This is a genomic window from Algimonas ampicilliniresistens (assembly GCF_030159955.1).
Lineage (GTDB): Bacteria > Pseudomonadota > Alphaproteobacteria > Caulobacterales > Maricaulaceae > Litorimonas > Litorimonas ampicilliniresistens.
In genome coordinates, this window is sequence record NZ_BSNK01000001.1 from 922747 (window position 1) to 1688363 (window position 765617).

At 55.2% G+C, this 765617-nt stretch carries 733 protein-coding genes, 13 tRNA genes and 2 other RNA genes (1 of these 748 running past the window's edge); 345 read left to right on the forward strand and 403 right to left on the reverse strand.

Annotated elements, in window-relative coordinates:
* The 25 genes from QQL54_RS04345 to QQL54_RS04465 all read left to right on the forward strand — a co-directional run.
* Window positions 1-898 carry the 3' portion of a flavin-containing monooxygenase gene (locus QQL54_RS04345; protein WP_284387970.1) on the forward strand. 587 nt of this gene lie to the left of the window's left edge, so only the last 898 of its 1485 coding nucleotides appear in the window; its start codon lies off the left edge, out of view; its stop codon occupies window positions 896-898.
* Window positions 895-1725 (forward strand): SDR family NAD(P)-dependent oxidoreductase, encoded by an 831-nt coding sequence (locus QQL54_RS04350; RefSeq protein ID WP_284387972.1) that lies wholly within the window; start codon window positions 895-897, stop codon window positions 1723-1725. Before QQL54_RS04345 ends, QQL54_RS04350 begins: the two co-directional genes overlap by 4 nt.
* A gap of 58 nt (window positions 1726-1783) precedes the next feature.
* Window positions 1784-3148 (forward strand): glutamate--cysteine ligase, encoded by a 1365-nt coding sequence (locus QQL54_RS04355; protein WP_284387975.1) that lies wholly within the window; start codon window positions 1784-1786, stop codon window positions 3146-3148.
* Window positions 3149-3535: 387 nt separating this feature from the next.
* Window positions 3536-3874 carry a hypothetical protein gene (locus QQL54_RS04360; RefSeq protein WP_284387977.1) on the forward strand — a complete coding sequence of 113 codons (339 nt, stop codon included), beginning with the start codon at window positions 3536-3538 and terminating at the stop codon, window positions 3872-3874.
* Between the two features lie 47 nt (window positions 3875-3921).
* Entirely contained in the window at window positions 3922-5514 is a 1593-nt protein-coding gene (locus QQL54_RS04365) for a serine hydrolase (RefSeq protein WP_284387978.1), read from the forward strand.
* Between the two features lie 179 nt (window positions 5515-5693).
* Entirely contained in the window at window positions 5694-6398 is a 705-nt protein-coding gene (locus QQL54_RS04370) for a response regulator transcription factor (RefSeq protein WP_284387980.1), read from the forward strand.
* Complete coding sequence (locus QQL54_RS04375; RefSeq protein WP_284387982.1) at window positions 6367-8115, forward strand: ATP-binding protein; 1749 nt, start codon at window positions 6367-6369, stop codon at window positions 8113-8115. The genes QQL54_RS04370 and QQL54_RS04375 overlap by 32 nt, the downstream gene beginning before the upstream one ends.
* 94 nt (window positions 8116-8209) lie before the next feature.
* A complete protein-coding gene (locus tag QQL54_RS04380) occupies window positions 8210-8614 on the forward strand; it encodes a PTS sugar transporter subunit IIA (RefSeq protein WP_284387984.1) in 405 nt (134 codons plus the stop codon).
* Window positions 8611-8937 (forward strand): HPr family phosphocarrier protein, encoded by a 327-nt coding sequence (locus QQL54_RS04385; RefSeq protein WP_284387986.1) that lies wholly within the window; start codon window positions 8611-8613, stop codon window positions 8935-8937. Before QQL54_RS04380 ends, QQL54_RS04385 begins: the two co-directional genes overlap by 4 nt.
* Entirely contained in the window at window positions 8934-9344 is a 411-nt protein-coding gene (locus QQL54_RS04390) for an energy transducer TonB (RefSeq protein ID WP_284387989.1), read from the forward strand. The genes QQL54_RS04385 and QQL54_RS04390 overlap by 4 nt, the downstream gene beginning before the upstream one ends.
* Before the next feature lie 10 nt (window positions 9345-9354).
* A complete protein-coding gene (locus tag QQL54_RS04395; RefSeq protein ID WP_284387991.1) occupies window positions 9355-10419 on the forward strand; it encodes a mannose-1-phosphate guanylyltransferase in 1065 nt (354 codons plus the stop codon).
* A 1-nt stretch (window position 10420) separates the two neighbouring features.
* Complete coding sequence (gene glmM, locus QQL54_RS04400; RefSeq protein WP_284387993.1) at window positions 10421-11761, forward strand: phosphoglucosamine mutase; 1341 nt, start codon at window positions 10421-10423, stop codon at window positions 11759-11761.
* A 172-nt stretch (window positions 11762-11933) separates the two neighbouring features.
* Complete coding sequence (locus QQL54_RS04405) at window positions 11934-14315, forward strand: sensor histidine kinase (RefSeq protein ID WP_284387995.1); 2382 nt, start codon at window positions 11934-11936, stop codon at window positions 14313-14315.
* A gap of 104 nt (window positions 14316-14419) precedes the next feature.
* Entirely contained in the window at window positions 14420-14797 is a 378-nt protein-coding gene (rpoZ, locus tag QQL54_RS04410) for a DNA-directed RNA polymerase subunit omega (protein ID WP_284387998.1), read from the forward strand.
* Between the two features lie 82 nt (window positions 14798-14879).
* Window positions 14880-17135 carry a RelA/SpoT family protein gene (locus tag QQL54_RS04415; protein ID WP_284388000.1) on the forward strand — a complete coding sequence of 752 codons (2256 nt, stop codon included), beginning with the start codon at window positions 14880-14882 and terminating at the stop codon, window positions 17133-17135.
* Window positions 17125-17709, forward strand: a complete 585-nt coding sequence (gene pyrE, locus QQL54_RS04420; protein WP_348520698.1) for an orotate phosphoribosyltransferase — start codon at window positions 17125-17127, stop codon at window positions 17707-17709. Before QQL54_RS04415 ends, pyrE begins: the two co-directional genes overlap by 11 nt.
* Window positions 17709-18470 carry a pyridoxine 5'-phosphate synthase gene (locus tag QQL54_RS04425; RefSeq protein WP_284388005.1) on the forward strand — a complete coding sequence of 254 codons (762 nt, stop codon included), beginning with the start codon at window positions 17709-17711 and terminating at the stop codon, window positions 18468-18470. Before pyrE ends, QQL54_RS04425 begins: the two co-directional genes overlap by 1 nt.
* Complete coding sequence (gene acpS / locus QQL54_RS04430; RefSeq protein WP_284388007.1) at window positions 18467-18868, forward strand: holo-ACP synthase; 402 nt, start codon at window positions 18467-18469, stop codon at window positions 18866-18868. The genes QQL54_RS04425 and acpS overlap by 4 nt, the downstream gene beginning before the upstream one ends.
* A gap of 9 nt (window positions 18869-18877) precedes the next feature.
* Window positions 18878-19684, forward strand: a complete 807-nt coding sequence (gene lepB / locus QQL54_RS04435; RefSeq protein ID WP_284388010.1) for a signal peptidase I — start codon at window positions 18878-18880, stop codon at window positions 19682-19684.
* The gene (rnc, locus tag QQL54_RS04440; protein WP_284388012.1) at window positions 19681-20379 is read left to right on the forward strand and encodes a ribonuclease III; all 699 of its coding nucleotides are present in this window, start codon (window positions 19681-19683) and stop codon (window positions 20377-20379) included. Before lepB ends, rnc begins: the two co-directional genes overlap by 4 nt.
* Window positions 20376-21347 (forward strand): GTPase Era, encoded by a 972-nt coding sequence (gene era, locus QQL54_RS04445; protein WP_284388014.1) that lies wholly within the window; start codon window positions 20376-20378, stop codon window positions 21345-21347. Before rnc ends, era begins: the two co-directional genes overlap by 4 nt.
* Window positions 21348-21371: 24 nt before the next feature.
* Complete coding sequence (recO, locus tag QQL54_RS04450) at window positions 21372-22109, forward strand: DNA repair protein RecO (RefSeq protein WP_284388016.1); 738 nt, start codon at window positions 21372-21374, stop codon at window positions 22107-22109.
* An 86-nt stretch (window positions 22110-22195) separates the two neighbouring features.
* Entirely contained in the window at window positions 22196-24466 is a 2271-nt protein-coding gene (gene parC, locus QQL54_RS04455; RefSeq protein WP_284388018.1) for a DNA topoisomerase IV subunit A, read from the forward strand.
* A gap of 74 nt (window positions 24467-24540) precedes the next feature.
* Window positions 24541-25296, forward strand: coding sequence for a 5'/3'-nucleotidase SurE (surE, locus tag QQL54_RS04460; protein ID WP_284388020.1), 756 nt, complete (start codon window positions 24541-24543; stop codon window positions 25294-25296).
* Window positions 25293-25919, forward strand: a complete 627-nt coding sequence (locus QQL54_RS04465; RefSeq protein WP_284388022.1) for a protein-L-isoaspartate(D-aspartate) O-methyltransferase — start codon at window positions 25293-25295, stop codon at window positions 25917-25919. The genes surE and QQL54_RS04465 overlap by 4 nt, the downstream gene beginning before the upstream one ends.
* Window positions 25920-25921: 2 nt before the next feature.
* Here the strand turns inward: QQL54_RS04465 and QQL54_RS04470 are convergent, their stop codons facing one another.
* The 3 genes from QQL54_RS04470 to tsaD are packed head-to-tail and all read right to left on the reverse strand — an operon-like array spanning window position 25922 to window position 28565.
* A complete protein-coding gene (locus QQL54_RS04470) occupies window positions 25922-26920 on the reverse strand; it encodes an NAD(P)H-dependent glycerol-3-phosphate dehydrogenase (RefSeq protein WP_284388024.1) in 999 nt (332 codons plus the stop codon).
* A complete protein-coding gene (locus QQL54_RS04475) occupies window positions 26917-27489 on the reverse strand; it encodes a glutathione S-transferase family protein (protein ID WP_284388026.1) in 573 nt (190 codons plus the stop codon). The genes QQL54_RS04470 and QQL54_RS04475 overlap by 4 nt, the downstream gene beginning before the upstream one ends.
* Window positions 27486-28565, reverse strand: a complete 1080-nt coding sequence (gene tsaD, locus QQL54_RS04480; protein WP_284388028.1) for a tRNA (adenosine(37)-N6)-threonylcarbamoyltransferase complex transferase subunit TsaD — start codon at window positions 28563-28565, stop codon at window positions 27486-27488. The genes QQL54_RS04475 and tsaD overlap by 4 nt, the downstream gene beginning before the upstream one ends.
* Window positions 28566-28645: 80 nt before the next feature.
* Between tsaD and hemC the strand changes: the two genes are divergently transcribed.
* The 6 genes from hemC to QQL54_RS04510 all read left to right on the forward strand — a co-directional run bounded on the left by hemC (window position 28646) and on the right by QQL54_RS04510 (window position 34068).
* On the forward strand, window positions 28646-29569 hold the full coding sequence (gene hemC, locus QQL54_RS04485; RefSeq protein WP_284388031.1) for a hydroxymethylbilane synthase: 924 nt from the start codon (window positions 28646-28648) through the stop codon (window positions 29567-29569).
* Entirely contained in the window at window positions 29559-30215 is a 657-nt protein-coding gene (locus tag QQL54_RS04490; protein WP_284388033.1) for a uroporphyrinogen-III synthase, read from the forward strand. The genes hemC and QQL54_RS04490 overlap by 11 nt, the downstream gene beginning before the upstream one ends.
* A gap of 9 nt (window positions 30216-30224) precedes the next feature.
* A complete protein-coding gene (locus tag QQL54_RS04495) occupies window positions 30225-31046 on the forward strand; it encodes a GumC domain-containing protein (RefSeq protein WP_284388035.1) in 822 nt (273 codons plus the stop codon).
* Window positions 31043-32506 (forward strand): heme biosynthesis HemY N-terminal domain-containing protein, encoded by a 1464-nt coding sequence (locus QQL54_RS04500; RefSeq protein ID WP_284388037.1) that lies wholly within the window; start codon window positions 31043-31045, stop codon window positions 32504-32506. Before QQL54_RS04495 ends, QQL54_RS04500 begins: the two co-directional genes overlap by 4 nt.
* 61 nt (window positions 32507-32567) lie before the next feature.
* Window positions 32568-32643 (forward strand) — tRNA-Thr (locus QQL54_RS04505).
* 147 nt (window positions 32644-32790) lie between these two features.
* Window positions 32791-34068, forward strand: a complete 1278-nt coding sequence (locus QQL54_RS04510) for a class I SAM-dependent methyltransferase (RefSeq protein WP_284388039.1) — start codon at window positions 32791-32793, stop codon at window positions 34066-34068.
* A 36-nt stretch (window positions 34069-34104) separates the two neighbouring features.
* Here QQL54_RS04510 and QQL54_RS04515 read toward each other — a convergent pair whose 3' ends face one another.
* On the reverse strand, window positions 34105-34419 hold the full coding sequence (locus QQL54_RS04515; RefSeq protein WP_284388041.1) for a YggT family protein: 315 nt from the start codon (window positions 34417-34419) through the stop codon (window positions 34105-34107).
* 60 nt (window positions 34420-34479) lie between these two features.
* Entirely contained in the window at window positions 34480-35880 is a 1401-nt protein-coding gene (gene rimK, locus QQL54_RS04520; RefSeq protein WP_284388043.1) for a 30S ribosomal protein S6--L-glutamate ligase, read from the reverse strand.
* Window positions 35881-36012: 132 nt separating this feature from the next.
* On the opposite strand from rimK, the gene QQL54_RS04525 reads away from it, so the two are divergent.
* The 4 genes from QQL54_RS04525 to QQL54_RS04540 all read left to right on the forward strand — a co-directional run bounded on the left by QQL54_RS04525 (window position 36013) and on the right by QQL54_RS04540 (window position 41338).
* Window positions 36013-37671 (forward strand): electron transfer flavoprotein-ubiquinone oxidoreductase, encoded by a 1659-nt coding sequence (locus tag QQL54_RS04525; RefSeq protein WP_431355924.1) that lies wholly within the window; start codon window positions 36013-36015, stop codon window positions 37669-37671.
* Window positions 37672-37754: 83 nt separating this feature from the next.
* Entirely contained in the window at window positions 37755-39461 is a 1707-nt protein-coding gene (locus QQL54_RS04530) for a tetratricopeptide repeat protein (protein WP_284388047.1), read from the forward strand.
* Window positions 39462-39473: 12 nt separating this feature from the next.
* Entirely contained in the window at window positions 39474-40283 is an 810-nt protein-coding gene (locus QQL54_RS04535) for a 4-(cytidine 5'-diphospho)-2-C-methyl-D-erythritol kinase (protein ID WP_284388050.1), read from the forward strand.
* A complete protein-coding gene (locus tag QQL54_RS04540; protein ID WP_284388052.1) occupies window positions 40280-41338 on the forward strand; it encodes a glycosyltransferase family 4 protein in 1059 nt (352 codons plus the stop codon). The genes QQL54_RS04535 and QQL54_RS04540 overlap by 4 nt, the downstream gene beginning before the upstream one ends.
* On the opposite strand, the gene QQL54_RS04545 is transcribed toward QQL54_RS04540, so the two are convergent.
* Entirely contained in the window at window positions 41335-42348 is a 1014-nt protein-coding gene (locus QQL54_RS04545) for a polyprenyl synthetase family protein (protein ID WP_284388054.1), read from the reverse strand. The two genes, QQL54_RS04540 and QQL54_RS04545, sit on opposite strands and share 4 nt — an antisense overlap.
* A gap of 117 nt (window positions 42349-42465) precedes the next feature.
* Between QQL54_RS04545 and QQL54_RS04550 the strand changes: the two genes are divergently transcribed.
* From QQL54_RS04550 to QQL54_RS04575, 6 genes are all read left to right on the forward strand, one after another.
* On the forward strand, window positions 42466-42681 hold the full coding sequence (locus QQL54_RS04550) for a putative signal transducing protein (RefSeq protein ID WP_284388056.1): 216 nt from the start codon (window positions 42466-42468) through the stop codon (window positions 42679-42681).
* Window positions 42682-42763: 82 nt separating this feature from the next.
* Entirely contained in the window at window positions 42764-43675 is a 912-nt protein-coding gene (locus tag QQL54_RS04555; RefSeq protein WP_284388058.1) for a glycine--tRNA ligase subunit alpha, read from the forward strand.
* Complete coding sequence (locus QQL54_RS04560) at window positions 43672-44085, forward strand: hypothetical protein (protein ID WP_284388060.1); 414 nt, start codon at window positions 43672-43674, stop codon at window positions 44083-44085. The genes QQL54_RS04555 and QQL54_RS04560 overlap by 4 nt, the downstream gene beginning before the upstream one ends.
* The gene (gene glyS, locus QQL54_RS04565) at window positions 44085-46145 is read left to right on the forward strand and encodes a glycine--tRNA ligase subunit beta (RefSeq protein ID WP_284388062.1); all 2061 of its coding nucleotides are present in this window, start codon (window positions 44085-44087) and stop codon (window positions 46143-46145) included. The genes QQL54_RS04560 and glyS overlap by 1 nt, the downstream gene beginning before the upstream one ends.
* Window positions 46146-46283: 138 nt before the next feature.
* Window positions 46284-48935, forward strand: a complete 2652-nt coding sequence (gene ppdK / locus QQL54_RS04570) for a pyruvate, phosphate dikinase (RefSeq protein ID WP_284388063.1) — start codon at window positions 46284-46286, stop codon at window positions 48933-48935.
* A gap of 275 nt (window positions 48936-49210) precedes the next feature.
* Entirely contained in the window at window positions 49211-49957 is a 747-nt protein-coding gene (locus QQL54_RS04575) for a cell wall hydrolase (protein WP_284388065.1), read from the forward strand.
* 69 nt (window positions 49958-50026) lie between these two features.
* Here QQL54_RS04575 and QQL54_RS04580 read toward each other — a convergent pair whose 3' ends face one another.
* The 3 genes from QQL54_RS04580 to QQL54_RS04590 form a co-directional block, all read right to left on the reverse strand.
* The gene (locus QQL54_RS04580) at window positions 50027-50512 is read right to left on the reverse strand and encodes a hypothetical protein (protein ID WP_284388067.1); all 486 of its coding nucleotides are present in this window, start codon (window positions 50510-50512) and stop codon (window positions 50027-50029) included.
* 72 nt (window positions 50513-50584) lie between these two features.
* Window positions 50585-51304, reverse strand: coding sequence for a Crp/Fnr family transcriptional regulator (locus QQL54_RS04585; RefSeq protein WP_284388070.1), 720 nt, complete (start codon window positions 51302-51304; stop codon window positions 50585-50587).
* Between the two features lie 2 nt (window positions 51305-51306).
* Window positions 51307-52695 carry a flavin monoamine oxidase family protein gene (locus QQL54_RS04590; RefSeq protein ID WP_284388073.1) on the reverse strand — a complete coding sequence of 463 codons (1389 nt, stop codon included), beginning with the start codon at window positions 52693-52695 and terminating at the stop codon, window positions 51307-51309.
* 69 nt (window positions 52696-52764) lie between these two features.
* Here QQL54_RS04590 and QQL54_RS04595 point away from each other — a divergent pair, with 69 nt between their 5' ends.
* The 4 genes from QQL54_RS04595 to QQL54_RS04610 are packed head-to-tail and all read left to right on the forward strand — an operon-like array spanning window position 52765 to window position 57344.
* Window positions 52765-54204, forward strand: a complete 1440-nt coding sequence (locus QQL54_RS04595) for an MFS transporter (protein WP_284388075.1) — start codon at window positions 52765-52767, stop codon at window positions 54202-54204.
* Window positions 54182-54997, forward strand: a complete 816-nt coding sequence (locus QQL54_RS04600; protein ID WP_284388077.1) for a hypothetical protein — start codon at window positions 54182-54184, stop codon at window positions 54995-54997. Before QQL54_RS04595 ends, QQL54_RS04600 begins: the two co-directional genes overlap by 23 nt.
* 41 nt (window positions 54998-55038) lie before the next feature.
* Window positions 55039-56481, forward strand: coding sequence for a flavin-containing monooxygenase (locus QQL54_RS04605; protein WP_284388079.1), 1443 nt, complete (start codon window positions 55039-55041; stop codon window positions 56479-56481).
* Complete coding sequence (locus QQL54_RS04610) at window positions 56481-57344, forward strand: alpha/beta hydrolase fold domain-containing protein (RefSeq protein ID WP_284388081.1); 864 nt, start codon at window positions 56481-56483, stop codon at window positions 57342-57344. Before QQL54_RS04605 ends, QQL54_RS04610 begins: the two co-directional genes overlap by 1 nt.
* A gap of 54 nt (window positions 57345-57398) precedes the next feature.
* On the opposite strand, the gene QQL54_RS04615 is transcribed toward QQL54_RS04610, so the two are convergent.
* Window positions 57399-59750 carry a 3-hydroxyacyl-CoA dehydrogenase NAD-binding domain-containing protein gene (locus QQL54_RS04615; RefSeq protein WP_284388083.1) on the reverse strand — a complete coding sequence of 784 codons (2352 nt, stop codon included), beginning with the start codon at window positions 59748-59750 and terminating at the stop codon, window positions 57399-57401.
* A gap of 25 nt (window positions 59751-59775) precedes the next feature.
* Entirely contained in the window at window positions 59776-60984 is a 1209-nt protein-coding gene (locus QQL54_RS04620) for an acetyl-CoA C-acetyltransferase (protein WP_284388085.1), read from the reverse strand.
* Window positions 60985-61287: 303 nt separating this feature from the next.
* On the opposite strand from QQL54_RS04620, the gene QQL54_RS04625 reads away from it, so the two are divergent.
* The 3 genes from QQL54_RS04625 (at window position 61288) to QQL54_RS04635 (ending at window position 66869) form a co-directional block, all read left to right on the forward strand.
* Complete coding sequence (locus tag QQL54_RS04625) at window positions 61288-63948, forward strand: TonB-dependent receptor (protein ID WP_284388087.1); 2661 nt, start codon at window positions 61288-61290, stop codon at window positions 63946-63948.
* Window positions 63949-64164: 216 nt separating this feature from the next.
* Complete coding sequence (locus QQL54_RS04630; protein ID WP_348520699.1) at window positions 64165-65307, forward strand: acyl-CoA dehydrogenase family protein; 1143 nt, start codon at window positions 64165-64167, stop codon at window positions 65305-65307.
* Between the two features lie 2 nt (window positions 65308-65309).
* On the forward strand, window positions 65310-66869 hold the full coding sequence (locus QQL54_RS04635) for an acyl-CoA synthetase (RefSeq protein WP_284388092.1): 1560 nt from the start codon (window positions 65310-65312) through the stop codon (window positions 66867-66869).
* A 22-nt stretch (window positions 66870-66891) separates the two neighbouring features.
* Here QQL54_RS04635 and QQL54_RS04640 read toward each other — a convergent pair whose 3' ends face one another.
* A complete protein-coding gene (locus tag QQL54_RS04640; RefSeq protein WP_284388094.1) occupies window positions 66892-67233 on the reverse strand; it encodes a hypothetical protein in 342 nt (113 codons plus the stop codon).
* A 291-nt stretch (window positions 67234-67524) separates the two neighbouring features.
* Here QQL54_RS04640 and tolQ point away from each other — a divergent pair, with 291 nt between their 5' ends.
* From tolQ to thiD, 10 genes are all read left to right on the forward strand, one after another.
* Window positions 67525-68220, forward strand: coding sequence for a protein TolQ (gene tolQ, locus QQL54_RS04645; RefSeq protein WP_284388096.1), 696 nt, complete (start codon window positions 67525-67527; stop codon window positions 68218-68220).
* Window position 68221: 1 nt separating this feature from the next.
* Window positions 68222-68668, forward strand: coding sequence for an ExbD/TolR family protein (locus tag QQL54_RS04650; protein ID WP_284388098.1), 447 nt, complete (start codon window positions 68222-68224; stop codon window positions 68666-68668).
* A complete protein-coding gene (locus tag QQL54_RS04655) occupies window positions 68668-69489 on the forward strand; it encodes a hypothetical protein (protein ID WP_284388100.1) in 822 nt (273 codons plus the stop codon). Before QQL54_RS04650 ends, QQL54_RS04655 begins: the two co-directional genes overlap by 1 nt.
* A gap of 12 nt (window positions 69490-69501) precedes the next feature.
* Window positions 69502-70824: a Tol-Pal system beta propeller repeat protein TolB gene (gene tolB / locus QQL54_RS04660; RefSeq protein ID WP_284388102.1), complete on the forward strand. Its 1323-nt coding sequence runs from the start codon at window positions 69502-69504 to the stop codon at window positions 70822-70824.
* 115 nt (window positions 70825-70939) lie between these two features.
* The gene (gene pal / locus QQL54_RS04665) at window positions 70940-71515 is read left to right on the forward strand and encodes a peptidoglycan-associated lipoprotein Pal (RefSeq protein WP_284388104.1); all 576 of its coding nucleotides are present in this window, start codon (window positions 70940-70942) and stop codon (window positions 71513-71515) included.
* Window positions 71516-71598: 83 nt separating this feature from the next.
* The gene (locus tag QQL54_RS04670; RefSeq protein ID WP_284388106.1) at window positions 71599-72459 is read left to right on the forward strand and encodes a tetratricopeptide repeat protein; all 861 of its coding nucleotides are present in this window, start codon (window positions 71599-71601) and stop codon (window positions 72457-72459) included.
* A complete protein-coding gene (gene tilS, locus QQL54_RS04675; RefSeq protein WP_284388108.1) occupies window positions 72456-73625 on the forward strand; it encodes a tRNA lysidine(34) synthetase TilS in 1170 nt (389 codons plus the stop codon). Before QQL54_RS04670 ends, tilS begins: the two co-directional genes overlap by 4 nt.
* Window positions 73626-73740: 115 nt before the next feature.
* Window positions 73741-75687: an ATP-dependent zinc metalloprotease FtsH gene (ftsH, locus tag QQL54_RS04680; protein ID WP_284388110.1), complete on the forward strand. Its 1947-nt coding sequence runs from the start codon at window positions 73741-73743 to the stop codon at window positions 75685-75687.
* 61 nt (window positions 75688-75748) lie between these two features.
* Window positions 75749-76561, forward strand: coding sequence for a dihydropteroate synthase (gene folP, locus QQL54_RS04685; protein ID WP_284388111.1), 813 nt, complete (start codon window positions 75749-75751; stop codon window positions 76559-76561).
* Window positions 76554-77441, forward strand: a complete 888-nt coding sequence (gene thiD / locus QQL54_RS04690; protein ID WP_284388113.1) for a bifunctional hydroxymethylpyrimidine kinase/phosphomethylpyrimidine kinase — start codon at window positions 76554-76556, stop codon at window positions 77439-77441. Before folP ends, thiD begins: the two co-directional genes overlap by 8 nt.
* On the opposite strand, the gene QQL54_RS04695 is transcribed toward thiD, so the two are convergent.
* Complete coding sequence (locus tag QQL54_RS04695; RefSeq protein WP_284388115.1) at window positions 77338-78309, reverse strand: DMT family transporter; 972 nt, start codon at window positions 78307-78309, stop codon at window positions 77338-77340. The genes thiD and QQL54_RS04695 overlap by 104 nt on opposite strands.
* A 134-nt stretch (window positions 78310-78443) precedes the next feature.
* On the opposite strand from QQL54_RS04695, the gene QQL54_RS04700 reads away from it, so the two are divergent.
* From QQL54_RS04700 to QQL54_RS04715, 4 genes are all read left to right on the forward strand, one after another.
* Window positions 78444-79916 (forward strand): L,D-transpeptidase family protein, encoded by a 1473-nt coding sequence (locus tag QQL54_RS04700; RefSeq protein ID WP_284388117.1) that lies wholly within the window; start codon window positions 78444-78446, stop codon window positions 79914-79916.
* Window positions 79913-80644 carry a competence/damage-inducible protein A gene (locus QQL54_RS04705; protein ID WP_284388119.1) on the forward strand — a complete coding sequence of 244 codons (732 nt, stop codon included), beginning with the start codon at window positions 79913-79915 and terminating at the stop codon, window positions 80642-80644. Before QQL54_RS04700 ends, QQL54_RS04705 begins: the two co-directional genes overlap by 4 nt.
* Window positions 80645-80656: 12 nt before the next feature.
* Window positions 80657-80743 (forward strand) — tRNA-Leu (locus tag QQL54_RS04710).
* Between the two features lie 357 nt (window positions 80744-81100).
* Window positions 81101-81766, forward strand: coding sequence for a hypothetical protein (locus QQL54_RS04715; protein WP_284388121.1), 666 nt, complete (start codon window positions 81101-81103; stop codon window positions 81764-81766).
* 70 nt (window positions 81767-81836) lie between these two features.
* Here the strand turns inward: QQL54_RS04715 and QQL54_RS04720 are convergent, their stop codons facing one another.
* The gene (locus tag QQL54_RS04720; RefSeq protein WP_284388122.1) at window positions 81837-82586 is read right to left on the reverse strand and encodes a hypothetical protein; all 750 of its coding nucleotides are present in this window, start codon (window positions 82584-82586) and stop codon (window positions 81837-81839) included.
* 584 nt (window positions 82587-83170) lie between these two features.
* On the opposite strand from QQL54_RS04720, the gene QQL54_RS04725 reads away from it, so the two are divergent.
* A complete protein-coding gene (locus QQL54_RS04725) occupies window positions 83171-83959 on the forward strand; it encodes an alpha/beta hydrolase (protein WP_284388124.1) in 789 nt (262 codons plus the stop codon).
* An 11-nt stretch (window positions 83960-83970) separates the two neighbouring features.
* On the opposite strand, the gene QQL54_RS04730 is transcribed toward QQL54_RS04725, so the two are convergent.
* From QQL54_RS04730 to QQL54_RS04740, 3 genes are all read right to left on the reverse strand, one after another.
* Window positions 83971-85020, reverse strand: coding sequence for an RluA family pseudouridine synthase (locus tag QQL54_RS04730; protein WP_284388126.1), 1050 nt, complete (start codon window positions 85018-85020; stop codon window positions 83971-83973).
* On the reverse strand, window positions 85017-87272 hold the full coding sequence (locus QQL54_RS04735) for a coiled-coil domain-containing protein (RefSeq protein ID WP_284388128.1): 2256 nt from the start codon (window positions 87270-87272) through the stop codon (window positions 85017-85019). Before QQL54_RS04735 ends, QQL54_RS04730 begins: the two co-directional genes overlap by 4 nt.
* 104 nt (window positions 87273-87376) lie before the next feature.
* Window positions 87377-88537, reverse strand: a complete 1161-nt coding sequence (locus QQL54_RS04740; RefSeq protein WP_284388131.1) for a CPBP family intramembrane glutamic endopeptidase — start codon at window positions 88535-88537, stop codon at window positions 87377-87379.
* A 70-nt stretch (window positions 88538-88607) separates the two neighbouring features.
* On the opposite strand from QQL54_RS04740, the gene QQL54_RS04745 reads away from it, so the two are divergent.
* The 3 genes from QQL54_RS04745 (at window position 88608) to pbpC (ending at window position 96148) form a co-directional block, all read left to right on the forward strand.
* A complete protein-coding gene (locus QQL54_RS04745) occupies window positions 88608-88970 on the forward strand; it encodes an Hpt domain-containing protein (protein WP_284388133.1) in 363 nt (120 codons plus the stop codon).
* A gap of 306 nt (window positions 88971-89276) precedes the next feature.
* Entirely contained in the window at window positions 89277-94163 is a 4887-nt protein-coding gene (locus tag QQL54_RS04750) for an alpha-2-macroglobulin family protein (protein ID WP_284388135.1), read from the forward strand.
* Entirely contained in the window at window positions 94160-96148 is a 1989-nt protein-coding gene (pbpC, locus tag QQL54_RS04755; protein WP_284388138.1) for a penicillin-binding protein 1C, read from the forward strand. The genes QQL54_RS04750 and pbpC overlap by 4 nt, the downstream gene beginning before the upstream one ends.
* On the opposite strand, the gene QQL54_RS04760 is transcribed toward pbpC, so the two are convergent.
* Window positions 96080-96697 (reverse strand): uracil-DNA glycosylase family protein, encoded by a 618-nt coding sequence (locus QQL54_RS04760; RefSeq protein WP_284388140.1) that lies wholly within the window; start codon window positions 96695-96697, stop codon window positions 96080-96082. The two genes, pbpC and QQL54_RS04760, sit on opposite strands and share 69 nt — an antisense overlap.
* A gap of 71 nt (window positions 96698-96768) precedes the next feature.
* On the opposite strand from QQL54_RS04760, the gene kbl reads away from it, so the two are divergent.
* Genes kbl through QQL54_RS04775 form a run of 3 tightly spaced genes read left to right on the forward strand, consistent with a single transcriptional unit; the run spans window position 96769 to window position 99670 of the window.
* Complete coding sequence (kbl, locus tag QQL54_RS04765) at window positions 96769-97971, forward strand: glycine C-acetyltransferase (protein WP_284388142.1); 1203 nt, start codon at window positions 96769-96771, stop codon at window positions 97969-97971.
* 8 nt (window positions 97972-97979) lie between these two features.
* On the forward strand, window positions 97980-99014 hold the full coding sequence (gene tdh / locus QQL54_RS04770) for an L-threonine 3-dehydrogenase (protein WP_348520700.1): 1035 nt from the start codon (window positions 97980-97982) through the stop codon (window positions 99012-99014).
* Window positions 99011-99670, forward strand: coding sequence for a nitroreductase family protein (locus tag QQL54_RS04775; RefSeq protein ID WP_284388146.1), 660 nt, complete (start codon window positions 99011-99013; stop codon window positions 99668-99670). Before tdh ends, QQL54_RS04775 begins: the two co-directional genes overlap by 4 nt.
* A gap of 53 nt (window positions 99671-99723) precedes the next feature.
* On the opposite strand, the gene QQL54_RS04780 is transcribed toward QQL54_RS04775, so the two are convergent.
* Window positions 99724-100686: a threonine ammonia-lyase gene (locus QQL54_RS04780; RefSeq protein WP_284388148.1), complete on the reverse strand. Its 963-nt coding sequence runs from the start codon at window positions 100684-100686 to the stop codon at window positions 99724-99726.
* Window positions 100687-100768: 82 nt separating this feature from the next.
* Here QQL54_RS04780 and QQL54_RS04785 point away from each other — a divergent pair, with 82 nt between their 5' ends.
* The gene (locus tag QQL54_RS04785; protein ID WP_348520701.1) at window positions 100769-102397 is read left to right on the forward strand and encodes a long-chain fatty acid--CoA ligase; all 1629 of its coding nucleotides are present in this window, start codon (window positions 100769-100771) and stop codon (window positions 102395-102397) included.
* 81 nt (window positions 102398-102478) lie between these two features.
* On the opposite strand, the gene QQL54_RS04790 is transcribed toward QQL54_RS04785, so the two are convergent.
* Both QQL54_RS04790 and QQL54_RS04795 read right to left on the reverse strand, forming a co-directional pair.
* Window positions 102479-103024, reverse strand: a complete 546-nt coding sequence (locus QQL54_RS04790) for a CBS domain-containing protein (RefSeq protein WP_284388154.1) — start codon at window positions 103022-103024, stop codon at window positions 102479-102481.
* Window positions 103025-103142: 118 nt separating this feature from the next.
* Complete coding sequence (locus tag QQL54_RS04795; protein ID WP_284388155.1) at window positions 103143-104384, reverse strand: multidrug effflux MFS transporter; 1242 nt, start codon at window positions 104382-104384, stop codon at window positions 103143-103145.
* 188 nt (window positions 104385-104572) lie between these two features.
* On the opposite strand from QQL54_RS04795, the gene ftsZ reads away from it, so the two are divergent.
* The 5 genes from ftsZ to ligA all read left to right on the forward strand — a co-directional run bounded on the left by ftsZ (window position 104573) and on the right by ligA (window position 111797).
* Window positions 104573-106039 carry a cell division protein FtsZ gene (gene ftsZ, locus QQL54_RS04800; protein ID WP_284388157.1) on the forward strand — a complete coding sequence of 489 codons (1467 nt, stop codon included), beginning with the start codon at window positions 104573-104575 and terminating at the stop codon, window positions 106037-106039.
* A 135-nt stretch (window positions 106040-106174) separates the two neighbouring features.
* The gene (gene lpxC, locus QQL54_RS04805; protein ID WP_284388159.1) at window positions 106175-107125 is read left to right on the forward strand and encodes a UDP-3-O-acyl-N-acetylglucosamine deacetylase; all 951 of its coding nucleotides are present in this window, start codon (window positions 106175-106177) and stop codon (window positions 107123-107125) included.
* A gap of 73 nt (window positions 107126-107198) precedes the next feature.
* Complete coding sequence (locus QQL54_RS04810; RefSeq protein ID WP_284388161.1) at window positions 107199-108047, forward strand: outer membrane protein assembly factor BamD; 849 nt, start codon at window positions 107199-107201, stop codon at window positions 108045-108047.
* A gap of 37 nt (window positions 108048-108084) precedes the next feature.
* Window positions 108085-109761 (forward strand): DNA repair protein RecN, encoded by a 1677-nt coding sequence (gene recN / locus QQL54_RS04815; protein ID WP_284388163.1) that lies wholly within the window; start codon window positions 108085-108087, stop codon window positions 109759-109761.
* The gene (gene ligA / locus QQL54_RS04820) at window positions 109758-111797 is read left to right on the forward strand and encodes an NAD-dependent DNA ligase LigA (RefSeq protein WP_431355917.1); all 2040 of its coding nucleotides are present in this window, start codon (window positions 109758-109760) and stop codon (window positions 111795-111797) included. The genes recN and ligA overlap by 4 nt, the downstream gene beginning before the upstream one ends.
* On the opposite strand, the gene QQL54_RS04825 is transcribed toward ligA, so the two are convergent.
* Window positions 111794-112408, reverse strand: coding sequence for a carbonic anhydrase (locus QQL54_RS04825; RefSeq protein WP_284388167.1), 615 nt, complete (start codon window positions 112406-112408; stop codon window positions 111794-111796). The two genes, ligA and QQL54_RS04825, sit on opposite strands and share 4 nt — an antisense overlap.
* A gap of 115 nt (window positions 112409-112523) precedes the next feature.
* Here QQL54_RS04825 and QQL54_RS04830 point away from each other — a divergent pair, with 115 nt between their 5' ends.
* Complete coding sequence (locus QQL54_RS04830) at window positions 112524-113417, forward strand: fatty acid desaturase family protein (protein WP_284388168.1); 894 nt, start codon at window positions 112524-112526, stop codon at window positions 113415-113417.
* A gap of 17 nt (window positions 113418-113434) precedes the next feature.
* Window positions 113435-114799: a M28 family peptidase gene (locus QQL54_RS04835; protein WP_284388169.1), complete on the forward strand. Its 1365-nt coding sequence runs from the start codon at window positions 113435-113437 to the stop codon at window positions 114797-114799.
* On the opposite strand, the gene erpA is transcribed toward QQL54_RS04835, so the two are convergent.
* A complete protein-coding gene (gene erpA, locus QQL54_RS04840; protein WP_284388170.1) occupies window positions 114800-115150 on the reverse strand; it encodes an iron-sulfur cluster insertion protein ErpA in 351 nt (116 codons plus the stop codon).
* Window positions 115151-115233: 83 nt separating this feature from the next.
* Between erpA and QQL54_RS04845 the strand changes: the two genes are divergently transcribed.
* The 12 genes from QQL54_RS04845 (at window position 115234) to secF (ending at window position 125265) form a co-directional block, all read left to right on the forward strand.
* Window positions 115234-116433: a deoxyguanosinetriphosphate triphosphohydrolase gene (locus QQL54_RS04845; RefSeq protein WP_284388172.1), complete on the forward strand. Its 1200-nt coding sequence runs from the start codon at window positions 115234-115236 to the stop codon at window positions 116431-116433.
* Between the two features lie 148 nt (window positions 116434-116581).
* Window positions 116582-117331, forward strand: a complete 750-nt coding sequence (locus QQL54_RS04850) for an SPOR domain-containing protein (protein ID WP_284388173.1) — start codon at window positions 116582-116584, stop codon at window positions 117329-117331.
* Window position 117332: 1 nt separating this feature from the next.
* The gene (nagZ, locus tag QQL54_RS04855; RefSeq protein WP_284388175.1) at window positions 117333-118343 is read left to right on the forward strand and encodes a beta-N-acetylhexosaminidase; all 1011 of its coding nucleotides are present in this window, start codon (window positions 117333-117335) and stop codon (window positions 118341-118343) included.
* On the forward strand, window positions 118340-119164 hold the full coding sequence (locus QQL54_RS04860; protein ID WP_284388177.1) for a segregation and condensation protein A: 825 nt from the start codon (window positions 118340-118342) through the stop codon (window positions 119162-119164). The genes nagZ and QQL54_RS04860 overlap by 4 nt, the downstream gene beginning before the upstream one ends.
* Window positions 119161-119916: an SMC-Scp complex subunit ScpB gene (scpB, locus tag QQL54_RS04865; RefSeq protein WP_284388179.1), complete on the forward strand. Its 756-nt coding sequence runs from the start codon at window positions 119161-119163 to the stop codon at window positions 119914-119916. The genes QQL54_RS04860 and scpB overlap by 4 nt, the downstream gene beginning before the upstream one ends.
* Window positions 119917-119987: 71 nt before the next feature.
* Window positions 119988-120203, forward strand: coding sequence for a twin-arginine translocase TatA/TatE family subunit (locus tag QQL54_RS04870; RefSeq protein ID WP_284388181.1), 216 nt, complete (start codon window positions 119988-119990; stop codon window positions 120201-120203).
* Window positions 120204-120212: 9 nt separating this feature from the next.
* Window positions 120213-120521 (forward strand): Sec-independent protein translocase protein TatB, encoded by a 309-nt coding sequence (gene tatB / locus QQL54_RS04875; RefSeq protein ID WP_284388183.1) that lies wholly within the window; start codon window positions 120213-120215, stop codon window positions 120519-120521.
* Window positions 120518-121351 (forward strand): twin-arginine translocase subunit TatC, encoded by an 834-nt coding sequence (tatC, locus tag QQL54_RS04880; protein ID WP_284388184.1) that lies wholly within the window; start codon window positions 120518-120520, stop codon window positions 121349-121351. The genes tatB and tatC overlap by 4 nt, the downstream gene beginning before the upstream one ends.
* 57 nt (window positions 121352-121408) lie before the next feature.
* Window positions 121409-122158, forward strand: coding sequence for a lytic transglycosylase (locus QQL54_RS04885; protein ID WP_284388186.1), 750 nt, complete (start codon window positions 121409-121411; stop codon window positions 122156-122158).
* Between the two features lie 117 nt (window positions 122159-122275).
* Window positions 122276-122602 (forward strand): preprotein translocase subunit YajC, encoded by a 327-nt coding sequence (gene yajC / locus QQL54_RS04890; RefSeq protein ID WP_284388187.1) that lies wholly within the window; start codon window positions 122276-122278, stop codon window positions 122600-122602.
* Window positions 122602-124236 carry a protein translocase subunit SecD gene (gene secD / locus QQL54_RS04895; RefSeq protein ID WP_284388189.1) on the forward strand — a complete coding sequence of 545 codons (1635 nt, stop codon included), beginning with the start codon at window positions 122602-122604 and terminating at the stop codon, window positions 124234-124236. Before yajC ends, secD begins: the two co-directional genes overlap by 1 nt.
* Window positions 124237-124254: 18 nt before the next feature.
* Window positions 124255-125265 (forward strand): protein translocase subunit SecF, encoded by a 1011-nt coding sequence (gene secF, locus QQL54_RS04900; RefSeq protein WP_284388191.1) that lies wholly within the window; start codon window positions 124255-124257, stop codon window positions 125263-125265.
* Here the strand turns inward: secF and QQL54_RS15465 are convergent.
* The 3 genes from QQL54_RS15465 to QQL54_RS04910 all read right to left on the reverse strand — a co-directional run bounded on the left by QQL54_RS15465 (window position 125210) and on the right by QQL54_RS04910 (window position 126274).
* A complete protein-coding gene (locus QQL54_RS15465; protein ID WP_348520673.1) occupies window positions 125210-125515 on the reverse strand; it encodes a S24 family peptidase in 306 nt (101 codons plus the stop codon). The two genes, secF and QQL54_RS15465, sit on opposite strands and share 56 nt — an antisense overlap.
* An 82-nt stretch (window positions 125516-125597) precedes the next feature.
* Window positions 125598-126083 carry a superoxide dismutase, Ni gene (sodN, locus tag QQL54_RS04905; protein ID WP_284388194.1) on the reverse strand — a complete coding sequence of 162 codons (486 nt, stop codon included), beginning with the start codon at window positions 126081-126083 and terminating at the stop codon, window positions 125598-125600.
* 5 nt (window positions 126084-126088) lie between these two features.
* Window positions 126089-126274 carry a hypothetical protein gene (locus QQL54_RS04910; protein WP_284388195.1) on the reverse strand — a complete coding sequence of 62 codons (186 nt, stop codon included), beginning with the start codon at window positions 126272-126274 and terminating at the stop codon, window positions 126089-126091.
* Window positions 126275-126375: 101 nt separating this feature from the next.
* Between QQL54_RS04910 and QQL54_RS04915 the strand changes: the two genes are divergently transcribed.
* Complete coding sequence (locus QQL54_RS04915; protein ID WP_284388197.1) at window positions 126376-127119, forward strand: squalene/phytoene synthase family protein; 744 nt, start codon at window positions 126376-126378, stop codon at window positions 127117-127119.
* On the opposite strand, the gene trmFO is transcribed toward QQL54_RS04915, so the two are convergent.
* A complete protein-coding gene (gene trmFO / locus QQL54_RS04920; protein WP_284388199.1) occupies window positions 127116-128495 on the reverse strand; it encodes a methylenetetrahydrofolate--tRNA-(uracil(54)-C(5))-methyltransferase (FADH(2)-oxidizing) TrmFO in 1380 nt (459 codons plus the stop codon). The two genes, QQL54_RS04915 and trmFO, sit on opposite strands and share 4 nt — an antisense overlap.
* Window positions 128496-128616: 121 nt before the next feature.
* Between trmFO and QQL54_RS04925 the strand changes: the two genes are divergently transcribed.
* Both QQL54_RS04925 and QQL54_RS04930 read left to right on the forward strand, forming a co-directional pair.
* A complete protein-coding gene (locus QQL54_RS04925; RefSeq protein WP_284388202.1) occupies window positions 128617-129600 on the forward strand; it encodes a hypothetical protein in 984 nt (327 codons plus the stop codon).
* Between the two features lie 2 nt (window positions 129601-129602).
* Window positions 129603-130721, forward strand: coding sequence for an energy transducer TonB (locus tag QQL54_RS04930; protein ID WP_284388204.1), 1119 nt, complete (start codon window positions 129603-129605; stop codon window positions 130719-130721).
* Window positions 130722-130737: 16 nt separating this feature from the next.
* On the opposite strand, the gene uvrA is transcribed toward QQL54_RS04930, so the two are convergent.
* Window positions 130738-133602, reverse strand: a complete 2865-nt coding sequence (gene uvrA, locus QQL54_RS04935) for an excinuclease ABC subunit UvrA (protein WP_284388206.1) — start codon at window positions 133600-133602, stop codon at window positions 130738-130740.
* A gap of 314 nt (window positions 133603-133916) precedes the next feature.
* Here uvrA and ssb point away from each other — a divergent pair, with 314 nt between their 5' ends.
* Together ssb and QQL54_RS04945 are read left to right on the forward strand one after the other, a co-directional pair.
* Window positions 133917-134432 carry a single-stranded DNA-binding protein gene (gene ssb / locus QQL54_RS04940; RefSeq protein ID WP_284388209.1) on the forward strand — a complete coding sequence of 172 codons (516 nt, stop codon included), beginning with the start codon at window positions 133917-133919 and terminating at the stop codon, window positions 134430-134432.
* 96 nt (window positions 134433-134528) lie between these two features.
* Complete coding sequence (locus tag QQL54_RS04945) at window positions 134529-134882, forward strand: DUF1428 domain-containing protein (protein WP_284388213.1); 354 nt, start codon at window positions 134529-134531, stop codon at window positions 134880-134882.
* Here QQL54_RS04945 and QQL54_RS04950 read toward each other — a convergent pair.
* Window positions 134879-135889: a DUF7282 domain-containing protein gene (locus QQL54_RS04950; RefSeq protein ID WP_284388214.1), complete on the reverse strand. Its 1011-nt coding sequence runs from the start codon at window positions 135887-135889 to the stop codon at window positions 134879-134881. The two genes, QQL54_RS04945 and QQL54_RS04950, sit on opposite strands and share 4 nt — an antisense overlap.
* A gap of 163 nt (window positions 135890-136052) precedes the next feature.
* Between QQL54_RS04950 and QQL54_RS04955 the strand changes: the two genes are divergently transcribed.
* Window positions 136053-136922 (forward strand): RnfABCDGE type electron transport complex subunit D, encoded by an 870-nt coding sequence (locus QQL54_RS04955; RefSeq protein ID WP_284388216.1) that lies wholly within the window; start codon window positions 136053-136055, stop codon window positions 136920-136922.
* Window positions 136900-138273, forward strand: a complete 1374-nt coding sequence (locus QQL54_RS04960; RefSeq protein ID WP_284388218.1) for a DUF2330 domain-containing protein — start codon at window positions 136900-136902, stop codon at window positions 138271-138273. Before QQL54_RS04955 ends, QQL54_RS04960 begins: the two co-directional genes overlap by 23 nt.
* Window positions 138274-138311: 38 nt before the next feature.
* On the opposite strand, the gene QQL54_RS04965 is transcribed toward QQL54_RS04960, so the two are convergent.
* Window positions 138312-138890: a superoxide dismutase family protein gene (locus QQL54_RS04965; protein WP_284388220.1), complete on the reverse strand. Its 579-nt coding sequence runs from the start codon at window positions 138888-138890 to the stop codon at window positions 138312-138314.
* 196 nt (window positions 138891-139086) lie between these two features.
* On the opposite strand from QQL54_RS04965, the gene gyrA reads away from it, so the two are divergent.
* Window positions 139087-141867, forward strand: coding sequence for a DNA gyrase subunit A (gyrA, locus tag QQL54_RS04970; protein ID WP_284388222.1), 2781 nt, complete (start codon window positions 139087-139089; stop codon window positions 141865-141867).
* Between the two features lie 65 nt (window positions 141868-141932).
* Here gyrA and QQL54_RS04975 read toward each other — a convergent pair whose 3' ends face one another.
* The 7 genes from QQL54_RS04975 to QQL54_RS05005 form a co-directional block, all read right to left on the reverse strand.
* On the reverse strand, window positions 141933-142412 hold the full coding sequence (locus QQL54_RS04975; protein WP_284388224.1) for a thioredoxin family protein: 480 nt from the start codon (window positions 142410-142412) through the stop codon (window positions 141933-141935).
* Window positions 142413-142564: 152 nt separating this feature from the next.
* Window positions 142565-143044: a hypothetical protein gene (locus QQL54_RS04980; protein WP_284388225.1), complete on the reverse strand. Its 480-nt coding sequence runs from the start codon at window positions 143042-143044 to the stop codon at window positions 142565-142567.
* A 286-nt stretch (window positions 143045-143330) separates the two neighbouring features.
* A complete protein-coding gene (gene purB / locus QQL54_RS04985) occupies window positions 143331-144656 on the reverse strand; it encodes an adenylosuccinate lyase (RefSeq protein ID WP_284388227.1) in 1326 nt (441 codons plus the stop codon).
* A gap of 44 nt (window positions 144657-144700) precedes the next feature.
* Entirely contained in the window at window positions 144701-146026 is a 1326-nt protein-coding gene (locus QQL54_RS04990) for a spinster family MFS transporter (protein WP_284388228.1), read from the reverse strand.
* 124 nt (window positions 146027-146150) lie between these two features.
* Window positions 146151-146978, reverse strand: a complete 828-nt coding sequence (gene radC, locus QQL54_RS04995) for a RadC family protein (RefSeq protein ID WP_284388231.1) — start codon at window positions 146976-146978, stop codon at window positions 146151-146153.
* The gene (gene map / locus QQL54_RS05000) at window positions 146968-147789 is read right to left on the reverse strand and encodes a type I methionyl aminopeptidase (protein WP_284388232.1); all 822 of its coding nucleotides are present in this window, start codon (window positions 147787-147789) and stop codon (window positions 146968-146970) included. Before map ends, radC begins: the two co-directional genes overlap by 11 nt.
* Window positions 147790-147831: 42 nt before the next feature.
* Window positions 147832-148230 (reverse strand): hypothetical protein, encoded by a 399-nt coding sequence (locus tag QQL54_RS05005; protein WP_284388233.1) that lies wholly within the window; start codon window positions 148228-148230, stop codon window positions 147832-147834.
* Between the two features lie 211 nt (window positions 148231-148441).
* On the opposite strand from QQL54_RS05005, the gene QQL54_RS05010 reads away from it, so the two are divergent.
* The 6 genes from QQL54_RS05010 to QQL54_RS05035 all read left to right on the forward strand — a co-directional run bounded on the left by QQL54_RS05010 (window position 148442) and on the right by QQL54_RS05035 (window position 154296).
* The gene (locus QQL54_RS05010; RefSeq protein ID WP_284388235.1) at window positions 148442-148999 is read left to right on the forward strand and encodes a F0F1 ATP synthase subunit delta; all 558 of its coding nucleotides are present in this window, start codon (window positions 148442-148444) and stop codon (window positions 148997-148999) included.
* A 63-nt stretch (window positions 149000-149062) separates the two neighbouring features.
* Entirely contained in the window at window positions 149063-150604 is a 1542-nt protein-coding gene (gene atpA / locus QQL54_RS05015; protein ID WP_284388237.1) for a F0F1 ATP synthase subunit alpha, read from the forward strand.
* A gap of 9 nt (window positions 150605-150613) precedes the next feature.
* Window positions 150614-151510 carry a F0F1 ATP synthase subunit gamma gene (locus tag QQL54_RS05020; RefSeq protein ID WP_284388240.1) on the forward strand — a complete coding sequence of 299 codons (897 nt, stop codon included), beginning with the start codon at window positions 150614-150616 and terminating at the stop codon, window positions 151508-151510.
* A 25-nt stretch (window positions 151511-151535) separates the two neighbouring features.
* Window positions 151536-153074, forward strand: a complete 1539-nt coding sequence (gene atpD, locus QQL54_RS05025) for a F0F1 ATP synthase subunit beta (protein WP_284388242.1) — start codon at window positions 151536-151538, stop codon at window positions 153072-153074.
* A gap of 20 nt (window positions 153075-153094) precedes the next feature.
* Window positions 153095-153487: a F0F1 ATP synthase subunit epsilon gene (locus tag QQL54_RS05030; RefSeq protein ID WP_284388243.1), complete on the forward strand. Its 393-nt coding sequence runs from the start codon at window positions 153095-153097 to the stop codon at window positions 153485-153487.
* A gap of 41 nt (window positions 153488-153528) precedes the next feature.
* Complete coding sequence (locus tag QQL54_RS05035) at window positions 153529-154296, forward strand: metallophosphoesterase (RefSeq protein WP_284388245.1); 768 nt, start codon at window positions 153529-153531, stop codon at window positions 154294-154296.
* Between the two features lie 26 nt (window positions 154297-154322).
* Here QQL54_RS05035 and QQL54_RS05040 read toward each other — a convergent pair whose 3' ends face one another.
* The 17 genes from QQL54_RS05040 to QQL54_RS05120 form a co-directional block, all read right to left on the reverse strand.
* Window positions 154323-155237: a DUF2785 domain-containing protein gene (locus QQL54_RS05040; protein WP_284388247.1), complete on the reverse strand. Its 915-nt coding sequence runs from the start codon at window positions 155235-155237 to the stop codon at window positions 154323-154325.
* A gap of 31 nt (window positions 155238-155268) precedes the next feature.
* Window positions 155269-156564 (reverse strand): TCR/Tet family MFS transporter, encoded by a 1296-nt coding sequence (locus QQL54_RS05045; RefSeq protein WP_284388250.1) that lies wholly within the window; start codon window positions 156562-156564, stop codon window positions 155269-155271.
* Window positions 156565-156578: 14 nt separating this feature from the next.
* On the reverse strand, window positions 156579-157067 hold the full coding sequence (locus QQL54_RS05050) for an RNA pyrophosphohydrolase (RefSeq protein WP_284388252.1): 489 nt from the start codon (window positions 157065-157067) through the stop codon (window positions 156579-156581).
* On the reverse strand, window positions 157064-158254 hold the full coding sequence (locus QQL54_RS05055; protein WP_284388254.1) for a divergent polysaccharide deacetylase family protein: 1191 nt from the start codon (window positions 158252-158254) through the stop codon (window positions 157064-157066). Before QQL54_RS05055 ends, QQL54_RS05050 begins: the two co-directional genes overlap by 4 nt.
* A gap of 28 nt (window positions 158255-158282) precedes the next feature.
* Entirely contained in the window at window positions 158283-159527 is a 1245-nt protein-coding gene (locus QQL54_RS05060) for a S41 family peptidase (RefSeq protein ID WP_284388256.1), read from the reverse strand.
* 65 nt (window positions 159528-159592) lie between these two features.
* Window positions 159593-160915 carry a S41 family peptidase gene (locus QQL54_RS05065; protein WP_284388258.1) on the reverse strand — a complete coding sequence of 441 codons (1323 nt, stop codon included), beginning with the start codon at window positions 160913-160915 and terminating at the stop codon, window positions 159593-159595.
* A gap of 90 nt (window positions 160916-161005) precedes the next feature.
* Window positions 161006-162169, reverse strand: a complete 1164-nt coding sequence (locus QQL54_RS05070) for a murein hydrolase activator EnvC family protein (RefSeq protein WP_284388260.1) — start codon at window positions 162167-162169, stop codon at window positions 161006-161008.
* Window positions 162170-162225: 56 nt separating this feature from the next.
* Window positions 162226-162696, reverse strand: coding sequence for a 23S rRNA (pseudouridine(1915)-N(3))-methyltransferase RlmH (locus tag QQL54_RS05075; protein WP_284388262.1), 471 nt, complete (start codon window positions 162694-162696; stop codon window positions 162226-162228).
* Window positions 162693-163139: a ribosome silencing factor gene (gene rsfS / locus QQL54_RS05080; protein WP_431355925.1), complete on the reverse strand. Its 447-nt coding sequence runs from the start codon at window positions 163137-163139 to the stop codon at window positions 162693-162695. The genes QQL54_RS05075 and rsfS overlap by 4 nt, the downstream gene beginning before the upstream one ends.
* Before the next feature lie 53 nt (window positions 163140-163192).
* A complete protein-coding gene (nadD, locus tag QQL54_RS05085) occupies window positions 163193-163780 on the reverse strand; it encodes a nicotinate (nicotinamide) nucleotide adenylyltransferase (RefSeq protein WP_284388264.1) in 588 nt (195 codons plus the stop codon).
* On the reverse strand, window positions 163777-165063 hold the full coding sequence (locus tag QQL54_RS05090) for a glutamate-5-semialdehyde dehydrogenase (protein ID WP_284388265.1): 1287 nt from the start codon (window positions 165061-165063) through the stop codon (window positions 163777-163779). Before QQL54_RS05090 ends, nadD begins: the two co-directional genes overlap by 4 nt.
* Complete coding sequence (gene proB / locus QQL54_RS05095; RefSeq protein ID WP_284388267.1) at window positions 165060-166160, reverse strand: glutamate 5-kinase; 1101 nt, start codon at window positions 166158-166160, stop codon at window positions 165060-165062. The genes QQL54_RS05090 and proB overlap by 4 nt, the downstream gene beginning before the upstream one ends.
* Window positions 166157-167203, reverse strand: a complete 1047-nt coding sequence (gene obgE / locus QQL54_RS05100; RefSeq protein ID WP_284388269.1) for a GTPase ObgE — start codon at window positions 167201-167203, stop codon at window positions 166157-166159. Before obgE ends, proB begins: the two co-directional genes overlap by 4 nt.
* A 9-nt stretch (window positions 167204-167212) precedes the next feature.
* A complete protein-coding gene (locus QQL54_RS05105; RefSeq protein ID WP_284388271.1) occupies window positions 167213-167794 on the reverse strand; it encodes a GNAT family N-acetyltransferase in 582 nt (193 codons plus the stop codon).
* Between the two features lie 126 nt (window positions 167795-167920).
* Window positions 167921-168190, reverse strand: coding sequence for a 50S ribosomal protein L27 (gene rpmA / locus QQL54_RS05110; RefSeq protein ID WP_284388273.1), 270 nt, complete (start codon window positions 168188-168190; stop codon window positions 167921-167923).
* A gap of 38 nt (window positions 168191-168228) precedes the next feature.
* On the reverse strand, window positions 168229-168540 hold the full coding sequence (gene rplU, locus QQL54_RS05115; RefSeq protein ID WP_284388274.1) for a 50S ribosomal protein L21: 312 nt from the start codon (window positions 168538-168540) through the stop codon (window positions 168229-168231).
* Window positions 168541-168761: 221 nt separating this feature from the next.
* The gene (locus tag QQL54_RS05120) at window positions 168762-177314 is read right to left on the reverse strand and encodes a peptidoglycan-binding protein (RefSeq protein WP_284388276.1); all 8553 of its coding nucleotides are present in this window, start codon (window positions 177312-177314) and stop codon (window positions 168762-168764) included.
* A 662-nt stretch (window positions 177315-177976) separates the two neighbouring features.
* Between QQL54_RS05120 and QQL54_RS05125 the strand changes: the two genes are divergently transcribed.
* A complete protein-coding gene (locus tag QQL54_RS05125; RefSeq protein ID WP_284388278.1) occupies window positions 177977-180859 on the forward strand; it encodes a M16 family metallopeptidase in 2883 nt (960 codons plus the stop codon).
* A 61-nt stretch (window positions 180860-180920) separates the two neighbouring features.
* Here the strand turns inward: QQL54_RS05125 and QQL54_RS05130 are convergent, their stop codons facing one another.
* From QQL54_RS05130 to QQL54_RS05150, 5 genes are read right to left on the reverse strand one after another with little or no spacing between them, the layout of a single operon-like run.
* Window positions 180921-181526 carry an FKBP-type peptidyl-prolyl cis-trans isomerase gene (locus QQL54_RS05130; RefSeq protein ID WP_284388280.1) on the reverse strand — a complete coding sequence of 202 codons (606 nt, stop codon included), beginning with the start codon at window positions 181524-181526 and terminating at the stop codon, window positions 180921-180923.
* A gap of 48 nt (window positions 181527-181574) precedes the next feature.
* Window positions 181575-182762 (reverse strand): vWA domain-containing protein, encoded by a 1188-nt coding sequence (locus QQL54_RS05135; protein ID WP_284388282.1) that lies wholly within the window; start codon window positions 182760-182762, stop codon window positions 181575-181577.
* 2 nt (window positions 182763-182764) lie between these two features.
* Window positions 182765-183244 carry a cupin domain-containing protein gene (locus QQL54_RS05140; RefSeq protein ID WP_284388284.1) on the reverse strand — a complete coding sequence of 160 codons (480 nt, stop codon included), beginning with the start codon at window positions 183242-183244 and terminating at the stop codon, window positions 182765-182767.
* Window positions 183241-183654: a Kazal-type serine protease inhibitor family protein gene (locus QQL54_RS05145; RefSeq protein WP_284388287.1), complete on the reverse strand. Its 414-nt coding sequence runs from the start codon at window positions 183652-183654 to the stop codon at window positions 183241-183243. The genes QQL54_RS05140 and QQL54_RS05145 overlap by 4 nt, the downstream gene beginning before the upstream one ends.
* Entirely contained in the window at window positions 183654-184370 is a 717-nt protein-coding gene (locus QQL54_RS05150; protein ID WP_284388289.1) for a tellurite resistance TerB family protein, read from the reverse strand. Before QQL54_RS05150 ends, QQL54_RS05145 begins: the two co-directional genes overlap by 1 nt.
* 91 nt (window positions 184371-184461) lie before the next feature.
* Between QQL54_RS05150 and QQL54_RS05155 the strand changes: the two genes are divergently transcribed.
* Window positions 184462-186603, forward strand: a complete 2142-nt coding sequence (locus QQL54_RS05155; RefSeq protein ID WP_284388291.1) for a penicillin acylase family protein — start codon at window positions 184462-184464, stop codon at window positions 186601-186603.
* Here QQL54_RS05155 and alr read toward each other — a convergent pair.
* Entirely contained in the window at window positions 186582-187871 is a 1290-nt protein-coding gene (gene alr, locus QQL54_RS05160; RefSeq protein ID WP_284388292.1) for an alanine racemase, read from the reverse strand. The two genes, QQL54_RS05155 and alr, sit on opposite strands and share 22 nt — an antisense overlap.
* A 42-nt stretch (window positions 187872-187913) precedes the next feature.
* Window positions 187914-188522 carry a bifunctional 4-hydroxy-2-oxoglutarate aldolase/2-dehydro-3-deoxy-phosphogluconate aldolase gene (eda, locus tag QQL54_RS05165; protein ID WP_284388295.1) on the reverse strand — a complete coding sequence of 203 codons (609 nt, stop codon included), beginning with the start codon at window positions 188520-188522 and terminating at the stop codon, window positions 187914-187916.
* Between the two features lie 175 nt (window positions 188523-188697).
* On the opposite strand from eda, the gene QQL54_RS05170 reads away from it, so the two are divergent.
* The 6 genes from QQL54_RS05170 to QQL54_RS05195 all read left to right on the forward strand — a co-directional run bounded on the left by QQL54_RS05170 (window position 188698) and on the right by QQL54_RS05195 (window position 195908).
* A complete protein-coding gene (locus tag QQL54_RS05170) occupies window positions 188698-189708 on the forward strand; it encodes a LacI family DNA-binding transcriptional regulator (protein WP_284388297.1) in 1011 nt (336 codons plus the stop codon).
* A 110-nt stretch (window positions 189709-189818) separates the two neighbouring features.
* On the forward strand, window positions 189819-191345 hold the full coding sequence (zwf, locus tag QQL54_RS05175; RefSeq protein WP_284388299.1) for a glucose-6-phosphate dehydrogenase: 1527 nt from the start codon (window positions 189819-189821) through the stop codon (window positions 191343-191345).
* Window positions 191345-192058 carry a 6-phosphogluconolactonase gene (gene pgl, locus QQL54_RS05180; protein WP_284388301.1) on the forward strand — a complete coding sequence of 238 codons (714 nt, stop codon included), beginning with the start codon at window positions 191345-191347 and terminating at the stop codon, window positions 192056-192058. The genes zwf and pgl overlap by 1 nt, the downstream gene beginning before the upstream one ends.
* A 1-nt stretch (window position 192059) precedes the next feature.
* Window positions 192060-193907, forward strand: a complete 1848-nt coding sequence (gene edd, locus QQL54_RS05185; RefSeq protein WP_284388302.1) for a phosphogluconate dehydratase — start codon at window positions 192060-192062, stop codon at window positions 193905-193907.
* Between the two features lie 52 nt (window positions 193908-193959).
* Complete coding sequence (locus QQL54_RS05190) at window positions 193960-194910, forward strand: glucokinase (RefSeq protein ID WP_284388304.1); 951 nt, start codon at window positions 193960-193962, stop codon at window positions 194908-194910.
* Entirely contained in the window at window positions 194910-195908 is a 999-nt protein-coding gene (locus QQL54_RS05195) for an SMP-30/gluconolactonase/LRE family protein (protein ID WP_431355926.1), read from the forward strand. The genes QQL54_RS05190 and QQL54_RS05195 overlap by 1 nt, the downstream gene beginning before the upstream one ends.
* A 7-nt stretch (window positions 195909-195915) precedes the next feature.
* On the opposite strand, the gene QQL54_RS05200 is transcribed toward QQL54_RS05195, so the two are convergent.
* The 3 genes from QQL54_RS05200 to QQL54_RS05210 all read right to left on the reverse strand — a co-directional run bounded on the left by QQL54_RS05200 (window position 195916) and on the right by QQL54_RS05210 (window position 201218).
* On the reverse strand, window positions 195916-196656 hold the full coding sequence (locus QQL54_RS05200; protein WP_284388308.1) for a DsbA family protein: 741 nt from the start codon (window positions 196654-196656) through the stop codon (window positions 195916-195918).
* A gap of 57 nt (window positions 196657-196713) precedes the next feature.
* On the reverse strand, window positions 196714-198165 hold the full coding sequence (locus QQL54_RS05205) for a M48 family metalloprotease (protein ID WP_284388310.1): 1452 nt from the start codon (window positions 198163-198165) through the stop codon (window positions 196714-196716).
* Window positions 198166-198260: 95 nt separating this feature from the next.
* Window positions 198261-201218, reverse strand: coding sequence for an Rne/Rng family ribonuclease (locus tag QQL54_RS05210; RefSeq protein ID WP_284388313.1), 2958 nt, complete (start codon window positions 201216-201218; stop codon window positions 198261-198263).
* A gap of 387 nt (window positions 201219-201605) precedes the next feature.
* Here QQL54_RS05210 and QQL54_RS05215 point away from each other — a divergent pair, with 387 nt between their 5' ends.
* From QQL54_RS05215 to prfB, 3 genes are all read left to right on the forward strand, one after another.
* Window positions 201606-202415 carry an N-acetylmuramoyl-L-alanine amidase family protein gene (locus tag QQL54_RS05215; protein WP_284388315.1) on the forward strand — a complete coding sequence of 270 codons (810 nt, stop codon included), beginning with the start codon at window positions 201606-201608 and terminating at the stop codon, window positions 202413-202415.
* A gap of 111 nt (window positions 202416-202526) precedes the next feature.
* Window positions 202527-205328: a penicillin-binding protein 1A gene (locus tag QQL54_RS05220; RefSeq protein WP_284388318.1), complete on the forward strand. Its 2802-nt coding sequence runs from the start codon at window positions 202527-202529 to the stop codon at window positions 205326-205328.
* 23 nt (window positions 205329-205351) lie between these two features.
* Window positions 205352-206465 (forward strand): peptide chain release factor 2 gene (gene prfB / locus QQL54_RS05225; RefSeq protein ID WP_284388320.1). Its coding sequence is split into 2 segments (ribosomal slippage): window positions 205352-205420 and window positions 205422-206465, totalling 1113 coding nucleotides; the frame shifts between segments, so codons are not numbered across the junction.
* A 52-nt stretch (window positions 206466-206517) separates the two neighbouring features.
* Here the strand turns inward: prfB and QQL54_RS05230 are convergent.
* The 4 genes from QQL54_RS05230 to bcp form a co-directional block, all read right to left on the reverse strand.
* Window positions 206518-206961 carry a bactofilin family protein gene (locus QQL54_RS05230; protein ID WP_284388322.1) on the reverse strand — a complete coding sequence of 148 codons (444 nt, stop codon included), beginning with the start codon at window positions 206959-206961 and terminating at the stop codon, window positions 206518-206520.
* A complete protein-coding gene (locus tag QQL54_RS05235) occupies window positions 206951-208165 on the reverse strand; it encodes a M23 family metallopeptidase (protein ID WP_284388324.1) in 1215 nt (404 codons plus the stop codon). Before QQL54_RS05235 ends, QQL54_RS05230 begins: the two co-directional genes overlap by 11 nt.
* Window positions 208166-208271: 106 nt before the next feature.
* The gene (locus tag QQL54_RS05240; protein ID WP_284388326.1) at window positions 208272-209078 is read right to left on the reverse strand and encodes a ferritin-like domain-containing protein; all 807 of its coding nucleotides are present in this window, start codon (window positions 209076-209078) and stop codon (window positions 208272-208274) included.
* Entirely contained in the window at window positions 209068-209541 is a 474-nt protein-coding gene (bcp, locus tag QQL54_RS05245; protein ID WP_284388331.1) for a thioredoxin-dependent thiol peroxidase, read from the reverse strand. Before bcp ends, QQL54_RS05240 begins: the two co-directional genes overlap by 11 nt.
* 61 nt (window positions 209542-209602) lie before the next feature.
* Here bcp and QQL54_RS05250 point away from each other — a divergent pair, with 61 nt between their 5' ends.
* Window positions 209603-213136: a YhdP family protein gene (locus QQL54_RS05250; protein WP_284388333.1), complete on the forward strand. Its 3534-nt coding sequence runs from the start codon at window positions 209603-209605 to the stop codon at window positions 213134-213136.
* On the opposite strand, the gene tyrS is transcribed toward QQL54_RS05250, so the two are convergent.
* On the reverse strand, window positions 213133-214398 hold the full coding sequence (tyrS, locus tag QQL54_RS05255; RefSeq protein WP_348520674.1) for a tyrosine--tRNA ligase: 1266 nt from the start codon (window positions 214396-214398) through the stop codon (window positions 213133-213135). The two genes, QQL54_RS05250 and tyrS, sit on opposite strands and share 4 nt — an antisense overlap.
* A 45-nt stretch (window positions 214399-214443) precedes the next feature.
* Between tyrS and QQL54_RS05260 the strand changes: the two genes are divergently transcribed.
* Window positions 214444-215559, forward strand: coding sequence for an anhydro-N-acetylmuramic acid kinase (locus QQL54_RS05260; RefSeq protein ID WP_284388337.1), 1116 nt, complete (start codon window positions 214444-214446; stop codon window positions 215557-215559).
* Here the strand turns inward: QQL54_RS05260 and QQL54_RS05265 are convergent.
* On the reverse strand, window positions 215520-216200 hold the full coding sequence (locus tag QQL54_RS05265) for an alpha/beta hydrolase (protein WP_284388339.1): 681 nt from the start codon (window positions 216198-216200) through the stop codon (window positions 215520-215522). The two genes, QQL54_RS05260 and QQL54_RS05265, sit on opposite strands and share 40 nt — an antisense overlap.
* On the opposite strand from QQL54_RS05265, the gene QQL54_RS05270 reads away from it, so the two are divergent.
* The 13 genes from QQL54_RS05270 (at window position 216187) to QQL54_RS05330 (ending at window position 225232) form a co-directional block, all read left to right on the forward strand.
* The gene (locus QQL54_RS05270) at window positions 216187-216801 is read left to right on the forward strand and encodes an Rrf2 family transcriptional regulator (protein ID WP_284388341.1); all 615 of its coding nucleotides are present in this window, start codon (window positions 216187-216189) and stop codon (window positions 216799-216801) included. The genes QQL54_RS05265 and QQL54_RS05270 overlap by 14 nt on opposite strands.
* Complete coding sequence (locus QQL54_RS05275; RefSeq protein ID WP_284388344.1) at window positions 216798-217910, forward strand: cysteine desulfurase family protein; 1113 nt, start codon at window positions 216798-216800, stop codon at window positions 217908-217910. Before QQL54_RS05270 ends, QQL54_RS05275 begins: the two co-directional genes overlap by 4 nt.
* Entirely contained in the window at window positions 217911-219404 is a 1494-nt protein-coding gene (gene sufB, locus QQL54_RS05280) for a Fe-S cluster assembly protein SufB (RefSeq protein ID WP_284388346.1), read from the forward strand.
* Window positions 219404-219958 carry a hypothetical protein gene (locus QQL54_RS05285; RefSeq protein WP_284388348.1) on the forward strand — a complete coding sequence of 185 codons (555 nt, stop codon included), beginning with the start codon at window positions 219404-219406 and terminating at the stop codon, window positions 219956-219958. The genes sufB and QQL54_RS05285 overlap by 1 nt, the downstream gene beginning before the upstream one ends.
* A 10-nt stretch (window positions 219959-219968) precedes the next feature.
* Window positions 219969-220367 carry a RidA family protein gene (locus tag QQL54_RS05290; protein WP_284388349.1) on the forward strand — a complete coding sequence of 133 codons (399 nt, stop codon included), beginning with the start codon at window positions 219969-219971 and terminating at the stop codon, window positions 220365-220367.
* On the forward strand, window positions 220367-220738 hold the full coding sequence (locus QQL54_RS05295; RefSeq protein WP_284388351.1) for a cupin domain-containing protein: 372 nt from the start codon (window positions 220367-220369) through the stop codon (window positions 220736-220738). Before QQL54_RS05290 ends, QQL54_RS05295 begins: the two co-directional genes overlap by 1 nt.
* Window positions 220739-220740: 2 nt before the next feature.
* A complete protein-coding gene (locus QQL54_RS05300) occupies window positions 220741-221175 on the forward strand; it encodes a hypothetical protein (RefSeq protein WP_284388352.1) in 435 nt (144 codons plus the stop codon).
* Between the two features lie 5 nt (window positions 221176-221180).
* Window positions 221181-221924: a Fe-S cluster assembly ATPase SufC gene (gene sufC / locus QQL54_RS05305; RefSeq protein WP_284388354.1), complete on the forward strand. Its 744-nt coding sequence runs from the start codon at window positions 221181-221183 to the stop codon at window positions 221922-221924.
* A complete protein-coding gene (locus QQL54_RS05310; RefSeq protein ID WP_284388356.1) occupies window positions 221908-222933 on the forward strand; it encodes a SufB/SufD family protein in 1026 nt (341 codons plus the stop codon). The genes sufC and QQL54_RS05310 overlap by 17 nt, the downstream gene beginning before the upstream one ends.
* Window positions 222930-223100, forward strand: a complete 171-nt coding sequence (locus QQL54_RS05315; protein WP_284388358.1) for a hypothetical protein — start codon at window positions 222930-222932, stop codon at window positions 223098-223100. Before QQL54_RS05310 ends, QQL54_RS05315 begins: the two co-directional genes overlap by 4 nt.
* Window positions 223097-224317, forward strand: coding sequence for a cysteine desulfurase (locus tag QQL54_RS05320; RefSeq protein WP_284388360.1), 1221 nt, complete (start codon window positions 223097-223099; stop codon window positions 224315-224317). Before QQL54_RS05315 ends, QQL54_RS05320 begins: the two co-directional genes overlap by 4 nt.
* A 142-nt stretch (window positions 224318-224459) precedes the next feature.
* Entirely contained in the window at window positions 224460-224858 is a 399-nt protein-coding gene (locus QQL54_RS05325; RefSeq protein ID WP_431355927.1) for an SUF system Fe-S cluster assembly protein, read from the forward strand.
* On the forward strand, window positions 224855-225232 hold the full coding sequence (locus QQL54_RS05330; protein ID WP_284388364.1) for a HesB/IscA family protein: 378 nt from the start codon (window positions 224855-224857) through the stop codon (window positions 225230-225232). Before QQL54_RS05325 ends, QQL54_RS05330 begins: the two co-directional genes overlap by 4 nt.
* Here QQL54_RS05330 and QQL54_RS05335 read toward each other — a convergent pair.
* A complete protein-coding gene (locus QQL54_RS05335; RefSeq protein ID WP_284388366.1) occupies window positions 225229-226395 on the reverse strand; it encodes an FAD-dependent oxidoreductase in 1167 nt (388 codons plus the stop codon). The two genes, QQL54_RS05330 and QQL54_RS05335, sit on opposite strands and share 4 nt — an antisense overlap.
* 94 nt (window positions 226396-226489) lie before the next feature.
* On the opposite strand from QQL54_RS05335, the gene typA reads away from it, so the two are divergent.
* Entirely contained in the window at window positions 226490-228349 is a 1860-nt protein-coding gene (gene typA, locus QQL54_RS05340; RefSeq protein ID WP_284388368.1) for a translational GTPase TypA, read from the forward strand.
* A gap of 8 nt (window positions 228350-228357) precedes the next feature.
* Here the strand turns inward: typA and QQL54_RS05345 are convergent, their stop codons facing one another.
* Together QQL54_RS05345 and QQL54_RS05350 are read right to left on the reverse strand one after the other, a co-directional pair.
* Window positions 228358-228765, reverse strand: a complete 408-nt coding sequence (locus QQL54_RS05345) for a hypothetical protein (RefSeq protein ID WP_284388369.1) — start codon at window positions 228763-228765, stop codon at window positions 228358-228360.
* 1 nt (window position 228766) lies between these two features.
* Window positions 228767-229420, reverse strand: coding sequence for a fumarylacetoacetate hydrolase family protein (locus tag QQL54_RS05350; protein WP_284388370.1), 654 nt, complete (start codon window positions 229418-229420; stop codon window positions 228767-228769).
* Between the two features lie 50 nt (window positions 229421-229470).
* On the opposite strand from QQL54_RS05350, the gene QQL54_RS05355 reads away from it, so the two are divergent.
* Complete coding sequence (locus QQL54_RS05355; protein WP_284388372.1) at window positions 229471-230364, forward strand: haloalkane dehalogenase; 894 nt, start codon at window positions 229471-229473, stop codon at window positions 230362-230364.
* On the opposite strand, the gene QQL54_RS05360 is transcribed toward QQL54_RS05355, so the two are convergent.
* Complete coding sequence (locus tag QQL54_RS05360; protein WP_284388374.1) at window positions 230361-231083, reverse strand: SIMPL domain-containing protein; 723 nt, start codon at window positions 231081-231083, stop codon at window positions 230361-230363. The genes QQL54_RS05355 and QQL54_RS05360 overlap by 4 nt on opposite strands.
* Before the next feature lie 60 nt (window positions 231084-231143).
* On the opposite strand from QQL54_RS05360, the gene QQL54_RS05365 reads away from it, so the two are divergent.
* Window positions 231144-231941 carry an SDR family NAD(P)-dependent oxidoreductase gene (locus QQL54_RS05365; protein WP_284388375.1) on the forward strand — a complete coding sequence of 266 codons (798 nt, stop codon included), beginning with the start codon at window positions 231144-231146 and terminating at the stop codon, window positions 231939-231941.
* On the forward strand, window positions 231934-233463 hold the full coding sequence (locus QQL54_RS05370) for an acyl-CoA carboxylase subunit beta (protein WP_284388377.1): 1530 nt from the start codon (window positions 231934-231936) through the stop codon (window positions 233461-233463). The genes QQL54_RS05365 and QQL54_RS05370 overlap by 8 nt, the downstream gene beginning before the upstream one ends.
* On the opposite strand, the gene QQL54_RS05375 is transcribed toward QQL54_RS05370, so the two are convergent.
* From QQL54_RS05375 to QQL54_RS05395, 5 genes are all read right to left on the reverse strand, one after another.
* Complete coding sequence (locus QQL54_RS05375; RefSeq protein WP_284388379.1) at window positions 233460-234551, reverse strand: NADH:flavin oxidoreductase; 1092 nt, start codon at window positions 234549-234551, stop codon at window positions 233460-233462. The two genes, QQL54_RS05370 and QQL54_RS05375, sit on opposite strands and share 4 nt — an antisense overlap.
* Window positions 234552-234618: 67 nt before the next feature.
* Window positions 234619-235401, reverse strand: a complete 783-nt coding sequence (gene trpA / locus QQL54_RS05380; RefSeq protein ID WP_284388381.1) for a tryptophan synthase subunit alpha — start codon at window positions 235399-235401, stop codon at window positions 234619-234621.
* Window positions 235398-236639, reverse strand: a complete 1242-nt coding sequence (gene trpB, locus QQL54_RS05385; protein WP_284388383.1) for a tryptophan synthase subunit beta — start codon at window positions 236637-236639, stop codon at window positions 235398-235400. Before trpB ends, trpA begins: the two co-directional genes overlap by 4 nt.
* Complete coding sequence (locus QQL54_RS05390) at window positions 236632-237282, reverse strand: phosphoribosylanthranilate isomerase (RefSeq protein WP_284388386.1); 651 nt, start codon at window positions 237280-237282, stop codon at window positions 236632-236634. Before QQL54_RS05390 ends, trpB begins: the two co-directional genes overlap by 8 nt.
* A gap of 33 nt (window positions 237283-237315) precedes the next feature.
* Entirely contained in the window at window positions 237316-238356 is a 1041-nt protein-coding gene (locus QQL54_RS05395; protein WP_348520705.1) for a PLP-dependent cysteine synthase family protein, read from the reverse strand.
* Between the two features lie 100 nt (window positions 238357-238456).
* Here QQL54_RS05395 and QQL54_RS05400 point away from each other — a divergent pair, with 100 nt between their 5' ends.
* Window positions 238457-238918: an Lrp/AsnC family transcriptional regulator gene (locus QQL54_RS05400; protein WP_284388391.1), complete on the forward strand. Its 462-nt coding sequence runs from the start codon at window positions 238457-238459 to the stop codon at window positions 238916-238918.
* Here QQL54_RS05400 and QQL54_RS05405 read toward each other — a convergent pair.
* The 7 genes from QQL54_RS05405 to QQL54_RS05435 all read right to left on the reverse strand — a co-directional run bounded on the left by QQL54_RS05405 (window position 238896) and on the right by QQL54_RS05435 (window position 245035).
* Complete coding sequence (locus QQL54_RS05405; protein WP_284388393.1) at window positions 238896-239732, reverse strand: alpha/beta fold hydrolase; 837 nt, start codon at window positions 239730-239732, stop codon at window positions 238896-238898. The two genes, QQL54_RS05400 and QQL54_RS05405, sit on opposite strands and share 23 nt — an antisense overlap.
* Window positions 239733-239741: 9 nt before the next feature.
* Window positions 239742-240104: a hypothetical protein gene (locus QQL54_RS05410; protein WP_284388395.1), complete on the reverse strand. Its 363-nt coding sequence runs from the start codon at window positions 240102-240104 to the stop codon at window positions 239742-239744.
* Between the two features lie 783 nt (window positions 240105-240887).
* Window positions 240888-241739, reverse strand: a complete 852-nt coding sequence (locus tag QQL54_RS05415; protein ID WP_284388396.1) for a hypothetical protein — start codon at window positions 241737-241739, stop codon at window positions 240888-240890.
* 212 nt (window positions 241740-241951) lie between these two features.
* Entirely contained in the window at window positions 241952-243592 is a 1641-nt protein-coding gene (gene groL, locus QQL54_RS05420; RefSeq protein WP_284388400.1) for a chaperonin GroEL, read from the reverse strand.
* A 51-nt stretch (window positions 243593-243643) separates the two neighbouring features.
* Window positions 243644-243931, reverse strand: coding sequence for a co-chaperone GroES (locus tag QQL54_RS05425; RefSeq protein WP_284388402.1), 288 nt, complete (start codon window positions 243929-243931; stop codon window positions 243644-243646).
* Window positions 243932-244142: 211 nt separating this feature from the next.
* Window positions 244143-244505 (reverse strand): cupin domain-containing protein, encoded by a 363-nt coding sequence (locus QQL54_RS05430; RefSeq protein ID WP_348520706.1) that lies wholly within the window; start codon window positions 244503-244505, stop codon window positions 244143-244145.
* An 8-nt stretch (window positions 244506-244513) separates the two neighbouring features.
* Window positions 244514-245035, reverse strand: a complete 522-nt coding sequence (locus QQL54_RS05435; protein WP_284388406.1) for a pyridoxamine 5'-phosphate oxidase family protein — start codon at window positions 245033-245035, stop codon at window positions 244514-244516.
* Window positions 245036-245297: 262 nt separating this feature from the next.
* Between QQL54_RS05435 and QQL54_RS05440 the strand changes: the two genes are divergently transcribed.
* Together QQL54_RS05440 and QQL54_RS05445 are read left to right on the forward strand one after the other, a co-directional pair.
* On the forward strand, window positions 245298-245915 hold the full coding sequence (locus QQL54_RS05440) for a GntR family transcriptional regulator (RefSeq protein ID WP_284388408.1): 618 nt from the start codon (window positions 245298-245300) through the stop codon (window positions 245913-245915).
* Between the two features lie 100 nt (window positions 245916-246015).
* A complete protein-coding gene (locus QQL54_RS05445) occupies window positions 246016-248904 on the forward strand; it encodes a M16 family metallopeptidase (protein ID WP_284388412.1) in 2889 nt (962 codons plus the stop codon).
* Between the two features lie 27 nt (window positions 248905-248931).
* Here QQL54_RS05445 and QQL54_RS05450 read toward each other — a convergent pair whose 3' ends face one another.
* The 4 genes from QQL54_RS05450 to QQL54_RS05465 form a co-directional block, all read right to left on the reverse strand.
* Complete coding sequence (locus QQL54_RS05450) at window positions 248932-249384, reverse strand: DUF983 domain-containing protein (protein ID WP_284388417.1); 453 nt, start codon at window positions 249382-249384, stop codon at window positions 248932-248934.
* Window positions 249385-249502: 118 nt separating this feature from the next.
* A complete protein-coding gene (locus QQL54_RS05455) occupies window positions 249503-249970 on the reverse strand; it encodes a DUF2177 family protein (RefSeq protein WP_284388419.1) in 468 nt (155 codons plus the stop codon).
* 10 nt (window positions 249971-249980) lie between these two features.
* Window positions 249981-251186, reverse strand: coding sequence for a serine hydrolase domain-containing protein (locus QQL54_RS05460; protein ID WP_284388421.1), 1206 nt, complete (start codon window positions 251184-251186; stop codon window positions 249981-249983).
* Between the two features lie 7 nt (window positions 251187-251193).
* Window positions 251194-251907 carry a helix-turn-helix domain-containing protein gene (locus tag QQL54_RS05465; RefSeq protein WP_284388423.1) on the reverse strand — a complete coding sequence of 238 codons (714 nt, stop codon included), beginning with the start codon at window positions 251905-251907 and terminating at the stop codon, window positions 251194-251196.
* A gap of 289 nt (window positions 251908-252196) precedes the next feature.
* On the opposite strand from QQL54_RS05465, the gene QQL54_RS05470 reads away from it, so the two are divergent.
* The 3 genes from QQL54_RS05470 (at window position 252197) to QQL54_RS05480 (ending at window position 256215) form a co-directional block, all read left to right on the forward strand.
* Complete coding sequence (locus tag QQL54_RS05470) at window positions 252197-253573, forward strand: MBOAT family O-acyltransferase (protein WP_284388425.1); 1377 nt, start codon at window positions 252197-252199, stop codon at window positions 253571-253573.
* A 1-nt stretch (window position 253574) separates the two neighbouring features.
* A complete protein-coding gene (locus QQL54_RS05475) occupies window positions 253575-254714 on the forward strand; it encodes an alginate O-acetyltransferase AlgX-related protein (RefSeq protein ID WP_284388428.1) in 1140 nt (379 codons plus the stop codon).
* Window positions 254715-254832: 118 nt separating this feature from the next.
* The gene (locus QQL54_RS05480) at window positions 254833-256215 is read left to right on the forward strand and encodes a class II 3-deoxy-7-phosphoheptulonate synthase (protein WP_348520707.1); all 1383 of its coding nucleotides are present in this window, start codon (window positions 254833-254835) and stop codon (window positions 256213-256215) included.
* Here QQL54_RS05480 and QQL54_RS05485 read toward each other — a convergent pair.
* From QQL54_RS05485 to QQL54_RS05495, 3 genes are all read right to left on the reverse strand, one after another.
* A complete protein-coding gene (locus QQL54_RS05485) occupies window positions 256212-257024 on the reverse strand; it encodes a hypothetical protein (RefSeq protein WP_284388432.1) in 813 nt (270 codons plus the stop codon). The genes QQL54_RS05480 and QQL54_RS05485 overlap by 4 nt on opposite strands.
* An 84-nt stretch (window positions 257025-257108) precedes the next feature.
* Entirely contained in the window at window positions 257109-257891 is a 783-nt protein-coding gene (locus tag QQL54_RS05490) for a hypothetical protein (protein WP_284388435.1), read from the reverse strand.
* 69 nt (window positions 257892-257960) lie between these two features.
* The gene (locus tag QQL54_RS05495) at window positions 257961-258227 is read right to left on the reverse strand and encodes an HU family DNA-binding protein (RefSeq protein WP_284388437.1); all 267 of its coding nucleotides are present in this window, start codon (window positions 258225-258227) and stop codon (window positions 257961-257963) included.
* Between the two features lie 248 nt (window positions 258228-258475).
* Here QQL54_RS05495 and QQL54_RS05500 point away from each other — a divergent pair, with 248 nt between their 5' ends.
* Together QQL54_RS05500 and QQL54_RS05505 are read left to right on the forward strand one after the other, a co-directional pair.
* Window positions 258476-259378, forward strand: a complete 903-nt coding sequence (locus tag QQL54_RS05500; protein ID WP_284388439.1) for a Gfo/Idh/MocA family protein — start codon at window positions 258476-258478, stop codon at window positions 259376-259378.
* Window positions 259375-260574 carry a serine hydrolase domain-containing protein gene (locus tag QQL54_RS05505; protein WP_284388441.1) on the forward strand — a complete coding sequence of 400 codons (1200 nt, stop codon included), beginning with the start codon at window positions 259375-259377 and terminating at the stop codon, window positions 260572-260574. The genes QQL54_RS05500 and QQL54_RS05505 overlap by 4 nt, the downstream gene beginning before the upstream one ends.
* Window positions 260575-260630: 56 nt before the next feature.
* Here the strand turns inward: QQL54_RS05505 and QQL54_RS05510 are convergent, their stop codons facing one another.
* Entirely contained in the window at window positions 260631-262643 is a 2013-nt protein-coding gene (locus QQL54_RS05510; protein WP_284388442.1) for a peroxidase family protein, read from the reverse strand.
* 207 nt (window positions 262644-262850) lie between these two features.
* On the opposite strand from QQL54_RS05510, the gene QQL54_RS05515 reads away from it, so the two are divergent.
* Genes QQL54_RS05515 through QQL54_RS05525 form a run of 3 tightly spaced genes read left to right on the forward strand, consistent with a single transcriptional unit; the run spans window position 262851 to window position 266835 of the window.
* Window positions 262851-264512, forward strand: coding sequence for an NAD+ synthase (locus tag QQL54_RS05515; RefSeq protein ID WP_284388444.1), 1662 nt, complete (start codon window positions 262851-262853; stop codon window positions 264510-264512).
* Window positions 264513-264561: 49 nt separating this feature from the next.
* Window positions 264562-265908 (forward strand): glutamate--tRNA ligase, encoded by a 1347-nt coding sequence (gltX, locus tag QQL54_RS05520; RefSeq protein ID WP_284388446.1) that lies wholly within the window; start codon window positions 264562-264564, stop codon window positions 265906-265908.
* Window positions 265909-266835, forward strand: a complete 927-nt coding sequence (locus QQL54_RS05525; protein WP_284388448.1) for a phytoene/squalene synthase family protein — start codon at window positions 265909-265911, stop codon at window positions 266833-266835. It abuts the gene before it with no gap.
* Between the two features lie 6 nt (window positions 266836-266841).
* Here the strand turns inward: QQL54_RS05525 and trpE are convergent, their stop codons facing one another.
* Together trpE and QQL54_RS05535 are read right to left on the reverse strand one after the other, a co-directional pair.
* Window positions 266842-268308, reverse strand: coding sequence for an anthranilate synthase component I (trpE, locus tag QQL54_RS05530; protein ID WP_284388450.1), 1467 nt, complete (start codon window positions 268306-268308; stop codon window positions 266842-266844).
* Window positions 268309-268332: 24 nt separating this feature from the next.
* Window positions 268333-270330 carry a peptidylprolyl isomerase gene (locus QQL54_RS05535; RefSeq protein WP_284388452.1) on the reverse strand — a complete coding sequence of 666 codons (1998 nt, stop codon included), beginning with the start codon at window positions 270328-270330 and terminating at the stop codon, window positions 268333-268335.
* Between the two features lie 21 nt (window positions 270331-270351).
* On the opposite strand from QQL54_RS05535, the gene tpiA reads away from it, so the two are divergent.
* Both tpiA and QQL54_RS05545 read left to right on the forward strand, forming a co-directional pair.
* Complete coding sequence (tpiA, locus tag QQL54_RS05540; protein ID WP_284388454.1) at window positions 270352-271065, forward strand: triose-phosphate isomerase; 714 nt, start codon at window positions 270352-270354, stop codon at window positions 271063-271065.
* A 73-nt stretch (window positions 271066-271138) separates the two neighbouring features.
* Complete coding sequence (locus QQL54_RS05545) at window positions 271139-272110, forward strand: PAN domain-containing protein (protein ID WP_284388455.1); 972 nt, start codon at window positions 271139-271141, stop codon at window positions 272108-272110.
* On the opposite strand, the gene QQL54_RS05550 is transcribed toward QQL54_RS05545, so the two are convergent.
* Complete coding sequence (locus QQL54_RS05550; protein WP_284388458.1) at window positions 272107-272430, reverse strand: hypothetical protein; 324 nt, start codon at window positions 272428-272430, stop codon at window positions 272107-272109. The genes QQL54_RS05545 and QQL54_RS05550 overlap by 4 nt on opposite strands.
* 72 nt (window positions 272431-272502) lie before the next feature.
* The gene (locus QQL54_RS05555; RefSeq protein WP_284388459.1) at window positions 272503-274092 is read right to left on the reverse strand and encodes a peptide chain release factor 3; all 1590 of its coding nucleotides are present in this window, start codon (window positions 274090-274092) and stop codon (window positions 272503-272505) included.
* An 86-nt stretch (window positions 274093-274178) separates the two neighbouring features.
* On the opposite strand from QQL54_RS05555, the gene QQL54_RS05560 reads away from it, so the two are divergent.
* A complete protein-coding gene (locus tag QQL54_RS05560) occupies window positions 274179-275504 on the forward strand; it encodes a peptidase MATCAP family protein (RefSeq protein ID WP_284388461.1) in 1326 nt (441 codons plus the stop codon).
* Here the strand turns inward: QQL54_RS05560 and QQL54_RS05565 are convergent.
* Window positions 275451-275978 (reverse strand): helix-turn-helix domain-containing protein, encoded by a 528-nt coding sequence (locus QQL54_RS05565; protein WP_284388462.1) that lies wholly within the window; start codon window positions 275976-275978, stop codon window positions 275451-275453. The two genes, QQL54_RS05560 and QQL54_RS05565, sit on opposite strands and share 54 nt — an antisense overlap.
* Before the next feature lie 271 nt (window positions 275979-276249).
* Here QQL54_RS05565 and QQL54_RS05570 point away from each other — a divergent pair, with 271 nt between their 5' ends.
* Entirely contained in the window at window positions 276250-276450 is a 201-nt protein-coding gene (locus QQL54_RS05570) for a phosphoglycolate phosphatase (protein WP_284388464.1), read from the forward strand.
* Window positions 276451-276453: 3 nt separating this feature from the next.
* On the opposite strand, the gene QQL54_RS05575 is transcribed toward QQL54_RS05570, so the two are convergent.
* Window positions 276454-277173 carry an HAD-IA family hydrolase gene (locus QQL54_RS05575; protein WP_284388466.1) on the reverse strand — a complete coding sequence of 240 codons (720 nt, stop codon included), beginning with the start codon at window positions 277171-277173 and terminating at the stop codon, window positions 276454-276456.
* A 29-nt stretch (window positions 277174-277202) separates the two neighbouring features.
* Here QQL54_RS05575 and glmU point away from each other — a divergent pair, with 29 nt between their 5' ends.
* The 3 genes from glmU to gor are packed head-to-tail and all read left to right on the forward strand — an operon-like array spanning window position 277203 to window position 280655.
* The gene (gene glmU / locus QQL54_RS05580; RefSeq protein WP_284388468.1) at window positions 277203-278561 is read left to right on the forward strand and encodes a bifunctional UDP-N-acetylglucosamine diphosphorylase/glucosamine-1-phosphate N-acetyltransferase GlmU; all 1359 of its coding nucleotides are present in this window, start codon (window positions 277203-277205) and stop codon (window positions 278559-278561) included.
* Entirely contained in the window at window positions 278558-279265 is a 708-nt protein-coding gene (gene rpiA / locus QQL54_RS05585; RefSeq protein ID WP_284388470.1) for a ribose-5-phosphate isomerase RpiA, read from the forward strand. Before glmU ends, rpiA begins: the two co-directional genes overlap by 4 nt.
* A 1-nt stretch (window position 279266) precedes the next feature.
* Entirely contained in the window at window positions 279267-280655 is a 1389-nt protein-coding gene (gene gor / locus QQL54_RS05590; protein WP_284388471.1) for a glutathione-disulfide reductase, read from the forward strand.
* Window positions 280656-280708: 53 nt separating this feature from the next.
* On the opposite strand, the gene QQL54_RS05595 is transcribed toward gor, so the two are convergent.
* Together QQL54_RS05595 and rpoH are read right to left on the reverse strand one after the other, a co-directional pair.
* Window positions 280709-281167, reverse strand: coding sequence for a hemerythrin domain-containing protein (locus QQL54_RS05595; RefSeq protein ID WP_284388472.1), 459 nt, complete (start codon window positions 281165-281167; stop codon window positions 280709-280711).
* Between the two features lie 71 nt (window positions 281168-281238).
* Window positions 281239-282108, reverse strand: coding sequence for an RNA polymerase sigma factor RpoH (gene rpoH / locus QQL54_RS05600; protein WP_348520708.1), 870 nt, complete (start codon window positions 282106-282108; stop codon window positions 281239-281241).
* 360 nt (window positions 282109-282468) lie between these two features.
* Here rpoH and queF point away from each other — a divergent pair, with 360 nt between their 5' ends.
* From queF to QQL54_RS05620, 4 genes are all read left to right on the forward strand, one after another.
* Window positions 282469-282924, forward strand: coding sequence for a preQ(1) synthase (gene queF, locus QQL54_RS05605; protein WP_284388475.1), 456 nt, complete (start codon window positions 282469-282471; stop codon window positions 282922-282924).
* Window positions 282925-282998: 74 nt separating this feature from the next.
* Window positions 282999-283799 (forward strand): serine O-acetyltransferase, encoded by an 801-nt coding sequence (gene cysE / locus QQL54_RS05610; RefSeq protein WP_284388476.1) that lies wholly within the window; start codon window positions 282999-283001, stop codon window positions 283797-283799.
* 3 nt (window positions 283800-283802) lie between these two features.
* A complete protein-coding gene (locus QQL54_RS05615) occupies window positions 283803-284015 on the forward strand; it encodes a DUF3126 family protein (RefSeq protein ID WP_284388477.1) in 213 nt (70 codons plus the stop codon).
* Window positions 284015-284539: a gamma carbonic anhydrase family protein gene (locus tag QQL54_RS05620; RefSeq protein ID WP_284388479.1), complete on the forward strand. Its 525-nt coding sequence runs from the start codon at window positions 284015-284017 to the stop codon at window positions 284537-284539. The genes QQL54_RS05615 and QQL54_RS05620 overlap by 1 nt, the downstream gene beginning before the upstream one ends.
* Before the next feature lie 16 nt (window positions 284540-284555).
* Here the strand turns inward: QQL54_RS05620 and QQL54_RS05625 are convergent, their stop codons facing one another.
* The 3 genes from QQL54_RS05625 to QQL54_RS05635 form a co-directional block, all read right to left on the reverse strand.
* The gene (locus QQL54_RS05625; protein WP_284388481.1) at window positions 284556-285095 is read right to left on the reverse strand and encodes a hypothetical protein; all 540 of its coding nucleotides are present in this window, start codon (window positions 285093-285095) and stop codon (window positions 284556-284558) included.
* Window positions 285096-285131: 36 nt separating this feature from the next.
* Window positions 285132-286484: a hypothetical protein gene (locus QQL54_RS05630; RefSeq protein ID WP_284388483.1), complete on the reverse strand. Its 1353-nt coding sequence runs from the start codon at window positions 286482-286484 to the stop codon at window positions 285132-285134.
* 77 nt (window positions 286485-286561) lie between these two features.
* Window positions 286562-287581, reverse strand: a complete 1020-nt coding sequence (locus QQL54_RS05635) for a patatin-like phospholipase family protein (RefSeq protein ID WP_284388489.1) — start codon at window positions 287579-287581, stop codon at window positions 286562-286564.
* A gap of 129 nt (window positions 287582-287710) precedes the next feature.
* On the opposite strand from QQL54_RS05635, the gene QQL54_RS05640 reads away from it, so the two are divergent.
* Window positions 287711-288298, forward strand: a complete 588-nt coding sequence (locus QQL54_RS05640) for a DUF2799 domain-containing protein (protein WP_284388491.1) — start codon at window positions 287711-287713, stop codon at window positions 288296-288298.
* Between the two features lie 7 nt (window positions 288299-288305).
* On the opposite strand, the gene QQL54_RS05645 is transcribed toward QQL54_RS05640, so the two are convergent.
* Window positions 288306-288764 (reverse strand): hypothetical protein, encoded by a 459-nt coding sequence (locus QQL54_RS05645; protein ID WP_284388493.1) that lies wholly within the window; start codon window positions 288762-288764, stop codon window positions 288306-288308.
* 28 nt (window positions 288765-288792) lie between these two features.
* On the reverse strand, window positions 288793-289242 hold the full coding sequence (locus QQL54_RS05650) for a hypothetical protein (protein ID WP_284388495.1): 450 nt from the start codon (window positions 289240-289242) through the stop codon (window positions 288793-288795).
* 48 nt (window positions 289243-289290) lie between these two features.
* Between QQL54_RS05650 and QQL54_RS05655 the strand changes: the two genes are divergently transcribed.
* Window positions 289291-289599 (forward strand): hypothetical protein, encoded by a 309-nt coding sequence (locus tag QQL54_RS05655; RefSeq protein WP_284388497.1) that lies wholly within the window; start codon window positions 289291-289293, stop codon window positions 289597-289599.
* A gap of 73 nt (window positions 289600-289672) precedes the next feature.
* On the forward strand, window positions 289673-290716 hold the full coding sequence (locus QQL54_RS05660; protein WP_284388499.1) for an aspartate-semialdehyde dehydrogenase: 1044 nt from the start codon (window positions 289673-289675) through the stop codon (window positions 290714-290716).
* 75 nt (window positions 290717-290791) lie between these two features.
* Here QQL54_RS05660 and QQL54_RS05665 read toward each other — a convergent pair whose 3' ends face one another.
* From QQL54_RS05665 to QQL54_RS05700, 8 genes are all read right to left on the reverse strand, one after another.
* Window positions 290792-293653 carry a M16 family metallopeptidase gene (locus tag QQL54_RS05665; RefSeq protein WP_284388502.1) on the reverse strand — a complete coding sequence of 954 codons (2862 nt, stop codon included), beginning with the start codon at window positions 293651-293653 and terminating at the stop codon, window positions 290792-290794.
* Window positions 293654-293855: 202 nt separating this feature from the next.
* Window positions 293856-294929 carry a M48 family metallopeptidase gene (locus QQL54_RS05670; RefSeq protein ID WP_284388506.1) on the reverse strand — a complete coding sequence of 358 codons (1074 nt, stop codon included), beginning with the start codon at window positions 294927-294929 and terminating at the stop codon, window positions 293856-293858.
* Between the two features lie 15 nt (window positions 294930-294944).
* A complete protein-coding gene (locus tag QQL54_RS05675; protein WP_284388507.1) occupies window positions 294945-295514 on the reverse strand; it encodes a LemA family protein in 570 nt (189 codons plus the stop codon).
* A gap of 37 nt (window positions 295515-295551) precedes the next feature.
* The gene (locus QQL54_RS05680) at window positions 295552-297114 is read right to left on the reverse strand and encodes a TRAP transporter large permease (RefSeq protein WP_284388509.1); all 1563 of its coding nucleotides are present in this window, start codon (window positions 297112-297114) and stop codon (window positions 295552-295554) included.
* Entirely contained in the window at window positions 297111-297791 is a 681-nt protein-coding gene (locus QQL54_RS05685) for a TRAP transporter small permease subunit (protein ID WP_284388511.1), read from the reverse strand. Before QQL54_RS05685 ends, QQL54_RS05680 begins: the two co-directional genes overlap by 4 nt.
* A 6-nt stretch (window positions 297792-297797) precedes the next feature.
* Window positions 297798-298940 carry a TRAP transporter substrate-binding protein gene (locus QQL54_RS05690; protein ID WP_284388513.1) on the reverse strand — a complete coding sequence of 381 codons (1143 nt, stop codon included), beginning with the start codon at window positions 298938-298940 and terminating at the stop codon, window positions 297798-297800.
* The gene (locus tag QQL54_RS05695) at window positions 298937-299662 is read right to left on the reverse strand and encodes an arginyltransferase (protein WP_284388516.1); all 726 of its coding nucleotides are present in this window, start codon (window positions 299660-299662) and stop codon (window positions 298937-298939) included. Before QQL54_RS05695 ends, QQL54_RS05690 begins: the two co-directional genes overlap by 4 nt.
* A 9-nt stretch (window positions 299663-299671) precedes the next feature.
* Entirely contained in the window at window positions 299672-301498 is a 1827-nt protein-coding gene (locus QQL54_RS05700; RefSeq protein WP_284388522.1) for an SLC13 family permease, read from the reverse strand.
* Between the two features lie 102 nt (window positions 301499-301600).
* On the opposite strand from QQL54_RS05700, the gene QQL54_RS05705 reads away from it, so the two are divergent.
* On the forward strand, window positions 301601-302467 hold the full coding sequence (locus QQL54_RS05705) for an NAD(P)-dependent oxidoreductase (protein WP_284388525.1): 867 nt from the start codon (window positions 301601-301603) through the stop codon (window positions 302465-302467).
* Here QQL54_RS05705 and hemB read toward each other — a convergent pair.
* The gene (hemB, locus tag QQL54_RS05710; RefSeq protein ID WP_284388527.1) at window positions 302464-303450 is read right to left on the reverse strand and encodes a porphobilinogen synthase; all 987 of its coding nucleotides are present in this window, start codon (window positions 303448-303450) and stop codon (window positions 302464-302466) included. The genes QQL54_RS05705 and hemB overlap by 4 nt on opposite strands.
* A gap of 133 nt (window positions 303451-303583) precedes the next feature.
* On the opposite strand from hemB, the gene hemA reads away from it, so the two are divergent.
* The 8 genes from hemA (at window position 303584) to thiL (ending at window position 310367) form a co-directional block, all read left to right on the forward strand.
* A complete protein-coding gene (hemA, locus tag QQL54_RS05715; RefSeq protein ID WP_284388529.1) occupies window positions 303584-304846 on the forward strand; it encodes a 5-aminolevulinate synthase in 1263 nt (420 codons plus the stop codon).
* 75 nt (window positions 304847-304921) lie between these two features.
* Window positions 304922-306235, forward strand: a complete 1314-nt coding sequence (gene glyA / locus QQL54_RS05720) for a serine hydroxymethyltransferase (RefSeq protein ID WP_284388531.1) — start codon at window positions 304922-304924, stop codon at window positions 306233-306235.
* A 46-nt stretch (window positions 306236-306281) separates the two neighbouring features.
* On the forward strand, window positions 306282-306743 hold the full coding sequence (nrdR, locus tag QQL54_RS05725) for a transcriptional regulator NrdR (RefSeq protein WP_284388533.1): 462 nt from the start codon (window positions 306282-306284) through the stop codon (window positions 306741-306743).
* A 5-nt stretch (window positions 306744-306748) separates the two neighbouring features.
* The gene (locus QQL54_RS05730; RefSeq protein ID WP_284388535.1) at window positions 306749-307378 is read left to right on the forward strand and encodes a riboflavin synthase; all 630 of its coding nucleotides are present in this window, start codon (window positions 306749-306751) and stop codon (window positions 307376-307378) included.
* An 8-nt stretch (window positions 307379-307386) separates the two neighbouring features.
* On the forward strand, window positions 307387-308529 hold the full coding sequence (gene ribB / locus QQL54_RS05735; protein ID WP_284388537.1) for a 3,4-dihydroxy-2-butanone-4-phosphate synthase: 1143 nt from the start codon (window positions 307387-307389) through the stop codon (window positions 308527-308529).
* A 4-nt stretch (window positions 308530-308533) separates the two neighbouring features.
* The gene (ribH, locus tag QQL54_RS05740; protein WP_284388541.1) at window positions 308534-308974 is read left to right on the forward strand and encodes a 6,7-dimethyl-8-ribityllumazine synthase; all 441 of its coding nucleotides are present in this window, start codon (window positions 308534-308536) and stop codon (window positions 308972-308974) included.
* Window positions 308971-309474: a transcription antitermination factor NusB gene (gene nusB / locus QQL54_RS05745; protein WP_284388543.1), complete on the forward strand. Its 504-nt coding sequence runs from the start codon at window positions 308971-308973 to the stop codon at window positions 309472-309474. The genes ribH and nusB overlap by 4 nt, the downstream gene beginning before the upstream one ends.
* On the forward strand, window positions 309471-310367 hold the full coding sequence (gene thiL, locus QQL54_RS05750; RefSeq protein WP_284388545.1) for a thiamine-phosphate kinase: 897 nt from the start codon (window positions 309471-309473) through the stop codon (window positions 310365-310367). The genes nusB and thiL overlap by 4 nt, the downstream gene beginning before the upstream one ends.
* Here thiL and QQL54_RS05755 read toward each other — a convergent pair.
* Window positions 310364-310858, reverse strand: a complete 495-nt coding sequence (locus QQL54_RS05755) for an outer membrane protein assembly factor BamE (RefSeq protein WP_284388546.1) — start codon at window positions 310856-310858, stop codon at window positions 310364-310366. The two genes, thiL and QQL54_RS05755, sit on opposite strands and share 4 nt — an antisense overlap.
* Window positions 310859-310959: 101 nt before the next feature.
* Here QQL54_RS05755 and QQL54_RS05760 point away from each other — a divergent pair, with 101 nt between their 5' ends.
* The 21 genes from QQL54_RS05760 to QQL54_RS05860 all read left to right on the forward strand — a co-directional run bounded on the left by QQL54_RS05760 (window position 310960) and on the right by QQL54_RS05860 (window position 326475).
* Window positions 310960-311496 carry a ubiquinol-cytochrome C chaperone family protein gene (locus tag QQL54_RS05760; protein ID WP_284388548.1) on the forward strand — a complete coding sequence of 179 codons (537 nt, stop codon included), beginning with the start codon at window positions 310960-310962 and terminating at the stop codon, window positions 311494-311496.
* Between the two features lie 37 nt (window positions 311497-311533).
* Window positions 311534-312586, forward strand: coding sequence for a phosphate acyltransferase PlsX (plsX, locus tag QQL54_RS05765; protein ID WP_284388550.1), 1053 nt, complete (start codon window positions 311534-311536; stop codon window positions 312584-312586).
* Window positions 312583-313551 (forward strand): beta-ketoacyl-ACP synthase III, encoded by a 969-nt coding sequence (locus QQL54_RS05770; protein WP_284388552.1) that lies wholly within the window; start codon window positions 312583-312585, stop codon window positions 313549-313551. Before plsX ends, QQL54_RS05770 begins: the two co-directional genes overlap by 4 nt.
* A gap of 91 nt (window positions 313552-313642) precedes the next feature.
* Window positions 313643-313951, forward strand: coding sequence for an integration host factor subunit alpha (locus QQL54_RS05775; RefSeq protein WP_348520709.1), 309 nt, complete (start codon window positions 313643-313645; stop codon window positions 313949-313951).
* Between the two features lie 29 nt (window positions 313952-313980).
* On the forward strand, window positions 313981-314520 hold the full coding sequence (locus QQL54_RS05780) for a MerR family transcriptional regulator (RefSeq protein WP_284388557.1): 540 nt from the start codon (window positions 313981-313983) through the stop codon (window positions 314518-314520).
* Between the two features lie 99 nt (window positions 314521-314619).
* Window positions 314620-314696, forward strand: a tRNA-Pro gene (locus QQL54_RS05785).
* A 63-nt stretch (window positions 314697-314759) separates the two neighbouring features.
* Entirely contained in the window at window positions 314760-315800 is a 1041-nt protein-coding gene (locus tag QQL54_RS05790; RefSeq protein WP_284388559.1) for a COX15/CtaA family protein, read from the forward strand.
* Window positions 315801-315944: 144 nt separating this feature from the next.
* Complete coding sequence (gene rplM / locus QQL54_RS05795; protein ID WP_284388561.1) at window positions 315945-316415, forward strand: 50S ribosomal protein L13; 471 nt, start codon at window positions 315945-315947, stop codon at window positions 316413-316415.
* A gap of 4 nt (window positions 316416-316419) precedes the next feature.
* Window positions 316420-316923, forward strand: coding sequence for a 30S ribosomal protein S9 (gene rpsI, locus QQL54_RS05800; protein ID WP_348520675.1), 504 nt, complete (start codon window positions 316420-316422; stop codon window positions 316921-316923).
* 69 nt (window positions 316924-316992) lie between these two features.
* Window positions 316993-318027, forward strand: a complete 1035-nt coding sequence (gene argC / locus QQL54_RS05805; protein ID WP_284388563.1) for an N-acetyl-gamma-glutamyl-phosphate reductase — start codon at window positions 316993-316995, stop codon at window positions 318025-318027.
* A 73-nt stretch (window positions 318028-318100) separates the two neighbouring features.
* Window positions 318101-318442 carry a hypothetical protein gene (locus QQL54_RS05810; RefSeq protein WP_284388566.1) on the forward strand — a complete coding sequence of 114 codons (342 nt, stop codon included), beginning with the start codon at window positions 318101-318103 and terminating at the stop codon, window positions 318440-318442.
* On the forward strand, window positions 318439-319677 hold the full coding sequence (locus QQL54_RS05815) for an LL-diaminopimelate aminotransferase (RefSeq protein WP_284388568.1): 1239 nt from the start codon (window positions 318439-318441) through the stop codon (window positions 319675-319677). The genes QQL54_RS05810 and QQL54_RS05815 overlap by 4 nt, the downstream gene beginning before the upstream one ends.
* Before the next feature lie 53 nt (window positions 319678-319730).
* On the forward strand, window positions 319731-320702 hold the full coding sequence (gene glpX / locus QQL54_RS05820) for a class II fructose-bisphosphatase (protein ID WP_284388570.1): 972 nt from the start codon (window positions 319731-319733) through the stop codon (window positions 320700-320702).
* Window positions 320699-322456: a single-stranded-DNA-specific exonuclease RecJ gene (gene recJ, locus QQL54_RS05825; protein ID WP_284388572.1), complete on the forward strand. Its 1758-nt coding sequence runs from the start codon at window positions 320699-320701 to the stop codon at window positions 322454-322456. Before glpX ends, recJ begins: the two co-directional genes overlap by 4 nt.
* Window positions 322457-322550: 94 nt before the next feature.
* Window positions 322551-322625, forward strand: a tRNA-Glu gene (locus QQL54_RS05830).
* A gap of 158 nt (window positions 322626-322783) precedes the next feature.
* Complete coding sequence (locus tag QQL54_RS05835; protein ID WP_284388574.1) at window positions 322784-323287, forward strand: hypothetical protein; 504 nt, start codon at window positions 322784-322786, stop codon at window positions 323285-323287.
* Between the two features lie 120 nt (window positions 323288-323407).
* The gene (locus tag QQL54_RS05840; RefSeq protein WP_284388576.1) at window positions 323408-323890 is read left to right on the forward strand and encodes a DUF192 domain-containing protein; all 483 of its coding nucleotides are present in this window, start codon (window positions 323408-323410) and stop codon (window positions 323888-323890) included.
* 47 nt (window positions 323891-323937) lie between these two features.
* Window positions 323938-324014, forward strand: a tRNA-Pro gene (locus QQL54_RS05845).
* 75 nt (window positions 324015-324089) lie between these two features.
* Window positions 324090-326018, forward strand: a complete 1929-nt coding sequence (locus QQL54_RS05850; protein ID WP_284388578.1) for an ATP-binding protein — start codon at window positions 324090-324092, stop codon at window positions 326016-326018.
* Window positions 326019-326072: 54 nt separating this feature from the next.
* The gene (locus QQL54_RS05855) at window positions 326073-326378 is read left to right on the forward strand and encodes an NADH dehydrogenase ubiquinone Fe-S protein 4 (RefSeq protein WP_284388580.1); all 306 of its coding nucleotides are present in this window, start codon (window positions 326073-326075) and stop codon (window positions 326376-326378) included.
* Between the two features lie 20 nt (window positions 326379-326398).
* Window positions 326399-326475 (forward strand) — tRNA-Arg (locus QQL54_RS05860).
* Window positions 326476-326482: 7 nt separating this feature from the next.
* Here the strand turns inward: QQL54_RS05860 and QQL54_RS05865 are convergent.
* From QQL54_RS05865 to QQL54_RS05885, 5 genes are read right to left on the reverse strand one after another with little or no spacing between them, the layout of a single operon-like run.
* Window positions 326483-327691 (reverse strand): glucuronyl esterase domain-containing protein, encoded by a 1209-nt coding sequence (locus QQL54_RS05865; protein WP_284388582.1) that lies wholly within the window; start codon window positions 327689-327691, stop codon window positions 326483-326485.
* Window positions 327675-328820, reverse strand: a complete 1146-nt coding sequence (metC, locus tag QQL54_RS05870; protein ID WP_284388584.1) for a cystathionine beta-lyase — start codon at window positions 328818-328820, stop codon at window positions 327675-327677. Before metC ends, QQL54_RS05865 begins: the two co-directional genes overlap by 17 nt.
* Window positions 328817-329587, reverse strand: coding sequence for a sulfurtransferase (locus tag QQL54_RS05875; protein ID WP_284388586.1), 771 nt, complete (start codon window positions 329585-329587; stop codon window positions 328817-328819). The genes metC and QQL54_RS05875 overlap by 4 nt, the downstream gene beginning before the upstream one ends.
* Window positions 329584-330579: a cysteine synthase A gene (locus QQL54_RS05880; RefSeq protein WP_284388588.1), complete on the reverse strand. Its 996-nt coding sequence runs from the start codon at window positions 330577-330579 to the stop codon at window positions 329584-329586. The genes QQL54_RS05875 and QQL54_RS05880 overlap by 4 nt, the downstream gene beginning before the upstream one ends.
* A gap of 41 nt (window positions 330580-330620) precedes the next feature.
* Window positions 330621-331808, reverse strand: coding sequence for a DUF3089 domain-containing protein (locus tag QQL54_RS05885; protein WP_284388589.1), 1188 nt, complete (start codon window positions 331806-331808; stop codon window positions 330621-330623).
* A 148-nt stretch (window positions 331809-331956) separates the two neighbouring features.
* Here QQL54_RS05885 and QQL54_RS05890 point away from each other — a divergent pair, with 148 nt between their 5' ends.
* Window positions 331957-332688 carry a DUF502 domain-containing protein gene (locus tag QQL54_RS05890; RefSeq protein ID WP_284388591.1) on the forward strand — a complete coding sequence of 244 codons (732 nt, stop codon included), beginning with the start codon at window positions 331957-331959 and terminating at the stop codon, window positions 332686-332688.
* Here QQL54_RS05890 and recG read toward each other — a convergent pair.
* Window positions 332685-334787, reverse strand: a complete 2103-nt coding sequence (recG, locus tag QQL54_RS05895; RefSeq protein ID WP_284388592.1) for an ATP-dependent DNA helicase RecG — start codon at window positions 334785-334787, stop codon at window positions 332685-332687. The two genes, QQL54_RS05890 and recG, sit on opposite strands and share 4 nt — an antisense overlap.
* A gap of 82 nt (window positions 334788-334869) precedes the next feature.
* On the opposite strand from recG, the gene QQL54_RS05900 reads away from it, so the two are divergent.
* Both QQL54_RS05900 and mfd read left to right on the forward strand, forming a co-directional pair.
* Window positions 334870-335148, forward strand: coding sequence for an FAD assembly factor SdhE (locus QQL54_RS05900; protein ID WP_284388593.1), 279 nt, complete (start codon window positions 334870-334872; stop codon window positions 335146-335148).
* A gap of 1 nt (window position 335149) precedes the next feature.
* Window positions 335150-338659: a transcription-repair coupling factor gene (gene mfd / locus QQL54_RS05905; RefSeq protein ID WP_284388595.1), complete on the forward strand. Its 3510-nt coding sequence runs from the start codon at window positions 335150-335152 to the stop codon at window positions 338657-338659.
* On the opposite strand, the gene QQL54_RS05910 is transcribed toward mfd, so the two are convergent.
* Together QQL54_RS05910 and QQL54_RS05915 are read right to left on the reverse strand one after the other, a co-directional pair.
* Window positions 338656-340032: a PleD family two-component system response regulator gene (locus QQL54_RS05910; protein ID WP_284388597.1), complete on the reverse strand. Its 1377-nt coding sequence runs from the start codon at window positions 340030-340032 to the stop codon at window positions 338656-338658. The two genes, mfd and QQL54_RS05910, sit on opposite strands and share 4 nt — an antisense overlap.
* Before the next feature lie 42 nt (window positions 340033-340074).
* Window positions 340075-341997 (reverse strand): M2 family metallopeptidase, encoded by a 1923-nt coding sequence (locus tag QQL54_RS05915; protein WP_284388599.1) that lies wholly within the window; start codon window positions 341995-341997, stop codon window positions 340075-340077.
* 130 nt (window positions 341998-342127) lie between these two features.
* Between QQL54_RS05915 and hemH the strand changes: the two genes are divergently transcribed.
* Entirely contained in the window at window positions 342128-343117 is a 990-nt protein-coding gene (gene hemH / locus QQL54_RS05920) for a ferrochelatase (RefSeq protein ID WP_284388601.1), read from the forward strand.
* Here hemH and QQL54_RS05925 read toward each other — a convergent pair.
* From QQL54_RS05925 to QQL54_RS05935, 3 genes are read right to left on the reverse strand one after another with little or no spacing between them, the layout of a single operon-like run.
* A complete protein-coding gene (locus QQL54_RS05925; RefSeq protein ID WP_284388604.1) occupies window positions 343088-343726 on the reverse strand; it encodes a shikimate kinase in 639 nt (212 codons plus the stop codon). The two genes, hemH and QQL54_RS05925, sit on opposite strands and share 30 nt — an antisense overlap.
* Entirely contained in the window at window positions 343723-345078 is a 1356-nt protein-coding gene (gene thrC, locus QQL54_RS05930) for a threonine synthase (protein WP_284388606.1), read from the reverse strand. The genes QQL54_RS05925 and thrC overlap by 4 nt, the downstream gene beginning before the upstream one ends.
* A gap of 52 nt (window positions 345079-345130) precedes the next feature.
* Window positions 345131-345769, reverse strand: a complete 639-nt coding sequence (locus tag QQL54_RS05935) for a helix-turn-helix domain-containing protein (protein ID WP_284388608.1) — start codon at window positions 345767-345769, stop codon at window positions 345131-345133.
* A 100-nt stretch (window positions 345770-345869) separates the two neighbouring features.
* Here QQL54_RS05935 and cysG point away from each other — a divergent pair, with 100 nt between their 5' ends.
* The 4 genes from cysG to QQL54_RS05955 are packed head-to-tail and all read left to right on the forward strand — an operon-like array spanning window position 345870 to window position 350378.
* Window positions 345870-347240, forward strand: coding sequence for a siroheme synthase CysG (gene cysG, locus QQL54_RS05940; protein ID WP_284388610.1), 1371 nt, complete (start codon window positions 345870-345872; stop codon window positions 347238-347240).
* A complete protein-coding gene (locus tag QQL54_RS05945; protein WP_284388612.1) occupies window positions 347237-347542 on the forward strand; it encodes a DUF2849 domain-containing protein in 306 nt (101 codons plus the stop codon). Before cysG ends, QQL54_RS05945 begins: the two co-directional genes overlap by 4 nt.
* A gap of 3 nt (window positions 347543-347545) precedes the next feature.
* Window positions 347546-349189, forward strand: a complete 1644-nt coding sequence (locus QQL54_RS05950) for a nitrite/sulfite reductase (protein WP_284388614.1) — start codon at window positions 347546-347548, stop codon at window positions 349187-349189.
* The gene (locus QQL54_RS05955) at window positions 349176-350378 is read left to right on the forward strand and encodes a phosphoadenylyl-sulfate reductase (protein ID WP_284388616.1); all 1203 of its coding nucleotides are present in this window, start codon (window positions 349176-349178) and stop codon (window positions 350376-350378) included. Before QQL54_RS05950 ends, QQL54_RS05955 begins: the two co-directional genes overlap by 14 nt.
* A gap of 6 nt (window positions 350379-350384) precedes the next feature.
* Here the strand turns inward: QQL54_RS05955 and QQL54_RS05960 are convergent, their stop codons facing one another.
* From QQL54_RS05960 to QQL54_RS06010, 11 genes are all read right to left on the reverse strand, one after another.
* Entirely contained in the window at window positions 350385-351026 is a 642-nt protein-coding gene (locus QQL54_RS05960; protein ID WP_284388618.1) for a hypothetical protein, read from the reverse strand.
* 68 nt (window positions 351027-351094) lie between these two features.
* Window positions 351095-351700: a bifunctional phosphoribosyl-AMP cyclohydrolase/phosphoribosyl-ATP diphosphatase HisIE gene (gene hisIE / locus QQL54_RS05965; RefSeq protein WP_284388620.1), complete on the reverse strand. Its 606-nt coding sequence runs from the start codon at window positions 351698-351700 to the stop codon at window positions 351095-351097.
* Window positions 351697-352464: an imidazole glycerol phosphate synthase subunit HisF gene (gene hisF, locus QQL54_RS05970; RefSeq protein WP_284388622.1), complete on the reverse strand. Its 768-nt coding sequence runs from the start codon at window positions 352462-352464 to the stop codon at window positions 351697-351699. Before hisF ends, hisIE begins: the two co-directional genes overlap by 4 nt.
* 10 nt (window positions 352465-352474) lie before the next feature.
* A complete protein-coding gene (gene hisA, locus QQL54_RS05975; protein ID WP_284388624.1) occupies window positions 352475-353200 on the reverse strand; it encodes a 1-(5-phosphoribosyl)-5-[(5-phosphoribosylamino)methylideneamino]imidazole-4-carboxamide isomerase in 726 nt (241 codons plus the stop codon).
* A complete protein-coding gene (hisH, locus tag QQL54_RS05980; RefSeq protein ID WP_284388627.1) occupies window positions 353197-353790 on the reverse strand; it encodes an imidazole glycerol phosphate synthase subunit HisH in 594 nt (197 codons plus the stop codon). The genes hisA and hisH overlap by 4 nt, the downstream gene beginning before the upstream one ends.
* Window positions 353791-353815: 25 nt before the next feature.
* Window positions 353816-355462 (reverse strand): histidinol-phosphate transaminase, encoded by a 1647-nt coding sequence (gene hisC, locus QQL54_RS05985; RefSeq protein WP_284388629.1) that lies wholly within the window; start codon window positions 355460-355462, stop codon window positions 353816-353818.
* Window positions 355459-356757, reverse strand: coding sequence for a histidinol dehydrogenase (gene hisD / locus QQL54_RS05990; protein WP_284388631.1), 1299 nt, complete (start codon window positions 356755-356757; stop codon window positions 355459-355461). The genes hisC and hisD overlap by 4 nt, the downstream gene beginning before the upstream one ends.
* On the reverse strand, window positions 356757-357635 hold the full coding sequence (gene hisG / locus QQL54_RS05995) for an ATP phosphoribosyltransferase (RefSeq protein WP_284388634.1): 879 nt from the start codon (window positions 357633-357635) through the stop codon (window positions 356757-356759). Before hisG ends, hisD begins: the two co-directional genes overlap by 1 nt.
* The gene (locus QQL54_RS06000) at window positions 357632-357910 is read right to left on the reverse strand and encodes a YerC/YecD family TrpR-related protein (RefSeq protein ID WP_284388636.1); all 279 of its coding nucleotides are present in this window, start codon (window positions 357908-357910) and stop codon (window positions 357632-357634) included. Before QQL54_RS06000 ends, hisG begins: the two co-directional genes overlap by 4 nt.
* A gap of 203 nt (window positions 357911-358113) precedes the next feature.
* Window positions 358114-358545 (reverse strand): DoxX family protein, encoded by a 432-nt coding sequence (locus QQL54_RS06005; RefSeq protein WP_284388638.1) that lies wholly within the window; start codon window positions 358543-358545, stop codon window positions 358114-358116.
* A 73-nt stretch (window positions 358546-358618) separates the two neighbouring features.
* A complete protein-coding gene (locus QQL54_RS06010) occupies window positions 358619-359005 on the reverse strand; it encodes an SRPBCC domain-containing protein (RefSeq protein WP_284388640.1) in 387 nt (128 codons plus the stop codon).
* 70 nt (window positions 359006-359075) lie between these two features.
* Between QQL54_RS06010 and QQL54_RS06015 the strand changes: the two genes are divergently transcribed.
* Both QQL54_RS06015 and QQL54_RS06020 read left to right on the forward strand, forming a co-directional pair.
* Entirely contained in the window at window positions 359076-359429 is a 354-nt protein-coding gene (locus QQL54_RS06015) for an ArsR/SmtB family transcription factor (protein WP_284388642.1), read from the forward strand.
* Window positions 359386-359871, forward strand: coding sequence for an SRPBCC family protein (locus tag QQL54_RS06020; protein ID WP_284388644.1), 486 nt, complete (start codon window positions 359386-359388; stop codon window positions 359869-359871). The genes QQL54_RS06015 and QQL54_RS06020 overlap by 44 nt, the downstream gene beginning before the upstream one ends.
* Before the next feature lie 4 nt (window positions 359872-359875).
* On the opposite strand, the gene QQL54_RS06025 is transcribed toward QQL54_RS06020, so the two are convergent.
* The 3 genes from QQL54_RS06025 to QQL54_RS06035 form a co-directional block, all read right to left on the reverse strand.
* Complete coding sequence (locus QQL54_RS06025; protein WP_284388647.1) at window positions 359876-360856, reverse strand: S41 family peptidase; 981 nt, start codon at window positions 360854-360856, stop codon at window positions 359876-359878.
* A complete protein-coding gene (locus QQL54_RS06030; protein ID WP_284388649.1) occupies window positions 360853-361353 on the reverse strand; it encodes a MarR family winged helix-turn-helix transcriptional regulator in 501 nt (166 codons plus the stop codon). Before QQL54_RS06030 ends, QQL54_RS06025 begins: the two co-directional genes overlap by 4 nt.
* A gap of 98 nt (window positions 361354-361451) precedes the next feature.
* Window positions 361452-361541: transfer RNA gene (locus QQL54_RS06035), tRNA-Ser, on the reverse strand.
* 272 nt (window positions 361542-361813) lie between these two features.
* Between QQL54_RS06035 and QQL54_RS06040 the strand changes: the two genes are divergently transcribed.
* The 6 genes from QQL54_RS06040 (at window position 361814) to QQL54_RS06065 (ending at window position 367280) form a co-directional block, all read left to right on the forward strand.
* Complete coding sequence (locus QQL54_RS06040; protein ID WP_284388651.1) at window positions 361814-362749, forward strand: septal ring lytic transglycosylase RlpA family protein; 936 nt, start codon at window positions 361814-361816, stop codon at window positions 362747-362749.
* Window positions 362750-362853: 104 nt separating this feature from the next.
* Window positions 362854-363996: a D-alanyl-D-alanine carboxypeptidase family protein gene (locus tag QQL54_RS06045; protein ID WP_284388653.1), complete on the forward strand. Its 1143-nt coding sequence runs from the start codon at window positions 362854-362856 to the stop codon at window positions 363994-363996.
* Between the two features lie 9 nt (window positions 363997-364005).
* The gene (gene tmk, locus QQL54_RS06050) at window positions 364006-364668 is read left to right on the forward strand and encodes a dTMP kinase (RefSeq protein WP_284388654.1); all 663 of its coding nucleotides are present in this window, start codon (window positions 364006-364008) and stop codon (window positions 364666-364668) included.
* Window positions 364658-365710 (forward strand): DNA polymerase III subunit delta', encoded by a 1053-nt coding sequence (locus QQL54_RS06055; protein ID WP_284388656.1) that lies wholly within the window; start codon window positions 364658-364660, stop codon window positions 365708-365710. The genes tmk and QQL54_RS06055 overlap by 11 nt, the downstream gene beginning before the upstream one ends.
* Entirely contained in the window at window positions 365707-366483 is a 777-nt protein-coding gene (locus QQL54_RS06060; RefSeq protein ID WP_284388658.1) for a TatD family hydrolase, read from the forward strand. Before QQL54_RS06055 ends, QQL54_RS06060 begins: the two co-directional genes overlap by 4 nt.
* Entirely contained in the window at window positions 366480-367280 is an 801-nt protein-coding gene (locus QQL54_RS06065; protein WP_284388660.1) for an MBL fold metallo-hydrolase, read from the forward strand. Before QQL54_RS06060 ends, QQL54_RS06065 begins: the two co-directional genes overlap by 4 nt.
* Window positions 367281-367416: 136 nt before the next feature.
* Here the strand turns inward: QQL54_RS06065 and QQL54_RS06070 are convergent, their stop codons facing one another.
* The gene (locus QQL54_RS06070; protein WP_284388662.1) at window positions 367417-368433 is read right to left on the reverse strand and encodes a serine hydrolase domain-containing protein; all 1017 of its coding nucleotides are present in this window, start codon (window positions 368431-368433) and stop codon (window positions 367417-367419) included.
* A gap of 388 nt (window positions 368434-368821) precedes the next feature.
* Here QQL54_RS06070 and QQL54_RS06075 point away from each other — a divergent pair, with 388 nt between their 5' ends.
* Window positions 368822-369490, forward strand: a complete 669-nt coding sequence (locus tag QQL54_RS06075; protein WP_284388664.1) for a pentapeptide repeat-containing protein — start codon at window positions 368822-368824, stop codon at window positions 369488-369490.
* An 85-nt stretch (window positions 369491-369575) separates the two neighbouring features.
* Here the strand turns inward: QQL54_RS06075 and QQL54_RS06080 are convergent, their stop codons facing one another.
* Window positions 369576-370556: a hypothetical protein gene (locus QQL54_RS06080; protein ID WP_284388666.1), complete on the reverse strand. Its 981-nt coding sequence runs from the start codon at window positions 370554-370556 to the stop codon at window positions 369576-369578.
* 302 nt (window positions 370557-370858) lie between these two features.
* Here QQL54_RS06080 and QQL54_RS06085 point away from each other — a divergent pair, with 302 nt between their 5' ends.
* From QQL54_RS06085 to QQL54_RS06125, 9 genes are all read left to right on the forward strand, one after another.
* Complete coding sequence (locus QQL54_RS06085; protein ID WP_284388668.1) at window positions 370859-371836, forward strand: universal stress protein; 978 nt, start codon at window positions 370859-370861, stop codon at window positions 371834-371836.
* Window positions 371837-372028: 192 nt separating this feature from the next.
* Window positions 372029-374239 carry an exonuclease domain-containing protein gene (locus QQL54_RS06090; RefSeq protein ID WP_284388670.1) on the forward strand — a complete coding sequence of 737 codons (2211 nt, stop codon included), beginning with the start codon at window positions 372029-372031 and terminating at the stop codon, window positions 374237-374239.
* Window positions 374240-374271: 32 nt separating this feature from the next.
* Window positions 374272-375189, forward strand: a complete 918-nt coding sequence (locus QQL54_RS06095; RefSeq protein WP_284388672.1) for a polyprenyl synthetase family protein — start codon at window positions 374272-374274, stop codon at window positions 375187-375189.
* 117 nt (window positions 375190-375306) lie between these two features.
* On the forward strand, window positions 375307-376065 hold the full coding sequence (locus QQL54_RS06100) for a fatty acid desaturase (protein WP_284388674.1): 759 nt from the start codon (window positions 375307-375309) through the stop codon (window positions 376063-376065).
* Complete coding sequence (locus QQL54_RS06105; protein ID WP_284388677.1) at window positions 376062-376538, forward strand: sterol desaturase family protein; 477 nt, start codon at window positions 376062-376064, stop codon at window positions 376536-376538. The genes QQL54_RS06100 and QQL54_RS06105 overlap by 4 nt, the downstream gene beginning before the upstream one ends.
* Complete coding sequence (gene aat, locus QQL54_RS06110; protein ID WP_284388679.1) at window positions 376535-377119, forward strand: leucyl/phenylalanyl-tRNA--protein transferase; 585 nt, start codon at window positions 376535-376537, stop codon at window positions 377117-377119. The genes QQL54_RS06105 and aat overlap by 4 nt, the downstream gene beginning before the upstream one ends.
* A 41-nt stretch (window positions 377120-377160) precedes the next feature.
* Window positions 377161-378510 (forward strand): amidohydrolase, encoded by a 1350-nt coding sequence (locus tag QQL54_RS06115; protein WP_348520710.1) that lies wholly within the window; start codon window positions 377161-377163, stop codon window positions 378508-378510.
* Complete coding sequence (locus QQL54_RS06120; protein ID WP_284388686.1) at window positions 378507-379754, forward strand: amidohydrolase family protein; 1248 nt, start codon at window positions 378507-378509, stop codon at window positions 379752-379754. The genes QQL54_RS06115 and QQL54_RS06120 overlap by 4 nt, the downstream gene beginning before the upstream one ends.
* A 162-nt stretch (window positions 379755-379916) precedes the next feature.
* Window positions 379917-381680, forward strand: coding sequence for a DEAD/DEAH box helicase (locus QQL54_RS06125; RefSeq protein ID WP_284388688.1), 1764 nt, complete (start codon window positions 379917-379919; stop codon window positions 381678-381680).
* A gap of 25 nt (window positions 381681-381705) precedes the next feature.
* On the opposite strand, the gene guaA is transcribed toward QQL54_RS06125, so the two are convergent.
* The 10 genes from guaA to QQL54_RS06175 form a co-directional block, all read right to left on the reverse strand.
* The gene (gene guaA / locus QQL54_RS06130; protein WP_284388690.1) at window positions 381706-383277 is read right to left on the reverse strand and encodes a glutamine-hydrolyzing GMP synthase; all 1572 of its coding nucleotides are present in this window, start codon (window positions 383275-383277) and stop codon (window positions 381706-381708) included.
* Window positions 383274-384551: an RsmB/NOP family class I SAM-dependent RNA methyltransferase gene (locus tag QQL54_RS06135; protein ID WP_284388692.1), complete on the reverse strand. Its 1278-nt coding sequence runs from the start codon at window positions 384549-384551 to the stop codon at window positions 383274-383276. Before QQL54_RS06135 ends, guaA begins: the two co-directional genes overlap by 4 nt.
* Window positions 384552-384564: 13 nt before the next feature.
* A complete protein-coding gene (gene guaB / locus QQL54_RS06140) occupies window positions 384565-386022 on the reverse strand; it encodes an IMP dehydrogenase (RefSeq protein WP_284388694.1) in 1458 nt (485 codons plus the stop codon).
* 60 nt (window positions 386023-386082) lie between these two features.
* Complete coding sequence (locus tag QQL54_RS06145) at window positions 386083-386817, reverse strand: RlmE family RNA methyltransferase (protein WP_284388696.1); 735 nt, start codon at window positions 386815-386817, stop codon at window positions 386083-386085.
* Window positions 386814-387980 (reverse strand): Ppx/GppA phosphatase family protein, encoded by a 1167-nt coding sequence (locus QQL54_RS06150; protein ID WP_284388697.1) that lies wholly within the window; start codon window positions 387978-387980, stop codon window positions 386814-386816. The genes QQL54_RS06145 and QQL54_RS06150 overlap by 4 nt, the downstream gene beginning before the upstream one ends.
* Window positions 387981-388115: 135 nt before the next feature.
* Window positions 388116-389864: a SulP family inorganic anion transporter gene (locus QQL54_RS06155; protein WP_284388699.1), complete on the reverse strand. Its 1749-nt coding sequence runs from the start codon at window positions 389862-389864 to the stop codon at window positions 388116-388118.
* 34 nt (window positions 389865-389898) lie between these two features.
* A complete protein-coding gene (locus QQL54_RS06160; protein WP_284388702.1) occupies window positions 389899-390327 on the reverse strand; it encodes a protein tyrosine phosphatase family protein in 429 nt (142 codons plus the stop codon).
* A complete protein-coding gene (gene tkt, locus QQL54_RS06165; RefSeq protein WP_284388705.1) occupies window positions 390324-392318 on the reverse strand; it encodes a transketolase in 1995 nt (664 codons plus the stop codon). Before tkt ends, QQL54_RS06160 begins: the two co-directional genes overlap by 4 nt.
* A gap of 108 nt (window positions 392319-392426) precedes the next feature.
* On the reverse strand, window positions 392427-394283 hold the full coding sequence (feoB, locus tag QQL54_RS06170) for a ferrous iron transporter B (RefSeq protein WP_284388707.1): 1857 nt from the start codon (window positions 394281-394283) through the stop codon (window positions 392427-392429).
* A gap of 10 nt (window positions 394284-394293) precedes the next feature.
* Complete coding sequence (locus QQL54_RS06175; RefSeq protein ID WP_284388709.1) at window positions 394294-394545, reverse strand: FeoA family protein; 252 nt, start codon at window positions 394543-394545, stop codon at window positions 394294-394296.
* 200 nt (window positions 394546-394745) lie between these two features.
* Here QQL54_RS06175 and QQL54_RS06180 point away from each other — a divergent pair.
* A tRNA-Phe gene (locus QQL54_RS06180) sits at window positions 394746-394821 on the forward strand.
* 35 nt (window positions 394822-394856) lie between these two features.
* On the forward strand, window positions 394857-395663 hold the full coding sequence (locus QQL54_RS06185) for a glycerophosphodiester phosphodiesterase (protein WP_284388711.1): 807 nt from the start codon (window positions 394857-394859) through the stop codon (window positions 395661-395663).
* Here the strand turns inward: QQL54_RS06185 and QQL54_RS06190 are convergent.
* The 9 genes from QQL54_RS06190 to QQL54_RS06230 all read right to left on the reverse strand — a co-directional run bounded on the left by QQL54_RS06190 (window position 395660) and on the right by QQL54_RS06230 (window position 400547).
* The gene (locus tag QQL54_RS06190) at window positions 395660-395845 is read right to left on the reverse strand and encodes a DNA gyrase inhibitor YacG (protein ID WP_284388713.1); all 186 of its coding nucleotides are present in this window, start codon (window positions 395843-395845) and stop codon (window positions 395660-395662) included. The two genes, QQL54_RS06185 and QQL54_RS06190, sit on opposite strands and share 4 nt — an antisense overlap.
* Entirely contained in the window at window positions 395842-396858 is a 1017-nt protein-coding gene (locus QQL54_RS06195; protein WP_284388715.1) for a ribonuclease E/G, read from the reverse strand. Before QQL54_RS06195 ends, QQL54_RS06190 begins: the two co-directional genes overlap by 4 nt.
* Complete coding sequence (locus tag QQL54_RS06200; protein WP_284388717.1) at window positions 396855-397448, reverse strand: Maf family protein; 594 nt, start codon at window positions 397446-397448, stop codon at window positions 396855-396857. The genes QQL54_RS06195 and QQL54_RS06200 overlap by 4 nt, the downstream gene beginning before the upstream one ends.
* Before the next feature lie 15 nt (window positions 397449-397463).
* Window positions 397464-397682, reverse strand: coding sequence for a translation initiation factor IF-1 (gene infA, locus QQL54_RS06205; protein ID WP_189499413.1), 219 nt, complete (start codon window positions 397680-397682; stop codon window positions 397464-397466).
* Between the two features lie 89 nt (window positions 397683-397771).
* The gene (locus QQL54_RS06210; RefSeq protein ID WP_284388724.1) at window positions 397772-398170 is read right to left on the reverse strand and encodes an arsenate-mycothiol transferase ArsC; all 399 of its coding nucleotides are present in this window, start codon (window positions 398168-398170) and stop codon (window positions 397772-397774) included.
* Entirely contained in the window at window positions 398167-398667 is a 501-nt protein-coding gene (locus tag QQL54_RS06215; protein ID WP_284388725.1) for a UPF0262 family protein, read from the reverse strand. Before QQL54_RS06215 ends, QQL54_RS06210 begins: the two co-directional genes overlap by 4 nt.
* On the reverse strand, window positions 398664-399080 hold the full coding sequence (locus QQL54_RS06220; protein WP_284388726.1) for a DUF2948 family protein: 417 nt from the start codon (window positions 399078-399080) through the stop codon (window positions 398664-398666). The genes QQL54_RS06215 and QQL54_RS06220 overlap by 4 nt, the downstream gene beginning before the upstream one ends.
* A 24-nt stretch (window positions 399081-399104) precedes the next feature.
* A complete protein-coding gene (gene murA, locus QQL54_RS06225) occupies window positions 399105-400370 on the reverse strand; it encodes a UDP-N-acetylglucosamine 1-carboxyvinyltransferase (RefSeq protein ID WP_284388727.1) in 1266 nt (421 codons plus the stop codon).
* A 33-nt stretch (window positions 400371-400403) separates the two neighbouring features.
* The gene (locus tag QQL54_RS06230; protein ID WP_284388729.1) at window positions 400404-400547 is read right to left on the reverse strand and encodes a hypothetical protein; all 144 of its coding nucleotides are present in this window, start codon (window positions 400545-400547) and stop codon (window positions 400404-400406) included.
* A 105-nt stretch (window positions 400548-400652) separates the two neighbouring features.
* On the opposite strand from QQL54_RS06230, the gene QQL54_RS06235 reads away from it, so the two are divergent.
* Window positions 400653-400727: transfer RNA gene (locus QQL54_RS06235), tRNA-Thr, on the forward strand.
* 181 nt (window positions 400728-400908) lie between these two features.
* Here QQL54_RS06235 and QQL54_RS06240 read toward each other — a convergent pair.
* Together QQL54_RS06240 and QQL54_RS06245 are read right to left on the reverse strand one after the other, a co-directional pair.
* Complete coding sequence (locus QQL54_RS06240; protein ID WP_284388732.1) at window positions 400909-401670, reverse strand: class I SAM-dependent methyltransferase; 762 nt, start codon at window positions 401668-401670, stop codon at window positions 400909-400911.
* A gap of 68 nt (window positions 401671-401738) precedes the next feature.
* Window positions 401739-402857 carry a hypothetical protein gene (locus QQL54_RS06245; RefSeq protein ID WP_284388739.1) on the reverse strand — a complete coding sequence of 373 codons (1119 nt, stop codon included), beginning with the start codon at window positions 402855-402857 and terminating at the stop codon, window positions 401739-401741.
* Between the two features lie 130 nt (window positions 402858-402987).
* Here QQL54_RS06245 and QQL54_RS06250 point away from each other — a divergent pair, with 130 nt between their 5' ends.
* The 3 genes from QQL54_RS06250 to QQL54_RS06260 all read left to right on the forward strand — a co-directional run bounded on the left by QQL54_RS06250 (window position 402988) and on the right by QQL54_RS06260 (window position 407701).
* Window positions 402988-403779 (forward strand): winged helix-turn-helix domain-containing protein, encoded by a 792-nt coding sequence (locus QQL54_RS06250; RefSeq protein WP_284388740.1) that lies wholly within the window; start codon window positions 402988-402990, stop codon window positions 403777-403779.
* A 138-nt stretch (window positions 403780-403917) separates the two neighbouring features.
* Window positions 403918-405948, forward strand: a complete 2031-nt coding sequence (locus tag QQL54_RS06255) for a PAS domain-containing hybrid sensor histidine kinase/response regulator (protein ID WP_284388742.1) — start codon at window positions 403918-403920, stop codon at window positions 405946-405948.
* A gap of 58 nt (window positions 405949-406006) precedes the next feature.
* Entirely contained in the window at window positions 406007-407701 is a 1695-nt protein-coding gene (locus tag QQL54_RS06260) for an amidohydrolase (protein ID WP_284388744.1), read from the forward strand.
* Here the strand turns inward: QQL54_RS06260 and QQL54_RS06265 are convergent.
* From QQL54_RS06265 to QQL54_RS06285, 5 genes are all read right to left on the reverse strand, one after another.
* Window positions 407698-408183 (reverse strand): YajQ family cyclic di-GMP-binding protein, encoded by a 486-nt coding sequence (locus QQL54_RS06265; protein WP_284388745.1) that lies wholly within the window; start codon window positions 408181-408183, stop codon window positions 407698-407700. The genes QQL54_RS06260 and QQL54_RS06265 overlap by 4 nt on opposite strands.
* Before the next feature lie 131 nt (window positions 408184-408314).
* Window positions 408315-409583 carry an acyl-CoA dehydrogenase family protein gene (locus tag QQL54_RS06270; protein ID WP_284388747.1) on the reverse strand — a complete coding sequence of 423 codons (1269 nt, stop codon included), beginning with the start codon at window positions 409581-409583 and terminating at the stop codon, window positions 408315-408317.
* A gap of 9 nt (window positions 409584-409592) precedes the next feature.
* On the reverse strand, window positions 409593-410693 hold the full coding sequence (locus QQL54_RS06275) for a phosphotransferase family protein (protein WP_284388749.1): 1101 nt from the start codon (window positions 410691-410693) through the stop codon (window positions 409593-409595).
* Complete coding sequence (locus QQL54_RS06280) at window positions 410660-411430, reverse strand: glucose 1-dehydrogenase (protein WP_284388751.1); 771 nt, start codon at window positions 411428-411430, stop codon at window positions 410660-410662. The genes QQL54_RS06275 and QQL54_RS06280 overlap by 34 nt, the downstream gene beginning before the upstream one ends.
* 2 nt (window positions 411431-411432) lie before the next feature.
* Window positions 411433-412218 carry an SDR family NAD(P)-dependent oxidoreductase gene (locus tag QQL54_RS06285; protein ID WP_284388754.1) on the reverse strand — a complete coding sequence of 262 codons (786 nt, stop codon included), beginning with the start codon at window positions 412216-412218 and terminating at the stop codon, window positions 411433-411435.
* An 84-nt stretch (window positions 412219-412302) separates the two neighbouring features.
* On the opposite strand from QQL54_RS06285, the gene QQL54_RS06290 reads away from it, so the two are divergent.
* Window positions 412303-413724, forward strand: a complete 1422-nt coding sequence (locus tag QQL54_RS06290) for a DUF3667 domain-containing protein (protein ID WP_284388756.1) — start codon at window positions 412303-412305, stop codon at window positions 413722-413724.
* Here QQL54_RS06290 and QQL54_RS06295 read toward each other — a convergent pair.
* The 5 genes from QQL54_RS06295 to QQL54_RS06315 form a co-directional block, all read right to left on the reverse strand.
* Window positions 413702-414175: a hypothetical protein gene (locus QQL54_RS06295; RefSeq protein WP_284388758.1), complete on the reverse strand. Its 474-nt coding sequence runs from the start codon at window positions 414173-414175 to the stop codon at window positions 413702-413704. The two genes, QQL54_RS06290 and QQL54_RS06295, sit on opposite strands and share 23 nt — an antisense overlap.
* Complete coding sequence (locus tag QQL54_RS15530) at window positions 414163-414726, reverse strand: D-Ala-D-Ala carboxypeptidase family metallohydrolase (RefSeq protein ID WP_431355918.1); 564 nt, start codon at window positions 414724-414726, stop codon at window positions 414163-414165. The genes QQL54_RS06295 and QQL54_RS15530 overlap by 13 nt, the downstream gene beginning before the upstream one ends.
* Before the next feature lie 91 nt (window positions 414727-414817).
* On the reverse strand, window positions 414818-415879 hold the full coding sequence (locus QQL54_RS06305) for a DUF2853 family protein (RefSeq protein ID WP_284388761.1): 1062 nt from the start codon (window positions 415877-415879) through the stop codon (window positions 414818-414820).
* Between the two features lie 178 nt (window positions 415880-416057).
* The gene (locus QQL54_RS06310; RefSeq protein WP_284388763.1) at window positions 416058-417023 is read right to left on the reverse strand and encodes an NAD(P)H-dependent flavin oxidoreductase; all 966 of its coding nucleotides are present in this window, start codon (window positions 417021-417023) and stop codon (window positions 416058-416060) included.
* Between the two features lie 3 nt (window positions 417024-417026).
* On the reverse strand, window positions 417027-418427 hold the full coding sequence (locus tag QQL54_RS06315) for a M20/M25/M40 family metallo-hydrolase (protein ID WP_284388765.1): 1401 nt from the start codon (window positions 418425-418427) through the stop codon (window positions 417027-417029).
* An 86-nt stretch (window positions 418428-418513) separates the two neighbouring features.
* Between QQL54_RS06315 and QQL54_RS06320 the strand changes: the two genes are divergently transcribed.
* The 7 genes from QQL54_RS06320 (at window position 418514) to QQL54_RS06350 (ending at window position 426273) form a co-directional block, all read left to right on the forward strand.
* Window positions 418514-420190 carry a M28 family metallopeptidase gene (locus tag QQL54_RS06320; protein ID WP_284388767.1) on the forward strand — a complete coding sequence of 559 codons (1677 nt, stop codon included), beginning with the start codon at window positions 418514-418516 and terminating at the stop codon, window positions 420188-420190.
* A gap of 8 nt (window positions 420191-420198) precedes the next feature.
* Window positions 420199-420927 carry a hypothetical protein gene (locus QQL54_RS06325; RefSeq protein WP_284388770.1) on the forward strand — a complete coding sequence of 243 codons (729 nt, stop codon included), beginning with the start codon at window positions 420199-420201 and terminating at the stop codon, window positions 420925-420927.
* A 23-nt stretch (window positions 420928-420950) separates the two neighbouring features.
* A complete protein-coding gene (locus QQL54_RS06330) occupies window positions 420951-421985 on the forward strand; it encodes a glycosyltransferase family 10 domain-containing protein (RefSeq protein ID WP_284388773.1) in 1035 nt (344 codons plus the stop codon).
* Between the two features lie 90 nt (window positions 421986-422075).
* On the forward strand, window positions 422076-424706 hold the full coding sequence (locus QQL54_RS06335; protein ID WP_284388779.1) for a M1 family metallopeptidase: 2631 nt from the start codon (window positions 422076-422078) through the stop codon (window positions 424704-424706).
* Entirely contained in the window at window positions 424696-425187 is a 492-nt protein-coding gene (locus QQL54_RS06340; RefSeq protein ID WP_284388781.1) for a DUF6702 family protein, read from the forward strand. Before QQL54_RS06335 ends, QQL54_RS06340 begins: the two co-directional genes overlap by 11 nt.
* Before the next feature lie 28 nt (window positions 425188-425215).
* Window positions 425216-425863 (forward strand): glutathione S-transferase family protein, encoded by a 648-nt coding sequence (locus tag QQL54_RS06345; protein ID WP_284388783.1) that lies wholly within the window; start codon window positions 425216-425218, stop codon window positions 425861-425863.
* Window positions 425860-426273, forward strand: a complete 414-nt coding sequence (locus QQL54_RS06350; RefSeq protein ID WP_284388785.1) for a VOC family protein — start codon at window positions 425860-425862, stop codon at window positions 426271-426273. Before QQL54_RS06345 ends, QQL54_RS06350 begins: the two co-directional genes overlap by 4 nt.
* On the opposite strand, the gene QQL54_RS06355 is transcribed toward QQL54_RS06350, so the two are convergent.
* Together QQL54_RS06355 and QQL54_RS06360 are read right to left on the reverse strand one after the other, a co-directional pair.
* Window positions 426270-426974 (reverse strand): hypothetical protein, encoded by a 705-nt coding sequence (locus tag QQL54_RS06355; RefSeq protein ID WP_284388787.1) that lies wholly within the window; start codon window positions 426972-426974, stop codon window positions 426270-426272. The two genes, QQL54_RS06350 and QQL54_RS06355, sit on opposite strands and share 4 nt — an antisense overlap.
* Window positions 426974-427867 carry a pirin family protein gene (locus QQL54_RS06360; RefSeq protein ID WP_284388789.1) on the reverse strand — a complete coding sequence of 298 codons (894 nt, stop codon included), beginning with the start codon at window positions 427865-427867 and terminating at the stop codon, window positions 426974-426976. The genes QQL54_RS06355 and QQL54_RS06360 overlap by 1 nt, the downstream gene beginning before the upstream one ends.
* A 21-nt stretch (window positions 427868-427888) precedes the next feature.
* Here QQL54_RS06360 and QQL54_RS06365 point away from each other — a divergent pair, with 21 nt between their 5' ends.
* Both QQL54_RS06365 and QQL54_RS06370 read left to right on the forward strand, forming a co-directional pair.
* On the forward strand, window positions 427889-428527 hold the full coding sequence (locus tag QQL54_RS06365) for a glutathione S-transferase family protein (RefSeq protein WP_284388791.1): 639 nt from the start codon (window positions 427889-427891) through the stop codon (window positions 428525-428527).
* A gap of 38 nt (window positions 428528-428565) precedes the next feature.
* Window positions 428566-429366: a Coq4 family protein gene (locus QQL54_RS06370; RefSeq protein WP_284388794.1), complete on the forward strand. Its 801-nt coding sequence runs from the start codon at window positions 428566-428568 to the stop codon at window positions 429364-429366.
* Between the two features lie 10 nt (window positions 429367-429376).
* Here QQL54_RS06370 and QQL54_RS06375 read toward each other — a convergent pair whose 3' ends face one another.
* Window positions 429377-429844 (reverse strand): cupin domain-containing protein, encoded by a 468-nt coding sequence (locus tag QQL54_RS06375; RefSeq protein WP_284388796.1) that lies wholly within the window; start codon window positions 429842-429844, stop codon window positions 429377-429379.
* Between the two features lie 63 nt (window positions 429845-429907).
* A complete protein-coding gene (gene rpsU, locus QQL54_RS06380) occupies window positions 429908-430153 on the reverse strand; it encodes a 30S ribosomal protein S21 (protein ID WP_284388798.1) in 246 nt (81 codons plus the stop codon).
* A gap of 149 nt (window positions 430154-430302) precedes the next feature.
* On the opposite strand from rpsU, the gene QQL54_RS06385 reads away from it, so the two are divergent.
* On the forward strand, window positions 430303-431259 hold the full coding sequence (locus tag QQL54_RS06385; protein WP_284388800.1) for an alpha/beta fold hydrolase: 957 nt from the start codon (window positions 430303-430305) through the stop codon (window positions 431257-431259).
* A gap of 36 nt (window positions 431260-431295) precedes the next feature.
* Here the strand turns inward: QQL54_RS06385 and QQL54_RS06390 are convergent, their stop codons facing one another.
* The 7 genes from QQL54_RS06390 to thiS all read right to left on the reverse strand — a co-directional run bounded on the left by QQL54_RS06390 (window position 431296) and on the right by thiS (window position 440758).
* The gene (locus QQL54_RS06390) at window positions 431296-434487 is read right to left on the reverse strand and encodes an amidohydrolase family protein (RefSeq protein ID WP_284388802.1); all 3192 of its coding nucleotides are present in this window, start codon (window positions 434485-434487) and stop codon (window positions 431296-431298) included.
* A 144-nt stretch (window positions 434488-434631) separates the two neighbouring features.
* A complete protein-coding gene (locus QQL54_RS06395) occupies window positions 434632-436848 on the reverse strand; it encodes a TonB-dependent receptor (protein ID WP_284388805.1) in 2217 nt (738 codons plus the stop codon).
* Between the two features lie 118 nt (window positions 436849-436966).
* Window positions 436967-438604 carry a CTP synthase gene (gene pyrG / locus QQL54_RS06400; RefSeq protein WP_284388807.1) on the reverse strand — a complete coding sequence of 546 codons (1638 nt, stop codon included), beginning with the start codon at window positions 438602-438604 and terminating at the stop codon, window positions 436967-436969.
* Window positions 438605-438662: 58 nt separating this feature from the next.
* Window positions 438663-439037 (reverse strand): preprotein translocase subunit SecG, encoded by a 375-nt coding sequence (gene secG / locus QQL54_RS06405; protein WP_284388809.1) that lies wholly within the window; start codon window positions 439035-439037, stop codon window positions 438663-438665.
* An 89-nt stretch (window positions 439038-439126) separates the two neighbouring features.
* Window positions 439127-439714 (reverse strand): hypothetical protein, encoded by a 588-nt coding sequence (locus QQL54_RS06410; RefSeq protein WP_284388811.1) that lies wholly within the window; start codon window positions 439712-439714, stop codon window positions 439127-439129.
* A gap of 57 nt (window positions 439715-439771) precedes the next feature.
* A complete protein-coding gene (locus tag QQL54_RS06415) occupies window positions 439772-440554 on the reverse strand; it encodes a thiazole synthase (protein WP_284388813.1) in 783 nt (260 codons plus the stop codon).
* Window positions 440555-440758, reverse strand: a complete 204-nt coding sequence (thiS, locus tag QQL54_RS06420) for a sulfur carrier protein ThiS (protein ID WP_284388815.1) — start codon at window positions 440756-440758, stop codon at window positions 440555-440557.
* Window positions 440759-440846: 88 nt separating this feature from the next.
* Between thiS and aroQ the strand changes: the two genes are divergently transcribed.
* From aroQ to lexA, 7 genes are all read left to right on the forward strand, one after another.
* Entirely contained in the window at window positions 440847-441287 is a 441-nt protein-coding gene (aroQ, locus tag QQL54_RS06425) for a type II 3-dehydroquinate dehydratase (protein WP_284388817.1), read from the forward strand.
* A gap of 18 nt (window positions 441288-441305) precedes the next feature.
* Window positions 441306-441791 carry an acetyl-CoA carboxylase biotin carboxyl carrier protein gene (gene accB, locus QQL54_RS06430; protein WP_284388819.1) on the forward strand — a complete coding sequence of 162 codons (486 nt, stop codon included), beginning with the start codon at window positions 441306-441308 and terminating at the stop codon, window positions 441789-441791.
* Between the two features lie 13 nt (window positions 441792-441804).
* Window positions 441805-443154, forward strand: a complete 1350-nt coding sequence (gene accC / locus QQL54_RS06435) for an acetyl-CoA carboxylase biotin carboxylase subunit (RefSeq protein WP_284388821.1) — start codon at window positions 441805-441807, stop codon at window positions 443152-443154.
* Window positions 443154-443729 carry an anthranilate synthase component II gene (locus QQL54_RS06440; protein ID WP_284388823.1) on the forward strand — a complete coding sequence of 192 codons (576 nt, stop codon included), beginning with the start codon at window positions 443154-443156 and terminating at the stop codon, window positions 443727-443729. The genes accC and QQL54_RS06440 overlap by 1 nt, the downstream gene beginning before the upstream one ends.
* Window positions 443726-444739, forward strand: a complete 1014-nt coding sequence (gene trpD / locus QQL54_RS06445) for an anthranilate phosphoribosyltransferase (protein ID WP_284388825.1) — start codon at window positions 443726-443728, stop codon at window positions 444737-444739. The genes QQL54_RS06440 and trpD overlap by 4 nt, the downstream gene beginning before the upstream one ends.
* A 5-nt stretch (window positions 444740-444744) precedes the next feature.
* On the forward strand, window positions 444745-445515 hold the full coding sequence (gene trpC, locus QQL54_RS06450) for an indole-3-glycerol phosphate synthase TrpC (RefSeq protein ID WP_348520711.1): 771 nt from the start codon (window positions 444745-444747) through the stop codon (window positions 445513-445515).
* A 72-nt stretch (window positions 445516-445587) separates the two neighbouring features.
* The gene (gene lexA / locus QQL54_RS06455; RefSeq protein WP_284388829.1) at window positions 445588-446229 is read left to right on the forward strand and encodes a transcriptional repressor LexA; all 642 of its coding nucleotides are present in this window, start codon (window positions 445588-445590) and stop codon (window positions 446227-446229) included.
* A 1-nt stretch (window position 446230) separates the two neighbouring features.
* Here the strand turns inward: lexA and QQL54_RS06460 are convergent, their stop codons facing one another.
* Window positions 446231-448312: a ComEC/Rec2 family competence protein gene (locus tag QQL54_RS06460; protein WP_284388831.1), complete on the reverse strand. Its 2082-nt coding sequence runs from the start codon at window positions 448310-448312 to the stop codon at window positions 446231-446233.
* A 59-nt stretch (window positions 448313-448371) separates the two neighbouring features.
* Here QQL54_RS06460 and gltX (QQL54_RS06465) point away from each other — a divergent pair, with 59 nt between their 5' ends.
* Complete coding sequence (gltX, locus tag QQL54_RS06465; protein WP_284388833.1) at window positions 448372-449778, forward strand: glutamate--tRNA ligase; 1407 nt, start codon at window positions 448372-448374, stop codon at window positions 449776-449778.
* Between the two features lie 13 nt (window positions 449779-449791).
* Window positions 449792-451096 carry a citrate synthase gene (locus QQL54_RS06470; RefSeq protein ID WP_284388835.1) on the forward strand — a complete coding sequence of 435 codons (1305 nt, stop codon included), beginning with the start codon at window positions 449792-449794 and terminating at the stop codon, window positions 451094-451096.
* Here QQL54_RS06470 and QQL54_RS06475 read toward each other — a convergent pair.
* The 15 genes from QQL54_RS06475 to rpsB all read right to left on the reverse strand — a co-directional run bounded on the left by QQL54_RS06475 (window position 451093) and on the right by rpsB (window position 465990).
* Window positions 451093-452256, reverse strand: coding sequence for a lipid-A-disaccharide synthase (locus tag QQL54_RS06475; protein WP_284388839.1), 1164 nt, complete (start codon window positions 452254-452256; stop codon window positions 451093-451095). The genes QQL54_RS06470 and QQL54_RS06475 overlap by 4 nt on opposite strands.
* Window positions 452243-453100 carry an LpxI family protein gene (locus QQL54_RS06480; protein ID WP_284388841.1) on the reverse strand — a complete coding sequence of 286 codons (858 nt, stop codon included), beginning with the start codon at window positions 453098-453100 and terminating at the stop codon, window positions 452243-452245. The genes QQL54_RS06475 and QQL54_RS06480 overlap by 14 nt, the downstream gene beginning before the upstream one ends.
* 2 nt (window positions 453101-453102) lie before the next feature.
* Window positions 453103-453906 (reverse strand): acyl-ACP--UDP-N-acetylglucosamine O-acyltransferase, encoded by an 804-nt coding sequence (lpxA, locus tag QQL54_RS06485; RefSeq protein WP_284388842.1) that lies wholly within the window; start codon window positions 453904-453906, stop codon window positions 453103-453105.
* Between the two features lie 3 nt (window positions 453907-453909).
* Window positions 453910-454359, reverse strand: a complete 450-nt coding sequence (gene fabZ / locus QQL54_RS06490; protein ID WP_284388843.1) for a 3-hydroxyacyl-ACP dehydratase FabZ — start codon at window positions 454357-454359, stop codon at window positions 453910-453912.
* Complete coding sequence (locus QQL54_RS06495; protein ID WP_284388846.1) at window positions 454356-455288, reverse strand: UDP-3-O-(3-hydroxymyristoyl)glucosamine N-acyltransferase; 933 nt, start codon at window positions 455286-455288, stop codon at window positions 454356-454358. The genes fabZ and QQL54_RS06495 overlap by 4 nt, the downstream gene beginning before the upstream one ends.
* An 82-nt stretch (window positions 455289-455370) precedes the next feature.
* Complete coding sequence (locus QQL54_RS06500) at window positions 455371-455955, reverse strand: OmpH/Skp family outer membrane protein (RefSeq protein ID WP_284388848.1); 585 nt, start codon at window positions 455953-455955, stop codon at window positions 455371-455373.
* Between the two features lies 1 nt (window position 455956).
* Entirely contained in the window at window positions 455957-458506 is a 2550-nt protein-coding gene (bamA, locus tag QQL54_RS06505) for an outer membrane protein assembly factor BamA (RefSeq protein ID WP_284388850.1), read from the reverse strand.
* Between the two features lie 14 nt (window positions 458507-458520).
* Complete coding sequence (locus QQL54_RS06510; protein ID WP_284388852.1) at window positions 458521-459693, reverse strand: M50 family metallopeptidase; 1173 nt, start codon at window positions 459691-459693, stop codon at window positions 458521-458523.
* A 63-nt stretch (window positions 459694-459756) separates the two neighbouring features.
* Window positions 459757-460929, reverse strand: a complete 1173-nt coding sequence (locus tag QQL54_RS06515) for a 1-deoxy-D-xylulose-5-phosphate reductoisomerase (RefSeq protein WP_284388854.1) — start codon at window positions 460927-460929, stop codon at window positions 459757-459759.
* Window positions 460926-461705 (reverse strand): phosphatidate cytidylyltransferase, encoded by a 780-nt coding sequence (locus QQL54_RS06520; protein ID WP_284388856.1) that lies wholly within the window; start codon window positions 461703-461705, stop codon window positions 460926-460928. The genes QQL54_RS06515 and QQL54_RS06520 overlap by 4 nt, the downstream gene beginning before the upstream one ends.
* Before the next feature lie 50 nt (window positions 461706-461755).
* Window positions 461756-462511, reverse strand: a complete 756-nt coding sequence (gene uppS, locus QQL54_RS06525) for an undecaprenyl pyrophosphate synthase (RefSeq protein WP_348520712.1) — start codon at window positions 462509-462511, stop codon at window positions 461756-461758.
* Window positions 462487-463044 carry a ribosome recycling factor gene (gene frr, locus QQL54_RS06530; RefSeq protein ID WP_284388858.1) on the reverse strand — a complete coding sequence of 186 codons (558 nt, stop codon included), beginning with the start codon at window positions 463042-463044 and terminating at the stop codon, window positions 462487-462489. Before frr ends, uppS begins: the two co-directional genes overlap by 25 nt.
* 42 nt (window positions 463045-463086) lie before the next feature.
* Window positions 463087-463803 carry a UMP kinase gene (pyrH, locus tag QQL54_RS06535; RefSeq protein WP_284388860.1) on the reverse strand — a complete coding sequence of 239 codons (717 nt, stop codon included), beginning with the start codon at window positions 463801-463803 and terminating at the stop codon, window positions 463087-463089.
* A gap of 135 nt (window positions 463804-463938) precedes the next feature.
* Window positions 463939-464853, reverse strand: a complete 915-nt coding sequence (tsf, locus tag QQL54_RS06540; RefSeq protein ID WP_284388867.1) for a translation elongation factor Ts — start codon at window positions 464851-464853, stop codon at window positions 463939-463941.
* A gap of 75 nt (window positions 464854-464928) precedes the next feature.
* A complete protein-coding gene (gene rpsB / locus QQL54_RS06545; protein ID WP_348520677.1) occupies window positions 464929-465990 on the reverse strand; it encodes a 30S ribosomal protein S2 in 1062 nt (353 codons plus the stop codon).
* Between the two features lie 184 nt (window positions 465991-466174).
* Between rpsB and QQL54_RS06550 the strand changes: the two genes are divergently transcribed.
* Window positions 466175-466510: a low molecular weight protein tyrosine phosphatase family protein gene (locus tag QQL54_RS06550; RefSeq protein ID WP_284388869.1), complete on the forward strand. Its 336-nt coding sequence runs from the start codon at window positions 466175-466177 to the stop codon at window positions 466508-466510.
* Here QQL54_RS06550 and dnaE read toward each other — a convergent pair.
* Window positions 466507-469962, reverse strand: a complete 3456-nt coding sequence (gene dnaE / locus QQL54_RS06555) for a DNA polymerase III subunit alpha (RefSeq protein ID WP_284388871.1) — start codon at window positions 469960-469962, stop codon at window positions 466507-466509. The genes QQL54_RS06550 and dnaE overlap by 4 nt on opposite strands.
* A gap of 263 nt (window positions 469963-470225) precedes the next feature.
* Between dnaE and QQL54_RS06560 the strand changes: the two genes are divergently transcribed.
* Window positions 470226-471533 carry an APC family permease gene (locus tag QQL54_RS06560; RefSeq protein WP_284388874.1) on the forward strand — a complete coding sequence of 436 codons (1308 nt, stop codon included), beginning with the start codon at window positions 470226-470228 and terminating at the stop codon, window positions 471531-471533.
* On the opposite strand, the gene QQL54_RS06565 is transcribed toward QQL54_RS06560, so the two are convergent.
* From QQL54_RS06565 to QQL54_RS06680, 24 genes are all read right to left on the reverse strand, one after another.
* Complete coding sequence (locus QQL54_RS06565) at window positions 471508-472209, reverse strand: ABC transporter ATP-binding protein (protein ID WP_284388876.1); 702 nt, start codon at window positions 472207-472209, stop codon at window positions 471508-471510. The two genes, QQL54_RS06560 and QQL54_RS06565, sit on opposite strands and share 26 nt — an antisense overlap.
* Entirely contained in the window at window positions 472202-473491 is a 1290-nt protein-coding gene (locus tag QQL54_RS06570; RefSeq protein ID WP_284388877.1) for an ABC transporter permease, read from the reverse strand. Before QQL54_RS06570 ends, QQL54_RS06565 begins: the two co-directional genes overlap by 8 nt.
* Window positions 473492-473494: 3 nt before the next feature.
* A complete protein-coding gene (proS, locus tag QQL54_RS06575) occupies window positions 473495-474811 on the reverse strand; it encodes a proline--tRNA ligase (protein ID WP_284388879.1) in 1317 nt (438 codons plus the stop codon).
* A 57-nt stretch (window positions 474812-474868) separates the two neighbouring features.
* Entirely contained in the window at window positions 474869-475138 is a 270-nt protein-coding gene (locus QQL54_RS06580; RefSeq protein ID WP_284388881.1) for a DUF1467 family protein, read from the reverse strand.
* Window positions 475139-475147: 9 nt separating this feature from the next.
* Window positions 475148-475567, reverse strand: coding sequence for a methylmalonyl-CoA epimerase (gene mce / locus QQL54_RS06585; protein ID WP_284388882.1), 420 nt, complete (start codon window positions 475565-475567; stop codon window positions 475148-475150).
* The gene (locus QQL54_RS06590; protein WP_284388884.1) at window positions 475568-477259 is read right to left on the reverse strand and encodes a ribonuclease J; all 1692 of its coding nucleotides are present in this window, start codon (window positions 477257-477259) and stop codon (window positions 475568-475570) included.
* Window positions 477246-478028: a type III pantothenate kinase gene (locus QQL54_RS06595; RefSeq protein WP_284388886.1), complete on the reverse strand. Its 783-nt coding sequence runs from the start codon at window positions 478026-478028 to the stop codon at window positions 477246-477248. Before QQL54_RS06595 ends, QQL54_RS06590 begins: the two co-directional genes overlap by 14 nt.
* A 5-nt stretch (window positions 478029-478033) precedes the next feature.
* Window positions 478034-478753 (reverse strand): biotin--[acetyl-CoA-carboxylase] ligase, encoded by a 720-nt coding sequence (locus tag QQL54_RS06600; RefSeq protein WP_284388888.1) that lies wholly within the window; start codon window positions 478751-478753, stop codon window positions 478034-478036.
* Window position 478754: 1 nt separating this feature from the next.
* Window positions 478755-480191, reverse strand: a complete 1437-nt coding sequence (nuoN, locus tag QQL54_RS06605; RefSeq protein ID WP_284388890.1) for an NADH-quinone oxidoreductase subunit NuoN — start codon at window positions 480189-480191, stop codon at window positions 478755-478757.
* Window position 480192: 1 nt separating this feature from the next.
* Window positions 480193-481758, reverse strand: a complete 1566-nt coding sequence (locus QQL54_RS06610; protein WP_284388892.1) for an NADH-quinone oxidoreductase subunit M — start codon at window positions 481756-481758, stop codon at window positions 480193-480195.
* 4 nt (window positions 481759-481762) lie between these two features.
* A complete protein-coding gene (nuoL, locus tag QQL54_RS06615; protein ID WP_284388894.1) occupies window positions 481763-483811 on the reverse strand; it encodes an NADH-quinone oxidoreductase subunit L in 2049 nt (682 codons plus the stop codon).
* A gap of 4 nt (window positions 483812-483815) precedes the next feature.
* Complete coding sequence (gene nuoK, locus QQL54_RS06620; RefSeq protein ID WP_348520713.1) at window positions 483816-484142, reverse strand: NADH-quinone oxidoreductase subunit NuoK; 327 nt, start codon at window positions 484140-484142, stop codon at window positions 483816-483818.
* Window positions 484143-484165: 23 nt separating this feature from the next.
* Window positions 484166-484765, reverse strand: coding sequence for an NADH-quinone oxidoreductase subunit J (locus QQL54_RS06625; RefSeq protein WP_284388898.1), 600 nt, complete (start codon window positions 484763-484765; stop codon window positions 484166-484168).
* Window positions 484766-484822: 57 nt separating this feature from the next.
* A complete protein-coding gene (gene nuoI, locus QQL54_RS06630) occupies window positions 484823-485311 on the reverse strand; it encodes an NADH-quinone oxidoreductase subunit NuoI (protein ID WP_284388900.1) in 489 nt (162 codons plus the stop codon).
* Window positions 485311-486399, reverse strand: coding sequence for an NADH-quinone oxidoreductase subunit NuoH (gene nuoH / locus QQL54_RS06635; protein ID WP_348520715.1), 1089 nt, complete (start codon window positions 486397-486399; stop codon window positions 485311-485313). Before nuoH ends, nuoI begins: the two co-directional genes overlap by 1 nt.
* Before the next feature lie 14 nt (window positions 486400-486413).
* Window positions 486414-488522, reverse strand: coding sequence for an NADH-quinone oxidoreductase subunit NuoG (nuoG, locus tag QQL54_RS06640; protein WP_284388904.1), 2109 nt, complete (start codon window positions 488520-488522; stop codon window positions 486414-486416).
* Window positions 488523-488524: 2 nt separating this feature from the next.
* Complete coding sequence (nuoF, locus tag QQL54_RS06645) at window positions 488525-489832, reverse strand: NADH-quinone oxidoreductase subunit NuoF (RefSeq protein WP_284388906.1); 1308 nt, start codon at window positions 489830-489832, stop codon at window positions 488525-488527.
* Window positions 489833-489834: 2 nt separating this feature from the next.
* Window positions 489835-491007: an NADH-quinone oxidoreductase subunit NuoE gene (nuoE, locus tag QQL54_RS06650; RefSeq protein ID WP_284388908.1), complete on the reverse strand. Its 1173-nt coding sequence runs from the start codon at window positions 491005-491007 to the stop codon at window positions 489835-489837.
* A complete protein-coding gene (locus QQL54_RS06655) occupies window positions 491004-492203 on the reverse strand; it encodes an NADH-quinone oxidoreductase subunit D (RefSeq protein ID WP_284388910.1) in 1200 nt (399 codons plus the stop codon). Before QQL54_RS06655 ends, nuoE begins: the two co-directional genes overlap by 4 nt.
* The gene (locus tag QQL54_RS06660) at window positions 492203-492625 is read right to left on the reverse strand and encodes a GFA family protein (RefSeq protein WP_284388912.1); all 423 of its coding nucleotides are present in this window, start codon (window positions 492623-492625) and stop codon (window positions 492203-492205) included. Before QQL54_RS06660 ends, QQL54_RS06655 begins: the two co-directional genes overlap by 1 nt.
* Window positions 492625-493245: an NADH-quinone oxidoreductase subunit C gene (locus QQL54_RS06665; protein WP_284388914.1), complete on the reverse strand. Its 621-nt coding sequence runs from the start codon at window positions 493243-493245 to the stop codon at window positions 492625-492627. Before QQL54_RS06665 ends, QQL54_RS06660 begins: the two co-directional genes overlap by 1 nt.
* A complete protein-coding gene (locus tag QQL54_RS06670; RefSeq protein ID WP_284388915.1) occupies window positions 493242-493808 on the reverse strand; it encodes a NuoB/complex I 20 kDa subunit family protein in 567 nt (188 codons plus the stop codon). Before QQL54_RS06670 ends, QQL54_RS06665 begins: the two co-directional genes overlap by 4 nt.
* 18 nt (window positions 493809-493826) lie before the next feature.
* On the reverse strand, window positions 493827-494192 hold the full coding sequence (ndhC, locus tag QQL54_RS06675; protein WP_284388917.1) for an NADH-quinone oxidoreductase subunit A: 366 nt from the start codon (window positions 494190-494192) through the stop codon (window positions 493827-493829).
* 231 nt (window positions 494193-494423) lie between these two features.
* On the reverse strand, window positions 494424-494897 hold the full coding sequence (locus QQL54_RS06680) for a YcgN family cysteine cluster protein (protein WP_284388919.1): 474 nt from the start codon (window positions 494895-494897) through the stop codon (window positions 494424-494426).
* A 45-nt stretch (window positions 494898-494942) separates the two neighbouring features.
* On the opposite strand from QQL54_RS06680, the gene QQL54_RS06685 reads away from it, so the two are divergent.
* Both QQL54_RS06685 and QQL54_RS06690 read left to right on the forward strand, forming a co-directional pair.
* The gene (locus QQL54_RS06685; protein ID WP_284388921.1) at window positions 494943-496925 is read left to right on the forward strand and encodes a transglycosylase domain-containing protein; all 1983 of its coding nucleotides are present in this window, start codon (window positions 494943-494945) and stop codon (window positions 496923-496925) included.
* Window positions 496926-497060: 135 nt separating this feature from the next.
* Entirely contained in the window at window positions 497061-497783 is a 723-nt protein-coding gene (locus QQL54_RS06690; protein WP_284388923.1) for a CAP domain-containing protein, read from the forward strand.
* Between the two features lie 9 nt (window positions 497784-497792).
* On the opposite strand, the gene QQL54_RS06695 is transcribed toward QQL54_RS06690, so the two are convergent.
* Entirely contained in the window at window positions 497793-499442 is a 1650-nt protein-coding gene (locus tag QQL54_RS06695; protein ID WP_284388924.1) for a tetratricopeptide repeat protein, read from the reverse strand.
* 112 nt (window positions 499443-499554) lie between these two features.
* Here QQL54_RS06695 and QQL54_RS06700 point away from each other — a divergent pair, with 112 nt between their 5' ends.
* The 5 genes from QQL54_RS06700 (at window position 499555) to proC (ending at window position 503051) form a co-directional block, all read left to right on the forward strand.
* Window positions 499555-500007: a hypothetical protein gene (locus QQL54_RS06700; RefSeq protein WP_284388928.1), complete on the forward strand. Its 453-nt coding sequence runs from the start codon at window positions 499555-499557 to the stop codon at window positions 500005-500007.
* A gap of 31 nt (window positions 500008-500038) precedes the next feature.
* Window positions 500039-500944 (forward strand): oxygen-dependent tRNA uridine(34) hydroxylase TrhO, encoded by a 906-nt coding sequence (gene trhO, locus QQL54_RS06705; RefSeq protein ID WP_284388931.1) that lies wholly within the window; start codon window positions 500039-500041, stop codon window positions 500942-500944.
* A gap of 9 nt (window positions 500945-500953) precedes the next feature.
* On the forward strand, window positions 500954-501595 hold the full coding sequence (locus QQL54_RS06710; protein ID WP_284388933.1) for a glutathione S-transferase N-terminal domain-containing protein: 642 nt from the start codon (window positions 500954-500956) through the stop codon (window positions 501593-501595).
* 136 nt (window positions 501596-501731) lie between these two features.
* Window positions 501732-502232 (forward strand): type III secretion system chaperone family protein, encoded by a 501-nt coding sequence (locus QQL54_RS06715; RefSeq protein ID WP_284388935.1) that lies wholly within the window; start codon window positions 501732-501734, stop codon window positions 502230-502232.
* Window positions 502233-502241: 9 nt separating this feature from the next.
* The gene (gene proC / locus QQL54_RS06720; RefSeq protein WP_284388938.1) at window positions 502242-503051 is read left to right on the forward strand and encodes a pyrroline-5-carboxylate reductase; all 810 of its coding nucleotides are present in this window, start codon (window positions 502242-502244) and stop codon (window positions 503049-503051) included.
* 10 nt (window positions 503052-503061) lie between these two features.
* Here the strand turns inward: proC and QQL54_RS06725 are convergent, their stop codons facing one another.
* Together QQL54_RS06725 and QQL54_RS06730 are read right to left on the reverse strand one after the other, a co-directional pair.
* Entirely contained in the window at window positions 503062-504363 is a 1302-nt protein-coding gene (locus tag QQL54_RS06725; protein ID WP_284388939.1) for an ATP-binding protein, read from the reverse strand.
* Between the two features lies 1 nt (window position 504364).
* Window positions 504365-505078, reverse strand: a complete 714-nt coding sequence (locus tag QQL54_RS06730; protein ID WP_284388941.1) for a response regulator transcription factor — start codon at window positions 505076-505078, stop codon at window positions 504365-504367.
* Window positions 505079-505159: 81 nt separating this feature from the next.
* On the opposite strand from QQL54_RS06730, the gene QQL54_RS06735 reads away from it, so the two are divergent.
* Window positions 505160-506038 (forward strand): branched-chain amino acid aminotransferase, encoded by an 879-nt coding sequence (locus tag QQL54_RS06735; protein ID WP_284388942.1) that lies wholly within the window; start codon window positions 505160-505162, stop codon window positions 506036-506038.
* On the opposite strand, the gene pgsA is transcribed toward QQL54_RS06735, so the two are convergent.
* Genes pgsA through QQL54_RS06780 form a run of 9 tightly spaced genes read right to left on the reverse strand, consistent with a single transcriptional unit; the run spans window position 506028 to window position 512190 of the window.
* A complete protein-coding gene (gene pgsA / locus QQL54_RS06740) occupies window positions 506028-506654 on the reverse strand; it encodes a CDP-diacylglycerol--glycerol-3-phosphate 3-phosphatidyltransferase (RefSeq protein ID WP_284388944.1) in 627 nt (208 codons plus the stop codon). The two genes, QQL54_RS06735 and pgsA, sit on opposite strands and share 11 nt — an antisense overlap.
* The gene (locus tag QQL54_RS06745) at window positions 506651-507319 is read right to left on the reverse strand and encodes a CDP-alcohol phosphatidyltransferase family protein (RefSeq protein ID WP_284388946.1); all 669 of its coding nucleotides are present in this window, start codon (window positions 507317-507319) and stop codon (window positions 506651-506653) included. Before QQL54_RS06745 ends, pgsA begins: the two co-directional genes overlap by 4 nt.
* On the reverse strand, window positions 507300-509162 hold the full coding sequence (gene uvrC / locus QQL54_RS06750) for an excinuclease ABC subunit UvrC (protein ID WP_431355928.1): 1863 nt from the start codon (window positions 509160-509162) through the stop codon (window positions 507300-507302). The genes QQL54_RS06745 and uvrC overlap by 20 nt, the downstream gene beginning before the upstream one ends.
* 46 nt (window positions 509163-509208) lie before the next feature.
* Window positions 509209-509592 (reverse strand): DUF2237 family protein, encoded by a 384-nt coding sequence (locus tag QQL54_RS06755; protein WP_284388949.1) that lies wholly within the window; start codon window positions 509590-509592, stop codon window positions 509209-509211.
* Window positions 509589-509990, reverse strand: coding sequence for a dihydroneopterin aldolase (gene folB / locus QQL54_RS06760; protein ID WP_284388951.1), 402 nt, complete (start codon window positions 509988-509990; stop codon window positions 509589-509591). Before folB ends, QQL54_RS06755 begins: the two co-directional genes overlap by 4 nt.
* Window position 509991: 1 nt before the next feature.
* A complete protein-coding gene (locus QQL54_RS06765) occupies window positions 509992-510702 on the reverse strand; it encodes an SDR family oxidoreductase (protein ID WP_284388953.1) in 711 nt (236 codons plus the stop codon).
* On the reverse strand, window positions 510699-511064 hold the full coding sequence (locus tag QQL54_RS06770) for a 6-pyruvoyl trahydropterin synthase family protein (RefSeq protein ID WP_284388955.1): 366 nt from the start codon (window positions 511062-511064) through the stop codon (window positions 510699-510701). Before QQL54_RS06770 ends, QQL54_RS06765 begins: the two co-directional genes overlap by 4 nt.
* A 7-nt stretch (window positions 511065-511071) precedes the next feature.
* Window positions 511072-512046, reverse strand: a complete 975-nt coding sequence (locus tag QQL54_RS06775; RefSeq protein WP_284388957.1) for a calcium/sodium antiporter — start codon at window positions 512044-512046, stop codon at window positions 511072-511074.
* Window positions 512047-512058: 12 nt separating this feature from the next.
* Window positions 512059-512190, reverse strand: coding sequence for a hypothetical protein (locus QQL54_RS06780; protein WP_284388958.1), 132 nt, complete (start codon window positions 512188-512190; stop codon window positions 512059-512061).
* Window positions 512191-512405: 215 nt separating this feature from the next.
* Here QQL54_RS06780 and lysM point away from each other — a divergent pair, with 215 nt between their 5' ends.
* Complete coding sequence (gene lysM, locus QQL54_RS06785) at window positions 512406-512861, forward strand: peptidoglycan-binding protein LysM (protein ID WP_284388960.1); 456 nt, start codon at window positions 512406-512408, stop codon at window positions 512859-512861.
* Window positions 512862-512914: 53 nt separating this feature from the next.
* Here lysM and QQL54_RS06790 read toward each other — a convergent pair whose 3' ends face one another.
* Both QQL54_RS06790 and QQL54_RS06795 read right to left on the reverse strand, forming a co-directional pair.
* Entirely contained in the window at window positions 512915-513376 is a 462-nt protein-coding gene (locus QQL54_RS06790) for a DUF6491 family protein (protein ID WP_284388962.1), read from the reverse strand.
* Between the two features lie 38 nt (window positions 513377-513414).
* Complete coding sequence (locus tag QQL54_RS06795) at window positions 513415-513693, reverse strand: accessory factor UbiK family protein (protein WP_284388964.1); 279 nt, start codon at window positions 513691-513693, stop codon at window positions 513415-513417.
* Between the two features lie 99 nt (window positions 513694-513792).
* On the opposite strand from QQL54_RS06795, the gene lgt reads away from it, so the two are divergent.
* The 7 genes from lgt (at window position 513793) to ychF (ending at window position 520132) form a co-directional block, all read left to right on the forward strand.
* Complete coding sequence (gene lgt, locus QQL54_RS06800) at window positions 513793-514713, forward strand: prolipoprotein diacylglyceryl transferase (protein WP_284388967.1); 921 nt, start codon at window positions 513793-513795, stop codon at window positions 514711-514713.
* A complete protein-coding gene (locus QQL54_RS06805) occupies window positions 514697-515833 on the forward strand; it encodes a class I SAM-dependent methyltransferase (RefSeq protein ID WP_284388969.1) in 1137 nt (378 codons plus the stop codon). The genes lgt and QQL54_RS06805 overlap by 17 nt, the downstream gene beginning before the upstream one ends.
* 14 nt (window positions 515834-515847) lie before the next feature.
* A complete protein-coding gene (pgeF, locus tag QQL54_RS06810; RefSeq protein ID WP_284388971.1) occupies window positions 515848-516600 on the forward strand; it encodes a peptidoglycan editing factor PgeF in 753 nt (250 codons plus the stop codon).
* A 57-nt stretch (window positions 516601-516657) separates the two neighbouring features.
* Window positions 516658-517599, forward strand: coding sequence for a ribose-phosphate pyrophosphokinase (locus tag QQL54_RS06815; protein ID WP_284388972.1), 942 nt, complete (start codon window positions 516658-516660; stop codon window positions 517597-517599).
* 137 nt (window positions 517600-517736) lie between these two features.
* Complete coding sequence (locus tag QQL54_RS06820) at window positions 517737-518390, forward strand: 50S ribosomal protein L25/general stress protein Ctc (protein WP_284388974.1); 654 nt, start codon at window positions 517737-517739, stop codon at window positions 518388-518390.
* Window positions 518390-519028 (forward strand): aminoacyl-tRNA hydrolase, encoded by a 639-nt coding sequence (gene pth / locus QQL54_RS06825; protein ID WP_284388976.1) that lies wholly within the window; start codon window positions 518390-518392, stop codon window positions 519026-519028. The genes QQL54_RS06820 and pth overlap by 1 nt, the downstream gene beginning before the upstream one ends.
* A gap of 6 nt (window positions 519029-519034) precedes the next feature.
* Window positions 519035-520132: a redox-regulated ATPase YchF gene (ychF, locus tag QQL54_RS06830; protein ID WP_284388978.1), complete on the forward strand. Its 1098-nt coding sequence runs from the start codon at window positions 519035-519037 to the stop codon at window positions 520130-520132.
* A 14-nt stretch (window positions 520133-520146) separates the two neighbouring features.
* Here the strand turns inward: ychF and QQL54_RS06835 are convergent, their stop codons facing one another.
* The 5 genes from QQL54_RS06835 to QQL54_RS06855 form a co-directional block, all read right to left on the reverse strand.
* Window positions 520147-520686: an adenine phosphoribosyltransferase gene (locus QQL54_RS06835; protein WP_348520678.1), complete on the reverse strand. Its 540-nt coding sequence runs from the start codon at window positions 520684-520686 to the stop codon at window positions 520147-520149.
* The gene (locus QQL54_RS06840; protein ID WP_284388982.1) at window positions 520670-521314 is read right to left on the reverse strand and encodes a glutathione S-transferase family protein; all 645 of its coding nucleotides are present in this window, start codon (window positions 521312-521314) and stop codon (window positions 520670-520672) included. Before QQL54_RS06840 ends, QQL54_RS06835 begins: the two co-directional genes overlap by 17 nt.
* 1 nt (window position 521315) lies before the next feature.
* Window positions 521316-522545: a CCA tRNA nucleotidyltransferase gene (locus QQL54_RS06845; protein WP_284388983.1), complete on the reverse strand. Its 1230-nt coding sequence runs from the start codon at window positions 522543-522545 to the stop codon at window positions 521316-521318.
* A 72-nt stretch (window positions 522546-522617) separates the two neighbouring features.
* On the reverse strand, window positions 522618-523211 hold the full coding sequence (locus QQL54_RS06850) for an NUDIX hydrolase (protein ID WP_284388984.1): 594 nt from the start codon (window positions 523209-523211) through the stop codon (window positions 522618-522620).
* Entirely contained in the window at window positions 523208-523828 is a 621-nt protein-coding gene (locus QQL54_RS06855; protein ID WP_284388985.1) for a DUF1285 domain-containing protein, read from the reverse strand. Before QQL54_RS06855 ends, QQL54_RS06850 begins: the two co-directional genes overlap by 4 nt.
* Before the next feature lie 75 nt (window positions 523829-523903).
* Here QQL54_RS06855 and QQL54_RS06860 point away from each other — a divergent pair, with 75 nt between their 5' ends.
* The 6 genes from QQL54_RS06860 (at window position 523904) to QQL54_RS06885 (ending at window position 531707) form a co-directional block, all read left to right on the forward strand.
* A complete protein-coding gene (locus tag QQL54_RS06860; protein WP_348520717.1) occupies window positions 523904-524899 on the forward strand; it encodes an AAA family ATPase in 996 nt (331 codons plus the stop codon).
* 5 nt (window positions 524900-524904) lie between these two features.
* Window positions 524905-525783 carry a DUF58 domain-containing protein gene (locus QQL54_RS06865; RefSeq protein WP_284388988.1) on the forward strand — a complete coding sequence of 293 codons (879 nt, stop codon included), beginning with the start codon at window positions 524905-524907 and terminating at the stop codon, window positions 525781-525783.
* On the forward strand, window positions 525783-528419 hold the full coding sequence (locus tag QQL54_RS06870; RefSeq protein ID WP_284388990.1) for a DUF4159 domain-containing protein: 2637 nt from the start codon (window positions 525783-525785) through the stop codon (window positions 528417-528419). The genes QQL54_RS06865 and QQL54_RS06870 overlap by 1 nt, the downstream gene beginning before the upstream one ends.
* Window positions 528416-530512: a hypothetical protein gene (locus tag QQL54_RS06875; protein ID WP_284388993.1), complete on the forward strand. Its 2097-nt coding sequence runs from the start codon at window positions 528416-528418 to the stop codon at window positions 530510-530512. The genes QQL54_RS06870 and QQL54_RS06875 overlap by 4 nt, the downstream gene beginning before the upstream one ends.
* Before the next feature lie 89 nt (window positions 530513-530601).
* Window positions 530602-531003 (forward strand): hypothetical protein, encoded by a 402-nt coding sequence (locus QQL54_RS06880; RefSeq protein WP_284388994.1) that lies wholly within the window; start codon window positions 530602-530604, stop codon window positions 531001-531003.
* Between the two features lie 86 nt (window positions 531004-531089).
* Window positions 531090-531707, forward strand: a complete 618-nt coding sequence (locus QQL54_RS06885) for a hypothetical protein (protein ID WP_284388995.1) — start codon at window positions 531090-531092, stop codon at window positions 531705-531707.
* Between the two features lie 23 nt (window positions 531708-531730).
* On the opposite strand, the gene queE is transcribed toward QQL54_RS06885, so the two are convergent.
* Both queE and queC read right to left on the reverse strand, forming a co-directional pair.
* A complete protein-coding gene (gene queE, locus QQL54_RS06890) occupies window positions 531731-532360 on the reverse strand; it encodes a 7-carboxy-7-deazaguanine synthase (protein WP_284388996.1) in 630 nt (209 codons plus the stop codon).
* A complete protein-coding gene (gene queC / locus QQL54_RS06895; RefSeq protein WP_284388998.1) occupies window positions 532357-533061 on the reverse strand; it encodes a 7-cyano-7-deazaguanine synthase QueC in 705 nt (234 codons plus the stop codon). Before queC ends, queE begins: the two co-directional genes overlap by 4 nt.
* Before the next feature lie 68 nt (window positions 533062-533129).
* Between queC and QQL54_RS06900 the strand changes: the two genes are divergently transcribed.
* Window positions 533130-533588: a hypothetical protein gene (locus QQL54_RS06900; protein WP_284389000.1), complete on the forward strand. Its 459-nt coding sequence runs from the start codon at window positions 533130-533132 to the stop codon at window positions 533586-533588.
* A gap of 9 nt (window positions 533589-533597) precedes the next feature.
* On the opposite strand, the gene recQ is transcribed toward QQL54_RS06900, so the two are convergent.
* Window positions 533598-535394, reverse strand: coding sequence for a DNA helicase RecQ (recQ, locus tag QQL54_RS06905; protein WP_284389002.1), 1797 nt, complete (start codon window positions 535392-535394; stop codon window positions 533598-533600).
* Window positions 535395-535494: 100 nt separating this feature from the next.
* Between recQ and QQL54_RS06910 the strand changes: the two genes are divergently transcribed.
* From QQL54_RS06910 to QQL54_RS06935, 6 genes are read left to right on the forward strand one after another with little or no spacing between them, the layout of a single operon-like run.
* On the forward strand, window positions 535495-537354 hold the full coding sequence (locus QQL54_RS06910) for an ABC transporter transmembrane domain-containing protein (protein ID WP_284389004.1): 1860 nt from the start codon (window positions 535495-535497) through the stop codon (window positions 537352-537354).
* Window positions 537355-537408: 54 nt separating this feature from the next.
* Window positions 537409-538815 (forward strand): DNA repair protein RadA, encoded by a 1407-nt coding sequence (gene radA / locus QQL54_RS06915; protein WP_284389005.1) that lies wholly within the window; start codon window positions 537409-537411, stop codon window positions 538813-538815.
* Between the two features lie 12 nt (window positions 538816-538827).
* Entirely contained in the window at window positions 538828-539532 is a 705-nt protein-coding gene (locus QQL54_RS06920; RefSeq protein ID WP_284389006.1) for a CvpA family protein, read from the forward strand.
* Window positions 539529-541001, forward strand: coding sequence for an amidophosphoribosyltransferase (gene purF / locus QQL54_RS06925; RefSeq protein ID WP_284389007.1), 1473 nt, complete (start codon window positions 539529-539531; stop codon window positions 540999-541001). The genes QQL54_RS06920 and purF overlap by 4 nt, the downstream gene beginning before the upstream one ends.
* 6 nt (window positions 541002-541007) lie before the next feature.
* Complete coding sequence (locus tag QQL54_RS06930) at window positions 541008-541733, forward strand: SDR family NAD(P)-dependent oxidoreductase (RefSeq protein WP_284389008.1); 726 nt, start codon at window positions 541008-541010, stop codon at window positions 541731-541733.
* 48 nt (window positions 541734-541781) lie between these two features.
* On the forward strand, window positions 541782-543716 hold the full coding sequence (locus tag QQL54_RS06935; protein WP_284389009.1) for a S9 family peptidase: 1935 nt from the start codon (window positions 541782-541784) through the stop codon (window positions 543714-543716).
* A gap of 7 nt (window positions 543717-543723) precedes the next feature.
* Here the strand turns inward: QQL54_RS06935 and QQL54_RS06940 are convergent, their stop codons facing one another.
* The 8 genes from QQL54_RS06940 to QQL54_RS06975 all read right to left on the reverse strand — a co-directional run bounded on the left by QQL54_RS06940 (window position 543724) and on the right by QQL54_RS06975 (window position 551805).
* Window positions 543724-543951, reverse strand: coding sequence for a helix-turn-helix transcriptional regulator (locus QQL54_RS06940; protein WP_284389010.1), 228 nt, complete (start codon window positions 543949-543951; stop codon window positions 543724-543726).
* Window positions 543951-544430 carry a hypothetical protein gene (locus QQL54_RS06945; protein ID WP_284389011.1) on the reverse strand — a complete coding sequence of 160 codons (480 nt, stop codon included), beginning with the start codon at window positions 544428-544430 and terminating at the stop codon, window positions 543951-543953. The genes QQL54_RS06940 and QQL54_RS06945 overlap by 1 nt, the downstream gene beginning before the upstream one ends.
* An 88-nt stretch (window positions 544431-544518) precedes the next feature.
* On the reverse strand, window positions 544519-545526 hold the full coding sequence (ahr, locus tag QQL54_RS06950) for an NADPH-dependent aldehyde reductase Ahr (RefSeq protein WP_284389012.1): 1008 nt from the start codon (window positions 545524-545526) through the stop codon (window positions 544519-544521).
* A 3-nt stretch (window positions 545527-545529) separates the two neighbouring features.
* Entirely contained in the window at window positions 545530-546960 is a 1431-nt protein-coding gene (der, locus tag QQL54_RS06955) for a ribosome biogenesis GTPase Der (RefSeq protein ID WP_284389013.1), read from the reverse strand.
* Complete coding sequence (locus QQL54_RS06960) at window positions 546957-548393, reverse strand: outer membrane protein assembly factor BamB family protein (protein ID WP_284389015.1); 1437 nt, start codon at window positions 548391-548393, stop codon at window positions 546957-546959. Before QQL54_RS06960 ends, der begins: the two co-directional genes overlap by 4 nt.
* Entirely contained in the window at window positions 548377-549084 is a 708-nt protein-coding gene (locus QQL54_RS06965; protein ID WP_284389017.1) for a tetratricopeptide repeat protein, read from the reverse strand. Before QQL54_RS06965 ends, QQL54_RS06960 begins: the two co-directional genes overlap by 17 nt.
* A gap of 124 nt (window positions 549085-549208) precedes the next feature.
* Window positions 549209-550069: a 3-methyl-2-oxobutanoate hydroxymethyltransferase gene (gene panB / locus QQL54_RS06970; protein ID WP_431355919.1), complete on the reverse strand. Its 861-nt coding sequence runs from the start codon at window positions 550067-550069 to the stop codon at window positions 549209-549211.
* Complete coding sequence (locus QQL54_RS06975; RefSeq protein WP_284389020.1) at window positions 550069-551805, reverse strand: acyl-CoA dehydrogenase family protein; 1737 nt, start codon at window positions 551803-551805, stop codon at window positions 550069-550071. The genes panB and QQL54_RS06975 overlap by 1 nt, the downstream gene beginning before the upstream one ends.
* A gap of 112 nt (window positions 551806-551917) precedes the next feature.
* Here QQL54_RS06975 and QQL54_RS06980 point away from each other — a divergent pair, with 112 nt between their 5' ends.
* Window positions 551918-552364: a c-type cytochrome gene (locus QQL54_RS06980; protein ID WP_284389021.1), complete on the forward strand. Its 447-nt coding sequence runs from the start codon at window positions 551918-551920 to the stop codon at window positions 552362-552364.
* On the opposite strand, the gene QQL54_RS06985 is transcribed toward QQL54_RS06980, so the two are convergent.
* Window positions 552361-553122 carry a hypothetical protein gene (locus QQL54_RS06985; protein ID WP_284389023.1) on the reverse strand — a complete coding sequence of 254 codons (762 nt, stop codon included), beginning with the start codon at window positions 553120-553122 and terminating at the stop codon, window positions 552361-552363. The genes QQL54_RS06980 and QQL54_RS06985 overlap by 4 nt on opposite strands.
* A 138-nt stretch (window positions 553123-553260) precedes the next feature.
* On the opposite strand from QQL54_RS06985, the gene QQL54_RS06990 reads away from it, so the two are divergent.
* Complete coding sequence (locus QQL54_RS06990; RefSeq protein WP_284389025.1) at window positions 553261-554025, forward strand: NAD kinase; 765 nt, start codon at window positions 553261-553263, stop codon at window positions 554023-554025.
* Window positions 554026-554046: 21 nt separating this feature from the next.
* Here the strand turns inward: QQL54_RS06990 and QQL54_RS06995 are convergent, their stop codons facing one another.
* From QQL54_RS06995 to QQL54_RS07005, 3 genes are all read right to left on the reverse strand, one after another.
* Entirely contained in the window at window positions 554047-555147 is a 1101-nt protein-coding gene (locus QQL54_RS06995; protein WP_284389026.1) for a DUF2336 domain-containing protein, read from the reverse strand.
* An 83-nt stretch (window positions 555148-555230) separates the two neighbouring features.
* Window positions 555231-555307: transfer RNA gene (locus tag QQL54_RS07000), tRNA-His, on the reverse strand.
* 88 nt (window positions 555308-555395) lie between these two features.
* On the reverse strand, window positions 555396-556310 hold the full coding sequence (locus tag QQL54_RS07005; RefSeq protein WP_284389027.1) for a M48 family metallopeptidase: 915 nt from the start codon (window positions 556308-556310) through the stop codon (window positions 555396-555398).
* Between the two features lie 386 nt (window positions 556311-556696).
* Between QQL54_RS07005 and phhA the strand changes: the two genes are divergently transcribed.
* A complete protein-coding gene (phhA, locus tag QQL54_RS07010; protein ID WP_284389028.1) occupies window positions 556697-557554 on the forward strand; it encodes a phenylalanine 4-monooxygenase in 858 nt (285 codons plus the stop codon).
* Window positions 557555-557748: 194 nt separating this feature from the next.
* Here phhA and QQL54_RS07015 read toward each other — a convergent pair whose 3' ends face one another.
* The 8 genes from QQL54_RS07015 to QQL54_RS07050 form a co-directional block, all read right to left on the reverse strand.
* On the reverse strand, window positions 557749-559119 hold the full coding sequence (locus tag QQL54_RS07015; RefSeq protein ID WP_284389029.1) for an OmpA family protein: 1371 nt from the start codon (window positions 559117-559119) through the stop codon (window positions 557749-557751).
* Window positions 559120-559338: 219 nt separating this feature from the next.
* Window positions 559339-559414 (reverse strand) — tRNA-Lys (locus QQL54_RS07020).
* Between the two features lie 76 nt (window positions 559415-559490).
* Window positions 559491-560627 carry a tRNA guanosine(34) transglycosylase Tgt gene (gene tgt, locus QQL54_RS07025; protein ID WP_284389030.1) on the reverse strand — a complete coding sequence of 379 codons (1137 nt, stop codon included), beginning with the start codon at window positions 560625-560627 and terminating at the stop codon, window positions 559491-559493.
* On the reverse strand, window positions 560627-561664 hold the full coding sequence (gene queA, locus QQL54_RS07030) for a tRNA preQ1(34) S-adenosylmethionine ribosyltransferase-isomerase QueA (RefSeq protein ID WP_284389031.1): 1038 nt from the start codon (window positions 561662-561664) through the stop codon (window positions 560627-560629). The genes tgt and queA overlap by 1 nt, the downstream gene beginning before the upstream one ends.
* Window positions 561665-561682: 18 nt before the next feature.
* On the reverse strand, window positions 561683-562141 hold the full coding sequence (locus QQL54_RS07035) for a peptidylprolyl isomerase (RefSeq protein ID WP_284389033.1): 459 nt from the start codon (window positions 562139-562141) through the stop codon (window positions 561683-561685).
* A 15-nt stretch (window positions 562142-562156) separates the two neighbouring features.
* Window positions 562157-563047 carry a peptidylprolyl isomerase gene (locus QQL54_RS07040; RefSeq protein ID WP_284389035.1) on the reverse strand — a complete coding sequence of 297 codons (891 nt, stop codon included), beginning with the start codon at window positions 563045-563047 and terminating at the stop codon, window positions 562157-562159.
* Window positions 563044-563547: a pantetheine-phosphate adenylyltransferase gene (gene coaD / locus QQL54_RS07045; RefSeq protein ID WP_284389038.1), complete on the reverse strand. Its 504-nt coding sequence runs from the start codon at window positions 563545-563547 to the stop codon at window positions 563044-563046. Before coaD ends, QQL54_RS07040 begins: the two co-directional genes overlap by 4 nt.
* Before the next feature lie 51 nt (window positions 563548-563598).
* On the reverse strand, window positions 563599-563922 hold the full coding sequence (locus tag QQL54_RS07050; RefSeq protein WP_284389040.1) for a DUF1476 domain-containing protein: 324 nt from the start codon (window positions 563920-563922) through the stop codon (window positions 563599-563601).
* A gap of 211 nt (window positions 563923-564133) precedes the next feature.
* Here QQL54_RS07050 and purC point away from each other — a divergent pair, with 211 nt between their 5' ends.
* The 6 genes from purC (at window position 564134) to grxD (ending at window position 568703) form a co-directional block, all read left to right on the forward strand.
* A complete protein-coding gene (gene purC, locus QQL54_RS07055) occupies window positions 564134-564910 on the forward strand; it encodes a phosphoribosylaminoimidazolesuccinocarboxamide synthase (RefSeq protein ID WP_284389041.1) in 777 nt (258 codons plus the stop codon).
* 12 nt (window positions 564911-564922) lie between these two features.
* The gene (gene purS, locus QQL54_RS07060; RefSeq protein WP_284389042.1) at window positions 564923-565174 is read left to right on the forward strand and encodes a phosphoribosylformylglycinamidine synthase subunit PurS; all 252 of its coding nucleotides are present in this window, start codon (window positions 564923-564925) and stop codon (window positions 565172-565174) included.
* 4 nt (window positions 565175-565178) lie between these two features.
* The gene (gene purQ / locus QQL54_RS07065) at window positions 565179-565841 is read left to right on the forward strand and encodes a phosphoribosylformylglycinamidine synthase subunit PurQ (protein ID WP_284389043.1); all 663 of its coding nucleotides are present in this window, start codon (window positions 565179-565181) and stop codon (window positions 565839-565841) included.
* The gene (gene purL / locus QQL54_RS07070) at window positions 565841-568069 is read left to right on the forward strand and encodes a phosphoribosylformylglycinamidine synthase subunit PurL (RefSeq protein WP_284389044.1); all 2229 of its coding nucleotides are present in this window, start codon (window positions 565841-565843) and stop codon (window positions 568067-568069) included. The genes purQ and purL overlap by 1 nt, the downstream gene beginning before the upstream one ends.
* Window positions 568069-568299: a BolA family protein gene (locus QQL54_RS07075; protein ID WP_284389045.1), complete on the forward strand. Its 231-nt coding sequence runs from the start codon at window positions 568069-568071 to the stop codon at window positions 568297-568299. Before purL ends, QQL54_RS07075 begins: the two co-directional genes overlap by 1 nt.
* Before the next feature lie 68 nt (window positions 568300-568367).
* Window positions 568368-568703, forward strand: coding sequence for a Grx4 family monothiol glutaredoxin (gene grxD, locus QQL54_RS07080; RefSeq protein WP_284389046.1), 336 nt, complete (start codon window positions 568368-568370; stop codon window positions 568701-568703).
* 77 nt (window positions 568704-568780) lie between these two features.
* Here the strand turns inward: grxD and rpsD are convergent, their stop codons facing one another.
* Entirely contained in the window at window positions 568781-569398 is a 618-nt protein-coding gene (rpsD, locus tag QQL54_RS07085; RefSeq protein ID WP_284389047.1) for a 30S ribosomal protein S4, read from the reverse strand.
* 160 nt (window positions 569399-569558) lie between these two features.
* On the opposite strand from rpsD, the gene rarD reads away from it, so the two are divergent.
* Window positions 569559-570455, forward strand: coding sequence for an EamA family transporter RarD (rarD, locus tag QQL54_RS07090; RefSeq protein WP_284389049.1), 897 nt, complete (start codon window positions 569559-569561; stop codon window positions 570453-570455).
* Here the strand turns inward: rarD and QQL54_RS07095 are convergent.
* Together QQL54_RS07095 and QQL54_RS07100 are read right to left on the reverse strand one after the other, a co-directional pair.
* On the reverse strand, window positions 570430-570690 hold the full coding sequence (locus QQL54_RS07095; protein WP_284389051.1) for a hypothetical protein: 261 nt from the start codon (window positions 570688-570690) through the stop codon (window positions 570430-570432). The genes rarD and QQL54_RS07095 overlap by 26 nt on opposite strands.
* Entirely contained in the window at window positions 570687-571541 is an 855-nt protein-coding gene (locus QQL54_RS07100) for an RNA methyltransferase (protein WP_284389053.1), read from the reverse strand. Before QQL54_RS07100 ends, QQL54_RS07095 begins: the two co-directional genes overlap by 4 nt.
* A gap of 104 nt (window positions 571542-571645) precedes the next feature.
* Between QQL54_RS07100 and QQL54_RS07105 the strand changes: the two genes are divergently transcribed.
* From QQL54_RS07105 to QQL54_RS07120, 4 genes are all read left to right on the forward strand, one after another.
* Window positions 571646-572857, forward strand: a complete 1212-nt coding sequence (locus QQL54_RS07105; RefSeq protein WP_284389055.1) for an NADP-dependent isocitrate dehydrogenase — start codon at window positions 571646-571648, stop codon at window positions 572855-572857.
* 71 nt (window positions 572858-572928) lie between these two features.
* Complete coding sequence (locus tag QQL54_RS07110; protein WP_284389057.1) at window positions 572929-573198, forward strand: hypothetical protein; 270 nt, start codon at window positions 572929-572931, stop codon at window positions 573196-573198.
* Window positions 573199-573243: 45 nt separating this feature from the next.
* Complete coding sequence (locus QQL54_RS07115) at window positions 573244-574047, forward strand: MipA/OmpV family protein (RefSeq protein ID WP_284389059.1); 804 nt, start codon at window positions 573244-573246, stop codon at window positions 574045-574047.
* A complete protein-coding gene (locus tag QQL54_RS07120; protein ID WP_284389061.1) occupies window positions 574047-574505 on the forward strand; it encodes a hypothetical protein in 459 nt (152 codons plus the stop codon). Before QQL54_RS07115 ends, QQL54_RS07120 begins: the two co-directional genes overlap by 1 nt.
* A 34-nt stretch (window positions 574506-574539) precedes the next feature.
* Here the strand turns inward: QQL54_RS07120 and ftsA are convergent, their stop codons facing one another.
* The 16 genes from ftsA to rnpB all read right to left on the reverse strand — a co-directional run bounded on the left by ftsA (window position 574540) and on the right by rnpB (window position 591422).
* Entirely contained in the window at window positions 574540-575799 is a 1260-nt protein-coding gene (ftsA, locus tag QQL54_RS07125) for a cell division protein FtsA (RefSeq protein WP_284389063.1), read from the reverse strand.
* Window positions 575796-576671 carry a cell division protein FtsQ/DivIB gene (locus QQL54_RS07130; RefSeq protein ID WP_284389065.1) on the reverse strand — a complete coding sequence of 292 codons (876 nt, stop codon included), beginning with the start codon at window positions 576669-576671 and terminating at the stop codon, window positions 575796-575798. Before QQL54_RS07130 ends, ftsA begins: the two co-directional genes overlap by 4 nt.
* Window positions 576638-577597 carry a D-alanine--D-alanine ligase gene (locus QQL54_RS07135; RefSeq protein ID WP_284389067.1) on the reverse strand — a complete coding sequence of 320 codons (960 nt, stop codon included), beginning with the start codon at window positions 577595-577597 and terminating at the stop codon, window positions 576638-576640. Before QQL54_RS07135 ends, QQL54_RS07130 begins: the two co-directional genes overlap by 34 nt.
* Window positions 577594-578490 carry a UDP-N-acetylmuramate dehydrogenase gene (murB, locus tag QQL54_RS07140; RefSeq protein WP_284389069.1) on the reverse strand — a complete coding sequence of 299 codons (897 nt, stop codon included), beginning with the start codon at window positions 578488-578490 and terminating at the stop codon, window positions 577594-577596. Before murB ends, QQL54_RS07135 begins: the two co-directional genes overlap by 4 nt.
* The gene (gene murC / locus QQL54_RS07145; RefSeq protein WP_348520718.1) at window positions 578487-579860 is read right to left on the reverse strand and encodes a UDP-N-acetylmuramate--L-alanine ligase; all 1374 of its coding nucleotides are present in this window, start codon (window positions 579858-579860) and stop codon (window positions 578487-578489) included. Before murC ends, murB begins: the two co-directional genes overlap by 4 nt.
* Before the next feature lie 52 nt (window positions 579861-579912).
* Entirely contained in the window at window positions 579913-580974 is a 1062-nt protein-coding gene (gene murG / locus QQL54_RS07150; RefSeq protein ID WP_284389073.1) for an undecaprenyldiphospho-muramoylpentapeptide beta-N-acetylglucosaminyltransferase, read from the reverse strand.
* Window positions 580975-580976: 2 nt separating this feature from the next.
* Window positions 580977-582125 (reverse strand): FtsW/RodA/SpoVE family cell cycle protein, encoded by a 1149-nt coding sequence (locus QQL54_RS07155; RefSeq protein ID WP_284389075.1) that lies wholly within the window; start codon window positions 582123-582125, stop codon window positions 580977-580979.
* Window positions 582122-583561 (reverse strand): UDP-N-acetylmuramoyl-L-alanine--D-glutamate ligase, encoded by a 1440-nt coding sequence (murD, locus tag QQL54_RS07160; protein WP_284389077.1) that lies wholly within the window; start codon window positions 583559-583561, stop codon window positions 582122-582124. Before murD ends, QQL54_RS07155 begins: the two co-directional genes overlap by 4 nt.
* Window positions 583558-584652, reverse strand: coding sequence for a phospho-N-acetylmuramoyl-pentapeptide-transferase (gene mraY, locus QQL54_RS07165; protein ID WP_284389079.1), 1095 nt, complete (start codon window positions 584650-584652; stop codon window positions 583558-583560). The genes murD and mraY overlap by 4 nt, the downstream gene beginning before the upstream one ends.
* Complete coding sequence (locus QQL54_RS07170) at window positions 584652-586004, reverse strand: UDP-N-acetylmuramoyl-tripeptide--D-alanyl-D-alanine ligase (protein ID WP_284389081.1); 1353 nt, start codon at window positions 586002-586004, stop codon at window positions 584652-584654. The genes mraY and QQL54_RS07170 overlap by 1 nt, the downstream gene beginning before the upstream one ends.
* A gap of 2 nt (window positions 586005-586006) precedes the next feature.
* Window positions 586007-587428, reverse strand: coding sequence for a UDP-N-acetylmuramoyl-L-alanyl-D-glutamate--2,6-diaminopimelate ligase (locus QQL54_RS07175; RefSeq protein WP_284389083.1), 1422 nt, complete (start codon window positions 587426-587428; stop codon window positions 586007-586009).
* Window positions 587425-589089: a peptidoglycan D,D-transpeptidase FtsI family protein gene (locus QQL54_RS07180; protein WP_284389086.1), complete on the reverse strand. Its 1665-nt coding sequence runs from the start codon at window positions 589087-589089 to the stop codon at window positions 587425-587427. Before QQL54_RS07180 ends, QQL54_RS07175 begins: the two co-directional genes overlap by 4 nt.
* Entirely contained in the window at window positions 589086-589403 is a 318-nt protein-coding gene (gene ftsL, locus QQL54_RS07185) for a cell division protein FtsL (RefSeq protein WP_284389087.1), read from the reverse strand. The genes QQL54_RS07180 and ftsL overlap by 4 nt, the downstream gene beginning before the upstream one ends.
* The gene (rsmH, locus tag QQL54_RS07190; RefSeq protein WP_284389089.1) at window positions 589400-590392 is read right to left on the reverse strand and encodes a 16S rRNA (cytosine(1402)-N(4))-methyltransferase RsmH; all 993 of its coding nucleotides are present in this window, start codon (window positions 590390-590392) and stop codon (window positions 589400-589402) included. The genes ftsL and rsmH overlap by 4 nt, the downstream gene beginning before the upstream one ends.
* Window positions 590389-590841 carry a division/cell wall cluster transcriptional repressor MraZ gene (locus QQL54_RS07195; RefSeq protein WP_284389091.1) on the reverse strand — a complete coding sequence of 151 codons (453 nt, stop codon included), beginning with the start codon at window positions 590839-590841 and terminating at the stop codon, window positions 590389-590391. The genes rsmH and QQL54_RS07195 overlap by 4 nt, the downstream gene beginning before the upstream one ends.
* Window positions 590842-591046: 205 nt before the next feature.
* Window positions 591047-591422, reverse strand: an RNA gene (rnpB, locus tag QQL54_RS07200) — RNase P RNA component class A.
* A 48-nt stretch (window positions 591423-591470) separates the two neighbouring features.
* On the opposite strand from rnpB, the gene QQL54_RS07205 reads away from it, so the two are divergent.
* Window positions 591471-593153 (forward strand): amidohydrolase, encoded by a 1683-nt coding sequence (locus QQL54_RS07205; RefSeq protein ID WP_284389093.1) that lies wholly within the window; start codon window positions 591471-591473, stop codon window positions 593151-593153.
* Here QQL54_RS07205 and QQL54_RS07210 read toward each other — a convergent pair.
* The 5 genes from QQL54_RS07210 to tig form a co-directional block, all read right to left on the reverse strand.
* Entirely contained in the window at window positions 593150-594487 is a 1338-nt protein-coding gene (locus tag QQL54_RS07210; RefSeq protein ID WP_284389095.1) for a CoA transferase, read from the reverse strand. The genes QQL54_RS07205 and QQL54_RS07210 overlap by 4 nt on opposite strands.
* A complete protein-coding gene (gene lon, locus QQL54_RS07215) occupies window positions 594488-596878 on the reverse strand; it encodes an endopeptidase La (protein ID WP_284389097.1) in 2391 nt (796 codons plus the stop codon).
* A gap of 157 nt (window positions 596879-597035) precedes the next feature.
* The gene (gene clpX, locus QQL54_RS07220) at window positions 597036-598301 is read right to left on the reverse strand and encodes an ATP-dependent Clp protease ATP-binding subunit ClpX (RefSeq protein ID WP_284389099.1); all 1266 of its coding nucleotides are present in this window, start codon (window positions 598299-598301) and stop codon (window positions 597036-597038) included.
* A gap of 207 nt (window positions 598302-598508) precedes the next feature.
* Window positions 598509-599138 carry an ATP-dependent Clp protease proteolytic subunit gene (locus QQL54_RS07225; RefSeq protein WP_284389102.1) on the reverse strand — a complete coding sequence of 210 codons (630 nt, stop codon included), beginning with the start codon at window positions 599136-599138 and terminating at the stop codon, window positions 598509-598511.
* 195 nt (window positions 599139-599333) lie between these two features.
* Window positions 599334-600674 (reverse strand): trigger factor, encoded by a 1341-nt coding sequence (tig, locus tag QQL54_RS07230; protein WP_284389104.1) that lies wholly within the window; start codon window positions 600672-600674, stop codon window positions 599334-599336.
* A 235-nt stretch (window positions 600675-600909) separates the two neighbouring features.
* Between tig and QQL54_RS07235 the strand changes: the two genes are divergently transcribed.
* A complete protein-coding gene (locus QQL54_RS07235; protein WP_284389106.1) occupies window positions 600910-601446 on the forward strand; it encodes a DedA family protein in 537 nt (178 codons plus the stop codon).
* Here QQL54_RS07235 and QQL54_RS07240 read toward each other — a convergent pair.
* From QQL54_RS07240 to QQL54_RS07265, 6 genes are all read right to left on the reverse strand, one after another.
* Complete coding sequence (locus QQL54_RS07240; protein WP_284389108.1) at window positions 601443-602093, reverse strand: ABC-type transport auxiliary lipoprotein family protein; 651 nt, start codon at window positions 602091-602093, stop codon at window positions 601443-601445. The genes QQL54_RS07235 and QQL54_RS07240 overlap by 4 nt on opposite strands.
* Window positions 602090-603070 carry an MlaD family protein gene (locus tag QQL54_RS07245; protein WP_284389111.1) on the reverse strand — a complete coding sequence of 327 codons (981 nt, stop codon included), beginning with the start codon at window positions 603068-603070 and terminating at the stop codon, window positions 602090-602092. Before QQL54_RS07245 ends, QQL54_RS07240 begins: the two co-directional genes overlap by 4 nt.
* A gap of 3 nt (window positions 603071-603073) precedes the next feature.
* Window positions 603074-603916 carry an ABC transporter ATP-binding protein gene (locus tag QQL54_RS07250; RefSeq protein WP_284389114.1) on the reverse strand — a complete coding sequence of 281 codons (843 nt, stop codon included), beginning with the start codon at window positions 603914-603916 and terminating at the stop codon, window positions 603074-603076.
* Window positions 603917-603918: 2 nt separating this feature from the next.
* Window positions 603919-605049: an MlaE family ABC transporter permease gene (locus tag QQL54_RS07255; protein WP_284389116.1), complete on the reverse strand. Its 1131-nt coding sequence runs from the start codon at window positions 605047-605049 to the stop codon at window positions 603919-603921.
* Window positions 605050-605153: 104 nt separating this feature from the next.
* The gene (locus QQL54_RS07260) at window positions 605154-605771 is read right to left on the reverse strand and encodes a hypothetical protein (protein ID WP_284389118.1); all 618 of its coding nucleotides are present in this window, start codon (window positions 605769-605771) and stop codon (window positions 605154-605156) included.
* A gap of 136 nt (window positions 605772-605907) precedes the next feature.
* Window positions 605908-607272 (reverse strand): sodium-dependent transporter, encoded by a 1365-nt coding sequence (locus tag QQL54_RS07265; RefSeq protein WP_284389120.1) that lies wholly within the window; start codon window positions 607270-607272, stop codon window positions 605908-605910.
* Between the two features lie 123 nt (window positions 607273-607395).
* On the opposite strand from QQL54_RS07265, the gene QQL54_RS07270 reads away from it, so the two are divergent.
* Window positions 607396-608205 (forward strand): response regulator, encoded by an 810-nt coding sequence (locus tag QQL54_RS07270; protein ID WP_284389122.1) that lies wholly within the window; start codon window positions 607396-607398, stop codon window positions 608203-608205.
* Here the strand turns inward: QQL54_RS07270 and rodA are convergent.
* The 7 genes from rodA to miaA all read right to left on the reverse strand — a co-directional run bounded on the left by rodA (window position 608188) and on the right by miaA (window position 615398).
* A complete protein-coding gene (rodA, locus tag QQL54_RS07275; protein WP_284389124.1) occupies window positions 608188-609318 on the reverse strand; it encodes a rod shape-determining protein RodA in 1131 nt (376 codons plus the stop codon). The genes QQL54_RS07270 and rodA overlap by 18 nt on opposite strands.
* Window positions 609315-611195 carry a penicillin-binding protein 2 gene (gene mrdA / locus QQL54_RS07280; RefSeq protein ID WP_284389125.1) on the reverse strand — a complete coding sequence of 627 codons (1881 nt, stop codon included), beginning with the start codon at window positions 611193-611195 and terminating at the stop codon, window positions 609315-609317. Before mrdA ends, rodA begins: the two co-directional genes overlap by 4 nt.
* Before the next feature lie 2 nt (window positions 611196-611197).
* A complete protein-coding gene (locus QQL54_RS07285) occupies window positions 611198-611710 on the reverse strand; it encodes a hypothetical protein (protein ID WP_284389127.1) in 513 nt (170 codons plus the stop codon).
* Complete coding sequence (gene mreC / locus QQL54_RS07290) at window positions 611710-612576, reverse strand: rod shape-determining protein MreC (RefSeq protein WP_284389129.1); 867 nt, start codon at window positions 612574-612576, stop codon at window positions 611710-611712. Before mreC ends, QQL54_RS07285 begins: the two co-directional genes overlap by 1 nt.
* A gap of 30 nt (window positions 612577-612606) precedes the next feature.
* Window positions 612607-613656: a rod shape-determining protein gene (locus tag QQL54_RS07295; protein WP_284389131.1), complete on the reverse strand. Its 1050-nt coding sequence runs from the start codon at window positions 613654-613656 to the stop codon at window positions 612607-612609.
* Window positions 613657-613821: 165 nt separating this feature from the next.
* Window positions 613822-614481 (reverse strand): TVP38/TMEM64 family protein, encoded by a 660-nt coding sequence (locus QQL54_RS07300; RefSeq protein WP_284389133.1) that lies wholly within the window; start codon window positions 614479-614481, stop codon window positions 613822-613824.
* Window positions 614478-615398 (reverse strand): tRNA (adenosine(37)-N6)-dimethylallyltransferase MiaA, encoded by a 921-nt coding sequence (gene miaA, locus QQL54_RS07305; protein WP_284389135.1) that lies wholly within the window; start codon window positions 615396-615398, stop codon window positions 614478-614480. Before miaA ends, QQL54_RS07300 begins: the two co-directional genes overlap by 4 nt.
* Here miaA and serB point away from each other — a divergent pair.
* Window positions 615397-616269 carry a phosphoserine phosphatase SerB gene (gene serB, locus QQL54_RS07310; protein ID WP_284389137.1) on the forward strand — a complete coding sequence of 291 codons (873 nt, stop codon included), beginning with the start codon at window positions 615397-615399 and terminating at the stop codon, window positions 616267-616269. The two genes, miaA and serB, sit on opposite strands and share 2 nt — an antisense overlap.
* Here serB and QQL54_RS07315 read toward each other — a convergent pair.
* The 5 genes from QQL54_RS07315 to QQL54_RS07335 all read right to left on the reverse strand — a co-directional run bounded on the left by QQL54_RS07315 (window position 616266) and on the right by QQL54_RS07335 (window position 620656).
* Window positions 616266-617669 (reverse strand): Do family serine endopeptidase, encoded by a 1404-nt coding sequence (locus QQL54_RS07315; RefSeq protein ID WP_284389138.1) that lies wholly within the window; start codon window positions 617667-617669, stop codon window positions 616266-616268. The two genes, serB and QQL54_RS07315, sit on opposite strands and share 4 nt — an antisense overlap.
* 77 nt (window positions 617670-617746) lie before the next feature.
* Window positions 617747-617953 (reverse strand): DUF2065 family protein, encoded by a 207-nt coding sequence (locus QQL54_RS07320; RefSeq protein ID WP_284389140.1) that lies wholly within the window; start codon window positions 617951-617953, stop codon window positions 617747-617749.
* A 9-nt stretch (window positions 617954-617962) separates the two neighbouring features.
* Window positions 617963-618859 carry a protease modulator HflC gene (gene hflC / locus QQL54_RS07325; RefSeq protein ID WP_284389142.1) on the reverse strand — a complete coding sequence of 299 codons (897 nt, stop codon included), beginning with the start codon at window positions 618857-618859 and terminating at the stop codon, window positions 617963-617965.
* The gene (hflK, locus tag QQL54_RS07330) at window positions 618859-619980 is read right to left on the reverse strand and encodes an FtsH protease activity modulator HflK (RefSeq protein ID WP_284389144.1); all 1122 of its coding nucleotides are present in this window, start codon (window positions 619978-619980) and stop codon (window positions 618859-618861) included. Before hflK ends, hflC begins: the two co-directional genes overlap by 1 nt.
* A gap of 49 nt (window positions 619981-620029) precedes the next feature.
* Entirely contained in the window at window positions 620030-620656 is a 627-nt protein-coding gene (locus QQL54_RS07335) for a dihydrofolate reductase (protein ID WP_284389146.1), read from the reverse strand.
* Between QQL54_RS07335 and QQL54_RS07340 the strand changes: the two genes are divergently transcribed.
* From QQL54_RS07340 to QQL54_RS07350, 3 genes are read left to right on the forward strand one after another with little or no spacing between them, the layout of a single operon-like run.
* Complete coding sequence (locus QQL54_RS07340) at window positions 620629-621189, forward strand: hypothetical protein (RefSeq protein ID WP_284389148.1); 561 nt, start codon at window positions 620629-620631, stop codon at window positions 621187-621189. The genes QQL54_RS07335 and QQL54_RS07340 overlap by 28 nt on opposite strands.
* Window positions 621186-622193, forward strand: coding sequence for a haloacid dehalogenase-like hydrolase (locus QQL54_RS07345; protein WP_284389151.1), 1008 nt, complete (start codon window positions 621186-621188; stop codon window positions 622191-622193). Before QQL54_RS07340 ends, QQL54_RS07345 begins: the two co-directional genes overlap by 4 nt.
* Window positions 622193-622519 (forward strand): zinc ribbon domain-containing protein YjdM, encoded by a 327-nt coding sequence (locus tag QQL54_RS07350; RefSeq protein ID WP_284389153.1) that lies wholly within the window; start codon window positions 622193-622195, stop codon window positions 622517-622519. Before QQL54_RS07345 ends, QQL54_RS07350 begins: the two co-directional genes overlap by 1 nt.
* A gap of 80 nt (window positions 622520-622599) precedes the next feature.
* Here the strand turns inward: QQL54_RS07350 and QQL54_RS07355 are convergent, their stop codons facing one another.
* Both QQL54_RS07355 and QQL54_RS07360 read right to left on the reverse strand, forming a co-directional pair.
* Entirely contained in the window at window positions 622600-623394 is a 795-nt protein-coding gene (locus tag QQL54_RS07355) for a thymidylate synthase (RefSeq protein ID WP_284389154.1), read from the reverse strand.
* An 84-nt stretch (window positions 623395-623478) separates the two neighbouring features.
* A complete protein-coding gene (locus QQL54_RS07360) occupies window positions 623479-624786 on the reverse strand; it encodes a M20 metallopeptidase family protein (protein WP_284389155.1) in 1308 nt (435 codons plus the stop codon).
* A 188-nt stretch (window positions 624787-624974) separates the two neighbouring features.
* Here QQL54_RS07360 and QQL54_RS07365 point away from each other — a divergent pair, with 188 nt between their 5' ends.
* Window positions 624975-626135 (forward strand): site-specific DNA-methyltransferase, encoded by a 1161-nt coding sequence (locus QQL54_RS07365; protein ID WP_284389157.1) that lies wholly within the window; start codon window positions 624975-624977, stop codon window positions 626133-626135.
* 7 nt (window positions 626136-626142) lie between these two features.
* Here the strand turns inward: QQL54_RS07365 and mutY are convergent, their stop codons facing one another.
* The gene (gene mutY, locus QQL54_RS07370; protein ID WP_284389159.1) at window positions 626143-627204 is read right to left on the reverse strand and encodes an A/G-specific adenine glycosylase; all 1062 of its coding nucleotides are present in this window, start codon (window positions 627202-627204) and stop codon (window positions 626143-626145) included.
* Window positions 627205-627260: 56 nt separating this feature from the next.
* Here mutY and QQL54_RS07375 point away from each other — a divergent pair, with 56 nt between their 5' ends.
* The 10 genes from QQL54_RS07375 (at window position 627261) to QQL54_RS07420 (ending at window position 636647) form a co-directional block, all read left to right on the forward strand.
* A complete protein-coding gene (locus QQL54_RS07375) occupies window positions 627261-627803 on the forward strand; it encodes a DciA family protein (protein ID WP_284389161.1) in 543 nt (180 codons plus the stop codon).
* Complete coding sequence (locus tag QQL54_RS07380; protein ID WP_284389163.1) at window positions 627800-628432, forward strand: thioredoxin domain-containing protein; 633 nt, start codon at window positions 627800-627802, stop codon at window positions 628430-628432. The genes QQL54_RS07375 and QQL54_RS07380 overlap by 4 nt, the downstream gene beginning before the upstream one ends.
* A gap of 95 nt (window positions 628433-628527) precedes the next feature.
* On the forward strand, window positions 628528-629253 hold the full coding sequence (locus QQL54_RS07385) for a thioredoxin domain-containing protein (protein ID WP_284389165.1): 726 nt from the start codon (window positions 628528-628530) through the stop codon (window positions 629251-629253).
* Between the two features lie 3 nt (window positions 629254-629256).
* Entirely contained in the window at window positions 629257-632700 is a 3444-nt protein-coding gene (gene smc / locus QQL54_RS07390; RefSeq protein ID WP_284389167.1) for a chromosome segregation protein SMC, read from the forward strand.
* A 195-nt stretch (window positions 632701-632895) separates the two neighbouring features.
* Window positions 632896-633264 (forward strand): AtpZ/AtpI family protein, encoded by a 369-nt coding sequence (locus QQL54_RS07395; RefSeq protein WP_284389169.1) that lies wholly within the window; start codon window positions 632896-632898, stop codon window positions 633262-633264.
* An 11-nt stretch (window positions 633265-633275) separates the two neighbouring features.
* Window positions 633276-634025 (forward strand): F0F1 ATP synthase subunit A, encoded by a 750-nt coding sequence (locus QQL54_RS07400; protein ID WP_284389171.1) that lies wholly within the window; start codon window positions 633276-633278, stop codon window positions 634023-634025.
* A 46-nt stretch (window positions 634026-634071) separates the two neighbouring features.
* On the forward strand, window positions 634072-634296 hold the full coding sequence (locus tag QQL54_RS07405; protein WP_284389173.1) for a F0F1 ATP synthase subunit C: 225 nt from the start codon (window positions 634072-634074) through the stop codon (window positions 634294-634296).
* A gap of 37 nt (window positions 634297-634333) precedes the next feature.
* The gene (locus tag QQL54_RS07410) at window positions 634334-634867 is read left to right on the forward strand and encodes a F0F1 ATP synthase subunit B family protein (protein WP_284389175.1); all 534 of its coding nucleotides are present in this window, start codon (window positions 634334-634336) and stop codon (window positions 634865-634867) included.
* A gap of 5 nt (window positions 634868-634872) precedes the next feature.
* Window positions 634873-635394, forward strand: a complete 522-nt coding sequence (locus QQL54_RS07415; protein WP_284389177.1) for a F0F1 ATP synthase subunit B family protein — start codon at window positions 634873-634875, stop codon at window positions 635392-635394.
* Window positions 635395-635606: 212 nt separating this feature from the next.
* On the forward strand, window positions 635607-636647 hold the full coding sequence (locus QQL54_RS07420) for a DUF547 domain-containing protein (protein WP_284389179.1): 1041 nt from the start codon (window positions 635607-635609) through the stop codon (window positions 636645-636647).
* Window positions 636648-636710: 63 nt separating this feature from the next.
* On the opposite strand, the gene QQL54_RS07425 is transcribed toward QQL54_RS07420, so the two are convergent.
* Window positions 636711-636875 (reverse strand): DUF1328 domain-containing protein, encoded by a 165-nt coding sequence (locus QQL54_RS07425; RefSeq protein WP_284389182.1) that lies wholly within the window; start codon window positions 636873-636875, stop codon window positions 636711-636713.
* Between the two features lie 119 nt (window positions 636876-636994).
* Window positions 636995-637384 (reverse strand): hypothetical protein, encoded by a 390-nt coding sequence (locus tag QQL54_RS07430; RefSeq protein ID WP_284389185.1) that lies wholly within the window; start codon window positions 637382-637384, stop codon window positions 636995-636997.
* A 236-nt stretch (window positions 637385-637620) separates the two neighbouring features.
* Here QQL54_RS07430 and QQL54_RS07435 point away from each other — a divergent pair, with 236 nt between their 5' ends.
* On the forward strand, window positions 637621-638139 hold the full coding sequence (locus QQL54_RS07435) for an SRPBCC family protein (RefSeq protein ID WP_284389187.1): 519 nt from the start codon (window positions 637621-637623) through the stop codon (window positions 638137-638139).
* Here the strand turns inward: QQL54_RS07435 and QQL54_RS07440 are convergent.
* The 3 genes from QQL54_RS07440 to QQL54_RS07450 are packed head-to-tail and all read right to left on the reverse strand — an operon-like array spanning window position 638123 to window position 640685.
* The gene (locus QQL54_RS07440; protein WP_284389189.1) at window positions 638123-638521 is read right to left on the reverse strand and encodes an ExbD/TolR family protein; all 399 of its coding nucleotides are present in this window, start codon (window positions 638519-638521) and stop codon (window positions 638123-638125) included. The genes QQL54_RS07435 and QQL54_RS07440 overlap by 17 nt on opposite strands.
* Before the next feature lie 53 nt (window positions 638522-638574).
* Window positions 638575-640260 carry a hypothetical protein gene (locus QQL54_RS07445; RefSeq protein WP_284389191.1) on the reverse strand — a complete coding sequence of 562 codons (1686 nt, stop codon included), beginning with the start codon at window positions 640258-640260 and terminating at the stop codon, window positions 638575-638577.
* Window positions 640257-640685 carry an iron-sulfur cluster assembly scaffold protein gene (locus QQL54_RS07450; protein ID WP_284389192.1) on the reverse strand — a complete coding sequence of 143 codons (429 nt, stop codon included), beginning with the start codon at window positions 640683-640685 and terminating at the stop codon, window positions 640257-640259. The genes QQL54_RS07445 and QQL54_RS07450 overlap by 4 nt, the downstream gene beginning before the upstream one ends.
* Before the next feature lie 86 nt (window positions 640686-640771).
* On the opposite strand from QQL54_RS07450, the gene QQL54_RS07455 reads away from it, so the two are divergent.
* Window positions 640772-643132, forward strand: coding sequence for an ATP-dependent helicase (locus QQL54_RS07455; protein ID WP_284389194.1), 2361 nt, complete (start codon window positions 640772-640774; stop codon window positions 643130-643132).
* 4 nt (window positions 643133-643136) lie between these two features.
* Complete coding sequence (locus QQL54_RS07460) at window positions 643137-643988, forward strand: 50S ribosomal protein L11 methyltransferase (RefSeq protein WP_284389196.1); 852 nt, start codon at window positions 643137-643139, stop codon at window positions 643986-643988.
* Here QQL54_RS07460 and QQL54_RS07465 read toward each other — a convergent pair.
* Complete coding sequence (locus QQL54_RS07465; RefSeq protein ID WP_284389199.1) at window positions 643985-644113, reverse strand: hypothetical protein; 129 nt, start codon at window positions 644111-644113, stop codon at window positions 643985-643987. The two genes, QQL54_RS07460 and QQL54_RS07465, sit on opposite strands and share 4 nt — an antisense overlap.
* A 624-nt stretch (window positions 644114-644737) precedes the next feature.
* Here QQL54_RS07465 and QQL54_RS07470 point away from each other — a divergent pair.
* Entirely contained in the window at window positions 644738-646567 is a 1830-nt protein-coding gene (locus QQL54_RS07470; RefSeq protein WP_284389201.1) for an aminopeptidase P family protein, read from the forward strand.
* 15 nt (window positions 646568-646582) lie between these two features.
* Here QQL54_RS07470 and serS read toward each other — a convergent pair whose 3' ends face one another.
* A complete protein-coding gene (serS, locus tag QQL54_RS07475; protein ID WP_284389204.1) occupies window positions 646583-647851 on the reverse strand; it encodes a serine--tRNA ligase in 1269 nt (422 codons plus the stop codon).
* Between the two features lie 148 nt (window positions 647852-647999).
* Here serS and QQL54_RS07480 point away from each other — a divergent pair, with 148 nt between their 5' ends.
* Genes QQL54_RS07480 through QQL54_RS07490 form a run of 3 tightly spaced genes read left to right on the forward strand, consistent with a single transcriptional unit; the run spans window position 648000 to window position 649449 of the window.
* On the forward strand, window positions 648000-648725 hold the full coding sequence (locus tag QQL54_RS07480; protein WP_284389207.1) for a DUF481 domain-containing protein: 726 nt from the start codon (window positions 648000-648002) through the stop codon (window positions 648723-648725).
* 14 nt (window positions 648726-648739) lie between these two features.
* Window positions 648740-649234 carry a SixA phosphatase family protein gene (locus tag QQL54_RS07485; RefSeq protein WP_284389208.1) on the forward strand — a complete coding sequence of 165 codons (495 nt, stop codon included), beginning with the start codon at window positions 648740-648742 and terminating at the stop codon, window positions 649232-649234.
* On the forward strand, window positions 649231-649449 hold the full coding sequence (locus QQL54_RS07490; protein WP_284389209.1) for a hypothetical protein: 219 nt from the start codon (window positions 649231-649233) through the stop codon (window positions 649447-649449). Before QQL54_RS07485 ends, QQL54_RS07490 begins: the two co-directional genes overlap by 4 nt.
* 141 nt (window positions 649450-649590) lie before the next feature.
* Here QQL54_RS07490 and QQL54_RS07495 read toward each other — a convergent pair whose 3' ends face one another.
* The 3 genes from QQL54_RS07495 to crtY all read right to left on the reverse strand — a co-directional run bounded on the left by QQL54_RS07495 (window position 649591) and on the right by crtY (window position 652772).
* Window positions 649591-649983 carry a hypothetical protein gene (locus tag QQL54_RS07495; protein ID WP_284389211.1) on the reverse strand — a complete coding sequence of 131 codons (393 nt, stop codon included), beginning with the start codon at window positions 649981-649983 and terminating at the stop codon, window positions 649591-649593.
* Between the two features lie 93 nt (window positions 649984-650076).
* Window positions 650077-651624: a phytoene desaturase gene (locus QQL54_RS07500; RefSeq protein ID WP_284389215.1), complete on the reverse strand. Its 1548-nt coding sequence runs from the start codon at window positions 651622-651624 to the stop codon at window positions 650077-650079.
* Window positions 651621-652772: a lycopene beta-cyclase CrtY gene (gene crtY, locus QQL54_RS07505; RefSeq protein ID WP_284389216.1), complete on the reverse strand. Its 1152-nt coding sequence runs from the start codon at window positions 652770-652772 to the stop codon at window positions 651621-651623. The genes QQL54_RS07500 and crtY overlap by 4 nt, the downstream gene beginning before the upstream one ends.
* Window positions 652773-652839: 67 nt before the next feature.
* On the opposite strand from crtY, the gene QQL54_RS07510 reads away from it, so the two are divergent.
* Window positions 652840-654138: a Xaa-Pro dipeptidase gene (locus QQL54_RS07510; protein ID WP_284389217.1), complete on the forward strand. Its 1299-nt coding sequence runs from the start codon at window positions 652840-652842 to the stop codon at window positions 654136-654138.
* Window positions 654139-654310: 172 nt separating this feature from the next.
* Here the strand turns inward: QQL54_RS07510 and QQL54_RS07515 are convergent, their stop codons facing one another.
* Entirely contained in the window at window positions 654311-654745 is a 435-nt protein-coding gene (locus QQL54_RS07515) for a cytochrome c maturation protein CcmE (protein WP_284389218.1), read from the reverse strand.
* 74 nt (window positions 654746-654819) lie between these two features.
* Between QQL54_RS07515 and ccmA the strand changes: the two genes are divergently transcribed.
* The 5 genes from ccmA to mazG are packed head-to-tail and all read left to right on the forward strand — an operon-like array spanning window position 654820 to window position 657672.
* Window positions 654820-655446, forward strand: coding sequence for a heme ABC exporter ATP-binding protein CcmA (ccmA, locus tag QQL54_RS07520; protein ID WP_284389220.1), 627 nt, complete (start codon window positions 654820-654822; stop codon window positions 655444-655446).
* Window positions 655443-656099 (forward strand): heme exporter protein CcmB, encoded by a 657-nt coding sequence (locus QQL54_RS07525; protein ID WP_284389221.1) that lies wholly within the window; start codon window positions 655443-655445, stop codon window positions 656097-656099. Before ccmA ends, QQL54_RS07525 begins: the two co-directional genes overlap by 4 nt.
* Complete coding sequence (gene ccmC, locus QQL54_RS07530; RefSeq protein WP_284389224.1) at window positions 656100-656837, forward strand: heme ABC transporter permease CcmC; 738 nt, start codon at window positions 656100-656102, stop codon at window positions 656835-656837. It begins immediately after the preceding gene.
* Window positions 656834-656941, forward strand: a complete 108-nt coding sequence (ccmD, locus tag QQL54_RS07535; RefSeq protein WP_284389226.1) for a heme exporter protein CcmD — start codon at window positions 656834-656836, stop codon at window positions 656939-656941. Before ccmC ends, ccmD begins: the two co-directional genes overlap by 4 nt.
* Window positions 656938-657672, forward strand: a complete 735-nt coding sequence (gene mazG / locus QQL54_RS07540; RefSeq protein ID WP_284389228.1) for a nucleoside triphosphate pyrophosphohydrolase — start codon at window positions 656938-656940, stop codon at window positions 657670-657672. The genes ccmD and mazG overlap by 4 nt, the downstream gene beginning before the upstream one ends.
* A gap of 4 nt (window positions 657673-657676) precedes the next feature.
* Here mazG and hflX read toward each other — a convergent pair whose 3' ends face one another.
* The 9 genes from hflX to dusB form a co-directional block, all read right to left on the reverse strand.
* Window positions 657677-658990, reverse strand: a complete 1314-nt coding sequence (hflX, locus tag QQL54_RS07545; protein ID WP_284389230.1) for a GTPase HflX — start codon at window positions 658988-658990, stop codon at window positions 657677-657679.
* Between the two features lie 40 nt (window positions 658991-659030).
* Window positions 659031-659285: an RNA chaperone Hfq gene (hfq, locus tag QQL54_RS07550; protein WP_284389232.1), complete on the reverse strand. Its 255-nt coding sequence runs from the start codon at window positions 659283-659285 to the stop codon at window positions 659031-659033.
* 137 nt (window positions 659286-659422) lie between these two features.
* On the reverse strand, window positions 659423-660862 hold the full coding sequence (locus QQL54_RS07555) for a potassium transporter TrkG (RefSeq protein ID WP_284389234.1): 1440 nt from the start codon (window positions 660860-660862) through the stop codon (window positions 659423-659425).
* 36 nt (window positions 660863-660898) lie between these two features.
* Window positions 660899-662272 (reverse strand): Trk system potassium transporter TrkA, encoded by a 1374-nt coding sequence (gene trkA, locus QQL54_RS07560; RefSeq protein ID WP_284389237.1) that lies wholly within the window; start codon window positions 662270-662272, stop codon window positions 660899-660901.
* Between the two features lie 49 nt (window positions 662273-662321).
* The gene (gene ntrX, locus QQL54_RS07565) at window positions 662322-663746 is read right to left on the reverse strand and encodes a nitrogen assimilation response regulator NtrX (protein ID WP_284389239.1); all 1425 of its coding nucleotides are present in this window, start codon (window positions 663744-663746) and stop codon (window positions 662322-662324) included.
* Complete coding sequence (locus QQL54_RS07570) at window positions 663743-666016, reverse strand: ATP-binding protein (RefSeq protein WP_284389241.1); 2274 nt, start codon at window positions 666014-666016, stop codon at window positions 663743-663745. The genes ntrX and QQL54_RS07570 overlap by 4 nt, the downstream gene beginning before the upstream one ends.
* Window positions 666017-666112: 96 nt before the next feature.
* Window positions 666113-667426 carry a sigma 54-interacting transcriptional regulator gene (locus tag QQL54_RS07575; RefSeq protein WP_284389242.1) on the reverse strand — a complete coding sequence of 438 codons (1314 nt, stop codon included), beginning with the start codon at window positions 667424-667426 and terminating at the stop codon, window positions 666113-666115.
* A complete protein-coding gene (locus tag QQL54_RS07580) occupies window positions 667416-668465 on the reverse strand; it encodes a two-component system sensor histidine kinase NtrB (protein ID WP_284389246.1) in 1050 nt (349 codons plus the stop codon). The genes QQL54_RS07575 and QQL54_RS07580 overlap by 11 nt, the downstream gene beginning before the upstream one ends.
* Complete coding sequence (gene dusB, locus QQL54_RS07585; RefSeq protein ID WP_284389433.1) at window positions 668462-669457, reverse strand: tRNA dihydrouridine synthase DusB; 996 nt, start codon at window positions 669455-669457, stop codon at window positions 668462-668464. The genes QQL54_RS07580 and dusB overlap by 4 nt, the downstream gene beginning before the upstream one ends.
* A 64-nt stretch (window positions 669458-669521) precedes the next feature.
* Here dusB and QQL54_RS07590 point away from each other — a divergent pair, with 64 nt between their 5' ends.
* Together QQL54_RS07590 and QQL54_RS07595 are read left to right on the forward strand one after the other, a co-directional pair.
* The gene (locus QQL54_RS07590) at window positions 669522-670655 is read left to right on the forward strand and encodes a bifunctional 2-C-methyl-D-erythritol 4-phosphate cytidylyltransferase/2-C-methyl-D-erythritol 2,4-cyclodiphosphate synthase (RefSeq protein WP_284389248.1); all 1134 of its coding nucleotides are present in this window, start codon (window positions 669522-669524) and stop codon (window positions 670653-670655) included.
* Window positions 670655-671149 carry a CinA family protein gene (locus tag QQL54_RS07595; RefSeq protein ID WP_284389250.1) on the forward strand — a complete coding sequence of 165 codons (495 nt, stop codon included), beginning with the start codon at window positions 670655-670657 and terminating at the stop codon, window positions 671147-671149. Before QQL54_RS07590 ends, QQL54_RS07595 begins: the two co-directional genes overlap by 1 nt.
* On the opposite strand, the gene QQL54_RS07600 is transcribed toward QQL54_RS07595, so the two are convergent.
* From QQL54_RS07600 to QQL54_RS07610, 3 genes are read right to left on the reverse strand one after another with little or no spacing between them, the layout of a single operon-like run.
* On the reverse strand, window positions 671129-671638 hold the full coding sequence (locus QQL54_RS07600) for an SRPBCC family protein (protein WP_284389252.1): 510 nt from the start codon (window positions 671636-671638) through the stop codon (window positions 671129-671131). The two genes, QQL54_RS07595 and QQL54_RS07600, sit on opposite strands and share 21 nt — an antisense overlap.
* Window positions 671638-672609, reverse strand: a complete 972-nt coding sequence (lipA, locus tag QQL54_RS07605; protein WP_284389254.1) for a lipoyl synthase — start codon at window positions 672607-672609, stop codon at window positions 671638-671640. The genes QQL54_RS07600 and lipA overlap by 1 nt, the downstream gene beginning before the upstream one ends.
* 55 nt (window positions 672610-672664) lie before the next feature.
* A complete protein-coding gene (locus QQL54_RS07610; RefSeq protein WP_284389257.1) occupies window positions 672665-673627 on the reverse strand; it encodes an oxidoreductase in 963 nt (320 codons plus the stop codon).
* A 95-nt stretch (window positions 673628-673722) separates the two neighbouring features.
* On the opposite strand from QQL54_RS07610, the gene QQL54_RS07615 reads away from it, so the two are divergent.
* Window positions 673723-674841 carry an acyltransferase family protein gene (locus QQL54_RS07615; protein ID WP_284389259.1) on the forward strand — a complete coding sequence of 373 codons (1119 nt, stop codon included), beginning with the start codon at window positions 673723-673725 and terminating at the stop codon, window positions 674839-674841.
* Here the strand turns inward: QQL54_RS07615 and lpdA are convergent.
* The 13 genes from lpdA to arfB form a co-directional block, all read right to left on the reverse strand.
* On the reverse strand, window positions 674838-676223 hold the full coding sequence (lpdA, locus tag QQL54_RS07620) for a dihydrolipoyl dehydrogenase (protein ID WP_284389261.1): 1386 nt from the start codon (window positions 676221-676223) through the stop codon (window positions 674838-674840). The genes QQL54_RS07615 and lpdA overlap by 4 nt on opposite strands.
* A gap of 84 nt (window positions 676224-676307) precedes the next feature.
* On the reverse strand, window positions 676308-677021 hold the full coding sequence (locus tag QQL54_RS07625; RefSeq protein ID WP_284389263.1) for a hypothetical protein: 714 nt from the start codon (window positions 677019-677021) through the stop codon (window positions 676308-676310).
* 84 nt (window positions 677022-677105) lie between these two features.
* Window positions 677106-678452 (reverse strand): pyruvate dehydrogenase complex dihydrolipoamide acetyltransferase, encoded by a 1347-nt coding sequence (locus QQL54_RS07630; RefSeq protein WP_348520679.1) that lies wholly within the window; start codon window positions 678450-678452, stop codon window positions 677106-677108.
* Entirely contained in the window at window positions 678442-678783 is a 342-nt protein-coding gene (locus tag QQL54_RS07635) for a DUF2834 domain-containing protein (protein ID WP_284389267.1), read from the reverse strand. Before QQL54_RS07635 ends, QQL54_RS07630 begins: the two co-directional genes overlap by 11 nt.
* A gap of 1 nt (window position 678784) precedes the next feature.
* The gene (locus QQL54_RS07640; protein WP_284389268.1) at window positions 678785-679264 is read right to left on the reverse strand and encodes a nuclear transport factor 2 family protein; all 480 of its coding nucleotides are present in this window, start codon (window positions 679262-679264) and stop codon (window positions 678785-678787) included.
* Window positions 679265-679319: 55 nt separating this feature from the next.
* Window positions 679320-680729 (reverse strand): pyruvate dehydrogenase complex E1 component subunit beta, encoded by a 1410-nt coding sequence (locus tag QQL54_RS07645; protein ID WP_284389270.1) that lies wholly within the window; start codon window positions 680727-680729, stop codon window positions 679320-679322.
* A complete protein-coding gene (locus QQL54_RS07650; protein WP_284389272.1) occupies window positions 680729-681130 on the reverse strand; it encodes an MAPEG family protein in 402 nt (133 codons plus the stop codon). Before QQL54_RS07650 ends, QQL54_RS07645 begins: the two co-directional genes overlap by 1 nt.
* A 3-nt stretch (window positions 681131-681133) precedes the next feature.
* Window positions 681134-682147, reverse strand: a complete 1014-nt coding sequence (pdhA, locus tag QQL54_RS07655; protein ID WP_284389273.1) for a pyruvate dehydrogenase (acetyl-transferring) E1 component subunit alpha — start codon at window positions 682145-682147, stop codon at window positions 681134-681136.
* 67 nt (window positions 682148-682214) lie between these two features.
* Window positions 682215-682529, reverse strand: a complete 315-nt coding sequence (locus QQL54_RS07660; RefSeq protein ID WP_284389275.1) for an FtsB family cell division protein — start codon at window positions 682527-682529, stop codon at window positions 682215-682217.
* 69 nt (window positions 682530-682598) lie between these two features.
* Window positions 682599-683876, reverse strand: coding sequence for a phosphopyruvate hydratase (gene eno, locus QQL54_RS07665; protein WP_284389277.1), 1278 nt, complete (start codon window positions 683874-683876; stop codon window positions 682599-682601).
* Between the two features lie 34 nt (window positions 683877-683910).
* On the reverse strand, window positions 683911-684090 hold the full coding sequence (rpmF, locus tag QQL54_RS07670) for a 50S ribosomal protein L32 (RefSeq protein ID WP_284389279.1): 180 nt from the start codon (window positions 684088-684090) through the stop codon (window positions 683911-683913).
* A gap of 131 nt (window positions 684091-684221) precedes the next feature.
* On the reverse strand, window positions 684222-685208 hold the full coding sequence (locus tag QQL54_RS07675) for an NAD-dependent epimerase/dehydratase family protein (protein WP_284389281.1): 987 nt from the start codon (window positions 685206-685208) through the stop codon (window positions 684222-684224).
* Window positions 685205-685633: an alternative ribosome rescue aminoacyl-tRNA hydrolase ArfB gene (gene arfB / locus QQL54_RS07680; protein WP_284389284.1), complete on the reverse strand. Its 429-nt coding sequence runs from the start codon at window positions 685631-685633 to the stop codon at window positions 685205-685207. Before arfB ends, QQL54_RS07675 begins: the two co-directional genes overlap by 4 nt.
* A gap of 76 nt (window positions 685634-685709) precedes the next feature.
* Here arfB and QQL54_RS07685 point away from each other — a divergent pair, with 76 nt between their 5' ends.
* Window positions 685710-688520, forward strand: coding sequence for a M16 family metallopeptidase (locus QQL54_RS07685; protein WP_284389286.1), 2811 nt, complete (start codon window positions 685710-685712; stop codon window positions 688518-688520).
* Between the two features lie 59 nt (window positions 688521-688579).
* On the forward strand, window positions 688580-689662 hold the full coding sequence (locus QQL54_RS07690) for a serine hydrolase domain-containing protein (RefSeq protein ID WP_284389292.1): 1083 nt from the start codon (window positions 688580-688582) through the stop codon (window positions 689660-689662).
* Window positions 689663-689668: 6 nt separating this feature from the next.
* On the opposite strand, the gene QQL54_RS07695 is transcribed toward QQL54_RS07690, so the two are convergent.
* The 8 genes from QQL54_RS07695 to QQL54_RS07730 all read right to left on the reverse strand — a co-directional run bounded on the left by QQL54_RS07695 (window position 689669) and on the right by QQL54_RS07730 (window position 697589).
* The gene (locus QQL54_RS07695) at window positions 689669-690478 is read right to left on the reverse strand and encodes an aspartyl/asparaginyl beta-hydroxylase domain-containing protein (protein ID WP_284389294.1); all 810 of its coding nucleotides are present in this window, start codon (window positions 690476-690478) and stop codon (window positions 689669-689671) included.
* 11 nt (window positions 690479-690489) lie between these two features.
* On the reverse strand, window positions 690490-691698 hold the full coding sequence (locus tag QQL54_RS07700) for an SAM-dependent methyltransferase (protein WP_284389297.1): 1209 nt from the start codon (window positions 691696-691698) through the stop codon (window positions 690490-690492).
* A gap of 54 nt (window positions 691699-691752) precedes the next feature.
* Window positions 691753-692976 (reverse strand): CDP-glycerol glycerophosphotransferase family protein, encoded by a 1224-nt coding sequence (locus QQL54_RS07705; protein ID WP_284389298.1) that lies wholly within the window; start codon window positions 692974-692976, stop codon window positions 691753-691755.
* Between the two features lie 71 nt (window positions 692977-693047).
* The gene (locus QQL54_RS07710) at window positions 693048-693731 is read right to left on the reverse strand and encodes an HAD family hydrolase (protein WP_284389300.1); all 684 of its coding nucleotides are present in this window, start codon (window positions 693729-693731) and stop codon (window positions 693048-693050) included.
* Window positions 693728-695095, reverse strand: a complete 1368-nt coding sequence (locus QQL54_RS07715; RefSeq protein ID WP_284389302.1) for a lipopolysaccharide biosynthesis protein — start codon at window positions 695093-695095, stop codon at window positions 693728-693730. Before QQL54_RS07715 ends, QQL54_RS07710 begins: the two co-directional genes overlap by 4 nt.
* The gene (locus tag QQL54_RS07720; RefSeq protein ID WP_284389304.1) at window positions 695095-695835 is read right to left on the reverse strand and encodes a nucleotidyltransferase family protein; all 741 of its coding nucleotides are present in this window, start codon (window positions 695833-695835) and stop codon (window positions 695095-695097) included. The genes QQL54_RS07715 and QQL54_RS07720 overlap by 1 nt, the downstream gene beginning before the upstream one ends.
* Complete coding sequence (locus QQL54_RS07725; protein ID WP_284389305.1) at window positions 695832-696971, reverse strand: hypothetical protein; 1140 nt, start codon at window positions 696969-696971, stop codon at window positions 695832-695834. The genes QQL54_RS07720 and QQL54_RS07725 overlap by 4 nt, the downstream gene beginning before the upstream one ends.
* Window positions 696972-697019: 48 nt before the next feature.
* Window positions 697020-697589, reverse strand: a complete 570-nt coding sequence (locus tag QQL54_RS07730; RefSeq protein WP_284389306.1) for a DUF2141 domain-containing protein — start codon at window positions 697587-697589, stop codon at window positions 697020-697022.
* A 111-nt stretch (window positions 697590-697700) separates the two neighbouring features.
* Between QQL54_RS07730 and QQL54_RS07735 the strand changes: the two genes are divergently transcribed.
* From QQL54_RS07735 to QQL54_RS07750, 4 genes are read left to right on the forward strand one after another with little or no spacing between them, the layout of a single operon-like run.
* Window positions 697701-698921, forward strand: coding sequence for an LptF/LptG family permease (locus tag QQL54_RS07735; RefSeq protein ID WP_284389307.1), 1221 nt, complete (start codon window positions 697701-697703; stop codon window positions 698919-698921).
* The gene (locus QQL54_RS07740) at window positions 698914-699993 is read left to right on the forward strand and encodes an LptF/LptG family permease (protein ID WP_284389308.1); all 1080 of its coding nucleotides are present in this window, start codon (window positions 698914-698916) and stop codon (window positions 699991-699993) included. The genes QQL54_RS07735 and QQL54_RS07740 overlap by 8 nt, the downstream gene beginning before the upstream one ends.
* Window positions 699994-700000: 7 nt before the next feature.
* The gene (locus QQL54_RS07745; RefSeq protein ID WP_284389309.1) at window positions 700001-700906 is read left to right on the forward strand and encodes a diacylglycerol kinase family protein; all 906 of its coding nucleotides are present in this window, start codon (window positions 700001-700003) and stop codon (window positions 700904-700906) included.
* On the forward strand, window positions 700903-701835 hold the full coding sequence (locus QQL54_RS07750) for a hypothetical protein (protein WP_284389310.1): 933 nt from the start codon (window positions 700903-700905) through the stop codon (window positions 701833-701835). The genes QQL54_RS07745 and QQL54_RS07750 overlap by 4 nt, the downstream gene beginning before the upstream one ends.
* A gap of 3 nt (window positions 701836-701838) precedes the next feature.
* Here QQL54_RS07750 and spt read toward each other — a convergent pair whose 3' ends face one another.
* The 3 genes from spt to QQL54_RS07765 form a co-directional block, all read right to left on the reverse strand.
* The gene (spt, locus tag QQL54_RS07755; protein WP_284389311.1) at window positions 701839-703107 is read right to left on the reverse strand and encodes a serine palmitoyltransferase; all 1269 of its coding nucleotides are present in this window, start codon (window positions 703105-703107) and stop codon (window positions 701839-701841) included.
* The gene (locus QQL54_RS07760) at window positions 703104-703349 is read right to left on the reverse strand and encodes an acyl carrier protein (protein WP_284389312.1); all 246 of its coding nucleotides are present in this window, start codon (window positions 703347-703349) and stop codon (window positions 703104-703106) included. The genes spt and QQL54_RS07760 overlap by 4 nt, the downstream gene beginning before the upstream one ends.
* 101 nt (window positions 703350-703450) lie before the next feature.
* Window positions 703451-705193 carry a fatty acyl-AMP ligase gene (locus QQL54_RS07765; RefSeq protein ID WP_284389313.1) on the reverse strand — a complete coding sequence of 581 codons (1743 nt, stop codon included), beginning with the start codon at window positions 705191-705193 and terminating at the stop codon, window positions 703451-703453.
* 301 nt (window positions 705194-705494) lie between these two features.
* Here QQL54_RS07765 and QQL54_RS07770 point away from each other — a divergent pair.
* Window positions 705495-705569 (forward strand) — tRNA-Val (locus QQL54_RS07770).
* A 68-nt stretch (window positions 705570-705637) separates the two neighbouring features.
* On the opposite strand, the gene QQL54_RS07775 is transcribed toward QQL54_RS07770, so the two are convergent.
* From QQL54_RS07775 to ruvA, 7 genes are all read right to left on the reverse strand, one after another.
* Entirely contained in the window at window positions 705638-707236 is a 1599-nt protein-coding gene (locus QQL54_RS07775) for a hypothetical protein (protein WP_284389314.1), read from the reverse strand.
* A 117-nt stretch (window positions 707237-707353) separates the two neighbouring features.
* Window positions 707354-707689 carry a DUF3088 family protein gene (locus tag QQL54_RS07780; protein WP_284389315.1) on the reverse strand — a complete coding sequence of 112 codons (336 nt, stop codon included), beginning with the start codon at window positions 707687-707689 and terminating at the stop codon, window positions 707354-707356.
* Window positions 707686-708333: a hypothetical protein gene (locus QQL54_RS07785; RefSeq protein ID WP_284389316.1), complete on the reverse strand. Its 648-nt coding sequence runs from the start codon at window positions 708331-708333 to the stop codon at window positions 707686-707688. The genes QQL54_RS07780 and QQL54_RS07785 overlap by 4 nt, the downstream gene beginning before the upstream one ends.
* Window positions 708334-708345: 12 nt before the next feature.
* Window positions 708346-708819 carry a YbgC/FadM family acyl-CoA thioesterase gene (locus QQL54_RS07790; protein ID WP_284389317.1) on the reverse strand — a complete coding sequence of 158 codons (474 nt, stop codon included), beginning with the start codon at window positions 708817-708819 and terminating at the stop codon, window positions 708346-708348.
* Window positions 708816-709055, reverse strand: coding sequence for a hypothetical protein (locus tag QQL54_RS07795; protein WP_284389318.1), 240 nt, complete (start codon window positions 709053-709055; stop codon window positions 708816-708818). Before QQL54_RS07795 ends, QQL54_RS07790 begins: the two co-directional genes overlap by 4 nt.
* On the reverse strand, window positions 709048-710100 hold the full coding sequence (gene ruvB / locus QQL54_RS07800) for a Holliday junction branch migration DNA helicase RuvB (protein ID WP_284389319.1): 1053 nt from the start codon (window positions 710098-710100) through the stop codon (window positions 709048-709050). Before ruvB ends, QQL54_RS07795 begins: the two co-directional genes overlap by 8 nt.
* Complete coding sequence (gene ruvA, locus QQL54_RS07805) at window positions 710100-710738, reverse strand: Holliday junction branch migration protein RuvA (RefSeq protein ID WP_284389320.1); 639 nt, start codon at window positions 710736-710738, stop codon at window positions 710100-710102. The genes ruvB and ruvA overlap by 1 nt, the downstream gene beginning before the upstream one ends.
* 154 nt (window positions 710739-710892) lie before the next feature.
* On the opposite strand from ruvA, the gene QQL54_RS07810 reads away from it, so the two are divergent.
* A complete protein-coding gene (locus tag QQL54_RS07810) occupies window positions 710893-711300 on the forward strand; it encodes a hypothetical protein (protein ID WP_284389321.1) in 408 nt (135 codons plus the stop codon).
* A gap of 9 nt (window positions 711301-711309) precedes the next feature.
* Here QQL54_RS07810 and ruvC read toward each other — a convergent pair whose 3' ends face one another.
* Window positions 711310-711789, reverse strand: a complete 480-nt coding sequence (gene ruvC, locus QQL54_RS07815) for a crossover junction endodeoxyribonuclease RuvC (protein ID WP_284389324.1) — start codon at window positions 711787-711789, stop codon at window positions 711310-711312.
* A 344-nt stretch (window positions 711790-712133) separates the two neighbouring features.
* On the opposite strand from ruvC, the gene QQL54_RS07820 reads away from it, so the two are divergent.
* Window positions 712134-713654, forward strand: a complete 1521-nt coding sequence (locus QQL54_RS07820) for a replicative DNA helicase (protein WP_284389326.1) — start codon at window positions 712134-712136, stop codon at window positions 713652-713654.
* Between the two features lie 79 nt (window positions 713655-713733).
* Here the strand turns inward: QQL54_RS07820 and QQL54_RS07825 are convergent, their stop codons facing one another.
* The gene (locus QQL54_RS07825) at window positions 713734-714636 is read right to left on the reverse strand and encodes a hypothetical protein (protein ID WP_284389328.1); all 903 of its coding nucleotides are present in this window, start codon (window positions 714634-714636) and stop codon (window positions 713734-713736) included.
* A 185-nt stretch (window positions 714637-714821) separates the two neighbouring features.
* On the opposite strand from QQL54_RS07825, the gene QQL54_RS07830 reads away from it, so the two are divergent.
* The 3 genes from QQL54_RS07830 to QQL54_RS07840 all read left to right on the forward strand — a co-directional run bounded on the left by QQL54_RS07830 (window position 714822) and on the right by QQL54_RS07840 (window position 718111).
* Window positions 714822-715985 carry a phosphoserine transaminase gene (locus QQL54_RS07830; protein WP_284389330.1) on the forward strand — a complete coding sequence of 388 codons (1164 nt, stop codon included), beginning with the start codon at window positions 714822-714824 and terminating at the stop codon, window positions 715983-715985.
* 1 nt (window position 715986) lies between these two features.
* Window positions 715987-717561 (forward strand): phosphoglycerate dehydrogenase, encoded by a 1575-nt coding sequence (gene serA / locus QQL54_RS07835; protein WP_284389332.1) that lies wholly within the window; start codon window positions 715987-715989, stop codon window positions 717559-717561.
* A 76-nt stretch (window positions 717562-717637) separates the two neighbouring features.
* On the forward strand, window positions 717638-718111 hold the full coding sequence (locus tag QQL54_RS07840; RefSeq protein WP_284389336.1) for a nuclear transport factor 2 family protein: 474 nt from the start codon (window positions 717638-717640) through the stop codon (window positions 718109-718111).
* 7 nt (window positions 718112-718118) lie between these two features.
* Here the strand turns inward: QQL54_RS07840 and QQL54_RS07845 are convergent, their stop codons facing one another.
* Genes QQL54_RS07845 through QQL54_RS07855 form a run of 3 tightly spaced genes read right to left on the reverse strand, consistent with a single transcriptional unit; the run spans window position 718119 to window position 721464 of the window.
* The gene (locus QQL54_RS07845; protein ID WP_284389338.1) at window positions 718119-719240 is read right to left on the reverse strand and encodes a M14 family metallopeptidase; all 1122 of its coding nucleotides are present in this window, start codon (window positions 719238-719240) and stop codon (window positions 718119-718121) included.
* Window positions 719237-720382 (reverse strand): hypothetical protein, encoded by a 1146-nt coding sequence (locus QQL54_RS07850; RefSeq protein ID WP_284389340.1) that lies wholly within the window; start codon window positions 720380-720382, stop codon window positions 719237-719239. Before QQL54_RS07850 ends, QQL54_RS07845 begins: the two co-directional genes overlap by 4 nt.
* Window positions 720379-721464, reverse strand: a complete 1086-nt coding sequence (locus tag QQL54_RS07855; RefSeq protein ID WP_284389342.1) for a M20/M25/M40 family metallo-hydrolase — start codon at window positions 721462-721464, stop codon at window positions 720379-720381. Before QQL54_RS07855 ends, QQL54_RS07850 begins: the two co-directional genes overlap by 4 nt.
* Before the next feature lie 117 nt (window positions 721465-721581).
* On the opposite strand from QQL54_RS07855, the gene QQL54_RS07860 reads away from it, so the two are divergent.
* From QQL54_RS07860 to QQL54_RS07870, 3 genes are all read left to right on the forward strand, one after another.
* Window positions 721582-721908: a YegP family protein gene (locus tag QQL54_RS07860; RefSeq protein ID WP_284389343.1), complete on the forward strand. Its 327-nt coding sequence runs from the start codon at window positions 721582-721584 to the stop codon at window positions 721906-721908.
* Window positions 721909-721961: 53 nt separating this feature from the next.
* Window positions 721962-722335, forward strand: a transfer-messenger RNA (tmRNA) gene (gene ssrA / locus QQL54_RS07865).
* A 101-nt stretch (window positions 722336-722436) separates the two neighbouring features.
* Window positions 722437-723432, forward strand: coding sequence for a phosphatase domain-containing protein (locus QQL54_RS07870; RefSeq protein ID WP_284389344.1), 996 nt, complete (start codon window positions 722437-722439; stop codon window positions 723430-723432).
* Here the strand turns inward: QQL54_RS07870 and QQL54_RS07875 are convergent.
* A complete protein-coding gene (locus QQL54_RS07875; protein ID WP_284389346.1) occupies window positions 723412-724773 on the reverse strand; it encodes a cytochrome P450 in 1362 nt (453 codons plus the stop codon). The genes QQL54_RS07870 and QQL54_RS07875 overlap by 21 nt on opposite strands.
* Window positions 724774-724877: 104 nt before the next feature.
* Here QQL54_RS07875 and QQL54_RS07880 point away from each other — a divergent pair, with 104 nt between their 5' ends.
* The 4 genes from QQL54_RS07880 to QQL54_RS07895 are packed head-to-tail and all read left to right on the forward strand — an operon-like array spanning window position 724878 to window position 727333.
* A complete protein-coding gene (locus tag QQL54_RS07880) occupies window positions 724878-725447 on the forward strand; it encodes an SspB family protein (RefSeq protein WP_284389348.1) in 570 nt (189 codons plus the stop codon).
* Window positions 725448-725495: 48 nt separating this feature from the next.
* Window positions 725496-726887: a class II fumarate hydratase gene (gene fumC / locus QQL54_RS07885; protein WP_284389350.1), complete on the forward strand. Its 1392-nt coding sequence runs from the start codon at window positions 725496-725498 to the stop codon at window positions 726885-726887.
* A complete protein-coding gene (locus tag QQL54_RS07890) occupies window positions 726884-727063 on the forward strand; it encodes a DUF4169 family protein (RefSeq protein WP_284389351.1) in 180 nt (59 codons plus the stop codon). Before fumC ends, QQL54_RS07890 begins: the two co-directional genes overlap by 4 nt.
* A 24-nt stretch (window positions 727064-727087) precedes the next feature.
* The gene (locus tag QQL54_RS07895; protein ID WP_284389352.1) at window positions 727088-727333 is read left to right on the forward strand and encodes a ribbon-helix-helix domain-containing protein; all 246 of its coding nucleotides are present in this window, start codon (window positions 727088-727090) and stop codon (window positions 727331-727333) included.
* A 6-nt stretch (window positions 727334-727339) separates the two neighbouring features.
* On the opposite strand, the gene QQL54_RS07900 is transcribed toward QQL54_RS07895, so the two are convergent.
* The 9 genes from QQL54_RS07900 to ettA form a co-directional block, all read right to left on the reverse strand.
* Window positions 727340-728062, reverse strand: coding sequence for a peptidoglycan recognition protein family protein (locus QQL54_RS07900; protein ID WP_284389354.1), 723 nt, complete (start codon window positions 728060-728062; stop codon window positions 727340-727342).
* Window positions 728059-728493: a DUF1801 domain-containing protein gene (locus tag QQL54_RS07905; RefSeq protein ID WP_284389356.1), complete on the reverse strand. Its 435-nt coding sequence runs from the start codon at window positions 728491-728493 to the stop codon at window positions 728059-728061. Before QQL54_RS07905 ends, QQL54_RS07900 begins: the two co-directional genes overlap by 4 nt.
* Window positions 728493-729368 carry a DMT family transporter gene (locus tag QQL54_RS07910; protein WP_284389358.1) on the reverse strand — a complete coding sequence of 292 codons (876 nt, stop codon included), beginning with the start codon at window positions 729366-729368 and terminating at the stop codon, window positions 728493-728495. Before QQL54_RS07910 ends, QQL54_RS07905 begins: the two co-directional genes overlap by 1 nt.
* Before the next feature lie 18 nt (window positions 729369-729386).
* Window positions 729387-729743 carry a hypothetical protein gene (locus tag QQL54_RS07915; protein ID WP_284389360.1) on the reverse strand — a complete coding sequence of 119 codons (357 nt, stop codon included), beginning with the start codon at window positions 729741-729743 and terminating at the stop codon, window positions 729387-729389.
* A gap of 108 nt (window positions 729744-729851) precedes the next feature.
* Window positions 729852-730544 (reverse strand): tellurite resistance TerB family protein, encoded by a 693-nt coding sequence (locus QQL54_RS07920; RefSeq protein ID WP_284389362.1) that lies wholly within the window; start codon window positions 730542-730544, stop codon window positions 729852-729854.
* 9 nt (window positions 730545-730553) lie between these two features.
* A complete protein-coding gene (gene metF / locus QQL54_RS07925) occupies window positions 730554-731507 on the reverse strand; it encodes a methylenetetrahydrofolate reductase [NAD(P)H] (RefSeq protein ID WP_284389363.1) in 954 nt (317 codons plus the stop codon).
* On the reverse strand, window positions 731504-732469 hold the full coding sequence (locus tag QQL54_RS07930) for an ArsR family transcriptional regulator (RefSeq protein WP_284389364.1): 966 nt from the start codon (window positions 732467-732469) through the stop codon (window positions 731504-731506). The genes metF and QQL54_RS07930 overlap by 4 nt, the downstream gene beginning before the upstream one ends.
* A 58-nt stretch (window positions 732470-732527) precedes the next feature.
* Complete coding sequence (locus QQL54_RS07935) at window positions 732528-734429, reverse strand: glycoside hydrolase family 9 protein (RefSeq protein ID WP_284389366.1); 1902 nt, start codon at window positions 734427-734429, stop codon at window positions 732528-732530.
* A gap of 34 nt (window positions 734430-734463) precedes the next feature.
* Window positions 734464-736122 (reverse strand): energy-dependent translational throttle protein EttA, encoded by a 1659-nt coding sequence (ettA, locus tag QQL54_RS07940; RefSeq protein ID WP_348520723.1) that lies wholly within the window; start codon window positions 736120-736122, stop codon window positions 734464-734466.
* A gap of 225 nt (window positions 736123-736347) precedes the next feature.
* Between ettA and xth the strand changes: the two genes are divergently transcribed.
* Complete coding sequence (gene xth, locus QQL54_RS07945; RefSeq protein ID WP_284389370.1) at window positions 736348-737142, forward strand: exodeoxyribonuclease III; 795 nt, start codon at window positions 736348-736350, stop codon at window positions 737140-737142.
* Window positions 737143-737154: 12 nt separating this feature from the next.
* On the opposite strand, the gene QQL54_RS07950 is transcribed toward xth, so the two are convergent.
* The 6 genes from QQL54_RS07950 to QQL54_RS07975 form a co-directional block, all read right to left on the reverse strand.
* Window positions 737155-737961 carry a hypothetical protein gene (locus QQL54_RS07950; RefSeq protein WP_284389372.1) on the reverse strand — a complete coding sequence of 269 codons (807 nt, stop codon included), beginning with the start codon at window positions 737959-737961 and terminating at the stop codon, window positions 737155-737157.
* A gap of 887 nt (window positions 737962-738848) precedes the next feature.
* Window positions 738849-739550 (reverse strand): potassium channel family protein, encoded by a 702-nt coding sequence (locus QQL54_RS07955; protein ID WP_284389374.1) that lies wholly within the window; start codon window positions 739548-739550, stop codon window positions 738849-738851.
* A gap of 136 nt (window positions 739551-739686) precedes the next feature.
* Window positions 739687-739854 carry a hypothetical protein gene (locus tag QQL54_RS07960; protein ID WP_284389376.1) on the reverse strand — a complete coding sequence of 56 codons (168 nt, stop codon included), beginning with the start codon at window positions 739852-739854 and terminating at the stop codon, window positions 739687-739689.
* Between the two features lie 32 nt (window positions 739855-739886).
* On the reverse strand, window positions 739887-741899 hold the full coding sequence (gene rpoD / locus QQL54_RS07965) for an RNA polymerase sigma factor RpoD (protein ID WP_284389378.1): 2013 nt from the start codon (window positions 741897-741899) through the stop codon (window positions 739887-739889).
* A gap of 104 nt (window positions 741900-742003) precedes the next feature.
* Window positions 742004-743815 (reverse strand): DNA primase, encoded by a 1812-nt coding sequence (dnaG, locus tag QQL54_RS07970; protein ID WP_284389380.1) that lies wholly within the window; start codon window positions 743813-743815, stop codon window positions 742004-742006.
* A gap of 36 nt (window positions 743816-743851) precedes the next feature.
* Window positions 743852-744775, reverse strand: coding sequence for a hydroxymethylglutaryl-CoA lyase (locus QQL54_RS07975; RefSeq protein ID WP_284389382.1), 924 nt, complete (start codon window positions 744773-744775; stop codon window positions 743852-743854).
* Window positions 744776-744885: 110 nt separating this feature from the next.
* Between QQL54_RS07975 and QQL54_RS07980 the strand changes: the two genes are divergently transcribed.
* Genes QQL54_RS07980 through QQL54_RS08005 form a run of 6 tightly spaced genes read left to right on the forward strand, consistent with a single transcriptional unit; the run spans window position 744886 to window position 749803 of the window.
* A complete protein-coding gene (locus tag QQL54_RS07980; protein ID WP_348520724.1) occupies window positions 744886-745554 on the forward strand; it encodes an isochorismatase family protein in 669 nt (222 codons plus the stop codon).
* Window positions 745551-746282 carry a hypothetical protein gene (locus QQL54_RS07985; protein WP_284389386.1) on the forward strand — a complete coding sequence of 244 codons (732 nt, stop codon included), beginning with the start codon at window positions 745551-745553 and terminating at the stop codon, window positions 746280-746282. Before QQL54_RS07980 ends, QQL54_RS07985 begins: the two co-directional genes overlap by 4 nt.
* Window positions 746279-747217 carry a polysaccharide deacetylase family protein gene (locus tag QQL54_RS07990; protein ID WP_284389388.1) on the forward strand — a complete coding sequence of 313 codons (939 nt, stop codon included), beginning with the start codon at window positions 746279-746281 and terminating at the stop codon, window positions 747215-747217. Before QQL54_RS07985 ends, QQL54_RS07990 begins: the two co-directional genes overlap by 4 nt.
* A complete protein-coding gene (locus QQL54_RS07995) occupies window positions 747214-747744 on the forward strand; it encodes a cysteine hydrolase family protein (RefSeq protein WP_284389389.1) in 531 nt (176 codons plus the stop codon). The genes QQL54_RS07990 and QQL54_RS07995 overlap by 4 nt, the downstream gene beginning before the upstream one ends.
* Complete coding sequence (locus tag QQL54_RS08000) at window positions 747741-748622, forward strand: polysaccharide deacetylase family protein (protein ID WP_284389390.1); 882 nt, start codon at window positions 747741-747743, stop codon at window positions 748620-748622. The genes QQL54_RS07995 and QQL54_RS08000 overlap by 4 nt, the downstream gene beginning before the upstream one ends.
* Window positions 748619-749803, forward strand: a complete 1185-nt coding sequence (locus QQL54_RS08005; protein WP_284389391.1) for a CaiB/BaiF CoA transferase family protein — start codon at window positions 748619-748621, stop codon at window positions 749801-749803. Before QQL54_RS08000 ends, QQL54_RS08005 begins: the two co-directional genes overlap by 4 nt.
* Here QQL54_RS08005 and QQL54_RS08010 read toward each other — a convergent pair.
* The 14 genes from QQL54_RS08010 to QQL54_RS08075 form a co-directional block, all read right to left on the reverse strand.
* Window positions 749800-750705 (reverse strand): hydroxymethylglutaryl-CoA lyase, encoded by a 906-nt coding sequence (locus QQL54_RS08010; protein WP_284389393.1) that lies wholly within the window; start codon window positions 750703-750705, stop codon window positions 749800-749802. The genes QQL54_RS08005 and QQL54_RS08010 overlap by 4 nt on opposite strands.
* 12 nt (window positions 750706-750717) lie before the next feature.
* Window positions 750718-751458, reverse strand: coding sequence for an SDR family NAD(P)-dependent oxidoreductase (locus QQL54_RS08015; protein WP_284389395.1), 741 nt, complete (start codon window positions 751456-751458; stop codon window positions 750718-750720).
* A gap of 92 nt (window positions 751459-751550) precedes the next feature.
* Complete coding sequence (locus tag QQL54_RS08020; RefSeq protein ID WP_284389397.1) at window positions 751551-752444, reverse strand: mechanosensitive ion channel family protein; 894 nt, start codon at window positions 752442-752444, stop codon at window positions 751551-751553.
* An 11-nt stretch (window positions 752445-752455) separates the two neighbouring features.
* Window positions 752456-753343 (reverse strand): mechanosensitive ion channel family protein, encoded by an 888-nt coding sequence (locus QQL54_RS08025; protein WP_284389399.1) that lies wholly within the window; start codon window positions 753341-753343, stop codon window positions 752456-752458.
* Between the two features lie 151 nt (window positions 753344-753494).
* Window positions 753495-757667, reverse strand: a complete 4173-nt coding sequence (rpoC, locus tag QQL54_RS08030) for a DNA-directed RNA polymerase subunit beta' (RefSeq protein WP_284389401.1) — start codon at window positions 757665-757667, stop codon at window positions 753495-753497.
* A gap of 135 nt (window positions 757668-757802) precedes the next feature.
* Window positions 757803-761885: a DNA-directed RNA polymerase subunit beta gene (gene rpoB, locus QQL54_RS08035; RefSeq protein ID WP_284389403.1), complete on the reverse strand. Its 4083-nt coding sequence runs from the start codon at window positions 761883-761885 to the stop codon at window positions 757803-757805.
* A gap of 184 nt (window positions 761886-762069) precedes the next feature.
* The gene (rplL, locus tag QQL54_RS08040) at window positions 762070-762441 is read right to left on the reverse strand and encodes a 50S ribosomal protein L7/L12 (protein ID WP_284389405.1); all 372 of its coding nucleotides are present in this window, start codon (window positions 762439-762441) and stop codon (window positions 762070-762072) included.
* Window positions 762442-762528: 87 nt separating this feature from the next.
* Entirely contained in the window at window positions 762529-763044 is a 516-nt protein-coding gene (rplJ, locus tag QQL54_RS08045; protein WP_284389407.1) for a 50S ribosomal protein L10, read from the reverse strand.
* A gap of 263 nt (window positions 763045-763307) precedes the next feature.
* On the reverse strand, window positions 763308-764000 hold the full coding sequence (gene rplA, locus QQL54_RS08050; RefSeq protein ID WP_284389409.1) for a 50S ribosomal protein L1: 693 nt from the start codon (window positions 763998-764000) through the stop codon (window positions 763308-763310).
* Window positions 764001-764004: 4 nt separating this feature from the next.
* The gene (gene rplK, locus QQL54_RS08055; protein WP_284389411.1) at window positions 764005-764433 is read right to left on the reverse strand and encodes a 50S ribosomal protein L11; all 429 of its coding nucleotides are present in this window, start codon (window positions 764431-764433) and stop codon (window positions 764005-764007) included.
* Window positions 764434-764551: 118 nt separating this feature from the next.
* On the reverse strand, window positions 764552-765085 hold the full coding sequence (nusG, locus tag QQL54_RS08060; protein ID WP_284389414.1) for a transcription termination/antitermination protein NusG: 534 nt from the start codon (window positions 765083-765085) through the stop codon (window positions 764552-764554).
* A complete protein-coding gene (gene secE / locus QQL54_RS08065) occupies window positions 765085-765327 on the reverse strand; it encodes a preprotein translocase subunit SecE (RefSeq protein WP_284389415.1) in 243 nt (80 codons plus the stop codon). Before secE ends, nusG begins: the two co-directional genes overlap by 1 nt.
* 102 nt (window positions 765328-765429) lie before the next feature.
* Window positions 765430-765505: transfer RNA gene (locus tag QQL54_RS08070), tRNA-Trp, on the reverse strand.
* Window positions 765506-765513: 8 nt separating this feature from the next.
* A partial coding sequence (locus QQL54_RS08075) for an EF-Tu C-terminal domain-related protein (RefSeq protein ID WP_284389417.1) occupies window positions 765514-765617 on the reverse strand: 104 nt, incomplete at its 5' end.

The window sequence follows — 765617 nt, forward strand, 5'->3', positions numbered from 1 at the left end:
GGCCAAGACGGCGACCCATGTCACCCAGGTTCAGCGAACGCCCACTTATGTCGCGAGTGTTCCGTCGGAAGACATGATCCTCAAGCTAACGTCGAAAATATTGCCAAGTCGATTGAGTTTCCGGATCAACCGCTGGAAGAACATCGCCATATCCCAATATTTTTACCGCAAAGCTCAAAAAAACCCAGACAAAGCGAAGCACAATATTCGCAAGCGGACGTTAAAAGCGCTGGGTCAAGACTATGACGTCGATACTCATTTCAACCCGCCCTATAATCCGTGGGACCAGCGGTTCTGCATGGTGCCAGATGGTGACATGTTTGAAGCGATTAAGCGCGGCGATGCATCCATCGTCACGGGCCATATTGACCGCTTCGTTGAAGATGGGATCTTGATGCAAGATGGCTCAAAGGTCGATGCTGATCTGATCATCACTGCCACAGGGCTCGAGATCAAATTTGGCGGCGGCATGGACCTTCTGATTGACGGTGAGGCTCAAGATATTTCGACGAGTTATGGTTTTAAGGGGCTAATGTTCTCAGGTTTGCCGAATCTCGTCTCCGTGTTTGGCTATACAAATGCAAGCTGGACACTCCGGGCTGATTTGATGAGCCGCTATGCGGTGCGCATGCTGCGATACTTGCAGGACAATGATCTCACCCGGGTTGTCGCAGTGGCGCCAGAGGGGATGCCCCGTCAGCCTTGGACTGATTTTCAGGCCGGATATCTGACGCGTGTTATGGACGAACTGCCTAGTCAGGGCGACCGCATGCCGTGGCTCAATATCCAAGACTATAAACACGATCAGAAAATTTTGATAGAAGACCCCATACCCGGCGACGGCTTGGAGTTCTCGCGTGCAACTGATGCAACGATCGTTTCAGAGGCTGCCGAATGAAGACCTTTCAAATTTTCAACGACAAGGTTTGCGTTGTCACGGGCGCGGCGTCCGGCATTGGTCGCGCCATGGCCCTGAATTTGGCAGCGTCGGGTGCTCGGCTGGCCTTGTCTGACATTAATGAGGACGGCCTACGCGAAACATTAGAGATGATCGGCCCCTCTAATCGACATATGGCCGACCGGATTGATATGGCGGATGCGGACGCCATCGCGGCCTATGCGCCCAAAGTCGACGCCCAGCTCGGAGCCGCAGATTATGTCTTCAATATAGCGGGGCTGACGCGTGTCGGAGATTTCCGCAGTACGTCGGCTGAGAGCTATGAAAAGGTCATGGACGTCAATTTCTATGGCGTTGTGCGCATGTCGAAAGCATTTCTCGAACAACTGATCCAGACTAAGGGGGGGCTGGTCAACATTAGCTCAATCTTCGGTATCGTCGGTTGGCCGGGCCAGAGCCATTACTGCGCGTCCAAATTTGGTGTGCGGGGTTTCACGGAGACGCTGTCCATGGAGATGGCAGAACATGGTGTCAGTGTCTCCTGCGTTCATCCGGGGGGCATCCAGACCAATGTCCTGCGCAATGCCGAAGTGGATCACATTGCTGCGCCAGGTCTGACCAAAGCGATGATGGACGAAAATTTCGATGAGAATACGCCGACCACGGCGGAGCGCGCCGCTGAGATTATTTTGGACGGCACGGCGAAGCGTGACCAGCGGATCATTGTTGGCTCTGATGCGAAATTTATGCAGTTTTGGAACCGTCTGTTCCCAACCCGTTATCGCAAGATGGTGATGAAACGCGCGCAGCGAATTGCGACGGATTAACCAAACACATGATTGTTACTCGCTTGCGATGTACGAAACTCCCGCCTAGGTCGCCCTCGTGAGCGGTCCATCTTCCCCAAATTCTGTCCCCATTGAAAACATGGGGCAGCTCGTCGAGCATTTGGCTCAGGGCTGTAAGCCTAAGGCCGATTGGCGCATCGGCACTGAACATGAGAAGATCGCCTTCGCGACAGCAGACAATCTGCCGCTGCCCTATGAAGGTGAAACATCGATCCGCGCTTTGCTGGAAGGCTTGCAGCGTTTCGACTGGCAACCTGTCGAAGAAAATGGCTTTCTCATCGCACTGAAACGCGACGGTGCGTCCGTGAGCCTAGAGCCCGGTGGGCAGTTCGAATTATCCGGTGCACCTGTCGAGCATGTGCATCAGACTTGCGCCGAAGTGACTCGCCATCTGCGTGAGGTGAGGGAGGTCGCTGATGAGATCGGCGCAGGCTTCCTCTCGCTGGGCTTCCGACCTGACACCCGTCTCGAAGATGTGCCGATCATGCCCAAAGGGCGCTACAAGATCATGCGCGACTATATGAAGAAAGTCGGCACACTGGGACGCGAAATGATGTTCCGGACCTGTACGGTGCAGACCAATCTCGATTTCAGTTCAGAAGCCGACATGGTTCGGAAGTTTCGGGTCAGTCTAGCGCTCCAGCCGATTGCAACGGCACTATTTGCCAATTCACCGTTCACCAATGGCGACCTTAACGGGTTCAAATCTTACCGCTCACGCGTGTGGATGGACACCGATGCGGACCGGACGGGTATGTTGCCCTTCGTATTCGAAGATGGCTTCGGATTTGAGCAATATATTGATTATGCCTTGGATGTGCCGATGTATTTCGTCCATCGGAACGGAAAATATCTCGACGCATCAGGCAAGAATTTTCGCGACTTTATGAACGGCACGCTGGATGTCGTTCCGGGCGAAATTCCCACACTCTCCGATTTTGATGATCATCTCTCGACCATTTTCCCAGAAGTGCGTCTGAAACAATTTCTTGAAATGCGTGGCGCGGACACGGGTCCGTGGGATGAGCTTTGCGCGCTTCCCGCATATTGGGTTGGCTTGCTTTATGAGGACGACGCGCTGGATGCGGCTTGGGAGATCGTCAAGGACTGGACCGCTGAGGATCGTCAGCAGCTTCGCGAAGCGGTGCCTGCGCAAGGCTTTGATGCGATGATCCGGGGCGTATCCGTACGAGATATCGCGATTCGGACCTTGGCCATTGCGCGCAAGACACTGAACACGCGCGGCTACATGAACGGACATGGCGAGAATGAAACCGTCTTTCTACAAGCGTTGGACACGATGGCCCGGGCTGGACAGTCCAATGCGGATCTTCTGATCGAGGCCTTCAAGAACGAATGGAATGGCGATATCTCGCGCGCTTATTCGGAATGTATCTATTAGCGTGACGCCGTAGCTCTTGGAGAGCCTTTTTCACGTCTAACCCGAGTGCAATTCGGGATTGATGTGCCCTCGACTTAAGCCTGCAAAAATGGGTGCCTGTCTTGCATTTTTGATCAATCGGGTCTGACGGCGCTCATGACATGTCTATGTTGCAATCCGTTTTCGACAAACGAAACTTTAAGCCACTGAATTTACTTGAAAATTTTGGGATGCGGGCGAAGTCGCGACGAATTTCCTATACAATCGCGTAGGCTTAGGGCTCGCCGCATTCATTTTTGAATGTATTCCTGCGACACACGTTGCGCTTTTTTTCCGCTAGCGGCTGCATGTGGCTCCCCCGGGCCACAGCCAACCCCGGATGTCCCCCATCCCCAAAGGAGAAGACCCATGAAACTCGCAACAGCTATCCTCGGTGTAACTGCTCTTATCGTTCTTCCGCAGGCCGCCTTCGCAAACAGCGCGAAGACATCAGAGAAGATTTCCGCCTGTACAGATGAAATACAAACCCAACTCGGTGCGTCTGATACCCAGCTTGAATTCAAAACAGTCAAAGGCAATTCGCGCGTCAAGACTCTGAACTTCCGTATCGAAGCTGATGGCGAACGTGACAAAGTTACCTGTAAGGTCCGCCGCGACAACACAGTTGAAGTCGTTTGGGGCAAAACCGTCAAACCTAAGATGGACAAAGCCGTCCAAGCCGAAGTCAAGACCAACGCAGGCGAATAATACGCTGCAGCATTGGCATCTGCCGCTGCCTGATCTCGCGTCATAAAATGACGCGTCGTAATGAAGAAACCGCCTCTGCTGCGACGCAGGGGCGGTTTTTTGTTGCGCTTGACCTGTTCCCGACTTCTGGCAGGGTCTTGGCAGAGCCATTTGCTAAGACGGAGTATCTTGTGACACGTTCAACCCTTCTACTGTCGACCACGCTCGGACTGTGCTTTTTTGCTGCGTTGAGCGCAAATGCGGCCTCTCCTCAAGAGGTTCTCGATTCCAAGCTGCGAGCGGTTGGCACTATCATCGACGCCAACCTCTCCATGGAATCTGTGCCGGGTGCCGCGATTGGTATCGTGCATGATCAGGATTTGGTCTGGAGCCACCAATATGGCGTGCAGGATTTGCAAACCCGAAAGCCGGTTACAAATGACACGGCCTTTAGCATTTGCTCGGTCTCCAAACTTTTTACCGGCATCGCCATTATGGATCTGGAAGAGGCCGGAAAAATTGATCTGGATATGCCAATTTCGACGTATTTAGACGGGCGCGACGGCCCGGAAACGGGTGTGACCGTTGGTAATGTTCTTTCGCATGTGTCCGGCGTGGCGCGCGAAAGCGGTACGGATTTCTGGCTAGAAAATGATTTTCCAGATGACGTCACCTTGATGACGGACTTTGCCGACCGCGATAATTGGTATGGTCCTTATGAGCATTGGCAATATTCGAATCTCGGAATGGCAGCTTTAGGCCAAGTCATAGCCACGACCAGTGGGAAGAGCTTTCATGATTATGTCGCGGACAATATTTTAGAGCCACTCGGGATGGAGAATACCAGCACGGACATGCCGTTTAATCGGGTCGGGCAGGGGTTTGCCCGCGGTTACTATGTCCGGAACGCGAAAGGGGTTCGCGCCCCGGTTCAGCCGCATAGTTTTAAGGCCTTCGCTCCGGCCGCAGGACTCGCATCTAGCGTCAGTGATCTGGCGCGTTTTATGTCCTGGCATTTCCGTCTGCGCGACGCTGACGAGGCCGAGGTTCTGGAACCCAACACCCTCAAGCGTATGCAGCGGGTCCATTGGACGGGCGAAGATTTTGATGAACCCGCTTGGGGTCTTGCTTACGCGACACGGCGATATGGGAAGAAGACCATGTGGGGGCATGGGGGCTATTGTCCCGGGACTGTGACGGAAGTCGTCATGCGAAACTCGGAGAAAACCGGTGTTGCGGTCATGCTCTCGGCCAATGATGTCAGTGCGGGGAAGATGGCTAAAATGGTCTATTCGATGGCTGGCGACGATATCAAAGCCGTCTACGGATCTGAGACGTCAGATAAGACTGAGGTGTCCGAATCCGCTGAGACGGAGTCCAGCGATGATAAACATGACTTTGGCGCTTATGAGGGTCACTATGTCAGACCCAATTATGATTGGGCGTTTTATGTTGGCCTGACGTCAGACGGGCTCTTCGCGGTCCCGGTTCATTCTGATGAGCCGCAGGACGGTTTAGACAATCTGAAACACGTTGAAGGCGACCAATTTAAATTTAAGCGCGATGATGGGTCTCTCGGTGCACCCGTAACTTTCCTTCGCAATGATGGCGGTGAGGTGATCGAGGTCATCAGCGCAGGCTACAAATTTTATCGGAAGTAGCGCCTGCCTTAATCGCGCCACATTGTCGCAAAACTAAGGCAGCTTCCTGCCTCACTCCGGTCAAACCCCAGCTTTAGGTCTCTCTTCATCAAGAGAGCAGAGTTGGGGTTTTACACATGCAGACGATGAGCCTAGTCAGAGATCGGAACTATACATCCCGTAGGGTTGGAGCCCGGTCCATGGCCACTATTTTCCTTGTTGATGACGACGAGAACATACTGACATCCGTATCCATGTATTTGGAAGGCGAGGGCTATGACGTCCGCAAATTCCACGATGGTGCGACAGCTCTGGACGCTCTCAAGGTTAGCCCGCCTGATTTGGCCGTCTTCGATGTGAAGATGCCGCGTATGGACGGAATCGAATTGCTGCGCCGCTTGCGCCAGACCTCTAACCTTCCGGTGATCTTCCTGACGTCCAAAGATGATGAGTTGGATGAAGCGATTGGCTTCTCAATGGGCGCCGATGATTACATCACCAAGCCGTTCTCTCAGCGCTTGCTCGGAGAGCGGATTAAAGCGGTCTTACGCCGTGCCCAATTGACATCTACTGTCGCGCCTATGCCCGAAGAGGGGGACGATAAGGTCATTCGTCGCGGCAAACTCGTTCTCGATAATAATCGCCATGCCTGTTCTTGGGAAGGTGAGGCGGTACGTTTGACTGTGACCGAGTTTCTAATCCTAGAGGCGCTGGCCAAGCGTCCTGGCTACGTCAAATCCCGCGATCAACTGATGGACGCGGCCTATGACGACCAAATTTACGTCGATGACCGTACGATCGATAGCCACATCAAACGGTTGCGAAAGAAGTTCCGCAAGACGGACAAGTCATTCGACGCTATCGAGACGCTCTATGGTGTCGGATACAAATATAAGGAAGGCTGACACAGCGACTGTGTCTGCTCCCAATCCGCGTCCCGATAATGTGTCGGGACGCAGGCTGTTCTCGCTGAAACGGCGCGAGCGTCGTCGCTTTACGCCTCGGCGCTTTCTGCTGTCGTCCAGACTGACTCAACTGATCATCGCCTCCAACCTGGTCGGCCTAATCATATTAGTCGTCGGCGCGCTGGCAATGAACCGGTTCGAAGAGGGGCTGATCCAAGGCAAGGTGGATAATATCGCCTCGCTGGCGGCAACCATCACCACCGTCATGGGTGAACGTGCGACCGGAATTGGGCAAGCATCAGAACTTGATGTGGAAGGCGCGAAGAAAGTGCTGCGCGGGGTCAATGTGCCGCCCTCTTGGCGTGTCCGCTTGCATGATCGATCCGGGCAAGTTGTTGCCGATACGGAACGTCTGGATAACAAGATCGAAGTCAGCCCGCTCGATCCGATTCAAACGGAGGATGATCCGCCGAAGCCGCGCGTCGATGTCTGGCGCGACGGCCTGACCAGCTGGGCGCGTAAGACGTTGCATGAGTTACCGTGGCGTCAAAACCGGCGCGATCGATTTCGTTGGGATTTGAAGGCCGATATCAGAGCCGGCTTGTCTGGTGAAACCGTGAGTGGCGCGCGCTATGGCGCTGACGACTCGCTCGTCGTGACAGCCACGCTGCCCGTTATGCGGGTCCAGCAAGTCTTGGGCACAATTACGGTTGAAAGCCATGATGTCGATGGCATCGTCAATGCTGAACGGCGCGCGCTTGCGCCGATTATTGGGCTCGCCTTTTTCGCAACGTTGCTCTCTTCGCTGGCGCTGATTTTGTTCATTACCCTGCCCATGCGTCGATTGGCGAAAGCAGCAGAGCAGGTCGCCCGTAACCCGCGGAAATATGATGCCATTCCAGATTTGTCACGCCGCCGTGACGAAATTGGCGACCTTTCGCTTGTCCTGCGGGATATGACGAAAGGCTTGTATAATCGGGTTGATGACATCGCGAACTTCGCTGCGGATGTGGCGCACGAAATTAAAAACCCGCTTACTTCGCTCCGCTCTGCCTCTGATACATTGAGGGTGGCTCGAACGGATGCTGACCGCGATAAGCTGATCGATATTATCTCTCAGGATGTGACCCGGATGAACCGGCTGATTACTGACATTAGCAATGCTTCAAAGGTCGACGCCAATCTGGCCAAAGATACAGCGCAAACTTTAGATGTGGGTGAGATTGTCGCCAATATCGTCGCTTTCTATACGCAAACGAAGTCAGGCTCTGGCCCCGACGTTGTCGATATGAGCGATCTGCCGGATCCCACATTCATTCGGGCGTTTGAGGCCCCTTTTGCCCAGGTTCTTCGCAATTTGATCGACAATGCGCTGACTTTTTCGCCTGAAAATGGAACCGTCGATGTGGCGGCGTCAGCCTCGGACAATAAGGTCACGATCACGGTTTCAGATCAGGGGCCGGGCATCCCGGACGGCAATTTAGAGGCCGTGTTCGACCGCTTCTATACGGAACGACCAGAGGGTGCGAAGTTCGGATCACATTCTGGTCTGGGATTGGCGATTTGTCGTCAGATCATGACGGCGCATCGGGGTCGAATTTGGTCCGAAAACAAGACCGAAGCGGACGGTGCGATCAGTGGTGCGCGCTTTTTTGTCGAACTGCCTCGCCAAACAACGGGGGGTGGTCCAGACGCGCCGCGTCGAAAGCGGGGCTGATAGACAGCTGAATACACGCAGTTCTAAGACAAAAATCTCTTTACGCCGCGCGTGATTCCGGTTTTACCGATCCGATGCATTGTCGGAATACTCTATGATCGGTCTGGTCATCGTCACACATGGCGAACTCGCCATTGAGCTGAAGCGCGCGACTGAACACGTAGTCGGGCCGCAGGACGCGATTAAAACTATTTGCATTGGTCCGGACGACGATATGGAACGTCGTCGCGATGATATTCGCAAAGCCGTGGACGAGGTCGATGCGGGCCGTGGGGTTATCCTGCTGACCGACATGTTCGGCGGTACCCCATCTAATTTGGCCATATCCATGCTGCGCGAAGACAAGGTTGAGGTTTTGGCGGGTGTGAACCTACCGATGTTGATTAAGCTGGCCGAGGCCCGACGCGACGCGACGCTGGCAGAAGCGTCCCAAAAAGCCAAAGATGCGGGTCAACGCTACATTGCTATCGCCTCACGGATACTTGCTGGCGAGGAATGATGAATCTCAATTGCGGGATACCCGATGCGGACGGAATGCCGTCTGCGCAGACAACGTTGAAACTCCGCAACAAGCGCGGCCTCCACGCACGCGCATCCAACAAATTCATGGAAACCGTTGGGCAATTTGACGCCCGGGTCTGGGTTCGCAGCCACAATGATGTGTGTGCCGACACTGTTGAAGCGGACAGTGTGATGGAATTGCTGCTGCTCGGCGCCGCCTGTGGTGAGCAGATAACCGTCACCGCGCAGGGCGTTCAGGCCTCCAAAGTCATCGATGCGCTCACGGCGTTGGTGGGCAGCCGTTTCGGTGAAGGCGAATGAGGGTCCTACTTCTCGCATTTGCAACCCTTCTGACAAGTTGTGGGTCGACCAGCACTTTTCATCCGCAAAGCCAATATCCGCCAGATCCCTATGTGAAGGGCTATGCAGACTCTGACGATTGTATCGGCGGAGAGAGCCTGGCGGCGATAGACCTGCCCATGCCAGAATATCCGTCACGGGCGTTCCGGACGGGTCGGCAGGGCTGGGCGATCCTTCGACTCGATGTGGGGGCCGATGGGTCCGTTGTAAACGCAGTCGCACAACGATCCTTGCCGGACGGTCTATTTGAAAAATCAGCAGAGCGCGCCGCTCGGCAGTGGCGCTTCGAGCCGCCTGCGGACGGCGGCCTCACCAATTGCCGCGTTCTGGTTCGCTACCGACTAGGCGAGGTGAGCTTGGGCGGGTAAGGGCGCTCTCATGGGCGATTATACAAAGATTCTACCCGTGATTCTTAGCGGCGGAGCGGGCAGCCGACTTTGGCCCCTGTCACGACAATCTGCCGCGAAGCAGTTTTTGCCGCTGGCTGGGTCTAAGACCATGATTCAGGACACGGCGGACCGAACGCGCGGACCGGACTTCTTGCCGCCTGTCTTCATTTGCAATGCATCGCACATTGATCTGATCGACGAACAAATTGATGATTACGGCGCGATCATTGTTGAGCCAGAGGGGCGCAATACGGGCCCTTGCGCGGTCGTGGCAGCCTTGCACGCTTTGTCACTGGATCCTGATGCGCTGATCCTTCTGGCCCCGGCTGACCATGTGATCGAGCGTCCCGACGTTTTCTTGGATGCGCTCCGCCGGGCCGCTCCGATTGCGGCGGACGGCCATCACGTCACCTTCGGGATGACGCCGGATCATCCAGCCACAGGCTTCGGATATATTCAGCAAGGCAAGACCATCGCAGACGGAGTTTTTGAGATTGAAAGCTTCCGAGAAAAACCAGATGAGGTCACCGCCAAATCCTACCTTGCGAGTGGGAATTACCATTGGAACAGCGGTATCTTCCTATTCAAGCCTTCGCTGCTGATTGAGGAAATGGCAGCCCTGGCCAGTGAGTGTGCCGAGCCTGCACGGCAATCTTACGCTCAGGCCAAGCATCAAGACCGAGTGATCCACCTCGACGCGCAGAGCTTCGCGCAATGTAAGCCGGAGCCAATTGATATTGCTTTAATGGAACGGACCTCAAAAGGCGCGGTTCTGCCTTGTGATCTAGGGTGGCGCGATGTGGGTAGCTTTCGAGCGTATCGCGACCTTCACGCCGCTGGCGAAGAGGCTGTGATTATTGGCGATGGCTATGCGCATGACAGCGCAGGCAGTTTAATCGACACAGATGGGCCGCTGGTGGCTCTGATTGGCCTCGAGAATGTCGGTGTGATCGTGCGAGACGGTCGTGTACTTGTGGTCGAGCTGGACGCGTCACAGGACGTCAAAGAAATCGTCAATTGGCTCAAAGCCGACAATCGTACGGATAAGCTGTAACATGGCTGGATATTTTGGAACGGACGGCATTCGCGGCCGTGCGGGTGAAGATAAGCTCTCAGAGGCCTCTTTAGAAAAGCTTGCCGACGCGATCGGTGCCCATTTTGGGGCCGGATCGACGGCTGTCATCGGCCGTGACACGCGGGAGTCTGGCGATGCTGTCCAAGCCGCTTTGATAAAGGGGCTGCTGCGTCAAGGAATCAATGTGTTGCCTGTCGGTGTTTTACCGACCCCGGCGACGGCTTCAATGGTGCCGCACCTTATGGCGGATTTTGGGTTGATGATCACCGCGTCCCACAATCCCTTTCACGATAATGGGGTGAAACTATTTGGCTCGGATGGTCGAAAAGTTTCTGATGCGGTCCAAGACTCCGTCGAAGCTCTCATCAAAACAGCAATGGGACCTGGCTTAGACCCGGCTGCCACACCGGGTGAGGTCAAAGCGGGCCGGATTTTGGATGCGCTCTATGTCGACAATCTCGTCTCTGCCTTCCGGTCTACGGGGACACATTCGCTGAGCGGTCTGAAGATTGTTGCGGATTGCGCCAATGGCGCCGCATACCAAGTCTTTCCCGCTGCGCTTCGGGCGCTCGGTGTAGAGCCTATTTTGCTGGGAATATCACCCGATGGTCGCAACATTAATGAAGATTGCGGCTCAACCCATCCAGAGGGATTGGCCAAAGCCGTGCTTGATCACCAAGCAGACATTGGTGTCGCGCTGGACGGTGATGCTGACCGACTGATCATGGTTGATAATAAGGGAGAGGTTGTCGACGGAGATCAACTGATCGCCCGGCTGGCCACAGACTGGCATCAACAAGACCGCCTAAGCAGTACGTCAATTGTTTCGACGGTGATGACGAACCTTGGGTTAGAGCGCTACTTTGATACTCTGGGTCTGAGGTTGGAACGGACACCTGTTGGTGACCGGCATGTCGCCGTCCGTATGACCGATCTTGGGGCAAATCTTGGTGGTGAACCGTCCGGACACGTACTGATGACCGACTATGCCGTGACAGGGGACGGTAGCCTTGCCGCGCTCATGGTGTTGGCTGGATTATTAAAGTCCGGGGACACAAGCGCCCAGTATTTGAGCGTGTTCAAACCCTTTCCGCAGCTTTTGCAAAATGTCCGTTACAATGGTGCCTCACCGCTGCTGAACGAACCCGTTCAGACAGCGATAAAAGCCGTAGATGCTCGGATGGGTGATACTGGTCGAATCCTCGTCCGCGCTTCGGGGACAGAACCACTGATCCGCGTAATGGCGGAAGGCGAAGACGAGGGGGTCGTTACGGCTGCAGTCGAAGAACTCTGCGCTGTGATCGAATCTCTCGCGGATTAGGCGAGCTTCGCGCTTTTCACTCGGCGAATAGGCGTCTATCCCACTGTGATGAGGACGTCGCGACGGCCATAAGGTCTGCGATAATCGGGGAGTCATTGCGCAGATCGTGCTGGATCAAACCATAGATATAACGTTCGCAGTTACAACAATCGCTGTACTGCTTGCTGTCATCATGGGCGGCATTGTCCTTGCGTTGCTCGGACGTGTGAACCGATCTGAGCAACGCTGGAAGCTACGCGCCCGAGATCTCGATCACCAGATCGGCCATTATGATGCGGTTTTCGGGTCGTATTCGGGACTGGTGCTGGTTTGGGATGAGGGTGAGGTTACAGCTGAGGCTGACTTTGGTGAGCCGCGTGTCTTCGGGAGCCCCGCCGCATTGGCCTCTATGCTGCGGTTCTCAGAACCAGGAGGCTCGCACAATGTTGCGATGCGCGTTCTGTCGGGCCTAGCTGATCTTGATACTGTATCTGACAAAGCCAAGCGGCCAACGCTTCGCACATTACTCTCCTCGCTGCGTCAAAGCGGAGAGTCTTTTTCTGCGTCTATCATATTGCCAGAAGGTCAAATCATCGAAGCAGACGGTCGCGTTGCTGGGCATCAAATTGTGCTTTGGCTCCAAGACGCGTCTCTACGCGGCGAGGATGAACGCAAGGCGATTTCGCGATTTGAGACCTCTCGCCTGACAGCAGAAGTTGACCCTGTCGCCTTTGTCGAAATGATGAGCCGTGCTCCGCACCCAGTCTGGCGCTTATCAAGCACGCGTCAGATCAATTGGGCTAACCCTGTCTATATTCGCGCCGTTGGTGGAAACGATCTCGACGACGTCATCAGTCGACAACTTCATCTGGACGCGAAGGCGCAAAGCGAGGCCATGGCCGTGCTTGAAACCGGGTCACCCAGCCAATCCGTTCGTCCGATCGTCACGGGTGGCGGGCAGCGCATGGCCATGCGGATTGATCTATTTCCGGTCAGTGGCGGCGTCGGCGGGATGGCTATGGACGCGTCTGAAGCCGAGACTTTGAAACGTATGCTTGACCGTCATCTGGCCGCGCATGATGCATGGCTTGGCAAGACGGGCGAAGCTGTCATTTCCTTTGCGCCGGATCAGACGTTGCGCAGCTTCAATCAGGCGTTCACGACGATGTTCAGTCTGGACGTGGCGTGGCTCCAAAGCGGACCGAGCCATGCAGCACTGCTCGACCGTCTCCGCGAAACAGAGCAGCTTCCACCAAAATCCGACTATCGTCAGTGGAAATCGCAAGAGCTGGGGCTTTATACGGATTGGCCAAATGAGGTTCCGGAAGAGACTTGGGATATGCCCAATGGCAATCTCTATCGGGTGGTGCGACTGCGCGATGCGGAAGGCGGGATTACGATCCTGTTCTCCGATATTACTGACAAAATGACCCTCAAGAGCCAGCTCGGCACGCTCATCAATGTGCAACGGGCGACGCTTGATAAGTTGACCGAAGGCATCGCTGTTTACGGCACGGATGGCCGACTGCGCCTGCATAATTCGGCCTTCACGAAGCTCTGGGGGTTAAGTGAAGATGATCTGAGGGATAGTCCGCGCTTCGCAGACATTATCGAAATGTGCTTTCCGCTCTATCACGATGCCGAATTCTGGTCGGACCTGAAGGCACGTGCCACGGACCCGAACCCGGATGTGCGTCGTCACGTTGATGGCGAAATCACCTGTTCCGACAACAGGGTTATGCGGTGGCTGTCCCGTCCCTTGCCGGATGGAGCGACCCTCATCGCCTGGGACGATGTGACCTCATCGCGGCGGACGGAACGGGCATTGCGGGAGCGGGCCGAAGCGTTGGAAGAGGCGGATCGCATGAAAAGCGAGTTTGTCGGCCATGTCTCATATCAACTGCGAACGCCGCTAACGACGATTGCTGGTTACTCAGACTTCTTACAGAATGGCGGCGCGGGTGAGTTGTCGGATAAGCAGAGCGAGTTTGTGTTCGCGATACAGAGTGCGTCCGAGGATCTGGCAAAGGCTATCGACGACATTCTCGATATCGCCGCCATTGAAGCTGACAAGCTGGATCTCGAACTGGGTGATGTGGATATTTTCCAGTTGCTCGATCATTCGATCGATTATGTGGCGACCAAAGCGGATGATACTCGGATCTCCCTCGATATTGTCTGCGATCCAGAGATTGGGGTCGTGCGCGCTGACGAAACCCGAATGAAACAAGTGGTTTACAATCTGCTCGCGAACGCTCTGCGGTTCACGAAGCCGGGCGGGCTTATCGAACTGGGTGCGGAGCGGTCTGCGGGCGGCGGCGTGCGGTTGTGGGTGCGGGACACGGGGGTTGGTATTCCGCTCAACCGGCAGGCGGCTGTGTTTGAAAGCTTTGAGAGCTCACGCGGTGGCGTTGGCCTTGGTCTGACCTTAGTCCAGCGCATCATCGACCGTCACGGCGGTTGGGTTGAGCTCGATAGTGTCGAGGGGCAGGGGACTCATGTTTCTTGTTATCTCCCGCGTGAAGCCGACCCGGCGGGCGCGCACCCCGAACTCTTTGAGGTCGTGGACGATTAAACCCAAGATTATGGCCCCACTCGCTCTGTCGTCTGTGCTTGCGTCTAAGCCCATCCGGGATTAAAGGCCCGCTTTCCGTATTTCTGTGTCCCAGCGAGATTCCTATGGCCCGCGTTACCGTTGAAGACTGCGTCGAGAAGATCCCAAACCGGTTCGACCTCGTTCTGCTTGCCTCACACCGTTCCCGCAATATTTCCGCAGGCGCAGCCCTGACGGTCGACCGCGACAATGATAAGACACCGGTCGTATCCTTGCGCGAACTGGCTGATGGCAACCTCGAATTGGACGAGCTTCGTGAAAGCCTCGTGACCAATTTGCAGCGTGTTATCACTGATGACGACATGCCGGACGAAGCGCAGGAAGAAGCGGCACCCGTGCTCGCGCTTGAGCATGGTGAAACCAAGGCTCAAGAAATGTCCGAAGCTGATCTTCTTCGCGCGCTGCAAGGCGACCGTGATAATGATAGCTCGACACGCTTCTAGAAGCCCCGGCATTGCCACGCATTTATCAAGCCACCGACCAATGTCGGTGGCTTTTGCGTAAGCGCCTCTCTATATCGATCCGGTGAACGACCACACGCCGATCATGCCCGCGCCGCAAGCCGGCAAAAACAGCTACCTGCGCCAATTTGAATTGGTCGAGCGGGTTAAAGCCTATGACCCGTCAGCCGATGCAGCTCTGCTGAACAAGGCCTATATCTATACGGTCAAGGCACATGGCGAACAGATGCGCCATTCCGGCGATCCCTATTTTGCGCACCCTATTGAAGTTGCTGGGATATTAGCGGGGCTGCATTTGGATGTCGCGTCGATCTGCACCGCCCTGTTGCATGACGTTATTGAGGATACGGATGTCACGCGTGACGATCTGGCGGAGGAGTTCACGCCAGAAATTGCCGATCTCGTCGATGGGGTAACAAAGCTGTCTCAGCTTGAATTGAGCCCGTCGGCCAGCCGGGAACGGGCGCAGGCCGAGAATTTCCAGAAGTTTGTTCTCGCCATGAGTCGCGATGTGCGGGTGTTGTTGGTCAAGCTCTGCGATCGCCTGCATAATATGCGAACGCTGCAATATCATCCGCGTCAGTCGTCAAGGGAACGGATTGCCCGTGAAACCTTGGATATTTACGCCCCACTTGCCCGACGGATCGGTGTCGATCGTATTTGCTCAGAGCTTGAGGACCTGTCGTTCCAGCACCTTAATGCCAGTGCGTTTGAAAGCATCATGCGCCGCTTGGATGAATGGCGGAGTGATCAGGGCGAGGCGATCAGCGAGGTCTCCACGGCGCTGCGGGATCTGTTCGACGAACATGATGTCGATGTGAAAATTTATGGACGGGAAAAACGTCCCTTCGCCATCTGGCGAAAGCTGCAGCGGCAGAATATCGGCTTTGATGACGTTGCTGACCTTTATGCCTTTAGAATCCTGACCCAGACCGACGCGGACTGTTATCGTGTGCTGGGTATATTGCATCGGACCTACCGTGCTGTTCCGGCCCGCTTCCGCGATTTCATCAGCGTACCAAAGTCCAACGGCTACCAGTCTCTTCACACCACAATCCGGACTGCCGACAATCGCCGTGTTGAAATTCAGATTCGAACCGAACGAATGGAAGACGTGGCGGAGCGCGGTGTGGCGGCGCACTGGGCCTATAAAGACCAAGCCTACGCTTATGATCCTGAACGCGCCAAAGCCTCCGGTGGGGACCCCCTGCGGCGTATTCGGCCACTTGTGGAGATGATGGAACAGTCGGGTGATGCAGATGAGTTCCTAGAACATGCCAAGCTGGAGATGTTTGCCGATCAGGTTTTTACTTTCACGCCGAAAGGCGATCTGATTTCTCTGCCGCGCGGCGCAACGCCGATCGATTTTGCTTATGCCGTTCACACGAAAGTGGGTCACACATGCATTGGTGCCGTGGTCAATGGCCGCGACGTGCCTCTGCGGACTCGCTTAGAGAATGGCGATGTGGTCAAGATTATCCGCGGCGGGACGGCGGAGCCGCTGGAAGGCTGGGAAAATATGGTCGTCACCGGCAAGGCGCGATCCGCTCTGCGCCGCCTGACCCGGGACGGCGAGACGGAAGAATTTCGTCGGATCGGCGCCATGTTGGCAGAACATGCTTTTACCCGTGAGCACCAGACCTTTGCGGAGTCAGCGCTCGATGATGTCGTCAAACGGATGGGCCATACTGAGGTCGGGGAAGTCTATGAGCGCCTCGGTCGTGGCGATTTGTCCATGAATGAGTTTATCACGGCGGTGTTCCCAGCCCTGAAAGACCGTGATCCAGATGCGGAGATGGCCAATCGTGATTTGATCGAAGACCGTTCAGCCCGCCTTTATGTCAAAGGTGACGGGCTTCGGTCTGGCGTCGGTCTGCATTTGAAGCGCTGCTGCTCACCCATCCCTGGTGACCGAATTATTGGCGTGCAATCGCCCAAAGGCGGCATCGATATTCATACGATTGATTGTGAAGAGCTAGCCAAGCACGAGTCGCAACAAGACCATTGGATTGATCTGGGTTGGCGCCGCGCTGCAGAGAAGGCCGCTTCGGCAGCGCGTGTCACGGCGACTGTGGAACATGTTCCGGGTGCACTGGCAGACGTCACGCGCATCATTGGTGAGAACTCAGGAAACCTTATCAATATCAAGACTTTACAGCGCAGTCCTGCCTTTTTCGATATGCTGCTGGACCTAGAGGTGCGGGATAACCGTCACCTCATCGCCATCATTGCCGCGCTGCGGACATCGACCTATGTGGTCGCCGCTGACCGTAGCCGATCTCAAATTGAAAGTGACTTGCCGCATGACGATGACGACTGAAGACGTTCTGGATGTCTTCCGCGAAGCGGGAGCTTTGCTGGAGGGCCATTTCATACTGTCTTCAGGGCGGCGCAGCGCGCTGTTTATGCAAAAAGCGCTGATCTTCAAGAATCCTGTTTTGACCGCGAAACTCTGCGCTGCATTGGCCGATAAGGTGCGCGCCCGTCTTGGTGACTTGCCGGACGTCATCATCGCCCCGGCCATGGGCGGCGTTATTCCGGGCTATGAAATGGCACGACAACTTGGTCTAGAATCTATGTTTATGGAGCGTGAGAACGGCACCTTTGTGTTGCGCCGTGGCTTTGAGTTGAAACAGGGTCAGACGGTATTGATGGTCGAGGATATTGTCACGACGGGCCTGTCTTCCCGCGAGACGATCAAGGCCATCACAGAAGCCGGCGGTAATGTAGTCGCAGGATGCTGTATCTTTGACCGGTCTGGGGGAGAGGCCGACATAGGCGTCCCGCTCATTAGCCTCGCTGCGAAACGCTTCCCCGATTTTGATCCGAACGATCTACCGCCAGAATTGGCAGGCACGCCTGCCTATAAGCCGGGCAGTCGAGGTCTGAAGTGATGAGACGGCGCGGCGCGGTTCGTCTGGGCATCAATATCGACCACGTCGCAACCCTCAGAAACGCACGTGGTGGAACGCACCCCGATCCCGTTGAGGCGGCCCGCACGGCGATAAAAGCGGGCGCGGACGGTATTACCGCGCACCTACGCGAAGATCGTCGTCATATTACCGATGATGATATGGAGCGTCTGTCTGCCTTGTGTGCAGAGCAGAAAGTTCCTCTGAATATGGAGCTGGCCGCGACGGAGGAGATGGTGGCCATTGCAACGCGTCTAAAACCGCATGCGGCCTGTCTTGTGCCAGAACGCCGAGAGGAACGCACTACAGAAGGCGGTCTGGATGTTGCGGGTCAACATAACCGACTTGTGCCGATAATTGCACAATTGGCCGACGCTGGATGCCGGGTCTCGCTCTTCATCGAAGCACAGCCCCATCAAATTGATGCAGCAGCGCGTACGGCCGCGAAAGTCGTTGAATTTCACACCGGGGCCTATGCCCATGCGCTCGACGACGGTGATACGGACCGTGCCGATGAAATTTTGGCCCAACTCCAAGCGGGCGGACAGATTGCGCAAGAGGCGGGCCTAGAAGTCCATTATGGTCATGGGCTGACCTTCGACAATGTCGTCCCCGTCGCTGCGATCCCGCAAGCGAAAGAACTCAATATCGGACACTTCATCATCGGTGAGGCCGTATTTTTGGGGCTCGCCCCTGCTATTCACCGCATGGCCTCCATCATTCGGGACGCGCGCGTCGCATGATTTTAGGCATCGGCACTGATATTTGCGACATTCGTCGTATCCGAGACCTTTACGAGCGGCACCCGGAGCGTTTCGCGGCAAAAGCCTTCACCGAAGGTGAGCGAGAAAAATGCTTGGCTCGCCCGGACCCTGTGCCTTGTCTGGCCAAACGATTTGCGGCCAAGGAGGCCGTTGCCAAGGCCCTTGCCACGGAAACAAGTGGCCAGCTGTCATGGCACGATGTTGAAGTTGTCAATTCGCTGTCCGGGCGGCCAGACGTCTTGCTGCACCGGGGTGCGGCTGAACGGCTACACGAGCTCGTGCCTGAGGGTTATACGGGTCATGTGCGTCTCAGCCTGTCTGACGAACGTGATTTCGCTGTGGCCTTTGCAGTGGTCGAAGCCAAACCTGCCTGCTAGGGCGCGCCCATGTTGACCCGTAAGTCCAAGACAAAAAAGACGTCACAAAGCACTGAGACTAAAAAGTCTGAGGGCGGTGTGCGCGAGACCATCTCCACAGTGATTTGGGCGCTTGGTATCGCGCTGATCCTGCGGACCTTTATTTTCCAGCCTTTTACCATCCCGACCGGGTCTATGTATCCGGGTCTGATGGAAGGCGATTACGTCATTACATCAAAATATTCTGTTGGGTACGGACGCTATGCGGCTTTGCCATTTCCGTTTCTGGATGTGGACGGGCGCTTGCTGGGTCGAGGGCCTGACCGCGGTGACGTCATTGTCTTCCGTCCCGACGGGATCGCGCAAAATTATATCAAACGTGTCGTAGGGTTGCCGGGGGACCGTATTCAGATGGTCGGCGGTATCTTGCACATCAATAATTCGCCAGTCGATATGAAGCTGGTTCGGAATGAAACCTACACACACCTCTCAAACGGTCAGGTCCAGGGCAGTTTCAATGCCGAACTGATCCAAGAAAAACTGCCGGGCGAGGCTAAACCGCATCTGATCTATGACGGCATCAAGAATAATGGCGCAGACGATACAACTGTTTTCACCGTGCCGTCCGGGCACTATTTCATGATGGGCGATAATCGCGACTTTTCCGGCGATAGCCGTGTGCCAGTTCGCCAGATGGGTGCGGGATACGTTCCCGCCGAAAACATTATCGGTCGTGCGGAATTTGTGCTGGCCTCGGTCAATGCAGACTTTGTGATCTACAAGCCTTGGACTTGGGCTAATTTTCGCGGCAATCGCTTCTTCAAGGGTATTGAATGAGCAACCTCGAGGCGCAGCGTTATAAACGCGTCGAGAAACTCGAACGCAGTCTCGACTACCGGTTCGATAATCGAAAACTGGCTATGCGGGCGCTTACCCATAGCTCTTATGGAGATGGCCATAGTTCCGCTCCCAATAATGAACGGCTCGAATTTTTAGGGGATCGCGTCTTGGGTCTGCTGACGGCGCGGGCCTTGTTTGACTATTCCTCAGAAACAGAAGGTACGCTGGCCCGCCGATTAAACGCGCTCGTCCGTAAGGAAATGTGCGCCACGGTCGCCCGTAAAATTGATCTCGGCCATTATGTTTTGATCTCTCCATCGGAAGAAAAACAGGGCGGGCGGGAGAAGACATCCATTCTCGGCGATACGTGTGAAGCGCTGATTGCGGCGCTTTATCTCGATGGTGGCATGGACGCCGTACAAGCTTTCTATGATCGTTTTTGGATGCCTGAGTTTAAGGCTGTGGTGTCCAAATCCGCTAAAGACCCGAAAACAGAGCTGCAAGAACGCGCGATGGCAGGTGGGCACGGATTGCCAGAATATAACGTCACTGAGCGGTCAGGGCCGGATCACGACCCGCTTTTCGTCATAGATGTTACTGTCTCCGGCATTGGAACCGCATCCGGCCGCGGCAAAAGTAAGCGCATTGCCCAACGACACGCCGCTCAAGAATTGATCGATATATGGACATGACACCCTCTAAGCCCTCAACTCGCAGCGGTTTTGCCGCCATTGTTGGTGCGCCCAATGCAGGCAAGTCGACGCTGACGAACCAGCTAGTCGGTGAGAAAGTCTCGATCGTTACGCATAAGGTTCAGACGACGCGGTTTCAGATCCGGGCGATTGCGATGCTCACCACAAGCGAAGGCGCGCGCGCGCAGGTTGTTCTGGTCGACACGCCCGGCATCTTTGAACCTCGGAAACAAGATCGCCTCTCCAAATCCATGGTGCATGCAGCTTGGCGCGGTGCAGATGATTCCAACGCGATTGCGCATATTGTCGATGCGGGCGCTTGGTATCGCAACGCAAAAGGCGAAGGCTCATCGCAGGATCGGCTCGCGAGCGAAGATACAGATCGAGTGATGGCAGGGCTGGCTAAACGCCAGAGGAAAGCCGTGCTCGTCCTGAATAAGATCGACACGGTTCCGACCGACGAACTTCTGCCCTTGATTGCTCATTTCGATGAGGTGGGCGGGTATGAGCGCATATTTGTCTTATCCGCGACGAAGGGGACGGGCGTCGAAGATTTGGCGACTTATCTTGCCGACGCCATGCCGGAAGGGCCTTTGCTTTATCCCGAAGATCAAGCAGCGGACATTCCGGTGCGCCTGATGGCGGCAGAGATCACGCGGGAGAAATTGTTTCTACGTCTGCATGATGAGCTGCCTTACGCCTCGATGGTCGAAACCGAAAAATGGACCGATCGTAAGGACGGCTCGGTTCGTGTTGATCAGATCATCTATGTCCGCCGGGGTACACAAAAGGGGATCGTGTTGGGGAAGGGCGGCGAGACCGTCAAAGCTATCGGCGCAGCGGCGCGCAAAGAGATGGAAGACTGGCTCGGCCGCCGCGTCCACCTCTTCCTTTTCGTGAAAGTCCGTGAAAACTGGATGGAAGACCGCGCCAGATATGCTGAAGCTGGCTTGGAGTTCGATGTTTAAACGCGTCTCCGGTATCCAAGTCTGATGGACTTTACCTCCGAAGCGATTGTGCTTCAGGCCCGTAAGCACGGCGAAACCTCTGCCATTATGGAGACGTTCACGCGAGACCATGGCCGCCATAAGGGCTTGGTGCGCGGTGGTGCCGGGCGGCGAATGCGCCCGCTCTTGCAGCCCGGCAACATTGTTGAAGTCGAATGGCGCGGACGGCTCGAAGAGCATTTAGGTTATTACACGGTCGAGATTGTTGAGGCGTTGGCTGGCGTCTTTATGGAAGACCGGCTGAGCCTTGCAGCGCTGAACAGCATTGCAGCTCTATCGCGAGAGATGTTGCCAGAAAAACAGCCGCTGCCCGATCTGTATGATGTGACCAAAATTGTGCTCGAACGGCTGAACGACCCTGAAATCTGGCCCGCGCTCTATGTCCGGTGGGAAAGTTTGCTCTTGCAGGGGCTTGGCTACGGTCTGGACCTGACGCGCTGCGCGGCAACGGAGACAACCGACAATCTGACCCACGTTTCACCGCGCTCTGGCCGCGCGGTGAGCGCCGAAGCTGCCGAGCCCTATCTGGATAAGCTGTTTCGCCTGCCGCCATTCTTGCGCGGGGAGCCTATCGCCTCACCAGAGGATGTCGGCGATGGGTTGAGATTGACAGGGCATTTTCTAGAGACGCGGGTTCAGTGGGAACGCAATCGGACGCTTCCAGAGGCCCGGCGTGTCATGGTCGAACGTTTGGTCGCCGATGGATTGGCTATCTTTCCCTAAGGCGGGACTTTTCAACGCTATTGGCGGGGATTTTCAAGGAATCGCCTGCTAGGCTGGACTTCTGATTCGACGCGGGAAACAGGACGATGGCGAAAACGAAAAAACCCAAGAATTCCGGCGGAGGTGCAACGCCGCATAATCCTGTGATCGAGGAACATATCGATAATGCGCTTTCTGCGCGGTATATGGCCTACGCTCTGTCGACGATTACACAGCGCGCCTTGCCGGATGTGCGCGACGGTTTGAAACCCGTCCATCGCCGCATTCTTTTCGCCATGCGCCAGTTAAAGCTGAATCCGGAAGGCGCTTACAAGAAATCAGCCCGGATCGTTGGCGATGTGATGGGTCAATTCCACCCACATGGTGACCAATCGATCTATGACGCGCTGGTCAAGCTCAGCCAGGAGTTTGCAACGCGCTATCCGCTGGTCGAAGGGCAGGGCAACTTCGGCAATATTGACGGCGATAGCCCCGCTGCCATGCGCTACACCGAAGCCAAGATGACGGCGGCAGGTATGTTGTTGCTCGAAGGCCTCGATGAAAACGCGGTCGATTTCAAAGCAACCTATAATGAGGAAGATGATGAACCCGTCGTCCTGCCAGCGGGCTTTCCAAACCTGCTAGCCAATGGTGCGCAGGGCATCGCGGTTGGCATGGCGACGTCGATCCCGCCGCATAATGTGGCTGAGATCTGCAATGCGGCTCTGCACCTTATCAAGACACCGAACGCGCGCGTTGAGACCTTGATGAACCATATTCTTGGACCGGATCTACCAACGGGGGGGATCATGGTCGAGCCTAAGGATAACATCTTGGAGGCATACCAAACTGGGCGCGGAAGTTTCCGGATCCGGTCGCGTTGGGCCGTCGAAGACACCGGACGGGGGACATACCAGATCGTCGTCACCGAAATTCCTTATCAGGTGCAGAAGTCCCGTCTGATTGAGAAGTTGGCCGAAGTCATTGAGAGTAAGAAGGCGTCAGGTCTGGCCGATGTGCGCGACGAGTCCGCCGAAGATGTTCGTATCGTCCTAGAGCCAAAATCTAAGAATATTGATCCCGCGATACTGATGGAAAGCCTGTTTAAAATCAGTGAGCTGGAGAGTCGTGTTAGTCTAAATATGAATGTGTTGGACGCCAACGGCGTGCCGCGTGTGATGGATCTGCGTGAGGTTATTCAGAGCTGGCTTGACCATCGTCGTGAGGTTTTGCTGCGCCGCACGAACCAGCGTCTCGGCAAAATTGCTGATCGATTAGAAGTACTTGACGGCTATCTTATCGCCTTCCTTAATCTCGACGAAGTGATCCGCATTGTTCGCTATGAGGACAAACCGAAAGAGGAGCTGATTGCAGCGTTTAACCTGACGGAACGGCAGGCCGACGCAATCCTCAATATGCGGTTGCGCGCGCTGAACAAGCTGCAAGAAATTGAGATTAAGACAGAGAGTGAAAGTCTGCGTGCGGAGCAAATCAAGCTCGAAGCGTTGGTTAGCTCGGACGCTCAGCAATGGGACACAATCTCGGGTCAAATTCGCGAGTTGCGTGACCTTTACGGGCCGAAGACTGATGCCGGCCGTCGCCGGACGACATTCGACTTAGCACCTGACCTCGATATTGATCTGTCGACGGCCTTCATCACCAAGGAGCCGATTACGGTCATCCTATCTGAAAAAGGCTGGATCCGGGCGTTGAAGGGCAAAGTCGACGATCTCGATACGCTGAAATTTAAAGAAGGCGACAAGCTCGCTTTTGCCGTTCACGCGGAGACGACCGATAAGATTATCCTCTTCGCCTCGAACGGAAAATTCTACACGCTGGGCGGTGACAAGCTGCCAGGCGGACGCGGTAATGGTGAACCAATCCGCCTCATGGTTGATCTGGAGAATGACCACATTCCCGTCGGTCTGTTTGTGCACGATCCAGAACGAACTCTCTTGGTCGCCTCATCAGAAGGCTATGGCTTCCGGGTTAAGGAAGCGGACATTGTCGCCTCAACCCGTGGCGGCAAGCAGGTCTTGAACGTAAAAGGTGATGCAGAGGCTGTTCGTGTGATTGAGGCCAAAGGCGACCGGATCGCAACAATTGGCGAAAACCGAAAGCTACTCGTGTTCAATCTAGACGAGGTGTCTGAACTGACTCGGGGGAAAGGGGTTCGTTTGCAACGCTACAAGGATGGCGGCCTCAGCGATATGACGACCTTCTCCTCCGAAGAAGGCTTGGCGTTCATCGATAGCGCTGGACGCCGTCAGGAAGTGCCGGATTGGCCGCAACATGAGGGATCCCGCGCTCAAGCGGGCCGAATGGCTCCCCGCGGCTTCTCTCGTCAAGGTCTGTTCGCGCCGGATAAGCGATTATAACCCTACAAACTTGTCGCTCAGTCCTGTCAGGCTCTGGTGATGACAGATAGCGACTGATCTGCGATCAGCGCCGCATGCGAATCCTACTGACGAATGATGATGGTGTCCGGGCGACGGGGCTTCAGGTGTTGCGACGGATCGCGGCAGACTTATCGGATGATGTCTGGGTCTGTGCGCCAGACAATGAACAGTCGGCTGCATCGCGCGGTGTTAGCCTGCATAATCCTGTTCGTTTGCGTCATCTTGATGAGCGGGTTTATTCCGTGACTGGCACACCGACGGATTCCGTCATTGTCGCCATGCGCGACCTGCTCGTTGATCATCCGCCGGATTTGGTTCTGTCCGGCGTCAATCGGGGGCAAAATTTGGCGGAAGATGTGACGTTCTCCGGCACCGTTGCCGGGGCGCTTCAAGGCATGCAGATGGGGGTCCCATCGATTGCCTTGTCGTTGGCGCGCGGCTTTCAGGGCGCGACGTCATTGCCGTGGGAAACGGCCGAAGCGCATGGCGCCGATATCGTACGGACATTGCTTGAAAAAGGCTGGCCCGAGCGAGTCGTGATGAATGTGAATTTCCCCGACAAAGCGCCCGATGAAGTCCGGGGTGTGCAGTACACAAGGCAAGGCCATCGTGACTTCCAAATGAGTCATATCGACAAGCGCGATCATCCTCGTGGCGGTGATTATTATTGGCTGACTTACGGTGCGAAGAAGTCGAACCCGGACAAAGGGACAGATCTCCGCGCAATTTATGACGGCTTTATCTCGGTTACGCCGCTCCACACCGACCTCACCCATGAGGGGACGCTGGCGCGCCTGCCAGAGACGTGAATTTCGATCCACGGCTCGTGGATATGGTCATGCGGCTGCGGTCGCGTGGGATCAGTGATTCCGGGACGCTACGTGCGATGGAGCAAGTGCCGCGAAAAGCGTTTCTAACGCCGGAGCTATCAGAGCGTGCCTATGAAGAGATCGCTTTGCCTATCGCCTGTGGACAGCAAGTGAGTGCGCCTCTGACGACAGCGCTGTTGGTGCAGATGCTGGCCCCGACGGATCGTTCCAAAGTGCTGGAAATTGGCGGTGGATCAGGCTGGATGTCAGCTGTTCTATCACGACTGGCGCGCCGGGTTTATTCGGTTGAACGTTATGTCGGCCTCGTCTCGAACGCGGAAACACGGTTCAGAACACTCGGGATCCATAATGTTGAAATTCGTCATGGCGATGGTCGTTATGGCTGGCCGGGCCAAGCCCCCTTTGACCGGATCGTGCTCGGATGCGCCGTACGGGCCATTCCGGAAAAAGTTATGGATCAGCTGAGCCCGAATGGTCGCCTCGTTGCTGTCGTTGACGGGACGCTGACGCTGGTCGAAAAGGCCCGCAAACATGTGACGGAAACGGAGCTAATGCCGCTCGACCTCCCTATGATCGAAGCGGGCAAGTCGAAAACGCTTTAGGGCTATTCGGTTTCCGGGCGGTGATCCCGCGACAAAAGGTCGACCACGGCTTCATCCACGCTGATAGACCCGTCTAAAATACCCGCCAGTGCGAAACTGATCGGCATGTCGACGCCGTGCTGTTGGGCCAAAAGCTTGAGCGCTGGGGCGGTCGCAACCCCTTCCGTCACGGCCAAGCGGCCCTGCAGGATGTCTTCCAATTTTTCACCACGACCGAGCGCGAGGCCGCAGCTCATATTGCGGCTCATTTCGGAACTACAGGTTAGGACTAAATCTCCGAGTCCGCAAAGTCCGGTCAGCGTCTCGGGGCGCGCGCCAAGGGCTTTACCAAGTCGCGTCATTTCGGCAAAACCACGCGTCATGATGGCGGCATGCGCGGATCGTCCGAGCTCCTTGCCAAGCACAATGCCGCAGACGATGGCGAGGACATTCTTGACCGCGCCGCCAATTTCCGCGCCCATCACATCATCGGTCAGATAGGGTCGGAAGGTGGGCGCTGCACAGGCTTCCACCAAAGCCGCGCCGACCGTTTCATCGGCGCAGGCCAGAGTGACGGCTGTGGGTAGGCCGCGTGCCACATCGGCAGCGAAGGATGGTCCTGACAGGACCGCCGGAATCGCGTCTGGCATGACGTCTCGCAACACATCCGCCATGAAGGCTCGAGTGCTGATTTCAATGCCTTTTGAACATAGGAGGACCGGCGTACTTGCGGCGATATACGGAACAAAAGCGGCCAAAGTCGCGCGGGTGTGCTGCGCCGGGGCGACTGACAGAATGGCGTCAGAACCTGCAAGGTCGGCGGGGTCAGAGGTCGCCCGCAATTTTGGATCAAGCGGAACACCATCCAGATAGCACTCATTGACGTGCCGCTCATTGATCGCCTCGGCGCAATCCGGCTCAAAACTCCAAATCGTGACGTCACGCCCAGTCTTGGATAATGTTTGCGCCAGTGCCGTGCCCCATGCGCCCGCACCAATGACACCGATTTTCTGATAGCTCATGCTGGAGGCTCCGTTGCGATGACGCTCGGTCGCTGAGACATTTGTTCGTACCAGCCGGCTAGAGTATCGTTCCCATTCCGCCAGTCGATACTGCCGTGACGAAGGTCAAGATAAGCGAGAGCGCAGACCAGCGCGATGGCGCCGGGAGTAAATGCCTGCGGTAAGCGGCGTGCAAGTTCAGGCAAGGTTTGCCTGATCGATGTCTCGCAATGCGTCACCCAGCCAGGAGACTGCTCCGATTTAGGTCGTCTGCGTTCCAGTGTTATGGAAACTGCGCGATCGGTCATACCGTCAGCGAGGGCGAGCAAGATCGAGTCGGACCATCCTTCTGGAGTAGAAAGATGAGACCCTGCACTCGCGAGAAATTCGCAGATAACCCGGCTGTCCACAATTATTTCACCAGCGTCGGTTTCAAACGCTGGAACCATTCTGAGAGGGTTAGGGTGGCTGGTTTCGCCTGCTAGAACGTTGATAGTCACGAAATCGAGCCGATCAGCAAGTTGGGTTTCTATCGCCGTTATCCGGCATTTGCGGACGAAGGGTGAGGTGAGGGAGCCATAGAGTTTCATGATTTGGGTCCTTTGCGTCCCGAGCCCGATGCTGGCGCTGTTCGAGCCGAATCCCCATCAAGGGGCCAACGGGGCCGTGCTGGGGCGTCTAGAGTATCAATGCGCCCCGCTGAGAGTCGTTCCAGTCCCGCTAAGGCGATCATCGCGGCATTGTCGCCGCAAAATTCTAGCGGTGGGAAGAATGTTTGAAAATCATGATGTTGAGCCGTGTTGTTGAGGCTATCTCTTAGAGTCTGGTTCGCCGCAACGCCGCCTGCGACAACGAATCGGTAGGGTCCAGTGCGATGTTGTTTGAATGCCTTCATGGCGCGCTCTGTTCGGTCCACGAGGCAATCTGAGACCGCTCGTTGAAAGGAGGCTGCAAGATCGGCTTTGGCCGCATCGGACTGATCCGATGCTTCAAAAGCGCGCGCGACGGCCGTCTTCAAACCAGCAAAGGAGAAGTCGCAACTGTCCCGATCCAGTAGAGGGCGCGGTAGTCTGATCGCTCGGTCGTCGCCTTTGGCAGCCCATCGTTCAACATTGGGACCGCCGGGGAAACCCAGACTCATGACTTTCGCTGTCTTGTCAAAAGCTTCACCAGCCGCATCGTCGATAGTCGATCCGAGGCGCGTATAGTCCCCCAAACCTTGCACGCTCAGTAATTGCGAATGACCGCCGGATACCAGCAACAGCAAATAAGGGAAGGCGCAGTCCTCTGTAAGACGTGGCGAAAGGGCGTGGCCCTCGAGATGGTTGACCGCGATCAGCGGGATGTTCAGGCTGACGGATAGACCTTTCGCCGCCATCAAGCCGGTAATGACGCCGCCGATCAGGCCCGGCCCAGACGTGGCTGCAATCGCCGATAAGTCGATATAGTCAACATCAGCTTCGGTGATAGCTTGGTCGATAATCGATTCGATCTTACTCATATGCGCGCGTGCGGCGATCTCAGGCACGACACCACCAAACGGCGAATGAGCCTCATCTTGGGAGGCGACAATGTTGGATAATAGTCCGCGTTCCTCACAAATGACAGCCGCAGCCGTCTCATCGCAGCTGCTTTCGATACCGAGTATGATGGCAGGGGACTTCATGGATTGCGTCTTGATGGATTGCGTCGGAGCTTGTGTCGCGGTTAAAGGCACGCCGCTCACCTAAGGGAGGCTCGGACCGCTTGCAACAGACCCGCCACATCGGCACGCGCGGCAGCCCGCTCGCACTTTATCAAGCCCGTTGGGTTCAAAGCCTGCTGGTTGAGCGTGATCCGGACACGGATTGGCAGATTCGAATCCTCAAAACATCCGGTGATCAGATCAAAGGTGAACTCAAGGATTTCGGCGGGAAGGGTCTTTTTACACGGGAGTTGGAAGAGGCGTTGCTGGATGGCCGCATCGATTTAGCGGTCCATTCGATGAAGGATGTCCCAACGGTCGGTCATGAACGATTGATCATTCCGGCGCTCTTGCCGCGCGAAGACCCACGTGACGCCTTCATCTCGGTCAAACACGCGTCGATTGATGACTTGCCCGCCGGGGCGATGATTGGGTCTGCTAGTCTGCGCCGTCGGGCACAGCTGGCTACTCTGCGTCCGGATGTCCAATTCTGCCTGCTGCGCGGCAATGTGCAAACGCGCCTCAAAAAGCTCGAAGCCGGTGTCTGTGATGCCACCTTTTTGGCTGTGGCAGGGCTCAACCGTCTGGGCGCGGGCGACCGGATTACTCAGGCTGTGCCAACGGAACTCATGTTGCCGGCGCCCGCACAGGGCGTTGTCGGGGTTGAGACGCGTCGGGACGAGGTGCAGCTGCGCGAAACACTCTCGGGGTTGAATGATAAGGCCGCTGAGATGTCGATCACCGCGGAACGCGCTTTTCTCAGAGCTTTGGATGGTTCTTGCAGAACGCCGATTGCTGCGCTCGCTGAATTCACTGGAAGCAAATTAGGGTTTCGCGGGGAGGTGTTGGCTAAGGATGGGAGTCTGCGCTTTGCCTGTGTCGACGCCAAGGACGTCATATCGGTGGGTGACGCCTATGATTTTGGTTTCGCAATGGGTGAAACGTTAAGAATCGAAATCGACGGACGGATTACTTTTGACGACTAGGATATGGATTACGCGAACGGAGCCTGCGGCCCAGCGCAGCGCAGACGCGTGGCGCGAGGCAGGGTTCGAGCCAGTGATTGCGCCGCTACTGACGGTTCATCCCATCCCTCAAACAGAAGCGATTTCTGATCAGGCGACTCTCATATTTACGTCAGCTCACGGTGTGCGGCATTGCGGGATCAAAGGGCACGGGCGTCTTATTTATACGGTGGGCGATGCGACTGCATGTGTCGCGCGGGAGTACGGGTTCAGCCATATCGTTTCCGCAGGTGGAGACTGGAAGTCATTGGTTCAAGCTATTGAAATAACAGAAAACCCTATTGTCCACATGTCAGGAGAGACAATTAGAGGTGCCGTTGTCGAGACTCTCACAGAGCGTGGTATGCGAGCGCGTCGCCAGATCGTTTACACCACGAACTCGGTAACAAATTGGCCAGTAGATTTGGAACAAATCGAAGCGGTGGCACTTTACTCTCCTATGGCTTCTAGCACGCTGATGACGCTCCCTAAGCGTGACCTGTCGAACCTAACGGCTTACTGTTTGAGCCCGAACGTGGCTGCGCCATTAGGGCGCCTGAAAACCCGGATTGCTGAACGTCCAACCGAGGCCGCGCTGATCGCTTGCAGCCGACCCGCAGAGGTTTAGGATAGGGACGTGACCGACTCTGATGAAATCTTGATCCTTGAGCCTGACGTGTTGGATTCTGATGATCCGGCGATGAACGACGTCTATGTAACTGACCGTCGACCGCGCTGGCCTTTCGCCCTCTTAGGCGGAGCTTTGCTGGGATTCGCGACCGCGTTTGCAGCGAGCTGGTTCATCCGGCCCACTCCATTTGACCCGGCGCCCGTACAGGCAGAAATGGCTGCGTTGAAAAGCGAACTGGTAGAATTGCGAAATCGTCCGGCCCCTGTCATTCCGAAAGTTGATCTATCTCCGCTCAATCGACGAATTCTCGCGCTTGAAGCCCGACCCACGGTCGAACCCTTGAGCCAAGAGATCGTTGAGCGCATGGAGGCTTTGCAGGCGAGGGGGTTCGAATTACCTGAAATTCCAGCAGAAATGCAGGACTTGTCGGCGCTTGAGGACAGAGTCACAGTCTTGGAAACGCAGCTACAAGACCAGGCGGAACAAGTCTCTCTATTGGCAGACACATCGTTGTCAGTAACGAGCGTCGTTGAAGCTGAAGCGCCGTCCGAACCTTATGTCGATCCTAGCTCTTTGCCGCGCTTTCCTGCGAATGTGTTGCGCGATGGTGCAACGCAATTGTCAGGTGGCGGCCTGATCCGACGCGTTTTCTCTCAGCATGTCAAAGTTCGGGGTAGTGAAGATCCAGAGCTGTTGATCGCTTCGATAGAACGCGATCTTGCCGACGGTCGCCCCCGCGCGGCGTTGAAAACATTCGACCAATTGCCATCACAACTGCGCACGCTCGCGCGCGGTTGGCGCGCTGACATGGAGGACGCGGTCCAATGAGCAAATATCTAATTGCGCTTTTGGTCTTCATTGCTCTGCTGGCGGGCGCGCTTCTTTTCGTTGGAGATAATGCAGCACTGATCATAACCTCATCGGCCCAAGATGGCCTGTTGGCGTTTCCTCCCATTGAAATGACATTCCAAGCCGTGATCCTATTTGGTACGGCGCTTATGGTCGGCACGATCGCGCTCTGGTCGATTTTGCTGTGGATCTGGCGTTTACCGCGACGGCTTAAGTCTGGCGTGGGCATGCGCAAGCGCAATCGCGCCATTGACGCGATGGAAGAGGCGCTGATTGCCGGGGCCGAGGGCGATATAGACCGGGCTCGTAAAGCATCAGCGCGCGTGCGTGACTTGGCGGGCTCAACTGATCTCGGCCATATCATCAGCGCTACGGCGGCTGAAGCTTGTGGTGATAGCGATGCGGCCGTCGAACATTACTCTGCCATGCTGGATAGTCCAAAGACACGACCAACCGCGCAACGAGGCTTGGCACAGGCAAAACTCGCGACGGGCGACCTACCGGGCGCAGTCGAGGCGGCGCGGGAAGCGTTTGACCAGAATGTGCAAGCGCGATGGGCCTTTGACACTCTGTTTAAGGCGCTCGTCGCTGATTATCGCTGGACCGAAGCTCGTGATGTGCTGGAAAAAGGTCGCGCCGCGAAACATATTACGGGAGATGTCTTCAGCCGACGCCGCGCTGTCCTGCTTTCAGCGGAAGCGGATTACTGGATGGACCACGGTCAGCACGATAAATCACTCGAATTGGCACAGTCTGCCTTGAAGGACGCTCCAGACTTCGCACCGGCCGCTGCAATTGCTGCGTATGAACTGACGGCGACTGGCGGCCAGAAGAAAGCGGCTTCGCTGCTGGAGCGAGCGTGGAAAAGCGCGCCGCATCCCGCGATCGCGATTGCTTATCTCGATCTTTATCCCGGTGAAAGTGTCGACACCCAGGGCAGCCGTCTAAAACGGTTTATCGCCTCTGATCCTGAGCATCGCGAAGCCGAACTGCTGATGATTGATCATCACTTGCGCGCAAAACGTCCCGTCGACGCACTCTCGCTTCTGTCTCCGCTGTTAAGCGAGGATGAGCCGACGGCACGGTTATGTTTGCTTGCGGCACAGGCAGAACGTGATTTGGACAATGAAGCGGATGCCCGTCTCTGGACGGAACGGGCTGCGACCGCCCCGCATGAACTAGATTGGTCAGACCTTGACCCTGAAGGCCCCGGATTCGCCTATGAGCCACAAGATTGGCGGCGATTGGTGTTCTCCTATGGGGACACGGGCGCGTTGGTCCACCCGCGCGCAGAGCGACAAGAGTCTGTGCGTCGCCCGACACCAGAACCCAATACCGAACCCCTTCGTCTCGTCGCACCAGAAATCGACGCCGACCCTGACCTCGCGCAGCGCTTTGACGATCTTTTGGACGGTGAGGATGAGCCCTCAAAAGACTGATGAATCCTAGTTGATACGGGCCAGAGCCGTCGCTATATCACCGCCTCGCCAGAGCGCGCGTGCCGCATTAGCTCAGCTGGTAGAGCATCACATTCGTAATGTGGGGGTCGGGTGTTCAAGTCACCCATGCGGCACCAGTCTGGCTCATCGATATTTCATTTCGAACTAATCGTGCCGGTTTCTGGGCTCATAATTTCGATAAAATGTTGCAAAGCTGTTGCGCTGCATTAGGCCTATCGCGCGCTTTAGATCTATCACTTCAAAGACTTGGCAACGCTAGACTTATGACCGACAAATCGATCTTCAAGCGAGCTTCCAAGAAATTGTTTGGACGAACATCTCGGGAAAATCCGGTTGAGATTATCCGTGAAGACTATGATCTCGACGCTCTGCTGACCCTCATTTTGGGTGTCTCACCAGAACAAGAGGTGAGCGAGTATTACCAGAACCAAAAGGATTCAGATCGACCTCTAGAGTCTTTGATGAATGAATTGCTGGAGTCTGGGAGAGTGCAAAGTCGACTGTCGGACATCCGACAGAAAAAAGACGCGGGTAAGACCGATCTACACCGTCTATCGCAATTGCTGGAATTGATGCTGGGACATGGTGTGACCGACGAGGATGTTCAGTATCGCGTCCGAAAAATGAATGAGAGTAGGAGCCCTCTTGGGGCCTTTGATGACATCTTCAAATCTGAAAGATTTGAAGAACGGGTCAACTCAATGAAGAACTTGTTCGTTAATCCTGGCCACTTTTACAGTCCGGTCGTTGATGTGAAGAGTTTGCCGTTTGAAGATCTCAAAACGATGGCCACGCCGTCGGTCAATGATATTGAAATCGATAAAGCCGCAATGATTGAGATGTGGAACGCGCTGGTTCCCTTCATGAAAACTCTACCGTTTCCGAAAGATAAAACGGATGACTTCCGGTACTATTTCAACAACCCCGCTTTCAACTTTGGCGATGCCGCCGTTTACTTTGGGCTCCTGCAGAAACTTAAGCCGAAAAAGGTCATCGAAGTTGGATCGGGTTACTCATCGGCTCTACTGCTAGACACCGTCGATAGATTTTTCGAGCACCATCCCGACATTACCTTCATCGACCCATATCCGGAGCTGGTGAGAACCCTCGTCGATGAGGATCAGGATAATGTCTCGATCATTGCGAAAAATGTTCAGGACGTTGACCTGGATGTGTTCGAACAGCTCGGGGCGGGCGATATCCTCTTCATCGACTCAACTCACATTCTTAAAACACACTCGGATGTGCTGTGGGAACTGACAGAAATTTTGCCTCGTTTAGCGCCGGGTGTGATCATTCACTTTCACGATATTTTCTGGCCATTCGAATATCGAGAGCTATGGATCAAAAACCCACCCAGATCTTGGAACGAGGTCTATGCGCTACAGCTCTTCCTCATGAATCAAACCGATTATGAGATCATGTTCTTCAATGACTATTTCGCGATGCAATGCACCGAGCAGGCGAATAAGGATATTCCGGGATACGCGACGTCAGACAGCGCGGGGTTATGGCTACGAAAGACAGAGAGTCGATCGTAGGGCCGTCGCCCCTCTGATATCTGCAGACGGAGTCTCTTAGGCGAACGCTTGCATCAGTAGTGAGTTGATCAAATAGTTCTGAACCCACCAAATCGCGATCAGGGCTAAGATCGGCGACAGATCAAACGTACCTAGATTGGGTAGAAGTTTGTTCTGCAAATCTCGGAAAGGTTGAAGAATTGGGCCGGTGATCGTCCGAATACCGTGATAAATCTGCGGCGCGATTTGTCCGCGCATATTCAAAATACCGAACATGAACAGCCAAGACATGACGACTTCGATGAAAATCACGAAGGTCATGAAGCTCAGGATCATCGAAATGATCATAAGAATGGATTGTGCGAAGGTCATAAGGTCGAACTAGCCACCATGGGTCGGTCTCGCAAGCGTGCAATCACGCTCCGCTGAAGATCAACCCTTCTGCCCGACCCGGTAGATCGTCGGGACATTCGCTTCGATACATTCGATGACGGCGCCAGCAATGTCCTTGCCCGTCGCTTTTTCGATGCCCTCTAGGCCGGGTGAGGAATTGACCTCTAGGATTTTCGGACCAGAATCAGATCGTAAAATATCAACGCCTGAGACATCAAGGCGAAGTATCTTCGCAGCCCGTATCGCGGCGCGGCGTTCCTCCTTTGAGAGTTTGACCGTCTTGACCGATCCGCCTTGGTGGACATTGGATCGGAAATCACCCTCTGCGGCTGTGCGCATCATGGATCCGACAACCTTTCCATTGACCACAAAGGCCCGAATATCGCTGCCTGCAGCTTCTTTGACAAATTCCTGAACCAGAAAATGTGCGTTCAGCCCGCGAAACGCGTCGATGAGTGCGGACGCGGATTTTCGCGTTTCAGCAAGGACAACGCCGCGCCCTTGTGTCGATTCAAGGAGTTTCACGACAGCGGGACTGCCACCGACTAGGTCGAGAATATCTTTAGTATCGCGTGCGCTCTTTGCAAAAGCTGTCGTTGGCATGCCAAGACCGTGTTGAGCCAAAAGCTGGTGTGCCAACAATTTGTCGCGCGATTTTCCGATACTGTCTGCCGTATTCAGAACGTAAACGCCCATCGCCTCAAACTGCCGCACTACGGCCATGCCGTAAAAGGTCAGAGAGGCGCCAATCCGGGGAATAATAGCATCATACCGGTCGAGCGGTTTGCCTCTGTAATGGACCTCAGGTTTGTGCCCGTTGATCGCCATATAGCATCGCGAAGTGTAGATCGTCTCGATTGTGTGGCCCCGGGATTCGGCGGCTTCGATCATCCGAGTGTTGGAGTAATTGGAAGGGCTTTGTGTCAGAATGCCGATGCGTAAAGGACGCTGCTGAACAGCAGATTTCCGACGTTTCTTATAGACAGAATAAGAAAGTTGCTCCTGCAAAAAGCTTTCTGTCGGTCGGACACTCATGTCGTCTTGGATCGCAGACCGACCGAGTAGCATCCGGTAGCCCATTGTCTCGCGATTGGTCAGGCTGATTTCAATGAGTTGGGTTTTTTCACCGATCTTAGCCATGGCTTCGATCACATAACGAAGTTCAGTGTGCCCGTTGGAAGAGGTCACCGCGCGCTTGTCCTTAACGCGCGCGGAACACACGACCTCAATCGATGGATCACTGGGGTCCGGGTGCATGATGAAGCGGACTTGTGGTTTGGCTTCAGACCCAAACGGCTCGACTCGAACGGCATGGAGCGCTGACGTTTTTGCGCCCGTATCGACCTTTGCCTTGATGGCGGGCAGCCCCAAGTCCGGCAACGCCACCCATTCTTCCCACCCCAATGGAAATTTTGGCGGTAGGATGGTTTCATTCGTCATGAAGGTTCTTCCTGATGCGGCATCGCGATACTTGTAGCGCGCCCTATTACGCAGTAGTCCCTGTGGCGAGTGTCGAAACAAAAATTACACGGGAAATACCTGTTCATGGATAGTAACGAACCAAACGACGAAATCGATCCAATTGTGCGCGAAAGCATGGACTATGATGTTGTGATCGTTGGCGCGGGACCCGCAGGTTTGTCAGCGGCCATTCGGTTAAAGCAACTGAACCCAGACACATCAGTCGTTTTGTTGGAAAAAGGGTCGGAAGTCGGGGCGCATATTCTCTCGGGCGCAGTGCTCGACCCGATTGGGCTCGAAAAGCTGTTCCCGGATTTCCGCAATGATGCCTCTTGCCCCGTCAAACAGGAAGTAACGTCGGATCATCTTGCCGTTCTCGGTAAGGCAGGTTCACTGCGCTTGCCTAATTTCATCATGCCGCCGCTCATGAGTAATCACGGCAAATATGTCGTATCGATGGGCGCAGTGGCGCGCTGGATGGGCGAACAAGCTGAAGCGCTCGGGGTTGAAATCTTCCCGGGCATGTCATGCTCGCAACTCATCTACCGCGAAGATGGCAGCCTAAAGGGCGTCGTTGCTGGTGAATTCGGCTATGAAAAAGACGGGTCCAAAGGGCCGAACTATGAACCGGGCATGGAATTGCACGGCAAATATGTTTTCCTCGCGGAAGGTGCTCGCGGATCGCTCTCTCAAATCGCCATGAAAACCTACAACCTCAGAGACGGGGCCAACCCACAAAAGTTCGGTCTTGGCATGAAAGAAATCTGGGAAGTTAAACCAGAGCACCACCAAGCCGGTAAAGTCTACCACTCGACTGGCTGGCCGTTAGGTATGAAGCGAGGCGGCGGATCTTTCTTGTACCATGCCGAAAACAATCAAGTTTTCCTCGGCATGATCGTCGACCTCAACTACGAAAACCCCAACGTCTATCCCTATATGGAATTCCAACGGTGGAAGCATCATCCGGACGTGGCTGCCGTACTCGAAGGCGGCAAACGCATCTCCTATGGCGCGCGCGTTGTGACTAAGGGTGGGTATCAATCCATCCCTCAAGCGGCATTCCCAGGCGGCGCGCTGCTCGGCTGTTCGGTCGGCCTCGTGAACTTGCCGCGCATTAAGGGCAATCATAATGCGATGCTTTCAGGTGTCGCGGCGGCGGAAGCGGCCAACCGGGCTTTGAAAGCCGGGCGCTCTGCGGACACATTATCTGATTATGATCAAGAAATTCATGACGGCGAAATCGGTGCGGATCTTCGCCCGGTTCGCAACGTCGCGGCTCTGAACGGTCGGTTCGGACCTTTCTTGGGTGGGATGTTAATGGGCGGCCTTGATATGTGGCTGCAAACCCTGTTCAAGTTCAGCCCGTTCGGGACTCTGCCTCATAAGAAAAATGACGCCAAGTCGACCGACAAGGCGGCCAATCACAAGCTGATTGACTATCCGAAGCCTGACGGGGTTCTGTCCTTTGATCGCCTAACAAATGTTAGCTTCACCAACACCTATCATGGCGAAAATCAACCGAGCCATTTGAAGCTAATTGACCAGAGCATTCCGATCGACGTCAATCTGCCGATTTATAACGAGCCGGCGCAGCGTTACTGTCCGGCAGGCGTTTATGAGGTCGTGGTTGAAGATGGCAAACAGCCCGCGTTCGTCATCAATGCCCAGAATTGCATTCACTGCAAAACTTGCGACATCAAGGATCCGTCTGAGAATATTCTCTGGACGGTTCCAGAGGGCGGCGGCGGGCCGAATTATGCGGGCATGTAAACCGCCCGTTGTCGGTGCAATCTGACCGAATTGTTAAGGCGTTGGGTCTGTCCGGGCCCAAGCCATCCTGTTAGAGGCCGTGCATGATGTTTCGTTCTTTCTGCCTTTCGGCTGCTTTCGCTCTGATCCCTATCGGTTCATCCTTTGCCGCTGAAACTGCCTTCGAGGGCGAACGCGCGCGGATGCTGGGCGATTATTTGTCCGGGAGCTATGCGCGCTATCTGAATGATCCCAAGGCCCAGTCGCAATTCTTTCAAGATGCATTCAGCCTCGCACCGACGGATAATCGTTTGGGTCGCTTGGCTGTCTATTCGGCTCTTTTTTCCGGGGATCGAAAGCTAGCACGTGACACGGCTGAGCGTCTTTACCGCCAAGACAAATCGGAGAGCATGTCTCGCGCTGTTTTAAGTGTCGATGCCTTTGCCAAAGGTCGTACCGCCCGAGTCCGTAAATATGCGACAGAGCCGACCGCAGATATTACCATGGGCATCGCGATGAACATCGTTCTGGGTTGGACCTTGGTCGATGAAGGTAAGCATGAGGCGGCGCGTAAGGTTTTTTCTGAAATGGGCGGTGCGACCTATTTCACTCATCTGGGGCAACTCCAATTGGCAAAGTTAGAAGGACGATTGGGCAATATTGAAGCCGCTCAAGCGGCTTTTGATGCGGTCGAAGATAGCGGCCTCGCACCCTTGGAATATGGATTAGCGCGGGCCCGGTTTGAGGCGGCCAATAAAATGCCGGCCGAAGCCCAAGCGCGTCTGCAGGCGATGATCGATGATAACCCTGCCGCCGATATTGGTCCGGTGGGGTCTTATCTTGATCGTTTAAAGACGGGCAAGCGACTGCCCAAATTGTCTGTTCGGGCTGAAGCGGCAAGGGCTTTGACGGAGCCATCTTTCGCCTTCTTCGTGCGTAATAATTCTACAGAAGGCGGGGAAACATTTCTACGCTTTGCGCGCTGGGTGGATCCAGATTTCGATCGCGCGGCGGTCTGGCTCGCAGGCTTATTGGAGGAGACGCATCCGGTGATGGACGATGTCACCCGTGCAGAAGTGGTCGCCTTGTATCAGTCAGTGGATGAAGACAGCCCTTATTTTGTGAATGCGCGCTTGGGGGAAGCGAACCAGCTTTTTGATCAGAAAATTGATGAGCCTGCGCTGCAAATTCTTCAATCGCTCGCGATGAGCCATCCGTCCTATTTCACCCGCGAGGCCTTAGGTCGTGCGCGGTTCTTCCGGGAGAATTGGAAAGAGGCGCTGCCATTCTACACGCAGCTTGTTGAGAGCCTGTCTGACGATGACCTGAAGGCGAACCCAGAGCCGCTGCGCCTACGTGGTATTATTTATGAACGGCTGGGTATGTGGCCTGACGCGGAGGCGGACTTTCTACGAGTGCTCGATTATCAACCCGATGACGCCGATACGCTCAACTACCTTGGCTATACGTGGGTTGATCGCGGTGAGAACCTCACACGAGGATTTGAACTGATCGAACGGGCGGTCGAACTCGAACCGGATTCCGGGGCGATCATCGATAGTCTTGGCTGGGCTCATTACAAACTCGGCCAGTATGATGATGCCAAAAAATATCTCGAACAAGCGGTCGTGCTAACCCCATATTCGGCGACGATTATTGATCATTTAGGCGATGCCTATTGGAAATTGGGCCGCAAGCGCGAAGCAACCTATCAGTGGCAACGTGCGCTAGAATATGACGCGACAGAGGAAGAAGCGATCGCGATCCAATTGAAGCTTGATAGCGGGCCTGACGCCATTCCTGCGCAATAAGGGGCTAGCGCTATGCTGTGCCGCGCCAAGATCAATCTGACGCTGCATGTTGGCGCCCCAATGGCGGTAGGGGCATGGGCGGGATATCATCCTATTGAAAGCCTTGTTGTCTTCGCGGATTATGGTGACCAGATTCAATTCGAACCCTCGGACCATCCGTCTCTAACCATAGATGGCCCGTTCGGGCATGACCTAACGCCGGGATCAGATAACTTAATCGTGAGGGCGCTAGACCTTTGTGACGCCCGATCTCAGGCGGTCCGGTTGACCAAAAACCTTCCCTTATCCTCGGGTCTTGGTGGCGGGTCAGCCAATGCTGCCGCCGTTCTGCGCACCTTTGACCCTGCAGGTTTGGTGGATGCCAGCGCGATTGGTGCTGATGTTCCAGTCTGTCGTCTGTCGCAAACGGCGATGATGGAGGGCGTCGGGGATGTGGTCACAGCGTTGTCAGGTCTAGGCCGATTGCCTGCGGTGCTGGTCAATCCTGGAGTGGCTATGTCGACGGCGCGAATATTTGCGCATTATGACGCGCTTTCGCCGCCTGCGGTTCCGGCAAAAACAGCGTTAAACGGATCTCTGCTAGATCGAGCTCGGTCGGGTATGAATGATCTTCAGGCAGCCTCGATTCTTGAAGCCCCGATCATCGGCGACGTGTTGGACGCAATATCCCAACAGCCCGGCTGTCAGTTGGCGCGGATGAGTGGCTCTGGAGCTACCTGCTTTGGACTGTTTGAGACGATGCAGGCTGCGGAAGTCAGCGCGAAGACACTCAGCGCGAACGGCTGGTGGAGTGTTGCGACGTGGTTGGGGGAGGCAGCATGATTGGGCCGATCAGCATCAATGCGTTAGTCGCCTTGCAGATTTTCGGATTGGCATTTTTCGTGTCCTTAGCTGTGACAGGTTTTGCGCGTCTCGGTGGTCTCGGCGACATACCGGACCATCGGTCGAGCCATTCGCGCGTAACACCAACCGGCGGCGGTCTTGGTGTCATTGCAGGGATCGGCGCCGCCATTTTATTGGCGGCAACCCTGCATCAGGATTGGATCATCACTCAGCCCGGTAGCGCGGAGAAGTTGGCTACGCTGTTGTCGCTGACCTTTGCCATATCCTTTCTTGGCTTTGTCGATGACCGATACGGCCTTCCGACGAAGTTTAAAATGGGTCTGATTTTGGTCATTTCGACATTAGCGGCCAATGCAATTGGGTCCGTGACCATGCTGCCGTTTAGTGGAGATCACATCTATCTCCTCTGGTGGTCCGGTTTGGCGGGAACGATCCTATGGCTGTTCACGGTCAGCAATGCTGTCAACTTCATGGACGGTATTAACGGCATGTTTGGGACGTGTTTGGCCATCGCCAGTACCGCTCTCTGCGCCTTGGCGGTCAAAGCTGGCGCGCCCGTGACAGCGTTGATTTCCGGGTCCTTAGCGGCGGCGCTATTCGGCTTTTTGCCCTATAATTTGCGCGGCAAGGCAACCGTGTTTTCTGGCGATTGTGGGGCGTTAGGTGCGGCGTTTCTTTATGCAGGGGCAGTTTTGTTTTTAGTTCATGAGCAACCAGAGTTACGTCTACTCTACGCCGGCCCGCTGTTGATCTTGCCGCTGCTGACTGATGTCCTCATCACTTTAATTAGAAAGCCGATGAAGGGCATCGCAATGATGGCCCCGCACAATACGCATCTTTATCAGCGCTGGGCACGAAAACGCGGCGGGCATGTGGAGGTTACGCTCATCTATGCGGGCGTGGTCACGCTGATGGGGGTTCTCGTCCATGACGCTTATGGCCGTGGGACGTTGGGGTCGATGTCGGGTTTGGCGCTTCTGTCCGGCCTGTTCGTCTGTCTCTATGCCGTCAGGTCGGCAACGCTCCCGGATTAGGACGCGCGCGACACCACATAGGCGGCCAAGTTTTGCAGGCAGTCCCGTAGGGGCGACTCTTCGAATATATCCAGTGCCTCAATCGCTTCGACAGAGAAGCGCCGCGCCATTTGAATGGTCTCATCCAGCGCGCCAGATTTACGCAGGATTGATACGGCCCGTTGCAGATCCAGATCATCTTGATCGCGATCCACCACGACTTTACGCCAGAAATCGCGTTCTGTTGCGTCGGCCTTGGCCAATGCGCGGATTACGGGCAGCGTCATCTTGCCTTCGCGGAAATCGTCACCAACAGACTTGCCAAGGGCGGCCTGTTGTCCGCCATAATCTAGGGCATCGTCGATCAGTTGGAAGGCGAGGCCAAGCTTCAGACCATAGTCCCGCAGAGCCGCACGTCGCGTGTCGTCTAAGCCAGCGATTACAGGCGAGACTTCGGTCGCCGCTGCAAACAAAGCCGCCGTTTTCGCCTTAATGACGTCCATATAGTCGGCTTCGCTCATGGCGAGATTGCGCAGGCTGGCGAGCTGTTGGACTTCGCCTTCAGCGATGACGGAGGCCGCATTGGACAGAATTCCGAGAGCCTCCATCGATCCGGTTTCAACCATCAGATTGAACGCGCGGGCAAATAGGAAATCACCAACTAAGATTGATGCGCTATTGCCCCAAATTAGGTTGGCGGGCTTTTTGCCGCGCCGTAGGTCAGACTCGTCGACCACATCATCATGCAGCAGCGTCGCGGAGTGGATAAACTCAACAGCCGCGGCCAGCTTGTGATGGGCTTCACCTTTATATCCGCAAAGACGCGCCGTCGCGACGGTCAGAAGGGGACGCAACCGTTTGCCGCCCGCCCCAACCAAATGCTGGGCGAGATCAGGGATCATGCCGACAGGCGAATGCATCCGTTCAAGGATGATCGCATCAACGGCGCCCATATCGTCCGCGCTGATCGTCCAGAGTTGCTGCGCTGGCGAAAGCGCATCATCTTGCTGTATCTGAGCCGGAGCGGTCAAATCGTAACACCCTTCAATTGTGCCCGTTAGTTAAGTGCGTGGTCGCTCTCGCACAAGTGACAAAGAGGTGTGGGATGACAGCTTGCAATTATGCCGCGGCAGTTCGACCTATAGGCCATGATCGCGCTTATTATCACAACGAACCCTGCCACGATTTCTTTTGCTGAAGCAGTGCTTCGCGATGCTGAGATCGAATGTTTCGTCATGGACCAGAATATGAGCGTGCTTGAGCCCGGAATTATGATCCCGAAGCGGGTCATGGTGCTGGCCGATGATTTGGACGATGCGCGCCAAGTCCTGACTGATGCTGGGATTGGCGCAGAACTGGCTTGATAGTCGTAAAACACGACTGAAAGACACGTTCAAACCGCGAGTCGCGCTTGAACTTCCTACCCAACGGCGTAAAGCCGCCGCCATGACGGACCATACCGCCAAATCGCATTCCAAACCGGGGTCTTTTCAGGATCTGATTCTGACCTTGCAGAGCTATTGGGCGTCGAAAGGCTGCGCAATCCTGCAGCCCTTCGATACAGAAGTCGGTGCCGGGACGTTGCATCCGGCGACGGTGCTGCGTTCCCTCGGGCCGAAACCATGGAATGTGGCCTATGTGCAGCCGTCGCGCCGTCCAGCAGACGGCCGCTACGGCGAAAACCCAAACCGTTTGCAGCATTACTACCAGTTCCAAGTCATTATGAAGCCGAATCCGGTTGATCTGCAGGAGCTTTATCTCGGCAGTCTCGACGCGATTGGCATTGACCGGACAATCCACGATATTCGCTTTGTCGAAGATGACTGGGAAAACCCAACGGTCGGCGCGTGGGGCTTAGGCTGGGAAGTCTGGTGCGACGGGATGGAAGTCAGCCAATATACCTATTTCCAACAAGTCGGCGGGCTCGATGTCGATTTGGTGTCTGGCGAGCTCACCTATGGGCTAGAGCGTTTGGCCATGTATGTGTTCGGCGTCGATAATGTGTTCGACCTGCCGTTCAACACGCCCGGCACGCCGCAAAGCCTGTCTTACGGCGACGTGTTCCACCAGAATGAGGTCGAACAGAGCACCTATAATTTCGAACATGCGAATACGGATAATATCCTGACACGATTCGAGATGGCGGAAGCCGAATGTAAGGCGCTTTTGGCGCTCGATACACCCTTGCCACTGCCAGCCTATGAACACGCGCTCAAAGCCTCGCATCTGTTCAATCTGCTGGATGCGCGCGGCGTGGTGTCGCCGACCCAAAGACAAGAATATATCAAACGCGTGCGGGATCTTGCGCGCGGTTGCGCCGAAAGCTGGGTCGATGGCGAGAAGGGCCGCGCAGCATGAAACGTGGTCTTACCCTAACCGCAGCCATTGCTCTCTGCGCGTGCCAACCGCCTGTTGATGAAACAAGGGGCGCGTTTGAAGCCTTCCCGGTGGCTCGTGTGCAGCCGACTGAATGTGTGTTCACGGCAGTGGACGCGGTTAACTCCGAGGTGGCCTTATTCGTGACCCGCAAAGACGATCTCGATCATATGGGCTATGCGCGGTTTAAAGGCGAAACGCTGAAGCTGGTCCCGCGGGAAGTGCCGGATTTATCCGGCGAAACGATCGACGTGACCTATGAAGTGGTCGATTATCTGAAATGGAAAGTGCGCGTAGAGGCGACGCAGCAGACTGACGCGAGCTATACGGGCTCGATCTCTTTGTTGGGGTCTGATGTGAGCGCACAAGTTACGGGACGGTGTGACGGCTAATGGCCGAACTTCTCTTTGAAATTTTCTGCGAAGAAATCCCGGCGCGGATGCAAAAACGTGCGGGCGATGATCTCGTGAAGCTGATGGATGCTGGGCTTAAGGCTGCTGGCTTAACGCCAAACGGTAGCCGGGCACTCACGGGGCCGCGGCGTCTGACATATATTACTGACGTTGAGACCCGGTCGCCGGATGTATCCGAAGAACGCAAAGGGCCGCGTGTCGGCTCGCCGGAACAAGCGCTCGCCGGGTTTATGCGCGGCGCGGGACTGACCGATATTTCGCAAGCTGAAACGCGGGAAGATAAGAAGGGCGAGTATTACGTCGCCGTTCTGCAATCCGAAGGTCGCGACACGGCGGATGTTCTGACTGACTTAATCCCGTCCGTTATGGGTGATTTCCCGTGGCCGAAGTCGATGAAGTCCGGCGATACGGATTTTCGCTGGGTGCGCCCACTCCGCGGGCTGACGGTCCTGTTGGATGGCACGAGCCTGAACGGCATTACCGTCGGCGGAATTGCCTCTGATAATATCGTGCATGGTCATCGTCAGATGGGACCGGGTCCGTTTGAGGTCTCGAACTTTGCTGACTACCAAGCCAAGCTGACAGGTGAGGGGCATGTCATGCTCGACCGTGATGCGCGGCGCGAACGCGTGTTGGATCAGGCCAAAGCGGTGTGCGCAGAGGCCGGGCTCGACTTGGTCGAAGATGCAGGGCTGTTGGATGAAGTCACTGGGTTGGTCGAATGGCCGGTCGCCTTGCTCGGCGATATGGACCCGTCCTTCCTTGAACTGCCTGATGAGGTCATTCGCCTGACGCTAAAGTCACACCAGAAGACGTTCACCGTCAAAGGCGCGGACGGCAAACTGACACCGAATTTTGTCATCATGGCCAATCTGGAAACGCCAGACGGCGGCGCGACGATCAAGGCGGGCAACGCCAAGGTCATTTCCGCGCGGCTTTCAGACGCGAAATTCTTCCAAGATCAAGACCGTCAGAAAAATCTGATCGACTATTATGATCAACTGGATGAGGTCGTGTTCCACAAGAAGCTCGGCTCCGTCCGCGACAAAGCTGCCCGCGTCGCCGCCCTCGCGCGCGAGATCGCCCCGCATGTCGGCGCTGATCCTGACAAGGCGGAACTCGCTGCCAAACTCGCCAAATGTGACCTCGTCACGCAGACGGTGATCGAAGCGACCAGCCTACAGGGGCAGGTCGGACGCTGGATGTATGAGGCGGAAGCGGGCTTTGATGCGGACGTCGCGGTCGCGATCGAAGATCATTACAAGCCGCAAGGCCCCAGCGATGCCGTGCCGACCAACCCAGTCTCCATGGCCGTGGCGCTAGCCGATAAGATCGACACGTTGGTCGGGTTCTGGGCGATTGATGAGAAACCGACTGGGAGCAAGGACCCATTTGCCTTGAGGCGGGCGGCGTTGGGCGTCGTAAGAATTATTATAAGCAATTCTGTCAGAGTGAGCACGCTAGAACTCTATCTTGAGCATGCGCAAAACCACTATCGAAACACACTTTTTGCAAGTGGTGATCTGCAGGATTTCCTCCTTGACCGACTTCGCGTTTATCTCCGTGACCAAGGCCAACGCCATGACGTGATCGACGCGGTGATTGCACATGGCGGCGATGACCTCCTCGCTATCTCTCAACGGGTGGAAGCGCTCGGCGTGTTCCTCTCCAATACTGACGGCGAAAACCTTGTTCAGGGTTACAAACGCGCGGCGAATATTCTCAAGGCCGAGCAGAAGAAGGGCGAGCTAGAGCTGGCCGACTTCGACACGCTGTCTGGCTTTACGGCTAAGCCGGCTGATACGCTCGCAAAAGCGCTCACCAACACCCGCCCAGCCATCGATACTGCGCTCGAATCTGGCGACTATCCCGCCGCTTTGTCGGCGCTCGCCGACTTGCGCACACCGATTGATGCGTTCTTTGAGGATGTCGTCGTGAACTCTGATGATGCCGACGAACGCGGGCGGCGTTTGGCGCTGCTGTCTGCCGTGGTCGAGACGTTCCACCGGATCGCTGATTTCTCGCGGCTCGATGGATAATCCATCGCCTCGAAAAGTTTGCGCAGAAGACAGCGCTGTCAGACTTGCAGTGCAACCGTGCAGGCCTATTGGGCGATATGAAGGCCTCTCGCCCCAGTTTATGCTGGGGAAAGAGGCGGTGAGTCAGGGACAAAGTTCATGAGCCAGTGGGTTTATAAATTCGGCGGCGGTTCGGCCGAAGGCGACACCACAATGAAAAACCTGCTGGGTGGCAAGGGCGCCAACCTCGCCGAAATGGCGAGCCTCGGCTTGCCCGTCCCTCCGGGCTTCACTCTGACGACTGGCGTTTGCACCTATTATTACGATCACGGCGAAGTTTACCCGCCGGAAATGAACGACCAACTGGAGCAGGGGCTCGCCTATATCGAGACTTTGACGGGCAAGGTCTTCGGCGCAACGGATAATCCTTTGCTTGTCTCTGTTCGGTCCGGCGCGCGCGCCTCTATGCCGGGTATGATGGATACGGTGCTGAACCTCGGTCTGAATGACGAAACGGTCGAAGGCCTGGCGAAACTCTCCGGTGATCGTCGTTTCGCGCTGGATAGCTACCGCCGTTTCATCACCATGTATTCCGACGTCGTGATGGGCATGCACCACCACACATTCGAAGACATTTTGGAAGATGCCAAGCTCGATGCGGGCTATCTGCATGATACGCAACTGACGTCTGCCGACTGGGAAGGCGTCATTGCGAAATATAAGGCCGCCGTGCGGGACACGCTGGGTCGCGACTTCCCGCAAGACCCACGTGAGCAGCTCCAAGGTGCGATTGATGCCGTCTTCGGCTCGTGGATGAATGAACGCGCAGTGGTTTACCGCAATCTCAATGATATTCCGGCTGCGTGGGGCACAGCCGTGAATGTGCAGGCGATGGTGTTCGGCAATATGGGCGAAACTTCCGCAACGGGCGTGGCCTTTACCCGCGATCCGAGCACGGGTGAGAACCGCTATTACGGCGAATTCCTGATCAATGCGCAGGGCGAGGACGTGGTGGCGGGTATCCGCACGCCGCAAACGCTGACCAAAGAAGCGCGTCTGAATATGGGCGAAGACGCGCCGTCGATGGAAGAGGCGCTGCCCGACGTTTATACTCAGCTCGCGGCTGTCTTCGCGCAACTGGAAGCGCATTACCGCGACATGCAGGATATTGAGTTCACCGTGGAACGCGGCAAGCTCTGGATGTTGCAGACCCGGACCGGCAAACGTACGGCACGCGCGGCGCTTAAAATCGCGGTCGATATGGCCAATGACGGCTCAATCACGACCGAAGAAGCCTTAATGCGGATCGAACCGCTGGCGTTGGATCAATTGCTGCACCCAACACTCGATCCGGATGCGGCCCGCGATATTGTCGCGACAGGACTTCCGGCGTCACCGGGCGCCGCCATCGGCGAAGTGGTGTTCACATCCGACGAAGCGGAAGCTCTATCCAAAGCCGGGCATAAGGTCATTCTGGTCCGAGTCGAAACCTCGCCTGAGGATATTCACGGCATGCATGCGGCGGAGGCCATTGTGACGGCTCGCGGCGGAATGACGTCGCACGCCGCCGTTGTGGCCCGCGGCATGGGGCGGCCTTGCGTGTCCGGCGCAGGCCAAATCCGCATCGACTATGAGGCGGGTGAGTTCACCTGCATGGGTCGCACCATCAAACGCGGTGACACTGTCACGGTCGACGGCGCGACAGGCCAAGTTTTTGCTGGTGAAGTGTCGATGATTCAACCTGAACTCTCGGGCGATTTCGCTCTGGTTATGGGTTGGGCGGACGCCGCGCGGACGCTCAAAGTACGCGCGAATGCCGAAACGCCGCTCGATGTTGAAACCGCTAAAGGGTTCGGGGCTGAAGGCATTGGTTTATGCCGGACAGAACATATGTTCTTCGAAGCCGACCGTCTGGCGCATTTCCGCGAAATGATCCTGGCCAATAGCGAAGATTCTCGCCGCGATGCGCTCGCAAAGATACTCCCGACACAGCGCGATGACTTTGCCGCTATTTTCCGGATTATGGAAGATCGCCCCTGCACGATCCGTCTGCTTGATCCGCCTTTGCATGAATTCCTGCCGCACACGGAAGCGGACATTGAAACCGTTGCCGCGTCCATCGGCGTTCCCGCGCGTGAATTGATGGCCCGTGCGCGTGAACTAGCCGAGACTAACCCGATGTTGGGTCACCGGGGGTGTCGTTTGGGCATCAGTTACCCGGAAATCTACGAAATGCAGGCTCGTGCTATTCTGGAAGCGCAAGCGATTGTCGCAAAGGAAACCGGGACCAACCCGATCGCGGAAATCATGATCCCGCTGGTCAGCAGCGAAAAAGAGCTGGAAATCCTGAAAGCCCTGATTGATGCGGTCGCGGCAGATATTGGCGTGTCTGATTATACGGTCGGTACCATGATCGAACTGCCACGCGCGGCTTTACGCGCAGGCCGGATCGCCGACCATGCAGCATTCTTCAGCTTTGGCACCAATGATCTGACCCAGACCACATTCGGACTGTCCCGTGATGATGCAGGTAAATTCCTCCCAGATTACGTTCGGGCTGGGATCATGGACAAAGACCCGTTTGTGACGCTGGACCAAGACGGCGTAGGCGACCTGATCCTGATTGCCGCCGAACGGGGCCGCGCGACTCAGTCTGATCTAAAATTGGGTATTTGTGGTGAACATGGCGGCGATCCGGCCTCAATCGACTTCTGTCAGCGTGCTGGGCTTAATTATGTGTCCTGCTCGCCTTACCGGGTCCCTATTGCGCGTTTAGCGGCAGCTCAGGCTGCGATTCGCGCTAAAGGCTGATCCAGACACAACAATTAGTCATGCGTTTCTAATGATTTAGCCCCGGCTTGTATTCGGGGAACGGCACAGCTATATGCTATCCAACAAACAAGTTCACTGCCGACACCCCCAATCATCGGCACTTTCCCAGAAATGGGCGTAACTTTCCTTTAACCTTATATCGCAATGCGGCGTGGCAGATCAGTCACACTCTACGTTTATGAATGTGACTATGCCTAATCTAATTGGGCGCGTCACTTGCAAGGCCGCGACGACAAAGTCAGGGAGCAACGGTAATGAGACCGAAGCGACAGATTATAGCAGGATGGGCCGTAGGTCTGGTGGCAGTTGCCGCCGGTGCCATGGCTATGCCTGCGGTGGCCGATAAGGCCTCCAACCAGCGTGTCGAGGTCGTTTTGACCCAGACCGCGACTGATTTCCGCCGGATGCCTGAGCCGCAGACGGATAGCGCCTCTGTGCGTCGTCTGGTCGAGCTATACGGACCAGACTCCGTTGTTGAGACCCCCCTCCAACGCGTACAGTTTGATTTAGGTTCCATTGACCAAGACACATCAGTCCTGCGTCGTCAGAGCCACGCCGAAATGCGTGAAGCTAACTGCCTAGCAGAAGCTATTTATTACGAAGCGCGCTCTGAAACACGCGCTGGCCAAATTTCTGTGGCCCAAGTGATCCAGAACCGTGTTTATTCCAAACACTTCCCAGATTCGATCTGTGGTGTTGTGTATCAGGGTTCGGAACGCCGTACTGGTTGTCAGTTCAGCTTTACCTGTGACGGTTCCATGGATCGTGCACCAAAAGGCAAAGCTTGGAAACGCTCCAAAGATATGGCTGATTTTGTGCTGATGCAGTCGCCGCGCAGCCTAGTTGGCCGGTCGACCCATTACCATACGACGGCAATCAATCCGCATTGGTCAGATTCGCTGGAAATGACCCGTCAGGTGGGGAGCCATGTATTTTACCGCTTCCCGTTCCGCGAACGCCCCACAGCGACGGTTGCGCTCAGAGTTGCGCCCCCGTCCTAAATCTCGACGGATTTGAATTAAAAAAGGCGCGCCAATTGGCGCGCCTTTTTCTTTGGGACTGTGTGGAAGCTACTGACCGGTCCAATCATCAGAGACTTTACGCTCATCGACGAGCGTCCGCGAAATCAACGCGTCATTTTTGAACCACTGCCATGTGCGGGCGCGTTTCTGCCCGCAATCGCTGATTTGGATCATCTCATATAGATAGAGGTCTGGCTCGCCGGTTCTGACCCAATAAAGCATAGTCGTGCGACCAAGATCGTCCAAGTTGACATCAGCGGCCCAACCTTGGATTAACTCATTGTCCCACCGTAGCCGTCCGTCCGCGACAGTCGCCGGGAAGTCGCGCACTTCGGTCCGGCCGTCGTCCCACAGATAGTGATTGGTCTGGTGGTAGGGGTGGCTGCCGTCCTCTGGAAAACGACAAATTAGGCGTGACTTATGTTCGTCTGTCTTATTTCCGTCAGCGTCATAATAGCGATACATGCCTTCCCAAACGCCTTCGTGGCGCGCGAGCGTCGGCATCTGCAGCTTTAGCGGGTTGGTCGTGGGCATGAATATCTCCTAGCTTTGCGGTAAGGGCTGTAGCCCGTCGCAAAATCAGACCTTTGACCTATTCCAAGCTGACTAGGCCCGTCCGCGATGTTCTGTGAAATCTTCGCGCCCACCCAGTTCACGGATCTTCTCAAGATTGATTATCTCGCAGGAATGGCTGTCCTTGAAAGTGATGACCTCGGACCGTTTGAGTGACGAGAACGCCCGACTGACCGTTTCAATCGTCAGACCAAGGAAGTCGGCTATGTCCAACCGCGTCATTGGCAATTCAATATGGGTCGACTTATCGCGCGGTCCAACGGGATCGAATCGGGCCTGATTGGACCGCAAGTAGAGGAGGAACGAGGCGACGCGTTCGACGGCGCTTCGCTGGCCAATCGTGTAAACATGGTCGTGCGAGCTTTCGAGAATACGCGTTAGGACAACACGAAACTTCGAACCAAAACTGGGCGTCGTCTCTAACACGCGCTCTAATGCAGCCCGAGGGTAGCAGATGGCTGTAACGGGTGTCAGAGCGGTTGCGAGATTGGGATAACGCTCAGTTGAGCTGGCCCCGAGAAATTGCCTCGCCCCGAGGAATGATAGGATTTGGCGACGGCCATCACGACCGTTGCGCGCGAGAGCAACGGTTCCGTCGAGCACATCGTAGAAATAGTCTGTTCGCTCACCTTCGGTAATCAGATGCTCGCCTTGCACAAAATGCCGTTCACGACCTTCTGAGAACAGAAAGTCCAGCTCAGCGCTTTCAGCGCCCTCGGCCATTTCAGCCAAATGTCCCTTGCGAACGATCACGCCTATCCCTCAATAATGGCGAGCGCAGCGCGCTCCCCCGACTCCATGGCTGCTTCCATGCCGGTGTGCAATATACCGAGATGTTCGCCAGCGAAATGAAGTTTTCCAATTGGATCACTCATTCTGCGCGCTAAGCGACCAGCCTGGCCCGGTTTCCAGTGATAATAGGCTCCGCCAGCATAGGGATTCGTCTCCGTCCAATCGACATAAGCGAGTGGCGTGAGCGCGCCCTGTGTCGATGGACGCAGTTCGGCTAGTTGCTTAAGATATCTTCGCGGCGCGGCCTGCTGACCCAAGGCCACCCATGGCTCAACGCCTAAGCCATTAATCCAGCCCCGGTGAAATCCAGTAAGACTGCCGTCACGGCCCGTATCGGCGAAAATTCTCTCAAGCTCTGTGTCCGTCCACATGCTCGGACCGAGATTGTCCGCGTCCCAGAATGCCGCTTGGCTCTGCATATGGATCTGCAAAATCTGAGTGTAGGGAATGTCTGAAATGGCTTCAGTTAGAGCCGAATTTGCAAGGGACCTAAGTCCCTCAATGCGACGCAGGGCGGGCAGGGGTAAGGCACAGACTGCATGGGTAGAGCGGAGGGTTTCCCTGCCGACTTTGAGCTCGCAATAGGTTGAATTCACATCGACGCTTGCGACCGGACTATTAGTTCTTACAGGTCTGGCGAGGCTCGCCGCCATAGCCTCTGGCAATCTCTGGCTTCCGCCCTCGACATATTGAGACACGCCCATGCCGCCACTTTGTTGGTAGAGCTGCCACGTTCGGTGCAGGTTCAACATGGAATAGGTTTCAAGACTATTGGCGTTGAGCGTGCGTTCAACCAGCGCCTGCGCGTCAGGCGAAAAGCCCCGTTGGGTCAAAAACTGTTGCGCGGAAATATCGAGCTCAGGAGCCGCATCAAGCCAGCCTTCTGCTGATTCAAAGCCGGGTTCGCTGGCAAGGAGTCGGAACAGGACGGAAGAGGGCGGTGTTGATTGAAAAGCGGTTGGAAATTGCGGCACCGTAAATGCTCCTGCCTCCCACTGATCGTTGAGGAAATGCGCCGTGCTCGGTCCTCGACCTGCTTCTGCATAAAGCGGCACGCCGAGTGACGCAGCGACATCAAGTATGCGCGCATAGCTAGCGCCGATCTGTTGTCCGCCGCCTTCTGTATATCCACCGTCATGATCCAGTGTGAACATCCGACCACCGACGCGGGGCAGAGCTTCGACGACTTGAACGTCAAACCCTTCGTCTTCGAGCAACATCGCCGTATAGAGACCTGACAAACCAGCCCCCATAACGATCACGTCTGCATCTAGGCTTCGCTCACTCGAACGACAGGCTGGCGTTAATAAAGTGGTTGCCGCCAATCCAGTCAGCGCGGAACGCCTTGTCATGTCGCAATTCATAGGGAACAATCTCGGGCAGAAGCGGCAAAGTCGCAAATGGAAATTTCGGGGAACAAGATGGCTGAGACCGCCGTAAAAGAAACGACCGGGGAATGGGCAAGGGGCTGGCCGATCGTGCTCGCCAGCCTTGTTGGAATTGCGCTTTGCTTATCGCCGCTGCCATATTGGGCTTTGATAATTATCGGCCCTGAACTGGCGAAAGAATTTGGCTGGTCGCGTGAAGTGATCACGGCCGGGTTCTTGTTCATGACATCTGGCGTGCTGATTGGAGCGCCCGTAGCCGGACAATTGGTTGATCGATATGGGGCAAGGCGGGTTTTACTGCCCTCAATCGTCGCGCTTGGCCTTGGTACAATTGGTTTCTCGATGATGACGGCGGACCCGCGGGTCTTCTATCTCATCTTCTTCGTCACAGCTGTCCTAGGATCCGCGACGCTTCCCATCACATGGACAAAGGCGATCGTAAATAATTTCGACCGCCATCGAGGCCTAGCTCTTGGCATCGCCCTAACGGGAACAGGCTTATATGGTTTCGTAGCGTCTCCCTCGATCCAAGCGATGATCAACGCATTTGGCTGGCGCTGGGCCTATATTGGTGTGGGGATGCTGCCGCTTGTGCTCTCACTGCCGCTAGCCTTCATCCTGTTCAAAGATGAGAAGGAAAACCGCCAACTCGCAGATGTCGATACGACCGCAGAACGCTCTCTGATGAGTTGGATTTGGATTCCAATCCTGATTGCTATCGCCCTGTGCGCCGTCGTGATCACAGTTCTGGGTCAGGAAAATGGCGCGGTAAAAGCCATTTTGATGATGGCGGCTTTTTTCATCACCTATCTTGGCTACGTCTTCATGAAGTCGGGTGGACCTGATGTCAGCCCTATGCCCGGTTTGACGGTTCGAGAAATCTACTCGAATTATCGGTTCTGGATCATCCTGTTTTGCTTCATGTTGCTGGGCGCAGTTGTTTCCGGGATCATCGCCAATTCCAAATTCATCCTTCTCGATAAGGGTTACACGGCCAATCAGTCTGCCAGTCTCCTGATTGGGGCCGGCGTGATTGGTCTGTCGACCATGGTTGGACGACTGGTTGGGGGTTATCTGGTTGATCGTATCTGGGCGCCGCTGATCGGGTTCGTCTTTCTCACCGTTCCAGCCTTAGGCTGTTGGATATTGATGGGCGATTTCCCACTTGGACTGAACGTTGTCGCACTCATTCTCGTTGGTCTGGCGGCGGGGGTCGAATTCGACTTGATGGCCTATTTCGTCAGCCGTTATTTCGGTATGAAGTCTTATGGTCGTATTTACGGTCTGATCTACGCAGCCTTTGGATTGGGATCAGGCACATCGCCGATCATCTTCAATCTTATTCGTGGCACTGACCCGGACTATTCGACTGTGCTCCTCATGGCGTCGTTCGGTTTCCTGATCGGCGGCGCGCTTCTTCTCACGCTCGGCAAATACAAGGATTTCGGTCTTGATCCGCACGCTCATCCTTAGCGGCTTCGCGCTCAGCGCTTGCGCAACGGCGACCGGGGCAGACACCTATCTGACCCTGTTTCCAGATACGCCGGACCGGTCGGCCGAGGACATCATGCAGGCTGCTCACGCAGCAGCGGGTGGCGAGAGCTGGGTGCGTCCTGAAACTTTATCGATGGATGGCTACGCCGTGTTCTATCGGGGCGGCGACGCGACCCGGCACGAGCGACATACGATGTATCGTGTCTATGACGCCGGGAAGGCAGACGCTCACCGCGCAGATGGCAAGGTGCGGATTACGTCTGTGCGTGATGGCCAAGCGATCATCGACGTCGCGTTTGACGGTGAAATCACATCGACTGCGCAGGGGGCGCAACCCAAGTCAGAAGCCGATAAACGTTGGGCCTCAAACTTTGGATTTGGTGTGATCCGACATGCTTTGAGTGAAGGTTATAGCCTGTCACGGCTGCCGGATGATCTGATCGACGGGAAGACGGCCTATCTGATCCGCATCACCGATCCGGCTGGCGGCGAAACGCAATTCGCGATTGCGCAAGCCGATCATGCGATCCTGAGCGTTGCGTTTGATACAGACCGTGGCTGGCACGAACGTATCTATTCGGACTTTTATTCCAATCCCGGCATCAGCTGGGTGCAGCCCCGTCGCGTCCGGCTTTATTATGACGGAGTGAAGGCGAATGAAGTGATCTGGACGCGTCACCAAATCGATGCGCCGTTGGACAACTGCCTGTTTGTTCTTCCTCAGCGTGATGGTTGCATGGGACCGTTTGACAGTCTGGAGCCGGAACCCTAGCCAAATTCAGCCCATCTGGGCGGAATTGAGGGCAGGGATCTATGGAGCCAGAACGGTTCGAAACCGTCATTATTGGAACTGGGTTTGCCGGGTTAGGTCTGGCTGCAAAAATGCGCGAGTCCGGCCAAGATGATTTTTTGCTGCTTGAGAAATCTGACGACATTGGCGGGACTTGGCGGGATAACCACTATCCCGGCGCAGAATGTGACGTCGCGAGCGCGCTCTATTCCTATTCTTTCGCGCCCAATCCAACGTGGGATTTCAAATGGGCGAAGCAAAAACAGATCCTGCAATATGTAAACAAATTCGCTGATAGTTTCGGACTGCGTCCACATATTCGTTGCGGGTCTCAGGTAGTTCGGGCGGAGTATCAAAATGGCGAATGGCGGGTAACGCTTAAGGGTGGCGATCAATTGCAGGCGCGTTATCTCGTGTCAGCGGTTGGCCAATTGCACCATCCCCGTATTCCAAACTTTGACGGCTTGAATGACTATTCTGGTCCCGTCTTTCACACTGCAAATTGGGACCATTCGGTCGAACTGGAAGGGCGCAGTATTGCCTGCGTCGGCAATGCCGCATCTGCGATCCAGCTTATTCCTGAGGTGGCGAAGGTTGCGAAAAAACTCACCGTCTATCACCGCAGCCCAAACTGGATCATCGACAAGGGCGACCGTCCTTATAGCCGTTTAGAAAAGTGGATCGGCAAGACCTTCCCCAGTTTTGCCAAGCTCTACCGAGCCTCCATCTGGTGTCAGGGCGAATATGGTCTGTGGCCAGCGATCCAAGGCAAGAAATTGCAAGGTGCCATGCTGCGCTGGCAGCATGAAAAAAAGCTCAAAAAGAGCTTCCCGGATGACCCTGAGATGCGCGCTAAGCTGACACCTGATTATCCAATTGGGGCGCGGAGGATACTTCTATCAGATACTTATATTGAGGCACTGGCGCGCGATAATGTCGAAATTGTATTCGACCCAATTGAGACGTTTACCCGATCTGGCATTGTCGCTGGCGGCGTTGAACGTGCGCATGATGCCGTCACCTTCGCGACAGGGTTTTTTAGTAATCCATTTTTGAAGGAAATTGACGTAATTGGTGAGTCTGGTCTTACGCTCAAAGACCGGTGGTCGGATGGGGCCGAAGCCTATCTGGGCGTGATGACGTCAGGCTTTCCAAATCTGTTCATTCTCTACGGCCCGAACACCAATACGGGACACACCAGCATCATTTACAAGCTGGAGCAACAATTCGAGATGGTCCGGCAGTTGATGTCGCAAGCCGACGGTCAAATTGTGACAGTTAAGCCGGATGCGGAAGCCCATTATAATGACGAAATTCAGCGCCGCCTGCGAGAGACGGCGTGGGATAAAATCGACGCATCTTGGTATAAAGACGGAGAGAAAGTGACAAATAATTGGCCCGGGAGCTCGCGTGAATTCAAGCGGCGACTGACTCATCCCAATTTCGATCACTTTAAGTTCGGCTGATGGGAACGTCTTTCGGGTATAAAGTAATGACGGGCGTGCTGCGCCTGACAAAACACCGCAATAAAATGATCGCCGATGCCGCGCGGGGTGAACAACGCAATACGCTGCCTCCGAAAAAATATGCGGCCCGCTGGCGACGGGAAGAATTTGAGGGACGGGCAATCTGGATATGTGTTCCTAAAAGCGGAACTACAGACAACGTCTATGTCCACCAACATGGTGGCGGCTTTGTTTACGGCCTTATGGCGCTACATTATATGTCGCTGTCTGAACTCGCTGATCACGCCGGATTGACGGTCATTATGCCGGATTATCCACTGCCACCTGATGCCCACGCACGTGATATTATTGGCTGGGCGGATCGTCATTTTGAAAGCTGCATTGACTGTTATGGGCTGCAGAACGTGTCGCTCGGCGGGGACAGTGCCGGGGCTAATCTAAGTCTCGCCATTCTACAAACGCGTGCCGGGCGAGGCGATCCAAATCCGGAGACCGTCATCCTTTGGAGCCCGTGGCTTGATTTGACGGGTCCGAAAGATTTCACCAAGGCCGATGATTATGGTGTGGTTATTACGCCTTTCGGATTAGAGCCCGCCGTGAGCGGCTACCTGGGGGATATGGACCGCGACGATCCGTTGATCAGTCCCTTATTCGCGGATGTTTCGAAGCTACCCGCCTTACACATTGTGGCCGGGGCGAAGGACGTTCTCTATCCACCAGCGCAGGACTTCGCGGAGAAGGCAGACGCAGCAGGTAAGCTCGCCAGCCTGACGGTTGAGCCAAATTATGGTCATTACTGGATGTTCTATCCGATGAGCGACCGTCATCGAACTCTCAAGCAGATCGCCGGGATGTTGAGGTAGATATAAAAAAGGCCGCCCGAGGGCGGCCTTGATGTTTGGTTTATTGAGTGCGGCTTAGGCGGCTTTCTTGCCGGACTGGGCGCCCAGGATTTTGGCGATCGTATCGGCCTTCAGATCGTCGACGCTGGCGGCAATACCCATACCGTTCGCAATCTTGACCACGTCCGCTTCCAGCATCCGCTCTAGCGCGGATTTGCTGTAGGCTTTCGGTGCTCCGCCATAAAGAGTCTCGCCCTTTTCAGCCATATCGCGGAACAAGGTTGGCACTTTGAAGCGCTCGCCATGTTTCTGTGCCAGCATATCGGCTGTCGCGACGAATGTGTCGATACCGATTGTGTCGATGTAGCTCATTGGGCCGCCAGTCCAGGGTGGGAAACCCCAGCCGAAGATCGCGCCCAGATCAGCCGATTGTGGGTCAGGGACGACGCCTTCAGAGAAGGTACGCGCTGTCGGAATAAGCTGCGCATACATGAGGCGCTGCTGCACTTCAGCCTGAGACGGTTGCTCTGCGGCGAGCGGGTAGTGATCGGTCACACCCTTCCAAAGGTCGAGGCGTTTGCCGGATTCATCGTAATTGTAGAGGCCCTTGCCAAAACGACGACCGGATCGGCCAAGATCATTGACCATCAGGTCATAAAACTCTTCCGTGCCAGTTGATTGATAGGCGTCGCCCAGTTCCTTCTTAGTGGACTGGATGACGTCATAGCCCAATTTGAGCGTAGTTTCATCCTGCACGCCAAGCGGGCCGATAGGCAGGCCCATATTCAGAGCGCTGTTTTCGATCAGCGCCGTCGATGTTCCTTCCATGATCATGGAAATGGCCTCGGCAATGTAAGGCGGGAAGACTTGGTTGGTGAAGAAACCGCGTACATCTTTCACGACGATCGGCGTCTTTTTAATCTTACGATTATAATCGAACGCCGCTGCGAGTGCTCGGTCGCCTGTGCCCTCATGCGGGATGATCTCCAGCAGTGGCATCCGCTCGACGGGCGAGAAGAAGTGCAGCCCGATGAAGTTCTCTGGACGGACGGAGTTCTCTGCCAGACCGCCAATTGGCAGCGTTGATGTGTTGGAGGCAAAGATCACATCTTTGCGGATCACCGCTTCTGTCTTCTTGATCACATCGGCTTTGACGTCAGGACGCTCGAATACGGCTTCGATAATCAGGTCGACATCTTTGAGCATATTATAGTCTGAGGTCGGTGTGATGCGCGCAAGGAAGGCGTCGGCTTTCTCCTGCGTCATCCGACCGCGTTTGACGCGTTTGTCGAGAATCTTCTTGGTATAGGTGACAGACTTCTGCGCTTCCTCATCCGTGCGGTCGAGCGAGATGACCTGCATCCCGGCTTTGGCCGTCACATGCGCAATGCCCGAACCCATTAGGCCCGCGCCGAGAACGCCGACTTTTTTGATCTCAATACGATCAATGCCTTCGGGGCGGCCTGCGCCTTTTTCAGCCGCTTGCTTGTTCACAAACAAGGTGCGGATCATGTTTTGCGCGACTGGGTCGGCAAAGAGGGAGAGGAAATATTTTGTCTCAACCTGAATGGCCTTGCTCATTGGTAGCTGTGTGCCTTCATAGAGGCAGGACATGATCGCTTTGATGGCCGGGAAGTTATCTTTGGACTTCGCCAGCGCCATCGCGTTGGCCGCAGAGAAGAATTGAACCGCTTTCGGGTTCATTGCGCCCGCACCGCCGGGGACGCGGAAGCCTTTGACATCCCACGGCTGCAAGGTGCCGCCGAGATTGTCTTTGACCCAAGCTTTCGCCGCATCGATGGTCGTGCCGGGCTCGACGATCTCATGAATCAGGTTCTGAGCTTTGGCTTTCTGAGCGTTCAGCGACGCACCGGACGTGATCAGCTGGGCTGCGTTTTGTAGACCCGCCAGACGCGGAACACGCTGTGTGCCGCCACCACCGGGGAGTAAGCCAACAAGGACTTCGGGAAGGCCAAGCTTCACTTTCGGGGAGTCTGCGGCGACGCGGTAATGACCGGCCAGCGCCAGCTCAAAGCCACCGCCAAGCGCCAAACCTTCGAGCGCGATAGCGACAGGTTTTGCTTTTTTGCCTTCGCGCTGGATTTCGCGGTCCGTATGGCCACCTGTTTCCAGTTTGCGGAGCGCACCGTTCAGGATCATCGCATCATTAAAAGTTTCGCGTGAAAGCTCGCCTGTCTGCTTTTCCAGCATCCGCAGGTCCGCGCCAGCCATGAAGCCATTATCGCGGCCCGAAGCAATAACGAGGCCCTTCATGGCATCGTCAGAGACAAAGCTGTCTACAAATTTCGGGAACTCCGCCATCAAGGCTTCATCCCAGACATTCATGCCTTGGTTCGGCACATCGATTTTCAAAACGGCGATGCCGTCTGCGTCCACCTCGACAGAGAACGTTGTATAATTACTCATGGGGTTCGTCCTATATCCGTGTGTCTTAAACGCGCTCAATGATGGTCGCGATGCCCATCCCGCCGCCGATGCAGAGCGTGACAAGAGCCGTTTCTTTATCGGCCCGTTCCAGCTCATCGACCATTGTGCCGAGGATCATCGCGCCTGTCGCACCCAAGGGGTGGCCCATTGCAATGGCACCCCCATTGACGTTCATGATCGAGTGATCGACGTCGAGGGCCTGCATGAAACGCAGAACAACCGCCGCAAAGGCTTCGTTCAGCTCGTAAAGGTCGATGTCCTTAGCGTTCATACCCGCCGTGCGGAGCGCTTTTTGCGCCGCAACTTCTGGACCTGTCAGCATGATCGTTGGTTCTGAGCCGATGGACGCCATGGAGACGATGCGCGCGCGGGGCTTAATATCAAGACGTTCGCCAGCAGATTGGCTGCCGAAGAGAAGAGCTGATGCGCCGTCGACGATGCCGGAGCTATTGCCCGCATGGTGGACGTGATTGATTTTTTCGACTTCTGGGTAACGCATTTGTGCGACGTCATTGAAGCCGAAGTTCTGACCCAACATCGCGAATGATGGGTTGAGCGCACCGAGCGCCTGCATATCTGTTTTGGGACGGATGGTCTCGTCTTTGGAAAGGATGTTGACGCCCATAACGTCCTTCACTGGAAGGATCGATTTGTCGAACCGACCTTCATCCCAGGCCTTGGTCGCGCGTTTGTGGCTCTCGACCGCATAGGCATCGACATCATCGCGTGAAAATCCATATTTTGTCGCGATGAGATCGGCAGAGATGCCCTGCGGAACGAAATAGGCTTGGAAGCTGGCCTGTGGATCTGTGACCATTGCGCCGCCATCGCTGCCCATGGGGACGCGGGACATGCTCTCAACGCCACCACCCATAGCAATTTCGCATTCGCCGGACATGACCTTGGCGGCCGCAATGTTAGACGCTTCAAGACCAGATCCGCAAAAACGATTGACCTGAATGCCGGAGGTTTGATTTGGGAAACCCGCTTCTAGCACGGCTGTCCGTGTAATGACCGCGCCCTGTTCGCCGACAGGGGAGACGCAGCCGAACGCCACATCTTCAACTTCGCCTTTATCAATGTTGAGGCGCTCAGGAATTGCCTTCATGACCTGCGCCGCGAGTTGCAGCGGGGTGATCTCGTGCAGGCTACCGTCTGTCTTGCCTTTACCGCGCGGTGTGCGCACCGCGTCATAAATGAATGCTTCGGCCATTGTCGAAACTCCTTCGATGAGTCTGAAACTGATTTGTGCTGCCTCTAATACGGTGCGCGCGGGCATGGGAAGGGTACCATACTGCGATTTCTGTCTTCATCCGTGATGTGCTGACCCGCAAAAACGCATAATGAGTGATCACTCAGCTAACATTTGTGGCGAAATTTGGTGCTGTGACCTGAAAACAACAATTCCAAATAGAATTCTGTTGCCATTCAAAGATTGCTTGCGACTCCTCAAACGCCCGACTATTCGCGACTAAAGCTACAAGAAGTGGCTACCAATCAAGATACCGGGAACCTCATGATCAAGACACGCTCGCTCCTCGCGACATCTACGGCCACTTTGGCACTGCTCGCAGCACCCGCCGCTTACGCGCAAGACAACTTCGAAGACGAAGTGATCGTCACCGCCACGAAACGCCAAACCACGCTTCAGGACACACCTGTTGCTGTCAGCGTCACGTCAGCGGACGTAATCGAAAAAGCCCAAATTCTCGACATTAAAGACCTACAATCGGTTGTTCCGACATTCCGAGTCTCTCAGCTACAAAACTCTGCAAACTCAACACTGGTTATTCGCGGCTTCGGCAATGGCGGTAACAATATTGGTATTGAGCCATCGGTTGGTCTATTCATTGATGGTGTATACCGCTCACGCGCAGCGGCTCAGATCGTTGATCTGCCGAACCTACAGCGCGTCGAAGTCTTGTCCGGACCGCAATCGACACTGTTTGGTAAAAACGCATCGGCCGGTGTTGTTAGTGTTATCACCAACGAACCTAGCTTCGACACAGAGGGTTATATCGAGGGCGGTTACGGCAATTATAATCTGATGTATGCCAAGGGCTACATCACTGGCGCCATCGGCGAAGATGTCGCTGTCAGCCTCGGCGGCGGACTTCAGAAACGCGATGGCTATTTCGAAGAAGCACCGGGAACAACGGGTGGAAACTTCAACGATCTCAATCGTTTCAATATCCGCGCACAAGCGCTCTGGACACCGACCGACGATTTCTCGGCTCGCCTGATTCTGGATCGTTCAACAATCGATGAAAACTGCTGTGGTACGACAACCGCCGTTGCTGGCCCAACCGTTCCAATTATTCAAGCGCTGGGTGGAACACTCCCAGGTCTTGGAGGGACGTTTAATTATGTGACAGCCGCAAACCGGGCGACACAGAATGAGATTGATGACCAAGGTGTCTCGCTCCAGCTTGAAAAAGATCTAGAGTGGATGGGTGGTGTAAACTTCACTTCCATTACATCGTATCGTCAGAACGATTCAGCCTACAGCAGTGATAATGACTTCACGTCACTTCGCCTTCTGGATGATGTGTTTCAGGATGTTGAAATCGATACCTTCACCCAGGAATTCCGCATCGCTTCGACGGGGTCCGGCCCACTGAGCTGGCTTGTTGGTGGCTTCTATTTTGATGAGTCGATCGATCAAAACTCTGGTTTGCAGTATGGCCCAGATCTGCGTGGCTATATTGACGCGTTGGGTTCTCAGGGAGCGTCTCTTGTTCTAGGCCCACAAGCTTCGCCTCTATTCGGTATTGAGCAGGTTCTGGGCTTTGCTCAAGGAACTTTCTTTAACGAGAATGTTACGACTGACGAAAACTTCGCTCAGGAAAACGAATCTTTCTCACTCTTTGCAAACTTCGATTATGAGGTGACAGATCGTCTGACCCTAACGGTTGGCGGGGCTTACGTAGAAGATGAGAAGAACGTTAGTGCGTCTACGACCAACAATGATGTGTTTAGTAATCTGACACTGACGGGTGCGCAGGGTACGACGGTTATCGCAACGGGCTTGTTCTTGGATGGTAATGCAGCGGCGGGTGTTCCATCATTCTCGCAAGCGCTGGGTGGTCTTCCATTCAATGCAACCAATCTTGGCTTAGCCGCTTCCGGTGCCTTCGGTCCGGCTGCAGCAGGCTACGTTGCCTTGGTTCAGGGTGCCTCAGCCGGCCTAGCCGCCGATCCGAACGGGCCACTCTCTGGATTGCTAGATCTTCAGTTCCAGCCGCAGTTTTTGGCATTCCCAAATTCGGTTGAAGATGGCCGCACGAAGGATGACGATTTCACATACACTTTGAAGGCAGCTTACGAAGTTAGCGATAATCTGAACGTATATGCGTCGACATCGACAGGCTTTAAATCCTCATCTTGGAACCTGACACGTGACTCTCGTCCATTCGCTACAAGTGGAGCAGCTTTGCAGACAGCGGGGCTTCTACCTAACAATTATAACGTCACGACGGGCCGCAACTTCGGCACTCGTTTTGCGGGTCCTGAAGAAGCGACAGTCTATGAACTCGGTCTAAAAGCGCGTTTCGAATGGGGTGCGATCAACATCGCCGCCTTCGATCAGACGATCACGGGCTTCCAGTCTACGATCTTCCAAGGCACGGGCTTCGTTCTTGCTAATGCGGGTTCACAATCCACACAGGGTATTGAATTCGACACGACCATCAAACCAGTCGATGGTTTGACACTCGGATTTTCTGGTATCCTTCAAGATCCTGTTTATGACGATTATCAGAATGCTCCAGTCGTTGAGGGCGGCGCACTCGATCTCGCGGACGGTGTCGAAGATGGCAGTGGTGATCTCTCAGGCGCTCAGCCTGGCGGTATCAACGAAGTGTCTCTGTCTTTCTCTGGTCAGTATGACTTTGACCTGACTGACTCGATCGAAGCCTTTGTTCGCGCTGACTATCAGTATGAAGATGAAGTCCAAGTCGTTGACAATATCCCAGGTGTTACTCGCGACACGAGTTTCGTGAATGCTGCCATGGGTATCAGCCTTGAAAATGGATTGGACGTCCGTTTCTGGGGTCGGAACATCTTCAACCATGAAACACTGACAAGCGGCTTCCCAGGCGTTGTTCAGTCTGGAACGGTTAGTTCCTACCCGAACCAGCCACGCACCTATGGTGTGAGCCTGCGTAAAAACTTCTAAGCGTACACACGGGGGGAGGCGGATCGACAGCGGGCAGAAGCCAGCGCGATTCGTTTCAAAGGGGAGGAGGGCCGTCCGGAGGGGGCGGCCCTTTTTCTATGGGTGATTGTCAATCGTTCGGCGCGCTATCGCCGCTCTACGCCCTTATGATGGGTTGCGCGCTTTATTGCTGTCGGCGGACCCCCTCGCTACGCCAATGGCATAGGAGGACCGATGCTGAATAACCCGTTCGACACTGATGAAAGACGCGCCTTTCGTGAAACGCTGCGTAATTTCATGACGAAGGAAATCGTGCCGCACGCTTTTGAGTGGGATGAGGCCGGCCATGTGCCATGGGCGGTCCATGAGAAGTTCGGCGCGCTCGGCCTATGGGGCTTCGGGATCGACGAAAAATATGGCGGTCACGGTTTTGACGACCCATTTATGCGTATGGACGCATCGGTAGAAATCGCTCGGTGCGGCGTTGGCGGCATCGGCGCGGCCATTGGCGGTCGTGGAATCTCGCTGGACCCTATCCAACGCTTAGCGGCTGAGGATATTCGAACACGCGTGCTGCCCGAAATTATTGCTGGGCGAAAAGGATCGTCGCTCGCCATTACGGAGCCGAGCGGGGGGTCCGATGTGGCGCGCATTAAGACAACCGCGCGTCAAGATGGCGATGATTGGATTTTAAACGGGTCTAAGACCTTCATCACGGGCGGTATGGAGAGCGACTATTTTGTCGTCGCGGCCCGCACCGGTGGCGAGGGCCTGACGGGCATATCGCTCTTCTTTGTCGAACCCAACATGCCCGGCTTTTCCCGAACCGAATTGGGCAAAAAAATGGGATGGTGGGCCTCCAACCAAGCGGCGCTCTATTTCGATGATATGCGCGTGCCCGGTAAAAATTTGATGGGGCAGAAGGACTATGGCTTCATCGAGATTATGCAGAACTTCAATTACGAACGTCTCAGCCTTGCCGCTATCGCGTTGGGCATGATGGACGCCGCGTTAGAGGACAGTATCGCTTGGGCGCAACAGCGCGAGACCTTCGGGAAACCGCTAATCCGGCATCAGGTTATCCGCCATAAAATTGCAGATATGAGCGCCAAAATCGATGCGTTGCGCAGCCATCTATGGATCCTCTGTGCGGCAATCGAAGGGGGCTCGATGCCCGTGGCGGAGCTGACGAAGGTGAAATTTCTCGCGACCAAATCGCTCGAATTTGTGGCGTCTGAGGCTATGCAAATCCTGGGCGGGGCTGGCTATCTGCGCGGCAATCGGGTGGAGTCGATCTATCGGGACGTGAAAGTCATCGCGATTGGTGGTGGATCAGAAGAAATCATGCGAGACCTCGCCGTCCGCCAAATGGGACTTTAGTTATGGAACAAAAAGCACATAGTCACTCGACTCAAGTCATTGACTGGATTGAGTATCATGCCTCCACTAAGCCCGATGCGCGCGCCATGGTCGATCTCGCCAGTGGGCGGATTTATAGTTATGGTCAGATGCATGAGCGGGTCGCCCGCGCAGCCGGGATGCTCAAGGCTCATGGGATCAAGCCTGGGGACCGCGTCGCGTTTCTCTGTCTAAATACCACGGACATTATGGAGTTAATCTTCGGATGCTGGCGGATCGGCGCGATCTGTCTGGCACTTAATTTCCGGCTTACGCCGCCCGAGCTTGCTTATATCCTCAATGATAGCGATGCGTCTCTGGTTCTCGTGGATGATCCGTTCAAGGCGGTCGCTGAGGCCACGAAACCGCATTGCGAATCCGTTGAACACTGGATCAGCACAGACGGGGTCGGCGGTGATAGCGATTATGAGCAAGGCTTGGCTAAGGCCAATCCGGTCTACGACTTTTATCCGCAGAGCTATGATGAGCAATGTCTGCTGATGTATTCGTCCGGCACGACGGGTCATCCAAAGGGCGTCATCATCACCCACGGCATGATTGAGTTTACCAATGCCGGCGCCATGCGGGTCGGCGATGCGCGTCCGGATCGGGTCAGTCTGAATAATATGCCGCTCTTCCACATTGGCGGTCTTCAGGTCACGGGCCTACCATCGCTCTGGATCGGGGGGTGTTGCGTGATCATGCGCTTGTTCGACGTCGATGCGACTCTGAAAGCGATCGACAGTGCAGATCTCAACATCGCGGTCCTGTTCATGGTGCCTGCCGCGTATAATGCGATGCGGATGCACCCCAAAATCGATGAGATTGATTTCTCGCGCATCGAAATTGCGCTGGGCGGCGGTGAAACCGTCCCAGAGCCTCTGACGCATTTCTGGCTTACCAAAGGGCTCGTCATTCAAGAGGGTTATGGGATGACCGAAACCTGTGCCGCTGGAACGACGCTGCGCAAGGAAGATATTCCGCATATGATCGGAAGCGCGGGGCGGCCCTTGTCGCATTCACGCATCAAGATCGTTGACGAGAGCGACAATGAAGTCGCGCGCGGAGAGGCGGGCGAGATCTTGTTCAAGGGCGCGTCGGTCACACCGGGTTATTGGCGCAAGCCTGAAGCCAATGAACGGGCTTTCACCGAAGATGGCTGGTTCCGTTCAGGCGATATCGGTCGCATGGACGATAAAGGTTATGTGTTCATCGAAGACCGGGTGAAGGACATGTATATTTCGGGCGGGGAAAACGTGTATCCGGCTGAAATTGAAGGGATTCTCTATGAGATGCCACATTTCGCCGAACTATCAGTTATTGGCATTCCACATGAAAAATGGGGTGAAACGGGCTGTGTTGTCGCTGTCTTCAAAGAGGGGCACGCTTGCGCAATCGAAGACATCTTAGCGCACCTTGAAGGGCGGTTAGCGCGCTACAAGATGCCAAGCTGTATCCACATCATCGAAGCCCTCCCACGCGGGGGGTCAGGCAAGGTGCTCAAATATCAATTGCGGAAGACTGTCCCCGGAGAGCTGGCCTAGGGCGCGGGTTTAGACACTCCGCCTAGCGATTCTGAGTGGTCATTCCGTTTGGATTGATATCCATATTGCAAATATCCGTGATTTCTCGGCCCTCGCTATTGACGAAGATCGTCCGAGCTTCCTCGATCACGCGTGTCATAGTTTGCTTGTTCTGAATTGGCTCGTAGGGCGGATTGTCGATTTCGGTGATCGCAATGTACGTTTCGGTTTTTTCCGGAATCGTTACTCGCGTCAGTGCACTCATTGGTGTGCATGTTTGCATTTGCGGTACATTAACAACCACAGGCTGAGGGCCCGGTTCCGGCACAGTATTACAGGCAGTTAGAGCCGCGACGCTGAGGATGGCGAGAGTTAGAGTACGCATGGTGTCTCCAGAACACGAGTAGGGAGCAAAATCATTACCGCGCCCAGGGGTCAAAATTGTGACATGATCGCGACCCATTAAAGACGGGCGCTGCATATGCTCATTTCGCAACAGGTTAACGCTTTCTTTCTTAAAACGTGGTGAACGCCGAATGATAACCGTGTCATCCTCGCCTTACCGCCCTTTAAGTTGGCGTGGCGGATTTGACGCATAAAGACGGCGCTATAAGCGTCTTTGACGCAACTCTATCACAAGGACCCGATGATTGTGAGCCTCATACAGCTAAGCGTCATGCAACTTGAGCCGATTTCGGTCGGCGATTACTCCTTCTGGTCGCTATTTTTGCGTTCAGATTGGGTCATCAAAGGGGTCATGGCCATCTTGGTCCTGGCGTCGATCTGGAGCTGGGTCGTCGCCATCGACAAGTTCATCATGATCCGCATGCTGCGCCGCCGGGCGACAGATTTTGAAGATACGTTCTGGTCAGGCCGAACTCTGGACGAATTAGCTGTCGCGCTAGGCGGCGATACGCGCGATCCAATGGCCCGCGTTTTTGCTGCGGCGATGCGCGAATACAATGAAAGCGGCACGGTTCAGCGCGTTGGTAGTCAGTCCGCTACGCATGAACGGATCGACTCCGTTATGAACCTTGTCATCAATCGCGAGCTCGCCAAGACTGAGAAAGGCTTGCCCGTGCTCGGAACAGTGGCCTCGATCTCTGTATTTATCGGTCTATTCGGGACGGTCTGGGGTATTATGAACTCCTTCCGTGCGATTGCTGCCTCAGAAAACACGAATTTGGCTGTCGTTGCCCCCGGTATTGCGGAAGCGCTATTTGCGACGGCACTGGGCCTCATTGCGGCGATCCCGGCCAAAATCTTCTACGACATGTATCTGACCGACATAGATAAATATGGCGGACGCTTGGAAGGATATGCGGATGAGCTGTCCGCTATTCTGGGTCGCAAGCTGACCAAGGGCGGCTAAGATGGCCATGACCGCAAAACGCGGCGTGGGGCGCAATGGTAGCCGCCGACGCCATCGGCGCTCGCGTGTTAGCTCCGAAATCAACGTGACGCCGCTTGTCGACGTAATGTTAGTGTTGCTAATCGTCTTTATGGTCGCGGCCCCGCTTCTGTCGGTTGGTGTGCCGATCGACCTGCCGAAAACGGACGCGAAAGCTCTACCGTCGCAGCAGGAACCGCTGACAATCACGGTCGATGCTTCGGGCAAGGTTTTCCTGCAGGAAGAAGAAGTGCTGATCGAAGACCTGATCGCAAAACTCGTTGCTGTCTCGGATACAGGATATGATGAGCGCATCTATCTGCGTGGCGATGAGAATTCAGACTATGGGGCCGTCATGAAAGTCATGGCTCGCATCAATGCCGCCGGATTTTCGAACCTTAATCTCGTGACGGACCCGATCAGCCAGTAATGCGGGCCGGTCTGCCCATATCGCTGATGCTGCATGGCAGCGTCGTATTCGGGGCCAGTCTGGCCTTTTCGACTATTGAGCCCTTAGAGCAGGGGCGCGTTGTCCCGGTTGAGCTTATTACGGTTGCGGAATTTACGGATATTCGCGCCTCGTTGAAGCGAGAACGACCTGTGCCGGAGCCAGAACCGGACCTCTCCATGCAGGTCGAGACGTCTGTTATAAATGCACCTGAAAAAGCTGACGAGATCAATGTTGCGCCTGACGAAGTCGTTACGGCAGAACCTGTCACGCCGCCTGAGACCAAGCCCGAACCGAGTGACGAACCCGCCCCTGAGCCTGAAAAAGTGGCCGAAGCGAAACCCGCTTTTGATTTGGACCGCATTTCCTCATTGATTGACAAATCCAAAGACACATCGACAGCCGAGAATAGTCAGATTGCCAACGAAGGGTCGGAAGACCGGCTTGTCTATTCCGATCGCGCTCGGGAAGGCATTGGTTCTGGCACGCAGATGACCCTGTCAGAACTCGATGCGCTTAATAGCGCCATGTACCGATGCTGGCGCAAACCTGTTGATGCCACCGATCTGGAGATGCTGGTGGTTCGACTGCAAGTGGATATGCTCCCCGGCGGGTTCATCAAAGACGTGCGGGTGATTGATCGCGCCAGTTCTCGCCGTGCATCCCCCGGAAATCCGTTTTGGGATGTGGCCGAAATGCGCGCGGTTCAAGCGGTGACGAAATGCGCCCCCTATGACTTCCTACCCGCTGAGAAATTCGAACAGTGGGAATCACTGATCTTGAACTTCCGACCCAAATTGTGACTTAAGGCCATTATGACACGAATTTTGACAGTTTTACTGATGCTCATCGGGTTGTTGGGAGCGATTGCGGTGCCGTCTTCAGCCATCGCCCAGATTGAGGTCGATATTACGGAAGGGAATATTGACCCCGTTCCAATCGCGGTGCCGGATTTCTTGGGGCAGGATCCAGAAACCCGGCAACTCGGCGCGCAAATTGCTGAAGTAATCAGGTCTGATCTGGAAAGCAGTGCCCTGTTTCGCTCGCTTGATCCCGCCAGTTTTCTAGAAACGCAGACCGACATTGATTATGAACCGACCTTCGCCGACTGGCGCGTGATCCGGGCTGACGCATTGGCGTCGGGACGCATTGTTCGGGATGGACCCGATAAGGTCCGTGTCGAATTTCGGCTGTGGGATGTCTTTGCTGGTCGGCAGTTGCAGGGGATCCGCTTTTCAACTGCAACAGAAAATTGGCGCCGCACGGCACACAAAGCGTCGGATGCGATCTTTAAAGCCCTAACGGGTGAAGAGGGCTATTTCGACTCGCGGATCGTATTTGTTGATCAACGCGGACCAAAAACCGATCGCCAGAAGCGCCTCGCCATCATGGATCAGGACGGGTTCAACCCGCAATATTTGCTCGGTGGATCGGATCTGGTGATCAGTCCGCAATTTGATCCGAGCAGCCAGACGATCACTTTCATGAGCTATGAGACTCTGCCGCCTCAAGTTTATATTCTTGATATTGAGACAGGCCGCCGCGAGCTGTTGGGGAGTTTCCCCGGGATGACGTTCGCGCCGCGTTTTTCGCCGGATGGCGACAATCTTATCATGTCGATGGAACAGCGCGGTAACATCGACATCTACATCATGGATTTACTGACCCGCTCGACCCAGAGACTCACAACGGATGCCGGGATCGATGTGTCTGCCAGCTTTTCCCCTGATGGTCGTCGGATCGTGTTCCAGAGTGATCGCGGGGGCTCTCCGCAACTCTACACAATGAATGCTGACGGCTCATCGACCAAACGGATCAGTTTTGGTGATGGCCGGTATAATCAACCTGTTTGGAGTCCGCGCGGTGATAAGATCGCCTTTGTGCGCCAGAATCGCGGCAAATTTGCGATAGGCGTGATGGACCCGGACGGTAGTCGTGAGCGGATTCTAACGGACGATTATCTGGTCGATATGCCGAGCTGGTCACCCAATGGACGGGTCATCCTGTTTACTAAGGAAACGCGCGGGCGGAATTCACGCGCAGAACTTTGGTCGGTTGATCTGACAGGGCGTAATCTCAAACGCGTTGACACGCCAGGGCAGGCGACTGACCCGGCTTGGTCGCCTATTTTGGATTAATAGATGGTCAGCTGCCTTAATTTGGCCGCGAGCCTATTCAAAATTTCACTAATCAGACTTTGACGCAGCGCGTTAGACTATGTTGAAAGCAACAAACTAAAAAAGTGGACGGATCATGACTCTTAAGCCTCGCTCCCTTGCTGTTATCGCCATGACGGCCCTTCTTGTGTCCGGCTGTGCGACGAAACCCGATCCTGTGCCTGAACCGGTCGCCGACCCTACGCCGGCGCCTATCGTGGAAACGCAACCGCAGCAGCCTGAAGTCCTTCGACCCATTCCGCAGACACCGATGGTGGATCCTAATCAGCCTGCACCAGGTTCAATCGCAGATTTCGCTTATTCGACTGGCGGCGATGCACGGGTCTATTTCGCGTATAATCAGTACACGCTTTCTCCGCAGGCACGCGATACGCTGCGCCAACAAGCGGACTGGCTGAAAACCTATCGCGATTATACAGCGGTTGTTGAAGGCCATGCCGACGAACGCGGGACACGCCAGTACAACATCGCGCTGGGCGCGCGGCGGGCCAACAGCGTTAAATCCTTTTTGGTTGGTCAGGGTATCGCGCCGTCGCGTTTGACGACTGTGTCCTACGGTAAGGAACGTCCGATTGACGGCCGCAGTAATGAAGAGGGCTGGGCCCGTAACCGGAACGGCTACACCAACTTACGCGCGATTGGGCGTAGCTAACCCCGCACTGTGTTCAGGGCTAGCCCGCAAGTCCAGTTACGACCTAACACGTGATGAAGCTTTGCTCGTCTTAGGATGACCCCATGACTCATTTCGTTCGACTATTGCTCATCTCTGTCTTGGCAATGTCCGTCGCCGCTCCAGCCTTCGCGCAGAGCCGTGCGGAATTGGCCGCGCAGAACGAAGCATTGCGTCAACGTGTAGACCGACTTGAGGCGCGTCTTTTGACGGGAGACCCTGCGGCCGAGCGTTTGATGGCGCGCGTTGACACGCTTGAGACCTCGATCCGAACATTATTAGGTGAAGTTGAGCGTCTTTCCTATGAGCGTGAGCTGGCAGACGCAGAAGTGAATGCACTCGAATCCGATATCCGCATTTTGCAGGACCTCTCGACCCGGATGAAAATCCATCTGGATGCTGTCGACCTCGTGGCGGCCCAATCTGCCCCGACGGTGGATGAGACTTATGTTGGCGGCCCTGCCACATTGGAACAGATCCAAGGGCCACCGAGCCGACGCACGGAGGACTTTGTTCTGCCCCCGGCGGATGAGAATGCCGCCAACGATGCAGCCCAACTGGGCGCAGTCGGCATGACGCGACTGGCTGAAGGGGATTATGCAGGGGCTGAAACCGCCTTTGTGCAATATCTCCAATTTTACTCGAATGCCGATGATGCGGGCGAGATCAATTATTGGTTGGGCGAAAGTCATTTTGTGCGCGGTCAATATAATGCAGCCGCTGAAGCTTATGTGGCCTCAATAAAACACACTGGAAATCGGGTGAAGGCGCCGGATGCGCTGGTGAAACTTGCGGCCAGTTTGCGCGAAATGGGACAAGGCTCTGAAGCCTGTCTGGCCTTGTCATCATTTGATGCTCAGTTTCCTGATGCATCTCAGGGTGCGCGCGATAAGGCCACGCGCGAAGCATCCAGAACGGGCTGTTGAGCCGAGACCTTCATCTGAGCCGAGATGTTCAGGCTGAACTCGACGCGCATCTGCCGATGGATGGGCGGTCCTTCGCGCTCGCATTCTCTGGCGGCGGTGACAGCCTAGCTCTGCTGAGCCGCCTCAAAGACCATCCCGGCCTTAAGGCTGTTCTGCATGTGGATCACGGCCTCCGTGAGGTGTCTGAACTTGAAGCCCAGATAGCGACTACGCTCGCCCAGTCGCTTGGACATGAATTAGTCGTGCTTCGCTGGACACCCGATGGACCGGCGTCAGGATTGCAGGAAAAGGCGCGACGCGCGCGCTATGGTTTGATGGGCCATTATTGCCGTGACCACGCAATCGAGACGCTCGTGACGGCTCACCACGCGGATGATCAGGCGGAAACGGTCCTGATGCGCGTGAAGCGCGTCTCTGGATGGCGTGGTGCGGCGGGGATGCGGGTCAGTCGATATGCGCCTGTCTGGCCGGAGTTGGCGGATGTCACCTTATGCCGCCCCATGCTTGGTGTGTCGCGGGGTCGTTTGCGTGAGAGCTTGGGTACGTTGGACCCGATTGAGGATGTTTCCAATGTGGATACGCGCTTTACACGGGTTCAGGTCCGCCAAGAACTGGCTCGTAACTCCACGCTCAAAACTGACATGCTGAGCTTGGCGACCGCCATGGCGCAGGGTCTTGCCGCCGAAACTGACAGAATTAAAGCGGAGCTTGATGGCTATCATCTCACGCATGAGGGATTACTGAGCATTCCTCGATTGCTAAGCGCGCCAGCGCTCGCTCTTGTCGCGCCTATTGTTGGTGGACAAAGTGGCCCCGCAGACCGAAGACGCATAGTCGAGAAGCTAGCGCTACTTGAAGCTGGGGATCATATCGCCATAGGGCAGGGCTGTATGGGGCAATGGGACGGAGAAATTCTTACCCTCTCGCGCGATCTCGTGGCCCTAACTGGACGTCGCGACCGTCGATTGGCTGCGACGGCAGTACCAATTGTGATCAGCGAAAAGCCAACAATATGGGATGGTCGCTTCTTGGTCAGTGGTTCGGCAGGACAATTGCATCCGGAAAGACGTGGAAATCATGTTGGTTTCCGCATTCATTATGGCCGTAATGTCCAGGTGAAAAACTTGGTTCAAGACCGTCTGCAAGCGGCTCTAACGGGATCGTGACCAGTTTAGGCACTCCCAAAGCGTAAAAAGATGGCAGACGTGACACAGCGTCGGCTTTTATTGTGGTCGAGCGCTCTTATGTATAGGCTCAGATTTACCCAAACTTGGAATTTTCATGGCCGAGAAAAAGACACCTCCCCCGAGTAAAAATCCACGGCAGTTTGCCGTATGGGGGCTCATCATCATGCTGCTCATGATTGTCTTCGCTGTTTCGCAGAGCGGGACCAATAGCGCGGCGACAGGCGACGCTTTCACCTTCTCGGAATTCCGTGATCGGGTTGAGCAGGGGGATGTTCAATCTGCGAAGATCGACATTCCAGGCGGGGTCGTCACAGGCACGCTTAGCGGCGGCGAAACCTTCTCTGTCAATGTTCCCCCTGTTTCTGAAGATCCAGCTGGCGAAGTTCTCGCTGGGGCAGACATTCCTTACGAATATGCGGAGCGTAAAAGCGAAAACCCTTGGTTGACCTTTCTGTTCTCTATGCTGCCTCTGCTGATCATCATTGGCCTGTTCTTCCTAGTCTTCCGCAATATGCAAGGCGCAGGTCGGGGCGGCGCGATGAGCTTCGGTAAATCCAAAGCCAAACTGCTGACTGAAAACACCAAGCGCGTGACGTTTGAAGATGTCGCGGGCGTCGAGTCCGCCAAAGAAGATCTGAAAGAAGTCGTCGAATTTCTAAAAGACCCGTCTAAGTTTACACGTTTGGGAGCGCGTATTCCGACCGGCGCGTTGCTTGTCGGCCCTCCGGGGACGGGTAAGACTCTGTTGGCCCGCGCCGTTGCGGGTGAGGCGGGTGTGCCATTCTTCACGATTTCCGGTTCTGACTTTGTCGAAATGTTTGTCGGTGTCGGTGCCAGCCGCGTACGCGAAATGTTCTCGGAAGCGCGCAAACACGCGCCCTGCATCATCTTTATTGATGAGATTGATGCTGTCGGTCGCCACCGCGGCGTCGGCACATCCGGCGGTCATGAGGAACGCGAACAGACGCTTAATCAGTTGCTTGTCGAAATGGACGGGTTTGAAGGTCAGGAAGGCGTGATCATCATTGCCGCGACTAACCGCCCTGACGTGCTGGACAAAGCGCTTCTACGTCCGGGCCGTTTCGATCGTCAGATCGAAGTGCCTTATCCCGACATTCAAGGCCGTGAGAAAATTCTCGAAGTGCATATGCGCGGCAAGCCAATGGCGGCGGATGTCGACGTCAAATATATTGCTCGCGGTACACCGGGCTTCTCTGGTGCTGACCTTGCTAACCTTGTCAATGAAGCCGCCCTTTTGGCGGCGCGTCGAAACAAGCTTAAAATCACCATGCGCGAGTTTGAAGATGCGCGTGACAAGGTCATGATGGGCGCGGAGCGCCGCACCTTGGCCATGAGCGACGAAGAGAAAGCCATGACGGCCTATCACGAAGCGGGTCATGCCATTGTTGGCCTCAATATGAAGGGCAGCCTGCCGATCCATAAAGCGACCATCATTCCGCGTGGCCGTGCGCTGGGTATGGTCCAATATATGCCGGAACGTGATCAGATCAGCCAATCGCGCGAAGAAATGATTGCGCGCATGGCGATGGCGATGGGCGGTCGTGCCGCTGAAGAACTGCATTTCGGCTACGAAAAAGTAACGTCCGGCGCGAGCTCCGATATTGAACAAGTCACCCGTATCGCCACCGCTATGGTGACGGAATGGGGTCTGTCAGACGAGATCGGGCCGATCGCCTATAAGGACACGGATCAACAGAGTTTCATGCCTGGCATTGGTCGTGGATCATCGATCTCGCCAGAGACGGCCCGTAAAATCGAAAGCGAAATCAAGCGTTTCGTAACCGAAGCTCATGAAAAGGCTCTCGAAATTCTGAAAAAGAAAAAGAAGGATTGGATTGCCTTGGCGGAAGCTCTGCTCGAATATGAGACGCTGTCCGGCGATGAAATCAAAGTCTTGCTGGAAGATGGGACGCCACCGAAACGGCCCGACACTAAGCCCGGTGCCCGCCCGGCGGTCAGCGCGGTGCCGACCACGAAGAAACCCAAGCCAAAACCGCTGGGCGGCGCGGCGGAAGCGTAGAATTTGGACCCGGCCTCAGGGCCGGGTTTTTCTTTGCGCTAACATCGCTTAAGGCGCGCACATGTTCACCCGTCCTAAAATCATGGGCATCCTCAATGTTACGCCGGATAGTTTTTCTGACGGCGGCCAAATTGGCGATCTCGACAGCGCCGTACGGCAAGCGCGGCGGATGATCGGTGAGGGTGCGGATATTCTCGACATTGGTGGCGAAAGCACACGTCCCGGCGCAGCCACTGTCTCCGTGTCTGAGGAGATAAGCCGTGTCGTTCCTGTCATTCAGGCCATCCGTTCGGCGACGCTCGACGACGACCCCGGACCTATCATCAGCATTGATACGCGCAAACCAGCCGTCGCCGAAGCGGCTATCCTTGCGGGCGCGGATATTTGGAATGATGTGTCCGCGCTGACTTACTCAGAAGATAGCGTGTCGCTTGCGGCTGATCTTGGCTGTCCGGTCATCCTGATGCACGCTCAGGGGACGCCAGAGACGATGCAGGATCGCCCGCATTATGATGATCCAGTCGACGAGGTGCTGAACTATCTACGCGCTCGGATTGAGGCCTGCGAAGCGGCGGGCATCGAGCGCGACCAGATCACAATCGATCCGGGCATCGGTTTCGGAAAACGCTTATCCGATAATCTCACCATCCTGCGTCACACAGACCGCTTTGCTGCGCTCGCACCGACCTTGATCGGCACGTCGCGCAAGAGCTTTATCCAGAAGATTGATGGCAGCCCCGTCGACAGACGATTGCCAGGCTCGCTCTCCAGCGCGATTTATGCGGCAAGCAACGGGGTGGCGGTCTTGCGCGTTCACGATGTAGCGGAGACGCTGCAAGCTATTCGAGTTTGGGAATCCATTGAGCATGACTGAAACATCCCCCGAAACCCCTGCTGGCCGGGTTCTCATCATTGCGGGCTCTGACTCCTCTGGCGGAGCGGGCATTCAAGCCGACATCAAGGCGTGCGCGGCGTTTGGCGCGTATTCGATGACGGCGATCACGGCTCTAACGGCACAGAACACACTCGGCGTACACCGGGTCGAGTTGGTGTCACCAGATATGGTCAAAGCGCAGATCGACGCATGCGTCGAGGATATCGGTGTGGATGTTATCAAGATCGGCATGCTGGGGTCTGAGGCGATCATTCGCGCCGTTCACGCAGCGATTGAGCCGCTGGACGCGCTGGTAGTGCTTGATCCTGTGATGGTATCGACCAGCGGCGACGCTTTGCTGGAAGAGGGCGCTGTTACGTTGATGAAGGAATTACTGGTCCCCATCGCCGACTTGGTCACGCCCAACGTGCCGGAAGCAGAAATCCTGACGGGGCTGACGGTGACGGATACGGACGATTTATCCAAGGCGGGTGACGCCATTCTTAAGATGGGGGCTTATGCGGCCCTGATGAAAGGCGGGCATTTGGACACGAAATCTGTTGTGGATGTTCTGGTCTCTGAAGACGGAGCCAGCGTTATGACCGGACCGCGTCTTCACACGCGACATACGCACGGGACGGGCTGCACGCTGGCCAGCGCGATTGCCGCGGCTCTGTCTCTAGGCGCCAACCTTGATGAAGCTGTCGCCTCCGCGCGGGACTATGTGTTTGAAGCGATCCGCACGGCCCCAAAACTGGGGCAGGGCAATGGCCCGCTTAATCACGGTCTGGCCTTACCGGCGGGATCGGAGGACGGGGACGGCCCCGCTCCGGAGTCGGCAAATCCGTTTGCGGCCCTGAAGTCGCTGAAAAGCGAGTAGACGACAACCGGCTGACCATTACGCCGATGATGATGACGATGAAGGCAACCACCAGCTTCCATGTGAACGGTTCGGACAGAAACCACACCCCAAAAATAACGCTGACGACAGGCGGGAAATAGTTCAGCCGCGCCATAGCGCTCGGTCCGACCCGGTCGATAAAAACAAGATAGAGGATCGTTGCGCCGAAGCCCAACAGCACGATCATCGTCAAGGCCGTTGCGTTCGGGACATAACCGCTAGGGTCGGCAATCATCGCGGCGATTAAAGCCGCGAGACAGGCGGCCCCCATCATAATGGCAGCCCCGATCGTCGCAGGCGTTTTCGGAGCTCGCTTGGCCGCCACCGTTGTGCCCGCATAACAGAAAGCAGCGCCCAGAATAGTGAGTTGGGCGACCCAATCGCCTGTTACACCGAGACCGAATTCGTCTGGCATGAACAAGACAGCCACACCCAAAAAACCGATAAAGAAACCGAGGATTTTGAAGCCTGTCAGTTTCTCCTCGGTGAAAAAGTGAGCCAGAACGATGGTGATGAGCGGCATTGCGCCGACGATCACAGCCGTAAGCCCGCTATCGACCGTCAACTGACCCTTCGCCATCAGAAGGAAAGGGGTCACAGCGCCCGTTAAGCCGAGGACAGCATACCAGAGCCAACGCGTATCGCGGAGCGGCGGAAAACGGTCACCCTTGATGAGGGCATAGGCTGTGAGAAACAGGGCACCGACGACTAGTCGCCAAGCCGTCAGCCAGAACGGGCTAATATGATCAACCGCGACGCCGACAAAGTTGAACGCACTGCCCCATATCAGCACCAAGGCGAGGCATAGGGCGATCAGGGCTGGACGGCTTAAAGGGTGTGTCTCCATAGGCTCGCGTGGCAGTCCGTCACAATCCGGTCAACGCTCTGCATTAATTAGAACAAAAGTTATTCGCAGTCGATGTTCAAGCTGATTGCAACTCTTGGTTAGCCCCGCAAAAAGGGCACATGTTGAAACCAATAATGTCCGCACTCGTAGCGTCTCTGATCCTGTCCTCAGGCGCGGCCGCGACCGCGCCGGGTCCGATCAACCCGCTCGCGCCGAAAGCTATGCTGGCCTATACAGGCGGATCGGACATTGTGCCGGGTCCGACCATTCCAAAAGCTGAACTGATTGCCGCGCTCAATAGCGTTGCGGCGCATGGCTTGAACCCGGCTGACTATCATCTTGCAACCCTTGAAACTTATGGAACAGAAGGCGAGATGGAGCTTTACGCAATCGATGCTTGGATGAGTGCGGCTTCGCATATTGCCTTTGGCAAATTGTCGCCTAGTTCGGTCGAACCCAATTGGACGGCTAAGGGTCGTCAGGCAGACCTCATTGCTCACTTCAATACAGCGCTGAGAGATGGAACACTGGCTAGCAGCCTTGATACGCTCGCGCCACAACATGCCGCCTATCAGTCTCTCAGAGCGGGGCTTGCCACGCGCCTGTCCGCGTCACCCAAAACTGATATTTTGATACCGGCGGGCGAAACATTGAAACTCGGCCTGACAACAGCTCGCGTAGGGACACTGCAAACGCGTCTTGGCATAGAGGTGACAGGATCATTTGATGCGGCCACAGAAGAGGCTGTGAAAGCCTTTCAGACTGAAAACGGCTTGGACGTTGACGGAGCCGTCGGGCCGGCGACGATCCGCGCGCTTAACCGGACGGGTTCACAAGAGATGGATCAGTTGAAGGTCAATCTGGAACGCTGGCGTTGGTTACCAGATGAGCTCGGGCGGCGTCATGTTCGCGTGAATATTGCTGATTTTTCGGTTCAGGCTTGGAAAGATGGACAGATAGACCGGGTGCACGCCGCGATTATCGGCAAAACATTCCGCAAGACCCCAGTCTTCTCTGACGAAATATCGCATGTTGTGCTCAATCCGTGGTGGGAAACACCAGTCAGTTTAGCGCGTCAGGATAAGCTGCCGCTGTTCAAACGTGATCCAGCGGCGGTGCAACGTCTCGGCTTTCAAGTTCTTGACCGAGAAGGGAAGGTCGTTGATGCCTCAACGATCGATTGGGCCGCCATTCCCGCAGGCAGCATGCCCTACCGTATCCGCCAAGCTCCAGGCGCTAAGAATGCGTTGGGGCAAGTGAAGATCATGTTTCCCAATATCCATAATGTCTATTTGCATGACACTCCGGATCGCGGTCTGTTTGCCCAGCGACAGCGGGCGTTTTCGTCTGGATGTATTCGGACACAAGACCCGATTGATCTGACTGAATGGCTGCTGTCAGACACGCCTGGTTGGGACCGGACCAAAATTGACGCAACGCTGCTGACCAATCGCGAAACACGGGTCAATCTGACCTCTAAAGTCCCTGTCCATGTGCTCTATTTGACAGCAGTCAGTGACGCGGCAGGCGTACGTTTCGTTGACGATGTTTATGACCGGGACGCGGCGGTTCTGTCAGGTTTGACTAAACGGGCGAGCGCGCGATGAAGATTGTCACTGCAGGGGTTTTACTGATTGGCGATGAGCTGCTCTCAGGCCGAACGCAGGATACAAACCTCGCCACTATAGCCAAATTTTTGGCGCCACTCGGTGTCGGCGTCGGTGAAGCCCGAATCCTACCCGATGACGCAACTCTTATCTCGCAGACGGTTCGTGATTTTAGTGAACGTTTTGATTATGTCTTCACGACGGGCGGAATCGGCCCAACCCATGATGACATCACTGCCGATTCTATCGCGGCTGCGTTTAATCTTTCGATTAGCGAGCGTGAGGACGCGCTGGAGGCGCTGCGGGAACGCTACGGTGAAGACGACCTCAATACCGCTCGACGCCGCATGGCCCGCATCCCCGACGGTGCCTCGCTGATCGCAAATCCGGTTAGTCAGGCCCCCGGGTTTCAAACGCACAACGTCTTTACTCTCGCGGGCGTACCGCAGATCATGCGCGGCATGCTGGCCGATATTGGGCATCGGATCGAAGGCGGGGCGAAGACACACCAGATTTCAGTGATTGCTGAAGGGATCGGTGAAGGCGACGCGGCGGCGGGCTTGGCTGAAATCGAAGCGGAATATGATGGCGTTGCCATTGGCAGTTACCCATTCTTCAACAACGAACTTCGCGGTGTATCCTTCGTTGCGCGCGGACGCGATCTGGCGCAGCTCAAACGTGTTGAAACAGACCTCAACGCACTTGTCGCGACGCTGACACACGGTTAGGAGGCCCTGTCGGCGGGCGTGGTGGAATCGGTAGACACGACAGACTTAAAATCTGTTTTCCGCAAGGAAGTGCCGGTTCAAGTCCGGCCGCCCGCACCATCGCAGTAAAGCATTGAAATCATTTAGTTTTCGAAGTTCACTCAAGTGGGGTGTTTTCAACAACCCTTGCAAACTACTGTATTTATTACATATTTCTGTTCGATCAACGCGTAGGTATAGCTCTACAAAGCATTGGTCTTTTGTGGTGCTAAGTTCAAAACTGAAGAGTCGCCCAAATAGACCTTCGAAGCGACCTAAAACGCCCAAACTAAGCCGCTTACCCTTTAATGGACAGAATACAGTAAAGCGCTATGGTTCTGTCTAACGGATCAGGGGCGCATCATCTTACTTCGCAGCATAACAAAACATGTCAAAGACCAAAACTGGTTCGCTGTTGCACTTGATTTCTGGATCGTCGTGATCGGCGTATTTTTTGGTATCCAAATCGGAAATTGGAACGAAACGCGACTAGATCAGAATGCCTATGAACAAGCCCATGACCGTATGGTGATTGAGGCCAGAAACAATATTGAAGCTCTTGAAGAATCAATAACACTACATGCGCCAATGATACAAAACTTCAGATCTGCCATTGAAGACATCCGAGCATGCCGCGATGATGAAGAGAGCAAAGACAGAATAGAATCCGCAGTTGAGTCAATAGGCTCAACGATGTCGCCCAATTATCACAACACCGCGATCTCTCAACTCACAACCTCTGAACGCTTGCTTGAAAGACAGACAGTGGAACGTCGCGAACATTACTTGAAATACGCTAGATCACTGAGCTCACGAATGCAGTATAGCCAAACTATGTTCGAGAATATGGAAAGCAGAGCCTATGATCTACATTCATTTCTCGACTATGGTCCATACTATTCGACGGCAGGAAAGAAGAGTTTAGCAGACATTTGGGGGGACCAACGCTCTATAGTTTTAGTCGTCGAGCCAACGATTGCTTGTCAAGACGATGCATTTCGCAAACTATTATATCGATGGGAAAGTGGACACACTTATCAGATGGACTTGATGGCATGGGTGGTCGCAGATACGAAAACATATCTGGAAGAGTTGGGCGAATAAGGGTGTTTCACCACGCATTCGAGAGACCTTTAACCACCAAAGTAGGACACTCGCTTATTTCCGAGTAAAGTTATGCAGGCGGAACGGCTCCGTATTTTCCTGCAATGACTAAGATGCCAATGATTTGCGTAATTATACTGATGCTGACATTAATGCCCACAATGATGAGCGCCAAGAGGGCCGCTCTCCATGTTTTCGAAAACCCTGTTACGTTACAAAAACCTCCGCGATAACCCGCTTGAAAGTCGATAGTAAAAGTAATGAGGGCTAGAAAAACCCCGTATAGTGTTAGCATGTGGCTAGGAACAAATACCATTATCGTAAGGAATAAAGGCATTAAGCTCGTGCTGGGTACTAAAACCGCAAAGAGGTAACGCTGCCTAAGAGCAATTGTCGTTTTTTCTCCCCAAGCACGGTAAAGCAGAGCCAAAAAAACCATACTGACAATTTGCGTTATAGGCGTCAGTCCGAATATCCACAGAACAGCCTCGCGCCCAACGTCGTCATAAGACAGGCCTTCTGGCAGTGGTAACCCAGCGTTAGAAAAACCACCTGAAAATGCGTCAATCATACCTTGATTGCCGCCTAACCACCAAAATTTGAGGGCGGAGAAAATCGCAAAGAAGGCCAACCATAGCCTGATAGAGGGTGTATATTTGTTATCCCAATCGGGTATTCTGGCCGTTGCGAAATAGCGCTTGGGATGAGTCCATAGAGTTGCGATCGACCTTAGGCCGCGAATGTTCAGGCCAAAAAGATCTTCAATAATTGTATCCGCTGATAGCTTGGTAAGGTGGTTTTCCGGCTCTGCATTTGCCATTTAAACTCCGTGTCCTTGTTCAGTTTTCTTATCGTGAACCGCCCTAAAAGTCTAAGCACCGTCTAGTGGTTGCAGAGTTAAAAGATAGAAGTTTTCCAATATCCGCTTTTCGAGGACGCCTACTTATCATGCAAAAGTTTTAATGTCCGTTTTGCCCACGTAGTTGACATTAAACGAGAGTCTTAATTCGCCTCATTTAAACCGTTAACAAGCAGAAGCAGGGACGATCTTTCCCGAACGAAATCTCTTGTTCGGGACTGCTAAGCTCAGAATAACGAGGGGAGGGAGGCTGGCTGCAGATGTTTGGAACTGTAATTGAATTCACAACTTCATCCGAATTGCGCGTCAGCAACCTATTATAACGCTCTACCTCATCCCAAAGCCCGTCTACCAAAGCCTCATCAGCTGCGTGAAAAGTGTTCGATGTAATATTGTCGGACTGCGCCAATTCAAATTCTTTAAAACTACGCTTCGGCTCATTACCCTCACTGGCAGATCACGTCCGAGCGAGCGTTATGTGACTTGTGTTGCATGAGTCATTGTCTGAAGACTGGCGTGACCATGACGCGATTTAAGGTGTGGCTATGAAGACCGATAGAATTGAATTCCCTGGAGCCCTCGGACACGCGCTCTCCGCCAAGATCGACTATCCGGATAGTGGCGAAGTCACGTCTTGGTGTGTCTTTGCACACGGCTTTTCTATCGGGAAAGATCTGAAACCGGTCCGGACGATCAGTCAGTCCTTAGTCGAAGAAGGCTACGGCATGCTGCGTTTCGATTTTACCGGGTTGGGGCAGAGTGGCGGCAATTTTTCCGACACGAATTTTTCGACCAATGTGCAAGAAATCAAGAATGCTTGCGATTTTCTGCGTGAGAATTACGCGGCGCCGCGCATCCTGATTGGACATAGTTTTGGCGGCACGGCTGCATTGAAGGCGGCGGAGCAAGTGCCGGAATGTAAGGCGGTCTCGACCATTGGTAGCCCCTGTTCGACCACACATATCATTCACCAGTTTGCGGATCAGCTGTCCGAAATTGTCAAAGACGGCGAAGCAGAAGTCTTGTTGGGTGGTCGCCCGTTCACGATTAAAGAGCAATTCATCAAAGACGCGGAAATGCACGATGTTGCCGCGGATCTGGGAGATCTGGGCCGAGCTTTACTCATTTTCCATAGCCCGCAAGATACGGTCGTATCGATCAGTAATGCGGGTCATATCTTTGGCGCGGCGCGGCATCCCAAGAGCTTCGTCACATTGGACGGCGCCGATCACTTACTTCTGAAAGACGATAAGGATGCGGATTATGTGGGTCGCGTGTTAGCGGCTTGGGCGCACCGCTATGTCTGCGAACATGGTGAAGACGGGCACGCTTAGGACGGCCTCATTTAGGAAGGTAAGGATTCCAACGCCGCAACCAGCGCCTGATAATCGGCGGGCGGCGGTGTCTCAAACAACAGCTCTTCTTTCGTCACTGGATGAATAAAACCGAGCGAGCGAGCATGAAGCGCTTGGCGTTTAAAGGTCGCTACTGCGTCCCGAACGCGCGATTCAATCTCTGACTTGTCGGACAGAAATGATTTGTGATTGCCGTAGAGCGGATCGCCGAGCAGCGGGCAGCCAATATGCGCCATGTGAACACGGATTTGGTGCGTCCGCCCTGTCTCTAACCGACATTCGACTTCGGCAACGACGGGCGTGCCGACACTCGCGTTCTTTTTTTGCCCGAAACCGCGCAAGCCCGCGTAATGGGTGATGGCATGACGGCCGTGATCAGACGCGTCCAGATCATTGTTCGTGCCCCGCACGACGGCTTGTTTTTTCCGATCATGTGGCGCGCGTGCCAGCCGGGTCGCGATGGTTCCGCTTCGTGGATTAGGCCGACCGCGAACGAGGCAAATATAGGCCCGCTCCATCGTGTGTTTGGCGAATTGTTTAGCGAGGCCGCGATGTGCCGCGTCTGTTTTGGCGACGACCATCACGCCCGATGTGTCCTTGTCGAGACGGTGCACAATACCGGGGCGCATCACACCGCCGATACCTGATAGGCTGTCGGCGCAGTGGAATAGCAGGGCATTGACCAGAGTCCCAGACCGCGAGCCGGGGGCCGGATGAACCGTCAGGCCAGAGGGCTTATCAATCACAATGAGATACTCGTCTTCATACAAAATGGAGAGCGGAATATCCTCCGGCGTCGGCGTATCATCCACGGGCGGTGGAACATGCACGGCATATTCAACACCGGGCTTCACCTTACCGGTCAGCTTACGAATGAGGGTTCCGTCGGCCCGAACACAATCGGATTCAACGAGGGCTTTTATCCGGGCGCGGGAGAGTTCTGTCCAACTGGAAAGCCACTTGTCCACGCGCTGGCCGGCGTCACCGTCCTCTGCCGTGCGCGCTTCCCAACTTCCTGATGCAAGCTCTGTATCGCTCACGAGGTCATCAGCGCAGCGGCGCAAAGAAGGTAGGCGCGTCCGCTCGCCGTGCCGAGCTCAGCCCGAATTTTCGTTTGGTCGCGTTGGGTCTGGAGGTGCGTATCGAAATTACGCCGGAATCCTTCTGCCCTAAGACGAAATTCCAAATCCGCTGATAAGACGCCGCGCAAATGGATCACGGGGGCGTTTAGGCGAGAGAAGACAGCTTCGGACTGCGCGGTTTCTCCACCCTCACGGCGCGCTTCCGTGGCGTCAATGATCGTGCCTTGATCGACGACGGCACTAGGGGCGAGTTTGACTTCGCAAAGCCGAGCGACGACGTCAGATCCGTCCGGTAATTTCGGCGTAGGTGGCGGTGGGCTTAGCGGTACACCGGGCGGCGGGCGATCAATTCTTGAATTACCTCTACTGGGCGTGTCCCTTGTGATTGGATCCATCGAGCCCAGCATGTCACGCCAACGCCAATCTTCTTTATCCTGTTCGTCTTTCTTAGACCGTCCGAACATGCGTCCAGACGGCGCCTCTTCACCCGGCCGCCGGACGAGATCGAGATCAGAAAGAGTCGGTGCCGACGGTTGCGGCTGTATCGTATCCATCGGTAGATCGAGGGGTTCAATGAGATCGAGGGTCTGATCTTCGGGCAACTCAGGGATGGCTAGATCTTCAGGTTCGACTGGTGGGAAGTCCGAATCCAAAGGTTTCAAATGGAGTCGACCTGACGGGGAGGGCTGTTTGGTGTCTGGGACCTCAAGGCCGAGATCCAGTGCCTTGGCCCCGTCCATGCGGGATTGCAGCGCTCGTAACTCACCTTCCATTATGGACAACTCACGCCGGGTCTGGGCAACACTATCGCTGACACGGTCGGCAATGTCTGCGGTGAAAGCCTTGGACCGCGTGTCGGATTCCGACATCGTCGAGTCGATGTCGGACAAGCGCGCCGTCAATTGAGCCTGAATTCCGCGCGCATGGTCGAGTAGCGCCGTCAGGCGACCTTCTGTGATCTCGATTTGGGCATCGATAGCGCTGAGCTGATCGGTTTGCTTGGCTAGGGCTGTTTCGACGGCTGTCGTCTCGCCTGACAACTGGCCATCAAGGCTGGCGAGATGCTCGGCCTGACGCTCATAGACGCGGTCGAGTTCCGCCGCGCGTTCCGAAATTTTGTCGGACATGATGGATAAGCGGCCTTCAGCATCGGTGAAAATTTGCTCAGCTGTTTTTGCAATATCTGATAGGGAGGAGCTGCGCTCAGACGTCTGTTGTGTCGCGCGGTCTAATCCATCCATCGCGGCACCGACCTGTTCGACGGCGGCATCGCTGACACTCGCGAGCTGTCCGCGATGTCGGTCGACTGTGTCGGCCAATGTACTCATCTGGGTCTCGAAGGTGGATGACAGATCAGAAAAGGCGTCGCGATGATCCGTCATGGCGCGTGCGATCGATTCCGTACGGTCCACCATGAGGCGGGTTTTGCCGTCCATATCCGCAGATTGGCGCGTGATCTGCGCAACGAGTGTGTCGAGTTCCGCTCTCGACTGCGCCATGCGACTGTCAACCTGAGCCAGCTCGCGGCGAATGGCGCTCGACATATTTGTAATGTCCTCGGTGACGGACTGGTCAGCTCGCGTCAGGCGATCCGCAATCTCGGCCAATTGCATGGATCGTGTCTGAGTTTGCCCCAAGGTCCGCAAACTCGCCCACAACGCAAGAACAGTCGCGGTTGAGACGAATGCTGCCATAATCAACCCTGCCAGACCAATAGGCGAAACTGTCTGCGCGTCTTGGATATAAGCATAGGCCAGGGCACCTACGCCGATGACGGTTAATACGGCCAAAAGGGGTCCGATCCAGCCAAGACGTGTAGGCGCGTCATAGGACGGCGCAACGACGACGGGACGAACCGGGGCAATCATATCGGCTGCGACCGTGTTTGACGCGACCTCTTCCTTGGACGGGATAATTTGGTCTAGCCGCATCACTGTGATGGGCGGTTCGTTCAGTTCAGCGTCGGCAGGTGCGTGATCTTCAATGTCGTCATCTGCGGGTTCGACGAGTTCGATAATCGGACGAAACAGCGTGGTCGGAATATCGACGACGGTTCGCAGGCCAAGTTTACCATTCGTTTGAGGACTGTCAGTGCCCACGTCAGCCGCCTCAGATGAGAGTTCATCTTCGACCGGTTCGGGGACGAGGGCGATGGGCTCTTCATCGGGTTCAGGGTCGATGGAGAATATCTTTTTGCTGATGTCTGACACAATTCTCCCTCTTACCCGCTCATTGGATTCGTCTACTCCGCTAACATAGGCATTCGTTTGACGAAAGTCGGTTCGGCTACGGATCAATCTATCAATTTAGAGCCCTAAATAATGGATTTCTCTCTCTTTGGCCGCCGTGTCGCATAGAGTATGACGAGGACAATCATGAGGATGACTATCACACTGACCGCGTCGCTGGTTGGTTCTGATTTAACCTGCCAAATTGATGGCGTCGGCAGGGCAGAATTTTCGTAATTCACGAAAATGGCCGCAAACGTGTTGTTGCCCGCATGGACGCCAATCGCTGATTCCAGCCCATCATCAATCAGAACCATCAGACAGCAGGCGAACCCAAAGAAGAAATAGCCGCTCATCACGATAGGCAGATTGCCCGCTTCTGCGCCAGCTTGCGCTTCTGGATTGGCAAGGTGCAACGCCATGAACAGACCGCTGGTAAGGATAAAAGCGACCCACTTACTACGCAGTATATGGGTCAAACCCTTATTCATATATCCGCGCACAACGATCTCTTCCGTCGCGCTTTGAATGGGCAAAAGCAGAAGTGAGAGGATGGCGTAAGGCAGGAAGCGCGCGGCGTCGAAAACGAATTCCGGCGACTTTTCACTGAATTGGCTGGTGAACAGGCCATAGGCAGCCAGCACGACCCACATGATCAGGAAGGATTCGAAAACGCGACGCCAGCGAAAGCTCACCCACGCCGTGTGAAGGTCTTTCAAAGGCAATTTATGGACGAGCTTCCAGCCGAGATAAAGTCCGCCCAGAGCGGCCGGAAACGTTAGAAGCATCAACATATAAGCGACCGGAGAGAGACCAACCACTGAGAGTATGAGGCCATTGGCCTCACCCATCTCGCCATTGGCAAGCAAGAATATCCCGCCTCCGGCGAACGTCATGAACGCGCCGATCAAGCCCGTCACCAGAGACCCTCGGCCTTTCGTGCCAAGATAGTGAACTCCGAAACCAATCGCAGCCATCAATCCACCGATGATGAAAAGCAGGCTTGCAAACCCGATTTGGGCGATGACGTCTGTGGTCATGCCCGCGTTCATTAACTCGTTGAGCTGGTCGGCCGCTTCCGGATTGAGATCGCGCAACATATCCAGAAAAGGCGAGGTGAAGGCGAGTTGCCCGAAAATCCACGCGACGATGGTCAGCCAAAAGACGGCAATCCAGTCATACCAGCGAACATTGCCGTTCATATTGCGATCATAATAATTCATCGAAGTCGCGGTCCAATCTTGCATCCGAGCGTCGCTTAGGCCTAACCTCGTCACGGCAGAGCGCAAGAGCGTCCTACTGATTCCAGGAGGTAGCATGGCCGACCCGCAAATCGATTTCGATCATCTCAATCGATACGTCGCGGGTGACGTTGCTCTGACGCGTGAGATTTTCTCTCTCTTCATCCACCAAACCGAAATGTGGGGCAAAGGCCTGTTGGCTGACTCAGACGATGAGGTTTGGGCTTCTGTTACCCATTCTCTTAAAGGGTCGGCGAGGGCTGTCGGGGCAATGCATCTCGCAAAAATGTGCGAAGATGCAGAAGAACTTGTCGGTGATGGGCGACGTATGGGAGCCAGAGATGTCGCTGTTCAGAATATCGAATTCGCGGTCGATCAAGTCCGTACCGAGATCCAGCGCTGGGAATATGCTCAGGGACTGAAAGATCTGCGAAGCTGAAACGCAAACGCCGCCACCCGGGGAGGGGCGACGGCGTCACAGAGAGGTTGCGTGAACTCTGTGTTTGATTCGGCCCAACAAGGGTGAGCCCGAACGCAATCGCGTCCGTTGTTGATCTTGTGATAGGCGGCACTGCTTTCGCCGGGCTTTAGAAACAGCCTTAAAGCGCGGTAAATTCATTCTTATAGCGTCGTTTTCTCCGTCTTGGCGCAAGAGCGTCGTCATCCTGCCGCAAACCCGACAAACTTGCCGAATAATGCTAAGCTGCGCAGGAAGCGCCATTCGGGCAAACGGGGTGAACATAATATGAGCGGCAATAAGGGTTTGGGTCTGGGGCTGTTAATTGCCCTTATTTTGGGATTATCAGGCGTGTTGGGCTATTGGCTCGGTCTAGACGGGTCAGACGCTGTTTCAGACCGTGTGAGTTCGCCGACTGACGCTGTTGATGTCATCCGCCCGGATCGATCTGGCTCCACGCCACCCGACACAGATATCGAAATTTCGGGCTCTATATTTGGCTCTGACAGTGATGGCTCCACCGCGCTTCGCTATCTCGGCATGACAACCCAGTTTGACGACGGAACGCCCAAAGCCTGTTTGCGTTTTTCCGCCGATTTGGATGGTGACCGCGTTGTCGACGATAAGGCCTTTGTGCGCATTACGCCGGAGGCTCCGTTTTCCTTACAAGTGGAAGGTCGGTCGCTCTGCGTTCTCGGTCTGGGTGAAGCCGCCAATCAAACCGTAACCGTCTTACCCGGTTTTGAGGCGGCCAATGGTGCCGCCCTTCAATCTCAACTTGTCGAGGTAATCGCGTTTGATCCCAAACCTGCCATGGTCGGTTTTGTTGGCGACGGCATCATCCTGCCGCGCGCCAATGATGCAGTGCTCGGTATTAAAGCGATGAATGCGGATGCGGTGCAGCTGACCCTCTACCGCGTCAATCACCGGGCTTTGTTCGACCAGACCCCCGATGTGGGTGAGACAACCGTCGAGGGCGATTGGTCTTGGAACTCCGCCGCGTGGAGCACGCGCGTTGAAATACATCAGGATCGGATCGAGACGCTCGGTGAGGTCAATGAAGTCGTCCAAGTCGGCTATCCGCTCGACCCGGTTGTGTCCGAACATGGACCCGGCGCTTATGTTGTGGAAATCAGCCGTGCGGTTGACGGCGATGAAAACCGCGTCGCGACATCTTGGCGTTGGCTCTATGTCACGGATTTGGCGCTCGCCTCATACCGCACAACGGACGCGCTTGATGTGACGGTGCGGTCCATTGCCAGCGCGCGGACGGTCGGGGATGTTAAGCTGACCCTGATTGCGCGTAACAATGATGTGCTGGCTGAGGCACAATCCGATGCAAACGGTCGTGTGAGCTTCTCCGGTGCACTCCTGCGAGGAACAGGCAATATGGCTCCGAAAATGTTGCTGGCCTACGCGGGTGACGATGATTTTGCCGCGCTTGATCTGGCTCGCAGTCCACTTGATTTGACCGCCTATGACGTAACGGGCCGTGAAGCCTCCGGTCCTGTGGACGGCTTCCTCTACACAGAGCGCGGCGTTTATCGACCTGGCGAAACTGTGCATCTGACGGCCCTGATCCGGGATGCGAAAGCCAATGCAGCCTTCAAGCGTGACGGCACGCTGCGGGTCCGTCAGCCAGACGGCACTGAATTTTCCGAAGCGCGCATATCGCCGAGCACAATGGCAGGCGCGCTAAGCCGTGAGATTTCTATTCCGTCTGATGCGCCGCGCGGGCGTTGGTCGGTTGAGTTGGAACTGGACGGGCTCGATACAGTTGGCACGGTCCGGTTTGCGGTTGAAGATTTCATACCGGAGCAACTTCGGTTGGATGTGCGCGCCGGTGACGCGCCGCTCGTTCTCGGGACACCGCGTGATCTAACGGTCGCTGCCGATTTCCTATATGGTGCAGCGGGCCGCGATTTGGAGGCAGAGACCGAGGCCAGGGTCACCGTCGATCCCGACCCGTTTCCGCAATGGTCCGGCTATTCGTTCGGCCATTCGGTTGAAAGCTATCGCGAGCAATTTGTAACACTGGGGCAGGGCCGCACCGATGCAGACGGATTGTTCCGAACCAGTATTGATCTTGCCGGAAACGAATTCCGATCTAGCTCGCCTTTGCGTCTGTTTGTGACGGCAGGTGTCGCCGAACCAAGCGGTCGCTTTGTGCGCGACAGTCTCTTTCTGCCGCTCCGCTCTGAGCCTACCTATATTGGCTTCGATCCCGTTTTCGATGGTGGTTATGCCAAGCGTAATACACCCGCTGAAATAGATCTGGTCGCTGTTGATGCGATGGGCGACCGAACCTCAGTAGCGGGCACAATCTCGCTGATCCGCGAAGACTATGACTATCACTGGTACCGCGAAAATGGCCGCTGGCGTTATCGTCGCGACCGCCGTGATATTGTTGTGGACGAAGCCACGATCAACCTCGGACCGGACGCGCCCTATCGTTTCTCGCAAGCTTTGCCATATGGGCAATATCGCGTTCAATTTGAGACGGAAGACGGCACGATGTTCTCGTATCAGTTCGGGTCTGGGTGGAGACGTGCCGGGGGCGACTCTGACACGCCTGACCGTATCGAACTCGGTCTCAGCCAAGCCAAGGTTTCGGCCGGGGACACGGTCGTGATCAGCGTGAACTCGCCATTCGCTGGGACGGGAGAGTTGGTCATCGCAGACCGCGCCGTTCGTACGGTTCAAACGGTTCGCATCAATGAAGGCCAATCAGAAATCCGCCTGCCGATTGCGCGGGATTGGACGACCGATCTCTACGCGATGCTGACCGTTTATACGCCGGGCGCGGATGCTCAGCCGAAGCGCGCTGTTGGACTTGTTCACGTGCCGATGGATCGTAGCGCGCAAGAATTGGACGTCACGCTCGACCTACCCGCCAAGATCACACCGCGCACCGAGCAAGATGTGGTTGTGAAGGTTGCGGGACTGGATGGGGAGCAAGCCTTTCTGACGCTTGCCGCTATTGATACCGGTATTCTTCAGATTACGGATTACAGCCCGCCCGAGCCGGAATCGCATTATTTCGGCAAGCTGGCATTCCCAATCGACGTGTATGATGATTACGCGCGGATGCTTGCGCCGTTCTCATCGGTTGACCGGGTTGGTGGAGATACTTTGGGCGGCGCAGGACTTTCTGTCGTCCCCACAAAAATCGTCAGCCTGTTCCAAGGTCCCGTCGAAATCCGCAATGGCGAAGCGACGGTGGCGTTAAATGTGCCAGATTTCCAAGGTGAGCTGACCGTGATGACGGTCGCTTGGTCCGAAACGAAATTGGGCAGCGCCTCGACCCGCATGGTCGTCCGCGATCCCGTGACTGTACAACTATCCCTGCCGCGCTTTCTCGCACCGGGAGACCGAGCTGTGGCGACGGTTGCAATGGACAATGTCGATGGTTTGGACGGGACCTACACAGCCTTGATCAGCCGCGACGGCTCAGAAGTCGGCGTTGCTGAACGATTGCTCGCCAATGGGGCGCGGAGTGAAGACGGAATTGATGTCATCGCAGACGACATTGGTATTTCGACCTATAGTCTCGCGGCGCAGGGGCCTGAATTTGAAGTCTCACGAGATTACCGGATCGAGACGCGGGCTGCGGCGATGCCAGAGACACGCACACGTTTCGTCAAGGTTGATCCCGACGAAAGTCTCACACTCGCTTTTGCTGATGATCGACGTGGGCTTGTCGCAGGAAGCGAAGAGACGCTGGTCTCTGCGTCCTTCTCGCCGGGACTTGATCCACGGCCATTGCTCGTCTCGCTGCAACGCTATCCATATGGCTGCACGGAACAGACGACGAGTGTGGCGATGCCGCTGCTCTTGTCTGAAAGCCTCGGGGGCATTCCTGGCTTTGATGATGCTCAACGCCGCGCGTCGATCCAATCGGCGGTCGAGACGCTTCTCGGTCGCCAGAGCGCTGATGGTGCCTTTGGTCTGTGGCGACGCGGGGACGGCAATGCGAGCCCCTATCTGCAACTCTATGCCAGTGACTTCGTGCTGCAGGCAGCCGCAGCAGGTCTGAATGTTCCCGACAGTGCTAAAAAGCGCACGCTGGACGCAGTTCGGTCATTGAGCCGTCTCGACAGCAATTCGAGCCTGCCGCTCGATTATAATTTCGGGCTCGATGACGATGCACCGGATTATGAGTTGCGCGCCGCGGAGCGAGCTGCTTATGCGCTCGCTTTATTGGCCCGTCATGACCGGGTTAAGAAGACCGATCTGCTCTATCTCGATCGTCGTTTCGGCGAGCGGATGCGTAGCTCGATTTCGCAGTCACAGCTCGGCTATGCACTCGCTGCTATGGGCGAAATAGATCGCGGGACGGCGGCTTTCCGCCGCGCGTCGAACCGCATGAACGGCGACGGTATCACCTATTACGATAGCGATATCCGCAACGCGGCCGCTTTGATGGCCCTTTCGGTAAACCTACCCGAAGATGTGCTGACAGCGGCGATGCTGACCTTGCAAGTGGATCAACCAGAGACGTTGAATACGCATGAGAAAGCGTGGGTGCTGCGCGCCTTAGCGGGTCGCCGCACGGGCGATGCGCCGTTCAAGGCCGACTCGGCTTGGACTAAATCAGGATCGTCCGCGAGCCAGATTGTTGGTGCCGATACGCTCACCGTGAACAATGTGGAAAATGCCCCCGTCTGGCTGCAAGTCTCTGTCACCGGCTTGCCGGATGGCCCGATGGCAGCCCGCGCCCAAGGGGCGAGCTTGACCAAGCGTCTGTTTGACATGGATGGCCGGTCGGTCACCGCAAATACGGTCGCGCGCGGTGAACGGCTTGTGGTTCTGCTCGAAGCGGATGCGCGTAGCAGCACATCCTCTATGTGGGTCGTGGCCGATCTACTGCCCGCAGGCTTTGAGATTGAGACTATTCTCGGCTCGGACGATGCGGGCGATACCGGTCCATTCCCGTGGCTCGGGTCGCTGTCAGATATGGATATGGCTGAAGCGCGCGATGACCGGTTTGTGACCTCTTGGAGGACAAGCTCTCGCTACGACGATAGCACGCGACGCGTCGCCTATGTGGTCCGCGCCATCACGCAGGGCGACTTCGCGTTGCCGGGCGCACATCTGGAAGACATGTACCGTCCGAGCCGTATGGCGACGACGGCGGGCAGCCGTATCCAAGTGACACCTGCGCCGACCCTGTGACACGTCTCCGCCTCATCATGGTGGCAGTCGTGGCTCTCACGCTCGGTTGGCTGTGCGTCCCTGTTCTGCCAAGCGATGCGGATACAGTCTCGTCAGTCCTGCGCGACCGTGACGGTGAGGTGATGCATATCGCCAGTGTCGAGGATGGCCGCATTCGTTTGCCTGCCAATCTGGATCGCATTGACCCGGCCTTCATCGAGGCTTTGGTCGCGATGGAAGATAAGCGGTTTTACAGCCATGTCGGGTTTGATCCGATGGCCATTGGTCGTGCGATAAAGAGTAATCTGAGCGCAGGTGAGGTGGTGTCTGGCGCGTCGACGATCACACAACAGCTTGGCCGCCAATATCGCCCGCGACCGCGCACGATGCCGACAAAGATAGTCGAAGCGTTAGAGGCGGTCCGCCTCGATCTGCGGATGAGCAAAACGGAGCAGCTTGAACGCTATCTGACGCGGATTTCCTACGGGTCCAATATTGAAGGGATCGAAGCTGCCTCGCGTCTCTGGCTTGGCAAATCGCCACGCTACCTAACCACTGACGAGATCGCGTTGCTGTTGGCACTGCCGCAATCGCCAGAAGCTCGCCGCCCGGACCGTAATCCGATAGCGGCCAAAGCCGGACGCGACCGAATTCTTGACCGTATGGCCCAAGAAGGCCTGATCGATCCACAGGTGGCGGAGGCATCGAAGACTCAACCGGTCCCGACAAGGCGGGAGTCTTTGCCCAACCGCGATCTCCTCGCTTACCAGACGTTTGGTGACGGGATTAGCACGTTGGACGCGGCAGAGCAGGCGCGTGTGGCGCGGGTTTTGTCCGACTGGACTCGCAAACGGCCCGTCCCGGTCAATGCGGCGGCGATGATTGTGCATCTACCGACACGCGAAGTCCGCACTCTGGTCGGGACGGGGGCGCGTGATCACGCGGGTGGTTGGATCGACATGACGGACCGAGTTCGCTCACCCGGCTCAACCCTCAAACCCTTCATCTATGCGATGGCGCAGGATGACGGCGCGCTGGATCTGGAAAGCGCAGTGCGTGACGCGCCGACCCGGTTCGGCGCATACCGACCGGAGAATTTCACGCGCCGCTATCATGGCACAGTCACCGTACGCGAAGCCTTGCAACATTCTCTCAATGTTCCCGCTGTGACGGCATTGCACGCGGTTGGAGCCGACCGGTTTCGCGCGGCTTTGGCGGCCGCTGGACCGCAGGCCAGAGGCCGAATTGGAGATACGAAAGGCGAAGGTTTAGCGCTGGCGTTGGGCGGGACAGGCCTGTCGGCGCGCGACCTGGCCTTGCTGTATACGGCATTAGGCAATGGCGGCGAAGCCGGACCGTTACGCTTCAAGCCGGACGCGCCAGACGACGGCTCCTATCAACTTGTTTCACGTGAAACAGCGGACGCTGTCGTGGACGCATTGCGCGGCGCGCCTGTGCCTAAGGGGTTCGCCAACATGTCAGGCGTAGGACGGATCGCCTATAAGACGGGGACGTCTTACGGCTTTCGCGACAGTTGGGCGGCAGGGTTGGCGGGTGAGTATGCAATCATTGTTTGGACAGGTCGCCCGGACGGCGCACCGCGTCCGGGCAGTACGGGCCGAGGGTCTGCTGCGCCACTTCTGTTTGATATTGCCGCGCCGCTAATAATGCCAGAACGCGACCACCGCCTGTCCGAAGCCCCGACCGCCTTGAAGACCGTGGCCGCTCAAACAGATCGCGGCCCGGTTATTCTATTCCCGGCGGACGGAACCGATGTGCTTGAGAGTGATCGGGGCCTGTCGATCTCTGTCGATAGTGATGAGGCTGTACAGCTATTCGTGTCGGGCGAACCCGTTCGGCGTGAAGCGGGGCTGGCGGTCTGGAAACCAAAGTCACCCGGCTTTTACCAAGTCAGCGCCGTTGATGCGCTGGGCCGCTCAACGAACGCCAATATCCGCGTCGTCTCGCGTGACCAACTCGTCGACGCGCCGCCTCAGCTCCGTTAGTTCTTCCGCGAACCAGTCATGTTTTTTGATCCAGCCATTATTGCGCCAGGATGGATGCGGTAGCGGCATGATGGTGGGTCCGTAGGACCGCCAATCTTTGACGGTCTCGGTGAGAGTCCGCTTCGCCGCAGGGCCAAGATAATGTTTCACCGCATACATGCCGACCAGCAGTGTCAACTCTACCCCGACCATGTGTTCATCCAATTTGGCCTGCCAGAGCGGCGCGCATTCCGGGCGCGGGGGTAGATCGCCTCCCTTGGTATCTTGTCCCGGAAAGCAGAAACCCATCGGGGTGATCGCGAAATTGTCCGTGTCATAAAAGGTCGCCGGATTGACGCCGAGCCAATCGCGGAGTCTAACGCCGGATGGATCGGTGAAGGGGCGAGAGCTAGCATGGGCAAGCGTTCCGGGGGCTTGGCCGATGATGCGGATCTTCGAACGAGCTGTCGCTTGCAAGATTGGGTTGGGTTCAACGGGCAGCGGCGGTGTTGAGTGCTTACAGACCTCACAGGCGCGGATGGTCTCGAGGAGGGAGGGCAGTTGCGACAAGAGGTAAACCTTTCCAACAACGCCGCGAGATAATGCGTGAGTTGTGCGCTCGTTTCTTTATTCAGGGTCCTATGTCAGACACATTTTTCGACCATATCGCAACCGAGCTTAAGCAGATTGAGGCTGACGGCCTCTACAAGCGCGAACGGATCATCACCAGCGCGCAAGATGCGGAGATTGAGATCAACGATGGCGGTACGAAGGATGTCCTTAATTTCTGCGCCAATAATTACCTCGGCCTGGCCGACGCGCCAGAGCTGATTGAAGCTAGTAAAACAGCGCTCGACGCGCACGGTTTTGGTATGGCGAGCGTGCGCTTCATCTGCGGCACACAGGATCAACACCGGGAGCTGGAACGCGGGCTAGCTGAGTGGCTCGGCTATGAGGATAGCATCCTCTACGCCGCATGTTTCGATGCCAATGGCGGCGTGTTTGAGCCGCTGCTCGGGCCGGAAGATGCGATTATCTCAGACAGTCTCAACCACGCCTCGATCATTGATGGCATCCGTCTCTGCAAAGCGAAACGCTATCGCTACGCCAATAACGATATGTACGATCTTGAGAGCAAGCTAAAACAGGCGCGAGACGAGGGTGCGCGGCACATTATGATCGCGACAGATGGCGTGTTTTCTATGGATGGCACAATCTGCAACCTCGAAGGCGTCGTCGCGCTCAAAAAGAAATATGATGCGCTGTTGATGGTCGATGATTGCCATTCGTCCGGCTTCCTTGGCCAGCAGGGACGCGGCACAGCCAGCCATTGCGGGGTTCAGGGCGGCGTTGATATTTTGACGGGAACGCTCGGCAAAGCGCTCGGCGGCGCAATGGGCGGCTTTACTTGTGCCCGTCGGGAAGTAGTCGATATGTTGCGCCAGCGCTCACGGCCTTATTTGTTCTCCAACAGTTTGGCGCCCAGTCTTGTCGGGGCATCGCTAAAAGCCATTGAGATGACCAAGACCGGCGACGATCTCCGCACGCGTCTGTTCGATAATGCCAAACGCTTCCGCGCGGGCATGACCGAAGCGGGCTTCGACCTCTTACCTGGCGAACATCCGATCATTCCGGTCATGTTGCATGATGCAAAACTGGCACAGGAGATGAGCGCGAAACTGCTTGACGAAGGCATCTATGTGATTGGGTTCTTCTTTCCAGTCGTGCCGAAGGGCCTTGCGCGCATCCGTACGCAAATGAGCGCGGCCCATACACCCGAGCAGATCGACCGCGCGGTCGCCGCCTTCACTAAGGTGGGTAAGGAACTCGGGGTCGTGTCATGAGCCAAACGATGAAAGCCCTGGTCAAAGCGAAATCCGAGAAGGGCTTGTGGATGCAGGACGTTCCAGTGCCGGAAATCGCGCCGAATGAAGTGCTGATCCGGATCGAACGCACCGCCATTTGCGGCACCGATATGCATATCTATAAATGGGATGAGTGGGCGCAGAACAACGTCCCGGTGCCAATGGTAGTCGGGCATGAATATGGCGGCACGGTTGAAGCGATTGGTAGCACGGTGACCCGGGTCAAAGTCGGCGAACGGGTTAGCGGCGAGGGTCATGTTGTTGGAAATCGGTCACGCAATGCGCGGGCCGGACGTTTCCATCTTGATCCCGACACGAAAGGCATCGGGGTTAATCTACCGGGTGCGTTTGCCGAATATCTGGCTCTGCCAGAATTTAACGTCATCCCGCTTGGGGACGATTTCGACATTGAGATTGCTGCCATTCTCGATCCGCTCGGCAATGCGGTCCATACAGCACTGGCGCATGATTTGGTCGGCGAAGATGTATTGATCACGGGTGCGGGTCCAATCGGGATTATGGCCGCCCGAGTTTGTGAACGGGCGGGGGCCCGACGCATTGTCCTCACGGACATCAATGACTGGCGGCTAGACTTCGCCAAAACCGTCACGCGCCGAACGACAATGGTCAATACGATGGACCAGGATTTGAAAGCCGTTATGTCGGACATCGGCATGACTGAAGGCTTTGATGTCGGTCTAGAGATGAGCGGCGCGAAGCCCGCTTTTGATCAAATGCTCGACACTATGTTGATGGGTGGTCAGATGGCGATGCTCGGCATTCCGGCCTCGCCCTATCCTGTCGACCTTGGAAAAATTGTCGGCAAAGCCCTGACCCTCAAAGGTATCTACGGCCGTCAAATGTATGAGACGTGGCACAAAATGCTCGCCATGATTGATAGTGGTTTGGATATGAAAGCGATGATTACGCACCGTTTCGCGGCACGCGATTTTCAGGATGCGTTCGATCTGATGGAAACCGGGAAAACCGGAAAGGTAATCCTCGACTGGACGCAAGTATGAGCGCGGAAACAGTTCTGCTGACGGGATATGAGCGCCTGTCCGAAGCTGAAATGGGGGATCGGCTGGAGCAATTTCGGACGCTTATGGCGAACCGTCGTACTATCCGGGATTTCGCTGACACGCCCGTCCCGCAAGAGCTGATAGAATCAGCGATCCGTGTTGCAGGAACGGCACCGAGCGGGGCCAACTTTCAGCCTTGGCACTTTGTTGCGATTTCTGATCCTGAGACAAAGCGCGCAATCCGCGAAGCGGCGGAAGAAGAAGAGCGTGCCTTTTACAGCGGTCGAGCATCTAATGAATGGCTCGACGCGCTCGCACCGCTTGGCACTGACGATCAAAAGCCTTTTCTCGAAACGGCGCCCTGGTTGATCGCTGTCTTCGCCCAGAAGCGGGGCGATCATGGGAAGAACTATTACGTCACCGAATCTGTCGGTCTGGCGACCGGGATGTTGATCACGGCCTTGCATTCCGTCGGGCTAGGGACATTAACTCATACACCTGCGCCGATGACGTTTTTGCGCAAGATATGTGGGCGACCAGAGACAGAAAAGCCGTTTGTGTTGCTCGTTGTTGGTTATCCGTCAGAGGGTTGCACAGTGCCAGTTCATGCGCTCGAAAAGAAGTCACTGGGCGAGATTTCGACCTTCAAGACCTGAATGCCTGAATGCCTGAATGCCTGAATGCCTGAAGTCTATAGCGGCATTGCTCTCTAAAGGTCTAAGGCTCTGGCCATAATCTCTGGGTCAACATTGCCACCAGACAAAATGACGGCGATGCGCTCATAGCCTTTGGGTAAGCGCCCTGTTACGACGGCGGCCATCGCTGCTGCACCGCCCGGTTCCAGTGTTACGTCCAGATATTGTTTGGCGAGCTTCATCGCGTAGAGGCAGTCTGCGTCGCTGACGTCAAAAACATCGGTCAGAGACTTTGAATTGATCGGCCACGTTATCTTACCCGGAATGGGCGTCATAATGGCGTCGCAGAGTGTTGGCGGTGGGTTTTTGAGCCCGATCCGCTCACCCGCATGAAGACTCAGTTGGTGATCATTGTAATCGACAGGTTCAGCGCCGAAAATATGCGTGTCTGGACTTTCCGCCCCCATAGCGAGGCTGATGCCCGCGCAAAGACCGCCGCCGCCAATACAGGTAATGAGGGCATCAAAGTCGAGTCCAGACCGAGCGATCTCTAAACCGACCGTGCCTTGTCCCGCGATAATATAAGGGTCGTCATAGGACGGGACTACGGTGCGTCCGTCGCGCCGCGCGATTTGCGCAGCGATCTCTTCCCGGCTTTCGGTCATCCGGTCATAGCTGATGATGGTTGCTCCGTCGCGCTCAACGCCCGCAACTTTAATAGCTGGGGCATCGGACGGCATGACGATAATCGCATCAATGCCGAGTTCCTTGGCCGCGCGCGCAACACCTTGCGCGTGATTACCGGACGAAAAGGCGACCACACCGCGCGCGCGTTCGGCCTCATTCATGGCTGCAAGCCGATTGCGCGCGCCGCGATATTTGAACGCGCCGACATGTTGTAAGCACTCCGCTTTGAAGTGAATTTCAGCGCCGGCAATCGCATCGATTTCCGCTGCATGAAGCAGCGGCGTCTTCACAGCATAGCCCTCCAGCCGGTTTGCGGCTGTCAGAACGTCCTCATAGATCGGTGCGTCCATTTGGCTCTCCTTATTGACCGCTTTGCCCATGTCTGAAACAGACCTGCTTAATCAAGAGAAACAATTTTCCGGGGAACTGCCAATGCTAGGCCTAATGATGAGCCGAGAGCTCATGATTTCTGATCTGATCGAACATGCCGCTACGGTGCATACGAAGCGCGAAATCATGTCGGTGAATAGCGACATGTCGCAGCATCGCTATGGTTGGGGTGATTGTGCTGTGCGCGTGCGCAAGCTGGCCAATGCGCTAATCGCAGCCGGCGTCAAAACGGGTGACCGGGTCGCAACGATTGCATGGAATAATTATCGCCACATCGAAATCTATTACGCTGTTAGCTCAATCGGCGCTGTTGTTCATACCATAAACCCCCGCCTCAAACCCGAGCAGATTGCTTGGATGGTCAACCATGCCGAAGACAAATTCGTCATGTTTGATACGACGTTCGGTCCGATCATTGATGGGGTGCACAGTGTTTGCCCAACAGTCGAACGCTGGATCTGCCTGACCGACAAAGCGGGTATGCCGGACTATAAAGCGCCAGTTGAAGATTATGAGAGCTTCATTGCAGACGCGTCTGAGACCATCGATTGGCCGCGCTTTGATGAGAATACCGCCTGCACCCTTTGCTATACGTCCGGAACGACAGGCGATCCGAAGGGTGTACTCTACAGCCATCGTTCGACAATCCTTCACGCCATGGCGGGCTGCGCGACTGATGTTATCGGCGGCGGTGGCGGTGACACGATTTTGGGTGTTGTCCCGATGTTCCACGTCTCGGCGTGGGGGCTTGTTTATTCTGCGGCTATGGTCGGCGCGAAATTGGTCATGCCGGGGCCGGGTTTAGACGGGCCGAGCCTGACGGAACTTATCCTTCAAGAAGGCGTCACCTTAATGGCGGGCGTGCCGACCGTTTGGCTCGGCATTTATAACCATTGCAAAGCTGAAGGCATCAAATTGCCGAAGGTGAAGAAGGCCTTGGTCGGTGGGTCAGCCCTGCCGGAAAGCCTACTGCGGGCCTATGAACAAGACCTGGGTATTCCGATGCAACAGGGTTGGGGCATGACGGAAACATCGCCGCTTGGTTCAACCTATGCGCCGCATCCAGACACAGATTTGGATGATTACGAGTCAACCGTTCCGCACAAGCTGTTGGCGGGTCGCCGTATCTACGGTGTCGAAATGCGGATTGTGGATGATGAAGGCAATGAATTGCCCGCAGACGGTCAAGCGTCCGGACATTTGCATGTCCGTGGCCCTTGGGTCGCGTCAGGCTATTTCAAAGGCGCTGGTACGGACGCGTTCACAGACGATGGTTGGTTTGCGACAGGCGATGTCTCAGCGCTCCATCCTGAAGGCTATATGGAAATCACGGATCGCTCCAAAGACGTTATCAAGTCTGGCGGTGAGTGGGTGTCGTCCATCGAGATCGAGAATGCGGCGTGCGACCATCCGGACGTGTCGATGGCGGCCTGTATCGGTGTACGGCATGAGAAATGGCAGGAGCGTCCGATGCTGATCGTTCAACCAGTGCCGGGCAAAACGCCTAATAAGGATGAAATCAAAGCCTGTATCGCCAATAAATGTGCGAAATGGTGGATGCCCGACGCCATCGTCTTCCAAGACGAGCTTCCACTCGGTGCAACCGGTAAGATCCTTAAACGTGAGCTGAAGATTACCTATAAGGACTTCGACTTGGAGGGCGGGGCTTAATCTCAGCGTCTCTCACTCGAAATTTTTGGGCCGCCTTATCGGGCGTCTCCGAATACTATGACGCCGTTGAATATGACGGTTCTATTGAGTGATCATGGTCATGATCAAGACCATCAAAAGTGAATAGAGTGCGATCCCACCACCAATCATAAAAATGTACCAGTTTTTGAAAACTGTAGCCTTGGCGATTGATTTCATTTGATAAAGAAGATCTGGCCAGGTGTAGGAAACAAAGTCGCCTTGTGTGAAAACGGCCATAATCTTGCCGCCTTCATCGACAACTGGCAGGCGCCTAAATCGCTCGTTCGACATGATCCGAAGCCAGTCGATCATGTCGTCCGTTTCACGGGCCAAGCGCGGGTTTTCTGTCATGATATCGGACAAGCTTGTTTTCTTCGCGTCCAATCCCTGACCCACCAGCTTTTTCATAATGTCGCGCTCTGTGACGACCCCGATGACCTTTTCTGAATCGTTAACGATAATGACAGATCCATAGTTTTTATCTGACATCGCAGACACGGCCTCAAAAACAGTCGCGTCGGCTTTCCGGGTAAGAGGCGCAGGCTTCGATTTATACTCGGGGCGATCCATAAGCCGATTTCCGGCTCGAACTGTTTCTTTCGACATACGCAAAGTCCTTTTCTCGTTTCTGATCTCGAGATAAAGTTTGTTACGTGTGTTGCACTTGGTCCGATTGACGGAAGTGTCGAAAAAATTCTCCCGCTGTCTTGAGAAGTATAAATTCTCAGGTTTTACCCGCACCGAGCTCGAAGAGCTTTCCGCGCTCGGTGATCAGAATGATGCCGAGCGAGACAATGCCGAGGCTTACATAACCCACCAGAATTGGGATCACGGTCCCGTTGAACTGCTGGGCGATAAACAAGCCGATTAGGCTGGCGCCGGTCGATGTAAAGAAGCCGTAGACCGCATTGGCGGTCCCGGCGATGTCTCCCATCGGTTCCAGCGCGAGCGAGGCGAAATTCGCTCCCATCATCCCAAAACAAGCGAAGCTGATGACGAACAGCCCGTAGAAAATCCAGAAATTCTCGCCAATGAAATACATATAGCTGAGGTTAATAGCCGCCGAGAGAATGAAGATCAGGACCATCGTGTGGCTAATGCGCCGCATGCCGAGTTGTTCGACGACCTTGGAGTTGAGATAGTTCATCACGGCGAGACCACCTGCGATCCCGGCAAAGTAAGCCCAGAACATGTCGCCCCGCTCGAAGACTTCATCAAAAACCTGCTCGCTGGCTGCGATAAAGGCGAAGAGCGATCCGAAAATCACGCCTGATGCACACATATAGCCGAAGCTGGTACGGTGGCCGAGCACACGGCGAAAGCCGTCTATGACTGAGGCGAGATTAATCGGTCGGGCTTCCTTCATGGTCGCGGGCAGGCGGGTTCCCGTCCAGACAAAGACAACGGCGGCGAGGATGCCGAGCGCTCCAAAGGTCCATGGCCATCCCAGCGTATTGATGATGACGGTCCCGAAGGCTGGGGCGAGAATCGGAACGATCATGAAGACAGTGAAGACCAAGCTCATAATACGAGCCATAGACCGTCCTGACGAGACATCCCGAATGATCGCGCCTGCGCTGACGCGTGTGCCGGAGCAGGCAATGCCTTGTAGCAAACGGAAGATGAGCAGCATCTCGAAGGTCGGCGCAAACATGCATGCAATGCCAAAGATGGCGTAACCCACGAGTGAGCATTGCAGAAGTATCTTGCGCCCGTACCGATCTGCGATGGGGCCCCATATGAGTTGGGGGAAGCCGAAGCCGAGAACAAAGCTGACCACGATCCACTGTTGGTCATTGGCATCTGCAATATTGTAAGCGGAACCGATCTGTTCCAGCGCAGGTAGCATAATGTCGATGCCAAGCGCTTGCAGTCCGAAAATTGCCGCCATCATGGTGACGAATTCTCGCTTACCGATTGTCAGAACCGAGTCGGAAGAGTTCGGGTTTTGTGCCTGGCCGGTCATCCGGCGCGCCTAGGCCTGTCTCTCGATGGAAGCAATCCGAATTCCCTCACATCACAGGGATGTCGTGGTCAGTGGCTGCTTATACAATCGAAGCAAAACGGGGAAATCCTGAGTGTCTAAACCACGCGTTAACTATTTGAAGCGACACGAGGGCTTAACCAGTCATTGACCATATTAGGTACCGTTCGATGTCAATTACATTCAAAATGCCCCAGTCCGTCGAACTCAAGCCACGCATCGTCGTCATAGGCGTTGGTGGGGCAGGCGGGAACGCCGTCAATAATATGATTGATGCCGGTCTTGATGGTGTCGAGTTCATCGTTGCCAACACGGACGCTCAAGCGCTCGCCCTCTCAAAGGCCGAGCGCCGCGTGCAAATGGGCGGCGGTATCACACAAGGTCTTGGCGCTGGCATGCGCCCCGAAGTCGGCGAACAGTCGGCGGAAGAGAGCCTCGACGAAATTCTTCAACACTTGGACGGCGCGCACATGCTCTTCGTCGCTGCTGGTATGGGCGGCGGCACGGGTACAGGCGCTGCCCCTGTTATTGCGCGCGCAGCTCGCGATCGCGGCATCCTGACAGTCGGTATTGTGACCAAGCCTTTCATGTTTGAAGGCTCTCGCCGCATGAAGCTGGCGGAGCAAGGGATCGAGAATCTCTACGCATGTGTCGATACGATGATTACGATTCCGAATCAGAACCTGTTCCGGGTCGCGACTGAACGCACGACCATGGCGGATGCCTTCCAACTCGCTGATGAAGTGCTCTACTCCGGTGTTCGCGGCGTCACCGACTTGATGGTCGTGCCGGGTCTGATCAATCTCGATTTCAACGATGTTCGCACCGTTATGGATGAGATGGGCAAGGCCATGATGGGCACGGGCGAAGCGACCGGTGAAAGCCGCGCTGTCGAAGCCGCTCAAAAAGCCATTAATAACCCGCTGCTCGACGATGTTTCGCTGAAAGGCGCAAAAGGCGTGCTGATCAACATCACCGGCGGCGACGATCTGACCTTGTTTGAGGTCGATGAAGCCGCGCAGATGATTCGCAATGAAGTTGATGAAGACGCCAATATCATTGTTGGGTCGGCACTCGACGCCGCGCTGGACGGGGTTGTCCGGGTCTCCGTCGTGGCAACAGGCGTTGACGCTGCGACGCGCTCAGACATGCCGGGTCGCTTTACGCCAAAACCAAAGACGCAACCGGTTGCTGAAGTTGCCCCCATTGTTGAATTAGGAGTTCATGAAAAAGCTGAAGCGGAAGCCCGCGCGGCCTATTCTGATTACGGGTTCGAAGAGGAAGAAGAGGCCGAGCCGATGGCTGTAAACGGTCCACCGCCATTCCAAAGCCGGAATGACACGGCCTATCCACCACGCGTTCAGGGCGGTTCCGCCCAACCGATAGCGTCGGCGCCAATTGCATCTGCGGTTGAGGTTATGCCCGCCGCGCCTATTGCTTCGACCACTGTTCCAGAAGCCCCGGCGGCGCCTGCGGCTCGTCGTCCATTTGGTCTTTGGGGTCGGAAACCACGCCGCCCTGTCGCCACACCGGAGCCAACGCTCGCTCAAACGACAACGCAGTCTGGTGATCTTTTTGCGGACGATATGGATGATGAGTTGGAGATTCCGAGCTTTCTCCGACGTCAAAATCGTTAGAGACGAAGATTGCCGAGAGTTTCGCGTTAAAGGCGAAAAACCCATACATTTCAAAGGACAAGGTTCGTAACATTGCGTCACGGACCGTTGTTTGTTGTCGCGCATTTCGATCTCTAGCAGAGTATCAGAATCTTTATGCCGAACGTTAGACGACAATCCACACTTCGCGCCTCCGCCGTATGCGCCGGGATTTCGTTGCATGGTGGGCGACAAACCCGTTTGGTGATGAACCCGGCCCCACCCGACACGGGTTTGATTTTTCGACGCTCAGATATCACAGATCGTCATAATCTTATTCATGTGACACCAGAATCGGTGACGGGTGTTCGCAACTGCACCACGATTTCCAATGCCGGTGGTGTGGATGTCTCGACGATTGAACATTTGCTCGCAGCGCTCTGCGCCGCAGGCGTCGATAATCTGGTCGTTGATTTAGATGGTCCTGAGCTTCCAGCACTCGATGGATCGGCAGAACCTTTTTTAAAACTAATCGAACAAGTTGGTTTGAAGCGGCAGGCGGCTGCTCGCCGTTATGTTCGTGTTTTAAAGCCCGTCAAAGTCTCTTCCGGTGATGCCTGGGCTCGTATTGAGCCTGCAGAGGGGTTTGAGTTGGACGTGACCATCGACTTTGATGACTCTGCCATCGGCTATCAGCGCTTGAAAATGGCTCCAAATGTGCAGGCTTTCCGCGACCGTCTCGCCTCAGCCCGAACATTTGCGCGCATGCATGAGGTCGCCGCGTTGCAAGAAGCGGGTCTTTCTAAAGGTGGATCGCTAGAAAATGCCGTCGTTGTTGATGGCGATGAGGTGCTGAATCCTGACGGTTTGCGATTCGATGATGAATTCGTCCGGCATAAAGCGCTCGATTTGATGGGGGATATGTATCTTGGCGGTCCGATCCTGGGGCGAGTGACAACGATGAAGTCTGGACATGGATTGAACCATGACCTGCTGGCTAAACTCTTCGCCACAGCCGACGCTTGGGACTATATTACTCTCCCGGGCGCGCAGGCCTTAATTGCCATGATGGCGCTGAAATCGCGGGATAGATCAGACGATGATTCTGCGATTGCTGTTCCGGCTTAAGATATTCTCACTTTCACGTGTCACTCGGTGACGCTAAGAGCCGTTCGACACGACTAGTGCGCACGGGATATTCATGACCTCAACCTTAGCCAAATGCGTCCTTGCGCTGTCGGCCGTTCTTTACCTCACAGCGTGCTCGACGCTTGGTATTGGTGGCGACCGTAAGGAAAAACTCGCTTACATCGAACGCCCTGCCGAATTGATCTATAATGAGGCGTTAGAGCGACTTGAAAAGAACCGCTGGGACGAAGCCAAGCTCTTCTTCGAAGAAGTCGAACGTCAACACCCCTTCTCAGAATGGGCGCGTCGCTCTTTATTGATGAGTGCCTATGCGTCGTACCGCGCCGCCGATTATGATGACAGCGTCGCAACAGCGCAGCGCTATATTGGTTTGCATCCGGGCTCTGAGTCGGCAACCTACGCCTATTATCTGGTAGCGATCAGTTTTTATGACCAGATCTATGATGTGGGTCGGGATCAGGAAACCACGGTCAATGCGGAATCGGCATTGCAGCAAGTTGTCCGCCGCTATCCAGAATCAGATTATGCGCGCGACGCACGTCTCAAGCTTGAACTGACGCAAGATCACCTTGCCGGGAAAGAAATGACGATTGGTCGGTTCTATCTGAAACAGAATCAACCTCTGGCCGCGATTATCCGGTTTAAGAATGTTGTCCGCGAATATGACACGACGTCACAAGTTGAAGAAGCCATGCACCGTATGGTCGAAGCCTATGTCACGCTCGGTGTTATCGGCGAGGCCAAAAAGGTCGGTTCAGTCCTCGGTTACAATTACCCTTCTAGCGAATGGTATGCGGACTCCTATCAGCTTCTCGCTGATTACGGCGTCGATCTTGATGCGGAGATCAGTAAACCTCGCAAGCGTGGTTATTTCGACAGGCTCCGCGAACGGCTCTTCTAGGCGAGGGTCGCGACAGGAGTCCTGAAGGAGTGAGATCATGCTGAGCGGACTATCTGTCCGAAACGTCGTCTTGATCGAGTCGCTCGATCTGACGTTTTCGCGCGGGCTCAGCGCGCTCACAGGTGAAACAGGCGCCGGTAAATCCATTCTCCTTGATGCGCTCGGCATGGCAGCTGGCGCGCGGTCTGATCGCGGCTTGGTTCGCGCCGGGACGGAGAAGGCGTCGACGACAGCCAGCTTTTCTCTCCATTCAGGGCATCCCGTCTGGATGATGCTCGCAGAGCAAGATCTCGACAGCGATGCCACCGAAGATCTCCGTTTGCGCCGCGTTATATCGGCTGACGGACGATCCAAGGCTTACGTCAATGATCAACCAATTGGCGTAAAAGTCCTGTCCGCTATTGGTTCGATCCTGTTGGAAGTTCACGGGCAGCATGATGGGCGCGGTCTGCTTGATCCGAACACACATATTGGCATGCTCGACAATTTCGGAGGCTATGACGCGGAGCTAGCCGCTGTCCGAGATGCATATCGCGACCGTCGAGAGACTCAGAAAGCCTTAGATGCCCTGCTTGATCGTCAAGCCAAGGCTGGTGAGGATCGAGAATTTCTTGAACTGGCGATTGCCGAACTCGACCGTCTCGACCCGCGGGCAGGGGAAGACGAGACACTCGCCCAAGAACGTCGGTTCCTGCAGGGTGCTGAGGGTGCGCTGAGTGAGCTAACAGCCGCGCAAGACACGCTTGGTGAAGGCGGTGAGTTTGAGGAACGGCTCACCCGCGCGCTGACCGGGATTGAACGTATCAGAGATAAATTTAGCGATGGGGACAGCAAGGCGACGCGAGCCTTACAAGCCGCCGCCGAGAGCCTGGAGCGGGCACTGCTAGAGACCAACGATGCGCGCGAAGCCGTCAGCCATGCCGCCGATGCATTTGATGTTGAACCGGGTAAGTTGGAACGCGTTGAAGAGCGACTCTTTTCCCTACGTGCCGCCGCGCGCAAATATGGCGTTGGTATTGACGACCTTTTGGCGAAACGCGCGGAGTTCGCCGGAGAACTGGATGCAATTGAGACAGTTGAAGCCGACATTGGCGCTACGGTGAAGCGTCGCGATGCGGCAAAGGTTGCTTATGACGCGGCCGCACAGAGTTTGAAGAAGGCTCGAAAACGCGCGGCCCAACAGCTAGATCAAGCCGTTATGACTGAGCTGCCACCGCTCAAAATGGAACGGGCGCGGTTTGTTACGGATGTATTGGACGCCCCTGAATCGGTGTTTGGGGTGGACCAAGTCCGTTTTACTGTATCGACCAATCCGGGCACACCTTTAGGTCCGCTCGACAAGATTGCGTCCGGCGGCGAAATGGCGCGCTTTGCCTTAGCCATCAAAGTCGCCTTGGCCGCTAAGACAGAGAGCGTGATGGTGTTTGATGAGGTCGACCAAGGCGTTGGTGGGGCTGTGGCGACGGCGGTTGGGCGGCGTTTGGCCAAACTGTCGGAAACCGCGCAAGTGTTTGTCGTCACACATAGCCCGCAAGTCGCAGCCTCAGCTGATCGACAATTCCGGATTGAGAAAACTTCGACGGGGACGACGACGACGACCCATGTCCATGCCGTATCCGAGACCGAGCGCGAAGAAGAGATCGCGCGCATGTTGGCTGGGGACAGGATTACAGACGAAGCCCGCGCCGCAGCCCGTCAGCTCATGGCGCGATGACTGTGTCAGGGCCTAAGGAAAAATATGATGATCTGATCGCGCAGATCAAGAAGGCGGATGACGCCTATTATCAAGACGACGCACCGGATCTGACTGACGCACAATATGACGCGCTGCGCATGGAATTGCGAGCGATAGAAGACCTCTATCCAGAGCTAATCCGCCCAGATAGCCCGACACAGTCCGTGGGAGCGAAGCCGTCCGGTCGGTTCGGTAAGATTACGCACGCCGTCCCGATGCTCAGCTTGGATAATGCGTTTAGCGATGAGGATGTACGGGATTGGACGGCCCGCGCCCGGCGTTTTCTCGGTCTCGAAACCACAGAACCGATGGCCTTCACGGCAGAGCCCAAGATTGATGGCCTGTCCGCGGCCATTCGCTATGAAAATGGCAGGCTTGTGCAAGGCGCGACCCGAGGTGATGGTGCTGTCGGCGAAGATGTCACGCGTAATCTGCGTACGCTCGACGATGTTCCAAAGGTGCTGTCGGGTACGGGTTGGCCTGATATTCTTGAAGTTCGCGGCGAAGTTTATATCGAGCATGACGCTTTTGCGGCGATGAATGCCCGACAGGTTGAGCGCGGCGACAAAGAATATATGAACCCGCGCAATGCCGCGGCGGGCAGCTTACGTCAGATCGATTCGTCCATAACCGCTGAGCGGCCCTTGCGATTCTTCGCTTATGCGTGGGGTGAGGTGAGTGAAGCCATCAGTGACACACAGTTCGAAGCGATTGAAAACCTCTCAAAGTGGGGTTTTCAGACCAATCCAAAGACGCAACGGTTTACTAATGCGGAGGGGCTGATTGCCCATTATCGGTTCATCGAGTCAGCCCGTGCCGACCTCGGCTATGATATAGATGGCGTCGTCTACAAAGTTGATCGGTTGGACTGGCAAGGCCGGCTCGGTTTTGCCGGACGCGCGCCGCGTTGGGCCATCGCGCATAAATTTCCCGCCGAGAAGGCAATCACCAAACTGCTCGACATTGAAATTAATGTTGGGCGCACAGGGGCGCTCGCGCCGCTCGCTCATCTTGCTCCAATCAATGTGGGTGGCGTCCTCGTCTCCCGCGCGACCCTGCATAATGAGGATGAAATCGAGCGTCTGGGAGTAAAACCGGGCGACACGGTGCAGATCCAGCGGGCCGGGGATGTCATTCCGCAAATATTGAAAGTTGAGACGGATGGCGGCGGTGAACCATTCATCTATCCGACACTCTGCCCATCATGCGGATCTGATGCGATCCGTGCGGTCGATGAGAAAGGCAAACAGGATGTAGTTCGACGCTGCGTGAACACACTGTCTTGCCCGGCACAGGCTAAAGAATATCTCAAATATTTCGTTTCACGACCTGCCTTGGATATCGATGGGCTAGGCGAGCGACAGATTGAGGATTTCTACGAACGTGGGGACGTCACAGAACCGGCCGATATTTTCACGCTTGAGAACCGTAATAGCGATCTGAAGCTCGAGAACCGTGAAGGCTTTGGTGCAAAGAGTACGGAGGCACTCTTCCGAGCAATTGAATCCCGCCGCACAGTTAAGTTGCCACGTTTCTTACGCTCACTTGGTGTTCGTCATGTCGGGCAGGGGAATTCAAATCTGTTGGCGAGGCATTTCGGGGATTGGCATTCTCTGTATGAGAGTGCCAAAGCCGGAACAGCTGAAATGCTAACCATTGACGGGATTGGTGAGGCGGCTGCGACAGCATTACACGAGTTTTTCCATGCCGATCAAACGCGCGACGCTTTGGATAGATTACTAGCTGAAGTGACTGTGGAAGATGCGGAGGTTGTTGATACCGGATCGCCGGTCGCTGGAAAAACCGTCGTGTTCACAGGGAAGCTGGAACGATTCACACGTGACGAAGCGAAGGTCCGGGCGCAATCACTCGGCGCCAAGGTCGCGGGCTCGGTATCGGCAAAGACGGATTATCTGGTGGCCGGCCCAGGCGCGGGAAGTAAGCTCAAGAAAGCGGAAGCTCTCGGCGTTTCAGTTTTGACGGAAGATGAGTGGTTGGCGCTGATTGCGCCCTAATCCGGATTGACCTCGCCAAATTCACCGGAATTATTCATCATTAACAGTCGCGCAGAGATGATCGAAAAATAGGCACCTTGCAATTTGAGTTCGCCAGCTTCGACCGCCGAGCGGATGAAATCATAGCTCATTAGATTGCCAAGGCTCTGCCTTACACCTTCCAGTTCCAGCTCGGATTGCGAGGCTTCTGGCGACAATCCGCGTGCTAGAATACGCTCGCGAGCGGAGGTGAGGTGGCTGATCCACGCGCCGACATAGCCTTCGGTAATATTGTCCAGACAGCCCCGTATGCCGCCGCAGCTCTCATGGCCCATCACAACAATCATTTTAACTTTCAATATCTTGACGGCATATTCTAACGCGGCAGCAGTGCTTGGCGTGCCGATTTCAGTGGATTTGGGCGGCACGATATTGGCGACATTGCGCAGCACGAACATTTCGCCCGGATAAGCATGGAAAATGTCAGTTGGATCGACGCGTGAATCCGCGCAGGAAATCAGCATGACGCGCGGCGACTGGCCCGACTTGCCGAGCCGCTCGTACAAATCCTTCTGCATGGCAAAATCCGACAGGCGAAATTCGCGATAACCTTCGATCAGTTTTTCGGGCATATTCTATCATATTCCATGCGCGCCCTTTGCGCGTGATTGTTAATAGAACGCATCGCATACGGGTCAAGCGCGCCGTTTCGTTGACTTGATCTGAGCGAGCGCGCAGATTGGATTCATGGGTGCTTCTGCCAAATATCTCCCGCGTGACACGGTTCGGACACTGTCGCGTCGCTCTGATGTATGGGGCGCATGGCTGACATTGCATGTTTGGGGTGTGATCTTCGCTGCTTGGGTGATGGCGATTCTTTGGACCAACCCGTTTACGATCATACTCGCTATCATGCTGGTTGGATCACGCCAGCATGGGATGGCGATCCTGATGCACGACGCAGCGCATGGCGTGTTGTTCAAAACCCGGTGGGTCAATGAGTTTGTCGGACAATGGTTGCTCGGTGCGCCCTATGGTGGGGACATGCAGTCCTATCGACATTATCATCTGAAACATCACCGTTACACTCAATCTGAAGATGACCCCGATTTACCGCTGTCGGCCAAATTCCCCGTATCGAAAGCCAGTTTACGGCGAAAGTTCTGGCGCGATTTAACGGGTCAAACCTTTTTTCGCCTCCGTATGGCCAGCCGCAAAGACACAACGGAGCCCGGCATGGAGGCTTTCCAGAAAAGCTCACCCGTACCCACGCTCATCACGAACGCGGTAATCTTTGGCGTTTTGGCGGCCCTTGGCCACTGGTGGGTCTATCCGGTATTGTGGCTCTTGCCGCTGATGACGTGGTTCATGGCCGTGCTACGCAATCGTAATATTGCCGAACATGCGCTGACGACGACAGACGGTAATGTGCTGACTCAAGCGCGAACGACGCACGCAAACTGGCTAGCCCGCGTGTTTCTGGCCCCTTATTGGGTCAATTATCACGTTGAACATCATGCCTACATGTATGTCCCGTGCTGGCAGTATCGCGGGTTGCATAAGGCTATGGCGGAGCATCATGGCGACATGGAAATTCAACCGAGTTATCGCCGGGTTTTGCAACTCGCGTCTGCTGGATAGACAATAGGATCAAACTTATGCGCACACTCCTTCTGATGGGCGCGACGCTCGCCCTATCCACAACGGCTATGGCGCAGAACGCAAACTATGGTCCGCCGTCCGAAGCCGCGCATCTCTACGATATTGCTGTCGCACCGAGCGCTGATCGCATTCGCGCCGATATCCAGACGCTAGTCGATTTCGGTACACGGCATACATTGTCGGAAACCGAATCCGACACACGCGGAATTGGCGCCGCGCGACGCTGGATCCATGCAGAGTTTGAAAAGATCAGTGCTGAGTGCGGTGGCTGTCTCGAGGTAATCTACGTGTCTGACACGATTAGCGGCGAACGGCGTATCCCCGAGCCAACTGACGTTGTGTCTGTCCTCGCGATCCAACGTGGAACCATGGACCCAAACCGCTACGTCATGATGAGCGGTGACATTGATAGCCGCGTCACCGACCCGCTGAACGGGGCCAGCGATTCGCCGGGCGCGAATGATAATGCTTCAGGCATGGCGGGCGCGATCGAAGCGGCGCGGGTTCTGTCGAAATATAAGTTCCCAGGTTCCATCATTTATGCGGGCCTGTCGGGTGAAGAGCAGGGACTGTTTGGCGGCGAAATTGTCGCGGCCCATGCGCTAGAGCAGGGATGGGAAATCAAAGGCGTGCTGAATAACGACATGATTTCTAACATTTCTGGCGTGGATGGCGTGATCGACAACAGCACAGCACGCGTGTTCTCAGAAGGCACGCGCTTTGTCGAAACTGAGGTCGAAGCGCGCAGCCGTCGCTTCACCGGCGGTGAAGTCGATAGCCCGTCTCGAAATCTAGCGCGCTACGTCAAAGCGCAGGCCGATCAGTATATGACCAATCTGAACGTCATGATGATTTACCGGCTCGATCGCTTTGGTCGTGGCGGGCACCATCGCCCCTTCAACCAAGTCGGTATCCCCGGTGTACGGATCATGGAAACGCATGAACATTATGATCGGCAGCATCAGGATCTACGGACTGAAGACGGTATAGTTTATGGAGATACGATGGAGGGCGTGGACGAGCACTATGCCGCTAAGCTGACAGCGCTCAACGCGGTCACGCTTGCGGGCATGGCGGGCGCTCCGCCGTTTCCGTCAGATGTTAAAATCGAAGGGGCCGTCCGACCATCTGCGAAGATGACGTGGCAAGCCCCTGAAAAATCAGAAAACCTTGCGGGATACCGCGTGCATTGGCGCTATACGACTGAGCCAGAATGGACGCATTCGCGCTATATCGGCAACGTCAACGAATGGACGTTCGATAACCTCGTGATCGACAATTATTTCTTCGGTGTTAGCGCCGTCGCCAAAGACGGCAGCGAAACGCCTGTAGTGTTCCCGGGCGCGGCAGGACGCTTCTAGCTAGATTGAGAAACTTGTCCCGCAGCCGCAGTTGGCCGTGGCGTTAGGGTTGTTGATCTTAAAGGCCGCTCCGATGATCTCGCGCGAGTAGTCGATTTCCGATCCATCCAAGAATTCGAGACTCATTTCATCGATCACAACACGGGCGCCGTCGCGCTCAATCAGCAAATCATCAGCATTTGGCGCGTCGGCAAACTCGAACCGATAGGAAAAGCCGGAACAGCCGCCGCCGTCCACGGCGACGCGTAAAAGCTGGTCGATGCCCTGTTTTGTCATGATGGCATTGATCTGCTTGGCGGCAGACGCGCTCATGGTAACGGGCGTGGTTGTTTCAGTAGCAGTTGCGGTCATACTCTCTATATAGCGCTTGAACGTGTTTTCCGAAAGGTTGCCCTGACGAAAGCCCTGCTGAAAGCTCTGGCGAAAGGTAGACTGTGACAGTCTTCAAACCCACTCGCGCTAAACGCGCACCCTATGCGTCGGACCCCGATAATGCGCGTGGGCGAGTCATTCCGCAACCGAGCGCATCAGAGCGCAGCCCGTTCCAGCGCGATAAGGACCGGATCATCCATTCTTCTGCGTTTCGCCGGCTCAAAGGCAAGACGCAGGTCTTCGTGGCTCATGAGGGGGATTACTACCGGACCCGGCTGACACACTCGATTGAGGTTAGCCAGATCGCTCGCTCAATTGCCCGTGTCTTGGGGCTGGATGAGGATCTCGCTGAATGTCTCGCTCTGGCCCATGATATGGGGCATCCGCCTTTTGGACACTCGGGCGAAGACGCGCTTTCCAAAGCGATGGCGCCCTATGGCGGGTTTGATCACAATGCGCAGACTCTTCGGATCGTGACACATCTGGAAAGTCGTTACGCCGAGTTTGACGGGTTGAACCTGACTTGGGAGACGCTGGAAGGTATCGCCAAGCATAATGGCCCGGTCGTCACCCGGGAGGAGGATCTGAAAACCCTACCTTGGGCATTACGCGCCATCCCTGACTATCAGTCGTTAGAATTGCACACTTATGCGGGCCCCGAGGCCCAGGTCGCAGCTATTTCTGACGATATTGCCTACATCAATCACGATATTGACGACGGCCTACGGGCGGGATTGTTCACAGTTGAAGATATTATGGATGTGCCGTTTGTCGGCGATGCGTTCGCGGATGTTCGTCGTCGTTATCCTGATATTTCCAAAGATCGCATGATCCATGAAGCCGTCCGCGATATGATTGGGATCATGGTTGCGGATGTTCTGGCGGAAACGCGACGACGTTTGGAAAAATACGATCCGCAAAGCCCTGACGATGTGCGCCATTTACCAGAAGCAATTTGCGATTTCAGCTCAGGATTCCGTGAGAAAGAGCGTCCGTTGCGCCATTTTCTTATGACTCGCATGTATCGGCACTATCTAGTCAATCGGATGATGGGGCAGGCGTCTCGTGTTGTTAGCGAGTTGTTTGAACTGTTCATCGCTGATCCGACAATTCTACCGACCGAGTTACAGCTGAATTGTGCTGGCCCTCATGCGCCCGAAACGGCGCGAGTCGTGATGGATTATATTGCGTCAATGACCGATAATTTTGCGATTGCAGAGCACCGGAAACTGTTCACAGTGACGGGATATCTAGGCGGATAAGTCCGATACGGGCTATGAGGCTGCAATAAGTCTTTAACCCGGACCTGAAATTCCATTATTTCGTCAACAAGACGCCGCAAGCGCGCTGCGTTACACATGGACGAAGACTAGCGATTCGCTATGCGGGCGTTGGTGAGGGGACAGATCGATGAGTTCAGACGGCCCAGAATTCAATCCGGTGATGCGACCGGATGAACCCGTAACACCATTCGACATTACACGGTCGTCGGAGCGTGCCATATTGCTCAAACTTGTCATCGGTTTCGGTGTCCTGTTGATCCTCGCCTTCATCGTTATCAAAGTTTATCAGCCCGGCGTCCGTGATCGAGGCGACCCGCCGCTGATTACGGCGGACAATACGCCGTTTAAGATTGTCCCAGAAGACCCTGGCGGGATGCAGACACCCGACCAAGATAAAGAAGTCTTTGATGTCATGTCTGGTCAAGACCCACGCACAGATGTGACGGTGTTGCCGCCGCCTGAAAACCCGGTTGATCTACCCACACAAGCTGAGCGCGATCCTGTCCCTTCAGACCGCGGTGAATTGCGTCCAACTCAACCGACTGTACAGGACCCGACCCCTGACTCTGTCATCGAAACGCCTACGAATCGTCCTGTTGTAACCGCAACGCCGCCTGCGACGGGAACATCGGACTGGATTGTACAGGTCGCATCCTTGCGCACCCAAGCAGAGGCTGAAAATACCTATGCAGCAATCCGGGCGAAACATGCGGACGTCTTGCGGTCCTATCGATCCGATATTGCCCGCGTCGATCTGGCTGAGAAGGGCATTTACTACCGCGCCCGCATTGCCGGATTTGCCTCCAAGGCTGATGCTGATGCGACTTGTGTCAGATTGAAGGCGGCGGGGCAGGCTTGCTACGTCACGCGTCGTTAGGATGAGCCAGCTCGCCGCAATTTTGGGTCTGAGTGGCCCGCGTCTGACCGTTAGCGAACGGACCTTCTTTCGCGATGCCAATCCGTGGGCTTTCATCCTTTTTGGACGCAATGTTGAAAGCCCCGACCAATTACGCCGTCTCTGCGACGATCTTCGAGGTGCCGTGGGACGCGATGCGCTCATTTTCGTTGATCAAGAAGGCGGGCGCGTCCAGCGCCTGAAAGAGCCGCACTGGCGTGCCTATCCAACGGGTGCGGCCTATGCGGCTGTTCACAATGATGACGACGAAAAAGGCAAGCGCGCTATATTCCTAGGGCATCGGTTGATCGCAGATGATTTACGCGCCGTTGGTATTACGGCTAATTGCGCGCCTGTGCTGGATTTGCCGCAATCTGGGGCTGATCCCATCATCTCCGACCGTGCGCTGGGCGATTGGACGGATCAGATCGTCGTGCTGGCAAAGTCGGCTATGTCGGGCTTGATGGACGGCGGCGTTGCCCCAGTCATCAAACATATCCCGGGCCACGGCCGTGCAACGGTGGATAGCCATAAGGCTCTGCCACGGATTACGACCAGCAGAATGTTGCTGGAACGGACCGATTTCAGGCCGTTCCGGATGCTGGCTGATGCGCCCATGGCGATGACAGCACACGCTGTCTATTCGATCGTGGATGAGGACCCTGTGACCACGTCACCCAAGGCGTTGCGTGATCTTATCCGCACGACCATTGGATTTGACGGCTTATTGATGTCGGATGATCTCGACATGAAAGCGCTCACGGGTAGCTTGCAATTCAAGACGACGGCGGCTCTCGATGCAGGCTGTGATATCGCCCTACAATGTTCCGGTGATTTGCTCGACATGATTGAAGTGGCCAAGGGGGGGCGGTCTTTAGACGGACGTTCACTAGAGAGGGCTCAGGTGGCAGAAGCGACAACGAAATCCGTCGCCGAGTTCGACAGAGAGGCCGCAGAAGCCGAGTTCGATAAGTTGATGGCTCGGTCCCTATGATGTCAGCCGAAGAGGGATTTGAAGAGGATCTGTTTTTCGAAGCGTCAGAGGCCGCCGAAGAGAGCGATGCGGCGCTTTTATTAGATATTGATGGATTTGAAGGCCCGCTTCATCTTTTGCTCGACCTTGCCAGGAAGCAAAAGGTCGATCTGGCCCGTGTGTCGATCCTTGATCTTGCCGAGCAATATTTGAACTTCATCAAGACGGCTCATAATCTGCGGATTGAGCTCGCGGCTGATTATCTCGTGATGGCGGCATGGTTGGCCTATCTAAAATCACGACTCATCCTGCCGTCAGAGAAGGCCGAAACAGAAACCCCGGAAGCACAGGAACTCGCAGCTATGCTAGCATTCCGGCTGGAGCGGCTAGATGCCATGCGCCGAGCGGTTGGCGGGTTGCAACGATTGCCGAAGACGGGTCAAGAAATCCTGACTCGCGGCGCGCCGGAAGGGCTGCGGTCACGGACTACACCGCTGTTCGAAGCTGAATTGTTCGATCTTCTCAAAGCTTACGGGACATCCCGATCGCGCTCTGCATTCAAGCATCATCGTTTGGAAAAACCGAAAGTGCTGAGCATGGATGAGGCGCGTAATCGGCTCAAGCGCGCTATGGCGAGTGCGGGCTATGACCTGTCCGAATGGACGGCGATGGACAGCTTGATCGACAGAACCGATCTGGCCGACGATGTTCCACAAAACTCAGTCCGGGCCTCGTCCTTGCTGGCCGGCTTGGAGTTGGCGAAAGAAGGGGATATCCAACTTCGTCAGACGTCGGCATTCCAACCGATCTATTTGCGAACCACAGAAAGGGACGCGCCATGACTCGACCCACCTCGCAACGACTGGATAATGCGACAGCCGGAATAGAAGGGGATGTGGTTCGGTTGACGGAACGGCTGAACCAGCGCGCCGATGACTCCGCGACGATGGCCGGGGAACTTCGTCTTCTCGAAGCCCTATTATTCGCTGCTTCAGAGCCGATTGATGTTGTCACGCTGCGAGACCGCCTGCCGAAAGAGACGGATGTCGGGGCGCTTTTAGCCCGATTGCAGCGCGACTATGCCAATCGTGGCGTGAATTTAGTGTCCATCGCGAACCGCTGGCGGTTTCAAACAGCACCAGATTTGGCTGAGACCTTAGTCGATGTACGGGAAGCACCGCGAAAACTGTCTAAGGCGGCATTAGAAACGCTGGCCATCATCGCTTATCACCAGCCTGTTACGCGCGCTGAAATCGAAGATGTTCGCGGGGTCGCTGTCTCAAAAGGGACAATAGACGTTTTGATGGATCTGAGTTGGGTTCGCCTACGCGGACGTCGCCGGACACCGGGCCGTCCGGTGACTTACGGCACAACCGACGGGTTTCTCGCACATTTCAATTTAGAGCAAATTTCCGATCTGCCGGGTCGCGATGACCTCAAAGCCGCAGGCCTGTTGGATCCGCGTTTGCCCAAGGACTTCGAAATGCCGGAGCCGTCCTTGCTGGATGATATTAATACGGAAGACGATCAACTCGATTTCGAGCCCGAAGATGCAGAATTCTTTGAGGATTTCTTGGCCGATGATGACGACTGAGCCCAATAATGACGGGTGCATGACAGTCTCTCACGATTGACCGTTGGGCTTGAGCGGCCTACATCAACCTCATGTTAACAGCTCATCCCATTGGCATCATCGCCATTCTGGTCATCGCCGTTCTGGTTTTTGGTGGTCGTGGCAAGATCAGTGCGATCATGGGTGATCTCGGCAAAGGGATCACCTCTTTCAAAAAAGGTCTGAAGGACGAAGTTGCGGACGCCAAAGAGGCTGCAACCGATCCGGCTGACGACGCGCTGGACGTTACGCCCCGCAAGAAAGACTAGGCCCGATCCATGCTCCCGTCCTTTGGATTCGGGGAAATGGTGGTCATCGTCCTGCTGGCGATTATCGTTGTGGGTCCAAAAGACCTCCCGAAAGTTATGCGAACGCTGGGTCAATTTGTGGCCCGTTTGCGCGCCATGGGGCAGGAATTTCGCGATGCCTTCGACGAAATGGACGCGGATGACGAGATCAAAGAACTCCGCGCCGAGATCGCGCAGATGAAGAGCCTCGGCTATCTTGATGATGAGCTCGAGGGCGATATTCGAGAGCTGAATACAGAAATCCGCGACGCAACCGACCTGTCTTCCGATAAAACATGACTGAACAGGCTAAACTTGAAGCGGATGAGGTTGAATCCTCGCGTGCTCCACTGCTCGATCACCTTAACGAGTTGCGCTCCCGGCTGATCAAGAGTGTCCTCGGTGTGGTTGCGGGGATGATCATTTGCGCGCCTTTCCTGCGCCATATTGTTGATCTTCTGCTGTGGCCCTTCGAAGTGGCTATTATTCGCTACAATGCCCGCATGGTCGAGGCGGGCCGTCCGCCCATTGATATGGAAATCATTGCGACCCAGCCGCTTGAGACGTTCTTCGTGAAGTTGAAAATCGCCATGTTTGGCGGCATCGTCATTGGCTTTCCTATCCTAGCCTATCAGCTCTACCGGTTCGTCGCGCCGGGGCTGTATCGGAATGAGCGCGGCGCTTTTCTTCCCTATCTCATCATGAGCCCGATCCTGTTCATTGCGGGCGCGAGCCTCGTCTTTTTCTTCGTCTTTCCGTTCGTGATGGAATTCGCTCTTGGCCAGCAGGCTCTTGGCGGCGGACAGGAAGTGAAGTTGTTGCCACGTATTGCGGATTATCTGAAACTCTCAACAACGCTATTTCTGGCTTTTGGTATGTCGTTTCAGCTTCCTGTGATCCTCTCGCTGCTGGGGCGTGCCGGGATCGTCACCTCCGTACAGCTGCGCGGCTGGCGGAAATATGCCGTGCTCGGCATTGCGGTGTTCGCAGCATTCGCCACGCCGCCGGACCCGATTACGCAGTTCATCTTGGGCGGAGCCATCTATTTGCTTTATGAATTGTCGATTGTTGCGGTGCGGCTTGTCGAACGCAAAGCCGATGAAGTCTCTGTGTCTGAGACCCAAGCTTAGCGCTTCTTTAACCATGTCAGGTTAAATTGCGGGCGTGAACCTAGGAGAGGTACGCTCATGCGCCGGATCATTCTGACCGCCATTCTGTTGTCCGCCGCCACGCCGGTATTGGCTCAAACAGACCTACAGGCCGATAAAGCCGCAGACCCGAAGTCCGTGGTCAGCGAAGCCAGTCATTCTCAATCCAGTCTATCCTCAGATAAGAAGATGACGCCCGTTCAAGAAGAGGCCGCTCGAATTCTTCGTTTCCAGAAGGCTATGGGCGCAACCAGCCAAGTTGCGCCAAACGGCATTAAACCTATTGAGCTTTACCAGACACCCACACAGCCCATCGCCAAAGCGGCGCCTGTGCCCGTCTCGGAAACCGTCCACACGGTAGTCAAAGGCGACACGCTCTATAATCTTTCGAAACGATATAATTTGACTGTGACCGATTTAAAGCGCGCGAACGCCATCGATGGCAATAGTATTCAGCTTGGCCAGTCGTTGAAAATACCAGCCATTGCAGTGCAGTCGACCACACCGGCGCAAGTCGCCTCTGTTTCCACATCGACCGTCAAAGGCCCTGCTAAGCTAAAGGTTGTTGAGCCGATTCCGAGTGATGCCGAGGCGCAAATAGCCACGGATCTTTCGATCCCGACCATCCAGTATTATGCAGTTCTGCCGAGTGATACGCTTTCAGCCATCTCACGCCGGACCTGTATCGACACGTCTAAGTTGGTTTCGACGAACGAACTAACCGACCCGAATGCCCTTGTGCCGGGTCAAAGGCTGAAATTACCTGAGGGCCACTGCCTGACGAAGTAGAGATTAGGCGGATCAGTCTGCCGCCTTTGCTTGCGAATAAGAGCCGCAGGCTTATATAGCCGCAAAACGATATGACCGGGGCAGGTTGCTCCGGCGCTTTTGCTGGCGGAGCCTCCTATGTTCATGACGCTGATCCAACAAGCTGCACCGGCCGGTGGAGCGGGCACAGCCGTAGGTGGGCAGTTCCTGATGCTCGCCGTCATCGGTTTGATTTTTTACTTCCTGTTGATACGCCCTCAAAGCCAACGAATGAAGAAGCATCGCGCTATGCTAGACGCGATTGCCCGAGGTGACGAAGTTGTCACGAGCGGCGGTTTGATCGGTAAGGTCAAAAAAGTCACGGATGATGAACTGACTTTGACAATTGGCACGAACCAAGACGTCAAGATCGTCCGCACGATGATTGCCGAAGTGCGCAATCGTAAATCTGCGGCGAACGACTAATGTTATTCTTCTCCCGCTGGAAGACACTCTTTATCGTTGGCTTCGTTGTCCTAGGCCTTTTGTTTGCCGCGCCTAACGCGATGAAGCCAGAGACGCGAGCCAGTCTGCCAGGCTGGATGCAAAATACGATCAATCTCGGTCTCGATTTGCAAGGCGGCGCGCACATGCTGCTCGAAGTCGATCTGTCGAGCGTATTGCAGCAAGCGCTAGTCAATGAACGCACCGGTATTCTGACCGAACTGCGCGATCAGGGTCTTCGGGCGGACACAGTTCGGATCGCCAATGGTATGGTCGTTGGCAAAATGCGTCGTGCAGAAGATCAGGCCGCAGCGCTTGATGTCGTTCGCACGATGAGCGTGCCAGTTGACCCGACCCAAATTGGCTCGCCAAAATCCACCAATGTAAGTGTCGTCGGTAATGACGGCTTTTCAGTTGAAATCACGGATGCACAGATCGAAGCGATCCGCAAACGTACCATCGATCAGTCGATTGAAGTTCTGCGTGACCGGATTGACCCGTCGGGTACGACGGAAATGACACTGGTTCGTGAAGGCGAAGACCGTATTCTTCTGCAGGTCCCGGGTGCAAAGAACATTGATGAGATCAAGTCTGCGATCAACAAGACCGCGAACTTGTCCTTCCACCTTGTCCACCAAGACAGCAATAATGAGCGCGCCTTACGTCAGGCGATGAGCACTTTTGATCCGGAAACGGGTGAGGCGCGTTTGGCGAGTATCGGCACGCGCTATTATCCTGAGCAACAAGGCGGCGGCCTGATCGTCGAAGAAAGCACACGGATTACCGGTGAGTGTCTCGAAAATTCGTCTCCAGGTGTGGACCCCGATCAGGGTAATCCGATTGTGAACTTCAAGTTTAACTTCCGCTGTTCACGCTTGTTCGGCGAAATGACGGCGAAGAATATTGGTCGTCCCTTTGCCGTCGTGCTGGATGGCGAAATTATCACTGCTCCGAATATTCGCTCGGCCATCACGGGCGGTCGCGGTTATATTGAAGGCAACTTCACGCCGGATTCAGCGTCCGAACTGTCGCGTTTGCTGAATGCGGGTGCGCTTCCAGCCAAGCTCCTCATCGTCGAAGAGCGCACAGTCTCCGCCGAATTGGGCGAAGCGTCGATCCGCGCCGGGCAGGTGGCCTCTGTTATTGGCCTCATCGGTGTCGCCATTTTTATGTGGCTGTCCTACGGGCTTCGGTTCGGAACCATTGCCAATATGGCGCTGGCGACAAACATTGCGTTGATTGCGGCTGCCTTGACCATTCTAGGCGCAACTTTGACGCTGCCAGGCATTGCCGGGATCATCCTGACCATCGGTATGGCCGTGGATGCGAACGTCTTGATTTTCGAACGGATTCGCGAAGAAACGCATAATGGGCGACCGCCCGTCAATGCGATCGAGACCGGCTACCGTCGTTCACTGGCGCCGATTTTGGATGCCAATATTACGACGATGATCGCGGCGATCACGCTTTACTTTGTTGGCTCTGGCCCAGTTCGAGGTTTTGCCGTGACGCTAGCCATCGGTATCGTGATGTCTGTTTTCACAGCCGTCGTCTTCGCTCGTCTGCTGACCGCCACATGGTTGCGCGGAACGCGGCCTAAAACGCTGCCAATTTAGGCTAAGGACTCCCTATCCATGCGTGATATTTCCCTAGTCAGAATCTTACCGATTGAACCGCGTGTGCCGTTCATATCGCTTCGCTTTGTTGCCGGAATTCTGTCCGTCATCGCCGTCATCGCCTCCATGTCGCTGTTTCTGACCAAGGGACTGAATTACGGCATCGATTTTACCGGCGGTGTTGTGACGGTCGTTGATTTTGGCGACGCACCACCGGACGATGTACAAGATTTCGTTCAGAGCCGTTTCAACGGCGCCGTTGTGCAGAATATCTCTCAGCCTGCCGGGTCGCTAATTGATCATGACTATCTTCGTATTGGTCTGCCGTTGCAGCCTGAAGAGGTGGTTGAAGGCGCGTCAGCAGAAGAAAGCCGCGAAGCGCAAACGGATGCGCAGCAAGTTGCTCAACGCGCGCTGGTCGAAGCACTACAGTCTGAATATGGCGATGTCCGTATTGATGCGACTGAAACTGTTTCTGGCAAAGTGTCAGGCGAACTCCGCCGCAAAGGGCTGATAGCGGTTGTTCTCGCGCTCGGCCTTGTGTTGGCCTATATCTGGTTCCGCTTTGAGTGGCAGTTCGGCATGGGTGCGGTCGTCGCCCTTTTGCACGATGTGATCCTGACCTTGGGTGTGTTCGAGCTGTTTCAGATCGAATTCAACCTCGCCATTATCGCCGCTATTCTGACCATTGTTGGCTATTCGCTCAACGATACGGTGATTGTGTATGACCGTATTCGCGAGAATTTGCGGAAATATAAGAAAATGCCACTGGCCGAAGTCATCAATATTTCGATCAATGACACGCTGTCACGGACGATTTTGACGTCTGTGACAACGCTTCTGGCCCTGTTGGCGCTTTATATTCTGGGTGGACCCGGACTACGTGGCTTCTCGTTCGCAATGATCTGGGGTGTGATCGTCGGGACATATTCGTCTATCTTCGTTGCCAGCCCGCTGTTGCTCGTTCTGAAACTTAAGCGCGGATCCCGGATCGACGCGCCGAAAGACGGCGAATCCCTCGAGGCGTAATCGCGAGTATGGCGGTGCCTATAAGTGTGCTGGGCTTGTAAGGCCCGAGTTCATCTGAAGGCGTCGACGCCGGCCCATCGCCGATAAGTTGTCGGTTTGCGTCAATCCGTTTGAGGATGATGCCAAACCTAACGTGATCGACGACAACCACGTCGCCAATATATGCAGGGCGTTTGCGCAGTAGGACGATGTCGCCTGGCTGTAATGTCGGCTTCATCGACTCGCCGCGAACTTTGTACAGGCTGAACACGAACCAACTCTAAGCGACGGACATAAAAAAAGCGCCCCTCCCGTTTGGGAGAGGCGCATAATTTTGATCGGAGCGTTTCAGGCTAGAGATCAGGTTCGACGACTTCAACATTCGGCGCGTAAGGAGTCGTGACGCGCTTCGTTTTCACGCCTTTCATGTCCCAGAATATTTCAGCGAACTCATTGCAAAGCGCGACTAATTTCTCGCCATCCTCGCGGTGTAGGTCCTGCTTCACAGCAGAGCCAGCGAGCATGATCTTGTGTGCCAGCTCATGCGCGCCCGGATGTTTCTTCAGATGGTCACCCTTCATGAAGTCACCCCAGATGATGCGGGTTTGATGCTTACAATTTTCGGCCATTTCTTCTTTTTTGGCCGTATTCCGCGCAGCCTGCATGGCGAACGCAGTGTGGCTGAGACCTTTATCTTCAAGGCTCAGAAGAATATCCATCTGCCGCAGAGCAGAGACAGCATAATAGGTCACGATACGGGCGTCATAGATGCCGCATGGAATATCGCAGTGAGCGTCCGCAGTCGGCAGATCGAATTTCGACAGAAGTGAATGCAACATGGTGATTACCCTTTCCGACGAATGAGATAAACAGAGACTGCAAGTACGCTCAGCGCGACAAGTCCTGCGGCCACGCCATGATCGGCGAGAAAGTGGAGTACATTTTTGTTTCCGTGGTCGCCAACATGAGCGAATGCGGGGGTGGCGAGCAGCGCGGCCCCCAGTCCCAAAAGAGTTGATGTCCGGCGCATAACTATTCCTTTCACAGGGTTGAACTTGCTTCGTAACCTTTGGATAGGCATTCGGCTTCGGCTCTGCAAGACGAAGTCGGTAAGATGAGAAAAGGCCGCACGTGGCAATCGCAATCGATAGCTCAATTATTGACCGTTTAACCGAGGTTGACCCGGATCGGGCGCGGGCCGCGCGTTTGGCCGATCCGGATGTTCGAGATCAATTATTTGCGCTCTATGCGTTTCACATGGAGCTAGCGAAAGTACCAGAATTGGTCAGCGAGCCGATGATGGGCAAAATCCGTTATCAATGGTGGCGGGATTGTCTGGACGAGATTTATGGCGACCGGCTTGTGCGCTCGCATGAGGTCACCACGCCGCTGTCTGAGATGATCGCACAAACGGGAATTAGTCGGTTTCTACTGGACCGGATTATCGATGGCCGAGAGCGGGATCTCGATCCGCGCCCCTTTTCATCGCTAGAGGACGCCGTCGACTATGCGGACGCGACGTCTGGGGGCTTGGCGGTGGCAGCTGTTGCCATCTGTGGCGGTGAGGGCGGTGAGGCAGCCGGACGCGCTTGGGGACTGACAGGGTTGGCGCGGAGTTACCGCTACTATGCCGACGCTATGCTTCAAGAGATCAAATTCGCTGACATCATTGAGGCCGCCGATACTGCGTTCATAGAGGCTGGTAAGTCTAAGCTTGGTGATGCACTGCCCGCGCTGGCCTATGTCGCCACAGTGCCGGGGTTTTTGAAACGGATGGGCCAGTCGAATTATGATCCGAGCCAGCATGTTCCGAGTTATGCGCCGTTCCTGAAACAGCTACGGATGCTTCGCAGTGTGGTGAGCGGTCGGCTCTAGCGCGGCCAGTCTTTAATGTCTGCCAAGGCGCGTTCGGCCATAGCGCGACGCTTTACGCGAGTCTTATCCTTACCGCGCGCCCGAGTGCCATCAGGTTTCTTCATGACCAAATTTTCGACGGGTGGGAACAGACCGAAATTCACATTCATCGGCTGGAACTTGGCTTTGGGTCCATCCATGAATCCGCCAGTCACATGTTCGACTAAAGCCCCTAGCGCGGTCGTGACGGGTGGCGCGGAGAGTGTGTTGCCCTTGGCTTGCGCCGCGGCCATGCGTCCTGCGATCAACCCGAGCGCGGCGGACTCCACATACCCTTCGACCCCCATAATTTGCCCGGCGAAGCGAAGGTCAGGCCGCGACTTGAGGCGTAGCTGAGCGTCGAGTAATTTTGGACTGTTGATGAAGGTGTTGCGATGTATGCCGCCCAGTCGCGCGAAGACCGCTTTTTCAAGCCCCGGAATCATCCGGATCACGTCGGCTTGCGAGCCATATTTCATCTTCGTCTGAAACCCGACCATATTGTAGAGCGTACCGAGCCCATTATCTTGCCGTAGCTGGGCGATGGCGTAGGCTTTAACGGTGGGGTTATGTGGATTGGTGAGGCCAACGGGTTTCATCGGACCAAAGCGGAGTGTTTCGGGTCCGCGTGAGGCCATGACTTCAATCGGTAGGCAGCTCTCAAAATAAGGCGTGTCTTTCTCGAAATCCTTGAATTCGGTTTGCTCAGCCGAGGTCAGAGCCTCGATGAAAGCGTAATATTGATCCTTATCGAGCGGACAGTTGATGTAATCAGCTCCGTCGCCGCCGGGCCCTTTTTTGTCATAGCGTGACTGCATCCAAGCTTTGTCGAAATCGATACTGTCTTTGTAGACGATCGGCGCGATGGCGTCGAAGAAGGCAAGGGAGTCCACATCCGTTTCTGCCAGAATAGATTTGGCAAGGGCGTCTGATGTGAGCGGGCCTGTCGCAATGATCGTATTGCCCCAGTCCGCAGGGGGAAGGCCGGAGACTTCGCCATACTGAATCGTGATGTTTGGATGCTGGGTCAGCATCGTCGTTACAGCCTCTGAAAAGGCGTCACGGTCCACGGCGAGCGCACCACCTGCAGGTAGTTGAAATAGATCGCCCATCCCCATGATCAGTGAGCCATTGCGCCGCATTTCTTCATGTAACAGTCCGACCGCATTGCCAAGATGGTCGTCAGATCGGAATGAATTGGAACAGACCAATTCAGCGAAGCCACCAGACTGGTGCGCGGCCGTCATGCGGCTTGGCCGCATTTCATGCAGAATGACGGGAATGCCAGCTTCAGCGACCTGCCAAGCGGCTTCAGATCCAGCCAGGCCGGCACCGATAATATGGACAGGTTTGCTCATGCGCGCGGGTTACGGTGAGGGCAGGGGTGACGCAACTGCATAGGGCAGATTTGGTGGCGATTGAGCCAGGATTGCCAGTTTCAGTTGTATGGCGTATCTAGTTTGAGAGAGTGGAGATTACATGAGCCCGATTGAACCAACGCCATATTCGAAAGATTATGAAATAACGGACGCCATGTTCGGTGCATTCCGAACTTCCGGTGGCATGGTGTTTTTCTGGAAGCTGACAGTCTGGGCGGCTCTCTTCTATACCGCCTTATTTATCGCCTTAGTCCCACCCCTTGTTCGGGCTTATGGCGATATGATTATGGTTGTGAGCCTTGATTCAGAGGCGGAAGCGACGGCCCAAATAATCGGAACCGTATTCAACGTGCTGATCATGGCGCTTCTATTCGCAATTGGGGCATTCCTGGTTCAAGCTGTTGTTAGAGCGGCGTTCTACCGGGGCTATTTTGACGGCGATGTCGGCGGTATCTTCCCATTTCAATTTGGAGCGGATGAAGTCCGTCAAGCGCTCGCCATCATGGGATATTATGCGATCGTGACGATTTTCATTTCTCTGGCAACGGTTGCTCTCGCCTTAATCGTCGCGTTGATTGCTGCATTGGGCGGAGACTCAGGCGGACCCATCGCAGCCATATTGTTCATTATTGGATATGTCGCGATAATGGTCGGCTATATCTGGATTATGACGATATATGCGCCCGCAGGGGCTTTAACGGCTTGGCGTGGGAAAACCCATGTTCTGGCCGCGCGTTATGTAACTCACGGACGGTTCTGGGCCATATTCGGATCCGTGTTGGTCGCCGGTTTGGTCGGCTATGTAGCTTATACAGTTTTAGCGTCCATCGGCATGATGGTTGGGCTAGCGGGTCTATTCAACGCCGAAATTTTGGGGGCATTTATCGGCGACACACCGGAAGATGTGATCCCTGCTTTGATTGAGCAAACGAAGGCTCCTGGATTCATGGTCGGCGTTATTTTCGCGGCCCTTCTAACGGCTCTTGGCAGCGCGATTTACATGGTGATGATTGCCGGGCCTCAAGCCTTCTTCACTTACCAATGGGCGGAGGCGGCTGACGATCTAGCGAATGGTGAGACTTGACGATGTTGAACAAGTCTTTCCTTACGGCTCTTCTCGCAGGATTATTCCTTAGTCTCGTAGCCGACGTTAATGCGCAGGCGAAGACTCCTGTTGAGATACTTAAACCTTACAAAAAATATCAGGCCGCCTTGCAGGCTGACAATTTTGAGGTTGCCCGGGCCGCAGCTGAACAGGCGTGGCAGATATCAGAAAAATTGTTGGGCGACGTCAAGCTGACGGGCGATTTGGCCTTCAATTACGGATCGATCATCAAAGGCGAAATAAAAAAAGACCAAGTCAAAGCCGTCGCGCGGAGCATGGAGTTGGTCGAGGGTTATGGCCCTGATTCGAGTCTCATCTATCTCGAACGCGGCATCATGCATCTGACTGTCTTAGGACATCTGGACCAAAGCGGTCGCCAAATGAGAGCGGGCGAGAAACTAATAGCCTTCGCCGAAGCGAATGGTCTCGAAACCAGCACGTTCACAGCAGAAGCGCTGACGATGGTGGCCGGTCTCTATGCGAATAGGGGCAGGAACGAAAAAGCATCAGCCTATGCCGAACGAGCTATGGCCGTGTTTGAAGCCGCCGGCGACGGTGTTGTATCGGTCTATCCTCTACAAGCGAATCTCTATCGCGGGTATGCGTATGAGGGGGAGGATGATCACATGGCCGCAGCCCTGAGCTATCAAGCGGTGATGGAAGCGACCGATGGTTTGGATCCAGAAGTCTATCCGCTTGTTGGCACAACGCTCGGCCGCTGGATCTATATGCGCAGTGCGCTACGAGCGCAGGGCAAGCTCGAAGAAGCGGAAATGCAAGGCGTTTGTAAGTGCTGGCCTTATGACAAGGAACGCAATGAGGATGTGCTGCCGATCAAGCGAGTGCCGCCCGTGATGCCAAGTTTCGCTCAGCAATCGGGCTATGTCGTGGTCGAATTTGATCTAACTGACGATGGAAAACCTACCAATAAGCGGGTGATTGCGGCCTGGCCGGATTATTTTGAAAAGCCCGCTCTCCAGTCGGTGAAGCGTTGGGAATATTCACCAAGGACGTCAGAGCAAACAGACGAAGATCGCACAGATATTGTCACAACGATCACTTTCCGTCTGGCTGATTCAAAAGGCAATGTGATCTGGTAGTGAGACTTCAGGGCAGTTATTCCGCCGCTTCTGCCCGGGCTTTGCGTTTCGCTAGCATCGGTTTGAGGTAACGACCTGTCCAGCTGGCTTTGACGGCGGCAATATCTTCTGGCGTACCTGTCGCAACGATTTCGCCGCCACCATCACCGCCTTCGGGACCAATGTCGATTACCCAGTCCGCAGTCTTCACCACGTCGAGATTATGTTCAATAATGACCATCGTATTCCCAGTCCCGACCAATTCCTGCAGGACGCTGAGCAGTTTGTTGACGTCTTCGAAATGAAGTCCCGTTGTTGGCTCATCAAGAATATAGAGCGTTCGGCCTGTGGCGCGTTTGGATAATTCTTTGGCAAGTTTGACGCGTTGTGCCTCACCGCCAGACAGGGTCGTCGCCTGTTGCCCGACCTTGATGTAACCGAGGCCGACCCGTTGTAACGTCACCATCTTGTCGCGGATGGAGGGTACGGCTTTGAAGAAATCAGCCGCTTCCTCAATGCTCATATTAAGCACGTCGGCGATGGATTGACCCTTGAACTTAATTTCCAGTGTTTCACGATTATAGCGTTGTCCGTTGCAGACATCGCAGGTGACGTAGACGTCCGGCAGGAAGTGCATTTCGATCTTGATGACGCCGCCGCCTTGACACGCTTCGCAGCGACCGCCCTTCACGTTGAAAGAGAACCGACCCGGTTTGTAACCGCGTGTTTTGGCTTCCGGAAGTCCAGCGAACCAATCGCGGATGGGGGTAAACGCGCCCGTATAGGTCGCGGGGTTGGACCGCGGCGTCCTGCCGATGGCCGATTGGTTGATATCGATGACCTTATCGAGCTGGTCGAGCCCATGAACAGCGGAATGCGGCATGGGCGGCTTGGTCGCTTTGTTCAGTTTGCGCGCTGCCGCTTTGTATAGTGTCTCAATCGTTAGCGTCGACTTGCCGCCGCCCGATACGCCGGTGACACAGGTCAACACGCCGAGCGGGAAGTCCACATCGACATTTTTGAGATTATTGCCGCTAGCCCCTTCAACCCGGATCACTTTATCCGGGTCAATGGCGCGCCGCTGCGCGGGCATCTCGATTTCCTTCTCACCCGTCAAATATTGACCTGTCAGCGATTTACGGGATCGTTTGATCTGATTGGGCGTACCGCTGGCAATGACTTCACCGCCATGAATGCCGGCCTTCGGACCCATATCGATAACATAGTCCGCCGTTAGAATAGCCTCTTCATCATGTTCGACGACAAGTACCGTATTACCGAGATCGCGGAGTTCCTGCAGCGTTTCCAGCAGGCGGGCATTGTCGCGCTGGTGTAGTCCGATGGACGGTTCATCGAGCACATAAAGAACCCCAGTCAGGCCAGACCCGATCTGTGACGCTAGTCGGATCCGTTGACTTTCACCCCCGGACAGCGATCCGGAGCCACGGCCGATGGTCAGATAATCTAGGCCGACGGCATTAAGAAATTTCAGCCGATCGGTGATTTCCTTCAAAATACGTTCGGCAATCTCCATATCTTTCGCGGACAGGGCTGTTTTCAATCCTTCAAAATGCTCCAGAGAATGCGCGATACTCATCTCGCCGGGGCCGGAAATATCCATGCCCGCAATCTTGACCGATAGAGCTTCGGGCTTGAGCCGCTTGCCGTCACAAGTCTCGCACGGGCTATCGGACATATATTTGCCGAGCTCTTCACGCACCCATGTGCTCTCTGTCTCGCGGTAACGCCGTTCTAAATTGGGAAGCACACCTTCAAACGGTTTCTTGGTTTCATATCTACGTCGACCGTCCTTGTAGCTGAATTGGATCCGCTTACCCTTGGTTCCGTAGAGGACGACATCCTGAGATTTGCTGTTCAATTTATGGAACGGTGTGCTGGTTGAAAAGCCGTAATGGTCGGCCAAGGCCGTGAGCGTTTGTCCGTAGAGTGAGGAAGGTGTCTTGCTCCAGGGAGCGATCGCGCCGCCCGCAAGGCTACGACTATCGTCCGGAATGATCAGATTGACGTCGAATTTCAGTTCTTTGCCAAGCCCGTCACAAACAGGGCAGGCGCCTTGCGGCGAGTTGAAGGAAAACAAGCGCGGTTCAATCTCGGCCAGCGTGAACCCTGAGACCGGACAAGCGAACTTGGCCGAAAACAACATGCGAGTTTCCGGATCGTCAGCATTTTCGGCCATCGCCAAACCATCGGCCAGCTTCAGGGCCTGCTCCAAACTATCGGCCAGCCGCGTTTCGACACCTTCGCGCACCACGACGCGGTCAACGACGACGTCGATGTCTTGTTTGAATTTCTTATCAAGGTCTGGAGCTTCTTCCAGCCGAACCAATTCGCCATTGATCTTGGCGCGCTGATAGCCGGCCTTCATCCATTCGGCGATTTCCTTGCGGAACTCGCCCTTACGATTGCGGACAACAGGGGCGAGCAGATAGAGCTTCGTGCCATCCCCCATCGCCATGATCAGATCGACCATTTGGCTAACGGTCTGGCTTTCGATTGGTAGCCCGGTGGCGGGTGAGTAGGGGACACCAACGCGCGCCCAGAGGAGGCGCATATAATCGTAAATCTCTGTGACCGTACCAACTGTCGAGCGCGGATTTTTCGAGGTCGTCTTCTGTTCAATCGAAATGGCGGGAGAGAGGCCCTCAATCGAATCGACGTCTGGTTTGCCCTGCAGCTCTAGAAACTGACGGGCATAGGCGGAGAGCGATTCGACATAGCGGCGCTGACCCTCTGCATAGATTGTATCAAAGGCGAGGGACGACTTACCTGAACCCGAAAGGCCCGTAATGACCACAAGCTTATCGCGCGGCAGATCGACATCCACATCTTTTAGATTGTGCTCGCGCGCGCCGCGGACTTGGATGTGTTTACTCATAGCCATGTCATAATCCTTGCCGTCCGGCGCTTCCCGCTTGCGGCACTCTTGATACGGCTGAGACGGATAAGCGTTTCAAGAACATTTGCAGAACATTACTGCGCTAGTCAATTTCTTGAAGACAGGCAAGCCTCGGCCTGAGACCTCATTTAGGGATTGCCCACATAGATTTGAAGCCCGTCGACTCGACTCTTCCTCTATCCCTTTGCAGAAGGCGATGCCGGACGCTCTTGCATTGAGAACGAAACCGGAACATATTAAGTGTCCCACGCACGCCGGTCAAAGCGAACCGGCGACTCAGTTAGCTATAGGAGCGTATAATGGCGGGATCAGTGAATAAGGTAATCTTGATCGGGAATGTCGGTAACGACCCCGAAATTCGGACCTTCGGCAATGGCGGCAAGGTCGCAAACCTGTCTATCGCGACGTCGGAGACTTGGCGCGATAAGCAAAGCGGCGAACGCAAGGAAAAGACTGAATGGCACCGGGTCGCTGTATTTGGCGAAGGCTTGGTCGGCGTCATCGAACGTTATGTCAAAAAGGGCTCAAAGCTCTATATTGAAGGCAAGTTGCAGACCCGCAAATGGCAGGATCGCGACGGTAATGACAAATATACGACGGAGATCGTTCTCCAAGGCCCCGGCACGACGCTCACTATGCTCGATAGCCGCAATTCCGGCGGCGGCGGTGGCTCTGGCGGTGGCGGCTACAACCAAGACAGCGGCGGCTACGGCAATATGGACCAAGGCGGCAGCTCTGGTGGTGGATCCCGATCTGCCAGCGCAATGGAAGGCCCAAAGCAAGACTTTGATCTAGATGACGATATTCCGTTCTAGGGTAGAGGTCATTCAAGATTTAAGTGAAGGGCGCGTCAGCGCCCTTTTTCTTTGCCGGACGGAGTGTGTTATGTTGGTCCAAGCGAGGAGTTTTACATGACATATATCGATGTTTTCATGGTGGCTGTGCAGAAAGCGAATAAGGCCGTTTATATTGAACATGCCCAACGGTTTGCGGAGATGTTCAAACGTCTCGGTGCTCTTGAATGTGTGGAGGCATGGGGGAGTGACGTGCCGGACGGTGAGGTCACGTCCATGGTCAAAGCCGTCGCCAAGAAAGATGACGAAGATGTTGTCACCGGGTGGATGATTTGGCCTGACAAAGCAGTGCGTGATGCGGCGTGGGAAGCCTGTGAATCCGATCCTGTTATGGTCGAATTTGGCAGCGCTATGCCGTTTGACGGCAAGCGGCTAATCTTCGGTGCGTTCGAACCAATCGTGAAACTTTAGGGCTGGTTCCAACTGGCTGGAGCAAAGGGCTCCAGAATTTCCACATCGACCTGTTCGATCAGGGGAAGGTCGCCTCCACCGTCTACGATAGTCCAGCGATGCTGTGTTTTGGCGTGCATCCGGTCCCCCGTGTGGGAGAGGCCATCCCAATTCATCACCATCTCGACGGTGGAGCGTCCCGGTTCGATTTCTTGATGCTGAACAGTGCTGAGGACATGGCGCGTGGCCGCGAAGGCTGCGGCCGGACCCTCTAGCCAAGCTTGTAACGCGTTGCTCGTATCGATCGGGCCGGAGGGGAAGTTCATAACGAACTCTGGAGCAAAGAGCGGTCGAGCCGTCTCAATGGACCGTGTCGGGGCTTCAACCTCAACCAGCCAACGATGGATCAGTGCTCGTGCCCGTGAAGCAGCGGGGGCGTCCCGATAGTCTGCGCGTTCCCGAAAAGACTCATATTTGCTTAGATGTTCCGCAGCACTGGACCGGATCAGTGCGGGCGTCACGGGCGTGGAGGATGGAACCTGCATTGGCATTGCAATTAGGGTCGATCCTTCAAAAACGGGCGCATCTGCGACGGTGACTCCATCACCAAATTGGAAAGCCCCATCCCGATTCACGTCCCTATGTAACATGATGATGAAGGGCGCGCCGTCATCCGGCGTGTTGTCCAAGCGAATAGCGACGTTAGTTTGCGTTCCAGCTGGAACGAAAGTCGCCCCGACATAATCGGTTTGAACCGGCGCCCCGTCTGCGAAGGGGTGAAGCACAAGGAAGCTATCGGCTTCGGCCATAATTTCCGGGACAATCAGGCTGGGTCCATTGCGGGTTATTCCGTTCAGCTGGATTCGGTTTTCCTCACCATTGCCAAGGCTGACATCACTGGGGGAAGGCGTCTGGGTATGCTGCGGATGCGGTGTTGCGGTGTCATCGGCTGCGCCTGTCGTTATCGGTTCAGCCGCCATACATGCCGCTAATGTGAAGAGAGGGATGAACAGGGCGCAGTGTTTCATGGCGCACTGTCCCACTTTAAGTTGGCTCGTGTCAAAACGGGAGACATTCGCTGAATAACGCCGTGTGACGTGACGGAAGTTTCATTCTGGATAGGGGGTCTTGCCCTTGCTTCGCCACAATTGAGAGATTTAGTTACTTAATAACACGATAGGGGCTGAGATAATGAAAGTGATGGACTGGGCGAGGGCGCTGTCACGCGATCCACGCCACTATCAAATTGCTATCCTGTCTTCACTGATCCTGATCGGCTTGTTCGCCTACAGCTTCCGCCTGCCTTGGTGGCATGTCGTCGGATGTGTCGGGGCGACTCTCGGCACACAAGCGCTGGCTGACCGTTTTATCGGGCATCGTCCGTTTGATCCGCGTAGTCCGCTCATTTCAGCCTTGTCGCTGACTCTGCTGTTGAGAACGGGCAGCGTGAGCCTGTCGATTCTCGCAGGCGTTCTGGCCGTTGGATCAAAATATGTCCTGCGCTGGGATGGCAAACATATTTTCAACCCCGCCAATTTTGGCCTTGTGATTGTTAGTCTGTTGTTTGCCTCGGCTTGGATTTCGCCGGGCCAATGGGGCTCAGCGCCGATTTTCGCGATTTTGTTGCTCGGTCTTGGCGGTATCGTCACCGGCAAGGCGAAACGTTGGGACGTTAGTCTAGCCTTGCTGTTTAGCTATGCCGCGCTCTTATTTGGTCGTGCGGTCTGGCTTGGTGATCCGCTCGCCATTCCCTTGCATCAGTTGCAAAGTGGTGCGCTTCTGATCTTCGCTTTCTTTATGATTTCTGATCCTAAAACGACGCCGAATACGCGGTTGGGCCGCGTTCTGTTTGCGGCTTTGGTTGCCACGGTGGGTTTCTCAATCCAGTTCGGTCTCTACAATAGTGCAGGCATCATTCTCGCCTTGATACTGTGCGCGCCGCTCGTCCCCGTCATCGATCATTTTTCCCGTGGTCAACGCTATGCGTGGCCTCGCTTTTCATCCCCTTTCTCTGCCCCTCATTCTGAAGGAGACACTCATGTCCTCACGCCTGCTGAGTAGCGCCCTTGCGCTCACTGTAACGGCTATCGCCACAAATGCCTCGGCCTTTTGCGGCTTCTACGTCGCCAAAGCGGACACGGAGCTGTTTAATGAGAGTTCCAAAGTCGCGATGGTACGAGACGGTAACCGCACCGTCATTACTATGGCCAATGATTATCAGGGTGAACCGGAAGAATTCGCCATGGTGATCCCGGTGCCGACGGTCATTACCAAGGATCAAGTCCATATTAGCGACCCAGCTTTGCTGACCCATTTGGACGCCTACACGGCGCCACGTTTGGTTGAGTATTTCGACGATAATCCCTGTGATCGACGTCAATATATGCGGATGGAAACCACATCGGCCCCCATGATGGATGGTGCCGCTGCCGAATTTGAAGAGCGCACAAAGTCACTCGGCGTTACGATCGAAGAAGAATTCACGGTCGGTGAATATGATATCCTGATCCTGTCCGCAAAAGAGAGCGATGGCCTTCAGACTTGGCTTGAAGAGAACGGCTACAAAGTGCCGGCCAAGGCGAAACGCACCCTCGGCAGTTACATCAAACAGGACATGAAATTCTTCGTCGCCAAAGTGAACCTTGAAGAGCGCGCGGAGAACGGCTCAGAATATTTGCGCCCTATCGCGGTCGCCTTTGAGACGCCGAAATTCATGCTCCCCATCCGGTTGGGTACCGTCAACGCTAAGGATGACCAAGACATGTTCGTCTACATGTTGACCCGGAACGGGCAGGTTGAAACGACCAATTATCGGACGCAAAAAATCCCCACTGGTGAGGAGATCCCGCCTTACGTGAAGGATGAATTCGGCGATTTCTATAAAGCCATGTTCCAGACCGCGACCGACCGCGACGGCGGCCACGGCGTTTTCATGGAATATGCGTGGGATATGAATTGGTGCGACCCGTGCGCCGCCGATCCGCTATCCGATGAGCAACTCCAAGAACTTGGCGTGTTCTGGCTAGAGGACGGTCCTGTGATGGAAGAGAAACGCATGCGCCCGATACGGCCTCAGGCCAAGGACGTGTTCGTGACGCGCCTGCATGTTCGATATGATGCCGAGAGCTTCCCGGAAGACCTGAAGTTCAAGACGACCGGATCACGGGATAATTTCCAAGGCCGTTACGTACTGCGACATGCCTATGACGGTGAAATGAAATGCGAAGCGGCGGCCGAGTATAAGGCTATGGTCAACAAACGCCGCGAAACTGAGATCAAAACCCTGGCCAACCTCACTAACTGGGACCGAAAAGCCATCCGCGAAAAAGTAGAAGCCGATACGGGCTTCTTCAATACACGCAAAACGACCCCCGATCACAAATGGTGGAGTCGGATATGGAGCGGCAATTAAGCTGACAAGCTTCTGAGTTAGACTCGTCGTTAAGGGGTCTAACGTGTGATCACCGCACAAGCGATACGCCCGCCGGCGGCACCTGTGGGCTGGGTCTCATAATCATCGGCTGCGGCGTGGATGATCAACGCCGTGCCGTTCGCATCGAAGAGCGGCGCGAGTCCGTCGCGCGGCGACAGGGTGACGCGTTCATTACGAATGTCCGTTTGAACGACACCTGACATAGGCGCGTCGAAGTTGCGCATATCCCCCGCATGTGGGTTGGGCGCCGTTGATTGGAAGCCGTGGTTCGCGGAGCTTGGATTATAGTGGCCGCCTGCGCTCATAAAATCTGGCGTGTCGCACGTGCCTGTTTCGTGGAAATGGATCGCGTGTGACCCCTCCGGAATTGATGTGACTTCGAGCCGGATCATGACGCCGCCCTCTGCCTCATCTGTAATCGTCGCCGTCCCGATTTCGCTACCCGCACTGTTCATGACTGAAACGCTCTGGCTCATCAGGCTGGCGACGGTTTGAGTGTCTGTCGCAGCCTCGCTGGTGCTCAGGCCAGACGTTTCTTCCGTACCGTTGCAAGCCACAAGTGCGACGGCTGTCGTTGCGAGAATTAGGTTTTTCATGGCGGAATCCTTCCAGGGCTTTTTATGACTGTAACAGAGCTTTGCGACGAAAAAACGTCCATATTTGATCTGTGTTCCAACGCCGGGTTTGTTTGTGAAACGAGCCGCCAAATGATAGGGTTTTGATAACCAGAGCGGCCGAATCGCGCACGGCGTAATCCGTGACTTTTCAAGGCACTCGGCTAGAGGATTTCATGTGAGCGACGATACTGAAAATCAGACTGGAACGCCGCCCGAGAAAGAACCGGGAGTCTCTCCAGTAACCATCGAGGAGGAGATGAAACGCTCCTATCTCGACTATGCGATGAGCGTGATTGTCAGCCGCGCGATCCCGGATGTTCGGGATGGTCTGAAACCTGTACACCGCCGTATCCTCTACTCGATGCATGAAAACGGCTTCACGCGCGAAAAGGCTTACAAAAAATCAGCGCGTGTTGTTGGTGACGTTATCGGTAAATACCACCCGCATGGTGATAGCGCCGTTTATGACGCGTTGGTCCGTATGGCGCAGGATTTCTCCATGCGTCTGCCGCTCCTCGACGGACAGGGGAACTTTGGTTCTGTTGACGGCGACCCGCCCGCCGCGATGCGCTATACTGAGGTCCGAATGGACCACCCGGCCGCGCAACTGCTCGCCGATATTGAGAAAAATACGGTCAATTTTCAGGACAATTACGACTCGTCCGAAAGTGAACCTGTTGTTCTGCCCGCGCGATTCCCGAATATTCTCGTCAATGGCGCGGGCGGTATCGCCGTCGGTATGGCCACCAATATCGCTCCGCATAATCTCGGTGAAGTAATCGACGCCACGATTGCCTTGCTGGATGGGGAACTGACCGATGAGGAATTGCTAGAAATCATTCCGGGGCCTGACTTCCCGACAGGCGGCCTGATCATGGGTCGCAGCGGCGCAAAACAGGGCGTTTTGACCGGTCGCGGTAGTGTAACCGTGCGCGCCGTCGCCGAAGTCGAGGAAATCCGTAAGGATCGCTACGCCATCGTTGTGACGGAAATCCCGTTCCAGGTGAATAAGGCCTCGATGATCGGAAAGATCGCGGCGCTGGTGAATGAGAAGCGGATCGAAGGTATTTCCGCGGTTCGCGATGAGTCCGATCGTGACGGCATGCGGGTCGTGGTCGAGTTGAAACGCGACGCGGTTGCCGAAGTCGTTCTGAATCAGCTCTATCGTTATACGCCGTTGCAGCAGAATTTCAGCTCCAACATGCTGGCGCTGAATGGCGGTAAGCCAGAACAGATGAACGTCCGACAGATGATCGAGGCGTTCCTCTCATTCCGCGAAGACGTGATCGCGCGGCGAACCAAGTTCGACCTCAGCAAGGCACGGGACCGCGCTCACATCTTGGTTGGTCTGGCGACAGCCGTCGCCAATATTGATGAGATTATCCGCCTTATCCGCACGTCCGCAAACCCCGCCGCAGCTCGTGAGGCGCTGACCTCTCGAAGCTGGTCGGCAGAAACGATGGGCGCCTTGATCCGGTTGATCGCTGACCCTCGGTCTCGCCTTCAAGATGACGGCACCATCAAGCTGACGGATGAGCAGGCGCGCGCCATTCTCGACCTCCGTCTGCAGAAGCTTACCGCGCTCGGAATGGAGGAAATTACAGAGGAAGCTGAGAAGCTGGCGGCTCTAATTACCGACTTACTGGCTATTCTCCGGTCCAGAGATCGAGTCCGCACGCTGATCCGGGATGAGTTGACTGAAGTTCGTGAGAAATTCGCGACACCACGCCGATCCGCATTCATGGATGGCGGCTTCGACTTTGACGATGAGGATCTGATTGCGGTCGAAGATATGGTCGTGACCGTGACCAATGGTGGCTATGTCAAACGGACCCCACTTGACACCTACCGATCGCAACATCGTGGCGGCAAGGGTCGCTCAGGCATGCAGACCAAGGACGAAGATTTCGTCACCACGGTCTTTGTCGCGACGACCCACACGCCGATCTTGCTCTTTTCCTCTAGCGGCATGGCTTACAAACTGAAGGTCTGGAAAGTCCCGCAGGGTGGCGCAGCAACGCGTGGCCGGAGCTTTAATCAACTCCTTCCTTTGGATGGCGATGAGAAAATCACCTCCATTATGGCTCTGCCGGAGAATGAAGAGGATTGGGCAGGTCTCGATATTATGTTCGCGTCCAAGTCCGGCGGTGTGCGCCGCAATAGCTTGGCTGATTTCACGCGCATCAACCGCAATGGTAAGATCGCGATGAAACCTGACGAGGGCGATGGTATTGTTGATGTGCGTCTCTGCTCTGAGCAGGACGATATCGTTCTGACGACCCTTTTGGGTCGGGCGATCCGCTTCCCTGTTACCGATGCACGCCGTTTTGTCGGTCGGACCTCATCCGGGGTTAGGGGGATTAAGCTTGGGTTGGGCGATGAGGTTATCTCGATGGCCGTGTTGCGGCATTTCGATGCTACCAGCGAAGATCGGACAGCCTATCTCAAACACGCCAACGCTATGCGTAAGGCGCTGGGCGATGACGTCGACGATAGTTCAGATGATGAGGATGAGGTCGAAAACGAAACAGCCTTGTCTGATGAGCGATTAGGCGAAATGGGCGCGGCTGAACAATTCCTGCTGACCATTGCCGATGACGGTCTTGGTAAGCGCGCAAGCTCTTACTCCTATCCAGTGCGCGGTCGCGGCGGGAAGGGCGTGATTGCTCAGAATTTGGATCGTGGCAAAAAAGCGGATGATGCCGAGCTGGTTCGTAGCTTCGTGGTCGAAGATGGTGATCAGATCATGCTGGTCACTGATGGTGGGCAGCTTCTACGCACCGGTGTCGACAATATCTCAATCGTCTCACGCAGCTCTAAAGGTGTTTGGGTCATCCGAACGCGCGAAGATGAGCATGTCGTCAGCGTCGAGCGCATCGCGGAAACCGAAGACGAGGAAGTGGTTTCTGACGGATCAGATGAAGGTGAAGCACCAGAGGGTGATACAGACGCTTAAGAGCTGAGCGCTTTACGCTCTGCCGCTGAAATTAGATGGGCTGCCCCTTAAACGGGGTGGCCCACCTAAACAGGATGGTTCGGGGCCGGGCAGGTGACGTCAAACGTGCGGGCGTTGCGCTTGGCTTGACCCTGTAGATTACGAATATGGCTGGCCATCGCGTTGGTGTCGTAAGTGATGTTCAAACAACCCAGCGTCCGTTTCGTGTCACCGTCGATGATAGCGGCAAAACCGGTCACACCCATCCACTCATTATACTGTTGAACGATGCCGCGATCAAAAACGGCATGTGCGTTCCAGTCTCCGCGTCCGCCTGAAATGTCGATATTGACGTATTCAATGCGTGGATCATGCAGGTTTCGCAGTGCATCGTTGAGGCGCGGTTCAACAACTTTGCACGGCGCGCACCAATCTGCCCGGAACATGACGACATAAACATCCGGTGTGGCCGCTGCGACGCGGTAAGTCTGCGCGCTTGTTGCGCTGCTTAGGCCCGTCGCCAGGGCGAGGGCAGCTAGTGCGCTTTTGATTACAGTCTTCATCATCTGTCCTTGTTGGACCATTATCCATTGAACCGGATTTTAGTCCTATCCCAAATATTCTGGCCTGCGGGTCACAGTTTCGTCAACGCAAAACGCTCGAACGGTGAACCGTCCGAGCGTCTCTCCCCCCAGAATGGGCAATTTAACTGTGTCTCTTAATCAACAAGCGGTTTGTTGTATGCGTCTGGGCATTGAGTGGCCGTCGTGCGGCTGGAGACTTTGCTGATATAGGCGTCACCTTTGGCAACAGAGACCATCTGTTGGATTTCGCGCGCCATCTGTGTCGGATGTACGGAGGCCTTGACGCATCCGATGACTGTTTTGCTATTCGCATCCACAACAGCGGCGAAGCCGGGTAGGCCAACCCATTTGTTGAAGACCGGAACAATATCGCGGTTGAAAGCGTCATGCGCCGCTTTTTCCCACTTCGCGGCTGTAGTGGTATCAATCACCACCTCTTCGGCATTGACGCGCGCCATTTCGAGCGCTGACGATAACTGGCTATCAAGTTTCTGGGATGTTGCGTCTTCAGCGTGACGGAAATTCACGACATAAACGTCGGGGGCGGCAAAGGCGGGGGCAGCGATGAGCAAAGTAAGTAGAGCGGAAACTGCAGCGGCGGAACGAAGTCTCATGATGAAGTCCTGTGTTAGAATGTCGAATTGGCACGGTTGTTCTTAAGTTGAGCCAATGTGTGACGCAGGACGGTGAAGAAAATGGGAATCGCGCGGTAAGGCTCGATTCAGATTAGTTTCCAGATCAGTTAATTTCTGATCTAAGTCACTCAAATATATGCAAGAATTATTTTTGACTTTTTTCAGCCAGAACGAAAATCCCGACCTCAAGGGTCGGAATCTTTAAACTCAGCTAACCATAGCGCTATCGATTATAAACGTCGTGGTAACAACCATGACGCCGAGGTTACGAGAAAACCCGGCTGAAAATCGTATCGACATGTTTTAAATGATAGGCATCGTCGAACATGTCGTTGATTTGCTCGGTCGAGAGTAGCGCGGTCACGTCCGCGTCTTTGTGCAACAGGTCGCGGAATGTTCCGTCCCCCGCATTGCCCTCAGTTCGGAACAGCTCCCAAACCTTCATCGCATTACGTTGCACGAGGCGATAAGCGCTTTCGCGCTGCTCTCCAGCTTGGGTCAGAGCTAATAGAACACGCTGGCTATTATGGAGGCCACCGAGGCGGTCCATATTAGACTTCATCTTATCCGGGTAGATAACGAGTTTCTCGATAACGCCTGCAAGGCGGTGCAAAGCAAAGTCGAGATGTATGGTCGTATCGGGCGCGATGCCTCGTTCGACGGAGGAGTGGCTGATATCGCGCTCATGCCACAGGGCGACATTTTCCATCGCGGGCATGACCGCCATGCGCACCAAGCGAGCGAGACCAGTCAGGTTCTCGGTCAGGACCGGGTTGCGCTTATGCGGCATGGCCGAGCTGCCTTTTTGACCCTTGGAGAAAAACTCTTCGGCTTCCAGCACCTCAGTGCGTTGAAGGTGGCGGATTTCGACGGCGATGTTCTCAATGGAGGAGGCAATTACGCCCAAGGCTGCGAAATAGGCAGCGTGGCGATCGCGCGGAATGATCTGTGAGGAGACGGGTTCAATCGCGAGCCCCATTTTTTCAGCCACATGTTCTTCAACCGTTGGGTCGATATTCGCGAAGGTGCCAATCGCGCCAGAGATCGCGCAAACGGCTATCTCTTCTCTTGCTCTGACCAGTCGGTCACGGCCACGGGCGAACTCGGCATAGAAGCGGGCGAGCTTGATGCCCATTGTCGTCGGTTCAGCATGAATGCCGTGGCTACGTCCAATCGTAATCGTGTGCTTATGCTCTTCAGCGCGGGTTTTTAGAGCGGTCAGAACGCGGTCCATACCGACTAGCAATAGGTCGGTCGCGCGGGCCAGCTGAACAGATAGTGTCGTATCGAGAATGTCAGAACTCGTGAAGCCCTGATGGACGAAGCGCGCATCATCCCCGATAAATTCGGCTAAATGGGTCAGGAAGGCGATGACATCATGTTTGACCTCGCGTTCGATTTCATCGATCCGCGCCACATCAAACTCTGCAGCACCCCCCTTGTCCCAGATCGTCTTGGCGGATGATTTAGGGATCACGCCCAACTCTGCGAGCGCGTCGCAGCCATGCGCTTCAATCTCAAACCAAATGCGGTATTTAGAGGCCTGCGACCAGATCGCAGACATTTCGGGACGGGAGTAGCGGTCTATCATGCCCGCGTTCTAACGAAAGCGCGGGCAGAAGAAAGGGATGAGCTCTAGGTTTTCCCCGAATTCCTCGCATTGGCGGCAGTCCAGTCATTGGGCAAGGTCTTTGCCGTAATGAAGAAGAACAAGATGCTGATCGCATAGGGCACGGCCAGCCATGTCATTGCTAAGCGTAGCGCCTGCTCAGGCCCATGTTCAGGTGTCAGATGTTGACTGATCAACCCAATGATCGTCGGGCCACCGCCGAGGGCAATCATGTTCAGAATAAAGAAGAACAGGGCCGTGCTCATTGCGCGCATGCGGATTGGGGCCAGCGTTTGAGCCAAAGCGAAGGATGGTCCAAGATAAAAGCCGGCGGTGAGCGTGTAGAGCGCGATTAAGAGAATATGGATCGTCAGAGAGTCGACCCAAAAGGACAAAATGAGAGCCGGTGCGCCGATTAGAAGCGCCGCTCCGGGTAGCCAACCATAGGCACGAACGCTTTTCTTGCCGAGGCTATCCGCCCATTTCGCGCCAAAATAGGTGCCGGGTCCGTAAGCCAGTGCGTTCAAAACACCAAAGGCATACATAAGATTGCGGAAGGACTCGGGTGCCATGACTTCCGGCTTCCACCGCGCGATATAATCAATGCCCCAGTTAGAGACGGCGTAACCGCCAAAACTAACGAATGAGACGGCGAGGCACATGTTCCACCAACTCGGGATAGAAAGCAGTGTCTTTAGATTCTCACTAAACTTAACAGGATCCGCATCCGGATCGACGTCAACTGCGACGTCTTTGGCGCCGCGTTTGGGTTCCGGTACGATCAACATCAGTACGACAGCGAGTAGAATTCCGGGGACGCCGAGCGCGATAAGGACCCAGCGCCAGTTGGCGCCTTCCATGCTCAATAATGTTCCGGTCGCGAAATAGGCCGCCATGACACCGAGCGGGATACCGAGCGAATAGATGCCCAAGGCTGAGGCGCGCTCTTCCTTGGCGTAAAGATCGGAAATGATAGAGTGGGATGGCGGGCTGCCACCGGCCTCGCCAATGCCGACACCAATGCGAGCGAAGAGCATTTGGGCGAAGGTTTGAGCCATGCCGGTCAGAACTGTAAAGGCAGACCAAACCGCGAGTGAGATGGACACGATGCGGACGCGATTGAACCGATCAGCCAACAAAGCGATCGGAATGGCGACTGTGCAATAGAGAGCTGCGAAGGCTAGGCCTTTGAGCCAACCGAGCTGAGCGTCTGTGAATCCAAGATCAGCCTGGATAAAGGGGGAAACAATCCCGATGATCTGTCGGTCTAGGAAATTGAAGACATAGACCAGCGTTAGCAAGATGAGGACCGTTGATCGGCTCATCGTTTTTTTGCTTTTTTTTGCGCTCATCCCATTCCCCTTTTGATGGGTTCATGGGGGTAGTTGACGCAATGGGTCAAGGCGAGAAGTTCAATGTAAGACACTGATCTGTGCGAGAATGTTTTGAGCCAGAAAACCCAAAGTTCGTCGCGGCCTACATTAAGCCTAGCATCTTAAAGCTGGCCACATCTTCACGTCCGATCACAAGATGATCGTGAACGACAATGTCGATGGCTTTGGCGGTCTCTATAATGGACAGCGTCAATTCGATGTCTTGGCGGGACGGGGTTGGGTCGCCGGAGGGGTGATTATGCGCAAGGATGATCGCGGTTGCTTCGTGAACCAAGGCGCGCCGCACGATTTCCCGTGGGTAGACAGGCGCGCGATCAACCGTGCCGCGGCCCATAACTTCATCGGCAAGTAGGCGGTTCTTACGATCAAGGAACAAAACACGGAACTGCTCGCGTCCTTCAAATTGCATAGCGGCGCGGCAGTAATCGAGCAGGGCGTTCCAGCTGGATAGAACTGGGCGGTTTAACACTGAGCTTTGGCTGATGCGGATGCTGACTTGCTGGAGCAGCTTTAAATGCTGGGCCGTGTTGGGGCCGATCCCTTTTACCTGCGTCAGTTTTTCAACAGGGGCGGCAACGACTTCAGCGAGATTGCCAAAATTCGCGATGAGGTCTTTGGCAATCGGTTTGGTGTCGATGCGCGGCAAGACTTGAAACAGAATCAGCTCGAGCAGCTCATAATCGTCGAAGGCCTCAGCCCCACGCCGTACGAATTTATCGCGTAATCGGTCGCGGTGATCGTAATAATGCGGCTTGGGTACTTTGGCCGACTTAGTTTTCGGTTCGGCGGTTTCGTTCGCTTGGCCTTCGGGATTTACGGCAGTGTCAGTGCTTTCCGTTGCGCGTTTGAACAGGGCTTCGAACCCGTCCGTCGCCCGTTCATTTGAGTGCGGGCCTGTCTCAGGCGGCATAAGGCTTATGTAATCCGGTGGGGGAGAGCGTGAATATCTCGCAGCCATCCTTCGTCACACCAATCGAATGTTCGAATTGTGCCGTCAGCTTTCGGTCGCGCGTCACAGCCGTCCAACCGTCCGACAAGATTTTGACGCCCGCCCGACCCAGATTGACCATCGGTTCGATGGTGAAGAACATACCTTCGCGGATTTCTTCGCCTTCGCCGGGTCGACCATAATGGAGAATGTTCGGACTATCGTGGAACAATTGCCCTAGGCCGTGCCCACAGAAGTCTTCGACCACTGAATAACGTTCGCCTTCGACGAAGCTCTGAATGGCGTGGCCAATGTCGCCTGTCGTATTACCCGGTTTCACTGCGGCGATTCCAAGCATCAGCGCATCATAAGTAATGCCCATGAGCCGTTCCGCGCGTCGGTTGGGTTCGCCTGCCGCATACATACGCGACGTGTCGCCGTGCCAGCCATCCACGATAACGGTCACATCAATATTGAGTATGTCGCCATCTTTGAGCGGTTTAGGACCGGGAATACCATGGCAGACGACATGGTTGATCGAGGTGCAGAGCGAATGTTTATAACCGCGATAGCCCATCGTTGCGGGCAGTGCGCCGTGGTCTAGAATGAACGTGCGCGCTGCATCATCGAGATCGCCTGTCGTTACGCCGGGCTGAACCAGGGGCGCGAGGTGGTCGAGACATTCCGCCGCCAGTCGCCCAGCTTTGCGCATGCCTTCGAATCCGGAGGGTCCGTGGAGTTTGATAGCCCCATCGCGCAGGGCGGGGGCGTCAGCGGCGTCTATATAGTTCATCGAGCGGGTCATAGCAGCGAGGCGAAGGTGAGGCTAGTCTTGCTATCCTTCCCTGAGCGGGGGCGAAGATGTTGGGTCGTCACCTGTCTTTGGGTTTGGGATGAGGCGATCCATCCCACGATCGGTCAGCTGGCCCGCTATATTGCGGACTCGCGCCATACCTCGGCGCAGTCCACGTTCTAGAACAATGGCAACCCCACCGATCGCAAAGGGAATCAGAGCGGGTAGAGCTAATGTCCAATGCAAGCTCAAGGCGGCCACAGCCAAACCTATTATAAAGAGCGCGCAAAGTCCGATGATAGTCCAAAGAACGATATGGGCTATGAATAGCGGTGCCGTTACGCGCTCGATCGCCTGATCCTGGGCGAAACGTGCAGCCAGCCGAGCCGCAAGGCGTGGATCGCGACGCGCGCGAAAAATGGCAACGAGGTCCAATATCATCGCGACTCTATATAAGATCGAGGTCTTATTCGCCACGGGAAGGCTTATCTGACAACTTGTTTGTAAATGGCTGCCATTGCGTGGCAATCCATGGTTGGCAAAGCCGCAGGCCTTTGCTAGGCCGCGCGCGACCAACGGGCAGGGGTATATCTGCCAGTTTAGAGACACGCGCCGGAACGATTTCGGCCCTTTGATAACGGACACTCCAGACGTGACTTCAGATGATGTCATTACGGGCGAAGCCCCGCATCGCTATGCCGAAGCGCTGATTGACCTGGCAGGTGATGCCAAGTCATTGAAACGCGTGGAAAAAGACCTGAAATCCATCGCTCAAGCGTTTCAGGATAGTGACGACCTACGCCGCATGGCAGATAGTCCTGTCTTTGCGACGGACGATAAGGTTGCGGCGCTGACAGCGATTGCGAAGGCTGCAAAAGCCAGCCAGCTGACCCAACAATTTCTCGGTGTCGTCGCTGCGAATCGCCGCGCTGGCGATCTTCCCGCCATTATTGCTGCGTTTAACGACAAAGTTGCACTGCTTCGCGGTAGTCAAATTGCTAAAGTGACGTCGGCAACCAAATTGACACAGGCGCAACTGACCCAGCTTAAGAGCAAGCTCAAAGCTGAGACGGGACAACCTGTCGAAATCGAAACGGACATCGATCCTGAATTGTTAGGCGGCTTTGTCGTCAAACTAGGATCGCGCCTGTTCGATGCCTCACTTAAGACTAAGCTCGAGGACATGCGCCTCGTTCTCAAATCCGCCTAATCCCATTCGCTTAATCCAAGACGCCTGACGCGCATACGTTAAGACCGCAGAGGACTTCAATTCATGGACATTCGCGCCGCTGAAATTTCCACAATCCTGAAGCAGCAGATCAAGACTTTTGGCAAAGAAGCCAAAGTTTCTGATGTGGGCCAGGTTCTATCCGTCGGTGACGGGATCGCCCGTGTTTACGGCTTGGACAATGTCCGCGCCGGCGAAATGGTCGAATTCCCCGGTGGGATTAAGGGCATGGCTCTGAACCTCGAAACTGACAATGTCGGTGTCGTGATCTTCGGTGATGACCGCTCCATTAAAGAGGGCGACCAAGTTCGTCGTCTCGGTGAGATCGTTGACGTACCTGTCGGCAAAGGCTTGCTTGGCCGCGTTGTTGACCCGCTTGGTAACCCAATCGACGGCAAAGGCCCGATTGAAGCCACTGAACGCCGCCGTGTTGACGTCAAAGCGCCAGGCATCATTCCTCGTAAATCTGTGCATGAGCCGGTTCAGACTGGTATCAAAGCCATCGATGCGTTGATTCCGATTGGCCGTGGCCAGCGCGAGCTGATCATTGGTGACCGCCAGACGGGTAAGACGGCTGTTGCGATCGATGCGATTCTAAACCAGAAATCGGCATTCGACGACGACCGTGAGAACGACAAACTCTACTGTATCTATGTCGTTATCGGCCAAAAGCGCTCCACCGTGGCGCAGCTCGTCAAGACACTCGAAGAAAATGGCGCGATGGATTACTCCATTGTTGTTGCTGCCACGGCCTCTGAGCCTGCACCGCTGCTTTACCTCGCACCATTCTCTGGTTGTGCGATGGGCGAATATTTCCGCGATAATGGCATGCATGCCCTGATCGTTTATGATGATCTGTCCAAACAGGCTGTGGCTTACCGTCAGATGTCTCTACTGCTGCGTCGTCCTCCGGGCCGCGAAGCCTATCCTGGCGACGTCTTCTATCTGCACTCCCGTCTGTTGGAACGTGCGGCCAAGATGAACGAAGATAATGGCGCGGGTTCGTTGACGGCTCTGCCGATCATTGAGACGCAGGGTAACGACGTGTCGGCCTTTATTCCGACCAATGTGATCTCGATTACAGATGGCCAAATCTTCCTTGAGACTGATCTGTTCTTCCAAGGTATCCGCCCAGCGCTTAACGTCGGTCTGTCCGTGTCCCGTGTGGGATCATCCGCTCAGATCAAAGCGATGAAACAGGTTGCGGGTCCGATTAAAGGCGAGTTGGCTCAGTACCGCGAAATGGCGGCCTTCGCCCAGTTCGGTTCCGATCTCGACGCGTCCACTCAGGCCCTTTTGGCTCGGGGTGACCGCCTCACAGAACTGCTCAAACAGCCGCAATTCTCGCCACTCGAAGTCGAAGAGCAAGTTGTTGTTCTTTACGCCGGTACGCGTGGGTATCTCGCCAAGGTCGCCGTTGGCGACGTGCAAGATTACGAAGCTAAATTGTTGGCCCACCTTCGCAATGATCAGACGGCGTTGCTAAGCGATATCGCGAAGCAGAAAAAGCTGACGGATGAGATCGAAGGCAAGATGAAGGACGTTCTTGAAGCGTTTACGTCGGGCTATACGGCGGCCAAGGCTTAAGGACCTCCCATGGCCTCTCTCAAAGAGCTCAAAAACCGGATCTCCAGCGTTAAAAACACGCAGAAGATCACGCGGGCCATGCAAATGGTTGCGGCGGCTAAATTGCGTAAGGCGCAGGAAGCCGCTGAAAGCGCGCGCCCCTATGCCGAGCGTATTCGCGGCGTGATTTCCAATCTGGCCAGTTCGATGGGTGAGGGCGGAGACGCTCCGAAACTCCTCGTCGGCAACGGAAAGCAGGACACGGTCCTTCTAGTCGTGGCCACGGCGGATCGTGGTCTTTGCGGCGGCTTCAATACCAACATTGTGCGCAAGGCGCGCGAAGAGATTGTGGCGTTGGAGCGGGCTGGTAAAACTGTGAAGCTCTACCTCATCGGTAAAAAGGGCTATGATCAGCTTAACCGCCTCTATCACGATCATATCGTCAAATATATTTCGCTGAAAGAAGAGCGCACGCTCCATGCGGGCATTGCGCGCAATATTGGCGAGGACGTGACGTCCATGTTCGAAGCGGGCGAGTTCGATGTTGCGAAGCTAGTCTTTGCCAACTTCAAAAATGTCATGGAACAAGATCCGGTCGCACAGACTATCATTCCGGCCAATGCGTCTATCGAAGTCACAGAGGACGAAACGTCTGGTCTGGATTTGAACGGCGCGATCTACACATACGAACCTGACGAAGCGGGTATCTTACGCGTGCTCTTGCCGCGCTCCATCAATACGCAAATTTTCTCAGCTTTGCTGGAAAACCAAGCGGGCGAGATGGGCTCTAAGATGGCGGCGATGGATAATGCGACCCGCAACGCTGGCGAGATGATCGATAATCTAACGATGACCTTTAACCGGACGCGTCAGGCTAAGATTACCTCAGAACTCATTGAAATCATTTCAGGCGCGGAAGCGCTTTAACCGCATAGCTGACAGGAAAGACCCGATGGCGATTGCTCCTAAGAAAACGACGGCGAAAAAACCCGCTGCCAAAAAAGCCCCGGCCAAAAAGGCTCCGGCTAAGAAAGCGCCTGCAAAGCGCACACCGAAGAAAGCGGCTAACGCAAACCGCGTCGCGACTGGCAAAATTAGCCAAGTCATTGGCGCTGTTGTCGACGTAGTGTTTGAAGGCGATTTGCCGCAAATTCAGAACGCGCTGGAAACCGATAATAACGGCTCGCGCTTGGTCCTCGAAGTGGCACAGCACCTCGGCCAAAGCACAGTTCGTACCATCGCTATGGATGCAACTGAAGGTCTTGTTCGCGGTCAAGCTGTAACAGATTTGGGCTCTCCGATTACCGTCCCTGTTGGACCGGAAACGCTCGGTCGCATCATGAACGTCATTGGCGAGCCGATCGACGAACGCGGTCCGATCACATCGAAAGTGGTGGCCCCAATCCACAAAGCGGCTCCACCTTTCGTGGACCAAGCGACCGACACTGAAGTCCTCGCGACGGGTATCAAAGTCATCGACTTGCTTTGCCCTTACGCCAAAGGCGGTAAGATCGGCCTGTTCGGCGGTGCTGGTGTTGGTAAGACGGTTTTGATCATGGAATTGATCAACAATATCGCCAAACTGTTCGGTGGTTACTCTGTGTTTGCCGGAGTGGGTGAGCGGACCCGTGAAGGGAACGACCTTTATCACGAGATGATCGAATCCAAAGTGATCAACTTGGACGGCGAAAGCCGCGCGACGCTGGTCTATGGCCAGATGAACGAGCCTCCCGGAGCCCGCGCTCGTGTTGCTCTGACAGGTCTGTCGCAAGCTGAGTATTTCCGCGATGAAGAAGGCAAAGACGTTCTGTTCTTCGTCGATAACATTTTCCGCTTTACGCAAGCTGGTTCCGAAGTGTCCGCTTTGTTGGGCCGCATTCCATCCGCTGTGGGCTATCAGCCAACATTGGCGACCGAAATGGGCGTCATGCAGGAACGGATTACGTCCACGCATAAAGGCTCGATTACGTCTGTTCAGGCGATTTACGTGCCAGCCGATGACTTGACTGACCCAGCGCCAGCCACATCATTTGCTCACTTGGATGCGACGACAGTTCTGAACCGGGCTATTTCGGAAAAGGGTATCTACCCGGCCGTTGACCCGCTCGACTCCACATCACGTATTCTAGAGCCTCGGACAGTTGGCCAAGAACATTACGAAGTTGCCCGTCAGGTTCAGGAAATTCTTCAGCGCTACAAAGCTCTGCAAGACATCATTGCCATTCTCGGCATGGATGAGCTGTCGGAAGAAGATAAACTTGTCGTTGCGCGCGCCCGGAAGATCGAGAAGTTCCTGTCACAACCGTTCGACGTGGCCGAAATCTTCACCGGTTCCCCAGGTATCCAAGTGCCGCTTGAAGAAACAGTCCGTTCCTTCAAAGGCGTGGTCGAAGGTGAATATGATCACCTGCCTGAGCAAGCGTTCTACATGGTCGGTGGTATCGATGATGTGATTGAAAAAGCGGCCAAAATGGCAGCGGACGCGGCGTAAGGCCCCAAGGGTTTCTGGTTATGTCCGATACGCTCACATTCTCTCTCGTCTCACCTGAGCGCGAGCTGTTCTCTGGACAGGTTGATCAAGTCGACTTGCCAGGGACCGAAGGCAATCTCGGTATTCTGCCGGATCATGCACCGCTGATGGCGGCGATCCGTACGGGCGCAATCACGGTCTATGCTGACGGCAAAGAAGAACAGTTCTTCGTTCAGGGCGGCTTCGCCGATGTGACTCCAGCCGGGCTAACCGTGCTGGCGGAACGGGCAACACCGATGGCTGACGTCAATCGCGATGATTTGCAGTCAGAGATCGATAGAGCCCGTGCCAATCTCGAAACCCTTGAGGATGAGGGCGCTCTGGCGGCTCAACAGAATATTGACGGCCTAGAAGCTCTCTTCAACATGGTCTGATGCGCACTCTGCGTTTTGTATTTGTATTTGGAGCGGCCCTTGTGGCCGCTCTTTTCATTTATGCATGGCAAGTTGAGCCAAAGCGTCTCGAAGTTCGCCGTATGACGATTGGACAGGGAGATGCCGTTTTACGCGTCGCTCTGGTTGCGGATCTTCATTTCGGAGGGATCCATTTGTCGCCGGGCCGAGTGCGCGAAATTGTCAAGCGCATCAATCGCGAGCAAGTGGATGTTACTCTGATACCGGGTGATTTCATCAATGGTCACACAGCTCGCGCAGAGATGATTACTGAAGATTTAGCAGAAATTTCCGATAGTTTTTCGGCCTTGCAAGCAATCAATTCTAGACTTGTGGCGACCCTCGGAAATCATGACACTTGGCACGGGGTAGAAGCTGTTAGAGTCTCGCTTGAGCGCGTTGGTTTCGTGGTTCTCGACAACCAGTCTCTTCGAATTGATGGATTTTGCTATGTTGGATTAGCGGATAGCGACACAGCCAGTCCATCACGCGACGCCTTTAATGGTTGTGAGACGGGTGATACTATAATTGCCTTGATGCATTCGCCAGATGCGCGGCACCTCTTACCTGGAAACACGGCGTTGGCTGTCGCGGGTCACACACATGGCGGGCAGGTTAATCTCCCGATCCTTGGACGCGCTGTAACCAGTACTCAGTGCGGAAAACCGTGCGCTTACGGCCTGATTCAAAATCGGCCTCCGCTTATCGTCAGTAGCGGAATTGGTACGTCTATCCTGCCAATCCGCTTTCGAGCTGCACCTGAAATCGTGATTATCGATTTGCGAGAATGACGTTCTGTCGACGGACTATGTTGGTCCTAAGGCAAAGCCCGCATCGCATCCGTGACGGGATCAAGCATGAGTTTGAGATTCTCGTTTGAGCTGACCGATGCATTGATGAAGAGCTCCTGCAAGAACGCTTTCACATTATGCAGGCGAGCGAGTTCGGCCTCTGACGAAAATGCGTCTCCCCAACTCTCCAGTGGTGCGGGATCAATGAGCGGAGCGAGCCATGCGGTCCAATCTTCTGCTGTCAGTTCGCCAGCCATCGCCACAAAAAGTGCCGGTCTCGCTAATCGTCCCGGTTCGCCGTGAATATAGGCATGACCATTAGCGGCTGCGACTTGAGACTGAACAGCGCTGAGGATCTCGCCACGTTGTCCCTGTGTTAGCGCGGGGTTGAGGGATAGTTGCATGAGCCAGTCCGCGCTGTGCGCCACACCGTGACGCCAGCCTTCAGTGTCAGAATAGCCACGATAGTCATCGACTGAACGAAGATATTGCCCCGCGCTCGAGACGAGATCAGTGCGCTCAGCGTCTGACATCCATGCGTCCACTCGGTCCGTTCGAGACACTTCAGCCAGAACGAGGGCTGCAAATGGACGCGTAAATCCGTTGGGGTCATCAGAACCAATGCCTTCAAGGAGTTGGTCACGGAGCTGTCTGATGTGCTCGGCATCCAGATCGCCGCCTCTAAACAGCTGGGTCAGCCCCTCATAAGCCAATCCGTCACGGATCACCGGGTCAGGATCACCCAGACAACCAATAAGCGCGCTGGCCATTTGTGTTCTAGCGGCCGGCGTGAGCGTGTCGAATTCGGTCGACTTGGCATCTTGCATGGCTTCGATGGTCATGCCGGCTGGCGCGCAACTTTTCGCCTCGGCGGTTGAACAGGATGCAAAGGCGAGGGCTGACAGCGCCGTCGCTGCCCATAAAAATTTAGAATGTGTCATGGCGTTGTGATGAGCCGCTTTTTAGGGAAACTCAAGTTTCGGCCGGACTGGCTTGGGGAGAAGCACCATCGACCTCAGCCGTCTTCACGTCGCTCAAACGCGCCGAGCGGTCTTCTTTGGTAGTCACGACCATCATGGCGATAAAGGCTAGGAATGCGAGCGCTGCCGCCACTAAAAAAGGCGCGCCCGGCATGTAAATGGGCGCGGTTTCTGGATCAGCAAAGACGTAAAAGACCCATGTCAGGAGGAGCGGGCCGATCATCATGGCAAGCCCCTGAGCTGCGCCAATGGCGCCCTGCAGCTCCCCTTGTTCGGTATCGTTGACGCGAATACTCATCATATTGGTGAGAGACGGACCATATAGACCAGCGAGCGCTGCAAAAGGCCCCGCAGCGTAGACAATCCAGCCTTGGCTAGCATTGCCCAAAATCGCGTAACCAAGCACAGCCCCGCCAATACCGATTAGCCCAGACCAGAACAGGCCGATCTTTGGAATGATAATGCGGATCAGATAGCCTTGAACAAACAGGCTGGCCAAACCGAAAGCACCGAGCGAATTCCCGACATCCTTGGGCGTCCAGCCCAGTGCCTCCTGAGTTGATAGTGTGTAGGTACTGGGGTAGACTGTGTGAGCGAGAGCCAACAAAAAGAAGACGAAGAGTAACCCCCGAACACCGGAGATGCGGCTTAAGCTTTTTAACGTGCCGGCTGCATTGGATCGACGAACATTAAACGCCCGTCTTTTCTCGGGCTTATGCGTTTCGGGAAGAACCAAGACGCCATAGACAAAGTTCAAGGCACAAATCACGCCGGCAGCGAAGAACGGAACCCGGGGCCCGAACTCGCCGAGCCAGCCGCCAAGAACGGGGCCCAAGATAAAGCCCGCGCCAAACACAGCCCCAACTAAGCCAAAGTTCTGCGCTCTTAATTCTGGTGGGCTGACGTCGGCGATATAGGCATTGGCGGTAGAGAAGGTTGCGCCGAACGCGCCAGAAATCGCGCGGCCTAGATAAAGTATGGCGACGGTTGGCGCGATAGCCATCAAAAAGTAATCGATGGCAAGGGCACCGACGGAGAAGAGCATGACCGGTCTGCGACCATAGGCGTCGGACAGTCCGCCTACGATTGGCATTGATATGAACTGCATCACCGCAAAAATGAAGGTCATGCCGCCCAGATGCAGCGCAACCTGATTATTCTCCAAACCGGTGAGGGATTTGATTAATTCGGGCAGAACCGGGATCATGATCCCGAACCCGACCGCATTGATGGCGACCGTGATCAGAACGAAGACTAGGGCATTACGGTCTTTGAAGCTGGTCGACATTGACGCGGCTTAGCTCATGATTTGGGGGTCGCATACTGCGTAAACTCAATCACTAGCCGCTCATAAACGTCGCGTTTAAAGGGGATCACCTTAGCGGGCGTTTTATGCATCTTGGCCCACTTCCACTCGGAAAATTCTTGACTGCCGTGGGTGGTCAGATTGAAATGGCTCGCATCGCCGTGGAATCGATAAGCAAACCAGCGCTGCTTCTGCCCTGCATATAGACGACCCTTTTTCGGGGCCATGCCTTCCGGAAAGTCATAATATAGCCAATCCTCGACGACGCCTAAGGGCGACAGATGCGCGATTGTGATTCCCGTTTCTTCCCATAATTCTCTCAAGGCCCCGAATTCGGCACTTTCGCCTGCGTCCAAACCGCCTTGCGGAAACTGCCAACTATGGGTCCCGGTTTCGCCAAAGCGGCGTCCCAACCAGACCCGACCTTTCGCGTTAAACAAGCAGACACCCACGCAAGGTCGATATCGGGAGGGGTCTCGGTTCATTTTAAAGTCGCCGTTGCGGGAACAAGGATCAATCCATTATCAGATAGAGTTGCGGCCCAACCTTTCACTGCATCAAGTGTCTGAGGGTAGACGAAACCCACACCGACAGCGCCGGACCCGCTTTTGGCCTCAGCGATCAACGTGTCGAGCTGTTGGTTGATCAAGGCTCGGTCCGGTGCTGGGTCAATGATTCCAAATGCGGTGTTGTAGGGCAGGGACAGGGATTGCGATAAGGCGGGGAGTGACGGCGCATCAAATGCCCCGTCAATAAACAGGCCCAGACCGGAGGCCTTCAACTCTGTCAGGATAGGGCTAACTGCATCGCTTCGGCGCAGGAAGGCCTCGCCATTATAATTGATGACGCCCGCATAACCCTGCGCCCTCGATAAAAGGTAATGCAGGTTTCGCCGATTGTCAGGGACGCTGGCCGCCGTCCGGAGCGTCCTATCCGAGCCGGATTCCTGCGCGTCAAACGCCTCGCTTTCCATGGGGAGTTCTAGAAGGACTTCGTGGCCGGCAAGACGAGCTTTGTTGATCCAGCCTTGCAAACCGGGGGCGTGGGCCGCGAAAGACAAGGTGATTTCGGGTGGCAACTCATCAATCGCCCGCAATGTCAGGGGCGCATTGATGCCGAGACCGCCGATGATGACTGAAACGGGTTTGCTATCAAGGTCCGTTTTGTCTGCGCCGCGATAGGTTTCCAAGGGTGTGACCCCGGCTCCGTTTGGCGCGGGTATCGGCCCAAATTCGCTTGAGCGCGTCAGGGATGGATCAAGGGGTGTCGGGGCCGGGCGCGGATCAGGGAGGCGGATCGTCTTTGATTTTGGGGATGCGGGTTTAGATGCGGCGGGACTGGATGGTGTTGGATTACCGAGTGCATCTGTCGTGACAATCGAGTCCGTCGGATTGTCTCCCATCGGAACTGTGGCCGCTAACAGGTCGGGCAAGTCACTATTGTTACGATCAAGCGGTGACGGGATCTGGTCTTCCGGCAAGGTCGCAACGGACACAGTGCCTTTCGGAACGGCATCATCGTCATTGCCAAACAGCTGGGCCCAAACCAAGGGCAGGCCGATCAGTAGAATCAGAAAAATGAGCGCGAGGCTGAGGTGATGACGACGTTTCGGTAGAACGATTGACTGCCGTCGTCGCGGCACATTTCGCCTCAGATGATCATTCCGATTCATGGATCGCTCTTAAGGCGAGCCGGGGGCGCTAGTCGAGGTCGGACTGGGCGTCGAGCAGCGTTTGATATTGGGAAGATTTCAACACATCGACGGCCGTCTTGAGTTGGAAATCTTCCGTTTCGGGGAATGTTTCCGGTGGGAATGTAACCGCGTCATAATCTTCTTCATATTCTGACGCATCTATGTTGATCAGCGCATTGGGTAGGCTGTCTTCTCTGAAACGGCGACGCAGCTCTCCTGTGTCGTCAAAGGCTGAGACGAGGAAATCAGGCATGATCCCGCGTCCTTGAATGCTTTTGCCCGACGGAGTGTAGTATTTTTGAGTCGTCAGCCGTAACGCCCCTCTTTTGCCTGGCATGGGAATGACGGACTGCACGGATCCTTTGCCGAAAGACCGGCGGCCAACCACAACGGCACGACCTCGGTCCTGTAACGCCCCAGCTAGAATTTCGGCTGCACTGGCTGAACCCGGCGACACAAGAACGACAATCGGTGTTCCGGGAAGTAACTCACCATCCTCGGCGTGATAGCGTTCCGTATCGACGTCTTGACGCCCCCGAACCGACAAAACTTCACCGCCATCCAAGAATAAACCCGACACAGATACGGATTGGGTCAACAATCCGCCGCGATTACCTCTTAGGTCGATGATCAAGCCGGGAAGTGGATCACCTAACTCAGCCTTGAGTTCATTGATGGCTTTGGTCAGGTCATCGGTCAGTTTGGTGTTATTGAAACTCTCAATCAGGACATAGCCAAGTCCATCTTCTACCCGGTGTCGGATCGCCCGGCCTCGCACTTTTTGACGCACAACGGTCAGGTCACGCGTACCTGTTTCGGGGCTCATCACGGTGACAATGACTGGATCGCCCGCGAGTCCCCGAATTCCTTCGACAGCCTCATCGAGGTTTTTGCCAACAATGGACTCGCCTTCGACGGCTGTAATGAAGTCGCCGGACCGGATACCGGCTTGGAAAGCAGGACCATCTTCCAGCGCGTAGTTAATCTTGATCATCCCCTCTTCCATCGTCACTTCGATGCCGAGGCCGCCATATTCGCGCCGAGCGGCCTTAACCTGTTCGGTGAACGCGACAGGTGGAACATAGCCGGAATGTGGGTCGAGCTTGGCCAATGCACCTTGCAAGGCCCCTTCGATAAGCGCCTGCGTTTCTACAGGCTCGACATAATCGGATTCCACAATCGCCAGCACATCCGCCAAAATTTGCATTCTGTCATAAGATGGTGGATCGATCTTGTCGCGTTCATTGGCCATAGACCAGCTAGCGCCCAGAAAGACGGCCGCGCAAAGCCCAGCAGCAAAACCGTGCTTAAGTGACACTAGTTCTGCAGCTCGGCCAAGCGTTGCGTATAGCGACCGGACTTGATCAGCTCGACGGCTCGTTGAAGTTGGTAATCATCCTGCACGTCGAAATCTTCCGGTGGAAAGTCGATCACAGTCTCTTCTGTATCGAGGTCTTCCGCCGCCTCACTATCCTCATTCTCGATTGAGTTGGGGAGATCTGACTCGCTCAGTCGATCATGATCTTCGCCATCGTCGGGAATAGACGAGACGTAAAGATCAGGGTCGATACCTGTTCCCTGAATGGACCGCCCAGCTGGCGTATAATAACGCTGGGTTGTGAGGCGTAGCGCGCCGTCGCGACCGCCCCGCAGTGGGATAAGAGATTGCACGGAGCCCTTACCGAAACTTGTCATGCCGAGCACGAGACCCCGGCCGCGATCTTGGATAGCGCCGGCCACGATCTCAGATGCTGAAGCGGATGCTTCGTCAATCAAGACAATCACTGGCACGTCGCGAAGCAACTGGCCGGGCGCCGCATCATAACTCTCCAGATTGGCTCCATCGCGTCCTCGCGTGGAGACGACTTCGCCGCCATCAAGAAAGGCGGAGGAAACTTTAATCGACTGATCCAGAAGGCCGCCTGGATTAGTGCGAACGTCCAAAACAAGGCCCGGAAGCTCACCGCCGATTTGACGACGAAGCTCAGTGATCGCGCCTTCTAATCCGGGGGCGGCTTTCTCATTGAACTGGCTGATCCGGATATAGGGGACACCATCCTTAATTTCGTAAGTGACGACTTCGCGATTCACCTCGCGCCGGATCAGCGTTATCTCACTGGGCTCTTCATCCGCTCGAGCGATTGTTATGGTAACGGACTCGCCGGCTTTTCCTCGGATCTTGTTGACGGCTTCAGTTAGCGACAGACCCAGAACTGTTTCACCGTTGATTTCTGTGATGTAATCGCCCGATTCAATCCCGGCCTCCTTGGCGGGTGTTCCGTCGATCGGAGAGACGACTTTAACGTAGCCTTCTTCCTGCGTGACCTCCATGCCGACACCAACATAGCGTCCGGATGTTTGCTCTTGCAGTCGTAGCCAATCTTCAGGGTTGACGTATGAGCTATGCGGATCGAGCGATTGCAACATACCGTTGATTGCATCTTCAATGAGCTGACCGTCTTCAACCTCGACGACATAGTCACTACGAACCCGCGCCATGACATCGGCGAAAAGATCTAATTGTTCAAATGTGTCAGAGTAGGAGGGCTTCTCGACAGCCATTGCGGCTTGGTTTGCTGTGGAAAAGGCAAAAAGCCCCAAAGCGGCCACAGTTCCAACAACCGGCAATACATATTTCATCGCGCGTCTCCTTAACGACATCATACCTATAACTGGTTTCAAGCCGTTTCCAGTCAATTTGCTGCGATTGCCATGCCAACTTACCAGGGTTTAACCCCGTCGGCCCATCCAGGGCTCTGGATCGATGGAACGGCCATTGCGGCGCAGTTCAATATAGAGCGGTGTCCGTCCGCTCGTGCCAGGCATCAATCCAACCGGTTCACCGCGCCTCACGATCTCATTCGTGTTCACATAGGTCTGACCAAGGCCTGTCAGTAAAAGATAATAACCATCGTTCATGTTCAAAATGACAACGCGGCCATAGGTTTTGAACGGACCTGCAAATTCAACCCGACCCGCATAGGGGGCGATAACCTGCCCACCGCTCCGCGCTGAGTAGGTCTGACCTTTTTCGCCCCGACCAAATCCCAATGTCATCGTGCCAGAGACGGGCCGCACCATGCCGCCTTTCGATTCCGCAAAACGCGTTGTTCCGGGCGGTAGTCTGATCGGCCCTGAACTTGGTCTCTCACTAGGTTTCTGGCCCGGTTTCAAACGCGGAGTCACATCGTCCGGAATGGCGCTGATCCGTTCGAGTAATTCGCGCAACGTATCGGCTTCTGCAGCCAAGCGCGCCGCATTCGACCGAGCTTTGTCTTCTTCTGTCTCAATCGATTTGCGGAGTTTCTCTTTACTCGCGACGAGGACTTCCGTCTCGTTACGGCGGCGGGACAGCTCCGCTGCATTGGCCTTCAACTCGGATTGTCGGAGAGCCGCTTCGTCGCGCGTTCTGACAAGATCATCGGTCAATCTTATGGTTACGTTTGCGCGGTCTTGTAATTGCGATGAGAGCAGCTCGATCATCGTCGCGGCCTGCGCGGTGCGAACGGCATCATCCGGATCCATGAGGGTGATCGCACTGGGCGCGAGTTGAAGGCGTTGCAAAGAGGCGAGTAAATTCAGAGTTTGAAGTCGGTTCGCTTCCAACTCTGTTTCCAACTGTGTGATCCGAGACGTAACTTCAATCACGCGATTAGCCAGTCTTCCGCGCTCGCGTTCATAGGCCTGAGTTTGCCGCGTATGTCGGGCCAGCTCTGCTTTGAGCGCCTCAATTTCTTGCGTCACTTTGGTTCGTTCAGCCTTGAGACGAACTTCGGTTTTCCGGGCTTCGGCTTCGGCTTGAGTCAGCGTGTCGAGCTCGCCCGCTTGCTGGGCGTAACATGGCTCAGCAAATGCAAAAACGAACAGGGCCAAAGCTGATATGGCGGTGCGCATGCTACGCTCATCTGTGTCCCGACGAGTCGCGTCAATCCCGCTTTTCAGTCTGGTTATTAGTCGCGATGATATGGCGAACCCGCCAAGATCGTCAAAGCCCGGTAGATTTGTTCGGCCAGCATGACTCTGACAAGTTTGTGGGGCCAAGTCTGAGACCCAAAGGAGATTTTTCTGACGCCGCTGGGAAGGGCGGAGGGGTCAAATCCGTCAGCGCCGCCGATCAGGAAAATGGCGGACGGTGTGCCGTCATCTCTTAGGCGCGCCAGCGTGGAGGAGAGCTGCCGTGAGGTGAGCGGTTTCCCTCGCTCATCGAGGATAAAGATTGTGGCGCCGTCTGGAAGACTGGCCATGAGTTTTGCGGTTTCCTCTGATCGGTCACGACACTTTCCAAGGTCGACCGATTGCTCTTCTACATCGAGAAAGCCTAAACCCCGGGCGAGAGAGCGGGCGCGGTTCCGATAGTCATCAACAAGATTACGCTCTGGCCCGGACCGCATGGCCCCACCGGCACGCAGGATCAGTTTCACTCTGACGGATCGGCCGGTGCCTGTTCAGACATCTCGCGTAAACCATCCGGCAGAGGCACGGACCAAATCTTCTCCAGATTATAGAAGACCCGGACTTCGGGACGGAAAATATGCAGGATGACATCGCCGCCATCGATCAAAACCCAGTCCTGACCCTCTTGGCCTTCCGTACCAATATCTTTGAATCCAGCCTGTTTCATGCCGCGGATTACATAGTCGGCCAAGGCGCCGACATGGCGATTGGAACGACCGGATGCGACGACCATATAGTCAGCAATCGATGATTTTCCACGAATGTCGATCTCGAGGATGTCCTGAGCGGAGTTTTCATCGAGAATATCCCGGACATAGGTCGACAGCGCATCTGAATCAGTATGCAGTTTTAGCGCTTCTGGCGTGCCAGCGTCGAAGTAGGTCTTATGGGCGGCGGGGGTGCTGGACAGGGTCTGTCTCCTTTTGAATCGACGGGCGCATTAGCACATCAAACGCGCGGGGACTATGTCGGGTCTGCAGCTCTGTGTTTGCGGATTGCAGACGATGAAATCGGGTTGAGTGGTAGGGTCAGATAGGTCCAAGCGGGTGCCTGACGGTTCTTGAGCGTGTGCGCTTGGTTTTCAGGAATACGCGCGCTCGCCATCTGGCTTGCAACGCGGCCCAACCGGGCGCGAAGCGGCTCACCGGGACGGGCGATGACGGCAATGGGGATTTGCGAGAAAAGGGCCTGCCAATCCTTCCACAGCGGCATCTGCGCAAGATTGTCAGAGCCAATTATATAGACGAAGCGTGTCCGAGGTTGCCGTCTTCGTAACTGGCGTAGCAAATCGATCGTGTATTGGGTTTCTAATTGGCTCTCAATGTGGCTGATTTTCATCGCATAGGGGAGGTTGAGCGCCTCAATGGTTTGCGCTCGGCTCTGAACTGCGGGCTGACTAGGCTTAAGCGGGTTTTGCGGGCTAACCATCCACCAGACTTGGTCCAGACCAAGTTCGCGCAAACCAGCGTCCGCCACATGGCGATGCCCGGCGTGAGCAGGATTGAACGACCCGCCAAACAGGCCAATAGCAGGGCCTGATAGACGGTTCACGGACGCAAGGTTCCTTGTCCAGTTACTTGATATTTATAACTTGTCAGATGTTTAGCGCCAACGGGTCCACGCGCATGGAGACGGCCCGTTGCGATACCGATTTCGGCACCAAAGCCGAACTCGCCGCCATCGGCAAATTGGGTCGAGGCATTATGCAGGACAATGGCGCTATCAACTTCCGCGAGGAAATGCGCTGCAGCGACTTCATCACGGGTAACGATCGCGTCGGTATGCCCAGACCCATGTTTCGCAATGTGGGCGAGGGCGCTTTTGAGGTCATCAACGATGGCCAAGTTCAGTATAGCGGCAAGATGCTCTGTGTCGAAGTCCTCAGATGAGGCAGGCTTGATATTACCGTCAATGACGCATGCTCTGGCGTCACCCCGAACCTCACATCCAAGCCCGGTCAGGGCCGGTATCAAATCGGCGATAACGTCTGTGGCGATAGCTTCATCAATCAGAACTGTTTCAGTCGCCCCGCAAATGCCGGTTCGGCGCATTTTTGCGTTCAGCACAATGTCTTTGGCCATATTCAGATCTGCGCCTGTGTGGACGTAGGTGTGGTTGAGACCGTCCAAGTGAGCGAGTACGGGCACGCGCGCATCTGTCTGAACCCGCGACACCAGCCCCTTGCCGCCGCGCGGAATGATGAGGTCGACGGTGCCCGACAGACCGCCCAGCAGGTGACCGACCGCGCCCCTGTCCTGTGTACCCAGCAAGTGCACGCAGGCGGCGGGCAGTTTGGCCGCGTTCAAACCCTCTTGGACGGCGCCGAAAATGGCGCGGTTAGACCGCACAGCCTCTGATCCGCCGCGCAGGATCACGGCATTGCCGGACTTCAGGCATAGGGCGGCTGCGTCTGCGGTCACATTTGGCCGACTTTCATAGATCATCCCGATTACCCCAATCGGGACGGCAACTTTGCGGAAGTTAAGCCCATTAGACTGTGTCCAGCTTTCGAGGACCTGTCCAAGCGGGTCCGGCTGTTCTGAAATTGAGATGACGCTCGCAGCGATCGCTTTAACGCGGTCCTCATTGAGCGTGAGGCGGTCGATCATCGCATCAGATAGACCGCGCGCTTTGGCGTGCTCCACGTCACTTGCATTGGCCGACAAGATGGCGTCGGATTGGTCTGTCAGCGCCTTGGCCATCGCCAATAGCGCTGTCGTTTTCATCTCTGACGACGCCGTGGCAAGTTCACGCGAGGCGGCGCGGGATGCGTGACCGACGGTCTGCATATAATCAGACAGAGACGAAAAATTATCAGGATTAAAGTCTGTCATAACATGACCAGATTGTCTCTATGGACCACGACGGGGCCAGCCGGATGGGTGATGTTTTCAGATCGAAGACCACAGATGGGCGCAAGATCTTGGCTGTCATAGGATGACAGCCCCCGCGCAATTTCCCGCCCGTCCGACATCCTTATTCCGACCGTGTCGCCTTTGCTGAAATGGCCTGAAATAGAGGACAGCCCAGCGGCGAGTAGACTTCGCCCGGACCGTAATGCGGTTTCTGCGCCTGTGTCGATCAGCAGCGTCCCGGATGGGGCCAAACTGCCTGCGATCCACTGCGCTCTGGCCCCTTTGGGGTCACTGGCAGCACGGAAAATCGTGTGTCTTGCGCCCGTCCCCAATAGGCCGAGCGCGCCATCTTTTGTACCATCGCAAATAATCATGTCGCAGCCAGCGCTCATACAGATTTTTGCGGCCAAGAGTTTGGTTGCCATGCCGCCGGATCCGACGCCGCTATCAGCGTTCGCGTCGCCGCCCATCGCCAGAATAGTCTCATCAATCACACTCACGTCGTCGATATGTTCGGCTGTGTCTGACTGGCGTGGATCGGACGTGTAAAGCCCGTCGACATCAGACAGCAGGATCAAAAGATCGGCCCCGATCATCTGGGCAGTCCGTGCTGCGAGCCGGTCATTGTCCCCATAGCGGATTTCCTGCGTCGCGACCGTGTCGTTTTCATTGACGACCGGGACGACATTAAGATTCAAAAGCGTGCTCAGCGTCGCTCGAGCATTGAGCCAGCGTCGGCGATCTTCTGTGTCGTCTAAAGTCAGCAGGGCTTGCGCTGATCGGTGTCCAAAGGCCGCGAGGGCATCATCATAGGCGCGGGTCAGAATCGATTGCCCGACAGCGGCACAGGCTTGCTTTTGCGCCAGAGACAATTCGGATCGGTTCATTTTCAAGGCTTCACACCCCAGCGCAATGGCACCGGATGACACGATGATGACTTCCGTGCCGTTTGATTGCAGAACTGAGATGTCGCCACAAAGCCGTGTCAGCCATGATCGACGCAAAGCCCCATCTTGAACGAGGAGGGCAGAGCCGACTTTTACGACAATCCGTTTATAGGGCGTCAGTTGGGTCACACGGGCGACCAACCTGCACTTTCATCAACGACGGGGGCGCGTTCGGCGACACGGCGTTTGTCGACATATTGATAGACCGAAGAGAGCAGGGGTTTCAGGCCCTGCCGTGCCACTGACGAGATCAGAAAAACCGTCTGACCACACGCTGCCTCTAGCTCATCCTTTGCAACGGCTAATTCCTCGTCGTCGAGTGTCTCGCACTTGGTGAGAGCAACGATTTCGGGCTTATCCGTCAGCCCTTCGCCATAGGCGTCCAGTTCGCCGCGAATGACGCGGTAACTCTCGGCAGGGTCCGGTGCCGTGGCATCAACAAGGTGCAAAATAGCCGCGCAGCGCTCGACATGGCCGAGAAAACGGTGACCTAGGCCGGCCCCCTCTGCGGCGCCTTCTATCAAGCCGGGCAGATCCGCGAGAACGAACCGCTCTGCAGGTCCAAGGTCGACGACGCCGAGATGTGGATGCAGGGTCGTAAAGGGATAGTCGGCCTGCTTTGGCTTCGCCGCTGATACCGCCGCGAGGAACGTCGATTTCCCGGCATTGGGAAGACCTACGAGGCCCGCATCGGCGATCACTTTCAATCGGAACCACACCCAACGTTCTTCGCCGGGTTCGCCGGGATTGGCTGTTCGAGGAGATTGATTGGTCGCAGATTTGAACCGCGTATTGCCCCAACCGCCATTACCGCCCTTGGCCAACATCACACGCTGCCCATCTTCGGTTAGGTCCGTCAGAACTTCGTCAGTTTCAGCGTCAATCACTTGCGTGCCAATGGGTACGCGAAGAACTTCGTCCTGTCCGGCTGCGCCGGTACGGTCGCGGCCCATACCGTGTGTGCCCGTTCCGCCTTTGACATGTTGGCGAAAGCGATAATCGATCAACGTGTTGAGATCTTGAGTGGCCTCAACATAGACATGGCCACCCCGGCCCCCATCACCGCCATTGGGTCCCCCAAAGGCGATGTATTTTTCACGGCGGAACGAAATGCTACCCGCCCCGCCATTGCCGGAACGGACATAGATTTTGGCTTGGTCAAGGAACTTCATAGCGTGCTCTTAAGGGGTCTCGCGGGAGGCGGCTAGGGCCGTGACGGCCCCACGGCTAGATTGCAAATCGACAGGGCTGTCCGGTAGGATGAAATTCCAGAGACTACGACGCTCCATACGCCCTAGTGAGTAGCCGCTTGTAACAGCTTCATCCTGTTTGAAGCCGCATTTTAGCAATACATGGCGACTGCCCGGATTATCGGTGAAGACACTCGCATGGAGTGGCTGCTTTGGGTGATTTCGTCGGAAAGCCTCGGCAATTTTGGTAACGGCCTCAGTCGCCAATCCGCGGCCCCAAGCCGTACGAGCGAGGGCGTAGCCAATTTCCCAATGACCGCCGATGCGGAACAAACCCATACTGCCAATCAAAACGTCCTTTTCGGTGATGGCCCAATCATAGGCGTGACCGAGAGCCGTCCGAATTCGAGCTATCTCAATGAAGCCCTGAGCTGAAAGGCGGTCATACTGGGTTGGAAAGCTGGACGTCATGCGTGTCACGGCCGGATCGGCTACGATTGAACGAAACGCAGGGGCATCCGATATTTCGAACGGTCGAAGGACCAAACGCTGTGTTTTCAGAACTGCATCCATTTCAGCCTCCAAAGGCAAGTGGAGCAGGGAAGAGGGCAATAAAAAAGGGAAACCGGGTGACCCCGGTTTCCCTGCTTATTCGCAACGGGGTCGTCCTATCGGGCGACCCTTGAAAAAGAGCGGTCGCTACTCTGCGGCTAGGGCTACCGGCTCAATATTGACGTAGGTACGGTTGTTGCGTTTTTTCGTAAACGCCACTTTGCCACCTTCGAGCGCGTAGAGCGTGTGGTCCTTGCCCATACCGACATTGATGCCAGGATAGTATTTGGTGCCACGCTGGCGGATGATGATGTTGCCCGGAATGACGGCTTCGCCACCGAATTTTTTGACGCCAAGGCGGCGGCCTGCGGAGTCGCGGCCGTTATTGGACGAGCCGCCTGCTTTTTTATGTGCCATGTCGGTCTCCTGTCGTTCTTGATAGGGTAGGCGAGAGCCTAGCCCTTGATACCTGTGATACGCACAACTGTTTCCAGTTGACGATGACCGCGCTTACGACGGTAATTTTGACGGCGCTTTTTCTTAAAGACAAGAACCTTGTTGCCTTTGCGCTGTTCGATGACTTCACCGGTGACGGATGCGCCGTCGACCAAAGGAGCGCCGACCTTAACGTCGCCGCTTGAGCCATGCATTAGAACGTCCCCAAAGGTGACTTTCTTGCCTTCTTCGGCTTCGAGTTTCTCGACAACGATGACGTCGTCCTTGGCAACTTTATATTGTTTGCCGCCTGTCTTGATGACTGCGAACATGATGTTCCGTCCTTACTATCTGCTCTGTCTGGCCTAAGCCAACGAGCCCAAAAATCACGAAAGCCGCGCGTGCGAGAGACTCACCGGGCGGCAACAGCGGGCGAATTAGCCCTGTGCCCCAACACTGTCAAGCCAGACCGTCAGCCTATTGCCGAGTGTGAGGGTAGTAAAAAGCCCCGCCAAACATATTGGCGGGGCTATTCTTGAGGTTGCGGTCGGGCCTAGTTGCTGACCTGACCGAGAACCGTGCCGTCTTGGGCAATGATACGGCCTTGTTCGTCAACGCGGCCAATGACAGCGCCACCAGCGTCAATCACGAACCCATCAGCACGTACCGAGAAGGAGCTTGATGAGCTTGATGTGACGACTGAGCGGCCTGTTGAGGACAACACACTGCCGGAGCTTTCAGTCCCAACACGTGCCCGTGGCAGAACCGTTGTCGGCGATTGACGCGTCACAGTGGTGGACCCACTGGTCACAACGGTCGGAAGGATCGTCGTTGTGGTTTGAGACTGAGAGCCTGTGACCACTGTTGGTCCGCTTGTTGTGACGGTCGTTTCACGGCGCGAGCCAGCGACAATTTGCAGGCCGCGAACAACGATCTCACCAGCGCTATTGATCACATTGCCAGTGGACGCTTCGTAGCGGCCCACGATGGCGCCGTTACCGTCGATCACCACACCGTCATCACGAACTGTGTAAGAGCGGGTGCGTGTCAGCGTTTCCGTGACAGTCCCGGTCTGTAGGCCGGTTGTGACAGTGTTTGACGTGGCACCGGTGGTGAAGCCGCTTGTGGTCGTTGTGACAGAGCCACCAACCATGGAGCGCCAATCAACCCGAAGCTCATCAACCGTCCGGAGTGTCAGACCACCCGTAGACAGGCTGCGCGACACTTGGAACGCCTCAACAGCGGCATAAGTCTCTTGGGTCAGACGACCGTTTAGTGCGCCCTGATAGAAGCCCAGCTCCTGCAGACGACGTTGGATTGCAGAGATAACGACTGAGTTGGCGTTCGCTTCACAAAGAACCTGACGCCACTCTGAGCGCTGAGCACTCGTTTGCGTGCGTTTCTCGACAGTACCGTATTCAGCCGGGATCTGGATGACCTCGGTCCGAGCTTGCGACGTGACACGCTGAACCTGAACAGTCTGATAGACAGCCGGGATGGCGCGTCGAGCGACACGAGCCGGGACGTCGACCACGCGGCGGGTAACCTGGCGGGTGACAGCCGGGATGACACGCTCTTCTGTCCGAGCCTGCGAGACTAGGACACGACGCTCAACGGTACGCGTGACAGCCGGAATGGTCCGCTGTTCACTGCGGGCAGGTGTCACAATGCGGCGACGTGTTTCAGTGTTGGTGACCGCTGGGATCACGCGCTCTTCAACACGAGCCGGTGTCCGTAGAACACGGCGCGTCACAGCTTCCGTAACAGCCGGGATAGTCCGTTCGGTAACTTGCGCCGGGGCGCGAACAACGCGGCGAGTCACGGCACGCGTGACCGCTGGAATTGTCCGTTCAACAGTACGGGCTGGCGTACGAATAACGCGGCGTGTTTCCTGTGCTGTGACCGCTGGGATGACGCGTTCAGTGGCTTGTGCCGGTTGGCGAAGGACTTGACGTTCGACAACTTTCGTTACCGCTGGGATAGTCCGTTCCGTGACCTGAGCCGGGGTCCGAACAACGCGGCGGGTCACTTGTTTCGTAACAGCCGGGATGGTCCGTTCCGTAACCTGAGCCGGTGTGCGGACGACGCGGCGGGTCACGGCCTTCGTAACAGCCGGGATAGCCCGTTCAACGGTGCGGGCCGGGGTCCGAATGACACGGCGCGTTTCGGCGCGTGTCACAGCCGGGATAACCCGTTCTGTCACCTGAGCTGGTGTTCGAAGCACACGACGTGTCTCTTGACGCGTGACCGCTGGGATCGCGCGCTCGACGACACGAGCTGGCGTTTGGACAACGCGGCGTGTGATGGTGTTGGTCACCGCTGGGATTGTCTGTTCCGTAATCTGAGCTGGGGTCCGAACAACACGACGCTCAAGCTGCTTCGTCACAGCCGGGATGGTGCGTTCAACAGTCCGAGCAGGCGTCACGATGCGGCGCAATGTCTCCTGGCGAGTAACCGCAGGAACAGCACGCTCAACAATCTGAGCCGGTGTGCGAACCACACGTCGTTGCAGCTGCTTCGTCACGGCTGGGATAACACGCTCAACCGTACGAGCCGGGGCCGTGATAACACGACGTGTTTCCTGACGTGTGACAGCGGGGATCGGCCGTTCAACAATGCGAGCTGGTGTTTGGACAACGCGGCGTGTCAACTGTTTGGTGACAGCCGGGACCGTCCGTTCAACCGTCGCGGCTGGCGTCCGAAGAACACGGCGTGTTTCAAGACGCGTAACAGCAGGGATGAGTTGTTCAGTTACTTGAGCCGGGGTGCGGACCACGCGACGTTGCAGCTGCTTGGTCACAGCAGGAACAGCGACTTCGACGGTGCGCGCAGGTGTTACCAAGCGACGGATCGTTTCTTCGCGTGTGACAGCTGGGATCGCGCGTTCAACGGTGCGTGCAGGCGTTCTGACGACACGGCGGCTCAGTTGTTTCGTAACAGCTGGAACAGTCCGCTCAGTCGTCGCGGCGGGTGTAACGACAACACGACGGGTCTCAACCCGTGTGACTGCTGGGATCAACCGTTCGGTGACCTGAGCTGGCGTGCGAACAACACGACGCTGGAACTGTTTGGTCACAGCCGGGATGGTGCGTTCAACAGTCCGGGCTGGTGCAGTCAGGACGCGGCGTGTTTCCTGACGGGTAACCGCCGGAATGAGGCGCTCTGTAATCGCAGCCGGTGTGCGAACGACGCGACGTTGCAGCGGCTTAGTCACGGCCGGAACCGTAACTTCGACCGTGCGGGCAGGTTGCGCAACAATGCGACGTGTTTCGACCTTGGTGACCGCTGGGATCAGACGTTCGACCGTTTGAGCCGGTGTTCTGACAACGCGGCGTGTGATCTCTTTCGTAACAGCCGGAACAAGAACTTCGACAGTTCGCGCTGGCGTGACGAGGCAACGATACTCTTCCGTGCGTGTGATCGCTGGAATGGCCCGTTCAACAGTTTGCGCTGGGGTTCTAACGATACGACGGCTGATTTCTTTCGTCACAGCTGGGATGACACGTTCAGTGATCTGAGCCGGAGCTTGCACAACGCGGCGTGTTTCAACCTTGGTGACCGCTGGGATCAAACGTTCCGTGACTTGAGCCGGAGTGCGAACAACACGGCGTGTCACTTCTTTCGTGACAGCCGGGATGGTCCGTTCGACGGTCTGTGCCGGGGTGCGTACCACGCGGCGTTGTTCCAGACGCGTGACAGCCGGGATGGCCCGTTCAACAGTGCGAGCAGGTTGCGAGACAACACGACGTGTCAGCTGTTTGGTCACGGCTGGGATTAGGCGTTCGACAGTCGTCGCAGGCTGCGCAACGACGCGGTAGGTCTCAAGCTTCGTCACGGCTGGGATCAGCCGTTCAGTCACTTGAGCCGGCGTACGAACGACGCGGCGGGTGATTTCCTTAGTCACAGCTGGAACAGCGACTTCCACGGTCCGAGCTGGCGCCCGAACGATGCGGCGGGTCTCAAGGCGTGTGACAGCCGGGATAACCCGTTCTGTTGCTTGAGCCGGTGTCCGCAGGACGCGACGCTGAATCTGTTTCGTGACGGCAGGAACTGCAACTTCCACAGTGCGAGCAGGGGCCCGAACAACGCGGCGAGTTTCCAGACGGGTAACCGCTGGGATGGTCCGTTCAATCGCTTGAGCCGGAGCATCAACAACACGACGTGTGATTTGACGTGTTACAGCCGGTATTGCGCGTTCAGTCACCGCAGCCGGTGTTCTGACAACGCGGCGTGTGATTTCTTTGGTCACAGCCGGAATTGCGCGCTCAACAGTTTGAGCTGGGGTTCTGACAACGCGGCGTGTGATCTGTTTTGTGACAGCCGGGATAGCCACTTCAACCGTGCCTGCTGGGCGCGTGATGCGGCGAAGTTCCTCAACGCGGGTGACCGCAGGGATCGCCCGTTCGACGACGCGGGCCGGAGTTCTGACGACACGGCGTGTTTCTTGACGTGTGATAGCCGGGATAGCGCGTTCAACGGTGCGGGCAGGTTGCGAGACGACGCGACGCGTTTCTTGGCGCGTGACGGCAGGGATGGCCCGTTCGACTGCGGTCGCAGGACGATCCACGACGCGGCGTGTGATCGCTTTGGTCACGGCTGGAATAGCGCGTTCGACCGTGCGAGCTGGCGTGACGATCCGTCGACGTGTCTCGGCGCGTGTCACGGCAGGAATGACCCGCTCGACCGTGCGAGCTGGTGTATCGATAACGCGGCGTGTCACGTTCTGAGTAACGGCCGGAATGGCCCGTTCGACTGTGCGAGCCGGTGTTGTAACGACGCGAGTGGTAATCGCGCGTGTTACCGCTGGAATGCGGCGCTCAACAACCCGGGCTTGTTCGATCAGACGTTGGATCTGAACTGTACCCACTTGCTGTGAATAATCGCCATCAGGTCCGGCATCCACTTCAACCACACGGGCCGGAGTTCTGACGCGGCGCACTTCAAGTGTTTCATAGACCGCAGGGATCGTGACTTCGCGGGTCGTCGCTGGGGCGTCAACAACGCGAGTTGTGATGTTGCGCGTGACGGCTGGAATTGTGCGTTCGATTGCACGAGCCGGGGTAACCACAACTTGCTTTGTAATCGTTTTATACTTGGCAGGAACCAATACCAGGCAAAGGATTTCGCCCGTCTGGGTTACGATTGTTTGGGTCGACTCGACGACTTGCTGAGACACACCGTTAAAGACGGTGAACTGTCCGCGCGTATTCGTATTAACGCGACCGGTTGATCCAAGTTGTGCGGAGTTGAGGGCCTGTGTGCCAGGCTTCCACTCTTCGCGAGCCGGTTCGATCAGAACACGCTCGGACCGCGTTTCATAAACGGCCGGAATGACTTCAATGTCGGTGCGCGCTGGCGACACGACGATAGTTTCTGTCACGTCACGATAAGATGGTGGCACAACTTCAAAGACAGTCGACGCCTCTTGAACCAGGACACGATCTGTGACGGTTTCATATTCAGCAGGAATAACCTGCAGCAGCGTGGCGCCGTCACGACGGATATATGTCTCGTTGACGGTTTCATATTCTGCCTCGACCACGTCGTAGGCGACGGTTTCAGGCTGAACGATGACGGTTTCAGTTACAGTCTCATACTGAGCCGGAACGGTTACCAATTCGACGGTCGCGTCTTGAATAACGACAGTTTCTTGGACCGTTGTGAAGGTCGCAGGCTGGACAACCAACTCTGTTGAAGCTTCTTGAACGACGATCGTTTCTGTGAAGTCTTCATAGACGGCGGGTACGTTGACGAACTCGACGGTCGCGTCTTGGACAACAACTGTCTCCGTAACTTCGCGGAAGGACGCGGGTGTAGAGACGAGTTCTGTAGAGGCGGGCCTTACGATGATCGTTTCGGTCACCGTTTCAAACTCTGCTGGAACCGTTGTCAATTCTGTTGAGGCTTCTTGAACCACAACTGTTTCTGAGACTGTGTCAAATTCGGCTGGAACAACAACCAGTTCGGTGGTTGCAGGCTGAACCACAACAGTTTCTGTGTAGGTTTCGAACTGAGCCGGAACGGTCTCGAAATTCACGGAGGCAGGCTGAACGACAACGGTCTCTGTGACAGTCTCAAAGACGGGCGGGACAGTGACAAGCTCGAAAGAGGCGTCCTGAACGGTGATGACTTCCGTTACAGTCTCATACTGAGCCGCAACCGATACCAATTCGACGGTTGCGTCTTGTACAACGACCGTTTCTGTGACGTCTCGGAAAGAGGCGGGTTGGACGACCAACTCGCTAGAGGCTTCCTGCACGACGACTTGATATTCTTCCGTCTCAAAAACAGCGGGAATGGTTTCAAATGCGACAGAGGCAGGCTGAACCACGACAGTTTCTGTTACCGTTTCAAACACGGGCGGGACAGTCACAAGCTCGTTTGAAGCTTCTTGGACGACGACTTGATATTCTTCCGTCTCATAGACCGCTGGAATGGTCTCAAACGTTACGGAAGCAGGTTGAACGACAACCACTTCAGAGACGGTTTCAAACACAGCAGGAACGGTAACAAGTTCAGTCGACGCATCTTGAATGACGACGACTTCTTCGACGGTTTCGAACACGGCTGGTGTTGAGACATATTCAACGCCAGCAGGCTGGACGATAACAGTCTCAGTGACGGTCTCGAACTCAGCAGGTTGCGTCACAAACTCGACGGACGCTTCTTGAACGACGACCTGATATTCTTCAGTCTCGTAAACTGCTGGGACAGATGTATATTCAACCGTTGCAGGCTGAACGACCACAACTTCTGTGACGGTCTCGAAGACAGGCGGAACCGTGACGAGTTCTGTTGACGCATCTTGGATGACGACAACCTCTTCGACTGTGTCGAATACAGCCGGGACCGTGACATATTCAACAGTAGCGGGCTGGACGAGAACGGTCTCTGTCACGGTCTCATAAACGGCTGGAATTGAGTCGAACTCAATAGAGGCTTCTTGAACAACCAGAGTTTCGGTGACGGTTTCGAAGACTGCGGGAACCGACGTGTATTCGACGCCGGCAGGCTGAACGACTACGACTTCTGTTACGGTCTCGAAGACAGGCGGTACGGTTACAAGCTCAGTCGAGGCTTCCTGAATGACGATTGTGTCTTGAATGGTCTCGAATACAGCTGGGACAACTTCGTAAGAGACAGTTGCGGGCTGTACAATGACAGTCTCATTCACAGTTTCGAACACGGCAGGCGTAGAGACAAGCTCAGTCGAGGCCTCTTGGACGACAACTGTATAGTCTTGGTCTTCATAAACCGCTGGAATTGTATCGAATTCAACGGAGGCCGCTTGAACGACAATGGTTTCGTTTACGGTCTCAAAAACGGGCGGGACAGTAACCAATTCAGTCGAAGCATCCTGGACAACAACGACTTCCTCGACATTCTCGAAGGTCGCAGGTGTTGAGACATACTCAATGGTTGCCGGTTGGACGATGACAGTTTCTGTAACGGTCTCAAACTCGGCGGGTTGTGTCACGAATTCAACGGACGCTTCCTGAACAACAACGGTTTGCGTGATGGTTTCGAAAGCGGCAGGAACCGTTGTATATTCGACGCCAGCAGGCTGTACGACGACAGTTTCAGTAACAGTCTCGAACACAGGTGGGACGGTCACAAGTTCAGTCGAGGCTTCTTGAACCACGACTTGATACTCTTCGCTTTCATAGACAGCCGGTGTGCTGACATATTCAATCGTAGCCGGTTGAACGACGACGGTTTCCGTGACGGCCTCAAATGCAGCCGGAACGGATGTGAGCTCTGTGGACGCTTCCTGAACCACGATCGTTTCAGTAACAGTGTCGAATTGAGCCGGAACGACGTCATACTCAACGCCTGCAGGCTGAACGACAACGGTTTCAGTCACAGTTTCGAAGGCGGCAGGCGCGACGGTTAATTCGCTTGAGGCTTCCTGAACCACGATGGTCTGAGTGTAATCCTCAAACACAGCGGGGGTCGTGGCATATTCGATTGTGGCCGGTTGAACGACGACAGTTTCGGTCACTGTTTCAAAAGCCGCAGGCGTGACCACGAGTTGATTGGACGCCGCTTGAGTAACGACCGTCTCGGTCACATCAGCAAAGACGGCAGGAACAACGACAAGCTCAACGTCAGCATCTTGCACGACAACAGTTTCAGTCACGGCTTCGAACGCAGCCGGTGTAACGACAAGCTCGGTCGAGGCGTCTTGGATGACAATATTATCTGTGACTGTATCGAACTCTGCTGGAATAACCGCAAACTCGACGCTGGCGGGTTGAACGACGACTGTTTCGGTTACGTCCTCAAAGACGGCAGGAACGGTGACGAGTTCAGCTAGAGCGGGCGTGACAACGAGCGTTTCCGTGACGTTCTCAAAGACGGCAGGCGTAACGACAAGTTCGTTCGTAGCCTGTTGGACGACGACCGTTTCACTGACGGTCTCAAATATGGCCGGCACTGTAACGAGTTCGGTCGAGGCTTCTTGTACGACGATCGTTTCGGTGACCGTGTCGAATTCAGCAGGGACAACTGTATACTCGACGCTAGCGGGCTGAATGACGACGGTTTCGGAAACATCTTCAAATGCAGCGGGGGTGACGATCAGCTGTGACGCTGCGTCTTGCACGACGACGTTTTCAGTAATTGTTTCAAAGACAGGCGGAACCGCGACCAGCTCAGTTGAGGCCTGCTGCACGACGACTGTTTCAGTAAAGTCTTCATATACGGCAGGGGTGGCCGCGTAAGTAACAGTTTCGGGTCTGACGAGGATTGTCTCTGTCCTAGTCTCGTAGATTGGGGGAATCGTAACGAGCTGGGTAGAGGCTTCCTGAATAACGACCGTTTCAGTTACATCGCGGAATTGGGGTTCCTGTTCGATGACCAGGTCGAAACTTTCCTGTTGGACAAGAACCTGTTCGGAGACTGTCTCAATTTGAGCCGGTATCTTACGGATTTCCTCTGAGGCTTGGCGCAGGACCACTTGCTCAGTAGAAATTTCATATTGAGGCGGGACGATCACGCGGGCGAAGCATTCGCCTGGAAGCGGATTACCCGGCGGAAGTTCTTGCGCGATAGTCGGCGCAGCGAGCACAGCAGCACTAGCCGCCATCAACAAAGTTCTTTTCATTTTCAAGACCCCCAAGTCTCCAGTAACAATCGCCGAAAAGGCGTAGATTTGTGGACGCTTACCCAATGGCTGGAAACATGGCTAGGCGTTAATGCGATGGTAGCAAGCTGTTCATCTGGCATTCAATCATTGACGGGTGTGAGGGGAAAAGGTTCCAAAACAGACCCTTTTAGCGCGTGTCCGTCTTCGCCCATCTCGTTGTAAATCCATCCATGATAAGAAAGTTGATCGTGCTAGGCCCCTCTGACCCTTGTAATTCTTAGTTTTTGTGGCGTTCGGCTTATTAAGAGCATGTTTCGGGCCAGTTCATCGAAAAAGCTGCTGTGATCTGCTGTGAAGGGCTCATAAACGTCTCCACGTCACCTCTACCTCAAAATCTACGAACTGCGTGATTGTCGGTTTTCACGCGGGATGTCCGGTCGAAGCGAGTTTTAGTTTTGAGTTTCTCACCGCAGGCGAATTTCTGTCTACGTGATTCGTTTAAGACATGAGAGCGGCTGATTGCAGGACTGTCGGGACGCGATATAAGAACGACTGACGTCATTGAATGGGCGAGCCTGCGTGCCCTGATGCAACCGATGGTTCTCGTCCTTGCTTTTGCACGATAAGCTAGTCCAGTGACGCGCCATACAAATCTATTCTGATATGTGATTGAGGTGATTGTGACGCAACGACTTTTCTTGGCTTCGACGGCGGTTCTAGCGGCGCTTCTCGTGTCCTCATGCAATACAGATGACGTGGCACAGAATGACATGCCTGTTGTGGAATTACCGGATATCGATTCCGTTGATTTTGCACATCAGGCCAGTGATCTAACGATGGATGAGGACATCCTCTATGGGCGTCTTCCAAATGGTCTGCGCTATGCGACGATGAGCAATGATACGCCGTCGCGCACCGCCACACTTTTAATGCGGTTCGACGCGGGGTCGCTCGATGAAACAGACGAAACTCGCGGGCTCGCTCACTTCCTCGAACATATGGCGTTCAACGGATCGGAAGCGATTCCAGAAGGCGAAATGGTCAAGCGACTTGAACGACTGGGTCTCGCCTTCGGGCCGGACACTAATGCCTCAACTGGCTTCGACCAGACTATGTATCAATTGGAACTGCCTGATACATCCGATTCCTTGCTGGATGAAGCGCTCGAAATCTTCCGTGAAACAGCGGAGCGATTGACCTTGGCGCCCGAAGCGATTGAGCGGGAACGCGGTATCATTTTGGCGGAAAAGCGCGCACGCAACAGCCCGGCTTTCCGCGCTCAGATTGCATCGCTTGAGTTTCAAACGGCGGGGTCAGGACTCGTGGATCGATTGCCGATCGGAACGAATGAAACCATCCAGTCTGTCACGCCAGAGCAATTTCGCGACTTTTATACTTCGCAATACCGCCCGGAAGATACTTTCATCGTTCTTGTCGGGGATCGTCCGGCTGAACAGTTGTCACAGAAAATCGAAAACGCCTTTGCAGATTGGTCGAATGACACACCTGCTGTCGATGATGCCACCGTGCCGGCCATTCGGTTTGACGAGCCGCGTTTCGGGGCATTCTTCGATCCAGAAGTGTTGAGTTACGTTAGCTTATCAACGATTTCTGACGTTGCGCCTGACAGTGAACGCCGCGACACGGTCGCCAATCGCGCCGACTCATTGCCGCTCTATTTTGCCAATGCGATGCTAAATCGCCGTTTCGCTAAGTCCGTCAGGGCTGGCGAAGCGAGCTTCACGGGAGCCGGAGCGGGGGTCAGCGACTTTTTCGACGCCGCCGAAATTGCGGGTCTTCGTGTGTCCGCTGAACCTGACAAGCTTCGCGATGGATTTATCGAGGCGGAACGGATTTTGCGACAAGCCATCGATCATGGGTTTACGCAAGCCGAGTTCACTGAGCAGATAGCGAATGCTCGCAAAAGCTGGGAAGTGGCTGTCCAGACAGCCCCAACACGTCGAACCCCGTCGCTAGCCCGTCAAATTCTGAACGGATTCGCCGGGGAACGAGTAATGACGAGCGCGGAAAGTTCGTTGGTGCGGTTTGAAGCTGCGGTCGCAGATTTGACGCTCGAAGAGGTTGAAACCGCACTTAAGGAGGCTTGGGATAAGCTTGACACCGCGCCCCAGCTCTATCTGCAGGCAGAAAGCGTCATTGAAGAGCCGGAACAATGGTTACGCGACATGCTGAACGAAAGTCAGTCCGTGTCGTTAGACGCCGTCGCGGAGTCGAATGTCGGGGCGTTCGCCTATGCCGATTGGGGGCAACCCGGCAAAGTCGTGAGCAGCTCCGTCATCGAAGATATCGGCATCACGACCGTTCAATTCGATAATGGTGTACGGCTCAACCTCAAGCAAACGCCGTATGAAGAAGACGTGATCCGGATCCGGGTGAAAGCGGGGTCTGGCACGGCCTTCTATCCGCAGGACGCGCCTGCTTTCGGGATGCAACTCCGGTCTGTCCTCAATAGCTCTGCGCTCGGCGCACACAAAGCCGACGATCTGTCCACATTGACTGCAGGACGAACTGTCGGCGTCGGTCGTGGGTTTAGCACACGCGGTATGTCTCTCGGCGGGGCTACGGTTCCGGATGACCTCGAACTCCAGCTACAACTCATGGCGGCCTATCTGACCGACCCTGCCTACCGCCCGGAAATACTTCCGAATTATGAAAGTCGTATTCGGTCAGTCTGGTCTAAACTGGACTCAACCCCATCTGGGGCCGCCGGTTTGGAAGTGCCGTCACTGCTAAGCTCAAATCACTGGCGCAATGTTCATCCGACAGAGTCGCAAGCTCTGGACGTTGATCTTAATGCCTTATCCGAATGGTATGCGACCCATATCACGGAGGGACCGATTGAGGTCGCGATTGTCGGGGATTTCGATGAGACGCGGGTGATTGACCTTGTCGCCAAGACGATAGGCGCGCTGCCAGACTCGCGGCAGTCCGCCCAAGCACTGCCGCAATCCGCGATCAATCAGATGTTCCCAGACGGTCAGGCCCGTCCCTACAAAATAACCCATGCAGGTGAGCCGGATACGGCTTTGCTGCGGATTTACTGGCCGGTTGATGATCACGAAGACACGCTTGTGGACCGACAATTCGGCGTGCTGGCGCAGGTGCTGAAACTCGAACTCACACGCGTTCTAAGAGAAGAGGAGGGGGCGACCTATTCTCCGTCTGCGTTCACATCGCTGCCAGAGACAACGCCGAACTGGGGTTATCTCGGCGTCAGCATTGAAGCCTCACCGGAAGAGCTAGATAGGTTAACCTCCGTGATCGAAGCCGTGGCTGCCAACCTTGCTGAAAACGGGGTAACGGATGACATATTTGATCGGGCGATAAAGCCGACATTGGAAAATCTCGAAACCAGCCTCGAAAATAATAGCTATTGGCTCAATGTGATCGATGAAGCGCAAGGCCGTCCAGAGACGCTGGATCGCCACCGCACGCGCGATGTTACGTATCAGAATATGATGGCCGCAGAGATTTCAGCGGTGGCAAAGGACGTGTTCAACGGCGATAAGGCCATTCGCGTCCATGTTGTCCCTGAGGGATAAAAAATGCGGAGGTCGATAACCGACCTCCGCTTCAATATTTAGGTTCGAATTCTTCTGAGCGTCAGTCGCCTGCGCGGTTCACGCGGATCAACTGCATGTTAAAGACCAGCGTGTCGCCGGGGCGAATATCTGCGCCTGCGCCGCGATTACCATAAGCCAGATCTGCCGGGAGATAGAGCGTACGCGCTTCGCAAACCTTCATGTTTTCAACGGCCTCGGTCCAACCGCGAATGACGCGTGTTGTAGTAAAGATAAAGGGCAGGTTCCGTTCGTAAGAACTATCGAACACGGTGCCGTCAGTGCGGTAGCCATGATACATAGCGACCACTTCTTCGCCTGACCGTGGTGTCATGCCATTTTCAAGCCCTGCTTGGATAACCTTGTACTGCATGCCGGAATCGCTCTGCATCACGTCAGCCCGTTTCGCATTTTCAGTGTGCCACTGAGCATAGTCCTCGGTTGTAGGCAGATCTTCCGCAGGATAATCATCCAAGTCTAGCACCATCTCGTCCTGGCAGACGGCTTCGGCTTTAGCTTCGACGACTGTTGGTGTGCCTTCGACCAAGGCGGGCACATCATCTGATGAGGCTGCGCCAACATCATCTGATGAAGCTGTACACGCGGCTAAAATTGCGGCCAGTGACGTGGTTGCAAGTATACGAATCATGGAAACTCCAAAATGTGTTTGAATTTGTGTTGGTCGTCTAACGGCTTGCTAACGAGCGAGTTCCCGCATCGCACTCTCAAGCCCTGATAAAGTCATCGGAAACATTCGGTCTTCGCCGATAACCTCTTGGATCATCTTGGTAGACTGGCTGAATTCCCAGTATTTTTCCTGTGTCGGATTGATCCAGACTAGATGCGGATAAATATCGACAAGGCGCTTCAACCAGACGGCGCCGGGCTCATCATTCCAATGTTCGACTGACCCGCCGCGCATAGCGACTTCATAAGGACTCATCGCCGCATCGCCAACGATCACGACCCGGTGGTCGCTCGGGAATTTATGCAAAATATCCCATGTCGGCGTCACTTCGCTCATGCGGCGGCGATTGTCTTTCCAAACTTGCTCATACAAACAGTTGTGAAAGTAGAAATATTCAAGCCGTTTGAATTCGGATTTAGCGGCAGAAAACAGATCTTCAGCCTGCATCACATGCGCATCCATTGATCCGCCGATATCGAAAAAGGCTAGAACTTTGATGGCATTGCGTCGTTCAGGGCGCATGCGGATATCCAGCCAACCTTGTTTGGCTGTGCCGCTAATTGTTCCGGGTAGGTCCAACTCTTCGGCCGCCCCCTCGCGCGCGAATTTGCGCAAACGCCGGAGTGCGACTTTGATATTGCGGGTTCCGATTTCGCGGTCGCCATCAAGGTTTTTAAATTGCCGTTTGTCCCAGACTTTAACCGCCTTGCCGTGGCGGCCTTCTTTCTGGCCAATGCGAACCCCTTCGGGATTATAGCCATAGGCGCCAAAAGGAGATCTACCTGCTGTACCGATATTGCGATTGCCGCCTTCATGGCGCTTCTCTTGGTTCTCCAATCGTTCCTTCAACGCGTCCATGATCTTGTCGAAGTCGCCGAGGGCTTCGATCTCAGCCATCTCTTCAGGGGAGAGATGAAGCTCCGCCATTTTGCGAAGCCAGTCTTCCGGGATTGTGTGTTCGTCCTGCCCAAATATATCGCCAAGATAGTCGACCCCGCGAAAGACGTGGCTGAAGACCTGGTCGAATTTGTCTAGATCGCGTTCATCTTTTACGAGTGCCGTTCGCGAGAGAAAATAAAAGCCGTCTAGGCTTTCGTTGGCTACGCCTTTGTCCACACCTTCCAGCAACGTCAGATATTCCCGGATCGAAACGGGAACGGATGCACGTCGTAATTCACTAAAGAAGTGGTGGAACATGGTTAGGGGCGTTCTTCGGGCAGGGACGGATCTGGATCGGTAGGTGCTTCTATATGACGGCCCGAATATTTGAACACGACGAATTCCAGCGGACTATCATCAGCCGCTCGAATGCCGTGATAATCCCACGCCCGAGCGAAGAGGATATCGCCCTCGACGGCCGGACGATCTTCGCCGTTTAGTGACCAGGTCCCACGGCCTTTTGTGACCATCAGATATTCTTCATCAGCATGACGGTGAGGATGATGTATTTGTTGCCCCGCATCGATCTTTGCGACGCCGACGAGAACAGGCGACAAGACGTGAGTGTCATCCGTGAAATAAGGGTAGAATGCCCCCCAATCCGCGACGTCCGCTGAGACAGCGCGCTCGCTAACAATGGCCGATGGACCGGCACCATTGGAGCCGGTCGTCACGTCAGAGGGGGCAGTGCTGCAGCCCGCGAGTAGAAGCGCCAACGCGCCGAAGGTCAGCCGCTTCACTGTCGGCAGGGCCCGCGATAGGCGGCAGAAACACCGCGACTATTGGCAGAGCATTCGTTGGAATAGGTCTGTCCATCACACCCGCAAACAGGCGTGTAATCCTGAGTGCAGACTTGTGGACGGGGGCGACAGACGCCGGTCTGATCGGCGGCGCCGCACTGGGCTTGGACGGTCTGATAACAAAACTCTCCGGCAAAGCCGCAGGTCGCTCCGGTCATACCACCGCAAATGCGGTCGCCGGGTTGGCTCACAGGCGGAGGAAAGCCGGGTGGGGGTGTCTGAGGAGGTGTGTGGGGTTGTTGAACAACGGGACCATAAGGGCCGGGCGCATACGGACCTTGTCCACCATAGGGCGGGGTCTGCATGCAGGAGATCAGAAGGCCTGCTAGGCCAATCAACAAATACCGCATTATCCAGTCCTCACTTCCGTTTCAATCAAGGCCGCCGACTCTGGGTCGAGGCGCAATGCCATAGCCAGCCGGTCGAGATAGTCGCGTTCAACGGGGTTGACCCCGTCGGCGATTCGGCAGCTCACGGCATAGATTTCATAGGCGCATTGGTCGGATGTGGCCATGGCCGCGATTTCGCTCGGATCCGCTGGAGTGGCGAGCATGTCGGAAAGACCCGACATATCAACGTCCGGATACGTCTTGATGAGAGCTTTTTCGGCTTCACTGATCGTGCCGTCAGCCTTCGCAGCAGCGATCATGGCGCGCAGCAGCATGTCGGAGCGCCGTTCAGCATCCTGCCCAGTCAAGAGCCCGATCGCATCTTTGAAATTGGTCGGCATAGCGCCGCGCTTGTGGCCCTTATAGGCAATCGTACCAAGCGCTGCGAGCCCGCCCAATGTGGCGAGTTTCCGAGTTGAGCGTGAACTCAATATCAAAGCCAAAGCCCCAGCAATTCCAGCGTATTTGGCTTGTTGCCGGATTTGCGCGCGGCTCGCGTCGCTATCATCCATGCCGAGCTTGTCGATTAGAAAATCTTCGCCGCGCTTACCAATATCTTGAGCTTGATCACTAAGCTCGCCCGACCCGGCTTTGTCCAGTAAAGACTGTCCGCCGCTCAGCAATTGTGCGAGCAATGTTTGCGGGTTGTTAGTGGGCTTGCGTAATTCTTTTGGCATCAACGACTCCTTCGGATGAAGCCTAAGCTTTTGTGACGCAGGCATCAAATGCAACCTTGCCGCCGCGCCCATTTATGGCAATGCAGCGATCATGAAAAAGTTTTTCCTTGGCCTGGCTGCCCTACTTGTCGTCGGTTTTATCGGTGGAGCCATATATCTTTGGACGCCGAGCGCGCCGAAATTCGATGCAGATGCGGCACGTGCCGAAGCGCAAACCTACAACGCCCGTATCATCCGCGATGGTTATGGTGTCCCACATATTTTCGGTAAGACGGACGCCGACGCGCATTTCGGTTTTGCCTATGCTCATGCCGAGGATAGCTGGGAAATCATGGAAGAAACGCTACTCGCCGGACGCGGCATGGCGAGCCAGTATCGTGGACAGGCGGATGCCCCAGCCGATTACCTCTATGACCTGTTCCGAGTTGAGCAGGCGGTCGCGGCCGGTGATCTTGGGATTCCTGATGATGTCCAAGCAATTATAAAGGCTTACGCCGCAGGTCTAAACTCATTTGGCGCGGATTATCCAGAGCGAGTGACCCCTGGACTGCTTCCGGTGACGGAGGACGATGTGAATGCGGCCGTGATGTGGTTGACGCCGTTTTTCTATCGCCTGGATGGTTATCTAGAACCGTTGTTTAGCGAAACAGACGCCCCGCAAGTGTCGCCGTGGCAGCAGCAATCGAGCCTGAATTTGGATGAGGTCGTTCGCGGTTCGAACGGATTTGCGGTTGCGCCGTCACGCAGCGAAGATGGGCACACACGCCTTGTGGTGAACTCCCACCAACCGATGAAGGGGCGTTATGCGTGGTATGAGACGCATCTTGTCAGCGAAGAGGGCCTCAACATTGCGGGCGGAACATTTCCGGGAACGCCCGTGGTCCCGCAGGGTATTACGCCCAACACGGCATGGACCCATACTGTCAATCGGCCAGATCTGATCGATATTTACAAGCTGGTCGTCGACGATGAGGATGATCCGCAAACCTATCAACTGGACGGTAAATGGCGCGAATTTGACCGGGGTGAGTCGCGCTTTCGGGTGAAATTATGGGGGCCATTCTCTCTGCCGGTGAAATGCGATGCGCTCTGGTCAGAGCATGGTCCGGTTCTTTCGACACCGAATGGGCATTTCGCGCTTCGTTTCGCGGGCCTCGGTGAAACAGCGTCTGTTGAACAATGGTATCGCATGGCGAAGGCAAGCAATCTTGATGAATGGCGTGCGGCGCTCAACATTAACGGCGTGTTGTCCTTCAATATCGTCTACGGAGATCGTGACGGCAATATTGGCACGATCTATAATGGTCGCATTCCAGACCGGATCGAAGGTCCAGATTGGTCAGAAATCCTGCCCGGCGATGATAGTCGTCTGATCTGGAATGGTTTCCGGGATGTCTCAGAGCTTCCGCAGCACTGGAATCCAGACTGTGGCTGGTTGTTCTCGGCCAATGCCACGCCATTCATGGTGACGGATCCGGCATGCGATAATGCCCGTGAAGACTTCTCACCGACATTTGGCATTGAAGATCGGATCACCAACAGGTCTCGTCGCGCGATTTCACTGTTTACGGAAGATCTCTCAATCACCCGCGACGAACTGCTCACTTACCGCGCTGACGCGATGTATGATCCAGAATCAGACCTGATGCAGCTCGTTGTCGAATTGGTCGCGATGCCTAGCGAAGATGAGACCGTGAAAGCCGCTCAGGACGTTTTACGCAACTGGGACGGCAGTGCTGACCAGACGTCCCGTGGCGCCGCGCTCGCTGTCATCACGGGCGTTCGGACTTTAGGTTATGAATATACGGATGAGGCGGACGCGTCTCTACATGTCCTTAAGACTGTGGCAGCTGAGCTAAATACGGCGTTCGGGCGAATTGATCCAGAGTGGGGTGAGGTGAACCGTATTGTCAGAGGCGACGAGAATTGGCCGTTAGATGGGGCACCTGACGTGTTGCGGGCCATCTATTCCGACAAGGACGGAGTTGCGAATCTGGGATATCTGGACGCTTTTGCCGGGGATACGCACATCATGGTCGCGGATTGGGCGCCGGATGGGACGTTAAGGGCCGAGAGTATTCATCAATACGGTGCCGCGACTGTGGATGAGAACTCCCCGCATTTCGACGATCAGGTCGAGATGTTCGCCAAGCATCAGTATAAAACGATGCCGATGACGTTGGATGAGGTCCTCGCCGTCGCGGCGGAGGATTATCGCCCCGGAGAGCGCTGAGGCCGGCTCCCGCCAGGTTTACGCGGTCCACCCGGTCTACGTGTGCCACTTGGTTTGCGTGGACCACCCGGTTTCCGAGGGCCAGACGGTTTGCGGTGGGACGGTTTGTGACCGGTTGATTTTGAGTCTGTAGCCGTAGTCTCAGGCGCCCCTTTGTCTTTGTCGTTTCGCGGCTTCCAGTAATCGCGGCGCACCCGCTGGCCGAGCCGGACCAAAAGCTCATAATTGATGGTACCCGCAGCTTTGGCCTGCGCTTCCAGCCTGTCACCCAGAAAGACCACGACGCCACCAACTTGCACGGGCATGTGCAGATCTGTCACGTCCACGATGGTCAAATCCATCGATACGCGACCGACGATCGGAACGTCTTCATCATGAATGACGGCGTGGGCGACATTCGACATCGAGATCGGCACACCGTCCGCGTAACCCGCTCCAACGGTCGCCAGACGCATGTCGCGCTTGGCAATATGCGTCGCATCATAGCCGATACACTCGCCAGCCTTGACCTCATGCAGTTGCAAGATGGGCGCGAGGAGCTTCACAACCGGTTTGCTAACCTCTTGCCCCGGCTTATCGGTGGCCATACCGCCATAGAGGCCGATGCCCGTACGGATCATTTGGAAATGATAATCCTTGCCCAAATAGGCGCCTGCCGTATTAGCGAGGCTGAGCGGTGTAGGTGGAAGTGTTGCAGATAAAGCTTTGAAAGTTTTGAGTTGTTCTGCGTTAAGCGGATGGTTGGTGATTGACGCGCAAGCAAGATGGCTCATGATCCATTCCGGATGGAGCGCCCGCCACAAGGCTTTGTCGCTGGCCAGCATTGCGACCTCTGCGGCAGGCATACCGAGCCGGTTCATGCCCGTCTCAATATGGATCGCCGTATAGGGCGGCTCATTGGTTTCGCGCGCTATTTCAGCCCAATACCGGGCTTGGCCGATTGAGTTGATAACGGGTTTCAGCTTTGCGCCCAGTAGCGCAGCTTTATCGCGAGGGGCTGGCCCATTTAGAACATAGATCGCACCATTCGGACCGATCGCCTCACGAAGCAGTTTCCCTTCGCCCGCAGTCGCGACGAAATAGATGCGACACCCCGCACCATAGAGTGCGCGGCCGACAGATTCGACGCCGAGTCCATAGGCATCGGCTTTCACAGCGGCAGCCACCTTGGCGCGCGGGGCTAGACCCTTAAGGGCGTCGTAGTTGGCCTTAATCTGCGCGAGGTCGATGCGCAGGGTCGGTCGGGTGGAATAGGGCGGTAGGCTCATGTCAGCGCGCGTAGGGCTGCATCACGCCGAATGCAAGGTGAGCTACAGCGCTGTTGCCAGCTTGGCATTGCGGGTGATGGCAGCCCAATCGCGCTTTGCCAGCGAATCTTTGTCGGCAACCCAGGACCCGCCGACACAAACAACGCTGGGTAGATCAAGATAACGGCGGACATCGTCGCGGCCAATTCCGCCTGTGGGCATAAAAGAGAGCTGTGGCAGCGGCCCACCAATGGCTTTGAGCGTGGAGACTCCGCCAGCGGCTTCTGCCGGGAAGAATTTCACTGTCTCATAGCCGCGTTCAATCATGGCGACGGCTTCGCCGACTGTACTAATACCGGGCACACAGGGCACGCGGTTTGCCTCAATTGCGTCGGCCAGACGCGGTGTTGTGCCTGGGGTCACGATGAAATCGACCCCGATTTTAGCGCAGCGTTCAACTTGATCGGTGCTGATTACTGTACCGACGCCGAGCATAATGTCGTGATCGGCATCCTTGAGCGCCCTAACAACGTCCAACGCATTGGGTGTTCGCAGGGTGAGTTCGATGACCTCAATCCCGCCGTCTATCAATGCATTGGCGAGCGGAACTGCATCGCTCGGATCATCTAATGCGACAACTGGCACAACTTGGGACTGCCGAAGGCGCATCATGTCCATAATCTATCCTCAATCAGGCCAAGGGCATGACAGGCGCCCAAAGTCGGGAAGGGGGCTAGGGTCGCTTGACACCGCTGTCAACGCCGCCGCAGTAAGGTCTATAAAGCGAATGGAGCGGCTTCGAGTCTCGAAACGCAATCAGGCTAAAGGATCAGGGAACGTATAGGCCATGAAAGCGACCATCACCGATGTGGCCAAACAAGCGGGCGTCTCGATGAAGACGGTCTCGCGCGTGTTGAACAATGAACCCAATGTCGCGAAGGCGACTCGCGACCGGGTCATGGAGGTGGCGGCCAGTCTCCAATATCGACCCAATTTGGCGGCTCGCGGGCTTGCCAGCTCGAAATCCTATCTGATCGCACTGCTCTACGATAATGCCAGTGCGAGCTATATTACCAATATCCAGCGCGGCGCGATCGAGGCTTGCAGACGCAATGGCTATCATTTGTTGCTTGAGCCGATGCCCTATGAGCAGGCGAATAGTCCAGAGGCCGAAATTCTGTTGGGGCGCTTGGGTGTTGACGGCGTGATTCTAACCCCTCCGCTGTCGGATTCGGTTGTTCTTAGAGATATTCTGCGCCGTTTGGACATGCGCCATGTGGCTGTCGCGCCGAATAAGATGGATGACGTGCATGCCGTTCGGATGGATGATGCTGAGGCGGCCTTTCAGATGACAACCTATCTGATCGAGCAAGGGCATCGCGACATTGGGTTTATTCTAGGTCACCCTAACCATGGGGCAACTGCGTCCCGTCGCCTTGGCTTTGAAAAAGCGCTCAATGAAGCGGGGATAAAGCTTAATGAAGACTGGATCAGTGCGGGCGATTTTTCGTTCCGATCCGGGGTCCAAGCCGCTGAGCATTTGCTGTCCAACCCTGATAATCGACCGACCGCGATTTTCGCGTCCAATGATGACATGGCAGCTGGCGTCATGAGCGTGGCGGGACGTCTGGGGATTTCGGTCCCTGAAGCTCTGAGCGTTTGTGGGTTTGACGATACACCGATCGCCCAAATCATCTGGCCACAACTGACAACAGTGGCGCAGCCGATCCACAAAATGGGTTTCAAAGCGGCGAGTATTCTCATCAGCCGGGATAACCCGGATGATCCGAAAATTTGCACGCTCGATTTCGAATTGATCATTCGGGAATCTACGCTTGGCGGACCATTGTTAAAGTGACGCTGTTCATCATCTGCAATTATTGACAGCGCTGTCAGTCTGCATCATAAGATTGTGGTTCATTGTGCAGGATTTCAGTTCATTGCGCGCATGTTTCATGGGGACGTTTCTTGGCCGATCGCGATCCGAAAATGGATGCTGATGTGGACACCGCCGAAGAGGCGGGGCGTTCAGCATTCGTCCCGGTTAAGCCGTTCGAACTCGTTGTCTTCGGAGCTACGGGTGACTTGGCGCGGCGTAAGCTTCTGCCGTCTTTGTACCACCGCTATTGCGATGGCCAGATCCCGAAAAATTCTCGCATTATTGGTGTCTCTCGGTCAGATTTGAGCCGTAAAGATTTCATCAAACTGGTTGAGGATAGTTACCACGAGTTTGAGGAAGACCCAGATCTCGACAAACACTGTTTCGCAGAGTTTGCGAGTATGTTGGATTATGTGTCGATCGACGTCACTAAAAAAGACGCTGACTGGACCGAACTTGAGGCCCGTTTGGATGGGTCGGCTGAACTCATCCGCATTTTCTATCTGGCAATGCCGCCGCGCCTATTCGTTCAGATTGCTCAAGGGCTCCAGGGGGCCGGTCTCGCGCATGATAAAAGCCGGGTTGTTCTAGAGAAGCCGCTCGGCAAGGATTTTGCCTCTGCGGACGAAATCAACGAAGGTGTGGGCCGGGTTTTCGACGAAAACCGGATTTACCGGATCGATCATTATCTCGGCAAAGAAACGGTTCAAAACCTCATGGTTCTGCGCTTTGGCAATATTCTGTTGGAGCCTCTGTGGAACAGCCGGGCGATTGAGCATATCGAAATTACGGTGGCTGAAAGTATCGGTGTTGGCGGTCGCGGTGGCTATTACGATAGCTCTGGCGCGCTACGTGATATGGTTCAGAACCATCTATTGCAGCTATTGTGTCTAACCACGATGGAACCGCCAGCCTCGATTGATGCTGATGATCTCCGCACTGAGAAGATCAAAGTGCTGCGGGCACTCAAACCGGTTACTGCCGCGGATGTGAAAGAAACGACGGTTCGCGCGCAATATGTGCGCGGGCAGGTCGATGGCGAAACGGTGCAGGACTATCTGTCTGACGTTGATGCCGATGCGTCAAAGACCGAGAGTTTCGTTGCGATTCACACGGAAATTCAGAATTGGCGTTGGGCGGGTGTGCCGATCTACATCCGGTCTGGTAAACGCATGGCGAGCCGGCGCTCTGAGATCGTCATTCAGTTTCGTCCAGTCCCGCATTCTATCTTCGGTGATTCAACTAAGGTTGACCCAAACAAGCTGGTGATCCGGCTGCAGCCCGACGAAGCTGTAACGCTCTGGATGGAGATTAAAGAGCCTGGGGCAGGCGGATTGCGGCTTAAAACTTTGCCTCTGAACTTGTCTTATGCCGACAATTTTACTGTCCGCTATCCTGACGCTTATGAGCGGCTGCTTCTGGATGTGGTGCGCGGAAATCTATCGCTGTTCATGCGTCGCGATGAGGTCGAAGCGGCGTGGCGTTGGGTCGACGGTATTATCGATGCGTGGGAAGAGGTGGATCAGCGGATCAGCTTGTACCCGGCGGGCTCTGACGGCCCTGATGCGGCGCATTTTATGCTCAAACAACTCGGCGACGCTTGGTCGGAAGCCTGATGGGCTCGACTGACCTCAGACTATTTCAAGATACGCCGTCGCTGGTTACAGCGGCGACAGATCATCTCTCTATGATCCTCAGTGATGCCCTCGATCAGCGTGGTCGAGCCAGTGCAATGTTATCCGGCGGGTCTAGTCCCAAACCTGTCTATGAACGTTTAGCGCAGCAACCGCTCGCCTGGAACGGCGTTGCCATCGGCCTAGTTGACGAACGGTGGGTCCCAGCGGGCAAACCCGGATCGAACGCTGATTTCATTCGCGGGTGCTTTGCGGACTCCCCGGCGGAGCGCGCTCATTTTGTCCCTCTATTCAATGGTCACGCCTCAGCTACCGACGGGCTTGAAGCTGCAGAGCAAGCCTTGGCGCTTATGGCTCAACCTTTCGATCTCTGTGTTCTGGGTATGGGTATGGACGGCCATACAGCCTCCTGGTTTCCCCGTAGTGGCGGTCTTGAAGCCGCGCTCGATCCGAACTCCGAGGCTGTCGTGACCGCTATCGACGCGACGGGATGTGAAGTGGCTGGAGATCATACGGACCGCATGACCTTGACCTATGCCGCCGTCGCCGCATCGAAACATGTCGTTCTTCTTTTGCCGAGTGCCGCAAAATTGGCTGTCTTTAACGACGCCATGACACGCGACGTGCTGGACGCGCCCGTTAAGGCGCTGCAATCGCTTGGCGACCGACTGACACTCTTTGGCCTGGACACCTGACATGAGCGTGAAAGCCGACCTGCAAGCTGTAACGGACCGGATCATTGAGCGATCCGCGGCAACGAGGTCCGCTTATCTAGAGGATTGCCGGGCGAATATGCGGCCCGGTCCACGCCGTAGACGACTCTCAGAAGGCAATATCGCGCACGCATCGGCCGCATGTCCAGTGCTCGAAAAGACAGAATTGCTGGGCGCGCGTTGGCCCAATATCGGCATTGTCACCGCCTATAACGACATGTTGTCGGCACATCAGCCGTTTGAACGCTTCCCTGAAATCGTGAAACACGCGGCCCGTCGGAACGGGGCAACGGCACAGGTTGCAGGCGGCGTCCCGGCTATGTGTGACGGCGTGACCCAAGGCCAAGACGGAATGGAGCTATCGCTCTTTTCGCGTGACGTTATTGCCCGTTCGACGGCGATTGCGCTGAGCCATGATTGCTTCGACGCGGCTATTCACCTCGGTGTTTGTGATAAGATCGTCCCCGGACTCCTGATCGCGGCGCTTCGCTATGGCTATCTGCCGCATATCTTTGCCCCCGCTGGCCCGATGCCGTCCGGTATTACGAATCCTGAAAAGGCGAGAGTGCGTCAGCAATTCGCCGCTGGTGAGGTCGGACGCGATGTTCTGTTAGCGGCTGAAGCGGCCAGTTATCACGCGCCCGGAACGTGCACGTTCTACGGCACGGCCAACACCAACCAGATGTTGATGGAGATTATGGGGCTGCAACTGCCCGGTAGTTCGTTCATCCACCCCAACACGCCTTTGCGCGATGCGATGACGGCGCAGACGACTCGGCGTGCCGTCCAAATCACCAATATGGGCGATGAATTTACGCCAGCCTGTAACGTTATTGATGAAAAGGCGATTGTGAACGGCCTTGTCGGATTGATGGCAACGGGCGGTTCTACCAATTTGACCATCCACCTTTCAGCGATTGCGCGAAGTGCTGGTATCCTGATCAATTGGGATGATTACGCCGATATTTCTCACATCGTCCCGTTGATTAGCCGCATCTACCCCAACGGTATCGCTGACGTGAACCACTTCCACGCGGCAGGCGGCATGGCTTATCTGATCGGCGAGCTGATCGGCGCAGAGCTATTGCATACGAATGTGACGACGGTCGCAGGCGGCGACGGTCTGATCGAATATACGCGCGAACCGATCCGCAACGCTCATGCCGAGGCAGACACAGTGATTTTCCGACCGGGGCCAACAGACAGTCTCGATCATGAGGTCCTGACGACAGTCGCCAAGCCATTCCGTCCGGATGGAGGCTTGGCGCTGATGGCTGGTAATCTGGGGCGCGGTGTTATGAAAGTGTCCGCTGTTAAGCGTGACAATTGGTTGGTCGAAGCCCCAGCCATCGTCATTGATGATCAAAATGACTTGATGGCCATGCATAAGGCTGGTGAGCTGGAACATGACTTTGTTGCTGTTTTGCGGTTCCAAGGCCCCCGGGCCAACGGCATGCCCGAACTCCACAAACTCACGCCAGTTCTTGGCTTATTGCAGGATAAGGGGTTTCGCGTCGCCATTGTCACAGATGGGCGCATGTCGGGCGCATCTGGCAAAGTTCCCGCCGCCATTCATATGCACCCTGAAGCGCTCTTGGGGGGACCGTTATCAAGGGTCGAGACCGGGGACATGATTCGGGTCGATCCGGCTAATGGGTCTGTGTCTGTTTTAGATGTCGATTTGTCACAACGAAAAGCGGCAGAAGCGCCCGTTCGAACCAATCTTTCGGGTCTTGGGATGAATATGTTTGCGCCTCAGCGTGAAGTGGCGTCTGACGCCGAAAGCGGAGCCTCAACATTAGGGGATATGGATAGGATGACAGAGACCTAGTCGGTCGATCAACTGTCACCATCCAAACAAAAGAAGAGTTAGGGGAGCCTCAGTGGATCAAACACTTGTCGGGGATGTCGGTGGGACAAATGCGCGTTTCGCGCTGGCCGAACGAACTTCCCAAGGCACGATCGAACTGCACCATTCCAACCGGTACGCCGTTCGTGACTTCAGCAATTTTAACGATGCGGTCTCAGCTTACCTGACCGGAATTGGTGCGAAACCGAAACGCGCCGCGTTCGCTTTTGCGGGCCCGAAATTCGATGATGAAATCCGCATGACAAATGTGGATTGGATCGTGTCGGAAGAAAATTTGATGAACACGTTTGGCTTTACAGAAGCTGTCGTTCTCAATGATTTCGTCGCTATGGCCAATGGGGCCACTGTCATTCCCGATGATGGTTTCCAGACGCTGATTCCGGGTAAGGTCAACTACGCCAAACCCGTGGCCGTGATGGGGCCGGGGACGGGTTTGGGTCTATCTTGCATTTTGCCCGGACGTCCGCCGAGGATTGTCCCGACAGAAGGCGGACACTCGGCATTCTCTCCCCAATCTGAGATGGAGATTGAAGTGCTGCGCTATTGGACCGGGCGTATTCCCTTCGTCTCCGCCGAAGCGCTGATTTCTGGGCCGGGCCTGTTCCGACTCTACACCGCACTCTGTGCGATCCATGGCGAGACCCCGATTTGCACGAAGGAAGACGAAATTGTCGCGGCGGGACAAGCCAATCCGAAGTCCATTGCGCGACTTTGCGTGAAGAGTTTTTGCGAAATGCTGGGCACATTTGCGGGGAATGCCTGTGTGACATTGGGCGCGTCGGGCGGTGTTGTTTTGGGCGGCGGAGTGTCTCGCCATATTGCCCCGTTCATCCAAGAATCAGACTTTGAAAGCCGCTTTCGCGATCGTGGGCATGGGGCTTGGTTTATGACAGACGTGCCAGTTCGATTGATCCAAGCGCATTTCGTGGCGCTTTATGGCGCGGCTGCGATGGTTTTAGGATGATGGTTATGTTGCGTGTTCTACCTCTTCTGCTTCTCGGTGCATGCGCCGCGTCACCGACAATATCCTATCCCAACATCGGATCAGTTGAGGCGATACAGGCAGGTATTTTACCTGCAGACGCATTGCCAGAAGACCTTGGTGGGGCGTTCGGTTGGTCTGAGGGTCCGGTCTGGATTGAGGACGGGTACCTGCTGTTCACAGATGTGCCGGGGAATACGATTTGGAAGTTCAGCGATCAGGACGGATTGTCAGTGTGGATGCAGCCCTCTGGTGCTGACCCGGTCGCGGATTACACGTCGAGTCCTGGAGCGAACGGTCTTCTCGCCTATAAGAACGGAACGATCCTCGCGCCAGATCATGGCAACCGGGCGCTCTACGTTCTGGACTTGGACACGCAGGAAAAAACACTCCTTGCCGATCAATATGAAGGCCAACGCTTTAATTCGCCCAACGACGTGGTCGTGCACGCATCTGGAACGATGTTTTTCACCGATCCGCCCTATGGCTTGAAAGATCAAGACGGCAGCTCGGCTAAAGAGATCGGGTTTAATGGGGTCTATGCGTTACAATCTGATGGATCAATTACGCTGATTGATGACCGTTTAACGCGGCCGAACGGCATTGTATTATCGCCAGACGGGACCACGCTTTACGTCTCGAATTCCGATCCAGCAGACGCAAAATATATGACATATCCGGTCGGGTCTGATGGATCTGTTGGCGAGGGCCGTCTGTTTCTGGATGTCACAGCGTTGCTGGCTGAAGAAGGCTTCGGTAATCCGGACGGTATGGCCGTCGCGAAAGACGGTACAATTTTCGCGACTGGGCCTGGTGGTGTGCTGGTTCTGTCACCGGACGCTGATATTCTCGGCACGATCCGGACTGGAAAGCCTGTTGCCAACGTCGCCTTTGGCGACGCTAATGGGCGCACGCTCTATATGACCAGTCAGGATCGGCTCACCCGTATTGAAACCTTGAAAACGGGCTTGGAGTTTTAGCGAGCGACTAGCCTTCGAGCGCTGCGTCGAGAATCGTTTGTAGCTTGGTCAGGTTCGCCCCGGACACGAACTCGTCATTCACGATGAAGAACGGCGTTCCGGTGAGGGCTGGAATCTTATTGCCAAGCGCGAGCGTGTCTTCAATCTGACGATCAATCGCAGGATCGGCCATATCTTTCTTGAGTTGATCTGCGTCGAGACCATTGTTCTTCGCGATCTGCATCACGCGGGATTCGGTCAGAGACCGTTCACTCATCAGAGCGAAATGCATCTTCTTATATTTGCCTTGTCGAGCGGATGCGAGGGCTGCACGCGCGGCCATGTAGGATGTTCCATCCCGACCCGTCAGAACCGGGAGTTCCTTAAACACGACACGAACATCATTAGGATGTTTGCCTAATGTCGTTTCGACCCAATCGGTCGACCGTTTGCAGAAGCCGCAATTATAATCGAAAAATTCAACCAACTGCACTTTAGCGTCTTTTGGGCCGATCGAATAATCGCGGGGGTCTTTGAAAATCTGATCGGACAGATCAGCAATCGCGTCCCGACTATCTTGAACTTCTGCCAGAGCTTCCTTGCGGTCGAGCGCAATCATCGCTTCGCGCAAGATTTCAGGGTTTTCCAACAAATAAGCGCGGATGATTTCTTCGACATCTGACTTGGACATGTCGCCAGGTCCAGCTTGGGCACAGGCGGCCAAGCCAAGTATAGACACGGCCGCAACGGTACGGATGAGGTGCTTCATTGAATTTCCAGTTGGTCTGTTTGTTGGCGGCCCTTTAGGCCGAAACAATAAAAATATCTATGGCCAGGACGTAGACCCGGCGCGACGGCTTGATGGCGTAGATTGTTCAGAGGATGAAGTTACAGTGAAGGGCTTGCCGCGACGCTGATTTCGGCGTTTCTTGTCCAGCTGCGCTTCAGCGACGACGATAATGTCAGACGCCCGTCGCCATTGTGGAATGTCGCGCGGTAAATCCTGCTGCGCCCGTCCAGCAAAGGAGCGCGCGGAGTCTAAGTCTCCCAACGAATAAAACCGCTCTGCCGATGCGTATTTGGCCAAGGCATCTTGATTCTGCTGACCATAGGCAAGCGACAAGAGATACCAGCCATGAGAGTAGCGTGGCTCAACTGTCAGCGCAGATTTCAACAACGTGATGGCCCGTTCAACTTGTCTGTCTTCCTGCGTTTCAATGAGGGATTGGGACAGGGCAACTTTAAGAAGGATCGCATCGGGCTTTAGCTCTAAAGCGCGCTCGGCTGACGGCAGGGCCGCAGAACGCTGCCCGGATTCATAGAGAATTTGCGCCTTTAGCTCATGAAAGTAGGGGTTTTCGGGCTGTTCTTCGATCAGTGAATCGATCTCTTTGATGGCACTATTCATGTCAGCCGCGCGGAATAGAGCGACCGAGCGCGCATATCGCGCTGGCAGGCTTTTGTCGGTGAGCGGATAGCGATTGAAAACCATTTGTGGTGCGTCGAGGAAACCTCGCAGCTTAGCCTGCATCATGGTGTGGCGCTCTATGTCCTCGTCTGAGTCCAATACGTCGACGAAGGGACTCTCAGCGACGCGCTCCCGCAACTTGTCGATCCGATTGGCTGAGAGGGGGTGAGAGCGGAAATATTCGTAACGACGGCTATATGAGAGAACTTCTTGGACCCGGAAATTATCGAAGAAGTCGATGAGACCTTTGCCGGACTGCCCCGTCGTTTCGAGGAACTGGGCAGCGTATTGATCAGCGGATGACTCATTGACCCGAGAATAAGCCAGGGCTTCGACCGCGCCAAATTGCTGCGCGCCGCCAAGAATCGCAGCACCAGCGGCACCTTCACCGGCCAAGATCGCAGCCAGTCCAACACCTGCCGCCAGTAGCATGGCACCATAGGCTGAACGATTTCCATAATCGGATCGAACTATGTGACCGCCAACAATGTGTCCGGCCTCATGGGCGATCACACCCTTGAGTTCATTCGGCGTTTCCGCCTGCAAAATCAGGCCGCTATGTAAGAAAATGTTTTGCCCGCGGGTGACGAATGCGTTCAATTCCGGATCATTGACGAGGTAGATGTCGACAGAGCGGGGGCTTAGACCACCCGCGCGGAGGAGGGGGTCACTGAATTCCCGAAGGGTCTCCTCAATCTCCGTATCGCGCAAGAGACCTTGCGCTTGGGACTGCGCGACCAACAGAGCCGCGATCATGAACCCGCCAAAAAGGCGAGCCATTAGAGTGGAGAATGTACGGGACGCAGTCATAGTTGTCTTGTTCACCGCGCCCCGCATGGGGTCAAGTTAAGCAGGGGTCACGTTTCAGTGTGTTTACCTGCCGTTCAGTTTCCGATTGAGCTGGATTATTCCTTACCCATCAAGCGATCGATCAATCCCCGTTTGCGGCGCGGCGGTGCCTTGCGGCGGCGCGCGCCAGCGTCCTCACCCGACTCAGTCGGTTTAGCGGGCGCTGCTTGAGGCGCAGGCGCGTCCACGGGTTTTGGCTTGGCTGGCGCTTTTCGAGCCCTCGGTTTGGCTTTCGGAGCATCTGACTCCGCTTTGGGCGTATCGGCTTTAGCGGCTGCCTTTTTAGGGACTGGCTTTTTAGGAGCCGCCTTTTTTGGAGCCGCTTTCGACGCTGACTTTGGGGCTGCCCGCTTGCGCGCCGGTTTAGGCTTAGCGTCGCCATCCGTGTCATCGGACTTGGCCGGTGCTTTGGCGGCCGCGGCTGCTTTGGCTGGAGCCTTGCGACGACGTGCCGGTTTTGGAGCCTCTTCTACAGCGTCGGTAGCAGTCTTGGCCTTCGCAGGTGCCTTGCGCCGAGTGGCAGGTTTCGCTGCTGCAGTGTCGTCTGCCTTTGCGGTCTTAGCTGGCGCGCGGCGACGAGGCTTGGGTTTGTCCTCCGTGGCGGAGGCGTCCGTGCGTTTCGGTGCAGCACGACGACGTTTAGGCGCGGCCTCTTTTACAGGGGTGTCCGTCTCAACGCTGTCTGTTTTAGCTTTGGCTGGTGCCCGCCGACGGGCTGGCTTGCTGTCTTCAGACTTTGTGTCCGCATCCTCAGACGCCTTATTCCGTGACGGTGCACGGCGGCGACGTCCCGGCTTAGGCGCTTCGGCCTCAGGCTTGTCTTCAGACTGAACCTTGACGGCATCGTCCTTGGTTTCAGCAGTTGATGCAGACCCCGCTTTAGTTGGGGCCTTGCGACGGGACGAACTGCGGCGTTTGCTAGGCGCAGCTCCATCCTCAACCTTGTCTGAGCTCTGCTCGACCGCATCACTAGACTCTGTCGCGGTCTCGGCATCACCGGATTTGGACGGTGCACGACGACGGCGACGGCGACGAGGTTGCGAACTGTCGTCAGACTTAGTTTCGGACGCGTTCTCATTTGCTGCTATATCCTCATCATCAGACTTTTCATCTGATGATTCAGTGTCTTGAGGGCGCTTCTTACGATTGCGTCCACCGCGACGACCGCGACGGCGACGGGGTTTGCTGTCACCGTCTTCGTCACGTGCTTCGGTTGTTTCGGCATCAGTGTCGTCGTTTTCAGACTCGTCCTCATCATCGCGTTTCGTCGCTTTCGCTTTGGCGCGATCATTCTCGGAGCGTTTGGTTTCTTCCTGAAGATCCTTCTCAATCTGAGTCAGTGGGTCTTTACGACTATCGTTGCGTTTCTCAGCGACTTCGATTGTGAAGGCTGGGCGGATCAGGCTGTCATCATGTTCAACGATGGTGAATACGTCGGCGTTCTCATCAACTTTGGTGAGCAGGTCGCGTTTTTCATTCAACAAATAGAGCGCCACGTCCGGCGGGCATTTCAGGCGAATTTTCTTTGCCTTGCCCCGGATCGCAAATTCTTCGACGGCGCGGATTGCCGCGAGAGCTGCGCTCTCAACGGTCCGTTTTCGGCCGACACCGTCACAGTGTGAGCAAGTTGCGGTTGATCCTTCCAGCAGAGACCGGCGACGGCGCTGACGGGAGATCTCCATCAGGCCGAATTGGCTGATACGAGAGGTTTGGATACGCGCACGGTCACGTGACAGCATCGACTTCATCTTATTTTCGACGGAGCGGTTGTTTTTGCTTTCGTCCATGTCGATGAAATCGACGACGATCAATCCCGCGAGGTCACGCAGTCGCATCTGACGCGCGAGTTCCTCGGCGGCTTCTAGATTGGTCTTGAGCGCTGTGCGCTCAACATTGCGCTCTTTTGTCGAACGGCCCGAGTTCACATCGACAGAAACCAAGGCTTCCGTCGGGTGAATGACAAGATAGCCCCCGGATTTTAACTGCACGGTTGCGTCGAGACTGTTCTCGATCTGGCGTTCGACGTTAAAGCGTAAGAAAAGCGGGATCACATCATCATAGCGTTTCACGAATTTAGCGTGACTCGGCATGAGCATCTTGATGAAGCTTTTCGCGTTTTTATAGGCGTCTTCGCCTTGGACCAGCACTTCTTCGATGTCTTTATTGTAGAGATCCCGGATCGACCGTTTCACGAGATTGCCTTCCTCGTGGATCAGGTTCGGCGCGACGGATTTCAAAGTCGTGTCGCGGATTTCGTCCCAAAGACGCGACAGATAGCTGTAGTCACGTGTGATTTCGGCCTTAGTGCGTTTAGCCCCTGCCGTCCGAACGATCACACCCATGCCTTGCGGCACAGAGAGTTCGTCCATGACGGACTTCAGGCGCTTGCGATCCGCGCCATTAGGGATTTTGCGCGAAATGCCACCACCGCGCGGTGTATTGGGCATCAAGACGCAATAGCGTCCCGCCAATGACAAATAGGTTGTCATGGCCGCGCCCTTATTGCCGCGTTCTTCTTTGACAGCTTGGACCAGAAGGACCTGACCGCGTTTGATGACTTCTTGGATTTTGTAGCGGCGGCGTCGCATCTGTTTACGTCGCTGGCTGGCAACTTTCACCTGTTCGTCGGCGACTTCGGCATCGTTCTCATCGGACGCGTCATCTTCGTCAGGGTCGAGGTTTTCATCTTCCTCAACCTCATCATCATCATCTGAATCCTTAGAGAGAGCTTCTTCATCCTGCTGTTGCAGGGCGAGCTTATCCTCGTAGGGAATCTGATAATAGTCGGGGTGGATTTCGGAAAAGGCGAGAAAGCCATGCTTATTGCCGCCGTAATCAATGAAGGCGGCCTGCAGCGATGGTTCTACACGGGTAACTTTGGCAAGATAGACATTGCCACGAATCTGGCGCTTGTGGCGCGATTCGAAATCAAGCTCGTCGACGCGGCTCCCATCGACGATCACGACCCGGGTTTCTTCCGGGTGGGCGGCGTCGATCAACATACGTTTTGTCATGAAATTCTCCTGCGGCCCTCGCATAAGTCTGCGGCGCGTCACCACGATAAATCGTGGGGCGTCCTCGCAGGTTGGGGCCAGTTGTAAGGGTGATGAGGTGGGCGCGCGCGGGCAAAATGACGATGTCTTTTCGGGACAAAACTGTCAGCCTCGCACTGCGCATAAAATCTCTCAGATAGGGTGCAGGACGATCATCGCCTTGTTCCCAATTCCGGTCATAAACGAACTGTTTCATGTGAAACAACATTGCATCCGGATGGATCGTCACTGCCTTAATTCGCGTCAGTGTGCAAAGCATTTGTCAGCAAGCCATGAGATGGCCACTTTTCCTGAGAATAGCAGCATCCTCTAAGGCTTTCTTCACCCTGTTGCGAAAGACTCACCTGCATGTCGATCCGAGCTATCATTGCTGCGTGTCTTTTTTCGCTCTGCGCGATGCCTGCGCTGGCTTCAGGCCCACGCTATTTCAAGGATTCGGTGCCTTACCCAAGACTAAAACCGTCGCCGACTGTTGTGGTCGCGCTTCCGCTCATCGTGATCGACCCGGGTCATGGCGGCCGCGATCCTGGGGCGATTGGTCAGAAGGGGTTGCTAGAGAAAACCGTCACAACGGCTGCCGCCAAGGAATTGAAGGCTTTATTAGAAGCGACGGGGCGATACAGGGTCATCCTAACGCGTGGAACAGATACATTCGTTGAACATGATGACCGTTTGCGCATCGCGCGCGAACGACAGGCCGATCTGTTTATTTCGATCCATGCTGATTCGACGAAAAGCCGTTCGATTCGCGGGGCGTCCGTCTATACTCTCGCGGATAGGGCCAAGAACCGTAGCAAACGGATCGTCAATAACCAGAACTGGATCATGGATGTAGATCTCGCGACGCAAAGTGACTCTGTGGGCGATATCCTTGTCGATCTGGCGCAGCGCAGCACAGAGACTCAATCGGAAGCCTTTGCCGATATCCTCTTGTCCAATTTATCCGGGAAGACGGCCTTAGTCGGGAATTCTCACAGGCGTGCAGGTTATTATGTCTTACTGGCGCCAGATGTTCCGGCGGTTCTTCTCGAACTAGGCTTTCTGTCCAATGTGAATGATGAGCGCCTGCTGAAAACGAAATCGCATCGGACAAAATTGATGAAGGCCGTGCGGCTTTCGGTCGACGATTATTTTTCTGGCCCCGGACGCCGGGGATAGGATCTGGGAATAGAAAAAGCAAGGTGAGGGATATTTCAATCTTCCTATTCTGTGCAAAATCAGCACAGCTAGACCTCGACCTCGCCTTATTTCTCGTTAGACCGTCTTATTGTGACTGAGCTGATCCAAGATAACCCCGACTTGTCGGATGATGCCCCTAAAGGGTCGCGTCGCGCCCTTTACTGGAAGATCGCGAAGTGGGTTCTGATCGTCGGCACAGTCCTCGCCGTCATCTTGGCTGTTGCCCTCTCGGCCTGGCTCATCCGCTCGACCAAAGACCTACCCAGCGTCAAAACTCTGTCGGAGTATAAGCCCGCTGTCATGAGCCGGGTCCATGCCGGAGATGGTAAACTTATCAGTGAGTTCCGGACGGAAGCGCGTGTGTTCGTTCCGATCGAAAGTGTGCCGATCAAGCTACAGCAAGCCTTTGTCAGTTCCGAGGATAAGCGCTTTTACACGCATAATGGCTGGGATCCGATTGGTCTGACCCGCGCTGTTATATCCGTCCCTGGCAAAAAGCTAAAAGGGCAACGGGTTGGTGGCACGTCGACAATCACGCAGCAGGTCGCGAAGAATTTCCTCGTCGGTGACGACTATTCGATGAAACGGAAGATTCGCGAGATCGCCATTGCGCGTCGGATGGAGAAGGCCCTTTCAAAGGGAGAGATTCTCGAACTCTATCTCAACGACAACTATTTTGGACGCGGTGCTTATGGCGTCGCCGCCGCAGCTCTGAACCATTTCGGCAAAGAGATGGATGACCTGAGCGTTGGTGAGATGGCTTATCTGGCGCTGGTCGTAAAAGGGCCCGCCAATTACGAGCTTGATGACCCGAAAGAATATGCCTCAGCGAAATCGCGTCAACGTTATGTCCTCGATCGTATGGCTGAAGATCGCTATATTTCGCAGGAAGACGCTGATGACGCCTATGAGGCTCCACTGGAGTGGACGGACCGGCTGACAGGCGCGGAATATCTAGCCGCTGAATATTTTGTCGAAGAAGCACGGAAGCAGATTTTTGCCATGTACGGCTCTGACGAGCTGTATTCCGGCGGTTTGTCGATCCGCACCACGCTCGATACCGACATGCAGCTGGCCGGACGCCGAGCCCTGCGTCGCGGGATTGAGATGTTGGATCGGCGCATGGGTTGGCGTGGCCCACTGAAGAATATCGAAAACATCCGCGATTGGGCGACAGAATTAGACGCGTTCACAGCGCCTGTAGGCGTGGGTGATTGGCGTATTGCGGTCGTCCTTGAACGCGAGGCGACATCAGCCAAACTCGGCTTTGTCATTGAGCTCGATGAGGGCATCACTGACGCCCCTACTGACGACCAAGCTCCTGTAACAGAAACGGGGACCCTGGATCTCTCGGATATTCAGTGGGCAGGCAAGTCGCTCTCAAATGGACGCCGGGGAAATGCGCCGAGTTCTATGGCCGAGGTTGTCTCCGTCGGGGACGTCATTCTGGTGGAGCCTCATCTGGAAAAAGAGGCCGGTTATAATCTCCGACAAGTGCCTGATGTGAATGGCGCGCTCATTGCAATGGATCCGCATACGGGTCGTGTGAAAGCATTGATCGGTGGTTATAGTTTTGAGCAAAGCCAGTTTAACCGGGTCACGCAAGCGTACCGCCAGCCCGGTTCGTCGTTCAAACCCTTTGTCTACGCCGCTGCATTGGGCGAGGGATTCACACCCGCATCCCAAGTCCTCGACGCGCCCTTTGTCGTGGAACGGTTCGACGTCCGGTGTTTCGAGAATGAATATGGTGTGCTGGAGCTCCGGGCCTCAAGCGATGATCGGTCTAGCCCGGCACGTAGCGATGAATGCGAACGATTCTACAAACCCGAAAACTACGATGCAGGCACATATTACGGCATGTCGACCTTGCGATTGGGCATTGAGAAATCGCGCAATGCGATGACGGTCCGCCTGGCTAACGACATCGGTATGCAGCCAATTATGGAGATTGGACGTAAGTTTGGGATTTACGACAATCCGCGCTCTGAACTGGCCTGGGCTTTAGGCGCCGGTGAGAGCAACCTCCTGCGGATGGCGACAGCTTACTCAATGATGATCAATGGCGGGAAGCGGGTTGTTCCGAGTATTCTTGACCGTGTCCAAGACGGACGCGGGGAGACAATCTTCGTCAATTCAGATGTGGTGTGCGCCGATTGCCAACAGGATGAATATATGGGTCAAGCGCCTCCGATATTGCCGGATATACGCGATCAAATCATCGATCCGATGACCGCCTATCAGATGAGCTACATGATGATCGGTGTCGTTGAAAACGGCACTGGCGCGAAGCTGCGGGCATTGGGGCGACCGGTTGGCGGCAAGACTGGGACGACTAACGATTCCAAGGATAACTGGTTCATGGCCTTCACGCCTGATCTTGTCGTAGGGGTCTATGTGGGCAAGGATACGCCCGAACCCATGGCCCGCGAAACGGGGTCGACATCTGCTGTGCCAATCGTGCTCGATTTCCTGACCGAAGTGTTGGACGGCGAGCCGACTGTCCCGTTCCGCATTCCGGACGGTCTCACCCTAGCCCCTGTCAATCGGAATACAGGCGAGCCCAGCTTTATCGGCGCGCCCGATGTGATTTTGGAGGCGTTTAGGCCAGGCACGGAACCACAGGTCGGGTCGCTCGTCAGGACCATCCGCATTGGATCAGGGAGTGACACATTCGGCTCCGGCTTTTTCGGCAGCGGTGATGTGCTGGACGGCACTGTTCCCGCTGACCTTGGTGAAGGACCGAGCGACCCTCAGCTTGGACCGGATGATCCAGCCTTTGTGCCGATTGGTCCCAACACACCAGACAGTGATAATCTGACGCCTAAGCCTAATGAGCCGAAGGAAGAGCCCGAACCTGAACCTGTACGCGATCTGGACGACGGTCTCTACTAGATAGACGATATAAGGAATTCCCAATGCGGGCTGATATTGAACAGCTGAAATCTGAAATCGAGCAGTCAGTTGAACTGCTAAGGAGGCGTCTTTGACTGGGAAACCAGTGAACGCCGCTTGGCTGAGCTGAACGCTCTCGCCGAGGATCCGACCTTTTGGGACGATGCCCAGAAGGCGCAGACACTGATGCAAGAACGCGCCAAATTGGAGTCTGCGTTTGACGCTATCAATAGCATCACGTCTAATCTGGCTGATAATGTCGAATTGGCTGAATTGGCCGAGATAGACGACGACACATCGCTCTTAGACGAGGCTGCCAAAGCGCTCGGTAAAGTAAAAGATAAAGCGGCCGCGGCGGAGCTAGAAGCGCTTCTGTCCGGTGAAGCGGACGGAAATGATTGTTTCGTCGAAATCCATCCCGGCGCAGGGGGCACAGAGGCTCAGGACTGGGCCGAGATGATGATGCGCATGTATTCACGCTGGGCCAATGCGCGCGGCATGAAGGTTGACGTCTTAGAATATTCAGACGGCGATGAAGCCGGCATCAAATCCGTGACGTTGAAATTCAAAGGGCCGAATGCCTTTGGTTGGATGAAGACCGAATCTGGTGTCCATCGTCTCGTGCGGATCAGCCCGTATGATTCCAGCGCGCGTCGTCACACAAGCTTTGCCAGCGTTTGGGTCTATCCAGAGATCGACGACACGATCGACATCGACATCAATGAAAGCGATTGTCGTGTAGATACTTACCGCGCGTCTGGGGCAGGGGGACAGCACATCAACAAGACTGACTCGGCGGTTCGTATCACGCATGAACCGACGGGCATTGTTGTGCAGTGTCAGAGTGATCGCAGCCAGCATAAGAACCGTTCCCAAGCATGGGATATGCTTCGGGCCCGGCTTTATGAGCGCGAGTTACAAATCCGAGAGGCTGAGGCTCAAGCACAGGCCGATGAGAAGTCAGAGATTGGCTGGGGTCACCAGATCCGATCTTACGTCTTGCAGCCCTATCAGATGGTCAAAGATCTGCGCACAGGCGTAGAGACATCGGACACGCAAGGTGTGCTGGACGGCAAGATCGATGCGTTCATGGCAGCCGCCTTGTCCGCCCGCGTCGGTGATGAAGACCAGGCATAAAAAAACGCGCCTTTGGGCGCGCTTTTCATCAGGCTGAACCATGTGATCCTATCTAGGCGGAGATTTGCGTCGCTTTGATTGGTGTCGGTGTGGTTGACTTACGCGCGCACTTTCCATCGAAAAACGCACCGTTGGCAATAATCAGCTTATCTTGAATGAGGTCCGCTTGGACGTTGGCTGTTTCTGACAGCTCAATGCTGGATGCGTCGATCTTCCCCGTGACTTTACCCCGGACAATAACGCTGGTCGCGACGACCTTGCCGTTCACCGCACCATGTTCGCCAACCATAATCCGACTCGCAGTCAGATTGCCGTCGAGGCGACCATCAATTTGAACTTCGCCGTCCGTCTTGATGTCACCGGTAATGACAAGGTCTTGGCTGAGAAGAGACGGGACGGCTGGTGTACGAGCGACAGTTGGGGCCGATCCAGACTTCTTCTGGGTAGCCGCATCCGCCGAGGACGCCGACGACCCTGAGGAAGATTTACTGAACATAGAGTCCTGCCTTGAGGAACTTCTTCGGATCGAACGGACGACCTTGGAAGTGAACTTCATAATGAAGATGCGTGGCTGTACTCCGCCCCGTCGATCCCATGCCCCCCAGCTCATCCCCCTTTTCAACGGTCTGGCCGCGCTTGACAAAGGTTTTCTTCAGGTGGGCATAACGGGTTACGAAACCATGCCCATGATCGATCTCGACCACGCGTCCATAGCCTCCCTTAACGCCAGAATAGATGACGGTTCCAGACGCAGTGGCGACAATGGGTGCCATCGTTCCGCCAATAAAGTCGAGACCCTCATGGAACGTAGGGCGCTTGGTGAAAGGGTCACGACGAACGCCAAAATGAGATGTCATAACGGTTTCATTCTTGACGGGATGACCCAACGGCATGGCCTCGACAACTTTCGCCAGCGCTTCCGCTTCGTAAAGACGGGCCTGAATCGTTGTCACGCGCGGCTGAAAAGCGCCATCAATCATTGGTGTGGAGAAACCTGACAAGGGTATAAAAGGACCGCCCTGACCTTGAGTGCCTTGTTCGAGCACAGTTTCGACTTCCATATCCGTCGTTTCGATCAAGGCACGGTTAAAGTCGATGGATTCAAGAATGTCTGCCTCAGCGGAGATGAGGATGTCATTCTGTGTATCATCGAGGGAGGCGAGGGAGCGATCAATCGGTAGCCCGGTTGAGATTTCATGACTGGGAATGTACGCGCGGCGGGCGACTCGGTCGACATTATCACGACGTGTCGGCGCCATGATGATTTCCGCTTCAGCAAATTTGAGGGCGGGCTCAGCCCCAACTGTTGGAACAGCGTCTGTGCCGACGATCTGTGACAGCGTATTATGTTTAGCTTCGATGTTTGCCGCCATAAGCTCAAAGCTCTGGCGTTGTTCCGTCAATAAGAGTTCAGCGTTTTCGACTTTGGCTTGGCTATCGGCGAGTTGACGTTCGTAGGTGGCTTCCAGTGCAACGATGCGCTCATCAGGGTTGCCAAACAGAGACAATCCAAACATCGCATTGAGAAGAGACATGACGCACCAAAGCGCCATGACAGCGATCGCGGTAACGATAGCGACCTGCAAGCGGGTCGTGAGGTTGTAATAGGTAACCTCGCCGCCGGACCGCAGATATATCTGCCGTTCAGGAAATGTTTGAAGGATGCGCGTGCGCACATCCCCAATAACGTCACTAACCATGATTCCCCATCCGGCTTTAATCCCTCGATGCTTACACCATAGCCGCCCCCAAGCCGTAAAGAGCTTTTGCCATTCGGTAGGGTTAACAGACCGTTAATAATTCAGATTAACCCGATAAATCCTTATAATAAGATAAGGGAAACCCGGCTTTCTCGCGTGCATCTACATTAAAGGGCCGGCGAAGGTGGTTGCCGAAAAATTCTTGGACCATTCGCTTGAAAAGCGAATTTGGCTCTAAATCGCGTTTTTCGGCCACATGTCGCAGCCAGCGCATGCCGATTGCGACATGACCAATCTCCTCCTCATAAATGATTTGAAGCACGGCTGCGCTCTTTTGATCACCCGCTTGAATGAGCTTTTCGATCATGCCGGGCGTTACATCCAGACCCCGCGCTTCAAGCACAAGCGGCGCAATCGCTAAGCGTGCGGCAATGTCGCTGCGCGTATTCATGGCCGCATCCCAGAGACCGCCATGCGCCGGGAAATCGCCATAGGCGAAACCCAACTCATTCAGCCGATCGCAGACCATCACGAAATGCCGCGCTTCATCGTCACAGACCGAGGACCAATCTACAATAAAGTCGTCGCGTCGATCAGAGACGTCGGCCGCGTCTGCGAAGCGAGCGATCATGTCCGCCGCGAGATCAATCGCATTCAATTCAATATGCGCAATAGCATGCAACAGGGCGGCACGTCCTTCGACAGAGCCCAGTCGGCGCCGCGCGAGTTGCTTCGCTGGGACAAGTTCAGGACGGTCAGGCCGTGATGGGTAATCAGGCGGTTGTGGACCATCAGTCGAAGCTCCGCCCAGGTTGGACTTGAGAATCGACTGACGGAACGCGCGCGCTGCGGCGGCTTTCTTATGAGGATCGCCTTCGGTCAGCACCGAAAGCGGGGTGAGGCTAGCCTGCATGATCGCGGACCGCTTCGACCACAGCCTCAACATGACCTTTGACCCGGACTTTGGGCCAGACTTGCAGGATATTACCGTCGGAGCCGATCAGAAAGGTTGAGCGCACGATCCCCATGTAAGTTTTGCCGTAGTTTTTCTTTTCGACCCACACCCCATAATCCTCCAGCACATCGCCCGCCTCATCAGAGGCTAGGCGGAGGTCGAGCTCATGTTTCGCGATGAATTTGTCGTGTTTGGCTGGAGTGTCCTTCGACATGCCTATGACGACCGTGTTGAGCGCTTCAAGCTCTGTCTTGGCTTCAGTGAATCCAATGGCTTCCTTGGTGCAGCCCGGCGTGTCGTCGCGTGGATAGAAATAGAGGATCACGTTCTGACCGCGATAATTGGATAGGCGGATATCCTCGCCATTATCGCCGGGTAGGGTGAAATCTGGAGCCATGTCTCCGACTTGAAGTTGCGACATTGTCGACCTTTCCAACTGAAATTTAAGTGTCTGCGCGGTGACCAGCGCTGGACGGCAAAGCATGCCTTCGTTAGCGCTCGCGCTTATGGCGGACATGCCGACAACCGACAAGCCGGAGACTGACCTCGAATCTGGCTCTCAAACTCGTCGAGAAACGCCCCCCAAGGCGGAAAAAACGCGTGTCCGGATCACAGAAGTCCGAGATGCTGTTTTGCAAGCCTCCGCTTGGGCAGGACATCGCGCCTATCGCCTTGGCGGGGAAACAGTGTCTGTTCTGCTCACGCTCGGCATTGCCATTCTTTTCTTTGCCAGTGGCTTAGTTGCGCGGCAGTCGGCCGACCTGACCGCGCTGCGTCCGAATTTCGAGCGCTGGTTCTCGCAGAGTTTTGATGGCGCCTGGGCGGAGCTAGGTGACATTGAGCTGCGCTGGAACCCGTCCGATGATACGGTTTCTTTTACCGCCACCGATGTCGTCGTTTATGATCGGGATGACGCGGTCATCCAAACACTCGCTCTGATGCGGGCGACAACGACCAAGGCAAATCTTCTGGATCGCAATGCCTCCTTGCGCGATGTCGAAATTGTCGGTGGGGAAGTGACGTGGCGCCAAGGCGTTAATGGCGCAATCCTCGCCGGACTAGGCAATCCGCAAACGGTCGGAGGGTTTGGCCCGGTCTTTCGTGGTCGGAACAGGGTTGAACAGCGCACGCAGATGGATTGGTTGGATGAATTTCGATCAGTCACGCTGCGGGACAGTCGAGCGCATATTGTCGATGAAAAAGACGGGCTGTCAGTCATTGTCGATGTCGAAACACTATTAGGTCAGCGCGACGGCGATATAACAATGCTCAGCGTGAAGGGGCAAATTGCCTCTGATGATGAGGCCGGCATTGATGCCGGGTCGCTGTCTCTCGACCTTCGGTCAGAGGATCGTCTCAAGACCATCTCACTTGACCTGACGACAGATGCCCTGCGTCCTAGCCGCTTAGCACCGCCGCGGGGGCGACTGGCTGTTTTGAGCGCGATTGATGTTCCGCTGAACGCAGGGATCCGCGCCATCTATAGTCGGCAAGATGGACTGCAATCTGCAGATATGAGCCTTAACATTGGTGCGGGCACCGTCCGTCCTGCGGGGGCGGAGCGTGCTGTCGAAAGCGGGACCTTCGTGGCCTCCTTGAGCCCCGGTGATGAGGTCATGCGAGTCGAATCGATCACGATAGACGCTGACCGGCTCAGCCTATCCGGCAGTGGTGTCATTCGAGAAATCGGCCGCCTCTATGACGGGGATGTCGGCACCTCACCGAAATTCGACCTTGAGCTTGCCGACACACGACTGGACCTGACACCTGTTTTCGAGGCCCCGCTTGAGATGAAGTCTGTCAAGGCGCTCGGGGAGCTCGATCTCGATGATCGATCCCTGACTTTGGACAGATTGGTCGCGGACTTTGACGGATTTTCTCTCACCACGACTGCAGATATCGAAGCTGGTGATGAAGGGCTGACGACGGTCAATCTGAAGGGACAAACGCAAAGTCCGCTCACAGCACAAGATCTGCTGTCGCTCTGGCCTGTTGAGTCGGCCAATGGCGCGCGCCGTTGGATCGATCGGTCGATCCTAGACGGGACGCTGCATAATGTTCAGTTCAAGGTCGCTCTCGAAGAGGCGTTTTTTGACGATCCTGCCCTGACTAGTGAGCGGCTCACTGTCAACTTTGACGTCCGTGACGGCGTGGTCCGCTATATTTCAACCATGGATCCGCTGACAGAGGCCCATGGATCAGGCCGGATTGATGGTAATCGCTTCGGTTTTGTTCTTGAACGCGGGCGCATCAATGAGATCGAGATTATCGGCGGCGATGTGGATATTCCGCAGCTTACACCTAAAGGCGGAGATATATTTATCACGACGCAAGGGCGGGGTGATGTCAAGTCTTTGCTGAGCCTGATCAATCAACCGCCTTTTCAATATATGGACAAATACGGCGTTGATCCGGAAGGGTTTTCCGGAACGGCGGATGTGACGTTGAGCATCAAACGGCCGCTGCTTGAGTTTTTTGATCGCAACAGAATTGAGTATTCGGTCGACGGAACGTTCACCGACGCCAGCGCACCGTTTAGCCTCGGCTCTTACACATTGAGCGATGCGGACGTCACGATTCGCGGCGGTAAAGACGGTCTATTCCTCTCTGGTCCGGCGAATCTAGGGCCTTGGCGCGCGGATCTGGCGTGGGAAGAACGTTACGGGCTGAACGGAGAACCGACACGCTATCGGATTAGCGGTCCGATGGATCGGAAAACGCTGGACGGTTTCGGCTTTGGGTTTCGAGAGTTTTTCGATGGTGTGATCGATGTTGATATTGAAGCGTCCGGTCGTGGGCTGGAGATTAGGGATGCCGGCGTGGACCTGCGTCTTGACGAGGCAGAAATATCATTTGGAGAGTTTTGGTCCAAGTCCGCCGGTGATCCGGGATTGTTGCGCGCGTCTGTGACTCGGTCCGAGAGCGGTGTCTCAATTGACGCGTTGACGATGCAAGCGCCAGGTCTTGATCTATCTGGCTCAGCACAGCTTCGACCGGACTTGTCTCTTGATGAGGCGCGTCTAGAGCGCATTTTGATCGACGGGTTGATTGACGGTCAACTGACCCTCTCACGCGATGATGAGGCTCAGAGGCTGGCGATAGACACAATTGGGACGCGGCTCAATATTAGCAATTGGGTCGACGCCGCCCTAAAATCGGCGGGGGGTGATACGTCAAATCTGCCTTTGTCAGTCGATGCCACATATGATGAGATTGTCGTGTCGCCGGGATATGTGCTTGAATCCGGCGCTTTGATCTACCGTCACACAGGCGAAGCGGTGGAAACGCTATCACTCCGCGGCACACGGCCCGATGGTCCGTTCGATATCACATTGGGTGAGTTGCCGGATCTGCCCAACAGGCAGGCGCGCTTGACCATTCCAGATGCCTCAGACGCCATGTCCAAAGTCATGGGCTTGGAAGCGACACGCGGCGGCGCGTTGTCGATTACGGCTGAGTTGCCAAAATCTGGTATTGAAGGTGCGATCATTGGCCAGGTCAAAGCAACAGATTTCACCGTACAGAACGCGCCTTTCTTAGCGCAAATTCTGTCGCTCGCGTCTCTGACCGGCATTGTCGACACGCTATCCGGCGACGGGCTTGGGTTCCAAGAGCTCGATTTCGATTTTGCGCTTGAGAATCGGATAATGTCGGTGCGTGACGCAACGTTGCGCGGGTCTGCTATCGGTATGACGGGCGAGGGCGACATCGCGCTGGATGATCGCAGTGTGGATTTCAGCGGAACGCTCGTCCCGGCTTATACTGCGAACTCATTGCTAGGCGATATTCCGCTGATCGGTGACATATTCGTGGGTAAGGACGGCGAGGGTGTGTTTGCGATAACCTACGCCGTGCGCGGGCCCTATTCGGGTGCGCAAATCTCGATCAATCCGCTCTCAGCACTGGCACCGGGCTTCATCCGAGGTATTTTCCGCCAGAGCCGAGACGATCTGCCAGAAAGCGTGACAGAGGAAATTGAATCCGTACGTCCCAGTTCAGATGGAACCGAAGATTAGGCCGAAACGCTACGAAGCAGCGCGTGCCGCTTCTTACCGACAGAGAGTTTCACGATGCCGTCGTCAATGTCGTCTGCGGTAATCGCATAATCATGCGACGAGACCGCAGCGTCATTGAGCTTGAGTGCCCCCGCTTTGATATGTCGACGGGCTTCGCCATTGGAGCCCGCTAAGCCCGCTGTGACAGCTGCGTTCAGAATACCCATTCCGATCAGCACATCGAGCGTGACATCTGTCGTCGGAAGGCCGTCAGCAGCACCGCCTGCAAAGGTCTCTTGCGCCGTCTGATTGGCTTTCTTTGCCGCGTCCCTACCGTGCAGCAGGGCTGTCGCTTCATCGGCAAGCTTGACCTTTGCCGTATTGATGTCCGCACCTTCCATGACTTCAAAGGTAGCAATCTCTGAAAGCGGCATATCGGTGAATAGGCGCATAAAACGACCCACATCAGCATCATCCGAGTTTCGCCAAAACTGCCAATACTCATAAGGGCTTCGGGTAAAATCTTCACCTAATGAGGAATCGCCGTTTAACCAGACAGCCCCGTCCGCAGTCTTACCCATCTTACCGCCAGACGCAGTCGTGATGAGCGGTGTGGTGAAGCCAAAGACTTCTGCGCCTTCCATCCGTCGCGTTAGGTCAACGCCAGTCGTGATGTTGCCCCATTGGTCTGATCCGCCCAGTTGAAGGCGGCAGCCATAGCGGCGGTAGAGTTCGACAAAATCATAGCTCTGTAGCAGCGGATAATTGAACTCTAGGAAGGTCATGGGTTGCTCATTCTCGAGCCGCCGCTTGACCGTATCCATCGTCACCATGCGGTTGATCGTAAATTCCTTGCCGACGTCGCGGAGGAAATCGAGATAGCCAAGATTGCCGAGCCAATCGTCATTATCGACCATTATGGCCGCGTTCTCGCCCTCGAATGACAGGAATTTGGCGAAGACGCGACGAATGCCATCCTTGTTTTCGGCAATACGCTCAGGTGTCAGAATCGGGCGGGACTTGTCCTTATCAGACGGATCGCCAATCTTGGTCGTGCCGCCGCCAAGCAGAACGATGGGTGTGCCGCCCGCCCGCTGTAGGATTCTTAGCATCATGATTTGGACGAGGCTGCCAACATGCAGCGACGGAGCCGTACAATCAAAGCCGATATATCCGGTCACACCGCTTTGGGCGACTTGGTCTAAGCCGTCTTCATTGGTGCACTGATAGAGAAATCCGCGCTCTGTCAGCGTCGTCATCAGGTCTGATTTATATTGCGTCATAACGCGCGGCTTCTAATCGCCGCGCGGATGGTGTCAAAGGGGCTTATGAGCAAAGTCTACAGAGTCTTAGGCCTGATGAGCGGAACGTCGCTGGACGGGGTCGATGCAGCAGTCATCGAAACCGATGGTGAGCGCATCCATGCTTTCGGTCCGAGCCTTACGCTTGCCTATTCGGATCAGCAGCGGTCCGTCTTGATGGATGCGACACAAGCGGCGCTGTCATGGAACTTTCTGGGGCCTCCGCCTAACATCTTTGCGGAAGCCGAAGATGCGTTGGATGACACCCATCGGCAGGCCATTCGAGAGCTGGACGCAGGCTCTGTCGATCTGATCGGCTATCATGGTCAGACCGTCCTTCACCGTCCTGATCAATTGAAGACGTTGCAGCTCGGTCGGGGGCAAGGGCTTACGGATCAATTCGAATGTCCTTGTGTCTATGATTTCCGGAGTGAAGATGTCGCCGCAGGCGGGCAGGGCGCGCCCTTAGCGCCAATCTATCACAAGGCCCTAGTCGAGCGGGCGAATCTCGCCGGAGTCACGGCTGTGCTCAACCTTGGCGGCGTGGGTAATGTCACGATCATTACGGGCGATGAGATACTGGCCACCGATACGGGGCCTGCTAACGGACCGCTGGATAGTTTTTTGGAACGGCGTGGCCTTGGGTTCGATATTGGCGGAGCCGTGTCTGAGGCCGGTTTGGCGGACTTTAAGATTGTAGAGGGATGGCTGACGGCCGATTTCTTCCAGCGCGCTTGGCCGAAATCAGCGGATCGATACGACTTTGATGTTATCGATGACCTTGCACAGGCGAGTGTGGCTGATGGAGCCGCAACGCTCTGCGCATATACAGCACTCTCAGCCTCCCGGACGATCGCTCAGATGGGTCGTCGTCCGGATCGGGTGATTGTTTGTGGCGGCGGGCGGCGCAATCGCACCATCATGACTATGTTGGCGTTAGAACTAGGGTGCCCTGTGCAGCCCGCTGAGGCGTTCGGGTGGGATAGTGATGCGATAGAGGCGCAAGCCTTCGCGTTTCTGGCCGTTCGCGTGCTGCTCGGCCTGCCAAATAGCTTTCCAACGACGACCGGCGTTTCCACACCGACCGTCGGGGGACAGATTGCTTATCCTTCGAGCAGCCGAGGCTCGCGAGGCGGAGAGTAACGCGGGTCTAGATGGACATCGAGATAGTCTTCGATGACCTCCATCGTTTCGTCTAAATGGTGCGTGTAGAAGTGATCGGCGCCATCAATCTTATGGGTGCTGATGATATGACCCTTCTGGACACGGATTTTTTCGGCCACGCGCACGACATCGTCGGCGGGCACAATCGGATCTTCGCTGCCATATGTGATCAGGCCTGAGGCCGGACAGGGGGCCAAGAAGCTAAAATCATAAGTGTTGGTCGGCAAGCTCATCGAGATGAAGCCTGCAATCTCTGGTCGGCGCATTAAGAGCTGCATGCCGATCCAAGCGCCAAAACTATAACCTGATACCCATGAAAACGGCGCGTTTTGATTGAAGCTCTGCATCCAGTCGAGCGCGTAGGCGGCATCTTGCAGCTCGCCCTGACCATTATCGTAAGTACCCATCGAGCGGCCAATGCCGCGGAAGTTGAAGCGCAGAACTGAAAAACCACGACGCTTATATTGTTCATACATCGCCACCGGGATGCGGTGATCCATATGACCGCCCGCTTTAGGGTGAGGCGATAGAATCAAGGCGCAAGGGGCGGCGGAATCGTCGGCTGGATGATAACGACCTTCGAGACGGCCTTCAGGACCGGCAAAAATGACTTCAGGCATAGAGGACGTGCTCTCGGAGCTATGCGCAAATGCCGCTGCGGCTTTGCGCTTGTTATTCTTGACTAGATTGGTCGGAAATCATAGATGCCCGCTTCAATCTACATTTCGGCCCGCTCTACCAAGCGCGTCGTTAATTTGCAAAATAAATGGCAGTTGGGACAGGATAGACTTGAAACTCAGCGCGAAAGGACGAACGGCCGTGACGGCTGTGGCTGATTTGGCCGCCCAAACCGCTCTTGGCGGTCCAGGTGCGCGTGTGCGTTTAAATGAGATCAGCGAACGTCAGGGTCTCAGCCAGTCATTCCTCGAACAGGTTTTTGCCGATCTACGCCGCGCAGGCTTGGTCGATAGTAAGCGGGGGCCGACCGGTGGCTACGCCCTGACCCGGCCAGCCTCGCAAATGCCAATTTCTGACATTATAGCAGCGGTCGAAGAAGAAGTCCGCGCGCATGGCTGCCGCCCAGAGCAGGCGCTGGGTTGCACGGGCCGCACAGCGAAATGCCTGACACATAGTCTCTGGGGTGCGTTGGAAGACCATATTGGTGGGTTTTTGAACACTGTAACGGTTCAGATGGTTGTTGATGGGGAAATCCCTCGGTGAATATCTATCTTGATCATAACGCCACCAGCCCAGCCCCGCAGTCGGTGATTGATGCGGTCACTCACGCGATGACGGTCGTTGGCAATGCGTCTGCTCAACACATGCATGGCCGCACCGCGGCCAGCCTTGTCGCTGATGCGCGTGATGCGGTCGGTATGGCGATGGGTCAATGTTCGCAGGACATCGTGTTCACGGGCTCTGGCACGGAAGCGATCAATACCGTTATCCATTCTGTGGTCGCAGCTGGGTGCAAGCATCTGATCGTGTCCTCAATGGATCACCCGGCCTCGATCAATGCCGCTGAAGCCAGCGGTGTACGCCTCAGCATGCTGCCGGCGCTGTCGGATGGCCGGACTGACATGGATGCGCTCGATGCTGTGCTTGCAGACTGGAACCCGATGGATGGCAAACCCTTCCTGTCACTGGTTGCCGCGAATAGCGAAACGGGTGTTGTGCAGGATACGGACCGTGCGATCGATACTATTCACGATGCGGGCGGCCTGATCCTGATCGATGGCGTTCAGGCGCTGGGCAAAAGCCAAATGCTATTTCCGGCGGATTATGTTAGTGTCAGCGCCCATAAGATCGGTGGACCGCAAGGCGTCGGAGCGCTCTATGTCTCACCCGATGCCCCGTTTACGCCGATGATCTGCGGCGGTGGTCAGGAACAACGCCGACGCGCCGGTACGACTAATGTCGCCGGAATTGCGGGGTTTGGCGTCGCCGCAAGTGAAGCAAATACAAGGTTTTCAGACTTGCAGCCGCTGCGAGATGCGTTGGAAGCCGAGCTTTTGCGGATCGACCCGACGACGGTGGTCTTTGGCGCGGATGCGAAGCGTCTACCGAATACGAGTTTTTTCTCAGCGCCGGGATTGAGCGGCATGACAGCCATGATGACGTTTGATCTGGCCGGGCTATCGGTCAGTAACGGAACCGCCTGTTCATCCGGCAAAGTCGGCGAGCGCCGCGTTCTACGCATGATGGGGCGGTCAGAAGAAGCGCCGAACGGCGCACTCCGGGTCAGCTTTGGTCCCGGCAATACAATGGACGATGTTGCAGCCTGCGCTGATGTATGGGCCAGACTTCGCAAGGCTAGGAAAGCCGTATAAATGACTGATGTAAAAGTAAAAGATGGCATTGAAGCGGAAACGGTCGAGGGTGTGCGCGCTCTGGAGGCCGATAAGTACAAGTATGGCTTTGATTCCGATATTGAACAAGAGTTCGCGCCAAAAGGTCTGAACGAAGACATTGTCCGCTTTATCTCCGCCAAGAAGGATGAGCCGCAATGGCTGCTAGACTGGCGGTTGGAAGCGTATCGCCGCTGGCTGACGCTGGACGAGCCGAAATGGGCCATGGTCGACTATCCTGAAATCGATTTTCAGGACATGTATTACTACGCTTCGCCGGTGAAGAAAAAAGAGCTGGAATCGCTGGACGAAGTCGATCCAGACATTCTCGAAATCTACAATAAGCTCGGTATCTCCCTGAAAGAACAGGAAGTTCTAGCGGGCGTCAAAGGCGCACCCAAAGTGGCCGTCGATGCAGTGTTTGACAGTGTGTCCGTCGTGACGACGTTCAAGAAAGAGCTCGCCAAACATGGCGTCATCTTCTGTTCGTTCAGCGAAGCCGTCAAAGATCACCCGGAACTGGTCCGCAAATATATGGGCTCAGTCGTCCCCGTGACCGACAATTACTATGCGACGCTCAACAATGCCGTCTTTTCGGACGGGTCATTTGTTTACATCCCGCCGGGCGTGCGCTGCCCGATGGAGCTATCGACCTATTTCCGCATGAATGCACAGGGCACAGGTCAGTTTGAACGCACGCTGATTATTGCGGATAAGGGTTCTTACGTTTCCTATCTGGAAGGCTGCACCGCGCCTATGCGCGATGAAAATCAGCTCCACGCTGCGATTGTCGAGATCATTGTGCATGAGGATGCGGAAGTGAAGTATTCGACCGTCCAGAACTGGTGGCCGGGCGATAAGGACGGAAATGGCGGGGTCTATAACTTTGTCACCAAACGGGCCGATTGCCGCGGCGCGAACTCCAAGGTCAGCTGGACCCAGGTCGAAACCGGGTCGGCTGTAACGTGGAAATACCCATCCTGCATTCTACGTGGGGATAATAGCCAAGGCGAATTCTACTCCATCGCCATCACTAACGGGCATCAGCAGGCCGATACTGGCACGAAGATGATCCATTTGGGCAAAAACACCAAGTCGCGGGTGATTTCCAAAGGGATCAGCGCGGGTCAGTCCAACTCGACCTATCGCGGGCTCGTCTCTGCCCACCGCAAGGCGACAGGCGCGCGAAACTTCACCCAGTGTGACAGCTTGCTGATCGGCGATCAGTGCGGCGCGCATACCGTGCCTTATATCGAATCCGGCACGCCGACCGCGCAATTTGAGCATGAAGCAACGACGTCCAAACTGTCTGATGATGAGCTGTTCTATTGCCGTCAACGTGGCCTGTCCGAAGAGGATGCCGTGGCGCTGTTGGTCAATGGTTTCTGTCGCGACGTATTGCAGAAACTGCCGATGGAATTTGCTGTCGAAGCCCAGAAACTGGTTGCGATCTCGCTCGAAGGGAGCGTGGGCTAATGTCTGAGTCTCGCCAGCGCAAAAGCCTCGTCTGGATCATCGGTGTTGTCGGCATCGGCGTGATTGCGGCGATGATCATTGTGAAAATTTGGTTTGCTGCGACGGTCTTCCTGCCGAGCGATACGGCAACTGCCGAGGTCATTGAGCCGCTTGACCCTGAAGAACAGATTGTCCGTGACATGGTCGCGCCGGTCGTGCCCGGAACGCCCGTTATGCCGGCTGGTCTTCCCGCGTTAAACCCGAACGATTATTCGCGTGATTTGGCACGTTTCGTTCCGATTGAGTTGGGCATGGCGCGCTATGCGGCCCAAGACGAACTGCTTCTCTATTACAACTCAGATGCTGGTTCTGGGTCCAAGGTTAGCTCCACCGAACGCACTGTAGATGGCGATATGATCTTTGTGATCCGCCGGAGTGGTCTGAAAGACGACTCGCTCGCCGCCGAGGAAACTTACGCCCGGTTTACGGATGACGTGTTGGTCGGATTCGGCTCGCGCATACAATGTCGCCGTGGCGATAAAGCCAATGAATGGACCACGGACCTCTGTCCTTAGGATCGATATAATGACCAAATCCAAACCTAAGCCAAAGCGCCAACTCATCACGCTGAGCGAAGGCGAGAAAAGCTACGCCATGAGCCGCGCCGTCGTGCAAGGCGACTGGTGTTTCGTGTCCGGCACGGTCGGCTATGATTACTCATCCGGTGAATTGCCTGACGATCCAGCGCAGCAGGCGATGAACACATTCGCCAATATTCAAGCGGCGCTTAAGGCGGGCGGGTTCGAGCTGGGGCACACAATCCGCGTTCAGTATACGCTGACCGACCGCGCCCATATGGACGCCGTTCTACCTGTCATCCGCCAGCATTTCGGCAATATCCTCCCCGCCGCGACCATGGTCATCGCCGACTTGGTCGATGAGCGGATGAAGGTCGAAATCGAAGTGACGGCGTTCAAGGGCTAATGATCGACAAAATCGACATATCCGAGAAATTCGATCTGATTACCGAACATTTCCGCCCGAAAACGGTCGCGGAATTGAACGGGCAGACGTTCCAACTCGCCAAAATCAAAGGTGACTATCCGTGGCATGCTCATCCGGAAGAGGACGAGATGTTCTTCTGCTGGAAGGGCGCGTTCACGCTCGATATTGAAGGCCAAGATAGCGTCGATGTCGGGGAGGGCGAATGTATCGTCGTTCCCAAAGGCACGCGTCACCGCCCCCGCGCCGAGGAAGAATGCTGGATATTCCTGATCGAGCCCGTCGGAACAAAGAATAACGGCGATACCGCCGTCGACGCGAAATATGACGCGCCCGTGGGGGCTTGGGTGTGAAGATGTCTCGATATTTTTTTGCACCACTTATCGTGGTGCTAGGGTTGGCTTTGTGGACTATTACGTCTCACGTTCGGGCCGATGTTCAAGAGAAGGATAGTTTCGAAATCTGGGTGCAGGATGTGACCGCAGATTACGGACATACTTTTGAGCATAAATGGGTGCTGCCCGATTCATTAGATTTTGATTTTGAAAACACTGTCGAACGAACAAATATTACACCTGAATTGGTAGGCTTTGTGCCAGTCTATTCCTCGGAAGTGGTCTGTGTTCTTGGTCCAAGCTTTTCTTGTCGCAATTTGCCGCATGGATACTCTCTTTTTCAAAGCTCAACTGACAAGAACTCGTTTTTGGCTATCTCTTACGCCTATAAGGTGTCCTTAAAAGGATGCTCTCCAAAATTAGTATCAGCGATACAATCGATTTTGAAAGACTGACGGCAATGCTTAAAATACAAAACCTCACCGCGACGGTCGATGATGGCAATAAGACTATCATCAAGGATCTGTCGCTCACCGTTCCGGCGGGCGAAGTCCATGCCATTATGGGGCCGAACGGCGCCGGGAAATCAACGCTTTCTTACGTGCTGACAGGCCGTGACGGCTATGATGTCACGGACGGCTCTGTGACTCTGGACGGTGAAGACCTTTTGGAGATGGAGCCGGAAGAGCGCGCGGCGGCAGGCTTATTCCTGTCCTTCCAATATCCACTCGAAATCCCCGGCGTGCCAACGCTGACCTTCTTGCGCACGGCTATGAACGCACAACGCAAAGCGCGCGGCGAGGACGAGGTCAGCGCGCCGGACTTCATGAAACGCGCGCGAGAAATCGCCAAGTCGCTCAAGATCGCGCCAGAGATGCTGCGCCGTCCGCTCAATGTCGGTTTTTCCGGCGGGGAGAAGAAGCGTATGGAGATTTTCCAGATGATGATGTTGGAGCCCAGCTTCCTCGTCATGGACGAAACGGACTCTGGTCTTGACGTCGATGCGCTCCGCATTGTGGCCGACGGCGTCAACGCGCTGCGCGCGCCGGATCGCGGCATGCTCATCATCACCCACTATCAGCGTCTGCTGGACTATATCGTGCCGGATCAGGTGCATGTGCTCGCGGGCGGCAAGATCGCCGCCAGCGGCGAGGCTGACTTTGCCAAAACCCTCGAGAAAGAGGGCTATGACGCTTATGTATGATGTCGTTGCTCATCTGCCCCACCGCGGATTGGAAGCGTGGAAATGGTCGGATTTGAAATCCACCGTAGAGGCGCGCAAGCCTGACGGTCTGTCCGGGCCGATGCGTCCGGCTCTGTCGACGCTGGACGGTATGATTATTGGAGAGACTAAACCCGCAGAGGGATCGGATCCGATGACCAAAATGGCATCGATCCTATCCGGTGGCGCCACCAAGATCACCGTGCCGGATGGTGCGCAATTTGATCAACCACTGGTCTTGCGCGATTTACGTCAGGGCAACGCCCAGATCGTGATTGAGATCGGAAAGGGCGCATCGCTCTCTGTTGTCGAACATCATGAGAGCGACGCCGGTTTCGTCAATCTCGACCTACGTTACACGGTGCGCGAGGGCGGATCGCTCTCGCGAACCCTGATCTCGCAAGATGGGAACGACGTCGTTCGTTATGCCCGTGCGCATGTGACCCTCTGGGACGGCGCACGCTTCAATCAGACACTGCTGACCTTTGGCGGGGCTTTCACCCGTCTGGAGACGCGATTGGCCTGTATGGGCGCGGTAGAGGTCGACATGTCGGGCGCTTATCTGCTGGACGGCAGCCGACACGCCGACATCACCCATTATATCGATTTTGCAGCGCCGGGCTCAACGGTTCGTGACACGGTGGCTGGTGTGGTCACAGACAAATCGCGCGGCGTCTTCCAAGGCAAATTCCATGTCCGCCGTCCGGCGCAGCAGACTGACGCGGAAATGCGTCATGACGCGCTGATGCTGTCCGATAAAGCGAAGATCAACGCCAAGCCGGAATTGGAAATTTACGCCGATGACGTCGAATGCGCGCATGGCAACACCATCGGCCAGTTGGACGAACAGTCGCTATTTTACATGCGCCAACGCGGTATTCCCGAAGGGCAAGCTCGTGCTCTGCTTATCGAAGCCTTTATCGCCGCCCGGTTGGGGGAGAATGAGGACATGTTGGCACTGGTGCGCGATTGGCTGGAAAGCCGGTCATGAGCCTTGCAACCGCAGCCGCTGTCGCCGCCGTGCTTTTGCTGATCGCGTCGCAAATTCAGCGGCGGACAGAGCAAAACAACGCATTGCTAAGCGGGATTGTGAGGGTCCTCGTTGTGCTCGTGATCGCGCTGGTTGCGGCCTATATGTATCAGCGAGCGGTTTCATGAGTGCGTTTGATATCCAAGCCGTCCGGGCACAGTTTCCGATCCTCTCGCGTGAAGTGAATGGCTATCCGCTTGCCTATCTTGACAATGCGGCCTCTGCGCAGAAGCCTGAGGCTGTAATTGATGCGATGGCCGGTCAGATGCGGAGCAGTTTCGCCAACGTCCATCGCGGCCTTCACACGATGGCCAATGAAACGACGGATGCGTTCGAAGCCGCGCGGGCCAAAGTCGCGACCTTCCTGAATGCGCCGTCACCGGATAATATCGTCTTCACCCGCGGCGCGACGGAGGCGCTGAACCTCAGCGCCTACGGGCTCGCTCATATGATCCAGCCAGGCGACGAGATCGTCATCACGCAGATGGAGCATCATTCCAACATTGTGCCGTGGCATTTTTTACGGGAACGCTACGGGGCGGTTCTGAAGTTTATTCCTGTGCTGCCTGATGGCTCACTCGACATGAAAATATTCCGAGAAACCATTGGTTCTAAAACAAAAATTGTCTCCGCTGTTTATATGTCCAATGTGCTGGGCACGATCAATCCGATTGCCGAAATCGCCCGCTGGGCCAAAGCGGCGGGCGCGGTGATGATCGCGGACGGCACACAAGCGGCCGTGCATCTGGATGTGGATGTGCAAGCGCTAGGTGTCGATTTGTTCGCTATGACTGGGCATAAGCTTTACGGGCCAACGGCGATTGGCGCGCTTTACGGCACGACTGATATTTTAGATCGCATGCAGCCCTTCAACGGCGGCGGTGAGATGATCGAAGACGTCTATATGGACCGCATCACTTATGCAGACGCCCCCGCCAAATTTGAGGCGGGGACCCCGCCGATCTTGGAAGCCATCGGTCTAGGTGCGGCGATCGACTGGTTTTCGCAATATGATATGGCCGACGTGCATCAACACGAAATGGCTTGTTACCACGCGGCGCGCGACGGTCTGCGCGAGCTGAACAGTGTCCGCATTTTTGGCGAAACCCCCGATAAAGGGCCGGTTTTAGCGTTCAACCTCGAAGGGGCGCACGCCCATGATGTGGCGCAGATTATGGACAAATACGGCGTTGCTGTTCGGGCCGGACAGCACTGCACTCAACCGCTGATGGAAGCCATGGGCGTACATTCAACGGTCCGGGCGAGCTTTGGAATTTACAATACGCTGGAAGAAGCCGACCGCTTCATCGCAGCGGTTAAGAAGGCAGCGGTCTTTCTCGGATGAGTAAGACACACTATATGGTAGTCAGATGGACGATTTAACGGAAAGAGAACGGCGCGCAGAAGCGATTGCCAATGCGCAGATCCCCGGCCTTGCGGCGGTGGAAATTGAGCGCTCGGCTACCCATTCGCCCGCATCTGCGCCCATGCCTGCGCGAGACAAATCGGCTGTTGTGGCCGAAACGCGCGACGTTATGGATGTTTCCGGTGCGCCGATAGAGCCGCCGACTGACGGCGAAATTGCGCGCATAACCCATGATGTCGTGGTCGAGCTTAAAACCGTCTACGATCCTGAAATCCCGACCGATATTTATGAGCTTGGCTTGATCTATAAGGTCGAGCTGGAAGATGATCGTACGCTGCTCGTCGATATGACCCTGACAGCGCCAGGCTGCCCGGTTGCTGGCGAAATGCCGATTTGGGTGCAAGAGGCCTGTCAGCGCGTCGAGGGCATCCGCCGAGTTGAGGTCTCAATGGTCTTTGATCCACCTTGGACACCCGACCGGATGAGTGAGGAGGCTCGACTAGAGCTGAACATGTTATGACCGAGACACTGACAAAAACCCGTCGCCCGCGCCCCAAACTCGTCACGCTGAGCGACGCTGCTGCCGAACAAGTGCGCGAAATCCTAGACGAACGCGGCGAAGGTTATCTTCGTGTGGGCGTCAAAAATGGCGGCTGTGCCGGCATGGAATATATGATGGACTATGTGTCCGAACCAGAACGCTTCGATGAAGTGGTCGAGGATAATGGCGTCAAAATTGTTGTCGATGCCAAGGCCGTGCTGTTCATTCTCGGTGCTGTGATCGATCACGAAACCACATTGCTGCACAGCAAATTCGTGTTCAGAAATCCAAACCAGACGGATGCGTGTGGTTGTGGTGAGAGCGTAACAATCGTTCCGGCTGCAGCGGACTAAATCCCGGTCGAGACTAACGAGCCCGAAACGAGCTGTGTCAAACCCCTGTTCAATGGCCAGATTTGGCTGGCTGGGTGAAAAACATTGTTGCGGATCATCGGCAGGACAGAGTTTCGCGATTGGTAGAACGGCGTGAACAGGTTTGAAATCATCTGATAAAAGCGAACGTGGCGGCGACGTTGCGCTGCATATCGTAACAAAGCCTCTGGAATTGGATGTCGGTTTAACGCTTCAGAGAGTGCTATTGCATCGAGCAGCGCCATATTCGCCCCTTGGCCTAATTGCGGACTGGCTTGATGCGCAGCGTCGCCAATAAACGCCATACGGTCGGTGTAAGGCGTTTTCAGCGTCCCATGACGATAGAAAGCTGGGCTCATGTCTGCATGCGAAGTAATCTGATCGACGAAGGGCGCAAATTCGGGCCAGAGTCGGATGGTCTGGGTTTTCCACGTGTCTAGGTCGCCTTGAACCCAATCTTGAAGGCTGTTTTGCGGTTCGCTCCAGAAGATTGCCGTTTGTTGCTTGTGACCGAGCGGTAGCACGCCCAACATATGATGCGCCCTGCGATAGCATTGCGAGAGGCGATCTGTTGGCAGCCGCGTATCATCTGGCCAATCAACCGTGCCCCATAAGGCCCCATAGGGTAGGGGCTTTGTACGGATCGGGCTTAGGTTTGAGCCAATGCCTGATGCGTCAATGACCAGATCGAATGGTCCGTGAATGTCGCCCTTATCGGACAGGATAGTTCGCTGCTCGCCGTCCAATTGACTGGCTGTCACATGTGTGGACCCTATGATGGTCGCGCCCAACGCCAACGCCTGAGTATAGAGTGCGGTGAAGAGTTCGGCCCGGTGGATGGCGAGGCCGTATCTGTCGCCACCTTGCGGCCCGTAAGCCACGCGCAGGACCGTGCGGCGAGACGCGCTCTCAATCCCTTGCATCTGATAGATGGCCTGACCGCGGCCTGTCACTATCTCCAGCAAGCCAAGTTTTTCTAGACAGGTCAAACCGACAGGTTGAATGACTAATCCGGAGCCGACAGGCGAGGGTTCATCGAACTGGTCGAACACCGTAACCGCGTGGCCTTGCCGTTTCAGGAAGCAGGCCGCCGCCAATCCGCCAATGCCGCAACCCGCAATCCCGATATGATGACGTTGCGCCATAGGAAATCATCTATCATGTCTGGACTGCGGTGCCATACCGATCTCGCCGTATAGCGGGCTTGCATCTCGCCGCCTGAGCGTTAAGGGCCGCGCCATGTCAGATCCGATCAAACATCTTCGTAACGTCGCCATTGTTGCGCACGTTGACCACGGCAAAACGACGCTCGTCGATAAGTTGCTGCGACAATCCGGTACGCTGGACGAACGCGGCACGCTGGACGAGCGGGTCATGGATAGTGGCGACATTGAGCGCGAGCGTGGGATTACCATTTTGGCAAAGAATACAGCCCTGCGCTGGACCGCGCCGGATGGCCAAGAGTGGCGGATCAATATTGTGGACACACCCGGACACGCCGACTTTGGCGGTGAGGTGGAACGCGTTCTGTCGATGGTCGATTGTGTGGTGCTGCTGGTTGATGCCGTTGAAGGTCCAATGCCGCAGACCACTTTCGTGACTCGCAAGGCGTTGGAACGTGGGCTTAAGCCCATTGTTGTTGTCAACAAGGTCGACCGTCAAGGGGCCCGTTCTGACTGGGTCGTGGACCAGACATTCGATCTGTTTGATCGTCTCGGTGCCACTGATGAACAGCTCGACTTCCCAACCGTCTTCGCCTCAGCCATCAATGGTTGGGCGACGCATGAGGTCGACACAATCGGCACCGACATGACGCCGCTTTTCGAAACGATTGTCGCGCATGCGCCTAAGCCGTCCGTCGACCCGAATGGTCCCCTGCAGCTACAGGTCAGCGCGCTAGACTATGACAGCTATAAAGGTGTGATCGGCATCGGTCGCATTCAGCGCGGCGTGATCAAAAAGGGACAATCTGTTGTCGTTGCGTCTCCGGATGGCCGTGAGCGTAAAGCCAAGATTGCCCAGCTTTTCGGGTTTATGGGCTTGGAGCGCGTTGAGGCTAACATGGCGACGGCTGGCGATATTGTGACGTTCACAGGGATCGAAGGTTTGGGTCTGTCCGACACGATTTGCGATCCAGAGCATGTTGAATGTCTGCCAGAACTTTCGGTCGATGAACCGACGATCTCTATGACCTTCCAAGTCAATGACAGCCCCTTTGCTGGTCGCGAAGGCAAATATGTCACATCGCGCAACATCAAAGACCGGCTCGACCGAGAGTTGATCCACAATGTGGCTTTGCGAGTCGAACAACTCGCTGAGGCTGACAAGTTCCGGGTGTCTGGCCGGGGTGAGCTCCACCTTTCGATCCTGATCGAGAATATGCGCCGTGAAGGCTATGAAGTGGCCATTTCCCGTCCGCAGGTGATCAATAAAGAAATTGACGGCGTCCTATGTGAGCCTTGGGAAACGCTGACGGTCGATCTTGAAGAAGGCACAGAAGGCACGATCATTCAGCGCCTGAATGAGCGAAAGGGTGATCTGAAGAATATGGAGCCGGACGGCAAAGGTCGCGTTCGTCTTGACTATGACATCCCGACGCGCGGCCTGATCGGCTTCCGCGGAGATTTCATGACGCTGACATCCGGCAATGGCCTGATGTATCATAACTTTGACCGCTACGCGCCGCGCGCCAAGGCGGGGATTGGCCGTCGTCAAAAAGGGGCGCTGATTTCAAACTCAACAGGCAAAGCGGCGGCTTTCGCTCTGTGGAACCTGCAGGAGCGTGGCAAACTGTTCATCGGTCATGCCGTTGAAGTTTACGAAGGTATGGTCATCGGCGTGAACTCGCGTGAGAACGATCTGACCGTGAACCCACTCAAAGGCAAAAAGCTGACCAATGTCCGGGCGTCCGGAACAGATGATGCTGTGGTCCTTGTGACACCGATTGAGATGACTTTGGAAGGTGCTTTGGAGTTCATCAATGATGATGAGCTGGTCGAAGTGACACCTGAGAACATCCGGGTCCGCAAGCGCTTCTTGCTCGAGCACGAGCGTAAGAAAGACAGTCGCGCCCGTGAAGCTCTGGAAGGCGCCGAATAGCTAGAGCGTTAGGTCCGCTTGATCTTAAAAGGCGGCCGCTCATAACCATAAATGGACGCGGCTGATTTAATCAGCCGCGATTCCTCGGCGACATATTCATTGTCGGCGATCGTGATCGCCACAAGCGCGTCATAGATTGCCTCACAGTGCTGAGCGTCTTTAAACCGTGTGAGCGCTTTCAGAACGAGCGTATTTCCGCCCTTATCCCAGAGTTGATCTTCAAGATCCTCTTTCCGCTCTTCAAACCAACCCATCATGTCTTCCGCAATCATGGTCGGATGATCGAAAAGTTCGAGTAGGCCATTCGCCAGCAGGAAAAACGCAGTCTGTTCGACCGCTCTGACCTTATGGTCAATCACGACGGCGATCGCCAAAGGCATCAAGATTTCGTCGACAGTGTGGGTTGTTGTACTCATATTAGATGATCCTGACTCTGATCGGTTCGAGGCCTTCAATGCCGCCTTCAAGCTCATCACCGATCACGGCAGGGCCGACGCCGTCCGGCGTTCCGGTATAGATAAGGTCGCCGGGGCCAAGATCCATATCGCTGCCGATCTGATGGATAATCTCATTCACTGACCAGATCATGTCGGACAGTCGCGCATGTTGAACGATTTCGCCGTTCTTTCTCAGCACGATATGCGCATTTTCGAGGGAAGTATTTCCAGCCTGAGTGAGATTGGAGCAGGGGGCGGCGGAGGCAAAATCTTTGGCTCGTGACCAAGGCGCGCCCTTGGATTTAGCAAGGCTTTGTAGATCCCGGCGGGTGAGGTCGATCCCAACGCCATAGGCGAACACACCATCTGGCCCGATGGCGGCGACCAGTTCGACTTCGTAATGCATGTCGGACGTGTTGGGCGGATAATGGATTTGAGAGCCGTTTTCGACTAAGGCTTCGGGCGCTTTGGTAAAGATGATCGGTTCTGAACGCACCGGGTCTCCGCCCATTTCTTTCACATGCGCTGCATAGTTCCGCCCAACGCAATAAATTTTGCGCACTGGAAATCGCTTATCTGTGCCAACAACGGGCAGGGAGACAGGATCGGATGGCGGGAACACATAATCGTTCATTGTCGACCTCAATTTGTCTCACTAGTCTATCAAGACAGATCGGAGGGGTCATGGAAAAACTGAGAACGCCGGACGAACGGTTTAATGGGCTTCCAGATTACCCATTTGAACCGAATTATGCCACCGTTGGGGACGATCTCCGCCTGCACTATGTCGACGAGGGCGCAAAAAGCGCCCGCCCTGTCTTGATGATGCATGGCGAGCCGAGTTGGTCATTTCTCTATCGACATATGATCCCACCCGTTGCTGAAGCTGGGTTTCGGGTCATTGCGCCGGACCTGATTGGGTTCGGTAAGTCAGATAAACCGACTGAGACATCAGATTACAGTTATAGCTCCCATGTTGAATGGATGCTGGAATGGTTCGACAGTCTTGATCTGTCCGGAGTGGTGCTCTTCTGTCAGGATTGGGGTGGCTTGATTGGGCTTCGCCTCGTCGCGGCACGACCGGATCGCTTCGCAGCCGTCATTGCTGGAAATACTATGTTGCCAATTGGCGAAGGCACGCCGCCAGATGCCTTTCTAGCGTGGCAACAATTCTCACAAACCGTGCCGGAATTTCCGACCGGTATGATTCTTCAAGGCGCCTCGGTCCGGGACTTAACTGCAGAAGAGGTTGCGGGCTATGATGCGCCCTATCCCGATGAAAGTTTTAAGGCGGGGGCACGTATTTTCCCGGCACTCGTGCCGACTGCGCCAGACCATGACGGTGTGGCCGACAATCGCGACGCGTGGAAAGTCCTGTCCGCCTGGGACAAACCGTTCGTGACCTGTTTCTCTGATCAGGATCCGGTAACCAAAGGCGGTGACAAGATTTTTCAAGCACGCGTGCCGGGCACAAAAGGGCAGCCGCATCGAACCATCAAAGATGGCGGTCACTTCTTACAGGAAGATCAGCCCGGCGAATTGGCCGAGCTGATTATTGAGGTCGCAAAGACGCTTTAGTCGGCGATGGCGTAGCTCATCGTCACTGTGGCGCTGATTTCGCGCTGGCCTGGCGCCAGCGGCGGAGCGGCGTCCATGGCTTCCATCCGTGCACCCATATTCATCACCTGATTATAGATCGGTCCCGGTGCGCTGCCTTCGCTTAGCGACAGCAATTTACCGAGCCGCACATTAGCGGCCTGCGCCATTGTCCGTGCCTTCATTTGAGCCTTAGCAATTGCGGCAGCCCGGGCTTGGGCTTGCGCTGCGTCCGGTTCGCTCACGGTGAATTGGACATTATTGATGTTGTTGATGCCCGCTTGCAGCAACGCGTCGATCATTGGACCGGTGCGGTCTAACTCACGCGTGCTCACGGTGATTTGGTTGCTCGCTTGATAACCGACGAGCAAGGGCTGACCGTTCTCACGATTTTCGTAATTATAGCGCGGATTGAGGTTCAGGTAGGAGGTTGAAATGTCTTTCGGAGGAATGCCGTTGGCTTCCAGCGTTGCATAGACATTGCGCATCAGCTGCGAATTCTTCGCCATGGCTTCTTGAGCCGTTTTGCCCTCGGTTTGCACACCCGCAGAGACAGAGGCTCGATCCGGAACGGCATCGGCAGAGGCACTGGCTGTCACATGGATGACGCCGGGCATCTCGCTGGCGTCAGAATGAGCGTGGGCCAGTGCGGGCATCGCAAGGGCGCTTGTGGCCAGGAGAATAGGCAGAAAACGGGACATATCGGACCTTTCGTTAGCTTCGTCTTGGCAGAGCAACGCGCGACTGCCAAAGATGGATGCATGGACTATACAGGTAAATCCGTATTCATCACAGGTTCCGCACGCGGGATCGGGCAGGGTTTGGCAATCGCTTTCGCTAAATCAGGCTGCAAGGTCATTGGCTGTGACCTAAGAGCGGACACGCAAGTCGTGACGAAAGAACGGGTAGAAGCCGAAGGTGGCACCTATAACATCATTGAGGCCGACCTGTCCAAGGTTGAGGAAGCCGTCGTGGCCACAGAAGAAGCGATGGCGATCGGGTTCGATATTCTCATCAATAATGCGGGTATCGCGACGTCGGGGGAATATGATGCGGTGCCGTTTGAGCGCTGGCGGAAGACCATCGATCTCAACGTCACGGGCTTGATGGCAGTGACACACACGGCTCTGCCGCATTTACGCGAGCGTGAGGCCGCTCATATCATCAATATGAGTTCCATCGCGGGAGTGATCGGCTCGCCTGGAATGGCGGCCTACACGGCGTCGAAACATGCCGTACGCGGTTTTACGCGCTGCCTTGAATATGACCTCGACGGGACGACTATCGGCGTCACGAGTATCCACCCCAGTATGGTGCGGACGCGGATGATCGATGGCGTGGCCCGCTCGAAAACAACTCCGGCCGTCGAAATCGAAGACGTGGTCTCAGCAATCCTTAAGGCGATCTCACGTAATCAATCTCAGGTCTTCATCCCGAAATCAACGCGGTGGGCCTTCGATATCGGCTCCCGCCTCTTCCCCGGCCTGACGCGCAGAACAATGCGCGGCGACGGTCTGCAGGGATGGAAGACAGCCGATAAAGGTGTGCCAGATGCCTGATCAACCGACCGATTGGTCCGCTGAACTCGAACAAAAAGCTCTCCGTGAGGGCTTCGCTGAGGACATGGGCGGTGCCGACAAGGTCGCCCGCCAAAAGGGCCGCGGCAAGCTGACGGCCCGTGAGCGGATCGACGGATTGCTCGATGACGGATCATTTCGAGAAATCGGTAAGCTGGCCGGGGCCGGCCAGTATGATGCGGATGGGAAGCTAATCCGGTCGGCGGCGTCCAATTTCATCTATGGGCAGGGCGCGATTGCGGGTCGCCCGGTCGTTGCCTCAGCTGATGATTTCACCGTTCGCGGCGGGGCCTCTGACGCCGCGATCTATCGCAAGTTCATCCATGCTGAGAAAATGGCGTCAGAATTCGGTATCCCACTGGTCCGGATGATTGATGGGACGGGCGGCGGTGGATCGGTCAAATCGCTTGAAACAATGGGCTATACCTATGTGCCGGAAGTGCCGGGGTTTGAGACCATCACAAAAAATCTACGGACCGTTCCTGTTGTGGCGTTGGCGCTAGGCCCTTGCGCGGGTCTCGGTGCCGCAAGAGTCGTGGCGTCGCATTACTCCGTCATGGTCAAAGGTCTGTCGCAAGTCTTCACGGCGGGTCCAGCGATCGTCGCCCCGCTGGGCGAAAGTCTCGACAAAGAAGGTCTCGGCGGATCGGACATACATACACGCAACGGTGTGGTAGACGATGAGGCGGAGAGCGAAGCGGATGCGTTCGTGCGTGCACGCGCCTTTTTATCCTTCTTACCCGACCGGGCCGGTGATCCGATCCACAGACATGTAACGTCGGATGATCCGAACCGTATCGATGAACAGCTTTTGTCGATCATCCCGCGTGACCGGAACAAAGCCTATTCCATGCGCGCGATTGTCCGATCCGTTATGGATGAGGGCAGTGTGTTTGAGATCGGTCGCAAATGGGGCCGCGCCTCAATTACGGCGCTAGCACGGCTAGATGGTTGGCCCGTTGCGGTCATCGCATCGGATCCCAGTTTCCTCGGCGGATCATGGACGGCTGATACGGCGGATAAGGTCAAGCGGCACGTCGAACTAGCTGAATTATTTGAACTTCCTATTGTGCACCTTGTCGACAATCCGGGGTTTATGATTGGGCTGGAGGCCGAGAAAGCCGCCACAATTCGGCGCGGCGTCGAAACAATGAGCGCGATTTATTCCGCGACAGTGCCTTGGGCGAGCGTCATTATCCGCAAAGCTTACGGCGTCGCAGGTGCGGCGATGAGTGATCATACGCGCTTCCAGTACCGCGCCGCTTGGCCGAGCGGAGATTGGGGCAGTCTGCCTATCGATGGCGGTGTGGAAGTAGCCTATCAGTCAGAACTCGCGGCGAGTGACGATCCAGCTGCCGAACTCGCCTCGATTAAGGCACGACTGGCTGAGGTCTCGTCACCGTTCCGAACGGCTGAGCGTTACGGGGTCGAGGACATCATCGACCCGCGTGAAACCCGCCCTTTCCTGACCAACTTCATCCAGCTGGCCATGCGCCGCGCTTAGTAGAGTTTGGTCAGCGACTTGGCGTCGTAATCCGCCAATTCGTCTTCGCGACCTTCAAGCACCTTGGTCGCCCATTCCGGATCTTGCAGCAAAGCCCGGCCGACAGCGACGAGGTCGAACTCGCCTTTTTCCAGCCGTTCGGTCAAATCATCGAGCGACGCGGCCTTGGAATTTTCGCCTTGGAAGGCACCGATGAAGTCTGAGGACAGTCCCACGCTGCCGACTGTGATTGTTGGTAATCCGGTCAACTTTTTGGCCCAGCCCGCAAAGTTAAGGTCGGAGCCGTCAAATTCTGGCTCCCAGAAGCGACGTTGCGAACAGTGTAGGCAATCAACGCCCGCATCAACGAAGACTTTGAGCCAGTCTTCCATTTCTTGCGGCGTTTCAGCGAGACGGGCCGAGAAATCCTGCTGCTTCCACTGCGAAATACGGATGAGGATGGGCATGTCCGGGCCCACGGCTTTTCGGCATTCGCGGATTATGTCGGCCGCGAAGGTGGCGCGTTCAGCCAGCCCGCCGCCATATTTGTCTTCGCGCGCATTCATCACGTCCCAGAAGAACTGATCGATGAGATAGCCATGGGCGCCGTGGATTTCGATGGCGTCAAAGCCTAGCTCTTTGGCGTAAGCGGCGGACCGCGCATAGCTGTTGACCATGTCGGCCACGTCTTCATCGCTGGGCGGCGGCATCACGGCTTTACCTGTGTGGGTGATGCCGGACGGAGAATCGGATGGGGCGTCGGGATAGTGACCCGTTCCGGGTTTGCGCATCATGCCAACATGCCAGAGTTGCGGCGCGATCAATCCGCCTTCCGCCTTGACCTGTTCAACAACGCGCTTCCAGCCATCCAAGGCTTCATCGTAGAATTTAGGCACATTGCCGTCATTGCCGGCCGCTTTCCGGTCTATGACGGTACCTTCCGTTAGGATCAGACCGACATTGTTGGCTGCGCGGCGCGCATAATAATCCGCAACATTCTGGCCGGGTATTCCATCGGGTGAGAAGCTCCGAGTCATGGGGGCCATGACGATACGATTGGGCAGCTCCAGCGAACCGAGCGAGAAGGGCGTAAAAAGAGGATTTGTCATGGCCTGCCTCTGCCAAGCTGTCGGCTTTCGGTAAAGCGAAGACCGCCCCACATGTGTGATAGACAGTCTATCGCGCCGTGTGCGTGGCGTCGGCCAGAGCGCGGACAAGATCTAATGCGGCCTCTTCGCCGTCTTCATGCAAGGCTTTGACGATCGCTGTTCCGACCACGACGCCGTCCGCCTCTTTGGCGATCTGCGACGCGCGTTCGGTGGTTTTCACACCAAATCCGACCACAACAGGCAAATGGGCGGCATCACGAACCCGGGTCACTTGTTCAGCGACTGAGCCGCCTTGTGCGAGCGCTGCACCTGTCACACCGGTCATGCTGACATAATAGACAAAACCAGAGCTACCGGAGACGACTTTGGGAAGTCGTTCGGCATCGGTTGTTGGGGTGGCGAGGCGGATTAATGAGAGGCCGCGTGCGTCCATTTCAGCCCGTAATGGACCGTCTTCCTCTGGCGGTAGATCGACAATGATCGCCCCGTCGATTCCGGCCTCTGCCGCCCGCTCAGAGAATGCCGCATAGCCCATTTGGTAGACGGGGTTGGCGTAACCCATGACAATGATCGGTGTGGTGTCATCATCACGGCGGAAGGTGCGCGCCATGTCGAGTATAGACGCTAATGTCGTCCCGGCTTTACGAGACCGAATGCCAGCCTCTTCGATCACGGGGCCATCCGCCATCGGGTCTGTGAACGGGAAGCCCAATTCGATGATATCAACGCCCGCGCCGGGCAGAGCATTCATGATGCGTTGCGAGGTAAGCGCATCGGGGTCCCCGCCCATGATATAAGCGACAAAGGCCGGACGCCCCTTGGCGAAAACAGTCTGAATACGGGTGCTCATCCGTCTGTCCCCGCCGCAATATTTTCGCCGAGCGCATCGGCAATCGTGAACACGTCTTTATCGCCGCGTCCGCACATATTCATGATGATGATCGCGTCTGAACCTAGGTCTTTTGCAAGATCTAAGGTGCGCGGGATGGCATGGCTCGGTTCTAGAGCGGGAAGGATGCCTTCCAGCTTGGCGCAAAGTTGGAAATGCTCAAGTGCTTCGTCGTCGGTCGCACTGACATATTCCGCGCGGCCCGTATCGTGCAGCCATGCATGTTCCGGCCCAATACCCGGATAGTCGAGACCCGCGCTGATCGAATGGGCATCGGCGATCTGACCGTTCTCATCTTGCAGTAAGTATGTCCGATTGCCGTGCAGGATGCCGGGCTTGCCGCCCGTTAGCGATGCGGCGTGAAGGCCGCTCTTCACACCACGCCCAGCGGCTTCGACGCCGATGAGGCGGACCGACGTGTCGGGCACAAAGGCGTGGAATAGGCCCATTGCGTTGGATCCGCCGCCGATACAGGCCACGACGGCGTCGGGCAGGCGACCTTCGCGGTCCAAAATTTGCGCTTTGGCTTCATGGCCGATGACAGCCTGAAAATCGCGAACCATAGCCGGGTAGGGGTGCGGACCCGCGACGGTGCCGATGCAGTAGAACGTGTCGTCGACATTTGTGACCCAGTCGCGCAAGGCTTCGTTCATCGCGTCTTTGAGCGTCGCCGTGCCGGAATGCACGGCGCGAACTTCGGCCCCGAGCAGGCGCATCCGGAACACATTCGGTTTTTGCCGTACGATATCGACGGCGCCCATATAGACGATACACTCCATACCCAGGCGAGCAGCGACTGTCGCGGTCGCAACGCCGTGTTGACCCGCGCCTGTCTCAGCGATGATGCGCTTTTTGCCCATGCGCTTGGCGAGCAGGAGCTGACCAATGCAATTATTGATCTTATGCGCGCCTGTGTGGTTGAGCTCGTCACGCTTGAAATAGATTTTAGCCGCACTCCCATTTTCTTTGGCGGCATGCTCCGTCAGCCGTTCGGCAAAATAGAGCGGAGAGGGACGTCCGACATAGTGGGTCAGAAAGTCGTCGAGCTCTGCGATGAAGGCCGGATCAACTTTAGCTTCTTCATAGGCTGCCTCGAGCGACAGAATCGGTGGCATAAGCGTTTCCGCAACAAACCGGCCACCATACTCGCCAAAGCGACCGCGTTCGTCGGGCCAGCTTTTATTCGTCACTCTATCCATTCCGATCCAGTTCCTTTGCTCGCGCGATGAACACTTTAATCAAAGCGGCGTCTTTTATGCCGGGGGAAGTTTCGACGCCAGATGCGACATCCACAATCGGGGCGTTTGTGTGTCTAATCGCCTGCGCCACATTGTCCGGGGTCAGTCCGCCAGCCAACGCCCATTGTTTTGGCAGCGCTGCGCCTGTCAGAATCGACCAGTCAAAGCGAAGCCCATGTCCGCCGCGCGGCGCATCTTTCGGCGCACCCTTGGGCGGTTTGGCGTCAAATAGGATCAAGTCTGCGGCGCCGCTATAATCTGTTGCCAGTGCGACCTCATCGCGGCTGTCGACGGGGACCGCTTTAATGACGGACAATCCGGTGCGCGCAATTTCGGCAACCCGCGCCAAGGTCTCGAAACCATGAAGCTGGATATGAGAAAATCCGGCGGCCTTAATATCGGCCACGAGCTGATCCGATGGATCGCCTGTCACGGCGACAGTATTCACCTTGACGTCTTTGATCAGAGCAGCGGCCTGCGCGACCGATAAACGGCGCGCACTTTTGACCTCAACGATAAAGCCGAGAAAGTCCGCGCCAGCTGCCTGAGCGGTCTCAACGTCTTCAGCGCGGGTTAGCCCGCAGATTTTGACCTGTGTTGGCATTGCGAGCGCCCATAGACACGCGCGCCATTGATGTCATCCCACCACGTCGAAACCGTGCAGTTCGATGTCTGGTGAGAGATAGCCGTCGCGGACCTGTTCGACTTTTGTCAGATCGGTCGAGAGATATTTCTTTGAGTCGTCACAGAAGACCGTGACGATATCGCCGCCTTGCGCGCCGGCTTTCACCGCACCGATCAAGTTTGCGCCAGAGCTAATGCCGACACCAAGCCCAAGTTCCGCCGACAGGCGCTGCGCCATGATGATGCCGTCTCCGTCATTGACCGAGACGACACTGTCGAGGCTTTGCAGACAGAGAATGTCTGGGATGAAATCATCAGACACGCCTTGAATGCGGTGCTTGCCAACTTTGTAGCCCGTCGAGAGTGTCGGGCTTTCCATCGGCTCCAGCGGATGAATGCGGATTGATGGATCGAATTTACGCAGCGCTTTGCCGACCCCCATCACTGTACCGCCTGTCCCGACCCCTGCCACAAAGGCTGACGCTTGAGCGCCCGCTTTGTCGAGCTGTGCCAAAATTTCAGGTCCGGTGGTGCGGCAATGTGCGTTGCAATTATCCTCATTCTCAAACTGCCGCGGTAGAAACACGTCATTGCGCGACCGGGCCAACTCTTGTGTCAGCGCGATACTTCCGAGAAATCCGCCCTCCGCATGACTGACGAGCCTTACATCCGCGCCGTAGCTTTTCATCAACTCGACCCGCTCAACGCTCATCCAGTCCGGCATGTAGATCACAACCGGATGGCCGAGCGCGCGTCCGAGCGCTGAAATCGCAATGCCCGCATTGCCGCTCGTCGCTTCCGTGATTGTGTCGCCCGGACGCAGCGCGCCTGTCTCATAAGCCTTGCGCAGAACCTCCAGCGCCATACGGTCTTTGATCGAGCCGGACAGATTATAATATTCCAGTTTCGCGAAAATGCGCCGCTGCTCGCCTTTATAAGAGAGATCAATCGCGATCATCGGCGTGTTCCCAATCAGCTTTTCTAGACAGCGAAAGGGCGTCGGCTCCAGATAGGTGGCGGCACTAAACGTGTCAGGATCGCGGATCAGGGTCATATCAGTCATGGCCCCCATCTATCCGCTCAGCTATGTCTAATTCTTCGCAGTCCTTTTATTCATTCTTCCAATATGTGAGAAATTATCCTACATAAGCACGATGTCATCAAAACTAGACCCCACAGACCGTGCAATCCTGTCAGCTTTGCAAAGCGACGCATCGCAATCGCTCGACTCAATTGCCGAGGGGTTGAATGTGTCCCTCAACACTGTGTGGCGGCGCGTCCGCAAGCTTGAGAGTGATGGCGTGATCGAAAAACGCGTGGCGCTGATCGACAATGAGAAGATCGGCTTGCCGCTGACCGCCTTTGTCCAAGTCCGTACCGATGACCACTCTGCCGACTGGTCCGCGAAATTTGCTGCTGCCGTGGACAATATTCCCGAGATCGTCGAGTTTTACCGTTTGGCCGGCGATGTCGACTATATCCTCAAAATGATGATTGCCTCCGTCGCCGATTATGACCGCGTCTATCAGCAGCTGATCGCGCAAGTTCGGATCAGCGACGTGTCGGCCAGCTTTGCGATGGAAAAGCTGAAGTTTACGACAGAGCTTCCCTTATAGTTTGGGCTGCATTTTCCGAATCTGAGTCCATGAAACCAAACCCCCAATCCGCCTGATCTTGAACCACACCGTTTTTGAGCAGCGGCGCGACGCGCGGCGTCAGCTCATAAAGCATGTCTTTCGGGTTTAGCACGACAATCCGCTGATCCAGCGTCGCCACCCGGTCCGGGAAATAGGCATTATAGTTGAACGCCGCCTTGTGCCCCCACTCATAGGCTTCGCCCGCGCGGAAATTCTCCGCAAAGCTCGCCGCCAGATCGACCAGCGACACACCCGGCCCGCGATGCTGCACGGCCTTGGCCCAGCCTTCCGAAAACCGCGTCCCGGCTTCGTCCAGCGGGATTTCCTCGAACATGTCTTTGAACGCGTCGACTTCGGCGTCCGTCAGGACTAGCGCCGAGACCATGACAATTGTGCCGACGTCATCCGGGCGCTGCCACGCCATTTCGGTCGCGACCTTCGCCCCCGTATGATGACCGAGCAGATCAACCTTATTCCCAGAATCCAACATGCCCAACGCATCCACGGCCGCCCAAGCCGAGCGCGCATAAGTCATGATCGTGGCGTCCGCTTCGGACCCCGGCAGATCGCTCTCGCCATGACCCGGACTATCCACCGCGACCACATACCGATCCTGCGCCAGAAAGGGCATAATCTTTAAAAATTCGCGGCTGCTCTTGGGGCTCTGATGCAGGCAGAGCAGGGGAGGCTTGCCCGTTTTTGGATCGCTCGGCTCGCCCGCTTCGCGCAAATGCACTTGGCCAAACGGACCATCTACGAAACGACGACGAACATTGATCGATGACTGGCTCATCGGATTTTACTAACGCGCCTTGCGGGGCCTGCCATGCGTTTGCTCAAGCTCAGCAAGGCTTAACCGCTCCGCCTCTCGCGCAAAGGCGGCTTCAGACGCGTCGAAGCTGACGCTGCCACATTGGTCGCAGCGCTGATCCTCCGGCACAAGCTCGTCAATCATATTGCGCCAGAGCCGTTGAATTTTAACCAGCAGCACGCCGCGCGACGCGCCCTCTAACCGATCTCCCAACCGATAGCCCTGCGCGTTAAACTCGCCCTGTCTCTGCAACGCCGCAATTTCGCCGCGCAGGCGTTTGATCTCCCATTGCAGGGAGATTTCGGATTCCGTCGGGCCGGGCCGTTTGGATGTATGAGGAGTCTGTCTCGGCATGGCTGGGCCTTTCGGGTTGGGAGAGGACGGGGAGCGTTTTGGAGCGCGCAGCCGCCCACGTAGCCGACCACGCGACCGGCCATCACGGGTCCGGCAAAACGACTGGCCCCTGAATGAGAGACACGAGCGCGGGCCTGTCCGCTGACGGACAGAGAGAATAGACACCGATTTACAACGAGCAGAACCCGCGCCCTGAACCCACCCAGCGTTAAGAGCGATGTCTTCGCGGGGCCCACCATGAGCTCACCCGGTTAGGCCCAAAGCGGCGAGGGCGGCTTTCGACCATCCTCACATTCGGGCCGGACGGAGACGGGATGCACCGTGCGCTGATCTCGTAAGATCCTCGTCACGGCTCAAGCGCGCGTCTCCGCCTGACATCACTCCGCCCACTCAAGACCCGTCCGCGCCACGTAAGCTCGCGAAACGGATCATGCGCAAAGCACAGGATCCAGGCCCACCGACCGAGGTCTACGTACCCCTCGTGTCTGGGGTGGGAGATAGCACTCTGCCGCACCGCCGGAGAGCGTGGATGAGGTTGTGAGGAAGTGTGGAGAAACAAACGCGTAATAACGACCATCGCGAGGGCCGAGCGCGCCCACAGCAATGGGGGGCTTTCCAGTCGACCTGTCGGGAGATGGGCCCGTCGATCAAGTCGGCGGGAGGTTGGATTTTTAGGGTCTAACTCTCATGAAATTAAACTCTCCATGATCTCACAAAAAAAGCGCCCACAAGGGGCGCTTTCCTAGTTTAGGCTCCCACCAAGCCCAAAATTTCGATTGGCCGCTAGAAGCGGTAGCGTCCGCGCAGGGTCACGGGGACAGAGTAATTTTCGCTGCCATTGTTCAGATTGTCGATGAGGGGAATGACCCCGCCCGGGCCGATATCGGTTCTGTCACTGTTGAGCGCGCCGCGATATCGGATGCCCGTTTCCAAGCCCAATGTCGCCTGTTTGAAGATCGGCGTTTCAATGCCGATCAAGCCAGCCCCGGTGGGAACCCAGCCGCCTTCATACATCTGCACAGTACCGCCATTGAACACACCCGGAGCGGCGCCCACTTCGCGCGCATTGGTTAGGCTGATGTCGTCGACTTTAGCCGCGCCGACACGGCCTTCAATATAGGGGCGGACGCTGCCGAAGAGCGGGGCCGGGCTGGGCCGGAAATATTGCCGCAATCCGGCTTCGATCCCGAATGTCTTATAGTCGCTCGCTTGCCCGCGGATTTGGTTTGTCGGTACACCGGTTTGTTGGATGATGGCGACGTCTTTGCCTTCGGCGGTCGTGTAGGACCCCATGACCGTAAATTTGCGACTTGGGTTTAGGGTTTTTGACAGGCCGACTTCATAGCGTGTCCCAGTTTCATAGGCGTCTTTCATCGAGACGGCGGGCAAATCTATGCCTGGAATGGGCGTCACTTCGTCTGGCGTAGTGAAATCGCCGCCGACCATGAATTCTTGGCCGATCGCGCCTTCGAGGTTCCACTGGCTAATGACGCCGCGTTGCCCGTGGTGGGACGAGACTGTGCTCGGATAATAGCTGTAATTGGACGCGGTTGGGGCGCCATATTGCCCGCCGCCGCCGAAGAATGAACAGCCGGAAAGGGCGAGAGCGGCTGTGCCGAGAAGGAGGATGCGCATGGGGGTCTGCTCGTATGGTTGCCGATAAAGCTAAATTAGGTGCAAGTTTCGAGCCAAATGGGGGTCAGGGGCGGATGCGGCCTACGAAAAAGGCCGCCCCCTGAGGAGCGGCCTTCTTTAGTCTGAGGTTGGATTGGAGCCACTTCGGCGAGGCTAAAGCCCCGCCTTCGCGGTAGCAGCGCGAATTGGTCCGTCGGACCAATTCTCAGATGCTACATCATGCCGCCCATTCCACCCATACCGCCCATGTCAGGCATCGCAGGACCAGCGTCCTTTTTCGGTGCTTCAACGATGGCGACTTCGGTTGTCAGGATGATCCCGGCAACAGAGGCCGCGTCTTGCAGCGCGGTGCGGACGACTTTGACCGGATCGATGATACCAGCTTTGACCATGTCGACATATTCGTCATTCTGCGCGTCATAGCCGTAATTGGCTTTGTTCGCAGAGACGATGTTACCGACAACCACAGCGCCTTCGACGCCAGCATTGTCAGCAATCTGACGCGCTGGGTAAGACAAAGCCGCTTTGACGATTTCGATGCCCGATTGCTCGTCATCATTCACGCCTTTAGCGTTGATGAAGCGTGACGCACGGAGCAGCGCTGTGCCGCCACCGGGGACGATGCCTTCTTCGACGGCTGCACGCGTGGCGTTCAGCGCATCATCGACACGGTCTTTACGTTCTTTCACTTCAACTTCGGTTGAGCCGCCGACTTTAATCACGGCCACACCGCCAGCGAGTTTCGCCAGACGCTCTTGCAGCTTTTCGCGGTCATAGTCAGACGATGTGTCTTCAGACTGCTTGCGGATCTGTTCGACGCGGGCTTTGATTTCGCCTTTTTTGCCAGAGCCATCAACGATGACTGTGTCGTCCTTAGTGATGTGGACATGCTTAGAGCGGCCCAGATCTTTCAGGGAGACATTTTCGAGCTTGATGCCGAGGTCTTCGGAAATGACCGTGCCGTTGGTCAGGATCGCAATGTCCTGCAGCATGGCTTTACGACGATCACCGAAACCAGGCGCTTTGACAGCCGCGATTTTCAGGCCGCCGCGCAGCTTGTTGACAACCAAGGTCGCCAGCGCTTCGCCTTCAATGTCTTCAGCGATGATCAGCAGGGGCTTACCCGTTTGTACAACCGCTTCGAGGATCGGCAGCATCGCTTGCAGCGATGACAATTTACCTTCGTTGAGCAGGATGTAAGGATCGTCGAGCTCGACGCGCATCTTCTCAGGATCGGTGATGAAGTATGGTGACAGGTAGCCGCGGTCGAACTGCATGCCTTCAACGACATCAAGTTCGGTTTCGGCCGTTTTGCCTTCTTCAACCGTGATCACGCCTTCATTGCCCACTTTGGACATGGCTTCAGCGATCATCTGACCGATGGACGCTTCGCCATTGGCAGAGATGGTGCCGACCTGAGCGATTTCCTCAGACTTGCCGATTTTCTTCGCCTTGCCGAGCAAATCGCCGACAACTTCAGACGCCGCTTTGTCGATGCCGCGTTTCAGATCCATTGGGTTCATGCCAGCAGCAACGCGCTTCAGACCTTCGCGAACGATGGCTTGCGCCAGAACCGTCGCGGTTGTCGTGCCGTCACCGGCTTTGTCGTTGGTCTTGCTTGCCACTTCGCGCAGCATTTGCGCGCCGAGGTTCTGATAACGATCTTCAAGTTCGATCTCTTTAGCGACGGATACGCCGTCTTTAGTCGAACGGGGCGCACCGAATGATTTTTCGATGACGACGTTACGGCCTTTAGGACCGAGTGTGGTTTTCACGGCGTTTGCGAGAATATCGACGCCTTCGAGCATGCGGTCGCGCGCGTCCGAGCCGAATTTAACTTCCTTGGCAGCCATTATAGCTTCTCCAATCTAGATGTTGTTTTTAAGTGAGGGGAGCGGGTCGGTTTAACCGATGACGCCCATAATGTCGGATTCCTTCATGATCAGCAGGTCTTTGCCGTCAATCTTGACTTCCGTGCCGCCCCATTTGCCAAACAGGACGCGGTCGCCCTTTTTGACGTCGAGCTTAGCAACACTGCCGTCTTCCTTGCGGATGCCGGGTCCAACTGCGACGACTTTGCCTTCAGATGGCTTTTCAGTGGCTGTATCGGGAATGATGATGCCGCCGGCGGTCTTTGTGTCTTCTTTGACACGTTCAACGACTACGCGGTCGTGGAGGGGACGAAACTTCATGCGTCTTCTCTCTATTCGAGGTTGGTGATGTGACTTGGCACTCCCAGACAGAGAGTGCCAACGCAGCGCATGTATGAAGGGTGAGGGATTGTCGCAAGGGTTCCGGTGACGAAACTTTGCAAAACTATTGCAAAAGCCGACGGGACCGTTTGAGACTTTCTAATTGCAGCCAGCCAGAGTCGTCACGCGATCCGCTGCCTAACGACTTTCCTCAAATTATGTCTAACCCAGCCACGGTTCGTTCGTTCGTTTCTGCGCCAGTATTGAGCGTTTTGGAAGGCTCCACAAGCATGACTTCCGTGGGGGTTTCTGCAACGGGTTTGTGTTCGACCCCTTTTGGCACAACTAGAAATTCGCCAGCATTAAGAATGATACTCGGCTGGTCTCTCAATTCCATGCGTAATCGACCCGATACAACGAAGAACATTTCATCTTCCTCGGCATGACTATGCCAGATGAACTCATCTTCAAATTTAGCAACTTTGATCAGAGTGTCATTCACCTGCCCACAAATTTTTGGGGTCCAAGTTTCCTCAAATTGAGAGAACATTTTTCCGAGGTTCTTCTTTGTCAGCATAGCACCTATTCCTTGCGACTTGTGATTTCGATGGGAGTGATCGTTTTAGTCGGGGAAGACGGCGAAATCGGCCTCACCCCGTAGGAGCGGTAGGCCGCCGCTTTTTTGTCTGCGATGGATTGAGTTGGTTTAAGATAGAAACTGGGCGCGATGATTGGGTGCGTTTTTTCAACAGATATGAGTATTGCATTTTTTATCGGGAATTCAGGTCCTGCCATTTCGATCAATGTGTGGGCAGTCGCATTGAAATCTGGATGGTCCGAAGACATTATGGTCGCCGTCCCGATCAGTTTGACGCCTTTCTCTTCGAAAATACTAACCAGGCTAACACAGACGTGGGGTTGGGTGATTATGTTGGAGACTGAGCGAGGCGAGGCTATATCTGCGATCAATAATCGGTTGCTGCCTTCATAGCGAAATATCTCCTTTGGTGAGACGTTCGGCCTGCCTGATTCATCGGATGTTGCCAGCCAACACAAGACAGATCGATCAATAAGATCGCGTGTTTCTTTGTTTATAAGGTCCACGTTGGTGTCCTTTCAATGCTTGAAATTTGAAGAGACTGGCCCGGCCTAGAAGGGGACGGTTTTAGTTTTTACGCAGCGAAATGACCATGTGTTGGGTAAAGAGGAGTCATGATCGACCATCAGGTCTCAATTTCTAAAATATTCTGCGCGTAAGCCGATAACGGTCCTCCTCACGTTTGTATTTCGTTATGGCGCGTGTAAGTTAAGTCGAACTGATATTTGTATACATGTATACAATAGTGTCGTATAGGTCTACTCAGAGATGTCCAGTCACCAAATTGTCGAAACTCTAAGAGAAGAAATTTTGACGGGCCGAATTAAGGCCGGGCAGAAGCTTCGACAAACAGCGCTAGCTGAGCGGTTTGGTATTAGTCGGATTCCAATTCGTGACGCGATCTCTACTTTGGCAAATGAAAAGCTTGTTATTGCGAGCCCCAATCAAAGTGCTCGAGTTGTTCACTTGAATGTCGAAGAGCATGCAGAAATATTCGATTTACGGGAAATTCTCGAATGTCACGCCCTTTCCCACGCCATTCGCTATGTCTCCGATGTGGAACTGACGCATGCACGTCATGTTCACAAACGGACTTGTTTAGAGGCAGGAAAAGAAGGTTGGAGTGAGGGTGATAGAGATTTTCATATGACACTCTATTCCCCATCAGGTCTTCACAGAACGCAAGCTCTAATTTTTGAACTTAGGCAAGTCTGTCGCGTACAAGTCGCGAGCTACGATAACTTGCAAGCACAGACAGCACTCTGGATCGAACAGCATGAAGAGATACTTCATCATAGCGATCGACGAGACGCGGCCGCAGCTGTACGGGTTTTGAGGGCACATATTTCCGATGCAAAGGGTGCCTTGTTTGGTGCCTCAGAATAGGTGCCATTGGGTGGATGAAGTCAGCCTTCTCTTACACAAACTTTGCAAAGGGAATCATGTCGTCTAGGGCATCTGGAAATAGTTTCTTGAGGTGCCACCAATGTCTATTCGTTCTCTGCTTTTAACAACCACCGCTGCGGCGCTTTTGATGGCTTGTGGGCCTCAAGCCGTAGACACGGATGCGAACAAAGTTCGTGTCACGACCGAGACGACGGACGGTGACAAAGCGTCCAGCTTCACGCTCGATTATGAGGCGTTCACGCTCGATAATGGGTTGCAGGTTTTCTTGCAGCGCGATGCGTCTGATCCGATTGTGGCGGTGTCCACCGTGATCCATGCGGGCTCATCGCGAGAGAAACCAGGCCGGACGGGTTTTGCGCATTTCTTCGAACATATGGCGTTTAACGATAGTGAGAATGTGCCGCGTGGCTGGAACCGGGGGCAGATCCCGAAATGGGGTGGATCGCGCAATGGCGGCACGTGGTCGGACGGGACGATCTATTACGAGACTGTGCCGAAGGATGCCTTCGATAAGATCCTTTGGATCGATAGTGACCGGCTTGGCTATATGATCAACACGGTGACGCCCGAAGCGCTGGAACGTGAAAAGCAGGTGGTAAAAAACGAAAAGCGCCAACGTTACGATAATGCAGCCTATGGCTACACAAATGAGGTGATCCGCGCCGCGCTCTATCCAGAAGACCACCCCTATAACTGGACCACGATTGGGGCCTTGCCGGATCTACAAGCCGCGACGCTCGACGATGTGCGCGAATTCTATGACCTTTGGTACGCGCCGAACAATGCGACGCTCGCCATTGTTGGCGATATCGATATTGAAGAGACCAAGGAAAAGGTGAAGCTCTGGTTTGGGGAAATTCCGCGTGGGCGCGATATTCCAGATCCTGTGCCACAGCCCGTCACCCTGACCGAGACGAAAAACCTTTGGTACGAAGATAACTTCGCCAAGCTCCCTGAATTACGCATGACTTTCCCGACCGTGGACGGGTCGAATTCCGAGCAATATGCGCTGGCAGTGTTGGGCGAAATGCTTGGTGGAAGCCGGACGTCGCCGCTCTATGTCGAGATTGTCGATGGCGCCAAACTCGCGCCCAATGTGTCGTCATACAATAGTTCGAGCGAGCTGGCGGGGACGTTCACCGTTCGGGTCCGGGCGAATGCCGGTGTTGATCTGGATGATGTCAAAGCGGCGGTTGAAACGGCGATGGCCCGTTTTGAAGCCGAGGGTATCGATGAACTGGCGCTCAAACGCGTCAAAGCCGGCCAGGAAACGGCGCTCTATGCCAGCCTGTCCACGGCACTGGGCAAAGCCAATTCCATGGCGCGATTTAATGAGCTGCAAGGCGATCCAGCCTATCAGGTCAAATCCGCAGCGGCGATCCGCGCGGTGACGGCGGATCAAGTGATGGCGGCTTATGAGCGCCACATCAAAGACAAGCCCTATATCCTAACCAGCTTTGTTCCCAAAGGGCAGGCGGAGCTGGTAGTTGCGGGCGCAGAGCGTGCGACCGTCTGGATCGAGGAAGTAAAAGCCGACGTGGCGTCCGAAGAGGTCAGTGCTGGAGACTTGGCCGATTTCGAAAAGACTGTGACCGTCCATGATCGCTCAGAGCCTGAGTTTGGCGAATTACCTTTGCTGAAAATGCCAGCGATTTGGACGCGAACATTGGCTAATGATGCCGTTGTGCGCGGGATTGAAACCAACGAAATTCCGCTCGTTCAGTTTGATATTACGCTCCCGGGTGGACGTTGGGCCGAAGACCCCGCGCAGAATGGCCGTTTTGCACTGCTCGCCGATCTGATGGAAGAAGGCACGGCAACCAAGACACCAGGCGAATTAGAGCAGGCGATTGGCATTCTCGGCGCCAGTATCAATGTATCAGCGGGATCAGAAGATTTGACCATCCGTGCGACCACGCTGGCTCGGAACTTCGAAGAGACTGTGGCGCTGGTGCAGGAAATCTTGACCGAGCCCCGCTGGCAGACTGAGGATTTCGACCGGGTGAAGTCGGCCCGGCTGACCGGCATCAAAGGTCGTGAAGCTAATCCGCAAGCGATTGCCGCTATGGCCTTCAATAGCTTGATTTATGGGAATACCCATCCACTCGGACGCCCGAGCGGTGGCAGCGAAGATAGCGTTTCAGCTCTCGAGCTGGATGACCTCAAGTCTGCGCATTCAGATTTGCTCACGGCAACGCCGCGCCTCCATGTAGCGGGCGACATTGACCCAGATAGGGCTGCGGCTGGACTGAGCACTCTGGCTGAAGCCGTTGCTCCAACAGGCGCGGATCGACCCGCTTACGACATCCCAACGCAGGATAATGCAGGACGTGTGTTCTTCATTGATGTGCCCGGATCGAAACAATCGGTCTTGCGCATTGGGGCTTTGACCCCGGCCTCTAGCCATCCGGATTTTAACAAGATCCAGTTCACCAATGAGAAGCTTGGCGGCGGCATCGCTGGTGATCTGGCGCAGATGCTGCGGATCGAGAAAGGCTACACCTATGGGGCCGGATCCTTCATTCCACGCGGGACCGTTGAGCGTCCCTTCACTATGAGTACAAGTGTTCGCGCCAATGCGACCCAGGCCTCGCTAGAGACCATCCGTGATATGGTTCTGGCTTATGGCGAGACGTTTGATGAAGTGGCCGTTGAAGCGACCCAGCAGAAGATCATCAAAGCTTCCGCGCGCGCGTTTGAAAGTCTAGGCGCGAAACTGGGCACGCTGAACGAGATCAGCCAATACGGCCTATCAGACCGCTATGTCGAAGAGGAACAAGCCGAGTTGGTTGCGATGACTGACGCCGACTTTAAGCGCATTGCGACCGAATATATGGATGAGAGCAATTTCGTCTATGTCATCGTTGGCGACCGCGCGACCCAGCTTGAACCTGTGCAAGCATTTGCGGCGGAGACGGGCAAAGGCGAGGTGGTCGAGCTGGATATATTTGGCCAGCCCGTCGAGTAAGGGCAGCTCAGTTAGGCTCAGTCAGGATCAGCTCTTCGGAAGTTGATCCGGTCTGGGCGGCGTATTGCGCTTACAGTTTTCTGGCACGACGCCATGTTCGCCGAAGGATGAGAATTTTCCCTCCTCGGCCCGGTGATGGATTTGTAGGTTGAACAACACGCCCTTGAACGGCGGAAGCAGCAGCAGGATCACGCCGAGGCAGATGATCGACATAATCGTCATTGAAATCACAAAGCCGGTCGTAGTTTCGGGTAAAATCCCGGCGATCACGAAGGCTGGTGTGAAAACGATGAGGGCGAGAAAGCCGACGAAGAAAGCGGGGCCATCCGCTGTATCGGCGACGGAAAAGCTCTGACCGCAAATGTCGCACTCATCTTTGAACTTCAAATAAGCCCTGAACAGCTTACCTTGTCCGCAATTTCCACAGCGAAGTCGGATTCCTGTTTCGATGGGGGAGCGACTTGAATAACGTCTGTTCATGATCCCGGCCTTCCATGGTCATGGTCTCACGGGACAATAGCCTCTTCGCGCTGTATGACAATGCAGGTATAGGTCGCCGGGCCGATAGACTGCCTTGCAAAAATGCCGTGCGCGAGACTTAACCGCCGCTTGTGATGAGTCGGGTGATCCAGACACCGCCGACGGCACAACTCGCCGTTAGGACCGTGCCCCAGACGATGTCGACAAGAACCATTTTGATCGGCCAACCTTCCAAAGTTGCGAGATTGGTTAGGTCGTAGGTCGCATAACAGAAGAAACCGAAAAGAGCCCCATACAGCGCGGCCTTGCCAAGGCTGCCGCCCGATAGGCCGTGGTGGCTGGCAAAGATCAGGATGCCAACAATGTAGAGCGCGTAAAACCCAACGGCGACACCCCAACGGATATTTTCCGCCATCAAGCTGCCGAGCTGTCCGGCGTAAAACGGCTTCGCGACCACCCCGAGCCAGACCATATCGATCGCGAAGAAAACGAACAGGGTAGCAACATAACAAATGAGCCAAGTGGAGAGAGGGATGGTTTCGGTCATGCCGTAAATACGGGGCAGAGCGACAAAAGGTTGCCTCACATGTTCTTTGCTACTCTCCGTGCAGCGCCGGATAGGTCCACCACCACGGGTAATTCGTTTCACCCAAGACCAAATTTACAATGTCCGGAAAGATGATTTCGGCGCGAACACTATTGGCCAGCATCACAAGGCAGCGCTGCTCAGCCTCCTGACAAATGACCATGTTGCCGGTCCAATCATTATGTCCGCCTTTGGCGAAGTTGAGACCGTTAGGTCCATCCCACGTCTCTAGGCCAAGCCCGGCGGACAGATTGATCATCTCGCTGCGCGGCTCATCCGTGGCATTGTGTTCGATTGTCGGGAACTTTTGTTTTGACCGAATGGGCACTTGCCCGCGCACCCATTCTGCCCGCATCGACTCGGAGAGCCCTTCACCGGCCAGCATACCCCGCCACATCCGTGCTTGATCCGCGATCGTCGTGTCCATCGACCCCGAAGCGCTGACATGGCTGCGTTCGTCATGTGGTTCGAATGATCCGTCCATTGCGTAACCGTCTGCAAGGTTGTCGGCAAAGTCTGCACGCCACTGCATGTCCGTATTAGGCATAGCGAAGCGGTCAAATATGCGCGCTTGCATCTGTGCTTTCACATCAAGCCCGAGGCCTTTTTCGAGCATGAATTGCAAGAGGTAAAACCCTTCGCCGGAGTAAGCATAACGCTCGCCCGGCTTGAAATGGAATTTGAGATCCATGTCGGGCTCAAGGAATCTGAGATTGGCCAGACCCGTGGAATGGGTGAGGATGTGTCTCGGCGTTAAGTGCTGCCAGTCATCATCCCCCTGCAGCGACTGCCAGTCATCATAGGTGGGTAAGGGTTGGTCGAGATCATCGGAAAGGGGCCGATCGAGATCAACAATGCCTTCATCAACGAGCTGTAGGACCATGTAAGCGAAAGCCGCCTTGGTCAGAGACGCACCATACACGATCGTGTCGGTCTCAAGGAGCAGTGCGCGCTCGACATTTCTGAAGCCGTAAGCGCTAAGGTGCGTGATGTCAGACCCGTCAATCACAGCGACGGCTAGGCCTTTGACGTCTTCTTCCGCCATGAGCCGCATTATCTCTTTGTCGAGAGCAACGCTTTGAAGCGCCGGGCTCTGATCTTTGAGCGGAGGTTCGACCTGCAATGTGTCTGGAGATTCTGCACAGGCGACTGTTCCGATCGCAAGAACGAATATGAGCGTCGTTCGAATGATTGCGCTGAAGGGAGGTTTCGACATGATTGACCTATCTTTTTGAGGATTGCGGCCAACGCCAGCTGACAAAGAAGCAACCGAGGCCGCCCAGAATGAACATAAATCCCGGCACGTTCGCCCATCCATACCGGTTCTTGGTTTTGACCTCCGTGCCACCGACCAACCGCCAGACCCGTTTCCCATCATCCAGGTTTTCGACGAAGGACGGGCCTTTGAATGTCTTGATCAATTGTGTCTGGTCATCGACTCGCGCGATGAGTGCGTCTCGCTTGGCGGTCTCAACCGCGTCGAGGTCCAGCTTGGCGTCCAAGTCTCCGAAAACATCCATACTCTCGCCGGGTAAGATGATGCCCGTTGACTGATAGGTAAACTGAACATCCGATTGAGCGGGCCCCAACCGCGTCAGGCCGAGGAGCGCACCACCGACGAAAAGAGCGCTGACCCCACTTAGCAGCCATTGGCGTGAGGCGGTCATGGTCTTGCCATTTTGAGTGAGGCGCGCCTGCCGTACAGTATCAATTCCGTCTAAACGATCCGCCTCTGCGGGCGATAAAGCTTGAAGCACGTCTGACGTCTCAAGATCATAGGCCGCGATGAGGCGCTGGAACATGTCATCAGATGGATAAGCTTTGCCCGTTTCGAGTTTTGACAGATAAGACTGTTCAATGCTGACTTTTGATGCGGCCTCCGGCTGGGTCCAGCCGAGGGTTCGTCTTCGCTCTCTTAGATACTCACCGAACTTCATCGCACTGCTCCGTACATTGGCTTCAACTGTCAGTTCGAACGGTAAGAACTCAATCTGAATATTGAGGAATATTGAGGAATATTGCGGGTCTCAGCTCTTTGCGTTGACATGTTCGATGTCCAACCGCTCAGATATCGATAGATTGATACAATGATGAGGGTGTTCAGGTGTGACGTATGGCTGGGCTTTATAGAAACAATCTTGATGTGATCTTGATAGAGAACTTTATCATATCAACACCGCGAACACTTGCCCGCCGCGCCGCGCCTGCTAAGGCGCGATCAATCCCATGAACTTCGCGTCCGTCACATTTCTGTTCTTCTATTTGCCTGCGGTCGTGGCGCTCTACTTTATCCTGCGCGGCCGTCAGTCCCGTAACGTGTTGCTGTTGGTAGCGAGCTTGTTCTTTTATGCGTGGGGCGAGGGGGCTGGGCTAGCGCTGCTGCTGATCTCGATCATGATGAACCACGAGTTCTCGCATCAGATCGCTCGCAATATGTATGAACAGCCGAAGCGTCGGCGCTGGTTGATCATCGGACTGACAGCCAATCTCGCACTACTGATCATTTTCAAATATCTGGGACTTATCACAGAGACCCTCGGTTTGCCGCGCATCGAAACCGCGCGACTGCCACTCGGGATTTCTTTCTTCACCTTCCAAGCAATGAGCTTGCTGATTGATGTGTCGCGGGGATCAAAACCTGCTACCAGCCCGCTTCGTACGGGCCTCTATATCAGCATGTTCCCGCAGCTGATTGCGGGGCCGATTGTGCGCTGGGACGAGATCAGAGAGCAGATCATCGCCCGCCAAGAAACGTGGGACCGGTTCTGCGACGGAACGCGGCTGTTTATGCTGGGGCTGGCCCAGAAGGTCTTGATCGCGGATACAGTCGCAAAAGTCGCAGACGCCGCTTTTGGTGCGGATGCTGCAACGTTGGGGCCAGCGGGCGCGTGGCTTGGGCTGGCCGCATTCACGCTGCAAATCTATTACGATTTTGCGGGCTATTCTAACATGGCGATTGGCTTGGGGCGGATATTCGGTTTCGAATTGCCACGAAACTTTGAACATCCCTATAGTGCGGCCAGTTTCCGCGAGTTCTGGCGGCGTTGGCATATGACTTTGTCGCGTTGGTTCCGGGACTATCTTTATATCCCGCTCGGCGGATCTAGAGACGGCGCGACAGCCACCTATCGAAATCTGCTGATCGTTTTTGTCCTCTGCGGTCTGTGGCATGGTGCGGCTTGGACCTTCCTATTCTGGGGGCTGTGGCACGGCGCGTTCTTGATCGCGGAGCGTGTCGGCGCACAACGCGGTTTCCCTAAATTGCCCCGCATTGTTGGTGTTGCTTACACAGTGCTGTTCGTCGCGCTTGGCTGGGTCCTGTTCCGCGCTGACAGTCTTGGCCATGCGCTTGCTTATTGGGGCGCGCTGATCCCCGGGGGCGAGGCCGGAACGACTATCGAGGTGCCCCCAACCGCGGCTTATGCGATGATCGTTGGGGCGCTACTTGCATGGGACGGCTGGAAACGTGTTGGTGAGCGTCTTCCAACGCCCGCAGCCGTTGGCACGGCGACGAGCTGGGCCATGATCGGGCTGCTTACGATCGTGTGTTTCGCAGCTGTGGCCTCGACGACGCACCAGCCTTTCCTTTACTTTCGGTTCTGACATGTCGCGTCTGATCCGAAATATCGCCGTCGCTTGTCTGCTGGTCGCCTTTCTCGTCCCCTCGGTCGGGTTTGCCGTCAATTTTGTGCGCGGTTTGGACGACACTAGCGTGACCGAAAAGCGCAGGTTGGCCTCGCTGCCAGCTTATGAAGGCGATGCGCGGGCCTATACGACGGCCCTCGATGATTATCTGGAAGATCATTTTGCGTTTCGGATGACCATGATCCGGGTCGCGCGGAAGATCCGCGATAATCTCGGCGAGAATCCAAAGAATGTTGTTTACGGCAAGGATGGCTGGCTCTTCCTTGGCCAGATCGAATATCGCGATGAGTTTGAAGGCAATGGTCTCTGGGACCAAAGACAAGTCGAAAACTGGGTCTCGTCTCTCACAGAGGTGAATGCGGCGTTGGCGGATCGGAACATTCCGTTCGCAGCGTTTATCGCTGTCGATAAAGCGCGCGCCTATCCAGAGAAATTGCCGGATGATTGGACGGAAGCTCCACGGCGCTTCCGCTCGGCGGTATATTCGCATCCGGATGTCGATCAGACCGGGCTGATCGATGCAGAGCCGTTGGTCATGTCCGCCAAAGAGCGCGGGCATCTCGTCTTTTTCCTTCGCGACACCCATTGGACGGCGGCCGGAACTTATGAATTGGCGTTGGAAATTCTGGAAAAGTTAGATCCGAACCAAAGGCGTTTGATCTATATTCCAGAGCCCGCCGTGGAGCAGCGCGCCGGTCGGGTCTATGATCTTGATGCGATGGCAGGGTTTGAGACGACCCAAGAACCGCCTTACACCATGATTAAATATCCGCCGTCGCGACCCAACGTCCGTACGGTGATGCATTTTAACGAGGATGGCACGGCCGTTCGCGGGCGCATGTCGACCTTGATGATCCTTGGCACTGAAGATGCGACCAAAGGGCGATTAGTGATCGTCGGTGATAGTTTTGGTGACTCCATGCTGGGTCATTTGCGCCGTAGCTATTCCGAAATCGTGCGTATCCACCACGGCGCGCACTTTTTTGACATCGGTCTGGATGAGGTGTTGTCCTACGAACCCGATGCCGTTTTATTCGCGACAGCTGAACGACAGGCCGCGCGTAAGGCTCGGCCATTTTTGCCGTTGAACCCCGAGTAGAGCTCATTGCGACCCATCTGCGTTCCACGCGCGAGGTGGGTTCCGATCCGCGCAAAATCTTGCTAGAGACCCGCTCCAGCGCGGCAAATGGGTGCGTTGGAAGTAGACAGGACACCGCATCATGCAAAAATGGACCCCGTCCAGCTGGCGCACGAAACCCGCTCGGCACATTCCGGCAGACTATCCCGATGTCGATGCGCTCGACGCGGTCGAAACAACGCTGCGAGGCTATCCTCCGCTGGTTTTTGCTGGTGAAGCGCGCCGTTTGAAGTCGCGTTTGGCGGATGTGGCCTTAGGCAAGGCCTTCCTACTTCAAGGCGGCGATTGCGCCGAGAGTTTCAAAGAATTCCACCCAGACAATCTGCGCGATATGTTCCGCGTGATGATGCAAATGGCGGTTGTTCTGACCTATGGCGGCGGGCAGCCAGTCGTGAAGGTTGGACGCATTGCCGGACAGTTCGGCAAGCCGCGAAGCTCCCCCGTTGAAGTGCGCGACGGCATCACCCTGCCGAGCTATCGCGGTGATAATATCAATGGGATGGAGTTTGACCCGGTGACGCGGGCACCGGATCCGGAACGCTTGCTTAAGGCTTATGGCCAGTCGGCTGCGACGCTCAACCTGCTGCGCGCGTTCTCGACCGGGGGTTATGCGGACTTGCGCAACATCCATAAATGGACGCTTGGTTTCGTGTCAGACACGGCGGTCAGTCAGCGTTATGAAGACCTCTGCAATACTATCAGCGACGCGCTCGACTTCATGGAAGCTTGTGGCGTGACCCCGCAATCGACCCCGCAAATGGCCGCGACAGATTACTACACGTCGCATGAGGGGCTGCTGCTCGGTTACGAAGAAGCGATGACCCGGATCGATAGTACGACCGGTCGTTGGTATGACACGTCGGCACATATGCTCTGGATTGGTAATCGGACGCGTCAGCTTGACCACGCCCATGTCGAATTCTTCCGGGGCATTGAGAACCCAATTGCGATGAAAATTGGCGACGGTTTAGAGCCGGATGAGTTGCTACGCCTGACGGACGTGCTGAACCCGGATAATGATCCCGGACGGCTGACTCTGATCGCGCGCTATGGCCACGACAAGGTTGCGCAAGGGCTACCGACTTTGGCCCGCGCGATCAAAGCCGCTGGCAAACATGTCGTTTGGTCCTGCGATCCTATGCACGGCAATACGATTAAAACAGAGAGCGGGTATAAGACGCGTCCGGTCGACCACATCATGAGCGAAGTTCGTACCTTCATGCAGGTTTTGCATAGCGAAGGCTGCTGGCCTGGCGGTGTGCATTTTGAAATGACGGGCCAAAACGTCACGGAATGTATCGGTGGTTCGGCGCGCGTTGTGCGCGAAGAAGATCTGTCGTCTCGTTATCACACCCATTGCGACCCGCGCCTCAACGCCGATCAAGCGCTAGAACTCGCGTTCTTGATTGCGGAAGAACTACGTGGCTACCGCAAAGGTGAGGGCGCGCGACTGGCGGGTTAAGGGGCTTGCAACAGACCGGCGTCTTTGGCCGCTCTGGCAGCCTCAATTGCATCAGGAGCGATGACGATTGTCATAGCGATTAAGCTTGCGAGCAGGTTCGCGACGAAGACACTGACGAATAATATCAACATCAGAACAATTGATTTTGGAACGGCACTATCGAGGGGCTGTCCGGCAAATGGTCCTCGGAGGGCTGTCATGGTATAAAGGCCTACCATCACACCGATCTGTAAGATCGATAAAGTAACAATCCAGTTTTTCGGGGCCATAACGACAAGAATTGTCAGAACCAAATTCACCAATGTTGCCGGTATGATGATGGCAAAGAGGTACCGAAGGCGGACAACGTAAGTCAGAGGTTCGCCCCAAAAACGGATGAATGTTGCTAGAAGCATCATGATCACGACCATGAAAAAAGGTTCGATGATAAGCGTGATATCGAACATCTCTTGAAGAGACTGGTCCCAATCAATCTGAACGATTTCAGAGGCTTTATCACCAGCGCCTGCATTAAACCCAGCCTCAGCCTGTGCGCTCATAGCCTGCATGAAGGCTCCATCCGCTTCACCCCAAAAGAAGCGAGTCGCTGCGGTTATTGCGATAAGGCCCAACCAAAGACGGGGAGACGGCGTGAATGACTGTCGGCCCCAGTCTAATGTTTTGGCGGCGTTGAAATATCTGACCGGGGATGTGAACAAAGTCTTGAAGGACTGAAAGCTACGGATGTTCAAACCAAATAGATCTTCAAGCAATTCTTCAAATCCGGCTTTCGCGTCGGGCTGCATGGTCTCCGGTCGTTTATCTGTCATTGGCTCAATCTCTGAATGAAAAAAGCTCTTGGGCTAAGCCAGAGTTTTTCGAATGGATGGACGTCAGAAATAGGAGAACAATCATTACAGCTGGACGATTTCCATGATGATCGGGAAGCTTGCAATAAGCATACTGATGATCTGAGCGATGAAGATCCCAACAAGCATGATCAAAGCCATCACAATACTCATGCCGACGCGGTCCTTTTCAAAATCTCGCATGGGACCACGATAGGCTGTAATCGCGTAGACGACGCCAATCACGACCAACTGAATATTGGTGTACGCCGTGTAGAATGACGGTGGAGCGAGGTAGCTCAAAACTGTCGTCGTCAGACCTAAAACCGATGCTGGGACAATAACACCGAAGATGTAACGCTGGCTCACGACAAAGTTCTCGCCGTTACGCCAAGGTCTGAAAATGGCTGAGAGTAGCAAAAAAACCGCAATGAAGATGACCGGATAGATCAGCATGTTGCGGGTGTTGATCCGCTTCGCGGCGTCCAACATGTTATAATTATTGAGCGCCTCGATATTGGCGCCGTCTTGCTTGATCTGAATGTCGACAAATGCGCGCGGTATCTGCGTGATACTGTCCATATAGCTGCTGGCGTCTGCAGCCCATATGAATTGGAGCGCAATCATGATGGTCATGATGCTGAGCCAAATCCGAAGGGCTGGGGTGAACCGACCTTGCCAATCGCCGTGACGTGCGGCTTCGAAATAATCAGTCGGGTCGACAATCAATGTCCAGATGCTCTTCAACCCCTTTATGCTGATCCCAAAAATATCGTCGAGAAAGTCATCGAAACCGACACGCTTGACCGTATCTGGCTTCGGCTCAGACGTTTCTTTCATCTTGGTCATCGGTCTCTCACAATCAAAAAAGCCGCCCCGAAGTCCGGAGCGGCTGAACGTGTTGAAGCTGGTTGCAGCTTAGAGGTCTTTCAGACCCACGCTTGGCTTAAACTGAGCGGAGGTCTTCGCCTTGCTCATCATTTTTTGGCCTGTCTGTGGGTTGCGCATTTCGCGCGACGGGCGGTGCTTGGCGATAAATTTGCCAAAGCCAGGTAGGTTCACTTCATTGCCAGACTTAAGTTCGCCTGTGATGATGTCGAGCATACCGTTGACCATGTCACCAGCTGCGGCTTGTGTTGTGTCGCAATGGTCAGCCACTTTAGCGACGAGTTCTTTCTTATTCATCGGGGGTACTCCTTCGATGTGGGCCTAGCGGCGACGTGCCGGAGGCGATTGGCAAAACCGTAAGCAATTCTAGGAAGCTGTCACCAAAAACCCAGCAAAACCGGGGTTTTTTGGCTGTATAAGCGCTTTTTTGTCATTCGGAGGCGATGAAAATGGGTCGATGGGTCGCGAATCCGGCTCAAAAACCGAATCATAAGCCGATTAAAAACGTGGCTTGTCCTCCCGATTCTCACCCTTAAGACAGCCGAATGAGCACTGTTTTAAATGTCGGAGTCGTCGGGGCCGGGGTCTTTGCGGGCTATCATGCCAACAAGGTGATGGACCACCCACGGGCCGTGTTGACTGGTATTTTCGATCGCACGGCCGCCAATGCAGAGGCGCTTTCGGAGACACATAATGTCGCCTCTGTCGCGAGCGTTAAAGCTCTCGCAGAGCTGTCTGATGCCCTCATCATTGCCGTCCCGGCCAGCCATCATACAGGGGCGGCTTTGGAAGGACTTGAAGGCGGTTGTCATCTATTGGTCGAAAAGCCGTTGGCGTGTTCCGTTGAGGACGCGACATCCATTAGAGACCGTGCCCAGCAACAAGGGCGCGTGCTGCAAGTGGGTCATCAAGAACGGATCGTGATGAAGGCGATTGGGTTGGGGTCCGTGACAGAGCGACCGACGCAGATCGACATTATCCGCCACACGCCGCGCGCCACGCGCAACCTGGACACAAGCGTTGTCATGGATCTGATGGTCCATGATCTCGACTTACTGCAATCACTCTACGGCACGCCGGACTGGATCAACACAGAAGCGGCCCGGCGTGTTTACTCAGATGAGTTGGACGTGGTCAGAGCGGAACTCGGCTATGCCGATATGACGGCCTATCTGTCCGCCTCGCGCGATAGTGACGGCGAGCGGCGTTGGGTGCTGCGTTATCCAAGCGGCACAGTCGAGATCGACTTCGGACTGAAAACGGTGCGCCATGACACGGGCTTTTCGCTCAATGAGAATTTCGGCAGCTTGCCGGAGGTGCAGGATAATCTCGGCGCGGCCTTTGACTATTTCGTCCGCGCCTGCCTTGACGGTGCAGCCCCCCTAGCATCAGGTGAAGACGGGATCGCAGCCGTTAAAGCGGCCGCCCAAATTGAGGGATCATCATGAGCCGAATAGTTCGAATTATTCTCATCCTTGCAGCGGCATTGATCGCTATCGGCGCGGCGCTGTTTTTCGCCAAAGGAGACGATATAAAGCGTCTGGCGACTGTGAACACGCTGTTCGACGCCGATAAAATTGTCGACAATTTCTCCAATATGGATCGGGCGTTTTTGACCCATGATCTGACTGTGCCGATCCGAGATGACTGGACAGTGGAGGAGGCCGCGCTTCCGACGACTGTCAATATTGCCGGGACTGAGCGAGTTTTAGCTGAGGTGCTGGACGAACTCGATACAACCGCATTGGTGATCGTCCGGAATGGCAAGATCATTCACGAAAGCTATTACCGCGATACGGGTCCTGATGACCGCAGGATCAGCTGGTCCGTCGCGAAGTCTTACATGTCGGGCCTTTATGGCAACGCGCTCGCGGACGGTACGATTGGCAGCCTTGATGATGAGGTTACGAGCTATGTGCCAGCGCTTAAAGGCACCGCCTATGAAGGGGCGAGCCTGCGCAATATTCTGAATATGAGTTCAGGCATCCGTTATGATGAAGATTATCTCGATCAATCCTCCGACATCAACAAAATGGGCCGCACGGTCGCGCTTGGCGGGTCGCTGGATGATTATACTACGACGCTGAAAGAGCGTCAGTTTGAGCCGGGCTCTGACTGGCAATATGTGTCAATGGATACGCATGTCGCGGCCTGGGCGCTGCGCAACGCGACAGGGCGCAACCTTCATGATCTCTGGGAAGAGACTTACGCGCCGCTCGGTTTCCGTCAGCAGCCCTTCTATCTAGTCGATGGCAAAGACACGGCCTTCGCGCTTGGCGGACTGAACCTGACCACACGCGACTATGCCAAGTTCGGACAGCTGTTCCTGCAAGGCGGTGAGTGGAACGGACAGCAGCTCATCTCGCGAGAGTGGGTCGAGGCCTCCACCGCACACAGTGCGCCCGCTCTCTCAGACCGAGGCGTAGGCTATGGCTATCAATGGTGGGTGCCCATGCCGGCGGATCAGGACTATTTCGCGGTCGGAGTTTACGGCCAATATATCTACATCGATCCGAAGACGAATATCGTCATCGCCAAGAATGCCGCGGACCGCGAATTCATGTTTCCCGATGAGGTCGGGACCCATTCGATGAACAAGAATATCGAACTGATGCGGAGCCTCGCGTCTCAGCTGGGGCAGTAAAAACCAGCCCGCACAATATTGCGCGGACTGGTCAGGAGAGACCGTTTGTTTCACTGCTATGGGGCGATGAAGACATTGTCCTGTAACTCGTTCCCGACATCCGTATTGGCACGGATGACGCGCGCGAGTGTTGTGCCACGAACACGGTCCATTTCGGCTGGAGTGAGGTCATTCTCGTACCAGAAACGGTCACCATCTCTCAATTCAGTGAACTGACGGGCGATAATGGCTTGGAAGAGTGGGCCGAGTTGAGACGCCCCGACAGCGTCTTCAGACAGTCCGCCCACCCAAAGATCAATATCATCGACAGAGCTATAGGTTGCGGACAGTGACGCGACTGTATCGGCATTTGACGATATGTCGCCAAAACTCAGTACGGCGGGCAGGCCCATCGCAACGCGCATACTATTATAATCGGGCAGGCCGTGATCGCGCCCGCGCTGAATATTCAGCGATGCCAGATCGAGCCCGCCGTCACCGGGGGCTCCAAACAGGAAGTTGCGTAGATCATCCACGATCATTTCGTCGAGTGCCTGATGTCTCTGCGTGGCGAGACCGCGCAGGATCGGATCGATCGAGCTTTCGCTCGTCAAAATCATCGGGGCGGTGAAGAAGGCTGCGGACAGATCAATATGTCCGCCTGCGATCTCATTTCCAGACGCATCAAGACGCAACAACCGTTCATTGAGCATGGAATGGCCCAGCCGGAAGGACGCGCCACTGAACTCATTGTAGATGCTTGGATTGATCGCTGCATCATAGCCTGCATAGGCCGGGATCGCCCCGGACCCGATCAGGACCGGTAGCCATTCATTATAGGTGATCATCTGAATTTTCGCGACAACCAGACGCCGGGTTAGCTCGAAGATTTCATCCGCAGTATTGTTGGGGAAATCATCGGCCAAAGCCTCGGCGATGCGGTTGTGTTCGCGCACCCAGAGTGTGTGCATTGTCGCGAGAGCAAGCTGTTCATTTGCGCGAATATCGCCAGCCAAGAATAATCGCGTAGGATCGGTGATAAAGCCGTTCGCATTGGTCAGCGATGTCTCATTGAACGGAAGCAGATTGCCTTCGCTCGTCTTGAGCAGGGGACTCTCACTCCCCACACGGAGCGCAGTAATGCGCTCATCGCTCGACCCATAGATCATTGAACCATCGATCCATGAGGTGATTTCATTCTCCTGTTCTCTGGGATTGGCGGCCGTAAAACCTGTATTTGGATCGAAAAGTGCCCGGTTGAAACTGATGACGGCTGTGCCGGTGCTGTCGGGGTCAAAGTGAACATCCCCTGCCGATACGATGATATCCGCAGATTCTTCTGCGCCATCGGTCAGGTCGATATCGTGGTCGAGGAACTGGCCCCACTGCCAGACGAAATCGGTCCCGTCGAAAGTATTGGGTATCGAGACACCATCATTCTGACTAATCACCTGATTGGACACGTCGCGGGCGTTGATTCGTGCGGCTCCAGCGAGCGAGCTGACGCCGTCTCCATAGGCGCTGTTGGCTAGACGTTGCAGGTGAATAAAGCTCGCGCCCCATTCGGTATTGGCGACATTATTGTTGCTGCCATCATAGGTCCGTACCTCGCGGCTATCGAACATCCGACGGCCTTCCCGGTTTCCGCGTGCATTTCCGCGGCGATTGCGACCATTGTCCGGAATGCCTTGTGGGGAGGGGCCTACGGGACCGTCACCGACATTATTGATGACGATATTGATCTGATCCGTTGCCGTTCGATTGTCGCTGGTGCGTACCTCAACTTGCAACGCGACGGTTTCATCGCGGCGCACGCTGGGAGCTGCAAAATTGAGGTTTAGGGAATTGCTATTCCTAAGATCGACCATCGGACCTGAGAGTTGAGACCATTCAATCGTTGCACCTGTACCGCCGCCTGACGATTGCGCGGTGACGGAGACAGGCTGTCGCTCGTTTGCGCTTATGTCAGCCCCGGCGTTGACGAACAAAGCCTGCGTTGCCGTTGTGGTTGAGGGTGAATCGTCACCGCCGCATGCAGTAAGTGATGCGGTAATGACACAGATAGCGGAGGTGGAAAGATGTCTGTTCATGATGCTGTCCCTTCATTAGCCCCCTATCGCTACCAACCGGATTTTGCGGCTAATGTTTCCAAAACATGTCCAGTCGGCAATAATACGGTAGGGTGAACAAAATATAAGAATCACCATTTTCCGGCGAATCCAATGTTACATTTTCGAGAATCCAAATGGCCTGTGACGGAGATGGACCTATCCGATAGGACCGCTTAAACGGCGCACATGGTTCAATCGCTTCGCATCGCATCCTGCCAACTCAACCCTACTGTTGGAGACATTTGGGGGAATGAGGCGAAGATTGCTGAAGGCTATGAACGCGCCAAAGCGGACGGTGCGGATATTGCGATTTTCCCGGAACTGATGATCCTTGGCTATCCGCCTGAAGACCTCGTTCTTCGTCCGACTGTGATTGAGGATTGTCGCAAGGCTTGCGAGCGACTGGCCGCCGCAACGCTGGATGGCCCGGCGCTCCTCACCACATCACCGTGGCAGGAACATGGTAATCTCTACAATGCGGCGCTGTGGATGGAAGCGGGCGCAATCCAACATGTTCGGTTGAAACATCACTTACCGAATTATGGGGTATTCGATGAAGCGAGGGTATTTTCGCGCGGGCCGTTACCAGCGCCCATCGAATTTCGGGGCTACAAAATCGGTCTGCCGATCTGCGAAGACCTCTGGCAGCCGGGGGTCGCGGATCATCTCGCGGAGCAGGGTGCGGAGATCATGCTATCGCCCAATGGGTCGCCGTGGCGTCGCACGGCACATGCGGAACGGACCGCTGCGCTGGGCGAAAAGGTATTCAATGAGGGTCTGCCGCTCGTCTATGTCAATCAGATTGGAGGGCAGGATGAGCTCGTCTTTGACGGGTCAAGCTGGTCGATGGCAGCGGATGGCACCATCGTGCAGTCGCTCAAAAGCTTCGTTGAGGATTATGACGTTGCCGATTGGGAAAAGCGCAAGGGTCGTTGGACCTGCGTTTCGGCAAAGCGCGAGGATCACCTGTCAGGACTAGAGGCCGACTGGCGCGCCTGCTGTCTCGGACTGGGCGATTATGTCAATAAAAACGGGTTCAAGCAGATCGTACTCGGCCTATCGGGCGGCGTGGATAGCGCTATTTGCGCGGCGATTGCGGCAGACGCGCTCGGCCCGGACCGGGTTTGGTGTGTGATGATGCCGAGTGAATATACCTCCTCGGATAGTCTGGAAGATGCGAAGCTCTGCGCGGAACAGCTCGGCGTCCGTTATGACGTCATCGCCATTCGTCCGGCTCGCGACGCGTTTGCAGATATGCTGGAGCCTTTGTTCGATGGGTTGGAGCCCGATACGACCGAAGAGAATATCCAGTCCCGCATTCGCGGCCTGACTCTGATGGCGCTGTCCAATAAATTTGGCCCGATGTTGGTCACGACTGGGAATAAGAGCGAAATGGCGGTGGGTTACGCCACCATCTATGGCGACATGTCGGGCGGTTATAATCCGATCAAGGACATCTACAAGACTGAGGTCTTCGCGCTTTGTAACTGGCGCAATGAGCATAATCCGGACGACATGTTAGGCGGCGAGCAGCCGATCCCAGAGCGGATCATCACGAAACCGCCCTCAGCGGAATTACGCGAAGATCAGAAAGATAGCGACTCGCTGCCCGACTATCCGGTCTTGGACGATATCCTTATGGGGTTGATCGAGCAGGAACTCCCTGTCGAAGCCATTGTCGCGCGCGGTCATGCGCAAGAAGATGTCATGCGGATTCAGCGCTTACTCTATATCGCGGAATATAAACGCCGGCAGGCGCCGCCCGGCGTCAAAATTGGATCAAAGAATTTTGGCCGCGACCGCCGCTATCCGATCACCAATCGCTACCGCGATCGGTTCGGGGACTAGCCGCCCCTTCCGGTTGCCATCCACGAACCACCCTCCTAAAGCCCGCGCCATGTCCACATCTGCATCCCAAACCCGTGTTCGCTTCGCCCCCAGCCCAACAGGCAAACTCCATGTCGGCAATGTCCGCACGGCACTGATGAATGTGCTGCACGCGCGTAGCACGGGCGGCATTTTCATTCTGCGCATCGACGACACGGATGTGGCGCGCGGCACGCAGGAAAATGAAGATGCGATCCGTGATGATTTGACCTGGCTCGGCATGCATTGGCAGGAGACGTTCAGCCAGTCCAAACGCTTCAGTCTTTATGACGAAGCCGCTGAAAAACTGAAGGAAATAGGCTTGCTCTATCCGGCCTATGACACGGCGGAAGAGCTGGATCGCCAACGCAAGCTGCAAGGCGTTCAAGGTAAGCCACCGATTTATGACCGTCGGGCGTTAGACCTGACGGACGAGCAAAGAGCCGCCTATGAGGCCGAAGGACGGCAGCCGCATTGGCGGTTCAAATTGTCGGGTAATCCAGTGACGTGGACCGATTTGGTTCGAGGTGAGCAGACGGTTGAAACCAGCAGCCTGTCTGATCCAGTCCTGATCCGCGGTGACGGCACCTATCTCTACACCTTGCCGAGCGTGTTTGATGATATCGAATCCGGTATTACCCATGTCATTCGCGGCGAAGATCATGTGACCAATTCTGGCGCTCAGATTGAAATTTTCCGCGCTCTTGGCGGTAAGGAGCCGATCTTCGCCCACACACCGCTGCTGGTCGACAAAGACGGCGGGAAGCTCTCCAAACGCCTTGATAGCCTCTCCATGCGTCAGCTGCGTGACGAGGGCTATGAGCCGATGGCGATCCTCAGCCTGCTTGCTAAGATCGGCACGTCCGATCCGGTCGAGGAGCGGTTCACGATCAAACAGTTGGCGGAAGAATTCTCTTTCAGCAAAATCGGCCGCGCTCCGGCTCGGTTTGATGATGCTGAATTGCGCGGTCTCAACGCCAAAATCCTGCACGAAATGACCTATGATCAGGTCAAAGAACGGCTGGATGCGCTGGGTGTCGAAGGCGGCGAACAATTCTGGCTGTCGATTCGCGACAATGTCGAAGTCGTCGATGATGCGGCTGGTTGGAATGCGACGCTCTATGCACCGATGGCAGGCATCATTGAGGCTGACGACAAAGCTTTCTGCGATACGGCGGCGGAACTGCTGGGCGATGACACGGATTGGTCAGATTTAATTCGCAAGCTCAAGGACAATACGGACCGCAAGGGCAAGGGATTGTTCATGCCGTTGCGTAAAGCGCTGACAGGCCGAAACCACGGACCCGAAATGGGACGGATCCTAGCCTTGATGGGCGCAGATCGAGCGCGAGCCAGACTGCGTGGTGAGACCGCCTAAGTGACTGACACTCTGGCGCAGCAAGGGCGCGCTTCGATCAAGGCGGGCAGTAAGAGCTTCGCGCTCGCCTCTAAAGTTCTACCGCCGCGCATTCGCGATGATGCGTCTATGCTCTATGCATGGTGCCGCTATTGCGATGATGTGATCGACGGTCAGGAAATGGGCCACGGCCAGGTTGAGGATTACCGGGACGGGCAGGGCGAACGGCTTGAAGAGCTGCGCACGAAGACGACAGCTGCACTCGCCGGGCAGGCTACAGACCCCATCTTTCAAGGCCTGGCCAAAGTCATGGAGCGCAACGCCATTCCGCATCGCCATGCCTATGAGCTGCTCAAAGGGTTTGAGATGGATGCGGCGGAGCGCGTCTATCGTTCGGTCGATGATATTCTCGACTATTCCTACCACGTCGCGGGCGTTGTTGGCGTGATGATGGCGATGATTATGGGTGTGCGGGACGAGGCGACCCTAGATCGGGCCAGCGATTTGGGCCTCGCCTTTCAACTGACCAATATCTCGCGAGACGTGATTGACGATGCCAAGGCCGGACGGGTGTTCGTGCCGCAAGACTTGCTCTTGGCTCACGGCGCCCCGATCGCACCGGATCTGTTGATGCAGCCGCAAAACTGGCCGGCCGCGCACCTTGCAACCGTTGATCTGCTGGATGTGGCAGAAGCCTATTACGCGTCGGCGCGGACCGGCATTCGCGAACTCCCGTTCCGCTGTGCGTGGGCGATAAGTGCCGCGCTCAAAGTCTACCGCGAAATCGGGCAAGTGCTGCGTCGCGGCGGGCCTGATGCTTGGCAGGGCCGGGTCGGCGCCAGTTCGGCGCGTAAAATGCGTCTGGCTTTGAGGGCCGGTGGCCCTGCATTGCTGCGTGCGACGGTTAAAGATGCGCCGCGTGATGGCTTCTATCAGCGACCGTCCTAAGACGGGCTAGTTACGATCGAACCGAACGCTTTGCTCCGCCGCTCGGAAGAGAGCGGTCGCTTTTTGCCTCGTCTCAGCCCATTCATATTCCGGTGTTGAATCGAGCACGATCCCGGCGCCTGCGCGGACGTGTAGCGTGTTGTCTTTCACAATCCCGGTGCGCAGTGCGATGGCTGTGTCCATATCGCCATTGGCGCTGATATAGCCGACAGCGCCCGCATAGATGCCACGCTTTTCGTCTTCCAATTCATCAATGATTTCCATCGCCCGGACTTTTGGCGCACCGGAGACGGTACCCGCCGGGAACCCGGCCATCAGCGCGTCGATACAATCTAGATCGTCGCGGATCTCACCTTCAACATTAGAGACGATATGCATGACGTGGCTGTAGCGCTCGACGATGGAGCGTTCCGTAACGCGGACCGTGCCCGCTTTGGCAACACGGCCAACATCGTTGCGACCGAGGTCGAGGAGCATCAAATGCTCCGCGCACTCTTTCGGATCAGCGAGTAAACTGCGTTCGTTTTCAATGTCTTCTGCAATCGTCTTGCCCCGCGGGCGGGTTCCGGCGATGGGCCGGACCGTGACGATACCGTCGCGCAGACGCACAAGGATTTCCGGACTACTACCGACGATCTGATGGTCATCAAAGTCGAGAAAGTAGAGGAAGGGCGATGGGTTCATCCGGCGCAAGGCGCGGTATAGCGCGAACGGGCTCGCGACCATTGGGGCAGATAGACGCTGGCCGATCACGACCTGAAACACGTCTCCCGCCAGAATATAGTCCCGCGCCGCTTTTACGCGCTTGGCAAATATTGGTAGGTCGGTGCCGAGCTGGGCGTCAATGTCAGGGATTTGAGCGGTCGAGCTGGGGGCTGCCGGTGTCGGGCCTTCTAGATCAGTGATGGTCGTTTCAATGCGGGCCACAGCTGCGTCGTAACCGCCTCCGGGCGGCACCAGCGCGGCAACGATGATTTCCTGCAAGACTTGGTCAAAGATGCAGACTGTGCGGGGTCGGACCATGATCGCGTCCGGGGTGCCAATTGGGTCCGGGTTCGGTGTGGCGAGCACTTCGACGTGGCGGATCATGTCATAGCCGAGATAGCCGAACAGACCCGCCGTCATCGGAGGGAGCCCGTCTGGCAAATCAAAGGCGCATTCCGCGATCAAACGGCGCAGTGCGTCGAGCGGTTTGCCGGACATAGCGGAATAGGCGTTTCCGTCGCGTGATAAGGCCGCCATATCGCCATAGCTGCGCCAGATCAGGTCTGGATCAAAGCCGAAGAAAGAGAAGCGTCCGCGTTGCTCACCACCCTGAACAGATTCGAACAGAAAGGCGTAAGGCCTGCCCAACGCCGCCTTGATGAAGGCAGAAACGGGCGTATCGATATCATTGATGACCCGCGCATAGACGAGCTGCGGCTTATCAGACGGCTGAAACGCCTCGCGCGACGGGGTGAGGGTCGGTGTCATGGGAAAAGATCGGCGGCGGGTGATCTACCCGGCATCTTCCAAGTTCAGCGCTGCACGTAGCTGATCGTCAAACACCATTTGCGGATTATCCGCGATGATGGCTTCTTGATAGGCTTGGCTAATATCTACTGAGAGCTGCTCGGAGACTTGTTCGCGGATGATGTTCAGAATCTGACCACTCACACGCTCATTGCGGTTGGAGATCGTATCGAGAACAGCGACTTCATAAGTCCCTGGAACGACGCCAGGACCGCGACCCACATCACCCGGCTCTCCGTCGAGCATGCCGACGATAACCCCGCGTGACACATCATTGGGCGGTGAGGAACGGCGCAGGGCCAACTCGCGGACATTGACGTCCAGTTCTTCTGCGATCGCTTCGAGTGTTTCACCGTCGCGCAAACGTTTATCGAGTGCGACGCCTTTTTGTGTCAGCGCTTCAGAACGCTTCTGGGATTTCCATAGCGCGACGGCATCGTCGCGAATTTCATCAATCGGTTTGGGTGTGCTGTCGATAATGTCCGTCACGCGGAACACGGCCAGCCCGTTATTGCTAGATGGCACGATGTCGGATTCAAAGCCGATATCGCCCGTGAACACGGCTTGAAGTAATCGATCATCGGCTGCGATCCCGGGGATAACTGAAAACCCAGTCATTTCGACTCCGTCTTGGGTCATGCCGCGGCGATCAATATAGGGATAGGAGGAAAGCGGAACTTCGAGTGTTTCTGCAATTTCTTCCAAGGTCGCACCTTCAAGCAGGCGGTCATCGATCACCCGTTCATAGTCATTGATCGACCGCAGGGCTTCACCTTCGATGACGGCCTCACGCAGTTCTTGTCGCATGGAGTCAAAATCAGGGACTTCTGCCGCGTTGATCTTGCGAACCACGACGACCTCAAAGTTGCCAAATTCGGTCGGTGCAACGCGGGCTTGGCCTTCTTCCGCTTCAAAAGCCGCGACCGAGCTAGCCGCATTGATCAAGCCATCTTCTTTCATATTGTCGAATAGGTCGGGTGTCTGAAGACCGAGCTCAGCCGCGACGGCTGCTGCGGGGTCGCCCGCACTGATCCGGGCCGCAACGAGATTGGCTTGCTCTTGCGTCGGCACAGCAATCACACTGATATCGCGTGTCTCCACAGCCCCGATTTCACCGACGCCCAGCAGCGTGTCAAAGCGCTCCTGTAGTTGCTCTTCGGTCACTTCAATATCTTGGTTGAAATCGAAGGGTTCAATCCGGACCATCAGAAAACGACGATATTCGGGCGCCGTGAAGCGCGCTTGGTTGGCCGTGATGAAGGCGGTCAGTTCTGCATCCGTCGGCTCAGGGATTGGGTCCAAGGCGCTTGCGTTAAACTGAATCAGGCGAGCCAATCGGGACTCATTGATGAAAGTATTATAGCGCTGAGCAAAGTCACTGGGGGCCTTAATACCGCCCATGATGGCGGGGAGGGTCTGGCGCTGGGTCAGCGCGTTGATGACGTCCTGTTCAAAATCAGCCTCAGTCATACGGCTTGCGGCCAGAATGCGTTGCAACTGAACGCGGTCGAATTCTTGCGTAATTTCGTTCTGGAAAGCGTCAATGTCGGCGGCGTAACGGGCGACGTCGCGATTATTCACACCAATACCTAGGCTGGCCGCATCGGCTTCAATCGCCAGTCGTTGCGTGAACTCGCCAACCAGTCGTTGCGGAATACCGCGATCATAGGCTTGTTGCGGAGTAATGCCTTCACCATTCTGCTCCGCAAAGCTCCGCATCTCATCATTAAAGCGGTCCATAAATTCAGCTTGGCCGATCTCGGCGTCCCCGACTTTGACCACAGCATTCGTGCTATTGGGCGAGAACACGTCCTCAATCCCCCAGACCGCGAAGGCCAAGACCAGCATGCCAACGAGCACGCCGACAAGCACTGTCCGGATTTTGGAACCAAAGCCCTTTGGGCGGTTATAAATATCGTCACTAGCCATAGCGCTGCGCTGTAGCAGACCCGGCCCGGCTCGCAAGCGGTTGCGTTCAGTCATCAGAGCCGTCAAACCGACTTTATGAAACAGCTAATCGCCGCGAACTGGAAGATGAATGGGCAGCCTGATTGGGCGGATAAGGTCAGCGCGCTCACCGCGCTGGTACCGGACCCGTCCTGCGATCTGCTGATCTGCCCGCCGCATCCTCTTGTTGGAAGTCTTGCCATCACCGCTGAAGGGACGCCGATTAAGATCGGTGGTCAGGATTGTTCTGAATATGAGGCCGGCGCGCATACGGGTGAAACAGACGCAGCACTGCTGGTCACGCTCGGCGCAACGTATGTGATTGTCGGCCATTCGGAACGCCGTGCGGCGGGTGAAACCGACACACGCGTTAAGGCCAAGGCAGAGCGCGCGATTAATCAGGGGCTCCGCCCGATTGTCTGTGTCGGAGAAAGCCTCGCGCAGCGCGAAGCCGGGGAGGCAGTGTCTGTCGTAACGAACCAGTTAGAGGCGAGCCTGCCTGCGAGCGGCGATTATGACATTGCCTATGAGCCGATCTGGGCCATCGGAACAGGCCGTACCGCCACAGCGGGGGATATCGCGCAGATGCATGCCGCGATTCGAAACGCGGTCGGATCAGGTCCGCGCATTCTTTATGGCGGCTCCGTGAAGCCTGCCAATGCGGTGGAGATATTAAGGACTCCAGAAGTCGGAGGCGCGCTCGTGGGCGGCGCCAGTCTGGACATGGAGAGTTTTTCGAAGATCGCTCACGCAGCAATCTCCGAGCGGTAATCGAAGTTGGAAGGTTAACGACCCGCTAACCATAAGGCGGCAGTCTCAGTCGAAACCGACTCGTGAGACTGCCATGCGCATTGCTTTTCTAACCCTACTGACATCCGTTGCTGCGGCCCCAGCTTTTGCCGCCGACCTCGGAACTTACCGTCCCGGAACGCCCTATCACTCGGTGATTGTGCCGACGGCAGATGTTTGTGAAAGCCAATGTGCAGGCGATGCGCGCTGTCGCGGTTGGAATTATGTGAAGGCCGCGCCGCAAGCATCGGGTGTCTGTGAATTTCAATCTCAGGTTAGCCAGCCGATTTCTAGCGCGATCTCGATTAGTGGCGTTAATGCTTCTGTTGGATACGTGTCGAATCGCATCGTTGCAGGAAACACCAATACGGTGCGTGTCGGAACATCAGTGCCGCCACAACAAACATCGCCCACCGTGACTATATCACAAACGGGGCGTCGTGTCGTGCGTGCGCCTACTCCAAGTCAAACACAGAGGGGGCAGGTCCAACCTAGATTTCAGCCGGCGCTGGATGCCTATACGCCGTCGCGCGCACAACAACGACCGACCACTCAGCCAGCTCTTTCGCGCGGCCCAGCTCGCAACGCACCGCAAGCCCGGTTTCAGCGCCCCGTCGCGCCACAGGCAGCGCCTCGCCAAGCTGCGCTCTCTATAAATCAGCCGCAATATGCTCGACCGCAAATTCAGGGTCGCCCGCCTATTGGACAGACGATCGCACCGCCTCAATCGCAAGTGCAGTCTCAGACTCAATATGAGGCCCAATATCAAACTCACGCCACTCGGCCGGGGCTACAGCCGCAAACCCAGCCCTCCGCGCAGCCCATGCCGCGTGCTTCTGTCAATAATCCTGTGAGCTGGCAAAATCAGCCGCAGCAGAATCTCTATGGCAGTCTTTATGATGATGTTCGCGTGCCCGCATCCAATTCGCCGATGCCGCAAGATCCAAATGCGCCTATTCCAACGGCGACGGCGCGGCCAACAATGCCCGTAGGGCAGGTGCCGCTAGCAGGGGCGAGACCGCGCTAAGCGAGGATTCGTCGGACTCCTGCCACTAAGGCTGCCCCTGACAGGCGGAACCAGCCAAACATAACAAAGATAACGAAGCAAAGTGTCGCCGACGTTTTGAGGCGCATGGCAAGCTCAGGCGATTCATACCCAGCAAGAATTGCGACTTGCTCACCGCCTGCCACGGCGGCGATCAATCCGATAAAGAACCAAGTGCCGACCCAGTAAAAATTGACAAGGGGGGACGGTGTTTTGAGGCGTGTGGGCAGGTAGCACAACGTCACGATAACCACGGTAATCGCCAACATAATGAGCGACGGAAGAAGTGGCGTGAATGACATAGAAAACCTCGAAACGTTACGAAGTCAGCGTTGCAAATCTCCTGCCAGCTTTCGGCCCTGAGCGCTCAAACCCTATCGACGTTCCTTGGTCGTGAGGAAGCGGATGGTTGGGTTCTTCTCTTGCGCGTAACCGATATCCCAGCTCGATTTCGCCAAAAAGACTGGATCGCCGTCAATATCTTCCGCCATATTGACCATGTTCTTATCGACAAAGGTTTTGAGCGTGGCGTCGTCATCGCAGGCGAGCCAGCGGGCTGTTTGATAAGGCGGAACTTCGAACTGAACGCCAAGGCCATATTCCGTTTTGATCCGTTCCCGCATCACATCGATCTGCAAGGACCCGACAGCACCGACGATCATATCCGCGCCCATCGCGGGTTTGAACAATTGGGTAACGCCTTCTTCTGCTAAGGATTCCAAGGCTTTACGAAGATGTTTTGCCTTGAGTGGGTCTTCCAATCGCGCACGCCGCAGGATTTCAGGCGCGAAGTTAGGAATGCCCGCAAACCGGATTTTGCCCGACTCAGACAGGCTTTCGCCGACGCGCAATACACCATGGTTCGGAATGCCGATCACGTCGCCCGCATAAGCGGTCTCAGCGAGTTCGCGGTCTTGCGCGAAGAACATAACTGGATTGTGCACGGACAGACCTTTGCCGTCCGCGGTCTTTAACTTCATGCCGCGTTTGAATTCGCCAGAGACCATCCGGTAAAAGGCGATTCGGTCGCGATGGTTCAAGTCCATGTTGGCCTGAACTTTGAAAACGAATCCGGAGACTTCTTTGTCGGTTGGCGCGATTTCGACGTCTTGACCCGCCTTTTTCGCTCGTTCGGATTGCGGCATGGGGGCGAATTCGGCCAAGGCGTTGATCAGTTCGAGTACGCCAAACTTACGCAACGCGCTGCCGAAATAGACCGGAGTCATATGACCTTCGCGGAATGATTGTTCGTTAAAGTCCGGATATTCGCGCGCCAGCTCGGCTTCTTCGCTAAATTCTTCCCATAGAGCATCGTCGTCAAACGCAGCGCCAATCGCATTGCCGTCCATCGGTGTCCAAGTGTGCTCATCACCGGAATCTGGCTTGGCGAAAGTGAGGAACTGGTTGGTGCGCAGGTCAACCACGCCGCGAAAACGGCGGCCAGAGGCGGCGGGCCATTGCATCGGCACAACATCGAGCGCCAATTTCTCTTCAATCTCGGTGATGAGATCAAATGGATCGACGCCTTCGCGGTCGAGTTTGTTGATGAAGGTGATGATTGGAATGTCGCGCAGGCGGCAGACTTCGAAGAGTTTCAGGGTTTGTGGCTCGATCCCCTTGGCCACGTCGAGCACCATGACGGCACAATCAGCTGCGGTGAGGGTGCGGTATGTGTCTTCCGAGAAGTCTTCATGTCCCGGCGTGTCGAGCAAATTGAAAGTCAGCCCCTGATGTTCAAAGGTCATGACGGATGACGAGACGGAGATGCCGCGTTCCTGTTCGATTTTCATCCAGTCGGATTGGGTCCGCCGGGCTTCACCGCGCGCGGCGACCTTTCCCGCTTGGTGGATCGCACCAGACGCCAGCAGCATATTTTCGGTCAGCGTCGTCTTACCCGCGTCGGGGTGAGAGATGATCGCGAAGACGCGCCGTTTCGTCGGTTCGGTTTCTAGGGCTTTCGACATGGCACGCGGGTAGCGGGGGATGGGCGGGTCGTAAAGCGCCGCGTGCCAAACTTTGACATGTCCGGTCGGCCTTGCGACGTAACATCATGAGTAAGCTCACCGAATCCCAATTCAAACGTGCGGTCAAAGCCGGCGCGCATCTTGATAAAGCTGCGCGCTCGATGCGGGTTTTATCGTCAGTCGCATGGAACCCGGCGATGAAACCCGCTTTCCTCAAGCGCGGAAAGCTGCCCAATCCCGTTTATCAGCCTGTTCCAACGGATAAGGCCCGCGACCATATTGCGGGTGCCAAGGCGTTGATTGACGGCGACGATGTGATTTCAGAATGGCTAGGCCGGCTTTGCGACACGATGGTCAGCACGGTCGGATTGATTGAAACACGCGGAACGCCAGAATTCTTTGCGCATTCGACTGCGCTATATGGGCGCCCGACCCGCCTGATGCTGGACCGTCAGACAATGGTGTTGGATCTCGCCAAACATATGGATGCTGCGTTGGATGGTCTCGATTTCCAGCGTTTAGTGGTGGAGGGAACAGAGAAATATCTGACGGACATTCAGTTTGCGCGCGAGCTTCGAAGCCGTTTGGCGCGTCATTTCGAAACCGATGCGCCCGAGGTCGTGATCAGTCCGACCGTGTCAGCGAAGGCGGCGGCGACATCCAAACGTATCCGGATCCGACAGGGTGCTGAATTTACCGCACGCGACGTGGATCAACTACTTCAGCATGAGGCGCTGATCCATACAGCTACGGCGCTCAATGGGCGGGCACAGAAAAGCTTTCCGATTTTGGGGCGAGGCCATCCGGGGACGACAGAAATACAAGAGGGCTTGGCCGTGTTTGCCGAGATTATCACGGGTGCTATGGATCCCAGGCGGTTTAAGCGCCTGTCAGGGCGCGTTCTGGCAATTCAGATGGCCGTCGAAGGCGCTGATTTTAAAGAGGTCTTCGATTTCTTTGTTGAGCGGAATGACGACCCATCTCAATCCTATGAGAATGCGCGGCGTGTGTTCCGGGGCGGCGTGATTACGGGCGGCGCGCCTTTCACCAAAGATATGGTCTATTTGAATGGTCTTCTGCGCGTGCATAATTTCATGCGAACTGTGGTTCGGATGGGCCGCGCTGATCTGATCCGAGTTCTGTTCGTCGGCAAGATGGATATTGAGGATGTGCCAGCGCTCGCGCAGTTGGCGGCAAATGGACGGCTTCAAAGTCCGCGCTTCATGCCGCCATGGGTCAAGGATTTGCGCTTCCTAGTCAGTTATATGGCCTATTCCGGTTTCTTGAACCGAGTAAAAATGCCGGGTTTTCAGACTTACTATGAAGAAGAACTCAAGGAAGTCCCAGATGTCTGGTCACTAGTGCGGCACGACCGAGTAGATCAATCGGGCGAAGACATCATCGTTGAGTGACGGCTGATCTGATAAAATGAAGCTTGATCCCTCACGGACGAGAAATCGACCCGGTGTCGTCATGACGGATTGAGAGAAAATCAGGGTCGCGCCATCTTCAAAGCCTGCCGACGGGTGGGCTTGCAATGCAAACATATCTGAGAAGTCCGCCGCGACGGCTTGATAAGATACAGGTTGCGTAGCTGTCGGGTCTAATGAATCGACGGGCCATTCATAAACCGGGACATGATGCACGGGTTTAGCCAAGTGCTGGTGCGCAGGATTGCTCTGGGCCGGCATTTCACCGGAGACCAACCAAGCGGGGTCGGTGCGAAGCGCGCTCGCGATCCGGGCGAGCGCATCGGGCCGGGGAATATGTCCGCCCCGTTCCCAGTTCGCAATCGTCGGTTGGGAAACGTCGACCTGCTTGGCGAGCTCGGATTGGGACAAGCCATGTTTTTTGCGGGTCGTCTTCAAGCGTGTGGCGAGAGACATAGGCTAACTTATATCGGCTGGGTTGAATGGGGTTGTAAAATGGCGCGAATTAGCGCATGCGCCGCCATCTTCCGCGACAGTTGAAGTCTGAACGGCTCCTGAACCACAAAAAACGTGATAAGTCTTACGAATATTACATAAGAAAAACGACGGCTATTCATTGTGGATTCACTGTGAGTTTCTTAACTGTGTCTACGGGAAATGTCACAACACACGACGCATCGGATTCGGTGCTCGGCACCGGTAAAAAAATAAAGAAGGAAACAACACCATGAAAGGTGATTATTGCACGCGCGAAGGCGCAGAACGTCTCAAGCAGCAGATCGAAGCCTATTGGGCTGAGCGCGGCCACGACGTCAAAATCAATTTGGTCCAAGGCGGTTTTCTAGCCTCCATGCGGTCAGCACGGACAGATGTTCGTTCAAATATGCTCAACGGCGTCCCTAATCGGACTAACGCGGACTTCGGGTAAAACTTATAATCGGCGCATCGGCGCCGATCTATAGCGATCTATAAGGGTCGGTGTGAGCGCGCGGAAATTCCGCAACCTCACATCGGCCCTTAATCGTATCTGGGGCACATGGCTGTAGCCAAAATTCACCAGCACGGCGAGCGCACGCGCGTTTCGCGCGGCCCCCATATCCGGCAGCCCATCGCCGACCATCACAATCCGCGCGCCGTCTTGATGACCAACGGTCTGATAAATGTGACGGGGGTCGGGCTTGGCGTAGGAGGCTTCATCGCCACCAACGATCCGGTCAAACCAATCCGTCATTTCCAGCACGTCAAGCAGTGGCCGCGCGAGCCAACCCGGCTTATTCGTGCAAACACTGAGCCTTGCGCCCAGCGTGCGGAGCGTATGCAGCGTATCGATTACACCGGGGAAGGGCGTGGATAGCTGGGCGATGTCGTCCGCATAGCGTTCTAGAAACTCGGCTTGCATAATGTCGAGGCGTTGAGACTCAACGGTGTGTCCCGCGCGGTCCAGCGCGTCTGAAATCAGCCGCCGAGACCCAAGCCCGATGGCTTGACGCGCCAACGCATAATTCGTTTCTGGCAGGCCTTCCGTCGCAATCACGTCATTCGTGACGCGCACCAGATCGGGCGCAGTGTCAATCAGCGTGCCGTCGAGATCGAAACAGATCGACAACCCGTGTAACGGCCTTCCTTTTTTGCGCATTTCCACCCGTGTCATCTGCGGTCCTATCGGTTAAGTGCGCCCTTATGACAACGCCTGACACGACCTCACGCCCCCGCGCCGCGATTATTTTAGCAGCGGGAAAAAGTACGCGGATGAAATCAACAAAGTCTAAAGTACTGCACGATCTCGCGGGGCGTCGATTGATCGAATGGGTTCAGGCCAGCGCCGCCGCCGCCGGATGCGAACGAATTATTTGTGTTGTCGGCGAAGCCAATGACGATGTGCGCGACGTTGCGGAGACGCTGGGTATGGAGATTGTGGTTCAAGAACCTCAATTAGGTACAGGTCACGCCGTGAACTGCGCCCGAGAGATCGTTGGCGATTATGACGGTGACGTCGCGGTCCTGTTTGCTGATACACCTTTGATTACGGAAACGACGCTACATTCCGTCTTCGACGCCTTGTTTAACACTGACGTTGCGGTTCTGGGGTTTGAGACATCCGAACCGGGGTCTTACGGTCGTTTGATCGAAACGGACGGGGCTTTGCACCGCATTGTGGAGGCGAAAGACGCGACGTCTGACGAGCTCGCCGTGACGCTATGCAATAGTGGCGTGCTCGCAGCTTCAAGTGCCCGTCTGTTCTCCGCGCTCGACCAAGTCGGCAATGACAATGCCAAAGGCGAATATTATCTGACGGACGTTATTGAGATCATGCGGCGCGACGGCGGCAATGCCGTGGCCGTGCGTGGCGCCGAAGGCGAAATGTTGGGTGTTAATTCTCGCGCGAATTTGGCATCGGCGCATAAAGCCTTTCAAGCCAATATGCGGGCTATGGCGTTGGATGACGGCGTGACGTTACGCGACCCCGACACGGTTTACTTTAGCTATGACACAGTGATCGAACGCGATGCGGTCATTGGCGAACATGTTGTGTTCGGGCCGGGTGTGACGGTGAAATCTGGCGCGGCAATACAGGCCTTCTGTCATATTGAAGGCGCGACCATAGGTGAGGGCGCGTCAGTCGGCCCATTTGCGCGGTTGCGACCTGGTACAGAGCTTGGACCTGATAGCTTCATCGGTAATTTCGTCGAAGTGAAAAAGACCAAACTCGGCCGCGGGTCCAAAGCGTCGCATCTCACCTATCTCGGTGATGCAGAGATTGGCGATGGGTCTAATATCGGGGCGGGGACCGTGACCTGTAATTATGACGGCTTCTTCAAACATAAGACCACTATCGGTGACGGCGCCTTTATCGGCACACACACATCACTGGTCGCTCCGGTCAGCGTCGGAAACGGAGCCTTTACGGCGACGGGCGCGGTCGTGACCAAGGATGTACCGGACGATGCGCTGGCGATTGCTCGGTCTGATCAGGTCAATAAGCCCGGTTGGGCGGCGCGCTTTCGCGACGCGATGGCGAAGCGAAAGGCCAGTCGATGACTGTTGCTAAGGAAAATGCAGCGCTAGCGGCGCTAGAATTTGTTGAAGACGGTATGGTTTTGGGCTTGGGCTCGGGCAGCACTGCTGAGATTTTTCTCGAAAAGCTAGGCGACAAAGTTGCGGGCGGCCTCAAAGTGTCTGGCGTTCCAACGTCGCAACGCACAGCGGATTGCGCGCGGGAAGCGGGCATTCCCTTGCTCGACCTTGACCGAGTTGAACGCATCGATTTGACCATTGATGGCGCAGATGAAGTCGATCAGGCGTTTCATTTGATCAAGGGCGGCGGCGCCTGTCTGTTGCGAGAGAAGATTATCGCCCATGCGTCCAAACGGATGCTTGTTATCGTCGATGACCGGAAAATGGTTGAAACGCTGGGCGAATTTGCCCTGCCCGTTGAAGTCGACCCCTTCTGTCTCGGTCTGACAGCGCAACATGTCTATGACGCGCTGCTCCAGAGTGGCTGCAAGGACGGACAGACGACGCTGCGCCAGAGTAAGGACGGATCAGGTCCGCTTATTACCGATGGCGGGCATTATATTCTGGACTGCCGATGCCGCGAAATCCCCGATCCGATCGCGACCGCGCGGGCGCTTGCTGACATTCCCGGCGTCATGGAGTCTGGACTGTTCATTGATCTCGCGGATGTGATTATCATTGGCGAAGTTGACCATGCAAAAGTCCTCGAAATCAAACGAGACACATAAAATGAGCAAACGTAAGTACGACTATGACCTCTTCGTTATCGGAGCGGGGTCTGGCGGTGTTCGCGCCGGACGACTGGCTGCGCAACTTGGCAAATGTGTTGGGGTCGCAGAGGAAAGCCTGCCAGGCGGCACCTGTGTCGTGCGCGGCTGCGTGCCAAAGAAATTCCTCGTTTATGGGGCTGACTTTGGCGAAGCGATTGAAAAAGCCAAAGGCTATGGCTGGTCGACCGAGAATGTCTCATTCGATTGGACCGTGCTGCGCGATAGCGTTCAGAAAGAGGTGAATAGACTCTCCGGTATCTACTCGACCATTCTAGAGAAAAATGGCGCAGAGCTGCACCGGGAACGGGCTGAACTGGTCGATGCGCATACGGTTCGGCTTTGCACGAGCGGTGAAACCAAGACTGCGGAAACGATTCTCATTGCCGTTGGCGGATCGCCATGGACGCCTGATATTAAAGGCATTGAACATGCCATCGTCTCGGATGATGTATTCCTTCTGCCTGAGCAGCCTAAACGTATGCTCGTCATTGGCGGTGGTTATATCGCGTGTGAGTTTGCAGGCGTTTTCGCCGGCTTAGGCACAGATGTCATCCAAGCTTATCGCGGCGGGCGTTTGTTGAACGGGTTTGACGCAGAAGTGCGCGACGAGGTCGGGCAGGTTCAAATTCGCAACGGCATCGATACGCGGTTCAATATTAGCCCGACAGAGATCCGTAAAACGGATGGGGGCTATATCGTATCGTTCAATGATGGGTCGAAAATCGGCACAGATTGCGTGCTGATGGCGACCGGCCGTCGACCGAAGACAGACACACTAGGGCTGGATGCGGCAGGCGTTGACGTGGAGTCGAGCGGCGCCATTACGGTCGACGAATTTTCTCGGACGAGCCAACCCAATATCTACGCAGTTGGCGATGTAACCAATCGCGTCAATCTGACTCCCGTTGCAATTCGAGAAGGCGCGGCCTTCATTGAAACGGTCTTCAAGGACAATCCAACCGCATTTGATCATGACGACATTGCGTCAGCCGTCTTTACGCGGCCTCCTGTTGGGACATGTGGTGTGTCCGAAGGTGAGGCGCGGCGGCGTTACGGTGACGATGTCACTGTCTACACGACGCAGTTCCGCCCCATGAAAAATGTCCTGTCTGGCAGCGAGCATCGCTGTTTCATGAAGGTTATCACTAAGGGAAAACAAGAGACCGTCATCGGGGTTCATCTTGTTGGCGACGATAGTGCGGAGATGATCCAGATGGTCGGCATTGCCATTAAGGCGAAGTTGACCAAGGCTGATTTCGACGCGACCTGTGCGGTTCACCCAACAATTGCGGAAGAAATTGTAACTCTAAAGCCGCGCGAGCTCAATAAAACGACGGTCGTTACCTAGAAACAAAAAAGGCACGATCGTTAGATCGTGCCTTTTCAAGCGATTGCGGCGCTTTAGTCCGTTAGTTCTTCTTGCTTCTCAACTTCTGCGTCTTTGCGCTTATTAAACGCTTTCAACGCTTCAGCTTCCTGTTTGTCAGACAGTGTTTCCTTAGCCTCTGGGAAGAACTCTTCCTCTTCCTCATCAACGTGATGCACGACTTTGTGAGCTAACTTGCCAAATAGCTCGTCCCAGACGTCTGCCGACTGATCCATCGCATCTAGCTTTTGGATCATTTCATGCATCGCCTGATGCTCCTCAACGGCGTGACGCGTATCGTCTGTGCCCTCAGGTTCAGCCATCAGTTTGGAATAAAAAGCCTGTTCCTCAGCGGAGGCGTGGGCTTCGAGTTCAACTTTGAGCTCAGTCCAGAGCTTTGAGCGATCCCCAGAGCCAGGCTTCGAGTCTTTAACAGATTCGATCAGAGCGCGTTGCTTGTCATGGTCTTTCTCAAGACGTTCGTAGATATCCATGAAATTTCCTTTTCGGGTTCGTTGCGGTCAAATGTGCAACGAGACCCGAAAGGGTTTTGTTCCGATAGGAATCAGCCTGCTTCAATAAGTCCCGATTGGCTGGCCGCATCGACCATGGCTTTTTGGATCTTCTCAAATGCACGCGCTTCGATCTGACGGATGCGTTCCCGAGAGACGCCGTAAATTTTCGCCAATTCTTCAAGCGTAATGTTCGTTTCCGACAGGCGGCGTTTCATAAAAATATCTCTCTCACGGTCGTTTAGGTCAGCCATCGCGTCTTGGAGCAAGTCCATCCGCGCGTCATGTTCCTGAGTATCGGCCAATGTGCTTTCTTGGCTTTCCGTGTCGTCTTCGAGCCAGTCTTGCCATTGTGTTGATCCGTCTTCAGCGCCGATTTGGACGTTCAGCGATGCATCGCCTCCGCCTAGCATGCGGCGGTTCATGGAGATGACTTCCGTCTCTTTCACACCGAGGGTGGTCGCAATCTTCTTGAGATGTTCGGGCCGTAAATCGCCATCTTCAATGGCTTTCATTTCACCCTTCATCCGTCTGAGATTAAAGAATAATTTCTTCTGTGCGGCCGTCGTCCCCATTTTCACGAGGCTCCATGAGCGCAGCACATATTCCTGAATGGCGGCGCGAATCCACCACATGGCATAGGTCGAGAGACGGAAGCCCCGGTCGGGGTCAAACTTCTTTACAGCTTGCATGAGGCCAACATTGCCTTCGGAAATAACCTCGCCGATCGGCAAGCCATAACCACGATAGCCCATCGCGATTTTGGCGACGAGACGCAGGTGAGACGTCACCATTCGTTCTGCGGCCTCAGTATCTTCATTTTCGGCCCAGCGCTTGGCGAGCATGAATTCTTCGTTCTTCTCCAACATCGGAAATTTGCGAATTTCCTGAAGATAGCGGTTCAGACCCTGTTCCGGTGACAGCGCAACAGAGAAACTGGCGCTATTTCCAGACTTTTTAGTTTCAGTCGTGCCGCGCTTAGCGGGGACGGTTTTAGTATCGGACATTCGGTGGTTTTCCTCCTGACGGAGTTATGTAGGGAATCTTGCGTCTGTTTAAAGGTCTGCGTCTATCTGCGAAAGACGCGATAATGTGATCCAGCGTAAGTCTTCGTAATGTTGTGAAGCTTTTTGAGGGTGATTTGCGGTTCATATGAGTGGGTTCACCTTATTAACGCGAGAGAAGTCCCCTCGGTTTCGGTAAAAGTCGCGTTTTAGGCTAAGCATGTTTCGGCTGAGGTCGAATGGTGGACGGGCGCGCCGTGTCGCGATAGAGCGCCGCTCATGAGCCGTTATGACAAACTCGATCAATTAGGCGGGAGCAACGCGTTACCTGCATCCCCAGAAGACGCGGAATTAGAACGTGTCGCGAACCCTTGCGCCGAGCCCTATATGGTGCGTCTGGTCGCGCCTGAGTTCACGTCGATCTGCCCGGTCACGGGTCAGCCGGATTTTGCTCACCTCGTCGTCGATTATTGCCCGCAAGATTGGATTGTGGAGAGTAAAGCGTTTAAGCTTTTCCTCGGAAGCTACCGAAATCATGGAGATTTTCATGAAGCTTGCACAACGGGCATCGGTCAGCGTTTGGTCAAAGAAATTGCGCCGCGTTGGCTCCGCATTGGCGGTTATTGGTATCCACGTGGCGGCATCCCGATTGATGTCTTCTATCAGTTCGGGACGCCCCCCGAGGGGCTTTGGATTCCCGATCAAGGCGTCCCACCCTATCGCGGGCGCGGTTAGATCCCTATCTTAATGCACGACACACTGTCCGAATTTTTCATTTTCAACACCCGGTTCAGACGCTAGGCGAGCCTATGTCTCAAGTTAATCTCGTATGTGACGACGCCGATGATGCGTGCGTCTGGTCGGCCATGAAGCGCGAGGCTGCGTCCTACGCGGTCAAAGAAGTCGCGCTCTCATCACTTCTTCACGCCACTATTTTGGATCAGGATGACCTTGGCTCCGCTCTGGTCAATCATCTGGCAGAGAAGTTGGCGAGCAATGATTTCTCGGCGCTCAAGCTTCGCACCGTTTTAGCCGAAGCGATTGAGAGCGACCCGTGCCTGGTTCCGTGCATCGCACGCGACCTACAGGCTGTGCAACAGCGCGACCCGGCCTGTCACTCGCATCTGCAATGTTTTCTCTACTTTAAAGGCTTCCTTGCGATCCAGACGCATCGCTGCGCTCACGCACTCTATAAGTCCGGGCGGGACCTGGTGGCCTATCACCTCCAGTCGCGCAGCAGCGAGCTGTTCGGTGTGGATATTAATCCTGCGGCGAAGGTCGGCTGCGGTATCATGCTCGATCACGCAACCGGCTTCGTTATGGGTGAAACCGCACGGTTGGGCGATGATTGCTCAATTCTGCAGGGCGTCACGCTTGGCGGGACGGGCAAGTCGGAAGAAGATCGTCATCCAAAAATCGGTGACCGCGTCTTGATCGGCGCGAACGCTTCGGTACTCGGAAATATCAAGATTGGCGACGGCGCTAAGATCGCGGCAGGCTCTGTCGTGCTTAAGCCGGTGCCAGAAAATTGCACAGTGGCGGGCGTGCCCGCTAAACCGGTGGGCGGATCGTGTGGCGATCCAGCGGCCGCTATGGATCAAGGATTATAATATATGACACCCGAACAGATGAAGTCGGTCCGCGACTATCTTTGCAAGCGCTTCAAGACAGAGGCCATTCGCCTCGCACCGCGTAAAGTTCAGGATAGTGTTGAGGTCTATCTTGATGAGGAGATCCTTGGTCTTCTTTACATTGATGATGAAGACAAAGACGACATTTCCTATGATCTCAACATATCGATCTTACAGCAGGATCTAGACGGCTAATGGCTGTTTTCGCCCTCGATGAGCATAGTCCAGACCTGCACGACAGCGTCTGGGTCGCCGAAACCGCCTCGGTCATCGGCAACATCATCATGGCGGAAGAAAGCTCCGTTTGGTTTGGCGCTGTCATGCGGGGCGATAATGAACCGATCACAATTGGCGCACGCTCCAATGTGCAGGACAATGCTGTGCTTCACTCCGATCCGGGCCAACCGCTTACTATCGGTGAAGACGTGATCATTGGGCATCAAGTCATGCTGCATGGCTGCACAATTGGTGACGGCTGTTTGATCGGGATCGGCGCGACTGTCCTGAATGGCGCACAGATCGGCCCAGGCAGCATTGTTGGCGCTCATGCGCTGGTGACAGAGAATAAGGTTATTCCACCCAACAGCCTCGTTGTGGGCGCGCCTGGGCGGGTCATAAAGACATTGGGTGAGGCAGAGGCGCAGATGCTGAAACTTAATGCTCAGGTCTATGTCAGCAACGCGAAACGTTTCAAAGATGGGCTTCGCCGCATCGACTAGCCAAGATGGCTTAGGTTTAGCCGCCAGCCTTGTTGAACATATCCGTCAGCTGAGCTTCGATCGCGGGGCCAAGATTGATCGCGGCATGATCCGACCCTGTTGCATCAGCAATAAAGAGCCGGTCTGTTGCGGCAATCGTTGGGCCTAGAACAGACTTCAGCTGGTCCGGCGTCGCGTTAGAGCGCAGCAACCAGACAGCATCCCCGATCCGTTGCGCATCACCCAGTGACTGCAATGTCTGTAGAAACGCCATAGATCGACCCGAGCGAATTTCCGCCATGATCATGGACAGATAGGTAAATTCAGGTTCGGGTTGAGCCTGTGGAACTTGCGCGACGCCTGCAGGCTGTTGGAACCAGTGCGCGATTTCGAGCCAATTCTGAGCTGCTTGATAGGCTGTGTCGGGTCGTAGCGAGAGTTCTGACTGCGCGGTGACGCGACCTTCTTGGACATATGTCCACAGCACCTGGTCGTCGAAGGGGCCGTAAATGGTGCCACCAACCCGCACATACCAAAGACGTGCGGCTGGGTCCGTTCTGTCGCCATATGCGTTCATGAGAACCCTATAAGAGCGGTTGGATCAGCTGAATAGCTATGAAAGCGCACGGTCCGGCACATTATTGCGTGGATTGAGCAGCATTAGGGCCGCGAGGCAAACCGCGATACCCGCACAGACCAGTGCGGCTAAGGCGACATCAAAGTTACCCAACAGCAATCGCATACCAAAGACGAGCTGGATCATAACCACAAGGGCGGAGAGCGACGTGACGATTGGACGATCTTCGCGCCAGGCACGTTTGAGTGTCATAACGGCTAAACTTCCAACGATCAGGCCTATCAGAGCTGTCAGCACGAGCGACGGATCACCAATACCGAGGCGGCTGAGACGCATTGGATCAGCAATCACTGTGCAGACCAGTCCGAACATGGCTTGGACCAACATGACGTCTGCTAGCGTTGAGCGACGAGCCAGCCAGCCGACCAGAGAGACAAACAGAACCATGCCCTGAATAGCGATCAGGATCATAACACCAAGATTAGGTAGAGCCGTCGCGAACCGTTCTGCGGTAGGACTGAAATCGCCCATAAGGTTGAGCTGGAAGGCAATCGCCGACAGCGCAAACACAATAAACGATACGATCATCGGCAGTTCAGCGGCTTCATAACCGCGTAGCAAGTAGGCGCGTAGCGTGATGGCAGTCGCGATCGCGAATACGGATAGGACGGCCAAGGCACCGGGCGTCGGAATGCCAAATGTCGCCATTAAGGTCAGGGTCGCACCCATGACGGCGACCAGCGAGACACCCGCGATGATACGCGAGCCAGCCATTACGCTACCACACAGTCCGATTGAAAACAGGCCAAGCGTGGCGACTTGAGCATCGAGCCGCATCCGCGTCAGGCCATCAGAATCAATCATCAAAGCAAACAAAGCGACCAGCGCAAGGCTGAGGCAGGCGCGTGACCGGGTCAGCGTGCCGACAATCGCAAAGATTAGTGAGAACAGGAGAGGTCCACCGCCAACGGGCCAGAGGTTCAAAGCAGGGAGGAGGATTAGAGTTGAAAGGCTCGCGAAACCAGCAATGGAGAGCGCCAATGTGCCCCGCACATAGGTCTGCCAGAGGGGGATGCCGTAGAGAACGACTGAGGCGGCGACGGCGCTCAGCGCGCATAGCAGCCCAGTTTCACGCGCGGGTAAGCCCGTGCGGAGCGAGAACAGCGTCAAAAGTGATGAGACGATCAGAAAAACTAAGGCTACGGCGCGTGCCGTTCCCCAAGGCGACTCCTCGGTGGTCTTGGGCTCAATCGGTGGCGTGTAATCATCCGAAACATAGGGCGTTGGCGTGTAAGACGCCTGTGGGCGCAGCACATCTGTCATGCGGGCAAGCTGCCTAACGGATTGCACATTGTTAGGGGTTGAGGATTTTTGACCAAACACGTTCATGACGGCTCACTAGCCAGCGCCGGGAGTGTTGTCGCGTCGAGACACCAGAGGGGCGAGTCGCTATCCTTAATTTTCCCTTACTCTTCCTCAGGGCCTTTTGTGGCTCCGGCTGCTGTGGCGCTCGGCATGTCGCCAATGATGTCGAGGACAGAGCGGATGAGGGGGATTTCGTGCTGCATCGCCCGGTAGCCGCGTTCGATTAACTCGTCAGCGCGAGTAAACTCAAGCATGCCGATATGGCCGATCCGAGGCGCGACGAAAACGTCGGGTGGATCGCCAGCGAGGCGTGAGCGAGAAATCCGATCCATCACGATGTTCAGAGATCCCATCATCACTGAGCCGATCCGCGGGCCTTTGCCGGGCTTGGTCCCGCCAAGTAATGATTTCAATAGGATACTGTCGGGTCTTAATTTATTGATCGACTGGTGCGCCATGATCGCAATTTCAGGTAAATCCGGTTCCACGATCTCGTTTGTGTCAAAATTAACTTCATGGCTGGAGCCGATGGGCCCGAAAGCATCTCCGTTCAACGACACGGCAATGACCATATGTGCGCCGAGGGCACGGCAGGCCGAGACGGGAACGGGATTCACCAAAGCGCCGTCGATCATGTAACGATTGTCGACCATGACGGGCTCAAACGCACCGGGCAGGGCGTAAGAGGCGCGAATGGCCGGTATCACCGGACCCTGTTGTAGCCAAACCTCATAGCCTGTGCGCAGATCGCAGGTGACTGCCGCAAATCGACGATCGAAATCCTCAATATTGACGCCTTTTAGATAGTGTTCGAGCACTTTGACGAGTCGTGCGCCTTTCATCAGGCCCGACCCTCCCCAGGACAGATCCATATAATGGATCACACGGCGTCGATCGAGCGAGCGCGCCCATTTTTCCAGACTGTCGAGGCGGCCAGCCAGATAAGCCGCGCCGACGACTGAACCGATTGATGTGCCGGCAATGATGTCGGGCTCAATATCCGCTTCGATTAAGGCGCGCAGCGCGCCGATATGGGCCCAACCCCGTGCAACACCGCCGCCAAGCGCGAGCCCGATGGGAGGACGTTTACCGGTACCGATAGTTGCTGAGTCGAGCCGCATAAGCGTGCTTATTCACGCGATAAGGCTGCGTCGCAAGCGATAGCCGCCTTTATGACCCTAAGCTGAACAGGATGATCATCGCCCATCGAGGATTGAGATGCTATCAGTGTGAAAAGGGAGGGGTTTGTAATGAAAATCTGGATGACAAGCGCGGCGATTTGTCTGGCAATGGGACTCACACTCACGGGGTGTGAAACGATTTCTGAGGATGCCTGCTTGGCAGGAAGCTGGGAGGATATCGGTTTCAAGGACGGTGAAGCTGGCCGATCCCGATCACGTCTCGCCAACATTACTGAAACCTGCGCCGAATATGGCGTCGTTCCGGATCGTCGCGCTTACCTTCAGGGTCTGGAGATGGGCTTGGAGCGCTATTGCGGGCCAACAAACGGCTTTAACGCCGGTCGCGAGGGCAATACCCCGAACGCGGAGTGCGAAGCTGGGGGCTTTGACCGGTATATGAGCGCCTATATCGATGGGAATGCCGTCTATGAAATTGAGCGCGCTCGCAACGACCTCGTCAGCCAATGGGAAGATCGTCAAACGGCCTATCTCAATGTGACGGCGCGTCTAGACGCCGAAGAGATGACGGCAAAGGAGCGTCGTCGACTTGAAAGAAAAGCGGCGCGATTGGCCAGCGAAATGGATGATCTTCGGATCGATATTCGGGCCATGGAGCGTCTGCATGACTTGCCGCGCTGGATAGCGCCCTCGTCTTAGAGGGTGGCTAGACCATACTCGGCTCGCAGTCGGGCGTTTCATCCGCATGGACACTGCGCGCCGTGAAGGCCCCGCCAAGGCCATTAGGACCAGAGCTTAGCCCATAGTGATAGAAGCAGTTGCCGCGTTTGTAGACGTTGAAACAGGCGCGGTGCACGCCGCCATCCCAATTATCATAGACGAAACAGATCACGTTGCGCTTGACCCGCCACGTTCCTGTATCGATCTTGTCCCCATGGTAATGAGCGGTTGTTCCATCGGCGCTTGTCGTTTCCATAAACGCGAACGTTTCGATGTTTCGACGCTTGAAATTATAGGTGCCGCGGTGGGTTTTGCCCGAAAATGCAGCGAGAAGCTCTTGCTCATCGAGCGGTGTTTCCTGAGTAGGGTCAGGTAAAAATTCGCCATTTTTATTGGGTTGAGATAGGGTTTCTTGCGCGGACACGGCAAGGGGCATTGCGCTCATAAGCAGAATAGCCAGACACACTCTGACGCTACGCATAGGATGGCTCACAGTCAGGCGCCTCGTCACCAATGACGGTTACGGCCACCAAATCACTGGTGAAGGCTGAGACAGCGTAATAGCAGTTTCCCCGCTGATACATGTTGAAGCAGCCACCATTGAGATCGTCATAAGTGAAGCAAACGACGTTTTGACGGGTTTTCCACGTACCACCCGCTTTTATGCCGTCGCGGAGATGAACTGTGGTCCCGTCGGCGTTCATGCGTTCTGTGAAAGCGGGGGCTGAGTCTTTCCAATCATCTACCTGATAATACCCCCGATGGGTCTGATCGAGAAACAAAGCGGTCAGTTCATCGCCGTCAAGCGGAGTCTCTTGCGTCGGGTCAGGGGTCGAGTAGGGGTCGATAGGCGGAACGGTCTGCGCATATGCCGGATCCGCGAACAGACCGACCATCAAGACGAGAAGCACGAATAATCTCATACGCCCTCTTACCATGACGCGCCCGCGTTGCCATGTTAAGTCGCAGACATGACCGACCCAACCCCCAGATCCCGTAATCGCGTCAGCCGATACCAACGCGCGCAGGAACGCCGTGAGTCGCAGCGCCGGGCTGATCAACGTTTCTATAACGGTATTTTTGGCATCATTGGCGCCTGTGTTCTGGTTGTACTCGGGCTGGCTATGATTGCGAGTTCTGGCAACGCGCCAGAGATTAGCGGCACAGGCGAAACCTTGGTTCGAACGACCTTTCTGGGCCTGACCGCGTTAGAAATAGGCGGTTTAGTTGTCGTCGCCATCATCGCATTCATTATGTGGCGGCGAATCAAACGCCGATAGCAGCTTCAGTGAGCAGTTGAACCCTGCGGGCCGATCCTTTAAGCGGCGCCGCCTTTCATCATAGGAAAATATCATGGCGACCAACTTCGCGATCGTCGGCGCGACCGGCAATGTCGGTACTGAAATGCTCGAAATCTTGTCTGAGTCGGATATGGAAATTGGCGAGGTTTACGCCGTTGCCTCGCGCAATTCTTTGGGTCGCGAAGTCAGCTTTGGCGACCGGACGCTTAAATGCCTCGACTTGGAAACCTTCGATTTCGGTAAGGTCGATATTGCACTGATGAGTGCAGGCGGGGCTATCTCCAAAGAATGGTCTCCAAAAATCGCTGCCAAGGGCGCTGTGGTTATTGACAATAGCTCGGCCTGGCGCATGGATCCTGATGTCCCGCTCGTCGTGCCTGAAGTGAATGCGGACGCGGTTGAAGGCTTCACCAAAAAGAACATCATCGCCAATCCGAACTGCTCAACGATCCAGATGGTTGTTGCGCTCAAGCCTTTGCATGATCGGGCGGGCGTCAAACGCGTCGTCGTCTCGACCTATCAATCCGTGTCGGGCGGCGGGAAGAAAGCGATGGATGAGCTTTGGCTGCAAACCAAAGGTATCTTCACAAATGCCGATCTGCCCGCGATCAATTTTCCCAAACAAATTGCCTTCAACGTCATCCCACAAATCGATGTGTTCATGGATGATGGGTACACAAAGGAAGAGTGGAAGATGAAAGTCGAGACTAAGAAAATTCTCGACCCAAAGATCAAGGTCACGGCGACCTGTGTTCGCGTTCCAACCTTCGTCGGTCACGCTGAATCGATCAATGTTGAGCTGGAAAATGAGCTATCGGCCGATGATGCGCGCGCTTTGCTGCGTGAGAGCCCCGGTCTGATGGTGATCGATCAGCCGCATAGCGATGACCATGAGGCGAATTATGTCACGCCGATCGATTGTGTTGGCGATTTCGCCACTTACGTGTCGCGTATTCGCGAAGATAGTACGCAGGATAATACGCTCGATATGTGGGTTGTGTCCGACAACCTCCGTAAGGGAGCCGCGCTAAATACCGTGCAGATTGCGGAATTACTGGTTCACCGTAAGCTATTGCCCAGACAACAAGCTAAATAGCCAAGAAAGCGAACAGCCAAGACGAAAAAAGGCCGCTCGAATGAGCGGCCCTTCTTTTTGCTATGAAGCGGGTCGCTAGTTGACGGGATTACCGTCGGCGTCGACTTCAATAATCGGCAAGCCAAGGGTGCGCAGTTTCTCTAGCTGCGTGGCTTTATCCCCCACGACCACGACGATCATTTCATCAAGGTCGAGATGTTTGGCCGCAAGCGCATCCGCTTCGCCTTCAGTAAAGGCGCGCAAGATCTCTTTCTGCTCGTCAATGTGTTCTGTGCCGACCTCATACGTATCCATACGGGACAGAATGTTGAGTTTTTGGAACGGCGTTTCATACTGACGGGCTTCAGACTGACCGATTGCCGCTTTGGTGAACGCAATCTCCTCAGGCGTGGGGCCGCTCTCGTGATACGCTCTGATTTCCTTGAAGAACTCTTCAACCGACTCCGTCGTGACGTCGGACCGAACGCCAGAGCTGGCGCGGTACTGCCCACGATCCATCTGACCGATAAAGCGTCCACGAGCGCCATAGGTATAGCCTTTATCTTCACGGAGATTGATGTTGATACGTGAGTTGAATGCGCCCCCAAGTGGGTAATTCATCAGGGTAGAGCGGTAGAATTCCCCGGTTGGGTTATATGCCAAGGAGGCCTTGCCGATCCGGATTTCTGATTGGGCGGCATCAGGTTTATCAACAAAATAGAGGGTTCCCGGCACGCCAGTTGGCGTGACGTTAATCTCTACAGGGGCAACCTCTCCGCCTTCCCAAGCGCTGATCGGCGAGAGGGCTTCTTCGATACGGCTCTGCGACAGGTCAGAGACGACCAATATGCTCGCAATGGTGGGGGAGAGGTTCGTGGCGTAGAAATCACGAACGTCCTCGAGCGTGATCGTTTCGACCGTTTCAGTCAGTCCTGCACCCGCATAAGCGTACGCATTGTCCGCACCGTAGACCATTTTGTTGAATAGGTTGGTCGCAACCGTGGACGGGTTTTTCTTCGCAGCCTCAATAGATTGCAGTTGATTGCTTTTGACGCGTTCAAAATCCACAGGATCGAATTTTGGATTTAACATGGAATCCATAGCGATCCGGACTGTTTCGTCGACATTCTCGGATAAAGTCCGGATCGTCAGGGTTGAGTATATATCGCCTGCACCGCCATTGACTGAGGATCCGAGCTTAGCGAGTTCGTTAGATCGATCCTCGACGGACATAGTTTCAGAGGCCTCACTGAGCATCTGCATTGTCAAAGAGGCGAGACCCAGCTTGTCGAGTGCTTCATCTTTCTGACCCGTCTTTGTCCGGATTTGGATCGTCGTTGTTGGCGTTTCCGAGTTGATAGCCCCGAGAAGCGGGATGCCGGCAACGCTGCCTTCATAGACGTCTGGTGCTGTGATCAGCCGAGCTTCGCCCGAGGCGGGAACGACTGAGCGGTCAAAATTATCAACGGGGGCTGACCATTCGAACGTGTCGACAGCGGTTTTTGCAGGGATAGTACGGTCGTAGCGATCCCATGTATCCAGACGCGCTATCGTTTCGGGCTTACCCTTTGGAACGATGGACATGATCACGGCTGGTTTGCCTTTGATATATTCCTCATAGACACGCTGAACGTCTGCTTTGGTCACGCTTTGGTAGCGTTCAATATCCTCGGCAATGCCATTCGGATTATCGCGGAATGTATTGTAGGCGGCGAGGCGACTGACCTTGCCGCTGACAGATTCAAGACCATAGATCATGCCAGACACGATGGACGATTTTACGCGTGTTAGATCGTCGTCTTCAACGCCCCGCGTTTCAAATTCAGCCAGTGTGTCGCGCATGATCGGTTCAAGATCGGCAAGCGATTCCATGTTTGCCGGATTGGCTACGGCCGTCATTGTGAAAGAGCAGTGGAGTTCCCGGCAGCCATGACCCGCATTGGCTTGGACGGTCAGCCCAGGTTTGGTCAGATTTTTGTAGAGTAGAGACGTTTGGCCACTACCGACAATGTTCATCAGAACATCGAGCGGGGCTTCGTCAGGGTGATTAGCGTAAACCGTCGGCCACGCCATATAGAGCAGCGGTAGCTGAACATTATCTTCAAGCGAAATGTAGCGATCCGCATCCAGTTTAACAGGCAGCTTTTCAGGATTCTCGACCTCTGGGCCGCGCGGGATCGATCCGAAATATTTCTCGATCATGGCGAGCGTTTCCGCTTTGTCGATATCACCGCCAATGGTCAGCGTCGCATTATTGGGGCCATACCAGCGCATGAAGAAGCGTTTCAAATCGTCCAAATCGGCGCGATCAAGGTCTTCGAGATAGCCGATCGTTGACCAGCTATAGGGGTGGCCTTCGGGATACATGGCTTCTCCGACCCGTTCCCAGAGCAGACCGTAGGGACGATTATCGACGCGCTGGCCACGCTCATTCTTGACCGTGTCACGTTGAACTTCAAATTTTTCCTGTGTCACTGCGTCGAGGAGAAAGCCCATTCGGTCGGCTTCCAACCACAGCATCCGCTCAAGTTGATTGCTTGGGACCGTTTGGAAGTAATTGGTCCGGTCTGAATTCGTTGTTCCGTTCAGTGTGCCGCCCGATTCAGTAATCAGTTTGAAATGCTGCTCGTCCGCAACATTGATCGAGCCTTGGAACATCATATGCTCGAAGAAATGCGCGAAGCCGGATTTGCCAACCTCTTCACGGCCTGACCCAACGTGATAAGTCACATCGACATGGACTAGAGGGTCACTCTTATCTTCATGCAAGACAACGGTTAGGCCGTTATCAAGGACGTATTTCTCATAGGGTATCGCGACCTCAGCCTCTTCGCCCGTATAGGTCTCAACCAGCTCAAAACGGTCCGAGACATTGGTCTCATCTGTGACAGTTTGGCAGGCCGAAAAGGCGATGACGGCAGTGCCGAGAAGAAGGAGGCGAGCAAAAGGCGTGTTCATGAGATCATCCTGAAGTGCGAAGAGTTTATCGTTTAACGAGATGTTATCTCTACGACACATGTCTGTCCACTAGAGGTTTGCCGCCATTGTTGAGATTTCAGGCAAAATATTCGGCAGCAGGCACGACACGTGAAAAATGCCCATCTTGTAGGAACACTTCGTTTCCCGACTGGCATAGGGATCACTCTCGACAGGGCCGTCGTTAGGACCAAGGACTTTTACGGCGCCCAATAGGGTTGCGTGACTTAGGGTTTGCCGGTGTATCGTTTCTGACGTCAGCTTGGCGGGGTAGAGCTCGGCTTTCCGTATCAGGACGACCACCCGCATATTTGACGAGGGCCTCGATCCGCTTCTCGATCGGCGGGTGCGTCGTAAACAGCCCAGCCAGCCCCTTGCGTGGATTATAGAGCGCCATTTCCCGAACCTCATCCGGCACAGTTGCCATTTCGGCATGGCCAGAAATTTTCTGAAGCGCCCGGATCATAGCGTCTGGATTCTTGGTCAGTTCGACCGCGCCTGCATCAGCCATATATTCGCGCTTCCGGCTCATCGTGAAACGGATCATCAAAGCGATGACATAGGTAAGGGCCACAATGGCGAAGGCGACCAAGATCAGCACACCCGCACTGCCGCCGCCAGAGCGTTGATGTCGTCCTGATCGAGCGAAATTGACGCGGAACATATTGCGAAACAGACTCTCGCCGACAAAAGCAAAAATGCCGACAAAGATGACCGCGATGATGAGCATCCGCACATCCTTGTGCCGGATATGGCTCAGCTCATGTGCGATCACAGCTTCAAGTTCTTCGTCGTCCAGCGCGTCCATCAACCCGCGCGTCAGTGTGATCTGATAGTTTTCTCGGCGAACCCCAGAGGCGAATGCATTCATCGCTGGGATTTCCATGACCATGAGGCGTGGGGTCGTTAGCCCCCGTGAAATCGACAGATTTTCGAGCATACGATAGGCGCGCGGTTCTTGGCTGACCGTGACGGGTTTGGCCCGTGTTGCCACATTGATCATGGCATTGTGCCCGAAAAAGGCGATGCCAAACCATGCCCCAGCGCCGCCAAGGGCGTAGGGCGCGGCACTGGGCAGCATTTCGGCAGCTTCTATCAGGCCTCGGTCCAGCGGCGCTTGGCCCGTCATGCCGATATATCCGATCAGAAGACCGTAAAAAAGAACAAGCAGTAGAACTGGAAAAGAGATGAGCAGGAAAACGCTGCGTAAATTATTGTTCCAGATGTGGGTCCGAAGGCCGGTGGCTCCGATCAGCATGGCTGAGCGGCGACTCTAGGACGTCCCGAAGTCAACAGTTGGCGGCGTTTGTAGCGCTTCGCGACCTTCTGGCGCTTCGAAGAATTCCCGTTCAGCAAAGCCAAACGGTCCAGCGATTAAGACGGCCGGGAATTGTTCACGCGCCGTATTATATTCCTGAGCCGCATTGTTGTAGAAGCGGCGAGACGCGGCGATCTTGTTTTCGACGTCTGACAGTTCGTCTTGCAATTGCAGGAAGTTCGTATTGGCTTTCAGCTCTGGATAGGCTTCGGCGAGCGCGAACAGCTTGCCCAGCGCAGCGGACAGCATGCCTTCGGCCGCGGCTTGGCCTTCAACACTATCGGCGCTGACCGCACGGTTGCGGGCTTCGATGACTTCTTTGAACGTGTCTTTCTCATGTTTGGCATAGCCCTTCACCGTGTTGACCAGTTGCGGGACAAGGTCTTGGCGCTGCTTCAGCTGGACTTCGATATCGGACCAAGCTTGGTTGGTTGTCTGGCGAAGCGCGACCAGTCGGTTGTAAATACCGATGATCAGGACGGCGAGAACGGCAACGATGCCGAGGATTACGAGAAGTGTTTTCATAGGGGCAGACTATATCTCAGCCTGTCCGCTCGCAAGTCTAATCCAAGATACCCGTCACAAGGCCCGGAAAGATGATCAATAAGGCGATCAGCGCCAATTGGATGCCAATGAATGGGATCACGCCGCGATAGAGATGCGCTGTCGTCACTTCGGGTGGCGAGACACCGCGCAAGTAAAACAGTGCGAAGCCGAAGGGCGGAGTTAGAAAGCTGGTCTGGAGATTAAGCGCCATCACCACCCCTAACCAAACGGGATCAAGCCCGGCGGCCAGCAAAGGTGGCGCGACAAGCGGCACCACGACGAAGGTGATCTCAATAAAATCGAGGAAAAAGCCCAAGATGAACATGACGATCATGACCATTGTAAAGGCACCCCAGGTTCCGCCGGGGGCGGCGGCCATGAGGTCGGCGACCATCTCGTCCCCGCCCAATCCGCGGAACACAAGGCTGAACACGGTCGCGCCAATCAGGATGACGAACACCATACCGGTAATGTGCATGGTGGATCGGGAAACCTCGGCTAGCTGCCCGTTTCGAAGTAAGCGGACCGATCCAATTGCGGTCCCGAACAGGCCGATGATGACGAGCAGTGCGGCGAGACAGCCCGCGAGAACTTCAACTGTCGACCATTTCGTTTGGGAGACACGTAAATCGACGCCAGTCATATCCAGCGCGACGAGGGCGAGTAGCGCAATCGCGGCCCAGAGCGGCCAACGACGTCCCTCTGGCACAAGACGCGCGGCGGCTAGCAACATCGCACCTAACGCACCCAGTGCCGCCCCACGTGTCGGTGTGGCATAACCAGATAGGATCGAGCCCAGCACGGCCACAATTAGAAAGATTGGCGGGACCATGGCTTTGAAAGATCGCCAGAGGAGTTCTTTGGCGTCTGTATCGTCTGGCCAAGGTTGGGCTGGGGCTTTGGCCGGCGACAGTACGGCGGTAATGAAAATGTAAAGAGCGTAAGCGCCGACCAAGATAAGTCCTGGGATCAGCGCGCCCGCAAACAGATCACCGACAGAGACGACCGCGTCTGTTTCTAGCCCGTAAGATCGCTGTGCCTCTTGAAATGCGTTTCCGATCTGGTCGCCGAGAATAACGAGCACAATGGACGGCGGAATGATTTGCCCTAGCGTACCCGATGCCGCGATGGAGGCGGAGGCGAGGGGAATGTCGTAGCCGCGTTTGAGCATGGTCGGCAGGCTCAGCAGGCCCATCGTCACGACTGTCGCGCCGACAATCCCGGTAGAGGCTGCGAGCAAGGCACCAACAAAAATTACAGAAATGCCGAGCCCGCCCCGCAAGGGGCCAAACAGATCGCCCATATTTTGCAACAATTCTTCGGCGATGCGGGATTTTTCTAACATCACACCCATGAAGACAAACAGCGGCACCGCCATCAGAATCTCCCGCGTGATGAGCGGATAGATGCGCGCCGGCAGGGATAGAAAGAAGCTAGGATCGAACAGGCCAAGGGCGGACGCAATAGCAGCGAAAACGACGCTGACGCCTGCCAGTGTGAAAGCCACATTATAGCCCGCCATCAAACCAGCGCAGGCCGTGACAAACATCAGGGCGGCGAGGATTTCAGCCGGATTCACAGCCGGTCTCCGCTCTGCGTTCGATCACCGTCCGTGACTTGGAAGAAAGGCTCAACACCTGCTGGCCGCTCTGGCCGGGCCTCTCCATTGAGCGCCATCGCCGCACGCAAGGCAATGGCAAGGCCTTGCATAATCATGGTCAGCGCGAAGATGGGGATCAACGTTTTGAGCAGGAAGACCCCGCGGATCCCGTTGCTTTCGGTTGAACCTTCAAAGGTCCGCCACGCAAAGCCGACAAAGGTTTGGCTGTTCCACAGGATGATCAGGCAGACTGGGGCAAGCAATAGGTAAAACCCAATTAGATCGACGCGGGCTCTGGCGCGTTCGCCCATGCTTTCGTGAAAAATGTCGACCCGCACATGTTGTCCCGCAAGCAAGGTCGCTGCCGCGCCGAGCGTGATGATAATAGCTTGGAAATAGAAAGCACTTTCAAGCCACTTCACAGTGGCGGTCCCAAAGATTGAAAGCGCGAACACAGATCCAGCTACGCTGAGGACGAGCAGCGGGAGCGCCCATTTTACCACATCGCCAAGCGCGAAGATGGTGCTGTCGATGGTGCGAATGAGGGCCGTAACGAGCCGTTTTAGCCATCCGGACGGCCAGAGCAGGTAGAGGATGGGCAAAGCGAGGCTTGGCAGAAAAGCCCAACCAATTGCGTGTATGATCTCCCCCACCATCTGTATTTAGCCGCGGCTGAGAGTGCGGGCGCGAATATAGGCGCCCTCGCTAATCTCAGTCCAGCGGGCGCTCTGATTGCGCGAAGCGATGTAGCTGTCGAAAATCTGAGTCACGAGTGGATCGCTCTGAGCAATATCGCCGACAATTTCGTCCGCCTTCGCGCCGACGGCCCGCAAGATTTCGTCGGGCATGAGCTGCGGCTCAATTCCGTGGCGCCTCCGCAGCGTTTCCAAGGCCCGGCCATTCATCACCGTATATTCGCCTAAAGACTGGTCATTTGCGCTTCGGCAAGCGTGACGAATGATGGCCTGTTCAGAGGGCGTCAGTTCCGCCCAACGATCCAGATTGACTCCGACCGCGAGGCCTGCGCCCGGCTCATGGAAGCCCGGCGAATAATAATTGGGCGCTTCGCGGTAAAATCCGAGCGCGAGATCGTTCCACGGGCCGACCCACTCGGTCGCGTCAATGGCACCACTTTGCAGTGCTTGGTAGATTTCCCCCCCGGGCAGTAGAACAGGCGTCGCCCCCAACTCTGCCAGCACGCGACCACCGAGGCCGGGCATCCGCATACGGAGGCCCTGAAGGTCTTCGAGTCCGGTCAGTTTAAACTTGAACCAACCGCCGGTCTGGTGGCCTGTATTGCCCGCCTGGAAGGCGATGATGTTGGATCGGGCGGAAAGCTCTTCCCACATGGCCTGACCGCCGCCCCAATCAATCCAACCGTTCAGTTCAATGGCGGTCATACCCATCGGCACAGCAGTGAAGAAGTTGAAGCCAGGAGAGACACCCTGCCAGTAGTATTCAGCAGCGTGATACATATCTGCCGCGCCTGTGCTGGTTGCATTGAAACATTCGAGCGCGCCGACCAATTCTCCGGCCGCGTAGACTTTGACTTCGAGAGTGCCGCCGCTCATTTCGCGCACGGCGTCGGCAAAACGGGTTGGCATGACGCCAAGACCGGGGAAGTCCTTCGGCCAGCTTGTGGCCATCCGAAACTGTTTGATGCCGCGATTGATATTCGGCGCGCCGATTTCAGTTGGGGTGGCAGCGTGTTGTTTGGGTTTTCGGGTTGATCCCAACGCGCCGACAACGCCTGCGCCTGCGGCCAAAGCTCCGGCGCCGAGGACGATATCGCGACGACGGGTCATGCGGACTCCAACGGCATCCAGCCGCGATGTCCAAGAACTTCAGAGGGTTGGAATCGGCTTTTATAGTGCATCTTGGGGCTACCCGGGACCCAATACCCTAGATAGAGATAGGGCAGCCCTTCACTGTGACAGCGCGCGATCTGATCCAAAATCATATAATTCCCCAGCGACCGATCCACGTCATCAGGTTCGAAGAAACTATACACCAGCGACAAGCCGTCCGTGAGGCGGTCGATCAGCATACAGGCAATCAGCATCCCAGTTTGGTTTCGATATTCCACAATTTCTGTTTCTGAGGCGCATTCCTCAACCATCATTTCGTAACGCGAGAAGTCCATATCGGTCATGCCGCCGCCCGGATGTCGATGGCCGAGATAGCGTGACAGCAGAGCGTATTGCTCCGACGTGGCTATGGCGGGGGCAATCTCTATGCTGAGGTCATCATTGCGTCGGATAGTCCGACGGAAACTCCGCCCCGGCGTGAACTCATCGGCGCGCACCCTAAGCGACCGACATTCGCGGCAGCTTTCACAGGCAGGACGATAGATGACGTTCTGACTGCGCCGAAACCCGGCATGGGTGAGATAGTTGTTCAGATGCGGGCCATCGAGTGGATCAAGCTGCGTGAAGATTTTCCGTTCCATCCGGCCTGGCAAATAGGGGCAGGGCGACGGGATGGTCAGGAAGAACTGAAGCTGGTTCGGATCAAAGGGATGACTCATTATGTCTCCCTAGAGACCAAAGAAGACGGGCACGAGCAAGATGTAACTGACCCATAATAGCAGAATGAGTGGAATTCCGAACCGGGCGAAGTCGCCAAAGCGGTAATGGCCGGGGCCCATGACCAGTAAATTCGTCTGGTAGGCAATCGGTGTCGCGAAGCTACAATTGGCTGCGAAGATGATCGTGAGTACCATCGCAATCGGGTCAATATCGGCCTGCTCAGAAATCGACAACGCAATCGGTGCAAACAACAAGGCCGACGCCGCATTGCTGATGATATTGGTGAAAATGGCGACCACGATAAAAATGGCCCCGATCAGCGCCTGCGTACCTAAAGGCTCGAAGACTGTAATGACATTCGTGCCGATAAATTCGGCCCCTCCGGTGCGTTCTAGCGCTAATCCCATGGCAAACGCTGCGCCGATCAGTAGGAATATCCGCATATCGAGCGCGCGCACAGCCTGCCGAATGTTCAGACACCCGGTTGCGATCATCGCCATGGCGCCGCCTAGGGCTGCGATTTCAATCGGCACAATGGAGGTGGCAGCCGCTACGATCGTCAAAATGAAGATGGTTCGTGCCGCTTTGGCTTTGCGAATGTCGGGCAGTTCTGCGGTGCTCCAGTCGAGCAAGATCAGGTCACGGTTCTGACGAAGAGCTGAAATATCACTCTCATAACCAAATAGGAGCAGCACATCGCCAGCTTCGAGCCGGATATCGAGCATTCGTTTGCGGATCATGCGGGAGCGTCGTTGAATACCGAGCACTAGGCACCCGGTCTGGCGGCGAAAACCGATTTGTTCGATATTGCGCCCAATCATACGAGAGCCCGGCGCGATTACTGCTTCTGACAGCATGATGGAACTGTCGGTTGAAGAGGTATCGGGATCTGTGAACCCCCCAATATCCAACATACCCCGCAAATATTGCGGACGCGTTTTAAGCAGCGCGGAGAGTTGCGGTCGTGTTGCGGCAACGACAAGCACATCGCCCCGTTCGAGCGTCGTTTCAAAGGGCGGCAAAAATGACGCTTCGCCGCGCTGCACCATGCGAACGGTGACATCGCGCAGTTGCGGGTAAAGACCAGCGATGGGTTTGACGCCATTCAGTGGATGGCCATCCGTGACCCGGATTTGGGCGATATATTGCTGCCCTGTCGACTGTAGTGCAGGTTCTTGCGATTCGCGGTTTGGGATCAACCACGGCGCGGCCAACACAATGTAGACTGCGCCAATTATGGCCAGTGTCATGCCCGGTCCGAATTGTGTGAAGAAGGATAGCGACATGTCCGTAGTGCGGACCAGAACATCATTGACCAGCAGATTGGTCGAACTCCCGATCAGTGTCGTCATCCCCGCCAGAATACAGAGGAAAGACAGCGGCATCATGAAACGAGAGGCCGTGACGCCGAGCTTACTGCTCATGGCGGCCAAAACCGGGATGAACATGACGACGACGGGCGTGTTGTTCATGAACATAGAAACGGCAAAGGCGACGGCGAACACCATGGCTAGCGTGCGGCGCGGCCTGCGGTCCAGAGACTTGTTGATGACAACGGTGACGCGTTCTAGCGCGCCGGTCTGAAACAGGCCCTGCCCAACGACGAGCAGAGCCATGATCGTGATGAGGGCAGGCGCAGCAAAGCCGGACAGCATGGCGGCGCTGTCGAGTCCGCGGTCGGGCGCCGTAAAAATGCTGCCAAACGCCATAAGCGCCAGAATCAAACCGACGCTTGTGGCTTCTATGGAAAACCGTTCTCTGACGTAGAGATAGACTCCGACCGCGACGATCGCGAACACAGCCCACATCTGAAAAGTTTCGGGCAAAGCCCACATCGTTCGGTTGTCCCTTCCTGGCGCTCGCTGGCATGGCTTGCGCTTCAGACTAACTATGGGCGATAGGCGTCTGCGAACTCAAGCGGAATCGAAGGATAGATCATGGCTGTTTGTTCATTTCTCGGACTGGGCGTGATGGGCTTCCCAATGGCGGGGCATTTACGGTCTAAAGGCCATACGGTGCGAGTGTGGAACCGGACAAAGGCGCGCGCCGAAGCATGGAAAGCACAGCATGGCGAGGGCGCGTTCGTTTCGGCCGCAGACGCTGTCGAGGGAGCGGATTTCGTGATGATTTGTGTCGGCGCTGATAAGGATGTTTTCGATGTTATCGATCAGATCGAACCGTCTCTGAAAGCCGGTATGACCGTGATTGACCATACAACGGCTTCACCAGCCTGTGCGCGGACTGTGGCGGATAGGCTAGCGGCTAAGGGCGTTGGGTTTCTCGATGCGCCGATCTCTGGTGGACAATCAGGCGCTGAGAATGGAACGCTCTCCGTCATGTGTGGTGGGGCAGTCGAGACCTATGACGCTGCGCTTCCCGTGATGGAAAGCTACGGAAAGACAATCACCCACCTCGGCCCTGCAGGTTCGGGACAGACGGCCAAATGCGTCAATCAAATCTGTATTGCGGGGACCTTGCAGGGGTTATCGGAAGGTGTGAGGTTCGCACAAGCGTCAGGTCTCGACCCGAAAGCGCTCTTATCGGCCATTGGCGGCGGCGCGGCTCAGAGCTGGCAGATGGATAATCGCTTGCTGACCATGGCCGCCGATAAGTTTGATTTCGGCTTTGCCATTGATTGGATGCGCAAGGATTTGGCGATTGCGCTGGAGGAGGCGGGTCGCATGGGCGTCGAACTACCCGTCACAGCTCAGGTCGATCAGGCCTATGGCGAAGTTCAGGCACAGGGTGGAAGTCGACTCGATACGTCAGCTCTCATTAAGAGCCTCCCACCCGCAAAATCCTAGCTTTTCAGGAGCTTCGCTGCTCGAATAGCGCCGTAGGTCAGCACGGCGTCGCATCCGGCGCGTCGGAAGGCCGTCAATGTTTCGAGCAAAAGTCGATCTGAATCCGCCCACCCATTCTCTCCGGCTGATTGAATCATCGCGTATTCGCCGCTAACTTGAAACGCGAAAGTCGGCACGCCAAATTCCGTCTTAATGCGGTGACAAATGTCGAGATAGGGCAGGCCGGGTTTGACCATAACCATATCTGCGCCTTCGTTGAGGTCCATCGCGACCTCGTGTAGCGCTTCTTCCGTATTTGCAGGGTCCATTTGATAGGTGCGTTTATCCCCGCGCAGGGCTGAGGCTGTGCCAATCGCGTCCCTGTAAGGACCGTAAAAGGCGGATGCATATTTGGCTGCATAGGACAAAATCATCACATCGGGATGCCCGGCTTCATCAAGCGCGTCGCGAACGATGCCGATCCGGCCGTCCATCATGTCAGACGGCGCGACAATGTCTGCGCCCGCCTCGGCCAGTATCACCGCGCCGCGGGCGAGTATGTCGAGCGTAGAGTCATTATCGATGACGTCGCCTTGCATCAGCCCGTCATGGCCATGGTCTGTGAACGGATCGAGCGCGACATCGACGATTACACCGATTTCTGGCACCTCAGCTTTGAGGCGGCGGATCGCGTTCGGAACCAACCCATCCGCGTTCAAGGCTTCGCTGGCGCTGCCGTCTTTTTTCGACGGATCAATATGTGGGAACAGGGCAATAGCAGGAATGCCCAATGAAGCGGCCTCACGAGCCTGAGCCACCAGCGCATCAAGTCCCAAGCGGGCCACGCCGGGTAAGCTTGGAACCGGGCCTTCGGCGCTCTCTGAATCGGTGATGACCGTCGTTAAAACCAGATCAGCGACCGTCAGGCGGGTTTCTCGGACAAGGTCGCGTGACCAAGCCGATTGTCTTTTGCGACGCATTCTTAACTGGGGGAACTGCGACATTTTAATATTATCTTTCAATGAATTGAAACGACTTTCTAATTCAATAAAGAGTCGTTTTGTTGCGCTTCGTCAACTAGCCTTTTTTCAAGGCGTGCTCTATATCGGGCACCCGTAGAAGGCAAACAGGTGGTTCGTGACCCACACTTCCAAATTCCAGACTCAGAAATCTCAGAGTCCAAGTTACCGTGATAAGTTTCGCGCCGCCGTTGATACAGTGCGCCGTGAAGGTCGCTACCGGATCTTCCGTGACATTCGCCGTAAGAAGGGCGCGTTCCCCCGGGCGACTTGGTTCAAAGATGATTTGGCAGAACAGGACATCACCGTTTGGTGCTCCAACGATTATCTTGGCATGGGCCAGAATGACTGTGTTGTTGAAGCCGTAAAATCGGCCGTTGATGCGGCCGGGACGGGCTCTGGCGGCACACGCAATATCTCCGGCACTACGCGCTATCACGTACAGTTAGAAGAAGAATTAGCCGATCTGCATGGCAAAAATGCCGCGCTCGTCTTTACCTCCGGTTATGTCGCCAATGAGGCTGCACTCTCAACGATGAGCAAGATCTTGCCGGGTCTGCATATTCTCTCAGACGAGATGAACCACGCTTCGATGATTTCTGGCATCCGCAATGCGCGGACGCATAAACATATCTTCGCGCATAATGATGTGGCGGACCTAGAAGCTAAACTGAAGGCGATTCCGTTGGATGCGCCTAAGCTAATTGCGTTTGAGAGCGTCTATTCCATGGATGCCGATATCGCACCGATTGAAGAGATCTGTGATCTCGCCGACAAATATAATGCACTTACCTATATCGACGAAGTTCATGCTGTTGGCATGTATGGTCCGCGCGGCGGCGGCGTCTGCGAACAACGTGGCCTGATGGACCGGGTCGACATCATCCAAGGTACATTAGCCAAAGCTTATGGCATGATTGGCGGTTATATTGCGGCGGATAGGGTCGTTGTCGACGCGATCCGGAGCCTGGCGTCAGGTTTCATCTTCACGACGTCGATTCCGCCCTCAACGGCTGCTGGTGCGTTGCGCTCTGTTCGCATTCTTAAGATCACGCCAGAGGTTCGTACCCAACATCAGACCCAATCCAATGCGCTGAAAGCGCGGTTCCGGGCTGAAGGCTACCCGTTCATCGATGGCGACACGCATATTGTGCCCTTGATGATCGGCGATCCAGTCAAATGCCAAGAAATTAGCGATCGCCTGATCGAAGATCACGGTATTTACGCTCAGCCGATTAATTACCCGACCGTTCCGCGCGGCACGGAGCGACTTCGCTTCACGCCGAGTCCCTTCCATACGGAAGAGATGATGGATGAGTTGATGGAGGCACTGGCCCAAGTTTGGGACGCGTACGAATTGCCACGGGAAAACGTCGCTTAAATCACGTTCGCCGCGTTGTCGGCAGGGGGGTGAGGCGTTATAGGCGGGCGATCTCTCAGCCGCGTAAGGTCCGACATGTCCGCCGCCAAAAAACCCTCTTCCGATTATCAGAAGCGCTTTTTCTCCGAGGGTCTCGCACAGCGCGATCCTGAGCTGTTCTCCTGCATGCGCGATGAGTTGCAGCGCCAGCAGCAAGAAATTGAGCTGATTGCGTCGGAAAACATCGTCTCTCATGCCGTGATGGAAGCCCAAGGCTCGGTGCTGACGAACAAATATGCTGAAGGCTATCCGGGACGCCGCTACTACGGGGGGTGCCAATATGTTGACGTCGCGGAACAGCTCGCCATCGACCGGGCGACGGAGCTATTTGGCTGCGGTTTTGCCAATGTGCAGCCCAATTCCGGCAGCCAAGCTAATCAGGGCGTGTTTTTGGCTCTACTCCAGCCCGGCGATACGATCCTCGGTATGGACCTTGCTTCCGGCGGGCATCTGACCCACGGCGCGCCGCCCAACATGTCCGGCAAATGGTTTAACGCGGTCAGCTATGGCGTCCGCGAAGACGATCATTTGATCGATTTTGATCAAGTTGAGCGTCTGGCAATGGAACATAAACCCAAGCTCATCATTTGTGGGGGTTCGGCTTATTCTCGCGTTATTGATTTCAAACGTTTCCGTGAGATTGCGGACAAATGCGGGGCCTACCTTCATGTTGACATGGCGCATTTTGCGGGCCTTGTGGCCGGCGGCGCGCACCCAAGCCCGTTCCCGCACGCCCATGTCGCGACCACGACGACGCATAAGACATTGCGCGGACCCCGCGGCGGCATGATCCTGACCAATGACGCGGCCTTGGCGAAGAAATTCAACTCGGCCATTTTCCCAGGCCTGCAAGGCGGCCCGCTGATGCATGTTATCGCGGGTAAAGCGGCCGCGTTCCGCGATTGCTTAGAGCCAGAATTCAAGGATTACGCCGCGCGCGTGATTGAGAATTGTCGCGCGATGGCGGGTGCGTTGGTCGAAGCGGGCTATGCCGTCGTGTCGGGCGGAACCGACACGCACCTGGCTTTGATCGACCTGTCGCCAAAAGGCGTGAAGGGGAATGCGGCTGAGAAGGCGCTCGGCCGGGCTTACATCACCTGTAATAAGAACGGCATTCCGAACGACCCTGAGAAGTTCACCATTACGTCGGGCATCCGTGTCGGCTCACCCGCCGGAACCACACGCGGGTTTGGCCCCGGCGAGTTCCGCGAGATCGGTTTGTTGATGGCCGAAGTGCTCGACGCGCTCGTTGATAGCCCCAAAGGCAATCCAGAGGTCGAAGCTAGTGTCCGCGAACGCGTCAAAGCGCTGACAGCGCGGTTCCCGATCTATATGGATGTTTCAGCCTAAGTAGTCGTGCTTTGCGTTCCGCGAGGCAATTGGTTAACAGCCGCGCATGCGCTGCCCATTTTGTTCTAGCGAAGATACGCAGGTCAAAGACTCGCGTCAGGCCGAGGACGGTACCGCCGTGCGGCGTCGGCGACTGTGTGGGAAATGCGGCGGGCGCTTTACGACCTTCGAGCGCGTGCAGCTTCGCGACCTCCAAGTCTTGAAAAATAGCGGCAAGCGTACGCCGTTTGATCGTGACAAGCTGATGCGGTCTGTTCGGATTGCCCTGCAAAAACGCCCTATCGACGAAGACAGTATCGAGCAAATGGTGTCTGGCATTGTCCGGCAGCTCGAATCTTCCGGTCAGGCGGACGTGTCCTCGACCCAGATTGGTGAGTTGGTCATGGAGGGTCTGTCCGAGCTCGATAAGATTGCGTATGTTCGCTATGCGAGTGTCTACCGAGATTTCCGCGCGACGGAGGACTTCGGTCAGTTTATCGAATCTGAGAAGCTCGCGGACGAAGGTTAGACCCCATGTTCACCGGAATTATTACCGATGTCGGTCGGCTGCGTGAGGTCACGCGGGTCGACGGGGCTGCCAAAACCTCTGAGTTGGGTGATACCCGCATGGTGGTCGAAACTGCCTATGACACGAAAGCCATCGATATTGGGGCCTCCATTGCCCATTCGGGCGCTTGCATGACGGTCGTTGAGAAAGGGCCGGGTTGGTATGCGTTCGACGTCTCTGATGAGAGCCTCGACAAAACGACCTTGAGCGACTGGACGGCGGGTCGGCCTATCAATCTAGAACGGGCTTTGACTGGTGCGGATGAGCTGGGTGGCCATATGGTCACCGGGCATGTCGATGCGGTTGGGCAGGTTGTGTCTCGTGAAACGGTTGCTGGAAGCACGCGCTTCATCATCCGCGCGCCCAAAACTCTCGGCTTTGCCATCGCACCGAAGGGCTCGATCACGGTTGATGGTGTCTCGCTAACGGTGAATGCGGTTGAGGGCGATAGTTTCGGGATCAATATTATCCCGCACACGGCTGAGGTCACCACGCTGGGTCGATTACAGCCCGGTGATGAGGTAAATCTGGAAATTGACGTCATCGCCCGCTATGTCGCGCGCTACTTGCAGCACATGAACGCCGATCGCGGTTAGGAGAGGGTTTGACCCAACTGAACGAAGCGACCTTTCAGGACGTCTATAACCTCGCCACGCCCGAGGAGATCATTGACGATGCCCGCAATGGGCGGATGTATATTCTCGTTGATGCGGAAGACCGCGAAAATGAGGGCGATCTTATCATTCCAGCGCAGTTTGCGACGCCGGATGCCGTCAATTTCATGGCCAAACATGGCCGAGGCCTAATCTGTCTAGCGCTAGAAGGTCCTCGCGCTGTCGAATTGGGCTTAAAGAATATGAGCGTCGACAATGCGTCGCGTTTTGAAACGGCGTTTACGCAATCAATTGAGGCGCGCGAGGGCGTGACGACGGGTATTTCTGCGGGCGACCGCGCCAAGACGATCCAAGTCGCCATCGATCCCGATAGTCGGGCCGACGATATTGTCAGCCCCGGTCATATGTTTCCGATCATCGCTAAAGAAGGTGGCGTTCTCGTCCGGACAGGCCACACCGAAGCGTCGGTAGATATTTCACGTCTTGCGGGTCTGAACCCGTCTGCCGTGATTTGCGAGATTATGAATGATGACGGCACAATGGCCCGTCTTGATGATCTCGTGAAATTTGCCCAATTTCACGGCCTCAAGATCGGTACAATCGAAAGCCTTGTTGCGCATCGCTTAGAGCGTGATCATTTCGTCAAACATGTCGCCAGTTCTGACTTTCGGTCACAGCGCGGCGACGATTTCCGCATTCACGTCTATCGCAACTTGCTCGACGGCAAGGAGCATGTGGCTCTGTCTCGCGGTGAGGCGAAGACGGACAAGCCGAGTTTGGTGCGAGTTCATAAGATCGATTTTGCTGGTGATATTCTATCCGAAGATAGTCCGCGTTCGGGCCTCATCTGGGATGCGATGAAGGTTCTGGCCGATCATGATGGTCACGCCGTTCTGGTGATGATCCGGGAAGGCTCTATCGATTCATTGCTGGAACGTTTAGGAGCACATAAGTCCACGATTGACCGCAAAGAACAAACGGTGCGCGAATATGGTGTGGGTGCTCAGATCCTGACTCATCTTGGCGTTCATCAAATGACACTGTTGTCGAACAGCATGCCGCGATTGATTGGCCTCGACGCCTATGATCTAGAGATTGTTGGCCTGCATCCGCTTCAAAACACACGGACCTAAGTTCATGAAAATTCTCGTGATTGAGGCTCGGTTTTACGAGCACATCTCCGACATGTTGTTGGAAGGCGCATTAGACGCTCTCGCGGCACATGAAGACGCCGAAATTTTTCAGGTTATTGTGCCGGGTGCGCTCGAAATTCCCCATGTCATCAGCTTCGCTGAAGCGGCTGGGGCGGGCTACGATGCTTATGTTGCACTGGGTTGCGTGATCCGGGGCGAAACCACCCATTACGATTATGTCTGCCAGGAAAGCGCGCGTGCGATCATGGATCTCGCCGTCGATAAGCAGTTGGCTATCGGTAACGGCATCATCACAGTCGAAAATGAAGACCAAGCCATTGCCCGCGCCGACAAGTCGAAAAAAGACAAGGGCGGTTTTGCAGCGCGCGCGGCCATGACCATGGTTGAAATTCGTAATGAGCTGGCCGAGAGCGACGACACATGAGTGGCGGCGCGACACCCAAGCTACGCCGTCAGGCGCGGCTCTCTGCGGTCCAAGCGCTTTACCAATTGGATGTGACGGATACGAAATCGAAACAGGTCATTTTCGAATTTCTCAACCACCGCTTTGGCTTCGAAGATGAAGAGGGCATGGTCGCGGCGGATGAAAAATTCTTTGAAGAATTGGTCGAGGGCGTCTTGCAAGAACAGGATGTCATTGACGCCAAGCTTGACGGTCAACTTCCTGAAAAATGGCCTTTGCGTCGTCTTGATATGACCTTGCGCGCCACATTGCGCGCCGGTGTCTTTGAGATCACGCAGAGACCGGATGTTCCGGCGCTCGTTATCATCGACGAATATGTCGCGATCGCGTCAGACTTCTTCGACGGGAAAGAGCCTGGCATCGTCAATGCTGTGCTGGACAAGATCGCAAGATCGATCCGCGCCCACGAATTCGGCCTACCGGGCCCAGCCGGGACGCCAAACGATCAGGCTGCCTGTTGAACGAGCGCGACTTCATCGCTCTTTTGCGCCCGCTTGCCGGGCCGGGCGCGCTGAACCTTGATGATGATGCGGCGATCCTCTCGCCGCCACCCGAACATGACCTTGTCCTGTCCAAGGACACGATGGTCGAAGGCGTTCATTTTCCGGCCGGACGCATTGGCGGCGGGTTTTCCGAACGACTTTTGCGCGTGGCCCTGTCGGATCTAGCCGCGAAGGGTGCGCGCCCCATTGGTTATATGTTATCTGTGGCCTGGCCGCGAGGTCGAGAGCCGCACTGGCCATCCGGTTTTGTGCGCGGACTTCATGACGCTCAATCCAGCTTCGATTGTCCGCTTATCGGCGGGGATACGACCGCGACCCACGGACCGTTAGTCGCAACCGCGACCGTCTTTGGCGTTGTCCCGAGCGGCGAAATGGTTCGGCGATCTGGGGCGAATGTTGGGGATGATGTCTGGTTTACGGGGCGTTTGGGATTGGCCGAAGCTGGCCTTGCGCTTGTAACTGGAAGACCCACCGCTTTGTCCGCCGCAGATCAGTTGGCGGCGGAGGAAGCTTATCTTCGGCCTGAACCGCGCTTCAGCTTTCGCAAAACACTGCGTCTATACGCCTCTGCCTGTGCGGACATATCCGACGGATTAATCAGTGAGGCAGGGCATATTTCCAGCGCGAGCCAAGTAAAGATTGATCTGGCTCGAACGCATACAATAGGCGCAGAGTTTGGCGATGATTATGAGCTGCTGTTCACGGCTTCCCCGGATCATCGAAACCTCTTGCAAGCTGCGGCAAAAGTAATCGGCTTGCCAATCACCCGGTGTGGGTCGGTAAAAGTCGGCTCAGGCGTGTCAGTCGATGCAGAGCCGATCGAGCCGAGTGGCTATCGGCATAAGTTTTAGCGCGGGCCGCCGCCGCCGCCAGGTACATCTTGCTGTCCGCCGATCCGATCAGACGGCAAGCGACCAATGGTCCCGAAGATTTGCTCTAAGACCGAGAGTTCACGACCACGAGTCGGCGTTTCCCGGCTTTCATAATCGACAACCCGGCGATCATCGATGCCATATTCAGCCACTTTCGTGACCTGACCATCTGCATTGAAGCTAATTGCGGTAACCGATTGTTCCTGAATTTGCGGGCGGAGATACGCGTAACGTTCGCGAACCTGATTGATGTAATACCATGTGTCGGTTTCAACCTCTTCATCGAATGTACCTTCGACAGACGGGCTACCCAGCGACGCCAATACGCTCGCCTTTGTATCCGAATTGGGGTTGATGGCCTGTGGTTTGGCATCGGCCGTAGGGACATAGCCATGTGTCCGTAGGATCGGATTACATCCGGTCGCGACAAGGGCGCCGACTAACATCAAAGCTGCAACCGAATTGCGCATGAACCATCTCTCCCTTAGGGCGCCCAAACGGGGCGATTTGGCCCTAGCCAAACCGCTCGGTGCGCGCAAGCACTCGGCGCGGTATATGACGGAGGCTTAACATGGGTTTGTTCGACCGATTAATGGGACGGGACCTGCCCGAGCGCCGGGATGGACGGCGCATTTATTTTCGGCTGCTTGAACAAGCGCGAGACCCGGCTTTCTTTGGGTCGGGGCGGTTTGCAGACGACTATGATGGTCGAATCGACCTCATTAGCTTGCATATGGCCGTGATGATGGAACGGCTGCGGGCGGATGGTGAGGACGGTAAACTTCTGAGTCAGGCACTGTTTGATGAAATGAAGGATGATTTTGAGATCGCGCTGCGTGAAGAGGGGATTGGCGATACAGGCGTGAAAAAACGCATCAAGCCGATGATCAACTTTTTTTACGAACGAGCAAAGGCCTACACGGACGCGCTAAACGCCGAATCACCGCAGAAAGCTATGGCGGATGTGCTGATGATCGAACCTGATCCAGACGCTCCGACGAGTTTTGAGCTGAGAGTGGCCGATTATGCGCTCGAATGGCTGTCAAGCTTGCGAAATCTCTCAATGGCCCAAATCACGCAAGCGCGTTTCGTCTTTCCCGAGGTTTAGCCTATCACTCGCCGGGCAGGGGGCTTATAACAATTCGATGTTGGAAGGCTTGGTCATATCCGTTGATGCCATGGGAGGGGATGATGCCCCCGGTATGGTTATAAAAGGGCTGGAGTATTTCCTGACCCATGAGGGGCAGGGCCGTCGTGCCCGTTTCCTCTTGCATGGCGACCAAGCCCAGCTGGCCCCTTTATTGGCGAAAGCTCCCCGCACGCGCGAACGATCTGAAGTCGTCCACACTGAGAAGACGATCTCAATGGATGACAAACCCTCCCAGGCTCTGCGCCGTGGTAAGGATAGTTCCATGTGGAACGCTGTCGCGTCGGTAAAGGCTAAACGGGCGGAAATCGCAGTTTCAGCAGGCAATACGGGTGCGCTCATGGCGATGAGTAAGCTCCAACTTCGCATGAAACAGGGCGTTCAACGTCCCGCCTTGGCCGCCGCTTGGCCCCGGTTGAACGGAGTCTCAGTGGTGCTTGATGTGGGAGCCAATATCGATGTGGATCCCGCCCAGCTCACCGAATTCGCGATCATGGGCGAAGCCTATTACAAAGCCATCTATAAGAAAGATAAGCCGTCGATTGGTCTGCTGAATGTCGGGACTGAGGATCAGAAGGGCAATGCGGTTATTCGGGCAGCCCATGAGCGCTTGTCCGAAAGCCAACTGGATCTCAATTATGCGGGCTATGTCGAAGGCAATGACATTTCGACGGGCTCTGTCGATGTGATCGTTACAGACGGCTTTACGGGCAATATCGCTTTGAAAACGGCGGAAGGCACAGCCAAACTCATTGGCACGTTCTTCAATGAAGCCATGCAGGGCAATATTTGGTCCAAGATCACGACGGGGTTGAATGCTTTCGCCTTGTTCAAGCTCAAGCAGCGGATTGATCCGCGCCGCGTCAATGGCGCGGTGTTCCTCGGCCTGAATGGCATCGTCATCAAGAGCCACGGCGGCACGGATCGGATCGGCTTCGCGAATGCGATTAACATTGCGGTCGCTTTGGCTGAAACCGATTTCATGCATGCGATCGATCTGAGGCTCGACGCTTTGCATGATGAAGACGACAATATTGGATTCATAACATGACCGTTCGCGCTGTTGTCCGGGGCATTGGCAGCTATCTCCCTGAGCGGGTGATGGAGAATGCCGAGTTTGCAGAGACACTTGGGCTGGAGACGTCTGACGAATGGATTCGTGAGCGCACCGGCATTAAACGCCGGCACATCGCAGCAGAGGGCGAGACGACGTCTGATTTGGGTTTAGCGGCAGCCCTTAAAGCGCTGGAAAGCGCCAACATGACGGCGGCTGATCTGGACCTTATCCTCGTGGCCACTTCTACGCCCGACCTGACATTTCCGTCGACGGCGACGATGATCCAACACCGCCTAGGGATGACCCACGGCGCGGCTTTCGATGTGCAGGCTGTCTGCAGCGGCTTTGTCTACGGCATTCATACAGCCAACGCGTTGATTCGGTCCGGTGCGCATCAGCGTATCCTGCTCATTGGGGCTGAGACATTTTCGCGGATTTTGGATTGGGAAGACAGAGGCACCTGTGTGCTGTTCGGTGACGGGGCCGGGGCGATCATTCTCGAAGCCCAAAGTGACACGCAAGATGGCGTTATCCATTCAGTCATTCGGTCCAACGGCGCTCATTGCGATATGCTCTATGTCGATGGTGGCCCATCTTCGACGGGAACCGTCGGTAAGCTTCGCATGTTGGGGAACGCTGTTTTCAAACACGCTGTGAACGATATTGCTCGGATTATTCAAACTTGCGCGGATGAAGCAGAATATGACGTCCCGACGATTGACTGGTTTGTCCCCCATCAGGCGAACCAGCGAATCCTGACCGCCGTGGCGCGAAAGCTAAAGCTGCGCCCGGAGCAGGTTGTCTCTACTGTTGCGGAACATGCCAATACGTCGGCGGCCAGCGTGCCGCTGGCTTGGGACGCCGCTGTCCGCGACGGGCGGATCAAAAAGGGCGATACAGTGATGTTAGAGGCGTTCGGCGGAGGCTTCACATGGGGTGCTTGCCTGCTTCGCTACTGAATCTGCAAAGTTTTTCCGAGTTTTGCGACCATTTAACCCTTGCGTGTAGTAGGGCGCATTTGCTTTATAGCTCGCTATGGGAAGTAAGACCGTGAACACGGGCACTGTGACGCGCGCCGATTTGGCGGAAGCCGTCTATAGCGAGATCGGATTGTCCCGGTCGGATTCCGCAGAGCTTGTGGAATCTGTCATTGGCCATATCTCCGGCGCTCTCCTCAAAGGCGAAAATGTGAAGCTGGCTGGCTTCGGAACATTTTTACTACGCGAGAAGAATGAGCGGATCGGACGGAACCCGAAAACGGGCGTCGAAGTGGCGATTACCCCCCGTCGCGTGCTGGTATTTAAGCCCAGCCAAGTCCTCCGGGAACGGGTTGATTCGTCTTTAAGCCCAAAACGGTGATACAGTCCGATTCGCAACAGGGTTGATCCATGCGAGCGAAGACGACACGCGCCTTCAGAACCATTAGTGAAGCCGGGGATGAACTCGGACTGCAACCCCATGTCCTTCGGTTCTGGGAATCGAAATTCTCTGACATCACCCCGATCAAACGCGGTGGTGGCCGCCGATTCTACCGTCCGGAAGACATTGAATTTCTACGTGGGATCAAAACGCTGCTTCATGATGAGAAGCACCCGATCAAGGATGTGCAAAAGCTGATCGCGAAGAGTGGTGCTTCGCGCATTGTCGAATTGGGACGATCGGTCGAGGAAGCCTCGCGAGAGCGCGACCTATCGGACACAAAACTGGTCCCAGAACGGATTGAAAAGCCCGCGGCTGACCATATTATTCCGTCAAAGCGCGTGCAGTCGGCACCGCCGAAAACAGTAGCACCAGAATTATCACAACCTACACAATCCGAGCCCGTGCCACCGCCTGCCAAACCAAAAGACATGTCTGGCCTTCGGGATGCGCTTAGCCGCCTCGAAGCTCTTAAAGGGCAGTGGGATACATTCGACTCTTCAAGCTGAGCCCGTCCTGCAAAACCTCGATGAATCCAAGGCTTTGGCCGCTATTGCTATCTTGCGAGTCTCGGCTCAGCTGCTTATAGCCCGCGCGCGCAAGTGGCGCGGAGTATGGCGCAGTCCGGTAGCGCACACGCCTGGGGGGCGTGGGGTCGCAGGTTCGAATCCTGCTACTCCGACCACTTGTTCCATCAGGACTGTCTTTGTCGCAGCCCAATTGCCACACGAGTGTCTATAGATCACCCATGGCCATATCCTTTGAAAAGCGAGCCCCCGGTTGGGTGACGGCATGGCTAGGGTTTATGGTCCTGCTTGTTATTGCCATGATTGTGATTGGCGGCGCGACGCGGCTGACGAATTCTGGCCTATCGATCACCGAGTGGATGCCGATCAGAGGGGCCTTGCCGCCACTGTCGGAAGAGGCCTGGATCGCTGAATTCGAGAAATATAAACAGATCCCTGAGTTTGAAGCCGAACATCCCGGCATGGATCTTAACGGGTTTCGGTTCATCTACTTCTGGGAATGGGCGCATCGCCAACTTGGCCGAATTATTGGCCTTGCTTTTGCCATCCCCTTGCTGATTCTCACGATATCTCGCCGCATACCCGGCGGGAGAGGTTTGACCTTTTTTTCTGTCTTACTGTTAATTGGCATCCAAGGTGCCATTGGATGGTGGATGGTCCATTCAGGCCTGCAAGACGGCATGGTTGCGGTCAGCCAGTATCGACTGGCCACCCATCTGGGCATGGCCTTCATCATATTGGGGTTTCTCTTATGGCTGTTCTTTGAGTCACTGAGAGAATGGCGGCGCGAAACTGGACGAGGGGAAGGCTGGCTACCGCCGATTTTCCTTTTGCTCGTCTATGTTCAGATCATCGCTGGGGCTTTCGTTGCCGGAACCAATAGCGGCAAGACTTATAATAGCTGGCCTTTGATGGATGGGCGCTTCATCCCATCGGGCTACTGGTTCCAAAGTCCGTGGTGGCGCAATCTGTTTGAGAATACGGCGGCGATCCAATTCAATCATCGTATGCTCGCTTATGCCTTACTCGGTTTGTTTGTGGCTCTAGCCTTCACCTATCGGCGCAACGCCATGCTCCTCACACCGATTATTGTCCTGGCGCTGCTGCTGTGCTGGCAGATAGGTCTTGGTATCTGGACCTTATTGGCCGTCGCACCGCTGAACCTCGCTTTATTGCATCAGTTTAGTTCCGTTCTGGTCTTTATCTCGACAATGTGGCTCATTTATCGATGGAAAAGGCACGGTAATAAAATACCGTTTTGATAAGACCTTGTTTTACTTGGTGAATTAAGTACCTCTGCCTGATCTAGAGTCTTGACGCTGTTACGGCTCCCCCCTATTGCGCGCTCAACCTTTTCATCGAAGGTCCGCTCCCTAGCGGGCCTTTCGTTATTTTCGAGGGACGAAATGAAAACCACTAAGTTTCTGAAGACGGCGGAGGTCGAGAAGACCTGGATCGTCGTCGACGCAGAGGATGCCGTTGTCGGTCGCCTTGCGTCATTTGTCGCCATGCGACTGCGCGGCAAGCACCGGCCTGACTACACACCCCACATCGATTGCGGCGACAATGTCGTCATCATCAATGCGGATAAGGTGAAGTTCACGGGCAACAAGCTGACGGACAAAAAATATTATCGTCACACGGGTCACCCCGGCGGTATCAAAGAAACAACCCCTGAGAAGCTTCTCAATGGCCGTTTCCCGGACCGCGTGATGCGCAAAGCCGTGCAGCGTATGTTGCCAAAAGAGTCGCCATTGGCGCGCCAGCAACTCTCTAATCTGCGCGTCTATGCAGGTTCAGAGCATCCGCATTCCGCACAAAACCCAGTTACGGTCGATTTCAAATCTGCCAACCGCAAAAACGTCAAGGGAGCATAGATCAATGACTGACCAAGATACAGTCGTCGCGACGAGCCTCGAAGACCTTAAAGCCGCCATGGAAGATCAGGGTGCAGAAGCCGCGCAAGATATGCCGCTTCCCGATCCTAAGATCGACGAACATGGTCGCTCCTATGCGACAGGCAAGCGTAAGAATTCCATCGCCCGCGTTTGGATCAAACCTGGTTCTGGTAAGATCATCGTCAATGGTCGTGATCAGGAAGTCTATTTTGCACGTCCTGTGCTTCGCCTTGTTATCGCTCAGGCGTTCCAAGTCGCTGACCGCGTTGACAGCTATGATGTGATGGCCACCGTCAAAGGTGGCGGCCTGTCCGGACAGGCTGGCGCTGTGCGTCACGGCATTACGAAAGCTCTGACTTACTATGAGCCGGCGCTTCGTCGTCCGCTCAAAGCGGCTGGCTTCATTACCCGTGACTCGCGTGTTGTTGAGCGTAAGAAATACGGTAAGGCGAAAGCTCGTAAGAGCTTCCAGTTCTCGAAACGCTAAACGAACCTTTACCGGTTATTGTTCAAGGCGCTTCGGGAGACCGAGGCGCCTTTTTCTTTGGGGGCGACGATGAAGACAGCCGCGATATTTGGAGCCAGTGGTTACACCGGGGCAGAAACAGTGCGTCTGTTGCTCGGTCATCCTGAGATCGAGATTGGCGCTTTATCCGCTAATCGACGTGCAGATGAAGCGTATGGTGATGTCTTCGCCAATTTTTCTGGCCAGTCATTGCCGACGACTCAAAAGATCGAAGATATTGATCTGACAGGGATTGATGTTGTTTTTTCCTGCCTGCCGCATTCGACGGGACAAGCCGCGATTGCGACTGCGTTGGATCATGTAGACACGGTGATCGACGTCTCAGCAGACTTTAGGCTCTCCGATCCGGCAGAATTTGAAGCCGTTTATGGTGCGCCACATAGCCAACCGGCTTTGCTGGAAGACCGCGTTTACGGGCTGACGGAGTTCGCCCGAAGTGATCTTTTGGGCGCGCGTTTGGTGGCTTGTCCGGGCTGCTTTCCGACCTGTTCACTCTTGGCTTTACTGCCAGGGGTCGAGGCGTCTGCCTTCACAGATAGTCTCATCATCATTGATGCGAAGACGGGCGTAACCGGGGCGGGACGTAAAGCGACGCTCGGTCTCCACTTCTCAGAAGTTTCAGACGGCGCACATGCCTACGGGATTGGAAACCATCGCCACGCCCCTGAAATGGAACAAGAATTACGGCTGTTTGGACATACGTCAGCGATCAGTTTCACTCCGCATCTCGTCCCGATGAACCGCGGTATGATCGCGACTTGTTATGTCGAGCTGACCGAGGATTGGTCGGTTGAGCGGGTGAGACAACTCTATGCGGAACGCTATTCGGCAGACCCATTCGTCACAATCATGCCGGACGGCGAAGTGCCCCAGACGCGGCATGTTCGTGGATCGAACGAAGCGAGGATCGGCATCTTCGCTGACCGTGTTCCGGGCCGCGCGATTATCGTGTCGGTGATCGACAACCTCACAAAGGGGTCGAGCGGGCAGGCGGTACAAAACTATAATCTCACGCAGGGCTGGACCGAGACACTCGGACTAGGGGCCACAGGGCTCTTTCCTTAACGGACCAGTGATTTTTCCGGACCTGTGCGTAAGTTTCACATGACGAACGCGACAAATTCGCTACTCTTACCCTATGTCTATTCGCATCCTTGCTATCACCGCTCTTGCTGCCGCCACCTTACCGGGGTGTGCCTCCGTAAAATTACCGGACCTCGATTTCATGGGCAACTCAGACTTCAATGAAGAGATTTCCGATTTGGAGATGAGCTTTCCGAGCCCTGGAGACACACCGGATATGCCAGCCGGAGTCCGCACGGCCGAAGAATGGGATCAATCCGCGCGCGAGATGCAGGAACTCTACGATGATGTCGATGTCCCCGATCTAGAACCCGCTCTGAGCCCAGAGGTGTTCGACCGTCAATTCGAAGCGGCCAAGGACGAGGCTGAAGAATATAAGGACGATGATCCGTCATGAACTGGCCTGTCCCCGACAAGACGTTTCGGGAAGAATTCTACAGGATCCAACGTCTCCCGCCTTATGTTTTTGCCGAAGTCAACAAGCTGAAGGCTGAACTCCGTGCGGATGGGTCCGACATCATCGATTTCGGCTTCGGCAATCCCGACCTGCCGACTCCCAAACATGTCATCGATAAGCTGATCGAGACGGTTCAGAAGCCCAATGTAACAGGCTATTCGGCCTCGCGTGGGATCAAAGGGCTACGCCAAGCCTGTGCGCGCTATTATGATCGGCGCTTTGATGTCTCGCTTAATCCAGAGACACAAGTCATCGCCACAATCGGATCTAAGGAAGGGTTTGCCAACCTTGCGCAAGCGATCACTGCACCGGGCGACGTGATCTATGCGCCAGATCCATCTTATCCGCTCCATGCTTATGGCTTCATCATCGCGGGTGCGAAGATCAAAGGCATTCCCGCCATTACGGCTGACGAGTATCTCGCTGGAGTGAAAAAGGCTCTATCTGAAGACGATAAGCCCCCTTTGGCGATCGTGGTTTGCTTCCCATCGAACCCGACGGGCATGACCTGTGATTTGTCGTTCTATGAAGAGATCATCGCGATCGCAAAAGCCAATGATATCATTATCTTGTCGGACCTAGCGTATTCAGAAATCTATTTTGGCGATCCTCCGCCCTCTATCTTTCAGGTACCGGGTGCGCGGGACATTCTCGCTGTTGAGACCATCTCACTGTCCAAAACCTATTCCATGGCCGGATGGCGTATGGGTTTTGCCGTGGGTCATGAGCGCCTGATCGCAGCGCTAACCCGGGTGAAGTCCTACCTTGATTATGGGGCGTTTACACCGATCCAAGTCGCCGCCTGCGCGGCGCTCGACGGCCCGCAAGACCCTGTGGAACAGGCGCGCGCGATTTATCGGTCACGGCGCGATGTCATGGTTGAAAGCTTTGGCCGAGCCGGTTGGACGATCCCAACGCCGGATGCGTCGATGTTTGCTTGGGCGCCTTTGCCAGAACAATATCGCGCGATGGGGTCTCTCGCCTTTTCAAAATATCTCATGCGGAATGCCGATGTGGCTGTCTCACCGGGCAATGGTTTTGGCGAACATGGCGAAGGCTATGTTCGGATCGCTTTGGTTGAGAATGAACAGCGCATTCGTCAGGCGGCCCGCAACATCAAACAGATGATGCAACGCGATCTAGCCAATGAGGCTAAGGCCAGCGCTGCAGAATAACGTCGACTGTGCTACGGCGCGCGACGAATCAAAACACCTGAAGGGCTTTTGAAATGGGCAAGATTGGTTTTAATGCGGGACTCGCCGTGCAGGCGGCGCTCGTGACCGAACAAGCCGCGATTGCGGCGTCCGAGATGATCGGACGAGGTCGCGAAAAAGCAGCGGACCAAAAGGCCGTGGACGCTATGCGACGCGGTCTCAATGCGCTGGATATTCGCGGTCGGATCGTCATTGGCGAAGGCGAGCGCGATGAAGCCCCCATGCTCTATATTGGCGAGGAAGTCGGGACGGGCAAAGGCCCAGAAATTGACATCGCTCTCGATCCTTTGGAAGGTACAACCCTGACGGCCAAGGCGATGGCGAACGCTTTAGCTGTGATGGCGTTTGCACCGCGCGGCGGTCTGCTGTTTGCCCCAGACGTCTATATGGACAAAATTGCGATTGGGCCGGGCTATGATGCCGGGACAATCAATCTAGCTGACAGCCCCGCCGACAATGTAAAACGTTTGGCCAAAGCCAAAGGCGTGACCCCCTCCGATATCACAGTTTGCGTGCTTGATCGCTCTCGCCATTCTGACATCATCGATAGTCTGCGCGATATTGATGCGCGTGTCCGCCTTATCACGGACGGCGATGTGCAGGGCGTGATCAGCACGACCGACCCGGACACGCAGACCGATATGTATATTGGTCAGGGCGGGGCTCCCGAAGGTGTCCTAGCCGCCGCTGCTTTGCGCTGCATTGGTGGGCAGATGCAGGGGCGGCTGCATTTCCGCAACGATGACGAAGTTGCCCGCGCCCGTCGTGTTGGCATTGATGATCTGGACAAAACCTATGATCTGGAAGGCCTAGCCTCCGGGCCGACGATTTTCTCGGCGACAGGCGTGACCCAAGGCTCCCTATTGGACGGGGTGAAGATCATGGGTGGACGCGTGCACACTCACACGCTGATCATGAACTCTGTCGATAGTGCGGTGCAGCGTTTGCGTTCTTCGCGCCCCTATAACCCTGGCAAGGCGGGATGACGGATCGCCCAGCCTTATTGGGGGTCGAGCGATCTCTATTGGGCAAAAAATGGATCGCCCGTGCCAGCGATGAGGACATCACAAAGGTCCAACAAACGTCAGGCCTAGACCGTATTCGGTCAGCCTTATTAGCGGGTCGCGGTGTGCCGGGGGAGACGGCTGAGCGTTATCTCGTCCCGACATTGAAGGCGGATCTGCCGGATCCGTCCACCCTGACAGACATGGATACTGCGGCGGGCCGGATTCTGGACCGGATCGAGGCGGGTAAACGAGTCACGCTCTTCTCTGACTATGACGTCGATGGCGGCACATCAGCCGCGCAGATGATCCGATGGGGGCGGGGGCTCGGCTATGAGTTTGGACTACATGTCCCAGACCGCATCCGCGATGGTTACGGTCCGTCACAACAGGCCTTTGAGGTTTTAAAAGGCGAGGGGACAGACCTTGTTGTCACGCTGGATTGCGGCGCGGCAGCCCATGAAGCCTTGCACGCCGCCGCAAAGATCAATTTGCCCGTGATCATCATAGATCACCACCTGATGGACGGGTTGCCGCCTGCCGAGGCCATCGTAAATCCGAACCGTCCTGATGATGAGAGCGGTCTTGGCTATCTGGCCGCCGCCGGTGTGACCTTTATGCTGGTCGTGGCGTTGAACCGAGAAGCAAAGCGGCGAGGGTTAAAGCCAACGCTTGATATTCGCGAATTACTCGGCCTCGCCGGGCTTGGCACAATTTGCGATGTTGTTCCGATGGTGGGGCTCAACCGACTTCTGGTTAAACACGGCCTAAAGGTCATGGATCGTCAGCGGATCGCCGGATTGAACGCGCTGGCGGCTGTGGCCAAGGCCACACCACCTTTCACCACTTATCATGCTGGTTTCGTCCTCGGGCCACGAATCAATGCAGGCGGTCGGATTGGCCGTTCTGAGATGGGGGCTGAGATGCTCTCGACAGACGATCTGGCGCTCGCCCATTCTCACGCTTTTGAACTCGACCGGCTGAACCGAGAACGCCGGACCATGCAGGACGATATGCTCCGCGCGGCAACAGAACAGGCCGAACGTCAGGATAACCGCGCTATTATTGTCGTGTCGATGGAAGGCTGGCATCCGGGTGTGATCGGGATTGTTGCAGGGCGACTCAAAGATCGGTTCGAACGGCCAGCTATTGTGATCGGGATTGATGAGGACGGTGTCGGCAAAGGCTCAGGTCGGTCAATCTCTGGCGTCGACCTCGGCACAGCCTTCACCCAGGCCAAAAAGGCGGGTCTGCTACAATCTGGTGGTGGTCACGCCATGGCGGGCGGCCTGACCGTAGAAGGCGCGCGGGTTGGCGAGCTAACGGACTGGTTGGAGGATCGGCTCTCAGGTGACGTTGCTGCAGCGCGCGCGGCACCCATATCCAAAGTCGATCTCAGCCTAGCACCGAGTGCAGTCGATCTCGACCTTCTGACCATTATCGATTCGGTCGGCCCCTATGGCCCACAGAACCCTGGCCCGGTCTTTGCCTTTTCAGATGTCCGGATTGCCTTCTCTAAACGCCTCAGTGGTGGCCATGTTCGGTTCACGGCAGAAGGTCGGGGCGGGGACCGCGTGTCGGGAATCTTGTTTCGCGGCGATGAAACTGAACTTGGACAGGCTTTGCTAGAGGCGGGCGATCGCCGCCTTCATCTACTCGGACAGGTCAAACGGAACAGCTATCAAGGGCGTGAAAGTGCGGACTTTCACCTCAAAGACATCGCTTGGGCGGTGTAGCACGACACACCTGCTGCATTTTCATGACATATGCGCGATCTTTTCCGCTTGAAAGCTCGCACCCTCTTTCATATATGGCGGCTCGCAACAGAGTGGTCCCTTCGTCTATCGGTTAGGACGCCAGGTTTTCAACCTGGAAAGAGGGGTTCGATTCCCCTAGGGACTGCCAGTTGCCTTTTGACACTCATTGTGGGCTTAATGCTCCTCACCGTGTCTCTTCCTCCATTCCGTAGTTAGACGAAATAGGCATTTGTGTCTGTTCAGCATTGTCGAACCCTTCCGGTGAGTTCGATTTGGCTGTAGTCACAACCTATGGTATAAAAAGCTATGAAGCTACTTGTCATTGCCATCGGCGCGCTTGCGATTACGGCCTGCGCCACCACAAACACCACTCAACTAAGTGAGAACACCTATCACATTGAGATGCGGGGAAAGACCTTCGCCGATGGGATCAAAACGAGCGATCAGGCTTATCTTACTTCCGCAGAAACCACGATAGACGCGGGTCATCGCTACTTTTTGGTTCAATCGGTGGATGACAGCTTCAAAACCAAAGATGTCGTAAGGCCGGGCGTTTACAGAAAAAGTTTGAAGGTGTTCGCTGTCAATACGGGCGAAACGAAATACCCAACGGGACCGGAAGCGAAGGCTTACTTTCCCTCGCAAGTGTCTTCAGTCCAAAATCCGGGTTTGGACGCTGTCATAGAAACTTATGCGCACCGACCATCAGTTGATGCCGTCGATGCCTATGAGATCGTGACCCTGCTGGGTTCGCGGTTAAACCCTGACCGATGGACGCCCGAGGCTCTCGAAGGGCTCAGGCGGCAGTAACTCGCGCCAAGCCTTTGTTTTCGCAGCGCAGGGTGTCGCTCGTAGGGTGACTATTGGTGTTTCCGTCATCAGTGCGATTTTTACCTGACAGAGCCGGGGGCTGTGGCTAGAGGTTCGACTATGAAACGTGCTCTAATTTCCGCTCTCTTCGTTGCTTTAGCGTCAACGGCGTATACGTCGCCAGTTTTCGCGCAGACTGACCAAAATGATGTTGTTGATTTCGGTGAGCCCCAACCTCTGAGCATTGTTTCAGAGAATGGAACCCACGCCTTCTTGGTCGAAGAAGCCAAAACTATCGATCAGCAGGCTCGCGGCATGATGTGGCGCGACTCAATGGGCGAAGATGAGGGCATGATCTTCGAGTTTGCAGAACCCAAAGTCGCCACGATCTGGATGAAGAACACGGCGATACCGCTCGATATCTTGTTTGTTCGCTCCAATGGTCAGATTTTGAAGATCGAACATATGGCGCAACCCTACAAGCTGCGTTCGGCCAGTTCGGAAGCTACTGTCGCGGCTGTTGTTGAGCTTAAGGGCGGACGGGCCCTAGAACTGGGGATTAAACCCGGAGATACAGTTGAGCACCCATTTTTCGGCAGCTAACGACTTGCGCCTGCGCGCGAACCGTCTAAGAGCCGCTTCGTCTGGAACGGGGAGTAGCGCAGCCTGGTAGCGCATCTGTTTTGGGAACAGAGGGTCGCAGGTTCGAATCCTGTCTCCCCGACCAGACATCCCAAACTCAACCCAATGTAAGCCTTGTCTTAACGCCTCTGACCTAGCGTCTCCCAAAGAGGGTTACGCTATGACGCCAACGGCATCGGGATTAAGGCAGGCCACGGCGCCTGGCGGCGGCGCGCGGCGTCAGCCTGCCCAGATCGAAATAGGTCGAATTCTCAATGTAGGGTCGTCTGAGGCGCTCATTTCGATCAGCAAAACCATTATCCGGGATAATAAGTTACATCTCGCGCAGATCGGCACGATTCTCAAAATTCTGACTAGTCAGTCCATCGTTGTCGCGATGGTGTCATCGCTCCAAATTGGTGCGACCGATAATGAGGGGGAGAATGATGGATGCATGGCGAAGCTGAGCATCCTGGGTGAGATCACGACGAATCCTACCACGCGAGAAACGAAGTTTTTCAGAGGGGTTCGGACGTTCCCCGTCGTCAATGAAGCCGTTTACGCCATGTCGCCTTCAGACTTGCAGTTAATCTTTGCGAGAGAGAATACCGCCTGCATCGAAATCGGACGCTTGCAGCAAGATAGTAGCATCGTTGCCAAAGTTCGCACGGATGACATGTTGTCCAAACATTTCGCCATCATTGGATCTACAGGTTCAGGGAAGTCCTGCACAGTCGCATTGGTTCTGCAGTCCATTTTGAACGCCAACCCGAACGGGCACATCGTACTGTTCGATCCACATAACGAATATTCCAAGAGTTTTGGCGCGCGGGCAGAGGTCATCACGGGGGAGACTCTCGACCTCCCGCTTTGGATGTTTGATTTTGCCGAAACCTCTGAGCTTCTGACGTCCGATATCGAAGACCAAGCGCGCGAGGAGGACGAAATCCTTCACGACGTTATTCTGAAAGCCAAACGTCTGTTTGAGCGCGCCAATCAAAGCAGTGATGTTAGCGCACAGGTCAATCTCGACGACATTGAATATGAGCTGCAGCGTGCAACCCATATCACTTTGGATAGCCCGGTCCCGTACCGTATTCGCGATGTGGTTAAGCTGATTGACCATGAAATGGGCAGGCTTGAGAATAATTCGAACCTTCAGCCCTATAAGAGGCTAAAGCGTCGCATCGCGACCCTGATCTCCGATCCTCGCTACGCCTTTATTTTCCGCAATCAGGCCAAGCCGAAGTCCATACAGGACATTATGGGTCCGATTTTCCGGCTACCTGTCAATGGAAAGCCGATTTCGATTCTGGATTTCTCATCAATCCCGTCTGAAACGCTCAATGTTGTCGTATCCGTTGTCAGCCGACTCGCTTTTGAATTAGCCACCTGGTCCAAACGTAAAATCCCCATTTTGCTCGTCTGCGAAGAAGCGCACCGCTATATTCCACGCGATCCGAGCTTAGGCTTTGCCTCTACGCGGAAGATCATTTCCCGCATTGCCAAAGAAGGTCGGAAATACGGTGTGTCTCTGGGCATTATTTCGCAACGTCCGTCCGAGCTTGAGCCGAGCACCTTATCGCAATGTTCAACGATATTTTCGATGCGTCTGTCGAATGAAGTCGACCAGAACTTTGTTCGCTCGGCCGTTCCTGACGGGGCGGCTGAGTTGTTGGCCTTCCTACCGTCGCTTGGAACGGCTGAAACCATGGTCTTCGGTGAAGCCGTCAACCTGCCCATGCGCGTGCTGCTGAATAATCTACCCGAAGAATATCGTCCGCACAGTTCCAGCGCATCCTTCACAAAACTTTGGACCCACGACACAGCGACCCCGCAACTCATGCACGGGGTCTATGAGAGCTGGAAAAAGCGAAGTCATGCTTCTGACGTGAATTTACCCCCTCAGACACCTCATGCGGCTCGACCGCATTCAGTTCAAACTCAGCCCGCGCCAAGAGCTGTGGCACAGCAACGGGCTGGCTCACCGGGATACCCGGCTCAACCGCACACTCAAGGCGGGCAGGCGCACGCGCAGCCTCTTACGAAGGGTCAGGCATTGAGTGACGTGAAACGGTTGCTCAACGCGGCTTTTCACAAGGAAAACTGAGCCCAGACGCGGGACGAACTTGCCAGCCGCGCACCGCCCCGCTAACGCCGCTCTATGTACGCCAAGATCTACAGACCACGCCCATCGGCGATGAGCTCGGGACGCGCCAAGACCCACCACTGGATTCTCGAATTTGAGAGCGAAGAACCGCACTCAATCGATCCGCTGACGGGTAATGCGATTTCGACCGATACGCGGGAGCAGATCCGGATGACATTTGACACTTTGGACGAGGCTGTATCCTACGCCAAAACGAATGACATTCCGCACCGTGTGCATGGATCAAAGGATTCGAAACGGATCCCACGATCATATTCCGAAAATTTCGCCTTTAATCGCAAGTTGCCCTGGACCCATTAGGGTCAGGTCACTTGTCAGTCGGCCCCGTAGCTCAACTGGATAGAGCAGCTGACTTCTAATCTGCAGGTTGGGGGTTCAAGTCCTCCCGGGGTCGCCATTTTTCGCTAATCTTTAGCCATATTCGCATCGAGAAAATCGAGGAAGGCGGGCCAGTCTTCTTTGACCACGCCGTGCGTTCCGGGACGGAGCCAATAGGCCTTTGTGTCCGAGGGACGGAAGTCCGCAGGGCTTTCAGCCCCGAAGGCATCGCCCCAGGCTGATTTGGCTTCCGTAAAGGCACCCCACGGGTCGGACCAGACATCGCGCCTGGCATTGCCAAGTAAGACGGGCTTGTCACCGATCAGAGCAAGCAGGTCAGCGGGACGAACAGGCAAGGATGCCGGTGTGTCAGCAAAGGGGGTGATGCCAGGACCCGCCCAATGCGGGTAGGCTCTGACCATATCGTCCAACGGCTCGCCCGTATCGTCGTCAAGCGCGGACGCGCCGAGTGTCCCGCTCTGATGGGCGAGAACGGCGTCAATCCGGTCAGACCACGCCCCGGCCAACAAAGCGGTCTTCGCGAAACGAGAGTGTCCGTAAGCAATCATGGGCCGCTCACCGAATTTGGTCTCTATTGTATCGGCGGCAACCTCAAACAGTCCGGCCCAGGCTGCTAACGCGCCGGGTCGCTTAGGCTGGTTCGGAAACAGGGCACCTAGCGCCGCCAGTCCGGATTCACCACTGTCTGGGATAACTTGACTGGGATAGGTCGCGGCGAAGCCATAACCCCGGTCGATTATGTCCTGCAGAGGCGGCGTCACGATATAACGGCCAAATATGTTCCCAAATAAGGCTCCAGCTAAACCCCCGCCCGAACAGTTGAAGCCTATATTAGCGGGCGCTCTGACGCCTTCCAGCGGAACAACATCATTATTGGGACAGAAATTCTGCGACAGAATCATTGGGGCATTAGGATGTTCATTGGGAATCAAAGCAACAAGGTCGAGATCGCGGACCGCCGCCCCATAGCCAATCCGAAGGTGCCATTGGACGAGGGTGGCCCGACCGTCAAAGGCGCCGGTTGACGTGATCTGATAGTCGACGACCTCAACATCCGGACTCAGTTCCATTTGGCCGTAAACATGCGCTTGCAGCAGCTCTCTCGCCAGCGGATCGGGTAGGGATTGGCGCGAGAGTGGTTGCCAATCGGATGGTAAATCCGTCGGCGCTTGTTTCAATATTGTTCGGGCTGTTGTGCAAGAGCCCAGAGCAATTGCTCCCCCGACCGCTGCGAGTTTGAGACTCCCCCAAATAGCTTCAAGAACCCGACGCAAGAGCCTGCTCTATATCACTTATCAAATCACGCTCGTCTTCGAGACCGCAGGCAAATCTAACAATGGGACCGGCGAAAGGTTCGCCAAATCGACGTTTGAGTTGCGGATCGCAATGGATCGCCAAACTCTCATACCCGCCATAAGAAAACCCAACACCAAAGAGTTTGAGCGCATCGATGAAGCGGTTGACGTCAACCGTTGATCGCGGGCTCATCACAACGCTGAATAGCCCGCCGCCGCCACTAAAATCACGCGCCCAGAGCGCATGATCGGGATGGCTTTCCAGAGCTGGGTGGAGAACGTCAAGGATCTGGTCGTGACTGCTTAGCCAGCGGGCTATAGTTTCGGCTGTACGCGCCTGTTGTTCGAACCGGGTAACCACCGAGCGGAACCCGCGCAAAACTTGATAGGCATCATCGGGCGAGCTGGCGACGCCCAACTGTTTAGCGGTTTGCGAGAGTTTCTCGCCGTGTGCGGAGCTCGCGCAAATCGCGGCTCCGAGCAGAAGATCACCGTGACCCCCGAAATATTTCGTCGCTGAATGGGTGGAAATATCTGCGCCCAGAGCCAGAGGGTTGCATGTCAGGCCAGCCGACCAGCTATTGTCGACAATGGAGACAACACCGCGATCCCGCGCAGCTTTACAAATAGCTGGAATATCCTGAATCTCAAAGGTGAGGGAACCGGGACTCTCCAGCAGGATGACAGAGGTGTTGTCACGAATCAGACCGTCAATATCGCCGCCGATCCGAGGGTCGTAGAGCTCCATCTCCACACCCATCTGTTTCAGGAAGGTCTGGCTGAAGTAGCGGGTTGGCCCGTAAGCACTGTCTGTCAGTAAGACATGATCGCCGGGTTTGACGAAAGATAGGACGGGCTGGACACAGGCCATGACGCCGGACGGGTAAATTTGACTGCTCTCACCGCCTTCTAATTCGATGAATAGCTCACGGAGCGCCCCGTGAACATTGGTTCCGTGGCGACCATAGCTGGTAATATCGGTCCGATAGAGGTCCTCGGATCGGTCAAACAACAAGGTTGAAGCCCGCACGATTGGCGGGTTTACCGGCGTTCCTATATCCGGACTTGGTCGACCAAGATGGGCAAATCGTGTGCGTTTTTCAGTCATGACCCAGTTTTGATTGGTAAGTTCGGATCACTGCCCCATTCGGCCCAAGACCCCTGATAGACTTGGACATGGTCGGCCCCGCAGCGGGTCAGGGCATAAGCCAGCCCAGATGCTGTTACGCCAGATCCGCAAGTGGTGATGATCGGCTTGGACAAGTCTACATCCGCCTCGTCGAAAATACCCATGAGCTCGTCATTGCTTAAAAAAGCGCGTCCGGATTTTAACGTCCCAAAGGGGACATTGAGACTACCAGGGATATGACCCGAGCGGCACTCTGGTCTTGGTTCAGCAAATTCACCGGAAAAGCGGCCTGCGGGCCGGGCATCGAGAATTTGAATATCATCTTCGTCTAAAGCCGCCACCACATCGGCCTTAATCGCATTGAAACTGGTCGGGTCCTGTTTCGATATGAAGGTTGCCGGGGGCGCTATCGGGCATTCAATTTGTGTATCGCCCCACCCTTCAATTAAGACCACGTCACAACCATGAGAGCGTAAGAGCCACCACACCCAAGGGGATGAAAACAAGCCGGCGCGGTCATAAATGGCAAGCGGATTATGGCCGGTCAGCCCAGCCTCGCCGAAAATATAAGGGCTATGAGTTGGGCGATCTTCCGGCGCTAAGGCTTTGATCCGATTAGTGTTAACCCAATGGGTCGTGCCAGCTAAGTAATCGTCGAGCGGTTCCGTGCGACTGGGTAGAACCCATGTTGCATCGACCCGTAGGCGAGATTTGGACAGTCCAGTCGGGGTCAAGGCAGCATTCATAACCAAGATGGCACGGGGAGACCCCGCTCCTTTAGAAAATCTGGGTTATAGACTTTGGACTGGTAGCGTTGACCATAATCACACAGGATGGTTACGATTGTGTGGCCCGGCCCCATCTCTCGCGCCATATGAATGGCGCCCGCAATGTTAATGCCAGACGATCCGCCGAGACAAATGCCTTCGAGCTGATTGAGTTCGAAAATGATCTGCAAGGCTTCAGTGTCACTGATACGATAAGCGCGATCAACGATCACATCTTGCAAGTTGGCCGTAATCCGCCCTTGGCCAATGCCTTCTGTGATAGAATTGCCTTCGCTCTCAAGCTCGCCGTGATCATAATAGGCGAACATTTTTGAACCATAAGGGTCAGCCACGCCGATTTTAACATCAGGATTTTTAGCCTTCAGCCCCATCGACATTCCGCCCAATGTTCCGCCCGACCCGACCGAACAGACGAAACCGTCAACCTTGCCCTCTGTTTGCGTCCAAATTTCTTCGGCTGTGCTATCAATATGGGCCTGTCGGTTGGCTATGTTATCAAACTGGTTTGCCCAGATCGCCCCGTTCGGTTCGGTCTCGCTGAGCTCTTTCGCAAGGCGTTCGGATACATGCACATAATTGCCCGGATTGGCGTAGGGCACGGCATCGACTTCAATCAACTCAGCGCCAAGTAGTTTAACGGCGTCTTTCTTTTCTTGGCTTTGTGTACGCGGCATGACGATCTTACAGCGATAACCGAGCGCGGAGCAGACCATGGCGAGACCGATGCCAGTATTACCCGCCGTGCCTTCGACAACAACACCGCCCGGACGCAGTGCGCCCCGCGCTTCTGCGTCGCGCACGATCCAGAGCGCCGCCCGATCTTTGACTGACTGACCTGGATTGAGGAACTCGGCCTTGCCGTAAATATTGCAACCCGTCATTTTTGACGCGTCCTGCAGTTTGAGCAGAGGGGTGTTGCCGATGAGGTCAATGACGGAAGAGGCTATCATAGCGCGTCCTTGCCAGTGGAACTGATGAAATTCTACCGCTTTTAGCGTTCAGGAATTTGTGATGTCGGTGGGCGGTCGGTCGCAGGCACGACTGGGCTCTCGTCAATCTCGATCACATCGAAATCATCGAGCCGTCCAGCACGCTTGGGCAGCGTTCCTGATTCGATCAACGCCTCGACCCGAATCACGGCATTCTGCCGGAGATCTTCGTAAAAAAGATTGGACGGGAGGGTGCGGAACTTGGCCCCGATTTGAATGGGGCGCCGCAGCGAGCGAGAGCGCGGCCTGTCGACCAGTAATATTCCGTCCTGACATTGAGCTCCGACCTGATTGGGTCGGGCTGCCGGGCGAATATCGGGTTCCAGCCCCTCAGCCGCGACACCGCCGAGATGGAGCCGTTCTGGCGCATAATCTTGCGACCGGGTCCATGTCAGCGGGTTGATGCAGAGAAGAGCGCGTTCATTGACGCTCTCAAAGCTCGTGCCGTTATGCACGAGGAGGCGTTCCGTGAACCGCTCAGCAATACTGTCTTCGCCGGGCATAAATGTCCCAAACGCCGCAACGCAATTCGTATCGTCGGCGCTCTCACAAGGCATAAGCGGCGCTAGAGCCTGATCAAAAAGGTCGAGCGGCACCGGATAGTCGATCACGTAGGCGACAGCAAGCCGATCAGTGAGGGCTGAGTCCACGGCAAAGAAATCATGCAATAAGCGGATCAGATGCGCCGCGCCTTGATTATGACCGACCAGCACAATGGGCCGCTCGGGGGGGCTGTGTTTCAGAAAATCCCCAAAAGCGCGTTTCACGTCCTGATAAGCGAAGTCTTGCGCCAGACGCGCATCCTCGCGCGTTGTCATATAGCTATAGAGTGAGGCTTGTCGGTAGAATGGCGCGAATAATCGTCCGGCATCGCCATAGGGGGTTACATAATTGGGGCGAACAATCCGTTCTAGTTTGGACTTTCTTCGCAGATCATCGCTGGGAAGAACATAATGTTCCCCGCCGCGATAGACACTCGGCACAATGACGAACACATCGCCTTTCTCATTCAGTGTAAACGGATCAATTGTGAGGTCAGGCAGGCTAAGCCAGCTATCGGTTTGGGCGTAATCCGGCGCTTCGGGTGGATCATAAGTCTGGAACGGTTGTCGCGGATCTTGAATTGTTTGAAAAATATCGTCGCGATAAATGACAGCCAAAGCCCCGCCGATCACGATTGACGCGATCACTCCGCCCAACAGCGTTTGCCAGAGCGCTAGCCGCCGGGACCTAATTTCTTGCGGAGACGTTGTAATGAGGCTGCCTTCTCGCTTTCAATGATCGACCGAACTGGCATAAGCGCATGCAAGACGGGCGGCAAGCGGGCAAGGTAAGGCAATGACAAACAGTCACCCTGAAATCAAAGTTGTGCCGAAGGAACCGCGCTTTCGTGTTGTTCGCTGGTTCCGCAATCGGTTAATCGCTGGGATCATCGTGGCGTTGCCGATCGTCGCCATATTCTGGCTCCTTAATAAGTTGATCGGAACAATCGATTCGGCGGTCTGGAGTATCGTTCCTGATGCGCTGAACCCCTCTAACTATTTCGACTTTCCATTCTGGGGCCTGTCGCTGATCTTGGCTGTAGTTGGCCTGACCCTGCTGGGGATTTTTGTCTCTAATCAGGTGGGAACGAGCATTTTACGCGCAGGGGAAGCGGTTCTAGCCAAGGTTCCTGTGATTGCGCCGATCTATAACGGCATCAAACAGATCCTAAATACCATCGCTCAGCAGAAGGACCGTGCCTTCCGCGATGTGTGTTTGATCGAATATCCACGCAAAGGGATTTGGGCGATTGGTTTCGTGACGGCTGATCTATCGGGTGCGCCAGAAACCGAACTCTCTGGCGACGGTAAGGACTATGTGTGCGTGTTTGTTCCCACGACACCTAACCCGACATCCGGGTTTCTATTGTTTGTGCCTAAGACCGAAATAAAGTTGCTCGACATGACGCCGGAAGAAGGCGCGAAAATGATCATTTCTGGGGGGATGGTATCGTCCAATGAGGCGCTCGAAGAGTATAAAGGCAAGAAACCCAAAAAACCTCTGACGGACAAAACTCTGTCCGACTAACCCGCCCGCATCATGGCGATTCCGTGATCCTGCTCGAATAAATAAAGTAAGGTTCGCGCGGCTTTCCCCCGGTCAGACGTCAGGCCTGGATCGGTTTGCACCAGTAGCCGCGCGTCCTGCGTGGCTGTTTCGAGTAGATCTCGATGCTTGTCGAGATTGGCCAGCCGGAAGCGTGGCAGTCCGGATTGCGCCGCGCCCAATAGGTCGCCTGAGCCGCGCAATTCCCAATCTTTCTCCGCGATTAGAAACCCATCCTCGCTCTCACGAAGGATTTTAAGGCGTTCTTTCCCGTTCTGACTGAGGGGTGATTTATAGAGCAGGAGGCAGCTACTTTTCTTGCTCCCCCGTCCCACGCGACCACGCAATTGATGCAGCTGCGCCAGTCCGAACCGTTCCGCATGTTCAATCACCATTACGGTCGCATTGGGTGCATCGACCCCAACTTCGATAACAGTCGTGGCGACCAGAACATCGTAGCGCCCAGCTTTGAAGGCTTGGCTGATAGTCTCTTTTTCCGTTGCGCTCATGCGCCCGTGCAACAGTCCAACACGCTCTCCGAAAATGGCCGTGAGCTGCCGATGCCGATCCTCGACGGATGAGAGATCACTGACCTCGCTATCTTCGACCAGCGGGCAAACCCAATAGACTTGATCGCCCACTTTCGTCGCACGACCGACCGCATCGATAACATCATCGAGCCGTTGTAAGGGCAGGGCTACCGTCTCAATCGGCTGACGTCCGGCTGGCTTTTCATCCAGAATCGAAATGTCGAGATCGCCATAGCTGGTCAGGGCCAGCGTTCGCGGGATTGGTGTGGCCGTCATCACCAGTAAATCCGGTGCATCGCCTTTTTCAGTCAACCGCAGACGGTCCCGGACGCCAAACCGATGCTGCTCGTCAATAATGACTAAGCCGAGTCGGTCAAACTCGACCCCGTCTTGGAACAAGGCGTGGGTGCCGATCACGACGTCAATGTGACCTTCTGAAAGACCGGAGTTGATCGCCTTGCGGGCTTGGCCTTTGTCGCGCCCGGTAAAAGCTTGAACCGTCAACCCAGCAGGCTCTAGCATCGCGCCGAGCGTGTCTGCATGTTGCCGCGCCAGTATTTCTGTGGGCGCCATGATGGCGACCTGCGCCCCGGCTTCCGCCGCATAGGCACTGGCGAGGGCGGCTACGAAGGTTTTCCCGGCGCCGACATCACCCTGCAGCAAGCGAGCCATACGCGATTCGGATCCCATATCGGCTTTGATCTCTTCAAAGGCGCGCGCCTGCGCGTCCGTCGGCGAAAACGGCGCGGCGCGCAGCACATCATCGACATATTCACCCGTCGCGCTCAGGGCTTCACCTTTAAGGGATCGGTTACGCGCCCGGACCAAGGCCATAGCCAGTTGTTTAGCCAGAAGTTCGTCATAGGCGAGGCGTCGCAAGGGCGGCGCATTGGCGGATATATCGACGATATGGTTGGGCTGGTGCAGGCGCAGGACCGCCTCATTGAAAGTCGGCCAGTCATTTTGCTTGAGAAAGGCGGGGTCGATCCATTCGGACAGACTTTCACCGAGGCTCACAGTCTTGAGCGCGGACCAAACGGCTTTACGGGCGACTTTCGGGGATAATCCTGCCGTCAGTGGGTAGACGGGCTCAAAGCTCGGCAATTCATCGGCCTGTTCGGGTGCTAGCACATAGTCTGGATGACTCATCTGAGCTTCGGCATTGTAGATCTCGACCTTACCGGAAATCAGCCGCTGCGCGCCTTCGGGGAATTGCCGCTCTAACGTCGAGCCATAAGCCTTGAAGAAAGCGAGAATCATCTCGCCCGTCTCATCATAGACCCGAATGCGGTAGGGTTTAGAGCGAGAGTTGGCGGGCATATGCCGCCCAACCGTGACTAAGAACGTTCCTATATCTCCTTGCCGCGCATTGACGATACCGGGCCGGTTTGACCTGTCTATGATGCTGACAGGCGGCGTTAGTAGCAGATCGCGAAGCTTCGCCGGGGTTCTGACAGAGAAGGCTCGTTCCAATGCTTCGCCGACTTTATCACCGACACCCGTTAGCGATCGGATGCCAGTAAACCATGAATTGAGGGCAGGAGGTCTCACGATCCTGATTTGGCGCGGTAATACAGCCCATGCAAGGGATAGGGTCGTGACAGGGCAGGCCGCATTCAGTAGGGCCGCGCCCATGTCTGAGAATGATGACACAATCGATTGGGAAACGCGCCGTAAGCGCTTGATCCACCGCGCGCATTATCGCGGCTTTAAAGAGGCTGATTTGATCCTTAGTGGCTTTGCCCGGACCTATGGACCAGAGCTATCCAATGAAGAGCTGTTGATGTTCGAAGACCTGCTCAGCGCCAAGGACCACGATATCTACGCCTGGATTACGCAAGCGCTGCCCGTTCCCGCCAATTTCGACACACCACTATTGGAACGATTGCGCGCGTTCAGACCTTCCTTCTGACATGCAAATCCAACTCTCACGCTATGTCGGGCCTGATCTTCGACTAACGGCCGCTGGCCTCCCAGAAGGGGCTGATGCGCTTATTGTTACCAAAGCCGCCGTAAAAACGTCGGGTCGCGTTCTGTTCGTGGCGCGGGATGATGCGCGCGCTGCGTCCTTCACGGCCGCCTGTCGCTTCTTCCAACCCGATGTGCCCGTGCTCAATTTGCCTGCGTGGGATGCTCTCCCTTACGACCGTGTGTCGCCCAGCCGGGTTCTGGCCGCGCGTCGGGCGGGAGCGCTTTACAGCCTACTTGCCGTCAAGACGACAAAGCCTCTGATCATCGTCACGACGGTCGCGGCCATTCTGCAACGTGTTCCGCCCCGCAAGATTATCAAAGCGGCCGGGTTTCGCGCCAAGGTTGGCGACGACGTCCGGCGTGAAGATTTAGAACGTTACCTATCGCGCAACGGCTATATCCGCGCTTCAACCGTAGTTGAGCCTGGCGATTATGCAGTACGCGGTGGTCTCATCGACATTTTCCCGCCGACCCGCAAAGCTCCACTCAGACTCGATTTCTTTGGTGATGAGCTTGAAAGTATCCGCGAATTTGACGTCGACACGCAGCGGACCAGTAATGCGCTCAAGAGTTTGACTCTGGCTCCGGTGAGCGAGGTTTTCATCGAAGAAGATACGATCAGTGAATTCCGCAAAGCTTATATCGCGGCGTTTGGCGGCGGCGTCAGTCGCGACCCGGTCTATTCAGCGGTCATTGATGGCATCCGCCCGCAAGGGATCGAACATTATCTGCCGCTCTTCTACGATCATACCGAAACTGTGTTAGATTATGTCGGCGCAGGCGCGATTATCGCTTTCGACGGCTTGGCGAACGAAGCGATGGCTGAACGCGAATCGCTCGTCGAAGACTTCTATACATCGCGTAAAGAGCATCAGGACGCACGCGATAGTGGCTCCGGGTACCCGGCCAAGACGGCGGGACTCTACCGACCGCTTCCACCCGATGCACTTTATATACCGCCTGTTGAACTGTCAGACATCACCGCGCCGCTTCGCGTTCGTCAGCACACGGCTTATGACGCCCCGGATGAAGGCGATAAGATCGACTTTGGCGCACGGACAGGCCGCAGCTTCCTCGCCGAACGTCAGACCGAAGGCGTCAATGTCTTCGATTCGGTCGCAAAACATGTGCAAGCGTTGCGCGAGACCAAACACCGCGTCTGGATGGCCGCTTGGTCAGAAGGATCGCGCGAACGTCTGACCAATGTCTTGGAAGACCAAGGCGTCATCGTTCCCATCGCGCGGGACGGCCAAGCCGCCTTCAAAATCGCACCCGGTGATATTCGAGCCGTCATTCTTCCGCTTGAGCAAGGCTTCGTCATGCCGGGCGGAGAGGCTGACTTGGCGGTTATTTCCGAACAGGATATTCTGGGCGACCGTCTCGTCAATCGCGGCAAGCGGCGGCGGGCGAAGAACTTTATTGCTGAGGCCAGCGCTCTCAATCCAGGTGATTTGATCGTCCATATTGATCATGGAGTCGGACGTTATCTCGGGCTGAAAACACTCGCTGTGGGCGGCGCACCGCATGATTGCCTTGAGCTGGAATATTCTGGGAACGCGAAGCTCTATCTGCCCGTCGAGAATATCGAACTCTTATCCCGTTATGGCGCGGCGAATGAGAGCGCTGTTCTGGACAAGCTCGGCGGTGTGGCGTGGCAATCCCGCAAGGCGAAAGCCAAAGGCCGTCTGCGCGAAATGGCAGCAGAGCTGATCATAATCGCGGCGAAGCGCGCCATGCGCACCATCGAGCCGATTGAGATAGAGGAGGGGTCTTATAACGAGTTTGCTGCCCGCTTCCCTTATGCTGAAACGGACGACCAGTTAAACGCAATCAAAGATGTCTTTGATGATCTGACGTCCGGCCGGCCAATGGACCGATTGATCTGTGGCGATGTCGGCTTCGGTAAGACCGAAGTCGCCTTACGGGCTGCGTTCGCCGTCGCCATGACAGGGCGGCAGGTTGCGATTGTCGCGCCGACAACGCTCTTGTCTCGTCAGCACTTTAAGACCTTTACTGAGCGCTTCCGGGGTATGCCGATCACCGTCCGGCAACTTTCGCGCCTCGTGCCAGCCACAAAAGCCAAACTGACACGCGAAGCGCTGGCAAAAGGCCAAGTCGATATTATCATCGGGACCCATGCCGTTCTCGCCAAATCCGTAAGCTTCGCCAATCTGGGCCTCGTCGTTGTCGATGAAGAACAACGCTTTGGTGTCCGCCACAAAGAGCGTCTGAAGGCGCTGCGGGCAGACGTGCATATGCTGACCCTGACCGCGACCCCGATCCCGCGCACCTTGCAGATGGCGCTCACGGGTATTCGCGACCTGTCACTGATTGCGACGCCGCCCGTCGACCGCTTAGCCGTGCGAACCTATGTTTTACCGTTTGACGAAGTCTCGATTAGAAAAGCGCTATTGCGGGAAAAATATCGCGGCGGGCAGAGCTACTACGTGACGCCGCGGATTAGCGATATTAGACGGCTTGAAGAGTTCCTGCGCGAACGTGTTCCCGAAGTAAAATATGTCATCGCCCACGGCCAGATGGGCGCCAGCGCGCTCGATGACATTATGAGTGCCTTCTATGACGGCCAATATGATGTGTTGCTGTCGACCTCTATTATTGAGAGCGGCATCGATATTCCGACCGCCAATACGATGATTATCAATCGGGCGGACAAGTTCGGTCTGGCGCAACTCTATCAGATGCGCGGTCGTGTCGGTCGGTCCAAGACGCGAGCCTATGCTTATCTGACGATACCGGATGAGCATGTTGCGACGAAAGGGGCCTTGCAGCGACTAAAAGTATTGCAATCACTCGATACGCTCGGCGCAGGTTTCACGCTCGCTAGCCACGATTTGGATATGCGTGGTGGGGGTAACCCACTGGGAGAAGAACAGTCCGGTCACATTAAAGAACTAGGGGTGGAGCTTTACCAACACATGTTGGAGGAGGCGGTTGCTGAGCTGAAAGACGATGAAACTGTGTCAGATCAAAGCTGGACGCCGCAGGTCAATCTTGGTGTCGCGGTTCTCATCCCCGAAACCTATGTTGAAGACCTGAACCTGCGCCTGTCGCTCTATCGCCGGATTTCTGACCTTGAGAATGATACGGATAGTAATGCGCTCGCCGCAGAGTTGATTGACCGATTTGGCCCATTGCCGGAAGAAGTTGAAGCCCTGTTAAAAGTCATGACGATCAAGCGTTTATGCCGAAAAGCTCATGTCGAGAAAGTCGATGCTGGGCCGAAAGGCGTCGTTTTGAACATGCGCCATCAAGATATTAAAAATCCAGCGATCGTGATGAATGCGATCAGTCAGAACTCTGGCTGGCGTTTGCGTCCGGATCAGACGATTTTGGTTCAGGGTCGATTTGATACGCCGAAATCACGGGTCCAAGGCGCGGAACGTGCGGTCAAAGCTTTGATCGTCGACGCTAAGGCGGAAGGCGCAGCTTAGCGGACGAGAGAGATCGTATCGGACTGATCTGTAATGTTCGGATCGATAGGCTGAGCGGAGTTTTCGCCCGAATTCTCGCCCTGTTCGACGATGGCTGTCTCAACTCTCATCGACAAGGCACCGCTGTCATCATCCGGGATTTGGAAGGCTGCATTCTCGATTAACTCGCTGATCCGCGCCGCAATCCGCGCCACATCACTTCGGTGTTCTTCTGGGAAGGCAACGATAACCGTATCCGCATCGATCCGGGCAACAATATCCTGCATCCGAACAATGCCAGCAATCAATTTTATCGAGCTGGCATAGGCGGCGCTAAGTCCATCGGGGTTCAGGGCTGTGTCGGCGTGCGGGACAAGCTTAAGGGTCAGGATCGTTAGCGGAACCTTGCGAGCGCGACAGTCGCGACTCACGCGTTTCAAATGGGGCGTCAAGAATCGCGTATTGAGAACACCGGTCTCTGGGTCCGAACATTCAGGTCCGCCCAAATTGGAAAACTCATCTTTGAGTTTCAGGTGTAGACGACATTCATTCGCCAGCTCTAAAATTCGACCACTCAATTCTTCGGGCGGCGCGTCCGCATCGATCAAGTCTTTGATGCCGTGAGAATAGGCGAGATCCACATCTTTAAACGTCGTTTTATCGACGAGTAGCAGGGTCGGGACATGGAATAGGCGAGGGTTCCGCCGCATCGTATCGGCAATTGTCATGGCCGGTTCGCTACCATTAAGTGCGTTCATCACGACGGCATCGAATGTGCTGTCATGGAGATAATCGAAGGCAGAAAAAGAGGTGAAGGCGGCGACGACATCGACATTCTTGTCCTGAAGCGCGTTGACGACCGCCATATAGGCCGGATCAGCTTTACCGATGAAGAGAACGCGGAACGGTTGACGCAGCGTGTCTTCTGAAAACTCCATCTCCTGCCCGAATGAGTGTTTGAGTGTCTCCATGCGGCGGATGATTTCGTTTTCCATCTGGCCAAGCCGGATGAGCGACGAAACGCGGTGTGCGACCTGAACCGGATGGACGGGCGCATAGAGCACGCTGTCATAGGGATGATCGCCGAGCGCCTTGCGCATCAACCGACCTAAGATTGGGAAATCACGGGGTGCGTAATGCGTTCGGATATCAGAGACGATGGCGGGGCCATGCTCAATATAATCAGATAGGAAACAGAGAACGGCGGACGGCGCTTGGGCCGGAAGATCAGAGAGATGGCTTCCGTTATAAGCGGTTATGCTAACATCCAAGGACAAATCGCGCAGATGCTCCACCATCGCGACCGATGCATTAGCGTCGTCAGTGACGATCAGGACGCGTCGGTTAAACCGGGCTAAGGTCGGGCTAGACGCCTGTCTTGCGGGATTCGACATGGAGCGAGCCTTACCGACTCGCTCCTTTCACATAAGTTAACCTTATTCGCTTGCGCCTCGGTCCCAACCACAGGTGCGGCCTTCATTCTGGGTTTCCAGATAAGTCATTAGCGGTGCGAAATATTCGAGGATTGCGGAACCGTCCATATCGCGTGTGCCGGTGAAGGCTTCGAGTGCGTCTGGCCAAGGCTTGGACTGACCCATTTCGAGCATTGCATTGAAACGCGCGCCGACATCCGTATTGCCATAGACCGAGCAACGGTGCAGCGGTCCCTCAAAGCCAGCCTGATCGCAGGCAGCTTTGTGGAACTGGAACTGCAAGATGTAGGACAGGAAGTAGCGCATATAGGGCGTATTTCCGGGAATATGGTACTTCGCCCCTGGATCGAACGCATTGGCTGAACGCTCATCTGGCACTTGAATGCCTTGATACTGCTCGCGCAATGCCCACCAGCCATCATTATATTCGTCTGGGCTCAGTGTGCCGTCAAAGACCTGCCAGCGCCATTTATCGACCAGGAGGCCGAAGGGCAGGAAGGCCACTTTGTCCATTGCGGCCCGTAAGAGCAGCGCAATGTCAGCATCTTCACCAGGTACGTCGGCTTCATCTAACAGACCGATTTGTACCAAATAATCAGGTGTAATCGACAGGGCAATCATGTCCCCAATCGCTTCATGAAAGCCGTCATTGGCGCCGGATTGGTAGAAGACGGGCTGGTTTTTATAGGCGCGCTGGTAGAAGTTGTGACCGAGTTCATGGTGAACTGTGTCGAAATCTTCTCCCGTAACTTCCGTGCACATTTTAATGCGAACATCGTCTTGGCCGTCAAGATTCCACGCAGAAGCATGGCACTGAACTTCGCGGTCCTGCGGCTTAGTGATCAATGACCGCTCCCAGAATGTGTCCGGTAGCGGCGCAAAGCCCATAGACTCGAAAAACCCTTCGGCGGTCTCGACCATCTTCAGCGCGTCATAGTCCTGATCTTTGAGCAGTGCGGTGACATCGACACCGGCGCCTGCATCGGCAGGTTCGACAACATCGTAAATATTACCCCAAGTCTGCGCCCACATATTGCCGAGCAGGTCAGCGCGAATGGGCTCATCAAGTGGCACCACATCATTGCCATAGGTCTCGTTCAGTTCGCCGCGTACGAAGCAGTGAAGCTGATCATAAAGCGGGCTGACTTGACCCCAAAGCCGATCAACTTCGGTCGCAAACGCATCAGCGTCCATATCGTAACCTGCCCGCCACAGCGCGCCAGCATCATCATAACCCAGTTCTTGTGCGCCTTCATTGATGAGTTCGACCATCCGCGCGTAATCATTTTTCATGGGCGGGCTAACAGTGCGCCAGCCTTCCCAGACTTGTTGCGTCAGCTCCGGGTCACGCAATTGCGCCAACAGGCGAGTCGCCTCACCAAGATTGATTGTGTCGCCTTCAACTTCACCCAGAACATCTTTGATTTTGGGATTGTCCGTATCAATGTTGAATTTGCCCGTCGCATAGGTTGCGTCGAGACCCGCCATGATTTCTGACAATTCTTCTGCCGCGCCGGGACGGTTGGGCGCCGGGAAGTTTGAACCCCGTTTGAGCATGTCGATCTTGCGGCGCATATCGACCGGAAGAGACACACCGTTGAAGCGCTTCGCTTCATTCGCCAATCGTGTGCTAAGTTTCGCCCCGTCCGCAGAGGTCTGCGCGACCAGTGCATTGGTGTCCTCAGTCACGAAGTTAGCGTTGATCCAAGCCGCGCGAGCTCCGATGATGCCGTTGGCGACAATGTCCCGTTCTGCCGCGTCTAAAAATTCGCGCGCATCTTGAACGGTGGGTCGCTGTTCTGCTGGTGTGACGGCTGCCTGTGTCAGCTCATCGACCGTATTGCCCGCTTCCACGGTCTGGCCGTCCTGACACGCACTGAGTGCCAAAACTGCGAGGCAGGATGTGGCAAGAAAAAGTCGTTTCATAATGGGTCTCCGATCATGTACCGACTTGCGCGCGCATTCGGCAGTCTGCATGGCTTAGTCATTCGTAGACAGCGCAGCGGAATGATTCAACGCTACTTTCTGTCGTTTTATCGACAATCTGGAGAACCCTGTGCCCTTAGGTCTACTGATGGTTAATCTTGGGAGCCCTGATGCTCCTACGGCGGAGGCCACGCGCCGTTACTTGGCGCAATTTCTGCACGATTATCGCGTCGTGGATACGTCGCGTTGGATCTGGTGTCCGATCCTACACGGCGTGATTCTCCGGATTCGTCCGAAACGGTCCGCCAAAGCCTATGCCAGCATCTGGGGTGAGGGCGAGGAAGCCCCGCTTGTCCGGATTACCCGCGCCCAAGTCGCTGGGGTCCAAGCGCAGCTCGGCGATGCGGTCATGGTTGAGACGGCAATGCGTTATGGCAACCCGTCGATTGGTGCGGGTTTAGAAAAGTTGATGGCTGCGGGATGCGAGAAGATCGCAGTGCTACCGCTCTACCCACAATATGCGGGGGCCACGACGGCGTCGGTCTATGACGGCGTGGCGAAAGCGCTAGAAGATAAATGGGATGTGCCGGAACTCCGGTTCTTGCGCGACTATTACCGCGAACCCGCTTTCATTGCGGCGTTGGCGGATAGCCTGTCCGATCATCTGGCGACGCTGGATTGGACACCAGACCGGATCCTGACCTCTTATCACGGCCTGCCGCAAACCTATGTCGATGCGGGCGACCCCTACCAGTCGGAATGCTTAGAGACGACCGTGCTGCTACGCGCACATACCGGCTATAGCGAAGAGACATTGCAATCGACTTTCCAGTCCCGGTTCGGGCCAAAAGCCTGGCTGCAACCCTACACAGATAAGGTACTGGAAGCGCTGCCAGAACAAGGCATCAAGAAGGTCGCCGTCATGATGCCGGGCTTTTCATCCGATTGCCTAGAGACACTCGAAGAGATTGCCATGGAAGCAGAGGAGAGCTTCCTCCACGCAGGCGGCACCCACTTCGCGGCGGTTCCATGCCTTAATGATCGCGCGGATCACATTGATTTATTGTCCGATTTAGCGCGTCGCCGCTTGCTAGCGGGCTGGCTTGATGAGGTCGAATAGGACTTCAACCTGATCGGTCAGAATATCGGCGGAGCTGATTGTATGGTCAGCGAGCGCGCTATAGGCCGAGGCACGCGACGCCAAGAGATCGGGATAGCTGGCAAGCAACGATTCCGTGTCATTCATCCCGTTCCGTTTCTTGTAGTGGCCATTCCAAGCCAATGGTTTGGGCTGAGCGAAATATTGAGATTTGAGGCGCTCCAAATGTTCCGGCGCGGCTTCGATATAGACTGTGAACCAGTCCTCACTGAGCGTCTTCAGAACTGCCGCATCCGTATAGATGACAGATCCCGTCGTATCGAGCAGGGCGTTGCGGGCCTGGCTTTGTAGACTCTTACGCGTGGCATCCGTTTCCAGCGCAATGGATTCGCGCTCTCGCGCCTCATATCCCTCGCTATACGGCTGGCCCTGCCACGCCGCAAACGCATCCATATCCGTTTCACCGAGCGCGTCCCAGATCAATCGGTCTACTTCGATCAGGGTGAAGTCGAAATGGGTTGCGAGTCGCATGCCGGAATAGCTTTTGCCGATATTGGACATGCCAATCAGCGCCAGTTTTAACTGGCCCGCAGCGTATCGGCGCTCAAATTCGGCGCGACTTAGCTTCAAGTGACGACCAAAGCGATCTGATCAACAAGCGCGTCCAGCGTCGGATCAATGGTTGTGACACGCTTTTTGGCTTCAAAGGCCGCGGCCAAGGGCGCTGGCATCGGCACATCTTCGCGGATGATCGTCTCAAGACTGTCGGCGAATTTGGCGGGGTGGGCTGTACCGACCGTCAGGAATGTCGCGTCTATGTCGTGCGCCTCACGGAAAGCACGCATCCCCATATGGCCAACAGCGGTATGTGGGCACATAAGATAGCCCGTATCCGTATAGATGCGGCGAATATGACGCGCGGTTGTTTCATCATCGAACGAGACTCCCCAACAAACCTCTCGAATCGCGTCTAGATTGCCATCGAATAGGCTCAAAATACGGGGGAAGTTATTCGGACGCCCGATATCCATGGCATTGGACAGGGTCGGCGTGGATGGGCGCGGGCGGTATTCGCCGTCTTTCAGATAATCGACAAACGGGTCGTTGACGTTGTGCGAGACGACGAAGCGGTCGATGGGTGCCCCCATTTTCCGCGCGATCAGGCCGCCGGTCAAATTGCCGAGATTGCCGGATGGGATCGAGATAACCAAATCCCGGGTCGGATAGGCGGCCTTGGCCTGAAGGGACGCCCAGACATAATAGAAACTCTGCGGAATAACGCGGCCGACATTGATCGAATTAGCGCTCATCAGATCGAAGCGCTTTGACAGCTCAGCGTCAGCGAAGGCTGTTTTCACCAGCGCCTGACAATCATCGAATGTGCCATCAACGGACAGCGCTCGTACATTGGAGTTCTTGCCACCCATGGTGCAGAGTTGCTGCTCTTGCACCTTCGAAACGCCGCCTTTTGGAAACAGAATGAAGACCTGAACGCCGTCTTGATCCAAGAAGGCGTCACCAATCGCGCCCCCCGTATCGCCAGACGTGGCGACCAAAATAGTCCGCCGTTGCCCGCTACTCGCCATGAGGTGCGAGGCCGCGCGCCCCATAAAGCGGGCCGCGAAATCCTTGAAGGCCAATGTCGGACCGTGAAATAACTCTAGCACAAATTCGTCGGCGTTTGGCGCCATGGCTGGGTCGAGCCGTTCACCGCCTAACGTCATCATCGGTACGTCATAACTATAGGCATCGCGGCAGAGACTTTTCAGCGTCTCCTCATCAAATCGATCATCCGTGAAATGGGCCGCAAGCGCCGCGGCACAGTCAGCAAAGTCCATCGCGCCCAAGTCAGCCATTTGGCCGGGCGTGAAATGCGGAATCTTGTTCGGCATCCACAATCCGCCATCCGGTGTGAGGCTAGCGAGGAGCGCGTCTCCGAATGAGGCCGTGACGCTTTTATCGAGATGAGAATGGTACTGCATTAGGGGCGACGGACTAACGCCACCCACGCGGATGGCAAGCCGGGAATCTTCCTTATCCGCTACGAACACTATGGGCGAGAATATTGACCATTGTCGCGTGGGCCAGCGTATCCCCTAAATTGTGTATGCTGTGCGGTCTGTCTGCATGGTAGCGAAGGGTCTCACCTTCACGCGCGGACCAGCGTTCATCTGCGATACGCACTTCCAGCTCTCCCGACAAAATGGTCAGGTTTTCAACAGAACCGATAGGGTGAGGGGAGCTTATCAACACGCCGCCCGGCTCAGCCCGGAAATCATAGACTTGGACAAATTGGACGGTTTCAATAGCGCCGATGATACGAAGTTCGCACAACCCGTCATCCGAGGTGATGCGAGGGATGTCCTGAACCTTCGCGTGTTGAACCAGGGCCGTATCCGTAGGGGCAGCGGCAAACATGGCTTCAACACTGGTGCCGAGCGCTTGGGATAGCCGCGACAAGGTTGCGACCGTCGGATTAGATTCGTTTTTCTCGATCTGGCTGATCATTGATTTGGCCACACCGGACATTTCAGACAGATCGCCGAGTGAAAGCTGATCTGCCTTTCTCAATCGACCGATGGTTTCACCCAGTTTTTCGGCCAGTGCGTCAGTTTCAGCACAGGGCTGGCGGCGAGTGCGAGCTTTACGCGTTGAGGTCGGTGTTTTGGGCATAACGCCTTCGTGAGCTTTTTGGGGTGGCAATCTATTATCTGTTCTATATACAGAACGAAACGTCCTTTCAAGCGAACCCTTCGACAATAAAGATACTGTGATGCGCTATCTTCCTATCCATTTCGATCTCCGCGGCAAGACTGTATTCGTATACGGGGGCGACCGTGCGGCCGAAGCCAAGCTCCGTACTTTGCTCAAGACGGATGCCAACCTCGTCGTCATTTCAGAAACACCCGGTGAGGAAATCCGTCGCTGGGCAGAGCAAGGCCGCCTGACTATCGTCGCAGACGCTGATCTGAGCACGGCGTCCCTGATCTATGCAGCGACCGAATATCCGAATGAGAATTATCGGATTGCTGAGACTGCGCGCGCGGTCGGCATTCCGGTCAACGCCGCCGACCAACCCGCCGGATGCGATTTCATCACGCCCGCCATTGTGGATCGATCGCCGGTGGCTGTGTCGATTGGCACGGAAGGCACCAGCCCCGCTCTAGCTCGCGCACTGAAAAGCGATTTAGAATCCCGCCTCCCATCCAGTCTTGGAGAAACATCCAAGACAATCAAAAACCTACGCGACCAACTGAAGGTCGATGAGCCCGACATCGCCAAGCGACAAGCGCTCTGGGCGACGGTTCTGGGGTCCGGTCTGGGCGATTATGCTGAGTTGGACTCCGACACAGTCACGGCCCGGTATAATACGGCACGCCAATTATCAGCACCGCAGGAAACATCCGTTGGACACGTCCACATTGTCGGGGCGGGACCGGGCGATCCTGACCTTCTTACTGTTGGTGCGCTGCGCGTCATGCATAGCGCGGATGTGGTGGTTTATGATCGTTTGGTCAGTGATGAGGTTATGTCACTCTGCCGCCGTGAAGCCGAATTTATCTATGTCGGCAAAATTCCCGGCGGTGTGTCGACGCGTCAGGACGAGATCAACCGGATTATCGTTGAAAAAGCACAGGCTGGCGAAAGCGTCGTCCGACTGAAAAGCGGCGATCCGCTTGTCTTTGGCCGCGCTGAAGAAGAATTTGCTGCGCTCGATGGGGCTGGGATCGGCTTCACCATTCATCCTGGCATCACAGCGGCGACGGCAGCGGCGGCATCGCTGCGTCATTCCTTGACGGTACGCGGCGAAAATACGGCCGCCACATTGGCAACCGGGCATGATGAGCAAGGCTTCGCCGAGTTAGACTGGACAGCCCTCGCTAAACCCAATGCTCGCGCTACAATTTATATGGGTCTCCGCGCCGCGCGCTTCATCCAGGGTCGGTTACTGTTGCATGGAGCCTCGCCTGAAACACCTGTGGCCGTGGTCGAGAACGCCTCTCGCGCCAATGAAATTATTGTCGCCACGACGTTGAGCCAATTGCCTGACGATCTCACCTCAAACGGCATCAAAGGGCCAGCCGTGGTCATGATTGGTTATGACCGCCGCCCATCCGCCGTTGCGCTGAAAGCCGCATCATGAGCACGCTCAAACATAAGGGCAAAGGCCCGCAGGCCATGACGGCAAACGAATTGGTCTCCGGGCTGAGTGTCTGGATGACGACGGACCTTAACTGGTCGCGGGATTATGCAGACGCGCTTTTGACAGAAGACGAAACCGTCATCGAGAAAATGGATGAGATCGCCAAAGCCGCAGAACAGGCCAACACTGTCGTTGGCGCATATTTTATTGACACAGTGGATGCCAAGCCCGCCCGCTATCGTGAACGGTTCCGAACCCACGGCCCGTCCTACGACACAGCCGATCTGATTTCCGAAAGCTAACCCATGTACCGCTATGATGAATTTGACGCGGAGTTTGTACACTCGCGCGTGGCCCAGTTTCGCGATCAGGTCGTGCGCCGTCTCGATGGACGGCTGAGCGAGGCGGAATTCCGTCCGCTGCGCCTGATGAACGGCCTCTATCTGCAGCTTCACGCCTATATGCTGCGCGTGGCCGTGCCTTATGGCACGCTGCGCAGCGATCAGTTGCGTATGCTCGCCCATCTCGCGGATAAATATGACAAGGGCTACGGGCACGTCACGACGCGTCAGAATATGCAGTTCAACTGGCCTGTGCTGAGCGATGTACCGGAGATGCTGACAGACCTTGCCAGCGTCGACATGCACGCGATCCAAACGAGCGGGAACTGCATCCGCAATGTCACTTGCGACCCCTATGCGGGCGCGGCGGCGGATGAAATCGAAGATCCACGGCCGATGGCCGAGCTAATCCGCCAATGGTCGATGCTACACCCTGAATTCGCCTTTTTGCCACGCAAGTTCAAAATTGCTGTGACCGCATCTTCGCAAGACCGCGCGATGATCAAAGGCCACGACATTGGCATTCAAGTCGTGCGCAATGAGGCCGGAGAGGTGGGTTATCATATCATCGTCGGGGGTGGCCTCGGACGAACCCCGGTGATCGGCCAGACGCTTAGGGCCTTCCTGCCCAAGGATGATCTGCTGCCATACCTCGAAGCGACGATGCGGGTTTATAACCGCTTTGGTCGGCGCGATAACAAATACAAAGCCCGGATCAAAATCCTTGTCCGTGAGACTGGCATCGAAGATTTTACGCGACTGGTCGAAGACGAATTCGCGGCGCTGGACCCGAGCGACATTGCCGTCGGCGCCGCTGAACGTGCGCGGATTGCAACCTATTTCGCGTCGCCGGCCTTTGAGACCGGGATCAAGCCGTTAGACATGGCGAGCCAGCCCGAAGTCTTCCGCAAGTGGGTCGACACGAATGTCGTCGCACATGCGGCACCCGGCTACGCGATTGTCAATATCTCGCTGAAAGATCCAGAGCGCGCGCCAGGAGATGTCACGACAGAACAAATGCGCGCCGTAGCCGATCTGGCCGATGCTCATAGTTTCGGTGAGCTGCGCTTCACTCACCAACAGAATATTGTCCTAGCGCATGTTCGTCAGGACGCGCTACGCGCCGTGTGGGACGGCTTGGTTGCGGCTGATCTGGAAGACGCCAATATCAATCTGATTGGCGACATCATCTGCTGCCCGGGTATGGATTTCTGCGCCTTGGCGACAGCGCGATCTATCCCCGTGGCGCAAGCGATTGCCGAACGCTTTGAGGATCATGATCGTCAGCAAGCCATCGGCGAGATGCAGATCAAGATCAGCGGCTGCATCAATGCCTGCGGCCATCACCATGTTGGCCATATCGGTATTCTCGGGCTCGAAAAAGCTGGGGTCGAGTTTTACCAAGTCACGCTGGGTGGCGACGCGACGCAAACAGCCGCCATTGGTGACAAGATGGGCGCAGGTTTCAGCCAAGAAGAACTGGTCGACGGGATCGAACGGATCGTCGATTTCTATGTTGGCGCGCGCGAACATGATGAGCGCTTTCTCGACACATATCGCCGCCTCGGCACTGAGGCGTTCAAGGAGGTACTCTATGCCAGCGCTTGATCTTTCACTCGTCAGCGCCACGGGCGTGGCCGCGAATGCGGTCGACCCGTCTGACGTAGACGCCCTGTCTCGGAACACGGATATTGAGGCACTACGGCTGCCGCCTGATGCTGACCTATCGGAAATTGTGGACGCCTTGCCGCGTATCCAGTCGATCTTTGTTGAATTCGCTGCCTTTACGGATGGTCGCGGTTTCAGCTTGGCCCGGCTTCTGCGCCTGCGTCATGGCTATACGGGTTTGCTCGTCGCGGATGGCCAACTCATTCCAGATCAGTTCGCCTTTGCACTTCAATGCGGCTTTGATGCCGTACGTATCGCGGACAGAGAGCTGGCTCGGCATACACCTGAGGCTTGGGATGCAGCACTGGATGCGTTCGACCTGACCTATCAACGCGGTTATGCCGTGAAGCCTGGCCCCGCCACATCTATTTTCGACGCCCGCCTGACCGCGATGGAGGAGCGAAAAACCGACGACCCTTTTTTCGGACTGGGCGCGGAGGCAGCGCTGCGGCGTGCCATCGCGCAGCATGACGGTGATATCTTCCTCGCCAGCTCGCTAGGCGCCGATAGTGCGGTTTTGCTACATATGGTCAGCCGTATCCGGCCGGACCTGCCCATCTATTTCTTGGATACGGGCAAGCATTTTCGGCAGACACTGGCCTATCGCGATACGCTAATAGAGCAGCTTGGCCTGACCAATTTCATCAATGTCCGTCCGGACCGCGATGAGTTGATTGAGCAAGACCCGACCGGGGCTTTGCATGAGGCGGAACCCGACGCCTGTTGCGCTTTGCGCAAGGTGCGTCCGCTTGCCTCTGCTGTCGGTCATTTCGGCGCGCAGATTACGGGACGCAAACGCTACCAGACCCCAGAACGCGCCAATATGCCGATCTATGAGCCCTTGGATGGCGCGGATGGTGAGCCAGGAATGGTGAAAATTAATCCGCTGGGTTATTGGACCGCAAAAGACGTGACCGCCTATATTCGCCGTCACAACCTACCACCGCATCCAATGTTTGCGCTCGGCTATCTGTCGATTGGCTGCCAACCCTGCACGACGCGTGTCGCTGAGGGCGAGGACCCCCGCGCGGGCCGTTGGCGGAACCAAGGCAAAACCGAATGTGGCATCCACATGGTCGACGGCAAATGGCAACCGCTTGAGAAGAAGGAAACGTTTGAGGCGTTTTAGATGTCGCTATTTGGCTTCGAAATGGACCTTTAGAGACTTTACGAGGATCCGCTGATAATATCCCTCAGCCCGTTCTTCTGCCGTATCCAGAAAGCCAAGGATTTCGTCCTGATTGATCTTGGGATAGTCCGTGCATCCGTTGAACGTCCCGGTCTGCACATAGTGCGGAAAACCGACGAGCCCGGCGAAGCGGCCGGCGTGGGCTGAGCGGCGGACGAGTTCACCGCCATAGCAGGGATCAGCGGGCCGCCCGTCCCAACCTTCGATCCGGATGTATCCAATCACAAAGAGCGATTGAGGATAGCCCGCATTGAGTGCCTTGATGCGGTAGGGATCACTCTCCGCATGCAGGCCGGAATAACCATAGGCGCGGGCGAGTAGATAGTTGAGCCGGGGATTATCAGGATCAGCCTGGAGCGCGGTGTGACAGGCGGCAATGGCCGCTGGCTTATCCATCTCATTTTGAGACACGCCAGGCGTCACGCGTTCCGGATCGCTGGGATGTCCGGCGATCAGATCGCACTGTGTCACCGTCCGACTGTGCGCGTCACGGTCATAGGTCGATATGTCAGCGAATGGGTTTGCGGATACTGGAGCCGCCGCCATAAACGTCAGAAGGGCAACGGGGATTGGAAAGATAAGTTTCATGTTATGTCTCTAGGCTAGCCACAGACACATACAGAGGCAGACAGAAACGCGTTTGTGAGATCGCAAGCCTAGCTATGGCGAGACATCAGAACCTCAAGGATTTGATTCAATGAGAGATCCTTCGCGCGGGTAACAACCAGCAAATGATAAAGCAGATCAGCGGCTTCATTGAGGAAGTCTTGGTCTGTTTCGGCCACAGCGGCGAGCGCGGTTTCCACCCCTTCTTCGCCGACCTTCTGAGCGGCTTTCACCAGCGGGCCCTGCAGAAGTTTGGCCGTATAGCTGCTAGAAGGATCAGCGTCTTTCCGGCCTTCGATGAGGGTTTCGAGATAGGATAGAAATCCGACCCCGCTGGCACCCTCAGCTCCAAAACACGACACGGTGCCTTCATGACAGGTCGGACCCGCCGGACGGGCTTTAATAAGCAGCGTGTCCGCATCACAATCCACGTCGAGACCGACGAGTGAGAGCGTGTTCCCGCTCGTCTCGCCCTTGGTCCAGAGCGTATCGCGACTGCGCGAGTGGAACGTGACGAGACCTGTTTCCTGCGTCTTGGTCAGGGCCGCCTCATTCATATAGCCAAGCATCAGCACTTGCAGCGTGTCGGCATCCTGCACGATGGCGGGGACGAGGCCGTTCGCCCCCAATTTCAGAGAGTAGAAATCAACGATCATAGTCGCATCTCCAGTCCAGCCTGAACCAGATCACGTTTTAAATCCGGAATGGCGATGACCTGCTTATGAAACACGGACGCGGCCAAAGCTCCGTCCACATTCGCTTCTTTAAACACGGTCTCAAAGTGCTTCGTTGCTCCGGCGCCGCCAGAGGCGATTAATGGCACGTTGCAGACTGCGCGGACGGCTTTGAGTTGTTTGACATCATACCCTTGGCGCACGCCGTCTTGGTTCATACAGTTCAACACAATTTCACCCGCCCCGCGATCCGTCGCTTCGAGGACCCAATCCAATGTGGTGCGTCCAGTTTCTCGCGTTTTGTACGGGTCGCCCGTATGGCTTTTAACCCGGTAAGTTCCGTCTTGTTCAAACGTGTCGATGCCGACAACGATACATTGACGGCCAAAAGCGTCCTGTAATTCGTCAATCAGGTCGGGGCGGAGCAGGGCCGGGGAGTTAACGCTGATCTTGTCGGCCCCCGCTGCCAGACGCGCGCCAGCGACAGCAACACTATCGATCCCGCCCGCAACACAGAACGGAATGTCGAGTTCGCGTGAGACCCGCCCGATCCAGTCGGCGCTGACTTGCCGGTCGTCTGTCGATGCGGTGATATCATAGAATACGAGCTCATCCGCGCCTTCGTCCCGATAGCGAGCGGCGAGCTCCACAATATCACCGACATCTTCGTGATTGCGAAACTGCACTCCTTTGACGACGCGGCCGTCACGGACGTCGAGACACGGAATAATCCGTTTGGCTAGCATATCAGAACGCCTAGCACGCAATCGCCTCATTCAAGGTGAAGTGACCCTCATACAAAGCACGGCCGATAACGATACCATAGGGGTTGAAGGCTTTGAGCTCACGCACGTGATCGAGCGTGCCGACACCGCCTGATGTGATCAAGTTGAGGTTTGGATAGGTCTGGATGATTTTCCGGTAGAGGATTGTATTGCCCCCAGTCCCTGCGCCGTCGCGGCCAATATCCGTAACAAGGATCGTTTTCAGACCTGATGCCGTGTAATTGTCCAGCACGTCGAAAAATGGGGTGGTCGTCGTTTCCGTCCACCCTTTGATGGCCGGATAAGCGACACCGCTTTCGTCAATATTCACGTCAAAGGCGAGAACAATACGCTCGGGGCCAAACTCTTCGATCCAGTGTTTGACCATGAAGGGACGTTTGACGGCCAAACTGCCGATCACGACCCGTTCCACACCCGCGTCCAGCAGGCGCTTCACGGTGACCATGTCGCGAATACCGCCCCCGACCTGAACTTTCAGACCCACTGTTTGGGCCAACTGACCGATCAGATCGGCTTGGACAAGCTCTTCGTTCTTCGCACCATCCAGATCGACCACATGCATCCATTCGGCACCACCGCGCGCATAGCCGCGCGCGACTTCGAGTGGGTCTTCTTCATATTGGGTTTTATCGTCAAAGCTGCCTTTGAGCAGTCTGACGCATTTTCCGTCCATGAGATCGATAGCGGGGTAAATCATAACGTTGCGAAAGCTTTCAGGATAGCGGAACCCGTTTGCGAGCTTCGCTCCGGGTGGAATTGGCAGCCACGGACATTATTGTGGCGCACCATGGCGGAGAAAGGCGTGTGGTAACGGCAAGTTGCCACCGTTTCGTTTGTAATTAAGGCTGCGAAAGAATGAACGAAATAGGCATGATCGCCCTCATTTAGCGCGTGTGTGAGCGGGTCATCAATTAGATCCGTCAACTGGTTCCAACCCATATGCGGGGTCGGTAGGTCGCCTGTATCCAGCGCCTCAACGTGTCCTGGCACCAGTCCCAATCCAGCTGTGGATGTGCCGCCTTCTTCCAGAGTCTCAAACAAGAGTTGCATACCTAGACAAATACCAAGCACAGGTTGATTCAACAAGCGTAACGTATCTTCCAAACCTGCGGCGCGTATCTTCTCCATTGCATAGGGTGCCGACCCCACGCCGGGGATTAGAACCCGGTCAGCCGAGCGGATTTCAGTCGGATCATCGCTGATCCGGTTCGTAATCCCCATCCGATCAAAGGCGAACCCAACGGATGCCAGATTAGCGCATTTCGTATCGACAATTAGGACGCTCACGAAAATGCTGCAGTTATAAGGGTCATTAGAGCACGCCCTTTGTAGAGGGCATATCGGTACCAGACACGGATAGGGCCGGGCGTAGTGCGCGACCGACACCCTTGAAGCAGGCCTCAATCATGTGGTGGCTATTTTCGCCCTCAACGTCGATCTGGATCGCGGCGCCGAGGGTTTGCGCAAGGCTTTGAAAAAAGTGCGGGCACATCTCGACCGCGAACTCGCCGACATGGTCCGTTGGGAAATCACCTTTAAAGGTAGCCGCAGGACGCCCGGACAGATCGATGGCTACCCGCGCCTGTGTTTCATCCATCGGCATAACAAACCCATATCGGCCAATCCCGGCCTTATCGCCAAGTGCCTGTTTCATGGCGGAGCCGAGCGCCAAAGCCGTGTCCTCTACGGTGTGGTGAGCATCAATTTCGAGGTCGCCTTTGACCACGCAAGTCAGACCAATCCCGCCATGTTTAGCGATCTGTTCCAGCATGTGATCGTAAAAGCCAAGGCCCGTATCAATGCGCACAGCGGTCGGATCGTCCAAATTCACACGAATGGCGACATCTGTCTCTTTCGTGGTTCGGAAAACTTCCCCAACTCGTTGTGGTGCCTGATTAATTTCAATCAATCCGAATGCCGCTAGTGCGAGATCATTCTCTTCCGGTGTGCCGATCGACAGACGGAAATGTCCGGGGATCTTGCTACGGAAATCGCGGATGCGGATATTCGCCGTCGCAAGACGCGATAATAGGGCCGCTTCGTTCACGGCCTTGAATAGGATGAAATTGGCGTCCGATGGATAGAGCGTCTCAACGAAGTCAGATTGCGCCAATTGAGCCGCAACTCGGTCCCGTTCAGACTTCAATATCGCCCGACGCGCTTCAACAACGGCCATAGCTGGGGCGGCGAGCGCTGACATGGCCGTATCAATGACCGGTTTTGGTACCGGGTAGGGCGGAATGACTTTCAGCATCAACTTGATAACCGCCGGATCGGCTATCGCCGCGCCGAGGCGAACACCAGCAAGACCGTAAAGCTTTGACAGGGTACGAGCCACGACAAGATTTTGCGGCCGCCGGGCGGCGAGGCTCGGCTGATCAGAAAATTCGATGTAAGCCTCGTCCAACACCACCAAACCATTGCTGGCTTCACAAACGCGCAAAATGTCGACCTCATCAATCGAATGACCTGTCGGATTGTTCGGTGAGCAGAGGAAAGTGACTTTTGGCTGTTCTCGCAAGACGGCTGCGACAATGGCATCCATATCCGGCATCAAATCGCCGCCGCCGGGGATGTCTATGACGTCGCAACCTTGCAAGGATGCGACCGTATTGAAAAATGAAAATGTCGGGGAAGACAAAAGGATACGGTCTTTTTCGGGGACGCAAAAAGTGCGAACTAAGACGTCGATCACTTCATCCGCGCCGCGTCCCATGATAATTTCATCCGACGGCACACCATATAGATCGGCGAGACGCTGGCGCAGCACACCTGGTTGCTGTGCGGGGTAACGATTATAGCCAGCGACCGATGCTGTGCCGGGCGGCGGCGCCCAAGGGCTCTCATTCGCATCTAAGTGCAACGCCCCGGTTGATTCACCACGGGCCGAATAGGCGGTCATGGCAACAATATTGGGTCGCGCAATGGCATCCGCCCACGTCTTTTCAACCTTAGTCATGACATTGCCTCAAGCCGTAACGTGACAGCGTTCTTATGCGCGTCGAGCCCTTCCATTTCGGCCAGTCGCTCAACGGTTGGGCCGAGACGTTTCAATCCGGCTTTAGACAAGCGTTGGACCGAGACAAATTTCAGGAAGCTCTCAATAGTGATGCCGCTATAGGCCCGCGCCGCGCCATTGGTGGGCAGCGTGTGGTTGGTGCCTGACGCGTAATCCCCAACGGATTCCGGTGTCCACGGTCCAAGGAAAATAGATCCCGCATTACGGATCGCTGGCACCAATGTCTCCGGACGTTCCATCTGCACGATCAAATGTTCGGGCGCGTAGCGATTGATGATGTCAACAATGTCAGCCCGGTCATCCGTCACAATCATGCGGGCGTGCGACAGTGCCGTCGCGGCAATATCCTTCCGGCTTAATGTTTGAAGCTGTTCGGTCACAGCGTTCTGAACCGCGACGGCAACGTCGGGGCAGCATGAAACGCAAACAACCTGCGCCACTGTGTCGTGCTCAGCCTGGCTAAGTAGATCAGAGGCAATGAAGGCTGGATTTGCGCCTTCATCACAGACAACCATCGCTTCCGACGGTCCAGCGGGCATGTCGATCGCCGGACCGCCTGCTGCTTGAGCAACGAGTGACTTGGCCGCCGCAACATAGGCATTACCGGGGCCGAAAATCTTGTCACAGCGCGGAATAGTTTCGGTGCCGTAGGCGAGGGCGGCGATGGCCTGCGCTCCGCCGACTGCGAAGACATCCGTCACGTTACACCTATACGCACAGGCGAGAATAAACCGGTCAATCGTTCCGTCCTTGCTCGGTGGCGTTACGACAATGCGGCGGCGAACCCCGGCCACTTTAGCCGGCGTCGCCAGCATGATGAGCGTCGACACCAGAGGTGCAGTTCCGCCCGGAATATACAGGCCCGCCGTATCAATGGCGCGGACTTCACGGCGACAGACAACGCCCGGTTCTGTCTCAACTTCGATGTCTTCGGGCATTTGCGCGGCGTGGAAGGTTTTCACATTGCGCCGAGCGCGTTCGATGACGGCCTGATCAGAGGCGTCCAAACCGTTCCAAGCCGCTTCCAATGCTTCATCCGGAACGCGCAGGGTTATCTCAGCGTCCGTATCGAACCGTCGTGTGTAGTCCGCGAGAGCGGCATCGCCCCGCGCTTTCACGTCGGCGAGAATGTCGCGAACGCGCGCGAGGAGAGCATCATCCGCAATTTCGGCCGGGCGGGCGAGGGCGGTTTCACGCGCCTCCGCGCTCAGTGATGTCCAGTCATAACGGCGCATCAGCTCATCATCTTCTCAATCGGCAGCACCAAGATAGACCGAGCCCCGAGCGATTTCAGACCTTCGAGCGTTTCCCAAAACACGGTTTCCGTGCAGACGGCTTGAATGGCGACTAGATCATCATTGCCAGCCAGCGGCATAACGGTTGGCGCATCAGAGCCGGGGAGCAGTTCAGTAATGGCTGAAATCTGGGACTTCGGCGCATTGAGCATGATATATTTGGTCTCGGCTGATTTGATTACGCCTTCGATCCGGCGCATCAATTTATCAAGAAGGTCAGCTTTTTCCGGAGACAGAGTGCGTGAACTGCGGATTAGGGCCGCCTCCGAATTCAGGATCGTCTCAAATGCGGCCAGGCCATTGGCTTCTAGAGTCGCGCCCGATGACACGAGGTCGCAAATACTCTCCGCGACGCCGATAGATGGGGCCAATTCGACCGCGCCTTTCATCTCAACCAATTTAGCCTCGATGCCGCGTTCACGCAGGAACCTCGCCGTGACGCCGGGGTAAGTCGTGGCGATCCGTGTTCCGGCTAGATCGTCCGATGATTTGACGGCCCCGCGTTCTGGTGCGGCAAGGCAAAGCTTGCAACGTGAAAACCCGAGACGCATGGCAATATCCGCATCAAGCTCACCTGTGAGCTGTTCTTCAACCAATACGTTCTCGCCGACGATACCGATATCGGCCGCATCATTGGACACGAAGGATGGGATATCGTCATCCCGTACCAAAAGCAGGTCGATCGGCATATTTTTCACACGCGCCAGCAGGCTGCCGCCGCGAATAGAAAAACGTAGACCGCACGCCTTCAACAAGGCGAAACTATCATCCGCAAGGCGGCCTTTTTTTTGTACAGCAATTCTGAGCCTGTCGCTCATTGTGTCATCTCCAAGAGCAGGCGGTATCCGCCGTGGGGCTCATCTTTTAGGAAGCGGGAAACCCGCCCGATTGTTGTGGTGCTAACGCCTGTGTCAGCGCTGATTTCCCGGTAGCTCATCTCGCCCTCGGCCAGCGCCTTTGCCACGCGCCAACGCTCTGACAAGGCCCGAAGTTCCGCCGGTGTGCATAAATCGACCAACACGGCCCGCATCGCGTCGGAGTCATCGACGCGCGCTAATGTGGAGCAAAGTTCGTTGAAGGCTAAATCTGTCATGACATCCGTGTGACTGTGTTAGCGCGCTAATACAAACGAATGTAAGCGTGTCAACCACAAGATAGTCGTCACAGCCAGTTTCTGCAGCGTCAAATCTACATACGCAGGAACCGACGACTTAGGTCTTATGAAGGCTTATCACTCAATTTAAACAAATGACTGTGGGGGAAGCAGGCACCTGTTTCAGCCGGGTTCAGCGAAAATTATTCCGGCGTCTTCCAAAGGACAGCGTCAATAGAATAACGTCCTGCGCCTCGCGAAGCCACATATAGGCCAAACATGATTAGCATTGCCGCTGGGAACGCTTGTCTGAAACCGCCTTGGGCATCGACCATGATAAGTGCGACGAGGAAATTCACTGCGCAGACGACACCCAGCCAGCGAGTCATGAGGCCGAGCAAAATCCCTATGCCGCAGACAAGCTGCGCATATACGGAAACCGGCGCCAGTAGATCTGGGTAGACGAACCCTTGTGATGCCAAAAAGCGTGAGAACTCGGCCATTCTGTCCGAACTTATGACATTGTCCCACACACCCCAGACTAGGAATCCACCGACGAGTAGCCGAAAGCCGAGGAGGAAAATCTCTTCGGCCTTGGACCAATGTTTTGGGTCAGCCATTTGTCGCATATTCATTGCCCCTCTAAGTCATTGGGAATGCCTATTACCATGAACAACGATACGGGTCGTGGATTTTCCAGACAGGCGGTTAGCTAGACGTCAAAAATGCCTTGAGCGGATCCCAATACATTTTATCCCAGCCAGCTTCTAGATGAGGCTCAAATTCAGGCGGATATGCGTCATGAAACAAGGTCAGTCGGGTTCCCGCTTTATCTGGAGCCAAGTCAATCCGAACAATAGAGTGGACGCCTGCATCCCAATTTCCGGGACGCCAAGCTTGCACGATTTGCTTTCCGAGTGTCAGCTCAATGAACCGGCCGGAAATTTGTCCGTTAAAGCAGGTGAAGGCACCACCAGCGTTCACATCCATGTCCGCAGGCTGCCCAGTCATCGCGCCAAAGTCGTCACTGCTTGTGAGCGTTTTGAAGACTTTGTGAGGGTCTGCCGATAGTAGAATGTCTTGATATATCGGCATGGGGCGCTCGTTCGTCGTTTTGTGATGGGACTTGTATCATTAAACCAAGTAGATTAATGAGTCAATCAGCATGAATTCGACAGCAACAACTGACGCCACGGCGCACTCGCTTGACGGTATCTACAAGGCCCTATCGGATGGGACTCGGCGCGCCATTATCGCTCGGCTCGCCTCTGGTCCGGCGAGTATTGGCGCGGTTGCAGAGCCGTTTGATATGTCGCTGGCTGCAATTGGCAAGCATGTGAAAGTGCTCGAATCTGTTGGCTTGGTCCGTCGCACAATCGAGTGGCGAACGCATATATTGACTCTGGATCCTGCTGCCTTGCAGCACGCGGAACAGTGGCTCTCAACCTATCGTCACTTCTGGTCCGGCAGCCTAGATGCTCTCGCCAAATATGTTGAAACGGATGATGATGACGTCTGACGCCAAAACACTTGTGATCGAAAAGCGGGTGAGGGCGCCGATTGAAAAAGTCTTCGAGGCTTGGACAACAGCCAGTCAACTTATCGCTTGGTGGGGCCCTGACGACGTTGTCTGCATTGGTGCAACGATCGATCTTCGTGTTGGCGGTCATTATCGGATTGGAAATCAGCTTGCTGATGGACAGGTGATTTGGATCTCAGGAACCTATGAAGACATCACGCCCCCAAACCGCCTCGTCTTTTCATGGTCTATTGATCAGGGCGCTCCTTCGACGGAGCGTGTAACCGTTAACTTGCAATCCTCCGGCGACGGGACCGCCACACAGATTACCGTAACACACGAACGGATTCCCGATATAAAGGCTCGTGAGCGACACGCCGTAGGATGGACCGGATGTCTAGATGGTCTGGAAGTCTGGGCCAACCGCACCGGCAAAGGTTAAGTGATTACGGGCCGCTCAGCCGCGATAAATCCTCCAAGGCACGATCCAGCGCAGCATCAGCGGGGGCTTTAATGTCAGGCTTCACACCCACGGATTGCCAGTTTCCTCCTGTGATTGGATTAACGCTCTTGGCGGTCACGGACCATAAAACGAAATTCGAATGAATAGGCTGGTAGTCGAATGGGTGAGCGCCACCGCCCGACGTTTCTCCCACGATTTCGGCTCGGTCCAAAGCCTGTAGGTTGTAAGCCAATGCCTCAGCTGCCGAGAAGGTCTTTTTAGAGATCAAAACATAGACTGGCTTGTCAGGTCCAAACCGCGCGCCAGGGACGTAAGCTTGGCTAAAGCGCTGGGTCAGTGTGTCACTAGGGCGATCATAGATGCCTGTAAGTTGCTGTCGGTCTGGGCCGAACAGATAACTCGCCACTAGGTCGGCCGTATCCCCGATGCCGCCACCATTCTCTCGCAAGTCGATGATTAAGGCGTCCATGTTCGCAACGACATTCATGGCCGCAACAAAGGTGTCACCGCCCATCTCAACGGGCGGAAACACCCGAAGGTCAAGATACCCGATATTGCTATCCAGTCTTTTGACGGACTCGACCCCGAAATTGATATGCGAACCGTACCACCGTTCCATTTGCTCCGCATTGAACGCGTCTTCGTCGCTATCATCCTGCATTATCGGTTTTTCGAAATATTCGACGTTTAGGTGACCATCGCCTGTCAAAGCCTGCAGGCGGTCCGTAACGGCGTCCGAAAAAGCATGACCTGTAGTCAGCGCGTCGAAATGACCGTCAGCAAGGTCCTCGCGGAATTTCGCGGCTGTCGACTTACCCACCGCCATATCAACATAATGAGTTTCGAGATGGGTGATAACGGCCTCAATTACTTCAGACCTATCATTCGCCGTGATTTCTGCCCCTTGGGCAAAGGCGGGAAGCGGAGTTAAGCTCAAAAAGGCCGCAAGAATAAAACGCCTCATGCCACACCTTCCGCATCTGGGACTCGCGCTCCTATTTTTACTTGGCTCTCGATTCGATCCTGGAATGATCGGTGCTCCAGACGTTCGATGGCTTCCGTCAGTATAGCGCTGAGCGAGTATGAAAGCTCTGCCTCTAGCTCTCTCGCAGCGGCGGTCGTTGAGTCCCACAATACATTCAACATCGGCAACATGGCCCGACCGCTTTCCGTCAAGCAAATCCGTTTGCTCCGCTGGTCGCGGGCAGGGAGGGTGTCAACTAAGCCGTGACTCTTCAACTTTGAGACTGTCTGACTCGCGGCAGAATGCGAGACGTTGGACCGTGCGGCTATCTCTTTGATCGTCAGACTGGTCTCGGCGGTGAGGGCTTTAACAACTGGCGTGAACCTTGGCGTATAGACCGGGTGCCGTTCTCGGTAGATCGTTTCCAGATCTCCATCGAGAAGTTCCAACAACCTGCGAAGTTGCGTGCCTAAGCCATCTGCATGTCTTGTATTCATAACAGCGCTAATATATAAGTGCTGTTATATATCAAGTGCAATTGTGTACCTGGAGATCCGGATATCTAGGCCCATTAAGTCCTGATGGTTTAAGAGAGTGGCGGGCGGGGCGGGATTCGAACCCGCGAAGGAGTTGCCCCCTTGCCGGTTTTCAAGACCGGTGCATTCAACCACTCTGCCACCCGCCCAACGGGTTTATGACGTTTCGTCATTTCGTGGTGGGCGCGCTTTAATGCGGCCCGTGCCGTGGTTCAACCATCAATCGCGTTAACTGCAGCCTAACTACAGGAATTTGGAATCTGTTATCATTGTTTCCCAACCGCAGATTAGGACCGATCCCGTAAACCGTTCCTCAATGACACGAAGCGCGTGGCGAAAGCCCGGACAGTTTCGAATTGAATAGGTGAGGGTGCCCGAGTGGCACTGAACGCAAAACGCGGAAGAGGGTTTAATGACTTGCATGACTTTGAAACTGGTAACGATCACAGCCGTAGCAGGCTTGATGGTAACAGGTTGCGCAACGACAAGTGCCACAAGCAAAATGGCTAAAGCCGCGCCAATCACCTATAAAATGGGGCAAGGTAACGCTCAATATGCGTCGCTCGACCTTTCCAAGCGCTCAATGCGCCCGGGAATTCCGGGTGTCGGGACAAGCCCGCATTCGACAACGCCGCTAGGTGGGCAAGGACGTCATTTCGACCCGTCTAAAGTTGATCGCCAGCTATATAGTCACCAGAAAGTCGGCAAACGCTACACCATCATGGGCGGAACCTACACGCCGAAACATCAACCGGACTATGATGAGGTCGGTGAAGCATCTTGGTATGGCCCTAAATTCCACGGCAAGCCCACTGCGACCGGTGAAACGTTTAATAAGCGCGATATGACTGCCGCGCATAAGACGCTGGCCCTCAATTCCATGCTGGTTGTGACCAATCTCGACAATGGTCGCGTTGTCACGGTGCGCCTCAATGACCGCGGTCCGTTTATTGGCAATCGTATGATTGATCTCTCTGAGGCCGCCGCCGAAGCTTTGGGTTTCAAGTCGAAGGGTCTCGCCAATGTTCGCGTGCAGTATGCCGGACCCGCCGATCCAATGGCGGCAGGCCGGACGCTACCGCGCAATATGCCACGCTCTGTTGAACTTCCGCGGGAAAACATCGTCGAAGCGCCCCGACGCCCGCGTTCGCCAACCCCAACGCCAATGATTCCAGAATTCAAAGCGCCGTCACTACCGGCCCCGATTGTGCCTGTTGCCCCACGCGCCGCCCCTGATGCCGGCATGCCGAGCGGTGGCGATATCACCCTTACGATTAAAGGCCCGATTCACATTGCTCGATCTGACGACCAATCCCCGGAGCCGCAATTTATCGCGGAACGACTCGACACAAAATAGACCAACGCAAAATTGGCTGACCTGGCCGCCTTGCGGCAGCCTCAGTTTCAAGGCATTCGATGCGGACGTCATCCCGGCGTCCGTTTTTCGATTCCTGTCAGAGCATGCTGAAACCTCTTCTTCTCTCCCTAATTCTTCTTCCCGGTAGTAGCTGGCTGACCACGGTATCCGCCGCCCCGTTAGAAACGGCGGCGAAGCAAGCAATCATCATTGATCACGATACGGGCATTGTTCTGTTCGAGAAGGATGCACGCCGGCCCATGCCGCCTGCGTCTATGACTAAGATCATGACGGCTTACATGGTGTTCGAAGCGTTGGAGCGCGGCGATATCCAAGAGGACACACTCTTTACTGTCAGCGAAGAAGCTTGGCGGCGCGGCGGCGTTCAGTCTGGGTCTTCGACGATGTTTCTTAAGCTTGGATCCCAAGTCCCCGTGATCGACTTGATTCGCGGCGTAATCATCCAATCCGGCAATGATGCGTGTATAGTGCTGGCAGAAGGTTTGGCCGGATCAGAAGACGCCTTTGCACGACGCATGACAGAGCGCGCCCGTGAAATGGGGCTGCAATCGGCAACTTTTCGTAATGCCACAGGCTGGCCCGATGAAGGCCATGAAATCAGTGCGTCAGATCTGGCAACGCTTTCCAGAGATTTGATCGCGCGTTTTCCAGACCGCTACAAAATCTATTCGGAACGCAGCTTCACATGGAACGGCATTTCGCAAGGTAACCGGAACCCCCTGCTGGGCTCATTTACGGGCGCAGATGGGATCAAGACCGGATCAACTTCTGTCTCGGGCTATGGTTTGGTCGGGTCCGCTTTACGGGACGGTGAACGCCGCACGATAGTCGTCAACGGTCTGGGCAGCCAGTCAGAGCGCGCTTCTGTCGCGAGAGAGATCATGTCGGCGGCCTTCCGCGATTTCGACATCAAATCACTTTACCAGCCTGGCGATCAGATCGGTTTCATACCTGTCTATATGGGCAAGGCCGAAGATGTTGGTGTAGTTGTTCGTGACGACATTCAAATCGGATTTGAACGGACCGATCGCGACGAGATCAAAGCCCGTATTGACTACACCCCGGCAGTCGCTCCGGTCGAGGCCGGGAGTAAGATCGCTGACTTGGTCGTAACCAAATCAGGTGAGGAAGTGGGTCGTTATCCACTCTACGCAACGGATGCCGTGGCACGTAAGGGCTTCTTTGGCCGAGTCGGCGCATCATTGGCACAGAAAATCAGAGGATAATCAGACCTGATGGCAGGACAATTCATTACATTTGAGGGCGGCGAAGGCTCCGGTAAAACAACCCAAGCCAAAATGCTCGCCGATGCGCTGGAGCGCGTCGGAGTTGAAACCATTCTGACCCGTGAACCGGGCGGCACATTCGGCGCGGAATCGATCCGCAAACTTGTCCTTGAAGGCACGGATGACCGTTGGTCTGGCATGACAGAGCTACTTCTCATGTATGCGGCGCGGCTCGACCATGTCGAAAAACTCATCAAACCAGCTCTGGAACGCGGTGCTTGGGTCATCAGCGACCGGTTCTCCGATTCAAGCCTTGCCTATCAAGGTTATGCGCGGGATCTTGGCGCTGACCGGGTTCGGGCCGTCCATGATGTTGTCATGGAAGGGTTCAACCCCGACCTCACTTTGGTCTTCGATATGGACGTTTACTTGTCACTGAAACGTGTGGAAACACGGGCGGCACAAGATGATGAAGTCCTCACTCGCTTTGATAAGGCCGGACAGGAGTTTCACACCACAATTCGCGAAGCCTTTCTCGATATTGCCAAGAAAGAGCCCAGTCGTGTCAAAGTCGTGGATGCTGACGGCTCACGCAGCGCTGTTCACGCGCGCATCCTGAATGCGCTGACGGCACAATATCCGGAGTTCGCCGGGAAACTCGGTGGCGCGTGAAGCGCCGCTAATACCGGAACCGGATCGCTCTGAGGGCTCTCCCCATCCGCGTGAAGTCTATGACCTGCTCGGTCATTCGGACGCCGAAGCGCGCTACTTGCAGGCTCAAGCTTCGGGACGATTACATCATGCATGGCTGATCACTGGACCGCCGGGCATTGGCAAGGCGACGCTCGCTTACCGGATCGCGCGGCATCGCTTGGGCGGGTCGAGTCTGTTGGACCAAAGTTTGGATATACCGCCCAATGATCCAGTGTCTCAGCGGATTGAAAGCCAAGGTCACGGCAATCTGTCTGTCCTGCGACGTCCCTATGATCCGAAAAGTAAAAAGCTGAAGCGTGACATTCCAGTCGATGAGGTTCGAGCCTTGTCCAAGTTTTTCCAAAGCACGGCCGCCGAAAGCGGTGACTGGCGCGCGTGTATTGTCGACAAAGCGGATGATCTGAACCGAAACTCGGAAAACGGTATTCTCAAATTACTGGAGGAACCGCCCGACAGAACACTATTCCTCCTTATTTCGGACCAACCGGGCCGACTACTACCGACCATTCGGTCACGCTGTCTGCACTTGCCCTTAAGGGCCGTGGACGGCGAGGTGCTGGGCCGCTGGCTTGCATCTCGAACAGATATCCGCCCTGAATTCCAGCAAGCCGCGATCGCCTTATCCCGCGGCGCGCCCGGAAAGGCGTTGGCCTTGGCCGGACATGTCGAAAGCGTGCTGCAGCCGCTCAAACGGCTCATGCAATCTATGGCGGGAGACGGCGACGATATGAGCCTGGCCAAGACCTTAGCCACGGCCAAAGAAGCGACGTCCAGAGCCCTATTTTGGGACGCGCTGATCGATACACTACAAGCTCAAGCCATCTATGCCGAAACCGGACATTGGTCCGGCCCGTTTGATCCAATCGAAGCTCGCAAAGCTGCGTCAAGTTGGGCCGAAATGGCGCAACGGGCGCAGGATACGCGTCGCGCCGAAACCGCGATCAATCTCGACAAAACAGCCGCGCTGTTTGATTTTCTTAGCCGAGTTCGAGCCGCATGATTATTGATAGTCACGTCAATCTACATGGCGAGAAATTTGCCGAAGACCTCGACGCCGTCATTGCCCGCGCGCATGAGGTTGGTGTCACGCATATGCTGAACATATGTTGCAATATCAATGACTTCGAAGCCGTTGTAAAAGTCGCTGAAGATCATGACAATATTTGGGCAACAGTCGGGACACACCCGCATGATGCCAAGGATAACCCGGACATTACGGCCGATCAGCTGATCGAAATGGCGGCCCATCCCAAAGTCGTTGGGATTGGCGAGACAGGCTATGACTTTCACTATGGTTACTCGTCGCAAGACGATCAGGTGAAGAATTTTGCGGCCCATATTGAGGCGTCACGTCAGAGCCAGCTCCCGCTCGTCATTCATACGCGGGAGGCGGATGATTTGATGTTGCAGACACTCAAAGAGAGCGGGGCGGGGCGTGATTATCCTGCCTTGCTACATTGCTACACATCTGGCCAAGATTTGGCTGAGTGGGCGGCGGAGGCAGGGCTCTATTTTTCAGTCTCCGGAATCGTGACATTTAAAACTGCCCATGACGTCCGCGACCGTATTAAAGCCATGCCAGATGACCGCATCATGCTGGAAACTGATTGCCCTTATCTGGCGCCCGTTCCTTATCGAGGGCGCCGGAATGAGCCATCATATTTGCCTCATGTCGCCGAGGGACTGGCGTCTGTTAAAGGCTGGACGGCTGAAGAGACGGCACAACGCACTAATGCGGCCGTGTTCAACCTGTTCAAAAAGATGACGCCATGAGTTTGGTTGCGACGATATTGGGCTGTGGGAGCTCAGGGGGCGTTCCGCGTGTCGGCGGTGATTGGGGCTTTTGTGACCCATCAGAGCCGAAAAACCGGCGTTCACGTTGCTCGCTTCTAGTCGAAAAGACAGGAGATGAGGGGACGACAACGGTCTTAATAGACACGTCGCCTGACCTGCGGGAGCAATTACTGAGGACCGAAGTCAAACGGCTCGACGCTGTGCTCTACACGCATGACCATGCGGACCAGACCCACGGTATCGATGATCTGCGCGCTATTGCGTACCGTATGCGCACGCAAATACCGACCTATATGGACGCACATACGAAGGCGCATGTTGCTGAGCGGTTCGATTATTGTTTCGAAATGCCCGAGGGTCGCGTTCATCCAGCTATCCTGTCGCTTCAACCCTTGCTCGAAGACGGTCAAACTTTTGAGATCAATGGGCCCGGCGGAGCAATTCAAATCGACGTCATTCTCGCGTCCCACGGGCCGACACCAGTGCTGGCTTTCGTTATCGACGGGCGGCTCGCCTACAGTCCCGATGTGTGGGACATTTCAGATGAAGGCCTTAATCGTTTGTCGGGGTTAAAGATGTGGATTTGCGACGCGCTGCGCTACAATGATCATCCCACACACGCGCATGTCGACAAGACATTGTCTTGGCTGGCTCGGACTCAAACCGAGCAGGCCATTCTCACAAACTTGCATATTGATATGGATTACAATGTTTTAGCAGGTGAACTTCCATCAATTGTAACCCCAGCCTTTGATGGAATGACCGTCAAGGTTTAGGCTTAGTCTTCTAATTACTTCTCATAATATGCATTATGCGCCTTTTATCATGTTACGTGGCTGAGTTTAAACACGACACCCTTCGCCACCCCTCGGCGCTTATCCTGATCCTATTCAGTCCCAAAGTTTTCCGAATTTACTCAGCACCGAGTACGATATTAGCCACTGCGTCCCCTAGCCCTCTATGGTTGAAATAGGTCGGACCTCCATTGTTGAGAAAGATTACAGTGACAGATCGTTCCGGGTCTGCGTCAGGAATATAGTGAAACAGGTGGATGCGCGCCCCGCCGCCGTGGCCAATTCGCAGGATCCCGTCCTTATGCTGTCGTTCCCAGCCATTAGATCGATGAGATTCCGAACCATCGGCACGCAACACAGGCTCCCAAAATGTCCGCAACGTATCTGTCTCGACAAATTGACCCTCTAGAACCCCCTGCCACCAGGTAGCGAACTCCCCCAGTGAAATATTTACGCCAGCGCTTGTGTAGACATACGGCGGAAAGTTGACTGTTCGGCGACCGAGCTTGCCAACTTCATGAGGATGACCCTCATAATTAGTCGTTAGATTGGGCGCGACCATGCTGAGATCACCCAGTGGTAAGTCCGCAATTCCAACAGGATTAAGCAGCTTGTCTTCCAAGTAGGTGCGGTAATCCGTTTCAGTAATGGACTCGAAAATCATTTTGAGGAGCAAAAAGTTGGTTTGATTATATTCCGTTTGTGTCCCCGGACTAAACTTAAGGGGGATATCAATCACGCTTCGCAGCGCCTTCTCTGCTTTTGGCTCCATGGCATTGAGGACAAGAATATCTGTCGTGCCGGTCATGTGAGACCACGCCTGGCGGACCGTGATCGCGGCCCAACTGTCTGGAAGGTCGTCCAAGTAAGTCCCTAATATTGCCTCTGGATCAAGCTCGCCGCGTTCCACTAATTGCATCAATGCGACATTGAAAAACAACTTTGATGCCGAATAGATTTGGTAGCGACTATCTTCGGATATCGGTACCTGGTGTTCAATATTGGCAAACCCACCCCATGTTTGGAATGTAAGCTCGCCATCCTCTAAAATACCGAGGGAGTAACCGACAACACTGTGCTCTGCGACAGTCTCTTCGAGAAGGCTGCGAACGGAGTCAGCGGTCGCCGCAGGCATAGTCATAGTGCTGGCGTCTTGTAGCGCGGGCTGCGCGCTTGAACAGCTAGCTATACCGAGAACCGCAAGGCAAACGGTCGAGCGTCCGGCTATTTTCAACATACTTTCAAACATTCGATGACCTTGCAAATTTGGTGAAATGAGTAACAGCTCTGTGGCATAACCATTGGTCACCTAAGCGAAAGCCCATTCATTTAAGGTTTGCGATGCATCGCATTCGTGTGACGTCTAAAATCTGTCCTTCTCCCCTCACCGTGCATATTCCAATTCGGCTTTGCACGAACGTTCATACCGGGTCTTCTGAGGGGGTTGAGTAGCGCCATCCGTCACAAGGGACTAACGCCACGATTGAGTTACGGCTGAGTAAAGTTGAGAAAGCGATCCCGTTTTGACCACACCCTCCGATAGTTACGATCGCCAAGGCTTAGAGGTGTTGCTGGAGAAGTCCCCTCAAAAAATCGTGGGTATAAGCCTGTTAAAGCAGGACCTTAAGAAGTTAAATTTGAGTGATATCATCTTCAAGGATTGTGATTTCAGTGGATCAGATTTGTCGGGTGCCTATTTGGAAGGGGCCGAGTTGATAGGTTGCAAGGCTTATGGCTCAAAACTCAAATACGCTCATTCGGACGACGCAAAATTTCGGAACTGCAATTTGGCTATGACCGATTGGGAGGGCGCACATCTGTCGTCATCTGCGTTCAGTGGCTGCAAGTTGACCGGAGCAAATTTCCGGAGATCGCATACGCTAGGGATTAGCTTTCAAGAGTGTATTTTGGTCAATGCCATGCTCCAAAATATTTCCTTCGGGAATAGCGAGTTGCTTCGGAATGACTTTTCTGAGGCAGATTTAGCGGGAGCCGATTTTAGCGACACGACCTTTAAGGAGTGCAGCCTCAGAGGCGCTTGGTTGCGATTGGCAAGATTTCGGGGCGCCGATTTACGGGGCTGTGATTTAGGTGGGCTTACCCTAGCTGACGCGATTGTTCTTAAAGGCGCAGTCGTATCGAAAGCTCAAGCGGCCGAGCTTTTGAGAAGTATCGGAGTTTTAGTGCACTGAAGAAGGCAGATTTCTGAGTCTGTCCAAGCGGACGATTGTCATGGCCAATACCCCAAATTCCTAAAGTCGGACCGGCACGCGTCCCTCAGTCCACCCGCCCCATTGCCAGGTCAGCCGCGGCCATAGCGCGGGCGTCTAGCGTATCATGCTGACCCCAGACGGCCTCGAACGCTTGGTAAACTGTCGCTGATGGCTCATTGGTCAGCCTCCCCGATGTGACGTAATAAGGCTCATAATCCTTCCCTAACGTTTCTCGTGCTGCGGTTCCGGACGCATACCAAAGTAGCGCGTGCCAGTAGCGCGGAAATTCTAGCCCTGTTTTGGCAATCGCAGCGTCGGCAGCCGCCTCAAGCTGATCGCCCAGTGGCGATGTATGCGACGCTTCATGGAACAGCATTTCAAACTTATGCTGATTGATCTCAGGATCATTGGCGCTCATCGTAATATGTCCAAACGGGCGCGTGCCCGTGTAGGCCCCGGCCCAGTTCGCATAGGGTACGATATCGACCCGTAACGGATCAGTCCCCCACTCACCGTCCAGATGATCCGCAAGACGGCTCGCCATTGCATCTCCATAAGCTGTGAGATCATCTTCCACAGATCTAATAAACCGTGCTGAATCCGCTTGATGACGGGGCCAAAAATGCTCCTGATAGACGGGCATGAAATCTTTCAACGCTTGTTTGACGGCCTCGTCTGGAACCCCCTCAAGGTCGCCATGGGACAGCGCAACAGCAATCCAGCGCAAGCTTCCCGTGAACAATAGCGATGATCCTAAATGTGGCTCATATGCAGCGCTGACGGGTTCAAAGGCTTTCGCAACGTCTAGTGTGAAAGCCGCAATATCTGCGTCGAGCATCGGCACGCGCCCCTTCACTTTCATATCCGAAAGGGCACGCGCTTGGTGATAGGCATAGTGGTGCAAGGCGACCCAAGGGTCATTGGCTAGCTCGAACTTAGGCAAAGGTTGGACAGTCTCAGCCGGCGTTGTTGAAACCTCTGTCGTAGCGCAGGCTGAGATCATCATGGCCACCGCCATCGAAAGATTCCGGAACAATCTGAACATAGGTCCCTCCCTCTCAATCCAATCTCTGGAACCTGTCTATTAGAGAACCAGCTCTCAGATCAAGATCCAGCCAAGTGAGACCTTCTAGGCTTTTGTCTGCTGTGTCCGTTCCATCAGCATGCGTGACGCGGGTCACACATCGTGCCGCCGGTGCTGGTAAACATTTCCGTAGTTGAGACCGCTAGTGAGCGCTTGCTCGAAAAAGCCCCTCCTTAGCTCCGTCAATGCCTGTCCCGTATGGCTGAACGCTCGGACGATTGAGCAAATTTGCCGCCAAACTATTGCTACTTAGGAGATGAATCATGCGCGTTTTTGACAATACACTCTACATCGTCGGGGATAGTGATGGCTTACCAGGGCTAAAACGCGCTCTGGCACTGACGAACACTGAAACAGGCTCGATCAGCCTTGTCAGCATTATAGAGTCCATCATCCACCCGATCGGCTCCAGCAAGTTCTACACTGAGCTGAAAGAAGCCTTTGAAGCCTTGCGGCACGAACGTTTGGCTATGCTTGAAAAGCTCGCAAATTCCGTGCCGAAAGGAATATCGGTGACTTATGAAGTCATGGATGGTCGGTCCTATGTCGAAGCGATCAAGCGGGTTTTACTCTATAAACACGACCTTGTTGTTGCGAATGCTGCAGATAGCGATCACAAAGGTAATCGGCTGTTTGTATCAGAAGAAATGCAACTCCTACGCAAATGCCCCTGCCCGGTTTTACTGCTCAAAAGCTCACAAGCCGGACCATTCAAACGCGTGCTCGCGACCTTGGATTTTGAGTATTATGACACACCAGACACGGAACAGTCTGAGCCGACGCTCAATGATGAAATCCTTGAGGTCTCAGCGACCATCGCTAGCGAAGCGAAGGGGAAGCTCGACATCATCAATGTTTACGAAATTCCCGGTGAAGGTGCGATGACGGCAGGCTGGATCCCGATGAACATCAATTCTTTTTCTGATTATGCGAATAGTTGCGCCAAGACCTCAAAAGATAAAGTCGACATGCAGGTAAAGCGGTCCAAGCACCGTCTTGGCACGACCGTGTTCGATCAATCGACCGTAGAAACACATATCGTCCATGGACGCGCTCGGTCCACCATCCCTGAGGTCGCGGAAACCCTCAAAACAGACTTGATTGTTATGGGGACTGTCGGTCGCGCTGGTACGTCGGGTTTCCTGCTTGGCAACACGGCCGAAACTATCCTGAACCACATTGATTGCTCCGTCTTAGCCCTCAAGCCGCCTGGTTTTGAGACGCCGATTAGCCTCGACTAGCTCGGTGATATGCCCCGTGGACTCGCAGCGGTCTTATAGCGGAGCCCTGCGGACCTGCCCTTGACCTCGCGACTCTGTCCTGCGAACAGATGCTGAACAAACGCCCCGACAACCGAGAACCTTCACGGTTAGCTGGGTGTGGACAGATCTGGGGACAAGTTTGCGAATAGGTCAGGGGATAAGACTGTGAGTATGGCCCGTGCAACGGACTATATCCGCACTGAACAACGCCGCTTTCGACGCGCAAAATCCGGAAAGGCGTGGCAAGCGCGCGAACTTCCACAATTCTATTACTTAAACAATTTCAAGCGCTTCATAGCCGATGTTCACGCCTTAAACTTCGATCTTTTGGGCCGCGATGCACTAGACTTTCTAACTCAATTTGAGGCCCTGCCCCATGCGGCGCAATGCGCCTATGTTCGAATGGCCAATCGTCGTGGATATGTCTTCGACACGGACAAATTCCGCTATGACGAGATCGACGACCTTCCCGCACAATGGTCAACTTTGTCACAGGCCAGATTCGCGGACCCGATCGGCACACCTCTGTTCAGAGACTGGCTTAGCAGCCTGCCGAAACCAGACCTCGTGCTGTTGATGACAGATTCAATGTGCGAGACCCTGTTTAAGAAATCGTGGAAAAAAGACCGGCTCATTAATCTGGCGAACGCCCATCTCGACCCGGCAGAGGCTTACATCCCAGAGCGATATATTGCTCAAGGGCGGCGCGATGCGCTGCAATATATGCTGTTCCTATATTTCGGACGAATCGAGGACAATCTGCAAGCCTTCACCTTGCGGGATCTTGGACTGGTGCGATTACCAGAGGCCGAGACCCAAGCTTTGAGTTTCGAAACCGTCGAAGAGGCCCGAACCGCGTTCTTCTACGCCAAGGCGCTACATGATTTCCGTCATGGGACAGATCATGATGCAGACCGATTAGTCAAAGCCACTGACACATGGCCAGAACCGCTCTGTGAGCGAAGCTCCGCCCATCAGAGCAAACTCATACAAAAACTTGGTGGGTGGTCTGAACGTCGCGGCGATGCCCAGTCCGCATTGGAACTTTACACTCGCTCGGACACGCCCTTCTGCAATGAACGTGTGGTTCGTATTCGCTGGTCTCGGGATGAAGCAGATGATCGCGATTGGTGCAAACAGCGCCTAGAAACGATGATCGAAAACCCCAGCTCTGACTCAGAGGCGGGCTTTGCCGAAGATTTCTACGCGCGGAAATTTCATAAAAAGCGCACGTCTGCCGCGACGGATTTGCTACGATCTGCGACGACACTTACCCTTGATGAAGCCTTCCGAAACCAGCCAGAGCGAGCCGTGCTGCGTTATTATAAGGCCAAAGGCATTGAGGCCCATCGGGCTGAGAACGTGCCGTGGCGCAACCTGTTTGGCCTGCTGTTTTGGGATCTGCTACATGACGGGACAACCTCCCCTCGCCGCGTTCCGCCCAAATTGCGCGCTGGAGCCTTCTACACCGAATATAGTCCAGAGATCGAGGCGAGGCTCGCTAAGCTCGACAATCCATCGCTCATCCTGCTCGATCTCCTCAAAACTTTGGCGCTGCATTATGGCGAGGACAATGCATTGGTCCATTGGGGCTCGCGCTCGCTCGACAGAATTCAAGCACTGATCGTGCATGCACCGCGCGGCGGAGTGGCACATCTTCTGCGGCTAATGGCGCAGGACTGGCTGGGCACGAAGGATGGGTTTCCGGATCTGATGCTGATCGATGATGGGCGGGTCCGCTTTATTGAGGTTAAAACGGCGGGCGACAGTCTGCGGCGCAATCAACTGACCCGGCTGCGTCAGCTTTCAATGGCGGGTTTCCCCGTCAAGATCATCAAAGTGGCTTGGGCCGTCGATCCAGACCAACCCTATGTCGTAGTCGATGTAGAAACGACTGGCGGGAAACCGGGCCTGCACCGCCTTACAGAAATCGGGGCGGTCAAGATGATTGGTGGCGAAGTCGTCGATGAGTTTCAGACCCTGCTCAATCCACAGCGGTCCATCCCGCCGTTCATCACGCGCATCACCAATATCACCAACGATATGGTTGCTGGCGCGCCGCTCTTTGTTGAGGTCGCCGAACAATTTCGTACCTTTATGGGCGACGCCATCTTTGCCGCGCATAATGTCAATTTCGACTATGGGTTTATCTCGGCCGAATATGAGATGATCGATCAGCGCTTCCGGCACCCGAAAATCTGCACCTGTGCATCAATGCGGCGGCTCTATCCCGGGTACCGCTCTTACTCACTCAAAAACCTGTGCCAGGAATTCGAGATTGATTTGACCAGCCATCACCGTGCTTTGTGTGACGCGCAAGCCGCAGCAGAATTACTGAAAATGATCAATGAAAAGCGGATGTCTAACGCTCAGGAGAGCTAGCGACCCGTTCTTCTGTGTGCGATGAGTGTCCAATGACAGTTACGGCGATTGAAACGGGTGATCACGGGCAATCACATATCGACGCAGCGCGAAGCCGGGTCGATGCCTGTCTTGCGACGCTGATCCCTACGCCCGAGACCTGGCCGCGCCAGCTTCACGCGGCGCAGCGACATGCCCTGCTCTCACCAGGAAAGCGCTTTCGGCCTCTACTGACTGTGTTTCTAGCGCGAAGCTGCGGCTTGGATAGCTCGCGGGTCGATGCGGCCATGGAAGTCGGTTGCGCCGTCGAAATGGTTCACGCCGCCTCGCTTATTCTCGATGATTTGCCCTGTATGGACGATGCAGATTTGCGACGAAATCAGCCGACGACACATGTGGCGTTCGGCGAAAGCACGGCGATTCTGTCGGCCACGGCACTGCTCAACCGCGCATTCGGCGTTATCGCTCGCAATCCTGCGCTTAGTGCAGAGCAACGCGCCGAACTCTGTGACCTCTTATCCTATGCGGTCGGCTCGACTGGATTGATCGCCGGGCAGATGGCGGACCTTGATAATACTGGCCAAGCCAGCAAGCCGGAGATCGAACGGGTCAATCACCTCAAAACTGGCGCGCTGTTTGATTTTGCTGCTGATGCTGCTGCCATTCTAGCGGGAAGCCCAGCTGCGCAACGGGCCGCCTTGAAAGACTTCTCGCGCCAGATCGGACTGGCATTTCAACTACTCGACGATATCAAAGACGTGCTCCAAAGCCCTGCGCAAAGTGGGAAAACCTCTGGTCGCGATGAAGGTAAAACAACGCTGGTCGCGACGCAGTCTATGGACGAGACCAAAGCCTTACTGGAAGGCTATCTCGGCAACGCAAAAATGGCCTTGGCGCGGGCTGGGATGAATGAGACCGACACGTTAATCGCTTTGATTGACCAGCAATTCGCCTTTCTAAGGGATTTGTAGGCAGTCAATCCGAGGGCAGACTGTCGCATGAGACAATCTAGGCTGGAGTGTAAGGTTTAAATTCGCTGTCCTCTCCGGTAAGATAGATGAGACTTCTCTCCGCGCTTGATTGGTAGAATGGCGAACCCGAACACACAGACAGCCCCCAACCGAGGACCGCTCTTCGCGGCCATGCTCGGGAGCGTTTGGCTGGCGGCTCATCTCTACGCGCTGTTCTTTCATACGGTCGGCAGCCCGTGGGTTCTGACCCTCGCCCTGATCGGGCTTCAGCTTTGGCTTTATACGGGCCTGTTCATCGTCGCTCACGATACAATGCATGGATCATTTGCGCCCGGACGCCCACGCGTGAACGCTTGGGTCGGTCGGGTCATTCTCTTCTGGTATGCAGGCTTCTCTTGGTCGGCCATGCGAACGGCGCATCATCAACATCACGACACGCCGGGCACAGCAGAGGACCCCGATTTCAATGCCGACAATCCGCGTGATTTCTGGCCATGGTATCTAAGTTTTTTCCTGCGCTATTTCTCTTGGCGTCAGATCGTCGTGCTCGGTGCGATTGGCGCGCTCTACACACTGCTCGGCGCGCCCTATATTAATCTGATTGTTATGTGGGCGGTTCCGGCGATCCTATCGTCCGTGCAGCTCTTCTATTTTGGAACCTACCTCACCCATCGTCATGCCGAAGCGTTTCCGGACGAGCATTTGGCCAGGACGAATGATTATCCGCGATGGCTGTCGCTGCTGACCTGTTTCCATTTTGGCTATCACCATGAACACCATCTCTACCCAAATGAGCCGTGGTGGCGACTTCCCGCGCGTAAACTCGCCCACAAACAAGCCCTGAAATTGGCTCTGGAACAGGAACAATCCTCATGAGTGTGTGGAGCGCGATCGCCATCACTTTGGTCTCCGTCGTTGGGATGGAAATCTTCGCTTGGGCCATCCATAAATATGTCATGCACGGCGCAGGCTGGGGCTGGCATGAAAGCCACCATAAAGAGACCGAAGGCCCGTTCGAGACCAACGACCTTTATGCGGTCTGCTTCTCCGTAATTGCAGCAGGACTGTTCATTGCGGGATCGCTATGGTCGGAAACCCTTTGGTTCATTGCGCTCGGCTTAACAATTTATGGGCTGCTTTACGCCTTCGTGCATGATGGTTTGGTGCATCAACGCTGGCCCTTTTTCGTCAAAACGCGCGGTCGCTATATGAAGCGCTTGGTGCAGGCGCACCGGCTTCACCATGCAGTGCACACGCGCGATGGGGCCGTCAGCTTTGGCTTTCTCTGGGCTGAGGACGTTCGCAAACTAAAAGCTAAGCTCAAAGCGGGATCTACTGATCGCACGTGAGTGGTTTTGGCCCGAATGATCTAATTGAGTGCTACCGACGCGGCATCTTTCCGATGGCAGACAGTCGCGACGCAGCGAGCTTCTATTTGATGGAGCCGGAAAACCGCGCGGTCTTTCCGATTGAGACATTCCAGCCATCCCGATCCATGCTCAAATTCGCGCGCACAACCAATCTCACTGTCACCATAAACCAAGCCTTCCGACAGGTCATCAAAGCCTGCGCGGATCTTCGGGAGGACACGTGGATCAGCTACGGGATCGAGTGGCTTTATACCCTTTTGCATGAGCGAAGTGACGCTCATTCGGTCGAAGTCTGGGACGGCGAAACATTGGTTGGCGGGCTCTACGGCGTCAGTCAGAACGGCGCGTTCTTTGGGGAAAGCATGTTTTCGACCCGCACCAACGCTTCGAAACTCGCGCTTATACATTTAATTGACCGACTACGGACACGCGGGTTCACTGTGCTCGATGCTCAATTCATGACCGACCATCTCGCCTCGCTCGGCGCGGTTGAAATCACGCGCGCCCAGTACCGCGAGCGGTTGACTGCCGCACTTTCTTTGAATGTTGCCTTCGACTAACCCTTGCAACGAGAAAAAGCTTGGTTACGGATAAGATCATGATGACATTTCGCACCTGCCTCGCCCTTTCCGCCGCCCTCATCGTTGCTTGTAGTCCCGCTAAGGATGACGAGAAAGAGACCACTACATTCGAGCTACCGACGGCGTTCCCCAGCACCTATAAACCGATGCCGTCCGTCACGACCCTGATCACCAATGCCTCAATCATTGATGGCACAGGAGACGCCAGTTCAGCCAACTCAGTCCTCGTTGTGGATGGGCGGATTTCTGCGATTGGCACTGATTTGAGCGCAGACGGCGCAACCGTTCTCGATGCCGGCGGACGTTTCATTACGCCCGGTATTATCGACATTCATAGTCACCTTGGGAATTATGCATCTCCGGGCGTGAATGCGCATGGAGATGGCAATGAAATCACTTCCCCGATTACCTCCGAAGTCTTCGCCGAGCATGGCGTCTGGCCACAAGATCCCGGGTTCGATGAAGCACTGCAAGGCGGTGTAACGACCCTGCACATCTTGCCTGGCTCGGCCAACCTGTTTGGCGGACGCGGCGTGACCCTACGCAACGCACCCTCGCGGACCGTTCAGGGCATGAAGTTCCCGGACGCCCCCTACACCTTGAAGATGGCCTGCGGAGAAAATCCAAAGCGGGTCTATGGTAGCAAAGGCGGCCCGGATTCACGTATGGGCAACGTTGCCGGTTACCGAAAGAATTGGATCAAAGCGGCAGAATATAAAAAGAAAATTGAGGATGGCGACGAACCAACTCGCAATCTTCAGTTAGAAACACTGGCGGGTGTTCTAAACGGTGACATTCTGATCCAAATGCATTGTTACCGTGCCGACGAAATGGCGCAGATCATCGATCTATCCAAGGAATTCGATTATAAAATCACGACGTTCCATCATGCTGTCGAAGCTTATAAAATTGGCGACCTATTAGCCGAAAACGGAACCTGCGCGGCGATGTGGGCTGATTGGTACGGCTTTAAAATGGAAAGCTATGACGGCATTCTAGAAAACATCCCCTTTGTGCATGCGGCTGGAGCCTGCGCCATGATCCATTCGGATGATGCCATGAATATCCAGCGCCTTAATCAGGAAGTTGCCAAAGCCCGCGCTAACGGCAATCGGGCGGGACTGGACATTTCAAAGGCCGAGGCTTGGACGTGGCTATCGACCAACCCAGCAAAAGCGCTCGGCATTCTTGACGAAACAGGCACGTTGGAAGTCGGCAAACGCGCTGACATGGTGCTGTGGAGTGGAGACCCCTTCTCAACCTTCTCCCGGCCTGACCAAGTCTATCTTGACGGCGCTTTACTATTTGACCGCGAGGCTGGGCTGAAACCCCAATCCGACTTCCGCCTCGGTACGGAGATTGCTCGATGAAACATCTTCTTCTCGCAACCGCCAGCTGTCTGCTCGCCGCCGCGCCGGCCTTCGGGCAAACCCTATTCTTAGATGATGCCACTGTCATCGCGCCCAACGGGTCGAGCCGCACCGCCGATATTATCGTGAACGACGGTCAGATCACCGCGATGGGCGACACGCTCACCTCCCCAGACGGTGCCGATGTCATGGCAGGGCTGTGGGTCACACCCGGCTTGATCGCATCGAAATCCACGCTCGGCCTCGTTGATGTTGGCGCGGAAAGCGCGACGAACGATATCAGCGCGAACACGGACCTCGCTTCTGCGTCACTCCGTGCCGCTGATTCCTTCAATCCACGTGCGGCACATGTCGCCAATGCGCGGCGTCGGGGCGTGATGTATTCAGCCATTGTTCCCAACCCGACAGGTGACACGATTTTCGGTGGTACGGGCTTAGTAGCCAGCCTCGACGGCTCTGATGACTCCGTCATTAATGACGCGGCTTTCGTTCACGTCGCGCTTGGCGAAACCGGTGCCCGGCGCGCGGGTGGATCCCGTGCGGCCGCTATGGCGCAGCTCCGTGGTGCACTCGCCGATGTCCGACGCGGGTTTCTCACTCAAGACGAAGGTGATGTTTTGCGTCGCCGCGACGCGCAAGCACTTCGTCCCGTTCTGGCGGGACGTATTCCGCTCATGGTCTCTGCAAGCCGCGCCTCAGATCTATTAGCACTTGTCGACCTCAAGGCCGATTTTGCTAACCTTAACATCATTATTGTCGGCGCAGAGGAAGCGCATCTTGTGGCGGCAGACCTCGCCACTGCGGGCATCAAAGTGATCGTCGATCCACTTGAAAACCTGCCGGGTAGTTTTGCGACCCTCAACGCGTCTTATGATAATGTGCTCGTCTTAGACGCAGCAGGTGTCGATTACGCAATCGGCGGCCTATCCGGGCTCGGCGTCGTAAAAGCTGGCGGACTGACACAGCATGCTGGGAATGCAGTCGGACACGGCCTGTCTCGTGACGCAGCCTTTGAAGCCATCTTAGGCACACCCGCGCGCTGGTTTGGTGTTGATTTAGGCCTGATGCGTGCGGGCAGCGCTGCGTCATTGGTTGTCTGGGACGGTGATCCATTGGAAGCGTCATCAGCCCCAATCGCTATGTATAAGGACGGTGAAGCGCTCTCACTGGAGTCGCGAATGACGGCTTTGCGCGATCGTTATAACCCGACGACCGATGATGATCGTCCTTATAAATATCGCTAGCTGGATCGTAAATATCCCTAGATTTCAAAGCTTACAGCGACGCTTGATTATACGCCGCACCCGTGTAGGGTGCGCAAGCCTGAGAGGTGCGTGCGAGAGTCGCATGCGATGCTGCGCGTCAAGACCGATGACGCCCGGCGCCTGGCCCGAAAGACCGCCCAAGTGAGCTCCAAAGACGCCCCGACTGAAATCTCGCCAGACGAGCCCGTTGACACGACCTTCTCTGAGCTTGGCCTTGACGCCAAGATCCTGAAGGCCCTGGACGAGATTGGCTATGAAACGCCAACCCCTATCCAAGCCCAAGCCATTCCGGCTGCTATGCAAAACCGTGACGTTCTCGGCATTGCTCAAACGGGTACCGGCAAGACCGGGGCCTTCACGCTTCCAACGATGCATAAGCTTGCCAAAGGCCGTGCACGGGCGCGGATGCCGCGCTGTTTGATTGTCTGCCCGACACGCGAACTAGCGGCTCAAGTCGCTGAAGATGTCAAAAGCTACAGTAAATATCTGAAGCTAGAAATGGCCCTGCTGATTGGTGGTGTGTCCTTTGCTGAACAAGACCGGAAACTGACAAAGGGTGTCGACATTCTGATCGCGACGCCAGGTCGCCTGCTTGATCAATTTGAACGCGGCAAAATCCTGATGACTGGCGTTCAAACGCTCGTCGTCGACGAAGCCGACCGTATGCTCGACATGGGGTTCATCCCAGATATTGAGCGTATCTTTGAAATCACGCCTTTCACTCGTCAGGTTCTGTTCTTTTCCGCGACCATGCCGCCAGAAATCAAACGCCTTGTTGAGCAGTTTCTGCACCAACCCGTGACCGTCCAGGTTGCGCGCCGTAACTCGACCGCCGCGACTGTACGTCAACGCATCATTCGGACACCATCTAGCGATTCGAAAGTAAAGCGTACTGCGCTGCGTTGGATCATGGAGCAGGAAGAGGTCGATAGCGGCATTGTCTTCTGTAACCGCAAACGTGACGTCGACATTGTTGCGAAATCCCTGAACAAGCACGGCCTCAGCGCCGAACCGATCCACGGTGATTTGGCGCAAAGCCTGCGCACCAAAACGCTGGACCGTTTCAAGGCGGGAGATATCAAATATCTCATCGCTTCTGATGTTGCGGCCCGTGGTTTGGATGTTTCTTCTGTCAGCCACGTCTTTAATTATGATGTTCCGAACCATAGCGAAGACTATATCCACCGGATTGGCCGGACCGGACGTGCTGGTCGCGAAGGCGATACGATCATGCTTGTCGCACCTTTAGATTCAAAGAATTACGACAGTATCCTCGATTTGATTGGCAAAGACTCGATTGAAGAAATTGACGTTCCGGATATCGACAACTTTCCGCGCGAAGGTCGTGGCGGATCCCGAGGTCGCCCATCCGGCGGATCATCATCCCGCCGATCGTCAGGCGGTCGCAATAGCGGCTCGAGTAACAATTCAAGCCGACGCAGTTCAGCGCCGAAACGCGAAGAGGCCCCAAAGGTCGATGCTAAACGCGAAGACAAGCCCAAGGTTCAACGAACTCGGAAAGCGCCGTCCCGCAAAGGTGACACTTCTTCGGAAGCGACCTCCCATAAAAATGAACGTGATGAAACGCCGCGTGAGGTAAAGCGTGAAGAGCGCCCTAAGGCTCAGCGGACCCGTAAAGCACCATCGCGGAAGACTGAGACTTCAGACACTGAAGCCCCCCGTGAAAGCAAACGTGAAAATAAGACGCGCGAGAGTAAGCGCGACGACACACCGCGCGAGTCTAAGCATGAACAAACACCGAAACCCGTGAAATCCTCATCAAAAGGATCATCGTCAAATCGGAAATCATCAAGCACTCGCCAGCGATCTTCATCCCAGTCAAAGGGTGACAAAAACGGCTCGACGGGATTTGGCGGCGACATGCCCGCCTTTTTCAACAATTAGGATGTTTTGAGGGGGCTCAGATCCCCTACTCCCATTCAATTGTTCCAGGCGGCTTGGACGTCACATCATAAACCACCCGATTCACGCCGCGGACTTCATTGATGATCCGTGTCGCGGTCTCACCCAGAAATTCGTGCGAATAGGGATAGTAGTCCGCCGTCATGCCGTCTGTTGACGTGACCGCACGCAGCGCAAGGACGAAATCATACGTCCGGCTATCGCCCATGACGCCTACGGTTTGAACAGGTAGAAGCACGGCAAAAGCCTGCCAGATATCATTATAGAGACCATGTTTGCGGATTTGGTCGAGATAGACAGCGTCTGCGTCGCGTAAGATATCGAGACGATCTTTCGTGATCTCACCGGGGCATCGAATCGCGAGCCCTGGACCAGGGAACGGATGACGTTCAACGAAGTCAGTATGCAGTCCCAGTTCCCGTCCGAGCGCCCTTACCTCATCTTTGAACAATTCGCGTAAAGGCTCGACCAATTCTAGGTCCATACGCTCTGGCAAACCGCCAACATTATGATGCGATTTGATGGTTACAGATGGACCGCCGTCAAAAGACACAGATTCGATCACGTCGGGATAGAGTGTGCCCTGCGCAAGGAATTTGGCACCGCCGATCTTTTTGGCTTCCCGTTCGAAAATGTCGATGAACGTGCCACCAATGATCTTTCGCTTCCGCTCTGGATCAGAAACACCCGCTAACAGGCCGAGGAATTCATCGCCCGCGTCAACATGGATCAGATTGATGTCGTAATGGTCGCGGAACAGCGCGGTGACCTGATCACTCTCACCTTTGCGCATCATGCCGGTATCGACGTAGACGCAGGTCAGCTGATCACCGATCGCTTCATGGATCAGAACGGCCGCAACGGAACTATCAACCCCACCAGATAGACCGCAAATGACTTTCCCGTCGCCGACCTGATCGCGCACGGCTTGGATCATCTCATCCTTGAACGCGGCCATGGTCCAATCACCGTCAAATCCGGCGATGTCGTGGGTGAAATTGCGCAGGATTCGCGCGCCATTTTCTGTGTGGACGACTTCTGGATGGAATTGGACGCCATAAAACTGACGCGTTTCATCCGCGATGGCAGCCAACGGCGCATTCGGGCTTTTTGCAATGATTTCAAAACCATCAGGCATATCGCTCACGCGATCGCCGTGGCTCATCCAGACCTGTTCCCGGTCCGTTAGACCGTTGAAGATCGGGGAATCCCCGGTTTTCTCTAGATAGGCGCGGCCAAATTCCTGGTCGTCAGATTTTTCGACAGCTCCGCCCAGTTGGGCCGCCATCACTTGCTGACCATAGCAAATACCAAGGACAGGCAAACCCAGTTCGAAAATGCTCGTATCGGCGCGCGGACTTCCCGTATGCGCAACACTGGATGGGCCTCCCGACAGGATAATCGCTTTGGGTTTGAATTGGGCGAGGAAGTCGGCGTCGACTTTGTTGAACGGATGAATTTCGGAATAAACGCCGCTTTCACGCACACGCCGAGCAATCAGCTTGGTCACCTGAGACCCGAAATCGACAATTAACAGCCGCTCATGCTGCTGAATAATGTCGTCGTGCTGCTCACTCATTGGCTGCGTTCCATCACTGCAAAGAAAAAACCGTCCGTGCCGGTCGAGCCCGGTGTCATTGTCAGGGTGAGCCCATCTTCGGACCAAGGCTTTGGACCATCGACCCCGAACCGTTCTTCAAACACTTCGCCAGCACTCAATAGCGAGAAGCCCTTTGTGCGTTCCAAGAACGCATAGACTTGCGCTTCATTTTCCTCGGCGAGCATTGAACAGGTCACATAGAAGAGGAAACCGCCCACTTTGACGAATTCTGAGCCTTGATCCAGCACCGTGACTTGTTCTTTACGGCGGCGTTCCAACGCATTTTCGGTCAGGCGCCACTTCGCATCAGGCTTACGCCGCCATGTCCCAAGTCCGGTACAAGGCGCATCAATCAGGACCCTATCCATTGACCCTTTTAAGGCAGGTAGCGTCTCGGCTGGCGGGGCGATGACCTCGATGATTGAGGCCCCAGCCCGATCAGAGCGCTGCCAGGTCGGAGCGAGCCGACGTTTGTCGATATCATAGGCGTAGATTTCGCCGCGATTGCCCATGTCACCGGCCAGCGCCAAAGATTTACCACCTCCGCCGGCGCAATAATCGAGCACTTTATCGCCCGGTTGCGCGGCACAGAGCAGGCTGACGAGTTGGCTACCCTCATCCTGAATTTCAATCTTTCCGCGTTGGTAATCAGCTGTTGATTGCACGTCTGGATGACGGCCAAAGCCATCAACGGGTGGATGACGCAGACCAATGGGTGAGAGCGGCGTGGGCACCGCCTCGGTTTCAATGTCCGAGCGCTGCGCTTTGAGCGTATTCACCCGCATATCCAATGGCGGACGCTGAGCTAGCGCCTGCCCTTCAGCGATGGCTTCATCGGTAAAATTGTTCTCGAACGCGGGCCAGAGCCATTCCGGTACATCAGCTTGAATCCAATCCGGCGCGTCTTTGAGATCGATTTTCCCAGAAATCAGCGCGCGTTCGGTCTCAGTCAGAGGCGACGGTGAATGGCGATCTTCAACATCAAAATTTAATTGTTCGAGCGAGACGCCACATCCCCACACGGCCCCGGCGATAGCCAGAGCGCGCGGGCTATCATCATCCATACGGTACGCAAAACTACTGCGGTGGCGTAACGCGTCATAGACTATATTGCCAATAGCGGCGCGGTCCTTAGATCCGGCAAAACGGTGCGATTTCGCCCAATCCCGCAACGCTAAAGCGACAGGTGTTCGGCGTGTACCGATATCGAGCAGCACCTCTTCGGCTGCTGCGATCCGCCCACCTAATCTCATGGTCTAACCTGTGTCATCCGGGCATCGAATAGTTGGGGGCTTCGCGTGCGATATGCACATCGTGAACATGGCTTTCGCGCAGTCCAGACCCCGTGATCCGAATGAATTCGGCATTATTGTGGAAGTCGTTGATCGTTTCCGAGCCTGTATAGCCCATGGAGGCACGAATGCCGCCCAATAGCTGATGTAAGATAGGTCCGACGGGGCCCTTATAGGCAACGCGGCCCTCGATCCCTTCCGGCACGAGTTTCATCGTGTCAGAGACTTCTTTTTGGAAATACCGATCGGCAGAACCGCGCGCCATGGCGGCCACGGATCCCATACCGCGATAGGCTTTATATTGGCGACCCTGATAGAGGAACACTTCCCCGGGCGCTTCTTCTGTCCCCGCCAGTAGAGAGCCAACCATCGCTGTCTCTGCGCCCGCAGCAAGGGCCTTAGCCATATCGCCAGAATACTTAATCCCGCCATCAGCGATCACGGGGATACCGGCCTTCTTCGCCGCTTTGCACGCATCCATGATCGCCGTGAGCTGTGGCACGCCAACGCCCGCAACGATCCGGGTTGTACAGATCGAACCCGGCCCAATACCAACTTTTAGCGCATCTGCACCCGCATCGATCAACGCGATGGCCGCCGCTTCTGTCGCGATATTGCCTGCGATAATCTGCGTGTCCGGATAAGCGGCTTTAATGCGCCGGACTTGAGCGCTAACCGCAGTACTGTGACCGTGCGCCGTGTCGATCACGAGCGCATCCACGCCCGCTTCAATCAGCGCTACTGCCCGTTCATAGCCCGCATCACCAACCGTGGACGCGGCAGCAACGCGCAGGCTGCCTGAGCTATCTTTACACGCATTAGGGAAGTTCTCGGCTTTTTCCATGTCCTTGACCGTGATGAGGCCAACGCAGCGATAATTCTCGTCAACGACGATCAACTTCTCGATCCGGTGCTTATGCAGAAGGGTTCTGGCTTCGGCTTGGGTCACGCCGACTTTGGCGGTCACGAGGTCCGTCGTCATCAAGTCACGAACAAGCTGCGTGGGATCATCCGCAAAGCGAACATCACGGTTGGTAATAATCCCGACCAGCTTGCCGTCTTTTTCCGTGACTGGAAGGCCGGAGACATTGTGTCGCTTGCCAAGAGCCGAAAGTTCAGCCCGTGTGGCATCTGGCGCAATCGTCACAGGGTTGACAACCATGCCCGCTTCATAGCGTTTGACCTTGCGGACTTCTTCGGCCTGCTCATCAATCGTCAGGTTTCGGTGTACAACACCAATGCCACCAATCTGCGCCATGGCAATGGCAAGCGGGGCTTCCGTCACCGTATCCATGGCCGCACTGACGAGCGGCACATTCATGCTGATCCCACGCGTCAACCGCGTGTTGAGCCGCGCTTGCGCGGGAATAATATCGGACGCCTGGGGTTGCAGCAGGACGTCATCGAAGGTCAGGCCTTCTCGAATCTCCATGAGGAGTCTCCGTTCCATTTGCGAGCCGCCCCTATCAGGGGTCGGGATGAGTCGCAAACGCTAAAGGGAGTCGCGTAGGCCCATCGCCACAAGATAGATCTCTGGTGAACCTTTTCGAGAACTAGCGGGTTTGGCGTGCCGAACGAAATCGAACCGCGATTTGAGACGTTTCAGAAGCCTCTCTTCCGTCCCGCCTTGAAAAACTTTGGTCACAAAATGCCCACCCGGCGCCAGCACATCCATCGCGAACTCTGCGGCTGCTTCGACCAGTGCCACAGTTTTCAAATGGTCAGTCTGCTTATGGCCGGTCGTATTCTGGGCTAGATCAGACATGACGAGATCGGGAGCCCGGTCGAGATGGGCTTTCAACTGATCGGGCGCGTCATCCGCCATGAAATCGAGATGCAAGATTTCTGCATTCGGAACGGCTTCGACCGGCAGAATATCAATGCCGACGATGCGCTTCGCGCCGCGTTTGAACGCCGCTTGCATCCAGCCGCCCGGCGCGCAGCCGAGGTCGACAATCAGTGAGTCTTTCCCGATCAGCTTATATTTATCATCCAGATCTTCGAGCTTGAAGGCGGCACGGGATCGATAACCCAGCTCCTTGGCTCTCTGAACATAAGGATCGTTGATTTGGCGTTCGATCCAGAGCTTCGAGCTAATTTTCCGGCCCTTGGCTGAGCGCACTTTTTTATGCAGCATACGCGTGGCATTATTAGCGTCCGGCTTGGTCTGACGTTTGCGTTTTTCGCCGGTCGGTTTGCCACCGCTCATTTTTCCGTCGTCGCTCATTTTGCTGCCTCGTGCCCGGCGATGGGTGCAGATGCGGGCTTATCGTCGGCGCGTCCCGATCCCATAAGTCCGATTAACATGCCTTCGCGCAGGCCTCGATCCGCCACGCGGATCATTTTGGACGGCCACATTTCGCAGATGACATCAATAATGGCGCAACCCGCCACCAACATGCGCGCGCGGTCTTCCCCGATACAGGGTTCTTTGGCGCGGTCTTCCGGGGATCGTGAGGCCATGTCCCGCGCAACCGCGACGGCATCTCGAGATCTTAACCACAGCCCGTCGACCTTGGCGCGCTGATAGTACGGCAATTTCAGATGGATCCCGGCGAGCGATGTGATGGTCCCGCTGGTGCCGATCAAATGGCCGCGGCCTTCCTCGAAAGCGCGAACGAACCGCGTGTCACAGCCCTGCTCTTTGATGGCGTCGCGCACGGCCGTCTTCATGTCGGCATACCAAGTCTCCCGGTCATCATGTTCGGGGACATTGTCCGATAGGGTGACGACCCCCAAAGGAAGCGACGCCCAAGCACTGATCGGGGGACGATGGATACGGGGGTTTTCCTCTTCGCGAAGCTTACGAACATCGACCCATGAGAGTTCGGTCGACCCACCGCCAATATCGATGACCAAAGCCACATCCTTGGTCGGATCGATCAGCTTGAGACACCCCATGACAGCCAAGCGCGCTTCGACACGCGGAGAGATGACCTCCAGCGCAATACCCGCCTCATCTTTCGCTCGTTGCAAGAACTCCGCCCCATTACCCGCGCGACGACAGGCCTCAGTCGCCACACAGCGCCAACGTTTGACGTGTTTGGATTTCATCTTTCGGGCGCAAATTTTCAGCGCCTCGACAGCGGCGTCCATGCTCTCCTGAGCCAGCTCGCCGGAATGAGCCAGTCCCTGACCAAGGCGGACAACTTTGGAATAGCTATCAATGATACGAAAGCCGTCATCGGTTTCACGAGCGATCAGCAGGCGGCAATTATTGGTCCCAAGATCAATGGCTGCAAAGGCCTGCGAACGCTTATGCCGCCCCGGACCCTTAGAGGCCCGACGCGCAGATGGGGTTCGCCTTGCCCGTCTCCGTTCCTGTCTCGGCGTGCCGTCCTCGGCAGGCTCAAGTGCAGGCTCAGAGCCGGACTTATCGTCGTCCGGCATGGCCGTCTCTTTCCGTGTCGGTCGTCGGGTCGCGTCAAAAATGCGCGCCGCCAAACGTCCTAGGTTTTCTAGTTAGTGATCTGTTAGCCCTAGGTTCTAATTGGTGCAAGGCTTCACAGTCTCTCGACGTGTCCGTCAGTGAATGTCGATATGGTCGTCAAGGAATGACCAATCAGGCTCCGGGCGGAGGGTTTCCATGGCTTCGTGCTGCGACAGGAATATCTGTCCCGTGAGCCGGTCCAAGAAGGATGATCGGAACAGACGCTCCCGTACACGGCTTTGCATGTCAGAGAAATGAAGCCTGATATCTGAGGCTTTCAGGCGGTTATTGATGGTTTCGAGAGAACTCAGCGCTGACGCATCGATCCGGTTGACGGCCGTGCACATCATAATCAGGTCGGTCAATGACGGGGTTTCGGCCACAATCTGCGCCACACGATCCTCCAACGTTCGGGCATTGGCGTAATAAAGGCTTTCATCAATTCGGAGCGTTTTTACCTGATCATTCGTCTCCACAACAAAGCGAGTGGCGTCACGATAATGCTCGGTACCCGGAAACCGCCCGACCAGTGGCATGTGCGGATTGACGGTCGTTCGGATATGCAGCGCCATGGCGAGGACGACGCCGACCAACACGCCATATTGAACGCCAAGCGTCAGAACAGCCACAAATGTCGCGACAGCCGTTAACCCATCTAGTCGTGAATAGATCCATGTCCGCCAAATTGATCGAAAATCGAGCAAGGAGAAACACGCAATTATGATCAGGGCAGCTAAGACAGCCAACGGCAAATGCGTCAATAAGGGCGTCAGAAACATGGCCGTTAGTGCCATCAAAATGGCGACAATCACAGCGGATAAGGGGGTTTCACCTCCTGCCGCCGCATTGACGGCAGAGCGCGACATGGACCCGTTGACGGCATAGCCTGCCGATAGACCTGCCGCGATATTGGCGGCCCCTAGACCAAATAATTCGCGGTTAGCGTTGATCGAACCGCGGCGTCGCGCGGCCAATTCTTGCGCTGTCGAGGTGCTGTCAACGAAGGCCACAATCGCGATGACCGCGGCTGGAATAAGCAGCGACTGGATCAGTGAGGTTTCGACATAGGGGATACGGAAGGGAGGCAAGCCACCTGGGACTACGCCAACAACCGACAATCCCTGCTGATCCAAACCCGCCATCCAACTGGCGACGATGAACAGACCAATGATGACGATTGGTGCCATTCGTGACCACATTTTTGCGCGTCGGCTTGGCACACCCGCTTTAATCAGCTGAAAAGCGATTTGCGTTCGAGCCAAGTAAAAGGCGAGCAAAGCTGCGGCCCCGACTCCGATTGTGATCAGACTTGTTTCGCTGGCTTGTCGACTGAGATTACTGACCATTGCAAAGGCCGTTCGGCCACCGCCATCAACACCAAATATATGCCGCAACTGACTGATAACAATCAGAAGTGCGGCCCCAGTAATATAGGCCGAGACAACCGGGCGAGAGACGAAGTTCATCAAGAAGCCCGCTTTCATCACACCCGCGCCAATGAGCATCAAGCCCACCATCAAGGCAAGCGCCGCCGCGCCAACCACCCGGAGTTCTTCTGGAAGTTCAGCAATCGTGCTCGCCGTCATCAAAGAGATCACAGCGGTCGGCCCGACATTCAGCTGTCGAGAGCTACCCAGCACCGCATAAGCGAGTAGCGGCGTGATTGAGGCGTAAATGCCGACCTTGGGCGGCAATCCTGCCAGCAAGGCGTAGGCCAGCGATTGGGGCACCAGTAGAATGGTCACAACAATGGCGGCGACCAGATCGTTGGAAAAGAGCGTTTTGTTATACTCGGTCAGCCAGCCCCATTGGGCTTTAACCGCAGAGCCGATCAGGCCGCTCACGGGAGCACCCTAACAAGATCGAATGGGAGGGTCCTCAGCAGGTCCGGTCTCTTGCGGCAAACTCCATCAGGGGATTACGGATCTGTTCTAGCTGATAGCCCGCATCGCTCATGGCTTGCATCACCGCATCAATGCCTAACTGATCGATATGGGCGAACGCCCACAGCACAGTTGAACGCCGCCCTGATGCACAAAAAACCACGATTGGGCGGGGTGCAGATTCGAAGGCTTTGATGGATGCTGCGATTAGGTCCGGCGTCAGGCCTGCACTCATCGGAATATGGAGATAACCCAGCGACGCCGCTTCTGCAGCCGCTTCCATCTCCTCTGACAGCGGCTGTAGCGGTGCTTCCTGGTCCGGCCGATTATTGATGACGCTCTTCACGCCCTGCTCAGCCAGAACCTGAATTTGGGCCGGCATCAACTGGCCCGAGACGAATACATTTCCGGGCAGTTCCTTCACCGGTTGAGGAGTCCCTTAGCCGCGGTCACAACCGCATCTGTCGTGATGCCGAAATGTTCGAACAAATCAGCGCCCGGCGCAGAGGCTCCGAAACTGTCCATGCCCACAAAGGCCCCACCCCGTCCGATCAATGCATCCCAGCCTTGGCGTATTCCGGCTTCAACGGCCAGTTTGGGTAGGTCTTTGCCGAGCACGGACCGGATATAGTTTTCATCCTGCTCCATGAACAGATCGAGGCATGGTACAGATACAACACGCGCTGTAATGCCGTCGCCTGCCAGACGCTCAGCCGCCTCCACAGCCAGATGGACCTCTGATCCCGTGGCAATAAGGACGATGTCATCAGCCCCCTCACCGGCTTGCAACACATAACCGCCGCGCTCGCACCAGTTGGTTGAAGCGTCGTCCCGGACCGCTGGTAAGCCTTGGCGTGTCAGTGCCATTACGCTCGGCCCATCATCTCTCTGTACAGCCAATTCCCAACATTCCGCTGTCTCCAGCGCGTCGGCCGGGCGGTAGGTATAGACATTTGGGATTGCGCGTAGGCTGGCCAGATGTTCGACTGGTTGATGCGTCGGACCATCTTCGCCCACACCGATAGAATCGTGTGTAGCGACATAGATCACGCGCTTTTCCATCAACGCCGCGAGACGGACGGACGGACGGCAATAATCCATAAAGACCATGAATAGCCCAGAATAAGGCAGGACGCCGCCATGCAGCGACATGCCGTTCATAGCCGCCGCCATACCATGCTCACGAATGCCGTAATTCAGGTAGCGCCCGCCATAGTGACCCGCTTGGATTTCATCGGATGTGGCCGGTGTTTTGGTCTTATTGGAGCCTTCCAAGTCAGCTGAGCCAGACATCATATCGGTCAGAGATTCGGTCAGCGGCACGAGCGCTTTACCGGATGCTGCGCGTGTCGCCATGGACGGTTTGTCAGCAGCCACTTTGTTTTTGTAAGCTTGGAACGTTTCCAACCAGCCCTCATTCAAACCACCAGACATGGCGCGTTCAAAGTCGGCTTTGTGATCGGATGCCGCCAGTCGTTCTTTCCATTCGCGATGGGCCTTCCGGCCTTTGCGACCCGGACGTTTCCAGAGTTTGTAAACAGAATCAGGGACTTCAAACGGACCGTGGTCCCAACCGCGCGCGGCACGCGTGCCCGCGATTTCTTCGTCACCGAGCGGAGCGCCATGCGCTTTCGATGTTCCAGCCCGGGTCGGGGCTCCCTTCCCGATGGTCGTTTTGCAAGCGATCAGTGTGGGCTTATCGGATTTCTTGGCGCGGCGCAGGGCGCTGGCGACCTGTTGCGGATTATGTCCGTCAATCTCGATGACTTTCCAGCCCGATGCTTCGAAGCGCTTCTTTTGATTGGTTGAGTCGGACAGCGACACAGGACCATCAATCGTAATGTTGTTGTCGTCCCAGAGAACCGTTAGGCGGTTGAGCGCAAGATGCCCGGCTAGGCTGATCGCTTCCTGACTAATGCCTTCCATCAGGCAGCCATCGCCCGCGATAACGTAAGTGTGGTGATCGACAACGGCGTCACCATAGCGCGCATTCAAATGGCGCTCAGCAATGGCGAAGCCGACCGCGTTGGAAATGCCCTGCCCCAGGGGTCCGGTTGTGGTCTCGACGCCCGGCACATGGCCATATTCCGGGTGCCCGGCGGTGATGGAGCCAAGCTGACGAAAATTCTTGATCTGGTCCATCGTCACAGCCTTGTAGCCAGTCAAATGTAGCAGGCTGTAAATCAACATCGAGCCATGCCCGGCGGACAAGATGAACCGATCTCGATCGGCCCAATTCGGATCCGATGGATCGAACTTCAGAAATTTGGAAAATAGAACAGTCGCGGCGTCGGCCATACCCATCGGCATGCCGGGGTGGCCGGAGTTAGCGCGCTGCACCGCATCCATGGATAGGGCGGCGATCGCATTGGCCATGTCACGATGTTCGAGCTGGCTTTTGGAAAGGTCGGTCATGTCCGCCTCCTGCCACGATTTTGCGTAGAGGTTAACCCGGACTCTGTCTGTTATAGCGCTCTTCTCAGCCCGGAATCGCCCTCGACTGTGGACTAACGCTCAACGGCGCTATCCAAGACCGAATGCGACAGCCGTATGGTAAGTGACTGCGGCAGCCGCGTAAGCGAGCACAAACAGATAGCCAAAAGCGAAAAGCGGCCATTTCCAGCTATGAGTTTCTTTGCGGATAATGGCGAAAGTCGACAGACACTGCGGCGCAAACACGAACCAGGCTAGGAACGCTAAGCCCGTCGCCATCGACCATTGGCTGGCGATCACAGCAGACATCTGCCCTTCGATCCCATCGCCTTGCACTGCATAGATAGTCGCGAGGCTGGACACGGCGACTTCGCGCGCCGCCATAGCCGGAATCAAAGCGATCGACATTTCAAGGTTGAAACCGATCGGCTTGAGAATGGGCAGCAAGATATTGCCGAGCATCCCTGCATAGGTCTCGCCAATGCTCCCAGCATTACGCGGGAAGGTCGTGAGCACCCAGATGATGATCGAAGCCGGCAGAATGATCCGTCCAGCCCGATTCACAAAGATCATCGCCCGATCCCAAATCCCCATAAGATAATCACGGAAAACCGGCGTTTTATAGCTCGGCAGCTCGATCAGCAAACCGCCGCTTTCGCCTCGAGACAGCGTTTTTTTGAAGATGAACGCCATGATGAAGGCGAACAGAATGCCAACGAGAATCAGACCGAACGCAACGAGACCCTGTTGCGAAAACGGTCCCACACGCCCTTGCGGAATGAACGCTGCGATAATCATGAAATAGACCGGCCAACGCGCCGAACAGGTCATCAATGGCGCAATGAGAATTGTGGTTAGGCGATCCTTCTCCTGCTCGATTGTCCGCGCCGCCATGATGCCCGGAATAGCGCATGCGAAAGAGGAAAGCAGCGGAATGAAAGCCCGGCCGTTGAGGCCGACCTTAGCCATGAGCGTGTCCACGAGGAATGCTGCCCGCGCCATATAGCCTGAGGCTTCAAGCAGTAAGATAAAGGCAAAAAGAATGACGATTTGAGGCAGAAAGACCAATACGGCGCCGACGCCTGCAATGGCCCCATCGACGATAACGGATTGCAGCAACCCGTCCGGGATAATCGCTTCGACGGCGCCCTGAAGCCCACCAATCGCGCTATCGATCAAATCCATAGCCGGACCTGCCCACGTGTAGACGGCCTGAAACATGACAAACAAAATGGCGAGTAAGATCAAGAGCCCCAAGACAGGATGCAGCACGATTTTGTCGATTCTGTGGGTAATCGTCTCAGTCTGCGGAATTCGCGAGACTGCATGGCGTGTCGCGGATCGAGCGCGTTGTTGAATTTCGCGCACTTCACCGCGTTCTTCAGACGGTTTAGGCGCGCTGCCATACGCAACGTCGCCAGACCACTCCGTTAGGAAATCGAGCAGATGAGCCCGTCCTGAAGCTCGGACGGCGACACAATTCACAACAGGAATACCGAGCTCTTGTTCCAGCGCAGGAATATCGATGTTCAGCCCGTCGCGCGCGGCCATATCCATCATGTTCAGTACGAGCACGATAGGGAGCCCATAATTCTTGGCCTGCAGCACATTGTGCAAATGGGTTTCGATATGGGCGGCATCGAGCACGAAGAGAATGGCGTCCGGAGCACGTTCATTCTCTAGTCGACCACTCACCGCATCAATCGCGACGCGCTCATCCATCGACTTGCCCGTGTCGCCATAGACGCCGGGGAGATCAAGCAGCTCAATCGCTCGACCATCGGGAAGGTCGAACACTCCCTTGCGGTATTCGACTGTGACGCCGGGATAGTTTGCGACCTTGGCTCGTCCCCCGGTCAACGCGTTGAACAGCGATGTCTTCCCACAATTGGGCGCACCTAGAAGGGCTAGGCGGACAGGCCTCGTTTGAGTTTCGACAGAGCTCATAATGTGACGTCTAGGTGTTTGCAGGTTCCACAAGGATCGCGGCTGCGTCCTCGCGGCGAAGCGCAATAATCGCACCGTTCAATCGAACACTCATCGGATTACGACCAAACAGGCCGAAATGAAGCGGCTCGACCCGATCCCCTTCCGCAAAGCCAATGTCACGCAGTCTGATTTCCAATTTTTCATCGGCGGATGAAAAACCGAGAATCCGGGTTGAGGTAGACCGGGCGAGATCGGTCAGACGGGTTGGCATTTGAGACATAGGTTTGCCATAGTGAGAATTAGTCGCAACTGCAAAGGAAAAGCTCACGCGGTTCGTGACCAACGTCACATTCAGCGCGTTTCGTCAAAATGGTGACAAATCGGGACTATAAAATCGACTATAGATCGGGGTGTGTTTTATCCTCTTATACGGAGTGGACAGCCCCGCGAGTCGATCCTATAGACGCGCCTCGTAAACGGGCCCGAATAGCTCAGTTGGTAGAGCAACGGATTGAAAATCCGTGTGTCCCTGGTTCAAATCCAGGTTCGGGCACCATTTCCCTTCCCCCTCGTATCGTTTAGGCGACGCCTATGGCTCGTCTTGATCAGATTATTTCTCATCGCTTTCGCGGTTTTGCCCAGCATGAGAGCACAATGGACGGCTTAATCGCCGCGCTCGACTTTGGTGTAAAGCAGATTGAGTTCGATATTCGACTCACGCGATGCGGGACACCGATGATCACGCATGACGAGGCCGCGCGCGATTCGAAGGGCCAGCTCCACAAAATTTGCGATGTTTTCGCGCGTGATCTTTCCAGTTTAGGGGGGGATTTCGCCCGAATGCCGAGCGCGCCTGAGTTGTTCAAAGCCATCGCCACTCACGACAATCGCAATTGCCGGGTCCTAATCGACATGAAGGACGCCGGATTTGAAGAGATGCTCTACGCACTCTGTGCGGAACACCGCCTTCGCGAGCGCTCGATCTGGGTCTCTTGGTTGCCGGAAGTTCTCTACGCCATCCACGACATTGACGAGACCGCGCAGTCTTGCCTGTCCCATTGGTGCCAACCTCCGAACCTCGCCGTGCGGTCGGTCCACAAAGTTTACAAAGCCAATCTTGGGCGTATTGAACGGCCCGAACGCACCTATGTCCACGGCGAACGATCTGGTTGGTTCGTTGATGGGCCCTTAAAGGGTGAATTGCGTGAGGTTGTTAATTGGGTCTGCGTGCCAGCTAAGCAGGTCAGCGCGGCGCTGGTCGAGGACTATCATCAAGACGGAACGCAAGTCAGCGCCTTCTCCTATAAGACGCGCGCCGCGATTGAGACGGCAGAAGCCCGTCATGGCCACGATGCGTTCTTTAGCGACGCCAAGGCACCGTTCGAATCGTTCATCTAGTCGTTCGCAGCCTGAGGCCGTGGGTCGATGAGGCTACCCTCTGGAGCCGGCTCTTCGGTCGGGATGGCGTAACTTCCCTTAAACCACCGCCCAAGATCAATGTCGGCGCAGCGTTTCGAACAGAATGGACGGAAGTCTGTCATAGACTCACGTGTTTTGCAGATTGGGCAAGGTCGGCTCATCGGTCACCCTTCACCTGAACGCTATCGCCCAGCTCGACAGTAAACCGCGCGCCCAGCCGTTCAGTCATCGGGGCGCGCCAGTCAAACGGCGCATCCTCTAACCACACCCAGACCGGCTGATCGACGCTCAGTGTCATTTTGGCCCCAGCGGTTATTTTTGCTTCGCGCTCTAACTGGCGCAGCGCGCGAATAGCCCGTGTCTCTACGGTCGGTTCGCCAAAGCGATCATTGAGCATCGCATCGATCGACGGTCCGTCTTGGCCACGTGTCATCTCAACCACGCCAAAGCGAGAGAACGGCGCGATGCGAATACTGGCGGGATCGGTCTCGGCCATCTCTTCCATCAAGCGAATCAGAGTTGAGCGCTGTTTCGATTGACGCAGATTGGGAAAGTCGATGGCGATCAATCCACCCAGACCCCGCAGCCGAAGCTGGCTGAGGATGAGTTTGGCCGCACCCACACTGCAATCCATCACGGTCTTTGACCCACCTTTATCAACATCGACGGCGATCAGCGCCTGCGTGCGCTCTATGGTGATGCTGCCGCCACCGGGAATGGCCAGTTGCCGCTCCGTCGCTGTATCAAAAATACCGACAGGCGCGTCTTCATAGGCCAGCTCTGGGAAGCGACGGTCCAACCGTTCGCGCAAAGACAAGGCTGTGACCACACCAGGTTTTTCGCGGCTGGCCTCTGCAACATGACGCAGGACCGGTCCCTTCTCCGCGATGGCTTCCTTAGCAACAATCACGTCAACCCGCTCGCCTTCCGTCAGGCGCGGCAAGTCCCGCTGGCCTTTGAAAGACAGCAAACCATTCGGACCTGAGCCCAGTGCGATCCAAAGCCCACCAATCGACGCGTCAATCGCGACGACTTGCCCGGTCCATTGTTCTCCAATCCGGGGCTTGCGAAAATCCGACCAACGGTCGAGATGGAGTTCGACCAGTTTGCGGCCTTCATAGACAGCGGCACGGGTTTCCCCGACAGTCTCTTCGATAACGACACGGCGTTTCACGATATAATCCCCGCGGCGGCTAAGAGGAGCCCCGTTTCATAGACTGGAAGGCCCACAACGCCCGTATAGGAACCTGAAATGTGATGGATAAGCGTCCCGGCGCGGCCTTGTATTCCATAGCCGCCAGCTTTTCCGCGCCATTCCTCACTGTCCAGATAGCGCGTCATCTCCTGATCAGAGAGCCGCTTCATCTTTAACCGGGTTTCACTGACCTTGGACCGCGCCAAACCGTCCGCATCAATGACGCACACGCCTGTGAAAACGCGGTGTGAACGACCACTCATGAGCGAGAGACACATCTTGGCCTCGTCGCGCTCCATAGTTTTGGGCAAGATACGACGACCAACGCCGACAACTGTGTCGGCGGCGAGGATCACAGAACCCGGGAGTTGCCTCAAGGCAGCCTGCGCTTTTTCCTGTGCCAGACGGAGCGCATGCGGCCCCGGTAACTCGCCAGGAATCGGATCTTCGTTAATGTCGGTGGGGTGAACGGCGTCCGGGGTAAGTCCGATCTGCGCGAGCAAATGCAGGCGTCGCGGACTGGCGCTGGCTAGGATGAAACCGTCACCGGACATGACGGGGTCGGTCATAACGGCTCTGGCCGCCTATTTGAAACGGTAGGTAATCCGACCTTTGGTCAGATCGTAGGGAGTCATTTCGACGGTGACGCGGTCACCCGCCAGAACACGAATCCGGTTTTTGCGCATCCGTCCCGCCGTATGAGCAATGATTTCGTGATCATTGACCAACTTCACGCGGAAGGTTGCATTCGGCAGAAGTTCAACAACTTCGCCTTCGAATTCTAAAAGTTCTTCTTTAGCCAAAACTAGTCCTTAATTGTCGCTGCACTGAGCAGACGTGTCTTTCGCGCGCCTATATAGGGGCTTTGCGCACAATCGAAAGGGTAAATACACTAGCTTAAACGGTCGATCCGGTTCGCTATGACCGTGCGGATCGAGCGGTACGTATCCATGATCGCGCGAACATCATGACTCCCCATGGATGGGTTCGGCACGGCCCAGAGTTCAATCGGGGCATCTTCGCCAAAAACCGCTAAGGCTGTTTGGCGGGAATCTTCTGAAAAAGTGACGATCCGATCAAATGTTTGGCCCGCAAAATCGTTTAAGGATTTCGGCTCATGCTCACTCATATCGATGCCAACTTCTCGCATCACCGCGATCATCAGCTCATCCGCCTCACCCGGATCAAGCCCGCAAGACACGGCGTTGTGCCCTTTTTTTCGTGCCAGACCTTCCGCCATTGGCGAGCGGACCATGTTGAGCTGGCAAATGAATAGAATGGGGTCACTCATGATGGGCGCCTGTGGAGGGAGCAAATCAGCGTGAAGAGGCGACGGGATGTATTGAAGCTGATCTCCGCCTGATTACGCAGAGAATCAGTCAGCAAGCGCGAACCTTCATTGTGTAGCCCGCGCCGCCCCATATCGATGGCTTCAATCTGAGCCGACGTCGCTGTTCGGATCGCATTATGGTAGCTCTCACAGATCAGGAAATAGTCCTTCACGATCCGACGGAATGGCACCATCGAAACACTGAATTGCGCTCTTGGAACGCCGAGTGTCGTGTTCACATCGAAATGAAGGCGACGCGACTCATCGAGTGCAAGGTGAACCATGTAAGGGCCGGAAGAAGATTCCAGAGGCTTGAACTGATTGTCTTCGATCAGATCAAAGATAGCGACACGTCTCTCATGCTGCATCTCAACTGATGTGACAGGCAAGCTGGCGTCATCAATGTGCAGCTCGGCGATATGGTGATCGCCCGTCTCGAAATCAGGCTCCTCCGTCACGCCGCGTCATGATCGGGTTTGGACCGAGTCCGCCGAGGCTCACCAGTATCAGCCAGAATGAGGTCCAGCCCTTCGACGCTCAGACGCAGCGAACCGCCACCCGCCAATGTGATCGTCAGCAAACCGGCGGGCGCATCCGTCAACTCGAACGCCAGGTCGAGCACCACCATGAACGCATCCCGTTCGGTCCGATCCACGCCGTGGCTTTGCAGCCCCATGACACCATCGATCCGGATGCCGCATTCAACGCGTTCCGACGCCGCGGTTTCGTGCATGAAACGGGTAAAGCGCAGGGAGACCGATCGTGATGTCGGATCAAAGCGAATATCGCCCACACGCAAAATCGCGTCTTGAAGGGCACTCGCTACGATCTTGAGATCGTCCGCATCGGTCGCAATTAGTTTCAAAGTCATTGTTCAGCCACTTCTCTATCAGACTCAGTCGTCAGGGACGCGCTTGATGCGCGCACCACATTGTCCGAGCTTTACTTCGATATGCTCGAAGCCGCGATCAAGGTGGTAGACGCGAGAAATGTGAGTTTCGCCGCGCGCAGCCAATCCGGCGTTGATCAAACTGGCGGACGCTCGAAGGTCCGTCGCCATGACCGGGGCCGCGACATATTCCGGAACGCCGCGCACAATCGCTTCGCGACCGCGCACTGTTATGTCGGCGCCCATGCGAGTCAGTTCCGGACAATGCATGAAGCGGTTCTCAAAGATGTTTTCTCGAATGATGGACACGCCGTCCGCCAATCCGACCAATGCCATAAACTGCGCCTGCAGGTCCGTTGGGAAGCCGGGATAGGCCTGCGTATCGATATCAACGGGGTTGGGTCGACCCGTGCCACGCTCAATCAAGACGGTGCTATCATCCAAACTGACGCGCGCGCCCGCCTGTGCAATGAGTGGCCAGAGCGCACCGAGATGATCGTGCCGCACATGTGTCAGACGCACGGAGCCGCCCGCCGTCGCTGCCGCAAGCGCATATGTGCCCGCTTCAATCCGGTCTGGAACGACGGAATGCTCTACACCGCCCAGCTTTGCCACGCCTTCAATACGGACCTCAGATCGGCCTGCCCCTGTGATCTTCGCGCCCATCGCATTGAGACAATTCGCCAAGTCAATGATTTCCGGCTCTCGCGCCGCGTTCATCAGAACAGTTTCGCCCTTGGCTAAGACGGCAGAAAGCAGCGCATGCTCGGTCGCGCCGACAGACACGAACGGGAATGAAATCTCTGCCCCGCGCAGACCGCCCTTGGCCGAGGCCACAACATAGCCCTGCTCCAGCTCAATCTTTGCGCCCATTGCTTCAAGCGCTTTCAAATGCAGGTCAACGGGTCGAGCGCCGATGGCGCACCCGCCCGGCAGGCTGACACGCGCCTCCTCCTCACGGGCCAGTAACGGACCGAGCACATTGAAGGTCGCGCGCATCTTCCGCACCAAATCATAGGGCGCTTCAGAACTGCTCAGTTTGGGGGCGTGCAGCGTCATGGTCGATGCGCCGACTTCCCCGACCTCGACGCCGAGGTGAGTCAAAAGTTGCCCCATCGACCGCGTGTCGCGCAGTCTGGGCATATTCGTCAGGGTAATCTGCTGATCTGTCAGCAAACACACGGCCATGAGTTTGATCGCGGAGTTTTTCGCTCCACTGATCCTAATATCACCGCGGAGGGGAAACCCGCCTTCTATAACGATTTTATCCATAGGTCGGGCGCATGACCTGACAACGAGCCGCAATCAAGGCTGTGGCGCGTCTTTTTTCGGGCTCGCAGTTGGAGCCGTCTTGCGCGCTGCTGTTTTACGCCGTCGTAGATTGGCCCGAAGCTGCTCTGCGAGCCGATCTTCGCGTGTCTTTTTGGAGTCGTTTTTTTGCTCTGCCATAGGGGTGTTGTAAGCGCGCATAAGGGGTTTTCAACCGTCAGTGTGCGAGCTATAGCGCGGCGCCTTCGACGGGTGACTGTCGATCGACGCTCCGTCTTATGGAACGCCGCGGTAGCTCAGTGGTAGAGCGCATCATTGGTAATGATGAGGTCGGGAGTTCAATTCTCCCTCGCGGCACCAGATGGACATCAATCCAACATCGCCTTTCTGGATTTCTAAAGCCCCCACGGCAGGACCGCAGGGGCTTCCGGGGTCACCGAAATATAAAGGGTCGATTTTGATGGGCGCGGCTACCTCAACCGAGGCTCATACTCTTCAACCGTGATATCTCGTGTTCCCCAAACTGATCCTGCGCTTTGGTCTATTCTGGTTTGACGAATTTCCAGACCACACGATCCGTTTTTCCACGCCACTCCGGGTCAAACACAGATAGGGTCAGCGGATCTTCGGGATTTCGCAATAGATCAGACGTGGCAGCTAGCTTGAAGCCAGCGGCTTCGATTTCCGCGATGGCAGGCGCCGTTTCCAAGCGGTGTAGGGTCTGCGTGATGTCCTGATCAGGCACGGCCTGACCATTATGCTCAATGATGAAATAGACACCGCCTGGCCGTAGGGCTTCGTAGAAACGGCGGTTCATTTCTGCGCGGTCTTCGCCGGTCCAATAGGTGTCGTGATAATAGAGGATCATCCAGATCTGATCGACATTGTCCGGTAGATCGACCGCGTCCAGATTAGCCGTGGAATAGGTGACATTCTCGCGCGGGTCCCGGGCAATATATTTTTGAAACCCTTCCGGTGCATTGGGAAACACGTCAAAAATGCGTTGCGGACCAATGCCGACGATGTTGCCTTCAGGACCGACAATACGGGACAGAAGCGCCGTATAATATCCTGATGCAGGGGCAATATCGACAACTGTATCGCCGACAGACACGCCAGAAAACGCGATCATCTCTGCTGGCAAACGATTGGCATCCCGCTCGATATGTTCAGCCGACCGTTCGGGCGCATCAATCGCCGCTTGAATATCAGCCGCAGACAAGCTTTGGCCTGCAGTCGAACAAGCTCCGATTGTGAGAGCGGCAAGGCTCAGAAGTCCGGCCCCGATTTTTGAAATAGTCATTATAGTCCCCTTTGTGATTATCATTGCAAAGCTGTCCTCATCAGGTCGCACCCTGATGACATCTTTGATTATGGCTCTGATGGGTCTTCATCTGGGACGAGCGCGCCCGCCCACCCCCAACCGCCAAATGTCTCGGACACAGCGGCGACCAGTTCATTTTCCCCGGCCTTTAGCTTCAACCCAACCGTATCATGAAAGCCCACAAGGCCTAAAAACCTATAGTCTCGGGTCTGGTATCCATCGTTCCCCGAATAGATGAGATCCCCGTTCAAGTAGAGTTTGACCCGGTCCGAAAAGCCAAACTGGAGCAAAGCAGTTTTACTATTTGCGGCCGTCAGAGTTTTGCGAACCAGTACCGTGTTTCCGTCTGTGCGAGAATTACTCAGACGAGACAGGTTCGCGATGCCGTTCGTTTCGACCGTTAAGTCTTGCCACGTCAGATCGTTGATCTTTGGAAGCCATGTGTGCCCATCGACAATTGCCTCATCAAACGGTGAGGACACGCTCCAACTCTCTATGAGGCCATTTGGGACGGGCTTTGCGGGCTTCGGCGTTCCGACAATCCCCTCACCGTTAGCCAACGCGCGGATCACAAGATCTGCAAAATAGGTCGTGTCATCCGTCCGATTTGCACTTCTCAACACAAGACCGCCGGCCGAGAGATCATTTTTAAGATCCGGAATATGCAGGACAGGCATGTCGCTGTTGAAATAGATATCAGCGCGGTCACCCTCGACAACAATTTTTACGTCGTTCCAATCCTCATAACGATGGTTGATTGGGCCAATGGCATTTCCATCGGAGAAAATTTGCCAAGCCGAGTTCCTATTGTTGACGGGCGTGTATTGGATTGAGTCCGGCTTGTTATTGAGATGTGGCCTGAAATAGAATTCTTCAGAATTGATCCGGCCCTGATCCCTCCAAGACATGCCGATAAAGGCGCGATGTTCCGGATAAGCGACTTTGAATGAGATAACACCGTCACCAAAATTCGCTTGATCGGCCCACAGTCGACCCTTTTCGATAGCCAAAGCCGACTGACCCTTATGCGACACACGTTCGGCGCGCTCTGCGCGGACATCCCATTCCAATCCACCAAACTCGATCGTTTCAGTTTGGGCCAGAACTTGTGTCGATGCGAAGATCGAAACAGCGAATGACAAGAGGGCTATAGGTTGGCGTTTCATGATCGTCTCCTTTGGCTAAGCCCAAACGAGACGCGACTTGACCCACAGGGCAAATAAAGAAGCTATGAAGAAACTATGCCCCGCCAGATGAAGTCTTGTTCGCGCCCCATCACGAGGAATAAGAACGATTATGAGCGAACGGTATATCTTAGGTCCTTGGGACTTTAACGCTGAACTGGGTACTCTCTCCAGAGACGGGGCCGTCAAACGTCTGGAAAACCGAGCGACCCACCTTCTCACCCTCCTCTGCCGCGCGAGTGACAGGCTCGTCACTTACGACGAGATCATCACCGATATTTGGAAGGGTCGAATTGTTAGCCAAAATAGCATTGCCGTGGTCATCGCTGATATCCGGCGGGCATTAGGCGATCCTGCTCGCAACCCAGATTATATCGAAACCATACCCAAGCGGGGATATAGGTTACTTATACCTGCCAATCGGGTCGCCGAGATGCTTGAAGCGCCCGCCAAACCGATAGAAAGCAACGCATCCAGACGACGATTGTGGACCTTCACGGTCGCCATTCTACTATCGGTCATCACAGTTACATGGGTGACCTTCAATCTGAGACAGGCACGGACGAGCAATAATCTCGTCAGCATCTCCGTCTCTGTGTCTCCGATCGAGAACCAAAGCGGTGATCCTGGTCTGGATCCTCTCACGGCAGCCGTATCAGATCTTTTGATGGTGCAAATTATGGAACGCGAATCTGTCTCAATCGGCAGGCCTGGCATGACCGATTACAACCTCGCGGGGCGCCTAACACTGTGGAGCGGTCAGCCTGCAGTTTATCTCTCGGCAACCGATGCCACTGGCGTTATTATCTGGTCGGGCATGGCAAGCGGTCCTGAGAATAGAATTCCAGGGAAAATGCGTAAGCAAATTCAGTTATTTATAGCAGAAACTACTAGTCCAGAATAAAGAGTCCGTGATCATCTGATCACCCAATACGGCAAATCTATCGGGACACATTCAGAACCGAATACAAACAAATGTTAACGCGCTCTTTTCTTTTTACTGCGATGCGATTCTGGATAGATTTGCAACGAGGACGCATCATTGTCTCTGGACCCAGATGACATACTACAAGATCAACGCCTTGATCGGCGCGTTTCTGTCCGCCGCAAGGAAGATTACTTCTGGCTAAAACGTATGGCGGATGTGACCGACGAAGCGTGTCTGGTCGTCAATCGCAATATGATGATCGACTTCATTGACGACAAGATATTTGACCTTCTCAAACTGGACAGGTCCGAATGTGGTAACCTCGAAGAATTCGGTCAACTCACAAGCATTATGGCCGTCCAAGGCTATTTCGGGCGTGGGAATCCGAAAATGTTTGAAGCTCTGATTACCGATCTCTTGACCAATCAACGCCTTAAACAAAACAAGGCTACTCAGATTATCAATGCCGTTACGCCTAGCGGGCGGCATATTGATATCCGCGTCAGCTTAGGCCGAGATGACGGCTTTTTGGTGTTAATGCGGGACAATACCAAAGAAGAACTCAAGAAACGCGCTCTCGATACAGCTCTACTTGTCGGCAAAAGCGGATACTGGTTTTACAACCTCCACACGGGCGAGTTCAATCTTCGCGCCGATTCACTGCAGCAACACTACACAGCAGAAACATTCGAATCGATCCGATCAAACGGCTTTTTGGACGTCATTCACCCCGATGACCGACAAAATGTGCAGGACGCGATGGAGGAAACCATTACATCCTCTCGTCCGATTGAAAATCTATGTCGTATCGTCGGTGATGACGGCGAAGTCCAATGGCTTCAAGCTCACATCATGCCTAATGTCGATGAGGGCGGACGGGTTCGATCTCTCTCTTGTTTCTTCATCAATGTGACAGAGCAAATCCTGATCCAGCAGGATCTTCAGGCTACGCAGGAAAAAGCCGAGTCTGCCTTAAAGGCCAAGAACGAGTTTCTAGGTCGACTGTCGCATGAGGTTCGCACACCAATGAATGCCGTTATCGGTATGGCTGACGCCCTCGTCCATAATTGCAAAGACCCCGAGATTTTGCCCAAACTGTCTTTGATCCAGAATTCTGCCGAGAAAGTGGTCGATATGGTGGACGAGACACTTGTGCATACGAAACTTGCCGAAGATGCCATTGAGCTCAACTTGCGGAAAAGCTCTCCGGCCAATCTCGTTCGTCAAGTGTGTGCGAAGTGGGAAACGAAAGCGCAAGCTCGGCATACAAGTCTCACTTGCACGATCCATAATTCGGTCCCCGACACGATCACATTCGATGAATTTCGTTATGAGCAATGCCTCAACAACCTGCTCTCCAATGCGCTCAAATTCTCGCAAGGTGGGAGTGTGAACGTCATTCTGACGACGGCCGGCACAGCCGATAATCGGCAGCTTGTATTGGCCGTTCGCGACACGGGCATCGGCATGACCGAAGCGAGTTTGGAAAAAATCTTCATCCCCTTCAAACAAGCCGATAAAACAATTTCCTCGCGATATGGCGGCACAGGGCTCGGACTTTCTATCGTGAAGGATCTGATTGAGCTTATGGGCGGCCGGATCACAGTTAAATCAGAACCGAATAAAGGCACCCTCTTCGCCATTAGCTTACCGCTTGAAGCTGAGGAGACTAAGCCTAAGGAATCGGCATCTGACTCGCTTGTCGACCAACTGCTAGACCAAGATCGGCCTAAAGACGGCCCTTACTCGAAACTTCGCGTGTTGATTGTCGATGACAACGCCACAAACCATATCGTCGTCAGCTCACTCCTGTCGAACCTCGTCGGAGACATCACGACCGCTCTGAACGGAGAAGAGGCCTTAGCAAGGCTAGAGGAACAAAAATTCGACATCGTTCTAATGGATATTCATATGCCGGTCATGGACGGCATCGAGACGACTTTGGCGATCCGAAGCACAGAGTCTTCCTATCAGAACGTGCCGATTATCGCGCTGACAGCGGACCCTCAATATCAGCAAGCTCGACTATGCCGAAACATCGGGATGAACTCATCTTTAGCCAAACCCATTAAACTTGCAGGCTTACTGGAAGCTTTTGATGAACTTCTTCACTCACAATCCAACGGGGTTGCGTCAGCAGCCTAACGGCTCAAATTTTCTCGATCAGTGCTGACATGTTGGCCGAATGGCGCTAACCTTTCGTATGATCAAAACTTTACTCGCCGCTTCATCTCTTCTTGCCCTCGCAGCCTGCGGGCAAGCAATGGCTCCAACGGACCCCGAAATCGCAGCCGTCGACGGCTGGTGTTTTAGCGGCGGCACCATCCATACTGCGAACGATGCGCAACCGACAGCAGACGCCGTCGCGGTTGTCGGGAATAAAATCACCTATGTCGGAGCGGACGAAGGCGATTGGTGCCCTGTCGGCGCAGCGGATTACGCGCTCAACGGCTATGCGCTCTATCCTGGCCTCACAGACGCCCACGCCCACCTAATCGGCATCGGCAAGCGCGAGATGGAACTCGACCTATCTGGGGTTACATCCGTGCTTGAGTTACAAGATTTGGTTCGGATGGCTGCGAGCAACACGCCTATTGGCGAAACCATCTATGGGGATGGCTGGATTGAAACACATTGGCCAGAGGGCCGCTTCCCCAACCGAGCGGACTTGGATGCCGTAACGGATCAACACCCGGTTATTTTGCAACGCGCTGATGGTCATGCTGCTGTCGCTAATAGCCTTGCCCTGAGCCAGTCCAGTATCGACGGAACGACCGAGGCTCCATTTGGCGGCGCGATCAATCTCGACGCGGCGGGCGAGCCGACTGGCATGCTGATCGACAATGCTCAGAGTTTGGTTGCTGGCTTAATCCCCGAGATGGACAGCGCGACCACAGAAAAAGCCTTCCAAATCGGTTCCGATGTTTATGCGTCGCGCGGCTGGACCAACATCCATTCCATGAGTGTCGTTCCTGGAAATGTCGACACAATCAATCGGCTGTCAAATGACGGCACGATCGGGATTCGCGTCTACAATTCTGTCGGTGTTCCAGAAAGCCGAGCCGGAGAAAAAGTTTCAGACATGCGCGGCGGCATGTCGGCAGAATCACCCCTTGTGACAACACGTGCTATTAAACTTTACGCGGATGGAGCTTTAGGGTCGCGCGGCGCCGCACTGCTCGCGCCTTACTCGGACGATCTCGGTAATTCAGGGCTGATGATGCTCGAACGCGAGCGCGCCCTGCCCATTTTTCAGTCCGCACTTCGCAATGGCATTCAGGTCAATACGCATGCCATTGGCGACAAAGGGAATAAGGCTGTTCTCGATTGGTATGAGGAAGCTTTTGCCTCCGTTCCGCGCGGCGAATGGGCCGTGGCTGAGCCGCGCTGGCGGATTGAGCATAGCCAGATTCTGGATGTCGCAGATATTCCTCGCTTTAAGGCACTCGGAGTCATTCCATCAATGCAGCCTAGTCACGCGATTGGAGACCTCCATTTCGCGGTGGACCGTCTCGGCGCTGATCGGCTTGCGGGTGCCTATGCTTGGCGCGCCCTGATCGACACTGGTGTGATGATCGCAGGCGGCTCCGACGCTCCCGTCGAAGTGGGTGATCCGCGAATTGAACTCCATGCCGCTATGCAGCGAACAGACCTGAAAGGGTATTCCAATGAGAATTGGGGCCTTGATCAACGGGTCACGCCACAAGAAGCGCTGAAAATGTTTACTCTGTGGCCAGCTTATGCGGCTTTTGAGGAAGACAAAGTCGGTTCAATTGAGGTCGGGAAACATGCCGACTTCTCAGTATTCGACAAAGACATGCTTGATCCATCAATTGAGCCGATGGACGCTGAACCCGTCATGACAATGGTCGACGGGACTGTCATTTGGAGCCGTTAGTCTCTGAAGTTTTTGAATTGCACGGGCTGTTCTAGTGACAAGTCTTTGACGAATTGGATCGCGGCTTGAAGGTCGTCGCGTTTCTTACCCGTCACGCGCAGTTCTTCGCCCTGAATAGCGACTTGAACCTTCATCTTTGAGCCTTTGATTTCCTTAACGATCTTGCGTGCCATGTCGCGGTCGATGCCTTCCTTGACGGCAACCGTCTGACGCACACTAGCGCCAGCGGCGGGATCAACTTTTTGGTAATCCAACTGCCCCGGCTCAATCCCACGTTTCTGTAAATGACCTCGGATCAGCTCATGCATCTGCTTGAGTTTCAGGTCGTCATCCGCAAAAATTTTGATGCCGCCATCTGCGACTTCAACTGTGCTTTTGCTGCCTTTAAAATCGTAGCGCGTTTTAATTTCTCGCATCACGTTCTGCACGGCGTTGTCGACCTCGGATAGGTCGACTTCGCTAACGATATCAAATGACGGCATTGAGACCTCCAAACCTATTATGCCGACTTTGGTCGGCGATGTCAGACATACTCTTTACCCTGTCTGAGCCATCAATCCAAAGAAAACGCCGCCCGCAGGCGGCGTCTGACTATTCTCACGAATGAAGTGCGTTAGACCTTTTGGTTGGTGTAACCACGCAGTTCCTTACGCGCGACCTGCATCCGATGAACGGCGTCCGGACCATCCGCATACCGCAATGTCCTCATCTGGATGAACATCCCGGCTAACGGTGTGTCCTGACTGATGCCAACGCCGCCATGCATTTGCATCGCCTCATCAATGACTTTCAGCGCAATATTCGGCGCCGCAACCTTGATCATGGAAATGTAAGGTGCCGCTGCCCGGTGATCACCCGTATCCATCATGGACGCAGCTTTCAGGCAGAGCAGGCGCGCTTGCTCGATGCCGATCCGGCAATCGGCAATGATGTCGTAATTCGCACCGAGCTTGGCCAAAGGACGACCGAAAGCTTCGCGCGAAGTTGAGCGTTTGCATAAGAGTTCCAACGCACGTTCCGCTTGACCAATCGCCCGCATACAGTGGTGGATGCGGCCAGGGCCAAGTCGGCCTTGGCTAACTTCAAAACCACGGCCTTCACCAATCAGAAGCGCGTCGGCCGGGATACGGACATTTTCAAACTTCATATGCAAATGGCCGTGCGGCGCGTCGTCTTGACCAAAGATGGTCATGGCACGCAGCTTTGAAATACCCGGGAGATCGGCCGGCACGACAAACATGGAATGCTGCTTGTGACGACGTGAGCGATCATCGCCCTTATCTTCGGTTCGCGCCATCAGGATGTAGACCTCGCAACGCGGATCACCTGCGCCGGACGACCAGTATTTCTCACCATTCAGAACCCACTCATCGCCGTCTTTGACCGCGCTAAATTCTAGGTTCGTGGCATCAGACGAGGCCACATCCGGCTCTGTCATCAGATAGGCGGAGCGAACCTTGCCTTCCAGCATAGGCTTGAGCCAACGCTCTTTATGCTCTTCCGTGCCGTATTTTTCGAACACTTCCATATTGCCCGTGTCAGGCGCGGAACAGTTGAACACTTCCGGCGCGAGATGGCACCAGCCCATTTGTTCGGCCAAGTGCGCATACTCGACTGTAGTGAGTCCAAATCCCTTATCCGACGCGGTCAGCCCTGTCTTGGTCAGCCAGAAGTTCCAAAGACCTTTGGATTTGGCCTTGGATTTTAAGGTTTCCAACGTTTCCAACTGCCAAGGGGTATGAGCCCAACGATCGGCAGCCGTTTCTGTTTCGTGATGCCACTGTTTTTCAATAGGCAGAATATCGTTCTGAACCATGTCCCGGACTTCAGCCAAGATTGGCTTTAAGCGCTCGGTCACGCCGAGGCACATATTATCGCTCATGAAAATCTCCTAAAGTGTTCCGCTATCAATTTTGTATCGGGCCAAAGCGCCCAACGCTTCGACGGACTTGTCCATAACCGCAAAGCGTTCGTCCTGCGTTTGACCGCGGACATATCTTGCGTGGATTTGCTGAATGATGACGGCCAGCCGCCAGATGCCATAGACGAAGTGATAATGAATATCCGACACGTCATAGCCGGTCTTCTCACCATATCGCTGCGCGAATTCGCGACGGCTCGGCATACCCGGCGCAGCCGATGGCTGCCGGATCATCATATGCATCGGGGCTGGGTCAGACGCTTCAATCCAGTAGGACAGCGTATTGCCTAGATCCATGAGCGGATCCCCAATCGCACAGATTTCCCAATCGAGTAGCGCCGCAATCTGGCGCGGATCTTCCGCTTTCAGAATGGCATTATCGACCCGGTAATCACCGTGCAAAACGCTAACATTGCCTGACTCAGCGGGCATATTGTCTTCGAGCCATTTTTGGACATCGTCAAAGCGGGTAATACCGTCCGTCCAAGCCTTGTCCCAGCGTTTGTTCCAGCCCAGAATTTGACGCTCTACATAACCTTCAGGACGACCAAAATCCTCGAGCCCCAACGCTTTCCAGTCCAACGTATGTAACTTCGCCAATGCGTCGATGAAGTTCTCACCAAGTTGCGCGGTGTCGTCCGCATTCCAATTCCATTCAGGCGGGATGGTTTTATGAATCAGCGGGCCATCGACCCGGTCCATGACGTAGAATTCCTTCCCGATGATGCTTTCATCATCCGTGTAGAAGACTGTCTGCGGCACTTGATCGAAGGCAGGTTTAAGGTCGCGCATGATCCGGTATTCGCGGAACATATTATGCCCGGCCTTGGGCAGCGGTCCAAACGGTGGCCTGCGCAGAACAAGGCGGCGATCCGGATAGTCGATGGCGTAGGTCAGGTTAGAGTTACCCGACGGGTATTGCGTGACACTCGGCGTTCCCGAAAGCCCATCTACATTCGCCTTTAGGGCTGCATCAACGGCCTCTATATTGAGACCTTCGCCCTCACGAACTTCAATCGTCGCATTCTCACCCAGCATTAGAGCGTTGCTCCGCCGTCCACGACCGTACATTGACCCGTGTAGAAGCTGGCTTCTTTTGAAACCATAAACAATACGGCGCCAACCATTTCTTCGGGCTGAGCGAAGCGTTTGATCGCCATCGTCGCATCCAAATATTGCTGCACATTGGGTGCATTCTTCAGTGCAGACGCCAGGCGCGTATCGACAGGTCCAGGCAGTAGGGCATTGACGCGTACGCCCTCCCCTTTTTTGTCGTCCGAATATTCTTTGGCCATACCCTGTGTCATCGCGATCAGCGCCGCCTTGGTCATGGCGTAGACAACCCGCATCTCTGCTGGCTGTAGGCCGTCGATAGACGCGACATTGACAACCGAACCACCACCGTCACGCTTGAGCATGGGATAGGCTTTGGACGTCAGGAAATATGGCCCGCGTGTATTCACGGCGAAGGTCTTGTCATAGGCGTCTTCTGTACAGTCATGCGCCGGACCGAAATGCGGATTGGTCGCGCCATTATTGATCAGAATATCGAGGCGACCATGCTCACTCTCAATCTGCTCCAACACGCGGTCATGATGGGACAAATCCCCCAGATGTAACTCAGCAAAGCTGGCACTGCCGCCTTTGGCTTTGATCTCGTCAGCAGCTTTGGCGCAAGCTTCAGGCTTGCGAGAGGTACAGACGACATGCGCGCCACGTTCAGCCAGGCCGTGAGCGATGGCTTCGCCAATTCCGCGTGAGGCCCCTGCGACAAGAGCGACTTTTCCGGTTAGATCAAAACGCGCCATATTTAGCTGTCCTTGAAGATGTAGGATTTGGTTTCTTTGAGCTTCGCCAGCATTTTGCGCATGCCACCAAGCCAAGCATCGGGATTAGCGGCCCGGAAGGCATAATACTCTCCCGCAACAGGATGAGGCAGAACAAGGAACTTTTCGTCAACAATCGCTTGGCGCAAAGCCTCCGCGACATCAGACGGCTCGAGCAGTTTTTCGCGTTGACCGGAGAAATCCACGCCTGCCGTCATATTTGTACGCACATATTGCGGACAGATGCAGTGACTGCTGACACCAGCGTCGCCATGTTCGATGGAAATACTCTCGGCAAATGACACGGCCGCGTGCTTTGTCGCGCTATAGCTGGCTGACCCGACTTGGTTCAGGAGGCCCGCCGCAGAGGCCGTGATGACGAAACGTCCCTCACCGCGCTCAAGCCAACCCGGCATAAGGCGACGTGCGGCGTAAACACTGCCCATCACATTGACCTGCCAACTGCTCTCCCAGCTCTCATTCGTGCCGCCCGCGACATGGGGACCATTGCCCGCGCCAACGCCCGCATTTGAAATGTAAATGTCTATGGGGCCGAGCTCGGCTTCGGCTTTATCGATAAAGTCGATGACCGACGCCTCAGACGATACGTCGCAGTTATAGGCTTTTCCGCCCATTTCGGTCGCCGCCTCAATCGGAGGCGTGAGATCAGATAGGGCAACTTTAGCCCCCTGAGCTGCGAACATTTCACCAATGGCCCGGCCAATGCCGCCTGATGCGCCCGTGATGGCGACGATCTTATTTTCAAACATGAGCGTGTCTTAAACGGCTTCATTCCTTGTGCAACCCGAAGCCGAGCGCTTCACATAGTCGATGAACGTGGCATAAGGCGAATTATGGGGACTGAAGAGGAAAGCCTATTCCACGAGATGGGAGTACGAGACCAATCGGGGCTGCTCGACGCGGACAGCATTCCTAATGCCAACCAGTCGCTGACCTGCTTTTCCTGCGACGAACCGATGACCGGGCTGTTCTGTTACGCCTGTGGCAACAAGAACGACAATTATCGTCGGTCGGTCTGGTCTCTCGGCGTAGAACTGTTTCAGAGCTTAACAGCCTTTGAGGGGCGAATTTGGAAAAGCCTTTATAGTTTGATCCTCAGACCGGGCCGGATGGCTCGCGCCTATGCCGACGGTGCGCGCCAGAAATGGACGTCGCCTATGCGCCTCTTCCTCGCTACATCACTTTTGCTCTTCGGCTATATCGCCTTATCAGACACTCAAATCGTCGCTCTGGGAGCGCTAGAGAAGAACTCAGGTGATCGGAGCGCCGCTATTACATTCGGTGACGGCGAAGGGGCTCGTTTCGATCAGCGCCTGCTGTTTTTCGTACGTCAGTCAGATCTCGTTCCGGTGTCTCAACTCGAATCCATCGAACAGAGTATGGGCTTCCTGCAAGGGCTTCGCGATGGTCTGAGCGACTTACAAGATCCTGAGTCCTTGCAACGTGGAATTGACGAACTGACCGAACAAATAAACCTCGCAGAAGATGAGTTGTCAAAAACGGCGCTCATTCAAGCCCGCGAAGGCATGGTGCTGGCACTAGAGGAAGCTATGAATCGGGCGGAGACCGATACTGCCGATGTCGATGCTGATAGTACCGAGAGCGAAGCGAGCGTTACGGAAAACAACGATAACGGCAATTCGCTCAATATTACAGGCACTGATGGGAGATCGGTCAGCTTGGACCGTGAAGGTATGAGCGAGCTTTATTCGCGCGTCTTACGCAACCCTCAAGTGATCAATAACCAGCTCAATACGAAACTGAAATGGGCCATGTTTTTCATGATGCCCTTCGCCATGTTTATGGGCGCCCTCTTTATCAGAGGCCGCGAAACGGCGATGTTATATGACCATTTGGTCCATGCCGCCTATGTTCACGCCTTTTCTTTTCTTCTGTTGTTCGCCTTCATTCTGCTCAGCCAGTTCACATCGACGGCTTGGCTGATCTTACCCTACACGATGATTTTACTAATTTACTTGCCCATATCGGCAAAACGCATGTTCAAACGTGGATGGTTCAAATCTATCCTGACAGCCTTAGGCGTCGGGTCGGTTTACACCCTCATCATGTTTTTCATTGGTGCTATAATCGTCCTGCAAGCGCTGCAAACTGTGGCTTATGAGATCAGTGAGGGTAGCGCGGCGGCATCACCCTCGACATCCACACCCGCATCAACGCCTGTTCCTGAGAGCGCACCATCTCCAGAGATTACACCGACTGAAGAGACCCAACCTATACCCGACCCGGAGATGTAGACGGAGAACGAGGCGCCCGGTCGCCGAACCACCAGAGGGTCGCTGCGGTCGCTGCGAAGACTGCCGCTTCTACGATCGTACCGTCCTGAGTGATCGCGAAGATCCATCCCGTAATGAGCCAGAGCAGGAATGTCAGGGTTGGACGAACGAGGCGCAGTGTGTTGACCACCCACCGCGACGCCTCTCCTATCGCCGCGTCTGCTAAGATCGAAGCTTCCAATCCGCGCCAACTTCCGGCCTGAGCGACAAGCGCCAGTTCGGCTTCAGTCTCCTGTGCCTTGGCGCGCATATTCATCTCATGCAGTTGTAGCTCATGCACCCATTTCGCCTGTTCCTGCGCGAATGCCTGACGTCGTTCAAAGAAGCTTGCGACCCGGCCAAGAGCCGTTCCGATAAGTCCGAACAGTCCGCCCGCGGCGGCGTCTAGAGTTAGGTTGGCTATGCTGGCCATATCTGCCTCGCTTTTCGGGAGCCGAACCATTGGCGCGAACGGCCCATGTCGGCGTGAATGAAGGTGGTGTAGAATCCGAAGCCCGTGAAGCCCGCGTCACGAAGCGCGGCTAAAAGGACATTGGGGTCATGACCGCGCAGAGCAATGTCGACGGCGAGTTGGAGATGTTGCGACTGTGGCGCACCGCCGACGCGTGCATTGTGCAGGCTGCAACGATGCGCAGATAGAATGCGAAAGGAACGTCCGACTTGGTCACGCGCGGCCTGCAATGCATCCATAAAGTTCGGCCAGTCGAACCTTTCACCGCAATGTCGGCATGCCATCTCGGCTGGTGTGAAATCGGGCCACCGCCAAGTCCACGCGGCACTCTTGACTTCGATGGGAGGAAGAACAGCTCGTCCTAACTTGCCATGGCTTGGCCAGAACCAGTGTTTCTCAGCCTGCGAAGGCTGAGACGTTTTTGCCTTCTGTCGGATAAGGATCGACCGCTCATCTATTCGTTTCGTTGCAGATCTGGGGTAAGCTTTCATGCTGTAAACATGCGGTCGCATTGACGGCCGAGGATCAACCTCCGCTAAGAATCAAAAAAGCCCGCCAAATGACGGGCTTCTCTGAATGTATTGATGCGCTTCGCGCGGATCATTACCTAAATAGGCTCAGCTTCCGCGCTTTTTTGGCCGTCAGATAATAGAAGGTCACGCGCGACTTCAGCCGCTGATCCTTCATCTGCTCACAGACAGATTTAACGAGATCCATCTGACCGTCTTTAATACCGAGCTTTTTGGTCACGAAACCATTCGCGACGGTGCGCAGTTCGGATTCATCTGTGCAGGCCACCAGGCTACTATCGCGAGATTTTAGAGACACACCGCAATAGTCGACAATGTTCTGAACCACAGCCCGTGAGGCACGTGCATCGAAGGCCTTCACCTTATCGTAGTAACGCTCAAACGCGGCGTCGTTTTTACTCTTTGCAGCAGACGCTTTCTTAGGAGCCGCCTTGCTCGCCGGCGCTTTTTTAGCGGCAACCTTTTTGGCGGGGGCTTTCTTAGCCGGAGCTTTCTTAGCCGCTGCCGCTTTAGACGCCGCTTTCTTAGTGGGAGCTTTTTTGGCCGGGGCTTTCTTGGTCGTCGCTGCTTTCGCAGCCACTGTCTTCACGGCAGTTTTCTTAGGCTTAGCAACCGCTTTTGATTTTGTGGCCGTTTTGGCTTTGGCAGCCGGTTTAGCCTTAGCGGGCGCTTTTTTAGCTGTTGTTTTCTTCGCCGGAGCTTTCTTGGCTGGAGCTTTTTTCGCTGGTGATTTCTTGGCAGCAGCCGGTTTAGCCTTAGCGGCAGGACTCGTATCACCCAATTCCGCGAGGCGGCTATCCAGATATTTCACCCGCGCGGCGAGGTACCGATTCTGCCATTCCAACGCGTATGTATCGTCTGCATCGCTTGTCTTCGCTGTCGACCCTGTCGGCGCCGTACCGGAAGCCAGTTTCGTTTTCAGGTCAGAGACTTCTTGATCGCGACCTGCAACACGGCCTTCTAGATCTTGGACGCGCGCCCGAAGACTATCGGCCTCGGCCCGTAAAGCGCCTTCGCCTTCAATCGAGAGATCTCCGGCAACCTTCTTGCTCGGTTTAAACAACCATCCCAACAAAAACCCAATCGCAAACGCAATCAGCAATACGACGATAGTGGTCGTGGTGAACTCTTCCATGGGATAACCCTTTCTGACAGTCAGACCAACAGAAGCCGAAGCTTCAATCCGACAGGTCTTGTAAACCGGACAATGAACGCTGGAGTCGCCAGCGCTCACCTTTTCCTTTGCGTAACCGAAGCTGGAAGTCTTCGCAAAGCGAAAACCAATGAAACCGGGCTCGGCTTTAGTTTTTGACCTATTTTAGGTCAGACAACCGTTTGATAGCGTCTCTGAACTCTTGCTCCATTTGATTGACGACCTGAGCAACGGGTGGAGAACTCTTGACTTGCCCGACACCCTGTCCCGCGCCCCAAATATCTTTCCACGCCTTCTTGTCAGTATTTCCGCCAGAGCCAAAATTCATGGAGGTCTTGTCAGCGCCCGGTAGATTGTCAGGGTCCATCCCCGCTTTCTCAATCGAGCCGCGCAGATAGTTGCCATGGACGCCCGTAAAGAGGGAGGAATAGACAATGTCTCCGCCCGTACTGTCCACGATTTCCTGTTTATAGTCTGGCGTAGCGTTCGCTTCTTCGGTCGCGATAAAGCGCGTGCCGATATAGGCCATATCTGCGCCAATCCCGATGGCACCAGCGACCGAGCCGCCTGTGCTGATGGAACCAGACGCTAGGATCGGGCCATCGAAAAATTCGCGGATTTCTGGAATCAGCGCGAAGGGTGACAATGTTCCGGCGTGCCCCCCCGCCCCGTTGCAAACGGCAATAATCCCGTCCGCACCCATGGAGAGCGCCTTCTTCGTATGACGGATATTGGTCACGTCATGCAGGATGATGCCGCCATAAGAATGCGCCGCATCATAGACCTGCTGATTGGCTTGCAGTGAGGTGATGATGATCGGCACTTCGTGCTTCACGCAGATTTCCATATCGTGCTGCAGACGGTCATTTGACGGATGGCAGATCTGATTGACCGCATAGGGCGCGACGATCGCGTCGGGATTATCACGCTGATACTGCTCTAGCTCCAGTTTGATCTGAACGATCCATTTTTCCAGCATCTCAGCCGGACGGGCGTTGAGCGCAGGAAAACTGCCGATAATGCCCGCTTTGCACTGCGCAATCACGAGTTCAGGGCCTGAGACGATGAAGAGTGGGGCCCCTACAACAGGGATACGCGTTTTTTTCAGAATTTCGGGAAGCGCCATCGTCTAGTTTCCTGCTTGTGGGTCATCGGCACGGAAGTCCGTGTCCGCATTGGCTGCCAGCCAAGCCATGAGGGCGAAGGCGGCAACATTTTCGGCAATGTCATCCGGGTCAATCTTGTCGAGCGTATCGTCAGGCGTGTGGTGAAGATCGAAATAATCCGTGCCGTCCTGTTGGAACCGCATGGTCGGCACACCGAGCGCCGCAATCGGGCCAATATCAGGCCCGCCATTTGTTGGCTGGTCGCTCATTGGCAGGCCCAGCATATCAGCGACAGATTCGATCACTTCTGCCCCTTCTGTGACTCCGAGTTGGACCTCGTAGGCGGGTTTGGAACCAAAATCGGACTCGGTCGCGAGGACATGATTGATGAGGTCGTCCTTATGCAAGTCCCGATACGCGAACCCGCCAAGTAACCCAACTTCTTCGGCACCATAGGCCACAACGCGAATGGTGCGTTTCGGCTTCAGCCCCGCTTCAATCAAAATTTGAGCTGCACCGGCACTGATGCCGATTCCAGCCCCATCATCAATCGCGCCCGTTCCCAGATCCCAACTATCCAGGTGACCACTAATGAGAACAATTTCTTCCGGGCGTTCCGTGCCGACAATCTCGCCAATGACATTGCCGGACGGACGATCACCGACCGCGCGAGGTTGAATATTCAGAGCCATGGTTACGGCCTGACCGCGCTCCAAAATGCGTTCGAGTTGATCGGCATCCGGCGCGGACAAAGCGGCAATCGGAATCTTCGGAAGGCCGTCGGCATATCGCATCTGTCCTGTGTGTGGAAAACGATGCGAATCTGTTCCGACTGAGCGGATTACCACGGCTGCTGCGCCACGCTTGGCGGACTCAGAAGCTCCAGACCGACGCTTACGATTGGCAGGGCCATAGCCTGCTCCATTCGGCGCCTTATCCATCCGACCAGAAATAAAGACGATCTTTCCGTCGAGGCTATCCATTGGTGCGCTTTCGAGGTCTTCAAAGGTTGGGAAGTAAGCGATCTCAGCCGTCACACCTCCCGCAGGCGTTGCGACGGAGCCACCTAGCGCAGTGAGCAGCATCTCTTGTGGGAATGGGCTGACGATAGACGCTGTTTCAACACCGCGTTCCCAGCCGGAAATCGTGAAGGGCTCGACACGAACATTCTGTAGGCCAATCTCTTTAAACTTTGCGACGGTCCAATCGCGCGCACGGGCTTCAGCTTCGGTGCCTGCCAGTCGCTGTCCAATTTCCGTCGTCAGACCTTCAACAATGTCATAGCCTTGCGTCCCTGATCGGGCCGCCTCCAAGATCATCGCCTCAACAGGTGCCTTCATCATCATGTCAGAGGGCTGATCAGCCACAGTCGTACAAGATGCCAATGCAAGGGTTGCCACACCCATTAATGCCCAATGTTTCATGTTTAGGATTCCCTTGATGGTTTTGCGGGCTTGATAATCGTTCCAGCGTCGTTAGCAACTGCGTCAAGATGAATGGGAGACTTCGAATGACTAAAACTGCCCTTATGGCGAGCGCTTGCGCCGCCTTTGTATTCTCGGCCTGCGCGCCAAAAGCGGAAGAGCCCGTCGAGCCAGTGATCGATTCGAACGCCTTGATATCCGTCGCTGACCTCGGTCGACGCATTGAGACATTATCGTCAGACGAATTTATGGGCCGCGCGCCCGGGACTGAAGGCGGTCAGATGAGCGTCGATTATATCGTCGCTGAAATGGAAGCCGCTGGTCTTGAGCCAATGGGTGAAAACGGCACATGGCTACAAACCGTCGAGCTGACTGAAAGCGTCGTGTCACCGGACAGTATGATGATGATCAGTAATGGCGATGAGGCGCTGGTCACGGCAGACCAAAGCACGAATGCCGTCTTCTGGACCAAGCGATTAGATGAGAGCATCGCCGTACGGGATAGCGAACTTGTCTTCGTCGGTTACGGCGTCGTCGCGCCAGAATATGACTGGAACGACTATGAGAACCTCGACGTCGAGGGCAAAACCGTTGTCATGTTGGTCAATGATCCGGGTTTTGCCACCCGCGACCCAGAGCTCTTCAACGGCGAAGCGATGACCTATTATGGGCGCTGGACCTACAAATTCGAAGAGGCCGGACGGCAAGGCGCAGCCGCCGCCATCATCATCCACGATACGGCCCCTGCCTCATATCCATGGGAAGTGGTCAGCGGCAGCTGGACCGGACCGCAAAATGATCTCGTCCGTCCCGATGGTGGCGCATCACGCACACCCATTGAAGGCTGGGTCCATCTCGATACTGCTAAAGCTATGTTCGACGCGGCGGGTTTAGACTTTGAAGAACTGTCTTCAAAGTCATCCGCGCCTGGATTTACCCCCATCGACATGGGTGATCTCTCGCTCGACGCGGATCTAATACAGACTGTCTCGACCGTGCAGTCCGCAAATATTGCAGGCGGTATTCGCGGCACCACACGACCAGACGAATATGTGCTCTACATGGCGCACTGGGATCACCTCGGAAATAGCGGCCCCGGCGAAGACCATATCTATAATGGCGCCGTCGATAATGCGACCGGCACAGCCGCGATCATCGAGATTGCGGAAGCCTTCTCTGAAGCAGGCGCACCGGAACGCTCAGCGCTGTTCCTCGCTGTCACTGCTGAAGAGTCAGGTCTGCTTGGCTCCGCCTATTACGGCGCACAGCCACTCGTCCCATTCGCAAACACGGTGGGCGGTATCAATATCGACGCGATCCAACCTGTCGGCGAGACCAAAGACATTCTTGTTATTGGCTACGGAGCCTCTGAACTCGAAGATCACTTAAATGCGGTCCTAGAGCCGCGCGGCATGCGGATCGAACCCGACAAAAACCCATCAGCCGGTTACTTCTACCGCTCTGATCACATCAGCCTCGCCAAACTCGGCGTCCCCATGCTCTATGCTGATGGCGGCGTGGACCATGTCACAAAAGGCACGGCTTATGGCGAGGCCTTCGGTAAGGAATATACCGAAATCCGCTACCACAAGCCCGCTGATGAGTATGACAATAGCTGGGACCTGTCAGGCGTGAAGCAAGTCACAGAAATCATGTTCGAGCTTGGCTATAATCTCGCCGACAGTAATGATTGGCCGAACTGGTATGACGGCAATGAATTCCGCGCGCTCCGGGATGAGCAACGCGGAACTGCGAGCGACTGAGCCTACTCATGCAGACTATTATCTGCATGAAATGGGGGACCCGTTACGGTCCTGAATTCGTCAATCGGATGTGGGCGGCGGTCCAGCGGAATACGGACCGCCCAACCCGGCTTGTCTGCCTCACAGACGACGAAACCGGAATCGATCCGATGGTTCAATGCCATCCGATTCCGGATATCAATCTACCGCCTGAGTTGATCAATACACCGTGGCGTAAGCTTGTACTTTGGCGCGACCCCATCGCGGATTTGTCCGGCGACGTATTGTTCCTCGATCTCGACCTCGTGATTACGGGGTCACTGGATGTCATGTTTGATTTTGAACCCGGTCGATATTGCGTAATCGAAAATTGGACTCAAATGGGTCAAGGCAATGGCAACACGTCAGCCTTCCGGTTTCCTGTCGGAAAATACGCATCCATTTTCAATAACTTACAGGACAATCCGGAACGTGTTCTTAGTACTTACCGGATCGAACAGCTTTATATCTCAAAGGAAGTCGAGGACATGGTGTTCTGGCCAAAGCTGTGGTGCGCATCCTTTAAGCACACACTTATGCCGCCTTGGCCTTTGAACTTCTTCAAGGCGCCTACGCTGCCATCCGAAACTCGGATCGTCGCTTTTACGGGCAAGCCGGACCAAGACGAAGCCCTGCGCGGAGTGTGGCCAGTGAAGGCTGGATGGAAGAAACTCTACAAACATGTCCGGCCAACCCCTTGGATTGCGGAACATTGGTAGACGCACCGATCCGCATCAAATTCATGTCTAAGACGCAGCCTGATCAAGTCGAAGGTTTGTGGCGTCCGCTTCTGCCGACCGGAACAGATCAAATCGGCGCATGCCGTTTCAGCTTTGACCCGAATGATCGCGATTACGATTTTCTAGTCGCTTATGAGGACCTCTCCCCCTTGCCGGGATCATCCAAGGTTTTACGTAGAGAACCCCTCGCCTGCGCCCCGATCAACACTATGTTGTTGACGACGGAACCGGCGTCGATCCGCATCGACGGACCACGCTATCTTCGCCAATTCGGCCATGTTTGGACCCATAAACATCCGAGCCTTGTTCACCACCCCCGACAAATCCGCGAAACACCGCCGCTTCGGTTCTTCTATGGACGCAATCTTGCGGGCGGCGCTCACCTGACAATCCCGGAAAATCCCCCGGAAAAATCGGCTGATCTCTCTGCCATGTCGTCGACCAAAGCGATGGCGCATACGGTACACGCCAGACGTTTGGCTTTCTTCAGCGAGTTGAAAGTGGAGCTTGGTGAAATGTTGAACTTATTTGGTCGCGGCATTCAGCCTGTCGATGACAAGGCCGAAGCAATGGCGACGTACCGCTATCACATAGCGGTCGAGAATCATGTCGAGCCAGGCCATTTTACCGAGAAGCTGACCGACTGCTTCGTCGCCGGGTGCCTACCTTTTTATTTTGGCGATCCCGATTATGCCAAAATCTTTCCGTCTGATGCGCTCATTCCAATCGATATTTTTGATGTCCCGGCCACCGCTCAAATCATTCGTGACGCCATCGCGACCGATCAGTTCCAAAGCCGGCAGAACGCGCTCATGGAAGCGCGGGCGACGACTTTGGACCGCTTCAACACGTTGCGCGCGGTCGCAGACAGGGTTGAAAAGGTCTATGATGAACACACTAATCGGGGCGGCGTCATTCATGGTCGTCACGCTTTTCGAAAGGCACATCCTCTTAAGGCCGCGCAAGACGCTCTTTTTGTTGCTCGGTCACGGCGGAAATCACACGCCCACCCTCTCCAAAGCGTAATCGAAGAATGAAGCGTTCCCCTTTTACCCTGCCCCATTATGACGCTACCCTACAAACTAACTTACCTTAAGTGCGCCTACCTACGCTTACCGGAGACCCGAATGTCCCAGCTGACTACTGCCTTCAAACTTGCAACGGTAACGGCCCTATCCATTTGGATGGGGCTGGGTTTCGCTTCAGATACTTTCGCCAATGAGAAGCCCTCTCGCGGTGTCGCTGGCAGCGATACGGACGCCGCATCGAAATTTCGCCAGCTCCGCACAGAGCTTCGTTCGCCCAACATTTACCGCTCAGCCTCGGGTGCGCCCGGCCCAGGCTATTGGCAGCAGCGCGCCAACGTCGATATTGATGCCACGCTCGACGAAGAGGCTCGTCGTATCATCGCCGAAATGGACATTGAATATGTCAATAATTCACCCGACACGCTGACCTATATCTGGCTCGCGCTCGATCAGCAGCGCTTTAAGGATGGCAGCTTAGCCCGGGAAAGCGCGACAGCAGCTGCCTCCGGAACAAGCCGCGGCGACGGCGCCGGGGACTCAGATAGCTATAGTTTTAGCCAGCTCCGCTACGAACATGCGATGGAAGACCGCCAATATGGCTTTGAGTTTACGCAGGTCGCCGACTCCAGCGGAAACACCCTGTCCTATTTCATCAATGATTCCATGATGCGGATCGATCTGCCCGCGCCCCTCGCGCCTAACGCGACATTCGATTTTCAGGTCGATTGGGAACATAACATTATTGACGAAGTCGCGGTTGGCGGCCGGGGCGGCTACGAATATTTCGAAGACGACGACAATCACATCTTTGCTCTGGCACAGTGGTTTCCACGCCTCGCCGCCTACACAGACTACACGGGCTGGCAGAACAAACAGTTTTTAGGCCGCGGCGAATTCACGCTGGAATTCGGTGATTACGAAGTCGATCTGACCGTCCCGAATGATCACATCGTTTCGGCTACGGGCGTTCTGCAAAATCCCCGCGACGTCTTGACTGCGACGCAGCGCCGTCGCCTCGACAATGCCGGAACCGACAAACCGACTTATATTGTCACGCCTGAAGAAGCCGAAGCGAACGAAGCTGACAAAGCAACGGGAACAAAAACGTGGCAATTCAAAGCCGACAATGTGCGCGATTTCGCCTGGTCTAGCTCCCGCAAATATATCTGGGACGCTATGGTTTTCGAACAGGACGATGCGGAGAATCCGCGCGTTCTGGCGATGAGTTTCTTTCCGAAAGAAGCGGACCCCATTTGGTCAAAATTCTCAACACAGTCCGTCGTCCACACGATGGATGTCTATAACCGATTCGCTTTCAACTATCCCTATCCGACCGCCCAGAGCGTGAATGCATGGGAACGTGGCGGAATGGAATATCCGATGATTACGTTCAACGGATACCGCCCCTATGACGACGAGAAGTCTGGTGAGACCGTTTATTCACGCAACGTCAAATATGGGCTGATCGGCGTCATCATTCACGAGATTGGCCACATCTATTTCCCGATGACCGTCAATAGCGACGAACGCCGCTGGACCTGGATGGATGAAGGCATCAATACCTTCTTGGAGTATATGGCCGAGTATGAGTGGGAAGAAAATTTCCCGATCCGGCGCAATATGCAAAACCCGCTGGATGAAATCACGCGCTACATGACGAGCTCCAATCAGGTGCCGATCATGACGCAATCAGACTCGGTGCTTCAATTCGGCCCCAATGCCTATGCCAAACCGGCGGCCGCACTAATTGTGCTGCGCGAAACCGTTATGGGGCGCGAGGCGTTTGACTTCGCCTTTCGCGAATATAGCCGTCGCTGGAAGTTCAAACGTCCAACGCCTGAAGATTTCTTCCGGACAATGGAAGATGCATCCGCGGTCGATCTCGACTGGTTCTGGCGCGGTTGGTTCTTCGGGACTGACTATGTCGACATGGCGATTACCGATGTCCGAGAATACCAAATCGGCACCAACGACCCAGACGTCGAAAGCAGCATCGACCGGGATGAAGACCTTCAAAGATATCCTGAAAACATTGTTCAGCGCCGTAACCGTGAGGAAGGCCGGACGACACGTGTTGATCGGTTCGATGACCTCAATGACTTTTACAACGACAATGACAAGTTTGCTGAAACCAATGCGGACCGGAACAAGTTCACCAAATTTCTCGAAGGTCTCAAAGACTGGGAACGCGCAGCCTATGACCGGGCACAGGAAGACGGTAAATATCTCTATTTCATCGACTTCGAGAATAAAGGCGGTTTGATTTCACCTCTGCCCCTGACGCTCACCTTTGCAGACGGCGAGACTGAAGAAGTTATGGTTCCGGCTGAAATTTGGCGACGGGATAGCCAGCGCGTCACCAAGCTGATTATCCGCGATAAGCGGATCGAGAAAATTCTGTTGGATGCAGCTCACCAAACAGCGGATGCGAATTACCGTGACAATGGCTTCCCGCAATCCGTGACATCTGATCGGCTGTCACTTTATAAATCGGATGCGAAACGCACGAGCATGATGGCTGACATGCTCCGTGAGCTAAAGTCCGACGACAAGTCTGAGCCCGCCAGTGAAGACGGCTCAGAGCTACCCTTGCAACGCTCTGAAGGCGCGGCTGATGCACCGGTTGAATCCGTAGAGTCGACGGACGTCGAAGAAGCACCTGCCGAGGATGCAGAAACCCGTACCACGATCCGTGAGACCCTTCGCCGAATGCTCGGCCGTGACGACTAGACGGACAGTTATAAGCGGTTTGTGTGGGGTCGGCGCGCTCTGTTGGGCTGGGCCGGCATGGGCACACCGCCTCGCCCGCACGGAAACTGAAGTCACAATTTCGCAAAAGGGAGACGTGTCTGTCGTTCACGTCTATCATTTGCAGGATGCACAGTCCGTCTTGTTTCAGGCTGGTCTGATCGACCGCCCTGATCTCGGGTCACTGCGCGCTAGAGCCCACCTCGCGCTCTATACAGAGGCGAATTTCACTCTCGCCGTCAGTGGGGCACCTGTCGCGCTCGACCTCATTGGCGCTGAAATCCAAGGCGATAGCGCCTATGTCTATCAAGAAGGTCATATCAGTGACGGGGCGTTAAGTATCGATGCGCGAATGCTGCGATCCCTGCTCAAAGGGCAGAGCAATAGCGTCAATATTGTTCGGGACGGGCAAACCGTTACGCTCGACTTCTCTGGCGACGATGGCCCGAAACCGGTTGCATGATGCCCGCGCCCTGCCCTAGTCGAGTCTCATGCTAACTGTTCACCACCTCAACAACTCACGCTCACAGCGGATTCTTTGGCTCTTAGAAGAGCTTGGAACCGAGTATGAGATTCGGGCTTATAAGCGCGATGAGAAAACCAGCCGTGCGCCAGCCGAATTGAAAGCCATCCACCCGCTCGGAAAAAGTCCGGTCATCGAACATAATGGCATGGTTGTCGCCGAAACCGGGGCGATCATTGTCTACATCCTCGACGCTTTCGGGACGGATGCAGACGGTCATCGCAAGTTCAGACCTGACAGCGGCACTCAAAGTTATGTCGACTATGTCCACTTCCTGCATTTCGCCGAAGGGTCGGCCATGTTGCCGCTGCTCTTGGCTCTCTACACAGGGTTCCTCGGAGATGCCGCCGCCCCGATCCAGCCAATGATTATGGACGAGATCAAAAAGGTCCTTGATTATTGCGAATATTCACTGATCCGGAATACGTGGTTTGCGGGCGATGAGTTAACGGGCGCCGACTTCAATATGATCTTCCCGCTCGAGGCGGCTAAAGCTCGCGGTCGGCTCAAAGGATACGAAGCCTGCAATGAGTTCGTGCAGCGTGTGTGGGACCGACCCGCCTATCGTCGAGCGCTCGAAAAGGGCGGCGACTATGATTACGGCCCTCACTCATGACCATCCCATTTCATCTCGCCGCACCAACACGCGATAAAGAAGAAGCGAGGCTTTTCTACCGCGATACGCTTGGCTGCACTGTCGGGCGTGAAGCAGACCATTGGATTGATTTCAATTTTTTCGGTCATCAACTCAGCCTGCATGTCTGTGAGGAAGCCGAATCTTTGGCGACCAATACCGTCGACGGTAAAGAGGTTCCGGTCAGGCACTTTGGGGCCATCCTACCGTGGTCGGATTGGCATGATCTGAGAGACACACTCATCGGCGCGGGTACAGAGTTTGTGATTGAACCCTATGTCCGCTTCAAAGGCGAGACAGGTGAGCAAGCGACCATGTTTTTCTTAGACCCCAGCGGTAATGCACTTGAGTTCAAGTCATTCAAAGACCCGGACCAACTCTACGCGGCTTAGAAACTTCGACCGACAAAAACACGGAATTGGTTATCTGCCGCATTGCGCGTCAATCCGTGGAGCGTTCCCACATAGAGGTCGATCTGGTCTGTGACGTTGAATGATATGAACGGTCCTATCTCAGCGGTGTTTCCGTTGAAGACTTGGATGCCGCCCGTATCACCGAAGTCGACAAAGCTGTGCACGCCCAACCGAACACCTGATTCAGTTTGGCGTGACAGTCCGAAACGTCCGCTAAAGTCGAGCTCATCATTGGTTTTGTCAGCGACTTGTAGCGTGTTCATGAGGATCGCCCGAGCCCGCCAACCATTCCGTAGCGACCACTGATTGATCCAGTTCGCGCGGACCTCATCTGGACGTCCATTGCCCCGGATTCTACCTTCGAAGCGGAAACCGGACTGATAGTTTCGGCTGTCCGGCGTAACCTGCCAAACCGCTTCTGCTCTGATAAAATCGAAATCCATTTCCGACGACGTCGTCTCTCGGGTTGCAATGATGCCGCGTAAACGCAGATCGCCATTCAGAGCTTTCTGATAATGAAATCGTTGCGACCAACTGTCGTCGTCAAAGTCGAAAGCCGCGCGATATTGCACGCCATGATCGTCAGCATTGACGACGGGTCCGAAAACGCCCGACGTATTTTGCGCAAGAGCTGGGATCGCGAACAGTACCCAAATCGTGAAACCACACAAATAACGCATCAAAAAGTCATCTCATCTGGGAGCGGGATATGCTCTGTCTCGTCGCCCGGAACGGTTGGGAACCGACCGGACCGCCAGTCATCGGCGGCCTGCTTGATCCGCTCCGGCCGTGACGACACGAAATTCCATCGCATATGACGTTGGCCCAAAGGCGCACCACCCACGACAGCAAACCTTGTACGGCCCTGCGCAGTGATCAGATGGGGTCCATCACCCAAAATCGAGAGAACAAACCGATCGGCGGATGCGCCGTCAACATCAGCTTCCCCTTCGACGACATACATCGCGGCTTCTGGGGCTTCAGGCAGGGTGACGGACGCCCCGTCTGGTAAATCGACCTCGTAGTAAAGCGTCTCTGAGAAGGTCTCCACGGGAGACTCCAGACCGAAGGCCGTTCCCATCATCACGCGCACTTTCGCACCCCCCGGTAGCGTCGCCTCTGGAATTGTATCGGCGGGATGATGATGGAAGCTGGCATCGCGCTCTTCCTCATCATCTGGCAGGGCCAGCCACAGTTGCAGGCCGTGCAAACTATAGCCCTCAGCCCGGAGCGCCGAGCGCGTCCGTTCGCTGTGAACAATGCCGCTCCCCGACACCATGAGATTGATCGCCCCCGGTTCAATCGGCGAGCTATTACCAAGACTATCGCGGTGCCAGATTTCGCCTTCAAACAGGTAGGTCACAGTCGCGATGCCAATATGCGGATGGGGCCGAACATCCATTCCCTCGCCCGGCGCATAGTCGACGGGACCAAAGTGGTCGAAAAACACCCAAGGACCAACCGATCGATGGCTGATCATTGGCAGGGCACGTCTGACCGTAAACCCGTCACCGAGTTCTTTGACCTTGGGTTTCAGGGAAACCTTGATCGGCGCGTCTTCGGGCGTAAACATGCTCTAGAATTAAGGAGAAAGATGACCATGCTCAAGCTGTATGATTGCTCAACGGCCCCATCACCTCGCCGCGCCCGCATGCTTCTCGCTGAGAAAGGCATTGAGTGGGAAACGATTGAGGTCGACCTCAGAACAGCGGAGCAACTCAAGCCTCACTTTCTGGCGATCAATCCGCGCGCCACGGTTCCCGTTCTCGTTACCGAAGCTGGCGACACAATCGCGGATAATATTGCGATTGCTGCCTATGTCGAAGCGCTTCACCCGACGCCCCCATTGATGGGAACGACGCCGCTCGAAAAAGCCCGTGTCCTTGAGTGGGATTTCCGTTGCACAATGGAAGGCCTGATGGCGTTTGCCGAAGTGCTACGGAATAGCTCGCCGCATATGAAAGGCCGCGCATTGCCTGGCCCCCGCAATCTCGATCAGATTCCGGAGCTTGCCGAGCGCGGTCGGACACGCTTGGCTTGGTTCTTCGAGGATGTGGAAGCGCATCTTAAAGACAACGATTATCTGGCTGGCGATCATTATAGTTGGGCGGACATCTCGCTCACAATTCTGTTCGATACGGCGCGCTGGATCAAAGCCCAACCAGGCGACGATCATCCCGCGCTTCAAGCCTATATGGCGCGCATGCGCGAACGACCGTCATACAATCTTTGAGGGTTGAGCGTTAAGGTCATGCGTATATGGATGGTATTATGACACGTAGTTCGACTCCTGACGCTATTCCCGTACCGAGAATGCCGCGACGCTGGTTCAAAGCGATGCGGCACTTCAAGAACCTCATCGCGAATAAGGAAGACACGTCTCAGGTCTTTCACATCACCCATTCGCTAAACGGAAACGATCTGTACAAAGCGTTCAATCGATTTATCGCCGATCCAGAAGGCCGCAAACGGTTTGAAGAGCGGCGCTACCTGCCACCCATTCTCGATGACCGTGAGACACTCCGCGCCATGCCGAAAGGCTCACTGGCGGACGCTTATTGTACCTTCATGGACCGCGAAGGTCTGACGGCTCAGGGTCTGGTCGACGAATTTGATCAGTTCGCTGCAGAACTTGACGACACACGCACACCAGAGTTCAAATGGTATAACAACCGCTCTCGCGACACACATGACATGTTCCACGTCTTGACGGGTTATGGTCGTGATGCACTCGGGGAGACTTCCGTCCTTGCCTATAGCTACCAGCAGACATCCGGTCTCGGCATTCAGTTCATCGCCTATATGGGTGCGTTGGAAGTTAAACGCTGGGCGCCAAAAGGCGCGCCTGTCATCGGCTCGATCCGAGAAGCGGCGCGGCGCGGTAAAGCGGCCAAAAACATCATGCTCTATGATCTGATGGATCTGCTGCCTCGTCCGCTTGAAGAGGTTCGCGAGATGCTGAACGTACAACCGATGACAGTCTATCCGGAAGTCCACCGTATGATGCGCGAGGCGGGCCTTGATCCCTATGAAGCCGTGGGCGGAGCCATTGTCGATCCGGTCGCCGCTTAGGGGCTTCCCCTCAAGTCAGCTTTTCAACCCAATCTTTTGCGTCGGGCCAGTCCGACAACAGTGATTCCCGGTCGGCCAGCTCGAATCCATCAAATTCGAAACCCGGACTCACCGTACATCCGACCAGAGAATGGTCGTCTGCGTGACTGAGGGCCGCGCCAAACCAAACGCCCGCCTTGATCACAACTTGCAAATTATCGCGGCCCAACACATCGACACGGGTCGCACCGTCAGGCTCTAGCGAGTATATCTCCAGATCGCCGCCCTCATAATGATGCCAGATCTCGTCTGCATCAATCCGGTGAAAGCGCGAAACATCGTCCCCGCACAGCATGTAGAGAATAGCCGTTCCCGCAGAACGATCTCCAGCCGACGTTTCAACGCGCATCTCTGATCGGTAAGTCTCGCGGTAAAACCCACCTTCCGGGTGCGGCTGCAACTTATGCCGCTGGATCAATGATTGCGCCGCTTCTGTCATCCTATCCCCCAAAGAAAAAGCCGCCCAAGAGGACGGCTGTTCCAATCATCAATGAAGCTTAGCCTAACGAGAGTGAGTCGTCGGACGCTTCTTCTTGCTTGGGATCAGACCTTCGATCTGAGCGCGCTTGCGAGCCAATTTACGGGCACGACGAACGGCTTCGGCCTGTTCGCGGACGCGTTTCTCGGACGGCTTCTCGTAATGTTTACGAGCTTTCATTTCGCGCAGGATGCCTTCGTTTTGCAGCTTTTTCTTAAGCGCGCGAAGGGCCTGATCAACGTTGTTCTGGCGGACGTAAATTTCGACCATGTGTCGGTTCAACTCTCATTCGAATAAATAGCAAAAGGCCCCGTGTTGCCGCGGGACCTGCGTTCGAGCCGGGACATAGTGGCGATTCCCGGCATCCGCAAGGTGTTTTTGCGGTTGGCAGGCGGGGTTAAAACGCCAATTGTCATAGCATGAACTACGACAATCCTACGCTTGTACCCGTCGACGGGTTCCAAATCGCAACATACGCGAATGGGCCTGAAGACGGCACCCCGCTTGTGCTCATTCATGGTTGGCCTGAGCTGGCGTATAGTTGGGCCACGACCGTCCCGGCTCTGGCAGATGCGGGCTACCGCGTCATTGCTTATGATCTGCTCGGGTTTGGAAAAAGCAGTGCCCCTCGCGGGGTTGAGCATTACGGCATGGCCAATCTCATTGGTCATCTCGAAGCCGTGCTAAATCACTATGGCATCAATCAGGCCATTCTCTGTGGTCATGATTGGGGCGGAATTATTCTATGGCACGCGGTACGGATACTTAAACACCGGACAATAGCTGCGATAAGCATCAGCACACCCCATGTCGGCCGCGCGCCTGTCGATCCTATGACTATCTTCGAGAAACGGTTCGGGACGGAGCATTACTTCATTGAGTTTCGCGACCGTACAGACGCCGTTGAGGCGCTATATAATTCCGATTCCGACGCGTTTTTTCGGATGATGTTCCGAGCATCCCCGAACGGGTTGAAACTCACGCCAGAGCTGACGCACTTGCCTACGCGTTTCGAATCCTACCTCAGAGCGGGCGCGCCCGATAATGGCGACATGGTGGTCACACCAGAGCAACGGGCCGTCTATTCAGACGCTTATCAAAACACCGGCTTCCTGCCCGGCATGAATTACTACCGAAATACGACGGCGAACTGGGAAATGGCGCAGGGATTATCCACGACCATAGAGGTCCCGTCCCTGATGATCAGCCCAGAGGATGATTTCTTCCTGCCGCCCAGCACGACCGACAGCATGGTGAAGACCGTGCCAGATCTGACACGGGTGACGATCCCCAACTGCGGTCATTGGGCGATGTGGGACAAGCCTGAGGCTGTCAACGCAGCCCTGTTGAGCTGGTTAAACCAACGCGGTTTCTAAGCCGTCCTCAACCGAAATTGAGGACGGCTTAGACCCCTACTCCCACCAGTAGGGTAGACGCTTCGCGTCGCCAGTCTCGACCTCATTCATGGTCGCGCTCTCATAGAGACGGCCTCCAATCATGACGTGGGTCAGGCTTTCAGCATTCGCGATATCGGCGAGCGGATCTGCATCCATGATGACCAGATCAGCCAGTTTCCCGGCCTCAATGCTTCCGATATCTTTGGACAGGCCGAGATGACGCGCGGGTTCAGTCGTCGCCGTCATCAAGGCTTGTAGCGGGCTCATACCGCCGCGCTGGAAGCTTTGCATCTCCCAATGTGCCGCAAGCCCCTCACGTTGACCATGCGCGCCAATACTAACTGGCACACCCGCTTCCATCAGTTTCTTAGAGACCGCGCCGGACGGCGCGTCGGCATAATCCTCCATCGGTGCCATTTGGCGACGAACGGAGCGGGCCTGCAAGATGGTTGGCGGCACATGTTTTGACAGCAGCGGATGCTTCCAGACATCCGTCGTCTGGTAATAATAATCCTCACCGCGAACGCCGCCATAGGTCACAGCTAAGGTCGGTGTGTACGCAACATTGGTCTGGCTAAACATCTGGATGACATCATCATAAATGTCCGAAACGGGCAGATTATGTTCGACCGACGTGTTGCCGTCCTGAACCAGCGCCATATCCATATGATATTGCGATCCGCCCTCTGCGACGACGAGGATATTCGCCTCGCGAGCCGCCTCGACGACTTGTTGTCTCTGATCACGGCGCGGTTGGTTATAGTTTTTCACGCCCAGAGCGCCTTGTTTAGCAAGACGGTCGACATGTTCCTTCGCATCATCGAAGTTTTCGATGGAGGCGTAGAAGCCGGGAGCTTTTGCTCCATAAATCACTTCGCCAGTCGAATAGATACGCGGGGCGAGCAGTTTTCCAGCCCGCTGCATTTCAGCGGCCGGGAAGATCAGCTCTGCACGTGAACTTGGATCGAAGATTGTCGTCACACCAAGCGCAAGGGTCGCCACCGTTTCCCAATTTTGTTGCGGAACCAATCCAGAGACACCTTGAGGTCCGTGCGCATGGGCATCGATAAAGCCTGGCGTGACCGTCTTGCCGGCCAGATCGACAATCTTAGCCCCCGTCGGGATACTGACATTCGTGCCAACAGATTGGATACGATCGCCATCAATCAGGATGGTTCCCTGCTCGATCACGCCACCATCTTTGTTTGACATGCTCACAATGCGGACATTGGTCAGCGCCACGAGGCCCGTTGGCTTATCCGCCGACATTGTCATGCCAATGTCGGTGCCTTGCGTCACCGGTTCGAAATCATCGTCTGCCAGCTGAGCTTTCGTAGCTGAGAACAGTGTCGAACCGAGGGTCCAATTCAGTGTGCCGTTCATGCTCCAGCTCGGATAGGTCGCCCCACCTTCGCTCACCTTTGTAACAGGTAGTGCCTTGCTCGAGCGGCCGGCACTGACTTTTTGTGGTCCCGGCAGAAGCGGCGTTACATAGAGGTTATAGTTTTCGCGGAAGGCAACCTGACGGCCATCCGGGCTGACGACATAAGTTTGCGCCATTTTGTTGGTCGCATGAATACGTTCCTCATTACCCGTCAGATCGACGCTCACCAGCTGGCTCGCATCGTCGGCATAACGGGTGAAGAAGAGGCGACTATTCGAGCCATCGAAATGCGGCGCAGACCCAGACTTGGAGATGCGTTTGGCATCCCCTCCGCCGACGCGCTGTACATAAAGCCCGGTGTTAGACGACCATTCTGGTGCCACCAGATTGCCACCGCTGCGCTTTTCATAGGTCACATAAGCGCCGTTGGGAGACAGGCGCGGGCTGCGATAATGACCGGGCTCAGTCGTAATGTTGATCACCTCACCTGTTTCCAATTGGATCCGGTGGATCGTGGCCAATGCCGCATCATCCCACGACACAAAGACAACGGAGCGTCCATCGCGAGAAAATGACGGATGAAGTTCCCGAATATTGTCGGGAAGTTGCGTCAGGCGGGTCGCTTCACCCGTGCGTTGGTCGCGTCTGTAAATCTTGCCGAGGCTTTCCATCAGCACAGTCCGCCCATCGGGCGAAACTTCCACAAAACGTGGCATCTTGATGTCGAATTGAGCAGGAGACACGTCCGTCGCTGGCCGAGGCGCGTCGAGGACGGGGCGCGTATCATTCACCCGAAACTCAATATGGTCGATATTGTCTTCGGGCACGTCGTAACGATGGATTTTGCCCCTTGCCCAGAAGAAGATGCTGTTGCTGTCCGGGCTCCAATCCATATTTGGATAGACGCCTGTAATAGCCCAAGTTTCTTGCATATCTTGATCAAGATGATCGAAGATCATGCGTTCTTCACCGCTGGACAGATCTTTGAGGAACAGCCGCGATTGCGCGCGCACCCGTTTGACATAGGCTAGGTATTTGCCGTCAGGGGATGGCGTCGGCCGAACGGCTCCACCCGCTCCGCCGGCAGCTACGTCTGTCTCGCCCGTCTCCATATCGTAGCGCTTGATCTGGAATAGCTCTGTATTGGAATCTTGCGCATATTCGAAGATCGGACCGGAGGTGATGTTCTGACTATAATAAACGCCCTTCCCGTCAGGCGTGAACATCGGTTCGCCGAGTTCTTTCTGATGCGCTTCTGATGGGCGTTTCACGAGCTGAACGCCGGCCCCACCTTTGGTCGAGTACAGCCAGATCTCACCAACCCCTGCAGAGCGGGAGGTGGTGAAGTGCTTACGCGCCGCGATAAAATCGCCGGACGGATGCCAGGTCGCATTATTGAGCAGTCGGAAAGACTCGTCGGTCACCTGCTCCATGTCGAATCCATCCACGTCCATCGTCCAGATATTGTCGCCGCCCCCGCGATCCGATGTGAAGGCAATGCGAGATCCATCCGGCGAGAACCGCGGCTGCATTTCCCACGCCATGCCAGAGGCAATATTCTTCGCCGTGCCGCCTGTGACGGGCACTGTGTAAATGTCGCCGAGCATGTCGAACGCGATCGTTTGACCATCCGGCGAAACATCAAGGCTCATCCACGTGCCTTCGGTCACATCGATTTTGATGTTGCGAGTCTTTCCGGGCGGGTTGGTGACGTCCCACTTCGCCGCCTCTTTATCATCACCGTCTTGCGCTGCGGCCGGTAGACCGAGCCCGATCGTTGTAGAAAGCGCGACTGAGCACAGAAGAATGTGACGATATTTCATGAGGACCCCGAATAGTGTTTTGCGGTGGCTAGCAGGCCATGCGCGCAAGGTCACCGTCTGGGTCGACGTGTCCTCGGGAAATTTTGCCCAACAAAAAAGCCCGCTCCAAACGGAACGGGCTTCCAATGCATGATTGGTGGATCGCTAGAATCGCTTTGTGACCTCAACGCCATAGATCGAAGGCTCGTTGATGAAACCCGTGAAGTTATTAAAGTCCACGGCTCCCTCCAGCTCTGTCACAGCAAAGAGATTACGGACATAGACAGCGACTTCAAAATTATCCTTATGGATGTAACCGCCGCGCAGACCCACTTCTGTCAGACCGTCGCTGCGAAATTCCGCACTATCGTAGAGGAAGAAATTCACCGCGCTGCGATGGGCAACATCGCCAAAGACGAAAAACTCGCTATCATCTGACACCGGAATTCCGAACCGTGCCGACGCATTGGCGATATATTTCGGCGCTTGCGGTAAACGATTGCCATCAATCAGGGCGTTGCCTGTCACCGCATTGATCGGGTCTAGGATTGTGCAAGGCGCACCACAGGCACCGACTTCCAAAGACGCATCGCGAATTTCGGTGTCGTTGATACTAAAGCCTGCTGTGAGTTCGACATGATCCGTCGGATTTAGGCCAGCATCTAGCTCAATGCCGCTGCCGCTCACCGCAGCAGCATTCAGGAGCTGATTAAAGTTTCCGGCCCCGCCAACAGCTGTCAGCTGCTGATTATCCGTCTCGAAGTAGAAGGCTGTGGCGTTCAATGTGCCGCGACCATCCCAAAAGCGCGATTTGAACCCGGCATCGATGGAATCAATGGTCTCAGTTTCCGCCGTCGTCACAGCATCACCAAAGACTATCCGGCCCTGTACGTTCGGGGCGCGGAACCCGCGAGCGTAGCGAGTGAACAGGTTAAGGGTGTCGTTAACCTCATAGTTGAGGGCAAGGTCGCCCGTCACAACCGTGTCATTCAGACTGCGTTCGATTGGCCCCAGTGCACCAGAGCCAAACGGTCCAATTGTGCGGGACGCCACGAAATCTTTGTTCTCAACAGATAGGCGGATGCCGCCCGTCGCTGTGAGTCGATCGGTCGCTTGAAACGCGATGGAGGTAAAGAGCGCAAAAGCCTCTGTGTCCTGATCTTGAACGGCGCGACCATTGACGCCCCCGCCGAACAACGTGTCGAAGGACAGGCTCTCAATTTCTAGATTTTCGATAAAGGCAAAGCCGCCCAGCGTCACATTGACAGTATCTGTGGCATCGAAGTTGTAACGTAATTCCTGCGTCCACTGGCTGTGACCTGTGATGTTATCCTGGCTTTCGGCAGCAAATGGAATGAAGCCCGGGCCGGACGGCGGTGCAAAACCAGCGCCAAACCCGCCATCAACATCGCCACGCGCATCGACACGGACGCTCTCAAACGCCGTGATGGAAGTGAGTGTGCCACGGCCGAGGGCGCTATCAATCGTCAGGCTGGCACCGAAATTCTCAACATCGAGTATTTGTCCGGCGTCCTGAGCCGCTGTGAACCGGTCGAAATTCGGAACAAGCCCGCCCGTTCCTGGCTGGATCGAATTGGCTCGGAATGTACGCGACCCCCCATCTAACTTACGACCGTGCAGGTTCAGCAGAACGTTCGTGTCTTCATTCGGTTCGAAGAGGAGTTGTAGACGCCCTGCATATTCGTTGAACTCTTCATAGGCCTCCTCAGATGGATTAGGCGCCGTGTTCTCAACATAATCATCGCGACTTTGAAACAAGCCCGACAGTCGCGCCGATACAGTCTCGGAAAGTGGTCCACTGACCGCGCCTTCAAGATCGACTGTATCGAACCGACCATAGGCCGCTCTGACATAGCCTTCTGTCTCACGGGTCGGACGCGCGCTCTGGAACGTAATAACGCCAGCGGGCGTGTTCCTGCCAAAAAGTGTACCCTGTGGGCCGCGAAGCACTTCGATGCGATCAAGATCAAAAACCGGAAATCCTTTCAGGACCGGGTTTTCTAGGACCACACCGTCATAGACGAGACTGACAGGTTGATTGGCGTTGAGATCAAAATCAGTATTGCCAAGGCCACGAATGTAGAACCGTGGAAAAGTTCGCCCGAACGACCCTTCAGCATAGAGGCTGGGGACTCGCGCCGAGAGAAACAGAATATCTTCGGCGCCTGAACTAGCCACATCAAGCTCTTCGCCCCGAATAACATCAAGGGATAGCGGTACGTCCTGCAGGCTCTGCTCACGCTTTTGTGCCGTGACGATAATCTCATCGGCAATGTTGGATTGAGCGAAAGCGGACGACAAGCTCGTGCCTGCCATGAGGACCGTGCCAAGGGCGACGGTCGGAAGATAACTGGATTTCATGGACACTCTCAAAACAACAAATGAAGTCCGCGCTAAACGGCGCAGCGACTCCATGGTCAACTTGATTGTGACGGTTTTACAACAACATACCGTGAGCGGAATGTGATCTCATGAATAGTTAGACCAGTCGGCTTTGCTCCACGGCAGCACCGATAAAGCCGCTGAACAGCGGATGCGGATCGAAAGGTCGGCTTTTCAATTCTGGGTGAAATTGAACACCGACAAACCAAGGGTGGCCGGGGATTTCAACGATCTCAGGCAAGATACCGTCCGGAGAGACGCCGGAGAAACGCAGACCCACATCTTCCAAAGACTGACGATACTCGATGTTGACCTCGTAGCGATGGCGGTGGCGTTCGCTGATTTCATTTGTTCCATAGGCTTCTGCGACGAGTGAGCCTTCAGCCAGCACGGCAGGGTAAGCGCCAAGACGCATTGTCCCGCCAAGATCTGTGTTCGCTGTTCGTTCGAAACGCTCATTCCCGCGCGTCCATTCCGTCATTAGACCGACAACATTTTCACCCTCATCCCCAAACTCTGACGAGCTGGCGCTATTCATATTGGCGAGGTTTCGGGCCGCTTCGATGACCGCCATCTGCATACCAAGACAGATACCGAAGTAAGGAATTTTCTTCTCGCGGGCATATTGGACGGCTTTGATTTTGCCCTCTGTGCCGCGTTCCCCAAATCCGCCGGGCACAAGAATGCCGTGCGCGCCGCGCAGGACCGCTTCAGGCTCCATGGTCTCAAAGTCTTCGGCTTCGATCCAGAGGATTTTGACCTTCACCTCATTGGCAATACCCCCATGAACAAGGGCTTCGGTGATGGATTTGTAAGCGTCGGGCAGAACAGTATATTTGCCAACGACGGCTATTCTCACCTCACCATCCGGGTTGGACTGCGTGTTGTCGATTTCCTGCCATTTAGACAAATCAGCGTCAGGCGGCGTGAGGATACCAAAATGGTTCAGTACTTCGCGGTCCAGACCTTCTTCGTGATAGGCGAGCGGCACAGCGTAAATCGACCGCGCGTCTAGACCTTGGATGACAGCGCTTTCACGGACATTGCAAAAACGAGCGATCTTCTGACGCTCAGTTTTCGGGATCTCGCGCTCGCTACGACACAGCAAAATATCCGGCTGGATGCCGATGGAGCGGAGCTCTTTGACTGAGTGCTGCGTCGGCTTCGTCTTCATTTCGCCCGCCACGGCAATGTAAGGCAGCAGCGTCACGTGAAGGAAACAGCATTGGCCGCGCGGCAATTCTTGGCCCAGTTGGCGCAAGGCTTCGAAGAAAGGCAGACCTTCAATATCACCAACCGTGCCGCCAACTTCGCATAAAACAAAATCAACATCGCCTGCATCAGACAGAACGAAGTCTTTGATTTCATTGGTTACATGCGGAATCACCTGTACAGTCGCACCGAGATAGTCGCCACGGCGCTCTTTGGCGATGATGTCGGAATAGATCCGCCCTGTCGTGATATTGTCGCCCTGCGTCGCGGACACACCCGTAAAACGCTCATAGTGACCAAGGTCGAGATCCGTCTCAGCACCATCATCCGTCACATAGACTTCGCCGTGCTGATAGGGGCTCATCGTGCCTGGGTCGACATTCAGATATGGATCCAGCTTGCGCAGGCGGACGTTATAGCCGCGCGCCTGCAGCAGTGCGCCTAATGCCGCTGACGCCAGGCCCTTGCCCAGCGACGAGACGACTCCGCCTGTAATAAAAATATAGCGAGGCTGTTTGGCCATCAACACAATATCCCGACGCCCAGCAAAGGACGCAGGATCGCGTTCTCACCAGTGGCGTTTACTCGTCAGTGTCGGTGGGGTCCGCAGGAGTTGTCGCAGGCTCTTCCAACGGGGTTGTCTCATCGGACGACTCGGCGGGTGAGGTCAAGCCACCAACTTCGTTGTCCACATTATCTAACGCACCACTGTCATTATTTTCGAGCGCAAATACGACTGAGAGCAAAAGAGACAGGATGAGAAAGATTGTACCGAGGATCGCTGTCATCCGCGCAACAGATGTCGTCGCCGCACGACCCGACATAAAGCCACCGCCTCCGCCACCACCGCCGCCGCCGCCAATACCCAGTGCACCGCCTTCGGAGCGCTGAATCAGGATCAGTCCGGTCATGATGACCGAGAGGATGAGAAGGATAACAAGCAGGACGGTGGACATAGAGACTTCGCAGTAGGCGGATGGACGTCAATCAGACCGCCGGGCCATAAACCGGACAGGCGGCGGTTTCCAGCCTCAATGTCTGCCCGTTACATTTTGCCAGTCACATGGTGATAAACAATCGGCACGTCCCGAGATGGACGGTTAGTTGGCAGTGAGCACTTCATCTGTCGGGCCATACCTTTGATATAAGCGCGCCGGACCAGACCGCGTTCGTAAGCCTGCCGCGCATCACGCTCATTTCCAGCTGCACCGGAAATGGCGCGAACCACACCACGAAAAGGAATCAACACGCTGCCAATGGTGGACGAGGTCGCATTCAAAGCTGTTTGTTCACGGCGAACGGCTTCATCTTCGGGGATATCCAGATCAGAACCGAGCAAAGCGTTCAACGTGGCCAGATCGGCTTTGATCGCGTCGCAACTTGACGGGGCATTCGCGTATGGGTTTGTCATCGAAACCAGATATTCAGGGATTTCAATATCATTCAAACCAATGTCGTTGACGGGCGACGCCATCGCAGATTGTACGTCCCGCGTTTCTGCACCCTGAAAGGAGCCCCGATCCTTCGTCGATGCACAGGCCACAAGGGACAGACCAATAAGGGTCAAGGCGGCGATTCGAGATGATGTCGCGGCGAGTAAACGCAGTTCTTTGCGGCTCGGTGCAATAGACATGTAACTTCCTTCCCCTAGCCGGGCTCTAGATTGAAGCAGCCTTAGACAACATTCAGCCTAAATAAGGCCGGCCAATGGCGAACTTGGATCGGCATAAAGTTTCTTTGGCATCCGTCCGGCCAGATAGGCCTCTCGACCCGCAATAACCGCATGTTTCATGGCGCGTGCCATTCTGACTGGGTCTTTGGCCTCGGCGATGGCCGTATTCATCAACACGCCGTCACAGCCCAATTCCATGGCCACCGTCGCGTCAGACGCTGTCCCGACCCCTGCATCGACAATGACAGGCACGGAGGACTGTTCGATAATCAGCCGGATATTAACGGGATTTTGGATACCCAGTCCTGATCCGATCGGTGCGCCCAGGGGCATAATCGCGGCAGCCCCCAAATCTTCGAGTTTACGCGCAAATACAGGGTCATCGCTGCAATATACCATGACCTCAAACCCGTCTTCTTTCAGCAATTTCATGGCGCGAAGCGTCTCTTCCATATCGGGATAGAGATGTTTCGGATCTGACAGCACCTCCAGCTTCACTAAATCCCAACCGCCCGCTTCTCTGGCGAGTCGGAGCGTCCGGATCGCATCTTCGCCCGTAAAACAGCCCGCCGTATTGGGCAGATAGGTTGTTTTTTCAGGGTCGATGAAGTCGGCCAGCATGGGCGCGGACGCATCTGACAAGTTCACGCGCCGGACAGCGACAGTGACAATATCAGCGCCAGACGCTGCGAGAGCATCGGCATTCTGCTGATAATCAGCATACTTGCCCGTGCCAATAATCAGGCGCGACTGAAAAGTCCGTCCCGCAACGATTAGATTGTCAGTAGAAGTTTCAGGCACTTAACCGCCTCCGATGAAGTGGATGATCTCGAGTTTATCGTGATCGTTGAGAATCACTTCGCCAAATGTACTTTTGGGAATGACTTCGAGATTGCGCTCAATGGCAATTTTACGTTCCGGCAATCCCAGATGAGCGATCAGCATCGCAACGGTTAATCCGTCCGGAAGGTCGTCATGATCTTCGCCGTTTATAATGAGATGCATCGCCTTACCGTGACTGGTCTTTGACTGACCGCTTGTTGAAATGCGAGCCGGGCGTTAACACGCAGCTCTTGCTTGCGCAAAGGACCCAATGCCGAAAGCCATCCACATCATCAACGGCCCGAATCTTAATCTGCTTGGTACAAGAGAGCCTGAGATTTATGGGTCGCAAACCTTGGCCGACATTGAAACCCTGTGTCGGGACGCTGCGCCGCAAGCCAATATTACGTTCAAGCAGTCAAACATTGAAGGCGAATTGGTTGATTTCATTCAAGAAGCAGGTCGAGACGCCGATGTCATCATCATCAATCCAGCCGCCTACACGCACACATCAGTCGCGCTGTACGATGCGTTGAAAGCCGTTGGCATTCCTGCAATTGAGATCCACCTCTCACAGCCCGCTGCGCGGGAAAGTTTTCGACGTCGGTCCTTTGTTTCAGAGGCTGCTGTTGGCACGATTAGCGGCTTTGGTGCAGAGTCCTATCTTTTAGGGCTGCAAGCTGCGTTAAATCTCGCTAAGGCGAGCGGATAATTTTCGACGGAGACACCCATGGCGACTACCAAGGGCAATACAGACCTCACTCTCATCAAGGAACTTGCGAAAGTTCTCGAAGGCAGTGAGCTCACAGAAATCGAAATGAAAAAGGGAGACCTGAAGATAAGGGTCTCTAAAAATGGCGGGCCGACCACACAGCATATTATGGCTGGCACCCCTATGGCCGCGCCAGCTGCAGCCCCTGCCGCCAGCGCGGCTCCCGCAGCCGCAGCCCCCATGCCTACGGCAGCGCCGAAACAAGATCATCCAGATGCGGTAACATCGCCTATGGTCGGCACTTGCTATCTACGCCCCTCACCAGATGCCGATCTGTTCGCAGAAATCGGGTCTAAGGTGAAAGAAGGCGACACCATCATGCTGGTCGAAGCCATGAAAACGTTCAACTCAATCACAGCCCCGAAATCCGGCACTCTATCCGCCGTCTTCATTGAAGACGTCTCTCCCGTCGAGTTCGGCGATTCGCTGTTCTTGATCGATTAGGGCTGTTCCACCGATGATCAGCAAGATCCTCATTGCCAATCGCGGCGAAATCGCCCTCCGCATCCACCGTGCCTGTAAGGAAATGGGCCTGTCATCCGTGGCGGTCCATTCCACAGCGGATAAAGACGCGATGCATGTACGCTTGGCAGACGAATCCGTCTGCGTCGGCCCACCCTCCAGCACAGATAGTTACCTCAACATCCCAGCGATCATTGCAGCGTGCGAGATCACGGGCGCAGATGCTGTTCACCCCGGCTACGGATTTTTGTCAGAAAATGCGCGCTTCGCTGAAATCGTTGAAGCGCACGGCCTGACCTTTATTGGCCCGACGGCGGAGCATATCCGCATTATGGGCGACAAAATCACCGCCAAAGCGACTGTGGCTGCGGCTGGCATCCCGGTTGTACCCGGCAGTGACGGCGAAGTTCATGACTTCGCCGAAGCGAAGGAAATCGCGAAAGAAATCGGTTTTCCTGTCCTGATCAAAGCCTCTGCAGGTGGCGGCGGTCGCGGGATGCGGCTGGCTGAAACCGAAGCCGATCTGGACGAAGCCCTACGCTCGGCCCAAACCGAGGCCGAAGCGGCCTTCGGGAACGGCGCGGTGTATCTGGAACGCTACCTCAAAGGTCCGCGCCATATCGAAATCCAAGTCCTCGCCGATACACATGGCAATGTCGTGCATTTGGGCGAACGAGATTGCTCGCTACAGCGCCGCAATCAAAAAGTTCTCGAAGAAGCCCCTTCTCCCGTTCTGACCCAGAAAGAGCGCACCGAAATCGGCAATATTACAGCGAAAGCCATCAAAGCGATCGGTTATCGCGGCGCTGGAACCGTTGAATATCTCTATGAGAATGGCGAATTCTTCTTCATCGAGATGAACACTCGACTGCAGGTCGAACACCCGGTCACGGAAGAAATCACTGGCATCGACCTCGTCCGCGAACAAATCCGTGTCGCGGATGGGCTAGCGCTTAATTACAAGCAAGCCGACATCAAGTTTAACGGCCATTCCATCGAGTGTCGTATCAATGCCGAACATCCCTTCACCTTCGCACCCTCACCCGGCAAAGTCGAAGATTTCCATGCGCCCGGTGGGATGAATACACGTATGGATTCAGGCCTCTACACCGGATATTCTGTGCCACCACACTATGACAGTCTGGTCGGCAAACTGATCGTTTGGGGCCATACGCGCGAGGGCGCAATTTTACGCCTACGCCGTGCATTGGGTGAGATGGTCATCTCCGGCATCACAACCAATAAGGCGCTGCATGAAGCCTTGATTGAGGATTCAGAGTTCCAATCAGGCGATTACAATATCCATTGGCTGGAAAAGTGGCTTAAGGAGCGCGCGAGCGAGTAATGCTCCTCGTCATCGACAATTACGACAGCTTTACCTTCAACCTCGTCCACTACGCGCAAGAGCTGGGCGCGGAGACTAAGGTTGTGCGCAATGATGAGTTAAGCGTCGAGGACGCTCTCAACTCGGGCGCGAAGGCAATTCTGCTCTCTCCCGGCCCTCGCACGCCTGACGAGGCCGGCATTTGTCTCGACCTTATTCGCAAAGCCCCTGACCAACTCCCGATGCTGGGCATCTGCTTAGGTCAGCAAGCCATGGGACAAGCCTTTGGCGGGCACGTTATTCAGGCCAAAGAGATCATGCACGGTAAGACGTCGCCGGTTCTACATGACGGCACGGGTCTGTTTGAAGGGCTAGATAGCCCGTTTGAAGCAACGCGCTATCATAGCCTCGCCGTCGAGCGCGACAGCCTGCCGGGCGAGCTGCTCGTCAATGGATGGACTGAAGATGGTGAGATTATGGGCTTTCGCCACGCGACTCGCCCTATCCATGGCCTGCAATTCCACCCCGAGAGCATCGCGTCAGAAAACGGTCACGCGCTAATCGCAAAATTCCTCGATATTGCTGAGCTGCGATGAGTTTCGATGCAGACATTCTGCGGACGCTGAGCCGGAACGAACGACCGAGCGCGGATCAATTACAGGCCGCTTTGAGCACAATACTGGCCGGAGAGGCTCAATCAGAACAGATTAGCGCGTTGCTGTTGGGTCTTGAAATGATTGGACTTACTGCACGTGAAGTGCGGATTGGAACCGAAGTCATGCGCGCCAACATGATCCCTGTTCACCTATCAAGTGACGTGATCGACATTGTTGGAACAGGCGGAACGGGGCTTCACACGCTATCTATCTCGACAGCGACAGCGATTGTCTGCGCCGCCGCCGGAGCCAAAGTGGCCAAGCACGGCAACCGCGCCGCGTCCTCTCTAACCGGAACGGCCGACACACTCTCTGAGCTTGGGGTCAATCTCGCCGTGTCTCCTGAGAGAACGGCGGAGATCATTGAGACGGTCGGTTTGGGCTTTCTCTTCGCACCGAACCACCACCCCGCCATGCGCCATGTCGGACCTGCGCGAAAAGCGCTCGGTATCCGGACGCTGTTCAACATGCTGGGACCGATGAGCAATCCGGCAGGCGCGAAGAGGATGCTGTTGGGGGTTTGTGACGACCAATGGCGTCGCCCAATGGCTGAAGCGTTGAGAGACATCGGCGTCGATCACGTTTGGCTCGTGCATGGCCATGACGGCATGGACGAGATTACCACGACAGGGCCGACCTCCGTTACCGAAGTCAAAGGGGCAGATATTCGTGAGTTCACCGTCTCACCGCAGAGCTACGGCTTTGAAATGGCTACACTGGATAGCTTACGCGGTGGCGAACCGACCCAAAACGCCGAGGCTCTGACGGATTTGCTCAATGGTCAATTCAGCGATTATCGCGACATCGTCGTTCTAAACGCGGGCGCAGCGCTCATGATTGCTGGCATTGCGGCGGATATTCCTGCCGGGATCGATCTCGCCACTCAGGCGATCGACAGCTTCAAAGCGCGTGACACGCTAGCGGCCCTCGTCACTTCCACCAACGCATGATGGATGTGCCCGACATTCTGGCCAAGATCGCCGCCTATAAGGTTGACGAAGTCGCCGAGATTGATCGCAATTGGGTTGAGGCAACGCTGAAGACTGTGTCCACACCCCTCGGCTTTCAAAACCGTCTAACCAACAGCCCCTCGCCCGCGCTGATCTGTGAAGTCAAAAAAGCCTCACCCAGCAAAGGCATCATCAGAGAAGACTTCGATCCTGCCAACATAGCACGCGCTTACCAATCCGGTGGGGCGGCCTGTCTGTCTGTTTTAACAGATGGTCCGGGATTTCAAGGTAGCAAAGTCATTTTCGCCGAGGTTCGAAACGCGACTGACTTACCCCTGCTTCGCAAGGATTTCATGATCGACCCCCTTCAGGTGCGCGAAGCGCGGGCTATGGGGGCGGACGCGATTTTAGTCATCCTCGCCATGACGGACGACACAGTCTCCAAACGCCTGATTGACGAAGCCGAACAGCTCGGCATGGATGTGCTGGTCGAAACGCATGATGAAAGCGAACTCCAGCGGGCGATTGATCTCGGCGCGACAATGATCGGGGTCAACAATCGCGATCTGCGCACATTCGACACAACGCTTGCAACGTTTGAACGGCTCGCGCCGTTTGTGCCGTCCGGCGCCTTGCTCGTCGCTGAGAGTGGCATTTTCACACGCGACGATATTGATCGGCTCGCGGCTGCAGGCGCGCAGGCTCACCTCATTGGGGAGAGCTTGATGCGTCAGACTGACGTTGAAGCCGCCACGCGTGCCCTGAGAGGCCGATAAACCTTTCCTTGACAGAATCGGAACATTTGTGGAACAGATCGGAATGTTGCTAGTTTGTTCAAGGATATTGTCATGCTGACCAAGAAGCAAAGAGACTTGCTCCTGTTGATCGACACCCGCATCCACGCGGTTGGTGTTCCCCCCTCCTATGATGAAATGAAGGATGAGCTGGGCTTGGCGTCAAAGTCCGGCATCCACCGCCTGATCACGGCTTTGGAGGAACGCGGTTTTGTCAGGCGTCTACCGAACAAAGCCCGCGCGCTCGAAGTTATCAAAATGCCGGAAGGCTTACAGAGAGACGAACCGTTAGCGCCCATCCCTGCCAATGACAGTTTCGAGATTCCCTTTGTTGGCAAGATCGCGGCCGGTCTGCCCATTTCAGCGATTGAGGATTCTTACAACCTCATGGCTGTTCCCCCCAGCATGCTTGGGAATGGCGATCATTACGCGCTCGAAATCGAAGGCGAGTCGATGACGGGTGCCGGTATTATGGATGGTGACGTTGTTGTCGTTCGTAAGACCAATACCGCTCGCAATAATGAAATTGTCGTCGCCCTTGTTGATCAAGAAGAAGCGACGCTCAAACGGATTTATACACGCGACGGCATGGTCGAGCTTATTGCCGACAATCCGGATTTCCCGACCCGGAGTTTCGGCCCAGATCGTGTCGAGGTTCAAGGAGTACTCGTCGGGCTCGTCCGCAACTACCAATAACTCACGCACCGCGGCCCCAAGGCCGTGTTCGCCGTGTGTCTGAGCTTATGGGTGTCAGCCGAATAGGCTCACCCAGACGCAAATGCAGGCCTCCGCTCTGACGGAGGCTTTCGCTATCAATCAACAGAGCTTCACAAGCCCGCTTGGCTACAGGCCCAGCCCGCCGAGATGGCAAGATCACCAGATCACTATCCGTGCATGCTTCTGGCACTTCGGAGGGTTCTTCGATGACCGAGATTGTCGAACCCATCACCGTAAACCGGCAGGCCAGAACATCACACTGCGCCAGCACGTCGCGATAATCCGTCCATTCAACCCCTGAGACGCCACTCGCGCGGGCAAATTGGTCGCGGCCATATCGATCCGCGCGGAGTGATGTGGTGACACCGCCACTTGCTGTTAGAAGGCTGACACGGCCATCCTCATTGATGCGCAGATCGTAGGTCGGGGCCAACGCCCAGAATGCGAAGACGATGAGCATGGTCAGAATTCCGACGGCTGCGCTGCGAAGCGTGCCAAAACAGGCGCATGCAAAGCCAAAACCGTAAAGCGCGATCACCCAGGGCTGGCTGGCTTTCACCGTTCCGACCGCCCCCGGTAACCCGCTCACCCAATCCGCGACCAGCAGCATAAAACTGATCGCTTTGCTCATGGCGAGCAGAGGCAAGGCCTCCGCGCCGAATGGCATGACGATCAGCGATAAGATGCCCAGCGCCATGACGACCGGAAACACGGTCATGGCAGCCATATTGGCCAGCAGCCCATATTGCGCGATCCGACCGAAATGGAGCAGGGCAAATCCACCCGTCGCAAAGCCCGCAATCAAGCTGGTGCCAAACAGGGACCCGTAAAAGCTCGTAATCCTATCTCGCAAACCCTGGTTTCGTCGGCGCGGACGATAATCCTGCCACGCGCGGAAGATAACCACCATGGCGGCCACAGCAGAAAAGGACATTTGAAACCCAACGCTAAGCAGGGCCTCAGGACGAATGATGAGCGTCAGGAGAGCCGCCACAGCGACAGACCGTAGGCTCAGGACACGACGGTCAAGAATGACGGCGAGAAAGGCTATCGTGACCATGATGTAAGCGCGCTGGGTTGCGACCGACGCGCCTGACAGTAGCAGATAGACCGTCGCTGCGAGAATGCCGATCATAGCCGCGATTTTGCGCACGTCTCGCCCGCGAGACAGGCGTTGAATGGCCGCGAGCAGCATGGATGCGACGACATAAACGCCAAAGGCGACCATCCCCATATGTAGCCCTGAAATCGCCAGTATATGAGCTAAACCAGACGCTCTGAGATTGTCAGTTTGTTCTTCGGGAATGTTGTCGCGGATACCCGTCAGCAGCGCCGCTTGCAGACCCGCCGTCGCCTCCGGTGATGCTTTGAGTACCCGATCCGCAATCCGGTGACGCGTCAAAGCGACGTTCGCTTTGACCTTATCAAGACGAGATAAGTCAGGCTCGAACGTTTGAGCGTCTGAAATGGCAAAGCCCGTGCCAGCGAGCCCATCAAAAAAGGCGCGCCGTCCAGGATCATATCCATGCGGGACGGCAGGCCCCGGCATCGGCCCGATGACGGCATCGACACGGATACCCTCACCCACCTGTAAGTCGGAGAAGTTTCGACCCACCCGGATTCTGACTTTGGACGGCACGCCTGTCTCAGGAACGGGGTCAACACTGGCGACCTCTATGGAAAGGCGCCGCATTCGTCCGCCGGTCTCGACGCGCGATACCCATCCATTGACCGTCATCCTTTGTTCGAACGCGACCGGGTTAGGCGACATTAACTGCGTGTGAGCCGCCGACCAAGCGAACCCGAAGAGTAGGACCGCAAACATCGCAACAGTTCCCGCCCAAGGGTAGCTTAGTCTCGATGCAAAGATCGTAACGATGCCGACCGACAAAAGGGACACAATGATGTTGGGTTCAGTTGGCCAAGCAAAATATGTCGCGATACCTATGCCAAACGCGATGATGGCTGTCTCGAATGAGAGAGCCGCACCGAGGCGCTCAGCCCAGCGAGATCTATCCTTCGCTGCGGACACTCCGGCAAAATGGCTTCCAAAATCGACCATGATCTTGCATAGAGCGCGCTCTGGCGAATGACACAAGCGCCTTGCTAGAGAACCTCTAAATGACCCGTCCTATCCGCACGCGTTTTGCCCCATCCCCAACTGGCTTTCTCCACATTGGAGGAGCGCGGACGGCTTTGTTCAATCGTTATTTCGCCGATCATATGGGCGGCGAAATGCTGCTCCGGATCGAGGATACGGACAAGGCGCGTTCCACAGACGCCGCGACACAAGCAATCATTGACGGACTCGACTGGCTGGGCGTTCACCATGAAGGCGAAATTGTCTTTCAGAGCCAAAACCAAGCGGCGCATACTGACGCCGCGAAAAGACTTCTCGATAATGGCGCAGCCTTCAAATGTTATCTCAGCGGCGATGAGCTTGAGGCTCAGCGCGCGAAGGCCAGAGAGGCTGGCACAGCCTTCCGCTCTCCCTATCGCGATGGTCAAGATGGTGCAGGTGAGTTCGTCGTACGCTTTCGTGTCCCCGATGGCTCCACCTCTATAAAGGACGCCGTTCAGGGTGATATCGTCTGGGACAACACAAATTTTGACGACCTAGTTTTGCTGCGGGCGGACGGAACGCCAACCTATATGCTGGCTGTCGTGGTTGATGATCACGATATGGGCATCACTCATGTCATCCGGGGCGACGACCACCTGATCAATGCAGGCCGTCAGCAGCAACTCTATGATGCGTTAGGCTGGGACGTCCCCGTGTGGGCGCATGTCCCGCTAATTCACGGCCCGGACGGGAAGAAACTCTCCAAACGCCACGGCTCACTCGGAGCCGAAGCTTACCGCGATATGGGGTATCTCGCGTCGGGCCTTCGCAATTATCTCGTGAAGCTAGGTTGGGCGCATGGTGATCAGGAAATCTTTCTCAACGACGAAGATATTGCCCAAGCCTTCACCTTAGAGGGTATTAATGCGGCGCCATCTCGGCTCGATTTCGACAAGATGGATCACATTAATGCTCAGCATATCGCAGAGCTGTCCGCAGACGCCCTGCTCACTGCCGCCGAACCCTTTCTCCAAGCTGAAGCGGGCAATGATTTGTCTGATCAAGTTCGGGAGCGGGTTGCGCATGCCCTGCCAACGCTGCGGCCTCGCTCAAAAACCCTTGTCGAACTCGCTCATAATGCGGCCTATCTATTTGACGTTCGCCCGCTTGAAATCACAGGAAAAACAGCGAAATCGTTACGCCGAGACGGCACGGCAGCTCTCGTCGCCGCTTTGACATTTCAGCTAGAATCCTTAGAAGACGCCTCGTGGACGGCAGACAGGTTGCAAACGGTTCTTGCGGACTTCGTCGCTGATCAAGAGATAGGCTTTGGTAAGATTGGCGCGCCCGTAAGGGCCGCTCTCACCGCTGGAGCCCCCTCGCCCGATTTGCACGAAGTTCTGGCCTTTTTGGGCCGGACGGAAACACTCGGTCGTATCAAAGATGCAACGCCCCTTATGGGCTGAATTGAAGAGAATTATGGAAAACAAAGTCAAGCAGACAGGCAACTCAACAATTTCCATCGAAGGTGGCAAGGGTGTGGAATTCCCCGTCCTGTCAGGCACGATGGGTCAACCGGCGATCGATATTCGTACTCTGTCCAAGAACACTGGGCATTTCACATTCGACCCTGGTTACACCTCGACCTGCTCGACCGAATCCCAGATCACGTTTATTGACGGCGGCAAGGGCCAGCTTCTCTATCGCGGCTACCCGATTGAACAACTCGCTGAGCAATCGACCTTCCTTGAAGTGGCTTACCTGCTGATCAACGGCAACCTGCCCAGCGAAGGCGAGTTCAAGACCTTCAACAACACAATCACCAATCACACAATGTTGCACGACAAGGTGGAAAGCTTCTTTCATGGCTTCCGCCGTGATTCCCATCCTATGGCGATGCTGACAGGCACAGTTGGCGGTTTGTCCGGCTTTTATCACGATGATCAGCACACAACCGAAGATGAGGCTCGCAACATTGCGATCCACCGCCTCATTGCCAAGATTCCGACACTCGCGGCGCGTTGCTACAAATACCGTATCGGACAGCCGCATATGTATCCGGATAATTCGCTGTCCTATGCAGGCAATTTCCTGCGGATGTGTTTCGCTGTCCCGGCCGAACCCTATGTGCTCAATCCGGTCATTGAAAAGGCCATGGACAAGATCTTCATTTTGCATGCCGATCACGAACAGAATGCGTCGACATCGACCGTCCGACTGGCTGGCTCATCGGGGGCTAACCCCTATGCGTGTATCGCGGCTGGTATTGCCTGCCTATGGGGACCGAGCCATGGCGGTGCCAATGAGGCGGCCCTCAATATGCTACGTGAAATTGGCACGGTTGATCGCATCCCCGAATATATCGCCCGCGCCAAAGATAAGTCAGATCCGTTCCGTCTGATGGGCTTTGGCCACCGCGTTTACAAAGCGACGGACCCACGCGCGACCGTGATGCGTAAGACGACACACGAAGTGCTCGGCGAACTGGGTATCAATAATCCTGTTCTTGAAGTCGCAATGGAACTCGAAAAGATTGCCACGAACGAAGACTATTTCGTTAAGCGCGGTCTTTACCCGAATGTCGACTTCTATTCGGGTATCGTGCTGTCGGCTCTGGGCTTCCCGACTGACATGTTCACGGTTCTCTTTGCTCTTGCCCGCACAACGGGTTGGATCAGCCAATGGAACGAGATGTTGGAAGACCCAAGCCAACGCATTGGTCGTCCCCGTCAGCTCTATACCGGCGCAACTGAACGGGACTATGTTCCGATGGCAAACCGCTAAGCTAAAATTGACATAATCGCGTCGGCCGCTCGGTCAGACGCACTTCCAGACCCGGCGCCCATGCGTCGGGTTTCGTGTTTCAGCGCTTCACGTACGGCCTCTGCCATGCCGGGGTTTCCAATGATGTCGATTAAAGCCTGGCTAGGCGCGTCCGTCATGATGTCGTCTTGAACGAATTCGGGCATCAACGGATCCTCCAGATCGGGATCGCTTGCAACCGCCGAAATATTGACCAGCGAGAAGAAGGGCGGCTTAAATAGCCGACTGGCGACAACATAGGTCAAGGGCGAAAGCCTATAGAGCACCGACGTGGGTACACCGGCTGCGGCAAGTTGGGTCGTAATCGTTCCAGAGCAGGCCATCGCCCCGTCCATCACTGACATCGCGTCGATTAGCTCATCTTGATCGATCAGGTGAACGTCCCGCCCCTCTAGTTGTGGCTCCACAAGATGCCGGACTGGATCGGCGATCACACAAAGCGCTTGCAGATCTGGGTATTCAGCACTCAGCCTATCATGGGCCAAAATGAGTGCCGGTCCGACGCGTTCGATTTCAGACGGGCGACTGCCGAAAAAGAACCCAACTGTCATCGCAGTCGATTTGAGGTTATGACGTGAGAGAAAGGCTAAACGGTCACCGGCCGAGTAATCTGTATCCAGAACGGGATTGCCAACGAAGGTTTGAGGTAATCCGGCTGCTTCAAAAAATGGCGCGTCCATAGGCTGTGTCGATAGCAAATGATCAACATAACGCGCGAGGATTTTTGCCCGACCAGAGCGCATGGCCCACACTTGAGGCGCGACATATTTTATAATGTGACCCGTATAACCACGCGCTTTCAGAGCCTTCGCAATGCGGACCATGAACCCCCAACTATCGATCAGGATGACAGATTGAGGGTTGGTTTTCATAATTATCTCAGTAGCTTCACGAACTTTCTTGAGCACGAATCCATAGGCTTTCAGGCCTTCGACAAAGCCGAGGATCGCCAAGCCGTCTATATCCATTCGGCTCTCGAGACCGGTCTCTTTTAGGGCTGACCCGCCAATCGCGGAGAGTTTTAAATTTGGGTTTTTGCGATTGAGCGCGTGCGCTAATCCTGCACCCAATTGATCGCCAGATGGCTCCGCCGCCACGATAAAAATATCAGGTCGATCCACGGGACGTTCTCTTCGGTAGGCCAACAATAAACACGCCATGTTCATCGGCCAGACGGATCGTCTCAGCCCGGTCGATCACAAAGGCTTCGCCAGCATCAGCAATGATCCCTGCCAATCCAGCATGCGCTGCGAGCTCGATTGTCCGAGGTCCGATCGTTGGAAGGTCAACGCGGCTGTCTTGACCGGGCTTGACCCGCTTGGCGAGCACACCGACACGTTGGACGGGATTCCCACGCAGCGCGTCAGGCAGCGTTGCCACGCGTTCCAACATAGCGTCCGTGCCTTCCTGGGCCTCGACGGCCAGCACAACACCATCTGCGACGACAGCCCCCTGCCCGATATCCTTCTCCCCAATGAATTCCGCGATCTCCATTGCGCGCTGAGCATCCTCGCGATGATCTTTAGACATAGAATGGAGGCCGAGAGGACCATCGCGCAGAAGAAGGGTTTGGCAAAGATCCTGAGCAGACACGATTTCAAATCCTCGGGATTCGAAAATGCCTAAGACATGTCGGAGTAAGGCATCATCCCCGGATTTAGCCGCAACCAGTGTGCCCGGCAAATAGCGCATGGCACTCATATCTGGTTTGAAGTTAGAGAAATCTGGACGCCCGACTGTACCGGCGAGGCAGACATGGGTGATCCGCGCTTTCTCCAAAACTTTCATGATCTTGCCGAATTTCGCCAGAGGAAACCTCTGTGAGTTAGAAAACCGACCCGGTTTGGAGTCTGGGTCAATCTCGATGATCGTCAGCTCTGTTTCGCTTTGACGTAAGGACTGAGCGACATAGAGGGGGAGATCTCCGCCTCCTGCGATCAAGCCAACATGGCGTGTTTTGGACATGACTATCGCCGCATATCCGGCATGGTCAGGTTACGTCCGCTACTTTGTGCTTGGATAAACGCGATAATTTCCATCACGAGTGGCTCATCTGCATAAAGCCGTGTTGCGTCCTCAATCCGTTCTGCGAGCGTTCCTTCATAGGCAAATAATTGCCGATATGCGGCACGCATCCGGTGAATTTGAGATCGGTCGAACCCTCGGCGCTTCAGGCCAACAATGTTCAAACCCTGAAGCTGCGCAGCATTTCCCATAACAAGGCCATAAGGAATGACATCATTGGTCACCAAGGCCATCCCAGCAATAAAGGCGTAATGGCCAATACGCGTATGTTGATGAACGGCACACACGCCGCCAAGCGTCACATAATCGCCAATCGTTACATTCCCGCCGACCTGCGCATAGTTTGACAACGTCACATGATGACCGACCTGACATTCATGCGCGATGTGAGAGCCAACCATGAAATAGCAATCGGTCCCGATACGGGTCACAGGTTTGCCGACATCGGTTCCAGGATGGATATTGACCATCTCTCGGAACGTGCAGCGATCTCCGATCTCGATGCCGATCTTGGCTTTACCCTTATGTTTGAAGTCCTGCGGCGGGTATCCCATTGAGACTTGGGGGTAGAGCAGACAGTCCGCCCCGATCTTCGTATGACCATCAAGCGTGACATGGCTGACCAATTTTGTCCGGTCGCCCAGTTCAACGGATGGACCGACCGTACAAAACGGACCAACCTCAACATTGTCACCCAACTTTGCGGCGGGATCGACGATCGATGTCGGATGAATGAGAGCCGTCATAATTTACAGGTCATAAGTCAGTGGACTGGCAAGAAACTCGACGCTTAAAGCTCTGACGCCATTACATTCGGCGCGCCCTTTAAACCGATAAATATTTCGACGAACATCGATGAGTTCGGCATGCAAGTCGAGTGTCTCCCCAGGAACGACTGGACGGCGAAAACGCGCTTTATCAATCCCAGTAAATGCCAGAAACGCATCGTCTTTGACCATACCGCCAAGGACACCAATCAACGCCCCAGTCTGAGCGACCATTTCGATCATGAGAACACCTGGTAAAATAGGCCGATCTGGGAAATGCCCACGAAAGACATCCCACTCAGGCGAAATATGAACCTGAGCGTGCGTGGCTTTTCCATCAAATGAGAGCACCCGATCAACCAACATGGCGGGCGGGCCGTGCGGCAACAACTCGGACACCTGCGCCTTTTCAATTGGGAATCTATGGGTCATTTTTTCAATGCGCGTTTCGCTTGGGCCACAATCTTCATATGCTCACGTATTGGCATAGCTGGAATCCCCGACCAAGTCTCACCCGCCGGAACATCATGCATAACACCCGCGAATGCCGCGAGACGCGCGCCCGCACCAACTGTGATATGGTCAGCAAGACCCGCACTCCCGCCCATCATGACGCCTTCTCCAATGTGGCATGATCCAGACAGACCCACGCGCCCGGCCAAGAGGCAACCTCGCTCTAGCACGCAGTTATGAGCAATCTGGACCAAATTGTCGATTTGGCAGTCATCCCCAATCGTCGTGTCTCCAAGCTGCCCCCGATCGATACAAACGTTGGACCCAATTCCGACTCTATCGCCGATCACAACACGACCTACATGAGGAACAGGAAGAATGGAGCCGTCAGGCCCCACCACAACACCAAAGCCAGCACCACCGACAACGGTACATGCACCAATATTGACGTTATCTCCGATGACCGCGTTTTCGATGACTGTATTGGGGCCGATAACGGTGTTTTCGCCGATCGTGACCCCCGGTCCGATGTGCACGGACGGATGTATCTTTGCCGTTGAAGCAATGTTGGTTGGGGTTTCGGCACAGTCCACCAAAATGTCTGTCGAACGAGCCAGATGGTATTTCGGCAGTTTACAGATGATCGGTATAATATTGCGTGCCGCAACGGCTTCGGACAGGCTAGCTGTAACGAAGCAGGCCGAAGCCTTAGCGGTTTCAAGTGCGCCGACATTTCGGCGACTATCTAAAAAAGTGATATCGGACGGTTTAGATTCAGCCAAAGATGATGGCTGACATATCTTCTCTTCGCCAAAGCTACCCTCAGGCGGCGTCAGATCCAGTCTAACGCAGAGTTCCGACACGGTCATGTCGGCTTCCCGCAGGGAATAAAAGCGCGTGTCGATCATATAAAATGGATAAGGGGCGGATGTCCGCCCCTCAAAACACGTCGCGTGTCAGCAGGTAACCGACCAATTGTCGGGTGCCGTTTTAGCCGCGTGGAAGTCTTTCGCGTGTCACGGGAACAGTCGTCATTTGCGAGTTAAGGCGCGCAAGGACCGTTGTCGTGATGTCGGCAGGCTCACCGTAAATGACAAGCTGACGCTCAAGAACAACATCGGCGTTCCGCTCTTTAGCGATTTGGTCGATGATGGACTTGATCTTAGCATTCACGAGCTGACGCGCCTTGCCTTCCGTCATCTGCAATTCCCGTTGCGCAATCGCCATTTCTTGCTGAAGCGCTTGGGTGTCTTTTTGGTAGGTCAGGATCTGTGATTTCAGAGCAGCATCCGCCAAAACTTGCTGCTGGGACTTCCCATCAACAGCGACTTCAATCGTTTTACCGCGAGATTGCAAAGGGTCGGCTTTCGCTTTCAACTGAGTGCCTGTCGTTTCGGCCATGGTTTTGAGTTGACGTGTGACGTGCTGACCAACGGAGCTATCATTATAGACCTTTGCCGTATCAACGACGAGAATAGTGCTCTGCGCAAAGGCCGAAACACTCGTCAAAGCCGCCAATGTAACGCCAGCAAATGCCGTCAATGTTGCGCGGTAAGTATATTTGAAATTGAACATTCTAGAACCTCGTACGGGTTGTGAACTGGAACGACTGTCTGTCGTCAAAAGGTTGTTTGACGATCGGCTGCGTGAAGTCGAAGCGGATCGGGCCAAACGGGCTCTCCCAGAAAATACTGGCCCCGGCTGTGACACGTGGATCGAGTGTGTCGATTGTGCGCTGACAAATAACACTAGCTGTCGTCACACCTTCACAACTCGCACCTGCCGTCAGTCCTGACGTGCCAGGATCGATGACAATATTATACTGGAAGTCTTCGTCCAGCAAACCGACTGTGCCGGCCTCAATGAAAATAGAGCCCAGAAGCTGCGGAACACCAACCGGAAAACTCACCTCCGCTGCAGCTAGGCCAAACAGATTGCCACCCAAAGCCTGACGTCTGCCATCAACACCGCCGCTAGTGCCGGTCGGAATCAACGTCGAACCGCTGTCGGCTACATAGTTGATAACGCGCGGGCCAATCCCGGCATTATCGAAGCCGCGAAATTCGAAATTACCCTTAAAGTAGCGATCATTGACTTGGACGGGATCTCCGCCCCAGCCACGAATATAACCGCCAGAGAGGGCTGCAGAGGCAATAACGCCCGGGAACAGACCTTTGTAGTAATTGCCTCGAACATCGGTCCGCAGATAGCGAACGTCACCACCAACACCGGCGACATCTTGGCTAAAGCGGAAGTCGAAGCCGCCTGTCGGCGTGATCGGATCGTTTCGGCGATCCCAAGCAAACGTGTATCCAAGGATCGACGAGAGCCGCCCCCCAACCTGCTGGCAGAGGGATAGAAGCTGCGTGTTTTGAGCCGTCAGCGTGTTATCGAGTGAACTCTGCAACACTTGATCACATTGATTTTCCTGTGGAAACTCAATCGACTCGGATCGGAGCGAGTATCGCCCCGACAGATTTGTATTCTGGGTCAATGGGAAGGCGAGACTGACCTGACCACCTGTACGGGTTGAGCGGAAGCCAGCTTCATCCAAGAAGTCAATAATGACGTCGAACAACTCAACACTACCGGCAAGGTTTCGGCCCAAAAAGCGTGGCTCAGTGAAGCGGAGATCGATTTCCCGACGATTTGACGAGGCCCGAATAACGAACCGCATAAGCTGACCACGGCCACGAAGGTTTCGTTGTGTGATTGATAGATCGACGAGGAATGCGTCCGCTGAAGAGAAACCCGCAGAAAAGGATAGCTCACCCGTGGGCTGCTCTTTAACACTAACTTCGACCACGGCGCGATCTGGCGAAGACCCTTGTGTCTCTTCAATTTCAACTTCTTCGAAGAAGCGAAGCGCCCGAACGCGGTTTCTCGATCGGTCTAATAGAATCCGGTTGAATGCGTCGCCTTCAACCAGCTCCATCTCGCGGCGAATAACGTAATCGAGTGTTGTCGTATTCCCGACAATATCAATCCGTTCAATGTAGACGCGCGGGCCTTCAACCACGTTGAAGACAAGGTCTACAGTTTTGCTATCCCGATCAAGGCGAAGATCCTGCTGGATATCGACAAAGGCATAACCGCTAGTGCCAGCCGCGAAGTTGAGATTGTCAATCGCCGACTCGATTTGAGACGAGTTGAACACTTCGCCTTCTTGAATATTGACGAGGCGTTCGAGGAAATCCTTGTTGAGCGCTTCCAACTCGGTCTCAACCGAAATGTCGCCCCAACGATATTCGCCGCCTTCATCCAATGTGAAGGTGACATAGAAGTCTTCTTGGTCGGGCGTTAGCTCTGCGACAGCCGAGACCACTCTGAAATCAGCGAAACCACGGTCTGTGTAAAACGTCCGCAACTGCTCGCGATCAAATTCCAGACGGCCTGGATCATAATTATCGTTCGAGCTGAAGAGCTTCCACCAAATCGACTCTGCGGTGACGATTTCTTTGCGCAGTTTGCGGTCAGAGAACTCGGAATTGCCGATAAAGTTGATTCGTTTGATCCCAGTGACGGGGCCTTCTGAGATTTCAAAAATGAGATCGACGCGGTTTTGCGGCTGCTCGATGACTTTTGGTTCCACAGTCGCACCAAAACGACCAGACTGGCGATAAAGTTCGATGATCCGCTGAACATCTTCCTGAACTTGAGCGCGGGTGAAGAGTGAACGCGGTTCTGCCGTGATCTCATCATTGATCTTGTCGGTCTTGAGGGACTTATTCCCTTCAAAAATCACACGGTTGATGATCGGATTTTCAATCACTTGGATCAGAACATTGCCATCGCGTGGGTCAATGATGACATCGGCGAATAAGCCTGTTGCATAAAGCGTTTTCAGGCTGAGATCGATCCGGTCCTCTGAATAGGGATCACCGGGGGCAAACAGTAGGTAGGACGCGACCGTATTGGCCTCAACGCGCTGGTTACCAATGACCTGAATATTCCGGATACGTGTTGGAGGCTGATAGGTCGGCGCTTGAGCCGTTGGCGAGCCGACATCCTGCGCGAAGGCAGGCGCGCCCATCATTCCAAAGCAAAGGGCGACCACCAAACCAAGCCAAAGCTTCGCTTGGCTCATTGGCTGTCGCCGTTCCGTCCATGTGTGGAGAAGTCCCATGCGTGGCAGTCCGGTTATAAGCTTCTGAAATAGCCGATGTCGTTGATGGTCAGGACAACAAAAAGCGCAAGTAACACAGCCATCCCCAACCTGAAACCGAGCTCCTGCTTTTTCTGGCTCAACGGCTTCCCGGCGATGGCTTCATACGCATAGAAGACGAGATGTCCACCATCCAGCATAGGGATCGGGATTAAATTCGCGAAACCCAATGCGACAGATATAGCGGCGCCTAGCTGCAACATGCGCAAAGCGAACGCTTTTAGCTTCTCTGAGACAGGGCGTTCGGCCTTCGCAACATCAACAGTCGACTTCCCGACCATAGTCGCAATCCGACCAATACTGCCTAATTTTTCACCGTCCTCTTTGCCTGTAAATATCCGGCCGATATAATGTCCAGTAGAGGAAATAGTGAACACAACTTGTTTTGAACCAAAAACTAAAGCATCTACAGGGCTATAATGACGACGCTCGATTTTAGCATCAGGTGAAATGCTGACCCCAAACTGACCGCGAGTCATGCGCCCACCGATAAAATCTTTATCTTCGATCAGTCGGGGTGTGACAGTCACCTCAACACGCTCTGATCCGCGCTCAATGACCGTTTCAATCGGCGTATTACTGCGCATCTGGATATGTTGGCTCATATCAACCCAGTCCCGAATGGTGCGCCCATCCATGGCAACAATACGGTCCCCGGACTGAACACCTGCGGCCGCAGCTGGACTTCCCTCTTCCACATCCCCGATTAATGCCTCTGGATGAATCGTCTCGACCCATAAAACGACAATAGCGAACAGGATCACCGCTAAAATGAAGTTCGCCACTGGACCTGCTAAAACAACAAGCGCCCGTTGCCAGACAGGTCTGAAGTGAAAAATGTCGCTGACATCACCCTCTTCAGCTTTAATCGCCTCAAGCGCTTCGGCGTCAGGATTTGAGGCTGCGCCTGCATCGCCGGCGAACTTCACATACCCGCCCAGCGGAATCCGCGAGATCATCCAGTTTGTACCCGACTTCGCTTTGCGCTGATAAATGGCCCTCCCGAACCCAATGGAGAAGCGCTCAACCCGAATACCGAAAAACCGCGCAACGCTATAGTGACCTAGCTCGTGAAAGAAGATCAGCGCGGAGATCACCCCGAAAAAGGTAAGCGCGGCCAAGAAGATATAGATGATATCGGTAAGCACAATGTCCTGCGTTTGGTCGTCCGATTCCGGACACGCAAGGCGATTGCCCGGATTGCAAAGCGCTTACAAGTTTACAATATGCTCATTAGCAGTCGCACGGGCGCGCTGATCCGCTCCGATAACCGCTTGCATATCGATTGGCGTGCGAGAAAACCCGGCAGTTCCAGCTAGTTTATCCAGCGCCTGCTCGCACGTTCGAGCGATATCGAGGAAACTAATGCGGCCCTGCAGGAAAGCCTCAACAGCGACTTCGTTGGCCGCATTGAGTACGCAAGCAGCTTCACCGCCAGCCTCAAGAGCTTCGCGAGCTAAGCGCAGGGCCGGGAATCGCTCAAGATCAGGCTCAAAGAACGTCATTTGGCCAATTCTGGCGAAATTCAGGGGCTCAACGGGTGTCGCCATCCGTGACGGCCAAGCCAAGGCATAGGCAATCGGCGTGCGCATGTCCGGGGATCCCATTTGTGAGAGCACGGATCCGTCAACATACTCGACCATGGAATGAATGATGGATTGAGGATGAACGACGACATCAATTTCGGATGACGGTCGGTTGAACAACCAAGCTGCTTCAATCAACTCTAGTCCCTTATTCATCAAAGTCGCAGAATCGATGCTGATTTTTGAGCCCATGCTCCAGACGGGGTGCGCGAGGGCGTCTTCGCGGGACACTTGCTTTAAGGCCTCCATCGACGTTTCACGAAACGGTCCGCCCGACGCGGTCAGGATCAGTTTGCGGATCCCCTCTGGGCGCTCTGTGTCCAACACCTGAAAGATCGCATTATGCTCAGAGTCGACAGGTAGTAGTGTTGTGCCGTGCCGTCTCACCGCATCCATGAAGGTTTCGCCGGCACAAACGAGGCATTCCTTATTGGCCAAGGCAATTGTATTGCCCTGCGCTACAGCCGCCAGAGTTGGCTCTAATCCGGCTGCGCCAACAATCGCCGCCATTGTAATATCAGCGGATCGTCTAGCGAGTTCCACAAGCCCATCAGGCCCCGCTAATACTTCCACATCATAAGCTGACAACTTGGCGGTTAGTTGTGATTCGAGCGTTGCATCCGCGATGGCCACATGTTTCGCGGCAAATTGGATCGCCTGCTCCGCCAGCAAGTCGACATTCTTGTTGGCTGACAGGCCCACAACGTTGAAGGCTCCCGGCTCAGCGCGCCCGAGTAAGTCAAGCGTATTGAGCCCGATCGAACCCGTCGAACCCAGAATCGTAATCGACCGCGTCATCCGATTGGCCACCGATCGCCAATCAGCATGAAGATAATGGCTCCGCCAACAACGGCGGCCATAAGGCTGTCGAGCCGATCTAATAACCCACCATGGCCAGGCAGAAGTGTGCCTGTGTCTTTGACGCCGATCTTTCGTTTCACCATGCTCTCCGCCAAATCCCCAAGGACTGAGAGAACAACCAGTGGAAGCGCCAACAAAGCCGACAACCAAACTGGTAGGCCCATGAAAAGCCCCGCAATCATTGCCAAAATACAGCCTGCAATCAGGCCAGACACTGCCCCAGACCATGTCTTGTTCGGCGATAAAGTGGGTGCCAATTTCGGCCCACCGATCGTCGATCCGCCAAAATAGGCCCCAACATCTGCACCGATGACAACAAGAACAATGAATATGAGCTGCGTAAATCCGCGCGTGTCGAACCCTATATCCGTACCGCGCAGCAAGATGATCACGACCGCAGGGACAATCACGTAAGGAAGGCCCAACGCTGTCCAGAATGGATTACCACGCCGCAATCGCTCCGCCACCGCGAACATGGTCACCGCAATCATGGCCCCAATAGCCCAAAATAGCAGACCTTGTGCCGCATAAAGAAGCGAAATGAGGAGACCTAAAATCGCGAGGACGAAGGCAATCGTCGTGGCTTCGGGATCCGTCATCCGGACCCATTCATACATCATCCGAGCAGAGAAAACCGCGACCAACGCTGCCCAAACATACCCCCCAATGTAAAAAGGCGCCAGGCAGACGAGAACGACGACTATCGCGGTCATTAAACGCGCACCTAGGCCACTCCAACGTGGCTTGATCGAACTTGTTGCCATTACGCGACCTCTGTCGCGTCCGAGGCACCAAAACGGCGATTACGACCTGTATATTCGTCCAAAGCTGCGATTAGATGGGTCCGGTTGAAGTCTGGCCATAAAACGTCAGTAAAGACGAATTCGGCATAGGCAGCTTGCCAAAGTAGAAAGTTCGAGACGCGTTTTTCGCCGCTCGTGCGGATCACAAGGTCCGGATCAGGTTGGCCCACCGTATCAAAAAACTCAGCGAACCGGCTTTCACTTATCTGAGACATATCTTCTCCCGCGGCAATCGCACGCTGAACCGCTCGGAGAATTTCGTTCCGGCCGCCATAATTGAACGCAATGTTCAAGTTAAAGCTACGGTTGGATTGGGTCTCTCGTTCCGCTTTTTCAATCATCTTCAGAACATCTTTAGACAAGCCGTCCCGTGTTCCGAGGATTCTGATCCGAACATCTTCGCGTGACAGACGCGCCAGATCCGCCTCGATATATTCACGCATCAAAGCCATAAGCGCGGCAATTTCAGCCCGAGGTCGCGTCCAGTTTTCAGTCGAAAAACTGTAGAGTGTCAGATGTTTAATGCCGATTTCGGAGGCATCTTCGACAATCCGCCGGACCGTTTCCACACCAGCGCGATGACCAAATCGACGTGGTCGATGGCGCGCTTCTGCCCAGCGGCCATTCCCGTCCATAATGACGGCGACGTGCTGCGGGATTGCGCCCCGATATGTTTCAGCCTCAGCGATCGCTAGACCTGCATGATCTCTGCTGATTTTTGAGTAAGAGCGTCATCGATCTTACCGACAAATTCGTCTGTGGCCGACTGAACATCTTTCTCGTGAGCTTTCTGCTCATTCTCACTCATGTCGCCGTCCTTTTCGAGGCGCTTGAGTGTCGTCATGGCGTCGCGACGAACGTTGCGAACAGCAATCTTAGCGTTTTCGGAATAGGTGCCCGCAACTTTGGTCAGATCGCGACGGCGCTCTTCCGTCAAGGGCGGCATCGGAATTCGAAGCGTTGTGCCGTCTGTGACCGGGTTGAGACCTAGGCTACTTTGGCGAAGAGCCTTCTCGACCGCGGCCACCATGGTCTTATCCCAGACAGTCACGACCAGCATCCGGGATTCCGGAACGGAGACAGAGCCAATCTGGTGGATCGGCATTTCTGACCCATACGCGTTGACAACAAGGCCATCTAAAAGTGCCGCATTGGCCCGACCCGTGCGGAGCCCACCAAACTCTTTCCGAAGAGAATCGAGCGCGCCATCCATGCGCTTACGATAGTCTGAGATCTTAAACGGGGTCATAAGCCTGTCCTTCACTGTCTTTTAGCGATCATCAAGGCCGAATCAGGCCTTTATGATGGTGGACGTACCATGACCGGCCATAACCGCGTCTAACCCACCTGTTTCATGTAAAGAAAAGACGATAATCGGGATATCGTTTTCCCGCATCAACGCGATTGCTGACGCATCCATCACTTTGAGGTCGTCCGATAACACTTTGTGATAGCTAAGAGAATCATATCGCGTCGCGTCTGGATTGGTCTTTGGGTCATCATTGTAAACCCCATCAACCTGCGTGCCCTTTAGAAGCGCGTCGCAATCCATTTCTGCGGCGCGGAGTGCCGCCGCCGTATCGGTTGTAAAATATGGATTGCCGGTGCCTGCGGCAAAAATCACCACGCGCCCTTTTTCCATATGCCGGACAGCACGGCGCCTGATGTAGCTTTCGCACACTGTCTGCATCGGAATAGCGGATTGCACACGTGTCGGCACGCCGAGTTGTTCGAGAGCACTCTGCATCGCCAGCGCATTCATTACGGTCGCCAGCATGCCCATATAATCCGCTGTGGAGCGTTCAATGCCTGTCGCTTGGGCAGAAAGTCCTCGGAAAATATTCCCGGCCCCGATGACTAAAGCAATCTGCAGCCCCTTGGCATGGCTGGCGGCCACCTCACCCGCAATACGGGTCACTGTAGGCGTATCAATACCGTAGTCCTGATCGCCCATTAGGGCTTCACCAGAAATCTTCAGCAGGACTCTGTTATATTGGTAGTTTGACATTAGTCCGTTTGCCTATCTCGTCATTCATGACTGTTGGCGGCTCTATCGTAGCCTGAGCGCTTATCCAAGCAGCGCGCACAAAAAAGCCTGCCCCGAAATATACATCGGAGCAGGCCTAAAATTTACAGACAGGGACTAGCCTTTAAGGGCCGCCACCTCTTCCGCGAAGTTTTCTTCTTTTTTCTCAATGCCTTCACCCACAGCCATACGGACAAAACCCGTCAGCTTGATGTCCGCACCGAGAGCTTTGCCTTCGTCTTCGAGAACTTTCTCAATGGAGCGTTCGCCGTCCATCACAAAGATCTGAGTCGCTAACACGCTCTCTTTAAAGAACTTCTGCATACGACCGTCGACCATCTTGTCGACGATGTTCTCTGGCTTGCCAGATTCAAGAGCTTCCGCTTTCAGCATCTCACGTTCCTTCGACACAAGCGTCGCATCAAGGTCTTCAACCGTGTTCGCCAAAGGTGCCGTCGCAGCGACATGCATCGCGATTTTCTTCGCCAGATCATCAAGCTTCGAAACATCACCAGACGATTCGAGCGCGACCAACACGCCGATTTTACCCATGTCTGTCGCAACAGAATTATGGATGTAAGACGCAACGATACCCTCGCTAACTTCCAGTGTTTCCATACGACGGAACGTCATGTTCTCGCCGATTTTACCAACCAGTTCACTCAGATATTCAGTGACAGTCTTACCGCCTTCTAGCTCAGTAGACGCTAGCGCCTCCGAACTGTCGACATCCAGACCGCGTGTAGCGATCTTCGCAACGGTCGCTTGGAAAATGTCATTCCGAGCAACAAAGTCCGTTTCCGAGTTCACTTCGACCACGACACCCTTTGTGCCTTTGGTCGTCGCGGCCACGAGGCCCTCAGCAGCAACGCGGGACGCTTTCTTGTCCGCTTTTGCGATGCCTTTGGTGCGCAGCCAATCAACCGCGGCGTCCATGTCGCCATTGGTTTCGTTGAGCGCTTTTTTGCAGTCCATCATACCTGCGCTGGTTTTATCGCGCAGCTCTTTGACCATTGCGGCAGTGATCGCCATGGGTCTCTCCATCATTGGAATCTAATAGGGGTTCGCGCCGCAGATAGGTGCGGCGCGTAAGGTTTTAAAGAGGGACTAGCCCGCTAGCAAAGTCTTGGCTTGTTTGACCCACTCGCCAGATTCGATTTTACCGCCCAAGCTAAGCGCTTCGTCAATCTCCGCGATCTTTTCAGCAGAAAGATTGGCGATAACTTCCAGAGAGTTGATGCCCAACTCTTCCAGCTTTTCCTTATAAACAGGACCAATGCCGTCGATCAGCGCAATATCGCTGAGTGTCGGGGCAGTTGCCGCCATTTGCTCGGAGGTTGCCGGCTCAGTTGTGAGAGGCTCTGCCGCAGGAGCGGGAGCCGCTTCAACGGGTGCAGGCGCTGCAGCTTCTTCTGGGGCAGCCATATCCATAGCCAGCTCTTCAGGATTCTCAGACGCGCCCATATCTTGACCCAAAGCGGCTTGAGCTTCGGTCATACCATCAAGGACGGCGTCAGCCATGAGTTCGCAATAGAGTTGGATGGCGCGTGCAGCGTCATCATTGCCTGGGATAGGGATATCGGCTTCAGCTGGATCGCAATTCGTGTCGAGGATCGCGACAACCGGAATACCGAGACGACGCGCTTCCTTGATCGCAATGCTTTCCTTGTTCGTGTCGATCACAAACATCAGGTCGGGTTTGCCGCCCATATCCTTGATACCGCCGAGTGTCCGGTCAAGCCGTTCACGTTCGCGAGCCAAGTTCAACAGTTCTTTCTTAGTCAGACCTGCTTCGTTCGGGTCCATGCTGTCCAGCTGCTTAAGGCGGGCGATGGATTTAGACACAGTCTGCCAGTTGGTCAGCATGCCGCCGAGCCAACGGTGATTGACGTAATATTGCGCACAACGCTGTGCCGCTTGAGCTACAGGATCAGACGCTGCACGCTTAGTGCCGACGAACAGAACGCGGCCGCCTTTAGCAGCTACATCGCGAACTTCCTTGAGCGCCTGGTGCAGGAGCGGAACTGTCTGTGACAGATCGAGAATATGAATATTGGAGCGAGCCCCGAAGATGTACGGAGCCATTCTCGGATTCCAGCGGTGAGTCTGGTGGCCGAAGTGAACGCCTGCTTCGAGCAATTGGCGCATTGAAAAGTCTGGAAGAGCCATGGATATCTCCTTCTTCCGGTTAGCCTAAGTGCGGGGTTGAGGGAGAAACCTCCCACCGGAACTGACCTCTGAGCTATATGCACAGTGCCAAAACCCGCACGCGAATTGATGCGCGCCGTATACTGTTCAAAAGACTGGATGCAAGGGGTTTGTGCGGTGGATGCGAAGCGCTTATCAAGGCGTAATGCAAGCCAGTTCTACAAACATTCTCTTTGTGTGCTCACGCAATCAGTGGCGAAGTCCCACAGCCGAACGCATTTATCGCAAAGATGATAGCCTCAATGTTCGCTCAGCCGGAGTCAGCGCATCGGCAAAAAGGCGGGTGTCAGAACGCGACCTTATCTGGGCTGATATAATCATCGCTATGGACGCGTCGCACGCTGATCGATTGAGATCGATGATCAGACACACAAAAACGAACGCTAAACTCCATACACTCGATATACCGGACCTCTATCAATTCATGGATCCAGAATTGATCAATTTATTGAAAAAAAGAATCGATCCCATTTTGCCTTAGGCAGCGATCTCTTCAATCGTTTCAATCGACTGATTAGCTTTCAATGCCTTGCGGATATCCGGATCGATCGCCCAACGCCCCTGCAATTGCCATCGCGCTTCACGGTCAGGCGTCAAAGGCGCTGACAGTTCAATAACCCCGGACTGGAGATGTGGGGCATCCCTCAACTTACAGAGCATGGCTTCCAACTCATCTAGCGTGTTTGCATCAACGTCGCGGAGCCGAATACGCAAACCTCTCGGCGGGGTCGTGTCATCCTTATCTGAGCCAGACCCTGACAGGAGTTGCACGGATTGTGCAAAAAAGCGCATATCGCCGCCCTCACCCTCAACACGGACTTCGCAAATGACGGCATTTCCAACCGTCATCACATCACGTTTGGAGAAGAGTAAATCTTCGCGAACGAAAAGCTCATACTCGCCCGTTGGGTCAGACAGTCCGAGATAGGCAAATCGTTTGCCGTGTTTGGAACTGCGTTCTTGGCGTCGCCGGACAATTCCGGCCATGCGGAAATTCTTCTTTCCGGACGCTGCCAGATCCTCCAATTTATCGGAGAAGACCACCGTGTCGGTCTTGCCCTTCATATGCTCTTCGAGCGGATGCCCCCCTAGATAGAAACCGACCGCGCCAAACTCATGCTCTAATCCTTCGACGGTTGACCAGTCCGACTGCACCACCAAATCTGGATCCGGAGTGGCCTCGGCAATACCGCCAAACAGATTGACCTGCGCAGACTCGCGTTCTTCAGCAGCCAGAGCCCCCACTTTTTGAAGCATGCCAGCAGACGCGAGCGCCGTCGCACGGGGGACGCCGAGACAATCGAACGCCCCTGCACGTGCCAAATTCTCCATCGCGCGCTTATTGATGACACGCATGTCGACGCGTCGCGCGAAATCATAGATGTCAGCAAAAGGCCCGCCGCTTTCTCGAACCGAGACGACGTGTTTCATTGCCTCAAGACCGACATTTTTGAGGGCGCCCAAGGCGTAAAGCACTTTGCCATCCGCGACATCAAAATCCGCCATGGACCGATTAACGCAGGGCGGAAGGATTTCGACATCGATCCGTTTGGCCTCCTGGAAGAAAAAGGCGAGCTTCTCCGCCACACTGAGATCCAGGCTCATCACCGCCGCCATGAAATGCGCCGGATAGAGAGCCTTCAAATAGGCGGTCTGGAAGGAAATCAACGCATAGGCCGCGGCATGGGATTTGTTAAAGCCATAGCCCGCAAATTCATTGACCAGATCGAAGATACCCGCCGCTTGATGGCGATCGACACCACGTTCGACCGCCCCATCGATAAATTTGTCTTTCTGGCGGTCCATTTCCGCCTGATCCTTCTTACCCATAGCGCGGCGCAAAAGATCAGCATCGCCAAGCGTAAATCCCGACAGGATTTTGGCGATTTCCATCACCTGCTCCTGATAGATAATAATGCCGTACGTCTCCTCAAGCAGTTCTTTGAGGGCGGGATGTGGGTAATCGATCTCTTGGCGACCGAACTTTCGTTCGATGAAGTCCGGGATGTTGCGCATTGGGCCCGGGCGGTAGAGCGAGATAATCGCTGTCAGCTCTTCAATGGAATCCGGTTTTAGCTTGCGAAGCGCATCCCGCATGCCTGAACTTTCCAGTTGGAAAACCCCCGCCGTCAGCCCTTTAGCCAGAGGCTTATAAGCGTCGGGTTGATCCGGACTGATTGTGGCAAGATCAATATCAATCTTATCCTTACGGAGTAAGCGCAGGCACCGATCAATAACGGTCAGCGTTTTGAGACCCAAAAAATCGAATTTTACCAGACCGGCCTTCTCAGCCCATTTCATCGTGAACTGGGTCGCAGGAACTTCTGAACGCGGATCACGGTAGAGCGGGACAAGCTCTGTTAGGGGTCGATCGCCGATGACAACGCCCGCCGCATGAGTAGAGGCGTTCCGGTAGAGGCCTTCAAGGGACAATGCGGTGTTGAGGAGGCGTTTGACTTTTGGGTCAGAACGCCGGGCATCCTGCAGAGACGATTCCATATTGATCGCCTGTTGTAAGGTCACCGGACTGGCTGGATTGTTCGGAACCATCTTGGCCAGACGGTCAACTTGACCGAGCGGCATCTGCATGACCCGACCCACATCGCGCACAACCGCGCGCGCTTGCAACGTTCCGAATGTAATGATCTGGGCGACCTGCCCGTCACCATATTTGGTTCGGACATAGTCGATTACCTCGCCGCGACGTTCTTGACAGAAATCGATATCGAAATCGGGCATAGAGACCCGTTCTGGGTTCAGGAACCGCTCAAACAGAAGGCCATATCGGAGTGGGTCAAGATCGGTGATGGTCAAAGCCCACGCCACAACAGAGCCGGCACCAGACCCCCGGCCCGGCCCAACTGGAATCTCTTGTTCTTTCGCCCATTTGATGAAGTCGGAAACGATCAAGAAATAGCCCGGAAAACCCATTTCCGTAATAATGCCGATTTCATAATCGAGGCGATCGAAATAGGCCTCGCGCGGTTCTGCCAGTTCTACGGCGTCTAACCGAGCTTCAAGCCCCGCCCGGGCCGCGTCTGCTAAAATCTGGTCTTCAGATTGCGACCCATCTCCGAAGTTCGGCAAGATAGGCGGCCGCTTGGGAGATCGAAACGCACAGCGTTGGGCAATGACGAGCGTATTGAGGATCGCTTCAGGTATGTCCTCAAACAGAGCCGTCATCTCTTCCGTCGATTTGAGATAGTGACGCGGCGTCAGTTTACGGCGATCCTGCTCCAGCACATAAGAGCCCTCACCCATGGCAAGCAAAACGTCATGGGCATCATACATTTCAGGCCCAAGGAAGTAAGGTTCGTTGGTCGCCACCACCGGAACATCCAATCGGTAGGCCATCTCAATCAAAGCCGGTTCGACCTGAGCCTGTTGCGGCAGACCGTGACGTTGCAATTCGATGTACAGACGGTCCGGGAACAGAGCCGTCAGCCTGTTTAACCAGCGCTCCGCTTCTTCCGGACGTCCAGACGCGAGCAACTTGTCTAAAGCGCCATCTGCCCCGCCCGTCAGAGCAATCACCCCGTCCGTGCGCCCTTCAAAGGCACTGATTTTCACATGGGGGAGATCTGTCGCATCGACGTCGAGATAGGCCGCCGAAGATAGCGCCATCAGATTACTATAGCCGAGCTCATTCTGAGCCAGCAGGACAATCGTCCCGTCGGGCTCGCGGCGCAACTGACCGGGCTGCCGTTCACCTTCCAGATCGACCGACAAAGTGACCCCTATAATGGGCTGCACACCGGCACTGCTCATTACTTCGGAAAATTCCAATGCTCCGCAAAGATTGTTGGTGTCTGTGATGGCGATGGCAGGCTGGCGATATTTCGCCACACACGTCGCCGTTTCCTTCATCTTCAGCGCGCCCTCAAGCATCGAATAGGGAGAGCGCATCCGCAGATGAACGAAATCACGAACCATATGTCTGATCTAGCCTCCAATCACCATCATCCAGACCGACATCATGGTCACGAATGCTGCCAAAACGATAGCGGCTCCAAGGTCCTGCGCGAACTGCTTCATCATGGTTATCCCCTTTTCTCTTCCTATGTTGCTACTTTGTTCTGTTCTTACTTTGTTCTAGAGTCAAGCGTGTAGGAATAATTTCCCTGATTCGCAGGCACGAGATGTGGATAAGGCGGGGTGACCTTGCCTTTATGGGCTCTGCGGCTCACGGATGTGGGATGAGCGTCAACTTTCGTCCCCGAACTGCAACGGCCATTATTGTTGCGAATATGATTGGGACGGGTGTCTTTACGTCTCTCGGCTTTCAACTGCTCGATATCGGATCCCCGTTCGCCATTCTGATGCTTTGGGCGATTGGTGGGCTGGCGGCTTTGTGCGGCGCTCTCAGTTATGCGGAACTAGGCACGCGATTGCCCCGGTCAGGCGGAGAGTATAATTTTCTCGGCAAAATCTATCATCCGGCGGCTGGGTTTGTGTCGGGGTGGATATCGGCGACGATTGGATTTGCCGCTCCCATTGCGGCGGTAGCCCTCGCCTTTTCCAAATATACCGCGGCTATTCTGCCGTCCGGCCTCTCCCCGACAGCTCAAACGGGACTGGCTTTGGCGCTCGTCCTGTCGATGGCAGGGCTTCACGCTCGCTCGCGCCGGTTGTCTGGGGGGTCCCAGACCGCGCTGACAGCCGTCAAAGTCGGGTTGATTTTGGCGTTCTGTCTTGCAGGGCTCTTCATTGTCCCTGACCCGCAACCTGTCAGCTTCTTACCGAAAGCGGGGGACGCCAGCGTTCTTACCTCTCCGGCTTTTGCGATTGCACTGATCTATGTGTCCTACGCCTATACGGGCTGGAATGCGGCGACCTATATATCGGGGGAACTAAAAGACCCCCAGCACTCCCTGCCCCGCATCCTGATCAGCGGAACCTTGCTTGTCGCAGGCCTCTATATCCTCCTTCACGTCGTCTTCCTTCGCGCAGCGCCGATGGACGCGATGCGCGGACAAGTCGAGATCGGCTATATTGCAGCGCGGGGTATCTTCGGCGATGACGGCGGCAGGATCGCAGGCGGAATGCTCGCCCTACTTCTGATCAGCTCAGTCTCGGCGATGACCTTGGCTGGACCGCGCGCCTTGCAAGCCATTGGTGAGGACTTCCCGGCGTTGCGTTGGCTATCCCGGACCAACAAAGATCAAGTCCCGAGAAATGCCGTTCTATTTCAATCAGCTGTGGCGGGTTTCTTCGTCATAACCCAAAGCTTTGAAACGATTATTGTGTTTGCGGGGAGCTTGCTGGCCTTCAACAGCCTGCTTGCAGTTATTGGTTTATTTGTTCTGAGGCGGCAGCAACCAGACGATGATATTCCATTCCGAGTGCCGCTCTACCCTATCGTCCCGCTGATCTATCTGACAATCACAGCGTTCACGCTCGTCTTTGTTGTCGCAACCAAGCCTGTCACGGCATTAGCGGCTGCGATTTTAATCTCGGTTGGTTTAGTTTTCTATGCGGTCAGTAGGAGATTGGAGCGGGCGTAAACGGGACGATGAGACCTTCACGCACCGTCAGCAAACGATCCATATAGCTTGCCAATTGCATATTATGCGTAGCGACCAGAGCTGCGACGCCTTCCTGACGGGTGAGCTGGTAGAGTTGGTCGAACACGACCGCGCTCGTCGCAGGATCAAGATTGCCCGTCGGTTCGTCCGCGAGCAGGATCTGGGGTCGGTTGGCAAGCGCCCGCGCAATGGCAACCCGTTGCTGTTCCCCGCCGGACATCTGGCTTGGACGATGGGTTAGCCGTTCCGCCAGTCCCATCGCAGTCAACAATCGACGGGACTCAGCGCGCGCGGCCCGTGACGTCTGGCCCGCAATCATTTGCGGGACCATGGCGTTTTCTTCTGCTGTGAATTCCTTCTGGAGATGGTGGAATTGATAGACCATGCCGATCCGTTGGCGGCGAATGGCCGTCCGCTCATCATCAGACAGCTTCAAACATTCTTTGCCATTGATGAACACTTCACCCGCATTCGGTTTTTCAAGCAAACCAGCTGCGTGTAGCAAGGTCGATTTACCCGAGCCCGAAGGTCCGATCAGTCCGACCATCTCACCAGGGAAGATATCGATATCTGCACCAGCCAGCACCTTTAACATGCCGCCGCCCGACTTGTAGGCGCGGTGCAGGTTTCGAACAGAGAGAACCGGCCTAATCATAGCGGAGCGCCTCGACAGGATCGATCTTGGATGCCTGCCACGCGGGCCAGAACACAGCCATCGCCGATATCATGAAGCCCCACATCGCGACGGAGGCCACTTCGGACCAGACGATTTTCACCGGGATCCGGTCGGTTAGCTGGTAAACATCCTGCGGGAAGAGCTGAACGCCCATCATGCCTTCAATGAATAATTGGATCGAATAGAGGTTCAAACAAAAGACAACACCAACAATCAACCCGACCAGCGTCCCGAGCACGCCCACGGTAGCCCCGCTCATCAGGAAGATACGCAGGATCGCCCCGCGGGTTGTGCCGATGGTACGTAGGATCGCAATATCGCGCGACTTGTTCTTCACCAACATGATCATTGAAGCGAGCACGGGAAAAGCAGCAATCACCACGACAATCATAAAGATTAGTCGCATGGCGATCTGTTCAATACGAAGCGCGCTGGCGGTCGATTGATTTCGTTGTTTCCAAGTCGATTGATAGATCGGCTGATCAGCCGCTTCGAAAATAGGCTGGCGAAGCGCGTCGATTTGGTCCGGGTCTATGAGCCGGAGTTGTACATCGCCTTGCACTTGGCCCGCTTCAAACAACAGCGTGGCTTCCTCTAGGTCCATATAAATATAGGTCAGGTTGGTTACATAGAGACCCACATCGAAGACCGCGCCGATCGTATAGGTTTTACGTACTGGCACAGCGCCCGAGATCGTCTGCCGCGTGCGCGGAGAGTAGACCAGCAACTTGTCGCCCGCCTGAACGCCGAGGTTAGCCGCCATAGCAGAGCCGATGGCGATATACTGATCAGCTCCGCTCCCCTCGCTAAGTGATCTCAAATCACCTTGTATCACGCCGCTGGAGATGAGCTCAAACGCCATCAAATTATCTGTCTCAATGCCGATAACTTGAGCCAAGGCGAACTGCCCGTTCGCCTGCACTCCGGTATAATGCTGGGTGAACTGGAAGGCATTTTCAACGCCCTGCACAGCTTTCATCCGGGCCTCTAAATCCTGAATCTGTTCTAAGGTTGGATCGGGCTGCGCGGGCGACACATAGATGTGGCCTTCGCTGCCAATCGTCAGGCGGATCATGTCAGACCGGAACCCGTTCATGATCGACATAATGGTGATCATCGCTGCAATGGCGAGCATGATACAGGTGAAGCTGATCACCGCGATGAAACCAACGCCGCCCTGATTTTTCTTCGCGCGCAGATAGCGCATCGCGATCATGCGTTCGATCAGGCCGAAAGGCGAGTTTTGTAGTGTCTCTGTCAAAGTCTACGCCGTCAGTTTTGCCAGCGCCGCATCAGGCGAAAGATTTTCGCGTTCACCTGTCTTGCGGGTCTTCACTTCGACAATACCATCTTTCAGCCCGCGCGGGCCGATGATGATTTGATAGGGCAATCCAATTAGGTCCATGCGCGAGAACTTCACCCCGCCCCGATCCGACGTGTCGTCATAGAGAGGGTCAAGACCAGCTGCCTGCGCTTTTGCGTAAAAGTCATCGCAAGCGGCGTCGCACTCTGCGTCACCAGCGCGCATATTGATGATACCTACATCAAATGGCGATACTTCAGTCGGCCAGATAATACCGTTCTCGTCGTGACTGGCTTCTATGATACCGCCAACCAGTCGGGAGACCCCGATGCCGTAGCTCCCCATCTCCACCAGATTGGGCTTACCATCTGGCCCCATAACGGTCGCGTCGAAGGGTTCGGAGTATTTAGTACCGAAGTAGAAGATGTGACCAACTTCGATCCCCCGCGCTTCCATACGTTTGTCTTCGGGGATCGCGGCGAACGCCTCAGCATCATGCATTTCGTCAGCGGCAGAATAAAAGGCCGTGCGCTCATCCACGACCGATTGCAGATCGCCATCAAAATCAATGTTCGTCCCCGGCGCATCCATTTCGACAAGATCGCGGTGCGCGTAAACGGCGCTTTCGCCGCTCTCCGCCAAAATGACGAATTCATGCGACAGATCGCCGCCAATAGGTCCGGTATCAGCCCGAACGGGAATGGCCTTCAGTCCTAAACGCTCGAACGTATTCAGATAAGCCACAAACATCTTGTTATAACTCTTACGGGCCTCCTCTGGCGTGACGTCAAAACTATAGGCGTCCTTCATCAGAAATTCGCGACCCCGCATCACGCCAAAGCGCGGACGCCGCTCATCCCGGAATTTCCACTGAACATGGTAGAGAATTTTTGGCAGGTCTTTGTAGGATCGCACGAAGCTTGAGAAGACATCGGTCAGCATCTCTTCATTGGTCGGACCAAACAGCATTTCGCGGTCGTGTCGGTCTGTAATACGAAGCATCTCTGGCCCGTAGGCATCGTAACGCCCAGACTTCTTCCAGAGTTCAGCCGACTGAATGGTCGGCATCAACATTTCGATGGCGCCCGCGCGGTTCTGTTCTTCGCGAACGATCTGTTCGATCCGTTTGAGAACCTTATGGCCCAGTGGCAACCAGGTGTAGATTCCGGCACTATTTTGGCGAACCATCCCCGCTCTGAGCATCAGCTGATGGCTGGCAATCGTCGCATCCGACGGGGTCTCTTTAAGAAGAGGTAGAAAATAGCGTGAGAGTCGCATGCACCGCGCTTAGCGGCGCGTCTCACTGCGGGCAAGCGAGCGCTTACAGCGTTTTTGCTATTCGCGGAATCCGACCCAGCGACCCATACGCTCCCAAGTTAGCCAGCCGCCCGAAATCACGAAATAGGTAATCAAGAAAAAAACAATGGCGAGCCCGGTCGCCCACAGAGCTTTACGAGCCATGTTTGCCCTTGTGGGCGCGCCTGGCTCCGTACCCGGCGAGATGTCACTCGCTTCCGCCTGCCCGCGCACACCAATCGGCAAGACGATGAACAGCGAGAGCCACCAGAGGATCATGAAAGTCGCAAGGCCAGTAAACCAGTTCATGATGTCGCCCTATTCGTGCTCAGCCTGAGGGGTTTCCATCAATTCAATCAGAACACCGCCACTATCGCCGGGGTGCAGGAAGATGACTAACGTTCCGTGGGCGCCGATACGGGGCTCATTCAGCACCCGCATACCGCGCGCTTCCATAGTCGCCTTGGCCTCATGGATGTCTTTAACTTCGAAACAGATATGGTGCTGACCCCCCTTGGGGTTTCGTTCCAGATATTTCAGGATTGGTGAGGTCTCACCATAAGGCTCGATCAGCTCGACCTGACCGCTTGGTAGGGTCACGAAGGCATAGGTGACGCCCTGCGGCGCTAAGACTTTGGGCTCAGTGATATCTGTCGCGCCCAGCACGTCCCGATAGAAGTCGATCGCTTTGCCGATATCCGGCACGGCGACACCGACATGGTTGAGCGGTCCAATCATTCAGGCAGCCTTTTTCACAATATGTGCGTGGATCTCTACGATAGCACGTTTGCCCGTGCGGTCCCGCACGACGCGTTTGACGCGACCGCGAAGCTTCTCCTCAATCGCGTCTTCGTCTTTGCGCGACTTGGAGGGTAATTCATTGAAGGCGCGTTCAGCCGCATCAACGACAGCATCCAAAAGGTCGTCCATCACCTCCCCGTCGCCCCCTTCGGGAAAACCAGCGATTCGTGGTTCTGGCCCGCTGACGATTTTGCCACTCGTGTTGACAACAACACTGACGCCGACGTGACCCGCATAGGCCATTTTACGGCGCAAACGCATGCCATCGTCGGTCGAAGAGACGATCTGACCGCCATCTTCATACAGACGGCCTGTTGGGACAATATCTACGACGGTTGGACCGTTTGGCGCGATACGAACCATCTCACCATTTCGGCCCGGCATCGACCTGCCAGCACCGACTGTCTTGGAAAAACGGGCGTGTTCGAGCAAATGACGTCGTTCGCCATGCACGGGGATCGCGATCTCTGGCCGGACCCACTCATACATGCGTTTGAGTTCATCGCGATTGGGGTGCCCCGAAACATGGATCGGACGATCCTTTTCCGTAACAATTTCAACACCGTCATCGGCGAGCGCATTCTGCAAAGCGAAAATACCCAACTCATTGCCCGGAATGATTTTGGAGCTGAAGATAACGACGTCGCCCTTTTTGAACTTTACGGTCCGGTGCGATCCTGACGCGATCCGCGACAGAGCGGCTCTCGGCTCGCCCTGACTACCTGTACAGAGATAGAGGACATGGGCAGCGGGCATCGCTGCAGCCGCGTCTTCTGACAGAAGATGGCCAACATCGTTCAAAAGGCCAACAGCCTTCGCGGCCGCGGTCATGCGCTTCATTGAGCGACCGATAAGACAGACAGAGCGATTATTTTCTTTCGCCGCATACATAACGGACTGCAGCCGAGCGACATTCGACGCAAACGTCGCTACGGCCACGCCGCGACCATCATATTCGCTGATCGCCTTGGAGAGTTCTAATCGAACACCCTCTTCCGAGCCACTTTCACCGGGCGAAAAGACATTCGTGCTATCGCAAATCATAGCGAGAACACCCTCGTCACCGAGGGCTTTCAGCGCTTCTTCATCCACGGCCTCCCCAATCTGCGGGTTCGGGTCAATCTTCCAATCGCCGGTATGCAGAATGGTGCCGAGATCAGTTTTGATCACAAGCGCATTCGGTTCCGGGATAGAATGGTTCAATGTGATCAAATCGAAGCGGAAGGGGCCGAGATCGAAGCCGCCCTGTAGCGGGATCTCAATCAATTCAACTTCATCCAGCAAGCCTGCCTCCGCGAGACGGTCCTTGACCAGCCACATGGTAAAGGGTGTGGCGTAGACGGGACAGCGCAGGCGCGGCCACAGGCGGGCGAGCGCACCCATATGGTCTTCATGCGCATGGGTCAGCACGATACCGAGCAGATCGTGGCGATGTTCCTCGATATAGGCTGTATCCGGCATGATGATGTCAACGCCGGGCGTTTCGGCATTGCCGAACGTCACACCAATATCGACAATCACCCACTTCCGCCGTGCGGGCCGGCCATAGCCGAACAGGTTGAGATTCATGCCGATCTCACCGGATCCTCCCAATGGAAGGAAGGTAAGCTCTGTTTCAGGTTTGGCCATTCGGTCCGTTCAATTTCCAGATTTCCAGCAACCCCCGGATCGTCAAATCCGCATCATAATGCTGTATTGTTTCGCTTGCGCCTTCGAATAGGCTCGCAACGCCGCCAGTGCCGACAACCGTGAAATCACGACCATCTTCCTCACGGATTCGTTCAACGATGCCGTCTATCAGACCGATATAGCCCCAGAACACACCCGACTGCATGGCAGACACAGTATCCGTACCAACGACTGTCTCGGGCCGCTTTATCGCAATACGCGGGAGTTGTGCCGCAGCTTCGTGTAAAGCCCGCATGGAGAGGTTAATTCCCGGCGCGATGATACCGCCTTCAAAGTGACGGTCCGCAGATACAATATCGAAAGTAGTCGCCGTGCCGCTATCGATCAGGATCAAAGGCCCGTCGAACACAACTGCCGCGCCAAGCGCATTGACCAATCGGTCAGCCCCAACTTGTCCAGGGTTATCCAGACGGACCTTCACGCCAAGATCTACATCCGGCTCCCCGACGATCAGCGGCTCAACGCTCATATGACGTCGGGCGAGGTTTCTTAGATTGAAAAGAGATTGCGGCACGACTGTCGAGATCACGCAATCCGAAATGTCTTCGAAGCGCAGACCCGCCATGTGCATCAACTGGTAGAACCAGACCGCATATTCATCCGCCGTCCGGGCTGAGTCCGTCGCAATACGCCACTGTCCAGCCCAGCCATCCTTATTGTGAATGGCGAAGAGCGTGTTGGTATTCCCACTATCGATAACAAGCAGCATGACGGTTACCCGAACGAAACGTCGCCCGCGTGGACGCGGGTCTCTGTGCCATCGTCCAGCGTCAGGCACAACGCGCCATCCGGTCCCAAGTCGACAAATCGGCCCATCTTTCCATTTACGCTCACTATCTTGTTAAGATGATGGGCGCGAGCCAACCAATCCTTGCGAATAGGGTCAAAGTCGTGGGTCCGTAGCGTGTCTATTCGTGCCGTGATTGACTGCGACAGCACGGCCAGCACGGCCGCCGCGCCCGTAAACATAGGCTCGGCAGCGGACAGATCAGATTGTCGCATTTCCTGAACCAAATGTGTGGCTGGGTAAGGTGTATCATCAGGGTGAGAGACGAGATTGATACCGATTCCAATAAGGAGCGCTTCGGGTTCACGCTCGATCAATAAACCGCTGATTTTTGCGCCGCCAACCAGAACATCGTTCGGCCATTTCAACGTCACAGGCTGGACTGGATTATAAGCGGCCAACGTATCAGCGATAGCCAGTGACGCGGCGAACCCGAACAGTGCGGACGTCGATGGGTCGCTATCATTGGGCAGGACAAGGCTTGCGTAAAGATTACCGCGCTCGCTCACCCATTGCCGGGCACGTCGCCCTCGCCCTTTGGTCTGGACATCAGCCCGAACCCAGACGGGACCGCGATCACCCTTCCGGTAGAGCGCGCGCGCTTCGTCTTGTGTGGAACCGACTGTGTCGAGCTGGATAAATCGCAAGCTAGAACAACGCCGCAGCCGCACTATCCAGCAAGCCCTGAGCCGGAATAGTCACGAAAGGCAGCAGGATCAGCAACGTCAATATCAGCGCCGATGACGTAGTAATCCAGCGCAGTGAACGCGGTGCGTCGACAAATTCCTGCGACGGCTCTTCAAACCACATCGTCTTGATAACCCGCAGATAATAGAAGGCTCCGATCACAGAGGCGACCAGCGCCGCGACGACGAGCCACCACAGATCAGCCTGAAGCGCTGGGCCGAAAGCATACCATTTGCCAAAGAAGCCGAGGAAGAACGGAATGCCAGCGAGCGAGAAGAAGAACACGGTCAGCACTAACGCCATGCCGCGATTGGTTTGAGACAGGCCTGATAAGTCGGTGATCTGTTCAACCATGCCGTTGCGGATGCGCATCTGCAGGATCGCTGAAAATACGCCAATGGAAGTGATGACGTAGATCGTCATGAAGATCAGCATACCTTTGAGACCCAAGACCGTTCCCGCCGCCAATGGCACGAGCGCGTAGCCCATATTGGCAATCGAGGAGTAAGCCATCAGGCGCTTGATATTGCGTTGGCTGAGTGCGCCAATCGCGCCGACAAACATGGAGACGAGCGCCAGTGATACAACGATTTGCTGCCATTGGTCGAACACGCCTTCCAGCGGCCCGAAGAGCAGTCTCGCAATCAGAGCCATAGCGGCAAATTTCGGTACAGAGGCGAAGAAGCCCGTTACTGGTGTCGGTGCACCTTCGTAAACATCCGGCGTCCACATATGGAAAGGGGCAGCCGAAATCTTGAAGGCCAAGCCGCACATCATGAAGACCATGCCGCCAATGATACCCACATTGAGCCCGTCGGCTTCGATCACAGCCGCAATACCGGCAAAGTCGAGATGGCCGGTGAAGCCGTAAATCAGCGACATGCCGTAGAGCAGCAAACCCGATGAGAGCGCGCCGAGAACAAAATACTTCAAGCCTGCTTCGGAGGCGCGTAGACTGTCCCGGTTGAACGCGGCCATGATGTAAAGCGCCAAGGCCTGCATTTCGAGGCCGAGATAGAGCGCGAGTAGATTGTTCGCGCTGACCATGATCGACATGCCAAGCACGGCGTAGATCATCAGAACAGAAAACTCGAACCGGTCCAGCCCTTCAGTTTTGAAGTAAGAGCGCGAAAAGACGAGCGCGAGCGCAGCTGTCAAACCGATGATCAATTTGGCATAATGCGAGAAGTCATCGACGATCAAAAGCCCGTTAAAGGATGTGCCTTCTGGACGGCCGAGCACAAACCCGGTCAGAGCAAAAGTGATCAGCATCGCAATCGCGATCCAGCGCATCACGTCGGCTTGTTTGTCGCCCTTAACGAGCAAGCTCATCAAGACCACAAAAATGGTTTGGCCTGCGAGCAAAAGCTCTGGCGCCATGAGGGAAAAAGCTTCCATCTTAATTCACTCCAGCCAATTCAGGGGCCAGTTCTGGGGCTTCCACAGGCACAGCCGTGGCGGCTTGGAATTCGGAAATCAACTGTTCGACACTCGCCGCTGTTACGTCTGTAACAAGGGCCGGATAAACACCGAGCAAGATCGTAAAGAACGCCAACAATCCTAAGATCAACCATTCTCGACCCGTGACATCCGTAATCACATCAAGCTTCTCATTGACCTGCTCACCGAAAATTGTCTCGCGGTAGAGATGCAAGGCATACATGGCTGACAGGATCATGCCGAGCGCAGCGCCGGCGGCAACCCATGGGCTAACCTGATAGGCGCCGATCATGGTCAGGATTTCACCCACAAAACCGGATGTGCCGGGCAATCCAACATTTGCCATGGTGAAGAGCAAGAAGAAGGCCGCGAAGATCGGCATGCGCTTCACCAAACCGCCATAGAAAGCGATGTCGCGCGTATGCATCCGGTCATAAACGACACCGACGCAGAAGAAGAGCGCACCAGACACCAGCCCGTGACTGATCATCTGGAACAGACCGCCCTGAATACCCTGCATATTGAAAGCAAAAATCCCCATCGTCACGAAGCCCATATGAGCAACGGAACTGTAGGCGATCAGCTTCTTCATGTCGGTCTGACGATAAGCCACCAATGACGTGTAGATGATCGCGATCACCGACAAGGTGAAGATCAGCGGCGCAAATTGGACAGAGGCGTCCGGGAAATAGGGCAGCGAAAAGCGCAAGAAGCCATAGCCGCCGAGCTTCAGCAAAATGCCCGCCAGAATAACCGACCCGGCGGTCGGAGCCTGAACGTGCGCATCCGGCAACCAAGTATGGACCGGCCACATCGGCATTTTCACCGCGAAGGACGCGAAGAAGGCCAGCCACAACCACGTTTGCACATTACCCGGAATATCGAGGTTCTTAAGCGCACGCATATCCGTCGTCGCGTCGGCAAACTGAACGCCGCTTTGCGCATAGAGCCACAAGATCGCAGCCAACATCAACACAGATCCGAGCAGCGTGTAGAGGAAGAACTTATAAGAGGCGTAGATGCGGTTCGCCCCGCCCCACACACCAATGATCAAAAACATCGGGATCAGGACCGCCTCGAAGAAGATGTAGAACAGTACCAGATCAAGCGCGCAGAACACACCGATCATCAGGCTTTCCAGCAATAGGAAAGCGATCATGTAATCGGTTTTCCGTTCTTTGATGGATATCTCTGAGGCCAAAATACAGAGCGGGGTCAGGAAGGCCGTCAGCAGAATGAACAACACAGAGATGCCGTCAACACCCATACGGAAATCGATCCCGCCGCCGAGCCATGGGGCTTCGTCAACGAACTGAAAACCCGGATTTGACGCATCGAAGTCGATGACAAGCACAACGGACAACAGCAATACGATCAGGCTGACCAACAAAGCGGTACGCGGCGCATTGCGCTCCATCTGATCACGGCCATCGGCCTGTGTCAGGCGCGAGACGAAAGCGAGGAACAGCGCCCCAATAAGCGGAATGGCAACCAATGCCGGAAGAATGGGAAGGTCTGAGAACATCGACTTAACCCCCGAAACCGCGAAGGCCGATGACGATCAGGATAGACACCCCGATCAACATGACGAAAGCATAGTGAAAGACCTTACCAGACTGCAGTCTGGACAGACGGCGGGATGCACCCGCTGTGAAGGCGGCAACACCGTTCGGACCAAACCGGTCGATGATACCAACGTCGATAACTTTCCAGAACACATCGCCGAGCCAGCGTGCGCCGCGCACGATCGTCACGTCATAAAGCTCGTCAATATACCATTTGTTGAGCAGGAACTGATAGATTGGCGAGCCGCCCGTTTCTGCTGCATGCGCGATGCGGCGCTCCGTCCCGCCGTTGCGATACATGAAGAAGGCCAAAACAAAGCCGAGCGCTGAAACGACTAGCGGTGAGAATAGAACCCAGAGTGGGAAGTGATGTCCGCCGCCATGGTCTTCGCCAGCGCTCTCATAACCTTCGGCAGCCGCGTAGAGGTTTGTTGGGGCCATCGCATGCTCTGCGCCACCTTCGATTGGCAGTGCGCCGTGCCAGAAGCCGCCATAGCCATACATGAAGCTCTTATAGAAGATCGCCCCGGCGAAGATTGCCCCAATCGAAAGAACGATGAGCGGGACCCGCATCGACCACGGGCTTTCATGCGCATGCTCGAACGTATGGTGATCGCTGCGATAGCGGCCGTGGAACGTCATAAAGATCAGGCGCCAGCTATAAAAGCTGGTCATGAAGGCGGCAATCAGCCCCATCCAGAAGGCAAACACAGCCGCATTATTGCCGCCGCCTGCACCCACCGCATAAGCGGCTTCGATGATGGCGTCCTTCGAGAAGAAGCCAGCAAAGCCCCAACCCAGTAACGGCATACCAATACCGGTCAGGGCCAAGGTACCGATAATCATCCCGGCATAGGTCCACGGAACCTTGCGCCAGATACCGCCCATTTTGCGCATATCTTGTTCGTGGTGGAGGGCATGAATGACAGACCCAGCCCCGAGGAAGAGCAATGCTTTAAAGAACGCGTGCGTAAAGAGGTGGAACATGGCTGCATTATAAGCGCCAACGCCCGCTGCGAAGAACATGTAGCCGAGCTGCGAACAGGTCGAATAGGCAATGACCCGTTTAATGTCATTTTGCACCAGACCGACGGTCGCGGCGAAGAAGGCTGTAAACGCGCCAACAATGGTGATGAAGCCCGACGTGATCGGGGCGACTTCGTAAATTGGGAATGCGCGACATACGAGGAAAACACCCGCTGTCACCATGGTCGCAGCGTGAATCAAGGCCGAAACAGGTGTCGGGCCTTCCATCGCATCCGGCAACCACACATGCAGCACGAACTGCGCCGACTTACCCATTGCACCGATGAAGAGCAGCATCGCGATCAACTCGATGGCATTGACATCAAGGCCAAGGAAATCGAGGCGGCGGTCACTATTCTCGGCAATCGCTGCGAATACGACGTCGAATTCGACCGAGCCGAAAACGAGGAAGATCGTCATGATGCCGAGCGCGAGGCCAACATCGCCGACCCGGTTGGTTACAAAGGCTTTGATCGCAGCCGCATTGGCGGACGGTTTTTTGTAATAATAGCCAATCAACAGATAGCTGGCGAGGCCAACCCCTTCCCAACCGAAGAAGAGCTGGATGAAGTTATCCGACGTCACCAGCATCAGCATGGCGAACGTAAAGAGCGACAAATAAGCGAAGAAGCGCGGCTTGTAAGCGTCATCCTCCATATAGCCCCAGCTATAAAGATGGACGAGCGCAGAGACCGTGTTCACGACGATCAGCATCACGGCTGTCAGCGTGTCGATTTTCAGTGCCCAGTCAGCTTTCAGCCCGCCAATATCCATCCAGCGCATCAGCGTGATGGTGGTATCCGGCGCATCGCCGAACCCGATCCTAGCGAAAGCGACCCATGATAGGATCGCAGACAGAAACAACAGCCCGGTCGTGACGATCATGCTGGCCTTTTCGGGCAAGCGAGCGCCGCCAAAGCGCGTGCCCGCCAGGCCGGCAATGATAGCGCCAATCAGCGGGGCGAAAACGATTGTTTGGTAGAGCAACGGATCAGCCCTTCATCAGGTCGATGTCTTCGACCTGGATGTTGCCGCGATTGCGGAAGTAAACGACGAGGATGGCGAGACCGACAGCCGCTTCAGCAGCCGCAACAGTCAAAATGAATAGAGCGAAGATTTGCCCGTCAATCGGGTTCACACCCGGAGCGGCAGGCATATGCGCTGAGAAAGCCACGAAATTAATGTTCACGGCGAGCAGGATTAGCTCGACGCACATCAGGATGACGATCACATTCTTGCGGTTCACAAAAATGCCGAACACGCCGATCATGAACAAGATCGCGGCAACGATCAGGTAATGTGAAAGTCCGATTGCCATCATTCCCCTCCCAGCCGCGCGGGCTAGCCGAGCCCCTGTCCGGGTTCGATATCAACAAGTTCCACACCCTCTTCGCGGGTGCGGGCCATCTGTGCATTAGCGTCCTGACGACGCACGCCTTCGCGGTCACGCAAGGTCAGAACAATCGCGCCAATCATAGCGACAAGTAGAATAAACCCAGCCGCTTCGAACGCACCCGCATATTTGGTGTAGAGCACCGCGCCAAAGGCTTCGAGATTGCTCATCGTCGGATCTGCGGGGACGAGTGGACGTCCACCCTCTGAGAAATAGGCCGCGCCGAGAAAGATCATTTCGATCAGCAATATCCCGGCAATAATGGCCCCGATGGGCGCGTAGGATAGAAAGCCCTTCTTGAGTTCGACAAAATCAACGTCGAGCATCATCACCACGAACAAGAACAACACCGCGACCGCGCCGACGTAAACCATTACCAAAAGCAGCGCGAGAAACTCAGCGCCCATAAGAATGAAAAGACCTGCCGCACTGAAGAAAGTGAGGATCAGGAACATCACTGAATGCACAGGGTTACGTGATGCGACGACCATGAAGGCGGCTGCGATAGCAACAGTGGCGAGTATGTAGAATGCGATGGCCGCGATCACGTCTGGCTCTCTTCTTTCTGTCCACTTCCGGAACCCCGGAGGCGGAATCGCGCCCCTTTAACGGTAGGGCGCATCCATGGCTAGGTTCTTGGCAATTTCAGTCTCCCAACGATCCCCATTCGCGAGCAGCTTTTCTTTGTCATAGTAAAGCTCCTCACGGGTTTCGGTGGCAAATTCGTAATTCGGCCCTTCGACAATCGCGTCGACGGGACAGGCTTCCTGACACAGGCCGCAATAAATGCATTTGACCATGTCGATATCGTAGCGAGTCGTGCGGCGCGATCCGTCAGGGCGCGGCTCGGCTTCAATGATGATCGCCTGCGCCGGGCAAATCGCTTCACACAGCTTGCACGCAATGCAGCGTTCTTCGCCGGACGGATAGCGACGCAAGACGTGCTCCCCGCGAAAACGTGGGCTGAGCGGCCCCTTCTCGTTCGGATAGTTGATCGTCACTTTGGGACGGAATAAAAACTTCATGGCGAGGCCGAAAGCGCTCACAAATTCGAGCAGCAGAGCACCCCGAATGAATTGCTTTACACGGGACATTATGTGGCTCCCGTAAAGACGACGACGCCAGAAACGATCAACACAGCGACGATAGAGGTCGGCAAGAACACCTTCCAACCCAGACGCATCAGTTGGTCATAGCGGTAACGCGGCACAATCGCCTTCACCATCGCAAACAAGAAGAAGATGAACGCCGTTTTGAGGAAGAACCAGAAGACACCGGGCAGGAACTGGACCCCAATATCGATTGGCGCGTGCCAGCCGCCGAGAAACAGGATCACCATCATCGCTGAAAGCAGCATGATGTTCACATATTCAGCAAAGAAGAACATCAGGAATGGGGTCGAGGAATACTCAACCTGATAGCCCGCGACGAGTTCTGATTCCGCTTCAGGCAAGTCAAATGGTGGGCGGTTAGTTTCCGCGAGTGCGCTGATGAAGAACAACACACCCATATAGAACAGGACCGGAGTCAGAATGTAGTTCGCCAGCCCCAACTCTGTGGACGGGTTCAACCGGAACATGTTCCAGTTCCAGAAACCACCAGCTTGCGTGTTGACGATTTCAGTTAAGTTCATCGAGCCGGTGACGAAGATCACGGTCAGAATGATAAAGCCAATCGACACTTCGTAAGACACCATCTGCGCAGCAGAACGAAGCGCGCCCATGAAGGGGTATTTAGAGTTAGACGCCCAACCGCCAATCATGATGCCGTAAACGCCGAGCGAACTGATCGCGAGCACGTAGAGAACACCGATATTAATGTCTGAGATCACCCAACCCGGGGCGACAGGAATCACAGCCCAAGCCAGAAACGCCATTACTAGCGCAATGAGCGGCGCGAGGATAAACAAGAACTTGTCCGAGCCAGCAGGCACGACAATTTCCTTGAAGAAGAACTTGAGCGCATCCGCGATCGTCTGAAGCAACCCAAAAGCACCGACGACATTGGGGCCGCGTCGCATCTGAACGGCGGCCCAGATCTTCCGATCCGCGAGCACCAACGCAGCCACCAGCAATGCCAGAACAATAACGAAACCAAGCACTTGCAGAAGTTTTAGGAGAAGCCAGAGACCCCAATTCGGTTCGTCCGCAGCGACGCCAACGACAGCTTGGAAAATCGGCATGTTAATCAGCTCGATCATTCCGCTGCCTCCGGAAAGGTCTGCTCATCCAACACGGCGGAACATTCTGCCATGACATTGGACGCACGCGCGATTGGGTTCGTCATATAGAAGTCGCCAATTGGGCTTTTGAGAGGCGCATCTGAAAGCGGGCCGTCCGTTCCCAGTTGAGTGAGGTCGAACGCCGCAGCCCCGACCGCGCCCGGCGCATAGCCCAGCGATCCGAATGTCGGATGTTTCTCAACCATCTGATCGCGAAGATCCGACTGATTGTCGAAGGGCAGGACCCGACCGACCGCAGCAGACAAAGCCCGCAAAATAGCCCAATCTTCTTTGGCCATACCTTTTGGCGGCACAGCACGAATGCCCATCTGCACTCGGCCTTCCGTATTCACGTAAAGGCCGTCTTTTTCAGTGTAGGCGCAGCCCGGCAGAATGATGTCAGCGACATGCGCGCCCGCATCGCCGTGATGGCCCTGATAGATGACGAAGCTGTCTTTCAATCGGTCCGTATCGAATTCGTCGGCGCCCAGTAGGTAAACCGTTTCAATGTCGCCGCTCTCAGCACCCGATAGAATATCGGCCGTGCTCTTACCGTCTTCGCCTGGAATAAATCCAAGGTCGAGACCGCCAACGCGAGCCGCCGCGCTGTGCAGCACGTTGAATGCATTCCAGCCGTCGCGAACAAATTTCGGACCGCTCATCAGATTAGCCAAGGCGGAGAGAAGCGTTTGCCCCTCATCGCCGATCAGTGCCCCTACCCCGACGATGACCATCGGGTTTTCGGCCTTTTTAAAGACTGAGGCGAAGCCTTTGCGAGCCCGACTAAATTTAGCGAGATCAGCGGCGGACGTACCAACTTGATCATAATCATAGGTCAAATCGACGGCATCGCCGAGCATGCCCAAGGACAGCTCACCAGTTAGCCAACGCTGACGGATACGCGCATTGATAATCGGAGCCTCCAGACGCGGATTAGTGCCTACGAATAAAATAGCGTCGGCCTCATCGACCCCTGAAATCGTCGAATTAAAGAGATAGGTTTCGCGCGCGCCAGAGCCGATTAAGCTACCGTCCTGACGGCAATCAATATTCTGCACACCCAAAGAACCCATCAGTTCCTTCAGCGCATACATAGATTCAGCATCGCAAAGATCGCCAGCAATCGCGGCGATTTTGCTTGGATCACCCTTCAGCTTTTCGGCCGTGAGTGCGAGCGCTTCATCCCAACCGGCCTGACGTAATTTTCCGTTCTCACGAATGAACGGGCGGTCGAGACGCTGGCGAGCCAGGCCGTCCCAGACGAACCGCGTTTTATCGGATATCCATTCTTCGTTCACATCATCATTGACGACCGGAAGGATGCGCAGAACCGCATCCCGGCGACTATCGACCCGGATGTTAGACCCGACCGCATCCATCACATCGACACTCTCGACTTTGTCGAGTTCCCATGGCCGCGCATTAAACGCGTAAGGCTTGGACGTCAGAGCCCCGACGGGACAGAGATCGATGACATTGCCGGACAGTTCCGAGGTCAGAGACTTTTCGAGATAGGTCGTGATGGCGGCATCTTCACCGCGATTAACGAGCCCGATTTCCTGCACGCCCGCGACTTCGGTGATGAACCGAACACATCGCGTGCACTGGATACAGCGGGTCATGATCGTATTGACCAACGGTCCCATATGCTTGTCGTCAACGGCGCGTTTATTCTCCTCAAAGCGAGAGAAATCACGGCCATAAGCCATCGCTTGATCCTGAAGATCGCATTCACCGCCTTGATCACAGATTGGACAATCGAGCGGGTGGTTGATCAGGAGGAATTCCATCACCCCTTCACGGGCCTTTTTGACCAGTGGGGAATTAGTTTTGATGTGGGCCGGGCTACCATCCCGGTTGGGGCGCAAGTCTTTGACCTGCAGTGCACAGGACGCTTGCGGCTTCGGCGCGCCTTCCCATTCGACCAGACACATGCGGCAGTTACCCGCCACTGACAGACGCTCATGGTAACAAAAGCGCGGAATCTCCGCCCCACCATATTCTTCACACGCCTGCATCAGCGTATACTCAGCCGGCACTTCATGTTCGGTGCCATCGATCCTGATTTTGCGAAGGTCGGTCATGTCTATTCAGCTGCCTGCACGAAAACCGGACGACCGGCGCGGTAGAGGTCGATGCGATCTTCGATCTCGTGGCGGAAATGGCGGATGAGGCCTTGGATCGGCCATGCGGCGGCGTCGCCAAGGGCGCAGATCGTATGACCTTCCACCTGTTTAGTCACATCGAGCAACATGTCGATTTCCTTGGTCTCGGCTTCGCCGCGTACCATCCGCTCCATGACGCGCCACATCCAGCCTGTGCCCTCGCGGCACGGCGTACACTGTCCGCAACTCTCATGTTTGTAGAAATAGCTCAGCCGAGCGATCGCCTTAATAATATCCGTCGAATTATCCATGACAATGACAGCGGCTGTCCCCAGCCCGGATTGATGTTCGCGCAGCGCGTCAAAATCCATCAATACCGTATCGCAAATCTCTTTCGGCAAGAGCGGAACAGAGGAACCGCCAGGAATAATAGCTTTGAGATTGTCCCAGCCGCCACGAACACCTCCCGCATGAGTTTCGATCAATGTTTTCAGTGGGATAGAGAGCGCTTCCTCAACGTTACACGGCTTATTCACATGACCGGAGATTGAGAAGACTTTCGTGCCTTTATTGTTGTCACGTCCAAAGCTCGCGAACCAGTCCGCGCCGCGGCGCAGGATTGTCGGAACAACCGCAATCGACTCGACATTATTCACTGTAGTCGGGCAGCCATAGAGGCCAGAGTTGGCCGGGAATGGTGGTTTAAGACGTGGCTGTCCTTTTTTGCCTTCAAGACTCTCAAGTAGAGCCGTTTCTTCCCCGCAAATATACGCGCCCGCACCATGATGAACGTAAAGATCAAAATCCCAACCCGTTCCGCACGCATTCCGGCCGATCAGACCTGCCGCGTAGGCTTCATCGACAGCAGCCTGCAAACGTTGCCGCTCGAACGTATACTCCCCACGAAGATATATGTAACAGGCATTGGCCTGCATCGCGAAGGACGCGACGAGACAGCCTTCGATCAGCAGATGCGGATCATGCCGCATCATTTCGCGATCTTTACATGTACCCGGTTCAGACTCGTCAGCATTCACGACCAGATAATGCGGACGCTCGCCGACTTCCTTGGGCATGAAAGACCATTTCAACCCCGTCGGGAAACCCGCACCGCCGCGACCGCGTAGTCCAGAGGCCTTGACCTGATCAATGATCCAGTCACGTCCCTGGGCCAGCATTTCTGATGTGCCGAGCCATGCGCCCCGGCCGCGCGCTGCATCCAAGGACCAATCTTGATGACCATAGAGATTAGTAAAAATCCGGTCCTTATCTTGTAGAAGCTGAGGCATGATTAGGCCTTGTCCTTCATTGCGCGCTTACGCCGAACTGGGGCCTGTTTCGCACCCTTGGGATCTGGCTTGGACTTAGCAGCCCCCTTAGCAAGCACTTTAGCTTGCTTCACCCAATCGTCACGCTCAATGCGCCCTGGAAACTTGTCGATGATGGATTCAACGGCCTTGATGTCGGATTTTTTCCAAGCCGCGATCTGTCGGTAATAATACACGCCCTTATCGTTTAGATCTGCTTCAAAGACAGGACCGACACCTTTGATTTTCTTGAGATCGTCTGGCGTGCCGTCGCTTGGGCCATCTGTATAGATGAGCTGAGGCTTCGCCTTAGCTGTCGTGCGTCCCGGAAGTCCTTTTTTAGGCTCGTCTTCGACCAGACCTTTACTGAGGTCCCGTCCAAGATTGCTTGCGCGCTTTTTAGGGTCGGGGCTCGCTTTACGTTTCGGATCAACCCACCCGCCGCGTGTCGCGCGACGTTCTTTTGGGTCCCATTCGTAATAGTTTAGCTTCACAGATTTTTCGGCATTCGGAAGCTTCACGAGTTTCTCGATATGAAAGGCCCCTTTGCCGATGAGTGTCTTTTGTCCGCCTTCGGGGGCGGAGTTAAGACGGTCGATTTGTTGCGGTCCGCGCTCAACGGCCTTCCCAGCAGCCAGATTATCAATCAGAGCCTCAAACGATTCCGGCGTCAGGTCTTCATAGTAGGGATCTTCATCAACATCGGTTGAAATCTGACACATCGGTGCATTGGCACACGCACCCAAACACTCAACTTCTATCCAGCTAAACTTACCGTCTGCGCTGACAGTGTTTTGCGGACCAACTCGCCGGGTCAAAACATCTTTGAGCGCGTCCGAGCCACGCAACCAGCAGGGCGTCGTGCCACACAGTTGGATGTGGTACTCCCCGACCGGGGCCAGGTTAAACATGGTGTAGAAGGTCGCGACTTCATAGACACGAATATAAGCCATACCGAGCCTGTCGCCGACTTCGCGGAGGATCATCTCCGGCAGCCAACCGCCAGCGTCCTTTTGGGCAATCCACAGAGCCGGGATCAGCGCAGAGCGCTGCCGATCCGCCGGATACTTCTTGGTCCAACGTGCAATATCAGCCTGTGCTTCAGGAGACAATTTGACGTCAGTCGGTTGAACGGATGCAAGACGGCGCGCGCTCATCGGTCGACCTCCCCAAACACGATGTCGAGCGAGCCAAGAATGGCGGATACGTCAGCCAGCATATGACCCTTATTAAGATAGTCCATCGCCGCGAGATGCGGGAAGCCCGGCGCGCGGATCTTACAACGATAGGGCTGATTGGTGCCGTCAGAGACGAGGTAGACCCCGAATTCACCCTTGGGCGCTTCGACAGCTGTGTAGACTTCGCCTTCCGGAACTTTAAACCCTTCAGTGTAAAGCTTGAAGTGATGGATAAGCGCTTCCATCGACTGCTTCATTTCGGCGCGACGCGGCGGAACAAACTTATTGTTCTGGGTCATGACCGGACCTTCCGGCATCATTTCCAGCGCCTGCTTCATGATCTTCACAGATTCGTACATTTCATCGACGCGGCATAGATAGCGATCATAACAATCGCCATTTTTCCCGAGCGGAATTTTGAAATCGAGTTCGTTATAGACTTCGTATGGCTGATTGCGACGCAAATCCCACGGGATACCAGAGCCACGGACCATCACGCCCGTGAAACCGAGATCGTAGCAATCCTGTTTTGACACGACGCCAATATCGACATTGCGCTGTTTGAAAATCCGGTTTTCGGTCAGCAGCGTTTCAATTTCCTGCAGCTTCTCAGGAAATTGGTCGCACCAGACTAGCAGGTCATTGATCAGCGCAGGCGGGAGGTCTTGATGCACACCGCCGGGACGGAAATAATTTGCGTGCATGCGCGATCCGCACGCACGCTCATAAAACACCATCAACTTTTCGCGCTCTTCAAAACCCCAAAGCGGCGGCGTCAGTGCGCCCACATCCATGGCTTGAGTCGTGATATTGAGCAGATGCGAAAGAACCCGTCCGATTTCACAATAGATCACGCGAATGAAAGATGCGCGACGCGGCACTTCGATACCGGCCAGTTTCTCAATCGCCATGCAGAACGCATGCTCTTGGTTCATCGGCGCGACATAATCGAGCCGGTCAAAATATGGGATCGCTTGCAGATAAGTCTTATGTTCGATCAGCTTTTCAGTGCCGCGGTGCAGCAGGCCAATATGCGGGTCGACACGGTCAACAATCTCACCTTCCAACTCCAACACAAGGCGCAGCACGCCATGCGCCGCCGGGTGTTGCGGGCCGAAATTGATCGTAAAGCGACGATCTTGCTCGTCCGTGATGAGGGCTTCGGTACTGGCCATTATGCGCCCTGCCCTTCAGAGACCATTTTCATAACGTCCGCTTCGGTCATCTTGGTCGTGTCTTGTGCAAAGTCGTAATAGTCCGGCTTAGAGTCTATATAAACTTCGTGATCCAAGCGCAGATCGCCGACGCCTTCGATTAGATCGACGGCGACAATATTGATCGACTTATCCTTCAAGCGCCATGCGATAGAGCCGCCGCAGTTCTTACAAAACAGGCGATCTGCCCATTCCGATGAGTTGTATACCGCCAGCCCGTCTTCCTTGGTGAAGCTCAACGTATCACCGCAATCGAGAGCGAAAAATGGCCCAGCATTGCTTTTGCGGCACATGTCACAGTGACACACACCGACATCGCTGTTTTTCGGCACAACCGTGAAGGCCACGGAACCGCACAGACACTGACCTTGATGTTGAGACATTACTTCGGCGCCTCACTCTTCTCGTCACCCGGCAGGATATATTTTGCGCCTTCCCACGGGCTCAGGAAATCGAAGCTGCGATATTCTTGCTGCAAGGTAACGGGCTCATACACCACTTCTTTGCGTTCCTGATCATAGCGAACTTCGACAAATCCGGTCAGCGGGAAGTCCTTGCGCAGTGGATAGCCCTCAAAACCATAATCCGTCAGAATGCGGCGCAAATCGGGATGCTGATCGAAGACGATGCCGTACATATCGAAGGTTTCACGCTCATACCAATCCGCATTCGGAAACAACGACACGATCGACATGACCGGTGCGTCCTCATCCGTCGTGCATTTGACCCGGATACGGGTGTTATGTGCCATGCTGAGGAAGTGGTAGACGACATCAAAGCGCCGAGCACGGGCTGGATAATCGACCCCACACAGATCGATCAGTTGATTGAACTTGCAGATCGGATCGTCGCGCAAAAAGCCAATGATTTTAAGAATAGACGCGCGGCGCACCGTAATCGTCAGCTCGCCAAAGCTCTCAGACATATCTCGCACATCGTCGGCGTGATGCGCCTCGATATGGTCTTTGATGTCAGCCCATTTTTCTTCTTCTTGGCGAGTCATCGGATGATGCTCCCCTCGCGGCGAATTTTCTTCTGCAATTGCAAAATACCGTAGATCAACCCTTCGGCGGTTGGCGGGCAGCCCGGCACATAGACATCAACCGGGACGATCCGATCACAACCGCGCACGACGGAATAGCTATAATGATAATATCCGCCCCCATTGGCGCAAGATCCCATCGAGATCACATAACGCGGGTTTGGCATCTGATCGTAAACTTTACGGAGCGCCGGAGCCATCTTGTTGGTCAAAGTGCCCGCGACGATCATCACGTCTGATTGACGGGGGGACGCGCGCGGCGCGAAGCCAAATCGTTCCACATCATAACGCGGCATGGACGCTTGCATCATTTCGACGGCGCAGCAGGCAAGACCAAAGGTCATCCACATGAGAGAGCCAGTCCGCGCCCATGTGACGAGATCGTCAGACGCGGCAGTGATGAAACCCTTATCAGCCAACTGGTCAGACAGACCGTCAAATCCAGCATTATGGAGCTCAGGCGAAAAGGCAGGCGTGCCGAGATCGCGCGCTGCCGTGCCATTAGGTGTCAGAATATTGGCCATATCGGTTCTCTTGGTCCCCTATTCCCAGTCCAAGGCGCCAATCTTCCACGCATAAACAAGCCCGGCGAGCAGCTCTAGCAGGAAAATGACCATGATGACCCAGCCATACACACCGACAGCATCAAGACTGACAGCGATTGGGAAAAGGAACGCTACCTCGATATCGAAAATGATAAATAAAATCGCGACCAAGTAGAAGCGAACATCAAATTTCATGCGCGAGTCATCGAAAGCCTCAAACCCGCATTCATAGGTCGAGACCTTCTCGGCGTCCGGATCAGCCGGCGCAACAATGGCCGGGACCAGCAGGAAGACGAGCGATAGAACCAAGGCGATAGAAAACATCATCACGACTGGCAGATATTCGATCAGAAGATCGGGCATTCGAACCTCAAAGGCTTAGCTAAGGTCGGCGTCAGTCAGAGTGACTCACGTGGGCCTTGAAATCGCTCGGAACCTAGTTGGGGGCTTCTCGCATTGCAACGGCGTAATCTGCGGAAATCACGGGATGAACTGCGACGTTTTCGGCGACTAGTCTTTGAAACCGCTCAGATTCTCAGATCAAAACCGCAATTGAAAATCGTTCGCAAATATTACCTCGCTCACACGCGAATCTCACTCATCCCAATCGGGCTCTCCCGGCCACACGGTAATGCGGGAAATCAGTTCGTCTTCAGAAAGGCCGACTTCGCTTACGGTTGCACCCTGCACACTCATGCCGACCTCGTGGATCGTCTCGAACCGCCCCGTCTTCAGATGATGCCAATCCGGCAAGTCCTTCCCTTCCGACACGAGACGATAGGCACAAGTCCGAGGCATCCATTTAAGCGCTGAGACCGTTGAGGGTTTCAAAATCACGCAATCCGGCACTTTGGCCTTCCGATTTTCATAGTCGGAACATCGACAGCTGCCATTATCAAACAAGCGGCAATGGGCGTCAGTCGTGTAGACTTCGTTGGTTTCATCATCCTCCAAACGGATCAGACAACATTTACCGCAGCCATCACACAGACTCTCCCATTCATCGGGCGATAACGCGCTCATCGCTTTGGTTTTCCAGAACGGAAGAGACGGATTGGTTTGGGTCATGATGAAGGCGGTTATCAATTAGGCAAAAGCCGGGTATGCGGCCCTATGGCGACCTATCGGGCCGATATCAATGTCGAGCAGACCTCGAACCGCAGACGTCGGTCTGCGTGGGTACTCGGTATCCTCGCCTTTCTGACCGTCAGCAGCGCCGCGGCGTTTGGACTCGGCCGGGCTTACCTTCTCGATGGCATGCCCGACCTCCCCGACAAGGAGACGATGTGGCAGCTCAACCTGCAGGATACAATCACCCTCATCGACCATAAGGGACGGATGATCGGGCATCGTGGGCCTTGGATCGGTCAACCGCTCAAATTGAACGAAATGCCTGCACATCTTCCCAACGCTGTTCTGGCGATTGAGGATGAGCGTTTCTTCGAACATGAAGGGGTCGACAACCGCGCGATCATTCGCGCGATGCTGAGCAATGCGCGCAGTGGCCAGCGCAGCCAAGGCGGCTCCACGCTGACGCAACAGCTGGTCAAGCTAATGATCCTGACACCAGAGAAAACCTATCGGCGGAAATTTCAGGAAGCGCTTCTAGCGCGAGATATGGAGGCCATCCTCTCTAAGCCCGAAATCCTTGAGCTTTATGTCAACCGCGTCAGTCTCGGTCCGCAGATTTTCGGCGCAGAAGCAGGCAGTCAAATCTATTTCGGAAAAAGCGCGCGCGACCTTAACTTGGCTGAGGCTGCGATGCTGGCGGGCCTCGCCCAAGCGCCGAGCCGGTTTAATCCCACGCGTCATTATGAACGTGCACTGACCCGATCCCATCTTGTGCTCAGACGGATGCGCGCCAATGTCTTCATTACTGAAGCTGAATATGAAGCCGCGCTCGCGAACCCACCCGAGATCGCAGAAGAACCAAATTTGGGCTTGGATGAAGCCATTCTTGGCTACGCTTTTGATTATATCGCCGAGCAGGCTAGGGACCGCGCCGGACTACGGCACCCGGACCTTGTCGTCACAACAACCCTCGATGCCGACTATATGCAACAAGCGCATAAGAGCCTGAATAAGATCATCGACCAGAGCGGCAAATCGAGACGGGTGGCGCAAGGCGCGCTTGTCACGCTCGACAATGAAACGGGGGGTATTCGCGCGATGATCGGGGGTCGCGATTACGTGACCAGCAAGTTTAACCGATCCATCCAAGCGCAACGCCAACCCGGCTCAAGCTTTAAAACCTTCGTCTACGCCGCCGCGCTTGAGGATGGATTTACGCCTGCGACTGTTCGGGTCGACCAACCGACCAACATCAATGGCTGGCAACCGAAAAACTACACGCTACGCTATCGCGGGCCGCTGACATTGCGCGAAGCCTTGAAGCTCTCAATCAATACTGTGGCCGCCAAAGTTGGCGCTGAAATTGGGGCCGACAGGATCGCTGAGACCGCCGAGCGTTTCGGGATCAACTCTCCCCTTCGCCCTCACCTATCTCTTGCCTTGGGCGTGGCAGAAGTGAACTTGTTAGAGTTATCAAGCGCCTATTCCGTGTTCCCGAATGAAGGCCTGCGTCGGCGCCCCTACATTATCCAGCGCATTGAAACGACCAGCGGCGAAGAAATTTACGCTAAACGCAACACGCAAGGCGAACGCGTCTATCCCGTGCCCTACGCCCGTCAGATGACGTCAATTCTGCAAGAGACAGTGGAAAGCGGGACCGCGCATGGCGCTCGCATGCTGCCGCGGATCGTCGCCGGTAAAACTGGGACATCACAAGATTATCGCGACGCCTGGTTCATGGGTTTTACCAATCAGCTAACGAGTGGCGTCTGGATGGGTAATGACAATAATAGTCCGATGAACGAGGTCACAGGCGGTCTCCTGCCCGTTGATGTGTGGAAGGATTATATGAGCGTCATACATGAAGGCCTTCCGCAAGAACCGCTAGCTGCCCCGGATCTAACCCGAACCGATGAGCGGGCTTCAGAGGTCATGGCGTTTTACAGCCGTCTTGCGGCAGCCATGCGAAGTGAACGCGATATCGCTTCTGGTGTAGGCGGTGGCGGGGTTAGCGCCGGACGGTAGCCCGCGAGCGATCCGACAACCGACAGGCGTGAACACTTAAAGTCCCACAAAATATGTCCGATAGTTAAGGTCAATTTCAACGATTTCCTAGGATTTGGACTGCCTAATGGCCTTTCGATCTAGGGAGGGCACTTTATGTTTAGTCGGATGAGGATGGGGATTTTTGCCGCGATCGCGCTGCCAATCATCGCGCTGACGACACTGCCTGCCGCCGCCACAACTGGCACGGCTAGAACCGTATTTAAACCGGATGATGGGACGTACAAAGTCGTCCCGATCTCAAAACCGGACCAATGTTCCGCAATTTGCAAGGCTGATCCAAAATGCCGTGGCGCGGTTACTTATCAACCGGACGTTCGCAAACCTGACGCGGTCTGCCGATTGAATAATGGATTTGGGTCTAATCCCGTTTTCCCTCAAGTCCCGCCAAAACCCTTTGATATTAGACGCGCGGTCAACGACCTGAACAATTATCGGGCTCAACATGGCCTTGGCCCTGTCAAGATCGAGCCTCGCCTAATCGAGGCCTCACGTATTCACGCAGACGATCTCGCCAAAGCCGGAATAATCTCCCACAACGGGACAGACGGATCCACGCATGGCGACCGAGCGCACCGCGTTGGCTATAACTTTACGATCGCCGGAGAGAATGTCGCGACAGGCCAGAAAAGCTGGGAGCAGGTTTTCAAAGCGTGGCAGGAGAGCCCGGGACATAATGACAATCTACTCCGCCCGGACGTGTCGGAATTTGGCATTGCTTTGGTCTATGAGCCGAAGACGACCTATTCGACTTATTGGTCCATGCTTGTGGCTGAGCCTATGGATATGAGCTTTCTTGAGGCCGATAACGTCTTTTAGACGCGTTTATCAGCTGCCACCCACGTCAATCCCGAGCGCGTTCCAACCCTGCAAAATCTGTGTCTTCAGAGCGTCGGGCACATGCCAGAACTCCAATGTTCGCATCGATTCCGCCGCATAAGTTGGATTATTAGCCGCGAGCTTTTTGTATAAAGCCCGCCCCTCTTCGATCCGTCCGAGATGGCCCAGCGATACAATCCGGACAATCGAAAAGGCGAGCGTTGAACTCTCGTCGATCTCGTGAATTGATTCGACAATCGCCTCATACTTCTCTTCTTGAAACAGCATGGCATGGCGCGCAGCGTCAAACCAATGCGGAGGATTGGCGACCAAACTTCGCGCCGCTTCGTCGCAGGATTGCGCCGTTTCTAGGTCACCCGTATAGGCCCGGGTCGCGGCGAAATATGACAGCATCGAATAGTCATTCGGGTTTAGCATCATGGCGCGTTTCGCCATGATGTTCGCCTCACCAGCCTCCCCACTATGATGCAAGGCTTGGAAGCGCGCAAAAAAGGCCAAGGAATTTTGCGGATCAATCCGCGTCGCTCTCTCCGAAAGCGACAGGGCAGCCTTTAAATGCACATCTGGATCCGCTGGCGGCACACATTGCGTGCAGAGAAAAGTGTGGAGCATGGCTTGGATTGCAAATCCGGAGGAGAAGTCCGGATTATCCGCCGTGATAGCCTCGATATCGCTGAGCAATGCTTTGGCCTTTTCCAAGCTCGGGCTCAAACCCATCTGATAGAAGCGGAGGACTGCTTCATAGGCAGAGATAGACTGCCTACGCCCGCCGAGAAGACGGCGATTAAATCGATTAATTTGCCCAAATGGAGCCGCAACAGTTGCCGCGACGTTCGAAGCTATCGACTCCTGCAGCTCGAATAATGTGTCAGGCGAGTAGGCCCGATCAAAACTTTGCGTGTAAAGGATCTGGCCTGTATCTGCCGCTGTCAGATTGACGACAACGCGGAACATGTCGCCGGACCGACGGACACTCCCAGAGAGGACGAATTGGACATCGTGCGATTCACCAACCCTATCCCGAACTGAAGAAGGGTCGCAATCTAGCTGGGTCGAGCGCAGCGCAATGACACGAATATGTCGAAACTGTACCAGCGCGGAGACGATCTCCGCCGTCAGACCTTCCGCGAAAAACTCGCTATAATCAGAATCCGCTAGTGTTTCGAGGGTTAGGATCGCAACGCCAGGGAAGCTAGAGACAATGTCCCGGTCATTGGCTGGCTCAAGATCGCTTGGCGCGGGCAGACGGGCCGTCTCAGATGTTCGAACCTCAAACCGGGGCGCATAACGGCCTTTCGGGATGGTCAGTCGGATCGGATCAGACTCGCCAGAGCCTGCGTAATAGAGATCGAGTCGGCGACGTAATTGCCCGGCCTGTACCCGCACGATAGTATCGAGTTGAGGATCAAAGTCCGGCGGCTTGTCAAACACCTCAAGGCCAACCGTATAGCCCTTTAACCGCGCGCCCCGCCCCGCCAGTGTTTCTTCAGTCACATAACGCAAAAAACGCTTAATCCGCGTTGTGTCGCGAAAAAGTGGGTCTTCGAGAATCGTTTCAATTTGTGCGCGAACAGCATCGGCCTGCTCAGGAGCAAGGCCGGCCTGCCTGTCATCTTTGTCCCGCAAGGGGCCTGACATCGCGCCTCCGTTGATAAATCTATTTATAACGGATGTGAGCCTTAACAGCAATCAGCCTCTTGGTCGCGCGAATGATTGCCTTTAAGCCAGCCGATCACGACCGGAGTCACTCATGCGCTATAGTCTTCTTATGGCTGCGATTTTACTGTCTGCCTGTTCAACAACACCAGATCCGGCGGAGGTCTGCACATCGGAATGGATCGCGCCGCGAGTCGACCAGGCGGTTGACCGGATCGAGACCCGATTGGAGAAGGCGCTAAAAGCCTTTCGATCGGTGGCGGAAAGTCGCCTGTCAGGGAAAACGCCCGGCCCAATTCAGATGTTTAGATTATCAAATGCGGCTAAGGCTCTTGAGAAAGAACTCGAAAATGGGCGCGGGATTAAAGACCTTCGGGTCATCGCAGCAACGTGCAACGATCCCGACCTGATTCAAGATCAAATCTTCGCTTTACTAAAGCGCGAAGGCTTGTCGGACGGTCAGATCGATTTCCTCGACACGATCGGCATACTCGATCGTCTGATTAGAACTGCTGAGGGCGTTCAACCGAGTGCCCCCGATGGTTGACCTGCCCCGACGCTATGCCTAGCTCGCCGCTATGCGTTATAAGATCGCCGCACTCTATAAGTTTGTCAGCCTGCCTGATTATGCCGAGCTTCAACCTTGGTTGAAAGCGATGGGCGATCAGCTCGGTGTTCGTGGGACTGTGCTTTTGGCAACAGAAGGCATCAATGGCACTGTCGCCGGTGCACCAGAGTCCATAGATGCGTTAATGGACTTTCTTCGAAGCGACCCTCGGCTAGCAGATCTAGATGCGAAATTCAGTGAGAGCGAGGACCAACCTTTTCTGAGATTCAAGGTTCGACTAAAACGCGAAATCGTCACGCTCGGTGTTGCTGGCACCGACCCCACTCAGACGGTCGGCACCTATGTCAATCCGGACGATTGGAATACGGTCATTGAGGATCCCAACACGGTCGTGATTGATACGCGTAACCGTTATGAAGTCGGCGTCGGCAGCTTCAAAGGCGCACTCGACCCGATGACGGACTCGTTTCGTGACTTCCCGACCTGGGTCGAACAAAACCGCGATCAGTTGGCGGGTAAGCGCGTCGCCATGTTCTGCACGGGCGGCATTCGCTGCGAAAAAGCATCGTCCTACATGCTGTCTGAAGGATTCCCAGAGGTCCTACATCTTAAGGGCGGCATTCTAAAATATCTTGAAACACAGGATGAAGACAAAAGTCTGTGGCAGGGCGACTGTTTCGTGTTCGATCAGCGGGTCGCTGTCGGCCACGGCCTATCCGAGACCAATTGGGAGCAGTGCTTCGCCTGTCGCGTGCCATTATCCCCGGAGGATCGGGCATCGGACCAATATGTCGAGGGCGTGTCCTGCCCGCATTGCTATAAGCCAGACGCGGACCGGACCCGATTTGAGGAACGGCAACGTCAGATCGAACTCGCCAAAGCACGGGACGAGGCCCATCTTGGCCGGAAAGCTTAGGCGATAAGCGTGACCTTGCCTGTCCTCTATTCATTCCGCCGCTGCCCCTATGCAATGCGCGCGCGGATGGCACTGGATGCGGCGGGCGTGGCTGTCGAGCACCGAGAAGTCCTCTTGCGCGACAAACCAACAGAGATGTTGGACGCCTCACCCAAAGGCACTGTGCCTGTGCTGGTGACACCAGAAGGCAATGTCATCGACGAAAGCCTCGACGTCATGCAGTGGGCGCTCACGCAGTCCGATCCTGACGGCTGGCTCATCGAAGGGGGGCAAGACCGTATCGACGTCGAAGCTTTCCTTGCAGGCTTCAAGGGTCAATTAGATCGATATAAATATGCGAGCCGTTACGATCCGTCTGCGCAGCGTGGGGCTGTTGATCTCAACAGGCGCGCCGACGCGATGACCTTGCTGACACAATTTACGGCCCCACTTCAGAACACAGCCTATCTCCGTGGACCAGCCCCAAGACTGATCGATATCGCTACATTCCCATTCATCCGCCAGTTTGCAGCCGTTGAACCAGATTGGTGGAAGGAGATGGCACCGCAATCACTGCAACAATGGTTGGCTGGCCTTGTGCAGTCCGAACGGTTCCGCCGAATTATGACCAAACACCCGCTCTGGGCATCAAACCCAGACCCAGAGGGTTAATGTTCACCGACAAATACGGTTATCAACACACGACTTAGCCCAGAAACTTGCCAGGACAGCCGAATTGCTTAGCGGTTTAATTAATAGATTCGCGGGATTTTAAATGGCTTACGCCGACGACAGATGCATCCGGCCTATGCCGAGCCTCAAGGCGTCATCCGTCGTACGCGACAATCCCATCGAAACATTTGTCCGCATCGCGACCGCCGAAAGCTACGCCTATGAGCGGATCGGCGATCAGGAAGTTCATATCAGCCTGACTGGCCTCTGGTGTGATCACGACCTGTCGCTGTCTTGGAATGCGGCAGAAGAGCAGCTTTCATTATTCATTCTTTTCGACGGCAAAGTGCCTGGCGGACGGTCTGATTCCATCTGCCGCCTTTTGTCGCTGCTCAATGAGCGCCTCACCGCGGGCCATTTCGACTTTTGGCAACGCAATAGCGCGCTCGTTTATCGCCATGCCGTGTCCCTTCGTGGCGGCGCCAAAATCTCTGTCGATCAGGCGCTCGATGTCATGAGCCAAGCTTTGGATGCGGCGGAACGTGGCTATCCAGCCGCGCAATATGTGATTTGGGCGGGTAAGTCCCCCGAAGACGCGCTCGCCGAAGCGCTTGTAGACATCGCCTCTCACAGCTAGCGTAGGCCCATGGGGCAGACACACCTGATCGTTGGCGCTGGGAATATGGGCGGCGCGCTGCTTTCTAGCTGGTTGAAAAGTTCACTCATAAACCCGAAAAACGTTGCCATTCTCGACCCGTCTCCGGGTGTCGAAGCCGTCTATGCGATTGAGCGCGGTGCCAAGCATCTAGGCAGCGTCGAGGACATCCCCAAAAACATCAACACCGTTCTGCTTTCAATCAAGCCGCAACTCTTCCCAGAAATTCGGCGGCAATTGGTCGATGTGCTGAATGATGATACACTGATCCTATCCATTATGGCCGGGGTGTCCCTAAAGGCCTTAGACGCCACATTTCGTAAAACGGACGTAGTCCGTGCCATGCCGAACATGCCCGCCGCCATCGGTCAGGGCATCACCGCCTATGTCGCCAACGCGACGATGGATAAAACCGTGATAAAGAGAGCTGAAGCGCTTTTGGCGGCGAGCGGGAAAGTCATTCGCGTTGACACAGATGACCAGATTAATGCCGTGACGGCGGTCTCAGGATCTGGTCCAGCTTATCTCTTCCATCTCTGTGAGACACTCGCCAATGCGGGCAAAGCGGTCGGATTATCACCTGAAACGGCGGCAAAGCTCGCGCGCGAAACCATTATCGGCGCCAGCGCCCTTATGGCAGACTCAGACAAATCTCCTACCGATCTGCGCGAGGCGGTCACTTCGCCTGGCGGTACAACACAGGCAGCTCTTGATGTTCTCATGGATAATGAGGGGCAGGAACAATTGATGCGCAAAGCAGTTAAGGCCGCTTTTGAGCGGGCTCGCGAGCTCTCAAACTGAAGCTAGAACACTAACGCGGCAATTGTATCGTCGCGCGCAAGCCGCCGCTGGGACTATCGTCCAGTTTCAGACGACCGCCATGCAATTGCGCAATATCGCGGGCGACCGCCAGTCCGAGCCCGACTCCCTCAATATTCTGTGTGCGCGCATCATCCAAACGCGAAAATGGGCGCAGAACATCGTCCCGCTTATGGGCCGGAATACCGCCACCCTCATCATCAACATGAATGAAGACATGCGTCGTCGTGAATTCCAGTGTGATCGCAGGCTTGGTTGCATATTTCCTAGCATTGCCCACCAGGTTCAATACGGCGCGGCGCAATTGCTGAGGCCGAGCTTCGATCGATATGGGCTCGCTCATATGGAATGGAATACCTTCTTCCTCAGCAATATTAGAGAGCAGCAGATCCGCTTCAACGAGTTCAGCGTCTCCTTCCCCTGCCCCTCGAGCAAAATCGAGATAGGCAGACAACATGGCCTCCATCTCATCCAGGTCGCGTTTGGCGTCTTCAATATCTTCCTTGGTTTCTGCCATCGACAGCGCCAGCTTCAATCGGGTTAGGGGCGTTCGTAAATCGTGGCTAACCCCTGCGAGCATCAAAGTACGTTGATCGAGATGACGACGAATACGCTGCCTCATCTTCAAAAATGATTGACCCGCGCGCCGCACTTCGACCGCGCCATGCGGCTTATAGGTTCCGATATCCTGTCCCTTGCCAAACGCGTCGGCGGCATCGGCTAATTCTCGAATTGGAAGACTTTGCCGGCGGATATAGACGACCGAGACCAACGTCAGCAGGATGGTGGCCGTGATCAACCAGAAGATGAAAACAAAGCCGGTCGGGGCAAACACCCGATCTGTCGCGGCATAGAACTGCAACACACCCTCATCCACTTGGACACGGATATCGATGTGATGCGGATAGCGCGTCGTATCGAACCAAAAGGGTTGATCGATGGCGTTGGAGAGCGCGCGGCCAATCGATTTGTCCAGAACAGAGAAGAAGTTGCGACGCCGCGAGGTTGGTAAGGTCTCACTTGGTTTTAACCTCACGGACAATTGCATGTCCGGCCTGAGAAGATCATCCAACGCGTCAGCGTTTTCGACTGTTGGGTCGCGACTATAAAGCTGTGTTGCCACGGCAACATCAGCCGCGACAGACTCCGTTAAATTAGCCGTTACTGTCGCCCAGTGTGCATTGAAGAATATATAGGCGACGATCATCTGCATCACGATGATCGGCAGGATTATGATAAGTAAGCTTCGTCCGAAAATCGATTTCGGGGCAATCTGGCGCAGGGTGAGCGCCATATCAGCTCTCGGTCGTGGGTTCAGCGACAAGGCGGTAGCCCTTGCCTCGAACAGTCAACAGGTAGCGCGGTTCCGACGGGTTTTCTTCTAACTTGCGCCGCAACCGCGTCATCTGAACATCGACCGCCCGTTCACTATCGCCATTGACGTTCTCAGATAGGACAAAACGCGTCACGGTTCCGCCGCCTTGTCGCGCTAACAGGTCCAACAAGGCTGTCTCACTTGTTGTCAGGCGCACAATCTCTCCGTCGCGCGTCAGCACACTATTGCGAAGATCATAGGAGAAACGCCCAAACGAAATCTGATCACTGACAGTCTTGCGTCCAGTTCGGCGAAAAATTGCATCCATCCGCAAGAGAAGTTCCTCTGGCTCGAAAGGTTTGGACAGATAATCATCCGCCCCAGCCTTCAAACCGCGAATCCGTTGGGCCGGATCCCCAAGCGCCGTCAGCAGGATCATTGGAATATCCATATAGGCCCGCAAATCGGCCACGAGGCTGACTCCGTCTTCGCCCGGCATCATCACATCGACGATCAATAGGTCGTAAGCGAGACTCGCCATTTTGGCCCGCGCGTCAGACGCATCGCGGGCGGTCGAGACGCGGTAACCAGACCGTCCCAAATATTTCGCGAGCAGGTCGCGAATACGGTCATCATCGTCAATAACGAGCACATGCGTATCGCTACGTTCTAAGAATGTTGTTTGCTGATCCAATTTTTACTCCTCTACCGCTCTTATGACGGTTGACTTGCTGCGCTCCAAGTCAAGAATAGGCGGCTTCTCAGGAGAGCGTTCATGCTAGAAAAACCTTATCACGATCGAGATGGATATATCTGGGTCGATGGCGAATTTGTCGATTGGCGCGACTCAAAGGTCCATGTGCTGACGCACTCGCTCCATTATGGCTCAGCCGTCTTCGAAGGCAACCGGGCCTATGAGGGCGAAATCTTCCGCCTAACCGATCACTCGGCGCGGCTAAAACGCTCTGCAGAATATCTCGGCTACGAAATTCCCTACACGGAAGATCAAATCGATGAGGCGTGTCGCGAGGCACTGGCAAAATCAGGCCTCGGCGACGCCTATGTCCGTCCGGTGGCTTGGCGCGGATCAGAAATGATGGGTGTGGCGAGTAAGAACAATGTCATCCACCTCGCCATCGCCTGTTGGCATTGGGGCAGCTATTTCCCGGACAAGATGAAGGGTATCCGCTTGATGATTTCCGATTGGAAACGTCCGGCGCCCGATACGATCCCCTGCAAGTCGAAGGCGGCTGGCCTGTATATGATTTGCACTATGGCCAAAGACAAAGCCGCCGCGACGGGTTGGGATGATGCGCTGATGTATGATTATCGTGGTCGGGTCGCGGAATGTACGGGCGCACATATCTTCTTTGTGCGTGACGGCGAACTGCACACACCGACTAACGACATTCTGCTAGACGGCATCACCTATGACACTGTGATCAAGCTGGCTGAAAAGCGCGGCATCGCCGTCCATCGCCGGGACATTTACCCAAGCGAACTGCCCCATTTCGAGCAGTGCTTCGTTGTCGGCACCGCGGCTGAAGTGACCCCTGTCCAAGAGATCCAAGGAAACCGCTATATCGTCGGCGACACTGTGAAACAGCTCGCCAGCGATTATGACGCCTTGGTCCGCGGCAAAATCAGTCTCTGAGCGCAGCCCGTAGATAGAGCGATCCGGTATAAACGGAGAGCACGGCGGCTAACCACAGAAGCGTCAGGCCCGTTATGCGGGCAACCGACGCAATGTCGGGAATAAGCGAGTCTATCGGCAGATAGGCTCGCGCTAATATCCACACGATCAGCGCCGCGATCGCAAGCATCTCAAAAGCGGTTTTCCATTTCGCCAATTTGGTTGGCGGCATAACCCGCCCCGTCAAGGCCGCATGTTCACGTGCGCCCGACACCAATACGTCCCGAAAAACGATTGCTAGTCCAGGCACCAGAAACACCCACTGCCCCTGCGCTGCAATCATGAAAGCGATCAGGCATCCCGCCACCAACAACTTGTCGGCAATCGGGTCGATCATCCGACCAAACCCAGTGACCACACTCCATCTCCGCGCAAGAAACCCGTCTAACCAGTCGGTAAAGGCGGCCACAATGAAGAGCGGACCTAAAACGACCATTCTGCCAAAGGGGCTCCCCCAGCCGAATTCCAACGACAGAATGCCAATGATAAAGACGGGGATGATCAAAATTCGCGATATGGTCAGCGCATTCGGAACCCAATAGAGCGGGTGCCGCGCGGCAGCGGAAAGGTCGGTCACGCCGCACCTTCTTTCGGGCGTCTATAAGATAGTATCTTAAATCCAGAGATAATGGAGAAGATCGCAGCGACCCAAAGCGATAGCTCGCCCGCCATCCAGATTAAGGGCGATCCAGTGTTATAGACCTCCATCACGCGGTCCGTACCGGCTCTTAGACTATCAATCCATTGGGTCAGCCAAGGTGAAGCCACCAGGAGAGACGTGCCAAGCATGGCAAAACCGCCTTTCGCGTTTGAAAGGATATTGTCCGGCCATCCATACCGAGACAGCTCATACCCCTTTGCCAAACCGACAAGAACCTCGCGAAACACGATGACGCCTACAGGGACGGCAAACGCCCAATAAAAATATCCATTACGATAAAGCACGTAGGATAAGGCGATCAGCACGCCCGTAATGAGAAGCGTATCGGCAATATCATCGAGCCAGCCATAGCGCCGCCGCGCGCTTCGTGATGCGCCGCCGAACCAGTCATCAAATATATCTGTCAACGCTGCTATGATGAACAAGAACGTCGCCAAAATGGCGACTTGCGGATCCGGCCATTTCCAGACGATCAGCACCATAATCACAGGGGTCGCCAGCAATCTGATCAGGGTGAGCGCATCGGCAAACGCCCCGCCCGCATTTTCGCTGTCACTCACTTTATTCGTGGAAGTAATCATGAATTTGTTGCGCCAGCTTTTGACTGACACCCTCCACTCGAGACAGATCGTCCAAAGCCGCGTTCTTGACGGCTTTAGCCGACCCAAAATGCGCGAGTAGCGCGCGTTTTCTCCCCGGGCCTACACCGGGGATACCATCTAGCGGGTTGGCTTTCATGTCCTTTTTTCGGCGCGCGCGATGTGTGCCAATTGCGAAACGGTGTGCCTCGTCACGCAAACGCTGAAGATAATACATGGCCGGATTGCGTGGCGGCAGCGTGAACGGATCTCGGTCGTTCATGTAAAAAGTCTCTCGTCCCGCATTACGGTCCGGCCCTTTGGCGATCGCCACAAGTGTGATTCGACCAAGCACGCCTAACTCTTCCAACACGCCCGTCACGGCAGAGAGCTGCCCCTTCCCGCCATCAATCAACACAAGATCGGGCCATTCGACGGTTTCATCTTTCATCAAACGGGAGAACCGACGGTGTAAGACTTCCCGCATCATGCCGAAATCATCATTGGTGATGTCGGCGTCCTGAATATTATATGTGCGGTAGTCGCGTTTGCGAAAACCTTCCGGCCCCGCAACCACGAAAGCGCCAATCGCATTCGTGCCCTGATTGTGACTGTTATCGTAGGCTTCAATGCGGTTTGGCGGGTCCTCCATGCCAAAAAGCTCTTGGACTTCAGCCAGTAATTTTGCCTGATTCTGTGTCTCCGCGAGACGCCGCCCTAAGGCTTCCTCCGCATTGCGACGGGCGGTCTCGAGAAGCTTTTTCTTTTCGCCGCGCTGGGGCACGACAATTTCGATTTTGCGATCCGCCCGTTCCGACAAGGCCCGCTCAATCAAGTCGCGACTGGGTAGATCATGGGAGACGAAGATTTGTTTCGGAATCGGCTTATCCGTATAAAACTGGGCCACGAAGGCATCAAGAACTTCGGGGGAGCGCTGATCTTGGTCATGCCGCGGGAAATGGGCGCTATTGCCCCAATTCTGTCCCGACCGGAAAAAAAAGACCTGCACACAGCTCTGCCCGCCCGCTGTGTGAATGGCGACAACATCGCCATCACTGAATGTTTGCGGATTGATCTTGCCAAGATTGTTATCATTGATCTTGGCGAGCGCGCGCAATCGATCGCGTAGCTCCGCCGCCTTCTCAAACTTCATCGCTTTCGATGCGGCGTCCATATCCATCTGTAGACGTTGACGCAGACTGTCAGATCGCCCCTTGAGGAAGTCTTCGGCATCATTGACCAGCTTATCATATTCATCGAGCGCAATCACACCCGTGCAGGGCGCGGCGCAGCGTTTTATTTGATATTGCAGACAGGGCCGTGTCCGCGTTTCGTAGATATTGTCCGAGCAATTACGGAGCCGAAATGCCCGCTGCAACGTGTCGAGCGTTCGGTTGACCGCGCCCGCGCTCGCGAATGGGCCATAATAGTCGCCCTTAATTTTCCGCGCGCCGCGATGTTTCACCACCTGCGCCGCCGGGTGGTTCTTGCGAACAAGAATATAGGGAAAGCTTTTATCGTCGCGCAGCAGGATATTGTAGCGGGGCTTTAACTTCTTGATCAGCTGAGCTTCCAAGAGCAAGGCCTCGACCTCGCTCTCCGTGACGACAAATTCCATATTGGTTGTCGCACGGATCATCCGCCTTAACCGCGTTGGGTGGCGATCATAGCGCGTATAGGCTGTGACGCGTTTTTTCAGATCCTTGGCTTTACCGATATAGAGCACTGTGCCGTGCTCGTCAGTCATACGGTAAACGCCCGGTTTGTGGGGCAAGCGTTTGACATAGTCTTGAATGCGATTCGGTCCGAATGACGGCCCATCATCACCCCGGCGCTTCACAGGCATCGTCTTATTCGGGTTCTGTGATTCGGGCGGGGTCACACCAGCAAATCTAGGAGCCTCCGGACTCCACTGCAAATGGCTGAAGTGTAGAAAGTGTCAGTCGCTCTAAAGCGATCTCATGCGTCGCCTCTAATATGACCTGCGGCGCGCATCCTGCTTTATGGGCTTCGCGCCACCGCTCTAGGCATAAGCACCAGCGATCACCCGCCTTCAACCCCGGAAACCGGTATTGCGGCATGGGTGTGCTGAGGTCATTTCCGCTGGCTTTGGAGAATGCCAGAAAATCGTCCGTCATCACGGCGCAAACGATGTGCCGACCTCGGTCAGTTGGCCCAGTTTCACAGCAGCCATCCCGAAAGAACCCAGTCACCGGATCGGTCGAGCAGGTTTGCAGCTGAGTTCCGAGCACATTGCGGGACGTGGATTGGCTCATCGCGACTTCACGATTTCAACGCCCGCAGTATCGGCCTTCAGCAACGCTTGCGGTTTGGCGATAGACACGGCGACCCGTTGGACGCGTGTGTCTGTGCTCAAAGCCCAATCGGCAATTCGTTCGGCGAGCGTCTCAACAAGCTGAACATGAGCTTCGAGTGCCAATTCCTCGGCCTTCTGCGCGACCACACTATAGTCCAACGTCTCATGAAGACGGTCTTGTTCGGGTAAGGCCATATCGCCCATATCCAGCTCAACATCGATAATGACCGGCTGGGTGGCTTCATGTTCGTGCGGATGGACCCCAATGCTCGCTTGTATCAGAAGGCCGCGCACATAAATCCGGGTCGAGGATTGAGGTTTGGCACCGAACCGGCGAAATATTGAACGACGGGTCATATCAAGGCTCAAAATTCAAATGTTGACCACCATCGACGGCGATCATCTGTCCAGTCACGGACCGAGCGGCCAGTAAGTAACGAACGGCGGCGAGGATATCGTCTGGCGGAGACCCATTGCCCAGCAGTGTGCTCATTTTCTCACGCTCAAATTCGTCTTCACTTTGAACACTGTTGCGTAAGGTTGGGCCGGGTCCAATCGCATTGACGCGGATATCCGGTGCGAACGACTGTGCCATTGTCTTCGTCGCCCACAACAGACCTGCCTTCGCAACTCCATAGGTGAAAAAGTCCGGTTCCGGTCTCAACATGCGTTGATCGATCATGTTCACAATTGCGCCCTGACCGGGTGCCTGCTCCGCAAACTGCTGCGACAGGATCAACGCAGCCCGCAGATTGACGTCGATGTGATGGTCAAATGTTGCGTTGGTAAAATCATCCGCCGAATCCTGGTCAAAGGTCGAGGCATTATTGATGAGCGCATAAAGGGGCGAGCCAAGCGCTTCTCGAGCGGAACCGATCAAGCCGTCAACGTCACTCGGCACGCGCAAATTTGCTTTAACGGCCACGCCGCCAATCTCTTTCGCTAAGGCTTCAGCTGGCGCAGAGGAGGTCCTGTAGTGAATGCAAACTTTCCATCCATCATCCGCCAAGCCGCGTGCGATATGCGCGCCGATGCGCGCCGCGCCGCCTGTGACAAGAACCGTTTTCACTCGGCCCAAACCCGGGCGCGTTCCCCGCATGAGGGCCGACCAACTTCAACGCAATGCAACCCCTCTAGCCGGGGTTTTAATCGTTGGAATATCCACATGGCGATTTGTTCAAGCGCAGGCTGTTCCAGCCCCTCAACCTCATTGAGCAAGCTATGATCTAGCGGGGCCACAACCTCTTGGATGATCTGCTCGATTTTCCATAGGTCACGGACCCAGCCTTTATCGGTCTGGGCCTCGCCGCGCAGCGTCACCCGGCCCTTAAAGCTGTGACCATGAACTTTTTTGAACAGGTCATTCGCGTCCGCATGGCCGAAATAATGGGCGGCTTCGAACTGGAAATCTTTTTCGATCTCAAACGGCATGGTCTTGTCACATCAAGCCGCGCGCAATGGCGAGCATGTAAAGAATATAAGCAACGACGAAGATTGCGCCGGTTTTCCGGCCAATCGGTTTTCGCGTCAACACGAAGAGTAGAAGCGCTATGGTTGCAACGAGCATAACCCAGAAATCGAAAACGAAAATCGACCGTTCTATTAGGACAGGCCCGGTCAGGCCGGCCGCGCCCATAACGGCGAAAATATTGAACACATTTGATCCAAGCACATTGCCTAATGCCACTTCGGAGTGACCGCGCGCAGAAGCCACGATCACTGTCGTGATCTCGGGCAAAGAGGTCCCGATGGCGACAATTGTTAAGCCGATAATAGTTTCCGAAACACCCAATCCGCTGGCCAGCTTCACACCATTGCCGACGATCAATTCACCGCCAATGAACAGACCGATAAGCCCGAATAGGACATAGACGCAGTCGACCAGAACCGACTTTGGAAGACCACTTTCGCCTTCTTCGATCTCGGCCATTTCTTCTAAGATCAGATCATCCGCGCCCGCACGGGCCAGCATAAACATCCAAGATAGATAAACGATAATGCCACCAAACAGGATTGCACCCTGCCACCGACCGAGTGGGTTGCCGATAAATGCGAGCATGATGAACAGCACGGTTGCGAACACACAGACAAGCGTATTGCGAGCCACGCCGCTCATATTGGTCGGGATCGCCATAATCAGCGCAGGCAGGCCCAGCGCGAGCAATACGTTAGCGATATTGGAGCCAACGACATTACCCGCCGCCATATTACCATATCCGTCGAGAACAGCCCCGACACTGACAACAAGCTCAGGGGCAGAGGTCCCAAAAGCGACAATGGTCAAGCCAACGATCAGAGGCGGCACACCCCAATGACGCGCCAGTGCAGCAGCACCGCGCACAAGAACGTCACCAGCCACCACGAGGATGACCAGGCCGAAAATCAGTAACAGAATAGGGGCGAGCAGCGCCACGCGAGGTCGACCTTAGTCGATGCGTTTTTTGTCAATGTAGTTCAGCACCGCGAACGCCACGAAAATCATGCCGAAGGCGAGCAGAGCCGGATCGATGTGAAAAAGCCCGAAGACGTTGACGCCAGCTTGGATAAGATTGGCCATGAACCATGTCCTTAAAATCGTAACGCAAAGGCCTTGTCTGATGACAAGATCGCTTTTGCCGCAATGTTCCGGGCCAATAGCGAACCCCTTGCCTTACGCCAACACCTGAATCTGTCAGACCATTCAAAGTCTATTCATACCGAAAAACCGAAACATTCCTTGTCGGTGCGCGTTTATCCCGCGTAACAAAGCATAATTCACAAGGAGAATACTGTATGTTTGGAATGATCCCATTTGTTAAGGCTGCTGGTCGCGGTCTCGGTAAGATGTTTGGCGGCAAGGACGCAGAAGAGAAACTTAAGGAAGAAGTCAAAAGCTATGACCTCGACACTGACGGCGTCGATATTCATGTTAATGATGATGGCGTTGTGACCGTGAAGGGTGAAGCGGTCAGCCAAGAGATGAAAGAGAAAATCATTCTAGCTGTCGGCAATGTCGAAGGTGTTAGCGGCGTCAATGACGAAGCGGGCACTCGTATGATGGGTCGCGCTTCACAGTTCCACACAGTCGAACGCGGCGATACATTGTCTGCAATTTCAAAGACCTATTACGGAACGTGGAGACTCTATCCAGAGATTTTCGAGGCCAACAAGCCGATGCTCAGCGATCCGGACAAAATTTATCCCGGTCAAGTTCTACGTATCCCGGCGATCAACACCGCCTCTGCATAGACTATCACCTGAATTCAGACTGACGCGGCCCCCCGCGTCAGTCTTTTTTTATTTCAATCTTCTGACATTTCGCTGTCGTCGCTCATCTCGCCGTCTTCACCATCAGACGGATCGAGAGCGTCCTTATCCCACTTGTAAATCGAATCGATGTAACAGTTGGTGAACCCTGAGCGATCAATGTCCGACTGGGGAAACGCCGTTCGGAAAACGTGAATGTCGTCCTGCCGACGCAAACAACTCTGTCGGTTGTCCAAACCAATACTTTGCGCGAATTGAAGATCAGGACAGAACCTTGTTACGACGAGATATTCATCCTTCACACCGCGGCGAAGGACGACTGAATGTTCGTTTGTGTCAGAAAAGCCGTCAATGCCCCGCGTGAAGCAGATATTATCGACCGCCTCCCCGACGCGATGGTCTGTGAGAAGTTCGGCAATTTCATCGCTACGCGATGTTCCATTCGTCGCACAGGCTGACAAAGCCATCAAAGCGATCAGTGAGGCGGGTCGTAACATAGCAGGCTCCTTGAACAGAAGCTCCACTATAGCGTATTTTAGCTAGATTTGCGAGGTGCCGGCTTCCGCCTGGGTTTCGTAGTCTTCTTAGGAGCTGACTGTTGAGCCTTTAAAGCCTCGATCTCGCTCAAGGCCGTATCTAGACGGGCTTTGAGGACATCGAATTCTTCGCGGGTAACCAGATCCATGTCAGCGACAAATTTCTCTGCCTGCGACCGCGTCACAGCCTTGAGTTCATCACCCACGCCCTTGGCTGCACCTACAGCGTTGGCGAAAAGGTTGGAAATATCTGCAAGTGGCTTGTTGCGCGACTGCATGGCATGCTCCCATTGAATGACATCTTCTATTTAGGAACGCTGCGGTAAGATTGCCAGTTGCAGCTTTAATCCCGCTTCGCCCTCGGCTAGGGAACGCGCATGATGGCTTTTATCGACATAATAGGCGTCGACATTGTCGGGGCGATTCTATTCCCGTCCTGGCTCGACGAGACGGCGCTAGAGATCGGACCTATCAGTCTGAAATGGTACGGCATTGCCTATGTTGTCGGCCTTTTTGGCGCTTATCTCTATGCTGCTAAAGTCGCGGAGAACGCCAAATACTGGCTCCCGAACGGCCCGACTCGCGGCCCTCAGATCGTCCCGACTCGCGATGATTTGTCGGATCTGATGTTTTACGCCTTTATCGGCATTTTGCTCGGCGGCCGGATCGGCTGGGTGTTGCTCTATTCCACGGATACAATCTGGACCGCCCCCGGCGACATTTTGAAAGTCTGGCAAGGCGGCATGAGCTTCCACGGCGGATTCCTCGGTGTCTGCGCAGGCGTTGGCTATGCGGCTTGGCGCAAGAAAACATCTTATATGCGGTTTGCAGATTTGGCCTGTATTGGCGCCCCAATCGGGATCGGACTGGTCCGCGTGACAAACTTCATCAATCAAGAGCTTTACGGTCATCCCACCGACATGCCTTGGGGCGTGATTTTCCCGAAAGCCCCCGACAGTCTGCCGCGCCACCCCAGCCAGCTTTACGAAGCCTTTCTTGAGGGTTTGATCCTTTGGCTAATCCTACGGATCCTAACGACCCGCTTCAAATCTTTGTCTAAGCCCGGCCTGGTCACCGGTGCGTTTGTAATGGGTTATGGCGTCTTTCGGTTTATGGTCGAGTTCGTCCGCACTCCCGATAACATCCCGCAATTTGGAATATTAACGCGCGGCATGGCCTATAGTCTGCCGATGGTGTTCGTCGGGCTCGCTCTCATTCTTTGGGCGAAACGGCGCAAAGCAGTCGAACCCGCTTATGCCAGCCATGCTGGCGATAAAGCCAATGTCGATCCTGACTGACGTGGGCACAGACACACCGCTAGCCACGCGGATCAAAGCGAAAATTAGAGAGTCTGGCCCGATCAGTGTTGCGGAGTATATGACCCTCTGTTTGCTCGACCCAGTTGATGGCTATTACCCGACACGTGATCCGCTTGGGTCTGACGGCGACTTCATCACCGCCCCGGAAATAAGCCAAATGTTCGGCGAATGTCTCGGTCTTTGGGTTGTGCAATCTTGGCACGATCTAGGACAACCCACGCGCTTCAATCTGGTTGAATTAGGCCCCGGTAGGGGCGTCATGATGGCTGATATACTGAAAGCCGTGGCGCTGGAACCAGGGTGTCTGGCCGCGACGCAAGTCACACTGGTCGAAGCCTCCGCCGCGCTGCAAGCGGTTCAGGCCAAAACACTCGGCTATAGCGGTGCGCAAGTCGCTTGGACCGACCGACTAGACGCGGTCAATGACGCGCCCTGCCTCATCATTGGCAACGAATTTCTCGACTGCCTTCCGATCCGACAATTCGTCTGCAACGATCCCTTTGCAAGCGAACGCGGATGGAGCGAACGGCGTGTCGGGGTTGACGATAACCAACTGCGCTTCGAAACTGATGGGCAGGCAGCGCCTTCAGCCGTCACGCAAGCGTTCCCCGGCACCCATGACGATCCGCGCAAAGACGACCTACTGGAAATCTGTCCGGCATCGGCCCAGATGATCGATCATCTCAAAGACCGATTCGCCAAAACGCCGGGGCGTGCCCTGTTCATCGACTACGGTCCTGAGACGACGGAATTTGGTGATACATTGCAGGCCCTGAAACGTCATAAAAAGGTCGGTGTATTCAGCGCACCCGGCGACACAGATCTAACGGCCCGCGTCGACTTTTCAGGGCTCAAAGCCCTCGCGGAGGCAGCCGACCTTGATGTTCATGGGGCGATCGCGCAACGGACCCTCCTATCGCGTCTTGGCATTGAAGTTCGCGCTATCGCCCTTCTGCGGGGGAATGAAGAGGCGCGACCCAAGCTTCTGCGCCAGCTCCACCGCCTAATGGACGAAGATGAGATGGGCACATTGTTCAAAGCGATTTGTGTGAGCGCAGCCAGTCTTCCGACGCCTTTGGCCTTTGATGGAGCCGTCTAAGCCGTGTGTTTCATATGACTGATATAGCGAGCACGCACCCTGCCCTGAGCAGTCCGCACGGCTTTTTCGGCCGTCGCGGCGGCGTATCTGATGGAGTTTATGCGACGCTCAATACGGGCCAACGGTCTGACGATAATCCTGACCATGTCGCGACCAACCGTGCGCGCATCGCCAAATGGCTTGGCGCGGATTCTGTGGTCAGCTTGGCGCAAATCCATTCATCTGAAGTCGTTTTCATCGACGCCGTGCCGGATCAATTGATCCAAGCCGATGGTTTAGTGACTATGACCCCGGGCCTCGCTGTTTCAGCGATGTCTGCGGATTGTGGGCCGGTCTTATTTGAGGACACGGATGCGGGCGTCGTCGCTGCCTGTCACGCGGGCTGGCGTGGGGCGCTTTCTGGCATTGTCGAAAGTACAGTCGCCGCCATGTGCGAACTGGGCGCGCAACCTACTCGGATAAGGGCCGTGCTTGGCCCGTGCATCAGCCAACCCAATTACGAAGTTGGAGACACGTTCAAGGCAGCTTTTGCCGAAGTTTCTGAGGACTACACCCAGTTTTTCGAACCGGGCTCAAGCGGTGTGCCGCATTTTGACCTGCCCGGCTTTATCTTATCTCGACTCGACGCCTGTGGCATCGAGAATCGGTACTGGACAGGTCACTGTACCTATGCCGATGAGACTGAATATTTCTCCTATCGCCGCAACACCCATCAGGGTTTGAGCGGATATGGGCGCAATCTATCCGCAATAATGCGACCGCACTGAATTGCGTCTGGCGAATTGCCCCGCTAGGGGGCGCACAGCGACACAGGGATCAGCTCCATGAAGCTCATTAGCGGCACTGCCAACGCATCATTGGCACGGAATATAGCCGACGTCCTCGACGTCCCTCTCACCGATATCGATATCGAACGATTTCGAGACCAGGAAATCTTTGCGCGAATCAACGAAAATGTCCGTGGCGAAGATATTTTCCTAATCCAGCCGACCAGTGCACCGGCCAATGACCATTTGATGGAATTGCTGATCCTAATCGACGCGCTGGTTCGAGCCTCTGCCAAACGCATTACAGCCGTTATTCCCTATTTCGGCTATGCGCGACAGGATCGTAAGACCGGAGGCCGTACACCGATTTCAGCCAAACTCGTGGCCAATCTGATCAGCAAAGCAGGCGCGGACAGGGTCCTCACTGTTGACCTTCACGCGGGCCAAATTCAGGGTTTCTTTGACATCCCGACCGATAATCTGTTCGGACAACCTGTATTCGTCGACGACATTCGCGACCAGTTCAGCGCCAAGGACCGAAAGGACCTTATGTTTGTCTCACCCGACACAGGCGGCGTGGTCCGCACGCGCTCCATCGCTAAGAAGTTCAATGCTGATATCGCCATTGTCGATAAGCGACGCCCCAAGGCGGGCGAAAGCGAAGTCATGAACATCATCGGCGATGTCGCCGGACGGAACTGCATCCTCTATGATGATATTATCGATTCCGGCGGGACCATCGCCAACGCTGCAGCGGCACTAAAAGACCACGGCGCCAGTTCTGTCTCCGCCTATATTACACACGGCGTTCTGTCCGGCCCTGCCGTCGAACGCATTACCAACTCTGTTCTCAAAGAAGTCGTGATTCTCGATACAATTGGGCAACCTCAAGCGGTGCTAGACTGTAAGAAAATCCGGGAATTGTCTTCGGCAACGTTACTGGGTGAAGCCATTCGTCGTATCGCCAATGATGAGAGCGTATCGAAGCTGTTCGGATAAAGCTTTGTCAGCTGTTAGGCTGACGCGACGGCTTGCATACCGTCCCAGCGTGTTTTAAAGGCCCGCCCGAACGAGCCGCTCCACTGATGGGGCGGCTTTCCTTATTAAAACTGAACGCAATGAGTAGGAGTGATCCGATGGGTGTTGTTCTTGATGTGACTGTGCGCGAAAACACAGGTACGGGCAATGCCCGTGAAGCCCGCCGTAATGGCCAAGTGCCCGGCGTAATCTATGGCGGAGACGAAGATTCCGTTGCCGTCGCCGTGAAAATGAATGAAGTGCTGAAGGCGCTTAATTCTGGCGACTTCCTAGGGTCGATGATTGAATTGTCACATGATGGCAAAAACCAGAAAGTCTTTACAAAAGACGTTCAATTCCATCCTGTTACGGATTTCCCGGTTCACGTTGATTTCTATCGCGTGACCAACAAGACGTTGATCGACGTGGAAGTGTCTGTGAACTTTGTTGGTGAAGAAACCTCACCAGGCCTGAAAGAAGGCGGAACGCTTAATGTCGTCCGTTACAGTATCGAAGTGAAATGTCCGGCTGGCGATATTCCTGATTCTATCGAAGCGGACGTGTCCAAGCTCGAAATTGGTGATGCGATCCACATTTCCGACATCACCCTGCCTAAAGGTGCCAAGCCGACCATTACGGACCGCGACTTCACTATTGCGACGATTATTGCGTCACGCGCAGCCGTCGAAGAAGATGAAGAGACAGAAGATGTCGAAGCCGGCGACGTTCCAGCTACCGAGCAAACTGAAGACACCGACGCCGACGAAGGCTAATGCTGCGTTGGCTCTTTAGTCGCCCTAAAGAGACGCAGGAACCTGAAGCCATGCAATCCTCGGACATGCTTCTGTGGATTGGACTAGGCAATCCGGGCGCGAACCACGCGCTCGATCGTCACAATATCGGCTTTATGGTCGTCGATGCGATCGCTGACGACCATAATTTCGGATCTGAGCAGAGTAAATTTTCAGGCTTAGTCCGAACGGGTCAGATTGGGGGTCAGAAAGTTCTGATCCTCAAACCAACCACCTTCATGAATAAGTCCGGTGTGGCCGTGCAGAAGGCGATGGCGTTCTACAAAATCCCTTTGTCCAACGTGACCGTATTTCACGATGAACTAGATCTATCGCCCGGTAAAATTCGCGTAAAGATGGGCGGCGGCCTCGCTGGGCATAACGGTCTTCGGTCTATCAATCAGCTCTGCGGTGGTCCCGAGTTTCAACGTATTCGTCTTGGTATTGGCCATCCCGGTCACAAGGATCGTGTCTCAGGTTACGTCCTATCTGGCTTTTCCAAGGACGAAATCAATCTTCGCGACGATATGAGCAACGGCATCGCCCGTTACGCTGAGCATCTGGCAAGCGGCGAAACCGACGTGTTTCAGACCCGCGTCGCCGAATATATAGCAAGGTAAGCCATCATGGGTTTCAAATGCGGCATTGTCGGCCTTCCGAATGTCGGAAAGTCTACACTTTTCAACGCTCTAACAAAGACAGCGAATGCACAAGCGGCGAACTATCCGTTCTGCACGATTGAGCCCAATGTGGGGGATGTCGCTGTACCGGAAGCGCGCCTCGACGTAATCGCAGAGATCGGTGGATCCGCGACCCGCATTCCGGCCCGGATGAATTTCGTCGACATTGCTGGCCTCGTCAAAGGCGCATCCAAAGGCGAAGGCATGGGCAACCAGTTCCTCGCCAATATCCGCGAAACCGACGCGATCATCTATGTTCTGCGCTGTTTTGAAGATGAGGATGTCACCCATGTCGATGGCCGCATCGACCCGATGTCTGACTTTGAAACGATTGAAACCGAATTGATGCTGGCCGATCTCGAAAGCCTGGAAAAGCGTAAACCAGGCTTAGAAAAAAAGCTCAAACAGAACGACAAAGAAGCCATTCAGACCATGCGTCTGATTGAAACCGCTATCGCTGTGCTGGAAGAGGGTAAGCCCGCCCGGACAGCCGAGATTGAAGACGATGATCAAAAAGCGTGGAGAATGCTTCAGCTTCTGACATCAAAGCCCGTCCTCTACGTTGCCAATGTCGACGAAGATAGCGCGGCGAGCGGCAATGTTTTTTCCGAAAAAGTCATGGCTCATGCCCAGTCTGAAGGCGCGCAAGCCGTCGTGATTTCCGCCCAGATCGAATCTGAAATGGCGGTTCTCGATGACGAAGAGCAGGCTGAATATCTCGACGCCATCGGGCTAACAGAACCGGGCCTCAATCGGTTGATCCAAGCGGGGTACGCACTACTCGGCCTGAAAACCTATTTCACGGTTGGCCCGAAGGAAGCCCGCGCTTGGACCTTCCAAGAAGGCTGGACCGCGCCACGTTGCGCCGGGGTTATTCATGGTGACTTTGAAAAGGGCTTTATCAAGGCCGAAACCACGGCCTTTGATGACTATGTCGAAAACAATGGCGAACAAGGCGCGAAGGATGCCGGCAAAGTTCGCCAAGAAGGCAAGACCTATATCGTCAAAGACGGCGACATCATGTTGTTCAAATTCAACGTTTGATCGCCAAGCTGGCCTCAGTCACCAGCAAAAGAGACTAAGGCCGTTAGCGGCACGTCCATGCGGCGGATAAGGTCCGCGCCGCCCAAATCCGGTAGATCTATCAAGAACGCGGCGGCCGCGACTTTGCAGCCTGTGCGACGAAGCAGCGATACCGCTGCCGCTGCCGTACCACCTGTTGCGATCAAGTCATCGACCAACAAGACTCGATCACCCTCACCCGCCGCATCAGCGTGGATTTGAAGTGTATCTGTGCCGTATTCGAGCTCATAATTCTGCTCCAACGTCTCGAACGGCAATTTCCCGGCTTTGCGGACAGGGATGAACCCAACGCCCAGTTCGATCGCCACGGCTGTACCGAAAATGAAGCCGCGCGCATCAATGCCGGCGACAGCATCCATACCGGCGTCGCGATAAGGGGCTGCCAACTGACGCACGGCCTCTGCCAAAGCCTCGGCGTCACTCAATAGTGTCGTAATGTCCCGATACTGCACGCCTGGCTTGGGAAAGTCCGGGACAGTCCGGATCGCAGCTTTAAGGTCACGCATTAACGGCATCCGTCTCTGGAAGGGTATGAGTTTCGGCAAAGGCAAGGGCTTCCCATTCCTGGAAATGCTCGTCCGCCATCAACTCTGAAATATAGGTGTCTGAGCGGCGAGACCGCGGCAAGCCATAGCTTTCGAAACGCGTGGCCACAGGTGCGTAAAACGCGTCAGCAATAGACCAATCATTGAACAGAAATGGTCCGTCATGACGGGACAGTAAATCATCCCACATCATTACAATCGCTTCTGCGTCTTTTAGACAATCCTTAGGCATTTTGCCTTCGGTTCGGCGTTTTAAATTCATCGGCGCTTCGCGGCGCAGCGCGTCGAACCCTTCATGCATAAGGTGAGTGACCCGGCGCGCCTCTGCCCGGGCTGCCTCATCTTTAGGCCACAGGTTCGGCACCATCTTGGCGCAGAACTCGGCAATCGCCAAACTATCCGGGATGCGTTCACCATTGACGTCAAGAACCGGAACGGTTCCCGCTGGACTGATTTCAAACAGGCGATCTTTGAAACCTGGTACGTCCAGATCAACCATTTCAGTTTCGAAAGGCATCTCCATCTTGCGTAGGATCAACCACGGTCGCAGCGACCAGCTGGAATAATTATAATTTCCGATGAACAGCGTCAGCGCCATATCAATATCCTAACAGTTTCAAGGCCGCTAGCAGTTGGGGTTTCTCGGTCGAAAAACCAGACCGAACCCACAGTGCTTCCAACGCAGCCAGCGCCTTGCCCAGTTTTGGCCCTTTCGGAACACCAGCCTTTACCAGATCTGCCCCACGCAATGGGAAAGCTGGCGGCGTCCATCCGAGTGCAAGATCGGCTAAGACCATCCAGCGTGATGATTCAAGCGGATCGGTTGCCCCTGCGGCCCGCAATCGAGCCCGATCTAAAATCGTCTGTTTACCAGATCGGTAAATTGCCTGCATCCGCGCGCGTTCGCTCATATCCGATGACAGGCTCTCGCCGTCCGACGCCCACGCTTTCAATCGATCTGCTTCCTTGTTCGACATACGCAACCGCTTCGCCATCAAAACAGCCGGGAGCGGTTCGCGCCCCATCATCGCCATGAGACGCAGCATTGGGTCAGGCTTGATCGCTTCGCGTCCTTCCAGCGATACCATGCATGACAGGCCGTCCACATTGCTGGCTTCAGGCAGAAGCGTGTCGAGCAACTCTTGTTGCAGCATAATTCGGACAGATCGGACGGGGTCAGGCGCAGAGAGAAGCTTCTTTGTCTCGCTCCAGACACGTTCGGCCGATAAGGTTTTCAAGCCAGAACGATTCTCCCGGCAAGCGGTCAGGGCTTCCTTGGTGATTTTGGCGTCGCGGCCATACCAAGCGACAAAGCGGAACAGTCGGAGAATCCGTAGGTAATCTTCGCGAACACGTTGGTCTGCATCCCCAACAAAGCGGAAACGGCGCGCCTCTATATCCGCGAGCCCTTCGCCCGTCGGGTCGAAAACCTCACCAGACTGGTCAGCATAAAGCGCATTGACGGTGAAGTCGCGCCGCTGCGCATCCTCCGCCCAATCATCCGTATAGGCGATGACAGCACGCCGCCCGTCTGTTTCCACATCCCGTCGCAAAGTTGTGATTTCATAGGGTTTTCCGCTGACGACGGCAGTAATCGTCCCGTGGGCGATGCCTGTCGGAACCGTCTTGATCTTGGCGTCTTTCAGTAGCGTTACAACGGTTTCGGGGGCGATCTGCGTTGCCAGATCAATATCGGCGACAGGCTCACCCCACAACGCGTTACGGATACACCCACCGACGAAGCGGGTCGAGCCGTCGGGCAACGCCGCCAAAATGGCCTGCGCGCCAGCATCGTCAATGAACGGGAGTGCGTGTTTTGAATTAGGCATCGCCGCGCTCATAGCGAAGCCGTGGAAGGCGACAAGGCTGCAATCTGTCTTGTGATCAGAGTTTAGGTTGCGTCAGCCGTTAAACGCTCGGTTCCACACGCGCCGGGTCATCCCTGCCGTCATGCCCCAAATGTTGCGGATCGTTCCGTCCGGCTCCGTATATGGCATGTAGTAGACCGTATGCATCTGATCCTCGAACGTCAGCTGCTTGGCCACATGATTGGACGGATCCATCAAAAAGGTCAGCGGAACCTCGAAAGCCTCTTCGACTTCATGCGGATCGATCACGAGCGGCGCCGCAGGGTCGACAATCCCGGCAAAGGGCGTGACACGAAAATGGCCTGCCGCGTCAAAGGACGGAAGACGTCCGAGAATTTCAATTCTGTCAGCCTGAATCCCAATTTCTTCTTCGGTTTCACGCAAGGCCGCATTCAAAACTGTTTCGCCCATCTCGGCCTTACCACCTGGAAAACTGATCTGTCCGGCATGGTTAGGCATGGTTTCAGGGCGCTGCGTATAGATTAGGTGCCAACCTGATGTGCGTTGGACGAACGGCAAGAGTACGGCGGCCACGCGCTGTGTCTCACGTGTGATCCGGTGCGTATCATCGTCTATCGGCGTTGGCAGAAACGCGCCGCGCAGTCGTTGCTCAATCGCGTCGCTCACGCCGTATGTGCGCCTTTTGGACCCAATGGGAAGAAAGCACCACCGGCCCAAACGCCGAGCGTGTCATCGCGCTCAACCGCCAGCTCAACCAACTCATAGAAGACGGCGCGATTGATCGCGGCTTCCAACCGGCCTCGAACCTGGACATACGGATCCGGCTCCATCGTTTCAGCATCCGTCTCAACCCGAATCGGATAATCGGGTCCAGCCTCAACCGTCTCATCCAGATTGGTCTTGAAGAAAAGACGCTGATCTTCGCCCTCGCCTGTCGCATCAACCCGAATCGCCAGAAACGGCGCGCGTTCAACTTGAATGCCAAGCTTTTCGACCGGCGTGACGAGATAAGTCCGCCCATCTTCATCCTTGCGCAGAACCGAGGCGAACAGATCGATCAATCCCCTGCGCGTGATCCGCGATCCTTCATGCCACCACGATCCGTCAGCCTTGATGACGAGATCCATTTCGCCGCAATAATCAGGGTTCCAGCGGTCCACGGGACGCTGATCGCCCGACGTGTCAGCCAGCGCGTCCATCAGATCCTGAAGAGAAAATCCCGCCCCATTTATGGGATCACTTTTTGGGGACTTACCGCCATTTAACGTGTTTTCAGTGGTCATGGGCCTTTCCCGGCGGCAAGCGCCTCGCTACTCATCTGTTAAATAACAAACGCACGGATACAGTATATGGGCCACATGCTCGACACCACAGTCGATCCTGCCACGGAGAAAGCCGCCGCTAAAGCGGTGGATACACTGGCGAGTGTTCGTGAGAATATTGGTCAAGTTGTCTACGGCCAAGACCGCGTTGTCGATCTGGCCCTCGCCGCCATTCTCTCGGGCGGCCACGCCTTGCTAGTCGGCGTTCCGGGACTAGCGAAAACCCTACTGGTTGAAACATTGGGGACAGTCCTTGGACTGAAAGAATCTCGTATACAATTTACACCTGACCTGATGCCTGCCGATATTCTCGGCTCCGAGGTTTTGGATCAAGATGAAGACGGACGTCGGGCCTTCCGCTTCATCAAGGGACCGATCTTCACCCAGCTCTTGATGGCTGACGAAATTAACCGAGCCAGTCCGCGGACCCAGTCGGCTTTGCTACAAGCCATGCAAGAAAAAGCCGTCACCATCGCGGGTGCTCGCCACGACTTGCCGAAACCATTTCATGTCTTAGCCACGCAAAACCCGATTGAGCAGGAAGGCACCTATCCTCTGCCCGAAGCGCAGCTCGACCGGTTTCTGTTCCAGATTGATGTCGGCTTCCCGGAACTATCAACGGAACGCGACATCCTGATCTCAACTACGGGTGCGACGCTGCCGACGCCGAGCAAGGCGATGACAGCAAAATCACTCATCGGCATGCAGTCACTGGTACGGAAGCTTCCCGTCGGTGAAAGCGTACTCGAAGCCATCTTGACCCTCGTCCGCAATGCGCGCCCTGATCAGTCTGATGATGAGACCATCCGTAAAACGGTTGCATGGGGCCCCGGCCCGCGCGCCGGACAAGCCCTTATGCTCGCCACGCGAGCCAAAGCCCTGATCGAAGGGCGCGTCGCCCCGTCCGTTGACGATGTGATCGATCTTGCCAGCCCTGTTTTGCGCCATCGTATGGCCCTCAGCTTTGCAGCACGCGCGGACGGCGCGACCATCGACACTACGATTGAGCGTCTGAAGGACCGCATCCGCTAGGCCCCATGCCGGTCGAAACCACCGCCCACACCTTACGACAAGACGCCGACCGGCTCGCGGGCGGCTATCCAGCGCTGCTGGCCGAGGCCGAGCGCGTGGCCGCTCTCGTCGCGGCTGGCGTTCATGGACGCCGACGCCCCGGCCAAGGCGAGACCTTCTGGCAATACCGCCCCTATGATGTCTCTGATCCGGCCAACCGGATCGACTGGCGGCGTTCAGCACGCGGAGATGCGGTGTTCGTACGCGACACGGAATGGGAAGCCGCCAACTCGGTCTATCTCTGGCGCGACGGTGGCCCCGGTATGAACTGGCGATCTGACAAGTCTCTGCCAACGAAACGCGACCGCGCCAGCGTCTTAAGCCTCGCACTGACCTCTTTGCTCATGCGCGGCGGAGAACGTTGTGCCGTCTTAGGCGAAAGCGAACGTCCGAGGTCCGGACGCGTCGGTTATGAACGACTGGCCCACCGTTTGGCGGCCTCAGAGGGCAGCTTAGATATGTTAGCGGGCAAACTTCCCGCCCACGCGAAACTTCTTATCGCCAGTGATTTCCTGACCGAGCCAGAGGCTTGGCCGCAACGACTGGCAACCTTGGCGGCACGGCCTGCCTCTGGCGTTCTACTTCACATTATAGACCCAGCGGAAGAGACCTTTCCGTTCAAGGGCCGTGTTGAATTCCAGACCCCCGGTGGCTGGATGAAGCCTTACTTGTTGGGACGGGCAGAACGCGCCAAGGCGGACTATCGCACCCGCTTCCAGGCCCATTGCCAGCGTGTCGAGGATAGCGCGCGGCATCTCGGCTTTACGGTGATCCGACACCATACCGACCAAGCGCCCGGACCTGCCCTGACAGCGCTCTATCAAGCGTTTGAAGGCACGCTCTGATGGGGTCGCTCACCTTACTCGCACCTCTGACGCTGATCGGCCTGTTCACCTTGCCGCTGGTCTGGTGGATATTGAAGATCAGCCCGCCCGCACCAAAGCGCCGTCTGTTTCCGCCACTCGCCATCCTAACCGGTGTCGAAACAGACGAGGAAACGCCCAACGCAACGCCGATCTGGTTGTTGATCTATCGTCTGCTCATGGTGGCTTTAGCCGTCTTTGCGCTAAGCTTACCTCTGCTACAGCGGGACGATGCGGGCGCGGATCGTCCGATTACCCTCATCCTTGACGACAGCGCCGCCGCCGCCCCGATTTGGGACGACATCACCGACGAAGCCCGACGCCGGGTTCGAGACGCGCAACGCGCCAACCAAGATGTTGTCTTATTGTTCGGAGACACGCCGGACGCGACCCCAGTTCCGGCGGCTGAAGCGCTTTTACGTCTTCGCACGGCCACGCCGCGACTTCGCAACCAGAGCATTGCGCTCCCAGCACTCCCGACAGACCGACAGACCGTTTATCTCTCTTCGGGTGTTATGTTTGGCGCTAACGATGAGCGCCGGGACAGGCTAACGCAGGTGTCCGCGACAGTCATCATGCCCGAAAATATTGACACTGTTATCGTGCCCGGCAACGTGCGCGAAACAGCGGATGGGTTTGAGACTGACTGGTTCAGCGCGCATGGAACGCGGAGCGCCTCCGTCGAAGCTCTATCAGCACGTGGTGACATATTGGCGGTCGAACCGCTCACCTTCGCGCCAGGCCGATCTCTTGCAACGGCACAAATCTCTCTCCCGCCGCAACTCCGGTCGCGCGCTGCTAGACTGCGCATTGCCGAAATGCGGGCTGGGGCCGCCACAAAGCTGCTTGATGATGCGTTTGGGCGACCATTGGTCGGTGTGTTGGCTCCCCCCTCGGGCACGTCTAGCCCGCTTCTATCCGAAGATTTTTACACTGAGCAGGCGCTCGCCCCCTTTGCCGATTTGTTCATCGGCAATGTCCAATCGGTCCTCTCTCTCAATCCGACGGTGTTGGTGATGCCGGATTCTATGAGTTCGGATACTGATGAGATTGTGGACTATGTCGAAAATGGCGGTGTTTTGATACGCTTCGCCGGACCTCAACTTGCCAAAGCCCCAGATGATCTATTGCCTGTTGCCTTGCGCCGCGGCGGACGATCCATCGGCGGCGCGCTGGCTTGGGAAACACCGCAAACGCTTGCGTCCTTTGCCAGTGAGTCGCCATTCTCAGGCCTCGCTATACCGGCTGACGTCACCGTATCCCGGCAAGTCATGGCACGTCCGGGCGCAGAAACGGACGCCAACACATGGGCGCGACTGGAAGACGGCTCTCCCATTGTCACGTCCGCCATACGCGGCGACGGGCGTATCGTTCTGTTCCACGTGACAGCTGGACCGGAATGGTCGAACCTAGCGATTTCAGGACTTTATGTCGAAATGCTCAAACGGATACTACCACTCGCCAAATCACGGAGGATCGTATCCGGAACGGAAAGCGGTGCCTGGACCTTAGACCGGATGTTGGGCCCCTTCGGCGAACTCCGCCCGCCACCGCCGCGCCCTGAGACCGTAGATGATGCGGCATGGGAACAACAATTAGGTGAGCTCACCCCCGGCTATTACCGGTCAGGCACGCGGCAGCGGGCCGTCGACACCATCTCAAACCCAGAGACCATTCAACCCTTCGCCACAGACGGCCTCAACGTTGTGCGCGGTAAGTCGAGCGACCCGCGCTCCCTCGCCGGTCTATTACTTGGCCTCGCTCTCGCCATGTTGGCGATTGATATGCTGCTGTCGGCCGCACTTTCCGGGCGACTGCGACGGTTTGCGCCTGCGGCAGCCGCCTTACTGGCCGTCTGCATCATATCTCTGCCCCAACTGGCAGACGCCAATGATCGGGTGCAAGAATCCGCCCTTGGACTTCATCTCGGCTATATCGAAACGGGGAATGCCCGCGTGGATCAGCTGAGCCAGACCGCCATGGAAAGCCTGAAACGGCAACTGAACTTGCGCACAACGATTGAACCTGTCGGAGTTCATGGGGTGTCACCGGATAGCGAAGGGCTGGAAATGTATCCCTTCCTTTATTGGCCTATTCGGCTGGATACGCCTGCTTTGACCGAGGCCGAGAGACTATCGTTGAATAGTTACATCGCGGCAGGCGGGACGTTGGTTCTGGACACAGCCGATGAAGCCGAGCGGTCTTTCCGGTCTGGTGACGCCCACCCCGGTCTATCGCGCGTGACAGAAGGTCTCTCGATTGGACGGCTCGTCAGAGTCCCGGACGACCATGTGCTGACTAAGTCTTTCTATCTACTGCAGGTCTTTCCGGGTCGTTGGGCCAATGGTCCACTCTATGTCGAGGCGGAAGGCGCTACACAGGGCGGACGCGACGGTGTGTCCTCCGTTATTATCGGTTCAAACGATTGGGCCGCAGGCTGGGCGATTGATCCGGACACTGGCACGCTCGTCGACTTGGCCAACGAAATTCCACGCCAACGGGAAATGGCGGTCCGGTTCGGGGTCAATCTCGCCATGTATGCGCTGTCTGGTAATTATAAAGCTGACCAAGTTCACGCGGCTGAACTGATCCGTCGTCTGGGGCGGGTTGAGGAATGATCGAAGAGTTCCTGTCCCGGATCGCGTTCGATCCCCTTTTGCCCTGGCCTTGGGTCATCGGGCTGGTTGGGCTTGCTTCTGTTGCAGCACTCTTCGCGGCGACGGCACGACTACGTTCTGACTTCCAGAGACTGCTCGCCGCTTTATTTTTAGGACTTGCCTTGAGTGGCCCACAACTGGTTAGCGAGGACCGTCGCCCCCTGCCTGATACAGTCCTTATTCTGAAAGACGGGTCAGATTCGATGCAGCTTGGCGATCGGTCCAGTGTCGCTGACGCCACTGAAGTCGCGCTGCGTGATGCTCTAGCCGCCACAGGTCCCATCGACATTGTCACCGTCAACATTCCTCCCGATGCAGATGGGACGAGACTGGCACGATCTCTAAATGATGCGCTGGCGTCTGTCCCGACGGGCCGCCTAGGCGGCGTGATCGCTCTTAGCGATGGGCAGGCTCACGATATTAGCGAAGCGACTGCGTCCGCTATGCCGGAAGATGTGCCGTTTCATGCGTTGATCATTGGCGATCCGGACGCGCGAGATCGCCGTATCTCGGCTGTCACCTCCCCCAAATTCGGTGTTGTCGGCGAGTTAGCTACCTTCGAGCTTCGCGTCGATGATCCGGGATATGAGGGCGAGCGTGCGCAAATCGAGGTCCGCCTCAATGGCGAACGCAAAGCCCGGTTTCCGATCACGATTGGTCAGACTTTATCGATCCCGCTCGAAATTGAACGGCGCGGACGCAATACAGTCGAGATGACAGTTGCCCCGGCCGAAGGCGGCGAGCTGACTCTGAACAATAACCTGTTCATCTCTGAAATCTCTGGAATCCGTGACCGGATGCGCGTTCTGCTGATTACAGGTGAGCCGCATAGTGGCGGTCGGGCGTGGCGCAATCTGCTGAAATCCGATCCGTCTATCGATTTGGTCCAGTTCACCATCCTGACGCAACCCCGGGTCAAGAACACTAACGCGTCAGAACGTGAACTCTCCCTCATCCAGTTTCCAAGACGGCAATTGTTTGAAGAACGGCTCGATGATTTCGACCTCATCATTTTCGACCAATATCAGCGCCGCGCAATCCCTACGAGCGACGGACGGGCACAATTGACGATTCCCCCGCGCTATTTTTCCAACATTGCCCGTTATGTTGAAGATGGCGGCGCATTGCTGCTCGCAGCCGGTTCGGCCTTTCCAACCGCAGACAGTCTATTCCTTACGCCCCTCGTCAGTGTTCTACCCACGCGCCCGACAGGTGACGTCACCGAAGAGCCGTTCCGCGCGGAATTGAACGATAAAGGTCGATTGCACCCGATCACACGGTCCTTTGCGGGCCAAGATGACCAAACTTGGGGGCCTTGGTACCGCGCCATCGGCAATGACCCTCTATCTGGCAATGTTCTGATGGAAGGGCCTGATGGGACACCCTTATTTGTTATCGACCGTGTCGGCGATGGCCGCGTCGCCATGTTGATGAGCGATCAGGCTTGGCTCTGGGCGAAAGGCCATCAAGGCGGCGGCCCTTACCGCGAAATGTTCCGCAGAACAGCGCACTGGCTGTTAGGCGAACCAGATCTAGACGCCGAAACGCTCACCGCGCGGGCGGAGAATGAGCAACTCATCGTCGAACGACGCACGCTCGGCGATGCGCCGGGCCGTGCGGACATCATTCTTCCGAACGGTGCGTCATCAACCATTGAGATGGTCGAAAATGAACCAGGCTACTTTTCCGGTTCGATGGCTCTAGATGGGCTGGGCGCCTATCGCCTACAGCACGGCGATCTTTCAACGATCGCGGCAGTGGGCATGCTAAACCCGGTCGAGTTTTCCGAACTATTACCGACGACCGAAATTTTATCGGTTCTCTCAAATGCAACAGGCGGCATGACCCGAACTATCGGTCTATCCGTAGAGTCCATGCCAGACATTCGCCGCGTTCAATCTGGTGACCTCACGGGGCGCGACTGGATCGGTATACGCGACAATAACGCCTATACCGTCACACGGTCCAAGCGTCGCCCGCTGGCCCCGCCCCTTGTCTTCTTCCTTGCCTTCTTTGCCGCACTCGGTTGGGGGTGGTTACGCGAAGCAAAATAGCCCACGGATTGCCTCCTGCCCGCTTTCGCCAAATTAAGCTGCGGTTCAGGCCCTTATGGTACACGGCCAAAAGACCTCAGGGGATTAGCATGCGACATATTCTGATAGCTGGATTGGCTGCCTTTGCCCTGACGGGGTGCATGACCGTCGCCAAGACCACGGGCAAAGCTGCCGCCTTACCGTTTAAAGCCACATATCAGACGGGTCGGTTAACAGGAAAAGGCGTGGTCGGCACGACCAAATTCGTCGGGAAATCGACCATCGCGACGGGGAAAGGTGTCTATTATGTTGGCACCGTGCCCGTGAAAATCACTGACAAAGCCCTTGATAGCTCAATCAAAGTCTTGACCGTCACGACACAAGTCGTGGATTTGACGGGTAAGGTTGTTACCGTCTCTCGCAACATTCAGGCCGCGCAACTCGACAATGAGCTGATGAACATTCGGCGCGCGGGAAATGTCATGTCTGTGACCGTAGACGCCTTCGGATAGGCTACCATCGCGCCGATGTGTGCGTGTGTGATTTGTCTAAACCGCTCCGAAATGCTACATTGTAATGGCTAAAAGGAGATTGACCTATGCGCCGCACGACTTTTATCCTCGCAACCACTGCTCTTATGTTCGCACCCCTTGGTGCCGCCGCAAAATCACATGGCTTTGAGACGACGATTGCGTCCCCCCTGCAAACCCCTGTTAAAATCGAAGTTGTTCTATCTGAGGACTTGGCGTTCCGCGCCAATAACCTTCCTAAGAAACTGAGTGACCGCGGGTCCGGTTCACGAGGCTTGGGAGCCGGGTTTTCGGGCAATGGATTTTATGGTGACCGCGCCCTTGAGCATCTTGTTGACGAAGTCCTCGAGGAGCTGACCGAAGATTTTACAAAGCGGGGCATTGCGATTTCGGATGACGCGGCGATCACTCTACGCGTCACACTCGAAGACGTGAAGAACAACCGCCCAACTTTCGAGCAAATGTCCAAAGAGCCTGGACTAAGTTTTGATAGTTTTGGTGTCGGCGGAGCAGAATTAAGCGGCGAGCTTGTCAGTAATGACGGGAACTCCCTTGGCACGGTGAATTACCGTTGGTTTGAAACCGGACTTCGCAATGACGGTTTTGCCCGGGCGAACGGGACGTGGTCGGATGCAAATCGCGCTATTTCCCGTTTCGCGAAAAAGACAGCCAAAACTCTGTCCTAAACCTGCAAGCCTGTCGGCGTCCTCTAGGGGACGCCAATATATTTGTGTGATTGGACGCTAAGCCGCCATTTCGGATGGGCGAGGCAATAGCGAAACGCGGCATCCGTGTTGGCGCTGCGATCTGGATCGTCGAGAGGCTGCAAAAAATAGTTCTCGAAGTCGAGATGTTCGAACTCGTCAGGTCTGTTGGCGAGTTGCGGGTAGACTAGTTTTAGTTCCTGACCTGTGAGCTGAACGAGCGGCGCATCCGCCTTCGGACTTACACAAATCCAGTCAATGCCTGCGGGTGCGGCAATCGTCCCATTCGTCTCTACTGCAATCTTGAAGCTCTTGCTTTTCAAAGCGTTGATGAGAGCGTCATCGAGTTGTAAGAGCGGCTCTCCGCCGGTGCAAACAACCCAGCGATCCTGCTGATCTGACGGCCATGCGGCCAGGACCGCATCGGCTAGACCATTCGCATCAAAGCGACCGCCACCCGGTCCATCAATGCCGATAAAATCTGTATCGCAGAACGAACACACAGCGCTCGCCCGGTCTTCCTCACGCCCACTCCACAGATTACAGCCTGCAAAGCGCAGAAAGACTGCGACGCGACCCGCTTGGCCACCTTCGCCCTGAACGGTCAGGTAAAGTTCTTTAACAGCATAACTCATGATCTGGCGTACTCCGCCCAACCCTTGGCGCGCAAATCACAGGCCGGGCACTCACCGCAGCCATAGCCCCACTCATGCAGCGCGTCGCGCTCACCGACATAGCAAGTATGCGTCTCCACACGGATTAGCTCGACCAAAGGCTTGCCGCCCAACTCTTCCGCAAAGGTCCAAGCATCCGCCTTGGACCGCGTCATAAGAGGCGCGTGCAAGGTGAAGGGTCGATCGAGACCGAGTGAGATCGCCGTCATTTGCGCATCCAAGGTTTCCTTCCGACAGTCGGGGTAGCCCGAAAAATCGGCTTCACACATGCCGGCAACCAAATCGGAAAAACCGCGCCGCCAACCGATAGCTGCCGCATATGTCAGAAAAATAAGATTACGACCGGGTACAAACGTATTGGGCAACCCGGAGTCGAGCGTCTCGATTTCTCTGTCGCGCGTCAGCGCGGTTTCGCTAATCGCGCCGAGCCCAACCAGATCGACAACATGATCTTCACCCAATCGTTCTGCCCAGTCCGGAAATTGCTCACGCACCTGAAGAAGCGCCCGTTTCCGAACCGTCATTTCCACATCGTGGCGCTGGCCATAGGAAAAACCCACCGTCTCGACGTGGTCGAACCGGTTCAGCGCCCAAGCCAGCACAGTCGCGCTGTCCTGCCCGCCCGAAAAGAGCACGCCTGCTTTGGTCATTTGCGTAGACATATGCGGCACTTAAGCGCCCTCACTGTTAGGCTCAACCCTGCTGGCCCGGCATGTGCATATCAGTTGGCATGCTGCACCGATTTAAAACGTCCCGTCCGAGTATCCGCATTTTGCTCGGCTTTTGGCTCATACTGGAGGTGGTCAGTATTCCGGCTGCCGCCCAGGTCGCGATGCGGCTTGGTCCGACGCTCGAACATGAAGTGTTTGTCTCGGAAATCCAAAGTTCTCGCCCCGGTGTCGCGACCTATTTAGTAACCCATAGCGGCCAGCTGGATGTCGCAATTGCTGGCGTCGTCGGCGAAGTCTCCATGCTAGTGCATAGGACTAAGCCGCAATCCAGAACGCCGGAACGCCATTGTGTTCGTCTCGCCTCTGGAGAGCCACAACTTGTATTCTCCGGACAACCAGAACGGATCGGCCAACTTGAAACTCGGATCTTCACCCTGTCCTATGATGCGGGCGCGGCTCCGGCCGTTGAATTCAAAGAGCGCATCTCGGCGCCGAGCGCGACGGCCTGCGTAGCTTAGTCGTAACGGCTAATTGATCGCGTCCAGAAACGCTTCACCGAACCGTTCAAACTTCGTTTCCCCAACGCCAGACACGGATAGCATTTGCGCGCGGTCCAACGGGCGCTTTTGCGCCATATCGATCAAAGTCGCGTCCGAAAAAATAATGAAGGCGGGCTTTCCGAGAGCCCGCGCCATGTCGCGACGTAACCCTTTGAGTTTTGCCAGTAATTCCTGATCCGCTTGATCCAATAAGTCAGGAGCCACCTTGCGTTTTCGATCTCGCTTCGGTTTGGGTGCCTTCGGTTCCGTCATCAGGAATGCGCCCTCACCTGAAACAAGCTTTCGCCCCGCATCAGTGACGACCAACCGACCATAGCGTTGCATATCGACCTGAAGGTAACCCGTCGCGATGGCCTGACGCACTAATGATTTGAAGAAACCGTCGCCCCATCGCTCACCCGTGCCGTGGCTCGGTAGTTGATCATGCCCGAATTGTCGGATCTTCTCTGTCTCCGCACCTCGTGCAACCGCAATAACGTGATTAGCACCGAAACGCTCGCCCGTGTCCTGCACGGCTTGGAACAGCGCGATCGCTGCATCTGTCGCATCAATTCGGTCCGGGGGGTTTTCACACACATCGCAAGATCCACAGGGCGGTATTGTCTCGCCGAAATAAGCCATCAAGACCTGGCGCCGGCAGGTTGACGCCTCACAATAGCCAAGCAGCGCGTCGAGCCGCTTATGCTCGCGCAGCTGATGATCTTGATCCGAGTCTTCTTGCGTGATGAATTGACGCCGCATTCGGATATCGTCGAGCCCGTAGAGCAAGACTGTATCAGCGGGATTTCCGTCACGACCCGCGCGGCCGATTTCTTGGTAATAGGCTTCCAGACTACTTGGCAGATTCACATGGTAGACGAAGCGAATATCGGGTTTGTCGATACCCATGCCGAACGCAATCGTCGCGACCATGACAATGCCGTCTTCGGCGATAAAACGTTCCTGATTTTCAAACCGAACGTCTGCGGGCATCCCAGCGTGATAGGGTAGCGCGGTGTAACCTTCCGCGACCAAAGCTCGCGCATGTTCTTCCGTATTCTTTCGCGACAGCGCGTAGACAATCCCGCTTTCGCCTTCTCTTCCCTTCATGAAATCAATCAGTTGCGCACTTCGGTTCACTTTGGGCTGAACGGTCAGAGACAGGTTCGGGCGGTCGAACCCCTGCACGATCATCCGTCCATTACCGCCGAATAACTGCGCCGCAATATCGACCCGTGTGCCTTCATCCGCCGTTGCTGTGAAGGCGGCGACGCGCGCGTTTGGGAAGAGTGATTTGAGTTGGGACAGTTGGGCATATTCGGGCCGAAAAGCTGGACCCCATTTGGAGACACAATGCGCCTCATCAACAACAAAGAGCGGCGGCTGGATTTGTGCCATCGCCGACAGCATCCGATCCGTCATCAACCGCTCTGGCGAAAGATAGAGCATATCGGCTTCGCCGCGCGACACGCGCTTCCATTCCTCAACATTCCGCGCTCGGTCCTGTCCTGAATGGATGCAGGACACAGCGACGCCATTAGCACGCAACGCCGCAACCTGATTGTCCATCAAAGCGACCAGTGGGCTAACCACGACTGTTGTACCGTCGAGCAGCAAAGACGGGACTTGGTAACAGAGCGACTTACCGGCCCCTGTCGGCATCACAGCGAGTACATTCTGACCCGATAGAATCGTGTCGATCACATCTTCTTGCCCGGGACGGAAATCGTCATGACCAAAGACGGTTTTCAGCGCATCATGCATGTTGGCGTAACGTTTTGGCATCGCCAGCCCCCTGCGGTGCTTTGGCTATCGGTTCAAGCCTGTCGATCCGACCACTTCAACGCTTTCCACAGTCCGCTCAGCTTGATAGGGCCGCGCCGACATGGCCGACCGTAATGATCCCATTGATCCGTCTCGTTCTGCTGGCGCAGGCTATATTGCGCAGGTTGAACAGGATAAAGGAAAGCGCGAACGTTCGCGTTCCCTCGCCCCCTTGGCGAAGATGTGGCCCTTTGTGCGTCGCTATCCGGGTAGATTGCTCGGTTTTCTGATTTTTCTCGTCCTCTCATCCGTCTTTACGCTGTCCCTGCCGGGTGTGCTGAAGGCGATCATTGATTGCGGCTTTTCAGACACTGTCCCGGGATATTGCACGCGCTTGCCAGTCGATACCTCAGCTGGCGTCGATGGTTACTTCAAGCTGGTGATGGGGTTCGCCCTGCTATTCTCAGTCTTCGGCGCGCTGCGTTTCTATTTCATCACAACGCTGGGGCAGCGGGTCGTCGCTGATCTGCGGCGCGCCGTATTTGATCGACTAACGATCCTCAGCCCGCAATATTTTGAACGCGTACGCACAGGCGAAGTCCTCTCTCGCCTGACGACAGACACAACCCTTGTGGAGACCGTCGTCACGGGCTCAATCTCCTTTGCCTTGCGTTCCATCGCCACCATCATTGGCTCCGTCACCTTGATGTTCGTCGTCAGCTGGCAACTCGGGCTGCTGGTCGTTGCCGTTGGCGGCGTAATCGTCGGCATCGTTATCGTGGTCACGCCGATCATTCGCCGCCTGTCACGCGATGGGCAAGACCGATTGGCCGAAGCGTCAGGCCGCGCGGGCGAAGCCATAGGGTCAATCCAAACCGTGCAGGCCTATACGCGCGAACGGCTGGAGCGCGACATGTTCGGGGCCGCCATTGAGCGGACCTACGCTGTCCAAGCGAAACGCATCGGCGTTCAATCCTGGCTCACCGCCGTTCTGTTCGCGATCGGGATGGCCGGGATTGCAGGTATTCTTTGGTATGGCGCGCGGCAGGTTATGGCGGGCACGATGAGTGGCGGCGATATCGGGGCCTTCACTGTTTATGCGATTTTGAGCGTATCGAGCCTATCATCGCTGACTGAAACTTGGACCAACCTGTTGCGCGCAGCGGGGGCGTCTGAACGTTTGATCGATATTCTGGACGAAAGCCCAACCATTATTGGCGAAGACCAGCCGAACCCGGCCGGACGCGTCGCATTCGAAAATGTCAATTTTGCCTACCCTACTCGCCCGGATGCACCCGCCTTGCATGAGGTTAGTTTTTCAGTCGAGCCCGGAGAGACGATCGCGCTAGTGGGGCCCAGCGGCGCAGGCAAGACGACCGTCTTTCAGCTGCTTTTGCGCTTTTACGATGCGCAAGACGGCATTGTTCGTGTGGGCGGGGACAATGTTAGGCGATTAGATCCGGAAAGTTTGCGGGCGCAGATCGCCATCGTCCAGCAAGGTGCACCACTCTTTTCTGGAACGGCCTTCGACAACATCGCTTATGGGCGAGACGGAGCCTCACGAGAGGACGTCATCGCCGCTGCAAAATCAGCCTATGCGCATGACTTCATCGACGCGCTTCCAGACGGCTATGAAACGGACATTGGCGAACGCGGCGCAACTCTTTCGGGTGGACAGAAACAACGCATCGCTATTGCCCGCGCGATCTTGCGCGACGCTCCGATCCTATTGCTCGATGAGGCGACTTCAGCGCTTGATTCGGAAAGCGAACGCGCCGTGCAATTGGCCTTTGAAACGCTGCGGCAGGGCAGGACGACGCTTGTGATTGCACACCGCCTTGCCACAGTCTTGAAAGCTGATCGGATCATTGTTCTGGATCAGGGGCGTGTGGCGGATACAGGTACGCATACGGAATTGGTTGAGCGCGGCGGTCTCTATGCACGGCTTGCAGAGCTTCAGTTCAACACGCTGGCGAGTTAGAACAAACAAAGAACTTTTATTGCGTGACGGAGTAAATTCCGCCATAGACGCACTATGCCTAAGCCTTCCTCCGTCTTTGTCTGTCAGTCTTGCGGCTCTGTTCACGGTAAATGGGCCGGTCGCTGCGATGCATGCGGCGAATGGAACACGCTGATTGAAGAAGCGAAGAGCCAGAACGCGACACCTGCACATAAGCGGCGCAAGGGCCGCGGCGTAGAGTTCGTCGATTTGGGCGGCGAAACCCGAGATGTCCCGCGCCTCATTACTGAAATTGGCGAGCTCGACCGTGTAACAGGCGGCGGCCTTGTTCCAGGTTCCGCCTTGCTGGTCGGCGGCGATCCTGGCATCGGCAAATCAACGCTCCTCCTGCAAACGGTTGGCGCGCTGGCTAAGCAGGGCAAACGTGTCACGTATATTTCAGGTGAAGAATCTGTTGGGCAAGTGCAACGGCGGGCCAAACGGCTGGGCGTGGCAGAACAACCTGTTAGCCTTGCCTCTGAAACCTCGCTGGGGATGATCCTAGATGGGTTGATGGCGACGAAGCCGGACGTGGTCATCATCGATTCCATTCAAACGCTCTGGACAGACCAACTTGGGGCCGCGCCGGGTACGGTCGCGCAGGTTCGCGCCTGTTCGCAGGAATTAGTGCGGTTCGCGAAGAAATCCGGCGCTTGCGTTATTTTAGTTGGCCACGTCACCAAGGACGGACAAATTGCCGGGCCGCGCGTGGTCGAACACATGGTCGATGCTGTGCTCTATTTTGAAGGTGAGCGCGCCCATCAATTCAGAATCCTCAGAGCCCACAAGAATCGGTTCGGACCGACGGACGAAATCGGCGTATTCGAAATGCGCGATACGGGTCTCGCCGAAGTGCTGAACCCGTCTGCGCTCTTCCTTGATGGTCGTGGGGATGCCTCCGAAGGCTCCGCCGTGTTTGCGGGACTAGAAGGCTCACGTCCGGTTTTGACTGAGATTCAGGCGCTCGTCGCCCCGGCGGCATTTGGCACACCGCGCCGCGCCGTCGTAGGCTGGGACAGTGGACGGCTCGCCATGGTGCTGGCCGTTCTGGAGGCCCGCTGCGGGCTCAGCTTTTCCGGCAAGGATGTCTATCTCAACGTCGCCGGTGGTCTTCGCATCAATGAACCTGCCGCCGATCTGGCTGTCGCGGCAGCCATTGCAAGTTCTGCCTTTGATGTCTCTCTGCCCTCTGATCTCGTCGTGTTTGGTGAAATCAGCCTGTCAGGCGATGTTCGTCCGGTCAGCCGTGCCGACGCTCGATTGAAAGAGGCCGCGAAGCTTGGCTTTGAACGCGCGCTCGCGGCGGCCACGCCAAAACGAGAAGGCCGCAACGATAATGCCGCCCTGCCAATCATCGCAATCGACTCTTTGCGCGATCTAGTCCGACGTGTAGAAGCCGCAGCAGAAAGAGGCCCGGACGCTCCGGAGAGCTGGGCCGCCTAACATCGGATATCCATGCTTGCTCTTTCGCAACTTTTCGCGGCGATCTCGGTAGGACCCTATGATTTCAACGGGTTCGACATAGCCGTTCTTGTCCTTTTGCTGATTTCCGGCCTCTACGCTTTCGCTAGAGGGTTCTTTCGCGAGATCATTTCCATTGCGGCCCTGCTCTTCGCGGCGATCGTGACACTCTTCGTTTACGGACAATTCCGATTCGCAGCGCGTGATATGATCTCGCCAGCGGAACTGGCTGACGGAATTCTCGTTATCGGGACCGGTTTTATCGCCTATTTCATCGCCGCGATGGTGATGTCCAAAATTGGTAAGACAATCGGCGGCGAAAAGCCTGGCTTTATAGACCGGCTCCTTGGGGCAGGTTTCGGCATCGCACGCGGCCTGATCATCGCCTCGCTTTTTGTGATGTTCTGGTCGGCAGATTATCGGGCGTCGCTCGAAGCGACTGAATTCAACGACTATATCCGCGAAAACCCCGCCAGCTTTCCGCCTGACGTCGTAGCCCGAATGCCCAAATCAATGCGCGAACAATTGGAAACTGGCCCCGCAGAAATGCCGAGCATCTTTGTCGGGTCGACCTTTTATCCGCTGCTTGACAGTATTGGAGATGCGATCCGGGGCTTGCCTTTCGCCGATATGCGCTCATATGCCGAACGCATAAAGGATGGCGATCTCGAAGGGATTGCCGAGGAGATCCGACAATGAGCCAGACCTCGGACGTGAGCATGGACATTGAAGAAGACCGAATCCGCGAAGAATGCGGCGTTTTCGGCGTGTTTGGCGTTGATAACGCGGCAAGTTTCGCAGCCCTTGGACTCCACGCGCTTCAGCACCGCGGACAAGAAGCCTGCGGCATTGCAACAACCGACGGATCAATTTTCCATACTGAGCGCCATCTCGGCCTCGTTGGCGATAATTTTACGGGGGATGACCCCTCCGAACGGCTGCCCGGCCATATTGCTATTGGCCACGTCCGTTATTCAACAGCGGGCCAAACCGTTCTGCGCAATGTGCAGCCGCTCTATTCGGAATTGCACACGGGCGGCTTTGCCCTCGCCCATAATGGGCACATCACCAACGCCTATACAATTAAGGACGCCTTGGTTGAAAAAGGCGCGCTGTTTCAGAGTACGTCAGATACCGAAGTGGTCATTCACCTGATTGCCCGGTCGGGCGGTAAGGAATTCACTGACCGTTTCGTCTCTGCGATGCGCCAGATTGATGGCGGTTATGCCTTTGTCGGGATGACAAAAGACTGCCTTGTCGGCGCGCGAGACCGTTTCGGAATCCGTCCCCTGCTGATCGGTCGTTTGAATGACAGCTATGTTCTGGCGTCAGAAACCTGCGCATTTGACATGATTGGTGCTCAGTTCATTCGCGAAGTCGACGCAGGCGAAGTCGTGGTTATCAATGAGGACGGCATTCGCAGCTTCACGGCCTTCCCGAACGCCGAGAAACGCCCCTGCCTGTTTGAATTTGTCTATTTTGCTCGCCCCGATTCCATCGTCAGCGGTAAAAGCGTTTATGAAGTGCGTAAGCGTATGGGCCAACGCCTCGCGCAGGAAACGCCTGCCGATGTCGACGTGATCATTCCCGTCCCTGACTCAGGTGTCCCGGCCGCGCTTGGCTATGCGCAAGAGACGGGGATACCGTTTGAGCTTGGCATTATCCGCAACCACTATGTTGGCCGTACCTTTATTCAGCCCACACAGGGCATGCGCGACATGGGTGTGCGTCTTAAACACTCCGCCAATCGATCCATGATTGAAGGGAAGCGCGTTCTACTTGTTGACGATTCCATCGTTCGCGGCACGACGTCGACTAAAATCGTTCGCATGATTAAAGCAGCGGGAGCCAAGGAAGTGCACTTCCGCTCTGCCTCCCCGCCTATCAAGTATCCGGACCATTACGGCATCGATATGCCGAGCAAGGATAAGCTGATCGCAGCAAATTATTCGCTCGAAGAGATGACCCATATGCTCGAAGTCGACAGTCTTGGCTTCCTCTCAATCGAAGGTCTCTATTGGGCGATGGGCGAAGAATATCGTGTCGACGAGGCGCCGCAATTTACGGACCATTGCTTCACGGGCTGTTATCCGACACCGCTGATTGACCGGGAACGGGAACTCGCGGGCGGCGGCAAGCAACTCTCTTTCCTAGTGGAAGTTGCGTAGAGTCTCATGACCAAACCACTCGACGGACGCATTACCCTCGTCACAGGGGCCTCACGCGGTATCGGCTATGCAGCGGCCAAGGCGCTCGCGGCGGCGGGTAGCCATATTGTCGCCCTTGCGCGCACCCAAGGCGGGCTGGAAGATCTTGACGATCAAATCAAAGCGGCAGGCGGAACCTGTTCGCTCGTCCCTATGGATTTGCGAGAATTTGATCAGATCGACCGTTTGGGCGGGTTGTTGCATGAACGCTATGGACGTTTGGACGGATTGCTCTGCAATGCCGCTGTGCTGGGAGACATTACGCCCGCCAACCATACGACTCCGAAAGACTGGATGCGCGTCATTGACGTAAACATGACAGCCCCAGCCCGATTGATCCGCTCCCTTGACCCGCTCTTGCGCGAAAGTGATGCGGGTCGCGCTGTCTTTATGACCAGCTCTGTTGCCCAGGCTCCCCGCGCCTACTGGGGCGCCTATGCTGCATCCAAAGCGGGTATGGAGACTTTTGTGCGCTGCTGGGCCGAGGAAATCGGCGATATCACCAATATCAAGGTCAATTTGCTCAATCCCGGCGGAACGCGGACCCAAATGCGGGCCAAGGCCATGCCTGGCGAAGACCCGAGCGGTTTGCCATCGCCCGATGACATCGCCCCGCTTATCGTCGAGATGCTCAGCCCGACTTACCAAACGCATGATAGCTGCGTCGCTTATCGCGATTGGGCGGTTGGTTGAGGTGAACGCCGCCTTCTGTTAGCCTTTTGGCAAATGGAGGACGGAATTATGAAAAAGCTTTTGATATTGGGCACGAGCCTGCTGGCACTCACATCGATGGTAGGATGTGCCAGTACCGCTGAGATCGGTGAAACCGCCAGCGCAGTAATGGAAGCAATCACGCCCGCGCCCCGATATTCCGCCGAAGCTTTCTTTATGACGACGAGCTACGGCCTACCCAATAGTAGCGGCTACACATTCGGACCTAAAACAGGCGATATCCTCATCACCGCAGATGAAACTGGCGTATTCAATGCCTACAGGATGGACCCAGATACAGGTGCGAAGACAGCCCTCACCGCGTCAACAACCAGCGCAGTCCGCGCCCTGACTTGGTTCCCGAATGATGAGCGTCTGCTCTATACGCAAGATGGGGGTGGCGATGAGCTTAATCACGTCTTTGTCCGTGCTGAAGACGGAACAACCCGTGACCTGACCCCAGGCGAGAACGTCAAAGCAAGCTTTGGCGGTTGGACAGATGATGAGACTGGATTTTTCATCATGACCAATGAACGCGATGGAAAATCTTTCGATATCTATCAATATGATGCGGATGATTATTCGCGCATTTTACTCTATCAAAATGACGGCCTGCAAATCGACGCTGTCAGTGGAAATGGCCGCTATGTCGCCATGACGAAAAACCGGACATCCGCAGATTCTGACATTTACTTAGTCGATCTCTCAACCGCCGATGCCACTCCTGAATTGATCACGGCGCATGAAGGCAATGTCGCGCATTCTGCCTACGGCTTTAGTCGTGACAATCGGACGCTCTATTATGCGACCAATGAAGGGGGTGAGTTCACGCGGGCTGCCAGCTACAATATCGCCAGCGGAGCCCGCGGAGACGCCTATCGGGCGGATTGGGACGTCAACTATGTCGGCGAATCCCCGTCGGGGCGCTACATGATAGCGATCGTCAATGCGGACGCATCCTCTGAACTGACTCTGACGGATACCAACACAGGTGAAGCCGTTGTTCTGAACGATCTGCCTGACGGCCAACTGCGCAACATTCGTTTCAACGCGGATGAAAGCGAGATCGCATTCATCGTCAATGGCGACCGGTCGCCGTCCAACATCCATGTAGCGGATCTATCTAGTGGCAACCAAAAAGCTCTAACGTCCGCCCTCAATCCCGAAATTGATGCGGACCAATTGGTCGACGGCGAAGTCGTTCGGTTTGCGAGCTATGACGGGCTGGATATTCCGGGCATTCTTTATCGTCCAAAGGGATCAACTGCCGCCACACCGGCTCCGGCGCTTGTCTGGGTGCATGGCGGACCGGGGGGTCAAAGCCGACTGGGCTATAATCCTGCGATCCAACACCTCGTCAATCACGGCTACGCTGTTTACGCGATCAATAATCGCGGCAGTTCCGGTTATGGCAAAACCTTCTTTCACCTCGACGATAAGAAGCACGGTGATGTGGATCTCAAAGACGTGGTCGCATCGAAAGATTTCCTAGCGGATAAGCACTGGATCGATGGAGACCGTGTCGGCATCATCGGTGGGTCTTATGGCGGTTACATGGTGGCGGCGGCGCTAGCTTTTGAGCCGGAGGTCTTTGACGTTGGCATCAATATCTTCGGCGTGACCAATTGGGTGCGGACACTGGAAAGCATTCCGCCCTGGTGGGAAGCCTTCCGCGAAGCTCTGTATGACGAAATGGGTGATCCAGCGACCGATGCAGTCCGTCATCGCGCGATTTCCCCACTCTTCCATGCAGAGAATATCGTGAAGCCACTGCTTGTTGTTCAGGGGGCCAATGACCCGCGCGTACTGCAAGTCGAAAGCGACGAACTTGTCGAGGCTGTCCGTAAGAACGGCGTTCCCGTCGAATATGTCCTGTTCCCAGATGAAGGCCACGGCTTTGCAAAGCGGGAAAACCGGGTCTCGGCCTCTAACGCCTATGTCGAGTTCCTAGACGAGCATCTTTAGGCTCTGCTCAATCCCATTCGGGGACGAACTGGAAGAGTTCTTCAAGCGGTTCCCCAAGGACGTGGGAAAGGCGAAAAGCGAGTTCTAGTGACGGGGAGTAACGCCCCGCCTCTATCGAAATAATAGTCTGCCGCGTCGCCCCGACGCGGCGGGCCAATTCAACCTGTGTGAGATCGGTCCGCGCCAGCCGGATGCGTTTGATCTGGTTCTGGATATAAGACTTCTTACCGCCCATCAGGCCGCTCTGTAGCGCAGCACGATTACGGCATGACGTAGCAGATCCGCCCCATAACTGACCATGGTGAGCGCAAACAGGAACTGCACAGGCGTATCTAACGAAATTGGCGGCGTGTATGTTTCGCCAATAACATAGCCTAGAAGCGCTGTAACGATAACGACCCCAAGGCCAATCTGTAGCGCTGAATAACCAGCGCGCGCGCCGGCCGATTGGATTTCAACATCGCGCTCATCACGATCTAAACCCTCATTTCGGCTTTTAAGGGCGAATGCCGCGCTAATAACCGCATGGTAGATGATCGTGATGATCACGAGCTTGAGATAGAGTCCACCCAATTCTGACGGTGAGAAATTATCGGGCATGAGGGACCAACCCGGTGCCATCACTTTCCAGAACCAGACGAACACCAATCCGTCCGCGATAAGGGTGACCCAGCTTTGCCGCTCAGGCTCGCTCATATAATCGACAATAGACATTCACGCCTCCATGTAAGATATACCTTACATAGAACGAATTAGATGAATGTCAAATTTACATTACATCGATGAGCTCAGTTAAACTCAATTATGAGTTTTCTAGAACGATACGATACCGCGCCTTGCCAGATTCCAGGCGCTCAATGGCTTCATTACAGTCGGACATTGGAAAGGTCTCGATCATCGGCTTAATATCATGACGGACGCAAAATTCTAACATGGTCGCGACCATTTCGGGCGGACCCGTGTCTGATCCGGCAACCATACGCTGACCACCGATCAGGGCATTAGCGGGAATTGCCATCGGCTCCGGCACGACGCCAACCGTGATCAACTTCCCCTCTGAGCGTAGCGCGCGCATGTAGAGCGCCCAAGGCAAGCTGACATTCACAGTGGTAAGAATGTAATCGAAATAGCCACGTTCAGCCTTGATCGCGGCTTCATCTCGACTGTTGACGATCCGGTGTGCGCCCAGCTCTTTCAGCTCTGCTTCCTTATCCATGGACGAGGTAAAGGCTGTCACCTCACAACCCCAAGCATTGGCAAACTGCACCGCCAGATGACCCAGCCCGCCAATGCCAATAATCCCGACGCGATCGGTTGGCTTAAGGTCAAAGTCGAGAAACGGCGCGAAGACAGTTATCCCGCCGCAAAATAACGGCCCAGCGGATTGAGCATCGAGTCCATCGGGAAGTGGAACAGCCCAGATATGCTGAACCCTAATCCGATCTGCAAACCCACCCCGTCCCGCAATTGTCGACGTTCCCGTCTCGCAGCGTTGCTGACGACCGGACAGGCAAGGCGAACAGTGCTGACAGCTATGCGATGTCCAACCGACGCCCACCATCTGACCCACTTTCAGATGGGTGACGGATGACCCGACCTCTGCGATCTCTCCGACGACTTCATGACCGGGCACGAGTGGATACTGGCTGGCCCGCCAATCATTATTGATCATTGAAATATCAGAATGACAAAGACCACAGGCCGTGATGCGTATTTCGACCTCTTCAGCCCCAATTGGACCAGGATCATACGTGAAAGGCGCTAGCGTGCCGCCGGATTCACGCGCCGCATAGGCATTGATATCAGCCATGATCTATCTTTCTTTGTCGCGCAGCGGTTCCCTGCCCTTGATCCGCTTGGTGCGATCATACGGATTTTCATCGGACTTAATGATCAAGCGGATGGGAATCCCGGGAAGATCGAAATCCTCCCGCAATCCATTGATCAGATACCGCCGATAGCTTTCGGGCAGCTTGTCAGCGCGCGAACATTTCAACACAAAGGTCGGCGGTCGAGTTTTAGTCTGACTGATATATTTCGGCTTAATACGACGCCCCGCGACGGCGGGCGGCGGATGTCTCGCAACTTTTTCGGACAACCAGTCATTCAGCTCTGAGGTCTTTATCTTAGCCGACCAGTCATTATGAATGCGCTCAATAGCAGGCAGCAATTTATCGACACTCTTCCCCGTTAGACCGGAGAATGTGACAACAGGCACGCCGCCAAATTGTGGCAGCAAACGCCCCGCCATTTCGCGCAGCGCTTTCGACATTTCAGACTTATTCTCAACCAGATCCCATTTTGTCACGCCAATCACCATGGCGCGACCTTCGCGTTCAACTAGGCTGGCCAGCTGCAGATCCTGTTTATCGAAGGGCGAGGTCGCATCCATCAGCATAATCACGACTTGCGCAAACCGAAGCGCGCGGATCGTGTCCGACACACTCATGACTTCGAGTTTTTCGTGGACCTTGGCTTTTTTTCTGATTCCAGCCGTATCGTGGAACTGAACCCGGCGCCCCTGCCAATTGTGGTCAATCGTGATACTATCGCGCGTCACACCCGCTTCGGGACCTGTCAGCAACCGGTCCTTACCGATGAGCGTGTTGATTAGGGTAGATTTCCCCGCATTGGGGCGTCCGATGATCGCGATCCGAACCGGCGCTTCGCTAAAGTCAACCTCTTCAGGCTCGGTCAGGTCGATGCCGCGAAGTTCCATCTCGATGACGTCATCTAGATCGACAAAGCCAAGATTATGCTCAGCGGCGACTTCAACCGGGTCGCCCATGCCAAGCGAATAGCCTTCCGTGACACCCACATCCGCGGCAGAGCTTTCGACCTTATTGGCTACAAGGACGATGGGCTTGCCGCTTTTGCGAACAAAATCCGCAAAGATACGATCAAGCGACGTCACGCCCGCGCGTGCATCATAAACAAACAAGATGAGATCAGCGCCCATAACGGCGGCTTCTGTGCCAGCGCGCATCCGCGCTTCCAGCTTGTCACCTTTGGCGTTTTCATAGCCCGCTGTATCGAGCAGGGTCATATCATGACCGCGAATTTTAGATTTGGCTTCGCGCACATCACGCGTCACGCCCGGCGTATCATCCACGATAGCCAGCTTCTTGCCCGCTAACCGATTAAAAAGCGTAGATTTGCCGACATTAGGGCGGCCGACCACCGCAATTCGCGGCGCTCGGAGCTTTACGGGCGTGGAACCGCCCTCGTCTTCTATGTCTGTCACCGGAGCGCGATCAATTTGGCTTTATCGTTCAGTAGATAAACCGTCTCATTGGCAATGATTGGCGGAACCATCACGGCGTCACCAATTTTGCGCTCTTCTATGATCGAGCCATCATAAGGGTTCAGAATCATCATACGTCCCCGTGACGACGCGACAACAAGACGCTCGCCCGCCAAGACAGGGCCAGACCAAACGATACGACCCTTACGTTTCTGGGGGTTCTTAAAAGTCTCTAACTGTTGCAGCCAGATAACGGAGCCGTCGATCTTGGACAGCGCCGCGACTTTGGAATCCGTTGTAACTGTGAAAACGAAATCGCCCGCAACCCAGGGCATACCAATAGACCCGGCGGGCTGGGACCAGACCCTCTGCCCTGTACGGAAATCAAAGGCCGTCATGACCCCCGATTGGGCCGTGGCGATCACATAGCCGTCAGCAATGACAGGACCGAAGGCAATATCGTTGAGCGCGGCGAGTGGTGTCAGCCGTGTCGAAGAAGCTAATGCATCCTGCCAAAGCACGCCGCCATTCTGAGCCCGCAAGGCGACAACTTCCCCGGATGAGAACGGGGCGATGACCACTTCGTTCTGCACGGCGGGCGCAGGAACGGTCAGCATGCGCGCTGTCTCAACAATCCCCTGATACGTCCAAAGAATCGCGCCATTATCATTGGCGTCAAACGCCATAATCTCATTATCGTCAGTAATCGCATAGACGCGTCCGTCAGCCACGGTTGGAGCGGAATGAAGCGGAACCCGAATACCCTTGCGCCAAATTTCAGCCCCTGTTTTGGCGTCCAGCGCAGTTAAGACGCCCAGACCGGACGAAACATAGAGAACCCCATTGTCATAGGCCAAACCGCCGCCAACCCCGTCCTTGTCGCGCCCAGAGCCATCAAGGAACGATTGAGGATCACGGATACGGTCGATGATTGATGTGCCCTTGGTACGGGTCCGTTCACTTTCAGAGATTTCTACTTTGAAATCCCAAATACGACTGCCACTGCCCTCATTGAAAGCTCTTACGGTGCTGTCAGCATCGAACACATAGATAATCCCGTCCGCAACAATTGGCGGGGCGGCGATGAAGCCTTTGCGATCTGATCCATCGCCGACATCTTTGGACCAGATTTTCTGCAAGGGGCCGGATGCGCCTGTGTGCTGCACAACATGGGCAACATTACCGCCGACCTGTGGCCAGTCCGTATTCACGTACGCGGGTGGCAAAACGATTTGATCAGGCGTCACCGAACCGCCAACTCTCAACGTGTCATTCAACTCTAGAATTGAAATGCGGCGTTCTGAGCCTGCGACGTCGCCCTGATCGGGTCCGTCGCCACCATCAAACGGGTTAATCGCACTTAGTGTCGAGCAGCCGGACAATAGCGCTGCGGCCACGACAGTGGCCCAGATAGGTTTAAGGCAAGTCGTCATTTTCGGGACCTTCTGGCGCAGGCAATGTTGGCGTTTCGCCAACGGCTTCGGCCGTATTCATCAGGATCAGCGCCTGTTCAGCGCGACGTGCGATTGTTTCAGGCACACCTGGGATCGTATCGAGATAAGCAAATTCAGCGCGAGCTCGCTCTGGTTCGCCTTGATTGAGGGCCGCTGTCGCCAAAAGTTCACGCGCTAGAAATTCGTAGGGAGCGCCCTCATCGGCCAGACGACCAACTCTTTGTTCAACATCCGTCCAATCGCCACGATTGGCCACAATATAGGCGGCTTTTATGGCCGCCAGTTGAGAATGCCGTGGTAAATCAAACCGAGCGCTGGCTGCGTCATAAAGCCGAATGGCTTCAGCGTCATTGCCGCCATCGGCCGCGATGATGGCGGCGCGCATAAGTGACAAACCCGCATAACCGTCAGGCGCAACATCCGCGAGCGCTAGAAACGCTCGGCTCGCCTGCTCCAGCTGCCCATCTTGCAGTAATTCATCCGCTTCCAGATAGCTGAAAGACGCCGCGCGGGCGGTTCGTTCGGAATCGTAATCCCGCCATTCAAGAAATGCGACTGCGGCAACAACCGCAATTAGTAATCCGACAATAAGAGGTCCGAATTTTCGCAGGAACTTATTGTAGTCGTCCTTGCGAAGCTCCTCTTCGACTTCGGAGATGAAATCGACCATGATCTTCCCAGTTTCGTGCCGCTATCGCTGATTATTCAGACGCAACGGTTCTGGCGCTCGCTCTAACTTCGCGCCCCGCCGCTCGCAACCGCAATCGGCATGACGTTTCAGTCAGGCTATGCCCTCAATCTTTGAAAACATAGAGGTTTTCTGGCTTTGGAAACGCCCGAGCCTTCACATCCTCAGCATATTGTCGAACGGCAGCATCAATCTGGTCCCGTTGTTGACCATATTTGTGAACGAATTTCGGCACGCGCGGAAACAGGCCCAACATGTCCGGTGTCACTAGGATTTGACCATCGCAGTTCTGCGACGCGCCTATCCCTATGGTAGGAATATCAACGGCTTTGGTGACTCGCTCTGCTATCTCAGCGGACACACCTTCGACAACAACAGCAAAAGACCCGGCTTTGGCGGCCGCCTCCGCATTCTGCAAAATTTCATCTGCAACCTTCTGAGTCCGCCCGCGCGCCCTAAAACCACCCAGCACATGCATGGATTGCGGCCTCAACCCGACATGGCTCATCACAGGAATGCCGCGTTCAACTAGATAGTCGATCGTTTCGGCGGCATAGGATCCCGATTCGATTTTGACCGCCTGACATCCGGTTTCCATCATCACGCGCGACGCTGATGCGAACGCTGTTTCAGGACGTCCTTCGTAAGATCCGAAGGGTAGATCGACGACAACCATGGCCGTTCGAGACCCTCGCATCACAGCCTGACCGTGCATAATCATCATATCCATGGTCACCCCGACGGTGCTCGGCAGGCCGTGGACGACCATACCAACAGAATCGCCAACGAGGATCAGATCGCAATGAGGGTCAATGATTTCCGCTGTCGGCGCGTCATAGGCCGTCAGACAGACAATAGGTTCCCCGCCCTTACGGTCCGTGATTTGCGGCGCTGTCACGCGGCGCGTCCGGGCAACAGGTCGCGTATGCGGACGGTTTTTAGGAGGAGTCTGAGGGTGAGATGACATCAGAGGTCCGCCAATTGGTCACGAGGAAAATCGAATACAGGATCAGCCCCGGCGCGGATCGCATCAAGCAACCCGTCTGCCGTCGGCATAATCCGTAGCGCATGATATCGGGCAAGGCTGGCCATGGCCGCAGATTGGTTATCCTCGGAGTGAAGTCCGCGCGCGACTGTTCGCGCCAGCAATGACCCACTAATCACCTTCGCGCACAGTTCCAGATAAGGCGTTGCAACGCCGAGCGCATCAACCTCAGAGGCATTCAGGACAATATCCGTTGCCGTGGTCATCGTCTCCAAACCACGCTCCATCGCTGCAGCACAGACAGACAGGTCGACACCGCCTTGTCCGGACGCTGATGTCACGAGATCAATGCTTGCCCGCAGGTCGGTTATGAGCTCGCGCATCGCCTCGCCGCCATCCCGACGGAGCTTGCGACCGATCAGATCCATCGCTTGGATCCCGTTCGTACCCTCATAAATCGGCGCGATACGCGAATCGCGATAATGCTGGGCCGCGCCTGTTTCTTCGACAAAACCCATGCCACCGTGAACTTGAACCGCGATACTCGACACATCGACGCCCGTATCCGATCCATAAGCCTTTGCGATAGGCGTCAACAAACCTTCGCGCGCATGATTGCCGAGATCAGACGCTTCAGCCGTCGCGAAACAGATGGTTCGTGCGCCCATTAGCTTGGCTTTCATGTCGATGAGCATTCGACGAACGTCAGGATGATCGATAATGGCCGCACCGGGCTCTTGTCCCGGGGGAATACCTTGAACCCGCTCCTGCGCGTAATCGAGGGCCGCTTGGTAGGCGCGCTCGCCAATGGCAACGCCCTGAACGCCGACAAATAGACGTGCCTCATTCATCATCGTGAACATGCAGGACAGACCACGATTGACCTCCCCGACGAGATAGCCGGTCGCATTCATAAACTCCATGACACATGTCGGGCTGCCATGGATACCTAGTTTATGTTCTAGCCCTATCGGTTTGAAATTGTTGCGGTCTCCGAGACTTCCATCGTCATTGACGTGATACTTCGGAGATAGGAACAGTGAAATTCCACGCGATCCCTCAGGACTATCAGGCAGACGCGCGAGCACCAGATGGATGATGTTATCAGCACAATCATGGTCACCCCAGGTGATGTAGATTTTCTGACCCGTGATCGCATAGGTGCCATCGCCATTATCAATAGCTTTGGTACGAACGGGACCGAGATCAGATCCAGCCTGCGGCTCGGTCAGGCACATGGCCCCTGTCCATTCACCAGCAAGCATCTTTGGAAGATAGGTCGATTTGAGCGCATCAGTCGCATGCGCGTCGATGGCTTTGACGGCAGAACTGGTCAGCATAGGGCAAAGACCCAAGGCCATATTCGCCGCATAAAGCATTTCATTCGTGGCGACACTGACAGCACCCGGCAGGCCCATTCCGCCGATTTCGCTCGGCATGGCGACAGTCTGCCACGCCCCTTCAACGAATTGATGATAAGCTTGTTTGAAACCTGGCGACGCGATGACGTCTATACCGTCCAACGTCGCGGGGGATTGGTCACCGTCCCAATTGGTTGGAGCCAACACGTCACGCGCGAAATCACCTGCGCCGCTGAGAATAGCATCCAGCAACTCAGGTGACGTCTCTTCAAACACGTCGGACTGTCCGATTGAGTCGAAATCAACACCATGGCGAAGGAGATAGCCAATCGCATTGACGGGCGGGGTAAAACTCATTGTAGGCTCCGAATATTTTATCGCGGCTATGACATGTCCGCGAGCTGGCTCCATAGTAAAAAATTGACGCACATCACGTTGCGAAACATCACTCGTGTGCATAGGTGACCTTATGTCTCGCTATATTCTCGTTGGCCTATCCGCTCTTTTTCTTGCCGCTTGTGGAGGTGACTCGGACGCCGGGGCGAAGACGAGCACACCAACAGCAACTCCAGCCACTCAATCGACACCAGCGGCCAAGACAATGACGTCAATGGAACGGGGTGCGATCCTCTACAAACGATGCCGCGCCTGCCACACGCTCGAAGAAGGTCAGCCGCATAAGGTCGGGCCGAATCTCTGGGGCGTGTTTGGACGAACGGCAGGAACTCGCGAGGACTTCAACTATTCGAAAGCCATGATCGGCTCAGAAATTGTCTGGAACGATGAAACGCTCACAGCCTATATTGAGAAGCCAAACGCCTATATTCCGGGAAATCGGATGAGCTTTGTCGGCATCCGTAAAGTTGAAGATCAGGCTGCGTTGGTTGAATATTTGCGGGCTGAGACTGGCGGCTAAAACTTCCGCCAATAGCCAATCTTCATACCGGTCTCGAGGACCGTGCTTTCCCCAGCGACGATACCCGTATAGCCGATCTCAATATAGTCGCGCTTGCGGATGCGGTAAACGGCGCTTGCCTCAACCTCCCAGCGTCTCTGACGCGCGATGGCGAGTCGCTCGAAGACGCCCGGCTCAAACTCTCTATATCGCCCTTTGAGCAGCACCATCGACCGCTTCGTTGGCTCTCCACCAAGGGTCAATTGCGCATGGGTGCTGCCATAGTCTCCTTTGAGCGTCAGTTGTCCGGCCAATTGTGCTTCGGCAAACACATTATGACCGTGAAAGCTTCGACTCTCCCCCCAGAGAGCCCGAAGTTCTAAACTCGCCTCTCGGTTTTCGAGAGTGAGCAAAGCGGTCGGCAGGTCAATCCCATCGACATAGCTCATGGAAATCGCAACCGCGTGACCTTCGCGCCGGCTCAGCTGGTATTGCAGGCCAGCCGATACAGAGGATGGTTTCGAGAAAGATATATCGAGACCTTGCCCGACAATCTGCGTATCCTGCCAGTCGAATGTGCCGATCAAAGCGATCCGGGACGTCAGACCCAAATTCCCATAATTTTGTAGGATGCGTTTCGTGTAGATCTGCAGTGGGACCTGCTCACCCGTTTCGTCGATCGCCGTGTCCGCGTCCGTTAACACGTAGCCGCCAATAACCTCACCGTGCCAAGGGTCCGGATTCCAAGCAGATGCCTGCACCTCTGGCACAGACGCCAAAAGCAAAATTAAACCGTATGTTGTTTTCGTAAGCCCCCACACGCGTCGATCATATTCATCTCGCCTCGGCCGGGTCAAATGCTATAGCGTGTCAAATTCGCTTCAGTAGCTCACGATGACCATCAGGATCCAACATTCATGAAAATCGCCTTCACTGCGAGCCAGAAACCCGGAGCGAAGGCCGTCATGGATGGGTTCGTGGCGCGCTATGGTAATGTGGATGCGGGTGATGCTGACGTGATCGTCCCTATTGGTGGCGACGGATTCATGTTGAAAACGCTGCGCCGCTATACATCGCTGGTCAAACGGGGGCTGCCCGTCTTTGGGGTCAATCGCGGCACAATCGGCTTCTTGATGAACCGGATGGATATGGAAGACCTGCCAGAGCGAATCCGCCAAGCCAAACAATCAACCGTGTCGCCCCTACGAATGGACGCAACGGCGATCGGCGGCACCGTGTCTGAACTCGCTTTCAACGAAGTCTCCCTCTTCCGCCAAACGCAGCAAGCCGCGCATATTCGAATATTGGTCGACGGACAGGTTCGGCTCGATCACCTGATTGCGGATGGTGTGCTGCTCGCAACACCAGCCGGGTCGACAGCCTATAATCTATCCGCGCACGGACCCGTTATTCCTTTGGGCGCTGACATTCTGGCTCTAACGCCAATTAGCGCCTTCCGCCCACGGCGCTGGCGCGGCGCCCTACTGCCTAATTCCGCAAAGGTCAGCCTTGAAGTGATTGATCCCGAACGTCGGCCAGTATCTGCAGCGGCTGATAATCAGGAACTTCGGCAGGTAACACGGGTCGATATAGAGCAGGATCACGCAACCCAGATCACGCTCTTATTCGACGCCGACCACGGGTTAGACGAACGAATTTTGCGTGAGCAATTTGCAACTTAAATCGCGCGACTAAACAGGCCTTTAAATAGCTCTGGGGCCTAGCCCCTCATCTAGCCAATCCATCCAGACGTCACCGTGAATATCCGCCGCCGGATGGGTGGCCACGCGTTCTGTCATGAGACGCTGGAATTTCACACGCGAAATTGATGCGCCGCTTCGTTCAATGTCTCGGAACGCAACGGCGCTCGCCATCACCAACTCGCAGGCAGCCTCTCCCAAACCGGATCGTTGCAGTAAGGCGGACAGGGCAAAGGGTCGGGAATCAAGCACAATCATACCCGCCTTGGTCGCAGAAATGCCGACCAAATGCGCCAGTGCTAGTTGCGCAAACCGCCAGTCACCTTGCCCCGCCGAGCGCGCTATGACGGCTTCGTCGAGTTTGCCTGCCGCGAAGAGAGCCGTGACATAGGCGTTCAACGCGTCAGGCGACCAATCAGCCGCCGTCCAACTGGCCCGGGCGCGTTCGCCCGTGTCAGACGCGATTTGCGCATGATCTGAGGTCTCAGGCTTCAAGGCTTCATCGACGTCGGCAATCTGTAAATCGATCAAGCGCGCCGCCAGATTCTGAGGCATATCTTGGCGACGAAGCGATGCCTGCCGGATCAAGTCATCTTGTTCTGCAAGTTCGACGAGACGCTCTGCATCGGCTTTCGAAATCAGCGCAGTATCATTGGCCGCCAGTGTAGCGACAGCAGCACGATCGCCAAAATTGATCACGGCACCACTCACGCGTTCTGAAAGCCCCTGACGACCGGCGACAGCTTGCATCTTCGCGGCGGCACGGGACTGGAACACAAGGATCAGATCATCATCGTCCACCATGGGCGAGGTCGAGAGCAGCGGAACGGCAATACTGTCGACATCATTGATCAGGCGGTTGGCAACGGATTTGGGTAGGTTTTTGGAGAGTCGTAGCGTGACCGCCAGCGCACGGCGAACTTCCTCCGCGACATCGCGCGATAACACATCAAAAATCTGACGTGCCAGACGCGCTTCCCCCTCAGAGAGAGTCGCGTCGCGGACCCAGCGTCCAATGGCTTGCGTCGCCAGAGCACGCGTCTCATCGGACGGGCTCGCGACGGCTTTTTCGATTAAGTCTTTTGATATTGGCCCCAGCGCCACGGCAAGTCTCCGAACGGGTTCGGGACAGAGCTATGCCGACAGGGTTAATCGCCGATTACGAAACAGTATTGGGAGGGAAAGAATGGTACCGCCGCCTGGAATCGAACCAGGGACCTCTTGCTCCACAAGCAAGCGCTCTAACCAACTGAGCTAAGGCGGCATCATTGCGCGCGCCGTTTAGCCAAACGGCGCGAGTGCATCAAGCAGCGATTGCGGCAGTCCTCACATTGGACGAGCCGAATTTGCTATTATGCGTCTTCTGGAATGTCGAGCGTGCGGTAGCCTTGGCTACCCAGCTTCTGTTGTGCGGTAATATAGTCGGACAGCTCTTGCGCACGCCGTTCCGGTGTTGGGTGAGTTGAAAGAAATTCCGGCCCCCGTGACGGACTTTCAGCCCCCATTTTTTCCCACAAACGCACGGCTTGGTACGGATCGTAACCCGACTTCGCCATGTAGCGAACGCCTAGACGATCTGATTCGAGTTCTTGGCGACGGCCATAGGGCAGCACGACACCGAGCTGAAAACCCATGCCGAGTGCGGCTTGAAGATATTGTGTGTTGCGACCAGCGCTTTGCATACAGTCATTATACTCTCGCCGAGTTGTGGCCTGCTTACAGCGCTTCTGGAGTTGAGACCCGGCCAGAATCGTTCCGCCCGCAATAGCGAGCTGACCCAGCATCATTTGGCTATAACGCTCACGTGCATGAGCGCCTGCAACATGGCCGACCTCATGGCCCATAATCGCCGCGATCTGATCGTCATTATCGGTGAAATCCATCATACCTTTGTAAAATCCGACACGGTTACCCGGCAAAACAAACGCATTCTTTGTATCCGAATCAAACACCGCATAATCCCAGGGTTTATCTGCGCGACCCGCACCCTGAGATATTCGTGATCCAATATTACGCAGACGTCCCATGTATCGTGGGTCGTTGGTTGTTGGCGTTTGGCGTTTGACTTCCGTCCAGCTCTGAGCCGCTGCATTTGCGAGCGAGGCTTCGCTCGGCGCAAACGCGGTGAATTGGGATCGCCCGGTTGCAGCATTAGTTGTGCATGACGCCAGCGCGCCGCCTGCCGCAACTGCGCTACCCGCGCCGATATATTTAAGGAACTGACGTCGATAGAGCGCTTCAGGGTCAGGATTGAGGGGTGTGTCCACAGTTGTGGGGTTATGCGCATTACACATAAGCGTCTGTCCTCCTTCGACCTAGCTAATCAGGTCAGTCATTCTTTAACGGTCTCACAGAGCCTATCGTTCCCGCGCACGCTCTGCAAATCAGCGATTGTCCACTTGTTAGACGGCCTGAGCTGAAGCGAGGATGAAGGCAGATCAAAACTCGAAGGCTTTTTAAAACAATCACTATTTCAGCAGATTAGAACGGTCGCCTCACTCAAACTCCATTGTCGCTGCAAGCGGCAGAAACCGTTTCGCGTCAGAATTCCATATTGAGGCATACTTTCACCCTATTACAGCCATCCAAAGGCACAATATAGGTGACGCTTGTCTCTCTAGGTTTGTAAACGGGACGAAAAGGAGCCGCTACTATGGGTATTTCCGATCCAGTCATCGATGAGCAGACCCCGGCGGCCGATTTCACAATCGAGCAACGATGGGAACGTTATACGGACGAAGAACACCAGGTTTGGGACACGCTTTATCATCGTCAAATCGAGATGTTGCAGAACCGTGCCGTGGAAGAATTCCATGCTGGCTTAGGACTACTTGATCTCGGAGCAGGCGGAATACCGGACTTAAATGTTATCAACCCTAAACTCCGCGAATTGACGGGATGGACTGTCGTTATGGTCCCTCACCTAGTTCCGGATGAAGTTTTCTTCGAGCACCTAGCCAATCGTCGCTTTCCATCTGGGCGTTTCATTCGGAAGCCTGACCAGCTCGATTATCTCGAAGAACCCGATATCTTTCATGACATTTTTGGCCATGTGCCAATGCTGACCCTACCGGTCTTTGCCGACTATATGCAGGCCTATGGACAGGGTGGATTGAGAGCGCAGTCCCTTGGGCGACTGAAGGAATTGGCCCGCCTATACTGGTACACGGTTGAGTTCGGCCTCATTCAAAGGCCCGAAGGTTTGCGAATATACGGGGCCGGCATCGTTAGCTCCGCTGGTGAAACGCCATTCTCACTCGAAAGCGATTCACCGAACCGTATTGGCTTCGATTTGGAGCGGGTTATGCGGACCGACTATAAGATCGATGATTTTCAGCAGCTCTATATTGTCATCGAGAGCTTCCAACAGCTTCTTGATGCAACACAGCAAGACTTCACGCCGCTTTACCAGGCTTTGTCTGCTGATACGTCCCGGTATAGTCTGACAGATCTGCAAAGCACGGACACTGTTTTACAGAGAGGGACTCAATCCCACGCAACCGGGCGGTAAATCCGTGAGCTGCGTTACTCGGGCAATATTCAATCCAGGTAGGGTTTTCGACGTGTCTGTTTCGGCACATTTGTAAACTAGCTCACTGCTCATCTGAGCTTGAAGGCGTTATTACGCACACCTTCAATGACATTTCCTCATAAAAAAAGCCCGGCTCGAAAGCCGGGCTTCATATTCAAAATGTTCTGAGGAGCTTAGTTGCTCATCATCGCTGTGCCGACTTCGGACAGAGTGATCAGAACTTCTGTGCGGCGGTTCAGACGCTCACGCACGCCGTCACCAGTTTGCACGAACGGCTCAGTTTCACCCTTGCCTTCGGAAGAGATGATCGCAGCGTTGACACCCTGGCGAACAAGTTCTTCGCGTGCATCAGTCGCACGACGATCAGAGAGGCCCATATTGTAGGCTGCAGAACCTGATGTATCGGTGTGGCCAACAACGCGGACACTATCGATGTTACAGAACTGGCCGACATCCATGATGCGGTTGATCGTGTTACGTGTTTCAGCAGACTGACCTTTATCGAATTCATAATAGATCAGTTCTTGACGGAATTGCTCAGGGCAAAGGGCGATGATTGGGCAAGCAGCCAAATCGGAAACCATTGTCACGCCATCTGAACATGTCACCATCACTGGCTCTGCTGGGCAGAGGCCAAGATCAGTAACTTCAGTCACGCCATCCCAACAGATGACAGTCTGGACTGGGCACAGTGTGATGTCAGTGACTTCAGTCACGCCATCATCACACATGTATGTCTTTGGTGGGGGTGGTGGCACATAAACAGGCGCTGGTGGTGTGCTGTCACCAAAGCGATAACGGAAGCCCGTCATCAACATGTGAGCAGAAACATTTTCGACAGACGCAGTCGCTGTGTTGAACAAACCGCCAACACCGGGAACGTTTGCTTGGACGTAAGTCCCTTCAACGTCGATATCGCCCATGTTCACATAGCGATAATTCGTATCCCAAGTCAGGTTATCCGTAATGGAGTAACCAACACCTGCGATCAAATTCCATGCGAGATTTTTGTCTGTATCACTAATGACGCATGCGCGTGAGATACGAGCACCAACGGGTGGTGACACACAAGCCGGGTTCGCGACAATCACGTTGCCAAGATCGTTGACAAAATCCTGAGCTGACAGTGACACATTGCCTTCAGCGACACCGATACCAGCACCAACGAATGGTGACCAGCGACCGAAATCGTCAAAATCATAAAGTGCGTTCAGCATCAGTGTGTTCGCATGAATGCTCGCTTTACTGCTTGGTTGACCGCCAATGGCGCCAAGGTCGTTGTAAAGTGTGCTAGCATCAAGTTCGAGACGCCAATTGTTGCCAAAGTCATAACCAAGGCCAAGTGCCAGTGCGAGGTTACCCTCACCCGCAACATCACCAACAAGACCAGCAGGCGCAGCGTTTGTCAGAGAAATGTCGGCATCGTTGACAATCCCATAACCAGCCTGAGCTTTGATGTAGACACCGCTATCCTGTGCCGACGCCAGCGTCGGTGCAGCCATTAAAGCTGTCGCCGCCGCCGCAAATAGAAGCCTATGCTTCATGATATTCCTCCGTAAATGGTCCAAGCCATTAGTTTGATTCAGGTTTACGCACCCCAGTAGAGTCCGACTCCTAATACGCCTGCTACACGAAACAGTTCCAAAATGCCAACGTCCCTTTTGAATTAAACGCAAATTTTGAAAAGTTTTCGTACTTAACGTTGCAATTCTGCACCACCTCTATGTCCATTGTGGCAACTTTCAGGCAAAATGGAGAATTTGTGGTACGCCCACACGGACTCGAACCGTGGACATCCTCATTAAAAGTGAGGCGCTCTACCGACTGAGCTATGGGCGCTTGCCACAAAGGCATGGGCAGCGGTCTAAGCCAGGCTGCGAAAGCGAGCGCTAACTAAGCGCGCACCCTAGCGTCGTCAACCCGTTTCACCTGCTTGATTTTGATCCCATGCAGTCCGAAAACCCGCGACAAAATCAGAGTAGGTTCCAGCCTCTATCGCCGCGCGAATTCGAGCCATCAAATCTTCAAAATAAGCTATGTTATGCCATGATAGGATCATCTGACCCAACATCTCCTTGGAACGGATGAGATGATGCAGATATGCCTTGGAGTAATCCCGCGATGCCGGGCAGTCGATAGAGGCATCTAACGGGCTATCATTTTCAGCGAATTCAGCGCGTTTGATATTGTAGGCACCGACATCGGTCCAAACTTGACCATGTCGTCCAGATCGAGTCGGGATGACGCAATCGAACATATCGACGCCGCGATAGACAGCCTCAACAATGTCGATCGGTTTTCCTACGCCCATCAGGTATCGCGGTCGGTCTGTAGGCAAGTGTGGCGTTGTCACATCCAAAACTTGGCACATGGTTTCGTGCCCTTCACCAACGGCTAACCCACCAATCGCATACCCACCGAAGCCGCCCAACGCGATTGAGAGCTTGGCCGATTCAGCGCGCAGATCTTCATAGGTGGAGCCCTGAACGATGGCGAAGAGTGTCTGATCAGGTCTGTTGCCAAACGCAGCGAGAGACCGCTCCCCCCACCGTAGAGACAATTCCATAGACGCCCGCGCCTGATCTGGAGTCGCTGGAAACGGCGTGCATTCGTCAAACTGCATGCAAATATCCGCGCCAAGATGTTCCGCTTGAATTTCCATCGAGCGCTCAGGACTCAGCATATGTTTGCTGCCGTCAATATGAGAGCGAAACTCGACACCCTCTTCGCTCATCTTGCGCAGCTTTGAGAGCGACCAAACTTGAAAACCGCCTGAGTCCGTCAAGATTGGGCCTGACCAACCACCAAATTTATGAAGCCCGCCTAGATTTGCGATCCGTTCGGAGCCAGGGCGCAGCATCAAATGATAGGTGTTCCCCAGAATGATGTCGGCCCCTGTTTGGCGGACCTGATCCATGTAAACGCCTTTGACGGTCGCGGCCGTGCCCACTGGCATGAAGGCTGGCGTCGCAATATCACCGCGCGGCGTCTTCAAAGTTCCTGACCGGGCTCGATCCTCAGTCGCATGAATGTCGAAAGGGAAAATTGCCATCAGGCACGCCAGATCAGGGAACTGTCGCCATAGGAATAGAAGCGATAGCCCGTTTCGATCGCATGACGGTATGCCGCCTGCATTTTATCGAGCCCCGCTAAAGAGCTCACGAGCATGAATAAGGTAGAGCGCGGCAGATGGAAGTTCGTCATCAAACCATCAATAACCTGAAATTCGTACCCTGGGGTGATGAAAATATCGGTTTCCCCGGACTTGGCGTCACCGCCAGAGGCCTCAAGCGCCCGAAGCGCTGTGGTTCCGACTGCGATGACCCGCCGACCTTCGGCTTTTGCACGCTTAATTTGCGCACTCGTCTCCGGACTGATCTCGAACCACTCACTATGCATGTCATGATCTTCCGTCCGGTCGCTTTTAACCGGTAGGAATGTCCCTGCCCCGACATGAAGCGTGAGCTTAGCCAATTCGATACCGCGTTCCGCGAGTTTTGCGAACATTGAGTCTGTAAAGTGGAGACCCGCCGTTGGCGCTGCGACACTGCCCGGATCATCGGCATAGACAGTCTGATAATCAGACTCATCCCGCGCATCAGCGTCACGCTTTTTGGCAATATAGGGCGGCAAAGGCGTACGGCCATGTTGCGTGATCGCCCAGTCCAACGCATCGCCGCTTAGGCCAAAAATCAATTCAACATCGCCGCCCTCTCGGATGGCCCCGACAGACGCTATGAAATCAGGAGCGATGACGACTTGATCCCCTAAGCGCAAGCGTTTGGCCGGCCGGATAAAGGCCCGCCACCGATCGGGCGCGGTCCGCTTATGTAGATTGATAGTCAGCGACACATCTCCGCCCCCACCTTGCGGTCTAGCGGGCCGAATCGCGGATAGAGCTGCAGGAATAACCTTCGTATCATTCAGAACGAGCAGGTCTCCAGCTTGCAGAAGATCAGGCAAATCTCTGACATGATAGTCGGATAGCCCCTCACCCACGCATAAAAGCCGCGCGGATTCGCGCGGCTGAGCGGGCCGAAGAGCGATAGCGCTCTCTGGCAGGTCGAAATCGAAGTCTGAAACGTCCATCGGTCGGACGGTTGGTCGCTAGGCGACCATCGCTTTCACGATCTTGCCCGGATAGCGTGGCGGCTCACCTTTTGGCAAAGCGTCGACCATATCCATGCCATCTTCAACTTCGCCCCAGACCGTATATTGGCCATCCAGGAACTGACTGTCGTCAAGACAGATGAAAAATTGGCTCGATGCTGAATTCGGATTGGACGAACGCGCCATTGAGCACACACCACGCAGATGTGGGTGCTTGTTGAACTCGGCAGGGATCTGCTTTTTCGCGCCGCCCATACCGGTTCCATCGGGACAACCGCCCTGCGCCATGAAGCCGTCAATTACACGGTGAAAGGTCAACCCGTCATAGAAGCCATCTTTAACCAAAGATGTGATCTGTTCGACATGTTTCGGAGCCAGGTCAGGACGAAGAAGAATCGTCACGTCGCCAGTCTCACCCGTCTGTGTATCGACGGTGAGGATAAGTTTTTCGGACATTGTATTCCTTGAAGTTTAAAGTGTTCGAGACGGGATCTGTACGTCACAGATATCGTCATAGGTTTGAGTAGAAATCCAGTTTGAGAAAGCATCAGAGGTCGCTTCTAGGACCTGAACGGTCGGACGGCCATCTTCAGGAAGATCTGCGGCAATCCGAACGGTATTCATTTGATCAGGGACGAAGCCCTCATCCTGACCTATCACACCCTCTTTAAATGAGGTCAGATGCTTCCGCCCAATCACGGTGTTTCCCCAGATAGAATATTGCGTATCAAGGTGATCAGCTTTGCCGCGCATCAGAAAAAACTGAGAATTGGCGCTGTTCGGGTTCGTTGTCCGAGCCATGGAGGTGACGCCCGAACAGTGAAGGGCATAGGCGGCGACTTTGCCATCGCGAGTCAGAATAGCTTGGCTGATCGGCTGGGTCGCAACAGGTAGAGATTTGTAAAAGCCGGTCGCAATAACCGTGCTGTTTTGATCGCCACCCCGGGCTGACACCAATGTCACATCCATATCTTCGCCGCGTCGGAAGTCGAATTCAGCTTCAATATCGGGCAGATCACTATCGCCAGTGCCATCACCCTTGGACCCGTCACCCGTCTGGTTCATAAAGCCGTCGATCACGCGGTGAAAGACAACCCCATCATAAAAGCCATCGCGCACAAGCTGCTTAACTTGGGCCACATGTTTCGGAGCGATCTCAGGAAACAGCTCAACCCCAATCTGGCCATAGGCCGTATCGATCAGCATCAAGTTTTCTGGATCGACCGTCCGCCATGCAGTTTCAGGGAACGTCACATCAGACGTCACCACGCCGTCAGAATAGCTCTGAGAGGCATCATTTGAACAGGCCGGACTGGCAATAGCGAGGGCCGTTAGGGCGCCGAGGCGAAGCGTCGTCTTCATGTGAATCTGTCCTTCAATCGTTTCGCGACCTCCGGGGTCACAAACGGGTCTACATTACCACCCAACCGCGCGATCTCTTTAACAAGACGCGATGCAATGGTTTGGAACTGCGGGTCTGCCATCAGAAAAACCGTTTCAATGTCTGGGTTGAGACGATCATTCATGCCCGCCATCTGAAATTCATATTCAAAGTCGGACACGGCCCGTAGGCCACGGACTATCATGGACGCGCCGCAGGATTCAACGAAGTGTATCAGCAGGCCTTCGAACGGTTTGACCTCGACTTCAATCCGAGATCGGAATGGGGCGACAACATGCTCCACCATCTCGACTCGTTCATCGAGAGAAAAGAGTGGATTCTTGCCCCGATTGATCGCCACCCCGACGACGAGCTTGTCGCATAAGCGCGACGCGCGTTTCAGAATATCGAGGTGACCGAGTGTCATGGGATCAAATGTCCCAGGATAAAGGGCAATCCTATAGGGGGTCTGTGCGCTCATCCCATTCATCTAGTCGACACAATCGGCGCAGACTAGAAGAATCACTCGTGCTTAGTCTTCTCCGTAGACATGATCACGCGCGGCTTTCAATTCTTCTGCCATCCGGTCGCGAATCGCTTGATCAGAAATATCGACATTGGCGGTGGTCAGATCTGTGCGGAGCTTGCGGAACACATCTTCATCGCCAGCTTCTTCCATATCGGCTGCGATAACCTGCAAGGCATAAGCTTGCGCGTCGGCTTCGGATTTGCCCATCAACTCAGCTGCCCAATGGCCGAGCGCCTTATTGCGTCGGGCTTCAGCCTTAAATTCCTTAGCTGCATCCATGATAAAACGGGCTTCAGAAGCATTTTTGCGTTCGTCAAAAACGGACATTTAGATTCCTCGGTTTGGTGTAATGAAGCGTCGGGCCTACCGACCTAACGCGCAAACTGTTTCTCTTCTTATCACTACAAAGAGGCCTTCGCTGCGGCAAGCAGCATCTTCCGGTCGCAGACTTATCCCCTGCCCCGACTGCCCGCACAGCGTTGCCGCATGCTTGCGCCTCGTCTAAAGGGCGCTCTCACTGCATGGGAGCCGCGCGTCAATGAGCCGTCGCAAGCAGATATACGAAGGTAAGGCCAAGATCCTCTATGAGGGGCCTGAGCCCGGTACGTTAGTCCAGTATTTCAAGGACGACGCCACTGCGTTCAATGCGCAGAAGAAGGCGACGCTTGATGGCAAGGGCGTGCTCAATAATCGGATTTCCGAATTCATCATGCTGCGCCTGATGGAGATCGGGATACCGACTCACTTCATCCGTCGCCTCAATATGCGTGAGCAATTGATCAAGCGCGTGGAGATCGTTCCGCTGGAAGTCATTTGTCGCAACGTCGCCGCTGGCACGATGTCCAAACGCTTGGGTATCGAAGAAGGCGAAAAACTGCCGCGAGCGATTGTTGAGTTCTGCCTCAAACGCGACGACCTTGGCGACCCACTCATTGCCGAAGAGCATATTTACGCCTTTGGCTGGGCAACCCAAGGCGAACTCGACGAGATGATCGCCATGACCCTACGGATCAATGATTACCTCCAAGGCATGTTCGCCGGGGTCGGGATTCGATTGATCGACTTCAAATTAGAATTTGGGCGTTTGGAACATCCGGATGGTCTGGGCGGTCATATGATTGTTCTCGCCGATGAGATCAGCCCGGACAGCTGCCGCCTTTGGGATCTGGAAACGAATAAGAAACTCGACAAAGATCGGTTCCGTCGGGATCTCGGTGAAGTGACCGAAGCCTATACTGAAGTCGCGACCCGCCTTGGTATCCTTAAGCCCAACCCGTCTTCCGCCAACATCTCCGTTATCTCCTCTAACGATTAATAGGCCATGCCCATGATTGCCCGCGTCTATGTCGGCCTAAAACCCGGCGTTCTCGATCCACAAGGACGAACGATTGCGAATTCCCTTAATGATCTCGGCTTCAACGAAGTCGTGGATGCCAAACAAGGCAAGGTCATTGAGCTCAGATTTGCCGAATCTGACGCTGGGCGCGACGCTGTTGAAGCGCGCGTTAAAGAGATGTGCGAGAAGCTCCTCGCCAATACGGTGATCGAGAGTTACCGCATAGAGCTGGACGAGGAGTAACGTCGTGCAGACGGCTGTTATCGTCTTTCCCGCCTCCAATTGTGATCGCGATGCCGCGACCGCGCTGGAAAAGCTGACTGGGAAAGCACCCCGCATGGTCTGGCATAATGACCCGATCATTCCGGACGATGTAAGGTTCGTGGTTGTCCCCGGTGGGTTTTCCTATGGCGACTATCTCCGGTCAGGCGCCATCGCTGCGAACTCACCCGTCATTCAAGACTTAAAACGTAAGGCTGAAGCCGGACTACCCGTTCTCGGTATTTGTAACGGATTTCAAATCCTGACAGAGGCTCGGATGCTGCCCGGCGCGCTGATGCGCAACACGAACCAAAAGTTTGTCTGCCGGATTAGTCGGCTCCGTCTCGCCAACGCCAAGACACGGTTCACCAAGCGCTACGACGCAAAGAATGAAATCGACATTCCGGTCGCTCATCATGACGGTAATTTCTTCGCTGATGACGACACGCTTCGCCGCATCGAAGGCAATGGTCAGGTCGTATTCCGCTATGTCGATAATCCGAATGGCTCGCGCAATGACATTGCCGGGATCGTCAATGAAGCCGGCAATGTTCTCGGCATGATGCCGCACCCCGAACGCGCAGTCGACAAGCTGCATGGCGGCACAGACGGCATCCCCCTATTCAAATCCATTCTCGAGTCGTTGTAATGGCCCCAACCAAACCAGCTGACGGAATCACTCCTGAAATCGTCGCCGAACACGGCCTGTCCGAGAGCGAATATAAGATCATTCTCGACCGGGTGGGTCGCGAGCCCAACCTGACCGAACTCGGTATCTTTTCTGTTATGTGGTCGGAGCATTGTTCTTACAAATCGTCGCGCCGTCACCTTGGCAAGTTTTTGACCAAAAGTGACCGTGTCATCCAAGGCCCGGGAGAAAATGCTGGTGTAATCGATATTGATGATGGCGACGCGATCATCTTCAAAATGGAGAGCCACAACCACCCTTCCTACATCGAGCCTTACCAAGGGGCTGCGACTGGTGTCGGCGGTATCATGCGCGATGTCTTCACAATGGGCGCGCGCCCGATTGCCCTACTGAACGCACTGCGCTTCGGCGCGCCGGATCATCCCAAGACCAAAAGCTTGGTCGCGGGCGTTGTCGCCGGGATTGGCGGTTACGGAAACTGTGTCGGCGTTCCGACCGTGGGTGGAGAGACCAACTTCCACGAAGGGTATAATGGCAACATTCTGGTCAATGCTATGTGCGTTGGCCTCGCCCGAACCGACAATGTTTTCTACTCCGCCGCGAAAGGCGTCGGCAATCCAATCTTCTATGTTGGATCGAAAACCGGACGTGACGGCATTCACGGCGCAACTATGGCGTCGGCTGAGTTTGATGACGATAGTGATGAAAAACGCCCGACCGTACAGGTCGGCGACCCCTTCACCGAAAAACTTCTGATCGAAGCCTGCCTTGAGCTCATGGCAACGGATGCGATTATTGCCATCCAGGATATGGGCGCAGCGGGCCTCACCTCTTCCTCCATCGAAATGGCGGATAAAGGTGGTGTCGGCATCAAGCTTAATCTCGACAAAGTCCCACAACGTGAAGAGGGCATGACGCCCTACGAAATGATGCTGTCGGAGAGCCAAGAGCGGATGCTCATGGTGATTCAACCTGGGAAGGAAAAGCTGGCCTTCGACGTGTTCGAAAAATGGGGGCTGGATGTCGCCAAAATCGGCGTCACAACGGATACGGGCCATCTGGTTTTGACGCACGGCAGGAAAACTGTCTGCGACATTCCGATTTCGCCTCTGGCGGACGATGCGCCTAATTATGATCGCCCCCACGTCCCGACAGAACCGCGCGATGTGCTAGAGCCACATCAAGTCCCAGAGCCAACCGACTTTAATGACGCCCTACTCCGCGTCATGACTGATCCCGATATGGCGTCAAAGCGCTGGGTTTGGGAGCAATATGATCGCCACGTCATGGCGGACACGGTCGACAGTAGTCAGTCTGGTGGAGACGCCGCCATCATCCGCATCCACGGCACCAACAAAGCTATCGCGATTACGACGGATTGTACGCCGCGCTATTGCTACGCCGATCCCGTCGAAGGCGGAAAGCAAGTGGTCGCTGAGACATGGCGCAACCTGACAGCCGTGGGAGCAGATCCGATCGCGATCACGGATTGTCTGAATTTTGGCAATCCCGAACGACCCGAAATCATGGGACAATTTGTCGGTTGTATCGAGGGTATGAATGAAGCCTGCCGCGCATTTGACTATCCCGTCGTGTCCGGCAATGTCAGCCTTTATAACGAAACCAATGGCGTTGCCATTCCCCCCACTCCAGCCGTCGGGGGTGTCGGCCTGATTTCTGACCTCGGCTATTTCAAGACACTTAAAGGCATGAAGGAGGGCGAAACCCTCATTCTGCTGGGCGAGACCAAGGGTTGGCTCGGAAGCTCCATCTATCTCCGGGCCTTACACAATCGGGAAGACGGCGCACCGCCATCGGTCGATCTGGCCGCCGAGAAACGTACGGGCGATTATGTCCGTAAACTGATCCGAAACCGCCGCGTCAGCGCCGTGCATGACCTGTCCGATGGCGGTCTCGCTGCGGCAGCATCCGACATGGCGTTCGCTACGGGTGTCGGTGTCGCGCTCACTAATCCGAGTGATCTACCCGGACATGCTTGGTATTTCGGCGAAGATCAGGCGCGGTACCTCATCTCAACTGACGCCAATTCGATCAATCCGATCCTGGCCACAGCTGAAGGTCTCGGTGTCAAAGCTCAGATTGTCGGTAAGATCGGCGGCGACCGCATCAAGGCAACTGACGCCTTTGATGTTTCTCTTGTCGGCATGCGTGATCGTTGGGCTAACTGGATGCCCGATCTGATGAGCGGCGCGACGGAGACCGTCTAATGGCGATGGCCGAGCGAGACATCGTTGCTTTGCTGAAAGCTGTTCTGCCTGATGCGGATATCGAGATGATCGATCTGGCGGGCGATAACGACCATTGGAAAGCCGTAATTGTCAGCGAGCAGTTTCGAGGTTTAAGCCGCGTCGCCCAGCATCAACTCGTCTATAGGGCGCTCGGCGATAAAATGGGGGGCGAGCTCCATGCACTCGCGCTGGAAACTCGTACGCCCTAACCACTTGCTCTGCTTGAATTTGCTTAGGTCCATCCCTAGCTAAAGCGCCGACACTTCAGGAGATTCCCATGTCCGACAATCCAGCTCACGCACAAATCGCCGAAACCGTCGGCGCGAATGACGTGGTCCTCTTCATGAAAGGGACACCGACTTTTCCGCAATGCGGCTTCTCTTCAACAGTCGTACAAGTCTTTGACTATTTAGGCGTGAACTACGCGTCCGTGAATGTTCTTGAGAACCCAGAGATCCGCCAGGGCATTAAGGACGTCAATAATTGGCCGACCATCCCGCAAGTCTTCGTCAAAGGGGAGTTCATCGGCGGCTGTGATATTGTCCGGGAAATGTTTGAATCAGGTGAGCTCCGCACGATGCTATCTGACAAAGGCGTGGAGATGGCGGCCTAACCGCTCCTTCAAATATCCAGATAAAGAAAAACCCGCCTCGATGAGGCGGGTTCTTTTTTTTGCGCTGATGGCAAATATTAGCGTGAATAGAATTCGATAACGAGGTTGGGTTCCATCTGAACCGCATAAGGCACTTCGTCGAAGCTTGGCACGCGCGAGAATGTCGCTTTCATCGCTTTGACGTCAAGGTCGAGATATTCAGGAACTTCGCGCTCGGCGAGTTCAAGAGCTTCAAGAACCAGAGCCATCGTCTTAGACTTTTCACGAACTTCAACAGTGTCGCCCGGTTTGACGCGGTAAGACGGGATGTTGACCTTCTTGCCGTTCACCAACACGTGGCCGTGATTGACGAACTGACGTGACGCAAACACGGTCGGCACGAATTTCGCGCGATAGACCACAGCGTCCAGACGACACTCAAGCAGGCCGATCAGGTTTTCGGACGTATCGCCCTTCATCCGTGTCGCTTCGTCATAAATGCGACGGAACTGTTTTTCTTGGATGTTGCCGTAATAGCCTTTGAGCTTTTGCTTAGCGCGGAGCTGCGTACCGAAGTCGGACATCTTGCCACGACGGCCCGCACCGTGCTGACCTGGAGGGGTCGGGCGCTTATTCACTGGAGACTTAGGACGACCCCAGATGTTTTCGCCCATACGGCGGTCAATTTTATACTTGGCGGAATGACGCTTGGACATAGCCTACGCCCTTTCTTATCGTTCGCAGGCCGGTCCTTCACGAAAAGGACAATTGCAACGGCGGCAGTGCGAAAACCCGTTAGAAGGCGGGCGATATAAGGCAACAAAGCGTGACGTCAACAGGGCATGACACGCGCGATGGCGGGTGTATTGCGTTGCAATGAACCGCCTACAACCCACCGATTCCCGCGCTGGATTAATCTCAGGCTTATCCGCCTATTTGATGTGGGGCCTCTTCCCGATCTATTTCGTGGCAACGAAGGCCGTTCCAGCGCCGGAAATCCTCGCGCACCGAATCCTATGGTCCCTGCCCTTTGGCCTGCTGATTCTGTTGTTCAGAAGGCAAATCGGGGACACGATCAAAGCGATCCGGAAACCTCGTACGCTCGCTCTATTGGCCCTCGCCTCTATCAGTCTGGCCGCGAATTGGGGCGTCTATATTTATGCCATCCAGATCGAGCAGATTTTCCAAGGTAGTCTCGGCTACTATATCAATCCTCTGATCTATGTTTTGGTTGCTGTGTTGTTCTTTGGCGAACGTCTGACCCGCTTACAGGGCCTCGCGATTGCGCTCGCTTGCATCGGCGTTCTGGTTCTCACGATCTATGGAGGACAGTTCCCGGTTATCTCACTGTTCCTCGCGGTAAGCTTCACGATCTATGGTGTGCTTCGAAAGCTCATCGATGTCGGCGCCATGCCCGGACTCTTTATCGAAGTCTTGGTTCTAATTGTGCCTGCCGTCCTTTACTTAGGTTGGTTATGGCAGACTGATACGCTCGTCTTTGGCACGGACCAAACCCTAAGCTGGCTCATGGTCGCTGCCGGTCCGATAACCGTTCTACCACTTTTGGCGTTCGCCTTTGCAGCACGTCGGATCCGTCTGTCCACACTGGGCATTTTACAATTTATTGGTCCGACGATGCAGTTTCTCTGCGGCCTCTATTTCGGTGAACCCTTCACCACGGCCCATGCCGTTTGTTTCACACTGATCTGGGTCGGCGTGGTCCTGTTTGCCTTGGATGGCTGGCGCGCTAGCCGACTACCATCCGTGCAATAAAGATCCCGAACGCAAACAAGACGAAATGAATCAGCGTTTGAGACGCTAAAAGGAAAGCCCCGTCGAGGAACATATTCTGGTCCGGGGCTTGCGCCTGGTTTCGCAGAGCCTTGCGGCGCGGCGAGAACAACAGGAACGTTGAGACAATGGCAACCGCCAAGACAAAAGGAAATGGATAGCCGAAAAAGCCAAGCGCAAAGCTGACGATTAAGGTGAGATAGGGAACGTATTTCATGACTCGGATTTCTTTTCTGTCTCAGTCTTCTTTTTTGATTCGGATTGACGTTTCCGGTCAATGTGATGGCCGCGACCCCGCGACAAAGCTTTTACGATGCCGCGAAAGGTGCGGACTTCCTGTTCTGTCATTCTCGCGCGTATTAGCGGCGCGCGAATATTGTGACGCATAAGCTCTTTCTTCACCGCAGGATAGAAGAAGCCGGCTTCTTCCAGTTCCGCTTCCATATGGTCAAACAATCTGACGAGATCTTCCCGAGGCGCCACATCGGATAGCGCATCGTCAAATGTGTCCGGCACACCCTCACCCGCTGCGTATAGAAAAGCGAAGACGTTCACGGCCTGAGCGAGATTGAGCGATTGGAAGGCGGGATTGACCGGATATGTCAGGATTGCATCTGACAGCGCGACGTCGGCATTGGTCAGCCCGGCATTCTCTGGGCCGAATAAGATGCCGGTGCGCGTTCCATCGCGTTCCATCGCGCGCAATTTTGAACCGACGCCGTCCACTCCGACAACGGGAAGTTCGATCTCACGACGCCTCGCCGTGGCAGACAGGACATAGTTCAGATCAGCAATCGCCGCGTCAGTCGTGTCGAATAGTTGCGCGTTTTCTAAAACAGATAGCGCGCCCGCCGCCAGTGTCTCCGCCGCTGGGTTAGGCCAACCGTCCCGCGGGGCCACAAGGCGTAAGTCTGTCAGACCAAAATTGAGCATGGAGCGGGCCGCGGACCCGATATTCTCTCCAAGCTGCGGGTTGACGAGAATAACAGCAGGCACAGTCCCGCCATTCTTACCTACAGCACGGCCCAATTGGTCATGCACGTCTTTGCCGGGCTTGTTCGCGCCCATGTGATCGCTCCGGGATAGGTCTTTAACTTCAAGCGGGCTTTGCTATATGCGGCCACGACTTTCCTAAAGCGCTTACCGCACATCCGATAGATATAGAGGACTTCATGGCCAAAATTAAGGTGAACAACCCCGTCGTCAATATGAATGGCGACGAGATGACCCGCATCATCTGGGACATGATCATTGATCGACTGATCGAGCCCTATCTCGATATTGATCTGCTTGACTATGACCTTTCGATCCAGTCGCGCGATGCGACGGACGATCAGATCACAATCGACGCGGCGCATGCCATCAAAAAACATAATGTCGGCATCAAATGCGCGACAATCACGCCGGACGAGCAACGCGTCGAAGAATTCGACCTGAAAGAAATGTGGCGCTCGCCCAACGGCACCATCCGCAACATTCTTGGCGGTGTTGTATTCCGTGAACCAATCATTTGCTCCAACATCCCGCGCCTCGTCCCAGGCTGGACCCAGCCTATCGTCATTGGCCGTCACGCGTTTGGTGATCAGTATAAGGCGACAGACTTTGTCGTTCCCGGACCGGGAACAGCGACCATCAAGTTTGAAGGCGAAGACGGCGAAGTTATCGAACGCAAAATCTTCGACTTCCCTGGCGGCGGTGTGCTGATGGGCATGTATAATCTGGACGATTCGATCCGCGATTTCGCGCGGGCCTGTTTCAACTATGGTGTCCAACGTCGTTGGCCTGTCTACATGTCGACCAAGAACACCATCCTCAAAAAATATGACGGTCGCTTCAAAGATATCTTCCAAGAGATTTTCGACGCAGAATTCGCTGACAAGTTCGCCGAATTTGGCGGCGAATATCAGCACCGCCTCATCGACGACATGGTCGCGGCCGCAATGAAATGGTCCGGCGGTTATATCTGGGCGTGTAAGAACTATGACGGCGATGTGCAGTCCGACACGGTTGCACAGGGCTTCGGCTCACTCGGCCTGATGACGTCCTTCCTGCTCACGCCTGATGGTAAGACAATGGAAGCGGAGGCCGCACACGGCACTGTTACCCGTCACTACCGCAACCATCAAAAAGGCGAAGCCACGTCGACTAACTCAACCGCCTCCATCTATGCATGGACACGCGGCTTGGCTCACCGGGCCAAGATCGACGACAATGAAGCGCTACTTAAGTTCGCAGTCGGTCTGGAAAACACCGTACGCGAAACTATCGAAGGCGGTCAGATGACCAAAGACCTCGCCCTTCTCGTCGGCGACAAGCAAGGCTGGTTGACCACGACAGGCTATCTCGAAGCGATTGCCGAGAACCTTGAAAAGAAGATGGCCTAGAGCCATCACACTAAACTCTAATCAAACAAAGCCTCGGCCCTGTGCCGGGGCTTTTTTGTTAGACGCATCGCATGGATGACTTTGTGACAGCATGGGATGAACTCCCACTCGGTAGTTTTGATGGCCTGTTTCAAGGTCGGCGCTACGGCGTTACTCGGACAGAACGGGATGGCGGTCGGCAGAGTTGGCTCTGGGCGGAAGAACTCGGCGGGTCAGATCACATCAGCGCCAATTTCTACCGCTTAAAGTCAGGGCCATTACTGAAGCCCTGCGAAATGCCCGCTGCAAAAGTTATCGCTTTTGTCCTGAATATCGAACCAATTCTGCTGCGCGAACCGTAAAGAGATAAATGACTCGGCACTCCGCCGGATGATGTTGGAGCTAAAATGCGCCTATTCTCACTATTGTTCGCAACGGCCTTCATGGCGCCAGGCGTCGCTACTGCCAACGAAGCGCAAGAGGGCCCGAATATACGCATCGGTGCCGCCGCGCTCTATACGCCGAAATATGTGGGGTCCGACGATTACGACCTTCGAGCCCTCCCCCTTATTAGTTTTGATAATCTAGCTGGGTTTGAACTGTCAGGACTGGCGCTGGCCTATCCTCTGATCGATATTGGAACGGGCCAAGGGCCAGGCCGCTGGTCATTGAAGGCCGGTCCGCGCGTCGCCTTCGACTTTGGTCGCGACAGTGAAGACAGCCCAACCCTAACCGGATTAGAAGACATTGGTGCCAGCCTACTGACCGGCGGGTTTCTACGCGCGTCTTACGGCCCGCTCGGCGTTAGGGTTGATGCTGGACAGGATGTGCTCGGTGGACATGACGGGTTCAATGCGGATCTGTCGGTCGGAACCTATCTGCCAGACGGGCTACTGGCCGAAAACTTAGCCATCCAACCTGCTATCACGATCAGTTGGGCTGATGAGACGTACAATCAGGCCATATACGGCATCACGGCGCAGCAAGCCGCTGCGTCGGGCCTGCCTCAATATGATCTGGGTAGCGGCTTTCACCGCGCCTCCGTCAGCCTGCTTAGCTGGTATCAAATCGATGATCGCTGGCAGTTAAACACGGTTCTATCTTACCGAAAATATAGAGGTGATTTTGCCGATAGTCCGATATTGCAGGCCCCAGATGGTGCGACATCCGATGTCTTTGCACTGATAGGGGTTTCTAGGCGGTTCGGTTAATGACGATTTTGAAAACGGCGACTTTAGGGGCGGCATTGATGATCGCGGGCTGCACGTCCGAAGGGGCAAGTCTTCAAGATCAAGACACTGCCCGCTGCGACGACATTTGGACAATTAATAGCGTCACCGTTCTTCCCGAAATGGAGACACAGGCTCAGCGTTATTACGAAGCCGCCTGGCTACCTGCACGCGTGCGGGCCAAGGCCAAGGGGGTCGTGAAAGACTATATGCTTATGAGCTCTGGCAAACCCGATCAGCCAGACATTCAACTCATAACAGTTTATGAAGATGATCAGCAATGGAATGCCAGCGAGGACGCTTTCCAAGCTATCTTCAAGGAACTCGGACTACCACGCCCACTCTTAATCGATGGATTGGAGCGCAGTCAGATCATTGCCGACACGATAGGCGCCGATGACTACCGCTTCGTTCGGTCCGTTTCAGGGCCTTGCAACTAGCACTCTTTAACAAGCCCGCGGCCTCATGGCTGGGTCAGAAATTCTCTTTCAGCCACTGAACCGATCGCGACAGAGCATTGCCGCTATAGCGTGCACGTTGATAGCGACGTCCCGATAGATCTGGCGGACCAGACACGGCCTCGCCCGTTTGCTCAAAGGCGTGACGCAGCAATCCAGTAGCGACCGCATAGTCCGGAGCATTGAGCGCGTCCGTTAGGCCGAAAATGCCATGCGGCGTACCAATTCGAACACGCTTATTGAATACAAGTTCTGTCAGTTCACGAAGCCCAGAGAGTTGCGATGCACCGCCCGTCAGTACGATCTGTCGCCCGGAATATGTGTCTAGGCCGGCATGCACCAAACGATCTTTGACAAGCTCCAATGTCTCTTCGGTGCGCGCGCGGATGATTGAGGTGAGACGAGACCGCGGTGCGTGCTGTAGTTCGTCCATCGCAGCCACGGGTGGACAGGGAATTTGTTCATGCTCATCGCGCGCTCCGTGCAGAGCTGATCCGTAAAACAGTTTGATCCTCTCGGCGGCTTCCAGCGGCGTATTCAAGCCTCTGGCAATATCAGATGTGACGTTACGCCCTCCCACGCCGATGGCATCGACATGAACCAGTGTATTGTCTCGGAAGATGGCCACGGTCGTCAATCCCGCGCCGATATCAATAAGGGTCACACCCAAGTCACGCTCATCTTCGGTCAACACGGATTGCGCCGCCGCATAGGGGCTGACCGTGACACTGCGCAGGCTGAGATGGCACCGCTCAATACAATGGGCGAGGTTTCGTAAGGGTCCGATCCCGGCTGTCACGAAATGCATATCGACACCGAGCCGCTGGCCAAACATGCCACGCGGATCGCGAATACCCGTCTCTCCGTCGACTTCCCAATCGCGCGGTAAGGCATGAAGAATGGCATAGTCAGGCTCTGACAATTCAGTCAGCGATGAGCCGATAACGCGCTTCAAATCCCGGTCTGCAATGGCGCCCGAGGCAAATTCAGTTTGAACGCGGAGATGGCGCGATGACAGCGATCGCAAGCCGACATTCACGGTAACCCCGTGTACCGAAACACCCGCAGCGCGTTCCGCTTTTTCAACAGCTTGTCGAATGCCGAGTTCCGCCGCGTCCAAATCGACGACAGCCCCAGCTTTCACACCGCGACTAACGGCTGTCCCACAACCTAGTAATCGTAGGCCGACGGATGGGTCTTTACGTCCAATCAGGCAGGCCACTTTGCTCGACCCAATATCGAGCACGCACACAGTATCCGTCGGGCGAGCGCTCACGCGTCAGCGGACGTGGCAGGTGTCAGTGTAATCCGGTCATCCAAACGCAGATCCACAATCGAAAAGCGTTGCGTCGTTTGCGGATCAATCGCCGTAAAACGGCGTAACGCCTTGGCCGTCTCATCGCGAGGGAGGCGAAGGATTTGTCCGCCAATCAGCGTTAGGTCCCATCGACCCGATGGATAACGGGTCAGGGCTTTCGTCTTGTCCCACACGACCGGATGAGCCTCCATCAATTGGGTCATCTCTTCGGCGTGAATTGCGGCGTCCGTCCCGGTGAATAGGCGAAGCCCTGCGGGCAGACTGGCTGTCTCGACCGTATAAGGTGCAACGATCATTCCGTCGCGATCTGTCAGATGAACAACGCCGTTTTCTTGAAATAGCGCATAGGGGGTCGTTTCCACAAGCTGCACAACAATTCGGTTCGGCCAAAGGCGACGCACCACGGCGCGGTCGACCCAAGGCAAGCTTTCCGTATTGCGCTGCGCGCGTTTCAGATCTGCCCCGAAGAAGTAGTCGCCTTCGTAAATTCCAACAGCGGCACGAACATCTGCTTCATTAAGCCGCCCCTCCCCGGTTACGTCGATCCGCTCAACCGTAAAACCAACCGCCATCAGCCGCTCTTGTTTGAACGTCTCAAGATTATCGCGCATCGTTGGCAAATGGCCGCCAAGCCACAAAGCGATAAAAGCCAGCGTCAGCAGAGCGAACAGAACGGATGACGAAAATCGCAACATGGATTGGCGTGACAAGGTTGCTGAACGAAAACCGGCGTGAATCCGGGATTGAACAAGACGCGACGCGCCGCGCAGGCCCGGCTTTAGAGGGCTGACCCGGGTCATTTTTGCGGATTTAGAGCCCTTCTTGGCCATGACGCATCCTCAACCATCCAACGACAGAGCTCACCAAAGCTCATGCCCCGATGCTGGCACTGCTCGGGCACCAAGGACGTCGGGGTCATTCCGGGCTGAGTATTAAGCTCAAGCATTACCAATCCATTTACCACGTCTGATTCAGTCGGATTTTCTGGCCATTCTGTGTCATTAAATCGGTAGTCTGTCCGTGTCACACCGCAGCAGCCCAAGGCGCGGTGCGCAATCTCGGCATTTTTCAGAGCCAGAGCCGTCACCGCTTCGGGCAGATCGACATCAACAATGTGCCGAGAGCCTCCGTCGACATATTTGGCGTCGTAATCGTACCAGTCACCCTGAGGCACAATCTCAGTCACACAGAGCGCGCGATCGCCAAGGACCGTCACCGTCAATTCACGCCCTGGGATAAAAGGTTCGATGACTGGCTCATCACCCAACCCCTTATCATCCCGCATTTTTGCTAGCAGCTCCGGCGTTTCTTCAGTCACAATATAGACGGAAGCTGAGCTACCAGACCCATTTGGTTTGACGACATAAGGTGTCGGCAACAGGCCGCCATTCGCAATGAGCGCACGCCGCGCCGTCTGCCCCTGCGGCACGGTAATCCCGTGCTGGACAAGAACATCCTTGGCGCGGTCCTTATTCATGGCGAGACGGGATGCAGCGACGCCGGAGTGAGTGTAGGGCAATTCTAATCGATCAAGGATTTCCTGAACCTCTCCATCCTCACCCCAATCGCCGTGCAACCCGTTAAAGACAACGTCCGGGGCGACGCAACGAAGATCGTCCGCGACCGTATCTGGATGCGCGTCAATTTCGACGACGTCGTAACCTTCCCCGCGCAGAGCTTCGGCACAAGCTTCGCCGCTCACGAGGCTGACTGCGCGTTCAGCGGATACCCCGCCTTTTAGAACTGCGACCTTCACTCGGCTCGTCCGATCCGGCGAACTTCCCAATCCAAGCTAATTCCTTGTGTCGCCAAAACCTTAGCCCGAACAGCCTCTCCCAAGCCCTCAAGATCGGCAGCGGTGGCATTGTCCGCATTGATCATGAAGTTACAGTGTTGTTCGCTCATCTGCGCGCCGCCAACACGATGCCCGCGCATTCCAGCCGCATCGATGACTTTCCATGCAGAATATCCATCTGGATTTTTAAATGTCGATCCGCCCGTCTTGGACCGGATTGGCTGTGACTCCTCCCGGCGCGTCGTGATGGCGTCCATGCGCGCGCGTATGGCGTCTGGCGCATCAGGCTTGCCAACAAAGGTTGCGGATACGAAAATCAGGTCGTCGGACACCGCGCTGTGTCGATAGCTATAGCCCATATCCTCAATGCTCATGACGATGCGGCGGCCGCGTCGATCAATAGCCACCAACTCCTTCAAAACATCTTGAGTTTCAGATCCGTAGCACCCAGCATTCATGCGGAGCGCTCCGCCAATCGTGCCCGGCACGCCTGCATAAAATTCTAGCCCTGCAATGCCGGCGTCCGCTGCGGCTTTGGCGACACGCGCGTCCAATGCGGCCGCGCCGGCCGTCAGAGTCAAACCGTCCGTTTCAATGCTTCCAAAGGCTGGTCCCAATCGAATGACGACGCCTTCGATTCCTCCGTCTCGGACAAGCGTATTGGACGCAACGCCGAGAATGGTGACCGGGATCTCGGGATCGGTAGAGGAGAGAAACAAAGCCAAATCGGCTTCATCCTTAGGTATGAAGAAGGCGTCAGCAGCGCCGCCGACCCGCAACCAAGTATAAGGCGCGAGCGACACGTCTGCTTTAAGTGATCCCCTCACCTCAGGCAGTCGGTCGAGCAAACTCATGCGGATGCTAGCGCGTCAGCCAACCCATTCGCCCAATGCGTAATGTCGCCCGCCCCAAGACAGATCACGAGATCGCCCTCAGCCAAATCATCTTTCAGATCTACCGCTAGTGTTTGTTTCGTTGTCAGCGATGCGTTGCGGTGACCATGCCGGTGTAGGCTCTCAACAAGGGCAGGTGCCGAGACTCCATCAATCGGCTTTTCCCCGGCGGCATAGACATCGGCCACGCGAACGGTGTCCGCGTCGTTGAAACAGGTTGAGAAGTCTTCGAACAGATCTTTCAGTCGTGAGTAGCGATGCGGCTGCATCACGGCGTGAACTCGTCCCTTTGCGACCTGACGGGCGGCTTGCAGCACCGCGCTGATTTCGACGGGATGGTGGCCATAGTCATCGATAATGGTCACGCCGTTCCACTCACCAACTGGTGTGAAGCGGCGTTTGACGCCAGCAAAGCTCGATAAACCCTCACGAACACCCGCTTCATCCATGCCCAATTCCCGCGCGACGGCGATAGCGGACAGGACATTTTGCGTATTATGACGACCGGCCATCGGCAGGAAGAGATCCGACCAGATCGTCTCTTCACCATTATCACGGAACACCACATCAAAGCGCGTTCCAGTCGGCTCAAACTTAAGCTCAGTTCCTCGCACATCGGCTTGCGGGTTGAAGCCGTAAGTGATGACTCGGCGATCTGATACACGCGCGGCGAGTGACTGCACTTCAGGGTGATCGGTACAGAGCACGGCAAAGCCATAAAATGGCAGGTTCTCAACGAAGGTATCGAAGGCAGACCGCAGCGTATCAAACGCGCCGTAATGCTCCATATGTTCCGGATCGATATTGGTGACAACGGCGACCGTCGGGAAGAGTTTCAGAAACGAACCATCGCTCTCATCCGCCTCAACGACCATCCATTTACCGAGACCGAGCTTAGCGTTTGAGCCATAGGCATTAATGATTCCACCATTGATGACCGTCGGATCAAGACTCCCGCCTTCGAGCAGCGCGGCGATCATAGTCGTTGTCGTGGTTTTACCGTGAGTGCCGCCAACTGCGACGGTCCATTTCAGCCGCATCAGCTCTGATAGCATTTCGGCACGACGAACCACTGGGATCGACCGCAAACGCGCTTCGACCAGCTCTGGATTATCCGCTTTGATGGCCGAGCTCATAACGATGGCTCCGGCGCCAACGACCTGCTCCGCTTTTTGTCCGATAAATATGGACGCGCCAAGCCGCTTGAGGCGTTCCGTGATCGCGCTTTCGCGCATATCCGACCCCTGCACTTGATAGCCGAGATTGAGCATCACTTCGGCAATGCCGCTCATCCCAATACCTCCGATACCAACAAAGTGGATCGGGCCCATATCGAAGGGCACTTTGGTCGCAAGGTTTTTAGGTTCTATATCAGTCAAAATTTCAGCCAATTGCAGAGAGGACGAGCGCGGCCAAGTCGCGGGCGGCATCGGGACGAGCGAGCTTTGCGGCGCTTCGGCCCGCTTGGTCAAGCCAGTCTGTATCATTCAATCGCTCCGCAAGCAGTTCAGTCAGAGCTTGAACGTTGAATTCCGATTCCGGCAGGATCACGGCAGCACCAAGGCGTTCCAGCGCCCGCGCATTGGCGGTCTGATGATCATCCATCGCAATGGCGAGCGGAACGAGGATGGAGGGTTTCCCCATCAGGGCAATTTCAGAGACGGACGACGCACCCGCGCGAGCGATAATCAGGTCCGCCTTGGCGAGATGTTGTTCTATATCGCCGAAAAATATGTCTAAGGTGGCGGGGACATTCGCCTCTGCATAGACACGCTTGGCCGCATCAAGATGACGAGCCGTCGTTTGTTGCGTGACACGCAATTTATCCCGAAGTTCGGACGTAAGACCCGCAACGGCTTTTGGGACGACGTCCGAAATAATGTTGGCCCCGAGACTACCGCCGACGATGAGAAGGTTGAGGCCTTCGCCCTGTGTCGGTTTGGCGTTGAGGATTGCGTCTCGCAACGGGTTACCGACGACGATATGGCGTGTGCCCGCTGGCAGTTTGGCCAGATCTTCAAACCCGCTAGCGACGGCTGTTGCTTTCTTAGCAAAGACGCGGTTCACACGGCCTAGCACAGCGTTCTGTTCATGGACGATACGGGGAATATCCAGACTTTCGGCGGCTTTCAGCGCAGGAAAACTGGGATAGCCGCCAAAGCCGATCACGACGTCCGGTTTCCACTCCCGCATAAACGCCTTTGCCTGGCGAATTCCGCGCGCCAGTTTGAGCGCACCGCGCAGAGCTTGGATCGGGCGACGTGGAGATATGGACGCGGCTTGGACCTCTATGATCGGATCGGCCTTGATCCGTCCGGTATGTTTGCTCCCTCTTGCATCTGTCACCATCGCACACTCCCACCCCATACGCGTGAGTTCTTCTGACAGCGATTGCGCCGGGAACATGTGCCCGCCAGTTCCGCCAGCGGCGAGTAGAGCCCGCATGGTCAACCCATCCGATATGCGCCTGGGCGGCGTCGGGTGAAGGCAAGGATCAGCCCTGCTGTAAAACAGAGTGAGAGCAGAGATGATCCTCCATAAGAAATAAACGGGAGCGTCATGCCTTTGCTGGGCGCCATGTTAAGATTGACGAACAGGTTGATGATTGCTTGCATTCCAATCAGCGTCGCGAGACCCGCAGTCGCGAGTTGGCAGAACTGATCATTCAGCCGCAACGCGTTAGAAAAAGCGCGCACGACGAAGGCGGCAATCAGAACGATCAGCAGTGCGCTAATCAGGAATCCGAATTCTTCAACTGAGACCGCAAAGATGAAATCCGTATGGCCGTCGGGGAGCGCATATTTGACGGCACCTTCGCCGGGTCCGCGTCCGAAAAACCCACCCCCCGCAATCGCTTCCAGCGCTTTGTCGGTTTGATAAGAATCGGATCGATCTGGCGAAAGGAAAGCGGCCACGCGGGACCGCACATGTGGCAGCGCGAGATAGGCACCAAACGCGCCTAGCGAGGTGACAGCCAACATAACAATTAGCCAGCCTAGCGACATGCCTGCAAAGAAGAAGACAGCCGCAAAGCAAAGCGTCAGCAGGAAAGACTGACCAAAATCAGGCTGTGTGATCAACAGCAGGATCAAGGCAGCATAGACAGCCAAAACGATCAGGACGGCAGGCACATTCGGATCGCGTTTGGCGGCAGAAAACATCCAAGCAGCAAAGATGATGAAGGCGGGTTTGGCGAATTCTGAGGGTTGCAACGAGAACGGTCCGATTTTCACCCAGCGAACGGCACCTTTCACTTCATAGCCTATTGATGGCAGCGCCGCCATGACCACCATTGCGCCGATCAAGGCAAGAACACCGATCCGGCGCGCGCCCCTCGGCTCGAACAGAGACACAAAGACGGCGCCGGAAAATCCAGCGAGTGCGAACACACCATGCCGTAAGAGGAAGTGAAACGGGGACAGAATACCAAGCCGATGCGACGCCGCTGGTGAGGCCGCCATAGACAGAACTAAACCTGCGCAAAGCAGGCACAGCAACAACATTAGGGTCAACTGGTCGATAGACCGCCACCATTCGGCGAGCATAAACCGCTGCGACCGGGAGGTCAGCGAGGTGGGCATGACCGCGAGCTTCATGCGGCCCCCTGCGCCCGTTCCGTGCGGTCACGCGCAAACAAGGCCATCAGCTCCTCGACCTCTTTACGGAAGGCCTCGCCGCGCACTTCAAAATTGGCAAACTGGTCGAAGCTCGCGCAAGCGGGAGACAGCAGCACAATAGGGTCAGCAATTCCGGAGGCCAACGCGTCATGGGTCGCGCAAAGCAGCGCCATTTTAAGCGTTCCTGACACCTTATGGTCAAGCGTCTCCGCGGCCAAAGTTGCGGCAAACTCATTTGCGGACTCACCAATTAGATAAGCTTTTCGCACATGACTTTTCAGATCCATGAGCGAGCTGATACCGCCCTCTTTCGCAACGCCGCCTGCGATCCAGAAAATGTCTTTGTAGCTACCCAAAGCCTGTCTGGCAGCTTCGGCATTGGTGGCTTTGCTGTCATTGACGAAACGGACACGTCCGGCTGTGCCAATGGTTTCCATCCGGTGCGCCAGGCCCGGGAAGGACAAAATCGCTTCGCCGATTGTCTTTGGTTCAATAGCGAGACTGGACACAGCGGCATAAGCTGCAGCGGCGTTCTGGGCGTTATGTGTGCCTTCGAGGGCCTTAGCCTTCGTCAGGTCGCAAATAACCCGTCCGCTGCGACCGGTTCGGTCCATCAAAGGGCCACCGAGTGCGCAAACACCATGACCGAGCGCACGCTGAGCCGAGACGGGCACAATGCGTCGACCGTTGCGCGCCTTCAATTTCGTCGTCAACGCTTTGCCAAAATCATCATCCACCCCGATGACGACCGTGTCAGCAGAGGTTTGATTGTTGAATATCCGTGTCTTGATCTCGCCATAGGCGTCCATCGTCCCGTGGCGGTCAAGATGATCAGGACTGAGGTTCAGTAAGATAGCCGCATTAGCACGCAGACTAAAGGTTCGTTCAAGCTGGTACGACGAGAGTTCAATCACATAGTGGCTACCCGCATGCATCCTATCAAGATCGAGGACGCCGCGACCAATATTGCCGCCAATCTGTGCGTCTTTACCGAGCGAGTGTAAGACATGCCCGATGAGCGCTGTTGTGGTCGATTTGCCGTTCGTTCCCGTGATCGCGATCAGCTTCGGTCGATCGTCCTCCGGGCGAGCATTAATTTCTCTAGCTAGGATTTCGATGTCGCAAATGATCGGAACGTCGAAGGCTTTGGCCGCACTCGCGGTCCAATGTGGTTCTGGTAGCTCATGCGGAACGCCGGGCGACAGGACGAGTTCATCAAATTTCGCCCAATCGACTTCATTGAGATCACGTACATGGACACCCGCTTTTGCGGCATCGTCGCGCGCGACATCCCGGTCATCCCATGCCCAGACGTCCGCGCCGCCCGCTTGTAAGGACAGCGCTGCCGTGACGCCGGTGCGCCCTAAGCCAAAGACGGCGACACGCCGTCCGTTGAATGTGGTGGCCTCGATCAACGCAGCTTCAACGTAGAAAGCCCAACAAGGGCCAAGATGATGGCGATGATCCAGAACCGGATAACGATGGTCGGCTCCTGCCAGCCTTTTTGTTCAAAATGGTGATGGATCGGAGCCATACGGAAGACCCGCTTTCCAGTGAGTTTAAAAGACGTCACCTGAACGATCACGGAGACGGCTTCGAGCACGAATAGGCCGCCAATGATGGCGAGAACGATTTCGTGTTTAATCGCTACAGCCGTCGTGCCGAGCGCCCCGCCCAAAGCCAGACTGCCCGTATCGCCCATGAAAATCATGGCGGGTGGAGCGTTGAACCAGAGGAAACCAAGAGACGCACCAATGATAGCCCCAAGGAAAATCGTCACCTCCGCACTCCCCGGTACATTCGGCACACCGAGATAGTTGGAAAAGATCGCATTGCCGACGAGATAGGCGATGAAAGCAAGGCTAAGCGCCGCGATCATGACCGGGACAATTGCAAGCCCATCGAGCCCATCCGTCAGATTGACCGCGTTCGCACTCCCGACGATGACAAGGCAACCAAATGGAATGAAGAACATACCAAGATTGATCCAGAAATCCTTGAAAAAAGGAATCGCCAATCCGGTATTAAATCCACCTTCGCTCGGTATCGCACTGGTCAAAATCCAGACAGCAATCGCCGCGATAATGACTTCGATGAGGAGCCGGATTTTACCAGAAAAACCCTTATGGCTCTGGCGTTTGACCTTCAGATAATCATCGTAAAACCCGATCATCCCATAGCTCGCTGTGACTAGGAAGACGGTCCATAAAAATGGGCTGTGTAAATTACCCCAGAGCAGGGTCGAAATTACAACGGAGAGCAGGATCAACAGGCCACCCATGGTTGGTGTTCCGGCCTTCGCGATAATATGACCTTGCGGACCATCCTCACGGATCGGTTGCCCTTTGCCCTGCTTGGCGCGCAGCCAGTCGATCATACGCGGACCGAGAATAAAGGACACGATTAAGGCCGTCATCAACGCCCCGCCGACACGGAACGTGATATAATTGAACAGGTTGAAGATCTGATAGTCTTCACCCAACGGTGCTAGCCACTCATAGAGCATTAGCGTGTCCCCTCGCCTTTCAGCCGCGTCGCCAATCGGCCCAGCCCGGTCGCATTCGACCCTTTGATCAGCAGAACGTCGCCGTCCTGCACCTCGTCATGAAGCGACTCGGCGATCAGATCGATCGTGTCAGCCTGTAGCGCGCGCATAGCTTGCGGCAGCGCGCCACGGAGCGCGCGCATACATTCGCCAACAGTGAGCACACGAGCGAAGCCCGCCGCTTCCAACGGATCGGATAGAGCGGCATGTTGCGCTAACTCATCCGGACCCAACTCATACATATCGCCAAGTACAGCGATTTTACGGCCTGAGCGCAAAGCGGCTGCCGAGATCGCGGCGCGCATGGATGTTGGGTTCGCGTTGTAACTCTCATCAATGAGCGTCACAGATTTGCCGCCAATTGAAATTTCGTGTGTGTCGCCTCGTCCGTCGCTCGCGTGGACATCTCGTAGAGCCCGCGCAGCTTTGCGCAAATCGAGGTCCAGCGCATGCGCGACAGCGATGCATGCGGCAGCATTGTGATCCCAATGCTGGCCGGAAACCGCGAGCGTCACGTCAATCTGCTGACCTTCAACGCGCAACCGAACATTCCCGCCAGAGGCATGATGATTCGACGCGACAATCGTGACGTCACAATCATTGCCCGTCCCGAATGTCATAATGCGGTGCTCTGTCGCTTGGTCCCGAATTCGGGACGTGTAATCATTGTCAGCATTGAGGATCAGCACACCGTCATCAGCCAGTCCGTGACGAATTTCAGCCTTGGCGTCGGCAATCGCTTCGATACTATCAAAATTCGCTTGATGCGCGCCAGCTACATTGGTGATCAGCGCGATTTTGGGGGCGACCTGCTTCGACAAATCCGTCAGCTCACCTGCATGGTTCATACCCGTCTCAAACACGGCAAATTCCGCATTCGGTAGCAAGGTCGCTAGGGTAATCGGCACACCCAAATGATTATTGAAGGATCGGGCTGATTTGTGGGTGTCGCCAAAGGCGGCCAGCATCACAGCCAGCGCATCCTTGACGCTCGTCTTGCCGACAGACCCCGTGACCGCGATACGGTGTGCGTTGCTGCGATCCCGTCCAGCGCGCCCGAGAGCGCGGAGCGCCTGCATCGTGTCTTCAACTTTGACGGCCGGAAGGTCGACATCAATTTCTGATAATGTGCCAGCGGCGCCGGCCTTCGCCGCCGCATCAATAAAGTCATGTCCATCGCGCGCATCACGGAGAGGCACAAATAGATCGCCTTTAACGAGCGACCGGGTGTCGATTGACAGTCCTGTCGTTTCAAACGGAACCGTCTCTGCTCCGCCAGTCACCTGTGCGATTTCAGCTGATGTCCAGAGCACGCTCAAGCGAGAAGCTCCTGCACAACTGTAACATCACTGAATGGGATGACGGTCTTACCAACGATCTGCCCCTGCTCGTGACCTTTCCCGGCCACAACGAGGCAATCACCCGCCTCCAGCCGCGAAATTCCTTCCGCGATGGCTGCGCGGCGGTCGCCAACTTCAGTCGCGCTCGGGCATCCGATTAAAACGGCCGCCCGAATATCCGCTGGCACCTCAGTGCGCGGATTGTCGTCCGTGACAATCACATCGTCTGCATGACGGCAGGCTGCGGCACCCATTTTGGCGCGCTTGTCAGGATCGCGATCCCCGCCGCAGCCAAAGACGATGCGCAGCTTACCTTCCACGTGGGGGCGAATAGACTGGAGCAGCTTGAGTAGACCATCTTCGGTATGGGCGAAATCAACGAACACCGGCGCGCCATTGTTTTTGCGGCCCGCAATTTCCAGACGGCCTGAGACGCCGCTCAATCCCTCCATTGCCGCCAACGCGGTATCTTTCGGCACACCCGTCACAAGCGCAAGGCCCAGCGCGGTGACGGCGTTGAGAGCTTGAAACTCACCTGCCAAGGGAATTTCAATCTGCGAGCGTTCACCGTCGATAATCAGCGTCAACTTCTGAGAAGCCGCATGCGGCATGATCTCAGCGATGCGAATGTCTCGACCCGACCAACCAATAGACCGGGCATAAAAGTCTTCCGCCTCACACCTGTCATATAAAGACCGCCCAGCCTCATCATCGACCATGACCACGACAGGACTGCGATCCGGTAGCAATTCAGTAAACAGACGCGCCTTCGCCTCGAAATACGCTTCTGGGGTCTCGTGATAGTCGTAATGATCTTGGGTCAGATTGGTGAAGCCCGCAGCACTCAACGCGACCTCATCCATACGACGCTGGTCAAGCCCGTGCGAGGAGGCTTCCATCGCGACATGTGTCACGCCGTCAGTATGAAGCGAGTCCATGACGCTGTGCAGGACCAAGGCGTCCGGAGTCGTATGGCTCATCGGCGCCAAGCCGTTCTCTGTGCGGACACCCAGCGTTCCGAAGCAGGCTGAGGTGTGACCGGCGAACTGCCAAATCTGGCGCAAAAACTCGACAGTAGAGCTTTTCCCATTCGTGCCCGTGACCGCGACCACTGTGGCGGGTTGGCCCGGATAAAGCCGTTTCGCCAAACGCGCATAATCAAGGCGGGGTTCGTCGGAGGCGAGTAGCGGCAAGCCCAGAGTATCGGCATCCGGCGTGCTAAGAATGGCAATCGCGCCACTTTTTATCGCCTGCGGAATATAGTCGCGCCCATCGAGCGCTGTTCCCGGCAAAGCCGCGAACACATGTCCCGGCTTCACTAAACGCGAGTCGCAGGACAGGCCCGTCACCTCAGCGTCTCCGCTCAGGCCCAAATCTTTCAAGGCGAGACAATTCATCGTAGCGCTTTCACAGGTCGGGCTGCCGTCTTTGGGATGTCACGCGCACCGGGTAACATCGGACCAATCCGTTCGATCACCGCTCCGGCAGTCGGGGCCGCATTCCAACCCGCCGTGGCATAGCCATAGGTTTCGGGCAGCCCCTTCGGCTCATCCAATGTGATGATCAAGGCGTAACGAGGCGAAGAATGGGGAAAAGCCGCAACAAAGGATGTCACCAGCCGGGTTTGATCATAACCCCCATTACTTGGCTTCTCTGCGGTCCCAGTTTTTCCCATGACACCGAAGCCGGGAATGTTAGCTTTCTTCCCTGTGCCTTCAACCACAGTCAATCGCATCATATCCGCCAAGTCCTGCGATATTGCGCTTGAAAAGACACGGTGCGTTTCTGGCGGACGCGTGGCATCACGCTTCACAACTGTCGGTTCGACATAGACACCATCATTAAGCATCGCGCCAATCGCGGTGACGAGCGCCAATGGTGTCACTGCCAATCCATGACCGTAGGAAATCGTGACCGTGGCCATCTCACCCCAATTATCCTGAATTTGCGGTTTTGCACTCTCATTAAGACCATATGACACGCGCGATAGAAGCCCGAGTTCCCGCAAATAGTGCTGCTGACGCTCTGCGCCAATCCGCTGCGCAATCATGGCCGTGCCACGATTAGACGATTCTGACAGCACATAATCCAGCGTTAATGGCGTATCAGACGGATGATCATCGCGGATAAATTTGTTTCGCACTTTGTAGGGCTTGTGCACGTCAAAAACCTCATCTCGGCTCGTCAAACCATCCTCCAAAGCCATCGCCATCGTCAGGGGTTTGAATACAGAACCAAGGTCGTAGGTCGACATTGCGGCGTGATTGAAGCGGGCTTCGGGCAATGCCGCGCCATAATCATTGGAATTGAAATCCGGTAACGAGACCATCGAAATGATCTCTCCGCTATGGATATCGAGCAAAACAGCGGCGGCGGATAAGGCAGAGAACTGGTCGACGCTTTTCTGAAGCTCTTCAGCAATGGCGAACTGAACCCGACTATCGAGCGCGAGCGCCATCTCTGGTGCCCTGTCAGCTGTCAATCGATCGTCAAAAGCGCGTTCCACCCCTGCCGCACCGACCAAATCAATATCGGTCCAACCGACCAGATGTGCCGCCAATGGAGCATTAGGATAAGCCCGTCGTGGCTCGCGCCGAAAGCCTAGACCTGAATGGCCCAACTCGAAGATTGCCTGTTTTTCTTTCGGCGATAACCCGCGGTCGATCCAGACAAAGGCGCGATCAGAGGCCAGTTGTTGCGTAACCTTGGATAGATTTAAATCAGGTCGAATGGAGACAAGCGCAGCTGCGGTTTCATCGGGATTCCATATCCGTGCAGGTTCTGCATAAAGTGAATAGCTCGACAAGGTCGTCGCCAGCAAACGTCCATGACGATCCGTGATGTCAGCGCGATATTGGACCAGCTCCTGCGGCTGATCTCGGCGATGATCATCCGGCGACAGCAAAGCAACCTCTGCCAGTCGCACAAGAACAATCGCAATCATGGATAGGAACAGGATCAAACTAATCCGAATCCGAATGCGGCCTTCCGATACCGCAGCCTCGTTGATGTCTGACAGAGACATCGATTTCTTGTCGGCAAAGGGCGCGAGACTCATGGCTGCACCTCAACGGCCGCCAAAGTCGATGTTTCCGCCACAGTAATCGGCTGCAAGCCCAATCGCTCTTCTGACAGCGGGCGAATGCGATCTGAATTCGCCAGGACCGCGCGCTCTGCCACCAAAACGGTGATGGCCGCTTCATGCATTTTGATTTGCGCCTCTATCCGGGCGACGTCAGCGCGGGCGTCTTGCGCGCGGGTTTTCACAAAGAACAAGACCATGGTCAGACTAAGACCCAGAAGAACCAAAAGAAACAGGCCAAGACGGCGCGAGGTCCGCTCGACTGGCGTATAAACATAGGGCGCATTCATGTGAGCCGCTCCAGTGACGGCACATCGAGTTTAGTCGGCAACCAAGCATTCGGATCGCTCGGATGTGCCTTCGCTGTCGTACGAATAGCGAGACGAAGTTTGGCCGATCGTGAACGCGGATTTTCCGCTTCTTCCGTTTTGCTCGGCTTCACGACCGAGCGTCGCGGCAAGGTAAAGCTAGCGTCGGGACCCGTGACGGCGACGGCGGGCGCATAGCGCGATCCACCTTCAACCTCACCCGCTCGGTCACGCAAGAATTGCTTCGCGATGCGGTCTTCGAGCGAGTGGAACGTCACGACTACCAATCGCCCACCCGGCTTGAGGAGGCTCTCCGCAGCGCAGAGGCCCCGATATAGCTCTCCCAATTCATCATTGATGAAAATTCGTAACGCTTGGAAAACACGGGTCGCGGGATGAATTTTTCCAGACCGCCCAATGGCCGCTTCGACAATATCGGCCAACTCGGCCGTGGTCGTGATGGCGGACTCTGTGCGCGCTTCGACAATGCGTTGCGCGGCGCGGCGCGCGTGACGCTCCTCACCGTAGAATTTAAACAAGGTCGCCAGTTCACCTTCACTCAGCGACATGACGGCGTCTTGGGCAGTCGGCCCGGAGCGGCTCATCCGCATGTCGAGCGGCCCGTCCTTTTGGAAAGAGAAGCCCCGTTCGGCCTGATCGATCTGCATAGACGATACGCCAATATCAAAGACAACGACATCAGCCATCGGCAGGTCGCGCTGATCCATCTCTGAGAACGGTGTTTCAACCAGTCGAAACCGATCATCATATTTGGCCGCAAGCGCCTCCGCGCGTGGCTGAACGGTTGGATCCCGATCCAGACCGATCACAGAGCAGTTGGCCTGCAGCAGAAAGGCTTCGCTATAACCCCCATTGCCGAAGGTCGCGTCCACGACCAGATCGCCATCGGCAATGTTAGCCGCCGCCAACACTTCGGCCAACATTACAGGGATATGCGGACGCGTCGTCACGGTCGCTCGACCCCCATAATCAGTGGAGTCGATCGCACGCTTTCGCGCATTGCGGCTTTGCGTGTTTCATGGGCCTCAGGCTCCCAAACTTGGAAACGATTACCCAGACCGACAAAGGTAGCAGAATTGGATAGGTTGGCATGATCGCGAAAGGCTTCCGGCAAGACGATCCGCCCGGTTTTGTCATAGCTGAGCCTACGCGCTTCGCCGAGCAGCATGACCTGCTGCGCTTCCGCCGCTACCGGCGCAAGCGATCCATCGGCGACACGATCGAAAATTTCGCGCTGCAAAGCTTTCATTAACGCCTCACCTCCACCCTCGAGAAAGTCACCGCGAACGCTCGGCCAGATAAAAACGGCAGCATCATCGCCCAACGCATCGCGGAAGGGTGACGGCACAGATGTGCGTCCCTTCGCATCGATAGTGTTGGTCGAGGTCGACAAGAACATGAAGGCGTCCCGCGCACAGCGCTTCGCTCCGAATTGGAACGAGGCTTGGTATCCTGTGGGATATCGTGGGAATTCATGGTCATCAACGCCACATTGAGCTTTTGTTAGGTATAATGCCCAACCCCTTAACAGTGTGTGAGTCCTGTGGATAAGCGAGCAATATACAACTGATTCAATGCCGTGACTTGTGGAGAACCGGAAGAAAAGTGTCAGAGGGCCTGTAAGCCGGGTTTTGTCCCGCAAATTACTTTGCGGGGGCGACCATTCATCTAGGATCGTGCTTGCGCACGATCTCTTGCGACCGACCCGGACGACATCGGCAAAGCCCGACATACGCCGTCCCTATTTGGTCTTGCTCCGGATGGGGTTTACCGTGACGGCCTGCCTTGCGGTAGGCCCGGTGCGCTCTTACCGCACCCTTTCAGCTTTTCCCGCGCGCGCCCGAAGGCATAGGCGGGTAGTCTTCTCTCTGTGGCACTGTCCCTGGAGTCACCTCCGCCGGGCGTTATCCGGCATCCTGCTTCGCTGGAGCCCGGACTTTCCTCGGCACTCGAAAGTGACGCGGCCGCCCAGCCCTCTGACACGCGCTCTAAATCGTGTTAGGCCCCTACAGGTCAAGGGGTATAGCCATGCGAAGATCAATCATTGCCTTCATCCTGCTCGCAGGATGCGCCGACTCTCAGCCTGATTTATCAGACATCACCCTCTATCGAACCACCGCCATCACCGCCGATGCGGACCAACCGAAGGCCACAGGAGTCGCTGTGAAAGACGGTGGCATCACTGCGGTCGGCGATTTTGATGCACTGCGCAAACAGTTGAGCGGTGCGACGATTAACGAAGAATATGCCGATCAAGTTCTTCTACCCGGACTGATTGACCCGCATGTTCACATGACACTGGGCGCAATGATGTATGGCGCGGAAATGGTACCGCCTTGGGACGTCCCTATGCCGGACGGCGAAATATCGGGTCTGACCAGTCGGGGCGCACTATTGACGCGGATAGCTGAAATTGACGCCAGCGCACCAGATGGCCCCCTCGTACTTTGGGGCTATCACGACCTTATTCAGGGCGACATTCGACGCGACGATCTGGACGCCATCTCGACTGAGCGACCGCTTTTTCTCTGGCACTGGTCGGGACACGATTTCTATCTCAACAGTGCGGCGATCAATATGGTCGGCGCGACCCCTGCCCTTGCGGACCAGTTTCATGGGATCGAGCTAGATAACGTCGGCGAACTCACCGGACGCATTTACGAAGACGCGCTACTCGCCATTTTCGAAAGATTCGCCGCCGTGATCATGCATCCGGATCATATTCAGTTGGGCTGGGACCGTTATGAAGCCCTCTTGCGGGATGCAGGCGTCACAACCGTCGCGGAAATGGGTTACGGCATATTTGGCCGTGCGATCGAAGATACATTCTTAGCTGCCCATCATGACAGCACGGATGGATATCAGGTTTATCTGGTTCCTGAGCACAGAGCTTTCGAACAAGAGTTTGGCGATACGGTCGTGGAGACAGTCAGGCAAATGGCGGCAGAGCGCGAGAATGTGCTGCCCCAGATTAAGTTATTCTCCGACGCGGCATTCTACAGCCAGACCATGAAACTCACGCCACCCGGCTATGTCGGCGGTCAAAGCAAAGGTCAGACAGGACTTTATGTCATCCAACCAGATGCCTTGCCGGATCTGATGGCCAGGTACTGGAATGCCGGAATTGACATCCACATTCATTCCAATGGCGATGCTGCACAAGACAGCACACTTTCAGCGTTTGAAGCCCAGTCGCCCGGAACGGACGAGCAACGTCTGATTATTGAGCACGCCGCCCTTTTGACACCCAGTCAGATCGAACGGCTTGCAAAGCTGCCCGCAGGAGTTTCTGCAGCCAGTCATTACGTCCGTTACATGGGCGGTGTCATGGCCGAGGCGATTGGCGAAAAGGCCGAATATCTTTCGCCGATGGGCAGCACGGCGAAAGCCGGTATCCCGACGACGCTGCATAGCGACGCGCCCCTAGCACCGCCTTACCCGCTGCTCGCCGCGCAAGCGCATCTCCTTCGTGACACGGAGGACGGAACAATCAGCCTGCCCGAAGAGCGGCTGACCCGTGAGCAAGCGATCAAGGCCATTACGCTTGATGCCGCATGGTCGCTCGGCCTTGAGAATGAGATAGGTTCGATAGAAGCCGGAAAGCGCGCCAACTTCACGATTGTGGATCGCAACCCGCTGACGACAAAGCCGGAAAATTGGAGTAAAATCCGTGTGTTGGGCCGGATCAAGGACGGGGTGATTTACCCTTAAGGCCAACTCGCCGCGTCACTATGTAATCGTCTGGCAGGAATAGACCAACCCATCGCTTGGTCCGCGGGGAAGCGGATCCGCCGCGCAGGCCCCCAGTCCGTCTGCTCTAAGTCTGTAGATAAATCGCTCTCGGCCAAAGGCTTGAATGCGGATCCATCATTGTCTGCGGGTACAGACGCCAGCAGTGCGGACGTCCGCGCCAGAGAAAGGCGAGCCGTCAGAACGGCGCCAATCTTAGTACGAATCCGAATGGCTCGTAGCACCGTCGCCGTCATCAAGTACCCTGTCGCAAAATCTAGGGCCTGAACGGGTAACGGAACGGGTCGGTCTGCGCCCTTCCAATCCATCCCGTGATGCGCGATGCCGCTGCTCATCTGCACCAGACTGTCAAAGCCGCGCCTGTGCGACCACGGCCCTGTCCAACCATAAGCGTTCAGAGCAATATCTATGACCTCTGGATTCGTCGCACGCCTTATGTCTTCGCCCAGTCCCAGCGTCTCGAGCGCGCCGTTGCGGTAGCCATGCACGAACACATCCGCCTGACTGAGCAACTCAAGAAAACAGTCTCTGCCCGGCTCGGTTTTTAGATCGAGGGTCGAGAGCCGTTTGCCCGGCGTGACTTCCATTTCGACCAATGGTTCTGACCATCCCGGCGGGTCAATTCGCAGCACATCCGCGCCAAATCCGGCGAGTGTTCGCGTGCAGACAGGCCCTGCCAGCACACGCGTCAAATCTAAAACTTTAAGGCCAGCGAGCAGACGATCTGGCGGGCCCGGAGACCAAACCGCATCGGCTTTTCCAGACTGAGACCAAGTGATCAGAGGCTCGGCATTGACCGCTCGACCTTGTGGGTGGGCACGCCAATCGGTGAGACTCATCAGGCGCGCGGCACAGCCATTTTCTTTGACGATTGCGGCCTCCAGAGCTTCTGCGTCCCAACCTGCCACGGCAGCTTCGACCGTCTCTCGACCCGCCGCCACGCCGAGCGCTCGCAAAGCGGCCGCCTTGTGGTGCGGGACGTTTGTATGCAGTCGAATAAAACCGTCACGTGCTTGGTAAATGCCCGCTAGATCATCCCAGACAGGCGGCAGTGCCCAGCCCTGCGGTTGGATGGTCAGATCACACCAGAGCGAGGCCAAACGACGGTCAATGACGACAGGATCATCACGACCGCTTAAGGACGCGAGTTCTGAACAGACCGTCCCAACGGAGGCGACAGCCAGATCAGAAACAGCGAAGGCCGAAGGCCAACTACCCTGGCCACGTTCAGAAAAACCTGTGCTCTGCAGCCCAGCGTCGTTCAGCGCCTCTGCGACTTGCGCCCGGATCGTCACTTAGTGAGCTTGAGCCCCTGGTTCGATTGAAGGCGATCCGCCGAGTAAGATTCCAGACAGTTGTGCCGCATCATCCTCAGTCCAGTCGATGGCTTCAGGCGCGCGAGTGAGTGCATGTTCGAGCACATCATCGACGGACCCAACAGGAATGATGCGGAGCTCATTTTTCACATTATCCGGAATTTCAGCGAGATCTTTTTCGTTCTCATCCGGGATCAGCACGGTGCGGACGCCGCCGCGCAGGGCGGCGAGTAATTTTTCCTTCAATCCACCGATGGGCAAAACGCGACCGCGCAGCGTGACTTCGCCCGTCATGGCGACATCGGACCGAACAGGGATGCCCGTCAGCACGGAGACCATCGCTGTCACCATCGCGATACCGGCGCTAGGCCCATCTTTAGGCGTTGCGCCTTCCGGCACGTGTACGTGAATATCACGGGAACGGAACTCGCGCGGATTGATGCCAAATTCAGGCGCGCGCGCCTGCACATAGCTGTTCGCCGCAGAAATGGATTCTTTCATCACGTCTTTGAGGTTGCCCGTGACCGTCATTTTACCGCGTCCTGACATGGACACGGCTTCGATTGTCAGCAAATCACCGCCGACCGATGTCCAGGCCAGACCTGTGACAACGCCAATTTGATCTTCTGTATCTGTGCGGCCGAAACGGTGTTTCTTCACACCGAGAAATTCGCCAATATTGTCAGGCGTGACGGCCACAGTTTTCGTTTCGTCCTTGATGATCAGGGTCAGAGCTTTCCGGGCCAGACGCGCAATCTCGCGCTTGAGCGAGCGAACACCAGCCTCTCGCGTATAATAGCGGATGATCTCGCGCACTGAATCGTCGGACACGGAGAACTCTTCCGCCTTCAGACCATTTTCTTTGACCTGTTCAGGGATTAGGTGGCGACGGGCGATTTCGACCTTTTCATCCTCTGTGTAACCCGGAATGCGGATCACTTCCATGCGGTCGAGAAGCGGCTGCGGCATGTTCAAACTGTTGGCTGTCGTAATAAACATCACGTCAGACAGATCGTAATCTACGTCGAGATAGTGGTCGTTAAACGTATCGTTCTGCTCAGGATCAAGCACTTCCAAAAGCGCTGCAGACGGGTCACCGCGATGGTCGCTGCCCATCTTGTCGATCTCATCGAACAGGAACAGCGGATTGACATATTTCGACTTCTTCATCGACTGGATGACCCGGCCCGGCATGGAGCCAATATAAGTGCGGCGATGACCGCGAATCTCAGATTCGTCGCGAACGCCACCTAATGAAACGCGCACAAATTCCCGCCCCGTGGCTTTGGCCACAGATTTGCCAAGTGAGGTTTTACCGACGCCCGGTGGTCCCACGAGACATAGGATAGGCCCCTTCACTTTCTTCGTGCGGGTCTGCACGGCGAGATGTTCGATGATGCGCTCTTTGACCTTGTCGAGACCGTAGTGATCCTCGTCCAAAATCGCTTGCGCCTTGGCGAGATCACGCTGAACGCGCTTTTTCTTTCCCCACGGCACGGACAACATCCAGTCGATATAATTGCGCGAGACGTTGGCTTCCGCGCTCATCGGACTCATCTGTTTGAGCTTCTTAATCTCGGAAGTGAGTTTCGTACGGGCTTCTTTCGTCAGCTTGGTCTTTTCAACCTTCTCAGTCAGGTCTGCGATCTCATCGACCTCGTCATCGCCGAGCTCGTTCTTGATCGCCTTCATCTGCTCATTAAGGTAATATTCTCGTTGCGTTTTTTCCATCTGGCGTTTGACGCGGCTGCGGATCTTCTTCTCAACTTTGAGGACAGAAGTTTCACCGCCAATAACATCCATAATTCGGGCTAATCGGTCGGCCGGGTCAGCCATTTCCAACAAGTCCTGCTTTGTCTGCAGATCGGCGCCGAGATGTACGGCAACTGTGTCGGCCAGTTTGGACGCGTCATTCGTATCGACGACCGAACTCACCACCTCATCGGCGATACGGTTATTGACCTTTCCGAAGTCGGCAAACGCCTCACGGACATCTTTTGCTAATACCCGGGATTTTGCTTTATCGCCCGCAGCCTCGACCATCTCGATCTCGGCTTCCATAAAACCATCACGCTCGCCCAATGCTAGTAATTGCGCGCGCGATTGACCCTCAACCAGCACACGAACCGTGCCGTCAGGCAATTTCAGCAACTGCATAATTTTGGCGATACAGCCATAGGCGAACAAATCTTCGCCCGTCGGTTCATCGGTAGAGGAATCGCGTTGGGTCAGCAGGAATATCTGCTTGTCCGCCCGCATCACCTCTTCCAGCGCCTTGATCGACTTATCTCGACCCACGAAAAGGGGGACGACCATGTGCGGAAACACAACTATGTCGCGGAGTGGGAGAACGGGCAATGTTTGCGTCATGAACGAGTAAGCCTCTTATACATTCGGTCAAAGCTAAGTGGGAGACGTGCGGTCCGAGTGCAAGACCACGAGTCAGGATAGGCGCTGCGATAACAGCCAATAAAACCAACAAAAAAGCCGCCCAAAGGCGGCCTTTCTATATTCAAACCCAGCGAAATTAACCCGCCTTCTCAGCAGGCGCTTCTGCATAAATCAGCAGCGGTTTAACCTCGCCGTCACCTTCGACGACATCGGCATTGATGACCACTTCACCTACACCCTCATAGGACGGTAAATCATACATAGAATCTAGCAAGATACCTTCCATGATCGATCTGAGACCGCGCGCGCCGGTTTTACGAGCCAAGGCTCTTTTAGCGACCGCTTGAAGCGCGTCCTCAGTGAAGGTCAATTTGACGTCTTCCATGGCGAACAACGTTTCATACTGCTTGACCAAAGCGTTCTTAGGCTCCGTCAGGATCGTGATGAGCGCGTCTTCGTCTAGGTCCGTCAGAGTAGCAATTACAGGCAAGCGACCAATGAATTCAGGGATCAAACCAAATTTCTGCAAATCTTCGGGTTGAACACCGCGCAAAATGGCACCGACCGTCCGGCTATCCTCATCCTTAACCCGGCCGCCAAAGCCGATGCTGGCTTGATCACCGCGGTTAGCGATTACTTTATGCAAACCTGCAAAGGCCCCGCCGACGACGAACAGAATGTTTGTGGTGTCGACCTGAAGGAATTCCTGCTGCGGATGTTTGCGACCGCCCTGCGGCGGCACAGAAGCGACTGTGCCCTCCATAATCTTTAGCAAAGCCTGCTGCACGCCTTCGCCCGAAACATCGCGCGTGATCGATGGGTTGTCGGATTTACGAGAAATTTTGTCGACTTCATCGATATAGACGATGCCGCGTTGAGCGCGTTCAACATTATAGTCGGCGCTTTGCAGCAATTTCAGAATGATGTTCTCAACATCTTCACCGACATAGCCAGCTTCTGTCAGTGTCGTGGCGTCAGCCATCGTGAACGGCACATCGAGAATGCGGGCAAGCGTTTGAGCTAGAAGCGTTTTACCGCAACCCGTCGGACCCACCAAAAGAATATTCGACTTGGCCAATTCCACTTCGGGATTGGTCGCGGCGTGATTCAGGCGTTTATAGTGGTTGTGCACAGCGACAGAGAGGACGCGTTTCGCGTATTCTTGGCCAATGACGTAGTCGTTGAGCGTATCGCAGATTTCCTGCGGCGTCGGCACACCTTCTTGACCTTTGGAGAGAGAGGATTTCCCCTCTTCCTTGATAATATCCATGCAGAGTTCGACACATTCGTCGCAGATGAACACGGTCGGACCCGCAATCAGCTTTCGGACCTCATGCTGGCTCTTGCCGCAGAAGGAGCAATAGAGCGTGTTTTTGCTCTCTGTCGTCGTCGTCTTGCTCATACTCAATCTTGTCCCAATACGACTTACGCCGACCAGACCCCCTGCAATCCGAGTGCCGACATTACAGTCGACTTCGGCTCTTTATGACTGCATTATGTAAACACGGCCTTTCGAATCTCCATACGACACCGATATTCAGGCCTGTGCAAGCCTGATTGTCGGTTCACCCACGCCAAAAAGGCGTGAGCTTAAACTGTATTATGAGACTTATGCGTCTTCGCCGCGTTTGACGTATACATGATCGACGATGCCAAAATCCTTAGCTTCTTCAGCGGTCATGAAGTGATCGCGGTCGAGTGTCTTCTCAATTGTCGCGTATTTTTTGCCCGTATGCTTGACGTAAATTTCATTGAGACGCTTCTTCATAGCGAGGATATCCTGCGCATGACGTTCAATATCGGATGCCTGACCGCGGAAACCGCCTGACGGCTGATGAACCATGATACGGGCATTGGGCAGAGCGACGCGCATATCCGGATCGCCAGCGCAGAGCAGTAACGACCCCATAGACGCCGCTTGGCCGATGCAAACTGTACTCACGGGGCAGCGGATATACTGCATGGTATCGTAAATCGCCATGCCTGCCGTCACAACGCCGCCGGGCGAGTTAATATACATGCTGATCTCTTTCTTCGGGTTCTCGGACTCAAGAAACAGGAGCTGAGCACAGATAGACGCGGACATATTGTCCTCAACTGGGCCTGTCAGAAAGATGATACGGTCGCGCAACAAGCGCGAGTAGATGTCAAAAGCGCGCTCACCGCGCGATGATTGCTCGACTACGGTCGGAATCAGATAATTGGTGACAGAGTTCAGCTTCTCGATCGGATCGTACATTCAGGGGACTTTCGGTCTGTGGTCTTCCGGCAGGACGCCAGAAAGATGTTTTAATCTATATTGCGATGCGCGGGCCAAGGCGCAAGGGCTGGCCTCCGCTCCATTCCCTATCCGATTCAGAAGTTAAGGACCGCCTATCACATATGAAAAAGCCCGGCGCGATGGCCGGGCTCGATCATAAGGATGTCCGAAGCTCTAGAGCATTGGATCCTCTTCGAAGAGTTTCTCACGGTCGACCTTCTTGTCTTTGACCGTGGCTTTTTCAGTGATCAAAGCGACCACTTTTTCTTCGTAGATAGGCGCACGGAGTTGCGCCAACGCTTGTGGGTTCTTCTGATAGAACTCAATGACTTGCTGCTCTTGTCCTGGGTAGCGACGCGCTTCAGCGATCAGAGCACCCTGCAGTTCTTCATTGGAGATATCGATTGTCTCTTTCTGGCCCATTTCAGCCAAAACAAGACCGAGGCGAACGCGACGCTGCGCGATTTTGCGATAGTCTGCTTCGAGTTCTTCGTCTGACTTAGCGGCGTCATCGTCATCCAGCTGACCGGCTTCTTTTTCGGCCTTCACCTGGTTCCAGATGTTTTCAAACTCAGTTTCAACCATGCCTTTAGGCAGTTCAAACTCATGCTTGCTGTCCAGCTCGTCCAGGATAGAGCGCTTAAGCTTCATCCGGCTCTGCCCTTCAAGCTCTGATTCGAGTTGTTCCCGAACGGCGGTCTTGAGCGCTTCGAGATCATCCATGCCGAATTTCTTCGCGAATTCATCATCGATCTTAGCTTCGGTCTCGCCTTGAACTTCGTGGACCTTGGTCTTGAAGATGGCTTCTTTGCCAGCCAACTCAGACGCTTGGTAATCTTCGGGGAAGGTTACGGTGACGTCTTTGTCATCGCCCGCCTTCACACCGATTAGCTCGTCTTCAAAGCCCGGAATGAATGTACCAGAGCCGATAACCAGCTGGTGGCCTTCCATGGCCCCGCCTTCAAACTCTTCACCGTCAATAGACCCGACGAAGTCGATCAGAACCGCATCGCCCTTTTTGGCTTTCGCAGTCTTGGCCTTCTTCTTGTAGGATTTCTGACTTGCGCCCAATTCCTTCAAACGCTCATCGACGATTTCCTCGTCGAGCTCAGTGACCAAGCGTGTGAACTTCAAAGTCGTAGGATCAACGGCTTCAAATTCAGGAATGCTCTCAACCGTCATATTGTATTCGAGGTCGGCATTACCGTTAGTGACATCTTCGCCATTCGCACGCAGGTCGATTTGCGGCTGACCGGCTGGGCGTAGATTATTATCATTGATCGCTTGTTGGCTGCTCTCATTGAGAACTTCTTCCACCACATCTTTCATGATGGACTGGCCAAACATCTTACGGATGTGCGCTGCTGGTACTTTGCCAGGGCGGAAACCCTTCAAAGAGACCTGCGGCTGCATTTCCTTGATCTTGGCGTCTAGCTTTTCTTCGAGCGCCTCTTTTTTGACCGTGACCTGGTATTTCCGGGTCAGGCCATCGGCTTCAAGTTCCTTGATATCCATAGGTCTTCTCTGACTAGTCTTAAGGCATTACGAGCGCGTCCGGTCGACACCGGGAGATATTCTCCGATCTGTCTGGGGCGAGCTCATTCTAAAGTTCGCGGCGCTATGCCACGCGCGGCTCAGGGATTCAACAATCAAGCCATGTCTAATTTCAGCAGCACTCAATAGTCGATTCCTGTCAATTTGACTATAGTTTGCCAAGACAGACTTAACCCTAATCGCGCATAGACCCCTTATGATGGATCCGAGCTGGCTTCTTTACCTCGGCATCTTCCTTGGCCCATTTGTCCAAGAAGATGCTGCCGTTATCGCTGCTGCGACTCTATCAGCCGCAGACGCTGACCATTTTCCTGTGATTTTCTTTGTCATACTGAGCGGGCTATTTCTGTCTGACATCTGGAAATATTGGATTGGACGGGCGGCGCATACATCTACCCGCGCGCGCGCTTATGCCGAGAGGGAACATGTCATGGAATTTCGCGGCAAGGTGAAGCGCAACCTTATCATCACACTGTTGACGGCCCGATTCTTGCCACTCGCGCGCGTTCCGGTCTATGTGGCTTGTGGCTACTTCAAGGTCAGTTACCCTAGGTTCTGCGCCGTCATCTTTGCGACCGCCCTACTCTATTGCACAGTCATCTTCGCGTTGTGCCACGGCCTCGGAGAACTGTTTGGCGACCGAATCGAATATATCATGACATCGCTGGCGGTTATTGTGATCGCACTGGCCGCTATAACTTTTGGGATCCGTCGTAACTGGCAAAAAAACTAGGGCGCCTTTGCTGATGCCATAGCGACAGCTTCTTCGATCAAGCCCTGTTTATCCGCTTTGATAATCCAAGCGACGATATCTTTCATGGCGAGATCATTCGCCTTTTCAATAGCCTCGACAATGGACGAGACTCGCGCAGCATCGGCACGAACCTCGTGCCGGGTCGTATAGGTGCTAATTAGCCGACGATCCGTCGCGTTCGCCAAACTGGCCGTGTAGCGAACGATAGCCAGCGGAGCACTCGCCTCACCCCGATCGAACTGGGCTTCGAAATTCTTGATCGTGATATGTACACGCGTATCCGTTCGAGTGCCGGATTGCGGCAACACGCCGATGATAGAGGCTTCGCGAGACAGAGCGTCGACCAACGACTCCTGTAACATGGTCGGCGTCCCTTCGGGCCACTTGGCCTGTGCCGCCGTCGATAAGCGACGACCATCCGGCGACACAACAATAGACCGCGTATTGAAGATGCTGGTCGCAGAGGGACGGTCGACGCGAATGACCCGTGCCCCTGGATCAGGTTGAACACTGTCGCCTGACAGAGACAGGCGGTAGACAATTTCGGCAGGAGCCGGATCCGGAATGATAGAGCAACCCGTCACCAATGTGGCGGCGGCGAGTGCAAGGGCTGCGTTTCGAATCATTGGGGCAGCTCCACAGTGTCGGCTTCAGTGCCGGAAATGAATTCTAACGGGCTCTGTTCCATCGCATCGGCGACGCGGCCAAGCGAAAGAACCAGACGCCGAATAGCATCAACCGTTTCTTCCAAGTCTGTGAGGCCAGAGTTGGACAGACGATTGACGGCGTCACGCGTGTCGACAATCAGCTCATTGGCCTGAGACGCTGTGCCTTCAAAGGCATTCAGTGTTTCGTCTACTTCGCCCATCGTCGTTTCAATGCGAGTGAGTAGAACAGGGACATCTGTTTCAATCACGGCATCAACCGATTCGAGTGTCTCTCTCGCCGCATCAGCCATGCTCCCGACTTTTCGGACAGTCGTCCGCGCATCAGAGACCAAGCCGTTGACATTTTCCATATCAAGATCGGAGAAGTCGAGTTCAGCCGTGATCCGGTTAATATTGCGCAGCGTGCCTTGGACGTCCGCGATCGCCTCATCACTCAAAATGTCGTTGACCCGCTTCAAGGCGATTTGCGCTTGTTCAACAACTGAACCGCCGCCTTCTAAAATGCTAGAAAGCTGATCCGCACGCCCTTCTATCCGGCGAGCATCACGTCCCCCCGGCATATCCTTGATCAAAGGGAATTCCTCACCACCGGCGAATATCTGAAGATAATTGAGACCTGTCAGACCCAAAGGCTCCAGCGCCGCGTAGCTTTTCGTATCAACGGGCGTATTCGCATCGATGCGAATATCAGCGAGCACCGTATTCGGATCCTCCCGATCCAAGCGGATCGCCGTAACTTCACCGACCCCAATACCGTTAAAACGAACTTCCGAACCCGGTGACAGGCCGCGGACAGGCCCCTGAAACGCAACCTGATATTCATCGAACTTTTGATCGAATTCGGACCCCGTCAACCAGAGAATAAAGCCGACCGTGGCGACAAGCGCGACAAGCACAAAGCTGCCAATCAGAGCGTAATTTGCTTTGTTTTCCATGCCCTAATGCCCTGCGGTCGCGCCGCGCGGCGTCGCCCCTTTTTGTTTGGTCGCAACCTTTTGCCCGGGTGTCGACAATGCGGCTCTGGACCGGGGCCCGCCGAAATATTCTTTTACCCAAGCATGGTCATACTGCTCAACCACATCCAACCTATCATAGACTGCAATCCGCTTGTCTACCAGCACAGCAACACGGTCGCAGATCGCATAAAGGCTATCGAGGTCATGCGTAACCATCAACACCGTCAGATCCAGCGCGTCCCGGAGACTGAGGATCAGCGTATCAAAGGCATGTGCCCCGATAGGGTCAAGACCAGCTGTCGGTTCATCCAAAAACAGGATCTGCGGGTCCAGCGCTAGTGACCGCGCGAGACCGGCACGCTTCTTCATACCGCCCGATAGATCGGACGGATAGAGAACCGCACTTTCAGGCGGCAAACCGACCATGTGGATTTTCATATCCGCCAATTCGCACATCAGCGCTTTTGACATATCAAGATGCTCGATCATCGGCACCATGATATTCTGACGAACGGTGAGAGACGAAAACAAGGCCCCACCTTGAAACAAAACGCCCATTTCATTCTTCAGACGCATCTCTTCCACAGGGTCGAGATCCGATCGACGTTTGCCAAAATAACGTATCTCCCCGGCCTCGGGGACCTTCAACCCAAGTAAAGTATTCATCAGGACAGATTTACCCGACCCAGACCCACCAACTAACCCAGCGATTTCTCCTCGCGTGATCGCAAAGTCGAGATCCTTGTGGATCACATTCGTTCCAAACTGGGTCAAAATCCCAGTGGCTTCGATCGGCGAAGTATCAGCGGATTCGACGGGTTTCATGATCAAACGCCCAGCTGGTAGAATAAGACAGCGAACATCGCGTCAATCAGGATGACAGCGAAAATGGCTTGAACCACTGAAGTCGTCACGCGCGACCCAAGGCTATCGACGGAACCACTCACGGCCAGGCCTTGACGACACCCGACAACGGCAATCACGAGCGCGAAAAACGGCGCTTTGACCATACCGACCCAGAAATGCTGAAGATCGACAGTTTCTTGCAGGCGGCTAAAAAACAAGGCTGGCGAAATCTGCGTTGGGGTCGCCCAAGCAACAATCAGGCCTCCCAGAATTCCGCTCATCATCGCCAGAAATGTCAGGATTGGTACTGTCAGCAGGCAAGCAATCGCGCGCGGGATCACGAGTGTCTCGAATGTATCAAGCCCCATGACAGTCATCGCGTCGATTTCCTGACGCATTTTCATTGCGCCGATCTGCGCGGTGAAGGCCGACGCTGAACGCCCCGCAATCAAGATCGCCGTGATAACAACAGCGAGTTCACGCAACATGGCCACACCGACCAGATCGACCATGAAAACGGAGAAACCAAGCGCGCCGAGCAAGTTCGCCCCCATATAGGCGATAACTGCACCGATAGCGAAGGACAGCATCGCCACGATGGGCGCAGCATCCAGACCGATTTCTTCCATCAGTGCGACGATAGATTTGACGCGTAAACGGCGCGGGTTCAGCAGAACACCGAAGAACATGACAAAGAATTGGCCGACAAACGCCAAAGTGGCATAAAGCTCGTCCCAGAACCGCAAAGTCGCCCGACCAAGGCGGTCCAATATATCGTACCACTGCCGGGGTTCCATTGGGGGCTCACCCATTTGGGCGTCCGCCGCAACGCTCAGTAAAGTTTTCTGCGCCGGTGTTCCCCCAACCAGCTGCCAATCTTTGATGTCATCACCGACGCGCATGGCTTTCGTCAGCAGATAAGCCCCCGCTGTATCCATGTCTTCAACACCGTCGAGATGATAATCGACAGAGTCATAGGTCACAGCCCCATAGTCGCGCTCAAGCGCGTCATTAATCGAGGCGGCGGTTTCAATAGTCCAAACACCACGCGCCGTGACCCGGAGCCGCTGGCCTTGGACTGAGAGATCATAATGTGCCGGTGCGGTCAGCATTCCCCGGACGTGCGCCAGCCCTAGAGTCGGGTCAAGTGCCCAGACATAGCATTAGGCTCGGAGTCATCCCGCTTATTATACAGAATTAGGGGTTGTCGTGAGGTTTAGCCGAGACCTGATGCGGCACTTAACGCCAGCTTTCCAGACTGCGTCATACGAACGCGAACACCAAATTCGTCAGTGATCGTGCGCAAGCGATCAACCGAGACCCGATACTCGGTCAAAGCTTCGATAGACCCACCCGGCAGGGCCTCGCTGAAAACCCGAGACGCGCGTTCTGAAGCGATCAAAGCGGCCTGCAGACTTTCCAGTTCATCATTCAGCTTTCGATCCGCCGGCGCGACTTCGAGATAAATTTCTGCGGCGCGAGCCGTCTGTTCAACATGGCGTTTAGCCAGTTGAATATCTTGAACCACGACAGACACTGGTCTCACAGTCGCTGCATAGCCCTCATCCGGCGCGGATACGGATTTAGCGGACAGACCATTAAGCAACATGTCAGCCGCCGCATGCATTTTCCGCTGCGACGCCTTTTCGCCAAACCCATGCGAGGCAAAGGTGGCGCGAAGTTTTTCAACGGCGCGCTGAACGACATTACTGTCTTCAGGACCAGCCACATCTGCGGAGGCAGTCGATGCCCCGCTCATATTCTGCAAATCGACGGTCGCACACCCTGTGCAAAGGAGTGCTGTACTGGCGAAGAGAATAACCCGTGATCTCATCGTCTGTCCTTGAATCTGAGGCTTAGCCCGTTTTTATGTCGTCGCGTTGGTGGCTATTCTAGCCGAACTAATTGAACTCTGTCTGAATGCGTTTGTTAAAAGGCAGTCAGACTTACGCGTCTAATTGTTTCTCATTCTAGGAGAAATACGCCCCATAGACTGACGAGACCAGCACTACGGCGACAAAGATTGGCGCCACAAATCGCGTCAGGAACAGCAGAATATTGCCAAGGCCTTCACTGCCTGCAAACTCCTCAGCAATAATGGCCTTATCGAGACGCCAGCCAACGAACAGGACGATCAGCAGACCAGCGGTCGGCAGCATGACCTGACCCGTGAAGGTATCGATCGTATCGAGTGCGAAGGTTGGGCTTTCGGTCGTTTGTCCAAACACGCTGATCAGGCCGACAGCGATCATAATCGCACCCATTGTCCAAGCCGCCTTGGCTTTGGACATTTTAAAGCGCTCGGACACGAAAGCCACGGAAGGTTCTAATAAGCTGACCGATGAGGTGATGGCTGCGAAAAAGGCGAGGAAGAAGAAGGCCGCGCCGACAACTGTTCCGATTGCGCCCATGGATGTGAATGCGTTTGGAAGCGTGATGAAGAACAAGCCAGCGCCTGACGAGGCTTCCAAGCCAAACGCAAAGACGATCGGGAAGATTGCCAAGCCCGCAATCAGAGCAACGCCTGTATCTGTCAAAGCCACAAGGACCGACGCTTTCGGGATCGAAATGCTCTGAGGCAGATATGAGCCGTAAGTAATCATAATGGCCGAACCGATGCCGACTGAGAAGAATGCTTGTCCCAATGCAGCACTAGCGACGCTACCATTGATCTTGCTGAAATCTGGGGAGTAGAGGAAGGATAGAGCCTGCGCCGTACCGCCATTTCCGGCGTTGCTGATCAGAGCAAACAGCGCCAAACCCGCCAGAAGAGCGAAGAATACTGGCATCAAAATCTTGGCTGCCAGCTCAATACCGCGATTGACCCCGCGCGAGACGAGCCAAATCGTAATCACAGCAAAGATTAGGAACCAAGGCAGGACCTGCATCGGCGTGGAGATGAAGTTGACGAAAACTCCCGCGACCTCGTCAGCACTTTTGCCGGCAAAGTCATTGCCCAAGAATTTGAAAATGTAGCGGATAACCCATGCAGCCACGACGCAGTAAAAAGTCACGATTAGGAAGCCTGCAATCATTCCGACCCATGATAAGACCGTCCAATTGCGTGTTACTTTGGATTTGATCGCGACTTCAGCGATACTATCGACGGCATTGGCTGACAGGCCTGCCCGACCAACCAAATACTCACTCATCAAGACCGGAATACAAACCAGCACGACGGCTAGCAAATAGATCAGAATGAAGGCTGCGCCGCCGTTGGAACCGGCTTCGCTACTGAAGCGCCAAAGGTTCCCGAGGCCGACTGACGAGCCGACCGCGGCCATGATAAATGCGAAGCGCGACGACCATTGTGCCGTCCCGGGAGCTGCTGGCATATCTGAATTCCCCAAAACCAGACATCTGATTAGGGACTGTGTTCGTCGCGTCAAGGAATCAGATGCGGGTTCACGCTAATGAAAATTCACGATATCTTAGGTTGCGTCACACAAATGCGACCTATGCGTGTTCTTCTTGCCGAAAACAATCTATCGAACAGTCTAGTCGCGCGATCAATTTTGGAACGCGAGGGTCACGTCGTGACCATAGTGCCCAATGGCGTGGAAGCCATCGGTCGAGCGAGAGTTGAACCTTTTGATATTATCCTGCTCGACATCGTCATGCCGGTCATGGACGGCTTGGAATCGGTGCAATATCTGCGACCGCCCTTGTCAAAAATGTTGGTTTCAGTCCGACCTTACGTGTTCGCACTCACGGCTTATGATCGACCAGACGATATTGCTGCCTACCAACAGGCTGGATTTGACGGGGTGATTGCCAAGCCCCTGCGTAAAGGTGATCTCCACGCATCCTTTTCCAGGGTGAAAAATGGCGATGGGCCCACTCTGACGCCAACTCTAACGGGAATTGCGGCAAATTCACCTGATGCGGCGTCGCGACCCTTATTGGACGAAGCTATTATCCGTGATGGAGCAGGCTTGGCAGACGACGTTACGCGCGAACGCATATGGCGCAGTTATCGGCAGGGCCTGTCTGCGGCATTGCGTGAAATTTCTAGATGCCTGCCCGGCTGCCTGAACCGAGACGTACACGATACTGAACGGTTTCAAGCCGCTCTCCATTCTCTGCGCAGCGCATCACTGACGGTCGGTATGGACCGCGCCCCTTACTTAGCGAGCGAATTACGGGGCGCACCGATCGAGGACCTCACAACCGGGGTCGCAAAATTACTGCATGCTGTACGCGACAGTTTACCGCAGCTGGAACAAGCGCTTCTGGACATCTCTGCTGAGTCAGTCGCTACGCGGTAATTGTGTGCCCGTGTGAAGGTGCGCAGAGAGCATCAGCCCAAAGCCACCCATAACGACCAACACGACCGTCCCGCCATAAGATACGAGCGGCAACGGTACGCCGACAACAGGGACCAGCCCCATCACCATGCCAAGATTGATGAAGGTATAGAGCGCGAACGTCGTCGAAAGCCCAAGAATGAGAAGCCGAGAGAACACTGCCTTACACTGCATTGAGAGCCGGATGCAGGCGGCAATGACGGCGATGTAAAGCCCCATCAGAGCCAACGACCCGATGAATCCAAATTCCTCGCCAATCACGGTCGAAATGAAATCCGTTCGATTTTCGGGGACATAGCCCCCTTGCCGCTGAGTCCCTTGCAGATAGCCTTTTCCGGACAATCCACCTGACCCCAAGGCAATCTTCGACTGTGTAATATGATAGCTGGCACCTGCAGGATCTCGGCTCGGATCGAAAAAGGTCAGCACCCGCTCACGCTGATAATCCCGAAGGCCGAATTGCCATACAATCGGAACGCTGATCGCAGCCAAAATAGACGCCAGTGTAATCACCCGCCAACTCACGCCTGCCAAGAAAATCAGCGCAGCCCCCGTCGCGCAAATCAGCAAAGACGTCCCGAGGTCAGGCTGACGCAAAACCAGCGCCATTGGAACCGCAACGAGCAAAAGCGCTCCAAGCAATCCGAAGGGGTCCGAGACACGCCAGCTCGGCAAATCATGATAATAGCGGGCTAAAGCGAGAACAATGGCAGGCTTTACGAGTTCAGAAGGCTGAATACGGATCGGCCCTAGATCCAGCCACCGGACTGAGCCATTCACATTAACGCCGAAAAGTTCAACGCCCAACAATAAGAGCAACGCACCGAAATAGGCCGGATAAGCCAACGTGTACCAAACACGAATATTGGTCATGGCGACACAGATCATAATGATGAAAGCAAAGGCGATCCGCACACCATGCTGCATAGCGCCTTGGCTCCAGATACCATTGGTTGCGGATAGGATTGCCAAGACGCCGACAACGCCCAACAAGCCCGCTAAAACGGGTAAAAGCCAATTGATCTGATAGAGCTTATTGCCAAAGCCATCGACCTCTTCGAACCGCGCCGTCATAAGCGCGCTCGATCTGATGACGCATCCGTATGCGGACCGAGCCCGTCACGACGAAGCGCTTCGCCGAGAACAGCCCGCGTGATCTCGGCCGCACGGCCCGCCCCAGAGCCAGCATGTTCCACGACACAACCCACGGCAAAGCGCGGGTTTGTATAGGGCGCATAACCGACAAAAATAGAATGATCGCGGTACTTCCAAGGCAGTTCATCATTTTTGATAACGCCACTGGCGCGTTCGGCGCGTGAAATACCGCGGACTTGAGATGTCCCCGTTTTTCCCGCCATATCCAAGCCCGGAATGCCGAGGCCATTATTTCGATACGCCGTGCCGCCCGGTTCCTCGCATACGCTCCACATTGCATCTTGAACGAAACTGATATGCGCCGGATCGATTTCCAGCGAACTAAAAACACCTTGATCGACACCTGCGAACAAGCTGGGAGAAACGGCATTATATCCGTTCGCCAGTCGCGCCACCATCACGGCCAGCTGCATCGGCGACGCCAGCACAAAACCCTGACCAATCGATGCATTAAGCGTGTCGCCCATGCGCCAACCTGCGCCCAGCCGATCGCGCTTCCACGTCGGCTCAGGGACAATACCGCGCTTCTCGCCCGCAACGCCAATATCGTGCCGCTGCCCGAGACCCAGACGGCGCGCGGATGCCGCAATAGCCTCCACACCGATCACCTGTGAGATTTCATAAAAATAGGTGTCACAGCTATGTTTGAGCGCATCTCGCATGTTCATGGCGCCGTGACCTTCGGGCTTCCAACAGTGGAAAAGGCGATTACCCAAACGGACTTTCCCACCACAGAAGATGCGACGCTTGGGGTCAACCTTTCGGCTTTCCAAAGCCGCCAGCATGACCGCCATCTTATAGGTCGACGCGGGCGCATAACCGCCAGACAGAACCTTGTTATATTGCGGCCGCTTTTCGTCACTATTGAGCGCGTCCATATCAGCTTGGGTCAAGCCCGATACGAAGAGGTTCGCATCGAAAGTTGGCATGGACAGCAATGTCCTCAACTCGCCCGTCATCACGTCCATGACCGCAATCCCGCCACTATCCTCGCCAAATTGTTCAGCGGCAAAGCGCTGCAAGGGTGCATCCAGTGTCAGATAAACATCATTGCCCGGACGCGCGGCGTCCCCCGGCTCTGGCCATTCGCGGACGACACGGCCCCGGGCATTCACCTCGACTTTAAGCTTTCCCGCCTTCCCGCGAAGTTGCTTATCAGCGGCTTGCTCAACGCCCGTCTTGCCAATCCGAAAAGCGGGCTGCAGCAGCAGAGGGTCTTCATCCTTAGCAAGGTCGGCATCGTTCGCTTTGCCAACATATCCGGTAATGTGTGAGAACAACCCATCATCCGGATAGGCGCGCCCTTCCCCGGCTGTCGGTATGATCCCTGGCAAGGCATGAACCCGCATGTTCAGCGCGGCAAAGTCGTCCCAATCCACATGGTCTTTTACGCTGACCGGAACAAAGTCCGGACGACGCGCCACATCGCGGCGAATGCGTTTCAACTCTCGATCTGACAGGCTGATCACCTCCCCCAACTGAGACAGGGTCAAGGTCAGATCGTCGATTTGTTCAGCGACTAGATAGACACGATAGTCGAGCGTGTTGCTCGCGAGTGGCTCACCATGCCGATCTCGGACAAGGCCCCGACTGGGCAACACAGTTTGATAGTTGAACCGGTTCTCTTCGGACAGAGCGAGATAGTTTTCACTCTGCTCGATCTGCAATTGATAGGAACGGCCCGCGAGAATACCGAAAATGCCGAGCCCGCCCGCGCCCAGAACGGCTGTCCGACGCGTGATTTGCGCTTCAGATTTGGCCTCCTGAGCCTTTTTCGGATTGCGACGACGGGCCACGCTCAATCGTCCCGCGTCATTCGACCAGCCAAGCGGTCACGAAGGCTCACGATCAATGGTGCAATAATGGTAGCGACAACAAGACCGCGACCGAGTGAACCCCAATCTGGCCAGCTTTCATAAACCACCCAGCCCGTCAGGATAAGGACAGGGACACCCACCATGAGGGCTAGCATAAACCGGGTCATGCCCGCCCCCAGACCGCGCGCAAGATTACGAATGTCAGGACGGATGAGCGCATAGCTGAGCAGAAACACCAACGGCCATTGCCCGGGTGCACCCCATGTCGTCCAATCAACCCACAGTCCGCCAACCAGCAAGAGAATACCTGACGGCCAGACACCGACCCGACGTGGCCACAAAGCGACAACCACAAAGGGCAACCAGGTTAACGGCCAGCTTTCATCAAATAGCCGGACATCAACGGCACTGATGAGACCTGTGATGAGTAGCGCAAAAGCCGCTGGAACAAGTTGTCCATTCCGTTGCGCTGGGCTGATGCCAAGATAGGCCATCACCCTGCCTCATCAATGGGCGTTTCGATTGGCGACGGTGTATCCACATCCCGCACGTCCGCAACGCCCTCAAAGGGGAGTACGAACACCCAATCAATGGGTTTGGCCAGAAAATCCAATTCAATACGAAGATCATCTTCCGAGATGACGGCTCCAACAGGCAGACCTCGCGGCAAGCGTCCATCATCGCCAGATGTCACAATTCGGTCGCCCGCCTTCCACGCTGTTGGATCAGCAACAAAAGCCAAGGTTGGATAATCCGTGTTGCCGCCTGCCAAAATTGCCCGCGCGCCCGTCTGCACACTCATGACGGCAACACGACTATTTAGATCGTCAAGGCGGAGGACTCGCGCCGAACGTCGTCCCGCGCTGACCACATGTCCGACCAACCCCGCATCGGACAAAACCGCATATCCATCATCAATACCCGCGTTGCGCCCAGCGCCGAGCAATAGCGAACGGACAAACGGACTAGATGGATCTGAAACGGCTCGTACAGCGATACGTTGATCGGGAATATCGCCAGCAATCTCAACAGCAAGTAGGGCTTCTAAACGGTACTGTCGGTCCTGGTTGGCCCGCAAACCATCATTCTCGGCGCGTAGCGCAGCGAGTTCAGAGCGGAGAGCCTTATTTTCTTGCAAGGCCCGCCGCCCATCTTCAACGTCGGCCACGGCGTTTTCAAGGCTTCGAAAGGGCGTGCCGAGTAGCGCCGCAATGGGGGCTTGGACGTCGCTGGCGAGAAGTGGCGTGGTTCGACGTTCAACGGCGGCGTCGCGCTGTGTAAACAGCATAACCGCGCTCAAGACGATCAGCAGAAGCAGACCGACGCGACCTTCATAACTATCCGATCTTGATCGGGCCACACTTCCGCAACGCCCCTATATCATGCGTAATTAGACATCAGTCTTAAGAACGCTTTTCCACTTTTTCAGATTTTCGACAACGGTTCCTGATCCGCGCACCACACAGGACAAAGGGTCATCCGCGATAAACACAGGCAGTTCTGTACGATTTCGCAGCTCTATGTCGAGGTTACGGAGAAGCGCCCCACCGCCCGTCAGCATGATACCTTTATCGACAATATCGGCAGCCAGTTCTGGGGGAGTCGCTTCCAGCGCTGTCTTCACAGCCTCTACGATCTGCTCGACTGGTTCGGCGAGGCTTTCTGCAATCATCGCCTCTGAGACGCGGATTTCGCGCGGGACGCCATTCATCAGGTCGCGGCCTTTGATCTGGACGCTCATACCTTCATTATCAGCCGGCATAGTCGCAGACCCGACTTCCTTCTTGACCCGTTCGGCTGTCATTTCACCGATCAGAAGATTGGTCGTGCGGCGAACGTAATGGATAATCGCGTCGTCCATTTTATCGCCGCCAACTCGGACGGACCGCGAATACACAATCCCATCAAGGGACAGCACGGCAACTTCCGTGGTCCCACCACCAATATCAACAATCATAGAGCCCGCAGGCTCATGGATTGGAAGTCCGGCACCCAGCGCGGCGGCCATCGGCTCTTCAATGAGATAGACTTTGCGCGCGCCAGCTTGCTGCGCCGACTGGTAAATCGCCCGCTCTTCAACAGCGGTCGCGCCCGACGGGACACAGATAACGACTTTAGGTTTGCCGCGGCGCATGAAACCCGCTTCGGATTTTACCTTCTTGATGAAATGTTCGATCATCTTCTCGGCAACATCGAAGTCAGCAATCACGCCGTCCTTCATCGGACGAATAGCTTCGATGTTTCCCGGCGTCCGTCCCAGCATCATGCGCGCATCGTTGCCGACGGCATGAACGACCTTGCGGCCATTTTTAATGGAAAAGGCGACAACGGAAGGTTCGTTTAAGACGACATCGCGCCCCTTCGCATAGACCAGCGTATTCGCTGTTCCGAGGTCGATGGCGATGTCGGACGAGAATGCGTCCAGCAGTGAAGAGAACATTTATGGCTCCGCCCGGTTTCGCGCCAGCATGTTAGATCAGACCATCAGCAATATCATTACACCCGTATGAGGCGAATCCGCTCGGTCTTCCTTATAATGACCGGGTAATGGAAATCAGGCTGCCCAAATGCAAGCGTTTCGTCCCGCAAACGGCGAAAATTGCTGTTATTTGCCGTGTTTAGCCCTGTCACGACCCCGAGTTCGGCGAGAGAGCAGGAATATTACCAGCAAACCAATCGCTGCGACGGCCAGCCAGAGACTAACTTGTCGCCCCTGTGCCGAAGAAATCAGTTCTGATGCGACAATCGCGGTTAGGATGATTTTTGGGATGATTCCGAAAGCCGTTCCCAACAGAAATCCCGACCGACTAACGCCGAAAAGCCCGGCCGCCGCATTGACGATGATCGCTGGTCCTGTGGGAATTAGGCGGACAATGAATCCGGATTGAAAACTGTTGCGTCGGAACAGGCTCCGTAGGCTGTCGAGACGTTTCCCGGTTAGACGCCCCCGCAGTCTTCCTTCCAATGAGCGCGCAAACAAGACATGGGCCGTTGTTGCGACCATGGTCGCCAACCACGCAATTCCGGTTCCCTCAACCAGGCCGAATGCGGCAATTGCAGCCGCAATCAACAACCATTGAGGTACAAAGAACATTGAACCAATCAGAAAAACACCGATGGCGATCAGGACAGCAAAGGGGCTCCCTGAATAGGTTCCCATCACATCGACCCCAGCCGTGACTTGATCTTGGAACAGCAAGACACCCACAATCGCGACGAGGCTCAGGCCAACCATCAACAGAATATCGCGACTAAAAAAACTCATAAAGATCGGGCGAAAGCGTCCTTCTGGCTATTTGTCGTCAGTTGTGGCCAGTCACCACACTGATTGCGGAACCAAGTCGATTGTCGTTTGGCGAGCCGCCGCGTATCGCGCTTGGCAATCTCGACCGCCTTTTCCAAGTCACAGTCTCCGTCCAGATATGACAGCAAATGCGACAAGCCGATCGCTTTAAGCATGGGTCGGCGCGCCGGGTATGATGTGTCATGCACAGCCCGTGCCTCTTCCAACCCACCCTGAGATACCATCAAGTCGAAGCGACGGTTGATACGTTGGTAAAGCTCTGCTCGGTCTGGCAGCAGAACCGCTCGGCGCACATAACGTTGAGGGATGACGGGTCGAGTCTGTTGCTGCCAGTCAGACAAAGCCCGTCCAGACGCACGGTAAACCCCGACAATACGCCCTAGACGCTGTGGGTCATCACCCAGAACGCGCGCAGATGCGACCGGGTCAACGGCTTCCGCCGTCGCCCTAAGTGCCTCGACTGGCATCTCATCGACCACAGCCTGAATATCGGCTGGAATGGCTGGAATATCTGCCAATCCCACCAATAAAGCCTTGAAATAAAGGCCAGTACCTCCGACCAAAACGGGTGCTTTCCCTCGTGCCAGAACATCCAAGATGACGGGTACAACTTCGCGAAGCCAGGCCCCCGTTGAATAGGCGACACCCCCGCTTATGTGACCAAAGAGATGGTGTGGAATGCCGGCCATCTCGGCCTCGCTCGGACGCGCGGAGAGGATGCGTAAATCCCCATAGACTTGCAGGGCATCAGCATTGACAATTTCACCGTCCACGCTTTTGGCCACTTCAATGGCATAGGCCGACTTGCCGCTGGCCGTAGGGCCTGCGATACACACAACCTCAGGCATTTCTCTCAGCACATCATCGAGCACATTCATGACCGCGTCCCTAGACCAGATCGCCACGCTTGTCCTGCCAAGTGAGGACGGCGCTGCACTTGCTGACGGCGCGCGCGCGCTGGGTTTGCGTGACGCGAAGACACTGTCCTCAGACCTAGCCATTGAAGGCATTATTGAGGCGAAGACCAGCGCAGACGCCAGAGCGATTCTCGCCGCAGCAAATGTTACAGGGGATGTTTGCGTTCAGCCTCAGGCGGACCGACGTAAAACCGTTTTAGTCTGCGACATGGATAGTACGCTGATCGGTCAGGAATGTATCGACGAACTCGCCGACTTTGCGGGCGTGAAGGCGCGTGTTTCTGAGATCACCGAACGGGCGATGCGAGGCGAAATCGGTTTTGAAGGCGCCTTAGAAGAACGCGTTAGCCTTCTCGAAGGACTGCCTGTCTCGACCTTGCAGCGCTGTTTCGAAGACCGAATCCGATTAAACGCTGGCGCACGAACGCTGGCTCAAACCATGCACGCAAACGGCGCAAAAACCCTGATTGTTTCGGGAGGCTTCACCTTCTTTACGGAACGGGTCGCACAAGCTTGCGGTTTTGCAGACCATCAAGCGAATACTCTGATTGAAACGAACGACCGTTTGACGGGCAAGGTTGGCTATCCAATCCTTGGACGCGAAGCGAAATTAGAGGCCCTACGCAACGCTTGCAACGGTGAACCCTCGCGCGCCTTAGCCATCGGAGACGGGGCGAATGACCTCGCCATGATCGAAGCGGCAGGGCTAGGTCTCGCTTACTATGCCAAGCCTGCTGTTGCGGCGGCGTCACACAGCGCCATTACCTGCACAGATTTACGCACAGCCTTGTATTTTCAAGGTTATTCTGACGACGAAATCGTCGAAGACTAACCCGTCAAAGCGTAAAAAATATAGTTGCCGCCACGGTTGATGAGGAGCGTTACAGGCTCATTATCTTCCAGTGCCGTCTGCATCGCCTCTTCAAATTCAGCCGGTGTTTTCACCGCTTCGAACGCGACTTCTTCGATGATGTCCCCTTTGAGGATCTTGCCAGACGCGCGGGACCGTTTTCCAACCTCAACGACGCGCACGCCGGTCACATCAGGAGCAATCCGGTTTGCGCGGCGGACATCTTCGCTCAGAGCTTCGACGGACAGGCCACCAATAGTTCGCTCGGCATTACCGGCTTCGACTTCAAGACGAATTTTTTCTTCGGACGACACGTCTTCTTCCAACCGCTCGACCCGAACGGTGGTCGTCTGACGTTTGCGCTTACGGATATATTCGACTTCAACATCGCTGTTGATCGGAGCTTCTGCCACCGCTCGGAACATCACCCGCGTATCATCAATATCGCGGTCACCGATGCGGACGATCAAGTCGCCCTTCTGCAAACCTGCTTTGGCGGCGGGGCTGTCATCAACCACCGTCCGAATAATGGCGCCCTGAGCACTCCGCAGACCATAAGCACGCGCCAAGTCGGCACTGACCTTCTGCGTTCGAACTCCGAGATAACCCCGGCGCGTTTCGCCAAACTCGATCAGTTGCGTCGACACGCTAGCCGCCAGATCACTGGGAACAGAAAAGCTGAGACCGATTGAATATCCGGTCGGTGAGATAATCGCCGTATTCACGCCGATCACTTCCCCATCCATATTGAACAGAGGTCCACCTGAGTTGCCTTGGTTGATCGCCACATCAGTTTGGATAAAATCATCATAGTTCCCGGCCGAAATGTCGCGGTTACGGGCTGAGATGATCCCTGCCGTGACTGTGCCGGAATAGCCGAGTGGGTTACCAATCGCGATCACCCATTCCCCCACTTCGGCTGCATCCGAATCTCCAAACGACACGAAGGGTTGCCCGTCTGGAGCTTCGATTCTGAGAACAGCGATGTCTGTCGCGGGATCACGGCCGATCAACTCCGCTTCGAATGTATCGCCATTCGGGAATGTCACTTCGATCACATCAGCCCCGTCGATGACGTGGTTGTTGGTCACAATGTGACCATCCGTGTCGATGACAAAACCGGAACCGAGAGATTTGGACACGCGTCCATCACGACCAGGCCGATTGCCGAAAAAATCGTTGAAACGCTCTAACGGAGAGCCTTCTGGGAAGGTCGGCACCGTCTCTTCGCTGAACTCAACGGTTTGCGCCGTCGAGATATTCACAACAGCGGGCGAAAGACGTTTGGTGAGTTCGACGAAATTGTCTGGCACCGGGCGGGCGTTCGCCAAGGCGAGTGGAGCCAGAGACAGAGTTAAACCGAGACAGATAGAACGAAACATGCGTTGATAGTGAGGCAATATACAGGATTTGCCAAGTCGGCGAACCCGCTAAGCTGATGACGTTTCAGTCAGATAAGCTACGCATGCAGGCGGATACCGACGAAAATCATCAAGAGTCCCAGCGCTGTGCAGAGCAAGCCGAGTTTCGAGAGCGTTGGCGCGTCGAATACCGACATCGCCTCCTCATAAGCCCGACGCATCGCGTCGGGCGCAATCGCCCAGCCTATGCCCTCGACGGCAAGTGCGCCGCCAAGAACAAGAAGCAGGACCGTTCCCCAGCCCATTGGCAGCGCCTATCGGCGTCCGCCCTGCTGATCATCAAGATAGCCCAAGAAATCGGAGTCCGGTGACAAGACGTAAGTCGTGTTATTACCCAGACCCTTTTTATAGGCATCCATTGAGCGGTAGAAGGCGAAGAATTCTGGATCCTTCGTGTAAGCAGCCGCGTAGATTGCGTTGCGCTCTTTATCGCCCTCACCGCGGATAATCTCGGCTTGGCGTTGAGCTTCGGCGCGAATGACGCGGGCTTCTTTCTGAGCGGTCGCGCGAATTTCCTGCGCACGCTCTTCACCTTCGGCGCGAAGCAGTGATGCTTCGAGATTACGCTGTGAGACCATCCGTTTGAACACGCGGTCGTAGTTTTCGCGCGGCAGATCAGCCCGTTTGATCCGAACATCGATAATGTCGATACCTAGATCTTCGGCCTCTGCGACACCGTCAGCGACAGACTGAATTTCTGCCATCAACTCACTCCGGCGACCTGAAATAATCTCAGGCGTGTCGACGCGACCAAGGACATCCCGAAGTGTCGAATCAAAGATGGCTTGCAACTGATCCTGAGCGCCACGTTCATTCCGCAGCTTCTCATAAAAACGAATAGCATTGGTGATGCGGTAGCGAACGAACGCATCCACGATGAGGCGCTCTTGATCAGCGGCTAAAAGTTCAACCGGACGCAGATCAACTTCGAGGTTGCGGCGTGACAGATAAACGACATTCTCAATGAACGGCGTTTTCATTTTAAGACCCGCATTGGGTTCTGAACCCCACGGATTTTCTACGCGTTTCGCTTCACCGAATTGGAAGACGATAGCCTGTTCATGCTCTTCAACTGTGAAGAGTGACGCAAAAATAGCTAGAATGGCAAGCCCACCGAGAACGGCGAGCATAACGAGACGAGGGTTTTTCATTACTGACCTCCACGCGGGCGATTAGCGCCAAGTTTGTCGAGCGGCAGATACGGCACCACACCCGAGTCATTACTATCGAGAATAATCTTCTCGGCAGGTGCGTAGACCTCCTCGATCGTTTCCAGATACATACGTTGACGTGTCACAACCGGGGCCTGACGATATTCTTCATAAATCAGATTGAAGCGTTCCGCTTCACCCTTGGCTTCAGCGATCACACTGTCGCGATAACCTTCGGCCTGCTGCAAAATTTCGGATGCATCACCGCGCGCACGCGGGACAACATCATTCTGGACGGCGGTCGCTTGGTTGATTGTCGTTTCCCGTTCTTGGGCCGCATCGACCACGTCGCGGAACGCATCCACAACATTACCCTGATCCGGTGCATCAGCCTTTTGTAGCTGAACTTCAACGACCCGGACGCCGGCTTTATACTCATTAAGCACGTCCTGCATCAAATCGCGGACAGATGTCGTGATCGCCAGTCGATCGGTCGTGATGATGCCTTCCAGCTCATTGCGACCGATCACTTCACGCATTGCGCTTTCTGCGACGGCACGAACGGCTTCCGCTGGATCATCGACTTCGAAGTAATAGTCGGCCAGATCACTGATCCGCCACAGCACCGTGAAGTCGATATCAACGATATTTTCGTCGCCGGTCAACATCAGAGATGACGCATCATTCCCGCCAATCGCATCCTTACGGATGATTTCTGTTTCTTGCTTATAGGTTGTCTCAATTGGGCTCGGCAGCTTGAACTTAAGGCCGGGGCCTTCGGTTCGAACATAGTCGCCGAAGCGCAGCACGAGGGCGCGTTCCGTTTGATCAACTGTGTAAACGGAGGTTGAGATCAGTAAGACTGCACCGATTACGGCGGCGATCCCAAGCGGTCCGAATGGACCGATGCTGAAATTGGGGGCTCCGCCACCGCCGCCGCCCTTATTGGGACGACGGGGACCGCCGGAGCGGACACGCGTCTTGAAGCCTTCGATGACATTATCGAGATCGGGGGATCGATCTGGGCCACCTGTTGCACCGGGCTTTTTCCCGTTACCCCAAGGCGAGCCGCCCTTGTCGCCAGAGCCTTTAGGGCCCCAGGGAGAATTATTGTCTGGCATTCAAGTCTCCAATCGTTCCGCCTCTATGTGGCGAAGGCGGGTTAGGCTTTCAAGACTGATCGGCACGCAATCGACGGTCGAATTGGCGTGTAACGAAGTCATAGTCGTCACCTTTGCCAGCGGGATGGTCTGTTTCATCCCGGCAAAACCAGTCAGACGGGGCAAGATCCGGAAAATATGCGTCCCCATCAATGACCGCATCGACCTCGGTTTCATAAATCCGACCGATCCACGGCATGAGAGCACGATAAATCTGAGCGCCGCCGATAATCATGACTTCCTCGACGCCTGATCCCCCCGCCAGTTCAGCACCTCGTGCGACCATTTCTCGCATGTCAGTGAAGACCTCAGCACCGTCCGCTTTAAAAGTCACATCGCGGGTCAGAACGAGATTAGGTCGACCCGGCAGGGGTTTGGGCAGACTATTCCAAGTCTTTCTGCCCATCAGGCAAGGTTTGCCCAGCGTGATTCGTTTGAAATGCTGTAAGTCAGACCGCAAACGCCACGGCAGGTCACCGTCACGCCCGATGACGCGATTGGACGACCGCGCCACAATGGCGGCCAAGATTGGCGCGTCGAATATGGGCAATTTCGGATCAATCATTTGCGGTGGGTTACAGACCGCTTTCGCCGACGTATAGAGCGAGCATGTCGACTTACGCTGCCAAAGAGCCATTTTCTACACCTGTACGCGCGGTGATCGTGACCGTTGTTTATGTGCTGTTGATTCCATTCATCAATTGGAGCTTCACTTGGGCACCGATGGTCGAGTTGCCGGGGCTCGGCTGGATGTTCAATCCGGTGACGATTGTGACGGGCCTGGTTCTAGTCGCGCGTGACTTTGCCCAGCGCGAAATCGGGCATTGGGTGTTGTTAGCGATGGCAGTCGCGCTCGGTCTGACTTGGGCAACCTCTGGCGGCGAGTTAGCGCTCGCGTCTGGTGTCGCGTTCGCCGTATCCGAACTGGTCGACTGGGCTGTGTTCACCTTCACGAAGCTAAAACTGTCCACGCGCGTTTTATTGTCTTCGGCCTTAGCCGCCCCCGTCGATACATCGGTCTTTCTACTCGGCGCAGAAGCGATCCGCCCCGGCATGTTCACCTTACCCAACATATCGATGAGTATCATCGGTAAGATGGTCGGCGCGCTGGTGATCTGGTGGTTGATCCGAAAAACGATGGAGCAGAATGTCGAGGGCGCCACAGCGTGACGCGTCCCCTAATCCTCGACGTCGATGGCACACTCCTAAAAAGTGACCTTACCCATGAAATGATCTTGGAGGCGATCAAACGCGATCCGCTTAAGACGGTCCATTATGCCCGCCTCGGTGCGCGTTCCAAACCGGCGATGAAACAGGAAATGGTCGCCCGGATCGGTCAGGTTTTAGATACGGATGTCGTGCCGTTAGAGCCAAAAATCGTCGCCCTCGCTGAACAAGCCATCGCTGATGGGCGCGACGTCTATCTCTGCTCTGGCACAGAGGAATCGCTCGTCAAACGCTTGGCTGAACGGCTCGACTTCGTGACTGATGCTTTCGGCACATCACCGACTTACAATATGACGTCAGAGAATAAGGCGAGCTTTTTGCGTGAGCGCTTCCCGGATGGCTTCGACTATGCCGGCAATAGTACGCAAGACTTTGCGGTCTGGGAGGTGGCGCAGAGTGGCTACGCTATTCGCCCGCCCAAGAGGACAGCGAAGACTCGGACAGCGGCGGGTGAAGACGTCGTGATATTAGAAGACCGGACATCGACTTTCGGCGCACTGCTAGAAGGCATGCGGCCCAGCCGGTGGTGGTATCCGCTCCCCGTCCTAGTCCTCGTCTATGTCGCCGTTTTGCGCGGAATGGCCGACAATATCTGGCTCCCGATCTGGGCGTCGCTGATGTGGGTGCTAGTCGTGGCGGCTTTGTCGTTGATGGATGATCTGCGCGATATTCATCAGGATCGACGCGACGGGTTTTTGGCAAGGCCGATTGCCGCGGGTGAATTGTCCGTTCCGAAAGCCGTGATCGCACTTGTCCTGCTTATGATTGGCGCCGCGTTTATCTCCCTCGCCGTCCTGCCGCCGTGGATGTTCCCTGTGCTGCTCGTCGTTCTTTATGTCGGCTCTGCCGTGACCCGGTTGAAATTCGATCTACCGCGAAGCTTGCTCACCCGGCTGGCCATCGCGCTGGCAACCCTGCCCTATATCCCTCTCGCGTTAGGCGTTTAATGTCCGAAATTCCGCCCTGCCCCGAATGCGGCTCAAACTATGTCTATGAAGACGGACCCCTGCTGATCTGCCCGGAGTGCGCCCATGAATGGGCCGCCGCCGACAGCGCGGAGAAAGTCTATCGCGACGCCAATGGCAATGTACTGAAAGACGGCGACATGGTCACACTGATCAAAGACCTGAAGGTCAAAGGCACGAGCAAGACGGTGAAGGTCGGGACAAAGGTCCGCATCAACCGCTTGGTCGACGAGGATCACGACATCGACTGTAAGATCGACGGGATTGGCGCGATGAAGCTGAAAACGGAGTTTGTTAAAAAGGCGTGACGTGGAAATTGATCCAGTGGATCAATTTGCCGTCGCGTCGCGAAGCGCGGGGCTCATCCCGCACGGAGACCGACTAAGCTCTAAACCGCGACCTTCCCCGCGATATGCGGATGCGCTTTATACCCGACCAGTTTCACATCGGCGTAAGTGAAGTCTTCAATTTCACTCACCTCCGGGTTCAACTCCAACGTCGGCAATGCCATCGGCTCCCGCGTTAGCTGTTCGCGCACTTGGTCGAAATGATTGTGATAGATGTGCGCGTCGCCGAATGTGTGGACGAAATCGCCGACCTCCAGATCGCAAACCTGCGCGACCATGTGGGTCAGCAGGGCATAGCTGGCGATATTGAACGGGACACCGAGGAATATGTCGGCACTGCGCTGATAGAGCTGACAGCTTAGTTTTCCATCTGCGACAAAGAACTGGAACAGGCAGTGGCACGGAGGCAGCGCCATGTCCTCAACATCCGCCGGGTTCCACGCACTAATGATGTGACGGCGTGAAGTGGGGTTGGCTTTGATGTTCTCAATCACCTGTTTGAGCTGATCGATGACCGTGCCGTCCGGTCCTTCCCAACGGCGCCATTGTTTGCCGTAGACCGGGCCGAGATCGCCGTCTTCATCCGCCCAGGCGTCCCAAATCTTGACGCCATTTTCCTGCAGATACTTGATGTTAGTGTCGCCCGCGATGAACCAGAGAAGCTCATGCACGATGCTTTTGCGGTGCAGCTTCTTGGTCGTGACCATCGGGAAGCCGTCAGCCAGGTCAAAGCGCATCTGATGCCCAAACACGCCGCGCGTGCCGGTACCGGTCCGGTCCATCCGGTCCGTGCCGGTCTCCATCACATGGGAAAGCAGATCGAGATATTGGCGCATGGGTGAGCCCTAACCGATTCCATGCGCGGGCCCAACCATCACGCGTAACGGTCCACAGATGCCCCCTCGGCATAAGCCAAAGTGTTAGTCGCGATTAAACAGGCTAATCGCGCTCACTGTCATGGCTTCCGTACCTGCCGTGATCGAAGGCTCTGGCGCGATCTTGAAGAAAGGCGAGTGGTGCGACGCCGCAGTCGAGAGCTCATCCATCGGTGTTCCGCCGACTGACAGATAGACTCCTGTCACTTCATGTTCGGGGGCGATAAATTCGGCAAAGTCCTCTGCACCCATGCCCAAGCGGACGGGATCGACAATACTGTCTGCGCCCATATTCTCGATTATTTGGCTCTCTAGAAACGTCGCCGTTTCCGTATCATTTCTTAGTGGCGCCGTGTTGCGCGACAGGCGCGTGACGATCGGCAGCAAGTCTTCGGGAACGCCATATGCAATCGCGGTCCCTCTTGCGACACGGTCGATGGAATCGAGCAAGGTTGCGCGGACCTCTGGATCGTCTGAACGAACGGTCAGTTTCAATTCAACCTTGTCGCCGATAATATTATTCTTCGTCCCGCCGTGGAATGATCCAACTGTGATCACGCCTGGCTGCAGCGGACTAATCGACCGACTGACGATACTTTGCAGGTTTACGACAATCGCACTGGCAACCAGAACGGGATCAACGCCCTGATGCGGTGCAGCCCCATGTGTACCAACGCCGCGCACGTCGACATCGACACTATCAGAGCTGGAATAGGCTAGTCCTTTTGGAACCATGATCTTACCCGCGGGACCCGTGGCACCGACATGGAAGCCAATAATATAGTCAGGCGTAGGGAACCGTTCGTACAACCCGTCCTGAATCATGGCGCGTGCGCCCGAAATGATCTCTTCCGCTGGTTGACCGATCAGGACCAGCGTGCCGGCCCAGTTGTCTTTCAGTCTGACCATTTGCCGGCCCGTGCCGATCAGCGACGTGACATGAACGTCATGCCCACAAGCATGCATGACGTAGTTCTCAACTCCCTCGATACCAACTTGCTTCCGGGTCGAGGCATAAGGAAGCCCGCTATCTTCCTTGACCGGAAGCCCATCCATATCAGCCCGAATCATGACGGTTGGACCGTCCCCATTCTTCAAAACAGCCACGACGCCGGTTTGACCAACCTCGGTCGTGACATCGAAACCCAACGCAGTCAGTTCGGAAGCGATACGCTTTGACGTTTCGAATTCCCGGAAGGAAAGTTCTGGATTTTTATGAAAATGAACAAACAGCTCACTCAGGTTCGCATCGTAGTCAGCCTGAATATGATCGCTTAGGTCAGTCGGAATATCCGCCGATAAAGCGGGTGTAGCTGCGAATAAGAGCGCAGCGGCGAATATTGATCTCTTCATGATGTCCCCTTGTTTGCATCCTTATGGCCTGTCCGACGCCATCTGAGCAACGCCAAAGGTTAACCCGCCTGCCTGTGGATATTTACCTCTACTAACTTCTGTTAACCACGTGATTTAACAAGACATTTACCCTGTCGCCCCAGCTCTGATCCCAATCGAGACACAAACATTCTTTTTCAGGATCTCACATGAGCCATTTGCGCGTCGTTGCCGACAACACTCAAGACACGGATGAACGCGAGACCGCCGCCGACGCCCCGGTCGCGGCCGATCTGCCGCTCAACCAGATCCTTCAGGGCGATTGCGTGGACCTGATGAACAGCCTGCCGGAGAGCTCCGTCGATCTGATCTTTGCGGATCCACCTTATAATCTACAGCTCGGCGGTGATCTGTCCCGACCTGACAATTCAACCGTCAACGGCGTGACGGAGGCTTGGGACCAATATGACACGATGGACGCCTATGATTTGTTCACCCATGACTGGCTGCAGGCGGCCCGTCGCGTCCTAAAACCGAATGGCTCTATCTGGGTGATGGGTAGCTATCACAATATCTTCCGCGTCGGGACTGTGCTGCAAGATCAGAAGTTCTGGATCCAAAACGACATTATCTGGCGTAAGACCAACCCGATGCCGAACTTTCGCGGCACGCGTTTCACCAACGCGCATGAAACCATGATTTGGGCGACCAAGTCAGAAGATTCCCGTCCGACTTTCCATTATGACGCCATGAAAATGATGAATGATGGTGTGCAAATGCGGTCTGACTGGACGCTCCCGATCTGCACAGGTCACGAACGTCTAAAAACCGAGGCGGGCAGCAAAGCACATCCGACACAGAAACCCGAAAGCCTGCTGCACCGCGTTATCCTATCGACGTCCAATCCAGGCGATGTCGTCCTTGATCCATTCTTCGGGACCGGCACAACTGGCGCGGTCGCTAAGAAACTGGGTCGTCATTACATTGGGTTTGAGCGCGAACATGATTATATCGCTCACGCGCGCAAGCGTATCGCCAAAGTCCGGCCTGCCGGGACTGAAGCCATCAAAATCACACGGTCTAAGCGGTCTGAACCGCGCGTGCCGTTCGCACATCTGGTCGAACGTGGCCTGATCGACATCGGCACGAAACTCTTCTCTGCCAAAGGCAAACTGTCCGCACGCGTCCGGGCCGATGGATCACTCGCCGCAGAAGACGGATTCCAAGGCTCGATCCACAAGGTCGGGGCGCACCTTACCGACGCCCCGTCCTGTAATGGCTGGACTTTCTGGCACTTTATGGGGTCGGACGGCCTGACCTCGATCGATACGATCCGCACAGAGATCAGAGCGGAAATGGCGAAAGCCTAAACATGGCCTAGGTCTGGGGCAGGTTCGCCTTCCCCAGCACTTTCTTGAATAAGCTCGGCAAGGCTTCGTTTTCGAAGTCTCCAATGTCGACCCATCGACCCTCTAAATCTAGAGGGTCTGCGATCTGCGCCGTATGCACGGACAGACGAAGTTCGAAATGGGTAAAGACATGGCGGACGTCAGTCGCTGATCTGATCCAATCCGCTGAGACAGGCCATTCCAGCGGCGGCATATCATCTGCCCATGCCGATGTCGGCACTTCCATCATTCCGCCTAAAAGCCCCGCCTCATCGCGGCGACGTAGCCAGACAGCGCCGTCTCGAACTAAGACAAAAGCATGGCCGTGACGTACCGGCCTTTCCTTTTTGGGAGACTTCTTGGGAAAGTCCGTCATATCCCCGACTCGATGCGCCTGACACCAATGCGCCCACGGACATGTCTCACATGCGGGCGTCCGGGGAGTGCAGACCGTCGCCCCCACATCCATAACCGCCTGGCCATAATCGCCGGGACGCTCCGGATCCGCCAAAGTGGCGGCCAACTTACGGATGATCGCCTTTGCTTTAGGCAGCGGCGCTTCGACGCGGTGTAAGCGAGAGATAACCCGCTCGACATTACCATCGACGATACTTGTCGGCTCATTAAAGCAAATCGCGGCTATGGTGGAGGCGGTGTAGTCGCCAACCCCCGGCAACTTCAGCAGCTCTGACTTCGTTTCTGGAAACTCTCCTCCATAGGCCTCAGTCACAAGAATCGCGCATTTATGCAGATTTCGCGCCCGCGCATAATAGCCCAGCCCGGCCCAATGGGTCAGCACATCGTCAAGCGGAGCGGCGGCAAGATCCTGAACTGTCGGGTAAAGCTCTAAAAACTTGAACCAATAAGGCGTGCCGTGCGGGATCGTTGTCTGCTGCAACATGATCTCAGAGAGCCAGACAGCATAGGGGTTTGGGCTCAGGCCCTGCGCGCGATCTTCAGGCCGAACCCTCCACGGTAATGTGCGACCTTGCTGATCATACCAAGCCAGCAGGGCGGCGCGCATTTCGGTAATTTGAGGATCAGTCCACATTATGCGCGCAGACCTGTGCGCTTTACGCGCGCCGCGCAATGGTCGATGGTCAGACTGTGACACACCGTCCTCTCACTCCATCCGAACGCGCCAAAGTCGAGCGTTATTTAGAGAGCCAGCGCGCGCGACCCCAAGCGCGCCCCCTCCCCAGTGCCAGCATGGCTGTGAACCGGGTTCTTCGACCACTGGCCGGCAAACGCACAAAACGCGGCAGCTCTGCGCTGGCCCTGTCAGACGCTTGGCCGGAAATCATGGGTCCGCGCTGGTCAAAGATCAGCGCGCCTGTCCGATTTCGCGCGACGAAGGATGGCCGAACACTCGTCATCAGTGCGCCCGGGCCCGCGGCCTCTCTCATTCTCGCGGCCTCCGGTCCGATTATAGAAAGATTGAATGCGCATCTCGGTGCCGGACAAGTATCGCGCATCCAAGTTGTTCAGGCTGCAGCGAAGACTAGGACCGAAGCTGACTCGAAACCTAAACGCGGTCTAACCCCGTCAGAAGAAGCGTCACTGCGAGAAGGCCTTACGCAAGTGGGTAATGACCGTCTAAAGACGGCCTTAGAGCGGCTTGGCCGCGAAGTTATCAGGAACCAAACATGATCCGCGTCACACTTCTTGCTCTGACCCTTTTGGCCGCAACACCGGCTCTGGCCCAAGATAGGACTACGGCGCTCAATTCGACACCGGCCTACATGCTATCAGAGGCGCCAACCGATCACACAATGGGCAGCGTTGACGCGCCAGACACACTCATTCTCTATGCATCGAATGTCTGTCCACATTGTGGGACTTGGTTCGCGAATGATTGGCCTGTCGTAAAGTCTGAGCTGGTCGATACTGGTAAGCTCCGTCTCGTCTTCCGTCCTCTGCCCAGCGCGCCAATCAATCTGTCGATCACAGGATTTATCATGGCCGAATGTGCGCCAGCTGAGACCTATATGACTGTCATTGAAGATCAGTTTGCACGTCAATCCACAATTTTGAGCGCTCAAGACGGCGCGATCATCAAGGCGCAATATGACGCCATCGCCAAGGTTGCCGGTCTAGAAGACGAGACTGCAATCGCTGAGTGTCTGGCTAATGAGGGCCATTTCGATACGCTCCAGACGTCGGCTAACCGCGCGGGCGCAGCCGGGATCACCGGAATTCCCTCTTTCATCTTCAACGGCGAAGTCATGAGTGGTGACAATGATGCAGCCGCAATCATGCGCTGGGTCAACGAAAACTAGACCCTATCCACAACTGGCGCGCCCAGTCCCGGCATGGGACATAGCAAACGCATGGGCACACCTTGAACTCCACCAGCAATTCGGGATTGTCGACTATGGCCTCAGTGATTCGCACATCTTTCCTTATTGGAGCCGCTGCATTGTTTGCAGCCTGCAATAATTCAGATTCAGCCCCCAAGGCTGAGACCGGATCCGAGACAGCTGTGACGAATGGTGAACGGACAGCGTTCGAGCGGTCTGACGATCACGCCATCGGTAATCCGAATGCGACAGTGACAGTTGTTGAATATGCGTCCGTTTCGTGCGGCGCCTGCGCCAACTGGCACCAGACGGTCTACCCAGACTTCAAACAGAAATATGTCGACACGGGCAAAGTGCGCTACGTCTTCCGCGAGTTTCTAGCCGGACAACCTCAAATGGCGGATGCTGGGTTCATGATCGCGCTTTGTGCCGCGGATGAGAAGTACTTCCAAAATATCAAGCTACAGTTCGATCGTCAGGCGCAAATGTTTGAATTTGCCCAACGCGGTCAACTTCGCGATGCCTATATCAACCTCGCCAAGGCCTCTGGTCTGAGCGAAGACGGCTTTATCGAATGCATGAAGAATGAAGACCTGCGCGAACAATATATGGATCGTATGCAGGCGGGCGTCGATGCCGGTGTAACAGGGACACCGTCCTTCTTTATCAACGGCGAAAAACAGTCTGTCTTCACTTTGGAAACATTGGAAGCGGTCATCCTCCCGTTGCTCGGCGAAGACGTTCCCGTGGCTGAGGCTGTCGAAGAGACGCCAGCGGCAACTGAAGAGACAACCGAGTAATCTATGGGCTCGCTGGTCTTCGACAAGATCACGCTGACGGGCTTTAAGAGCTTTGTCGAGCCCACTGACTTCCTGATTGAGCCGGGCCTGACAGGTATTGTTGGGCCCAATGGTTGTGGCAAATCCAACCTGCTGGAAGCGATCCGCTGGGTCATGGGGGCCAATAGCGCCAAGGCCATGCGCGGCGCACAGATGGAAGACGTTATCTTCTCCGGAACTCGGCAACGTCCCGGACGCAACCAAGCGCATGTCACGCTCAGCATCAATAATAGTGCGCGTGTCGCGCCGGCCGCCTTTAACGACTCCGATCAACTCGAAGTCATGCGGGTCATTACCAAGGGCAAAGGCTCGACCTACAAAATCAATGGCAAAACGGTCCGCGCCAAGGATGTGCAACTGCTCTTCGCGGATGCCTCGACCGGAGCCAACTCCCCCGCTCTGGTCCGTCAAAACCAGATCAGCGAGCTAATTTCAGCTAAGCCTGCCAATCGGCGTCGGGTTTTGGAAGAAGCAGCTGGTATCTCCGGTCTCCATTCGCGGCGCCACGAGGCGGAACTCCGACTGCGGGCGGCGGAGAATAACCTCGAACGCTTGGACGACATTCTCACCCAAATCGAAAGCCAGCTCCTGTCTCTGCGCCGCCAGTCCCGGCAGGCCGCACGTTACAAACGGCTTGCAGGTGAAATCCATGAATATAGGGCGCTGCTTTGGCTGAAGCGCTGGGTCGCAGCGCTCGATACGCTGGCAGGGGCGCAAGACGCACTCAAAGCCTGTGAGGCCAATGTGCAAGACACGGCCCTAAAGGCAACGGAAGCGCAACGCCTCGCTGCCAACCTGTCCGGGGATCTCAAACCTAAACAAGAAGAACAACTGATCGCAGCGGCGGTGCTGGCACGATTAAGCGCGGCAAAGGAAGCCCTAGACGCCGACGAAAAAGCGGCCACGTCTGAGATTCGCAAGCTGGAAGCTCAAATTGAGCAGCTTGCCGCTGACATTGTCCGAGAAAGCGGCATCGTCGAGGATGCCCAAGCGGCCGAAGCCCGCCTTCAGATCGAATATGACAATCTCGCCTCTGTCGGTGACCAATCAGCCGCGCTTGATGCCGCGCAAGACGAAGCCGAAGTGGCGTTGCGCCTTCGCAACCAAATCGAAGCCGACATGAATGAGCTCACCGCACAGATCGCCGGACAAACCGCCCGCGCCGAAAGTGCCGCCCGTGAGTTGGAGCAAAGTGAGCGGCGATTGTCAGGACGAGCGCGCGAACTGGAAGAGGCCACGGCGAAGCTAGCCGCGATTTCATCGGATGACGGCACGTCCGCCAATTTGTTTGCAGCCTCATCCAAAGACGCACTCGACGCATTAGAAGCCGCAAAAGCAACGGAACGCCAAGCTGCTGCGGCTCGAAACGAAGCCGACGAAGCGGATCAGCAAGCCCGCGAAGCCCTTTCTGATACGAAATCAGCGCTCAGCGAACTGACATCCGAACGCGCCGCGCTAGAGCGCATTGTCAATCGCGGGTCCGGTAATCATGCCACAGCCCTGTCGCTTATCACTGTGCAAAAAGGGTACGAGACTGCTTTGGCCGCCGCTCTGGGGGAAGACCTGGATGCGGGTGTGGGCGGAGACGCCACCTTGCGCTGGACTGGCGCCTCTGAGAGCGACCAACCGCTACCTTCAGGCGCGACGCCGTTATCGCAGCTCGTGAGCGGGCCGTCCGAATTGACCGCGCGCCTCAGCCAGATTGGCGTGACGGACAGTGCAGCCGAACTCACAGCACAGCTAAAGCCCGGGCAGAGACTGGTCACACGGAATGGCCATGTTGTCCGGTGGGACGGTTTTGTCGTTGAGGCCGGAGCAGAAACTGCGGCGTCCATCAAACTCAAGCAACAGGGCCGTCTCAAAGAGATGGTCGCCGAGATTGAAGCAGCGGAATTGGCGGTCGCCAACGCTCAAACCACATTTGAAGCCGCACGCGCGCGTCGTAACACCGCCAAAGATATTGCCGCTGAGGCGCGAGCCGCGCTACCGGATCTTGAGCGCAAAGAACGGGCAGCCCAAGCGGCCGTCGCCCAATATGAGACCGATGTTGCGCGCGAAACCGCGCAGAAACGCTCTCTCGAAGAACGAATAGACCGGCTTCGGATCGAAATTGCAGAGCTCACCCAACAAAGAGACACCGCCAAAGCCGCCGTCGCAGGCTCAGATCAAGACGATACGTTAGTCCCAAAACGTGAAGCCTTGTCTGAACGGCTCTTTGACGCACGGTCTGACGCGGACGAAAAGAACACGACTTACCGATCGCTCCGCAACGCTATCGAAGCCCGCACGACCCGGCTCAAAGCTGTCGAGACAGAACGTGCCGATTGGGAACGTCGCCGCACCCAAGCCACAGACCGGGTCGCGACCTTGCAGGGACGTCACGACGCAACCGAAATCAACTATCACGCCGCAACCGAAGGCCCAGACAAGTTTGAAGACCGACGCAACAAGCTCTTTGCTGAACTCGCCGACGCCGAAAGTCGGCGCGACGCTGCTGCAGATGCGCTGTCGGGTATTGAGACCGCGTTACGGGACGCAGAACTCCACGCCCGCGATCTGGAACGGTTGGCTGGTGAAGCGCGCGAAGCCCGCGCCGGAGCTGAAGCTCGCCTAGTCGCCGCGAAAGAGCGGATCGGCGAGACTAAGGCACGGATCAATGAGACGCTGCAATGTCAGCCGTCTGAGCTGACCGAGCATCTTGGCAAGCTTTCGCCAGACGTCGGTTTGTCGGAAAACGACATTGAGCGGAAATTAGAGCGGCTTGCATCCGAACGCGAACGGCTTGGGAGCGTCAATCTTCGCGCGGATGAAGAAGCGGCGGAGCAGGAAGAGACGCTCAAAAACATGAAGACTGAGCGCGAAGATCTGATCGCGGCGATCGCTCGTCTTCGCGAGGGCATTGATGAACTCAACACAGAAGGCCGCCAGCGTTTGCTAGAAGCCTTCGATGTCGTGAACGGCCATTTCGCCAAATTGTTCGTCACGTTGTTCGGTGGTGGTGAGGCTTGGTTGTCCCTGACAGAGAGCGACGACCCACTGGAAGCCGGGCTTGAAGTCTTCGCCCGCCCGCCGGGCAAGACGCTTAAACCGATGAGCCTGCTGTCAGGGGGTGAGCAAGCCCTCACGGCAACGGCGCTAATTTTCGCCGTCTTCCTGTCCAACCCAGCGCCCGTTTGCGTGCTCGACGAAGTCGATGCCCCGCTGGATGACTATAATGTAGGCCGTTATTGCGATGTGCTCGACGAGATGTCCCGCCTGACGAACACCAAGTTCATCGCCATCACGCACAATCCCGTCACGATGAGCCGTATGGACCGCCTGTTCGGCGTCACCATGGCCGAACAAGGCGTCTCGCAACTGCTTAGCGTCGAACTCGCTCGCGCCGAAGCTTTGGTTGCGGCTGAGTAAGCCGTCGCTCACCCTCTTGGCACTGATTCCATGTCTCATGAAATCAGGCTGATATTTGTTTCATTATCTTATTAGTTTCAATAACTTAGATGACTGACCCCACTGTTGACTTCGGGAGACCTGCTGATTAGGTTCCGCGCGCTTTCAAGGGGTCCCATCCGGGTGCTGTCTTTAAAGCAAAAACGCTTGGTTTTCATGCCGAAACAGAACGGACAGTCCGACATCTCCCCTCAGACCGACCTCGATGCATTCGAGGAGAAGCTTGCCGCCGCTACAGCGCGTCGCCAAGCGAAGGTCAAAAAGGATGATGGTGACGACAATTCCCTTCTCGGAATGGCTTGGCGATTGAGTACGGAGCTTTTGGTGTCCGTTATGGTTGGGATGCTCCTCGGTTGGGGTATCGACAAACTGTTCGGGATCGCACCAATTGGGCTCCTAATTGGGCTTGGGTTTGGCATTGCCACCGGGTTTGTGACGGTCTTTCGCACGGCAAATGCCATGGACGCGAAGACAGCGCACATCCCCAAAGGTGAAGCCCTTCCTGAATTGGATGATGAAGACTGAAGGAGCGGGACGTGGCTAGCGGACCCATGGAACAGTTTCAGATCGACCGTCAGGTTGATCTTTTCGAGATCGCCGGACAGACTGTGTCTTGGACGAACTCTGCCTTCTGGATGGTCGCATCCGTGTTGGCCATAATTGCGTTTTTTGTTCTGACGATGCGCGGCAAGCTCATCCCCGGACGGATGCAATCGCTTGGCGAGCTCTCATATGAATTCATCGCGGACATGGTTCGTGACACGGTTGGTCCTGAAGCGATGCGCTTCATGCCTTTCGTCTTTGCCCTGTTCTTCTTCATTCTGTTCGCCAATTTGATTGGCATGAACCCCTACGCCTTTACGACGACGTCACATCTCGCTGTGACTGCCGCGATGGCCATTTTTACGATCCTGATCGTCATGGTCGCAGGCATCTGGAAGAACGGCTTCAAGTGGTTTAAGATTTTTGCACCAGCTGGTCTGCCTTTGCCGATGTATGCCATCATTATCCCGATTGAGATTATCTCATTCCTATCCCGCCCTGTAACGCTGGCTGTACGGCTGTTCGCGAACATGGTTGCTGGACACGTAATGCTGAAACTCTTCGCAATTTTCGCGGCCTATCTCATCGCCAAAGGCGGCGTCACTGCGCTGGGCGCGATCTTGCCGATTGCCGGTACGATTGCAATTGTGGCACTCGAATTCCTTGTCGCAGCCCTTCAGGCTTTCGTTTTTGCGATCCTGACCTGTGTTTATCTCAACGACGTTTATCACGTCGAACACTAACGTTCTCAAGTAAACCCAAAGCTATCCAACTCTAGGAGACCCCATCATGGAAGCAGAAGCCGCAAAATTCATTGGTGCTGGCCTTGCAGGCACCGCCCTTATCGGTGCCGGTATTGGTATCGGTTCAATCTTCTCGAAATATCTTGAAGGTGCTCTGCGCAATCCTTCTGCGGCTGCTGGTCAACGCACCAACTTGCTGCTGGGCTTTGCCCTTTGCGAAGCGACGGGCCTGTTCGGCTTCGTTCTCGCAATGATCATCCTGTTCTCGTAAGAACAGCCCTGACGACTGACTGACGGAGATCGACGCCATGGCGGCCGAGACGACCTATATTGACGGTGAGCACGCAGCTGAGGCTGCGAGCGGACTGCCGCAACTCGACATCTCCACTTGGACAAGCCAGATATTCTGGCTCGTCTTGACCTTTGCGGTTCTTTACTTTGCGCTTTCGCGTTTCATCCTCCCCAATCTGCGGGATACGATTGGCAACCGGACCGACCGGATCGCCGACGATCTCGACAGTGCGTCGCGGATGAAGCTCGAAGCCGAAGAGGCCGAAAAGGCTTATGAACAATCGCTGCGGGACGCGCGGGCGAAAGCCTCTAACGTTGCTGAAAGCACGCGCCAATCTCTCGACGCCGAAATCCAGACTGAACTGGATGCCGCCGATGCCGAGGCTGACCGTGAAAGCCAGCTGGCGGAAACGCGCATTCGTGAGATCAAGCAGACAGCACTCTCTAACATCGATGCTGTGGCTTCAGATGTTGCGGGCGCACTAGTGACGAAATTGACGGGCAAAACCGTAACGGATGCAGCGCTTAAAGCAGCGGTGAAGAAGGCGTGATCAACATGACCGCAAACCTCATCATGGCAGGCGGTAAGGCCTGGTACCTCGCATCCGAATTCTGGGTTCTTGTCCCAGTCCTTCTCTTCTTTGCTATCGTTGCTTGGAAGGGTGGCTTTAAAGCCATGGGTAGCGCTCTCGACGGACGGGCCGACGCCATTCGCGACGAACTCGACGAAGCCCGCCGCCTTCGCGAGGAAGCGCAAACGCTTCTCGCATCCTATCAACGCCGTCAGGCAGAAGCCGAAGAATTAGCCGAAGACATCGTCGATCGTGCACGTCGTGATGCCGAAGCTATGGCGACTAAGGCGCGCGCCGACCTAACCGAGCGGCTGCAACGCCGCGCCGCGCAAGCCGAAGCCAAGATCGCCTCAGCCGAAGCCCAAGCCCTCGCTGAAGTTCGGTCTCGGGCTGCAGATCTTGCGGTTGACGCCGCCGCAGATCTAATCCGCACAGAGCTGACAGCCGCAGACAAAACACGCCTATTCAAAGACGGCGTGACGCAAATCAGCGGTGCGCTAAACTAACTTCGACCTATTTGTACGGGTTAACATTATCGAATTTCGATAATGTAACTTTATCGTCGACTACATCTGTGGTCTTAGGGGGTATGCTTAGACTCCCCGTTACAATCGCCCTTACCCTGTCCCTATCGACTCTGTCTGCTGTGACTGCCTCAGCGCAGTCTCTTAGCGCACCTACTGTTGGCTCTTCCTCTTCATATTCCGCTTCAACAGATATGGGTCGGTTTGTACCGAGACCCTCTATACCCACACAAATTGATTACACGGTCTGGGACCAATTGCTCAAAGAGATGGTCTATTATGCGGGACTAAGTCTTCGACAACGCGCGCCGAAACCCCTCCCCGTAGTTGGAACACGTTTCGTACACGGTCATGTTTCCCCCTATCGGCTCGAAGGCAACAGAGTCGTGTTCGAAACATTTGGCGATGAGTTTAAATCATACATCACAGACTATACGAATGACCTCGTCAGGATCGGAAATCGCCTGGATCTTCCGGCTTTGTCCCGGAAAGAGCAGCTCTCTTACTGGCTCAACATTCACAATGCGTTGGTAATCCAAGCGATTGCTGATCAATATCCAACCGGGGCTCCGTCCCGATTGAAAGGGGCTGATGGTCTTCCATTCCACGATACGAAACGCGTAACCATCCACGGTGTGGCGCTGTCTCTGCGCAATATCCGCGAAGACATAGTTTACCGAAATTGGTCAGACCCGATGGTCATTTACGGATTTTTCCACGGCGATATCGGATCTCCATCGATCCAACGGAAAGCCTTCACTGCCGGAAACCTCGATGATACGCTTAGATTTTCCGCCAATGAGTTTGTGAATTCTCTCCGGGCGTTCCATCTTGATGGACGCAAAGCACGCATTTCGCGCCACTATCGGGATGCAGCCCCCTACCTCTTCCCAGATTTCGAGACTGATCTACGGAAACATTTATCTTCGCTTATGTCATCAGATGTGCGCGATCAGTTAGAGGCATCCAATGGCACTCTAACGACCATGACTTACGAAAAGGCGACTGCGGATTTGACGAAAGGCGATGCGGATTGGCGCCCCATCAGCAATGTGCAGTCTCAAAGTCGTTTGGGCAACACAACCATATCATCTACCCTTCAACGAGCGATCTCGGAGCAACGTCAGAAAATGGATAAAATCCGTCAGCGTGGGCTTCTCGGATCGGTGACGATTACGGATATACAGACCGTCGATGAGGATACTGAAGAGCCTCAAGAGAGAGAATCTCCGTAGCACCAGACACAAAAAAGCCCCGGACTTTCGTCCAGGGCTTTCTCACTTTGCTATTCAGCCAATCTAAGCTTTGCGAACCAGGTGCATGATCAGTCCGATCACGAACAGCACGATAAACACGAAGAATAGAAGCTGTGCGATGCCAGATGCGGCACCAGCGATTCCGCCAAAACCGAGAACGGCGGCGACGATAGCGATTACAAAGAAAATGATGGCCCAACGAAGCATTGGTCTCTCCCAGAAAATGTTCAAGCGATATTGCTCTTGTTTCATTAACGGTCGGACAGGCTAATTCGTTCCCATCATTTCAATGATTTTAAGCTTGCCGCTCAATCGTCTTGTGCGGCCTATTCGTCATCCATATCCGGCTCTGGATTCATTTCCATAGGATCGACTGGCTTGGTCAGCATTTCAGTTGATGTCAGAAGACCGTCCTTATCATGATCCAATTCGGTGAAACGCGTCTTGTATTTCCCGGATAGAATAAGCGTTCGGGCATCCACATCACCCGCGTCGGCGAGTGCAACCGTAAAGCTTTTGAACTCGTCCACGTTGAGCATGCCGTCTTCGTCAATATCGGCGGACACCATGAACGTCCTCACCTGCTCTTGCGTGACGACCGTTTCTGCGCGGAGCGCATCTGACGTGTCCATATCGTCTTGAGCGTATGCGACTGAAGCTGTGCAAAGCGCGGCCAAAAGAACCGTGTCTGTGATTAGTTTAGTTGGAAAAGGCATGTCTCTCTCCTTGATTGGTCGATGCCGTCACCCCCAAGCGATGAGACAGACGTGGGGGCATTCGAACCAGAGCTCAACTTACCAGCATTTCATGATTTCGACGGGCTGACATGGCCATATTCCGGTCGCATTCAGCACCTCATGCCCATTGTCCTACGCCCTGTGATTGTCCAAAATCGCCATGATCCTGTAAGGTCATGGTAAGGCAACATTACAAATCCTTCTGCGAGGCCACTATGAAACTGATACATGCGATTCTCGGACTCGGTTCGGTCCTGTCGACGGGCACTACGGCCAATGCTCAACTTCGACCCATGATCTATGAAGAGATAACGGTAGACGCAAACCAGGCTGACGTCTTTTCAGACTGGACGACTGCTGACGGCATCGAGGCATTCTTTGCGCCGCAAGCCACCATCGAAGCCAAGCCTGGCGGGATGTATGAGCTCTGCTTCTCGCTAGAGGCCCCGAAAGGGTCATGCGGCAATGATGACGGTCGGATATTAGCGATCCAACCCGACGAGATGCTCAGTTTCACTTGGGCCATGCCGCCCTATATGCCAGAGATCCGCCCGCATCTAACGACGGTGCAAATCCTGTTTGAGCCTGTCGATGCCGACACAACGCGCGTGCGCCTCTTCCATACGGGTTTCGGCATCGGCGAGGATTGGGATCAAGGCCGCAACTATTTCGTCAAAACTTGGCCGGCCGTTCTGGAACTCTATCGCGATTCAAAAGCTATTTCTGGACTTTGATCGAAACAGGAATCGATGCCGCGTCCATTTGATCCTTCAAGAACACAACCGCATCGACACTCGTCCCTGATTGAGCATGAACCGAAACAATCGCTTCGGGTGCTTGCGCACGCAAGGTTTGAACGCGAGACGGAATGGCTATCAGATTAACGCGGGTTCCATCAATGAAAGCTCCATCAAGCGCATCCAGTTGGACAAGGATCGTCTGAACAGAGCTTCCCGGCGGATTAGTGTTCGGCGTTTCCGCCAAAGCGAGACCCGACTCATTAAGGAACACCGCCGACACTATGAAGAAAATCAACATTATGAATACCAGATCCAACATCGGCGTCATGTCGACTGCGGCTTCGTCTTCTCGTCTTCGCAACTGTCGCCTCATCATACCCTCCTATTTCATAGGATAGTATAACATATCATCGCAAATAAGGGAAGTTTCTACTCTGGACTAAACGGATCGATCGTTCTCGGTGCTTTGTTTGGTGCTGTGTAGACGACAGACCCGTCTGTCATGGCGAGGCGGTAGCCCTCACCTTCCAAAATCATCATCTCGCCATCGCGACGTGAGCTCATCTTGGTCAAAGGTAAGCCTTCGAAAAACGTCCGCACTTTCGCGCTAGTCCGCCAGAGGCGGTCACGAGAGCGTTGGTCTTCACTCGAAAGATCCGACGTTGGCGCATTATTTTGCCAACCAAAATACCATTCAACCCCCGTCGCGCCGCCAAGCAAGGATGGCCACAAAACCGTTAGAATTTCATCGCGCCGATCAACGTCTGCATCAGGCCGCGCCCCAAACTCCCAGCCGAGGGGCTCATCAACAGACACCATCCAAGGGCGATCAGCGGCAGCTGAGCGCTGCGTCCATTCCATAGCCTTGTCGAAATAGTTGTGATGCGCCTGAAGGCTGATACCGGAGAAGCTCGGATGGCCGAGTTTCGGCCCGTAAATTGCTTCTTCTTCGTCGGGCCAGTTATGACTAACGACGGCATGGTCTCGGTAGTCGAGCTGATCAATATAGTCTGCAAAAGCCATACGCTGAACCGGACTTGTGGGCTGCCGATATGGATCATCGCCTGAATTACCGGCAACGCCATTTTCCTCGCCCAGATTCCAAATGATCATTGGTAAGTGGCCAAAGCGTGCCACCATCTCACGGTAAAAGAGTTTACGGGACGGGGCAAAACCCTCGCCGATGGTTAGGCCGTCATGGGCTTCGAAAAAGCTCTCATTCTCAGTCTCAGTGAAGAAGAAGTGGATCGCAACGCCGCGTTCATTCGCGTGCTCGAAGACCGTTCGCCACTGCGCGAGCTTAGAGACATCAAAAACGTAGGGATCATCATGCGATACCCATGGCGACACGTCCCAGCCATCGCCGTGAATATTCATTGCAACGAGATATTGCGAATTAACGCCGACCTCTTCGTAATAGTTGAATAGACCGAGGAGCGCCGCACCCTTGCCATTCCCCCATGCTGGATCATCCGGGCGGGCATCCTTCAAATGCGGTTCAAACGCGTGAAGCTGATCCTTAGCAAGTGCTGGGAACGGAGTCCCCCCCGCATCATAGGTTCCGTCAAAGTCAGCGTAAGCAAGGATGTTTTCTGGCGATCCCGCTCCTGTTTTGACGAAGGGAGCATCCCCTTGTTCCAGATACCGCGTCGCCCCTTGGGTCAAGGTTAGGCGTCTCTTCGTTAGGGCTACATCAGAGCCGTCTATGAATGTCACCTGCCGCGACCTGACTCGGTCGCCGTCGCAACCGTCCAGCGCCACGTTTGTCCCGGAGCAGAAATACTGCGTAACATCGTGCGAACCCGGCTGCTCAAGAACCAGATTGGCCCGCCACAGCGATCCGCGATTCGCCCCGCTATTCGCAGCGTCGCCATCGGCAGCGAAATAGCCTTCGACCCTCGTTTTCTCACCAGAACCTTTGTGAGTGACCTCCAGCCAGTAACGGTAATCCGTGAAGGTCGACGCTGACTCTCCAACCTCTGGCCCACGATAGTCCATAGTGAAAACCGAGGCTGTCTCGACCTCTATCACGTCGTTCGACAATGGTACGGCGTTTGGTCCAATTTGAGCGCACCCAAAGAGGGCACCAATCATGACGACTGAAAACTGTCTCATGTCTTCCCCATAGCTATTTCGACAGCCTCAACCGCCGCCTCAAACGCTAACATCGTGCTCTGATGACGGGCCGGATAGGCGCGAACCCCTTCCAATAGTACAAGCCGGCCAAACCGTCCTGTTGGCGCAGGTCCGTCATCCTTTAACATCGCGCGGAGACCATCCCGTGCCTCTATCAACGCCGCCAAGGTCGACCCGACGATCTGTTCTTTGAGGATCGCCGCGCTTGCTTGCCCCAGCGCGCACGCTTGGACACGCAGGGCCACATCGGAAATCTCATCGCCATTCATTGCGATATCAATCTCGACCCATGATCCACACATTTTGCTGACCTTGCGGGCCGTGCCGTCAGGATGATCGAGCGCCTTATTTTCCAGCGTGCTGGAGAGCGTCAAAATGTCCGTACTGTATAGGCTACCGAGCATGGCCATCGTTTAGGCATAGCATCGGCTGAGGTAAACCACCCCGAACCCTCGCCACGCCTTGGCGTTGCCCCTATGTTCCAGTCAGTATGAGCCGTTCCGATTCGTTCCGACCTGCGCCGCCTGCGCCAACCCAATCAGGCTCGATCTCCGCACGCGCGATGCCTGTGCGGTCCGTCAGCACAGATGCCGACTATCTTTCTGGGCTGAACCCGGAACAACTCGAAGCAGTAATGAGTACGGATGGGCCGCTCTTGGTCCTCGCCGGAGCTGGCACCGGTAAAACGCGCGTTCTCACCACACGGCTGGCGCATATCCTCAATAACCGTCTCGCTTACCCAAGTCAGATTTTGTCCGTCACCTTTACCAACAAGGCTGCGCGGGAAATGCGCGAACGGGTCGGGAAGACGATGGGCGAAGAGGTTGAAGGTCTGCCTTGGCTCGGGACATTTCACTCCATCGCTGCGAAAATACTCCGCATCCACTCCGAGTTGGTCAATTTGAAATCCAGCTTCACCATTCTTGATACGGATGACCAAATACGTTTGCTGAAGCAAATTATCAAAGCCGCCGGCATTGACGAAAAACGCTGGACGGCGCGCTATCTTGCCGCACTGATTGATGGCTGGAAGAATAAGGGGCTAACCCCGGACAAGCTCGGCGCAGATGATGGCTTCGCCTTTGCTGATGGCAAAGGGATTGAACTCTATAAGACCTATCAGAGCCGCCTCACCGTACTGAACGCCGTCGATTTTGGCGACTTGCTGCTCCACAATATCACGATCTTCCAGAAACATCCGGACGTATTGAAACGCTATCACGAACGCTTCCGCTACCTGTTGGTGGATGAGTATCAGGATACGAATGTCGCGCAGTATCTTTGGCTCAGACTACTGGCGCAGGGCTCTAACAATGTCTGCTGCGTGGGCGATGATGATCAGTCCATCTATGGTTGGCGCGGCGCAGAAGTTGATAACATTCTGCGGTTTGAGCAGGATTTCCCAGGTGCAAAGGTCATCCGCCTAGAACGAAATTACCGCTCTACCGAACATATTCTGGGGGCCGCTTCGGGGCTAATCGCCGCCAATAAAGACCGTCTTGGTAAGACGCTCTGGACCGAGGATGCAGGTGGCCACAAGGTCAGCGTCACAGGTGTCTGGGATGGCCCGGCCGAAGCGCGCATCATTGCGGGCGAGATCGAGAATTGGAAATCCAAAGGCCGATCCTATAATGATGTCGCGATCCTCGTACGCGCATCCCGGCAGATGCGAAATTTCGAGGAACGGTTCATCCAACTCGGTCTTCCATACCGTGTCATTGGCGGGCCCCGCTTCTTCGAGCGGGCGGAAATCCGCGATGCCCACGCCTATCTTCGTGTGTTGCGCTCGGATACGGATGACCTCGCTTTCGAACGTATCGTCAACACACCTAAGCGCGGCATTGGTGCCACCAGCATTAGCAAATTGCAGCAAGCGGCGCGTTCGATGAATGTGTCACTGGAACATGCGACCCGGACGATCATTCGTACTGATGAAATCCGCGGCAAGGCCCGCTCGGCGCTTCGTGCTTTTTTGCTCGACGTGGACCGCTGGCGCCGCGAAGCGGAAGACACCAAACATACAGAAATGGCCGAACGCATCCTCGACGAGTCGGGCTACACCCAGATGTGGCGCGACAATAAAGATGCGAAATCCCAAGGCCGATTAGACAACCTCAAAGAGCTCATCATCGCCATGGGCGAGTTCGACACGCTCGAAGCGTATATGGAACATGTCAGCCTCGTTCTGGATGTGGAATCAGGACCACAGGAAGACGAAATCAGCCTCATGACGCTCCACTCCGCCAAAGGGTTAGAGTTCCCGCTCGTCTTCCTACCCGGTTGGGAGGAAGGCACATTTCCGAGCCAGCGCTCTTTGGACGAAAGCGGGATGGCGGGTTTAGAAGAAGAACGCCGACTTGCCTATGTCGGCATCACCCGAGCTCGTGAAATGGCGAAAATTTATTTCGCTGCCAATCGTCAAGTCTATGGGTCTTGGCAATCCTCTCTACCCTCACGCTTTGTCGATGAACTCCCGATCCAGCACGTGGATGTGGAAAGCGAAGCCGGGCAATATAACCCGTCACGGATCACCGATCGCGTGCAGGAAGATTTTGGACGAAGCTTCGCTCGCGCGCAAGATTCAGGGCGCACATCACCGGGTTGGCAACGCTTCCAGAAAAATAAGGATCAGAGATTCGGCCGCGCCCCCAAGGATATTGAAGGTCACGCCGTGCGCCGCCCAGCCAAAGGCAAGGTTTCGAATTATAATGTCGGTGAGCGGGTCTTCCACACCAAGTTCGGCTATGGGGCCGTTCTAGAAACCGACGGCACCAAGCTCACTGTCGACTTCGAAAAGGCCGGCGAAAAAATGGTACTGGACGGTTTCGTGCAACGCGCCTCTGAGGTTTAGCCTGATGTCATCCCCCTTCGCCCTGACCGTTCTCGCGCTACGCAATGTCGGATATGATATTGCCGAGCAGTTAGGTTTTGACGATCTTACAGAAGCGCTGGCCGTTTCAATTTTTGACAACGGTCCAGACACTGTCAGCGTTCAAGCGCTGTACGAAGGGGAAGCAGAAGCCAAAATGGCACGTAACCAACTCCCACCGGAGCTTGAAGCCAGTGTTGCGCAACTGCCTGATACGGATTGGGTTGGGCTGAGCCAGTCGGGCCTACCGCCGATCCATGCCGGACGGTTTGTCGTTCACGGCAGCCATGATGCGCCCAATGTTGACGGAAAGACTCCCATCCTCGTCGACGCCGGACAAGCCTTTGGCACGGGCCATCACGGCACGACGAAAGGCTGTCTGCTGATGCTCGATGCGCTTGAAGCGGAAGGCCGTCAGCCAACAAGCATTCTCGATTTAGGAACGGGAGCCGGTATTCTAGCGATTGCAGCGGCAAAGCTCTGGCCGACCGCGGACCTCTTAGCGACGGATATTGATCCAATTGCGGTGGACGTGGCGGACCAGAATGCCGAATTGAACGACACTCAATTTGATAGCCTTGCCGCCGATGGGTTTCACGCCCCTCAATTAAAGGGTCTCCAGTTCGACCTCATCATCGCCAATATTTTGGCAGGACCCTTGAGAGAACTCGCCCCAGATATTGAGTCCGCGATGAAGCCTGGCGCAATCGCGGTTCTCTCAGGCATTCTCGACGAACAGGCTGAATGGGTGGCAGAGGCTTTTAGGGCCTGCGGCCTCTCAGTGATGACAAAGCCCAGCCTCGACGGCTGGACTTCATTGCTCGCGACGAGAGTCTAGAAGTTCCGAACGTTACGACGTGCCCGACGTTTGATACGGCGAGACAGGAGGCGGGGACTGCTCGGCAGACGACCAAGGGGGGTCGATGTTTCGAGAAGCGTTTTGGTATCGAATGAATAGGCCATGGGGCTTTCTTTCTATGAACGAATGCCGTTTCAGACGGTGGCATTCTGACTGAAATCCGTATGCAACAACATCCAATCCATTCATAGTCACATGTTTTGTGCGTATTTCATTCACTTATGAATGCATGATCACTTTTCAGAATAAAAAAAGGCCCGAACCAGAGGTTCGAGCCTTTGTCATCGTGTGAACGATGGATCGGAGTGAGCGGCTTTAGAGCGCGCGTTGTGCCCGGCGATTTTGGCGGACCGTACGGCGGGCCAGAAGGCGGGTAGCAGAAACATCGCCGCCGACTTTAGTTTGGGTTTGATTTCGCGTGCGCAATTGGCTCGCATCGAACTGATAAGACATCTCGTCTTTTCCTCTTTTAACTGGCCCATCCTTATCGACAGGCCTTACTTTTCTTCATTGGCCTTCATGTAGGGAAGCAGTCTGTTAACCTGAACCAACAGTGTGCCAACGGAGCTATGCAAAAATGGGTGGAACCCCGCGACTTCGTTAGTTGAGTGTTAGGACTTCTTGATCGAACGCCTATTTCGCGGGCTCGTTTGACCTTTGTTAGACTTATGCTGCGGATTTTCAGGGCGTCGCTTTCCCTATGCTTTGAAAGCGCCTAGGTTGAGCCCATGAGCCAAACAGCAATACAGACCATCCAAACCTTCGACGTTGTGGGCGGCCCGCAAATGGGTCGCGCCAACCTCCCTCTGCTTCGGGGCGAATTGAATAGGCTGGAATTGGACGGGTTTCTGATCCCGCATGAAGATGAATATAATAACGAATATCTGCCCGCTCATAATGAGCGGTTGATGTGGGCGACCGGCTTTACAGGGTCGGCGGGTGCGGCCGTCGTGCTTGGTGACCGTGCCGCCATGTTCACCGATGGCCGTTATACGCTACAAGTCCGCGCCCAAGTCGAAGGCGCGCTGTTTGACTATGTCAGATTAGAAGACGGCATCGACAAATGGCTACGGAACAATCTTCGCGAAGGTGAAAAGATTGGTTTCGATCCAAAACTTCACCCGCCGAAAGCTATCGCCGCCATCCGCAAAGCTGTCACGGGCGCAGGCGCGGAGCTTATTTCGCTTGAGACCAACCCGATCGATACAGCTTGGGCTGACCGACCCGCTGCGCCGAAGGGCGCTGTCGTCATTCAGCCTGACGCACTGGCCGGGAAAAGCCACGCTGAGAAGCGCGCTGACATAGGACGCGCCATTGCGCATGCCAATGCCGATGCGGCGATGATTACGGCGCCGGCCTCTATCGCCTGGCTGCTGAACCTGCGCGGGTCTGACGTGCGCTGCACGCCACTCATGCTGGCCAATGCCGTTATCGACGCTGAGGGTCGTGTGACCCTTTATACCGACCCGGATAAGCTATCGGACACGGTGCACGCCCATCTTGGCAATGAAGTCAGCGTGACAGATGAGACCAAGCTAGCGGACGACCTCACCAACTGGTCGGGCAAGACGGTGATGGTTGACCCGGTCACCAGCTCCGCTTGGCACTCACAACAACTCAAAGCCGCCGGGGCAACCGTTCTAGCCCAGCAGGACCCTGTCGCGCTGCCAAAAGCTAAAAAATCACAGGCGGAACTCCGTGGCACTGAGACCGCTCATCGCCGCGACGCGGTTCCATTGATCCGCTTTCTGCACTGGCTGGATACGGAGGCTCAATCCGGCGAGTATGACGAGATCGACGCCGCCGTAAAGCTAGAGACATTCCGCCACGCCACGGGCGAACTCAAAGATTTGTCTTTTGAAACCATCTCCGGCGCGGGGTCCAATGGCGCGCATTGTCATTACCGCGTCAATACGGCCACGACTCTGCCCCTCGCCCCCGGCACGCTCTATCTGGTCGATAGTGGCGCACAATATGTTGACGGCACAACAGACGTCACGCGGACCGTCCCCATCGGCAATGCGACACAGACGATGCGCGAACATTATACGCTGGTGCTACAAGGTCATATCGCGCTCGCGGTCGTGCGTTTTCCTGTCGGCACAACGGGATCAAATCTCGATGCCCTTGCGCGTCATCCGCTCTGGCAAGCGGGGCTGGATTACGACCACGGCACAGGTCACGGGGTTGGCGTGTTCCTTGGCGTGCATGAAGGTCCGCAACGCATTTCCAAAACACCGAACACCGTCGCGCTTGAACCCGGCATGATCGTATCCAACGAGCCCGGCTTCTATAAAGAAGGTGAATACGGGATCCGAATTGAGAACCTGCAATATGTGACCGAGGCCACAGACATTCCCGGCGGCGAACGCCCGATGCTTGGCTTCCACACGCTGACGCTGGCGCCGCTACATCGCGCCCTGATCGACACGGATATGCTCACCCGCGCGGAACGCCAATATGTCGATGACTATCACGCCCGCGTAATCAAAGAGATCGGGCCAGAACTGGACGAAAACGTCTCCGCTTGGCTGAGCGAGGCCTGCGCGCCGCTCTAGAGAGAGACGTGTCGTTTAACCGATCGTCTCAACGCCGCCCATATAGGGCACCAACGCGGTCGGCACAGTAATGCTACCGTCTTCGTTCTGGTAATTCTCAAGCACTGCGACCAATGTCCGGCCCACAGCCAGACCGCTGCCGTTCAGCGTATGGACGAAGCGGTTATCCTTCTCCCCGGCCCGGTAGCGCGCATTCATGCGCCGGGCCTGGAAGTCGCCGCAGTTCGAAATTGAGCTGATCTCGCGGTATGTCTGCTGGCTCGGCAACCAGACATCAATGTCATAGGTTTTGCGCGCGCCGAACCCAAGATCACCCGTGCAAAGCTCGACTACGCGATAAGGCAGCTCCAGCCTTTGCAACACGGCTTCTGCGCAGCGCAGCATGTTCTTATGTTCGTCATCCGACTGGTCCGGCGTCGCAATCGACACTAGCTCAACCTTATTGAACTGGTGCTGCCGGATCATGCCCTTCGTGTCGCGACCCGCAGACCCGGCTTCACTGCGGAAACAGGGTGTGTGCGCCGTTAAGCGATGCGGGAGTGTGTCCAGATCAAGGATGCTTTCGCGAACGGTATTCGTGAGGGAGACTTCAGCTGTTGGGATCAGGTAATGATCACCCGTCGTCTTATAGAGATCTTCTTCAAATTTTGGCAGTTGTCCTGTTCCATAGAGCGGGTCGGCCCATACTAAGAGCGGCGGTGACGTTTCCTCAAACCCTTCGCCCGTTTGCATATCAAGCATCATTGCTGCGAGGGCTCGGTCCAAGCGGGATAGTGCGCCGCGCAAGATGACAAAGCGGCTGCCGCTCATTTTAGCGGCCGTTTCAAAATCCATCATCCCTAGCGCTTCGCCGAGGTCATCATGGGCTTTCGGGTCAAAATCGAAACTGCGTGGATCGCCCCATTTGGCGATCTCGACATTCTCGTCCTCACTCGCGCCATTGGGCACATCATCCGCCGGGATATTAGGCAGGCTGGCCAGTAGATCGTTCAGAATAGTGTCTTCGCTCTCAAGCTGGACGCCAAGCGCAGCGATAACATTCTTCGCACCCGCCACTTCAGTTTTGAGACGCTCAGCCTCTTCTTTATCGCCCCGGCCCATGGCCGCACCGATCTGTTTGGACGCTTTATTGCGAGCCGCCTCGGCCTCTTGGACCATCGTCTTGACCTTGCGGATCAGCTTATCCTTCTCAAGAATAGTGGGCGTCTGCGGATCGAGACCACGACGCGCCCATCCGGCGTCGAAGGCGTCAGGGTTTTCGCGAATGGCTTTGAGGTCGAACATGGGTGAAACCGGGCTGTGTTGAAGTCGTTTATGGGTTGCTGGCGGTCGCCATAAGGCGGTGCGATGCGCGGGTAAAGCGCAGCGTCATTCAGGGTGCATTAACGCAGTTTTCCCAAAGGCGTCCCAAATCACTTTGGGAAACACCATCATGCTGCGCACAACAACATTCGCCCTCTCACTTCTTGCCCTACCTAGCCTCCTTCTGCCCAGCCTCGCTGTAGCTCAAGATGCAAACGGTTGGGTCGGCGAAGCGTCCCTCACCGCCAACCGCACCACCGGCAATACGGACACGACCAATGTCGGCGTCGGGCTAAAACTCGATAATATTGGCGAGAGATGGCGTCACAAATTCGCGGCCAGCGCAGATTACGGCACGGTGAATGGCGTCCAAAACCGGGAACGTTTCAATCTGGGCTATCAGCTTGAACGCGACATTAGCGACCGTCTCTTCGGCTTCGGGACAGCCGACTATTACTATGATGATTTCGGCGCGTTCACTGACGGCTATTTCATCGGGGGTGGCCTCGGTTATACGATCTACGAAGGCAAACCCATCGGATGGAGCGTGACGACCGGTGTCGGTTATCGGTCACAAACATCAGCGCTCGACATCACGAATAATGAGTTCGCAGTCAACGCCGAGTCGGATTTCGACTGGCAGATCAATGAGCAGGTCTCAGCCTATAATGATTCCGGCGTCCTTTGGTCGGATTCCGACACCTATCTCTGGAGCGAAGTTGGTCTGACAGCGAACCTGATGGGCAACCTCGCGGCGCGCGCATCATTCCGGATCGATCATCATTCTGATGTGCCATTTGGCACAGAGAAGACAGACACCATTTCGCGCTTCGGGATTGTCTATACGATCGACTAACGTCATGTAGGATCATGCTCACACATCTCCTATTGATGCGTCACGCCAAGTCTAGCTGGGCTAATGCGAATATGACCGACCATGAGCGCCCGCTAAATTCGCGCGGGCGCAAAGCGGCGACTGCTGTTGGCCAAGCCCTGCACGCGCGGGGGTTTGCGCCTCAGACAATCTGGAGCAGCGACTCCAAACGCACGCGCGAAACGTCCATGCGACTGATCCGTGCTATCCCCGGCGCACAACGCGTCGACTATTTCAGCGAATTCTACCACGCCTCACCCTCGGATGTTTTCAGAGTGGCCCGGACCGAAGGCGAACCCGATATCGACCGGCTCATGTGGCTCGGTCACAATCCCGGCTGGGCGGATCTGCATGGTTACTTCACGGGACAGAGCGCCGATTATCCGACGGGCGCCTGCACGGTTCTACAAAGGCATAATGACGGCAATTGGCTGTCACCGGAGAGTTGGACCTTTGTCGATCTGATCCTGCCCAGGGCGCTGGAAGAATGATCGATAAGGCGGTTGCGATTTGGCGGTTCGCTGTCGCGATCCTGCTCTACCCATTAGTTCTCGCGGCGTTAATTTGGATCGGATGGACAAGAAAACCGGTCTGGTGGGCCGTGCTGGCTTTAATCGGCCTGCTATTGATCGACCGGACGTGGCTGTTTCTAGCCAAACGTATGATCTGTTTAGCGACAGGTACAAAAAAGCGCCCGCGGCGGTAGCCGCCGGGGCGCTAAAAGAGATGTCCAGTCACAAGGGGACGATTCTGGACAAGGGTCAGCACCAAGGGACCTGAGATGCTGAACAGACTAGATACGCAGCACCTAAGGGTGCTGGATTGCCTACATCAAAAAAACTTTCGATTATTTCAGCGACAACATCGTGTCCTCGTCGCGTAACACGTAAAGCAAACCCATAGCTGCCGCCGCTGGGATCGCCGCGAGGAAGAGCTGATTAAAGTTCTCCATCCACGGAATGTAGAATGGAAGCGCGACAATAATCGCTCCGGCGTGCAGCAGGAACACTAGACCATAGCTGATCCGCTTCTTGAACCCGACCAAGAAGGCGAGGAGCAGAACCATCCAGAACACGCCAATCGCATAGCCGACACCGGTCGAAAGACCCGGCAAGTGATAATATTTCTTAGCGATGCCGTCGGCGGCTTCAGGCCGCAGAAACCGCATCAACTGCCAAGGCAGTAAAAAGCACACGATGGAGAGCCGCGTCAAAAAGAGCGGCAGGCGAAGTTTAGGCATGGAAGACTCCCAGTTAATTTCGGGGCCTTTAGCAACTCACCTGATGCTGGCTCCACAATTCCTCGTGAAGCCCTGTGAGTTGGGCGTGAGCGATCAGCTCGCCAGCACAGACTTGAAATCATCTGCGACGACGCCCGCCGTGGCCTTGGCCGCGCCCACGACGCCCGGAACCCCGGCGCCAGGGTGTGTGCCCGCCCCCACAATATAGAGATTGCACAACACATCGTCGCGGTTATGCGGCCGGAACCAAGCCGACTGGGTCAGGATGGGTTCGATTGAGAACGCACTCCCATGATGCGTGTTCATCTCGTCGCGAAACCCAAACGGCGTGAGCGTCTTCTGCACCACTAGATCGCGTCGTAAATTCGGGATCGAATGTTCTTCCAGATAATCGAGGATCTTGTCAGCATAGGCCTGACCAAACTCATCCCAATCAATGTCGGCATGACCCAGATGCGGAACCGGCGACAAGACATAGTAGGATGAGCAGCCCTCCGGCGCCATGGACGAGTCCGTCACGCAAGGCGCGTGAAGGTAGAGAGAGAAGTCATCGGGCACTTTCCGACCCTTGCCGAAGATTTCCGCGATAAGCTCACGGTAGCGTTGACCCAGCAATATGATGTGGTGCTTCATATCCGGATGTGTCGTTTTCAGACCGAAATAGAGTACGAAGAGCGACATGGAATGGCTCTTCTTTTTCAACTCTTTCCCGTAACTCTTTCCCCGGTCATGACCGCGCAGCAGTTGCGTATAGGTGTGAACGACATCCGCATTCGATGCGACCAGATCGGCATCCATTGACCAACCATCGGCCGCCTCAACACCTGTGACACGATCACCCTCAGTTCGGATGTCTGTGATCTCAGTGGATAGTTTAACCACTCCCCCTAGGTCATTGAAAAGTCTTATCATCCCATCAACCAAAGCCCCGGTTCCGCCTTTGGCGAACCAGACACCGCCCTTGCGCTCAAGCGCGTGGATCAAGGCGTAGATGGAGCTCGTTTTAAAGGGATTACCTCCCACGAGGAGCGATTGAAAAGAGAGGAGTTGACGAACCCGTTCGTTCTTCACGAACTTACTGACCATGGAATAGACGCTCTTGTCAGCGCGCAAGCGGATCAGTTGCGGTGCTGCCTTAATCATCTGACCGAACTTCAGAAAAGCGGTCGTACCGAGCTTCTCGTAGCCTTCGCGATAAAGGTCTTGGCTGTAAGCCAAGAACTTACGATAGCCTGCTACGTCGGCTTGATTGCGTTTGCCGATTTCGGCTTCCAGCGTCTCCTGACTTTGGGTGTAGTCGAGCACGTCCCCGTCTTCCCACTGGAGCCGGTAAAACGGATCAACCGGAAGCAGGGTGACGTAATCATCCATGTTTCGGCCTGAGATATCCCAGAGCTCGCGCAAGCAATCCGGATCAGTGATGACCGTTGGGCCGCCATCAAACTTAAACCCGTCTTCTTCATAGACATAGGCCCGCCCGCCCGGCTTATCGCGATTGTCGAGAAGCGTCACTGCGAAGCCCATCGTTTGCAGACGGATCGCCAATGCGATGCCGCCAAACCCGGCACCGATAACAATGGCGGTGGGTTTACCGCCTACCTTTGCGGCGGCAATTTCAGCTGGATCAATCACAGCAGTCATGACGATTTTCCTTTGGCACGTTCGCGCCGGATGAAGTCGGATTCAGAAAAATGAGTAAGTGCTTTAGATACGGGTACAGGAGGTTTTCCGATCAAAATTCTAGCTTTATCTCGCCGCGTCAAATCATTGCGATAAAAGCGGCGGATCAGCCCTTCGCCCAGACCGTAGAAGCGCTGCAACACGACATAACGCCGCGATGGATCGGCGGCCCGAAAAAACATGCGGTTAAGTCGTCGCGCATATCCTTCGCGGCGCAAATGGTCGCGTCGAAAGGCGGCAATCGCTTTCGTCGCTACCTTCGGACCACCGTGTGCGATCGTTTGTGCAATTTTGTCCGCGACCTCGACAGCATGTGGCACCGTAAAGCCCGTCGCCGCGACGGCAAAACCGCCGCCTAGCCCGATCTTCGCGCTGTCATCGTCGCGGTCTGTGGCCATCATCATCGGCAAGACGCCCTTTTCCGTCCGAACAGTCTTGTGGGCGCCCCATCCCTTCTGTTGAATATAGTCCTCGATCCGGTGGCCGATTTCATTCTCTGACAAATGCGGAGAGTTAGAAAAATATGTATCTTCAACCAAGATTTCGTGATCCGAAAACGGCAACAAATAGATGAACCGATAGCCGTCAATCTGTTCCACAGTCGCATCCATGATAACTGGGTGCGCAACGCCGTGAGGCTGGTCACACCGAATGACGTGGCCGACAAATTTCTGCCAACCCGGAAACTCGTCGTCCCTCAGACTATAGCCCGTCGCGTCTATCGATGGGGTATGGCTGCCTACAGGTCCGGCCTGACCCAAATGAATCTGCAAACGCCCAGACTGGATCAACGGTTCGACACAGCCTCGTAATGTCTCGGAATTGCCTGATCCATATTCGATCTCCAATGTCCGTTCACGTTGCGGGAACCGCACATCGTATCGTGGCCAGCGATAGGCGATAAACGGATCGAACCAATCCCTAAGATTTGGCGGAATATCTGACAGGTTGAGCGACCAAGTATGGTCTCCGCCAATCCTATCCTTCTGTTCGTAGATCGCAATGGTTAGGCTCGGATTGACGTGCAGACAGCGCCAAGCTGTCAACAGACCGGACAAACCCGCCCCATTGATGATTAAGTCCGGCTCCGGCGGAACCGTTCGGGGCATTTGCGCTTGCGGTGCCATCGCCGCAGCGCTTAGCTGTAATCCTGCCCAACGACTACAGGTGACCTGAATGAAACTCGCTCTTTCGCTGCTGTTAGCTGCATCCTTAACCGCGCCCGCTCTGGCTAATCACCACGGTAATGCTGGCGTCACCGTAATTCACGCGGGCACTATGATCGATACGGAAGCGGGAACCACGCAAACCGACCAATATATTGTCATTGAGAATGGTAAAATACGTGATGTTTTGTCCGAGCGGGCCTATCAACGCCTTGAGCAGCCCAATCACTTTATTGACCTCTCAGACATGACGGTTCTTCCTGGATTGTCAGACAGCCACGCGCATCTGATCGGCAAAGCCGCCAATTATGGTTATAATAGTCTGGCAGAGTCGACGCCACGGGCAGCCATTACTGGCGTCGCCAATGCGAAGGTGACCCTCGAAGCCGGGTTTACGACCATTCGTAATGTTGGCGCGCCCGGCTTTGCTGACATCGATCTCCGCAATGCCATCGACGACGGCGATATTCCCGGCCCTCGTATCATTCCTGCAGGTCGGTCCATTGGCATTACAGGGGGGCATTGCGACAATAATCTTCTACCTTTTGAGTATGAACAAATAGCCGGCGGCGTGGCCGATGGTCCGTGGGCGGTTCGGACCAAAGTCCGTGAGAACAAAAAATATGGCGCGGAAGTCATTAAGTTCTGCGGAACAGGCGGCGTCCTCTCCAAAGGCACCTCAATCGGCGCGCAGCAATTTTCCGCTGAGGAAATGAAAGCCATTGTGGACGAAGCCCACCAACTCGGCATGAAAGTCGCCGTCCATGCCCACGGGTCCAAGGGCATTCAGACCGCCATTGAAGCCGGAGTCGACTCCGTCGAACATGCCTCCATGATCACAGATGAAAGCATCCGTCTGGCGATTCAAAAAGGTACAGCCCTGTCGATGGATGTTTATGTATCCGACTATATTCTGTCAGAGGGTGAAGCCGCCGGAATCCTACCCGAAAGCCTCGAAAAAGAACGTCAGGTCGGAAAAGCACAACGCGAACGCTTCCAAGCCGCCGCAAAGTCAGGCGCGAAGATTGCTTACGGCACAGATGCGGGTGTCTATCCGCATGGGCTCAATGGCCGACAATTCGCTTACATGGTCAAATGGGGCCTAACCCCCATGCAAGCGATCCAGAGCGCGACGATCGTCAACGCGAAACTGTTTGATCGCGAAGGACAAATCGGGGTTATCAAATCGGGCGCCTATGCCGACATTATCGCTGTCGACACTAACCCGTTAGAAAATATCCGTGCGTTGGAAGACGTTGATTTCGTGATGAAAAACGGAACGGTCTATCGGAACGCGACGGATGGCTAATCAGAGGGCTACGGTAGGGGTTTCGAAACCACATTACGACTTAACACAGCATCGTCACAGTAAATCACTGCCCAAACCGGATTGGACCTGCCATATGTGAGTCGTCCACTTCGGTGGATACGGCGAGCGGTAAGGCTGCCCCACATCTGCCGAGCTGCTCGCCACTGCTCCTTCAACTCTCAATATCGTCCTGATACTCGATCTTGGGTTGATAGTTCTCGTCATGTTTGGCGAGGACGTCGTCAGCAAGGAATTCTGTCTCACTCACCATACGGCCAGACACGACTACGCCCTGCCCTTCACGGAAGAGATTGGGCAACTGTCCGCTATGCGTCACGCGAATCGGGCTTGGGGTCGGGCGCTCAAAATCGGCAAGATCAAAAGTTGTCGTGATGCCCTCATGCACGACTGTGCCGTCTACAACGAGCCCGCCGATTCGAAACGTCTCAGATTTTGGCTCGAAATTCTCAGCCAACACATCCGCCGGATTATAGAAGAATTGCGTGTTTTCATTCAACGCGGACAGGATCAGTGCGACGCCGACTATCAAGCTACCCCCAACGAGCGCGATCAGGCCGAGACGTCGATTTCTATGTGGTGGTTTCATACACCCTAGATAGACAGACACACGCTGCGCTTCAACATCGTGACTCTGAGTAAAAGCCACGCCATAGGGCTGCCATGACCCCGCGGTATAATATCCGGCTGAACGTGCAAGACTTGACCCTGTCTCGTGGAGATCAAACTCTGATCTCTGATCTGACACTCGCGCTTGGCCCGGGACAAGCTCTGTGGCTAACGGGGCCCAACGGCATCGGTAAGACCACTCTTTTGCTGGCCTGTGCTGGTCTTTTGACCCCAGATTCGGGCACGGCCCAATGGATCCAGCAAGACAGTGAACTCAGCTCCCGCGAGGCTCTTGCCTATGCAGCCCATCGCGGCCCTGAACGATCGGGTCTGACGCTCGGCGAGGAATTAGCTTTCTGGCAAAGTCTCAACGGTGACAGTTTGTCTCTCGAAGAGAGGCTCACCTCCGTGGGATTAGCGGGCCGTACGAAAACCCCTGTGATTGGCCTCTCCGCCGGACAGCGGCGACGCCTGTCGCTCGCGCGCCTCATGGCGTCAGACCGCGCGGCTTGGTTGATGGATGAGCCATTGGCGGGTTTGGACACGGACGGCCGCGCCTTAGTCACATCGACACTTAGCCGACATCTCACAGACGGCGGGATGGCTTTGATTGCCTCGCACCAACCTGTACCGATTAACGGCGTTGAAGCTTTAAAACTTGTGCTGGAGCCGGGCGCATGATGGGCGCCATTCTAAAAAGAGATCTGCAACTCGCCGCTCGGGGGACCTCCGGCACAGGACTATCTCTGGCCTTTATGGCCCTATTCGTCCTTCTTTGCGGCCTTGCGCTCGGTGGATCTCGTCCTGACCTGGGCCCCGGACTGCTGTGGCTCGCCGCGACCTTATCCGCTTTGCTCGGTCTCGACCGCCTCTATCAGCCTGATCAAGAAACTGGCGCATTGGCCCAGATGCATCTCTCCGGCGCATCCGGCTTGGCGATTGCTACGGCCAAGAGCCTGTCTTTCGCGATCACCGGACTCGCGCCGTTAATCATCGCAACGCCTCTGCTCGCCTTATTGCTCGGCATGGACGGCCCCGCGATCATCGGCACGATCCTATCGCTGATCATCGGCGCACCCGCTATCACCGCTTACGCCTCCGTCACGGCCGCTATCCTCGCAGCACAGCGTGGGTCCGGAGTTCTCGCCGTTATCCTGACAGCTCCGCTGCTGATTCCGGTTCTGATTTTCGGAACAGAAGCCGCCAACACCTTTGCGTCAGAGGGAATAGCGGCTGTGCAATTTCGTATCCTTGCGGGTTTGAGCTTCATCGCTGTCGCGCTAGGAACACCCGCAACCGTGGCGGCATTGGCCGCAAATAGAGGTCCCGCTTAGATGTTTACCCGTTTCGCCAACCCGCAGCGTTTCGTCGGCCTCGCCCGCTGGTTGACGCCGGTTTTCGGTTGGGGTGCCGTCATCGTGCTTACGATTGGTCTGTGGCAAGCGCTGATTGCCTCACCAACCGAGGTCGAACATGGCGACACAGTTCGTATCATGTATGTCCACGTCCCCGCCGCGTGGTGCGCCATGGCAGCCTACAGCTCAATTGCGCTCGCGAGCCTGATCAGCTTCGTCTGGCGTCATCCGATTGCCGACCTTGCCGCCCGGTCTCTAGCGCTCCCAGGCGCCGCTTTCACGGCACTTGCCCTAATCACGGGCAGCTTGTGGGGAAAGCCTGATTGGGGCACGTATTGGCAATGGGACGGGCGCATGACCAGCGTGCTGATCCTGCTGTTTATCTATATCGGCTACATGACCATCTGGCAGGTGATCGAAGACCGGAAACGCGCGTCGCGTCTTGCCGCGATCACGGCCATGATCGGTTGGGTCAATATTCCTATCATCAAATTTTCGGTCGAATGGTGGAACAGTCTGCACCAATCAGCGACAATCAGTCAGCCCGGTGCGCCCGGCCTCGCGCCGGAGCTTCTAACGCCGCTCCTGCTCATGGCGTTCGGCTATACGCTCTTACTTGGATGGCTAACTATGCGTGGAATGTTGTCGGAAATCGCGCAAGCCCGCGCCGCCCGCAAACCAGCGCCGGCCGCGACCGCGCGCGTGGAGGCCCTATGATCGATATGGGACCACATGCCGTTTTCATCTGGGGCAGCTACGGCGCGTCAGCCCTTGTTCTGGGCGCGCTGATCCTGCGTGCCTTGCGTCAACCGAAGCCATGAGCGGCCTACCCGCGGAGCGTTACGCGCGTCTCAAAGCGCTGATGGAGCGATTACGCGCCGACTGTCCTTGGGACCGTGAGCAAACGTTCGAGACAATCGCCCCCTACACGATCGAAGAGGCTTATGAGGTCAAGGACGCGATTGATCGAACGGATCTGCCGGATCTAAAATCCGAACTCGGCGATCTTTTGTTCCAAGTCCTGTTTCACGCCAAAATGGCGGATGAAGTCGACGCATTCGATCTCGACGATGTCGTCGATACATTGGTCGATAAAATGGTGCGGCGTCACCCTCATGTTTTCGAGGGTGCAGAAAGCTCAGATTGGGATGCGATGAAAGCTGCGGAACGTTCCGGACGGACGTTGGACGGCGTCGCCCTCGCTCTACCCGCCTTAATGCGCGCGCAGAAGCTGCAGAAGCGCGCAGCCAAAGTTGGTTTTGACTGGCCCACTACTGACGGTGTGTTCGATAAGATCGTCGAAGAGGCGGGCGAACTCCGTGATGCTGATGACGCTGAGCGTCATGAAGAGGCTGGTGATCTGCTTTTCTCAGTCGTTAATCTCGTGCGCCATTTTGGCATTGATGCAGAGTCAGCCCTGCGCGACGCGAACAGCAAATTCACGCGTCGGTTCGAAGGCGTCGAAGAAAAAGCTGGAGGATCTGTCGAGGGACTATCTCTAAATGCGATGGAAGCACATTGGCAATCCGTCAAAGCCGAGGAACGCTCTTAAGGGCTTAGTTCATCAATTCGGAAAACCGCGCCCTGAATTTCCCGGCATCGCTTTCCGTTAAGCGCACGGTCATCGCTACAGCCCCTGCATCGCCCGGCGCTTCGTTGATGACATGACCATTTTCATGCAGCCACGCGCGCGCGGAAAACACGTCCGGTGTAATCGTGACGTCCAGAATTTCATCACTCCGCGTCAGCGCTTCTTCAACGCCTTCGAGTAAATCACCGATGCCGGCACCCGATAGGCAGGACACCACAAAAGCATCTGTAAGCGAGGCTTCGGTTCGGGCGCGCTCTGCAAGGCTTTCGATATTCTCACGTTCAGATGCAGGCAGTAGGTCCGCCTTGTTCCAGACTTCGATCAACGCTTGCCCATGGTCCGGGCCCGCGCCGATTTGATTGAGAACATCCATCACCTCTTCGCGGCGCCGTGATGTCAGCGGGTCCGAAATATCACGAACATGCAACAGCACATCCGCTTCCAACGTCTCTTCCAAAGTCGCTCTAAACGAGGTGATCAGCTGTGTCGGTAGGTCAGAGATAAAACCCACTGTGTCAGAGATAATCGCGCTTTGACCGCTGGGAAGTGGCAGAATGCGGTGCGTCGTATCCAATGTGGCGAACAACATATCTTGAGCGAAAACGCCGCCCGTCGTTACGCGGTTGAACAGGGTCGATTTCCCGGCATTGGTATAACCAACCAAAGCGACGATGCGTTCATCACTCCGTCTGCGTTTGGCGCGCTGTAGATCACGGGTTCGCCGTACATCGTCGAGCTGCGACTTCAGCTTATCGATTTTATCATTGAGCTGTCGGCGGTCACTTTCAATCTGTGTTTCACCTGGCCCAGACAAGAAGCCGGAACCACCGCGCTGGCGCTCCAAATGCGTCCAGGTCCGTACAAGTCGGGAACGCTCATAGTTCAGACGCGCCAGTTCGACCTGCAAACGCCCTTCTTTAGTGGCCGCGCGCAACCCGAAAATTTCCAAGATCAGACCTGTCCGGTCGATCACTTTGACATTCAGGGCTTTCTCCAGATTACGCTGCTGGATCGGCGTCAGCTCACCATTGACGATAACGACATTGAGCGCCAGCGCCTGGATAGAAGCAGCCATATCTTCAATCTGACCGGAGCCGAAGAAGTTGCTGACTTTCACGTCGCGAATGGGAACAATTCGCGCTTCAACCGGGGCGACCCCGAGCGCTTCCGCCAAGCCAACCGCTTCTTCTAGGTCATAATCGGCATCACCAGACCGTGCATCGGTAAACCGCGGATGCACGACAAGCGCCCGCTCGATCTTGACTTCAAGATCATACATAGGCGGTCTCAAGCATAGAAAATTGCGTCAAAAACAGGGTCTATTCCGCGTCGTCTTCGTCGTCGATCGACGGATCATGCAGAGGCACAGGTCCGGACGGCATAATGGTGCTGATTGCATGTTTATAGACGAGCTGGGATGATCCATCCCGGCGCAGCAGGACGCAAAAACTGTCGAACCACGTCACGACACCCTGCAGCTTTACCCCATTTACGAGAAAAATCGTCAAGGGCATTTTGGATTTACGGACAGCGTTCAGGAACGTGTCTTGGAGATTTTGTTTCCGATCCGACATCGGGGGTCACCTGCTTTTCTTATTGGCCGTAACAACTCTATTGCGGCGCTTCATCAGTTCGCGACGACTCATAGCTTCGCCTTGTCCAAAGGCAAATGATTAAACAGCAAGCTACGGTTGGATGCTGATTTCGCCCATTATTGTCGCCACGTCGATGGAAGAAGCAGCGATAGTGCGACCAAGACCTCCACGCGACCAATCAACATCAGAAGTGCGGCCACTGTCATTTGCAGACCACTAAAGTCCCCATATCGCAGCCCTGACGACGGCAAAGTCATATCGAGCAGAGGCCCCATATTGGCGAGTGACGCCGCAGACGTGGCCATTGAATCCTGAAGATTCAACCCTGACGCAGCCAAGGCGAGTGCGCCGAATGCGAAACACAACGCATATCCGAAAAAATACATCCAAATCGACAAAAACTCATCGTCATCAATAACATTGCCTCGAAACTCAATCGGCTTGACCCGGGATGGGTGCGACAACCGGGCCATGTCCGTGCCCAGATGGCGGAACAGCAAGAGCAGACGGATTACCTTAATCCCGCCCGCTGTTGAGAGCGCCGATCCACCAATGAGCGCCACGCAAATTAGGATTGGTGACGGAACCATGTCCAAGCTAATCACGTCATAGCGAAACCCCGCTGAACTGACGAAAAATATCGAGTCCAGAATCGCCGGCCCAAAGTTCGACAGACCCGCAAAGATAAGCGTGATTAGTGTCAGGCACGCCGCAATGGCAAACAGACCGCGATGTTCAACATGAACGAACAGACGGAGAAATGGACGAAGCCGCCTCAGTCGGAGAAAATCCCAAAGGATTGAAATATTAAACGCCCCGACCAAACAGAGTAGCGCCAGAACAATCGCTGAGACAGGTGACAAAACATTCGCCAACGGCCCGACAAAAGGCTGCAATCCCCCTGTGCTGATCCCCGACAGAGCAAGACAGAGTGCCGTAAATGTATCCGTCCCGCCCATGACCATCAAAACGAAAGCGACTGCCGACAAAAAGAGATAGATGGCCGCAACAAGCTGTCCCACGCCCAAAAACCGCGTGAACAACTCACCCGACCGAAACGTGAAAAGGCCCGATCTGTGAATGCCCGTTCCCGTCAGGTTAAGGGCGGCGAGAACGACGACGGCAAAGACGGCCACGCTGACGCCGCCGAAAAATTGCAGCAAGGACCGGTAGAAAAGTAGAGTTCGAGACTGAACCTCGGCGTCGAGTGTGCTCGCGCCAGTCGTCGTGATCGCCGACACACCCTCAAAAATCGCTGCAATCGGTCCGGATGTCGCGCCAAGTACATAAAATGGCAATGAACAGACGATCGGCACGACTGCCCAATAGAGCACCAGAAATAGGATCGCCTCGCCCGAGCTTTCCTTCGTGCTCGCCTTGAAGCTCGCTGTAATCATCAGGCCGCCGACGAGCGCCGACAGGACCGCCAATATTGCCATCAATCCGGCGTTTCGAACCTCAAAAACAAGTAGCGCGACCAAAGCCGTTATCAGCATTAGGGCTGCGCTCGTGAACAGCGAGTAACCCAGCCAAAGAAGAATTTTGACGAGCCGCAACCTCAGGCCCCCGCTATCCAGCCGGACAGCATCCGATCAGTAGAGCTCAACGCCGACACGGAACAGCGCTTCAATTTCGCGAAGGGCGCTCCGTTCGGCCAACAAGATCACGCGGTCGCCCTCCTTCAACTGTAAAGTCGGCTCAGGCATCATGACCCGACCGTCGCGAACGATGGCCCCAATAGCAACCCCGTCACCGACAGCCGCTTCGGCCAAGGTCTTACCGGCAAAGACTGACGTTTCTAAGACTTCGCCTTCCAGCACTTCCGCACCCCCTTGGTCGATCGCATAAACGTCGAGGATCCGGCCACGGCGGACATGACGGAGGATCGACGACACGGTGGACGCCCGCGGGTCGATAACCATGTCGATGCCTAAATCCTTCTGCAACTCCTGCATCGGACGTTCATTCAGCAGCACAATCGTATGCCGCGCACCCAATTTCTTGCCGAGGATGGAGGAGAGGATATTGGTCTTATCATCGTCTGTGAGGGCGATCAGAACGTCTGCATTTCCGCCCCCAGCCTCTTCCTGCACAGCTGAGTCCATCGCATCGCCATGCAGAATGACTGTTTTAGGGAGCTCTGCTGCCGCAATCTCAGCCCGCTCTTTATTGGCCTCGATAACGCGCACACGCACACCAGGCTGATCTTCTAGAGCCTTGGCGACATAGGTGCCGATACTGCCCGCCCCAATGATGACAACGTGCCGCGCCCGCGACTCACGCGTACCAACAACTTCCAGCAAACGCTGTGAGTGTTCGGCTCGTGTGACGAAATAAGCGTCATCACCGATCTCCAATGGATCGTCGGGATTGGGCGCAAAGAGTTGCCCGTCTCGCCTAATACCCACGATTGCCGCGTGAAGCCCTGTGAACAGGTCTGGGATCTGACGGATCGGCGTATCAATGATCGGGCAATCTTCTCCAATCCGCACGCCGAGGAACTGAACCAACCCATCGGCAAAGGGAACGACATTGAAAGCGCCGGGCGTCGACAGACGCCGCAAGATCGCTTTCCCAATCTCGATCTCGGGCGAGATGATAATATCGATCGGCATATTCTCGCGCGAATAGAGATCATTATATTGCGCTTGAAGATAGGATTGCGCGCGAACACGGGCGACTTTGGTGGGCACGTCAAAAAGGGAATGCGCGATCTGACAGGCCACCATATTGACTTCGTCAAATTGTGTGACCGCGATGATCATGTCGGCGTTCTCAACGCCCGCACGAACCAGAACATCGGGATGCGACCCATGTCCGACAACACCGCGCACATCCAAGTCAGTCGTGATCTGACGGATTAGATCAGACGACGTATCGACAACGGTGACCGTGTTGTTTTCGACAGCTAGACGCGTGGCAAGACCACAGCCAACACGCCCGGCGCCACAAATAATCACTCGCATGGACCGGCCTCGCTTGTCCGGCGGCGATAAGCCGCAAAGACGAACATCCTTAGTCGGCGTTCGCTTGGGCGGCGGACGTGCCGCTGCTCGTGTTCAAGCCTAGCGACTTGAGTTTGCGATGCAAGGCGGAACGCTCCATCCCCACAAAGCTTGCTGTGCGTGAAATATTACCGCCAAACCTGTCGATCTGGGCTTGCAAATATTGGCGTTCGAAATGTTCGCGCGCGTCGCGAAGTGTCAACGCGATCATGCGTTCATTCTCGCCAGGCCCTTCCCCGCCGCGCACGACAGAAACTTCTGGCGGCAGTGTCGAGAGTGTAATCGGCTGTGTCGGATCACCCGTGGCTAGGATCAGCAACCGTTCAACATTATTGCGCAATTGACGCACATTTCCGGGCCAATCATGGGCTTGCAGCGCCGCCATCGCATCCGCGCCAATCTCGCGTTTTGGCAAGCCCGTGGATGACGATAACTGTTCGATGAAAAAGGCAACCAGAGCCGGAATGTCATCTCGTCGGTCCGACAGCGGCGGCGCTTCCAATGGCATCACATTAAGACGGTGATAGAGATCTTCGCGAAATAAACCCAGTTGCACCTGTTCTGCCAAATCGCGCGAACTGGACGTAATCACGCGAACATCGACTTGGACATCGTCGCGCCCACCAAGGCGCTGGAATCTCTGCTCGACCAGAAGGCGCAGCAGTTTGCCTTGTGTCTCGAGCGGCATATCCGCCACTTCATCAATATAAAGCGTGCCGTTATGTGCCCTCTCAAGAAGTCCCGACTTCTCGACGCCATCAGGCCCCTCTATGCCGAAGAGTTCCTCCTCGACCCGTTCCGGCACCATAGACGCCGCATTAACGGCACGAAATGCCCCTCCTGATCGATTGCTCTGACGGTGGATCATGCGGGAAATCAACTCTTTGCCCGTTCCCGACGCACCCGAGATTAGAACCCGTGAATTGGTCGAGGCGATCCGCATAATTTTCTGGCGAAGTTGCGCAATCTGCGGGCTGTCCCCGATCAGCATGTTATCGGATGGCGCCTTGTCTTTCAGTTCTCGATTTTCCTCTCGCAACTGTGCCGCTTCCAACGCGCGGGTGGCGGTTACGATCAATTTGTCAGAGTTGAACGGCTTTACGATATAGTCATAGGCCCCTTTTCGGATCGCAGAGACGGCTGTTTCGACGGTCCCGTGGCCGCTGATAATAATCACGGGTAAGTCCGGCGCATTTTGCTTGAGAACATCCAGTAATTCGATCCCGTCCATCGAGCTCCCTTTGAGCCACACGTCCAGAATAACTAGATTAGGCTCGCGCGCCCGAACAGCATTCAACGCCTCTTCAGACGTACTCGCCTCACGCGTTTCGTGCCCCTCATCCTGTAAGATACCGGCGATCAACGACCGGATATCCGCCTCATCTTCAACGATTAGTATATCTTGCGCGCAGAGAGTTCGATCAGTCATCGTCATTCGGCAGCATCCTCGTTGATTGTCTGTGAAATGTCGCGTTCAAGAGAAATCACGACTTGCGCACCCGGTTGGCCGTCTTCACGCGGACTGAGATCAATCGTGCCCGCATGGTCTTCAACAATACGTTTAACGATGGGCAGGCCGAGACCTGTCCCCCCTTCGCGTGTGGTCACATAAGGTTCCAGTAACCGGTCAATATCGTTCATCGGCCAGCCTGGGCCATTATCTCGAACGATAATTTCGACCCGCTCGGCTGTTTGACGAATAGAGGTTTCAATCTGCCCCGACCAGCTATCCTCGCGATGATCCGCCTCACGCAGCACAGCCTCAGCCGCGTTTTTGTAGATATTGGTGAGGGCCTGGGTGAGCAGACGTTCATCACCTCGAACCGGCTGTTGCAAAGCCCAAGACCCCGTTCGGGTGAACTGAATACCTGGGAACGCCACGCCCTGCTCAAACAAGACGTCCGAGAGAATGTCCGTCAGGTCCACGGCCTCAAATTCTGGTTGCGGCATTTGCGCAAAGGCAGAAAACGCGTCCACCATGCGCTCCAATGATCCAACTTGCCGAATGATCGTCTGAGTACAGTTATCAAAAACGTCTCGGTCCTCAGTCAGCACCGGGCCATATTTGCGCGATAGACGTTCCGCAGACAGTTGGATTGGAGTCAGTGGGTTTTTAATTTCGTGAGCAATCCGGCGCGCCACTTCTCGCCACGCCGATTGGCGCTGCGCTGCGACCAAACGCGTCATATCATCAAACGTCACCACCCAGCCTGTATCGCGACGGGCACCCTGATAGCTGGCAACCCGAACGTCGAGATTGATCGAACCGACATCTGTTTCATAGGCAATCTGATCTTCGGCCGAATTCGTCACGCTTTCCCGAGCCCGCGCAAAGGCCGGTCCAAATTCGGGCAAAAGGTCAGCAATCGGTCGATCCAGTGCCGCTTCGGCTGGCAATCCTAATAATCGTTCAGCGGACGCGTTGATCAGCGTAATGCGTCCGCTTTCCGTGAGACCGAGAACGCCCGCGCGAACACCGGACAAAACCGCTTCAGAAAACTGGCGTCGCTGCTCAGAGACGTCATGTTCACGCACCAGCTCATCGCGCTGGCTATTAAGCTGTTGCGTCATTCGGTTGAAGGCACTGCCAAGATCGGAGATTTCGCCCCACTCTTCGGACACGGTCACCCGCGCGCTCATATCGCCGCCTCGGATCCGTTCCGCAGCAGTCACAAGCGATGAGATTGGGTGGATGATACGGTTGGCTAAGACAAGGCCGAGCCAGATCGCCGCCATCAATAGCAACAGAGCTGTTTCGATAAAGGTCAACGCGAATATGCGGTTCATTCGGGACTGATTGGCCGTGAACGTGTCAATTTTAAGCGAAGCATCCTCAATCCCGCGAATGTTCGACAGAACCTCGGAAGAGGATCGCAACCGTCGTCCTGTGTAGAGGAGCATATCGCTATCCGCCTGAAGCCGGATCAGGGCGATTAGATAGTTTTTTTCATCATTGCTGAGAAACTCTGCATTGGAAGCCGAAACATCGTGCAGTAAATCAGGCCGCGGAACTTCGAACGCAGGTGCACGGGGGCCTAAGGCTTGCGCTAGAACCTGTCCGTCATCCATCAGCAAAACAACGGCATCCAGGTCCCGAACCCGCGCAATAATCTGCAATTCCGCGCTCAGCGATATACGGTCGCTGACACCAAACTTTCGGTCGTCCAAAGTTTGACGCACAAGCGCGAGGTCACTCGCCAATTCAGATAGTTCCTGATCAACATAGTCAGACAGAATGCCGCGCGCGCTTTCCATGTTTTCTTGCACATCGGAGCCAAACAGCCCGGTAATATTCTGACTGATCAAAGACGCAGAGAACGCCCCGATAATGATGGCAGGAAATAAGGCCGCGAGGCTGAAGATCAGGACAAATCGTCGGTGTAGTAAAGGCGCAGAGTCGCGTCGGGTTGGACCGAAAAGTGTCTTTCGAACACGATAACCAAGAAAGAACGCAATGGCTAAAATCAGCGCCATATTGGCTTTGAGAATGGTGAAAGCCGTTCTGAGTTGAGCCTCATCTGAGCTAAAGCTCAGCAGAGCCCCGAGAACCGTCAGCACAATCGCCGAGACAAAGAAGGCACCAAAAGCCGCAGAGCGGGCAATACGGGGCAAACGCCCCGGCTCAGCCGTCGCCAATGAGCGACTGAAAACTGGCGTACGAACAGAGGTTCGCGCCGGTTCAACTATGGCCAGCGCATCCGCCATCCGGCTCCAAAATTCAGCGCCCGACGGTGTTCGCCAGAGCAGACTGTTGCAAGTTTACAGCAGTGTGACCTGTTTTCAACAATAGAAGTCGGTTCGTTACTGCAAATCTAGTGATTTCAGACGTGTACGCAATGTGTTCCGGTGGATGCCCAGGCGGTCCGCGGCCTTGGCGCGATTGCCGCCCGTAACGCGCAAAGCTTCCGTGATGAGCGGTTTTTCGATCCAAGCCATCGCAGTCTGATAATGCGACCCATCTTCGCTTGGTTCGCTTCCATCCAGCAATGCCCGGCAAGCGAGCGCCAATTGCCGCTCAAACTTATCAGACGCGTCCGTATCATTATCATTGGCGCGAATATCCTTGGAAAATTCTTGTAAGACCATGTCAGCCGAGATCACGTCATCCGAATAGAGGACTGCCAAACGGCGCACGATGTTCTCCAACTCTCTAACGTTCCCAATCCATTCGTGACGGTGCAGCACTTCGAGTGCATCGGTTGAAAACCGCCGCGACTGGCTGGGGCTGGCGAGTGACAGAAACGCTTCGGCCAACTCGATCGTGTCGCGATCACGTTCAGATAAGGGTGGAATTCGAATTTCGGCGACATTGATGCGGAACAATAAATCATCGCGGAAGCGACCCTCTTCGACCTCTCGCCGCAGATCCTTACGTGTGGCGCAGATAACGCGCGGACGATCAGAAGCTGGAATCAACTCGCTCTCAGTCAAGAACGCCAGCAGGCGTTCCTGCTGCGTCGGCGATAATTCCGCGACCTCATCAATATAAAGGTCACCGCCGTTAACTTTCTGGAGTGTCAGAGATGTGTTTTCATACTCACTCGTGCGCAAAAATGGTCGCTCCCGACGGGGCCCGCCATCATGCAGAAGGCGCGCGACGAGATCTTTCCCAGTTCCGACGGGGCCTTGTATCAGGACCGGCAGATTGGCCGCCGCAAAGCGGGACACAGCCCGGAAAACAGGCTGCATCGCGGCAGAGCGCCCGATCATTGGCAACCCACGCCCTTGCGGAACCTTGGCCCGCCGTGGACCTACGGTCTGTCCGGCGCGCGCGACCGCACTGGTGATTTCATCCAGATCGAACGGTTTAGGCACATATTCAAACACACGGTGCTGGCCAGATTTGATGGCTGTATTGACCGTGTTGTTCGCTGAAATCACAATAATCGGCAGGTTGGGCCGCATCTGCGTCAGCGTGGGCAGGCTTTCAAACACCTCGCGCCCATCCATCATAACGTCTGTCACGACGATGTCGCCATGACCCGCTTCGGCCCATTTTAAAAGCGTTTCCGGATTGTCGGTCGCGCGGACCGTGTGACCCGCGCGGGTCAGGGCTTTTGATAGAACGAGCCGGATACTGTCATCATCATCAGCGAGCAGAACGTCATACTTCATGGTACTCTCCTGTCGGAGCGGGGAGAAGAATTGAGAAGGTCGTGCGGCCCGGCCTAGAGCGAACTTCGACCAGTCCGCCATGCGCTTTGGTCACTTTGGAGACGAGCGCGAGACCCAGTCCCTGCCCATCCCGTTTGGTCGATACGAAGGGTTGAAAGATATGATCTTGCAGATCATCGGCAATGCCCGGCCCATTATCTGTCACATTGATCTGGATCGGAAGATGTCGGCCCTGCCGCCCATTTTCGCCGAGCCCTGTGACGCCGCTACGAAAGGTCGTGGCCAATTCGATTTCGGGGTTATCCGTATCGCAAAGCGCGTCCTGCGCGTTGCGGATCAGGTTCAGTAACGCCTGCATCAGCGTGTCCGCATCGCCAGCCGCGTGAGGCAGCGATGGATCATAACGTTCAGTGAAAACAAGGCGCGGTTCAGCCGATTGCACGATCCGACGCGCCTGTCGCAGCACCGTGTGAATATTGACCGAGTCCATATGGTCTGGATCGCTATCACCAAGGGTTTCCATTCGGTCTGCAAGTCGCCGAATTCGGTCGATTTCCGAGCCAATCAAATCGAGCAGCGCTCGCCCCTCATCCGTCGGCACATCATCGCGCAGCAATTGCGCGGCACCCTTAATGCCCGCGAGTGGGTTCTTCAGCTCATGGGCGATCATTCGTCCCATGCCGGAAACCACGGGTACGCCCATAGCGCTGGCCCGGGGTCTGGGACCCGCTAGCCAGAAGGACACGCCCTGCGATCCGCCTTCCACAGGGAAGACCGTCACATGGCAGGTCAGCGTGACGCCACTGGGCAAGGTCGCCTGACAGCCGCGCGTCGTAAGCGCAGTCGCTGTGTCGCGTGATTTTGCCATTTGCTCGACCAGATCAGGTTGGGTTTTCACGATCTCTGCGATCGGTTTGCCGCTCATCCGCTTTAAACTGTCGCCCGTCCATTCTTGCGCGGACAGATTGGCAAAGCGGATGAGCCCTTCATCGACCTCGAACATCGGAAAGGGCCAATCCTCAATCAGAGACGTGCTCATGCCGCGCTCCGCCGCTGATCTGTAAACAGATTGGACAAGATTTCGTGGACCTCGTCTGGATCATCAGAACGGGCCAAGCGCTGACGCACAGGATCATCGTCCTTTAATCCGGCTTCTGTCGCATATCCGATCAGATGTTTGCGCGCGACGCGAACCGCTTTGCGTTCGGGGTAGAAATCCAGCATTTCTGCATAATGATCGAGCGTGTGCCGCGTTTTCTCCGACGCTGACAATCTATCCGGTTCGGCTGTTCCATCGACAGCCGCCATGATCGGCGAGAGCGCCCAAGGCCGACCGATCAGAGACCGACCGACCATCACGCCGTCAGCGCCAGAACGTGCCAGAGCGGTCATGGCGCTGGAGCCATCTGCAATGTCGCCATTGACGAAGACGGGGACGCTAAGCGCCTCGCTGGTTGGTCGAACGGCCGCCCAATCCGCAACACCTTCGTAGAACTGACATCGCGTCCGCCCGTGCACTGTGATCGCGACGGCACCGACGGCGACGGCATCTGCGGCAATCTGCGGGGCATTCAGGCTTGCATCATCCCAGCCCAGCCGCATCTTGACACTAACCGGGACTGAAACGGCCTTCACAACAGCCTCGACAATGTCCCGCGCTAGTGCTGGTTCGCGCATTAAGGCTGAACCCGACATACCGGTAACAACCTTGCGGGCCGGGCAGCCGAAATTGATGTCGATGAGGTCGGCACCCGCATCTTCTAGCTTTTTCGCCCCTTCGGCCATCCAATGCGGATCACGACCGACAAGCTGCACCGCCATTGGTTTTATGTCCGCACCGCCGGCTGCGCGTGCGACATTTTCCGGATCGTCCTTGGCCAGCCCTTCACCCGCGACCATCTCTGAAACAACAGCGCCCGGGGAGAAGCGCGAGAGTATCCGCCGGAACGGCAAATCAGTTACGCCCGACATGGGCGCGACAAGGACACGTGAGCGTAAGCTCAGCTTGCCGATCTGGATTGGGTTTGGCATCACAGGGCAGCCCTAGCCGAGCGCATGCTCGCGCACAATATTTCAGCACCGGAGACCGACGATATTGACCCACTGCGCACTAATTTTGGTCGCCGCTGGGCGCGGCGAACGCGCCGGAGGTAAAATACCAAAGCAATACAGATTGTTACGCGGAATTCCGCTCCTTGAACACACGCTCAATAATGCATCAAATACAGGATTGTTTGACCGCACAGTGCTTGTCGTTGCGCCAGATGATGATCAGGCCGCAGACTTGTTTCCAGATGTAACGGTTGTCGAGGGCGGCGCATCCCGCACCGCTTCCGTCCGGGCGGGTTTGGACGCTTTGGCCGACAAGCCACCGAGATTCGTGATGATCCATGATGGGGCGCGCCCCTTTCTAGATGCCGAGCTGATATCACCTTTGCTCGCGGCCCTCGAAACCCATGACGGCGCAGTCCCTGCTCTCCCCATCATAGACGCCGTAAAGTCGGTCGATTTCACATCTGTCGACCGCGATCGCTTGCACCGTGTCCAGACGCCGCAGGCGTTCAACTACGCCAAGATCAAAGCCGCTTTCGACGCCCTGCCCCCTGACGCGTCCGCTCATGATGACATCGCTGTTGCGAAAGAGGCCGGATTATCACTCGCCTTCACAGCCGGCTCTGAACGGAATTTCAAGGTGACCTGGCCGGAAGACTTCGCCAAAGCGGACGCCATGCTATCGACATCGACCCTAACCGTGACAGGATCCGGCTTTGACGTACACAAATTGGCCGAGAGCGATCTACCGCTGTGGCTGTGTGGTGTCGAAGTTGAAAGTCGATACACGCTGGTCGGCCATTCCGACGCCGATGTCGGGCTTCATGCGATTACAGACGCCATCCTCGGCGCTGTCGCTCAAGGGGATATTGGCGACCATTTCCCGCCCTCTGATCCGCAATGGAAAGGTGCGAGTTCTGACCAATTTTTGCGCCATGCGATCCATCTTGCCGAACAAGCCGGAGGCACACTTCGTCACATCGACCTGACGATCATTTGCGAAGCACCAAAAGTAAAACCCTATCGCGAGGCCATGCGAGAGCGTGTTGCTGAGATTACGGGGCTTTCGGTCGCGCGCGTCTCGATCAAGGCCACGACAACCGAAACGCTTGGCTTTACCGGGCGCAAAGAAGGTATTGCCGCGCAGGCCTTGGCCACAGTCGAGCTTCCAGTCTAATGGATCCGGTTCTTGCCGATATCTTCCGCCTATCGAAGGACTTGCTAGAGAAAGCACAGACGCGCGGCGTGACGATTGGCGTGGTCGAAAGCTGTACAGGCGGTCTCCTCGGCGCCGCGATCACAGCCATGCCCGGCAGCTCAACGGTTTTTATGGGTGGGTTCATGACTTACTCTAATGACCTAAAAGAGCGGCTAGTCGGCGTTTCTCACGACACTCTGCGCAAGCATGGGGCCGTCAGCGAAGATACAGCACGAGAAATGGCGGCGGGGGCGAGAGAGCGATTGGGCGTCGATCTGGCCATCTCTATCACCGGCGTCGCGGGACCCGGCGGTGGATCAGCAGAGAAACCCATCGGCACAGTTTGCTTTGGCTTGGCGACTTCGGATGGGGTCAGCAGCGAAACACAGCTTTTTGCCGATATGACGCGCAATCGTGTCCGCGATTACGCCGTCATGCACGCGATGAAATGCCTAAGCGAGGCGGTGGGATAGGTCGAGACGCGCCGCTTCTGCGACTAAGTCTACATCCCCGCCGGGCGCGACAATCTCGCAATGCTCCGCCGCTTGTTCGACAAAGATATCTTTGATCACCGTTCGGGCTTCATCAAATTTCTGTTTCAAGAGTGTTTCTAAAGGAAAGACGAGCCGGACTTCGACTTGGAAATCAACCAAAGTCGACCCGTCGGAGAGTTCATGAAATTGCCAGCGGTTGTAGAGCTTTTTTACGGGCCCGCCTTTTCTCGACTTTTCAACGACGATAATGCGTTGCTCCGCGTCGGTTTTGATGCGTGAGGCGAATGTTTCAGCGATACCTTTATAATTGATCATCGCCTCGGCTTCGAACCCGTCCGGTAAGTCCTTGGTCTTACGCAGCGCGCTCATCGCCGGGATGAAATCGGGGTAGCGCTCAACATCAGTGACAAGGCTCATCACGCAATCGGGCGCATGCGGAACTCGCTCTAGGAAACTCGTAGACGGCACTAAGCACCCGCCCCAAGCTTGGCATCGCGAGCCGCGCGAAGCTGCGCAAAATCACTATCTGCGTGATAGGAAGACCGTGTCAGCGGGCTCGCCGCCACCATCAGAAAACCTTTAGCGCGGGCGATTGTCTCGTAGGCTTTGAACTCTTCCGGTGTCACGAAGCGCTTGAGTTCTGCGTGACGCCGTGTGGGCTGCAAATATTGGCCAATGGTTAGAAAATCGATCCCGGCGGAACGCATATCGTCCATCACCTGCATGACCTCTTCCTTGGTTTCACCCAAGCCAACCATCAGGCCGGACTTCGTGAACTGGCTCGGATCCCGCTCTTTCACTCGCTCTAGCAGACGCAAAGAGTGATAATATCGCGCACCGGGACGGATCGATAAATAGAGACGCGGCACGGTTTCCAGATTGTGGTTGAACACATCTGGACGGGCATCGATCACCCGGTTTGGAGCATCGCCCTTACGCAAAAAGTCCGGCGTTAGAATTTCAATGGTCGTTTTCGGTGATTTGGAGCGGATCGCTTCGATCACGTCTACGAAATGCTGCGCACCGCCATCGGCCAGATCATCCCGATCCACCGACGTGATCACGACATGTTGCAGACCCATCTCAAACACCGCTTCGGCAATCTTGCCCGGTTCATAAGCATCAACATCCTGCGGTAGTCCCGTCGCAACATTGCAGAACGCACAAGCGCGGGTGCAAATCTCGCCAAGGATCATGAAGGTCGCATGGCTTTTCTCCCAGCATTCCCCGATATTGGGACAGGCCGCCTCTTCGCAAACCGTGACAAGACCCTTGTCCTTCACGATTTTGCGCGTCGCAGCATAACCTTCAGAGGTCGGCGCCTTGACCCTGATCCATTTCGGTTTGCGCAGCACGTCAGTCTCAGGCCGATTGGCCTTTTCCGGATGTCTCGGCTTCGCCGGAACGGGTCTGTTATGAAGATCGATAAGCGTAGCCATAAGAGCCCGTAATTGGCGTGCGCCGCCTCAATTCACAAGAGGCGAATGCGGGTGGCTAGCTTGCGGCTCCGAGCACGCTATCCCAATCGAAACCAACCAAGACTTCGCTCTGCTCCCACAGCTTAGCCGCCTTATCCTGTCTGAGCGCCTTTGGATGAACCGCGGCGTCGCCCACCGGGCCGCGCATGTCTTGAACGCCCGTCGGTCCGTAATACCCTCCGGGACGAGCATTCGGGTCTGACGCCGCTAAAACTGTCGGATAAGACCCGTATTTGGATGGTTGCGCCAATATAGCTGTGACTGGCTTGTAAATCAGCCTCAGAAGCCCCGTCGGGCCCGTGCTCGTCAATTCCGTCGACGAATAACCCGGGTGAACCGCGTAACTCGTTACGTCACTTCCAGCAGCGTCCAATTTTCGTTGTAACTCCAAAGCAAACATGAGGTTGGCGAGCTTACTCTGACCATAAGCCACAGACGGGTTGTAGACCGTACGCTCATACATCAGGTCCTTCAGGTTAAGTCGACCAAACTTGTGCGCGATGGATGCAACAGTCACGATTCGACCCGACGCCGCCGCGACCAATGGGAACAACAGCCCATCGAGCAAAAAATGTCCAAGATGATTGGTGCCGAGCTGCAACTCAAACCCATCTTTGGTTTTCAGCTTTGGTGTCTGCATGATGCCCGCATTATTGATCAGCACATCAAGCTTGGGCGATAAAGTCTTCACTTGCTTAGCCGCGGCTTGGATCGACGCCAAATCGGCCAAATCTAGTTGAACCAATGTCGCCGTGCCTCCGCCGAGCGCATTCACCTCCGCCACGGCCGCTTCACCCTTGGCCAGAGTTCGCGAACAGAGCAGTATATCCGCTCCACGCGCGGCCAGTATTTTCGCCGCATCCAGTCCGATTCCGGAGTTCCCACCCGTAATCAAAATGGTCTTACCGGACTGATCCCCCATGCGATCCGGGGTCCATCCGCGTTTAATGCTTTTGAAGAGAGGCTTAGGTTTGATCATGACAGCACCCTACGCACAAATGACGCGATCACCTAACCCTCCATCTTTCTCAGTTTTTTAACGCAGGATTGATAGGTTCTGTCCGTGAGACGTTCATGAGCATAACTTCAAACGCCATTGGCCAGATCGTTCATGTCCGCAACGGACACGACAATTTCTTCACGCCACTTCGTTTGATCTTCGCTTTGCTGGTGATGATCGGGCATGCTTTCGCGATTGCGCATGGCGATGCGGACCGAGAACCGCAGGTCTTTTTCCACTACACGTTCAGCTACTTAGCGGTAAATTTGTTCTTCATCACGAGTGGGTTTCTAGTTACAAAATCAATGCTTTACCGAGGCGACAGTCCGGCCTTCGTGTCGGCTCGGGTTTTGCGCATTTTCCCGGCTCTAGCGGTTCACGTTTTTTTCGTTATGCTCATCGTTGGGCCATTGGCGACGTCCCTGCCCCTGACAGACTATTTCACCACGCCGAGCCTGTGGTTGGAACCGTTTAAAGTGCTGAGCTTCGTCAATACGGATATGATCCTTCCGGGCGCTTTCGAGACCAATGGCGAGCAATTTGCCTCTGCCCCGCTCTGGACGCTGCGGTTTGAAATACTCTGCTATATCGCCACTTTGCTTGCATTCTCGCTCGGATTGATGCGGAAAAAATGGATGGTGTTAGCGCAGTTCGTCGTTCCCGCACTAGCTTGGATCGTAGGGCACAGCTTTGGCTTGTTTGAAGCACTGCCGGGATCAATTGAAAATATGGTCCGCTTCGGCATCGCTTACGGACTTGGCGCCGTGATTTTTGCCTATCGCGAACGGATCGCGTTCCACTGGATCGGTATCCCGGTCTGGTTCGGTCTGTGCTGGCTCCTAAGGAACAGCCCAGTCCTCGAAGTGGTCATGAATGGACTATTGGCGACAATCGTCATGTTCACGGCCTATGCCCGCCTGCCTAAACTGCAGGGACTGCAGCGTTTAGACGACATTTCCTATGGCCTTTACATCTATCACTGGGCGGTAATGCAGGTGGCGTTTTACTGGTTCCCGCAACTCGGCGTCGCCACGCTTTTCTTAGCCGCATTGCCCGTCGTGATTTTACTCGCTTGGTTATCCTGGACCTATGTCGAAAAACCGATGCTAGCCCACAAACCCAGATTTGGTGAATGGCTCCGCTTTGGACGCAGACCCCGCCCCTATGATGAAAGAACGGTCTTGCTAGACTAGAAGTGGATCGTGCGGTCAAAAGCCGACAATGTCGCTTCGTGCATCATTTCCGAAAGTGTCGGATGCGGGAACACCGTCTCGATCAACTCATGCTCTGTTGTTTCGAGCGTTTGCGCAATTGTGTAGCCTTGGATCAGTTCCGTCACTTCCGCCCCGATCATATGCGCGCCCAGCAGTTCGCCTGACTTCGCGTCGAACACGGTTTTGACGAAGCCTTCCGCCTCGCCCAAAGCGATAGCCTTACCATTACCGATGAAGGGGAACTTGCCAACTTTGACCTCGTAACCCGCCTCTTTGGCCTGCGCTTCTGTATGGCCGACACTGGCGACCTGAGGATGGCAGTAGGTGCAGCCCGGAATTCGGTTCACATTAAGCGGATGCGGCGATTGCCCCGCGATCTTCTCGATGCAGATAATACCTTCATGCGACGCCTTGTGAGCCAGCCAAGGCGGCCCCGTCACATCACCAATGGCATAGAGCCCCGGCACACCCGTCCGTGAAAACTCATCGGTCTGAATATGGCTACGGTCGATTTTAACGCCTAGCGCGTCCAAGCCCATATCCTCAACATTACCAACAATTCCCACAGCTAGAATCACCCGGTCAAACTCTGATGCTTCCGTTTTATCGCCCATTGTGAAGGTTGCTGTGACCGACTTAGCCCCTGGTTTGACCGACGCTTGCGTGTTCAGCTTGAATGTGAGCCCGCGCTTTTCGAACTGTTTCTGTGCAAAGGCCGACACTTCAGCGTCTTCTGCAGGCAGGATACGATCCATCATTTCCACAACAGTTGTCTCGGCTCCGAAGGCTGAGAAGAAGCTGGCGAATTCCATACCAATTGCGCCGGATCCAATGACGAGCAAACGCTTTGGGATTGTGTCCGGCACCATCGCTTCGCGCGCGGTCCAGATGAATTTTCCGTCGGGTTCCAAACCCGCTGGCGGTATCGTCCGCGCCCGCGCGCCCGATGCGACGATTACGTGATCGGCCGTATAGTCCTTACCGTCGACGCTCACGACTGGCGCAGCCTTACCTTTTTTCAGAGAGGCATGACCGGCAATGACCGTAACCTTATTCTTTTTCATCAGATGTTTGACGCCGCCAGACAGCTGAGCGGCAATGTCGCGTGACCGTTTGACGATGGCTTTAAGGTCGTATCCCGTCTCAGCCGACAACCCATAGGCCGAGGCATGTTGCATATTATGATAGACCTCAGCGGAGCGCAGCATCGCTTTAGTCGGGATGCAGCCCCAATTGAGGCATACGCCGCCCAGCTCGGCTTTTTCGATCACCGCGACCTTCATGCCAAGCTGGCTGGCACGGATTGCGGTGACATAGCCACCCGGTCCGGACCCAATGATAATAACGTCGAAATCAGCCATGAAATTCCTCACTCGTAGCGAGGGCGCTTTGGCAGATTTTAGCGATGATTCACAGGGTGATTTCCGCGATGATTTTCGGAGTGATTACTGGCCGGGCTGGCGGGTCGCCGTCACTGACCGGATAATCTCTAACCGGATCGGATCGGATAATTCCTTGATCTCAACCGTATCCAGTACGGCAAACGCTTCATCCATACGGCCCGCCGTGGCGTGACTAATGCCAATCCGCTGTCGCGCCGTGTCACGCAACTCTGGCGACGATAGGCGCTCAACCATACCCTCGGCGACATCATAGCGTCGTTCAGCCAGCGAAAAGTGCAGAATATTGAGAAATGCATCGTCCCGTGCATCCGTGATTTCAAGCCGTCCGGCCTGATCTATCAATGTGTCGAAAACAGCCGGGTCGACGGGCGGCGGCTGATCCGGACTTCGAACGGTCACGCGGGGCGTTGGCACAGTGTCGCGACGGGGTAGATAATCTTCGAGCCAGCCTTTCTTGCGCGCCGGCGTTCCGTCTTCAACGGGCTGACCAATCCGACTATTCAGCGGATCCGGTGTTTCCGTAGTAGCCAGATCTTGTCCGGGAGCGTTCGGCTGATCACGACCCAGCAAACGGTCAACCACGCCGACATCTTGGGCCGAGCCACCGGATCGGAGTTCAGGCTTTATGGGGACAGACGGCGCTGCTTCAGGGCCAGCCCGCAGCTTGGCGAGCGTTTCTTCGTCCATAGCAAGATACATGGCGCCGCCCGCGAGGACGGCGGATATTACCCCTGCGGTCAGAAATTTAAGCACCATGACGGGCTCCGGCGAGACTCACCTCAACGCGTAGGGAGCCGGGCGAGCGACCTCAACCCAACTCAACCGTCAGGGGAATTTCTTTTACAGCATCATCGTCAGCGGATTCTGGATCAAACCCTTGAAATGTTGCAGCCAACGCGCGCCAGCCGCGCCATCGACAACCCGATGATCGCAAGTCAACGTCACAGTCATAACTGTGGCAATTGCTAAGGCGCCGTCTTTGACGACAGCTCGGGGTTCACCAGCGCCGACTGACAAGATCATGCCGTGCGGTTCATTGATGATCGAGCCGAATTCGCGAATGCCAAACATACCCAAATTGGAGATGGAAAAGCTTCCGCCCTGATATTCTTGTGGCTTGAGTTTGCCGTCTCTGGCCCGCGTGGCGAGGTCTTTCATCTCACTAGAGATGGTCGAGAGACCTTTGTTTTCTGCCTCCCGCACAATCGGCGTGATCAGCCCCCGATCGCTGGCCACAGCGACGGCTACATCGGCTTTATGATGATAGGCAATCCCATCCGCCGTATAGCTCGCATTGCTCTCCGGCACGGCCTTGAGCGACAGAGCGCAGGCACGGATCAGCATGTCATTGACGCTAATCTTGACACCTTCGGGCGCTTGGCCGTTCAATTCTTTGCGCATGGCTAATAGTGCATCGATTTCGCAATCAATGGTCAGCGGGAAGTCTGGCACATTGATGTTGGAGGATGTCAGGCGACGCGCGATGACCTTCTGCACGCCGTCGAGCGGTTCCAGACGATAGCTTTCGGGCGCGATCCCCATTTTCGACAGTGCCTCAGCGCCTTCCGTTGCACGGGGAAGCCCGACTTCGGTTGTGGTCGCGGCAACCGGCTGCGCAGCCGTGTCCGGTCTAGGCGCGGTTTTGGTGTCTGTTCTGGGGGCAGATTGTGCCGCTTCGACGTCCGCTTTGACGATCCGACCCTTCGGACCAGAGCCAGAGATGGAAGCCAGATCGAGTCCCGCTTGTTCAGCAAGACGCTTGGCGAGCGGAGACGCAAATACCCGGTCACCTGACGATGTAGACATGGACGGGGCCGCTGCAGCCGCAGGCTCATCAGCAGTCGCCGCTTTGGTTTCTGGAGCTGGTTTCGGAGTGGCCGCATCCTCAGTTTTCGGCGCGGCACTACCGCCCGCGCTATAACCATCCAGCGCGCTAGCATCCTCACCCTCTTCCAACAGCAAAGCGATCGGCGCGTTGACCTTCACCCCTTCCGTTCCACCTGGGACCAGCAGTTTAGCAACGGTGCCTTCATCAACGGCTTCAACTTCCATCGTCGCCTTATCAGTTTCGATCTCAGCAAGAACGTCACCCGACGCGACCGTATCGCCTTCTTTCACAAGCCACGTCGCCAGTGTGCCCTCTTCCATGGTCGGGGAGAGAGCGGGCATGAGGATTTCAATGGGCATGTTCAGCCTTCAAATTCAAATTTCGTGTCCGCACGATCAGATAGAGTCCAAACCCTACGGCAACGCCCGGCACGAGGCCGAGCAGAATACAAATCCAGCCCTGCTTGATCCCGAAAGTATGGCGTTCATACAGGATCCAGAGGGTCAGAATAACCCAGCATAAAATAGCATCCCACGCATATCCAGAGGCATATGGATTGACGAACCCCGCCATCGCGGCGGCGATGGGATCGCCATCCGCAAGTAAGGCTGGAACAACGGTCGATATAAAAATCGCCGTGAAAGCGAGCGCGACCAAGCCTACAGATATGTGAAAGGCCCGCGCTGACATACTACGGAGTTTGGCGAACGAAGACCTTGGACGCGATCTCCCACTCCCCATCGATTTTCACGAGGGTCAGCGCATCATAGAAACGATCCGCTGAGCGGAACATCACGGTGGCAATACGACCATCGGCCACGTCAATATTCATAATCTCGCCGTCACGCGCTGGGGCGTCCGGTCTGGGCGTTTCTGACCAGTTGACGATCACATCGCTCATCTTCGGCCAGACGCGCAAATATTCGTCACCGTCATCATTTATAGTGACGCCAAACATCGACGCGTCATCGTTGAAAGCGCGGTCGAGCCGTTCAAAGCTTCCCTGCCCCTGCCCCTCAAAGTAATCCATGACCGCAGCCTTGATCTTGGTGCGATCAGAAAAAGACGGCGCTGTCATCGAGATAGGTTCTGTGACGTTCGCTTCCACAGACACGCAAGCTGACAAGCCGACGACGGCAACCCCGGCCAAAGCCAATTTCAAATACTGCATTCTCTCTCTCCTTTTAAGTCGAAGCCATTCGCTGGCACGCGATATGATTTTCTATTTAGTCTTTGTAGCACACGGCTTTCGCTGCCTTGACCACATCTTCCGTTCCCGGAAGGCTGAGCGCTTCTAGGTTGGCGGCGTAGGGCAGCGGAACGTCTTTTTGGTGCACGCGCGCGGGTGGAGCGTCAAGATAATCGAAAGCTTCAGCCACGACACGCGCGGCGATTTCTGCTCCGACGCCGTGCTGTCCCCAGCCCTCTTCGGCGCAGACGATGCGATTGGTTTTCTTGACGGACTCAATAACTGTGTCTGTGTCGAGCGGACGCAGCGTCCGCATGTCGATCACTTCTGCGTCGATCCCGTCTTGTGCAAGGATTTCGGCGGCTTCGAGCGCAAACTGCACCATGCGAGAATGCGCCGTAATGGTCACGTCCGAGCCTTCGCGGCGGATCTTCGCTTTGCCAATCGGAATAATGAAATCATCCATGTCGGGCACGTCGAAACTCTCGCCATAGATCAGCTCATGCTCCAAGAAGACGACCGGGTTCGGGTCGCGGATCGCCGCTTTGAGCAAGCCTTTGGCATCTGCCGCATCATAGGGCGCGACCACTTTCAGGCCCGGCACATGGGCATACCAGCTGGAATAATCTTGGCTGTGTTGCGCACCAACGCGGGACGCTGCACCGTTCGGCCCCCGGAAGACAATCGGACAGCGCATCTGTCCGCCGGACATATAGAGCGTTTTGGCAGCGGAGTTAATGACATGGTCGATGGCCTGCATGGCGAAATTCCACGTCATGAATTCAACGATGGGACGCAAGCCACCGAAAGCCGCGCCGACACCAATCCCAGCAAAGCCGTGTTCGGTAATCGGCGTGTCGATCACACGTTTCGCACCGAATTCCTGCAGGAGTTCGCGCGTGACTTTGTAAGCCCCCTGATATTCGGCGACTTCCTCGCCCATAACGAAAACAGTTTCGTCGCGGCGCATTTCTTCGGCCATCGCATCACGCAGGGCGTCCCGCACGGTGGTCGAAACCATCTTGATATTGGTCGGAATGTCTGGGTCATTCGCCACAGCTTTACCGACGGGGGCCTGCGCCTCAGAGCCATCGCGAGCCGCCGAGTCGTTCTCAGGATGGTCAGGGCCAGTCGAGCCGGGCTTATCGTCGCCCTTATCATCGTTAGTGACGTCCGTTGGCGCGACGAGATCATCCGCGCTATCGCCATCTTCCAGCAATTGAGCGATCACGACGCCAACTTTGACGCCCTCGCTGCCTTCTGCGACCAGCAGCTTACCGATTGTGCCTTCGTCAATCGCTTCGACTTCCATCGTCGCTTTATCGGTCTCAATCTCGGCCAGAATATCGCCGGATTGGACACTATCGCCTTCCTTCACCATCCATTTGGCGAGGGTGCCTTCCTCCATCGTCGGAGACAAGGCCGGCATCTGAATATCGATAGCCATTAGGTAACCAGCTCCACGAGCAAGATGAGTATGCCAACGATCGACACGGCCCAAGCCACCGTCCGAAGGACCGGAATACCGAACCAGTACAGCGGGGCAAATGCCAGGCGACCATAGAAGAACAAGGCTGCGCCCAACGCCGTCATCGACGTAGTTTGGGACGAATAAACGGTGATCATGACCAACGGGATGAACATGATCATGCCTTCAGTGAAGTTAGCCTGAGCCCGGCGGGCTCGTGCATGAAGGGGCGAAACACCGTCCGCTGGCATTTTATCGCGCGGACCAAGAAGGTCACCGAGCGTGACTTTGCCGGAAAAGGTGGCAGCAATGGCCTGGAAAACAATCATCGCCAGGTAAAGGGCGACGGCAGACAGCAGATAATTGATTTCTGTTGGCATCGCTTACGCCTCCACGTCGATCAGAACGTCAGTCCATAGCTCAGACGGATCAGGCTCTGGGCTTTCAATCGCAAAATCAGCTGACTCTTTGACGACAGCCTTGATGTCCTTGTCGATCGCCTTGAGTTCATCCTCATCGGCCCAACCTTCTTTGAGCAAACGCGTTTTCACAGCGTCGATAGGATCATGGTCTGCGCGGGTCTTGGTGACTTCATCGCGCGAGCGGTATTTCGCGGGGTCGGACATAGAGTGGCCGCGATAACGGTAGGTCTTCATTTCCAAAATCATGGGACCCTTGCCCGAACGAGCATGCTTGATCGCCTCTGCGGCAGCGTCGCGCACGGCGAGAACATCCATGCCGTCGACCAGTCGACCCTCAATTTCAAAGCTAATACCGCGCTTAAATAGTTCAGTTTCGGCCGAAGCACGCTGCACGCTCGTCCCCATCGCATATTGATTGTTTTCAATCACGAAGATGACCGGCAGATCCCACAGCTTCGCCATGTTGAAGGCCTCATAGACCTGACCTTGGTTTGACGCGCCGTCCCCAAAAAAGGCGAGGCTCACCGCTTTATTGTCGAGGTATTGGTTGGCGAAGGCCAATCCGGCCCCAATCGGCACTTGCGCGCCAACAATGCCGTGGCCGCCGTAGAACTTCTTCTCGGTTGAGAACATATGCATCGAGCCGCCCTTACCCTTGGAATAGCCCGTGGCGCGACCCGTCAGTTCGGCCATCACACCTTTCGGGTCCATGTCGAGCGCCAGCATATGACCGTGATCCCGGTAACCCGTAATCATCTGGTCGCCATCTTTCATGGCGGCCTTACAGCCAGTCACAACGGCTTCTTGACCGATATAAAGGTGACAGAAGCCGGCGATTTGCCCCATGCCGTAAAGCTGACCTGCCCGTTCTTCGAAACGGCGGATCAGTAGCATGTCTCGATAATAACCGAGGAGCTCGCCCTTATCGGTTTTGCGAGCCTCAGAGCTCGTCGTCTTCTTGGATTCATTGGCCATTAGGCACCTCGACAGCGGTGTCAGGAGTGTCGTTTCGGGATTCTGAGCGCTTCTTTACACGCTCTGCCTAAGGGTCAAGCCATATTGTGATTTCACCAGGCTTTGCGACGAATAAACTGCGCCTTGCTTCTATATCTAGCGCGTCCAAGTCTAGCGAGTCAGCTGAGAGCAGATCGACATCAGCCTGCAGAGACTCACGACGTGCCTCCAAAGCAGCGAGCTTCACTTGCAAATGTTTGGCGCGTTCCGTGTGTTCCATCCACCGGACTAACCCTTGGCTGCCTGATAGCGCATGAAATCCGAGATAAAGATAGAGGATGAGCAAAGCCGCGGCAGGCGCGCGGCGCTTGAAATCTGGAAGTTTGATTTTGGCCCGCAACATGACCCGCCAGATATGGGCGGATCAGGGTTTACACTCGGTAAAGACTCAGCCCGAATCGGGCGGCAACGCTCAGTTTTTTAGGACTGACCGTCCGGCATAGTGCGCCATTTCACCGAGCTGTTCTTCGATGCGAAGAAGCTGATTATATTTGGCCAACCGGTCCGAACGCGCGAGGCTGCCTGTTTTGATCTGTCCGCAATTCGTTGCGACAGCGAGATCCGCAATCGTCGTGTCTGATGTTTCACCAGAGCGGTGGCTCATCACGGCCGTGAAGCCCGCACGATGCGCCATATCAACGGCGTCCAAGGTCTCGGACAATGTTCCGATTTGGTTGACCTTAACGAGAATAGAGTTGGCCGCCCCCATTTCGATGCCGGATTTCAACCGAACCGGATTGGTGACAAACAAATCATCGCCGACCAGTTGAACCCGGTCGCCGATCCGGTTTTGCAGCTCAACCCAGCCTGTCCAATCATCTTCGGCCATGCCGTCTTCGATTGAAATGATCGGATAGTCGTCGGTCAACTTCGCGAGATAGTCGACGAACTCGATGGAGGACAGGCTCTTACCTTCGCCCTTGAGCTCGTAACGACCGTCTTTGAAAAATTCAGTCGAGGCCACGTCGAGCGCGAGGAAAACGTCGTCGCCTGCTTTATAGCCCGCCGCTTCAATCGCCTTGAGGATATAGTCGAGTGCATCCCGTGTGCTGGACAGGTTTGGCGCAAAGCCGCCTTCATCGCCGACATTGGTGTTGTGACCGTCAGCTTTCAGCTTAGCCTTGAGCGAATGAAAAATTTCCGCGCCACAGCGCAAAGCCTCAGAAAAGCTTTCTGCACCGACCGGCATGACCATGAATTCCTGCACATCAATCGGATTGTCGGCATGTTCGCCACCATTGATGATATTCATCATCGGCACTGGCAGGACATGCGCGTTAGCGCCGCCAACATAGCGATAGAGTGGCACTTGTTGAGAGTCGGCCACAGCCTTGGCGAGTGCAAGCGAGACGCCGAGCGTGGCATTCGCACCGAGACGAGCCTTATTGTCGGTTCCGTCTAATTCTTTGAGAATTTCGTCGATGCCACGCTGGTTTTCAGCATCTAGGCCTTCGATCGTATCGGCGATCTCGTCATTGACGTTATTAACCGCTTTGCGGACGCCCTTGCCAAGATAGCGATCCTTGTCGCCATCGCGCAGTTCGACCGCCTCATGTGCGCCGGTGGACGCACCACTTGGCACGGCGGCACGACCAAAGCCGCCATCACTGAGCGTAATGTCGACTTCAAGTGTCGGATTGCCTCGACTGTCAAGGATTTCGCGCGCGAAGACCGTTTCGATCTCAACCATGGGAAATCCCCTATTTCAGTCGTTTCTGGAAAGACTAGTCTTCGGCTTTCAAGACCTGACGGCCACGATACATGCCGGATTTCAGGTCGATATGATGCGGACGACGCAATTCGCCGCTATCTTTATCCTCGACATAAGTCGGGTTTGAAAGCTTGTCGTGCGCACGGCGCATGCCGCGACGCGAGTTGCTGATCTTACTCTTAGGGACCGCCATGGTCGCCTCCGTCGTTAAAACGTAATTCGCGGCCTCCCTTTCCTCTTACAATAAGAGGTCGAAAGCCGCGTTCTTCGGCGCGCCCCATAGCGAGTCGCTATGAAGATCGCAAGCCTGTCTACCATTCGGATTCAGAACCCCGACGCCCGCTGATCCGCAATATCCAGATAGCCGAGTGCAGGAGACTCATAACGAGTATCATGGATGAACGGTAGCTCCCCTTCAGTTCGTAAGGCAGCCAACAGGCTGGAGAAATCCGTCTCATACGTAAAATCGAGTTCACCGACGATCCGGCTACCATCATAGACCCGGCCGAGGCTCTTTGGAAGACGCCAGCCTCTCTTCGCGTAAAGTCCGGTGGCATCAGGAAACATCCGCTCGATCAATGCAGACGCATCGCATTTCAGTGCAAGCGTGTCGGACCGGGAAAACGGCGTTGGTGCTGATACAATGTAGAGACCGAATTCGATATCGGTAACGGTCTCCATCGCCCGAATATGGGCGCGGCACATGTCGCGCACTGTCGCCCGGCGGTTCAACAATTCATTCGCTTTCATGTTGGGACCTGACATCAGTCGGTGCGTATCATCCTCTTCCGGAAAGAAGCGTGACGTACGCAGCACAATAGTATTGAGCCCGCGCGTGACATGATGCTGGCGACACAGATTTTCCGCGGCCAGTTTCGTCACGCCATAAATATTGCGCGGCGCATGCGGCCCGGCATCCTCATCCAACCATACCGCCTCTTCACTTGTCTCCGCGCGGATGGCTTGGTTGATCATCAAGGAGGTCGTCGAGGTAAAGACAAAACGATCAATTCCGTGCGCGACGCTAAGCTCCAGCAGATGAAGCGTTCCAGTCACATTGACATCAATGAAGGCCTGCTGTGGGTATCGTACGATGTCTGGCTTATGCAGCGCCGCGGCATGAATGACGGCGTCAAAGTCGTGCCGATTAAAGACATTCGCCAAGGTCTCGCGAGACGAAATGCTGCCGACTTCATCGGTCCAATGACTCGGCGCAATATCGAAACCAACCGGAGTATGGCCCTGTGCTTGCAGCATTGGAATGAGATGACGTCCAAGCCAACCCGATGAGCCCGTGACCAGAACCTTCATGGCCAATCTCTGATACGGCCACGCTTTGCCTTGATTTCCTGACGCCGTTTTTGAGACTTCACAGCTCTTTTGACTGAGCTTCTCGACGGGCGCGTCGGACGGCGCGGTTTGTCCCGATGCAGCGCTTTGCGAAGCAGCCCCGCAAGACGCTCCAACGCTTCGTCCTGATTGCGGTGGAAGCTGCGATGAGTATCACATTGTATCAGGATGGCTCTCTGTGACTTGGTGATGCGGCTGTCAGGATGATTGAGAACCCGCACAATGAGCCCGTCCGTCCAGCCGAACGCATCGACATAGGCACGGAGCTGCGCGGCCGAATTGGTTTTATTAACCGACTGTCCACCGGGACCAGAGCTGCGCACAGCGTCAACGCTCATCGCCTTCGCGGGCACATATAGGCCGTTTCGAATGTGAAGATCGTCCATCGCTTTCCCCTAGCATTCGCAAGAACAGACGCATATAGGAGACGTAATTTATCGATAAACAACATGGACAACTCCCATGAAAATGCGCGCTCTTCTTTTTGCTTCCACTCTGGTCCTCGCCGCCTGTGCGACCGCAACCCCTGACACTGTCGATGACAGTCTACCGTCCTTGGAGTTTGAGAAGTTCACACTTGATAATGGACTAGACGTCATCCTGCATGTTGACGAGTCTGATCCCATCGTGGCGATCAACCTCGCCGCCCATGTGGGTTCGGCCCGTGAGGTCCAAGGCAAGACAGGCTTCGCGCATCTGTTTGAACACCTCTTATTCCTGGACTCAGAAAACCTCGGCTATGGTGGGCTTGATCTGATGAATACGCGGATCGGCGGCGAAGGCACGAACGGTTTCACCACCAACGATATGACGCAGTATTTTCAGGCCGTTCCGTCAGATGCGCTTGAAAAAGTCGTCTGGGCTGAAGCGGATAAGCTTGGCTGGTTCATCAACACCGTCAACCAAAACGTCATCGACCGCGAAAAGCAGGTCGTGAAGAATGAAAAGCGCCAACGTGTCGACAATCAGCCCTATGGTCATAATTTCTACATCATCAACAAGGCCATCTACCCTGTTGGCCATCCCTATAATCACACAGTCATCGGGTCGCTCGACGATCTAGACGGCGCGACACTTGAGGACACGAAAGAGTTCTTCGCCAAATGGTACACGCCTCAGAACGTCACCGTCACGATCACCGGCGACTTTGAGCCCGCTGAAGCTCGCGAGCTCGTCGAGACATATTTCGGTGAAATTCCGGCTGGCGACGTGCAACCAGAACGCATCGTCGAAGCCGTCTCGCTGGGCGAGACAAAGAGCTACATTCACGAAGACAGTTTCGCCAAAGTGCCACAGCTAACAATGGTTTGGCCGGCGGTCGCAGAATATCACGAAGATTCCTACGCGCTCGAAGTGCTGATGACCTATCTGTCGGACGGCAAACGCGCGCCGTTTAACGAAGTCATGATTGACGAAGAACAACTGACAACAGGGGTCGGTACATTCACTTGGTTTAAAGAACTGGCAGGCGAGATTTATCTATTCGTGTCACCCAAGGCCGGCGAAGACATTGATGATCTCGTCCCCGGCATTGAGCAATCCTTTGCCCGATTTGAAGCCGACGGCATTCCTGAAGAGGCACTCGAACGGATCAAGACGGAAGCCGAAGTGGCCGTCTATGACGAAGTCCAGAGTGCGCTTGGTAAAGCCATCGCGCTGGCGGAGTATAATCTCTTCCGAGACGACCCCGGCTATCTGGACGATGATATTGCCGCCCTACGGGCTGTGACCGCCGACGATGTGATGGATGTCTATAACCGCTACATCAAAGACAAGAACTACATCGCGACCTCATTCGTGCCGAAAGGTGAGCTTGAGCTTGGCCTAGAGGGCGCGCAGACCGCGACTGTGGTTGAAGAAGTCGTGGTTCAGGGTGCAGAGGCCGATGTGCCGTATGATCCAGACGCCCGCATCTTCGAGCCAACTCCTTCTTCTTTCGACCGCACCGTCGAACCTGATTTCGGAGAGCCATACACATTGCCTATTCCGGCCATCTGGCGAGCGGAAGCTACAAACGGCTTGGACATTGTCGGCATTCAATCGAACGAAGTTCCATTGATCGAGTTCGCGATCGATTTTGATGCAGGCAAGAACCGCGCAACAGCGGATAAGCCCGGTGTGGCCGTGATGATGGGCGATCTTCTGCTCAAGGGGGCGGGTGAGCGCGATACGGCTGCTTTCGAAGACGCGCTGGGCAATCTTGGTTCCGAGATCAATGTCTTCACCAACAATCGGTTCACGACGATCCGAGGTAAGACGCTCGCGCGTAATCTCGACGCCACGGTCAATCTCGTCAACGACATGATCAATGCGCCAGCCTTCGATGCCGATGAGTTCGAAACGCTGCGCGAACAATATGCGCAAGCGTCCGTTGCGGAACAGGCGAACCCGAACTTTCTCGCCACTCAGGCTGAGGCGAAGTTGACTTACCCAGCCGATAGCGCGCTCTCAGTGGCGGGCGCGGGCACGGAGGATCAGGTTCGGTCAATCACGCTGGATGATCTCAAAGACTTCCACACCAACTATTTCGACGTTTCCACTGCGACCCTGAACATCGTTGGCGACTATAAAGAAGCAAGCGTGCTGAGTGCGTTCGGCGCGATTGCCGATCCGGTCACAGGCGATCTGACGAGTAAAGTTCGCCCAACCATGGCTGACGTCGACCAGACACGCATCTATTTCTATGATGTACCGGATTCAAAGCAGTCCGTCATTCGTCTGGCGCGTCCTGCCCTCACCTCTACAGACCCGGAATATGCCCGTCTTGAAGCGCTCAACTTCCCGCTCGGTGCGATTTACACGTCCAAGCTGATGACCGAACTTCGGGTCAATAAAGGCTACACTTACGGAATCCGGTCCGGCGCAACCGGCGATAAGGATTTAGGCTCATTCGTCGTACGGACGTCCGTCCGCACCAATGCGACCAAGGAAAGCCTCGAAATCATTCGCGATATTGTCGGTGAGCATGGCCGCAATATGACAGAGGCGGAGTTGGCAGAGTTGAAAGAGTCCCTGATGCGCGGTCAGGCGCTCAAAACGGAGACACTCGGCGATAAGTTGGGCCTCGTCCAAGACATCAGCCGCAATGACCTTCCTGCCGACATTCGCGCGCAGGAAATGGCGCGGGTTCAGTCTATGACCCTCGACGACGCCTTGGCCCTCTCTAGCGCGCATATGCGCCCAGATGCTATGCGGATCGTCATTGTTGGGGATGCTGCCAGCCAGAAAGAGCGGCTAGCTGATCTGGGCTATGAGATCATTGATCTGAACTAGGCCTTTCGAAGCGAGGCCTATCACTGGCCTCGCTTTGCTAGCAGAGCGTGAGACAAAATATGAACTTAGGCTTCGTGAATCGATGGCTCTGTCTCACTGCCATCTTCAGCTTGCTCGGAGCCTGTTCCACGACAGGAAACGACGCCCGACCAGATCTCGTTTCCGCGATACCGATGGAGCAAAGTCTGGACCAATTGTCCGACGACTTCGACGCTGGCGAATGGCCCGGTGTGACATCCATGACGATCACGGTTGATGGCGACTTGTTGATCGAAGAATACTCATCCGACGTCTCGACTGATGACACGCATGACCTGCGCTCAGCCACGAAAAGCGTTACGGCCATTCTGATTGGCGAACTGATTGAGGACGGACTCATTTCGTCGGTGGATCAACCCGTAGCGAAGTTGATTCCACACCGTTTCAGCTCGTTCGATTCCCGCGACCTAAAACGCCAAATTACCGTCAAAGACATGCTGACTATGCGCAGCGGCATGGCTTGCGACGACTGGGTTCCAGCCTCACTGGGCCAGGAAGATAAGATGTATGAAACGCCCGATTGGGTGGCATTTTTTCTATCGCAACCCAGAGCCCACGAACGCGGAAAGCATTTCAGCTACTGCACCGGCGGAGTCGTCCTGCTGGGTGAATTGATAACCGATCTATCCGGAATGAGCGTCTCAGATTTCGCAACTGAAAGATTGTTCGAGCCGCTCGGCATATCATCAGCCAAGTGGGCAGACACGCCGACCGGTGGAACAGATACGGGCGGTCACCTAGAAATGACGGCTGCTGATTTTCACAGGCTCGGCGTCACACTGCTGGACGGAAATCCGGAGATCATCTCACCCGATTGGTTTGATGAGATGGTTGGCTATCAGACGGATGTCTATGAACGCCGATCAACCTATGGCTATTTGTGGTGGCGCGACCGCGTTGAAATGGATGGCCGGACGCTCGATTATCACTATGCGCATGGCAATGGCGGCAACTTCATTTTCGCCGTGCCGGACCTCGGCCTTGTCGCCTCTTTTACCGGCACAAATTTCGGATCGAGGCTGCAGTTCCAGCCTGTGTCAATCTTGCAGGATCGCATCATTCCAGCTGTGATGGACGGACTACCGTCGAGCAAGACCGAATAAAACTCGCTACCCTGCAGGGTCGGACATCGCTTCCATATTCGCGTCCGCTTGACGGATCGCTGCTTCCATGCGGTCTTCCGCGCTTTGCAGGTTTTTTTTCGGATCCTGGTAGAAGGCCGTCAGCTTCATGATGTTAAGGAAGGTCTTGTTGAGCACCCGCCCACCTAGTTTCATCGGGCGATCGAAATCGAACAATAGGATCACGCGTTCTTCGTCGGTTTCGTTCCACACTTCATGCTCATACGTGTCGTCAAACACGAAAATTTCGCCTTCTTTCCACGCCGTGATCGTATCATCGACGCGAATGCGGCACTTCTCTCGGTCTTTTGGAATGATCAGGCCTAGATGGCTGCGTAAAATGCCCTTGGTCACGCCTTTATGGGCGGGAATATGATAGCCCGGCGCAAGGATTGAGAACATTGCGGTCTGAAGGTTGGGGACGCCTGATAAAATATCGGCCGTTTTTGGCGTCAGCTTCGTATTTGTCTCCATCCGTTGACCAAAACCGTAGAGAATGAAGGTCTTCCAATGCTTGGCTTTGGATAGTCGGTATTGGTCGGGCGAGAGTTCGTGAAACGCCGGAATATCGTCGCGGAAAGCAAGCACGGCTTGCGCTTCCTCGCGGATCACTTCCCAATTATCGGTGAAAGCTTTCAGCCACGGAAAATGCGAATTGTCGATCTTTGGCGTGTCTGGAACCTTGGATTGCGACGACTGGAACCCAGCAATTTTGCGGACCAGCTTCTTCCCCGTCTTCTTGATGAAGGCGCGGCGCGTTTTTTTTAGGTGTTCGGGTTTTTCGACAGGATCGGTCATGGCGCCGCCACTTAGGACAGCAGGCCCGGCCCGTCCATCATGTAGTTCCGTGTCGGCGGCAGCGCATGCACATCTTTGGTGAGCTGAATTTGGAAGTTCATATGCTTGCCATAAAGGAACGAGAATTCTGAAATGACCAAGTAAAACTCCCACATTCGCGCGAAACGCTCATCTTTCATCGCTACGACGGCGTCGCGATTAGCCTGAAACCGCTTCTCCCATTCTGCTAATGTCCACGCATAGTGCAGCCGCAGAATTTCCATATCCGTGACCCACAGACCGGCCTTTTCAATCTCAGCATAAGTTTCAGACAAAGCGGGGCTATAGCCGCCGGGGAAGATGTATTTGCGGATCCACTTACCCGTCGTTCCGGGACCGCCTTTACGTCCGATTGAATGGACAAGCGCACAACCATCATCCGTCAGCACATCGCGAATTTGACCGAAAAATTCTGCATAATGCCCGACTCCGACATGTTCGAACATACCGACCGAGACAACACGATCATAAGGTCCCTTGCAATCGCGGTAATCCTGCAACCGGATCTCGACCCGGTCTTGAAGTCCCGCAGCTTCGACACGTTCTCGCGCTAAGGCATACTGATCATTGGACAGAGTGACCCCGACCACCTGAACATCGTGTTCTTTAGCGAGGTGCATCGCCATACCACCCCAGCCGCAACCAATATCAAGAACACGATGTCCGTGCTCTAACCTCAACTTGGCGGCAATATGGCGTTTTTTGGCAAGCTGGGCCTGTTCCAACGTCATGCCGTATTCGGGCCAGTACGCGCAGCTATATTGCATGTCTTCATCAAGGAAGAGCCGATAAAGATCGTTGGAGAGATCGTAATGGGCTTCGACATTCTTCGACGACGCCTCACGCTTATTCCGCTGCATCGTCCGACGGAACGTTTTCTGCACCCGCTTTATCCGTTGTCGAACTGGGCCTTTGCGCAACCCATCTCGATTGTGTGCAAACACCTCTAAAAAGCCACGAATGCCGCCGTCTTCGACGATCAATGTACCGTCCATATAGGCTTCGCCAGCATAGAGTTCAGGATTCAGAAACAAGCGACGATAGAGTTTTGGATCAGTCAACCGAACGGTCGCCGACGGCTCACCACCCGGTCCGTAATCGTGGCGGGCGCCTTTATGATCAATAATGGTCAGCCGCCCGGTTGTCACGAAACGGCGCATCATTGCGTCTAACAGTCTCATGTGAATAGCCTACTGCCCTTAGAGCAGAGGTCCAAATCACAAAATTGAGTGCCTCTATTCAGCCGCCATGAGCTCAGGCTCCAATGCAGCCTCGCGTCGGAGCCACTCGACGATCGCATCAGCCGCCTTTTCAGATGACCGACCTGTTTCGAGATCAAATGTGTCAGCAAAAGCTAAGTTTTGGGCCGGTAGATAGTCGGGATGTGTATGCTCGGCCGCGCGAACGGTTTCTATCAATCGGCTGGTATCGTCCAAAACGGGCCCTGTGGTCCAATTTAGATAGAGCGGATTGCCTCTCCACTCTGCCTCATGGCTGTTGAGGAAAATCGTCGGACGCCGTTCATGCAAAAACTCATAAATCTGCGACGACACGTCCCCAATGTAGATATCGGCAGCGCGCGTGTAGGTCATGTCGACACTGCGCGGGCTACCAAGGTCGACATGGATGTTAGGCAGATCTAGGAATCGTTTAGGCAGCTGTTTGCGGCGGCGCACGCGTTTATATTCGACCGATGTGTGGATCTTGCGCTGAAAGATCATGATATGGGGCGCAAAAATCAAATTGATATCAGGGGTTTCTGCGAACGCATCCAGTACGTCCTCACCCATTATGTACCAGCTCGATAAATGCGGGTCGAAATGTGGGTTATACAGAACCACCGGATTATCATTGTCGAACAGTTTCGGCACGCCATCATGCGGCACAAAGTCGAATTTAGGATAACCAGCCACAGCATACTCGCCATCGCGAACCAGCCCGTGTTCTTTGTGTCTTTTCTCGTCCTTTTCACCCGCCACTAAGACGAAATCAAAATCTCGAATCGACGTTTTTTGCGCGACCGCACGATCTCCAGCACCGTGATGCGTCAAAACGAACTTCAAATGATCCAAGCCGAACTGCTTCTTCAGAAGAAGGCTGGTGCTTTCTGGAACCACGAACACGTCGAATTGAGCCAGCGTGTCGAGGTTTTCCTGAAGAACGGAGAGACGACGCGCCGGAGCCACAGCATTGGCGGCGCGACGAATGCCACGATCCGCCTTTGTCGTATCCAATTCAACAAACTGTGCCTCTCGACACAGGTCTGGCCCCAACCCGGACAGAACGAGAGCTTTCTGCTCCTGTGTTGAGGTTAGGACGGTGACATCAACATCCGGATGTCGGACGAGTATCTCGCGAAGGATAGGCGCCGTGTGGGGCACTTGATGCGGAACTTCATGATTATAGAGAAACGCAACCTTGAGCGGCGATCCGTCAAATTTTTCGAGTAGCTGAGACATAAGGCGCGGGACTTAGAACAAGCCGCGAACGGCTAACACTCACAACCTGTTTCATTTCTTTCACATTTTCGTCACTCAGCCACAGGAATAAATCCGCTTTCCTGCTCTGACCAAGTCTGAATGGGCAGGTTCAAAGCTTCTGCATCCGTGCGTGTTTTGGGTTTTGGGTCAACAACAATGGTTCGGTCCATGATCGGCAAGAGAGCAAAATCCGCACGACTATCCGTGTAAAAAACCATGGGTCCCGAAAGTCCTTTTTCCGAAAGATAGGCCTCAACAGCCTGGCGTTTGGCCTCGCCGTAACAATTCTCGCTCGCGAAGTGGTCTTCCAAACGGTCCCCGTCCCAAGCCATCTCTGTGCAAACGAACCCGTCGACATCCAGACGTTTTGCAATTGGCTCAACAACCAAATCGACCGCCGCTGAAGCGATCAACACATGATCGCCCCGGGCTTTATGATACGCCAGCGCTGCTCGCCCGCCGGGCCGCAAGCCGTCCCGAACCTCTGAGTCTGCAAAGGCGTCAGCCATCGCGACCAATTCAGATCGCGATCGGCGCATCAGGCTCCACCGCATCATGGACCGTTTGACCGCTCCGCGAGGTCGACGGCCTGCCTTATATTCAATCTGGTCGCGGATCGTTTCGTAGAGAAGCGGGATCCAGAACCACGGCCGGGTCCTGACCGTTCGCCAGACGAACCGGCCCCATGTCCCACGCTGCGTCAGCGTATAATCAAGGTCAAAAATGGCAATCATTCGCAGGGCGCACGGTTCAATTTTGAAAGGGTGCGCGTGACCAGCAGCACAACAGCAATCAGGGCTACACTATAGCCGAAGAGCCAGGCCCAGCCTGTGCCGATCTCTCCCAGCCAGTTCGTCAGGACGATAAAACTGACAACGTAGGCAATAATTCCGGCGGCACGCGCATAGATGGCGCGTTCCGGCTTTCCGACTGCGTAAAAGACGGGATAGAGCGGGGCAACTGCCGCAAATACCGCTGCACCTAATACGAGCAGCACGGCCAAATTGACGGCCCCAGCATAGTCCGGCCCAAGAACGGAATCGACCGCGATCGGACCTAACCAATAAACAAGCGCTGCAATTGCCAAGCCTGCGCCCAGTGCCACGGCACTGGCTTTACTCACTAAACGTAGAATTTGCCCCCCCTGCCCCGCCGCGACAATGCGCGCCAATTCCGGATAGATAACTTGGTCCAGCAGTTTGACGCCCTCTGAGAGAAGGCGGGCGATCTCTTCGGCAATTTTATAAACAGCAACGAAGACGGGGCCGAAAACCCCCATGACCAAGAGCACAGGAAGGTGTGAGAAGCCCGCCGCCAATGAGCTGTCCACATAGGCTTTGGAGGCGAAAACCCAGAGCCCTCTGCGAGGATGCATGAGATTGATTTTTGCGTTCAAAGCTGGCTTTAATAGGCCGCGTTTCGCCAATTCGGACAGACCTAAAGCGATGATCACCAAGTAGCGGGCCAATGCACCGAGATACCAAGCCGCGATAAAGCCGATCATGCCCCATCCCTGATAAGCCACGACTAGCACACCGATGAGACGGACGGCTGGCATCACCAGCCAAGCAACGGCCAGACCTCGAAATCGGTCAAACAGTCGCAAAACGCCCGTACTCATGCCGATTTGTTGGAACAGAACGACCGTACAATAGACGGCAACGAGACCAAAGAGTTTGGTGAGGTCAATCTGATCATAACCGGGCCAGAAATCTGGGAAGGCTTGCACAACCCCGACGAAAGCCCCGAACAAGGCAATAGACCCGATATAGGCTAGCACTACAGAGACCGCATCGAGCGTCGCGGCAAATTTCACCAGACGCGCGAAAGACGCCCCATCTTTTGCTTCAACATCATCAGACCCGAAACGAATCACGGCCTGCCATGGCTGGAACGTCATCATTTCGGCAAAGAACAGCATGTAAGCGTGTAAAAAAATCACGATGCCGAACTCAGCCTGACTATCGAGAGCCCGCGCGGTGACGACAAGGCTGATCAGCCCAAGCAAGGCGCCAATGGCTTTCGCCCCGAATAGGAGCGATGCATTGGAAGCGATCCGCGACCCGACGGTTCGCGTGCAATGGATCGACATGTCCATTATTTGCGCGCCGCAATGATGTCTTCGACAAGCGCCAAATCAGCAGGTTTATCGACGTCGATTGCCGCTTCGGCAAACGGCAATAGTACCGGTTCAGCTGTGATCTGAAGCTTCTTAGAGACTGCGGCAAATGCCCCCGCAAGGCTCAGTCTTCCAGACGCATATTTGATACCTAAACCTAGGCCGACCGTTTTCGCCAGTTTCAACGGGTCTTTGCGGAAATCCTGCGCCGTCTGCCAGAACCGGATCGCCTCAAGCGCGCGGTCATTGGCCAGATAGAACAGATTGCATCCACTCACCGCTTGATCCGCAAACCGCAAGTAAGTCCGTTTTGTGGCTGGATAGGCAGATTGAATAACGGCCTCCGTCGCCAATCCGACAGTAAAGTCTGCACCGGAGGCTTGTGAGTATTGGATAAAGGTATCGACCATTTCGCTCGTCAGCAAAGCATGATCACAGGTCGTCAGCAGAGCCGGAAACGCCCCGCCTGACGCCGCCATTAATGCACTATCCGCTGGCCCTCGCCCTCCCGGCACTAAGTCAAAACCGTCTCGCTCCTTGGGGTATCCTGACAAGAAAAAGGGCTCAGCCACTTTCGCGCCACGTAAAGCCTGGGCGACACGCTCAACCATCGCCATGCCGCCAACGGGAATGTCAGCCTTGAACACGACTCCTGCATGCTCGCATAGCGCATCCGGACCAGGGCGCTGTCCCGCCAGAATGATTGCGCGAACGCTCAAAGCTCAGCCTCGACCATGCGGTATGTCTTATAAAGGTCCGCCCCGACCAGTTCGCAGATCGCGCTCATGCTGCGATTGCCTTCTAGGATCCAAGACAGCTCACACTGCGTAAACCCTTGTGCTTGACCCGCATCGAATGCGTCTGAACAAATTTTGGTTGTCAGAGCCACGCCCCGGCGACCTTTGTGGAATTTCCGCTTTAGACCCATCAAGGGCACGCGGCCTTTGCTGACTTTTTTAGCCTTGATCCGGTAGAGAAGCTTGGCCCATCCGAAGGGTAAAAGACGACCATCGAGCCCTTTGACGACCTCATTCAAATCCGGAATCATCCAAATGAATGTGGCCGGTTCGCCATCGATGAAGCCGATCTGAAACCCAGTCTTGAACATGATGGGCCTCATTTCTTTGGCCATATGTTCGAATTGCTCTTCAGAGAACGGTATGAAGCCCCAATTTTCTGACCAAGCATCGTTGAAAATCTCTCGGGCCATTCGAACATCGCCGAGGAAATCTTTCGTGTTCATCGTTCGCCACGTCAGCCCCGGATCGGACTCAGCCTTAGCTCGCAGCCCTTCAACCAACTTGCCCTTGGGGGCACCGTCGTTGAGATCAGCGTTGTAGGCATAGAGATCGACAGCTTTAGAGAAACCATTGCGCTCGATAGCCTCCAACTGATGCGGATGTCCGTAAGGCATCATAACCGCTGGCGGATGATCAAACCCATCAACCAGCAATCCCACTTCCTCATTCACGCTCCACATTGCTGGACCAATGAGCTGTGTCCGTCCCTGCGCACGTGCCCAGTCTTTCGCTGCCTTCAACAAAGCATCGGCTAAGGGCGCAGAACTCTCGCAATCGAAATAACCGAAAAACGCCGAATCTGTGCCGTGAAGCCCATCATGCGCCGCATTTAGAAAAGCTGCGATTCGCCCGATCGCGCGACCGTTTCGTCTCGCGATGAAGAACCGAGTCGTCAGAGCGCGAGAAGCCGGGTTTTTGTGGCTCAGTTGCGCTTTACGTTCCATACGCAATGGCGCGCGCCAATGAGGCTCACCTTTGTAAAGAGCATAAGGGAGCGCGACGAAGTCAGCATCCGCCTGATCAGATTCGCTTATTATGAATGACGCATCCGTCATACGAGCCCACTTGGTGTCATCAGTAAAGGGGCGCTTTGGCGACCGAACCTAGCCTAGGTCAACCAGATTGATGACAATGTCGCGGCCATCACTCGGAACCTCGAAACGCGTTTCTTCCCATTTCGGAAGACGTAGCGACTTTATTTCGGGGTTATTCGACAGGCCGTAGGGCTCTTTGGGTGTGAAATTCCATTTCTTGTCGAACTTCCGATCCCCATCAATGTCGTGATAACCGACGACGGCATACTCACCTGGGCCAGGTACATGGAAGCAGACCCGCATTGGGCCATCATCTGCAGGAACACGAATGCGACGGAGTTTACCGGATCGCTTCATGAAGTTCTGCTCACCAAATAGCTCGAGTTTCAGGATGCCTTCTTTGCTGACATTGTTCACAGTCACCCGAATCTGATGATAGCCCAAGATACAGCGATCTGCGGCGTCACGGTCATAAAGCTCTAACCCACGCTCGATTCCGAGCGCTGATAGAGGTTCAGGCACATCATCATCATCGGCAGCAGCAGCTGTAGCGGCGAGGCTAAAAGCGCCCACACCAATCAGTGAAACACCGCGGATGAATTTCCAGTAGGGTCTGTTCGTACGATTTGCGTTGATCATGGCTTTTCAATAGGCCCCGTGCGATGAGCCCTGCATGAACCATTTCATGCTGGACGCAGTCTGGATATGGGGCAGTTCGGTCATTATCAAAATGTGGATCGCAGGAATCGTTTGGGTCGTCTAAACACATATCTTTTCAAAAAAGCGTCGATTGCGATCGGCGGTCTTGTGGTGTTCGCCTGTTGCGTCCTCCTGCTTGAACGTTTGCTGCGTATTTTCGAAGTTGTCACGACATCGACAAAACCGGCGTCTGATGCCTCTAACATGATCGTGTCACTGTTGCCCTATTATCTGGGCATTGCAGTTCCAATGGCGTTAATGCTGGGTACGATTATTACAGTTGATCGGTTTTCACGCTCATCTGAACTGACGGCCGCACTCGGGGCGGGCGTTTCTTTAACCCATATGACTCGGCCTTTTCTCGCGATTGCTACGATTCTAGCAGTCGGATCGATCTTGATTGAAGGCTGGCTGCAACCCCTCGGACGCTATCAATACCGAACTGTAGAAAACACCGTCAAACAGACCAGCTTCACTGCGGCGTTGCGCGAAGGCACATTTACGACAGTTGGATCCCGGACATTTTTCGGTGGAACAGATAAACCTGATGCCGGGATTGGACCGATTTTCATCTATGAAGCGGTCTCTGAAAACGGCCAGCAGACCGGCTTTCGCCTGACGACCGCCAAAGAAGGCGAACTCATCGTCCGCGAAGAGACCGGCGCCCCCGTACTGCAATTGGGTTCGGGCCGCGCTTACCAGATTCTGGACAATAACCGCCTGTCTGGCGATCTCGGTTTTGGCGGATCATCCATTGCGGGCGCAGCGACGGTCGTTCCATTCCGGGCCCGGGGCAATGATGAGCGAGAGCTGACATCGTCAGAACTGTTCAAAAATCGAAAGGGCGACCTACGGACAGAGATCGACCGAAATACGAATAATGCCGCGTTACATCTTCGAATTGCGCGAACGGCCCTTCTGTTCATTCTACCTTTTATCGCCGTACCCTTCGGTTTGAATTACGGTCGCAATCCTTCCTCGGCAGGAATTTTTGTCGGCGTTGTCTTCCTCGTCTCCCTGCAAAAAGGTTTGGAATTCGCGCAATCGCTCGGCGCGGCTGGTAAGATTCCCCCTTGGCTTGGCATTTGGGGGTTAATCGCAGCTCTTACGATCTTTGCTGCGATTATCTTCCGCAAGAGCGCGTTCAAGATGGGGCAGCCACCCCTCACATCGTTCGCGCAATGGGTCAGTCACATGCAGGGGCGGATACGCTCGATTCTCAAACAAGTTCGAGACCGTCTGCGCGGCACGATGGAGGGGCGTCGTGTTTAAGTTTTCCCTCTACCTCTCCAAATCCTTTTTGTTCACTTGGCTCACCGTTGTCTTTGGCTTTCTCGTTCTGATCGGGCTGCTGGATAGTCTGGCCAATGGCGCCGACATTGTTGCGAGCGGTGAAGGGTTCAAAGGTACGTTCAAATATATGGCGCTCCGCGCGCCTGTTATCTTCGACCGGATATTCGTGTTCACTCTCGTGGTTGCGATCTTGCTGACCTATGTGAAATTAATCCGCCAGCATGAGCTAGTGGCCCTGCTTGGGTTTGGGATTAGCGCAACTCGTCAGGTTCTTCTGCTCGTGCCGGTCGTATTCGGCGCGGCACTGCTGTCCATCACTTTCATCGACTACACAGTGGCCCCCGCCGTTCGCGCGCTACAAGCTTGGGGAATCGGTGAGTATAAGATCAAGAACATCACGCCCGACAATCCATTATGGCTGGAAGACAATGGCGCGATCGTGCGCGCGATTGACCGGGAATCTTACGAGACACTCGCAAAGATCGAAATTTTCCAACGCAATGAGCTGGGTGAAGTTGACTCGATTATTTGGGCTGACCGAGCGACCTATACAGGTGAAGGATGGATGCTTGATGGGGTCCGTCGCTTGGACGTTAAAGGCGCAGACGGCGAACCTCGCGAATCTAACACCGTAGATGGGGCTGCTGTTTGGACGACGTCACAAACACCCAAATCAATCGCCCGCCTTGCCGCTGAACCGCGCGACCTGTCCTTGTCTGAAATGCGGGACTTTATGAAGCCCGGCAATAGTGGGGCAAAACCGTCCTTTGCCTATGGGTTTTGGCACGCCCATCGCCTCACCCGACCCTTAGCGGCGTTGATTCTTTTGATTGCTTGCGCAGCACTGATGCAACGAACCGGACGGGAAGATACGGGCGACCGGACACTTATTTTAGGTATCACACTCGGCTTTGTCTTTTTGATTATCGACGGTGCCATGGCGACCTTCGCGGCTTCGGGTGGCATCGCCGTCACGCCTGCTATTGCTATGCCTTTATTAGCCTTTGGTCTGCTTTCAGCGTTTCTGCTGACCCGGACTGAGGCGCTATAGCCCGCGCATGACTGCGTCGCTCTTTATCAATCCATACTCGGAACGCGTCGGTAAAAAAGGCTCCCGCCTCGCAACCCATGCCAGCGAGCATGATGCCCGCGTGTTCGACCTTGCCCTGTTCGAGGCTCTGCCAAGTCAGGTCGAGGCCGCGCTGGAAACCTCCGATCTAATCGTTATCGAAGGCGGTGACGGAACTGTTCAATGCGTCATGAGTGAAGTCATGCGGCAAGTTGGCGACAAGCACGACATTCCCGACTTCGCGATCGCCTCGGGCGGTATGACCAATCAAATTGCTAAGATCATTGGCATGAAACGCGTTGGTCGATCCGGCTTAAAGACCTTGCATAAGGACCCAAAGGCGCTTCAGACCCGCCTTATGCGTCTGTCCTGTGACGGCACACCTGATCAGTTTGGCTTCCTATTCTCGACGGGTGCCCTGCCTATGGTCACAGATTATACGAAAAACGAGCTGCACACGCGCGGCATCGGCGGATCGGCCGCTGTGGTTGGCGGCTTGGTCAAAGCCGTGACTGCAGAACGGGACAGTGTCATGCCCGCCACGGACTGTGTGCTCCGGATTAATGGCGAAACACTGGCCGGCCCGCATCTCGGGACCGTTGCCACCACCCTGCCTTCCATCACTATGGGTCTTGATCCATTTTGGGGCGATGAAGAAGGTGATCTACGTCTGACCTATGTCGATGGCAGTTGCACGAAGCTCTACCGACACATCGCGGAGATTTGGGTCGGCTTTAAGGATAAGGATCGAAGACCGGACGGGTTTCATAGCTGGAACACAAGTGAAGCTGAATTCGAATATTCCGGACCCGTCATGATGGACGGCGAGCCCATTAATGTACCGGGCAACGTCTTCCGTTTAAGCGCCAGCCGACCGATTACCATTCGTCGATGAGCGGAGCGGATCAGGACGCGCTTCTGGATCTGATCCAGTCTGAACAGCTAGACCCGCCCGCACGCGTTCAAGCCGTCATGAACGCGATCAGGGACCGACATCCCGACCGCGTCCTCGGCTTTGTCTATTATGGATCCAGCCTGCGCGATCTAGATGATCCAGAGAAGATGTTAGATTTCTACGTGCTGGTCGATAGCTACCGTGCAACCCACGGCACGGGACTTTCAGGCGGGTGGCGATCCCTGACTAACCGCCTCATCCCGCCCGCCGTCTATTATCTAGAACTGAACCAAGAAAACGTTCTATCTACTTGCAAATACTCAATTATTACATTGCGTGAGTTTGAACGACGCTGTGCGGACAGCTTTCTCAGCCAAGTTTGGGGGCGCTTCGCTCAGCCTTGCGCTCTGCTCGGCACATCGGACGCGACGATCGAAGCGCGGATCGTACAGGCCCGCGCCAATGCTGTCTGCAAGCTCGCGAGTGAGACGGCGCCTTTGTTTGAGGAACCCGCCTCAGCTGAAGAATTTTGGGGCCGCGCTTTTTATGAAAGCTACCGCACTGAATTGCGCCCAGAAAGCGACGATGGACGCGCCCGGGAAATCGTGGCTCGCTATCGTGATCGCTATGACGCGGTCAGCCAGACTCTATTTGGCCGTTCCACTGATGGGCGCTTTAATGTTCAAAATTATCCCGGAGCTGGATCATCGTTGCGCTGGTTTCTGCGCCGCCTCGTCGGCAGACCCGTAGCAGCCATCCGTATCCTGAACAGCGCCGCCACATTTGATGGCGGGCTGGATTATGTCTTGCGTAAAGTTGAGCGGCATTCCGGTGTGTCATTGGAAGTGACTGAGGCACAGCGGAAACATCCGGTCCTGTGGTCACCTGTGCTGGGATGGAAATTATGGCGCCGCGGGGCGTTCGGCTAGATTTTATCCACCCGCTATTTTGCGCATCATTTCATTCAAAATCTCACCACTCTGATCTTTCAGAGCACGGAACCGAGACAAAATGGCGTTCACATCCTCTTCCGTGTGAGCGGCCGAGACGGAAATGCGCAGAAGACTGGAGCTTTGCGGCGTTCCCGGCGGAACAGCGAGATTGACATAAACGCCTTCTTTAAGAAGCCAATTCCACTCCATCGCGGCCTGCGCTTCATTGGGTCGACGGATCGCGATGACCGGACTGGCCGGTGCAGCAAGATCAAACCCCATTCGGTTCAACCCATCATGCAGTTGCGCTGCGCGCGCCATGATGTTGGTCCGCAATTCTGGGCGGGACTTGATCGCGTCGAGTGCCGCTTGGGCCGCGCAAATGTTGGACGGGGCCGCTGACGCCGTGAACATATAAGGCCGCATAACTTTGCGAAGCAGTTCGAACTCTGGGTGCCGAGAGGCGCAGAAACCACCGACGGACGCTAAGCTTTTGGAAAATGTACCGGAGTAGAAATCAATCTGATCCAGCACGCCCTGCTCTTCCGCGATCCCAGCGCCCGTTGCGCCAAAGACACCATAACTATGGGCTTCGTCGACATAGAGGTATGCGCCATGACGATGGGCGACTTCGACAAATTCATCGATCGGCGCGATGTCGCCAAACATAGAATAGAGGCCTTCAATGACGACCAGCGCGTGACCGCCCTCTGGAATGGCCTGACGGGCCAAGCGCTTGTCGAGATCGGCCGGATTATTATGGCGGAAGCGAACCGTTGTTGTCCCAGCCAAACGGGTGCCGTCAATGATACAAGCATGCGCATCCGCATCGATGAATATGACATCGTTTGGACCAGCGAGCCCGGCCATCGCTGCCAAGTTAGTTACATATCCAGTCGTGAAAACGATGCAGGACGGCTTGCCAAGATGTTCAGCCAAGTCTCGCTCCAGCTGCTCATGTTCGACATAAGTGCCGTTAGCGATACGTGATCCCGTTGTGCCCGTTCCGTGCCGATCAATCGCGTCCTTTGCGGCCTGGCGCGCCGCTTCATCATAGGTGAGACCTAAATAGTTATTCGTGCCAGCGAGGATGATTTCACGATTTCCAATGCGCCCGCGTGTCGGGCCCATAATATCGTCAAATGTCATATTGAACGGGTCGACCCCGATCCTGTTGACCACATCGACACGCTGCTTGAGCGGATCATATTTGCTAAAAATCGACAGGCCAGGTGTTCCCCCAGCATCCGCTCCGCCAGTACCGCTCATTGTTGCAACAATTCCTGAATAGCGAGGACCAGTTCGCCGACCGTTTTTACGTCACTGATGACTTCCATTGGCACTGAGATATCATAGTGATCCTCGAGTTCCATGATCAGATCGAAAACGGCTGTCGAGTCGACTTCGAGATCAGACATGATGCCCGATGTGCGCAAGATGGGTTTATTTTTGACGTTATACGGCTTGAGCAGCTCGCATATCTTGTCGAAAATTTGCTGGTCTTTAGGCATGAGGCCCCTTTCAACGATCGTCGCGCCGTTACCAAGCCGATTGCCGGGCGTCCAGCTATCGGATCAGCCTCTTAAAAGAAAGAGAGCGGCGGGAGCCTGCTCTAAGCCTGCACAGCCCGAAGCTGTGTCGCTGCCTGCAGGTCGATGATCCCACCATCCAGATATTTCTGCTTCACCCGCGCCCGCGAAAGCTTGCCGGATGAAGTGATAATCATTGTCGATTTCGGCACCAGCATCAGCTGAACAGGCACACCCACTTCCAAGCGAATGGCCGCGGAAACCGCTGTTTCAATTTCTGTCAGAAGCCTAGGGTCCCGGGTCCGGCATTCCAGCAGGAGCATAATGGTTTTCTGATCGCCCGCACCACCGACGGAGAAGGCGCAAGCGCGGCCACAGCGATGCGGCGCGGCGGCCTGTGCTGCCCATTCAATGTCTTGCGGCCAAATATTGCGACCATGATAAAGGATGAGATCCTTATAGCGTCCCGTCACGATCAACTGGCCGTCATGCCAATAACCGAGATCGCCCGTATCGAGCCAGCCATCCTTGGAAAAGGCGGCTTCTGTCGCTTGGCTATTGCGGAAATAGCCCGGTGAAAGCGATGGCCCCTTTAGACAGATGCGGCCGACATGGTCCTCGCCCAGAACTTTATTGTCAGCGTCGCGAATTTCGACTTCGTGGTCTGGCAACCTCACACCGCAAGCGACAAAAGTGCGCGTATCTTCTGCGGGCGTCAGATCTGTGGCCGTCACAGCCGTTGAGGTCATTTCATAACGGCGCATATCGATTGTGTGTTTAAGCAGACCCTGGCCGCGCGGCGCGAAGGTCGCGGCCAGCGTCGTTTCCGCCATGCCGTAAGACGGCGTAAACGCACTTTCTTCAAAGCCCATTGGGCCAAACAGTTCGGAAAATTCGGTCAGAGGTTCTGGCCGCACCATATCACCGCCAATGCCGGCCGCGCGCCAAGATGACAAATCAAGTTCGCGATCTCCGCGCCAACGCCGCACACAGAGCTCGTAGCCAAAGGTCGGTGAATAGGACAGCGTCCCCTTATTGTCGGAAATGAGCTGCAACCACGTCATTGGGCGGCGGGTAAAGTCGGTCGGGTCCATGAAGTCGACTGAGAGTTGCGCCATCATCGGTGCAATCATGCAGCCGATCAGACCCATATCATGATAAAGCGGCAACCAAGATGTTGCGCGATCGGTTTCGTTGACCTGAAGGCCATATTTCGTGATGCCGTGACAGTTGGCCGACACGGATGACTGCGTGCCGAGAATGCCCTTTGGCGACGATGTGGACCCAGACGAATACTGGATGTAGCAAAGATCGTCAGCACCAAACGGCCGCAAATCATCACCGGCAGGCAAAGCATTGACGTCATCAAATGTGAGCACGGGTGTGGCCGTGTCATTGAGCGCGGAGCTCATGATCGGTTCCATGGACGCAGGTGCGAACAGAGCGAAAAAGTCGCCTGTGTCCGCCATACGTTCCAACTGACGTTCATAAGACGACCGGCCGCCAAGCGTCACAGGCAGTGGCAGCGGAGCAGGAACCAGGCCCGCATATTGGCAAGCAAAGAATAAAATGGCGAAATCAGGCGTCGAAACAGCCGCCAAACCGATGCGAGAATCCTTCGGGGCAAAACCGACAAGACGCTTTGCCATGTCAATCGACTGCGTTCGAAGATCCGCATAACTCAGACTAGTGACAAGACGGCCCTTACCGTCAAAGTAATTGAACCCCGTATCCCCCGTCGCGGCATAGTCCAACGCCTCTGTCAGAGTCGGGAAATCGCCGTGGCGTAGTGGGATATTGCGAGCGGTAGGCGTCGGCTCGGTCATAAAAATCTCTCTTAGACAAGCTCTCAGCTCTGTCGGCGAACGAAAATGGAAGTGGAATGGTTATGGGCTAAGCCCGGGACCGGCAATAGTTCTCCCCCTCCAGCCGTTCCAAGTAGGTTAGCATAACCGATATAAACGATTTTTCACGTCGTCTTTCGGTTTGTAACACAGTTGTGACATCTTTCGCACTCAACTATTGCTGAACAGTAACGATCCTGAACATCATTTCGATGCATGCTAGGTGCTTGATTTCCAAGATTGCGGCGTTAAAGACCGCGCCTTCGTAAGACGATGGTCTTTCGGGCGATTAGCTCAGCGGGAGAGCACTGCCTTCACACGGCAGGGGTCACTGGTTCAATCCCAGTATCGCCCACCATTGTTTCGAGCGCGTCTTCGGATCATACGTTACAAATGAGATCATGAGGTCTTCCCCATAGCTAGACCCTATTTTTTACCGCAATCTAGCCCGTTATATTGCTCGGATAGAGCGTTAGACTTTTGAATCGCCTCCATCATCGCCGTACAACTGGCAATCGCCGCTGTAGGGTCAAGCTCAAGCTGTCCGGCTAAATTATCTGAAGCCATTGTTTGGGACACCCGCACGCATTTTGACCGATCATTGCGATAAGCCTCAATGGCGTCACGCGTCGCTTTCGTGCCCCGCCACAAGCTCTTAGAAGCCGACTGATCTAAGGGTGCTTCCCTCATGGATTCTTGTCGGGAATTAAATGACGCCAGATGGGCGTTATATTCATCCACATCGGTAGTGACCTCATCCGCCAATGGTTTATAAATAGCAAGTTTGGCACTGCCTCGTCTCCCAAGTGCAGCACGGGCTTCATCATCCGTACTGGAATCAAACGACGCCTGAAGCTTCTTTAGTTCACCTTCCAGAACTGCCAAACTCTCTTTCTTTGCGTCTAATCGAGCCCGCTCTTCTGCGAGAGTTTTTTCCTCTGCATGCAGAGGGGCCCACCGCCGCGTCTGCACCGCATGTTCTTGGTCTTGCGCTGCATTGTACCTTGCTTTCCAAGTCTGCAAAACTTGCCCGTAAAACGCTGTCGTCAAACGCTCCTGCTGCTTTACGTTCTGGATGCTTTGCCTATGCGCAGCGAGCAATGCCGGGCACTGATCCACATCCTCTGACTGACTATCTTGATCCTCCGCCTGAACGTCCTGAGAAATTTGCGTCAAAGCTCTGGCCATAATCGCCGACAGCTTTTGACGTTGTAAACGTGCTTCTTGGCGAATGAGGGGGCGAACATACTCATCAACAAAGCGTTCCATGTAGCGAGCTTTGCTATTCTTCACCTGATTATAGAGGAAGTAATTGAACATTTCGCGCTCGGTCGGCACTTTGCCTCGCGCTGAAACCCACCGCGATGCCCACCCCGGCAACAACATTTGCGTCATCGCTGCATCGTCAGAAATCCATTGCCTAAACATCTGATCTTCGCGGGCCCGCATATCATCATAGATGACGCTAATCTGCGCACCAAACTGCTCATTATTCCGCAGATAAGTAATCATATAGCTAGGGATATAGGGGTCACGCCCTGTGGGCTGCGCGTAGAGTATCTCTATGAAGTTTTGATAGGCTTTGGTGTCATTCAGGCCATCAATCCACATCTGTTCAGCAGCCTTAATTCCCTCAGCCGCTTTTTTCATCACGGCAATATATTGCCCAAGTCCAGGCATATAAGACGCTATGAACAATTCCCCGCCCGCCTTGCTAGCATAATCAATATCGCCCGAACTGGCCGCTTCAATGATCTTCATCATTTCCAAACCATCGGACGGTTTAACTTTATCCTTGCCAAACACTGCATCGAACGAGGATTGAAAATATCGATCTGACGTTGATTTTAAGTCCTTCTCATTTTTTTCCGCATCCTTTTTTGCTGTCTCCCATTGGGTCACTAAATCGGGGTTTGTTTGACCTAACTGAGCAATCAGCGCGTCCCAATCACTTTGTGCGCGCGCCGGAAAAGCAGCCAATAGACCAGAGACAATCAAAAAAAACACAATCAGAATTAGCCGCATATCAAACTGTAAACACCCATCTAAAGACATGTGCAAGCACGATGAAACGGGTCACTGGTTCAATCCCAATATCGTCCTCCATCGGTTTTATACAAATTTTGCTGCTTGTATGACGGTCTAGCGCGGCCTCGCCGTTCCATATAGGGCGGCCCAATATTGACCGATCTTTTTGGCACTATCGAGGTAGCGCTGCCCGTTTGCAGACTGCACGTTCGGCCCGTCTGGACTATCAACGTCAAGCACGAGGGTTGGACAGTTCCAGCGACCGTCGCCGAGCCGCTCCACGAGGCCGGGGCGTGGATGCACGACGGGTTGATAGACGACATTGAGCGTCTCTCGTATCGCCGGGTAATAGGCCAATAGGCCCCATATCTCGGCACATTCTGGGCAATACTGCCGTTCGCCGCGATCTGCAAATCCCGGCGGCAATAGATAAAGCGTGTCGCGGTTCACCCTGGATCCTGTTCGAGATTTTTGAGTACAAAGCCTTCCAGAGTAGGAAAGCGCTTCACAAGCTCCTCAAACTCGACATAACTAAAGGACAGTTTCGACTTGAAACAGTTCCCGAAGCCGCCTTCGAGTTCGATTGTGGCGTCCAGCACCCCATTTTCTGATTTGGGCGTCCAGAGGTCCGACCCATACATTCCATACAGAAAGCAATGAATACCGGCGACGGATTCGCCGGGTTGCATCATCGGTTTGTAATCGAATGGGTCTGGTCCGGGCTTCATCACCGGCAACCGCTGGGCTCCGGCATGTGACAGCTCGATTTCAGGCTGCGGTATATCGTAAAGCGGTGATGTTGCGGGTCGGAGGTTTCGAAGGCGGATACGCAGTTGTGTGTCGGAAATAGATGTAGGTCGGCGACCATGATTGGATCGGCCCAAATTCCCGACGACAATGTAACGCCGAATAGGCTCTGCCCGGCTGGTATCAATCAGTTCCGACCACCACATCCAGTCCCCGTCATAAACAGGTTCAACTCGAACGTCCGGCCGATCCGCTCGAAAATTCTGAAACACGGAAAGGCCGTTGACCAAACTCATAATGCCGATCGCGGCAATGAGAATGGGTTGCCAGTCTAATCCTTCAAGCATGTCTATTCCCCACTAGTTGCTTAGTAAATACGGTCGCAATTTTTCAATCATCGGTTTCGGCGCGCGCCGCGGTCGACCATCAAGATCGATACAGGCCGCTTCGCTATGAGCCGTCAGAATGATGTCTCCATCGCGTTCAATGCGCTGACTGACCATCAGTCGCGCACCTTTGAAAATGTCGTATGTCGTCACCACTGAAAGGACATCGTCGATCTTGGCACTACTGCGATAATCCAGCGTAATTTTCCGAATGACGAAGGCCAAGGGCGGGTCACGGTCGAGCAATTCGGCGTGGCCGATCCCGGCAAGCCGGAAGAAAGATGATCTCGCCCGTTCCAGAAATCGTAAATAATTAGCGTAGTAGACAACGCCCGAAAAATCAGTGTCCTCATAAAAAACTCGGATTGGGTAGCGATGCTCCCGACCGTCGAAATAGCCCAGCGGTGGCCGATCCCGGTCCGGAATGGCGGCGTCTTCGGCCTTCATGACTTGGGCCCTTCCCGCTTGGCCTTATGGTCATTGTAGAGACCGTAAAGCGAGAAAACGACCAAGCTGATCAAGAACACATTCAGCAAATCACCCCCGTCGATAGGCGGGGTCTGACTGACCAATAAAGCTGGTAAGGACCGGATCGAAGCATAGAGAATGACCATCGCTACGGCGGGTGCCACGGTCCGTCGCAGAAAGCCGGGCGGTCGGGTGTCTTGTTCGGGATCAGGCACTCTCGCCTCCATCCGATCTTTCATCCTCAAACATATCGCCCGTCGGAACCACCGTCGGCGCGGGTAAGCCGATGTGAGCGTAAGCACGCGGCGTGGCGACGCGGCCCCGCGGTGTTCGCATAAGAAAACCCTGTTGGATCAGATAAGGCTCGACCACATCTTCCAGCGCGTCGCGCGCTTCGGCCAAAGCGGCCCCCATCGTATCTACGCCGACCGGACCACCACCAAACATCTCACACAGCGCCCGAAGGTAGCGCATGTCCTGACTGTCGAGACCAAGATGATCGACGCCCAGTTTCTTGAGCGCGGCATCGGCCGCAACCGCGTCGACCAATCTAATACCGTCATGCTCGGTCAGGTCGCGAACCCGGCGCAAAAGCCGCCCGGCGACGCGCGGGGTTCCCCTGGCCCGTCCGGCAATCTCTGCAGCTCCATCATCCGTCATCGCCAGACCGAGTTTCCCCGCCGCACGGGTGACAATATCCGTCAGATCTTCTTTGGAATAAAACTCCAGCCGCACCGGAATACCAAATCGGTCGCGAAGCGGCGTTGCTAAGAGCCCCGCACGGGTTGTCGCGCCGATGAGCGTGAAGGGCGACAGGTCGATCTTGATCGAACGCGCAGCTGGGCCCTCCCCGATGATCAGATCCAGCTCATAATCTTCCATCGCTGGATAGAGCACTTCTTCCACGACCGGATTCAGGCGGTGAATTTCGTCGATAAAGAGGACGTCGTTCGGTTCCAAATTCGTCAAGAGCGCCGCCAGATCACCCGCCTTGGAAATGATCGGTCCGGATGTGGCGCGAAAATTCACGCCAAGTTCGCGCGCCACGATCTGGCTGAGTGTCGTTTTGCCAAGACCCGGCGGTCCCGACAACAATAAATGGTCAAGCGGTTCGCCGCGCCTTCGCGCGGCTTCGACATAGACTTTCAGATTGGCGATGGTCTTTTGCTGCCCGCGAAAATCGACAAAGGTCAACGGACGTAACGCCCGGTCGCGCACATCCCCGGGATGGGTGTCTGAAGATGTCAGGCGGTCCTCCATTAGGAGCCAAGCCGTTTCAGGGCAGACCGCACCAAGTCATCCAAGGCGGGATCATCTTCGAATGTCTGATAGGCTTCCGCCACGGCACGAAGCGCGTCGCTCTGCCCAATGCCCAAATTAGCCAGCGCACTAATGGCGTCATTGCGTAGGCGCATGTCGGACAGGCCTTCATTACGGGTCGCGCCGCCCACCACGTCTGAGGTGGGAGCCGTAAAGGCTGAGGTAAACCCGCGGCCCAGCGGCGGCGGTTTACCGGACAGTTCTGTCGCAATTCGCGTCGCCAGTTTTGGCCCGACCCCAGACGCGCGGGAAAACGCGGCCTTATCCTCTAATGCAGCGGCGCTCATCACGTCGCCGGGCGTCAATATGTCGAGTATTGAGAGAGCGGCTTTCGGACCCACGCCCTGGACTGCCTGCAAACGCTCAAACCAAGCGCGTTCTTCCTCGCTGACAAAGCCGAACAGGGTGATCGACTGCTCACGCACATGAGTTTCGATGTGCAGACGCACGGGCTCGCCTTCGCTCATCTCACGCAAAGTGCGCACGCCACAGCGCACAAGATAGCCAACGCCGCCGCAATCGACGATCGCTTCGCCCGTGCCTGCCATAAGGCAAGTGCCGGAAATCATGCCTATCATGCACCCACGTCCTGTCCGATTCGTTGTGCACAACTAGCACAGAGGCAGACCGAGGCGGATAGGATGATTCAGGAATATAGTCCCACGCGCGCACGCGTCTGGTTATCTCCCTCTTAACCATGATTGGGATAAATGAAGCGCGGGAGACCCGACCATGAACGATGTCATGACATTCAAAGCAACCCTCCTGTTCACGGTAGGGATGGTGAGCGCCTCGGCGATCTCAGGGTGTGCGGCGACAAACCACGCAGGTCGTTACGCCAACGCTGGATGTGACCCGATCGCCTGTGCGCCGGCCGTCCCTGTATCGCAGTCACGCTACGGCGCTCCTGTCGCTCAAGACTGCTGCTTCGCCCCTCCACCCATTATGTATGTCGACAGGATCAAGACCGTTCAGGTCGACAAACCCGTCTATGTTGACCGCGAGAAAATCGTCGAAGTCGAAAAACCCGTCTATATCGAAAAAGAAGTCTTTATCGAGGTTCCAGCCGAGCCCGTGACCTGCTGCACCTATCCGGCAACGCCTATCCCAGCGCAGCCCCACTATCCCAAACGCAAATAAGGCCCGCGATCAGCGATAATGGTTCGCGTGAGTGACGGCGATGGCAAGCGCATCGGCTGCATCCCCCGCCTCCACATTCGCCCCCGGCAAGAGCAAGTTCATCATATGAGCGACCTGTGCCTTGTCCGCCGCGCCCGTTCCGACGACCGATTTTTTGACCAGCCGCGCCGCATATTCCCCAACGATCAGACCGGATTGCGTAGCAGCCAAAATACAGGCTGCGCGAGCCTGTCCCAGCTTTAACGCGCTCATCGCATTATCTTTCATGAAGGCCTCTTCCACACCTGCTTCGGACGGCGAATGGGCCTCAATCGCGTCCTGAGCCGCGACAAAGAGAAATGAGAGCCGACTGGCAAGCGGTTCTTTGCGCGGTGGCTTGATCACGCCATGCGCCACATGACGCATCTTATTGCCCAGGACATCAATGACACCCCAGCCGCATGAGACGAGCGAAGGGTCAAACCCAATGATGCGGCGCGGCTGTGACATGTGTTGGACTTAGAGGGGGGCTAAAGCCCCGACAATCAAAACCGTCCCATTACTTGCCATCTTCCTGCCCAATGAGGCCATGGTGAGCCCGTCTGCCCCAGACTTTCCCGACCACTGGCCAAAACTGGCCGCATCTTGACCTGAAGACATCCACTCACCCGGTCATCTTTCCCCCAAGAGGAGGATCGGGTTTCGCCGGGGGCGAGCGTCGGTGCGGATGATCTCTCTCCGTCCGCACCGGCTTTTCCCCGCTATCCCCAGCACTTATCCAGAGTGCAAATGTATAAATCGAGTTCCTGCTTTGTGCTGTGATATGCTTCCCCGACTCGTGACACAAAGGCGCAATGGCCCACACACTCGACATACCCGATTATGATTCCGCCAATGACGGAATGATGGATGGATTCGAGGCGGAGCTCGACACGACACCCCATAGCATGGAGGCCGAACAGGCACTGCTGGGCGCCCTGCTCTACGATAATGAAATCTATCACCGGGTTAGCTCGATCGTCGAAGCGAAGCACTTCTACAATCCGGTTCACGTCAACATGTATCGGGCGATGGCGAGCCTGATCGAGCATGGCAAACTCGCCGACGCAATCGTGCTCAAGAACCGATTTAGCCAAGACGATGCGCTATCCGACATTGGCGGCGTCGAATATCTGGCCCTCCTGCTGGAACAAGCGCCGCCCGGCTCGACCGCGCCGGAATATGCCAAGCTCATCTTTGACATGGCGATGCGGCGCGAACTGATCCGTCTTGGGGACACGATGAAAGAGACCGCCAAGGATCAGAATAGCGACGACGATGCATCGGCGCAGATCCAGCAAGCCGAAATGCAGCTCTATAACCTTGCGGAAATTGGCGGCACGCAAACGGGCTTCGTCTCATTCGAAGACGCGCTAATCGACTCCATTGAAATGGCGACAGCTGCCTATCAACGAAAGGGACAGCTTTCCGGCATCTCGTCAGGCTTGGACGAATTAGATCGTCTGTTGGGCGGCTTGCATAAATCCGATTTGGTGATCCTCGCCGGACGTCCATCAATGGGGAAATCCTCTCTGGCGCTGAATATCGCCTTCCATGTCGCCAAACAGCACAAGGTGGAGCGCGATGAAAACGGTGTCGAGAAGACGACGAATGGCGGCGTCGTCGGTGTCTACTCATTGGAAATGAGCAGCGAACAGCTCGCCACGCGCTTGCTCGCGGAACACAGCCAAGTCCCTTCCCACCGTATCCGGCGCGGCGAAATCAACCCGGAGCAATATGAACATTTGCGAGATGCTGCTGACGAGATCAGCCGTATCCCACTGCATATTGATGACACAGGTGGCCTGTCCATCGGCGCCATGGCGGCCCGCGCGCGGCGGCTGAAACGGATGAAAGGTCTCGACCTGATCGTGGTCGACTATCTGCAGCTTCTGACCGGTGGCGCGATGATGAATAGTTCGACCAACCGGGTGCAAGAGGTCACAATGATTACTCAAGGTCTCAAGGCCTTAGCGAAAGAACTTAATGTACCCGTTCTCGCCCTCGCTCAGTTGTCTCGCCAAGTTGAGCAGCGAGATGACAAGCGTCCGCAGCTCTCAGACTTGCGCGAATCTGGTTCCATTGAACAGGATGCCGACGTCGTCATGTTCATCTATCGCGACGAATATTACCTCGCCCGCGAACAACCCGACGACGATGACCCGGAAGCCGTGATGAAGTGGCAGGCGAAAATGGATAATGCGGTCGGCAAGGCCGAAGTCCTGATCCAGAAACAACGTCACGGCCCCATCGGCTCCGTTATGCTCAGCTTCCAGCCAGAACTCACCAAGTTCGGTAATCTGGCGCAGGGCGAAAGCGACTATTCCGAGTACTAATAATATTCAGGGCACTGCTAAATACAGAAGGAAGGTCTCGTAGGGAACTGAACATCTACTCTGCATGAAGTCATTCGAACTATTTCGCCCTATAGCTGAGCATATGTTCGACTTGTTCCAAGCCATCAATTGATACAGGATCGCCTGGAGATGAAACATACAATCTACCTCGTGAAATAAACTCTCCGTCAAAATCAAAAAGGGCATATTCAGGCCCCACAACCTGATCCATTTTAAAGAGAGACCGGTCAGATTCCTTTTTTGATAAATCCGTCAAATATATGATGAGGTTTTCTTGGACCAGTTTTCGAGTGTTCTGAAATCTAAAAAAGCTATTTGCCGCATCCTCAATTTGGACACTAGAACCTGAATTGGGGTCGTGGCTGATTATCAGCAGCAATTTTGAATGATAATGCGCTTCTGACATTGCAAATTGGTAATCGTCGTATGAGTTTTCTTGGAGCCAGTCGTAGCCCTCAACTCTAGACATCTCATCATTAACAGGCCCGTCAGGAACACTAGAATCGTTCTTAATCAAAGCCTCTTCAGTAGTCTGCTTTATTGTTTCGCTTTGAATAGTAGATAGAACGATATCAGCGGCTTTATTTCCCTCAGCGATTTTTAGTTTAAGTGAAGTAATTTCGACTTCTCCATTGAGACGAACCTTCTCAATGTCTTGGTCAGCTTTATCATCGGCTTTGCGTTTATGCTTTCGAGCTGGTTCCATAAGTAGTCCCAATCCAGCTTTAAGGTAAGGCAGCACAATGGTTAGCATTAAACCCAATACAATCGGATAAACCACTAACGTAAGCAAACTCGTTCGATCTTCGAAAAGTTGAATTCGAGTTAATGCTGATCCATTTTGAGCGAAGAGAATAAAGATTGGCTTCCAGTTAAACGCAACAAACGAAAAAACATAAGGGAAGAACACTGGGCTGTGAAACTTTGCACTTAGGGAACTTGTTAAATCATCTAATGTCACATCTCAGCCATTGTAATTGCTAATTTTCGGGCAAGTGTGCTCTTTGGAAGCCTACAAAGCAAATGACACCTAAGAGAAAGCCCCACTTGACTCTCTCCCGCGTGGCGCTATCCGGCGCGTGGGCCACGCCTCCCCACTGAGGCGCACTTCGACGGTGTACAAAAACGCACCCGATGGAGACATTGATGACTACTCTTCCGAAGCCGGACCTGCGTCCGGCCGATCCCCGTTTCTCTGCTGGACCGACACGTAAGCGCCCCGGATGGTCGCTAGACGCGCTGTCAGATGCCGCCTTGGGACGTTCCCACCGCTCCGCGATTGGCAAGGCTAAGCTCAAAGAGGTCATCGACCTCACCCGCGAAGTCCTACAAGTTCCTGACGGTTACCGCATCGGCATCGTGCCTGCATCTGACACAGGCGCCGTCGAAATGGCGATGTGGACTATGCTCGGCCCGAAGCCCGTTATCGTCGCCGCTTGGGAGAATTTCGGCCAAGCATGGGTCGTCGATGCTGACAAACAGCTCCCACTGGATGACCTCACATTGCTGACCGCCGATTATGGCAAACTACCCGATTTCTCTGCCTATGATGGCTCGCAAGACCTCGTCTTCACCGCCAACGGCACCACGTCCGGCGTCAAAGTCGCTGATTACGGGTTCATCCCGACGGATCGCGAAGGCGTCACAATTTGCGACGCGACTTCGGCCGTTTATGCGCAGGACCTGCCGTGGGATAAGCTCGATGTCGTCACTTACTCTTGGCAGAAAGTTATGGGCGGCGAGGCCGCACATGGCATGCTCATCCTCAGCCCCCGCGCCGTAGCCCGGTTAGAGAGCTATAATCCGCCTTGGCCGCTGCCAAAAATCTTCCGTCTCACCAAAGGCGGCAAGTTGATCGAAGGCATCTTTGAAGGCGCCACCATCAACACGCCGTCCCTGCTCTGTACTGAGGACCATCTCGATGCGCTGAACTGGGCGAAGGCCAATGGCGGCCTCAAAGGTATGCATGACCGCGCCGACGCCAATGCCAGAACCATTTGGGACTGGGTCGAACAACGCGATTGGATCGCCAATCTGTGTGAAGATGATGAGAAACGGTCCAACACCGGCGTGTGTTTGAAGATCGTGGATGCACGCGTTGCCGCGCTTCCCGCTGATGCACAGGCCGCTTTCGCCAAATCCATCGTCGCATTGCTGGGTGAGGAAAAAGTTGCGTTGGACTTCGGCGCTTACCGCACGGCCCCTCCGGGCTTTCGCCTCTGGGTCTCCGGACACACACCCATCGATGATGTGAAAGCCGTCCTGCCTTGGCTCGACTGGGCGTTCGAAACTAAAATTGCGGAGCTGTAAAATGCCTAAAGTTCTTATCGCGGACAAAATGTCCAACCGCGCCGTTGAAGTCTTCAAGGCTCGCGGTGTCGATGTCGATGTCATCACTGGCCTGTCCAAAGACGAGCTGATGAACATCATTGGCGACTATGACGGCCTCGCCGTTCGGTCATCCACACGCCCCGACGCTGAAATCATTGGTCAGGCGACCAATCTTAAAGTCATTGGCCGGGCCGGCATCGGCGTCGACAATATCGACATCAAGGCCGCCACAGATCGCGGCGTCGTTGTCATGAACACGCCGTTCGGCAACGCAATCACGACGGCTGAACATGCCATCGCCATGCTGTTTTCCGCCGCGCGTCAAATCCCGTCAGCCTCTACGCGGACGCAAGCCGGGGAATGGCCAAAGTCTGATTACAAAGGCACGGAGCTGTTTAACAAAACGCTCGGTATTATTGGTTGCGGCAATATTGGCGCACTGGTCGCCGAACGCGCGCTCGGCTTGAAGATGAAGGTCATTGCCTTTGATCCCTATTTGACCCCAGAGCGGGCCGTTGAATTGGGCGTTCAGAAGGTCGAGTTAGACGAACTGTTCCAGCGCGCTGACGCGATCACGCTGCATACGCCGCTCGTTGAAAGCACGAAAAACATTGTCAATCGCGAACGGCTGGGCATGACACGCAAGGGCCTCATCTTGGTCAATTGTGCACGGGGCGGCTTGGTTGATGAAGAAGCTCTGAAAGACGCGCTGGAAGCGGGCCATGTCCGCGCAGCCGCCTTGGATGTGTTCGCTGTCGAACCCGCCAAAGACCACGCATTGTTCGGCACCCCCGGCTTCATCGCCACGCCGCATCTCGGCGCGTCGACCAATGAAGCGCAGGAAAATGTCGCCGTTCAAGTCGCTGAACAGATGGCGGATTATCTTCTCACGGGCGCCATCAGCAACGCCATCAACACGCCCTCTATTTCAGCCGAAGAAGCCCCTCGCCTCAAGCCTTGGGTCGATCTGGCGGATAAGCTCGGCACGATGATGGGGCAACTCCTACACGAGCCAGCCAAGTCGATCGAGATCGTCTATAAGGGCGGGATCACCAGCCTGAACACAAACCCCATGAGCGCCGCTGCGCTCGCCGGACTGCTCAAAGCTGCCATGCCCGAAGTGAACATGGTCAGCGCGCCTGTGCTCGCCAAAGAACGCGGGATTGAGCTGACGGAGAGCTATATTGACGAGGCCGAACGCGCCGAGTCGCTGATCCGGCTCACGGTTGAGACGAAGGCGCGGAAATTCGCCATTGTCGGGACCATCTATCGCGGCGAACCACGCATTGTGCGTCTGTTCGGCGTGCCGATGGATGCAGCATTCGCGCCCAATATGATCTATGTGCGCAATGACGATAAGCCCGGCTTCATTGGCGACCTCGGCGGCATTCTCGGCAATGCCAAGGTCAATATCGCGACGTTCTCACTCGGCCGTATGGAACAGGGCGGCGAAGCCGTCTGCCTGATTAGCGTCGACGGCGATGTCACCGATGCCACCGCTGATGCCATCAAGGCTATTGATCAGGTCAAGATTGTGGATCGCGTCCGGCTTTAAGGCTGGCTCAACAAAACTTAATCCTCCGCTCTGGGCCGTTCATCTATGGTTGATCGGAACAAAGCGGAGGATGGACATGACGCGATTATTAGCAACGCTTCTGATAATGGGCTCAGTCGGGTTTGTTGGCCCCGCTCAGGCCGTAGATCACCAAACGGAAACCGAAGCCAACAAAGCCGCACTCAAACAAGCCAAAGTTCACACTTGGCGCCGCCTCTATCGTGACAATGACGTCAGAGGTCTGGATGCGTTCCTATCAGACGACTTCGTTATTATCGGAGCGAACGGGACAATCCAAACTAAAGCCCAGATCTTGGCCGAAATGAAGACCGATCCATGGACCATGCCGGACGATTTTCTATATACCGTCACAGGCATTGTCTTTCCGACACCAAGTTCCGCCATCGTTTACGGTCACGGCGACAGCACGCGCCAACAGGCAGACGGATCAACCTGTCAGCATAATTACACATCATCAAACGTGTTCCGTCTTGATACCGACGCTTGGCGACCAGTCTCTTCACACGTGTCCGACGCGAGCTGTGAATAATCGACGCTTATAATTGGTCAATCACGGCCGCCATCGCGTCGAGTGTATCGCTACCGAGCTGTGCGCAACGATCACCACTCCAGCCGCGCGCCTCATCTGGCGCGTTGGCATTATCTTTGAACGGCATTTCCAGCGTCATGGCGAGGCAGTTATAACGCGCCGCCGTCTGGTTGGTGCACATGGATGGGTTACCCTTGCCCGGCGCCGTTTCGGGATAACCAACCTCCGTCTGGAAGTCGGCGCTAGCGGCCTTGTAAGCCGTTAGGAACGCGGCAAGATTGTCAGCCTGTTTCTGCGTGTAGCCCGGGATGCCTTCGGCCCCAGCGATGAAATTGTATGGCAAAGCCTCGTCGCCGTGAACATCAAGGCAGAGCACCGGCTTGTCCGCATCCATCGCGTCACGGACCAGCACAACTTCGGGGCTATTGTCCATCGTTGGCGTATCCCATTCGCGGTTGAGGTTCGCACCGGCCGCATTGGTCCGGAGATGACCTCGAAACGATCCGTCCGGATTCATGTTTGGCACGATCCGGAACCGGACTTTCTTGCGCATCTCGACCGCGACGTCGTCCTCTGGATCAGTCAGTCGAGCGACGAAACCTTCCATCCACCATTCGGCCATGCTCTCACCCGGGTGCTGCCGCGCGATGACCCAGACCGTTTTGTCACCTTCGCCGATCGAAAGACAATCCATGTCGCGACCGTCGAGCGTCTGGCCTAAAACAGACAGAGACACGCCGTCATGGGATAGCGCGTCTGCGATCAGGTCGCGGTGACGCTCCATCGTATAGGGCGCGAAGTAAGCATAATAAACGGAGTCCAAAGCCGGTGTGTGTTCGATCACCAGCTCATCGCCAGAGAATGATGTCGGTACACGTAGCCAATCTTCGCGGTCTTCGCTCATACAGGTTTTATAGTCTTCCCAACCGCCTTTGAACGCTGCACCGCCTGCATTCTCAATCACTAGTCGAAGCGGGATATTTTTCGCGCCCGCAACGCGAAAATGGAACCACTGATAGAAATCACTATGCGCGTCTTGACGAATACGCAGCCGGATATTTTGCGGGTCAGTCGCATCGACCACCTCAATATTTCCGGAGTCAAAAGCGGCATTGATAGAGACTGTCATAAAGAACTCGGTTTGAAATCGTCAGGGGCGGTCGCCGCGGCGTGAATCGCATTAGGCAGGGCAGACGCCTCTAACCCTTTCCAATAGACGCGCCAATCCCCGCTCTTCTGCATTCCGTCACATGTTGACAGATACCAATCATTGAACGGATTGGTCTCACGTGATCGCCAGAAAAACCCGGGAATATTTTCGCAAATCTTTTCCCAAACATCGCGGGCCAGCCCTTCACCTTGAGCTTCAGGGACAACCCAAAATTTCGACAGATAGGGTTGATCTGCCAGCCGCGTAAAAATGGCTCCAGCGCGAAAATCCGTTTCCAGAAAAGCCGCTTCAATCGCTTGTTTTAGAAAGTCGCTGTCTAGCGTCTTCTCGAACGCCCGATCCATCGAACTGGCGAGCTCCATATGGCTAAGATCGTCCAACTTATCATGGCGTACGATGGCCGCGCCCCGCCGGATCAACGTGCCGGAGCCCTTGGTCGTGAACAGCTCGCTCAGAAGGTTAAGAGGCGACGCCAAAACATAGGCTCGGCGGCCTTCATTGGCATCCTGCTCAATCCGCTGCACCATGCGCAAAAATGTCTGCTGACCCGGAGTTAAGGTGGCTCTATCGATAAAGTCTTCGATCTCTGCCAGCGTCAGATTTCTTCGACGAACGCCGTCCACATCCAAGCCACCCGATGGTTGCAGCGATACAATCTTTGTCGGTCGCAAATCATTGATGAGTTTCGGCAAAGCGCCCTGCCCGCGACGTTCGGTCATTTCCAGAACAGGGATGATCCCAGCCTGAGCCCGACGGCGGATTTCACCAATCAGACCATAGGTTTTAGTGTCGAGCTTCGCGACCTTGACACCCGAACTGTCCAGATCACGCGTCAGTCTCTGGGCTTGGAACTTGATAGATGTTCGATTGTCGTCCAGCGCGCCAATCAGCAAGGTTGGGGCCAGCCCTAGATTTGACAGAATTTGCAAATTCGATGTCAGAGCTTCCAGGAGTGGATTTTTGAGCACGCGCGGATCGAGCAGGATCAAAGCGAACCGTTCTGGGTCCTCTTTGGCAAAAAGTTCCGCATAAAATTGCGCTTCCTGCGTGGCGCCAACCGCGGATAGGGACGATAAAACCGTCTGACGGACGCTATTCATGTCAGTCCTCCTGCCAAAACGGCGGCATAGCGGTTCTGCGCCAATTCAAGTTGTGAGAGCTCAACATATTCGTCCGGCCGATGCGCTTGTTCAAGATTGCCAGGACCAAACACAATCGCGTTGATTCCGGTTTCGCTCATCTGCGACGCCTCCGTCCAATACGGTAGATCCACGATCTCGTCGGGCTCAAAAACGGGCTTGAAGGCTGACAGATCACGGCATGCAAAAGGCTCAAAAGCCACGATTGTATCTATTTCGGGTTTGTCAGTGATTGACTTCGCCAACGCAATCACATCGGCTTCACGCGCCTGAACATGATCGCCGGGTGGCGGTCGCATAGATATCCACGCAGACGCGGTTGTTGGAATAACATTATAAGCGCCGTCCGACGTCAATTCGCCAATATTGACGCAGAGACCTTGGAACGGCGTTTCGCCAAAGGTTAGGTGATCGCGTTTGTAGACCCCCAATTTCGACGCAAAGTCGGCGGCTTGTAGTAAGGGCGCGTCAATCGTGTCCGCTAGGCTGGAATGCCCCCCCGGTCCGGAGAACGTCGCTTTCATCGCCAGCATACCGCGATGCGCGCGCCCAACGCGACAAGAGGTCGGCTCACAAACAACGGCTTGCCGGATAGTGTCCAGATAGCCGCGTTCCAGAACAGCCGGCATCACTTCGGATCCATGCTCTTCATCGCCTGAGAACAGGATCGCGACATTGTTCGGCTCGACATCATCTAGTGCGGCAAGGATAGCCGCAGCCGCCCCTTTAATATCCGCACTGCCAAGCCCGTAGGCCCGTCCGTCGCGAATAGTCAGGTCAAGAGGGTTGGCCGTCCAGCCTTCCCCGCTTGGCACTGTATCGATATGAACGTTCAGCACGACCGTCGGTTGACCCCAGCTGGCAAAGACGAAAGCGCTGTCCGTCTTACCGCGTGACCGCAAAACAGTTTCGACGATGATCTGATCCGGTGCGTGCGCGCGAAGTCTGTCAGCCAGCCAATTCACGCAAGCGATCTCATCACCGCTGCCATTGCGAGTGTCGAACGCGACTAGCGGACGGAGATAATCGGTGGCCTGTCCCATGAGGACGCTATGACCGCAGGACGATCAGGTTTCAATGTCTGAGCCCAATTCGGTCTTGCCAAAAGCCACTTCGCCTTATTAACCGTAACGTCTAAACAAGACACATAGGAGATCGCGATGTCCGATACATGGGAATTCTACGAAGATAAGGCAGGCGAACATCGCTGGCGCTGTACAGCCTCTAACGGCAACATTATCGGCGCCGCCACGGAAGGCTACAGCCAGAAATCCAGCTGCGTCGCAAATGCGGAACGCCATGGCTATAATGGAAACCCAAAAAGCCTCGGCTCCAAAGACAAGTGGGAGTTTTACGAAGATAAAGCCGGTGAACATCGCTGGCGCCGGACAGCAAGCAATGGCGAACCCGTTGGTCGCAGTACCGAAGGCTATTCGTCCAAAGCGAATTGCGAGAGCAATGCCAAGCGTATGGGCTGGGCGGGTTAGACCCATCCAACACAGTATTTTTAAAAGCCGCCCACTGAGGCGGCTTTTTTTTGGCTATGGAATTGTCGTCAATGTTGGCCTATATAGATTGGGCTGGCTTGCCAGATATGACGATAAACGCGCGTGTAATAAGCGGACTGGACCCGGGGGCGGTACCCGGCGGCTCCACCATAAGCTCTCATTCTTCTCCACGGAAGAGAGAGGGCTTTTCATGGGGCCGACATAGTTTCGACAGACGCCTAAAGACGTTAGCTTTCGTTCGTGTGGGCCCCGTTAAAGGCCTGACAACAGTAATTGCTAATGACAATTCTGCTGAGGAATTCGCTCTAGCTGCGTAAGCGGCTCGGATGATTCCGACTTTTAACTCCTAGGGCTTCAGCGCCTTAGGCGGGCTCCGGAGGGTAGCTGGCAACAGAAACCCTCCACTTTTCCGACAGATTATGAGGGTCCGAAGAGGGTTCAATTCATACCCAAAAAATTTCTTAACTTTTTGGGAACCATTTGAAACTGTCACGCATTGTAATGCGGATGACATCATTTATGCACTCTATCGCCGTGCGGGCGGAAAACATTATCGACACATTTCAGGACGACATCCCGCCTGAAGATATCCATCTCCAGCCTTACTTTGGCTATTCCACCCCCGATAAGATCATTATTCGCGGTCGTGTGTTAGAAGCGGATACAAGCCGAGCCTCAAATGACACCCCGTCTCTGGTGAAAAACCTCGCCGCCATGGCGGCTTTATTCATGACGAAAGAAGTCGAAGGTGAGACCGTCAGCCTTGGCGACGAGACAGCCATATCGGATGAAGAAGGCTATTATCGTCTCGAATTGCGGCGTAATAATCCACCAGCCGGGTGGACTGAGGCCGTTGTCAAATCGAACCGAACCGATGAAACCGTTCATCACCCCGTCCTAATCACATCTGAGACCGCCGAGTATGGCATTATCTCCGATATTGACGACACGGTCATGCAAACCAAAGCTTGGTCGAGCCGTAAAAACCTCTGGACCAGCGTCACTGGATCGGTTGGCAGCCGATATATTTTCCCTGATGCGGCGACGCTTTTGAAAATGATGTCCGGATCCATGTCAGGTCGCAAAAACCCCGTTTTTTATGTCAGTTCATCCCCATGGAACCTGCATGGCTTTTTAGAAGCCGTTTTCACCGCGAACGGCGTCGTCCGTGGACCCAAATTCCTGCGCGATTTTGGCATTGACCCAACTAAGATGATCACAGGAATGCATGGTAATCATAAGGGTAACGCGATTGATACCGTTCTCGCCGCCAACCCTGACCTTCCCTTCTATCTTATCGGCGATAGCGGACAGCATGATCCTGAAGTTTATCGTGATGCTGTTCTGCGTCATCCTGGTCGCATCAAGGGCGTATTTATTCGGACGCCTGGAGGTGCCGGCATGGACGAAGAAGACCGCCTTCCTCTCAAAGAAATCGAAGCGCTTGGCATTCAGATTTTCGCTGGTGAAACATTCGAACCGTTATTGGACAACACGTTCTAGACGCGCCGGTACGCCGCCTTCTGGTCTCAATGTGACAGTCATGAGTGGGCGCGGATAGACATCATCAGCGACAATAATATCGAAGTCTCGCGCCAGCGTCGCGAGCACCATCATTGATTCCATGATCGCAAAGGCGGCTCCGACGCAAATCCGCGGACCTGCCCCGAACGGCATGTAAGGCGCGCCCTTTTTTGAGAGCAACGGATCACGAAGAAACCGATCCGGATCGAACAGAAGCGGATCAGTCCAGAGACGCTCGGTGCGGTGCATCACATAATTGTTGAGCAGCACAGCATCGCCCGGACGTAATGTTCGACCGAGAATCTCGACGGGTTCTTGCGGCTCCCGATTTAAAATCGGAGCTGGCGGGTACAAACGCATCGTTTCATCGATTACCGCACGCGTGAAGATAAGCTGGTCAAGCTGTTCATATTCAACAGATTTTAATCCACATATTTCCAGAACTTCTGCCCGCACCCGTTCTAACGTCGGTCGATCACGGCCCAGCAGATAGAGCGCCCACGTCAAAGTTAGGGCCGTTGTTTCATGCCCCGCAATGAAGAAACCGATGAGGTTATCCCGTCGCTCACGCTGGCTTAGATTATCTGCATCAATCAGAAGACCAACAAGGTCGTCGGTCGGATGAACTGTCCGTTCGGCAATCAAATCATCTGCTGCCCGTTTCAATCGTCTCAGCGCCCGCGACCCGTTTGGCGTCATGGGGCGTGGCACCCATCGCGGCCAAGGCAGCAGATCGTCAGGTCGAAGCGTTCCAGCCCCTGTTACCACAGCCCGCGTCGCGACTTTCAATCGCTCACGGTCGAGCCCTTTCGGATCTCCGAGCAGCGCCTTCGCTAAAACATCGAACGTCAACTCAGCCATCGCTGTCGACAGATCCAGATTTGGCCTGTGGCCGAGTCGCTCCGTGAAACCCGCAATCGCCTCAGTCATCAGCGGCGCCAGATCAGCCATATGCCGCTTTCGAAACATGGGCGCGACAGATTTTCGTTGTCGCTTCCACTGCTCACCATGAACCGAGAGCAGACCTTCCTTCGTCGCCGGGCCGAGAATGCGCGCATCGATAGCCGTCTTCGTGAATTTGTCTGCATGGCGGACCAGAACGTCCGTCATGCCCACCGGGTCAGAGATAATGTGAAGCGTCTGACCCATCGTCTTCGCCGTGACGATCGGTTGGCGATAGGTCAGAGGACCGAATCCCTCGACCGGATTGCGGATAAATTTCCAAGTCGCTTCAACGAAGCTTTCTTGGCCTGTCAGAGGCTTAGCGTGAGGCGGTTGAAACAATGCTCTAGCCTGGCTGGGTGTCGGAGTATCGTTCATTACAACTTGCATACGGCTCATCGCCTCTATTGTCTTGCGGCGCTTTCGCAGTTGGTCACAGGCTTGGCAGTTGACGCTTAACTGCGCCGCTCTAAGGTAGCCCCATGAGCCAGGACTTGATGAATTACGAACAGATGCGGAGCCTTGCGCTGCGTGGTGTCGTGCGTGATGCTATTCGTCGCGTTATCCGCGAAGACGGTCTGCCGGGCGCACACCATTTCTACATCACATTTCTGACCCGCTATCCGGGCGCAGAAATCGACGATTCGCTCGCCGAAAAATATCCCGAAGAAATCACCATCGTTTTGGAGCATCAGTTCTGGGATCTGGCGGCCAATGCCGACGATTTCGAAGTGACACTAAAGTTTGGCGGTATTCCCAAATATCTCCGCGTTCCCTATCATGCGATTACGCGCTTTCATGACCCAAGCGTTGGCTTCTCTCTGGCATTCGATACGCCGCCAGAGCTTGAAACCGGGCCTGTGCTTGGCCTCGCGCCGACGACATCCCTTGGCGTCCCCGCGCAGACCGGTCTTGCGTCAAATGCAGGGCCAACTTTCGGGAAAGCCGCAAAATCAGCTCAAACACCGTCAGAACCCATTACGGAAGACGACGATGCCCCTGTCGAAGAGGGACCGAAGGTCGTCAGCTTGGACAGCTTCCGCAAGAAGTAGCACGCCGAGAGGCTAGCCTGTTTACCGCGCCCCTGCTAACGGCGCAGCATGACTCAATACCGCACAGAATCTGACTCCTTTGGCGAACTCAAAGTTCCGTCTGACAAATATTACGGCGCGCAGACGGCGCGTTCGCTCATCAACTTCCCGATTGGGGTTGAGACTATGCCGCCTGCGCTGATCCGCGCGCTCGGCATCATCAAGCGGTCCGCCGCCATCGCCAATCACAAAGCCGACAATCTTGAAGCCCATCTGAAAGACGCGATCGTTCAGGCCGCCTCCGATGTGGCGGAAGGCAAGCTTGACGACAATTTCCCGCTCTCCGTCTGGCAGACCGGATCGGGCACGCAGTCAAACATGAATTCCAACGAAGTCGTATCGAACAAAGCCATTGAAATCCTCGGCGGCGAGATCGGCTCAAAGAACCCCGTTCACCCGAACGATCACGTCAATCGTAGCCAGTCCTCCAACGACACCTTCCCAACCGCCATGCATATTAGCGCGGCAGAACAGATCGTGCACAGACTGCTACCCGAGTTACAAGTTCTGCGAAACGCCCTCAACGATAAGGCGGAAGGCTTCAAAGACATCATCAAGATTGGCCGAACGCATACGCAGGACGCCACACCGATCACACTCGGTCAGGAATTTTCTGGCTACGTCGCGCAAATCGATCTGGGCATTGAGAGGGTCAAACGGGGCTTAGAGGAGCTCTATCCATTGGCCCAAGGTGGCACGGCTGTCGGCACGGGTCTGAACGCCAAACCCGGTTTCGCAGAGTCCTTTGCCGAGGAAGTCGCAAATTATACGAACCTCCCTTTTCGTACGGCAGAGAATAAGTTTGAGGCGCTCGCCGCCCATGACGCATTTGTCTCCGCCCACGGCGCCCTGAACACGGTCGCGGCTTCGCTGTTCAAAATTGCCAACGATATCCGTTTTCTTGCGTCCGGCCCGCGTTCGGGTCTGGGTGAGATTAGCTTGCCTGCCAACGAGCCGGGCAGCTCAATCATGCCCGGCAAGGTCAATCCGACCCAGTGCGAAGCACTGACTATGGTCTGCGCGCAGGTGATGGGGAACAACACGACGATGAGCGTGGCGGGTAGCCAAGGACACTTCGAACTGAATGTCTATAAGCCCGTTATGGCGTATAATATGTTGCAGTCGATTACGCTGTTGGCCGATGCGTCGCGCAGCTTTGCTGACAAATGTGTCGTCGGCATCACCGCAAATGAAGACCGGATCGCCGATTTGCTAGGCCGGTCTCTGATGCTTGTCACCGCTCTGGCTCCGACCATCGGCTATGATAATGCGACGAAAGTCGCGAAGACGGCGCATAAAAACGGAACAACGCTGCGCGAAGAAGCTGTGGCGCTCGGCTTCGTGACTGAAGCCGAGTTCGATGCCGTCGTCCGGCCTGAACTGATGATTTCCCCTCGGTGAAGGTCATAAACCTCAGACAGGCGCGCAAACGCAAGGCCAAGGAGGCAGCCTCAAAGCAGGCTGACGCCAACCGGGTCGCGCATGGATTAAGTGCGGCAGAACGGACGTTGGCGGAATCGACCCGAAAAGCGCAAACACATAGTCTTGACGGTCATAAGCTGGACCCAACCCTCTAGAGAATAAGGCGAACGTTCGGACTCGTGAAAAAACGCTCCATTTCACTCTATGGTCACGCGACGTCTGTCGCGCTTGAACCGGAATTCTGGGCCGAATTGGACCGAGCCGCAGATGAAGAAACAACATCTGTATCTGGTCTTATCCGACGACTAGATGATAAGCGTCTGATGCAAAGCCCAGAACAGGGTCTTGCGAGCTATATAAGGGTTTGGATCCTCAAGCGCGCTGTGGAGCAGACTTCACCTCATCCCAAAGACCACTCAGAATAAACGATCTCAGACCATTTGCGCGGCGCGCGCGACGAGGTCGAACGTCTCCATATCAACCACACCATCGACCTGTTCCTGCCGGAATCGTCGCTGGAAGGCTCGGGTAACAAGAACCGTCCGCTCGCTCATGACGCCATCGATTTCTACAGCATATCCAATGCCTGCGAGCGCGCGTTGTAGGATCGCAATACCCCTGTCCCGATCATCCGCTTCGAATAGAACACGCCGATCACCATTTCCGTCGCCCGGCCAGAGACCTATCCCAGCAGCAGCCAGTCCACGCCAAGGAAATTTCTCGCCCGGATCGTCTTTTCGCTCTGGGGCGATGTCGGAATGACCTACCACATTATGCGGCTGAATATCGTGATCCATGATGATCCGTTTACAAAGCGGGATCAGCGCATTGATCTGTACGTCCGGAAAGTCTGGCAAGCCGAAATCATGCCCGCCATTAACGATCTCAATGCCAATACTTGCGGAATTGACGTCTGTTATTCCGGTCCAGTTTGAAACGCCTGCATGCCAAGCGCGCTTGTCCTCTTCGACCATTCGGAAGATACGCCCGTCTTCTTCGATTAAATAATGGGCGCTAACCTTGGCTTCCGGGTCCCGTAATCGGGTCAGCGCGGCATCACCGCTCTCCATACCTGTATAGTGCAGCACCAGCAGAGAGATGGGCAGCTTGCGCTCATTCTGGTTGGGGGACGGTGCGTCGATAATCGGTGTCATGACAGCGGATATCGCTCCGCCATGATTTCGATATCTTTGCGAATAATTTCCTTCAGCACATCCACATCAATATCCGACAGACGCTTAATGTAGAGACAGGACTTCCCTATTTTGTGCTTGCCGAGACGCGCCAGCTGGTCGCCCATATTTTCATAGCCCGGCATGATGTAGACCGAGATATTCTGCGATCGATTGGCAAACCCCAACCGCATGAAGTCGCCTTCCCGCCCGCTCTCATACTTGTAGTGATACTCACCAAATCCAACGATGGCGCTACCCAGTGTATTGCCCCAAAGCTTGGGTTCCCAGCCCGATAATTCAGACATCATGTCCAAAATCTGCTGACAGTCCTCGCGACGCTGCGGATCTTTAATCGCGGCGATGTAGTCGGAAACTTTTAGCGCCATCGGAACAGTTTTGTTGGCCATCATCAATCCTCCTGCACGGGTGGAATAGTTCCGCGTCGGGCGATGATCCAAACACAGGGTAGGATCAACAGCGCGCCAATGATGTAGCGCGGATAAAGTGTCTCGTTCAACATCAACACGCCCAACAAGCACGCCCAAACCGTGGTCATCAGAGACAGAGGCACAACTTGGCTGACTTCATAAGTCTGTAGCAGGCGAAAATATTGGCCATGCGCAAAGACCGAGACAAACAGAGCGGCGTAGAGGGCCACGACAACCAGCTTCCACCCCGCAGTCTCCCACGCGACTGCGTGACCCGTTTCGAACAGAGCTGTGGCCGGCAAAGATAGTGTAAACACCATCAGCGCGGTCCAAGCCACATATTGCCGCCAGTCAACGTTGGGGACTGTGCGCATCAGAACCGATCCTATGGCCAAGGCGACATACGCACAGAGAAGCAACATCATGCCTCTGTCCAGAGATAGCGCCCCCGGTTCGTAAACCATGATCATAACGCCCAAGAGCGACACACAGATCGCGACCGACCGAACCCAACCAATGCGCTCTTTCAGGAACAACACGGAGAGGACCGTCGTCATCGGGATTAGGGCCTGACTGATGATCGAACTTGCCGATGCAGGTGCGGTTTGCAGACCTGTATAGAGAAACCCTAAATGAGCGGGGCCAACACAAAACCCGACGATCAACAACCGGCCAAAAGATTCCGGCAGCGGTCGGAATAAGAACACACCCATGACCAGCAGAACAATGCCTGACCGGAATAAGGCAAGCATGAAGGGCGGAACGGGGTTAGACCCGACCACCCAAGCGCTCAGCACGAAATTGCCGCCCCAACCCAAGCAGCAGGCCATGAAAATGAGAAAGTCGCGGCCTGTCATGGCCGCGCGCGTAAGCGCTTAGCGCTCTACGGTCCAGCCTTCCGGCGTTTCCCGGGCTTCAATAATCGGACCATCGGATGCGACGTCGACATCTGGCCGTTGATCCACGCCCATCTGACGACGGATATCAGCCATATGCGCATCCATTTGCGCGCGCGGTCCAAAAGGACGCCCGGTCAGTTTAGCGCGAATCCAGAACACACTGACCGCAATAAGAGCCAAAATAGCGATTGCGCTAATCAGCACGAGCGCAAAAGCGGCAGAGAAAAACAGCATAAACGCTGCAGCAACAGTTACGCCCGCTAGGGTCAACCAGCGACCGATCTGTCCGAACAGCCCCGCACCGGGACCTGGGAGATGTTGTGTACCTGTCATTATGCGTCTCCTACTCTCTCTAGATCGGAAACAATTGCGGCGGGGTCAAGACCACACGCATTGCGATATCGTCACATCAGCGTGTAATTTCGCCCGAACTGCCCTAAATCAAAGCAGAATTGCCCGCTCTTTCTTGCGTTGCGCTTTTATCTGGGCGTAGGCCCGGTTGATCATCGCCATTTTATGCGTCGCCAATCCCGTCATTTCTGGCGGCAGCCCGCGCGATATGATCCGGTCCGGGTGATTGGCGGCGGCAGCACGGCGATAAGCCTTTTTCAGCTCTTCATCGGTAACCGTCTCGTCGATGGCGAGAATAAGATAGGGGTCATTGGCATCGCGCCCAATATGGGTCGCTTTGAGACGTCCATACTCGGATTCAGAGAAGCCAAAAATCTCCGCAACACGGGCCAGATAGTCATTCTCGTCACGTGTCAAAATACCGTCTGCCAAGGCGATATGGAATAAACCGTCCATCACATCTTCAAGCGCAGCCGGGCGTGCCCGAAAATGCCGCGCCACCCTGCGCGCATAGCGTTCAAAGCCAAGTGTAGTTTGTCGAGCGAGACGGAAGAAGCGCTGCACCATCGCGCGCGAGTTGGGCTCAGCCTTGAAGACTTGTTCAAAGGCGGCAACATCTTCGGGTCGAACTTCACCGTCGGCTTTCGCCATTTTTGCACCGAGCGCAATCAGAGCCGCAGCAACGGGGGCATCTTCGACAGAGCCTGCCGTCCCGCGACCATCGGCTGACGTCGGTGGGCCAAATAGCTGCGCTGCGGCCGTAAAAAGACGGGTCCAAATCACGACTCGAAATTACCTCACGAGCTGCGTTCGTCGGTGCATACCCAAAACACGGGCGACGGCCCCTGCGATTTCGGCCCGGTTCAACGTATAGAGATGATATTGGCGAACCCCACGATCATAGAGTTCTGCCGTCAATTCCGACATGAGCGATGCGGTCAGCATGTCGCGAGTCAGAGGATCACCATCCAGCCCCTCAAACAACTCAACATACCAATCAGGAACCGCGACCCCGCAAAGCGACGACATCCGTTGGAGGCCTTTGACGTTAGGTTGCAACATCAGGCCCGGCACAATGGGAATATCAAGCCCCGCATCGAGAACGCGGTCCTGAAAGCGCCAGAAAATGTCCGGTGAAAAGAAGAATTGCGTAATCGCGCGGGTCGCGCCAGCATCAATCTTACGTTTGAGATTATCGATCTCCGCGCGCCAGTCAGAACTTTCAGGATGAAGCTCGGGATAGGCGGACACTGAGACCTCAAAGTCGGCAATATTCTTGAGACCTGCGACCAATTCGGATGCATAATCATAGCCGTCGGGGTGCGGTTGATAGCGCTCTCCGATACCCTCGGTCGGATCCCCGCGCAGCGCAACAATGTGGCGAATACCCGCATCCCAATAGTCTTGCGCAATCGCGTCGATTTCTGCGCGCGGTGCGTCAACGCAGGTCAAATGCGCCGCCGGTGTGAAGCTGGTCTCCCGCGCCATACGCTCGACAGTGCGGTGCGTGCGTTCGCGCGTTGAACCCCCCGCCCCATAGGTGACGGAGACAAAGTCGGGGGCGAACGGTTCGAGTTTTTCAATCGCAGACCAGAGTCGATCTTCGGCAGCTCCCGTCTTGGGCGGGAAGAATTCGAAACTGACAGATACGTCATCCGAACCTGATCGGCTCGACACCTCAGATGATGTACGTGCGATCGCGCCAACTGGGGCGTTCGGATCGCGGCGTGGCATAGACATAGTCATGTGACGAGTTCCGGGGTTCGGGTTGTCGTGCGGGTGGCCCGCCAGACAAGTAGGTCAGGATGATCCGCATCAGAGGCGTCCACGCGTGTACAAACAACGTTGTGAAAGTCGGACGCGCCGATCTGATCCGCTATTTCACGCTCTGAGAAACCGAGTCGGCGGTGCGCATATTGATCGCGGAATTCCTCGCGTTCATGCTCGGCAAAATCAACAACCAGCAGAACACCGTCTGGGCGCAGCAAACGCATCGCTTCTGACAAGGCGTCCACGGGTTGATCTAAATGGTGCAACACTTGGTGGACCGTCACGAGGTCGGCGACCCCATCGGCCAAAGGCGTCTGGCAAAGATCGGATTGCTGAACAAAGAGATGTCCAAACCTCTCATCCCGCAAGGTATAGCGCGCAACACGCAACATATCCGGTGAGAGATCGACGCCTGTGCCCCGGCGAACGCGGTCCGCGAGTAGCGCTAGAATACGCCCTGACCCCGTACCCAAATCCACCATGAAGTCGAAAGTCCGGTCCCCGAGTTGGGCCAGAATCATGGCTTCGACGCGCGATTTCGGTAGAAACTCATGCGACAGTTGCCCGCGATTATTAGCTACATCAGCGAAAAACCGTTCAGCGCGCGTCGCCCGAGAGGCGCGGACATCTTCCAGTCGGTTGCGATCCGCGGCCAGAATTGGGTCAGCACTTGGTAGTTGTTTAAGAACACCACGCACAAGCGATGACACCGCATCGCCATCCGACCGAAGCCGAGAGAACACCCAAGAGCCTTCCCGCAATCGGTCAACGATCCCAGCATCTTCGAGTGATTTCACATATTGGGTCACGCGCGGCTGTGAGAGTTCCATGACAGACACAAGCTCGGAGACCGTTAACTCACCACGCCGCAACAATGCCAAAATTCGCAGGCGATCCGGGTGACCCAGTAGCTTCAATATGCGTGCAAATTGCTCCATATGCGCAACCTATCACGCGCGGTCCGCAAAGCATATAAAATTTTCTTTATATGTGTATTTAACGTGCGAATTTGCTAAGCAGTCGAATATAGTCGCTTTGATAGCCGAGTGAGTTTTCCGTGACAGACCAGCTATTGAGCGGCCATCCGTCGTTAAACTCCCCATAGGATTTAGCGGGCGGTTGACCTTCTGGCGGCACAATATTCTGACGGCGGCAAAGCCGATCACCATGCCCGCCGCACACATCTTCACAACATGCGTCTCGTGCATAGCCTTCATTTGGTCCACCGACCATCAGACCAGGGGCTGGACCAAAGCGAGATGTCTTAGTGCTGTCAAAATCCCTCGATCCGTCGACAAACCAAGCGTGGTACAGGGTCGAAGCTGACCGCTCTGCGCCTGCGTGATCCATATTGGTGAGATAGACCAGCCCCATCGGATTTACGCCATGCAGGTAATGCAGGTAATGGGACGCCGCATTCAGAGCCTGCGTATGCGTCACCGGATCAACACCGCCGACAATTGCCTGCGTGTAGACAGCCCCCCGACGCGCTTTCACGCCATTACTGCCCCACCAGTATCCATCTGTATGGGCGCCATAGGGGTCTGACGCACCGCGCACGGCCGGCCATCCGTTCCATTCATCCATAGCTGCCGCATAGTCAGAGCGCACCTTATCGGCGAAGCGCTCGGAAACGCCCTCCAATCCCACAAAGGTCAACAGAGTGAAGCCCAAATCGCCTTCAAAACCGTTGGCCGTGTCCGCCTTGACGCCGCCAACGCGTTCATAAAGTTGTTCGACTAAACGTGCATATTTGGGATCTTCCGTCAGAGGAAACAGTCGTGACGCCGCGATCAAGCGCATCTTGTTGAGGCGGTCTTGCTCGACTTCCTGCTGCCCCGCAGCGAGTCCGTCTGTGCCGTGTTCGTCGCTATTATTGTAAAACTTCACTGCCGGATTAGCCTCGGCCCAGTCCCATGCGCGGATCGCCCGTTCCCGATAACGCTTAGACCGCTTCGCCAGTTTCGGTTCGCTACGAAAGACATATGCCGCCATTGCAAAAGCCCCCGACGCTGTGACGGTCGCCGATGTATTGGCTAGACCGTAGCGTGACGGGCCGGTCGATTTGGATGGTGGAGACGCTTCGTCGCGCGCTAAGACTGACAGCATCGATCCATCACGATTCTGCATGCGTTCGAGCCAGTCCAGCCCCCATTTCACTTCATCGAGCACATCCGGAATACCATTTCCGCTTTCTGGAATACCCATATCATCCGTCCAAACGGCGGGGTTTTCGAGATAGGATGCGAGCAGGCTAGAGACGTAATTCGCCGTCCAACTCGTATATTGATTATAATCGCCCGCATCATACCAGCCACCGCGCAAGTCCCGCGCCGTGGTCATATCACCCACAGCGTCATAGCGCTGGGCTTCTCTATCTTGACCATGGCGGAGGTGGGACGCTCTGTCGGCATAGCCAGTGGCCACATAGGGTTCGCGTTTTTCGAACCCCGCGCGCTGATAATAGAACGCCTTGAAGGCATCGCGCAGGACGGGTCTATAAACTGTCGGTGAAATATCGAACGGATCGCTATCGATGCGCTTATTAAGATCGCGAACCACATAGGTTCCGGGACGTGTCAGCGGGCTAAAATCAAACCACCAGATGCGGTCGCCCGATGTCTCGTCCATCTGCCCGCGCGCCCAAGCCACGGGTTCGCCTTCATAGGCCACCTGCCCCGTTTTCGTATCAATCACGACATAGGTCGGCCCGGGCGAGAAGGACCTATCGGAGTCGAACCCAATCACTGGATCACGGATGATCGCCCGTTTTTCTAGCTTTGGTAGATAGCCAAACTGATCAACCAGAATGAACGGCGCCGGGTCCGTCGCTCGGGCCGTCGTGGCCAGAAGGAGGAGGAGGATCAGGAAAGAGAGAAGCGCGCGCATGTTTGCCATATGCACGCTCAATCCTTTCAGATCGCTTTCTAGATTAGCGTTCGAACTTAACGAATTTCAGTTTCTTTGGAATATCGGCGTCATCACCAAGACGACGCTTTTTGTCTTCGATATAGTCCGCAAAGTTACCTTCAAACCATTCCACATGGCTATCGCCTTCATAAGCAAGAATGTGGGTCGCGACCCGGTCGAGGAAGAAGCGGTCGTGCGAGATAACCACGGCACAGCCGGGGAATTTCTCCAAGGCGACTTCGAGACTGGCAAGCGTTTCGCGGTCCAAATCGTTGGTCGGTTCATCGAGCAACAGCAGGTTGGCTGGACGTGTCAGCATCTTAGCCAGGTTCACGCGGTTTCGCTCACCCCCAGACAGTTGGCCAACATTTTTTGACTGATCCGTGCCTTTGAAGTTGAACGCACCAACATAGGCGCGGCTTGGCACTTCACGCTTACCAAGCTGCAAAATATCCAACCCGTCAGAGATCGCTTCCCAGACATTCTTGGAATTATCCAGCGCGTCACGGTTCTGATCGACATAGCCGAGTTCAACCGTTTCACCGACTTTGAAGCTACCTTCATCGGGCTGCTCATCGCCTGTAATCATCTTGAACAACGTGGTCTTACCCGCCCCGTTCGGACCGATGACGCCGACAATCCCGCCGCGTGGCAATTTGAACGATAGATCCTTGATCAACAATTTATCGCCAAAGCCCTTGGAGACATTATCGGCTTCAACCACAATATTGCCGAGCCGTTCACCCATCGGAATGCGGATTTCAGCATGGCTGACAACCTCTTTTTCGGCTTCGTCACGCAGATTTTCATAAGCGCTGATCCGCGCTTTTGATTTTGTCTGACGCGCTTTGGGGTTGGACCGAATCCATTCCAATTCGCGCTTGAGCGCTTTGGTCTTGGAATCGCTCTCGCGACCTTCTTGATCCATGCGCGCCGCTTTGGACGCGAGCCAAGATGAGTAATTGCCCTCATGCGGGAAGGTCCGGCCGCGATCGACTTCTAACGTCCAGTTGGTGATATTGTCGAGGAAGTAGCGGTCGTGCGTAATCAGGATGATCGCGCCTTTGTAATTGACCAGATAGTTTTCCAGCCAAGCGACCGTTTCCGCGTCCAAATGGTTGGTCGGTTCGTCCATCAACAACAAGTCAGGCTTGGCGAGCAACAGCTGGCAAATCGCGACACGGCGGCGTTCACCGCCCGACAGAGGCGTAACATCGGCATCCTTTGGTGGGCAGCGCAGAGCCTGCATGGCCATTTCAATTTTACTGTCGATGTCCCAAGCGTCACGCGCGTCGACTTGCTCTTGCAAGGCCGTCATTTCTTCCATCAACTCATCCGAATAGTCTTCGGCCATCTTCATGGCGACGGCATTATAAGCGTCAAAGATCGTCTTATCTTCACAGCCTGAGATGACGTTGCCCCAGACATCCTTGTCGGGATCAAGCTTCGGCTCTTGGCTCAAATAACCAACCTTCACACCTTCAGCGGCCCAATGTTCGCCTGTGACTTCATTGTCGACGCCCGCCATGATTTTCATCAGCGTGGATTTACCAGCACCGTTCACGCCAACGAGGCCGATTTTGGCGTCGGGGTAGAAAGACAGATGGACGTTGTCGAGGATAGTCTTATTGCCGAATTTCTTCGTCAGACCCTGCATATGATAAGCGAATTGGCGAGCCATGGCGGCGATTCCCGTACGAGTAATTTGCGGTGTGAGTGTCGCCGGATGTCGCGGCGCATGTTCCGACCCGCATATGTTCTCTAGAGAGCGATTTTTCAAGTCTTGAAGCCATGCAGCCACGTCCCACCAGGCATTCCGGCAAGGTCTGGTCGCGTAGCGAACAGTTTCGCGCTCGACCCTCACCGGAACTTGACAGCGGAGCATAAAGGCTCGACGCGCTCGACTATGAAAATAGCCTCTTGGAACATCAATTCGGTCAAGGCGCGGATGCACGCGCTGACGCATTGGCTAGAGACAGCCAAGCCCGATGTGCTTTGCCTGCAGGAGATCAAGACGGTCGATGACGGGTTTCCACGTATGGAAATCGAGGCACTTGGCTACCATTGCAGCATTCACGGCCAGAAGAGCTATAACGGCGTCGCGATCCTATCCCGACAGACACCAGAGGAAGTCCGGATCGGGCTCCCCGGTGATGATAGCGACGAGCAAGCTCGCTATATTGAAGTCGTCCTGCCCGCAAAGTCAGGCGTAGTTCGGGTCGCTTCAATTTATCTACCCAATGGCAACCCGGTCGGCGAAAACGGCGATAGCGAGAAATATCGCTATAAGCTCGACTGGATGCGCCGCTTGAAAGATCACGCGGCAGAGCTGCTGACCTATGAAGAACCACTCGTTCTCGCCGGGGATTACAATGTCATTCCGCGCAATGGTGACACGCATGACCCTAAAGGCTGGTCGGGGGACGCGTTATTCCGAACCGAAACACTCGCCGCCTTTCGGACTATCAAGAACCTGGGACTCTATGATGCGTTTGAAACGCTCGATGGGCGCGATGGCCAGTATTCATTTTGGGATTATCAGGGCGGCGCTTGGCCAAACAATCTTGGCATCCGCATCGACCACCTGCTCTGCTCAGCGCAAGCTATGGATCGGATCGAGGATGTCAGCATCGACAAGTTTGTGCGCGATGGTGAAAGGCCCAGCGACCATGTGCCGATTGTCGGGCAGTTTGAGTTTTAGGTATAATCCCTATCAATATTTCTTGCTGTATCCGATTGTCGAGAAATGGGCGTATTGGCTCCCAAACACGCTAGCGCAAACTGTTGCCGGGGTTTCACCAGATGCCGCCAATGTCCAACCTTGATCATAGTAAGGCAGCGCGGGACTACGACAATTAATGATCCGATGATCAGCTTCTGTCGTCGCAATAGGTGAAATATATCCCGTTCCATCAACAACAGCGACTGTCACACCGTCGCAATTACTGTTTCCGGTGAAAAAGACGACAAATCTTCCAGATGACTTTGTAATCTTGCAGCGATAAATTTTGCTTGAGTATTCGGCGGTCTGGCTCGCCTTCATATAGAAAGCCAACCGTCGGACGGCATAGACTCCGGTCGATGTGCCTTCGTAACCCAAAGTATAATAATGACTGTCAGCGGGCGATAGAGCGCCTGATTTTGTAAACTCTAGATCATCATTATATTCAAAGACGGGTTTCCAAGTTAAGTCTTTGAGTCCGTTAATCGACGTTGTTGCGATCGCTTGGTAGAACATTTCGACTTGATCGGAATCCGCCCATGCTGGCGATACACTGGGCGCTATCACGGTCAGATAATTGAATGGAACAAGCCCGATGACATCATTATCATTGGCGGCCAGATCGACATATCTCGCTAAGACTTCGTTTGCACCCGTCGGACTTAGTCTCTGTGTACCCAGGGGAGGAGTAACGTAAAATGAGTTGCTAGGATATGTTCCCGGCACAAGGAGTATATCTTGATAAGGCGCTTTATGAGATTTCAACCGAGACAGCGTTGGGCTGACGATACTGGTCATATGGTCATCACTTTTGCAGTCCGCAGTCGAATTTAGACAATTATCAGGCTGTGTATCTGCGGAGTAATGATCGAAACCAACCCAAGTCAAATTACCTGGAATGGCGCAATATGTTGCTTGGGGCATCATGCAGGCTGATGATCTAGCCCCCGAACATGCAAAACAATCCTGAGCAAAATTGACCCATCTGGGGATTGAATCACTGAAATTGTAAGGACTTAGTTGGGACCTCCACCTTACATAATCCGTAGCGATTAGCAGGTCATTATAAGGAATACGGCGTCCGTCCGCATCAAGATATGGTTCGTCAATAATTATCCATGCCTTGACTTGGGAAGCTTTCCCAGAGCTTACAATGGACGCAAAGGCGAGATTAACTTGGGTCACTATATCCGCCCGCACATCGGTCGTTCCTGACATGACGGCGCATCCGGCCACACCTTTGCAAAATAGATAGTTGGACATAGAAATAGCAATGTCGCTACTTCCAACAGTTGCCAGCTCAGATGCACCTGGACCAACTGTCTTCAGCGTGCTGTTCCGATAGGCTAGGGTGTTGTCATCTGAGAAATAGAAATACTCATCTATTCCGTTCCCGAACGCATAGGTCGGAAGAAAAACGAGAGAAAAAATGCAAACAATTCGTCCCAAGAACGTCATAGCAACCTCACACACAACTTTTCATTGTAGTATCTCTTAACGCACTCAAGATGTTTCCACAAGGCATGCATCAAGATAGGTCTTTTTCTTGTCCTTTTATGGTCCGTAGATATTGCGCTGTATGGGACAGACGACAGCCGCCTGACCTGATCAAAAACTCAAACGCTTAGCCCATCGCGCATCGAGAGTTTGGAATATGGCTGCGCTCAAGAGTCCGTAGAGACCGCCTAACGCTTTTGGCGACCCCGGTTGAAAGCCGATGCTAAAATGCCGGCTGGTAGAGCGACGGCGGCGATGCCAACGATCGCCAGCAGCGAGGCCACAACCTTCCCGGCCGCTGTGATGGGATAGACATCGCCATATCCAACCGTCGTCAAAGTCGCCACGGCCCACCACATGGCACGGGGGATCGATCCAAACGCTTCTGGTTGAACGTCGCGCTCGACCAAATACATCCCCGTCGCCCCCATAAGAATAAACGCCACAGAGATGAGCGTTGTAAAGGCGAGCTCTTCCCAGCTGTCCCGGAACGCACGCACCACGTCGCGCGTGGCGTCACGAACGAACTTCAACTTTAAAAGCTGGGCCAGTCTCAGCAGGCGCAGCGCGCGGATGGCGGACACATTTTGCGTTAACGCACCGATAAATATCGGTAGCGCCGCAAGAAGGTCGACAATGCCATTGAAAGAAAAGGCATATTTCAGTCTTGGGCGATCCGCGTCCGGAAAGGTCAAATCTGCGACCCAAAGTCGGAGCAGATATTCAATTACAAACACAACCCCGACCACATCAATCGCGACGCGTAAGGCATCGCTATCTGTGAATTCGGTTTTCGCAATAATTAGCCCGATTGAAATCAGAATGATCACAGCGATGAAAACAGCGCCGCGACCTGATTCATTTAGCCAATAGGCAATGCGAGCTTTCATGGTTGATATCCCATCAGACGCACTCGCTTTATTGAGAAAATCCGATCCTGCCTATCGAAACCTATGCCAACAGCGCAGCCAAAATATTTGGCGCAACACCGCTATGTGCGGCGCGGTAAACATCACCGCGTTTTTCCTATAGAACCGTGACCAGACCCTCGCCGACCCGATTAGCCGCCGTCACGGCCAGCCGCAAAGCCTCCATCAAAGAAGGCGCGACGAGGATGGGGCAATAACCGCGATGATATTTATGAGACGCCGCACCAGGTCGCGGCAGAGCATTCACCCACATTATCGGGGCCATTCTTCATGACCCCGATAATGTGGGTCGAGTCGCTACTGATCCAAGAAGCTCCGCAATTTGCGGGAACGAGACGGGTGTTTCAGCTTGCGTAGCGCTTTCGCTTCAATCTGACGAATGCGTTCGCGAGTCACGCTGAACTGCTGACCGACTTCTTCGAGTGTGTGGTCAGTGTTCATGCCGATCCCGAAGCGCATACGTAGCACGCGTTCTTCGCGTGGCGTCAGCGACGCCAGAACCCGCGTTGTAGTTTCGCGTAGATTAGACTGGATCGCAGCTTCAATCGGCAGAATCGCATTACTGTCTTCGATGAAGTCACCGAGCTGGCTGTCTTCCTCGTCACCAATCGGTGTCTCAAGGCTGATTGGCTCCTTGGCGATCTTCATCACCTTACGAACCTTCTCCAGCGGCATAGACAGCTTGGCGGCAAGCTCTTCCGGCGTCGGCTCACGGCCGATTTCGTGCAGGATTTGACGGCTCGTGCGCACGATCTTGTTGATCGTCTCGATCATGTGGACCGGAATCCGGATCGTCCGCGCCTGATCCGCGATAGAGCGCGTAATCGCCTGACGGATCCACCACGTCGCATAGGTCGAGAACTTGTAACCGCGACGATATTCGAACTTATCGACCGCTTTCATCAGGCCAATATTGCCCTCTTGGATGAGATCCAAGAACTGCAGGCCGCGATTGGTGTATTTTTTCGCAATCGAGATCACGAGGCGCAGATTGGCCTCGACCATTTCCTTCTTGGCCTGACGCGCTTCGCGCTGACCCTTTTGGACGGTTTGAACAATGCGGCGGAACTCATCGACAGGCACGCCAGTTTCTTTCGCCATTTCGGCGATCTCAGCTCGAATTGTCTCAATTGTACCGCTCTCACGACCGATAAAGCGGTCCCAAGCATCAGATTTGCCCAATTGATCATCCAACCAGCTCGGGTTGAGCTCAGCGCCAAGATAGGCAGCGAGAAACTCTTGCCGTGGTACGCCGTTGCCGTCAGCCAAACGCATCAAGCGGCCTTCGAGCGAAATAAAGCGCTTATTAATGTGGAAGAGCTGTTCGACCAGCGCTTCGATCCGAGCATTATTGAGCTGCAGGCCTTTGATCTCTTCAACGATCCGGTCCGAAATTTCTTCATACTCAGCCCGTTGCGGCGCGCGCAGTTTCTTGCCTTTGAGACGCGCAGAAATGATCATTTGCTGCAGCTTCTGGAAGCGCGTGAAGTCTTCCGAAATCCGGTCGAGCTTCTCCATGATGTCTTCGCGCAAGGCCGCTTCCATCGCAGCCATGGAGAGGTTGGTTTTATCCTCTTCCTCATCCGTATCGTCTTCGATGGGCTTCTCGCCCGGCGCATAATTGCGTTCCGGCAGCTTGAGCTTACGCTCTTCCGCAAGACTCGGTAGATCGCCCTCTTGGGCTTCTAGTTCACCTTTTTCGATTTTCTCACGACGCACAGCGAGGTGCGAACGGTCTTCCTGAACATTGCCGATAGAGCGGTTATAAGTCGTATCGAGATCGATAATGTCACGCAGCAGAATCGCACCATCAGCAAGTTCGTCGCGCCAGATCATCAGAGCTTCAAAGGTAAGCGCGCTTTCGCACAGCCCTTTGATCATCGTATTGCGACCAGCCTCGATCCTCTTGGCGATGGCGATTTCGCCTTCGCGCGATAGCAGTTCAACCACGCCCATTTCGCGCAGATACATGCGTACTGGATCGTCAGTACGGTCGAGTTCTTCTTTGGAGTTTCCGCCTTTGACGGCTGTGGTCTCAGTCCGCGCTAACGTCTTGGAGCCCAGCGTTTCCTCTTCCTTCTCCTCATGGACAGAAATGCCCATTTCGGAAAGAGCTGCGAGAACAACCTCAATTTCCTCAGCGGAAATTCCGTTGAGGTCGAGATGCTGGTTCAGCTCCTCGGTGGTGAGTAGACCCGACTTGCGGGCCTTGGTGAGCATGCGCTTGACGTCGAGATTATCGAAGTCGAGACGGCTCTTAGGTTTGGTAGTAACGTCAGTGTTGGACGTCTTAGTATCGGCCTCAGCCATGTAGGTCCGTCTCCTTGCCGCGGTGCCGAAACGTATGACCGTCCAGCCCGCACAAACTCAAACAGCCCTCACATCCGGCATCGGACATTAGGGCCATAGATGGGTTACTCGCGCGCTCGCGTCTGAGCACGCATGAGGCGATGCATCGCCTCAGCATTATCCTTACGAATAGTCTCGGCCATCCTCGACCGTGCATCGGTGGAACCTGCGTCTGTTCGGGCGTTGTCCATAAAGGTGCCGGCTTCACTCATCCAGATAGCCGCGCGATCGCCGTTTTCCGCATTCGCACCCCCCAAGGCAGCCGTGATCAGCGTCCGCCGGGACAGGATGGTGCGTAATTCCTCCTCCAATCCGTCTTCTGACATATGCGCATGCAACCCGGTGATTTCAACCGCTTTTGTCTGACGCCAATAGCGCAAAATTGATCGTTGCAAGGCCACGTGCGCTGGATCGTCAAACTCCAGGCCAAAGACGGTCTCATCGACCTCGGAAAGTAGCTCTGGAAACAGAACGATGCCGCCGATCAGGGTCTGCGCCTGCCGCGAATTGCGGGACAGTTTGGCAGCACCCGCTGCAACCAGTGCCTTATCTGCCTTTTTTTCACGCGGCTTGCTGCGATTCGGCGTCCAGACGCGCCCGAACTGCTTATCAAACCGACCGATCAGACTAGCTTCATAGAGCTCGCGTACTGTCGGATCCTTGATCTCACGAAGCGCGTCATAGAGCCGGGATTTCAACCCAGCTTTGGCTTCCGGAGTATTCAGAGGCTCTTTCTCGGCCTCACGGCGCCACAACATATCGACCAGCGGAACGCTGCGTTCCAGCAGGGCTTGAAAGGCAGGAGCGCCCTTCGCTTGGATCAGATCATCGGGGTCTTGGCCTTCCGGCATCATCACGAAACGCAGACTCTGACCGGGCTTTAGTAGCGGCAAAGCGCGTTCGATTGAGCGGTAGGCGGCCCGCAGCCCCGCCTTGTCCCCATCAAAACAGAGATAGCCATCCGGCCCGGCGCGCCAAAGCAGGGCGAGTTGGTCTTCTGTGAGCGCCGTCCCCATCGGCGCGACGGCATGACGAAATCCAGCGCGGCTGAGCGCGATGACGTCCATATAGCCTTCGGCCACGATCATCCCTCGAGCCCCATTATTCGGGTCCAGCAGAGCAGCGCGCGCGCGGTGATAATTGTAGAGAAGTTGACCTTTGGAAAAGAGCCTTGTTTCGGGCGAGTTGAGATATTTCGCCTTCGCGTCTTTCTCCATCGCGCGACCGCCAAACGCGACCAATCGCCCGCGGCTGTCATGGATCGGGAACATGATGCGGTTGCGGAACCGGTCCCAGCTGCCCCGGCTTTTATCGTCGGGTTCGATCAACAAACCTGCTTCGATCAGCTGGCGTTCCTCTGCCCCTTCCCGAATCAGATTGTCCTTAAGTGAGGAAAAACTGTCTTCGGCGAAGCCCATACCGAACTGTTTCGCTGCCGTTTGGGTCAGACCCCGGCTTTTAAGATATTCGCGAGCCGCCTCCCCCGGGGCACGGTAGAGTGTCTTTTCAAAATGATCAGCGGCACGCTCCATCCAACTGATCGCCGCTTTGCGTTCTTTCGCCCTCTCTTCGGCTTGAGGATCGGCGCGTGGCAATTCCATGCCCGCCATTTGGGCTAGCTGCTCCACCGCTTCGGGGAAGCTAAGACCTTGGACCTCCATCAAAAAGCTGATCGCATCGCCATGCTTTCCGCTGGAAAAACAGTGGTAAAACCCCTTTTGATCATTGACGAAGAAGGACGGAGATTTTTCGTTTGTGAAGGGCGATAAACCTGCGAACTCTCGCCCTTGCCTTCGCAGTTTCACATGTTTTCCGATCACATCCGAGGGCCGGATGCGGGATTTCAGATCTTCAAGAAAGGCTTCGCCGAAACGCACGACCCAGAACTACCGCAGAAGTCAGCGCATAGCGAGTCAGGCCACCATATGTTTCGGTATCCCGGCATTGGGTGTGAACCCATAGAGCGGCTCACCTGGCAAACCCTCTTCGAGGAAGCGGCGGCAGGCGATCAGCTTATTCATATTGATCCCAGTCTCGACACCCATCGCGTGAAACATCTGCACCAAATCCTCAGTCACGATATTGCCGCTTGCGCCCGGAGACGAGGGGCAACCACCGAGCCCGCCGAGCGAGCTATCAAACGTCTCTATCCCCTCTTCCCATGCCGCAAACGCGTTGGCGAGGCCTTGACCATAGCTATTATGCAAATGAACTGACTTAACCTTGTCAGCACCCGCCACCTCGCGCGTGCGACGGATCAGGCGTTTGACCTGAACCGGGTTCGCGTACCCAACTGTGTCGGACAGGCCGAGTTCATCGACGCCAGCCTCGATCAGTCGTTCAGCCAGACGCAACACCGTCTCTTCAGAAATCACGCCTTCAATCGAACACCCAAAGGCTGTCGACAAAGCGCCCTCAAAGGACGGACGTTGGTCTTTTGGTTGCGTAGCAATTAAGGCCGCGATTTGGCGGACATTTTGCACGGCCTGATCATGGGTCTGGCGCAAATTCTTCTTCGAATGCGTTTCGGAGACGGACAGCGGAAAGCCCATCGCATCGACGCCCGCCGCAATCGCAGCCTGCGCCCCGCGTAGATTGGGCACCAAGGCCAGCACACGCAACCCTGGCAAAGTTTTGGCGTGAGCCACCATCTCTGCCGTATCGGCCAGTTGCGGAAATAGTTTAGGCGGCACGAAACTTCCGACCTCAATCTCTCTGACACCCGCCTCATACAGAGCCGTGATCCAGCGTGCCTTCATATCAGTCGGCATCACACCGCGGCAATTTTGCAAACCATCGCGCGGACCGACTTCAGAAATGGTGATCTTATTGAGCATATTACGCTATTCCTCCGCCTGACGGCTATACGAGTTGAGCAAACGCAAGATAAGCACGACCAATATTACGTGAAAGGCTCATCATGACTGACTCGACATCCCCTTCGACCATGATTCGCTCTGACAAGACCGCGCGCGAGATTTTCGAGGATATCCGCGCCAACCCGGCTCGCGCTCGGTTTGGATTTGGCGAACGGGTCGCCATCGTGAATGTCGATCCGCAAAAAAGCTATACCCGCCCCGACCTCTATAAGACGGCCTATGTCACCGATCCCCGCCAGATGGAGCATATAGACCGGATTAGCCGTAAAGCACGTGACAAGGGGCTGCCCGTGATCTGGACCCATGTCGCCTATATGGATAATGCGGCCGATGCCGGGGTTTGGGGCACGCGCACCGATACGCCCGACAGCCTGCAAAACATCAAATTTGACAGCGACCGGACAGAATTTGACGACCGTTTACACATCGATCGTGCGGTTGACGCCGTCTACACCAAGCGGATGCCGAGTGCTTTTTTCGAGACACCGCTCGCGAGTTTTCTACGTTGGCACAAAATAGATACCGTCGTGATCACGGGCGGCAGTACATCAGGCTGCGTGCGCGCCACGGCAGTCGATAGTTTGTCCTACGGCTTCCGCACCATCGTCCCGATCGAATGCGTCGCCGACAAACATGAGAGTTACCATTTCGCCAATCTAACTGACCTGCTGATCAAATATGCAGATGTTGTAGATGTGGCAGAGGTCGATGCGTGGTTGGAAGCGTACACACCTTGAACTCTGAACTTAAAAACGATCCCGAATACTCGGCGTCCTTGAATGGATTGCAAACCGCAAGTGAAGCTTTCGGTGAGCATCAGGCAACAGGCGTATTCATTCCGCACTTCCCAGAATCATGGTTCGAACGAAGCTCGTCGCTCAAAAAAATAATATGGTGCGGCAGCGCGACGCGTAAATGGGGGGAATGTGGAGCCTTAGACCATTGTCGAACACCGGAGTTTTACGATGACGACCCTAATGACAAAGACAGACACGCTATTTCCAAATCGATATTTTGGCGGACTATGCGTTCGGTCGGATGTCACCTAGAAAAAAGCGTTACGAGTTTTGACCCAGAGTTAAAATACTCGAAGCACAACCAACCAGAGACCGTTGTTTGGTCGAACGTTTTTAGAGTTGGCGGCCCCAATGGGGAGCCTTCAAGGAGATTACAGCAAGCCCAAATACAAGATTGTATAGCGTGTCTGAAACGGGAAATTCATTTGGCAAAACCGAACGCCGTCATATTTCACACAGGTTATCTTTCGACCAATTTTACCCAAGCCTATTTTGGGGCACAGGATGTCGGTGAGGATATTCCCGGCTGCGATGGTCGAGTAGGAGTTTACGCGCAGGCCAAAACGACTGTTCCGCACATTTGGATGACCCGGCATACAAAACATACGGATCAGATAAGAATTTCCGATGCTTTAGCCGCACTAAATTACGCAGGTGTCTTCAAATGAAACCCGACCCTAACCTCTACGATTACTGGCCCTATGCGGGTCGGCCGAAGATTGTTTGGCCGGGGGGCAAAAAACTCGCCTTCTGGATCGCACCCAATATCGAATTCTACGAATTCATGCCGCCGACCAATCCGCAGCGCCAACCTTGGCCGAACGCCATTCCCAATGTGCAACAATATAGCCAGCGCGACTTTGGCAACCGGGTCGGCCATCAACGATTGATGGAGCTGCTGGATAAATACAGTCTGCGCGGCTCGGTCAGCCTCAATGTCGCACTGTGTGATCATCATCCAGAAATCATCGAGGATTGCGTTGCCCGCGATTGGGAGTTCTTCTCCCACGGAATTTACAATACTCGCTATTCCTACGGCTTATCGCCAGAACAGGAACAGGCCGTTTTAGACGACAGTATCCGTACTGTTGAGAAGGCATCCGGTCAGCGGATTCGCGGCTATCTTGCGCCAGCCCTGACTCACACCGAACACACGCTGGACCTGATCGCGGAGAATGATTTTTGGTATAGTTGCGATCTGTTTCAGGACGACCAGCCACAACCGCTCAAGACCAAGACAGGCAAGCTCGTCTCCATGCCCTATTCGCTCGAGGTCAATGACGTCATCACCTATTCGGTGATGGGGTTTGATCCCGACCGTTATACCGACATGCTCAAGCGGCATTTCGACCAACTGCTAAAAGAAGGCGAGCGGTCGGGTACCGTGATGTGTATCCCGCTTCACGCCTATCTGGTCAGCCAACCGCACCGCATCCGCCCCTTCGAAGCGGCCCTGAAACATATCATGGCGCATCGTGACGATGTCTGGTTCGCGACGGGCCGCGAAATCGCGGAGTATTACCGCGAGCATTATTGGGATCAGGCTATCGCGGACATCGCAGCGCGCGGCGTCGCCACGGGCGGAACGGGGTTCGCGGCGTGACACGGGCATTACTTATCGTCGACGTTCAAGTGGGCATGTATGCTTTCGAGGACTTTCAGCCCTATCGAGGCGGCGCCGTCATCGGTGCCATCAACCGTCTGATTGAAAAAGCCCGCAAAGCCGACCGCCCGGTCATTTTTGTGCGCCACGCAGGCCGTGAAGGACATCCTTTGCAAGCTGGCAGCTCAGGTCATGCGATTGATCCCCGTCTCCACATCAACGACGCAGACCCTATCGTCGACAAATCCCATTGCGTTGCTTTCCGAGGTACGACACTCGTCAAACAATTGACGGCCTTGAACGTCACGGAACTCGTCATCTGCGGATTACAGACTGACCATTGCGTTGACAGCGCTGTAAGGATTGCCGTCGACCGAGGGTATAAGGTCATTATCGCGGCGGACGCCCATACAACATATGACACGGAATACCTCCCCGCGAAGTCGATCATCCAACATCACGAAGCTGTTTGGAGTGATAGTTTCGGATTGGTTCAGCCCGTCGAAAGCATTGAGTTTGCGGCATGATGGATCCAAGCTACCTCACCTACCCCAACCGGAAACAGGGTCAGGATCACAGGCTCTACGACTGGCGGCTATCTCGGGATCGCAAACCTATTCAGTGGGACAATGGCTCCAAGCTCGCGTTGTCCTTCGTCGTTCCGTTAGAGTTCTTCTCGCTCAATCCGTCCGGCGTACCGTTCAAACACCCCGGCGCGATGGCGACGCCCTACCCAGATCTGCGCCACTATACAGTGCGCGATTACGGCAATCGGGTCGGTGTCTACCGCATCCTTGAGGCACTCGGAAAAACACGCGCCGGGTTTGCGGTGAATGCGATGGTCGCGCAGCGCTACTCACCCCTGATGGACTACCTCAAAAGTCATGAGATCATCGCGCACGGCATCTCAACCGATCATATTCATCACGAAGGATTGAGTGAAGCCGAAGAAGACGTGCTCATCCAACAGACGCTTGAAGCCTTGCCCTCAGTCTCCGGCTGGATGAGCCCGGCGCGTAACCAATCCTCACGGACATTGGAACGACTTGGCAAGGCCGGGTTGGATTACTGTCTGGATTGGGAAAATGAAAACGTCCCAGTCGCGACGACCGGTGTGACGCTAGTACCGAACAACTATGAGCTATCGGATTTTACCTTGCTACATACGCGAAGGCAGACCGAGGAGAGTTGGAAGCGTCAGATATTAGAGGCGGTCGATTTCCTTGCTTCAGAACATGACCGCTTTGGCGGGCAATCGCTCTGCGTGACGCTCACACCCTATATTATCGGTCAGCCGTTCCGCATAGCGATGCTGACCGCGTTGCTGTCCGATCTTCGCGCGCGCGGCGATGTTACCATCCTGACGCCGGGTGAGGTCGCCTCCCAATTCAAGGCTCAACAATGACCCTTCCGCTCCGACTCCCATTGGCCGGCATCAAAGTCGTCGAATTCTCGCATATGGTGATGGGGCCTGCGGCCGGATTGATGCTCGCCGACCTTGGCGCAGACGTCATCAAGGTGGAGCCGATTGGGGGCGACAAAACACGGCGTTTGCGCGGCGCCGGCGCGGGCTATTTCCCAATGTATAACCGCAATAAGCGCTCCATTGCTGTCGATCTAAAATCGGATGCGGGCCGCGATGCCGTGCTTAAACTGATCGACGCCGCCGATGTCTTCATCGAGAACTTTCGTCCCGGCGCCTTGGACAAGTTGGGTTTCGGCTGGGACGCCGTCAAAGCGCGGAATGATCGTCTGATCTATTGCTCAGAAAAAGGGTTTCTCGACGGTCCCTATGAACACCGTACAGCGCTGGACGAAGTCACGCAGATGATGGGCGGCCTTGCCTATATGACAGGACCACCGGGGCGCCCCTTGCGCGCTGGCTCTTCTATCATCGATGTCACGGGGGGCATGTTTGGCGCGATGGGTGTGCTCGCTGCGCTGTATGAGCGCGAACAGAGCGGCAAGGGCAAACGTATTACGGCGTCTCTGTTCGAAACCACCGTCTTCCTTGTCGGGCAGCATATGGCGCAGAAGTCCGTCACCGGACAGGTCGCCGCGCCGATGCCCGCCCGCACCTCGGCATGGGCGATCTATCAACTCTTCGACACAAAGGACGGCGAGCAAGTCTTCGTGGGTGTTGTGTCAGACGGACAGTGGAAAACGCTCTGTAATGCGTTTGGCTTAGAGCATCTGTTGAACGACCCGGACTTGGTCGAAAACCGAGACCGTGTGATCCACAAAGACAAATTCCTACCAGAAATCGAAGCGGCCTTCAAAGCACTGACGAAAGCTGACCTGATGGAGAAAATCGAGCATCTAGGTTTACCGTTTGCACCGATTGGCAAGCCCGAAGACATGTTCGACGACCCGCATTTGAATGCCTCTGGTGGATTGCTAGAGATGGAACTGGACGACGGTCAAATCGCTAAGCTGCCCGCCCTCCCCGTCGCTTTGGACGGCGAACGCGTCGGCCTCCGCTATAACCCACCCAAAGTCGGCGAACATACGGATGCCGTGCTACGGGAAGCCGGATTGTCAGATACGCAGATTAGCGAAATGCGCGAGGGCGGCTTGGTCGCCTAAGCGATGTCAACTTTCGGAAAACCGCCAGCCCGACTGACCATACCCGGCAGTTGTTTCTCCATGACTTTGGAGAGCCAGTGGGCCGTTTCGATAATGGCATTGAGGTCGTAACCCGTCGCGTAACCCGCGCGTTCCAACATATAGACCACGTCTTCGGACGGCACGTTTCCGGTCGCATTGGGCGCAAATGGGCAGCCGCCAATGCCGCCAATCGAAGCATCTATCGTAGTCACGCCAGCCTGAATGGCTGCATGCACGTTTGCGAGCCCGGTATTGCGCGTATTATGGAAATGGGCACGCATGGATAGATGCGGCAATTCCCTTGCGACCCGCTCAAACATTGAACTGACTTGCCACGGATTGGCGACACCGATTGTATCGGCAATTGCGACTTCTTCAAATCCCGCATCAGCAAAACGGTGAACCATGCTGATCACTGTGTCTTCAGCGATTTCGCCTTCGAACGGACAACCGAAAGCCGTCGCAATTGTGACATTAAATGCACGATCAGCCGTCTGTGCTTTTTCTGACATGTCGCAGGCCATTTCGACAGACTCGTCTCGGGTCTGGTTTTGATTTTTTGTCGCGAAAGTGTCGCTCGCAGCCGCGACCAATCCCAGCTCATGAACATCCGTTTTTAGCGCCCGGTCCACTCCCCGTTCATTCATGACCAGCCCGATGAAAGTTGCGTCTGTGTCGCGCGGGAGGCCCGCGATGACGGCTTCCGCATCTGCCATTTGCGGAACATATTTCGGGTGGGCAAAGCTCGCCACTTCAATCCGCTTAGCCCCAGCCGAAAGAGCGCGACCAATTAGGTCGAGCTTTTCTGCTGTCGAGAACATACGCGCTTCGTTTTGCAATCCGTCGCGAGCGGTGACGTCTAGGATTTCGATGGTTCGCATCGGCCCGTCCATCTAGAGGCTCATCCCGCCATCGACGTCAATCGCCGCGCCGGTGATAAAACTCGCTTCGTCAGACGCGAGAAAGGCAGCAAGCGCCGCCACTTCGTCCGCACGACCATAGCGGCCCAAGGCTGTCATCTGCTGCATCATATCAGAGAATTGACCATCTGCCGGATTCATATCCGTGTCGATAGGCCCCGGTTGAATCGCGTTCACACGAATATTTCGCGGTCCAAGGTCGCGCGCCCAGCCTTTGGTCATCGCAGTCACAGCCGCTTTGGTCGCGCCATAAACTGCCCCACCTGGCGCGGGCATTCTGTGAGCATTAATGCTACTCATCACAATCACGGATCCACCCTCTTTAAGTAACGGAATCGCGGCGTGGGTGCCGGCATAGACGCCGTCCACATTGACTTTGAACAGCCGACGAAACTCTTCAAACCCAGTCTTTGAGACATGGCCCATGCTCGCAATCCCAGCATTATGGACCAGAATATCGATACCGCCCTGCTTGGCGGCAACATCCAAATAAGCTTGCGCCGAAGTCGGATCGGAGGCGTCGGCTTTAACGGCAACAGCCGTTCCGCCCGCCGCAGAAATCGACGCAACCACATCATCGGCTGCGCCAGAACTGCTATTATACGTCAAAATCACGCTCGCCCCGTCGGCGGCTAAGCGTTTGGCAACAGCCGCGCCGATGCCGCGCGATCCACCCGTTACGATCGCCACTTTTCCGCTCAAATCATAGCTCATTACGTGTCTCTCCAATTTCCGTTCGAGCATCACCTAACACAAAAAAGGCCGCTCTAAAGAGCGGCCTTTTCACATCATATTGATGGAGTGATTTAGCCATCGAGTTCAACACTGTGTGGATAGGGAATAGTGATGCCGTTTTTGTCGAATGCTTCTTTGATCGACTTCTTCAGATCAAAATTGACGTCCCAATAATCGGCAGCATCGCACCAGACCCGGCTTTGAATATCGACTGAACTTTCGTTCAGGGTCACCACCTTAGCCCAAGGCGCCTCGGGCGTTTTTAGGACTTTCGGATGAGCATTGGCGACGTCGTTGATGATCTTGATCGCCTTGTCGATATCGTCGTCATAATGGATACCGTAATCCACATCGACCCGACGCACGCCCATCGACGTGTAGTTTTTGATGGTTGTGCCCCACGCTTCAGCATTGGCAATAATCACTTTGATATTATCGAGCGTGGCGAGTTCCGTCGTAAAAAGATTAATATCTTTCACAATCCCGGCTTCACCCGCGACCTCTACATATTCACCTAGCTTGTAAGGGCGGAACAACATCAACATCACACCCGCCGCGACATTAGACAGAGTGCCCTGCAGCGCGAGACCGATGGCGAGAGTGGCGGCACCGAGCATAGCCACCAGCGAGGCTGTCTCGACGCCGATCTGTGTCACGGCAGTGACGACCACCATTGCGACAACGACATACTTAGCGATTGAAGCCAAAAAGTTGACGAGCGTTTCATCAATACCCGGCGTTTTTTCGAGTGATTTGTGAACTATTTTGTAGATCCAGCCGGCGACTTTAAAACCGATCCAGAGGATTACGAGCGCGAAGAGGATATTCAACACAGCGGGTTGAATGGAGTCCCAAAGACCCATCAAGCCTTCAGCCGAGGTCAATTGCGACCAATCAAAATCAGTTACTGCGGCATCAGCAGGTACATCTATTGCTGGCGGTTGAGTGTCGGACGTTTGTTGCATTGTCGGGTCCCCTAAATGTTTTTTGCCGAGTTATGGACAGAGTTCTGGTCGCGAATTTTCGCGAGTTTATTGATGCGGTTCCAAGCCTTTGAATTCGGCACGGCTTGTCTGATCTTGATGAGGTGCGGATAAGGAATGCCGATGCCTGCGGCATCAAGCTCCGCTTTGACCGGTTGAGAGAGGCTGGCCTTAAGCCCCCTATAATCATCATAGTGGCACCAGACACGCAGCTCTATGTCGACCGAACTGTCGCCGAGATTGACGACCTTCGTCCAAGGGGCTGGGTCTGTGTGAACGCGGGCGTCGGCTGCCGCGGCATTTGCAATCGCGGTCATCGCCACGTCGATATCCGCGTCATAGGAAACGCCGAACACCATATCGAGGCGCCGCACACCATAAGCGCTATGGTTGCGAAGAACCTGCCCCCAGATTTGACCGTTGGGGATTATGATCGCGACATTGTCCCGGGTTTTCATTCGGGTCGCCGTCATCTCAATATCAGTCACAACGCCCTTGATCCCCTGTACTTCAATCTCATCTCCGACGGAGAATGGACGGAAGAATAGCATCATCGCGCCCGCCGCGAGATTAGCGAGCGGACCCTGCAAAACAAAGGCAATGGCGATACCGCTTGCTAGGATCATGCCGGAGAGAGAGGTCGTCTCTATGCCTAAAAAGCTCAACACAGCGAGCGCGACGACGGCGAGAATAGCAGCACGGATTAATCCCGCGATAAAGCGGGTGACAGCCGGATCTGATTTGGGGGCGAGATTGAGAGCGCGGTGAATGGCCCGCGAAACAGCCAGCGAAATCATGTTTCCGATCAGGGCCAGTCCAAGGACGGCCAATCCACGAATGACCCAAGGGATCAACGCTTGCACGAATTCCATAAACGTCATTCTGCTGCCCACCTTCCCTTAACCTGCCTTAAAGACGACCCCATCTGAGCACAAGATGAACGGGTCATCTCGCCCTAAACTCGGACGCAATCCCCAAACAAAAAAGGCCGCTCTGAAGAGCGGCCTTTGATAGTTTGATGAAGCGCTTTGCCTATTCGGCTGCGTCGCCATCCAGTTCCGCTGGGAACGCTTCCAATGGCGCGGCTGCTGCCCGTTCTTCGAGCAGCTTCGTGTCCCGGTCATTGGCGAGCTTCTGATAGCGGCGCAAATTGCCGCCCGTGCCAGCTGGGATCAGACGACCAACAATCACGTTCTCTTTCAGACCTTCGAGCATGTCCTCCTTACCTTGAACCGAGGCTTCCGTGAGGACGCGTGTGGTTTCTTGGAAAGAGGCCGCAGAGATAAAGGAGCGCGTTTGCAGCGATGCCTTGGTGATACCAAGCAGAACCGGTTCAGCCGTGGCTGGACGAGCTTTCTTATTCTCGGCCAGCAGATCCGCATTGTTGGTGTTGAACTCGATCTTATCGAGCTGCTCACCACGGATCATGGACGTATCGCCCGGGTCTGTGACTTCCACCTTCTGCAGCATCTGCCGGACAATCACTTCGATGTGCTTGTCGTTAATCGGCACGCCCTGCAGACGATAAACACCTTGGACTTCGTCGACGAGATACTCGGCCAGAGCCTCAACACCCATAACTTGCAGGATGTCGTGCGGTGCCGGGTTACCATCAACGATGTAATCACCGCGTTTCACCATGTCGCCGTCAGCCACAAGCATGTGCTTGCCTTTTGGCACGAGGAAACTGATCGACTCGCCATCTTCTGTTTCCGGCAGGATCGAGATCTTACGCTTGTTCTTATAGTCGCGCGTAAATTCGATTTTACCGTCCATCTGGGCGATAATCGCGTCATCTTTCGGACGACGGGCTTCGAACAGTTCGGCCACACGGGGCAGACCACCAGTAATGTCGCGCTGGGTCGCGGACCCTTTCGGGATCCGAGCCAGAACAGCACCTGGCTTGACTGTATCGCCGTCATTCAGTGAGAGAATAGCACCGACTGCGAGCATGTAGCGCGCGATGCGGTTCTCACCGAGACTGATGGGTTCGCCGTCAGGACCTTCGATCACCGCTGCAGGCTGAATGTCACCCGACTTGGAGCTGGCACGCCAGTCGACGATCACTTTGCTTGAGATACCCGTATCTTCGTCGGTCTCGTCTTTGGCGGAAACGCCTTCAACGATATCAAGAAGACGCACCTTACCGCCCACTTCTGTGAGGATCGGCATGGTGTATGGGTCCCAATCGGCCAGTTTCGTGCCGTGATTGACCATTGCCCCATTATCGAGCGGCAAGTGTGAGCCGTAATCCACTTTATGAATTTCGAGCGTTTTGCCTTCGGCATTGACGACTTCGAATTCCAGTTTGCGAGATTTGACCACATAGCCGTTTTCAGTCTCAATGACGTCGTTCTCATCATATTTGATGCGACCTTCATTGACGGCTTCGATAACGGATTTGTCGGCCACGGACGCCGTACCACCGATGTGGAAGGTCCGCATCGTCAGCTGTGTACCGGGTTCACCAATCGACTGCGCCGCAATAACGCCGACCGCTTCACCCATATTGACCTTCGTACCACGGGCCAGATCGCGGCCATAACAGGTCGCGCAAATACCAGTGACGGTTTCGCAAGTCAGAGGCGAACGCACGCGAATATTCGCTGCACCGCTTTCGTCGACTTTCACCATGATGTCTTCGTCGACATAGGTGTTTGCTGGATAGAGCAGATCGCCCGTGCGTGGATCATGCATGTCCTCGGCCAGAACGCGGCCCAGAATACGCTCACCCAATGAGACGACAACATCACCGCCATCAACAACAGGCTTGATTTCGATACCCGTCTCGGTGCCGCAATCCTGTTCAGTCACGATACAATCCTGCGCGACGTCAACGAGGCGACGAGTCAGATAACCCGAGTTCGCTGTCTTCAACGCCGTATCCGCAAGACCCTTCCGAGCCCCGTGGGTGGAGTTAAAGTAATCCATCACTGTGAGGCCTTCTTTGAAGTTCGCAGTAATCGGCGTTTCGATGATTTCGCCGGACGGCTTGGCCATCAGGCCGCGCATACCCGCAAGTTGCTTCATCTGGTTCTTAGAACCCCGAGCGCCGGAATCAGCCATCATGAAAATCGAGTTGATGATCTTCCGCGGCTTCGCGGACTCGTCCATCATGGCATCCGCCACGCGGTCGGTACATTTTGACCAAGCATCGACAACCTTGTTGTACTTCTCACCTTTAGTGATCAGGCCGTCAGCATATTGCTGTTCGAAGTCCTTCACGAGCGCTTCGGTCTCAGCGACCAAAGTGTATTTCTCGTCCGGGATGATCATGTCGTCCTTACCGAACGAAATGCCAGCCTTACAGGCTTCACTGAAACCAAGACCCATCATCTTGTCGGCGAAGATCACCGTCGCCTTCTGACCGCCGTGACGGTAAACGATGTCGATCAGTTTCCCGATCTCTTTCTTCGTCAGTTCCTTATTGATGACGGAATAAGGGATGTTGTGGTGCTTAGGCAGGAACTCACCGAGCTTAAGGCGACCTGGTGTCGTCTCGGCCACTTCCATCCGCTCTGTGCCATCGGCGTCGATAACTTTGAAGCGACCCTTCACCTTGGCGTGCAAGGAAACCAGCTTGTTATCTAATGCGGCTTCAACCTCATTGATGTCAGCAAACATCATGCCTTCACCCTTTTCGCCATCGCGCATCAGCGACATGTAGTAGAGACCGAGAACGATATCCTGTGACGGCACAATGATCGGACGACCATTGGCAGGCGAGAGGATGTTGTTGGTTGACATCATCAGAACCCGCGCTTCGAGCTGGGCTTCGATTGACAGCGGCACGTGAACGGCCATCTGGTCGCCATCAAAGTCAGCGTTAAACGCCGCACAAACGAGCGGGTGCAGGCGGATCGCCTTACCTTCTGTCAGTTTGGGCTCAAACGCTTGGATACCAAGACGGTGAAGCGTCGGCGCGCGGTTAAGAAGAACCGGGTGTTCGCGGATAACTTCGTCCAGAATATCCCAAATCTCAGGACGTTCCTTCTCGACCAATTTCTTGGACTGTTTGACGGTCCCTGACAGGCCCTTCGCGTCAAGACGCGAGTAAATAAACGGCTTGAACAGCTCGAGCGCCATTTTCTTCGGCAGACCGCATTCGTGCAGTTTGAGCTCCGGGCCCACTACGATCACGGAACGACCGGAATAGTCCACGCGCTTGCCGAGCAAGTTTTGGCGGAAACGGCCTTGCTTACCCTTAAGCATGTCGGACATGGATTTCAGCGGCCGCTTATTCGCACCCGTGATGGTCCGGCCACGACGGCCATTATCGAACAGAGCATCGACGGACTCTTGAAGCATCCGTTTCTCGTTACGGATGATGATGTCAGGCGCACGAAGTTCGATCAAACGCTTGAGGCGATTGTTGCGGTTGATAACCCGGCGATAGAGATCGTTCAGGTCAGACGTCGCGAAACGGCCCCCATCCAGCGGGACGAGCGGGCGCAATTCAGGCGGAATGACCGGAACAACGGTCAGAACCATCCATTCAGGACGGTTGCCAGACTTCTGGAACGCTTCCAACAATTTCAGACGCTTAGATAGCTTTTTGAGCTTCAGCTCAGACCCGGTCTCGGTCATGTCGAAACGCGTGCGTTCAATCTCAGCAGCGAGGTCAAGGCCACCCAGCATTTCACGTACAGCTTCGGCGCCGATACCAGCCGTGAAGCTATCTTCGCCAAACTCAGCTTGAGCGTCGAGATATTCTTCTTCCGACAGGATCTGGCGTTCGTCGAGCGAGGTCAGGCCCGGCTCAGTTACGACATAGCTTTCAAAATAGAGCACGCGCTCTACTTCTTTAAGTGTCATGTTGAGCATCGTCGCGATACGCGATGGGAGTGACTTCAAGAACCAGATGTGAGCGACCGGTGCGGCCAACTCGATATGGCCCATGCGCTCACGACGCACGCGAGTGACGGTAACTTCGACGCCGCATTTTTCGCAAACGACGCCTTTATATTTCATGCGCTTATATTTGCCGCACAGGCATTCGTAATCTTTGACGGGGCCAAAGATACGCGCACAAAACAGGCCGTCCTTCTCAGGTTTGAAGGTCCGGTAGTTGATGGTTTCTGGCTTCTTGATCTCACCAAATGACCAGCTGAGGATTTTCTCAGGGCTGGCGAGCGAGATGCGGATCCGGTCGAAGGACGGGCCTTCTTGTGCCGGATTGAAGATGTTCATGACCTCTTGGTTCATGGGACTTCCTTTTCAAGTCGGCGTCACCGCGTCCGGATCCGCCTGAAAAATCATATCCCCGACAGTCTGTCGGGGCCTCGGGCGGCAAGGTGCCATCCCGAAAAAGACCCCGGCACAAGGCCGGGGACCAAACTCTTAGCCGTTCGTCAGTTCGACGTTCAGACCCAGCGAGCGGATCTCTTTGACCAGCACGTTGAAGCTTTCCGGAATACCGGCTTCGAAACTGTCATCGCCGCGCACGATGGATTCATAGACTTTCGTCCGACCCGCCACGTCATCTGACTTCACAGTCAGCATTTCCTGAAGCGTGTAAGCCGCGCCGTAAGCTTCCAGAGCCCAGACTTCCATCTCACCGAAGCGCTGACCACCGAACTGCGCTTTACCGCCCAGCGGCTGCTGAGTGACGAGCGAGTATGGGCCAATGCTCCGCGCGTGGATTTTGTCATCCACCAAGTGGTGCAGTTTCAGCAGGTATTTATAACCAACTGTGACCTGACGCGTGAACTGATCGCCTGAGCGACCATCAAACAGCGTCACCTGACCTGAACTATGCAGCCCAGCTTTTTCGAGCATCGTAACGATGTCCGGCTCGCGCGCGCCGTCAAAGACAGGGGTTCCGATTGGCACGCCGCGCGTGACGTTACCGGCCAGCTCGATGATTTCATCGTTCTTGCGCGGTAGAGTGACGTCGTCGCCATAGGCATGCTGCACTGCATCACGAAGCTCTGACATATTGCCATCTTCACGATAGGCTTCCAGCGCTTCATTGATCATGTCGCCGATGCCGGAACAGGCCCAACCGAGGTGGGTTTCCAGAATTTGTCCAACATTCATCCGCGATGGAACGCCGAGCGGGTTAAGCACAATGTCGACGGCTTTACCGTTAGCCAAGAAAGGCATGTCTTCGATCGGGTTGATCTTGGAAATGACACCCTTGTTACCGTGACGTCCGGCCATTTTGTCGCCTGGCTGTAGCTTACGCTTCACCGCCACGAACACTTTGACCATTTTCATCACACCCGGAGGCAGATCATCGCCGCGTTGCAGCTTGTCGACCTTGTCTTCGAAACGTGCATCAAGACGCGCTTTGGAGCTGTCATACTGCTCTTTGAGGGCTTCGAGTTCGCCAATGGCTTTCTCGTCGTCCAGACCGATGCGCCACCAATCAGAGCGTGGGACGTCGTCCAGCGTTTCTTCGGTGATCGGACCTTTCTTAAAGCCACGAGGACCAGACACGGCCGCTTTGCCCATAAGGACAGTGCGGACGTTGCTGTAGATGGAGCGCTCTAGGATGGCGAGTTCGTCATCACGGTCTTTGCCGAGGCTTTCGATCTCTTCACGCTCGATTTGCATCGCGCGCTCATCTTTTTCGACACCCTGACGGTTGAACACACGCACTTCCACGACCGTACCGGACGCACCGGGCGGCAGTTTCAGCGATGTATCGCGAACGTCAGACGCTTTCTCACCAAAGATGGCGCGCAGAAGTTTTTCTTCCGGCGTCATCGGGCTTTCGCCCTTTGGCGTGACCTTACCGACAAGAATGTCGCCAGCGTGCACTTCAGCACCCACAGCCACGATCCCGGCTTCATCAAGATTGCGCAAGCTCTCTTCGCCGACATTCGGAATGTCGCGCGTGATCTCTTCTGGCCCAAGCTTCGTGTCACGCGCCATCACCGAGAACTCCTCAATGTGGAGCGAGGTGTAGACATCGTCGCGCACGATACGCTCAGAAATTAGGATCGAGTCTTCGAAGTTATAGCCATTCCACGGCATAAACGCGACGAGCACGTTCTTACCCAGAGCCAACTCACCGAGGTCAGTCGACGGGCCATCCGCAATGATGTCGCCGGACTTCACTTCATCACCTACTTTGACCAGCGGGCGCTGATTGATGCACGTTGATTGGTTGGAGCGTTGGAATTTCAACAGGTTGTAGATATCCACGCCGGACTTTTTAAGGTCCGTTTCCTTGGTCGCGCGCACAACAATCCGCTTGGCGTCGACTTGTTCGACAATACCTTCGCGTTTTGCTGTCACAGTCGCACCCGAGTCGACAGCCACAACGCCTTCCATACCTGTCCCGACCAGAGGCGCTTCCGCCTTCAGCAGAGGCACGGCCTGGCGCATCATGTTTGATCCCATCAAAGCGCGGTTCGCATCGTCGTTCTCGAGGAACGGGATCAAAGCCGCAGCAACAGAGACGAGCTGCTTGGGTGACACGTCGATGAAGTTCACTTCATCACGTGCAACCGGCAGAACTTCGCCGTTGGCCCGGCAGATAACGAAATCATCAACCAACATGCCGTCATCTGTGACTTTGGCATTAGCTTGCGCCACTGTGTAGCGAGCCTCTTCCATGGCCGACAGATATTCGACTTTATCCTTGAGCTTGCCGTTTTCAACTTTGCGGTATGGGCTCTCAATAAAGCCATATTTGTTGACGCGAGCGTGTGTTGCCAGCGAGTTGATCAGACCGATGTTCGGGCCTTCAGGCGTCTCAATCGGGCAAATCCGACCATAGTGAGTCGGGTGCACATCGCGGACTTCGAAGCCAGCGCGTTCGCGGGTCAGACCACCAGGGCCAAGCGCTGAGAGACGACGCTTATGCGTGATTTCAGACAGCGGGTTAGTTTGGTCCATAAACTGCGACAGCTGCGAAGAGCCGAAGAATTCACGCACCACGGCGGCCGCCGGTTTGGCATTGATCAGATCATGCGGCATGACGGTTTCGATATCGACCGACTGCATGCGTTCTTTGATTGCACGTTCCATCCGCAACAGACCGATACGGTATTGGTTTTGCATCAGCTCACCAACAGACCGGACGCGGCGGTTACCGAGATTGTCGATATCGTCAATCGCGCCAATTCCGTCTTTCAACTTCACCAGTGTGTTGACGACAGCCAGGATATCTTCCTTGCGCAAAACACGGACTTCCGGATCGGCGTCCAGTTCCATGCGCAGGTTCATCTTGACCCGGCCAACAGCCGAAAGGTCATAGCGTTCTTGATCGAAGAAGAGTGAGTTAAACAGATCTTCTGCCGCTTCCGCCGTCGGTGGCTCACCAGGACGCATGACACGATAAATGTCGACCAACGCACCTTCGCGCGAGTCGTTCTTGTCCGCAGCTAATGTGTTCCGGATATACGGTCCGACATTGATGTGATCGATGTTCAGGACTGAAATGTCACCGACACCGGCCTCGTTGATCTGCTCCATCGCATCGTCGCTCAGCTCATCGCCGGCTTCGGCGTAGATTTGACCTGTCTTCATGTTGACGATGTCTTCAGCTACGAAGCGCTCAGCCATTTCCGCATCGGAAATCAGAACCTTCTTCACGCCGTCGTCGACCAATTTCTTGGCGCCACGTTTCGTCAGCTTACGGCCTGCAGGCGCAATGACTTCGCCCGTCGCAGCGTCAACTAGATCACGTTGCAGTTTGCCGCCACGGTAGTCGTCAGCGTTGAACTCACGAGTCCAGCCGCCTTTTTTGGCGTCACGCTTGTAATCAACCGCATCGTAATATTCTTCGAGAATATCTTCACGCGTCATGCCGAGTGCATAGAGCACGGTCGTGGCCGGAAGTTTCCGGCGACGGTCAATCCGCGCATACAGAATATCTTTATGGTCGAACTCAAAGTCGAGCCATGAACCACGGTAAGGAATGATCCGCGCCGAGAAGAGGAACTTGCCAGAGCTGTGGGACTTGCCCTTATCATGGTCAAAGAACACGCCGGGCGAGCGGTGCATTTGTGAAACGATCACACGTTCCGTTCCGTTGACGATGAATGTGCCTTTGTCCGTCATGAGCGGAATATCGCCCATATAGACGTCCTGCTCTTTGATATCCTTGACGGAGCGGGCACCCGTATCGTCGTCAATATCAAACACGACGAGGCGCATTTTCACCTTAAGCGGCGCCGCGAATGTTATGTCCCGTTGCTGACATTCTTCTTCGTCGAACTTTGGCGGTTCAAAGACGAAGGAGACATATTCCAGCACAGCACGATCGGAAAAATCGCGGACAGGAAAGACGGAATTGAAAACACCATTGATGCCTTCATCTTTCCCGCGCTGGGACGGGTCCATATCTTTCTGGAGGAAGTGATCGTAGGAGCTTTTTTGCACCTCGATCAGGTTAGGCATGGAGACAGCCTCAGGGATACGCCCGAAGCTTTTGCGAATACGTTTCTTGCCGGTAAAGGTCAGTGACATGAAAGACACCCTTTAATAATGCGCGGCCAGACGACGAGGGCTGCAGTCCAACGTCGCCGGTCAATTTGTCCGGTTCGGATTATACTGACGACCGGGCGCCAGTTTGAACGGGTGATTTACCTCCCCAGCCCATCGGAGGTGTTCGCGAGCACCGTAAGCGCCCGCGAACGAAGTCGGTAGAAACCTACTTAAGCTCGACAGAGGCGCCGGCAGCTTCCAGCTTCTCTTTAATGTCGTTAGCTTCGGCCTCAGGCACGCCTTCTTTGATGGCTTTTGGTGCACTTTCGACCAGCTCTTTAGCTTCTTTCAGGCCAAGACCTGTGATGGCGCGGACTTCCTTGATGACGGCAATTTTGTTGCCACCGAAGGATGTCATAACGACGTCGAAGTCAGTCTTTTCTTCAGCAGCAGCAGCGTCGCCGCCTGCTGGGCCAGCCATGACAGCAGCAGCTGCCGGCTCAATGCCATACTCATCCTTAAGGATGTCGTTGAGTTCTTTTGCTTCCAAGATAGTCAGTTCGACTAGCTCTTTCGCGAGTTTTTTAACATCAGCCATGATGTAGTTCCTTGAGTTTTATGCCGTCTCGGAAATATCCTTGACGGCGGTTTGGTTCGAGTTTTGCGAGAATGATGTCGTGAAGACTTACGCGGCAGCCTTTTCCTCGATTGTCGCGATCGCGCCGGAGAGGCTCCGAGCGGGCGACATGAGGGCGGAAGTGATATTCGTAGCTTGGCTCAGCAGACGCTGGGCAGCCATTGAAATCAACTCCTCGCGGGACGGCAACTTGGACAGGGCGTCGATCCCAGACGGGTCAAACACTTCCTCTCCCATGAACCCACCGATGATCTTGAAGGCGGACGAGTCCCTTTGGAACTCGACAGCCACCTTCGGTGCACTGATCATGTCTTCGGCCCAGGCAATTGCCACAGGACCTTTGAACATGTTGCCAGCACCTTCGAAGGGCTGATCTTTCAGGGCGATCTTCGCCAGGCGGTTCTTCACAACGCGAATCGTCGCGCCCTGCTCTCTGAGCTTGGCACGCAGTTCCGTCATTTCCGCAACGGTCATGCCCGAATATTCGGCCATCACCACGGATCCGGCTTCCGCGAAGATGCTTTTCAGCTCTTCGACGGCTTCCGCTTTTTGAGTGCGATCCATTTGCGGTCTCCGTTGTTGCGAGGCCCGACACCATTGCCGAACCCCTCTTGGGTGCCCGCTGCACCGTCACATTAGGACGAGGCAACGAACGGTTGTCTGTCCCAAAGCTCGAACCGAACCTTTGCAGACAAATGTCCGCATTGATCTGGTCTTTCGCTCTGTCTGCGCCGGAATTATGGGTCCCGATTGGGCTCCACCGACGGTCTCGGACAGTCTATTCGGCGGACACCCGGAAAAATCCGGACGTCCGCCAAAATCTCTAATTAGACAATATCGGCTGTATCGATCTTGATGCCCGGACCCATTGTGGAGCTGAGCGTGACACGCTTGATAAAGGTACCTTTAGCGCCCGCAGGACGCTCTTTCTGGATTTTAGACAGTAGAAAGTTGACGTTTTCCGCCAGCTTATCTGCATCAAAACTCGCTTTGCCGACACCTGCGTGAACAATACCGGTCTTTTCAGCCCGATATTCAACAGCACCACCTTTAGAATCGCGAACCGCTTGACCAACATTTGGCGTCACAGTTCCGACTTTCGGGTTTGGCATCATGCCTTTGGGGCCCAAAACCTTACCGAGGCGACCGACAAGCGGCATCATGTCCGGTGTCGCGATAACGCGATCAAACGGCATGTCGCCATTCTGGATCATTTCAGCCAGATCGTCTGTGCCGACAATATCAGCGCCAGCTTCGCGAGCTTCGTCAGCTTTCGCATCTTTTGCGAAAACGGCGACGCGAACTGTGCGGCCTGTTCCGTTGGGCAAGTTAGCCACACCACGAACCATCTGGTCCGCATGGCGGGGATCAACACCCAAGTTCAAAGCGACCTCAATGGTTTCATCGAACTTCGCCTTGGCGCTGCCCTTAACCAGATCCACAGCGTCTTTGACGCTATATTCGACTTCGCGGTCGAAGGTCGACAGAGCCGCCTTCATACGTTTGCTTTGCTTTGCCATGATCCTACTCCGTCACCTCGAAGCCCATCGACCGGGCAGAACCCTCGATGATCTTCGTTGCTTGATCCAGATCGTTAGCCGACAGATCGACCATTTTCGCTTCGGCAATCTCACGGCACTGAGCGCGTGTGACTGTTCCGCCAACTTCAATACCTGGATTATTGCCGCCGGACTTTTTGCCCGCCGCTTTTTTCAGATAGTAGCTAGCAGGCGCCGTCTTCGTGATGAAACTGAACGACTTATCGCCGAATACTGTAATGATCGTTGGCGTTGGAATGCCTTTTTCCAGGTCTTCAGTCTTGGCGTTGAACGCCTTTGCGAATTCCATGATATTGACGCCGCGTTGACCCAATGCAGGGCCTAACGGCGGGGATGGGTTGGCCTGACCGGCCGGGATCGTCAGCTTGATATAGCCGCTAATCTTCTTTGCCATGTTCCACTCCTATGGCGGTTGCGCTCAGCAGGATTGCCTTTGCGCGTGTGGAGACCGTGGTGCGAGAACGACTGGACTTAGCCGCCCCTCCCACAGTCAGTATTTGCAAGCGGCGAGACTAGCTCTCCTTCTCCACTTGCGAATAATCGAGCTCAACGGGCGTTCCCTGCCCGAAGATATTGATAAGCACTTTGAGGCGAGCCGCCTCTTCATCGACGCTTTCAACCGTACCGGAGAAACTCTGGAACGGACCGTCGACAACTTTGATCGTTTCGCCAATGTCGAAACTGATCATTGGACGCGCCGCAACCACACCATCTTCGGTTTGGCCGATAATGCGTGCGACTTCTTTTTCCGGAACGGGACGCGGCTTATTGGAGGACCCCAAAAAGCCTGTCACTTTCGGTGAATTCTTGATCAGGTGATACGCTTCGTCAGTGAGATCCACTTTCACCAGCACATAACCGGGGAAGAATTTACGCTCACTCTCGACCTTACGGCCGCGACGCACTTCAATAACAGTCTCGGTCGGCACGAGGATCTCCTCGAACAGATCCGACAGACCCTTAGAGGCCGCATCGCGTTCCAGCGTTTCAGCAACCCGCTTCTCGAAATTCGAGTAGGCCTGAACGATATACCATTGTGCGGCCATTAGGAGGGACTCCCGAAACTCAACACCCACGGCACGACAATGCCGATGAGAAAATCAACCGCAAAAAAGAATACACCCATTATCACCACCATAATCATCACAAGGATGGTGGTCTGACGAGTTTCTTTCCAGCTCGGCCAGACGACCTTGCGGCCTTCTTGCTGAACCTGCGCCAAATACGTTGCCGGAGAGACCTTCGGCGCCACATCTGCGTCTTTCTTGGCTGGATTGCCTTTCGCCATCAGGGCGGTTCCTCGTTTAAACGGCGAAACGCGGAGACCAAAAGAGGTCTCCGCGACACCTGTTTCCCAAACCCTCTATCGGGCTTAGCTATGATTAAGACGTGGCAGGGGCAGAAGGACTCGAACCCTCGACACTCGGATTTGGAATCCGATGCTCTACCAACTGAGCTATACCCCTAAAATCCCTTAATCCGTGATTTTTGAGACGACGCCGGCGCCGACTGTGCGGCCACCTTCGCGGATGGCGAAGCGGAGCTTCTCTTCCATCGCGATCGGGACGATCAGCTCAA

Excerpts from the sequence above, each read along its gene's own strand:
- QQL54_RS05470 (WP_284388425.1), top strand. The coding sequence starts at position 252,197 with ATGAACTTCGCGTCCGTCACATTTCTGTTCTTCTATTTGCCTGCGGTC.
- QQL54_RS04385 (WP_284387986.1), top strand. The coding sequence starts at position 8,611 with ATGATGAATCTCAATTGCGGGATACCCGATGCGGACGGAATGCCGTCT.
- purC (WP_284389041.1), top strand. The coding sequence starts at position 564,134 with ATGAGCCGTCGCAAGCAGATATACGAAGGTAAGGCCAAGATCCTCTAT.
- QQL54_RS05445 (WP_284388412.1), top strand. The coding sequence starts at position 246,016 with ATGTCTATTCGTTCTCTGCTTTTAACAACCACCGCTGCGGCGCTTTTG.
- glpX (WP_284388570.1), top strand. The coding sequence starts at position 319,731 with ATGGGCAAGATTGGTTTTAATGCGGGACTCGCCGTGCAGGCGGCGCTC.
- QQL54_RS04830 (WP_284388168.1), top strand. The coding sequence starts at position 112,524 with ATGGGTGCTTCTGCCAAATATCTCCCGCGTGACACGGTTCGGACACTG.
- QQL54_RS05230 (WP_284388322.1), bottom strand. The coding sequence starts at position 206,961 with ATGTTCAGTAAATCTTCCTCAGGGTCGTCGGCGTCCTCGGCGGATGCG.
- ychF (WP_284388978.1), top strand. The coding sequence starts at position 519,035 with ATGGGTTTCAAATGCGGCATTGTCGGCCTTCCGAATGTCGGAAAGTCT.
- fabZ (WP_284388843.1), bottom strand. The coding sequence starts at position 454,359 with ATGACCCATAGATTCCCAATTGAAAAGGCGCAGGTGTCCGAGTTGTTG.
- QQL54_RS07120 (WP_284389061.1), top strand. The coding sequence starts at position 574,047 with ATGACGATTTTGAAAACGGCGACTTTAGGGGCGGCATTGATGATCGCG.
- QQL54_RS06855 (WP_284388985.1), bottom strand. The coding sequence starts at position 523,828 with ATGACCACTGAAAACACGTTAAATGGCGGTAAGTCCCCAAAAAGTGAT.
- QQL54_RS05810 (WP_284388566.1), top strand. The coding sequence starts at position 318,101 with ATGTCTATTCGCATCCTTGCTATCACCGCTCTTGCTGCCGCCACCTTA.
- QQL54_RS06190 (WP_284388713.1), bottom strand. The coding sequence starts at position 395,845 with ATGAGCCGACCTTGCCCAATCTGCAAAACACGTGAGTCTATGACAGAC.
- gltX (WP_284388833.1), top strand. The coding sequence starts at position 448,372 with ATGACCCGTCCTATCCGCACGCGTTTTGCCCCATCCCCAACTGGCTTT.
- QQL54_RS05350 (WP_284388370.1), bottom strand. The coding sequence starts at position 229,420 with ATGAACGATTATGTGTTCCCGCCATCCGATCCTGTCTCCCTGCCCGTT.
- QQL54_RS06385 (WP_284388800.1), top strand. The coding sequence starts at position 430,303 with ATGAACTACGACAATCCTACGCTTGTACCCGTCGACGGGTTCCAAATC.
- lipA (WP_284389254.1), bottom strand. The coding sequence starts at position 672,609 with ATGGCTACGCTTATCGATCTTCATAACAGACCCGTTCCGGCGAAGCCG.
- QQL54_RS05215 (WP_284388315.1), top strand. The coding sequence starts at position 201,606 with ATGTCGATCCGAGCTATCATTGCTGCGTGTCTTTTTTCGCTCTGCGCG.
- QQL54_RS07255 (WP_284389116.1), bottom strand. The coding sequence starts at position 605,049 with ATGCTGACCGCACCGGCACATTATGATCTCTCAGTCCAAGGCCAGCGG.
- QQL54_RS04670 (WP_284388106.1), top strand. The coding sequence starts at position 71,599 with ATGACTCATTTCGTTCGACTATTGCTCATCTCTGTCTTGGCAATGTCC.
- QQL54_RS07450 (WP_284389192.1), bottom strand. The coding sequence starts at position 640,685 with ATGCTCGGTAGCCTATACAGTACGGACATTTTGACGCTCTCCAGCACG.
- QQL54_RS07860 (WP_284389343.1), top strand. The coding sequence starts at position 721,582 with ATGTCCGATACATGGGAATTCTACGAAGATAAGGCAGGCGAACATCGC.
- QQL54_RS05670 (WP_284388506.1), bottom strand. The coding sequence starts at position 294,929 with ATGCTGATCGGAGCCACCGGCCTTCGGACCCACATCTGGAACAATAAT.
- QQL54_RS06725 (WP_284388939.1), bottom strand. The coding sequence starts at position 504,363 with ATGGCGCTCACCCTGCGCCAGATTGCCCCGAAATCGATTTTCGGACGA.
- QQL54_RS04500 (WP_284388037.1), top strand. The coding sequence starts at position 31,043 with ATGAGCAAATATCTAATTGCGCTTTTGGTCTTCATTGCTCTGCTGGCG.
- QQL54_RS06595 (WP_284388886.1), bottom strand. The coding sequence starts at position 478,028 with ATGCTGCTTGTTATCGATAGTGGGAATACCAACACGCTCTTCGCCATT.
- QQL54_RS06040 (WP_284388651.1), top strand. The coding sequence starts at position 361,814 with ATGACTTTGAAACTGGTAACGATCACAGCCGTAGCAGGCTTGATGGTA.
- QQL54_RS06250 (WP_284388740.1), top strand. The coding sequence starts at position 402,988 with ATGAGCGAACGGTATATCTTAGGTCCTTGGGACTTTAACGCTGAACTG.
- QQL54_RS05495 (WP_284388437.1), bottom strand. The coding sequence starts at position 258,227 with ATGAATAAGAAAGAACTCGTCGCTAAAGTGGCTGACCATTGCGACACA.
- feoB (WP_284388707.1), bottom strand. The coding sequence starts at position 394,283 with ATGAGCTCTGTCGAAACTCAAACGAGGCCTGTCCGCCTAGCCCTTCTA.
- QQL54_RS06835 (WP_348520678.1), bottom strand. The coding sequence starts at position 520,686 with ATGCCGTTAATGCGTGACCTTAAAGCTGCGATCCGGACTGTCCCGGAC.
- QQL54_RS07960 (WP_284389376.1), bottom strand. The coding sequence starts at position 739,854 with ATGGCCCCGATAATGTGGGTGAATGCTCTGCCGCGACCTGGTGCGGCG.
- hisIE (WP_284388620.1), bottom strand. The coding sequence starts at position 351,700 with ATGATCGTTGATTTCTACTCTCTGAAATTGGGGGCGAACGGCCTCGTC.
- QQL54_RS06210 (WP_284388724.1), bottom strand. The coding sequence starts at position 398,170 with ATGAGTGACCCCATTCTATTCATTTGCCAGCTCAACATGGTCCGCTCG.
- QQL54_RS05105 (WP_284388271.1), bottom strand. The coding sequence starts at position 167,794 with ATGGATGCAGTTCTGAAAACACAGCGTTTGGTCCTTCGACCGTTCGAA.
- QQL54_RS04655 (WP_284388100.1), top strand. The coding sequence starts at position 68,668 with ATGCGGGCCGGTCTGCCCATATCGCTGATGCTGCATGGCAGCGTCGTA.
- arfB (WP_284389284.1), bottom strand. The coding sequence starts at position 685,633 with ATGGACGATCTTCACATTCGAAACGGCCTATATGTGCCCGCGAAGGCG.
- QQL54_RS05935 (WP_284388608.1), bottom strand. The coding sequence starts at position 345,769 with ATGCCCAAAACACCGACCTCAACGCGTAAAGCTCGCACTCGCCGCCAG.
- rplU (WP_284388274.1), bottom strand. The coding sequence starts at position 168,540 with ATGTTCGCAGTCATCAAGACAGGCGGCAAACAATATAAAGTTGCCAAG.
- QQL54_RS04605 (WP_284388079.1), top strand. The coding sequence starts at position 55,039 with ATGGAGCCAGAACGGTTCGAAACCGTCATTATTGGAACTGGGTTTGCC.
- QQL54_RS07195 (WP_284389091.1), bottom strand. The coding sequence starts at position 590,841 with ATGTTCTTGTCGACCTCGACCAACACTATCGATGCGAAGGGACGCACA.
- QQL54_RS06265 (WP_284388745.1), bottom strand. The coding sequence starts at position 408,183 with ATGCCGTCATTTGATATCGTTAGCGAAGTCGACCTATCCGAGGTCGAC.
- QQL54_RS05760 (WP_284388548.1), top strand. The coding sequence starts at position 310,960 with ATGGGTTTGTTCGACCGATTAATGGGACGGGACCTGCCCGAGCGCCGG.
- QQL54_RS06440 (WP_284388823.1), top strand. The coding sequence starts at position 443,154 with ATGCTCCTCGTCATCGACAATTACGACAGCTTTACCTTCAACCTCGTC.
- QQL54_RS06330 (WP_284388773.1), top strand. The coding sequence starts at position 420,951 with ATGTCTAAGACGCAGCCTGATCAAGTCGAAGGTTTGTGGCGTCCGCTT.
- QQL54_RS07855 (WP_284389342.1), bottom strand. The coding sequence starts at position 721,464 with ATGGGACAGGCCACCGATTATCTCCGTCCGCTAGTCGCGTTCGACACT.
- QQL54_RS04775 (WP_284388146.1), top strand. The coding sequence starts at position 99,011 with ATGAGCGCGGAAACAGTTCTGCTGACGGGATATGAGCGCCTGTCCGAA.
- hisA (WP_284388624.1), bottom strand. The coding sequence starts at position 353,200 with ATGATTTACCCCGCTATCGATCTCATGGACGGAAAATGCGTCAGACTG.
- kbl (WP_284388142.1), top strand. The coding sequence starts at position 96,769 with ATGTCAGACACATTTTTCGACCATATCGCAACCGAGCTTAAGCAGATT.
- QQL54_RS06715 (WP_284388935.1), top strand. The coding sequence starts at position 501,732 with ATGCCGAGCCTCAAGGCGTCATCCGTCGTACGCGACAATCCCATCGAA.
- QQL54_RS05440 (WP_284388408.1), top strand. The coding sequence starts at position 245,298 with ATGTCCAGTCACCAAATTGTCGAAACTCTAAGAGAAGAAATTTTGACG.
- QQL54_RS04695 (WP_284388115.1), bottom strand. The coding sequence starts at position 78,309 with ATGGAGACACACCCTTTAAGCCGTCCAGCCCTGATCGCCCTATGCCTC.
- QQL54_RS04635 (WP_284388092.1), top strand. The coding sequence starts at position 65,310 with ATGGAACAAAAAGCACATAGTCACTCGACTCAAGTCATTGACTGGATT.
- QQL54_RS06145 (WP_284388696.1), bottom strand. The coding sequence starts at position 386,817 with ATGAGCGACGACGGAAAAATGAGCGGTGGCAAACCGACCGGCGAAAAA.
- metC (WP_284388584.1), bottom strand. The coding sequence starts at position 328,820 with ATGACTGAAAAACGCACACGATTTGCCCATCTTGGTCGACCAAGTCCG.
- QQL54_RS05505 (WP_284388441.1), top strand. The coding sequence starts at position 259,375 with ATGAGCCGAATAGTTCGAATTATTCTCATCCTTGCAGCGGCATTGATC.
- serA (WP_284389332.1), top strand. The coding sequence starts at position 715,987 with ATGCCTAAAGTTCTTATCGCGGACAAAATGTCCAACCGCGCCGTTGAA.
- QQL54_RS06945 (WP_284389011.1), bottom strand. The coding sequence starts at position 544,430 with ATGTCTATTGTCGATTATATGAGCGAGCCTGAGCGGCAAAGCTGGGTC.
- QQL54_RS06940 (WP_284389010.1), bottom strand. The coding sequence starts at position 543,951 with ATGGGCGGTAAGAAGTCTTATATCCAGAACCAGATCAAACGCATCCGG.
- QQL54_RS07750 (WP_284389310.1), top strand. The coding sequence starts at position 700,903 with ATGAGCGGAGCGGATCAGGACGCGCTTCTGGATCTGATCCAGTCTGAA.
- QQL54_RS06175 (WP_284388709.1), bottom strand. The coding sequence starts at position 394,545 with ATGTCTCAAATGCCAACCCGTCTGACCGATCTCGCCCGGTCTACCTCA.
- QQL54_RS04640 (WP_284388094.1), bottom strand. The coding sequence starts at position 67,233 with ATGCGTACTCTAACTCTCGCCATCCTCAGCGTCGCGGCTCTAACTGCC.
- QQL54_RS07455 (WP_284389194.1), top strand. The coding sequence starts at position 640,772 with ATGAGCCGTTCCGATTCGTTCCGACCTGCGCCGCCTGCGCCAACCCAA.
- QQL54_RS05395 (WP_348520705.1), bottom strand. The coding sequence starts at position 238,356 with ATGACCCTGATCCGCGATCCTGACACGTTTAGTGCCGCCACCTATCTG.
- QQL54_RS06410 (WP_284388811.1), bottom strand. The coding sequence starts at position 439,714 with ATGTCTATTGCACCGAGCCGCAAAGAACTGCGTTTACTCGCCGCGACA.
- sufC (WP_284388354.1), top strand. The coding sequence starts at position 221,181 with ATGCTTAAAATACAAAACCTCACCGCGACGGTCGATGATGGCAATAAG.
- QQL54_RS07415 (WP_284389177.1), top strand. The coding sequence starts at position 634,873 with ATGACCGCAAACCTCATCATGGCAGGCGGTAAGGCCTGGTACCTCGCA.
- QQL54_RS05535 (WP_284388452.1), bottom strand. The coding sequence starts at position 270,330 with ATGACTGAACGCAACCGCTTGCGAGCCGGGCCGGGTCTGCTACAGCGC.
- QQL54_RS04930 (WP_284388204.1), top strand. The coding sequence starts at position 129,603 with ATGTTGAACAAGTCTTTCCTTACGGCTCTTCTCGCAGGATTATTCCTT.
- QQL54_RS04795 (WP_284388155.1), bottom strand. The coding sequence starts at position 104,384 with ATGACCGGCCAGGCACAAAACCCGAACTCTTCCGACTCGGTTCTGACA.
- QQL54_RS06345 (WP_284388783.1), top strand. The coding sequence starts at position 425,216 with ATGCTAACTGTTCACCACCTCAACAACTCACGCTCACAGCGGATTCTT.
- QQL54_RS07315 (WP_284389138.1), bottom strand. The coding sequence starts at position 617,669 with ATGTTTCGTTCTATCTGTCTCGGTTTAACTCTGTCTCTGGCTCCACTC.
- QQL54_RS07880 (WP_284389348.1), top strand. The coding sequence starts at position 724,878 with ATGAGCCAGGACTTGATGAATTACGAACAGATGCGGAGCCTTGCGCTG.
- QQL54_RS06665 (WP_284388914.1), bottom strand. The coding sequence starts at position 493,245 with ATGACTCGCCAAGAAGAAGAAAAATGGGCTGACATCAAAGACCATATC.
- ligA (WP_431355917.1), top strand. The coding sequence starts at position 109,758 with ATGACTGTGTCAGGGCCTAAGGAAAAATATGATGATCTGATCGCGCAG.
- queF (WP_284388475.1), top strand. The coding sequence starts at position 282,469 with ATGAGCCGTTATGACAAACTCGATCAATTAGGCGGGAGCAACGCGTTA.
- trmFO (WP_284388199.1), bottom strand. The coding sequence starts at position 128,495 with ATGAGCAAACCTGTCCATATTATCGGTGCCGGCCTGGCTGGATCTGAA.
- QQL54_RS06105 (WP_284388677.1), top strand. The coding sequence starts at position 376,062 with ATGAGTGTGTGGAGCGCGATCGCCATCACTTTGGTCTCCGTCGTTGGG.
- xth (WP_284389370.1), top strand. The coding sequence starts at position 736,348 with ATGAAAATAGCCTCTTGGAACATCAATTCGGTCAAGGCGCGGATGCAC.
- QQL54_RS04365 (WP_284387978.1), top strand. The coding sequence starts at position 3,922 with ATGACGCGTCGTAATGAAGAAACCGCCTCTGCTGCGACGCAGGGGCGG.
- QQL54_RS06275 (WP_284388749.1), bottom strand. The coding sequence starts at position 410,693 with ATGTACGGTCGTGGACGGCGGAGCAACGCTCTAATGCTGGGTGAGAAT.
- QQL54_RS07690 (WP_284389292.1), top strand. The coding sequence starts at position 688,580 with ATGAACTTAGGCTTCGTGAATCGATGGCTCTGTCTCACTGCCATCTTC.
- QQL54_RS05325 (WP_431355927.1), top strand. The coding sequence starts at position 224,460 with ATGCCTGCGCGAGACAAATCGGCTGTTGTGGCCGAAACGCGCGACGTT.
- QQL54_RS05360 (WP_284388374.1), bottom strand. The coding sequence starts at position 231,083 with ATGTCCCGTTTTCTGCCTATTCTCCTGGCCACAAGCGCCCTTGCGATG.
- hisG (WP_284388634.1), bottom strand. The coding sequence starts at position 357,635 with ATGAGCGACAGGCTCAGAATTGCTGTACAAAAAAAAGGCCGCCTTGCG.
- mraY (WP_284389079.1), bottom strand. The coding sequence starts at position 584,652 with ATGCTCTATGAGTGGCTAGCACCGTTGGGTGAAGACTATCAGATCTTC.
- QQL54_RS07610 (WP_284389257.1), bottom strand. The coding sequence starts at position 673,627 with ATGATCAAACCTAAGCCTCTCTTCAAAAGCATTAAACGCGGATGGACC.
- QQL54_RS04550 (WP_284388056.1), top strand. The coding sequence starts at position 42,466 with ATGATCGCGCTTATTATCACAACGAACCCTGCCACGATTTCTTTTGCT.
- QQL54_RS05955 (WP_284388616.1), top strand. The coding sequence starts at position 349,176 with ATGCCAGCGCTTGATCTTTCACTCGTCAGCGCCACGGGCGTGGCCGCG.
- rpoD (WP_284389378.1), bottom strand. The coding sequence starts at position 741,899 with ATGGCTGAGGCCGATACTAAGACGTCCAACACTGACGTTACTACCAAA.
- ahr (WP_284389012.1), bottom strand. The coding sequence starts at position 545,526 with ATGGCTGATATCAATGCCTATGCGGCGCGTGAATCCGGCGGCACGCTA.
- QQL54_RS07360 (WP_284389155.1), bottom strand. The coding sequence starts at position 624,786 with ATGAAGAGATCAATATTCGCCGCTGCGCTCTTATTCGCAGCTACACCC.
- QQL54_RS06100 (WP_284388674.1), top strand. The coding sequence starts at position 375,307 with ATGGCGAACCCGAACACACAGACAGCCCCCAACCGAGGACCGCTCTTC.
- QQL54_RS04595 (WP_284388075.1), top strand. The coding sequence starts at position 52,765 with ATGGCTGAGACCGCCGTAAAAGAAACGACCGGGGAATGGGCAAGGGGC.
- QQL54_RS05695 (WP_284388516.1), bottom strand. The coding sequence starts at position 299,662 with ATGAGTCATCCCTTTGATCCGAACCAGCTTCAGTTCTTCCTGACCATC.
- QQL54_RS06370 (WP_284388794.1), top strand. The coding sequence starts at position 428,566 with ATGACACGTAGTTCGACTCCTGACGCTATTCCCGTACCGAGAATGCCG.
- QQL54_RS05705 (WP_284388525.1), top strand. The coding sequence starts at position 301,601 with ATGGCTGTTTGTTCATTTCTCGGACTGGGCGTGATGGGCTTCCCAATG.
- QQL54_RS06290 (WP_284388756.1), top strand. The coding sequence starts at position 412,303 with ATGGGGACTGAAGAGGAAAGCCTATTCCACGAGATGGGAGTACGAGAC.
- QQL54_RS04965 (WP_284388220.1), bottom strand. The coding sequence starts at position 138,890 with ATGAAAAACCTAATTCTCGCAACGACAGCCGTCGCACTTGTGGCTTGC.
- QQL54_RS07510 (WP_284389217.1), top strand. The coding sequence starts at position 652,840 with ATGAAACTCGCTCTTTCGCTGCTGTTAGCTGCATCCTTAACCGCGCCC.
- QQL54_RS06980 (WP_284389021.1), top strand. The coding sequence starts at position 551,918 with ATGTCTCGCTATATTCTCGTTGGCCTATCCGCTCTTTTTCTTGCCGCT.
- QQL54_RS04835 (WP_284388169.1), top strand. The coding sequence starts at position 113,435 with ATGCGCACACTCCTTCTGATGGGCGCGACGCTCGCCCTATCCACAACG.
- QQL54_RS05660 (WP_284388499.1), top strand. The coding sequence starts at position 289,673 with ATGGCGACCAACTTCGCGATCGTCGGCGCGACCGGCAATGTCGGTACT.
- QQL54_RS07320 (WP_284389140.1), bottom strand. The coding sequence starts at position 617,953 with ATGGGCTGGGGAACGGTCCTGCTTCTTGTTCTTGGCGGCGCACTTGCC.
- QQL54_RS04980 (WP_284388225.1), bottom strand. The coding sequence starts at position 143,044 with ATGAGACTTCGTTCCGCCGCTGCAGTTTCCGCTCTACTTACTTTGCTC.
- nuoN (WP_284388890.1), bottom strand. The coding sequence starts at position 480,191 with ATGGAAGCTTTTTCCCTCATGGCGCCAGAGCTTTTGCTCGCAGGCCAA.
- QQL54_RS05400 (WP_284388391.1), top strand. The coding sequence starts at position 238,457 with ATGTCATCAAAACTAGACCCCACAGACCGTGCAATCCTGTCAGCTTTG.
- queA (WP_284389031.1), bottom strand. The coding sequence starts at position 561,664 with ATGGACGTTTCAGACTTCGATTTCGACCTGCCAGAGAGCGCTATCGCT.
- QQL54_RS04870 (WP_284388181.1), top strand. The coding sequence starts at position 119,988 with ATGTTAACAGCTCATCCCATTGGCATCATCGCCATTCTGGTCATCGCC.
- QQL54_RS04360 (WP_284387977.1), top strand. The coding sequence starts at position 3,536 with ATGAAACTCGCAACAGCTATCCTCGGTGTAACTGCTCTTATCGTTCTT.
- QQL54_RS04750 (WP_284388135.1), top strand. The coding sequence starts at position 89,277 with ATGAGCGGCAATAAGGGTTTGGGTCTGGGGCTGTTAATTGCCCTTATT.
- QQL54_RS05370 (WP_284388377.1), top strand. The coding sequence starts at position 231,934 with ATGCCTGATCAACCGACCGATTGGTCCGCTGAACTCGAACAAAAAGCT.
- QQL54_RS05295 (WP_284388351.1), top strand. The coding sequence starts at position 220,367 with ATGATCGACAAAATCGACATATCCGAGAAATTCGATCTGATTACCGAA.
- trpD (WP_284388825.1), top strand. The coding sequence starts at position 443,726 with ATGAGTTTCGATGCAGACATTCTGCGGACGCTGAGCCGGAACGAACGA.
- QQL54_RS05755 (WP_284388546.1), bottom strand. The coding sequence starts at position 310,858 with ATGCGCAATTCGGTTGCAGCTTTGATGTTAGTCGGCGCCCTTGTCGCG.
- mfd (WP_284388595.1), top strand. The coding sequence starts at position 335,150 with ATGCAAATCCAACTCTCACGCTATGTCGGGCCTGATCTTCGACTAACG.
- nuoG (WP_284388904.1), bottom strand. The coding sequence starts at position 488,522 with ATGACCGACCTTCGCAAAATCAGGATCGATGGCACCGAACATGAAGTG.
- QQL54_RS05565 (WP_284388462.1), bottom strand. The coding sequence starts at position 275,978 with ATGTCTCTCGCCACACGCTTGAAGACGACCCGCAAAAAACATGGCTTG.
- QQL54_RS07205 (WP_284389093.1), top strand. The coding sequence starts at position 591,471 with ATGCGAAGATCAATCATTGCCTTCATCCTGCTCGCAGGATGCGCCGAC.
- QQL54_RS04945 (WP_284388213.1), top strand. The coding sequence starts at position 134,529 with ATGACATATATCGATGTTTTCATGGTGGCTGTGCAGAAAGCGAATAAG.
- QQL54_RS06965 (WP_284389017.1), bottom strand. The coding sequence starts at position 549,084 with ATGGTCGATTTCATCTCCGAAGTCGAAGAGGAGCTTCGCAAGGACGAC.
- QQL54_RS05500 (WP_284388439.1), top strand. The coding sequence starts at position 258,476 with ATGAGCACTGTTTTAAATGTCGGAGTCGTCGGGGCCGGGGTCTTTGCG.
- trhO (WP_284388931.1), top strand. The coding sequence starts at position 500,039 with ATGCGTTATAAGATCGCCGCACTCTATAAGTTTGTCAGCCTGCCTGAT.
- QQL54_RS06245 (WP_284388739.1), bottom strand. The coding sequence starts at position 402,857 with ATGAAACGCCAACCTATAGCCCTCTTGTCATTCGCTGTTTCGATCTTC.
- QQL54_RS06610 (WP_284388892.1), bottom strand. The coding sequence starts at position 481,758 with ATGTTCTCAGACCTTCCCATTCTTCCGGCATTGGTTGCCATTCCGCTT.
- QQL54_RS06355 (WP_284388787.1), bottom strand. The coding sequence starts at position 426,974 with ATGCGTTATTTGTGTGGTTTCACGATTTGGGTACTGTTCGCGATCCCA.
- grxD (WP_284389046.1), top strand. The coding sequence starts at position 568,368 with ATGTCCGACAATCCAGCTCACGCACAAATCGCCGAAACCGTCGGCGCG.
- QQL54_RS07130 (WP_284389065.1), bottom strand. The coding sequence starts at position 576,671 with ATGGCCAAGAAGGGCTCTAAATCCGCAAAAATGACCCGGGTCAGCCCT.
- QQL54_RS06325 (WP_284388770.1), top strand. The coding sequence starts at position 420,199 with ATGCAGACTATTATCTGCATGAAATGGGGGACCCGTTACGGTCCTGAA.
- QQL54_RS04740 (WP_284388131.1), bottom strand. The coding sequence starts at position 88,537 with ATGCAAGATTGGACCGCGACTTCGATGAATTATTATGATCGCAATATG.
- QQL54_RS07365 (WP_284389157.1), top strand. The coding sequence starts at position 624,975 with ATGAGCCATTTGCGCGTCGTTGCCGACAACACTCAAGACACGGATGAA.
- QQL54_RS07660 (WP_284389275.1), bottom strand. The coding sequence starts at position 682,529 with ATGTTGCGGGCCAAAATCAAACTTCCAGATTTCAAGCGCCGCGCGCCT.
- QQL54_RS06840 (WP_284388982.1), bottom strand. The coding sequence starts at position 521,314 with ATGGCGCTGACGCTGTTCATCGGAAATTATAATTATTCCAGCTGGTCG.
- QQL54_RS06010 (WP_284388640.1), bottom strand. The coding sequence starts at position 359,005 with ATGCCGATATATCAAGACATTCTACTATCGGCAGACCCTCACAAAGTC.
- QQL54_RS07675 (WP_284389281.1), bottom strand. The coding sequence starts at position 685,208 with ATGAAGGTTCTGGTCACGGGCTCATCGGGTTGGCTTGGACGTCATCTC.
- QQL54_RS04390 (WP_284387989.1), top strand. The coding sequence starts at position 8,934 with ATGAGGGTCCTACTTCTCGCATTTGCAACCCTTCTGACAAGTTGTGGG.
- QQL54_RS04720 (WP_284388122.1), bottom strand. The coding sequence starts at position 82,586 with ATGGCAAATGCAGAGCCGGAAAACCACCTTACCAAGCTATCAGCGGAT.
- QQL54_RS04860 (WP_284388177.1), top strand. The coding sequence starts at position 118,340 with ATGATGTCAGCCGAAGAGGGATTTGAAGAGGATCTGTTTTTCGAAGCG.
- QQL54_RS06790 (WP_284388962.1), bottom strand. The coding sequence starts at position 513,376 with ATGTTACGACCCGCCTCACTGATCGCTTTGATGGCTTTGTCAGCCTGT.
- QQL54_RS06310 (WP_284388763.1), bottom strand. The coding sequence starts at position 417,023 with ATGGCGCTTCCCGAAATTCTGAAAAAAACGCGTATCCCTGTTGTAGGG.
- bamA (WP_284388850.1), bottom strand. The coding sequence starts at position 458,506 with ATGGGACTTCTCCACACATGGACGGAACGGCGACAGCCAATGAGCCAA.
- QQL54_RS05685 (WP_284388511.1), bottom strand. The coding sequence starts at position 297,791 with ATGGTGGGGGAGATCATACACGCAATTGGTTGGGCTTTTCTGCCAAGC.
- QQL54_RS07645 (WP_284389270.1), bottom strand. The coding sequence starts at position 680,729 with ATGGCTATCGATATTCAGATGCCGGCCTTGTCTCCGACGATGGAGGAA.
- QQL54_RS07380 (WP_284389163.1), top strand. The coding sequence starts at position 627,800 with ATGATCCGCGTCACACTTCTTGCTCTGACCCTTTTGGCCGCAACACCG.
- atpD (WP_284388242.1), top strand. The coding sequence starts at position 151,536 with ATGGCGATTGCTCCTAAGAAAACGACGGCGAAAAAACCCGCTGCCAAA.
- ruvB (WP_284389319.1), bottom strand. The coding sequence starts at position 710,100 with ATGGAGGACCGCCTGACATCTTCAGACACCCATCCCGGGGATGTGCGC.
- QQL54_RS06335 (WP_284388779.1), top strand. The coding sequence starts at position 422,076 with ATGTCCCAGCTGACTACTGCCTTCAAACTTGCAACGGTAACGGCCCTA.
- QQL54_RS05005 (WP_284388233.1), bottom strand. The coding sequence starts at position 148,230 with ATGATATTGGACCTCGTTGCCATTTTTCGCGCGCGTCGCGATCCACGC.
- QQL54_RS05465 (WP_284388423.1), bottom strand. The coding sequence starts at position 251,907 with ATGAAGTTCGGTGAGTATCTAAGAGAGCGAAGACGAACCCTCGGCTGG.
- rnc (WP_284388012.1), top strand. The coding sequence starts at position 19,681 with ATGAGCAACCTCGAGGCGCAGCGTTATAAACGCGTCGAGAAACTCGAA.
- QQL54_RS06885 (WP_284388995.1), top strand. The coding sequence starts at position 531,090 with ATGCGCCGCACGACTTTTATCCTCGCAACCACTGCTCTTATGTTCGCA.
- lexA (WP_284388829.1), top strand. The coding sequence starts at position 445,588 with ATGCTGACCAAGAAGCAAAGAGACTTGCTCCTGTTGATCGACACCCGC.
- QQL54_RS07245 (WP_284389111.1), bottom strand. The coding sequence starts at position 603,070 with ATGGAAAACAAAGCAAATTACGCTCTGATTGGCAGCTTTGTGCTTGTC.
- QQL54_RS07640 (WP_284389268.1), bottom strand. The coding sequence starts at position 679,264 with ATGCAGTATTTGAAATTGGCTTTGGCCGGGGTTGCCGTCGTCGGCTTG.
- ettA (WP_348520723.1), bottom strand. The coding sequence starts at position 736,122 with ATGGCTCGCCAATTCGCTTATCATATGCAGGGTCTGACGAAGAAATTC.
- murA (WP_284388727.1), bottom strand. The coding sequence starts at position 400,370 with ATGGATAAAATCGTTATAGAAGGCGGGTTTCCCCTCCGCGGTGATATT.
- QQL54_RS06680 (WP_284388919.1), bottom strand. The coding sequence starts at position 494,897 with ATGACCCAAACCAATCCGTCTCTTCCGTTCTGGAAAACCAAAGCGATG.
- QQL54_RS06735 (WP_284388942.1), top strand. The coding sequence starts at position 505,160 with ATGCTAGAAAAACCTTATCACGATCGAGATGGATATATCTGGGTCGAT.
- QQL54_RS05040 (WP_284388247.1), bottom strand. The coding sequence starts at position 155,237 with ATGACACATTCTAAATTTTTATGGGCAGCGACGGCGCTGTCAGCCCTC.
- recN (WP_284388163.1), top strand. The coding sequence starts at position 108,085 with ATGCTGAGCGGACTATCTGTCCGAAACGTCGTCTTGATCGAGTCGCTC.
- aroQ (WP_284388817.1), top strand. The coding sequence starts at position 440,847 with ATGCCGAAAGCCATCCACATCATCAACGGCCCGAATCTTAATCTGCTT.
- QQL54_RS06700 (WP_284388928.1), top strand. The coding sequence starts at position 499,555 with ATGCGCTATAGTCTTCTTATGGCTGCGATTTTACTGTCTGCCTGTTCA.
- QQL54_RS05145 (WP_284388287.1), bottom strand. The coding sequence starts at position 183,654 with ATGCGGTATTTGTTGATTGGCCTAGCAGGCCTTCTGATCTCCTGCATG.
- QQL54_RS04885 (WP_284388186.1), top strand. The coding sequence starts at position 121,409 with ATGCGCCGGATCATTCTGACCGCCATTCTGTTGTCCGCCGCCACGCCG.
- QQL54_RS07930 (WP_284389364.1), bottom strand. The coding sequence starts at position 732,469 with ATGGAGCAATTTGCACGCATATTGAAGCTACTGGGTCACCCGGATCGC.
- QQL54_RS06240 (WP_284388732.1), bottom strand. The coding sequence starts at position 401,670 with ATGACTATTTCAAAAATCGGGGCCGGACTTCTGAGCCTTGCCGCTCTC.
- QQL54_RS07915 (WP_284389360.1), bottom strand. The coding sequence starts at position 729,743 with ATGACAGGTACACAACATCTCCCAGGTCCCGGTGCGGGGCTGTTCGGA.
- QQL54_RS04580 (WP_284388067.1), bottom strand. The coding sequence starts at position 50,512 with ATGCCCACGACCAACCCGCTAAAGCTGCAGATGCCGACGCTCGCGCGC.
- QQL54_RS04700 (WP_284388117.1), top strand. The coding sequence starts at position 78,444 with ATGTCCGCACTCGTAGCGTCTCTGATCCTGTCCTCAGGCGCGGCCGCG.
- QQL54_RS05265 (WP_284388339.1), bottom strand. The coding sequence starts at position 216,200 with ATGCCTGAAGTCATTTTTGCCGGTCCTGAAGGCCGTCTCGAAGGTCGT.
- QQL54_RS05595 (WP_284388472.1), bottom strand. The coding sequence starts at position 281,167 with ATGGATATCTACGAACGTCTTGAGAAAGACCATGACAAGCAACGCGCT.
- QQL54_RS05630 (WP_284388483.1), bottom strand. The coding sequence starts at position 286,484 with ATGAACGTGTTTGGTCAAAAATCCTCAACCCCTAACAATGTGCAATCC.
- metF (WP_284389363.1), bottom strand. The coding sequence starts at position 731,507 with ATGACTATGTCTATGCCACGCCGCGATCCGAACGCCCCAGTTGGCGCG.
- QQL54_RS04810 (WP_284388161.1), top strand. The coding sequence starts at position 107,199 with ATGACCTCAACCTTAGCCAAATGCGTCCTTGCGCTGTCGGCCGTTCTT.
- QQL54_RS06755 (WP_284388949.1), bottom strand. The coding sequence starts at position 509,592 with ATGAGCCAATCCACGTCCCGCAATGTGCTCGGAACTCAGCTGCAAACC.
- QQL54_RS07765 (WP_284389313.1), bottom strand. The coding sequence starts at position 705,193 with ATGACCGAGCCGACGCCTACCGCTCGCAATATCCCACTACGCCACGGC.
- QQL54_RS05780 (WP_284388557.1), top strand. The coding sequence starts at position 313,981 with ATGCGAGCGAAGACGACACGCGCCTTCAGAACCATTAGTGAAGCCGGG.
- thrC (WP_284388606.1), bottom strand. The coding sequence starts at position 345,078 with ATGCAGTACCATTCTCATCTCGATAAAAGCGTCACGGCCTCATTCGGA.
- QQL54_RS06580 (WP_284388881.1), bottom strand. The coding sequence starts at position 475,138 with ATGAACTGGTTTACTGGCCTTGCGACTTTCATGATCCTCTGGTGGCTC.
- QQL54_RS05850 (WP_284388578.1), top strand. The coding sequence starts at position 324,090 with ATGACGCCAACGGCATCGGGATTAAGGCAGGCCACGGCGCCTGGCGGC.
- QQL54_RS04575 (WP_284388065.1), top strand. The coding sequence starts at position 49,211 with ATGAGACCGAAGCGACAGATTATAGCAGGATGGGCCGTAGGTCTGGTG.
- QQL54_RS05425 (WP_284388402.1), bottom strand. The coding sequence starts at position 243,931 with ATGAAGTTTCGTCCCCTCCACGACCGCGTAGTCGTTGAACGTGTCAAA.
- QQL54_RS05365 (WP_284388375.1), top strand. The coding sequence starts at position 231,144 with ATGGACTATACAGGTAAATCCGTATTCATCACAGGTTCCGCACGCGGG.
- QQL54_RS06090 (WP_284388670.1), top strand. The coding sequence starts at position 372,029 with ATGGCCCGTGCAACGGACTATATCCGCACTGAACAACGCCGCTTTCGA.
- rplK (WP_284389411.1), bottom strand. The coding sequence starts at position 764,433 with ATGGCAAAGAAGATTAGCGGCTATATCAAGCTGACGATCCCGGCCGGT.
- QQL54_RS06460 (WP_284388831.1), bottom strand. The coding sequence starts at position 448,312 with ATGGTCGATTTTGGAAGCCATTTTGCCGGAGTGTCCGCAGCGAAGGAT.
- QQL54_RS04470 (WP_284388024.1), bottom strand. The coding sequence starts at position 26,920 with ATGAGCTATCAGAAAATCGGTGTCATTGGTGCGGGCGCATGGGGCACG.
- QQL54_RS05335 (WP_284388366.1), bottom strand. The coding sequence starts at position 226,395 with ATGGCGCAACGTCATCATATCGGGATTGCGGGTTGCGGCATTGGCGGA.
- surE (WP_284388020.1), top strand. The coding sequence starts at position 24,541 with ATGCGAATCCTACTGACGAATGATGATGGTGTCCGGGCGACGGGGCTT.
- QQL54_RS05615 (WP_284388477.1), top strand. The coding sequence starts at position 283,803 with ATGACACCCGAACAGATGAAGTCGGTCCGCGACTATCTTTGCAAGCGC.
- QQL54_RS06080 (WP_284388666.1), bottom strand. The coding sequence starts at position 370,556 with ATGTTCAGATTGTTCCGGAATCTTTCGATGGCGGTGGCCATGATGATC.
- edd (WP_284388302.1), top strand. The coding sequence starts at position 192,060 with ATGAGCGTGAAAGCCGACCTGCAAGCTGTAACGGACCGGATCATTGAG.
- murG (WP_284389073.1), bottom strand. The coding sequence starts at position 580,974 with ATGCGGGCTCTACTCGCCGCTGGCGGAACTGGCGGGCACATGTTCCCG.
- QQL54_RS05835 (WP_284388574.1), top strand. The coding sequence starts at position 322,784 with ATGAAGCTACTTGTCATTGCCATCGGCGCGCTTGCGATTACGGCCTGC.
- QQL54_RS06690 (WP_284388923.1), top strand. The coding sequence starts at position 497,061 with ATGTTTAGTCGGATGAGGATGGGGATTTTTGCCGCGATCGCGCTGCCA.
- QQL54_RS04560 (WP_284388060.1), top strand. The coding sequence starts at position 43,672 with ATGAAACGTGGTCTTACCCTAACCGCAGCCATTGCTCTCTGCGCGTGC.
- QQL54_RS04530 (WP_284388047.1), top strand. The coding sequence starts at position 37,755 with ATGATGTTTCGTTCTTTCTGCCTTTCGGCTGCTTTCGCTCTGATCCCT.
- QQL54_RS07430 (WP_284389185.1), bottom strand. The coding sequence starts at position 637,384 with ATGCCTTTTCCAACTAAACTAATCACAGACACGGTTCTTTTGGCCGCG.
- uvrA (WP_284388206.1), bottom strand. The coding sequence starts at position 133,602 with ATGGCTATGAGTAAACACATCCAAGTCCGCGGCGCGCGCGAGCACAAT.
- QQL54_RS08025 (WP_284389399.1), bottom strand. The coding sequence starts at position 753,343 with ATGACGTTTATGGAATTCGTGCAAGCGTTGATCCCTTGGGTCATTCGT.
- QQL54_RS06880 (WP_284388994.1), top strand. The coding sequence starts at position 530,602 with ATGCGACATATTCTGATAGCTGGATTGGCTGCCTTTGCCCTGACGGGG.
- dnaE (WP_284388871.1), bottom strand. The coding sequence starts at position 469,962 with ATGGTTCGTGATTTCGTTCATCTGCGGATGCGCTCTCCCTATTCGATG.
- QQL54_RS06565 (WP_284388876.1), bottom strand. The coding sequence starts at position 472,209 with ATGATTAGGCCGGTTCTCTCTGTTCGAAACCTGCACCGCGCCTACAAG.
- QQL54_RS07105 (WP_284389055.1), top strand. The coding sequence starts at position 571,646 with ATGGCCAAAATTAAGGTGAACAACCCCGTCGTCAATATGAATGGCGAC.
- QQL54_RS07650 (WP_284389272.1), bottom strand. The coding sequence starts at position 681,130 with ATGCCAACAGAAATCAATTATCTGCTGTCTGCCGTCGCCCTTTACCTG.
- QQL54_RS06920 (WP_284389006.1), top strand. The coding sequence starts at position 538,828 with ATGCTTGCTCTTTCGCAACTTTTCGCGGCGATCTCGGTAGGACCCTAT.
- QQL54_RS04950 (WP_284388214.1), bottom strand. The coding sequence starts at position 135,889 with ATGAAACACTGCGCCCTGTTCATCCCTCTCTTCACATTAGCGGCATGT.
- QQL54_RS05320 (WP_284388360.1), top strand. The coding sequence starts at position 223,097 with ATGAGTGCGTTTGATATCCAAGCCGTCCGGGCACAGTTTCCGATCCTC.
- QQL54_RS05130 (WP_284388280.1), bottom strand. The coding sequence starts at position 181,526 with ATGATTCGTATACTTGCAACCACGTCACTGGCCGCAATTTTAGCCGCG.
- sufB (WP_284388346.1), top strand. The coding sequence starts at position 217,911 with ATGACTGATGTAAAAGTAAAAGATGGCATTGAAGCGGAAACGGTCGAG.
- QQL54_RS05330 (WP_284388364.1), top strand. The coding sequence starts at position 224,855 with ATGACCGAGACACTGACAAAAACCCGTCGCCCGCGCCCCAAACTCGTC.
- ntrX (WP_284389239.1), bottom strand. The coding sequence starts at position 663,746 with ATGACGATGACTGATCGAACTCTCTGCGCGCAAGATATACTAATCGTT.
- QQL54_RS07100 (WP_284389053.1), bottom strand. The coding sequence starts at position 571,541 with ATGGGCGCGAACAAGCCCGGCAAAGACGTGCATGACCAATTGGGCCGT.
- pyrH (WP_284388860.1), bottom strand. The coding sequence starts at position 463,803 with ATGTCAAACTACCAATATAACAGAGTCCTGCTGAAGATTTCTGGTGAA.
- tdh (WP_348520700.1), top strand. The coding sequence starts at position 97,980 with ATGAAAGCCCTGGTCAAAGCGAAATCCGAGAAGGGCTTGTGGATGCAG.
- ccmC (WP_284389224.1), top strand. The coding sequence starts at position 656,100 with ATGTTTACCCGTTTCGCCAACCCGCAGCGTTTCGTCGGCCTCGCCCGC.
- QQL54_RS06515 (WP_284388854.1), bottom strand. The coding sequence starts at position 460,929 with ATGACGCGGTCGATTACGATTCTGGGTTCGACGGGTTCGATCGGGCTC.
- QQL54_RS07490 (WP_284389209.1), top strand. The coding sequence starts at position 649,231 with ATGATCGATAAGGCGGTTGCGATTTGGCGGTTCGCTGTCGCGATCCTG.
- QQL54_RS07235 (WP_284389106.1), top strand. The coding sequence starts at position 600,910 with ATGATGGATCCGAGCTGGCTTCTTTACCTCGGCATCTTCCTTGGCCCA.
- lpxA (WP_284388842.1), bottom strand. The coding sequence starts at position 453,906 with ATGACGGCTCTCATTCATCCGACATCGATCGTCGATCCCGCCGCAAAG.
- rplL (WP_284389405.1), bottom strand. The coding sequence starts at position 762,441 with ATGGCTGATGTTAAAAAACTCGCGAAAGAGCTAGTCGAACTGACTATC.
- QQL54_RS04745 (WP_284388133.1), top strand. The coding sequence starts at position 88,608 with ATGGCCGACCCGCAAATCGATTTCGATCATCTCAATCGATACGTCGCG.
- QQL54_RS08020 (WP_284389397.1), bottom strand. The coding sequence starts at position 752,444 with ATGCAACAAACGTCCGACACTCAACCGCCAGCAATAGATGTACCTGCT.
- nrdR (WP_284388533.1), top strand. The coding sequence starts at position 306,282 with ATGCGCTGCCCATTTTGTTCTAGCGAAGATACGCAGGTCAAAGACTCG.
- QQL54_RS07725 (WP_284389305.1), bottom strand. The coding sequence starts at position 696,971 with ATGACGGATGCGTCATTCATAATAAGCGAATCTGATCAGGCGGATGCT.
- ftsH (WP_284388110.1), top strand. The coding sequence starts at position 73,741 with ATGGCCGAGAAAAAGACACCTCCCCCGAGTAAAAATCCACGGCAGTTT.
- acpS (WP_284388007.1), top strand. The coding sequence starts at position 18,467 with ATGATTTTAGGCATCGGCACTGATATTTGCGACATTCGTCGTATCCGA.
- hflX (WP_284389230.1), bottom strand. The coding sequence starts at position 658,990 with ATGTATGATCTTGAAGTCAAGATCGAGCGGGCGCTTGTCGTGCATCCG.
- sodN (WP_284388194.1), bottom strand. The coding sequence starts at position 126,083 with ATGTTGCATTCACTTCTGTCGAAATTCGATCTGCCGACTGCGGACGCT.
- QQL54_RS05260 (WP_284388337.1), top strand. The coding sequence starts at position 214,444 with ATGAGCAAAGTCTACAGAGTCTTAGGCCTGATGAGCGGAACGTCGCTG.
- QQL54_RS05415 (WP_284388396.1), bottom strand. The coding sequence starts at position 241,739 with ATGCGCATCCTCCTTCTCGGCACAGCCGCTCTCGCCCTTTCCGGCTGT.
- QQL54_RS05155 (WP_284388291.1), top strand. The coding sequence starts at position 184,462 with ATGAAAAAGTTTTTCCTTGGCCTGGCTGCCCTACTTGTCGTCGGTTTT.
- QQL54_RS05675 (WP_284388507.1), bottom strand. The coding sequence starts at position 295,514 with ATGAAAACACTTCTCGTAATCCTCGGCATCGTTGCCGTTCTCGCCGTC.
- rpmF (WP_284389279.1), bottom strand. The coding sequence starts at position 684,090 with ATGGCGGTCCCTAAGAGTAAGATCAGCAACTCGCGTCGCGGCATGCGC.
- QQL54_RS07300 (WP_284389133.1), bottom strand. The coding sequence starts at position 614,481 with ATGAGTTTTTTTAGTCGCGATATTCTGTTGATGGTTGGCCTGAGCCTC.
- QQL54_RS07395 (WP_284389169.1), top strand. The coding sequence starts at position 632,896 with ATGCCGAAACAGAACGGACAGTCCGACATCTCCCCTCAGACCGACCTC.
- guaA (WP_284388690.1), bottom strand. The coding sequence starts at position 383,277 with ATGAGTGAGCAGCACGACGACATTATTCAGCAGCATGAGCGGCTGTTA.
- pdhA (WP_284389273.1), bottom strand. The coding sequence starts at position 682,147 with ATGGCCAATGAATCCAAGAAGACGACGAGCTCTGAGGCTCGCAAAACC.
- QQL54_RS06115 (WP_348520710.1), top strand. The coding sequence starts at position 377,161 with ATGACATTTCGCACCTGCCTCGCCCTTTCCGCCGCCCTCATCGTTGCT.
- QQL54_RS06550 (WP_284388869.1), top strand. The coding sequence starts at position 466,175 with ATGCAAGCCAGTTCTACAAACATTCTCTTTGTGTGCTCACGCAATCAG.
- QQL54_RS05460 (WP_284388421.1), bottom strand. The coding sequence starts at position 251,186 with ATGTCGAAACCTCCCTTCAGCGCAATCATTCGAACGACGCTCATATTC.
- rpsI (WP_348520675.1), top strand. The coding sequence starts at position 316,420 with ATGACTGACCAAGATACAGTCGTCGCGACGAGCCTCGAAGACCTTAAA.
- nuoF (WP_284388906.1), bottom strand. The coding sequence starts at position 489,832 with ATGCCTCAGCTTCTACAAGATAAGGACCGGATTTTTACTAATCTCTAT.
- ftsZ (WP_284388157.1), top strand. The coding sequence starts at position 104,573 with ATGTCAATTACATTCAAAATGCCCCAGTCCGTCGAACTCAAGCCACGC.
- purF (WP_284389007.1), top strand. The coding sequence starts at position 539,529 with ATGAGCCAGACCTCGGACGTGAGCATGGACATTGAAGAAGACCGAATC.
- QQL54_RS06695 (WP_284388924.1), bottom strand. The coding sequence starts at position 499,442 with ATGTCAGGCCCCTTGCGGGACAAAGATGACAGGCAGGCCGGCCTTGCT.
- hemB (WP_284388527.1), bottom strand. The coding sequence starts at position 303,450 with ATGTCGCAGTTCCCCCAGTTAAGAATGCGTCGCAAAAGACAATCGGCT.
- QQL54_RS05570 (WP_284388464.1), top strand. The coding sequence starts at position 276,250 with ATGAAAGGTGATTATTGCACGCGCGAAGGCGCAGAACGTCTCAAGCAG.
- atpA (WP_284388237.1), top strand. The coding sequence starts at position 149,063 with ATGGACATTCGCGCCGCTGAAATTTCCACAATCCTGAAGCAGCAGATC.
- folP (WP_284388111.1), top strand. The coding sequence starts at position 75,749 with ATGTTCACCCGTCCTAAAATCATGGGCATCCTCAATGTTACGCCGGAT.
- recO (WP_284388016.1), top strand. The coding sequence starts at position 21,372 with ATGGACTTTACCTCCGAAGCGATTGTGCTTCAGGCCCGTAAGCACGGC.
- ppdK (WP_284388063.1), top strand. The coding sequence starts at position 46,284 with ATGAGCCAGTGGGTTTATAAATTCGGCGGCGGTTCGGCCGAAGGCGAC.
- QQL54_RS04990 (WP_284388228.1), bottom strand. The coding sequence starts at position 146,026 with ATGAGCGCAAAAAAAAGCAAAAAAACGATGAGCCGATCAACGGTCCTC.
- radA (WP_284389005.1), top strand. The coding sequence starts at position 537,409 with ATGCCTAAGCCTTCCTCCGTCTTTGTCTGTCAGTCTTGCGGCTCTGTT.
- QQL54_RS05170 (WP_284388297.1), top strand. The coding sequence starts at position 188,698 with ATGAAAGCGACCATCACCGATGTGGCCAAACAAGCGGGCGTCTCGATG.
- pyrE (WP_348520698.1), top strand. The coding sequence starts at position 17,125 with ATGACGACTGAAGACGTTCTGGATGTCTTCCGCGAAGCGGGAGCTTTG.
- rpsB (WP_348520677.1), bottom strand. The coding sequence starts at position 465,990 with ATGGCTCTTCCAGACTTTTCAATGCGCCAATTGCTCGAAGCAGGCGTT.
- QQL54_RS07340 (WP_284389148.1), top strand. The coding sequence starts at position 620,629 with ATGTCGACTTACGCTGCCAAAGAGCCATTTTCTACACCTGTACGCGCG.
- argC (WP_284388563.1), top strand. The coding sequence starts at position 316,993 with ATGAAGACAGCCGCGATATTTGGAGCCAGTGGTTACACCGGGGCAGAA.
- QQL54_RS05375 (WP_284388379.1), bottom strand. The coding sequence starts at position 234,551 with ATGACAAATCCTCTTTTTACGCCCTTCTCGCTCGGTTCGCTGGAGCTG.
- QQL54_RS07785 (WP_284389316.1), bottom strand. The coding sequence starts at position 708,333 with ATGCTTGAAGGATTAGACTGGCAACCCATTCTCATTGCCGCGATCGGC.
- gltX (WP_284388446.1), top strand. The coding sequence starts at position 264,562 with ATGTCCACATCTGCATCCCAAACCCGTGTTCGCTTCGCCCCCAGCCCA.
- QQL54_RS06470 (WP_284388835.1), top strand. The coding sequence starts at position 449,792 with ATGGAAAACAAAGTCAAGCAGACAGGCAACTCAACAATTTCCATCGAA.
- QQL54_RS06095 (WP_284388672.1), top strand. The coding sequence starts at position 374,272 with ATGACAGTTACGGCGATTGAAACGGGTGATCACGGGCAATCACATATC.
- glmU (WP_284388468.1), top strand. The coding sequence starts at position 277,203 with ATGACAACGCCTGACACGACCTCACGCCCCCGCGCCGCGATTATTTTA.
- lon (WP_284389097.1), bottom strand. The coding sequence starts at position 596,878 with ATGACGCAAACATTGCCCGTTCTCCCACTCCGCGACATAGTTGTGTTT.
- QQL54_RS05855 (WP_284388580.1), top strand. The coding sequence starts at position 326,073 with ATGTACGCCAAGATCTACAGACCACGCCCATCGGCGATGAGCTCGGGA.
- QQL54_RS05050 (WP_284388252.1), bottom strand. The coding sequence starts at position 157,067 with ATGAACCGAGACCCCTCCCGATATCGACCTTGCGTGGGTGTCTGCTTG.
- glyS (WP_284388062.1), top strand. The coding sequence starts at position 44,085 with ATGGCCGAACTTCTCTTTGAAATTTTCTGCGAAGAAATCCCGGCGCGG.
- QQL54_RS07035 (WP_284389033.1), bottom strand. The coding sequence starts at position 562,141 with ATGTCCGAAAAACTTATCCTCACCGTCGATACACAGACGGGTGAGACT.
- QQL54_RS05545 (WP_284388455.1), top strand. The coding sequence starts at position 271,139 with ATGCGCATTGCTTTTCTAACCCTACTGACATCCGTTGCTGCGGCCCCA.
- QQL54_RS05450 (WP_284388417.1), bottom strand. The coding sequence starts at position 249,384 with ATGAACAGACGTTATTCAAGTCGCTCCCCCATCGAAACAGGAATCCGA.
- purB (WP_284388227.1), bottom strand. The coding sequence starts at position 144,656 with ATGATAGACCGCTACTCCCGTCCCGAAATGTCTGCGATCTGGTCGCAG.
- lpdA (WP_284389261.1), bottom strand. The coding sequence starts at position 676,223 with ATGGCTGATTTCGACGTTATTATCATTGGGTCCGGACCGGGTGGCTAT.
- accB (WP_284388819.1), top strand. The coding sequence starts at position 441,306 with ATGGCGACTACCAAGGGCAATACAGACCTCACTCTCATCAAGGAACTT.
- QQL54_RS07635 (WP_284389267.1), bottom strand. The coding sequence starts at position 678,783 with ATGTCAGCGCGGGCCTTTCACATATCTGTAGGCTTGGTCGCGCTCGCT.
- QQL54_RS05045 (WP_284388250.1), bottom strand. The coding sequence starts at position 156,564 with ATGTCGACCAGCTTCAAAGACCGTAATGCCCTAGTCTTCGTTCTGATC.
- tig (WP_284389104.1), bottom strand. The coding sequence starts at position 600,674 with ATGGATATCAAGGAACTTGAAGCCGATGGCCTGACCCGGAAATACCAG.
- QQL54_RS06030 (WP_284388649.1), bottom strand. The coding sequence starts at position 361,353 with ATGAATACAAGACATGCAGATGGCTTAGGCACGCAACTTCGCAGGTTG.
- QQL54_RS08005 (WP_284389391.1), top strand. The coding sequence starts at position 748,619 with ATGACCCTTCCGCTCCGACTCCCATTGGCCGGCATCAAAGTCGTCGAA.
- proS (WP_284388879.1), bottom strand. The coding sequence starts at position 474,811 with ATGCGACTCTCACGCTATTTTCTACCTCTTCTTAAAGAGACCCCGTCG.
- QQL54_RS07760 (WP_284389312.1), bottom strand. The coding sequence starts at position 703,349 with ATGCCTAAAGACCAGCAAATTTTCGACAAGATATGCGAGCTGCTCAAG.
- QQL54_RS05640 (WP_284388491.1), top strand. The coding sequence starts at position 287,711 with ATGAAAATCTGGATGACAAGCGCGGCGATTTGTCTGGCAATGGGACTC.
- QQL54_RS05290 (WP_284388349.1), top strand. The coding sequence starts at position 219,969 with ATGACCAAATCCAAACCTAAGCCAAAGCGCCAACTCATCACGCTGAGC.
- QQL54_RS04425 (WP_284388005.1), top strand. The coding sequence starts at position 17,709 with ATGAGACGGCGCGGCGCGGTTCGTCTGGGCATCAATATCGACCACGTC.
- nusB (WP_284388543.1), top strand. The coding sequence starts at position 308,971 with ATGAGTGGCGGCGCGACACCCAAGCTACGCCGTCAGGCGCGGCTCTCT.
- QQL54_RS07715 (WP_284389302.1), bottom strand. The coding sequence starts at position 695,095 with ATGGACATGTCGATCCATTGCACGCGAACCGTCGGGTCGCGGATCGCT.
- QQL54_RS07950 (WP_284389372.1), bottom strand. The coding sequence starts at position 737,961 with ATGACCAGTATCGTCAGCCCAACGCTGTCTCGGTTGAAATCTCATAAA.
- QQL54_RS06220 (WP_284388726.1), bottom strand. The coding sequence starts at position 399,080 with ATGACTTTGAAACTAATTGCGACCGATGCGGACGATCTCAAGATCGTA.
- QQL54_RS07990 (WP_284389388.1), top strand. The coding sequence starts at position 746,279 with ATGAAACCCGACCCTAACCTCTACGATTACTGGCCCTATGCGGGTCGG.
- QQL54_RS07710 (WP_284389300.1), bottom strand. The coding sequence starts at position 693,731 with ATGATTGCCATTTTTGACCTTGATTATACGCTGACGCAGCGTGGGACA.
- QQL54_RS07225 (WP_284389102.1), bottom strand. The coding sequence starts at position 599,138 with ATGTACGATCCGATCGAGAAGCTGAACTCTGTCACCAATTATCTGATT.
- QQL54_RS06085 (WP_284388668.1), top strand. The coding sequence starts at position 370,859 with ATGCGCGTTTTTGACAATACACTCTACATCGTCGGGGATAGTGATGGC.
- QQL54_RS05235 (WP_284388324.1), bottom strand. The coding sequence starts at position 208,165 with ATGGTTAGTGACGTTATTGGGGATGTGCGCACGCGCATCCTTCAAACA.
- QQL54_RS06375 (WP_284388796.1), bottom strand. The coding sequence starts at position 429,844 with ATGACAGAAGCGGCGCAATCATTGATCCAGCGGCATAAGTTGCAGCCG.
- nuoE (WP_284388908.1), bottom strand. The coding sequence starts at position 491,007 with ATGAGCGCGCGCCGTCTTGCATCCGTTCAACCGACTGACGTCAAATTG.
- tatC (WP_284388184.1), top strand. The coding sequence starts at position 120,518 with ATGACTGAACAGGCTAAACTTGAAGCGGATGAGGTTGAATCCTCGCGT.
- QQL54_RS06005 (WP_284388638.1), bottom strand. The coding sequence starts at position 358,545 with ATGAATATGCGACAAATGGCTGACCCAAAACATTGGTCCAAGGCCGAA.
- ccmA (WP_284389220.1), top strand. The coding sequence starts at position 654,820 with ATGACCCCGCGGTATAATATCCGGCTGAACGTGCAAGACTTGACCCTG.
- QQL54_RS04350 (WP_284387972.1), top strand. The coding sequence starts at position 895 with ATGAAGACCTTTCAAATTTTCAACGACAAGGTTTGCGTTGTCACGGGC.
- trpE (WP_284388450.1), bottom strand. The coding sequence starts at position 268,308 with ATGACACCGACCCTCACCCCGTCGCGCGAGGCGTTTCAGCCGTCTGAT.
- QQL54_RS05690 (WP_284388513.1), bottom strand. The coding sequence starts at position 298,940 with ATGACCCGTCGTCGCGATATCGTCCTCGGCGCCGGAGCTTTGGCCGCA.
- QQL54_RS06590 (WP_284388884.1), bottom strand. The coding sequence starts at position 477,259 with ATGGCCAAACCTGAAACAGAGCTTACCTTCCTTCCATTGGGAGGATCC.
- QQL54_RS05270 (WP_284388341.1), top strand. The coding sequence starts at position 216,187 with ATGACTTCAGGCATAGAGGACGTGCTCTCGGAGCTATGCGCAAATGCC.
- QQL54_RS08010 (WP_284389393.1), bottom strand. The coding sequence starts at position 750,705 with ATGCGAACCATCGAAATCCTAGACGTCACCGCTCGCGACGGATTGCAA.
- QQL54_RS06065 (WP_284388660.1), top strand. The coding sequence starts at position 366,480 with ATGAGTTTGGTTGCGACGATATTGGGCTGTGGGAGCTCAGGGGGCGTT.
- QQL54_RS05890 (WP_284388591.1), top strand. The coding sequence starts at position 331,957 with ATGACAAACAGTCACCCTGAAATCAAAGTTGTGCCGAAGGAACCGCGC.
- cysE (WP_284388476.1), top strand. The coding sequence starts at position 282,999 with ATGTCTCAAGTTAATCTCGTATGTGACGACGCCGATGATGCGTGCGTC.
- QQL54_RS05840 (WP_284388576.1), top strand. The coding sequence starts at position 323,408 with ATGAAACGTGCTCTAATTTCCGCTCTCTTCGTTGCTTTAGCGTCAACG.
- QQL54_RS06185 (WP_284388711.1), top strand. The coding sequence starts at position 394,857 with ATGGCTCGTCTTGATCAGATTATTTCTCATCGCTTTCGCGGTTTTGCC.
- QQL54_RS06025 (WP_284388647.1), bottom strand. The coding sequence starts at position 360,856 with ATGAGGCGTTTTATTCTTGCGGCCTTTTTGAGCTTAACTCCGCTTCCC.
- QQL54_RS06930 (WP_284389008.1), top strand. The coding sequence starts at position 541,008 with ATGACCAAACCACTCGACGGACGCATTACCCTCGTCACAGGGGCCTCA.
- ruvA (WP_284389320.1), bottom strand. The coding sequence starts at position 710,738 with ATGATAGGCATGATTTCCGGCACTTGCCTTATGGCAGGCACGGGCGAA.
- QQL54_RS06020 (WP_284388644.1), top strand. The coding sequence starts at position 359,386 with ATGCTCTCGCCAAATATGTTGAAACGGATGATGATGACGTCTGACGCC.
- QQL54_RS05665 (WP_284388502.1), bottom strand. The coding sequence starts at position 293,653 with ATGAACACGCCTTTTGCTCGCCTCCTTCTTCTCGGCACTGCCGTCATC.
- QQL54_RS04555 (WP_284388058.1), top strand. The coding sequence starts at position 42,764 with ATGACGGACCATACCGCCAAATCGCATTCCAAACCGGGGTCTTTTCAG.
- trkA (WP_284389237.1), bottom strand. The coding sequence starts at position 662,272 with ATGCGAGTGATTATTTGTGGCGCCGGGCGTGTTGGCTGTGGTCTTGCC.
- QQL54_RS07180 (WP_284389086.1), bottom strand. The coding sequence starts at position 589,089 with ATGAGTCTCGCGCCCTTTGCCGACAAGAAATCGATGTCTCTGTCAGAC.
- QQL54_RS05065 (WP_284388258.1), bottom strand. The coding sequence starts at position 160,915 with ATGAAATATGTATTGCCGGTTGTTGGAACTGTGGCCGCTTTGGGGCTT.
- lgt (WP_284388967.1), top strand. The coding sequence starts at position 513,793 with ATGATGGCTTTTATCGACATAATAGGCGTCGACATTGTCGGGGCGATT.
- cysG (WP_284388610.1), top strand. The coding sequence starts at position 345,870 with ATGCGCTATCTTCCTATCCATTTCGATCTCCGCGGCAAGACTGTATTC.
- QQL54_RS07335 (WP_284389146.1), bottom strand. The coding sequence starts at position 620,656 with ATGGCTCTTTGGCAGCGTAAGTCGACATGCTCGCTCTATACGTCGGCG.
- QQL54_RS05390 (WP_284388386.1), bottom strand. The coding sequence starts at position 237,282 with ATGCCAACACAGGTCAAAATCTGCGGGCTAACCCGCGCTGAAGACGTT.
- rpiA (WP_284388470.1), top strand. The coding sequence starts at position 278,558 with ATGACTGTTGCTAAGGAAAATGCAGCGCTAGCGGCGCTAGAATTTGTT.
- rpoC (WP_284389401.1), bottom strand. The coding sequence starts at position 757,667 with ATGAACCAAGAGGTCATGAACATCTTCAATCCGGCACAAGAAGGCCCG.
- QQL54_RS05300 (WP_284388352.1), top strand. The coding sequence starts at position 220,741 with ATGTCTCGATATTTTTTTGCACCACTTATCGTGGTGCTAGGGTTGGCT.
- QQL54_RS08015 (WP_284389395.1), bottom strand. The coding sequence starts at position 751,458 with ATGAGCTATGATTTGAGCGGAAAAGTGGCGATCGTAACGGGTGGATCG.
- QQL54_RS06060 (WP_284388658.1), top strand. The coding sequence starts at position 365,707 with ATGATTATTGATAGTCACGTCAATCTACATGGCGAGAAATTTGCCGAA.
- QQL54_RS05135 (WP_284388282.1), bottom strand. The coding sequence starts at position 182,762 with ATGTTCCACCACTTCTTTAGTGAATTACGACGTGCATCCGTTCCCGTT.
- QQL54_RS05250 (WP_284388333.1), top strand. The coding sequence starts at position 209,603 with ATGCCTTCGTTAGCGCTCGCGCTTATGGCGGACATGCCGACAACCGAC.
- glmM (WP_284387993.1), top strand. The coding sequence starts at position 10,421 with ATGGCTGGATATTTTGGAACGGACGGCATTCGCGGCCGTGCGGGTGAA.
- QQL54_RS04925 (WP_284388202.1), top strand. The coding sequence starts at position 128,617 with ATGAGCCCGATTGAACCAACGCCATATTCGAAAGATTATGAAATAACG.
- QQL54_RS06280 (WP_284388751.1), bottom strand. The coding sequence starts at position 411,430 with ATGGCGCGTTTTGATCTAACCGGAAAAGTCGCTCTTGTCGCAGGGGCC.
- coaD (WP_284389038.1), bottom strand. The coding sequence starts at position 563,547 with ATGAGCGCACAGACCCCCTATAGGATTGCCCTTTATCCTGGGACATTT.
- secG (WP_284388809.1), bottom strand. The coding sequence starts at position 439,037 with ATGTCCACCGTCCTGCTTGTTATCCTTCTCATCCTCTCGGTCATCATG.
- fumC (WP_284389350.1), top strand. The coding sequence starts at position 725,496 with ATGACTCAATACCGCACAGAATCTGACTCCTTTGGCGAACTCAAAGTT.
- rpsU (WP_284388798.1), bottom strand. The coding sequence starts at position 430,153 with ATGGTCGAAATTTACGTCCGCCAGAACAACGTTGATCAGGCCCTTCGC.
- QQL54_RS06975 (WP_284389020.1), bottom strand. The coding sequence starts at position 551,805 with ATGAGTTTTACCCCGCCCGTCAATGCGATTGGCTATCTCCTTCGCCAT.
- tsf (WP_284388867.1), bottom strand. The coding sequence starts at position 464,853 with ATGGCGATCACTGCCGCAATGGTCAAAGAGCTGCGCGATAAAACCAGC.
- QQL54_RS04475 (WP_284388026.1), bottom strand. The coding sequence starts at position 27,489 with ATGAAACTCTATGGCTCCCTCACCTCACCCTTCGTCCGCAAATGCCGG.
- dusB (WP_284389433.1), bottom strand. The coding sequence starts at position 669,457 with ATGCCAAACCCAATCCAGATCGGCAAGCTGAGCTTACGCTCACGTGTC.
- QQL54_RS07935 (WP_284389366.1), bottom strand. The coding sequence starts at position 734,429 with ATGGCAAACATGCGCGCGCTTCTCTCTTTCCTGATCCTCCTCCTCCTT.
- miaA (WP_284389135.1), bottom strand. The coding sequence starts at position 615,398 with ATGAATGTGCTCGATGATGTGCTGAGAGAAATGCCTGAGGTTGTGTGT.
- tyrS (WP_348520674.1), bottom strand. The coding sequence starts at position 214,398 with ATGACGCAATATAAATCAGACCTGATGACGACGCTGACAGAGCGCGGA.
- QQL54_RS06350 (WP_284388785.1), top strand. The coding sequence starts at position 425,860 with ATGACCATCCCATTTCATCTCGCCGCACCAACACGCGATAAAGAAGAA.
- QQL54_RS07250 (WP_284389114.1), bottom strand. The coding sequence starts at position 603,916 with ATGAAACCCGTCGAATCCGCTGATACTTCGCCGATCGAAGCCACTGGG.
- QQL54_RS04705 (WP_284388119.1), top strand. The coding sequence starts at position 79,913 with ATGAAGATTGTCACTGCAGGGGTTTTACTGATTGGCGATGAGCTGCTC.
- thiD (WP_284388113.1), top strand. The coding sequence starts at position 76,554 with ATGACTGAAACATCCCCCGAAACCCCTGCTGGCCGGGTTCTCATCATT.
- secF (WP_284388191.1), top strand. The coding sequence starts at position 124,255 with ATGCGTGATATTTCCCTAGTCAGAATCTTACCGATTGAACCGCGTGTG.
- QQL54_RS05345 (WP_284388369.1), bottom strand. The coding sequence starts at position 228,765 with ATGAGTACAACAACCCACACTGTCGACGAAATCTTGATGCCTTTGGCG.
- QQL54_RS05635 (WP_284388489.1), bottom strand. The coding sequence starts at position 287,581 with ATGCGGCTCGACTCAGCAACTATCGGTACCGGTAAACGTCCTCCCATC.
- QQL54_RS07480 (WP_284389207.1), top strand. The coding sequence starts at position 648,000 with ATGCTGCGCACAACAACATTCGCCCTCTCACTTCTTGCCCTACCTAGC.
- scpB (WP_284388179.1), top strand. The coding sequence starts at position 119,161 with ATGACTCGACCCACCTCGCAACGACTGGATAATGCGACAGCCGGAATA.
- smc (WP_284389167.1), top strand. The coding sequence starts at position 629,257 with ATGGGCTCGCTGGTCTTCGACAAGATCACGCTGACGGGCTTTAAGAGC.
- QQL54_RS07470 (WP_284389201.1), top strand. The coding sequence starts at position 644,738 with ATGAGCCAAACAGCAATACAGACCATCCAAACCTTCGACGTTGTGGGC.
- groL (WP_284388400.1), bottom strand. The coding sequence starts at position 243,592 with ATGGCTGCCAAGGAAGTTAAATTCGGCTCGGACGCGCGCGACCGCATG.
- QQL54_RS07515 (WP_284389218.1), bottom strand. The coding sequence starts at position 654,745 with ATGAAACCACCACATAGAAATCGACGTCTCGGCCTGATCGCGCTCGTT.
- rplA (WP_284389409.1), bottom strand. The coding sequence starts at position 764,000 with ATGGCAAAGCAAAGCAAACGTATGAAGGCGGCTCTGTCGACCTTCGAC.
- QQL54_RS05910 (WP_284388597.1), bottom strand. The coding sequence starts at position 340,032 with ATGTCGAATCCCGCAAGACAGGCGTCTAGCCCGACCTTAGCCCGGTTT.
- QQL54_RS06745 (WP_284388946.1), bottom strand. The coding sequence starts at position 507,319 with ATGATTACTTCCACGAATAAAGTGAGTGACAGCGAAAATGCGGGCGGG.
- QQL54_RS06295 (WP_284388758.1), bottom strand. The coding sequence starts at position 414,175 with ATGGCCAGCATAGCCAACCTAACTCTAGACGCCGCCGCGGGCGGACTG.
- QQL54_RS05090 (WP_284388265.1), bottom strand. The coding sequence starts at position 165,063 with ATGACAGACTTTAATCCTGATAATTTTTCGTCTCTGTCTGATTATATG.
- rplM (WP_284388561.1), top strand. The coding sequence starts at position 315,945 with ATGAAAACCACTAAGTTTCTGAAGACGGCGGAGGTCGAGAAGACCTGG.
- eno (WP_284389277.1), bottom strand. The coding sequence starts at position 683,876 with ATGGTTGAGATCGAAACGGTCTTCGCGCGCGAAATCCTTGACAGTCGA.
- tpiA (WP_284388454.1), top strand. The coding sequence starts at position 270,352 with ATGAAACAGCTAATCGCCGCGAACTGGAAGATGAATGGGCAGCCTGAT.
- nuoK (WP_348520713.1), bottom strand. The coding sequence starts at position 484,142 with ATGGCAATCGGACTTTCACATTACCTGATCGTTGCCGCGATCTTGTTC.
- ribH (WP_284388541.1), top strand. The coding sequence starts at position 308,534 with ATGAAAATTCTCGTGATTGAGGCTCGGTTTTACGAGCACATCTCCGAC.
- QQL54_RS04610 (WP_284388081.1), top strand. The coding sequence starts at position 56,481 with ATGGGAACGTCTTTCGGGTATAAAGTAATGACGGGCGTGCTGCGCCTG.
- QQL54_RS07445 (WP_284389191.1), bottom strand. The coding sequence starts at position 640,260 with ATGAGACAGTTTTCAGTCGTCATGATTGGTGCCCTCTTTGGGTGCGCT.
- QQL54_RS07440 (WP_284389189.1), bottom strand. The coding sequence starts at position 638,521 with ATGATGAGGCGACAGTTGCGAAGACGAGAAGACGAAGCCGCAGTCGAC.
- QQL54_RS06305 (WP_284388761.1), bottom strand. The coding sequence starts at position 415,879 with ATGGAAGAGTTCACCACGACCACTATCGTCGTATTGCTGATTGCGTTT.
- QQL54_RS07110 (WP_284389057.1), top strand. The coding sequence starts at position 572,929 with ATGGATGACTTTGTGACAGCATGGGATGAACTCCCACTCGGTAGTTTT.
- QQL54_RS05510 (WP_284388442.1), bottom strand. The coding sequence starts at position 262,643 with ATGAACAGACATCTTTCCACCTCCGCTATCTGTGTCATTACCGCATCA.
- yajC (WP_284388187.1), top strand. The coding sequence starts at position 122,276 with ATGTTCATGACGCTGATCCAACAAGCTGCACCGGCCGGTGGAGCGGGC.
- QQL54_RS07385 (WP_284389165.1), top strand. The coding sequence starts at position 628,528 with ATGGCCTCAGTGATTCGCACATCTTTCCTTATTGGAGCCGCTGCATTG.
- QQL54_RS06960 (WP_284389015.1), bottom strand. The coding sequence starts at position 548,393 with ATGACGACTTGCCTTAAACCTATCTGGGCCACTGTCGTGGCCGCAGCG.
- QQL54_RS06820 (WP_284388974.1), top strand. The coding sequence starts at position 517,737 with ATGGGTGTTGTTCTTGATGTGACTGTGCGCGAAAACACAGGTACGGGC.
- era (WP_284388014.1), top strand. The coding sequence starts at position 20,376 with ATGACACCCTCTAAGCCCTCAACTCGCAGCGGTTTTGCCGCCATTGTT.
- QQL54_RS06900 (WP_284389000.1), top strand. The coding sequence starts at position 533,130 with ATGCTGCACCGATTTAAAACGTCCCGTCCGAGTATCCGCATTTTGCTC.
- murB (WP_284389069.1), bottom strand. The coding sequence starts at position 578,490 with ATGAGTTTGCTCGACCGACTGCCTGAGGTGAGGGGATCACTTAAAGCA.
- QQL54_RS05285 (WP_284388348.1), top strand. The coding sequence starts at position 219,404 with ATGTCTGAGTCTCGCCAGCGCAAAAGCCTCGTCTGGATCATCGGTGTT.
- QQL54_RS04535 (WP_284388050.1), top strand. The coding sequence starts at position 39,474 with ATGCTGTGCCGCGCCAAGATCAATCTGACGCTGCATGTTGGCGCCCCA.
- hfq (WP_284389232.1), bottom strand. The coding sequence starts at position 659,285 with ATGTCGGATCGGAAACAAAATCTCCAAGACACGTTCCTGAACGCTGTC.
- QQL54_RS07465 (WP_284389199.1), bottom strand. The coding sequence starts at position 644,113 with ATGGCCTATTCATTCGATACCAAAACGCTTCTCGAAACATCGACCCCC.
- pgeF (WP_284388971.1), top strand. The coding sequence starts at position 515,848 with ATGACTGATATAGCGAGCACGCACCCTGCCCTGAGCAGTCCGCACGGC.
- QQL54_RS05650 (WP_284388495.1), bottom strand. The coding sequence starts at position 289,242 with ATGAGATTATTCGTGCTTCTCGTCTTGATGGTCGGTCTGTTCGCGGAT.
- hflC (WP_284389142.1), bottom strand. The coding sequence starts at position 618,859 with ATGAAAAACCCTCGTCTCGTTATGCTCGCCGTTCTCGGTGGGCTTGCC.
- recJ (WP_284388572.1), top strand. The coding sequence starts at position 320,699 with ATGACGGATCGCCCAGCCTTATTGGGGGTCGAGCGATCTCTATTGGGC.
- alr (WP_284388292.1), bottom strand. The coding sequence starts at position 187,871 with ATGAGCCTACCGCCCTATTCCACCCGACCGACCCTGCGCATCGACCTC.
- mce (WP_284388882.1), bottom strand. The coding sequence starts at position 475,567 with ATGATTGGACCGCTCAACCATGTCGGTGTCGCCGTGCCGGATATCGGC.
- QQL54_RS05210 (WP_284388313.1), bottom strand. The coding sequence starts at position 201,218 with ATGACAAAACGTATGTTGATCGACGCCGCCCACCCGGAAGAAACCCGG.
- QQL54_RS06815 (WP_284388972.1), top strand. The coding sequence starts at position 516,658 with ATGAAGCTCATTAGCGGCACTGCCAACGCATCATTGGCACGGAATATA.
- ndhC (WP_284388917.1), bottom strand. The coding sequence starts at position 494,192 with ATGCCCGATCTTCTGATCGAATATCTGCCAGTCGTGATGATGTTTTCT.
- mazG (WP_284389228.1), top strand. The coding sequence starts at position 656,938 with ATGAGCGGCCTACCCGCGGAGCGTTACGCGCGTCTCAAAGCGCTGATG.
- guaB (WP_284388694.1), bottom strand. The coding sequence starts at position 386,022 with ATGGAGATTCGAGAAGGCCTGACCTTCGATGACGTCCTGCTGCAACCC.
- pth (WP_284388976.1), top strand. The coding sequence starts at position 518,390 with ATGCTGCGTTGGCTCTTTAGTCGCCCTAAAGAGACGCAGGAACCTGAA.
- QQL54_RS07295 (WP_284389131.1), bottom strand. The coding sequence starts at position 613,656 with ATGTTCTCTTCACTGCTGGACGCATTCTCGTCCGACATCGCCATCGAC.
- QQL54_RS06780 (WP_284388958.1), bottom strand. The coding sequence starts at position 512,190 with ATGGCCAATCTTATCCAAGCTGGCGTCAACGTCTTCGGGCTTTTTCAC.
- QQL54_RS04910 (WP_284388195.1), bottom strand. The coding sequence starts at position 126,274 with ATGCGCCGGACATCAACTCTTTTGGGACTGGGGGCCGCGCTGCTCGCC.
- QQL54_RS07050 (WP_284389040.1), bottom strand. The coding sequence starts at position 563,922 with ATGTCCGTTTTTGACGAACGCAAAAATGCTTCTGAAGCCCGTTTTATC.
- accC (WP_284388821.1), top strand. The coding sequence starts at position 441,805 with ATGATCAGCAAGATCCTCATTGCCAATCGCGGCGAAATCGCCCTCCGC.
- QQL54_RS06520 (WP_284388856.1), bottom strand. The coding sequence starts at position 461,705 with ATGACCGCGATAGTCGTCGTTCTCGTCTGCCTGGCGCCTTTTTACATT.
- QQL54_RS04615 (WP_284388083.1), bottom strand. The coding sequence starts at position 59,750 with ATGAGTAATTATACAACGTTCTCTGTCGAGGTGGACGCAGACGGCATC.
- QQL54_RS05030 (WP_284388243.1), top strand. The coding sequence starts at position 153,095 with ATGTCCGATACGCTCACATTCTCTCTCGTCTCACCTGAGCGCGAGCTG.
- murC (WP_348520718.1), bottom strand. The coding sequence starts at position 579,860 with ATGGGCCCGATCCACTTTGTTGGTATCGGAGGTATTGGGATGAGCGGC.
- QQL54_RS05645 (WP_284388493.1), bottom strand. The coding sequence starts at position 288,764 with ATGAGCGCAATGCCCCTTGCCGTGTCCGCGCAAGAAACCCTATCTCAA.
- QQL54_RS08000 (WP_284389390.1), top strand. The coding sequence starts at position 747,741 with ATGATGGATCCAAGCTACCTCACCTACCCCAACCGGAAACAGGGTCAG.
- purS (WP_284389042.1), top strand. The coding sequence starts at position 564,923 with ATGATTGCCCGCGTCTATGTCGGCCTAAAACCCGGCGTTCTCGATCCA.
- QQL54_RS05770 (WP_284388552.1), top strand. The coding sequence starts at position 312,583 with ATGACCGTTCGCGCTGTTGTCCGGGGCATTGGCAGCTATCTCCCTGAG.
- ssb (WP_284388209.1), top strand. The coding sequence starts at position 133,917 with ATGGCGGGATCAGTGAATAAGGTAATCTTGATCGGGAATGTCGGTAAC.
- QQL54_RS06000 (WP_284388636.1), bottom strand. The coding sequence starts at position 357,910 with ATGACAGATTTAGCCTTCAACGAACTTTGCTCCACATTAGCGCGCGTC.
- QQL54_RS07630 (WP_348520679.1), bottom strand. The coding sequence starts at position 678,452 with ATGCCCATTGAAATCCTCATGCCCGCTCTCTCCCCGACCATGGAAGAG.
- serS (WP_284389204.1), bottom strand. The coding sequence starts at position 647,851 with ATGTTCGACCTCAAAGCCATTCGCGAAAACCCTGACGCCTTCGACGCC.
- frr (WP_284388858.1), bottom strand. The coding sequence starts at position 463,044 with ATGACCCCGTTTAAGATCTCAGACTATCGTAAGCGCATGGATGGCGCG.
- QQL54_RS06395 (WP_284388805.1), bottom strand. The coding sequence starts at position 436,848 with ATGAAATCCAGTTATCTTCCGACCGTCGCCCTTGGCACGGTCCTCATG.
- QQL54_RS06360 (WP_284388789.1), bottom strand. The coding sequence starts at position 427,867 with ATGTTTACGCCCGAAGACGCGCCGATCAAGGTTTCCCTGAAACCCAAG.
- QQL54_RS07410 (WP_284389175.1), top strand. The coding sequence starts at position 634,334 with ATGGCGGCCGAGACGACCTATATTGACGGTGAGCACGCAGCTGAGGCT.
- lpxC (WP_284388159.1), top strand. The coding sequence starts at position 106,175 with ATGCCGAACGTTAGACGACAATCCACACTTCGCGCCTCCGCCGTATGC.
- erpA (WP_284388170.1), bottom strand. The coding sequence starts at position 115,150 with ATGACCGCAACTGCTACTGAAACAACCACGCCCGTTACCATGAGCGCG.
- QQL54_RS04375 (WP_284387982.1), top strand. The coding sequence starts at position 6,367 with ATGGTGTCGGATACAAATATAAGGAAGGCTGACACAGCGACTGTGTCT.
- QQL54_RS07575 (WP_284389242.1), bottom strand. The coding sequence starts at position 667,426 with ATGAAGTATGACGTTCTGCTCGCTGATGATGATGACAGTATCCGGCTC.
- QQL54_RS05070 (WP_284388260.1), bottom strand. The coding sequence starts at position 162,169 with ATGCGCACCGCCATATCAGCTTTGGCCCTGTTCGTTTTTGCATTTGCT.
- QQL54_RS15530 (WP_431355918.1), bottom strand. The coding sequence starts at position 414,726 with ATGCGACCGCATGTTTACAGCATGAAAGCTTACCCCAGATCTGCAACG.
- QQL54_RS07265 (WP_284389120.1), bottom strand. The coding sequence starts at position 607,272 with ATGCCAGCAGCTCCCGGGACGGCACAATGGTCGTCGCGCTTCGCATTT.
- bcp (WP_284388331.1), bottom strand. The coding sequence starts at position 209,541 with ATGTCGCAACTTCAAGTCGGAGACATGGCTCCAGATTTCACCCTACCC.
- QQL54_RS07685 (WP_284389286.1), top strand. The coding sequence starts at position 685,710 with ATGAAAATGCGCGCTCTTCTTTTTGCTTCCACTCTGGTCCTCGCCGCC.
- QQL54_RS04650 (WP_284388098.1), top strand. The coding sequence starts at position 68,222 with ATGGCCATGACCGCAAAACGCGGCGTGGGGCGCAATGGTAGCCGCCGA.
- QQL54_RS05575 (WP_284388466.1), bottom strand. The coding sequence starts at position 277,173 with ATGACACGGGTGGAAATGCGCAAAAAAGGAAGGCCGTTACACGGGTTG.
- QQL54_RS07270 (WP_284389122.1), top strand. The coding sequence starts at position 607,396 with ATGCGTGTTCTTCTTGCCGAAAACAATCTATCGAACAGTCTAGTCGCG.
- QQL54_RS05700 (WP_284388522.1), bottom strand. The coding sequence starts at position 301,498 with ATGTGGGCTTTGCCCGAAACTTTTCAGATGTGGGCTGTGTTCGCGATC.
- QQL54_RS07355 (WP_284389154.1), bottom strand. The coding sequence starts at position 623,394 with ATGCGCCAATATCTCGATCTGCTTTCCCATGTGATGGAGACCGGCACG.
- QQL54_RS06560 (WP_284388874.1), top strand. The coding sequence starts at position 470,226 with ATGAGCGTCAACTTTCGTCCCCGAACTGCAACGGCCATTATTGTTGCG.
- QQL54_RS07015 (WP_284389029.1), bottom strand. The coding sequence starts at position 559,119 with ATGAAGCATAGGCTTCTATTTGCGGCGGCGGCGACAGCTTTAATGGCT.
- QQL54_RS07775 (WP_284389314.1), bottom strand. The coding sequence starts at position 707,236 with ATGCGGCTAATTCTGATTGTGTTTTTTTTGATTGTCTCTGGTCTATTG.
- QQL54_RS07155 (WP_284389075.1), bottom strand. The coding sequence starts at position 582,125 with ATGAAGCTCGCGGTCATGCCCACCTCGCTGACCTCCCGGTCGCAGCGG.
- typA (WP_284388368.1), top strand. The coding sequence starts at position 226,490 with ATGTCAGATCCGATCAAACATCTTCGTAACGTCGCCATTGTTGCGCAC.
- QQL54_RS06660 (WP_284388912.1), bottom strand. The coding sequence starts at position 492,625 with ATGTCTCAACATCAAGGTCAGTGTCTGTGCGGTTCCGTGGCCTTCACG.
- panB (WP_431355919.1), bottom strand. The coding sequence starts at position 550,069 with ATGTCATCTCACCCTCAGACTCCTCCTAAAAACCGTCCGCATACGCGA.
- QQL54_RS05960 (WP_284388618.1), bottom strand. The coding sequence starts at position 351,026 with ATGAAACTTATCTTTCCAATCCCCGTTGCCCTTCTGACGTTTATGGCG.
- tolB (WP_284388102.1), top strand. The coding sequence starts at position 69,502 with ATGACACGAATTTTGACAGTTTTACTGATGCTCATCGGGTTGTTGGGA.
- hisF (WP_284388622.1), bottom strand. The coding sequence starts at position 352,464 with ATGCTAGCCAAACGGATTATTCCGTGTCTCGACGTCCGTGACGGCCGC.
- QQL54_RS07845 (WP_284389338.1), bottom strand. The coding sequence starts at position 719,240 with ATGACAGTCTCTATCAATGCCGCTTTTGACTCCGGAAATATTGAGGTG.
- QQL54_RS07790 (WP_284389317.1), bottom strand. The coding sequence starts at position 708,819 with ATGAAGGCCGAAGACGCCGCCATTCCGGACCGGGATCGGCCACCGCTG.
- QQL54_RS07495 (WP_284389211.1), bottom strand. The coding sequence starts at position 649,983 with ATGCCTAAACTTCGCCTGCCGCTCTTTTTGACGCGGCTCTCCATCGTG.
- QQL54_RS05875 (WP_284388586.1), bottom strand. The coding sequence starts at position 329,587 with ATGAATGCTGCCTTGACCCCGACTGGACTGTCCAAATCTCGCCTACGG.
- tgt (WP_284389030.1), bottom strand. The coding sequence starts at position 560,627 with ATGGCAATTTTCCCTTTCGACATTCATGCGACTGAGGATCGAGCCCGG.
- QQL54_RS05150 (WP_284388289.1), bottom strand. The coding sequence starts at position 184,370 with ATGCCAAAAGAATTACGCAAGCCCACTAACAACCCGCAAACATTGCTC.
- QQL54_RS04780 (WP_284388148.1), bottom strand. The coding sequence starts at position 100,686 with ATGGACGCACCGATCTATGAGGACGTTCTGACAGCCGCAAACCGGCTG.
- QQL54_RS06990 (WP_284389025.1), top strand. The coding sequence starts at position 553,261 with ATGAAAATCGCCTTCACTGCGAGCCAGAAACCCGGAGCGAAGGCCGTC.
- QQL54_RS06670 (WP_284388915.1), bottom strand. The coding sequence starts at position 493,808 with ATGGCCAATATTCTGACACCTAATGGCACGGCAGCGCGCGATCTCGGC.
- QQL54_RS04540 (WP_284388052.1), top strand. The coding sequence starts at position 40,280 with ATGATTGGGCCGATCAGCATCAATGCGTTAGTCGCCTTGCAGATTTTC.
- parC (WP_284388018.1), top strand. The coding sequence starts at position 22,196 with ATGGCGAAAACGAAAAAACCCAAGAATTCCGGCGGAGGTGCAACGCCG.
- QQL54_RS06875 (WP_284388993.1), top strand. The coding sequence starts at position 528,416 with ATGATCGAAGAGTTCCTGTCCCGGATCGCGTTCGATCCCCTTTTGCCC.
- folB (WP_284388951.1), bottom strand. The coding sequence starts at position 509,990 with ATGACCCGTCGTTCAATATTTCGCCGGTTCGGTGCCAAACCTCAATCC.
- clpX (WP_284389099.1), bottom strand. The coding sequence starts at position 598,301 with ATGAGCAAGACGACGACGACAGAGAGCAAAAACACGCTCTATTGCTCC.
- spt (WP_284389311.1), bottom strand. The coding sequence starts at position 703,107 with ATGAGCGGTACTGGCGGAGCGGATGCTGGGGGAACACCTGGCCTGTCG.
- QQL54_RS07695 (WP_284389294.1), bottom strand. The coding sequence starts at position 690,478 with ATGACCGATCCTGTCGAAAAACCCGAACACCTAAAAAAAACGCGCCGC.
- pyrG (WP_284388807.1), bottom strand. The coding sequence starts at position 438,604 with ATGGCCAAACAGCCTCGCTATATTTTTATTACAGGCGGAGTCGTCTCG.
- QQL54_RS06120 (WP_284388686.1), top strand. The coding sequence starts at position 378,507 with ATGAAACATCTTCTTCTCGCAACCGCCAGCTGTCTGCTCGCCGCCGCG.
- QQL54_RS06480 (WP_284388841.1), bottom strand. The coding sequence starts at position 453,100 with ATGTCCAAAACACGCCATGTTGGCTTGATCGCAGGAGGCGGAGATCTC.
- queE (WP_284388996.1), bottom strand. The coding sequence starts at position 532,360 with ATGAGTTATGCTGTTAAAGAACTTTACCTGACCGTTCAGGGCGAAGGT.
- QQL54_RS04405 (WP_284387995.1), top strand. The coding sequence starts at position 11,934 with ATGGGCGGCATTGTCCTTGCGTTGCTCGGACGTGTGAACCGATCTGAG.
- nusG (WP_284389414.1), bottom strand. The coding sequence starts at position 765,085 with ATGGCCGCACAATGGTATATCGTTCAGGCCTACTCGAATTTCGAGAAG.
- uvrC (WP_431355928.1), bottom strand. The coding sequence starts at position 509,162 with ATGCCTGTGAAGCGCCGGGGTGATGATGGGCCGTCATTCGGACCGAAT.
- QQL54_RS05020 (WP_284388240.1), top strand. The coding sequence starts at position 150,614 with ATGGCCTCTCTCAAAGAGCTCAAAAACCGGATCTCCAGCGTTAAAAAC.
- QQL54_RS06910 (WP_284389004.1), top strand. The coding sequence starts at position 535,495 with ATGGCCGACCGTAATGATCCCATTGATCCGTCTCGTTCTGCTGGCGCA.
- QQL54_RS06260 (WP_284388744.1), top strand. The coding sequence starts at position 406,007 with ATGATCAAAACTTTACTCGCCGCTTCATCTCTTCTTGCCCTCGCAGCC.
- rpsD (WP_284389047.1), bottom strand. The coding sequence starts at position 569,398 with ATGTCCAAGCGTCATTCCGCCAAGTATAAAATTGACCGCCGTATGGGC.
- QQL54_RS07830 (WP_284389330.1), top strand. The coding sequence starts at position 714,822 with ATGACTACTCTTCCGAAGCCGGACCTGCGTCCGGCCGATCCCCGTTTC.
- QQL54_RS05515 (WP_284388444.1), top strand. The coding sequence starts at position 262,851 with ATGGTTCAATCGCTTCGCATCGCATCCTGCCAACTCAACCCTACTGTT.
- recQ (WP_284389002.1), bottom strand. The coding sequence starts at position 535,394 with ATGCCAAAACGTTACGCCAACATGCATGATGCGCTGAAAACCGTCTTT.
- QQL54_RS07115 (WP_284389059.1), top strand. The coding sequence starts at position 573,244 with ATGCGCCTATTCTCACTATTGTTCGCAACGGCCTTCATGGCGCCAGGC.
- QQL54_RS07420 (WP_284389179.1), top strand. The coding sequence starts at position 635,607 with ATGGGTCGGTTTGTACCGAGACCCTCTATACCCACACAAATTGATTAC.
- mutY (WP_284389159.1), bottom strand. The coding sequence starts at position 627,204 with ATGTGGACTGATCCTCAAATTACCGAAATGCGCGCCGCCCTGCTGGCT.
- QQL54_RS07595 (WP_284389250.1), top strand. The coding sequence starts at position 670,655 with ATGGATCCGGTTCTTGCCGATATCTTCCGCCTATCGAAGGACTTGCTA.
- QQL54_RS07875 (WP_284389346.1), bottom strand. The coding sequence starts at position 724,773 with ATGAACGATACTCCGACACCCAGCCAGGCTAGAGCATTGTTTCAACCG.
- QQL54_RS05410 (WP_284388395.1), bottom strand. The coding sequence starts at position 240,104 with ATGCCGAGACAGACTCCTCATACATCCAAACGGCCCGGCCCGACGGAA.
- QQL54_RS05945 (WP_284388612.1), top strand. The coding sequence starts at position 347,237 with ATGAGCACGCTCAAACATAAGGGCAAAGGCCCGCAGGCCATGACGGCA.
- hisD (WP_284388631.1), bottom strand. The coding sequence starts at position 356,757 with ATGCGCCGTTATGACTGGACATCACTGAGCGCGGAGGCGCGTGAAACC.
- thiS (WP_284388815.1), bottom strand. The coding sequence starts at position 440,758 with ATGCATCTCATTATAAACGGCGAAGATCATGACGACCTTCCGGACGGA.
- QQL54_RS07980 (WP_348520724.1), top strand. The coding sequence starts at position 744,886 with ATGATTCGCTCTGACAAGACCGCGCGCGAGATTTTCGAGGATATCCGC.
- QQL54_RS04620 (WP_284388085.1), bottom strand. The coding sequence starts at position 60,984 with ATGGCCGAAGCATTCATTTATGACGCGGTGCGCACACCGCGCGGTAAA.
- pgl (WP_284388301.1), top strand. The coding sequence starts at position 191,345 with ATGGGCTCGACTGACCTCAGACTATTTCAAGATACGCCGTCGCTGGTT.
- QQL54_RS07840 (WP_284389336.1), top strand. The coding sequence starts at position 717,638 with ATGACGCGATTATTAGCAACGCTTCTGATAATGGGCTCAGTCGGGTTT.
- QQL54_RS05790 (WP_284388559.1), top strand. The coding sequence starts at position 314,760 with ATGGCCATATCCTTTGAAAAGCGAGCCCCCGGTTGGGTGACGGCATGG.
- crtY (WP_284389216.1), bottom strand. The coding sequence starts at position 652,772 with ATGCCCCGAACGGTTCCGCCGGAGCCGGACTTAATCATCAATGGGGCG.
- QQL54_RS07625 (WP_284389263.1), bottom strand. The coding sequence starts at position 677,021 with ATGGTGCTTAAATTTCTGACCGCAGGGGTAATATCCGCCGTCCTCGCG.
- QQL54_RS05240 (WP_284388326.1), bottom strand. The coding sequence starts at position 209,078 with ATGCAGGCTAGCCTCACCCCGCTTTCGGTGCTGACCGAAGGCGATCCT.
- purL (WP_284389044.1), top strand. The coding sequence starts at position 565,841 with ATGGCCCCAACCAAACCAGCTGACGGAATCACTCCTGAAATCGTCGCC.
- QQL54_RS07075 (WP_284389045.1), top strand. The coding sequence starts at position 568,069 with ATGGCGATGGCCGAGCGAGACATCGTTGCTTTGCTGAAAGCTGTTCTG.
- tatB (WP_284388183.1), top strand. The coding sequence starts at position 120,213 with ATGCTCCCGTCCTTTGGATTCGGGGAAATGGTGGTCATCGTCCTGCTG.
- nuoI (WP_284388900.1), bottom strand. The coding sequence starts at position 485,311 with ATGTCCCGTGTAAAGCAATTCATTCGGGGTGCTCTGCTGCTCGAATTT.
- QQL54_RS04625 (WP_284388087.1), top strand. The coding sequence starts at position 61,288 with ATGATCAAGACACGCTCGCTCCTCGCGACATCTACGGCCACTTTGGCA.
- rimK (WP_284388043.1), bottom strand. The coding sequence starts at position 35,880 with ATGACGAATGAAACCATCCTACCGCCAAAATTTCCATTGGGGTGGGAA.
- QQL54_RS07975 (WP_284389382.1), bottom strand. The coding sequence starts at position 744,775 with ATGCTCAATAAGATCACCATTTCTGAAGTCGGTCCGCGCGATGGTTTG.
- QQL54_RS05310 (WP_284388356.1), top strand. The coding sequence starts at position 221,908 with ATGACGCTTATGTATGATGTCGTTGCTCATCTGCCCCACCGCGGATTG.
- QQL54_RS07405 (WP_284389173.1), top strand. The coding sequence starts at position 634,072 with ATGGAAGCAGAAGCCGCAAAATTCATTGGTGCTGGCCTTGCAGGCACC.
- QQL54_RS04590 (WP_284388073.1), bottom strand. The coding sequence starts at position 52,695 with ATGACAAGGCGTTCCGCGCTGACTGGATTGGCGGCAACCACTTTATTA.
- tkt (WP_284388705.1), bottom strand. The coding sequence starts at position 392,318 with ATGACCGACCTTTCCAAAAGCCAGCTCGAACATCGTGACATGGCCAAT.
- QQL54_RS07570 (WP_284389241.1), bottom strand. The coding sequence starts at position 666,016 with ATGGCGGATGCGCTGGCCATAGTTGAACCGGCGCGAACCTCTGTTCGT.
- glyA (WP_284388531.1), top strand. The coding sequence starts at position 304,922 with ATGTCCGCCGCCAAAAAACCCTCTTCCGATTATCAGAAGCGCTTTTTC.
- QQL54_RS04790 (WP_284388154.1), bottom strand. The coding sequence starts at position 103,024 with ATGTCGAAAGAAACAGTTCGAGCCGGAAATCGGCTTATGGATCGCCCC.
- QQL54_RS07350 (WP_284389153.1), top strand. The coding sequence starts at position 622,193 with ATGTCCGAAATTCCGCCCTGCCCCGAATGCGGCTCAAACTATGTCTAT.
- QQL54_RS06795 (WP_284388964.1), bottom strand. The coding sequence starts at position 513,693 with ATGCAGTCGCGCAACAAGCCACTTGCAGATATTTCCAACCTTTTCGCC.
- QQL54_RS06200 (WP_284388717.1), bottom strand. The coding sequence starts at position 397,448 with ATGACCGACCCCGTCATGTCCGGTGACGGTTTCATCCTAGCCAGCGCC.
- QQL54_RS05900 (WP_284388593.1), top strand. The coding sequence starts at position 334,870 with ATGTCTGAGAATGATGACACAATCGATTGGGAAACGCGCCGTAAGCGC.
- QQL54_RS06390 (WP_284388802.1), bottom strand. The coding sequence starts at position 434,487 with ATGAAATATCGTCACATTCTTCTGTGCTCAGTCGCGCTTTCTACAACG.
- QQL54_RS05950 (WP_284388614.1), top strand. The coding sequence starts at position 347,546 with ATGTACCGCTATGATGAATTTGACGCGGAGTTTGTACACTCGCGCGTG.
- QQL54_RS07485 (WP_284389208.1), top strand. The coding sequence starts at position 648,740 with ATGCTCACACATCTCCTATTGATGCGTCACGCCAAGTCTAGCTGGGCT.
- QQL54_RS06935 (WP_284389009.1), top strand. The coding sequence starts at position 541,782 with ATGAAAAAGCTTTTGATATTGGGCACGAGCCTGCTGGCACTCACATCG.
- QQL54_RS07500 (WP_284389215.1), bottom strand. The coding sequence starts at position 651,624 with ATGACTGCTGTGATTGATCCAGCTGAAATTGCCGCCGCAAAGGTAGGC.
- QQL54_RS04380 (WP_284387984.1), top strand. The coding sequence starts at position 8,210 with ATGATCGGTCTGGTCATCGTCACACATGGCGAACTCGCCATTGAGCTG.
- phhA (WP_284389028.1), top strand. The coding sequence starts at position 556,697 with ATGGGTATTTCCGATCCAGTCATCGATGAGCAGACCCCGGCGGCCGAT.
- QQL54_RS05405 (WP_284388393.1), bottom strand. The coding sequence starts at position 239,732 with ATGAGCCAGTCATCGATCAATGTTCGTCGTCGTTTCGTAGATGGTCCG.
- QQL54_RS05355 (WP_284388372.1), top strand. The coding sequence starts at position 229,471 with ATGGAAAAACTGAGAACGCCGGACGAACGGTTTAATGGGCTTCCAGAT.
- QQL54_RS06150 (WP_284388697.1), bottom strand. The coding sequence starts at position 387,980 with ATGCCGGACGACGATAAGTCCGGCTCTGAGCCTGCACTTGAGCCTGCC.
- queC (WP_284388998.1), bottom strand. The coding sequence starts at position 533,061 with ATGTCTACGCAAATGACCAAAGCAGGCGTGCTCTTTTCGGGCGGGCAG.
- eda (WP_284388295.1), bottom strand. The coding sequence starts at position 188,522 with ATGATGCGCCTTCGGCAGTCCCAAGTTGTGCCAGTTGTCGCATTAGAT.
- QQL54_RS06365 (WP_284388791.1), top strand. The coding sequence starts at position 427,889 with ATGACCATGCTCAAGCTGTATGATTGCTCAACGGCCCCATCACCTCGC.
- hflK (WP_284389144.1), bottom strand. The coding sequence starts at position 619,980 with ATGCCAGACAATAATTCTCCCTGGGGCCCTAAAGGCTCTGGCGACAAG.
- QQL54_RS04515 (WP_284388041.1), bottom strand. The coding sequence starts at position 34,419 with ATGACCTTCGCACAATCCATTCTTATGATCATTTCGATGATCCTGAGC.
- QQL54_RS06845 (WP_284388983.1), bottom strand. The coding sequence starts at position 522,545 with ATGCCTAATTCAAAACACGCACTCCCGTTCATTGACGATGCTGGCGCG.
- ruvC (WP_284389324.1), bottom strand. The coding sequence starts at position 711,789 with ATGTCACAGCCGCGCCGCATCATTGGGTTTGACCCTTCGCTCGTCTCA.
- tolQ (WP_284388096.1), top strand. The coding sequence starts at position 67,525 with ATGCAACTTGAGCCGATTTCGGTCGGCGATTACTCCTTCTGGTCGCTA.
- QQL54_RS05205 (WP_284388310.1), bottom strand. The coding sequence starts at position 198,165 with ATGACTGCGTCCCGTACATTCTCCACTCTAATGGCTCGCCTTTTTGGC.
- rpmA (WP_284388273.1), bottom strand. The coding sequence starts at position 168,190 with ATGGCACATAAAAAAGCAGGCGGCTCGTCCAATAACGGCCGCGACTCC.
- QQL54_RS07700 (WP_284389297.1), bottom strand. The coding sequence starts at position 691,698 with ATGAGACTGTTAGACGCAATGATGCGCCGTTTCGTGACAACCGGGCGG.
- QQL54_RS07425 (WP_284389182.1), bottom strand. The coding sequence starts at position 636,875 with ATGCTTCGTTGGGCCATCATTTTCTTTGTAATCGCTATCGTCGCCGCC.
- QQL54_RS04825 (WP_284388167.1), bottom strand. The coding sequence starts at position 112,408 with ATGCCCGAAAAACTGATCGAAGGTTATCGCGAATTTCGCCTGTCGGAT.
- map (WP_284388232.1), bottom strand. The coding sequence starts at position 147,789 with ATGAACTATATAGACGCCGCTGACGCCCCCGCCCTGCGCGATGGGGCT.
- lysM (WP_284388960.1), top strand. The coding sequence starts at position 512,406 with ATGTTTGGAATGATCCCATTTGTTAAGGCTGCTGGTCGCGGTCTCGGT.
- QQL54_RS05315 (WP_284388358.1), top strand. The coding sequence starts at position 222,930 with ATGAGCCTTGCAACCGCAGCCGCTGTCGCCGCCGTGCTTTTGCTGATC.
- QQL54_RS05490 (WP_284388435.1), bottom strand. The coding sequence starts at position 257,891 with ATGACCAAGATGAAAGAAACGTCTGAGCCGAAGCCAGATACGGTCAAG.
- hisC (WP_284388629.1), bottom strand. The coding sequence starts at position 355,462 with ATGACTAAGGTTGAAAAGACGTGGGCGGATGCCATTGCGCGACCCAAT.
- QQL54_RS07580 (WP_284389246.1), bottom strand. The coding sequence starts at position 668,465 with ATGAGCACGTCTCTGATTGAGGATTGGCCCTTTCCGATGTTCGAGGTC.
- ccmD (WP_284389226.1), top strand. The coding sequence starts at position 656,834 with ATGATCGATATGGGACCACATGCCGTTTTCATCTGGGGCAGCTACGGC.
- QQL54_RS04960 (WP_284388218.1), top strand. The coding sequence starts at position 136,900 with ATGTCCTCACGCCTGCTGAGTAGCGCCCTTGCGCTCACTGTAACGGCT.
- QQL54_RS05055 (WP_284388254.1), bottom strand. The coding sequence starts at position 158,254 with ATGAATCGGAATGATCATCTGAGGCGAAATGTGCCGCGACGACGGCAG.
- QQL54_RS06135 (WP_284388692.1), bottom strand. The coding sequence starts at position 384,551 with ATGAGATTAGGTGGGCGGATCGCAGCAGCCGAAGAGGTGCTGCTCGAT.
- QQL54_RS05475 (WP_284388428.1), top strand. The coding sequence starts at position 253,575 with ATGTCGCGTCTGATCCGAAATATCGCCGTCGCTTGTCTGCTGGTCGCC.
- QQL54_RS05200 (WP_284388308.1), bottom strand. The coding sequence starts at position 196,656 with ATGAAGCACCTCATCCGTACCGTTGCGGCCGTGTCTATACTTGGCTTG.
- rpoB (WP_284389403.1), bottom strand. The coding sequence starts at position 761,885 with ATGTCACTGACCTTTACCGGCAAGAAACGTATTCGCAAAAGCTTCGGG.
- plsX (WP_284388550.1), top strand. The coding sequence starts at position 311,534 with ATGTTGGAAGGCTTGGTCATATCCGTTGATGCCATGGGAGGGGATGAT.
- QQL54_RS05655 (WP_284388497.1), top strand. The coding sequence starts at position 289,291 with ATGACCGACCCAACCCCCAGATCCCGTAATCGCGTCAGCCGATACCAA.
- QQL54_RS07615 (WP_284389259.1), top strand. The coding sequence starts at position 673,723 with ATGAGCATAACTTCAAACGCCATTGGCCAGATCGTTCATGTCCGCAAC.
- QQL54_RS07820 (WP_284389326.1), top strand. The coding sequence starts at position 712,134 with ATGGCCCACACACTCGACATACCCGATTATGATTCCGCCAATGACGGA.
- QQL54_RS06865 (WP_284388988.1), top strand. The coding sequence starts at position 524,905 with ATGCCGGTCGAAACCACCGCCCACACCTTACGACAAGACGCCGACCGG.
- rplJ (WP_284389407.1), bottom strand. The coding sequence starts at position 763,044 with ATGGATCGCACTCAAAAAGCGGAAGCCGTCGAAGAGCTGAAAAGCATC.
- QQL54_RS04850 (WP_284388173.1), top strand. The coding sequence starts at position 116,582 with ATGAGTTCAGACGGCCCAGAATTCAATCCGGTGATGCGACCGGATGAA.
- QQL54_RS05815 (WP_284388568.1), top strand. The coding sequence starts at position 318,439 with ATGAACTGGCCTGTCCCCGACAAGACGTTTCGGGAAGAATTCTACAGG.
- QQL54_RS07870 (WP_284389344.1), top strand. The coding sequence starts at position 722,437 with ATGACATCATTTATGCACTCTATCGCCGTGCGGGCGGAAAACATTATC.
- secD (WP_284388189.1), top strand. The coding sequence starts at position 122,602 with ATGTTATTCTTCTCCCGCTGGAAGACACTCTTTATCGTTGGCTTCGTT.
- QQL54_RS06285 (WP_284388754.1), bottom strand. The coding sequence starts at position 412,218 with ATGTTTGAAAATAAGATCGTCGCCATCACGGGCGCATCAGGCGGCATT.
- QQL54_RS04370 (WP_284387980.1), top strand. The coding sequence starts at position 5,694 with ATGGCCACTATTTTCCTTGTTGATGACGACGAGAACATACTGACATCC.
- QQL54_RS07810 (WP_284389321.1), top strand. The coding sequence starts at position 710,893 with ATGAACGATGTCATGACATTCAAAGCAACCCTCCTGTTCACGGTAGGG.
- nagZ (WP_284388175.1), top strand. The coding sequence starts at position 117,333 with ATGAGCCAGCTCGCCGCAATTTTGGGTCTGAGTGGCCCGCGTCTGACC.
- rodA (WP_284389124.1), bottom strand. The coding sequence starts at position 609,318 with ATGACGGCGCGGTTCGAAGAGGTCGATGGCTTTGGCAATAAGCTCTAT.
- pal (WP_284388104.1), top strand. The coding sequence starts at position 70,940 with ATGACTCTTAAGCCTCGCTCCCTTGCTGTTATCGCCATGACGGCCCTT.
- obgE (WP_284388269.1), bottom strand. The coding sequence starts at position 167,203 with ATGAAGTTCCTTGACCAAGCCAAAATCTATGTCCGTTCCGGCAATGGC.
- serB (WP_284389137.1), top strand. The coding sequence starts at position 615,397 with ATGACCGCGTCCCTAGACCAGATCGCCACGCTTGTCCTGCCAAGTGAG.
- QQL54_RS05195 (WP_431355926.1), top strand. The coding sequence starts at position 194,910 with ATGGTTATGTTGCGTGTTCTACCTCTTCTGCTTCTCGGTGCATGCGCC.
- QQL54_RS07705 (WP_284389298.1), bottom strand. The coding sequence starts at position 692,976 with ATGTCTCAGCTACTCGAAAAATTTGACGGATCGCCGCTCAAGGTTGCG.
- QQL54_RS06805 (WP_284388969.1), top strand. The coding sequence starts at position 514,697 with ATGTCGATCCTGACTGACGTGGGCACAGACACACCGCTAGCCACGCGG.
- QQL54_RS06500 (WP_284388848.1), bottom strand. The coding sequence starts at position 455,955 with ATGTTCAATTTCAAATATACTTACCGCGCAACATTGACGGCATTTGCT.
- rpoZ (WP_284387998.1), top strand. The coding sequence starts at position 14,420 with ATGGCCCGCGTTACCGTTGAAGACTGCGTCGAGAAGATCCCAAACCGG.
- QQL54_RS07285 (WP_284389127.1), bottom strand. The coding sequence starts at position 611,710 with ATGGCCTATCTTGGCATCAGCCCAGCGCAACGGAATGGACAACTTGTT.
- QQL54_RS04510 (WP_284388039.1), top strand. The coding sequence starts at position 32,791 with ATGACCGACAAATCGATCTTCAAGCGAGCTTCCAAGAAATTGTTTGGA.
- QQL54_RS04955 (WP_284388216.1), top strand. The coding sequence starts at position 136,053 with ATGAAAGTGATGGACTGGGCGAGGGCGCTGTCACGCGATCCACGCCAC.
- QQL54_RS07175 (WP_284389083.1), bottom strand. The coding sequence starts at position 587,428 with ATGAATTGTCTCGCCTTGAAAGATTTGGGCCTGAGCGGAGACGCTGAG.
- trpA (WP_284388381.1), bottom strand. The coding sequence starts at position 235,401 with ATGAGCACCCGTATTCAGACTGTTTTCGCCAAGGGGCGTCCGGCCTTT.
- QQL54_RS07730 (WP_284389306.1), bottom strand. The coding sequence starts at position 697,589 with ATGATCAACGCAAATCGTACGAACAGACCCTACTGGAAATTCATCCGC.
- ftsL (WP_284389087.1), bottom strand. The coding sequence starts at position 589,403 with ATGAATGCGCCCTATGTTTATACGCCAGTCGAGCGGACCTCGCGCCGT.
- QQL54_RS07460 (WP_284389196.1), top strand. The coding sequence starts at position 643,137 with ATGTCATCCCCCTTCGCCCTGACCGTTCTCGCGCTACGCAATGTCGGA.
- QQL54_RS06870 (WP_284388990.1), top strand. The coding sequence starts at position 525,783 with ATGGGGTCGCTCACCTTACTCGCACCTCTGACGCTGATCGGCCTGTTC.
- QQL54_RS05915 (WP_284388599.1), bottom strand. The coding sequence starts at position 341,997 with ATGAAACGACTTTTTCTTGCCACATCCTGCCTCGCAGTTTTGGCACTC.
- QQL54_RS05120 (WP_284388276.1), bottom strand. The coding sequence starts at position 177,314 with ATGAAAAGAACTTTGTTGATGGCGGCTAGTGCTGCTGTGCTCGCTGCG.
- QQL54_RS05730 (WP_284388535.1), top strand. The coding sequence starts at position 306,749 with ATGTTCACCGGAATTATTACCGATGTCGGTCGGCTGCGTGAGGTCACG.
- proC (WP_284388938.1), top strand. The coding sequence starts at position 502,242 with ATGGGGCAGACACACCTGATCGTTGGCGCTGGGAATATGGGCGGCGCG.
- QQL54_RS04975 (WP_284388224.1), bottom strand. The coding sequence starts at position 142,412 with ATGATGAAGACTGTAATCAAAAGCGCACTAGCTGCCCTCGCCCTGGCG.
- QQL54_RS06685 (WP_284388921.1), top strand. The coding sequence starts at position 494,943 with ATGGCGACCTATCGGGCCGATATCAATGTCGAGCAGACCTCGAACCGC.
- QQL54_RS06655 (WP_284388910.1), bottom strand. The coding sequence starts at position 492,203 with ATGGCCAGTACCGAAGCCCTCATCACGGACGAGCAAGATCGTCGCTTT.
- QQL54_RS05625 (WP_284388481.1), bottom strand. The coding sequence starts at position 285,095 with ATGAACGCATATGGCGACAGAACGGACCCAGCCGCACGTCTTTGGTAT.
- QQL54_RS06070 (WP_284388662.1), bottom strand. The coding sequence starts at position 368,433 with ATGCCTGCGGCGACCGCTGACTCCGTTCGCAGCCTTCTCGAAGAGACT.
- tsaD (WP_284388028.1), bottom strand. The coding sequence starts at position 28,565 with ATGAAGTCCCCTGCCATCATACTCGGTATCGAAAGCAGCTGCGATGAG.
- QQL54_RS05060 (WP_284388256.1), bottom strand. The coding sequence starts at position 159,527 with ATGGCCAATGAACGCGACAAGATCGATCCACCATCTTATGACAGAATG.
- QQL54_RS06015 (WP_284388642.1), top strand. The coding sequence starts at position 359,076 with ATGAATTCGACAGCAACAACTGACGCCACGGCGCACTCGCTTGACGGT.
- QQL54_RS04395 (WP_284387991.1), top strand. The coding sequence starts at position 9,355 with ATGGGCGATTATACAAAGATTCTACCCGTGATTCTTAGCGGCGGAGCG.
- gor (WP_284388471.1), top strand. The coding sequence starts at position 279,267 with ATGAGCAAACGTAAGTACGACTATGACCTCTTCGTTATCGGAGCGGGG.
- QQL54_RS06770 (WP_284388955.1), bottom strand. The coding sequence starts at position 511,064 with ATGCCGTTTGAGATCGAAAAAGATTTCCAGTTCGAAGCCGCCCATTAT.
- QQL54_RS07905 (WP_284389356.1), bottom strand. The coding sequence starts at position 728,493 with ATGATGGCCAACAAAACTGTTCCGATGGCGCTAAAAGTTTCCGACTAC.
- QQL54_RS07040 (WP_284389035.1), bottom strand. The coding sequence starts at position 563,047 with ATGAAGACGACGCTTCGCCTCGGCGCCCTAACGGCCCTCGCTATTGCC.
- QQL54_RS06495 (WP_284388846.1), bottom strand. The coding sequence starts at position 455,288 with ATGATCGACACGCGCTTTTATTCCCTGCGGGAAGCCGACATGACCGTG.
- QQL54_RS07435 (WP_284389187.1), top strand. The coding sequence starts at position 637,621 with ATGAAACTGATACATGCGATTCTCGGACTCGGTTCGGTCCTGTCGACG.
- QQL54_RS07910 (WP_284389358.1), bottom strand. The coding sequence starts at position 729,368 with ATGACAGGCCGCGACTTTCTCATTTTCATGGCCTGCTGCTTGGGTTGG.
- nuoH (WP_348520715.1), bottom strand. The coding sequence starts at position 486,399 with ATGCCGATTTTCCAAGCTGTCGTTGGCGTCGCTGCGGACGAACCGAAT.
- QQL54_RS07095 (WP_284389051.1), bottom strand. The coding sequence starts at position 570,690 with ATGAAATACGTTCCCTATCTCACCTTAATCGTCAGCTTTGCGCTTGGC.
- tmk (WP_284388654.1), top strand. The coding sequence starts at position 364,006 with ATGGCAGGACAATTCATTACATTTGAGGGCGGCGAAGGCTCCGGTAAA.
- trpB (WP_284388383.1), bottom strand. The coding sequence starts at position 236,639 with ATGGATAGAGTGACGAATAAAAGCTGGCCCGACGAACGCGGTCGCTTT.
- QQL54_RS07260 (WP_284389118.1), bottom strand. The coding sequence starts at position 605,771 with ATGAGATCACGGGTTATTCTCTTCGCCAGTACAGCACTCCTTTGCACA.
- QQL54_RS07955 (WP_284389374.1), bottom strand. The coding sequence starts at position 739,550 with ATGAAAGCTCGCATTGCCTATTGGCTAAATGAATCAGGTCGCGGCGCT.
- QQL54_RS06315 (WP_284388765.1), bottom strand. The coding sequence starts at position 418,427 with ATGAAACATTGGGCATTAATGGGTGTGGCAACCCTTGCATTGGCATCT.
- lepB (WP_284388010.1), top strand. The coding sequence starts at position 18,878 with ATGTTGACCCGTAAGTCCAAGACAAAAAAGACGTCACAAAGCACTGAG.
- QQL54_RS07240 (WP_284389108.1), bottom strand. The coding sequence starts at position 602,093 with ATGATTCGAAACGCAGCCCTTGCACTCGCCGCCGCCACATTGGTGACG.
- QQL54_RS04725 (WP_284388124.1), top strand. The coding sequence starts at position 83,171 with ATGAAGACCGATAGAATTGAATTCCCTGGAGCCCTCGGACACGCGCTC.
- radC (WP_284388231.1), bottom strand. The coding sequence starts at position 146,978 with ATGCCGCCTGAGACAGGCCCGCACTCAAATGAACGGGCGACGGACGGG.
- QQL54_RS06320 (WP_284388767.1), top strand. The coding sequence starts at position 418,514 with ATGACTAAAACTGCCCTTATGGCGAGCGCTTGCGCCGCCTTTGTATTC.
- QQL54_RS06045 (WP_284388653.1), top strand. The coding sequence starts at position 362,854 with ATGCTGAAACCTCTTCTTCTCTCCCTAATTCTTCTTCCCGGTAGTAGC.
- QQL54_RS05550 (WP_284388458.1), bottom strand. The coding sequence starts at position 272,430 with ATGTCATTCACGCCACTTCTTCCGTCGCTCATTATGTTGGCGATTACC.
- QQL54_RS05880 (WP_284388588.1), bottom strand. The coding sequence starts at position 330,579 with ATGATAGCCTCTTCCGTCATTGACCTCATCGGCAACACCCCTCTGCTC.
- QQL54_RS07525 (WP_284389221.1), top strand. The coding sequence starts at position 655,443 with ATGATGGGCGCCATTCTAAAAAGAGATCTGCAACTCGCCGCTCGGGGG.
- secE (WP_284389415.1), bottom strand. The coding sequence starts at position 765,327 with ATGGCGAAAGGCAATCCAGCCAAGAAAGACGCAGATGTGGCGCCGAAG.
- QQL54_RS07900 (WP_284389354.1), bottom strand. The coding sequence starts at position 728,062 with ATGACACCGATTATCGACGCACCGTCCCCCAACCAGAATGAGCGCAAG.
- QQL54_RS07745 (WP_284389309.1), top strand. The coding sequence starts at position 700,001 with ATGACTGCGTCGCTCTTTATCAATCCATACTCGGAACGCGTCGGTAAA.
- QQL54_RS06230 (WP_284388729.1), bottom strand. The coding sequence starts at position 400,547 with ATGGCAGAGCAAAAAAACGACTCCAAAAAGACACGCGAAGATCGGCTC.
- QQL54_RS04785 (WP_348520701.1), top strand. The coding sequence starts at position 100,769 with ATGCTAGGCCTAATGATGAGCCGAGAGCTCATGATTTCTGATCTGATC.
- QQL54_RS05485 (WP_284388432.1), bottom strand. The coding sequence starts at position 257,024 with ATGACAGATAAACGACCGGAGACCATGCAGCCCGACGCGAAAGCCGGA.
- rarD (WP_284389049.1), top strand. The coding sequence starts at position 569,559 with ATGAACCGCCTACAACCCACCGATTCCCGCGCTGGATTAATCTCAGGC.
- QQL54_RS06860 (WP_348520717.1), top strand. The coding sequence starts at position 523,904 with ATGCTCGACACCACAGTCGATCCTGCCACGGAGAAAGCCGCCGCTAAA.
- QQL54_RS05620 (WP_284388479.1), top strand. The coding sequence starts at position 284,015 with ATGGCTGTTTTCGCCCTCGATGAGCATAGTCCAGACCTGCACGACAGC.
- QQL54_RS06270 (WP_284388747.1), bottom strand. The coding sequence starts at position 409,583 with ATGAGCGATAATATGTGCCTCGGCGTGACCGAGCGCTTAAAGCCAATC.
- QQL54_RS05560 (WP_284388461.1), top strand. The coding sequence starts at position 274,179 with ATGAGTAAGCTCACCGAATCCCAATTCAAACGTGCGGTCAAAGCCGGC.
- QQL54_RS07850 (WP_284389340.1), bottom strand. The coding sequence starts at position 720,382 with ATGAATAGCGTCCGTCAGACGGTTTTATCGTCCCTATCCGCGGTTGGC.
- QQL54_RS05555 (WP_284388459.1), bottom strand. The coding sequence starts at position 274,092 with ATGTCGAAAGCCCTAGAAACCGAACCGACGAAACGGCGCGTCTTCGCG.